Genomic DNA, 922,746 nt, shown 5'->3' on the forward strand with positions numbered 1-922,746 from the left:
TTCCGCGCGCCGTCCGAGCCTGTCTTCTGGCGACAAACGTAGGCACTCGTAGGCGTCCCGCGAGGCGCGCGTGATCGCGCCGCAGGCGGAAGCCCCGCCGGCCCCGGCGCGCGCGGATCGCGAGGAGCGCGGCCTCGATGACGCAGGCCGCGCGCGACGCACGTGCCACAGCACACTTCACCGATGGTCTCTTCAGGGCGCATCGTGGGCTCCGACCTGGCGAGCACGCGCCGGACTCGTTGAGTTGACCGTGGTCGTGACAGCACCTCGCTGGAGACGGGGCTTACACACCACATTACAACCCGCATAATCAGCTCTGTAAAGTCCCTATACATGGGCGTTCGGTCGATCGAGCCCACGTTGCGTCGCCAGATGAAGGCAACCCTGCGACGATCGGGCGCTCCTTCGCCCGAGAAACAGCGCCGCGAAGGCCTTCAGGCCTTCGAAAGGAGCAGAGCGTTTGCTGGAGGTGATGTATGGAACGACCGCCCCCTCGGCCTCAGCAGCCTACGCCGGGAGTGACTTCGTCATCGCAACGCAGCCGGAAGACGAGCGCTCTCCGGCGACGCGGCGGCACCATTGACGCACTCCTGCACCTGTGCATGCGACGGCGGGCGCCAGCGGTTCAGTCGTTATCGGACAGGTCGCTTCCCTCGGCGAAGTGGGAGCGATCGACGCCATTCTTCTCGAGCCAGCGTCGAATTCGATTCCTGTGCACTCCGAGCCTGATGGCCGCGCGAGACACATTGCCTCGCTCGAGGCGAAGCGCCTCGGCGATCTCATCTTCGGGCGGCGCCTGTCCTGCGCGCGCCGGTCGAACATCGCTCGCCGTCGGCCGGGCCTGCGGCTCGATCGACTCCGGGCTCAGCCCGACGCCGGCGAGCGGATCCAGATCCTTGGCCTCGACCGTGCGCCGCCCCTCGTCGAGCGCGCGCGTCACGGCGCGCCGCGCCTCGCCGACGAACTCGCGCAGATTCCCCGGCCATCGGCGCATCGCGCACGCGATGATCATCGAATGATGAATCGCCGGCGGCGCGCTTTGAGCGGCCGCGCCGACCGCCTTTGCGCATTGCGCCAGCAGCCACGGGATCTCCTCGGTCCGCTCGCGGAGGGGCGGGAGCCGGACCTCGGGCCGGCCGATACGGTAGTAGAGATCATCCCGGAAGCGGCCCTGGGCGACGCGGGCGCGGAGGTCGTGTGTCGCCGCGCAGATCCGGATCTGCACCGGGCGAGGCGCGACCGCGCCGAGCTCGAGGACCTGCCGGGTGTCGATCGTCCGCAGCAGCTTCGCCTGGACGGCCGCGTCGAGCTCCGCCACCTCGTCGAGGAAGAGCGTGCCTCCGTGGGCGGCCTGCACATAGCCGTCGGTGTCGTGCGTCGCGCCGGAGTAAGCGCCGCGCCTGGCGCCGAAGAGGAGCCGCTCCGCCAGGCCCTCCGGGATGGCCGCGCAGTTGACGGCGACGAATGGGCCGCGCGCCTGCGGCCCCGCCTCGTGATAGGCGCGCGCCGCGAGCTCTTTGCCCGTGCCGCTCTCGCCCGTCACGAGGAGGCTGTCTCCCCCGGCCGCGGCGCGGATGATCGTGTCGTAAATCAGCTGCAGCCTCGGCCCGAGGACGCTCTCCTTTTCGAGGCGCACGCCCCCGCGCGCGAAGCTCCGGATGTCGCTGAGCGCGAGGAACACCGACGTCCCCGCGCCGACGACCTGGATCGCGTCCCGCCGCACCTCGCCGCGGATCGTCTCGCCGTTGACCGACGTCCCGTTGGTGCTGCCGAGGTCCTCCACGGTCCAGGCGCCGCCGTCGTACGCGATGCGGGCGTGTCGCCGCGACATGAGCGAGTCGTCCATGAGCGGCACGCCGCCGACGCCTCCGCGACCCACCACCACGGAGCCACGATCCAGCGGGATGGGAGCGCAGCGCGGCTGATCCCCCGAGAAGATCAGGACGATGCCGGGAACAGGCTCGGCGACCGAGGGCTCCGGTGCAACCGAGACGCGGACGGTGGAGTGGTCCATCGGGCGCAATCTTACCCGTTGAAGAACCTGGCCGGCCAGTGGCCGGCCATCCCAACGGCCTGCAAAGGCTCTCCGGGCAGAACTCCCAGCAAATCCAGGTCGCCCCGTTCGCCAGGTTCGGCACAAGTTGTGCTTGTTCCCTCGGCATGGTGGCCTCTGCAAGAGCTCGCATCCATCGGGACCGGGGGGCTGCCCTCGAGGTGAACATGGGATCCGGCCGCAACATCGAGGAGGCGAGCCGCCGCTCGTCCCGGCGTCTGCACACATCCCGCACCCTGCCGAGCCTCCCCACCCACCCCGGTCTCCAGAGCGTCAGCGGCCTCCGCGGCGCTCTCGAGTTCCTGGAGTGGCCGGCGTCCGAGTGGACGCCCAAGGACCTCCAGGACTGGTTCGTGGACCACCTCGTGACCCCGGGCCTGATGAAGCGCCCCCAGATCGTGCGCGAGCCCGGCGCGACGCCCGTCATGCTCGATCCCCGGGCCGACGGCGGCAGCAACCTCGAGGAGCTCATCCACAAGGCCCGCGGGCGCGTCATCACGGCCCTCCGGGGGCTGATCGCGCCCGTCGCCGACGATCGGTTCCTGAACGCGGCGATCTACGGGGGCAGGGTCCGCCGGGCCGCGGTCGGCGGCCGTCCCGTCTGGGTCGCCTCGCCGCGCGAGATCGACTTCCTCGGCGACATTGTGCTCAGCTTGCTCGCCGCCGACATCCTGCTCGACCGGGAGTTCTATCGCGCACACCTGTGCATCTGCGAGGTGTGCGGAAGGGTGTCATTCAAGGAGACCGCGGACGCGCGAGGCGTATGCAGCGAGCATCGCAGCAGTGTGTCCGGGTTTACGCCGCGGGTGCGCTGAGCGCCTGCGGCGGAGTCGTGACGCCAGAGACGATAAAGGCCGGCTGAAGAGCCGGCCTTCGTCATTTCTCTCGCCACGGATCCCGTCCGCCCGCCGCATCGCGGAGGGCCGGCGCGGACGGCGCCGCGTCAGTTCGCGTCGAACGAGACCCAGGCGCCCGTCGCCCAGGTGTCATCGGCCTTGAAGGCGCCGATGTAGCTCGCCTCCGGGTCGAAGAAGCCGTCATCCGGCGGGGTCGCCGCGTTCTCGGTGAGCGTGGCCTCAGGCCGGAAGTCGGGCGTGGCGGCGAAGCAGTCGGCGAGCCCGGGATCCTCGGTGCTGTTGGTCGCCTCGCCCTCGAACCACGCGACCTCGTCCGCGCCAGCGTCGTCGTCGTCGTCGAGCTTCGACTCGGTCGCCGCCTCGGTGTCGGTCTCTTCGTAGGCGATGTTCGCCTCGATGTTGCCGAAGAAGATCGAGCTCGCGAGCTCGACCTCGGTGAGCTCGTTCCGGAGATCCACCCCCGCCTCGAAGCCGGTGACGATGGTGTTGAAGATGTGGGCCTTCGTCGAGCGGCGGAGCAGCATGCCGTACTGCTGCTTGTCGACTTCCTTGTTCTTGCCGCACAGGGTCGCGTTGTAGATCGTCGGTTCGCTGAGGGGCGTGTTGGCCGACGAGTCGGCGTCGTTGTCGCCCTCGAAGCCGTTCGTCTCGTCGGCGACGGACGGGTCCTGCTGGAGCGCGAGGAACTGGAGCTTGCCGGTATAGCCGAGGTCAAAGTCGAAGCCGTCGTCGCCGTTCTGCGCACAGATGAGGTGCTTCGCGTTGACGGTGCCGCCGAAGAACTCGAAGCAATCGTCGAGCGTGTGGTGCACCATCACGTGATCGACGGTCGTCCCGGAGCCCACGCCGGCGAAGGTGAGGCCGTTGACCTCGTTGTCCTGGGAGAGGAGGATCCCGCTGTACTCGATGCGCACGTACTCGAGGACACCGCTGTTGTCCGCGGGCTTGTCGCCGCCGTACTCCGTGCCTTCGCCGGTGATGCCCTCGACGCTGGCCTTGCCGCCTTCGACGTTGACGGGCGCCTCGCCGAGCAGGATGACGCCGCCCCAGTCGCCGGCGGCGCGATCGCCCTCCTCGCCCTGGCTCGTGAACACGATGGGCTTGCTCGCCGTGCCCTTGGCGTTGATCTTGGCGCCGGGCTTCACGACGAGCGTGGCGAGGCTCACCTTCTCGCCCATGATCGTCGTGCCGGGCTCGATGGTCAGGGTCGCGCCGCGCTCGACGAAGACGATCCCCTTCATGAGGTAGCACTTGTCGGCGGTCCACTTCGCGCTGGCGGTGATCGCCTCGCTGACCTCCACCGGGGAGGAGCAATCGGCGCTGACGTCGCCACCACCGCCGCCGTCGCCACCGCCGCCGCCGTCGCCACCGCCACCGTCACCGCCGCTGGCGGAGCTGCTCGCGGACGAGGTGCTTGTCGAGGTCGGGGAGACCGAGTCGTCATCGCCGCACGCGGCGAACGCCGCGACGGAGAGCGCCGAGGCGCAAACCAAGCCCAATCTGAATGTACGCAATTTATTCTACCTCCTCCCCCAACATGGCGCATGTAGGAAAACTCGTGACGAGCGCGGCGTGACGATTCAATGGCAGGTGCTCAGTAGGTGAGCGCTGCGCTCAACGTCACAGTCGTCCCGACGCTGTACTGGCTGGCGATCTTGTCCTCATCACCGTCGCTCCCCTTGGTGACGCGGACGGGCGCATCGATGAGGTTCTCGCCGGCCAGCTTCACCTCGACGTGCTCGCCGAGGCGCTGCGCCACGGTCAGATCGATCTGGTGCCGCGGCTGCTCGTACTCGTCCGCCAGCCCCTTGCGACCCACCCGCTTGAGACGGGCGCCGAACACGTTGTAGAGGAGCCGGGCGCTCGTGCCGGTCGACTCGCTGGCGTAATCAAGCCCCAGGTTCACCACGAAGGGGGATTGCCCCTGGAGCGGGTGCGTCGGGGTGCTCTCGATGGTGACCCCTCCCTCGTTGTCATCGGGATCGATCGTCACTTCCGACTGCACGAACGTGAGGTTTCCGAGGGCCGTGACCTCCTTCAGGAGCGGGGTGACGAAGCCCAGGCCCTTCCTGAGCTCGAGTTCGACCCCGGCGACGTGACCGGCCTCTGCGTTCACGTAGCTGAGCCTGCCCCTGCCGCCGTTCGGGAAGATGATCTCCTCGATCGGATCCTGGAAGTGCTTGTAAAAGACGCTGACCGCGGCGACCTCGCCCGCCGTCGGGAAGATCTCGAAACGGAGATCGGCGTTCACGATGCTCGTCCGCCCGAGCTCCGGATTGCCTTCCACCTCCATCCCGCTGTATCCCTCCTGATACAAAGTAGGGCTGAGCTCGCGGAGCTGGGGCCGAGCCAGCGTCTTGGACACGCCTAGCCTGACATTCGAGATCGAGCTCGCCTTGACGATAATGTTGGCCGCAGGCAGGAGATCGACCTTATCGCTCTCGGCCTTTTTCTCGGGGCTCGCAGGGGAGTACCTGTCGAACGCCCTCAGCGACAGCGTGGAGGCCTCGATCCGGGCGCCGAGCACCGCGCGGAGCCATCGTGTGATGGCGGCGTCGGTCATCACGTAGCCTGCATAGAGATCGCTGTTCGCCGTGTAGGAGTCGGTCTCGCGCGTGATCTCCTCCAGCTCGAGCGCCGTGCCGATGTTCTCGTCCGAGAACAGCTGGCCCGGCTCCTGGCGCAGGATCGTCGAGTCCGAACCCGGGCTCTGCTTGAACCGGAACCGGCGCGAGTTGAACTCGCGCTCTCGAAGGTTGAACAGACCGCCCAGCTTCACCCGGGTCGGGGTGTCCCCACGGACGAGAGGCTGGGTATAGGAGAGCTGCCCGCCGTAGTTCACGTCGGTCATGTCGCTGAAGAAGTGGGCGCCGCTCAGCGTGCCCTCGTCCCACGAGAAGGCTCCGCTGGTGTCGTCCCGGATGTAGACGGTCTCCCGCGTATCGGGCTCGTCCGAGGACGCGTGGGAGATGGACGCCTTCCAGTCGAGGGTGCCGCCGTCCAGCGCGCCGATGCGGTGCTCTCCCTGGAGCTGACCCAAGGTGAGGGCCCGGGAGATGAACCGCTGCAGCGTGTCGCGAAACGCGCTGCCGCCATCCAGAGGGTTCCCGCTGATCTCGCTGGCCAGGTCTTCCGACGAGCGGCTGTGGAGTCCGGTGATCGTCACCTTGTGGTTCTGATCCGGGTTGTAGGTGACGCTGGCGAAGGTGCCCCACGACACCTGGTCACGGATGCTTCCGGTGCTGGTGTCGACGTCGGGTACGGGCTCGCCGCCCAGAGGATGGGGCAGGAAGGTTCTCGTGCGCTCTTCGGAGCGCGGAGCGAACTTCCGGCCATAGCTCAGGGTGGCGATGTAACCGAGGCGCTGCTCACCGCCGAGCTTCAGGGTGTCGCCGACGACCAAGCTGCCGCTCCCGTTCGGCGGGGTGAACGACCGCGTCGTCACCATCGATGAGTTGATCGCCCGCCCATAGGCCGCCATCTCGCCCCGTGTGATGGTGCCGCCACCCGGCTTGGAGCCGAGCCGCACCACCTTGTACTCGGGGATCTCGCTGGGGAGCGCGCGTGCGCCGCCGTCGATCCCGAGCCAGTCGGTGCCCGATCCGACGTAGGTCAGGCGATCGCGGAACGTCGCCTGGCTGTTCAGCCCGAGCGACAGCGATGCCTGAAAGAGGAACTTCGTCGGGAGCTCGCGCGTGTTGATCTGGACCGAGCCGCCCGCGAAGTCGCCGGGGAGATCGGGCGTGAACGTCTTGACGACGGTGATGTCGCTGAGGACCAGCGACGGAAAGAGGTCCAGCGGGACGGCCTGCCGGTCGGGCTCGGGGCTCGGCAGCGGGGCGCCGTTCAGGAGCGCGTTCGTGTAGCGCTCTCCCAGGCCGCGGACGTAGACGTACCTGTTGTCGACCACGGTCGCGCCGACGATGCGCTTCGCGGCCTCGGCGGCGTTGCGATCGGGTGTCTTCGCGATCTCCTTCGCGCCGACCGCGTCGCCCACGTGGGCCGCGTTCTTCCGGATGAGCAGCTGCGCCGCGACGCTCGCCCGCTCCGGCTCGAACTCGACCTCGATGACCTCCTCTGTCTGCTGATCGGGATCGAGGCCGACATCGACGTGGACCACCTGCCCGGCGGTCACACGTACGTCCTGCACGCGCTGCGGCTTGTGCGCCTCGTACCAGACTCGCAGCTGATGGGTGCCCGGCGGGAGCTCCAGGCGATACCGCCCGTCGAGGTCCGCGATCGCCTTGAGCTTCGTCCCCACGACGGACACCTGGGCGTCGAGCAATGGCTCTTTCGTGGCGGTGTCCGTGACGACGCCCCACACCACGCCTTTCCCCGCGGGCGGCGGGCGCGACGGGCTCGGCTCGTCGAGCCCCGCGACGTCCTCCGCCGCAGGACCGCCGGCCTGAGGCGCCGCGCCGTCTGGCTGCGGCGCGGCGGCTCCGGGGTCGCCCTGCGCGAGGGCCGTGGCCCCCCAGCAAAGCGGTGTCACCAGCGCTGCGACTACCCCCGAGATCCTTCTGCGACTCATGCACCTGTCCCTTCGCGCGCTCCGAGCCCGGGCGCGACTCTCGATTCGATGGCCGGGCGCACGCGCGCCCGTCTGATGAGGAGAGCTGCGGGCCAACTCGCGCCCTCTCCCGTCCCGTGCACCCCGCCGCGCTCGAGCGCGGCGGCGGCTCCCGCGCGCCTCGACTTCACCTCTTCGGGCCTCTGCCCTGGCTCAGCGCGCGGGCTTCTCCGTCAGGACGGCGATCGTCTTGGCCCCGCCCATGCGCGCGGCGTCCATGGCCTCCACGGCGACCGCGTAGACGGCCTCGTCATCCGCGTCGAAATAAAGAACGTTGTCCGAGCGCGCCGCGAAGATGCGCGCGAGCCGCTCCTTCAGCTCGCCGCGCTGCACCTCGGCCTGATTGATGCGGAGGACGCCGCGCCGATCCACCGTGAGCACCACGGGCTTGTCGGCGTCGATGGGAGGCGGCGCGAGCTTCGCGGTGTCGTCCTTCTTGGGCAGGTTCAGCCAGAACTGCTTGGCGAGCAGCGGTGTCACGACCATGAAGATGATGAGGAGCACGAGCACCACGTCGACGAGCGGCGTCACGTTCATGCTCGGCGCGACACCGCCCCTCTTGCCTCCGCCCTGCGGAACGCTCATTCCCACGGCGCTATCCCTCCTCCGGCTCCGCGGACGCCCCGCCGCCCCGCTGGCTCACCTGCAGCGAGATCCCGGCGAACCCGACCTCCTGGCACAGCGCGAAGGCCTCCCGCACGCGGCCGTACCTCACCGAGGAGTCGCCCTTGATGACCACCCGGCGCTCCGGCTCGGCGGCGCGGATGGCCCGCAGCCTCTCGCCGAGCGCGCCGAGGTCGGCGACAGCCTCCTTCTCGAGGAACACTGTGCCCGCGCCGGTGATCGTCACGTAGATCGGATCGAGCTTCGATTTCGCCTTCGGATCCGGCTGAAACACCGCCGGGAGCTCGACCCGCTCGCCGTGCTCCATCTGGGGCGCGATCACCATGAAGATGATGAGGAGCACGAGCACCACGTCGACGAGCGGCGTGACGTTGATCTCCGGCTCAGGCGGCTGCTGCCGACCCGAGCGACCGCTCTCCGCTCGAACGCCCATGTTCGTTCTCCATCTCGTCGATGAGCTCACCCGCGCTGCGCTCGAGCGCGAGCTCCACCGCAGCGATACGGGTGGTGAGGTAGTTGAAGCAAAGCACCGCCGGGATGGCGACCGCGAGCCCGAGCGCGGTGACGATGAGCGCTTCGGAGATGCCGGCGCTCACGGCGCCGAGGCCGCCCGAGCCGGTCGAGGCGATGGTCTGGAAGGCGGTGATGATGCCGATGACGGTGCCGAGCAGCCCGACGAACGGGGCCACCGAGCCGACCGTCGCGAGCACAGAGAGGCCGCGGCGCAGGTCGGCGGAGATCGCCTCCCGGCGCCGAGACACCTCGCGGCGCGCGAGCTCCACCGGCGGCACGCCGCCCTCGCCGGCCTCGACGGCGCGCTGGAAGCGGCGCACGGCCGCACCGACGAGCCGGGCGAGCGCGGAGCGTCCATAGCCGTCGGCGATCGAGACGAGCCGCGCGGTGTCCCAGGCCTCCATCACGGGGCGCGCCTCCCTCGCGAAGCGCCGGGTCTCCGACGCCTGACGCGCGAGCGCGATGAGCCGCTCCACCACGACGGCGACGCTCGCCAGCGCCATGAGCACGAGGGCGAACGCGACGAGCTTGCTCAAAAGCCCCATGGTCGCCCAGATGTGCCCGAGATCAAACTGCATCATGGTTAACCTCCTTCGTTCCTCGGGCGAGAGGCCGCGTCCGCGGCCGCGCGCTCGACGTCATCTCTTCGCCTTGAACGGGATCCGGACCGTCTTGAAGGTCGACACCGGCCTCCCCTCGTGGATCGCCGGCCGGTAGCGCCACGTCTTCACCGTCGCGAGCACCACGTCGTTGAACAGCGGATGGCCGCGGACGATGGTGACGTTCGTGACCTCGCCGGTCTCGGTCACCACGAACCTGACGACCACGGTGGCCTCTATCCCCGCGCTCCGCGCCGCCTCGGGGATGGGAGGGAGGGAATTGGAGAGCGCGACAGGCGGCGTGGCGTTCTCGGGGAGGTGAATCGGCCCTTTCGGCTGCGGAGGCGGCGGCGGTGGCGGAGGCGCGGGCGCAGCCACGGCGGCCGTCCCCGTGCCGCCGGGGACCCCGCCGGGCACGCCGCCCGGTACGCCTCCCGGCTCTCCGTAGGTGTCGTCGTCGCTCGCCTTGGCCTGGCTCGGGTCCGCCTCCGCCGGCGCCTCGCTGGGCACGGCGGTCGGCGCGACGAGCGCCGGGCGCCGGGGCGCCGCGGGGCGAGGCGCCGGAGCCTCCGCCGCCGGCGGCGGGGGCGCGGGCGCCGGGGCGACGGGGGGCGCCTCGGGGAGCTGGGTGGCGAGCTTGACCTCGACGACCTCCTCCTCGGGCGGAGGAGGCGCGATCGCGCCGCTCAGGCGGGCAGCGGCGAGCGTGATGGCCGCGAACAGCAGGAGCCCTGCCGCAACCCCGATCGCGAGGCGCTTTGCCCGCTCAGGATCGGCCTCCCCTGCATTCCACGTTTCAAGGTACATCGAGGCTCCCGGCACACGTTGGCGACAACACCAGAGCTCCACCTGACCTCATGAGAGGGACCGGCAGGCTTCAACAATGTCGCCCATCATGTGAATCACCGTCTGCACGGTACACTGGCTGCCGTTGCGGCCCGGTGACGGTGGGGCAACGATTGTCGTGCTCGCCCGGCAGGGCGCTCAGGCGCTGCGGCTCTCGGGGAGGTCGGGCGAAGCGGCGAATCGATAACCGATACCGCGGACGGTCTGGATATAATCGCCGGCGCGGCGCAGCTTGTCGCGAAGCCGCTTGACGTGGGTATCCACGGTCCTCGTCGTGATGCTCACGTCGATGCCCCAGACGCCGTCGAGGAGCGCGGTGCGCGTCTGCACGCGCTCGCGCGCCTCGTACAGCGCGACGAGGAGCTTGAACTCGAGGAGCGTCAGCTCGACCTCCTCGCGCTCGACCCACACGCGGTGAGCGCCCTCGTCGATCCGCAGGCACCCGAACTCGATGCTCCGCTCCCCGTCCCCGGAGGACTTCGCGCGGCGGAGCACGGCTTGCACGCGCAGCACGAGCTCCCGCACGCTGAACGGTTTGACGACGTAGTCGACGGCGCCGAGCTCGAAGCCGACGATGCGGTCGACCTCGTCCCCGCGCGCCGACACGATCATCACGGGGATCCGCTGGGTGCCATCGCTCTGCTGGAGAGCACGGCACACCTCGGTCCCCGGGATGTCGGGCAGCATGAGATCGAGCAAGACGAGATCGGGCCGCTGGTCCGTGGCCAGCCGGACCCCCTCACCGCCCTGCCCCGCGAGGAGCACCTCATGCCCGGCTTGCCTGAGGTTGTAATCGAGCACCTTCTGGAGCGCCGGCTCGTCCTCGATGACTAAAATCCGCGCCATGGTGAAGAGCGCGTGTACCCGAGCGATGTGACGGAGCGATGACCGGATGGCAACAGGGCGGTGCGGCGCCGAAAAGACCGCACGGGCACGCAGGCGCGGCGGACGCACGACGGGATGTAGCAGGGGAGCGCAGGCGCGGCGAAGGTCACGCAGGCGCGGCGCGGCGCGGCGCGATGAGACGAGACGAGACGAGGTGCCCCGCGGGCGCGCGGCGAAAGGTCGCACGGGCGGGGCGAGATGCGCTAGGCTCGTCGGGATGCTGCGGACTTTGCGACTCATCGCGGCCGACGTGCGCCAGAAGGCCACATGGTGCTACGGCAGCGATCCACTGCCGACACTCCTGAAGACGCTGGCGACCGACGGCACGGCGGCGATGGTCCTCTACAGGTTCACGCAGGCCGCGCGAGCCCACCGGATGCCGGTGCTCGAGATGGTGCTCAACAAGGCGACCAACCTGGCCGGCGGCTGCGTGATCGGGCGCGGCGCGGACTTCGGGCCCGGGTTCGTGCTCATCCACTCGAACGGCGTTGTCATCAATGGCAACGTCCGAGGCGGATCGAACGTGCTCATCGAGCACCAGGTGACCATCGGCGCCGATCGGCGGCAGACACCGGTGCTCGGGAGCGACCTTTTCATCGGCGCGGGGGCGAAGATCGTCGGCGGGGTCACGGTTGGTGACGGCGCCAGGATCGGCGCCAATGCCGTGGTCGTGCACGATGTCGCGCCGAACACCACGGTCGTGGGCATCCCCGCGAAGCCCGTGCAGCGGCGCGAGGACCGCGCCGCCCAGCCCGCCGCGCGCCCAGCCGCGGACGGGACCAACACCTCGCAGAGCTGACCGCCGCCACGCCGGATCGAGGGTTCCAGAGCGGCGGTCACCCGCACAGGAGACGGGTCCAGATCGGCGTTTTCGGCGCGGAAGCGCACTCACGTGCGCTGAGCACCGAAAACGTCGAGATGGGCCCGTATCCGCGGGTGACCGCCGCTCTACCGGGGAGCCCGGGCGAGGAGCTCTTGCCTGAGCTCCGCGATCTCTTGCCGGAGCGGGCCGATGAAATCAGCGCTCAGGGTGCGGTTCCGGCCCTGCAGCGCGCGCGCCGTGTGCCACTTGCTGAGCGCGAGCCGCGCGCCGGCGCGGATGAAGCTCCGCCCCGTGGCGCCGCGCCAGCCCAGGGTGCACCGGAGCCGGCCGATCGGCGAGCAGACGAGCTCGAGCTCGTCCTGGGTGAGCATGCCGAGCGCGACCTCGTCGCGCAGATGATCCCGGATCACCCAGCCCTTGCGGATCACGAGCGCCACGATGATCCCGAAGAACGACGCGACGAAGCACAACCAGAGCAGGAGCCACGGCATGAAGATGTCCCCCATCGCGCGCCCCAGGGCGGTGGGGAGGAAGTTCCACACCGCGTGCAGCGCGACGCCGAGCAGGTAGCCGCCGATCGGGGCCGCCGCGCGCACCCACGTCTTTGACGACTCCCGGGCGAGCCCGAAGCCGATGCCGGTCATCGACGTGAACAGCGGGTGGAGCCAGGGCGTGAAGACGCCCCGCAGGACGAACGTGCCGGCGAGAACGTCGCTGCCCTGCATCGAGGCGCGCGCGTAATAGAGCACGTTCTCCACCGCGGCGAAGCCGAGCGCGCAGAACGTGGCGTAGATGATGCCGTCGACGATCCCATCGAACTCCCGGCGCAGGAAGTAGAAGAAGCCGAACACGCCGAGCCCCTTGAAGAGCTCCTCTGCGAACGGCGCGCTGACCGATGCGCTGACGAGCTCGCCGGCCGGCTCGCCGAAGTTGCTCGAGACGCCGATGTGGACGCCCGTGTTGATCAGGATCGAGAAGCCGGTCGCCGCGAGCGCGCCCCAGAGGAACGCCATCAGCAGGCACCACCACGGCTCGGGATCGTACCGATCGATGATCATCGGGACGAACAGGTAGAGGACGAGCGGCGGGAACGCGAAGAGCGCCCCGACGAGCATGGCGCTCAGCATGCTCCCCCCGGACTCGATGACGCCGAGGAGCGTGAAGAGCACGTTGAGGACCGCGCCCGCGATGAGGCCGATGGCCCACAGCCACAGCCCGGCGATGCGCAGCCGCCGGTCCGGGTCGAACCTCCGAACGGCCGCCGGGTAGCCTGCGTGGTGATCCGCGTATGCGTGACCCTGCTGCCCCCGCGCGTAGCCCTGGGGTGCCAGCGGGTACGCGTGGCCCTGCGGCCCCTGCGAATACGCGTGGCCCTGCGGCCCCTGCGCATAGCCTTGCGGCCCCTGCGCATAGCCTTGCGGCCCCTGCGCATAGCCTTGCGGCCCCTGCGCATAGCCTTGCGGCCCCTGCGCATAGCCCTGCGGCCCCTGCGCATAGCCCTGCGGCCCCTGCGGATACGCGTGCCCCTGCTGATACGCGTGCCCCTGCGGTCCGTGCGTATAGCCCTGCGGATACGCGTGCCCCTGCCCGTAGCCCTGCGCTGGCTGCGCGTGCGCGTACCCCTGCGGCGCCTGCCCGTGGCCCTGCTGCCCGTGCGGCGGTTGCCCCATGGTGCTCTGCCCAGCACCTTGCGCCGGATACCCCGAAGGGCCCTGCCCGCCCCCCTGCGCGCGCTCGCTCAAGCGCTCCGCCGGCCGGGGTTGTTGCGGCACGCCGGGGGAATCGGGACGATGTCCGTGGGGATTGTGCATGGATCGAGCGCTCTCGCGAAAGCCTCGTGACAGCGGTGACCGTTCAGCCGAGGCGAATCCCCGCCGCGCGCGTGGAGCCGAAAGCAGCGGTGACGATCCGCGCCGGGCGACGCCAGCCTCGGAGCTGTCGCTCACGCCCGTGGGATCGAAGTATCACGGAATATTTCTACCACGGCAGGGACGCGCCGGGCATATATCCCAGCAGCTTCGCCACGGCGCGCTGCCGGCGAGGAGCGCGGAGGCTGTGACGCTCCGCTTCCACGGGTTCCACGAGCTGTCGGGGGTCGGCGGGGTAACGCGGCAGCGGCTCCTCCGCGCCGGGAACGTGGCGGGAGAACGTCAGGGGCGGACGACGCGCGTGCCCGGTGGAGGCGTGAAATCGAACTCGGCCTTCCCGACCGGCTGATTCACGACCGGCGACGAGAAATCGAACCGGTTCCGGTTGCCCTGCGCGTCGAGGATCAGCACGCGGCGGACCTGGTTGGTCTGCCCGTCCACGTAGAGGAGCATCTTCTGATACGCAGGGGTCGCCTCCTTCGGCGTCCCCTCGAGGACATAGCCGCCCTCGAACTTCATCTGCGCAGGATCGAGCAGGCGCAGCGAGAAATCCTTCGTGAGCTGCCCCTTGCCCATCAAGAACGCGAGCGCCGCCGGATACTGAGAGCCCTTCACCTGGGTCTCGAACATCTGCTCGTTGTCCTTCTCGTAGACCTTGATCGTGATGCCGTCGGAGACGACGCGGTTTCCGTTCGGCGCGTCGTAGATCCAGCTCATCTTGCCCGGCTTCTCGAAGGTCACCTTGCCGGTGGAGACCTTCTTCACGTCCTGGACCTTGATCGTGTAGGTCTGGGTGAAGCTCGCCTTGAAGGTCTTCGTGGAGTCGTAGAACTGCTGGACGCGCCTGCCGAGCTCTTCGGCGGTGGGACCCGCGGCCTGGGACTCGCCGGCGGTCGCGAGCGTCGCGAGCACGACCGTGAGGGGCGCCGTCAGCCCGATGAGGCACGCGGCGACGAGGCGGTTGAGTGAGGTTCGCGTCATCCTTCCCGATCTCCTTTGATGTCCAGAGGCGTCTCGCCCCCGCTCGTCGGCGGCGGGGGGCGCCGGCGATGCACCGCCGGTTCCGTGCCCTGGCAGCCGCACCCTCGCTGAAGCCGGGGCGCGCCGCACGTTTCATGTTGGACGCGGCGCGGGAGCGTCCGATGCAGGCTCCATAGCACACGGGATGTGCGCCCGGACCGCCCCCGCCCGCCCCCCTGTCACGCAGTCCAACGAGGCGCCGCGCCTTTCGTCCCCATGCGCAACCAGGGAGCCGCGTCGGCCCACGTTCACCCGAGGCGCGCCCGTCGCGGCCGGGCGCGGCGCGGGACGGGCGCGCCCGACGCCGCCAGCGCCGCCGCGAAGCCCGCGGCGCTGAGGTGGGTCATCGCGATGGCCAGCGCGTCGGCAGCGTCCGGCCGCGGGGGCGCGGCGAGGCGCAGGACCGCGGTCATCACCTGCGCGACCTGCGCCTTCTCGGCCGCGCCCCGGCCGACGATGGTCCGCTTCACCAGCGCCGGCGGATACTCCGAGATCGGCACGCCCGCGCGCGCCAGCCGCAGCAGCACGACCCCACGCGCGTGGCCGAGCTTCGCCGCGCTCTGCGCGTCCTTGGCGAAGAACAGGCTCTCCACCGCGGCCGCGTCCGGCGCGAGCGACGCGATCACCTTGCCGAGCTCGTCGTCGATCTCCACGAGCCGGGCGGCGAACGTCCCGCTCGTGTCGATGTCGATGACGCCGTGCGCGACGTGCTCGATGCGCGTGCCGTGCCGCACGAGCAGGCCCCAGCCGAGGTGGCGCGAGCCGGGATCGATGCCGAGGACCCGCATCGGCTCAGCAGGCCCCGTGCGAGGGCGCCACGACGTGGGTCGGGAAGCCCGGCGCGCGCTCGGCCCCCCCGTCGCGCTCGCCCCGCTCGGCCGCCTCGAGCGTCCGCCGCGGGAAGATCTTGTGCGGGTTGAGCAGGCCCTTCGGGTCGAACAGCGCCTTGATCTTGCGCTCGATCGCGATGAGCTCCGGCGACTGCTCGAGCGCGAGGAAGTCCGCCTTCGACGTCCCGATGCCGTGCTCGCCGCTCAGCGTGCCGCGCATGCCGATCACCGCGCGGAACAGGCGCGACAGCGCCGTCTCCACCTGGGGGACGAGCTCCGGGTCGTTCCAGAGCAGGTTGACGTGGAGGTTGCCGTCCCCGGCGTGGCCGTACGTCAGCATGCGGACGCCCGTCGCCGCCGAGATCTCCGCGACCTCGTCGAGCAGCGCCGGGATCTTGTCGCGCGGGACCACGACGTCCTCCGAGATCTTGTAGCGCGCCATGGCGCGCGTCGTGGGCGAGAGCTGGCGGCGCGCCTCCCAGAGCCGCTCGCGCTGCGCCTCGTCCTGCGCGACGAGCACGTCGAGCGCCCCGGCATCCATGCAGACCTCCCCCACCCGCTCGGCCTGGACCTCGCAGTCGGCGGGCTCGCCGTCGACCTCGATGATCAGCATCGCGCCCGCGCGCTCGTCGACCCCGACGCCGCGCGCGCGCACCGCGTCGAGCGTGGGGCGATCGAGCAGCTCGAGGCAACGCGGGACGACGCCGGCGGCGACCAGGGCGCTCACCGCGCGCCCGCTGGCGCGCACGTCCGGGAACAGGCAGAGCAGCGTCATGACCGACGGGGGCTTCGCGATGAGCCGGAGCGTCGCCTCCGTCGTGATCGCCAGCGTGCCCTCGCTGCCGACGAGCAGCGCCGTGACGTCGTACCCCGTCACGCCCTTCACGGTGCGCCGGCCGGTGCGGAGGCGCGTGCCGTCGATGAGGATCGCGTCGAGCCCGAGCACGTACTCGCGCGTGACGCCGTACTTGAAGGCGCGCGGGCCGGCCGCGTTCTCGGCGATGTTGCCGCCGAGCGCGCACATCTTGAGCGAGTTCGGATCGGGCGGGTAGAAGAGCCCCTCGGCCTCGACGGCCGCGTGCAGGTCGGCGAGGATGACGCCCGGCTCGACGACCGCGATCTGCTCCTCGCGGCTGATCTCCTTGATGGAGTTCATGCCGATCGTGGCGATGACGATCCCGCCCCCGACCGGCACCGCGCCGCCCGACTTGCCGCTGCCAGCGGCGCGCGGCACGACCGGCACCTCCGCCTCGCTCGCCGCCCGCACCGCCTTCTCGATGTCGGCGGCCGAGGATGCGAGCACGACCGCGTCCGGGCTCACCGGCGGCTGATCCGACTCGTCGCCCGCGTAGGCCGCGCACCCGTCGGCCGACGTGATGACCTTCGAGGGGCCGAGCGCGCGCTCGAGGAGCCGGCGCGCCTTGTCGATGGCCGACGCCGACGGGCGGGGGAACGTGGGGTGCTGTCGCATCTCCCCCATTTACCGCGGATCGCGCGGCGATGCTGGGGGATCCGCGCGGGCGGGCTCAGGGCTGGCCGCCGCCGGGATCGGGTACACGCAGACACGCGCGCTCCGCGCGGCGCGCCCGCGGTCTGCCTGCCCGCGGGCGAGCGGACGCGCCGCGCGATCAGAGCAGATCGAGGAAGGCGAGGAGCGCCTCGATCGCGCCGGCGTCCAGCGCGACGAGGCCCTCGCCCGCGGGCGCGCCGTCGTGGAAGAAGGCGCTCGGCGCAGCGGCAGCAGCAGCGGCAGCGGCCGTGCTGCGGTGATCGCCGGCGGCGCGGCCGCCCGTGTCCTCGAAGCGCGCCCGCTCGAGCACATCGCGCAGCGTCTTCGCGGAGCCGTTCGTGAAGTAGGGCCGCTTCTTGTAGAGCCGCCGGAGCGACGGCACCCGCGCGCCGTCCTCGTGCACGTACGGCACGACGCCAGTCTTCTCGTAGCCGGCCCTCCCCCACACGATCGGGCCCTCGGGCGCGAACACGAGCGCCTCCCAGCGCTCGAACGGGGCCGCGGAGCCGGGGTCGTCGCTGCGGAGCACCGGCGCGTGGCAGCGAGCGCAGCGGTCCCGGAACACCCGGGCGCCGTCGCGCTCGAGCGGGGTGAAGCTCGTCCGGCCGAGGATGGCGGGGTTCGCGCGGTGCGAGAACGCCATGAGGAAGCTCATGAGCGCGCGGCGGAGCGCCTCGGGCGGCCGCGCCGCGCGCCCGGCGTCGGCGAGCCCGAGATCGGCGAGCCACGGCGCGGCCTCGCTCGAGAGGGAGAACCATGGGTCGTGGCCGCTGAGCGCGCCGGCGACGCGGAACTCGTTGTCCGCCACCGCGGTGAGATCCGGATCGAGGGCGCGGGAGAAGTGGGGGCGGTTGTTGAACAGACCGAGCAGCGGCTTGGTCGTGGCGCGCACGTCGCCTCGACCCGTGTGGTGCGTGCGGCCGTCGACGTAGCCCTCGAAGTGGCACGTCTCGCACGTGAACCGGCTGAGCGGGCCCTCGGCCTTGTTCCACGGGGCCATCAGCGAGGTGAAGAAGAGCGCCTCGCCGAGGCGGATCTCGTCGGAGCGGGCGTCCTCGCCGCCGTCCCGGACCGGCTGCTTCACGACCGCGCCGTCGCCCACGTCGAGCAGCCACGCGTCGAGCAATGGGTTCGCATAGGCGAAGGCGCCGCCGCCGAGCGCGGCCATGGCGGCCACGCCGGGGGAAAGCTGGCGGGTGGAGACCTCCGGCGCGCTCGAGAGGCCGGCGTCCGTGGCGCGGAAGAGGAGCTCGGCCCGGCGATCGCCGCCATAACCCGTCGCGATCACGCGCACGCCGCTCGATCCGGGGATCGCCGAGAGCGCGACGGCCTTTGGGGTGAGGACGCCGAGCTCCGAGATGTTCACGGCCGAGAGCCGCGTCACCTCGGGCCGGGCGCCGGCGGCGACGCGGTAGAGGAAGACGAACGAGTCGATGTATCCGAACGAGCCGCCGGTCCGGTCGAGCGGATGATCTTCGACCCCGCCGGCCGCGAGCAGGAGCCCGCCCCCGGCGCCGCCCGTCTCGACCGCGTCGAAGCTCCAGATCGGGCCGTCGTGGCGGACGCGCGCCGCGCCGCCCGGGAGCGGGCGGCCATCGGCGCCGACCGGGAGCACGACGAGCGTCTGGTCGAGAAGGCAATCGACGATCAGGTGATGCGCGAGGCGCACGACGCGGAACGGGCCAGCGCCGATCGGCTCGTCCCAGCGCTCGACCTCGATGCGTCCGTCCGCGCCGGTGTGGCCAGGGCGCAGCGTGACGAGCGTGCCGGCGCGCTCGTCGAGCGCGTAAAGGAGGCCCTCGGGGCCGGCCGCGACGTCCCGGACGCCGTGGAGGCCCGCGAGCTCGATGCGCCCCGCGGGCTCGAGCGAGGCGCCGCGGACGGCATAGCGGAAGAGCGAGGGCGACGCCTCGCCGCTCGCGAAGACCTCGCCGGTGGGCGTGACCGCGACCCCTGTCGGCGAGGCCGGCGCGGGGGCGCGGGAGAGCTCGCGAAGCGACGCGTCGAGCAGGACGAGCGCGTCGCGGCCGCGGAGCGGAGAGAGCAGCGCGGGCGCGCCCGGCGCGGCGGGGCGGCCCAGCGGATCCACGGGGCGGAGCGCGATCGGGTCGGCCCCGAACAGCCGGTCGGAGCTGGATGCGCGGGAGAAATCGGCCTCCGCTCGGCGCGCCGCCTCGAAGCGCCGCAGCGGCTCGAGCGGGTCCGGATCGGGGGCACCGCCGTGGACCGGGGGCGCAGGGCGGCCGTCGCACGCCACGGCGGCCAGGCCGAGCGAGAGCGCGAGCGCGAGGCGGACCGCGGCCATGCGCCTGCGCCGGGGGGCAGCGGGCCGAGCCGCCGCGCCGATCACCAGCCGCCAGTGCTCGCCGGCTTCGCGGTCTCGGCCGGCGCCGCCTTCGCCGGCTCGGCCTTGGGCGCGGGCTTCGCCGCCTCGGTCGTGGCCGCGGGCTTCGCCTCCGGCGTCGCCTGGGGCTTGCCCTCGCAGCCGAAGAGACACAGGGCGCCGAGCGCAACAAGCACTGTCAAGACATTCTTCATGGGACTCCTCCTGAACGAGCGGGGCAAGCGAAGCACATCCGCTGGGCGCTCGGAAGGGGGGCGCGCCGTCCGCTGCCATCGGAGGCGGCGCGACGGCGGCTGCGCGGGGCTGGCTGCGTCGGAGGAGCCGGAGGCGGAGCGGGCGCGCGTGGCCGCCCGCGTCCAGGAGCGTGCGGGAGCTCGCGCGCTGGATCCAGGGCCGGGCGCGAGATTCCGGCGCCCGCGCCCTGGGCGGCCTGGTCAGGTCCCGGGAACGATCTTCACCAGGCTGTTGCGGTTCGCGACGAAGTATTGCTCGCCGTCGTTGTCCTCGACGATCGCGGTGAGCGCGTTGAAGGTCGGCAGGCTGCCCTGACGCGTGAACGCCGGAGCGTTCGGAGCGTTCGGATCGGGGTTCTTGTTGATGATCGTGATGGGCGACGTCTGCGCCCCGCACTGCATGAGCGCGCCCATTTTCCCGCCGGTGTAGTCGCCGAACAGGTAGACGCCCCGGAGCTGCGGCACCTGGCTGCCCCGGTACACGAACCCGCTGACGACCGACTTGTAGTCGCGGTACGGCCCTGTCGCGCTCTGCCGCCGATCCATGTCGGCGATGGGCGGGGTGTGCGTATCGCCCGCGCGCATGGTGCGCCCCTGGCAGGTATCCGCGTGGGTGCCTTCCCACTTCGGCCAGCCGAAGTTCAGCCCCGAGGTGCCGGCAGGAACGTAGTCGACCTCCTCGTAGCCATCCTGGCCGACATCGCCGATGAAGAGGTCGCCCGTCCCACGATCGAAGGTGAAGGTATACGGGTTGCGCAGACCATAGTGCCAGGTCCGCGAGGCCGCGCCGTCCAAGGGATTGCCGGCCGCGGCGTACGGCTCGGCAGCATTCGGATCGAGGCGCAGGATCTTGCCGAACAGCGAGGCCGGGTCCTGCGACCCGCCAGGCTTGTCGCTGTTGCAGGACCCGCCCCCGTCGCCCGTGCCGACGTAGAGCATGCCGTCGGGCCCGAACACGATATGGCCGCCGTTGTGATTCACCGCGGACGCGTCGAGCCGCACGATCGTCTTCGCCGAGTTCGCATCCGCCACGTACTGATCGCTCGACCGCTTGTACTCGACCACCATGTCACGGTTCATGTTCGTGCCCGTGGTCGCCGTCATCATGATGTAGAACTTGCCGCTCGTCGCGTAGTCGGGCGGGAACGCCATGCTGATGAGCCCGCGCTCGTCGTCGAAGGGCCCGGAGCTGAGCGTGATCTGATTGCTCACGTCGAGGAAGGCCCCGGGGCGCAGCTGGCCGCCGGAGAACACGCGGATCTGCCCGGTCTGCAGCACGAGATACCAGTCGCTCGACCCCTTCGGCTGAGCGGCGTAAACCAGCCTCTCCACGCCGGTGACGACGGGAGCGAGCGCCAGCTTCCCGACGTCGGGCGCCGCGCTGGCATCGCACTCCACCGGGTCGCCGCCGCCGGCGCCGGAGCCGCCCTGTCCCGCGGTGGTCCCGGACGACGACGTGGTGCTGCTGCCACCGCCGGTGCCGGAGCCGGAACCAGAGCCGGAACCAGAGCCGGAGCCAGCGCCCGCGCCGGAGCTGGAGGCAGAGCCAGCGCCGGCCCCCGTCCCCGTCTGCGCCCCGGAGGAGCCCTGGTTCCCCCCGCTCGTCGCGGTGTCGCCAGAGCTGGTCGCCCCGTCGTCGCTGCACGCACCGGCGCCCAGCGCGAGACACGCGCCGCCACCCAGCGCGAAGGTCATCCACAAAGCCAAGGTTGAACGCTGTTTCGTCATGAGACGCATTCTATACATGACAAGCGCCGTGGCGCACTCATGAACTACCGCCGGGCGAAAGAACAGGACATCGGAGCCCGGGGTAAGCAGGTGACGGATCATGCCTGCAGAACGTCAACACGCGCTCGTCTGGCCGGCCGACGGCGCACGTTTGCTCGATGCGAGCTCGGAGACGCCGGCGGCGCTCCTCTCCCCAGGGCCTGTGGGATCAAGGGCATTCGACAGGCTCGTTCGCCCGGTCGCCACCGCAATCGAGCCATGGGAGAACAGCGCCCCTCGACCGGTGTCGAGCAGCATTGCCCATGATTTGATCAGCCGTTCAGATGAAATGCGCCTGGCGCACGCCGACGTGGGCCATCGATGCGCTGCTCACTCGTCGAGGTGGATATTTGAAGCAGAGCGGTACGTGCGAGTCCCCGAGGTCCGCTCGGGGCCGGGGCTATATTCCCGTCCAGGACCCTTCTGATCATCGCCTGCGACGGATCATCGCTCGCCACGCCCTCGCCGCCGGAGCTCGCTGGCCGGCGCGCAGCGTCACCAGCAGGCCAGCCGCGCCGCGCCATGGCGCGACGGCGCCTGGCTCACCGCGCCGGACGAGCCCGGCGGAGAGACGTGCTGTGTTTCACCCGTGCACCGCAATCGACGCCGGCCGACTCGGCATCATCGGTCAGCTCGCCGCACGGCGCCATGTCGGAGAGGGGATCCGTGTCAATCGAGGCGCCACGCTGAACGCCGGTATCTCCGGGCGCCCTCGCTCACGCCGGCTCTCCTCTGTCCTCGGTGCCAGTCGGCTCACCCGGCTCGACGCCGCACGTCGTACGGCGTCCCGCGAGCTCCCCCGCTGCGACGACGCCCCCTCCTGCTCCTGTGGCGCTCCGCTCAGAGAGTGCCCGCGATCCACACGCTCCCTGGGCCCAGGCCGACGCGCGCGCTCCAGGGGGCGTCGGCCGTCGGCCCGCGGCCGCGCGCTGACGCCGCGGCGTCAGGCGCAGACGGCGCGGTGATCCAGAGGATCGCCCCGCCCACGGCGAGGGCCGCACCCGCGATGAAGACCGCCGTCCCGATGTTGCCCTTCGCCACCGCGTCGTCGCGCAGATCGAGGCCCGTCTGATCGACGCAGCGGCCCGCCTCGTCGCAATGGCCGCCCTCGGTGGCCTTGTCGAACGTCGATTTCGCCATGAAGCCGAGCGCCGTGCCGACGCCGAGCCCGACCACGCCGAGCCCGACCCCCACCATGCCGAGCGGCTTGCGGATGCTCCCGCCCTGCGCCGAGGGCGGGTCGCTCGCCGGCGGACGGACCGGGGGCGGCGCGATCGCCGGCGTCGGCGCGCCGCTCGCTCCCGGGGCGGAGGCCGGCTCCCTGGCGCGCTCGAGCGCCGGCACCGTGACGCTCACCACGCCCGGCTTGTCGATCGCGACCTTTACCTCCCAGGGCTCGTACCCAGGCGCGGCGGCGGCGATCCGATGCTCGCCCGGGTCGAGCGGCACCGCCGTCCCCCAGAGCGCCCTGCCCACAGCGACCCCATCCCGCGTGAGGCCCAGCCCCGCGATCGACGCCGCCGGCGGGACCACGATCTGGAGGCGGGAGAGCCGCGGCTCCAGCGCGGCGGCCCGGGCGCGCGCCACCCGCTCGCGCTCCGTCTGCCCGGCCGAGAGCGAGGCGGCCGCGACGTCGCGAAAGCCGATCCACGCCGTCGCGATCTTGCCGGTGCGCTCGTAGCAGTCGGAGAGGTTGAAGAGGGTGCCGATGCCGGGGTCGATCACATGGCTCTCGGCGAACTTCGGACAGGCCTCGGCGTGCTTCCCAGCGGCCATCAGCGCGCGGCCCTCGTCGAACAGCGCGACCGCAGCGGCGCGCTCCTCCCGGGTCGGCTCGGCGGCGCCCGCGGCCGGCGCGAGCGAGGCGAGCGCAGCGAGCGCCGACAGGAGCGCTACCGCTCGACGGCGACCGGCCCCGGCCAGCGGCGCGCGGGAGACCGCAGCAGGGCAGCCGGACTCCGGACAGGGGCTCGAGAGACGACGATGGCAAAGCAAGACGGCACCTCTCCTGGGCTCACGGGATGTCATCGCGGATCGGAAAAGAGGTCTTGCGGCGCGGTCGATGTGGGGCGGGCCGGCGGCGGGGTCCGCCCCGACGGCCGCGCGCCCTTCGACGACGCCGGCGGCCGCGGCGCCGCAGACCCGCTCGCGGTCGGCCGCGCGGTCGCGACCTCGGACACGGGCGCTTCAGGCGGCGGCGCAGGGCCGCCGTCGAGGAGCTCGGCCGCCTTGCCCGCAGCCGGATCGGCCGCGGGCACCGCCGCGTCGCGCGACGGTGCCTCCGGCGCAAGCGGCGCCACCGAGGGCGCCGACGCGGCGAGCGGCGCCCCACCCGACGCGGGGACGCGGAGCGCGAACCACACGAGCCACGCGAGCCCCGCGGCGCCCACGAGCGCCGCCGCGAGGGCCGCCGCGATCCCGAGGGTGCGCGCCCCGCCGCCCTGGCCCGACGAGGCGCGCGTGCCGCCCCAGGAGCGATCCGTCGCCGCGCCGTCCGAGAGGAGCGCCGTGGGCGCCCCAGACCACGCGGAGCCGGCCGCCACGCCCTTCCCATCCGGGTCGCTGGGCGACGGCGTCCCGCCGGCGGGCCCAGGCGACGTGGAGTTCGAGCGGCGGGGCGGCCCGGGCGCGCGGCCCGCCTCGGCGCTCGCGTCGAGGCGGATCTGCAGCACGCGCGCTGCGCGATCGGCCAGGTGCTGCGCGTGCGGCGGCGCGAACCGAGCGAGCTCGGCGGCGAGCTCGGCGATGTTGCCGAAGCGATCGGCAGGGCTCTTCTGGAGGCAGCGCTGGACCACCCAGCCGAGGCGCTCGGGCACGTCGGACCGCTGCGCGTCGAGCCGCGGCGGTCCCTCCAGGATGCGGTCGTAGATGGCCATCGCCGAGTCGCCCCGGAAGGGGACGGCGCCCGTGAGCAGCTGATAGAGCATGGCGCCCATCGACCAGACGTCGGCCCGCGCGTCGACGCTCTTCGAGGAGACCATCTGCTCGGGCGCCATGTAGAACGGCGAGCCCAGCATCGTCGAGCTCTCGGTCATGTCGTGCGCCTTGGGCCCGGCCGCCTCCGCCGCGAGGGCCATCTTGGAGATGCCGAAGTCGATGACCTTGATGAGCGGGCTGCCGTCGGCCCGCTGGGTCAGGAACAGGTTGCCCGGCTTCAGGTCCCGATGGATGATGCCGAGCGCGTGCGCCTCCGCGAGCGCGTCGCACGCCTGGAGCAGGTAGTCGCAGGCGAGCGCGACCGGGAGCGGCCCGCGATCGCGCAGGACGGCCTTGAGGTCGGTCCCCTCGAGGTACTCCATGACGAGGTAAGGCTCGCCGCGCGCGAGCGTGCCGACGTCGTACACGCGCGTCACGTGCTCGCTCCGGATGCGCGCCGCGACCTGCCCCTCGCGCAGGAAGCGGGCGACGAGGTCCGCGCGCTCGCGGGCCTGGGGCTGCAGGAACTTGATGGCCACCCGCTCGCCCAGCAGGAGATGGCGGGCGGCGACGACCACGCCCATCCCGCCTTCACCGAGGACGCGCTCGACCTCGTATTTCTCCGCGAGGACGTCCCCCACGCTCACCGGTACGACCATGCACGCCCTCGCTCCGCCCCTCCGCTAGTATCAAAACAGCGCGTGCGCGACAACGCGAGCTTTCCCGGAAATCAGCGAGGGGCGAGGGAAGCCGCCGCGCCGCCATAGCCACCCAGCCACCCGAGATCGCGCGCGTTGCTCGCGTGCATCGCGGGTTCGCCAGCGGCGCGCTCTGCTTGTATATGCATGACGCAATTTCACCATGAGCACCGTTTCACCATGATCACCGAGCCGACCGATCCGTTCGTCCTCGCGCGCGAGCTCCTCGAGCAGCGGCAAACCACCGAACCGACCGACGCGACCGCCATGACGCTGGCCACGGCGGACGCGTCCGGGCGCCCCTCGGCGCGGATGGTGCTGCTGAAGGGCATCGACGATCGCGGGTTCGTGTTCTTCACCAACTACGAGAGCCGCAAGTCGATGGATCTCGCGGCGAACCCGTTCGCCGCGCTGTGCATCCACTGGGCGAAGGCCGCGGAGCAGATCCGCGTCGAGGGGCGGATCGAGCGGGTCAGCGACGCGGAGTCGGACGCCTACTTCGAGACCCGCGGGCGGGGCAGCCAGATCGGCGCGTGGGCGTCCCGGCAGAGCGCGCCGCTGCCCTCGCGCGAGGCGCTCCTCGATCGGGTGCGCGAGATCGAGCGCCGCTTCGAGGGCCGGCCGGTGCCTCGGCCGGAGTTCTGGGGCGGCTACCGGGTGGTGCCGGAGCGCGTCGAGTTCTGGTACGGCCAGGAGAACCGCCTGCACGACCGCGTGGTGTACGTCCGCCACGGCGAAGGCTGGCGCGTCGAGCGGCTCTACCCCTGAGCGCGACGCGATCGTCGATCACGCGCGCTCCGTCACGCTCCGTGACCCGCGCCGAGGAGAAGCCATGAAATCGAAGACCGATTATTTCTACTTCGAGACGAAGGCCAGGCGCGAGCTCATCAACGTCACCGAGCGCGTCGCGGCCGTGGTCACCGCCAGCGGCATCCGGGAGGGCATGGTCCTCGTGAGCGCCATGCACATCACCGCCGGCGTGTTCGTGAACGACCACGAGCCGGGCCTCTGGGAGGACATCTGGGCGTGGCTCCAGCAGCTCGCCCCCGAGGGGCCCGACTACAAGCACCACAGGACCGGCGAGGACAACGGCGACGCTCACCTCAAATCGATCCTCGTGCACCACCAGGTGATCGTGCCCATCACCGCGGGGAAGCTCGATCTCGGGCCCTGGCAGCAGATCTTCTACGCGGAGTTCGATGGCGGCCGGCGCAAGCGCGTCGTCGTGAAGGCGATGGGAGAGTGACGCCGCCGGCCGACGCGCGGGCTCCGCGGGCGACAGGGTCGAGGGGGCTCGTCTCCCTAGCCGCCCGCGTGCGCCGCGGGTGGCGGCGCGTGGGGCCTCGCGGCGCCGTACTCCCTCGCACCGCGCTGCATGAGCGAGGCGATCGCGCCGAGCGCGTCGGTCCAGGCCGCCTGGTGCGCCGGGGACCAGTCCGCGGCCGCGACCTCGGCCATCGCGGAGATCAACGCGTCGGCGACCCAGGGGTACATCGCGTCCGTGACGCCGTAGTCGACGTGCTTTGCCCCCATCGCCATGAGCTTCTCCTCGAGCCACGACGCGTCCTCCAGCCGGTCGATGACCGCGGCGAGCGCCTCCGTGAGCATCTTCTCTTGCTGCTCCTGGCTATTGCGCCCGAAGAGCGGCTTCACCTGCGGATACCGAGAGAACAGGATCCCGTAGAAACGGTGCGTGAGGTTGGGCGCCCTCTCGATCACGAGCTCGAAGCTCTCCCGCAGCAAGCCAACATTCAATCCCATGAAAACCTCCCGGCCGGGCGCTGTGCCCGTGATAGCCGTCGTCGGCGGTCGATTCGCCCGTCGGCGCGCGCTGGTCGAAAGCGTTCGCACGGGCCGTGCCAGGGGCGTTTCTCCGGGGATCGCGTCGATCCTCGCCGGGTCGGCGCGCCCGGCGACCGGCGGCGGTTTCCCACGGGAAACCTGGCCGCCTTCCGAGGGCGGCCGCTCCGGGGGCGCCCACCCGCGCGCCGCCCCGACGCGCGCCTTGCTCCGCTGCACCCCACGGTGTTTCCTGCCAGTGTCTCCGACAGGAAACCTCCGTCGCCTCCGTTTCTCGAGGAACCGCGTGACCCTGCTCGACGCCGTGCTCAGCCTGTCCGAAGCGCCCGCCCGCGACGAGGCGCTGCAGCGGATCCTGCGCGCGCTCGCGCGGGTGACGGCGGCGGACGCGCTCTCGGTGCTCACGGCGGCGGAGGACGGCTCGGTCGGCGTCGCCGCGCAGATCGGGCTGTCGCCGGCCGCCCTGGGGATGAGCTTCCGGCCAGCGGAGCACCCGCGGCTCCGCAGGGCGACGCAGGCGGCCGGGCCGATCCGGTTCCTCGATCCGAGCGAGCCCGACCCCTACAGCGGCTGGCTGCTCGGTAACCCCGGAGAGATCCATCCGATCCACGCCTGCATGGCCGTGCCGCTGCACGTGCAGGGCCGCCTCGCCGGGCTGCTGACGCTGGACGCCTGCGATCCCCACGGCCTCCGCGGCCTGCGCGACGAGGACGCGCGCGTGTTCGCGGGGCTCTGCGCCGGCGCGCTGCGGCTCGACGCCGGCGCCGGGCCGCTCGACGCCGGGCCGATCGCGCGGCGCGCCTCCGGGCCGGCGTCGAGCGGCCCGGCGCCGGCGAGCCGCTCGGCCGGGATGCAGCGGATCGAGCGCGAGATCGCGGTGCTCGCCCCGCTGTCGGTGCCGGTGCTCGTCACGGGCGAGACGGGCGTGGGGAAAGAGCTCGTCGCCCGCGCGCTGCACGAGCGATCGCCCCGGGCGAGCCGGGCGCTCGTGATCGTCAACTGCGCGGCGATCCCCGCGCAGCTGGTCGAATCGGAGCTCTTCGGCCACAGGAGAGGCGCGTTCACCGGCGCCACGGCCGCGCGCGCTGGCAGGTTCGAGGCGGCGCACGGCGGGACGATCTTCCTCGACGAGATCGGCGAGCTCCCGCTGTCGGCGCAGGCGCAGCTCCTGCGCGCGCTGCAGGAGGGGGAGATCCAGCCCGTGGGCGAGGACCGGGCGCGCCGCGTCGACGCGCGGGTCGTCGCGGCCACGAACCGCGATCTCCGGCGGGAGGTCGCCGAGGGGCGCTTTCGCGCCGATCTGTTCCATCGGCTCTGGGTCTACCCGATCTGCGTGCCGCCCCTGCGCGAGCGGCGCGAGGACATCCCCACCCTCTGCGAGCGCTTCGCCGCCGCGCTCGCGGCCGAGCTCGGCGCGGGGCGGGTGGACTTCACCGAGCCGGCGCTGGGCGCGCTCGCGCAGGGAGCGTGGCCGGGCAACGTCCGCGAGCTGAAGAACGCCGTGGAGCGCGCCGTGCTTCGCCGGACGATCGCGGAGGGCAAGAGCGCGGCCGGCGGGGCGCTCGTCGTGCGGCGCGAGGATCTCGACGCGATCGACGGCGGCGCGCAGGAGCGCTCGCTCGCCCCGCGGATCGGGCTCCCCGGGGAGCGGCTGCAGCTCGCGGACGCGCCGCTGGGGCAGCCCGTGGAGCTCCTGGCAGAGGCGCTCGAGAGGGCCCGCCGCGACGCGTTCGGCCGAGCGTTCCGGGCAGCAGGCGGCAACGCGGCGACGGCCGGACGGCTGCTCGGGCTGAGCCGATCGTTCGCCTACAAGGAGGCGGTGCGCCTCGGGCTCATCCCTCCGGCCGGGCCGCGCAAGCGCTGAGGAGCCCGAGCGAGACGCCGTCCTTTCGAAGGACGGAGCGCAGCGCCTCCACGGAGGACGACGCTCAGCGCGCCGGCTCGGGGGTGCCGATCCCTTCGAGCGGCACGCGCGCGAGCGCCGTGTAGCGCGCCCCCTTCGGGGTCAGCTCGCTCTGGTAGACGATGATCTCCTCGATCCGCGTCTCGCCGAAGTCGACGTTGCCGACCGCCTGAGCGCAGGCGTCGAGCGCCGGATCGCCGCGCGGATCGCGCGAGCGGGCAAGGGTGAGGTGCGGCTCGAACGGCCGGTCCTCGGGGACGTAGCCCGTCGACATCGAGAGCGTCTGCTCCAGGTCGCGGTGGATCGCGGTGAGGGCGCCGACAGCGCCGCCCACGCCGAGCCAGAGCACGCGCGGGCGACGCCGCGTTCCGAACGCACCGCCCTTCTCGATGCGCAACGTGAGCGGCCTGTGGAACGCGGCGACGCTCCCGGCAGCAGCGATGACGAGCGGCAGGCGCTCCTCTCCGATCTCGCCCATGAAGGCGAGCGTGAGATGCAGCCCAGCAGGCTCCACCCACTTGGCGGACGGAGCCCGCGGCGAGATCTCCCGCAGGAGATCTCCGACCTTGGCGAGGAGCTCGGCTCCCGGATCAACGGCGACGAAGACGCGCACAGCTCACCTACGCTCACCCACGCTCAATTACCACCCACAGACTTCACGCTTGTTCTGCTCCTTGAGCCACCTCCGGAGCGGCTCGAAGTACTCCAGCATGGCGCCCGGATCGGCCGCGGTCTCCCCCGTCACCGCCTGCATCGCCTCCTGCCACGGGCGGCTCGCGCCGAGCGACAGCATGGCGCGCAGCTTCTCGCCCGCGGCCGCGCTGCCGTGGATCGAGCACGCGTGGAGCGGCCCCGTGTGCCCGGCCGCCTTGCACAGCGCGCGGTGGAACTGGAACTGGTAGACGTGCGCGAGGAAGTAACGCATGTACGGGACGCCCGCCGCGACGTGGAACTTCGCCCCCGGGTCGAAATCGGCCTCGCTGCGCTGCACCGGCGGCGCGACGCCCTGGTACTTCAGCCGCAGCGCCCACCACGCCGCGTTGTAGTCGGCCGGCTTCGTCCTGCCCGAGAAGACATCCCACCGCCACTGGTCGATGAGCTTGCCGAACGGGAGGAACGCGATCTTGTCGAGCGCCTTCTTGAAGAGGAAGTTGATGACCCCCTTCTCGTCCTCGGACACCCTGTCGAGCAGCCCCAGCGACCTCAGGTAGCTCGGCGTCACGGAGAGGGCCAGCGTGTCCCCGATCCCCTCGTGGAAGCCTTCGTTGGCGCCCGACTGGAACAGGATCGGGAGCTTGTAGTACTGGTGGTAGTAATAGATGTGCCCGAGCTCATGGTGGATCGTGATGAGATCCTCCTCGCTCGGCTCGATGCACATCTTGAGGCGGAGATCGTCCCGGTCGCCCACGTCCCAGGCGTTCGCGTGGCAGACGACCTCGCGGTCGGCCGGCTTCTTGAGCAGCGATCGCTCCCAGAAGGTCGCCGGCAGCGGGTCGAACCCGAGCGAGGTGAAGAACCGCTCGCCGAGCGAGACCATCTGCTTCCCGTCGAGCTTCTTCGCCTTGATCTTCCGCGTCACGTCGAGCGAGGGCTGGCCCTTGTACGGCTCCATGAGCCCGTAGACGTTCGACCACTCCTGCGCCCACATGTTGCCGAGGAGGTGCGCCGGGATCGGGGACTTCTCGCCGATCCTGTCCTTGCCATGGATCGCGCGCAGCCTCGCGCGCACATAGCAATGCAGCTCGTCGTAGAGCGGCTTCAGCTTGCCCCAGAGCCGCTCGGTCTCGGCCTCGAACGCATCGGGGGACATGTCGTATCCGGCTCGCCAGAGCGCGCCGACGTCCGGGAGGCCGAGCTCCGCCGCCCCCTTGTTGCCGAGGGCGACGTAACGCTCGAACTTCGGCCGGAGCGGCGGGGCGATCGCGTGCCAGCCCGCCCATGCATCGAGCAGCTCGTCCCAGTCGCGGCTGGTCTTCAGGAGGCTGGAGAGCTCGTCGAGCGCGAGGCACTTCGGCTCGGCCCCGGCGCCCGCGCGCGCAGCGCCCCGGGCTGCGGTCGTCGCCCGCCCTGGCCTGGCCTTCGGGCAGTGCTTGCCCTTGCCGTACAGGCTCGTCATCTCGACCGAGAGCGCGGCGAGCTCGGCGCGCTCCGCCGGGTCGCTCGGCGCCGGAAGGGAGGTCGAGAGCTTGAGGAGCGCCAGCTGGCGGGCGACGTCCGCGGGCAACGCGAGCCCGTCGAAGCGCGCCGCCGCCTTCATCGTGCGGTTCAGGTACTCCATGCTCGCCTCCTCCGCGGAGGCGGCGAGCGCGTCGGTATCGTCCGTGAGGTAGGTCTGGTTGACCCAGGACGCGCGCGCGGACTGGATCCGCAGCCTGCGCAGCTCCCGGTCGACGGCGGCCACGAAGGCCTGCGCCTCGGCCGGGCCGGGCGGCGCCGCCTGCGGGGGGGCGGCCTCCGGCCGGGCCGCCGCGGGCGCCGGGGTCGCGGGCGCCTCTTCACCCTGGCGCGGCGGCGCTGGCGCCGCCGTCGGCGGAGCGGCGCCGCTGCACGCCGCGCCCAGCCCGAGCGCGACGAGCATCAGCGGACGCGCGATGGCCGTCCGGGCGAGGGCAAAGCGGACCACGGGCCCTTCATACACGCCGGACCGTGCCGAGGGAACCAGGAGCGACGTGCGATCGTCGGGGCGCGGCCCCGCCGCGCCGCCCCTCCGGATTCACCCGCACCCCCCGCGAGTCACCCGCACCGTCCGCGATTCACCCGTACCGTCCGCGATTCGCACGGGTCGGCGCGACCTGGACGAACCGCCCCGCAGTGACGGCTGCCATGCGGCGGTGAACTGCCGTTACAATGCTCACCCACCATGAGGAATGCCCTTGCGCCCAGGCCCACGCTCTCGGCGGTCCTCGGCCTCGCCGCCGCCCGCCCGGCGCCCCGCTCGCCCGCAGGACGGACGAGCGGCCGCCGCCCGACGGCCCGGAGCAGCCGCTCCGGGTTGCCTCGCAGAGCGAGGCGGCGAAGCGCTGCGACGAGCTGCGACCTCGAGGCGAGGTGCAGACGGATGCCCCACCCCGAGGCGCGAGCCACGACCACCTGCGCACCGAGCGACGGCCATGAGTGAGCTCGAAAATTTCTCGTTCGTGATCCCCGGCGAGCTCGCCGGCATGGCCTATCCCCACGCGCCCCAGGCGGTCGAGGAGCTCGCGGAGCTCGGCTTCCGCAGCCTGGTGTCGCTCTCGCGTCGGGCGCCACCGCCTGCGGCGGTGGGCCCGCTCATCCACCTGCATTGCCCGCTCGCCGACTTCACGCGCATCCCGAGCGTGGACCTCCTCCGCGCCGTGGCGTTCCTCGGCCGGGCGCCGCGGCCGATCGCCGTTCACGGGGAGGGCGGCGTCGGGCGCACCGGGGTCGTGCTGGCGTGCCGCCTCGTGTCGCTGGGCAGGTCGGCGGCCGAGGCCATCGCCGAGGTGCGGCGCGTGCGGCCAGGCTCCATCGACGACCCCGAGCTCGAGGCGTCGGTCGCGGAGTTCGAGCTGTTCTACCGGAGCGCGCACGAGCAGGCGACGCCGGCCCCCTTCAACTTCGCGCCCGCGTCGCCGCTCGACCGGATCGTCCACGGCGCGGAGCGGCCCGGCTTCGGGATGGCGAACTGGTCGGCTTCCGGGATCCGCTCGTCGGTGGTCGCGCCGCCGAGCTCGGCAGCTCACGCGGATCCGAGCGACGCGCCCGTCGAGGCGTGGCTCGCCTTCATGGCGCGGCACGGGATGCGCGAGGTGCTCTGCCTGCTCGACGAGGGAGAGCTGGCGCTCCACCGGATCCCGCTCCTCGGCCGCTACCAGCGCGAGTTCCTCCGGGTGACGCACGTGCCGCTCGACGGAGGCGCGCTCCCCTCGCCCGACGCGCTGGAGCGCGCGCTCGACGCGCTGAGGCGCGCCGAGTCCAGCGGCGCGCCTGCCGTCGTGCACTGCGCGTCCGGCGCGGGCCGCGCGGGCGTCGTGCTGGCGGCGTGGCTGCGCGCCCGGCACGGCCTCGCCCCCGAGGCGGCGATGGGCGCGGTCCGGGATCACGCGCGGCACTTCGGCGCGCACCGCGACCCGCTGAAGGCAGGGCCTGCGGCGCGGGATCTCATCGCGGGCGTGCCGGCGCTCGCGTGAGCGCGCCGCTCGCGTGAGCGCGCGGGCCGGCGCCGGCGCTGGCCCGCGGCCGGGCGGCGTCGAGCGTCACCCGACGGCGCTTCGCCCGGGCCTCGCGCGCCGGTGCTCGCGGTACATGCGCAGGGCGAACGCGCCGGCCGGCTCGCCGCGGAGCCCTTCGGCGAGCGCGCGGAGCTCGGACGGCAGCTCGGAGGGCGGCGGCAGCGGCGACGGGTGGTGCTCGGGCGCGAGCAGCGGCGCGGCGAGCGCGGCGAAGGTGAGATCGGCGGCCGAGAAGCGGTCTCCGACGAGGTACGGGCGCCCATCGCGGAGGCGCTCGTTCACCGCGTCGAAGACCGCGCGGAGCTTGCCTCGCGAGCGCTCGGCGGAGGCGGCGTCGATGCGCATGACGCGCTTCATGACCGCCCGCGCGACCGGGTAGTAAGCGCGGAAGGTGCCGCGCCCGAACCACCAGGGCGGCGCCGCGCCAGCGCCCTCGAGGGAGCGGAACGACCCGCCCATCAGGGCGAACGCGCCCTCCGCGTCGGGCAGGAGGTGAAAGTACGCGACGCGGCGGGTCGCGGGGCCGAGGTCGACATCGAAGCGCTGCTCGAGCGCCTCGACCTCGGCGCGGCCTGCGTCGGGCTCGCGGGAACCTTCGAAGAAGAGCGCGCGCTCCGGCGGCACGAGCGTGTCGGCGTAGCGCAGGATGTCGGTCGAGTCGCCGAGCACGCCCGCCGGCGAGACGAGCACCGGGACGGAGCGGCGCCCGCCGGCCCTCAGCGACGGGAGCGCGTGGGCGAGCGGGAGGTAGGCGTCCTCCCGGTACCGCGCGCCGGCACGATCGAGCGCCCACCGCGCCTTCTCGCAGAAGTGGCTCCAGGGAATGGTGATGAGGCGGAGGGGCGCGCCCGCGCCAGGATCAGCCATGAGGATCTCCAAGGTCCCTGGACGACCCGGGCGCGACGCGCATCAGCGCCGGATCTCGAAGAGGTGGATGCCGTACGCGGGGAGCTCGACGCCGAGGCCGCGCGACAGATCGACGAGCTCGTCGCCGTCGCGCGGGTGCTCGTTGCCGGTCATGAGGTCGGCGAGCAGGACCTTGCGGCCGGCGATGCCGGCGATGTCGAGCGGGATGCGGCACCCGCTGCGCGACGGGGCGAAGTTGATCACCGCCACGAGGGGCGCCGCGCTCCGGGGCGCGCCGCAGGCCGGGAGCGGCTCCCACCGGTAAGCGACGAACGCGTCGGCGCCCGGCCCGCGCGCGGTGAGCGTGGCGAAGCTCCCGGTGCGCAGGATGGGCCGGCGCACGGCCGCGAGCAGCCGCTCGTGGAAGGCGAGGCAGGCCTGATCGACCGGCTCCTCGGGGGCGCGGGCGAGGTGCAGCGAGGCGCGCACCGTCCGCCCCTCGAGCTGGCCGTGGTGGATGAACCGCATCCCGGGCACCGTCGCCGCGATGAACTCGGCGGCCCGGCGCCGATCCGGGGGGAGCACGGCGGCGATGCGCGGCTCGTCGTGGTGCTCGATGAAGCGGACGCTCCGCCGCTGGTAGTCGGGCGTCGCCGCGAGGTGGCCGCGGACCGACGACGCGGAGGCGTGGCTCAGCCGATCGTAAAGGCTCTTGTCGAAGGTGTAGTCGAACCCGAGCATCTGCAGGCGCCACTCGAGGTCCCAGAAGGCCTCGGCGATGAAGACGAAGCTCGGGTGGTCGCGGCGGACGGCGTCGATGGCCTCGGCCCAGAACTCGCCGGTGGCCTCGGCCTTTCGCTCCGCCGGCGGGCGCTTGGACCACGTGCGCCGGAAGACGTCGTCGAGCACCAGCATCGCCATGTCGCAGCGGACACCGTCGCAGCGCGACGCGACGCTGCGGAGCGCCTCGACGGACGCGGCGCGCGTCGCCGCGAGGCGGTAGTCGAGCTGGGCCGTGTCGGGCCACGGCGGGATGTAGGGATCGCGCCCGCTGAGCGGGGCGCCGTCGTCGCCGGCGATGAAGAGCTCGGGCTTCTCCTTCACCCAGTGGTGATCGCGCGCGACGTGGTTGGGCACGAAGTCGAGGATGACCCCGATGCCCCGCGCCGCGAGGCGCCGGCGCAGATCCGCGAGGCCGGCGTCGCCGCCGAACGCGGGGTTCACCTCGTAGCGCGCGACCGCGAACGGGGAGCCAGCCACGTCGGCCTCGGTCCAGTCCGGCAGCACGCGGTCGTACTCGGCGCGCAGGTCGGGATCGGTGAGCGAGCGGCGCGGGCCCTCCTCGCCGAGCGTCCAGAGGCCCATCAGATGCACGTAGTCGACCCCGAGCGCGGCGAGCCGGTCGAGCGCCGCGTCGGGCACGCTGGCGAGCGTCACCCTGGCCTTGGCGGCGCGCGAGAGCTCATGGAGCCAGACACGCACGAAGATCGCGTACAGCAGGGGGTGCTGGTGGGCAGGGACTAGGGAGCTCATCGATTGGATTGGGGACGGCGGGCCCGCGAGGGAGTCGCGGACAGCGGGCGTCGGCGGGGGATTGTCTGCGGGCTCGGGTGGTCCCTGCAAGGGCGATCACGATGTGCTGCAGGCGCGGCGGGCCGAGGCCGCGCGCGCAACGTCCAGCACAGAGGCCGTCTCGCTCGATCCCGGGCGCTCGCGGCGCGGGCGCCGTCAGGCGCGGCGCGCGCGGCGCCTTCGCGCGAGCGCGGCGGCCGCGCCGAGGGCGACGAGCGGCAGGGCGAGGGGCGTCGCGGCCTCGTCGGGCGAGAGCCGGCAGCCGCAGCCGCCCTGCTTGGGCTCCACGGGCGGCGGCGCCTCGGCCGGCGGCGCGTCGTCGACGGGCGCCTCCGCCTCGGCGGCGTCCTCCGCGGGCGCGCCCTCGGAGGCCTCTTCCTTGGCGGGCTCGTCGCTCTTCTCGGCCTCGGCCTTGTCCGCCTTCTCGTCCTTCTTTTTCTTCTCGCCGCTGAAGACGATCGCGCGGCGATCGATGACGGGGTTGTCGCCCTGCAGGGTGATCTTCTGCTTCGGCCCCATCTGCACGCCGTCGCTCACGCGCTTGATCACGAGCTCGTACTCGCCGGCCTCGAAGCCTCGATCGCGCCGGAGGACGAAGTCGAACTTGGTGATCGCAAAGACCTTGCCGCTGCTGTCGGAGAAGCCGACGTCCATGCTCTCGTTGATCGACTGCTGGTTCTGGAGCGGGATGCGGACGAGGATCGGGGTCTCGGGCGACTTGTCGGTGAGCGCTCGCTCGTAGTGCACGGTCGGCGTGAACGAGAACAGCATCGGGATGTGCCCGAGGTGCGGCATCCCTCCGTAGTTCATCGTCATCTTCAGCTTCCATCGGCCGCTGTCTTCCTTGGGCGAGCGGTCGACGATGGTGACGGTGCCCGCCGCGTGCGCGGCGCTCGCGGGCAGCCACGCCCCGATCAGCGCGAGCGCGGCGGCGACGACGCGCGCAAGGAAGAGGCGGCGCGCCGCGCCGGGCTGGGTCGCTCCGGGGCGGGCGTGAGGACGCTCGGCGCGCGGACGCTGCGCGCCGAGCTGAGACAGGGGATCGGTTCGAGGTCGGGCGGTTCGCATGCGCGGCACGCTACCAGGGATTTCGTGGCAACGAGACGCGGACGAGAGGGCGGGCGGCGCGGACTAGAAGAGGGCTGGCAGCGTGGACGAGAAGATCACCGCCAGCGTGAACGAGACGATGACCGCCAGCGCGCGGGGCTCAGTCCGGGAACCAGAGCAGCGCGTCGGAGGTGGGCTTGTAACAGGCCTGGCGGCCCGCCTCCTCGTTGTCGGTGCAGCTCGCGTTGTCGAGGCAGTCGATGATCTCGTAGCGGCCGGCGGCGTTGTAGATGGTGGTGAACATCGCGCGCTGGGCCCCCTCGAGCTTGCTGAACGCGCTCTTGCACGCGGGGACGGGCACCCTCTCGCAGCGGGCCATGCGCGCGCAGCGGGACTCGATGACCGGCGCCGCCGTGGGCTCGTCCGGGTTCAGCTTGACGGCCACCTCGTCGTTGCACTCCAGGATGATCTGGCTCCGGTCCGGCGAGCTTTCGGTGGCGGCCTCCATGCGGCGGGAGAAGCAGCTCGTCATCGCGCGGAGGTACGTGGGCGACGAGGTCGGGTAGGCGGCCTTGCACGCGTTGAGGTGCTCCCAGGATGCACCGGCGCGCTGGAGCTTGGCGAGCGCGGAGCACCACTCGGCCTGGGCCGCGATGACACCGTCGCGATCGGGGAAGCTGGTGGGCCGCTCAGAGCATGCGTTCAGCGCGAGCATCGACGCGGCCACCGCGATCGGCAGGGCCAAGGATCGAAGGGCGGGCATTGGCGGACCCTAGCACGAGAGGTCCGCCGACGCGGAATCTCCGGATGCTCGCCGCCCCTCATGGCCGGTTTGACAGCAGCTCGCAGCGGAGTCGCACGCCGCCCCCGCCGTCGCGGAGCGCGGCGGCGCCGTCGGGGCCGAAGACCACACCGAGGTCCAGCCCGCCCCGGGCCGCGGCGCGGACCTCGATCGCCTCGACGCACAGGGCGCCGCGGCCGCCGGAGAGCAGCGCGGACGCGGGGGCGTCCCCCTCGAACAGCGGCGCCCCGTTCCTCGAGGCTACCCGCAGCGTGGCGGGCAGCTCGGCGATGAACCGGTGCGACGGCCGCGCGCCGCCGCAGCCGCTGGCGCCCATCTCCGCGAGCGACGCGAGGGGCCCGAGCGGCTCGAGCGGACCGACCTGGCCACGGGCGACGTCGATCGGCCCCGCGACCACCTCGCCGGAAGCGACGGAGTAGCCGATGAGGGCCACGCCAGGGGCGTCGAGCCGGCGGCCCAGGGTGAGGCGGGCGCCCGCGAGCTCGGGGACACGCGCGAGCCCGAAGGCCGGGAAGGTGCCCTGCCGCACGGCGACGACGAAGCTGCGCCTCCCCGCGTCGAGGGCGAGCAGCTCGCCGCCCGGCAGCTCGACCGCGGCGGCGATCGCGCCGGCGTGGTCGAACGGCAGGAGCGCCGGGGGCTCGGCGCCCGCGCGCACGCGGAGGCCGCGCCGTCCGTGCGGGCCGCTCGCGTCGAACAGCAGCAGCAGATCCGCGGGCGCCCTGGCGCCTGGCGCGAGCAGCACGGGGACGATGTCGCCGGACGCCGCGCCGAGCGAGCCGTCGCGGAGCGACAGGCGGCGCGGCGCTCCGGCACGCGCGAACGGCAGGAGCACGCTCGCGGTGAAGGTGCCGTCGCGGAGCGCGCCCAGGGGCGAGGACGGCGCGGTCGACAGCGAGACGAGAGGGGGCGCGCCGCCGGTCGGACGGGCCGTCGCGGGCACGCCCCCTGCCGCGGGCGTGCCCCGAGGAGCGCGGCGACCCGAGGGGGGCGGCGCCGGGGCGACCAACGGCGGAGGGAAGGACGAGGGGTCGTCGTCGAGGCGGCAGGAGACGAGCGGCGGAGGAGCGGCGCGGAGCGCTGGGTTCACCGCAGGAGCGAAGGGCGGCGGCGCGCCGCGCGGCGAGGGCGGAGGGCCGCCCCAGCCGAGGCGGACGAGGCCGTGCTCACCCATCGCGCAGCCGATCGGGGAGCAGGCGAAGGGGGCGCCCTCGTCGAAGGGAGGCTCGATCTGGCGGGCGGGCGGGCCCTCGGCTGGACGCCACGAGCGGCCGCCGTCGGTCGACTCGAAGAAGGCCGGCGGGTCGTCGCCGGTGGCGGCGAGCGCGAACCGCCCGCCGACGACGACGTTCTGGACGCCGGCCGGGAGGGGAAAGACGGTGACGCCGCCGCGCGCGTCGATGCGCAGGCCGGCGATGCGGCCGCCGCGGCGGTGCGAGAGCAGCCGCTCCGCTCGACGGGCGCGCGCGGGAGAGCCCGCCTCCGGCAGCGCCTCGCGGGCGGGCGAGACGTCGTCGGCCTCCTCGGGCAGGTGCAGCCAGCCGCGCACGGCGCCGTCGTCGTCCTCCCAGAAATCGGTGTCGACGAGGCGCGGCGGCGATGCGGCGTCGGCGGACCCCGGGAAGACGCCGCCCGCGAGCGCCGGGAAGGCGCCGCCCGCGAGCGCCGGGTCGCGATCGCGTACGCGGACCACGCGGACGCCCTCGGGCGGGCCCGCAGGACGTTCGCGCCCGCGCGCGGGGGGGCCGGGAGGAGATCTCCGCGGCGCGCCGTCCTCCTCTTCGCCCTCGGAGGTCCGGCGCCCTTCCTCCTCGTCCTCCTCGGAGGGCGGCGGCCGCGGCCCCTCCGGCGCCTCCAGCACGAGCGCGGTGACGGTCCCGCGCTCGCCGACGATCCAGCGGTAGAGGCGGTCGGCGTCCTCGCCCTCGATCCGGCGCTCGACCCAGCGGCCGCCGCCGACGCGCACGCACACGCGTGCAACGCCTTCCTCTGCGGGCTCGCGGCTCGCGGCGTCCCCTTGCGGCTCGTCGGGCGCCAGCCGCGCGAAGCGCCGGGGCCATGGCGCCTCGTCGTCGGTCGGGCCGGCGTCTCCCGGGCTCTCCGGAAAGTCGTGGAGCCCAGGGGGGACGCTGCCGCACCGGCCGATGAAGGCGAGGCGACCGCGATCGTCGCCGACGAACGCGCCTTGCGAGCTCGCTATCGGGTCGGGGCCTCGGCCGCGGGGCGGGAACGTGGCCTCCAGCCGCGGCGCGGAGAGCGTCGTCTCGAGCCGGAGCACCTGGGCGGCCTCGTGCGCGCACGCGAGCAAGACGTCGTCGCCCGACCGGAACGGCTGGCAGCGCGCATAGCTCGGGTCGAGGCTCTCGATCGCCGCCTCCGCGAGGGGCTGGGCGGTCGCCGCCGCGAGCACGGCGAGGCCGCCGTCGCGAGCGACGAGCAACCGGCCGCCAGGGAGGAGAGCGCCGGTGGCCGCGGCAAGCGCGAGCCCTGCCGGGGCGAGCGCGCGGACCGAGGAGGCGCCGAGCGTAGGGTCCCGCGCAGGCGGGAGAGAGAGCGAGGCGCTCGGCCCGGCCCGCGGCGGAGGGGGCACCGCGGGTACGAGGCCGGCGGCGCTCACGTGGAGCGTGGCGCCGCCCAGCGGACCCAGGAGCGCGACCGCTCTGCCGCCGTCCTGCTCCTCGAGGAGCGACGTGGCGAGCCCGCGCGTCTCGAGCACGTCGATCCAGGTGGCGCCCCCGTCCAGGGTGACCGAGGCGCGGCCGAACAGGTCGAGGCGCGCCGCGCGGCGCGCGTCGACGGCCACCGCGTCGACCACGCCCGCGGCGCCGAAGCGGCGAACGGCGAGCGTGGAAGGCTCGATCTCGAGGAGCCCCCGATCGCTGCGCAGGAGGATCGCGTCGAGGTACGGCCGCGCGCCGCCCGGAGCGCCGACGTCGGCGATGGGCGCGAGCTCGCCGAGGAAGTCGGCGGCGCGGTAGACGCGGCCCTCGGACCACAGGAGGAACCCGCCCCCGAGGCGCGCCGGGATCGACCGGAACCCGCGGAGCAGCTCGGCCGCGGGGGCATCGGCGAGCACGACGCCCCCATCGACGCGAACGCGGCGCCCTTCGAAGAGCGCGGGCTCCGGGCGGGGCGCGGGCACCCGTTCGTCGGCCCCGGCGGCGGCGTCGAGGAGGACGCCGATGTCCTCGGTGAGGACGTAGCGCGCAGGAGAGAGCGGGAGCGGGTCGGCGAGCGCGGCGGCCCGCGGCTGCGCAGGGCGCGGAGGGCGCTCCGGGGCAGCGCTGCACGCGGCGAGGGAGAGCGCGAGGAGCACGCCTGCGCGGGAGGGCATCGCGGCGGCGCTCACGCGGCGCATTCTAGACCATCTGGAAATCCGCCGCAGCGTGCTGCTGGATGGGCAGACGGGCAGACGGTGCGCCGCGAACGCCGCGCGATCCGCGGCGCACCGCGCGATCCGGGGCCGCGCTCCGCGGTCGAGAGGTCCGCGAGCGCGCGCTCGGCTCAGCGCACGCCCACGACCGCCTTGCACTGCACCGGCTGCCGGCTCTCCTGGCCGTACAGGACGAGCGCGAGCGTGCCGCCGCCGGCGCCCTGCGCCGGCTCGCTCCGCCGCGCCGCCGCGGGGCTCGGCCCGCCGCGCCCGCGCCGCTCCACGAGCCCGCCGCGCGCGCCGAGCGTCGCCGCGGGTGTCGGCCCCGCGAAGCGCGCGATGAGCTTCTTCACGACGCCGGGCGGCTCGTAGAAGCCGAGGCCGCCCTCGTAGCGCTCGTCGCGCACGACGAGCTCCACGGCGTCGAGGCACGCGCGCTCGCGCGACCACCGGATCACCGCGACGCCGGCCGTCCCGGCCGCGGTGATCCCCGGCAGCGCGCCGGGCACGAGGCCGATCTCCGTATCGAACGACAGGACCACGCGCGCCTCTCCGGCGCGCGGCGCGCAGGCGGGGTCGCCGCCCGCGGCGAGCGCGCCGAGCGGGGCGAGGGCTTCCTCGGGCCCCAGGGCGCCGAGCACGGGGTCGACCGGCGAGAGCACCGCGCCGCCGTCTCCGGCGACCGCCACGAAGACGGGCGCTCCCGCGCGAGCGCCTGCGCCGAAGGCGAAGCGCGCCCGCTGCGCCGCTGTCGAGCGCGCGGTGCGCTGCACGTGGAGCTCCCGGATCGCCGGAGGCGGCCCGCCGCCCGCGGGCCGCGCGAGAGGAGCCTCGCCGCGCGCGCCGCGGAAGTCGACCGAGCTCACCACGAGGCCGTCGTGCTGCGTGCTCAGGAACACCGCGCGATCGCCGAGATCGACGCCGATCGCGGGCTGGGGGGCGCAGCCGCCGACCGGCCGCGTGACGCGCGCGGCGTCCAGCAGGCCGGCGAGGCACGCCTCCGCCGGGCCGGCCGCGATCGGGGCCACGCGACCGTCGCGATCGATGACGAGCCCGATCGGCGCCTCGTAGGGCCGGTACGCGAGCTGGAGCAGCCCGGCGCTCGCGAGCGGAACGGTGGCGCGGTGGATCTCGGCGCGCAGGTCGAGCGGCGCGATCCACGCGAGCTCCGCGTCGGCAAAGGAGGGGCCCGGCAGGCCGCCGCTGCCCGACTGGCCAACGCTGCCCATCAGGCCAACGTTGAACGACGGCAGCGTCAGCATCCCGAGGGTGCCGAGCCGCAGCGTGCCCGCCATGCGCGAGGGCGGCGCGGCGACGGCGCCGAACCCGGACGACTCCGGCACGCGCGCGGCGTCGAGCGGCCCCGCGAAGCTGCAGGCGAGCCGCGCGAGGGGCGGCGGCGCCGGAGGCCGCGCCGCCCTGTCGCGATCCGGCGCGGGCCGCGCAGGGGGCGGCTCCGCGAGGGCCGCGCCGGATCGCGACAGGGCGGCGCGGCCTCCGACGCCGCCGCCGCCGCCGGAGCGCGGGGCCGACGCCCACCCGAGCCGGAGGAACGTGCCGACGCTGCAGCCCACCGCCGAGCAGGCGTTGAGGCGCGCGGCCCCGCCGCCCGGCGGCGGCGCGACGGGCGCCCACCGCTGCCCTCGATCGATCGTCTCGAAGAGCCCGCCGTCCTCGGTCTCGGCGAGCGCGAAGGGGCCCGACGCCGCGATCGAGCGCGCGCGCGCCGGCACGGCGTGGCGGCGCAGCCGGCCGGCGGGGTCGATCGTGATCGGCGCGGGATCGGCCGCGTAGCCGTGCACGGGGAGCCAGCCCTCGATGGCGCCGTCCGCGCGCGCGGCGAGCGCGCGCGAGAGCAGCTCCGCCCGCTCCTCGCCATACGGAGGCCAGAGGAGCGGCGGCTCGCCCCGCGCGAGCCGCACGACGCGCAGCGCGCCGCGCACCTCGACGCGCTCGCCGTCCGGCAGGAACGTGCCGGGGCGCGCGATGAGCGCGACCGCGCCCCCGCCGCGGCGCGGGATCCAGGCGAGGACGTCGCTCGCGTCCGCCGCGTCGAGACGGTGCTCGACCCAGTCCCCCGGCCCGCGCCGCACGCAGAACACCGCGCTCTGTTGCGTCGCGTCGCCGCCGAGCGCCCCTTGAGAGAGCGCGCGGAGATCGATCCGCGGCCTCGGCCGCCCCTCGCATGGCCCCACGTAACCGAGCGCCTCGCCGTCGACGCCGACGAAGCGATCGGTCTCCCGCGCCGGCTCGGGCAGGAGCTCGAACGAGCGCTCGACGCGGAGCGCGCGCGCGTCGCTGGAGAGGTCGACGACGCTCGCGCGCTCCGGGCCGGCGCAGACCGCGAGCAGCGCGTCGCTCGCGCGGAACGGCGCGCACTCGCCGCTGCCGGGCGGGAGCGGCGCGACGGACGAGGCGCGGCCGGTGGCGAGGTCGACGCGGCCGATGAGGCCGTCCACGGCGAGCGCGGCCCCGCCGTCGGCGAGCGGCAGGCCCGAGGCGACGGCGTCCGCGAGCTGCTGGAAGGGCGCGCGGCCGAGCCACCCGGGATCGACGCCGGCCGCCGGCGGCGCGCGCCGCGCGCGGGGCTCGCCGAGGCGACCGCTCGGCTCGACGGCGCGCTCGAGGCCGAAGGCCAGCGAGGCGACGATCTCCTCGCCGCGGACGTCGAGCGCGATCGCATCGCCGAGCTCCGCCGTCACGTCGCGGTACGAAGCGCCCGCGTCCAGCGTGAGGAGCGCGCGCCCGAAGACCGTCAGGACGAGCGCGCGGCGCTCGCTGGCCGCCGCGGCCGCGACGAGGGACGGCGAGCCGAGCGGCCGCAGCGCGCCGCTCGCGCCCTGGACGACGAAGCTCCCGGCCGCGGTGAGCAGCCCGATGCCGTCGAGCCATGGGAACGCGCTGGCGACGTCGCCCGGCAGGGTCGCGAGCTTGCGGAGCTCCCCGCCGAAGCTCTCGGCGGCGTAGATGTCGCCGCCGCTCCAGAACAGGTAGCGCGCGGCGCGCGTGACGCCGATAACGCGCGCGCCGGGCCGGGCCCACGCGGGGAACGCCGCGCCGCCGGCGAGCACCACGCGGTCCGCGCCCAGCGGCTCGAGCCGATCGAGGCCGTGCAGCTCGGCGCGCTGGCCGTTGACGATCGCCCTGTCGACCTCCCGGCCGTCGAGGACCACGCGCTCGACCAGGCCGAGGTAGGGTTGCGCGACGTACCGGGCCGGGCCGAGCGCGACGGTCGAGGTGGCGCGGGGAGGCGGTTCGAGCGCGCCGGGCGGCGCGGCCGCCGGCTCGGCCGCGCCGCACGCCGCGAGCGCGAGCGCGAGCGCGAGCGCGGCGAGGAGAGGAGCCACGACGTCTTCGGCGGTCATGCGGGTGCGGGCCTCGGCGGGCGCGAGTGGTGCCGCTCTGCGCGGCGCCGAGCGCGATGCTACCCGCGAAACGTGTCGGCCTTGAGGTTGTACCGCCTCATCCAGCGGTGCACCTGCACGCGATCCCTCCCCAGCACGCGCGCCACGGCGGCGACGTTCCCCTGGTGCCTCGCCAGGAGATCCCGAAGCACGCCCTCCTCCGGGGTGGTCCTCGGCGGCAGCGGCCCGCCCGGCGCGGACGCTCCGTCCTCCGCGGGCTCCTCGTCGTACTGCGGGTAGACCGTGGCGCGGGAATCCTCCACGAGCGGGCTCGCGAGGGCAGCGCCCCGGGCTCCGTACGTCTTCATCCGATCGCGGATGCTGTCGCTGAGATCCTGGATGCCGAACTCGGCGCCGCGATCCGCGGCGGCCCAGCGCTTCAGGAGCGCCTCGAGCTCCCGCACATTGTAGGGGAAATCGTGGTGGAGCAGGGCCGTCATGGAGACCATGCTGGGCCGGATCTCGGACCGGCCGTGGCGCGCCGCGAGCGCGGTGCAGAGCAAGAACATGTCTTCCTTGCGTTCGCGGAGGGGGGGCAGGGTCACGCTGTGCTCGTTCAGGCGACCGAACAGATCGGCGCGGAAGGCGCCCGTCTGCTGGAGCTTGTCGAGATCGCGGTGCGTGGCGGCGACGATCCGCACGTCGATCCGCTCGGCCTGCGTCCCGCCGAGCGGCGTGAACTCCTTCGACTGGATCACCCGGAGGAGCTTCGCCTGGGCTTCCGCCGGCATGTCCCCGATCTCGTCGAGCAAGAGCGTGCCCTCGTGGGCCGCGCGGAGGATGCCCGCCCTGTCGCGGTCGGCGCCCGAGAACGCGCCGCGCCGGTGCCCGAAGAGCTCCCCCTCGACGAGGGCGGCGGGGATGGCGGCGCAGTTGACGGCCAGGAACGGGCCGCGCCGGCCGCTCCAGTCGTGGAGCTGCTGGGCGAAGATCTCCTTTCCCGTCCCGCTCTCACCGCGAATCAGCACCGAGAGCTCGCTGCGCGCGATCTCGTGCAGGCTGCGGGCGAGGGTCCGGGTCTGGTAGCCGCCCACGATCTGCCCCATCGAGAAGCTCGGCGGCCCCTCCTGCGAGCCCGGCGGCTCGACGTAGGCCCCGTCGATGCGGTAGCGGGCGTAGCTCTCGACGTCGCGCTCGACGAACTTGAAGATGGCGTCGCCGACCCGGACCTGGTCGAGGTGCGCGATGGGCGCCTCCGTGACGAACTCGCCGTTGCAGAGCGTGCCGTTGCGGCCGCCGAGGTCGGTCAGCCGCCAGACGCCGCCCCGCCGCTCGATCCGAGCATGATGGCGCGAAGCGCTCCGCGTCGGCACGGACACATCCGCGGTCGGATCGCGGCCGAGGACCGAGCCTTGCTCGAGCACGGGGTATGCAGGACGGAATTGCTCGTAGTTGTCGGCGTAGAGCAACACGAGCCCCGCCCCGGCGCTGGTCTGCCGAGAGAACGGAGCACGAAATTGCATTGACGCTGTACTATCGATGTCCTTCGACCGTTCTGTCCCGTCGCCGTGCATTGGGAATGGTGATGGTACCAACCTATCCGTCCGCCGGGCGTATCATTCGTCCGAGCCGATCGTGCTCGCGGAGGGGTCTTCGGAGCGGCTGACCCACATCCACGCCGCGCCTCAGCCGTCCTCGGGCCGCGCGCCCACGGAGCACACGAGGCGCTGCGTCGTCGCCTGCGCTCGCAGCGCGCCTTGTCCTGCGCCGCTCCCCTGCCCCCGCGCGGCCGTCCACCGCGCGATCAGCGCCGCGTCCTCCGCGCGCTCACCGCGCCGCCTCGAGTCGGAGGCCGCGAGGTGCAGCGCTTCGAGGCAGACGCGCTCGCGCCCCCAGCGCACCTGCGCGAGGCCCTGGTTCCCGAGCGCGATCGCGGGCAGCGCCCTCCGATCGAGGCGCAGCGCGCGCTCCGGATCGAGCGCCACGAGCGCGCGCCACGCGCCCCTCTGGGCGCGGCAGCGCGCGTCGCTGGCGGCGGTCAGCGTCGCCCAGGGCGCGAGCGCGACCACCTCGCCCGCGGTCCCCCCCATGCGGTCCAGCACCGCCGCGCCCGCGATCTCGAGGGCCGAGCCGTCGAGCACCAGCACGCCGGCCTCCCCATCGTCGCGCCACGCGAGGGTCATCGGCCGGCCCCGCAGCTCCTCGCGGTCGAGCGCCAGGAGGCGCGCAGGCCGCCGGGGCTCCGGCGTGTGCTCCTCGACGGCCACGCGGCGCCGGAGCTCGCCGAGCACGAGCGCGCGGCCAGGACCGAGCAGGAGACCCGGGGCCCGCCCCGGCGCGGTGTCCGCGTAACCTCGGCGCGGCTCGAACGCCGGGAGCGCCCGCGCGCCCTGCGGGTCGAGCAGCAGCTCGCCCGCCTCGGCGAGGACGAGCAGCCCGACCTCGCCGCTCGCAGCGAGCAGCGGCATCGACGCGCTGCGCTTCCCGCCATGCCCGCCGCTCGGCGCGAGCTCGGTCGCGTTCAGTCGGAGCGCCTCGCCGCGCAGATCGAACGGCGGGAGGTAGAGCACGCTGTGCGTCCGGACCGCCGCGACCTTCGGGCCTCCCTTTCCGGGCGCCGCGCCGCCATTGCCCGACGCCGCGACGTTGGGCGGCGCCTCCTCGGGCGCGGCCTCCTCGGCGGGCGGCGCCTCCTCGGCTGGCCGCGCGGCGCGCCCAGGCGGCGGCGCGTCGGCGACGACATCGAGCGTCTCGCCATACGACGTCGGCACGGTCCATCGCTCCGAGCCAGCCTCGGGCGCGGCGCGCGGGCGCAGCGCCGGCAGCTCGACCGGCGCGCAGGAGAGCGACGGCAGCGCCGCCGGCGGCTCGTCGATCCGGCCGACGCCGCCCACGCAAGCCGCCGCGTCCGCCCCGGCGGCGCCCGCGCGGCTGGCATCCGCCGCCCCGCAGCCGGGACCCGGCGCGGCGGCGACGGCCGGCGACGCCTCGCCCGCGCCCCAGCCGAGCCGCACCACGCCGCTCAACGCACAGCCGAGCGCGGAGCACCCGCCCTGGAACAACGGCGGGGGCACCGGCGAGCGCCCGGCGGCGCGCCACGTGCGGCCGTGATCGAGCGTCTCGTAGAGCTCCGCGCCGGCCGTGACGAGCACGCCGTGGTCGCCGGTCACCACCATCCCCGCCGGATCCGGCGGCAGGGCGTGCGGCGAGACCGTCCCGTCATCCGCGATCGTGACGCCCAGGCTCCCCTGCCCGACGGGATCGGGCCACTCGACCGACGACAGCCACCCGTCGACCCCGCCGTCCTCGCGCGCGCGGAAGCGCCTGTCGACGAGCGCCCGTGTCCCGTCGCGCAGGGGCGGCGTCCAGTACCAGCCGGGGAGGTGCCCGCGGAGCTCCACGACCCGCGCGCCCCCCTCGTCGCGGCCCCGCGGCGCCCCGGCGGGCGGCGGTAGCCGCGCGTCGCGCTCGCCCCTCAGCAGCGCGATCGCGCTCCCGTCCCGGCGCGGCGCCCAGCCGACCAGCGTCTGCGACTCGCCGAGCTCGACCGCATGCTCGACCCAGTCGTCCGGGCCGCGCCGCACGCAGATCCTCGGGTGGATCACGACCTCGCCGTAGCGGAGATCTCGCTCCTCGTCGCTGGCGACCCGCGGCGACGCCGCGCAGCCGCCGACGTAGCCGAGCGCGCCGCCGTCGTCGGCCACGAAGAACCCGTCGTCGCTGAAGGAGCGCTCCATCCGCGGCGCCTCGCCGCGCTCGGAGCGCAGGACGTAGCTGCCGTAGCCGTCGTAATCGTCCCACACGCAGAGGAAGAGCGGCCCGTCCTTCGCGGGCACCGGCGCGCAGCCCGGCCCGTCCGGGAGCCAGCCGGAGAACCGCTCGCGCACCGCGCCCGTGCTCACGTCGATCCGCGCGACGCCGCCCTCGAACACCCCGAGCGCGGTCCCGTCGAGCAAGAGCGCGCCCGCGGAGATGGCCGCCGCGAGCGGCGCGAGATCGTCGAGGACGGGGGCGTCGCGGGAGGCGGCCTGGGCGCCTGCGAAGAGCAGCTGGAACGACCCGCTCGGCTGCCAGATCGCGCGGGGATCGCCGTCGGGCCGGCCGAGCGAGCCGTCCGGGAGGACGGCCACGCGCCCGAGCGCCGTGTCGAGCGAGAGCGCGTCCGGGGCGACGCTCAGGGCGCGCACGGCGATCCCGAGCCGCTGGCCGACGTCGATCCACGTCCTGCCGCCGTCCGCCGTCGTCGCGGCGCGGCCGAAGACGTCGAGGCGCGCCGCGCGCGCGGCATCCAGCGCGGCCAGATCGTGGATGGCCGGCATGTCGAGCGCCCGGCCCCGATCCTCGCCCGGCAGGAGCTCCCGCGGCCCCTGCTCCATGAAGACCACGACGCCTCGCAGGCCGTTGCGGGCGCCCCGCACCGCGCCGCCGCCGCCGAGCGCCACCTCCGCGAGCGGCCCCGTGAAGCCGCGCGAGCGGAACGCCCTGCGCCGGGTCCAGTGCAGGAAGCCCCCGCCGAGGTGGGGCGCGATCGCGAGCGATCCGACGACCGGCTCGCCGGACGCCCACAGATCGGCCTCCCACGCCGCCGCGGCGACGCGCCCGTCTCCGCCGAGCTCGATCCGCGCGCCCTCCGTGACGACGCGCGCCGCGACGGCCGCGGCCGGTCCGTCGTGCGTCGCCCGGAACACGCCCTCGGAGAGCGCCTGGAAATAGCGCGCCCCCGCCGGGGCAGCGCTGGCGGAGCCGGTCGCGCCCGACGCACGCGCGGCCCGAGCAGCCCCCGCGCCGCTCGCCGGGCTCGGCTCGGGCGCACGCGCGCAGGCGGCCGCGAGGAGAGCCGAGATCAGACCGAGCGAGCGCACCAGCATCCGGGGAAAGCACGACGGTATCCGTTGTCGCGCCCCCGTCCAGCGTCGATCCACGTCCTCGCCCCCCCACGCCGTCACCCCCGGCGGCCGCGCCCGTCGTCCCCGGCTCCCGCGCCCGTCGTCCCCGGCTCCCGCGCTCCTCGCCCTCGGCGCCCGCGCTCCTTCGCGCAGCGACGTCGTAAGCTGCAGCCGCGGCGCCCTGCGCCCGCCCGGAAAGCCTGTGCACTCCCCTCCCCGCCTCCGACGACCCACCCGCGACGAGCTCCTCGCCGCCGCCGGCAAGACGGTGCCGGACGTCATCGCCCCGGACCTCGACGTCCTCTTCTGCGGCATCAACCCGGGCCTCTACACCGCCGCCGTCGGGCACAACTTCGCCCGCCCCGGCAACCGGTTCTGGCCGGCGCTGCACGCCGGCGGATTCACCGATCGCGTGCTCTCCCCGTCCGAGGAGCGCGAGCTGATCGAGCTGGGGCTTGGGATCACCAACGTGGTCGAGCGCGCGACCGCGTCGGCGGACGAGCTGTCCGCCGAGGAGCTCGCCGCGGGCGGGCGGCGGCTCGAGACCACGGTGCGACGCTACCGCCCTCGCTTCCTCGCCGTGCTCGGGATTGGCGCCTATCGAGGCGCCTTCGGCAGGCCCCGCGCCGTGCCCGGCCCCCAGACAGAGACGCTCGGCGCAACGCGGCTCTGGGTGCTGCCGAACCCCAGCGGGCTCAACGCCAGCTACCAGCCGGACAGGCTCGCGGCGATGTTCCGCGCACTCCACGAGGCGGTCACGTCGACCCGGGCCACGCGGTGAGCGGGCGCCTACTCGGGCAGCGCGTTCGCCTCCTCCTGAGGCACCTTCGCGCGCGCGCGGCGGGCCTCTTCCCGGACGGCCGCGAGGCCGGGCGGCCCCTCGGGCGATCGCCCGCCGCGGTTGGTCACCGCGGCGAGCCACGCAAACGGCGAGTCGGGCGCGCTCTGCGCGACGAGGAGGACGGCGCGGGACGCGTAACGCGAACAGCCGTCCTCGCACACGGGCAGGACGAGGCGGAGCCCTCCGCCGCCACCTCGGCCCACGAGGGGCGCCACGCGGAGCTCCGACGGAGGCGGCGACAGCACGGCCATCATCGCGCGCGCCATCAGATCGACGAACGTCCCGCCGGACATCGCAGGCGGCTCGGAGGACGGCATCCCCGCGCCGTCCGCCGCGTCGAGCCGGCTCGGCGGGAGCGCGAAGAGCCCCGCTCCGTCGGCCGCAGCCGCCGGCGACGGCAGCAGCGCGCCCACGAGCGCTCCCACGAATGAAGCCAGCTTGAGTCCGAATCGCATACGTGCTCCCTCTGCGGCACGTCCAGCAGGCCCCATGCCAGCCACGCGCTGCCGGCCGCGGCGTCGCGGCGCCGCACCCACGACGGTCCGCTCCGTTCGGCGCACGTGACGGATCGCCACAGCGTGGCGCGCGGAGCCCGATCCCGCGCGGCCTTGTCGCTGCGCGCTGGAGGTGCCGCGGCGAGCCGGAGATGCCCGCTTCGAGCAGGACAATGGCCCTCGCCGCGCGCGCGCCGCTTTCGCTTGCCAGAAGGTCCGGGCGCCGTTAACCGTCTTCGTCATGCCCGACCGAAAGCCAGGGCTGAGCCCGCTTCAGGTGAAGTCCTCGGTCCAGCCGGGCGCTCCCCTCCCGTCCGCTCCGTCCGAGCCCGTGGCGAGCATCCTGCTCGTCGACGATCACCGCGCGAACCTCCTCGCCCTCGAGGCCGTGCTCGATCCGCTGCGCCAGCGGCTCGTCACCGCGCAATCCGGCGAGGAGGCGCTGGAGCACCTCCACCGCGAGGAGTTCGCGCTGATCCTCATGGACGTGAAGATGCGCGGAATCGACGGCTTCGAGACGGCCGCCCGCGTGAGGGGGCTCGATCGGGCGAGGCACACGCCGATTATCTTCATCTCGGGGCTGCCGGAGGACGAGGACCGACGGTATCGCGGCTACCGCGAGGGCGCGGTCGACTATGTCGTCAAGCCGTTCAATCCCGACATCCTCCGCGCCAAGGTGGCGGTCTTCGTCGAGCTGCACCGGAGGGCCGAGCAGATCAAGCGGCAGGAGGCCGCGCTCCGCCAGCTGGAGCGCCAGGCGAGCGACGAGGTGTTCCGGCGCATCATGGACACCAGCATGATGGGCCTGCTCTTCAGCGACTACGAGGGGCGCGTCATCGAGGCGAACGACTGCTTCCTCTCGATGATCGGCTACACCCGCGAGGACCTCAAGGCGGGGCTGCTCAGCTGGCAGGAGCTCTCCCCGCCGGAGTACGAGCACGTCCACCACGACGCGATCACCGAGCTGAGCCTCCACGGCGTCACGAGGCAGTTCGAGAAGGAGTACATCCGCAAGGACGGCAAGCGCGTGGCGGTCCTCGTCGGGTCCGCCCGCATCGAGACGCAGCGGCGCAACCTCACCTACGTGCTCGACATCAGCGAGCGCAAGCGCGCCGAGGCCAACGTCAGCCTCCTCGCCGGCGCGGGCGAGATCCTCTCGTCCTCGCTCGACTTCCGCGAGACGCTCGGGCAGCTCGCCCGGCTCGTCGTCCCGCTGCTCGCCGACTGGTGCGCCGTGGACATCCAGGGCCAGGACGGCGCGATCCAGCGCGTCGCCGTCCAGCACACCGACCCGCAGAAGGTGGAGCTCGTCCGCCAGATCGAGCAGAGCTATCCTGTCGATCCCGCGGCGAGCCGCGGTGTGCCGAAGGTGCTCCGGACGGGCGAGGCCGAGTGGGCCTCCGAGATCCCGGACTCCCTGCTCATCGAGAACGCGCGGGACGAGGAGCACCTCCGGATGGCGCGCGAGCTCGGCCTCCGGTCGTACCTGGTCGTGCCGCTGGCGGCGCGCGGCCGCGTCCTCGGCGCGATCACGCTCGCGCACGCCGAGTCGGGCCGGCACTACACGAAGGTCGACGTGCAGTTCGCCGAGGAGCTCGCCCGGCGCGCCGCCCTCAGCGTCGACAACGCCCTCCTCTTCGAGCGCGAGGTCACCGTGCGCAAGGAGGTCGAGACGCTCGCGGAGGAGCTGAAGCACAGCGAGGCGCAGTTCCGGCTGCTCGCCGAGACGATGCCGCAGCTCGTGTGGACGAACCGCCCGGACGGCCACCACGAGTACTTCAACCGGCGCTGGTACGACTACACGGGGCTCACCGCGGAGGACACCGGCGGCGAGGGCTGGAGCCGGATCATCCACGCCGACGAGCACGAGCGGGCCATCCAGGCCTTCCGGGAGGCGCTCCGCACGGGCGAGCCGTACGAGAGCCAGTGCCGGCTCCGGCGCGCGGACGGCATGTACCGCTGGTTCATCGGCCGGGCGGTCGCCTCGCGCGACGGGTCGGGCCGCATCGTCCGCTGGTTCGGCACGTACACGGACATCGACGATCAGAAGCGCGCCGAGGAGGAGCGGCAGCGGCTCGTCCAGGCGCTGGAGCGCAGCAACAAGGAGCTCGATCAGTTCGCGTACGTCACGAGCCACGACCTCAAGGCGCCGCTCAGGGGCATCGCCAACCTCTCGCAGTGGATCGAGGAGGACCTGAACGACAAGATGACGGCCGAGAGCCGCAAGCAGCTCGATCTGCTGCGCGGGCGCGTCCACCGGCTCGAGAACCTCATCGACGGGATCCTGAGCTACTCGCGGGCGGGCCGCGCCCGCGAGAAGCCCGAGGCGATCGACGTCGGCAAGCTCCTCCGGGAGGTCATCGAGCTGCTCGCGCCCCCGCCGGAGACGCTCGTGGAGATCGCCCCCGACATGCCCGTCCTCGTCACGGAGCGCGCTCCGCTCCAGCAGACGTTCCTGAACCTGATCGGCAACGCGCTGAAGCACGCAGGCGGCACCGATCCGGAGGTCCGGATCAGCGCGCGCGACGCCGGGCCGTTCTGGGAGTTCTCGGTCTCCGACAACGGGGCGGGCATCGCGCCCGAGTACCACGACCGCATCTGGGGCATCTTTCAGACGCTGAAGGCGCGCGACAAGGTCGAGGGCACCGGCATCGGCCTGTCGGTCGTGCAGAAGATCGTCCAGAGCAAGGGCGGGCGCGCCTGGGTCGAGTCCGCCGTCGGCGCCGGCGCCACCTTCCGTTTCACCTGGCCCAAGATCGAGGCCAGAGAGGCCAGAGAGCCTTCATCCCCCTCATGAGCCCGCCTTGAGCGCGGGGCGTGGCGCGCGGCGACACGCCTCGATCGCCGGACAGGCACGGAGCTTGAACGACCTCCTCGGAACACGAGACGGCTTATCGCGGCCGACCTCGAAAGGAGGGTCCACATGCTGTCGATGTCCAACCTGCCCAGGCTCTGCCTGGGCGCGCTTGCGCTCTCGCTGTTCACCGCGTGCGCCGCGGCACCACCCCCGGAGCAGGCTCGGCCTGAGCCGAGGTTACCCAACCCGGGCCCGGATGGAGTCTACAAGGTCGAATGGCCCGATCTCAGGGAAGGTGAAGATCGGTTCATCGGCCTCACCCTCGGGGCCGACATCGCCGACGTCTGCCGCCTGCCCAAGACGAGCTTCGCCTTCGACTCCTCCGAGCCGCTCCCGCAGGATCACGTGGAGCTCCGGGCGCTCGTCGACTGCCTGCGCTCATCGAGCCTCCAGGGCGCGAGGATAGAGCTCGTCGGCCGCGCCGATCCGCGCGGCACCCCGGCGTACAACCAGGATCTCTCGCTCCGCCGCGCCGCGCGGGTGAAGGAGATCCTCGTGAAGGAGGGCATCCCCGCGGATCGCATCACGACGCGCGCGACGGGCGCCGCCGAGGCGGTCGGAGCTCAACCGATGTATTCCTATGGCTATGATCGCAGGGTCGACGTCGCGCTGATCGGCGTCGCCCATGCCCCTCGGTGACGCGCGCGCTCGCCCGCTCGCCCGCTCGCCCGCTCGCCCGCTCGACGGTGGCGGCTCGGAGCCCTGCCGGAGCGGCGCTGCAGCTGGCTCTCCCTCTCGGCAGGACGGCACTCCTCCCCCAATCCAACCTCTTCCGTTGGCGACGGCGCCGCGCGCCGCGGCCCTTGGCTCACCGGCGCTCGTCTCACGGCGCGTGTTGCGCCCGAGGCGCGTCACGACAGCTGTGGCGTTTCGTCACGCAAGCGCCACGGCGGCGCTCCGCGGCCCCGGGGCCAGGCGCTCTGGGCGCAAGCTCTCGGTTGGTCCGGGCCCTGCAATGGTTTCCCGACACGAACCGGCGGATGTCGTGTCCGTCACGAGGAGACAAGAGCCATGACGAACCGAATGAACAACGCGGTGGGGACTGCGAAGGGTGTGGTTGAGTCGGCGGCTACCGGCGCGGGCGTGGCCGCGACGGCGGCCAGGACGACGGCGTTCGACGTCGCGAAGGCGGTCGCCGGCGTCGCCGCCACGGTCGGGGCGCTCGGCTTCGACGACGTGCTCGGCTGGGTCGGGCTCTCGCGCAAGCGGAGCCCGCTCACGGCGCTCGGCCTCTTCGGCGCCGGCCTCGCGGTGGGCGTGGGCGTGGCCCTGCTGCTCTCGCCGACCTCGGGCGAGGCGCTGCGCCGCGAGCTCCTGACCCGCCTCGACGGCCTGAAGCGCCAGGCGACCCGCGGGGTCGAGCAGGCCGAGCGCAAGGTCCAGGACAAGGTCGGCAGCGCGGTCGACGCGGTGAAGGGCGCGGTCGCGCCGTCCGACGCGAGCTCCGCGAACTCGCATTACGGCATCGAGGGAGCTGGGCTGTCCCACGGCGGCGAGAGCGGCCATCACCTGAGCTGAGGCGCTGGCCGTGTGGCTCGAAGCCATCATCACGCGGGAGGATCTCGCGCAGATCCTGGGCGAGTTCCTCCCGGTGAAGATCCACCTAGACGACGACGAGACGACCGATCGCTGGCTGTACCTGGGCAAGGCGACCGAGATTGCCCTGGCCGACGACCTGGGCTTGCGGGTCACCTGCCCGGCGGAGCTCCAGTGGTCCATCGCGGGCGTCAACCCCACCATCCGGCTCGATGAGCTCAAGGTGCTGATTTGCCCCGAGATCATCGAGAGGAACAAGGGGAACGTCCTGGCGTTCAACGTCGAGCTCGAGGAGGCGGACATCCGCGGCATCCCCTCGATCCTCGACCACACCGTCATGAAGGCGGTCAACGCGGCGCTCGCGAACAAGCGGCCTGAGTGGAACTTCACGAAGACGCTCACGCACACCGTGGGGCTCCCCTCCAACCTCGATCCGATCGAGGGGCTGCACATCGGGGTCGCCTGGGGCAAGCGCCGCATCAGTCAGGACGCGCTCGTGCTCGTGGTCTCCTTCAAGCTCAATTTCGTTCGAGGCGATTGAGCTTCGCGGTTCCCGACGAGCGCCCCGCCCCCCTCTCCGGGTTGGCGGGGCGCTTCGCTCGAGCGTCGTTGTGTCCGGAACCACGCTCGCCCGTTACCTCGCGATCCCGGAGGGGTCCGGGCATCCCGCCGAGCCCCCCACCATCGGTCACCAACGTGAACGTTTACGTGGTCGTGAACGTGGTCGTGGTCGTGAACGTTTACGTGGTCGTGAACGTGGTCGTGGTCGTGGTCGTCAACGATAGGCCGTGAACGACCACGACCACGACCACGTAAACGACCACGACCACGTAAACGACCACGTAAACGTTCGGATGTGGGAGGACGCGGCGCGAGGCTTGGTTAACGCCTATGCCGACGCGTTAACCCACCTGAGGAGCCAGGTGAATCCTCCCGAGCCGACCCCCGCGCCCGCGCGTGAGCGCACCCGCGATGTCCGAGTGCTTGACGAGCCCGAGGTAGCTCTCTCCGTCGAAGACGGCGACCACCGGCGTGTTCTTCTCGATCATCTGCCGCCCCACCTCGTCGAGCGACACGTCCGCCGCCACCCGGGGCACGTCGCAGCGCATGATCCACGCGATGAACGACCCCTCCTGGCCGGCGGCCAGCGCGCGCATGACGTCCGTGCGCGTCACGACCCCGATCACGCGGTCCTCGTAGACGACCGGGAAGTCCGGCTCCTGGCTCGCGAGGATCCGCCGCGCGGCGTCGCCCACGAGCTCGCCAGGCCACAGCTGGACCGCCCTACCCTCGCTCGGAGGCTCTTCGGGCGGCGCCACGGGCGCCATCACCGCCTGCGCCGCGCTCCACTCCCGCCGCGCCTCCACGAAGAGGAGCGCCGACAGCGCGGCCATGACGAGCTGACCACCGAACAGGCCCATGAAAAACAGCACCCCCGCCGCCGCTTGCCCGAGCGCCGCCGTCATCGACGTCGCGAGCCAGGCGCCGGTGAGCGGCGAGAGCGCCTCGCGCAGCGCGCGCCCCCCCTCGAGCGGCAACGCCGGCAGCAGGCCGAGCAGGGCGATCCCCAGGTTCGCGCTGGCGATCCACACGATCGCGGCCTCGCGCGAGGGCGCTTCGGCGGCCTGAAGGACCGAGATCCAGCCGAGCTCACCCAACCCGCGCGGGGCCTCGACGGCCAGCGCGAAGAGCACCGCGAGGGCCACGTTCGCCGCGAGGCCGAGCGCGCCGCCCTGCACCCACCCGGCCGCGGGACGCGAGCGGCTGACGATCGGGCCGAGCGGCGAGAGCTGGATCTCCCGCAGCCTCAGCCCGAGCTGCCTCGCCACGATCCCACGCACGAGCGCCTGCAGCGCCACGCACCCGAGCAGCGCCGCGCCCAGCGCGCAGCCGAAGAGCGCGCCGCTCCAGCCGTGCCGCGCCCCCCACTGGAGCGCCCCGATCGGGAGCAGCAGGCCGAACGCCGCATGCGCAAACACATCAACACCGCCGAGCCGCGTGATCCTGATGACCGACTTCATGGTGTCTTGCTCCTGGGTTCCCGCAGGCACCTGCACATGGCGGAGGCGCAGTTCCGACGTGCCACTGCCTCCTCCCCCGGGGCGTGGCGAACACCTCGTCGCACGATCGACGGCTCGGCTGACGGGCACTTGTCCCAGATCTTTCTGACTCTACTGCAAATCACGTGCCGATTTCCTGCGCCTCACCTGCGAGGGAGCGGCGCGCGGAGCCCTTCCTGGCGGTCAGGGAGGGCGCGACTGACCTGAAGGGCTGTTCCGCGACGCTGGTCGTCATCGCGTCGTCATCGCGTCGGAGCCCCTGTGGCAGGGCCTGGGCCGGCCTTCGACACCCCCGAGGGACGCGGCGGATGCCGGGCTCATCGGACATCGCCTGAATGCCGCGGTGTGGCGTTCCGCTACATGGTGGGCGCACGCCGTCACGGCGCCACATCGGGCAGCCTGTCGCCCGCTCCAGCCCGGCGCGCGCGGCCCGAGGCCGGACCACGACCCTCTGCCGCTTCCGAGAGAGAGGCGCTCCGGGTCAAACGCTCCTGCGGCAGGTACGCGCCGCCCTCCAGCTCCTGGACCCAGCGGAGCATCTCCTCGCGAAGCCAGCACCGCAGATCGAACAGCTGCCCAGGATCGCGCGCCGAGACGAGGAGACGCACCTCGATCGTGCGCTCTGTCACATTCGTGACCTGAACGGCCTTCACGCGCTCGTCCCAGAGCTCGCTGCTCGGGAGGATCGACTCGAAATGCCGCCGCAGGGCGTCCACCGGGGTCCGGTAATCCACGTAGATCTCGACGGTGCCCAGCTTCTCCGTCCCGTGCTTCGTCCAGTTCTGAAACGACTGGTCCAGGAGCCTCGCCGTCGGGACGATGAGCCGCCGCTCGTCCCAGATCTTCACGACCACGTGGGTCAGCCGGATCTCCTCGATCGTCCCGAACTCGCCGTCCACCACGACCTTGTCGCCGAGGTCGATGGGGCGGGTGAACAGGATGTGGAGGCCCGACAGGATCGCGCCGACCGGCTTCTGCGCCGCGAGGCCGAGCACGACGCCCGCGATGCCGGCCGACGCCAGCAACGAGACGCCGACGTTCCTCACCGCCTCGAAGTTCAGGAGCACGAGCGCGCTCGCCACGATCACGATGAGCACCCGCGCGACCCGCTCGAGCACGCGCGCCTGGGTGCGGAGCCCGCGGGACGACTCGCTCCCCTCCTCGAGGTGACGCAGGGCGCGCGCGTCCAGCACCTCCGTGAGGATCCCCACGATGCGCAGAAGGAGCCACGCCACGCCGCCGATGAACAGCGCCGAGAGGAGCGACCGCAGATCGGTCACGAGGCCCTGGCCGAGCCGCGTGAGCTTGGCGAGTCCCGCTGTCAGGACGACCCCGAGACAAAGGGTCACGGGGCCGATTGCCGCGTCGAGTGTCTTTTCGTCCCACGGCGTCGCGGTCCGTCGCGCGACGACCGAACCGGCGCGCCGGAAGACGCCCGCGGCGATCCGAGCGAGCCCGAAGCCGACCGGAACGCTCGCCGCGACGATCACCCACGGCCACACTCCATCCCCCGGGATCCCCAGCCGGGCGCCGAGCGATTCAAAGTTCGAGTTCTGCATGCGTCCACTCCTTCACCAGCGCACCAGCGCCGCGCGCGCCTCCGTGGCCTGGAGCCCCGGGGACACGGGCCTCTCCGCCGCGCTCTGGAGGGCGGCGCAGAGGGCTGTGACCGAGCGAGGCGCGCCGGGCTCATCCATCGTGTGTGCGGCGTCCCCACGGCACAGGGCGTGCCGCGGCCCCCTCCGCCGCGTGTCCCGCCAGATCTTCGCCGCTCACCGACCAGAGCTCGCGAGGACGGATGGAGGCAGGCGCGCCCCGTTGCGGCGATCCGCGCCAGCGTCGCTCGACCCCCGCCGGGTGCGTGCGACCGACCCGAGCGGCGCGGCATGCAGTGTGCAAACGCAACGGGAGGTGCAGCGGAGCCGATGGGGCGTCGAGATCGGCTGAAGAGACGCGGCAAAGGATCGTTTATGTCAGAGCGCAGAAGCCAGGTCGATGATTTCACTCGGCTCACCGAGGAGGATTTCACGCGGCTCACGCAGGAGACCGAGCGGCTCGCGAAGCACGTCGAGGATCTCCGGCACCGGATCGCCGCGACGACCGCGAAGCGGCGCGCGTCCTCCGGCACGCTCCCTGCGCAGAGCGCCGCCCCGTGCGCACCGCCGCACGGGCCCCCCTCGGAGCGGACGCACAACGCGACCCCGGAGCGGCCGTGCGACGCCGCCGCGGAGCGGCCGTATGACACCGCCGCGGAACGGCCGTATGACGGGCCACCGGAGCGGCCGTATGACGCCGCCGAAGAGCGGACGCACGACGCGGCGTCGGAGCGGCCGCTCCGCGGAGCGACGGAGAGGCCGCCCCCCCGTCACTCTCCCTTTCCCGAGCGCACCTCGTGCCTCGCGAACGTGTCGCGATGGCTGCCGCCGCTCAGGACTGCGAGAGATGCCATGGAGTCGGGCGTCCATGAGAGGGTGGGAGAGGCAGGGCGTTACAGCATCATCACGCCGCGCAACAAGCCGAGCGATCTCCCGACGAAGCGCCGCTCGCCCAAGTCCGACGTAGCCTGAGGCGCCGGCTCGGAGGGCCGCAGCGCCGGCGCGGGGGCCGCTTCCGCCGGTGTCCCGCCGCGGCTTCACGCGCGCGCTCGGCCGACCGCGCGCCGCGGACGCGCGCGCCTTGCGCGCCGTACGCGTGTGCTGCGTGCTGCGCGTGGCGCGAAGCTTGCCCGGCTGAGCGCCTGCTAGTAATACGAGCCCATGCTGCTGCGCGGTGGGAGCAGAAGCGCATGGCCGACGTGCCATGAAGCCTGAACCCGAGGGGACCTCGACGGCCGCCTCGCGGCCTTTCAGCGAGGGCCCCGCTCCTCGGCGGCGGGAAGCGTCGCGCGGAGCCCGAGCGCAGCCTCGATCGATGACGCCGCCGTCCAGGCGAGGGGGCCTGTCCTCCTGCCGTCCTCTCGCGCGGCGCCCTGGAATCACGCCGGGGCACCGGGTCCGACGGCCTCCAGCGCCCCTGGGCCCCTCCGCGCCCGGGGCGCGCGCTCATTTCCCTTCTTATTGACCGATCGGTCCTGCCCGCAGGCGGGACCAGGAGAACAGCGGCATGGAGCAGCGAAGCGACCTCGACAAGGCGGCCCGCAAGGCGAGAGCCGGCAATGGCAAGAGCAAGAAGGCCGCGTCCGGGGATGGGCTGCAGCACGGCGCCGCGCGCGCGAGGAAGGCCCGCCCGGCCGAGCGCCCCAGCGCCGCCGCGCCGCTCGAGAGCGACGAGCTCGACCGGCGGACGCTGCTGATGTCGCTGACGGGCCTGAAGAAGGGCGATTTCTCGGTGCGGCTGCCCGTCCACTGGCTCGGGCTCGACGGGAAGATCGCCGATACGTTCAACGATGTCGTCGAGCGCAACGAGAAGCTCGCGAAGGAGCTCGCCCGCCTGAGCCGCGCGGTGGGCAAGGAGGGCAAGCTCTCCCAGCGCGCCTTCATCGGCGAGGTGAGCGGCGCATGGGCCGACGAGATCGCGTGCATCAACGCGCTGATCGGCGATCTCGTCCACCCCACCGCCGAGACGGCGCGCGTCATCGGCGCCGTGGCCAAGGGCGATCTCTCGCAGACGATGGCCCTCGAGGTGGACGGCAGGCCGCTCGACGGCGAGTTCCTCCGGACCGCCAAGACCGTCAACACGATGGTCGAGCAGCTCGGCTCCTTCGCCTCCGAGGTCATCCGCGTCGCCCGCGAGGTCGGCACCGAGGGCAAGCTCGGCGGGCAGGCCGACGTCCGCGGCGTCGCCGGCAGCTGGAAGGACCTCACCGACTCCGTCAACTCGATGGCCGGCAATCTCACCTCCCAGGTGCGCAACATCGCCGCCGTCACCACCGCCGTCGCCACAGGCGATCTCTCGAAGAAGATCACGGTCGACGTGAAGGGAGAGATCCTGGAGCTCAAGGACACCATCAACACGATGGTCGATCAGCTCCGCTCCTTCGCCTCCGAGGTCACCCGCGTCGCCCGCGAGGTCGGCACCGAGGGAAAGCTCGGCGGGCAGGCCGACGTCCGCGGCGTCGCCGGCACCTGGAAGGACCTCACCGACTCCGTCAACTCGATGGCCGGCAACCTCACCTCCCAGGTGCGCAACATCGCCGCCGTCACCACCGCCGTCGCCAACGGCGATCTCTCGAAGAAGATCACCGTCGACGTCAAGGGCGAGATCCTGGAGCTCAAGAACACCATCAACACGATGGTCGACCAGCTCAACTCCTTCGCCTCCGAGGTCACCCGCGTCGCCCGCGAGGTCGGCACCGAGGGAAAGCTCGGCGGGCAGGCCGACGTCCGCGGCGTCGCCGGCACCTGGAAGGACCTCACCGACTCCGTCAACTCGATGGCGTCGAACCTCACGGCCCAGGTGCGCAACATCGCGACCGTCACCACCGCCGTCGCCAAGGGCGATCTCTCGAAGAAGATCACCGTCGACGTCAAGGGCGAGATCCTGGAGCTCAAGAACACCATCAACACGATGGTCGACCAGCTCAACTCCTTCGCCTCCGAGGTCACCCGCGTCGCCCGCGAGGTCGGCACCGAGGGAAAGCTCGGCGGGCAGGCCGACGTCCGCGGCGTCGCCGGCACCTGGAAGGATCTCACCGACTCCGTCAACTCGATGGCCGGCAACCTCACCTCCCAGGTGCGCAACATCGCCGCCGTCACCACCGCCGTCGCCAACGGCGACCTCTCCGAGAAGATCACGGTCGACGTGAAGGGAGAGATCCTGGAGCTCAAGAACACCATCAACACGATGGTCGATCAGCTCCGCTCCTTCGCCTCCGAGGTCACCCGCGTCGCCCGCGAGGTCGGCACCGAGGGCAAGCTCGGCGGGCAGGCCGACGTCCGCGGCGTCGCCGGCACCTGGAAGGATCTCACCGACAACGTGAACTCCATGGCGGGCAACCTGACGAACCAGGTGCGCGGCATCGCCAAGGTCGTGACCGCGGTCGCCAACGGCGATCTCAAGCGCAAGCTGGTCGTCGACGCCAAGGGGGAGATCGCCGCGCTCGCGGACACGATCAACGGCATGATCGAGACGCTCGCGACGTTCGCGGATCAGGTGACGACGGTGGCGCGCGAGGTCGGCGTCGAGGGCAAGCTCGGCGGGCAAGCGAGCGTGCCCGGCGCGGCCGGCACGTGGAAGGACCTCACCGACAACGTGAATCAGCTCGCGGCGAACCTCACCACGCAGGTGCGCGCGATCGCCGAGGTCGCCACCGCCGTGACCAAGGGCGATCTCACCCGGTCCATCAAGGTCGAGGCGCAGGGCGAGGTCGCCGCGCTGAAGGACAACATCAACGAGATGATCCGGAACCTCAAGGACACGACGCTGAAGAACAGCGAGACGGACTGGCTCAAGAGCAACCTCGCCAAGTTCTCGCGCATGCTCCAGGGGCAGAAGGATCTCCTCACCGTCGGCCGGAGGATCCTGTCCGAGCTCGCCACCGTCGTCACGGCGCAGCAGGGCGTCTTTTACATCATGGATGCCGCCCGCGAGGAGCCCGTCCTGAAGCTGCTCGCGAGCTACGCGTTCAAGGAGCGCAAGCACGTCGACAACCAGTTCAAGCTGGGCGAGGGGCTCGTCGGGCAGTGCGCGCTCGAGAAGGAGAAGATCCTCCTCGTCAACGCGCCCCACGACTACATCACGATCACGAGCGGCCTCGGCGACGCGCCCCCGGTGAACATCATCGTGATGCCGGTGCTCTTCGAGGGTCAGGTGAAGGCCGTCATCGAGCTCGCGTCGCTCGAGCGCTTCAGCCCGACCCACCAGGCGTTCCTCGACCAGCTCACCGAGTCGATCGGCATCGTGCTCAACACGATCGAGGCCAACATGCGCACCGAGGACCTGCTCAAGCAGTCCCAGTCGCTGGCGCGCGAGCTCCAGAGCCAGCAGGAGGAGCTCCAGGAGACGAACGCCGCGCTCGGCGAGAAGGCGCGCCTCCTGGCGGAGCAGAACGTGGAGGTCGAGCGGAAGAACCACGAGGTCGAGCAGGCCCGCCAGGCCCTGGAGGAGAAGGCGCGCCAGCTCGCCCTCACGTCCAAGTACAAGTCGGAGTTCATGGCCAACATGTCCCATGAGCTCAGGACCCCGCTGAACAGCCTCCTCATCCTGTCGGACCAGCTCTCCAGGAACAACGACCAGAACCTCACCGCGAGGCAGGTCGAGTACGCGAAGACGATCCACGCGTCAGGCACCGATCTCCTGGGGCTCATCAACGACATCCTCGATCTCACGAAGATCGAGTCGGGCACCGTCGTGGTCGACGTCGGAGAGATCAGCTTCACGGACCTCTCGGACTACGTGCGCCGCACGTTCCGGCACGTCGCCGAGGCGAAGAAGCTCGATTTCGAGCTCTCCTTCTCGTCGACGCTGCCGGCGTCGCTGTTCACCGACGCGAAGCGGCTGCAGCAGGTGATCAAGAACCTGCTCTCCAACGCCTTCAAGTTCACCGAGCGCGGCAAGGTGGTCCTGGAGGTGACAGTGGCCCGCGGCGGCTGGAGCCGTGAGAACGAAGTGCTCAGCCGGGCCGATGTGGTGATCGCCCTCTCCGTCCATGACACAGGGATCGGGATTGCGCCTGACAAGCAGCAGATCGTCTTCGAGGCGTTCCAGCAGGCGGACGGCAGCACGAGCCGCAAGTACGGCGGCACCGGGCTCGGGCTCGCGATCAGCCGGGAGATCGCGGGGATGCTCGGCGGCGATCTCACGCTGGTCAGCGCGCCGGGCCGCGGCAGCACGTTCACGCTCTACCTGCCGCGCACCTTCCGGCCCGTGCGGGCGGCGCGGCGGCAGCCGACTCACGTCCTCGACGCGCCGCCGTCCATCGATGATGCCGTCCACAGCAGCCGGCCGTCGGATCGCACGTCCGCGAGCGCAGACGTCCAGATCATCGACGACAGCGAGAGCGTCCGCCCAGGCGACCGCGCGATCCTGATCGTGGAGAACGACACCGTGTTCGCCCGATTCCTCGTGGATGTCGCGCGGGAGCACGGCTTCAAGGCGGTCGTCGCGCTCCGCAGCGCGACCGCGCTCGCGCTGGTGCGAGAGATCCAGCCCGCGGCGATCACGCTGGACATCAACATGCCCGACGTCGACGGGTGGCGCGTGCTCGACTGCCTGAAGCGCGATCTCTCGGCGCGGCACATCCCGGTCCAGGTGATCACGACAGAGACGGAGGAGGAGCGGAGCCGCGCGCGGCGGATGGGCGCGGTGGGCCTGCTCAACAAGCCGCTCAGCAGCAGGACGGCGCTCGACGAGGCGTTCGCGCGGCTCGCCGGGCTGATCGGCTCGCCGCGGCGCCGGCTGCTCGTCGTCGCGCCGGACGAGGCCGCCTTCGCCCCGGTGACCGAGCTGCTCGGGGACGCGGAGGCCACGGTCGCCAGCGCGACGACGGCCCAGGAGGCGCTCGACGCGCTCGATAGCGAGGCGTTCGACGCGATCGTGATCGATCTGCACCTGCCGGACATGCCCGGCCTCGAGCTCATCGAGCGCCTCGATCGCGCAGGGCGCTTCGCCGATCTCACGGCCATCGTGTACGCGCCGGCCGGCGTCGCCGGGGACGACGAGGCGCAGCTCTCCCGGCTGGCGCAGAAGCTGCCCGTGAAGCATGTCCAGTCGAGAGAGCGCCTGCTCGACGAGATTACGCTCGCGCTGCACCGCCGGCTCTCGGATCTGCCGGAGCCGACGCGGCTCATCGTGGAGCAGCTCCACGAGTCGACCGCCGCGCTCGCCGGCAAGTGTGCGCTGATCGTCGACGACGATTTCCGCAACATCTATGCGCTGAAGACCGTCCTCGAGAGCTACGGGATGACCACCCTCACCGCCGACACGGGGAAGGCCGCCATCGAGCGCCTGGGGAGCACGAGCGGGATCGACGTCGTGCTCATGGACATCATGATGCCGGAGATGGACGGATACGACACGATCCGCGCAATCCGCAAACAGCCGGCATTCCAGACGCTACCGATCATCGCCGTCACGGCGAGGGCGATGAAAGGCGACCGGGAGAAGTGCCTGGAGGCGGGCGCGACCGACTACACCTCGAAGCCAGTCGACACCGAGCAGCTGCTGGCGCAGCTCCGCATCTGGCTCCATCGCTGAGCTCGCTTCATCTCCCGTCACCGCTGCTCTCCACACCACGCCCTGCGATCGCCCCCGAGCACGCCCGGCAGTTTCGTCTGCGCTGCAACGACGCCTCGGTGTGGCGCACCTGCGCAAGCTCTTGCGCGGCACACGGGCGATCGACTGCGCAGAGTACCGAGCATTTCCCGCATTTTCATTTGGCATGCCGCCTGCTGTCGCCTGCTGTGGCGATGTGTGTTTCCAGAATACAGGCAGGGCGCGCGCGCGAGGACGTTCGTCGGGAAAGGAGCTGTAGGTGAGGCCAAAGCTGGTGACCGGTCTTGTCAGGACGTGGTCGGACGCCGAGAGGTCGGTTGAGCGCGTGATGAGCTGCGGATACACGCGTGACGCCATCAGCCTTGTCATGAGCGATGCGGGGCGCGACCATCGCGCCGTGGACGGAACCGCGGGCGCGGCGGCGGACGTCGGTGGAGCGGCGGGGGCGGCCTCGACCGCGCTCGTGGTGCTCGGCGCGAGCGTGGCGTTCCCTGGCCTGGGGCTCGTGGCGGCGGGGCCCATCGAGGCCGCGCTCGCCGGAGCTGGCGCGGCCGGCGGGCTCGTCGACGCGCTCGTCAGCGCCGGCATTCCCGAGCACCGGGCGAGCATCTACGACAGCGGCCTACGACAAGGTGCGATCCTCGTGGGCGTAAATGCTTCCTCCGAGCGAGATGCAGAGATCCTGGAATTGATCCTCGAGTATGCCGGCGCCGAGGACGTCCGGAGCGAGAGCTCGCAGCGGCGTCCTTACGACAGCTTCATCTGAGCGGTCGCGGGAAGGCGGAAGGCACGTGGCAACTTGCCTCGCTGAGGCGCGCTGCCGCTGACGCGCCCGTGCAGGGTTTCAGGAGCTCCCCGAGCGGTTCGCCTGGCACACGCGATGCTCCAGACTCGTCGCGTGCCGTCGCGTGGCGAGCGGCGGATGGCCGGAGCAGACGGCAGGAGAGCGCATGTCGAGCAACATGACCCAGGCGTTCGAGCACACCTCAGGGGAATGCTTCGAGGTCGACACGGTGGTGGGCGAGAAGTACCAGCTCCTCCGCAAAGCGGGAGAGGGCGCGATGGGGTCTGTCTGGGTCGCCACGAACACGGCGCTCGAGGCCAATGTGGCCATCAAGGTGCTGCGGCCGGAGATGCGCTCTCCCGCGATCGCCGAGCGCCTGCTGCGCGAGGCGCGGGCCGCGGCGAAGCTCAGCCACCCCGGGATCGTGCGTGTCTTCGATCTCGGCAAGACCGCGGACGGCACCCCGTACATCGTGATGGAGCTCCTGGAGGGCGAGGCCCTCCGGGACGTGCTCTGCCGCGAGCGTCGGCTCGCTCCCGAGGTGGCGCTCGCGATCCTGCTGCCGGTCGCGAGCGCGATGCACGCGGCCCACGAGCGGGGCGTCGTTCACCGGGATCTCAAGCCGGACAACGTGATGCTCGCGAATCAGGGCGACGGGCGGATAAGGCCCAAGGTCGTCGATTTCGGGATCGCGAAGGTGACGTGGACCGAGCCCGAGTCCGGATCGACGGGCGCGGCCGTGATCGGGACTCCGCAGTACATGCCGCCGGAGCAGGCGCTCGGGCAAGGCCACATCGATCATCGAGCGGACATCTGGGCGCTCTGCACGATGCTGTACGAGGCGATCGCGGGTGAGACGCCGTATGCCGGGGAGCACGGGTTCGGGACGCTGCGCGCGATCATCCAGGATCCGGTGCGCTCGCTCGTCGAGCGGTGCGGCTCGGATCCGGCGCTGTGGTCGATCATCGAGCGCGGGCTGCGCAAGGATCCGGCGGATCGCTGGGGGAGCATGCGCGAGCTGGGCAGCGCGCTCGCGACGTGGCTTGTCTCGAGGGGAGTCTCGGAGGACGTGTGCGGCGCGTCGCTCCGCGCGCAATGGCTGGACGAGCGGGCCAGCCAGATCCCGTCGCCGTCGCCGCGGCTGAACGCGGTGAGCTCCGCGCCGACGCTGCACTCGCGCCGCGCGGACGACTCCCTGGAGCTGCAGCTGCCCGTGACGGCCGCGCAGAGGGCGCCGGGGGCGGCGGCTGCGGCGGGTCACAGCGCGCCGGGGACGGCGGAGCGCAAGGGGATCGAGGAGAGCGGGGAGCGCGCGTGGTCCGAGGCGACCGCGATGGTGAATCTGCCGGGGGCGGCGTCTCCGTCGCCGCGGTCGTCGTGGCGGGAGCGCTTTCCGCTCCGCGGCGTCGCGGCGGCCGGGCTCGTGGCCCTCGCGGGAGCGGCGGTGTGGAGCGTCGCGCTGGGCACGGCGGGTCGCGCAGGCGAGTCGACACCGGCGCCGCCGGTGCAGCCCGTGGCGATGATCGCCGCGGCGCCGTCTCCGGCGCAGCCACCGCTCGAGGTGAGCTCCCGTCCGACCGGCGTGGCGCACGAAAGCGTGGCGCCGCCGGTCGGACCCACGGCGCCGCGCCCGGCGCGCGCGCTGAAGGCCGCGGTCCCCGCACCTCAGGCGCCGGCCACGGCCGTCGCGCGGGCTGCGATCGCGGCGCCGGCGGCGAACGCGCCAGCCGCGACCGGGAAGCCGCCGGCGCCAGCGGCGAGCGCGCCGCCCGGGTCGTCCGGGCCCAGCGCGGGCCCGGAGGCGCCGGCCTCGACGGCGCAGCCGGTCGCCGCCGGCTCGGCGCAGGCGCCAGGGAGCGCCGCCTGTCCGGCTGGCGGAGACCGGGAAGGCGGGGAAGCGGCCTGCCCGCCGGCCGCCGAGGCGTCGACGAGCGCCGTGGAGGTCTACGATGACGCCGGGACGACCGAGAAGGAACCGGGCGTCCACCGCCGTCCGGCGACCACCGAGGAGGCGCCGCCGGCCGCGGATGCCGGCGCAGCGGAGGGCTCTTCGAGCGCTCCAGCGGCGCCGTAGCGGCCCGGATGCCGGCCCGGCGGGCAGGGCTAGACGCCGAGCGACTGCAGGAACCCACCCTCACGCTCGGCCTCGGGGAGCGCGCCCGCATAGCGAGGCTCCACCAGGTCGAGGCCGAAGCTCCACAGCGCGTTGCGCGCCTGCGCGAAGGGGCCCTGCCTGGGCAGGTTGTCGAGGCGTACGGCCTCGCTCCGCCCGAGGTCCTGCTCGAACAGGCGGGCCGCGTCCCTCACGAAGGCGGGCTGCTTGACGATGAGGTTCGCCTCGCTCACCCACCTCAGGCTCGTCGAGTTCGCGTTGAAGGTCCCCACCGTCGCCCAGTCGTCGTCGATCACCGCGAACTTCGCGTGGAGCATCGACGGGAGGAACTCGTGGATCTGGAGCCCGTTCTCCAGCCATGACGTGTACCGCGCGAGGCTCGCGTGGCGGATGGCCGGGAGGTCGGAGTCGCGCGGCACGATGATCTTCACGTCGATCCCGCGGCGCGCGGCGTCGATGAGCTCGCGCTCGAGCCCGCGCGGAGGACAGAAGTACGCGTTCTCGATCCACACCCGCCGCCTCGCCGCGCGCACCCGCGCGAGGTGGCGCTCGTAGATGACCGCGGGCGGCGTGGGCGCGTCGGTGATGAACTCCACGTCGTCGTAGACGCCGCCCGTCCAGTAATCGAAGGAGCGCCCCGCGGCCTCGTCGGCGAGCATCCAGCGGCACTCGAACGCCCGCGCCATGTCGGTCACGCAGGGCCCCATCACCCGGCTACAGACCTCGTGCCAGCCGTCGCCGCCCTCGTCGCGCGGCAGCCACTCGTCGGCCCACGCAGCGCCGCCGACGTACCCGGCGCCGTCGATCACCACGATGCGCGAGTGCTCCCGCGGGAACAGGGCGCCCCCGCGGAGGACGGCGCCCAGCGGCCTGTAGGCGCGGGCGCGGATGCCGCGAGCCCTCATGTCCTCGAAGAACGCCGCCGGCGTCGTGTGGCTGCCGAGCGCGTCGTACAGGAGCCGGACATCCACGCCTCGCCGCGCGGCGCTCGCGAAGGCGTCGGCGAAGCGACGACCCATGAGATCGTTGCGGTAGATGTACGTGGAGATCCATATCCGCTCCCGGGCGAGCGCGATGTCCTTGAGGAGCGACTCGAGCACCCATTTCATCCCGGGGAGGAGGAGCGTCGCATGGAGAGCGCCCCCTGCCGCAGCGCGACCGGTGCTGGAGTCCGCCCTGGAGCCTGGAAACGTCGGCGCCGAGCAGGTCATGTCGAGTCCCGAACGCCGGGCGGCTGCAGCTCGATTGCCACAGCGGCCCGCGCGCTCACCGCCGTGGCTCAAGCAGCCCGTGTGCCACATCGCCAAGGCGCGATCGCGCAGTGAAGTCAGCAACAGGAGGCTCGCCACGTGGCAAAGCGCCACGCTCACGGCGCCGTCCGCGGCGCCTGCGGGGCAAGCGGCCTCTCCGGCGCAGCGGCTGTCCTCGCGAGCGGGCCGCGCATGCGCGAGCGGGCCGCGGCACCGGTCTTGAAAGCGTGGGCGCGATGCTCCCCGCCGCCCGCGAGCTCTCCGCTCCTCGGCCCGCCCGGACGCGCACCAGATCGCGCCGGGCGCCATCCGAACCCGAGCCCACACCGCCGTCCGCGCCGCCCCTGCGGCGCCGGCTCGCCCTGGATCCCCTGCACGCGATCGGCGCGCTCGCGCTCGCCTGCGTGGCCGCGAGCGCCTTGTTCATGCACGCGCTGGCGACGCGCGAGGCGACGGCGCAGGGGCTCACCCTGCGCGTCGCCTACCCCGAGCGGATGCGCTTCCGCGACATGGAGCGGGTCACGTTCGACGTGGAGAACACGGCGGGCGAACCCTGCCGGGCGGCCGCGCTCACGCTCGACGAGGCGTACCTGGACAGCTTCGAGGAGCACCACGCCACGCCTGCAGAAGCGGCGTTCGGGCGCTTCGCGCTGGGCGACCTCGCGCCCGGCGAGCGCCGCCGGATCGACATCGAGCTCCGCGGCGAGCGCAGCTGGCTCGCCTCGGGCAACGCGACCCTGTCGTGCGGTGGGGAGCGCGGCGTCCACGTGCCGCTCCGCACGTTCATCTTCCCCTGAGATCACCATGGAGACCGTCGCCCGCGTCGCCTTCGTCTATGTGTTCCTCGCCGCCGCGTTCCGCGTGCTCGGCAAGCGCGAGCTCAGCTCGATGTCGCCGTTCGAGCTCGTCACGCTCATGCTGATCCCCGAGATCGTCTCTCAGGCCCTCGTCCGCGAGGCGTCGCTCGCGAACGCGCTCGCGGGCGTGTCCACCGTCCTCGTGCTCGTGTTCCTGACGTCCCTCCTGACGCACCTCTTCCCGAAGGCGTCCGAGGTCATCGACGGCTCGCCCACGGTGCTGGTCGCGAAGGGCCGTATCCTGGAGGAGGCGTGCAATCGCGAGCGGATCCAGCCGGAGGAGATCCTGTCCGAGATGCACAAGAGCGGGCTGGAGCACCTCTCCCAGGTGCGATGGGCCATCCTGGAGGCGGACGGCGCTCTCACCATCGTCCCGGAGCAGGGCCACGCCCTGCCCGTCGCCCGGGCCAGGACGCGGGACGAAGGCGTCTGAGCGCCGGTCAGGCCGGGCGGGAGGCGAGGCGGCGCGCGCCGCGACGGGCTATCGCCGCCGCGAGGGCGAGGGCGCCGAGCGTCATGCCCACGAGCGTGCCCTGCCCGCGGGTCCGCGAGGGGCGATCGCCGTCGAGGACCGGGATCGCCGCGCCGCAGAGCACGTCGGCGTGGACGCTGACGCGGGCGCGAAGCCAGTTGTCGACCCGCTCCTGCGGCGCGGGGCTCAGGACGAGGTCCGTGTCGAGCGCGGCGCGCGGCAGGTTCGCCTCCAGGCGGGTCAGCCAGACGTCCTTCGGGTGCAGGCCGACCATCGCGATCGCGAGGTCGTCGAGCTCCCCGCACGCGAGTTCGCGCGCGTCGATCTGGTCGGAGGCGACCTCCCCGCAGCTCGGATCGGACAGCGGGACGCCGGCCGGGCACGGGTTCGCCACGGCGCGGCTCTCGGTCGCGATCTCGGCGAAGCGCACGGCGCACGCGGAGTCCTGGACCTCGCCGGTCTCGCCGTTGGCGAACCCCTGCTGGGCGAACGCGGCGGCGATCGTGTCGACCGGGGTGGTCGAGCCGCTCGTTGTGTAGCGCACGCCGAACGGCGCCGCGGGGCTCGACACGGGCGAGAACAGCGAGCCCTGCTGCGCGTAGGGGGTGAGGAACGCGCGGCCGCCGTCGGCCGCCGCGATCGCCTTCTCGCGGAGCACGCCGTAGTTCGACTCCTGCGAGGCGAAGTCCCACGCGAGCAGGTCGACGGGGACGGCCGCGGCCGCGAACCCCTCGGGAGCGAGCCGCGCCTCGCTGATGGTGAAGAGGGTGATCGCGACGTTCGCGCCCGTCCCGGCGGCGACCATCCGGAGCGGGAGCGCGGGGTTCGCCCCCGGCGTGACGACCCGCACCGGCGTCATCTCCTTCACGTCCTTGCCCGGCTGGAGCCTGATGGCGATGAAGTCGAAGCCCTCGTCGACATAGGCGTCGATGATCGGCTGCGTCGACTCGTCGACGTTGAAGCCGTTCTTCTCGAACCAGGCGTTCAGCACGCCGGGCGTGTCGGTCGCGAGCGTCACGGTGTCGTACGGACCGACGGTGCCGCGGTGAAGCACCACGACGTCATCGCCGCCGAACGCCCTCCCCGCCGCGTCCGCGGAGCCGAGGGTCGCGCCGCAGCCCCCGCCGCTACGGGCGCAGGTGGAGCTCGGCGCGGTGATGCGCACCGACGTGGCCGCGTCGAGCGTCTCGAACCAGGCATCCGAGCCTTCCTCGAGGATCGCCCCGCGCTTCACCGGGAGCACCCACCCGAACGCGCTCGGATCGCCGGAGTACTGGATCTGATCCCAGAGCACCGACTGGACGGGCGACACGGAGAGCACCATCCGGTGCGCGTTGACGACCGTCGTCTCGGTGGGCGGGGCGAAGCACCCGCCGCAGGCGAGCGCCTCGCGCGGCGACAGGAGCGTCACGGAAGGAACGGCGAGCGCAAGGAGCGCGAACAAGCGAAGTTTCATCGGCTACCTCCATGGGCGCAGGTCCGCGCGGGCGGGCTCTCGAAGCGCGCGGGCGGCGCGCGGCGCACCACCGCCAGGCTATCCAAGCCTGCGCGCGGCGGGCAGCCCGCGCACGATTGGCGCGCCGCCTGCCGCGCGGCGAGCCGCCGTCAGCCCGCGGCCCACCACGCGTCGAGGTCGCGGAGGGCGCGCTCGGCCATCACCTCGTAGCGGGCGCGCTTGCGCAGCTTGCCGTGCGCTGGATCGAGCGGCGCGATGTGCGCCCAGGTGATGTTGGACGGCTGATACGTGAGCTGCTTCCGGCCGAGGTGCGTGAGGATGCCGCCGAGCGCCGTCGTGGGCGGCGGCGGCCGGAGCGGCTCGTTCCGCAGCTGCTGCGCGAGGAGGATCGCGCACACGAACCCCGCCGCGGCGCTCTCCACGTAGCCCTCGACGCCCGAGATCTGGCCGGCCAGGTGCACGCCCGGCAGCGCGCGGAGCTCCATCGCGGGGCCGAGGAGCGCCGGAGCGTCGACGAAGGTGTTGCGGTGCACGGAGCCCATGCGGAGGAACTCGGCCTCCTCGAGGCCGGGCACCATCCGGAACACCCGCAGCTGCTCGGCATACTTCATGCGCGTCTGGAAGCCGACCAGGTTGTACGCCGTCGCCGCCTCGTCCTCCGGGCGCAGCTGGAGCACCGCGTAGGGGCGCCGGCCGGTGCGCGGATCGGTGAGCCCCACCGGCTTCATCGGCCCGAACGCGAGCGTCTGCTCGCCGCGTACAGCCATCACCTCGCAGGGCAGGCACCCCTCGAAGTAGCGCACCTCCTCGAAGGCGCGGGCCTCCACCTTCTCCGACGCGACGAGGGCCTGGACGAACGCCTTGTACTGCGCCTCGTCGAAGGGGCAGTTCACGTACGCCTCGTCGCCGGCCTCGGCGTCGTCGCGGCGCTCGGCCGCGTCCTCCGGCGGCGCGGCCCGCTCCAGCTGCGCGCTCCGCTCGCCGCGGACCGCGCCCCCCTTGCCGTAGCGCGACTGCTTCCACACGCGCGACCAGTCGATCGAGTCGGCGCTGACGATCGGCGCGATCGCGTCGTAGTAGGCGAGGTGCTCGGCGCCGACGGCCGCGGCGAGGCTCGCCGCGAGCGCGTCGGAGGTGAGCGGCCCCGTCGCGAGGATCACGGGCCGCTCGGCGGGGATCTCCGTCACCTCCCGGTGCTCGACGGTGATCCGGGGGTGGGCCTCGATCGCCCGCGTCATCGCCTCGGCGAACCGCTCGCGGTCGACCGCCAGCGCGCCTCCGGCCGGCACCGAGGTCTCGTCGGCGCACCGCAAGGCGAGCGAGCCCACGCGCCGGAGCTCCTCCTTGAGGAGCCCCACCGCGTTGCTCAGCGCGGCGCCGCGCAGCGAGTTCGAGCACACGAGCTCGGCCAGCCGATCGCTCGTCTGCGCAGGCGTGCGCCGGTGAGGTTTCATCTCGACGAGGCGCACGCGCAGCCCGCGCTGCGCGAGCTGGTACGCCGCCTCGCAACCGGCCAGGCCGCCTCCGACGACGACGACGTGCGGGCTCTCCGCTCCGTTCATACAGCTCACCAGGGTGGGGGGTCTCGCGGGCTTCTTAGCTCGCCGTGCGGCGGGCGCGCACGGCCCGCGCAGGCTTTTCGGCGGCCCCCTGGGCCGCACCAGCGCCCTGCGGCGCGGCGTCGGGCCGGCCGGCTGGCGTGGGCTCCGCCGGCGCGGGCCGTGCGGCCGGCGCCGGGGCGGCGCTCGCGACGACCGCCGCGGCGTCCGGGGTGGTGGTGCCGTCGGCGGCGCCGTCCTCCCCTTCCCCCTCGACGATCTCCTGCTTGAAGCCGCAGTCCTTCGTCGCGCAGACGAGCATCGCCTTCTTGCCAGCGGTGCGGGTGACGAACTTCGCGCTGCACTTCGGGCATGGGACCGGCACCGGCTTCTGCCAGAGCTTGAACTCGCACTTCTGCTCGGCGTTCCAGTTGGAGCAGCCGTAGAAGGTGCGCCCGCCCTTCTTGCGGGGCCGGATCTCGATGAGATCGCCGCCGCAGCTCGGGCACGCGACGCCGAGCGGAATCGGGCGCGTGTTCTTGCAGGCCGGGTACCCGGTGCACGACAGGAAGTCGCCGAAGCGGCCCGTCTTGATGATCATCGGCTTCCCGCACTTGTCGCACGAGATGTCGGTCTCGCGGACGGCGGCGGTCCCCCGCGCGTCGGACAGGTCGCGCGTCGCCTTGCACTTCGGGTAGCGCTCGCAGCTCAAGAACCAGCCGTTCTTGCCCCACTTCTTGAGCATCATCGACCCGCACTCGTCGCAGACGATGTCGGTCTTCTCTGCCTCGGGCTTCCACGGCGCGAGCTTCTTCGACTTGTCGAGCTGCTCCCTGAACTTCTTGTAGAAGGTCTTGAGCAGCTGCTCGCGCTTCAGGCTGCCGGCGCCGACCGCGTCGAGCTCCTCCTCCATCTGCGCCGTGAAGTTCGGGTCCATGATGTCGAGGTTCGACCGGACGAGGCCGTCGACCACGAACTTCCCGAGGAGCGTCGGCTGGAACGCGCCGCCGTCCCGCTTCTCGACGTACGCGCGCTGCTGCACCTTGCTGATGATCTCCGCGTACGTCGACGGGCGGCCGATGCCGCGCTTCTCCAGCTCGCGCACGAGCGAGCCCTCGTTGTAGCGGGGCGGCGGCTGCGTGAACTTCTGGTCGGTGATGACCCCCGGGGGCGACACGGCGAGCGCCTCGCCCTCCTTCATGTCGGGCAGGAGCGCCTCCGAGTCCTCCTCGGCCGAGGGCCCCGGCGCCGCGCGCTCAGCCTCGGCGGCGGTCGCCTCGGGCGCCGGCGCGGCGGCGCCGCCGTCCGCGGCGGCGCCGCCTGCGCTCTCGTCCTCGCCGGCAAACTCCTGCTGGCCCTCGGTCACCTGCAGCCAGCCGGCGAACTTGAGGATCCGCCCGGTCGCCCGGGCGAGGTAGCTCCGGTACGCGGGCGCCGCGATCGTCGGCGCGACGTCGATCTCGACCGTCGTGCGGTCGTACACCGCCGGGGTCATCTGCGAGGCGACGAAGCGGTTCCAGATGAGCTTGTACAGCTTGTACTGCTCGTCCTTGAGGTGCTTCTTGATCGAGTCCGGGTGGATCTCGACGCTCGTCGGCCGGATCGCCTCGTGCGCGTCCTGCGCGTTCTTCTTCGACTTGTAGACGTTCGGGCGCTCGGGGACGAACTCCTTGCCGTACCGCTTCGCGACCACGCCGCGCACCTCGGCGATCGCGTCGTCGCTGACGCGCGTCGAGTCGGTACGCATGTACGTGATGAGGCCGACCGGACCGCCGTCGCGCTTGAGGTCGATGCCCTCGTAGAGCGCCTGGGCGATCTGCATCGTCCGCTTGGCGCCGAAGTGCAGGTAGTTCGTCGCGTCCTGCTGGAGCTTCGAGGTGGTGTACGGGGCGGGCGGGTTGCGCTTCTGCTCGCGCCGCACGACCTTCGCCACCTTGTAGCGGGCGGTCTCGAGGTCGGCGCGCACCTTCCCCGCGACCTCGCCGTTCGTCACCTCGAGCTTCTTGCCGTCGGCGGAGGCGAGCTTCGCGACGAACGGGGCGCGCTGCGGCGGGCTCGCCGCGCCGAGGCCGACCGCGATGTTCCAGTACTCCTCCGGGACGAACGCCTCGACCTCGCGCTCGCGGTCCACGATGAGCCGCAGCGCGACCGACTGCACCCGCCCCGCCGACAGGCCGAACGCGAGCTTCGACCAGACGAGCGCCGAGACGTCGTAGCCGACGATGCGGTCGAGCACGCGCCGCGCCCGCTGCGCGTCGTACAGGTTCTCGTCGAGCTTGCGGGGGTTGTGGACGCCGTGGTCGACCCCCTTCTTCGTGATCTCGTGGAACTCGACCCGCGCCACCTTCAGCCTCGGGTTCTTGATCTCCTCCGAGATGTGGAACGCGATCGCCTCCCCTTCGCGATCGGGGTCGGTCGCCAGGAGCACCTCGTCCGCCCTCTTCGCGGCGGACTTCAGCTCCTCCAGGACCTTCTCCTTGCCCTCGATGACCTCGTAGGTCTCGGCAAAATCGTTCTGCACGTCGACGGCGTTCTGCTTCTTGGGCAGGTCCTTGACGTGCCCCTTCGAGGCGAACACCTCGTACCCGTTGCCGAGATATTTCTTGATGGTCTTCGCCTTCGCCGGCGACTCCACGATGACGAGCGTCTTGGCCATCACCACCTTCTGAGCAACGAGATCGGGCTTGTGAGGATTGAGGGGCGCCCTTCGGTGCGAGGGAGGCCCCCCCGCGAGGAGGCTGCCACCCGAAACCGCACTGGGCAGGGTGAGCCGGCGCGCCCCTTCAACGAAGAGCCCGCCGAAACAACCCGGCGGGCCCCTCTACTACTACGGCCTGGAGCGTCAACGTCAAGAGTGCCTCCACGGCGCGTCTGGGCGGAAGCCCCGTCCTCTCGCAGACCTCATCCACGTGCGCCGGCCGGGCGTCCAGGGCGTCGAGGACCGCGCGTTCGGCCGCGCTCATCGACGGAGGTGGCCCATTTCCCTCGGGCGAAACGCCCGTCCGCGCCCCGAAGGCGGCCTCCGGGAGCGGCAGCGTGCCCCCGCCGGGCGACCTGTTGCGCGCCGAGCGCCGCGCTCGCCGGCGGGGCGGCGGCGCCTGCCCGCCGAGAACGTCGATCACGTCGGCCGCGCGCGTGATAGGGCGCGCGCCGGAGACGAGCTCCAGCGCGCAGCCCACGCCGCGCGGGCTCCACGGGGCGTGGGGGACGACGCAGAGGTGACGGCCGAGGCGGCGGGCCGCCGCGGCGGCGGAGCGGGCGCCGCTCTCGATCCCCGCCTCGACCACGACGGTCGCGAGCGTGAGCGCGGCGAGGACCGCGTTGCGCTGGAGGAACAGCGCCGGCAGCGGCGGCGTGTCGTCGGGGACGCGCGCGAGCAGCGCGCCGCCCGCGGCGAGGACGCGCGCGAACAGCGCCGCGTGCTCGCGCGGGTACGGGTGCGCGTGGCCGCCGCCGCCGACGACGACCGTCGGCGCGCGCGCGTCGAGCGCGCCCTCGTGCGCGGCCGCGTCGACGCCGCGCGCGCCGCCCGACCAGATCGAGAAGCCCGCCTCGCCGAGCGCCGCGGCGAGCGCGCGGGTGAACCGGAGCGCCTCCTCGCTCGCGGCGCGCGTCCCGACGATCGCGACGCCCGGGCACGCCGGGAGCGCGCCGCGGAGGTAGAGCGTCGGCGGCGCGGCCTCGGTCTCCGTCACGAGGGCCCAGAGCTGCGCGGGGTAGGAGGGATGTGCGGGCTGGATCTCGATCGACGCCATACGCGGCGTGTCGACCGACGCCCGGGACGAGTTGCGCGAAATGAGGACCGCGGCACGAGGAGCGCGCGGCCGCCCGCTCCCGGCGCGGTCGCCGCGCTACCGGGGCGGCACGCGAGGCGCGGCGCTCGGCGGCGCCGTGTCGGGCGGGGTCGCGCCGGGCGGCGCGGCGCCGGGCGGCGGGGCCGGGCGCGCGCCCCGGAAGCCCTGGACGAGCACGACGCCCGCGCCGCGCCGCACCTGCGCGTGGAGCTCCACGGCGACCAGCGCGGCGCCGGGGGCCGAGAGGCACGCTCCCCGGCCGCCGATCACCGCGACCGGCCCGCGGTCCGCGTCCTGGGCGACGATCTCGAGCGCGGGCGGCGCGCCCTTCGTGACGAAGAGGTCGACCTCGCTCACGCCGAGCCCGCCCTGCGCGATGAACACCGCGCACTCGCCAACACCGCGCGGGACACGCACGGGGATCGCGGCGCTCTCCCCTTCCGCGATCGCGAGCGACACGACGTCGCCGAGGGGCGCCATGCCCCCCGCCTCCCCGCGCGCGGTGTTGGCGAGCGCGAGCGCCGTCACGCGCGGCACCGGCGCGCTGGCCGCGGGCCGCTGCTCCGCCGCGCGGCTCAGGAACAGGCGCGACGCCTCCGGGTCCGGCTCGGGCGCGTCGCGCGGAGGCGGCGGGTTCCGCGGCGCGTCGGGCGCGGGCGAGGAGGCCGGCGGAGGCGGCGGGCTAGGGCGCAGGACCTCGGCGCGGCCTCCGCCGCACGCCGACGCGGCGAGCGCGAGCGACGTAGCGAGCAGGCGGCGCGCCGGCCCGAACGGATGCAGTTCGACGAGAGCGAGAGCGCGCCGCACCGCGCGGAGCCTACCAGAACCGCCGCGCCGCGCTCGGCCTGCGAGCGGCCGGCCGTGGGTCGTGCTACCCACTCGCCCGATGAAACCCAGGGACATCGTCGTCGCGACGCATGGTCACTGCTTCGACGGCATGGCGAGCGCGGCGCTGTTCACCCGCCTGATGCAGGCGCTCCGCCCCGGCGAGCCGCTCGCGCTGCGGTACCGATCCTGCGGCTACGGCCCGGGCATGACGATGATCCCGCCTTCGTGGCTCGACGGTGACGAGAACGCGATCCTCGACTTCCGCTACACGCCGACGAAGAAGCTGACGTGGTACTTCGACCACCACGTCACCGGGTTCGGCTCGGACGAGGAGCGCGACGCGGCGCTCGCCGGCGCGTCGCGCGCGAAGGTCGCGGGCGACGCGCCTCACGTCTTCTACGACGCCGCCTACGGCTCGTGCACGAAGCTCATCGCGGACGTCGCCCGCGATCACTTCGGCGTCGAGATGTCCAGCGCCGATGAGCTCATCCGGTGGGCCGACCTCATCGACACCGCGCGCTTCCCCACGGCCGAGGCCGCCGTGAGCCGGGAGGAGCCGATCATGCAGCTCGCCTCCGTGGTGGAGCACCACGGGGACGGGCCGTTCCTCGCCTCCGTGGTGCCCCGGCTCGTCGAGCGGCCGGTGAGCGAGGTGGCGCGCGAGGCGGACATCCAGGATCTCTGGCGTCCCCTCTCCGTCTCGCGGCAGACGTTCGTCACGCGCATCGAGCGCGGCGCGCGGAAGCTCGGCCGCGTGGTGCTCGTCGACCTCTCCGACGCGCCGCTCGAGGCGGTCGGCAAGTTCATGACGTACGCGATGTACCCGGACTGCGTGTACTCGGTCACGCTCTCCCGACAGAAGCAGCACTACAAGCTCTCGGTCGGCTACAACCCCTGGTGCGGCGTCCCCCGCGATCGCGACATCGCCCCCATCTGCCGCCGCTACGAGGGGGGCGGGCACCCGGCAGTCGGCGCGGCGTCCTTCCCGCTCTCCGCGCTCGAGCGCGCGCGCGAGGCGGCCCGCGCCGTCGCCGAGGAGCTCGACGGGGAGCCCGCGCGGTGACCTGGGCCGAGCAGCGCTTCCGCAGGAGCGCGCGCGAGACGGGGCGGGCAGCGTCATCACGCGCGGCGGCCACGCGCGCGCCGCTCCTCTTCGGGCACCGGGGCGTGCGCGGCGAGGGCGCCCCCGCGGAGAACACCCTCACCGCCTTCGAGGAAGCCGCGGCGCAGGGGGCCGACGGGATCGAGCTCGACGTGCGGGTGTGCGGCTCGGGCGAGCTCGTGGCGCTGCACGACCCGGACCTCGCGCGGGTGACCGAGGGCGCGGACCCGCGCGCCGCCGCGGCGCTCCCCTGGGACGAGCTCCGGCGGGTCGACCTCCGCGGCGACCGGGTGCCGCTCCTGTCCGAGGTGCTCGCGTTCGCGCGCGGCCGGCGGCTCGCCGTCAACATCGAGATGAAGCGGGACGTGCCCGATCGCACCGCCGTCGTGCTCGCGACCGCGCGGCTCGTGCACGCCTGGGATCCGCGCCACGCCTTGCTCGTCTCGTCGTTCGATCCGGTCATGATCGCCTCCTTCGGCGCCCTGGTGCCGGCCGTCCCGCGCGCGCTCCTCGTGCACCGGAGCCGCTACCACGACGCGGCCGTGCGCCTCGCGCCGGCGCTCGGGGCGCTCGCCGCGCACATCGAGCGGACGATCGCGTCCCCCGAGCGCATCGCGCTCCTGAAGCGGCAGGGCCGCGTGATCAACGTGTGGACCGTGAACGACCCGCGGGAAGCGCAGGACCTCGCGGCGCTCGGCGTCGACGGGCTCATCACCGACGCGCCGCGCCGCATCCGCGACGCGCTCGCGTAGCCGGCTTCGTCGGACCGGCGCGGCCGCGCGCTACCTTCGCTGCCAGGGGTCGATGATCTCGCGCGAGCGGCGCGGGCCCCGGCGCGGGGCCGACGGAGCCGGCGGGGCCTTTCGCTCGGCGGACGCCGCCGGCTCCGCCGTGGCCGCGAGCAGCGCGGCGTCCGCGGCGGGCACGTCCTCGGCCAAGGGCAAGCGTGCCATCACAGGGGTCGATGCGCGGACCACCTCCAGAGACGGCGCAGCCGGGCTCACGCTCTCGGGCTCGATCGGCGCGATCACGTGGTGGGGCGCGGCGCCCTCCACGCCGACGGGCCGCAGCGCCTTGACCGCGACCGTCGCGCTGATCGCGGACAGCGCGCCGCACGCCACGAGCCAGCGGAGCGTCGCGCTCGCGTGAGGCCTGCGGTCCGCGCGCACCTCGCCGGCCGCTGCCGCCGTCAGCGTGCCGGGCTGGGACGGATCGGCCAGCGAGGCGAGCGTGTCCTGCCGCGGGCGCGGGCCCTGGTCCCCGGGTCGGGAGAGCGGGGCGAGCTCCCCTGAGCCCTCCAGCGCGCCGGCGCCGCCCGGCGACAGCCCGAGCAGCGTCCCCGTGCGCGACGTCACGGGCGCCGGCTGCGGCGCCGAGGGCACGGGCAGCGGGATGCCCGGATCGCCCGCCGCGACGACGAAGGCGTGCACCATCTCCTGCGCCGACTGGAACCGCTGGGCTCTGTCGCGCGAGAGGGCGCGCAGGAAGAAGACGTCGAGATCGGCCGGCACGTCGGGCGCGAGGTGCGTCGCGAGCGGGATCGGCTCGACGAGGATGCGCGACAGGACCGCGCCGAGCACGTCGCCCTCGAACGGGAGCTTGCCCGTGACCGCGCGGAAGAGGATCACCCCGAGCGACCACAGGTCGCTCCGCGCGTCGAGGTTCCTGTCGCCGCGCGCCTGCTCCGGGCTCATGTAGAACGGCGAGCCCAGGAGCTCGCCGGTCCTCGTGGTCTCGTCGGTGAGGAGCTTGCCGGTGAGCTGCTTGGCGATGCCGAAGTCGAGGATCTTGACGATCTCCTCGTCCTCGTCGACGCGCGAGAGGAACAGGTTGCCGGGCTTGAGATCGCGGTGGACGAGCCCGCACTCGTGCGCGCGGCGCAGCGCCTTGCCGGTCTGGACCGCGATGCGCGCCGCCTCGGCGAGGGAGAGGCGGCGGACCCGCCTCAGGCGACGGCTGAGATCCTCGCCCCGGAGCAGCTCCATGACGAGGTACGGGACGGTCCCCCAGATCCCGTAGTCCTGCACGCTCACGACGTGCGGGCTACCGAGGTTCGCCGCGGTCCGCGCCTCGCGGTAGAAGCGCGCGCGGAACTCCGGCGAGGCCGCGTGCTCCGGATCCATGAACTTGATCGCCGCCGGCGCCCCCAGCTGGAGGTGCCGGGCCAGCCACACCGAGCCCATCCCGCCCCGCGAGAGCGGCCCTTCCAGGCGGTATTTATCGCCGACGATCGTTCCCGGCTCGACGTCCATCGCCGACTCCTCCCGCCACGGCGAGGTGGATTGCGTCTGTCTAGACGTTCGAACGAGCGGCGTCCACGCCATCAGGCGAGCGCTGCCATGAGCCAGCCTGCGCCGCCCGTGATGTCCTTTGTCCTTTCAGGAGCCACCTGAACGCGCCTGCTCAGAGCACCTTAATCCTGGCAATCGACATGACGGCGGACGACGCCGCCCGGGACCGGCTGCGTGAACGCCCCCGAGATGAGGGGCGGATTCCACTTCGCCTCCTTGTACTGAAAGATCATGTCGTCCTCGGTGTTGGGCACCCGCATGCGGATCGAGCGGGGGATCTCGGCCATGCACGCGCCGCCGCTCGGCGGGATCGGATCGTCGATCCCCTCCGGATCGACGCGCGGCGGCGCGGTGCGGATGGCCTCGTGATGGCTCAGCTCCACGTGATAGAGGTCTGTCCCGCGCTGCGCGACACGGACCTCGCGGACGCGCAGGCGCTGCTGGCTCCACGGCGCGAGAAAGTCGCGGGGGTGCGGCTCGAGGTGGATCTCCTCCACCGCGTCGCGGGAGCCCTGGATCAGCACACGGTAGAACCCGTCGCCGTCCCAGGCTATCGAGGCGCCGTGCGGCTCGTGAGCGAGCACCGGCGCCTCGCCGCGGAGCAGCGAGACGAGGGCGTGCCCGGGGATGGGCACCTGGGTGAGCCGCGCCAGGTTGCACGTGCTCGCGGGCCCGTGCAGGAACTGCTTCTCCCGGACATCGAGCATCTGGAACTGGGTGCCATTCGACGTGAGCGTGAAGAGCGTCGCGCCGAACGGGCTCACCACGTCGAAGCGCACCCGATCCGGATTGACCGCGAGGATATACATGTCCCCGCGGAGCCGCCCCTGGCGCGAGAAATGGTCGACCTTGGCGGTGCCCTGGACGCCGTTCACGCAGGCATAGGAGGCCTTCATCCGGTCGAGCGCCGCGTCGGCGCTCGGGAACCGGGACGCGGGCGGATCCACGGAGGCACAGCCGGTCACGAGCACGGCGAGGGGCGCGGCCCAGGCGATCGCGCGATGGCGCATGGGCGCGGACGCTGGCAAGGATCGCCGAGCCCGTCAACCGCGGAAGCGGCGCCGGGCCCATCCGCCGGAGCGGCGCGAGGGGCGTGGCCGTGGAGGAGGGTTGTCGAGGGAGGGCCGAGGGCCCGGAAGACGGCGGCGAGGAGGGCCGCGCGTCCGGCCCGGAGCGAGCCCCCGGCCGGACGCGCGCGAGCGGGATCAGGACGCCCGGAGCGCCTCGAGCAGATCGACGTCGGGGATCGCGATCGGGAGGCGGGCGCGGAGGACGGCGACGTCGTTGTCCTCGCAGAGGCGAGCCACCGCGAGCCCATCGAAGAGGGAGATGGGCGCGGTCCCCACGATCGCGGCCTCTTCGCGCGCACCGGAGAGCATCTGACCGGCGGTCAGGATCCAGCCGGCGGTCGCGGGGCCGTAGTGGTGGAGCGAGCCGCGCAGCTCGGTGACCCGCTCGCGGCCGACCTCGCGGCCGTCCCGCCGGATGACCAGCGCGAGCTTGATCTCATCACCCGCCGTGCGGAGCGCGCCGGAGAAGTGGCTCTCGCCGCCCGGCGCCCCGGCGCGGCGCACCGCGCGCAGCTGGCCGATGCCGATGCGCTCGAGGGCGAGGACGCAGATCTCGACGAAGGCATGGCCCGGGAGCTCGGAGAGCTTGCGCACGAAGGCGCGCCGCGCGGCATCGCGGTAGCGCTCCACCGCGGCGAGCGCCTCCTGCTCCAGCCGCGCCAGGTCGCCCGGCAGCAGCCAGTCCGTCAGCGCGATCCTGCCGCCGGCGAAGCGGAAGCGGGGCCGCTGCCCCGCGGCGATGCGGCGCGCGTTGTCGGCGCGCACGGCGGCCGCGACCTGGGACTGCACGAGCTGCACGTCGCCTGCGAGGCGGCCGCGGCGCTGCGCCGTCTCGGCGATCTGCCGGAGCGAGACCGCGCCCGCGTTCCGATCGAAGGTCGAGAGGATCCCGGCGACCGCATCGGCGAGATCACGGCCGGCGAGGTCGTCGAGCGCGTGCCCTTCGCCGCCCGTGAGCTCGATGACCTGCGGACCGCGGTAGACGGGCTCGGCGCCGAAGCTGTCGGGGCGGTCCGCTCGATCGGTGCGCTCGACCCGGTCGGTGCGCTCGACCCGGTCGGTGCGCTCGGCCCGGTCGGTGCGCTCGCCTCGCTCGGGGCGATCGAAGCGCTCGGTCCGGTCGGAGCGCGGCGGCTCGCGGCCGTTCTCGCGCCGCGCCTCGAACACCGGCGTCGCGACGTAGGAAGGCAGCCCACCGGTGCTCGGGTTGGCCTCCGCGGTCCCGCGGCCGCGGCGGCGACGGCGGCGGCGGCGGCGGCCCTCGCCCTGCTCGCCCGACGAGCCGGGCGTCGCGCGGTCCTCGCCGCCGAGGATCGGCTGATCGTCGTCGTCCTCTTCGTCGAAGAGCTCCGCGGCGCCGGCGACGGCCTCGGCCCGCATCGCCTCGTCCGGGCCCGGCGGCTCCGCGTCGTCGAGCTCGCCCTCTTCCTCGTCGATGTACGTGCTCGCGGCGCGCGGGGACGACGGCGTCGGCGGCGGCACGGGCTCGCGCGCTGCCGCGATCTCCACGCCGTTCAGCCCGGCCGCGCTCGTCGCGCCGGCCGCGACCTTCTCGTCGTCCTCGTCCTCATCGTCGATCGCAGGCGCAGCCTGCGCCGCCGCTGCGGCTCTGCCCTCGACCTCGACCGCGCCGCGCTCCGCCTCGAGCTCCGCGGGAGCGCCAAGATCGCTCTCTTCCACCGCGTCGTCGTCGGCGCCCGCATCGAACAGGGTCGGCTGCTCCTCGTCCTTGCGCGCCTTGGCCGCCTCGGGCTTTCCGCCGCGCTTCGCCTTCTTGCCGTCGAGCCCGGACTTGATGGTCTTCTCATCCCACTCGCGCAGCGCGAACACGCCCGGCTTCACGCGCACCAGGGGGTTGTCCGCCGTGTCCTTCTTCAACGTCGCCGCCAGGCGGGCGCCCATCGTCACCTCTGGGCTCTTTCCAACGTGGCTAAGGAGGTTCTTCTCGATCGCGATATCGGTGATCTCTTTATAGTGAAGCGGTCTACCGATGAGGCGAAGCACCTCGGCGGCTGCATCCGTGAACGTCATCTTTGTTCGCCCTTCGGGCGCGCCGCCCGGCGGGCGCCCTCGTCGTCCCCATCGCGGCCGCCCCGTCCAAAGTGGCTGACGAAGCGCGCGGGATACCCCACCGCAGCCGGGAAACGCACATTCGCTCCCACTCGACCACGACGCGCGGAACGGCCTGCTCGTAGCACGCTCGGAAACGGCGGTCAACGGGACGCGCGATCCGGCTCAAGAGAAGCCGCTGACCGACCTCTAGGGCACGGAACCGGGGGCCGGGCGGCGCGAAGCCCGGATCGACCGGGCGCCGCGCCGAGGCGAGCGCGCGGCGGCCGGCAACGGCAGCCTGGATGAACGCGCGGCGCGCAGTCAACGGCGCGCGCGGGCCCCTGGACGAGCATCGATGTGGCTCGTGAGCGGATGTCGCCAGTCCGGAGCACGGGAGAAGACCACGGGAGAAGACCACGGGAGAAGAGGAGTTGATGCGTTGATCCGTTGAGGTGTTGAGTGCGTCGATAGGTCCGGGAGTCCAGGAGTCGAAGGCTCTCCTTCAACTCACCGCATCGCCGCACGACCGCACCACCACCGCGCGGCCGAGGAGCGCCATGGGATGATGGAGGAAGCGATTGGCCGGAGCGCGGCGGACGGACCGGGCATCACCGTACATGACCGCGCGCAATCATGCGTAACCGCGCGTGACCGCGCGTGATCATGCGCAACCGCGCGTAATCATGCGCAATCAAGCGTGACCGTGCGCAACCACGCCCAACCGCGTGTAACCGGGCGTGGACGGGCGCTCCCGGACGGCGCACCCCGATCGTCGCGCGGTCGTCACGGCCGCGGCTCGCCCGGCCAGCGGTGGCGCGGCGCGGCGCGGGCAACAGCGCTTTTGCGCTTTGCCATCTGCCGGACAGGAGGGTTACGCTATGTGGGTGGAGCTTTCGCGGTTGCTCGACGAGCTCACCCTGGCGGCGGACAAAGTCGGCATCGCCGTCAGGATGGAAGCGTTCGATCCGCACCTGTCGGACGCGCGCAATCCGCGGGGCGGGCTCTGCACGGTGCTCGGCCGGCGGATCATCCTGGTCGACGCCAACGCGTCGCTGCCGGATCGCATCGCCACGGTCGCGGCCGCGCTCGCGCGCGTCGATCTGGAGTCCGTGTTCCTGCCGCCGATCGTGCGCGCGACCATCGGCGCTCACGCCCGCGGCGCGCGGCCCCGGGCGGCCGCGCCGGGCGAGCCAGCGCGGCTGCCGGCGCGCCCCGCGCGGGGCGGGAAGGCCCCGAAGCTGCTCCCGCTCGCCCGCACCAAGTGGCGTGACGCCTGAACGACTGTCCCGGCAGGGCGCAGGCAACGCGCGCTACGACGCGAGCGCCCGCTCGACCTCGGTGTAGAGCGCCGCGATCGCCGCGTCGAGCTGCGCCACGTCGGTCCCGCCGGCCTGCGCCATGTCCGGGCGGCCGCCGCCGGAGCCGCCCACGATGCGGGCGATCGGCTTGATGAGCTCGCCGGCCTTGAGCCGCTCGGTCGCGGACTTCGAGAGCATCACGGCGAGCTGCGCCTTGTCGCCCACGACCGCGCCGAGCAGCACCGCCGAGCGATCGCCGAGCTTGTCGCGCAGCTTCTCCGCGAGATCGCGCAGAGCGCCCGGGTTGGTGCCGTCCGGCACCCGGCGCGCGAGCACCTTGATCCCGCCGATGTCCCGGGCGCCGTCCAGCATCGCGTCGATGCCGCCGCCGCCGCCGCCCTGCGCGGGGCCCGCTCCCTCCAGGATCCGCCGCTCGAGCTCGGCGACCTTCTTCTCGAGCTCCCGCTCGTGCGCCACGATCTTCCCGATCTTCTCGGCGAGATCGCCGCCCTGCGCCTTCGCCACCTGGCGCGCCCGGGCGAGCTCGGCCTCGACGCCCCGCGCGTACGCGAGCGCGTTCAGCCCCGTCGACGCGAGGATCCGCCGCACGCCCGCGGCCACGCCGCCCTCGCTCGTGATCTTGAACAGCCCGATGTCCCCCAGCGCGCACGCGTGCGTGCCGCCGCAGAGCTCCACCACCTCGGGCGTCATCGTGAGCATCCGCACCGTGTCGCCGTACTTCTCCTCGAAGATCGCCATCGCGCCCCGCCGCCGCGCCTCGTCCATCGGCAGGATCTCGGTCGTCACCTTCGCGTTCGTCAGGATCTTCTCGTTCACCAGATCCTCGATTCGCGAGATCTCCTCGCGGGTGAGGGGCCGGTTGTGCGTGAAGTCGAAGCGGAGGACGTCCGGGCCGACCCGCGAGCCCTTCTGCTGCGCGTGCTCGCCGAGCACCTTGCGCAGCGCCCAGTGCAGGACGTGGGTGGCCGAGTGGTTGCGCCGCGTCGCCGACCGCGCCGCGTGGTCCACCGTCAGGTGGACGCGCTGCCCCACGGCGAGCGCCCCCTCGCTGACCACGCCCTCGTGCACGACCAGCCCGGCGAGCGGCTTCTGCGTGTCCTTCACCTCGACGCGCGCCCCGTCCGCCGTCACCTCGCCGACGTCGCCGACCTGACCACCCGACTCGGCGTAGAACGGCGTCTCGCGCACGACGATCTCGACCGTCGCCCCCGCCTCCGCGCGCTCGACCAGCGCACGGACCTTGCGCGCCCGGTCGCCTTCGCCCTGGACGTCGACCCGGACGATCGCGACGATCTCGCTGTCGCCCTCCTCGTGCTCGTAACCCGTGAACACCACCGGCTGCGCGAGCTTGGCGCGGGCCTCGCGGTGCGCTGGGTCCACCGCGGCTGTCGGATCGATCGGGCCGTCCGCCTCGCCGGCACCCTTGATGATCGCCTCGGCCCCCTGGACGTCGACGCCGAAGTTCGACTCCGCGCAGATGACCTGGGTCAGATCGAGCGGGAAGCCATAGGTGGTGTAGAGATCGGCCGCGGCGGCGGCCGGGAGCGTCCGCTCGCCGGACGAGCGCATCTCGTCGAAGCGCTCGTCGAGGATCTTCATCCCGCGCTTCAGCGTGGAGCGGAAGCGGACCTCCTCGTCCTCGGTGACGCGGGCGATGAGCTCTCGCCGGTCGCGGAGCTCGGGGTACGTCTCGCCCATCCGGCGGACCACCTCGAGCGCGACCTCGTGAAGGAACGGCCGATCGATCCCGAGCCGGTGCCCGTGGCGGATCGCGCGGCGCATCACCCGGCGGAGCACGTACTCGCGCCGCTGCCGCTCGGGCATCACCCCCTCGGCCATCAGGAACGCGGCCGTCCGCGCGTGATCCGCGATGACCCGCATCGACACGTCGTCGTCGGCGCTGCCCCCCGTGTACGGCTTGCCGCTGAGCTCGGCGGCCTTGTCGACGAGCCCGCGGAGCAGGTCCGTGTCGTAGTTCGACGTCACGCCCTGGAGCACGCTCGCGAGCCGCTCCAGGCCCATGCCGGTGTCGATGCTCGGCGCCGGCAGGGGCACGAGCGGGCCGTCCTTCTCGATGCGCTCGTACTGCATGAACACGTTGTTCCAGATCTCGGTCCAGCCCGTGCCGTCGATGCGCGGCTCCTCGCCGAAGCGCGCGACGTCGGGCTCCTTCCCGTGGAAGAAGTGGATCTCCGAGCAGGGGCCGCACGGGCCGACGTCACCCATCGTCCAGAAGTTATCGGCCAGGCCGAGCCGGAGGATCCGGTCGTCTCCGAAGCCCGTGACCTTGCGCCAGATCGCCGCGGCCTCGTCGTCGGCCGGGAAGCCCCCCTCGCCGTTGTAGATGGTGACCACGAGCCGCGACGGCGAGATATCGTAGACCTTCGTCAGGAGCTCCCAGGCGAAGGCGATCGCGTCTTCCTTGAAGTAGTCGCCAAAGCTGAAGTTGCCGAGCATCTCGAAGAACGTCTGGTGGCGCGCGGTGACGCCGACGTTCTCGAGATCGTTGTGCTTGCCGCTGATCCGGATGCACTTCTGGCTCGATGCGGCGCGCTGGTACGGGCGCCTGTCCTTGCCCGTGAAGACGTCCTTGAACTGCACCATGCCCGCGTTCACGAACATCAGCGTCGGATCGTTCTGGGGCACGAGCGGCGCGCTCGGGACGATCTCGTGCCCGCGCTGGGCGAAGAACTCGAGGAATGTGCGGCGGAGCAGGTCAGAGCTGGCAGGCGTTGCGATGGACATAGGAGGACGCGCGGTCTAGCACGACCGGAGAGCGGCTTCCGCCTGCTCGACGCGCGCCCGCGACGCCCGCCGCCGAAGACGCGCGCGCCGGGCCGGTTTGCGCCGGGCCGGCGTGCGAGCCGGCCCGCGCCGGGCCCGCTGGGCGCGCCGGCCCACGCCGGCGAGGCGGGACCGCCGGGTCAGCGGCCGGAGGCGACGACGCTGCTGCCGGAGGCGGCCTCGAGGGCGAGCGGCGCCCTCTGGAGCGCGCTCTCGATCGCGCCCGCGACGGCGTCGCTCTGCAGCTGGGCGAGCTCCCTCAGGCCCTGGACGCGCTTCGCCTCGGCGAGCGCCTGGGCCGAGCCGGTCATCGAGCCCTTCAGCGTCTGGCTCGGCATCTCGCGGATCACGTACTCGACCTTGGCGGCGAAGCCGACCCCGTCCGCCCCATGGCGCTTGCTCAGGTGCGTGACCGAGCCGTCCAGCGTGAAGGCCGGCAGCTTGCGGCTCTTGCCTTCCGCAGCCAAGTCCGTGCCGTCAGCCACGATCTCGATGTCAGCGAACTGCGCCACGCGGTTGCGCGTCTGCTGCTTGAGCTGCGATCCGAGCTTCGCGTCCTTCACGCCGGAGCGGTTCTCGAACTTGCCCAGGCTGACCAGGAAGCGCGCCTTGGACGACGAGCGCGACAGCTTCTCGATGGCGGCCGCGATCGGGCGCTTCAGGTTGGGGGCAGGCTCGAGGTTGAGCGCCGCCTTGAGCGCCGGGACCGCCGCGGGGTTGCCCAGCGCGCCGAGCGCCGCCGCGGCCGACGCGCGCACCGCCGGGTGCGGATCCCTGAGCGCCTTCTCGAGGGCGGGCCGCGCGCCGGGGCTCTTCGACCTGCTGAGCGACAGCGCCGCCGCGACACGGAGCCGATAGTCCTTGCCTACCGCGATGTCGCGGAAAGCGGACGTGTCTGCGTCCTGGGCGACGGACAGGGCGGTCGACCCGAGCACCATCGACGCCGCCAAGAACATCGCAATGAAGAGACGACGAACCATCACGTCCCTCCGGAGAACGGCGGCTCACGCCACCCGTTCTCCTCGGTGAACCAGGGAAGTATCGCGACGCGCTGGCGTCCAGACAATCCTATCCTTGGCCAGGACGGTCGCGAGATCAAGGGCTGTTTGGCCCCGGATGGCTCATGCAGGACTCATGACGAGAGCGACGACGTCGCCGTTTGCCACGGTTCCGCGCCGCTTCGCCGCCCCGAGCGCTCATTTCCAGACACGCGGCGACGCGCGAGGCTGGCTGAGCGTCGGGCGGGTTCGGCTCAGAAGAGGATACCGAGATACCAGCGCACCGTCTGTGCGGTCTCGAGATCGATCTTCTGGACCGTCTCGTCACCCCTGAGCTGGCCGAGCCCGCCGAGAGGAAACAGCACGCCGTACTGCACCGCCGTGTAGAAGCCGCCCATCTTGTCGGGGTCGTCGTTGAGCGTCCCGTCCTTGGACTGGAAGTACAGCTGCGCGTTCAGCTCGATGCCGAGATCCCGGGAGTTGCCGGGAGCCTGGAGGAACTCGGAGGCGCGGCTCCAGATGGCCGCGGCGCCGACGCCGGCGCGCTGGCCGTTCTTGTCGCGGGCGAAGTCCCAGTCGACGCCAGGGCGGAAATAATAGGCGCCCTGGACCCGAGAGAGGATGTTCCTGAAGAGGATCTGGTCGACCCGGTAATCGGGGTGGAAGCGGAATGTCGAGTACGTGCGATCAGTCGAGAGCTGGGGATCCATGGCCCCGAGCTCCGTCCCTCGCGGCTCGAGGGCGGGCGCGTCGTCGTCGCCGGTCGCGTACCCGAAGCCGAAGTGGACGCGCAGCCGGCCCTCCATCTCGGTGAGCTCGGCCTGCGTGGCGAGCCCGAACTGCCGGACGCCCCAGCCGGTGTCCTTCGGCGAGATGACGTTCGCATAATCGCTCTCGTCCTGCCCGCGCAGATCGAGGGATCCGTAGATCATCGCCGCCTCGAGCTCGAAGCGGAACTTCTTGTAAAGGAGCTGGAACCACACGTCGGGGATGATCATCTCCGCACCCCGATGCACGTACCCCGCAGCGACGTTGTCGGCGCTCTGGCCGAGCGACGCCGACAAGTCGGCCGTGGTGTCGCCGGCGGTGATGTCGTTCGCCAGCGTCTGCTGCCGGTAAGCGAAGTAGACGCCGCCGTTCATGACCATGTTGCCGCGGGCGAGCTCGAGCTTCTGGAGCTCGGGATTCTTGCGGCGGACGGCGACGAACACGTACTGATCGACGTCATCGGACTGGGCGAGGTCGTACGGCTGGCCCTCGAGGTCCTGGATCGATGCGCTCGTCGCGCCCTCGTTGGCCCAGTCCCACGCACCGGCGAAGTAGATGTCGTATTTCTTGATGCCGGTGACGAACATCAGCCGGTCGACGGTCGACTGGTAGTCTGAGTCGTACCCGTCACCGCTGTTCGCCACCATACCGAGGCCCCAGTGGTTCGGCATGCGGCCGAAGCGGAGGAGACCGACGGGGGTCATGTACTCTCCCCAGATCCGCTTGACGGAGATCGAGTCCTTCGTCGAGTTGATGCCGGCGCTGGGCGCCCACTGGGTGCTGGAGAAGGCCCCGAGCGGCGAGTAGCCGCCCCGGCGGGCGACCTGGTAGCCGCCGCCCGCCGCCGGCTGGTTCGCGTAGCCGTCCGGGGTCGAGCCGAGCACCACGTTGTCGAGGAGATCGACCTGAGTGAGGATGCGCAGGTTGTCGCTGATGTGCAGCTCGGGATTGAGACGGAACCGCATGTTCGCGCCGGCCTGGGTGTCGTTCGTGCACGAGTCGAACGAGCGGGTGCCGCCGCTCGTGGTCTCGCTCGGGTTGCAGAGCGAGACCGCGTTCCCCTTGTAGGAGTCGTCGGCCGGCTGCGGCCAGAGCGCCTCATTGCGGGGGTCGATGCGGCCGAGGGCGAAGCTGTTGAAGAGCTCCCAACGGAGCCGGTAGTAGCCGTGGAACTCGAACGTCGGTCGCGCGTGGGACCACCAGTCCTCGGCGTAGACCTCGCTGGGCCGGGCGCCGATCTCCGCCTGGATCGCCTGTCGCTCGGGCTGCTCGGCCGCCGCAGCGGCTGCGGGCGCCTCCGAGGCCGCCGGCGTGGCCGGCTGCGGCGCGGAGGGAGCGGCCGTGTCGGCCGGCGGCAGGAGCGGCTGGCGCGCCGCCGGGGGTTCGGGCGTCTCGGCGCCGGCCGGCGCCGCGCCGGGCTGCGCAGGCGTCGCGCCGGGCTGGGCCGGCGCGGCGGCCGGCGCTGCGCCGGGCTGGGCCGGCGCGGCAGGCTGGGCCGGTGCGGCGGGCTGCGCTGCGCCGGGCTGCGCTGCGCCGGGCTGGGCCGGCGCGGCGGGCTGGGCCGGCCGGCGTGCCGGCTGGGCGGACGCGGAGGACGCGCCCAGCACGAGCGCGAGCGCGAGGCCCGACCGGAGGCGACGGCGAGGGGTGCCAGGGCGGCACGACGTACCCGGAGACCGCGACGAGATGGGCATCTGCTTGGTTTCGTTCGCGCGTTTTCGCCCCGCGCGCAGGAAGAGGTTGAAGATCCGAGCTCTCGGTGACCCGGAGGCCGGGGGCCGATGTCTCACGCCCGGCCTGTGTGGTCAAGGCACCGCTCGGCCCCAGGCCCTGGAACCCGGTCACGGATGCACACCCGGGACGCATCGGAGCAGGGGCCACCGCCACCTCAACCCCGGTCGGCTGGCAGCGACGGCTGGCGGGTCCGCCTCAACCTCGGTCGGGTCCGCCTCAACCTCGGTCGGGTCCGCCTCAACCTCGGTCGGGTCCACCTCAACCTCGGTCGGGTCCACCTCAACCTCGGTCGGGTCCACCTCAACCTCGGTCGGGTCCGCCGTCGGGTCCGCCTCAACCTCGGTCGGGGTGGGCAACGCGCTGACGAAGCCCCAAGACGCGCCAGCAACGCCCGCGGCTGCGCCGCCGCCGTGGTCCCGGCTCGCGCCAGCGCCGTCGCCGGCCGCGCCGCCGCCGCTCTCACCTGCGCCGCCGGAGCCCCGATCCCGCCTCACCTGCAGCGCACGGCCGCGCGGACGGGCGGATCTCGCCGTCCTCCCCTCTGGATCTCTCGCCCGAGCTGAGCGACGCTCTCGCCCGCAGCATCCCGCTCCCGCCGACGGAGCCATGGAGAAAGCGCTCATGAACCGGACACTCATTGCACTACCCCTCGCGCTGTCGTCGCTGCTCGCCGCGGGCTGCGGCCACTCCGAGCAGGAGTGGAAGTCGCAGCTCGACAAGTACAACCAGCTCCAGAACCGGAGCCAGAAGAGGGAGGCCGAGCTCGAGAAGGAGCTCGCCGACGCGAAGCAGCGCGTCGAGGAGCTCGAGAAGAAGCTCGCGGACCAGGGCGCCGACATCTCGAAGATGAGCTCGACGCTGGAGGACCGCGAGAAGGCGCTGGCCGAGTACAAGGCACGCGCGAAGCAGCTCGAGGCGATCCAGGCGCGGTTCGACCTGCTCCGGAAGAAGCTCGAGGAGCTCGTCAAGCTCGGCCTGGAGGTCCAGGTCCGCAGGAACCGGATGGTCATCTCGCTGCCCGGAGACGTCCTGTTCGACTCGGGCAAGGAAACGCTGAGCAAGGAGGGCCAGCAGATCCTGAAGAAGATCTCGGACGTCATCCGGGGCGACAAGTCGCTCGTGGAACGCGACTACCAGGTCGCCGGGCACACCGACAGCCAGCCGTACAAGAGCGGCCCGTTCCAGGACAACTGGGGGCTGTCGCTGATGCGCGCCCGGGCCGTGCTGCTGTTCCTGATCGGCAAGGAGGGCCAGCTGCCGACGAGGCACTGGAGCGCGGCAGGGTTCGCGGACACGGACCCGATAGCGAACAACAACACACCGGCCGGCAAGCAGAAGAACCGGCGGTGCGACCTGATCGTGATGCCGGACGTCGACGAAATGCTCGACCTGACGAAGCTCGCCACGAAGTAAGCGCCGGCAAGAGAGGGGCCCGTGGCGCCGACAGCGGCGTGCCGCTTCGTGCACCACGGGCTCAGCCGCCGAGCCACTGCCGCGCGAGCTCGAGCGTGCGGGCGTTGTCCGGCACGTCGCGGAGGAAGCGCTCGCGCCAGACCGGATCGCTGAGCTGCTCGGCACGCGCGAGCAGCGCCGTCCTGGCCGACGCGATCGCGACCTCGGCCTCGGCGCGCCTCCCGCTCGCGGCGAGCGCCTCGACATACGCCAGGCGGACGAGCGACTCGCCCTCTTCCAGCGTGCCGAACTCCGAGAGCCGCGCGCTCGCCTCGGCGGCAGCCCGGATCGCCTCGTCGGTGCGCCCGAGCCCGAGCAGCGCGCGAGCGAGGAGGGAGAAGGCCTGCACGCAGAGCGTCGGCGCGCTCTCGAAGAGCGCGATGGCCGCGCGCGCCTCGCGCTCGGCGGCCTCGAAATCGCCCATGGCGAGGGCGGTCTTCGCCAGGTAGCAGCGAGCGAAGAGCTCCGTGCGCACCATGCCCGCCCCCTGGCTCGACGCGACCGCCTCCTCGGCGAGCGCCCGCCCCTCGGCGAGCTGACCACGGTACCCGAGCGCGTGCGCGAGGTTGGCCTGCACAGTGACCTTCAGCTCGTCCAGGTGCATCCGGTCGGCCGCCTCCATGGCTGCCCGCAGCATCGACTGAGCCATCTCGAAGTCGCCGAGCTCCGTGCACACGGAGCCCAGGCTCGCCCGGGCGCTGAGCGCGTTGCGATGATCGCCGGCCTGCTCGAAGGCGAGCAACGCGGCTTCCTGGCTGGCGGCACAGGAGCCCAGGTCGCCTCTGCACATCTCATGGGCCGCGCGCGCGTCGTGGAGGTGCGCGACCACCTCGATATCCGTCGTCTCCGCGCTCGCGAGGGCGCGCTGGACCACATCGAGCAGCGCGGCGCCTTCGGCGTACCGCCCCCCCAGCGACAGCGCGCTCGCGCCCGCGGACAGGCAGCGGAGCTTTGCGTCCTGCGCGTCGCCGGAGGCGGCCACGCCCACCGCCTCGGTCGTCCAGCGTTCAACCTCGTCCAGCCGCCCCAGCTTGGACGTGGCCCATACCAGGGGGATGATGGCCGAGAACCACGCGGCCGAGCCGCGCTCCACCAGGCCCAGCGCTTCGCTCCCCCGCTCCGCGGAGAGCGCGAGATCGCCGCGCCACACATGAGCCTCCGCCTGGACCCAGCGGAGCCTGCCGGCGGCGTCCCCGGCCGCGCCGCAGCCGAGACCCCGGTCGGCCCGCGCGATCGCCGCGTCGAGATCGCCGCCGCGGAGCGCCTCCTCCGCCGCGCGCAGGTACGCCTCCGCCGCCCGCGCCGGCGCGCCGCCGAGCTCGAAGTGCTCCGCCAGCACCGTCGCGTCCGCCCCGCCAGCGCGGGCCAGCCAGTCGCCCGCAAGGCCGTGCCCGACGCGGCGGTCGCGCTCGGTCAGCATGCCGTAGGCCGCCTCCCGCACCAGCGCGTGCCGGAACTCGTATTCCACCTCGCCCGCGATCCGCGCCTCGCGCCGCCGCATCAACAGCTCCCGCCGCCCCAGCTCCGCGAGCGGCTGCGCCACCGGCGCGCCGCCCACCAAGGCCGCGATGGCACCTTCCCACGACGTCTCGCCGAACACGCTCGCCGCGCGCAGCACCCGCCGCTCCTCCACGCCCAGCGCCTCCAGCCGCGCCTGCACCATCGCCAGCGCCGTCTCCGGCATCCCCTCGCCCCGCCCCTCGGCCACCGCGCGGATCTGCTCCTCCAGCACGAACGCGTTGCCCTCGGCGCGCGCCAGCAGCTCGTCCACCTGCGCCGCGCCCACGCCGTCGCCAAGCACCTCCCGCACCAGCCGCTCGCTCGCGCGCCGCGGCAGCGCCGCGAGCCGCAGCCGAAGCCCGACCCGCTGGCGCCAGAGCTCCGGAAACAGCTCGTCCACCTCGGGGCGCGCCAGCGCCAGCACCAGCAGCGGCAGGTCCCTCGCGTGCTGGAGCGCCGCGTCGATCAGCCGCACCGTCGGCAGGTCGCCCCAGTGCAGATCCTCCAGCACCAGCAGCACCGGCTGCCGCTCGCACTCGGCCCGAACGAAGTCCTCGAACGCCTGGCGGATGCGGTCGCCCATCAGCACCGGGCTCTGGCGCGCCGCCTGCAGCTGCACATCACCCTCGTCAGGGAAGGGCGCCCCCACCAGCTCGCCGAGGAACGCCGCCACGTGCGGCCCCTTGCTCCCGAGCCCGTCGAGCCGTTCTACCCGCGCCAGCACCTTGCTCCGCCGCACCTCCAGCGCCTCGCCGTCGAGCAGCCCCATGGCGCGGCGGAGCGCCTGGGCGAGCAAGCCGAACGCCGAGCCGGCCGCCATCGGATCGGCCCTGCCGATCCAGACCTCGGCGGCCTCGCGCCGCTCCTTGATGGCGCGCAGGAACTCCCAGGCGAGGCGCGACTTGCCCATGCCCGCGGCCCCCACGACGACCACCGCGCTCGCGGCGGGCTCGTCCAGGCAATGGCGCCACTCGGCCGCGACCTGCGAGAGCTCTCGCTCGCGCCCCACGCACGGCGTCGGCTTCCCGAGCAGCCTCGGCACTGTGTCCGGCTCCTCCTTCCGGCCGCGCAGCCAGCATCCTCCGGGCCCCCGCGCCGTGTCGAAGCGGCTCGCGAGCAGGCTCGCCGTCGCGCTGTCGAGCCGGATACCCCCGGACGGCGGGCCGTCGCGCCCCACGATCAGCTGGGCCACCCGATCGACCAGCTCACCGACAGGCAGCCTCTCCTCGATCTCCGCCAGCCCCGTCGCGACCGACATGGGCACGCCGCCAACCACGGTCCGGAGCGCGAGCGCGCAATGGGCCGCTCGCACCGCGAGGTCCGTCGGAGACTCGGCCCCCGACAGCGCGACGAGCAGCCACTTCGACTGCAGGAAATCGAGCCTCCCACCGTGGCGCGCCGCGATGTCCCGCAGCGCCTGGGCCTGCGCGGCCCCATCGGCCTCCGCCAGCGTCGCGCCGGTCTCCTCGCTGCCATGGGCGGCCAGGATGACGCACATGACCCGCCTCTCCGACGTCGTGATCTCCTCGCCGGGCGCGTGTGGCGCCGCGACCGCGCTTCCTCCCGCGGCGAGCCCCTCGCCGGCGACGACGGCCAGCTCCGCCGCGACGGCGGCGCCGTCGCGCGGCCGGTGCTCCGCCGACTTCGACAGCATCCGGGCCACGAGGCGCTCGAGCAGCTCGGGGATGCCGTCGCGCAGCTCCCCGAGCCGCGGCGGCTCCTCCAGCACGACCTTCACGAGGAGCGACAGCAGGTTGTCGCCCAGGAACGGCCGGCGCCCCGCGAGGCACTCGAACAGGATGCACCCGAGCGCGAACACATCCGCGCGGGCGTCCACCGGCGCCTCGCCGCTCGCCTGCTCGGGGGCCATGTACCCGGGCGTCCCAAGGATCGCTCCGGGCGCCGTCAGACTCTGCGTGAGCCAGAGCTCGCGCGCGATGCCGAAGTCGAGCAGCGTCGCTCGCTCGACCGCGCCGCCCACCAGCATCAGGTTGCTCGGCTTCAGGTCGCGGTGGACGATGCCCTGCTGGTGGACCGCGCCCAGCGTCGTCGCCACCTGCGCCGCCAGCGTCACGCTCTCCGCCATCGAGAGCGGTCCTTGAGCGAGCCTCTGCTCCAGCGTCACGCCCTCCAGCCACTCCATCGCCAGGTACGGCTGTCCTGCGCCCGTCGTCCCGTGCGCCACGTACCGCACGACCCCTGGCAGCCGGAGCGTGACGAGCGCCTTCGCCTCCCGCGCGAACCGGCGCAGATCGCCCGCGCTCGCGCTGTGCAGCACCTTGAGCGCGACCGCCTCCCCCGACCGCCGGTCCCGAGCGCGATAGACCTCCCCCATCCCGCCGGATCCGGCGAACCGCTCGATCTCGAACCGATCCTCGATCACGTCCAAATCGCGCATTGCGTCTGCGATGTCGTTCACACGGGCCTCCAGCGACGGCCCTCACCCGCAGGATCACGGTACCCTGTCGGTAGCAAAATGTAATCTAAGCCACGATCACCCCTGCATGTGGCCGATCTCGGGCACCTGGATCGCAGAGCGACCACAACGCGCTCTGGTGCTCGGGCGCCCGGGGACATTCGCGACGACAGCGCGTTCCGGTGCCCGGGCACCGAGCTCCTGGCCCGCCGCGCAGGGCAGCGCGCGGCGTGATCTCAACCGCCGAGTCGGATCCGGAATGTCGAGGCAGGCTCGTGTCCGCACGCCGTTCCCGCCCGACAAGGCTCGACCTCGACGCGGTGCTCGCCGGGCTCGTGATCCTTGAGCGGCACACGGAGGCGCTGGACCTGGCCGCCCTTCCATGGCCCCGGCGCGAACACCTCGGGCCGCGCCGCCGGAGGCGCCTTGTCGACCGCGTACACGCCGATGCGCACGGACTCCGTATCTTGGCCAAAGGCGATCTCGACCTCCAGGGTCCCGTCGATCCGGCGCCCGAGCGCGGTGAGCTGCCTTGTCCCGAGGACCGTCCCCTTCACGCGCGCGAGCGTGGTGCCTGAGGCGGCGGCCTCCTCGCTCGCCATCGCCGCGGGCGCCTCGGCGGCTCCGCGCACCGGCCACGCGAGCGGCAGCGTATCGAGCCCGCCGAACAGGCGCGGGCGCTGGGCGTAGGTGCGGCCCTGCGCCCGGTTGAACGCTAGGCCGAGCGTGACCGCCTCGCGCTCGGGATCCACGGCCGCCGGATCGGTCCAGGCCCCGACGAGCGCCTGCGTGAACACGCCCCCGCGCGGCGTCTCGGCGGCGTCGCTGCCGGCGCTGGCCGCGGTGACGACGCCGATGCGCTCGCTGTGGTCGTGCTCTACCCCGAGATCCTCGGGCAGCGAGAAGGCGCCGGCGCGGCCCGCGTCGAGGATGACCAGCACGCGCCCCGCCTTCGAGCGGGCGATGGCCTGGAAGAGGCGCGCGGCGGGCAGCGCGTTGCGCGGATCGGCGGGGCGGGCCGGGTCGTAGTCGACGGGCAGGAGGAAGCCCTCGCCGCGCTGATCGAGGCCGTGGCCGGCGAAGTAGACGAGCAGCGTCTCCCCCTCGGCGGCGCCGGCGAGAAAACCGGTCACGGTCGCCTCCAGGTTGGCCGCGTCGAGGTCCTTGGAGGCCTTGATGTGGTCGTCGTCGAGGGCCCAGCCGTCGCCGCGCTGCAGGGCGCGGCGCATCGCGTCCACGTCGGCGAGCGCGCCCGGGAGGCGCTTGACGCCCGGGGCGCGGTACGCGGCGTTGCCGATCAGCAGGGCGCGCGGGCGGAGCGCGCGGGCGCGCAGGTCGGGCTCGGGCCGGATGTCGGCGCGGGCGGTCTCGCCGCCGGGGCCGAGCACGTCGAGGCGGTGGGGCGCCGTGGACCTCTCGCCGAGGAGGAGCTCGACCTCGTACGCGGACAGGGCGGTCGGGCTCGGGATCACGCCGCGCACGTCCCAGCGGCCGTCGAGACGCACGCGGGGGACGCCGCGCGGGGAGAAGATGGTGGCCCGGACGAGGAGGTGGCCCTCGGCGGTGCGCGTCGCCGACGGCGAGCTGACGCTGACGCGGGGGAGCGCGCCGAGCGTCGTGACCTTGCGGGTGGCGGGGTCCTCGAAGCGCAGGCCGAGGGCGGCGCCGCTGCCGGAGGTGATGAAACGGCCGCCGGCGAACACCGTGGCCCAGCTGCCGTCGCCGAGCGGGAGGAGGTGGGCGACGAGGTCGCCCGACGGGAGCGCGCGCACCGAGGCGCGGCCGTCGCCGAGGGCGGCGATGAGGTGCTTGCCGTCGGGCGTGGCGGCGAGGGAGTGGATGGGCGCGTGCTCCTCGATGCGGAGCGGCGCTGCGGCGGCATCGGCGTGAATCGACCAGCGGGCGAGCACTTCGTCGGCGCCGCCGGCCCAGAGGTGCTCGGGCGTGAGGACCAGGGAGGAGACCTGGCCCTTCAGCCCTTCGAGGCGGCGGGGCAGGACGTCGCCGGTCTCGGCGTCACGGAGCGCCACGGTGCCGTCGGTGCCAGCTTCGCCGAGCCAGCGGCCGTCGGGGCTGTAGGCCAGCGCGTTCACGCTTTCTCGAGGCTTTACCGCCTCTGGCCAGGATGCGCTCCGGACTTCCGATGGGACGAGGCTCACCCTGCGCACACCTCCGATCCTGCCGGCGACAACCACCTCGGGGCGCACGGGAGCCACGGCGAGGGCATAAAGCTCCTGCTCCCCGGAGAGCAGCGTGGACCGCTCGCCTTCGCCCAGCGGCAAGCGCGTCAGATCCCCCGCGCCATCGGCCGACAGGACGGACATGCCATCAGGGCTCGGGCGGACCGCCCAGGGAAAATTTCGCAGCTCGCCAATCCCCCGAGGGGAAGCGCTGGAGACGCCGGACATCGCGACGATTGCGTTGTCGAGACCTCCCGAGGCCCAGCCGCCATCGGGCAGCGCGGCCAGCGCGGTCACCTCGCCCGCGTGTGCGGTCCACCGGTTCAAGAGCGACCATGTGGCCGTCGACCACGCGCTGACGTTGCCGGCGCCGTCCCGACGAGCACCGTTTGCCCCGCCGCCACGCTGCGCATCCGCCGCTGCGGGCTCCCCAGCTGCCGCACGGCGAGCTGGCGATCCGCGCCCGTGCAGTCCGCGACCCGGGCCAGCGCGACCGAGCCATCGTCGCCGGCCACCGCGAACCAGGTCCCGGTCGGGTCGAACGCAGCGGCGAAGAGGCTTCCCGACCGTTTCAGCTCGCACCAGAGCGACCTGTCGGCGAGCCGGAAGAGGCGAGCGTTGCCCGCATCGTCTCCGGCGAGGAGCAGATCGCGCCGCGGGCTCACGGCGAGCGCGTACACCCAGCGTTCCTGCGCGCCGAGGCGCTCGAGTGCGCCGCCGGGCTGAAACAGCATCACCTCGCCTTCACCGCCGAGCGCAAGGAGGCCGCCCGGCAACGCCGCCGCGCTCGCGGCGTCGTACCGGGCTGTCACGGCCTGTCGCCCCTTCCACACCACGACACCGGTGTTCCCGCCCGCGAAGGCGCGCCCGTCGTCGAGGTAGCCCGTGGCCCACACGGCGCCGCTCTCACCACGGCGTGTCAGCGCGTCCTGTTCGAGGGTGGCTGCGCCCGAGCCCGGCTCCCAGGCCTTCACCCCTCCGGAGAGCGTACCGACGAGGATCTCGCCTCCATCCGGTCGCACGCTGAGCGAATTGACGGCATCGGTCGGGCTCAGGGCTCCGATCCGCCGCCGCTCGCCGCTCTTGCGATCCCAGACGAAGACCTCGCCGCCCCAGCCGCCGCTCACCACCCCGCGCCCGTCCGGCAGGAACGCACAGCCACGAACCCATCCTCCGTGCCCCTCCAGCCGCTGGACGACCTGGCCGGTCGCCACATCCCAGACGAGCAGCACCCGATCCTCGCCCCCGGACACGATCTGCCGACCGTCCGGCGAGAACGCCAGGCAGTTCACCTTCGCCAGATGCCCCTCCGGCTTCGCCAGCAGCGCTCCCGGTGGCGGCCAGGCCTCCGGAGGGGCGGCCGGCGTGAGCTGCGTCGGCTGCGGCTGCGCCGGCGACGCGCCGCTACAGCCGCCGATCGCCGCCGCCAGGGCGATTGCGCCCAGCCCCGCCGCGCCGCTCCCGAATCGCCCGTTCGACATTGCCACGCATGCTATCTCATCGAGGTTCGACGCCGCCGGGCGAACGCGACCGGCGTCGCCGCGCTGGCCACCCGGAGCCGCCGCCCTTAGGCTCACCGCCGCGATGCACCGCTGGTTCAACACGGCAGGCCCCTGCAATCCGGCCGATCACTACATGCTCCCGCCAGAGGAGCGCCTGCCCGGGGTGCGCGACCTCGTCGATCGCAAGGCTTACTTCGTCCTGCATGCGCCACGGCAGATCGGCAAGACGACCTCGCTGCGTACGCTCGCCCGGGATCTCACGGCCGAAGGGCGCTATGTGGCGGTCCTCGTCTCGGCGGAGATCGGCGCTCCCTTCCCCGACGACCCTGGCGCAGCCGAGCTCGCGATGCTCGCCGAATGGCGCGGCACCGCCGGCTCGCAGCTCCCGGCCGATCTGCGGCCGCCACCGTTCCCCGATGCCCCCCCCGGCCAGCGCGTCGGAGCGGCCCTGCGCGCCTGGGCCAAGGCTGCGCCGCGTCCGCTCGTCGTCTTCCTCGACGAGGCCGACGCCCTGCGCGACGCGACGCTCGTCTCCCTGCTGCGCCAGATCCGCAGCGGCTATCCCGATCGCCCGAGTGACTTCCCGCACGCGCTCGCGCTCGTCGGCCTGCGCGATGTGCGCGACTACAAGGTCACGTCCGGCGGCAGCGACAGGCTCGGGACGTCGAGCCCCTTCAACATCAAGGTCGAGTCCCTCACCCTGCGCAACTTCACGCACGACGAGGTCGCGGCGCTCTACGCCCAGCACACGGCCGAAACCGGCCAGGTCTTCCGTCCGGACGCCGTGGACCGGGCCTTCGAGCTCACCCAGGGTCAGCCATGGCTCGTGAACGCGCTCGCCCGCCAGCTCGTCGATGTCCTGGTCAAGGATCGCGCGCTGCCCATCACGGCCGCGGACGTCGATCGCGCCAGGGAGATCCTCATCGAGCGGCAGGACACGCACCTCGACAGCCTGGTGGACCGGCTGCGCCAGCCGCGCATCCGCGCCGTGATCGAGCCCATGCTCGCCGGCACCACCCTCGGCGATGTGCCCGAAGACGACCGGCGCTTCGCGGTCGACCTGGGCCTCGTGCGCCGAACGGCGGAAGGCGGTCTCGTCATCGCCAACCCCATCTACCGCGAGATCATCGTCCGTGAGCTCGCGAGCGGGGTGCGCGACTCGCTGCCGCGCATCCCGGCGACCTGGCTCACTCAGGACGGCCGCCTCGACGCCGATCGCCTGCTCGACGCCTTTCTCTCCTTCTGGCGCCAGCACGGTGAGCCGCTGCTCAGGGCGGCGCCCTACCACGAGATCGCCCCGCACCTCGTGGTCATGGCCTTCCTCCACCGCGTCGTGAACGGCGGCGGCACCATCGATCGCGAGTACGCCATCGGCCGGGGCAGGATGGATCTCTGCGTCCGTTATGCGGGCGAAACGCTCGCGATCGAGCTCAAGGTCTGGCGCGACGGCCGCCCGGATCCCCTTGCCGAGGGGCTTGCCCAGCTGGACGAGTACCTCGCCGGGCTGGGGCTCCAGCGCGGATGGCTGATCCTCTTCGACCAGCGCTCGGGACAGCCTCCCATCGCCGAGCGCACGCGCCGCGAGCACGCGTTGACCCCTGCCGGTCGCGAGGTCGTCGTGATCCGCGCCTGAGCGCGCTCGTCGTTCAGGAGCCTCGATCCGGGGGCTACTCCGTGGCCGCCGCAGCCTCCCCCGTCCCGGCCGCCGCCGCAGCCGTCACCTCCAGCTCGCAGCGCACCACCTGGACCTCGCCGTCCGCCAGCTCCGCCCGCTCCACCAGCTCGTGCGCCCCCGCCCGCACCGCCGCGAGCACGTCCCCCAGCGCCGGCTTCAGCCGCGCCAGCGTCGCCGCGTTCGCCCCCAGCGCCAGATCCGTCACCACGCGCCCCACGCTCGCGCCGAGCTCGCTCTTCCGCTTGTTGACCGCCGCCATCGCCGCAGCCGCCAGCTCCAGGAGCCCCGCGTCCGCCGGCGCCGCGACCTCCGCGAAATCCCCCGCCGCCGGCCACTTCGCCCGGTGGATCGACCGCTGCCCCGTCTCCTCCGCGTACACCCAGGCCCAGACCTCGTCGGTGATGTACGGGAGCACCGGCGCGAACAGCCGCAGCAGCACCGAGAGCCCGAGCCGCAGCGCAGCCACCGCCGAGCCCCGCGCCGCATCACCAGCGCCGCCCTCGCCGCGCGCCCGCGCCTTGGCCAGCTCCAGGTAAGCGTCGGTGAACCAGCGCCAGAAGAAATCCTCCGTCCGCTCGAGCGCCGCCGCGAACTCCTGCGCCTCGAACGAGCGCGTCGCGTCCGCCACCACCGCCGACAGCTTGTGCAAGAACGCCCGATCCAGCTCCTCGGAGACCGGATGGACCTCCGCGGACTGGCTGAGCACGTACTTGCCCGCATTCCAGATCTTCGTGACGAGGCGCTTGCCGATCTTCAGCACCTTCTCGTCAAAGGCCGTGTCCGTGCCGAGCCGCGCGCTCGCCGACCAGTAGCGGACCGCGTCCGACGAGTAGTTGTCGAGCAGGTGCATCGGCGTCACGACATTGCCCTTGCTCTTCGACATCTTCTTGCGATCGGGGTCGAGGATCCACCCCGAGATCGCGATGTGACGCCACGGCACCGACGCCTCGTGCAGCATCGCCTTCGCGATCGTGTAGAACGCCCACGTCCGGATGATGTCGTGCGCCTGCGGGCGCAGATCGGCCGGGAACAGCCGCGCGTGGCGCCCCTCGTCGAGCCCCCAGTGCGAGCTGATCTGCGGCGTGAGCGAGCTCGTGAACCACGTGTCGAACACGTCGGACTCCGCCGTGAAGCCGCCCGGCTTGTCCCGCTGAGACGCGTCGTACCCGGGCGGCACGTCGACCGTCGGATCGACCGGGAGCACCTCGCGCGTCGCGAGCAGCGGCCTACCGTGATCCGGGTTGCCCTCGGCGTCGAGCGGATACCAGACCGGGAACTGCACGCCGAAATACCGCTGGCGGCTGATGCACCAGTCGCCCTGGAGCCCCTCGGTCCAGTTGCGGTACCTGAGGCGCATGAAATCCGGGTGCCACTCGATCTTGTCGCCGAACTCGAGGAGCTTTTCCTTCTTGTCGGCGAGCCGGACGAACCACTGCCGCGTGGGCACGAACTCGAGCGGCTGATCGCCCTTCTCGAAGAACTTCACCGCCCGCTCGATCGGCTTCGGCTCGCCCCGCAGCGCCGGGCCTGCGCCGGGCGCCGCCGCGTGCTCCTCGCGGCGGAGGAGCTCGACGACGGCCGCGCGCGCCTGCTTCACCCCCTTGCCCTGGAGCGGCCCATAAGCCGCGTTCGCGGCGGCCGGATCGCGGCTCTCAAAGGCGCCCTCCCCGAACGTCACCGGGAGGATTCGGCCGTTCTTGCCGAGCATCTGCCGGAGAGGGAGCTTCTGCTCCCGCCACCAGATCACGTCCGTCGCGTCGCCGAAGGTGCAGACCATCAGGATGCCCGTGCCCTTCTCGCGATCCACGAGCGTGCTCGGGAAGATGGGCACCGGCGCGCGGAAGATCGGCGTGAGCGCCGTCTTGCCGAAGAGGTGCTGATACCGCGGATCCTCGGGGTGCGCCGTCACGCCGACGCAGGCCGCCAAGAGCTCCGGGCGCGTCGTGGCGATCACGAGCTGCTCGCCCGTGCCCTCCACGGCGAACGCGATGTCGTGGAACGCGCCGGACTGCGGGCGATCCTCGACCTCCGCCTGCGCGACCGCGGTCTGGAAATCGACGTCCCACATCGTGGGCGCGAAGACCGAGTAGAGGTGGCCCTTCTCGTGCAGATCCAGGAACGACAGCTGCGCCGTCCTGCGGCAGTGATCATCGATGGTGGCATACTCGTACTGCCAGTCGACCGAGAGGCCCACCCGGCGGAAGAGCGCCTTGAAGACCTGCTCGTCCTCGCGCGTGACCTTGTGGCAGAGCTCGATGAAGTTCGGCCGCGACACGATGCGCGGCTGCTCCTTCTTGAGCGCCTCCGGCGCCGCCTGCGGCAGCGAGAGGCCGCGCTCGTAGGGCGTGCGCACGTCCGTGCGGACGTGGAAATAGTTCTGCACGCGCCGCTCGGTGGGCAGGCCGTTGTCGTCCCAGCCCATGGGGTAGAAGATGTTGAAGCCGAGCATCCGGCGCTGCCGGACGATGACGTCCGTGTGCGTGTAGCTGAAGACGTGGCCGATGTGCAGCGAGCCCGAGGCGGTCGGCGGAGGCGTGTCGACCACGAAGGTCTCCTCGCGGGGGCGCGAGGGGTCATAACGGTACGTCCCGTCGGCCTCCCACGCGTCGGCCAGGCGCTGCTCGGCGACGGGCGAGTCGAAATGCTTCGGGAGCGTCGCTGGATCGATGGTGCGGAACGTCTTCTTGGTCGTCACGTGATCACCTGCAGAACTGACCCCGCAGGTACCGCCCGCGGGGGCGCGCATCCTACGTCGTACCCAGGGTAACGCTCAAGGCGCGCCGCGTCACCGGAGGGCGATCCACGCTCGCGTCCGCCCGAGATCGGCGGCTCCTTCCTTGGAGAGGCCGGGGCTCCGCCGCGGCGCTCGACGTGGACGCGCTCGCCGGGGCGGCGGCTCAGTCGTAGCGCTCGACGTGGACGTGCTTGCGGGGGACGCCGAGCTCGCCGCGGGCGAGCTCGCGCACGAGCGAGACCATCCGATCGAGGCCGCAGATGAAGACATGCGGGGCCGGATCCCCGCTCGCCCCGGCCAGCTCCCGGTAGAGCTCGGGCACGTGCGCCTGCACGTAGCCGCGGCGGCCCGACCAGGACGGGCCGCCGCGCGAGAGCGTGATCTCGTAGCGGATCCGGTCCGAGCCGCGCGCGAGCGCCTCGAGCTCGTCGCGGTAGATGATGTCCTCCTCGAAACGCGCGCCGAACAGGAACCACAGGTGCGCGGCCACCCCGGCGCGCAGCGACGCGTGCAGCATGCTCCGGAGCGGCGTGACGCCGGTGCCCGTGGCGACGAACAGCGAGGGCGCAGGGCTCTCGGGATCGCGCGTGAAGAGCCCGTGCGGGCCGACGGCGCGGAGCGTCGCGCCGGGCTCCAGCCGGTGCAGGTACTCCGAGCCGGCCCCGCCCTCCACGCGGGTGACCGCCAGATCGAAGCGAGGCGAGCCGTCGGGGGCAGAGGCGATCGAGTAGGCGCGCTTCACCTCACCGCCCGGGAGCGGGAGGACGAGGTTGACCCATTGCCCGGCCTCGAACAGGAACGCCCTGCCGTCAGCGCGCTCGAACGAGAGCTCTCGCACGAAGGGGCTGAGAGGCCGGACGGCGACGAGGCGGGCTTCGAACGGTTCGGCTTGGATCATGATCGGGCCTCTGCAGGGCCACAGGCTGCTGGGCCGCGCGGGTGGCGAGGTCTTACCGCAGCCCTCGCCCTGGCCCAATCACGATCGGAGCCGTCAGCGCGCTGCCGGACGGCGTGGAGTCGCGGAAGTCTAGGCCTTCCGGCTCCACGCCGCCGGAGCGCCCGGCCGGACCGCCGCCGTTCGCGGCGCTCCGGCGCCGGAGCGGCGGCGGATCTACCGCTGCACGCCCATGCGGCGGCGCTGCGGGATGTTCAGCGCCGGCCGGGAGCGGTCCTGGTTCGGGAGCTTGCTCGGCGGGCGGGGCTCCCTGTGCGCGGGCTTCGGCGCCGGGGCATGCCCCGCCTGCGGCGGGCGCTGCTCGGGCGTCTTGGCCGAACCGAGCTGCAGCGCGCGCTCGGGGAGATGCGCGGGTCGCTCCGTCATAGAATCCTCCATTCGATCACTCATCACCACGGCAGAAAGAGCACCAAGGCTGAACGAACCCTTCGAAGAACCAGCTCTCATACACCCTCCATTCATCGTACGACCCCGGATTGAAGGCACACCGATGCCGCGACGGACGCTGGCTCCGGACGCCGCCCAAAGGCCTCTCGACTGGCGCTCTCGCGCGATGGAACGCACCTCCACGCATCGCCGGGGCAGGGCGGTCCGCATCACCACACGCCCCCTGGCAAGGCGCCTCAGCGCCTCGCCGTCAGGAGAGATGGCGAGTCGGCCCGCCGCGCCACGAACCATCCGGCTCGGTGCTTCGCGCGAGCGGCCAGCGAGCGAGGGGCTGCGACCGCGAGGTCAACGACCTCCAGCGCATCCGACTCGTTCGCAGTTGGACCACGCTCCGTCCCCACGAGCACACGACCCACGCCCGCGCGGGGATTCCGCGGGCGGCCGTCGTGGCTGCTCACGCGCGGCAGCAAAGGGGCGCCGTGCCTACCTGGGCAACAGGCGCTCACCCCTCGGGGCCGCGTGACGGAGCGGTGGTATCAGCAGGGAGTGTTCATGATTGACGCGGGCGACGCGTCGACAACAACGCTAGCACCGGAGCCAGAGATCGCCCAGCACTTTCTGCGTCTGTGGAGGAGAGCTGTGCGCGTGGAGATCTCGCGCTGTGCTCGCGGAGCGTTCGTGTCCTCCTTTTGCTTCCGCTTCCGCTTCTTCTCCGCCTCACGAGCCACAGGAGCGCGCGGGCGCGCCTGGGCGCCGAGCCACAGCTCAGAACGCGATGCGCAGCCCCAGGCCAAGGGGGACCGCTCCAGGCGACGCGACGACGGCGCCCGGACCGACGAGGAGGCGCGCAGCGGCCAGCCCGCGCATATCGAGCCCTTTCCGCAGCACCCGCTTCTTACCGATCACGTAGAGCGGCAGGCCGGCGCCAACGGCAGCCACGCCCCCGGCCGCCGTCGCCACGGCCACCGTGTACCCGTCGCGGTGCTTCGTGACGGCCTCGTCGTGGTTCGCGGTGATCAGCACGGCGCCGGTGACGAGGGCGGCTGCTCCGAGGCTCGCGAGGACGATCCCCGAGACCATCATGACAGTGCTGTTCCGCTCGGTCGTCCGCTCCATGAAGTTGCGGAGCTCTCTCTTCGTCGCCTCGATCTCCAGCTCGATCTGGCGCCCTCGGGCGTCTCGCATGTCCTCGGAGTCAACAAAATCGTGGATGGCGTCCGCCTCGTACTTGAGCGCCTCGATCCTCGCCTCGTACGCAGCGACCGTCGCCTCCCACATGGCCTGCGGCGGGAGCTCCTCCACGGCCGGCGCGGCCACGGCCGGCGCGGCTGGCGGCGCGGAGGGCGCGAGCTGCGCGGGCGGCGTGCGCTCCGCGCCCTCTGCCGGCGTCTGCGCGGCCGCGCTCGACGCGAGCACCGCGCCGGCAAGGGCGAGCGCCCACGCGACGAGGCGGCGGCGCACCGCGGCCGCGGAAGAAGTGGAGGACACGCGCGCCGGGGGCGCGGGGGGATGCGCGAAACGGGAATGGACTCGTCCCATCAGCGAGCGGCATACCTCAACCGTGGCGCAGGGACATCTGCCGCGTCCCGCTCGCCCGGCCTGCGCCCGCGATCGCGGCGCCCTCACCCCTCCCGGGGCCGGCCGCGGCGCTTGCTCCCCTCCCCATCCCCGACCGGCCGCGCCTCGGCGGCCACGCGGAGCAGCTCCTGGAAGTGCCGCTCCACCGGGCCGAGGTCGATGCCATCCATGAACGAGGTGAACGCGAAATAGGGCAGCAGCGTCTGCCAGGCGCGAAGCCAGCCCGGCAGGTAGCGCGGCCGCTCCAGCACGCCGGCCGCGCGCAGCTCCGCCAGCACCGCGATGTCGTCGAGCGCGATCCGGCCGCAGACGAGCAGCTCCACCTCGTCGCGCAGGCCGCCGCGCAGGACCGCGGCCAGGAAGGCATAGACCTCGAGCAGGCCGGCCAGGTAACAGGCGTCCTTCGTGAAGGGCGCGCCGCCCTCGACGAGCCCGCCGCGGCAGACGCGCTGGGCGTCGAAATAGGCGTCGCGGCGCCCGGCGCCGCGCTCGCGCAGGTACCTGTAGAGATCGAGGAAGCTCGCGCCCTGCTCGGCCATGTCCACGAGCCGCACCCGCTCGGCGAGCCGGGTGAGGCGGCCGATGGAGAGCGAGCGGCTGTACAGCTCGGCGAAGATGGCGAGCCCCTCCTGCGTGCGCGTGGTGCGGGGGCCGCCCGACCGCAGGAACGCGCACCGCGGCTGCGCCGCGCCGTTGTGCGCGGTGAGCGCGTGCGTCTCCACCTCGTGGTGCCACAGCCCCTCGGCCTCCCAGGACGCGAACGTGGCCTCCGGGCGGATGCGGACGCGGCTCATGCCCGCCACCACCTTGGCCGTGATCCTCGGGTCGAGCACGATCTCGATGTCGAGCGGCGGCGTCCGCGCTGCGACGCGGGCGGCGAGCAGCTCCCGGAGCGCGGCGGCGTCGAGCGGCTCCTCGTCGGGATCGCTGGCCTCGTCCCAGCCGTGGACGCGCAGGCGCGCGGTGAGGTGCTCGGCGAGGTCGATGTTGCGGACCTCGCCGCCGAAGAACCGCGAGCGCGCGCCGCCGTAGAGCGCCCGCGACCGCTCGGAGAACTCGCGGGTCCCCGCGGCCTCGAGCAGCTCCGCGGCCTGGATCTGCGCGCGGACGTTGTCCCGCAGCCAGTCGAGCGCGGGCGCGTCGCCGTCGATCGATCCGAGCAGCTCGCGCAGCTCGGCGATGCGCCGCGCGAGCCCGTCGCGATCCACGCGGCGCTCGACCTCGGGGAGGCGATCCTCGCCGGCGGCGAAGAAGCGCTCCTCGACCTCGCGAGGCCAGGCGATGTCCTCGAGCAGCCGGAGCGCCTTGCCCTCGGAGAGGCGGGCGCCGACCCGATCGAGCTGCTCCAGCACGGCGCGGTCGATGCTCATGGCGCGATGCTCGCCCGGACCGCCGGGCGTGGGAAGCGGCCGGCGCGGGCGCTTGCGGCTCCGGCGCGGATCCGGGGCTGGAGCGCGACCGCGCCTGGCTCCGCGTGCCAGCGATCCCTGGCGAGACGATTTCGCGGGGGCGAACCGCCGCGATCCCGCCCGCGGGCTCTGCTGAGATCGCCCGTGCGCAGCGGTTGCGTGCCGAAGCGCCCCGGAGGCCTCCGGCAACGTGTTGTCGGCAACCAGCGGGCCTGTGCCGGGGAGGCAAGCGCGAGGGCGTGCGCCGGCGCTCCCCGTGGCCACGCCGAGCATGTTGTTCAGCTCCTCGCATCCGGGATACATTGGAGCCTGAACCTCGATGAATGATGATCCCCAGCTAGCACACTGTACAGCACGAATCGGGACGGTCCTCCGGGGCAAATGGCGCATCGATTCGCTTATCGGCGTCGGCGGGATGGCTGCGGTTTACGAGGCGACACACAGGATCGGCCGGCGCTGCGCGATCAAGATCCTCCATCCGGAAATCGCGGTCTCGAAGGAGCTTCGAGCCAGGTTCGAGCAAGAGGCGCTCGCGGTAAACCAGCTCGGTCACCCCGCAGCCGTCAATGTCCTCGACATCGATACGAGCGAAGATGGCTCGCCGTTCCTGGTGATGGAGTTGCTCGACGGTGAATCGCTCGGCAAGCGCGCCCGCGGCTCCGGCGGCATCGAGGAGCGCGAGCTGCTCCGCATCGTCTCAACCGTGCTCGAAGTGCTCGATGTCGCGCACGGGCTCGGCATCGTCCATCGAGACATCAAGCCTGACAATCTATTTTTGACCTCTTCAGGCGGCGTCAAGGTCCTCGACTTCGGGATCGCTCGGATGAAACAGGGCGGCTCCAATGTTCATACACGCACCGGCGCGGTGCTCGGGACTACACCTTACATGTCGCCCGAACAGATCACTGGTGGCCAGATCGACGGACGGGCCGACGTCTTCGCCGTTGGCGCGACGATGTTTCGAATCCTGACAAAACGCCATGTGCACGAGGGCTCCACGGAAAGCGAGCTCCTCATCAAGATGGCGACGCAGCCTGCGCCGGCGCTGCACACCGTTGCCCTCTCTGTCAGCCCAGAGGTCTGCGCCATCGTCGATCGCGCGCTCGCTTTCGATCCATCGCGCCGCTATCCGACGGCCCGCGCCATGCGCGAAGACATCGAGCGAGTCTTGGGCGCCAATGCTACCCCTCACGCGCCAGCCCCAGTGTCGATCCGAGCCGACGTGTCGTCTCCAATCAGCGTCGATGGCCCGACGATGGCTGCTCCCGCTCCCGGCCACGCGATGCAGGCACCGATGGTCGTACCCGTGCCGCCTCAATCTGCTGCAACCAGCCCACGAGCGAGCTCGAATCCGCCATTCTTGATCATTGCAGTGATTGGCTCGTTTGCTGTCGCCGTTTGCCTCGCCGCTGTCTTCTTCGTTGTTCGTTCGCAAGACTCCGCCGAAGACACTCGTGAGAGCGCGGACGATGAGACATCGCAAGAGGACAAGGCGAGCGGCAGCTCTCGCACGATGGCCACGTCTTCCACCACCAGCACGCCATCTACGCCATCCACGCCATCCTCGAGCGCTGCCCCCCCATCGACGCGCCCGCCCGCCCCCAATGGCAAGTATCGCCTCCTCATCAAAGACGGCAAATATCCATTTTGCGTCACGTCGAAGCTGAAACATGCCTATCCAGTTCGCACGAATGACGAAGGCGTCAAAGTGTGCAGCGGCACCCCCGATGGGCCCATTCCGATTGAAGGCCTCAAAGCCTACCACCCCTCTGAGCTTCAATGGCAATAGCTTTGTGAGGTGCGGCGGCCCTGTCTTGTACCGTGCCGGCGTGCCGAAGAGCACGCCGCCGCCCAGCTCTTCGATCGCTGGCCCCCGATGTCTTCATCACGCCTTCGGGACGGGGCTGGAGGTTCCGGCGATGCGGGCGGCGACCAGCGAGCCACGGCTCGATGCACTGTGGACATCCTTGTAGGCTGATGTCGGCGCGCGGAACCAGATCCACGAACATCGCGAAACTGCACAGCTTTTCCGTACGGCGGGTGGATTGAGCAGGATGTCCACTCGGACAGCGGTGCGCTTCCTCCGCTCTCAGCGCCTTTGTGCGTGTACAGTCCTCGGCATGCCGGGGACAATCCCACCCAAGGGGCGCTCGAGCACCGACGACGTCACGGTGCCGATGCTCGGGAAACAACGCGACGCGTCCGTCGTTGAGCTCACAAGCTCGGCGCTGGTGGAAGAAATCGAGACTGCGGCGCGGCCGTGGTCGGACGACGCACCCACGTTGGTGCGCTCAGACAACAGAGCGCCAGGGCTGATCGGGAGCTTGATCTCGGAGCGGTACCGCGTCCACGAGCTCATCGGGGAGGGCGGCATGGGAGCCGTGTACCGCGGCGAGCAGGTGCACCTCCGCAAGCAGGTCGCGATCAAAGTCCTCCAGCCGGGCGCCCGGAACCTCCCCCAGATCGTGGCGCGGTTCGAGCGCGAGGCGATCGCGGGGGCGCATATCCAGCATCCGAACGTGGTCTCGGCAAACGACTTCGGTCAGCTCGCGGATCGGTCGCATTTTCTCGTCCTCGAGTATGTCGAGGGCACCCCGCTCCAGGACGTGATCGCCTCGGCGCCGCTCCCCGCGCGACGCGCGCTCCACATCGCGAGGCAGATCGCGTCTGCTCTGGAGGCGGTGCACGCGAAGGGGATCGTGCACCGCGATGTGAAGCCGCAGAACATCCTTCTCGGCGCCCGTGATCAGGTGAAGCTCATCGATTTCGGCCTCGCCAAGGTGAACGTGGAGCTCCTGTCCACCGAAAGCCGCGAGGCCGCGCTCAAAGGCCAGGACCTCACCGCTGCCGACCAGGTCCTCGGCACGCTCAGTTATCTCGCGCCGGAGGCCGTGCGCGGCATGGATGCCGTCGATGCTCGCGCAGATCTTTATGCGCTTGGAATCATTTTGTACGAAATGCTGTCCGGGAGAAGCCCGTTCGACGCGAGCGACGGCCAATCTTCCTTCCGGCAGCGGCTCCTCGAGGATGCGCCCCCGCTCCGCCAGCGTGCGCCGGGATTGGGTATCCGCCCCGAAGTGGAGGCGCTCGTGATGCGGCTCGTCCAGCGAGACCCAATCCAGCGATATCCGACGGCTACGAACGTGATCGCGGCCATCGACGGGGCCACTGCGGCGATGGAGAACGCGCCGAGGCAGATCGAGCCGACCGTTGCGATGCACCCCGGTGCTCCGGGGCGCCAGACGAGCGCGACATCGCTCGCGTCCAGGTGGACCTCGCCGGCGATGCGACCGTGGCTCATTGCGTCCATCGTCGTATCGCTCTTGCTCAGCGTCGCGCTCTTGATCGCCATCCTGCTCAGCTGACAGAGGCTCAAAAAGGCCACATCGAGGGAGCAGGCTCGTCGCTCGACGGCAGCTCCATGAGCCCCCTCGGTCCGGTCTCCCCGCCGCTGACGCGCGCCACGGCCGCGCAGGGCGCCCTCCACGAGGTGGGCTCCCTCAGCGACGAGGAAGCGGGGCCCCCGCCGGGATCCGCCCTTCCTCGACGGCCACGACGTATGGCGGCAGGCGGCCCGCCCGCACCGCGCGGACGTCGGCGCGCATCGTCGCCGCGTCGGGGTAACGCTCGACCTTGTGGAACGCGAGGGCGCGATCCACGACGTCGCACACCTCCGAGGGCACGTCCGGCGCGCACTGCGCGAGCGACGGCGCCCGCGCCGTCGCCGCGGCGATGAGCAGGCGCGCCTCGGCCACGTGGCCGTGGATCGCGCGGCCGGAGAGCAGCCGAAACATCGTGGCGCCCAGGCCGAAAACGTCGGTCCGGCCGTCGATCTCGCGGACCATCCCCCTCGCCTGCTCTGGCGCCATGTACTCGCACGTGCCGAGCGCCACGCCCGTCTTCGTGGCCGTCTTCTCCGGCAGCTCCCCCATCCCGAAGGGAAGCGGATCGAGCACGCGGGCGATCCCGAAATCGAGCACCTTCACCCGCCCATCGCTCCCGATATGCAGGTTCTCGGGCTTGATGTCCCGGTGAACGACGCCGTGCGCGTGCGCCACGACCAGCACATCGAGGACCCGCTCGGCGAGCGCCAGCACCTCGCCCACCGCGAGCGTCCCCACCCGGGCCATGTGGTCGAAGACCGTCTCGCCCTCGAGCACCTCCATCGCTAGGTAAGCGGCGCCGTCGTCCGCGATGCCCGACTCCAGCACGAGCGGCAGCCCCTCGCAGAGCGGGCCGACAGCCGCCAGGGCGCTGCCGATCGGGCCCTCGCGCAGGAAGCGCTTCCGGAGCTCCTCGATCTGGCTCAGCGACGGGTGCAGGACCTTCAGCGCCGCGACCTGGCCGTCAGCGCGCCGGCCAAGGAAGACGCTCGCCATCCCGCCGCCACCGAGCACGCGCTCCACCGTCCAGGTCCCGATCTGGGTGCCGATGCGCCGTACCGCGAGCTCCTCGTCATCCATCGAGCGGGCGGATGGTACCATCCCGTTCACCAGGAGCGATCGCGAAAGGCCACCAGCTCCAGCGAGTTCACTCGACTGTGTGACATTGTCTACACCACGCTGAGCTCGTCCAGACGCCGTCACGCACGACCCCGCAGCGCACCGTGTCCGGCATCGACGGCTCCGCGGGCGGCGATGCTGGGGCAGCGGGAAGCGGCGCTCGCTTCCACCCGAGAGGCCGTCACGCGCTACCGCACGCTGGCCGAGCAGCAGCCCGATGCGTTCCTGCCCGACCTCGCTTGGTTTCTAGTACCAACGTTGCAGAAGCACCGGGCGTGAGGATCGCACCAGGCGGCCACCCAGTACACTTCCCCAGCTTTCCGCAAAAATCGCGGCCTACGTCGAGCGCTTCGCCGCTACGTGCGACTGCAGTACTACAGCGGTTTCCGCCCACCTCTGCACCATGCAGAGCAGAGCGGGGGTCACCCGCACAGGAGACGGGCCCAGATCGGCGTTTTCGGCGCGCAAGCGCACTCCGGTGCGCTGAGCACCGAAAACGCCGAGGTGGGCCCGTATCCGAAGCGGGTGACCGTCTCTAGAGCGAGCAGGCCCCGTCGATGCACGACATCCCCGAGCAGCACTCGCCGGAGTCCGCGCAACGCCCGCCGATCGACTTGCAAGGCGAAGACAGGCAGGCCGCGATCTCACCACCGCTGCACAGCCCCGAGCAGCACTCGGCGTTGCTGAAACACCCGACCCCGACCTCCACGCACTGCGGAGCGCCGCCGGCTCCGCCGCCCGTGCCGTCACCGGCTCCGCCATCACCGCCAGCTCCATCGCTGCCGCCACCGCCATCGCCGCCGCCCCTGCTCGGGTTGCACCTGAGCTCGCCACCGCTGCTCGGATCGGGCGCGCAGACGCCGCCGCAGCAGTCGTCGGGCGTCCGGCACGCCTCGCCCTCGGAGCGGCACGCGCAGTCCGCGCACTTGCCGGACGAGCACATGCCGCTGCAGCAGTCCGCGTCCGCGTCGCACTCCTCGCTGTGGACCTTGCAGGCGAACCCGTTCTCGCACCGGCCCGCGTCGACGTTGCAGCGCCGCGAGCAGCAGTCGTCGTCGGAGTCACAGGCGGCCTCCGCGAGCGCGCAGCACGGGTCCTGGCAGCGGAGCACGCCGAACGAGCCCGCAAAGCAGAGCAGCTTGCCCTGCGGCACGCCGGGGCAGCACTCCCCGAACGACTCGTCGCATATCTCACCGGCCGGACGGCAGTTCGGCGGCTGCCCGCACTTCTTCACGCCGTTCGGCTCCGTCTGGCAGTTCTCGGTGCAGCACTGCGCGTCGTCCGCGCAGAGCTCGCCTATCGGCTTGCAGCCGCCGATGGACTGGCAGAACGCGGCCCCGGGCGCGATCTCGATGCACGCGTTCGAACAGCACTGCGATGGGCCGTTGCACGCCTCGCCGACGGGGTCGCACGCCCCCTGCGGCACGCACACGAGCACGCCGTTCCCCCCGTCCTCGCACAGGTTACTGCAGCAGTCGGCGTTGCTGGAGCACACCTCTCCCTCCACATGGCAGCCGCCGAGCGGCTGACCACACCACCTCTCGCCAGCCACAGGCGCGTCCTCGCAGACGCCGCTGCAACACTCGCTGCCGCCCATCGAGCAATCCTCGCCCGGTTGAAGGCAGCCGCCGCCCTGCGCGCAGGTGCCGCCGTCGCACAGGTTCGAGCAGCAGTCGGCGTTGTCCGTACACTCTTCGTCGATCTGACCGCACCCCGCGGCCGGATCGCACTGGCCGCCGCTGCAGTTGAGCGAACAGCAGTCGATGGCAGCGTCACACGCGGCGCCGGCAGGCGCGCACGCGACGCCGCCTCCCGGACCGCTATCGCTGCCCGCGGTCCCGTCGAGACCGCCCGTACCGTCGCTGCCTCCTGCGCCCGGCAAGCCCGCGCCCCCGCCCCCCGTGCCTGGCCCCGCTCCAGCGTTCGACCCGCTGCTCCCCGTTCCCGCGTCGCCGCCGCATCCGGCGTGTAAAGCGAGGCCGAGCACACCTGCGAGTACTGACGGCGCGAGCCAATTTGCAAGACGCATCACACTCCCCTTTCGTGCTGAGAGCAGCGATCAAGCTGTCGCACGAGCGCGCATCTGCGGCTCACCAAAGAGCCATAGAACACCGCCGGCGGGCAGCCGAGCTGCCGATTGTTGAGCCGTCGACGAGCGGCGATGCGACTGCTCCTTCAGACAATCCCCGCATGGGGGGGGCCGATGTGTGCTCATGTATCTGCGATTTGCGTTGCCGCCCGCGTGCCTGACATTGTCCTTTGCGACCGGACACGTGGCCACGACGGCGATCAGCACGACGGGGGTAGCGGCTACCGTGAGGACGAACAACGGTGTCACTCTTGCGCAAGCGGCGTTGTGCCGTTGATGGCCTCACGAAGGCATGCGAGCGCCCTTGAGCTCGTTCGCCATGGGCACACCTGCGCTGCATGGCGAGCGCTAGGCACATTGACCGCGACTCACGCAGTCGTGTAACTGTTCCTTGTCGATGCAGATCACCCTCGCCAGAGCCAGGCTGCAGCTCGCGCTGTTCGCCTTGATGGCGGCCGTCGCGAGCGCCGGGCTCGCTGTCGAGGTGCTCAAGCCGATCCTCAAATTGAAGAGCCGCAGCGGCGTCGTCCCGCTGCTCTCGCTGAGCTACGAGCAGAATGTGCCCACGTGGTACACATCGTGTCTTCTGTTCGCGTGCGCTCTGACCCTCGCGGTGATCGCCGTCGGCGCCCGCCGCGAGGGCGGGTTCGTGAAGCACTGGTGGGGGCTCGCCGCGGCGTTCCTCTACATCTCGCTCGACGAGGTCGTGCAGATCCATGAAGCGGCGAGCTCCTGGCTCGATCTGGGCGGGGTCCTGTACTTCAGCTGGGTCATCCCGGCGGCCGTCGTGGTGGCGGCGTTCGCGGTCGCGTACCTCAGGTTCCTCGCGCACCTACCGCGCGGCACCAGGAACCGGTTTTTGCTGTCGGGCGGGATCTATGTCACCGGCGCTCTCGTCCTCGAGCTGCCGCTCGGGTACTGGACCGAACAGGCCGGGAGCAACAACCTCGTCTATGGGCTCATCGATTTCGTGGAGGAGTCGATGGAGATGCTCGGCGTGAATCTCTTCCTGCTCTCGCTCGTCGACTATCTCGGCGTGCAGGGGTGGACGATCGGCTTCTCGCAGGCAGCTTCGGAGCCGCAGTCCACGCTGGTCGAGCGTCCTGCATGAGCGCCCGAGCCGAGCCCGCGTCTCCTGCGCTCCTCGCCGCGGGCAGGGCGGCGTACATCGTCGGCCCCTGGTACGACTGGACCTTCTTCCTGCTCCCGCCGCTCGTCGCGCTCGCCGTCGGTGCGCTGATCGCCGGAACGCCGTTCACCGACGCGCGATTCAGGCTTCACGGGGAGAAGGTCACGTGGGCGGGGCTCTTCATCGGGACGCTCATCCACGGCCACCTCGCCGCGGTGCTCCTCCGGAGCCACGGCAACGCGGACATCTTCCGGCGGTATCGGCTCCGCTTCCTCGTGGCGCCGGTCGCCTTGTTCGCGGCGATGATGCTGTCCATGTGGGCCGTCGCTTGCGTGTCGGTCCTCGTGGTGTTCTGGGACGTCTACCACTCGGCGCTCCAGACGTTCGGCCTCGGGCGCATCTACGACACCCGCGCGGGGAACCCGCCGGCGCTCGGCCGCCGGCTGGATCTATGGCTCAACCTGCTCTTTTACGCCGGCCCCATCGTGGCCGGCGCGACGATGCTCCTCCACTTCCAGAGCTTCGACGCGTTCGAGGACGTGGGCGCGGCCCTCTTCACCGCCGTCCCGGCGCGGATGGCGTCGCACCACCGCGCCATCAGCTGGGCCGTCATCGCCGCAGGGACCTTGTTCCTGGTCTATTACGCGATCGCTTACTGCTCCCTGTACAGGCAGGGTTACCGGGTGTCGTTCCCCAAGGTGTGGCTGCTCGTCAGCACGGGTCTCTGCTCGATCTACACGTGGGGCTTCAACCCCTGGGGACAGGCCTTCTTCATCATGAACCTGTTCCACGCCGTGCAGTACCTGGCGCTCGTCTGGTGGTCGGAGGGCGGCCGCCTCCGCCGCCGGCTGCGCCTCGACGCGCTCCGGGCCGGAACGCCGATCGCGGTGGCGGTCTTCCTCGGGGGCGTCCTTGTGTACGGGGCCTGGGCCGAGCTCGCGCCGGCGGACGACCGCGCGCTGTGGTCGATCACGCAGACCGTCGCGCTGATGCACTTCTGGTACGACGGATTCATCTGGTCCGTGACGCGCAAGCAGGTATGAGGCGATCGCGCCTTCAAGGTGTTGCCAGAGAGGGGTGTATGCGAATCCAACGTTGTCTCCGGTCCATGGTCGTCGCGCTCGGGGTTGTCTCCGCGGCGCTCGTCTCGCCCGCCTGCAGCAAATCGCCAGAGATCACGGCGGAGAGCATCGACGACAACTGGGCGCTGACGGAGCAGCACGAGCCCGGCTCGGTCGTCATGACGGTGGCCCAGGAGGGGAAGGTGACGGCGCTCATCAAGGACCGCGATGGCAAGCCCATCGCGGAGGGCGTGTCGGGCAACGTCACCGTCAAGGTGCCTGGCAAGGAGGGAGCCCCCGTGACGGCAGAGCTCGTGCCGGAGCCCAAGTCGGGGGGCGTCCTGCTCGCCAAGATCCCGCCGCTCGAGGACGACCTCACGGAGGTGAACTACGAGCTCAAGGTCAAGGGCGAGCCGTTCAAGGGGGTGCTGCACGTGCCGCGCGGCGGGACCCGGGAGCTCCAGGAGAGCGCCAAGGAGAACCAGGCGCGCAAGCTCGATGGGAAGAAGGGCCCGAACGGGGGCGTGCTCCAGCCGGTCGGAGACGACATCGTGGAGATCGTCGCCGACAAGGCGACGGGCGACGTGCGCGTGTACGTGCTGGATCTCGACCTCAAGCCGGTCCCGATCGGCCAGCGCGAGATCAAGCTCGCCATTCACACGGCGTCGGGCCCCGACGTCCTCGTGCTCGCGCCTGGCCCCGATCGGCTCTACTTCACGGGCAAGCTGAAGGCGAAGGTCAACCCGACCAAGATCACGGTGGTGCTCAAGGACGGCGGGCGCACGGACGTGGTCCTCTGCAACTACCATCCGGGCGCGGTGATCGTGGTCGGCGCGAGCGCGCCCGTGATCGGCATCCTGGTGGCCACCACGTGGGCCGTGAAGGTCAACGCCAGGCCGACCGTGGTGGTGCACGACGACGATGACGACGACGGCCGCCGGGTCATCGTCGTCCGCAAGGGAAAGGGCAAGTGGAAGGGCAAGGGCAAATGGCGCTGGAAGTGATGATGAAAGCCGCCGCGCCGCGGCCCGCTTCACGATCCACGTTCGCGCGATCACGCAGTGAAGATCTTCACCCGGAGGGATATCTCGCCATGACTGGACAGAACGACGCATGTAAGGAGCAAGCTGACTTCGGCAGCGCGATCCGGTCGCGCGCCCTCTCTGCACGACGAGCCCTGTTCGTGCTCGCGTTCATCGGCTCCGTCGGCTGCGGCGGTGACGACGCCACGGGCCCGGGGACCCCCGAGGACGTCGACGTCGAGGCCGGCGCCACGGCGATCGTGGCGATCGTCAATCCGGTGGTGAACACGCCCCACACGACGGGAGTTCCCGGCGAGCTCGGGGACGCGCGCGATGGCCTCACCGTGGCCGCCACGCCGGGCGACAGCGACGTCACGGCGGACGGCGTCGCGGTCGTCGGCGTGTCGCCCGGCGGCATCGAGCTCGACGTCTCCGGGGCCAGCCTCTCGCATACGGTCCAGGCCGAGGGTGATGTCGTGGATGCGCCTATCGCGTTCTCCGGCTCGGCTGCGGCGTTCTTCGACAACACGCCCATCCGCTACGCTGTCAACGAGGCCTCGGGCGCCATCTTCCTCGATTCGTCGGTGCCCCTGGCAGACATCGAGGGCCACCTGGCCGAGGACGATCGGATCGTCGTGCTGCGTCCGGGTACGTACGTCGGCAGCATCGCGATCACCGGCAAGGGTGCGCTCCTGTACGGTGAGGACTTCCTGGATCGCGCGGTGGTCATCGACGGCAGCATCACGGTGGAAGGCGAAGAGGTACGGCTGCGAGGCCTCACGATCACGGGCGATCTCACATCAAGAGGCAATAATTTTGGGATCAGCTTCTCGCTCGTCCGGGGCCGCGCCAGCATCATGGGCAACGCGGGGGCGTTCGTACGAAACGTATTCTGTGGTGAGACGGTGGTGCCCTCGAGCAACGCGACGCTGCTCGACAACTACGGTGTCGCGCCGCTGGAAGCTCTACCGCCCGTCGTGTGCGACTGACCGCAACAGGGGAGCTCTGAGCTCGGCCACGTCGACCACGACAGCACCCTGCTTCGCGCGCCGGGGCGTGTCGGCAAACCTGCTGCGCGCCCCGAAAGGTCGGTCAAGCTCGCTCGAACTACTGCTGCCAGTCGGCACAACCGTCAATTGAAGGCAAGTCATGTCAAGCACACGCATCAAGATCATCGCATGGGTTGCCGCAGCGCTCGTCCCGTTCGGCCTCGCCTGCATCGGGGCACACCTTGGCCATATCGCTATCACTACCATCGCGTTCGCGATCTTCTGGGCGACCCTCTCGCTCGGACGAAGGTCGGCGCGACTCCGCCAGCAAGACTGCTCCGCGCACGCCGTCACGTTGGAGAACACGGTGCAGGCATATCCGAGCCAACCCGTGAGCAGCGCGGGTGATCGCGCGACGCGGTCCGCGGCGCCGAGTTGAGCCAGACACTCGATGACCACACAACGCGAGGGACTCGCCGCTCCACCGAAGCTCGGCGGACGCCGACGGCTCCGTCCTTGCATTCATCCACGTCGATCGGAGGATCCATGCGCCAACCCATTCGTCTCCACCACGTCGTTGCTCTATCGCTCCTCGCCCTCCTCTGGGGCGGAATCGCCGCATGCGGCGATGACCCCGCCGACGACTGCACGGTCGGCGATCCGGCCGAGGGCCCGACGTGCGAGTGCGACGGCGCTGAGTGCATTTGCCCCTCGTCCGGCGACTGCGCGATCTTCTGCGTCGAGGATTGCGATCTCCAGTGCGCCGGCTCCGGGAGCTGCGATTTCGACTGCGGCCCTGACTGCGACATCGCCTGCACCGGCTCGGGCACCTGTACGCTCACGGTCGGCGATAACTCCACCGTGGACTGCACCGGCTCGGGCGACTGTGATGTAGTCTGCAGGGGCGACTGCGACGTGCGGTGCCCCGGCTCGGGAGACTGCGTGGTCCACTGCGAGCCCGGCGCGGTGTGCACGACAGACGGGGTGTAGCAGGCAGCCCCCGAGCTGACCGAGGCTCAAAATGGCCACATGATGCGAGGAGCCTCGCCGCTCGACGGAAGCTCGGCGTACGCCGCCGGCTCCGTGCCTGCAAGGAACACCTCCTCGGTCGCCCCCACGGCGCCCGGCAGCGCGAGTTGACCGGTCGTGGCGTCGATCAGCACGCGCACGAGCCCGTCCGGCGGCGCGGCGAAGTCGGTGCGCGGTCTCGCCTTGTGCGCGTCCTGCATGAACGCGATGAAGGCCGGCAGGGAGGTCGCGCCGCCCGTCTCGCCGGGGCCGAGCGGAGAGGCGTCATCGTAGCCCGTCCAGACGGCGCACGCGATGTCGGTCGAGTAGCCCACGAACCACGCGTCCTTCGCGGCGTTCGAGGTGCCCGTCTTGCCCGCGACCGGCGTGCTCATGGATCGCGCGCGCTTGGCTGTCCCCGAGTCGACGACGGAACGCAGGAGGCTCGTCATGATGTACGCCTCGGCTTCGCCCATCACCCGGCGCGCTGGCGCCGCGCTGGGCAGCGGCAGCGGCTGGCCGCCCGGGCCGATGATGCTGCGAATGATCGCTGGATCACGGTACGTGCCGCCCGCGGCGAACACGTTGAACGCACCGACCATCTCGAGCGGCGTCACCTCGTAAGCGCCGAGCGCCAACGACAGATCCGCGCCGAGCTTCGACGTGACTCCGAGCGATTGCGCCCACTCGGCGACCTTGGCCGGCCCGAGCCGATCGAGGACCCATACCGCGGCGACATTGACGCTCTGGGCGAGCGCTTCGCGCAGCCGGCGCGGCGCCTGTCCGTCGCTCTCGTCGTAGTTGTCGGGCCTGTATTTCCCTCCGAGCGCGGACGGATGGGTCTCGAGGATGGAGGCCGCGGTGAATGCCCGCGTCTGGATCCCGTAGCTGTACACGATCGGCTTGAACGTCGAGGCGGGCTGGCGGCGCGCCGACCTTGCCCGGTTGAGGGCGCCGCGCGCCGCGTCGTAGCCGCCGACGACCGCGAGCACCTCGGCCGTCCGGACGTCGAGGGCGACGAGCGCGCTCTGGGGCCCGAGCGCGAGCTCCAGCCGTCCGCTGCGCGGGTCGCCGCCGGCAAAGGTGACGCGCACGACCTTGCCGATCTCGGCGAACTGGCTCGGGGGCAGGTTGCGTGGATTGTAGCGCGCCGCTCGCTCCAGCTTCACGACGCCTTGCGCCGTACCCACGCGCACGGTGAGCGTGCCTGCCGCGTCGTCGGCCTTCGTGACCACGCCGTGGTAGACGCGCTCGCTGCCCTGCGTGGGCGTTCCTTCGAACGGGGCCGGATCTCCCTTGCCACGCTTCAGCGGAGCGATGAGCCCGCGGCGCGCCGCGTATGCATCGAGATTGCCGCGCACCGCCGCTCTCGCGGCCCTCTGCAGCGCCGGATCGATCGTGGTCGTCACGGTGTACCCACCACGGGTGGCCTGCGGGCCGACCGCGGCGACCAGCGCGCGCTCGACCTCGGCGACGACCTCGGGCGCCAGCTCGGAAGCGTGTTCCGGCGGGGGGGCCAGGACGATCTTCTGGCGAGCGGCGGCGTCCACGTCGGCGCGGGCTACGAACTTTTTATCGCCCAGCTGCTGGAGCACGTAGCTGCGCCGCTCCTCGGCGCGGGCGAGATCCACGCGCGGAGAGTAGACGCTGGGACCCTTGACCAGACCTGCGAGCAGGGCCGCTTCGGCGAGCTGCACGTCTCGAACGCTCTTCCCGAAGTAGTACCGCGCGGCTTCCTCGACGCCGTAGCGCCCGTGCCCGAAATAGATGTCGTTGAGATAGAGCTCCAGGATCTCGTCCTTCGTGAGCTCCTGTTCGATGCGGCGCGCGAGGATGAGCTCACGGATCTTGCGCGCGAAGGTGCGCTCCGGCGTGAGGAGCACGTTCTTGATCACCTGTTGGGTGATCGTGCTGCCTCCCTGGCGGGCCTGCGCGGATCGCAGGTTCACGAGGAGCGCCCGCAGGATGCCGAGGTAGTTCAGCCCCTCGTGCTTGTAGAAGTTCGCGTCCTCCGCGGCCAGAACGGCGAGCTTCATGCTCGTCGGCACCGCCGAGATCGGAACGACGGTGCGTCGCTCGACGAAGAGCTCCGCGAGCGGTGTCCCGTCGCGCGCGAGGATGCGCGTGACCTCCGGCGGATGATAGCTCCTCAGCTCCGAGGTCCGCGGCAGGTCGTGGCCGTAGTACCAGATGAGCCCCGCAAACATCAGCAGACCGAGGCCCAGCAGCGTCGAAGCGGCCATCGCGATGCGCCACGCCCATCGCCGCAAGCGTCGTCTCCACTGGACTTTTCGCGAGCGCGGATGCCCTTGATCCCGCGCCCGGCGGACCGCCACGGCGCGCTCGAGCGCGCTCGCCAGAGCACCTAGCGCCGACGCGATCCGACCAGCGGCCCTCGCGAGCCGCCGCGCCGGCAGCGCGCCTGGCACGGTCGGCTGGGCGGAGGCATCGGCCGGCGACGACCGCGCGGCGCCGCCCCCGGGCGGCGGCGACCACGGCAGCGTCTGTCGCTCCGGTCCGGCCTGGCCAGCCCTCTCTTCGGGCATCGGCGGGGTGGCCTGCGGCGAGCGCACCCAGAGCTGTGTCGGGGGCTCTTTCACCTCCGCATCGTCGCGGCGGGGATCCTCGCCGCGCTGCGCGGGGGACGCGAGGTCGTCACGACGGCCGAACCGGTCCATATTCATCCAACTCCTCCGCGGCGCGGGCTGAGCGCGCGTACCGCGGCGCCCTCCGCGCAGACGCCATGAGAGCAGCGCACGAGCGCGACGCGACGATCAGTCGGGGCACGGGGCCCCGCACGCCATGACGTTGCCAGGACACGCTTCTATCTGCCCGAGACACGTGCCGATGACGCAATCGGAGCCAGGCGGGCAGTACACCAAACATGGAGCGCTCGTCATGCAATTGACCGAGCAATCGCCTTCGCACCAGATCTTGTGCATCCCCGATCCCATGCAGTTGACCAGCGCGTCTCGGCGCGCTCCGATGTCGCAGACGCTCCCGTCCTGACAAGCAATCTGGCAAGCTTCATCGCACACGTGATCGCAGTCGTTTGTCAGCATACAGCTGGCCCGCTGCGACGCGCCGCGCCCTTCCTCGGGGCCGCGGCTCGGTGAGCCAGGGAGGCGAGCTCTCGTGTCGCCCTTCTTCTCGGGGCCGGGATCCGGAGCCTTTGCCAGGAGGCGATCCGCCGCCGGGCCGCCGGGAACCTTGGCGGGCGGTGAGGCCGCCGGTCGCTGCGCGCCGGTCGCCCCCGGCGATCTCGCGTCGGGCTCGACGTTCACCGCACGCAGATACACGGCGGCGAGCACGCCCGCGGCGAGCAGCGGGAACGCCAGCACGGCCCATCGCAGCCTCCGTCCACGTACCGTGGTCGGCGTCCACTGCGTCGCCTGGGTGAACGCCGATGCCGCCGGTGCGGGGGCACGAGCCGGAGCGACGGCCGATCCGCCGCCCGGGGCGCCCTGCGCGCTCGACGTATTCGGGACGCTGGCGATGGAGACATCGCGGATGACGCTCCCCATGTCACCTGCCGGCGGCGGGGCGGGATGCAGACCACCGGCGCCCGCGGCGCGCACCGATACGGCCGATGAAGGGGCGAGCCCCTGTGGTATCCACACCGTCGTGGCGGTGCTGAGCGGATCTGCCGCGGGGGCCCCGGCCGCGCCGAACCGCAGGGCAAAAGCGGGCGGTTGACCGGCCAGGACCGCGCGCACGTCCTGCTGCATGACCGTCGCGCTCGGGTAGCGCTCGCCTCGGTCGAACGCGAGCGCGCGATCGACGACGGCACACACCCACTGCGGGGTCTCCGGAGCGACGCTCGCGAGCGGCGGCGCAGGCAGCGTGGCCATCTTGACGACCAGATCGGTGTCAGAGCTCGCGTCATGGATGCGCCGCTTCGTGATCAGACGAAACATCGTCGCTCCGACCGCGAACAGGTCGGCACGCGCATCGATCTCGTCGCCTCTGACTTGCTCCGGTGGCATGTAGGCGACCGTGCCGAGCGTCGTTCCCGTGCGCGTCCGAACGTAGTCGGCCGCGGCCTGCCTGACACGGGCGACGCCGAAGTCGAGCACTTTCAGGCGCCCGTCGCGGAGGCGGAACAGGTTGTCTGGCTTGATGTCGCGGTGGATGATGCCGTGCGCATGGGCCGCTGCCAGCACGTCCAGCAGCCCGTCCACCATGGCCAGCAGCTCGGCCATGTCCATCCTGCCCAGGCGCCTGGCGTACCCGGCGAGCGACTCACCATCGAGCAGCTCCATGACGAGGAACGGGCAGCCGTCCGCTGTCGTGTCGATATCGCGTATTTCCACCGCGCCGGGATGGACGAATCGATTGACGGCTTGCGCTTCCTGATCGAACCGCGCACGCAGCTCGGGCATGCGCGCGATCTCGGGGTGGAGGATCTTGATGGCATCTCGCCGCCCGATCCTGTGCACGCCGACGTAGACAGCGGCCATGCCGCCCGAGCCCAACAACCGCTCGATCGTCCACTTCCCGCACAGCACTGTGCCGACTCTGCGCTGCAGTTCCTGGTCGTCCATATCCGGTATCAGGTTTGCTAATTTGCCGAACGGAGTCCTCGCGGCGCCCCAGCACCGCCCTGACCGTCGCCCATCCTAGCCGATTGGCCATGGCGTCGTGACCGCGCGACGTCGTCGTGACCGCGCGACGCTCGGCATGCCGTCCCGGGTGTGTCGCCGACCGAGCGCGGCCGCAGGCCGACCAGGCCAACAAAAAGTGCCCGAGTCGAGACCAGCGCCCTGCCCGAGGCGCGCGTGTCACGCGGCGAGGGAGCATGACCGTGGATCCGCCGGGAGGCCGATGGTACGGTCGCCCCGATGTCGGAGAGCGTGGACCAGCTCGAGGAACACCGCGCGGCGCTCACCGGGCACTGCTACAGGATGCTCGGTTCCGTGGTCGACGCCGACGACGCCGTCCAGGAGACCATGGTGCGCGCCTGGCGGAGCCTCGACAAGTTCGACGGGCGGTCGTCGCTGCGCACCTGGCTGTACCGCATCGCGACGAACGTCTGCCTCGACGCGCGGGCCGATCGCGCGCGCCGGGCGCGCCCCATCGAGGAAGGCCCGGTCGGCACCGTGGACGACGAGCTCCAGACGCGCCCGCGCACGCACTGGCTGGAGCCCGTCCCCGACGCGCACGCCCTCCCGGCGGACATCGACGCCGCGGAGCGGGTGGTGCTCCGCCAGAGCATCCGCCTCGCGTTCGTCGCGGCGCTCCAGCACCTGCCGCCGAAGCAGCGCGCCGCGCTCCTGCTCACGGAGGTGCTCGGGTGGTCCGCCGCGGAGGTCGCCGACAGCCTCAGCACCTCGGTCGCCGCGATCAACAGCGCGCTCCAGCGCGCGCGGGCGACGCTCGCGAGCCGCGATCTCGGCGACGTGCGCGCCACGCTGCCGGAGCCGCAGTCCACCTTGCTCGACCGCTACGTCACCGCCTTCGAGCAGTACGACGTGGATCGGCTCGCGGCGCTGCTGCACGAGGACGCGACCCTGTCGATGCCGCCTTTCACCCTCTGGCTCCGCGGCCCCGGCGCCATCCGCGCCTGGCTGCTGGGCCGGGGCGCGGGCTGCCGCGGGTCGCGGCTCGTGCCGACGGCCGCCTGCGGCGCGCCGGCGTTCGCCCAGTACCGCCCCGCGCCGGAGGGCGGCCACCGGGCCTGGGCGCTCATCGTGCTCGATCTCGCGGGGGACCGGATCGCCAGCATGACGTCCTTCCTCGACACCGAGACGATCTTCCCGCGGTTCGGCCTGCCGCTCGAGCTCCCCGCGTAGCCCCCGCGCCCGGCCGGCTCGGGGCGGCGATCTTTTTTTCCGGTCGACCGATGAGTCCCTGGGCACGCCGGGGTCTATGGGGTGAACTCCGGCACGACGGCCCTCATGGCCGCGATCGTGGCCGGCATCACCCGGCGTCCATGCTCGAACAGGAGAAGAGGACCATGACAACGAACAGCGCCCGCAAGATCTTCGTCAACCTGGCCGTCAGCGACCTGAAGCGGTCGATGGAGTTCTTCGCGAAGCTCGGCTTCGAGTTCAACCCGCAGTTCACGGACAACAACGCCGCCTGCATGATCGTCAGCCAGGAAGCCTTCGTGATGCTCCTCACGGAGCCGTTCTTCAAGGGTTTCACGAAGCGGGAGATCTGCAACACGAGCACGCACACGGAGGGGATGTTCGCGCTCTCGTGCAGCAGCCGGGCCGAGGTCGACGAGATCGTGAAGAAGGCGATCGCGGCGGGCGGGTCGCACGCCATGGATCCGCAGGATCACGGCTTCATGTACGGCTGGAGCTTCTACGACATCGATGGTCACCACTGGGAGGTCGTCTGGATGGCCCCCGAGGCGATCCAGTCGTAGCCGGCGCCTCGACGAAGGAGAAGGAGGAGAGCCATGGTCGAGAGCCGCACAGCGAACGGCGATAGCTTCCAGGTCACGACGCCGTCGGCGGACGAGGTCCGCATGACGCGCCTGTTCGACGCCCCGAGGCACCTCGTGTTCGAGGCGATGACGAGGCCCGAGCACATCAAGCGGTGGTGGGGCTGTCTGGGCGAGGGCTACTCGGTGCCCGTCTGCGAGATGGACCTCCGGCCGGGCGGCAAGTGGCGCTTCGTGAACCGCCACCCGGGCGGCGAGGCCGCCTTCCACGGCGAGAACCAGGAGATCACGCCGCCGAGCCGGCTCGTGTTCACCGAGATCTTCGAGCAGTTCCCGGACACCGTCTCGGTGGTGACGGCGGTCTTCACCGACGAGGGGGAAAAGACGCGGCTCACGGCCACGGTGCGTTATCCGTCGACGGAAGTGCGCGACATGGTCCTCGCGTCCGGGATGCCCAAGGGCGCGGGCCTCAGCTACGACCGCCTCGAAGATCTGGTCGCGCAGCTGCAGCAGCGATGAGCTGACCGGCCGGCGGTGAGCGGGCGCGGCCCTGCCGGCGCGCGCTCGCTCACGCGCGCCGCTCGGCGAGCACCTGACGCAGCGTCGCGCCGCCCACGGGCTTCGTGAGATGCAGGTCGAAGCCGGCCTGCCTCGACCTGGCCTGGTCCTCGGGTCCACCGTAGCCCGAGATCGCCACCAGGTAGAGCGCGTCGCCCCCGGGCGCGGCCCGCGCCCGGCGGGCGACCTCGTGGCCATCGATGCCCGGCAAGCCGATGTCGATGAAGGCCAGGTCCGGGCGCAGCTCCAGGAGCTTCGTCACGCCGTCCAGCCCGTCCACCGCGACCGTCACCTCGTGCCCCAGCGCCTCGATGAACTCGCACATCACCCGGCGCACGTCCTCCACGTCCTCCACGACGAGCACCCGGCGCCGCTCGGCGGCCTCCGCCGGCGGCGGGGCGGCAGCCGGCTCGGCCCCCGGCGCGAGCGGGGGCGCCGCGCCGGGCGCGAGCGGCGGCGCCGCGCCCCGGCCGAGCGGAAGGCGCACGATGAACTCGCTGCCCTGGCCCGGTCCGGCGCTCTCCGCGACGACGCTGCCGCCGTGCATCTCCACCAGCCGCCGCACCAGCGTGAGCCCGAGGCCCAGCCCGCCCGTGCCGCGGTCGATGGTCTGATCGACCTGCGTGAAGAGCTCGAACACCCGCTCTAGCATCGCCGCCGGGATGCCGCGGCCCGTGTCGCGCACCCGCAGCACGGCCTCGGGCGCGCCGTCCGCCGCCTCGCGGGTCAGCCGCACCGAGATGGCTCCCTCCGGCGGCGTGTACTTCGCGGCGTTCGTCAGGAGGTTCGTGACCACCTGCTCCAGCCGCGTGGCGTCGGCCCGCATGCCGAAGTCCCCCGGTCCGACCTCGACCGAGAGCGCATGGCGCCGCGCCTGGACGGCCGGGCTCACCGCGGCGGCGGCGTTCCTCACCGCCGCCGCGAGATCGACGTCCTCCAGGCGCAGCTCCACCGTGCCGCGCGTGATGCGCGACACGTCGAGGAGATCGTCCACCAGGCGCACCAGGTTGCCCACCTGCCGCCGGGCGATCTCGCGGTAGCGCGCCGATCTGGGCGCCTCGCCCGCCATGTCTCCGAGCAGCGTGAGCGACAGGCTGATGGCGGCCAGGGGGTTGCGGAGCTCGTGCGCGAGCATCGCGAGGAACTCGTCCTTGCGCTGATCGGCGAGCCTCAGCGCCTCGACGAGCGCCTCCACGCGCCGGCGGGCGCTCACCTGGTCGGTCACCTCGAAGGCGAACACGAAGATGCCCTCGACGGCCCCGTCACGGTCGCGCATCGGCTGGAAGACGAAGTTGAAGAAGCGCTCCTCCGTCGTGCCATTGCCCTTGCGATCGAGCCGCACGGCGAGCTCCTTTCCCACGAAGGGCTCGCCGGTGCGGATCACGGTATCCAGGAGGTCCGGGATGGATTGCCCCTCGAGCTCGGGCAGGGCGGCCAGGATGGGCTTCCCCACGCGCGCTCGTCCGCCGACGAGCTGCTGGTAGAGCGGATTGACCACCTCGAAGACGTGCTCCGGCCCGCGGAGGATCGCGATGGGTCCCGGGGCCTGCATGAAGAGGTCGTTCAGGTACTGGCGCTGCCCCTCGGCTTCCCGCCGCCGGCGCGCGAGCTCCACGTGGATGCGGACCCGCGCGAGGAGCTCCCTCGCGGAGAACGGCTTCACGAGGAAGTCGTCGGCGCCGGCCCCGAGGCTGTCGAGGCGCACCTCCTCGCCCGCGCGCGCGGAGAGCATCATCACGGCGACGCCGCGGGTGCGCTCGTCGGCCCGCAGCGCCTTGAGCAGGCCGAAGCCGTCGAGCCGCGGCATCATCACGTCGGTGAGCACGAGGTCCGGGACGTGGGCGCGGGCGCTCTCCAGCGCGGCCTGACCGTCGGCCACGGCCTCCACCGTCCACCGCTCGGCGAGGAGCAGCCGCTGCACGTAATCGCGCATGTCCGCGTTGTCGTCCGCGACGAGGATGCGCCCCGGCTGCTTCGGGGCCGGGCGCTCCTCCGCCGGCACGGCATCCGGCGCTGGCACGTCGCGTTCCCACTGCGCGGCCTCGTCGAGGAAGGGCGCCGCGCCGCACCCCTCCGCGGCCGGCGCCGGGGCGAGGTCGATGCGATCCGCGGGCAGGTGCGCCTTCCCGAGCGGGATCGCGACCGCGAAGCGGCTGCCCGCGCCGAGGCGGCTCTCCACGGCGACGCTGCCGCCGTGAAGCTTCGCGAGCTCTCGCACCAGCGCGAGGCCGATGCCGCTGCCCTCGTAGCTGCGGCCCCTGACCCCCTCGACGCGGTAGAACCGATCGAACACGCGCGGCAGCTCCTCCTCCGGAATGCCGGTGCCCGTGTCCTCGACCGACAGGACGATCCGCCCCCCGGTCTCCTCCAGCGTCACCCGGACGCCCCCCGAGAAGGTGAACTTGAAGGCGTTCGAGATGAGGTTGAGCACGATCTTCTCCCAGAGCTCGCGGTCGACGTAGGCGGGCTCGGAGAGGGGCGGGCACTCCACCGTGAGGGCGAGGCCAGCCCGATCCATGAGCGAGCGGAACGAGCTCGCGAGCTCCGCGGTGAAGGAGCCGAGATCGGTAGGCTGGTAGCTGGCCCGGATGCGGCCCGCCTCGATGCGCGAGAAGTCGAGCAGCGTGTTGACGAGCCGGAGGAGCCGGAGGCTGTTGCGGTAGATGATCGCGAGGCGGTCGCGCTGCGCCGCGGGCAAGGGGTGCTCGGCGTCCGAGAGGCCGTCCTCGACGGGGCCCAGGATCAGCGTGAGCGGCGTGCGGAACTCGTGGCTGATGTTGCTGAAGAACACCGTCTTGGCGCGGTCGAGCTCGGCGAGCGCGTCCAGCCTGCGCCGCTCCTCCTCGCTGGCCCGGGCGTTCTGCAGGGCCGCCGCGCCGTGGCCGGCCAGGAGCCGCAGGAAGCGGCGGTAGTCGTCGTCCAGCACCAGCCGGGGGCTGGCGCCCGCGACGAGGAAGCCGGCCGGACGGCCTCCAGCGCCGGCGCGGGGGAGCGGCAGCACCACCGCCTGGCGAGCGGCGTCCGGCCACGGGCCTCCCGGGAGGGGGCCGACGCGCGCGGGCAGCTCCGACAGATCCACCTCCACGTCCCCGCGCAGCGCGCGGTGCAGCGGCCACACCGCGCCGGCCGCCGCGCCGAGCTCCACCGCCGCCGGCGCCGCCGCGTGGCTCGGGTCGAGCCCGACGGTCCCTGCGAGTCGGGCGGGCGCGCCGTCGTCGTCCACGAGATAGATCAGGGCAAAAGGCACGTCGCGCCCGGCCTCTGCCAGGGTCTCCATCATCACCCGACAGACGTCCTGAACGCTCCTGGCGTCAGCCGCCCTCGCCGCCAGCGCCCCGAGGACCTGCAGCCGTCGCTGTCCAAGGATGTACCCTGTGCTCTCGGAGCACGCGACGAGGATACCCGCGACAGCGCCGCTCTCGTCCCGGATGGGGCTCTGACCGTAGCTGAAGTAGCACTCCTCCATGAAGCCGTGCCGATCGACGACGAGCAGGCCATCGCGGACGTAGGTGGCCCCTCCCGCGAAGACCTTCTCGATCATCGGCTCGAGGATCTCCCAGATCTCCTTCCAGCACTCGGGGCCCGCCTGGCCCAAGGCGGCCGGGTGCTTCGTGGATCCGAGGATCGGGCGGTAGGCGTCGTTGTAAAACTGAATGAGCTGCCGACCCCACCAGAGGAACATGGGGTGTTCGGACGAGAGCAGGATGGACAGCGCCGTCCGCAGCGACTGGGGCCACGCCTCGACCGGGCCCAGCGCCGTCTGCGACCAGTCGATCGAGCGTATCAGCGCCCCCATCTCCCCGCCGCCCGAGAGGGCGCCGAAGGCCGGATCCGGCCCAGCCCCGGCGCTCGCTTCCTCGACGCGCCCCGCGCCGGTCCGCTCCTCGACGCGGTCGCGCTGGCCGGTGCGCTGTCTCGTCATGGGGGACACCTGCTTTTCTACCACGGCCGAGTCCAGCCATCCTCGGCGCCGCCACGCCGGGTACGGTCGCCTGCTCGTCTCAATGACCCTCTCGATACGTACCGCGTCGATACGCCGGCCCAGCCCGATCGGGGCGACTGAATTTCCTTGACACCGCAATCACTTCACCGGCCTCGGAGCACGATGCCTCTTTTGCCTTCGTGAACCGCGCTCACGAGCTCGCCGCCCCCCACCGCCGAATGAAACTTTGCAGAACTCCGCAAAGGCCACTCCAGCCGGAGCGCTTGCTCGAGCCGAGCAAGCGGTCTAAGCTGCCTCGCATAGCTTCGGAGGCCGAAACAGGTCCCCATTGCAAGAGGAGCGTCCATGCGTCGTCTCAGCCCTGCTGCCCGAGTTCGTTACTTCTTCGCTGCCCTGACGGCAGGCGCAGCGATGTTGGGCACCACTGCCCTGCTGGTCCCTTCGAGCGCGGCGGCGCCCGGGGGAAACTGCACCTTTTACAGCGACGAGAGCTACACCACCGTCGTCGGCCAGTACGGCCGCGACTGCTGCAACAACCGGATCGCGTGGGGCGCCACGACGCAGCACTACGAGTGCGGCGGGTGCTTCACCTGCACCCCGCCTCCGCGCTGAGAGAGGCGCCCCGGTGACGCGCGGCCGGCTCGATGGCGATCGCCGGCTACGATCGTTCAGCTTGCGAGAGGAATTGAACAGGAGGCGGGGAGATTGGTTGGATTTTTCTCCCCGTCTCCCCGCCTCCCTGTGAATTTTCCCGAAAATTCGGGGGGGATGCTTCAGGTCGGCGACCTCGCGGACGACGACGAGCAGCGCAGGGTGATGGAGGAGCAGTTCACGATGCTCTACAACCACAGCGCCGTCAAAGGCATCACCTTCTTCGGTTACATCGTCGGTTCTACCTGGCTAGACAACACGGGCCTCATGCACCCGGACGGCGCGATGCGGCCGGCCATGGCCTGGCTGATGGACTTCCTCGGCCGCGGCAAGTGATCCCGCGTGCGTGGTGAGCGATCGAGCTCGAGGTCAGCCTGCGCCGGAGGCGGCGACGGCGCCCAATGCGCTGTCGGCCAGGCCGCCATGGCTACGTCTGGCCGAGCCACTCGACCGCGGCGTGACGCGTCTCGAACACGCCGAAATGCTGGCCGCGGCGCTCCTCGGCCACCATCTCCCCGAACCGGCTGCTGAAATCAGCGGCCCCCGGAGGGCACACCACCGCGAGCCGGATCCAGTAGTTTCTCAGCTTCTGCAGGATCTCCCCGGCCTCCCCTGAGCTGAGGTCGAAGAAGGCCGCCGTCAGGTTCGCCGGGTGGAGAAGAGCACACCGTACGCCGCCCGAGAAGCAGGCCTCGATCACCCGGTCGACGTCGCGAACGCTCTCCATGAGCCCGTGGTCCGGCGGCCCTTCCACGAACTGCACACCGCCCTCGTCGACCACCGTCAGATCCATGGCATCCCTCCGACACGGCCTCTGCGCCGCGGGCTCGGCGGAGAGCTCCGCTCGACCCGCGACCAGGGTAATCCGGCGGGCGGCCGCTGTACAGGCATCGCGCGGCGAGCAGGAGGAGGGGCCGGGCTCGCCCCCGCCACGCGGCGCCCAGGGCGTCATTCGTCACTGCGCGCGCCTGACCTCGTCGGAGAACCTCACCGCCTCGCGGAGCACGTGATCGGCGAGCGCCGGATCGATGATGCTCTTGATCTGTCCCGTCTCGATGCCCTGCTCCGCGGCCGACTTGAAGTCGATGACCTCGTCGGCCATCGTCGCGAGCTGCGCGTTGTCGACGCGGAACGCGTGCGCCTGGTACAGCTGCCCGGCGCGCGCGGTCGCCTGGTCGATGAGCGCGCGCTCCTGCGGGTCGAGCAGGTGCGCGATGAACTCGAGGTGATCCGCCATGATCGTCGTCCAGAACGCCGAGACCTCGTCGCTCTGGAGCGAGATGTCGCCGTACGCGAGCCGATCGAGCCGGGCGACGAAGCGCTCGGCCTCCCGCGCGATGTGGTCGAAGAAGAGCGGCCAGACGAGGCTCCGGAGCGAGCCGCTCTCCTGCGCGCGCTGCATGCGGCGCTTGTACTCGATGAAGCGCTGGACGCTCGACCGCGTCGAGGCGAGGAGCGAGGAGATCCCGTAATCGCCATACCCCCGGTCGCGCGCCGCGAGGAAGTGCCTGGCGAAGAGGTTCTGGTACTGCCGCGCCTCGTCCCGAGGCCCGCGGAGGTGATCGCCGGGCATGAGCAGCGTGATGAACAACGCATGTTCCATCAGCTGGTCCGTCCAGAAGAGGACCTCCGAGACGGCGTGCGCTGCATAGCCGGCGCCCGGGGCGGGCAGGAAGACCGGCTTCCTCGAGCGCTGGTCGACCGAGATGCCGGGCGTATAGGCGGCCCCTGCCGGGAGGGCGAGGGGCCCGATCGACTCGCAGACCGCGTAGCTCTTGTCGGGCAGCGCGAGGCTCGGTGTGGCGAGCAGCGAGACACCCGCGGTGGCCATCGCGCCGCCGGCGAATTGCCGGCGTCCAAGTTTCCCTTGCGGAACACGCTTCTCCATCGACGCTCCTCCAGGTTCATGCATCCGTGAGAATCGGAGCGCGAGGGTGCATGTCCCGCGCCTGAGCCAAAGAGTCGACTCACAGGGCGGTCCGACGGCGCGCACCTCAGCGATCACGACGGCCGGCGACGCGCGGAATCACCACGCCCGAGCGCTTCGTCAGCAGAGAGGTCGCATGGGGGCGCGCCGGACGTCATTCGCGGAATCCGCCCGTGATGGGCCGCCCTGCGATCGGCGACCTGCGAAGACGGCGCACATTCCCCCTCCTCTACCGACCAGCTGCGACCACGGAGCACATCACACCGCGGAGGACACACGCTCGCGACGACAGACCTGCACACCTCCCGCGGGCGCCTCAGACGCACATGCGCCCACATGCGGCCGTCCCTTGTGTCGGGGTTCGGATTTCTTCGCTATCGTCGCCCGGGATGTCGAGGACCCGCCCTCGGCTCCGACATCCCCACGAACGCGCGCCCGATCCCGGGGCGGCAGCGAAGAGAAGGAGCCGATCATGAAGTACATCCTGATGATGAACACCCCGTGCGGGGGGCCGTACCAGGTCGCCAACTGGCAGCAGAAGGACTTCCAGGCGCACATCGCGTTCATGAAGAGCTTCCACAGGAAGCTCAGCGCGTCGGGCGAGCTCGTGGCGGCCGAGGGCCTGGCGGGGCCCGACCAGGCCAAGCTCGTGCGCGCCGGCAAGGACGGCACGCCGATCACCGACGGGGTGTTCCCGGAGACCAAGGAGTTCCTCGCCGGGTACTGGATCGTGGACGTCGAGAGCCCCGAGCGCGCGTACGAGATCGCCGCGCAAGCGTCCGCCGCGCCCGGCCCCGGCGGCGCGCCGCTCAACATGGGGATCGAGGTGCGCGAGGTGATGAGCGCGCCGCCCAGCGATCTCTAGTGGCCTCTCCGTCCCAGGGCGCCACGGCCGAGCGCCTGCTGCGTGATCTCGCGCCGCAGGTGCTCGGCGCCGTCATGCGGCGATTCCGGGATTTCGGCGCCGCGGAGGACGCGGTCCAGGAGGCGCTGATCGCGGCGGCCACGCAGTGGCCGCGCGAGGGCGTGCCCGACGAGCCGCGCGCGTGGCTGATCCACGTGGCGTCGCGGCGCATCGCCGATCACGTCCGGAGCGAGGCGGCGCGCCGCCGCCGCGAGGCGATCGTGGTCAGCCTCGTGCCGCCCGAGCTGCAGATCGCCCTCGCCGCCGACAGCGACGAGGCGGCGCTCGAGGACGACACGCTCACCTTGCTGTTCATGTGCTGCCACCCCGCGCTCTCCGCGCCGTCCGCGATCGCGCTGACCCTGCGCGCCGTCGGCGGCCTGACGACGGCCGAGATCGCAAGGGCGTTCCTGGTCCCGGAGGCGACCATGGCGCAGCGGATCAGCCGGGCGAAGCAGAGCATCAAGGCGTCCGGCGTGCCGTTCGAGCGGCCGACGCCCGAGGCGCGCACAGCGCGCCTCGGCGCCGTCCTGCACGTGCTCTACCTGATCTTCAACGAGGGCTACACCTCGAGCTCCGGCCCCGCGCTGCACCGCGACGATCTGTCGGGCGAGGCGATCCGCCTGACGCGCGCCGTGCACGCGCTCCTCCCGGACGACGGCGAGGTCGCGGGCCTCCTCGCGCTCATGCTCCTGACCGACGCGCGGCGGGCGGCGCGGACCGGGCCTCTTGGCGAGCTGATCCCGCTCGCGGAGCAGGATCGGCGCCTGTGGGATCAGCAGGCGATCGCCGAGGGCGTCGCGCTCGTCACGGGGGCGCTGTCCACCAGGGGCTCGATCGGCGCCTACCAGCTGCAAGCCGCGATCGCGGCGGTGCACGACGAGGCAGCGCGGGCCGAGGACACGGACTGGCCGCAGATCCTGGCGCTGTACGGCGTGCTGATGCGGATGTCCGACAACCCGATGGTGGCGCTCAGCCACGCGATCGCGACGGCCATGGTGCACGGCCCTCGGGCGGGGCTCGATCTGCTGAACGCGCTCGACGCCGACGCGCGCCTCTCGGGTCATCACCGCCTCGACGCCGCCCGCGCGCACCTCCTGGAGCGGGCCGGCGATCACGAGGCGGCGATCGCGCACTACAGGCGCGCGGCCAGCCGCACGACGAGCATCCCGGAGCAGAACTACCTGGCGACGCAGGCGGCCCGGCTGAGCGACGCGCTGAAGTAGCGAGCCGCGCGGCGCGCAGCGGCCGCAGAGGTGTCCGGCGAGAGAGGAGCGGTACCGCGGACCTGCCGGCAGCGAGCGCTCAGCCGTTCACCAGCTCGCCGGCGAGGCGGAGCGCCGCCGCCAGATCCTCCGCGACGTACACGCGCTGCGACCTCTCCTGGACGCGCGCCTTGTCGAAGATCTCGCGCGGCCTGGGCAACGGACCGGCGAGGATCACCGCCTTCTGGCGCCGCGCGAGCCCGTCGAGCGCGTTCTCGAGGGCGACGAACCCCGTGCTGTCGATGAACGGCACCTTGCCGAGGTCGAGGATCATCACCTCGTAGCTGTCCCCGCGGATGGCGTGCAGCGCCGCCATCGCCTTCTGGGCGGCGCCGAAGAACAGCGGGCCGTTGATCTCGTAGAGGGCGACCCGCCTCGGGAGCTCGACTTCGCTCGAACCGCCGGCGGCCTCCAGCACCGTCCGGCTCCCTGTCAGCTCGGCCATCCGGCGCATGAAGAGGATGGCGGCGAGGATCACGCCGGCCGACACGGCGATCACCATGTCCAGGATGACGGTGAGCCCATAACAGGTCAGGAGTACGAACACATCGCTCCTCGGCGCGAGCCTCACGATACGGATGAAATGGTGGAGCTCGGACATGTTCCACGCGACGAGCAGCAGCAGCGCCGCCAGCGACGCCATGGGGACGTAGGCCACGAGCGGGGCGAAGACGAGGATCGACAGGAGGACGACCACGGCGTGGGTCACGGACGCGATCGGAGAGCGCGCGCCAGCCCGGATGTTCGTGGCCGTCCGCGCGAGCGCTCCGGTCGCCGCGATGCCGCCGAAGATCGGCGCAACGATGTTCCCGATACCGAGGCCGATGAGCTCCGAGTCCGGATCGTGCTTGGTCCCTGTCATGCCGTCGGCGATGACCGCCGACAGCAGCGATTCGATGGCGCCGAGCATGGCGATCGCGAAGGCGGCGGGGAGCAGCTCCCTCACGAGCTCGAGCGAGAGCCCATCGCCCCACGGCAGCGAGGGCGTCGGGAGGATCGACGGGATCCCGGCGATCTCCACGCCGAAGGCCGTGGAGCGAAAACGGCTGCCGATCGTCGCCACGGAGAACGCAGGGTAAACCGCGTCGACGGCCACCGCGGCGAGCGACACGACGGTGATGGCGATGAGGGGCGCCGGCACCTTCTTGATGACGCGGGGGACGAGCAAGAGCAGGGCGAGCGTCGAGGCGGCGACGGCGAGCTCGAAGAGATCCGCCGTCCCGCGCGCGGCCCACAAGGCCGCCACCTTGGCGGTGTAGTGCTCCGGGAGCGGCCCGGCCTGGAGGCCCAGGACGTCCTTCACCTGGAGCGTCGCGATCACGGTGGCGATCCCGGCGGTGAAGCCCGTGGTCACCGGATACGGGATGTATTCGATGAGCCGGCCGAGCCGCAGGAGCCCCATGATCACGAGCAGCACGCCGGCCAGGAGCCCCGCCGTCATCAGCCCGGACAGCCCGTGCTCCGCCACGATGGGCGCGAGGATCACCACGAAGGCCGCCGTCGGGCCGGTGACCTGGAACTTGCAGCCGCCCAGCAGCGCCACCAGCGCGCCGGCCACGATCGCCGTGTAGAGCCCGTGCTGAGGAGGAGCCCCCACCGCGATGGCGAGGGCCATGGAGAGAGGGAGCGCCACGACGCCGACGACGGTGCCTGCCAGGAGGTCGGCCTGGAGATCCCCGAGGCCGTACCCCTTGCCAAGGCAGCGCCGGAGCGCCGACGCCACCGGGATCCGATGCCGCGCCTGCGCAGGCTGCGAGGTGGGCGGCCGGGGCGCTTCGCCGCCCTGGCCCGGCCGGTCAATCGCTGCAGCGGCGCGCTCGGACCTGAACGTCATCGTCACACCTCCATCGAATGCTCGTGGATGCTGAGCAACACCGGATATTGAGCAACATCGGTGCCACGCGACGATGTCCTCTGTTGGTCACTCGATGCGCGCCGTTTCACGGCGGAGCGCGGGCTCAAACCGTGTTTACGACATATTGTCGCCATGAATTCGTTGTGCCATGGCGATAACGACAACTTGACGCGGTTACCGAGCCCGTCGCCGTCGTGCCGTATCACGGGCGCTCGGCGAGCGCTGTGCTCACCCAGCTCACCCAGCTCGTCTCGCGGTCCACGGCGGATGATAGACTCGCTCGGGCATGCCGTCTTCCCCGTCGCGGCCCACGGTGTCCATGGCCATCGTCGGCCGGCTGATCTCGTATGCCGCCTCTCGCGGCCTCCGCCACGGCGATCTTCTCGAGGTCGCCGGCGTCTCCGCCGAGTCGCTGACCGACGCGGACAGCCGCATACCGGTGACGTCGCTCGACGCCCTGTGGGCGCACATGGTACGCGCGCTCGACGATCCCGGGGCGCCCATCCGCCTCGCCGCGCGGACGCGCATGGAGGAGATGCACGTCATGGGCTTCGCGGTCATGACGAGCGCGAGCGCCCGCGAGTCGCTCGACCGTGTCGACCGCTACATGGTGCTCCTGGCGGATACACCGCGCTGGGTGACCGATACCACGACGGACCCGGATGCGCCGTTCGCGGAGCTGCACCGCTCGCCCCGCTTCACGCTGGGCGCGCGCGTCGCGACCGAGTGCAGCCTGGCGATTCACGTCCGTTGCTTCCGCCAGTGCGCTGGCGTCGAGTTCTCGCCGCTCCGGGTCAACTTCCGGCACGCCGCGCCGCGCGATCTCGCCGCGCACCGGGACTTCTTCCGGTGCCCTGTCGAGTTCGACGCGCCCCGCGATGGCTTTGCCTTCCCAGCGTCGTTGCTGGACCTCGTGCCTCGCGACGCGAACCCTGCCCTGAGCGCGTTCTTCCACCAGCACGCGGAGGAGCTGCGCCGCCGTCGCGTCGCCGACGCGTCGCCCATGTCCGATCGGGTGCGTGACGTCATCGCGCACCTCCTCGCCTCGGGCGAGCCGTCGGCGACCGCCGTCGCGCGGCGGCTCGGGACGAGCGAGCGCACGCTGCGGCGGCACCTCGAGGACGAGGGGACGACGCTGCGGCAGATCGTCGGCGGGGTGCGCCGTCAGACCGCCGAGGAGCTGCTCCGCGAGAGCGACACATCGATGTCGGAGATCGCCTTTCTGCTGGGGTTCTCGGAGGTGACGGCCTTCGCGCGGGCCTTCAAGCGCTGGTCCGGGAGGACGCCCGGCCGGTTCCGTGAGGAGGCGCGCGGCGCCCCGGGGCGCCGCGCCGCAGCGGGCGTGGACCGCGCGGCGGACGACGGCTGACCGCCGGGGCGATGGCCCGCCTGGCCCGGGGCCTCGGGCCGCGGCCGTCGCGCGCGCCCGGTCTCAGTACGATATCTCGGCGGCGGCGACCTTCTCTCTCGCCGCTTCCCACGACATCGGGAGATCACCCGCGCCGACGGTCCACTGGGTCACGACGCCGTGGACGCTGACCGCGCTCGCCGCGCTCATCGCCGAGAGGTGGGCGTCCGACATCACGAACTTCCCCATCGCCTCTTCGTCCTTCCACACCGTGATGGTCCTCGCATAGCCGCACTTCGCCGACGTTCCGAGCGTGAAGCCGATCAGCCCTTCCTGCGCGGGCAGCTGGGCGAGGATGGGCCCCATCAGCTCGCCGAACCTCTGCTGCGCCGCCGCGTCGGGCTTCATCCAGAGCAGGGTCGACGAGGCAACATAGGAGTCCTGCGCGGCGCCCGTGAGCGCGCCGTCCGCGAACCCGGGCCCGCCGAACGGCGAGCTCTGCAGATCGTCATCTGTGCACGTGAACTCGGAGGCGGCGGTCTGCGTGCCCGAGCCGCCGCCCGTGTTGCCCGGTGTCCCGTCGTCCGCGCCGCACGCCGGGACGAAGGCGGCGACCGCGACGAGGAGCGGGACAAGCGCGACGCGGGAGAGGGAAAAGTCAATTCGAGACATGATGAACCTCATGACAGGAAAGAAGGTGATGTTGTCGGGTGCGAATCAGCGCTCGTCCGCGCGCGCGGGCGAGACCACGCCGAAGACGAGAACGGGGAATGTCCGCTGCAGGCGGCGAGACGTGAACTCCGTGCGCCGGCCGAAGCTCCTGACCGAGACGCGCGCGCCCACCGGCTGTCCGCCGCCGAGGGTCACGGCCCACATCGGGCTGCCGCCGTCCGGCCGCACGGCGAGGTAGGTGTAACTCCCTGCCGCGAGCCGCTCCTCGACGATGCCGACCACGGGCGCGAGGTCGCCGAGGGATCTCGATAGGTCGCCGAGCGGGCCGCCGGGCGGCGCGTCTCCCGCGACGTTCCGGTCGGCGTGCGTCCCAGGATGCGCAGCGGCGTGGACTACGAGCGAGCCGCCGGCGGCCACGAGCCCGACCAGCAGGGCAGCGGCCACGAGGGCGCGGGTCTGGCGGAAGCGCGAGGTGCGATGAGCGGCGAGCAGCATGCCGGGAAGCTACGCGCCGCGGCTGGCGCCGGCCTTTGCCCGTACGGCCAAGTTGTTGGCCCGCTCGGCCACGCCGCCGGCCGCCGACCCGACCCAGGTTGCGCGCCCACCCGACCCAGGTTGGGCGCCCACCCGGCCCAGGAGGCGACCTGACCCAGGTTGCGTCGGCCGGTGTGGCCACCCGACCCAGGTTGCGTCGGCTGACCCAGGTCGAGTCGGCCAGACCGGTTCCGCCGCTCAATCCACCGGGAATTGTTCCGCGATCCAGGCCTCCCAGCCCGGCGGCACTCGGGTGGCCTCAAGGTAGCGACGCAGCTGGTGGGCGTCGTCGAAGGCGGACATTCCCCACAAGCGAAACGCGTCGACATAACCCATGTCGTCCTCAAACGAATCGGCGAAGTCGGCGAGCTCCAAGCCGAGCTGCCAGGGCGCCTTGACGTCCCCGGCGCAGAGCAGTCGAGCCAGCGAAAGGAGCCCGTCGCGAGGCTCGATCGGATCTGCGTCGCCGCTCGCGAGCGCGGTCGCGCACGCTCGCCAACCCTCCGGTACGGCGGGAGGCGTCCACCCGTCGCCTCTCCGGAGCTCGGCGACCTGGCGCGACCAGAACCAGAGCTCGCGGGTGTTGTAGCGGGCCGCCTTCTCGGGCGTCTCGTACGATTCCCACGGCCAACGCACGCCGTCCTGCTGGCTGAGCCATATGGTGAAGGAGACGTCGACCGCGATGAACCCCTGCTCCAGGAGCGCCGATCGACGCGAGGCCGCCGCTATCGGGTCCTCGTCGTCGCCCTCGTCATCTGCCCGTTCATCGGTCGGGTGCAAGACCTTGTGAACGGCCTCTGCCCAGGTGATCGGCGCGGGAGGGTGGCGTCGCAGGTAGGCGATGCGTGTTTCGCGGTCCGGCGCGAGCTGTTCGAGAAAGACGCCCCACATCCCCAACCAGTCTTCGCCGGAGCCCATTCGCCAGCCGAGCGTGTAGCGCTCGTAGTCGGGGAAGCGCTCCCATGGAGGAGCGATGTCGCCGTGCTGGTCGACGTGCTCGCGGAGGCGGGAGCGACAGCTCTCTTTCCAGTCCATGACAGCAGCCTACAACAGTTCACGGCCGTCGTCGTCGACAGCGGTGTCAAGACGCCACCGACGGAAAGCGCGTGGACCTGGACACGACAGACGCTCTGCGCCGGCCGTGAACCTCTACATCAGAGCCGGCGGAGCCACACGGCGCGCACGGCGTGGTCGGGCCCCTTCTCCAGCACGACGTCGGCGCGTGCCCGCGTCGGCAGGATGTTCTCGGTCAGGTTGGGACCGTTGATCGTGCGCCAGACCTGCAACGCGAAGGCGCGCGCCTCGTCGTCCCCCATCGCCGCATAACGGTGGAAATACGAGGAGGGGTCACGAAACGCCGTGGCCCGCAGCGCGAAGAAGCGCTCGATGTACCAGCGCTCGATGTCGGCCTCGTCCGCGTGGACATAGATCCCGATGTCGAAGAAGTCGCTGACGGCGATCGCCGCGGCACGGTCGGGGCCCTGCAGCACGTTCAGGCCCTCGAGGATCACGACGTCGGGCTGCCTCACGGTCTGCACCTTCCCGTCGATCACGTCGTAGGTGGCGTGCGAATAGACCGGCACGTCGATCGCTTCGACGCCCGCCTCGAGGTCGGCGAGGAACTTCACCAGCCGCCCGAGATCGTAGCTCTCGGGAAACCCCTTGCGGTGCAGGCCGCCGCGCGAGGCGAGCACCGCGTTGGGGTACAGGAAGCCGTCGGTGGTCACCAGGTCCACCCGCGGGTGGTCAGGCCATCGCGCGAGCAGCGCTTGCAGCACGCGCGCGGTCGTGCTCTTGCCCACCGCGACCGACCCGGCAATGCCGATCACGAAAGGCCGCTGCGCGATGGGGCGGCCAAGGAAGGTGTCCTTCACGCGGCGGAGCTGCTGCGCCGCGCCTACGTGCAGGTTGAGCAGCCTCGAGAGCGGCAAGTAAATCGTCGCGACCTCGTCGAGCGAGAGCCGATCATTGAGGCCCCGCAAGACCACGAGATCGGCCTCGGTGAGGGTGAGCGGCGTGGCCGCGCGCAGGCAACCCCACTGCGCAGCGGCGAAGATCTCGTACGTCGTGGTGGCGGCGTCCATGATGGGTCGGAGCCGATGGTACGCTTCCGAGCGTGCCATCCGAAGCAATCTCGCGAGCGGGAGCAAGGGGCCCGTGGCGCGACGCTTCGTCGGCGGCGAGCGCCGAGGCGCGCTCCCGCGCGGCCGGGCCGAGGCCAGGGGTCGACCCGAGACCACGGGGGCGGCTCACCCCAAGGCCCTGATCAAGCGCCCCCGGCGCCTTGGTCAGGTCGCGACCCGTTCGTTGCTCGCGGCCGATTCGAGCTGCTGTTGCGCCGACTCGGGGTGTTGCGGCACGACCACGGCAGATGCGCGTCCCGTCGCTGGCCGCCAGTTGCCCGCTGCCTCCAGCGCAGCCTGCGCGCGCTCCAACCAGAGCTTGGCGCGGCGACGCTCCAGGACAGACAGCGCTTGCGGCCCCTCGCTCGTGTTGATGGCGGCCCAGAAGCTCGAACCGAAACGGTCGATCTTGTACATCACCGACGAGTCGAGCTCGGGCAATGTCACGGTTTGCCCGCCGCGTTCGAGCAGGCGTTGGTACGCGGGTGACGCGTCGAGCTGGCTGAAGTCCCTCGAGCGACCTTGGTTCTTCACCACGATATGCTGCAGCCCGTCGCCCGGGGCCGCGAGGACCCGCTCGAGGTGGGACACCGAATCGAAGCCGCCGTCGGTGACGTGCCAGGACACGAGCTGGACGCCCATTTCCCGCGCGTAGTTGAGGACGTCGGTCGACTCGATCCAGCGCTCGAGAGCCCGATGGCTCTGCGCAGGCAGGTCGACGAGCACCACGCGATCGCCTCCGAGCGCGCTGTCCAGGATCTGATCGGCGCTATCGAGCTGATCGAGATCCACGCGCTGCGTGTAGTCCGCGTAGTAACGGCGGAGCGCGCCATGCGACAGATCCGCATCGAGTGCCGCGAACGGAAGCGCTCGGTCGATGAATAGCTGCGCCAGCAGTCGAGCGACCACGCTCTTGCCGACGCCACCTTTCTCGCCACCCACAAAATGTACAGTACTCATGCACCTCCCCCTTCGGCCACCATGTCGCGGAAGTCAAGCCATTCGTAGCAAATGGCGTTCCGGCGTCGCTATGCGCTTGTGGCGCGACGTCGAGGCGACGCGATCGGGGTCGAGCAGCGCGAGCACTGCCTCCGCGACCTGGCTCGCGAAGGCGTCGCGCGAGAGCGTGCGGATCAAACGCGACCCGGGTCGCCCACCGCCGTCGCTCAGAAGAAGCTGTAGAGGGACAGCTTGATGCGCTCGTTGGTCGCGGTCACATCGTCCGCGAAGGTCTGCTCCGAGTACTGGAACGAGAGGCCCGCGCGGATGGCCGGCGTGATGTCGGCGAACAGGTTACCGTCGATGTAACGCGACTTGTGGTAGGCCGTGCGGAGCGCGCCGTAGCCGTTCTCCTCGGTCACCCGGTCGTTCGAGCCCTGGGTGTAGTTGCCGGAGACGGAGAAGCGCCCCGAGGGCGGCAGATAGTACTGGAGCCCGACCATGAACCCCGTCCAGCCGATCGTCTTCAGGTTGTTGTTCGCGTCGTACACCGCGAGGCCGTTGTCGATGTTCGGCGTATAGGTCGCTCCAGCGTCAGGGAGCGGCGGGTGCGGCACGTTGCTCGCGACGCCGACGATGTCCGAGATGCCCGTGCCCGTGAAGAACGAGCCGGTCAACGTCAGCGCGTTGCCGGATTCCTCCAGCGACTTGGCCGGGATGATCGGGAGCAGCGCATCGACCGAGATCCCGTAGCCGTTGGCCGAGCTCGACTCGATCGGGGCGGCGGAGTGCTCGTTGACCCTGAAACGGCGGAAGATGCCCGAGACGCCGAGCGTCAGCGGGTCGTGCAGCATCCCGGCGGCGCCGAGCGTGTGGATCCCCTTCCAGCCGTTGAAGCCGACGCGCAACCCCGCCTGCATGTCAGGCACCTCGGAGTCGCGCTGCGGCGGCTTGAGGACGGCAGCGGCGAGCTCCACGTTGGCGGCGTCCGACTTGAAGTTGTGGCCGACGCGCAGCTGCGGCATCCGCCCGAACACCTGGTTCATCACCGGGAAGAAGGACGTCGTGGCCGGGAAGAAGTACGGCTGCCACCCGAACAGGTGATAGCCCTGTCCAATCAACAGGTCGACGTAGTCCGTTTCGACCTTGATGTTGGCCTGACGCAAACGGAAGGTGCCGCTGCTCACCAGCGAGGCCTCGGAGACGGTGGGCGGCTGATTGCCGAAGAAGTCGAGCTCCAGCATGGCCGTGGTCTTGATCCCGGACACCTCGGGCGCGGTCACCTTGACGCCGAACCTGGAGTTCCGCGTCGTGAAGTGCGTGCGGCCGTGCGAGCCGGCGTAGGTGTCCTCGCGCTGGATCACCGTAGCCCCGACCGACTCCCCGAAGCTCTGGGTGGAGTCGTGCATGATGTCGAACTCCGCCATCCCGTAGATCGTGGCCTTCCACTTGGCGGTGACGGGAACAGGATCCTTGGAGGCCGGCTTGACGGCCTCCGCCGGCGGCGCCGCCGGAGCAGCCACGTCCGCAGGCGGCGTGGCCGGCGCCTGCGCGTCCGCCGGCGTGGCCGGCGCAGCGGCCTGCGGAGCGGCCGCGTCCGGCGCCGGCGGGGGAGTCTGGGCGTGCGCGACCGCCGCCACGAAGAAAATCGACGCACCGACTAGGTTCGCAACCTTCGATTGATTCATGTTCGAAGCCCCTGGTTATCCATGGCGCCGGGAATCCCCTGCAAACGCCGCAACTATTGGTTTTAACTACATTTTACGTCGCACCGCGCAGCGCGCGCACCACGCCCGTCTCCCCCCGGGGAGCCGCTGGAATCGATAGGGTGAAGGCGGGCGCGCCTCCTGCGCACTCCCTCAGGACGCGCGGCCCGCGTCGCAGAACGCACGGGCGCGGGCGACGAGCTCGTCGCGCCGCCCGTCGCGCAGGAGCTTGAGATCCACGAGGTTGCCGCCGACGCCGACCGCCACCGCGCCCGCCGCGAAGAAGCTGCCCACGTTCTGCAGCGTCACGCCGCCCGTGGGCATGAGCGGGATATGGGGCAGAGGCGCCTTGAGCGATTTGAGGTACGAGGCGCCGCCGAGGGCGTCGCAGGGGAACACCTTCACGACATCTCCGCCCGCCCGGTGCGCCGCCACGACCTCGGTGGGCGTGAGCGCGCCGGGAGCGTGGACGACGTTCATCGCGACGCACGCCCTCACCGTCGCCTCGTCGAGCGCGGGGCTGACCACGAAGCGCGCCCCGGCCTCGACACACGCCTCGGCGGCGCGGGCGTCGAGCACCGTCCCGGCGCCCACGAGCGCCCGATCGCCGTGGCGCGCGGCGACCTCGCGCACGACCTCGACCGCGCCGGGCACGGTCATCGTGATCTCGAGCACGTCGATCCCCCCCTCGAGGAGGGCCTCGACCGCCTGCAGCGCCTCGTCGGCCGAGCCAGCGCGCACCACAGGGACGATGCGCCCGCGCGCGATCCACTCGAGCACGGATTGCTTGTTCATCGGTCCACCCGGGCCGTGCCCATCTTCATCGCCTTGAGCACCTCGTCGAGGGTCGCCATCGTCGTGTCGCCGGGCGTCGTCATCGCGAGCGCCCCGTGCGCCGCGCCGCAATCGACCGCCCACTGCGGCCCCTTGCCCATCAGGAAGCCGTAGATGAGCCCCGAGGCGAACGAGTCGCCGCCGCCCACGCGATCGAAGATCTCCAGGTCCTTGCGCTCGGGCGCCTTGTAGAGCTGGCCGCCCTGGTACAGCACCGCGCTCCAGTCGTTGCGCGTCGCCGAGGTCGCCACGCGGAGCGTCGTCGCCACCGCCCGGATGTTCGGAAACACCGAGAGGACGCGCTCGATCATGCTCTCGAACGCGCCGACGCGCAGGTTGGCGTGCCCCTCGTCGACGCCCTCGACCTCGAAGCCCAGGGCAGCCGTGAAATCCTCCTCGTTGCCCAGCATCACATCGACGTACGGCGCGAGCGCTCGATTGACCTCCTGCGCGCGGGCCTGACCACCGATCGACTTCCAGAGCGACGGACGGTAGTTGAGATCGTAGGAGACGACGACGCCGTGCCGCCTGGCCGCCTCCATCGCCTCCTTCGCCACGGAAGGCGTGGTCTCCGAGAGCGCGGCGAAGATACCGCCGGTGTGGAACCACCGCGCGCCCTCGGCGCCGAAGATCGTATCCCAGTCGATCTCGCCGGGCTTCAGCTGAGACGCGGCCGTGTGGCCGCGGTCCGAGAGGCCGACCGCCCCGCGAATGCCGAAGCCCCGCTCGGTGAAGTTCAGGCCGTTGCGCACGAGGCGCCCCACGCCGTCGTGCGTCGCCCAGCGGACGTGCGTGAGATCCACGCCGCCCTGCATCATGAGATCCTCGAGCAGGCGGCCGACGGGGTTGTCCGCGAGGGCGGTCACGATGGCCGACCTGAGACGGAAACAGCGGCGCAGGCCGCGGGCGACGTTGTACTCGCCGCCTCCCTCCCAGGCGTGGAAGCTGCGGGCGGTGGAGATCCGCCCGTCGCCGGGATCGAGGCGCAGCATGACCTCGCCGAGGGACACGAGATCCCAGCGGCAGGTGGAAGGATCACGGAGCGTGAAGGACATGGATACCTTGCAGTGGTGCAGGCCGCGTGGCGGAAGAGCCGGTGGACAAGCAGGGTTCAAGGGGCCGCCGCCATCGCGGAGATCGCGATGAGGCGGGCCGATGGCGGTGATTACCGATCGCCTCCTGGCGCGCGGGACGACTCGACCTCTGCGGCGGACGGGCCTGTGTAGCCCTTGGCGGCAGCGCCCTTCCCCTCGACGATGGGTCGCCCATCGCGGTCGAACTTGACGAGCTCCGCCTTGGTCCCCGCGGCCGTCGGCCAGAGGTACCAGCGCGCGTCCATCCAGCCCACGTGGGCGGCGGGGCCCTCGACCGGCGCGCCCGTCGCTTTCAGCTGGGCCGGCCGCGTCGCCCGGTACTGGTCGACAGAGGTGTACGCAGGACGGTTGAGGGCGAATTGCAGCCCCGCGATGCTGGCGAGCATCACCAGGCCGCCAGCGACGATCGCCGCGCTCGGCACGCGCCGCTTCGGCGCGACCGGCTCGACGCGCGGCAGGATGAGGTGCAGCGCCAGCAGGCCGACGAGGTACAGCGTGCCCGCGAGCAGGAACGGCAGGACGTACGAGCCCGTGGCCGTGAGCGCCCAGCCGACGAAGATCTGGAAGAGCGCCCCGCCGACGACGCCGAACGCGGTCATGACGCCGACCACCGTGGCCATCGCGGGGCGCGGGAGGGCATCCGAGACGAGCGTGTAGAGGTTGCTGCTCCAGCCCTGGTGCGCTGCCGCGGCGAGCGACAGGATCGCGACCGCGACGTAGATCGTGGGGATGCCCGCGACGCTCGGGACATCGACGAGGAGCCCGACGGACATGACGGGCACCGCGGAGAGCGCACACGCGAGCATCGCGAGCTTCCGCGCCGTGCCGACCGAGCGGCCGCTCGCGATGAGCCTGGAGGACAACCAGCCGCCGCCGATCGCGCCGCCGTCCGCCACGAGGAACACGACGGGGATGGCGTAGGCCATGAAGGTCGGCTTCAGGTTGAACTCGCTGACAAGGAACTTCGGCAGCCAGGTGAGGTAGAACCACCACGGCGCGTCGGTGAAGAACTTCGCCGCCGCGACCGCGTAGACGGGCCGCATCCCGAACACCTCGCCGACGCCGAGGGACCCTGTCGCCTCCTTCGCGTCGGAGCGGATGTGCGCGAGCTCCTCGGGCGATACCTTCGGGTGCTCCTCGGGCCGCCGGTAGAGGCGCGTCCAGAAGAAGATCCACACGACGCCGACGCCGCCCAGGATGAGGAAGCAGGTCCGCCATCCGTACGCCTCCGCGATGCGCACCGCCAAGAGCGGGGCCAGGATGGCGCCGACGTTGGAGCCGCAGTTGAACAGCCCGGTCGCGAGCGCCCTCTCCTTCTTGGGGAACCACTCGGCCACGGTGCGGACGGCGGCCGGGAAGTTGCCGGCCTCGCCGACCCCGAGCAGGAAGCGGATACCGGCGAAGCCGGCGAAGCTGCCGACGATGGCGTGGCCGGCCGAGGCGATGTTCCAGAGCAGGAACGTCGCGCTGAGCCCCTTGCGCGGCCCGACGCGGTCGATCCAGCGGCCGACGAACACCATGCCGAAGCCGTAGGAGAGCAGGAAGCTCACGTTGATGAGCGCGAGGTCCGTCGGCCCGAGCTTCAGCTCGTTCTCGAAGAACGGTATCAGCAGGGAGAACAGCTGCCGATCGAGGTAGTTGATCGTCGTCGCGAAGAAGAGGAGCGCGCAGATGGTCCAGCGAGTGCGGGACATGACGCCGGCGGTCGCCGGGGCCACGGGAGACGCTGCGGTCATTGGTTCACCCCGGAGGCGAGGAATCCACCGTCGACTGTGATGCTCGTACCGGTGATGAAGCTCACCGCGTCAGAGCAGAGAAAGAGGGCCGCGCCGACCAGCTCCTGCGTGTCGCCGAAGCGGCCGAGGGGCGTGCGAGCGAGCAGCTCCTGCCCGCGCCCTGTGCCGTTGAGGAGGGCGCGGTTGAGGTCCGTCACGAACACGCCCGGCACGAGCGCGTTCGTCCGGATACCGTGCTTCGCCCACTCGGCGCCGAGGCTCCGGGTGAGCGCCAGCACCGCGGCCTTCGACGCCCCGTAGGCCGCGACCTCGTGGAACGCGACGAAGCTCGACAGCGAGGCGATGTTGACGATGCGGCCCCGGCCGCTGTCCTTCAACGGGCCATGGAAGGCCTGGCACGCGCGCAGCATGCCGGTGACGTTCGTGTCGAGCAGGCTGCCCCACTCGGCCTCTCCGACCTCGGCGGTGGGCTTCCGGAAGGTCCGACCGGCGCAGTTGACGAGGATGTCGACGCCGCCGAACGCCTCGATCACGCGATCGCGCAGGGCGTCGAGCGTCGCGCGATCGCTGACGTCGCACGCCGCCTCGATCGAGCGGACGCCCCGCCCGCGGATCTCGGCGGCGACCGCCTGCACGCGGTCCGCGCGGGTGCCCGTGGCGACGGTGTGGGCGCCCGCCTCGGCGAGGCCGAGGGCGATCGCGCGCCCGATACCGGAGGTGCCACCGACCACGACGGCCGTGCGGCCCGAGATGTCGAAACGGTTCGTCATGCTCCCAGCCAGTCCTTCGCGATGCCCCCGAGGAGCGCCCGCGCGTCGCGCTCGATCTGCGCGTCGGTCGGCGGGACGGGCATCGCCCCGTAGCGCCGGGTCAGCGCTGAAGCGATCGACCGCCGCGAGTGGCGCCACTTGTAGATCAGCTGATCGAGGACGCGCGCGTCCGAGTGCTGCGGCACGAAGGTCGGCCCGAGCATCTCCAGGCGCATCATCGTCGTCTCCTCGATGAGGCTCGGGTTGTTCATGAACCACCAGCAGCCGAACGGCAGGACGTTGGCGAACTTGCGCGCCACGACGCAGAGGGGGTGCGTGTTCTCGCGCGCGAGCGTCGTGACGAGGAAGCGCACGTCGGGGTTCTCCCCGGCGAGCCGCTCGAGCGGGGTCAGATCGACCGTGCTCACCCCGTCGCCGGCCACGCCGAGGCGGGGGTTCACCGCGCGCCGGACGCCGATCATCATGGCGAACGGCAGCCCGTGATCGCGGCACGCGTCCAGCACGGCCCGGGGCGGCGCCGAGACCTCGTTGACCGAGATCGCCAGGTAGCGCGGCCGCATGCGGGCGATCCACCGCTCGAGCTCGGGCGCGAGATCGTCCGCGTGGATGAGCCGATCGAGGCGCAGCGCGGTGTAAAACCGCGGATCGGGCGTGGCGCCCGAGTCCCAGATCGCGCGCTCCACCGGGTCGGTCGGATCGTTCGTCATCGCGAGCGCGCTCACGCCCGCGAGCCGCAGCACGTCCTCCAGGTGATCCTCGACCCGGCGCTCGGCAAAGAAGGCGCGGGCCTCGCGCAGATCCGGCGCGGCGGGGTCGAGCCCGAACGCGGCGAGCACCGTCGCCACGCCCGCGGTGGCCTCGGACAGCGGCGATCGGCGGACGAAGAGCGACGCCCACACGAGATCGGCCTGCGCCTTCTTGTCGAGCGCGAAGAACGCCTCGGGCGTGACCTTCGGCTCGGCGCGCAGCGTCTCGGCGACGAGGTAATGGTACGTGAGGAGCTCGTCGACGCCCCAGAGGTTCAGCGCGGGGAACTGGGGCGCGAAGAGGTGGGTGTGAAGATCGATGATGGGCGCGGCGTTGACGGCCGCGGCCACGCGCTCGGCGAGGATCATCTCGGCACCTCGGGGATTCGGTCGTCCTTCGGATCGGCCCAGCGGTCGTTCGGCACGGTCGCGCACCAGGCCGGCCGCAGCGGGTCCTTGTCGTACGGATAGGAGCCCAGCCGGCGGTACTCCTCGGCGTAGTGAGCGAGCTTCTCGCGATCGAGGCGGACGCCCAGGCCGGGCCCCGCGGGGACGCGGATACGGCCGTTCCGGTACGGGAGCGGGCCTCCCTGGATCACGTCGTCGCGCAGGTGGTGATAGTGCGCGTCGGCGGCGAACGAGAGGTTCGGGATGACGGCGCCGAGGTGCAGCATCGTCGCGAGCTGCACGCCGAGCTCGCCCGAGGAGTGGACGGCGACGCCGAGGCCGAACGTCTCGCAGATCCCCGCCGCCTTCACGCACGGCCGGATGCCGCCCCAGAACGTCGTGTCGAGCAGGATGACGTCCACCGCCGTGTCGAGGACGTTCGCGGCGAGCTGCTCGAAGCCCACGACCACGGTGTTCGTCGCGAGCGGCATCCGCACCTTCTCGCGGGTGCGCCGCATCGCGTGCAGGCCGAAGACGGGGTCCTCGAGGTAGTCGTTGTTCAGGTCCTCGATCGCCTGCCCGAAGCGGATGCCCTGCTCCGTCGACCAGACCGCGTTCGGATCGAAGCGGACGCGATCCTCGCCCACGGCGGCGGCGACCGCGCGGTAACACTCGAGCTCGTAGTCCGGGTGGAACACGCCGCCCTTGAGCTTGTGCGAGGTGAACCCGTGCGTCTTCTTCAGCGCCTTCGCCTGCTCGACGAGCTGCGTTGGCGTCCGCACCTCGCCTGATCCGTCGGCGTTCGGGTAGCGGAAGAAGAGGTAGGACGCGAACGGCACCTCGTCCTGCAGCTTCCCGCCGAGGAGATCGTGGACCGGCACGCCGAAGGCCTGCCCGAGCAGGTCGAGGCACGCGAACTCCAGCGCGGCGAGGACCTGGGTGCGGTTGTTGTAAAGAGAGGCGGTCGGGTTCGCGATCTTGAACCGCATCTCCTCGAGGCGGGCGGGATCGTGGCCGACGAGGTAGCCCTTCATCGCCCGGAACACGGCCTCGGCCGACTCGCCGCCGCCGCCCATCTCACCGAGGCCGATCAGCCCGTTATCCGCCTCGATCTCGACGATCGTGCGCACGAAGCGACCCCAGTGACAGCCGTTGGCGTGGCGCAAGGGCGCCTCCAGCGGCACGGTGACGGTGGTGGCGCGGATATCGACGATTCTCATGCAGGACGGGACTCCAGGGGCCCCCAGCGGTCCAATGTGCCTCGACAAAGGCATCCCGCCGGGCAGTGACACCTGCCCCCGGGCGCCATCGCTCGATCTTTCCTTTTGCAGAGCGCGGGGAATGGATCGGCGAGGTGGCGAGTTTTATCTGTAGAGGCCTCCTTTGGAAAGAGGCTTGCCGAACGGCCTCGATGAATTCCCGGACCGTGCCGGACTGATCACGCCTCGCGGTCGAATCTGGACGGAGAGCTCGATCTCGTCGACGACGGCACGGGGGACCTCCGGGAGGGCGGCGCGCCGAGGTCGCTGCCGCGCCGCGCTGTCACGCCTGAGCCGCGCCGGGGGTTCACCGCCGCTCGCTGTCCAGGCGCCGCGTCTGCTCCGCGCCGCAGCGATCGGCGGAGATCGCCGCCAGCGCCTCGAGCAACGCCGGGTCGTCCCTCGAGAGCGGCCGCTTGAGCGCGGCGAACGCATCGTCGAGCTGCGCGCGGGTCTTCGCCCCGATCACGGGACGAACTCCGGCTGCCGCGCGAGCACCCACGCGATCGCGAGCTGTCCGGCCGCCGCGCGCCTCCCGTCGAACCCTCGCGTCGTCATGTAGCGGTAGTTAGCAAGGCGAGGCACACTCAGGCGCTCCCTGAAGCGGGGCACACGTCTCCGGGTCTCCGCGGTGATCCGCCGCATTTCTGCCCTTGCACGGCCATCCACGATGGCTGATAAAGGGAGGCTGGTCGGGGTCGGGGGAGATGGGCTTGGCTGAATGGCGTTCACACTCCGCTGCATCGACGTCTCGGACTGGAAGACCTTCGGGCTGCTCCAGCTCGTGATCGACACCATCCCGGATCCCATCTTCGTCAAAGATCGGCGACATCGCTGGATCGCCTGCAATCCGGGCTTCTGCAGGTTGATCGGGCAGCGCTACGACGATCTGATAGGCCGCAGCGACCCGGACTACTGGCCGAAGGAGCAGGCCGAGGTCTTCTGGAGCTACGACGACGTCGTCTTCAACTCGGGTGAGCCGAGCGAGAACGAGGAGAGCGCCACGGGCTCGGACGGGGTGGCGCGCACGATCTGGACGCGCAAGTTCCCCATGAAGAACGCTCAGGGGGAGGTGGTCGGCCTGTGCGGGCTCATCACGGACATCACCGACCTGAAGCAGCGGCACATGGAGGCCGAGCGGATGGCGGCCGAGAACCGGGAGCAGCGCGCGATCATCCAGATGCAGGCGGAGCTGCTCGATCGGGTGGCCATGCCGGTCATCCAGGTCTGGGAGGGGATCCTGCTCATCCCGCTGGTCGGCGAGATGAGCGATCGGCGCGCGGCCCAGGCGCTGGAGAGCCTGCTCGCGGCCATCGGGCAGCGGCGCGCGGAGTTCGTGATCCTCGACATCACCGGCGTGCCGGTGATCGACTCCGCCGTCGCGCGCCACCTGGTGCGCGCCGTGCAGGCGGCAGAGCTGCTCGGCTGCCGGAGCGTGATGGTGGGCATCGGCCCGGAGATCGCCAGGACGCTGGTCGGGCTGGGCATCGACTTCGGCCGGATCACCACGCAAGGCACGCTCCAGAGCGGGCTCGCCTACGCGATGAGCCGCCTCAGCGCGCAGCGCACGGCCGCCCGCTGAGCCCGGGGTCGACCCTTCGGCGCGCGGTGCGCGTGGCCGCCGCGGCACCGGCTCATGGCGCCGCGGCGGCGAGCGCCTTGATGCGACGTACCGAGTCTTCGACGGTGATCCCCTCGATCTCGGCGGTTTCCCAGTGGGTGACTACATAGCCGGGCTCGAGCAGCTCGTCCGCGGCGTCGACCCCGGCGAGGTGGGCCGGGCTCATGACGAACTCGTACATCGCCTCGGTCGAGGCCCACACGGCCAGCGTGCGCCCGGAGCCGCAGGAGGGCGACCCGCCCAGCTGGATGGCCAGGAGGCCGGGCTGCGACGCGAGCTGCGCATGGATTGCCTCGAAGATTGGCACGTATCGCTCCATCACGGCGTCGCCCGGCCGCGTCACCCCGTACGTGGCGCTGACCGCGTACGACGACCCCTCCGGAGGCGGCCGGAGCTTCCCGGTCGCCGGATCGACGCCGGGCCCGCTCAGCGTGTCCATCTCCAGATCGGCTTCGAGCACGCCCCCCGTGCACTCGGGCAGGGGAGCGTCGGCCGCCTTCGCGCCGGAATCGGAGCCGCACCCCGCCGTCATCGCGCCGAGCGCCGCGATGACGGCGGCGAGCACGCGCGAGGAGCGCTCGATCGTCGCGCTCGGCATCTGGTCGAATCCACATGTCGTCATGATCATGGTCCTCTCTCCTCTGTCCGTTGTCGGGGACTCTGTCCGTGGCCGGAAGGCTCAGTCAGCGCGCGAGACGATCCCGAAGACGAGGTCCGGGAACGTCCGCGCGAGGCGGCGTGAGTGGAAATTCGCCTTGCGGCCCATGCTCCGCACCTGCACCGGGGTGCCGGGCGGCGGCGCGTCGCCGACAGTGACAGCCCATGTGAGGTTCTCGCCGGTGCGCACGGCGACATAGGTGTACGAGCCGGCCGGGAGTCGCTCCTCGACCAGGCCGGCGATGGGCGCCCGGTCGGCGGCGTCGCGGGAGAGCTGGCCGAGCGGGTTCCCGGCCGCCGCGTCGAGCGGCCCGGCGGCCACAGAGGGCCTGTCGAGCCGCCACGCGAGCACGACGAAGAGCGCCGCGAAGACCGTGAGGCCGAGGAGCGGCTTCACGAGCCGGCGCCGGGCGGATCGCGGCGCGGAGCTCCGCGCCGCGCGGGCCGAGGAGACGAGCGTCATCTGTGGCTCCTTGTGAGCACGCGTCGGGCTTCCCGCCGTGGGGGCGCCGCTGCGTGACTGGATGGACCTCAGTTCCCGGACGCTCGCGGAACGTTCAATCGACGCCGCTCTTTCGCCCGCGGCGGCTCGAGCAGCCGCGGCGCGCGGCGCCCCGGCCCCCCCGGGGTCGCCCTCCCCCGGAGCCCCGTCGCGCCCCGAGGTTGCGGGGGCGCCGGTGGCTGCCTAGCCTGCGCAGCCCCGATGACATCAGCGTTCATCCGACCTGCCGTCGAGTCCGACCTGCCTCGCCTGCCCGAGATCGAGCGCTCGGCGAGCGACGCGTTCCGGGGGACGGACCTCGACGTCGAGGCCCTGGCGAACGTGACGCCGGCGGAGGGCTGGCGCGGCGCGCTCCGGGCCGGGACGCTCTGGGTGATGGACGACGGCGCCGGCGAGCCGATCGCGTTCCTGGGCGCCGAGACGGCCGGCGAGGAGCTCCACATCCGCGAGATCGACGTCGTCCTCGACCGCCAGGGGCAAGGGCTGGGGCGACGCCTGCTCGCCCACGTCATCGCGTGGGCGCGGGCCGCGAGGCTGAAGGCGATGACCCTGACCACCTTCCGGACCGTCCCCTGGAACGGGCCGTTCTACGCCTCGATGGGCTTCCGCGAGCTGTCGCCGGCCGAGGCGTCCCCGCGGCTCGCGGAGATCCTCGAGAACGAGGCGCGCCAGGGCCTCGACCCGACGCAGCGCTGCGCCATGCGGCTCGACCTCGATCGCGGCGACAGCGCTTCGTAACGGCTCCTGTCCAACGCGGTCCACGCCGCGATCGGGCCTTTGAACGGACTGAGCGCCTCCGCGGACGGCCTTCTTGGGGTGGAGCGAGCCGACATGATAGGGCTCGATGTATGAGCACCGCGTGGGACTGGGTCGTTCCGATTCGACAGAAGCACTTCGGCGAGCCGCTCGGAGGCCTCTACCCGCTCGAGCGCCTCGCCGACGGCGAGGCCTACTGGGCGCTGCACAAAGCCGAGCTGCTCCGCCATTTCCCGCCCGAGGTCTTCTTCAACCTCGGGGCGCTGTCCGGCGAGGAGGGCGAGCGCGCCCGCGCCCGCCTCACGGCGTCCGAGGGAGCCCACCGCCTCGCAGACTTCTGGGCGGTGCGCGACGGCGAGGCGGTCGTGGCCATGTTCTCGGGCCACCAGCGGGACGCAGAGACCTACCGCATGTGGCACTCGGCCGTTCACCCCGACTACCGCCGGCGCGGCCTGTACCGGGAGTTCCTCCGCCGGGTCCTCGCCTACACGCGAGAGCTCGGCTTCGACTACGTGGTCAGCGAGCACGCCCCTTGCAACAACGCGGTGATCATCGCCAAGCTGAAAGCAGGGTTCCGCATCGTCGCCATGGATATCGACGCCGCCACGGGCGCCAGCCTGAACCTCAGGTACTTCCACAACGAGGCGCACCTCAGGGTCTATGAGTTCCGCTGCGGCCTGGCCACGCTCGACGAGCGCCTCCTCGCGGCCGGCACCGGCGCGATGCCGCTCCTGCTGGAGCAGCTCCGGCGCGGATCGGGCGCCGACCCGAAAACATAACGCATCGAGACAACCCAGCCTCCCGACAGGCCGGCTGCGTCGTGAACGAGGGAGCGAGATCGGGCCAGGGTCCTCGCGGAGCTCGGAATCAGGGCGACGCGCACGACGCGCGTCCGCGCCGGCCGAGTCCGCCATCGCGCCCCGCGCAGGTGCCACGGCACATTCGCACCGTTCGTCCGCCTTGCCTCACGCTCCAGTGAGAGTGCATCCTTCACGCGCATGCTGCCTGGCAGGCTGCTGGACGGCCGCTTCGAGCTGGCGGAGATCGCCGGATCCGGAGGCATGGGCACCGTTTACCGGGCCTTCGATCGCTCGAGCGGGACGGTGGTCGCCGTCAAGCTGCTGCGCAAGGCGGCGGACGCGCGCGCGCAGGCGCGCTTTCTCCGCGAGGCAGAGACGCTCTCCCGGCTGGAGCACCCCCACATCGTGCGCTACGCGACGCACGGCATGGCGCCGACGGGGGAGCTGTACCTCGCGATGGAGTGGCTCTCCGGCGAGAGCCTCTCGGATCGGCTGGCGCGGCAGGAGCTGCGCATCGACGAGTCGATCGCCCTCGTGAGGACGGTGGCAGACGCGCTCGGCGCGGCGCACGCGCGCGGGATCGTGCACCGCGACATCAAGCCCAGCAACCTCTTCCTGGTCGAAGGCGCGCTCGATCGGGTCAAGCTCCTCGACTTCGGCATCGCGCAGCTGGAGGACGCCTCGAAGCGGCTGACGCGGACGGAGGCGGTGCTGGGCACGCTGGGCTACATGGCGCCGGAGCAGGCGCGGGGCGAGCGGGACAGCCTGGACGCGCGCGCGGACATCTTCTCGCTCGGATGCGTGCTCTACGAGTGCCTCACCGGGAAGCCGGCGTTCCGCAAGCAACACCCGATGGCGCTCGTGTGGAAGCTGCTCCTGGAGGAGCCGCCGAGGGCGAGGGAGCTGCGGCCCGACGTGCCCCACGCGCTCGACGAGCTCGTCGCGCAGATGCTGGCCAAGGATCCCTCGGCGCGGCCCGAGGACGGCGCGGCCGTGGCGCGCACCCTGGACACGCTCGGCGCCTGGACGAGGAGCAAGGTGTCCTCGGCCCCCCTTCCCGGCGCGGTGATCACCACGGGCGAGAAGCGCCTGGTCTCGATGGTGGCGGTCCGGCCGGCGCAAGCCTCGTTCTTCGAGTCGACAGAGTCGCTCGATCTGCACGCGTCACCGCCGAACACGCTCGCCGTGGTGCGCCGCGCGGCCATGCCGCTGAGCGCGCAGGTGGAGGAGCTCGGCGACGGGATGGTGGTGACGCTCGTGGTGAGCGCGGGCAGCGCGACCGACCAGGCGGCGCTCATGGCGCGCTGCGCGCTCGAGATCTGCGCGCAGCTCCCCGGCGCGGCGGTCGTGCTGGTGACGGGGTGGGGCGAGCCGGCGGGCCGATCGCCGCTCAGCGAGGTGCTGGACAGGGCGGCCGCCCTGCTCGACGAGGCCGCCGCGACCGGCCGCGCGGAGAGCCGGCGCGAGGGGGTCCACATCGACGCGGTGACGCGCGCGCTGCTCGACGTGCGCTTCGAGGTCGTGGAGCGGGGCGGGCTCTCCTGGCTCAAGGCGGAGCGCGAGATCGGCGAGGGGCCGCGCAAGCTCCTGGGCAAGCCGAGCCCCCACGTCGGGCGCGAGCGGGAGCTGCGCCACCTGCTCGACCTCGTCGACGAGAGCTTCGCCGAGCGGCGCGCCGCGGTGGCGCTGGTGACCGCCGCGGCGGGCATGGGCAAATCGCGCCTGCGCCACGAGGCCGTCGAGGTGCTGCGCCAGCGCCACCCCGACGTGAGCCTGAGCGTCGTCCGCGGCGATTCCATCGGCACGGGCGCCGCGTTCGCGATGCTCGCCGGGTCGCTGCGGGGCGCGCTCGGGATCGCCGCGGGCGAGGCCGTCGACGCGCGGCGACGGAAGCTCGCGCAGGCCCTCGCGCCGCTCTTCTCGGGAGAGGAAGGGCTACGGGTGGGCGGGTTCCTGGGCGAGCTGCTCGGCGTCGCCCCCCTCCCCGACGAGGACCTGCCGGCGCTGCGGGCCGCGCGGCACAATCCGGCGCTGATGGCCGAGGGCATCCAGCGCGCGTACATCGACTACGCGCGCGCCGTGACGGCCGCGCGCCCCGTGCTCGTCGTGCTCGAGGATCTCCACTGGGGGGACGCGCCCTCGATGGGGATCTTCGACCGGGCGCTGCGGGAGCTCGGCGACCGGCCGTACGCGCTGCTCGCCTTCGCCAGGCCCGAGATTCACGCGGCCTTCCCGAGGCTCTGGGCCGAGCGGGGCCTCTCGGAGCTCCGGTTGCGCGAGCTGCCGGCCCGCGCGGCCGAGCAGCTCGTGCGGAGCGCGCTCGGCGGCGCGGGCAGGCAGCTCGCGCCCGGGGAGATCTCCGCGCTCATCCACCGGGCCGGGGGCAACGCCTTCTATCTCGAGGAGCTCATCCGGGCCCTTTCGGAAGGGCGCGGCGGCGCGCTGCCGGAGACGGTGCTGGGCATGGCGGAGGCGCGCCTCGCGGCGCTCGGGCTCGAGGCGCGGCGGCAGCTGCGGGCGGCGAGCGTCTTCGGGGAGGTCGCCTGGGTGGGCGGCGTGCGCGCGCTGCTCGGCGCCGGGACGTCGGGGACGAGCGAGCGCGACGCGTGGGCCGAGCTGGTCGAGCGCGAGATCATCGAGCGCCGGCCGAGCTCCCGGTTCGCGGGCGAGGAGGAGATCGCCTTCTGCCACCCGCTCTTGCGGGAGGGGGCCTACGCGATGCTGACGGATCGCGACCGGGCGCTCGGCCACCGGCTCGCCGGCGAGTGGCTGCTCGAGGCCGGCGAGCAGGATCCGATGGTGCTGGCCGAGCACTTCGCGCGGGGCGACGACCCCGCGCGCGCCGCGGAGCAGTACCTGCGCGCGGCAGAGCTGGCCAGCTGGCCGAGCGCTACCTGAGCCGACGCCAGCGCGACGTCGCCGTCATCCCTGCGCCGCGTCCCCGCGCGCGCGGGCGATCGTGTGGATGAGCTCGCGCGCGTCGAACGGCTTGTGCAGGCACGCGTACCCGCCCTTGCTCATGATCGCGCTGACCATCTCCGGGACCGCGTGGCCGGTCATGGCGATCACCGTGACGCGCTTCTTCAGCCCCCGCATCTGCGCGCACGTCGTCACGCCGTCCTGATCGGGCATGACGAGATCGAGCACGCAGACGTCGATGCCTCGCTCGACGACGTACTGGACGGCGGCCCGCCCATCGTGGACGGCGAGGGCCGACAGCCCCGCGGCCCGGAGCACCGCCACGATCGAGTCGGCGACCTTCGGGATGTCGTCCACCACGAGGACGGCCGGCGAGTCCACAGCGCGAGCGACGATGCGCGCGAGGTGGTCCATCGAGAACGGCTTGTGGATCACCGTGTACACCCCCTCGGCGATCGCCTCCTCGATGAGCCTCTCGAGCGCGAACGCGGTCATCAGCACGACGGTGAGCTCGGGCTGGATCCTCTTGAGCTCCCGGAACGTCTCGACGCCGTTGAGCCCGGGCATGCGGATGTCGCTGATGACCAGCGTGAACGCCTGCTGCCGGACGAGCTCGAGCGCGTGGATGCCGTCCCTCGCCTCCACCACCTCGTAGCCCTCGAGCTCGAGGCTGGCGGCGAGCGTGATGCGCATGCCCTCCTCGTCGTCGATCACGAGCACCCGCTTGCCCCGCTGCGCGGGCTCCTGCACCTGCATGGCTTGCCCCCCCGTCATACGCCCTGAGTTCCGGTCGGCGTCAGTGCTGGCTCCGCGGCCTCCGGCTCCTCGCGCACCGGCAGCCGCACGACGAAGGTCGTGCCGTTGCCGAGCGCGCTCGTCGCCTCGATCGTGCCGCCGTGCCGCTCCACGATCCCGGCGCTGATCGCCAGGCCGAGGCCCGTCCCCTTCAGCTTGGTGCTGAACAGCGGCTCGAAGATCCGCGCGAGCGTCTCCTCCGAGATGCCCGTCCCATCGTCGATGACCGAGAGCGTCACCCCGTCGCCCGTTCGCTCCGCCGCGACGCGTACGCGCCCCTCGCGCTCGGCCGGGATCGCCTCGGCCGCGTTCTGGATCAGGTTCACGAGCACCTGCCGGAACTGGTCCTTGTCGATCTCCACGACAGGGAGCGTGTCCGGTACGTCGTTGTCGACGCGCACGCGCGGCGGGATCTCGACGACCGAGATGGCGTCGTCCACGAGGGGCCTCAGCGCGCACGCCGCGAAGCGCGGCCGCCGCTCGCGCGCGAAGTCGAGCAGGTTGCCGATGATCTTGGCGCACGCCGCGAGCTCTTTCTCGATGATCGAGAGGAACTGCGCCACGCGGGGCTCCGCGCCGAGCTCGGTCCCGGACAGGCGCTTCTTGAGGTAATGGTTCGCGTTCCGGACGGCGCCCAGCGGGTTCCTCAGGTCGTGCCCGACGCTCGCCGCGAGCTGCCCCACCGCGGCGAGCTTCTCCATGCGCATCCTGGCCTCCTGGGCGTCGCGGAGGCTGGAGGCCATCTCGTTGAACGCCGCGCTCATGCGACCGAACTCGTGCTCATCGAGCACCGAGAGGCGCAGCCCGAGATCCCCCTGGGCGATCCGCCGGGAGCCGTCCAGCAGCGAGTTGAAGCCGCGGTCCACCGAGCGGAGGAGCCGCCCGAGCAGCACGACGAGGACGAGCAGCGCGCCGCCGGTCGCCGCCGCGCCGAGCAACGCCACCCGCGCCCGGAGGTGGCGCTCGTCGTCGAGGATCCTGGCCACGTCGCGCTCCGCGTCGTGCACGGCCGCGCTGATGTGCGGGAGGAACTCCGACTTGTACTCGCGGTCGGCGAGCTGCACGAGCATCTCGTGCCGCTCGTTCGTGCGCTCGCGCTCGACATGGGTCGCGGCCGCCACGCCTTCGACGATCCGCGCAAAGCTCGCTCGCATGAAGCCGATGTGATCGAGCTCCTCCGTCGATTCCTCGTCGCTCTCCCTGATCTCCTCGTCGGCGATCATCGCCCTCTTGCGCGCCTCGATGGCGTCGAGATCGCGCGCCGTGGCCTCGGCCGCGCTCGTGAGCTCCTCGCTGAGGCTGCCGTGGAGCACCGACTTGACCGCCTCGTTCATGTAGCGGCTGGCGTTGCTGGCGAGGGTGACGTGCAGCTTCAGGTCGTCGTAGGAAGCCTCGGCGCGCCGCTGAAAGACGAGCATCTCCGCGATGGCGAAGTAGAAGGCGCCGCCGGCGACGAGGACCGCCGCCAGCGCGACGCCGAAGATGGCGGCCAGTGTGGCTCGAATGCTCATGGGGAGCGGCTCCTGCTTGCGTGCTTCACGTGATCGTCGCCGTCGCCCGCGAGCTCGATCTCCCTCGTGACGAGGAGCATGAGCCCGGCGTCGGGCGTCTCCCCCGCGAGGCCGAGCTCGAGCGCGGCGCCGAGCTCCAGGCCGGGCGCCGGGTGCCAGAGCACGCCGGGCGCGAGGAGCAGCGACGTCGTGTCTTCGATCTCGGCGGCGAGCTCGATGGTCGGCACCACGTCGCCGAGCGGCAGGATCAAGCCCAGCGAGGCGCCGGGGCTGAGCTCCGTGGCGTCGCTCCCGGCGGCCGGGAGCCGGATCTCGGCCGACGCGGAGATGCCCACGTGCACGCGCCCGATCGCCTTGTCGAGGCTCACGAACGGCTCCAGCGCGTAACCCGGCGCGCCGAGCTCGCGCGCGCCGGCGGGGAGCGCGGCCCCGAGCCCCGCGGACAGCGCGAGCCCGAGCCCCCGCTCGTTGACGAGGTTGTACAGGGCCTCCAGCTCGACAGAGCCGAGCCCGGCCACGACGCCGCTGTCCTGGCGCGCGAGCTCCAGGGGGAGCTCTCCCCCGAGCTGCAGACGATCGGTGATCCCGAGCTCCAGCAGCAGCGGGATGCGGAAGCCGACCTGGCGCCCGTCGCGTTCCCACCTCGGCGCGCTCGTGATCTGCAGCTCGAGCGCCTCCTGCGGAAAGGCCGTCTCGCCAAGGAACAGCTCCTCGATCGGCGGCCGCGCCGCCTCGTCTTCTGCCTCCGTCCGCTCCAGCTCCGCGGGCGCGGCCGCCGTCGACGCGACCAGGAGCGAGACCAGCGAGGCGCGGGGGCGCGCCCGCCGCGCGGAGGGCACGGCGGCCGGCTCCCGGGCCGCCGGCGCGCGCCCTGCGGGCGGACCGCCCACGCTCACGGCGCCGGCTCCGATCCGGCGTCGCGGAGCACCGGCGCGGCGGCGAGCGGCAGCGCGATGACGACCGACGAGCCGTGCGCCCGAGGCTCGACGGCGAGCGACCCGCTGTAGCGACGGGCGACCCGCCTCGCGATGTTCAGCCCCAGGCCGGAGTGACCCGGCTTGGTCGTGTAGAACGGCCGCAGGATCGACTCGCTGTCCGCCTCGCAGGGGACAGCCGCCGCGTCCGTGACCTCGATGCAGTACCGCGCGGCGCTCGAGGTGCCCCGAACCGTGACCACGCCGTCCCCCGGCGTCGACTCCACGGCGTTCTCGATCAGGCACCGCACCGCGACGGCGAGCTCGATCGGGTCCGCCTCGACGTCGCCGTCCTGAGCCGAGAGGACGATGCGGGCCCCGGACGCGCCGATGCGCGCGCACGCCGCCGCGCGGCGCACGCAGCCCGCCGCGCTCACGCACACGCTCCTGCGGGTGAAGAGCCGTGCGGCGTCGACCGACTCCTCGAGCCGCGCGCTCGCCGCGATCACCTCCTCGTCGATGATCCCGAAGAACTCCTCGATCCTCGGATCCGCCGTGTAGGCCGCGTCACGCGCGACCTTCCGCTTGATGTAGAACGACGCATTCCGGACGATCGCAAAGCGGTTGCGCAGGTCGTGACGCAGCACGGACAGGATCTCGTCCGCGACCGCGGCCTGCTCCGCCGCACCCAGGGGATCCCAGCTGTTCATGCCGATCCTCGCTCCTCGGCCCTCGCGCGCAGCGCGGCTCGCCCGTCGCCGCCAGCGAGGAGCACTCGAACCCTTCTCTGCACCATCGCGCCGACGCCGTCGCCTCGACCGTGGGAGAGCTTGGAATGAGTTCTTAAAAACACTGACACAAGCGCCGTCTCCCTGGGGCCATCGCGCGCCCGAGCCTCGCACCGCTGCGTCGCGGGCGCACAAGAGCGCGCCTGGACGATCCGCGTCATCGGTCACGTCTACAACACGTCTACAGGTCTGGTGCGACGCCACCCCTCAACCAGCGTCACCCTTGATAAACATACGTGACAAAGTTTGTGTCAGTCAACGGCATAATAATGCCCTTCACAGCACATCTCCGTTCAACGGATTTCCGTCCACCTTCCGCCCTCATGCTCCTTGCGCTGCGCTGCCCTGCCCTGCATCACCGTGATTGCCCTGGTTGCACAGTCAACTGGCCAATCCGTCGTCGGACATCGCCGTGTGTCGTGAACGAACCGCCGCGGGTCTCCTCTCCACGGGCGCGGCGTCGGTGCGGCGGGTGGACAGGCGGGCGCGCTCGCGCTGGCGCTCGCGTCGGCCTCGATTCTGTCACTGCTTCAGATTTGCGATGGGTGTGCTCCGGAGCGCACCCCGGCACGCAGATCCGAAAAAAAAACTCCTGTCCGTGATTGGTTGGGAGCCGTTCCCGACACAGTGACGCGAGCCGTGCTCGCCCCCCGTCCCCCCCGCCGCTCGCCTCGCCGGCGTTGCCTTGCCGCTCGCGGCGCGCCCCGCGCCCGCAGCGGTGCGCGCTCGGTCGAGGTGCCGGCCCGGCACCTCGACCGAGCGTGCCCTGGCGGCCTGCGGGACCGGGAGGCGAAGGGCCAGCGCCATCCGGCGTGGATGGCGCTGATGCTCGTGTCGTGACTGGAGGAAAGGCATGTTCATGGACTGGAACGTTCGATCGGCCGCGCGCGGCCGGATGCTTGCCCGGGTGTCCTGCCTCGCGCTGCTCACCGCCGCCTGCTCCCCCGATCCGGAGACGGCCGCGGGCGGCGCCGGCGGAGGCGGGGGGACGGGCGGCGCGGGCGGGAGCTCCCAGCCGGAAGGGAGCAGCTCGAGCGCGAGCGCGAGCGCGGGCAGCACCGCGATCTCGGCCGGCTCCACGGGCGGCGCGGGGGCCGGGGGCGACGCGCCCGCCGGCTCGGGAGGCTCGGCGGGATCTTCAGGTGGGCCGAGCGGCAGCGGCGGCGCGGGCGACGGCGGCGCGGGCGGCGCGGGGCCGCTGCCGGACATCACGATCTGGATCGCGGGGGACTCCACGGTCGCCAACGGGCAGACCCCCTGCCCGGCGGGCTGGGGCGGCCAGTTCGCGGCGCTCTTCGACGATCGGGTCACCGTGGTGAACAGCGCCGTCGGCGGCCGCAGCGTGCGCACGTGGCTCTACAACGTGCAGACCACCATGGATAGCTCGGGGGAGTGCGAGCTCGCGCGCGACTCGAGCGGCGAGCCCGTGCTGCAGGCCAGGTGGGTCCAGATGCTCGACGGCGTGAAGCGGGGCGATTATCTGTTCATCCAGTTCGGCATCAACGACGGCTCGCGCACGTGCGATCGGCACGTGGGGCTCGACGCCTTCAAGTCGAGCTACGGGATGATGGCCCGCGCCGCCGAGGAGCGAGGCGCCCAGCCCGTGTTCGTGACCCCCGTGAGCGCGATCTCCTGCAACGGGAGCACGGCCCGGGGGACGCGCGGCGGCTACGTGACCGCGACCCACGAGGCGGGCAAGGAGTACGGCGTGCCGGTCATCGACCTGCACGAGCTCAGCATCGCGCTCTACAACACCCTGGGCTTCTGCCCGGTCCCCGGGGGCGACGTGAGCGCGACGACAAGCGGCCCCGTCGGCGAGTTCTTCTGCGATGATCACACGCACTTCTCGCGCTCCGGCGCGGAGCAGATCGCGAAGGTCATGGCCGGCGCCGTCCGCGATCAGAAGCTCGGCCTGGCCGCGTACCTCGAGTGATCCGCGCCGGCGCGCGGGAGCTTGGCGCCGTCGAGCTTGGCGCCGTCGAGCTTGGCGCCAGCGAGCTTCGCGTACTGCAGGTCCGCGTCGCGGAGGTCGGCGCCGCGGAGGTCGGCGCCGTCGAACTCGGCGCCGGTGAACCCGGCGCCGGCCAACTTCGCCTCGCGGAGGTCGGCGTTCGAGAAGACGACGCGGCCGCAGCGAGCGCCCTCAAGATCCGCGCCGCGGAGGTCGGCGCGGCGAAAGACGCAGTCGTAGAGATCGACCCCCTCGAGGCGCGCGCTCGAGAGCTTCGCCTCTTCGAACGGGATCACCATGAGGTGTGCCTTTCGCAGGTCGGCTCCCGTGAGATCGATGCCCGAGAGCTGCACGAACCCGCCGCTCGACGTGCGCCAGCGTGACCGCCAGCGGTTCCAACGCTCGATGCCGTCCTTGACCTCACCTCGCAGCATCGCGCGCGACTCTTCGAACGTCGGAAGCAGCATCTCGATGAGCTTCTTCTCGCTCAGCTTGATGACCTTGTCGCCCTTGGCGATGCGCGCGTCGATCTCGGTCTCCGCCTTCGACGGGACGTGCTTCACGTACGGAATACGCGCGCCGACGAAGTGCGTCGCGTCCTTCGCCTTCTTCGCGACCGTGCCGCCGAGCTCGATCAGCATGTCTTCGCGGAACTCGCGCGACGTGCGCACATCCATCGCCGAGCTCTGGAATTTGCCTGCGTAGAGAATGCATGTCCCGGCGAGGCGCTCCTCGAACATGCCCTGCGGCTCCTTCTCCGCCAGCGGGGCGAAGCCGAGCTCGAAGGGAGTGACACGCTTCTTCGTGCCTTCGATCGCGCGGATGGCGAGGTTGCCGTGCCCGTCGATGTACGCGATCTCGGTCCCGTCCTCGGAGGCGGTGAGCGGGAGGATCTCGAAGCCGTGGAACTCGATGTCCTCCGGAGCCTCGGGCTCGTCGAGCCATTTGCCCTCCTCGGCGTCGGCCGTCCTCGTACGGCCCGCGGAGTCGACGACGACCGCGCGGGCATCGTCGATGAACGCGACCTGCCCGAGGCGCTTGTCTGGATGGGCGAGGGTAGCTGTCACCTCACCCGAACGCGGATCGATGAAGACGAGCGCGCTGTCCGACGAATGATTGCTGATGTCCCGATCGACGCTGACGGCGATCCATCCGACGCGCGAGACGGCGACGCCGCCGCAGTGCTCGGGCGCACCGCTCTCCAGTTCGATCGTATGGACGGGTGTCTCCGGATCGTCGAGCCGCCAGATCCGGACCGCGTCGGACACCGAAACGGCCCAGGTGTCGTCGGACCCGAACGTGCAGGCCGACACCTTGGCGTCGTGCGAGAGCGCCGCGGTGCGGACGCCGCGCGCGCGGTCCCAGAGCTCGACGTTCGACGCGACGGGGAGCATCACCGTCTTTCCGTCGCGCGAGACCGCCACAACGCCCTGGGGAGAGTTCGCGTCGTTCGCGAAGATCACCTCGCCCTCGTCGGTGATCTCGCGCACCACGACGGCGCTTTCGGGCTCGACGAGGAGCAGCTCTCCCTGCGGGAGGTTCGCGAGCGCCGCGGGGCCCCTCGCGCGCCGCTCGCTGACTGTGCCGTCGGCCCTTCGCCAAGACCAGATCCCCGACGAGCCGGCGACGACGACGCGCTCGCGGCTCAGCGCGATCGCGTGTGGCGCGTCGATCCCGAGCTCGCTCGAAGCCGGCTCACCGTCCGAGGTCCAGATGCCGATGCCAGACGCCGTCGAGCCTGCGGCGAGCCACTTCCCGTCGCGCGAGAGCGCCATCGCGGGGCCCTGGCCGTACGCGTGGTGGCGAGGCGTGCGGACGCGACGGATCTCCGCGCCGCTGCGTTTCCACCAGCGAAAGTAGCGATCGTTGCCTTGCGAGACCACCGTCTTGCCGTCGGCCAGGAACGCGAGCCAGCGACAGCCGGCCGGCCCCCCGTCCTGCTCGCCCGAGCCATCATCTTCCTGGAAGCGATGGGAGCCCAGGAGTCGCACGGGCTCGAGCGATGCGCCGTCCCAGAGGTGGACGTCGCCTTGTCCGTGGCCGCCGGCGAGCACGCTGCCCTCGGGTGAGAACGCGAGTACGAGGATCTTGGAGCTCTTTCGTTGGGCGAGCTCCTTCTTCGACTTGCGATCGAAGACGCGGACGATGCCCTTCTGTCCGCCGGTCGCGAACGTCGCTCCGTCGGGTGAGAAGGCGAACGCGAAGATCTCGCCTGCGGGCTCGCTCAGGTCGTGAAGTCGTTTGCCGGTACGCGCGTCGAAGACGTTGGCGACGGAGTCTCCGCCGTAGGTCGCGACGATCGCACCGTCGGCGCTCACGGTCGCGAAGGCGAACTTCCTCGTCGCCTTCTCTCCGAGCTTCCACGAGAGCTCGCCGTCCTCGCCGAGGCGCGCGATGGATCCACGCGCCCACAGGAGAAGGTCGCCGTCAGGCAACGCGAAGACGCCAGTGAAGCGACCGGTCACTGTCTGCTCGTCGAGGGCACGACCGTCGTCGACGGCGAAGCGATGCACCTTGGTGCGCTTCTCGCCGGTCACGAGAGCCACGAGCGTTCTGGAGTCCGGAGAAAAATCGAGACCAGTGAAGCTGCCGGGCGCGTTGAAGCGGGTGGCCCCGAAGACCTGTCGGTTCATCGAACCGAACCTTATTCGGATCCGTTGCCATTCAGCGCTCCATCGGTCGTCATTCTCGAACGTGCGAGCCGGCGCGCGCACATGGGGCGACCATCGGGGCTCGACAGGCGTTGATGTCGCGGCCGAGCCCACCGCGATCGAGGACGAAGCGGCATTCGGGCGACCAGCTACCGGTCCGGCCGCGGATCGAGTACTTGATCTCGGTGACGCGCCATCTGCTCGGCCTCTCCGCGCTGATCTCCGGTCTTGTCCTCGCCGGATGCAATGCGATCTCGGGTATCGGCAGCCTGACCTTCGACGGCGTGGGCGCGAGCGGAGGAGGCGGCGCTCCGCCTGGCGATGGGGGTGGTGGGCCGGGCGGCGACGGCGGTGAGGCGGGCGGCGGCGGTGAGGTGGGCGGCGCGGGCGGCGGCGGCGGTGAGGCGGGCGGCGGCGGTGAGGCGGGCGGCGCGGGCGGCGGCGGCGAGTGCGACGGGGAGCCGTGCCCGGCGCCGACAGGCGTCGACGTCGTGGAGCAGACCTATACCGAGCTGCGCGGCAGCCCCGGTACGGCCACCCCTGCCAGGGACCGGTGCCCGGAGAGCCAGGTGCTCCTCGGGTTTCGAGGGTCCCTGGGACCGCTGGGGGAGTCGCTCATCCATGCCAAGATCCAGGCGCAGTGCGGCCACCTGGAGCTCACGGGAGACGGCCCGTACACCATCACCATGATGCCCGGCGACGTGACCCCTTTCCAGGGCAGCGAGGGCACCGAGTCCTGGGAGATGGTGTGCCCGGAGAACGAGGTGGTGGTGGGCTTCAGCGGTTGGTCTGGCAGGTACCTCGATCTCCTCTTCATCGCTTGTGCGCCGCTCCTCGTGACGGGACCTCCCGGCGATCTCCGCGTCGAGCTCGGCCCCGTCACGTGGCCGGACGGCGTGGGCGGCGACGGCGGCAGCGAGTTCCCGGACACCTTCTGCGGTGCAGACCAGGTCGCGAACCTCGTTCAGACCGTCGTCGAGGGAGGAGCCATCGGCGCCTTCGGCCTGGGCTGCACGACGCCCTCGCTCACGTACTGACCCGCCCGCGATTGCGCCGGGGGCGCGCTCTTCATGCGTCAGGTGCGAGAGATTTTGCGATCCGACGGATCGCGACGGTTCGCCCCCGCGGAATCGTTCCGTCAGAACCCGATGTCCTCGCGGATGGCGACAACGATCTTGCAGTGGTTCACGAGATCGTCCGTCGTCTTGACCTCGGTCGTGTAGTTGAGACCGTACGGCCAGAAGTGCTGCGTGTCCGCGTGCACGACGTCGCTCTCGTTGCCCGTGATGGCCCTGAGCTGGCGCGTCGCCGCCTCGCCCGTGAAGACGCCGTCCACCACCAGCGCGCCGAACTCGCGGCTGCCGACCCCCACGGTGTGACCGATCTCGTGCATGGCGGTGATGTAGTTCATGGAGCTCGTCGCGCCGAACCGGATGGACCCATTGACGTTGCCGTCGGCCGTCGCGACCGACGGCACGTAGGACACCGACAGGCGCTTCTCGATGCTCGTGTGACAGTTGTAGTACGACAGCGCCCCGTCCATCGCGCTCGTGATCTTGTCGTACGCAGACTGCTGCTCCGCCGTCGGCGAGGCGACCTTCGCGAGCGTGTAGGTGATTCCCCCCGTCCCCGGGCAGCCAGCGCCCGCGCCGCCCGCGCCGCCGTCGCCCGTGCCGCCGGTGCCTGCGCCGCCCGTGCCCGCTTCACTTGCGCCCGCGCCGCCCGTGCCCGCTTCACTTGCGCCCGCGCCGCCCGTGCCCACTTCGCCCGCGCCCGCGCCGCCCGTGCCCGCTTCACCCGCGCCCGCGCCGCCGCTCCCCGCGACGCCGCCGCCCGTTCCGCCGTCTCCGCCGGTCGCGCCGCTTCCCGAGGTCTGTCCGCCGGAAGCGGCAGCGCCGCCGCTCCCGCTGGCGACGCTGCCGGCGTCCGCGGGGCTGTCACCCGAGCCCCCGCACGCGACCGGACCAGCCGCCGCCAGCGCGAGCAAAACGATGTGGGTCGCCAGTTGCCTCAGCATGTTTCGTGCTCCTTCCACAAAGGATTGAAAAGCATTGAATCGTCTCTCACCGTCCGAGGAAAGCTCGCGGCTCCCCTCGCGCGTCGAGCGCCGACGAAGTCCGCGTATCCGCCCTCTCACCGGCCGTGCCAGAGGTCAATTCGCTGCTGTTCGCCGCGACTCGCCCGGTCGCCATGGCAGCAGCCAGGATGAAAGATTGTAGCCAAAACAAACAGACAGGCGGAGCTCGGCCGCCGCCCCGCGAGAGGCGCGCCCGCGCACGTCGGCCCGCCTCCCCGAAGCCGATCCCCACGGAGCCGACCGGGCGCGAGCGTCTGCCTGGGTTTCTTCGCGGAAGGCGCCGGAACCCGATCGGCATCGACGGACGTCGACGGAGTACCACCCTATATGAACCAACGTGAGCAGCGAGGTCGGCCGTGGACAAGCTGTGCTGACGAGATCGACAGCCGCTCTGTCCAGACGCCTCATCGATGAGGCGGGCCGGCCGGCGCAGCGCGCCGCCCTCCCCGGCTCATGCCCGCTCCCCCGGTCGCGCCGGGCCGCCCGGCGGAGGGAGATGGGATGAGCCGCAGCGCCATCGCCATGGGCGCCGTCTTCCAGGAGCGCTACGAGATCGTCTCCGCGCTGCGCGAGAGCGGCTTCGCCGACGTCTACAAGGGGCGCCAGCTCGCCACCGGACAGACGGTGGCCATCAAGGTCATGCACCCGATCCGGGGCAGCAAGTCCGCCGACGTCGCGCGGCGCTGCGCCCGCTTCCACCAGGAGGCGCGGTTCTGCGCGCAGCTCCACCACCCCAACATCGTCCGGCTCATCGACGCCGGACAGACGGACGACGGCACCCTCTACACCATCTTCGAGTTCGTGCCCGGCCAGAACCTGGCGGAGGTGCTGGCCGAAGAGATCGCCCTCGATCCGCGCGAGGCGCGGTACCTGATGCTCCAGGTCCTCGACGCCCTCGGCTGCGCCCACGGGCAGAACGTCGTCCACCGCGACCTCAAGCCCAGCAACATCATGATCGTCTCGACCGGGGCGCGGCGAAACGCGCTGGTGCTCGACTTCGGCATCGGCGCGGTCATCGCCGGGGCCATGGAGGGCGTGGATCCGAAGCTCACCCCGAGCAACGAGATCCTCTGCACGCCCGCCTACGCGGCGCCGGAGCAGCTCCTCGGACAGCCGGTGAGCGTGCGTTCGGACCTGTACGCCTGGGGGCTCGTCTTCCTCGAGTGCCTCACCGGCAGGCCGTCGATCACCGGCAGGTCGCTGCAAGAGGTGCTCTTCCGGCAGGCCAGCCCCGAGCCGATCCCGATCCCCCCGGCGCTCCTCGGGCACCCGCTCGGCGCCCTCCTCCGGCGCGCGACCCTCAAGGACATGGCCGCGCGCGTCGTCACGGCCTCGAGCCTGCTGCGCGAGCTCGAGGCCTGCGACGTGGACGCGCTGAGCCGCGAGGACCTCGTCGAGCCCGCGCGAGCGCCGCGCTCGCCGCCGGCCCCGACCCGAGGCGCGGCGGACGCGAGCCCGTGGCGCCGCGTCGCGAGCGAGACGGCGCCGCTCGACGCGCCCTCGCGGGAGCCCCGGGCGCTGCCGAGCGACCACGCGGCGGCCGAGACGATGCCGTCTCCGGCCACGCCCCGGCGCGTGGACGCGCCGGCCCCGCCGGGGCCAGAGGCACAGGCGCTGGAGCGACCCGACGGCGAGCGGCGGCCCCTCACCGTCGTCTGCTGCACCTTCACGGCCTCGGGCCCGGGGCTGAAGACCACCGACGTCGAGGAGATCGACGACCTGCTCGACGAGCAACAGGACGCCTGCGCCGAGATCGCCCGCCGCCACCGGGGGCGCTTCGCCGGCGCGCTGGGGGATCAGGTCCTGCTGCACTTCGGCTATCCCTCCGCGCAGGAGGACGACGCCCGGCGCGCCGCCCGCGCGGCGCTGGAGGTCGTGGCGGACGTGGAGGCGCGCAGCGCGCGGCTCACGGCGGCGCGGGGCGTGGCGCTCGAGGTCCGGATCGGGCTCCACACCGGCCTCGTGGTCGCCGGCCAGATCCATCGGTACACGCAGCACCTCGGGACGACACCGCAGATCGCGGCCCGGCTGAGCGCGGTCGCGGCGCCGGGCACGGTCGTGGTCAGCGGCGAGGCCTTCAGGCTCCTCCGGAGCCGGTTCGCGCTCGAGCCGATGACGCCGCCCGATCTCTCGTCCGTCGCGCGCCCGCTCGCGATCTACCGCATGGGGCAGGAGATCCCTCCCCCGGCCCAGGACCAGGACATCGCCGGCCGCGACACCGAGCCGCTGATCGGCCGGAGCCAGGAGCTCGAGCTCTTGCTCCAGCGCTGGGGCCAGGTCCGGCAGGGCACCGGGCAGAGCATCCTCGTCACCGGCGGCCCCGGGATCGGCAAGTCGCGCCTCACCGGGGAGCTCGTCCGGCGGCTCCGCGGCGAGCGGCACAGCTGCCTGGAGTGCCGCTGCGTGCCCGATCAGCGGAGCAGCGCGCTCTATCCATTGATCGAGCTCCTGGAGCGGTTGATCGAGACGGGCCGGGACGACGCGCCGGGGCGCCGGCTCGCCCGGCTCGAAGCGCTCCTCTCGCGCCGCGGCTTCGACCTTTCGGAGATGGTGCCGCTGCTGGCGGCGCTGCTGTCGATCCCCCTGGACGAGCGCTACGCCGCGCCGCTGGACCCGCCGCCGCGGCAGAAGGAGCGGACGCTCAACGTGCTCGTGACGATGCTCTTCGACATGGCCGAGGAGCAGCCCGTCCTGTTCATGGTCGAGGACCTGCAGTGGGCCGATCCGACGACCCTCGAGTGGCTGGGCGTGATGATCGCCGACGTGCCCTCGGCGCGGCTGATGGCGGTCTTCACCGCGCGGCCCGAGTTCTCGCCGCCCTGGTCGATGTCGAGCCTGCTCCAGATCCAGCTGAGCCGCCTGGATCGGTCGGACGTCGAGCACCTGGTGGCGCGCCTCGCCGGCGGCCGCGCCCTGCCTGGGCCCGTGCTGGCGCAGGTGGTCGACCGGACCGACGGTGTCCCGCTCTACGTCGAGGAGCTGACGCGGATGGTGCTCGAGTCCGGGGCGCTCGTGGAGGAGGGGGACCACTACCGCCTCGCCGAGCCGCTCTCGGCGCTCGCGATCCCCACGACGCTGCGGGGCCTCCTGGTGGCGCGCCTCGACCGGCTCGGCAGGGCCAAGGAGACGGCCCGCATCGCCGCGGCGCTCGGCCGGGAGTTCTGCCAGGACGTGCTCTGCGCCGTGTCCGCGCTCGACGGGGAGCAGGTCCAGGAGGACCTCGAGCGGCTGATGGCCGCGGATCTCATCCACAGGAAGCGGCGGCTGAACAACCCGACGTACCAGTTCAAGCACGTGCTCATCCGGGACGCGGCCTACGAGTCGCTCTCGAAGCGGAGCCGGCGGAAGGTGCACGCGATCATCGCCCGGACGCTCGAGGCGCGGTTCCCCGAGATCGTCGCGGCGCGGCCCCACCTGCTCGCGCACCACCACGCGGCGGCCGAGCAGCTGGAGCGGGCGATCGCGTACGCGGAGATCGCGGCGGAGCGCGCGCTGAAGCGGCCCGCGAACGCCGACGACACCGAGGCGATCGTCCACGTGACGCAGGCGCTCGGCTGGCTGTCGGCGATCGCGGACGCGCGGGAGCGCGCGCTGGCGGAGCTGCGCCTGAACAGCCTGCTGATCCTGGCGCTCATCGGCCGGCGCGGGTACATGCCGAAGGAGCTCGAGGCGGCGGTCCACCGCTGTGAGGAGCTGAGCGACGAGCTCGGGGAGAGCTCGATGACCCCGCCGACGCTGTGGGCGATGTTCTGGTACCACCACATGCGGAACCATCGCCCTGAGGCGCGGGCGATCGCAGAGCGGTGGCTCGACCTGGCCAGGCGGTCGCAGGACACCGCGCAGCTGGTCTCGTCGATGGTGCTGCTGGGACAGTGCTCGTTCTTCGAAGGAAAGCTCGCAGAGGCCCGCCAGCAACTCGATAGCGGAATCGCGCTCTACGACCCTCAGGCACATCGGGAGCAGGCCTTCTTCTACGGCGTCGATGTCAAGGTCTGGGGCCAGTACACGCTCGCGGTGGTGCTCTACCTGATGGGCTGTCCAGCCCAGGCCCTCGCCCACGGGCAGGCCGCGGTGGCGTGGGCGCGCGAGCTCGATCACCTGAGCAGCCTCGGGATGGCGCTGCTCCACCTGGCCGGCGTCTATCACTATGGCCGCGAACGGGCGCAGGTCGCCGCGGTGACCGACTCCGTACTGCAGCTGACAGAGCATCATCAGCTCTGGTTCAAGGTGCACTGCTGGGCCCTGCGCTGCTGGGCGCAGGGCGATCTCGAGCAGCTGAGGCAGCACGTCGAGGTGATCCGGGACGCCGGCCAGAAGACAGGCCTGCCGTACTGGCTCTCGCTCGTGGCGGAGCTCGAGGCCAAGCGCGGACGACACGAGGCCGCGATCGAGCAGCTCGCGAGCTGCCTTCTGCTCGCCGAGGAGTCGGGGGACGTGTACTACCTCCCGGAGCTCTACCGCCTGAAGGCGCTGTCTCTCCGCGCCTCCGGCGCCGACGCGGAGCAGGAGAGCGAGCGGTGCTTGCGGCGATCGATCGCTGTCGCGCGCGAGCAGGGCGCGCGAACGTTCGAGCTGCGCTCGACGCTGGCGCTCTGCCGGATGCTCGCGCAGCAGGGCCGGCGCGACGAGGCGCGCCGCCTGCTCAGGGAGATCACCGACTGGCCTGTGGAGTGCACCGATCTTCCCGATTTTGCCGAGGCGCGAGCGCTGCTCCAGGAGATGACCGATTGATCTGCCTCGGCGCCACCTCGGGCGCTTTCATCGCGTTTGCGTTGATTTGCATTGGATGCTCGAGGGGCTCGACGGCGCGCGGCGCCGGTTCAATGAGCTCCATATCCCATGCCAGGGCCTGCGGCACCGGCGATTGGAGGTGGCCATGTTTTCCCATCAATCATCCAAGTACATGTCCAGGATCGCGGAAACCGACGGCGCTCCCGCGCAGCTCAACGAGGAGGCGCGCCCCCTGCGCGAGCGAGGCGCGATGGAGGAAGGACTCTTGGAGCTGGAAGGAGCATGGTTGCGCGCCGTCGCGCTCTGCTGGGAAGATCCGACGCAGCTCGATCGGTTGAAGAGCGACCCGCGGGGCTTCTTGATGGCCTGGTGCGGCTATGGGCTGCCGCCGGGGATCGAGCTCACCATCCGCGAGGCGCGGGAGCCAGGCTCGCCGGGCGGCGACGCGCTGCGCTTCTGCGAGCAGCGCAGGGGCTGGGACCCGTCGGCGGGCGCCATCACGCTCTATATTCCACCGCCGCCGGAGCTGGACGATCAGCCCGTCGCGCTGGCCGAGCTCGCGAGTGACCCCGGGTCGTCCGGCGTCATCTGCTGAGTCATCCGTCGATGCCGTAGAAGCTGGCGGCGTTGTCCCAAAGGATCTTGCGGAGGCTCTCTCCGGGGAGCCTGCGGTGGAGCGCGAGCGCCCGCTCCACCATGCCTGCGTCGTGATCGATGTGGGGGAAGTCCGTCCCGAAGATCGCCCTGTCCTCGCCGAGCCATGGGATCGCCTGCTCCAGGCACGGCTCGTCCGGCTCGATCTCGATGAAACACTGGCGGCGGAAGTACGCGGACGGCTCGCGGCGGACGTGCGGCGCGACCTCCTCGGCCAGGCCCCGGTACTCGATCTCGTCGAGGCGCCAGAGCCAGTAGGGCAGCCACCCGCAGCCGGCCTCGAGGAAGGCCACCCGCAGGCCGGGGTGGCGCTCGAGCACGCCGCCCTCGATCAGCGCGAGCAAGGCCATCATCTGCTCCATCGGATGCGAGCAGGCGTGCAGGGCGAAGCGGCTGCGGAAGCGATCGGCGCCGGCCGCCGGCAAGGAGGCGTGCGTGCCTTCGTGGATGGCGACAGCGATCGAGCGCCGCTCGCACTCGGCCCAGAACGCCTCATAAGCAGGATCGCCCAGCGTCCGCCCCGCGACGGGGTTCGGCCGGAGCACGACGGCGCGGAAGCCGAGCGCGGCCACGCGCGCGAGCTCGGGCACCATCTGCGCCGGATCGTGCGGGCTCATCAGGGCCACGCCACGGAGTCGCGAGGGGTCGTGATCGCAGAAGCCCCGTAACCAGGTATTGTACGCCCTGGCGAGCGCGCTCGCCAGGGCGGGCTCCAGCGGGGTCATGCCGAGGAGCGCCAACGCGAGCGTCGGGTAGAGGAACGCCACGTCGATGCCCTCGCGATCCATGTCGTCGAGCTGCGCTCGCGGCTGCTCGAGCGGCCCGAGCGACGCGAGCGCCCCGAGCCGCCGGCGGCCGGCGGCGGCGATCGCGCGCCAGGTCCGCGCGCTCATCCGGTGATGGACCGGCCGGCCATCCACCATCGGCTGCGGCGGGAGCCGGAGCAGCCCCTCCGGCCCGAGGTGCGCCACGCGGTCGGCCAGGGGCTCGCCGTCGCCGGCGTACGCGAGGTACGGGGCGTGAGCGCGGAGCTCCGGCTCGAGGTGGGTCTTCCACAGAGAGGGCGGTTCGATCACATGACGATCCGCGTCGAGGATGCGATAGCCGTCGCGCACGGGACATCTCCTCTTCTGCTGCTGCCGGATCCCCCGGACCTGGCCAGGTGCCGCGGGTCAGAAATCCTGTCAGGGAGCCGGAGAGAGAGTTCAACGCAAAGACGCAAAGGCGCAAAAATACAAAACATTGATTCTTTCTTGCGTCTTTGCGTCTTTGCGTCTTTGCGTCTTTGCGTCTTTGCGTCTTTGCGTCTTTGCGTCTTTGCGTCTTTGCGTCTTTGCGCCTTTTCGCTTTTGCGTTAAATTCTCCCTCTCCAAATCTCTGGTAGACGGAGCGGAATCAGACGACCAGCGGCACAGGGTTCAGGTCCTCTTCCCGGTTCGCCCGTTCGGAAGAGCTGATTGAGCTCGGTCAGCGCCCTGCACGCCGAGGCGGGCGTCGTGATGACAGCCGAACACGAGCGTGAGCCGGGCGAGCGGCACCAGGAGGTGAACGACACGGCCGCGGAGCATGGTGCGCTCACGCTCGCCGATCAGGAACACCGTCTCCTTGTCACCAGCGAGCTCGACGCCCAGGTGGTGCTTGAATTGCAAGGTGCGGCGGGTGCATTGGACGCGTTGGAGGCGCGGGGTGCGTGGGATGCGCTTCATGAACACCGGACCCTGATGGACAAGCTGGTGCGTCGCCGCCCGCCGGAGACGCCCGTGCTGGTGCGCAATTCAGCGTCAGCGAGCGCCTGCCTGGAGCGCGGGCGGGCGGGCTCGCCGGCGCACGCCGCGGGAGCGCGCGCGACGCGCCGCCCGCGAGCCCGGGGGCGAGGTCGTCTGAGAAGGGGGTGAGCAGCGTGGCAGTCATTCGCGAGACGGACATCGGCCCGGAGACAACGCCGCTGTCCAGCAGCTTCATCGATGCGATCCAGGGTGTCAGGCAGGACGATCGACGCGTCGCCCTGCTCGTCTACCACCGCGACGGCGCCGAGCGCGCCGTGCTGAGCCCGGGCGTGCCGGTCGTGATCGGCCGGGCGCCGCCGTCGCAGGTCCAGATCGGCGACGTCAGCCTCTCGCGCGAGCACGCCCGCTTCACCCAGTCCGGCGACAAGGTCGTCATCGAGGATCTGCGCTCGACCAACGGCACGTGGCTCGGCGGCGAGCGCATCACGCGAGGCGAGGTGAAGCCGGGCGAGGAGGTGATCCTCGGCAAGGTGGTGGTCGCCGTCCGCTCGATCACGGCGGCCGAGGACGAGCTGCCAGGGCTGATGAGCCACGAGCAGCTCCGCGTCGCCCTCGAGGAGGAGGTGAAGCGCGCGCGGTACTTCGGGCGGAGCTTCGCCGTCGTGATGGCCCGGGTCGCCCGCCAGCCCAGCGCCCACGTGAGCCACCTGTTCCCTCGCGTGCGGGCGCTGCTGCGGCCCGTGGACCGGATCGCGCTCTACAGCTCGGACGTGGTGGCGGCGCTGCTGCTCGAGGCCGGGACGGAGGTGGCGCTCGACGTGGCGCGCGCGCTCGCCGCGCCGCCCGTGGGCGGGTCGCCCGTCGTGCTCGCGGGCTTCGCGACGTTCCCCGACGCGGGGACCGTGGCGGAGGAGCTGCTCGATCGGTGCTGGAGCGCCGTGCGCAGCGCGACGGTGGAGCAGCCGGTGCGCTCGGCGCCGGGCGGGACCTGGAAGAGCAGCCCGGGCAGCTGCAATTTCGAGCCGGTCGTCGTGAGCTCCGCGATGCGCCGCGTCTTCGAGATCGTCAAGCGGGTCTCGCGCTCGTCGATCCCGGTCCTCTTGCTGGGCGAGACGGGGACGGGCAAGGAGGTCGTGGCGCGGGCGATCCACGACAGCGGCCCGCGGAGCGGCAAGCCGATGGTGTGCGTCAACTGCGGGGCGATCCCGCAGCAGCTCGTCGAGAGCACGCTCTTCGGCCACGAGCGCGGCGCGTTCACCGGCGCGTGGCAGCAGCAGCGAGGGGTGTTCGAGGCGGCGGACGGCGGGACGGTCTTCCTCGACGAGATCGGCGAGCTGCCGGCCGCGGTGCAGGCCGCGCTCCTGCGCGTCCTCGAGACGCGGCAGGTGACCCGCGTCGGCTCGAACAAGCCGATCGACGTCGACGCGCGCGTCGTCGCGGCGACCCACCGCGACGTCGAGGCGATGTGCGCGTCCGGCGCGTTCCGCAGCGATCTGTTCTACCGCCTGAACACGATGACGATGACGATCCCGCCGCTCCGGGCGCGCCCGGAGGACATCGAGCCGCTCGCGCTGCGCTTCCTCGACCAGGCGAACCAGGCGAACGGCCGGTCGATCCGCGGCTTCGACGCCGAGTCGCTCGCGCGGCTCCGGGCGTACTCCTGGCCGGGGAACGCGCGGGAGCTGCGGAACGCGATCGAGCGGGCCGTGGTCATCGCCGAGGGCGAGTGGATCGCCGAGGAGGATCTGCCGGAGCGCGCCCGGGCGGCGCCCTCCTCCGAGCCGGCGGCGGAGGGGGAGCTGCCGTACCAGGTCGGAGAGCTCACCGCCGCGCCCCCGGGCGGGGACTACCTGAAGACGCGGCTGCAGCGCTGCGAGGCCGAGCTGATCGTCGAGGCGCTCCGCAAGGCGAGCGGGAACCAGACGGAGGCGGCGCGCGCGCTGGGCATGCCGCTGCGCACGCTCGTGTACAAGCTCAAGACGCTCGGCATCAAGCGGCTCGGGTACGCGCCCCCCCGGGAGCCGTAGCGCGCGCCGCATCGAGGATCAGGGCACGGTCTGGAGCGCGCTCTCGGCCGAGCGGAGCGCGCCCTCGATCCCTTGATAATCGCAGTAGGCCTCGCCACAGACATGGACGCTGCCGACAGGCGCGTTGCTGCCGGGGAGGTCGAACGCCCTCAGCCTCTCGAGGACCTCCCACGACCTGACGCCTGGCCGCCAGGTATGGGCCCCCGCCCCGTAGGGCTCCCGGCTCCAGTCCCGGATGGCCCAGGTCGTCACGGTGCCGGCGGCGCGCTGCCGCCCGGCCGGGTCCTGGAGGTCCACGCCGAGGTATTTCAGGAGCTGCCGCTTCAGCGCCTCGCTGCCGTCGATCTCCGCGCGATCGTGGGCCTCGCCCTGGACATAGACCTTCCAGAACTCCGTGGCCGGTCGATCGGTGTAGAGCATGATCATGCCCTTGCCGTCGCTCTCGCGGTAGGTGGTGTGGACCTCCCTGGCGGGCATCAGCGACGCGTTCCTGTGGCGTGCGCGCCGTCCACCACGGCGCGTCCGTGACCAGGAAGCACTTGAGGAGCGGAAACCCGAAGACCGCGTCGAGATCCCGCTGGATCTCCCGGGAGAAGCAGCCGGCGAGCCGCATCAGGGGGCTGCGGGGCAAGGCGAGGATCACGTGCTTCGCGACGGCCTCCACCGTCTCCGCGCCGCGGGCGAACTGCAGGCGGATCTTCCCTCCTTCCGCTGCCGCGAGCGACGTGAGCGACGTGAGCGCGTGGCGAAGGTGGATGGCGACCTGCTCGGGGCGCCGCTCGAGCTCCCGCACCAGGGCGAGGGGTAGCGCCCGGGAGCCGCCTTCGATGCTGACGAGCGAGGCGTCCCCCTCCCCCTCGCTGGACAGCGCGCGAAGCCAGAAGACGATCCAGTCCATGGCGTTGGGGTTCTCGGGAATCAGGTGGAAGAACGTGCCCTGATCCCGGATCGCGAGCACGGCCCCATGGCTGAGGACGTCGCTCAGCGCGTTCCAGAACCCCTGTTCGTAGAGGAAGGCGCCTCCCAGCCTGGCGCCGCGGCGCGTGCTGGCATAGTCGTCCCCCGCGAGGCGCCTCAGCCATTCCCGGTGCTTCGCGTCCCTGGGGTCGTTCGGGTTACCGGGGCTCGCCCACGGGGTGTCCTTCAAGATCCTCAGGATACCGAGCTTCATCAGCTCGAGCGTCGTGTGGGGGCGATGAGCGGGTCCGGCCTCGTCGGGGGCGAGGGAGAACCGCGGCCCCTGGACGGGCTCGGCCGCATAAGGGGTGAACGGCCTGGTCTTCAGGCCGAGCTCGCCGAGCAGCCCCATCAGCAGGCGCTGCCGGCGCTTCTCGAAGCGCATGGGGCCGCACTCGACGAGGAAACCATCGAGGTCGACCGTCTCGATCCGGCCCCCGAACCGCTCCGAGGCTTCGAAGAGCCCGACGGTGCGGCCGGGGTCCCGCCGGGCGAGGCGAAAGCTGCAGTAGAGGCCGGTGATGCCGGCGCCGAGCACGATCGTATCGAACTCTTGCACGCGCGTCCTCCTCGGTTCCTGGACAGGGGGTGAGACCGGCGCCCCCGCCGGCCTCCGCAGCGCTGTCACGCGGCTGCCCGCTCGGCACAGGCGCCGCCCATCTCCACACCTTCCTGCGTCGTTTCATAGAACAGGAAGCGCCCCGTGGTCGCCTCGCAGACGGCCTGCCAGCCGCGCATCCGCCCGACGACATCGAACGAGAGCCCCCAGCGAGGCGTCTCGTCGATCACGCGCACGCCGAGGGCGTGCATCGGCAAGAGGGCGACCGGGGCCAGGGCATGGAAGACGCTGAGGGCGGGCCGCGGACAGCCGGGCTTGGCGTGGACGCTCGCGCGGAGGTAGCTGGCGCTCGAGAAGCCGAGCCCGTCGACCACCCGCTCGATCAGGCCGAGGCCCCGGATGCCATGATGGTTGATGGCCATGTAGAGGGGCGTCACCTCGTCCGTCGCCGCCTGGAAGGCCCTGGCCTGGGCGGCGAGCCCGGTGGGGATCCCGTCCGGGTGCCCGGCCACGGCGGCATAGAACAGCACCGCTTCGTCCTCGTCGGAGACGCCGGAGTCCTTGATGAACATCAGCGATCTCGACTGGGCGGCGGCCGCCTCCCTCACCACTTCATCCTCCGCGATCGAGGCGACCACCTCCGCGGCGCTGCGCTCGACGACGCTGCCCCAGTCCGCGGGCAGGTACGCGAGGGTATCGGCGACGATCACCTCGTCACGGACGCCGAGGCGGGGCAGATCGCGCCAGAGCTGCTCGAGGTGGCTCCGGACCTCGTCCGCGCAGAAGCCCATGTCGCGGGTGTGAAGGCACGTATCCGGCACGACGACCACGTGGGCGCCGCCAGGGTGGAACTCGCGCAGGACGCGCGCCAGCGCCGCTCGCATCTTGATACCGAGGAACTCCGCGAAATCGGGCCCCCGGCCGAACCTGCCTGTCTTGAGCGGCACTGGCACCTTGCCGCCGCCCTCCCGCATGGCCAGCACGATGGGCTCACCCGTCCGCACGATCCGCTCGAGCCTGGCGTCGAACTCGGCCATGTCGCGGAGGCACTCGAACCGGGTCTTGCTGGTCTGGATCGAGGCCTTCTTGATGATGGCCTTGAGCTGGGCGGCCCTGTCGCCGTGTCGGGCCCCTGCCTTTCGCAAGCAGTCCTCGAATGGACGGATCGCCTGATCGAGCTCGCCGAGGAAGACGTCGATGTCGGCAGGCCCGGCGAAGCGGACCGAGGCCGCAGGTAGCCTGCTGCCGGACAGCACGCGCTGCTTCGCGGCGAGGAGCTCCGGCGCCTTGGCGAGGCCGGCGGCCGGCTGGGTCACGGCGCTCTGGTAGCGAGGAGCGGCGGTGCCGCCGCGAGCCTTCCTCTCCCCGCCGAGCTCCGCGAGGTCGGCGGGTCGCGCGCTCGTGGGATGACGCGCGCCGTGAGCCTCGGTGTTCTTCGCAGCCTCCGAGACGATGGAGGGGTGACCTTTGCCGAGCACAATGCTGATGAGGTCGCTGGTCGATTCGATCTTCATGGTTCTCCCTGCGACGCGGGCGCCACGACGACGCCACATCGATCGATCGGCTCCGCTTCGTTCGAGCATTCGTCGAACGCGGATTGCCTATCTGGCCCTAGCCCTCACGTGAGCCAGAGCACACCTCGTGCCGGCGGAGCTCACGCAGATTCACGGGGGACATCGGCGCGCTGGCCGCGCGAGCGGGGATGAGCGCGCGGACCGCTACACGATCGAGCAATGGATTGCGTGCCAGGGAGGGCGCGCCCCGTCGTCGACGGGTGATGGCGTCCTCTGCGAGGCCGGAGATCACGAGATCTCGCGGCGAGCTGACAAGTCGCGCGGGCGGGTGCCTGCGCTGCCTCGCGCGGCGGACCTCGCGTGGCGGCGGCCGTCGGGCGCGCCGAACGTGACCGGTGAGCGCACGTGGATGGTGGGGGACGCGCGGCGCCTCGCGGTGTGGGCGCGCGCTCGACGAGGGGATGGGGAGGGCGACGGCGTGTGGGCGGGCGTCGCAGGGAGCGACGGTGTCAGGGAGCGAGCGAGATGGCGGCGCGACTGGCGGGCTCGGGCTCGAGGGGGAGCTCGACCATGAACGTCGAGCCGCAGCTCGGCGAGCTCTCCACGCCGATGGTTCCGCCGTGAGCGCGCACGATCTCGCGCGCGATGTAGAGCCCGAGCCCGAGGCCGCCGAAGTGCACGACGCCGCCCGCGCGCTCGAAGCACCTGAAGATGCGGGCCTGGTCCTCCTCCGCGATGCCCGCGCCTCGATCGCGGACGAGGAGCTCCGCTCCGCCGGGACAGGCCTTCACCTCGATGGATATCGGCCGGCCGGCGCCGAACTGGATGGCGTTCTTGACGAGATGGAACACGAGGCGTCCCATCTGCTCCCGATCCCAGCGGCCGACGATGCCCTCCGGCGCGTCGATGGAGATCGTGGAGGACGGGGAGCGGAGCTCCACCGGGAGCTCGGCGATCACCTCCCGGACGAGCGCCCCGAGATCGACGGTCTCGCGCTCGGGATCGAGCGGACCCGCTCGGAGCCGGATCGCCTGGAGCATGTCATCGCAGAGCCGGGTGAGCCGGTTGACCTGCCGGCCGACGACCTCGAGCGAGGCGACCCACGTTGACCCGTCCTCCGCCCGTTGCTCGCTCAGCCGCTTCATCCGCTGCACCTGCAAGTTGAGCGAGGTCAGCGGCGTCAGGAGCTCGTGCGACGCGAGCATGAGGAACTCGTCCCGAACACTGGCGCCTGCGTCGGGCTCGTAGCCGCGGGCGGGCCGGCGAGCTTCGGGGGTTCCAGTGAGAGGGGCGTTCGAGACGGACATGGTTCAACTCCCTTTGGAGCGTGGATGGACTTTCGCGATCGCGTCCAAAGCATCGGCGATGCCACGCGTCATCGCCCTGGGAGAAGCGCGGTTTCCGCGGCACCTCGCGCTGGATCCGGGCCGCCGAGGGCGCGGGTGCCGTGGCGCCCAGCGAACGGTTGCTCAGGTACGCAAGAAGCGGAGCCGGCGCCTGCGAGCGGCAATGCCAGGCTCGCCCGTCCGGGGTCGAGCGACCCGACCCAGGTTGGGGCAGCGACCCGACCCAGGTTGGGGCAGCGACCCGACCCAGGTTGGGGCAGCGACCCGACCCAGGTTGGGGCAGCGACCCGACCCAGGTTGGGGCAATCCCATCCGAGGTTGAGCCATCCGGCGCGCCGCGTCAGTCCAGCGCGTCATGCGTCCAGCGGTTTCCACACCTCGTAGTCGAACCGCTCGTAGGGGGGCGTCACCCTTTGCCGACGCTCGTCGTACCGCTCGAGGCACCAGGCCCCCGCATCGACGCGCTTGCCCTGCGCCTCGATCCAGCGCGCCAGCCCCAGGTAGGTCGCCTCGATGGCCTCGGCGGTCCCCTCGACCCGGGCCATCGCGTAAGTCCGCGCTGGGATCACCAGCGGCTGCAACCCCTCCGGAAGCGCCCCGCCCGCGCTCACCTCGGTGCACACCCAGTACGTGTAGACGCCGTCGTTGCTCGCCCTCTGGTGATCGCTCTCCGGGAAGGCACCGTACAGCACGCTCCGGTCGACCCGGTGGGGAACGGAATCGAGGCGGTCGACGAGCTCGATCCATGCGAGGGGCACGCGATGACTGAGCTCACTGCGACGACCTACCACCTTGATGCCGGCCATCCGGAGCTCGCCCTGGCTCACGACGGAAACGTTCATGCGCTCTTCTCCTTGGAGACGACGCCCGAACCCTGCACCTTGAACCAGGTTGAAGCTCAAGGAAAAATCCGCCGCATGCTCACGATTTCCCAGTTCGCGGACCGCAGCGGGCTATCGCCGAGCGCGCTTCGCTTCTATCAACGCAGGGGCCTCCTTCTGCCCACCGGCCGGCGCGCGAACGGCTACCGCGTGTACGCGGAAGGGCAGGTCGAAGAGGCCCGCTTCATCAGCAGCCTGCGCGCGGCGGGGCTCCCCATCGCGGAGATCCGCGAGTTCCTGCGCATGAGCGGCCGGTCGCGGGAGGCGATGCTCGCGACGTGGCAGCAGGACATGACGGCCCGCCTCCTCTCGCTCCAGATCGCCGATCAGTACCTGCGCGGCGTGACGTCGACGCAGATCCCGATACACCTCGAGCACTGGAAGGAGCCCTCGGTGCTGGTCTGGTTCCCGGCGACGGCGCCGGAGGGCCCGCTGGCCTTTCGCGCTGCCGTGACGGCGCGCAAGCGAGAGCTGGATCGCAGGCGCATTCCGGTGCTGACCAGCGGGTACGTCCGCACGCTGGACCTCGTGGACGGCCATCTTCATGGAGAGGTCGGGTTCCGGATCCGACCTGGGCGTCGGCTGCCGCAGGGGGCGCGGCGCCACGATGTGCCGCCGACGGTGTTCGCTACCCTGGAGTGCTCCGTTCGCGACGAGAAGGCCGCGCACCGCGTGTTCCGCCTGCTGCATGGGCTCGGCTTCCGGCCGGGGGAGCTCCACCTGGAGCGCTACCTGCCTGGCGCCCCGGACCGCTACCTGCTGATGATGGCCGTCCGGCGCATCCAGCCAGCCGCAGCGGCCGGGTGAAGGGCCTGAGGCGCGCCGGAGCGGACCGGTCGATGGCGGCGAAACCGCGGAGGGGCTTCCGCGTAGCAGCGGATGAACCCGCCCGACGGAGCGCGCAGAGCCGCGCGCCCGCGAGCTCGGGGCGCGCCGTGCCCGTCGTCACGACGGAGATGCGCCTCGACGATCGACGCACCGACAAGCCCGCGCCGCTGGGTTCGCGGCGCCATTCCCCAGGAGCTTTCTCATGTTTCGCAGCACGATGAGCATCACGGCCCTGAGCTTCGGTCTCTTCGCGGCGGGCGCGCCCGGCGACGCCATGGCGCACGGCAGCGGCGTCCACCGGCACGGCCAGATCTTCGTCATGACCAACGCCGGAGACGGCAACTCCGTGATGGCGTATGACCGGGCGGCGGACGGCTCACTCTCGCACGCCGGCACGTACGCGACCGGAGGGCTCGGCGCGCCGACCCGGCCGATCAACGCGCTCGGATCCCAGGGCTCGCTCGTCCTCAGCGAGGACGGAAAGCTCCTGTTCGCCGTGAACGCGGGCAGCAGCGAGGTGTCGATGTTCCGCGTCGGCCCGCACGGCCTGACGCTGCTCGACGTGGTCGACTCGGGCGGCGACTTCCCGGTGAGCGTCACCTCGCACGGCGACCTGCTCTATGTCCTCAACGTGGGTGGCGAAGGCAACATCGCCGGCTTTGAAGTGAACCCGTGCGGCGAGCTCGTCCCGCTCGACGGATCGAACCGCGGCCTCGGCCTCGGCGGCACGACGCCGCCGTCGCTCGGCGCGACGCCGGGTCAGATCGGCTTCTCTCCCGACGGCGAGGCGCTGGTCGTGGCGGGCAAGGGGTCCAATCAGCTCCACGTGTTCCCCATGAGCGGCCGCGGACTGCCCAGCGAGGCGCCGGTGACGACGATCTCCAGGGGCCTCGTCCCGTTCGACTTCGCCTTCGATCGTCGGGGCCATCTCATCGTGGCGGAGGTCGGCGGCGACGGCGTGCCCGCGACCGGCGACACGAGCGTGGTGTCCTCGTATAAAATCGGGCCCGACGGGAGCCTCGCTGTCATCAGCGACACGGTCGACACCTTCCAGCGGGCGACCTGCTGGATCGCCGGCGCCCCTGGGAGCCGCTATGTCTTCACGGCCAACACGGGCAGCAACACGCTCTCCGGGCTCCAGGTCGACGCCCGGGGCGCGCTGACGCTGCTCGACGACGGCGTGTCCGCCTCGTTCCCCACCGGAACGGCGCCGATCGACCTCACGATGACGCGCGACGGCCGGTTTCTGTACACCCTCAACGCAGGCACCGGGACGATCGCGGCATTCCAGGTGAGCCGCGACGGCGGCCTGATTCCACGCGGGGAGGCGGGTGGATTGACGCCCGGCGGCGGCGCCCAGGGCATTGCCGTGCGGTGACGGTCGCTCCTCGGCGTCCAGGGTTTGCCGCCCTCGGCCAGCACGCCAGCCGGGGCGCGGCGCTCACGCGGCGCGGATCACCTCCTCCGCGGCGCGGCGCGGGCCGCACACGCCCTCTCGCTCCGGAAAGCCCAGGCGGAACGCGAAGGTGAGCTGCCGGTCGCCTGGACCCATCGCCTCGGTGAACGAGCGCTCCATCGCCGGCGCTCGTCCGAGCATACGCTCCCGGTCGATGACCTCCGGCACCTGGTTCAGCGGGTGCATCGCGATGCCGCGCGCGGTCGCCCAGAGATGCATGCGTTGCCACAGGCGCCCGGCGCGGAGCGTCGCGCCCAGTTCATAGCGGTCGCGGACCGCGATGACGCCGATGGCGGGATCGCCGGCGAGGTGGACCTCGCGGGTGACGCGGAGCCAGTCGTCGTGCATCTGTTCCGCCGACGGGCGCGGCAGCAGCTTGACCGCCGCGGTGAGCAGCGGACCGAGCCCCATCACATCGAGGGTCAGCCCGTCCCTATGGCTCGGTACCGCCTCCGGCGCCAGCCGGAACCACGCGTCGCTGTCCCGCACCATCGCCGCGTCGCGGACGATGGTCTCGGTGGCGCGCAGCGTGTGAGCGGCGAAGCTCTCGCGCTGATCGGGGTGCTCCAGCCAGACCACCTCACCATCGGAGCCCGCTTCGCTCAGGCGCGAGAGCTCCTGGAGCGCCGACACAGGCACGCGCTGCGCCTTGTAGGGGCCGCGGTTCGTGTGTCGCCGTGCGATGACCTCCGCGAGCGGAGACGCCGCTGCGCCTGGCTCGATACGGACGCTCGCCACCCGGATCGCCCGCGGCGCCGCGCGCTCGAGAGCGCGAGATCCCTCCGGGTCAGAGCCCGGCAGAGGGCCGGCTTCGAGCTCAACGCGGGGAGCCCATCCCATCGAACCCGCCGCGAGCGCCAGGTTCTCTATCGCGCAACCGAGCCCGATGTGCATCTCGCGCAGGAACGGATCCATGGTGCCGAGCGATCGAGACCTGTCCGAGAACACGTCGATGCGATCCGGGTGGACCTCGAACAGCCAGGGTTGCGTGTTGTGCGGGCTCGCGGCGAGCACCGCCGCGCGCACGAGCTCGGCGAGCTCGCCGCCGCGCTGCCCGCGGAACGCGGTCCAAGGGGCGAACGGCTCGCCCGTCCGATCGTCGAACACACCCCGGCCCGCAGCGTACCAGCCCGCTCCCGCGGCCACGGCGAGCGTCGCGACGCCTTCCAGCAGGCGCCGCCGCGAGACCTTGAGTTTCCTCTCCATGATGCGCTCCATCCTCCAGAGGACGTCAGACCGGGCTCCGCGAGCGACGGCCATGCGCAGAGATTGAGGCGGCTCGAACGATTAGTACAGGATATCGCTCTAATATTATATATTAGTGTGTCTAATGATCGAGACGCTCCCCGACGACCTGAATCTCCTGCTCGCGCTTGACGTGCTGCTGCGCGAGCGGCACGTGACGCGCGCGGCGAAGCGGCTCGGCATCACGCAGTCGGCTGCGAGCCAGCGGCTCGGGCGGCTGCGCGAGTTCTTCGGCGATGCGCTGCTCGCTCCGGGGCGGCCGCTGCTGGCCCTCACGCCGCGCGCCGAGGCGCTCGCCGATCCGCTGGCACAGGCGCTCGCGAGCTTGCGGGCGGCGGTCCAGGCCGGCGCGCCGTTCGACCCAGCGACGTCCGAGCGCCGCTTCGTGCTGCTCGGCAACGACCTGCTGGAGGCGGTTGCGCTGCCGCGGCTCTTGCCCATGCTGGCGCGCGAGGCACCGTACATCACGGTGCAGGTCGACCGCGCCGAAGCGGACTTCGTGAGGCGGCTCGAGCGGGGAACGGCGGATCTGGCGTTCGTCCCGGAGTTCCTCGTGCCCCCGTCATCACGACAGCTGCGCTTGCCGGAGGAGGGATTCGTGACGCTGATGCGCAGGGACCACCCCGCAGCGTCACGGCGGCTGACCCTGGAGCGCTACCTGGAGCTCGGGCACGTGCTGATCGCTCCGCACGGCATGCCGGGCAGCCTTGTCGATCGCGCGCTGGAAGCTCGTGGGCGGCGGCGGCGGATCGTCGCGCAGGTCCAGCACTTCGTGACGGTGCCTTTCCTGATCGCGGCCTCGGACCTCGTGGTGACGTGTCCAGCGACGGTCGCGGCGGTGTCGACGCCCTTCGGCCTACGCGCGGCCCGGCCCCCCGTCGAGCTCGGCGTGGACCGATCTTCGGCTGTCTGGCACGAGCGCGTGCACGACGATCCAGGCCATCGCTGGCTGCGCTCCTGGCTCAGCAAGGCGATCCGCGCGGGCGCAACCCAACCAGGTTGACCTGACCCGACCTAGGTTGACCGGAGGGGGGAAACCCGACCCACCCAGGTTGATCCGACCCGCCGGGTCACGGAGCACGGTCCGCCATGGCGCCGCCACCTGCAGGCATGGGTAAGTACTTGGTAAGTACTTGAGATCGTTCACCACGATCGCCGGCACGGCTCTTGGAATTCTGCCCGACCATGAGCCAGCCCCGCCAGATCGCGCCCGGCGCAACCTACCTGATCACCCGTCGCGTTCTGCGCCGGCATCTCCTCTTCCGCCCCGACGCAGCCATCACTCAGCTCTTGGTCTACGCCCTCGCGGTCTCGACACACCGCTACGGCATCGAGGTCCATGCGCATTGCGCGATGTCGACGCACCTGCACCTCGTCGTGACCGACGTGAACGGCGTTCTGCCGCGCTTCCTACAGTTCTTCCATCGCATCGTCGCGCTCGGCACGAAGGTGCTCCGCGCGTGGGAAGGGCCGGTATGGGATCATGAGGCCACGAGCGTGGTGCGGCTGCTGACACACGCGGCGGTCGTGGAGAAGATCGCCTATGTCCTCGCAAACCCTGTGGCCGCTGGACTCGTCCCGCATGCGCATGAGTGGCCGGGCGCCAAGGTGAACGTGGGCGAGATCGGCCGGGGCGTGTTGTGCGCGGCGCGTCCCGCCGCATACTTCGACCCCAAAAATCCACAGTGGCCGGAAGAAGCAACGCTGTCACTCACGCTGCCGCCGACCATCGAGCATGACAGCGCGGAGGACTTTCGCCATGCCATCGCCGCCGAGCTCGAGAGGCAAGAATTGCAGGCGCAAGCGGAGGTGAAGCAGCGAGGGCGCCGCTTCCTCGGCGCCGAACAAGTCGGCAAGGTCTCGCCCCATGAGCGCATCACGAGCCTCGAGGCGCCGCGCGCTGGAAATCCGACGTTTGCTGTCGGCCGCAAGCAGGGCGACGCGTGGCGCGCGGCTCGTGCCACTGTACGCGGGTTTCGCGCATTGTACCGCGCTGCGCTCGAGCGGTGGCGCGCCGGCGTGCGCAGCGTGGTATTCCCGGCAGGGACGTGGTGGATGTGCACGTTTCACGGCGCCAATATGGCCGATGTTGTGCTCACGATGTAGGTACTTCGAGGGTAAAAGGGCAGGGACAACCTGGGTGAGGTAGCGCGCGCGGCTCGCGGATCAACCTGGGTGGCACGGGTTGTTCGTGACGACGAATCCCAGTGCCTCTACGCTCGCGCGAGCGTCGCCGTCCCAGCCGAGCTGCGGATCTAGGCGAAGCTCGCCCGGCGCGAGCACGGCGGGCAGCGCCATCAGACCAACGAGCTCGACCGCATCGAGCTCCGCGCCAGTGTCGCCCGCGAACGGCGGACACAGCACGCGTCCTGCCGGCGCGAACGCCAGCGCTGCGCGCAGCGGCTCGCCCAGCGTCGCGCGCAGCACGGCTAGATCGTTGCCGATGGTGGCTGGCGTGGCAGCCGCCGGCCAGATCCATACCGTGAGGCCGGGCAGGTCGGCCACGCAGACCGCCATCGCGCGCTCGGGGGGGAGCGCGCGGCCACGGGCACCGAGGGGCGATGCCGCGATCGCGGCGACGATGAGCCCCGGCCGGGCGAGCGTCAACGCCGCGAGCCGACCGAGGTTGCGCTGAGCCGCCATCCGGCGAGCGGCGATCGCGGCAAGGTGGTCGGGACGATCGTAAACGAGCTCGACCTCGCGCTGCATCGCCACGTGAGGCGAGGTCTGCGCCGCCGCGGCAAGCGCCCGCTCGCGGGCCCCGCCGTCCGACGTTGGCCTTCCCCTCTCTGGCAGCGGCGCGGATTCCTCGATTTCCAGATGCTCCCGGAGGAGCTGCGCCACCCGCGAGGACAGACCCAGGGAGCCGAGCGACCAGGCAGCGGAGAACCAGTCCGCCGGCTCCGCGAGCGCGAGCGCCTCGGTCGAGGCGCGATCCCAGGCGGCGAGCGCCTCTCCGAGCGGAAGGCCGAGCGCTCGGAAGAGTGCGCCCGCCTCATCCAGCACCGCCGCCGCGCCCGGATCGCCGAGATCCCGCCGCGCGCGCCCGATCGCCCTAGAAGCGTAAGCGACCCAGGTTCGGAGTGGCGGCGCGGCGTGCTCGGCAATCTCGCGGGCGGAGGTCGCGAGCGCGAGGGCGTCGTCGGCGCGGCCGAGCTCGAGCGCAAGCTCGGAGAGGAACGTGAGCGCGCGCGCGCGGCCGAACGCGTCGCCGAGGCGCGCGCACAGCCACTCCTGTCGCTGGAGCGGGGCTCGGGCGCGCTCCAGGGCGCCGAGGCCGAGCGCCGCCGCGCCGAGCTGGCCGCAGGCGATCGCCTCGCCCACGGAGTCGCCCCGGCGGCGGTGGAGCTCGGCCGCGTGCTCGAGCAGCGCCTCGGCCGCGCCGTGCGCGCCGAGGGTCACGTAGAGCGTGCCGAGCGAGTTCAGGATCTGCGCGCGCTCGCCGAGGAACGGCTCCGAGCGGCGCAGCGCCGACAGCAGCGTGCGCTGCGCAGCCGCCGCGTCGCCGAGGAGCCGCTCGGCCGTACCGCGGTAGTGGACGGCGACGACCGCGGCGCGGCGTCCGGGATCGCCTGCGGCCGCGATGGCGTCGAGCTCCTCGATGGCGGACGCACAGGCCGCTCGGACGTCGCGCCGCAAGCGCGCGAGCGCCGCCTCGCACCGCGCGAGGTCCCGGGCCTCGGCGGCCCCTCCTCGGTCGAACGCGGCGACAGCGCCCTCGAGGTGCAGCACGGCCGCGTCCAGCGCCCCCTCACGCAACGCGAGCGCGCCGCGCCCGAAGCCGAGCGCCGCCGCGACGAGCGGCCCGCCATCAAGCACCGCCGCCGCAGGATCGCGGCCGACACCGAGGAGCGCCTCGACGCGGTCGAGCTCGGCGCGGACCTCTGCGCCCGGCGCGCTCCGCAGCAGCCGCGACAGCGGCGACACGCTGTCGATCGGGTCAAGCGGGAGCACCGCGCTCCTCCACCGCCTCGCCGCGCGCTCCGCGCGCGAGCCCGTGCAGCGCCGCCTTCACCGCCTCGATCGAGAGCTCCGGCCACGCGGCGCGGATGCGCGCGACGTGCGCGGTCACATGGGGCGCAGCGAACGACGTACCGGTCCAGCGCCGCTCGCCGCCGCCGGGCGCGGGCGCGAGCACGTCGTCACCGGGCGCGAGGATCTCGTGGTCGAGCGTGAGCTCGCTCCGGAGCGCCTCCGGGTCCTGGAAGGCCCCTCTGCCGACGCCGATCAGCGACTTGAAGCGCCCTGGATAGGTGCGGAACGCCGCCGCGTTCGGGCCGGCGGCCACGAGCACGACCTCCGCGGTGTAGGCGGCGTCCGCGACCTCGTAGAGCTCGACCAGCGAGCGGTAGTCGCCCGGGCGGAGCGGCGCGTTCTTCGGGATGTCGATGCCGAGGCTCAGGTTGACCACGGAGAATCGCTCGCGGACGCAGAAGCGCAGCGCGGCGACGAGCCCGTCACGCGAGCACCGCCCGTCATCGCCGAGCGCACGGACGCTCGTGATCTCGGCCGCGGGCGCCATGCGGTGGACGATGCCCGCGCACGCCGTCCCGTGCCCGCTGAGATCTCCCGGAGCGCACGGCGCGACCCCGTACGCGCCACCGGCGGCGCCGCGCTGGACCAGGGCGACGTGCCGCAGCGCCGCTGCGCGCAGCGCGGGGTGCGAGGCATCGACGCCGGAGTCGATCAGCGCGACGCGCACGCCGGCGCCGCTTCGCGCGCCCGGGCGTGGCGCGCCGTGGGGCTCGCCGCCCGGTCCTGCCGGAGAAGCCGTGGTCACGCGGAGCTCCCCTCCCCCGCGGAGGCCGGCTCCCCTGCATCGCCGGCGCCGCTCGCGTAGGCGTCGATCCGCGCGAGGAGGTCGAGGGCCAGGCGGGCCTCCGCCTCGCCGCGCTCGGCGAGCCTGCCCACCACCGCGGCGAGCTCCAGGCGGCGGCGGTACTCGGGCGTGAGGCGCAGCGCGTGGATGTGCCGCTCCAGCGCGGCGCGGAGCGAGGTCGGCGGCGGGGCCGCCCCTTCCGGCATGGGAGGTTCCGCGCCCGAGGCTGCGCGCCCACCCGGCCCCGCCGCCGGCTGGCCTGGCGCCTGCGCGAGCAGGTCCGGCATCGCGCGCGCGAAGAGCTCGAAGACGACGCGCTCGGTGCGGAACGACTCCACGGTGAGCGCGAGGACCTCGGCCAGCCGCTCGGCCAGGTCGAGCTCCCGCCCGCCGAGGGGCGCCTCGTGCGAGAACAGCGCGGCGCCGCCCACGGTCGCTGCGCCGACGCGGATGGGCACGAAGATCGCGGACGCCGGCGCGGCGGCCAGGAGCGGCCGGAGCGGCGCGATCATCGGATCGCCGTCGGACAGCTCCACCGCGTGCCCGCCGCCGCCACCGAGCAGGTACGCGAACGGGGTACCGCTCGGCGGCAGCTCCGCGCCCGGGGCGCGGAAGCCGACCGCGTCAGCGACGACGGGGACCGTGAGCCGCCCGAGCGTTTCCATCTCGAGCGCGACGAGCGCCTCCGAGCACGGCATCGCGAGGCACGCGAAGCGCAGGTGCTCCCCGAGCCCGCGCACCCGCGCCTCCACCGCGCCGAGGAGCGCCGCCGACTCGACGGTCGAGAGCAGGTCGCGGAGGCGCGCCGTGAAGGGCGCGAGCGGCGAGCGCAGCGCGTGCGGGTGGGGCGGGAGGGCCCGCGCCGAGGCGGGCGGGACACCCGGCGCGGAGCGGTCGGCGAGCGGCATGGGCCGACGATGCTACCGCCGGACCGCGCCGGAGCGAACCGCCATGACACCCGTGGGATCCGGTTGACGTGCCCAGCTCCTCTCCTAGCATGCAGCGACATGCGGCGATTCGGCTGTCCGGCGCACCGTCCGAAGCGTTCGTCCGAGCGCGCGGCCGATCGAGCGCGATCCACGGCCGCGAGGCCCCTCGATCCGGCGCGGGCGCGATGAGCCCGCCCGTCCGCGAGGGACGGCGCCGCCTCGCCGTCGTCCTGTGGGGTGTCCTTGGTGTCGTGGCCGTCCTGGTCGAGGCCATCTGTCGTCTCGGCGCGACGGCGGCGCGCATCCTGACGGGGCACACGCTCACGACGGGCCAGCTGGTCCTGCTCGCGGCCTGGACGGTCACGATCGCCTACTTCGAGGGGTACCGCGGCTTTCAGCAGCGCTTCTCGCCGCGGGTCGTCGCGCGCGCGCTCCACCTCGCCGAGCACGGGCGGCCCCTCCACGTGGCGCTGGCGCCGCTCTACTGCATGGCGCTCCTCCACGCGACGCGCCGCCGGCTGATCGCGACGTGGGCGCTCGTCGCAGGCATCGTGGCGCTCATCCTGCTCGTGCGGCAGATGCCCCCGCCCTACCGCGCGATCGTCGACGCAGGCGTCGCCTTCGCGCTCGCCTGGGGAGCCGTATCCATCCTCGTCTGGCTCGCGCGGGGGCTCGCGGGCCGCCCGCTGGGAATCTCGGCGGACGTGCCCGAAGAGGCGCGCGGCGCTGCCGTCGACGCCGAGCATCTCGCCCGCCAGGCCGCGCGGGCAGGCGGTCCCTGCGATCCGTGACCTCCGCGCGAGCGGGGTAACCGCGCGCGCGTGTTCGTCAGCCCGCCGCCGACCTCGCGGATCGCTGCAGCGCCTCGGCCAGAAGCGAACGATAGAGCGGCGAGCTCTCGCGGAGGGATTCGTGCGTGCCCACCGCCGCGACCCGACCGCCGTCGAGCAGCACGTTGAACGTCGACCTGAGGAGGTGCGGCGCGTGGGTCACGACGATGGCCGTGCGCCCGGCGGCTACCTCGCACGCCGTGCGGAGGATCGCCTCGGCGGTGGCGCCCGGCAGGCCCGCTTCCGGCTCGTCCAGCACGAAGACCCGCGGCTCGCGCAGCAGCACCCGCGCGAGCAGCAGCCGCCGCGCCTCACCCCCCGACAGGCTCGGCGGTGAGGCGCGCACCTCCGTCGCGAGGCCGCGCGCGGGCCGCGCTTCGCCCTCCGCTGGCGGCGCGTCTGCGAGCTCGTCGAGCTCCACCCGAAGGAGCGCCTCGCGCATGCGCTCCTCCGTGGGCGCGGGCTCGAGGCCGAGCGCCAGATTGTCCGCGATGCTCCGCTCGAACAGCCGCGCCGATTGCCCCACCACGCCGAACAGCCGCGGGAGCTCCTCGGGCGGGATCTGCCGCAGATCCACGCCACCCACGGCGATCGCGCCCGACGACGGCTCGTCGAGGCGCAGGAGCAGGCGCAGGAGCATCGACTTGCCGCTGCCGGAGCGACCGCAGACGCCGACCACCGCTCCGGCGGGGATCGAGAGCGACACGCCATCGAGGACGGGGCGGCTCGCGCCCGGCGGCGTGAACGTGACCCCCTCGAAGGCGATCGACAGGGGGCGCCTCGCCTCGCCGTCCAGCTGCACCCCGAGGCCGCCGGAGGGGCGCGGCGGGTGCTCGGGCAGGCGCAGCAGCGCGAGCGTCGCGCGCAGCAGGGGGGCGCGCTCGATGAAGCCGGCGCGGAGGGCGTCGAGCGCCTCGAGGCGCGCCATCAGCAGCGGCACCACGAGCAGGAGCTCTCCGACCTCGCCCGCGCCGGCGACCCCGCGAGAGGCCGCGAGCGCGGCGACGATGACGAGCGGCGAGAGCGCCGCGAGCGTGCCCTTGATCTGGCCGGAGACGGCGAGCGCCTGGCCGAAGCGGCGGCGCGCGTCCGCGACCCGGCGCGCGGCCCCGGCCAGCTCTCCCTCGGCCTGGGCGCGCGCGCCGAGCAGGCGGAGGTCCTCCGCTCCCGCCAGCGCCTCGCCCACCGCGCCGAAGACGGCCGTGTCGGCGTGCTGCATCTCCCGCATCGCGCGCGCCACGCGGCCCGAGGCCCGGTCGGCCGCGAGGCGCGAGGCCGCGAACAGCGCCGCGCCGCCCGCGAGGACGAGCGCCATGCCGCTCGAGACCAGCGACCCGGCCAGGACCGCGAGCGTCGCGAGCGCCTGGGGCAAGCCGGTCGCGACCGCGATCGCGAAATCGGCGACGAGGCCGGCGTCCCGCGCGATCGCGAGCCGCACGACCTCCGCGCCCCGGACGGGCGGCGCGGGCCCGGCGCTCGGCGGCCGCGGCGCGGGCCCCGCCGCCTGCGCCGCGATGAGCGCGCGCCCGGCGGCGTCCACGTCGCGAGGCGAGGCGTAGAGCGCCGCCCGGAAGAGCGCGACGCGGAGCGCGGCGGTGAGGTCGCCGCCGAGCTCCGAGCTCTTCCGGCCCGAGAGCACCGCCAGGGAGGCGGACACGAGCGTGGCGCCGAGCGCTGCGAGGACCACGGCCGCCGGCGGTGCGCCGGCGAGCAGCCGGGCGAGCGCGCCGCCGATGCCGCCCGAGGGCGGCGCCTCGCGCCCGGAGACGGCGCCGAGGGCCACGCCGGCGATCGCCGGGAGCAGGCCGGACAGCGCGCCCGCGAGCGACGACAGCGCCACGACGAGGGCGAGGCGCGCGGCGGCCCTGGAAGAGGCGCCTCGCAGGCCTCCCGATGACGACATGGGCGACACGCTCCCCTCGCGCAGCGAGCGAAGACCGATCCGCAGGATCGCGAGGAGCGCGCGCATCGACGTGCGATGCCACGGTACACTGCCGACGCCGTTGCGCGCGACGCGCATTCGATCGACCCTCTCCTCGTGCGCACCGCGCTCGTGGCCCTGCTCCCGCTGCTCGCGGCCTGCGAGCGCCCGCCGCCCGCGCCGCCGGCGGGGGCCGACGCCGGGGCGCTCACCCCCTGGGCGCGTGGCGGCGCCGCGTCGCTGGACGACCGCGGCGCCCGCCTCCGGACGGACAGCGCGCCGGCGGTGGGGTCCGTCGAGCCGGATGCGCTCGAGGAGATCCTCACCGCCGCGCGGGAGGCCGCCCCCAGGCCGGCCGATGGCGTGAGCATCGCGAAGATCGGCACGAGCACCGGCCTCCCGGCGCCTTCCGCGCTCCCGCCGGAGCCGGCGCCCGCCCCCACCCCTGCCCCCCGCTCGCGCGTCGAGATCGGCGCGCCCATGGTGCAGGCCAACATGTCGAGCCCGGCGATCGAGAAGGCGGCGCGGGCGCAGCTCTACTGGGACCTCGTGCAGCGCTGCCGCGGCCCGGGCGGGAGCCTGCTGCCGCCTGACGCCATCCGGGTGGAGTTCAACGTCGACGCCGAGGGCTATATCGTGGTGCCGACGATCATCGGGAGTGCGTCCGACCCCCGCTACGACGAGGCGGCCACCTGCATGCGGCGGGAGCTGTCGGGCGCAGCGTTCCGCGCGCCGGCAGGCGCCCGCGGGCTCCCAACCCGGGTCGACGCCACCGTGCCTTCGGTCGACTGAGCCGGAGCGGATCCGGCGGGCGTGCTGGCTGCTAACTCAGCGGATCCGGCGGGCGTGCTGGCTGCCAACTCCGGGCTCCCCGCCCGCAGACCGCCGACCCGGGCTCGGGGCTACCCGTCCGGGGCTCCGGGGCTACCCACCCGGGTTGGGTCATCCGGGTTGGGTCGTCCGTGGCTACCCACCCGGCTACCCACCCGGGTTGGGTCGTCCGGGCCGCCGACCCAGGTTGGATAGGTTGGGTCGGGGCTACCCACCCAGGTTGGGTCAACCGGGGTCAACTGCCGACCGCTGAAAGCGGAAAGCGAACCCGGGTCGGTGCACCCAACCTAGGTTGGGTCGGGGCTACCCACCCAGGTTGGGTCAACCGGGGTCAACTGCCGGGGTCAACTGCCGACCGCTGAAAGCGGAAAGCGACTGCTGAAAGCGGAAAGCGAACCCGGGTCGGAGCGCCCAACCTGGACGCTCGCCCAACCTGGACGCCCAACCCGGGTCTCGCCCTCCCTCAACCCGGGTCGGGTCAACCGGGTCAACCCGGGTCGGGTCAACCGGGGTTGGGTCGCCTCAGTCGAGGCGTGAGACCCCGAGCGATCGCATGAGCGCCCGTTTCTTGTCCTGGTGCTCGTGCATCCGGCGGAGGACGTCGACCACGAACGCGACCGTCGCGACGATGTTCTCGCCCTGGTTGAGCATCACGCACTCCGCGCGCGAGCTCATCGCCGCGTCCGTCACCTCCCCGCGGGTCGGCACGCCGGTCTTGTTCAGGCTCTCGAGCACCTGCGTCGCCCAGATCGCGGGGACCAGCCCGGCCTCGCAGAGCCACAGGAGCTCCTCCTGGACCTCCGCCAGCCGCATGAACCCCATCTCGACGGCCATATCGCCGCGCGCGAGCATCACCCCCACCTGCTCGCTGCGCATCGCCGTGAGCAGGAGCCTCGGAAACTGCGCGAACGCAGGTGTCGTCTCGATCTTGAGGACGATCCCGAGGTGAGCCGCCCCGCGCGCGGCGAGCTCCGCCTGGAGGCGCTCCACATCGGAAGGAGACCGAACGAACGAGAGCCCCACCATGTCCGCGTGGCGCGCGATGAAGTCGAGATCCTCGAGATCCTTCGGCGTGAGCGACGGGATCCCGAGCTCGGTGTCCGGAAAGTTCAGGCCCTTTCCAGGCTTCAGTTTCACGGAGCCCTGGCGCGCGAAATCCACCTCCACGAGCGCGGCGCCTTTGGTCACGAGCTTGACCGTGCCGCCGAGCCGCCCGTCGTCGTAGAACACCCGGTGCCCGGGCCGGAGGTCGTCGACGATCTCCGGGATGGTGCACCCGAGCGCGAGCACCTCCCCCGCTCCGGTGCTGCCCGCCGAGGGGCGCGCCCGCTTCACGTCCTTGCAGAGCCAGAGCCAGGGCCGCTCACCCCGCTCGGACAGCATGACGCGCGCCGGAGCCCCATCGATCTTGCTCACGCGCGGGTTGGGCCCGGCGATGTCGCAGAGGACCTTGCACCGCACCCCGGTCTCCCGTCCCGCCTCCCGGAGCCGCTCGATGAGCCCGGCCCACGCGCCCGCGTCCTCCTTCGCGCAGTTGATCCGCGCGACGTCCATCCCTCCCTCGAGCAGCCGCTTCAGCTCCCCCTTCCGCGCGTCCCCGGGCAGCGTCACCATCACCCGCGTCGTTCGCCCCTGGCGCCCCTCCCCGAGCAGCGCCCGCGCGTGCTCCTCGAGCAGCGCGCCCCCCGACGCGAACGTGGTGGGCGACTCGCCGGGCGGCCGCACCTCGGGGCGCCGCGCGAGCGCGTCGAGCGCGCCGCGTACGGCGTCGAGGGAGGCCAGCGCACAGCGCTCCAGGCGCCCCAGCGAGCTCAGCCCGAGCGAGGCGAGCTGCCGTTGCAGGTCGCGGATGTCCTGCTGCCGGACAGCGAGGTAATGCAGCAGGTTCGTCGCTCCCGCCCGGTGCTTCGGGTGCACCGCATCGACGAGGTGCCGGTTTCGCAGCTCGTGCTCGATGGCGCTCGCCCGCAGCGCCTCGACGGCGGCGAGGGCGCGCTCGACAACCTGCAGGTCGGGATAAACCATGGCGCGATCTCCTCCGGGCTCCGGCGCGCGGGCCCTCGCGTCCGCTGCAGCGCGCCGATGAGTCGAGTCCAGCACCGCGCGCAAGGCCAGTCCAGCGCCCCACGCCGGAAGAGCGCCGGCGAGGGCAGGACGTCTCCGTTCCTCCACAGCAGCGTCATCGAGCGCCGCCATGCCGAGGCGACGCGACGGTAAGGGCAGCCTCGGGCGCTACTACGCCGGCGCGCGGTACCGCGCCACGACGACCGTGATGTCGTCGTCCGGGCTCGGGCACCACCCCTCGACCTCCCTCAGGATCCTGTCGCGGATCGCCTCGACCGGCGCGGCCTGCACGGCCTCGATGGCGGTGCAGAGCCGCTCCAGCCCGAACTGCTCGCGGTGCGCGTTGCGCGACTCCGTCACCCCGTCGCTGTAGAGCACGAGGACGTCCCCGTCCTCCAGGACGAACTGGGCGTCCCGTGTCACCTCGTCGATGACGGGCAACACGCCGATCCAGACGCCCGAGCTCGGGATGCACACGCACCGCCGCGTGCGCGCCGAGCACACGATGATGTCGTCGTGCGCCCCGGCGAACGTCACCCGCCCGCCCCGCTCGTACCGGAGCAAGAGCAGCGTCGCGTGCTCGTCACGCTTCAGGCGGCTGCGCACGTTCTTGTAGAGCGCCTTGTTGAGCGCCGCGAGCAGCTCGCTCGGGCTCGCGCCCGGGTCCCTGCTCGTCAGCGCCGACACCATGCTCTGGATCATCAGCATCACGAGCCCCGCAGCGAGCCCGTGCCCCGCGACGTCGCCGATCCCGAGCCACCCCCCCTCGGGCGTCGCGATGACGTCGTAGTAGTCGCCGCCCACCTCGGCCGCCGGCGTCATGGCCGCGGAGAGCTCCAGCCCCTCGATGTGCAGCTGCTCCGGCACCAGCGTCGTCTGGAGGCGCGCCGCGAGCGCCGTCTCCTGCCGCTCGCTCTCCTGCTCCAGCCGCTCGCGCAGCTCCACCTGACGCACCATCTCCCGGTGCAGCGCCACCGTCTTCACCGCGGAGCCGATCTGGAGCCGCAGCGCGTCGTAGACCATCTCGTTCATGCCGCTGTTCAGCGCCATCACCCCGAAATACTCGGTGTCACCGAACGTGAGCGGCATCACGACGACGCTCGTGCGCTCGCTCGAGCTCAGGAACCCGGGAGGGGCCAGGGAGCGCGACGGGAAGCTCTCGGTGGGCGGCGTCACCGCGCGGCCGTCCTCCATCAGGAACAGCGTCTTCAGGGTGGCTCGCTGGGCGTCGTCGTAGAGCGAGACGGCGGCGCGCGTGAAGTGCAGCCTGGGCATCTCCGAGGCCAGCATGCGCTGGAAGAGGGGCAAGCTCAGGCACGTCGAGAACCACCGCCCGCTCCAGCTCAGGTCGATCGAGGCGACCTCGACGTCGAGGCGCTGCCGCCCCTCGACGCGCACGGACGCGCTCCCGATGAGGACGCGGCACGCATGCCACAGCTGCTCCAGGGCCTCGTTCACGGCGGCATCGCCCCCCTCCTCGACCGGCCGCCGGAGCCGCGCGCGCAGGAGCGTCACCACGCCCTGGAACAGATCGAGGAACACCCCCTCGCGCCCGGCCGTGTCGAGGACGCGCTCCAGCACGTGCAGGAAGCACCCCTCGTGGCCCTCGAGCTCCTCCTCCAGCGCCGACAGGAGCCCGCCGGCCCAGCCGCCGAGCGACGCGGCCGGGATACCCACGGCCTGCTCGAGCGCCCGCTCCAGCTCGTCGCGCCGGCCGCCGAGCGACATCGCCCCGAGGCGCGGCGGGTTCGTGAGCGGCCGCATCGCGATCGCCTGGTACGCGCAGCCGCAGGACTCGCGCCGCGTGAGCTCGATCTGCTGCATGCTCCGATCCGGGACGGCCTCGCCGTCGAGCATGCGCAGGACCGTCTCGAGCGCGATCTCCCCGAGCCGCTTGATCGGCTGGCGGACCGTCGTCAAGGACGGCTTCGCGTAGCGCGCCACGCCCACGTCGTCGAAGCCGCACACCAGGATGTCCCTCGGCACGTGGAGGCCCCGCGCCTTCAAGAGCTCGATCGCGCCGAGGGCCATGTTGTCGTTCGCCGCGACCACGGCGTCGATCTCGACCCCGCGGTCCAGGATCTCGGCCATCGCGGTGCGGCCCGTGTCGATCGTGAACTGGCCGCTCGCGACGAGGCGCTCGTCGTACGGGATCGCGCGCGCGGCCAGCGCCTTGCGGAACGCGTCGGCGCGGATCCTCGCCTCGCCGTTGTTGACCGGCCCGCCGATGTACGCGACGCGCCGGCACGCGTGATCGTCGAGCAGGTGGCCGGCCGCCATCTCGATCCCGAGGCCGTTGTCCACGAGGATGCTCGGGATGCCCTCCAGCGGGATCCCGATGCTGCACAGGGGCATCGGCGCGTAGTCCTGGCAGAAGCGCTGCACCCCCTCGGCGCCGACGAAATTGCACAGCGTCGCCGACGCGACCACGATGCCGTCGACCGCCTCCGCGCTGACGAGGCGGTAGATGCTGTTCTGGGCGGCCTCCGAGGGACCGTGGGCGGAGAGCGTCTCCCCGACGGCGATCACGAGGTTGACGTCGTGCGCCTCGGCGGCGCGCTCGACCCCGATCCGCACCGCGGATTGGTACTCGCCGCGCACATAGTCCATCACGAGGGCGATCGTCCGGCGCTTCTTCATCTTGTCCTGCGGCTCTCCGGTCAGGTGTCCTCGATCGAGACCAGCTCCGGAGACATGCGCTCGAGCGCCGCCAGGCTCCGTCTTTGCCATCCTAGCCGCGCGTCCGTGCGGAACTGCACCTTGCACTTCAGCCCCTGGCCCGCGAGCCCGCAGATGAAGCTGATGAACGCCTTCAGGCAGCTCGAGTTGAGAAAGTAAAGAGCCCTTATATCGAACTGCACCACGCTGATGGAGAGGCGCATGACCTCTCCCTGGAGGGCCTTGAGGCAAAGGCCGAGCGGCGCCGCCGCCGCCATGTCGCCCGTGCCGGTGAGCTTGACGCCGAGGGTGTCGTCCCTCAGGGTCGGCTCGATCCCGAAGCTGTCCGTGACGACAGGCTCAACCCTTAAACCGCTCATCTCCCCTCCATCCCGCAACCGGCGCCTGCGCGATGATCGTCAGCCTGCTCCCCTCGATCGTGTAGTCCACGTCGAGCCCGCCCTCCGCGCGCACCCGCGCGAGGCCGAGCCCGGATACCCCTTCTACCATCGCCGTCTCACAGATGAGTTCGTCATAGTGCTTCACAGGATCGCTCGCCGACCTCAGCGCGGAGAGCCGCCGCTCCACCTCGCGCAGCCGCTCCGGCGACGCCTCGTTCCGCGCGCGGATCACGAGGACCCGCGCGCCCTCGCCCTCCTCCAGCGCGAGCTCGAGGCTGACCTCCGGGCCGGACGAGTACTTGATGAGGTTCTCGACGAGCTCGTGCGCGGCCATGTAGAACCGCGAGCTCGCACTCTCATCGTCCAGCACCATCCCACAGAAGCTGGACACCAGCCGTAACACCGCGCTAGCCATCCGTTCACTCGGGAAAAACGTGATGCACAAGAACGGTGAAGCGTCCTGGCTCAGTCCGGAAGCTAACACGGTTCACGCAGCGTACGTAATTCTTGCACGGGATCCAATCCCCGTTGGTCGGCCGTGTGCCCATGTAGGCGAGCGAACGATCGCGAGCGCCCCGGCGCGCTGTTCACGGCGTCCGTCTCGACCGCGCGCTCGCCGCTTCGACGAGCGCGCCGGCCGCGCCTCGACCGATGCGTCAGGGCTGCCGGGGGGCGCGGTACCTCGCCACGACGACCGTGATGTCGTCGTCGGGGCTCGGGCACCAGCCCTCGACCTCGCCGAGGATCCGGTCACGAATGACCACGACGGATTCGGTCTGGACGGCCTCGATGGTGGTGCAGAGCCGCTCGAGGCCGAACTGCTCATGGTGGGCGTCGCGCGCCTCGGTCACTCCATCGCTGTAGAGCACGAGGACGTCGCCGTCCTCCAGGACGAACTCGGCGTCTCGCGTCATCTCATGGATGGATGGCAGCGCGCCGATCCAGACCCCCGAGCTCGGGATGCACACGCAGCGGCGCGTCTTCGCGCGGCACACGAGGATGTCGTCGTGCGCCCCGGCGAACGTCACCCGCCCGCTCCGCTCGTACCGGAGCAGGAGCAGCGTCGCGTGCTCGTCCCGCTTCAGGCGGCCGCGGACGTTCTCGTACAGCGCCGCGTTGATGGCCGAGATCACCCTGGCGGGGCTCGCCCTCGGGTCCCTGCGCGTCAGCGCCGAGACCATGCTCTGGATCATCAGCATCACGAGCCCCGCCGCGAGCCCGTGCCCCGCCACGTCGCCGATCCCGAGCCAGCCGCCGTCGGCGGTCGCGAGCACGTCGTAGTAGTCGCCGCCCACCTCGGCGGCCGGCTTCATGACGGCGCAGAGCGAGAGCCCCGCGACCGACAGCCGCTCCGGGACCAGCGTCGTCTGGATGCGCGCCGCGACGACGCTCTCCTGGCGGACCCTCTCTTGCTCCAGCCGCTCGCGCGCCTCCACCTGACGGACCATCTCCCGGTGCAGCGCCGCGGCCTTGGTCGCGGAGCCGATCTGGAGGCGGAGCGCGTCGTAGATCAGCTCGTGCGCGCCGCTGCTGAACACCGCGACACCAAACTTCTCCTCGTCGCCGAACGCGACGGGGAGCGCGATCATCGTCGTGCGCTCCCGGCCTCCCAGGAACCCTTCGGGCGCGAAGCGCCGCGCCGGGAAGCTCGCCGCCGGCGGGTCCACCTCCCGGCCGTCCTCCATCAGGAAGAGCGACCTCATGAAACCTCGTTGCGCCTCGGGAGCGTCGTCATAAAGCGACACTGCGGCCCGCGATATCCCGAGGACCGGCAGCTCCGACGCGAGCACGCGCTTCAGGCCGGGCAGGCTCAGGCACGTCGAGAAGCTCCGCGCGCTCCAGCTGAGGTACGTCGCCGCGAGCTCCACGGTCAGCCGCCGCTCCCCCTCGATGCGCATCGACGCGCTCGAAATGACCATGCGCGACACGTGCCAGAGCCGCTCGAGGGCATCGTAGAGAGCGACGCCCCCGCCGCCCGACGGCGGCCGGCCGAGCCGCTCCCGGAGCACGTCGATCATGCCCTGGAAGTGATCGAGGATCGCGCCCGCGCGCCCCGCCGCGTCGAGGAGCGCCTCGAGCGCGTGCCGGAAGCGGCCCTCCCGCCCCGCGAGCTCGTCCTCCAGCGCCGACAGGAGCTCGCCAGGCCAGCCATCGAGCGAGCCAGTCGGGATGGCAACGCTCCTCCTGAGCGCGGTCTCCAGCGACTCCCGCCGCGCCGCGACCAGGGACGCCCCGTCGCGCGGCGTCGAGGCCGACGGCGCGAGCGAGGCGCTCGCCTGGACCCTGCAGCCGCACGACTCACGGCACGTGAGCTCGACGTCGAGGAGCGCCACGTCCTCTACGACCTCGCCGTCGAGCATGCGCATCATCGTGTCCATCGCGTGGGCCCCGAGCCGCTTCATGGGCTGGCGAACGGTGGTGAGCGACGGCTTGGAGAAGCGCGCGATGAAGGCGTCGTCGAAGCCGGACACGAGGATGTCCTGCGGGACGCGGAGCCCCCGCTCCGCGAGCAGCTCGATCACGCCGAGGGCCATCTTGTCGTTGGCGGCGACCACGGCGTCGACCTCGACCCCGCGGTCCAGGATGTCGCGTACCGCGACGCGACCGCTGTCGATCGTGAACGCGCCCACCGCGAAGAGGCGCTCGTCGAGCGGGAGGCCGCGCGCCGCGAGCGCCCCCCAGTAGGCGTCGGCGCGCGCCTTGGCCTCCTCGTTGTTGGCCGGTCCGCCGACGTACGCGACGTTCCGGCGCCCGTGGACGTCGATCATGTGCCCGACCGAGAGCTCGATCCCGAGGCCGTTGTTCACGATGAGGCTCGGGATACCGTCGATCGCCATCCCGATGCTGAAGACGGGCAGCGCCGCGTAAACCCGGAAGAACTCGCGCATCCCCTCGATGCCGATGTGATGGCAGAGGGTCGCCGACGCGACGATGATGCCGTCGACCGTCTCCGGGCCGATGAGCTGATAAACGCTGTTCTGGGCCGCCCCCCCCTCGCCGGGCAGCGCGAGCGTCTCTCCGAAGGCGATCACGAGATTGACGTCGTGGGCCTCCGCGGCGCGCTCGATGCCGAAGCGCACCTCGGACTGGTAGTCTCCCCCGACGTAGTCCATCAGGAAGGCGATCGTCCGGCGCTTCTCGCTCATCTCCCGCGGCTCTCGCGTCAGGTATCGGCGATGGAGACCAGCTCCGGAGACATGCGCTCGATGGCCGTCAGGCTCCGCCGTTGCCAGCCCAGCCTCGCGTCGGTGAGGAACTCCACCTTGCACTTCGGCCCCTGGCTCGCGACGCCGGCGATGAAGCTGATGAACGCTTTCAGGCAGCTCGAGTTCAGGAAGTAAAGGGCCCTCACGTCGAACTCGATGGCGCTCACGCGGAGGCGCGCCGCCTCGGCGTGCAGGTCCTTGAGGAGCAAACCGAGCGGCGCGACCGCCGCCATGTCGCCCGTGCCGGTGAGCTTGACGATGAGGGTGTCCTCCCTCAGGGCCGGCTCGATCCCGAAGCTGTCCGTGACGACGGGCTCAACCCTTAAGCTGCTCATCGACCCTCCACCTCCCCACCGGCGCGTGCGCGATGATCGTCAGCTCGTTGCCCTCGATCGTATAGTCCACGTCGAGCCCGCCCTCCGCGCGCACCCGCGCGAGGCCGAGCCCCGACACCCCTTCTACCATCGCCGTCTCACAGATGAGTTCGTCATAGTGCTTCACAGGATCGCTCGCCGCCTTCAGCTCGAAGAGCCGCCTCTCCACCTCGCGCAGCCGCTCCGGCGACGCCTCGTTCCGCGCGGAGATCTTCATGACCCAGGAACTCTCGCGCTCCTCCAGCGCGAGCTCGAGGCTGACCTTGGGGCCCGAGGAGTACTTGATGATGTTCTCGGCGAGCTCGTGCGCGGCCATGTAGAACCGCGAGCTCACGTTGGCGTCGTCCAGCACCATGCTGCAGAAGCTGGACACCAGCCGAAGCACGCTGTTGGCCATACGCTCGCTCGGGTGGAACGAGATGCATAGAAACAGTGACCCGTTCGGACTCGGTTCGGACACGGACACGATTGGCGCAGCGTACGTGGTTCTCAACCCGGATCCAATCCCTTCTGCTGACACCGACGATAGCGCTCATGTAGGAAAGCGGGCGGCCTCGGGCCACAGTTGCCACAGTTACAGTTATCGAGGCGCGCTGTACCTCGCCACGACCACCGTGATGTCGTCATCGGGGCTCGGGCACCAGCCCTCGACCTCGCCGAGGATCCGGTCCCGGATCGCCTCGGCGGGCGCGCTCTGGGAGGACTCGATGGTGGAGCACAGCCGCTCGAGGCCGAACTGCTCGTGGTGCGCGTTGCGCGCCTCCGTCACGCCGTCGCTGTAGAGCACGAGGACGTCCCCGTCCTCCAGGACGAACTCGGCGTCTCGCGTCATCGCGTCAATGGCGGGCAGCGCGCCTATCCAGACGCCCGAGCTCGGGATGCACACGCAGCGGCGGGTGCGCGCGCGGCACACGATGATGTCGTCGTGCGCCCCCGCGAACGTCACCCGCCCGCTCCGCTCGTACCGCAAGAGGAGCAGCGTCGCGTGCTCGTCCCGCTTCAACCGACTGCGGACGTTCTCGTACACCGCCCCATTCACCGCAGAGAGGATGTCCCCGGGGCTGGCGCGCGGGTCGTTGCGCGTCAGGGCCGAGATCATGCTCTGGATCATCAGCATCACGAGCCCCGCCGCGAGCCCGTGCCCCGCGACGTCGCCGATCCCGAGCCAACCGCCCTCGTCCGTCGCGAGCACGTCGTAGTAATCGCCGCCGACCTCCGCGGCCGGCTTCATGACGGCGGAGAGCTCGAGGCCTTCGACCGAGAGCTGCGTCGGCACCAGCGTCGTCTGGATGCGCGCCGCGACGACGCTCTCCTGGCGGACCTTCTCCTGCTCCAGCCGCTCGCGCAGCTCCACCTGCCGCACGACCTCCCAGTGCAGCGCCGCGGCCTTGACCGCCGAGCCGATCTGGAGGCGGAGGGCGTCATAGACCATCTCGTTCGCGCCGCTGTTGAGCACCGCGACACCGAACTTCTCCTCGTCGCCGAACGCGACGGGGAGCGCGATCATGCTCGTGCGCTCCCGGCCTCCCAGGAACCCTTCGGGCGCCAGGCGGCGCGCCGGGAAGCTCTCCGCCGGCGGCTCCAGCTCGCGCCCGTCCTCCATCAGGAAGAGCGCCTTCATGGTGGTGCGCTGCGGGTCGTGCGCGGTGTCATAGAGCGACACCGCGACCCGCGAGAACTGCATCCGCGGCAGCTCCGACGCCATCATGCGCCGCAGGATGGGCAGGCTCAGGCAGGTCGAGAAGCTCCGCGCGCTCCAGCTCAGGTAGAGCGACGCGAGCTCCACGTTGAGCCGCTGCTGCCCCTCGGCGCGCACCGACGCGCTCCCGATGACGATGCGCGAGGCGTGCCAGATCCGCTCGAGCGCCTCGTCGAGGACCGCATCCCGGAGGGCCCCGTGGCCCCGGCGGAACTGCTCGCGCAGGAGCGTGATCATGCCCTGGAAGTGCTCGAGGATCGCGCCCTCGCGCCCCGCCGCGTCGAGGAGCGACTCGACCGCGCGCAGGAAGCGGCCCTCGGTCCCCTCGAGCTCCTCCTCCAGCGCCGACAGGAGCAGACCGGCCCAGCCGTCGAGCGATCCGGCGGGGATCGCGACGCTCTTCTCGAGCAGGCGCTCCAGATCATCCCGCTGGCCAGCGGACGGGAGCGGCGCGCTCCACGCCTTGCTCGGGGGCGCGCCCGCGGGCTCCACCTGGTACCCGCAGCCGCACGACTCGCGCAGCGTGAGCTCGACCGGGAACAGGTTGTACTCGGGGACCGGCTCGCCCTCGATCATGCGCACGATCATGTCCACGGCGCGCGCGCCGATGCGCTTGATGGGCTGGCGGATGGTGGACAGCGACGGCTTCGCGAAGCGCGCGATGACGGCGTCGTCGAAGCCGCACACGGGGAGGTCCTTCGGGACGCTCAGGCCGTGCGCCTTGAGCTCCTCGACGGCCCCGAGCGCCATGTTGTCGTTGGCGGCGACCACGGCGTCGAACGCGACCCCGCGCCCGATGATCTCTCGCATCGCGGCGCGCCCGGTGTCGATCGTGAAGCTGCCGAACGCGACGAGGCGCTCGTCGACGCGGAGCGAGCGGTCCGCGAGCGCCCTCCGGTAGGCGTCGGCGCGGACCTCCGCCTCCTCGTTGCTCGGCGGCCCGCCGATGTACGCGACGCGCTGGCACCCGTGGTCTTCGACGATGTGTCCGACCGAGAGATCGAGCCCGAGGCCGTTGTCGACCACGAGGCTCGGGATGCCGTCGATCGCCATCCCGAGGCTGCAGATCGGCAGCGGCGCGTAGGACCGGCAGAACCGCTTCATCCCCTCGATGCCGACGTGGTGGCAGAGCGTCGTCGAGGCGACGATGATGCCGTCGACCGTCTCCGCGCCGATGAGGTGATAGATGCTGTTCTGGGCCGTGCTGGCGGCCCCGGGGAGGGCGAGCGTCTCCCCGAAGGCGATGACGAGGTTGACGTCGTGCGCCTCGGCGGCACGCTCGACGCCGAAACGCACCTCGGACTGGTACTCACCTCGTACGTAGTCCATCAGGAGGGCGATCGTCCGGCGTCTCTTGCTCATCCCTGCGGCTCCTGCTCAAGCGTCGGCGATGGAGACCAGCTCGGGGGACATGCGCTCCAGCGCCGTCAAGCTCCGCCGTTGCCACCCAAGCCTGGCGTCCGTGACGAACTGTATCTTGCATTTCAGCCCCTGCGCGGCTAGACCGCAAATGAAGCTGATGAACGCCTTCAGGCAGCTTGAGTTGAGAAAGTAAAGAGACCTTACGTCGAACTCCACGGCACTCACGGAGAGGCGCACCACCTCCGCCTGGAGGGCCTTGCAATAGGAGCCGAGCGGCGCGGCCGCCGCCATGTCGCCCGTGCCGGTGAGCTTGACGCTGAGGGTGTCCTCCCTCAGGGTCGGCTCGATCCCGAAGCTGTCCGTGACGACGGACTCAACCCTTAAGCTGCTCATCTCCCCTCCATCTCCCAACCGGCGCGTGCGCGATGATCGTCAGCTCGTTCCCCTCGATCTTGTAGTCCACGTCGAGCCCGCCCTCCGCGCGCACCCGCGCGAGGCCGAGCCCCGACACTCCTTCTACCATCGCCGTCTCATGGATAAGCTCGTCGTAGTGCTTCACCGGATCGCTCGTCGTCTTCAGCTCGAGCAGGCGCCTCTCCACCTCCCGTAGGCGTTCGAGAGAGGCCTCGTTTCGCGCGCGGATCTTCAGGATACAGGAGCTCTCGGTCTCCTCCAGCGCGAGCTCCAGGCTGACCCTGGGGCCCGTCGAATACTTGGTGATGTTCTCGGCGAGCTCGTGCGCGGCCATGTAGAACCGCGAGCTCACATTCGCGTCGTCCAGGATCATCCCGCAGAAACTGGACACGAGCCGCAGCACCGCGGTCGCCATGCGGTCGCTCGGGAAGAACGTGATGCACAGGAACAGTGATGCATTCAGGTTCGGTTCGGACGCGGGCACGATTGCCACAGCCTACGTCGTTCCCGCAGCGGAGCCAACGCCTTCTGCTCTCGCGCGAGCGCGAGCGCGCGGGTGAGGGCAGACCCTACAATACGGCGCGACGGCGGGCTTTGACCTGCCGCGTCGGCCGCGGGCTCGCTGCCGCGGTCCCCAGTGGCCTCACGGCCGCGCTCCTTCACTGGCGCGCTCTTCACTGGGCGCGCGGCCTCACGGCCGCGCGACGAGCCGCTTGCCCTGAGCCCTCAGGTTCGACACCGCCTCTCCCACGCGCTGGGCGAGCGGCAGCCCCCGGGGGACCACGAGGCCGGTCGCCCCGCCCACGCGGCCGAAGGACCATGAGAGCACCGAGCCGTCGGCGTCCCACGGCGCGAGCCGCTCGCGGCCGTCGGACGGCATGGCGCCGACGATCTCGTGCCGCTCCAGGTCGAGCGCCGCGATCCGGTCCGCCGACGAGAGCAGCAACGTCTTGCCGTCGGGCGCGGCGGCGATGTCCTCCCACTCCGCCCCGCTCACGCCCTCGAGCACCCGCTCCGTGAGGCCGGCGCGGCGGATCACGACGACGCCCGTCGCGTCCGCGAAGGCCGCGTCTCCCGGCAGCGGGCCGTCCGCGATCGCGGTCGCGCGCGGCGTGGCGTACCCGAGGACCCGCACCTCGCCCCGCGCCTCGTCGATGCGCGCCAGCGCGCCCGAGCTGAACGCGAGCCATAGCCCGGGGCCGACGTCGCCGCGCGCGGCGCTCGGGCGCGCCTCGTAGACATAGCCGTCGGTCACCGCGATCGTGCGGGACGACAGGTCGCGGAGCGACGTCGCGACGACGTTTCCGTCGAGCTCCTGCGTGAACAGCGTCCGGCAGGCGGCGTCGACGCCGAGCACGAGCGCCGGCGCCCTCGGCACCACCTCCACCGTCGCGCCGGTCGTCGCGTCGAACAGCGTCCACACCCCCTCGTCCCGCCGGTACGCCATGAGCCGGCCGTCGTCGCAGGCGCGCAGCACGTGGCCCCGCCGCGCGGCCGCGCGGCGCCGCGAGCCCTCGTCGTACAGGCGCACCTCGCCGCCGATCTCGAAGGCGACGACGCCCCCGCGCCGCAGCGCGGCCGCGGCCGAGGCGGCCGCGCCGCGCACCTCGGGGCTCCCCTCCGGGTCGAGCCCCTCGAACCCGAGGAGGCGCTCCGCGGCGGGCGCGCCCGGGCTGAACAGGACGAGGTCGCGCGTGAGCACGCGCCGGTCCGGCAGCCGCCACCCGCCGAGGAGCGCGTGCGGGCCGACGTCGCGCTCGGCGATGTCGGCCATCTCGCCGCGCGCGCGCAGCGGCCGCGGCGCGCCCTTGCCCGGGGACGCCTCGCACGGCGAGCCCTCGGGCGGCGGATCGCCCGCGGCGCGACCGCCCTTCCGGAGGTAGTGCCAGGCGCTGCCGCCGCTGCCGCACACGCCCAGATCGAGCCCGCCCGCGTCCCAGCGCGCCGACGCGGGCGCCGCATCCGTGTCGAGCTCGAAGAGCGGCGCCTCGGGCCGGTCGAGGGCGTAGATCGACGTCCTGCTCTGCTGCACGAGCGCGATCACGGGATCGCGCGGGCTGAAGCGGCCGAGCACGGCGGGCGCGCCCAGGGTGATCTCGGCGCCCGCGCCGCCGCCGGGCCCCCAGAGCAGCGCCCTGCGCCCGAGCACCGCCGCCACGCGCGCGCCGTCGGGCGAGACGCCGAGCACGTTGCCGCGGAACGGGTGCCGATCGACCGCCTCGGCGCCGCCGCCGCGCCGCATGTCCCAGCGCGCGATCCCGCCGTCGGTCGAGCAAGCGAGGACGGGCGCCGCCTCGGCCGCGTGGACGGCGCTGCTGCAGCGCACCGGCGCGACCGCGGCCAGCGCGACGGTGCCGCCCTCCCGCAGCCGGAAGACGCGGACCTCGCCGGTGACCGAGCGCGTCGCGAGCGCCGTGTCGAACGCGAACGGCACGCGCTCCACGTGCGGGGCGTCGTGCGGCCGCAGCGCGAGGACGCGCGGCGATTTGGCGCGCTCGATGCTCTCCGGGTCGGCGTCGAGCGCCACGTCGTCGATGACCTCCGGGTCGGGCGGGCGCAGGTCGGCGACGAGCAACGAGCCCCCGGGGCCGCCGGCGATGACCCACCGATCGTCCCACGGCAGCGCCGGCCCCACCACGGCGTCGACGGTCAGGAAGCGCGCGCGCGGCAGCCCCACCGCGGCCGACGCGAGATCGAGCGGCAGCGCCGCGTCATCCGCGCGCCGCGCGAGGGCCGCGGCGATCCACGCGGCGCGGTGGTACGGGTCCTCCGTGCGGCGCGCCTTGCCGATGAGCTCGGCGAGCTCGGCGCGCTCCTCGGCCTCGCGCGCCTTGGCCTCGGTCTGCGCCTGGCGCGCCGCGGTCCACCGCTCGGCCATGAACGCCGAGGCGACGGTGAGCCCGAGCGCCAGGGCCGCGCCGATCTTCTTGGCGCGCTGGGCGCGGGCGCGCCGGAGGCTCTCGCGCACGAGCGCCTGCTCGCGCCGCGGCAGCCGCGAAGCGAAGGCCGCGCTCTTGCTCACCTGCTCGAGCAGGTCGCGGCGGAGGAGGAGATCGGGGCGCTCGCCGGAGCGATCCCACACGTCGGCGGCCTCGCGGAGCCGCTCGAGCAGGATGAGCCGCTCCATGTGCAGCGCGCGGGTGGCGGCGGCGTGCGGCCAGCTCGAGACGAGCGACTCGTGGGCGAGCTCCACGGACCTGTCGCGGCGGACGAGGAGGCGCGCGCGCTCGAGGGCGCCGAGGACGCGGTCGACATCGTCGGGCGGCGCGGCGACGGCCTCGGCGAGCTCTGCCTCGACCCAGCGGACGCGCGACCCGTCCATCGCGCCGAGCCGGAGCAGCGCCTCGTCGGCGATCGCGCGGTCCTCCGTGGCGAGGGCGGCGAGGGCGGCGTCGGCGTGCCGCGCGAGAGCGCCGCGCACGCCGCCGAGCTCCTGCCAGACCTCGCCGCTCAGCGCGCCGCGCCGGTCGCGCGCGCGTTCCCACCACTCCGCGAGGGCGAGCGCGATGAACGAGAGCGCCGCGCCGCCGCTCCGGAGCTCGCGCTGCGCCTCGGCCGCGACCAGGGCGAGCCCGCGCACCTCGGCGCCGGCGAGCTTCGCCGGGCCTGCGACGAGGTCCTTCACGGCGGCGGCGGCGGGCAGCCCCACGTAGCGCAGCGCGGCCCGGAGGCCCTCGCCGGCCGGGGTGGCGAGGAGGGCCGCGGTGCGGTCGTCGGCCTCGTCGAGCACGCCGATGAGCCGGAGGCCTCGCCGCGGCTCGCCGGTCGCGAGCGCGCCCACGAGGGCGGCGAGGCGCCCGTCGCCGAGGGGCGCGATGGGGTCGACGATCAGCGCGACGCCGACGGCGGACGCCATGCAGAACCTGGTGAGGGCGTCGAGGTCCGCGGCCTCGAGCTCCGGCGAGACGGCGGCGAGCGCGCGGGCGAGGGCGCCGTCGGGGTGGTCGCCCGGGGTGAGGCGCGCCTCGATCCAGTCGTCCTTCTGGTCGACGTGGCGGCGCGCGAGGTGGGGCACGAGCCCCGCGGAGGCGAGCGAGCTCTTGCCCGATCCGCGCGGCCCCTGGAGCACGACGCACGGCTCGAACTCGAGCTCGCGCCCGAGGCGCGCGGTGTCGTCGTCGCGCCCGAACAGGAGCCCCTCGTCGGTGGACGAGAGCGGCGCGAGGCCCCTGTACGGACGTTCGGGGACGCCGTGGGGCCGCTCCCAGACCTCGTCGATCAGCTGCGTCAGCTTCCCTGGCGCGACGCGTCGGTGCGCTGGATCGACGGACAGGAGCCGCTGGAGGAGCGCGACGAGGCCGCGCGGCAGCCGCGCGGGGTCGCGCTCGAGGTCGCGCATCGTGCCGCGCAGGGTCGCGGCGCGGAGCTCGGTCCACCAGGCGGAGACGCTCGCGGGGTCGGAGCAGTCGTCCGGCTCGTCGGGCACGGCGTGCGGGAGGCGCCCGGTGGCGAGCTGCGCGATGCAGACGGCGAGCGCGTAGGCGTCGGTGGCGGCGGTCGGCTCGGCCATCTCGAGCACCTCCGGCGCCATGAAGCCCGGTGTTCCGATGACGTTGCGCGCGGCGGCGGGGCTGTCCGCGCCGGCGAAGGCGCGGCGCGTGGAGGCGTAGACGTCGCGCTCGGCGAGGAAGGCCGCCGTGCCGAGGTCGCCGCCGCCGCTGTCATGGCCGCCGCCGACGGCGACGGCGGGGGCGCGGGAGACGGGGGCGCCTGCGCGCCGCGAGATGCCGAAATCGAGGACCTTGAGGGCGCCATCCTGGGTGAGGAACAGGTTGGCGGGCTTGAGGTCGAGGTGGACGACGCTGCGCGCGTGGATGACGTCGAGCGCGCCGGCGACGTCGCGGGCCCAGGCGACGACGCGGCGCCAGGGGATGCGGCGGCGGAAGCGGATCAGGTCGGCGAGGTTCCGGCCCTCGAGGAGCTCCATCGAGACGAACGGGGTCTTCGGGGCGCCGTGGAGGATGCCGGCGGCGTAGATGGTGACGAGCGACGGGTGGCGGAACGAGGCCAGGAGCTTGGCCTCGTCGGCCCAGTCGGCGGCGTCGGCGAAGTCCGAGACGAGCAGCTTGAGGGCGACCTCGCGGAACGGCGCGCCGTCGGGCAGGAGCTCCTCGGCGCGCCACACGTCGCCGAAGCCGCCGCGGCCGAGGCGGACGCGGAGCCGGTAGCGGCGGTCGAGCACGTCGCCGGGGGCGTGCGCGAGCCCGCCCGCGGGCATGGGCACCGGGCCCGGATCGCGGGAGGAGCTCCCCTCGTCGACGAGCGTGCGGTCCATCGCGAGACGACGGTATCACCGGCGCGGCGAGAGGTGTCGAGCGGCGCGACACCCGCCTGAACCCGGCCCTCGCGATCGCGACGTGTACCGGGGAGGCACGTCGCTCGACGGCCTTCCTCTGAATCTGTAGTTTCAGCGACACCGCATCGAACCGGTCCACCAGCGCTGTAGCGGGGAGTCGCCCCGGTTCACGACGAAAACCGTATTGGCGCCAAGTTCGCCAATTCGCTCCATTCCCGCACGGAACGCCCGGGGAGACGCCCCGAGGACGCCGCGCGAGGTCGCGAGGAGCGCTGAGCGCGCTGAGCGCCGCCAGGCTGGACTTCCGTGCCTTGCCGCGTATTCTGCCGGCGGGCGGGTCTCTGTCCGGCGGGGGGACGGCGGATGCTCGAGCCGATGTGTGGGGGGCGTCACGCTCCTTTGGACGGCTGACGCGGAATACGGGGTCTTGCTGCAATGATCGATCTGTCAGGTCATACGCTGTTCGAGAGGGTATACGAAGGCGCCGAGACCGTGCTGTACCGCGGCCGCCGGAACGAGGACGGCGCGCCGGTCGCGGTCAAGATGCCTCGGTCCGAGTTCCCGACGGCCAGGGATCTCGCGCGGCTGCGGCGCGAGTTCGCCATCCTGCGGGACGCGGGCGAGGTGGCCGGCGTCGTCAGGGCGCACGCCATCGAGAAGTGCGGCAGAGGCCTCGCGCTCATCATGGAGGACCTCGGCCCCTCCTCGCTGCACGCCGTCCTGAAGGCGCGCAGGCTCGACGTGGGCACGGCGCTCCGCACCGCCATCGCGCTCGCGGGCACCCTCGACACGCTCCACGGACTCCGGATCATTCACAAGGACATCAAGCCGCACAATATCCTGATCGACGAGAAGACGCAGCGCCCGCGGCTCGTCGACTTCGGCATCGCGGCCCGCCTCTCGAGGGAGGCCCCCGAGACGCTCCCGCCGGACGCGCTCGAGGGCACCTTGTCGTATATCGCCCCTGAGCAGACTGGCCGCATGAACCGGAGCGTGGATCTGCGCGCCGATCTCTACTCGTTCGGCGTCACGCTCTACGAGATGCTGACAGGGGCCCTCCCGTTCCAGGAGGGCGATCCCACCGCGCTCATTCACAGCCACATGGCGCGCATGCCGACGCCGCCGCACGAGCGCGCGCCGGGGGTGCCCCACGCGCTGTCGGACGTGATCGTGAAGCTCCTGGCCAAGATGCCGGAGGACCGATACCAGAGCGCCCGCGGGGTCAAGCTCGACCTGGAGGAGTGCCTCCGGCGGTGGGAGGCGACGGGCCGCGCCGATCCGTTCCCGCTGGGCCAGCACGACCGGCCGCTGGATCTGCGCGTTCCCCAGCGGCTCTATGGCCGGGATCACGAGGTGAACGTGCTCCTGTCCGCCTTTCAGCGGGCTCGCCGGGGCGCGGCCGGGCTGGTGCTCATCTCGGGCTACTCGGGCGTCGGCAAGACCACGCTGGTGAACGAGATCCACAAGCCCATCGCCCGTCATGGAGGGTATTTCGCGAAGGGGAAGTTCGATCCGATCAACCGGGACGTCTCGCTCGCGTCGGTGGCGCAGGCGTTCCGCGAGCTCATCCGGCAGGTCCTGACGGAGTCGGCGGCGGCCGTCGAGGAGTGGAGACGCAAGCTGCTCGCCGCGGTCGGCGCGAACGGGCAGCTCCTCATCGAGCTGATCCCGGAGCTCGAGCTGATCCTCGGGCCTCAGCCGGCCGTGCCGGAGCTCGGGCCGACCGAGGCCCGGAACCGCTTCGATCTGCTGGTGCAGCGCTTCCTGCGGGTCTTCGCTGCGCCGACCCACCCGCTGACCCTCTTCCTCGACGATCTGCAGTGGGCCGATCCGGCGTCGCTCAGGATCCTCGAGCGCCTCCTCACGGACGTGGAGGGCAACCATCTCCTGATCATCGGCGCCTATCGGGACAACGAGGTGGACGCCGCCCACCCGCTGCACGCGACGCTGGGTGAGCTTCGCAAGTCGGGCGTGGCGATCGCCGAGCTCACGCTCAAGCCCCTCGACATGCCGACGGTCACACAGATCGTCGCCGACACGCTGAGCGCGCGGCCGCATGCGGTCGCGCCGCTCGCGACGCTGGTCTTCGAGAAGACCGAGGGCAACCCGTTCTTCCTGGGCCAGCTCCTCGGCGAGCTCCACGACGCGGGGGCGCTGTGGTTCGACGCGCCCTCGGAAGCCTGGGCATGGGACGTGGCGCGCGTCCGGGAGGCGGTCGCCGCGGACAACGTGGTCGACCTCATGCTCGACAGGCTGCACCGGCTCCCGCCGGCGACGCAGCGCGCGCTGAAGCTCGCCGCGTGCCTGGGCCACACGTTCGATCTCACCACGCTGGCGGCCGTCCACGAGAAATCGCCCGCCGCGACGGCCGCCGACCTGTGGGACGCGCTGCGCGGGGGCCTGATCGTGCCGCGTGACAGCGATTATCGCTTCTTCGACGAGAGCGCGGACACCGAGCCCTCGGCCCCCCAGGAGATCAAGGTATCGTACCGGTTCCTGCACGACCGGGTGCGCCACGCGGCCTACTCGCTGGTCGAGCCCTCGCGCAGGGAAGCGCTGCACCTGGCGATCGGCCGGCTGCTCTGGGCGCGGGCCGGCGAGACGCCGCCGGACGAGGACCTGATCGAGATCGTCCGCCACCTGAACCTGGGCGCGCGGGGCATCGCCGACGAGGCCGGGCGGCTGGCCCTGGCCCGGCTCAACCAGCGGGCGGGCAGGGCGGCCAAGATCAGGACAGCCTATCGGGCGGCCGCAGACCACTTCAGCGCGGGGCTAGAGCTCCTCGGGGACGCGCGCTGGGCGCGCCACGAGGAGCTCTGCTTCGCGCTCAGCCGAGAGAGCGCGGAGTGCGTGTACCTGAGCGGCGCGCCCGAGCGGGCCGAGGAGCTCTTCACGTCCCTCATGCCCCGGGCGCGGTCGAACGTGGAGCGGGCGCAGATCTACAGCCTCCGCGTGCTGCTCCACGTGACGCTGGGGAACCTCGCGGACGCGGTGCGCCTGGGCGGCGAGGGCATCGGCATCCTCGGCTTCACGCTGCCGAGCAGCGAGGCGGAGCTGCAGGCGCGCGTCGGGGCCGAGCTTGCAGAGGTGGACGCGAACCTGGCGGGCCGGCGCATAGAAGACCTGATCGACGCGCCGGTGATGGACAACCCGGAGCAAAGGGCGCTCGTCCAGCTCATCAGCGATATGATGGGTCCGGTCTTCTGCCTGAGGCCGGAGCTTTATCCGCTGTTCGTCCTCAAGCAGGTCAACATCTCCCTGCGGTACGGCCACGCGGACGTGTCCGCCCTCGCGTACACCTCGTACGGATTCCTGCTCGCGGTCTTGCAGGGGCGGCCCGCGGACGGCCACGCGTTCGGCCGCCTCGCCATCACCTTGAGCGACAAGTTCTCGAACGCCGCTCTGGCCGCCAGGGTGAACTACGTCTTCGCCACGTATTCCCACCTGTTCCACGACGTGCGCGACGGGATTTCTCGCTTCCTGCAGGCGCGGCAAGGGCTGCTGGAATCGGGCGACTTCGCCCATCTCAGCAACGTATGGAACTGCGTGACCAGCAACATGTTCACCGCGGGCTATCCGCTCGAGGAGCTGCGCGAGGAGGTGGAGCGAGGCCTCGTCGTGTTACGGCGAACCGGGGACGTCAGCGGCACAGCCGTGATGACGCTCATGAGGCAGGCGATCGCGAGCCTGCAGGGGCGGACGCGGGCCCCGGGCAGCCTGAGCGACGACCATTTCGACGAGGACGAGTTCGTCGCGCGCCTCAAAGAGAGGGACTTGATCGCGGGCCTCTTCTTTTACGCGCTGCTCAAGCTGCAGCTTCCCTATCTGTACGGCGACTGCGAGAAGGCCGCGGCGCACGCCGCGGACGCCGAGGCCTACGGCGCCGGCATGCTCGGTCTGTATCAACCGACGAAGCTGCATTTCTACGCTTGCATGGCGTTTCTCGCGCTGCCCGCCGCGGCGTCGCCCGAAGAGGCGGAGCGCCGCGCGCTGACCATCACCCGCCACAAGGAGCGGATCGCGGGCCTCGCGGCGAGCGCTCCCATGAACTTCCAGCACCTGCTGCTGCTCATCCAGGCCGAGGAGGCGCGCGTCGCCGGCGACCAGCTCGAGGCCATGGGCCTTTACGACCGGGCGATCTCCCTGGCCCGGGAGAACGAGTTTCCTCACGACGAGGCGCTCGCGAACGAGCTGTGCGCGAAGCTGCACCTCCACGAGGGCAGGACGAAGGTGGCGCGCGCGTACATGGCGGACGCGTACCTCGGCTACCGGCACTGGGGAGCGACGGCCAAGGCGGACGCGCTCGCGCGCGATCACGCCGCGCTGCTGCCCTCTTCGAGCGACAGCGTGCCGATCTCGTCCATCCCCTCGGCGACGTCGGGCCCGGCGCACGCGGGGACCATCCTCGGCCGGACGACGGTCGGCAACCTGCGGGATGCCGCGCTGATCGTGCGCGCCGTGCAGGGCATCGCCGGCGAGACGGAGCTCGAGCGGGTGATCGAACGCCTGGTGACGCTCGTGCTCGGGAACTCCGGCGCGCAGCGGGGGGCGCTCGTCCTGGAGCGGGACGGGCGGCTCTTCGTCGAGGCGACCTTCGGGGTCGAGCCCGGGACGCTCGCGCTCGGGCCGAGCGAGCCGCTCGATACGCGCCCCGACCTGCCGCACAAGGTGGCGCTGTTCGTCGCTCGCACCCGCGAGCCGCTGGTCCTCGACGACGCCAGCGCCGATGCCCGGTTCTCCGACGATCCCTGCATCCTCGGGCAGGGCACGCGATCCGTCCTGTGCCTTCCGCTGCTCCACCAGAGCCGCATGAACGGCGTCCTTTACCTGGAGAACAACGCCGCGAGCAGGGCGTTCAACGCGAGCCGCGTCGAGCTGCTCGGCCTCCTGTCGTCCCAGGCCGCGATATCCATCGAGAACGCGCTGCTCCTCTCGGGCATGCGGGAGGTGAAGGAGCAGGTCCAGAACGCCAACCGGCGGCTCGAGGCCGAGGTCGCGCAGCGCACCGAGGAGCTCCAGCGCTCCAACGCGCAGCTCAGCGCGAGCAACGAGCGCCTGAAGATCGAGCTCACGCAGCGCGAGCAGGCGGAGCGGGAGCGGGCCGCGCTGCAGCGCCAGATGTTCGAGGCGCAGCAGACGAGGCTGGCGGAGCTCTCGACGCCGCTCATCCCGATCACCGACCGGATCATGGTGATGCCGCTCATCGGCACCATGGACGCCGCGCGGGCGGCCCAGGTGCTGGAGGTCGCGCTCGACGGCGCCCAGCGCCACGAGGCGCGCGTCGTGATCCTGGACATCACCGGGATGAAGCACATCGATACCCAGATCGCGCAGACGCTCGTGGGGACCGCCAACGCGCTGCGGCTGCTCGGCACGGAGGCCGTGCTCACCGGCACGCGCGCCGAGGTCGCCCAGGCGATGGTGGGCCTGGACATCGAGCTGAAGTCCATCGTCACCATGGGCACCCTTCAGAGCGGCATCGCCTATGCGCTCCGCCGCGCCGGGCAGTCGACCGGGATGAGCGCGCCGCTGTCCTCGGGGCCAGCCCGCGCGCGCCCGCCGGCGAGGTGAGGTCGGGCGATCACGCTCAAAACCGATCGTGAAAGTCAGAGAGCGCCGACGGCGCTCTCGTGCACGTGCCTGGCCCGGGACTGCGGCGGCTTTCGGTCGCCTCACGCCTTGATGGCGTCGAGCTCCCCCGGCTTGCTGATGCCAGGCCCGTCGGTGACCTTGCCTGCGCCGTCGGTGGTGAACGACGGCCCGCTGCCACCGAAGCCAACCGCGACCGCATCCGAGACGCCGAAGCGATCGACCGGAGTCCAGTCGGGCGTCCCGGCGCCGAGCGCGTTGATCAACGTCGTGTAGAGCTTGTTCAGCGGGACGGTTCCGCCCGACGAGCCGGTGTTGCCGCTGTTGTTCTCGCCCTCCGTGCCGCTCGAGCAGGTGGCTTCGCTGTTGCCTGCCTCGAGCTTCCCGCCCGCGACGTTCACCGAGACGCCCTGCTTGAGGTAACCGCCCGCGCTGCCGGCGATCACGATGGGCAGGTTGTTGTTGTTGTGCGCGTTGCCGTCGGCGAGCTCGGGCAGCCACATGACCGCGGAGTTGTCGAGCATGGTGCCGCCCCCCTCCTCGATGCTGTCGAGGGTCTTGACCAGCTTGGCGTACCGACCCGCGTACCAGCGGTCGATCTCGTGAATTTGCTCGATGACGCCGCTCACGCACTGGCCGCCGACAGCGGCGCTCCCGTTCCGGTGCGAGAGCCCGTGATGATCGTGGGTGTGCGCGATGCCGTCCCACTTGAACGTCACGAAGCCCGGCCACTGGAGCACGATGGAGCGGTTGTTGTCGCACATCATCGTGAGGGCGATGAGTCGGATCATCATCTCGCTGCCGAGCGTGTACACCGTCTCGCTGTTGGGGAAGCCGCCGCCGCGAGCGGGGTAGCCCGCCTGCGTGAGGGCGGCGTCCGTGACGCCGAGCGCGGTCGCTGACTCCGCGGTGCAAGCAGAGGGGACGACCCGCTGCTCGGTCTCGCGGAGCAGGGAGAGCCAGTCGTCGATCTTCTTCCGATCGGCGCCGCTCATCTTGCGGGCCTTGTAGGCGTTCAGGTCACGGCTCACCAGATCGATGATGCTCTCGCCGCGAGCCACGCGATAATCCGCTTCCGTCTCGGAGCCGCTCACGAAGAGCCCGGTCAGGCTGCTGTACACCGTGCGCGCGTTGGTCACGGGCGCGTACGGCGTCTTCGGCGCCGAGTACGACACGATGCCCTTGACGTTCGTGAAGGCATTGCCGACGGAGAGCACGAGCGGGACCTTGTTGGTGCCCGGGTTGAAGCGCTGCGCGATCTCGTGGTCGAGCGAGTGCGACAGCGCCCAGTGATCCCCGGTGGGATCGAGGGGCGCGCAGGTCAGCTTGCTGCCCATGCCCTGATCGTGGGGATCGAAATATTCCGTGCCGTCCACCTTGTTGTTGAAGCCGTTCAGCGGCATCGCGAGCCCGCGCGGGAAGAGCAGCTTCGACGCGAAGGGCGCGAGCGCGGCGAGGGTCCGGGGCTTCCCGTCCGCCTGCGTCGTCTCCAGGGACGCCGCGGTGACGGTCCCGGCCCCGTTCTCGATCCCCGTCGGGAACCATCGGTTCGTCAGGCAACCGTTGTTGGTGTAGAAGATCACCAGGCGGCGCGGCGACGGCGCCTCCTGCGCTCGCGCGGAGCGGCCGAGCGTATTCAAGAAGGGGACGGCGAGCGCCGCGCCACCAATTCCGCGCAGGAACAGTCTTCGGTTCACGGCTCCACCTCCGCCTGCAGGGCACGAACTCGGAACGATTGACTCTGTGTGAGGTCTGCGATGAGATCGAGCACCGTGTAGCCGCCCTGCGTGAGCTTGGCGGTCAGCTCGTCCACGGTGCAGGAGTCCTCGTTGTTCAGCTCGCGCTGGTAGGCGAACGAGACCCACTTTCGCACGTAGCACGTGTGCGCTGCCGGGGAGCTCGCGATGGCCTCGGAGAGCGCCACCGGACCGTCGATCGCCACGAGGTCCTCGCCCACGCCGACGTCCACCCGTGTGTCGATGGGCGCGCCCGAGAACGATTCGGTCTGCTGGAAGGCGCCCACGGCGTCGTACGCCTCGAGCGCGAAGCCCGCCGGGTTGATGTACGTGTGATGGCAGAACGCGCAGGAGTCTCCCGCCGTCTGCGCGTCGACCCGAGCACGGTTGGTCGTGAGGTTCGCGTCCGTGGGCAGCGGCGTGCCCTCCACCATCGGGGGCGGCGGCGGGATGTCCGCGCAGAGGACCTCCTTCTGCAAGAACGCGCCGCGCAGGATGGGCGACGTCCGGTCGTACCCCGAGTGCGACACCAGGAAGCCCAGGCGGGTGAAGAGGCCAGAGCGCTGCGTCGGGTCGAGCTCGACCGGCACGAGCTCCGCGCCGTTGAACTCCGCAGGATCCAGGTCATAGAGCGGCGCCAGGGAGGCGTTGACGAAGCCCACCGGCGTGGTGACCAGATCCTGGAACGTCCCGGCCTGATCGAAGACCACGTGCTCGATGAAGCGATCGGTCTCCTCCGACAGGAGCGGGATCATCGACGCTTTGAAGTCCGGGAAGGCGGCCGGATCACGCTGGATGTCCGACCAGCGCGTGCCGGGGCCCATGTGGAGGTAGAGCTCGTGGAAGGCCTTGACCATCCCGCGGCTCTTGGGATCCGCGAGCATTCGCTGCGCCTGCGCGAGGATCTGCTCCGGCGTCTGCAGCGCGTCTTCGTCTGCCGCGGCGAACAGCTCCTCGTCCGGCATGGTTCCCCAGATCAGGTACGAGAGGCGCGACGCCACCTCGTGGCTGTTCAGCACGAAGTACTCGCCCTCGGGCTTCTCGTTGATCTCGGCGCGCATCAGGAAGGAGGGCGAGAGCAAGAACCCTTCGATGATCAGCTGGGCGCCGTCCTCGAACGAGCCGGTCGGCGTGAGCGCCTGGCGGCGGGTGTAGAGGGCCTGGAAGAGCCCCCTCTCCTCCTCGGTGAGCGGCCGCCGGAAGGCGCGCCGCCCCAGCGTATCGATGAGCTGGTTCGCGCACGCGGTGCCGTCGCCTGCCGGCGTGCACGGGATGGTCTTGGCGCGCGCCTTGGCCTCTGCCATCACCGCCGCCGCCACCGTCGCCGCGGCGGTCTTGTACCCGTCCCACGCGCGCTGATCGACGCTCCCGACCCCGTCCGGCGCGAGCATCGACGACGGCTGGTTGTCGATGCCGACCAGATCGCGAATCGTGTTGTCGTATTGCGCCCTCGTCAGACGCGGCAGCGCCGACGTTCGCGGGACGCCCGGCACGCACACCGTCGGCTCGACGCCGGGGCCGCCCCCCGCCGAGCCGTTCCCTCCGGCGCCGTCTCCGCTGCTAGACCCATTGCCAGACCCGCTCCCAGGCGCGTCGCCAGAGCCGCTCCCAGGCCCGTCGCCAGAGCCGCTGCTCGCCTCCGGGTCATCGCCGCCGATCATCGCGGTGCAACCGCCCATGGCTGCGTAACTCGCCGTGAGCAGCACAGGAACGATGAACCGCCTCGCCCACGTGTCCATAGAACTCACCTCATCCGAGGGGCTCTCACATCGAGCATCGCCCACGCATCAGGATGCCTTATCGTGGGTCGCAGATCACGAGTTTTCTCGTATTTTCGTCTTGGCGCAAGTTTGCTTTCGCCCGGCAAATCCGCTGGTTTTCAAGGCGCCGGGGCGAGGCGCGTGAGGAGAATTTCGACTTCTCTTGTGATACAGCAATTATTGCGTGAGAGTGGCATGATATTGTGAGCGCTCACATGGACATCGAAGTACAGCGGACAGCGCCACGCGACCCAATGCGCTCTTCGCGCGAACCGGACCACGCCTGCGCAGGAGCGGCCGGACACGCTCTCGACGCTGCTCCGCTGAGCAATTCGAGCGGTCGCGAACCAAACCAACTTTCGGGCATCGAGGACAATGAGAAAAATCCTTCTGGCTCTGCTGTTCCTGTCGATCCCCGGCTGCGGTGATGACCCCTCCGACACCCGACGTCGAGCACCACGACGTCGAGCGGCGGGGACAACAGCGGTGGAGCGGGCTCTTCCGGCAGCTCGTCGGTCTCGGGTGGGGGTGGGAGCGGATCCACCGGTACAGGCGGCCCAGGCGGCGTCGAGGACAGCGGCGTGAGCTGCCCCGCGCCGACGTTGCCCGACGCGGCATCTCTCCCTGTCTACGAAACTCATCAAGATCCGTTTACGATGCTGGATGGATCACGCATCACGAAGACGTCGGAATGGGCATGTCGACGCGCGGAGATCAAGGCGCAGGTCGAGCAGTATGAGTCCGGACCGAAGCCCGCGGTGTCCAAGGATGACGTGACGGGGGAGTTTTCGGGGAACAAGCTGACGGTCGGCGTCAACGAGGGCTCGAAGAGCGTCTCCTTCTCCATCGACATCAATCGGCCTGCCGGAGCGCCCTCCGCTCCGATTCCACTCCTCATCAGTCTCTACGGCTTTGGCAGCGTGACCCTGGACGCGAGCGTGTTCAGCCAGAACGGCGTCGCGACGGCCCTCTTCAACAACAACAACATGGGCGCCCAGGGCGGCGGCGGCACGCGTGGGACGGGGATCTTCTATGACCTTTACGGCAAGGACCACCCGGCCAGCTCGATGATCGCGTGGGCCTGGGGCATCAGCCGGATCATCGACGCGCTGGAGAAGACCCCGGCGGCCAACATCGATCCGAAGCGCATCGCGGTGACGGGTTGTTCGCGGGATGGAAAGGGGGCTCTCACGGCAGGGGCGTTCGACGAGCGCATCGTGCTGACGATCCCGCAAGAATCGGGCGCCGGTGGCTCGGCGAGCTGGCGCGTCTCCCAGGCGGGGAAGGACGCCGGGGAGAACGTGCAGACCCTGTCCAGCGCAGCCGGTGAGCAGCCGTGGTTCCGTGAGAGCTTCGGCGCGAACTTCGGCAACAAGGTGACGACGCTCCCGTTCGATCATCACATGGTCATGGGTCTCGTCGCTCCGCGCGCGCTGCTCGTCGTCGACAATCGAATCGATTGGCTCGGCATCGACAGCACCTTCACGGCCGGGTCCATCGCCCACGCGATCTGGGAGGGGCTAGGCGTGCCCGACAGGATGGCTTACTCACAGCTCGGCGGCCATGAGCACTGCCAGTTCCCCGCGCAGCAGAGGGCGATCCTCGAGGCGTACGTGAAGAAGTTCCTCGTCGGGGGAGGCACCGACGACACCAACCTGCTCGAGAGCGACGGGGCGAAGGCCGACCTGAGCCGGTGGATGACGTGGACGCCGCCGAACCTCCAGTGACCGCAGGGCTCACCGATCGCGGAAGCCGAGCCAGACGGCCACCTCCGGCGCAGTGCGGACGGCGAGCTGGAACGTGGTCCGGCGCTTCCGGCGAAGTCCACCGAGCTTCCGAGATGCCTGGACGCCTTCCGGCCGAGCGGGCGCCTCATCCCGGGGAGCGTCGCCGCGTCTTCCGCTTCCCTCGGGCTTGCGCCAGCTCTGCCCGCAGCGCCTGCACCTCGGCCTGCAGCTTGTCGTTCGCTTCGCGCGCCTTGCTCTCGGCCTCGTCCGGCGTCGGCAGCAGATCGTGGCCTTCGCGGTCGCGCGCCAGCCGCAGCATCGGGCCGAGCGACTGGTCTTGCACGACGGTCCACCAGAGGCCCAGCGTCTCGCAAGCGCGCAGATCGGGGTCGCCAGACGCCCGCTCCACGAGATCGCCCTCCAGGGCGTCCCAGACGCGGATCGGTCGCTCTCGATCCTCGGGATCGAAGCGCACGACCTCCGGGATGCCCGCGGCGCGGTAGCGCTCGAGCTTCTCGTCCCAGTCGGGCTCGCCCTCGTCCGAGTCGCTCACGATTTCGACCCCGAGGTCAGGCGCCCCGTGCAGCCAGATCTTCCAGGTGCGGAAGGTCCGATGAGGCATACCCAGCCGGACGAAGGCGTCGGGGGCGAGGCGCTTCTTCGAGGTCCTCGGGTCCCAGTAGACGAACTGGTCTGAGCCGAGGGTCGCCGTGTGCGCGAGTTCGCGCTTGAGGATGAGGTACAGCGCGGTGCGGAGCTCCAGGTGGCGGTTCGTCTCGGGCACCTCTTCGGCCTCGGGGAAGTACACCGGCTCGGGCGGGCGGCTGTAGACATGCGCTCCCATCCGGCGGCGGGGTGCGGCGGCCGGACGAGATGCAGCGGACGGGCGGGCCGTGGATTCGACGGCTGACATGGCCTGCCGTGGAAGATACCACGACGGCTACCTCTGCGACATCGACAGGCCGAGGCAGCGGCTGCCAGGCGAGCCGCGCTCGTCGCGGCCCCTCAGCCGCCCGCGGCGTCCAGCATCGCCCGCAGGAGCGGCGGCGTGCGCCGCGGATCGCAGGGCGCCTTCACCGCCCGGCCCGCGACGACCGCGCTCATATGGCACGTCCCCGGCCGCGGCAGGTGATCCATCCAGTAGAGATCGAACCGGTCGTCCGGCGCGAGACGCCGCACCATCGGCTCTAGCGGCAGCATCAGCCCCTCGCGGAAGCGGGCCAGATAGACCACGTTCGACAGGCGAACAGGGGAGTTCAGCCCGATGCGCCGCCGCGTCCCGGACGCGTAAGGGCCCGTGTGATCGATGAACTCCACCGTCTGGAGATCGCCGTAGAGGTCCGGCTCCGTCTTCTCGACCGTCACCAGCGTCCACGCGCAGAGCGGCCGCTGCGCCCGCAGGAGCGCGCGCGTCATCTGCTCGAAGTCGGGCAGATCCGCGGCCGCCCGCGCCTCGGTGTAGTGGCCGTGCGCGAACTGGTTGCGCTCGGCCTGCATCAGGTTCGAGAGCGTCTCGAACGTCTGGTTGTGCGACAGCTTGACGTCGAGCACCTCCCTCGCCATCGAGCCGATCGGATCGTCGCGATCGCCGAACGCCCGCGCGGCCGTGCGCGCGAGCTCGCGCCACGCGCCGAGCGCCAGGCCGTCGCGCGTGCGCGTGCGGCCGTGGAAATCGAGCAACGCGCCCCACCCGGGAGGCGCCCCGCCCGCGCCCGGACCGCTCGCGCCCGCGCTCCCCCCGCCCGCGCCCGGCCCGCTCGCGACGCCGCTGCGCGCCGAGGTCGGGGGCGCGCTGCCGCCGCTGAAGAAGGCCGAGACGAGCACCGTCGCGATGAAGCGCCACGTGCCCTCGAGCACGTCGAACAGCATCTTCACCCGCTCGATCGCGCTCGACGCCCCGATCGCCGCCCGCACCCGCCCCGCGATGGGATAGGGCAGCCCGCCGCTCAGCGCCGAGAGCACCCCGTGCGGATCGCCGCACTCGCGCGAGATCTCCGCCGCCCGCGCGCCCGCGTCGGCGTCGTGCAGGAGCTCCCACGACAGGGTCCGCGCGTGCTCGACCCTCCCGTCCAGGATGGGCGGCCGGCCGTGCCAGTCGCACTGCACCGCGCTCGCCATCACCGCCGGATCCGCCTTGCGGGGCACACACGCGGCGACCACGCCAGGCGCGAGCGGCGCGATCAGCGCGCCGGCGCCCGCGTGGGTCGCGACGACCGCCGCGAGCTCCTGCGCGAGCGCCCCGATGACGTGCGGCCCGACGCCGCCGAGCGCGCTCTGCTCCTCGATGCCGAACAGGACCGTCGCCCGGCGCCCGCTCCGCGACGCCTCGATCACCTCGAACGGCGCGGCGAAACGCGCGCTGGCCGCGCTGTCGCGGAGCTCCGCCACGGGGGTGGACGCGCCGTCCACGCCCGCCGCGCCGCGCTCGCGCTCCGCCGCGAGCGACGCGCCCCGCTCGCGCTCCGCCGCGAGCGACGCGATCGCGTGCAGGCCGAGCTCGACCTCGCGGCCGGCGACGTCCGCCTCGCCGGCGACCGTGAAGTAACCGCACGCGAACGCCCCGAGCCCCGCGGCCTCCGCGGCCTCCAGGGCCTGCCGGGCCGCGGCGGCCGCCTCCGCGGCGCCGCCCCGCACGAGCACCACCGCCGTGCCGTCCGCGTCGCCGACCGGCCGATCCGGCCACAGCCGGTGCACCGCGACCAGCGCGGCCGCCGCGCGCGAGGGCGCGCCCGCCTCGATCGGCCGCAGCAGGACGAGCGCGCCCTGGCCCTTCCGCGCGAGCAGCGACGCGCACTCCTGCTCCAGCCCGGCGCGCGCGAGCAGGCCCGTCGCCGGGTCCACCGCCCCGGCAGGGACCGACAGCGCGGCGTAGCGGCGGTCGAAGAACGTCGCGCGCATGCCGCCCACGCAGACGAAGGTGCCGTGCACGAGCGGCGACTCCTCCCCGCGCGCGAGGTGCCGCGCGCCGACCTGCACGGGCACGCTGCACTCCTCGCGGCGGCGCAGCCACCAGCGCACGCCGTCGTGGCGCAGCGAGGCCGCGAGCCGCGACGCCACGTCGGGGTAGACGAGCTCGTTGCGCTCGTCGCCCACGTGCTCCACGCGGCCGAGCCGCAGCGCGCCGACCGGCTCGAGCCGGAGCTCGTGGAGGTAGCCGTCGCGCCCCTCGATCCGCAGCCGATCCGGCGCGGCCACCTCGCCGCGCCACAGCGAGAACCCGGGCGCCTGCGTGAGCCAGAGCGTGGCGCCGCCCGCCGCGACCGACCGCAGCTCGGCCCCGGGCGCGCCCTCGGGGCCGCTCGCCTCGACGGGCGCGGGCGGGACGCTCTCGCCCGCCGGAAGGTCCCCGCCGCTGTCTCTTCCGCCCGTCACGCGTCCCTGTCCATGGTGATCCCGCGAGCCGCGTTCCCCGAGCATCCGGGGGGCCCCTCGGGCGATTACCGCACCGCGCCACGGCAAATTCAACGCAAATGCGCTGGGGCGCATTCCTCGGCGGCCTCTCTGCACCGCCGCGCGCCGCCCGCCGCGGCTTGACGCCTCCGACGCGTTTGCATTTCCTTCCTCCGCGCCGGCAGCCCGCCCCCTGGGCGCGCTCATGGCGAAACCGACAACACAGTCCGAGCGGATCCAGGCGAAGCGAGCGCGTTGCGACCGACGAGCCAGGGGGTCTTCCGCGCTCCACGCCAACAACCGGGAGAGAGCCGATGGCAGATAGACAGAGACATCACGGGATCACCTCAGCGCGCCGCGACGCCCGGCGCTCCTCGCTCGATCTGCTGGCGAAGGTCGGTCGCTCATCGCGGGTCTCCCTCGTCGCCGCGGTGGCCGCGCTGATCACCAGCGCGCCGGGGCGCCCCGCGCTGGCCGCGGACAAGGCGCCTGAGGGGCGATGGGTCGCTGGATGGCACAGCAGCCCGACGCCCGGCGGCACGTTCAACTCGCAGGATTGTCCCTCGGACGTCGGCCTCGCCGACCAGACGGTCCGGAACATCGTCCGCGTGAGCGCCGGCGGGAGCTCTGTGCGCGTGCGCATCTCCAACGCCGGCGGCAGCGAGCCGCTCAAGGTGGGCTCGGCGTCGGTCGCGCTCTCGGCCGGTGGAGCCGCCACGGTCGCGGGGAGCTCACTGCCGCTGCGCTTCGGAGGCCAGACCTCGATCGTCATCGCCGCGGGCGGCGAGGCGGTGAGCGACCCCGTGGCGCTGAAGGTCCAGCCGCTGCAGGCGCTGACGGTGAACGTCTACCTTCCGGGCAAGACCGGGCCGATCACGCAACACTACTTTGCAGCACAGGACAACTTCCTCGCCTCGGGCAACCAGACAGGGAACGGCGCCGACAAGCAGTTCACACGGAAGATCTCGTGCTGGATGGCCGTGTCGGGCGTCGACGTCAAGGCCTCACCGGACGTCGTCGGCACCCTGATCACGCTCGGCGATTCGATCACGGATGGATACCTGTCGACCAAGAACGACAACCATCGCTACCCCGATTACCTCGCGCAGCGCCTCGCCAGCCGGAAGGGGCCGACCCTCGCCGTGGCGAACGCCGGGATCATCGGGAACGAGCTGCTCACCGTCCGTCCGCAGCTCCAGTTCGGGTATCCGGTCCCTGCCCGCCTCGCGCGCGACGTGCTGACCCAGCCCGGCGCCCGCGCGATCATCCTGCTGGCAGGCATCAACGACATCGGCGATCGCTCCGCCAAGGCCGCGGATCTGATCCCGGCGATCCAGCAGATCATCCAGTCTGCCCGCGCCGCCGGGCTCAAGATCTACGGCGGCACCCTGGTGCCGTTCGCCGGCTCGAACGGCACCTACAAGGGCGATTATGGAACCGCCAAGGGGGAGCAGGAGCGGCAGAAGCTGAACACGTGGATCCGCACGAGCGGCGCCTTCGACGGGGTGATCGACTTCGACAAGGCCCTGCGCGATTCGGCCGATCCGAGCCGCCTGCTCCCGGCCTACGACGCGGACAAGCTGCACCCGAACGACGCCGGGTATCAGGCGATGGCGAACGCCGTGGACCTGGACGCGATCATCAACGCCGTCGTCAAAGCGACCTCCCCGTAACCAAGGGCGCCGGCGATCCGTCGCGATCCTGTGCGCCCCGCGGAGCTCGCGGTGGCTCGTCGCTCCGCCGCCGTCCTCCGCTGACACGCCGAGCGCGGCGAATCCGCCCAAGGTGCGCATCCCAGATCCCCCCGCAGCGCTCGCATTCGAGCCCCCGCGCCCGTGCCTTCGCTGGGGCGAGCATCGAAGATGCGATGATTGTCTGTCGGTCCTATAAATGATAAGTGGCCTTATCATGCCCGTCCGCGCGCCGATCATGCCGCCCGAGACGAACGAGATTGTCCTGGTCGGAGGTCATCCGGGCGTGAAAGGCCGGTCCCACGCGTCGAGGAAGGCGAGGGAATATGAGCTCTGACGACGGCGATCAAGGGGACTACAGGAAGCTCGCCAACGCGCTGCCGCAGATCATCTGGACGTGCGACGCCGAGGGACGCCTGGATTGGGTCAACGATCGATGGACGGAGCTCACCGGCCTCGGCCGCGAGGAGTCGCTCCGGGACAAGGGCGCGCTCGCCGCCGTGCACCCCGACGATCGGGCGCACGTGCAGCGGTGCTTCGCCGAGGCCCTCTCCACCTCCAGCACCTGCGAGATGGAATACCGGCTCCGCACCCGGGCGGGTGTCTATCGCTTCCACCTCGGCCGGGTGGTGCCGATTCGGGGCGACGACGGCAAGATCACGCGGTGGGTGGCCGCCGTGTTCGACATGCATGATCAAAAGGAGGCCGAAGCGCTCGCGCGAGCGCGCGCAGATGAGCTCGCGGTGCTGATGGATGCCGTCCCGGCCGCGGTGCTCGTCGCCCGCGACCCTGGCTGCCAGGAGCTGCACGGCAACCGCGCGTTGCACGCGCTCCTCGGGAGCGATCCGGGGCAGAACCTGGCACGGACGGCCCTGGGCGCGGGCGACGACGCGGTAGACGACCGCGGCTTCAAGGTGCTGGTCGACGGCGTGAACCTGCCCCCGGGGGAGCTGCCCCTCCAGCGGGCGGCGCGCGGCGACGAGGTGACGCCCCACGAGATCGTGCTCGAGTTCCCGGACGGGCGCGCGATCCACCTGTACGGCGGGGCGGTGACGCTGCGCGAGCCGAGCGGTGAGGCGCGCGGCGCCATCGGCGCGCTCGTCGACGTGACGCGGCTCAAGGAGACAGAGGCTCGGCTCCACGAGGTGGCGCGCCAGAAGGACGAGTTTCTGGCGCTCCTGTCCCACGAGCTCCGCAATCCGCTCGCCCCCATCCTCACGGCGGTCCAGCTGATGGAGCTGCGCGGCAACGTCGCGACGCCGCGCGAACGCGAGGTGATCGCGCGCCAGGCGCAGCACCTGATACGGCTCGTCGACGACCTGCTCGACGTCGCGCGGGTGGCGCGCGGCAAGGTCACGCTCTCGAAGAAGTGGCTCGAGCTGGCGAGGGTCGTGGAGCAGGCGGTCGAGGCGACGGAGCCGCTCCTGGCGCAGCGAAGGCACAAGCTCACCTTGTCGGTGCCCACCGAGGGCCTCGCGATCGAGGGCGACGAGGTCCGCCTCACCCAGGTGGTCAACAACCTGCTCACGAACGCCGCGCGCTACACCCCGCCCGGAGGCCACATCGAGGTGACCGCCCGCCGCGAGGGCGGCGATGTCGTGCTGCGCGTCCGGGACGACGGCGAGGGCATCGATTCGAGCCTGCTGCCCCACGTGTTCGAGATGTTCGTGCAAGGGGAACGTGGCTCGGACCGAGCCCTGGGCGGGCTCGGCCTCGGGCTGTCCCTCGTGCGAACGCTGACGATGATGCACGGGGGCGTCGTGAGCGCGAAGAGCGCCGGCGTCGGTCGAGGCAGCGAGTTCACTGTGCGTCTTCCAGCAGCGGCGGCCCCGCCCTCGGCGGCGCCCGAGGCTCGCCCGCCTCAATCGCGGCCGCCGCAGACGCGGCGCCGGCGCGTCCTGGTCGTGGACGACAACCGAGACGGCGCCGAGCTGATCGCGGAGATGTTGAGCAAGAGCGGCCACGAGGTGCGCATCGCTCACGACGCGTCACGCGCGCTGTCGCTCGTGGACGCCTTCCGGCCCCAGATCGCCATCCTCGACATCGGCTTGCCCGTGATGGACGGCTACACGCTCGGGCGCGAGCTCCACACGCGCCTCCAGGACGCCCCGCCGATCCTGATCGCCCTCAGCGGTTACGGCCAGGACAGCGACAAGCGCAGCAGCGACGCAGCGGGCTTCCGGCTGCACCTCGTCAAGCCGATCGACGCCAGGGTGCTCGTCCCGTTGCTCGACGGGCTCCCCGACGACGCCGGGGGGCGCTGAGAGCCGCTCACGCCGGGAGCGCCGTCGCCATCGCAGCGGCGAGGCCGAGCCGCGGCGCGCCCCGGCTCAAGCCCCCTTTGCGGCGGAGAACGGACTCACGTACGTCGTGGCGCCGATCTGTGCCCAGGTGTCGTGGCGCCCGTCGAGGTACACCACCGGGACGCCCGTGAGGTCCGCGTCGTCGAGGCAGTTCAGGTTCACGGAGCAGAACTCCCCGCCGAGCTCCGGGATGTTTCCGTGCCCGAAGACGCGGATGCCGCACGTCTTGCAGAACCGGGCATGGCCGGCCTCGAACCGCGAATAGTCGCCGAGGACCTCCTCGCCGGCGAGCAGGCGGAAGGCGCTCGGCTTCACGATGATGCCCCACCACCTCGTCTTCGTGCAGATCGTGCAGTTGCACTGCGTCGTCCCGGCGCTCGGGTCGAAGTCGGCCTCGAAGCGGACGGCGTGGCAAGCGCAGCTGCCCTTGTAGGTCCGGAGGCCGGGGGTCGTCGTTGTGTGCTCGGAAGCGGCGTTGCTCATGGGCGGTGGCTCCAGGGATTGGGGGGCGGGGGCCGTAGGGCTCGTCGAGACGCGCCTTCGGGCGCCTCGCCCGCGGGATGAGAGGAAGCTAGACTGGATTGCGGACAGATTCGGTCCGCAAGGAGACAGGCGGCACATGGTCCAGACCTCCGCGCGGCTGCTGAAGCTCTTGTCGCTGCTGCAATCCCGGCGCTTCTGGACGGGCGGCGAGCTGGCCCGCGAGCTCGCGATCACCGAGCGCAGCGTCCGGCGCGACGTGGACAGGCTCCGGAGCCTCGGGTACCCCGTCCACGCGGCCACCGGCATCGGGGGCGGATACCAGCTCGGCGCCGGGAAGGAGCTGCCGCCGCTGCCGCTCGAGGACGACGAGGCCGTCGCCGTCGCCGTGGGGCTGCGCGCGGCGGCGACCGGACCCGTGAGGGGGCTGGAGGAGGCGTCGGTCCGCGCGCTCGGAAAGCTCGAGCAGGTGCTCCCCAAGCGGCTCCGGCGCAAGGTGACCGCGCTGGGCGCCGTGAGCGTGCGGCTGGGTGACAGCGGCCCCACCATCGACGCGGGCGCGCTCGCCGCCATGGCGAACGCGTGCCGCGACGCCGAGGTCCTGCGCTTCGACTACAGCAGCCACAGCGGCGCCGCGAGCTCGCGCGCGGTCGAGCCGTACCGGCTCGTGCACACGAGCCGCCGCTGGTACCTGCTCGCGTACGATCTCCAGCGAGGCGCCTGGCGGACGTTCCGCGTCGATCGCATCCAGGGCAGGCCGAAGGCCGCGGGCCGCTTCAAGCCGCGCCCGCTGCCCGCGGAGGACGTGGCCGCCTACGTGTCGAGGTCGGTCTCCACGGACGCCTACCCGATCCGCGCGCGCGTGACCGTGCACGCCCCCGCGCAGGCCGTCTCGGAGCGGCTCTCGGGCGTGGCGGGGCGCATCGAGGCGCTTTCGCCGGACCGCTGCGTGGTCCACACCGGCGGCGGGAGCCTCGATGCGCTCGCGTTCCACCTCGGGTTCATGGGGTTCGAGTTCGAGGTGCACGAGCCCGAGGAGCTCATCGACCAGCTCCGCCGCCTGGCCGAGCGCCTCGGCCGGGCCGCGGGGCGGAGCGGGGCGGCGGGAGAAGGCCCGGGCGCGCGGTGAAAGGCCGGAGTCGCCACGCCGCGCCTGCGCGGGCGAGAGGCATCCTGAAGAGATGGGATCTGCCGGCGCCGAAGCGCGCACGGTGAGCAGGTCCCGACGTCAGGTCCAGTTGCAGAACTCGAGCGAATCCGGGTCCGATGTGACCTGGACTTCCACTTCAGCGCAGTCGACCGGCGCGTAGGAGTCGAACCCCTCGCCCTGCGGCGCCGCGACGCACTTGCCGCAGCCGAACCCGGCCGGGAAGCTCTCGGACCAGTCGAACCCCTGGCCGGAGTCGTCGCGCCAGACGATGACGTGCCGCGAGCTCACCCCGAGGAGCGCTGTATCGAGCACGTCGGGGTCGATCTCGCCCCCGGGCATCTGGGTGCCCGGCGCGAGGAGCATGACGAAGCCCATGCCGACACCGTTGCTGTTGAGCGCCTCGCGCGGCGGCGCCGACCCGAAGCCGACGGTGAACGTCGCGCCGGAGAGGCTCCCCTCGCCGAAGTTGAAGCCGTAGTCGGGGCTGGACGAGCTCACGATCCAGACGACGGCCACCACGGCGCCCTCTGGAGCCGTCTCCCCCGTGATCGGTCCGGTGACCGTGAATCCCCCCGCCCCGCCGCCCTCTCCCGTGCTGCCGCCGCCGCCCTCTCCCGTGCTGCCGCCCGGGCCTTCCTGCGTGTCATCGGAGCATGCGGGCAAGGCCAACATCATCCCCATCAACCCTGCGAACACCCATCGTGCGCTCTTCATATCCACCATCGAACACAGCGCGCTCGATAACGGAAGCGAACCGCACTGTTTCCAGGGCGCAAAATCCTGCTCGATCCGCCCCGTTCACCCATGTTGAAGACCTGTCCCCTCACGCGACGCGAACAGGCTCACTCCGAGAGCGCCGCCGCGATCGTCGCGTCGAGCCCGGCGCCCCGGCCCTCGAGGAAGCGCGCATCGTCGATCGCCTCCCCCAGCGCCGCGCGCGCGGCCTCGACGCACGCCTCGAGCGCCGGCCGCTCGATGGGCGGCACCGGCGTGCCGATGGCCTCGCGGAGCGCCGCGGCGCCGCCGAGCAGGCGCGCGCCGCGCTCCGCCTTCCCCGCCCGCACCGCCGCGCACGCCAGCGCCTCCAGCACGCTCGCGGAGCGCCAGAGATCGCCGAGCTCCCGGTGCAGCCGCAGGCTCGCCCGCAGGCGCCGCTCCGCGAGGGCGAGATCGCCGCGCTCGATGGCGATGAGGCCCAGGATGTTGCTCGTCCAGGCGATCCCCTCCTTGAATTTGACCTGCCGCGACAGGCCCTCGCTCTCCTCGCAGAGGCGGACCGCCTCGCCGAGCTCCCCGCGGTAGAACGCCGCGCAGCCGAGGTAGAGCAGCGCGGTCGCTGTCCCCTCGCGATCGCCCGCGCGGCGGAGCTCCGGCAGGGCGAGGCGGCACGCGCCCTCCGCGCGCGCGATGTCGCCCGAGAGCCACGCCGCGAAGCCCGAGTAGCCGAGCGCGCGCGCCGCCTCGAGCGTGTCGCCGCGGCGCGTGGCCAGCGCGAGGCTCTCGCCGTGCAGCGAGAGCGCGCGCTCGTAGTCGCCCTGCTCGCGGGCGACGCTCCCGAGGATCTGGATCACCGACGCGAGCCCGCCCTCGTCCCCGAGCTCGCGGTAGAGCGTCGCGCCCCGCTCGAGCAGCGCGCGCGCCTCGCGGTAGTCGCACTGGAGGAGCGCGAGCCTCCCCGCGCCCCGGAGCGCCGACGCCACGTGCTCGGGCGCGACGCCCCCGGCGCCCGCGAGCGCCCGGCCGAGCCACGCGCGGCCCTCCTGGTAGTGCCCGTGGATGTACCAGAACCGCGAGAGCGCCGCGGCGAGGCGCACCGCGGCGCCCGCGTCGGCGCCCGCGAGCGCGAGCTCCAGGGCGAGGCGGAGGTTGTCGTGCTCGAGATCGAGCGCCGCGAGCCACGCGGCCTGCTCGGGCCCGCCGAGCGCCTCGGCCGCGCGATCGGCGAGCTCCAGCGACAGCTCGACGAAGCGCCGGTTGCACGCCTCGGCGGCGCCCTCCTCCGCGAGCCGATCGAGGCCGTACTCGCGGAGGATCGTGAGCATCTGGAACCGCGGCTCCTCGCCCGCGACCTGGAGCACGAGGCTCTTGTCGATCAGCGACTCGAGGATCCCGAGCGTGTCGAGCGCCGGATCGCGGGAGGCGCACATCTGGTCCGCCATGGCCAGCGAGAAGCCGCCCGCGAACACGGCGAGCGTGCGGAACGCCAGCTGCTCCTCCGGATCGAGGAGGCCGTAGCTCCAGTCGATGGCGGCGCGCATGGTCTGCTGGCGCTCGGGCAGATCGCGCGCGCCGCCCGTGAGCAGGCGGAACGAGCCCGCGGGCGCGGAGGAGCGCCCGGCGGCCCCGCGGTCGCCGAAGCGCGAGAGCAGCGCCGCGGGGGTGAGGACCCGGAGGCGCGACGCGGCGAGCTCGATCGCGAGCGGCAGGCCGTCGAGGCGCGCGCAGATCTCCACGATCTCCGCGGCGTTGTCGGGGCCGAGCTGGAAGCCGGGCTTGATCGCGGCGGCCCTGCGGCAGAACAGGCTCACCGCCGAGCTCGCCAGCGCGGCGTCGACCGTGACGCCGCGCGGCTCCGGCACCTCCAGCGGCGGCACGACGTAGCGCCGCTCGCCCGAGAGGTTCAGCGCGGCGCGGCTCGTCACGAGCAGCGAGAGGTGCGGGCAGCTCGCGGCGAGGTGCGCGATCGCCGGCGCCGCGGCCGTCAGGTGCTCGAGGTTGTCGAGCAGGAGCAGCAGGCGGCGGTCGCGGAGGAACTGGACCACGCGCTCGAGATCCGGCCGCGCGCCGCCCTCGCCGAGGCAGAGCGCCTGCGCGATCGCCGAGGGCACCAGCGCCGCCTCGCGCAGCGACGCGAGGGGCACGAAGCAGACGCCGCCCGGGAACGCGGGGACGAGCTCCTCGGCGACCTGGAGCGCGAGCCGGGTCTTGCCGGTGCCGCCGACGCCGGTGAGCGTGAGCAGGCCGGCCTCGGGGTCGAGCAGGAGCGCGGCGATCTCGGCGCGCTCGCGGGCGCGGCCCACGAACGGCGTGCGCTGGACCGGCAGGTTGTGGCGCGGCCGCTCGGCCTCCGGCGAGCCGAACAGGCCGAGCGGCGGCGTGCTGTGGGAGCCGGGCGGCGGCGGCGAGGTGCCGAGCGGCGGCGTGCCATAGGAGCCGAGCGGCAGCGAGGTGCCGGGCGGCAAGGTGCCGTGGGGGCCGAGCGGCGGAGCGCCGTGGAGGCCGGGCGGCGGAGCGCCGTGGAGGCCTGGCGGCGAGGTGCCGTGGAGGCCTAGCGGCGGAAAGAAGCGGTCCGAGTCGCGGTGCGCGCCGCCGGGGAGCGCCTGGGGCGGGGCCTCGACCGTGCCCGCGAGCTCGATGGTGTCGGTGCTGAGCATGTCCGCGGGCACGCCGCCCCCGCGCGGCGCCGGGCCGCCGGCGCCGGACGGCTCGGCGGCCGCCGAGCCCTCGAGCGCTGCGCGCAGCGCGAGGCTCTGCTGGCGGACCGAGGGGAAACGCCCGGCCGGGTCGCGGTCGCACGACCGCAAGAACCACGCGTCGAACGCGGGCGGGAGCCACCGCCAGCGCGTCGACGGCGGGTAGAGCCGCATCACGAGGAGCGCCGCCATCAGCTCGGCCATGCTGTTCGCGGTCCAGTAGATGTCGCCGGTCAGGAGGCGGACGGCGATGAGGCCGATCGCCCACACGTCCGCCGCGGGGCCGATCAGGTCCGAGCGCCCGCGCGCCTGCTCGGGGGCCATGTAGATGGGCGTGCCGATCGCCGTGCCCGTGGCGGTGATCCCGCCCGACGCGCCGAGCGCGCCCGGGTCGACCGCCTTGACCAGGCCGAGGTCGAGGATCTTCACGCGCTCCCGCCCGTCGTCGCCGATCGCGAGGAAGAGGTTCGCGGGCTTGAGATCGCGGTGGGAGAGGCCCCGCGCGTGGGCGAGCTCGAGGGTCTCGGCGACCTCGCCGAGCCAGCGCTGCACCTCGCCGGGCGAGCGCCTGCCCTGGGTGGTGACGAGCTGCTCCAGGTCGTGGCCCCGGAGCAGCTCCATCACCAGGAAGGGGGCATCGTCGAGCTCGCGGGCGAAGCCGGCGTCGAGCATGCGCACGAACCCGGGCGCGTCGAGCAGCCGCATGGCCCGGATCTCGCGCTCGAACCGGGAGGCCGCCGCCGTGCCGGCCGTGTGTGTCCGGAGCAGGACCTTCACCGCGACCTGACCGCCTCCGTCGAGGTCGTCGGCCATGTACACCACGCCCGCGCCGCCGCGGCCGATCTCGCTCAGGAGACGGTAACGGCCACCAAGGACGAGCGGGCAATCCGGAGAGAGCATGAGGCGGCCGCGACCGGGACGAGCTCGGGAGGGGCCACGGCGGCGGCAGCTTACCACAGGGGGCGCCGACGCCCCGCCATCGGCGGTTTCCGTCCCACCGTGAGGTGTCCTCGGGAGAGAGAGCGGCGCCCGAGCTCCCGCTCGGCATGTTCGCCCGGGGCTCTCACGTGGTCTCCGCGACGGAGCCCGGGTTGGGCGAAGCCGCTCCTTCGGATCGGCGCAAGTCCCACGACAACGCATCGCGTCATTCACCGGCGCCGCACGCCTGTGTCACCTGAATGTTATCTGCAATCATATTGCGAATAACACTTCTCCAGGAGCATCGATTGGCGGTATAGGAAGCGTGCGCTTCAAGGCGTCGAATCACGAGGAGGCGGGGCGATCGCATTCGCACGCTGGCGAGCACGCGCTCGGCCGCCGGGCGTGCGTCGTTGCGCGCTCCTGGCCGGTCATCGCCGCGCCTGGCCGGGATCTGCGGCAGCGCGTGAATCGCTCGTGTCATCCGCTCAGGAGAAATGGATGCGACTGCTGAAATACAAACCTAGCAAGCTGGCCGTCACCGCCCGGAGGAACCGACAGGAGCTCATCCAGGCCGGCCTCACCCGGCGCGATCTCGTCAAGATGGGGCTCATGGCGGGCAGCGGTTACCTGGTCACCAAGAGCGGGCTGAGCGCGCGCGCCAGCGACGAGCCCGAGAGCCCGCCCACGACGCCGTGGTCTCAGCCGCTCGTCGTTCCGCCCGTCGCCTCCCCCGTCACCTTGACGCCAGCGCCGGCGGAGCTCGCCGTGACCGGGGAAGCGCCGCGGGCGGCGCACCCGTTCTGGACCCGCTTCTTGCCCCAGAAGAAGTACGAGCTCCGGGCCCAGGTGTTCCAGCACAGCTATCACCCTGAGCTGCCCTCGAACACGGCGTGGGGCTGGGGCGGCACGTTGCCGGGCACGACGATCATGGCGCGTTATGGCGAGCCGATCTCCGTGCGATTTCGCAACGAATTGCCGGCGCTCTCGGCGCACGCGGGCTTCGGCCGGCCCGAGGTCTCGACCCACCTGCACAACCTGCACACGGCGCCGCCGAGCGACGGCTTCCCCAACGATTTCTACGCCACGGGCCTGTTCAAGGATCACCATTACATCAACGCGTACGCCGGCTTCGACACGCCCGCGTACTTCCCGCTCGGCGACCCGCGCGAGGCGCTCGGCACGCTCTGGTATCACGACCACCGCGCCGATTTCACGTCGCAGAACGTCTACCGTGGCCTCGCCGGCTTCTATCTGCTCTTCGACGACGTCGACTCGGGCGACGAGGGAGACACGAGCCCGACGGCGCTCCGGCTCCCGAGCGGCGAGTACGACGTGCCGCTCCTGTTCACCGATCGGGTCTTCGACGAGGACGGCCAGATCTACTTCGACATGTTCAACTTCGACGGCATCCTGGGAGACAAGTTCCTCGTCAATGGCAAGATCCAGCCATTCTTCAAGGTCGCCCGGCGCAAGTACCGATTCCGCCTGCTCAACGGCGGGCCGTCGCGCTACTACCGGTTCTACCTGAGCAACGGGGCCAACTTCACGATCATCTCGAGCGACGGCAACCTGCTGCCGGCGCCCATCACCGCGCAGAGCGTGCGGCTCGCCGTGGCCGAGCGGGTCGACGTCATCATCGATTTCACGAACGCGGCGATCGGCAGCAACATCATCCTCGAGAACCGCCAGGCGCAGGACGACGGCCGCGGGCCGGATGAAGACATCCTGCCCGCAGGACAGGGCAATGCCGTCCTGCGCTTCGAGGTCGACCGCAACGCCCCCGACCCGAGCCAGGTGCCCGCCACCCTGCGCCAGCTGCCGCCTGTCAACCTGAGCGAGGTCGTCGCGACGCGCACGTGGGAGCTGGAGCGAACGAACGGCGCGTGGGCCATCAACGGCCAGTTCTACGACCCGAACGTCGTCCGGGCGAGCCCGACCCGAGGCACCGCCGAGATCTGGACCTTGAACAACTCGTCGGGCGGGTGGTCGCACCCGCTCCACATTCACCACGAAGAGTTCCGGATCCTCAGCATCGACGGCGCGCCGCCGCCGCCGCGCCTCGCCGGACGGAAGGACGTCATCGACGTGGGTCGACTCACGGGCTCAGAGATCCAGATCTTCATGCGGTTCCGCGATTATGTCGGGCGCTACGTGATGCACTGTCACAACACGCTCCACGAGGACCACGCCATGATGCTCCGCTGGGACATCATCCCCTGACCGGAGCTGGAGACGCCGTATGTCGAACCGTGTCCGGATGCTCCGCTGGGGCCTGTACGCGCTGTGCGCGCTCGCCCCGGCGGCCTACGTCTTGGCCAGCGAGGGGCTCCCGGCGAAGCCGCGGGCGGTGGCGCGCTTCGCGCCCAACCGGGGCGGCTTCGGCGCCGACTACTTTCCCGAGGTGACGCTGCGCACCCACGAGGGAAAGGAGGTTCGCCTCTATGACGACCTCCTCAAGGACAAGGTCGTCGTCATCAACTTCATGTATGCGCGCTGCGAGGGGATCTGCCCGGGCACCACCGCCAACCTGCGCAGGGTGCAAAACAGGCTCGGGGACGCGGTCGGCCGCGACGTCTTCATGTACTCGTTCACCCTCAAGCCCGAAGAAGACACGCCCGACGTGCTGCGCACGTACGCGGCGGCCCACGGCGTCAAGCCGGGCTGGCTCTTCCTGACAGGGAGCGCCGGCGATCTCGATCTCGTGCGGCGCAAGCTCGGCTTCGTCGACCCCGATCCGGAGATCGACGGGAGCGCATCATCCCATATCGGCGTGGTCCTGTACGGGAACGTGGCCCACCAGCAGTGGGCCGCGTGCCCCTGCCTGACGAACCCCGACGTCATGCTGGAGCAGATCCTCTGGATGCTCCCGCAAGAAAAGCGCCCTGGCATCGGCGTCGCGCCCCGCGCGCCCGCCGAGGTCAGCCAGCTGCCGCCGGTCCACCCGTGACGCCGCGCCGACTCGCCCTCGCGAGGCTCGCGCTCGCCCCGCTGATGACCGTCCTCGCCTGCCGCGGCGGAGGCGAGGACGGCGCCCGCTATCACAGCCGGGGCGTGCTCCGCAACATCGCGTATCCGGACGGTCAGCGGGTCTTGCTCATCCATCACGAGCCGATCCCCGACTTCGTGAGCCGCGACGGCCGCAAGAAGGGCATGGCCTCGATGGCGATGCCGTTCGGCGTCGCCCGAGAGGTGTCGCTCGATGGCCTGGCGCTCGACGACACGATCGAGTTCACGTTCGTCGTCGACTGGGAGCGGTACCCGACGTCGCTCGTCACCGACCTCAAGGCGCTGCCGCCCGGCACGCCGCTGCAGACATCGCCTCCCTGACGCGCGCCGCGCGAAGCGCTCCCTCGCGTTGCGGGAAGCGGGTATGCTCGCCGCCGCGTTGGAGGGATGGCGCCGAGCACCAGCGAGAGCCCGCGCTCCGGCGCGACCCGCGGCCACGGAGCCGGCGCTCCGCGGCCCGGAACGCCGCCCCCCGCTGCTCGCCAGGAGAGAGCTCCATGACCAGCACCGTTGACAAGAGCGACGTGTTCCTCATCCCGATGCCCGGCAAGCGCGTGGCGCGCATCCCCGTCGCGGTCCTCGAGCGCTACCTCGACGAGGCCACGCGCGTCGTGCACGACCCCGCCGAGCCGGAGAGCGACGTGACCGCCCACGGGATGTCCGTCGACCCCGCGACGGGCGCGAGCGTCTGGCACACCGAGTGGGAGCTCGGCCCTTGCGACTACACCGACGAGAGCGGGTTCCCGCAGAGCGCCTACGCCTGGCACCGCCACCCGCTCGGGACCGAGTACACCGAGATCTACCAGAAGTGAGCGCGCCCCGGCCGGCCGTGCCCCGCTCCTGCCCGCGCGCGCCTCGCGCGCCTCGCGCGCTCCACACGACAGCTCGCCTGCGCCGACCGAGCGCGCCGCTCCTCGCGGCGGCCGCCGGCGCGCTCCTCCTCGCCTCGCTCGCCTCGGCCTGCATCGAGCGCGGCTACCCCCTCGCCGGGAGCGGGCAGGTCGAGCTCCGCGCCGACGTCGCCGGGCCGCTGTTCGCCGCCGACACGCTCGACGAGGCGGGCAAGCCGGTGCTGCCCCGCCAGAGCCCCTGGCGGACCGCGGTCTCGCTCAAGCTGACCGAGGCGAACGAGCCGGCGTACGGCGGCTACGTCGAGGTCCGCGCCGTCCCGAGCGAGGCGCTCGCGCTGCACCCCGTGGAACGCGACCAGGAAAACGGGGCCTCGTGCGGCCTGAAGGACGGCGCGTTCCGCTGCACCGCCGGAACCCAGGGCTACGCCCGCTTCACCGCCGCCTCGGAGGGCGACTGGTCCGGCGAGGCGCGGCTCGTCGTCTCGTGGGCCGACCGCACCGAGGAGCTCCCGATCACGATCCTCCCCGCGGGCTTGCCGGAGGACGCCACCAACTTCGCGCTCATCGCGGGGGGCCTCGGCGACAGCGACCGGGTGCTCGCGACCTACGTCCCCCTCATGTGCACGATCGGCCCCCTGCCGGACGATCTCGGCGCCACCTGGCGGCCAGGCGCGATCCGGGCGCGCGAGGCGCGCGTCCGCGCGTCGCCTCCCCTGGACGCGCCGGGCGTCGTGGAGCACGCGCCGGTGATCATCGAGTCGCTGCACAGCGAGGCCGCCCTCTCGCTCACCCCCGATTGCCTAGAGCGGACCTCACGCCTGCGCGTGCTGCTCGGCGCGACCGGGGAGAGCCCGCCCTTCATCCTGTGCTTCAGCGACCTCGGCGGCGAGGTGAAGATCGCCGTGAGCTCGGGGCAGAAGGCGCTCGACCCGATCCCCTCGCTCACCGTCGACCCCGAGCCGCGCCTGCTCCGCGTGCGCGCCCTCCGGAGCGTCGTCGCCGCGGGGACGCCCGGCGATCTCTTCGAGGTGAGCGCCTACAACGCCGAGCGCGTGCGCATCGCCGTCCCCGTCGACCTGACCGTCGGCGACGACCAGGTGATCGCGCTCGGCGAGGCGTCGGTGACCCTGCGCGGCGAGGACAGCGAGGCGACGATCATCCAGGGCGTCGCTGTCGCGCCGGGGACGACGACGCTCCGTGTGACGCCCCGCCTGCTCGCGAGCCCGGAGTGCTCCTCCGAGCCCATCACCGTCACGCCGGAGCCAAAGCCGGAAGAGGACGCCGAAACGGAGACTGAGCCGGAGCCCGAGCCGGGCGCCGGAGGGGGAGGCTCGCCGTGAGCGCACGCAGATCCGCCATGTTCCTGTCGGCCGTGGCGCTCGCGCTCGCGATCGCCGCGCCCGCCACCGCGCCGGCGCAGGACGATCCCGAGACGGACACCGGGGAGACCGGAGACGAGGAGACGCCGGAGCCGGCCACCTCCCTGAGGCGCCCGACCGACGCGGCGCCGATGGCCGTCCCCGCCGACTTCGGCGGCAGCCTGCAGGTCGTGCGCGCGCCGGCGGGCACGGCCAGCGCCGCTTCGTCGGCCGGCGGGCCGGAGATCTTCCCGGACGCGCGCCGCGTCTGGATGAGCGTCCGCGACACCGATCCGGTCCCGATCGAGGCCGCGCGCCGCGGCGGCCGCTGGCTGTGCAGCGGCGGCGGCTGCGCCGCGCAGACCGGCGATCCCGGGCAGAGCCCGATCGGCGACCAGATGCTGCGCTCGATCAAGCTCCAGACCCCGACGCTGCCCCTGCCGCTCACGGTGTGGGGGCGGCTCACCGAGGACGGCCAGCGCCTGCTCGACTTCGACCCGGTGCTGCTCGGCCGCCGCTCGTACCGGCACGTCTGCGCCTACCGCCCGGTCGCCGACGCCCCGCGGTCTCCCGTGGGCGCGCCCGCCGCGACGGCCGCGCCGTCGCCGCTGTCGCCGCTGTCGTCCGATCGCGTGGACGTCTGCCGCGACGGCCGGCCCGAGCCGCCGCCGGCCGACGCGGGCGAGCTCACGCTGGGCATGCAGTGGCCGAAGCAGTCGGAGATGGCCGATTTCCACTACCTCGCCATCGTCGACAGCTGCGGCAACGCCCGGGTGCAGCCGTTCCAGCGCACGTTCACCGTGCCGGTCCTCGAGGTCGCCTCGGGCGGCTGCGGGCGCCCCGATGGCAAGGTCCTCCGCGTCTTCCCGGGCGGCGGCTGGCTCCGGGTCACCGCCTTCAACCTTCACGCGCCCGCGGCGGCCAACGTCGTCAACGCGACGTACCGGGTCACCATCCCGCCCCTCGAGAACCTCGTCGAGTCGAACCCGGCGCGGCTCCTCTTCCCCGATCCGCTCGCCGACGACCTGAAGGTCGACTGCGGCCCCACGCCGATCGCGCCCCGCGCGGATGCCGGGAGCCTCCCGCCGCCCGGGAGCGCCCGTCCGCCCGGGCCGCGGGCGGCGTCCCCTGCCCCGCCGGCGGGCCGGGTACCTGCGCGCGCGAATGGACAGCCCCAGGGCGGCGCAGGCGCCGGCCGGCGGCCCTCGACGGCGGCGCAGGCCGGTCCGACGGCGCAGCCCGGCGCGGTGGAGCAGGCCCCGCCTCCGGCGCAGGCCCAGCCGCCAGCCGGGCTGCCGCCTCCTCGCCGGGCGCCCGACGTGGATCCATCGCGCCCCGGGCCACAACCGCTCGCGCACGGCGCGGTCGTCATCTCGCCGGCGCCGCTCCGGCTGGGCAACTGCCGGATCCGGCTGACGGGCCAGGCCAAGCACCGGCTCGTGGCGCCGCTCGCGCTCCATGTCTCGCTGACGCGCACCGATCAGATGCGGAGCGGCACGCCGATCGAGCTCCTCCAGAACGGCACGTGGATCGTCACGCCGAGCAGCGCGGAGTTCGCGCTCCCGCCGCTCGCGGAGGACTTCGACGGGGACGCGCGGCTCCGGCTGGCCGTCTACAGCGATCCGCTGAGCCCGCAGGGCAAGGTGGTGCTCGTCTCCGACGCGGGCCGCGTCGCGAGCTCGCTGCGCTCGAACGAGCCCGGCGAGCCGGAGCGCGCCCGGCGCCTCGTGGGATCGGTGGCGATCCACTCGGTCCCGCTGTGCGGCGAGGACAACTTCCAGACGCTCGAGGCCGCGGGGACCTGCTTCCGCGCGTACCTCACCGTCCCGGCGATGCTGGCGACGCTGCAGGTCACCCGCGCGCCGTGGGTGGAGAAGCCCCTCGTCACGCGGAGCGTGCTCAGCGCCGTCGGCGTCGCGCTAGCGATCGACCGCTACGACCCGGTGGAGCGCCGGGCCTTCCCGATCGCGGCGCAGCTCGGCGGCTTCGTGCAGACGCTCGGCGAGGGGCGGGTCGGCCTCCTCGGCTACGTCGGCGTCGCGCCGACGATCCCCATCCTCGGCTCGGGCGGCAACACCACGTCGTTCGGCTTCCTGGCGGGGCTCGGGCTCGAGTACATCACCAACGACGCCGGGCCCGACGAGGGGCTCAAGCCCGCCGCGTTCGTGTCCGCGGTCGTGCAGGTGGGCCAGGCCGCCCCGCAGGTCTCCACGAGCGGCCGGGCGAGCTTCGGCACCTACGCCGGCGACTGAGCCGCCGCGGCGCGGGGCGCGCGGCGGCCCGGTCGCCCGCTCACCGGGGGTTCAGGATCATGTCCAGCTCCTCGATCGCCTGCCGCTGGATCGCGGTATCGAGCCGCACCTCCTCGAGCAGGGCGCGCGCCTCCGGGTAACGCCTCGCGATCACGAACGCCCGGATCCAGAGCACCTTGCGCTCCGACGCGAAGAGGGTGTTCGGCATCTCGCGCTCGTAGCGCTGGAGCGCCGCGGTCGCCCGGTCCGGATCGCGCGCCTGCAGCGCCTCGGTGACCGCGTCGAACAGGGCGATGTCGTGATTGCTGCCGGGCCCGTCGATCTCGATCTTGAGCTTCTCGATCGTCTCGGCGGCGACCGGCGCCGGCGAGCGCTCCCCCCGGTCGCGCGGCGGCACGCGCGCGCGCCGCTGGGCCGGGGGGCTCGGCCGCGGCGCCTCGACGGGCGCCGGGGCCGCCGGCGGCGCGACGGGCGGCGCCGGCGGCTCGGCGGGCCGGCGCGGCGGCATGGCGGCGATGAGCGCGGGCACGACGTGCCTCACCTCCTGCGGAGGCGGCGGCTCCGGGGCCTGGAGCGCGAGCCATGCCGCCCCCGTGACCGCCGCCGCCGTGGCGGCGACGGGCGCGGCCACGCCCAGGGTCGGCACCTGGACGAGCTTCGCGAGGCCCTTGAGCCACGCCGCTGCGTCGCTCAGCGCCTGGCCGACGCCCCCGGCGGCGTTCCCGGCGCTGCCCGCCTTGAGCGCCCCCACCGACTCCTGCACGCCGCGGAGGATCGAGACCCGGACGTCGTCGGGCACGCGCGGCGAGATCCGCGCGGTGGCGAGGAGCGCCGCCAGATCCAGGGGCAACACGAGGCGAAAGCCCTCCCTCTTCCGGTCCTCGCGCCGGCGCTTCAGGACGATGTCGTGGAACAGGCGGATGGCGCGCGCGCGCCACTTGTACGCGGTGGACAGCGGGATGCCGCGCTGCTGCGCGAGATCCGCCATCGGGGTGCTGTGGAGATCGTGCCCGACCAGGATCCAGTGCGCGTCGGCGTCGAGCTGCTGCATGAGCTCCAGCACGACGAGCCGCTCCTGATCCGAGATCAGCAGCTCTTCCGAGGTCTTGGAGGGGTCGACGAGGGGAGGGAGCTCATCGTCGGGCACGAGCTCTTCGTAGCGGTGCTGGGCCCGCTGCAGGTAGTGCGAGGCCGTGTGGACCGTGATCCTGTTCAGCCAGCGCTCGGGCCGGGAGATCTCGGGATTGTATTTGTTGAAGCTGAGGTACGCCGCGAACAGGACCTCCTGCGCGAGGTCCTTGCGATCGCGCAGCGGGACCCCCAGGCCCGTCAGCCAGCGCCCTACGAGCGCGGAGGTTTGCTCACGAAAGAGAAGCTCGAAAGCGCGCTCTTTCTCGGGTGGGCCACCTTGGCCCGGACGTCGAGGTCTTGTCATACACAAGTCCAGTTCCGGGCACGGACGGGAGATTGCCGCCCGAAGCAGGCCATGCGCGACGGACGGGGGGCCCGGACGGCTGCTCACGGGCGTCCGGAGCCCGGAAATGCCGCAGAATCCTCGCGAAAACGGGGGCGCCAGGGCGCTCCGGAGCCATCCGATTATCGAATATCATTCTGAAGTACAATTCATGCTGGGAATGAATCATGCTGCGCCCAGGTCGCGGCGCGAGGAGGCGCCGGGACGCACCGGCTCGCCGGGGATTCCGGGTGCGTCCGCGCGCGACTCGAGGCAGGCTGGCGCCCCCGCCCGGCGGATCCAGCGCATGAAGCTCACCGACTTCTCTCTCGCATCGATCGCGGCGAGCTCGCGCCGCAACACCATCCGCGACGTCTGGGACAAGCTGAGCCTCCTGCCAGGGGGCAAGCGCCTGTTCAGCCGGCTCATCGGCGCGATGGCCCCGTACACGGGGACGATCCGCGCCGAGGTCGAGGTCCTCGAGCGCGGCCGCGCGGAGGTGTCGATGCGCGACCGGCCGGGGCTGCGCAACCACCTCCGCTCGGTGCACGCCGTCGCGCTCGTCAACCTCGCCGAGCTCACCGGCAACACGGCGCTGTCCTACGCGCTGCCCGATGACGCCCGGTTCATCGTCGCGGGCCTCTCGATCGAGTACGTGAAGAAGGCGCGCGGGACGATCCGCGCCGTCTGCGAGTGCCCTCTCCCGGAGACCAGCGAGCGCAGGGAGTACGATATCCCGGTGAGCCTGCGCGACGCGACGGGGGCCGAGGTCGCCCGCGCCGTCCTCCGCAGCCTCGTCGGTCCGAAGAAGCACCCCTGAGCTCGGCGCCGCGCCGCCCTACGGAGCCCCCCGGCGCTCCCTACCCCTGCATTCCGGCAAAGCGCCACGCGCCGGAGCCCCCCTGTACTCCAAAGCACATGCGCTACGGCGGAGCCCTAAGCTCCGGAGCAGACGTGTGCTCCAAAGCACTTTGCGGGCCAGAGCAATCCTGTGCTTCGGAGCAATCCTGTGCCCGCAAGCACACGGGGAGCTCAGCTGTCGCCTGACCTCCCCTGAAGCGTCTCACCCCGTCCCACACCGAGCCAGAGCGCGGACAGAGGGTTCGAGTCAACGCGCTCGACAAAGCGCTTCCAGGGTGTTTCGATTCTTCTCATGAGGAACCGGTCAACGATGGTGGCGCTCGCCGCGACGGGGATCAGCGTGATCTTCGCGGCGTGCGGGGGGGCCGATGGCTCGGTCTCCGCCGGCGGAGCCGGCGGAGCGGGTGCCGGGGCCAACACGGGGACAGGCCCGGGGAATGGCTCGGGGAATGGCCCGGGAACAGGCGGGGAGACGAGCACCGGATATGGCACCGACGGGCCTGGAGAGATCACCACCGGGCCCAGCAGCGGCGCCGGAGAGGGCGCCGGCGGCGAGGCGTCGTGCGCGGGGGAGACGAAGACGGCGGAGCTCGTGCCGCTCGACCTCTACATCATGCTCGACGCGTCGGGGTCGATGGATGACGAGCTCGCGACGCGCGACACCAAGTGGGAAGCCGTGACCGACGCGCTCAAGGCCTTCTTCACCGACCCCAAGTCGGAGGGGCTCGGCGTCGGGCTCCAGTACTTCCCTCTGATGAACGCCGACGTGCCCGCGAGCTGTACGACCCACGAGCAGTGCGGCGACAGCGGGCCGTGCGCGCTCCGGGCCTGTCGCAGCTCGTTCTCCACCTCCACGGGCATCCAGATCTGCGTCGAGGACGCGGACTGCTCGGACGGCGACGAGTGCATCGACATCGGCGTGTGCTCCCAGAGCCGCGAGATCTGCGATCTGATCGGCGAGCGCTGCGACGGCCGCGCGGGCACGTGCTACCGGGTGTCCCGGAGCACCTGCGCGCACCCCTACTCGTGCATCACCGAGGACTACGCGACGCCCGCCGTGTCGATCGCGCCGCTCGACGCCGCCTGGGCCGACGAGCTCATCGGGTCGATCGGCCGGACATTTCCCGACGGAGGCACGCCCACCGCCGGCGCCCTGTCCGGCGCGATCGCCCAGGCCCGGGCCCACGCCGAGGCGAACCCGACCCACAGGGTCGTCACCGTGCTCGCCACCGACGGGATGCCCACCGAGTGCAATCCCACGTCCGCCGACGGCATCGCGGAGATCGCGGCCGAGGGGCTGAGCGGCTCGCCGAGCATCTCGACCTTCGTCATCGGCGTCTTCAACGGGGACGACGTGGGCGCCCAGGCCACGATGAACCGCATCGCCGAGGGCGGCGGGACGACGTCGGCCTACTTCATCGACACGAGCTCCGACGTGACGCAGGCGTTCCTCGATGCGCTCAGCGAGATCCGCGGGACGAGCCTCGCGTGCGAGTACCAGGTCCCGGCGCCGTCCGCCGGGCAGACGCTCGATTACGGGACGCTCAACGTCCAGCACACGCCGCCGGAGGGCGCCGACCCGTCGACCATCTTCTACGTGGCCAGCGAGGCGCGCTGCGACGCGACCGCCGGCGGCTGGTACTACGACGTCGACCCCACGACCGGCGGCACGCCGACGAAGATCGTGATGTGCCCCGCGACCTGCACCCACTTCCAGGCGGGCGGGCAGGTCCAGCTCCAGGTCGGCTGCAAGACCGAGATCCCGCCGATCAACTGAGCCCTTCCCCCACGCTCGCCCGCGCCGCTCGCCTGCGCGACCGGCAGCGGGCGGCGCGCTCATGCGTCGAGCGCCGCGGGCCGCGCCGTGGCGGACGGGCCGCGGGTGCGCAGCCAGAAGTACGCCGCGGATGCGGCGAACAGGGCCCCGCAGACGAACGCGGTCGCGTAGCTGAAGCCGAGGAAGAACTCGAGCCACGAGCGCTTCGCCTGGCCAAAGCTCTTGTAGAGCAGGAGCGCCACGCTCCCGAGGTAGCCGAAGGCGTCGGCCGCGGTGATCAGGAATCCCGCCGTCGCCACCGAGCCCACGGCCGCGATGAGCCGGTCGAAGAGGACGCAGTTGTACGGGACGTACCCCACGTAGAGCCCGAGCCCGACGCTGATCATCCAGGCGACGGGGCCGATGACGCCCGCCTGGTAGAGCGCGGTGCTCAGCCCCGCGAGCGCCGCCCCGGCGACCATGACGCCGTGGATCGCGACGAGCGCCGCGCGGTTGTTGCGGATGCCGATCATCACCGCGACCGAGAGGAGCGCGCCGATCGCCACGGGGATCTCGGCCGTCGTCAGGATGGCCGGCTGGTCGGTGTAGCCGAGGGCGTCCCAGATCTCGCGGGCGAAGTTGTCCCGGAAATCGCGGTAAGCGGTGAGGACGACGTAGCCGAGGACGAGGGTGGCGAGCCCGCCCGCGTTCGCGAGGACGAACGCGCGCCGCGCGGCGCGGTCCATGGGCGCGCGCCGGGTCCGGAGCGCCTCGTCGTCCACCGAGGGCGGCGGGATCTGCGCGAGCATCCACACCGAGAGGAGCAGCGGCGGGAAGAAGAGGGCCCCCGTCACCGCGGGCATCCACACCTCCGGGACCCCCCAGCCGAGCGTGATTTTGCCAACGGTCTTTACGAAGCCGCTCGCGACGATGAAGCTGGCGCAGAGGCCGGCGCCGAGCAGATCGCTCACGCGGCGCCCCTCGAGGAAGCCGAAGACGAGCCCCCAGACCATGCCGAGGGGCAGGCCGTTCAGCACCAGGAAGACGGCGGCGTACGGGGCCGGCGTGAGCCCGAACAGGACGAGCGCGACCTCGCTCACCCCGATGCACGCGAGGATGGCGAGCGCGCGCCGCTCGGGCGGCATCTCGGAGACGACCTTGATGCCAAGGAACTTGGAGGCGCAGTACCCGAGCACCTGGGCGATGATGTAGAGGCTCTTCAGATCGAGCGCGGGGAGCAGCGGCAGCGCGACCATCCCCTTGTAGGAGCCGACCGCGAACGGCTTGCGGAAGGCGTACATGCAGAAGTAGGTCGCGAACGCGGCGATCACGGCGAAGGCCGTGAACACCGGCGCAGGGGCTCGCTCGAGCCATTTCGTCACGCTTCGCTGGGCCGGCATGGGAGCTCCGAGGAAGGCGCGAGGGTAATCGCGGCCGCGCGGCGCGCGCATGGATTTTCGGTGAGGAGCGGGCCGGGCTCCCGCCCGCACACGAACACGCGAACCGCGGATCTCGCCGTGGCCTGCCGAGCGTCCGGCCGGTATGCCGCGATGGTCACATTTTTCGCCTTCCGCCCTGCTCTTTCTTCTCCCGCCTCGTGTCGCGGCTCGCCCCTCGTCGCTCCGCTTTTCGGTCCTCGCTCTTCGTCTCTCGCGCCTTTCGTGGGGCGCCCGCGAGCGTGCGGCGTTCGAGGAAGCTCATCGACAATCGATGAGGCGGGCTCATCCGTGGCGCCATGAGGCGGGCTCATCCGCAGAGCCATGGTCGAGCTCGGGTGCTCGGAAATCAACATCTCGGTGAGAAACGCCGCCGCGCAACACGGAAAGTCATGTGACATCGTCCGTCGGCTCCCGAGCCACGCTCAGGGGAGGCCCTAATTCATGATGTCGTCACTGTGGCACAACGTCTCTGTGAGACGCTTTGGTCGCTCCGGCATGGGGCGCATTGCACCTCGCAGCGGGGCCTGACGGGGCGAAATCTTCCTGAAAACGGAGCGAAATACCGCCCTCGCCGTCCTGGAACACCCCTTGCGATGTCGGATCGCGCCGGGGCGTCGGGGCCCTGGATCTTCAGGCCACGCGGCGCCGGACAGGCACGCACGACAGGCGGCCCGATACGGCTGTCCTCCCGCACGCTCGTGCGTCGCCCCAATGTGGACCGAGCGTCGGCTGGATCACCGGAGAGGAGCGGCCCAGTTTCGCTGCCGTGTCGCTCTTCTCGCAAGAAAGGCGGAGGAGTCATGCCGAATCGTCAGGGATGGATCGACGAGGAACATAACGATGGGCCGGGGCGCGACGACGAGCGGTTTGGGCCAACCCAGGGTCAGCGAGGAGACGAGCGATATCGTGGCGAGCGCGGAGCCAGCGGGGATGCTAGTTACGGGCATCGTGGCAACTACGAGCAAGTCCTCCAGCGAGACGATCGGCGCCCTTCCCGCGGAGGTCACGATGATTTCCGCGGTCGCTCCGATCAGCGAGAGTCTGTCGGACGCGGCTACGAGGGCGAGCGCGGCGGCGAGGGCGACCCGAGCTGGCGCGGCTACGGCGGCGAACGCGCCTGGGAGGGCCGACAGGATCGCGGCTGGGGGCAGCGCGAGGTCGCCCAGCGTAAGGACTGGGGCGGCCAGCGTGATGACTTCCAGCGAGGAGGTCGCGACGATCTTGACGCCAGGCGCGGCTACGGCGGCGGCCAGGGCGGCTTCGGCGGCGGCCAGGGCGGCTTCGGTGGCGGCCAGGGCGGTCACGGCGGCCAAGGTCACTTCGGCGGCGGCCAGGGCGGCTACGGCGGCCAAGGCGGCTTCGGCGGCGGCCAAGGCGGTTACGGCGGCGGCCAGGGCGGATTCGGCGGCGGCCAGGGCGGCTTCGGTGGCGGCCAGGGCGGCTTCGGTGGACAGGGCCACTTCGGCGGCTACGGCGGAGAGGGATTCGGCCGCGGCCAGGGCGGATTCGCCGGTGGCCAGGGCGTCTATGGCGATGAGGGCGGACAGGGCCGCTTCGGCGGACAGGGCCGCTTGGGCGAACAGGGTGGCTTCGGCGGACAGGGCCACTTCGGCGGACAGGGTGGCTTCGGCGGCAGCCAGGGCGGTTATGGCGCCGGTCAGGGCCACTTCGGTGGCCAGGGTGGATTCGGCGGCCAGGTTGGCCAGGGCGGCTTCGGCGGACAGGGCCGCTTCGGCGGCGGCCAGGGCAGTGAGGGCGGCCTCGGAGGCCAGGGTGGATTCGGTGGCCAGGGTGGATCTGGTGGCGGCCAGGGCGGCTTCGGTCGCCAGGGAGGCCTGGGCGGAGACCAGCACGAAGGATACGGAGCCCGCGGCGGCCTCCGGCAGTGGGCCGACGACGAGCGCGGCTGGAACGAGCGGCCAGGACAGCAACGCGGGTACGAAGGCCACGAGTCGTCCTTCGGCGGCCATCAAGGCCCTTCCCCTCAGCCCTACGGCGGACAGGGATCCGGCGGACAGGCCCCAGGCGGCCGCAGCTTCCTCCAGACCGTTCGACAGGGCGGCGGGCTTGGCGGTTCGCGTGGTCGCCCGCCCAAGGGGTACAAGCGCTCGGACGAGCGGATCCGCGAGGATATCTGCGACCAGATCTCCGATCAACCGGACCTCGACGCGAGCGACGTCGAGGTGAAGGTGCAGAGCGGCGAGGTCGTCCTCTCCGGGACCGTCCGCGAGCGTCGCTTCAAGCACCAGCTGGAGGCGCTCGCCGAGCGGATCTCGGGCGTGGTCGACGTGCGGAACGAGATCCGGCTCTACCGCGAGCAGCAGCAGGGCGAGGTGAGGACGAGCGCGGGGTTGTCGTCGAGCGAGCGCGCGGCTGCGAGCACGAGCGGCGTCACCGCGGGCTCCGCGACCTCCATCGGCGCGACGTCGCCCCCGGAGACGAAGAACAACGAGTCGCGCCGGAACGCCTCCTGAGAGTTCCACCGAGCTCCACGTCAACGGGGCTCATCGCGATCTGAAGTCGCACGCCGACCCAAAGACGCACGCGCCGCGCGCTCGTCCCCTGAGGTTCGTCTGGCGAGGGCCTCGCAATCGCGAGATCGCGGGGCCTTCGTCGTGTCCTTGGGCGACACGGTACCCGGTCGTGCGCCGGGGGGACGAGAGAGGCCGTCAGACCCCTTCGTCCCGAGGCAGGCTCAGGGGAGCTCCTCGATGTCCGAGGGCACCCGCGGGTTCACCTCGTAGTGATCGAGGAACTGACCGCTGAACCCGGTGATCTCCACGTCGTCCCCCGGGGCGACGCCGCTCACGTCGATGCCGGTCCCGGCATAGACGAACACAGTGACCGCGCCCGAGCCGTCGTCGACGTGGAACCGATAGCCATACTCCCCGTCGTCGAAGACCTCGTCCACCACCGTGCCTCCGATGCGGACGAGGGTCCCCTCGGAATCCTCGCCCACGTCGCCCGTGTCGATGGGCTTCGCCGGGTGGACTGGATGGCAGCCGGAGACGGCGATGTTCGTGGGCTGGACGCCGAGGACCTGGCCGTAGCTGTTCGCCACCGTGCCGGTCACCACGACCTCCTGGCCGAGCGCATAGCTCCCGCCCAGCGCGTCGTGGATATAGATCCCCGAGGGCCCACGCTGGATGGCGAACCCCTGGTCGTTGGGCGCGAACGCGCCCGAGGGGACAGACACGACGCCCTTGACAGTGACGACCGTCCCCTCGGGCTGCGCCCGCGCGAACCGGATCGAGTTGCCCGCCGCGGACAGGGGCCCGGCGGTGATCAAGACAGCGATGAACGCGGCGGCGCCGCGGAAGAATGTACGCATGAAGATCTCCTTGATGGTCGCCCGGCCGGGTGGGCAATCGTCGAGGTCCACCCGGCTGGGCCTTGATTCTCAATGCAATATTACTGCGAGCATCAATATGGCAGGGAGTGCTCGGAAGCACCGGTCACGGGCTCGAGAAAAGCAGGGAGGCCGGCGCCCAGCGCCCGAGCGTCTCGAGTCCATCGAGGGTCGGCGCGGTCAGCGAGTCACCGATGGCGAACCGATTGCCGACGATCGTCGCGCCGTGCGCGCTGAACTTCGCGGCTCCGGCGTTGTCCTCGAACGGCTCGAAGACCCCGCCCCCCACCAGCGCGCCGATCAGATAGCTCGTGTTGGCTTGCAGCGTGACCGGGCTCGCGAGCGTGTGGTAGCGATACGTCTCGACGAGCGGATCGGTGCTCAGCACCGTGGTCGACGCGAGGAGCGTAGTGCCCGTCGCGTCCCACAACCCGACCTGGAGACCGCCGCCGACGAAGCCGTCGGTGGCCGGTCCGGAGAGGCTGCCATCCTGTCCCCCGAGGGCGCTCACCGTCATGGCGCTGCTCCCCACCTGGAACAGGACGCCCTGGGTGTACGGGCCATCGGTCCGGTGGCTGGCCGGGGCGCCGCTGTCGCTGAAGAGCGCGGTCTGGCAGCCCGCACCGAAGCACCCGAACAGCGCGCTGGCCGGCGCCCAGCGTCCGAGCGTGCCGGTGCCATCGATGGTCGGCGCGGTCAGCGAGCCGCCCGAGGCGAACCGATTGCCGACGATCGTCACGCCGTGGGCGCTGAACTTCGCGGCTCCGATGTTGTCCTCGAACGGCTCGAAGGCGCCACCCACCAGCGCGCCGATGAGATAGCTGGTGTTCGGCTGGAGCGTGATGGGGCTCGCGAGAGCGCGGTAGCGGTACGTACCGACGAGCGGATCGGCGCTCAGCACCGTGGTCGACGCGAGGAGCGTGGTGCCCGTCGCGTCCCACAGTCCCACCTGGACGCCGCCGCCGACGAAGCCGTCGGCGGCCGGTCCGGAGAGGCTGTCATCCTGCGCCCCGAGGGCGCCGATCGTCACGGCGCTGCTCCCCACCTGGAACTGCGTGCCGATGGTGTACGGGCCATCGGTCCGGTGGTCGCCCGGGCCGCCGCCGTCGCTGAACATCCCGGCCTGGCAACCCGCGCCGGAGCACCCGAACAGCGCGCTGGCTGGCGCCCAGCGCCCGAGCGTCCCGGTGCCATCGATGGTCGGCGCGGTCAGCGAGCCGCCCGAGGCGAACCGATTGCCGACGATCGTCACGCCGTGGGCGCTGAACTTCGCGGCTCCGATGTTGTCCTCGAACGGCTCGAAGGCGCCACCCACCAGCGCGCCGATGAGATAGCTGGTGTTCGGCTGGAGCGTGATGGGGCTCGCGAGAGCGCGGTAGCGGTACGTACCGACGAGCGGATCGGCGCTCAGCACCGTGGTCGACGCGAGGAGCGTGGTGCCCGTCGCGTCCCACAGTCCCACCTGGACGCCGCCGCCGGCGAAGCCGTCGGCGGCCGGTCCGGAGAGGCTGTCATCCTGCGCCCCGAGGGCGCCGATCGTCACGGCGCTGCTCCCCACCTGGATCAGCATGCCCTGGGTGTACGGGCCGTCGGTCCGGTGGCTGGCCGGGCCGCCGCCGTCGCTGAACATCCCCGTCGCGCAAGCGGTCGACGTGGGATTGGAGCACACCCCGGTCATCGGGTTGCAGGTGCCCGCGTCATGGCACGCGTCGGAGGGCGCGCAGACAACGCCGCTGCACAGGTCGGCGGGCGGGATCTGGCAGTTCGTCCCCGTGTAGCCGGCCGGGCAGGCGCAGGTGTAGCTGCTCCCGCTCGAGGCGCAGGTGCCGCCGTTCTGGCAGGGCGCCGCGGTGCACGGGTTGGCGTTGCAAACCCCGCCCGCGCAGTTCCCGGTAACGCAGTCCGAGTTCGTGCTGCATCCGCCGCCGACGACGCATTGCGGGCACGTGCCGCCGCCGCAGTCGTTGCTCGTCTCGGTGCCGTTCTTCGCCCCGTCCGTGCACGTCGGCGTCAAGCCGGAGAAGGCGGCCGGGACAGTTGTCTCCCCGGAGCTGCCGAGCCCCCAGCAAGAGACGGTGCCCATCGAGGTCACGCCGCACGCGTGCTGTCGGCCCGTCGCGGCCTGGACAAACGTGGTAGGGGGCGGAGTCGCCTGACCATGGCTGTTGTCCCCCCAGCAGTGGAGGGCGCCGGTGGTCCGCAGAGCACATCCGTAAAGGTATCCCAGGCTGAGCTGGCCGAAAGAGTCGAGGGTGGGCGGGGTGGCCGCGTCCGCGTCGTTGTTGCCGGTGCAAGTGAGCTGGCCCGCGAAGAGGGTACACGTGGTCTGCCCGGAGCTCGTGGCGACCTGCGTGTAGGTCTGGGAGAAGGTTGTGGGGCTGTTCCCCCAGCAGACGGGCGTCTGGTCCGCTCGCAGGCCGCAAGCCCGGTAAACGCCCACCGAGACCTGCGTGAAGGTGCCCGGCGGCGGGCTGGCCTGGCCGTAATCGTACTGGAGGCCGTCGTTCTGGAGCCCCCAGCAAGCGAGGTCGCCGTTCGTCCGCACACCGCAGGTATACAGCTCGCCCGACGCGACATACGAGAAGGTGCCCGACGGCGGGCTGGCCTGGCCATAGGAGTTGTCGCCCCAGCAGCTGACCTGGCCGCTCGTGCCGATGGCGCAGCTATGCCAGCCTCCCGAGCTGATCTGGGTGAAGGTGCCGGCCGGCGCGCCGAGCTGGCCGAAGGTGTTGTCGCCCCAGCAAGAGAGGCTGGCGTCGTTCTTCACGACGCACGTGAAGTCGTTACCCGCGCTGACCTGGGTCACGGGACCGGGGCCCGCCTGCACCACGCAGCCCGGCCCGGGGCAGGCCACCGTGTAGCAGACGTCCAGCCTGGGCCGTACGCTCACGGTGGGCGCCTCGCTGCTCCAGAACGACGTGGCGCCGTAGTTCATATAGGTGGCGGACGTGTCGAGGATGTCCGCGTAGAGCGCGACGCCGTAGTTCGGGGTGTCCCCGATCGTCCAAAGCTGCGTCATCAGCGTGACGTCGGCGCGCGCAAAGCCTTTACCGTACTGCAGCGTCGCGCTGGGCTGGCGGTAGAGCTCAGGCCTGTTGCCGAAGGTAATCGTCGCCTCGTCCCACGGTCCGGCCGCCGCGTAGAACGTGCTCGCCTCGTAGGGGCTCAAGTTGTTCTCGACGAAGAGTTGGATGAACGCGGACGTGACGTTCGCGTACGTCGGGATCGAGCTCAGGTCCCACTGCACGTGCGGCAAGTACCTCGAAGTGCCCCCCGTACTTCCCGGTCCATAGAGGTTGCTCTGGGCCGCGATGCCGGCGACGAGCTGGGTGGGGGGGTCGTGGGGGGTCAGGTATCGGGCGGTGGCGTCGACGACGTTGCCTGAAAACCCCCGCTGGACGGTGACGCACGACGCCTGTGCGACAGCGGTCGGCGACTGCGTGACAACGAGCGTGCTGAAGTGGTCGATCGCGACCGTGAGCGTCTGCCGCGGGGGAAAGACCGAGCTGTCGAGGGTGAGGAACCCGTTGCGTCGCTCGCAGTTCAGGCCCGAGTCGTCGCAGAGCCACGCGCTCGGCGTGGTCGCCGTGAGCGGTACGGGGATCGTGAACAGCAGCCCCGGCGAGAACCGCGTGCCCGAGGGGCCGAACTGGTAGATCGGGAAGAGCACCGGATCCGCGGTGGGCAGCGACGAGGGGAGCAGCGACGGATCGCTGAGCGCCTGGAGCGTGATGGTGACGGGAGCCGCCGATGTGGCGCCGCCGACCTGGATAGCTGTCTCGGGGGCGATCTGGAGGACCGCGCCGCCGAGCGTGATCGTCTGCGCGACGAACGCGCCCGGGACGGCGTCTTGCGCGACGAAGCAGGAGCCCGTGGCGCAGTCGCCCATGTGCTGGTCGCAGACCAGCGGCGTGCCGTTGCAGCTCGTGCCGCCGCAGACATCGGGGCCGACGACATGCGCGCACGCGCCGCCCTGGCAAGTGTCCACCGTGCAAGGGTCCCCGTCGTCGGTGCAGGCGGCGTCGTCCGGCACCGCCGCGGGGATCACGCACACACCGGTCCTCGAATCGCAGCCCCCTGGCTCGCACTCGTTCGTGCTGGTGGGGCAGGGCGCGGCGCAGAGGCAGGTGTAGCCTTGCGCGTCGTCGACGCAGGTGCTGCCCTCCCCCACGCAGGGGTTCGAATCGCAGTGCTTGACGGCGAAGGCGTCGATCTCGCAGTTCACGCCCGTGTACCCGTGCGCGCAGGAGCACGTGTACGTGGAGCTGGGGGGCGCGCCCGGCGTGCAGACGCCGCCGTTCTGGCAGGGGCTGGGCTCGCAGGGGAGCGAAGGGCTATCGCAGTCGGCGCCTGTGAACCCCGGCGGGCACTGGGTCTCGCAGCGCTCGCCGCCCCAGCCCGCGTCACACCCGCAGACGCCGTTCGTGCACGACGAGTTGCCGCAGCAAGGGAGCGTCCCGTCGCATGACGCGTTCGCGGGCAGGCAGCCGTCGCCGCTACAGCTCGGGTTGCCCACGGCGATGTAGTCGTGGAGGTGGCCTACGTGTTCGAGGATGCAGGCGTCCTTGCTGGCCTGGAGGATTGTGTAGGGGTGGCTCCCCGAGCCGGCATGGTGGCAAATCTGGACCTTGCCGTTGACTGCCAAGAGCGTGCACAGCAAGCCGACGAGGGGCTGCTCCGCCGCGCCGACGTGCTCGGAGTCCGATTCGTCGGGTATGTCCGTGCTGGAGCACCCGATACCGAGGAACGTGAAGCAGCTCAGGCCGAGCAGCGCGACCATCGCGCCGAGCCTGCGAAGAGAGGTGACATGCGTCATGACGCTTCTCCTTTGGCGGGACGCGCGGTCGCGATCCGCGGGTCGCCCGCCGGGAGCGGCACCCTGCGTCAGCTCGTCCAAGGGAGCGACCTGGATCGTGATCCAGCTTTCGGAGATGCAGGCTCTCGTGGTAACCTGAGGAGGTCTCCCTGAGGCACCGCCTCATTTTTCCCTCCTTCCGGCGCGGCTCGTCCACGCGTGAGCCCACCGGGCTCGCTCGCGATCAGCCGCCGCAGTCGAGGGGAATCGTCAATCTCCACATGTCGTTGAGCAGCACCGGCGCGAACTCCGCTGTCGCTCCCCCGAAGATGTAGAGCTCGTAGGCCGTGGCGGTCTTGCGAGTGAAGTAGAACTGGCCGAACCTCGGCGCCGGCGCCGGCCCCGTCATCGCGGTGTCCACGCGCGTCCAGGCCCCTGTGTGGAGATCGAAGTACCAGAGATCGGACAGGGTTGTACCGTCGAACTGGCTGCCCCCGAAGAGCCAGATACGGTCGTTGTGCTCATCGGCGATCAGCTTCGCGTTGTCGCGGTGGCCCGGCCCGGCGGCCTCGTCGAAGACGAGCTGATCCCAGGTCTCCGTGTCGATGTCGAACATCCAGAGGTCGCCGAGGTAGTTCTCCGGCGTGAACAGGCCGGTCCCGTTCACCGCGTCGTTCGTGTATCCGCCGTAGACGAGCAGGGCGTTCCAGCCCTCGGCGTACACGAGCGGATGGTGGGCTCGAGCGCGCGGGCCGGGCGAGCCGGTCGCGACCTGCTTCCAGCCGTTCTTGTAGCGGACCAGGTCGTGCTGGAGTCCGTCAGGACGGTTGATGAAGGCCGGCATCGTCGACGACGAGCCCGAGAAGGCGTACGCGACGGTCTTGTGCTTCCCCTTCTTTCGCACGGCGACCGCCTCCGTGGAGCGGTTGGCGCGCCCGATCTCGGCCGCGCTCTGCGAGATCTGCGTCCACCCGTGCACCGGATCGAAGCGGAACGTGTCCTGGTGCGTGAGGTCGAGCCCGCGCCGGAAAGGACCTCTCCCGCCGGAGACGATCAGCGCGTCCTCCTCGGCGACGCACCACATCATCGACTCGGCCCTGGCGGACGGCCCGCCCGGGTACTGGCCGAGGTCGTACCAGGTCAGCGCGTCGACGTCGAAGGCGCTGAAAGCGGCCACGGGCTCGTCATCCGGATAGGTCCCGTTCAACCCGCCGAAGATGTAGAAGAGGCCCTCGTGATAGGCGCTCGCGCCGTCCCAGATGGCGTCGGGGATGGCGCCGCCCTGCGGGATCTCGGTCCAGTAGGGCAAGCTCGACTGGGCGGCGCTCGGGCGGATCCCTGCGAACGAGAGCAAGAGAGAGAAAGAAGCGATGAGAAGGATCCGAAGCTGAACCCTGCGTGTCATCCAGGCGACCTCCTTGTTCCAGCAACGGCGGGCTCGCGCCCTGCGCAGGTCGCCGGATAGCTCTTCACGCTACCATGAAAGCCTGGTCTTCCGAAAGCTGGATCACGATCCAAGTCGCGACCCTGGACGAGCTGACGCAGGGTGCCGCTCCCGGCGGGCGACCCGCGGATTCCACCGCGCGTCCCGCCAAACGGAGAAGCGGCAGCGAGCCCGACCATTCCTGGGCATTTTCAACGTATGGCTCGAACAGGGTCCGCATCCTCGGCGGAACCCAGGGCGACAGCAATTTCTGCGGTGTGCAGGTTCACAACAGCGAGTTCGGTTGCGGTGGACAAGGCATCGACTTCGTCGACGGCCTCACGGCGGATCAGGCCGCGGCGTGCAGGGCCGAGGTCCTGAACTTCGCGGCGGCCCAGAACGGCACCTGTAACTGAGCCTCCAGCTCCCACGCGAAAGGCGCGCCGCGCTCCCCGGGCGGCGCGCGCGGCAGGGGAGGCGCGCCTACCCCCCGCCTGCCCCCGTGACCCGCTCGAGCCTCGCGAACAGGCTCGCCAGCTCGGCAGCCGACGCCACCCCGAGCTTCTCCATCCCCTCCGCCCGGTAGAGCCGCACGGCCGACATGGAGATCCCGAGCTCCGTCGCGATCTGCTTGTTCAGCATCCCCTGCGCCACCCGCTCGCACACCTCGCGCTGGCGCGGCGAGAGCGCCGCGAGCCGGGCGGCGAGCGCCTCCACCTCGGCCCGCGCCGCCCGCGCCTCCGCATCGCGGGCCAGGGCGCGCGCCACGGCGGCGAGCAGCGCCTCCGCGTCGAGGGGCTCGGCGAGGAAGTCCACGGCGCCCGCCTTCATCGCCTCCACGGCCACCGTCACGTCCCCGTCGTCGCTGGTGAAGACCACGGGGAGCGCGCACCCTTCCTCGCGCAGGAGGGCCCTCACCTCCAGGCCGTTCAGATCGGGGAGCTGGACGTCGAGCACCACGCAGCCCGACACCACCGCGCGCGCGGCCTCCAGCAAGGCGAGCGACGACGCGAACGCCTGCACCACGTGCCCCGCCTCCTGGAGCAGCCCGGCCGCGGCCCCGCGCCAGGAGGGATCCCGGTGCACCAGGAAGACGGTCGCCGCCTCCGCTCCTCGCGGGGACGGGCTCGTCGCCCTGGGCCGCGGGCTCGGCGGCGCCTCGGCCGCGAGGAGCCCGCGCCGCCTCGTCTCGGCCGGGGTCTCGCCGAACTCCGCTGCATAGGCGGCGCCGAAGCGCTCCACGCGCAGGTAGCCGGCAGCGTGGGCCACGCTCGCGGCCGTCTCGCCCGGCTCGGCCAGGAGCAGGCGATCCCGCGCCAGGAGCAGGCGCCTCTTGCGGAGGAAGTCCCACGGGGTGGCGCCCCGATAGGCAAAGGCCCCGTCGATCGAGGCCATGCTCGCGCCCGCGAGCGTTGTCAGATCGGCGGTGCCGATCGCGCCCTCCGCGTGGGCGTCGAGGTACTCCTCGACGAGCCGCACCACGCTCTGGCTCGACGGCGGCGCTGCCTTCTCCAGGAGGTAGGCGTGATCGTGGGGCTGCCCGAAGAGCAGCGCGCGCGCCACCGCCTCGCCGAGGCTGGCCATCACCACGGGGTGGCCGAGGGCTCGCCCTGCCCGCTCGGTCTCCGTGGAGAGGAAGCGGCAGAGTCGTGCCAGGAAGGTCCCGGGGCCGTCGGTGGTGGGCATCGACAGCGAGAAAGCAAGGGGCCCGCGGATGGCCACGCCGGTGAGCGCCTCGAGCTGCGCCTCGAAATAGCGGGCGTCGACGCGGAGGTTCATGGGGCGGGCCGGGCCCTCCGCGCTCCACTCGGACCGGGCCCCTGGCGAGAACACGGCGGCGCTCCGGCCAGGGGCGATCTCCGCCGCGTCCCCCGACGAGGCCGCACGTACCGAGCCGCCGGTCGCCAGGCTGACTGTGTAGCCCGAGCTCACGCCGCGCAGGCACATGCCGGAGGCGAAGACGCCCGAGAAGAGGGCGACAGGCCCCATGTCGACGGGGGTGGCACGCCACTCGAAACGGTGACCGCGGCCGACGGTGTCGGCGGTGAGGTCGCCGTAGATCGTCGCGAGGAACACGCGGGCCGCCTCCAGATCGCGCGTATCGATGAGCGGAGGGCGTTCGAGCCCCTGGCGAGCGGATCGGTTATGCATGGAGGTCTCGGGCAGGCTGTAAGGGGAGAAACGGATTCAGCATAGCGGATCAAGAGACCGCACCTCACACGCGCCCCCCTCCGAGGCTGGGATCCTCGTCTCGCGCTCCGGATCGGGCGTGCGTGCTCCTGCCGCTCGCAAATGGCGGGCCGTCCGCGTGGGAGGTCGCGGACGCCGACCAGGACCACTGCACGAGCTCGATGGTGCGGGGGCTCAGCAGCTCGGCCGGCTGCGGCGCCCTCGCCGCCTTGTTCACGACGTCGGGCGCGCCTTCACGAGGTCGAGGCTCGCGCTCCGCAGTTGAGGCCTGCAGACAGCAGCAGCAGCGCGCCGGTTGATCCATCTCCGCAGCGCCTCGACGAGCGTCGGATACGTGACCAGGGTCGAGAGCTCGATACCGAGCTCGACCATTATCTTCGCCACGCTCGGACGTATCCCCGAGACAAGCTCCTTGCAGCCGACGAGCTCCACGCTGCGCATGATCTTGAAAAGGTGCTGCGCGGTCGCCGGTTCGACAACGTCCACCGCTTGATTGCCGGCGGGTGACGTGCTCGAGCAATTGCTCGAGCAGCGATCTCGGCGGATCGGAAGAGAGCGCCTTCACACCGTTCGGGTACGTCCTCGAAACGTCCTGGATCCTCAGTTCCATGTGTGCACCTCGCATGGCGAGACCTGATGTTACCCGGTCACGGGTGCCGGGGAAACCGCCCGCTGCACGGCGGGGGGGGGCCGAGCTTCGCAATTGTCGTCGAGCGCCGTTTCACGCGAGATTCGGCGGCTATGACTCGCACCAAATTCAATCCGGGTCTCGACCAACAACCAACGATCCACCGCGATCCGGAGCCCGCTCGGGGGGCCGGTCACGCGGCGGCGCCGCCCCTCTCGGTCTCGCGAATCCATCTCAGCACCTCCGATCCCGACGAGATGTCCCCCGCCCTCGCCCGCCTCTGCCCGGGAGTGGCGCTCCGGCCTCTGAAAGGAAGCGCTTTCAGGTGCGAGATCGGTATCGCCACGGTCGGTCCCGTGAGCTTCGTGACGACAGACTGGGCCCTCGGCGGCCGGATGGACGCGGCCACCCTGCAAGATCGTTACGTGCTGGGGCTCGCCGGGGAGGGCAGCCGCGACACCGAGGTGGTGGTCAGGCGCCAGCGTCTTTCGATGGCCCATGGCAAGCGGGCCATCCTGCTCGTCCCAGAAGGGCCCGTGAAGATCCAGATACCGGCGGGCGGAAGCGGGCGAAGCCTCACCGTCCTGCGATCTGCGCTCGAGGCGCACTTCGCCATGCTCACAGGCCACGCGCCGCGCGAGGCGATCCTGTTCGAGCCCGACCTGGATCTCACTGGCGGCGGCGGCGCGACGCTCCAGGGGATCGTGCGCTTGCTCCGGGAGGAGCTCGAGCGCCCGGCGCTCTCGCCCTTCGTTCGCTCCCAGTTCTGCGATGTGCTGCTCACCGCGCTCGTGACCATCCCGCGCCACACGGGCTCCCATCTGCTCGAGCTCACGCCCCCGCGTGTCGCTCCAGCGGTCGTGCGTCGGGCCGAGGAGTACATCGCCATGCATGCGGGCGAAGCGATCACGCTGGCGGATGTCGTCGCCGCCGCGGGAGCGCCGGCCCGCTCGCTCCAGGCGGCGTTTCGCGCGGCGCGCGGCATCACGCCGATGGGATTCCTGAAGGTCCGGCGACTCGAGCTGGCGCGCCACATGCTCCTCGCCGCCCTGCCCGAGACGACCGTGGCGGGCGTCGCCAGCGCGATGGGCTTCCGCAGCGCGGGGCGGTTCAGCGTCGACTACAGGAAGCATTTCCGCGAGACCCCATCCGAGACGCTCTCGCGCCGCCGGCCGACCGGACGACGACGCGGCGGCGCGCGCTGATCAAAAAACGCAAGCTGATCGAAAAGCGCAACGATGATGCGCCGCGTCTGTGATGACGATTGCAGCATTACAAGAACGCGGGTATCCGGAGTTCGGCACTCGGGCCTGATCACAGCAGGAACACGATGACCCAGATCTATCTTCTGCCAGGCTTCATGGGTTTTCAGTCGTTCGGCGAGCTCGCCTATTTCAGGCGTGTGCCGAAGATGCTCGTGGAGCTCCTGGGGGAGCTCGGCCACGACAGGATTGAAGTCCACGAGTGCCCCACGATCCCGACCGGATCCATCGCTCGCAGGGCGCAGCAAGCGCTCGAGTTCATCGCGGCGCACGGCGGGGAACAGGCCGAGAGCATCCACATCGTCGGCCACTCGACCGGTGGGCTCGACGCGCGGCTCCTCGCGACGCCGGGCGCGAGGCTCGTGCCGGGTCGCCTCGAGGAGCGGATTGGCCGGCGCATCAGCTCCATCGTCACGATGTCGACGCCCCATTACGGGAGCCCGATAGCGTACCTGCTCGGGAGCCTGCCGTTCCGGAGGGCGTTCGAGATGCTCGGGCTCCTCGGCAAGCCCCATGGCAGGAAGGGCTTCCGGGCGCTGGCGCGCGTCATCGAGCTGGTGGCGCGCGCCGACGACTGGACGGGCCGGACCGATACGTTCCTCGACACCATCGTCCACAAGATGCTGAAGCGGACCGGCAAGAACGCCGATGATCTGATGTTCAAATTCCTGAGCGAGCTCTCGAATGATCAGGGCGCGTCCATCCAGCTCACGATGGAGGCCATGCACCTGTTCAACGCCGCCGTCGCGGACCGCCCGGAGACGCACTACAGCTCGATCATCTGCGTGGCGCCGCCGCCGAGCTCGTTCCCGTTCCGTCCGGCCGATTTCTTCTCGCCGGTGCGGGCCGTCTCCATCTTCGCGTTCTGGGCCCTGTACCGCGTCACCTCGGCGGTCCCCAGACAATACCCCTGCACTGCGCTGGACATCGAGACGCTCAACCTCAACGAGCACTCCGCCCCCATCGAGATCACGAAGACATCGAACGACGGCGTGGTCCCGTGCCAGAGCCAGGCCTATGGAAAGGTGCTGGACATCGTGCTCGGCGACCACCTCGACGTCGTCGGGCACTTTCCGTACTCGGGCGGTGATCGCCACGCCGACTGGCTCCCGTGCGGCGCGGGTTTCGACGAGGAGCAGTTCCGTCGCGTGTGGTCCCTGGTCGCCCGCGAGATCGCGGGCAACATTCCGGTGAAGCGGCGGGCGGCGCCCCCCCTCGGAGCGCCGGCGCGCGCGAGCAAGACCTCGCCGCTCAAGAACGGGAAGTCGAAGTCGAAGCTCATCTCCACCGCCAGCTGACATCTTCTTGAAGTGGGCCCCGAGGGGTCCTTCGGCCCTGGAGCCGCCATGCTGAACGATCCCGATTCCCTCGAGAACCGCGATCCCCGGTTCATCAAGAGGATGACGAGCATCCTCGACAGCACGATAGCGCCTTATCATCGGACCGAGGTCCGCGGGCTCTCGCGGATCCCCCGCCAGGACGGGCTCATCTACGTCGGCAATCACAACGGCTATCCGTACATGTCCGACTTCTGGCTGTTCACGGCCGCGCTCTTCAATGAATACGGGATAAGCCGGTTTCCGTACGTGCTCGCGCACAAGCTGACGATCAGGCTGCCGCTGTTGAACCAGATCTTCACCAGGTACGGCTGCGTCCGCGCGTCCGGGCAATGCGCGGCGCGCGTGCTGGAGCGTGGGCACCCGCTGCTCTTGTATCCGGGCGCCGAGGTGGAGCTCATGCGCCCGCACCGGGAGAGGACGCGCCTTCGCTTCAACGGGCGCACCTCTCATATCCGGCTGGCCATGAAATACGGCGTGCCGATCGTGCCTGTGGTGTCCGTCGGCAGCCATTCGACGGCCATGATCCTCGACGATCTGCCCTGGCTGGCGGACGCGATCGGGGCCAAGAGCAAGCTCGGCATCAACGCGTGGCCCCTCATGCTGAGCATCCCCTGGGGCCTGACGCTCGGGCCGTTCATCCCGCCCTACATCCCGTGGCCTTCCAAGATCCTCATCGAGATCCTGGAGCCGATGGTGTGGGCGCCGCAGGGCGCGGGCCCGGAGAGCGAGAGCCACATCGCCGCGTGTGCGGCTCAGGTCGAGCAGGCGATCGTGAGCGCGCTCGCCCGCCTGGAAGCCGAACGAATGACCCAGGAGCGCCCCCCGCTCGAGGTGGTGAAGGGCGCCGTCATGAAGGCTCTCTCATGGATCGAAGGGCACATCGACGAGCTGTCTCGCTGGCTCGTCGGGGCGGGCGCGCGCCTGCTGGGGCTCTCCGGCAGGGGCGAGGCGCAGAGCGCCGCCCCCTCGGACCTCGTGAAGGTCGCCTCCCAGCTCGCCCAGGATGTGCGGCACGACGTGGACCTCCTCCGCGAGATGCAGCGGCGCTCGGAGCGCAATGCCGTCGCCGTGTCGCCTCGGACGACCGCGACCCGAGCGGCGCGGAGGCCGCGGTTCACCGAGCGCGAGATCCACGAGATCCTCGCGCAGGCGAGCAAGGGCAAGAGCGTGCACAACATGTGTGATGAGCTCGGCATCTCGGCGAGCACGTTTTATCGCTGGCGGTCGCAGCACACGGGGCGCCTCGCGGAGATCCGATAAGCCGAGCGGTCTCGATATGGTCTTTCCCACGCTGGCGCGCGAGCGCGAAGGGATCACGCGCAGGGCGCGGGGCGCCGCTGCGGCCGCGCTCCTCGCTGTGGCCCTGGGCTATCCGCCGGGCGGCACCCCGGCGGCCGCCGTCACGCCTGACGCGGCGGCTGCCGCGGCGGCGGACGGGGGCGCGCCGTGCCGAGACGCCGCCGCCGGCGCGCGGCGGGGGCGGGTCGAGCAGCTCGTCGTCGCGGCGCGGCTGAGCCCGCACAAGAGCGCGGAGGCCGGCGCGCAGCTCGGGCAGGTGATGGGCGAGCTGCGCGCGCTGCAGCCGGACATCGAGGCGGACTTCCGCGAGGCGGCCACGCCGCCCGGCGTCGAGCGGCTCACCTGCGCGCTCGAGGATGAGGAGCAGCTCGATGCCGCGCGGGTGCTGCTCCTGTCGCGGCTGCCCGACGGCATGCGCGAGGAGGCGCTCGGCCCGGGCCGCGCCGGCGTCGATCAGCTCCGCGCGGAGCTCTTTCGCATCGGCGCGCGGGCGCGGTGGTACCGGCTCCACCGCGACAGCGCCGTCGAGGAGAGCCGCGCGGCGCTCCGCGACCCGTTCGTCGTCACCGCGCTCGCGTACCGAGCCGCCCTCGTCGTCGCGGTGATCGCGCTCGCCGTGTTCGTGACCCGGCGAAGGCGCCGCTGGATGGACGCCGCCTGGCCCGTGATCCTGCGCGTGGTCCGCAGGGCGCGCGCGCAGCGCATCCTCGAGAGCGCGCGCTCGATCCTCGCGATGTTCTCCGGCTCGCTCCTCCTGCTCGCCACGATCTGGGGGGTACACCGGGCGCTCGGGCCGGACGCCGCCGCCGTCCGGGAGGTCGAGCTCGCCTACGGGATATTGCTCTGGTACGCGCTCTACCGTCTCGCGCTGGCGGCCATGCACTGCTGGATCGCGCGGAGACCGAGCGACCTCGGAGCGCCGATCGGCGAGGCGACCAGCGGCAAGGTCCTCCGGTCGCTCCGGGCGGTCGGGCGGTTCGCGCTGGCGGTCGGCCTCCTCGTCGGCGCCGTCGAGGCGGCGACCGGGAGGGGCTACCTCTACAACACCGCCCTCCGCGCCGCCTCGCTCGGGGCGCTCCTCCTCGGCTGGGTCCTGATCCGCTGGTGGCGCGACGACATCAGCGACGCGTACCTCCGCCGGCACGACGAGGGAACGCTCGCCAGCGCGGTACGGAAGACGCGCGTCCGGTGGTATGGCTTCTTCGTCGCCGTCGTGGCGCTCCTCGCCCTCGTGCTCGCGAGGATGGGCCGCGCCGCCCGCCGCGTCTTGCTCGGCTTCGACCTGACGCACCGGGTCCTCGCGTTCATCTTCCGCAAGCGCCTCGAGCGCCGCACCGACTCCGCGCACCCGGACGGCCTCGCCCGGGAGCTCCCGCAGGATGTGCTAGCGCACCTGTCCGAAGAGCCTCTCCTGGATCCGACGACAGGGCTCGATCACTACGCCGGCCTCGATCGCTTCAAGGCGTCGCTCGCCGCGTGGAAGGACAGCCGCCGCATCGGCTCGCTGCTGCTGGTCGGCGGCGCCGGCTCGGGGAAGACGACGTGGCTCGTGGCGGCCGAGCGCGAGGCGCCGGTCCCGGTCGTCCGCGTCGCGCTCGACAGGCGGCAGCTCACCGCCGCCGACGTCATCGCCACGCTCGGGAATGCGCTCGACGCGCCCCCCGAGGCGCGCACCGGCGTCGAGGCGTTCACCGCGTGGCTCCGCCTCGAGCCGCGCCGGCTGCTCGTCCTCGACGACCTGGAGCACCTGTTCCTCCGCGGGCTGGAGGCGTGGGGCGCCTGGGAGGCGTTCCTGGAGATCGTCGAGCGCTCGGCGCCCAGCATCTTCTGGCTGTGCGCGATCGCCGAGCACCCCTACCGCTACCTCGTCTTCGCGCGCGGCGGGGCCACGGTCTTCCGGACGATCGTGCACCTCGCGCCCTGGTCCGAGCAGCGGCTCGCCGAGCTCCTCACCGCCCGCACCCGGGCGAGCGGCTACAGCGTCTCGTACGAGGACCTCGTGATGGACGACGACGAGTCCACGGATCGCGTGCAGCGCGAGCTCAGGACCGAGCGCGATTTCGCGCGGCTGCTCTGGGACTACGCGAAGGGTTGTCCGCGGGTCGCGCTCCACTTCTGGCAGCGATCGCTGCTGGTCGACGACGCGCACGGCGAGCGGCGCCTCCGCGTCCGCCTCTTCCGCACGCCGGACGAGGACGAGCTGGAGTCGCTCAGCGAGGTGGAGCGCTTCGTGCTCGCGAGCGTGGTCTGGCACGACAGCCTCACGACCGACGAGGCGGCGCGCTCGCTCGGCGTCGACGCGCTCCCGTGCCAGGACGCGCTGGCGAAGATGGTCGAGCTCGGCATCATCGACGATCTGCGCGGCCGGCACCGCGTCACGACCCGATGGCAGCGCGCCGTCAGCAACTATCTCGTGCGGAAGCACCTGATTCAGCCGTGAGACCGTGAGAAAGGACGACCACCGTGGATTCGGACGTGGACGTGCCCGACGGTGCCAAGCTCATCGAGACCATCCAGGTCAGCGGCGTCATCACTGGCCTCGTCATCCTCAGCATCACGTGGTTCGCGGTCCGGCTGATCACGGCCGCGCTCGAGCGCAGCGGCACCCGCTTCGCGCACCGGCGGCTGCTGCTCAACCAGATCGCGACCCTCCTCCGGTTCTTCCTTTACATCGGTGGTATCGCGATCGCCATCGGCGCCTCGATCAACCTCTCCCGGGAGGTGATCCTGGCCCTGACCGGGACGGTTGCGGTCACCATCGGCTTCGCGCTGAAGGATCTCGCTGCGTCGGTCCTCGCCGGCGTGACGCTCATCGTCGATCGCCCCTTCCAGGTCGGCGATCGGGTCAAGTTCGACGCGTTCTATGGCGAGGTCACGTCGATGGGCCTGCGCTCCGTGCGCATCATCACCCTCGACAACCACGTCGTCACGATACCGAACAACAAGTTCCTGACCGAGGCGGTCGCGTCGGCCAACCACGGGCGGCTCGACATGCTGATCCCGGTGGAGTTCTTCATCAGCTCCGCGCAGGACATCGCGATCGCCAGGCGCATCGTCGAGGAGTGCATCACCAGCAACCGCTACGTGTTCCTCGGCAAGCCATGGTGCGTGGTCACGAGCCAGATCCTGAGCGAGGTCGCCACGGTGCGCCTGGTCGCCAAGGCCTACGTGCTCGACGTGAAGTACGAGGCGGAGTACGCGACCACCCTGACAGAGCGGGTGCTCGCGGCGTTCCGCGAGAAGCACATCGTCCTCCCCGGCGAGCCCGGGTGAGGAGGGAACCGGCGCCGCGACGAGCGCTGGAGGCGAATGCGGCCCCCGCGGGCCGCTTGTACGCCGCACGCCGCCGACCACGCTCAGCGCTCTCGCTGCCACGCAGGCGGAGCCGACGGCGATGCACGCGACGATCGGTCGCTGAACCGGGCCAGTCTGACACGCGGAACTAGCCGCAGCCGCCGTGGGTGTCCTCTCCGCCGCCGGCGCCCCCGCCGCCTTCGTTGCCCCCGCCGCTCCCGTCGCTCTGGTCACTGCAGCTGACCACCCACGATCCGGTCGGTCCGTCGCAAGTGGCACTCACTGTGCCACACGAGCGCTTGTACCTGCACGGCCCCACGCTGTAATAGGCGCTGCAGTCCGTTCCGTTCTCAGGCTCTAGACTGGGACACGCGGTGCAGTGCTCGACCCACACGCCGTCGGTGCAGGTGACGCTGCAGGGGGAGCAGGCGTAGTCGCAAAGCTGGTCTTCAACTGCGCAGCGCGCTCCCGGCGGAGCGCCCCCTCCTGAGAAATCACACTCGACGGGGGTGTCTCCACCAGTCGATGCGCTGGTCGAGGCGCTGGACGACGTGGTGTCCTCGGGCGTGCCGCCGGCGCCGCTCGATACGCTGGAGGACAGGGTCTCGTCGGGCGTGCCGCCCCCCGCCCCGCCGCCGGAAGGCTGCTCGACCGCGTCGGTGCAAGCGAACACAGGAAGGAGCGCGAGGGGAATGAGCCATCGGATAAAGGTCTTCATGCCGCCCCCTCAGCAACGGATGTGCCAGCGCAAATCGCGGATCTCCGAGCGTGAGACGATGAGACTGCGCCAGGGTGAGCCGTTTGCTGCCGTATCGACGGCACATCGGGCGGCGTGCCTGGCGACGTCGGGTCGTGTCACGGCGGCGGCGGTTCCACCTCCTCGGGCGCTGGCGGCGACGGTGCTGGCTCGCCGCCCGCCCTTCCGCTCCAGGAGCGCGTCCTCGACGCCCTGAATCTTCGCGCCACCGCGAGCAACAGAAGGCAGCGGAGGACATCAGGAATGCGATCGATCGGAAGGCTCGGGGGCGCCGCGGCCTGCGGGTTCGTCATGCTGTGCGCGGGCGTCGCGTCGGCAGCCAGCGCGCCGTCCTGGGAGAGCGTGCCGCCGATGATCACCCCGCGGGGCGAGCACACGGCCACGGTGCTCCAGGACGGCAGGGTGCTCATCGCGGGTGGATACCCGGAGCTCGACGGACCGCCCTACACGACGAGAGAGGCGATGAGCCTCAAGGCGGTCGAGATCTACGACCCGGCGACCGGGACATGGTCGCCCGCGGCGCCGCTCCTCCAGGCCCGCAGCGGACACGCGGCCATCCTTCTGCCAGACGGCCATGTCCTCGTGGCCGGCGGCAGGATGATGAACGCACAGGCGCAGGGGACCTCCCTGTCTTCGGCCGAGATCTACGACCCGATGAGCGACACCTGGACGCCCGCGGGGTCGTTGTCGATAGCCCACCCCGCGCCCTCGATGATGCTCGCCGGCGGCAGGCCGGTGCTCGTCGGGCTGGCCTGGCAAGACGTCTACGACGAGTTCGATGGCCAGTTCGTGCTGCACTATTACCAGAACGCAGCCATCTACGACCCGGCGTCGCGCGGCTGGATGGACCTGCCGCACTGCGAAGCCGTGGACCGGTGGGTGAGGCTGCCTTACAGGCCCCAGCCTGTGAGCGCGACCCTGCTCCACGACGGCCGCGTGATGGTGGCCGGAGGCGGCTGCAGCCTCTATGACCTGGAGACCCAGCTCTGGACCTGGGAGCAGGGGGCCGTGAAGCCGACGACCGAAGTTGCGTATCCCGGCGCGACGACGCTCCCGGGCGGCGGGGTCCTCGTCGTCGGAGGCACCTTCCCCGCCGGCCCGGCCCCGGAGATTCACGCCTTCTCGCAGCTCTACCTGCCGCAGGACGACCGCTGGGAGCCGACCCCCGGACCGTACGCTCCGGCATCGAGCCCATGCGGGGGGGACTCCTCGGGTATCCAGGGGATGCGCACCTCGGTGCTCCCGAGCGGAAAGGTGCTGTTGACCGGAGGCGTGGAGCCCTGCAGGCCCGCGGGCTCGTCAGCGTCCGTCTTTCCCTTTTATGCGACCCAGGCGCTCTTCGACGAGGCGGCCCTCTCCTGGTCGAGCCTCGACCTGGCGCCGCCCGTGACCATGGCGCGCGCCTACCATTCCTCGACGCGGCTCAACGACGGCAGCGTGCTGATCGCCGGCGGCTACGTCGACGCCACGACCGCCACGGCGTCTGCCGTGCTCTTCCGCGAGCGCTCGCCGCTCGGCGAGGCCTGCGAGACGGACAGCGACTGCGGGAGCGGCTTCTGCGCGGACTCGGTCTGCTGCGACGCGGCCTGCGCCGGCCCCTGCGACGCCTGCGCGACGGCCTCGGGCGCATCGCAGGACGGCGTCTGCACCCCCCTCACGGGCGTCACCTGCGACGACACGGACGCGTGCGTCGTCGGGGGTGTTTGCGAGGCGGGCGCGTGCGTCGGCGGCGCGGCCGCGCCGGACGGGACCCCATGCAGCGACGGCGACGTGTGCTCCGCGGCGAGCGCTTGCGTGGGCGGGGCCTGCGTGGGGTCGAGCCTCGCGGTGTGCCTGCCCGTCGACGACTGTCATGAAGCGCCGGTGTGCGACCCCGCGGCGGGGTGCGCGGCGCCCGCGTCCGCGAAGCCGGACGGTGCGCCCTGCGACTTCGCCGGTTCCGCAGAGGGCTGGCAGGCGACGGGGCGGGTGGGCGTCCTCCTCAACGGGCCTGTGGCCACGCTGCTCCAGGATGGGACGCTCCTCATGATCGGGTACGGCCAGACAGGCAATCCGCTGCGGTGGAACGATGTCTGGCTCCGCTACGACCCGAGCACGGGCTCGTGGCAGCCCCCCGAAAAGATGAACGTGTCGAGGCGCCCGACGAGGCTCGTATCGCTTCCGGACGGGACGGTCCTGGGGATCGCCAACAGCGTGCTTCAGCGCCCCGCGCAGACGGTGCGATTCGACCCTGCGACGGGCGTCTGGGCGCCGGCCGCGCCCACCATCGTGTCGCGTCAGATGAACACCGCGACGGTCACGCCGCTTGCGGACGGCCGGGTGCTCGTCACCAGCGGCGACGGCAACGTCGACGGCGGCGGAGAAAAGGTCGAGATCTACGACTCCGTCACGGACACGTGGACCCTGGCAGCGCCCATGAACGTTCCGCGAAGCCGCGCCAAAGCAACGTTGCTGCAGGACGGCAGGGTCCTCGTCACCGGCGGTGACAGGCAGTCCCAGAGGATGAGCGCGGAGATCTACGACGCGGCGACCAACACGTGGACACGCGTCGCCTCGATGCGCTGGAGTCGCAGCTCACACGAGGCGACGCTGCTCCTGGACGGCCGGGTGCTCGTCCTCGGGGGACGAGGAAGCGGCGGCGACGACATGAAGGCGGGCGAGATCTACGATCCGGCGAGCGACACCTGGACCTCGACGGGAGAGATGGTCGAGCTACGGGAGTACCCCAGCGCGGCGCTCCTCGCCGATGGCAGGGTCCTGGTGATGGGCCTCCCGTCCCCCTCCGGAGCCAACGACGGTGCCTTCGCCGCCGAGCTCTACGACCCAGCGAGCGACACCTGGACGCTCGCGCCGGCGCTGGACGTGAGGCATCAAAGTGCCGTGATGGAGCGGCTCCACGACGGCCGTATCCTGATCGCCGGCGGCGGTACGACGTATCAACGTCTCGACCATGCGTGGCTCTATGTCACAGCGCAGCCGGCGTCGCCCGGGATGTGCCAGAGCGGCGCCTGCGTGCCGGGCGGAGGCGGGGGCGAGAGCGCTGGCGCGGGGGGCGGCAGCGACGGCGCCGGCGGCAGCACCACGGGCGAAGGCGGAGGGGCCGTGAGCGGCAGCGGCGGCGCAGGCGGCACGGCCGCGGGCGGCCACGGCGGCGGCGGCGACACGAGCAGCGGCAGCGGCGCCAGCAACGGCGTAGGCGGCGGCGACACCAGCAGTGGCATCGGCGGCGACGCCAGCAGCGGCGGCGACACCAGCGGCGGCGGAGGCGATGCCAGCAGTGGCGTGGGTGGCAATCCAGGCGCCGGCGGCGGCGACGTTGGCGGTGGCATCGGTGGCGATCCAAGCGGCGGAACCAGCGGCGGGGGCGACGGGGGCGCTGGCGGCGACGACGGCGCTGGCTCAGCCACCTCCTCCTCGGGCGCTGGCGGCGCCGGCGGCGACGCCGCTGCCTCGGCCACCTCCTCCTCGGGCGCTGGCGGCGCCGGCGGCGACGCCGCTGCCTCGGCCACCTCCTCCTCGGGCGCTGGCGGCGCCGGCGGCGACGCCGCTTCGAGCACCTCCGCTTCGTCCGCCAGTGCCGGCGGCGGAGGTGGAGGCGCGTCCAGCGCTACCGCCGCGAGCTCTTCCTCCGGCGCTGGCAGCTCAGGCGACACCGGTGTCACCACCACCGGCAGCGCCTCCTCTTCCGGCGCCGACGCCGACAGCCCCGACAGCAGCAGCGGGTGCAGCATGAGCGGCGACCCGACACCGGCGGGCACGGCGGCCAGCTCCGCGTGGCTCGGCGCCCTCGGCCTGCTCTGCTGGTCGCGGCGCCGGACCCTGAAGGGGAAAAAACATCCTCCGAGTCCACGCCGCCCGCCGTTCCGCTCCAGGAGCGCGTCCTCCTCCACGCCCTGAATCTTCGCGCCACCGCGCGCAACAGAAGGCAGCGGAGGCCATCGGGACATGAGATCGATCGGAAGGCTCGGGAGCGCCGCTGCCTGCGGGTTCGTCATGCTGTGCGCGAGCGTCGCGTCGGCGGCCACCGCGCCGTCCTGGGAGAGCGTGCCGCCGATGATCACCCCACGGGGCGAGCATACGGCCACGGTGCTCCAGGACGGCAGGGTGCTGGTCGCGGGTGGATACCCGGAGCTGGACGAACCGCCCTCTACGACGAGAGAGGCGATGAGCCTCAAGGCGGTCGAGATCTACGACCCGGCAACCAGGACGTGGTCGCCCGCGGCGCCGCTTCTCCAGGCCCGCAGCGGACACGCGGCCATCCTTCTGCCAGACGGCCATGTCCTCGTGGCCGGCGGCAGGATGAGGAACGCAGCGGCGCTGGGAACGTCCCTGCCTTCGGCCGAGATCTACGACCCGATGAGCGACACCTGGACGCCTGCCGGGCCGCTGTCGATACCCCACCCCGCGCCCTCGATGATGCTCGCCGGCGGCAGGCCGGTGCTCGTCGGCCTGGGCTGGGACTTTGCGGATCACAACATGGATGGCGCGGCCGAGCTGCGCTATTACATGAATTCGGCCATCTACGACCCGGAGTCGCGCGGCTGGGCGGAATTGCCGTTCTGCAAATCCGTGGACCGGTACACGACGTACGGGCCCAGTCCCGTGAGCGCAACGCTGCTCCAGGACGGCCGGGTCATGGTGACCGGAGCCGGCTGCAGCCTCTATGATCTGGAGACCGGGATCTGGACCTGGGAGAACGGGGCCGTAAGGCCGACGACCCAGCACGAGGCTCCAAGCGCGACGACGCTCCCGGGCGGCGGGGTCCTGGTCCTGGGAGGCATCTCCGCCGGTCCGGGCCCGGCTGATCCTGGCTTCTCACAGGTCTATTTCCCGCAGGACGATCGATGGGCGCCGACCTCCGGGTCGTATGCTCCGGCCTCGACGCCGTGCGCTGCGGGCGGCTCCGGCATCCGGGGAATGCGCACATCGCTGCTCCCGAGCGGAAAGGTGCTGCTCACGGGAGGTGTGGAGCCCTGTTTTGCGCAGGGGACGAGAGACCTCATTTTTCCCTTCCACGCGACCCGGGCGATCTTCGACGAGGCGACCCTCTCCTGGTCGAGCCTCGATCTGGAGCCGCCCGTCACCATGGCGCGCGCCCGCCATTCCTCGACGCGGCTCAACGACGGTAGCGTGCTGATCGCCGGCGGCTACGTCGACGCCACGACCGCCACGGCCTCTGCCGTGCTCTTCCGCGAGCGCTCGCCGCTCGGCGCGGCCTGCGAGACGGACAGCGACTGCGGGAGCGGCTCCTGCGCGGACTCGGTCTGCTGCGACGCGGCCTGCGCCGGGTCTTGCGACGCCTGCGCGGCGGCCTCGGGAGCGTCGCAGGATGGCGCCTGCACCCCGCTCACCGGCGTCGCCTGCGACGACACGGACGCGTGCGTCATCGGGGGTGTTTGCGAGGCGGGCGCGTGCGTCGGCGGCGCGCCCGCGCCGGACGGGACCCCGTGCAGCGACGGCGACGTGTGCTCCGCGGCGAGCGCTTGCGTGGGCGGGGCCTGCGTGGGGTCGAGCCTCGCGGTGTGCCTGCCCGTCGACGACTGTCATGAAGCGCCGGTGTGCGACCCCGCGGCGGGGTGCGCGGCGCCCGCGTCCGCGAAGCCGGACGGTGCGCCCTGCGACTTCGCCGGTTCCGCGGAGGGTTGGGAGGTGACGGGGCGGATGGGCGTCCTCCTCAACCTGCCTGCGGCCACGCTGCTCCAGGATGGAACGCTGCTCATGATCGGACTCGGGGAGACAGGCAATCCGCCGCAGGCGGGCAATGTCTGGCTCCGCTACGACCCGAGCGCGGGCTCGTGGCAGCCCCCCGAGAAGCTGGATGGGCTGAAGCTGCCGTCGAGGCTCGTATCGCTTCCTGACGGGACGGCCCTGGGGCTCCCCGATCGCCCGCTCCGGCGCCCCTCGCCGACGATGCGATTCGACCCTGACACGGGCGTGTGGACGCCGGCCGCGAGCAGCACCGGGCCGCGCCTTATCACCCGCGCGACGGTCACGCCGCTCGCGGACGGCCGGCTGCTCGTCGCCGGCGGCGACAACAACGTCGACGCCGGCGCGGAAAAGGTCGAGATCTACGACTCCGTGACGGACACGTGGACCCTGGCGGCGCCCATGAACGTCCCGCGAGGCCTCGCCACGGCGACGTTGCTGCAGGACGGCAGGGTCCTCGTCGCGGGCGGAGACGAGGACTCCCCGAGGGTGAGCGCGGAGATCTACGACGCGGCGACCAACACGTGGACGCGCGTCGCCTCGATGAACTGGAGCCGCCAACAGCACGCGGCAACGCTGCTTCTGGACGGCCGGGTGCTCGTCGTCGGGGGACGAGGAGGGAGCAGCAGAAGCAACCTGGAGATGGCCGAGATCTACGATCCGGCGCGCGACACCTGGACCTCGACGGGAGCGACGGTGGAGCCACGGCACTACCCCACCAGCGCGGCGCTCCTCCCCGACGGCAGGGTCCTGGTGACGGGCCTCCCGTCCGCATCCAGAGCCACGGACGGTGCCTTCACGGCCGAGATCTACGACTCAGCGAGCGACACCTGGACGCTCGCGCCGGCGCTGGACGTGAGGGCTCAGAGCGCCGTGGTGGAGCGGCTCCACGACGGCCGTATCCTGATCGCCGGCGGCGGTACGACCTATCAACGTCTCGACAATGCGTGGCTCTATGTCACAGCGCGGCCGGCGTCGCCCGGGATGTGCCAGAGCGGCGCCTGCGTACCGGGCGGAGGCGGGAGCGAGAGCGCTGGCGCGGGGGGCGGCAGCGACGGCGCCGGCGGCAGCACCACGGGCGAAGGCGGCGGGGCCGTGAGCGGCGGCGGCGGTGCAGGCGGCACAGCCGCGGGCGGCAACGGCGGAGGCGGCGGCGGCAGCGGCGGCGCCAGCAACGGCGTGGGCGGCGGCGACACCAGCAGTGGCATCGGCGGCGGCGCCGGCAGCGGTGTCGGTGGTCATCCGGAGGGCAGCGGCGGCGACACCAGCAGCGGCATCGGCGGCGACGCCAGCGCCGGCGTCGGTGGCAATCCAGGCGCCGGCGGCGGCGGCGGTGGTCATCCGGACGGCGGCGGCGGCGATGGTAGCAGTGGCGTGGGTGGCAATCCAGGCGCCGGCGGCGGCGACGTTGCCAGTGGCACCGGTGGCAGCCCAGGCGGCGAAACCAGCGGCGGGGGCGAAGGTGGCGCTGGCGGCGAAGGTGGCGCTGGCGGTACGACCACAGGCGGCCAAGGCGGTGACACCAGCGATCAAGGAGGCGCCACATCCAACACGACCGGCGCCGGCAACGATGACCCCACGACCACAGGCGCCGGCGCGACGGGCACGCAGAGCAGCGGCGGAGGTGAACTCCCGAGCGCAGCAGGGGGCTGCGCCTGCCGCACGGCGACTGGCCCTCAGGAGACACCGGCCTGGCTGCTCGCCCTCGGGGCGCTCGCCGCCACGCGGCTTCGCCGGCGCCTCGCAAGGCCCCGCCGCACCGCCTGAGCTCTCGAGAGCACGTGCGCAAATCGCCCCCTGGCTCGTCCCCACTCCCGCGGATCATTTCGTCCTCGCAAGAGCCAGGCGCATGGCGATGGCCGACCTCGGGCGTGCGCCCGCAGCGCCGTGAGCCTCGCGTCCGCCCCCTCGCGTCCGGTTGACTCGACTCGGTGACTCCTCGACCATGTCGTCCATGGTCCCCTTCGTTGCCTTCATTCCGCTGTCGAACTGGCTGCGGGGCTTCGATCGCTACGGGATGCGTTACTCGAAGGCGTTGATCCGCGAATCGACCTTCCCCGACGCTTTCTACATGCTGAAGGAAGACGAGCCCTTTGCGCCCGGGCTCGAGAAGGCGCGGAGGCTCGTGACGAAGCTCGGGCGGCCGAAGGATCGCGTCGTGGCGCTGCGGGCGCGGCTCCCCGTCGGGCCCGACGCGATGCGCCCGAACGACGTGACGGGCACGGGCATCGGCTGGCGCTGGCCGGCGAGCGAGATCCCCTTGAGCGGCGTGGCGTGGGTCGATGCGCATGGCGCCCTCGTCCCCACCCGGCACGAGGAGATCACCGCGGAGGCCTTTCGCCTGGAGGGCGCCGGCCTCGTCGACTGGGCGAGATGCCGGCCGCGGAGCATCTCGGTGCTGCCCGTCGCGAATGCTTGCCAGGCGCGTTGCGCATTCTGCTTCTCGAAGGCGAGCGCCTCGGATCTCGCGCGCCAGCGGAGCGCCACGCTGGAGCGCTACCTCGACTGGGCGAAGCGCGCGAAGGAGCGCGGCGCCGAGCGCGCCGTCATCACCGGCGGCGGCGAGCCGACGTTGCTCGAGCCCGAACGGCTCCGCGCGCTCGTTCATGGCCTCTCCGAGCTCTTCCCGAAGACCCTCCTCATCACGAACGGCGCGCGACTCGCCCTCGCGCAGGTCGAACGGCTCCGGGACGCAGGGCTCACCACCCTCGCGGTGAGCCGGCACGGCGTGACGCGCGAAGACGACGCGCGCATCATGGGGATCGAGGTCGACTCCGGCGCGCTGGGGGGCGCGCCGGGCCTCCGCACGCGGGCCATCTGCGTGCTCCAGCGCGGCGGCGTCGACGACGCCGCGAAGGTGCGCGCCTACCTCGAACGGAGCGCCGAAGAGGGGTTTCAGGAGGTGTGCTTCAAGGAGCTCTACATCTCGAGCCTCTCGGAGAACCCGTGGGCGCCGAGCGCGGCCAACCGGTATTGCGAGGCAAACCGGGTGCCTCTCTCGCTCGTGCTCCACACGCTCGCGGACCTCGGCTTCGAGCGATGCGCGGAGCTCCCCTGGGGGAGCCCGGTCTTCGAAGGAACCATAAGAGGCCGCGTGCTCCGCGTGGCCGCCTACACCGAGCCATCGGTCGGCTGGGAACGGACACATGGCATCGTCCGCTCGTGGAACGTGATGGCCGACGGGTCCTGCCTCGCCTCCCTCGAAGATCCGAGCTCCACGTTATGAAACACGAAGCGTTTCTCGCGCGCCGCGCCGAGCTCAGGGCCACGCGTCCTTCGCTCGTCGATCTCTCGGAGCTCAACGTTTACAGGAGCCTCGCGCGTTTCTTCCCGGCCATCGCGCCCTCGACCCACCCGGAGGCGCCGTATCGCTGTCACCTCGCGGAGCGGTTCCTCGCGCACCTCGATCTCCCGCAGGCGCTCAAGCCACGCACGCAGGTCAGCCACGGTATCCGTCGCTCGCTTCGCGCGTTGTTCGAGCTCCTCGCGAAGCGGGAAGCACGCGTCGGTGTCCCCGCCGACGTCTACCCCGTCTACCAGCAGCTCGCGGCCGAGGCGGGAGCGACCCTCGTCCCTTGGAATGCTCGCCTCGGGTTACCCGTCCTCGACGGGCTCGACGCGGTGTTGATCTGCGAGCCCCTGAAGCCGTGGGGCTCGCACCTGTCGCCGCTCGAAGCGGCCCAGCTCCGGCGCTGGGCGCGCGCGGACGAGCGGCGGATGCTGATCCTCGATTCGGCCTATGCGACGCCGCCGACGGAGCAAGCACGGGCGCTGCTCGACGACGGGAGCGCGATCCTCCTCGCCTCGCTGTCGAAGGGCTGGCTCATCCCGGATCACGCGGGGCTCTGCATCGTGCCCGAGCGTTTTCAGAAGGAGGCGCGGGACGCCTTCGCGAAGCTGCCGAAGGACGAGCCACGGGTCCGAATCGGATACGCGGCGCTCACCGAACATGCCTCGCGTCCGCGGGAGGTCGGCGCGATCCTGAGCGAGCGCGCGCGCAGGCTCGACGCGCTGACGAGCGCGAGGCCCGAGCTGAAGGCTTCCCGGTGCAACGGCTACTTCGCGATCTCGGCGAGGTCGTTCGGCGAATTGCTCGAGCTCGGGATCCTCGGCGTGCCTGCGCCGGTCTTCGGCGGTCCCGAGGACCTCAGCGTGCTCTCGAGCCTCGAAGGCCAAGAAGCTCGCTGAGCCGCGGCGCTCGGTATATGGATACTCGTCGAGTCGGCGTCGCCTTTCCATGAGGGCCGGCTCGCGTCTTGGTTATGCGATCCCCGTAGGCCCCCTGTAGGGCGGCTCGCGATAGGCGCCTGTCCACGCATGTCAAGCCTTTTCGGCCGCACGCCGGGCGACCGAATTTGGCCCCATCCCTCCCCTCCTTGTGATCCTATCGGCGACGCTGGTCGCTGGCGCCGCATCCTGCGCCCTGCCCGCGTCTGTCTATGGCCGAGGTGCTCGCCGCATCGCTCGCGTTCCCTGCCGTGATCTTCACGGTCGCGCTCGCGCTCGCGCTCATCTACTGGCTGTTCGTCCTCCTGGGCGCGGTCGATCTCGACCTGCTCGGCGGCGCCCACGGCGACGCGGCGCCCCACCTCGGCGGGCTCGAAGGCGCCGCCAAGGGCGCGCTCGAAGGTGCCGCCAAGGGCGCGCTCGAAGGCGCCGCCAAGGGTGCCCTCGAAGGCGCCGCCAAGGGCTCGCTCGAAGGCGCCGCCAAGGGCACGGCGGACGGGGCCGACGGCGCGCAAGACGCCGGCTCGCTCCTCGCCGCGCTCCAGCTCCACCGCGTGCCGGCGACCGTGTCGCTCACGCTGATCGCGACGTTCGGCTGGTTCACGAGCGCCCTGTCGACGGTGCTCGTCGAGCCGCTCTGGCTCGGCTGGGGGCTGCCTCGCTGGACGCTCGGCGTCGCGGTGCTCGCCGGCTCGTTCGCCGCGGCCGTGCTCTCGACCTCGCTCGCGGTGCGGCCGCTCGGCCCGCTGTTCGTGACCCGGCACGGCCAGTCGAAGAAGGATCTCGTGGGCCGCGTGTGTGTCATCTCCACCGGGCGCGTCGACGAGCGCTTCGGTCAGGCGACGATCGACGAGGGCGGGGCGAGCCACATCCTCGACGTCCGGTGCGACACGCCCGGCGCGCTCCGCCGGGGTGACCGCGCGCTGCTCGTGAGCTGGGACCCGGACCGAGAGATCTTCAGCGTCGAGCCGCTCGACGCCCTCCTCGGCCCTCCCCCTCCCCTGGCCGCGCGGGGTGCGTCCCGCGTGGAAGCACGCCCGGCCGGCGTCGAGGAGGACGACGCGCCCGCGGCGCGCGCAGCGGACGAGCGGCAGCGCCGCGGCTGAACGCCGGCGCGGGCGCCGCCGCTGAACGCCGCTGTCGGGCGGGCGGTTTCGTGTACGCTCATCCCTTAGGGGGCGTCGTTCGGCCCCCGACCCGGCTCTGAGCGGGCCTGGCCGTCCGACCCTCACCGACGTGAACGCGGGGGCCGGCGACCTCCCCTCCACCGAAACGCGAAGGAGCTCCGCGTGCCCCCTGTGACCGTCCCCTTAATCATCGTCCTCGTCGGCGTCCTCGCCTTCGTCGCCCTCGGGATGCTGGTGATGTACGCCAAGTTCTACCGCCAGGTGGATCAGGGCAAGGCGCTGATCATCAACACGAGAGGCCAGGACCCCATCGTCACCTTCACCGGGACGCTGGTGCTGCCGATCATCCACCGCGCCGAGTACATGGATATCTCGGTCAAGACGATCGAGATCGACCGGCGCGGCAAGGAAGGCCTCATCTGCAAGGACAACATCCGCGCCGACATCAAGGTCACCTTCTTCGTGCAGGTGAACAAGACGCAGGACGACGTGCGCACGGTCGCGCGGACCATCGGCTGCGTCCGCGCGTCGAACCCGGAGACGCTCGAGCAGCTCTTCGCCGCGAAGTTCTCCGAGGCGCTCAAGACGGTCGGCAAGCGCCTGAACTTCGAGGACCTCTACAAGGAGCGGCAGAAGTTCAAGGACGACATCATCGACGTCATCGGCAAGGACCTGAGCGGGTTCGTGCTGGCCGACGCGGCGATCGACTACCTCGAGCAGACGCCCATCGAGCTGCTCGACAAGGACAACATCATGGATGCCGAGGGCATCCGGAAGATCACCGAGCTCACGGTCGCGCAGAACGTGCTGACGAACGAGCTCCGCCAGAAGGAGCGGATGGAGATCGGCAGCCAGAACCTGAACTCCGACGAGGCCATCTTCCGCTTCGAGCAGCGCCGGGCCGAGGCCGAGGCGAAGAAGGCCAAGGAGATCGCGGTGGCGCAGGCGCGCGAGCAGAACGAGGCCGCGCGCATCGTGAGCGACGAGCGCAAGAAGACGGTGCTCCTCCAGGAGAAGAACGACGAGGAGGCCTTCGTCGCCCGCGAGGCGAAGGAGCGCGGCGTCTCGGTCGCCCAGAAGAACAAGGAGCGGGAGGTCGCGGTCGAGACCGAGCGCGTCGAGAAGGCGCGTCAGCTCGAGATCGTGAGCCGCGAGCGCGACGTGACGCTCCAGCAGATCGCGCGCGAGAAGGAGCTCGAGCTCCAGAAGAAGGACATCGCCGACGTGGTCCGGGCGCGGATCGCGGTCGACAAGACGGTGGCCGAGGAGGAGGAGCGCATCAAGGACGTGCGCGCGGTGGCCGAGGCGACGCGCCTCAAGGACGTGACGCGCATCAACGCGGAGGCCGAGGCGCAGGAGCAGCTCGTCAAGCAGCTCAAGGGCGCGGAGGCGAGCGAGGAGGCGGCGAAGTTCCGGGCGCGCGAGAAGCTCATCACGGCCGACGCCGAGCTCGAGGTGAGCGACAAGGCCGCGCGCGCGAAGATCCGCCTCGCCGAGGGCCTGCAGGCCGAGTCCGCGGCCGAGGGGCTGGCGCGCATCCGGGTGAAGGAGGCCGACGCGCAGGCGATCGAGAAGCAGGGGTTCGCCGAGGCGCGCGTGGCGCTCGAGAAGATGAACGCCGCCGCCGCCGGCGAGGAGAAGCAGGGCCTCGCGCGGGTGATGGTCAAGGAGGCCGAGGCGATGGCGATCGAGAAGCAGGGGCGCGCCGAGGCGACGGTCGCGAAGGAGCGGCTCCTCGCCGAGGCGGCGGGCATCGAGCAGAAGGGGCTCGCGGCCGCGCGGACGCGCGAGGCCGAGGCGCTCGCCCTGGAGAAGACGGGCCTCGCCGAGGCGACCGCGATCAAGCAGCGGCTCCTGGCCGAGGCGGCCGGCACGGCGGAGAAGGCGGCGGCGATGAAGGCGCTCGACGGCGTCGGGCGCGAGCACGAGGAGTTCCGCCTCCGGCTCGAGAAGGAGCGGGCGGTGGAGCTCGAGTCGCTGCGCATCCGGGCCGAGATCGCCAAGGCGCAGGCCGAGATCCTGCACGGGGCGTTCGAGCACGCGAAGATCAACATCGTCGGCGGCGACGGGGCGTTCTTCGATCGCTTCGTCAAGGCGGTCACCCTGGGCCAGTCGGTCGACGGGCTGGTCGACCAGAGCGCGACGGTGCGCGCCCTGGCCGGCGACTACCTGAACGGCAACGCGAGCGTCACGGAGGACCTGAAGCAGCTCGTCGCGCCCGGGGGAAAGCCCTCGGATGGCACGCTGTCGGGGCTCCTGACGTCGCTCCTGCCGAGCGCCGACGCCGACGGGAAGAAGAAGCTCGAGGCGCTTGCCCAGAAGGCGCGTGAGCTCGGCATCGACGAGCTCGCGAAGCTGCGCACCCCGCGCGCCTGAGCGGCGCTCCCGCTTCGGATACCGGCCCACCTCGATGTTTTCGGTGCTCGGCGTTCATGAGTACGCCTGCGCGCCGAAAACGCCGATCTGGGCCCGTCTCCTGTGCGGGAGAGCACCGCTCGGAGACGGTGCGGGTGGGAGAGAGATGATCGGCAGTCGTCGATCGCTACCGACCTCCCACCCCCATCAAGACACGGATCGCTACTGGTTCCTCGTCACGTGGATCACGGCGGCGAGGCACATCTCGTCGAGGGTGCTCTCGCCGAGGTGCACGTCCACCGGGGCGGGGATGTGCTGCTCCTTGAGCGCCTTCGCGAGGAATGGATTGCTGTTCGAGTTGTCGTACGTGCAGCGCATCGTCAGCAGGTCGCCGCCGCGGAGGCGCGGGAGCTGCTCGATGGGAGCGTCGTAGTAGAACCCGCGCTGCCACGAGAAGTCCCACCTCGGCGTCTGCACCAGGCACTGGTCCTCTGGCTCGCCGGCGGCGCCCTCCTCGCGCTCGAGGGTGACCTTCATGTCCGTGCCGACATAGTGCATGTGCGTGCCGGCGCCGTAGAGGTACATCTCCGAGAGAGACACCGCAGCGGGCAGCCTGAACTGCATGGTCTCGACATGATCCGTCTCGCCGGCGGGGATCAGGAACTCCACGCCATCCGCGTCGTTCGGCCCGGGGAGGAGGCCGCGCCCCTGCGCGAAGGGAGACTCGAAGTTGCCGATCAGCGCGATGCCCATGAGCCACTCCGGCACGCCCTGGGTGAAGCGCAGCTGGAGGCGCGTCGCGTCGGGCTCGGCGGTCGTCCCGGCCGGGTGATAGTGGACCTGCATCACCAGCCGCGCCCCCGCGGGGAGCTCTGCGCCGATGTTCGGTTCGAGCTCGATGGGGACGCCCCCCGGCGCCCACGCGGCGACGAGCTCGCCCGAGAACCCGGGGCCGCCAAAGCAGTCGTATCCGCCGTGCTCATCCACGAGCGCGTCGGTCGCGCCATCCCTGTCGATGAACACGAGCGCGTGGTGCACGACCTTGCTGTTGCCCGGCACGAGGTGCACGCCGTTGATGTACCGCGTCTCCGTGAGCCCAGGATCCATCACGAAACACCGGAACTGGTCGGCATCGCCGCTCGCGACGAACGGCTCCTGCGGCGCGACCTCCAGCTCGACGCCCGGCAGCCCCGGCGCCTCGGCCACGAACGGGGGCGGCGCGTCCGCCGGATCCCCCTCGGGAGCCCCCGATGCGGCCCACGCCTCGAGGACCGCTATCTCCTCCTCCGTCAACCGGAGATCGTCCTTCCAGCCGTGAGGAGGCTGGCACTCGTCCGTCTCCATCGCACCCCACGGCGGCATCGTGCGCTCCCGCGCCGAGCGCGCGAGCAGGCTGGCCACGCTGTGCGCGGAGTCGTACGCCGTCAGGCTGAACGGGGCGATGTTGCCGGGAGAATGGCAGCTCATGCAGTGCTTCTGCAGCAGCGGCTCGACGTCTCGATGGAACGTCGGAGACGCCGCCGTGGAGCCCGGCGCTTCCTCGCCGGAGCACCCGAGAAGGAACCCCGGAACGAGCGCAAGCAACGTGAGCGCGCCAGATGTCGAATTTCGCATGGTACCCCCTTTTCGATAGCTCGCGTGGTACGTGTCCTGAGCCGTCGAGAGGGGAGCGCGGCGGCCCCAGGCGAGCCGCCGCGCTCCCGTCGCCGTCAGGGCTCGCGGTGGATCAGTGGACCTCGTTGTGGCACGTGGCGCTGCAGTCGTCGCCGCTCGCGGTGTTGCCGTCGTCGCACTCCTCGAACGCCGTCTGCCGCACGCCGTCGCCGCAGTGCGGGCCGAACACGCAGCCCGGAGCGCACTCGCCGTAGCCGCCGTCGTTCTCGCCGTCGTCGCACAGCTCGGGCGGCGCCTGGGTCACGCCGTCGCCGCAGCGCGGGCCGTACACGCAGCCCGGAGCGCACTCGCCGTAGCCGCCGTCGTTCTCGCCGTCGTCGCACTCCTCGCCGAGCTCCCGCTGCACGCTCCCGTCGCCGCAGACGGCGCCGATCCGGCAACCGAGGCAGCCCATGCTGCCGTCGTTCACGCCGTCGTCGCACTCCTCGCCCCACGCGTCCTGGGTGACCCCGTCGCCGCACTTCGCCGCGTCGCCGCACTCCGGCGTGCACCCGCCGTAGCGGCCGTCGTTCACGCCGTCGTCGCACGTCTCGTTGGGCTCCTGGACGACCGCGTCGCCGCACCGCGGCCCGATCACGCACTCCGGAGTGCACCCGCCGTAGCGGCCGTCGTTCACGCCGTCGTCGCACTCCTCGCCGAACTGGCTGTCGATCTCCTCGTCCCCGCAGCGGGGAGCCGCCACGCAGCCCGGCGCGCACGCCTCGGAGCCATAGCCGCCCAGGTTGGTGCCGTCGTCGCAGATCTCGTACGGCGAGGTCGTCACCCCGTCGCCGCAGTAGAGCCCCAGCGTGCAGCTCGTCGAGCATTTCCCGTACCCCGCGCCGTTCTCGTCCTCGTCGTCGCACTGCTCGTCGGGCGTGACGATGCCGTCGCCGCACACGGGCTCGCAGACGGACGAGGCCGCGTTGAAGCCGCCGAGCGTCAGCTTGTAGCTCGACGCCGTGGTGTGGCGCTCCGCCTGGAACACGACGACCTCGTAGACGCGCCCCTCCGTGAGGCCGAGGTCATCCATGCGCACCGTCCCGCGATCGTCCTCGACGCCGGCGACCTCGCCGGTCCCCATCGGGGTGTGGATGCCGCCGAGGTCGATGCGGAGCCGGTTGTTGATGAACACCCAGACGTCGTCGTCCCCGTAGAAATCGAGCCGCTCCCCGCCGTGGTACTCGAACCAATAGCGGACCTCGCTCGTGAAGTAGAAGTTGTGATTGCCCGCCACGGCCCAGTCGTTGAACGGATCGCGGGCCTCGCGGTTCGCCTCGCGCTGCGCCACGGGCACCGACGGGTCCTGCCAGCCCTTGCCGTCGAGCGGGAAGAACAGGTGATCCTCGAAGAGGAACACGCCCGACGTCCCGACACGCGCGAGCGGGAGCCAGTCCACGACCGTCTTCGAGAGGTCCGAGTCGTTGTACCAGCGGTTGAAGTCCGTGGCGTTCGTGAGGAAGGCGTTCGGCCGCGCCGCCGCGAACTGGGGCTTGCCGTCGGCGCCGAGCGCGCTCTGCACGATGCCCGTGACGATGGCGTCCGGGGGGTTGGTCCCGGGCTCGAAATTCGGCTGACCTGCCTTGAAATCGCGGTACACGATCGGCACGCGGAGCTCGTCGCCCAGGGTCGAATCGTTCCTGCAGCTGTACCCCGGCTCGATCGTGCACGCGCTCGAGCAGCCGTCGCCGCTCCTCGTGTTGCCGTCGTCGCACGCCTCGTCGCCGAGCCGCAGCCCGTCGCCGCAGGCCGACGAGCACCCGCTGTCGCCGCAATCCGGCTCGACCTGGCAGAACGGCGTGCAGCCGTCGCCGAGGTTGGCATTGCCGTCGTCACACGGCTCCGAGCCCTCCCTCTTCCCGTCGTTGCAGAGGGTATCGCGGCAGACGTAGCCGCCGGGCGCGGACTGGCACACGAGGCCAGGCTCCCACTTGCAGGTGGCGTCGCACCCGTCGCCATTCGTCGTGTCGCCGTCGTCGCAGTCCTCGCTCGCGACGACGCGCCCGTCACCGCAGACCGCCGTGCAGCGGCTCCCCGCGCGCGCGCAGTCGAACCCGGCCTCGAGGCCGCAGGTCGACGAGCAGCCGTCGCCCGAGAGCGTGTTGCGGTCGTCGCACGCCTCGCCCACGCCGATCTGGCCGTCGCCGCACACGACCGTGAACGTGCAGTGCACGCCGTCCGGGCACTTCCAGCCGGCCTCGACAAGGCAGCTCGGCGAGCAGCCGTCGCCGGGCTCCGTGTTCCCGTCATCGCACCGCTCGGTCGGCCGCAGGCGGCCGTCGCCGCAGCGCTCGACCGGCTTGCAAGGCTGCCCGGGGACAGGGCACGTGACGCTGCCGGGGTCCTCCAGCGCGCAGACCTCGGAGCACCCGTCTCCGGACACCGTGTTCCCGTCGTCGCAGCTCTCCCCGCCCGAGACGCGCGCGTCGCCGCACGAGTGGAGCCGGTAACACGGCTCCCCCGGCGTCCGGCAGACCCAGTCGCCCGGCTCCCTCTGGCAGCGATCGTCGCAGCCGTCGCCCGAGGCGGTGTTCCCGTCCTCGCAGCTCTCGCCGGGCTCCACCGCCCCGTTGCCGCACGCGATCGTCGTGTGACAGAGCTCCCCGGGCTCGCAGACGCAGTACGGCTCCACCTTGCAGGCGCCAGAGCAGCAGTCCCCGGGGAGGCTGTTCCCGTCGTCGCACGCCTCGCTCCCCTGGTTGATCTCGCCGTCGCCGCACGCCGGCTCCACCGCGTCGCACTCCGGCGGAGGATCCGGCGATTCGCAGGGATCGCCCCCGGCGCCCCCGCTCCCGCCCGATCCGACCGTCATGAACCCGCCGAAGCTCCCGCTGCTGTCCTCGCCGCCGGTGCCTGCAGCCCCGCCGCCGCCCGCGCCGCCCTCGCCGCCCACGCCGCTGCCCGTGCCGCCCTCGCCGCCGCCGCCCTCGCCGCCGCCACCGCAGGCGACGAGCGGACCGGCGAGCACGACGAGGAGCACGGAAGTAAGTCTCTTTCCCAAGCCCATCGACGCCACCATCCCAACTTGCTTCAGAAGGTCGTCACGCTGTCCAAGCCACGCCGCGAGGCGCCTCGACGAGGTGCGCCGCTGGAGGCGGAGTGAGCGCACGTCGCACAGGCGCGCGCTCGCATCGACATGTGGGTCGCCCTCGTTCCCGCCTCATCGCAACGCAACCACCCCCGTGGAGCAAGCGGATTTCGCGGCATAGCGGGTTCCCGACGCGCCGCCCGTCGGTGCGCGACGGAATCCGCCGGCGGCGCGGCGGCGCGGCGGCATGGCGGCACGCGAACAACGGCGCGGCGGCGGCGCTCGGGCTTGACATCCCTGGAAGACGTCCCGCCGAGAGCGCCGCCTCGCGCCCCGCCCGCCGCGCGGTCGCCATCTCGCCCCCCGGACGCGGCGAACGGCTGTAACCTGGCCGCGGGCAGGCCGAGGCCCGCGCGGATTCGACGCGGGGGCGGGCCTTTCGGCTGACCACACGGAGCATGCATGGTGTCGACAGGGGCCTTGGACGGCGCGGCCCGAGCGGCGGGGGCGTCCCCGCCGCAGACGGCGGAGCCGCTGGATGGGGGCAATTACGAGGTCATCCGGAGGCGGCTCGTCGAGCGCGCCGAGGAGCTCGCCCGCCGCGCCGAGGCGCTCAACGCGCGGCGAAAACAGGTGTTCGGCGGCACGGACCTCGCGCTCCTCGAGAACGCCCGCGTCAGGACCGAGAACAACTGCGTGCCGCGCGACATCGTGAGCATCCGGGGCAAGCTGCTCGTCGGCTACCTCGTGTTCATGGGGCTGAAGGAGGTCAACGTCGGCGACGTCTTCAGCCTCCACCGCTTCGCGAAGGACGGCGGCGCGTTCGACCTGTCCCACGTGCCGCTCGACGAGGGCGAGGCGTTCCTCGGCGACCCCAACTTCGTCAAGGAGTTCAAGGACCTCCACCGCTACGTCAAGGAGCCCCGGCTGCTCCAGCTGCGCCGCAGCGGCGACACGCGGCTGCTCGCCATCTTCCAGGTCGGCGCGACCGAGCGCGACACCAAGGTGTTCCGGTGGAGCATCGACGCGACCGGGCGCATCCGGTACCTCGACGCGCGCGGCGACGAGGACAACGTCCGGCCGCGCGCCCACGACTTCGCCTGGACCCAGGCCACCCGCGACGACCACGTGCAGGGCAAGCACCCGCACGTCGCGATCCTCGGCGAGATCTTCGTCGAGACGGTCGGCGGCGATCTCACGGTCAAGGTCGAGAACAACACGACCACGGGGCTCGGCATCTACCGCGAGCCGGTCGACGACGCGGGCCAGGCGCTCGACGACGCCGACATCCAGTACGCCCGGCTCGGGCCGCTCATCCTGCTCAAGATCAAGCCGTTCCGGGAGCCCTCGTACCGCTACCTCGTCTACAACGGCCGCACCCGGAAGGTCACGCGCATCGACGCGATCGGCCTCGCCTGCCTGAGCCTCCCCGAGGACCAGGGCATCGTCTTCCCGAACGGCTACTACCTCATCACCGGCGAGACGAAGCGCTTCGAGGGCAGCACCGAGAGCCTCGTCTTCGAGCGGGTCATCCGCTCTCCGAACGGGGAAGACGTGCTCTACGTCTTCCACCAGGTCGTGGAGGGGCGGTACGTGCTCTTCCCGTACAACCTGATCCGCAAGGAGATCGCGACGCCGATCCAGTGCCACGGGTACAGCCTCTTCGACGACGGCAAGATGGTGATCTTCCGGGCGTCGAGCGACGAGGCGACCCGCGTCCACCCGATGCAGATCTGGCAGACGCCGTTCATGACCGCGGAGTTCGCGGCGTCGGCGCCGACCGACGGCTCGTACCTCGCGAAGGTGGGCAACGCCGACCTCGTCCGGGGGATCTCCGACGCGCTCAGCATGCGGCGCGCGGCGCTAGACGGGTCGCCGACCCGGCAGACGTACGAGGATCTCATCAAGACCGCCGAGCGGATGGCCGACGCCTACTACTGGCTCGGCCACGCCGAGGCGGGCGATCTCCTGTCCGTCGTGAACGAGCTCCGGGGCGTCTCCGAGAGCATCGTCGACGAGTTCGAGAAGGTCGAGGGCATCAAGGCGCGCGCCGCCGCCGCGCTCGCCGAGGCCGAGGCGGCGCAGCGGCAGCTGCTCTCCGGGGTGCGGCCCGAGGACGCGGCGAGCGTCGACGCGTTCCTGAAGGCCCTGACCGCGCTGCGGCGGCAGCGGGGGCACCTCATCACGCTCCGCGAGCTCAAGTACATGGACCTCGGCCGCGTCGACGCGCTCGAGGCCGAGATCGTCGCGCGCGCCGACGAGGTGAGCCAGGCGTGCGTGACGTTCCTCCTCGGCGAGCAGGCGTTCCGCCCGCTGGCCGACCGGCTCGCGGGCCTCATCGCGAAGATCGAGGCCGTCGCGAAGTCGCCCGAGCTCGCGCCGTTCGCCGCGGATCTCGACGCCGTGAACGAGGGGCTCTCGGTCCTCGCCGAGATCGTGGCGAGCCTCAAGGTCGACGACCCCACGGCGCGGACCCGGATCCTGGAGGGGATCAGCGAGGTCTACGCGCAGCTGAACCGCGCGCGCGCGACGCTGAGCGCCCGCGGCAAGGACCTGCGGGGCGCGGAGGGGCGCGCGGAGTTCGGCGCGCAGTTCAAGGTGTTCGGCCAGAGCGTCTCGAGCGCGATCGCGGTGTGCGACACGCCCGAGCGCTGCGACGCCGAGCTGTCGAAGCTGCTCGTCCAGCTCGAGGAGCTCGAGGGGAAGTTCGGCGAGTTCGACGAGTTTCTGGGCGAGCTCGCGGCCAAGCGCGAGGAGGTGAACGACGCGATCGCGGCGCGCAGACAGGCGCTGCTCGACGAGCGGCAGCGGCGCGTCTCGAACCTCGTCGCCGCGGCGGACCGGATCGTCCAGGGGGTGGCGCGGCGGGCGCGCACCTTCGCGGGCGTGGACGAGCTCAACACGTACTTCGCGTCCGACGCCATGGTCGCGAAGCTCCGCGATCTCGCGGCCGATCTCCACGCGCTCGGCGACAGCGTGAAGGGGGACGAGGTCGAGGCGCGGCTCAAGTCGGCGCGGCAGGACGCGCTCCGGGCGCTGCGCGACCGCGAGGACCTGTTCGAGGGCGGCGGCGACGTCATCAAGCTGGGCCGCCACCGCTTCAACGTGAGCACGCAGGCGCTGGAGCTCACGCTGGTCCCGCGCGGCGACGGGCTCGCGCTGCACCTCACCGGGACCGACTTCTTCGAGCCGATCGAGGACCCCGCGCTCGAGAGCGCGCGCGATCTCTGGGGACAGGAGCTCGCGAGCGAGACCCCCGAGGTCTACCGGGGCGAGCTCCTCGCGGGCTCGATGCTCGCGGACGCGGAGGCGGGGCGCGGCGGGCTCTCGACCGAGCGGCTGCGCGAGGCGTCGCTCGGCCCGGGCGGGCTGCTCGGCGCGGTGCGCGCGTACGCGGAGGGCCGGCACGACGAGGGCTACGAGCGCGGCGTCCACGACACGGACGCGGCGCTGCTCCTGGAGAAGCTGCTCGCGCTGCGGTCCACGGCGGGGCTCCTGCGCTTCGGGAGCGCGCCGCGGGCCCTCGCCTGCCTGACCTGGGCGGGGCTCGACGCGCGCGCCCGGGACCTCGCGCACCGGCGGTCGCGGAGCCTCGGCCGGCTCGCGGCGCAGCTCGGCGAGAGCGAGGCGCGGGCGGCGCTCGCGGCCGAGCTCGCGCAGGGCGTGGCCGCGGCGGCGGCGGCGCATCGGCTCGAGGCGAGCGCGGCGGACGTGCGCGTGGCGGCGCGGTACCTCGTGGAGGAGCTGGCGGCGGAGCGCCCCCGGTTCGTGACGAGCGACGCGGCGCTCGCGCTGCGCGACGCGCTGCTCGCGCGCCTCGACCTCGCGGGGGGCCGCGCGGCGTTCGAGGAGGACCTGCGGCAGCTCGAGAAGCACCCGGCCGAGCGGCTGGAGCTCGCGCTCGCGTGGCTGCGCGGGTTCGCCGCGGTCGCCAACGATGGGGGCTCGCCCGGCAAGCCGGGCTCTGCCCCCAAACCCCCGGGCCCTGCGCTCAGCCACCTCGCCCTCGAGGCGGCGGTCATCGTCGTGACGGAGCGGCACATCGAGCGGGAGCCGAGCGGGGCCGTCACCGAGGCCCGCGTCGAGGGGCTGCTCGGGCAGCACCCGCGCATCAAGGAGCGCGCGATAGCGCTCCGGCTCGACGAATTCCTGAGCAGGATCGAGGACTTCCTGCACGAGAGGGCGCCGCGCTACCGCGCCTACAGGAAGGTGAGGAGCGAGATCGCGGAGCGGGAGCGGAAGCGGCTGCGCCTCGAGGAGTTCGCGCCGCGGGTGCTCACGTCGTTCGTGCGCAACCGGCTCATCGACGAGGTGTACCTGCCCCTCGTCGGCGCGAACCTGGCGAAGCAGCTCGGCGCCGCGGGCGACGTGAAGCGCACCGACCTGATGGGCATGCTGCTGCTCATCTCGCCGCCGGGCTACGGCAAGACGACGCTGATGGAGTACGTCGCGAGCAAGCTCGGCCTCGTGTTCATGAAGGTGAACGGGCCGTCGCTCGGCCACGAGGTGACGTCGCTCGACCCGGCCGAGGCGCCGAACGCGACGGCGCGCCAGGAGGTCGAGAAGATCAACCTGGCGTTCGAGATGGGCAACAACGTGATGCTGTACCTGGACGACATCCAGCACACGAACACGGAGCTGCTCCAGAAGTTCATCTCGCTCTGCGACGGGCAGCGCCGGATCGAGGGCGTGTGGCGGGGCCGGACGAGGACGTACGACCTGCGCGGCAAGAAGTTCTGCGTGGTGATGGCGGGCAACCCGTACACGGAGTCGGGCGCGCGGTTCCAGATCCCCGACATGCTGTCGAACCGGGCCGACACGTACAACCTCGGCGACGTCCTCGACGGCAAGGAGGCGCTGTTCGCGCTGAGCTACCTGGAGAACGCGCTCACGTCGAACCCGACGCTCGCGCCGCTCTCCGGGCGGGCGCCGGGCGACACGCACAAGCTCATCCGGATGGCGCAGGGCGAGGCCATCGCCGCGACGGAGCTCGAGCACGGCTACTCGGCGGCTGAGGTCTCGGAGATGGTCGCCGTGTTCGAGCGGCTCTTCCGGGTGCAGAAGGTGCTCCTGTCCGTGAACCTCGAGTACATCCGGAGCGCGTCGCAGGACGACGCCTTCCGGACGGAGCCGCCGTTCAAGCTCCAGGGCAGCTACCGGAACATGAACAAGCTGGCCGAGAAGGTCGTGGCGGCGCACACGCCCGAGGAGGTCGACCGGCTCATCGACGATCACTACGTGAGCGAGTCGCAGACGCTGACGACGGGCGCCGAGCAGAACCTCCTCAAGCTCGCCGAGCTGCGCGGCCGGATGACGCCGGAGCAGGCGGCGCGGTGGGACGAGATCAAGAAGGGCTTCGTGCGCATCAAGCGCATGGGCGGCAAGGAGGACGACCCGGTCGTGCGCGTGACCGGCACACTGTCGATGCTGGGCGAGCAGCTGGAGGGCATCCGCGGGGCGATCGGGAAGGCGGCCGCGGTGGCGCAGGCGGGGGACGCGCGGGCGCGGGAGATGAAGCAGTGGCTCGCGCCCGAGATGGAGCGGCTCTCCACGGCGCTCAAGGGGGCGGCGCAGCCGCGGGTCGACGTGAAGGTCGAGACGGATCGCTCGGTGTCGGAGTTCGTGGGGCACCACCTGTCGCTGGTGGAGCGGCTCGTGGCGCCGCTCGCGAAGGCGACGACGCAGAGCGCGTTCGGCATCCGGGCGATCGAGGCCCAGATCTCGGAGCTCGCGCAGGGGCTCCGGTCGCTCGACGAGAAGGTCCGCGCGGCGGCGCGCCCGCAGAGCCAGCCGCCGCCGCCGCGCTTCGAGGCGCGGGTCGGGGCCGCGTCGCCGGCGAACTTCTACCGGACGGCGCCCGCGGCCGACGTCGTCGACCACGGCGGCATCTTCGTGCCGACCTTCCGGCCGCCGCCGGCGCGCGGGACGACGGTGGCGCTCAAGATCCCGTTCGCGGAGGGCGGCGAGATCGACGCGGTGGGGGTGGTCGAATGGACGCGCGAGGCAGAGGAGGAGGGCCCGCCTGGGTTCGGGGCGCGCTTCGTGCGGCTCTCGGGCGAGCAGCGGGAGCTCGTGGAGGGGTTCGTGCGGCAGCGGGAGCCGATGCTGCTCGGCATGTGAGCGCGCTCGCAGAGACGGCGCTCGTACGCTCTGCTGTCGACGCCGCGCGACGCCGCGCTCGCGCGCAGGGCGGAGCATCGCGCGGTGCTCCGGCGCGGAGGTATGCGGCCCGAACACAGCATCCGAGCTGAGCCGAGGCTGCCCGATGCTCGTCACCCGAGCGAGCGGCCGCGCACACCCCTCTATCGCGCGCCCCTCTATGAGGAGTAGAGCGGCCTCCCTCGTGCGTGATATCACCGTCATGACGCGGTTCGTCGGCGATGGCCTGGATCCGAAGCCCGCGCTCCGGCGCCGGGCACTCAGGAGCTTCAGCGCATGAAGATGATGACCCTCGGACCCTTTGACGGGAACGCGTGGCTGCTCGGCCGGAAGATCGAGCGGACGGTCGCGGAGTGGAAGGAGCCCGCGCGGCTCGCGATCGTGGCCATGCCGAGCGGGACGAAGCACGAGGAGTACCTCGCCGCGGTCGAGGACGCGACGGGCGTTCCGGTGGTCGGAGCCACCACCGGCGGGGTGTCGTTCACGGAGCGCGGCTTCAGCAGGAGCGGGGTGACGTGCGCCTTCCTCGGGGGAGCGAACGTCGAGGTGGCGTGCACCGCGGCGCGCGAGCTGCGCTCGGATCACGGCAAGAGCATCAGGGCGGCGCTGAGCGACATGGACGAGGCCGTCTCGAGCGGCAGCGGGCGGAGCGGGGCGACGAGCTCGATCCTGGTGCTGGCGGACGCGTTCGCGTGCGACGGCGACGATCTGGTGGCCGCGCTCCGCCAGGGCGTGCCGCCGCACACGCGCGTCTTCGGCGGGACGGCGGGCGACGGGTGGACGTTCGAGGGGGCGCGGGTGTTCCTCGGCCGCAAGGTGCTTACGGACGCGGCGGTCCTCGTGCGGCTGACGCACCGGCAGCGGGTGAACATCGACGTCGTGCACGGGTTCCGCGCCGCCGAGGGCGGGCGGGATTTCACGATCACGGACATCGAGCGGAACGTGCTCAGGACGCTGGACGGGCAGCCTGCGGCGCGTGTGTACGAGGAGGAGCTCTCGCGGCTCGGCTTCCGGTCGAGCGGCGAGGGGCTCCTCCAGACGATGGCGAAGCACGCGCTCGGGGCGAAGACGCCGTTCGGCGAGTCGCTGAAGATCAGGTCGCCGATCGCTATCCGCGGAGACGGCGCGGTGGTGCTGACCGGGGGGCTGGCGCGCGGGCAGGTGGTGCGCGTCGTGAACGCGGCGACCGACGCGGTGCTCCAGGCGGCGAAGAGCCTGTCGACCAAGGTGCTGGGGCCGCTGCCCGGGGTGGCCGGTTCGCTGGTGTTCGACTGCGCTGCGCGGTTCCGGATGCTGGGCGAGCGGTACCGCGAGGAGGTGCGGGCGTTCCTCTCGCCGAACGCGGCGTCGAACCCGATGTTCGGGATGGCGTGTTACGGGCAGATCGCGAAGTTCGGGGGGAGCGTCGAGGGGTTCTACAACACGAGCGCGGTCATGGTGGCGTGGGGGGAGTCGGACCAGGCGACGGCTGGCGGGTGAGCTTTGCCGGGCTGACGAAGAGGCGGGGCGGCTCGTTGCGCGTGTGGGGGCTTTTCTGAGCTGACCGGCCCGAGGCGAGGCAGCTCGTCGCGCGGTGTGGGGCCCCGCCGAACTCGCCTGAGCCATCTTTCATCCGGCTTCACCGGATGAAAGATGGTTATTGGGCTCGAACATCGGCCTGAGCAGACGAGCTGGGTCTGGTCAGCCGACGGACGATAGACGCCCTCGACGTTCACGAAGGTGCGATGTCCATGCACGGCCGTTCGTGGCACGCGCCATGTTTGCACCGCGGCGAGCGTGACACCGGACCACCATCGATCGCGAGACACCTGCAGGGGAGCGACGCCGCTGGACGTCGAGCTGCGTCCGGCGCGGCCTACCCGATGCGGTCCGTTCACGGCGCGCTGGCTCCGCCGCGAGAGGGGCGGATGTCGAGGCTGAAGAGGACGGGTGGGTCGTCAAGGTGCTCGACCTCGGCGTCGCCAGGAACCTCTCGTTCAACGGCGGACTCCACACCATGCCAGGCGGGGCGGTCGAGTCTCCGCTGTACATGAGCCCGGCGCACGTCGTTCGCTGAGCATAGGACAGTGACACGGAGGAGTGACTTCATGCGATGCGATCCGTTGGAGAAGGCTCATCGATTCCGGTGCGCCGCTGTGCTCGCCGCGGCATTGTGCGCGACCGCGTGCCAGCGAGCGCGAATGTACGAGGAGCCTGAAGGACCGAGGCCGGTCGTCGGGTGCGACGTGTTCGCGAGCGCGAGCGCTGCGCCTGGAGGCGCCGGGACGCGCGACGCTCCCTACGCGCGCCTGCAAGAGGCGATCGACGACGCGAAGGGCGGGACGGTTTGCGCATGCGCCGGTCAGCCGTTCGCCGAGGCCGTGACGCTGCCCGCGGGGATCGAGGTGCGCGGCGACTTCACGTGCAATGGAGAGTGGAAGCAGAGCTCGGATGCGAGGAGCACGATCGCGGGGCCGGCGGGGCAGGTCGCGCTGACCCTGACGGGCGACGCGGACGGGGCGAAGGTGCATGGATTCGTGATCTCCGCGGCGAGCGCGACGGAGCCTGGCGGGTCGTCCATCGCGGTTGCCGTGGCGGACATCGCGGCCGAGCTGAGCCACCTCGAGGTGCGGGCCGGCGACGGCATGCCCGGCGCCGACGGTGAGCCGGAGGCGACCGCGGCAGACGCTGGGGGGGACGCTCCGACAGAGGGCGCGCACGCGCCGACGAATGCCTGCGTAGTTCCCGCGCGCGGTGGTGAGTCCGGACGGATGACGTGCGGTGACGTGGTCACCGATGGTGGCCCGGGCGGGACCGGGGAGACGTCGCCCTTTTCCGTGAGTCTGCCCTCCACGCCCGCGCAACCCGGTGAGGGCGGCAAGCCGCTCGCGAGCACGCCCCCGGACGGATTTGGAGGCACGGTCGACGCCTCGGGAACCCGCCAAGCCGGCATCGCCGGTGCCACTGGCGCCAGCGGGACGCCTGGCGAAGGCGGCCATGACGGGAGGCTGACCCTCGCCGGCATCACAGACGGCGACGGCGCCCCCGGCCAGCCCGGCAAGCCGGGCCAGGGAGGCGGAGGGGGAGCTGGCGCACGCGTGCTGGGCGTCGTTTGTACCTTCATCGACGGACGTCCGGCAGACGGCGCTGCCCCGGGCGGTGGGGGTGGAGGCGCAGGCGGATGCGGCGGCAAGGGTGGCGCAGGCGGGAGAGCCGGCGGGTCCAGCCTCGGAATCGTGAGCATGGGGATGAAGCTGGGCCTGGCCGATGTGACCGTCACGGTGGGTCATGGCGGCAAAGGAGGAATCGGCGCCGCAGGACAGAGCGGCGGAGAAGGGGGGCGCGGTGCGCCGGGCGGCACGAACCGGAACGATGCGAATGCGCCCGACAACGGGGCTGGGGGGAACGGCGGTCGTGGCGGCAATGGCGGCCCCGGAGGCGGCGGGCGCGGCGGACATGCGATCGGCATCGCCTACGACGCCGCCCCTGCTGCCGTGCCGTCGTTGACGGCGTTCATCCCCGGAGAGCCGGGTGAAGGCGGTCTGGGAGGACTCGAGTCGTCATCCAGCGCAGGCCACGCCGGCGTCAGCGCCGCCTGCTGGAGCTTCAAGACAGGGACGCGCTGCGCGCCGTGAGCCGCGGCCGCCGCCACGCAGCACACCTCGAGGAATGCCTATTTGAAGATGGGCAACGGCCGCACGGGGTCGCCTCAGAATCCGAGCGTTCGGATCGCCTTGCGGATCGTGTCCGCGCTGGCCCGGACGCCGGCCTCCTCCTCGGGGCTCATCGGTATGGGCAGCTGTGACTCGATGCCGGACCGGTTCACGATGCACGGCACGCTCAGGCAGACATCGTCGATCCCGCGATAGCCGCTCAGCAGGCTGCTGACGGGCAGCACGCGGTTCTCATCGCGGAGCAGGGCCTCCAGGATCTTGGCGGTCGCGAGGCCGATAGCGTAGTTCGTCGCGCCCTTGCCGGAGATCACCTGGGCGGCGGCGTTCTTCACGTTGGAGAAGATCTCCGCCCGCTCGGTCGCGCCGAGGTGGCCGTGGCCGGGCACCGACCACGCGTCGAGCGGGATGTTCGCCACGCTCGCGCTGCTCCACAGCGGCACCTCGCTGTCCCCGTGCTCTCCCGCGATGTACGCGTGGACGTTCTGCACGGCCACGTCGAGCTGCCTCGCGATGAGGAACCTGAACCGGCTGCTGTCGAGCACCGTGCCGCTGCCGATCACCCGGGCGGGCGGGAGGCCTGTCAGCTTGAGCGTGACATACGTGATCAGGTCGACCGGGTTGGTGACGAGCAGGTAGAGCGCGTCCGGCGCGACGGCCTGGAGCCTCGGCAGCAGCTCGCGGCATATCGCGACGTTCGCCGTGGCGAGGTCCATCCTGCTCTGCCCGGGCTTCTGCTTCGCGCCGGCGGTGATCACGACAACGTCCGCCCCGCGGCAGACCTCGACGTCATCGCTGCCGTCGAGCGTGGCCGCCGGGACGAACTGCAGCCCATGGTTGAGGTCGAGCACCTCGGCGTCGACCTTGGCCCGGTTCGTGTCGAACAGGGCGATCTGCTTCGCCACGCCGCGGAGCAGGCTCGCATAGGCGATCGTCGCGCCGACGCTGCCAGCACCCACGATCGCGACCTTGCTGGAAGAGAGGGTCTGGTGATCAGGCATACCGCCGGGGTACAGCGCCGGGGCGGCTGCACCAAGGCAAATCGGGCCGCTGAGCCCGCGCGGGGTCAGCCGTGGCCGCCCGGCGGCGGGGCGGCCGGCGCCACGACGATCGCCGCCAGGACCGCCGGCGCCGCCCTCGGGTCGGCGGCGGGTGCTGCGGCGCCGGCGGGCCCTGCGGCGCCCTCGGCGGGCCCTGGAGCGCCAGCCGGGGGCCGTATCTCGACGGCGAGGGCCGGCTGCGCCACCGCGGGGCTGAGCGCCACGCCCTCGTCGCGGCACGCGCGGAAGAACGCCTTCATGACCTCGGACTCCAGCAGATCGTGGCGCTCGAAGTCGGCGATCCAGAACTTGATGACGTAGCGCTGGAAGAGAGGCGTGACGGCGGCGAGCCAGAGCCTGGGCGCGGGCTCGCGGAGCACCTCGGGCACCTCGCTGCAGGCGCGCTGGGCGGCGCGCTCCACGGCCTCGGGGGAGGCGGCGAGCGCGACGAGCATCTCGATGTTGCGCGCGCAGTTCCGGTCCGGCGCGCAGAAGTTCTGGACGCGCGCCTTGGCGATGATCGAGTTCGGCAGGATCACGACGTCCCCGGAGAACGTCCGGAGGCGCGTGGAGCGCCATCCCACGTAGATCACCTGCCCCTCGACCCCGTCGACGAGGATCCAGTCCCCGACGCCGAACGAGCGCTCGGAGTGCAGGGCGAGCCCGGCGAACAGGTTGCCCAGGGTGTCCTGCAGCGCGAGGCCGAGGACCACCGTGATGACGGTCGAGGTCGCGAGCAGCGGCACGAGGTCGACCCCGGTGACCGCGCCGACGATCGAGAGGCCGGCGACGAGGTAGAGGATCGTGAGCAGGAGGTGCCGCACAAGCGCCGGGAGCAGCACCTTCCGGCGCTCGGCGAGCCAGTAGTCGATGACCAGCGTCTCGGCGATCTCGATGGCGAGGTACGCGGCGAGGGTGAGCTCCAGGAGGAGCACGCCCTTGTGGAGCGTGGGCAGCTCTCCCCCGCGAAGGGAGATGAACGCGTGCAGCGCGAGCAGCGCGACGAGCATGCGCGCCGGCAGCCGCATGCGGCGGACCAGGAGGTCGTCCAGCGACGTCTGCGTGGCGCCCGCGAGGCGCGAGAGCGAGGCGAAGACCAGGCGGTAGGCGAAGAAGCCGAGCGCGAGGACGGAGGCCGAAAGCGCCAGCGCGACGGGCAGCGAGGCGGGAGAGCGGATGAGGTCGGCCCAGAGCGCGAGGAGCCGGTCGAGGTTCACGCGGCCGAGTCTGCCACAACTCTGCCACGGCCCGAGCGCGGGGATCCGTCGCCGAGCCGCGCCCGGGGGCGTAGACTCCTTCCATGGACGACATTCGCGATATAAGCGACGACGAGGCCCGGGTGGCGGAGCTGGTGCGCTCGGCGCGGCGGGTGGCCGTGCTCGGCATCAAGACCGAGGCGCAGTCGGATCAGCCAGCGTTCTACGTGGCCAGCTATCTGCAGGGCGCGGGTGTGGAGGTGATCCCGGTCCCTGTCTACTACCCTGACGTGAAGACCATCCTCGGCCAGCAGGTCTATCGCCGGGTGGCCGACGCCCCGGGCCCCATCGACATCGTCGATGTCTTCCGGCGGGGCCAGGACGTCGCCGGGCACCTCGACGACCTGCTCGCCGCCCGGCCGCGCGCCGTCTGGCTGCAGAGCGGCATCCGGAACGACCAGGTGGCCGAGCGGCTGGTCGAGGCAGGCATCCTGGTCGTGCAGGACCGCTGCCTGATGGTGGAGCACCGCCGCCACGCAGGGCGGGGCTGAGGCGTCGAACGTCGGGCTCGCCGCGGGGCGACTACACCGCTCGGTGCTGCGTCCCCTTCCCGTACGTGACCGCCAGGAAATCCCCCGGCTCGTGGACGATCATCCGGTGCCACACCCCTTGCGGCACCGTGCACGCCGTCCCTGCGCGGAGCGAGACGACCTGCTCGCCGCCCTGGTCCTGCAGCACCACGTCGATCGCGCCCGAGAGGAGGTACAGGATCTCGTCCCCGGCCGGGTGCATCTCCCACCGGGGCGTGTCCTCGGCCATGTGAAACCTCGTCACGAGCCAGCCATCCACGTGCTTGACCCGCCGGATGTCGGCGCCCGTCGGCTCGTCGGACATGAGCTCTTGCCAGAACGTCGGCTTCACGTCGATCTGCCGCGCATCCCCCGCGTCCGCGAGGTGCAGGTAGGTGCTGCGGAGATCGAACCCAGGCTGTCTCGGCTCGGCCATATTTCCCTCCCCCGTCTCGACTGAGGGCGTCCATGCCAGCAGGGCTCCCCTACCGCGTCAATCCGCTCTTCCCGCCGTGGCCTCCCCGCCGGCACGACCGGTGCGTCTCAGGCGCCCCGACGGAGCCCGCCGGGCTCTACTGAACAAACGCTCCCATCCTGACCGGGACGCGCTAGACTGCGCTCGCAGCGCTCGCCTCTTCGCCCGGAGTACTCCGCACCATGCCGCGCCCCGTGAACAACCCTCCGAACCCATGGTCGTCGACGCAGGTCGAGTACCTCGAAGAGGCGCCCCCGGCGACGCTGCAGATCTTCGAGGAGCAGGCCCGCTCCATCGTGACCGCGAACGACAGCCCCGATCTTCCATTCCGGTACAGCGTCAACCCGTACCGGGGCTGCCTCCACGCGTGCGCGTACTGCTATGCCCGGCCGTCGCACCAGTACCTCGGGTGGGGCGCCGGGACGGATTTCGACCGCAAGATCGTGGTCAAGTCGAATGCGCCCGAGCTGCTCGAGAAGGAGCTCAACAAGCCGAGCTGGCAGGGAGACACGATCGTGTTCTCGGGCAATGTCGATTGCTACCAGCCGCTCGAGGCGAGCTATGAGCTCACCCGCCGCTGCCTCGAGGTGTGCCTCGCGTTCAGGAACCCGGTCGGGCTCATCACGAAGGGCGCGCTCGTGCGGCGCGACGCCGCGCTGCTCGGCGAGCTGGCGCGCCGGGCCCGCGCCCGGGTCCACTTCAGCATCCCGTTCGCCGACGACGCGGTGGCGCGCAAGATGGAGCCGTATGCGAGCCGCTCGTCGCTGCGCTTCGAGGCGATGCGGGCGCTCTCCGACGCGGGGGTGCCGACGGGGATCTCGCTGTCGCCGATGATCCCCGGCCTGAACGACAGCGATGTCCCGGAGCTCCTGGAGCGCGCCCGGGCCGCTGGCGCGGAGAGCGCGTTCATGATGCCGCTGCGCCTGCCGCGCGAGGTGCTCCCGGTCTTCGACGAGCGCCTCGAGGAGGCCTTCCCGGACCGCGCCGCCAAGGTCCGCCGCGGCATCCAGGAGATGCGCGGCGGCAAGATGAACGAGGCCGCCTTCGGGGCGCGCTTCCAGGGCGCGGGCCCGCGCTGGGCGGCGATCCAGCGGCTGTTCGAGGTCCACTGCCAGCGGCTCGGGCTCAACGTGGCGCGCGGCAGCGGCGAGTACATCGAGCGAGAGGGCGAGTCGACGTTCAGGCGGCCGAGCCGGCAGGGGACGTTGTTCGACCTCTGAGCGTGGCCTGCGGGCTCGTCGTGATCGTGCACGACGAGCAGCGCCTTGCTTCGCCGGCGCCTTGATATTTCGTGACGTAGCCACCACCCGAGAAGGAAAGCTCCTACCGAATGATCGCGGCACCCGATGCATGACATGGCGCTCGCGGCTGCCCTTCGCCGATCACGATCCGGGCGGACGGAGCTGCTTGCGGACCTTCTTGATGAAGGTCTGGGTGCACTTTCCGTGGGTGGCCTCATGCTCCATGATCTCGAGCGTGAGCTTGGTCTTCGTCCCGCTGGAGAGATGTGCAGCCGCGTTCACCTCCCTGGCGAGTTGGATGCCTTCCAGCGACGCAGGTCCCTCCGGCTTCTCGACAGCCGCCTGCTTGTTCGGCTGCCGGAAGTGGGAAGGCTTCGTCTTGGTGACGTCGCGGAAGCCGGTGTCGTCCGAGCGCCGGCCGGTGCCGTGGCAGCCCGGACAGGTGGCGGTGGTGCCGGAGAACGAGTTGGCGATGCGGCCGTCGCCGCCGCAGATGCCGCAGGATTCACCAGCCATGAGCCTGGCCCTCGGGTCGGGGCAGGTGCTTCGGGTCCTTCATGCCCGAGAGCATACAGCCGATCGTGGCTCGTGGAAGCTTCGCCTGGGGTGGTCCTCCATTTTGTGCGTCGCGGCTGTGCTCCGCGTCGCGCGGCGTGAGCGTGATCCGCGTCGTTTGGCTCGCCCCGCGCAGGGGCGAGCGGGACGCCGCGAACCCATCCGGGTGGGCTGGCTCGTCCACGCGGAACATGGGTCGCATTCATCTCCCGGTGGACAAGGCGCGGTGGTGCTCAACATTGAGCAACGTGCCCCGGTCGACGTGGAGCAACGGGCAGACCGAGGATCAGGTGACGAAGCTGAAGATGCTCAAGCGCCAGATGTACGGCCACGCCAGCGTGGGGCTCCTGCGCCAACGATTGCTCCTCGCGGCGTAAAGCGGCATTCTGGAGCGTACGGCCCGCCTGCAGTACGGGAAGCAGATCTGCGACCTGGCCCTGCAGCACTCCCGGGACCTCAAGCCGGGTCTGGAGCTGGTGGCGCAGGACCTCATGCAGACGATCTCGCTGCAGACGATCATCCACCTCGTGTTCGGGGTGAGCCAGCGCGCACTGCGCCAGGCCCATTTCCGTGGATCGCACGCTGCGCGGGTCCCGTCAATTTCGCCCAAGCCGCGCCGGCGGAGGGTGGACATCCTCCGTCCCGAGGTCGCGGGTCTCGTCATCGGGCTGACCAAGGCCGCGGCCATCGATTTCGCTGCTCGCAACGTGCGGGTGAACGCGATTTGCCCCGGGGGCACGCACACCGCGATGTTCGACAGGTGGATAAAGGATGGGGCCGTGGAGCAACACGTCCTCGCGAGCCACCCGATCGGCCGGTTCGCGGACCCGATCGAGCCGGCTCGGGTGGCCCTCTTCCTGGCGAGCGACGAAGCGTCGTTCGTGACCGGGGTCGCCCTGCCCATCGATGGCGGGCTCGTCGCGGCCTGACACGGACGCTATGTGGACGGCAGGAGGGGGAAGCGCGGGACGACGAGGGGCCGTCGAGGGAGGGAAGCACGCCGCCCCGGAGCGCTCCGACCCGGGCTGGACCCGTGGCGGCGGGGGCGTGGCGCGTCGGCGCGGTCAATCCGCGCAGCAGAGCACGCCGCCGCCCTTGTCGGACGTCTTCGTCACCACGTTGGCCTCATCGCAGCCATCTCCGCTGCCATCTCCGCGGCAATTCCACATCGACCCGATGGCTCCGCACAGATCGTTCGAGAAGCGATCGAGCACGCCGCAGCTCGCGGCGACACGGGCGTCACCCATGGATCCGCAGCCGAAGAGGTCGTTGGCCGTGAGCGGCGAGGTCGCGCAGCCCCGGGCGCAGCTGCAGCCCGTGCAGGACGGGGAGTCCTCGAGCGAGCCGGTCGCGCAGATCGCGCACCCGGTGCTCCCCTGGCGCGTGGCGAAGAAGAGGTCGGGGCCGAACTGCGCGCCCTCGCAGCCCGTGGGCGAGCGGCGGGCGACGTCCTCGGCCCCTGCGCACACGTGAAAGCCGGGCGCGCAAAGGTCGGCGGCGCCGCACCTGAGCCCCGTGGGGTTGGCGCTGTCGTTGCCGGCGAGGTGGGCGCATCGCGGCGCGGTGGCGGTGAGGATCCCGGGGATGGACCAGCCGCCGGAGCAGGCGGCGATGAGCGGATAGACCGCCTCGTCGAGGAAGCCCTCGCGGGTGCCGTCGCTGCAGCCGCTGCTCGTGCCGCCGCCCGTCGAAGACGACGCGGCGGACGAGGAGGCGGCGATCGAGGCCGAGGCGGTCGACACGGCGGACGTCGAGGACGCCGCGTGGGTCGAGGCGGCCGGGGCGCCGCCGCTGCCTCCCATGCCGCTGCCGGCGCCGAGGTCGCCTTCGAGGGAGCTGCGCGCCCCGCACGCGGGAAGGGAGAGCACGGCAGCGAGAACCGAGAACGCGGCGCGGGGCGCAAAGGACATGTCCATGCCGCGATGATCGCACGTGCCACCGCGCGGCGAGAAGCGGCTCGCCGGGAGCGCTCGTGGCGTATCATCGTCCCCGGCCGAGCATGGACGCCGCCGCCGGGTACGAGGGATTCTCCGCCGCGCAGTGGGGCCGCCTCCGCGCAGCCACGCCGCTCACCCTCTCCGAGGCCGACCTCACCGCCTTGACATCCTCGCGTCGGTTCGTCTTTTCTCACCCTGAGCGCGTCCGATCACGACGGTCGGCTCACGCGAGATCCCCTGAAAGGGCGCTGGAGCTCGGGCCATCGAGTCAGGCGTACAACACATCATGAAGCGCACAACCGAGAAGCCGAGCAAGCCGCGAGCGAAGGCGCAGAAGGGGTCTCCCGAAAGGCGCGAGCCTCGGGAGGCCCCCGGAGCGCCCGCCGCGCCCGCCACGCCCGCCGGCGCGCAGGAGAGCCCGGCCGTCGTCGCGTTCCTGCGCGAGCTGGATCATCCGCGGAAGGAGGCGATCGTGGCCCTCCGGCAGATCATCCTCGGCGTCAGCCCGGCGATCCGCGAGGAGATCAAGTGGAACGCACCGAGCTTCCGGACAACCGAGCATTTCGCCACGTTCAACTTGCGCGCAAGGGACCGCGTCCGGCTCATCCTTCACCTCGGAGCCAAGGTGAAGGACACGGCGGCGAAGGGGCTCGAGATCGCGGACCCGGCTGGCCTCCTGGAGTGGCTTGCCAAGGATCGCTGCCTCGTGACGTTCAGCGACGGAGAGGACGTCCTGGCGAAGCGGGCGGCGCTGGAGTCCGTGCTGCGCGCGTGGCTCCGATGGCTCTAACCCCTGCACCGGTAGCGGGCGAGCGGGGTCGAGCGTGTCTGTCGTCAGCGGCGCAGCGTGAGAGCACCCTGGATGACCGGCGAACGGCCTCGGCCGCCGCTACTGACCCAGCGGCGGCGCGCAAACCTGGGTGGGTCACGACAGATCGTCGATAATGCTGCTTGCGTTCGACGATTTGTCCACCATAACGCAGCACGAACCGCGTGCAGCACCTCGAATCACGTGAATCTACGCGGCGCAATGATTGCCATCACCGCACCGTGACACTTGCTCGCCGCCTCGCGCTCGGCCTCGGATTCATCATGGTCATCGCGGTGATCGCGTGGGCCTCAGGCATCGTGAGCACCCCCACCCCGCAGCGGCCGCGACCGCCGGTGGTCCGAGCTGGCGCCTCCGCACCCGAGCCACCCTCCCCTCCCGCGCTGCAGCCCAGCGCCATCTCCGTCCCGAGCCGGCCGGCGCCTGGCGAGCCTCCCACCGAGCCCATACCGATGCGGGCTTCGGCGCGCGCTCCGGAAGATCAAGCCCCCCAGGAGCCCCCGTCTCCCCCCCTCAATGAGGAGCCGATCGAGCGTCCGATCCACGATGCCCCCACGAAGCCAGCCGCCCCGCCGCGCCCCGCGCGCCCGCCGGAGCAGTCCGCATTCCGGCGGAGGTTACAGCCCGGGCTGTGCACGGACCCCAGCGAGGCAGCCGGCGCGCAAGAGACGTTGATCTCCCACTTCCGCCACGAGACGTGGGGAGATGCCGGGCGCCTGTACGTCGACCCCAGGCTGCCGGACGACGCGCACCTGCCCCTCCTCGATCACCTCGAGCATGCGGAACGGGAGGTGTTCTACCGGCTGGAGCTCAAAGCCGAGCGCCCTGACGTCTTCGCGTACCTCGATACGGACCTGCTCACGGCTGCTGCCTGCACCAACCGCGGCGTGGTCGCCTTTTACGACGGCGCGCTGCACGTTGTCACGACGCGCGAGGACACTCGGACCAGCGTCGTGCACGAGTACACGCATCACGTGCTGATGAGCCACGGCATGCTGGGGCCGGCCTGGGCGCAAGAGGGCATCGCCATGGTTATCGCGCAAGAGATATGGTGGCTCGCCCCGGCTAGGCTCGAGCAGGTGAGGCACGCTCCGATGCCCCTGCAGCTGATGGAGCAGGCGGTCCCCTACACGCTCCGCACGGACGATGCCCTGATGTTCTATGTGCAAGCGGCCAGCATGGTCCGCTGTTTCGTTCGCGGCGACGACGCCAGGTTGCGGCGGCTCATGGATGCGATGGGCACGGGTGAAGAAGCGGCGCTCGGCGGCTCATCCGACGAGCTCGCGCAGCTCCTCGAGCCCTCCACCTGGAATTCCTGCATCGACTATCTGATGCGGGACATGGCCCCGCTGCGCTAGTCCCTCGTCGCCCTGGCATTACACCACGCTGGCGCTCGCGCGGAGGATCTCGAATATCAGCCGTTGTGACGTGGCGCGCTCGAGTGCTATCGTCGCTTGGTGCCGGCGACCGGTTGGCGAGAGCTCAAGGCCGAGGGGAAGAGGACGATGAACCTCCGGTCTCATGCGACCGTCGTCGCCATGGCATGGCTGGCCGCGTGCGGCAGCGGGTCGAGCGAGCCGCCGCTGCCAGCGCCGTCGGGCGGAGCAGGCGGTACGTCGGCGGCCGGCGTCTCGTCCGCGGCAGGAGGCTCGAGCGGGAGCGCAGCACAAACAGGCGGCGCGGGAGCGAGCGGCGGCGCTGCGGCTGTCGCGGGCTCGACCGGCGTGGCCGGCAGCCCGAACGCCGGCGGCGCCGCCGGAGCCGCCGACAGCGCCGGAGCCGGTGGTGCGAGCGCGGGGGCGGGCGGTGACGGCGCTTGCCCGGCGGGCTCGACGCAGATGTCGCCGTGGCCTGGCAAGGCCGAGGTACGCACGCTCGACAGCGAGGACGCGTTCGAGAGCGATCTGAGCGGGCTGACCTACGAGGCGCCCGGAGTGCTGTGGGCGACCGACAACCTCTCCGCCAGGCTGTTTCGGTTGTTGAAGAGCGGAGCGAGCTACGCGCCGGACACCTCCAAGGACTGGGCCTCCGGCAAACGGCTACGTTACCCGAACGGCAAGGGCACCCCCGACGCGGAGGGAGTCACGCTCGCCGCCACGAGCGCCGCAGGCGTCTACGTGTGCACCGAGCGCGACACGGACGATCCGTCCGTGAGCCGGCTGTCCGTGTTGCGCTACGACGTGACGGCCGCCGGAGCGACGCTGACCGCGACTCACGAGTGGAACCTCACCGCGCTCTTGCCCGAGGTCGACGCGAACGCGGGCCTGGAAGCGGTCACCTGGGCGGCTGACAGCTTGCTCACGGCGCACCACTTCTTCGACGAGAGCAAGGCCCGAGCTTACGTCCCGAGCGACTACGGCGAGCACGGCGCCGGCCTGTTTCTGGTGGGCGTGGAAGAGACCGGCAAGGTGTACGCCTTCGCGCTGGATCACGAGGGCGGCGCGGCCACCTTGGTGGCCAGCATCTCGACGCCGCTCGCGGGCGTGATGGGGCTCGAGCTCGACCGTGACACCGGGAGCTTGTGGGCATCCTGCGACGACACGTGCGACAACCAATCCGCCGTCTTCGGTATCGACGACGCGCTCGGGCGCTTCGTGCTGGAGCGGCGTTTCAGTCCCCCCAGCGGGCTGCCGGACTCCAACAACGAAGGCATCGGGCTCGCGCCGGACGCGGAGTGCAGCGGCGGCGTCAAGCCGTTCTTCTGGACCGACGACGCCGACGCCGACGGCTTTTCGGTGCGCGAAGGCTCGCTCGCTTGCGGTTGCCTCTAGCGACTGAAGGCCGTGTGGTGGAGCGGCAGCGCCTCGGGCGCCGGAACGAACACCACCCCTGAGCCGCTGTCGAGCTCATCACTCATGACGATGAGATCGGGAATCACCGGGGCACCCGTGCCGCTGCTCTCCCTGAGCTGGGCGGGGCCGAACGACGCCTCGCGCGACGCCGACGACCTCCTGTGCCCCGACTGGGCCCGACAGGAGCTCACACGATGCCCCGGCCGGGTGCGCCATCACGCCGCGCCGCTGCGGCGGTGCCGCGCCGGCCCCGGACAACCAGCGCCGCGGCCTCATGGCCCTCACAAGCCGCGAACCGCGTCGGAGCCCCGCCCGCGGATTGGGCCTTGCGACCGGCGCACGGAATGCTGTACCACGGAGACCGCAGTGCGTTTTCGTGGGGGGTCGCACCGGCGCGGCCCGCTCCTGGTCTATCTTGGACACGCGACGATGCCGCGCGCCCGCTGACGAGCCCTCATGACCTCACCTGCCCAGGATCGCGCCACAGCCCGCCCGGCATCCCGCCGCAAGCTGCTCCTGAATCCGCGATTCCAGCTCAAATACACCGGGCTCCTGGTCTCGGTGGTGCTCGCCGTCATGCTGGCGCTCGGACTCGTCATCTGGCAGACCGCGAGCGTCGCGAACGAACAGGCGCGTTACGCGGCGACCCAGGCGGAGCTCGCGCTCAAGGAGGCGGCGAACAGCGCCAAGATCCTCAAGATGAGCACCGCCGCCCTGGGCGGCGACGGCGCCGACCTCGGCAGCACCCTCGACGAGGAGCTCGAGAAGACGAACCGCGAGTACGAGCGCAACCTGGCAGAGGTCGCCAAGCGGCGCGCCGACGTCGAGGCGCTGCAAGGTCGCCTCCTCGGCATCCTCGTCGGCGGCGGCGCGTTCCTCCTCGCCGTCCTCGGCGTGCTCGGGGTCTTCATCACCCAGCGCATCGTGGGGCCGGTCCACCAGCTGAAGCGCCTCTGCCGCCAGGTCGGCACGACGCGGCTCACCATCGGAGAGGGGCTGCGAAAGGGCGATGAGCTCGGGGACCTGTTCGACACGTTCGTGCAGATGACCTACTCGCTCAAGGCGCTCCAGACAGGCAGGCTCGCGACGCTCGACGCGACCATCGAGCGGGCCGAGGCCGAGTCGGCCTCGGCCGAGGTGCTCGCGCGGCTGCGCGCGCTCCGGGCGCAGCTCTGCCTCGGCCTCAGCGAATCCGAGACGGTGCGGCGCCGCGGCCCGAAAGGTGGTGAGTCATGAGGCGAATCGCCGGAGCGGTGGAGACATGAAGCCTCCCGAGTTGGTCCAGCAGGCGGCCGGATTGCTCCGCGCCCGCTTCGATCTCAACGAGTACAACCCGACCCCGATCGTCGACCTCGGCGCGCTCGTGGCGAACGCCGACGGCACCGTCGACGCCGAGGAGATCGACGCCCTGCGCCAGCTCATCGAGCCGATGCTCGGCGCCCAGCTCAACGTCGAGCTCGTCCGCTACCTCATCGAGGCGAGCCTGAAGGTGATCGCCGCGGCGGGCGTCGAGCCGCGGGTGCGCCTGCTCGCGGAGATCCTCATGGACTGCGACGCGGTGGAGGAGGGCATCATCATCGCGCTGGCGGTCGCCCACGCGAGCGAGGGGATCTCCGACGCGGAGCGCGCGGTCATCGAGTCGCTCGCCCGCGCGGCCGAGCTCCCCGCGCGCCGGCTCGATCAGCTGAACGAGCAGGTCCGGGCGGCGTTCGCGACCTGACGGCGGCCCCCGCCGGCGGCGCGGGCTCCGCCGGGGGCGAAGCGCTGCGCCGCCGGGCGTGGCCTCCGCCGGCCGTGCGCGGCGTCAGCCCTCTTCCTTGGTCGCGAGCAGCCGCGAGAGGCGGCCGTCCTCGATGCGGACGGCGATGACCTTCTCCCGGTCGTAGACGACCGCGCCCGGGGCCGCGCCGCGCGGCTTGCGCACGTAGCGGCGCTGGACGTAGCTCACCTCGCACACCGCCTCGCCGCGCGCGTCGCTGAAGTGCGCCGCCAGGGTCGCGGCGTCCACCAGCACGTCCGCGGGGCAGCTCGCCCCCTTCGCGAGCGGCACGACGACGTGCGAGCCCGTGGCGCCCTTCGCATGGAGCCAGAGGTCGTGCGGCCGCGCGTGCTTCGTCGTCAGCGCGTCGTTGTCCTCGGCGCCCCGACCGACGAGGATGGCCGCGCCGGACGCGCTGCGGTAGGCGTGGAACGGCCGCCGCGGCGCGGGCCGCCCGGCCCCGAGGGCGCGGGCGCCGGACGTCCCGGGCTCGCCGGCGAGTTCCGCGCGCGAGACGCCGAGGGAGCGGGCGCGCTGTGCGAGCGGATCGAGCGACTCGGGGCGCGCCTCCGCCGCGGCGACGTCCGCCTCGAGCGCGGCGATCGCCGAGAGGGCGCGCTCGGTCTCGGCGAGGCGCGCGCGCATCACCGCCTCGCCGCGCTGGTAGCGCCGCGCCTTGGCGAAGAAGGCCTCGGCCTGCGCCTTGGCGGGGCGCGCCGGGTCGAGCGCGACCTCGATCTTGCCGCCGGTCTCCCAGTCGTCGAGGAGCGCCTTCGCGGCGCCCCGCGGCACACGGGCGCCCTGCGCGAGCAGGAGCTGCCCCGTCTTCTGCAGGCGCGCGACGCTGCCCAGCCGCCCGAGATCGCCGCGCACCGCCTCGGCCCTGCGTTCGAGCGCCGCGCGCCGCGTCTTCACGGCGCGCGCGAGCGCCGCCTTCTCCTGCCCGGCGGCGGCGTCGTCGCTCGCCTCGACGAGCGCCGCGCCGGCGGCCAGCGGATCCGCCGGGTAAGCGACCGCTGCCTGCGGGGCGCCCCCCTGAGGCGGCCAGCGGAGGATCAGGTGGCCGGCGGCGTCGAGCAGCCGCGCCTCGCCGCGGCGTCCCGGCGTGAGCTCCAGCCGCGCTCCCGGGGACGCCCCCAACCTGGGTGGGGACGCCACCGGCCCCAACCCGGGTTCGGGAACTGCCGCCGGCCCCAACCCGGGTTCGGGAACTGCCGCCGGCCCCAACCCGGGTTCGGCCAAACCCAACCCCGGTGCCGCCGGCCCCAACCCGGGTTCGGGTGCAGCAGCCGCCGGCCCCAACCCGGGTTCGGGCGCGGCCAACCCCAACCTGGGTGCGTACTCTCCACCCCCTCGGTCATTTTCCACCATGACCGCATCATCATCACCCGCGACGATCACGATGCCGTCGCCCCGCACCTCGATCGCCAGCACGCGGCGGCCGACCAGGTGCGCCCTCATGGCGGCGACGAGCGGGTGCGACGCGCCGGCGCGGAGCCGGGGCAGCCTCGGCAGGATCCCTACCCCTGAAACGCGCGGCCCGATGCCGGCGCCGAGCACGCGCCGCGTCCCGCCGTAGACGGCGAGCGCGACGAGCCCCGTCGCCGGGTTCGCGTGCGCCGCGTCGATCCGCGCCCCCACGCAGCGCGCGAGCGCCTCGGCGAGCGCCCCACCCTGCGCCGCGCCCCCCGTGTGGTCCTTCATGGCGAACGCCGCTCGTGCCCCTCAGCGCAACGCTTCGAAGTACGGCCCGCAGCAGCGAAGCCCGAGCTCGCAGGTCTCGCCGCGGTCCTCGCACGAGGCCACCTCTTCACCGTTGACGAAGCAGGAGCAGAGGGTCCTGCCGAAGCTCTGGGTGCGGCACTCGGCCGCGACGACCACGCCCCGGCACGCTCCCTTGCAACTGCAGGCCCCGCCGGGATTGCCGGCGCACGCGATCCCCGGGCAGCCGTCGCCGTTCGCGCACACGTTGTACTCGTCCAGGAACCGCTGGCACCGGGGCCCGATGAGGTCGCAGTCGAACCTGCCGTTCATCAGACAGTCGAAGAACGGGACGAGCAGATCGTTGCACCGGGGCGCCTGGGCCAGCTCCGTGTCACACATCGTCCCGCAGCCGCCCGGCTCCAGCGCCCCGCACGCCTCCTCGTAGCGCTCGCAGTAGCGCACGCACGCCGACCAGGCCTCGCCGCCGCCCGCCCCGGTGGAGGCGCTCCCTGTCCCCGACGTGGCCATCCAGGTCGCGCTGGAGCTGACCGCGCTGGAGCCGTTCCCGCCGGTGCCACCCACGCCGGTGCCGACCGCGCTGGAGCCGCCCCCGCCGACGGTCACCCCGGTGGACCCGCCCACGCCGGAGCCGCCCACGCTGGTGCCGCCTACGCCGACGCTGACCGCGCTTGCGGCGACTGCACCCGTGCTGATCGCGCTGGAGCCGAACGCGCCCGTGCCGATCGCGCTGGAGCTCGTCACCCCGGCGCCTCCTGACCCGTCGGGCATCCCATCGACGACGACGTTGCCACCGCACGCGCTCCCCCACGCCAGGGCGGCGAGCGCAGCGGTACGCATCCTGAGCATCGTCATTCCCATGGGCCGCAAGAGTAGCCCAGGAGCGCGCCCGGGCGCGAGCGCCGCGTCGACCCGCGCCCCCACGCAGCGCGCGCTCGTCTCGACGAGCGCTCCGCCCTGCGCCGCGCTCCCCGGCTGGCCCTCCATGGCGAACGCCGCGGGCGCCCCTCAGCGAAACTCGTCGAAGATCGGCTCGCAACAGCCATGGGCGAGGTCGCACGCCGGGCCGAGATCCTCGCACCTGGCCAGCTCGTCGCCGTTGACGAAGCAGGAGCAGACGATCCCGCTGCGCATGTCGGAGCGGCACTCGACCGCGAACTCGGCGTTCGGGCACGAGCCCTTGCAGGAGCAGGCCCGGTTGCGATCGGCGAAGCACTCGAGCGGCGTGCAGCCGCCGCTGGCCCGACACTCCTCGTACTCGGCCAGGAACGGCCGGCACCGTTCCAGAACGAAGTCGCAGTCGATGCTGCCGTTCGTCGCGCAGTCGAAGAACCGCGCGAGCGGCTCGTTGCACTGGGGCGCCTCGTTCAGATACCCCTTGCAGAACCCCTCGCACTGCCCCGGCTCCGCCCCCTCGCAGACATCCGAATAGGTCTCGCAGAACTTCAGGCACGTCGACCAGGCATCGCCGCCGCCCGCCCCGGTGGAGGCGCTCCCTGTCCCCGACGTGGCCATCCAGGTCGCGCTGGTGCTGACCGCGCTGGAGCCGCCCACGCCGACGCTGACCGCGACCGCGACCGTGCTGATCGCGCTGGAGCCGAACGCGCCCGTGGTGTTGGCGCTGGAGCTCGTCACCCCGGCGCCTCCTGACCCGTCCGGCATCCCGTCGACCACCACGTTGCCACCGCAAGCGCTTCCCCAGGCCAGGGCGGCGAGCGCAGCGGCGCGCATCCTGAGCAGCGCCATTCGCATAGACCGCGAGAGTACCCCAGGTGGGCGCCCGAGCGCGAGCGCGGCACGGGCGCGACGAGCGCGGATCGAGGCGAGCCGCCGCGCGGCCTCTCGTCCGCCGCGCGGCTTTGCGATAGAGACCCGCCGCGTGCTCCTCGACCTCCTGCTCGCCCCGCTGCTCGCCCAGGCCGACGCGCCGCCCCGGCCCGGACCCGCGGCGTCCTGCCCGCCCGACATGGTGCTCGTCGAGGGCACCCACGCCGAGAACGTGCAGCGCATCTGCACGAGCTACCGCGGCGGCCACTGCTTCGACTTCTTCCCCGGCCTGTTCGCCGCCGAGCCGCGCTTCACGCCGGTGCGCACGTGCATGGACCGCCACGAGTGGCCGAACCGGGCCGGCGCGCTGCCGGTCGTGATGCTCCGCTTCATCGAGGCCGAGCGGGAGTGCGCCGCCGTCGGCAAGCGCCTCTGCACCGAGTTCGAGTGGGAGCTCGCCTGCGAGGGGCCGTCCTCGCTCCCCTTCCCCTACGGCTACGCGCACGATCCGGCCGCCTGCAACGTCAGCAAGCCGTACCGAGGGATCAGCGAGCGGCGGCTCGCGTCCGACGACCCGGCGGTGCGGGCCGCCGAGACGCAGCGGCTCTGGCAGGGGGAGCCGTCGGGCTCGTATCCAGCGTGCGTGAGCCCGTACGGCGTGGTCGACCTGGTCGGCAACGTCGAAGAGTGGGTGTCGACCTCGCGCCCCGAGTGGCCACACCGCTCGTCGCTGAAGGGCGGCTACTGGTCCAAGCCGTGGGCGGGGTGCCGGGGGACCAACGACTCGCATGGACCGATGTTCCGGTTCTACGAGATCGGGTTTCGCTGCTGCAAGGATCCGCGGCCAGGGCCGTAGCACAGGGTCCCCCGAGGGCGAATCGGCGAGAGAATCGGTTGCCCGAGCGCACAGAGCGGAGGAGACCGGATGGAGGTCACGCCGAGCAAAGCCCCGCGTGCCGTGGAGCGAACGCGGCCCCTTCGACGCATCCACACTTGGCGTATCGGTGGCATCGTGGGAGCCCATGGCGCCTGATGTGGACAATCGACGCCATCGCAGATTGTTGTGTTTGAGGTGAAATGTTCGACAGATCCGCGGGTGCTCTCCGGCCGCGGACGAACATTTCAGAGTTATTGTCTGTCAAAACGATCTGACTGACCATCAGGTGATGGCCAGATGGCCAATCCGTGTCTATTACATCGTCAGGTGCGCCCTCTCGGCGCCCCGATGACTTGGAGAATCAGGATGCGATTGGGAGTCTGTCGTTCCGCTGCCGCGATATCTTTCTTCGGCCTTGTCGCCGCCGCGTGCACCGTCGGGACAGGGGGCGAGGAGGAGGAGGCGGACGCGCTGTACGGGGCTGTGGTGACGACCGACGGGCTCACGCCCGCAGCGCTGACGATGCCGTCGGACTGGGGGAGCGGCTACTGCGCCAACGTGATCGTCGCGAACGATGGGACCGCCCCGGTGACGTCGTGGACCGTCGTGATCAATCTCAATCAGTCCGCCGTGAGCAGTTGGTGGAACGCGGCGTCGAGCCAGAGCGGCTCGATCCTGACGGTGAGCCCGCGCTCCGGCAGCCCCTCCATCCCGGTCGGAAGCTCTGTCAGCTTCGGGTTCTGCGCGAACGCGACCGGAAGCAACTACCGGCCGACGCTGGTGTCGGTGACCAAGACAGGAGGGGGATCGAGCAGCTCGAGCAGCTCGAGCAGCTCGAGCAGCACCGGCACCGCCGGCGGCGCTGGCGGGGCAGGAGGAAGCGGTGGCGGCACGGCCGGGGCCGGTGGAAGCGGCGGCAGCGGAGGATCCACGGGCGCCGGCGGAAGCAGCGCTACCTGCTCGATGCCGCTGCCGAGCTACACGAGCGGCAACGGCTCTGCGACCTGGTACTCCCTCGACCAGGGCACCGCCCAGGTGAACTGCAGCTTGCCCATCCAGCAGCGCAATCCGGACAGCATAGGCCACGTCGCGACCGGCGGAGGGCGATATTTCGCCGCCCTGAACACCGCGGACTACAACACCGCGGCCGCGTGCGGCGCCTGCGTCGAGGTGAGCCGCGACGATGGGCGCAAGGTCGTGGCGACGGTCGTCGATCAATGCCCGACGGCGAGCAACCCCAAATGCAAGGCCGGGCACATCGATCTGAGCAAGGAGGCCTTTGCGCAGATCGGCGCGCTCGACGAGGGGTATCTGGGGACCGGCAACGGCGGAGTCAGGGGCAAGATCTCGTGGAAATACGTCCCGTGCCCCGTCGAGGAGAACGTATCCATCGTGTTGAAGGAGCCGGGCAACGCCTGGTGGAACGAGCTCCGCGTGCAGGGCCATCGCACCCCGGTGCGCAAGCTCGAGGTGTACGTCGGCGGGCGCTGGGCGGAGGCCACGCGGCAGCCGTACAACTACTGGCGCGTCGGCAGCGGCAGCATGGGGCAAGGGCCCTGGCGTGTCCGTGTGACCGACGTCCTCGGCAAGACGATCGAGACCTCGATCAACACCACCACCGCCGAGCAACTCACCTCATCGCAGTTCCCGGTCTGCCAGTGATCGGCGTGCGCCGGCAGGCGCGGTCGCATCGACGATCTCGACGAGGCAGAGCTCAGCGGGAGGGAGCGCCGGCGCAGATCCAGTCGTTGATCGTCTTGATATCGGCCTCGGGCAGCGGCGCGCTCGGCGGCATACTGCTCTCGTCAGGGTCGCACAGGCCGACATCCTTCAGCTTGTTCATGAGATAGCTGCTGCTCGGCTTGAACGGCACGACGAGCGCCTGCTCGCGGGAGCAGGACGCGCTGTCCTGAGCGACGAGCTTGCCGACGGCCGCGCTCGCGCGGAGGTCGAGCCCGCCGGACGGTGCGCCGGCGCTGCCGTGGCAGTACTGGTTCGCGCAGCTCCTCGTCAGGATGGGCTCCACGTCGGCGAACGCCGCCGTGTCCGCGCCGCAGGCGGGATCGCCCGGAGGCGCGCCGCCGCCCTCGCCCCCCGTGCCGGCCGGCGCACCGCCGCCGCCCTCGCCCCCCGTGCCGGCCGGCGCACCGCCGCCGCCCTCGCCCCCCGTGCCGGCCGGCGCACCGCCGCCCTCGCCAGCGCCGCCGCCGCCCTGGCTTGAGCCGCTGCCGCTGCTGGCCTGGCTGGAGCCGCCGCCGCTGCTGGTCGTGCTGGAGGCGGCACCGCCGCCAGTGCCCGTGGACTCGTCATCGGAGCAAGCCGCCGCCGAGAGCCCGAGAGCCAGGCAAAGGACCAATCGAAGCGAATCGTTGTGATAAAGCAAGGTACCTCTTCATGATGGTGTTGGTCACGCGGCGCTCGCCGCGCGAGCGATCGACGAAGAGACTAGAAAGCATGTGAACGCACGCGACGCAATCGCGTGATGGTGGACGAGGTGGTCGCCAAATTCCAACCGTGGCAGCGGGGCTGGCGCCTTGAGCGTCTGCCTGCCGACGGGAGTCGACGCGCGTCGATCAGAAACCGACGTCGCGCGCGCGTCCGGCTTCTCCACCGAAAGCACGCGGCGCTAGAGTACCGCGATGCGACAAACCTATTGGACCGGCCTGGCGGCGTGCGCCGCCCTGAGCACGGCGCTCGGCTGCAACGCCATCTGGGGGATCCCCGACGGAGAAGCCAGCGGGGATCCCGCGGCAGGCGGCGCGGGCAGCTCGGGCGGCTCAGGGGGCGCAGGGGCCACCGCGAGCGCAGGCTCGGGGGCCGGCGGGGGCGGGGGCGGCGCGGCCGGCGGGCCCTCCGCGGAGTGCCCGTTTGAGCCGTTCACAGGGCGCGCGCCGGGCGCGTGCCAGGCCGCCGACGGCGACCACGATTACCTCTCCGATCCGGAGAACTGCTGTGTGCCCGGCAGGAGCTGCCTCGGCGGCGCCTGCGAGGAGGGCAGGTGTCTGCCGGTCGTCCTCGCCACGGCCAACGACGAGGAGCACGAAGCGATCGGCCTCGCTGTGGATGGGGACGGGGACGATGGGCGCGTGCTCTGGGCGAGCGGCTACGGCAGCACGATCTTCGCGACCGAGAAGGCGGCTTCCGGCTCGACCGAGCCGCTGGTGGTGCTCGACTCGCTCGCGACCCTGCTCGCGCGCTCGGAGAGCTCGCTGCTCATCACCGACGAGACCGAGCCGGACGTTTACCGGATGCCGCTCACGGGGAACGTCACGGTCTCGACGGTCGCCAGCGCCCAGGGAGCGGCGGGCTACCGGCGGCCCGTGGCCGGCGGCGGCTGGGTCTACTGGATCACCGGAGTGATCGAGGACCCGGAGCAGGATCCCGACGCGCGCGATGTCCCGAAGCGCATCTGGGCGGCGCGGGCCGACGCGACCGATCAGACAGGCCTCCCCGTCTTCGACCGGAACACGTACGTCGGAGGCCTCGCGCTCGACGCCACCCATCTCTACTGGACCGAGCTCCCGCCCGGCGGGACGCACAGCACCGTTCGGCGGATGGCGCTCGGAGAGCCCGGCCAGACCGAGATCGTCGCGTCGATCCCCATCCACGACGGCGATCTCCCCGGAGACATCGCGGTCGGCGAGCGGATCTTCTGGATCAGCGGCTACGCCATCTACGCCGTGAACAAGGACGGTACCGACGCAGGGGCGCTCGTGGCGACGGACTTCCCCACGCGCCTGCTGGCAGACTCCACCTTTGTCTACTGGTACAGCCGCGAGGGGCAGCTCCAGCGGGTGCGCACCTCGGGCGGCGCGCCGGAGCCGCTCGCCGACAGCGCGGACATCCGAGATCTCGCCCAGGACTGCGGCGCCCTCTACTGGACGACCTGGGCCACCGACGAGCGGCCAGCGTCGGTGATCAAGCTGGCCAAGTGAGCCGCGCGCCTGTCGCGCTCCCGGCGAGGTTGCCACGATGGTTCTGCCACGATGTGATGAATACCCCTGGCCCGCTCCGCCCCCCGTCGGCGGTCACTGCGCCACGACGCCGAGCTGCTGGAACAGCGTCAGGTTGTCCTCGATGTGCCAGTTGTCGGTGATGCGACCGTCCTGCACGCGCAGGATGTCCGTGGCGATGAAGTCCACGGCCTGCCCGGCGCCCTTCCTGTCGCCGAAGGCGCCGGTGAAGCGGCCTCGAAAGCGCAGGTGCGCCACCACGCGATCGCCGGCGACGATCAGCTGCTCCACCTCGCAGCTCAGGTCCGGCACCGCGGCGCGGAAGCTCTTCGACGCGAACGCCGGGCCCTCGGGGCCCTGCGGGCGCCCCTCGGGCAAGGTGCGGTCGGTGAACGTCGGCGCGATCGCCGCGTCGAGGTAGCGCGTGTCGCCGGTGCCCCAGAACGCGTAAAAGCGGCGCGCAGCGAGGATCTCCGCGTCCGCCTGCGCCCTGGGCAGGCTCGCGTCGACGACCATCGACCGCGGCGAGGGCAGGTCCTCCGCGCCGGCGCCCTGCACGTAGCAGGCGCTCGCGGCGGCGAAGAGCGAGAGGGAGAGGGCGCTCATCAACAAGGGCTTTCTCATGACGTGTCTCCTTCGAACGGCGATCTCGGACAGCCGGTCAGCGCGCACGCGCCGACCGGAGGCGCCGCCGGCACGGCGGGGCGCAGCGTCGAGCGCGGCGGGCCGTGGACGGCGACAGGGACACCTTGATCCTTTCCTCCACGAAGGAGAACGAGCGCATTGGCCGAACCAGCTTTTCGAAAAAGTTGAAGATGTTCGCCGGCGCGCCTACCCTGCCCGGGTTCGCCGAGGGCGCGCGTGATGGTCGAGCTCGAGGACATGCAGCTGTTCGTGTGCGCGGTCGCGAGCGGCAGCCTGTCGGCGGCGGGGCGCGAGCTCGGGTTCTCGCCGGCGGTGGCGAGCAAGCGCATGACGCGGCTGGAGGCGGCGCTCGGCGTGCGCCTCCTCCAGCGCAGCTCGCGGCGGCTCACGCTGACCAGCGAGGGCGCGACCTACCACGAGCGCTGCATGTCCATCCTCGCCGACGTGAGCGAGGCCGAGCTCGCGGTGACCGCCGGAAAGGCCGAGGCGCGCGGCGTCCTGCGCGTGTCGGCGCCGGTGGATCTCGGCCGCCAGTGGGTGGGGCCGGCCGCGGCCGACTTCGCGGCGGCGCACCCGCGGCTCAGCGTGCGCGTCAGCCTGTCGGACCGCGTGGTGGACCTGTTCGAGGCCGGCGTCGACGTGGCCGTGCGCATCGGCGCGCTGGCCGACTCCCGCCTCGTATCGCGCCGGCTGGCCCGGAGCCGCCGCGTGGTCTGCGGCGCGCCGGCCTACCTGTCGCGGCGCGGGCGGCCGCGCACGATCGCGGACCTGGCCGACCACGAGTGCATCGTGCTGCAGCGCCCGGGCATGCGCGCCCTCTCGTGGACCTTCCGCACCGAGCAGGGGCTGCACACCGTCCGGCCCTCCGGACGGCTCGTGGCCGACAGCGGCGACCTGGTGCGCGACTGGGCCGTCGCCGGCCATGGCCTCGCCTTCAAGTCGATCTGGGACGTCGCCGCCGACATCGACGCCGGGCGCCTCGTCCCGCTGCTCACCGACCTGCCCGCGCCGGGCTCGGCCGTGAACGTCATCTACCCGAGCCGGCGCTTCCTGCCCGCGAGGGCGCGGCTGTTCGTCGACTTCCTCCAGCAGCGCTTCGCCGCGCACGAGGCCGCGGTGCTGGCCGCCTCGATGCCGCGCGCGGAGCCGCCGTCATCGCCTCGTGGCAAGCCGCGCGCCTGAGGAGCACCCCCGCGGCGGGCAAGGGGGGGCCGCTGCCGGCCGCTGCCGACACGAGCGGCGCGCTTCAGGCGTCGGCCTGCGGGCCAGCGCCGATCGCCGACAGGAACTGCTCTCTCTCCTCGTCCGTCGGGCGCCGGCCCGAGAGGTAGCGCCGCTGGTGCGCGCGGGCCGCCGCCAGCGACGCCTGATTCAGGACGATGATCGGCACCTTGGGCGCATACAGGCTCGTCACCTCGATCAGCGTCGTGCCGCCAGAGCCCGGCGAGAAGCGGTAAGTCCCGAGCCCCCGCGTCCACAGCACGTTCTCCTCGAACGCATCCACGACGATGACGCAGACCTCGGGCGAGACGCGCTCCGCGGAGAAGCGCAACGTCTGCGTGAAATGCCCGACGCCCGGGAGAGGCACGCTCATCCGGACGACGAAGCGCGGCTCACGGTACGATCCCGACTGCATCTCGCACCCGGTCCCGGGGAAGAGCTCCCGCGCGCAGCCGTGCTGATCCCACCACATGGCGGCGCCGTCGAGCGGGTTGATGTTCCCGATATCGATGACGAACCGGACGCCGCGCATGCCCCGCGCCTCGTCGTGGACGCTCTCGGCATGCGCGATCTCCGTGTCTTCCTGCTGCCACATGGTCGTCTCCTCGCCCCGGCGAGCGAGCATAAGTGAAGCACCGTTGCGCATCAAGGAAGCGGCCCTCCACGCTGGATCCGCGCCGCCGCCACGCCGCGACAAGGTGTCCGGCGCGGCGCGCGGCGCCTGTCGCGCGCCACACGCCGCGCGCCGCCGCCCGCCGGGCCGGCTCATGACGGCGCGACTCCGGCGAAACCCTACGACGCGTTCCGCCCTGGGGCGTGGACGGCCCGCGGAGCGCGTTGCTACCCTCCGGCGCCATGGACTACCGCAATCTCGGACGCACCGGCCTGAAGGTCAGCCCCCTCTGCCTCGGCACGATGAACTTCGGCCCGGAGACCAGCGAGCCCGACAGCTTCGCCATCATGGACCGAGCGCTCGGACACGGGATCAACTTCTTCGACACAGCCAACGTCTACGGGCGAAAGCGCGGAGAGGGGATCACCGAGCAGATCGTCGGGCGCTGGATCGCCCAGGGCGACGGGCGCCGGGACCGCATCGTGCTCGCCACGAAGGTCTACGGCCTCATGGGCGATGGGCCGAACGACAGGAGGCTCTCGGCCTATCACATCCGGCGCGCCTGCGAGGCGAGCCTGCGCCGCCTGCAGACAGACCATATCGACCTCTACCAGATGCACCACATCGACCGTGAGACGCCCTGGGACGAGATCTGGCAGGCGATGGAGCAGCTCGTCCGCGAGGGGAAGGTCCTCTATGTCGGCAGCAGCAACTTCGCTGGATGGCAGATCGCGCAGGCGAACGGCCTCGCGGCGCAGCGGCACTTCCTCGGCCTCGTCTCGGAGCAGAGCCTGTACAACCTCAACGCGCGCACCGTCGAGCTGGAGGTCCTGCCCGCGTGCCGCGCGCTCGGCCTCGCCGTCCTGCCCTGGAGCCCGCTCGCCGGCGGGCTGCTCGGCGGCGCCCTCCAGAAGGCGCGCGAGGGCCGGCGCTCTTCGGCCGACGCGCAGGCGCGCATCGAGAAGAACCGCGCCAAGCTGGAGGCGTACGAGGCGTTCTGCGCCGAGATCGGAGAGCGGCCCGCCGACGTGGCTGTGGCCTGGCTGCTCCGGAACCCCGTCGTGACGTCGCCCATCCTCGGCCCGCGCACCGCCGAGCAGCTCGACGGGAGCCTGCGCGCCCTCGAGATCACGCTGACGCCGGAGCACCTCGGGCGGCTCGACGCGATGTTCCCCGGCCCCGGCGGCGAGGCGCCGGAGGCCTACGCGTGGTGACGACGACCGCGACCGCCTCCTGACCAATCCCCCGGGCCCCCTCGCTCACGGCGGCGTGCGGGGGTTGATTTCGATTCCATGGCGGCCAGCGGATGGCCTACCTTCGAGGCTCGGAGAAGCGCCGGGCGGCGCCCGGGAACGAGGGAGTGGCCATGAGCCGATGGCGGTATGAACGAGGGCTGGAGGACATCGGCAATGGCTGCTTTGCCTATCTCCAGCCGGCCGGAACCTGGGGCCTCAGCAACGCGGGGCTCGTCACCTCGGACGGCGAGGCCCTGCTCGTCGACACGCTCTTCGACCTGAAGCGCACGCGCGAGATGCTCGACGCCATGCGCGCGGCGGCCCCCGCCGCGGCGCGGATAGGCACCGTCGTGAACACCCACGCGAACGGCGACCATTGCTACGGCAACGCGCTCGTCGAGGGCGCGACCCTCATCGCCACGCGCGCCGGCGCCGCCGAGATGGACGAGGTCCCCGCGCCGATGCTGGCCATGCTGATGCGACAGGCGCGCAGCGGCGCCGCGGGCGCGCTGGGCGAGTACCTCGTCCACTGCTTCGGCGCCTTCGACTTCGACGGGATCGCCCCCACGCCGCCGACCCGGGTGTTCGACGGGGAGCTGACCGTCGCGGTCGGGGGCAAGGAGGTCCGCCTCATCGAGGTGGGCCCCTCGCACACGAAGGGCGATCTGCTGGTGCACGTGCCGGCGGACCGGGTGATCTACACGGGAGACGTCCTCTTCATCGACGCGACGCCGATCATGTGGGCAGGGCCCGTCGGCAACTGGCTCAAGGCCTGCGACATCCTCCTCGCGGCCGACGTCGACGTCATCGTGCCCGGGCATGGCCCCATCACGGATCGCGCGGGAGTGCGCGCGGTCCGCGACTATCTCGTGTACATCCGCGACGAGGCCCGGCGCCGCTACGACGCCGGCATGCCCCCGGCGGACGCCGCCCGCGACATCGCGCTCGCCGACTACGCGAGCTGGAGCGACGCCGAGCGCATCGTGGTCAACGTGCACACGCTCTACCGCGAGTTCAGCGGCGGGAAGCTCCCCTCGCCGGGCCCGATCGAGCTCTTCGGCCTCATGGCCGAGCTCGCGCGCCGGCCGCGTTGAGCGAGCCAGAAGAAGATGACGATCATCATGAGTCTGTCGTCGCGAGCAGCGAAGTTAAGCTAAGCGAAGATCACGCCCGTCGTCGTCCCTGGCAGCAGGCGATCCTCGGCGCATCGGCCGCGCACAGAGGGGCGCCGCCCGCCGCCATGGACACAGAGTTTCCCCTGAGGACGATTCCTGGTCAAGCGACGCCAGGGGCGCGCGGACAGCCAATGTCCTTGCCGTCGCGCCGGCGTTCGAGGGGTCCGGCGCCCTCGAACGGGCTCACATCGAGTAGGCGCCGCCCTGCCCCGCCGCAGCGGGGGCCTCGGCGGGGGACTCCCCCTCGCGGAGCTCTTCCACCGCCTTCGCGTGCTCGGAGAGCGCCGGCAGCGCCTGCGGGTCATAGTCGGGCGCGACCCAGAACACCTCTGGCGCGGGCCTGTACTCGCTCGAATAGCTGCGCTCCGAGGCCCTGCCGTCCTTGTAACGGACGGTGACAAAGGACCTCACGTCGTAGCCGCACGAGCCCTTCTGGTGGCGCTTCACCTTGCCCTCGGCGAGCTCGGACTTCACGTAGATGCGCCGGATGAAATCGTCGGTGTGCTCCGCCGAGACGTGGTGTTCGACCTCCGCCACGGGGTCTCCGCCCAGGATCTCGACGCGGAGCACCGTCGGCTCGGGGAGATACGCGTGGATCATGATCGGGAACGGGAGCGTGTTCTTGATCTTCAGGTCCGACTCCGGGTAGGTCACCATCGCGTCGAGCCCCATGGGGATGTAGGCGCTCGGGCGGGAGTGGCTCTGGCGGTCCGGCGTGTCGAGCGCGCCGAAGAGCGACGCGGCGTAGAGCGTGCTCGAGACCTGACACGTCCCCCCGCCGTAGCCGGGGACGGTCTCGTCCCCCAGGATCTCCGGGGCGATCGTGAACCCGTTCTTGGCCGTCCGGGGGCCGACATGGGCGTTGAACGAGAAGGTATCGCCCGGGGCCAGGATGGTGCCGTCGATCTTGGAGGCGGCGTTCCTGATGTTGCGGGCGCGCCCCGCCTCCTTGCCGTGCTGCTTGAACTTCGTCTCGTAGGCCGCGACGACCCTGGTGACGTCGACGCTCACCAGGTCGGCGACGACGACCTGCGGCAAGATCTGCCGGACGGCGAGCTCGATGAGCTCCTCGTCGCCGTGCTCCCCGGCCCGCAGCGCCGCGAGGGAGGCGTCGACATCGAGCGCCCGGCCGGCCTGCTCCGGGATCTTGCGCCGGTTCGCGAGGTCGAGCCGCGCGTCCACGGGCGCCCGGTAGATCTGCGGAGCGAGCTGCTCGAGGAACACCCGCGCCCGCGGCTCATCGACGGCCCAGGCGAGCGGCACGTCGATCTCGCCGCGCCGCGCCCCTCGGGCCTCGCGGAGCCGCCGCGCCCAGGGCCCCTCGTGCCCGACGCGCTGCGCCGCCGCGAGCGTCTCGTCGACGTCGACCTCGACGCCCGCCTCACGGAGGGTGGCGGTGAGCTCCACGTCGTCGTGGCGCAGCCGGACCACGCGCTCGCGAAGCGCGTCACGCCGCGCCGCGAGCCAGGCCGCCGGCGCGGCGCCGTCCGGCAGGAAGCGCTCGCCGACCGAGAGGCCGCGGACCACCGGAGAGGCCGGCAACACATGGCGCACCCCCATGGCGGCACCCACGCCGGCCGACCCGCCGAGCGCCAAGACCAGAACGAGGGCCCTCGTATCCACGGCAGCTCGCCATGGTAGCCGGATCGCGGACGATCTGGAAGATCGCTAGACCGTTGAGAAGAGAAAAAACCGTCAGAACGCCAAGATCGCCGAGGCGATCTCAGCCGCCGCCGACGAAATGGACGATCTCGATCACGTCCCCCTCGGCGAGCTCGGCGGCCGTGTGCTCGGCGCGTGGCACCACCTCGCCGTTGCGCTCCACCGCCACCGGCCCCTCGGTCAGCCCGAGCAGCTCGACGAGCCTCCGCACCGTGAGCGCCGCCGGCACGTCGCGCGCTTCCCCGTTCACCGTGATGTTCATGGCTTCCTCACCTCTCGCATCACCAAGCGCGCCGCGACCTCCGGCGGCTCGACGGCCTCCCCGGCGAGCGCCGCCCGGAAGCGCCGCGCGTTCTCCACGTAGCCCGCGGCGCCCAGCTTCCCGAGCTCGGCCTGGTCCGGCCGCACCTCGCCCACCACCCGGGCCGGGTTGCCGCGCACCATCGAGCGCGGCGGGATCACCCGCCCCGGCGGCACCACCGCGCCCGCCGCGATCACCGAGCGCTCGCCGATCTCGACGTTGTCGAGCACGATGCTGCCCATCCCGATCAGGCACCCGTCCCCGACGCGGCAGCCGTGGAGGATCGCGCTGTGCCCGATGGTCACGTCGGCGCCGACGATCGTCTGCGAGACGCCGCCCGTCAGGTGCAGGCACGCGAGATCCTGCACGTTGGTCCGCGGGCCGACGCGGATCGCGCCGATGTCCCCGCGCAGCACCGCGCCGAACCACACGCTCGCCTCGTCGCCGAGCTCGACGTCGCCGATCACCGTCGCGTTCGGCGCGAGGAACACGTCGCGCCCGAGCCGCGGGGACACCCCGCCGAGGTCGAGGACGAGCGCCACCTCAGCCGCCCTCGGCGGCGACCACCGGCAGCGAGCGCCGGGCGGGCCGCGGCTCCAGGCCGCCCCGCTGCCGCGGCCGGGCCGCGGCGCGCGCCGCCTCGGTGAGCTCGGCCTGCAGCGAGTGCTTGTTCGCCCGCGCGATCGAGACCTCGACGACCTCGCCGAGCAGATCGAGCTCCCCGGCGCCGTCGATGTGCGCAATCTCGTGGCGCCCCGTCCGGCCGGACCAGAGCGCGCCGCCGGCTCCGCCGTGACCGCGCTCCTTGTCGCGCCCCTCGACGAGCACCTCCTGCGTCGTCCCCACGAGGGCCGACAGGTGGGCGGCGAGCAGCGCCTCGCTCTGCTCGAACAGGCGCGCGAGCCGCTCGCCCTTCACGCCCTCGGGCACGTCGTCCGGCAGCTTCAGCGCGGGCGTGTGCGGCCGGCGCGAGTACTTGAAGCCGAACAGCCCCTTGAACCCGACCTCGCGCACGAGCGACAGCGTCGCCGCGAAGTCGTCCTCCGTCTCGCCCGGGAAGCCGACGATGATGTCGGTCGAGAGCGTCAGGCCCGGGACCGCCTCGACGAGCGCCCGCGTCCGCGCGACGTACTCGGCGCGCGTGTAGCGGCGGATCATCCGCCGGAGGACCCGATCGCTGCCCGACTGCACCGGCATGTGCACGTGGCGCGGCAGCACCGGGAGCTCGGCGTGGGCGAGGACGAGCGAGGGCGTGAGGTGCCGCGGGTGCGGGCTCGTGTAGCGCAGGCGCGCGAGGCCGGGGACGTCGGCCGCGACGCGCCGGAGCAGCGCCGCGAACTCGCTCTCGTCCGGGTCGTCCGCGCTCGCGCCCGGGGCCCGCGGCAGCGCGCCGAGCGGGTCGCGGTAGCTGTTCACCGTCTGGCCGAGCAGCGTGACCTCGCGCGTCCCCGCGGCCACGAGCGCCGCGATCTCGGCGACGATCTCGTCGCTCGGCCGGTACCGCTCCGGCCCGCGGGTGTGGGGGACGATGCAGAACGAGCAGCGCTCGTCGCAGCCCTTCATGACGGTCACGAACGCCGTCGGCGCGGCGCGCGGCGAGGAGGAGGAGGGCGACGGCGGCGACGCGACGAGGAACCGGGGCGCGTCGAGGTCGAACACCGTGCGCGCGATCGGCAGCCCACCGATCGCGAGGTCGCCGAGCAGGCCGGGCAGCTCCGGGATGTTGTCGGGCCCCACCACGACGTCGATCGCGCGCATCTGCTTGAGGAGGCGCTCCCCCTCCTGCTGCGCCACGCAGCCCGCCACGACGAGCACCCGGTCCGCGCGCTCCCGCTTCCAGCGCGCGAGCCGCCCCACCTCGCTCCGCAGCTTCTGCTCGGCCTTCTCGCGCACGCTGCACGTGTTGAGCACGAGCACGTCCGCCTCGTCGGCGCTGCCGGCCTCCGTGTAGCCGGCGCAACGGAGCACGTCGTGCATCCGCTCGGAGTCGTGCACGTTCATCTGGCAGCCGAACGTCGTGATGGAATACCGGGGCATCGAGGCGATGAACGCTCTAACAGAAGGGGCCCGAGGCCGCCACCTCGCGCGCCAGGAGCCCCGACGCCGCGCGCCGCGCGAGCGCTCCCGCTCCCCCCATCGTCAACCCCGCGCGGGCACCGCCGACCCCGCGCCGATCGACGCGCGCGGGGCCGCTCCAGCGTCGGCGCGACAACATCCGGCGCCACGTGCCGCCAAAAGGACACTGACGCGGCGCAGTACCATGTTAACAATCGGGTCGGGAGGTGACCGATGGCGAAACTGGAGAACCTGGTAGACCTGCTCGATCGCGCGCTGAAGCTTCATGGCCACCGGCCGCTGTTCGGCACGAAGACCGATGGCCGCTGGGACTGGATCACGTATGCGGAGTTCGGGCAGCTCGTCGCCAGGTTCCGCGGTGGGCTGGCGTCGCTCGGCATCCAGCGGGGGGATCGGGTGGCCCTCATCTCCAACAACCGCGTCGAGTGGGCGGTGTCGGCTTACGCCTGCTTCAGCATGGGAGTCGCCGTCGTGCCGATGTACGAGGCGCAGCTCCCGAGCGAGTGGGCGTTCATCATCAACGATTGCGAGGCCGTGGCCGCGATCGTCGCCACGCCGCAGATCTACGGTAAATGCAAGGATCTCGCCGAGAAGGCGCCCTCGCTGAAGCACGTTGTCTGTCTGTTCGACCCCGACGGGGCGAGGGACGGCGTCCCCGGGGCGAAGACCAGCTCGTACAAGGAGCTCCTCGCCGCGGGCGAGAGGAGCCCGGCCCCGGTCATCCAGCCGACATCGAAGGACACGGCGTGCCTCATCTACACGTCGGGCACGACCGGCAACCCCAAGGGGGTGATCCTGTCGCACGGCAACATCGCCTCCAACGTCTGCGCGGTGCTGGATCTCATCCCCTTCGGCGGCGGCGATCGGAGCCTGTCGTTCCTACCTTGGGCCCATTCGTTCGGCCACACCGGCGAGCTCCACGTGATGATCACGGTGGGCGCGTCGATGGCGCTGAGCGAGTCGGTCGACAAGATCCTCGCGAACCTCGGCGAGGTGCGCCCCACCGTGCTGATGAGCGTCCCGCGGATCTTCAACCGCATCTACGAGGGCGTGCAGAAGAAGATGGCGGGGAAGCCCGCCGTCATCCAGGCCCTCTTCCGCGCCGGGATGCGCGCCGCGACGAAGAAGCAGAAGGGCGAGCCCCTCGGCCTCGTCGAGCGGCTCGCGCTCGTCGCGGCGGACCGCGTCATCTTCTCGAAGATACGCGCCAGTATCGGCGGCAAGCTGAAGTACGCCATCAGCGGCGGGGCGGCGCTCGCCTATCAGGTGGCCGAGTTCGTCGACGCGCTCGGCATCACCGTCTACGAGGGCTACGGCCTCACGGAGACATCGCCCGTCGCCACCGTGAACTACCCGGGGGCCCGCCGTCTCGGCAGCGTGGGCAAGCCGATCCCGGGCGTGAAGATCGTCATCGACAGGTCGGAGACGCACGATCCGAAGCAGGGAGAGATCGTCGTCTACGGCCCGAACGTCATGGTGGGCTATTACAAGCGCGACGAGGAGAACAAAGCCGTCTTCACGGAGGATGGCGGCTTCCGCACAGGCGATCTGGGCTACCTCGACGACGACGGCTACCTCTTCGTCACGGGCCGCATCAAGGAGCAGTACAAGCTGGAGAACGGCAAGTACGTCGCGCCGGCCCCGCTCGAGGAGAAGATCAAGCTGTCTCCGCTGATCAACGGCGCGATGATCTACGGCGACAACCGCCCCTTCAACGTGGCGGTGATCGCGCCCGAGATGGCGGCGCTCACGGAATGGGCGCGGGCCGAGGGGCTCTCGTTCGAGTCGACGGAGGCGATGCTGAAGCACCCGCGGGTGGTCGCGCACGTCCAGGCGGAGGTCGACAGGTACGCGTCTGATTTCAAGTCCTTCGAGAAGATCAAGCAGATCGCCCTCGCGGCCGAGGATTTCACGGCGGAGAACGGGATGCTCACGCCGACCCTGAAGCTGAAGCGGCGCGTGGCGCTCCAGAAGTACGGGCCCGCGCTCGAGGCGCTCTACGGCGGCGTGGGCGGCGCGGAGAAGACCGCTGCGCGCGACGCCGCGCGGCCCGGCTGAGCCTCCCGCGCCCCCCGACCGGCGGTCCCCCGCCGCTCCCCCGCCGCGACCTGCCGTCCCCCCCGTCCACGCCCTCTCCCCTCCCGACGCGCCTTCGCGTACGCTGGACACGCCGGCGCGCGCGACGCGCGACGTCGACCGACGAACGGGAGCGGCATGACGACGACAGGCACCCGGAGGCGAACGCTGTATCCCGAGATCGAGCCGTACCGCGCCGGGAGGCTGCGCGTCTCCGATCTTCACGAGATCTATTTCGAGGAGTCGGGCAATCCGCGCGGCAAACCGGTGGTCTTCGTGCACGGCGGCCCCGGGGGCGGCACGGAGCCGAAGCAGCGGCGCTTCTTCGACCCGGCCGCCTACCGGATCGTGCTCCTCGACCAGCGGGGCTGCGGCAGGAGCACGCCGTACGCGTGCCTGGAGGAGAACACCACCTGGCACCTCGTCGAGGACATGGAGAAGCTCCGCGAGCACCTCGGGATCGAGCGCTGGCAGGTGTTCGGCGGCTCGTGGGGGAGCACGCTGTCGCTGGCCTACGCCGAGCGGCACCCGGAGCGGGTGACGGAGCTCGTGCTGCGCGGCATCTTCCTCCTGCGGAAGCAGGAGCTCGACTGGTTCTATCAGCGGGGCGCGAGCGCCATCTTCCCCGACGCGTGGGAGGAGTACCTCGCGTTCATCCCCGAGCCCGAGCGGGACGACCTGCTCACGGCGTACCACCGGCGCCTCACGAGCCCGGACCCCGGGTTGCAGCAGCGGGCGGCGCGCGCGTGGAGCGTCTGGGAGGGGCGGACGAGCTGCCTGTTCACGAACCATGAGCTCGTCGCGAAGACGTCAGGTGATGAGTTCGCCCTCGCGTTCGCCCGGATCGAGTGCCACTATTTCATGAACAAGGGGTTCTTCACGACGGAGACGCAGCTGCTCGACGACGTGCACCGGATCCGCCATATCCCGACCGTCATCGTGCAGGGCCGCTACGATGTGGTCTGTCCGCCGGAGAGCGCGTGGGCGCTCCACCGCGCGTTCCCCGAGTCCGATCTGCGCATCGTGGCGGACGCAGGGCACTCGGCGATGGAGCCGGGCATCCTGCACGAGCTGGTCGAGGCGACCGACCGGTTCCGTTGACCCGCGGTCAACGAGCGCGGCCGAGCTCGCTGGACATACCCGGTACACCAAACACTGTATTTCGCGGTCAACCACCTCCCGAGAGCCGATCGCCCCCTCTCGCTCTCCACGAATTCAGGCCGCGCGCAGGTTGTTGAGTCTGCTGGAGCCTGCCTCTCGGGGTGCGATCCGGCCGAATTACATCGGACTTGGCTCTCCGGCCGCTTGCGCCGCGTGGGGTCGGTCTTTAACGTAGACAAAGGGAATGGTTGATTCCCTCGTGGAGGCTTATGGCGAAAAAGGCAGCACGGAAGACATGGATCCTGGTCTCCGACGCAAGCCGTGCCCAGCTCTATCGTGAAGAGCCTGCGGGCAAGGGCTTCACCCTGCTCGAGTCATACAACCATGACGAGAGCCGGGCGCGCGTGCGGGATCTGATGGCCGACGCGCACGGCCGCAAGCCGAACGGCACCTCCGGTGGGAACGCCAGCCCCGGCGGCGGCCCGGGGGGTCAGTACCTCGGCCGTCCTGGTGCGGCCCCCGACACCGATCCCAAGGAGGTCGAGAAGCAGAAGTTCGCCCAGGAGCTCGCGGAGGTGCTGGAGAAGGGGCTGAACGAGCACGCCTACGAGACGCTGGTGCTCGTCGCGCCGCCGCACTTCCTCGGCCTGCTCCGCGGCACGGTGAGCAAGCAGGTCAGTAACCACATCGAGACGAGCGTGGACAAGGACCTGAGCTGGCTGGACGGCCCCCGGCTCACGGAGCGGCTGCGCGAGCTGCGGGCCGGATAACGCCGCTCCCGGCTGCCTCGAACGTGTAAGCGACGCCGAGCCCGACGACGTTCGCCCGGGCGCTGTAGGCGCCGCCGTTGATGGTGTTCGGGCTCTCCGGCGGATTGGCCCGCACCGGGCTCACCTGCGGGAGCCGCGCTTCCCTCGGATCGACCCTCACGTCCGCGGCGAACGCGTGCGCATAGCTCGCGTCGAGGCGCCACCGGCCGAGGTGGACGCCGAGGCCCGCCGCCGTCGTCAGCTTCGTCGCGTCGATCGTCAGGACCGACAGGTACCCGGGCGGGACGGCGCTCTGCTCGAGGCTCACGCCGGCGCGCAGATCCCACCGCGCGCCCGCGAGATCGAAGGAATACTCGCCCCCGAGCCTCGCCGAGAGCGAGCTCTCGAACCGCCGCGGGAACGAGACGGCTGGCACGCGGAACTCCTCCGGGAAGCCGGCGACGTTCCGGAGCACCACGCCGTCGGGCTCGACGAGGATGTCGTCGTGCATGCTCCAGCCCTCGACGCCGAGCCCGAGCTCCACGCGCAGGTCGTCCACGACCCGCGCCTCCACCCCGGCGCGGAGGATCCACGGCAGGTCGAACGCGACGTCGGCGTCCTCGCCCTCCTGGACGGCGCGCTCGAAGACGGGCGCCGCCGGGAGCCGCGCCCTGAATTTGGCCGGCGCGCGCACCCAGATGGGCAGCTGGAAGGCCAGGCCGACGCGCCAGCGCGGCGTCGGGACGAAGAGCGCCCCGAGCTGGCCGGTGGGCGCCACGATGGGCGCGACGCTGAGCTCGGAATGGATGTCCCACTCCGGATCTTCGGGCGCGCAGAACATCCGCTCCGGGAGGCACCCGGAGACCACCATCCGGCTGTTGAACGCGCCGACCAGCGCGCCGAGCCCGGCGCCGAAGCGCCATTCGGGCGACGGCGCGTACGCCGCCCCGACCCCCACGAGGGCGAGCGCGGAGCCCTCGAGCGTGAGCAGCGCGTAGCGCTGGGGCGCCGGCATGCCGTTCACCTGCTCCGGATAGCTGGAGAGGGCCGCGTACGGCGCCCACATCCCGCCCCAGACGACCCACCGCGGATCGACCTTGAACGACGCCGCCAGCGTGGGGATCGGCAGCACCGGCGCGCTGCCGGTCACCGGCGCCATCGTCTGCACGAAGCTCGCGCCCGTCGGCTCGCCGGTGTTCGGGTCGACCTGCCGTACGATCGCCTGGCGCGTGTGCCGGCTGCGCCACTCGAAGAGCCCGACGTCGAACAGGACCTGGGTGCCGGCCTCGTAGACCCCCGCGGGGTTGTAGGCGATCGCCCCGAGATCGTCGCCGCCGGCGATGTATGCCCCGCCGCGGGACGACGGGCGGACGCCGCGGTCGGTGAAGTACAGCCCGGCGGCGCCGGCGTCGCCTGCGGGCAGGAGGAGCGCCCCCGCGGCGGACGCCACGGAGAGCACGGCGCGGATCGTGGGCGTTTGCACGTGGATCACTCGTGCGGCCGGTTCTTGACGATGGCGTAGATCTGCTCGAGCCCGCGGGTCTCGTCCGTCAGGAAGTCCCTGGCCGAGACAAAAAGCTGCCGGTAGTCCTCCGCCGTCAGCGGCGCGCCGCTCCCGGCCTCGATGCGGTTCACGTCCGCGAACGCGTCGAGGAACACGTCGAGCGGCGATCGGCCGTCCGCCATCGGCGTCACCAGCGCCGGGAGCACGCGACCCATCGCGCGATACCTGTCGTAGCGATCGTCGTTGAGCGCCTTCAGCGCCTTGAGCCCCGCGTCGGCCGCGCCCGGCCCGCCGGCGCCCCCCGCCGGGGTCAGCGCGGTCGACGCGGCCTTCAGGATCCGGCGCAAGGCGTCGTCGTCGGCGAGGAGCTGGAGGCCGTCGGCGAGCGTCGTCGGCAGCACCTGGAACGGGGCGCCGGCTGCGTCCGCGTCGAGCAGGTAGGTGAGGAACCGCTCGATCTCACGCCGCGCCGGCTCGTGGGCGCGGACTGCCTCCATCACGTCGACGGCGGCGGCGAACAGCGGATGGCTCAGGAGGTCGCTCACCGTGGCGCCGAGCTCCTTCTGCGCCCAGGCGCACCGCCCCGTCGTCTCGCGATCGGGGCAGTGGGCGTTCAGCTGCTCGCGGAGGACGCGCAGGACGAGGGCGCCCATCCTCGGGAGCGCGCGGTTCTTGAACCGGGCCTCGGGCCCCGACCCCTCGACCGCGAGCAGCGCATCGACGAGCTCGTCCACGCCGCGCTTCCACTGGCCCTCTCGCTCGGCGGCGTCGGGCGCATTGCGCTGCGCGAAGCGCGCGTCGATGCCGTTCAGAGCGCCGGCGAGGAGGGTGAACACGGTGAGCTGGTCCTGGACCCGGCCATCCGCCCACGTGGCCTTCTTCTTCCCCCAGCGGTCGACCATGCCCACGCCGGCGGCGTAGCGGGTGCTGAAGAGGATGCGCGCGAGCTTCTCGATGACCTGCGCCTTCGTCAGCGGCCGATCTGCCGCGGGGCCGCGCCGCACGGTCACGGACGTGTCGCGCGCCATCCGGGCGAACGCGACCGACGACGCCAGGACGTCCTCGGCCCGGAGCGCGTCGGCCATGAGCGGCTCGTAGCTGTTGACCCCTGCCTCCGAGCAGTACGCGGTGTTGGTCTCGGGCGAGCCGGCCTTGATGCACTCCGGCCCGTGCCCCTTGCCCGGCCAGTGGCGGTACGCCGTGCTGAAGAGATCGGTCAGGATCGCCTCGCCGGTGGTGCCGTGGTCGACGTCGGCGAACGCCTTCACGATGGGGCCCAGGTACGCGGCGAGCCCGAGCTGCTCCAGGAGGTAGGTCGTCCCCGGGTGGCGCACCCGGATCAGGTTCTCCGGGGAGCTGCACTCGTTCACGCCCAGCGCGTTCCTGGGGCAATGGATCGTGCCGGCCGGCTCGAGCGTCCCCGAGATGAACAGGTTCGTCGTCAGGTTCGCGCCGGCCCGGAAAGGATCCAGGTCCGGCAGCCCCGGGAACCTGGCCGAGTCCGCCCCGAAGTAGATGAGCCGGCTGAGCGCGGCCGGCGTGGGGTGGCTCGTCAGGCCGCCGATGCCGCTGGAGTCCACCAGCACCGAGTCGGTCACGAGCATCGCCAGGGCCGAGGGCTTCACCTCGAGCTCGGCCCGCTTCGGATCCCCGTCGGGGAGGAGCGAGTCGAGGTAGAAGGCCGCCAGGTCGTCGATCTGGAACAGCTCGCACTCGGCGAACTCGACGAAAGGCACCGTGACCTCGAAGGCGCTCACCACGGCGCCCTCCTTGTTGCACTGCCTGACGCCGGCGGTGTCGTGCATGAGCTGCATCAGCCGCTCCATGCCCGAGCGGTTGTCGCCGCCCCTCGGCTTCTTCGGGTCGACCGGCGTCTTCGGGGCCGCCGTCGACGGCGCCCCGACCGTGAGGTTGATGGCCGGGCCGTTCAGGTCCGACGGGTTGTACGCGTACTGGTCGCGGGTCGTGAGCATCGCCGCGATCGCGTCGCCCGCGTGCCGCGCGCTGCCGTGCGGGGTGAGGAGCGCGCCGCCCGCGATCGCCTCGAGCAAGCGCGCCACGAGCCCCGGCTGCTCCACGGCCCCGCCGAGCGCCGCCGCGAGCTCGTCCCAGAGCGGCGCCTCGTCGTCGATCCGCGCGGGGGCCTCCTTGCCCTGGGCGGCCAGCCGGTCGTGCTCGCGGGCGACGTCCCGGATGCGCAGCGCCGCGGCGGTCATGCGCGCGAGCTCCGCCTCGCGGTTCTCGAGCAGATCGATGAGCGTGAGGAGGAGGACGTCCGAGTCCTTGTCGGCGAGCACCTGGCCGACCGCGTGCGCGAGGTCGGCGAGCGGCGAGTCCTCGCCGCGGAAGCGGCGGTACGACAGGCAGCCGTCGCACCGCTCGTCCGACGGCACGAGCCTGCCGCGGCGGACGTCGTAGCGGGCCTCCTCGCGGTCGCCGAAGAGCAGGTACGCGCCGGAGAGCGCGTACATGAGCCCTTCGTGCTCGGTCTTCCACGGCTCCGGATCGCCCTTGCCCGCGTACCGGGTCCCGTCGACGAGCGGCACGATCGACCGCAGCGCCGCGCCGAGGACGGTGCGGGAGGTGTCGACGTAGGCGTAGAGCTCCGGCGAGAGGCCCCCGAACGGGTCCCGCGGCGGCTCGGTGACGCCGGGGATGGCGAACGGCGGTTCGATCGCGAGCGGCGCGCCGGTCCGGTCCACGAACCTGCCGGACGCGTCGACGTCGGCGAGGCCGTCGCCGTCCGCGTCGGCGAACGGCGCGGGGACCCCATCCCCCTGGGGGAGGACCCACCCGCGCCCATCGCGGCGGGCGATGAAGATCGACGGCGGCGCGGCGAGCTCGGGGTGCTCCGCGAGCAGCGCCGCCTGCGCGAGCTCCAGGGCCGTGCGCGGGCGGCTCGGCTGCGCGGTGGCGGCGTCGATCGCGAGCGGCGCCCGCTCCGGCAGCGACAGCGTGGCCAGCTCCTGCTCGCCGGCGGCGAGCAGCGCCTGGAGCGCGGGCGCCCCCGGGCCGCCGGGGCCGAGCACGTCGAGCGCCGCCACGGTCATCGGGCGCAGCCCGGGGTACGCGAGCGCCGCGCCCGCCATGCCGAGCCCCACCTCCGCCGAGCGATAGCCCTGGCGCCCCCAGATGCTCGCGAGCGCACAGACGGGCGTTTCCTGCCCCTCTGCCCGGTCGCAGGCGATCGGCGCCCGCTCCCGCTGCCTCTTTTGGTCGCCCTTCTCTTCCTCCGGTCCCTCCGGCCGCGCGCTCTCCTCGCCGCCGTGGATGAGCGCGTCCAGGAGCCGGGCGATCCCCCGGGTCGACGCGGGCAGGACCGCAGGCCCCGCCGCGTCGAACGGGTTCGTCTCGTAGAGCGGCGCCAGGGTCTGCGAGAGGCTCAGGACGGCATCGTGCAGCCGGATCTTGCCGCCCCCCTCGCCGGGCGCGACGTTGTCGATCTCGATGTCCGGCACCGCGGCGTTGACGGCGTCCACGAGGGCGTTGCGCCACCGCGCCATGGCCTCCACCTTGGCCACGCCCAGCCTGCGCGCCTGCTCCGCCCGCTCGCCGGAGACCGGCGGGAGCAGCGAGACGTCGACCTCATCCTCGTACCGGCCCTCGCGGTCGTAGTGACAGACGCGCTGGTACGAGGCGCCCGTGGGGTCCTCGTGGAGGCTCGACGCGCCCACGCGGTCGCAGAGCATGCCGAAGACGTCGTCGCCCAGCCCGCCGCCCTCCGTGACCTTCGGAGGCGGCTTCCGCGTCGTGTCGAGCGGCTCGTGACACGAAGCGATCGCCCCGCCGGCCGCGATGAGCGCGACGAGCCGGAGTACGACAGCGGCCGAGGAACCCAGCGCGCGCCTGCGCATGACGACAACCTCCCCCAGTTACCCCCAGGGTAGACGATTCCACCCCAGGTGCGTAGGGGCTTGGCGCCCCTGCGGGTGTCAGGTGGGTGGCGCCGGAGCGCGCGTTCTCCAGGGTCTGCGCTGCGACGGGGACGGCGGCGGGCTCGTGGGTATACGCTGCGGAGCGATGGCGACCCAACCCACCCCGCTCACCGCTGTCGTTCTCGCTGCTGGACAAGGGACCCGGATGAAGAGCGCCCGACCGAAGGTGCTCCACGAGCTCTGCGGCCGGCCGATGCTCCATTACGTCGTCGACGCGGCGCTGGCCGCCGGCGCCTCGGACGTCGTGGTCGTCGTCGGCCACGGCCGCGAAGAGGTCTCCGCGGCCCTGGACAAGGCGTTCGGCGCCCAGGGGAAGAAGGTCCGCACCGCGCTCCAGGCCCAGCAGCGCGGCACGGGCGACGCGGTGCGCTGCGCCATGCCGCACATCGACGCGACCTCCGAGGCGGTCCTGATCCTGTGCGGCGACACGCCGCTGCTCGATCCGGAGCAGCTCACGCAGCTCCGCGGGGCGCTCGACCGCGCGGGCGACGCGCCGATCGCGATGCTCACCGCGGAGGTCTCCGATCCGACGGGGTACGGCAGGATCCTTCGCGACGCGTCGGGCCGCGTGATCGGCATCCGCGAGCACAAGGACGCGACCCCCGAGGAGCGCGCGATCACCGAGGTGAACCCCGGCGTGTACCTCGCCCGCAGCGGGTTCCTCGGGCGCGCGCTGGCCGGGCTGACGACGGACAACGCGCAGGGTGAGCTCTATCTGACCGACATCGTCGCGCAGGCGGCGAAGGCCGGCGGCGCCGCGGCGGTCGTGGCCAGGGACGTCGGCTCGCTCGTGGGCATCAACGACCGCGCGCAGCTCGCCGCCGCCGAGGAGGTGCTCCACGGCCGCATCGCCGACCGGCTGCGCAAGAGCGGCGTCACGATCCGCACGAGCGCCCGCATCGACGCAGGCGTGGCCGTCGAGCCGGACGCCGTGATCGAGCACGCCGTGGTCCTGCGGGGCCGGACGCGCGTCGGCGCGGGGGCGCGGATCGACGTGGGCTCGGTCCTCACGGACGTGGTCGTCGAGGCAGGCGCCTCGGTGAAGCCGTACACGGTCGCCTCGCAGTCGTCGATCGGCGCCGGCGCGCAGATCGGGCCGTTCTCGCACCTCCGCCCGGAGAGCCAGATCGAGGCCGACGCGCACATCGGCAACTTCGTCGAGACCAAGAAGACCGTGGTCCGGAAGGGCGCGAAGGCGAACCACCTCGCCTACCTCGGCGACGGCGACATCGGCGAGGGCGCGAACGTCGGCGCCGGGACGATCTTCTGCAACTACGACGGCTTCCGGAAGCACCGGACCGAGATCGGCGCCGGCGCCTTCATCGGCAGCGACTCGCAGATCGTCGCCCCGGTGAAGATCGGCGCCGGCGCCTACGTGGCGACGGGCACGACCGTGACCCGCGACGTGCCGGACGAGGCGCTGGCGATCGGCCGGGTGAAGCAGGAGAACAAGGAGGGCTACGCGACGCGGCTCAAGGCGCGGCTGAAGGACGCGGCGAAGAAGTAGCGGGCGCCGTGCTGTTCACGCACGGTGAGGGGCGGTAGCGAGGCGACCGGCCGGCCGGTCGAGATCACACCTTCCAGCGCCGGGAGGCACGCCGCGAGCGCATCGGCGACCCGGCCCGAGCTTCCGGCCGCGGCTGTAACTCGGCCTCCGGCAACGACCGCGCAGGTCATTTCGCGCGACGCCGGAGACACCCGTGCTCGTCCGGCTGCAACCTGGGTCGGCTCGAATCCTGGGAGGGCACGGATCTCGCCTGTGCCCGCGTATGTGATTCAATTCACATTTGCAGGACAGGAGCCCCATGCCGACGTACGAGTTCAAGTGCAACGACTGCGGCGCCGAGTTCGAGGTGGTCGCGTCGCTCTCCGAGTTCGAGCGCCTGAAGCGGGAGCGCACGGCCCAGTGCGCGGCCTGCGGCCGCTCGAACGTCGAGCCGGAGATCGTGGCGTTCCAGGTGCAAACGGCGCGAAAGAGCGCCTAGGCAGAAGGACGAAGCGGCGTGTCGAGCGAGAACTACCACGAGCTGCCGGAGCTCCTGTCGGAGGCGACCAAGGAACGGCACCGCGCGATCGTCTCGTTGATCGAGGAGCTCGAGGCGATCGACTGGTACCAGCAGCGCGCCGAGGCGTGCTCGGACGCGGAGCTCCGTGCCGTGCTGCTCCACCACCTCGAGGAGGAGGTGGAGCACGCGATGATGAACCTCGAGTGGCTCCGGCGGAATGATCACGTCTTCCAGGAGAAGATCGACATCTATCTCAACAGCCAGGGGCCGATCACCGAGGTGGAAGCGGCCGAGGAGGCGGCGAAGCTCGGCGCCACGGCGCGGACCGGCGCCATGGCGCCGAGCGGTGCGCTCGGCATCGGGAGCCTGAAGGGGGCATGATCATGGATCTTCTCAAGCGCGAGCTCGCTCCCATCCTCCCCGCCGCGTGGGACCTCATCGATCATGAGGCGACGCGCGTGCTCAAGCTGCACCTCGCCGGCCGCAAGGTCGTCGACTTCCGCGGTCCGTTCGGCTGGGAGGTCGCCGCCGTCAACACGGGGCGCCTGCGCGCGCTCGAGCGGAAGGAGGGGTCCTCGGTCAGCGCGGGCGTCCGCCTCGTGCGGCCGCTCGTCGAGTTCCGCGCGCCCATCCGCCTCGAGCTCGCCGAGCTGGACGCCGTCGGGCGCGGCGCGCAGGAGCCCAACATCGAGGACGTCGTGCGCGCCGCCGAGCACGCCGCGCGCTTCGAGGACGGCGCCATCTTCAACGGGCTCGCGGCCGCCGGGATCGAAGGGATCCTGGAGGTCGCGCCGCACAAGCCCGTGCTGATCCCCGCGCCGGAGGCGTGGCCGCGCGCCGTGGTGGAGGCGAGAGAGGTGCTCCGCGCCGCGGGCGTCGACGGTCCTTATGCGCTCGCGCTGGGCCCGAAGGCGTACGACGAGCTGGCCGCGGCCGCGGAGGACGGGTACCCGCTCCTCAAGCACATCGAGCGCCAGCTCATCGACGGGCCGATCGTGTGGGCGCCCGCGCTCGAAGGCGGCGTGCTCCTGAGCACGCGAGGCGGCGACTTCGAGCTGACCGTGGGGGAAGACCTGTCCATCGGCTACGACGGGCACGACAGACAGGTCGTCGAGCTCTTCCTCACCGAGAGCTTCACGTTCCGCGTGCTCGAGCGCGCGGCGGCCGTGGCGCTGCGGCGGGGCTGAATCAGGCCCCGCGGCTACTCGGCGTCGCCGACCGCGGCGCCCTCGCCGTCCCGCAGCGACGGGATGACGTGGCCCATCCGGAGGCGCTTCGCCTCGAGGTAGGGCGCGGAGAACGGGTTGGCCGGGACGATGGCCGCCGAGCGCGAGGCGATCCGGACGCCGAGCGCGCGGAGCGCGTCGACCTTGTCGGGATTGTTCGTGAGGAGCCGGATCGACTCGATGCCGAGGTGCTCGATCATCGCGGCCGCGGGCTCGTAGCCGCGGGCGTCGTCCGGCAGGCCGAGGATGCGGTTCGCGTCGACCGTGTCGTGGCCGAACGCCTGGAGCTGGTACGCCCGGATCTTGTTGGCGAGCCCGATGCCGCGCCCCTCCTGCCGGAGGTAGAGCACCACGCCGAGCCCGCGGCGCCCGATCTCGGCCTGGGCCGCCTCGAGCTGCTCGCGGCAGTCGCACTTGAGGGAGCCGAACACCTCGCTCGTGAGGCACTCGGAGTGGACGCGGAGGGTCACGTCCGACCGGCCGCGCACGTCGCCCATGACGAGCGCGACGTGATCGGGAGACAGCCCCTGGTCGGGGCTCGTCGTCCCACCGAAGTGGAACACCAACATCTGAAAGACGCCGTGCTTCGTGGGCACGGGCGCCTGGGCGCGAATATCGAGCTGAGGCCGGATCGCCGTCGTCGGGACGTGCATCTCGCTCTCCTGGTGGAGGAATCCTGGGTCGCCTGTCAAGCAAGGAGCGCGCCTGGGTAGCCCGCCGCCCTGCCCTTGTCCGGCCACCCCTGAAGGTGGCGTCAATCAGGTAGCGTAAGCACCCGGCAGGAACAAGGTAAGCTCTCCAAGATGTTGCTCCAAGGACATACCTGGAGCAGCCGATCGGCTGTGTGGAGCAGCCGCTCCGCTTCGTCCCCGTGCGATCGCCGGCACCGCCGGCCGTGAGCGAACTCACCAACGAGACGCCGGCGGACTGTCGGGGCGGCGAGGAAGCCGGGGGAGCGCCGCCGCTTCGGAACCCCCCGAGGGTACCGAGGAGGCCGGGGGCCGCGCGCCCGCCTCAGAACCACCCGGGTTGCATCCTGGCGTACGAGTCCTCGCCGGAGCGGCAGAGCGCGGCGAGCGCCTCGACCCGGGGCAGCTCCGTCGAGAGCCAGTACTGCGCCGCGCAGAGCTTGCCTTCGTAGAAGTCGGCCGGAGCGGCGCCCCTGGCGAGCCCTTCGCGGGCGGCCGCGGCCATCGCGAGCCATTGCCAGGCCACCACGATCACGGAGACGAGCTCCATGTAATCGGCGCTGTGCCGCAGCATCCGCTCGGTGTCGCCGCGCATCCCCGCCTCGGCGAGCTGCACCGTCACCTCGCCGAGCAGCGCGAGCGCCGCGCCGAGGCGCTCGCCCCACGCGGGCTCGACGCCGGCCCGCTGCGCCCGGGCGATCGTCTGCCGGATCTCGCCGCCGAGCGCGATGAGCGCGGCGCCGTTCCCGGCCACGACCTTGCGCCCGAGGAGGTCCAGGCCCTGGATCCCCGTCGTGCCCTCGTGGATCGAGTTGAGCTTCTGATCCCGGAGCCAGGCCTCGGGGAGGTACTCGCTCGAGTAGCCGTAGCCGCCGTGGACCTGGAGCGCGAGGGCGTTCGACTCGAAGCCCTTCTCGGCGGGGAAGGTCTTGGCGATGGGGGTGAGCAGGTCGAGGAGCCGCTGGGCGCGCTCCCGCTCCGCCGCGTCCGCGGCGTGCGCCGCGAGATCGGCGTACAGCGCGGTCGTGGAGACGAGCGCGAGGCCGCCCTCGACGATGGCCTTCTGCCGGAGCAGCATCCGGCGCACGTCGGCGTGCTCGATGATGGGCACCTGCGGCGCCCCCGGGTCCCTCGCGCCGAGCGGCCGGCCCTGCGGCCGGACGAGCGCGTAGCCGAGCGCCTCGTGGTAGGCCGCGGAGGCGGTCGCCACGGCGTTCGCGCCGACCAGGATGCGGGCCTCGTTCATCATCTGGAACATGCAGGCGACGCCCTGGTGGGGGCTGCCCACGAGGTAGCCGTGGCAGTCCCCCTTCTCGCCGAAGCTGAGCGACAGGCTGGGGAGCCCGCGCCAGCCGAGCTTGTGGATCATGCCGGCGACCTCGACGTCGTTCGGGACGAGCTGCCCGCCCTCGGGCCGCCGCTTGGGGACGGCGAACAGGCTCACGCCCTTGATGCCCCGAGGCGCGCCCTCGATGCGCGCGAGCGTGAGGTGGACGATGTTCTCGGTGAGGTCGTGGTCGCCGCCCGAGATGAAGATCTTCGACCCGCGGACGAGGTAGTGGCCCGCGTCGGTCTTCACCGCGCTCGCCTGCACGTCGGCGAGGCTCGATCCGGCCTGGGGCTCGGTGAGCGCCATCGTCCCGGTCCACTCGCCGGCGTACATCCGGGTCATGAAGGCGGACCGCAGGGCGTCGTCGCCGAACGTCTCGATGAGGTGCGCCGCGCCGGCCGTCAGGCTGAGGTAGCCGCACGCGCTCAGGTTCGCCGCCTGCAGGTAGGCGCCCGCGAGCGTGGCGACGACGAGCGGAAGCTGCTGGCCCCCCACCGCGGCCGGCCGCGCCGCGGTGAGCACCCCTAGCTCGACCATCGGCCGGAAGACCCGCTTGACGGCAGGGTGCACCGAGATGGCGCCCCCCTCGAAGCGCGGCGGCGCCTCGTCGACCTGCCTGTAGGTCGGGTACAGCACCTCCCGCGCGAACCGCCGGCAGCTCTGGAGGTAGAGGTCGAACGTGTCGCGCGCGTGATCGGCGAAATAGGGGAGCTCGCAGAGGCGCGGCGCGTCGAGCACCTCGTAAAGGAGGAACTCGACGTCACGGTCGTTGAGGAGGGGGTTCTGGGGAGCGGTCATGGGGTCATTTGCCGGGCTTGGCGCACGCTAGACGCGCATGAAGCGGGATGTCGAGCGCCTTGTCTCGGTCATGGGTCCGGCGAGCGCGGGCGGAAACGAACCGACAGGATCCGGCCGGATCCTGCCGGCGTCGGCGCCAGCGCCGAGTTAGCCCGCTCCACCTTCGTCTCGAGTGCGTTTCTTCCAGACAGACGGGCGGCGCCGCTGATGGAGTACGGCAAGGATTACCGACGCCCGCGGGTCGGCTTCACCACGAAGTAGAAGTCGGCCAACGTCTGGCGCTGCTTCGTACTCGGCGAGCCGGCGATCGAGCACGGCGCTGTGCCACTCGGGTACCGGCACCTCTTCCCCCCTCGCCGCGATCCGCTCCCAGAGCGCTTGGACGTATTCGCTCTCCTCGTTCACGGTGAGCTCGTCGAAGCCACCGGTCGGACGCGTGCTGCTTCAATGGATCGTCTTGGTGCAAGGGGAAGGATTCGAACCTTCTAGCGTCACTCTTGGGAAGCACAAGTCTCCACGGCGACCGTATCTCTCGTTTGGGTTGAAGCATTTACCACCAAGGCCCTAGCAGAAACGCGACTTCGCACCAAACACATGTCGACCGAGGCAAAAGCCGAGGGGTCACTCCATTTTCGTGCGAATTTCTGGCAGCGCGTGCATTTCAGGGAGGTTTGCCCTCTCTCATCGCTCCCTGAAGCTGTCTCTCGGCGGCCAAGCGTCTTCCCGCCTCCTTCGACCGCCGTTGAGCGCGCATCACGGCCGACCGCACAGCGGTTCCCGCGGCGGTGGATTCACGCTTTTTTTTTCGAAATCGAGCGTTCGAGGGCCACACGCTCTTTGCGGTGTTTGCCCGGGGTTCCTAGACTCGTGACCCATGAGACGACTTTCCTGGGTTCTGCTCGCGGCGCTGGTTTCCGTGGGCTGTGGGGACAACGACGACGACCCGTCGGAGGCGGGTTCGGGCGGTGACGGCGGCGGCGGTGCAGGTGGTGGCGCGGCTTGCGAAGTCGGAGGCGAGGGCACGCTCGACGTCGAGATCGTGAGCCCGAACGATACCGGCGACGTCGCCGTGACCTCTCCCGGAGTGCCGGACGAGCGCCTGGTCTCGAGCGCGTCCCTCGACACGCCAGCGGGCGAGTACACGCTGCGCGCAGGCAGCGTGGCCGACTACCCGGACGACGAACGCGTCGGCTTCGTCTATCGGCCCGATGACCCGGAGCAGAGCGCCTGCGTCGCCGACGGCGCGACCACCGAGGTCACCTTCAACTACGAGCTCACGCCCGGGAGCCACAAGCTCTGGTTCACCGCGCAGAACGGCGACCAGCTGGTCGGCGCGCTCGACGGCGAGGCGCTGCTCGAGTCGGGCGAGGTCACGCCGAGCGTCGCGTTCCAGGGGAGCGCGGAGATCATCAACCAGGGCGCGATCGCGTTCGACGGGGCCGGCAACCTGTGGGTCTCGGCCAACGCGGGCCAGATCACCGTGCGGCTCGTCGACACGCTGGGCGAGAGCAGCGAGGCCGCCCCTGACCGCGTGCTCGACGTGTCCGAGGCGTGCGCGGGCGTCATCCCCTGCGCCGCGGGCGGCCTGGCGTTCGACGCCGCCGGCAACCTCTGGGTGGGGATCCGCGGCCATTTGCTGAGGATCGACGCGGCCGATCTCGAAGGCTCCGGCGTGGTGGAGCCCTCCGTGACCATCACCGGAGACGAGATCGAGAACGTTCAAGCGCTCGCGTTCGACGGATCGGGCAACCTGTGGGTGGCGAGCGCCGAGCAGGACGCGGTGCTGATGTACGCGGCCGGGCGGCTCGCCGCGGACGACGGGGATCCCGCCGACGTGGTGCTGAAGGCGCTCACCCCCGAGCCGGTGATCGGGCCGCTGGGCCACCCGACGGGGCTCGCGTTCGACGAGCAGGGCGCGCTCTGGGTGGGTTACTGGGGCTCGAACACCATCGCCAGGTTCGAGCCCGGCGATCTCGAAGCATCAGCGGAGCTCACCCCCGAGGTTCAACTGGAAGTGGGGGTGCTGGCGCTTCCGGAGAGCATCGCCTTCGATCAGCAGGGGAACCTGTGGCTGCCCTCCAAGGTCGGTTCGGCGGCGGCGATCGCCAAGGCCGAGCTCGCCGCGGGCGGCGACGTGGAAGCGGGAGCCACCGTCCTGACGAGCGAGGCGTTCGGCTCGCTCATCGACCTCGCCTTCAACCCGCCCCCCGACTGGTCACCGATCCAGGGCCCCAAGTGAGCCCGTGGCGGCCGGGGAGCCCGGCCGCCGGAGCCGGGCAAGGCGCGCCCGCAGGTCGTCCGCGACCACGTAGAACGCCGGCACGACGAGGAGGCTGAGCGCCGTCGAGACGACGAGGCCGCCGATCACCGCCGCGGCCATCGGAGCCCGGATCTCGGCGCCGGGGCCGAGCGCCAGCGCCGACGGGACAGCGGCCATCAGCGTCGCGATCGAGGTCATCAGGATGGGGCGCAGCCGCACCGGGCCGGCGCGGAGCATCGCCTCGCGGGCGTCCATCACCTCCCCTTCCCCCTCGCCGTGCCCGCGCCTCACCTCGATCGCGTGATCCACGAGGATGATCGAGTTCTTCTTCACGATCCCCATGAGCAGGAGGATCCCGATCATGCTGAAGATGTTGAGCGTGTGCCCGGTCAGGAGCAGCGCGAAGGCGGCGCCCGCGATCGACAGCGGCAGGATCGTCAGCACCGTGACCGGATGCAGGAACGAGTTGAACTGGGACGCGAGCACCATGTAGGCGACGAGGATCCCGAGCACCAGCGCGAAGAGGAGGCCGCCCATCGACTCGCGGAACGTCACGCTCGCGCCGCCCAGCACCAGGCGGTAGCCGGCCGGCAGGTCCCGGCCGAGCTCCTCGACGCGCGCCACCGCCTCGCCCTGCGAGCGCCCCGGCGCGACGTTGCCGAAGACCGAGATCGCTCGCTCGCGGTCGCGCCGCGTGATCGCCTGGAGCGCGGGGCGCTCGTCGTAGGTGACGACCGACGTCAGCGGGACCAGCGCGCCCGACGCGCTCCTCACCTGGATGCGCGCGAGATCCTCGGGCCGGCTCCGCTGCTCCGCGAGCAGGCGCGCGCGGACGTCGATGCGGCGCCCGCTGTCGTTGTACTTGGCGACGCGCCCGCCGCCGATCAGCGTGTTCAGCGTCGTCGCGATGGCCTCGACGCTCACGCCGAGATCCGCGGCGCGCGCCCGGTCGGGCACGATGCGGAGCTCGGGCATGCCGAGCTGGTAGTCGGAGTCGAGATCCACGACGACGCCGCTCTGCGCGAGCTCGGCCCGGATGCGCTCGCTGTGCTTCGTGAGCTCGTCCCAGTCGGGGCCGCGGATCGAGAACTCGACAGGGAACCCGCGCTGGGCCGTGAAGCCCGACTGCGAGAGGTCCTGGACCACGGCGCGCAGGCCGGGGTAGCCGTTCAGCTCCTTGCGGAGCGCGCCCTGGAGATCGGCCTGCGAGAGCGCCCGCTCCTCCGCCGGCTTCATCGTGACGAACAGCACGCCCGTGTTGACGCCGCCCCCTCCGCCGAAGCCGCCGACGACGGCGAAGACCCGCTCCACCGCCGGGTTCGCGCCCACGGCCGCCTCGGCGCGACGGAAGAGCCGATCGGTCTCCTCGATGTCCGAGCCGACCGCCGTCTGGAGGCGGACAAGGAGCCGCCCCTGGTCCTGCGACGGGACGAACTCCGTCGGGAGGCGCTGCATGGCGACGATCGCGCCGGCGAAGAGGATCGCGCCGAGCAGGACGACCGCGACCGGGAACCGGAGCGCCCGGGCGAGCAGCCAGCCATAGCCGCGGGAGAGCGCCTCGAAGCCGCGATCGACGAGCCGCCCGAGGCGTCCCCGGCCCTCGCGGGAGACGTCGAGGATCTGCGCGCAGCGGGCGGGCGCGAGGGTGATCGCCTCCAGGTACGAGAGCAGCACGGCGATGCAGAGGGTCACGCCGAACTGGAGGAAGAACCGGCCGACCACCCCCTCCATGAAGATGATCGGGAGGAAGATCGCGACGACGGCGAGCGTCGCGGCGAGCGCCGCGAAGGTGATCTCGGCCGTGCCCTCGCGGGCGGCGCGGACGCGGTCCTTCCCCCCTTCGGCGTGCCGGTGGATGTTCTCGAGCACCATGATCGCGTCGTCGACGACGATGCCGACGGCGAGCGAGAGCCCGAGCAGCGTGAAGGTGTTCAGCGTGAAGCCGAGGAAGTAGATCGCGGCGACCGTGCCGAGCAGCGACATCGGGATGGCCAGGACGACGTTGAGCGTGCTCGAGAGCGAGCCGAGGAACATCCAGCAGACGAGGGCCGTGAGCGCGATGGCCATGCCGAGCTCGAGCTCGATCTCGTGGACCGACTCCTCGATGAACTTCGTCGAGTCGAAGTTCACGCCGACCTCCATCCCCTCGGGCAGGGACTTCTGGACCTCGGCAAGCGCGGCCCGGACCCCCCGGGCGACCTCGACCGCGTTCGAGCCGCGCTGCTTCCTCACGCCGAGGCCCTGGGCCGGCTCCCCGTTCACCCGGGCGAGCCGGCGGACGTCCTCGAAGCCGTCCTCGACGAGCGCGACGTCCTCCAGGTACACCGTGGCGCGCGCCGACGACGGCGGCCCCGCCGCCTGGGCGGCAGCGCCCGGCTGGGCGGCCGAGCCGGGATCGCCCTGGCGGAGGACGATCCGCTTGAAGGTCGCGAGATCGAGCGCCTCCCCCATCACGCGCACGTTGAGCTCCCGCCCTTCTGTCTCGATGCGGCCGGCGGGGAGCTCGATGTGCTGGCGGCGCAGGGACTCGGTGACGTCGGCGACGGTGAGCCCCTTCGCCGCGAGTCGATCGGCGTCGATCCAGATGCGGACGTTGCGCTCGAGGTAGCCGCCGAGCGTGAGCTCTCCGACGCCGGGCACCGTCTGGAGCTTCTCCTTCAGCCGGTAACGCGCGATGTCGGCGACGAGCTGGGGAGAGAAGGGGCCGGAGAGCCCGACCCACATGATCGGCTGGTCCTCCGGGTTCGTCTTGGAGACGACAGGCGGGTCGAGGTCGAGCGGCAGCCGCCGCTGCGCCTGGGAGATCTTCGTCTGAACGTCCTGGAGCGCGACGTCGACGTCGCGCGACAGGTCGAGCTCGATGGTGACCGAGGCGCTCCCCTGGCGCGACGTCGACGTGATCGATCGGATCCCCTCGACCTGGACGGCCGCCTCCTCGAGCGGCTCGACCACGTCGTGCTCCATGATCTCGGGGGCGGCGCCCTCCAGCGTGGCGGAGATGGTGATGGTGGGGAAGTCGACGTCGGGGAACTGGCTGATGCCGATGCGCGACACGGCGACGAGGCCGAAGACGATGGTCGCGGCCATCAGCATCCAGGCGAAGACCGGCTTCCTGAGGCAGGCTTCGGTGAGGCTCACGGCACGCTCCGTGACGAGCTGGCGGGAGCGGTCAGCGGCGACGCGCCGGACGAGGCCGGCGGCGACGCGCCGGACGAGGCGGCGGGCGGTGACGCGCCGGACGAGGCGGCGGGCGGCGACGCGCCGGCCGCCGACGCGCTGGCGTCTGCGCCTCCCTCGGGGTGGTGCCCCGCGGCCTGGCCTCCCGGCACGCTGCCGGGCGCCGCGATGCGGACCTGCGCCCCCTCGCGCAACGCCTCCGCCCCGCGCGCCACGAGGAGCTCTCCCACGGAGAGGCCCGACTTCACCTCGACGCGCCCGTCGGACGTGCGCAGGCCCAGCGAGAGCACGCGCTCGCGCGCGGTGGTGCCGTCGACCACGTACGCGAGGAACCCCCGCTCGCTCGGTCGCACGGACGTGAGTGGGATCACGGGAGCGTCGCCGCTCGCGCCCACGGGCACGGTCACCTCGGCGAAGGTGCCGGGGCGGAGCAGCTCCTTGCCCTCGCCCTGCACCTCGCCGGTCACGGCGACCATGCGCGTCGCCGGATCGGCCGCGTCGGCGACGTGCGTCAGCCTGGCGCTGTAGGTCCGCGCGTCGCCCTTCACGGTGAAACGAGCCTCCATGTCGGGCCTGACCCGCGGGGCGTCGGCCGCGGGGATCTGGAAGCGGAGCAGGAGCGGATCGCGGCGCAGGAGCGTCGCGAGCACGGTGCCGACAGGCACGTGCTGGCCGGTCTGCACGGTGCGCGTCTGGATCTTCCCCTGGACGGGGGCGCGCACGTAGGCGTCGCGCAGGTTCAGGAGCGCCTGGTCGACGGCGACCTTCGCCTCGGCGACCTGCGCGGCGGTCGTCGCCGCCCTCGAGCGCCAGGACGCGACGTCTTCCTTGCTGAAGACGCCGTCGGCGCCCTCGGCCTCGCGCCGCTCGAGCCCCGCGGCGGCCTCGGCCTGGGTGGCGGTCATCCGATCGAGCGTCGCGCGCGCCGCGCGGACGGCGAGGTTGTACCGGGCCGGGTCGATCTCGACGAGCACCTGCCCTGCCTTGACCTCGGCGCCCTCCATGAACCGCACCGCCTCGACGACGCCGGCGACGCGCGCGGTGAGCTGCACCTGCTCGAACGCCTCGACCGCTCCGACGGCCGGCACGGCGTACTCGACCCGCTCCGCCGCGACGGGCACGACCTCGACCGGGAAGCTGAGCCCCTGCTTCGCTGGCTTGCGCCCCTGCTCGGGCGAGGCCTCCCCGCCCTTCTTGCACGCCGGAGATCCGAGGAAGACAAGCCCCGTCACCAGGGCGAGCGCGGCCACGCGAATCGGTTGGAGCACCATCTAGGTGGAGGAGTAGCGCAACTTGAGCCGCTGTGCGCGGGGCCGAGCGGGGATGACCGGGCAGCGTCACGCCGGCCACAGGCCGCGCAGCAGGGTCCGCGCACGGCGGGGCGCCGGGGAGCACGGTACGCGCGGCCCGATCTGGCCGGCGGCGCGCACCGCGGCGGTCGCGACGGGCGCCCGGGACTTCCGCCGCCCACCGATCACAAACCCCGCCGATCCAGCACAAAGACACGCACTGCCGCGCAGGACAGACAGTCCGTACAGTCCTGCAAACAGCAGGGATGCTGACCCGCGAGCCCGGCGTGAAACCAGCAACGACGGGCGAGCTGACACGAACTGGCGGAGACGACGATGACAGACCTGGTCAACGACATGACCGAACGATTTCTGCGCGATGCCGGCATCGCTCCCGGCATGCGCGTCCTCGACGTGGGGTGCGGCCGAGGCGACGTGAGCTTCATGGTCGCCCGCATCGTCGGCGAAGGGGGTTGCGTGCTCGGGGTAGACCGCGATCCGGCGCCCATCGCGGTCGCTCGCCGGCGAGCCGCCGAGCTGGGACTCCGCCAAGTCGCCTTCGAAGAGCGGGACCTCGGCGCGCTCTCCCCCGCCGCCGAGCGCTTCGATGCCGCCGTCGGCCGGAGGGTGCTCATGTACCAGCCGGATCCTGTCGCTGCGGTGCGTGCCATGGCCGGTGCCGTGCGCGCCGGCGGCCTGATCCTGCTCCAGGAGAACGACCCGACGATGGGCCAGGGCAGCCTGATGCCCATGGATCTGCACCGCCAGGTGCACCGGTGGATCTGGCGGACCGTGGAGCGTGAGGGCGCGAGCCTCCACATGGGATTCCAGATGCCGAGCGTTTTTGAAGAAGCGGGCCTGACCGTGCAGCTCGTGAGGGCCGAGGCCATCGTGCAGACGCCGAAGATCCAGCATCAGCTCGCGCTCATCGTTCGCGCGATGCTCCCGCGGATCGTCCAGCAAGGCGTGGCGTCGGAGGCCGAGGTCGACGTGGACACCCTGGAAGAACGTCTCGCCGCCGAACGGACGAAGGCCAATACCACCTTCGTCGGCGACCTCGTCTTCAGCGTGTGCGGCCGGACACCGCCTCCTGGGTGAGCGTGCGGCCCTTGCTCTGCGCTTCGGCGCGCCACGCCGCCGGCGTCGCCCCGTGCTCTCTACGGAACATGCGGATGAAGTGCGTCGCGTCCGCGTAGCCGACGCGCTCGGCGACGATCTCGACCCTCTCGTCGGAGTGGAGGAGGATGCGGCGAGCCTCCGCCATTCTCCCGGCCACGATCCACTCGACCGCGCTCCGGCCCGTCGCCCGGGAGAGCGCCGTCGTCACGTACGCCGGGCTCCGCCCGACCGATCGCGCGACGTCCTTCAGCGAGAGCGGTCGAAGGCAGTTTCGCTCGATGAAGCGAAGGGCATCAACGACGACTCCCGGCGATGGCGAGGCAGGGTGTTGCGAGCGCGCTGCCTGCTGAACCTCGTTGAGGATGAGCACAAGGAGGCTCCGCTGGACGACGTCAGGAGCGCCGCCATCGCGCGATTCCGTCGCGCGCATCAGCTCGCGGAGCAGCATGTCGATGTGCGCGTGACGATCCGCGGGCACCCGAACGACGGGGGATGCGCCGGCGCGCACGCGCTCGAACGGCTCGAGCAAGCTGCCCGCCTCCTCGGCGGCCAAGCAGGGGACACAGAAACCAACGCCGATCCAGTCCGGGGCCGCCTTCTCGATCGAGCGGTGCGGTTGTCCGGCAGGCACGAGGAGGACGTCTCCAGCCTCGACGTTCCATCGACCGCGCTGCTCGATGCGAGAAGAGCCGCTCATGTAGAACGCCAGCGCGGCGAAGGCGTGGGTCACGGACGCCCGCATGACCGGCTGCACCGGTGAGGGCTGCCGGCAGCAAAAGATCGCTCGGCCCCCGCCCACAAGGTCTTCTCGCTGGATCGCCGGCGCAGAGGGCATGAGCGCCATGATGGCATCGGCGGAAGCAGGAGGCGAGCGCCGGCGCTCTCCGTCGAGCAGGCCTGAGCGGTGAGGAGCGCCTCCCTCCGCTGCGCCAGCGAAGGGCCGGCGAAGACCTGTCGGGCCCGACCTGCGCGCGCGCCCGCCGGACGGAGCTACGGCCTCAGCGTCATCCGCATCTTGTAGACCTGCATACCGAACATCACACCCGCCGGGGCGGCAGGATCGATGGTCCCGTCCCGACCGCGGCTCAAGCGCACGAAGGCCTGACAGCCCTCGGCGGGGAGCCCCGTGGGGTACGAGCCTTCGGGAACGGTGAACGAGCCGGTGTCGTCCAGCTCCCCCGACGAGTCGACCCAGGATACGTCATCCAGACAAGGGCCCGGCTCATCGAAGCTGACAGGTCCGATGGACCATCTCATCATGTCGTCCTTACCCAGCGGCTCCCACGCCAGCACGAGATCCTCGCCGGAGCCGAGGCTGAACACGCTCTCCGGCTCGGGAGACGTGAGCTCCGAGAGCTCGGGCATCACGATCTCCCAGCCGTCGAGGTCGTTGAATCGGGCGCGGATCGCGCGGCCCGGCTCGGCGTGCTTGAGATAACCGCGGCACTTGGCGGCGATGAGGTTGTCCTCCGGCTTGCTGTCATGCCACCAGTAGCAGGCGAGCTCCGCCTCCTCCGCGCCGTTGCTCACGACGAACCTGTCGGGGAGGTACTCCCCGTCCCCGGGATCTCGCACACCGAACCCGCCGCTGGCGTCCACCTTCGTGACGTAGGCTTCCGCTTCGCCCAGGTACTCGACGCCATCGCGGACGATCGGCACGTTGTATCCGTAGACCCGGATGACGACCGCCTCGTTCTCCGCCAAGGGCCGGTACTCGTCCGGCCCACACGCTGCCCCGGAAAGACCCAGGACGGCGACCAAAGCCAACCACACGATGTCTCTCATGAGATCCTCCACGATCCGACGTCTTTGCAAGGGACGGCTGCGCCGCACGGGGCAACCTGTGGGTAGTGCTCGAAATCGAACATGGAGGCGGCAAGGCGGGAAGAAGAGCTCAATGATCTTCCCGCCTTCATGTGAACTCTCTCCGGGCAAATTTGAGCACTACCCAACCTGTGCACGTTCCCGTTTGAACGAAGCTACGGCTTCAGCGTGATCCGCACCTCGTGAGACTGGCGCGCGAAGATCGAGCCCCTCTGGACGCCAGGATCGATGGTCCCGCGCCGGCCACGATCGAACCGAAGGAAAGCCTGACACCCCTCGGGGGGCAGGCCCGTGGGATACGAGTCCCTGGGAACGACGAACGCGCCGGTGTCATCCATGGACCCGTCCGAACGGTACCACTCTACGTCATCCACACACGGCCCCGGGTCGTCGAAGCTGACGGGTCCGAGAGACCATCCCATCCGGTCGTCCGCGCCTAGCGGCTCCCACGAGAGCACCAGATCCTCGCCGGAGCTGAGGCTGAACTCGCTGTCCTGCTTGGGATACATGAGCTTCGAGAGCTCGGGCATGACGACCTCCCAGCCGTCGAACTCATTGAAGGTGGCATGGATCGCACGACCGGGCTCGGCCTGGACGAACTGACCGCGACAGGAGGTGGCGATGAGGTCGTCCTCCGGATAGCTGTCCTCGTAGAGGACACAACGGAGCCTGATCTCCTCGAGGCCGTTGCTCACGACGAACCTGTCGGGGAGATACTCCCCGTCGTCGTGCTTCCGGATACCGTATGCATTGGGGTTGTCCGTCTTCCAGACGTAGGCCTCCACCTCGCCCCGGTACGTGCGGCCATCGTGGACGAGGGGCGGCTCGAACCCGTAGACGTCGATGCGAACGGCGTCGTTCTCCGCGAGCGGCCGGTACTCGTCCGGCGCGCACGCCACTCCTGAAAGGCCCAGCGCCGCGATCACGGCCGACCTCGCAAACTTGCTCATGATGTCCGCCTCGCTCCCGTGCTTTCTGAGAGAGACGGCGACGACGCCCCTCCCGCTCAGAGGAGCCCCTCCGGGCAAGGAGGGCAATCACCGCCGCAGTCTACACCTACTTCCAAGCCATTCTGGCGATTGTCATCGCACCTCGGCGGCTGGCACCTGCCCTTGAAGCACACCTTCGTCAGGCAATCCGGGCCGTCGATGCACTTGTCTCCAGCGGCGCAGGTACGGCAGTTGGACCCGCAGTCGATGTCGACCTCATGCTCGTTCTGGATGCCATCGCTGCACGTGGCAAAGCTGCACCGGTCATCGAAGCCACACACACCGGTATTGCAATCCTCTCCCGTGGTACACGGGAACGTCGGGCCACACGCATCGCAGCGGCCACCGCAGTCTACATAGGACTCGCCGGTGTCTACGTCGAGCTCGCCATTGTCGCAGTCGAGCGGGATGCACTTGCTGCGCCGGGAGCAGTACATGGTCGGATCCCCGCAGTCTGCGTCCGACAGGCACTCGACCAAGTTTTGCTGGCCGTCGCACAGCCCCGAGCCGTCAGGAGCCGGACCTCGCCGGGTCCATTCGTTCAGCTGATGCGCGCCGTCGCAGAAGTCATCCGTGCAAGGGTTGCCGTCGTCCGGCACATCGTCCGGCGCGGGCAAGACGACCTTCTGCCCGTCCCTGTCGCACGCGATCGTCATGCAGTCGCCTGGGTACTGGCCGCGGTACTCCCCCACCTCTCGCTGGCACTTGCCCTCGACGCACTTCACCGTGCCACAGGCGGGATCCGGCGGGTCGTCGCAATCATACTCGGTCACGCACTCGGGGCGCTCCGGCGGAGGCGCCGGGGCCCCCTCCGAGCACGCGATCCAGAGCGCGGCCACGGAGAGCATCGCGCCGGCGGCAGAAAGGTGCCTGCTCGTGGTCATGTTGCCTTTCTTCATGTCTCTTCGTCTGAGATGAACAGTGGGCAGGCAGTGGGGCAGTTCGCGCCGCAGTCGATGCCTGGCTCGTTGCCGTTCATCACTCCATCCTCGCACGTCGGGCGACGGCACGTGCCATCCGCGCACACACCGCTCTGGCAGGACTCGTGAGCGTCGCACCGCCGGCTGGCAGCGCATGCGGGACACGACGGCGCGCCGCAATCGACGTCGGTCTCGGCGCCGTTCTGGATGCGATCACGGCAGCTCGTCTCCTTGCACAGCATGTCCGAGCCGCACACGCCCTCGATGCAGTCGCTGTCGGCCGCGCACGGCTGACCTGCCCTGCACGGCTGGCACCGGCCGCCGCAGTCCCGCGCCGTCTCGCCCGAGGCATCATCAAAGATGCCGTTGTCGCACCACTCGAGGACGCACGTGCCCGATGTCGAGCAGGCGTACGAGGGGGTCCCACAGTCCTCGTCGCGAAGGCATCCGACGAGATGCCCTTCGCCATCGCAGTACCCGGAGCCCTCTTCGGCGTTCCCCGCTGCCCTCGGACGGTGCACGCTGACTCCTTGCACGCATGCGTCGATCGTGCACTCGTTGCCGTCGTTGAAGACGTCGCGGTCATCGACCTCGGCGACCACCCGCCCAGCCTCGTCGCAGCGCAGGGTCACGCAATCGCCAGCCCGCTGGTTCGGGAATCGCTCTCGCACGGCCAGCCTGCAGACCTCCGCTTCGCACACGGCCTCGCCGCAGCGGAGGTCCGCAGGCTTCGGGCAATCCTCGGCTGTCTTACACAAGATGGCGTTGCACTCGCTGATGGGCCGACACTCCCGCTTGCAGGAATCGCCCTCTTCCTCCCTGGCGCCGGGCTCGCAGCAGCGCGCCTCCTCCGGGTCGGGACACCGGCAGCGCCCATCGATGCACTGCGTTCCGTTCAGCTTGAGCTGGCAGTCCGCGGTTGAATCGCACAGAGGCTCCTGTTCCACATCGACATAGGCGTCACCGCTGCAGGCAGCCCAGAGCAAGCAGCCCAGGAACACCGCGCCGGAAGCGCACAGCCCGCGCTGCCACATTGGAACCATGATATCAGGCCTCCTCGTCCGGAGGATCGTGGAGATCCCAGCCATGCGTCGATCGACGCGTGCTATTCGCATTGCGATCAACGTCCGCAAATTCTCCACCAAAGATGAACTGCCATTCAGAAAGATGAAGTCGCCTCTCCGCCCGGGAGCACGTCCCTGCGGAGCTCGGGCGCTACCACGAGAACGAGAGCTCCAGGCCCGGGGCGGTCCCCGCGGCCTCCACGCGGACCTTTGCCTGTGGCGCGAGCAGGAACCCCGCGGCCACGGCGCCGCCGGCCGAGAGACCCGCACCGACGAAGGCGCCCACGGACAGGGCCGTGAACGTCTTCGTGCGCCCATCGGCGTCGGCATATGCGTCGCAGGCAGGGAGCCCCGGCCGGCAATGGAAGACCTCCCGCTCCGCCCGGGAAAAGGCGGCGTCCCGCTCCCCGGCAGCGTCGTTGGCCTCCACGACCGAGAGGGCCCCGACGGTGGCGAAGGCGGCCGACGTGGCCGCGAGCGCGCCCACAGTCCACCACCGGAGCGCGGGGCTGCGCGTGGAAGGAGGCGGTGGCGCGACGGGCCGCGAGGCCACCTTGCTGACCGGAGGATGCGCTGGCGCTTCGGCTCGGGAGCGCGGGAACGTCAGCCAGACGGTCCTCTCGCCGCCCGCGTCGACCGCGGCCACGTCCTCGCGCTGCGCCCCGGCGAGCTGTCCGCTCACGCGGTGCTGGCCGGGAGCCACGTACACGGGGCGCGGGAGCGGGGACACACCGATCTGCCGCCCGTCCACGAGCACGGCGGCGCCAGGCTCGCTCACGCGCACATCGAGCGCGCCGACGTGCACCCGCGCTTCCGCGAAATTGGCCCTCGCGAGCTCGTAGCTCTCCTTGAAGCCCGGCGGCACCCAGATCTTCGGGGCGTCGGGGGTGCCGACCATGTCGAAGTAGATCGAGAGGAACTCCGCCGCCCTCTCGAAGTCGTGCAGCCTGAACGACAGCATCCCCACGCGGAACGCATCGGAGGCGCTCTTCGTGAGCCCCCACAGCGTCAGGTGGATGTCGCGCGCGTCCGCGAGCCGCCCCTCGTCCAGGAGCCGCTTCGCCTCGTCGAGCATCTCACGCTCCGGCCCGGTCGGCGGCGGCCGCTGCGGGAGGGGCGCTGCCGCCGCCGGTGCTGGGCAGGTGAGCAGCAGCAGGATCGCGGTGATCGGGCTGAGCAGCGGGCGTCGCATGGTCTTGTCTTCCGGGTCTCCTCCGCGCGGCGAGGGCGCCCTGCGCAGGTCGCGAGGGCGCCGCAGGCGTGGAGCGCCTCGGGCTCAGGGTCGAGGGCCTGGCACGGGCGCTCGGGCAACGCGCTCTCTCGATTTCCAGCGCCTCTCCTACCAGAGATCACCGCGCGGTTGCGCTCGAAACGCTCGACACCAAGAGAAGATGTGAGGACGAACGACGCGACAAGAAGGCACGAGGGCCAACAACACGCATTGCGTTCAGCGAACAAAAATTCTCACACCAAATGAGCTTTTGCCCCCGAATTTTGACTGTGTTCTCAACCTGGATCAGCTGGCGCCCGAGATCACCGCACAGCTGCGTTCGAACCACTCACTATGTAGGGTCGACATCGAGGCGAGCTCGTCGCATTGCATCGATCGGCACAATTTTCTCACATTTGATGCGCTACGATCCCAGAATCCTCAACCTGGGTCAGCCGACGCGACGCAGAGAGCTGTCGCCTCAACCTGAGCTGTCGCCTCAACCTGGGTGAGCTGACGGGGCGAGCTGACAGCTCCTCAACCTGGGTCTGGATCAGCCGATGGGTCAGCCGACGCTCCGGAAGCTCTCAACCTGGGTGAGCTCGCGCGGGGCGGGCGACGCGGCGAGCCTTCAACCAGCCGCCGGAAGTCCGACGCCGGTCGACCCACGATGACGCCGACGACCCCCGGCCGAGCCGCCAGGCGAGGCCGCGACGAGGCCGTCGCGCCCGCCGCCCTTCCGCGCTCGCCCTGGGGCGGCGCCGGTCTATACCATGGGGACATGCGCCCCACCGTGCTCCTCTGGGACATCGACGGCACCCTGCTCTCCACCGGCGGCGCAGGCCGGCGCGCCATGGAGCACGCGTTCGCCCGGTACGCCGACCGGCGCGACGCGTGCGAGGCGTTCTCGTTCGCCGGCATGACCGACCGGGCCATCATCCGGACAGGGCTCGAGACGGTCGGGCGCGAGGCCACGGATGACGCCATCGACGCGCTCCTCGCGATCTACGTCGAGATCCTCGCGCAGGAGATGTCGCTCGCCGGCGACACCCGGGTCCACGTCGGCGTCATCGAGGCGCTCGACGCCGCCGCCCGGCGCGCGAAGTGCGCCATCGGCCTCGGCACGGGGAACGTCCGCGCCGGGGCGCAGGCGAAGCTCACCCGGGTCGGCATCTACGAGCGGTTCGCGTTCGGCGGCTTCGGCTGCGATCACGAGCGCCGCGACGAGCTCCTGCGCATCGGCGCCGCGCGCGGGGCGGCGATGCTCGAGGCGCCGCTCGACGCGTGCCGCGTCGTCGTCATCGGCGACACCCCGAAGGACATCGCGGCGGCCCGCGCGATCGGCGCCGAGTCGATCGCCGTGGCCACCGGCACCTACGCCCTCGCAGAGCTCGCCGCATGCGCCCCGACCCACAGCTTCACCGACCTCCGGGCGAGGGGCGCGCTCGAGGCGCTGCTCGGTTGAGATCCGAGATCTCTCGACGAGCGGCCGGCTGACCGCTGCGGCGCCGATACGACAGAGTGCCTCTGCGACATGAAGCGCGCATAACCGGCCGTTTGATCCCAGACCACAAGTCCGCGAAAGTTCCAAGATGACCTGCCCTCCGGGATACCGAACGGCCGAGCACGTCGAGGGTGAGGGAGTGGCGCATCGGGGCGGATACAACGCTGTACGACATGTTGCATTCAGCACCGGCAATGTTCCTCGCGACGCCCGGGGTCAGCGCCCGAGCGCGGTCGCGATGGAATGCGCGGCGCGCAGCGCGAGAGCGGCGATGGTGAGCGTGGGGTTCACGGCGCCGCCGGTGGGGAAGACGCCGCTGCCAAGCAGGTAGAGGTTGTCGTGGTCGTGCGCGCGCAGGTTCGGGTCGACCACCGAGGTGTTCGGGTCGGCGCCCATCCGGTAGGTGCCCATGACGTGCCCGGCGCCCTCGTGCTCGATCCGGTGCTCGCGGAGCGTGGCCCCGAGCGCGTCGAAGATCCGGTCGTGGATCGCGCGCGCGGCCGTCATGCCGTCGCGGGTATAGGGGTCGATCCGGTAATGAAGGCGCGGCCGCGGCAACCCGAGCGCGTCGCGCTGATCGAAGGCAGGCGTGACGCGGTTGTCGGGATCGGGGAGCTGCTCCATCAAGCTGGATACGCAGAGCTGCCGGGTGCAATGCCACGCGAGCTCGGCAGCGAGCTGCTGGCCACGTAGACCCTTGCGCACGAGATCGGCCGCGGCGACCTCGGGCCCGCCGATCGGCCACTGCCACCCGCTGTTGCCGAGCTCCACCCGGAACGCGGCGCGCACCCCCCGAGAGGCGCTGTTCCGCGTGGCGTCGATTCCCCCCGTCGAGAGCGGTCCGCGGGGCTGACCGAGCGCTTCCCCGGCGAGCGCCCAGCTCAGCTGGATGGGGTGATCCATGAGGTTGCGCCCGACCTGGCCGCTCCTGTTCGCGACCCCGTCCGGCAGCGCGTCGGTCCGGGACATCAGGAGCAGCTTGGGCGTCTCGATCCCGTGCGCGGCCACGATATAGACCTTGCCCGAGGCCTCGTGATCGGTGCCGTCCGGGCGCTTGAACAGGACACGCGACACGCGCCCGTCAGGGCCGATGCCGACGGCCGTCGCGATGGCCTCTTCCACGATCCGCACGCCGGCCAGCTCGGCCTTCTTCACGTGCACCGAGGCGTCATAGCGAGCCGCGATCGGGCAGATGGGGATGCAGGATTTGCTGCCACAGCACGCGGGCCGGCCGTCGTACGCGGCGCTATTGCGCGCCTGTGCCGTCGCGGTCACCGGATAGCCGAGGGCCGAGATCCTGTCGGCGATGCGCAGATCCGAGTAGCTGTGGGGGATGGGCGCCATGGGGTAAGGCGTGCTGCGCGGCGAGCCGAGGCTGTCATCGCCGGCCACGCCCATCTCGATCTCGCCCTCGACGTACCAGGGTTCGAGCACGTCGTACCCGATGGGCCAGTCGACGCCGACTCCATAAAGGGTCTTCATCCGGAGATCGTCGGGGAGGAAGCGGAGCGCGGTCCCGAGCCAGTGCCAGGTCGTCCCGCCGACGACGCGGAGGTACGTGCTCTTGAAGAGGTCCGGGCCCTCCTGCACGTAGTACCCGCGGGGAGCGCTCTCGCTGGGCGCAGGCGCGGCCATGGAGCGAGGAAAGGGGGCGTCCAGCGTCTTGACCACGGCGCTCCGGTAGGCGCTGACGGCCTTGTCGCGGTCGACCCGCGGCCCCGACTCCAGCACGAGCACCCTGGCGCCCGCCTTCGCGAGCCGGTAGCCGGCCAGCGTCCCCGCGATGCCCGCGCCCACGATGACCACATCCGCTTGCAGCCTGTCCCCCATACCGAGCTCCGTCCGGGCGGCGGCAGCGCGCCCCGCCGCCTCACCCCGCGGGCGGCTCTCCCCAGGACCCCATCGCCCCGCCGCAGGTGCCCGGTGCGCTGGTGTAAGGGAGCGATCTCCACGCGAGCGAGCCCTCGTAGGTCGCCAGCGCGCGCCCGTCGGCCGCGTCGTACTGGCCCGTGTACCAGAACAGGAGGATCTCGTCCGCGAGCGCCCGCAGGCGCGCGTCGGCGAAGACGCCTCGCGCGGTCAGGTCATCGAGGGGGCACGCCGGAGCGTCGCCGACGAGCCCCGCCCTGGTATAGAGGTCCACGAGCGCCGCGGCCTGCTCCGGACGTGCGAGCAGGCAGTCGAGGTAGATCTGCGCGTGGTCCCGGGCGAGGTCGCCGACCCCGGTGAGCACCGTGGACAAGGCGAGGAACCGGTCGAGCGGCGTGGCGGCCCGGCCGCGGACCACGTGCCTTGCAAGGCCGGCGGCCGCGGCGAGGAGCGCGCAGATGAAGAGGGCGAAACGGCGCCGGCCCATGCGGAGTCTGCCTCTCTGGGGGATCCGCCCCGGATTGAGCAGCTGGCTGCTGCTGTTGCCACGACGAGGCTCGTGGCGCAGGCCATGGTGAGATGAGGGACGGGGTGCCCGGCGTCAATCACGATCTCCCCTGACCCACGAGGTTCGCTCTCATCCATCCTCTGCTTGACCGTCTCTCCTCGACCGCTCCCCGTCCGTCGTGGTCGCTCGGCTTCAATGCCCGCCCGCGGCGCTCCGCGCCTCGAATCGCGCCGGCACCCGGCCGGACGGCCCGAGCGCCGTCGTGCCGCGCGGTCGCGCTTCCTTTGGCCGCAGCGCGACGAGCCTCCCCCGCTGCGCGAGCCGCGCCAGCACGATCGCCATCTCCGTCAGCCCGAAGTGGTTGCCAATGCATACGTGCGGCCCGCCCCCGAACGGCATGTATGCCCAGTTCTTGCCGGCGCCCGTCGTCGCCGGGTCGCCCGCGAAGCGTTCCGGATCGAAGCGGCGCGGCTCGGGCCAGAACGACGGGTGGCGGTGCATCGCGAAGGGGGAGATCAGGACCGACGTGCCGCGCGGGATGGCATGACCGCGGATCTCGTCGTCCTCGACCGCCTCGCGGACGATCATCCAGGCCGGCGGGTAGAGCCGCAGCGTCTCGCGCAGGACCATGGCCGTCCGCGTCAGCCTGGGTACGTCCTCCGCCTCGGGCGCGCGACCTCCGAGCACGCTGTCCACCTCGCCTCGCACCCGCTCCCATTCGTGCGGGTGCAAGGTGAACAGGACCGTCGCCCACGTCAGCGCGTTCGCCGTGGTCTCGTGCCCGGCGAAGAAGATGTGCAGCACCTCGTCGCGAAGCTCCTTCCGCGACATGCGCTCGCCGGTCTCCTCGTCGCGCGCGTCGAGGAGCGCGTCGAGCAGGTCCCCCGGCCGCTCTCCGCCCTGCTCGCGCCGGTCGATGATGCCGTACACCACCCGGTCGAACGCCGCGGTCGCCTCCCGGATGCGCACGTTGAAGGGCAGCGGCCAGGACAGCGGCACCCTGAAGGGGAGCAGCATCCGGATCTTGATGTAGCGGTCGATCTCCGCGAGCGCGCCGTCTAGCGTGGCGATGTCCGACGGGAGCTGCTGCGAGAACATCGTCTCCACGATGACGTCGCGCGTGATGCCGAGCATGAGATCGTGGGCGTGGAGCTCCTGGCCATCGGTGAGGCGCGCGAGGTGGCGCTCGGCCACCGCGTTCATCGCCGCCGTCATCCTGGCGATCCGCGCGCGAGAGAAGCTCGGCTGCATGATGCGCCGCTGCCGTAGCCAGAACGGCGGATCGCTGATCGCCAGACCGTTGCCGAAGACGGGCTGTACGGTCTCCCTCGACTTGTCGCCGCGCAAGTACTTCCTGGCCGCATCGTGGAGCACGTAGCGAGCGTCGTCCGGGTGGGTGAGCATCACCATGCCCGCGGCCCCGAACGGGATCCGGGCGATCGGCCCCTTCTCGATGGCGACGCGCTCCAGGAAGCCCGCGGCGTCGATCGCCATCCACGGCAGGCTGCCGAGCAGCGGGATCGAGGGAGCAACAGGGATCTCGGAAACAGGGCGAGCGGGCGGTGAGGGGGCTGCGGTCGACATGGGCGGCTCGTCCGAGGGTACATCAGCGCGGTCGCGAAGGCGGTCCCACGGCGGCACCGGGGGAGGCGCGCGTTTTCGCGGGAGACGGGGAACTTTTCCCGCGGGCGCGGGTCGTCTGCTCATGCACCCGATCCGCGCGCAGGTCCCCACCGAGAGCATTGCCCGCCCGCCCGAGCCCGGTAGGCCCTACGCGCCCGAGGTGCCCCACGCGCCCGCCCTCCCGTCCACGGACAAGATCCCCAGCCTGCTCTTCGTGGACCCGCCCGCGCGGACGGATCTCGACGAGCTGCGACAGTCCCTCTCGTTCGCGTTCACAAGCGGCGTCTCCGGCGGGCTCTTCAGCCAGGCGCTCGATCGGGCGCCCATCGGGCCCTCCACGTGGGATCCGAAGAGCTTCGCGCCGGACCTGTTCCTGGAGGAGCTCGTGGCCCGGTGCTTCCGCGTCCGCGTCGGGGGGCACGAGGCCGTCGTCAACCGAGGGTTCATCCTCCGCGTCCTCTCCCGGCCCCCGAGCGACACGCGCGTGACCGAGCTCCGGAGGGGGATCCTCCACGAGCTCTCGGGCTCACCCACGTTTCGCACGCAGCTCGAGAGGCTCTACACGGCCTCGTGCCGGATGCGAGGCGCGCTCGAGGGCGCGGTGGCAGGGAAGAAGTTCGATCCGACGCGGCGGCAGCTCGACGTGCTCGCGATCGTCAAAGAGGTCTTCGACCTGATGAGCGGGTCGTTCGAGGGCGCGCGATCGGGCCTCTCCCGGCTGCGCGACTTCGGCCAGGCGGTGCAGGCGACCGAGGGATATCGATCGATGGCGGATCTCCTCGATTACGACGAGCACCTCGCGACGCTCCGCCTGGACATCCGCGTCGGCGCCGACGGCCGCATCCGAGGCTTCGACGTCGTGACCGTCCGGGAGCGGCAGGAGAACCCGTTCGTGCTGTCGCCGGTGCGGCGCTGGCTCGCGAAGCTCGAGATGTTCTTCCGCGGGTACAGCTTCGGCGACGGAGAGGTCATGGCGAGGCTCGTCGACGCGGTGTTCGAGGGCGTCGAGGATCAGGTCGTCAAGCTGGTCCCGCTCGTCGGAGAGATGGAGGTCTACCTGGGAGCGCTCGGCTTCCGGGATCTCGCCGAAGCGGCGGGGCTCGAGGTCTGCCTGCCGGAGCTCCGGTCCGCCGCGGAGGGCGAGCGCGCGCTCCTCGGCCTCTTCAATCCGCTCCTCGTCGCCGGCGGAGGGAAGGCGGTGCCGTGCGACGTCGTGACCGATCGGGCCGACACGACGCTCCTTGTCACGGGGCCGAACTCGGGCGGAAAGACGCGCCTTCTCCAGTCGGTGGCGCTGACGCAGCTCCTCGCGCAGGCGGGCATGTTCGTGCCGGCGCGCAGGGCGAGCGTCGCCCGCGTCCCGGGGCTCGTGGTGTCGCTCATCCAGGAGACGAAGTTCGATCAGAGCGAGGGGCGGCTCGGCATGGAGCTCCTCCGGATCCGGGCGCTCTTCGAGGAGCTCGGCCCGGGAGCGATGGTGATCCTCGACGAGCTCTGCTCGGGGACGAACCCGTCCGAGGGGGAGGAAATCTTCGAGCTCGTCGTCACGCTGCTCGAGAAGCTCCGCCCGCAGGCGTTCATCACCACGCATTTCCTGACGTTCGCGGCGCGGCTCGAGCGGGAGAAGGCGATAAGGAACCTCCGGTTCGTCCAGGTGGAGCTCGACGCGGCGCAGAAGCCCACGTACCAGTTCGTCGACGGCGTGGCCGCGACCTCGCTCGCGGCCCAGGCCGCGGCCCGGCTCGGCGTGACCCGCGGCGAACTCGAGGGCCTCATCGATCGCAACATCGATCGCAACCAGCCCGCCTCCCGAGCGCTGTCCGTCGTGGGTCGGGACTCCGCGTTCGCGGGTCCCTCCGTCGTGGGTCGGGACTCCGCGTTCGCGGGTCCCTCCGTCGTGGGTCGGGACTCCGCGTTCGCGGGTCCCTCCGGGGAAAGCTGACGTGGCGACGTTCCTCACGACGGAGCGGATGAACCCCGCCCTCCGCGCGCGCGTGGAGCGGGCCGCCAGCCACCGGGCGCGCGCGCGCCATCACGCGGCTCGCGCCGGGATCAAGGGGACGTTCGCGAGCGACAAGCGGCTCGGGCGCGCGCGGCTGCTCACGCTGCTGACGGCGGCGGCCGTCGTGCTCCTCGCGATCGCGATGTACGTCCAGGATCGCCGCGCCATCGAGGCCGAGCGGCGCGCCCTGCTGGCCGCGCTCGACGAGCGCCGCGCGGAGTTCCCGGCGGGCCACGAGGGCTTCGTCGAGGCGACGGATCGCTGGATCGGCGAGGCCGCGGGCGACGGGGACCCCTCCGATGTCGTCGACCCTTCGCTCCGCGCTCCAGGGGCCCTCGACGCCCTGCTCCGCCGGCCCGCGGTGTACGTGCGCGCTCCTCGCGCCGAGCTGCGCGACGCTCGCGGGATCGAGGACGCCGCGCGCGGATCCGACAAGGATGCGTTCCTCCTGTGCCTCCTGAAGCCTCCGCCCTCGCCCTCGGAGCGCGATCTGCTGACGAAGGTGCGAGGCGTGTATTTCGGCGGGACCAAGGTCGACGAGGAGACAGCGAACGTTCGCCGGCTCGCCGAGGCGCGGCTCGGCCTCGCGGTGCTCGGCCCCGTGTTCGAGGGCTCGGTGCGCGCGGCCCGCGACGTCGCGGCGGTGAAGAGGCACCGCAAGGAGCTGGATCACTCCCCGATCGAGCTGGCGAGAAAGGCGGCCGGCGCGGAGGTGCTGATCATCGTGGCCGACAGCCCGGCCGAGCTCAAAACGTCCGCGAGCTCGGCGCGCGTCTCGCTCGTGGATCTCGCGGCGAAGAAGGTCCTCCTGCGCGTGGGCCGGCGGGTCGACGAGCAAGGGCTCTCGCCGATGGGCGTGATCCATCGCGAGCAGATCGAGGGCTGCGGCCTCGCCTTCGCTGTGCGGCGCAGCGTCGAGGAGTGAGCGCGTCGATCCCCGGAGCGCGAGGCGGTCACCGAGCTCCGGCCCGCTCACCGCCTGCAACGTTAGCGGTACACGTCGAGGCGACCACGATCTCGGTCGCTCACTGCGGGGTCGTCGGCTCGAGGTCCGCCGCGCTCAGCGCCCCGTGCGGCTTCGGCGAGGAAATGCTCATCCGCTCACGAAACGATCTCCGGGCGCCGCAAGCGGCGCTACGCCGTGGTTCGAGTTGGCACCGGTAGGCTGTACGATGACCCCTCGATGACCCTGGAGGAAGCGCTTCGAAGGTTGGCCCCGTTCGCGGAGCCGCAAGGATTCGACATCGAACGCTTGCGACAGAGCCTCGCTTCCGACCCGTCGAGCGCGCGGGTGACCCAAGTCTTGCGCGAAGCCCTCGAAGCAGGTGAGGTCACGCCGTCCGCTTGGCAGAGCACGACGGGTTCCCCCACCCCCGACGACTTCAGCCCGGCATTCGGTCGACTGTGGGATGAGCTTTGCCGGGTAGACCTTGCCGACTGGGCCCACGGATTCCCCGAATGTTGGAGCCAAGCAGCGCTTCGACTTTGGGCGTACACGAACGGGTGGCTCATCAGCAGCGAGGACGAAGATCTGGCGCTCATGACCGAAGACTTCGTTCCGGGGTTGCTCGAGGTCGCCCGAGAGCCCGCTTGCCCGAAGCGAGAGTACGTCCTCGGGCTCATCCGTTGCTGGGCGCGCAACACCGCCGCCACGGCCGCAGGTCGCGACGCTTTTCCGGAGGTGGTCACGCGGCTCGCCGGGTACGAATCGCTTGCACGACGAGCCAACGATCCCGAACTTGCAGACTACCTTCGGAGGCTTGGCTCTTATGGAGTCCCTGGGCCCGTCGATCGCGAGGGGGCGCACCAGCGCGGACGCGACCTGACTCGGAGCTACGAACCCAAGCCAGAAGAGGTCACGGTAGAGCGCGACGGCGCCTGTTGGCGGGTGGAACTGCCCGAGCGACCGAAGATCCTCCGCATTGCGTTCTCCGACGGTCGCATCTCGTGAGACGCGCTTCGGTGGACATCGTGGACCTGCAGCGCCGGCAGCTCCTCGAGCTCACCCGACCGAGCGCTCGCAGAGGAGCGCGTCGCGATACAACAGGACGGCTTGGTGCGGCTGTCGCTCAAGCGCGCCTTCGCCGACGGGACGCGGGCAGGTTGCTGATGCAAATAGAGGGTCAGCAGAGCGCCGAGCCCCTCGCACGCCGGCCGCGCGCGGCGCCTCCCCCCCCGGGCGCGGCCTCGCGCTCAGCGCGCGCACATCTCCATCAGCATCGCCTCCAGCACCGCCTGCGCCGGGCGGCGGCTGCTCTTCAGTGCGAGATCCGTCTCCGCGAGCACGCGCATCCAGCCGGCGAGCGCGCCCTTCGGGAGCTGGCGGACCGACTGCGCCACGTCGTTCGCCTTGAAGGGGGCCACGCCCGCCCGCTGGGCGGCCTCGGCCTGGCTCGCGCCCCCGGCGAGCGCCGACTCGAACTTCACCATCTGCCGCACCGACCACGAGACCGCCCCGAGCAGCCGCAGCCCGCCGTCGCGCGGATCGTAGGCGTCGGCGAGCGCCGCGAGCGCGCGGTCGAGGCGCCGCTTCCCGAGCGCGTCGATCAGCTCCCAGACGGTGCTCTGCCGGATGCGGATGACTATCTGGGCGATCGCGTCCTCGGTGATCGGCTGCTTCGGCCCGACGTACAGCGAGAGCCGCTCGAGCGCGTCGACCACGTAGCCGAGCTCGGGCCCGGCGAGCTCGGCGAGCTGATCGGCCACGTCGGGCGCGATCGGGTTGCCCTTCTCGCGGGCGACGGTCGCGATGAAGCCGGGCAAGGCGCGGCGGTTCAGGGGCTCGCACGCGACAAGGAAATCGCCCTTCTTGGCGGCGGTGACGAGGCGGCGCTGGCCGTGGAGCTTCGTCGCGACGAGCACGAGGACGGCGCTCGGCGACGGCGCCTTGGTGTACTCCGCGAGCGCGTCGAGCGGGCTCAGCTGCTTCGACACGCCCCGTTTGCCGCCCGCGCCGCTCGCGCCGCGGTCGTCGTCCCCCTCGCCGTCGTCGCCCTCGTCCTTCTTCTCCCAGCGATCGACGCCGCGGACGAGCACGAAGCGGCGCGGGCCCATCATCGGAAGCATGCGGGCGGCGCCGAGGATCGACTCGATAGGCGCGTCGCCCGCGGTGAACTTGTCCTCGTTGAAGCCGGCGATGCCCCCCTTGGCCGCCGCTTCCCGGATCGCGCTCACCACGCGATCGACGAGCCAGCGCTCCTCCCCCAGCACGAGGTAGACGGGGCGGAGGGCGCCGGTGGCCGCTTCCTTCAAGGCTTGGTCGGGCGTCACCGCTCCGGCATCGGGCGTTCAGGCGGGTGCGTCAAGGGCGCCGCGCTCGCCTCCGGCGCCGGCGGGCCCGAGCCCGGCCCTCCCCTCGATCACGGCAGCGAGAACGGGACATCGACGCGCACGTTCGCCCCTGGCGGCGCGACGGCGACCGCCGGGAGCGCGGCGGCCACGCAGGCCGTGACCTCGGGGCTCGACGCCTCGCGATCCTCGATGATGCCGCGCGCGAGCTGCCGGCCCTGCGCGTCGAACGTGAGGTTGAAGACGTACTTCACCCCGCGCGGCGCCGGCTGCGCCGCGACCGCCGGCTTGTAGCAGCGCTCGATCAGGGCCGGCCGGTGCGCCTCGAGCGCCCGCGCGGCCTGCGTCGCGACCTCGTCGCGCGGCACGCTCGGCGCGGGCCGCGGCGCCGGCGCCTGGAGCGGGCGCAGCGGCGCGCCCGCTCCAGGCGCCCGAGCCGCCGGCCCCGCGGCGGACGCCGCATCGGCAGGCAGCGAGGGCGCTCCCCCGGCGGGGCGCGGGTCCGTGGGGACGCCGGCTGGGCCGTGGCGAAGGCCGAGGTAGACCGCGGCGGCGATCATGGCGCTGCCGAGGAGGATCGCGGTGGGGGTCGAGAGCTGCCTGCCCATGCCTTGGCATTCAGTTTGACAGGATCCCCACCGACCACTCTAGATCCGCGCCGTGTGGTCCGTCCTGCTCGTATTCGCCGTGACGTACATGCTCATCGCGGCGCGGCGCCTGTCGATCCTGCCCATCGGACGCCCGGCCGGCGCGCTCGCGGGCGCGTGCGCCATGGTCTTCTTGAGCGCGATCCACCCGGGCGCCGGCCTGGACCCGCGCGAGGCGTTCTCGGCGATCGAGCCGAACACCATCGGCCTCCTGCTCGGCATGATGCTGCTCGCGGCGTCGCTCGACGCCGCGGGGGTGTTCGAGCGCGCCGCCGCGTGGGTCGCGCAGCGGGACCTGTCGCCGGTCCGCCTGCTCTACCTCGTCACGGTGGGCTCCGGGCTCGCCTCCGCGGTGCTGCTGAACGACTCGGTCTGCGTGATGCTGGCGCCGCTCGTCGACCGGACCGCCCGGCGCGCGGGGCTCGAGCGGGCGCCGTACCTCCTCGCGCTCGCGATGGGCGCCAACGCCGGCAGCGCGCTCACGCTCGCCGGCAACCCGCAGAACATGCTCGTGGGCCACCTCTCCGGCATCTCGTACCGCACGTACCTGCTGGAGGCGGGCCCCGCCGCGCTGATCGGGCTCGCCGTCACGGCCGTGACGCTGCACCTGCTGCTCCGGCGCCGCATCTCGGTGCGGACGCCCGCGCCCGAGCCCGCGCCCGCGCCCGCGCCCGCGCCGGCGGGAGGCGCCCGGCCGAGCGCCCTGGCGCCGCTCGCCTGCATCGCGGTCGTGTCCGTGATGTTCGTGCTCGGCGCGAACCTGGCGTGGACGGCGATCGGCGGCGCGACCGCGGTCATCCTGCTCCACCGGCGCGACGCGAACGCCCTGTTCGAGCGGGTGTCGTGGACCGTGCTCGTCTTCTTCGGGGCCCTCTTCATCGTCGTGGCGGGCCTCCAGAAGACCGGCATGCCCGAGCAGGCGCTGCGCGCGGCCAGCCCCTTCCTCCCCGCCGGTCCGACGATGGGCCTGCTCGGGCTGAGCATCGCGATGCTCGTCGGGTGCCAGATCGTCTCGAACGTCCCCTTCATCCTCCTGGCGGACTCGTACATCCGCAGCCAGCCCGATCCGCACCTCGCGTGGATCACGACGGCGCTGGTGTCCACGCTCGCGGGCAACCTCACGCTGCTGGGCTCGGTGGCCAACATCATCGTGGTGGAGACGGTGGGCGCCGAGCGCGAGATCGGCTTCCGCGCTTACGCCAGGGTGGGTGTCCCGGTGACGCTCGCCTCGACCGCCGCGGCGCTGGCCTGGCTCCTCCTCGTACGGTGAGCCGCGCCGCCGCGGCGCGACCTCGCCACGCCGCCACGCAGAGCAGGCGCCGCGCCGATCACAGCGGCGCCTGCTCGCGCAGGCGCAGGCGGCGATACCGCACCCCAGCGCGCGCGAAAGGGCGCCGCCCCGGGGGCCTGCGCCGCACGTCGAGCCACGCGTGGATCGCCGTGATCCCGACGGCCGCACAGAACACAGGCCCCATGGCGAGCATCACCAGGAGCCGGAAGGCTTGCCGGATCGCACGCTTGTTCATGTGGCCCAGCGTACACCATCCTCGGCGGACCCAGCAGTGATTGAATTGAAAAACTTCAACTGTGCTGCTGAAAGACCCCTTATCAGGCTTCAACGCGGAAAAATCTTGTATCGCTGGATCGCGCTCGTTTACAGCTGGGGGTGGCCGACCTCGACCCTCTGTCGGCCTCTGCCGCGCGGCGAGCGGTCCGCGCCCGCGCGGCAGGGACGCCCCTGGAGGCGCGCCTGTGCGGCCGATCTCCTTCGCAGCGGCGAGCGAACCGCGGCCACCCATCTCCTGGAGAAGCCTGAATGGCGCACCAACTATCCAAACGAGTCGCCCTGGTCACCGGCGCTTCCCGCGGCCTCGGGGCGGCCATCGCCCGCAAGCTCGCGGCCTCGGGCGCGCGGGTGGCGGCCAACTACTTCGGCAGCGGCGAGCAGGCGGCGCGCGTGGTCGAGGACATCCGCCAGGGCGGCGGCGAGGCCGAGGCGTTCCGGGCCGACGTGCGCGACGAGCAGGACGTCGCCCGCCTCGTGGGCGAGGTGCAGGCCCGCCTCGGCCCCGTCGAGGTGCTCGTGATCAACGCGACGGGCCCGCAGCCGTTCGTCAAGCTGGAGGACCTGACCTGGAAGCACTGCCTCGACCAGCTCGAGTTCTTCGTGAAGAGCCCGGTCCTCCTCGCGAAGGCGGTGGTCCCGGGGATGAAGGAGCGCCGATCGGGGCGGATCATCAACGTCGGGTCCGAGGTCTTCGAGCAGGGCGTCCCCGAGTTCTCCAGCTACGTCTCGGCGAAGGGCGCGCAGCTCGGCCTCACGCGCTCGTGGGCGATGGAGCTCGGCCCGCACGGGATCACCGTCAACCAGGTGTCCCCCGGCTGGGTCGTCGTCGAGCGCCACATCCAGGAGGGCGCGAGCGCCGAGGCCATCGAGGCCTACCGGGCGAGCAACCCGCTCCGGCGCATGGGCACGCCGGACGACATCGGCGAGGCCGTCGCCTTCCTCGCGTCCGACGCCGCCGAGTTCATCACGGGCCAGAAGCTGTCCGTGAACGGCGGCAGGACCCTGGCCTGACCGCCCCCAGGGAGGGAGAGCAGGACCCGCGCGTCCCCTGTCTCGTGGATCGGGTCAGCGATCCCGGCGGCCCGCTCCGCCGCGCCACCACCGCGCCTTCACGACGAGCACCCCGTAGACGACCAGGAGCGGACCCACCGCGAGGTGCGAGAGCAGCGCGAGCACAAGAAGCACGCCGTTGACGCCGTCGTCCGGGCTCCTGGCGCGATCGCGCAGCCCTCCCATGATCTCGATCACGCCGGTGGCCAGGTTGAAATACGTGAGCCCCGTCACGATCAGCGCGAGGGGCAGGAGCGTCGCGGTGATCACCGCGGGCCAGCGCAACCCCACGCCGCGCGAGAGGTAGTGAACGAGCAGCGCGACGCGCCAGCCAGCGACGACCGAAAGAAACCCGAGGTTGATCTGGATGGCCACGGGCATGGAGGTGAAGCGCTCGACCGGGATCGCATAGAGCGCCGCCGGGGGCGCCGTCATCGTGATGACGGTCAGGAGCTTCGCGTAGGAGAGCCGCTGCTCGTCCGGGCGCCGGAGCGGCGCCACGACGATCCAGAGAAACGCGCTCAGGAGGATGGCATAGACGACCGAGCCAAGGCCCGTCTTGCGCCAGGCGCTGGCGACCGGATCGTCCCAGTACCGCCCGACGCCGACGAGCCAGGTGCAGGCCAGGCCGAGCGCGAGGTGCCGCCCGTCGAGGCGCGCGAGGTCGTCGCGCGAGAGCCGGAAGGTGAGCAGCCGCCCCGCGGCGCGGGCGAACGACGGTCGATCACGATCGCGCATGCCGTCCCCTGCGGGCGCGTGTGGCGCGGCGAAACCGGCTGCGCCGGCGCGCGGTCTCCCCCGGACTGTAGAGCTCGCTCATCAGCCAGCGGAACCCTTGCTCGAGCTCCTCCACGCTCATGCGCGCTGGCCTGAAGGTCACGTCGAACAGCGTGCACGCGTCCCAGAACACGGGGCGGAGCAGCCGCCCCTGCACCTCGAGCGCGCGGTGGAGCGCGGTGCCCGGGAACGGCGTGAGCACCGTGATCTGCACCTCGGCGAGATCGCACTCCCGGGCGAACGCGAGCGTGCGCTCGAAGACGCCGTCATCGTCCTCGTCGAAGCCGAGCACGAAGCAGCCGTTCACCGGGATCCCACGCTCCTGGATGCGGCCGACCGAGTCGACGTAGCGGGCCCGCTCCGCGGCCTTGAACCCCCGCGGCTCCGCGGCCCGGAGCGCGGTCGGATTGACCGACTCGAGGCCGATGAGCAGCTCGGCGCAGTTGGACTCGGCGAGCAGATCGAGGAGCTCTGGATCGTCGGCGACCGAGATGTCCGTCTCGGTGAACCACGCGATCGGGCGCGTTCGCCGCGCGTTGTAGTCGACGAAGAGCCGCGCGAGCTCCCGCGCCCAGGGCTTCTGCACGAACGTGTTGTCGTCCGCGAGCTCGATGAACGGCTGCGGCCACACCTCGATGATGGCGTCGAGCTCGCGGCGGATGAGCGGGATGGGCTTGCGCTTGTAGGGGCTGATGAGCCGCGAGGCGGCGCAGAAAGTGCAGGCGAGCGGGCAGCCGCGCGTGGCCTGGAGCGTGAACCGATTGTACCGAGCGACGTCGAGCAGGTCATAACGCGGCACCCGCGCGCCCTCGATCTGGAACGCGGGCCACGCGCCGCTCCGGGCGCTGTACAGCGGGCGCAGCCGGCCCTCGTCGAGCTCCTGGAGCAGCGCCGGCCAGAGCAGCTCCCCCTCGCCCTGGACGACCGAATCGGCGTGCTGCGCCGCCTCGTCGGGGAGCGCGGAGGCGTGCAGGCCGCCGAGGACCACGGTGACGCCCTCGGCGCGCAGCCGGTCGGCGAGCGCGTAGGCGTCGAGCGCGCGCGCCGCGAGCGACGAGATGGCGACGACATCGTACCGGCCGTCCACGATGCGCGCGACGTCCGCGTCGGCGATGGCGTCGAGCTCGCGGTACTCCACCTCCCAGCCCTCGGGCGTGTGCGCGGCGATCGTGAGCAGCCCCAGGCTCGGCAGCGACGCGATGACCTCGCTGCGCTCGACGAAGCCCGGCAGCGTCAGCCCCAGGCGCGCGAGCTCCTCGTCCTTGACCCGGACGCCGCTCATCGCGAGCAGGAGCGCGCGTCGCGACCTTCGCCCCATCGTCGTCGCAGGAGGCATATCGTGGTCCTTCCCGGCGGGAAATGAATGAGGCAGCGGCCGCGCGTCGTCATAGACGCCCTTGATGCCACAGGGAGAGCAGGTCCATCGACGTCGCGACGACGATGTGGATGGCGCAGCCGCCCCAGATGGAGTCGCTCTTCAGGCTCACCGTGCCGAGGATGAACCCGGCGAGCACCGAGCCGAGCGCCTCGGGCAGCGGCTTGCCGAAATGGATCATCGCGTAAGGCACCATCATGGCGAAGATCGAGGAATAGCCGAGCGCGCGGCGGATCCCGTGGAGGAAGAAGCCGCGGTAGAAGAACTCGAGCGCAACGAACTGCGCGGCATAGAGCGCCTCCCACGCCCAGAGCCAGGGCCACAGGTCCTCGCCCGGCGCGAGCTTGTAATAGGGATACTTCGCCTGGAAGGCCGGCGAGAGCGACGCGCCGAAGAGGAACGGCGCCATGACGGCGAAGAGGAAGCCATAGACGGGCAGGTGCCGCGCCGTCCCGCGGACGCGCAGGCCGAAGCTCCGGATCGGCGCCCGCAGCACGAGCTTCGCGACGACGAGGGTCGGTATCAGATAACCGACGAGGCGGCCGAGCGCCCAGACGATACGCTGGTGAAAGCGGCGATCCGGCGACGTGTTCAGCGCCTCGTGGAGCCTCGCCGCGGCGCCGTCGAGGCCCACGGCGCGCAGGCCGTCGACCATCCAGCGGGTGTCGTTCTCGTTGCCAGCGAACCGGACGAAGATGAGCACCCCGATGACGGTGAGGAACACCCACACCATCCGGCGGGTGACCTCGCCCGCGGGCGTGGTGGCCCGGTGGTGCGCCGCCTCGGCGTCGAGCCGGTCGCGCAGGTCGATGACGTACTCCTGCCAGATCCGGCGGAAAAAGCGTCCGATCACGCGCCGTGCTTATCACCGCCGGCGCCCCCGGCACAACCGTGCGGCAGGCGCTTCTACTGCTGGGTGGTGGGATTGACGATGATCTCGACGCGCCGGTTGTTGGCCCGGCCCTCGGTGCTCGTGTTCTCCGCCACGGGGCGGTCCGGCCCGTGGCCCACGGTCGCGATCTTGTCCCCGGGCAGCCCCGCCGTGATGAGGTGGGCCTTCACGGCGTCGGCGCGCTCCAGCGAGAGCTTGCGGTTTGCCTGGGCGGAGCCGGTCGAGTCGGTGTGCCCCTCGATCCTGATGGGCGGCGACCCCTGGTCCTTCAGCGTGGCCGCGACCTGGCTGAGCTTCTCCTTGGCGATCGGCAGGAGCTCGGACTTGCCCGAGGCGAAGAGCACCGCGCCGGAGAGCGTGATGACCACGCCGCGCTTCTCCTCCTTCACCGCGGCGATCTCCTTGAGGCTCGCGAGCGCCGCGTTCGCGACGCGCTCGGCCTCCCGCCGCGCCGCCTCGGCCTCCTGGCGGGCCTTCTCGGCCGCGGTGCGCGCGCTCTCGGCCTGCAGCCGCGCGCTCTCGGCCTGCTGCTGCGCGGTCTCGGCCTGGGCGCGCGCGTGCCGCTCCCGCTCGATCTGCTGCTGGCCGCTGTGCAGCGCCTCCCTCGCGCTGGCGAGCTGCTGCTGCGAGAGGTCCTTGAAGGCGTCCTCGGCCGCGGCCTTGTCGCGCTGCGCCTGCAGCAGCGCCGCCGCCGCCTCGGCCTCCTGGGCCTTGCGGTCGGCGATGTACGCGAGATCGCGCGTCTGCGGGGCCTCGGCGTCCTCGCCGAACGCCCCCTCGGCGCGGGAGAGCGCCTGCTTCGCCGTGTCGAGCTGGGCGGGCGCGAGGCGCGAGGCGGCGCCTTCCGCCGCGCGCCTGTAGCTCGCGCGGGCGTCGACGAGCTCCTTCGGCGGGACCGCCGCGCCGCACCCCGACGCCGCGTAGAGCGCGGCGCACAGGGCGAGAGACCGGGCAGGCCAGGACGGGTTCTTCACCAGAGATGCCATCACCATCACCTCTCGCTTCACTTGACCCCCGCCTGCTTCATTTTCTCGACCTGCTTCAGCGCCTCCTGCGCCTCGGCCTGCGTGGAGCGCGCCTTCGCGAGCGCCAGCGCGAGCTCGGCGTCGGCCTCGGCGCGCTGGAGGAGGCGCGTGGCAGACTCGTTGTCCTCGGCCTGCATCTGCTGCTTGGCCTTCTCGAGCTGCTCGCGCGCGAGCTTCAGGTGGAGGGTGGCCTGCGGGTCGGACCCGGCGCCCATCTCGTCGGCCGCGCGGATGGCGGCCTGGGACGAGGCGAGCTGGTCGTTCGGCGGAGGCACGGTGCCGCCGCACGCGGCGAGCGCAAGACCGAGCACTGCAGCGAGCACCGCGGCCGGGCTCGCGAGGCGGCGTAGGGGTGGCTTGTTGTTCGGGCTTCGGTTCACCCGGCCGTTGTACAACACCCGAGGTCTCCGAGAAATCAGGAAACCCCTGCCGTTGCGAGCGATCTCGGCCGTCTGCCTCGGTCCGCCGCGCCAGGACAGGCGCTACTCGACGCGCATCGAGCTCGCGCGGACGATGCGGATCCGCGCGTCACGCGCGTCGGGCTGGTTGACCGCGCGCGCGAACTCGGGCGCGGCGGGGGACGCCACCTCGACGACGGACGCGGTGGAGCCGATGCGGATCGCGCCGATCTGCTGGCTCGACACGCCGCCGCGGCGGCACACGAGGGCGAGCAGACGCCGGGGGTCGGCGCCGTGGCGCTCCCCCCAGTTGACCTGGAAGGGCACGAAGGGGAGGCGCGGGGGCTGCTCCCCGTTGCCTTGACGAGCGGCGGGGCGAGCGCGCGGCGGCGCCTCGGACCAGGACGGCGCGGAGGGCCGGGCGCGCGACGGCGCCCCGGACCAGGGCGGCGCGGAGGACCGGGCGCGCGACGGCGCCCCGGACCAGGGCGGCGCCGGCGGCCGGGCGCGCGACGGAGGCGGCTCGGAGCGGGGCGGCGCGACGGCGGTGACGGGCTGCGGAGCGCAGGGGCCGGTGTGCTTCGCCCGCGCGAGGAGGGCCGCGACGAGCTCGGTCGCGTCCATGTCCGCGAGCAGGCGGGCGGCGAGCTGCCTGTGCCGCGCCTCGGGCGCGAGGCCGGACGCCTCGCGCGGGCCGCGCACGTTCGCGTCGACCGCGGCCGCGTCCACCGCGACGGCATCGCCCGCGTCCGCGTCGTCCGCAGCCGCGCCCTCCCGGCGCGCCGCGGCGAGCTCGGCGGCGAGCCGCTCGTCGGCGGCGCGGAGCACGTCGTCCGGCGACGGCGCCGGCCGGAACGTGGCCTCGACGCGCGCGCGCCGGAGCAGCCTCAGCGCGTGCTCTCGCGCGAACGGCGCGACGAGCAGCACGCTCGTCCCCTTGCGGCCCGCCCGGCCGGTGCGGCCGCTCCGGTGCGTGAAGATCTCGGGATCGCCCGGGGGATCGGCGTGGATGACGCGCCCGACCTCGGGGACGTCGATGCCGCGCGCGGCCACGTCGGTCGCGACGAGGGTCGTGACGGCGCCCGAGCGAAACGCGTCGAGCGTACGGGTCCGCTCGCGCTGCTCGAGGTCGCCGCTCAGGGCGCGCGCGGGCAGGCCGAGCGTAGTGAGCTTGTCGGCGAGCTCGGCGGCGCCCTCGCGGGTGCGCACGAAGACGAGCGTCCGCTCGCCGGGCGCGAGGAGCAGCAGGTTCACGACCGCCGCGTCGCGCTCCGCCGGCAGCACGAGGTGGGCGACGTGGGCGATGTCGCCGTTCGCGGCGCCGGGGCGCGTGCCCTCGACGCTCACCGCGTCGCGCTGGAAGCGATCGGCGAGCGCGCGGACCTCGCGGGAGAAGGTGGCCGACACGAGGTGGGTCTGGCGCTCCTCGGGCATCTTGCCGACGATCGCCTCGAGGTCGTCGCGGAAGCCGAGGTCGAGCATCTGGTCCGCCTCGTCGAGCACGAGGGCGAGGACGCCGCGCGGGTCGAGGGTCCCGCGGTCCAGGTGATCGAGCAGGCGGCCGGGCGTCCCGGCGATGACCAGGGGGTCGCGCCGCAACGAGCGCGCCTCGGCGCCGAAGCTCGTGCCGCCGGTGACGCACGCGACGCGCGCGCCGAGGGGCGAGAGAAGCCAGCTGAGCTCGCCGGCGATCTGCGCGGCGAGCTCGCGCGTCGGCGCGATGATCACCGCGGCCGGAGCCGCCGCAGTCCGGGGCGCGCCGTCGGCCGCGGCCGCGGCGGCGCGGTCGGCGAGGGCGCGCTCGAGGCGGGGGGCGAGCGCGAGGCCGATGGCCACGGTCTTTCCGGAGCCGGTCTGCGACGAGACACGAAGGTCCCGCCCGGCGAGCTCAGGGGCGAGGACAGCCTGTTGGACGGAGGTGAGGGAGGTGAAGCCGCGGCGGGCGAGGGCGCCCGCGAGCGGCGCGGGCAAGGCGTCGAGCGATGAGTCTGGATTCATGAAAGCCGCGCAACCTAGCAGAAGCTGGACGGTTGTCGCGGCCAATCGCTCATCCGGCGTGGCGCGGCGCGGCCGCGCGGCGCTCGGGGCGGCGGGAGAACTCCCCCCGTCCTGCCGGGATGATGGAACCGCCAAGGCGCCAGAAGACGCCAATATTATTGAGATTTTCTTGGCGTCCTTGGCGTCCCTGGCGGCTCAAAAGCCCCCACCCTCAGTCAACGTGCCCCACCACCGCGTTCCGGATCACTGGGCGCTCGCCTTGGCCTTCTCGTCCAGCCAGGCCACGGTCCACGCGAGCGGGCTGTTCCAGTTGATCGTGATCTCGTTCGCCGACCACGCCTCGATGTGGTCGATGTAGCACTTCTGCGGGACGCACTTCGCGCGGTCGGCCGTCGCATCGAGCGCCTCTTTCGCCACCGGATCCTCGAGCCCGGAGTTCGGCCCACCGGAGACCGCGCCCGGAGGAGCGGACGGGAACGACGCGTCCAGCTGGTGCGCCCAGAAGCGATGATGCGGGTTCTCGAGCGGGTTCTCGCCGTAGCCGGAGACATAGGACTTGTCCATCGGGTTGCGCCCGAGGAGGTAATCCGCGCCCGACGCCACGCCGTCGAAGTACTTTTGCGCGCCGGTGAAGTCGTGGGCGAGCGCCAGGACCAGCATGTTGTTGAGCACGAAGGAGTTGGAGCCCCAGGGATACCCTCTCTCGTTCGCCTTGAAGGGCACCCGGTACCCCTCCGCCCCGATGACCTCGAGGTACTTGTCGGCGATGGCGATCAGCTTGGTCCGGGCCGCCTCACGCTCCGCCGCGGCGTGCTGAGCCTCGACCACGGCGAGCGAGATGGCGCCCAGCCCGTCGACCTGTCCCCACGTCATGGCGCTGAACGTGCCGTCCACGCCGGCGAGCTCGTCGCCGTAGGGCGACGCCGCGAGCTCGGTTTGATACGCGGCGTCCTCCGTGGTGAGGAAGAGCTCGGCGGCCGCCCAGTAGAACTCGTCGCTCAGCTCGGCGTCCCCATAGCCGCCGCCGCCCACGACGCCGCTCTCGTCCGGGACGACCTTCGGGTTCGCCTTCGCCGCGGTCCACGCCCGCGTCGCTGCCTCGAGGCACTGGGCCGAGAACGCGGGATCGAGCTCGCGCCAGATGCGCGCGGCCTGGGCCGCGGTGGCGGCCAGGTTGAGCGTCGCCGCCGTGCTGACCGGGCGCAGGAAGCGCGGCTGCGGATCCTCGTGCGGCGGCATCGGCAGGCCGGTCCACTCCAGGTCGTGAATCTTGTGGTGCACCATGCCCGCGCTGGCCTCGCCTTCCGGCACCTGCATCGCGAGCATGAACTCGATCTCCCACCGGGCCTCGTCGAGGAGGTCGGGGATCTGGTTCGCGTTCTCGGGGATCTTCAGCTTGCCGTCGCCGAAGTCGTCCGCCGTGGACCCGAGCGCGACGAAGCGCTCGTACTGGTTCAGCAACGTCCAGGCGGAGATACCGCCGTTGACCACGTACTTGCCGTGATCGCCGGCGTCGTACCACCCGCCGGTGACATCGAGCGTGTACGTGCAGCCGAGATCCGCTCCGCAAGGGGCCTCGTCCGGCAGGTGCCCCGCCGGGCGCGCGTGGTCCGGGCCGACGTACTGCTCCAGGATCTCGATGCCGGAGCGGTTGTGATAGAAGTACGCGAGCGCGTCGTACTTCATCTGAGAGTAGATGGTCGGGCCCACGTCGAACGGGTGGCTCGACACTTCCCCGACACGGAGGGTGTACCCCTCGCCGGGGGTGGTGAAGCCGCTGAAGTCGATGGTGTGCACGTGCTCGCCGGAGCTCGCGTCGTCGCCGACGACCCGGGTCGCTCCGCTGTCGACCACCGTGCCGCCGGCGTCGACGAGCTCCCACGCATGCGGCTTGTCGGCCGCGGCGACGACCGTGGCGACCTTGGCGGCGGCCGGCAGATACCCGACCTGGTTGACGCGGATCAGCTCGGTGCCCGACGGCGGCACCGTCTCGATCGGCGCCTCGCCCCCCGTGCCCCCCGTGCCCCCCGTGCCGCCCGTGCCGCCAGAAGCCCCAGCGCCGCCCGCGCCGCCCGCGCCGCCCGCGCCGCCGGAAGCCCCCGCGCCGCCCGCGCCGCCGGAAGCCCCCGCGCCGCCCGCGCCGTCCGAGGGGCTATCGTCGCCGCAGCCAACAGCGGTGAGGCCGCCCGCGAGCGCCAGAAGAAGAGACCCACCCAAACACAGCCAAGAACGCTCCCGACGAGCCGACTTCGCAGCAGAAAGACAAAGCATGATGCGTATCTCCAGGTGAAGTTGAAGCCGCGCGGCCAGACGGCGCGCACGGAATCTTACAGCGCCGCCACCATCGATGAAGTCGATGTCGGTGTCAAGCGCGAATGCGGGCTCCCGCCGTGGGAGCGGGCGGCGCGTCGTCGTCAGTAGTGCCAGGGATAACGGGTGAAGTCCGGACGACGCTTCTCCAGGAAAGCGTCTCGCCCCTCCTTCGCCTCCTCCGTGCCGTAGGCGAGCCGCGTCGCCTCGCCGGCGAAGAGCTGCTGTCCGACGAGCCCCTCGTCAGGCAGGTTGAAGCCGTACTTCAGCATCCGCATCGCGGTCGGGCTCTTCGAGTTGATGATCGCACCCCACCGCAGCGCCTCCTCCTCGAGCTCCGCGTGAGGGACGACGGCGTTGACCATCCCCATCGCCGCCGCCTGCTCCGCCGTGTAATCGAGCCCGAGGAAGAAGATCTCCCGCGCCTTCTTCTGCCCGACCTGCCGCGCGAGCAGCGCCGAGCCATACCCGCTGTCGAAGCTCGCGACGTCAGGGTCCGTCTGCTTGAACATCGCGTGCTCGCGGCTCGCCAGCGTCATGTCGCAGACCACGTGGAGGCTGTGGCCGCCGCCCGCCGCCCAGCCGGGCACCACCGCGATGACGACCTTGGGCATGAACCGGATGAGCCGCTGCACCTCCAGGATGTGGAGCCGGCCGAGCCGCGCCGGGTCGGCCTGCCCCGCGCTCTCACCCTCGTATTTGTACCCGTCCTTCCCGCGGATGCGCTGATCGCCGCCGGAGCAGAACGCCCAGCCGCCGTCCTTCGGCGAGGGCCCGTTGCCGGTGATCAGCACACAACCCACGTCCGAGGTCGTGCGCGCGTGCTCGAGCGCGGTGTACAGCTCATCGACGGTGCGGGGACGAAACGCGTTGCGGACCTCGGGTCGGTTGAACGCGATGCGGACGGTGCCCTGGTCCACGGCGCGGTGATAGGTGAGATCCTCGAACGAGAACCCATCGACCTCACGCCAGCGCGCCGGGTTGAAAATCGCAGAGACGGTCATGGTCCACTCCTTTGGGGCGCGGACCGTACTCGCCTCATCGTGAGCTGGCAACCTCGGCGACATGACAGTGGCGGCCTCTGGGCGCGCGCGTGTTCGCCAGACCCGGGCGTCCCTTCTGGCGCAGCCGGCCCAGCACGCCCGCTAACGAGGCTCCCGATACCCTTGACACATATGCCGTTCTCGTAGACAAGCAGTCTTCGACGCGCGGTGAGGTCGACGTCGCGCCGCCTGGGGATTGCGCGTGCGCGCTCTGTCCAGGCGGCGCGCGAGGCGCTCGCCGGCGTTCGGACAGGAGAATCGCTGATGGCGGGCGGCCTCGACGACGGGCGCGCATCTGCCTGCCCGCGCGGGAGACGACATGGGCTTGAGCTACGAACGACTTTTTCAGGTCTCGTCAGGACTCCTGGCCACCGCCGACGCGCGTGGCTACTTCCATGATCTGAGCGCTGCCTGGGAGCAGACCCTCGGCTGGTCCCTCGACGAGCTCAGGGCCAGGCCCTACATCGAGCTCGTCCACCCCGACGACCGCGAGGCCACGCTCACCGAGGCCACCGCCCTCTTCCAGGGTCGCGCGAACGGCCGGTTCGACAACCGGTATGTGTGCAAGGACGGCTCGTACCGGTGGCTCGGCTGGACCGCCCGAGTGGACATGGCCGAAGCGCCCTCCGAACGCCTCATGGTCGCCACGGCGCTCGACCTGACGAGCGACCGGGAGCGGACCGCGCAGCTCACGCAGGCGGCGGAGCTGACCACGGTCTACGAGAAGCTGTTCCGGGTGTCCGTGGGCCTGCTCGTGACCCTGGACGCAGAGGGGTACTTCCGCCACGCCAACCCGGCCTGGGAGCGCACCCTCGGCTGGTCCCCCTCGGAGATGATCGCGAAGCCGTTCATCGAGTTCGTCCACCCCGACGACCGCGAGGCCACGCTCGCCGAGGCCGCCGCGCTCTTCCAGGGCCACACGACCATCAAGTTCGACAACCGGTACGCGTGCAAGGACGGCTCCTACAGGTGGCTCGCGTGGACCGCTCACCTGGACGCGGCCGAGGAGCCGTCGCGCCGCCTCGTCTATGGCACCGCCCACGACGTCACGCCGTACAGGGAGCTGCTCGACAGGCTCGAGCGGACGCTCGCGCGGCTCCGCGACACGATGCAGGCGATGTCGACGCCGCTCATCCCGATCACCGATCGCATCATGGTCATGCCCCTCGTGGGCCAGATGGACTCGGAGCGGATCGATCAGGTGATGTCGGCCGCGCTCGCTGGAGTCCAGTCCACCCAGGCTCAGGCGGTCATCCTCGACGTGACAGGGCTCAAGGAAATCGACACGCGGGTCGCCGCCGGGCTCGTCGACACCGCGAAGGCGCTGCAGCTGCTCGGCGCACGGACGATCCTGACCGGCATCCGGCCAGCGGTGGCGCAGACGCTCGTCGGGCTCTCGCTCGACCTGGCAGGCCTCCTGACCAAGAGCACGCTCCAGAGCGCCATCGCCTTTGCGCTGCAAAGCGACCAGGGCGCGCCTCGGGCCCTCGCCCAATAAAAGCGTCGGAAACGTGCCGGCGCGCAGCGGCGGAGCAGCCGACCGCGCGGGGCGGATGCGCGCGCCGGGGGGCCTGGTGTATAAGGCCGCGTGGCGTGTGTTCGTGTCCCCGGAGGTCGCATGTCGCTCGGCCAAGGTTCGGTCGCAGGAGCCTGCTGCGCGGCCATCGCGTTGCTCACCGCCGTGTCGGCCTGCTCGACCAGGGTGCGGAGGTTCGGAGACGACGGCGCCGGAGGCGGCGGGAGCGCCTCGACGTCGAGCGCCGGCGGCGGCTCGGCCGGGAGCGCCGGCGAGGGCGGCTCTGCGTCGAGCGCCGGCGGCGGCTCTGCGTCGAGCGGCGGGAGCGGGTGCGAGCCCGGTCGCCAGGAGGCCTGTTACGGTGGGTCGCCGGACACGTTGAACCGCGGAGCCTGCCGCGCCGGCGTGAAGATCTGCGACGAGGAAGGGAACGGGTTCGGCCCGTGCGCCGGAGAGGTGCGGCCTGCCGCCGAGCGCTGCGACACCGCCGAGGACGAGGACTGCGACGGCGCGGTCAACGCGGGGTGCGCCTACGCCCGGTGCGCCGACGTCCCCCGCGGCGCGCCGAGCGGCGTGTACTCCCTCGATCTGGACGGGGCCGGGGGAGATCCGGAGTTCCCCGTGGTGTGCGATCTGGAGACGGACGGAGGAGGGTGGGCGCTCGTCTACAACAGCGTCGGTTCGGCGGAGGGAACGACGCTGTCGTTCTGGGACATCCCGTACGCCGAGCGGCTCGGGACCAAGGGCGAGCCGGCGCTCGAGCGGAACTTCTACAGGGGCTCCCTCTACCTCGTCGGCCGGGAGTACCGCGACGAGATCGCGGATATCAAGGGCACCGTCGCGGAGGTCATGCGCGCGACCGCCGAGGGCATCGACACGACGACCATGAAGCTCCTCCGCCCCCTGCACGTCTCCGGGGACGCCGACGTCTTCTTCTCCCATTTCCTCTCGGGGTGGTCGTCGCACGACCACGACGGTGATCCCGACCCGGGGAACTGCGCGATCGCGTCTCAGAACGTCACGCAGCACTACGCGCAGTGCTGGCACTACAACCTCGGCGCGGACGCGGACGAGCCCCACGACGACGGCGGCTGGGGCCCCCACCTGAGCACGTACGTCGCGAACCGGGTCGGGCTCGCGAACGACAATACGCGCTCTACCAGGGTGCGGCGAATCTCGCGCTGGACACGGTGGTGAGCCGGGCGTCAGGCGTACCTCCGCGCGTAGCTCCGCGGATTTCGTGACAATTTTCGGGAGGGTCGGGTATGCTCGCCCGGCCATGCGCTTCTATGCACTGACTTTTTTGACGCTCTTCGCGAGCCTCTGCCTGGCGAGCTGCTGGAACAGCGGCGGCTGCGTGGAGGGCGACGCGTGCGAGTGCTCCCAGGGTGACGAGTGTTACCTGGGCTGCGACGGTGACGATTGCGACCAGCGCTGCTTCCAGATGAATCGCTGCGGCGCCGTCTGCGAGCACGGGTGCTCGTTCGAGTGCTTCGATGTCGACGAGTGCTCGGCCTCCTGCGGGGACGACTGCGACCTCAACTGCCATAACACGGCGGCGTGCGGGGCCATCTGCGATCGCGACTGCCGGTACGAGTGCCATGACACGAGCCGGTGCGGCGTCAGCGTCGGCTCGGGCAGCGTCGTGACCTGCCGGAACGTGTCGACCTGCGAGGTCGAGTGCCGGGGCTCATGCGAGGTGTTCTGCGACAACGTGGGCGGCGAGTGCCGCGTCACCTGCCCCGGCGGCGAGGCTGCGGTCATGTGCCCGAACGGCTCGCGCTCGTGCGGCGGATGCTGAGGAGACCGAGACCGATGCAGAGAGCGATGACATCGCAGCTTCGCGCGCCGCGCCTTTTGGCCGCCGCGCTCTCGTTCGCGGCGCTGACGATCGGGTGGACCGAGGTCGGCGAGGCGCAGATGACGATCAAGCGCCCCGGCGATCGCCCCGACTACAAGGTCGAGCTGGAGCCGCACCTCCTCCTCACGCCGTTCGAGCCGCTCGGCGGCCCCGGCGCCGGGAACGGCCTCGGCGCCGGGCTCCGCGCCACCATCGACATCGCGCCCGACGGCTTCATCAAGCGCATCAACGACTCGGTCGGGATCGGCTTCGGCCTTGACGGCATCCACTACGGAGGGGACGCGGACTACCGCGGCGAGTGCACCCGCTTCGAGAACGGGCCCGCGGGCACGCGTATCTGCACCGAGGTCGACCGGTACGGGGCGCCCTCGGACTACGTGTTCGGCTCGGTCGTGATGCAGTGGAACTTCTGGCTTCACCGGAAGTGGTCGGTCTTCGGCGAGCCGGGGCTGTCGCTGTATCTCGGCGACGTGGGCCGCGACGGGGTCTTCGGGGTCGCACCGGCCCTGTTCGTCGGCGGGCGCTTCCACTTCACGGAGAAGGTGACGCTCACGATGCGGCTCGGATACCCCGCGTTCTCGCTGGGCGTCTCGTTCCTCCTGTGAATTTCGCGCGCTCGCGGACGCCCGCGTCGCGCGCCCCCGCGCCCCTCCCGCGCGTAGAGCGCCTCCTCTCCGCTTCCCCGCGACGCCGGCCGACCTGATATCCTGCGCCGCATGCCGGAGACGCCGCGATCCGAAGAGACGCTCGGCTCGGCCTTGGTCGAGGACCTCACGGTCCCGAGGCTCGGCGCGCCGGCCGCGCAGCCCATGGAGGAGCTCTCGAGCTCGGCGCTCACCGAGGACATCGAGGCGATCGAGGCGGCGGCGGCCGGGAGCGCGGGCGGCGACCCGCTGATCGGGAGCCTGATCTCGGGGCGCTACCGCGTCCACGAGCTCATCGGGGAGGGCGGGATGGGCGCCGTCTACCGCGGCGAGCAGGTGCACCTCCGCAAGCAGGTCGCGATCAAGCTGCTCCGGCCCCTGGCCCGGCGGATGCCGGAGCTCGTGGTGCGGTTCGAGCGCGAGGCCGTCGCGGGAGCGCACATCCGGCACCCGAACGTCGTCGCCGCCATCGATTTCGGTCAGCTGGACGACGCGTCGTTCTTCCTCGTCCTCGAGTACGTCGAGGGCACGCCGCTCAAGGAGGCGATCGCGGGGGGACGGCTCGCGCCCGCGCGGGCGCTCCGCATCGCGCGTCAGATCGCGTCGGCGCTCGCGGCGGCGCACGAGAAGGGCATCGTCCACCGCGACGTGAAGCCCCAGAACGTCCTGCTCGACGCGCACGATCAGGTCAGGCTCATCGATTTCGGGCTCGCGAAGGTGAACGTCGATCTCCTGTCCAGCCAGAGCCGCAAGACGGCGACGCCGAGCCCCGCCCTGACCAGCGCCGGCGAGGTCTTCGGCACGCTCGCGTACCTCGCGCCGGAGGCGCTGCGCGGGATGGACGCGGTGGACGCGCGCGCGGACCTGTACGCGCTCGGGCTCGTGCTCTACGAGATGCTCACCGGACAGCACCCCTTCGACACGAAGAACGTGGTCGAGCGGCTCAAGCAGCAGGGGCCGGGAGGGCCGCCGGCCCTCCGCGTGCGCGCTCCGGATCTGGAGGTGCCGTACGAGGTCCAGCAGGCCGTGATGCGGCTCATGGAACACGATCCGGCGTTCCGCTTCCAGACGGCGGCCGACGCCATCGCGGCGCTCGATGAGGGGCTCGCGGCGATCACGCGCGCCGCAGCGCCGGCAGGGGGCGGGATCGCCGCGGCCGGGCAGGCCCCGTCGGGCGGGAACAGCGCGGCGAGCGGGGCCGCCGTGGCGGGAGCAACCAACGCGGCGGGAGCAACCAACGCGGCGGGCCGGGCCACGGCGGGCGGAGCCAACGCGGCGGGCGGGGCCGCCGCGCAGGCTGCGAAGGCGGCGCCCAGGGAGCAGGCGCCGTCTGCCTGGCCGGGGCCCCGGGCGACCTTGCTCGCGCGCGCGCACCGCGGGCCCACGGCCTCGGCGCGCTGGGTGCCCCTCGCGGCGGCGCTCTCGGCCCTGGCGGCGCTCGCGATCGGCGTCGCGCTCTGGCTCGTCGTCCGGCGACCCGCGGCGACCACGGAGGCGTCGGCCGTCGCCTCCGTCGAGCCCCCGCCGGCGCCGCCAGCGCCGCCCCCCGCGTCGGCGAGCGCGGCGCCCGAGGACGACGCCCGCGGCGCCCCGAGCCCGCGCGCGCAGCTCAGCCGGGCGGTGGCGACCAGGAACTGGGTGCTCGGGGCGCGGTCGCTGCTGGCCCTCGCCGAGGCCGATCCGGAGCTCGCCCTGAGCAGGGGCCTGCGCGAAGAGGTGCTCTCCACCGTGGCGGGCATCGGGTTCGAGGACGACAACCCGGCGGCGGACGAGGTCTTCGACCTGCTCACGAACCGGCTCGGCAGCGGCGGGCTGGACGTGCTGCTCGACCTCGTGCGCGCGCGCGGAGGCACCAAGGCGGCCCGGCGCGCCAGCGAGATCCTGGCCCGGCCCGACGTGATGGCGCGCGCGACCCCCGCGCTCCGCGTCCTCTTCGCGTTCCGCAGGGCCAGCTGCGGCGGCAAGCGGGCGCTCTTCGGCCGCGCCGCGGCCGAGGGGGACGAGCGCATGCTCTTCGAGCTCCAGGTGCTGCACGGCGCGCGGTGCAGGCGGAACGATCCGTGCTGCTTCCGCGACGACAAGGCGATCGCCGACGCGATTCAGCAGCTGAAGACGCGCCTCGGGACGTGACCGGCGCGCGCGGCGCGCCTCCTTTCAGCCGGGCCCCCGACGGAGGCGCCGCTCAGAGCAGGCCGCAGCCAGGGTAGAGCGGCAGGAGATCGCTGTCGCGCACGTAGCTCCGGATCGTCTCCGAGTAGCTCGGCCCGAGCAGCGGACCCAGGAGAGGCCCGAGCAGCGGAAGCGTGTGGCACGTCTGATCGCCGTCGGCGTCCGTCAGGCAGGTCAGATCGCAGAGACCGAGGAAGGCGATACCGCACGTCGGCACGTGGCCACAGAGCCGCTCCCACGCGAGGAGGCCGAGATCGAGCGGGCAGCTCAGCGAGAGCGACGAGAGCTCCCCGGTGAGATCGGGATCGATGCAGGCATATCCGGCGATGGCCGAAGGAAGGAACGCGTTGCCGTACATCGTGGCGTCGTGGACGACGAACTCCGCGAAGGGCTCCGCGTCCGAGGGGCACTCGAGGGCCGGGTGGCTGCCATCCAGCAAGATATCCACATGCTCGCCGGTGCCGTTCAGGTGTTGGAAGATGCACGCAGAGACCCAGCGCTGCTCCGAGGTGGTGAGATCACGCCGCGTCCACTCCGGCGCGAACCCGAGGGAGCCGTAGAACCTGCGGCCGTCCGGCGCGTAGACGACCTGTTCAGAGGACAGCGCGCAGCGCACGGTATAGTCGAGCACGCTCCTCCCGCCGGAGGTGCCGAGCAGCGGCGTCGGAACCACGACGTTCTCGGCGCCGACGAGCGCAGCCCGGCCGAGCGCCTGGAACGCAGTGCGGTTCGCCGGCGCCCAGAAGTCGCTGGGGAGCAGGCCGTTACATCCGATGGGCACGGCATTGCGCCGTATTGGCAGCTCCGCCGTCTCGACGGGCTCGGTGTCCGACGGAGCGTCGGGGTCGGTGTCCGACGGGACGGCGCATCCCGCCGTGAACAAACCGGCGCCAAGCAGACCAACCGCAATGAAACGGATCGATGACATTCAGCTCTCCTCCGAGAAAGGCGCGCTGCCACGCACGAGGCCAGGCTCCGACACCGACCAGCAATCGCGCTCTTACTTAAATTAGCAGTCTTTCATTTTCCAGGAAGACATGCAATACCGAAAACTAGCACACGGAGGTTTGTTGCCCCTATACGGACTCGCCGGAATATCGAACGGAACGCGCCCCTATCGAGTCAGGATCGAGTCACTGCGACACGGCTGGACGAACGTCCGGCGTCCGCGATGTCTCCTCCAGGGTGCGCTCCAGCTCGACGAAGCGGGACAGCCATAGGGGGCTGTCCCCGCGGTGCTCCCGCGCGCTTGCGAGCGCCTCCTCCGCCTCACGCAGATGTCCACGACGGAGCGCCATGCGAGCACGCCAGTACAGGAACATCAGCGTCTGCTCGGCGATCGGCTGGCCTTTCGCCAGCTGGATCGCTTCGCCCCAGGAGAGAGAGGGCTGCGGGGCCGGCCGGAGCCCGACCTCGGAGAGCACGAGCTCGAGCAAGGTGAACTCCGCGAGATCGCCCGGCTCGAGGGCGCAGGATCGCTGGATCCACGAGACGAGCTGGCTGGCCTGCTCGTACTCGTCGAGCGCGAGGTGGATCTGCGCGAGCAGCATCGCCGTCTGAGGCATCGGGCGCTCGGAGGCCTGCTCTTCCAGCCACCGGGCGCGCCGCAGGAGCGCGAGCGCCTCTCGCTGCCTGTCGCTCCAGTGCAGCAGCACGGCGACGTTGTACGAGGCCAGCTTCTCCAGCCACGGATTGCCGATCTCGCGCGCGAGATCGACGGCGCGGCGCAGGTCGCCGATCGCGCCCGGCAGCGACCACCGCCAGGCCCACAGCCCGATGCGGTTGACGTACGCCCCGCAGAGGTGAAATCGATCGCCGGCCGCCGTGACCAGGGCGATCAGGTCCTCGGAGGCGCGCTCGGCGTCCTCGCGGCGACCTGCGCTCGCGAGCTGGAACGCCAGCATGTTCAGGGCAGGGACGCGCGCGTCGTAGTCTCCCAGCGCGGCGGCGCGATCGACGCACGCGGTGAGCTCCGTGATCGCCTCCTCGATCTTCCCCCGACGCCAGGAGGTGCGACCATCGGCGACCCGGAGGCGCAGCGAGAGCTCGGGCGAGCCCTGCGCGTCGACGAGCGGCCGCGCCTCCTCCACGCGCCGCGCCGACGCCTCGAACTCGAAGGCCCAGTCGAGCGCGGTCGCGTCCTCGAGCAGGAGGCTCGCCCTCGCCTGCGCGTCGCCGAGCGCCTCGGCCAGCGCCAGCGCGTCGCCGAAATCGCTGCGCGCCTCCTGGACGCGGCACATCCGGTACCGGCTCCTGCCGCGGCCCGCGAGCGCGCGCACGCGCCGGCGCGCGTCGCCCTGCTCGGCGATCTGGAGCGCGGCGTCGTAGCGCTGGTCCGCCTCGACGGCGTCGTGCCGCGCTGACGCGAGATCGCCGAGCGCGAGGTAGGCGTCGGCCGCCTCGGCGCGCTCGCCGCACACGGCCGCGTGGCGCGCGAGCGCGCGGAGGCCGTCGGTCGAGCCGGCCGCCACCTGCGCCCGCCAGTACGCGAGGGCGCTCCGGTGGATCGCGGCGCGGTGCGCCGGGTCGAGCATCTCGTAGACCGCCTCCTGGAGGACCGCGTTCTGGAACGCGTGCCAGTCGTCCTCGCCGCCGCCGCGGCCCTCGCCGTCTCGCAGCAGGATCCGCCGCTCGACCAGGGCCGCGAGCCCGTAGCCCGCGTCGACCATCGCTCCTGCGCCGCCCGCGCGCTCCAGGCCGTCCAGCACCGCCTCGAGCTCGGCGCGATCGAACGACATGCCGAGCGCCGAGCAGACCCGGGCGCACGTCGCGAGCTCCGGCGGTAGATCGTCGAGCTTCTGCGCCGCGAGCCATTGCCACGCCGGCGCGGGCGGCAGCGCCTCGACCTCCGCGGTCGCCACGTAGGAGCCGCCGCCGGCGCGCCGGCGCACGGCGCCCGCGCGCTTGAGGGAGCGGACGATCTGCCGCAGGCAGTCCGGGTTGCCCCCCGCCCAGTCGGCCAGCCGGCGGAGGATCTCCGCCGGCGGGTACTCGGCCGGCAAGAGCAGGCGCGAGGCGAGATCCATCGCCGCCTCCTCCGCGAGGGGCGCGAGCGTCAGGCGGGTGTGGCGCTGGTTGCGCTGGCCCCAGCTGGGGCGGGCCTGCTCGAAGCGAGGGCGCGCGGTCACGACCACCCAGAGGGGGGTGCCCTCGCCGTCGAGCGTGGCGTACTCGAGCGCGTCGAGCAGCACGTCGTCCGCCTGGTCGGCGTCGTCGAGGATCACGGCGAGCGGGCCGCGGCGCGCCCCGCGGCGGAGCGCCTCGGCGAGCGCCAGCATCAGGCCGTTGCGGGCCTCCCCGGACAGGCGCCCCCCGCGGGGCCCGGTCCAGCCGAGCGCCGCGGCGACGGCCTCCCACGTCGCGCCGCCGAGCGTCTCGCCGAGCCGATCCACGCAGAACTGCCGCGGGTCTCCGGGGCTCTCCCTCGGCGCGTCGAGCGCGACGCAGAGGAGCGCGCGCACGGCCTGCGCGGCGCCGCCGTGGATGGGGTGGAGCGCGCGCGCGGCCACCACGCGCACGTCCGGGACCGGCACGCCGGCGATGCTGGCCGCCTCGGCCGCGAGGCGCGTCTTGCCCAGGCCGGCGTCGCCGATGAGCGTGAACAGGCCGGGGCACGTCCCGTCGAAGGCGTCGGTCGCGCTGGCCGCGAGCGCCGAGAGCACGTCATCGCGGCCGAGCAGCGCCGGCTCGCGCAGGCTCTCCGGGTCGCCTTGCGGCGTGGGGGCGACCTCGTCGTCGGGCAGCGCGCGCTCGAACTCCTCGGTCATCGCGAGGCCGCCCCAGGGCTCGGCCGGCAACCACGTCTCGGGGCGCTCGATCGGCGCGCCGTAGGCGGCGTGCAGCCCGCCGGTGACCCTGCGCAGGCGCACGCTGGCGAGGTGCAGCGCCACGCGCACGCCGCCGCTCAGCGCGAGATCGCGCGCCGCGGCCAGCGCTGCGCGGGCCGGATCGTCGACGTCCCTCGCGGAGAACACGGCGAGGCAGCGCTGCCCCCGCTGCCGCGCGACGAACCCCCGGCGGCCGCCGATCGCCGCGATCACCGGCCCCACGCCGCCCTCCGCGAAGAGCAACGCGACCGGCTGCCGCCCCTCGGCGACGGCCGCCGCGGCGCCGTCGTCCTGCCGCTGCGATCGCGGCGCGGAGGGAGGCGGGATCGAGTCGGCGCGAGGCCGCGCGCGCAGGGCGTGCAGGGTGCGCCGGAGCGCGGCGGCGCTGTCCGGGCGGCGGCTCGGGTCCTTGGCGAGGCAGGCGAGCGTCAGCGCCTCCAGCCCCTCGGGGACGTCCACGAAATCGCTCGGGCGCGGCGGGCGCAGCGCCAGGTGGCCATGCTCGACGGCGGTCTCGCCGCCGACGAACGGCGGGCGCAGGGTGAGCAGCTCGAACAGGATGACGCCGAACGCATAGATGTCCGCGCGCGCGTCGATCCGCGAGGCGTCGCCCCGGAGCTGCTCCGGAGCCATGTACTCCGGCGTCCCCACGACGTCGCCGGCGCGCGTCACGCCGGCGGACGCGGCCGGCGGCTCGCCGTCGGACGCGAGCTTCCCCAGGCCAAAATCGAGCAGCACCGCGCGGCCGCTCGAGCCGAGGAGGAAGAGGTTCTCCGGCTTGAGATCGCGGTGGATGACGCCGCACGCGTGCGCCGCCTCGATCACGGCGAGGATCGCGTCCGCGCGCCCAGCGGCGCGGTCCGGATCGAGCGGCGCGCGCAGCGCCGCGAGCTCTTCGGCGAGGGTCTGGCCGAAGAGCCGCTCCATCGCGAGGTACGGCCGCCCCCCGGGGAGCTCGCCGCAAGCGACCAGCTGCGGGACGTGCGGCACGCCGACGCGCTCGAGCAGCGCGGCCTCCCGCCGGAACCGCTCTCGCAGGTTCCACGCCGCGTGCCTCCCCACCTTGATGGCGACCGGTGATCCATCGCAGTCCTGCTGCGCGGCCCAGACGTCGGAGAAGCCGCCATGACCGAGCGGCCCGAGCAGCGAGAAGCCCTCGATCGCGGGCGCCGCGCCCTCCACGGCGTCGTGCTCGCCGGGCGGCGGCGTAAAACCATCTCTGACGCACCGAGCGTCAGCGGCGAGCCGCCCGTGACATACGGGGCAACGGTGCATGAGTGGGCTCGATCTGCGGGCAGCCGAGGGTCGCGCTGGACGACGGCGAAGCGTACTGTAATGCGCGAACTCAGCGGTTGTCATGTAGAAGTCAGCGGGTGTCACCCATGAAGAACCCCTGCCAAGACGATGAGCCGTCTCCCGTCGCGGCGCCGGCCGGCGCCCCCGCGGGCGAGCGGCCGATCGGCGCGTCGCAGACATGGAAACAACGCACGCCCGACACCCACGATCGCGAGGGCGCAGGTCCCGGCGCCCCGCGCGCCGCGGCGCTGCGGGCAGGCGAGTACCTCCTCGACGGCGTCATCGCCGAGGGTGGGTTCGGCGTCGTCCACCGCGCGGTGCACGCGACGAGCAGGGCGCCGGCGGCGGTCAAGATCATGCACGCCGACCTGATCTCGCGCGCCGATGTGGTGCTCCGCTTCCAGCGCGAGGTGGACGCGATCGGGCGGATCCGGCACCCGAGCGTCGTGGAGATCCTCGATGTCGGGCAGCTCGACGACGGGCGGCCCTACTATGTGATGGAGCTCCTTCAGGGCAAGAGCCTCGAGCAGCACCTGTTCGCGCGCGGCCGGCTCCCGGCGGACGAGGCGCTCGCGATCCTCGATCCGCTCTGCAGCGCGCTCGCCGCGGTCCACGCGCTCGGGATCATCCACCGCGACGTGAAGCCCTCGAACGTGATCCTGTGCGAGCACGGCGGGGAGCCCAGGGTGGTGCTGCTCGACTTCGGCATCGCGAAGCTGCTCGGTACGACGGATCTCTCCCTCACGTCGTCACGGCACGTCGTGGGGACCCCGGCGTTCATGTCGCCCGAGCAGCTCCTCAACCGGCCTGTCGACATGCGGACCGACGTCTACGCGCTCGGCGCGCTGCTCTACACGATGATCGCGGGATCCATGCCGTTCCTGGCGACCACGTACCCGGTGCTGCGCCACCTTCACCTGCACCAGGCGCCGCCCCGCCCGAGCCTGCACGCGCCGGTCGACCCGGCGTTCGACGATATCGTCGTGCGGGCCATGAGCAAGGATCCCGCCGGCCGCCACCCGGACGTCACCGCGTTCCTGGGCGACGTGCGGGCCGCGACGGCGCGGATCGCGCGGACCGGCGCGGTGGAGGCGGGGCGCATCCGGCGCCTCGCCATCGGGCTGCTCGTCGAGGTCCTCGCCGAGAGCCGCGCGCTCGAGGCCCCCACCGACGCCTTCCTGGCTGAATTCGAGGCCGTGGTCCCGGACGCCGTGGCCGCGCTCGCGCCCTCGGGGTTCTCGCCGCTCGCGATCACGAGCACCAGCGCGCTGCTCGCGGCGCCCTTTCGGCGCGGCGAGCGCGGCACCGAAGAGGCGCGCCACCGCGCGATCGCGGCCGCCGTCGCGCTGCACACGGGGCTCGCCGGGCCGGGCCAGCGCGATCCCAGGATCAGCGTCCGCTTCTGCCTCCACGCCGGCGACGTGGTGCTCACCGAGGACGGCGCCCTGGTGGGCGGGAACCTCCTCGAGCTCTCCTCGTGCCTCTCGGAGGCGGCGGAGCCGGGCGTGTACGCGTCGCCGGCGATGCTCGATGGCGTCGCCTTCTTGTCCCACCGGGTCTCGGGGGCCGCCGGCGCCACGATCCCGATGCGCCGCGTGTTCGTGCGGCCGCCGGGCCGCGCCGCAACCCCCGCGTAGCGCCCGGGCGCTCGCGGGGCCGCGAGCGCCGGGCGCAGGATGGGTCAGCGGGCGGGCTTGACGAACTTGAGGGTCATGCGGTCGCTCTCGCCGATCGCGGCGTAGCGCGCGCGGTCCTTGTCGCCGAGCCGGAAGTTCGGCGGCAAGGTCCAGACCCCTTCCGGGTAGTCTTTCGTGTCCTTCGGATTCGCGTTGACCTCGGACTTGCCGCCGAGCTTGAAGCCCGCCGACTCGACCTTCTGGATCACCCACGCTTCCGGGAGGTATCCCTGCTTCGCGCTCTCATCGGGGTTGGCGTCGGGCTTCGCCCGGTGCGCCACGACGCCGAAGACGCCGCCCGGCTTGAGCGCCTTGAACGCCTCGGCGACATAGACGTCGAACTTGCCGTTCCGGTGCCAGTTGTGCGCCTCGCGAATGGCGATGACGAGGTCGGCCTTGCCCTCGATCCCGAGCTTCGGGCTGTCGCGATCGATCACGACGACATCGACCTTGCCGAACAGCTCGGGCGACTTCTCGATCATGCGCTTCACACGCTTGCCATAGAGCGTGTTGCGCGAGTCCGCGGGGCCGTTCGGATCGAACGCCGTGATGATGAGCTTGCCCTTCTTCGCGAGCACCGGCGCGAGCAGCTCGGTGTACCAGCCCTCGCCGGCCCCGAGCTCGATGACCGTGCTCGTCTGCTTGAGGCCGAAGAACTCCAGGTTCTCGACCGGGTGCCGGGCGGCGTCGCGCTCGGCGTTGCCCGGGGCCCGGTGCTTCCCCTTGAGCGCCGCCCGCAGCGCGGCGCCCGCGCTCGGGTAGTTGGCCGCGATGAGCGCCTTGACCTCGGCCTTGAGCGCGTCGTCGAACCGCGCCGCCTCCTTGTCGGCCTTGGCCTCCATGGCCTTCGTGTCCTCGGCGAGCTTGGCGAGCTCCGCCTGCTTCTTCTCGGCTTCCGGGTCCGCCTTGGGCGTCGCCGCCTCGGGCTGCGCGGCCGGCGCGGCGGCCGGCGGCGCCTGCGCGGGGGCCGGCGGCGGGGGCGGCGGGGCGCTCTCGACGGGCGGCGGGCTCCCCGCGCAGGCGGAGAGCGCGCCAGCGAGGACGAACAGCAAGGTCCTTGAAGTGATGTGCATGCGCGGTTGCGTAGACCGGAGGGAGGACGGCCGCAAGATGTGGGGAGACGAGGGGAGACGAGGCGAAACGATGCGAGACGATGCGAGACACCGCGAAACCACAGGGAAAACCGGCGAGGTTCCGCGTTGACCGGGCGGCGGGGCCAGGGTAGCGTACGCGGTCCCGGGGGGTGCTCGCACACTCACGCAGGTGGCCGATGCCGCTCAAGGTTCATAACACGCTCACGAGGAAGAAGGAGGCTTTCGTCTCCGCCCGGCCGAAGGTCGTGCGCATCTACACGTGCGGTCTCACGGTCTACGCTCCGATGCACATCGGCCATGCGCGCACCTACTGCTTCTGGGACGTCTTCCGCCGCTACCTCGAGTACCGCGGCTATCACGTGCTGAGCATCATCAACTACACGGACATCGACGATCGCATCATGCAGCGCGCGAGCGAGCGCGAGGGCGCCGTCGACGTCGCCGAGCGGAACATCGCGGCGTTCCGGCGCGACTGCCGCAAGCTCCACATCAAGGACTACGCCGTCTACACGCGCGCCACCGACTTCGTCGACGAGCAGGTCGACATGGCGAAGCGCCTGATCGAGAAGGGCCACGCCTACACGGTCAACGGCGAGGTCTTCTACGAGGTCGGCACGTGGGCGTCCTACGGTGAGCTCTCGGGGCGCAAGGTCGACGAGCAGGAGGTCGGGGCGAGCGGCCGCGTCGAGGAGGACTTCGCTCGGAAGAGGCACCCGGCGGACTTCAGCCTCTGGAAGCCGACCGGCGCGGGCCAGCCGAGCTGGCGCACCGGCGAGGAGGGGTGGCCGACCGGACGCCCCGGCTGGCACATCGAGTGCTCGGCGATGAGCACGGCGCTCCTGGGCGACCATTTCGACGTCCACGGGGGCGGCATCGACAACATGTTCCCCCATCACGAGAACGAGATCGCGCAGAGCGAGCCGCTCTGCGGGCGGCCCTGGGTGCGCTACTGGCTGCACCCGGAGCACCTCGATCTCAAGGACATGAAGATGTCGAAGAGCCTCGGGAACGTCATCTCCGTCGAGGAGCTCCTGTCGAGGCACGGGCACGACGAGGCGCGGTGGTTCTTCGTGACGCAGCATTACCGTTGCAAGCTCCCGTTCGGCTGGGAGCTGCTCCAGCAATCCGCTCAGGGCTATGCGCGCATCAAGAAGCTCGCGACGGTCCTCGCCGAAAAGCTGAGCGGCGCGACGGAGGCCCCCCTCGCCCCGGGCGCGTACGCATCGCAGCGACCCGAGGAAGAGCGGTTCCCGAGGATGCGCCACCAGTACGTTCACGGCCAGTTCGGGGAGCTCACCGAGCGGTTCATCGCGCGCTTCATCGAGGCGATGGACGACGATCTGAACACGCCGAACGCTGTGGCTGCATTTTTCGATTACGTGAGCGCGCTCTATTCGGCGGGGATCGAGCGGTGTGAGGACCGCCCCTCGCTGCTCGCGGTCTACCGGGCCATCGTGCGTCACCTCGCGGTGTTCGGGGTGGAGATCGCCGAGCCGGCGCTGTATCCGGAGCTCGTTCCGGACTACGCGCTCGCCCCTGCCGAGGGCGCCGCTGGGCGCGGGGGTGACGCCGCGATCGACCGGCTGATCGCGATGCGCCAGGAGGCTCGGAAGGCGAAGGACTTCGCCAAGGCGGACGCCATCCGCAACCTGCTGACCGAGGCAGGTGTCGTGCTCGAAGACACCCCCCAGGGCCCCCGCTGGTCCTTCTCCTGAGGAGCTCTCCCGCACAGGAGACGGGCCCAGATCGGCGTTTTCGACGCGGAGGCGTACTCAGGCACGCCGAGCACCGAAAACGTCAAAATGGGCCCGTATCCGAAGCGGGAGAGCTCCGCTAACGGATGTATCAGAGCTCGGAGAGAGAGCGGAGAGGATCGCGCGGCGGAAACTTGCCGGGAGCGGCGCTGCGGAGGGCGCGGGCTGGAGACGGCTGCGGCCCGGGATTCGGTCACGGAAGCTGCGGCGGCGCCAAAGGGCGGCGCGCGCCAGCCGCCACAACACGGGATGTCCGCGGCCCGCCTCCTTATAGGTCACGGTCCTCCTATTAGGCCGCGGCCACCTCCTTATAGAGAGATGTCGGCATAGCGCGACGGCGGCGCGATGCGTGGAGGATGCGGCGCGGCATATAGAAGCGGCGCAATGGATGGCCGCGAGACGGCGGAGCTGCGGTCGGGACGAAGTGCGACGGGCGTGCGGCGACGAAAAGGAACCTTGTTGTCCCCCTTTGCCGCGCGCCACGGCGCACCATTTGGACGCGTCGAAAGCGTGCTTGTTTGATCTCGAGCACCCGCCTGGGGTCGCAAAATGGGTGTGCCAGATGTGCCAGTGTCGGAGTCCGCCGACATGCCCGGGCACGCTGGGTTCGCCGCGACAAGGCGAAAATCACGATCTGGGACCGGGCATATCAATTGCCAATCGGGTGCTCCGCACCAGCGCCCAAACCCGAACAGCCCGGTCGGGTCAGACAGACGCCTGTTCGCGTCGCCGGCCGCAGCTCGAGCTGCGGCCGGACGGCGCTCGTGCAGTCAACTCTTACCCAACGAGAACGCAGATGCGGAACCTCTCCTTCGGCTTCGCCCATCCTCTCTCAATCAAAACCAGCTCGGCCGCGGTCCTCGCCCTGCTCGCCTCGGGCGCCGCGTGCGGAAGCTATGACGTCGATGAAGGTTCACTCAACGACGCAGAACTAGCCCTCGAAGCGGCGGCCAGCGGGTCGAGCGCCGTCAGCGGCGCCGTCTCCGGCGTCGGCACCAGCGTCGGCGTCGGCACCGGCGTCGGCGCGACCGGGACCGGTGGCTTCGGCAGCAGCTCGGTCGCCACCTCCACCACCGGCGTCGGCGGCGGCGGCACCGGCGGCTTCGGCACCAGCGTGGTCGCCAGCTCCACCGGCGTCGGCGTCGGCGGCTCCACCAGCAGCACGGTCACCACCACCGGCGTCGGCGGCGGCGTAGGCGTCGGCGGCGGCGACCCCGGCGATCCGCCCCCGGTGGGGCCGCCGGCCGTCGGCTTCTGGCAGCTCGACGACTGCAACGCCGCGACAACGGCGCTGTTCGACTCGTCGGGCAACGGCAACACGGCCACCCGCTCGGCCAACGCGGCGTGCGCTCAAGGTGTCAGCGGTCTCGGCGTCGCCTTCAACCAGGACAACGACAAGATCCTTGTCGACGACGATGCCAGCTTCACGTTCGGACAGAACCTCGCCGTCGCCGCGTGGGTCAAGCCGACCGCGGTGTCAGGGTCGACGCCGCGGACCATCGTGCAGGAGAAGGGCGGCGGAGAGACGAGCTTCTCGCTCGACATCCGGAACAGCCAGGCGCGGTTCACCGTGACCTTGACCAACGGGCGGACGGTCACCTCCCGCGCCCCCATCCAGGCCGACGTGTGGACCCACGTCGCGGGGATCTACGACGGCACCTTCGTGCGGCTCTTCCTGAACGGCGAGCAGGTCGGCCAGATCAGCGCGGCGGGCACGCTCCACGACATCGACGCGCCCATCCGTATCGGCAACAACGTGCAGAAGGAGCGCTTCACCGGCCTGCTCGATGAGGTCTGGCTCTCCGCCTCACCGACGACCGCCTTCGAGATCGCCCAGCTCTCCTGCCTCAGGCGCCCCACGACGGCCGTCGTCACGCCGGAGAGCAGCGGCCTGGTCGCCCCGAACACACCGGTGGCGTACCAGATCGCCGTCACCAACAACGATGTCGGCGCGTGCCCCGGCCGCGACTACTTCCTCGACATCTCCAGCCCCTCGGCGGGCATCGACGTCTCCGCCGATCCCTCCTTCTTCCCCGGCGTCCTGCCCGGGAGCACGGAGACGTTCCCCATCACCGTCACCGGCACCGAGGACGCGGATCCCGGCGCCCACCTGATCCCCTTCTCCGTGATCGACTTCAACTCGCCCGAGTTCATCGTCGCCTCCGGGGCCCTCGACTTCGAGCTGGCCGAGCCGACGGGGTGCTTCGTCCGCACGAGCCGAGAGATCTTCGTGAAGGACCTCAGCGTGGTCGAGGATCCCCTCCGCACGACGTTCAATGGGCCGCCGGGCGACCCCCGCACGGGCGCATGGACCTTCGCGCGCCTGATGGAGGACATGGCGCCCACGCCCGCCGACGCGCCGGCCATGGTCGAGGAGCTCTTCAGCACCTGGCTGACCGATCAGGTCGTGAACGGCTTCACCGTGCCGGCGCGCACGGCGATTCAACAGGTCGTGCTCGACGAGTGGCCGAGGAGCCCTGACGGGTCGCTCGACCTGCAGCAGGCGCCGCTCTTGCTGCTCGGCATCGTCAACAGGATCGACGTGCGCAACCTCGCCGAAGGCAACGCCGGCGAAGGGAGGTTCGTGTTCGGCGTCGTCAGCCAGGGCTTCCCGCAGCAGTTCACCGTGATCCTGGAGTACAAGCTCCCCGCGTCGACCGAGGCCGACGTGCTCGACTGGGCGAACGACTGGCACGCCCTCGGCAGCCTGCCCTTCCCGTCCGAAGCGTACAACGCGGCGCTCCAGGACATCACCACGCGGTTCGCAGGCCGGAACGCCGCGCCCGGCAAGCCGAACGGGAGCTCGCTCGGGCAGCTCCGCACGAACGAGATCGCGCTCGCGGGGCCGTGGGAGCTGCGCGAGTTCGTCCTCTCGCCCGACACGGGCTTCCTGCGGCCGGAGACCGTCAAGCTGACGCCGGATCTCGGGTTCGACGGATCGCCCACGCTCGCTGATTTCGTGAACCAGAACGAGGCCTCGATCATCGCGGAGCAGCACACGGTGCCCGACACGTTCCAGGGGAACCCGTTCCTCGGCGGCTCGTCGTTCAACAACCTCACGGCCTGGACCGCTCCTGGCATCCTCAACAACGAGGCGCGGCACAAGTTCTCGCTCAACACCTGCAATGGGTGCCACGGCGCGCAGGAGACCGGGACGGGGTTCCTGCACGTGAACCCGAGGTCGCTCGGGAATGAGGCGTCGCTGTCGGGTTTCATGACGGGGATCACGGTCAGTGACCCGGTGAGCGGTGAGCCGCGCACCTTGAACGATCTGAGGCGCCGGAATCAGGATCTGTCGGCGCTGGTCTGCGAGCCTGCCCCGACCTTCGCGGCGCTCAGGGCCGCGCCGACAGGCGGCGCGGCGGCCGGCGCGGCCGCGAGCCGCTCGGCGTTCATCCGCCGCGGCATCGGGCGCGTCCACTGATCCGGTAGCGCCCCGGCGCGAGGGGCGGCGGGCGCGGCCGGCGAGCCGCGCCCGCCCGGCCTCCCGGGCAGGCCCCGGGGAGGGCGCGCCGTCCCTTCAGCTGTCGAGGCCCGCGCAGGAGAGCCGCGTTCCGGCCGGGAGCTCCAGCCCGAAGCGCTCTTTCAAGACGCCGAGGAGCGCGTCATCGCGCACCGAGACGCGCTCGACGCCGTCCACCCGCCAAAACCCCAGCTCGCGGTTGCGCAGCGTCACCCGGCCTTCCGGCGACGGGAGCGCCACGATGAGGTTGTTCACGAACAGCGAGTTCGGGTGCGTGGACGTGTAATGGTTCGCCACCTCGTAGTCGATCGGGAGGTGCTCCTCGAGCGTGAACGCGTAGATGTCCTGACACGCCTCGCCCGCCCTGGAGGCGAGCACCCAGGACGAGCCCTCGCGGCGCAAGCCGATCACGTCGAGCACCCGCGCGTGCCCCTCGCCCTCGACGAGCGGGAGCGGCTGCAAGAGCCCCGGACCGCCGAAGCCGACGTCCGCGATGAACGGCCCCTCGGGCAGCTCGACCAGCGACAGCATGTGAGATCGAGGGCCCGTATCGCTGCGCTGGAACCGCACCCGCGCGATGAGCGTCGTGAGCTTGAATCCGAGCCGGCGCAGCGCCGCGGCGAACAGCGTGTTGTGCTCGAAGCAATAGCCGCCGCGGCGCGCCCCGACGAGCTTCGCCTGGACGCTGGCCAGGTCGAGGCGGATCGGTCGGCCGAGCAGGACGTCGAGGTTCTCGAAAGGGATGGAGTAGACATGCGCTGCGTGAAGCGCATCGAGGACCTCCCGCGTGGCGGCGAGCGCGCCGCGGTAGCCGATGCGGGCGAGATAGGCGTCGAGGTCGAGCGATGCGCTGTCCTGTGTGGAAGGTTGCATTGGATCGGTGCAGCGAGGATACGCGGCCCCTCGCTTGACCGTCAACGCACCGGTCAGCACATTGACGGCGGTGGAGCAGGACCATCGAACCCATGCAGGCTGCGCTGGGCCGCTCCGTGGCTTCGCTGCGGAGAGCGCTCGATGGCTCTGTGCGAAACGTCGGTCCGTGGAGCGCCGGGATGATCATCACACCGCGCGGCGGCGGACTGGGCAGCGCGCCCGGCGCGGCCTGGTCGCCGCCGGTCGAACGACATGCCCGCGCCCGACCGCTATACCGTGACGGAGATCCTCCGCGAGGGGACCAGGTTCGTCGTCCATCGCGGCCTCCGGAACGAGGACGGTTGTCCGGTCCTGCTCAAGATCCCCCGGGCAGAGCCCCTCGACGGCCGGGACGCCGCGCGGCTGCGCCACGAGCTCGAGATCGGGCGAAGGCTCAGCGGCCGGTCCGCGATCAGGCCCTGTGAGCTCACCACCTACCGGAGCCGGCCGGCGCTCGTCCTGGAAGACTTCAGGGGTCGCTCGCTCGATCGGGAGCTCGGGGCGCCGATGGATCTCAAACGTTTCTTGACGATCGCCTCCAGCATCTCGACAGCCCTCTCGGACATCCACGCAAAGGGGGTCGTCCACAAGGACATCAAGCCGCAGAACATCCTCGTCGATTCCATGTCTGGAGAGGTGAAGATAGCGGACTTCGATCTTGCCTCCCTGCTCCCCGAGGACAACGGCGACGCGCGGAGCCCGAGCGTCATCGAGGGGACCCTCGCCTACATGGCGCCCGAGCAGACCGGGCGCACGAGCCGGGCGGTCGATCTCCGCACCGACCTCTATTCGCTGGGCGTCACGCTCTACGAGATGCTCACGGGCGTCCTGCCCTTCTCGGCCGGCGATGCCCTGGAGTGGGTCCACCATCACGCCGCGGTGCTCCCCCGGCCTCCATCGGAGCTCGTCCCGGGTCTCCCTTCGCCGGTGTCCGATCTCGTCATGAAGCTCCTCGCCAAGGCGCCCGAGGATCGATACCAGAGCGCGCGCGGCCTCACGCTCGATCTCGAGCGATGTCTCGAGGGGCTCACGACGCGCGCGCGCATCGACCCATTCCCGCTCGGAGAGCACGATTTCTCTGGTCTCTTCCAGATCCCGAAGGAGCTCTACGGCCGCGAGCGCGAGCTCGGCGCGCTCGTCGCCGCCTTCGAGCGCGTGGCGCGGCTCGGGGCTCCGGAGCTCCTCCTCCTCTCCGGCAACGCCGGCGTCGGCAAGACCTCGCTGGTGCAGGAGCTCTACCGGAAGGCGGTCCGGGAGCGGGGCCTCTTCGCGGCGGGCAAATTCGACCAGCAGCGCCGACACGCGCCCTACGCCACGATCGTCCAGGCGCTCCGCGAGCTCGTGCGCGAGATCCTGAGCGGGAGCGAGCCCGTCGTGGACGCGTGGCGGAGGCGGCTCTCCGCGGCCCTCGGCAAGAACGCGCAGCTCATCGTCGACGTCCTCCCGGAGGTGGAGCTCATCCTCGGCGAGCAGCCGCCCGTCGCCGAGCTGCCGCTGACCGAGACAGAGAACCGGTTCGCGATGGTGTTCCGGCGCTTCGTCGGCGCCTTCTGCCGCGAGGAGCGCCCACTCTGCCTCTTCCTCGACGACCTCCAGTGGGCAGACCCGGCGAGCCTCGCGCTCCTCGAGCACCTCGTCACCCACCCCGAGACGCAATGCCTGCTCGCGATCGGCGCCTACCGCGATGAAGAGGTGAGCCCGCTCCACCCGCTGACGTGCATGCTCGAGCGCGCGCGGGGCGCCGGCATAAGGCTCCTCGAGATCGAGCTCGCTCGGCTGTCCGAGCGGGATGTGCAGCGGCTCGTCGCCGATACGGTCCATACGAGCGGAGAGGACGCCGCCCCGCTCGCGCGCCTCGTCTACGAGAAGACCGCCGGCAATCCGTTCTTCGCCACCCAGTTCTTGACCATGCTCCACAAAGAGGGCCTGTTCGAGGTCGATCTGCGCGCAGGCGCCTTCAGGTGGGACATCGACGCGATCCGCGGCAAGGGCCTCGCCGACAACGTGGTCGATCTCATGATCGCGAAGATCAAGCGCCTCTCCCCGTCGGCCCAGAAGGCGCTCACGCTGGCCGCCTGCGTGGGGAATACCGTCGATGCCGGCACCCTCGCCGTCATCCGCGATCGGTCCGAGGACGCCATTCACGAGGACCACCGGGAGCTCGTGCGCGAGGGGCTGCTCCTCTGGTCCGGCGACACGTACCGGTTCCTCCACGACCGTGTCCAGCAGGCGGCTCACGCGCTCATTCCGGAGGCGGAGCTGGGGGCGGTGCACCTCCGCATCGGGCGGCTGCTCGCCGCCCACGCGCCTCCCGACGCGGCCGAGGCGCGCGTCTTCGAGATCGCCGGCCACCTGAACCTGGGCGCTGCCCTCGTGACCGACCGGCGCGAGAAGGTCCGGATCGCCAGGCTCAACCTGGTGGCGGGCCGGCGAGCCAAGGCCTCTGCAGCCTACGCAGCCGCGGCCAGCTACCTCGCGGCGGGCATCGCGCTGCTCGGGGACGACGCCTGGAACAAGGAGCGCGCGCTCGCGTTCGATCTCCACTGCGAGGGCGCGCGCTGCGCCTTCCTGTGCGGCGACTTCGCCGCCTCCGAGCGGCTCGTCGACGTGCTCCTTCTGCGCGCTCGGGGCCGGCTCGAGCTTGCGGAGGTCCACGGCATCGAGATCGTCCTCCACACGGCCCGGACCGATTTCGAGCGAGCGGCGCAGAGCGCCCTCTCCTGCGTGCGCCGCTTCGGCATCGACATCCCGCTCCACCCGACGCGCGACGCGGTAGAGCGCGCGGTATGCGAGGTCTGGGGCGAGGTGTGCGACCGCCGCATCGAGGAGCTCGTCAGCCTGCCGCGCATGGTCGATCCGGACATGCTGGCCGTGATGACGACCCTGTCGACGGCGCTCCCGTCAGCCTATTTCACGGACCCGCGCCTCTACAGCCTCATCGCGTGCCACATGGTCCGGCTCAGCCTCCGCGCGGGCAACTCGGACGCTTCTCCGCCTGGATACGTCGCGTTCGGCGGGACCATCGGCCGCGTCCTCGGCCTCTACCGGGAGAGCTACCGCTTCGGCGAGCTCGCCCGCGCGCTGCTGGAGACCAGCGGCCGGGCCGGGAACCGGGCGCAGATCCTCCATATGATCAGCACCTTCATCGACGCCTGGATCCGCCCCTTGCAGGACGTGGTCGGCCTCCTCTACAAGGCATTTGACGAGGCCGTCGAGACCGGTGCGCTGCTCTACGCGTCGTATGGCTCGTTTCAGGGCGTGACCCTGCGCCTCGCCGCGGGCGATCCGCTGGCGGACGTCGTCGCCGAGGCCGAGCGCCACATGGACTTCGCGCGCCGGGCCCGGTACGACGTCATCCACGATTCCTTGGCCGTCGTGCATCGGTTCGTGGAGCGCCTGCGCGGGCGCGATTCGGGCTGGGGGAGCGAGGGCGCCGATGACATCGAGGGACCGCCGCGCGGGGCGGCGGAGCGGATCACGCGCTTCCACGCGCGCCTCTACGCCGCCCAGGCGGCGCTCCTGTTCGGTCGCCATGGCGAAGCCGTGGCCGCGTCGCGCGCGGCGGGCGAGCTGCTGGGTACCGTGACAGACCAGTTCCACGTCAGCACGCAAGCCTACGTCGCCGCGCTCGCGCTCTCGTGCCATGCCCGCGCCCTGCCAGAGGAGCAGCGAAGAGACCTCCTCCCTGCCCTGAGGGCACACGAGGCGGATCTCCGCCGCTGGGCGGAGGTCCAGCCCGCGAACCAGGCAGACCGCCACGCGCTCGTGTCGGCCGAGATCGCGCGCATCGCGGGCGACGAGCTCTCCGCGATGCGCCTCTACGAGCAGGCCATCCGGGCCGCGCGCTCGAGCGGCTTCGTCCATGGCGAGGCGCTGGGCCAGGAGCTCGCAGCGGCGTTCTACCGCGATCGCGGCTTCGACCTGATCGCCGACGCCTACCTCCGCGCGGCCCGCAGCAGCTACGCCCGCTGGGGCGCCGACGGGAAGGTGAAGCAGCTCGACAGGCTCTTTCCGCACCTCGCGGCGCGCCCGCTCGCCGCGACGAGCACGGTCACGATGCCGGCCGAGGAGCTCGACCGGCTGGCCGTCGTGAGGGCGTCTCAGAGCCTCTCGGGCGAGATCCTGATGCCCCGGCTCGAAGAGGCGCTGCTGAGGGTCGTCCTTGCGCACGCAGGCGCGCAGAAGGGCTACCTGCTGGAGGCTCGCCGCGGCGCCGCGTCGATCCGGGCGAGGGCGAGGATCGAGGGAGGAAAGCCGTTCGTGGAGTCGCTCGCCGGCGAGGCGCGCGCGCCCGCGTCCTCCGCCGCGCTGCCGCTGTCGGTCGTCAACTACGTCGTCCGGACGGGCGAGCCGGTTATCCTCGACGACGCGGCGGAGACGCGGTTCTCGGCGGACGAGTACATCGCGCTGGCCCGGCCGAGATCGGTCCTGTGCATGCCGATCGCGCGGCGCCCCGGGGTCGACGCGATCCTCTACCTGGAGAACGCCGCGATGCGCGGCGCGTTCACCGAGGACACGCTCGCGGTGCTCGATCTGCTCGCGTCGCAGGCCGCCATCTCGCTCGAGAACGCGTCGCTCTACGCGGCGCTGAAGAAGAGCGAGGCGTTGCTCCAGAGCATCGTCGACAGCTCGCCGGCCGCCATCTACGTCAAGGATCTGGAGGGCCGGCTGCTCCTGATCAACCGGCGGTACGAGCAGTTCGTCCATCTGTCGAGAGAGCAGGTGATCGGCAAGAGAGATCACGAGCTCTTCCCGCCGGAGATGGCGGACGCGTTCGCCGCCTACGACCGCAAGGTGATCGAGGCGGACAGCCCGCTGGACCTGGAAGAGGTCGTGCTCGTGGACGACGAGCCGCGCACGTACCTGTCCCTCAAGTTCACCCTGCACGACGCCGCTGGAGCCATCTATGCCGTCTGCGGCATCTCGACGGACATCACCGAGCGCAAGCGGGCGGAGATGGCCGAGCGCTTCCTGGCGGAGGCGAGCAGGCGGCTCGCGGCCGATCTCGGCTACGAGGCGACGCTGGACGCGATCGCGGGGGTCGCGGTGCCCGAGCTCGCCGAGGGCGCCGCGCTCTACGTGCTCGACGACGCGGGCGCGCTCCAGCAAGCCGCCGTCGCGGCGGACTCCCCGGCCAAGGCCGCGCGCCTGCGCGAGCTCGCCGCGCCCTCCGGGGACGCCGCCGCGTCCCCGGGCGCGCCCGGGGATCCCCACCGTGTCCTCGGCGCGGATCGTGCCGAGCTCTGCCGCGTGAGCGACGGCCTGATGCGGCGCTGGGCCGCGGGCGCGGCGCGCCCGGAGGCGCTCTTCGAGCTCGCGCCCGCGGCGTACATGAACGCGCCGCTCGTGACGCGCGGCCGCTGCCTCGGCGTGCTCTCGCTGATGCGGACCGGAGCGACGCCGCGTTATACCGGGGCCGACGCGCCGCTCGTCGAGGAGCTCGCGCGCAGGGCCGCGATGGCGCTCGACAACGCGCGCCTTTACCGCGAGGCGCAGCAGGCCGTCCAGATCCGCGAGGAGTTCCTCGCCGTCGCGTCCCACGAGCTCCGCACGCCGCTCACGCCGCTCAGGCTGAAGCTCGCGCTGATGCAGAAGAAGCTGGCGACCGAGATCGTGAACCCCTCGCTCGAGCGCATGGTCGCGGTGAGCCTGGGGCAGGTCGAGCGGATCGAGCGGCTCATCGAGGCCCTCCTCGACGTGAACCAGATTGCGCGCCATGAGCTCGACCTCGATCTCTCGGAGGTCGACCTCTCCGCGCTGACCTGCGACGTCGTGAGCGAGCTCCGCGAGCCCTCGTCGCGTGCGGGCTGCCGGATCGAGATCGCGGCGGGGCGCCCGGTGCGCGGCCGCTTCGATCGGCTCCGCGTCGCGCAGGTCCTGAGGAGCCTGCTCAACAACGCGATCAAGTTCGGCAAGGGCGGGCCCATCGAGGTGACCGTCGCCGAGCGCGGCGACACGGCGCGGGTCGTCGTGCGCGATCACGGGCCCGGCATCGCGCCGGAGGACATGGAGCGCATCTTCAGGCGGTTCGAGCGGGCGGTCTCGTCGAGGTCCTACGGCGGGCTCGGGCTCGGGCTCTACATCGCGAACGAGATCGTCCGGGCGCACGGGGGCACGCTCCAGGTGTCGAGCGAGAAGGGCAAGGGCGCCTGCTTCACCGTGGATCTGCCGCGGAACGTCGCACCGTCATCTGCCTCGGGAGGCCCGCCGAGGAGCGGGGGTGTCGCGTCCTAGCGAGACAGAGCGCCAGGACGCCCAGAGAAGACGACGAGCGATTCGCTCTCCCCCTTCCGCCTCCGCGGCTCGATTCTGCGTCACGCCCCCTGCGCGTCGGGGAAGAGCTTCTGGAAGCTGTCCTTGTCGATCGCCTTCTCCAGCGCCGCCTGGACCGAGATGGTGTCCTTCTTGACGAGCCGCTCCAGCGCCATGTCCATCGTCTGCATGCCGGCGGAGCGGCCCGCCTGCATCAGGTTCGTGATCTGGAACGTCTTGCCCTCGCGGATCATCGCGGAGAGCGCGCTCGAGCCGACGAGGATCTCGTGGGCGGCGACGCGGCTCGTGCCGTCCTTCGTGCGGAGCAGCTGCTGGGCGATGATCGCGGCGAGGCTCTCGGCGAGCATGCCGCGGACCTGGAGCTGCTCGTCGGCGGGAAACGCGTTGATGATACGGTCGATCGTCGCGGCGGCGCTGTTCGTGTGGACGGTGCCGAAGACGAGGACACCGAAGCTCGCGAGCTGCAAGGCGAGCTTCATGGTCTCGTTGGTCCGGAGCTCGCCGATCAGGATCACGTCGGCGTCCTCGCGCCCGGCGCTGCGGATCGCGCTCGCGAAGCTGCCCGCGTCGGGGCCGACCTCGCGGTGCGTGATCTGGGCCTTGATGGGGCTGTGCACGAACTCGACCGGATCCTCGATCGTGAGGACATGGCAGGCGCGCGAGCGGTTGATGTGATCGATCATCGCCGCGAGCGTCGTGGACTTGCCGGAGCCGGTCGGCCCGGTGATCAAGATGAGCCCGCTCGTCCGCTCGGACAGCCGGCGGGCGATCTCGGGGCAGCCGAGATCGTCGAGCGAGAGGATCTTGCTCGGGATGGTGCGGAAGACGGCCGCGAGCCCGGTGGTCTTGTAGAAGTAGTTCGCGCGGAAACGGGCCCTGTCCGCGTAGGAATAGGCGAAGTCGAGATCGAGCTCGTCGACGATCCGCCGCGTCTCCTCGGGGGTCGTGATCTCGAAGAGGAGCGCCTCCATCTCGGCCGTGTCGAGGGGCGTGTCGCGCAGGGCGATGAGCTCGCCTCGGGCGCGCACGAGCGGCGGATAGCCGATGCCGAGGTGCAGGTCGCTGCCCTTCCTCGAGAGCAGCTCGTCGAAGAGGCGGTCGATCCGGGCCACGTTACGCTCCCTTCTTTCCGAAGAGCGCGCCCGCGCGCTCGAAGAGGCCCTTGCCCGCCTCGAGGGGCGCGGACTTGGACGCGTCGGGCGCGGGGGCGGGTGGCCTCCTGTCCGGCGTGAGCATGGGCTGCCGCCTGCCGGCGAGGACGGCCTCGAGCTCGTCGGGGGCCTCCGCCACCTTGAGCGCGGCCTCGAGCGTGGTCTTGCCGGCGCGGACGAGCTCGGCCAGCGAGTCGTCCAGGCGGATGATCCCGAGGCCCTTCCCCCGCTGCTGGAGGCTCGGTATCTGGAACGTCTTGGAGTCGCGGATGAGGTTCCAGAGCGGGACGGAGCCGGGCAGGACCTCGGCGGCGGCGACCATGCGCCTGCCGCCCTCGCTCGGCAGGAGCCGCTGGCTGACGATGAGCCGGAGGCCGCCCGCGAGGGTGACGCGCACCTGCTGCTGATCGCCGGGCGGGAAGAGATCGATCAGCCGATCGATGGTCTTCGCCGCGCTCGGGGTGTTCATGGTGCCGAGGACGAGGTGGCCAGTCTCGCTCGCGGCCAGCGCCATGCGGACCGTCGCCGTGTCCCTGAGCTCGCCGACGACGATGACGTCGGGATCCTCGCGCAGCGAGGCCTTGAGGGCGTTCTCGAAGGAGCGGGTGTGCGTGCCGACCTCGCGCTGGCTGATCATCGCCTTGCCGCGCGCATGGACGAACTCGACGGGATCCTCGACCGTGATGATGTGATGGCTGGTCTCGCGGTTCAGGATGTCGACGATCGCGGTGAGCGTCGTGGTCTTGCCGTGGCCCGTCGGCCCGGTGATCACGATGAGGCCCTGGTGGTGGCGGGTGGCGAGCCCGATGGCGTCGGGCAGGCCGAGCGACGCGAGGGTCGGGATGGTGCGCGCTATCAGCCGGAACGAGCCCTTGTACCCCTGCCGGTGGCGCGAGATGTTCACCCGGAAGCGGCCGAGCGCGCCGAGCTCCAGGGCGAAATCGCAGGAGCCCTCGACCTCGAGCACCTGCGAGAGGCGCGCCGGGACGCGCGGCAAGAGGAGGGACTCGACGGCCGCCGGGTCGAGCGGCTCGCCGTGCGGCATCAGCTCGCCGGCCACGCGCAGGAGCGGCGGGCGGCCGGCGACGAGGTGCAGATCGCTCGCGCCCTGATCGCGCGCCATGGCGAGCAGCCCGTCGAGGGCGGCCGCCGGCACTTCGGCGGAGGAGGGCCGCGCGCGCCCGCCCGCGGCGGCCACGCGCGCGGCGGCGCGGGGCTCCGGGGACGGCGCCGACGGGCGGGCGGCCGGCGCGGCGCGCTCGGCGGCCGGCGCATCGTCGGCGCGCGCCTCGAAGCGGGCCACCGAGGGCCGGCTGGCGCGGGGCTCTGCAGGCGGCGGCGGAGAGCGGAGGTCGAGCGCGACCTCCGAGGAGCTCGTGCGCTTCGCGTCCTGCTCGCGCGGCGGTGAGCGCTGCCCCTCCTCGGGCGCGAGGTGCTCCCGCATGGAGAGCTGCTGCGAAGGGCGCGCGGGAGGCGCGGCGGCCGCGGTCCCCGACGCGCCGGACGACTGCATCCGCGTCATGCGGGCGTGCACGAGGTCGCCCTGGCGCGCGGCGACGACCGAGATGGCGCCGATGCCCTCGATGCGGATGTGCCACTGCGACGGCTTCGCGCCGAGGGCCTCGATGTGGCGGCCGCCGCCGAGCGCGCTGAGGAGCATGAGGATGTCCTCCGTGGTGAGGGCGCCGGGATCGACGGCCTGGAAGGCGCCCGAGACCTTGACGCTGGGCATGCGCCCGGTGGCCACGGCGAACTCCGTCACCTCGGGGCGGTTCAGTTGCGAGAGCCAGGATCGAAGGGCGTTCATCGTCGTCGCGCGTCTCCGCAAGCCGACTCTATCAACGATGAGGCGCCGCGTTCCAAAATGTCGTGCGACGGCGGCGACATTCGGCCGCGGCCCCCGCGCCGACTCCCTCCCACCGTCCCCGCTCGCGGCGACCGCGCGGTCCTCCTCGGAGCGGTGCGACCCGGCTCACGCCCGCGGCGTGCTCCGCCGCGCGCGGCGCCGGGCTACTGGATCGCGAGCTTGAGCCGAGCGCCCTTCACGAAGTGGCCAGGCGTCTTGCCCTTCTCGCCGGGCGGCGCCTGCGGCTCCGAGTCGATGGTGAGCTGCATGTTGCCGGTCGACTCGATCTTCTTCATGGTCACCCTGGCGATCTCGACCCATTTCGTGGATCTCGGCCCGTCGGGGTCCTCGACCTTGCGGAAGAGCACCGCCTTGGTCCCCGCGGCGACCGGCTTCTCGGTCGTGGAGACGAGCGGCAGCAGCGTCGCGACCTTTCCCGCGCGCGAGACCAGCCTGCCATAGACCTCCACGGAGAAGGTGTCCCACTCGCCCGCGCCGGGGGCCGAGGCGGGCTCTGCCGTAGGCGCGCTCTCCGCGCCGGCTACCGTCGGTGCAGCCTGCCGCGGCGTGGCGGGGTGCTCTGCCGAGGCCGCGGTCGGCGCGGCGGAGAGGAGCGCTGCCGCGCCCGCGGCGACGAGCGATCGCGAGCACCTGGAGAGCCAATCACCAACCGTCTTCATGCACCACGCTCCTTCGCTACTTCGACGTGATCCCACGACCCGCGTGAACTCCGCAAGATCGCAAACACCGCAGTCACAAAACTTCTCATCGTGACGCAGACTGACACCTTCCGCAACTCATTTCTCGATCTCGACGGGGTTTGCGGTCATGAGCCGTTCGTCACGCTTGTCGGCGGCTCGTGAGCTTCGTCAGTCTCGTCAGTCTCGTCAGTCTCGTCAGTCTCGTCAGCTTCTCGCCGACCTGAGCGCTTGGGCGCGCCTCGCTCAGATTCAGGTGCTGGCCGCGTCGGCGAGGCCGACCGGGCTCCGGCTGCGCGGCGCACGAGGAGCGCGGCGCGGCTCGCCCGAGCTCACCTGGTCATCTGGCTTGCCTGTCGTTCTGGCTCGCCCGTCGTTCCGGCTGCCTGGTCGCCCGGCGTGACCGCCTGCCTGGGCTCTCCGGCTCGCCTCGCTGGTTCTCCGACGGGTCCATCAGCGCGCTTCGCGAGGCGCGCTCTCGAAGAGCGAAACACCCGCGCGAGCGACAGGCTGGCTCGGTCCAAGCCCGCCGTACCTCATTCCCACCCGTCCGACGAAACCAGCTGCGCACAGCAACGCGATCTCTCCCTCTCCAACCTCGCTCCGGGAACCTTCCCGGTGCCTTCCAACACCGCCGACCCGAAAATCGATGTCGGAGTAAGAGTCGCGTTTCAACCAAGATATCATGTCTTCGTCAAAGCAGAGCAGAAATTTTCGGACGCAGTCGATTCTGGTGAGCCCCCGTGCGTGCATGTGTGACGCGTGCCGGCGCAGGCGTGCGCCCGTGCGTCCCATGCGTGATGCGTGATGCGTGATGCGTGCCGCCGCAGGCGTGCGCCGGCGGGCCCTGCCGCTGTAGGATGGCCGCGGAGGAACAGAGCCCATGCCCACGGTCGCCGATCACTACGACAAGCTCCTCGCCGAGCACTATTCGAGGATGTTCGGGGAGTACGACGCCAAGGTCGCCGAGCAGCGGGCGCTGTTCGAGCGCCTCGGCCTGCGCCCTGAAGGCTCGTCCGGCGGCTCGCCCGAGGCCATCGACCTCGGGTGCGGCTCCGGCTTTCAGTCCCTCGCGCTGGCGCAGCTCGGGTTCAGGGTGACCGCCGTGGACACGTCGGACAGGCTGCTCGCCGAGCTCGAAGCGCGCCGCGGGCCGCTCGCCGTCGAGATCGTGAGAGGGGATCTCCTCGACGCGCTGGAGCGCTCGGGGCCCCCCTGCGCGCTCGCCGTGTGCATGGGCGACACGCTCCCCCACCTCGGCAGCAAGTCGGACGTGGAGCGGATGTTCGCCGGCTGCGCCCGGCGACTCGCGCCCGGCGGCCATCTCGCGCTCACGTTCCGTGACCTCACCCGCGAGCTCGTAGGCGCCGACCGGTTCATCCCAGTCCACGACTCCGCGGATGTGATCATGACCTGTTTCCTCGAGTACGAACCCGAGACCGTCAAGGTGCACGACCTCGTTCACACGCGCGGCCGAGAGGACGGCCGGTGGACGCTGTCAGCGAGCTTCTATCGCAAGCTGCGCCTCGCCCCCGATTGGGTCTGCGACAGGCTCGACGCGGCCGGACTCCGCGTCATCCATCGCGAGATCGCGCGCGGCCTCGTCACCCTCGTCGCGCGCTCCTGAGCTGACGTGGGCCGGGATACGAACACCGATTCAAATACCTCCTATGGAGGTTGATGGCGCGGGCGACGCGGCGCTAACTTGATATGGGAGGATGAGACCCATGTCCGAGAGAGCGAGTCAGACAGGCACGAACGACGCCGGGCAAGCTGCGGTCGTCAACCGGCCGTCGCGGGATGAGGTCCAGGACCTGCGGCGAGAACGAGACGAGGCGCGCCAGCTCCTGGCCACGCTGGTCGTGGCGCTCAAGCGCGCGACGTTCCGGCACGGCACCTACATCGACGGGCTGGGCGCCGCGATGGTCGCCGTGGATCGGTGGTCCAAGCCACGAGGCCGATGATCGAAGGGCCGGCCCCGGGCTGCGGTGACGCCCGGAGTCGCGGCCCAGGCCCCGGGAGACCTGGTGCGCGCCGCCTTGGCCGCTCGAACGACCTCGCCGGCTGTGGACGCAGCGCACGCAGCGCGCGGCGGTGGACGCAGCGCGCGGCGGTGGACGCAGCGGGCGCGGCGGTACCCTGGCGCCGGCCCCGCCTGCCGGCTAGGCGCGAAGGCCGGAACGGAGTAGGTTCCTGGCATGGCCGGATACCGCAGTCGTACATCCACCCAGGGGCGCAACATGGCAGGGGCGCGCGCGTTGTGGCGCGCCACCGGCATGAAGGACGCGGACTTCGAGAAGCCGATCGTCGCCATCGCCAACAGCTTCACGCAGTTCGTTCCGGGGCACGTCCACCTCCACGACGTCGGCCAGCGGGCGAAGAAGGTCATCGACGCCGCGGGCGGCTGGGGCGTCGAGTTCAACACCATCGCCATCGACGACGGCATCGCGATGGGCCACGCCGGCATGCTGTACTCGCTGCCGAGCCGGGAGCTCATCGCCGACAGCGTCGAGTACATGGTGAACGCGCACTGCGCGGACGCGCTGCTGTGCATCTCGAACTGCGACAAGATCACGCCCGGCATGCTCCTCGCCGCCATGCGGCTCAACATCCCGACCGTCTTCGTGTCGGGCGGTCCGATGGAGGCGGGCAAGCTCGTCGGGACCCACGACCGCGACGGCAAGCCGCTCATCCGGAAGCTCGACCTCATCGATCCGATGATCGCCGCGAGCGACGACAAGGTGACCGACGCGGATCTCGCCGCGATGGAGCGGTCCGCGTGCCCGACCTGCGGCTCGTGCTCCGGCATGTTCACGGCCAACAGCATGAACTGCCTCAACGAGGCGCTCGGCCTCGCGCTGCCCGGCAACGGCACGCTGCTCGCGACGCACGCGGCGCGCTGGGAGCTCTTCGAGGCGGCCGCGAAGCGCGTCGTCGCGCTCGCGCAGCGGCACTACGTCGACGGCGACGCCTCGGTGCTGCCGCGGAGCATCGCGACGTTCGAGGCGTTCGAGAACGCGATGGCGCTCGACATCGCGATGGGCGGCTCGACGAACACGGTGCTCCACATCCTGGCGGTCGCCCGCGAGGCGCAGGTGGACTTCAAGATGGCGGACATCGACCGGATGTCGCGCAAGGTGCCCAACATCTGCAAGGTCGCGCCGTCGTCGCATCACCACGTCGAGGACGTGCACCGCGCGGGCGGCGTGCTGACGATCCTCGGCGAGCTCGACCGCGCTGGGCTCATCCACCGGCAGGCGGGCACGGTCCACGCGGGCACGCTGGGCGAGGCCATCGACGAGAACGACATCCGCCGCCCCACGGCGACGGCCGCCGCGAAGAAGCGCTCGCTCGCCGCACCGGGCGGCGTGCCGACCACGGTCGCGTTCTCGCAAGACAAGTACTTCGCCGACACCGACGATGACGCCCAGAAGGGCTGCATCCGCGACGTCGACCACGCGTACAGCCGCGAAGGCGGGCTCGCCGTGCTCTACGGCAACATCGCGGTGGACGGCTGCATCGTGAAGACCGCCGGCGTCGATCCCGAGATCTGGAAGTTCGAGGGGCCCGCGCGGGTCTTCCACTCGCAGGAGGCGGCGTGCGACGCGATCTGGGACAACCAGATCCGCTCGGGCGACGTGGTCGTGATCGTCTACGAGGGGCCGAAGGGCGGCCCCGGCATGCAGGAGATGCTCTATCCGACGTCGTTCCTGAAGGGGAAGGGCCTCGGAAAGGCGTGCGCCCTCATCACCGACGGCCGGTTCAGCGGCGGGACCTCGGGCCTGAGCATCGGGCACGTCTCGCCCGAGGCGGCCGAGGGCGGGACCATCGGGCTCATCGAGGAGGGCGACCGCATCCGGATCGACATCCCCGCCCGGACGATCGATGTCCTCGTCAGCGAGGCGGAGCTCGATCGCCGCCGCCGCGCCGCCGAGGCGCGCGGCGCCGATGCGTTCAGGCCGAACCGCGACCGGAAGGTCTCCCCTGCCCTGCGGGCTTACGCGCTGATGGCCACGAGCGCCGCCAACGGCGCTGTCCGCGACGTCGGCCAGATCGAGCCGGGCCGGCGCGCCGGGGACGGCGCGACCGCGACCGCCCCCGCGCAGCGCAAGTAGCGGAGCTCCAGCCGCCAAGCCGCGCAGGCGAGGCGCGAACGAGGCGCGGACGAGGACACAGCGCCCGCAGCGCGGCGGCCGCCGTCGGTGGAACGGTGGCCACCGCCCCGACCACCCGGCGCGCCTCGGCGCCCGGCGCAGGTCGGGCGCTGCAACGCTCCGGGCCGGTACGGCATCCACCGCGACGGGGGTGCGCCCGGTCGCGTATGATGCCGTACATGAGAAAATTGGCGCTCATCGTGGCCACCTCTCTCGTCTCGGGTTGCAGCCCGAAGGTGCGTGATTTCCCTGGTGACCACGACGTCGGGAGCGGTGGAAGCGGGGCCGGTGGCGGCAGCAGCGCCACCGCCAGCAGCAGTGACGCCACCACCACCACCACCAGCGGCGCCAGCAGCAGCAGCAGCAGCAGCGGCGCCAGCAGCAGCAGCGGCGGTGCGACGGATGGCTGCGTCGACCCGGTGGAGGACTGCCCGCCAGCGCAGAGCGCCTGCATGGAAGCGGTGTGCGGCGAGGGTGAGTGTGCAGAGCGGCCGAGGCCGGCGCGGACCCCCTGCGGGGCAGACGGCAGCGCGGAGTGTGATGGAACCGGGGACTGCGTGACGTGCGCGGGCGGCATGCAGTGCGAGTGCGGGGAGCCGGGTTGCCCGAACACGTGCGGATCGACGGACGTGATGGTCATGCCTGCGAGCTGCGCGGGGGGCAGGCCGGGCGCCGGGGACAGCTGCGGGCCGGGCGACGCGAGCTGCTGCGGCAACAGGATGGTCCCCTGTGGCACTTTCCTGAGGGGCTACGACGGGACGCCGAGCACTGACGACGCGTTCCCCGCGGCCGTCAGCGACTTCCGCCTGGACAAGTACGAGATCACGGTGGGGCGATTCCGAGCGTTCGTGGATGCCGGGCAGGGCGTGCAGGAGAGCCCGCCGGCCATCGGGGCTGGCCGGCACCCCCACGTCAACGGCAGCGGGTGGATCGCGGGGTGGAACACGCGGCTCGCGCCGAACACCGCGGGGCTCCGGGCGGCGCTGCAGTGCAATGGCGATCGCCTCTGGACGTGGACCGACGCCCCCGGGTCGAACGAGGAGCTGCCGATCAATTGCATCACCTGGTTCGAGGCGTTCGCGTTCTGCGCGTGGGACGGCGGCCGCCTGCCCTCCGAGGCGGAGTGGAACTATGCGGCTGCCGGTGGCGACGAGCATCGACCTTACCCCTGGGGCTCCGGGATCGACGGCGATCGCGCCTCCTACAACTGCACGGGGGATGGGAGCGCAGCGGGGGCTTGCGCGCTGAGCGACATCCTGCCGGTCGGGTCGAAGCCGCGTGGCGACGGGCGATGGGGGCACTCGGATCTGGCCGGGAATCTGTGGGAGTGGACGATGGACTGGTGGCGGGATGCGCTCCCCACGCCGTGCATCGACTGCGTGCATCGCGTGGACGGCGATCGCGACGCGACGCGGGTCACCCGCGGCGGGAGCTACCGCGCGCCGGCGACGGACGTGCGCGCAGGCAACCGCGACTTCAGTTATCCCATCGACCGCGTCAACAACATCGGCGCCCGCTGCGCACGAAACATCTAGAGCGGCGGTCACCCGCTTCGGATACGGGCCCACCTCGGCGTTTTCGGTGCTCAGCGCACCGGAGTCTCAGGATTGATCATATTTTCCCCACCTCCCTCGCGGCGCTCCAGCCTTGGACGAGGGTGAGGAGTTGCTCGTAGCCACGGCCCAAGGTCTGCCAGCCGGGCTCGCCGTTTCGCCGGAGGTGTCCGCCGAGCCCGGCGATTGCCAGGAAGGCATCGCGGGCCGTGGCGTTCTCGGGCAGGGGCTTGCGCGCGAAGACCCGCAGCACCTCGATCTGGGTGGGCGTGAGCACGGCGGTCGCGGGCTGCTCCGGAGCGCGCCGAGCCTCGCTGCGCAGCAGCAATAGCTGCCAGGCGATGGGCGCGAAGAGCGCCAGCACGTTGCGCAAGCCGTGCAGGTCCTCGATCTGGCGCTTCTCGTAGGCGCATCCGGTCTTCAGGGCCTTGAAGAACTCCTCCACCATCCAGCGCGCCCGGTACCAGTCGACCAGCTGCGTCAGCTGCTCGACGGACTCGACCGGCTCGCTCGTGAGCAGCACCCACTCGACCGGCGCTTCGCCCGGCGGCGGCTCGATCTCCCAGACGCGTACGACCCACAGCGACAGCGTCGCAGGCAGCTCGCGCGGCTGGGATCTCGGTCGCCGCAGGGTCACGCGCGTGCTTCCAAGGGCGAGCTTGGCCAAGCGTCCTGCGCGCGGAGGATGCAGCCGTTTCTGTTGAGGGCTGCGATTGCCCGCCGGCCGCGGCGAAAGCTCTACCTCGCGTACGGCCACCGCTTGAACATGCGCGAGCGCCTGCTCGAGCTTGGCCTGCTCTCCGAGGGCGTCAGCCTCGACGAGGCGATTGTGCGCGAGCCGAATCACGAACCGATGCCCTGCGCTCAAAAGCTGCGCGAACAGGCCGTAGTCGTCGCCTTCGCGGTCCATGACGTGCACCACGTCGTGCGCAGTAGCGCCCAAGGCCGCGACTCGCTCCACCTGCTCTCCCCAGCGGTCGTGCTCGTTGTCCGTCCTGCCGTCGTCGCGCACGTGCGTGCTCAGATCGAGCACGCCGAGCGGGCGGCGCGTTCCATCGCCGCTGACCGCCAGCGTGAAGTGGGCGAAGAACGTCTGCCCCGAGGAGCGCAGCCGTCCGAGCCCCTGCCGCTGGCCGTCCGAGCGGAAGGACAGGGTCGTGGTGTCATGGATGGCGAGCACGACCGGCTCGGCCTCCATGCGCGCGAGGGTGGCGCGCACATGCGGAGCCAGAATCGCCGCGGGCGTGACGGCGTCGTTGCCGAAGAAACGGTACGCCGCCTCCAGCTCGCTGTCGGACAGCAGCGAGGGGAAGCTCTTGTCCGGCGCCTGCGCCAGCTTCTGCACCAGCTTGCTCTGGCGCTTCGAAAGCCGCGCATCGCCGAAGTGCGCGTCGCTCATCTCCTCGGCGAGCGCCGCTGCGTGCTCTGCTGCAGGTGAACCCATCCGCAGCTTTGATCACGTCGCTCAGCACACATCAAGCGAGATGTGTAGGATCCTGAGACCGGAGTGCGCTTGCGCGCCGAAAATGCCGATCTGGGCCCGTCTCCTGTGCGGGAGACCGCCGCTCTGCTCGACATGGTGCAGAGGTGGGCGGAAAGCGTTGTGGATCGGGCGTCGCGGGACACAGCGGGGCGTCGCGGGACACAGCGGGGCGTCGCGGGACACAGCGGGGCGTCGCGGGACACAGCGGGGCGTCGCGGGACACAGCGGGACGTCGCGGGACATCACGGGACGTCCACGAGACCGGATTCGACGCCGGGCGTGGTGTGCGATGTCGACGCTGAGGCGCGGCGTGCTAGAGCGCGCGATCGTGGCGTCATCGCGGGGCCAGGCTCAAGGGCAGCAGATCACCGTCGTGGGCGCAGGGGTGATCGGGTTGACCACGGCGGTCGTCCTCCAGCGGGACGGCCACCGGGTACAGGTGATCGCAGCGGCGCGCGGCGAGCGAACGACGTCCGCGGTCGCGGCGGCGCTGTGGCATCCTTTCCTGGCGAACCCGCCCGAGCGCGTCAACGCGTGGTCCTCGAGGAGCCTCGATGAACTCACGCGCATCGCGAACGAACACCCGGAGGCGGGCGTGGATCTCCTGACCGCGCGCGAGGCGGCGGACGACACGCGCCTGCCGTGGTGGGCTCCGAGCGCCCCGGACCTCGCGCTCGAGCCTGGACCCCACCCGCTGGGCGCGCCGTACAGCCTGCGATTCACGGCGCCGCGCATCGAGCCATCGTTGCACCTGCCCTGGCTGGAGGCGCAGCTCGACTGTCCAGTGCGCACCGAGCACGTGCGATCGCTCGCCGAGGTCGAGGGCGACTGCATCGTGAATTGCACCGGGCTCGGGGCGCGCGCGCTCACCGGCGACGGCGAGCTCATCGGTATCTACGGCCAGGTGGCGATCGTCGAACCAGGCGAGATCCCCCCAGATGTCGCACTGGGTGATGAAAGGGACGAGTCGGCGCTCGTTTATGTCATCCCAAGACGTCGCGAGATCGTGATTGGCGGTTGTTTCATCCCGTCGCCCGATGATCGCCCGTTGACGCCTGATCCCGAGCTCGCTGACGCAATGCTCCAGCGGGTGCGCGCGGCCGGGCTCAAGCCAGGCCGCTTGCTCGGCTCACGCGCCGGGCTGCGCCCTTACCGGAGCACCGTGCGGGTCGAGCGAGAAGGCCGTGTGATCCACAACTACGGCCACGGCGGTTCGGGATACACGCTGGCATGGGGTTGTGCCCACGAGGTGAGCGCAATTCTGCGGGACGGCAACGCGTCGACACACGGCCATGTCTAGCGGAATGTGCCGAGCGCACTGTTTTGACGCGCGCCATGATGTCAGCGTCAGCGCGGCGCTCCGGGCCTGTTCCTCGGACAACGGCAGCGGCGCCAACGCCAACGCCAACCCACGCCGCCGCGAACGCGGCTACGAGCCAACGCAAGCTGACGCAGGCGGACGACGTCATCGCAAACCGATGCAACGGTTGCGTCGGTCGCAACGGTCGTAACCGTCGTAAGCGTTGTAACCGACGCAACCGTCACAAACCGAAACAAACGACGCTGCTTCTGGAATCCAGCCAACCAGAAAGCCCAACGCAACGCTCCGAAAGTCCCGTTGTGCTCCTGTTGCTAGGCTGCTAGATTGGATTCGTGCTCGTCTGCGAGCGTCTCCCGCCTTCTCTCGCAGTGGGACCGCCCATGGCGCTCCTCTGTTCATCCGAGGGAATGGCCGTGGACGGCCTCGCTCTGGAGGTCGCTAACCCCTGACGACTTCTCGGTGCCATCCCTGGAACGCGGTCCCGAGTGGTCGAACGTTCGTTTGCGCTTGATCCGGTGTCCACCGTTCGCTGTCACCAACGTGAAGATCCGAAGCTTCCCCGGGGAGTTTTGAGCGCCATGAACAACGACGAGAACCGACTCAGTCGTCCATCGGGGCGGCCAGCCGTCTGGAGTTTCACGAGGAACGACGGCGAGAAGGGCCCGAGCCGACCCTCAGGCAGGCCGTCGGGGCGGCCCTTGGGCAGGCCGTCGGGGCGGCCCTCGGGCAGGCCGTCGGGGAGACCTTCCGGGCGGCCGGCGCTCTGGAGCGTCCTGCCGCTCGACAGCGGCTTGCTGCAGACCCGGACGATCGAGTGGCCGACGGTGGCGCTCTTCGCCGGGTCGTACGCCCTCTGGGCGACGGCCGTCTACGCGGGCATCGCGGGCTCGGTGTCGACCGTTCCGGCCGTGCTCGCGGCGGCGGTCGCCGCGTATGCCGCCTTCACGCCGATGCACGAGGCGTCGCATCGGTCGCTGGCGCGCTCCGCGCTGCTGAACGGCGTGATCGGGCGGCTGTCCGGGCTGCTGCTCATGGCGCCGTTCCTGGCGGTGCGTCACTTCCACCTCGAGCATCACAAACACACGAACGAGGCGGACCGGGATCCCGACTACTGGAGTGGGCGCGGCCCGTGGTACCTCCTGCCGCTCCGCTGGGCGACACAGGATCTCCACTACTACTATCTATTTTTGCGCTCCTACCACGCGCAGAAGCGCGCGGAGCGGATCGAGACGGTCGCGTCGCTCGCGGCCATGCTCGCGCTCGTGGCGCTGGCCTTCGGGCTCGGCTATGGCCAGCTCGCGCTCCTCTACTGGATCTTGCCGGCGCGGCTGGCGATCTTCTTCCTCGCGTTCGCCTTCGACTACCTGCCTCACTACCCCCACGCGATCACCGCGATGCAGGACCGGTACAGCGCGACGCGCGCGGTCGACAGCGCGCTGTTCAACGTGCTGCTCTTCGGGCAGACGTATCACCTGATCCACCACCTCTACCCGGCCGTGCCGTTCTTCCGCTACCGGACCGTGTGGAAGCATCAGCGCGAGGAGCTCATGAAGCTCCGCTCGGAGAGCATCCCCCCGCCGCGGGCGTCGTTGCCCCTGATCGCGGCGGGCAGCCTCGCCGCGCCGCGGGCGCCCACGATCCAGGCGGCTCACCCCACGCAGGGCGCAGCCGAGCTCGACGCCATCTGATCCGAGCGGCGCCCCGCTCCACGGCGGTTTCCGCCCCCCTCTGCACCAAGCAGAGCGGCAGCAGAGCGGCGGTCACCCGCACAGGAGACGGGCCCAGATCGGCGTTTTCGGCGCGCAAGCGCACTCCGGTGCGCTGAGCACCGAAAACGCCGAGGTGGGCCCGTATCCGAAGCGGGTGACCGTCGCTCTCTCTAGAGGCGCGCGCGGCGGCGGGTGCGAAGCGCTCGCGGCGGCAGCAGGACCTCGCGGAAGAGCAGCGCCTCCGCCACGGTGCGGCGGTCCAGCGCGACGCTGGACGCGTCGAGGCGCGACCCGAACGCGTCGGGCCGTCGCTCGCTCGTGCCGAGCGCCGGGATCGCGGCGCGCGCGCTGAGGAGGATCGACAGCGACTGCGCGGGCGCCCGATGCGCCGCCAGGACCGCGCCCGCGAGGAGCGCCCGGGCGTCGAGGACGGCGGGGACCCGGCCGGCGAGCAGCGCGTCGCGCGCGCGCGACGCCTCCTTCCGCTCGTGCGGGCCGTAGTCGAGCCCGCTGATGTCCTGCAGACCGAAGCCGGACAGGGCGGTGAGCGGGCCGGCATAGAGGCGCTCCACGATCCACGCGGCCATGGTGGCGAAGGGCGCCAGCGGGACGGGGCGAAAGGCGCCCCTCACGGGCAAGAGCAGGTCATCGAGGCTCACCTCGGCGTGGCGGCGCGCCCACGCCTCCCGCAGGGCGCGCGCGTCCTCGTTGAGCCCGCCCCGCTCGAGGACCATGCACCCGATCAGCACGCGCAGGTGCGGCGGAGGGTGCTCGTCATAACGCGCGCCGGTCACGTCCGTCTGGACGGCGATGGACGCGTACGGCTCGTTTTCCTGGAAGAACAGCTCGCTCATCGTGAGCACGTAGGCGGGGCCGAACATGAGCGTGCCGAAGACGTCACAGAAGATCTCCTCGAACCACACGCCGAACACCCGCCTGAGCGCGGGAGCCCCGATGCGATCGCCGTCCGGGGCGAGCGGGCGCACCCGCTCGCCCCCCAGGCCGAGCTCGCGGCGCAGGGCCGGCTCGAGGCCGTCGACCGAGGCCAGGAAATCGTGGCCTATCTCGTGCGCGAGCGCCGGCCAGCGCAGCGGGGTCGAGAAGAAGTCGACAGGGAGGAAGATGGGCGCGATCGACGTCGGGATGAAGCCCGTCCAGATCGCGAGATCGAACTCCGTGAGCTGCGTGGCCGGCGCTCCGCTCCGGAGCGGCAGCCCCTCCGCCCGCGCGAACGCGATCACGGGGGCGTAGCAGGCGTCGGCGAGGGCGTCCGCGTCGCCGAGATCGGGCAGGAGCGACGGGTCGCGGCGCTGCCGCACGAGCACCGCGATCTCGCCCACGACGAGCTCGATGGTGTCCGCCGCGGCCTCCGCCTCGCGCGCCGCGAGGCCCGCGTCGACGGCGGCGCGCAGGCTCCCGATCTCGTGCGGGACGGCCCCGAGGAGCACGTCCGTGAAGCGCCGGTTCGCCCGTTCGTGACGCACCACGTCGCCGAGCGCCGCGGCGCTCTGCTCGAGCTCGGCGAGCCGCAGGAGCACCACGCGCAGCCGGTCGGCGTCGGGCGCGCGCGGGGCGCCGAACGGCATCCCCGCCCACGGCGCAGCGCTCGGCGGCGCGACATCGACGGGCCCCGTATCGCTCCCCGGCGCGACGTCGACGAGCGCTGGTTCGCTCCGCGGGGCGTCCTCGCCGCCGGGCCGCGCGGCGGCACGCGCAGCGCGCTCGGCGCGCCTGGCTTGCAGGCTCCCGTACAGGCTCGCTAGCTTGACGATCGCCCAGATCACTCCGATGAGGGCGCCGACGTATTTCTCGAGGTCGAGGTCACGCATGGCGCCCGTCCAGCGTCGTCGGGGCGCGGCCCTCCGGCCGCGCGGCTCTCTGGCCGCGCAGCGCGCGGCGATAACGCCCGGGGCGGGCCGAGCACCTCGGCCAGGACGAAGCGCCGCACGAGCGCGCCGCGGCGGCCGAGCCACGCGAGGAGCGGGCTCGGTGGGTCGCGCGGCGGCACCTCACGACTCCCCGGCGGGATCGGGCTTGCCCCCCGTGGTGCCGGCGATGCCCTGGCGCATCTCGGTGTCGGCGATGACGTTGCGCATGTTGTAGTAGTCCATGACGCCGAGCTTGCCCGTGCGGAGCGCCTCCGCGACGGCGAGCGGGATCGTCGACTCCGCCTCGACGAGCTTCGCCCGCATTTCCTGCGTCTTGGCCTTCATCTCCTGCTCCTGCGCGACCGCCAGCGCGCGGCGCGACTCCGCCCTGGCCTGCGCCACCTGCTTGTCCGCCTCGGCCTGCTCCGTCTGGAGCTTCGCGCCGATGTTGGAGCCGACGTCGACGTCGGCGATGTCGATGGAGAGGATCTCGAACGCCGTCCCCGCGTCGAGGCCCTTCTTGAGCACGTTCTTCGAGATGGTATCCGGGTTCTCGAGGACGTGTTTGTAGTCGTCGGCCGAGCCGATGGTCGAGACGACGCCCTCGCCGACGCGGGCCAGCACCGTCTGCTCGCCCGCGCCGCCGACGAGGCGCTCGATGTTGGCGCGCACGGTCACGCGCGCGATCGCGAGGAGCTGGATACCGTCCTTGGCCACGGCCGAGACCTTCGGGGTCTCGATGACGCGCGGGTTCACCGACATCGCCACCGCCTCGAGCACGTTGCGGCCGGCGAGATCGATCGCGGCCGCGCGCGAGAAATCGAGCTCCATCCCCGCCTTGCCGGCCGAGATGAGCGCGTTGACGACCGCCTCCACCCGCCCGCGGGCCAGGTAGTGGGCCTCGAGCATGTCGACGGACACCTCCTCTAGACCCGCCTTCACGGCGCTGATCCGCGCGTTGACGATCTGATCGGGCGGCACCCGGCGCAGGCGCATCGCGATGAGCGTGAGCATCGAGACCCCGGCGCCCGACGCCTGCGCGGCGATCCACAGCCGGAGCGGCACCATGTACAGCGTCGCGACGATGGCGACGAGCACGAGCCCGCCGATCACGATGACCGAGATGATCTCCATATCCCTCTCCACCCGTCCCTGTCCGTGAAGGGCCGCCTCTCGCGCGCTCTCTAGGGCTTGCGCGGCTCGACGACGACCCGATTCCCCTCCACGCTCGCGACCCGCACAGGCGTGCCAGCCTCCACGTAGAGGCCGTCGGTCACGACGTCGACCGCGCGATCCTCGATCTCGACCGTGCCGGCGGGGCGGAGCGGCGTGAGCGCCCTGCCCTCCTTGCCGGCCAGCGCGGCGAGCCGCGCGTCCGGGCCACGCCCGCTCCGCTGGGTCTCGAGCAGCACCATCTTGCGGCCCACCGGCGTCCTCGGGACAGCCCAGAACAGGAGCCCCGTCATGCAGACGCCGGCGCCCAGGGCGAGCAGGCCGTAGCCGATCCCGAGGGCCGCCCATGCGAGCGCGACCGCGCCGAGCACGGCGGCGCCGCCGAGGAGCCCGACGAGGCCGACGCCGGGGATGACCAGCACCTCGATGGCGAGCAGCACGAGCCCCGCCACGAGCAGCGCGACGACGAGGAGCGCGGGCGTCACGCTCCGCGCTCCTCGTCCGCGCTGCGCGCTACCGCCCTCACGACGACCCGGCCCCCCTCCGCGCGGATCACCCGCACGCGGGCGCCGGCCTCGACATAGCCGAGCTCCGAGAGCGCCTCCACGCGGCGGCCGTCGAGCGCGACCTTGCCCGAGGGGCGCAGATCGGTCGCGGCCGTGCCGAGCCGGCCCACGAGCGACGCGGGCGCCGCGGAGCCCTCGGGACGCCCTCCGACGGCGACGCCGCGGATCGCCGCGTCCAGAACGAACCGCCGCCCGAAGCGCGTCCTCGGCGCGATGCGGGCGGCGCCCACGGCGAGCGCCGCCGTCGCCGCGAGCGAGCCGCACACCGAGGCGAGGGCGCGCGGCAGCCAACCGGCGTGCCAGGCGACGTCGACCGGCACGCGCTCGAGATCGAGCAGCGAAAGAAGGAGGGCGCTCGCCACGCACGCGGCGCCCGCGACCCCAGGGACGATGTGCCCCGGGACCAAGATCTCCACCGCGATGAGGATCGCGCCGACGGCGAAGAGCGCGAGCTCCTCCCAGCCCGCGAGCTTCACGACGTGGTGCCCGAAGAAGAACAGCGCGAGGCACGAGAGCCCGACGGCGAGCGGGACGCCGTGGCCCGGCGCATAGAGCTCGAGGAGGATACCGAGCATCCCGAGGGTCATGAGGACCCCGGAGAGCGTGGGATCCGAGAGGAAGCGCGCGAGCTCCTCGGCGAAGCTGGGGCGCGGGCGGATGATCTCCGCGGGCTGGGGGCGGCCCAGGGCGCCGAAGAGATCTGCCTCGGTGCCGGCCTGCACCTCGGCGACGCCCCACGCGAGCGCCTGCGCGCCGTCCAGCGTGAGCAGCTTCCCCTTCTCGTCGAGGCCGGGGACCTCCACGTCGGCGTCGACCATGGCCTCGGCGATGTCGCCGCGCCGCCCCTTCGCCTCCGCGGTCGCGCGCATCTCCTTCCGCATGTAGGAAACGACCTTCTCGGCGACAGGCTTCATCTCGCCGCCCTCGCCGATCTGCACGGGCGTCGCCGCGCCGAGGGTGGCGCCGGGGGCGACCGCGATGACATCGCAGGCGAGCGAGAGGAGCGCTCCGGCCGAGATCGCGCGCGGGTTGACCCAGCACACCGTGCGGACGCGCGCCCGGAGCAGCGCGTCCCGGATGGCGAGCGCGGCGTCGATGCGGCCGCCGAGCGTGCTGATGTCGAGCACGAGGAGGTCGCCCTCCCCCTGGGCGGCGACGACGCGCTCCAGGAAGGGCGAGAGGCCGAGATCGATCGTCCCGGAGATCGCGACCACGGTGACCTTGCCCGCGCCGGGGATCGGCGGGAGCGGCCGCGGGCCCGGCGGCGCGGGGGCTCCGGCCGCGCCGCCCGGGCCCGCGGCGGGCGCCGCCGCCTCGCCGCGGGCGGGGAGGCACAGCGCCATCATCGCGAGGAGCGCGAGGAGCGGGGTCGCGCGCCGCGCCCACCTCGCGGCCTGTTCCAGCAGGCGCAACAAACCAGTCAAGCCCCGCTCCCTGCTATGGCGGCTCGGCTCGCGCCGCGCGCCATGCTCCCAGAGGTTCACGCCGAAGACCGCCGCGACAAGGGTAGCGCATGGCGGCGCTCCACGATACCCCCCTGCTCAGGCTGCTCCGCCGCTGCACGCCATGAACCTCGCCACCGCGTCCGCGAACTCGGCTGGTCGCTCCACGATCCAGTCGTGGCTTCCCTTCGAGGAGACGACAAGGGTCGAGTCGGGGATCAAGCGTTGGAAGGCGAGGGCCGAGCCGATCGGCACCGTGAGATCGCGCGCGCCCCAGGCGAGCAGCGCCCTCACGCGCACGCGCGCCGCGTGGCCGCTCAGATCCGCGGTCGCGGCGATCCGCAGCAGGCTCAGCGCGCTCCGCGCGTGGAAGAGCAGGTTGTGGAGGAGAGCAGGCGTCCCCCGCGCGACGAAGCGAGGCGCCAGCAGCGCCTCGGCCGCGCGCGCGAGGACGAGCGAAAGGACCGAGCCCGGCGGGTTGAATCCGATGGAATCGACGAGCACGACCCCGGTTAGCCGCTCGGGGTACAGCGCCGCGACGATCAGCGCCACGGCGCCAGACAGCGAGTGGCCGATCAGCGTGACGCGCTCGAGGCGCAAAGCCCGCAAGGCCTCGGCGACGCAGCGCGCATACCGCTCCAGGGTCCACGGCGCGCGGAGCCGCGAGGCGCGGCCCGAGCCGGGCAGCTCCAGGACGAGCACCCGCACGTGGCGCGTCATCGCCTCGACCGCTGGCTGGTAGGTCGCGCCGTCGATCAGCATGCTGGGCAGAAGCACCGCGGGCTTGCCGGTGCCCGTCTCGGTCACATAAAGGATCTCGTCTCCGACCCGGATCTCCCGCCCACGGCCTTGCGCCCGAGCCCCCCGCCTCGCCGCGGGGCCCGCGGAGATGGGCAGGATCTTCTCTCCTCGACCCGACCGGGGGACATACGAGCCGGCGACAAGGAGCGAGCGTCCGGCGCAGGATCCCGTCGTTCCGCTTCGTCGAACGCGCTTTCCCATGATCGGCGAGCCGTTGCCGGACGCGTGCCAGCGCGGGCTGGTTCGCCGCGAATCCGCCGCGGGGATCGCATGAAAACCTGGAAGGCCGTTGAGCCTGTCGCGCGCCGCGCTAAGCTCCTCGACACAGGCTTCGAGACATCAATCTCCAGGCTGATTGGGGGCCAGCAGGCATGTCGCCGCGGGCCGAGAGCCGGACGGCGCCTGCTCGGACAACCAGCTCTTCTGGAATGACAGAGGCGATATGTTGAGGTTCCGCTCCACGTCCGGAGATCGGAAGATGGCCGAGCTCAGCGCCTCGGCGCTCTCCGTATCCGCTGCGATGTCCGTCCTCTCCCAGGGTGCATGGGGGACGGACGCGCCGCCCGCTGCGGAGGCCCAGTGGGCCTATGCGCTCGTCGCTGCGCTCGGGTATCTGCCGGCCGCGATCGAGATCGCCGCAGCCACGCTGCGGCGGACGGGAATGTCGGTCGAGGCGTATTTGCGGAAGAACGCGGCGCAGCTGGACCCGGGGGGACCCGAGGGGGAGATCGTGGGTCTGGTGCTCGGCGACGCGCTGGAGTCGCTCGGCGAGGAGGCGCGCCGGGTGGTGCATGCGCTCGCCGTGCTGCCTGCGGCGGGCATTCCGCTGGAGGTGGTCGCCGCCGCGGCGGGGAAGCCGGCGCCCTCCGCTGCGCGGCCGCTCCAGCTGCTCGTGCATGGGCGGGTGGTGTCGCTCGAGCAGGGCCCGCAGACCTTCACGATGACGCCCGCCGTGCGCGCCGCGGCCCGCGAGGACGCGGCGGCCGACGCGAGGCGCTGGGACGCGCTCCACCGGGGGTCGGCGGACGCGATGCAGGCGCTGCTCTTCTGGACGGCCGCGGCCGAGGGGCGGCCGGAGGCGGCGTCGCGCCGGCGCGTCGCCTGCGAGCTCTTCGCGGCCCTCGACCTCGCGCCGTTCCGGGACGGCGAGCGCGGCGCCGAGGTGCTGGCGCGGGCGCTCGTCGACGCCTGCACGGTGGTCGATCTCGGGCTCCCGGCCGAGCTCCAGCAGCGCTTGCTCGACGAGGCGGCGCGGCTCTCGGGCGACGCGCTCCCCGAGCTGCGCGAGCGCGCGCTCGCGGCGCTCGAGAGCGCGCGTCGGGCCGAGCTCGCGAGCAAGCGGCGCGGCACCTTCGGGACGCTCCGCGCGACGCCGGCCGCTCGCGAGCGCGGCCGCCCGGGTCACCGCGACGTCCTCCGCAAGGCGGTGCGCGCGAACGCGCAGCGCGCGGCGGCGCGGAGCTCGCCGCCGGCCGACGACGAGGTCTTCCGCAGCGCAAAGGAGCTGCTCGCGCGCGGCAACCGGCGCCTCGCCGAGGGCGCGCTCGAGGCCGCCGTGGCGGACTACGGCGAAGCGCTCGCCGGGTTCGAGGCGGCCATGCACGGGCGTGGCCAGGCGACGGCGCTCCTGCTCCGCGGCGACGTGCACCGGCGGCAGGGGGACCTCGCGGCCGCCTCGCGCGATCATGAGCGGTCGCTGTCGCTGTTCAAGGCGGCGTCCGACCGGGCCGGAGAGGCGATGGGGTTGCTCGCGCGCGGCAACCTCCGGCTCGACCAGGACGAGCTGGCGGGGGCGGCGAGCGACTACGGGTGCGCGCTCACGCTCCTCAGGGCTTGCCGTGATCGCCTGGGCGAGGCCAACGTGCTGAAGGCGCAGGGCGATCTGTGCTTCAGGGAGGGGGACCTCGCGGGCGCCGCGCGCGCCTACGACCGCGCGCTCTACATCCTCGAGGGCGTGGAGGAGCGCGTCCTCAGCCAGCTGCGCTCGCCCCCGCCGAGCAGCCGCGATGAGCGTCGCGGGGGGAGCTCACGCGCCCGCGCCGCGCGCGAGGTGCTCCCGCAGCCCGATCTCCTCCGGGCGCTCGGGTGCGAGCAGACCCATGCGCGCACGTGGCAGGCCCGCGGCGACCTGCGCCTGCGAGAGCGGCAGACGGCGCTCGCGGCGCGCGACTATGGCAATGCGATCCTGCTGTACCGGGACAGCGGAGATCGCCGCGGCGAGGCCGCCGCGCTCAAGGCCCGCGGCGACCTGCGCCGCCAGCGGGGCGCGCTCCCGGGCGCGCAGCGCGACTACGAGGATGCGCTGCGGCTCTTCGAGGAGCTCGGGGACAGCGCGGGCCAGGCCGCGGTGCTCCACGCGCGCGCCGATCTGCGCTGCGAGCGGGGCGACACCGCCGGGGCGGCGCTCGATTATTCGAGGGCGCTCGCCCTGTTCGACGCGACGGGCGATCCCGCTGCGCATCCAAGCGCCAAGGGCGCCGTCACGGGCGTCTCCCACCGCGAGGACCCACCGCGCCGCGCCGCGGCGGCTGTCCCGCGGTGAGTCGGCGAATGAATCCCGTCAATTTCTGCGAGCGCTGCGCGAAGCAACGAGCCACCTGGAGGCCTGTTTCTCGTACGCGTGGTGCTGAATCCGTGGGTCACGAGCCGGCGTGAGCGGCTCATGGAGCATCCGGGCTAGCTCCCTCGCTGCCGCTCGAGCCGCTCCCGCATCATGTTGGGGATACTCCCTGCTGCCTCGATCGCCCTCGCGAGCGCCGCGCTCGCCTCCGCGTCACGGCCTCGCCGAGACAGCGCGCGCGCCCGCGCCTCGATGACCTCGATCCGCTCCTGCCCCGCGGAGAACCGGGCAGACCGCGCCTCCAGCTCGTCCCACTCCTCGGCGCTCGCCTCCCGCGTCGCCAGGTCGATCATCGACCAGTGCACCTCTTCCGCGGGAGCCATCGCCGTATCCTCGCGCCCCGCCGCGGCGGCCTTCGCCTGCTGAGCCCGGATCGCCTCGATGATCTCGCGCGCCCTGCTCTCCTCGCCGCGGTAGAGGAGCAGCCTCGCCAGGAGAAGACGCACCACCGGCCGCGCCTCCTCCCCGCGCTGCTGAAGCTCCAGCGACACGGCTCGCTCCACGTGCGGCATCGCCATGTCCAGATTGCCCATCAGGTAGACGTACTCGCCCAGATTGAACTCCGCCACGAGCTCAAGCATCCCCAGGCCCAGCTGGCGCGAGATCGAGATCAGGCGACACAGATCCAGGATCATCCCCGCGCTGTCCCCCTGGCAGGCTCTGAGCTGCGCCCGGCCGTTGATCGCCGGCCCGAGGTGCAGGAGATCGCCGCGCTCCTCGCACATGCGGATCGCCCGCTCCAGCGCGACGCCCGCCTCGTCCAGCTTTCCCAGCCCCGGGTAGATGACGCCCAGGAGGAGCAGCGACACCACGAGCGTCTCGTAGCCCTCGTCGCCCAGCCCCTCTGCCTGCGCCGCCGCGCGCTCGAACTGCTGCGCCGACTCCTCCTCCCGGCTCTCACGCTTCAGCGAGCGCGCCACCCCCATCGAGAGCCGCGCCGCCAGCGCGGGCGGCAGATCGCCGCGCGCGAGCGCCCTCGCCTCCTCCACGCGCTGCTTCGATCGTCCGTAGTCGTCCATCCAGTCGAGCGCCGTGGCCTCGTCGAGCAGGATATCGATCTGCTCGATCACGTCGCCCTCCTCGACCGCCATCGCGCGCCCGCGATCGAGATCCCCGAGCGCGTCGTGGTAGCGGCCCAGCCGGTAGCGCATCAGCCCCCGGCCCCGGTACGCCTTCCTCCGCCGCACCCCAGGCGCCTCGACAGGCTGCGCGAGCGCCCGGCTGTAGTAGAGCTCCGCCTCCACGTAGGCGTGCCGCGCCCGCGCCCGCTCGGCGAGCTCCAGGTAGGCGTCCTCCGCGACCGTCGCCAACCCCGCCTCGGCCGCGTGGTGCGCGATCTTGAGCCGCCGCTGCTCCCGACCCTCGTGGGCCGCCTCGCGGTGGTGCTCGTACGCGGCCAGGTGGATCCGCCGCCGCTCCGCCTCGGCGACGTCCTGCGCGACCGCCTCCCGCACCAGCGCGTGCCGGAAGCGCAGCCGGTCCTTCGGATTACCGACCAGCACGCCCACCTTCAGCAACCGCTCGGTCGCGACGCGCGCATCGAGCGGGAAGGCGGCACCGTCGCCGCGGAGATCCAGCTGGCACAGCACGCCCGCGATCTCGTCGATCGACACCTCTGCGCCAAGCAGTGAGACGAGCCGCGCGTGCGCCCCGAGCGCCGGCCCGAGCGCCGCGATCTCCGCCTGCGCCAACGGATCGAGCGACGGCAGCACAGGGAGGCGCTCGAGCTCGTCGGTCGCCAGATACCACGCGTCGCCCCGCCGGTGCCGGCGCAGGATCCCCTCGCGCTTGAGCCCGTGCACGAGCTCCACGAGCAGGAGCGGCACCCGCTGCGAGCGCTCGAGCAGGCGATCGATCGCCGGCTCCGGCACGTCCCGCGCGGGCAGGAGCAGCCGCCTGCACAGCGCCCGCGCGCTCTCGTCGTCCAGCGGCTCGAGCCGCAGAGCCTCGTGTCGCGCGGCGCGCTCTCCCCAGGAGGGGTGCGCCTCGGCGAACGCCGGGCGCCCCATCGCGCAGATCCACAGCGGCGTGGCCTCGTCCGCGAGCGCAGCGTACTCGAGCGCAGCGAGCATCGCGTCGTGGGCGAAGTGCGCGTCGTCGAGGAGGATGATCACGGGCGACGCGGCCGCGCACTGGCGCAGGCACTCGCCCGCCGCCCGCACGCGCGCCGAGCGAAGCGCGCCGGGCGCGGCCCGGAGCGCCTCGAGCTCGGGGAAGATGTCGACGCCCGTCTGCTCGTCCACCCATCCGAGCGCCATCGCCAGCCCCAAGCGGAGCTCCTCGCCGAGCACGGCACCGAGCGACTCCCTGAGCGCCCCGCGGACGCCGCTCTCCGGGGGCTGCTCGGGCACGCCGAGCGCCTTGCGCACGAGCTCGTGGAGCGTCGCGTCCGACGCGCCGCTCGTGGGCTCCTGCCCGCGCAGCTCGATGATCTGGGCGTGCGGCAGGCGCTCGCGGAGCTGCTTGCCGAGCTCGACGAAGAGGCGGCTCTTCCCGTGACCGGGCCCGCCCGTCACCGAGACGACCGTGGGCTTCCTCATGCAGAGCGCCTCCTCGGCGCTCTGCATGAGCTGCTCGAGGAGGTCGCGACGGCCGACGAACCCGCCGGGGCGCGTCGCGTCCCGCGATTGGTCCTCGATGCCCGGCGGGAGCTCGTCGCCCGCTGCGGCGTGCGACGGCTCCGGTAGCGCGGCTGACGCCTCGGGCGTGAGGAACGGCCCCGACGGCCCAGAGGCGGGGGGCCACCGCTCGGCGCGCGAAAAGAGCGGGCTCAGGAGCCGCCGCGACCCGTCCGGGCGCGCCTGGATCGATACGGGCGCGAGATCGATGAGGACCCGCGCGCACAGCCCGCGTCGCAGGAGCTCGTCGGCCGCCCGCTGCGCGCGGCGCGCGGGGCTCGCCGTCCCCTCCTGGCCGAAGACGCCCACGTAACGAGCGCCGGAGGCGTGCGCGAGCTCGCCGCCGAGCGCCAGGAGCCTGCGCTGCACCGCGATGCGATCGGCCGCGCTCTCGAAGAACAGGAGCCCCATCACGCGGCGCTCGATGCCGGCCGCGGAGCGCGACCCCTCCCGCGCGCTCGCCGAGACCTCGTCCAGGAGCGCGCGCTCCAGCGCCACGCGGAGCTCGCTCGCGCTCGCGAACCGCTCGCTCCGTTCCTTGGCCAGGCAGCGGTGCACCACCTCTTCGACCGCCCGCGGCACGGCCGCGCTGGCCGACAGGCGCGGCGGTCTGCGGCTCCGATGGTCCTCCAGCACCGCCGCGCGCGGCCCCCAGAACGGGGGCCGGCCCGCGAAGAGCTCGTACAGGATGACGCCCATCGCGTAGATGTCGGCGCGCGCGTCGAGATCGGGCCACCCGGCCGACTGCTCCGGCGCCATGTACTCGGCCGTCCCCACGGCGAGGTCCTCGTCCTGCCCGTCGTAGCGCCACCCCACGACGCGGGCGATGCCGAGGTCGATGAGCGTCGCCTTCGCCTCATCGACGAGGATGTTCTCGGGCTTGAGGTCGCAGTGCACGTAGCCGCGCGCGTGCACGGCCTCGAGGGTCGCGAGCGTGGCGAGCCCGAGCCGAGCGGCCTCCTCGATATGCGGCGCAGGGCGCGTCGCGAGACGGGAGGCGAGCGTGGGCGCGGCGATGTGCTCGATCACCGCGTAGGGCGAGCCGTCGTCCAGCGCCCCCCACGCGTGCACGGCCGGCACGTGGGGGGCACCGATGGCCGAGAGCGCCTCGACCTCATCCCGGAGGCGCTGGCCTGTGCCGCGGCGATCGGCGCGCGCGAGCTTGATGGCCACGCGCGCGCCACCGCCCTCCGGCTCGGCCTCGAAGACGAGGCCGAAGCCGCCCTGCCCCAGCGTCCTGCGGGTCCAGTAGCCGGGGAAACGGGGCAAAGCGACGGGGACGACCTCCGTGATCTCCGGAGGAATCGACGACTGGCCAGACGGCGGCCGAGCGGACTGAGCGCACTCGGGGCACGCGCCCTGGTTCCGCCGCCCGCAGGCCGGACAGCGCCCCGCTTCCCGGGTCGCGCGTTCCGGCTCCTCGTCTCGCAGGGCTTCTGAGCCCATTCACGCTCCTAGGGGCCGGCCGTCAAGAACGTGGTAACCACCTGGTCCGTGCGCACATAGGGGTTGACCGAGTAGTTCGTGACACACCCCCTGAAGTAGCCGGCCGTGGCGTCCGTCCCGTTGCACAGGGCATTGCATGAGCCCCAGATGACCATGGAGCCACACGGCTGCCAAGTGACCTCCCCGGTCGTCGGGTTGGTCTCGACGTGGCCGGCCGCGCAGTCGCGTTTCACCTGGCGCGCACGAACGTAGCCCACCGAATCGTAGCAGGCCCCCACATAGGGCGTCGCGGCGAACAGGTTGCCCCAGAACGCGCCCTCTCGCACCGGATAGGCCGCGCGCTCCGCCGCGGTCGACACCATCTCGTTATTGCGCAGGGAGACGTTCACCGAGACGCCGTACCAGTTTACCCGCGCGGCGACGCAGGCCGAGATCTGATGCTGGACATAGGTATCGTTACTTATGGGGCTGGTTGCCCACCAGTGCGCGTAGCCGAGGTCGCCGCGGTACACCTCCGGGTGGGCGACCCCGCTGCTGTCGGTCCATGAGAACGAGAACGTCTGGTCGGGGCGCAGCGAACAGCTCACGATGTAGCGCAGGAGATCCCTCGATAGGGTGCCGGTCGTTCCCGGATCCTGGATGGCCGCCAGCGCGCTCGTGGTCAGCCCATTCGGGCCACTCGGGGTCAGCTTTTTCGGGATCAGCCAGCTTGGGTTCAGCCCGTTCGGGAACAGCCCGTTCGGGAACAGTCCGTTCGGGGGCAGCGCGTTCGGGAACAGCCCGTTCTCGGCCATGAGCTCGCTCTCGGCCTCCCCGACGAGCTCCTCCGCCTGCTCGTCGATCTCGGCGCCGATGCAGGCAGCAGTAAGCAGAGGTAATGCGAAGACCGCGACACTTCGTGCACAGCAAAGAACCATGACGGTCCCCCTTTTCATCGCCGCGATTTGGCGTTTAAGGTCGAGTAGCCGCAAAGTTTAAGTTACCATTTCGAAATGCTTCTGCATAGCGCTTTAGTAAAGGATGCGTTCGATCCAGAGCGCTCGCTGGCAGCAGGGCTGTAACGCACCGCGACGCATCGCGACGCACGGCGCGGAGGAGCAGATGAACGACGAAGAAGACGAGACCAGGCCGTTTTCGGATTTCGAGAGGTCGACCGCGCGCGGCGAGGTCCCGCCGGGCACCCTGGCGGGCGAGTACATCCTCGAAGGATTCATCGCGCGTGGCGGCTGCGGCGTGGTCTACGGAGCGAGGCACGTCCAATCGGGCAGACCCGCCGCGGTCAAGGTGCTGAGCGAGGCGGTGGCCCACTCTCGCCGCGTGGTCGATCGGTTCGCACGCGAGATCGAGGTGCTGCGGTCGATATCCCACCCCAACATTGTGGAAATCTACGGAGTTGGTGAGCTGAACAACTATCAGCCATTCTATGTCATGGAGCGCCTCGAGGGCCAGACGCTCGACGCGCTGATCCGGTCCCAGACACGGCTCACACCACGCGAGACCCTGGAGCTGATGGAACCTGTGTGCGCAGCGCTAGCAGCCGCGCACACAGCGGGCATCGTTCACAGGGATGTGAAGGCGAGCAACATCTTCATCTGTTCGAGCCCGCCACGTACCGTGAAGCTGCTCGATTTCGGTATCGCAAAGATGATGGCGCCCGAGGAGGGGTCGACATGGCTCACCACCGCCGGACGTATGCCCGGGACGCCATCCATCATGGCTCCAGAGCAGATCCTCGGCGGTCCTATCGATGCGCGGGTGGACGTCTATGCGCTTGGCGTCCTCCTTCATCGTATGCTGGTGGGCCGGTTGCCGTTCCACACACACGACATGGACGAGATGGTGCGGAAGCACCTGGAGGAGCAGCCGCTGCCCCCGAGCCTGCGGGTCCCGCTGCCCATCGAGCTCGACGCGGTGGTGCTGCGGTGCATGGAGAAGCGGCGGGAGCGGCGCTTTGGCTCGGTCGAGGAGCTGATGCGCGCGCTCAGGGACGCCATCGGCGGGCCCGCGTCGGGCATGCCGAGCGGGCCCGACCCGACGCACCCCGCGGTGGCGGTCTACCTGGAGGTCCGGACCCGCGGCGACGCCGGCGAGCTGGACGACGCGCTGACCTTCGACATCGGTCGGGTGCTCGACATCGCCGAGTCGCAGCTCTCGCGCGCAGGCTTCATCCTCGCGTCGATCACCGGCAACGAGGTGCTCGGCGTTCGCCTCCTCCCGGCAAACGCCGCCGGGGAGCTACGGGAGCGGCGCGCAGCGATCGAGCTCGCGACCGCCGTGCACCGGGCGCTGGCCCAGCGACCGGAAGCGGACCCGCGCGTGCACGTCAACGTGTGCGTGCACGCGGACGACGTGCAGGCCCGCCTCTCGCCGCAGCCCGAGATCACCGGGGGTGCGCTCATGTGCGCGGGGCACTGGGCTCCGGCCGACGACGTGCAGGGGGTGTTCGCGACGCCGAGCGCGAACGCGGGCCTGCTGGACGACGAGCCGACCCCCACACGCCGCGCGTAGCCACGAGCCGCAACGAAAGAGAGCGCCCTCGATCGCGGGCGCGTCAGCGCCGCGATCGAGGGCGGGTGATCCAGCGTGCGAACGTCGACGGCCCGCGGGTGCCGGCGCCGACGTTCGCCGCGGGCGCGGTCGACACGAGGCCGCCTAGAGCCACGAGGGCGCAGGCGGCGAGCAGCTGGGCGCTCGCCTCGGCGTGGCCGGCGACGCAGAGCAGCAGCGTCGATAGGATCGGCGCGCCGTAGGACAGCACCCCGAGCTGCGGCACGTCGCCGTGCTTCGTCGCGTGATCCCACGCGAAGAACGCGACCCCCACGGGGCCGAGCCCGAGCGCGAGCAGACCGAGCGCCTCTCCGGCCGTGGGCACGACCGTGCGCTCGAACGCGAGGTGGCCGGCCAGGCCCAGGGCGGCCGTCGCGGCGCAGGAGCCTGCGATGGCGTCGGCAGGGACCTCGGCGAAGCGGCGCTGGAGCACCGAGTACGTCGACCAGAGGAGCGCGCAGCCGAGCGCGGCCAGGTAACCGGGCGTGTGTGTGGCGCTCAGGCGGACGGTGCCCCCGCCGGCGACGAGCGTCCAGACGCCCGCGAGCCCGAGCAGCGCCCCAACCACGTGCCTGCCGCGCAGGCGCCCGCCGGGGAGCGCCGCCGAGAGCAGGACGATGAGCAGCGGCCACAGGTACGAGATGACGCTGACCTGCACGGGCGGCGCGGCGGAGAGCGCATAGAAATAGAGGGCGTGATAACCGAACAGCCCGCCCACGCCGAGGATCCAGCTGCCGAGCGGCTGGCGCAGCGCGCCGAGGCCGCCCCCGCCGCGCCGGGCGAGCCGCGCCGCGCCGAGGAGCGCCGCGACAGCGAACGTCGACGAGAGCACCTGGAGCGGCGGCAACCTGCGCACCGAGGTCGAGAGCAGGGCGAGGCTGCCCCAGAGCCCGATCGCCGCGACGCCCGCCAGGGTGGCGGCTCGCCGCGAGGGGCGCGCCGCTGGCGTCGCTGCCATCGCCGCGTCCGATAGGGCGGCGCCGTGCGTCGTGTCCGACATGGCGCCGAGCATGGCGCGCGGGCCGGCCGCCGTCTTGGCTCAGGCTCCGCCGTCCTGTGCCGGGGCTACGGGCTCGCGCCCCAGCGACATTCGCCCGCGCCCCGGCTCGCTGTGCCTGGGCTGCGCGCCTGCAGCGCGACTACGCTCGCCTGCGCCGCGGCTCGCCCCGACTCTCGGCCCGGACCGCGCGACGCAGGGCCGCCGGGGTCACGCCGCGGCGGCGCCGCAGGCTGCGGGTCAGGCAGCTCTGGTCGGCATAGCCGCAGCGGATCGCGATCTCCGCGATCCCGAGCTCGGTGCGGGACAGGAGGTCGGTCGCGCGCGCGAGGCGCAGATCCGCGATGCGCTCCTGCACCGTCGTCCCGAGGACCGTGCGAAACAGATGGTGGAGGTGCCCCGGGCTCAGCTCCGCCCGGGCAGCCACGTCCGCGACGGTGAGCGGCTCGTGCGCGTGGTCCTCGAGGAAGCGCAGCGCGCGGCGCAGCTTCTCCGGGGCGCGCATCGGGCCGAGCGCGCCGCGCGCCCCGCGCTCGGCCAGCGTGAGCACGAGCAGCCCCGCCCACTGCCGGCGCAGCGCGACCGAGCCGCCCCGGTCGAGCTCGTTCGCCGCGGTCCGGACCAGGTGCGCGGCAGCGGCGTCGAGGGCGATCGACCCGCCGGCGATCCGCTCGAACCACGGCGCGGCGCCGAGGGCTTCCGCGGAGGCGGGCGGCACATCGATGACGAGGAAGCGATTCCGGTCCGGCGCCGCGAAAGCGTGGCGGGTGTCGCACGGGACGAGAGCACCCGAGAGCCCGGATGCCATGAGCTCTCGACCGTCCATCGAGAGCGCTATCGCGCCTTCCAGAGGCAAGACCAGCTGGTGGTGCGCGTGGCGGTGCGCGACCACCTCGGCCGAGTATCGCCGGACGCCGAGCTCGACCTCATCCATGGCGCGCCATGATCTCACGCGCGGCGCGCGCGCGCCATGGCCCCTCGGGCTCCCTACCTCGCCAGCGCTCCCGCCTCCCGCCGGCGCGCGCGCGGCACGCAGCGCGCGCGGGACGCAGCGCGCGCCGCGGGGCGGAGCTCACCGGCAGGGCGGGCCGTACAGGGCTGCGGCGCCGCGCGCGTCGTGCTCCGTCAGGTCGAGGTCGCCCCAGTTCGTGCCGTTGCACCACGGATAGTGCATCACCGAGCCCGCGTCGTACGGCGTCAGGGCGCGCCAGCCGTCGTCCTCGAAGCAGGCGCCCGCCTCGGGCCGCGTGTGCTCGTGCCGGAACCCGAGCGCGTGGCCGAGCTCGTGCCGCAGGACGCCCGTGAGCGTCCAGAGATCCAGCGGGCCGAGGGCGGTCGAGTCGATGAGGAGATTGCGCGCGCGGCGCGAGCTGTCGGGGAAGAACGCGCGCGCGTAGTACGGCTGCCCCTCGACCGGGCGCACGTCGAAGACGACCCTCTTGTTGCGCGCATCACACGCGTCGTCCTGGTCTGCGCTGTGAACGAAGCGGACGCCCGCCACCTCCTCCCACGCCGCGGCGGCGCTCTCCATCGCGGAGACCACCGCGCCATGGTCGTCACCGAACGCCTCGCTCACGCAGTAGCTGAGGTTCCGCTTCTCCCTGTCGCTCCACCTCACGTCCCTTCCACGGCTCTGATCGACGATGAGCGCTCCGCGCTGGACGTGGCGCTCATAGAACCGCTCGAGCCCGTCGAGGCCCTCGACGGGAATGTCGCCGTCGACGATGTAGATGTCGCTCTCCGGCTCACGGTAGGTGCGAGCCTCGAACTCGTCGAAGCTCACCTCCGTATCGCCGACCTGCTCGGAGATCTCGGCTCCCCCAGGCGCGCCGGCGGCGCACCCGACCGACGCGAGCGACAGGACGAGGAGACCAAGAGACTTCGTAGACAGATGACTCATCATACAAGCACCTCTCGTTCATGCCTTTCCCTCTCGGGTCAGGCGAGGGCGCGCAGCGCCGCAGTGAGCTCCGCCGGGCGGCGCCACGGGACCCCCACGGCGGTCCGGGCCGACTCGACTGCTGGTACTGACGCGGATGGCGTCCGGTTTCGCTGTCCGATATTGGCAAGCGACGTGCCGCACGCGCGATGGCGTGACTTTGCGGTCCGGAGGTCAAGCGCGGAGCGAAGGAGTCCACACGTGTGGAGCGGGTGCTTGCGCACCTGTGCAAGGACTTGCGTATCGAGATCGAAGCAGAGCGCGCAGCGCGCGCCGCCGGGACCGGATCGAGGCGGTCGATCGATGGAGCTTCGTCCCGCCGTCGTGCTGGTTCCATCGCGCGAGCAGCGTCGGGCGTCGTGTTCGTGCGCTGCGCGCTGCGCGCTGCCGGGGTGGCGTACGGCGCGACGGCCTGCGATCGAGGGCTTGACGGCACGGCGCGAACAGAAAATCGTGGCATCCATGCCGGGGAGAGGGACATGGCGACGCGCCCGCGCGCGGTGGCGACCCCCGCGGGGCGCGCGCGCCGATGGAGGCGGCCGCCGATGACGTTCGCGTTCGCGGAGGGCGCCGTGTTCGCGGGGCGCTACCGCCTCGGGCCCGTCATCGGCGTCGGCGGCATGGGCGCCGTGTACGAGGCCGCACACATCGAGACGAACCGGCGGCGCGCGCTCAAGATCATGCACCCGACGCTCTTCTCTACATGGCGCCCGAGCAGTTCGACGGCGCCCCGCTGAGTAATCGCCTCACCTCGACCAGGCCATGGAACGTCCCGGCGCACGATTCCCGTGGGCTCATTGGGCCTATGGAGTGACGGTCTTCACGCTGACGCTCCTCGCGGCGGTGCCTTTCTGGCTGACCGACCTCCTGCCGATGATGGATTACCCACCCTTCCTGACGTTCGTCCGAGCGTTCCAGGACCACGGGGATCCCGCCTCGCCCTTTCACGGCACCTACACGACAGGATGGCCCATCGCGCCGCTCGTCCTGCCGATCCTCCTCGCGCGGGCGCTCGCGGCCGTGAGCTCCATCGAGATCGCGGGCAAGGTCCTCCTCACCGCTTACACCGTCGCCCTGCCCGCCGCCTCGATGCTCCTCCTCCGCGTGCTCCGGCGGGATCGCTGGTGCGTGCTGCTCGTCTTCCCCCTCGTGCACTCGTACTGGGTGAGCGGCGGCTTCTTCGCGTTCGCGACGGCCCCTCCGCTCGTCGTGCTGGGCCTGGCGGTCGCGGTGCGATGGCTCGATCGCCCGACCCCGCGCCTCGGCGTCGGCCTCGCCGCGATCGCGGTCGCCCTGCTCCTGTGGCACGCGCTCGCGCTGGCCCAGCTCCTCCTCGACGTCGCGCTGCTCTGGGCGCTCTGGAGGGCGCCGGGGCCGCGGGAGCGATGGCGGGCGCTGCTCCCGCTCACGCCGTCGCTCGCCCTGTTCGCGGTCTGGGTGGGCATGTCGGTGCTCACGAGGCCCTCCGGCGCCCCGGTCCCCGGCCCTGTCGCGGCGTGGCCGCCCTTCTTCGAGAACGCAGCGCAGCTCCCCGAGTTCGTCGGGGTCCTCCTCCCGAGCTCGGTCGGCTACGTGCTCCTCTTCGCGCTGCTCGTCGTCGCCGGCGCCACCGCTGAGCCCGCCGCGCCCCACGCGTCGCCCGAGTCCCCGACCGCCCGGTACCGGGTCCCGAACGCGTTCGCCGTGCTCGCGCTCGCCAGCGTGGTCTGCCACCTGGTCCTGCCCTCGTATTGCCTCGGGGTCGAGGGGATCAACAACCGGCACCCCTGGATGGCCGCGCTGCTCTTCACCTTCGCCTGGAGCCTGCCGGCGCGCCCCGCGCCGAGAGCGGGCCTCCTCGCCTCGACGGCGATCGGCGGCGGCGCCCTGCTCCTCCACCTCTGCGGGCGCTTCGTCGACTTCCACCGAGAGACGGTCGGCGCTTCGCGGCTCATCGACAGGCTATCTCACGGCCAAACGCTGCTGGCGCCCCTCGACGCGTGGGGGGCGACGGAGGCGTTCCCCGTCAAGCCGCTCCGCGCGATCCAGGAGATCGCCACGGTGCGCCACGGCGGCCTGCCGAACACCTCCTATGCAGGCTACGGGATGAACTTCATTCAGTACGTGGGCGGCAAGAACCCGATGCCAGGGCTCGGCCCGAGCTGGCTCCGCCACCCGGAGCTCACGAGGTTCGACTACGTCCTGCTGCGCTCGCCCTCGCCCGCGCTGCTCGCCCACGAGCGGCTCGAGCTCGCCGCGCGCGACGGACAGTGGGCGCTCTTCTCCGTGCGGCGCTGACGCGGCGCAGGGCGGGGAGCGCGGGCGAACGCTGACTGGAGGGAATCGCCGGCCCGCCTGCGCCTCCGGCAGAGGGAGCTGCGCGCCCCGCCGCGCCCGCGCCGCGCGTTTCGCTGGACGAGCGGCCGCGGCTCGCCAATCCTTGAGCGCATGAAGCTGACCAGCATCGCCGCGGAGACCGTGCAGATCGCGAGTCGCGGCGAGTACATCGCGCCCTCGGGCGCGACCGTTCGCATCCGCGACCGCGTGCTCGCCGCGGTGAAGGGGACCGTGCTTTACCGGCCCGGATCACTCGACGCCTGGGAGCCGAAGGAGCGCCGCGATGGCCCGGCGGTGATCGAGGTCACCGGCGAGACCACGGGGGCGGCGGGGCGGCGGCTCATCGAGCAGGAGGGCGAGGCCCGCGTCATGGCCCTCAACTTCGCTTCCGCCAAGAACCCCGGGGGCGGGTTCCTGCGCGGGGCCAAGGCCCAGGAGGAGGACCTCGCCAGGTGCTCGGCGCTGTACGCGTCCCTTGTCGAGCAGCGCGAGTATTACGACCAGAACCGGGCCTGCGGGAGCTTTCTCTATACCGACCACATCATCTACTCGCCGGACGTGCCGTTCTTCCGCGACGAGCAGCACGCCCTCCTCGACCGGCCGTTCGCGCTGTCGATCATCACGGCGCCGGCGCCGAACGCCGGCGAGGCGTTCCAGCGCGACGACGCCACGGACCAGGAGATCCGGGCCGCCCTCGAGCGCCGCGCGGACATGGTGCTCGCCGCGGCGGGCGCGCACGGGCACCGGTGCCTGGTCCTCGGGGCGTGGGGGTGCGGCGTCTTCCGCAACGATCCGCGCGAGGTCGCCGACGTCTTCGCCCGGTGCCTCGAGCGCCCGCGCTTCCGCGGCGCGTTCTCGCGCGTGGTGTTCGCGGTGTACGACCGGGGCGCCGATCGGCCGAACTACCGGGCCTTCGAGGAGCGGTTCGCGCGGGCGTAGGCGCGTACTGCCGCCGGCGCCTCCGATCCCGCGCGCGCCGTCACGGCCCCGCGCGGATCACACCGTGGGATCCCCACCCCAGAGCTGCGTGGACGTCGTGCTCCCCGCCTACCTCCACCGCTACAATCGAGGACTGACCCCTTCCACCGGGTCCGTTTCGAATTGTCGGGTCGCGATCGAAGAGCGAGAGTCATGGCTCCGACTTGAGGACGATCGACGACAGGCTCGCCGCGCTCCTCGCCGCGGCCGTCTTCTCCGCGTCACCCCTGCTCCTCTGCGGGTGCACACAGGCCGCGCCCGCGCCGCGGGCCGTCGCGCAGGGGACCGCGGCGCCGCTCGACCAGCGCTTCGCCAGCGAGCCCGCGCCGACGCCGCGCTTCCCCGATCCGGAGCGCGGGCGGAAGCTCCGCGCGGCGGCGGCCGACGTGCAGGCGCTCGCGCGGCGCGCCGCGGAGAGGGAGCGCTTGCCGGCGCTCGCGCTCGGCGTCGTCATCGACGAGGAGCTCGCGATCCAGGCGGTGCTCGGCGTGCGGGACGCCGCGGCGGGCGGAGCGGTCGACGAGCACACGCGCTTCCGCATCGGCTCCGTCACCAAGCCGCTGACCGCGGCGGCGATACTGCGGCTCCGCGACGAAGGGCGGCTGTCGATCGACGCCCCGGCGGCGCGCTACCTGCCGGCGCTCACCGGCGTCGTCTACCCGACGCGCGACGCGCGGCAGATCACCGTCCGCGACCTGCTCACGCACAGCTCCGGCCTGCCGCGGCTCGGCGTGTTCCCCCCGGCGTCGACGTCGCGCGACGTCACCGAGCGGGAGATCCTGGCCACGCTCGACGGCTTCGGGCTCGAGAGCGCGCCGGGCACCGCGACCTCCTACTCGAACCTCGGCTATTCGCTCCTCGGGCTGGTCGTCGCGCGCGCCGCCGGCGTGCCGTACCGGCGCTACATGAGCGACGCGGTGCTCGGGCCGCTCGGCATGCGCGACGCCGCCTGGGACCCGTCGCAGGTGCCGCCCGGCGAGCTCGCGTCGCCCCACGCGCGCGGCGTCGACGACGGCGCGGTGGCGCCGATCCAGCCCTGGCGGCTCGGGGCCTCCGAGGCGACCGCGGGGCTCTACGCGAGCCTCGCCGACATGGGTCGCTTCGTCGGGTTCGAGCTCGCCGCCTGGCCCGCGCGCGACGCGCCCGAGGCAGGGGCCCTGCGGCGGAGCACGGTGCGCGAGTCGCACCTGATGGCGCGCAACGGCTCGGCGTTCCCGGCCGCCGGCGGCGACGACGGCCCCGGGCTCGGCTGGCACGTGCGCGAGGACTGCGACCTCGGCCACGTGGTCTTCCACAACGGCCTGATCGACGGCTTCTCCGCGTCGGTGACGCTCCTCCCGCAGCGGGGCGTCGGCGTCGTCGCGCTCGCCAACGTCGCCGGCGCCGATCTCGAGTCGCTCAACGCGGACGTGCTCGGCCAGCTCGCGGCGACCGGCGCCATGGAGGCGCGCGTCGTCCCGCCCTCCCCGCCCGTGCGCCGCGCCGCCCAGGCCGTCGCCTCGGTCATCGGCCGCGCGCGCACGGGGGCGCTCGATCGCAGGCTCAGGCCCGGCTGGTTCCCGGAGGCTCACCTCGCCTCCCTGCGAAAGGCGCTGCGCGACGCCGGCGCGCGGGTGGGGGCGTGCGCGCTCGACGGCTCCGCCGTGGTGGAGAGCGCCACGGCGGCGCGCTTCGGCCTGCGCTGCGAGCGCGGCGCGCTCTCGCTGGCCGTGCGTGTGGACACCTCGCCGGACGCGCGGATCACGTCCCTCAGCGTGGAGGAGCAGACCGGGGCGATCGCCCGGGAAGCCCCCGGCCCGAGCGACCGCCCAGCCCGCTGCCGCTGAGCGATCTGCAGCCCGATTGTAGCGCCACACCTGATAGTGTAACCGCGCCCATCGTCCCGGGCGTCGAACCGTCCCCCTCACCTCGCGGAGACCCGCTTGAAGCACAACGACGTGGTGGTTTTGATCCTCGGCGGAGGCGTAGGAAGCCGCCTCTACCCGCTCACCAAGCTGCGCTCGAAGCCAGCGGTCCCGACCGGCGGCAAGTACCGGCTGGTCGACATCCCGATCAGCAACTGCCTCAACTCGGGCTTCAACCGCATCCACATCCTCACGCAGTTCAACTCGGTCTCGCTCCACAACCACATCACGCAGACGTACCGATTCGACGTCTTCTCCGCCGGCGCGGTGCAGATCCTCGCGGCCGAGCAGACGCCGACCCACAGCGACTGGTACCAGGGCACCGCCGACGCCGTCCGCAAGCAGCTCGTCGAGGTGAAATCGCCGAACCCGCGGGACGTCATGATCCTCTCGGGCGATCACCTCTACCGCATGGACTACGAGCCCTTCCTCGAGCACCACCGCGAGACCCGGGCCGACGTCACGCTCGCCGTCCGCCCCGTCCCGACGGCCGAGGTGTCGCGCCTCGGCATCGTGGACACCGACGACACCGGGCGTGTGGTCAAGTTCGTCGAGAAGCCGAAGGACATGAAGCTGCTCGACAACGTGCGGCAGGTGCCCGATCCGGCGAACCCGTGGCTCGCCTCGATGGGCGTCTACATCTTCAGCGCGAAGGCGCTCTACGAGATGCTCGAGCACGACAACGCCTCCGACTTCGGCAGCCACATCCTCCCCCGGGCGCTCGACACCCATCGGATGATGACCTACACGTTCGACGGGTACTGGGAGGACATCGGCACGATCCGCAGCTATTACGAGGCCAGCCTCGCGCTCACGGACTCCGATCCTCCGTTCTCGTTCTACGACCCGCAGCGGCCGATCTACACGCGCCCGCAGTTCTTCCCCCCGGCCCACGTCACCGCCGGCTCGGTCCTCGACCAGGTGCTCCTCGCCGAGGGGAGCCGGATCATCGAGTCGAAGATCTCCCGGTCGGTCGTCGGGCAGCTCTCCTCCATCGGGCCCCACGTCTCCATGTCGAACACCGTCATGATGGGCGCGGACTACGAGTCCCTGTTCCAGGCCCACGGCCCCGAGAGCACGAGGGGTCTGCCGCCCATCGGCATCGGCCGGGGGTGCACGATCGACGGCGCGATCATCGACAAGAACGCGCGCATCGGCGACGGGGTGGTGATCCGCAACATCCCCGATCGGCCGGACACCGACGCCCCGTACTACGCGGCCCGGGAGGGCATCGTCGTCGTCCCGAAGAACGCCGTCGTCCCGCCGGGCACGGTCATCTGAGCGCGGACCGCGCCCCGGCCGCCGAGGGGACGGCGGCTGGGCGCGCGGGCGGAAGGGACGCGCTCGCGCGGCTAGGCTGGGCCAGGCAGAACGCCGCCGCGGCGCCCGGCCACTCGCCCCTCGTCGGCTGGGCCCCGGTCTGGTAAAGAGCGCACTTATGCGAATCTGCATCCTCGGCGCCACGGGCCTTGTCGGCCGCGAAACCATCACCCTCATCGCGCGGGCCTGGCCCGGCGCGACGCTCGCCCTGTTCGCGAGCCGGGACCAGGAGCTCACCCTCGACGGCAAGTCGTACGAGGTGCTCAGTGCGTCGCGCCTCGAGGCGCAGGACGCCCCCCGCGGAGACCTCGCGTTCGTGGCCCTGGATGACGATCACAGCAAGCGGTACGTCCCGCGGCTCGTGGAGCTCGGGTACCGCGTGATCGACAAGAGCAACACGTACCGCGCCGACCCGAAGGTGCCGCTCGTCGTCGCCGGGGTGAACTCGAGCATCATCGACGACTCGGTCCGGCTCGTGGCCAACCCGAACTGCACCACCATCCCGCTGATGCTCGCGCTCTCGCCCCTGCGCCGAGAGTTCGGGCTGAGCGCGGTCACGGTGAGCACGTACCAGGCGGTCAGCGGCGCCGGCATCGCCGCCCTGGACTCGTTCCTCGCGGACGCGCGCGACGGCTTCCAGGCCCTCGATCGCCTGGGCCTGCCGTTCAAGCCGTCGGGCTACGCCGGCAACACCGTCCCGCACAACGGCGGCACCGACGAGAGCGGCTACTCCTCGGAAGAGCGGAAGCTCATCTTCGAGAGCCGCAAGATCCTGAGCATGCCGGAGCTCGGCGTCTCCGCGCAGTGCTGTCGGGTCGGCGTCGCGGTCGGCCACTACGAGAACGCGTGGGTCACGTTCGATCGCCCGGTGGATCTCGATCGGGTCGCGAGCATCCTGAGCGATCCGGCGAAGTCGCCCTTCGTGAAGCACCTCCCCGGCGCCGCCGGCGAGGGCCTGAGCGCGCTCCACTGCGTGCAGGACCGAGACCTCGCGCTGGTCGGGCGGATCCGCCCCGATCACCGGGACCGCGACCGGAAGAGCGTGTGCCTGACCGTGGTCGGGGACAACCTTCGGCTCGGCGCGGCCACCAACGCGGTCCGCGCCGCGACGCGCTGGTTCCCGAGCGCCGACCGGGACCTGCAGGCCCCCTGACGGCAGACGATGCAACCCACCCAGCCCCTCATGATCCTCGTCGCCGGGCCGTATCGCTCCGGCACGGGCGATGATCCGGTCCTGATCGCAGCCAACGTTCGCGCGATGAACGACATGGCCGTGCGCCTCTTCCGGGCGGGCCACCTCCCCGTCCTCGGCGAATGGTTCGCGCTGCCGCTCATCGAGCACGCCGGGTCGCGGCAGATCGGCGACGAGATCTTCAATGAGATCTTCCATCCCGTCGCGCGCCGGCTCGTCGCGCGCTGCGACGCTTGCCTGCGGATCGGCGGCCCCTCGAAGGGAGCCGACGAGATGGTCGAGCTGTCCCGATCCATGGGCAAGCAGGTCTTCTTCAGCTTCGACGAGGTGCCGGGCTGCGGCTAGCGGCGGCTGCCACACGAGAGGCACGTGAGAGGCGCACGAGACGCCGCGGCGGCGCGGTCTCTTCAGGGCTCGGACCCCGGCCAGCCAGCGCCGACAGGGAGCGCCTGCACGTCGGGGAAGAGCATGTAAATACGCTTTCCATTCCACGTCTGCCCGTGGGGCGGCGAGGGCGCGGCCGCGGCGACGCTCGCGCGCACCGCGCGCCCGAGCGCGGCTGCGCCGTCGAGCGCCTGGCTGAGCGCCGCGAGCGCCTGCGCCAGCTCGGGGAGCGACGCATCGCCCGACGTGCCCCGCGCGACGAGGGCGTCGACCTCGCGGCTGCGCACGCCGAAGTCCGACGGCAGCGGGTGCGCGGGCTGCGCCGTGACCGCGGCGTGGAGGAACTGGCGCTTCGCCACGCCGCCCGCCTCGCCGAAGCCCGCGACGAGCTCGAAGAGCGCCGACGCGACGCCGGAGGCCGGCTCGAGGTCGCTCGGGTTGTGGAGCGGGGAGCCCCTGATCCCCAGGTCGTCGAGGTACTCGAACCCGGAATCGCTCAGCGCGGCCGAGCGCTCCGTCTCCGGCAGGGGCGGCGCGACCCGCACCTCGCCGCTCTCGAACACGATGACGCGCGCGTACGTGAAGCGCGCGTGCGGCACGGCGAGCCGCACGCGCGCGAGCTGCGCCGCGACCTCCGCCGCCGCGCCGATCTCGAAGCGCGAGCCCGGAAGGTGGCGCGCGATGCCCGCCAGCGTCATCCCCGCCGCGTCGGGCCAGGGGCACACGGCGACGTGCCGCGGGAGGGCCTCCGCCTCGCCCGGCGCACATACGCGCTCCAGCCCGAACGAGGCGGGGGCGAGGAGCGGCGGCCGCTGGCCCTCCATCCGCCGCAGATCGCCGAACAGCCAGGCGCGGTTCTCCCCGTGGTGCTCGGGCGCGAGCATCCGCGCGCCGACGAGCAGCGCGACGGTGCCCCCGGCGCGCGCGAGCCATGCCTCGGGCACGGAGAGGTGCTCGTACAGGAAGGCCTCGACGATGAGCTGCCACTCGCGGGGCGGCTCGGGAGGCAGGGGAGCGGCGGTACGGTACATGGCGGGTGCGGGGCTTCGAAGAGCAGCGCGCTCGGCCCCGGATGCACACACGAGATGGGGGAGCTCGTAAAGTAGCGTATCCAAGCCGGGAGCGCCGCGGAACACGGCAGCGGGCCGCTGCCGCCGATCGGCGAGCGCGCCGCCCGATCCGCCCCGACCGCGCGGCGCTCAGGTCGCCAGGGTCGATCGGAGCGCGGCCGCCTGGAGGGCGGCCATGAGAAGAGGATCGAGGGCGTGGCGCTCGCGACATCGACGGAGGCGAAACGCGACGTTGGGTGGAGAGGGAGAAGAGAAGATTCACAGGGAGACGGGGAGGCGGGGAGGCGAGAGATGGGGATCCGTCGTGCGAGCCATCCGGCTCGCCGACTGCTTCGGGCGACATCGCGGCGGGGCGGCTGGGGAAGCCTCGAGCCTCGATCCGGCGACGCGCAACACTGCAATCGTGCGCTCGCACGCGAACGACTCGTCGCCGGTCGAGAGCGGTGATTGGTCTTGCCCCCACGTCGACACCCTCCTGGCGACGGCGGTCCTGTCAACGCTCGACGCTGCCCCTCAGGGGTCCGGGGGCCGGGCCCCGAGCGCGGACCACGGGGCGCCAGGTCTCTTTCACCGTTCGGAGCTTGGAATGAAGACTCGATTGCGCACCCTCTCAGCGATACCCGCAACACTCATCGGATTGCTCATGGCAGCGGCCTGCGGCTCGGACGCCGGCAGCGACCCGGAGAGCAGCGGCGGCGGCTCGGCGACGGGGGGCTCGCCCGAAAGCGGCAGCTCGGCGACGGGGGGCTCGCCCGCCAGCGGTGGCTCTGGCGAGGGCGGCGGCGTCGCGAGCGGCGGGACGTCGGGCGCCGGCGCGGCGGGCTCGGGAGGCTCCGCCGCCACGAGCAGCACCGGCAGCGGAGGCGCGGACTCCGGCGCGGCGAGCACCGGCGGAAACGGCACCGGAGGCGCGGACTCCGGCGCGGCCGGCACAGGCGGGAGCGGCGCCGGAGGGGCGGGGACGGGCGGCAGCGGAGGTGGTGACGCGGCGTATCCGTGCGACGGAGACACGAGCGGCTACAACGCCGTGGTGACCCGATCCGGATCCGACTGGACCGCGCAGAACGGCGCTCGCAACGTCTACAGCGGCGGCGACATGCGGGCCGCGATGCAGGCGGCGCTCGACAGCTTGAGCTCCGGCCGCACCAGCAAGCAGAGCGTCCTGGTCCAGGGCTCCGGGACCGTGGCCGCGAGCTCGAGGCTGAACGTGCCCAGCTACACCGTGCTCAACGTCTGCGGCACGATCGAGGTCACCGGCAGCGGCTCCGGCGACAATGCGCCCATCTACGCGCGCGGCCGGACCGACATCGAGATCCCGAACGTCACGATCAGCGGCACCCCGCTCTACGCCATGTTCTTCCGCGACGTCGAGAACCTGCGCCTCGGCCATGTCGAGCTGCGCGTCTCGAGCGGGCTCGGCGTCCGCATCGACAACCATGGGCGCTCGGACCGCGCCAACAAGGTGAAGAACATCGAGATCGACCATGTCTACGCCGAGGGGACCAGCTCTCACGGCGTCGAGACCTACGGCGTCGACGACATGCGCATCGGCACCGTCATCGCGCGCGACACCGGGGAATGCGGCCTCCTCCTGAACGACACGACCAACGCCGAGGTCGGGACGGTCGACGCGATGAACGCGGGCGCGGGCACCGGCTACGCGGCGTTCCGGCTCGCCAACCGCGCGGGGCGCATCGGCAGCGGCTACCCCACCAACATCCACGTCGGCCAGGTCATCGCCCGCGGCGGCGGGCGCGGGATCTTCTGCGTGTCCGAGAGCGGGGGCGTCACGATCGACCGGATCGATCTCGCCGACACCGGCAACAACGCGATCCTGATCGAGAACTGCCACAACGTGAACATCGCCGCCGAGTCCGGGACCGTCGACGGCGGCGGCGACATCCGCCTGGCCGCACGCACCGAGTTCGCGAACTCCTCGGACATCACGATCCAGAACCTCACGATCACGGACACGGCCGTCAACGAGAACCCCTGCGCCGAGAACAGCACCTTTCGCGACCTCACGCTGGTGAACGCGCGCGACAACAGCTGCGATTAGAGCGACGGTCACCCGCTTCGGATACGGGCCCACCTCGACGTTTTCGGTGCTCAGCGCACCGGAGTGCGCTTGCGCGCCGAAAACGCCGATCTGGACCCGTCTCCTGTGCGGGAGACCGCCGCTCTGCTCGGCATGGTGCAGAGGTGGGCGGAAATCGCTGTAGAGCGGGGTGCACAAAGCTGGAGTCACAAAAGAGAACCGCCCGCAGGTCCAGGCCTGCGGGCGGTCTTCTTCGTCAGCGGCTCGGCCTACTTGAGGCGGGCCAGCATCTCGACCTTCTCGGTGTCCAGCCCCGTCCAGGTGCCCCAGCCCGACTTGTCCGCATCGGTGTACTTGTGGTTGTAGATACCACCCGTATCACCCGACTCGGGGTTGATGGACCAGTACGTGAAGTCCGTCATCTTCTTCTTGATGAGGTAGTCCACGTACATGTTCTGCCACTCCCAGTCGTAGCGCTTGCCGGCAGGCAGGTGCGCCCACTGCTGGGCCAGCGCCGGGTCCATCTCGTTCTTCGGCCAGTCCTTCACGCCGCCGAACTCGCCGGTGATCACGCAGAACTTCTGGTCGTGCAGGAACCCGAAGTGCTCGTCCCACTGCGCTTCCAGCTTCGCGACAGCCGCTGCGTTGCTCCGCTCCAGGATGAGCCCGCACCCGGCCTTGGCGGCCGCCTCGTCCTCGAGCCCGACGCACTCGGGCTTGGACTGATCGACGTGCTGCTTCTGAACGAACACGGCAGGCCCGTAGGTGTGGGGCGAGAAGCAGAGCCGATTCCTGGGGATCTGGATCGGGTAGGCCGTCTGTCCGTAGAAGTTCTCACCCCAGTTCGGGTTGAGGTCGGGATCGCCGTGGGGCTCCGGCTCCAGCGTCAGGCCGCTGGCGCCCGCGGGCTGGTGGCTGCCGGACACGCCCTGGACCACCGCGATCATGTCGTCGTTCTCTTCGGCGATGACGTCGTAGCAGGCCTTGGCCATGTCCGCCCACTCGGGCCAGCTGTACTTCCACGGCTCGTTGAAGCAATCGATGCCGATGATGTTCTTGATCCCGAGCTTCTTGGGCAGCTGCGCGATCGTACGGATGTCCGCGAGCCACTTGTCGTAGTTGTAGGCGTCCTCGCCCGTAAGGCAGGTGTAGTCGTCCGCCTTGTAATCGTAGTTCTCGCGATCGCTGTCCACGTAGGGCTTGTTATCGTCGAGCCTGCCCGCGCGCCACCCGAGGTGGTTCGAGCAGGAGTGGATGCCGATGATGACGTTCAGATTGTTCGCGCTGGCCTGCTTGAGGAAGTCCTCGAGCGCCTCGTACGCGTTGGCGTACGGGTAGACGTCCGGGTCGTTGTTCTTGATCCGGGGCGAGGTGGTGCTGTAGTTGCCGTCCGGGTGGTTGGCGACCAGGGTCTGCGGCGCGATGGGGAGCCGGATCGTGTTGAACTTGAGGTTGGAGCTGGTGAGCTCCTTCATCGTGTCCGCGATCGTGCGCGGGGCGTTGTTCTCCGCCCACCACATCGACCCGATGAAGAGCTCCATGGCGCCGGGGCGCTCGAGATCGTCCTGTCCCTCGAGCCCGAACCAGTTGCCGCCGCGAACCTGGATCTCCGTGCCGTCCTGCGTCAGGCGGCCGTTGTCGAGGTTGACGCGGAATCTCCCGTTCGGCGAGTCGTCGGTGTCCGGCGTCGGCTTCGCGTCCGGGTTGCCGCTGCCGCTGCCGCTCGGGATTCCAGCGCCGGCGCCGCTGGTGTCGCCGCTGCTCGTCGAGCTGCCCGCGCCGCTGCCGTTGCCCACCGAGCTGCCCGCGCCGCTGCCGTTGCCCACCGTGGTGCCCGCGCCGCTGCCGTTGCCCACCGAGCTGCCCGCGCCGCTGCCGTTGCCGCTGCCCGCGCCGCCGGAGCCCGTCAGCCCTCCCCCGGTCGCCGCGGTCGATCCATCACCACCGCAGGCGATGCCCATCAGAGCAAGGGCGGCGAAGGAACACAAGAAGATATGGCTTCTTCGGATTCTCATAGGTTCGTTCTTTCGTTAAGCACAAATTCAGAGCACGGCGCACTGCTTCGAGCGACAACCCCCAAGGCTCGTCCGTAAGACAATCTCAGCCAGATCAACGGTTGGTCGCGCTCTACAGTCGACCCTGCGCAGAATTCGCAATCAAGCAACACCGACGGGTTGCCAACCGGGCTCGCATGTTACCCGCCACCAAACAGAGGGTCAAGACGAGACGCACCCCCGATGCCGAGGCCAATTATCGATAGGGCGGTGTTTTTCCCACGACGGCGGATCGCAGGAGACGCTCTCCTCCAACGGGATCCTGCAGGAGCGCTGCACGAGGGGGCGACCGCCACGTGGCGCTTGACTTTCAAATTGCACATCAATTGCCGAACCACCTGGGCGCCCTGCGCTCCCGAAGGGCGCGCAGCGTCATTCGATAGGTGCACAGCGTCATTCGACAGGTGCGCAGCGTCATCCGTCCTGCGCACAGCGTCAAACTCGACGAACCGGACATCGGCAGAGCTCGTCAATGGGAAAGGCACGCTGAAAGACCACGACTCGCCACGATGCCTGTCACGGGGGCACGCGACGCGTCGACGCGTCGACGCGCTGCTCCGGCCTTCATCGATCCTGACGGCGGCGGGTGTGCCGGCGGCTGAGCGGGTAACGCTACTCCCCTCCTCTTCCGCGGCCCTCGCCCTCCCCTCGCGGTCTCCGCCAGCGCTCCGGCAGGCGCACGAGGAGCAGCGCGAGCCCCGGCAGGAGCACCATCCCAGCGAGCAGCAGCAGGGAGGACGTGAGCCGCGCGGCCGAGGCGCCCACCGCGGCATAGGTCGCGGAGATGCCCAGGTTGGCCAGGGCCGTCACCGTGACGAACGCGCGCCAGGGCATGCGGCCCGCGCCCGCGAAGACGAGAGACGCCTCCGCGAGCACGGGCACGCCGCGGAAGAGGAGCAGGAACCAGCGGCCGTGCCGCTCGGCGGCCCGCGTCAGGCGCGCGAGCTCCGCCTCGCCCACCATCCGCTGCAAGGCCGGCGCGCCCGCGCGCGCGCCGACCAGATAACCCAGCCCCGAGCCCACCATCATGCCCGCCCAGGAGACCGCCGTCCCGCGCCAGAAGCCGAGAAGCCCGCCCGCCGCCGTGCTCACCAGGCTCGATGGCACCGGCAGGACGATATCGCCAGCGAGCAATCCGCCGAGGACGAGCGCCGTCGCAATGGGCGAAGGAGGCGCCGCGAGCAGCCTTCGCGCCGCGGCCTCGAGGCTGTCGGCGAAGAGGAAGAACGGCACGAGGATGACCAGGAGGAGCAGGCCGGAGAAGCCGGCCCACCCGGGCCAGGAGCGCCGGGGGCGCGCGGTCGCGCCGGGGAGGCGTGCGCTCCCCGGAGGACGGGTCGAGTCAGACGATCGCGACATGCAGCGCTCCAGGTCCGGTGACGGGCCGGCCGCCCTGCGAGGAGGAGCGAGCCGGCCGCAGCGCGAGTATACGTCCCTCACGCGGTCCGCCCTCGGGCGAAAGAGACGCTGGTTCAGGATTTGTCCACGCACAGGGGGAGTCGCCTTATCCAACAGACCTGGAGGCGGCGACGCGCGCAGGAAGGGCTCGAATTCAGGGCACCCGCGTGGGAGACTGTCGCCAATTCACGCATCCCGAGAGGTCCCGGGCAACCGGAAGGAGCAGGTCATGCGTCCTCGATCTTCGTGGTTTGGTTCAACCATTTTCATCACGAGCTGCGCCGCCCTGGTGGCGAGCTGCTCTGCGAGCGCCGACCGCCCTTCCGGAGGCGGCGGCCCCGGTGGCGGCGGGGACAATCCCACCACCACCACCGGCGGCGATCTCGGCGACGGCGACACCACGGGGAGCGGATCGGACATCGGCGACGGCGACAGCGCGTTCCGTTGCGGCGACGGGGGCCTGACCAACGACGAGGCGTGCGACGACGGAAACGCCGTGGGGGATGACGGCTGTGCGGCGGATTGCCGCTCGGTCGAGCTCGGCTGGTCGTGCCCGCTGCCCGGGGTCGCTTGCGCGCGCATCGCGCGTTGCGGTGACGGCTCCGCGGTGTTCCCGGAGCTCTGCGACGACGGCAACACCGAGGCGGCCGACGGCTGCTCGCCGACCTGCAAGGTGGAGGTCGGCTTCAAGTGCAGCGGCAGCCCGAGCGCCTGCACGCCGACGACCTGCGGCGACAAGACGCAAGAGGGCGCGGAGAGCTGCGAAGACGGCAACACGATGCCCTTCGACGGCTGCTCCTCGAGCTGCCAGGCCGAGCCCGATTGCTCCGCGGGCTCCTGCGCGTCCCTCTGCGGCGATGGCCTCGTGCTGGGCGAGGAGTGCGACGACGGCAACAACATCGACGGCGACGGCTGCTCCGCGACGTGCACGGAGGAGCCGGGCTACACCTGCGCCGTCCCCCAGCCCTCGGGATCGATGGCCGTGCCTGTCGTCTTCCGCGACTTCAAGGAGGCACACCCCGACTTCGAGCCGGATGGTCCCGGCCGCAGCACGCCGGTCTTCAACATGGTCGCGCCCCGGCTCGACGCCGAGAAGAAGCCGACGTACATGACCACCGCAAACAGCCTGGTCAATAGCGCGCAGACCTTCGCCCAGTGGTACCACGACGTGCCCGGCACCAACAGCACCACGGTCACCACCCTCACGCTCTGGGACACCGGCGACGGCCGCTTCGTGAACCGCTGGGGCGAGGACGGCGAGCAGTGGACCCTGCTGTCCCAGGAGAGCGAGCACTATTGCGGCAACGTGGGCAACGAGGTGAACGACGAGGAGTGCACCTCGTCGGCCCAGGCCACCCCGCAGTGCGGCGACATCCACAGCGAGCAATTCCACAGCTGCAACGTGCGCGACGGGGTCTACTGGGCGCGGTATATCGAGGAGACCTACGATGGTAGCCCCCTGTTCTTCCCGGTCGACGACGATCCGTTCACCCCGGCGGCCGAGCGCGTCGCGGCCGACATCTTCCCGAGCTACGGCGGCGGCGACTGGCTGAAGGAGCAGGGCAGCCCGAAGCACAACTTCCATTTCACGAGCGAGATCCGCTACTGGTTCCAGTACAACGCGGGCGAGCAGTACGAGCTCGACTTCACCGGCGACGACGATGTGTGGGTGTTCATCAACGATCGCCTCGCGGTCGACGTCGGCGGCATCCACAGCGCCGTCAACGGGCGCCTCGTCATCAACGCCAGCGGGGGAGGCAGGGTGACCTACGCGACGGAGGAAGACGATGTCATCCAGCCGCGGAACGTCGACCTCGGCCTGACGGACGGCGGCGTCTACCAGATCGCCGTGTTCCACGCCGAGCGCCAGACCGCGGCGTCGACGTTCAAGCTCACGCTGCAGGGCTTCGCGACGGCGCGCAGCGAGTGCAAGCCCGTCTGCGGCGACAGCGTCGTCAGCCTGGGCGAGGAGTGCGACGACGGCGTGAACGACGGCGGCTACGGCGAGTGCGCGCAGGACTGCAAGCTCGGCGAGTACTGCGGCGATGGCGTCGTCCAGGCCGTGGAGGAGTGCGACGACGGCAACAACCGCGACGGGGACGCCTGCGGCAGCGGCTGCCGCAACCTCATTCCGCGCTGACCCGACGGAGGGTCGCCGCCCGATGCGATCGTCGCCGGAAGCCGCCCGCGCGCTCCCGGCGACGATCGCCGCGAACCCCGCTCAGAAGCAGATCCCGAACTCCGGGTAGCCGATGTCGACGCAGCTCCCGCCGCTGGCGCACGGCGCGCCGAAGCTGCTCCCCGGGCAGAGCTCGATGCAGGTGAAGGTGAGGCCCTCCCCGGTCAGGTCGCCGCACGCGGCGTTGGACACACACCCCTCGACGCCTCCACAGGTGCCTCCTACGGGGATGGTGCCTCCCGGGAGGCAGGCCGGAACCCCTCCCAGCAGCGCTCCTGGGGCACACCACTCGCCGCCGCTACAGCCGGCGCCGAACGGCGTGCACGCGCCGCCACCGCCGACCTCGGTCACCTCGATGGAGATGTCCAGCTGCCCATCCCCGATGGTGATGATCGTGCCGTCCGTCTGGAATTGATAGACCAGCGGCGTGACGGCCCCATCGTAAATAGCGAATGAGACGGTGGGAGGGGTGAGCAGCGTCGCCTGCACGGGCACAAACGTGCCCCCGTCATCGCGCTGCAAGACCCAGCCCTGCTCCAGGGTGCTCGCGTAATCGCCGGTGGGCAATGCCGCGCTGAGCACCGTCTCGCCCGGATCATCCGAGGTGCCGAGGTACGTGACGATCGGCCCCTCGATCCTGAAGATCGCGTTGCTCAGCCGGTACACGTGCCCGTTGGTCTGCGCCACCAGGGCGATGCTCGCGCGGCCGGTGGACTCCGCTTCTTCCGTGCCGTCCGGACCGACGGCGCACGCCGGGAGCAGCGGCGCCGCCGCAAGGAACATTGCCGCGAACCCGATGTTGACAAGCGCTGATCGACTCATGCTGGACCTCCTCCAAGCGAAAAGACGGGCGAGCATAACGCGCGTCAATACGCTCGCGGCGCGCGGAGCAAGAATCGGATCGCCGGGACGACGCCGTTCGATCGGCGATGGTGATGGCTCGCTCCTGCGGTAAGCGGCGGCCGCGGCGCCAGGACGACGACGAGCGCGCGTCGACGCGCTGACCACCGCGCAGCAGCACGGTCAACGCGCCTCGCGGCGGCTCCGTCGCGGCGCGCGCGGGCCCGCCGGCTCAGGCCATGCACGCCGAGAGATCGCTCGCCGCGCGCTCCGGAGCTCCCGGGTGTGCCGGCACCAGCACCCGCACGGGGCGCGGCGCGCGCGGGGCGACCCCCGCGCCGGGTGAGAGCGTGAGGCACAGCTCTCCGCCCGTCGGCCTCGCCCGGAGCGCGAGGTGCACGGCGCCGCGGCGCGCAGCCCGGATGGCGCTCACCAGCACGCGAAAGAGCCTGCGCGCCAGGGTGTCGTGGTCCGCCTGGATCACCACGGGCTCGAGCTCCTCGATGCGGATCGTGACGTTGAAGACAGCCGACTCGACCTCCAGCAGCTCCGTGAGATCGCGGATCAGCGCGTCGAGCGCCACCGGGCGCGGCGCCGCCGCCTCGCCCAGCGCGAGCGCCCGCCACAGCGCAGCGGAGCGCTGGAAGCGGCGCAGCACGCTGGCGGCGAGGTGGAGCAGATCGCGCGTCTGGGCGAGGACGCTCCCGGCGAGCTGATCCGCGGCGAGATCGATCCTGAGCCGCGCGGCGGCCCGCGCCTGGAGGAGGTCCTGGAGCAACCGCCGCAGGTCCTCCATGGGCACGTCCCGCGCAGTGAGCAGACGATCCATGTCCCGCTCGAGCCGCATGGCGAGGAGGTCCATCTCGATGGCGCGCGCGGCGCAGAGCATAATTTCGCGGAGACGCCAGCCAATCTCGGGTCTCCTGACCGAGACGCTGAGCACGCCGATGGTTGCCCCATCGCCGTCCCGGAGCGGGAGCCCATGGCACGTGAAGACCTGGAATCCCTGAATAAAATGTTCCGGCCCCACGAGCTCCGTATAGCCATCTTCGGCGAGCGCCGTACCGACGCCGTTCGCGCCACAGACGCTCTCCTCGAGCAACGCGCCTGGACCGGGCACCCGTTCGGGGCCGTGAATCGTCTGCTCGTCACCGCGGACATCCAGGAGAACCGCCCGCGCGTCCCCCACCATGATCGCATGGCGCTCGTCGCCCGAGGCCTGGCTGAGCGCGTGAAGGTAGGGTTCGGAAGCGAGGATGAGGTCCTGGTGCCGCTCGCGCAGGCGCTCGGTGTCGAGCGCGCTCAGGAACTCGGCCTTGGGGCGGCGCGGATCGGCCCCTCCCCCGTGAGAGCGCACCCAGGCGCGGTGCACGTGAGGACGCAGCTGCTCCGCCTCCAGGACGCCGATCGAGCGATAGAGGCGCCCCGCCTCGAGCGCTGATTCCAGCCACGCTGCCATGAGCCCACCCCTCGTTCGAGCGCGCGGTTGCGTCCGCCATCGTCCGCGATTCTGCTCCGGGATCTTGCACAGTTCGTACCCTCGACACGCCTCCTCGAGAGGCGAGCCGCGAGGAAGTGAGCTATTTCAATTCTCCATTCTCCCAAGGAAGAGCGCGGACCGTATGCAGGCACCTACCGTCCTGATCGTCGATCATGACGAGGCCCAACGAGAGGAGATCCGCCGCACGCTCGAGGCCGCTGGGCTGCGGGTCGAGCTCGCAGCGACGGTCGCGGAGAGCCTGCGAAGAGCCCATCGACCGCCGGACCTGGTGCTCATCGGCGTCGATCTGCCGGACGGCGAGCGGTGCGAGCTCTGCCAGCGCCTCCAGGCGGCGCTGGGCGCGGCGGCCACTCCGGTGTTGCACGCCAGCCGGCCCAACGCGGCCGTCGGTCAGCCATCGACGTCGAATTCGACGCTCGGTTCGACGTGCGGCTCCGCGTACGGTTCCGCGTACGATTGCTGTCGTGCCGGCTCGCGCGCATGGCCGACCGAGAGCCGGCTCCTGATGACGGCCGTCCGCGCTCTGCTCGAGGCGCGCGCGGCGAACGTCGCGCGCGCCTCGAGCGACGAGCGGTTCCGCGCGGCCTTCGATCAGGCGGCGGTGGGGATGGCCCACGTCTCCCTCGACGACCGCTTGCTCCGCGTGAACCCGAAGCTCTGTGAGCTGCTCGGATACACCGTCGAGGAGCTGCTTGCGCTCCGCGCCCAGGATCTCCGGCACCCGGACCACGCGGAGGGAGCGCTCCGGCACGTCCATGCGCTGGGCGATGGGAAGATCCCCTCTTCCACCACCGAAGAGCGCTGCCTGCGGCGGGACGGGTCGATGCTCTGGGTCGCGGTCACGCGCTCGCTCGCCCGCGATCGCGCGGGGGCGCCGCTGTACGTCGTCGAGGTCGTGAACGAGATCGAGCGCCGCAAGCGGGCCGAGGAGGCGCGGGAGCGGGCCTTCGCCTGCGAGCGCGTCGCGCGCGTCCGGGTCGAGCTGGCGGAGGCGCGCGTCGCGCGCCTCCAGACGTTCACGTCCGAGCTCTCGCGCGCGGTGACGCCCGCGCAGGTGGCCGAGGTGGTCCTCTCGCTCGGGCTCGCCGCGCTCTACGCCGACGCGGGGTACGTCGCGCTCCTCGCGGAGGACGACGTGATCGAGGTCCTCCGCGCGCCCGGCTACCCCGAGGACGTGGTCGCGCGCCTGCGCCGCATTCCCATGTCCGCGCGCATGGCTGTCGTCGACTGCATCCGCACGGGCCAGCTGCTGATCTTCGAGTCGCTCGCGGCGTATCAGGCTGCCTATCCGGACACGCCGGTAGGCGACTGGGCCAAGACCCTGATCTGCGTCCCCATGACGCTGGGCGACGTGACCATCGGGGTGCTCGGGGTCACGTACCGCGACACCTGCCGGATCAGCGAGGACGACCGGCGCTTCATGACGACGCTCGCCCTGCAGTGCGCGCAGGCCCTGGAGCGCGCGCGCCTCTACGAGGCCGAGCAGCGGGCGCGGCGGCTCCGCGAGGAGGCGCTGGCCATCGCGGCGCACGACCTCCGGAACCCGCTGTCGTCGATCATCCTGGCCGCGTCCCTGCTCGAGCGATCGGCACCGGCGGACGCGGCGGGGCAGGCGATCCGCAATCGGGCGCGGCAGATCAAGCGCGCCGCGGAGCGCACCGTCGAGATGCTCGGCGAGCTGCTCGACGCCGCGATCATCGAGGCGAAGGGCATGAAGCTGGACATCCAGCCGTGCGAGGTGGGCTCGCTCGTGCGCGAGGTCACCGAGATGCTCGCGCCGCTCGCCGAGCAGAAGCGGATCCAGCTCCACACCCTCCTTCCGGGGAGCGGCCTGGAGCTCAGCTGCGACCGTGGCCGCATGCTCCAGGTGCTGTCGAACCTCGTGGGCAACGCCCTGAAGTTCACCGCCGAAGGACGGGAGATCACGATCGGCGCGGAGCGCCAGGGGCCCGATGTGCGCCTGTCCGTCAGCGACACGGGCACGGGGATCCGGCCCGAAGACATCCCGCGCCTGTTCGATCGCTACTGGCAAGGGCGGGCGGCGCGCTGCGCGGGCGCGGGGCTCGGGCTGTACATCGTCAAGGGCATCGTCGAGGCGCACGGGGGGCAGATCTCGGTCGATAGCGAGCTCGGCGCCGGGACGACGTTCTCCTGCACGATCCCCGTCACGCGCTGAAGCCAGGGAGGCCAACCCGCTCCTCACCGCCTGCCTGACGGGTCGCACGACTCCAGCAAACTGGAGCCAGCTCCACTTTATGAGCCGGCGCTCCTGCGCTCGGCGCGCGGCCGTTACTGCGCCACGTCGACGGACTCGACGGATGCGGTCAGCTCGTTGTCCGCCGCGGATCGCCCGCCGAGGACGATCACCTCGCCGTCGCCAGGACAGATGAGGGGGCTGAAATACCGCGTGAACTCCAGGGCTCCCGCGGGCTCCCAGCCGTCGCCCGCCGCGTTGAGCCGGAAGAGGCCGTCGGCGATGTTGATGTAGAGGTCCTGTTCGTCGTTGCACGCCGTCGCGCCGAAGCCCGCAATCGGGATCTCCGAGGGGAGCGCCGGGCCCGGCGACCAGGCCTCGGTCTTCGTGTCGAACCGGTAGACCTCGCCCGAGAACGCCATCCCCTCGCCGACGCCGCCGAGCGCGTAGATCGTGTCACCGCGCCTCGCGACGCCCAGCGAGCGGAGCGCGAACGGCGCCTCGGGCAGGGGGACCCACGCCGCGTCGGGCGTCGAGAGGTCGAGCACGACGCCCCGGGTCAGCAGCTCGCCGGGCCCCGCGAGCGTCCAGCCCCCCACGACGTACAGCCGGTCTCCCACCACCACGGCCCCGTGCCCGGAGCGCCCCTCGGGCAGGTCCGGCATGGCCTGCCACGTCCCTTCGCGCGGATCGTAGCGCTGGACCGTCGCCACCGAGGTGAGGACCTCCGGCTCGTCGATGGCGCTGTCCACGCGGAGGCCGCCGATACGGTAGATGAAGCCGCCGTGCGCCACGAGCGCGATGCTCTCCAGGTGCTCCACGGCCCCGAGGTCCTCCCAGGCGCCGCCTTGCGCGCGGGAGAGCCGCCGGAACCCGGTCGACTGGTGCTCGGCCGCAAAGCCTCCTCCGAGGTTCCCCCCGTAGGTATAGATCGTGTCGTCGGCGAGGGCGGCGCCGAAGGAGCTGACGGCCTCGGGCAGGTCGGGATAGCGGCGCGGGGGCTGAGCCCGCGGCAGATCGAGCTCCCGGGCCTCCCCCGTGGGGACGGTGGGGAGCGTGCGGAACGCTGAGGGCGTCGGGGCCGGCCGCGGCTGCTCGTCATCGCCATCGCCGCAACCCAGGACCGCCAGAGCGCTCGCCGCGGCGAGCATGCACCGTGTGAACCACAGCGAACCGTTCCTGTGAGACATCGTGACGGATCTCCTTTTCAGTGAAGCCATCGACCGCCGGCGGCCTCCTCCTCAATCGATCGCGGCGCCATGAGCGATCCAGCGGCGAACGGTGTCTTTCTCGTCGGCCGAGAGCGGCTTCAGCGTCGGCGGCATCGCGAGGCCACAGCCCTCGTCGCACAAGACGAGCTCGCATTCGAGCGTTCCATCGATCTTGTGCATGACGTAACTGTGCTCCGGGTCCCCCGGCGCCACGCGCTTCATCCCGGAGGCCTCTCCGGAGTCGACGTTCACGTTCTGCTCGCGGATGGCGGCGAGCTCCTCCGCGCTGACCTGCGCCGGCGGCGTGCTCGCGGTCGGTCCCAGGTAGGGCCGCGTCGGGTCGCCGCGCGTGTCGGCGTGACAAGCAGCGCCGGTCGCGCAGGAGCGTTGCAGGAGCGGCAGCACCTCCGTCCGGAACTCCACGGGGCGCCCGGCGTCGAAGCGCGTGTAGTCGTGGCAAAGCGCGCCGCCCTGGCCCGCGCTCCCGGCGCCTCCGCCGTTGCCACCGGCGCCGCCGTTGCCACCGGCGCCGCCGTCGCCGCCAGCACCGCCATCACGCGTACGGTCGTGGCCCCCGCGCTCGCCGCCGCACGCGGCTGCCGCGAGCGCCAGCAGGAAGACGGGGAGGAGCCGGCAGCGCCTCGACGGCGCGCCCGGCACACGCAGCGAGCTGCGCTCGGCGGGAGGGAGGTTCAGGAGCTGCATGAGGTGCGCAGCAATCTAGTGCAAGCGCACGCTGCACACATGTCTCGATGCCCGGCGCTGGCGCCCCTGTCGCGCCCCCGCGGTGATGCTGTCCGTCGAGAGGATGCAAATCCCCTGCGTCCCCACGCCGCACCGACCACGTCGTGGGATTCGCCGCTCGGCCGCGCTCGCCGAGGCGGGAACCTCGGGCCCGCCCGGGTTGTCGATCGCCCTGCCCCACCGCTGGCGGGCCCGCGCTCAGGCTCGGCCCACCGCGCAACGACCGGAGATCCCCCGTGCCTAGAGCCCTCCTCCGCAGCCGCGCTGCGCTCGCCGCGATCGCCGCCCTCGTCCCTGCCCTCCTCAGCTGCGCGGACAGCCCCTCGCCGCCCGCGACCCCCGCCTCGCTCTCGCGCGCGCCCGGGCCTGCCGCGCCGCGCCCCCTGCCCGCCGCGCCGGCCGTCGCCGTCGCGGCGCGCCGCGCCGAGGCCGCGCCGTTCCGGCTGACCGCCGCGGACGGCACCGGGCTGCGCCTCGTCGCGCTCACCGGCCGCGCGGTGATCGAGGCGCCGCTCGCGCTCGCCGAGCTGCACCTCACCTTCGAGAACCCGGAGGATCGCGTGCTCGAGGGCACCTTCAGCGTGACGCTGCCGCCCGGCGCGAGCGTCGGGCGCCTCGCCATGAAGATCGACGACCGGTGGCAGGAGGGCGAGGTCGTCGAGCGCCAGCGCGCGCGCGAGGCGTACGAGGATTTCCTCCACCGCAAGCAGGACCCTGCGCTGCTCGAGCAGGCGGCGGGCAACGAGGTGAGCGCGCGGGTCTTCCCCATCCCGGCGCGCGGCGTGAAGCACATCGTCCTGTCGTTCTCCCAGGAGCTCCGCCCGGACGCGCCCTTCGCCGTCCCGTTGCGCGGCCTGCCCACGGTGAGCCGCCTCGACATCGAGGCCACCGTCGCCGGCGCCGCCGCGCCCGTCCACGCGCTGCGCCGGAACGACGCCGCGCCCGAGGCCGATTTCGTGGTGGATCCCGCGCGGCTCACGTCGACCGAGGCGCGCGGCGGCCTGCGCAGCGGCGAGCTCGTGCTCGCCCGCGTGAGCGCTCCGGTGGACGCGCGGCCCGATCCGCTCGCCTCCGCGGTGATCCTCGTGGACACGAGCGCATCACGCGCGCTCGGGCTCGAGGAGCAGCTCGGCGCGCTCGCGGCCCTCGCGCGGGCGGTCGCCCAGGCAGGCGGCCCGGGCGCGCCGCTCACCGTCGCCTGCTACGATCAGGCCGTCACCCCCCTCTTCGACGGCGCGGCCGCGGCGTTCGGCGAGGCGGAGCTCGCGCGCATCCGCGAGCGGCAGGCGCTCGGCGCCTCGGATCTCGGGCGCGCGCTCCGCTGGGCCGGCGAACGCGCGCGCGCCCGCGGCCAGCGGCGCGTCGTGCTGCTCTCCGACGGCATCGCCACGGCGGGCGAGGTCGCGCCGGGCGCGCTGCGCGGCGCCGCGGCGGCGCTGCGGGGCGCGGGGGTCGAGCGGCTCGACGCGGTCGCGCTCGGCGGCCTCCGCGACGAGGCCGCGCTGCGGCAGCTCGTCGCGGCGGGCCTGCCCCGCGACGGCGCCGTGGTCGACGGCGCGCGCGGCGCCGCCGAGATCGAGCGGCGCCTCGGCTCGGCCACGCGCTCGGGGATCGCGGTGAACATCGAGGGCGCGCGCTGGGTCTGGCCCCGCACCCTGAACGGCGCGCAGCCCGGCGACGAGGCGCTCGTCTACGCCGAGGTGCCGGCCGAGCTGCCCGTCCGGCTCACGGTCGACGGCCGCACCACGACGCCCGGCCTCCGCGGCGTGGAGCGCCCGCTGCTCGAGCGCTCCTGGGCCCGGGCGAAGATCGACGGCCTCCTCGCCCGAGAGGGCGCCGGGGGCGACCAGGACGCGATCCGCAAGCAGATCATCGATCTCTCGATCGCGCACCGGGTGCTGAGCCCGTACACCGCGCTGCTCGTGCTGGAGACCGAGCACGACTACGCGCGCTTCGACATCGCCCGGCGAGGGCTCTCCGACATCCTGACCGTGGAGGGCGGCCGCGTCGCCGTGCAGAGGCGCTCGCGGCCGCAGGCCGGGAAGGCGCCGGCCCCCGCGCCGGCCCAAAGCCCGATCGCCGGCGGTTCGCCTGGCAAGCGCGCCGAGATTTTCTCTGAGCAGGGCGCCGACGTTTCTCCTGGCGAGAGCGCTGCCCTGCGCCCTCCCCCCGCGCCGCCAGCGCCCCCTGCGGGCGCGGACAACCGATACTCCTTCGCGGACGGGCTCGCGCTGTCGGTCGTCAGCGGGGGCGCCGGCGGGCTCGGGCTATCGGGCGTCGGCGAGGGCGGCGGCGGCCGCGGCGAGGGCATCGGCCTCGGCGAGATCGGCACCCTTGGCCACGGCAGCGGGGCCGCGGCCGGAGCCGCGGCGCCCGCGCCGAGCGCCATGTCGGCCACGGGCACCGGCCAGGGCTTCGGCAGCGGGCACGGCCGCCTCGCTGGCAGCCACCGGACCGGGGCGCCGTTGGTCCGCATGGGCGCCACCCAGGTGAGCGGCCGCCTCCCGCCGGAGGTGATCCAGCGCATCGTCCGCCAGAGCTTCGGCCGCTTCCGCCTCTGCTACGAGCGCGGGCTACAGCGCGACGCGGGCTTGCAAGGCCGCGTCATCGTGCGCTTCACCATCGACCCGCGCGGCGCGCTCGTCAACGCGCGCGACGGCGGCTCCGATCTGCCCGACAGCGCCGCGGTCGCCTGCGTGGTCCGCGCCTTCCGCGACCTCACCTTCCCCGCGCCCGAGGGCGGCAGCGTCGACGTGGTGTACCCGCTCCTGTTCTCGCCGCCCCCGAGCGGCGCGCCCGCGCCGGCCGCGCCCGACGACGCCGCGCCCGACGACGCCGCGCCCCCGCAATCGGAGCCGTACACCGGCCGCTTCAAGCAGATCCACGACACCCTCGCCCGGGGCGACGCGCCGGCCGCCGTGCGCGGCGCCCGGGCCTGGCACGCGGAGGCCCCCGGCGACGTGCTCGCGCTCGTCGCGCTCGGCGAGGCGCTCGAGGCGGCGAGCGACACGCCGGGCGCCGCCCGCGCGTACGGCTCGCTCATCGATCTGTTCCCGGCGCGCGCGGACCTCCGCCGCTTCGCCGGCGCGCGCCTCGAGCGGCTCGCGGGCGGCGCCGGCCTCGAGCTGGCGGTCGACACGTACGAGAAGGCGCGCGAGCAGCGCCCCGACCACCCCGCGAGCCACCGCTTGCTCGCGTTCGCCCGCCTCAAGCGGGGCGAGCACGCCGCCGCGTTCGACGCGCTCGCGGCGGGCGTCGCGCGCCGCTACCCGCCGGGGCGCTTCGTGGGCGTGGAGGGCATCCTGCGCGAGGATCTCGGCCTGGTCGCCGCGGCGTGGCTCAAGGTGGAGCCCGCGCGCCGGGCGGCCATCCTGGCCCGGCTCGCGAAGGCCGGCGCCGCGCTCGAAGACGCGCTCTCGCTCCGCTTCGTGCTGAACTGGGAGACCGACGCCAACGACGTCGACTTCCACATCCGGGACGACCGCGGCGGCCACGCCTATTACGGCGACCCGACGCTGCCAGGCGGCGGGCGCCTCTACGCCGACGTGACCACCGGCTACGGGCCCGAGTGCTTCACCATCCGCGCGCCCCGGGAGCACCGGGCCAGCCGGTACACCCTGCAGGCGCACTACTACGCGCGCGGCCCGATGGGCTACGGCATGGGCAAGCTGCAGATCGTCGACCACGACGGCAAGGGCGGTCTGACCTTCGACGAGCGCCCCTTCGTGGTCATGACCGACGGAGCCTTCGTGGAGCTCGGCGCCGTCACGCGCTGACGCGCCGCTAGACCCTCTCCCAGCGCCCGCTCTCGACGGAACGGAAGAGCGCGTCGATGACCCGCATGTTGCCCACCGCGACCTCGATCGAATTCTCGACCGGGCTGCCCGTGCGGATGGCGCGCGAGAACGCCTCGCTCTGCAGGTGGTACTGGTCGACGGCGGGGAACGAGGTGCCCCTGGCCGAGCTGCCGTTCAGCGTCGAGCCGTCATCGAGGAAGACCTTGCACGGCTGGTCGGCAGGGGCGTTGAACGGGATCTCGATCTCGAGGCGGCCCCTGGTACCGAGCGCGTTCACGCGCTGGTAGGCCACCGCCTGCGTGCTGCACGTGAACGTCAGGTGCGCGCCGCCGTAGTCGACGAGGCCCGAGGTCAAGCGATCGGTGCCGAACTCGGGATCGCGCTCGACGAGCGCGATCGCCCGCACGGGCTCGCGTCCGAACAGGAAGCGCGACGTGTTCACCGCGTAGCAGCCGATGTCGTAGAGCGCGCCGCCCCCGACTTCCTTGTTGTTGCGGATGTTGGTGGCGTCGCGGTTGAAATACGAGAACGCCGTCTGGACGCTGACCAGATCGCCGATCTGGCCGCCTCGCACCCAGTCCCTGGCCTGCTGCCACTGCGGGTGGTTGCGGATCATGAACGCTTCGGCGATCAGCTTGCCCGTCTCGCGCTGGACGTCGACGAGCGCCTCGGCGTCCTTCGCGCTGAGCGCGATCGGCTTCTCGCACAGGACGTGCTTGCCGGCGCGGGCAGCGCGCTCCGTCCACGTCACGTGCAGGTGGTTGGGCAGCGGGTTGTAGACGGCATCGATCTCCGGATCCTCGAGCAGCTCATCGTAGCTGCCGTACGCCTTCGGGATCCCGAGCGACCGCGCGGCCTCGCGCGCCTTGTCGATGTCGCGCGACGCCAGCGCGGCGAGCTCGGTCAGCGGCCCACGCTTCATGCCGGGCAGGCTGACCGTCAACGCGAAGTTGCTCGCCCCGAGGACGCCCCAGCGCACGGGGGTGAGGGATTCGTCGGACGTCGGACCTTCGGCAGATGTGGACATGGGCACCTCGCTGCTCGCGAAACTAACGGTCGACGGCGCGCCTGTAAACGCTCGGCAAGCACCGGCGGAACCGCCGAGGCACAGCCGCGCCGAGCGCCCCTCGATCTCCTCGCCGCCGATGACGTACCCGAGATCGGCCAGGGGCGTACCAGAGCACGCCATCGAAGTCCCCCTCACGCTCCAGACGTCTGTCCGTCGGACGTCACGCCACGACGTCGACCCGCTCGCTCGACACCCTCAGTATACTCTGCCATTATTACCAGAATTGCAGCCTTTCAGTGGGGGACTGATATGGCTCGAAATACCATGGTAGGTCTGATACCGCTCATCGTTCTGGCCGGAACCGGATGCGGCGAGGACGGAGAGTGGCTGGAAGCGCCCTTGGGCGAAGCGCAGAGCGCGCTCGAGGCCGGCAATGCGCTGAACCCCAACGCGCTGAACCCCAACGCGCTCAATCCCAACGCGCTGAACCCCAACGCGCTGGCAGTCGGCGCCTTGAGCCTCGTCGCCCTTGGCTCGCAGGCGCTGACCGCGATCCTCGACCCCGGGCCGAACGGCGCCCTCTCGCGCGAGCACCTGAGGTACGCCGTCGAATGCGCCCTCGAAAGCTCGCAATCATTCCGCTTCGGGTGGATCGACGTCTCTGGCGTCTATCACGACGAGATCTACACAGGCATGCTCGGACTCGCGAGGAGCTGGGCGTGGGTCCCGCTGGATGGTGACGGACAGCGCTGGGTCTCGGCGTGCCTCGCGGCGCGCACCAACTACTACAGGGTCCCCGTCGTGCTCTCTTCGCGTGGACCCACCAAGGCGATCAACAAACAAAACTCGCCGGAGCTGTCCACGTTCACGAGGGAGGAGGGTGCGTTCTGGGGCAACATCTACGGGAGCTCGCCGGCGCTCTATGCCTGCCATGTTCCAGAGAACGATGCGAGCTCACGCGCCGCGCTTCGCGACTGCGCCGCCGGGCACATCGACGAGACGACTGGCTCCATCCGACCGTGCGGGGCGATCCAGCTCCTTGGCCCGTGTGACGCCTATTGCGACCCCATCGCCCCCAAGAACGGCATCTATCACCCTTCCTGCTTCACGGATCCGGCGAACCGCTCGGCCACCATGAGCTTGCAGCCGATCACGGTCTTCCTCGAATGAGAGGATCTACAGCGGTTTCCGCCCACCTCTGCAAGATGCAGAGCAGAGCGGCGGTCTCCCGCACAGGAGACGGGCCCAGATCGGCGTTTTCGGCGCGCAAGCGCACTCCGGTCTCAGGATCCTACACATCTCGCTTGATGTGTGCTGGGCGACGTGATCAAAGCTGCGGATGGGTTCACCTGCAGCAGAGCACGCAGCGGCACTCGCCGAGGAGATGAGCGACGCGCACTTCGGCGATGCGCGGCTTTCGAAGCGCCAGACCAAGCTGGTGCAGAAGCTGGCGCAGGCGCCGGACAAGAGCTTCCCCTCGCTGCTGTCCGACAGCGAGCTGGAGGCGGCGTACCGTTTCTTCGGCAACGACGCCGTCACGCCCGCGGCGATTCTGGCGCCGCATGTGCGCGCCACCCTCGCGCGCATGGAGGCCGAGCCGGTCGTGCTCGCCATCCATGACACCACGACCCTCTCCTTCCGCTCGGACGGCCAGCGGCAGGGGCTCGGACGGCTGCGCTCCTCGGGGCAGACGTTCTTCGCCCACTTCACGCTGGCGGTCAGCGGCGATGGAACGCGCCGCCCGCTCGGCGTGCTCGATCTGAGCACGCACGTGCGCGACGACGGCAGGACGGACAACGAGCACGACCGCTGGGGAGAGCAGGTGGAGCGAGTCGCGGCCTTGGGCGCTACTGCGCACGACGTGGTGCACGTCATGGACCGCGAAGGCGACGACTACGGCCTGTTCGCGCAGCTTTTGAGCGCAGGGCATCGGTTCGTGATTCGGCTCGCGCACAATCGCCTCGTCGAGGCTGACGCCCTCGGAGAGCAGGCCAAGCTCGAGCAGGCGCTCGCGCATGTTCAAGCGGTGGCCGTACGCGAGGTAGAGCTTTCGCCGCGGCCGGCGGGCAATCGCAGCCCTCAACAGAAACGGCTGCATCCTCCGCGCGCAGGACGCTTGGCCAAGCTCGCCCTTGGAAGCACGCGCGTGACCCTGCGGCGACCGAGATCCCAGCCGCGCGAGCTGCCTGCGACGCTGTCGCTGTGGGTCGTACGCGTCTGGGAGATCGAGCCGCCGCCGGGCGAAGCGCCGGTCGAGTGGGTGCTGCTCACGAGCGAGCCGGTCGAGTCCGTCGAGCAGCTGACGCAGCTGGTCGACTGGTACCGGGCGCGCTGGATGGTGGAGGAGTTCTTCAAGGCCCTGAAGACCGGATGCGCCTACGAGAAGCGCCAGATCGAGGACCTGCACGGCTTGCGCAACGTGCTGGCGCTCTTCGCGCCCATCGCCTGGCAGCTATTGCTGCTGCGCAGCGAGGCTCGGCGCGCTCCGGAGCAGCCCGCGACCGCCGTGCTCACGCCCACCCAGATCGAGGTGCTGCGGGTCTTCGCGCGCAAGCCCCTGCCCGAGAACGCCACGGCCCGCGATGCCTTCCTGGCAATCGCCGGGCTCGGCGGACACCTCCGGCGAAACGGCGAGCCCGGCTGGCAGACCTTGGGCCGTGGCTACGAGCAACTCCTCACCCTCGTCCAAGGCTGGAGCGCCGCGAGGGAGGTGGGGAAAATATGATCAATCCTGAGACTCCGGTGCGCTGAGCACCGAAAACGTCGAGGTGGGCCCGTATCCGAAGCGGGTGACCGTCGCTCTAGTATTCGCGGCAGTCGCCGGGCGCCTCCAGCGTGCCGAAGCTGTAGGGCCGCGCCTGCTTGACCAGCAGCCGGCGCTCCGGGCCGATCAGCTTCCATTCGATCTGCATCGCGTACAGCCGGTTCTCCCCCTCCGGGTCCACCAGCGGCCGGTAATGAGCGTGGACGGCCTCGAGCACGCACCCGAGCCGCTGGACCTCCGGGAACGACAGCACGTCGCGCCCGCGCGACAGGCTCGAGCGCGTGTGGTACTCCGCCTTGATCGTGCGGGGCGGCGGCGTGTACACGATCTCGTCGCTGGTCACGCCGGGCGCGGGGTTGGTGACCGAGGCCTCCCCGATCTGCGCGTTGATGTAGTACTGGCTGTCGCGGGTGGCGTCGAGCGCGTTGCGGCTGATCGCCACGCCCTGCGCGCGCTCGGATTGCCAGGCCTGGTGCACCAGCACGGCCATGGCCGCGCGCGCCTGCTCGACGTGGCCGAACTCGCGCTCGTCGTAAGCGCGCGTGTTCCACAGGCTCGCCCAGACGGTGCGCAGCGCCTCCTCGATGGAGCTCGACTCGGCGTCCAGGTCGCCGCTCGTCGACGTGTGCAGGCCCGCGCCGTTGAAGGTCGCGAGATCCTCGGTGTTGCTGCTGCTGCGCAGGCGCACGCGGTCGCCGCCGAAGCGCTGCTCGATCGCGCCCGTGACCTCGCTCAAGATCGCGGGGTCCACCGGGTGCGCCAGCATCCGCGCCCGCACCTCGGCCAGGCCCTCGGCGTGCGCGTGCGGATCGGCGCGGAACTCGGGATCCTGCTCGAGCTCGGCCAGGAGCTCCGCCGCGCCGCTCGCCTCGAAATGATCCATGTAGTGCGAGAACGGGATCGCGAACGCGGCGGGCGGCACGTACAGCGGCAGCAGGTCGAGCGGGCAATACTGCCCCACGCCGCTCACGCGGTACAGCTCGGCCATGCCTGCCGCCTTGGAGCCGATGCTGTCGCTCATGGCGTAACCCGCGGCGTCGAGCGGCACGACCCCGCGCACCGAGAGGTCGAGCGCCGGCGAGAGCCGCGCGCCGGTCGGCTTGCGCTTCTCCCAGTAAGCGTCCGCCTCCTGCGCGGTGGCCTCGCGGATGTCGAAGTCCGACGCGCGCACCTCGAGCCGCACCAGCTTGCCGAACAGGGCCTTGAGGCGCCCGTCGTCACGCGCGCCGCGCAGGGCCATGTTCGGCGTGCCCCGGCCGCGCGCCAGCACGTTCACGTGCGCGAGCGGCGTCTGGAACGCCTCGGTGATGAGGCCGCCCATGAACGCGGTCTCGTTCGGCACGTCGTCGGTCACCACGATCACGTTCGGCCCGAGCTCGGCCGTCTCCAGATCGCGCGCCGGGACGAACGTCAGCGTGCCAAAGCCCTCGGCCGGGTTCAGCGACTGGTACGTGAGCCCCTTGTACGGCGCGTTCGGCCCCACGATGGGCGCGGTCCCTTCGATCGCCCGCAGCTCGATGATCTGGCGCCCTTCGGTGGGCCGAATCGCCCACGCCTCCGGGTCGGGCACCGCCTTCATCGCCGCGAAGAACGCGCGCCGCATCTGCTCGCCGACGATCTGGTCGCCGGGCGAGAACTCGACGGTCTTGGCTCCGTTGGTGTGCTCGACCAGCGTGCCGAGGAGGTAGCGACGGCCCTCGGACCGGAAGTACTCGGTCTGGCTGAACAAGCCCCAGCCGACGTTGAACTCCGCGGCTTGCTCGGGATCGCAGCGATCGAGGTGGGGCTCCTTCCGGATCTGCTCGCGGACAAAGGTGTAGTGGAGCGCCCAATCGCGCGTGCTCAGGAGGTGCACCGTGTCGTTCGCGGCCATGTCGACGACGAACTTGACGCCGAGCTCACCGACCGCGGTGCCGCCCTCGGCCAGCTCGGCGAAGTCCGCCGCCGTCTCCAGCCGGTGCGTGCGCCCGCTCGCGAGCTCACGCCCCGGCAGCTCGGCGCAGCCCTCGTTCGCGGCGCCGGGGCTCGCCGCCCCGCAGAAGCGCGGCGCCCCGTCGGCATCGGGCACGCGGGCCAGCGACGCGCCCTCGGGCCAGGCCATGAAGTCGATGCGATCGCTCGGCTCCGGGCTGTCCTCGCGCCACAGCGTCGCCACGCCCTCGAAATCGGGCGAGGCCTCGATCTCGGCCGTGTCGCTCGCGCTCACCGGCACGCTCACCCGCTCCCCGGCCGCGAGCGTGACGGACGGCTCGGGCCACGCGAGCAGCACGCCCGCGTCGGCGCCGGGCAGCGCTTGCCCCGGAGAGAGCGCCGCGAGGCGCAGCGCGAAGCCGTCGAGCGCGACGGGCGCGCCGCTCGCGTTCAGCACCTCGACGAACCCCGCGGGCCGCAGCGAGAGCTCGGAGATGACCAGCGGCCCGGCGATGGCCGGGAACGGCTCGGGCCACTGGAAAGGCGCGAAGCGGATGCTGTCGTCGAGGTTCGGCGGATCCGGCGGACCGCAGGTCTCGCCGTTCTCTCGCTCGGGCGTGGCATAGCGGCAGATCGACAGCGCGCCCGTGCCGTCGGGCAAGCGCGCGTAGCTCTCGGACCGCGGCAGCTCCGGCACATTCACGAGGTCGGCGAGCTCGCACGACGCCGACCAAAGCGCCACGCGCGCGCCGGAATTCGAGAGCTTGAACGGCAGGTGCAGCGGGCCCTGCTCCGGCGCGTCGTCGGCCCAGAGCAGCACCGTTCGCCCCGGCCCGAGCGCCATCTTCGGCAGCCGCGTCGCCTTGCCGGACTTGTCGCTCAGCGCGTACTCCCCGAGATCGAGCGCGCGCTGGCCGATGTTCATCAGCTCGATGAAATCGTCCGTCTCGCCGACCTCGTCGACCCAGGCGCCGTCGTTGCCGGTCATCACCTCGTTGATCCGAAGATCGCCGCTCAGCGCAGGCGCGGCGGCCACGGGAAGCTCGAAGTCGCACACCTCCGGCTTCGGTGGGTGCTCCTCCGTCGGGAGCTGGGTCTCGCCCGAGCAGCCGACGCCAAGGGCGAGCGACAAGAGAGCCGCACCCACGCGCGGCTGGGGCCAAGGGTGAACGCGATCGCTGGGTGAGCGCTCCATCATGCATGCTCCCGTCGTTCCTGCACCGTCATGCCCGCTCCGACAGCACGCGGCGTGCCGCACGCACCGGCGCCTGGCGCGGCGCAGAAAGCTCGTGGAATCCAGTCCTTCGGCCGCACGGCGTGGCTCGCCGTGCGCCGGGCTGTGCCAGCTCCTGCGCCGTCACCGCCAGGGGGCCGCGCCGGCTGACACGGTCAGCTGCGCATTCAGCCGGCTCGCGCCTTGGATGCTGGCTTGAGCTCTTGTAGCCTCGCGCGCATGCGTGAAAGCGTGCATGGACGAGTTGCTTTGATCGCTCTCCTCACCTGCGCCCTGGCCGCCTGTTCTGAGTCGCCGCCCGACGAGGGTGGCGCGGGCGGCGGGGGCGCGGGTCCAGCCGGCAGCGGCGGCTCCGGCGGCGCCGCGGAGGCCAGCTCGAGCGCGGCCGAGGGCGCGACCTCCAGCGCCGCGACGGGCGCCGGGGCCGGCGGCAGCGGCGGCGGCGGCGGCGGCGGCGGAGAGCCCGAGGGCGAGTGCGGGAGCGTCTCGGAGGTGCCGCCCGAGCTGGGGTTCGACCCCTTCTACAGGAAGTACGTCGACTCCGCCGGGATTCCCGTCATCAGCTCCGAGAAGGTGCCTGACGCGGCGCTGCTGCGCACCTGCTCGGTGGTCGTCCGCATGCTCGGCCAACGCGACGACGTGCGTCAGGCGATGATCGAGAACCACACGCGCGTCGCCGTGATGGCGGAGACGGAGGTGACAACCGACATCCCCGAGCACAGCGACCTGTACGAGGCGTTCCCGGGGACGGACTGGGACACGCGCGCCCGCGGCCTCGGCGCGACCCCCGCCCGGCCCGCGAGCTCCTGCGCCGAGGAGAATGTCCTGTGTTATCCGAGCGATCCGTACCTCGGCGAGGACATCCTGGTGCACGAGTTCTCGCACGCCATCGCGATCATGGGCATCGCCTTCGTCGAGCCGGCGTTCAACAGGGAGCTCGAGGACACCTTCGATGCCGCGCTCCAGGCCGGGAAATGGGAGAACACCTACGCGGCGACGAACAAGGACGAATACTGGGCCGAGGGGGTCCAGTCCTGGTTCGACGCCAACACCGAGGCGATCCCCACGAACGGGATCCACAACGAGATCAACACGCGGGCCGAGCTGCGCGACTACGATCGGCCGCTCCACGACCTCATCGCCAGGTACTTCGCCGACGACGCTTGGCGGCCGAGCTGCCCTTAGTTCCGCCCGCCAGGAGTCCTGTCCATGGAGCCGGAGAGAGAGAGTTCAACGCCAAGGCGCAAGGACGCAAAGGCGCAAAAGTAACTAATTTAGTGCATCTTTGCGCCTTGGTGCCTTGGCGTTGCTCTCTCTCCGCTGGGCGCTACGCCGCCAGCGCCTCGGTCAGCTTCCAGAGGCGCTCCTGCGCGGCCTCGTCGAGCGCCGCCTCGGCCGCCGGCTTGATGCGGCTCTCCTCGAAGTACTCGCCCGTCACCCCGGCCAGCTCCGGCGCCGTGGCCACGTGCAGCGAGCACTCGGCCCCTTGCTCGGGCGTGAGCAGGAACAGGTTGAAGAGCTTCATAAGGAGCTTTGGATAATCGCGCATCAGGTCGGTCCTGACCACGCCCGGATGGACGGCGTTGACGGTGACGCCGGTGCCCTCGAGCCGCCGGGCCAGCGCCTTGGTGAAGAGCACGTTCGCGAGCTTCGACTGGGCGTATGCCGCGGTCGTGCCGTACTTCCGCCGCTCGAACTGCAGGTCCTCCCAGTCCATCCGGCCGCGGTAGTGCAGCTTCGAGGACAGGACCACGACCCGCGACGGCGCGCTCTTCTTCAGGAGCGGGAGGAGGTCCTGCGTGAGCAGCCACGTCCCCACGTGGTTCACCCCGAACGTCGCCTCGAGCCCGTCCTCGGTCGTGCCGCGCGAGCTCCGCCATACCCCGGCGTTGTTCACAAGGACGTCCAGGCGCTCATGCGCCGCGCGGAACCGCTCGCCGAAGGCGCGGATGCTCGCCTTGCTCCCGAGATCCAGCGCGATCACCTCCACGTCCTTGCGGCCGGTGGAGCGCGCGATGTCGTCGCGCGCCGCCTCCCCTCTGCCCGTGTCGCGGCACGCCAGCACCACCTTCGCGCCGCGCTGAGCGAAGCCGCGGGCCGTCTCCTTGCCAATGCCCGTGTTGCCGCCGGTGACGACGCAGACCTTCCCGTTCATGGTGCTCCTCTCTCAGGTTCCAGCGGTGAGCGCAAGGCCAGCGCGCGCGCCTCGCCACCGAAGACGTCACGGAAACGAAGGCGCCCCCGCCTCGTGACGGCGCAAGGCCCCTATCCCGCGAAACTCCAGAGAGAATCGCGACCCCCTTGACGTGGACGCGCCACCAGCTTCTCCTGATTCTCTATGCTCAGCCTAAGAGTATCTCGGGTGCGACGGGCGTGCTTCGTGTTCGGCATGCTGGCGATGACCGTGGGGTGCGGGAGCAGCGGACCCCCTGACGATCCCGAGCCGATCGGGGCCGCGACCGGGGCGCTCACAGGCGACGAGCCCGACCTCGTGATCTCGAGCGCGAGCGCGCCGCCCAGCGTCCTGCCGGGCGGCTATTTCACGACGTGGGTCACTGTGTGCAACCAGGGCAATTCGGCGAGCTACAGCACCCAGGTCGAGGTGAGTCTGTCGGACGACGACATCATCACACCGTCGGATCCCATCACCGGCTATGCGCCGCTGGGGTATCTCGACGCGGGGCAATGCGTCGAGCTCGGCGTCCAGACCGCCGCGGCCGTGCCGGATGGCGCGTACACGCTCGGCGTCGTGGTGGACTCGTTCGAGCAGGTGATCGAGCTGTCGGAGACCAACAACGCGGCGCTGGCAGGCGAGATCGGCATCGGCTATGGCCCAGATCTCATCGTCTCGGCCGTGAGCGGCCCGCCCAGCGCGCTCCCCGGCGGCGGCTTCGAGGTCCAGGCCACGGTGTGCAACCAGGGCACGACGCCGAGCCAGAGCGCGATCGTGGATGTGCTCCTCTCGCCGGACGCCGCGATCGAGCCGTCGGATCACCTCCTCGGCGGCATCCCGGTTCCATGGCTGGATCCTGGCCAGTGCGAGTCGGTGACCATGCCCGCCAGCGCCAGTGTCCCCGAAGGCGTTTATCACCTCGGCGCGATCGCGCACGAGAACGGCTGGTACGCGGAGCTCATCTCGTCCAACAACGCGCTGGCGGGCGGGCTGCTCGGCGTCGGCTACCAGCCGGACCTCGTCGTCTCGGCGGTGAGCGGGCCGCCGAGCCTGGTGCCCGGCGACACCTTCGACGCCTCGGTCACCGTCTGCAACCAGGGCACCCAGCCGACCTACGACGTCGTAGTCGACCTCGTGCTCTCGCCCGATGCCGAGATCACGCTTGCTGATGTCCAGATCGGCGACGGCTATGCGCCCTACCTGAGCCCCGGACAGTGCTTCTCCGCGACGATCCCCGCGAGCACGTACGTGCCCGACGGCGCGTACACGCTGGGCGCGATCGTGGATGTCCCGGACTGGGTCGTCGAGCTCATCGAGGCGAACAACGCCTCGGCGGGCGGCGCGATCGGCGTCGGCTACCAGCCGGACCTCGTCGTCTCGGCGGTGAGCGGGCCGCCGAGCGCGACGCCTGGCGGCATCATCGACGCCTTGGTGACCGTCTGCAACCAGGGCACGACCCCGAGCTACGGCAGCAACGTGGAGCTGTACGTCTCTTCGGACGCGATCATCACGGCGGCCGACGCCCCCCTGGGCGGCGATTCGGTGCCGTACCTCGATCCGGGGCAGTGCGCGACCCGGACCTTCCAGCCGAGCGTTTACGTGCCTGACGGCGCCTATCACCTCGGCGCGATCGTCGATCCGTACGATGGGGTTCCCGAGCTCATCGAGAACAACAACGCCACAGCTGGCGCCGTGGTCGGCGTCGGCTATCGGCCGGATCTCATCGTCTCCTCGGTGAGCGCCCCGCCGAGCGCCCTTCCGGGCAGCGGCTTCGGCGCCACCGTCACCGTCTGCAACCAGGGCACGAGCCCGAGCTACAGCGCCGCCCTGGAGCTGCGCCTGTCACCCGACGACAACATCACGTGGACCGACCCGCCCGCCGGCGGCGCCCAGGCGCCGTACCTGGATCCGGGGCAATGCGCCGCCGTGACCATCCCGGCGAGCGCTTACGTGCCAGACGGCGTCTATCACCTCGGCGCGATCGTCGATCTGTACAACTCGCAAGAAGAGCTGAACGAGGCCAATAACGCCGCGTCGGGCGGGCTGCTCGGCGTGGGCTATCGGCCGGATCTCATCGTCTCCGCCGTGAGCGGGCCGCCGACCCTCGTGCCTGGCAGCGGATTCAGCGCTTCCGTCACCGTCTGCAACCAGGGCACGACGCAGAGCTACGGCAGCGACATCGCCGTGGTGCTCTCGTCCGATGAGGCGATCACGCCGTTCGACGCGCCCGCCGGGGGCGGCTATGTGCCCGGTCTGAGCCCCGGGCAGTGCGCCTCCGTCGCCGTGCCCGCGAACGCCTACGTGCCCGACGGCGCCTATCACCTCGGCGCCGTCGTGGACCCGGGCGGCTCGCTGCTCGAGCTCATCGAGACCAACAACGCGGCGGCGGGCAGCCTGATCGGCGTCGGCCATGGCCCCGACCTCATCGTCTCCGCCGTGAGCGGGCCGCCGAGCGTGTTCCCCGGCGGCGGCTTCGACGCGTCGGTCACCGTCTGCAACCAGGGCACGCAGACGAGCTACGGCACCCACGTGGAGCTGCGCGTCTCCGCGGATGCGACGCTCACGACCGCCGACTTCGTCGCCGGCGGCGGTCCTGTGCCGTACCTGGATCCGGGCCAGTGCGCCACCGTGACCTTCCCGGCGAGCGCTCATGTGCCCGAGGGTGCCTACCACCTCGGCGCGATCGTCGACCCGCAGGGCGGGGTCCCCGAGCTCATCGAGACCAACAACGCGGGCTCAGGCGCTCGGATCGGCATCGGCTACGCGCCTGACTTCACCGTCGCTTCCGTGAGCGGCCCGCCCAGCGTCCTGCCGGGCAGCGGCTTCGACGCGGAGATCACCGTCTGCAACCAGGGCACGCTGCCGGGCCCCAGCATGGTGGAGCTGCGCCTGTCCGCCGACGCCACGATCACGGCGGCCGACGCGCTCGCGGGCAGCGCGCCGACGCCTTACCTGGATCCCGGCCAGTGCGCGGCCGTGACGATCCCCGCCAGCGTCTACGTGACCGACGGCGCCTACCACCTCGGCGGGATCGTCGATCCGTACGGCGGGCAGCCCGAGTTGATCGAGACCAACAACGCGGCGCCGGGCGATCTGATCGGCGTCGGCTATTGGCCCGACCTCGTCGTCTCCGCCGTGAGCGGGCCGTCGAGCGTGACGCCCGGCAGCAGCTTCAACGCCGCCGTCACGGTCTGCAATCAGGGCACGACGCAGAGCTACGGCGTCGACGTCGAGCTGCTGCTGTCGAACGATGGGGCGATCACGCCCTCGGACAGCCACGCCGGGAACGGCTACGTCCCCGGGCTGAACCCCGGGCAGTGCGCCGCCGTCGCCGTGCCCGCGAGCGCCTATGTGCCCGACGGCGCGCATCACCTCGGCGCGATCGTGGACCCGAGCGGCGCGATCGCCGAGCTCATCGAGACGAACAACGCCGCGGCGGGCAACGTGCTCGGAGTCGGCCACGCGCCGGATCTCGTCGTCTCCGCCGTGAGCGGGCCGCCGAGCATGATCCCTGGCGGAAGCTTCGACGCGTCGGTCACGGTCTGCAACCAGGGCACACAGACGAGCTACGGCACCCAGGTGGAGCTGCTGCTCTCCGCGGACGCGACCCTCACGATGGCCGACTCCCCTGCTGGCAACGGTCCTGTGCCGTACCTGGATCCGGGCCAGTGCGCCACCGTGACCTTCCCGGCGAGCGCTTATGTGCCCGACGGTGCCTATCACCTGGGCGCGATCGTCGACCGGGACAACTGGGTTCCCGAGCTCATCGAGACGAACAACGCCGAGGTGAGCGCCGTGATCGGCGTCGGCTACCAGCCCGACCTCATCGTCTCCGCGGTCAGCGGCCCGCCCAGCGCCATGCCGGGCAGCGGCTTCGACGCTTCCGTCACCGTGTGCAACCAGGGCACGCAGCCGAGCTACGGCAGCGACGTGGAGCTCTACCTGTCCGACGACGCCGCGATCACGGAAGACGACACCCTCGCCGGCGCCGGCACGGTCCCCTTCCTGGCACCCGGGCAGTGCACCTCCGTGCTCGTCCTCGCGAGCGCCTGTGTTCCCGATGGCGCGTATCACCTCGGCGCGATCGTCGATGTGAACGACTGGCACGAAGAGCTGATCGAGTCGAACAACGCCGCCTCGGGCGACCTCATCGGCGTGGGCTTCCAGCCCGACCTCGTCGTCTCGGCGGTCAGCGGCCCGCCCAGCGCCCCGCCGGGCAGCGGATTCGATGCTTCCGTCACCGTCTGCAACCAGGGCACGTCCCCGAGCTACGGGGTCGACCTCGAGCTCTTCCTGTCGAGCGACGACGCGATCTCGCCCGCGGACATCCACGCCGGGAGCGGCTATGTGCCCGGCCTGAGCCCTGGACAGTGCACCTCCGTGCTCGTCCCCGCGAGCGCCTATGGGACCGACGGCGCCCACCACCTCGGGGCGATCGTGGACCCGGGCGAATCGCTCGTCGAGCTCATCGAGAGCAACAATGCTGTGGCGGGCAGCGTGATCGGCGTCGGCTTCGGGCCGGATTTCATCGTCTCCGCCATGAGCGGACCACCGAGCCTCGCACCGGGTGATAACTTCAACGCCGAGGTCACCGTCTGCAACCAGGGCACGCAGGCGGGCTACGGCGGCGACGTGGAGCTCCGCCTCTCCTTGGACGCGACCATCACGACGGCCGACTTCCTGGCCGGAAACGGGCCGGTGCCGCACCTGGCGCCGGGCCAGTGCGCCACCGTGACCTTCCCGGCGAGCGCGTCGTACGTGCCCTGGGGCGCCTATCACCTCGGCGCGATCGTCGATCCGTACGGCTGGACTCCTGAGCTCATCGAGACCAACAACGCCGCGGCGGGCAGCGTGCTCGGCGTCGGCCATGGACCGGACCTCATCGTCTCCGCGGTGGAGGGCCCGCCCAGCGCCCTTCCGGGCAGCAGCTTCGACGCCGAGGTCACCGTCTGCAACCAGGGAACGCTGCCGAGCTACGGCGGCGACGTGGAGCTGCGCCTGGCGACCGACGATCACGCGGCCTACACCGGATTCTACCTCGGAAGCGCGCCGGTGCCGTACCTGGATCCTGACCAGTGCACGGTCGTGACCATCCCCACCTCCCTGGCGGCGCCCGACGGCACCTATCACCTCGGCGCCATCGTGGACCCCTACGCGTGGACGCAGGAGCTCATCGAGACCAACAACACGAGCGCAAGCAGCGTGTTCGGCGTCGGCAGCCGGCCGGATCTCATCGCGTCCGTCGTGAGCGGCCCATCGATCGCTGCGCCGGGCAGCGGCTTCGACGCCATCGTCACGGTCTGCAACCAGGGCACGACCCCGAGCGGCAGCACGAGCGTCGATGTGCTGCTGTCGCCCGACCGGACCATCACGCCCTCCGATATCCATGTTGGCAACGAGGTTGTTTCCGGGCTGAGCCCTGGTCAGTGCGAGAGCATCACCGTGGCCGCCGACGCCTACGCTCCTGACGGCGCCTACCACCTCGGCGCGATCGTGGACCTGAACGGCCCGGTTGAGGAGCTCATCGAGACCAACAACACCACCGCCGGCGACCTGATCGCCATCGGCCACGGCCCCGATCTCGTCGTCTCCACGGTGAGCGGTCCGCCGAGCGCCACGCAGGGCAGCCTCTTCGACGCCTCGATCACCGTGTGCAACGAGGGGACGGCCCCGAGCTATGGCACCATGGTGGAAGTCCGCCTGTCGGCCGACGCGACGATCACGACGGACGACTTCCTCGCCGGAGGCGCCTGGGTGCCGAGCCTCGGCGTGGGCCAGTGCGAGAGCCTCCTCGTTTCCGCTGACACCTACGTCTCCGTGGATACCTACACGCTCGGGGCCATCGTGGACGCCTACGGCGAGGTCCCCGAGCTCCTCGAGGGCAACAACGCCACGGCAGGCGGCGAGCTCGTCGTCAGCTTCTGATCATCGCCCGCTTCCGCATTTCGCGGACGTGACGGCGCTCACCCGGCTCGAGGCGTCGAACCAAGGAATGGATAAATGAGGTAGTTGTCGAGGGCGCGAGCTGCACGACTCGCGTGCAGAGCGGCCCCATCGCCGCGTCGTCGAGCTGAAGCACCAGGCCCCCATCGCTCCCCTCTCCCGCTTCCCAACCCCCGCGTGCCCCGCTAGGCTCGCCGCGTGCCCCTCGACCCGCAGCGCCTCGCCCGTGTTCGCGCCCATTTCCTGGCGGCTGCCGCGCTCGTCACCGGCTGCGGCGGGAGCTCCGCGCCCGACCACACGATCAACGAACGGGCTCCCATCGACCACGTCCCGCCGACGCCGACCGCGGCGCCCACCGAGTCCTCGTCCTCCGCGACCCCGCCGGAAGCTCCGGAGGCCAATCCGAGCGACGCCCCGCCGGGCGCGCCGGTGGACGTGAACACGCCCCCGCCAGTGCCGCCGACGGCGCCCCCTGCGTCATCCTCCGCGACCGTGGGTCGTCCTCCGCCCGGACAACCCCCGCCGACGTCGCCGCTGCACATCAACACGCCGCCGCGCACGAAGCCGTGACGCGAGCGACACCTCCCGCCGCCCCCCTCGCTCGCCGGCGGCCGCGCCCCATCCCCTCATGAACACCGCGTTCCCTCTCGGCACGACCGAGCGGCTCTTCGCGACGCTCCACCGCCGCTTCCTCGATCGCCATTACCCCGCGCCCCCGTGGGACCGCCTCGACCCGGCGGCGCTCCCGCCGGCCGACGTCGAGATCGCCCGCCAGGCGTGGGCCGCGCGCGCGGTCGCCGAATACCGATCCATGATCGTCTTCGGCGAGCTCATCGCCCGCTTCGCCGAGCTGCGCTTGCCCCTGGAGGTCACGACCGCGGCCTCGCGCCTCCTCCAGGACGAGGCTCGCCACACCGAGCTCTGCGCGCGCGCGGCCGACGCGCTCGGCGGCAACCACGGAGCGACGCTCGCCCCCTCGGATCTCCACCTCCCGCGGAACGGCCTCCCGGCCCATCTCTTCGTCGCCCGGTGGACCGCATCGATGTTCTGCGTGGGCGAATCCGCGTCCGTCGGCATCCTCGACGTCCTCCAGCAGCACACCACCGATCCTTGCCTGCAGGTGGTCGTGGGCACCCTCCTGCGGGACGAGATCCTCCACGACCGCTTTGGCTGGGCGCTCGCGCGCCTCGTCTTTCCTCGCCTCACCGAGGACGAGCGCGACTGGCTCGCCGCCGATCTGGCGTTCTCGCTCGCGCACTACGACCGCATCCACGCCGGCGCCTCGCGCGCCGACGGCGACCCGCTCCCCGAGGCGCCTCCGCCCGCCGGCCCGAACCTCGGGATCCCCTCGCGTCCGGCCGCGGCGCGCGCCTTTTACGACCGGATCGACCGCGTGATCCTCCCCTCGCTCGCCGCGCTGGGCGTGCCGGCGTACGAGGCCTGGGCGTTGCGCCTCGAAGTCCCGGCCCAGGCCGAGAATCGCTGAGACGGCGCTCGCCAACTCAAGCGCGGAACACCCGTGAGACGGGCTCCCCTATCAGCGCCGCGAGGAGCCGCTCCCCCTCGGGCCAGGGCCCGAAGCCGGCGTCAACGTTGATGTGCCCACACGGCCCGGCCTGGATGAAGCGGCTCCCCCAGGCGCGCGCGAAGGCTTCGGCTCGCTCCGGGGCGCAGTACGGGTCGTTCGCGCTCGCGACGACCATCGAGGGGAACGGCAGCCTGACGCCGGGCAACGGGTGGAACGTCGACGCCTCGCGCGGGTAGCTCGGCGATTCGGTGTCGGCCGGCGCGACGAGCAGCGCGGCGCGCACGGGTCGCGCGCCCAGCGCCGCCCAGTGGACGACCGTGCTCACGCCGCAGCTGTGCGCGACAAGCACCGGGGGCTCGGCGCTGGCGGCGACCGCCCTGTCGAGCGCCTCGACCCACGCGCGTCGGTCCGGGTGATCCCAGTCGGGCATCTCCACGCGGCGCGCCAAGGAGAGCTTCTGCTCCCAGAGCGTCTGCCAGTGGCGAGGGCCGGAGCCGCTGTAGCCAGGGACGATGAGAAGCGAAAGCATCGTGACAAGACCTCCCCGCGAACGAAGAGGGTACAGAGGAAGCGGGTGAAAATCACGCCGTCACGACCCCGCAGACCCCGGAGCCACGTCGACCCCCTCCGACGCGCGCCTTGATGGGGCCGAAGTAGCCCAGGCGCGCCGGATTCATTCGATTTACACGACCTGTGGCAGACGCTGTGTGCGCTTCTCTTCATCCTCCTGGCTCGCAAGGCGCAGTCACCACCGAGACCGCACCCCCGCTGGCGGCGATGCGGCAACGCGGCAACGCGGCAACGCGGCAACGCGGCGATGAAAGCGCCCTGCTGCTCCCGCATGGGACTTCCATATCCCTCGATTCCTGTGTAAATATGCCAGATGCTGTCGGCGCTGGATGTCGAATGGCCGCCGGCAGGATTCTCTTGGTTGCGAACAACGTGTGGCCTTACCGTGAAAGGTGTTTCAATGAATCAAGGATCGTCTTCGAGACGTCTGTCCAGGAGCCGCGTCGGGAGCTCCCTGTCTGTCCTTCTCTGCGTGCCCGTGGTGGCGCTCGCGCTCGCCGGTTGCGGCGGCACGGAGCCCTCCTCTTCGTCCGAGTCCGACGAGTCCACGCCGGACCGAGACGAAACCATGAGCTGGGAAGAGTTCCAGGCGAACGTTTACCGGGACCCGCAGCGCGGGGTCTACATCATCGACGACGAGCAGGGGCTCAACGACGCGGAGCTGCGTGTCGTCTACGAGCGCTATGTCAAGACCGGGGCGCTCGTCGTGAAGCCGCTCGGACGGCGCTGATCACGCCTCGCAGGGATACGATCGATAGCTCGCTCTGAGCGTCCCAATCGGATGCCTCACGCCGCGCCAGCCAGCGACAGGGCGAGCCAGTCGTCGAAGCGCGTCGGCATGACGCGCGCGCCGTCGCCCGGGGTGAGCGACCGATCGTCGATCCGGAGACCAAAATAGGTCGCTTCCGCGTCGGCGATCACCTCGCGGCGGTCCTTCTTCGCGCTCAGGTACTTGCCGACGAACTCGGCGAGCGGGCGCCTCTCGGGGCCGGCCACCTCGAGGATGCCGTTCACGGGCGCCCCGAGCGTGACGTCGGCCAGGGCCTCGGCGACGTCCTCGGACGCGATCGGCTGCAGGTGCGCCGACGAGAGGCGGACCCGCTCAGCGTCAGCGCTGGAGCGCGCGATGCCGTCCATGAACTCGAAGAACTGCGTGGCCCGCAGGAGGGTGTAGGGGATCCCGGAGGCCTCGATCAGCGCCTCCTGCGCCATCTTCGCGCGAAAATAGCCGCTGCCGAGCATTCGATCGGTGCCGACCACCGAGAGCGCCACATGATGTTTGACGCCCGCGGCGGCCTCGGCGGCGAGCAGGTTGCGGCCCGAGGTCTCGAAGAAGTCGAGGACCGCCTTGTCCTCGAACGACGGCGAGTTCGCCACATCGACAACGACCTCGGCCCCTGCGAGCGCTCCGGCGAGCCCCTCGCCCGTGAGGCTGTTGACGCCCGTGGAAGGCGACGCCGCGACGACCTCATGGCCCTGCTGGCGGAGCCTGCGCACGAGCTTCGTCCCGATCAGCCCGGTTCCACCGATAACCACGATCTTCATGTCTTTCTCCCTTGTCGATCACGCGAGCGACCGGCGCCTTGCTCCTGTGACCCCGCGCTCGCCGTCAATGACGAACCGGGTCTAGCTCGTGTGACATGGGGCGAAGGAAAAATGACAGCCGCGCCGCCTCGCTCGGAGACTCCGCGCGACGACCCCGATCAGAACGGCGTGTCGCCTTCGTCCGGAACGATGATCGACTTCAGCGCCCCGTCCTGGCAATCCGCCTGCAGGCGGAAGCCCTTCTCGGCTTCGGACAGATCGAACCGGTGGGTGACGATGGACTCGACGTCCACCGCCCCGTCGGCGACCAGGCGGATCGCCCGCGGGTACACGTGCCCCATGCGCCGGGAGAACTTGATCTTCAGCCCCTTGCGGCGGCACAGCGCCGCCGGCAGCGAATAGCGATCGCCCTCGGGGATGCCCGCCAGCAGGATCCGCCCGCCGATGCGCGCGGCCTCGGCCGCGTGGTGGAAGCCCTCGGGCGAGTTCGTCGCCTCGATCACGAGATCGACGCCGCGGCCGCCCGTCCACTCCGCGATGGCCGCGAACGTCGGCGCAGCGTCGTGCGCGCCCAGCCGGCGCGCGGCCTCGGCCCGGTAGGCGACAGGGTCGATCGCGAAGACGCGCTCGACGCCGGCCAGGCGCGCGAGCTGGACCAGGCACAGGGCGATCGGCCCGCACCCCAGCACCGCCACCGTCTCCTGCAGGTGGGGCCGCGCCAGGTCCATCGCGTGGATCGCGACGCCCAGCGGCTCCAGCATCACGGCCTTTCGCACCGAGAAGCCGCGGGGGACCGGCACCAGCTGCTCGGGGCGCACCGCCAGCCGCTCCGCCATGCCGCCGTGGAGCGGCGGCGCGCCAAGGAACTCCACGTGCGGGCACAGGTTCACGTGGCCGCGATGGCACCACTCGCAGCGGCCGCAGGCGTGCGCGGGGTCGACGGCGACCAGCTGGCCCCTCGACAGGCCCAGCGCCGGGTGGTCGTCGACGACCCAGCCGGCGAACTCGTGCCCTGGCACGAAGGGGTCCCGGACCTGCGCCGCGCCGATCCCGCCCTCCAGGTAATAGTGCAGATCGCTGCCGCAGATCCCGCAGCCCGCGACCTGGATCGTCACCATGCCCTCGCGAGGCCGCGGAGGTTCGACCTCGCCGAGCCGGACATCGCGGATACCGTGAATGAAGGTTGCGCGCACCGTTCCAGACTCCCTTTCAAAGCTCCGCCGGCTCCCCGGCGGCGCCGCGCTGGACGATTGTGCCGGCGCGAGTCCCTACTGTAGTCTGCGCCCGTGATCGCTTGTCAATCCTGCGTTCCGGGGCGCTGACGGCGCCATGCCGGCCGACCTCGTCCTCGGCATCGACCTGAGCACCACCGCGGCCAAGGCGGCGGCCTTCGACGTCCAGGGGCGCTTGCACGCCGCCGGCCGGGCGCCGCTCTCGCTGGCCCGGCCGGCTCCTGAGCGATTCGAGCAGGATCCCCGGGACTGGTGGGCCGCCCTGTGCCAGGCGGTCGCCGGCGTCACCGCCGCGGTGGACCCGGGCCGCATCGCTGGCCTCGCGATCGCGCACCAGCGCGAGACCTTCGCCTGCCTCGGTCCCGACGGCGAGCCGCTCCGCCCCGCGATGCTCTGGCTGGACGGCCGCGCGCGCGGGCACCTCGGCGCCGTGATCGACCGCATCGGGCGAGACCGCCTGCGGGCGCTGTCCGGCAAGGCCGCGGACTTCGGCCCGGCGCTGCCCAAGATCGCGTGGCTGGCCAGCGAGGAGCCGGAGACCCACCGCCGCACCGCCCTCTTCTGCGACGTGCAGGCGTACCTCGTGCAGGCGCTGACAGGGCGCGCCCGCACCAGCTGGGCGAGCGCCGACCCGCTCGCGCTCTTCGACATCGGCGCGCGCCGCTGGTCCGAGGAGCTCTGCGCCGCGGCCGGCATCACGCCCGACCGGCTGCCGGAGGCGCTCCCTCCCGGCGCGCTCCTCGGCGCTGTGTCGGCGGCCGCCGCGGCGGCCAGCGGCCTGCGCGAGGGCACGCCGGTGCTGGCCGGCGGCGGCGACGGCCAGATGGCCGGGCTCGGCGTCGACGCCCTGGACCCGCGGCGCGCCTACCTGAACCTCGGCACGGCGGTGGTCTTCGGCGTCTTTTCCCCCGAGCCGCGGCAGGACCCGGCGTGGCGGACCATGACCAGCGCCTCCGGCCGCGGCTACGTGCTGGAGAGCAGCCTGCGCAGCGGGGCGCTGCTCTCGGACTGGTACCTGCGCCGCCAGCTGGGCGTCGATCCGCGCGACGGGGCCGCGATGGCCGCGCTCGAGGCCGAGGCGGCGTCGCTGCCGCCCGGCAGCGGCGGCCTGCTGCTCTTGCCCTACTGGGAGGGCGCCATGAACCCCCACTGGGATCCCGACGCCCGCGGCGCGATCCTGGGCCTCACGGACGCGCACGGGCGCGGCCACGTCTACCGCGCCCTGATCGAGGGCGTCGCGCTCGAGCAGGCCCTGGTGCTGGACCTGATGCGCGGCGCGGCGGGGATCGAGGTCGCGGAGTTCGCAGCCGTCGGCGGCGTGGCCGCGAGCGACCTCTGGTGCGCCGTGATGGCCGATGCGACGGGCGTCGCCATCGAGCGGTCCGAGACGGTCGAGGCGGCGTGCCTGGGCGCCGCCATGTGCGCGGCCGCCGGCGCCGGGCTGGCCGGGAGCATCGAGGCGGCCGCGAGGGCGATGCGCGGGACCGCCACGGCGACGTTCCATCCCGATGCCGGGCGCCGGGGGCGCTACGCGGCGCTGCTGGGGATCTACCGCGACATGTATCCGCAGCTCTCGGGGCTGCTGCGCCGCCTCTCGGCCTTCACGAGGGAGTAAGTGCGCCCGCTCGCCGCGGGGCGCGATCCGCGGCGGCAGACCTGCGCTCCTCAAGGAGGCGCCGCTACCAACGCCCGCGAGCTGGACAGCCCGTCGTTGGCCGGTATCGCTCAGCTCAGACCGTCGAGTACCTCGGCAAGCGACACGGCGATGATGGCCCGCTCATGCCATCGCTCCAAAGTCTCCGGATCCTTCTCGGCCAGGATGCGCTCGCGCGCCACGTCCGGCACGGCGATGCCACGAACCCTGAGCGCGGTCAGCACGGCACGCGCCGCCTCCTCGGCGCGCCCCTCTTTCCGCTCCTCGGCCCGAAGCTTCCGCTCGTATTCCTCGAACCACGCCCGGATCTCTGCGCTCACATCGTCCTCCTCGTCCGTCGTCGGCTCATGGCTTGCGAACCGGAAGTGTACCAGCAGCGGCGTGGCGACGCTCTTCTCCCAGGCACCGATCGTAGAATCGGCAGATTCGACGCTGTATTCGAGTGATGCCCGTAATGCCGTAGGAACCGACCTGCACTTACCGACGCGTCGAACCAATCGTGAGAGAATCTGCAGCGCAAGGGTGATCTCAGCAGCGCGCCGGCCTCACGTCTCCTCAGTGCGCTGTCGGATCGCTGACGCGCCCCGCGAAGAGGAGCGCCCCCGTCGGCAGGTCGCTGATGAAGAAGAAGAACGGCCGGTCCAGCACGATCTCCGCTGGCTCGGGGAAGAGGCCTGAGCCCGTGGAGCCGATGAGGACCGCCGTCGCCGCCGCGGCCTCGGTCCCGGCCTCGTCCACGTCGATGACCGCCTTGTGGATGACGTCCTGGATGAAGAGATCTTCGCCCGGTTCGACCGGGAGCAGCCCCGAGAAGTCTGCGCCCGGGCCGAAGGCGGCCCCCATGCCGAGCTCCGTCAGCGCGTTCTTGAGAGAGGCCGAGGTGCCGAACGAGAACTTCGGCATCGTGATGTCGACCGACCGCGACTGCGTCGAGGCGATGATCGTCTCGAGCGCCGCGCCGTCGAGCGACTCCGCCAGCGCGTCCGCGTTCCCCTCGGCAGGCAGGACGAGGAACATCGAGACGGGGGTGCCCGCATAGGGGATCTCCACCGCTTCCCAGCCGTCGCCGGCGCCGTAGCGCGTCTCCTGTGTGCCGTGCATCATCTGGGCGGTCACGCTCGTGCCGTCGCCGCGCTGGAACGCGCCGGGCTTCGTCGCGTCCTCCTTGAACGGCGTGTGCCACGCGGCGTCGAAGTAGATGGCGTTGGTGAGCACGACGAGCGTCTCCGGGTTCACGTTCTTCTTGAGGAGCTCCGGAATCATGCCCTCCGTCTGGTCCTTCACCCACGCGTTGATGAGGCTCTCGGCCTCGTCCGGCGCGGAGGCGAAGTCGGCGAGCCGCACGCGCGCCCCGTAGTTCTCGCCGAGCACCGTCAAGAACGGCTGCTCGAGCGGGAGGTCGAGCTGCGACCAGATCGCGTTGGCCGTGTGGAGCCGGAAGCCGCCTCCCTCGACGTTGCTCGAGCCCTCGGCGCGCTTGTGGAGCTCGAGATCCACGTAGTTGAACGCCGGGTGCAGCCGCTCCTGCGGGAGCTCGAACCGCATCGCCTCGGCCATCGCCTTCTCCGTCGTGGTCCGCGCGCCCGCGTACGTCATGGCGAGCGCCGTCGAGATGCTGTAAGGCGAGTAAACGACGTTCCCGTTCGCGCTGGGGAGCACGCGGCCGAGGTCGAGCGCGAAGCTCGCGTTGTTGCGCGTCAGCAACACCTGATCCTCCTCCGAGACGACCGGGCTCTCGATCCGCGCCGCGTCCGACGGCAGCACGCAACCAGCCTTCTTCTCGAAGCACTCGACGGCCCCGCCGCCCCCTCCCTGGCCCGAGCCGCCCTCTCCCTGATCCGGGCCACCGCCGCCGGTGCCGCCTCCATCGTTCGAGCTGCACCCCGCGAGAGCCGACATGAGCACGGTCGCCAAGACAATTGATGTTCTCATGATGCCAGGGTTTTGCAGCCTGCGTGCCAGAGCGCTTTTGCGCCGCAAATCGCATGTTTGTCCCGGGGAGACGCGCGATGCCAGCAAGTCTGGAGCAGATTGTGCCAAGATGGGCCGCGCGCGGTGCTCGCGGGTGAGCCGGGAGGCGCCGGTGATGGCGCAACCGATGGATCGGCGGGGTCGATGTGCCTGTGCCTCCTTGCCAGACCCCGTGGTGTGCTGGGAAGGTCGTGCAGCAGGAGCGGGTTGCGCCGAGGTGCGCCACGGACCATCCTTCGGGCCGACGCGCGAGGCACATGAAGATGGACGAGGGCGCAGGAGAACCGACAGGCACGCGCTCAGCGCGGATCGATCGCGGCGACGTGTTCTGGATAGGGCCTGACGACTCGCGGGGGCCTGTCCCGAGCTACTCCCATCCCCATGTGGTGGTCCAGGACGACGTCTTCAACCACTCGCGCATCACGACCGTGGTCGTGTGCGCGCTGACGTCGAACTTGCACCGGGCGAACGAGCCTGGGAACATCCTGCTCGACGTGGGCGAGGGGAACCTTCCCAGGCAGAGCGTCGTGGTCGTGTCGCAGATCTCCTCGGTCGAGAAGGCCCGCCTGGGCGAGCGGATCGGGTCGCTGTCCGACGCACGGGTGGATCAGATCCTGGCCGGCCTGCGCTTCCAGCAGGCGTCGTTCTTCAGGCGGTAGCGAGCGGGTGCACCTCGTGGGGCAGGTCGACTTCACCGCAACTGCGACATTGGGCGAGCACGGCTTCTTTGGAGGACGATGAATGCCTCACCACGGTGACCCGGGGGACGTCTTCAAGACGGCGCTTGCCCAGGATCGGGCGCGAATCGATGCGGCAATCGAGCGTCTCTCGGGGGAAGAACCGAAGCCTGAGCGGTTCCTGCTCGCGCTCGCCGGGGCGTGGGGCCGCCCGGTTTCATGTCTAAAGTGGCTGCCGCCGGTCGCCCCGACCGAGCGTGGCGTGAAGAGCGCGGCCCGCTGGGTACATGCATCCAATCCAAACGTCCAGCGAGCCGCCCTCGTCGCCCTCGAGAGAGCCGGAGTGGCTGCGCGGCCTGTTCTGAGTACGGTCGCCGATGCCCTCACGAGCAAGGAGCCCATCGCTCGGATCGCCGCGGCCCGCGTGCTCGCGCGCGCTGCGCCGTGTCCCGAGCAGGCTCCGGCGCTCCGTCGTGCGCTCTCCGACGAGCTCTTCACCGTGCGCTGGCTGGCGGTGGAGGCGCTCGCGCGCAGCGGAGATGACCATCCGCTGGCGCCGGTCCTTGCGGCGTCGCGTCCACGGCTCGACGCTCGGCTTGCTCCCTTTCGGCTCGAGGGCTGGCTGGGCGCGGTCGCCGCCCTTGGACGGGATGCGTCCGCGCTGTTGCCCGAGCTGAACGAGCTCCTGGACCGAACCTACCAGCTCAGCCAGAGCGACACGTGGTGGCATGAATCGAGATTCACGCTCCAGCGACTCGTACGGGAGCTTCGTGCGACCCAGGGTAAACCCTGAACGGTTTCATTCAACGCACACACGAGGCCATGCCAGCGCCTCCATCCATGGACGACATGACCATGAGCCGACGACCGAGCGCCCGTCTGCGGACCGCCGTGCTCGCGCTCTCCGCTGCCGGCTGCGGAGGCGTGGGGGGCACCACCGCCAGCATGCCCTGCCCACCCCCCACGCCGCCTCCGGCGGCCTCGTCGGTCGATTCCGCCGGCAAGCCTGGACGCACGAAGCTCAGCGTTGCCCTCATCCCGTGGATCCCAGACGCCGCCGGCGATGACTTCGCGTCCCTGCGAACGATGATCGAGGACGGGTTCGAATCGCAGCATGTGGCGATCGATCTCGAGCTGCGCCTCGTCAAGTCCGATGACAGCTACCACAATCCGACGCGCCTCGCCGGATGGCTCGCGTCCGGTCGCCACGATCTCGTCGAGATCGACGCCGTGGTGCTGGGCGATCTGATCGACGCCGGCGTCCTCGAGCCGTGGCCTTCCGTGCCGGAGCGCGACTACCTTGCCGCAGCCAGGTCAGCCAGCACCGGGATCGACCGAAGTGGCAAGTCCGTCTGGTGGGGTGTACCCCATCTCAGCTGCGGGTTCTTCCTGGTCACGAGATCCGAGAAGCTCGACGCCGCACCCAGCATCGCCGGCCTCGTGAAGGCCGCGCGCGAGAGCGGGAAGCCCCTCCTCGGGAATTTCGCGAGCAGCTGGGATCTACCCGCCCTCTACCTGGACGCACGCGTCGACAACGGGCTCGATGCCGTGGATCAACCGGCCCTGAGCAACGCCGTGAAGCCGCCCCTGCACGCCGGCAGCACAGCGGCGCTCAAGCAGCTTGCCGAGCTCTGCCGGCAGGGTGACAGGAACCCTTGCATCGACGGCACGTACGACGAGACACTGGAGGGTCCGGTCGAGGAGTTCGTGAAGGGCAACGCGATCGGGTACTGGGGATACGGCGAGCGCCTGCATCGGACCGTCACGCTCATGAAGGCGCAGGGCGTGCCCGTCGAGGGGCTGCGTGTGTCGACGATCCCGCTCGGTACCAGCGCCACGCCCCTCCTGTTCACCGACGCCTTCGTTCGGCGAAAGGGATGCTCCGGCGACCCAGCCTGCAATGCCGCGGCCGCCGCGTGGGCGGAGTTCATCACCCGCGACGACGTGATGCGCGATCTGCTCATCTCCAGGGATGCGGGGCCGACCGCGGTGCCGCGCTACCTGTTGCCGGCCACGAGCTCGGCGTTCCAGGCCGAGCCGATAGCCAGGGACGCCCTCTACGCGGAGCTTCGTCCTCTGGCCCAGTCCGGGAGATCCTTTCCGTCGCACGCGTCGATGTACGAGCGGCGGAGCGCGCTCGCGCACCTGCTCGAGACCCAGCTCGCGGCGCGCTGAGAGCCACGTCGCTCGACAGGCTGGTCGGCTCGCAGCGGGCCGAATTGATTGCATTGACAACCAAATCCCTTGCGGTAGGATCGGCCATCATGCGCGACCAGTTCACGGCCGACGGGGGGATCGTCCTCGACAACGCGCTCGGCTTCTGGGTGGCGCGCGTCTACCTCGCCTCTCGCGCCGCGATGTACCGGCGCTTCCGCGCGCACGGCGTCGAGATCACGCCCGAGCAATGGATGGTCCTCGTCCGCCTGTGGGAGCAGGAGGGCGTCACGCAGACGCACCTGGCCGAGCGCACCTTCCGGGACGTGCCCACGATGAGCCGGATCCTCGCGCTCATGGAGCGCGACGGGCTTGTCGAGCGCCGGCTCGATCCGACGGACCGGCGCGCCCGGCTCGTCTACCTCACCGCGCGCGGGCGAGCGCTGCGCAAGGCCCTGTCGGGCGAGGCCAAGGCCCTCGTGGACGAGGGGCGCGCCGGCATCCCGGAGGACGATCTCCTCACGACCCGGCGCACGCTGCAGCGCATCCTCGCGAACCTCGAACCCGAGGGCTGAAGGTAGCCCCGCCCTCCACGCCGCCTTCTTCATCATCAATTAGTTGCATAGACAATCAATTCAGGAGAGACCCGCATGAGCCAGACCGCTGCTTCCCCTCACTTTCCTGCGCACACGCTCGACACCGCGCCCGCGGCGGCCCGCCCCGCGCTGGAGCGGGCCTCGCGGAAGTTCGGTTTCCTGCCGCTGCCCTTGGCGCGCTTCGCGACCTCGCCGCTCCTTGTGCGCGCCTTCGATGAGCTCCTCGCGGTCTTCGAGGGGGCGACGCTCTCGCCGGTGGAGCGCGAGGTCGTGGTGATGGTCGTCGCCGGCGAGAACGGCTGCGATCTCTGCCGCACGATGCACCGCGGGTTGCTCCTCCGCGCGGGGGCTTCTCCCGAGGTCGCCGCGGCGCTGTTCGAGCGAAGGCCGGCGCCCGACGCGCGCCTCCAGGCGCTCGCGGCGTTCACCGAGGCGACGCTGCGCGAGCGGGGTCAGGTGCCGGACGCCGATCTCGACGCCTTCCTCGGCGCGGGCTTCACCGCCGAGCAGGCCCTCGAGGTGATCGTCGGTATCGGCACCTACACGCTGTCGACGTTCGCGAACCGGATGACCCGCTCCCACGCGCTGCGCTGATCGCGACAGAAGCGCGGGGCCCGAGAGCGGAAGCGCTGCGGGCTTCCACCCGGCGTGGAAATACGCCCACGTCCTCGAGGTGGAGCTCGAGGCGGGACGCATCTCGCGCGTCACCGACTGCTCGAAGCCGATGGCCGACATCCGCAGCCGCATCGCGGGCACGGATGAGCCAGGCCCGGGGAGCTCCCACGAGGACATCGAGGCGTGGGTCGAGCGTGCCTTTTCCCGCAAGTACTAAAGCCCCCTACACCGCCGCGGCGAGCCACTTCTCCCAGGCCGCGTAATCGCGCTCCGGGAAATCTTTCCCGCTCACCTTTTTCAGGATCAGGTACGCGAAGTCGTGGTTGTTCGGCTGCTCGAGCTTGAGCAGCTTGAGGAGCGTCGGCCCCGCCTCCTTGATGACCTGTGCATGAAGCTTCGTGCCCTCCGGCCGATCGATGAGGCCCCACGTCACGGCGGCCGCCTTGTTTCGGTCCGTCGTCGTCGGGCCGTCCAGGGCCTTGAGGAACGGCGTCAGCGGGATGGGGACGTCGTGGTGAAACATGGCGACGTGCGCGACCACGCGCATGGCATTGTTCCGAACGAGGGCGTCGGGATCGTTCAGCATGGGCAGCATCAGCGAGACGAGCTTCTCGCCATCCTTGATGTGCGCGAGCAGAAACGCCGCCGCGCCCCGGTCTTCCGGGTCCTTGTCCGCCTCGAGGATGCGGATGAGCTTGTCCTCGTTCGGCGGAACGTCGTTCACGAATCTCTCGCCGTATGGGCGCAGCTTGTCGTGCTCGTAGCCGCCCAGGCAATGAAACGCGGGGCACGCGGCGCGCTCAGGACGGATCTCCTTGTTCTCATACATCATGCGGAAGTACGTGTCCTGGTAGTCCTTCCACGCCGCGAGCAGGCCCGCCGGGTCCTCGAAATCGCCCTTGGGCTGCGGGCCGAAGGTGAGGCGCTTTTTCAACTCCCTGCGCTCCACCACGTCGACGGTGACATAGGCCTTCAGGACCTCGCCCCTATCGAAATAGATGATGGGTGAGAGCTCGATCCAACCGATCGCCTCGTGCTCGGCGAGGATCACCTCGACCATCTCCTTTGCGAGAGCCTTCCTGTCCGCCTCGTCCTCCGTGCCGAAGAAGCGCTGAAGCACGTCGCCGAAGCGCGCCTTCACCCAGGCGCCGTCGAACCGGTCGGTGCCGTAGACGTCGACCCCCTTCAGCATGGGCAGCGGGGCCGCCGGCGGAGCGGCGGGCGCGGCCGAAGCGGCAGGGGTTGCCGAGGTGGGCGGCGAGGGGGCCGCCGCAGGCGGAGGAGGCGGCGGAGCGGACGCTACCTCCGGCGCCGCGGAGCCGTCGCAGGCAGGGAGGGCGAACGCCATCATGAGGAGCGCGATGGGCGAGGGCGGCATGGATCCATGCATGCGGTGCTGGCGCGCAGTCGGCAAGCGCTACATCGCCCACCCTGCCTGGGTCACTCCCGCAGCTTCTGCCCGCGCCCGGTCTTCGCCTGCAGCTCGTCGATGCGCTTCGAGGCCTCCGCCTTGGTCAGGTTCGCCTCGAAGTCCACGCCCGCCTCCTGGGAGAGCGTCTGGAGATACGAGGCCTGCGCTCCTGTCATCGGCTCGTCGCCCGTCTTCCACTGCTCGGGGTCCTTGCGCGTGTTCTCGACGCCGGCAGCCCCCTCCGCGCCGCCGGAGACGCCCACGGCGTCCCGCAATTCGTCGATCTTCTCGGACGCCTCCGCCTTGGTCAGGTCGTCGGGGACCTCTTCGCCCTGCTGCTCTGCGAGCGTGTGCAGGTACGACGCCTGCGCGCCCGTCATCCGCTCGTCGCCCGTCTTCCAGTCGCGCGGATCCTTCTGGACGTTCGAGGGCCGCTGTTCGCCTGCTTGCCCCGCGGCCCTGGGATCGGCCGTCTGCTGGTCTCTTTTCGTGCTCATCTCCCGTTTCCTAATCCCGGGAGCGCGCGTGGCAAGCCCGCGAGGACGCCGCGCGATTCGTCGTCACGTCCCGCAGAACGAGCGCTTCAGCCTGCGGGAGCCGGGCGGGTCGAACGGATCGCGCGCGCCGTGAACGACGATCGTCGCGCCCCGAGCCAGGCTGAGGTAGCACTTCTCGAACACCACGTCTTCGCGGCGCGGGGGTGAGGAGGGATCGATGTCGAAAATCGCACTCGTTACAGGCGCGAACCAGGGCCTCGGTTACGCGATGGTGGCCCGTCTGTGCCAGGAGTTGCCGCCGGGCAGCACCGTGTACCTGGGGGCGCGGGATCCGGAGCGCGGCGAGGCGGCCGTGGCGCGCCTGCGCGAGCAAGGCCTGCAGCCGTCGCTGGCCCGGCTGGACGTGACCGACGACGCGAGCGTCCAGGCCCTGGCGGAGACGGTGGCGCGCCGTCACGGCGGGATAGATATCGTGCTCTCGAACGCGGCCGCGCGCATCGTGAAGGACGTGCCGCAGGCGGTCCAGGTCCGCACCTTCATCGACACGAACAACCACGGCACCTACCGGATGATCCGCGCCTTCGGGCACCTGCTGCGCGACGGCGGGCGGTTCCTCGTGGTCGCGAGCTCCTTCGGCTCCCTCGGTAAGCTGGATTCTCGGCTGCACCACCGCTTCGACCCCGCCACGCGATCTCTCGAGGACATCGAGCGCGTCATGGACGAGTACGTCGAGCTGGTCGAGCGCGGCGAAGCAGAGGCCCACCACTGGCCGGCGTGGATCAATATCCCGTCCAAGGTCGCGCAGGTCGCCTCGATGAAGATCTATACGCGCCAGCGGCAGGCCGAGGCCGCACAGCGCGGGCTCACCATCGCCGCGCTCTGCCCCGGGCTCGTGGACACCGACGCGTCGCGCCCGTGGTTCGACGACATGTCGTCGGCGCAGTCGCCAGCGGATGCCGCAAAGAACGTGCTCTGGATCTGCACGCAACCCGCCGAGTCGACGCGCGCAGTTCATGGTGAGCTCGTACAGCACCGACGGATAATTCCCTGGTTATGAGGCGACAGCGCTCCATCCTGGACCGGCGCTGCGCTCCATTCCGGATCGGCGCTTCGCTCCATTCCGGATCGGCGCTTCGCCTGTCGCGGGTCGGCGGCGCGCGGCGCGGCCCCGGAACGCCTGCTTCGCCGTGTCTCCTGCCTGGCCCGCTTCCTGCGAAAGCCGTTCTCGCGAGGTAGAGGTCATGACGCACATCGAGCAACGCAGGGTCATCATCCATGAGGGCAGCGTGCCGGGCGGCGCCGCGGCGGTCCTCCACGCGGACGATCACGGGACCGGGGCGGCCGGTCGCGGGCGGTACGATCAGGGCTGGCGCGCCGGCAAGCCGGCCGAAGATCCGGAGAAGCTCAAGAGATGGGGCCGTGTCAGCGCGAAGCCGAGCGAGTACCTGATTCACATGCGGCGGGGTAACCTCCGGCCCACCTCCGGTCAGGGCGCCTCGTGCTTCAAGCTCCCGGGCGACAGCGTCGCCATCGTGCCGACCACGGTCCAGAAGCTCCAGTTCACGGCCGACCAGGTCACCCTCGAGAAGGTCGGCGTGGAGATCACGGGGCTCGCCGTCTACCGCATCGTGGAGCCGCTCATCGCGTTCCGGATGCTGAACTTCTCGTTCCCGGAGCGCGCGCAGGAGAAGCTCGAGGCGCTCCTCGTGGACATGTTTGCCGGCGCCGCGCGCCGGCTGGTCGCGAACCTCTCCGTCGAGGAGTGCCTGACGCGGCGGAAGGAAGGGCTCGCCAGCGAGCTGATACGAGAGATCGTGCCCGTCGTCTCCGGGCGCGGCAGCGCAGAGGACGCCACGGACAAGGGGTGGGGCGTCCTCATCGATACCATCGAGATCCAGGACGTGCGCATCCTCTCTCCGGCGGTGTTCGGCAACCTGCAGGCGCACTATCGCCAGGAGCAGGAGCGGAAGGCCAGGGAGGCGTCGCTGCTCACCGAGCGCGCGGTCCGGCAGGGCGAGGCCGAGGCGCAGCGCGCGATCGAGCTGACCAGGCTCTCCGCCGAGGTCGAGCTGCGCACGCGACGCCAGGAGACCAGCGAGAAGGCCCGGCTCGAGGAGCTCGCCTCCGAGGCGCGGCTGAAGGAGACGCGGCTGGCCCACGAGCAGCAGATCGCGGCGCTCACGCTGAGGGCCGAGATCGAGAAGACGACGCTCGAGGCGGAGGCGGCGGCGGCGCGCCACGCGGCGAAGATGGCCGCGAGCGCCCATGAGATCGACCTGCTCAGGCAGCGCGCGGCGATCGCGGGCGCGCGCCGGCTCGTGGCCGAGGCCGAGCTCGCCATCGCCGAGATCGAGGCGAAAAAGGCGCGCCTCACGCAGGAGATCGAGATCGACCGCGCGCGGGCGCTGCGGGAGATCGAGAACACCGTGTCGCCGGAGGTCATCCGGTTGACCGTCGCGCAGCAGATGCCGGCGCTCGCCGCCGCGTTCCAGCAGCGGATGGGAGAGGTGCACGTCACGGCCGTCGATGGGGCGAACCCGTTCGGATACATCGCGGCGGCCGTGGAGGGGGTGATGGGGCTGGCTCGCGCGGCAGGGCTCGAGGTGCCGTCGGCGCGCGCGCAGAAGGCGGAGCTGACCGAGGAGAGCGGGCTGGACAGCAGCCGGCGTTGAGCTCGTCCGCACCGTCGTCCGGCGTTGGAGCTCACGCGATCACGCGTTGGTCTCCTTGACAAGGCGGGGTAACCGTCAGCTACGCTACCTTTCCACGATGAGCGGGGGCGGCCCTCCAGACAAGAAACGGCGGATCCCGAGAGGAGCTGCGCACAATCATGGGTGAGACGATGCTGACGTTCCTGGGGTCGCAGATTCTCCGCATACCGTTTCTCATCGCCTACATCACAGCGATCGCCATTGCGTTCTCTCGTTATCCAACGCAAGGCAAGCCGGCTCTCCTCGCGGGCTGCGGCTTCTTCTTGTTTTTCATGGGCTGGCTCATCAACGCCGTGCACATGTACTGGCAAATATCCATCTATCGGGACGGCGGCGCAATGCAAGAGCTGGTCCGTATTGCCTCCCTGACCGGCCTCGCTTCTCACCTCCTGGAGCTGGTCGGGCTCGTCCTCGTGATGATCGCATTGTTCGGCACCAGAAACAGCCCCGTAGGAGGTACCGAGTCAATCGACGCGCGAAACACGCGCGCGTGAACGAGCCGCTGGACAGGTACGGCATCGGGCTGCTGTAGTTGCCAGCCTGAAAGACAGCAGGACCTACCGATGATGACCCCCCACGGCCCGTCGCAATCAGCAGGCGGAATGAGCAAGACCGCCGTCGCCTTCCTGTTCCTGTTCATCGGTCTCGCGGCGGGGTTCTTCGCCGGAATCGGAGCGACGAAGGCCGGCGCTGCGTTCCTCGAGGATCTCGCGTCCAGCGAGGCGCCTGCCGATCTGGCGCACGCCCAGAGCTACGTGCGGCCCGGCTTTTCCTTCAAATACCCAGGAAACTGGAGCGTCGAGGCGGACCCGCCGGACAATGATCCCGATCACCACGTGAACGTGGAGAGCCCCGGCTCGTGCATGACGATGATCTTCGTCCTTGACGTGCCAACCGATCCCGCAGGCAACGTTCAAGCGCAGATTGACGGGTTCGTCCCCAAGTTGCTCTCTGCGCCTGCACGCACACCGTTTACCACGTGGGGCAAGTACGCCGGACAAGGCATGCTCCTGAAAGGGAAGCTGCTCGGCGTGAGCGCGGGCTCGGTTCGCGTGTTTTCTCACGCGGACGACAAACGTTCGTTCATCGCGGTGGAGCAATGCTATGACGACGACATGAAGGACGCGAAGCCTGGCCTTGAGCTGGTGGAGTCATCCTTCGACTTTTCACCTTGAGCCCGCGCCATGGCCCACGGTCTGGGACCATTGTCTCGTGGGCAAAAAATCGCGGACCCAGATAGGCCGGCTTGCTCGCGAACCGTCGCGCGAGCTGCCCAGCAAGCGGCGGCTATCGATGCCGCTGCACGGCGCGGCTGAGGCGCAGGGCGTTCGGGAGGCGAGGTCGATGAACAAAACGATCAGGCTGTACGACGCAGGCCTCGGCCTGCTCATCCCCTGCCCGAGCGGGGTCATCTACTCGAATCAGACCTGTGGGAACATTTGCATGCAGCCCGAGATCGAGGGCGTATTCATTCCGCTGGACGCCGAAGACGGGTGGCGCTCCCTCGCGGCGCACTTCGAAGGACCGAAGTACATGGGCAGCGGCGCGATGCTCGGACTCGACCAAGAGGACGCGGATGTCGTCGACCGCATCCTGCGCGAGCGTCGCATCGTCGGCATCGTGACCGACCGGGCACGCCTCGTAGACTCGCACGAAGCGTGGGTGCACGTTGTGATAGAAGGTGAATCGGACTGGAGCTGTTTCACTGGGTTCGGACCGTACCCGCGCCCTGGGATTCTTACCTGGCCCAACTCCGATTGAGGGCCGCGCGCTCGTCGGGCGCGCGCCGCTCGGCGGCGAGCGCCAGGCATACCTTGTCCTCGGCGGTCTTCGGCTGTCCGCTCGGCGCCGCCCTCTCCGGCGCGTTCGTACAGGTCCTCCCCCGCCTTGTCGCTTGCCACGGACGACCGCGAGAGGTACCTCGTACCCATGCCCAAGGACGCCAGAGTCTTCGTGTTCGATCACGTGTCGGTCGGTGTCGAGAACCTCGAGCGTGCTGCGGAGTTCTACGACGCCTGTCTGGCGCCGCTCGGCTTTGTCCGGCTCTCGCAGAACGCCCGCAGCGTGGCGTACGGGCCCGAGGGATACGAAGCTGAGCCGCCCTTCGCCATCGTCGCGTCCGGTCCTGACGCGACGGCTCCCGGTCGAGGCTTCCACCTCGCCTTCGTGGCGCCGAGCCGCGAGGCGGTCGATCGCTTCCATGCGGAGGCCCTCGGCAAGGGCGGTGTCGATGAAGGACCACCCGGCGTTCGCGAGAACTACGATCCCGGCTACTACGCGTCGTTCGTTCGCGACCCCGACGGCCACCGGCTGGAGGCGGTGTTGCACGAACGTTGACCGTGCGGCCGTCGGCCGGCTCGTCCGGCCGCCGCGGCTCTCGGAGCGCCGGGTGCACGAGCTCGCGGACGAGTTCGAGCTCGAATCGTGATAGAAACGGACGAGGGAGGTCGACGTGACGGCGCGGGCTCGCGCTGCGCTCAAGCGACCCGACCGACCGCCGAACCAGCCGCTGGGACTCATTTCACGGGAGAAAATCATGTCGTCTGTCGTTCTCTTGGGTGATTCAATCTTCGACAATGGTTCGTATACCAATGGCGAGCCCGATGTCGCCTCTCACCTCCGCGCGCTCTTGCCCTCCTGGCGAGTCACCCTGTGTGCTGTCGACGGTACGACCACCTCTGATATCGGACCCCAGCTCGATCGAATGCCGAAGGACGCGACCCACGTCCTCCTCTCGCTTGGCGGAAACGACGCGCTCTCGAACGCTGACATTCTCGGCCTGCCTGTCCGGTCGACGGCCGAGGCGCTGGACATGTTCCGCGAACGCGTGGACGCGTTCGAGCAATCGTACTCGTGGGCGCTCGAGGCCGTCGTCGCGCTCGGCCGACCGGCCACGGTCTGCACGATCTACAACGGCAACCTCGCTCCCGGTGAGGCCGAGCGAGCTCGCATCGCCTTGATGACGTTCAATGACGTCATCCTTCGTCAAGCTTTCTCGCGCGCGCTCGACGTCGTCGACCTCCGCCTTGTCTGCTCGGAGGTGGGGGACTTCGCGAACGCCATCGAGCCGTCGGGCGCCGGCGGCTTGAAGATCGCACAGGCGCTCGTCCGCGCCCTGGGCGCCGCCGCAGTCCAGAAGCGAGCGACGACGGTGACCGTCGGCTAACAAGCCCCCACCAGAAAGCTTCCTTCGCAGCTCGCGCGCGGCCGACACCATCCTACCCAGGCGCTACCACGGCGAGCCTCTACCCACGACGCGTGGTTGCCAGGCGCAAAACGGAGCCGTCGGACGACGCCGAACGTTACAGAAGGCGCCTCGAACAGGCCCACCTGCTGCCGTGTGCGGTAGAACGTGGTAGCATCGCACCACGACGATGCCGGTCCGGCATGCCTTCCGTTGGGCAGAAGGAAGCAGACCTCCCGCAGAGAGCGGAGATCCGAACCATGCGAGCCACCTGCGCACGTCATGTCATGGGAGAGGCTCCTCGGCGAGCCACGTGCCCCGAACGAGCTTGTTTTCCTGAAGCCGAACGACGATCTGAAGCGCTTTACCGGGCAGGTTCTTCGCTTCTCGGAGTGCGTGACCCTGTTTCAAACTCTACGAGGCGCAGCGAGGCCGGTGGAGCCCACGTCCGAGGTCGTCCTTGGCGAACCGTGCGAGATCGATGGAGAATGGCGGCTGTTTGTCGTAGACGGTGAAGTCGTGACAGGTAGCATGTACCGGCCGAGCGGCGATTCACACCTCCCTCGCGAGCTGATCGACTTCGCGGAGAAAGCAGCCTCGCGATGGGCGCCGGCGAGCGTGTTCGTTCTCGACGTCGCACGGGTCGACGGCGCGTGGAAGATCGTCGAGTGCAACTGCTTCAACGGAAGCCGTTTTTACTCGGCTGACGTGGAGCGCCTCGTACGAACCGTCTCCGAGCATCAGGAGCGGGCAACCTAGATCATGCCGACCTCTGCCCAATCAGGCGCTGGTGCCGACGGGCGCGTCGCGCCCGCGGCGCACCGCCAGGTCGTTAGACTGGCACCGATGACCTGGTGAAGCCATGGCGTGGAAGACTCTGCTGGATGATGCCCGATGGAACCACCGAGACAACCCGGACCGTGCCGACGAGCTCGTTGGACGGGCCATTCGTCGCGCGGAGGCGGAGACCGAAGCAGCAGAGCGCGTACGCGCCTTCGAGTCGATCGCCGACTACCTTGACGGCCGAGAGCGGTGGACAGAGGCGTCCATGCTCTACGGTCGTCTGATTGACCTACTGCGAGAGAATCACGTTTCACCGGATGAGCTTGCGGCGCGGCTCGCGCGCCATGCCGAGATCGCGTCGAGCGCCGGCGATCTGGAGTCTGCTGCGAAGCTGCTTGAAGAGGCGCTGAGTCTTTGGCGCGAGTCGTCACGAAGCACGCTGGAGCGGGGCGCTGCATGGTATGAACAGCTGGCCGAGGCGCGTTCGGCGGCGGCACGCCATATCGCCGCGTCCGCGGCGCGCAGCCGTGCGGCCGAGCTGCGCATCGAGGCTTCCGGCGAGTACTACCAGCCCCGTGTGATGCGTCATGCGAGAAGTGACGGTACCGTCGAGTACGCCGTCCACGATGTCTACTTCTCATTGTACGGCGACGTCAAAGGCTACACCCAGCACGCGCGCTCACCGCGGATGCCTTCCGTGGCCGCGCTCCAGCAGTGGCTGGAGGAGACATTGCCGGTGGCGGCAACAGGTGTAGTGTGCGGCGATCTCGGCTACATGCACTACGCGCCCGATCTCGCTCAATGGCTTCGGCATGTTCAGGAGGAACCTCTGGACTATGAACGCGATCCCGAGGATGAAGTCTAGCTGGCAGCTGGTGCGGACGGTGGGTCGCGTCTCGCTGCGCTCGGCGCGGCGCCCTGCAGCACACCCGTGGTCGTTGGGAGGGCGGGGGCTCGTGCCACGGCCGGCCGGACCGGAAGGCGTGTGCCTGCGCGGGATCTGCGCTCGATCGCCATGGCCGCCGCTGCACCTGCGAGATCCGCGACGGTCATTGCGCTCGTAATGCAGGGGCGGATAGCTTAAGATCCATGTGGGCCGCCGGCGCCGAGCCGAACGCCCGTGACACCAGGACCCACCGACGGGATCCAGCGATGGCAGACAAGAAGATCTCGAAGACCGAACCCGAGTGGCTCTTGCTGCTCGGGCCCCACCGCTACCGAATGCTCCGCTACGGCAACACCGAACGTCCGTACACGGGGCAGTACTGGAACCACCACGGCACGGGCGTCTATCGATGCGCCGGCTGCGGCACCCAGCTCTTTTCATCGCAGACGAAATTCGACTCTGGAACCGGCTGGCCCAGCTTCAGTGCAGTCCTCGACGAGAAGCGGATCGAGCGCCGAGCCGACCGGAAGCATGGCCTCGATCGGGTGGAGATCGTATGCGCGCGCTGTGATGGACATCTGGGGCACGTCTTCGACGACGGGCCAGCGCCGACGGGCGAGCGCTTCTGCATCAATTCCGCCTGCCTCGAGTTCGAAGGCGGATGACTCGCGAGACGGCGAACGTCGCGTCGACGCCTTGCCATGGCGGGGTGAGGCTGGAGGCATTCACCGACGGCGCCAGAACAGGATGCGAGGGGTCGGCCACTACCCCAGCAGCCATACCGCCGGGCTCTGCTCGACACGTTCGCCGGCGAGTGTCGCAGCGCTGTCGAGGATCTGGGTCCACGGCAACGCTGCGTACCCGGCACGGTGGGCAAGGTCGGCGCCGAGCGCAGCGACAAGCAGGGCGTGCGCCGAGGGCACGTTGTAACCCGCGGCATAGAGTGGGTTGAGCTCAAGAACCACTGGCTGACCGCCTCGAGCGAAGGCCACGTCAGCCACGTAGTTCGCCGGGAGGTCAGCCGTGAGGAGCGCTGGGACGAGGTCGCGAACCGCCCGCTGGACCACCTCGCTCCTGGCAGTGAGCTCATCGGCGAGGAGCCGGCGCGCGTCGTCGATGAGGACCTCGAAGGGGCCGTGATAGCTGGTCATGAGGAGCCGGCCACCCAGCACCGTCAGCCGCACTTCGAAGGGCACCCGGATGGCGTTGCGGTCGCCGGGCAGGGTGGCGAGCTCGATGCGCTCGAGGTCGAGGTGCTCGCGCAGGGCGAGGCCACCGACGTCGAGAGCGACACGCAGGCGGCGGACCACCTCGAAGACCGTGGCCTCGATGTCCGCCTGGTTGCTGCCGTAGTAGAGCTCGGGGTTGGCGGACTTGGCCGACGAGTAGAAGCCGCGGACGAAGACCCCGGCGTGGGGATCGATCTCCGCATCGAAGAGGGCGCCGTAGATCGCCTCGGTCAACAGACGGCGCACGGCCGCGGGAGAGTCGATCGCGGCAGCGACGGCGGCGTCCACGGGCAGCAGCGCGGTGCGCGGCGTGGGGACACCGGCGTTCGTGAGGACCGAGTAGAATCGATCGAGCCCGAGGACCCGCTCCACATGCTCGGGGAGGTCGAGCACGCACGCGGCGCCGGCAGCGACCGCTCGAGCGAAGACGGAGTGGTATGCGGCGCGGGGTAGCATCGGCAGATCGATCCAGGACACACTGCCGCGGACCCCCTGCGGCGCGTCGAGCTGGGCGACGTCGCAGACCGCGAGGTCCCAGCCATGAAGGCGGGCGAGCTGGGCCCAGAACACATGGCGTCGCCGGATCATGGCCACGTTGCGGGGGTCGGCCTGGGCGTCGAAGGCACGGTGGAGGTCGGAGATGAGAGCGACGCGGGACACGGGTCAAGCATCGCATTTTTCCCTGGATCAGGACGACTCGGCGCCCCAGGTGACAGCGTGGCGTCCTCATTTGAGAACTCTTGTCCTGGTTTGGCTTTGGGCCTCGTAGGAGCGGTTCGGCTCGGCCGGAAGTAGAGCAGCCCGCGGCGACTAGCCGCGGCGCGGCGGCGGGCCTAGGAGACCCGCGCATGCCCGCAGCCACCCAGATCGGCATCCCCACGCTGGTGCGCATCAAGCCCGGGGCGCTCCCGCGCAGCGGGCTCTACCTCGCGCGGGCGGCGCGCCGCCACGTCCTGCTGCTCGCGAGCGCGGGGACGCCGGCCGCCATCGAGGCGGCGATGCGCGAGGGCCTGGACGCGCAGGCGATCGAGGTCGTGGCCCGGCGCGAGGTCGCCTCGGCCAGCGTCGAGGAGGCCTCGGCGCTCCTGCCCGCGCTCCCCACGCGCTGCGACGCGATCGTCGGGCTCGGCGGCGGCCGCGCCCTCGACACGGCCAAATACCTCGCGTCCCTCGCCCGGCTGCCGTTCCTCGCCGTGCCCACCTCGCTCTCGAACGACGGCTTCTGCAGCCCTTCGGCGAGCCTCACGGTGGGCGGCAGGCGCCGCTCGCTTCCGTGCGCGGTGCCGTTCGGCGTGGTGGTCGACACCGAGGTCTGCCTGCGCGCGCCGGAGGTCCTGTGGCTCTCCGGCGTGGGCGATCTCGCGGCCAAGGTCACCGCGGTCCATGACTGGAAGCTCGCGTTCCACGCGCGCGGCGAGCCGGTCAACGACTTCGCCGCCCTGCTCTCGGACGCGACCGTGTTCCAGTTCATGGCGCGCCCCCGGCGCGACCTCGAGGGCATGCGCCTGCTCGCGACGGCGCTCATGCTGAACGGCATCGCCATGGAGATCGCCGGGTCGTCCCGGCCGGCGAGCGGCAGCGAGCACCTCATCTCGCACGCGCTCGACCAGACCTCCGGCCGGCCGCGGCTCCACGGCCTGCAGGTAGGCACGGCCGCCTACGTGGTCAGCCAGCTCCAGGGGCGGGAGACGGACCTCATCGCCGCCGTCCTCGACGCGACGGGCTTCTGGGATGCGATCCGGGCAGACCCGTTCTCGCTCGACGAGTGGATCGAGGCGGTCCGCGTCGCGCCGGAGATCAAGCCCGGCTACTACACGGTCCTCTCCTCCCGCGACTGCGTATCCGAGGTCGAGGCGATCCTCCGGACCGATCCGCGCCTGAAGGGGTGCTTCGCCTGACCCGCCAGCCGCGCTCAGTCCGCGCCGGCGAGGAGGGGCGCCGCCACGGGCGGCGGGAGGTCCGCGCGCGGAGCTAAGGCCGACCGCGGGCGGGGGCGCCGTGGCCCTCCTGGAGGTGCCGCGCCAGCAGGCTGTCGCCTAAGTCGTCCTGGAGGTCGCGGAACACGGTGTGGATGTGATCGCCGCCGCGGTTGTCGTACTCGATGAGGTGGGTGGGGCCGTGGATCCGGTAGTAATGCGACTGCTTCGGCGCGGCGCCGCCCGCCCAGGCGAAGTGCAGGCGCTCCACGCCGGCGCGCGCGATGCGGTCGAGGTGCCCGTCGGCGACGTCGGCGGGGAAGTTGCGGGCATAGACCTCCAGGAGGCGCAGCAGCGCGGCGCGCTGGGCCGGGGTCATCTCGGCGGCGGGCAGGCCGTCGAAGCTCGCCAGCGCGGCCCGACGGGAGGCCTCGGTCACGAGGTCGGGCGGCGCCGCGGGGGCGATCACGGCGCGCTGACGCTGCGCGGGGGTGAGGGAGGCCAGGAACGCGCGGCCGAGATCCTCCTCGACCGCGAGCACGCGCAGGCCCTTCCGGGGACCCGAGGGCACCTCGGCCGGGTTGGCGCCCAGGAACGCCGGGGTGGTGGCCACGCCGCCTCCTGCAGCGGTGAAGTTGAGCGAGACGTGGTGTCCCTCGAAGCGAAAGCCCCACGGGGCCTGGGGCCCGGGCTGGCCGAAGAGAGCGAGGTGGTAACGGCCCGGGTCGCGGAACGCCGGGTTGCCCTCGATGCCCCCGAGGATGCCCTCGAGCAGCAGGACGCTCTCGAGCTTGCGGTAGCCCTCCGGGCTGAGGCCGGCCCGGAGCAGCGCGTGCGCGGCGCTGCGCTCGCCGCCGTCCATGTCGCCGATCGCGAGGCCGGCGCGGCGGCGCGGGACGTAATGCCAGTCCTCGCGCTCGCCGCTCTGGAACGCGAGCAGCGCCCGGCCGCGCGCCTCGCCGTCGAGGCCGTCGAGGAAGGCACGCGCGGAGGCCGCGATCGCCTCGGCCGTGGCGCGTCCCGCAGCGCCGCCCGGCGGAGGCGCGGCGCCCGGAGGCCCCGCGGGCGCCGGATGCTCGGGCGGGGCAGGCAGGGCGCCCTGCCCGGCGGCCTGCTGTGCCGGCGCGGACGGGCTGCCCGGCGCGGCGGCGGGCTCGCCGGCCGGGCCTTCCTGGGTTCGCATGCTGTTGCACGAGGTCGTCGTCATGAGCGCGAGCAGGATCGCGATCCACGAGCCCGGCCCGGACGGGCGGGCGCGGCGCGGCTGGAGCGCGCGCGGGGCCGCACCGACCCGCGCGATCGTGCCGTCACCGGGGCTGGCGAGGCGATGTCCCGCGGATCGAGGTGTGGCGCTCACGTCTGCCGGTGCGCGGCTCAGGGGTTGAGGTGCGCAAGCGCGGTGATGATGCGTTCGGCGGTGTCGGCGGGCCAGGGAAAGACGCGGCTCACGGCACGTTGGTGTGCGAATCCGTGCAGGCCGAACCACAGCGCGATCGCGTCGGCGACCGGGTCGGCGCTGGTGGAATGCCCGGCGGTGACGCAGCCGCCGAGGGCGTCGATGAGGATTTGCAGGGCTTCCCGGCCGAGCGTGGTCAGGTCCCGCTCGGTCACGGAACTGTCGCCCAGGGTGGGCATCCAGAGGCCACCGAACATGGTGCGGTAGCGCTCTGGATGACTCCGGGAGAATTCCAGATGGGCGTTGCAAACGGCGTACAGCCGCTCTCGTGGATCGTCGCCGGCCTCTTCCACGGCGCTGCGCAGCCTGCTCTCCAGCTCGGTGAAGGCCTGCTGCACGACGGCCAACATGATGGCCGGCTGGTCGGCGAAGTGGGGGTAGATCGAGGGGGCGGTGCGCCGGAGCGGGAAGCCGTCGCCGGCCGACATACGGGCGCTCTGTCTGGGTCGCAGCTTGCCCCACTCGTCCATGCTTCCCGACAACGCTGATGGCGCCATATCTCGCCTTCTAAAACAGGGGTAGACATTCCGACCTCTTACGGATGGAGCACATTGGATGCAGCCCTTCGACGACCTGGCTATTCCGCATTCGATTGAGATTGTGGACGCTCAACGCGCCGTCTGGATCGCTGGCCCGAGGTGCGTGCGCCATGAGGTCGTCGGCGAGATATATAACCCGGACCAGATGCGGCGAGTAGTCTCGGCCGTGCACGGTCGAACGGACGCGCTCATCCAGGCATGGCTGCTACCCGATCCGCAAAATCCGCACGATCCGAACGCCATCATCGTCTGGGTGCTCGGTGGGAAGGTTGGCTATCTGCCGGGCGAGCTGGCCTTTCAGTGGAAGCCCATCTTCGCTAGTTTATATGGTCGGTACGGAGCCCACGTGGCCTGTCAGGCACAACTCGATCCGCCGTCCCACTCGAATCAAGGGTCCTTCGGCGTGGTGGTCTGGCTCCCTGCCTTGCCATCGCCTCAACCTGCGCCGTCGCAACGCGTAGCCTCGTCAATGACCGCGCCAGCGCCGCAGCCCGCGGCTGCGGCCCGGCAAGCACTCCTCTCGGCGCCGCCCGTGCAATCCCCGCCGTTCATGGCGGCCGTTGCCGGGCAGTCGCTGCCGTTGGCCGCACAGGAGCTGGAACAGCTCCGCACCGAGTTGAGGGCCGCTCGGAGCGATATCGCCCGCACGCAGGCCGAGGCGAAATCAGCGCAGGACGCAACCGCCGCAGCGCATCGAGAGCTCCGTGCCGCCCAAGAGGCACTCAAGGCGGCGACGCGTGATCCCGACGAGCTCGAGCGGATCCGAGGCGAGATCGTGCGCGCCAAGGCGGAGTTCGAGGCCGCGGATCGTGCGCTTCGGTCCATCGAGGAGGCTCTCGACATCCAGTCGTTCGGCTTCTACGCGCCCAAGTATGGGTTTGAGTCGTCCGCACAATACACCGCCCGCCTCAAGGGAACGCGCGACGAGCAGCAGATGCTCATCAAGGAGGACAAGGCGGCGCCGTGCGACACGAAGTGGTCCGTCGGCGGTAGCGCAGCGGAGGGCAAGAAGATGATCCGCCAGCAGTCGAAGCTGATGCTGCGCGCCTTCAACGGTGAATGCGACGCTGCGATCGCGAAGGTTCGGTATGACAACGTCACGACGCTGGAACAGCGGATCACGAAGGCCTACGATGACATAAACAAGCTCGGCGAGGTCCAGCGCGTCTTCATCTCGCGTCGGTACTTCGACCTGAAGCTCGCCGAGCTGCACCTCGTGCACGAGCACCGCGAGAAGGTTCAGCAGGAGAAGGAAGAGCAAAAGCGCATCAAGGAGCAGATGCGCGAGGAGCAGAGGGCCCAGGAGGAGATCGATCGCGCCAAGGCCGATGCCGAGAAGGAGGAAGCCAAGTCGGCAGCCGCGCTCGCTCGGGCGCGCGCGGAGCTCGCCGCCGTAGACGCAGCTGCGGCCGCCGAGGCAGCCAGGATCGAGGCAGCGGGAGTCGAAGCGGCCGCCGCGGAAGTCGCGCGCGCCGCGACGGCGAAGCAGCACGAGAAGCTCGAGGCCCTCGTGAACCGCCTCGAAACTGACCTCAAGGACGCGCTCGATCGGAAAGCGAAGGCGATCGCGCGCGCGCAGCTGACGAAGTCCGGCCACGTCTACGTGCTGTCGAACATCGGTTCGTTCGGCGACGGCATCTACAAGATCGGCATGACACGCCGTCTGGAGCCGCTCGAGCGTGTCGAAGAGCTCGGCGACGCATCGGTGCCGTTCCCGTTCGATGTGCACGCGATCATTTACTCTGAGGACGCGCCTGCGCTGGAGGGCAAGCTCCATCGTGCCTTCGCGGCTCGCCGGGTCAATATGGTGAACCATCGCAAAGAGTATTTCCGCGTCACGCTCGAGGAAATCCGCGACGCCGTCCAGAGCCTTCACGGCCTCGTGACGTTCCTGCTCGTTCCAGCGGCCGAGGAGTACAGGAAGACGCAGGCGGCTGCGGACGCGTCTCCCACTGGGCTCGCTGCTGCTCCACCACCAGAGCTCGCTCCCGCGGTGAGCTCCTTTGCGGGGGGTTGACGCGCCCCGATCTGCTCGAGGACGTCCGCGGACCGACCTGCCGCGGACGCTGAATCAGGTGCGCATCGCATCGGCGAGGCGCCTCGAGGGCAGCCCCCCTACCGTATCGCGAGCCCGGTGCGCTCCCAGCGGCCCAGGCCCTTCGTATCGATGGAGAAGTAGATCACGGCGGCGACCCCTTCGATGGCCTCGACGGACACGGGGCCGAAATGCCGCGAATCATGCGAGTTGTCCCGGTTATCGCCGATGACGTAGACGCTCCCTCGAGGCACCGTCGCGTCGATCTCGGCGCTCGACGCAGGAACGCCGGGGGTGCGCAAGATCGGATAACGCCTCCCGTCGAGGGTCTCTTGCCATAGCTCATGAATCTGCCCGTCGTCTCCTGAGACGCGGTGCTCCGCGACGACGAGCTCCGAAGGCACCTGGCGACCGTCGATCCATAGACCTCGATCATCGATCTGAACGCGATCTCCGCCGGTGGCGATGATCCGCTTGATGAAGCGCTGGCTCGGGTTCGCTGGGGAGCGGAACACGATGACGTCGCCCCGGCCGGCCCGCTCGCCACGCTTGCCCTTCAGCACGAAGAGGTGGTCGCCCGGGATCACGGTCGGGCTCATGCTCCCGGAAGGCACCTTGAAGGACTCGATCACGTGCCGCCGCACGGCGATCGCCGTGCCCGCGGCGCGCGCAGGCTCCGTCGCGATCTTGACCTTCATGACGAAGCCGTCGGGAGGAGCCGCCGCGATCTCCAGCGCCTCCAGGCCCGCCGCCCCGCTCTGCCGGGCGGTGGCCAGCGCCTCGCCGAGCCGCGTTCCTGCGAGCGACGCGTCGGGGCGACCGGGCGACGATAGCCTCGCCTCCAGGTGATCGGTGACGGTCGCGACGAGCTCGATCGGGGCATCGGCGGCCCCGAGGTCGGCGACCACCGCGGCGCCGCTGCGGGAGAGCGCTTCGTCCAGCCGCCGCGCGAGCGCCTCTTTCGCACCTGGGCCGTCAGCGAGGGCGCCGGGTGTCGCGACGCGCACGCCGCCGTGGGGCAGCGGGACGATCTCGAGCGGACCGGCGTGGAGCCCGCCACCGTCCTGCTCGGCATCGAGGAGGCAGCCCACGTCCTCGATCGTGAGCGAGCCCAGGATGTCGGCGCGGATCTCCGCCGGCTCGGCGACGGCGATCTGAACCCGCGAGACGCTCCGCTCGATGTCCACGCCGCACCGCGCGGCGCCCCATCCGACCACGGCGCCCACGTCGGCGGCGGGCAGAGCCTTCGGCTCGATCTGCGCGAGCAAACGCGTCCGTGCAGGCGCCCGCTCCGCGAACGTCCGCCGATCTTCTACCGGCGGACGCTCCGCCGGCCCCGCCGGCGCCGCTCCGATCGCCGCGCTCGGTCCGGGCGTGCTGCCGCCGCAGCCTGCGAGGAGATGGCCCGCCGCGAGGGCGGACGCGACCAGGAACGAACCGCGGAAGACACGACGAGCGCGGGGCGCCTCGATGCGCATGGCAAGCACCCCGCGACTCCAGCTCTCCTCGGGATCGTAGGTCGGCATGGGGCGCAGGATAACACGATAACCCGCGTGAGCCCCAGCCGGCTACGCCGGCGACCCTGGCGCCCTCTCGCTCCGGGCCCCGGCACACTCCAGGTCGCGACTTGACAGCTTCCCAGGATCCAGCACAATGAACGTTATTTCGCTCGTCACAAGGGCCGCCAATCGACGAAGGAAGACCGTGGAGAGCAAGACCAAGAACACGAAGACACGCCCGCAGATCGCCGCCATGGCCGCCAGGGCCTTCGGCGGCATGGCGCTCGCGGACGGCGAAGGCGCCGTGGTCGAGCTGAAAGACGGCTGGTTCAATGCGGCGTACAGCGTCCGGCTCGCCGATGGCCGGGAGGTCATCCTCAAGATCGCGCCGCCGAGAGACGCGGAGGTCATGCTCTACGAAAAGAACATCATGGCCACCGAGGTCGCCGCCATGCGCCTGGTCCGGCGAAACCCGGCCATCCCGGTGCCCCAGATCTACCATTTCGACGACACACGCGACCTGTGCGACTCGGACTACTTCTTCATGGAGAAGATCGCCGCGGACAACCTCGAGCACGTGAAATCGAGCCTTTCCCCCGAGACGCAGGCGTCCATCGACCTGCACATCGGCGAGATCGTCCGGGAGATCAACGGCTTCACCGGCACCTATTTTGGTTACGATGGGAACCCGGACCTGCGCGCGAGCACCTGGAGAGAGGCGTTCACCAGGATCATGGAGTCGGTTCTGGAAGACGGCGCCCGGAAAGGCGTGGCGTACGACCAGGGATACGACGAGATCCGCGCCGCCGTCCTCAGGCACGCCCCCGCGCTGGACGAGGTCATTACTCCCTGCCTCGTCCACTGGGACGTCTGGAATCCCAATGTCTTCGTCAAGGAAGGCAGGGTCGCCGGCATCATCGACTTCGAGAGGGCGCTCTGGGCCGATCCCTTGATGGAGGCCCAGTTCCGGCTGCTCTCCTCCGACGGCATCACCAGCAGCATGCGCGGCTACGGCAAGACCTCCTTCACCTCCGAAGAAGAGCGGAGGTGCCGCCTCTACTCGCTGCACCTCGCCCTGGTCATGAACACGGAGTGTTATTACCGCAACTACGACACCGACTCCGTCCTCAACCTCTCCAGGCAATGGATGGGTGAACACATGGCCTGGCTGAGCGCGAACTGAACGCTCATGGGCGAGAGCTCCAGGGTTGAAAAGCTGGGGACCGAGCGGGTCGGGAAGCTGCTGCTGGAGATGTCTTCCCAGACCACGTTCTCGCTGCTGGTTTTTACCGTCTACAGCCTCACGGACATCTACTTTCTCTCCGTGGGCGTCAACGCGCTGGCCGCAGCCGCGGCCTCGATCATCTCGCCGGTCCAGATCGCCCTCGGCGCCGTCGCCACGACCGTCGGGGCCGGCGGCGCCTCGGTGGTCTCCAGGGCGCTCGGCGAGCAGGACCTGGAGAAGGCCTCCCGGACGGTGGCAAGCACCTTCCTGATCTTCTGGACGGCGGCGCTCGCCATCACGGTCCTGGGCTCGGTCTTCATCGAGCCGCTCGTCTACCTGCTCGGGGCCACCGACAGCGTCGCCCCCTATGCCATCGAGTACGGGCGGATCATCTTCCTCGGCGCCATCGCCGGCACCGGCTACTCGGCCATCGTCAGGGCGGATGGCAACGCCATGTACTCGACCGCCATGTGGATCATCCCGATCTGCGTCAACATCGTCCTGTGCTGGCTCTTCATCCTCATCTTGCAGATGGGCGTCTCCGGCGCCGCCCTGGCGACGGTCTGTTGCCAGGCCACCTCGGCCGGCATGGGCCTCCACTTCTTCTTTTTCAGGAAGAACCGCTCCTATCGCATCAAGGCGTCTTATTTCAGGCCGGACTGGCCCATCCTCATCGAGGTGGTGAAGATCGGGTCCCCCTCGCTCATCAAGAGCGCCAGCGTCAGCCTGATCGCCATCGTCACCAACAACCTGCTCCGGCGGATCGGCGGCGACAGCGCGCTGAGCGTGTTCGCGATCGTGAGCCGGCTCTACTCCGGGCTGCTCGCGCCGCTGACCGGCATCGTCCAGGGGATGCAGCCGCTGGTGGGGTACAACTTCGGCCAGAAGAAGCTCGAGCGGGTGCGGGAGGCCATCCGGCTCTCCCTTGGCGCTGCGGTCGCCTATGGATCGCTCGTCTGCGGCGTCTGCCTGGTGATGCCGGCTGCGCTGATCGCCCTGCTCTCCAGGGAGAGCGCGATCATCGCTGAAGGGCAGACAGCGTTGCGGCTGCTGGCGCTCTCTTACCCCCTGACCGGCGTGGCCATGGTCACGGCGGCCTCGTTTCAGTCGGTGGGCCGGGCCAGGGAGGCGCTGCTGCTCACCCTCGGGGGCATCCTGCTGGTCAAGCTGCCGGTGCTGCTGCTGGCGTCCAGCCTGTTCTCCCTGACCGGGATCTGGGCCTCCGAGGCGATCTCGGAGCTGATTCTTTGCATCGTCTCCTTCCTCCTTCTGAAGAATGCCCACGCTGGCTCTGGGCATGGCATGGCAAGAGCGCCTGACGCGGGCTGAGCCTGCCTCCAGACCGCCGAAAAACGGCGCAGAGGCCGTCTGCGTACGGCGAATGTGTCCATTGACACTCGTCGCGCGGTGCGGCTATACACACGGCCATTCGCCTGCTGGTTGGCACCGTTCGTCTCAAAACACAGCAGGTCCGGACGTAAGTAAACAGAAGCAACGATACCAGCCGCAGCGCGCGGCTGAGGAGGGAGGCATCGATGAAGCTCTATGAGTTCGCTCCTACCCGCTCGATCCGTGTGCGCTGGGCGCTCCAGGAGCTGGGCGTGGATTTCGAGACCATCCAGGTCAACCTCCGGGCCGGCGAGAATCGCCGCCCCGAGTTCCTCAAGCTCAACCCGGCCGGCAAGCTCCCCGTGCTCGTCGACGGCGATCTCGTGCTCACCGAGTCCGTTGCCATCGTGCTCTACCTGGCCGAGAAGTACCCCGACAAGGGGCTGCTCCCGGCAGACCCCAGGGAGCGGGCCAAGGTCAACCAGTGGCTGCTGTTCGCGGCGACCGAGCTGGAGCAGCCGCTGTGGCGCATCGCGCGTCACAAGTTTCTGTATCCGGAGGACAAACGCCAGCCGGGCGACATCCCCGTCGCCCGCGAGGACTTCAAGGCCATGGCCGTCGTGCTGGAGAAGCACATGGATCAGCGGCAGTTCGTCGTCGGCGACAGCGTGACGGTGGCCGATCTCGTGATGGCCTACACCCTGGACTGGGCCAACGAGGCCCACCTCCTGGACGACTTCCCGCAGCTTCGGGCCTACATGGACCGGATGTACGCCCGCCCGTGCGCGGCCCCGCGCATCGCCCAGGCGTTCGCCAGCCTCAACGCGTGAGGGGCAGGTGGCTGGAGGAGCTCTCGTCCTCCAGGCCGAGGGCTTGCTCGCCGCCGTGGCGCAGCGCGCGCTCGGCCGCCACGCAGCGCACGCTCGGCCACCGCGCGGCGCGGCCGCGCGCGCCGGCGGGTCGGCCGGGAGATCCCCCGCGATGGCCGTGCGCGACCCGCGATGCGCGATGATAGAGTGGCGCGATGAGCCGCCGCGTCAGCAGCGACGGGACCGGGAGCCTCCAGATCCACTTCGCCTTCGATCGCAGGCTGGTGGACGTCGTGAAGTCGCTCCCGTCCCGCCGCTGGAATCCCGAACAGAAGACCTGGCGCGTCCCGGAGACGCACGTGGTCGCGGTCGTGGAGGTGCTGCTCGCCGAGGGGTTCGGCTTCTGCGAGGTGACGCAGCGCCTCTACCGGGAACGCGGCGGGGCCCTCGCCCTCGACGAAGGGGGCGTCACGCCGATCCCCACCGCGGAGCCAGCCCGAGCCGATGAGCCGCGCAACGGGGACGCGCGGCCGAGGCCAGCGGTGGCCGCGTCCGACTTCACCGTCTCGAAGCTCAACGGACAGGTCCGCGCCGCGCTCGAGGCGGCGTTTCCAGCCTCGATCTGGCTGGTGGGCGAGGTCTGCGGGTACAACCGGGCCGCCCACAAGAGCATCGTCGGCTTCGAGCTCGTCGAGCGCGACGCCCTCGGAAAGGAGATCGCCCAGGTCAAGGCAACCCTCTTCGAGAGCGCGCGCGCCGAGATCGAGCGGCGCCTCGCCGCGGCGGGCGACCCGTTCCAGATCGAGGACGAGATCCAGATCCGCGTGCGCGGGCGCGTGGAGCTCTACGTCCCCTGGGGCTCGTACCGGTTCCTGATCGAGGACCTCGACGTGGGCTACACGCTCGGCGAGGCCGCCCGGCGGAGAGAGGAGATCTGCCGCCGGCTCGCCGAGGAAGGGCTGCTCGATCGGAACCGCTCCCTGCCCTTCCCCGCCCTGCCCCTCCGCGTGGGCCTCGTGACCAGCCTGGGCTCGGACGCCTACAACGACGTGCTCGGCACGTTCAGGGAGTCAGGCTTCGCGTTCCGCGTCGTGGCGCACGGGGTCCGCGTCCAGGGGCGGCAGACGGAGCCATCGGTCCTGAACGCCCTCGACTACTTCCGGGCGCGCGCCGCGGAGCTCGACGTGCTGCTGATCTGCCGCGGCGGCGGCTCGCGCACCGACCTCGCCTGGTTCGACTCGGAGCCGATCGCCCGCGCCGTCGCCACATTCCCCCTCCCCGTGGTCGTCGGCATCGGCCACGAGCGAGACATCTCCGCGCTCGACTTCGTGGGCTTTCGCGAGAAGACGCCGACCGCCGCGGCCGCGATGCTCGTCAAACGCGTCTCGGAGGCGAGGGATGAGGTCGAGTCGTCGCTCCTGAGCATCCTCGACCAGGGCCGGCGGGTCCTCCGGTCGGCCTCGTCGGATCTCACCCGCCGGGCGACCCGGGTCCCGCGCTCCGCGTCGCTGCTCATCGCGCGCCGCGCGGGCCAGCTCCAGGAGGCGGTCCGCCAGCTTCGCCAGGGGGCGAGGCGCGATCTCGACGCCGCCTCGCATCGGGTCGACGAGATGGCCTCGCTCCTCGGGCCGCGCTCCTCCCGGAGGCTCGCGCTCGAATCCGAGCGCCTCGAGTCGCGCGAACGGCGCCTGCGCCTCCTCGATCCGCGGCGCGTCGTGGAGCGGGGATATGCGATCCTGCGCACGACGGAAGGGGCGGTGCTCACCGACGCGGCGCGCGCGCCCCAGGGGACGACGCTCATCGCCGAGCTGAAGCTGGGCGTGCTGCGGCTTCGCTCGGACGGATCGGAGGAGACATAGGGTCATGGCAAAGCCGAAGCGCGGGACGAAGGAGCTGTCCGACGGGGACACGGCAAGCCCGCAGCGCGCCACGAAAGAGGTCTCGTATGGCGAGGCGTCGTCGCGCCTCGAGGAGATCTTGCAGAACATCGAGGAAGGCCAGGTCGACATCGACGCGCTCTCCGCGCTCGTGAAGGAGGCCGCGGATCTGGTGACGCTCTGCCGCCAGAAGATCCACGCCGCGGAGATCCAGGTACAGACCATCACCGAGCAGCTCGAGCGCGAGGCGCCCGTGACAACGGACGCGGACGACGAAGACGAGGACGACGAAGACGACGAGTAGGCGGGCGCAGGCGACCTCGATGAGCGCGACGTTCCGGCCCGCCAACTACCGGGATGTCGGCGAGATGCTCGGGCTCTGGCTCGACGTCTCGCCGATCCCTGCCGGGCGCCTGCTCCGCGGCGGGCGATTCGATCTCATGACAGCGGCGAGCGACCTCGGTTTCCCCGGGACGATACTGAACCTCCGGCGCGGCGCCGATCCTGGTCACCTCGCGGGAATCAAGGTTGTCCACGTCGCCGCGGAGGACGACATCGAGAACTACGACACGCGGCAGCGACGGGTGAGGAGCTGGATCGGAAAGGCTCTTTCCTCGCTCGCGGCCCCCGCCCTCCCCTGGCCAGTCTACGTCCACTGCACGTCGGGGAGAGACCGGACCGGGGTCGTCATCGCGGCGGCGCTGCTGGCGATCGACGTCCCGCGGCAGGTCGTCGCGGAGGAGTACATGCTCAGCGACGGCGCCGACCGCATCGCCATCGATCGGGCCATCGAGGGCATCCTGGCGTGGCTGCCATCCGCCGAGGTCGACAGGGCAAGGCTGCGAGGCGCGCTGACCTCGGGCGGAGGCGGCTGAGCCGCCGGCACGCAGGGGTTTCCGATCGGACCATCGAGGCGACCCAGGTCACCCAGGTTGAGGTCGCGCCGGATCGGCGCGCGGGTCGCTGGGGCGGCGCGTGGGGACGGCCACCGGCGCCCGCGCCTGGCATCACGGCACGGCCGGGCTCCGGCGTCCGCCCTCCGGCGGCGGGCAGCGCTACGGTAAGCCGAACGCGAAGAGCGTGTTGCCCGGCGTGCCGATGCCGAAGCTCTCGTAGCCGCTCCCCCAGAACACCGTACCGCGCACCACCGCCGGCCCGGCGTTGACGGAGCCGTCGGCCGGATGGCTCCAGAGGACGTCGCCCGTCTCGGCGTCGAGCGCGTGGACGTCACCGCTCATCGAGCCGCCGTAGACAACGCCGTTCGCGACCGTCAGCGGCCCCCTGGTCTGCGCGCCCGGCGTGGGATCGGGCGTCTGCCACAGGATGTCGCCCGTGGCGGCGTCGAGCGCGCTCCACGAACCCCAGTGGATGACCTCCCCGGAGGGCTGCAGCGTGTATTCGACCTGGCCGTTGTTGCCGATCGGCACGTAAATCCTGCTCTCGTCGACGGCGACTCCCCACATGATGCCGCCCAGCTCCCCGCCGGGACCGACCAGCGTGCTCCACACCACGCTCCCGTCATCCCGATCGAGGGCCCAGAAGATACCGCTCTTCTGGCCGGCGCCGACCAGATCGCGGCGCTCCGCCCCCTCGCCGGCCGTGAAGAGCGTGGCGCCCGTGCCGAAGTCGTAATCCGGGCCCGCCGGATCGGGGCACCAGTCGCCGCCGAAGTAGCAGGCTCCCGTCCAGGCGTCGAAGCCCTGGAGCCGCCGCGCCCACTTCAGCGCGCCGGTGCGGAGGTCGAGCGCGAGGACGGCGTCGATATAGTCGTCCGGCGCAAGGCAGGCCTCGGCGGCGACGGCGTCGTCGCCGGCGGCCTCCACACACGCGGAGACGGACGGCGGCACGGTGTAGTTGTTGCCGGTAGTCACGTACAGCGTGCGGCGCTTGAGGTCGAGCGACGGCGCGCCGCCCCACACGGCGCCGCCGGTGTAGCCGGCGGGCACCGTGTAGCGCTTCCAGAGCACCGCCCCGGTCCCCGCGTCGAGCGCGACCACGCTGCCGCGGAAGCTGCAGCACGGATAGGCGTTGTCCGCCGCGAAGAGCTCCTCGCGCGAGGAGACACCCACGTACACGCGGCCGCCATGCACGACGGGAGACTGCGTGATGATCGCCGCGGGGTGCGTGTCGAGCTGCCTCTTCCACAGGAGCGCCCCCGTGCGCGTGTCCACGGCGACCATGTGCGCGCCGGCGAGGGTGCCGAGGAACAGCGTGTGGCCGAGGAGCGCGGGGGTCGTGCGCGAGACGGCGCCGGCCGTGCCCGTGAGGCCGGCGATCGTGCGCGTCCAGATCGGGTGCCCGGTCCTGGCGTCGAGCTTGTACAGCTTGCCGCCCCCGTCCGGAAAGTAGACAGCGCCGTGGTCGACGGCCGGTGTCGCGGGGACGATGCCGGTCGTGGTGAAGGCCCACTTCACGGCGAGCGATGCGACGTTCGATGGCCCGATGTCGTGCTCGTCGCGCGCGTGGTGGGTGTTGGCGAGATCGTAGCCATAGACGGTCCAGCGCCCGGCGCCGGTGCCCATGGCCGTGCTCCCCTGGACGACATTGAGCAAGGCAAGACATAGGGCGGCCCCGATCGCGGACCGGACCCAGAAGATGCGCTTCATGGTGCTCCTCCTGGGGCATCGAGGTGAGCGGCGATCGGCCACCCGACACGCCAGTTCCGTCGCCTCCGCAGCACGAGGCCCCGAGTCTACGTCACGCGGAATCGAGCTGGGCGTCAATCGGATAGAGAAAGGCGGCGCGGCGGCGCGGAGCCCCTTCCCATGGCTGGATACCGGGGTAATCTCGGCCCCTCGGGAGGTGGGCCACGAACCGGAACAGCGCATCGAGTCCGCGCTCGCGGGCGACGACCACGAAGACCACTGCAGCGAGGAAGAGCAGCGCCGAGGAGCCGAAGAAGTCCGCCGCGCCGCGGAAGGCCGCCGCGCCGAAGGCTCCCGCGAGGCAGAAGGGCGCGGCGCGCAAGAAGGAGCCGCCGCCCTCGCCGGTGCCGAAGCTCCTCGGCGTCCTGGAGTCCCAGAAGCAGCTCGGCGGCGCGTCGTACCCGCCGACGCTCGAGCGGCTGACGGAGCTGACAGGTGACACGCTCGCGGTGACGAGCAAGGCGCTGACGACCAAGGAGGCGAAGGGGCGCGTGCTGCTCTCCCGCGCCGCGGGAGGCAAGAAGAAGCCAGCCCCCAGCGCCACGCTGGTGCTGCTCGCGGAGGACCTGGAGGCGGTTGCGCAGTCCGATCGGCTCCTGGAGGTGCAGCTCCAGTCGGCGCGGACGGCCGACGCTCCCGCGGTCGACCTGGCGCAGCTCCCCAAGGGCCTCGTTCCCGCCCTGAGCCGCGCGTTCAAGGCGGCGCTCGATCAGCGCATCGCCGAGCGCCGGCTCCCCCGCACCATCGGCGCCTTGACCGGGAAGAAGCCGCTGCTCTTCTTCCTCGCAGACGCCGTCCTCCCGGCCGCCGGCGCGCCGGCGCGGCCCGCCGCGATCGCGACCGACGGCGCTGCCCGCCCCACGGCCCCCGACGGCCCCGGCAGCTCGGCCCCCAACGGCCCCGGCAGCTCGGCCCAGAGCGGCCCCGGCGCGCCGGCCATCTCCTTCGCCGATCGCTTCGACGCCGCCTTCTCCTCGCTCGACCGCGCCTCCGGCCGCCTCAACTACGTCACCCTCCACGCGCTCCGCGCCGCGCTGCCGGACATCCCGCGCGCCACCTTCGACGAGGAGCTCGCCGCGCTCCGGCGGCAGCGGCGCTACTCGCTCGACCCGTCCGACGGGCGCCACCACCAGATGGCCGAGGCGGAGCGCGACGCCGGCATCATGGAGGCCGGGAACCTGCTCGTCTACGTGGCGCGGAGGGACGACGCATGAGCGAGGAGCCGACGTTCGAGCGCTTCCTCGCCGCGGTCCGGGGCACCAACCCGTTCCGCAGCCACCGCATCACCGACGTCGGGGGCGGCGAAGCCACGGTCGAGTCGATCCACAAGAACGCCTTCACCAAGCTCGTGCGCGTCGTGCAGGACGCCGCGAAGGAGCCGGTCAGCATCGGCGCGCTGCTCATCGGCGCGCCCGGGGTCGGCAAGAGCCACCTGCTCGCGCGGCTGTTCCAGTGGGCCGGGGAAGACAAGGCGACGGTCGTCTACCTGCACAACATCCTCGCCTCGCCCGAGCGGATGCTCCGGTACGTGCTCAACGCGACCGTCAGCGATCTCGCGGGGCACCGCGGCAGCGACTACACGCAGTCGCGCCTCTACACCGTCCTCAACCGCGCCCTCATCCGGACGGGCGCGCTCAAGGGCCGCAAGATGATGACGGGGCCCAGGGAGATCGACGCGCGCAAGGAGGCGCTGGCCCGCCTCGGCGCGAAGATCGACCCGCAGAGCGCGGTCATCCCCGTGCTCAACGCGTTCCTCACCGGGACGTCGCACGCGAGCCTCGGCGACGCCGGCGCCGAGAAGCGCGCCCAGGCGGCGGTGCTGTGGCTCTCCGGCGAGACCCTCGGGCCCGACGAGGCGCGCCTGCTCGACCAGGCGGCCGGGGAGGACGGCCTCGCCCTCGCGGATGACGCCGCGGTGGAGCGCGTCCTCCACGTCCTCGCGCACCTGTGCGCCCTCGCCGAGCTCCCGCTCGTGCTCTGCCTCGACCAGATCGACAACCTCGACGCCGAGGCCGTGCGCGCCCTGATGTCGTACGCGCACGCGCTGCTCGACCGGGCGAAGCACCTCGTCGTGATCGTCTCGGGCGTGAAGCAGTCGATGCTCTCCCTGCGCACCGGCGAGGTGATCCCGGCGGCCGCGTGGGACCGCATCGCGGAGCGGATCCTCGAGCTGCACATGGTCTCGCCGGAGGAGGCCCGCGCCATCCTCGAGGGGCGGCTCGACGCCGCGCTCTCCGGCTTCGAGGAGAAGGAGATCGAGGAGCTCATGGCCGCGCGCAAGCGCGATCGGCTCTTCCCGCTCGGCAGCGCGTGGCTCGAGCGGCGCCTCGACGGCGTGCAGGAGCTCCGGCCGCGGGACGCGATCCTCTGGGCGCGCGACCGCTGGGAGGCGCAGCAGGATCGGCTCGCGGCCGTCGGCGGCAAGCGCTGGCTCAAGGAGTGGCCCGGCCCCGAGGACGGGCCGAAGCCGCCGCCGGTGAAGCTGGAGGACGTCATCGACGCCGAGGTGAAGAAGAAGCTCGTCGAGGGCACGACCCGCCGCCGGCTGCAGCAGGCGTCGCTGCCGCCCGACGAGGACAACCTCGCGAGCCTGACGCACCACCTGCTCGCCAGGTGCGCCGGCAAGGGCGCCTCGACGCTCCTGAGCGTCGAGCACGCCACCGCGAAGAAGCGCGGCAAGACCGCCCCCACGCACCACCTCGTGGCCAAGGAGAAGCGCGCGGACGGCGTCGTCGTGACCACCGGCGTGACGTTCCTCTGCGCGCCGAGCGGGCACGGCGCGCGGCTGCCGCTCCAGCGCATGGTCGAGGACACGAAGCACACGGACAAGCGCATCCTGGTCACCGACGAGGAGCGCCGGCCGCTCCGGCTCGGCGGCGCCGGCAAGGCCGCGTACGACGCGCTCTGCAAGCTGGGCCGCCAGCGCTTCCTCCACCTCCACCTCGACTTCGCCGGGCACGCGGAGCTCGACTCGCTGGTGGGGCTCCTCGGCGCCGCGAGGAGCCACGATCTCGAGATCGAGCACCCCCGCGGGCAGTACCGCAAGGTGACCGAGGCCGAGGTGCTGGCGTCCTTCGAGCGCCAGAGCCTCCTGCTCGCGCACCCGCTGCTGCGCGAGCTGCTCACCGAGGAGATCGTGAAGGGCGGCGGGGACTCGACGCCGCCCCCGGCGTGGGATCCGCAGCAGACGCGGGAGCACATCATGGCCGAGCTGTCGTGGCGCCTCGGCCTGATGGCGAAGGAGCTCGCGCAGATCTTCGCGAGCCGGAAGAAGCTGCACGAGAAGCGCTTCCCGGAGGTGTGGTCGCACATCAAGAAGACGGCGCAGGCGCTCCATGACGAGGGCCACGTCCACGCGACCGCGACCGACGACGACCTCTTCGTCCAGCTGCGGGGCAAGAAGTGAGGCTCGTGCACGTCAACGTGACCCAGCTCCGCGTCGCGGCGACGTGCCCGAGGCTCCACTGGTTCGACGCGCGCGCCACGGCCGAGCGGCAGGACGGGCGGACGGTCGTGAGCCGCATCTGGCGCAAGGGCGGGGAGGCGCCCGGCTGCGGGGCGCTGTTCCACACAGCGGTGGAGCGCTTCAACGCCGCCGCGGCGAGCTCGGACGAGGTGCTGGCGGCGCTGGAGGCCGCCGGCGACGCCCCGGGCCTCCAGCAGGCGCTGATGCGCTGGTTCAACGCCTCCTGCCTGAACCTCGACGCGCTCGCGGCGCGCCCGGTGCCGCTGCGGCTGGGCTTCATCTCCGCGGTCCAGCTCTACATGGAGGAGCTCGCGCGGCTCGCGGCGCACGCGAGGGCGGCGGGCCTGCCCGCGGCGGAGCTCCGGGCGCAGCTCTTCGGGGACTCGCGCAAGCGGGTCGACGTGACGTTCCACGTGGGGGAGGACGTCCACGTCCACGTCACCGGGGCGATCGACTACGTGTACTTCGATCCGCGGCTCGGGAAGCACCGCATCGTCGACTACAAGCTCACGCCCGCGACCTCCCCGAACAGCGATCTCTTCCAGATCTTCACGTACGCGCTGATGCACCACCACCAGCACGGCACCCGGCCGGACGTTGCGGTGTTCTACCTGCACCCCACGCGCAGCGTCCGCGAGGCGCGCTGGGAGGAGATCGAGGCGAAGCGCGGCAAGGTCCACGAGCTCATCGCCAGCATGGTGGCCTGGTCCGACCACGCGGCGGGCGCGGGCGGGCTCGCGCCGCCGGGCGACCGCGCGTACTGCGGCGGCTGCAAGCACGAGCGCTCCGGGGCGTGCGTCGCGCAGCTCGGCCACAAGGACGTGGGCGCGTGGGACCGGCGCTGGACGGCGCTCGAGGCCACGCGCGGCGGCGGAGCGCCGGACGAGAGCGAGCGCGCCGCCGCCAGCGCGCCGGCGGCGGACGGGCCGGCGGACGAGCCGATGGTGGAGGACGATCCCGAGCTCGACGAGGCGCTGGCGGTCGTGAAGCCGGCCGTCGAGCGCCCGAAGCCGGCGCCGGCGCGGGGCCGCGGGCGAAAAGCGCCCGCGGAGGCGCCGCCGGGCGGTACCAGCGCCAGGCCGGCGGAGGCGCCGCCGGGCGGGGAGCGCTCGACCCCCGCGGCGCTCGACGCGGGAGCGAGGCCGCCGGGGGCCCGCGCCGCGAGCGTCACCGGCATGCTCCTCGGCTTCGACGACGGCGGCTCGCCCGTCCGCGTGGACCCCGCGGTGCTCCGGACGCACGTCTCGGTCGTCGGCGCGGCGGGGAGCGGCAAGACGTGGATGGCCAAGGTCATCGCGGAGGAGGCGCTGCGCGCCGGTGTCCCCGTCGTCGCGATCGACCCCCAGGGCGATCTCGTCCAGATGATGGAAGCGCGCCCGCCGTCCGACGTGCCGGCGGAGCTGCGCCGCGCGTGGGAGGAGCTGAGGGAGCGCATGGAGCCGCGCATCCTCACGCCCGGGTCCTCGCACGGCCTGCGGCTCTGCCTCGACCCCCTGCGGCTCCCGAGCGCGGGCGAGCTCTCGCACATCGCGAACCCCGCGCTCCGCGCCGAGGAGGAGGAGGGCTTGCTCGTGGCGGTGGCGGCCAACCTCGTCAGCCTGTGCGCGTGCGGCGGCGAGGAGGAGTCGCAGCGCACGTTCCTCTACCAGGTGCTGCGGCACCTGCCGCGCGCGGCGCCGGTCCGGCTGAGGGACATCGTGGCCGCCGTCACCGCGCCCGAGGACCTGGGCATCGACGACGTCGACAGCCTGATCCGCAAGTCCGAGCGCGAGCGGCTCGCGCGAAAGCTCAACACGTTCGTGCAGGGCCCGTCCGCGCGGCTCTTCTCGGGCGGAACGCGCCTCGACTTCACCGAGCTGCTACGGCCCTCGAAGCCGGGGCGCGTCCCGCTCAACATCGTTTACCTGAACGCGCTCAGCAACGACGATGAGAAGCACTTCTTCCTCGCCGCCCTCGCGACGGAGCTGTACCGCTGGATGATCACGACCGTGGACGCGACCTCCGGCGGCGTGAACCTGCTCTTCTACATCGACGAGGCGCGCGACTGGATCCCGGCCGGCGGCAGCAAGCCGCCCGCGAAGCAGCCGCTCATCCGGCTGTTCACCCAGGGCCGGAAGTACGGCGTCGGCTGCTTGCTGTGCACCCAGAGCCCTCGATCGGTGGATTACAACGTGTTCGGCAACACGAGCACGAAGCTCATCGGGCGGCTCGAGGCGGCCCAGGACGTGGAGCGTGTGATCGACTGGTTCACGATCGAGGGCGGGGCCCCTCCGTGGGTCGCCGCGCGCAAGGGGGCGCCGAAGGGGAGCTTCGTCGCGCGCTGGCCCGACATGCCCGCGGAGCTCGCGGGCCGCGCGTTCAAGGGGCGGACGCTCTTCACGCGCCACGCCGGCGCATGGTCGCCCGACCGCGTGGAGCGGGCCGTCACCGAGGCGGGGCTCCGTGGCCCGGGCGGGTGACGCGGCGAGCTCAGGCGGGGTCGACGTGTTCTCACCTGCGCCGCGAGGCGCTCGGTTCCGGCATCGCCCCATGCTTCGTGGGCGAGTTGATGGAGTCGGCACCGCTCGCCTGGCTTCCGGCTCCAGATCGATTTTTCGTAACAGAATGACATCTGGCAGGGAGATCGACATGGCAAGCGGAAACCCAAGGAACCCGACGCTACACTTCTGGGATGTGCCTGCGGCGCTCCTCGGGCTCGCAGTGGCTGGCGCGCTCTCTCGGATACCGCTCTTGGGAGAGTACGGTCTCCTGTGGATCGGAGCTCCGGCCGCATTCGTCGCCTTGCGGCGTCTGGCACTACCCCAGCTCACGCCGGCGGCCACTGCGCCCAAGCCGAGTCTCTCCATCTGGCAGAGGCTTGGTGCCTACTTCTGCCTGATCCTTGGGGGTGTCGTCACCTTGATTGCCGGCATAGCGTTCTATATCAACGCCACGAGGGAGACACGTCCCGAGTTCACATGGCAACTGCTTCTCCCCATTGCGATTGGCGGCGCGCTTGCTATGGTCGGTATCCGACGACTGACGTAGCCCATCCGTACCGGCGCCTTACCGCGGTCTGCGCATTTCCCCCGTCATCTCGTCTGCGCTCCGCCTTTTGAGCACGCGCGACACGAGCGCGAGCAGCATCTCGCGCGCGTGGCCGCGGTCGACGGCTGGATCGCGTAGCCGGATCGCCTTGCTGCCGTCCAGCACGGCGAGCAGCATGGTCGCGAGGGTCTCGGCCGGCAACGTGTCGTCGACGAGGCCGGCGGCCTGTCCGCGCACGATCGCGCTCGCGAGGAGCTGCTTCATCTCGGCGCTGTGGCGCCGGAGCCGATCCGCGATCGCGGCGTTGCGCTGCGACTCGGCGAGCAGGTCGAAGAGGAGGGACGGCCCCTTGCCGCTGTAGAGATCGGCCACGAGCGCGGGGAGGTCGCGCGCGTCTTGCACGTCACCCGACAGGTGCGCGGCCGCTTCGTCGAGCACGAGCTGGAAGAGGCCCTCGAGGATGGCCTCCTTGCTCGGGAAGTAGTGGTAGAGGTGCCCAGGGCTGACGCCCGCCTCGGCGCAGATGCTCGCGATGGACGCCTGCACGCCCTCGGCGGCGAAGCGGCGCAGGGCGGCGCGGAGGAGCTCGCGACGCTTCTTCTCGTGCTGGTCGGGGTTGACAGTGCGCATGCGGCGATTCATTGATAGAGCGTTCGCTCTAACATTGAGGGAGGTCGAACGATGCCCATGATACCGCGTACGCATCTCGGCAAGAACGGCCCGCTCGTCGGCGCGCTGGGCCTCGGCTGCGGCGGGATGTCGCCGAGCCGCGGGGCCGGCAGCGACGCCGAGAGCGTCGCCACGATCCAGGCGGCGCTCGACGCCGGGATGAACCTCCTCAACACCGCCGATTTCTACGGCATGGGGCACAACGAGGCGCTCATCGGGCGCGCCATCGAAGGCCGGCGCGACCGGGCCTTCGTGAGCGTGAAGTTCGGCATGCTGCGGTCGCCGGGCGGGAAGTTCCTTGGGATGGACGGCCGCCCGGCCACGGTGAAGACGTTCGCGGCCTACTCGCTCCAGCGCCTCGGCGTCGACGAGATCGACCTCTACCAGCCCGGGCGGCCCGATCCCGACGTGCCCTTCGAGGAGACGATCGGCGCCATCGCCGACCTCGTGCGCGAGGGCAAAGTCCGTCACGTCGGCGTGTCCGAGGTCGGCGTGGAGCTCCTGCGCCGCGCGCACGCCGTGCACCCCATCACCGCGCTCGAGATCGAGTACTCCCTCGCGTGCCGGTTCATCGAAGCAGAGATCTTGCCGGCCGCGCGCGAGCTCGGGATCGGCATCGTCGCCTACCGCGTGCTCGCCGACGGGCTGCTCAGCGGCGCGACGGCGCCGAGCCCTGGCGCGCACTTCGTGGCGCCGCGGATGGAAGGGCACGCGCTGGAGCAGAATGTCCGCGCCGCTCGCCCGCTCGTCGAGCTGGCCGCCCGGAAGCGCTGCACGCCAGCCCAGCTGGCCATCGCGTGGCTGCGCGCGCGCGGCGACGACATCGTGCCGCTCGTCGGCATCCGCCGGCGCGCGCGGCTCGACGAGAACCTCTCGGCGCTCGACGTGCGCGTCTCCCCGGACGAGCTCGCGCAGCTCGACGCTGCGTTCGCGCCGGGCGCGATCGTCGGCGATCGGTACCCCTCGTTCGTCATGAAGTACGCGGCGCGCTGAGCGACCCGCGTCGCGACCCCACGCCGGACACCCAGACGGAACGCCTGGCCGCGCCGCCGTCCGCAGCGGCGCCCTGCCGGTCGGCGAGGAGCACGGCCCGCCGCTGGTCCGCTTTCCGCTCGACCGCACCGCCGACGCGCACAGGGCCGTGGAGAGCGGCGCGGTCGGCAAGGTCCTGGTGGACGTCACGTCGTGACGTTCCACCGTGACCGCCCGCGAACCGCCCTGGGCGTGGGTCACCCGCCCTGCTTGCCGGCGCGCCCGCGGCGTGCCTTGATCGCGCGCGTGACGACGGGGTTCTTCGAGGCGCGTGGCTTTCGTTTCCGGCTCGATCGCGAGGGCGCCGAGGTGAGCGGGGCGCCGACGCGCGCGGTCCAGGCCACCATCGAGCCCGACGAGGCGAGCCTCGACGGTGACGAGCCGCTGGCCGAGCTCCTGGGCCGCCGGCTGTCGGCGCTGCTCGGCGCGCCGGTGAGCGACGAGGAGGGGATCTTCGACCTGGCGGTCGAGCGCGACGGGGCCGTGGTCGCGGCCGTGCAGCTCTCGTGCGGCGAGGACGACGAGGACGTGCTCGAGCTGCTCGGCGAGCGGTCGCCCTCGCTCCCGGTGCGCGCGCTCGTCGAGGCGCTGGTCGAGGCGCTGCGGGGCCCGGGGTGACGGCGCGCGCGGCGCGCCAGCGCGCCGTGTCGGTCCAGGTGAAGCCGATCGAGGACGGGTTCCTCGTTCCGCCCGGACATCCTTGGGCGGGTGATGTCACGCCGGGCCGCTTCGTCATGCTGCCGGTCCCTGGTGTCGAGCACAGCCCTCAGTACTTTCGCTACAGCACGGAGCTCCAGGGCGACCCCCGTGCCTCCGAGCTCTTCGTCCTGATCGCCACGCCTGGAGGTGATCCGTCAGCCGCCCCTCGAGCGCTCCCCCATCTCGAGCGCGCGTTCCCGTCCGCGACTGTCGCCCTGCTGCTCGACGCTCGGACCGGCTGGGCTCGCGCCAGCGTCTCTGCGCTCAAGGATGCAGGCCGCGAGGAGCTCGCTGCCGGCTGCGTGGCCGCCCTCCTCGCCGGAGCGAGCTGGGACGAGTCGGACCCCATCCTCGTGGAGCTGGACGAGGAGCACTTTGCCGTGAGCCTCGTCCACCACATTGACCATTGGGATGCGGTGGTCGACACCCACCGCGTCGACGCCACCGACCCGCCATGACCGGCCACGGGCCCGCCTGACCGGGCGCGGGCCAGAGGACCGCAGCCTGCCGGTCAGGCGTCGACGAGGACGTCGAACCCGCCGTAGATCATGCGCTTTGCGTCGAAGGGCGAGTCCTCGTTCATCTGCATGCGCGGGTCCTCCATCACCTTCTTGTTGCCCTCGTCCCGCACCTCCTTCGAGGGCCAGACGATCCACGAGAAGACGACGACCTCGCCTTCCTCCGCCTTCACCGCGCCCTTGAAGTCGGTGATCTTGCCGTCGGGCACGTCGTCGCCCCAGCACTCGACGACGCGGATCGCCCCGTGCTCCTTGAACACCGCTGCGGCCTTCTCGGCCAGATCGCGATAAGCCTGCTTCTTGCCTGCGGGCACGGGCACAACGAAACCGTCGACGTAGCTCATCGTTGTTCTCCTCTCGTTCGGCCCCGTTCCAGACGGACCACCGCCGCGACCCGCGCGGCGGCGTGCCGACCAGCTCGGGGTCGGGGTGATGCCCCACGCGATCGACGAAAGCAACTTCGCTGCAAGGCCGCCTGGCGGCGGCGCGCGATCGTTCACGGCGCTCGAGCGGGCCGGAAAGCGCGCTCGGCGCGACAGGCCTGCCGGACGCTCACCCAGGGCGAGGCAGCGCGCGCTCGCGGGCTCGCCACGCGGCCGGGGCCACGCCGTGGCGGCGGCGGAAGAGGCGGCTGAACTGGCTGGCGTCGGCGTAACCGACCCGCTCGGCGATGATCTCGACGAGCTCGTCCGTGTCGCGCAGGCGACGCCGCGCCTCGGCGAGGCGGCCCTCGAGGATCCACGCCACCACGGAGCGGCCCGTCGACCGCTTCACCGCGGTCGTGACGTAGGCGGGGGATCGGTGCACCGCCCGGGCCACCTCACCGAGGGTCAGCGGTCCCAGACAGCGCGCCTCGATGACGGCGAGCGCCTCGGCCACGATCGAGGGGGCCTCGGGGGGAGCTGCGTCGCGCGGGGCGGCGCGCACGATCTCGGCGAGCAGGAGCCCGAGCAGGCTCTCGGCCACGACGGGCAGCATGCCCGAGGACCGCGACAGCTCGCGCTCGAGCTCCTCGAGCAGGCCGAGCACGTGGGGCTGCCTGCTGGTCGGCAGCTCGACGACCGGGAAAGCCCCGCGCCGGACGCGATCGAGCGGGGCGAGCAGCTCCTGAAAACGATCCTGAGGGAGGCACGAGCGACAGAAGGCCACGCCGCGCAGATCCACCTTGCTCGCCGTGAGCCACCGGTGGGCATCGCCGGCCGGGATGAGGTGGACCTGGCCAGCCGTGAGCTCCAGCTCGCCGCGGTGCTCCACCCGCATCCGGCCGCCGAGGTGAAAGGCGAGGACCGAATAGGTGTGCACGGCGGCGCGCTGTATCGAGCAGATCTCCGACGCGCGGCAGGCACGTACATGGATCACGCCAGTCTCGAGGGCGTCCATTGTAAGCTGCGACTCCATGACCACCGTCGCAGGGTAACACGCGTTGATGGGGCAGGCTTCCGGACCGGCCTGGCCAGGCCAGGCCCTCGAGGCTCCCTCGGTCCGGCAGGCGACGCGGTGTCACACAGCGGCGGCACCCAGCGCGCATCGGCGACCTGAACCCCACGAACACGCACACCATGGCAATCGGATCGAGCACGGCTGAGCTCCCTTGACAGCTGGGGACCGGTTCGTTTGTTCTGAAAACTGCGAGGTCACCTGGGGGTCCTCTTCGCGGCGCGCCGCAACCTCGCGCGGACGCCCGAATCACCGCGATCTAGATAAAACATGATGGCTGCGCGCTCGGATTGGGCGCGCGTCCCTCGACCGGCGCGATCACGACACCGTGTTCGCTCCGGGCGACGCTCCCCTGTCAGACTCACTATCAGGGAGGGTTTATGAATCACATGTTCAATTCCCATCAAGGCGTGTTCATGGCCTGTCTCTTCCTCCTTATCCCGCTGCTGGGGGCCGCGGGTTGCGCGGGGCAGGAGGAGTGGGACACAGGCGAGCTCGTCGCGGTCGCCGCCCAGGCGCACAGGGTCCAGAGCGGCGAGCAGCTCTTCGAGAGAGCGACATTCGGCGGCAACGGGCGCCGCTGCGTGACCTGCCACAGCGAGGAGACCGGCACGATCTCCCCGGCGGACGTGCAGGCGCGGTACGCGGCCAACCCGAACGATCCCCTCTTCCGCCCGATCGACAGCGACGACGGCGTCGGCGACAGCTACACGCGGCTCCTCAACGAGGCCACGATCCGCTTCGAGTTCCCGCTGCCCCCGAACGTCTGGATCTACGACGACCCCGCGGCCACGAGCGTGACCGTCTTCCGAGGCGTCCCCTCCGTCAAGAACTCGCCTGCGCTCGATCCGCTCATCACGTTCGATGCCCGTGAGCCCGACCTCGAGACGCAGGCCGCGAACGCGATCCTGGCGCACTTCGAGCCGACGGTCACGCCCACGCGGCGGCAGCTCGAGAAGATCGCCGACTACGAGCGGACGCTGTTCAGCTCGCGAGAGCTGCGCCGTTACGCGCACGGCGGGCCTGAGCCCGAGCTGCCTCGCGGCCACACACGGTCCGAGAAGCGCGGGCGCAAGCACTTTCTCCCGAACGGCGTCTGCGGCCAGTGCCACAGCGGGCCCATGCTGAACACGAGCAGCGAGCAGTTCCCCTTCGGGGCGTTCACCAGGATCACCGGCGTGCTGACCGGCTTCTCGGGCGAGGTCCTCGGCACCTCGGAGGTGCGGCCGACGCCGAACCCGATGCGTCGCTACGCCATGGCCTGCCCGTCGGACGGGAGCGGCCTCCTCTGCTCCGATCCGGATCTGTACTTCCCGCTCATCGCCGTCTACCAGCCGAGGCTCGAGAACGGCGTCCTCTCGATGCTGGCCGCCGATCCGGGCTCCGCTCTCGTCCTTGGCACCCTGGACGTCCTGGGGGACGGCAAGACGACCTCCCTCTGGGGCATCAACGAGACGGCGCCCTATTTCCACGACAACTCGGCCCCTACGCTGGAGGACGTCATCCACCACTACAAGCTGGCCTTCGAGGCCGCACCGATCCTGGCCGCCCCGATCCTCGGGGGGCGCTCGACCCTGACCGCCCAGGAGGAGGCGGACATGGTCGCCTATCTCAAGCTCCTCTGAGCGGAGGGCCCCTCCACCGTGCGGGCCGGGGGCCTCCCTCGGCCCCGCGGCCCGCACGGAAAACAGAGCCCGCGTTGAGCGGAAGCCGCACGAGCGGGCACACAGGGCGCGGCGCTCGACCTCGACGCGTTCGACGCCGCCGGCGCCCTGGTCACGACCACCGAGACCTCGCGCCGTTCAACGGCCCTCTGACGATTGCGAGGTTCACGGATGATCGACGATCGTGTCCTTCGGGCGGGGCTCCTCCTCGCAATGCTCGGGCTCACGGCCTTGGCTGCGGGCTGCTCCGGCGGCGGAGACCAGGCCAGCGCTGGCACGACCGGCGCTGGCACGACCGGCGCTGGCGGCTCGGGCGAAAGCGCGGCGATCGCATGGGGAAGCTGTCCAGACGATTTCCTCTCCGAGTGCGCCGCGGTCCCCCTGCCCCTCGACCCATCGGCGCCTGACGGCGAAGCGCTGCCCGTCTTCGTATCGCGCCGCCTCGCGCCAAGCGGCGCGGCGAGGGCGCAGGTCTGGCTCCTGCAAGGCGGCCCCGGCGACTCTGGCTCCGTGTTCAAGGACGCCATCGAGCAGCTGTGGCAGGGCGTCATGCCCGACATCGACTGGTATGTGCTCGAGCACCGCGGCGTCGGGCTCTCGGGCCGCCTCGCCTGCCCGGTCCAGGAGGACCCGGGCTCGGAGGGCGGCGCGGACATCACCGCGAGCGAGTGGCCCGCCTGCATCCAGGCGCTGAAGGAGCGATGGGGCGACGATCTCGATCACTTCACGACGTCAGCCGACGCCGAGGATCTCGCGCGCCTCATCGATCGTACGCGCGAGCCCGGCAAGAAGGTGGTCGTGTACGGCGCCTCCTACGGGACGACGCGCGCGCTGCGCTTCTTGCAGGCGCACCCCGACGGGGCCGACGCCGTCATCCTCGACTCGATCGTATCACCGGGCGCGCAGCACCTGTCACGGTACGATACGCAGTACGATCCGGTGGTGAGGGACCTGTCCGAGATCTGCGCCGCCGATCCGGTGTGCGGGGCGAAGCTCGGCCCCGAGCCCTGGGCGAAGCTCGACGCGCTCTTCGGCAAGCTCACGGCAGGCCACTGCGCGCAGCTCGGCGCCGACGTCGGGCTGTTCGCGTCCATCGCTCCGCTCTTCGTGCAGATCCCCCTCCTGCGGACGCACCTCTTCCCGCTCGCTTACCGCATCGACCGCTGCGAGCCGGGCGACGTGCAGGTGGTCGGCCATTACATGCAGACGCTGCGCGACCTGATGTCGCAGCCCGGCGAAAGCGAGCCCCGGGCATCGGTCATCCTGGGGACACACGTGGCCCTCTCCGAGCTCTGGGAAGAGCCAGCCCCTACCCCGGCCGAGCTCCAGGCGCGCTGCGATGCGCAGCGCTTCTGCCCGCGGGAGGCGCTGGAGCTCGGCGCGCTCTACGAGGCCTGGCCGCGCTACCCGCACGACCGGTTCTGGGGCGGGTGGCCGGGCTCCACCGTGCCCATCCTGGCGATGAACGGCCTGCTCGACCCGCAGACGCCCATCGGCCTGGCGGAGCTCTCGGCCGACGAGCTCACCGCGCCTCATCAGACGTTCGTGGCCGTGCCCTGGAGCCCGCACGGGGTCGCGTTCGAGTCCCCCGTGAAGACCCCCGGCGCAGCGCCCTGCGGTACGCAGATGATGGCGAAATTCATCGCGGACCCCGAGGCGCCCATCGATACAACGTGCCTCGACGACCTCGTGCCCGTCGCGTGGGACGAGGACCCGGCCGTGGTCGAGGTGCTCTTCGGCGCGAAGGACATGTGGGAAAACACCGCTTCACCCGCCCACGAGCTGCGCAGAGCGGCGCCGATCGACTGGGCGGCCGTCGCGCGCCTCGCGCGTGAGAGGACGCGCTGGCTCGGGCGGTGAATGACGCAGGGCGGCTCCGTTCAGGGGCAGCGCGGCAATAGAGCAGCACTCGTCCCACGCCGCGTCATCGCGCGTGGCGGCGCGGACGTACAGCGCGACAGCCGCGCCATCACCACGCTGGACATGCCGAGTCGTCGCCGGCCTTCCGTTCTGGCCGCTGCGAACCGCGGCCACGGCCGGTGGGCGGCGGCCTGCTCGCGGAGCGCGCGCGAGAGGCTGCGGGGCGCGCATGGGTGAACATCCATGGGTTCCCTCATGCCTTTGACGAAAAGCGCACTTGGGTGAACATCAAAATGTTCTCGCATGCCTTTGATGAAAAATTAGAGCGTCAATCACAGAAAAAAAGAGAGCCCTCACCGACACATCATTGCACCACATCCTCTCGACATGAGAGGATGTGGTGCGCGGGGAGCAGGGCAGCCACCGAACGTCGCGTGTCGGTCGCAAAAGACGCCCTTGCTGCTTCCGTCTGGGTTCTTTGATCTGGAACATAACAACTGAGGTGAGTGCGATGCATACGTGGAGGAGCGGCATCATCGTCGCCACCGCGTTCGCGGCTGGCTGTGTGGGCTCCGTGGGAGACGCCGAGGTCGACTCGGAGTCGGGCGGGCAAAACCCCACCGGGGGCGCGGACGGCACGCCGGACGGCCCAGGAGCGAGCGGCGAGTGCAAGCCCGGAATCGCGCCGACATCGCAGATCCGGCGCCTGACGAACGCGCAGTACGACAGGACTGTCCGCGATCTGCTGGGCGTCACGGCGCTGACGGCCTCCGGCAACGTGGCGCCCTCGACGCTGCTGGCGACGGACCAGGCAGGGAGCCTCACGGATCTGGGCTGGAGCGCCTACAGGGCCGTGGCCGAGATGGTCGCCGCGCAGGTGATGGCGGACCCCGCGCTCAAGAAGAACTTTCTGAAGTGCACGCCCAGCGGTGACGGCGCCGCGTGTTTGCACGACACGATCCTCGAGTTCGGGCGGCGCGCCTTCCGGCGGCCGCTGACGGACGCGGAGGTGGCGAGGTTCGACGCGATCGTGGCCAAGGGGCCGGAGATCACCGAGAGCGGGGCCCCGGAGGAGGTCGCGGAGGCGCTGCTGTTCATGTTCCTGATCTCCCCCACGTTCATCCAGCGCGCGGAGATCACGGAGACGCCCGGCGGCGCCGCGGGGTTCGCCCTCTCGAACCATGAGGTCGCGTCGCGCCTCTCTTACATGCTCTGGGGGACGATCCCCGACGAGGCGCTGAACCAGGCCGCCGATCAGGGCCAGCTGTCCACCGCGGAGCAGGTCCTGGCGCAGGCCCAGCGGATGCTCGATGACCCGAGGGCCCGGCAGATGGTGGCCGCCTTCCATCGATACTACCTGGAGCTGGGGCCGAACACGCGCTGGGACTCGGCGCAGCGGGACACGACCATGTTCCCCATGTTCGATCGCGCGCTCATTCCGATCATGGCGGAAGAGACCGAGCGCTTCTTCGATCATCTGGTCTTCACGCGCGACGGGACGTTCCAGGAGTTCCTCCTCAGCCCGGTCGCCTTCGTGAACGCGGCGACCGCGCCGCTCTACGGGCTCGATCCCGCCCAGTTCGGGGCGGATCTCGAGGAGGTGTCCCTCGACCCGACGCAGCGGCCGGGGTTCCTGACGCGGGTGGGCTTCCTCAACGCGTACTCGTCGTACAACCGCACCTCGCCGATCCTCCGGGGCGTGTTCATCACCAAGGACGTGCTCGGCATCGACCCGGGCACCCCACCTCCCGGCGCGCTCGAGACGCCGCTGCCAGAAGGGGACGATCTCGACACGAACCGCAAGCGCGTGGACGCGCAGACGGCGGGCGCCACCTGCGCCGCGTGCCACCACAACACCATCAACCCGCCGGGCTTCGTGATGGAGGCGTACGACGCCATGGGGTCGTGGCAGACGCAAGAAGCGTTGACCGGCGCGCTCATCGACACGGTCGCGGACGTGCGCATCGACGGGCAGCCCGTGAGGGTCACGAGCCCGGCCGATCTGATGGCGAAGCTCGCCGTCTCCCCGAACGCGCAGCGCCAGTACGCGCAGAAGTGGGTCTCGTACGCCTACGAGCGCGACGGCCACCCGCTCGACTCGTGCACGGTGCGCGACGTGTCCACGAAGATCACCGCCGGGGGGTACACGGTCCTCAACCTCGTCACGGACCTCACGCAGTCTCCGTCGTTCCGAACCCGAGCCGTAGAACTGGAGTAGGCGAATGAAGCGCAGAGTCTTCCTGAAGGGTGTCGCTGGCGCCGCTCTCGCGGCTCCGTTCCTGAGCTCCGTCCACGAGCGGGAGGTCAAGGCGCAGTCCGCGCCCCAGTCGTCGCCGCCCCGGCGCCTCGTGATCTTCTACACGCACAACGGGTGCCTCACCAACCGCTGGTTCCCGACCATCGAGAGCGGCGCCCTCACGGCCGAGCACATCAAGGGCACCACGCTGGCGGGGCTCACGCCGTTCGTGTCGAAGCTGCTGTTCCCGCGCGGCCTGAAGATGTTCAACTCCTACGCGGAGATCCAGTCCATCGACCCGCACGATCAGGCGATGGGGGGGAAGCTCACCTGCGCGCTCATCAGCGACGACAAGACGCGGTACGCGACGTCCCACTCGCTCGACCACGAGATCGCGAAGCAGATCAACCCCGGCAAGGCGAGCCCGCTCGTGCTCTCGGTCGGCCCGTCGAGCAGCAGCATCAAGGAGGTGCTGTCCTTCTCGGCGCCGAACACCGCCTTCCCGGCCGTCGTCAACCCCAAGACGGTGTACCAGCAGCTCACCGGGCTGTTCGGGGGCGGGCAGGAGACCGAGGCCGACTACCGCGTCAAGCGCGGGCAGAGCGCCATCGATCTCGTCAAGGACGACCTTCAGAGCTACCAGCGGCTCACCATGAGCAAATCCGACCAGCGCCGGATCAGCGACTGGCTCGATCTGCTCCGCAGCACGGAGCAGAACGTCGCGCCCACGGCGTGCAACGAGGCGACCGCGGCCACGGTCGGCGTCACGGCCGCCAAGGTCGACGCTGCGAGCTCGGGCGGCGGCTTCGGCGCGGGCCTGGGCACGTCGTTCACGGCCGGCGGGGACATGATGATGAACCTCATGGCGCTGAGCATGATCTGCGACATGAACCGGTCGATGATCCTCGTCTATCCAGGTTACGTGACCTTCGACTGGGATGGCATCCAGCACGACGCCGACCACCACGGCCTCTCGCACCGGAACGGCTCGTTCGCGGTGGGCGGGACCTGCAAGAACGGCGTGCTCGACATGATCGCGCAGATCGACGCCTGGTACGCGGCCAAGTACGTGCGGCTCGTCACCCTGCTCGACAGCATCGCGGAGGGCGATCGCACGCTGCTCGACAACACCGCCACGATGTGGCTCCCGGAGCTGGCCGACGGCAACGCCCACAACACGAACAACCTGCCGATCGTGATCGCGGGCAGCGCAGGGGGTTACCTCAAGCAGGGCCACGTGGTGAACGTGGACGGCGGGAAGCTCGGCACCGGCAACAGCGAGGCGGACTGCACGGGCGGCGACACCAGCGTCGGCTTCGGCACGGGCTCGAACACCGGCAGCGTCCCCATCAACAAGCTCTACGTGACGCTGATGAACGCCGTCGGGTGCACGGCGGCAGGCGGTGGACCCGTCACGGAGTTTGGAAAGCTCGACAGCAGGGACGCTCAGGCCGGCATCACCAAGCCGGGCGAGCTGACCGAGCTCAAGGCCTGAGAGCGGCGGTCACCCGCTTCGGATACGGGCCCACCTCGACGTTTTCGGTGCTCAGCGCACCGGAGTGCGCTTGCGCGCCGAAAACGCCGATCTGGGCCCGTCTCCTGTGCGGGAGACCGCCGCTCTGCTCTGCATGGTGCAGAGGTTGGCGGAAACCGCTGTAAGTCCTCACGGCCCCCGGCCGGGCGCGAGACCCACCGCTGCGATGAGCTCGCCCAGGCCGGGATCCGTCGCGTTGTCGGCGCTGCGTGCCGACTCGAACGGCCGCTCCCCGCGGATCCACGCGTCGGCGAGCGAGTCCGGCCCGTTCAGGAGCAGGTGCATCGCCGCCGTCAGCTCCAGGGGGCGCATGTCGAGGCGAAAGAGCTCGGAGAGGCTGAGCTGCAGGCCGGCGCTGATGGCGTGGACGCCGCGAATTGGCTCCATGAACGAGCGGCCCCCCACGCCGTGCGCCAGGAACGCGGCGCGCGCCTCGGGGTCCCGCAGCCTGGTCGCGCACTCGCCCGCGTCGAGCGAGTTCATCCCTCGACAGGAGAGCGGTCGAACCTCGTAGATCGAGCACCGCCCCGACCGCAGGAAGGGGCAAGGGTGGTCCGGCGAAAACCGCTCTGCCGACGGCAGGCTCCGCGTCCTGTCGTGGCACCCGGACACGTGCTGAGCCACGCGCGCGAGCTCCGCGTCGGACAGGGTCGACCTCAGGTGGTCGGCGATCGCGAGCGCCTCCGGCGGAGTGACCCCGACCGATTGATGGCAGCAGTGATCGCAGCCCGCCCTGCACGCCACCGCGCCGTCGGGCGCGCGCGCCAGCAGCCCCGCAGCGAGCCGCGACGTGGCTGCCATCGCGTCCCGCGCCAGCTCGACCGCGCCCTCCACGCTCGGCTCCCCGCGCAGGGCGGAATACGCCGTGTTGGCCGCGGCCGCCGCGATGTCGTTCTGCCACGCCTCCCGGAACACCGGGCTCCTGAGCGCCACGCGGTCATGCCCGCTCGCGGGGTCGCGAAGGACCGTGAGATGCACGCGGCCCGCGGCGTCCTTGCGGGCGTCTCGACGGGCCTTCTTTCCTGACGCGGGGCGCGGCTTGCCTTTCCTCTGACTCATGGTGGCCGGTTCCTGGAGGGTGGTTGCCGCCCGAGCGCTCGAAGAAACCGTAGTTTATCACCCCGTCGAACCGTCCGCCAGCCCTCCTACGCGTTAACCAAGCTTCCCGCCGCGTTCTCCCACATCCTAACGTTCACGTTCACGTTCACGTTTACGTTTACGTTTACGTGGTCGTAGTCGTGGTCGTGGTCGTGGTCGTCAACGATAGGCCGTGAACGACCACGACCACGACCACGTAAACGTTCACGTTCACGTAAACGTTTACGTGGACGTGAACGTTTACGTTGGTGCCCGACCGTTATGGACGACTCCCTGAGATGCCTCGCTGTTCGAGAATGGTCAGGTCCCGCAGAACGTGTATTGCACGCGCTCGTCCAGCTGCGGGGGCTCGCTCAGAGGCGCGCTCTCCGGCTGATCGTCGTACGGTCGCTCGAGCACCCGCACCAGCGTCTCGAACGGCTCGAAGTCGTCACGCAGAACGGCCGCCTGGATGAGCGCCTCGATCCGGTGATTGCGCGGGATGAACGCCGGGTTGACGAGCCGCATCGCGCTCGCGCGCGCCTCCGACGTGGCCTCCTCCCGGGCGAGCCGCCGGCGCCACGACTCGGCCCAGTCGCGGAAGGCGCCGGGCTCCGCGAACAGGGCGGCCACCTGCGCGTCGGCCGCTGGATCGGCCGCTGAAGCGCACAGCCGGCGAAAGAAGACCGTGTAGTCGACGCCGTTCGACGCGAGCCGCTCCAGCAGATCCGCGGCGAGCGCGAGATCTCCCTCCTCCTCGCGCGCGAGCCCCAGCTTGGCCCGCAGGACGCGCGCGTGGGCCGCGACGAAGAGCGCGGAGAAGCGCTCCACGCGCTCGGTCGCCAGACGGACGGCCTCCTCCTCGCCCTCGGCCAGGAGCGGCAGGAGCGCCTCGGCGAGCCGCGCCATGTTCCACTGCGCGATGCGCGGCTGGTTCCCGAAGGCGTAACGGCCGCCCCGATCGATCGAGCTGAACTTCTTCGCGGGATCATACTCGTCGAGGAACGCGCACGGCCCGTAATCGATGGTCTCCCCGGAGATCGACGTGTTGTCGGTGTTCATCACGCCGTGCACGAAGCCGACGCCGAGCCAGCGCGCGACCAGGGACGCCTGCGCGTCGACGACGCGCTCGAGCAGCGCCAGCGCGTCGTTGCCGCTGCCCACCGCCTCGGGGTAATGCCGGGAGAGCGCATACGAGGCGAGCGTGGCCAGCGCCTCGCGGTCGTCCCGCGCGGCGAAGAACTGGAACGTGCCCACGCGGATGTGGCTCGCGGCCACGCGCGTGAGCACCGCGCCGGGGAGCACCTCCTCGCGATAGACCGGCTCGCCCGTCGTGACCGCGGCGAGCGCGCGCGTCGTCGGCACGCCGAGCGCCGCCATGGCCTCGCTCACGACGTACTCGCGCAGCACCGGCCCGAGCGCCGCGCGCCCGTCTCCGCCCCGCGAGAACGGCGTCCGCCCCGCGCCCTTGAGCTGGAGATCGCGCCGCTTGCCGTCCCTGCCCACGACCTCGCCGAGCAGGATGGCCCGCCCGTCCCCGAGCTGGCTGACGAAGCTGCCGAACTGGTGCCCCGCGTACGCGAGCGCGATCGGCTCCGCGCCCTCGGCCAGCGCGTTGCCCGCGAGCACCTCCGCCCCCTCCGCCGAGGCGAGCTGCTCCGCATCGAGCCCGAGCACCTCCGCGAGCGCGCGGTTCACCTTCACGACGCGCGGCGCGCGGACCCGCGCGGGGGAGACGCGCGCGTGGAAGCGGTCGGGAAGGCGGGCGTAGGTGTTGTCGAACGGGAGCTTCATCGGCGAACCTTACGCGCGGAGGTGCCGCCGCTCAAGCCGCCGGAAGAGCCCGCCGCCGGGCCACGCCACGGCGCCGCGGGAGCGAGCGACGCTCGGCTGTTCGCGCGAAGGCGAGCGAACTGGCTCCTCGCCCTGTCGTATTTCCCTCCTCAGTTCCCGATGACGCGCAGGCGGAAAGAGTCCGTCTGGGTGAGATCGGCGAGCAAATCGAGGATGGTATAGCCGTCGACAAGCAGGTTGACGCTGAGCCCGTGAACGTCACACTTGTCGCTCCCGTTTGGCTCCCGTCCAGTGGCAAAGGCGACCCACCGCTCGGCATAATGGCGCATGGCGGCCGGATCAGCGGCGAGCTCGTTCATCAGCTCGATGGGTGACGTGATCGTCTTGACGTTGTCGGCGCCAAAGGTGACGTCAGCGGTCCCGTCGATGACGCCGCCGAGCGGATCGATGGTCTGCACCTTGCCGACGGCGTCGTACCTCTCGAGCACGAAGCCCGGCGGGTTGATGTACGTGCCGTGGCATCCGGCGCACCCCGCCGAGGAGGTCATGGACTCGATGGCCTCACGCTCCGTGGAGAACGGGCCCGGAGGCCACGGCGTCTCGCTCGCGCTGGGCACGGGTGCCAGGTCGATCCCGAGCAGCCTGTTGGCGACGAACGCGCCCCGAAGGATCGGGTTCGTGGCGCCATAACGCGAGTAGGAGCTCAAGAACCCGACGCGGGTCAAGAACCCAGGCCGCTCGTTCGGATCGAGCTCCACCCGCGTCAGATCCGCGCCGTAATCCGCCGCATCGAGCCCATAGAGCGGAGCGGTGTCCTGATTGACGTAACCGACGTTGCTCAGGAAGAGGTCCTTGAACGACCCCCCCTCGAACGCCACCTCCTCGAAGAGGGCATCCATCTCTGCCATCATCGGGGCCACCACGTCCGGGGTGTAGTCGGGGAAGCGGGTCGTGTCGTGTTCGACCGCTCCCCAGCGCGACCCCGGGCGAATGTCCGCATAAGCACGATGGAACCGGGCCACGACCGGCGCCGTCTTTTCGCGGTCCTGGATCATCCGCTGCGCCTGCGCCAGGATCTGCTCCTTGGTGGCGAGCTGACCAGCGTCGGCCGCGGCGTCCAGGATGTCATCTGGAATGGAATCCCAGAGCAGGACCGAGAGCCTCGCCGCCACCTCGTGGCTGGAGAGCTTGATCGCGCTTCCTTCGGGCTCCTGCGCCAGCTCAGGGCGCATGATGAACGAGGGCGAAGCGAGGAAGGCAAAGAGGATGGCCTCGGCGATCTCTTCGGGCGTGCCCTGGGGCTCCACCGCGGTGAGCCGCAGGAAGCTCTGCACCTCTTCTTCGAGCAGAGGACGGCGGAAAGCCTTGCGACCGAAGGCGGTAATCGTCTCTTCCAGGCACTCGGACGCCGCCGGATCGCAGGTGAGGAACCTCGGTTTGTTCGGCCCGCCCATCACCTCGGCGGCGAGGTGCTCGGCGGCCGCGAGATAGCCGTTCCATGCGGGCTCTGTCATGTCCCCGTCGAAGTCGGGGACGAGGAGCGAAGACGGCGGGAGGTTGCCGGCGCTCTCCAGCATCGTCACGCCGAGCAGATCCCGCACCACCGCGTCGTACTGCCGGTTGAGCAGGCGCGGGATCTGGGACGTCGCCGGGATGCCGGGCACGCAGGAATCCCCCCCTCCGACGCCTGATCCCCCCCCGACGCCGGCGGTGGCGCCGCTGCTGCCGCCGCTCTGATCGTCGCGGTCGGTGCCCTTGCCCAGGATCGTGATCCCGCACCCAGGGGCGACGAGCGAGAGCGCCGCGAAGCAGCAGAGCGAGGATACGGCGCGCCAGAGCCTCATGACAAAGCCTCCCGGCGTACAATCCCCGGGGGGCTTCCCCGCGATCACAATTTCATCGCGCACGTCGGCCCGGCGCCCGCTTCGATGCGGCCAGCGTGGGGCCTGCTCGGGCGCGCTTCGAGGGAGCGCCGCGTCACGCCGAGCGCCGCGCCCCGCCGCCGCCCGGCGTCGTGGCGTATTCCCTCCTCACTTTCCGCGGACGCGCAGACGGAACGAATCTGTCTGGGTAAGATCGGCGAGCAGGTCGAGAATGGTGTAACCGTCGGCAGACAGCTTGGCGTCGAGCTCATCGACGTCGCAGATGTCGTTCGGGTTCGGCTGCCGCCCGGTGGCGAAGGTGACCCACCGCTCCGCATAGTGGTGCTTGGCCGCCCGGGCAGCGGCGAGCTCGTTCATCAGCTCGATCGGTGTCTCGATCGTCTCGGTGATGTCCATGCCGAAGTGGACGTCGGCGGTTCCATCGATGGGGCCGCCGAGCGGATCGGTGGTCTGCACCTTGCCGACGGCGTCGTACCTCTCGAGCACGAAGCCCGGCGGATTGATGTAAGGGCCGTGGCACCCGGCGCACATCGCCGGGGAGGTCAGCGCCTCGACGCGCTGGCGTTGCGTGGTGGTTTCGCCCGGAGGGGGCAACGGCTCCACGGCAAGCGGGGGCACCAGGCTGATCCCGAGCAGCCTCGAGATGAACGCGCCCCGGAGGATCGGGCTCGTGGCGGCGTAGGACGAGTAGGAGCTCAAGAACCCGACGCGGGTCAAGAACCCCGGCCGCTCGGTCGGGTCGAGCTCCACCCGCGTCAGCTCCGCGCCGAAATTCGCTGGATCGAGCCCATAGAGCGCCGCGGTGTCCTCGTTGACGAAGGCGACGTTGCTCAGGAAGAGGTCCTCGAAGGACCCCCCTTCGAACGCCACCTCCTCGAAGAGGGCGTCCATCTCCGCCATCATGGGAGCGACCGCGTCCGGGGAAAACTCGGGGTACACGGTCGTGTCGTGATCGTGGACTCCCCAGTGCGAGCCCTGGCGAATCTCCGCATAATCACGATGGAAGGCGACGACGACCGGCGCCGTCTTCTCGCGGATCCGGATCATCCGCTGCGCCTGCGCCAGGATCTGCTCCCTGGTGGCGAGCTGGCCAGCGTCGGCCGCGGCGTTCAGGATGTCATCAGGCACGGAATCCCAGAGCAGGAACGAGAGCCTCGCCGCCACTTCGTAGCTGGAGAGCTTGACGGCGCTTCCCTCTGGCTCCTCCGCCAGCTCGGGGCGCAGGATGAACGAGGGCGAGGCGAGGAAGGTGAAGAGGATGGCCTCGGCGATCTCGTCGGGCGTGCCCTGGGGCTCCACCGCGGTGAGCCGCAGGAAGCTCTGCACCTCTTCTTCGAGCAGAGGACGACGGAAGGCCTTGCGACCGAAGTCGATGATCGTCTCTTCGAGGCACCCGGACGCCGCCGGATCGCAGCTGACGAACCTGGACCTGTTCGGCCCGGCGATCACCTCGGCGGCGATCTGCTCGGCGACCGCGAGATAGGCGTTCCATGCGACATCTGTCATGTCCCCCTCGAAGTCGGGGGCGAGCAGCGTCGACGGCGGGCCGTTGCCGGCGCTCGCCAGCGCCGTCACGCCGAGCAGATCCCGCACCGCCGCGTCGTACTCCCGGTTGAGCAGGCGCGGGATCTGGGACGTCGCCGGGACGCCGGGGAAACAGGGATCCCCCCCGCCGCTGCCTGGGCCCTCCCCGACGCTGACCGTGGTGCCGTGGCCAACGCCGCCGCCGCCGTCTCCACCGCCACCGCCGGTGTCGTCACCCACGATCGTGATCTCGCACCCGGCGACGAGGAGCGAGAGCACCGAGAAGAAGCCGAGTGAAGGTACGGCTTTCAAAGGTCTCATGACAGAGCCTCCCGCCGTAGCAATCTCCGAGGCTCTCCCCCGGGATCCCAATTTCGTCGCGCGTCGCTCCCTGCGGCCGGTGATCAGAGCGAGAGGCCGGCGCCGACGCGGAGCGTCCACGTGACCGCGGGCACCTCGTGGATGAGCTGCGCGGGGTGCTCGAACATGAACGATCGCCGCACCAGCGGAAATTCCGGTCCACCTTGCGCGTCGATCCGCACGAGGGTCCCGAGCGAGGCGGTCACGCGCGCGAGGAGCCCGAGGCTGGCCCACGGGACGGTGCCCTCCTCCACGTCGGAGATCGCCTCGCCGACCAGCCCGGTGCCGTGAAGGAAGCCGCCCTCCGCGCCCACGCAGGGCCCGAGCGAGAGCCGGCGTGCCGGGCGGAAGAGGTCCGCGCAGGCGTCGACGCGGCCGATCCCGCGCACGAAGAGGGCGCCGCCCGGCCCGGCGTCGACCGCGCCGGTGGCGGCCACCTCGGCGGCGACGCGGAACGCCGCGTCGAGGCCCAGATCGGCGCGCAGCTCGACGAAGGGCCCCCCGCCGAGCAGCGCCTCGGGGGCGACCCCGGAGGCCGCGCTCCCCTGGAGGCCGAGCGTCCACGGGCGCTCCACGGGCCGTCGCGGCCGCGGAGGGTGCGGGGCCCCCGCGACCGGCGACGGCGGGCGGATCGGCAAGGGGCGCGCGGCCGGCGCCTGTGGGGCCGGCGAGGCGGCGGGCGGCTGCGGCGAGCTCCCCGCGCCCGGCGCTGCGTCGCCGCCGGCCCCGGCGGATTGCGCGGCCCCGGCCGGCTGCGCAGGAGCGGCGGGATCCGCGGCGGGCGGCGGGGCCGCGACGGGATCCACGGCCGGCGCTGGCGCCCCGCCGGCATCCCGAGCCCCGCCAGCCTCCGGAGCCTCGGACGAGCGCGGCCCGACGGCCGGCGGTTGCGGATCGAGAGACGCGGTGGGGTCGACCCGGAGGGCCGTGATGAGCGCCAGGGCCGCGACGACCTCGCCGCACGTCGCGCCGTCGACCTCGCGGACGCGCGCGTCCTCGCCTTTGCCGAGCGTGATCCGGCCGCGGCTCCTGCCCGCGCTCGAGGTGATGCGCACGCGCACGTCGAGCGCCGCTTCGTCCGCCGCGGCGGCGCGGGCGAGGTCCGTGCGCGCGGTCACCTCGCGCAGGAACGCCCCGGCGCCGGGACAGCCGTCGTGCGCCTCGTACGCGATGCGCAGGCGCTGGACCTCCGCCCAGGCGTCACCCCCGGTCAGGGCGCCGGCGAGCACGACGACGGCTGCGAGCCAGCGCGGGTGGAGCACGGCACTCTCGAACGCACGCACGGCGCGGGAGGGTACACCGAGCCATCGTCCGCGGCGGCATTGCGGTCATCGCCGTGCGCTTCTCGGGCTCGATCCCGGGCCATTTGGCCCCTCCGCGCGGCCCAGAGCCGTGAGGGCGCTCGGCGCCCCCCATCGCCGGCGCCCCGCGGACGCGCTCCATCGCACGTTGGCACACCTCGAAACGATTCAGGCCAACATGAGCCGAACACCGTGGCGCAAACGAGGCATCTATCGGCGGAATAATTGATGATTTCCCTGGCACCGCCCGTGCGAGAGCGCACGGCCCGTGGAGGTGTTCATGGCACAGTTTCAGCGTACAGCGCTCGCTCTCATCATCCCTGCCTCGTTGTCGATCGCCTGCTCCTCGTCGAGCGACGCGCCGCCGCACGAGCCGCTCCAGCTGGGCGAGGCGCCGGCGGCGATCTGCGGCGGCGGCGCGACCCGCGAGGGGGACGGCTCCGGCCGCGACCCGGTGGCGGGCGTGGGCGCGGGCACGGGCGCGAGCGCGGGCGTGGGCGTGGGATCGAGCTCGAGCGGAGGCTCCACGGACCCCAGCGCCGAGCCGCCCGTGGGCGAAGGAGGCACCGGGGGCAGCGGGGGTTCCGGGGACGGCAGCGGCGGCTCCGGGGGCGGATGCGCCGAAGGCGGGGCCGGCGGCGGTGGCGGCGATGGCGCCGGCGGGTGCGATGACGAGGGCGGCAGCAGCGGCTCGGCCGGCGGCGGCGGCGCGGGCGGCGGCGGCGCGACGACCGGCGGCAGCACAACGACGGGCGGCGGGGCCGGCAGCTCGCGGAACGCCGGGCCCCGGCTCAGGCCGCAGGCCAGCGGCGGCTCGTGCGCGGGGGTCAACCTCTCCACGCCGCTCACGCTGTACCTCTCGTCCGACGACTCCAACTCGATGGCATCTCCGGTCATCGTCCGCCGCCAGATCGAGCGCGGCGCGCCGCTGGTCGACCCCTATGTCATCCGCACGCACGAGTTCCTCAATTACTACCGGTACTCGTTCGCCCCGGCCGAGCCGGGGGAGCTCTCGATCGTATCGCAGCTCGGCTCCTGCGTGCTCACGGGCGATCTGGCGCTCCAGATCGCGGTGCAGTCGAGCCGGGCGCCCGCCGCGCGAGAGCCCATGACGATCACGCTCGTGCTCGACACGTCGGGCTCGATGTCGGGAGAGCCGATCGAGCTCGAGAGGGCTGCTGTCCGGGCCATCGCGTCGACGCTCATCGAGGGCGACGTCGTGAACGCGGTCACGTGGAATACGGGGCAGAGCCCCGTGCTCGAGGGCCACGTCGTCTCGGGCCCCGACGACCCCGTGCTGCTCGGGGTCGCGAGCGCGATCGAGGCCGACGGAGGCACCGACCTGTACAGCGGCCTCGCCGCGGGGTACGCGCTCGCCAACACGCACAGGACCGCGGGCGGCATCAACCGCGTCGTGCTGATCAGCGATGGACAGGCCAACGTCGGGGTGACCGAGGAGGAGCTCATCGGAGAGAACGCCGAGGACGCGGACGGAGAAGGCGTCTACCTCGTCGGCGTCGGCGTCGGCGACGGCGTGAACGACACGCTCATGGACGTGGTCACCGACGCCGGCCGCGGCGCGTATGTCTATCTCGACAGCGCCGACGAGGCGAGGCGCGTCTTCGTCGACCGGTTCGCCGAGACGGTCCTCGTCGCCGCGCGCGACGTGAGGATCGAGCTGACGCTCCCGCCGTACTTCGGCATCCAGAAGTTCTATGGAGAAGAGTACTCGCCTGATCCGGCCAAGGTGCGCACGCAGCACCTCGCCCCGAGCGACTCGATGATGCTGTATCAGATCCTCCGCCCGTGCGACCCGTCGCTGCCGAGCGCGAACGACCCGTATCGGGTCCGCGTCACCTGGCGCGACGCGACGACCGGCGAGGCCAGGGAGGCCGTGCAGCAAACCACGCTCGGAGGGCTCGGGATCGACGACGGCAACCTCACGAAGGCGGCGGCGATCATCGCGTATGCCGAGGCTCTCAAGCAGCTCGTCGAGCTCGGCCCCGGAGAGCGCGCGAGCGCGCTCACGGCCGCCCGGGAGACCGTCCTCGCCGCGAACACGACCGGCGCGGACGCCGATCTCCTCGAGATCGCGGCGACCCTTCAGAGGATGATCGACAACCAGCCATAGAGCGGTTTTCAGCTGAGCCCAGTACGAGCGTCGCAGAGCGGTCTTCAGCTGAGCCTGGTACGAGCGTCGCAGAGCGGCGGTCACCCGCACAGGAGACGGGTCCAGATCGGCGTTTTCGGCGCGGAAGCGCACTCCTGTGCGCTGAGCACCGAAAACGTCGAGATGGGCCCGTATCCGAAGCGGGTGACCGCCGCTCTAACACGCGAGCCGCTTCACCCAGGCAAGGACGAAGTCGCGGAACACCGCCACGTTCCGCGGCACGTGCCGCGCGCTCGGATAGACGAGGTACAGCGTCCCTGCGCGCTGCGACCACTCCGGCAGCACGTGGACGAGGCGCCCGCTCGCCAGGTCGGGCGCGGCGAGGACGCGCGGGAGCGGCCCGATACCGCCCCCCGCCCGGAGCACCGAGCGGATGAGCTGGAAATCGTCGGTCGCGATGCGCCCGGTCGCCATCGCGTCGCGCACCGCGCGGGGGCCGTCGACGGGCTGCTGGCTGCGCCGGCTGTTGGGGAGGAACACCACCCGCTCGTGGTCGACGAGCTCGTCGAACGCGCGGGGCAGGCCGCGGCGCGCGAGGTACGCCGGAGCAGCGAAGAGCTGCACGTAGGAGTCGAGCAGCTTGCGCACGACAAGCGAGGAGTCCGGGAGCTCGCCCGTCGCCCGGAGCGCCACGTCGAAGCCCTCGCGCAAGAGGTCCACCCGGCGCGTGGACATGTCGACCTCGAGCGACAGCAGCGGGTAACGCGCCCCGAACTCGACGAGCATCTCTCCGAGGAAAGACTCCCCACCATCCGGGGGAGCGCTCAGCCGTATCGTGCCCTGGGGCTGCCCTTGATAGGCGTCCAGCGCCTGCGCCGCGTCGCGGAGACCGGCGATGTGCGGCGCCACGTCGCCGAAGAAGCGACGGCCCGCCTCGGTCAGCGCCACGGCGCGCGGCGACCGCTGGAGGAGACGCACCTGGAGGCCGTCCTCGAGCCGCGTCACCGCGCGGCTCACCGTCGACTTCGGGACGCCGAGCTGCTCCGCCGCGGCGGTGAACGAGCCCAGCTCCGCCACCCTGGCGAACGCGGCGATCTCATCGAGCTGGGGCGCCCGGGCAGGGCGCGCTCGGGCTGCCGCGCGGGGGCTGGGCATGGTAGGACCTCACGAGGGGTAAACGGCGCCGATCGGGGGGCTCTCGCCAGGTTGCGCCAGCGCAACGTTGAGTTGAGCCGTTGCACGATAGCACCGGGCGTCGCGAGGGCGCATCAGGAAAGGCGTGGGCGCTCCGATCGGGAGAGCCCGCCACACCTCAGCGAGGCTCACCATGAACAACGTCAAGCGTTTCGCCCCCACCGCCGCCCGCATCCTGCAAGGGCTCGTGTTCTTCGTGTTCGGGCTCAACGGCTTCTTGCAGTTCCTGCCGCAGCCCCCGGCTCCGGAGGCCGCGGCCAGCTTCGCGGGCGCGCTCGCGGCGACGGGGTACATGTTCCCGCTCATCAAGGGGACCGAGGTCGTCGCTGGCGCGCTGTTGCTCTCGAACCGCTACGTACCCCTCGCGCTCGCGCTCCTCGCGCCCATCATCGTGAACATCGTCGCCTTCCACACCTTCCTCGCGCCGGGGAACCCGGTGTCCTGGCTCATCCTCGCCATCGAGCTCTACCTCGCCTTCGCGTACCGCGCCGCGTTCCGCCCGATGCTCGCCGCGCGCGTCGACGCGAGCGCCGGCGCGGAGCAGAGCAAGCTCCGGCCTGTCGAGAGCGCGGCTTGAGCCGCCCGTTCGCGCTGACCTGAGGAATCCCCTTATTTTGCAGCCATTTTCAGCGGAGAAATTGAACAGGGAGGCTCGGAGACAGGGAGTATTTTGAAAATTTCCCTCCCCGCCTCCCCGTCTCCCTGTGAAGTTTCCGGAGAATTCGAGGGGATGCTTCAGCGCGCTGACCCCATCGGCGGCCGTCGCCGTCAGCGCTGATACAGGATGCGGCCGCCGGTCTTCGCCAGGGCGTACCGGAAGCCGCGCGCCAGGTCGACGTGCGTGACCATCGCGCCGACGTCCAGGCCCTGGGCGACCATCATCTGCGCCGCCCCCGCGGTCACGCCGACGAGCACCGCCTCCGCGCCGAGCAGCGCCGCCGCCTGCGCCGCCCGGACGAGCTGGTTCGCCGCCGTGGCGTCGACCACCGCCATCCCCGTCACGTCGATCAGCACCACCTGCGCGTCGTGCTCGTGGATCTCCTTCAGCAGAGATTCGATGAAGCGGCTCGAGCGCTGGGCATCCATCGTGCCCACCACGGGCATGACCAGGACTCCATCGGCGATCGGCACCACGGGGCTCGACAGCTCATGGATCGTCCGGAGCATCGACTCCTGGAGCTGGTTCGACCGCTCCAGCTCGATGGTCCGCTCGGAGATCCGGCTGAACAGCCGGGCGTTCTCGATGGCCACGGCCGCGGTGCCGGCCACGCGCTCGAGGAACGGCACGTCGTCGCTCCCGCAGGCGTCCTCACGCTCGCTGCTCAGGACGAGGACGCCGACAACGCTGCCCCGCGCCCGCAGCGGCACCCCGGCGAGCGTCCGCGCGCCGGCGTGCCCGCGGAGGAGCGAGGCGTCCTCGCGCCCGCCGTGCCCGGCCGGATCGATCACGAGCGGGCGGCCGGCGTCGAGCACCCGGCCGACCAGCGAGCGCGGCGAGAAGGACACGCGCTCCTCGACGACGGGCTCCCTGCGCGCCGCCACGCCGATCAACAGCACCTCGATCGGCCGGCCGGCGGCGTTGCCCTCGACGCGCCGGCTCGCGACGCGGCGGGCCGCGTCGAGCGCGAGGTGATCGCTGAGCGTCTTGGACCACGGCGTGTGCTCGAGGGTGACGCAATCGACGCCGGTGTGGATGATGCGCGAGGCCGGCAGCTCCGCGAGCGTCGGCTCGACGCCCCGGGTGATCATCCGGTGGACGATCTCGGCGGCGCGATACCCCATGTCGTACTCGCGCTGCACGATCGTCGCGTGGATCGCGCCCCGGCGGAGCAGCGCGACCGTCGCGGAGAAGAGATCGAACGCGACGATCTTGAGCTCTCCGCCCCTGCCGATCTCCCTCGCGGCGCGGCCCCATGCCGGCCCGCCTCCGACCGCCACCCCGAAGGCGCCGGCGATGTCCGGCCGCCGCTGGAGGGCCGCCCGCGCGAGCTCCGTCCCGAGCTCCTGATCGTGCTCGCTGTCCTCGTGGGGGGGCAGCACGGTGAACTCGGCCCCTTCCATCGCCGCGCAGAACCCCTCGATGCGCTCGCGCGTGTTGATCGCGTCCTTCGTGGGCCGCTGCGGCGCCACGACCCCGCCGCTCGGCAGCAGCCGCCGCATCACCTCGCCCGCCAGCCTGCCCGCCGCCACGTTGTCCGTGCCGATATAAAGCGGGGCCCGGCTGCCCGGCACCGGCGGCGTGTCGACGACGATCACCGGGATCCCCGCCTCCGCCGCGCGCCGGAACCCCTCCTCCGCCTCCTCGGGGGCGCACGGCGCGATGATGATGCCGTCCACACCCCGCCGGATGCCGTCCTCGAGGATCTCGCGCTGGCCCCCCGGGCCGCCGGGGGGCCCGAGGCGGAAATCCACGGAGATGCCGAGGCCGCGCGCGGCGTCGACCGCGCCGTCGCGCAGGGTGTGGAAGTACGTCATGGGGGCCGACCGCCCGGCCCGGAACACCCGGGCATCCAGCTCGCCCGAAGCGGCCACGGCGCCCTCTCCGCCGCCGGCGTCCTCGACGAGCCACAGCTCCACCGAGGCCCATTGCTGGTCGATCTGCACGCTCTTGATGCCGTGAGCGAGCGTGTCCAGCAGGTGGTCCGGCTCCACCGTGGTGCCCACCGCGTTCAGCACCTGCTCGAGCAGGCGAATCTCCTGTGCCAATCTCGCCTTCTCGTCATAGAGCCTGTGCCGCTCCAGCGCGGCCCCGGCGGCGTCCAGGAACACCTCGAGCATCACGCGGCGCTCGCCCTGCGGAGGCTCGAGGGTCGCCTGCTCCAGCGCGAGGTAGCCTGCCGGCGCTCCCCGGACGGCGACGGGCGCGACAAGCACCCCCGCGCCGGCGGGCACCGCGCCCTCTGCCGCGATCGCGAGAGGCAGGTGCGCCTCATACCACGCATGTGCACTGACAACGCACATCCCGCTCGCCGCCTCGGGCGCCGCGCGCGGGCCGCCTCCGGCGGCGAGGCCCGCGTCGGTCGGGAGATTCACCCCTTGCCGAGCGAACGCGCCGAACCCTTCGAGCGCCCTGTAAACGAGGCGGTTCCCTTCGCAGAGGAGCAGGCTGCCGCGCGGCGCCCGCGGCGCGATCGCCATGGCCCGTCGCACGATCTGCTGCAATGTCGCGAAGAGATCCACCCCATGGCGCATACGGGTCCCGCTCGATCCGCCGTCACGACGCGCGACGCGATGGCCCAGAAGGCGCGATGAGCCACAGTTCTGTCAAGGTCGATTTGCCCATCTCCCCAGGTGTGTGGGCCGGCTCGCGGCCCGCCGTCAACGGCCGAGGTCGCCGGGGAGGTGACGAGTCGCCCGCGCGGCGCGCGCTACTCGCAGGGCAGGATGCGCAGCACCTGGATGGTGGTGTTCGAGCTGCCGGGCGCGGCGAAGGCCACGCTCCCGTCGGGAAACGCGACGAAGTCCTGGTAACGATTGCCGAGCACGTCGACCTCCAGCGGCTCGCCCTCGGCCTCGCCGGTGGCGCGATCGCGCGTCTGGAGGAACAGCGCGCGCGCCGCGTCGTTGCGGGCGATATCGCCGGCCCTCGTCGTGGTCTCCCAGGCCGCGAGCATGCGGGAGCGGCCGTAGGCGGCCAGGTGCGGAGCGCGGTGGTTCATGCCCGCGTCGCTGGCGATCGTGAGGTCCTTGTCCGCGCCGCCGTCGGTGAAGTGGAGCAGCCGGACGTCCGCGAGCCCGTTCGCGCCCGCCGGCTGGCCCGAGCGGATATTGCTCGCCGTGAGCCAGTAGCCGCCGCCGGCCGCCGTGACGAGGTTACCAAGGTTCGAGTAGGCGAGATCGACCGGATAGATCGTCTTGTAATTCGGCGCGAGCGCGATGCGGTTGTTGTTGTCGGTCTTGCACACCGTCACGAACTTCCGGGCGCTGTCGTCCCAGAGGATGCGCTCGTAACCGCTGTGGCTGCAGCCCCAGTCGAAGCCGTCCCTCTGCAGCGCGCCGTTCGCGTCGACGACCTTCATGCGATCGCCCTGGTGGATGTTGATGCACCCGCCTTGCGAGACGCTGATCGCGGCGCCGAAATAGCCCGCATAGCGCGAGCCGTCGAAGGCGATGCGGCCGTGGTGCGCGTACCACCAGATCATGTACACCTCGGGCCCGGTGGGGCCGGTCGAGTAGGGCGGCAGCGCGGCGCTCGAGCTCGTGAGCTTCGTCGCCCAGGTCGCGCGCTCGCCGTCGAAGCGGACCATGTACATGTCGTGACAGGCGACCGGAGGGGACGGCGGCGTGCCGCACAGGTTCGAGGGCGTGCCGCAATTCAGCGTTCCGCCGCCCTCCGCATCGCGGGTGAGCAGCAGCACGCCGCCGTCGTCGTCGGCGTAGAGGTCGGCGAAGTCGTTCGCCGGCAAGCCGAACGAGCGCCCCACGGCCTTGTCATCGGCGTCGAGCTGGAGGACGTGGACCTGTCCGTCGTCGCTCATCCATGCCAGGCGCGACCCGCCGGACGGTATCGGCGAGATGACGAGCGGCTTCAGCGCGGCCTCATCCTCGTTGTTGATCACGCGGCCCCCGACGTCGACCTGGGTGCTGCGAATGCGGTCCCGGGTGACGCCGCACGCGCCTGGGCCCGGATCCCCGCCCGCACCTCCGCCGCTCGCGCTCGACGCCCCGCCGCCGCTCCCGCTCGACGCTCCTCCCCCGCTCCCGCTCGACGCTCCTCCCCCGCTCCCGCTCGATGCCCCGCCGCCGCTCGCGCTCGACGCCCCTCCCCCGCTCCCGCTCGACGCTCCTCCGCTACTGCTCGACACCTCACCGCCCGACTCGCCAGCGCAGCCCGGGGGCAAGGTGATAAGAACCAAAGGCCAGATGACTCGCATGGTTCGTCTCGACATCTCGTCACGCTACCGCGCGAGCCGGCCTCTCATGGGGCAGAATCTCCGCTCGGCGCCCGAGGAACGCGCCGTGGCGCTCAGCGTCCTGTGCGGAGATCTCGCCGGCCAGGACACCACGCCAGCACCCTGGACCAGAACAGCCATCGATGGCGGACATCCCCTCACCCACCGCCGCGCGAGCAGTCCCAGGCTCCTCCCGCGGGCCCCCGGTGAGGGGGCCCGGCGGCTCGGCGAGGCCTCCTGCGCCACCCGAGGCGCCCCTGGGCGACGCGCTTGCGGCGCCGACCGTCGCGATCCGCCGCGATGGCCGCAGTCTCGCCCGCTCCAGGCCACCGACCGCCCCCCCGTCACGCGGGTCCTGACGAGCGTTGACACGCACACGCTGACCTGGTAGGTGAGCGAAGCGTCCGTGCGAGCGCGGCTGGCGGCAAACGATGCGGGCGAGTCCTTGCCTCGCGAAGCGACGGACGCGCAGGGCTTGGCCCCTCTCGGGCGCCACCCACGTGGAAGTTCCGCCGCCGGGCGCTTGAATGCCATGTCGCTGTAAGATACCGCCGCCGTGGACCGGCTCGCTCAACACGGCCGGCATCGCAGGGGGCGGCAGCACGAGCGCCGTGACGGATCCAGCGAGGGCAGCGAAGCCAACCTCGGTATGGTCTCGCGGCTCGTCCGTGCGGGGAGGTTGACGCGGCACAGCTAGCCAGAGTCAACGGTGCGAGGCGCCGGAGGCCCACCCTAGCCTCCGACCCGGCACCATGTTATTGCTAGCCCGCCGATTCCGCCACGCGCGCAATTGATGCGCGCCGGTGGTTCACCTGACTTGAGGAGCGCTGGAGCCACAACAAACGCAACATGCCTGGAAGCCCAGCGCGGGCGTGGAGATACCGCCTCCACCCTGGCCTGGAGACCAGAGCCCTGGGGCTTACCCCGCGGACACCGTTGTCGAAGGCGCCCTCTGAACTAAGGCACACGCAAACCACGAGCTGGAGATCCGTTTATGACCGTTGTCACTGGAGACAGAGAGTACTTCCCGGGTGTTGGCAAGATCCCTTTCGAGGGGCCTGAGTCCGACAACCCCCTCGCCTTCAAGTGGTACGACGCCAACCGCGTCGTCGCCGGCAAGGCCATGAAGGATCACTTCAAGTTTGCCGTGTGTTACTGGCACACGTTCTGCGGGCGCGGGCACGATCCGTTCGGCCCGGGGACGATCAACTTCCCCTGGGACGAGGGCAAGGACGCGCTGGCCCGTGCTCGCATGAAGATGGACGCGAACTTCGAGTTCATCACCAAGCTGGGCGCGACGCACTACTGTTTCCACGACATCGACCTCGTGGAGGAGGGCGAGAACCGCGCCGAGACGTCGCGTCGCCTCCAGAGCATCGTCGAGTACGCCAAGCAGAAGCAGGCGCAGTCGGGCGTCAAGCTGCTGTGGGGCACGGCGAACCTGTTCTCCAACCCGCGTTACATGAACGGCGCCTCCACGAACCCGGATTTCTCCGTGCTGGCCTACGCCGGCGCCCAGCTCAAGGACGCCCTCGACGCGACCATCGCGTTGAACGGTGAGAACTACGTGTTCTGGGGCGGCCGCGAAGGGTACATGAGCCTGCTGAACACGGACATGAAGCGCGAGAAGGCGCACTTCGCTCGCTTCTTGACCATCGCCCGCGACTACGCGCGCTCGCGCGGCTTCAAGGGCGTCTTCTTCATCGAGCCCAAGCCCATGGAGCCCTCCAAGCACCAGTACGACTTCGACGCCGAGACCGTGATCGGGTTCCTGCGCCAGCACGGCCTGGACAAGGACTTCAAGCTCAACCTCGAGACGAACCACGCGACGCTCGCCGGCCACACCATGGACCACGAGATGCAGGTGGCCGCGGACAACGGCATGCTCGGCAGCATCGACGCCAACCGGGGCGACTATCAGAACGCGTGGGACACCGATCAGTTCCCCTACAACATCAACGAGACGGTCGAGATGATGCTCATCCTGCTCCGCAGCGGTGGGTTCCAGGGCGGCGGCGTCAACTTCGACGCCAAGCGCCGCCGCAACTCGAGCGATCTCATCGACACCTTCCACGGGCACATCGGCGGCATGGATGTGTTTGCCCGCTCGCTCCTCATCGCCGACGACCTGATCCGCAAGTCGCCGCTCGAGGCGATGCGCAAGGCGCGTTATGCGTCCTTCGACGGCGGCAAGGGCGCCGATTTCGAGCAGGGCAAGCTGACGCTGGAGCAGCTGGCCGAGATCGGCAACGCTGGCGGTGAGGTCAAGCTCACGAGCGGTCAGCAGGAGCTGTACGAAAACATCATCAATCGCTGGATCCGATAAGCCGAGCGATCGAGGGAACGACAGCCGGGCGCCGTTGCGCGCCCGGCTGTTTTTCTTTCCGAAGAGATGTAGCTCTCCTGCGGATGATCCACTCCGCGACGGCGACGTTGATCACCCAGCCGGCGCCCATCAGGAGCGCTCTGACGCCCTCGCCCGGCACGCCGACGAGCAGCACCCACGGCATGTGGGTCAGCACCTGAGTCCCCGCGCCCAGGCCGATCGCGTAGCCGCGCAGCATGAAGGCGCCGTGACGGACGAAGTCGCGCCGCGAGATGGCGACAAGGCCGAGCACGAGCGACATGAACATGGCAGAGCCGAACAGCACCCGGAGAACGGCGAGGGCGTCGCCGTCCCCCTCGGGGAGCTCGTAAGACGCCTGCATCCACAGACCCGAGGCGGCAGCGACGAGCCCTGACGGGGCCACGGCCCACCCCGCCGCGCGATGCCAGCGAGGCTTCCGGCGGCGAAAGCCCGAGGAGAACTGGAACGCACCCAGGATCGAGAATACGCTGACACTGAAAATGTGCAGCACGATGGGCACGGGCGCAGCGAAGAAGCGGGCGTTGTCCGGGGTGACCTTGGCGCCGACGCTCAGCTCGGCCAGGCGGAAGGCGCCGGCCACAACGGGGACCGCGCTGAGGCCGAGCAGGAGCGCGGGTACGAGCCAGTCTCGCTTCGCCGAGGGGGTCGTGGTGCTCTCGTTCGTCATGCCGCCAAGCTAGGGACGGCCCTGGTTGCGTCGCAATTGGCGCAAAAGTCGGATCTGGGTCGGCCGATTGCCCGATGGGACGATCGTACTTTCGGCCAGGTGCACCGCCACCTGGCCCCGGGCCGACGGGTCAGTCGCGGACGCGACCGGTCTCGTAGGCCCAGATGGCGATCTCGACCCGGTTGCGCGCGCCGAGCTTGGTCATGAGGCTGGCGATGTGGGCCTTGACGGTGCTCAGGCTGATGTGGAGCTCGTCGGCGATCTCGGCGTTGGTTCGACCGCGGGCCACGATGAGGAGGACCTCCTCCTCGCGGGCGGTGAGGGCCTCCGCGGGCTGTGCTCGTGGCAGCTGGGGGCGAGAGGCGGCGAACGAGGAGAGCAGGCGGGCGGTGACACGTGGCGCGATCAAGGCGTCGCCGCTCGCGGCGGCGCGGATGGCCTGCGCGAGCAGCTCGGGACCGGCGTCCTTCAGCAAGAAGCCGCGGGCGCCGGCCTTGAGGGCGCCAACCACGTAGTCGTCATGATCGAAGGTGGTGATCACCACGACCGCCAGGGGACGGTCGACGGCCGGGCCGGCGAGCCGTCGGGTAGCTTCGATGCCGTCGATTCCGGGCATGCGGATGTCGAACAGGCACACGTCGGGACGGAGGGCGAGCGCCAGCTCCACGGCCTTGTGTCCGTCGCCGGCGACGCCCACGACCTCGATGTCAGGCTGGGCGTCGAGGATGATGCTGAGCCCGGTGCGGACGATCTCTTGATCGTCGGCGACGATGACGCGAATGCTCATGTTGTCCGTCCATTCCGAGGCAGCACGGCCGTCACCGTCCAGCCGCGCCGTGGGCCCGGGCCCGCATGGCACGTACCGCCGAGCAGCGTCGCTCGTTCGATCATGCCGACCAACCCGTATCCCGCCGACGTGGAATGGCCAGCGTGGGTCCCCTGGCCGTCGTCGGTGACCCGCAAACGTACGGACGTGTCGTCGGCCGTGACCTCCACGTCGATCCGGGTCGCGTGGCGAGCGTGTCGGCGAGCGTTGGTGATCGCCTCCTGCGCGAGGCGAAAGATCGCGGCGGAGACCGACGATGGCAAGTCATCGAAGCTCCCGGTCAACTTCACCTCGACGGAAGCCCCTGTGGCGGATGGGCCTGCGAGCTGTCCGAGGTCGGCGACCCGCGGGCTCGGCGCGAGCTCGGCCGACTCGCCGCGGCGCAGGAGCCGGACCATCGTGCGCATCTCGCCGAGGGCGCGAGACGCCTCGTCCGCGATCACGCGGAGCGCGTCGACGGGAGCCTCGGGGCGAGCCGACGCGGCGACCAGGCCAGCCTGCGCGCGGATCGCGATCGCCGATACATGGTGGGCGACGGTGTCGTGCAGGTCGCGGGCGATCCGCTCTCGCTCGGCCAGCTTGGCTTCATCGAGCTCTCGCAGGCGCACGCCATCCCGGTAGCGCACCGCCGCGCCGAGCGCCATCGTGGAGAGCAGGACGGCGTAGCCCCCGATGACATCGCCGGTCCTGGCATGAGAACGGATCATGTCGACCGCCGCCGAGGTCACCATGATCGGCAGCCCGATCATCGCTTCACGCCCCGTACCCCACCGGAACAACGAATAGGGCAGCAGCACCATGTAGACCATCGCGTAGAGCCCTGGCGATGCGCTGCCGGTCGCCATCACGGCGAGCTGTATCGCGATGAGGAGGCCGAACGCGATCACGACCATCCGCAGCGGCCTGGTCCTCCGCCAGAGCAGCGTCGGCAAGAGCCCGATGCAAAGGACCAGCGAAGCGATCCGCCACGGCAGGTCGCGCCGGATCGCGACCTCGATCGAGCCGAGCGCGGCGAACGCGGCCAGGAGCACCCAATCCATCCGGACGCGTCGCGGGGGGTGCGGTGCTCGTGGCTCGGACCACACGGATCGAAAGAACGCGCGCACCTGCCTCATGAGAAGAGCCGGATTGACTCCACACCCATCGCTCGAGCGAACCAGCACGACGACCTGGCGTGCTGGTCGCAGCATAGACCGGATGGACGCCGCGCACGAGGCCTCGATGGGGGCGCTCTCGCGATGGTCCGCTGCGCCGCGCGGATCGACGCCCCGAAGCTGCCGGCAGGGAGCCCCCCTGTCCGATGGCTCACGTCCTCGACTCGGCCACGGACCGGCGCTCGTTACAAGCAGAGCCCCTGTCCGCAGACGAGCCTGCATTCACAGCCGGTCTCCTGGACGCCTCCGGAGATGTTCATGCTGGTGGTGCCGGCCGCGCGCAGGTTGGCTTCGATCCTCTCGAGGGCGCATGCCTGGAGCTTGAAATTGTCGGTGATCTGTACGTCCTCGCCCACGCTTCGCAAGGCATCGAGCCGCAGCGCCGCGAGCTCCGTGTTTCGATGGATCCAGAACCGCTCGTCGACGGTCTCGAGCTTGCGAAAGTCGGCTTCCAGCAGCTCGAACGCCAGATAGATCCACAACGTCCCGCGGACACGCACCAGGTTCGGCATGCGGATCGCCTTGATCTGCGCCGCGACCAGCTCCCCGCTCGAGGCACCGCCCTCGGCCTGGATACCGCCGACTTCGAGCAAGCTGGGCAAGTCGAGCGTTCCGGCGAAGTCGGGGCTGACCGAGATCGTGCCGTCGATCGTGGAGTAAGCGCGCGCCGCGAGGGCGTCCGCGTCCGACGCGATGAGCAGATCGCCTTGATGGACGCTGCCTTCGAGCGCCTCCGGGCCGCTCTCGCAATCTCCAGCGCCGCCCTCTCCGGCCGCACCTGCGCCCCCAGCAGACGCGCCCGACGTTGCGCCAGGGTCCGTGTCTCCGCCCGAGCCACCCTCCCCCGCCCCGCCGCCGTCGCTGCCTCCGCCCAGACCTCCCGACGGACCGTGAGACGCCCCGCTCGTTGCGCCGCCCGAGCCCCCCGTGACCGTGTCGCCCGCGCTGGCGCTGTTCCCATCGCCCGAACCGCACGCGACGAGCAACCACACCGCGGCCATCGACGTCAGCCGGTCGAGCCACGATCGAGCCGACCGTCGGATTCTTGCGCCCTCTCCGGCAGTTCCGGCAGCCGAATTCACACCGTTCATGAGAGAGGAGGAAATCGAAACGTTCCAGGAGCGTCAAGCCCGCAACGGCGCTCGAGGCGACGGCGACCTGCGACGATCTCTGCTACCTCCGTCCGCGCCGGAATGCCGCCGTCGCGCGTCCAGAACAAGGGGCGGCATCGAGCCGCGCGAGCCGTCGCGAGCCTGGGAGCGCGACGGCGCCGCGTCACCCGCCGTCGTACGGACCCAGGATCACCGGCCCGGGAGCGAGCACTTGCGGTCCGTCCATCCACCAGACCGCCGCCTGGTTCGTTCCGACGGCGTACCAGAGGACGTCCGCCATGCTGTCGAAGTTCACGTCGGTGCCGGGGCGCAATTCCCAGCCGCGGCCGAGCGGCCCCGGGATCACCGGTCCCGGCGACAGCAGCTGCGCTCCGGCCATCAGCCACACGGCCATCAGGCCCTGCTCGGGGCTGCTCCAGAGCACGTCCCCCATGCCGTCGAAGTTGAAGTCCGACGACGTGACGATCTTGAAGCCGCGGCCGAGCGGCCCCGGGATCACCGGCCCCTGCGCCAGCAGCTCGGCTCCGTCCATCAGCCAGATCGCCATCAGGTTCTTCTGGATGTTGTTCCAGAACACGTCCCCCATGTTGTCGTAGTTCACGTCCTGCGCGGTGGGCGCCGTCCATCCCTCGCCGGGCGGCCCCGGGAGCACCGGCCCCGGTGCCAGCAGCTGGCATCCATCCATCAGCCAGACCGTCATCAGGTTCTGTCGCTCGTTGTTCCAGAGCAGATCCGACATCCCATCGATGTTGAAATCGGTCGCCGAGGTGACCGTCCATCCCTCGCCGGGTGGCCCCGGGAGCACCGGCCCCGGCGCGAGCAGCTGGCTTCCGTTCATCAGCCATATCGTCATCAGGTGCCGGTCTGCGTTGAGCCAGACCACGTCCGCCATGCCGTCGCGGTTGAAGTCGCCCGCATTGGCCACCTCCCAGCCCTGGCCGATGGGTCCCGGGATGAGCGGCCCCGGCGCCAGGAGCCGGTTCCCCTCCATGAGCCAGATCGCGATCAGGTTCTGCTCCTTGCTGCTCCAGAGTATGTCCCCCATGCCGTCGGCATCGAAGTCGTTCAGGCGGACTGCCTCCCACCGGGTGCGGCCCAGCCTCGGTGTCGCGACCCCCAGCGGTGACGCCGCGGGCTCGTCCGCCCCACGTTGCTCGCGCAGGTCGACGCCCGGCGAACAGGCGGCCATGGTGTGAATCGCGACGACCACGCGCAGCGCCGCCCCTGTAGCCGCAGACCGTCTCATACGCGCCCTCTCTTGCGCCTCAGGCGCGGGTACAGATGCCGGCCGGGCATTTCCTGTCCGGCATCCCGCCTCGTGGGCGCGCCGAGCACGCGCGCCCGTGGAGCGGCAAGCGCCAGTCCAGCGGCGACCAGCGAGCCCGGGCCAGCGTGTGACGGCACGTTGTGACGATATTTTTCTCTATCTCGCAGGAGCACTCCAACCTTCGAAGAGAGGCGCGCGGCCGCTGCGAGCAAGACGGCCTTGACGTGCCAACGTGGGAGATGTAGCCGAGGACATGGCTGACCATGGCGTGATATCCATCCTCTCTGTGGCTTCGCCTCAAGCTCCAGGGTCAGGAGATCACCGAGATCGAGACCATCGCCGTGCGGCCAGGGGACTACAAGGTCTCCGGGCAAAATTTTGCCTCGAACACCGGCGCCATCATCGCGAGCGGGGATACCGTCAAGTGGGAGGAGCCCGTTCCGGAGAACGAGCGCAACTCGCGGGACGAGCTCGAGGGCTGGATGGAAAAGTACTTCTGGATGTTCCCGGGCGGCGTCTGCAACACGGTCAGCAACTGCAAGCGCATCGAGAACGGCGGCGGGTCGTTCACCTGCAGCGCCGGCGCGAGCTGCAATCCTGGCCAGCCGGGCTCGGGATCACCCGCGCTTCCCCCTCGTCTCATCTTCGCCGACGTCGAGAGGGGAATCGGGGTCGGGTTTACCATGTTCATGGGGAACACCGACATGCACATGTTCAAGATGCGCGGCGGCCAGGTGTACGGCGTGAGCGCGATCCTGGGCGCGGCAAGCAGCTCCGGCTGGGAGTGAACGCGCTTCGTTTCCGCGCTGTCTCGCCGGTCCGTTACCGGACCGGGAGCCCGCCGCTCCGGTCAACGGACCGGGGGCGGCCGCGCCGGCGCGGCAGGGCCTCGCACAACGGCCCGGCCGCGCCTTCTCGTGACCAGGCTCACTACTGCAGCACTGTATCCATATCCCAGTCAATCCACATGCTTTTCCATTCGCTGACCGGCTGCTGAACGCCATTGTCCAGGATGTTCATCACGTCCGTGTTTGCGCTGGTATTGCCTTCGAACGCTCGCTTGAACATCTCGCCTGCGAGGGCGGTCTGAGTGCCCGAGGCGCTGCAGTGGTTTGCGCTGTACATCGTAAAACCCATGCGCTCCGGAACGCCGAGCGCTTTCCACACCGGCTTTGCCGCCCATGCGGAGAGCGCTTCACAGGTCCCACCCAGGTGACACCACGAGTCCCTGCCGTTGGCATTCGTGAAGTGCACCAGGTGCCGTGGAGCGATGGTCGCCAGCAGCATATGCGTATCGAAGGGGAGGTTGTACACCTTCGAGGGGTCGTTCCGGAGCCAGCGGGCCGCGCTGGTCACCCAGGGTCCGCAGATACCGCTGTCCTCGAGGTTGTCGATGCTCTGAGGCTTGGCATCCTTGCACTGCCAAACAGAACCACCATCACCGTGCCTGAACCACTCCGCCTGGCGCAGATTGGCTACACCACCGCCGCCCGACTCCACGATGACAACCACCGGCGCGCGACTGAAGACACCCGCCAGGTAAGCGCCTTTTCCACACCCGGAGCACCCCGACACCATCACCTTCGTGGGATCGTGCCCGCTGCCCGGGTTCTTCTCCAGCACGTCCATCACCCGGTCAATCATCCACCCGTTGGCGATGTTGGTGTTGACCTCGGACAGGCCGAAAAGATTTCTAATCTTGCCTTCAAAGCCGCTTCCAAACGACAGCGTCTTGCTGCCCGACGGGAAAATCCCACCCGACAACTTGAGAGCGATCACACTGCCGGATCCGCTGATGCTCGCCGAGAAGGTCTCTGATTTTCCACCCACCTTGGCGGTGATCGAAACGGTACCTCCGGATACGGTTCCGGTCACCTCATCCGGCTCGCCGGGGACCGGGCCGTAAAGGTACTTGGCTGCCATGGCCAGGATTTCCTTGCGGCGGCACTCCCACTGCTCCTTGGTCGTGACCTTCGTTCCGTTGAAGAACGTGAACGGATCCGGGAGCTTCTCGTTCACCTCGGTCAGACCGCTCGGCTCGGGCAAAGTTGGCAGGACACACGTGAATTGGCCGCCGCCAGTCCCGCTGGTCGCGCTAGGCTCGCCAGTCCCGCTGGTCGTGCTGGCCCCGCCGGTCGGGGAGCCGCCCGTGCCGGCTCCGCTCGTCGCGGCACCGCCGCCCGTACCGGCGCCTCCGCTGCTCGTGGAAGCACCGCTGGTCGCGGGGCCTGCACCCGAGGTGACTCCCCCGCTCCCGCTCGGGGTCCCGCCGCCTGAGCCCGAAGCATCTCCCCCGGCACCGCCGGATCCTACTTCTGTAGCGCAGCCAGGGAAGTTCAAGAGGGCGAGGACGGGGATCGCGAGAGCGGTTAATTTGCGCGAGGCACGAGAACGGACAGACATGAAGGCCTCCATGTTTCGAGGGCAGTGGCGGCGTGCGACACGGGCACATGACAGGTGGTACCCGACACGCGAAAAGCCGCCGTACTTATAGCAGACGAGTGTGAAGTTTGTGCGTTTTTCGCGTTGGTGACGCTGTTTTCGCGACGCGAGCGAATTTGCGCTGTGAGTATGCCAATGGGACGTGAACGAGAGATTTCAGGGCGCGGTGCGATTCGTTCGCCGCCAGGCCGAGGACCCGTAAACTGAGCTATGAGAACGGCGCTCCCGGGGCCTGGGAGCAAGTCCCGGATCTGGCGATGCGCTCCGCTCGAGCGCGAGCTCTTCGCTTCCTCCCCGGGTCCTCTGCAGTCGCCTGCGGTGGGCGGACGTCGTTCGATGAGGAGAACTTCTCCCCGGACGACGCCTCCGGTCCAGCCGGGTCCGGAGGGAAGAGCCTCGGAGCCGGTGGTCTCGGGGCTGTCGCTGGGGCCGCGCGCGACGAACAGGGGAGGAGGGCCGTTGGGGGGAGAGGTTTGGAGACGGTTGGCCGGAACGACATCACCAGATGCCCATTCCCAGCGGAGGGCAGTTCGATCACGCTTATCGCTGGGAATCGTACGACCGGAGCGCGCAGCGTTTGGCAAGGATGCAAATGTTCAACAAGCTTGTAGTCGAGGCGACCCCTCCGGATCGTCTCCGGGAACACCTCGCGAAAGCTCGCACCTGAGGGACATCCGAGAAGCGACACCTGTTGGCGAGACTTTGTTCGTCGCGTCGCGTTCACGTGGAGTCTGGTCGTCTGCTCCTTGTCGGAGGGCGAACCGAACTCCGGCGGCGATGGGCCCCCGGAGGTACGGGCTCAGCGGCGCCGGGCGGCCCTTCTTCCGCCGCCGGGCGGCCTGCACGCTCGCCCTTACCCCGCGCGAGCTTGCCGTTCCGCCGCCGCGCCCCAGGAGGATCCCATCATGGCTCGACTACAACGCCTCATCGAGCCGGGGACGCGCGCGACGCCCGACCTCCTGGCCGCGCTCCGCGCGCTGGCTCGGCCGCTGCGCTCCACGGCCGATCTCGACCCCTTGATCGAGCGCATCGGCGGCGCGCGCTGCGCGCTCCTGGGCGAGGCGACGCACGGGACGCGCGAGTTCTACACGTGGCGCGCAGCGCTCTCCAGGCGGCTGATCGTCGAAGCGGGGGCCTCCTTCATCGCCGTCGAGGGCGACTGGCCCGATTGCTACCGCGTCAACCGCTATGTGAAGGGCTACGCGGACGCGGGGAGCAGCGCCCGCGCGGTGCTGCGCGCCTTCGATCGCTGGCCGACCTGGATGTGGGCCAACGAGGAGGTCGCCGACCTCGTCGAGTGGCTGCGCAGGCACAACGAGGGGCGGCCCGAGGAGCAGCGGGTCGGCTTCTACGGGCTCGACGTCTACAGCCTCTGGGACTCGCTCCGCGAGGTCATGCGCTACCTGGAGGGGGCCGCCCCCGACGCGCTGCCGGCCGCGCGGCGCGCGCTGCGCTGCTTCGAGCCGTATGCCGACGATGCCCAGGAGTACGCCCGGGCGACGGTGCTCGTGCCGGAGTCGTGCCAGGCAGAGGCCGTCAAGCTGCTCGCCGAGGTGCGCAAGAGAACGCCGGAGTTCGGCGCCGACGGGCGCGACGGGCACTTCGTCGCCGAGCAGAACGCGCTCGTGGTCAAGAACGCCGAGGCCTACTACCGGGCGATGGTGCGCAGCGACGCGGAGTCGTGGAACGTCCGCGATCGGCACATGGCCGAGACGCTCGATCGGCTGCTCGAGCAGCACGGCCCGCGCGGCCGCGCGATCGTCTGGGCGCACAACACGCACATCGGCGACGCGCGCTTCACCGACATGGCGGCGCGGGGCGAGGTGAACCTCGGCCAGCTCGCCCGCGAGCGCCACGGGGAGGAGCGCGTCGCGCTCGTCGCCTTCGGCGCCCACCGCGGCACGGTGATCGCCGCCCGGGCGTGGGAGGCGCCGATGGAGGTGATGCGCTTGCCGGTCGGGCGGCCCGAGAGCTGGGAGGACCTGATGCACGAGGCGGGCGGCCGGGATCAGCTGCTGATCTTCGAGCCGGGGCGGCTGCCGGTGGAGTCGCTGGCCTGGCGCGGCCACCGCGCCGTCGGCGTCGTCTACCACCCCGAGTACGACGGGTACGGGAACTACGTGCCGACGGTGCTGCCGCGCCGCTACGACGCGCTCGTCTTCGTCGACGAGTCACAGGCCGTCCGGCCCCTGCACATCGCGCCGCGGGCCGAGAAGGAGCCGCCGGAGACCTACCCCTCCGGCGTGTGACGCCGGCTGCATGGCGCGCGCAGTGCAAAGCGCGCTGGGCGAGGTGAGCCGATGCTCTCGTTACAATCTCCCGATTTCCACCATGGCGACGTGATCCCGATCGTGCACACCTGCGAGGGGAAGGACGTGCCGCCCGCGCTCTCCTGGTCGGGTATCCCCGGCGGCACGAGGAGCCTTGCGCTCATCGTCGACGACCCGGACGCGCCCGATCCACGCGCCCCCAAGACGACGTGGGTCCACTGGGTGCTCTACAACATCCCGCCCGACGCCGGCGGCCTGCCCGAGGGCGCGCGCAAGGCCGATCTGCCGACGGGCACGCTCGAGGGAAGGAACGACTGGAAGCGCGCCGGCTACGGCGGCCCGTGCCCGCCGATCGGCAAGCACCGTTACTTCTTCAAGCTGTATGCGCTCGACACGGTGCTGCCCCCGCGAGGCGGGCTCACGAAGGTGGAGCTCGAGAAGGCGATGGAGGGGCACGTCCTCGCGCATGTCGAGCTCGTCGGGACGTACCAGAAGAGGGGCGGCTCGTAGGAGCCGAGCGCCATCGGCCGCTCCTCGCGCTCGACCTCGCGCGAGCCTTCGCGCGCTGCGGGCTCATCCGCGTCGTTCGGCTCGCTGCGGCGTACTTTTGTAGGCCTCGCTCGCCTGCCTGGCGGATGAGCCCGTATCACACGAATCTACACCTCGCTATGCGCCATGGACGCGCCTTCGGCGTGCGCTCATTCGCACTTGCAGACCGGGCGACCGCCATCGTCACAGTGGCACTGACACACTCCCTCAGGACACGTGACGACCTTATCGCCCTTCGGGCAGGTGGCGACGCACGAGGCAATGGAGTCATCCTCGCCGCCCGCCGCGACCTCAGCGTCGCTGGCCTGCCAAGAATCAGGCTCATTGGCGTCGACCGACGCCCCTGCTCTGCCGTCCACGGCCTCCGCGGCCGCGCTCCTCCAGAGCGCCGCGGAAGCGGGCAGCATCGACAACACGAACATCGATAACAGCGTACCGCTCATCTTCACTCCTCCTGGTCAGCGATGCTTCCATGATCGGGCATCATTGATTGGCAGGGGCCGAGGCACGCGGCGTGCCGAATGGCGCGGCCGGCGGCCGAGCTCGCGGCGCCGCGGCAGGTACGGGAGCGCTGCCCCGCGTGTGTCCGCGATGTTCAAACGGCGCAGCCAGCCCGGCCGCACGGGGCGAGCTCGCCTGTCCTGCCGCATCATCACCACGGGCGGAGAGATCGTCGCTTCGAACGCGACAATCCGAGCAAAGGGTTGCGCGCGATGGTTTGCTCGAACACGCAAGCCGACCGCGGGCGGATAGCGCCGCCGAGCGGCCCCGGCCTCAACTTGGCGCGACGAGAGGGCGCGTCGCGCGCTGGGCCAGCGGAGAACGCGGCTGGCACGACGAGTGCTCTTTGGTCACGCAGCACACAGGGGCACATGACCCGCGAGCTGGCTTGATGCACCGAGCCCGGTGGAGCTGCTCGAACGCAGGGGCTCCGCGCGGTCGGCAAACGCAGCTGGCATGTCTGGCCTCTCTGACCATCAACCATCACGAGATCGAACGAAAGAGGAAGAACATGACACGAAAGATCATCACCGCGGTCGCTGGTATGTCGTTGTTCGTCGGCGTGGCGATGGCGCAGGCGGCGACGCCCGCCACCTCGAGCCTGAAGGGTCGCTCAGTCCTCAACGCCGAGGCGAGCGCCGGGATCCCCGAGAAGGTGGCGTACTACAGCGGGTACCCTGGGGCCAACGTGGCCACCTCGACGAACATTGGCCTCGCGGGCATCGCCATCGGGACCTCGGGGTCCGTCGCCCAGTCGTCGGTCGCCCAGGCCGGCGGGTACGGCAACGTCGGTGTCGCGACGGCCAACGCAGGGGGCTTCCACGGCCGTGGCCACGGCCGTGGCCACGGAGGCTGGAGGAGGATCGCGCTGAACGACGCGCCGGCGTCCGGTCAAGCAGACATCCTCTTCGACAACTAGCGTTCCGCCCGCCAGAGGTCCGGCCAGGGATGGCCGGACCTCTGCGCCGCTTCGCAGCGGCCTCGCGCGGGCAGACCTGGCTGGTTTCCTCGGGGCTCCGCCCCACGCCGCACCCCCGGCGGCCACAAGCGGCCCCGGCCGGCCCGCTGGGGCCGGAGCATCCACGGGCCGCGCGCGGCGCTCCGGCGGCGCGCGGCCTCCTCTCCGACGACCCCGAACCCGGGATGGACGAAACCATGCGCCGTTTACTCCGTGTGCTCTCGACGTCCGCGCCCGCGCTGCTGGCCGCGGCGCTCTGCTTTCATTTCGCGATGACACTCGCTTACCTGACGCCGCAGAACCCGCTCCAGCTCCGCTTCGCGCGGCTCATCAGCGGGTACATGAACCCGTTCTTCGAGCAGAACTGGCACCTCTTCGCCCCCGATCCCATCACCGACACGCGCCTCGTGATGGTCGCCTGCCGCGTTCACGAGCCGGACGGGAGCACGACCGAGACCGGGTGGACCGATATCACGACCCCCTACTGGGAATCCCACCTGGAGAACCGACTCGGCCCCGCGACGCGCCTCGGACGATCGGTGACGGGCGCGGCGCGCATGATCTACACCGTCGATCCGACGTCGCTGCAGATGGCGAAGAAGCTCGATCAGCAGCGCACACGCGCGCAGGCGGGCGGAGGCGGCGCCGAGGCGCCCGATGCGCAGGTGGCCGACATGCTCAGGGACGAGGTGAAGAAGGAGCAGGACGCCGGCTTTCAGCTCGGCAAGACCGTCCTGGAGCGGGCCGGCTCCGCGCACTGTGACAGCCTGTACGGCCCGAGCCGCACCGCGGCGGTGCGGTTGCGCCTGGCGGTGCTGAAATTCCCGCGCTTCTCCCGGCGCGACCTGCCCGACTCGAAGGGAGAAATGACGTACTATGATTTCGACTGGGCTCCCCATCGACCGGTGGCGCCGCTGGACGCGACGACCGAGGACAGACCCGAGACGCCCGTGGCCCTCCGGGCGGCGGCCGCGGAGGAGAGGTGACGCCATGCTGAGCAAGCTGAACGCACGCTGGCACCGCATCGTGGAGCTCACGAGCCGCGAGCGCTGTCTCATCGGGGCCAGCCTCTTCCGGATCGTCGCCGGGCTGACCATCCTCCACCTTTACCTGGCCAACTACTTCCAGCGCCATTACCTCTACGGCCCCGAGGGGGTGTGGCCCTTCGCGCGGTCGCTCGAGGAGGCCCACAGCACCGGCGCGTTCTCGATTTACCTGCTCAGCAGGTCGCCTCTCTACTTCGAGGTCGTCTTCCACCTCGCCATGCTGTTCGCGGCGCTGTGGGTGATCGGCTTCCGCACGCGGCTCATGTCGCTGCTCACGTATGTCGGGCTCTGGTCGTTGCATCAGCGGAACCCCGTCCTGCTCGACGGCGGCGACAACCTCGTCCGGCTCGCGCTGCTGTACGGCATCTTCGCCGAGCTCGGCGCGTACTTCTCGCTCGACGCCGATCGCCTCCGCGCGCAGCGGGAGCGCGGCGGGGAGCTCCAGCGGATCAAGGGGATGCTCCACAACGCGGCGATCCTCGCCTGCGCCGTCCAGGTGTGCCTGGTCTACGGGGTCGCGGGGCTCTACAAGGTGCAGGGGGAGCTGTGGCAGAACGGGACGGCCCTTTATTACATCACCCGCGTCGGCGAGTTCACGTGGCCCGGCCACAGCGACAGCCTCTCCCGCAGCGTGGCGGTGGTGACGGCGCTGACCTACGCGACGGTCGGGTTCCAGCTCAGCTTCCCGTTCCTGTTCGCCCTGAACCGGCACACACGCAGGCTCTCGCTCGCCGCGGCGTTCCTGTTCCACGCCGGCATCGCCGTCATGATGGGGCTCGGCACGTTCGCAGTATTCATGATCAGCGTCGAGCTGGCGCTCATCGCGGACGCGGAATACCGGGCGATCGGCGCGTTCGCCAGGCGGCTCGTGTCCTTCGAGGCGCCCTCGCTCCGGCGCCTCCTTCCCGCGCGCCGGATCCAGACGAAGTAGCGCGGCGCGGGCGCGCTCGAGCGCCCGCCCGATCTCCCCCCCCCGGCCCCCAGCGCTCCCCGCCCAGCCTCACCAGCCTTCCGCCACGCGGATCGCGATCTTCCCGATGGTGCGGCCCGACTCGATGGCGCGGTGCGCCTGCGAGAGCTCGCGCACCGGGTAGCTCGCGCTGACGATGGGCCTGACGTGGCCTTGCGCCGCCAGCTCCGCCACCGCGGCGAGCGCGCGGCCCTGCGCGTGCGGGTCGAGCCGCCAGATCGTGGCGGCCCCCATCACATGATAGAGGAGCGACGCCGCCTTCATGAACAGCCGGTCCGCGACCGGCGCGGGCGTCGGCACGATGCTCACCACGGTGCCCATCGGCGCCACGGCGTCGAGCGCCTGATCCAGCGCGCGGCCACCGGCGTTGTCGAAGGCCACCGCGACGCCCGCCCCGCCGGTCAGGTCCCGGCACGCCTGGCCCACGTCCTGCGTCGTGTGATCGAGCACGACCGCTGCGCCGAGGTCGCGGCAGAGCGCCGTCGACTCGGGTCGGCTGGCGGTCGCCACCACCCGTAGCCCGAGGTGACGCGCGAGCTGCAGCTGCAGATGGCCCACGCCGCCTGCGCCCGCGGTGACCAGCACCGCGGCGCCGGGCGCGGGCCGCGCGCGCGAGAGGCATTCCCAGGCCGTGACGCCCGCGAGCGACAGGCAGGCAGCCTGCTCATGGGAGAGGGCCGCCGGTTTGCGCGCGAGGGTGCGGCTGTCGGCCACCACCCGCTCCGCGTTCGCGCCCTGCCCGAACAGGCTGGGTGAGCCGAACACCTCGTCTCCGACCGCGAGATCGTCGACGCCGGGGCCGACCGCGTCGACGATCCCGGAGACGTCATAGCCGAGCACCAGCGGAAACTGCCGCTCGATGCGGCGCGGCCCGGGCGCCGCCGAGCGCGCCCGGATGTCCGCCGGGTTGACCGACGACGCGATCACGCGCACGCTCACCTGGTGGGGTCCGGGCGCTGGCTCGGGCAGCTCCAGCGGCACGAGCTGCGAGGCGTCGCCATGGTGATGGATTCCGATTGCCTTCATGCGTTGCAGTCCTCTCGAACAACGCCGGCGTGCGGCGGCTCAGGCGCAGTGTGTCCGCCGACGGCGGCCCTGTATTGAACGATGTCGACATCGACGCTCGCCATCGCCAGGAGCCCCGGCCGCGCGTCGCCGCTGGCCACGCATACCGCGCCCGGGGACGGCCAGCGCGGCGTCACCGGGCTCGTCGACGTGGCGGGGCGGGTCGCGTCGTGGGGCCCGCCGGCGCCGTGCGCCTTGCCGTCGCTGCATGCGGTGCTGAGCGTCGGCCTGCTCGGCGAGATCCAGAGCGAGCGCGACGACCGCGCGGGCGGCGCGGTGCGGCTGTCCGGCGTCGCGACCCGGCCGTTCAGCTACCGGCTGTCGGCCGAGCTGCACGCCGTGATCGTCCTGATCGAGCCCTGGGCGATCCCCGAGTGGTTCGGCGTCGACGCCGCGTGCCTCGTCGATCGCCGCGTCGATCTGCGCGACGTCCTGGGCGCCGCGCCCGTGGCGAGGTTGCTGCGGGCGGTGCAGCGCGCCGGCGCGGCGAAGGACCGCCTGCTGGCGGTGCGGCGCTGGCTGGCCGCGCTGACGCCGCGCGCGGCGGCGCCAGCCCCGCTGCGCGACGCCTGGCTCGCCGACCGGGACGCCGCCGGCCTGGCCCGCGCGCTGGGCGTCTCGCTGCGCCAGTCCGAGCGGCTGCTGCGGCGCCACCACGGGGTGACGCTGCGTGAGATGAAGGGTATCCGGCGCTTCCAGCGCGCGCTGGAGCGCCTCGATGAGGACCTGTCGTGGGCCGCGCTGAGCGCCGACGCCGGGTTCGCCGACCAGAGCCATCTTTGCCGCGCCGTGCGGCGGTATGCGGGAATGACGCCCGCCGCGCTGCGCGGCGCGGCCGGGGCGAGCCTGATCGCGCCGATGTACCGGCCGCTGGGTTGCCGCGACCGGTTCGTCGCGATCTGACGCCGCCATCCAGGGGGTTTGATCGAGGCGCGATCGCCCAGCGTCCTCGTCGCGCTTTCATGGCAAGAGCTCGGCGCCGGGCGAGCCGCGGCGTGAGATCAGCGCCGCTCGCGCCGCCGCTCGACGATCGCTGTTCCCTGACGGGCGAGAGCATAACGGATGCCGGCCTGGAGATCGCGCTGCGTCAGGAGGTTGCCCAGCTCGATCCCCTGCGCGACCAGCGTCTGGGCGACGTCGGGTGACGCCCCGACGAGGACACACGTGGCGCCAAGGAGCGCGGCGGCCCGCGTGGCCTGGAGGAGGCGGGCAGCCACATCGGCGTCGAGGACCGGCACGCCCGTGATGTCGATGAGCACCGTCTCGGCCCTGTGGCGCTCGATGCCCTGGAGCAGCGTCTCCAGGAGCTGGGCGCCGCGGGCGGAGTCGATGGTCCCCACGAGGGGCACCACGAGGATGCCTTCGTGAACCGGGATGACCGGCGTGGACAGCTCCTGGATGACATCGAGGAGCTTCCGCTGCGTCGCGAACCACGCGAGCTCTTTCTGCACCGCCTCGTTGGCGCGCTTCTTCTCCGTGATGTCCTCGATCATGACCAGGAGATAGCGGCAGACGCCGTGCTCGTCTTTGAGCGGCACCTTCACCATGTGAAGCCACCGCTCCCCGGCCGGCGTGGCGATGCGCGTCTCGGGCACGTCCACGATCTCGCCCTTCTCGATCACGTCCCGATCCATGCGATCGAGCCACCTGGCCTCCTCCAGTCGATGCGGGAAGAGGTCGAAGACGTTCTTGCCGAGGACGCCGCTCCGCGGGGCGCCGAAGACCTTTTCGTAGTGGCCGTTCATCTGGACAACGCGGAATTCCGTCACCTCCTTGATGAAGACCGAGACCGGCACGTGCTCGATGATGGTGTCGAGGAAGCTCTCGATACGCACCGTCCCTGGCTCGCTGCGCGGCGCAGCCTGGTCGTGGACGCAGACGAGCGCGCCGCGCGCGCCATCGACGCGGAGCTGCGTGACCGAGATCTCGCAGGACGGCGCGCCGGGCGCGCCGCCCCGGAGCGCGATGCCGGCCTGCTCGCGCTCGCCCTCGAGCACGGCGCGGATGCCCGCGAGCACCTCCTGCGCCTCGCCGGCGAGCCCCTCGGGCGACGCGGGCAGGACGGCTGGCGTGTGCGCGAGGGACACCGGCCAGGCGGAGAACGCGCCCTCCGCGAGGATCTGCTCCAGGCGGGGATTGGCGCACCGGAGCGCTCCCATTGCATCGAAGACAGCGGCGGCTACCGGGAGCGCGCAGAGGAGCGGCAGGGGGTCGACGCCGACGTGCGGCAGGGGGCCGGCGCCGACGTGTGGGCCGGGCCCATCGAGATCTAGGGTCATTCGGGATCCTTCCACGCGACACGAGCGGCCCAGCGTTCTCCGGGCCGGACGACCCGTCGAATATCCTAACCTTTCAACGCGCTCTCCGGGAATCGCCACGCGCTCGCCGTTATGAAATACATCTAACAATATCGTGTGGGTAGCGCCGTCGCTCATCGCGAGTTGGTCAAACCCTGCTCAGGCGCGCGACCTCGGCGCGCACCGCTGCTCGGGCCGCTCGCGGCGCACCGACAAGGACACGGCCTGATCGGGCGGCATCCGACGCGCCTGGCACGGAGGTTGTTAGCGCCGCTCCCCGTGGATGCCGAAACCCTCTCTCGGCCCTGTCCCGCCACCGGGCCGCACGTCGCGCCTGGCCGCCTCGTCCTGTCGCTGCCCGATCGCTCGCTGCCCGGACGAGGCGGGCAGCGCGCCGTTCGCGCCCGGATCCACGAAGCGCGCGGGAGACGCCGTGCGCGCGCGTGATCTCGGCGTCGCGCCTGGCATCTTCGATCCGGGCCCGCTGAACGCGATCACCGACGTGGGCGGCGTGCGCGTCGGGCACGCCACGGTGATCGAGGGAGACGCGATCCGCACCGGCGTCACCGCCGTATTCCCCCACGGGGGGAACCTCTACCTCGATCGCGTCCCCGCGGCGATCCACGTGGGCAACGGGTTTGGCAAGCTCGTCGGCGCGACCCAGGTCCGCGAGCTGGGTGAGCTGGAGACTCCCATTCTCCTCACGACCACGCTTTGCGCGTTCCGGGCCGCCGACGCGCTCGTCGAATGGATGCTGGCTCAGCCGGGCATGGAGGAGGTGCGCTCGCTCAACCCGGTCGTCGGCGAGACCAACGACGGCGTGCTCAACGCGGTCCGGCTCCGTCCGATCACCGCCGAGCACGTGCGCGCGGCGCTGGGCTCGGCGCGGGAGGGGCCCACGCCGGAGGGGTGCGTCGGCGCGGGCACGGGCACCGTCGCGTTCGGATGGAAGGGGGGGATCGGCACCGCCTCGCGGGTGCTGCCGGCGTCGCTCGGCGGGGCCTGCGTCGGCGTGCTCGTCCAGTCGAACTTCGGCGGCGTGCTGCAGGTGATGGGGGCGCCCGTCGGCGAGGAGCTCGGCCGGTACGCTTTCCGGTCGCAGGTCGAGGCGGCGGCGGGGGACGGATCCATCCTCATCCTCGTCGCGACGGACGCGCCGCTGTCGGATCGCAACCTCGGGCGGCTCGCTGCCCGCGCGATCCTGGGCCTCGCGCGCACCGGATCCTCCGGCGCGAACGGCTCCGGCGACTACGCGATCGCCTTCTCGACGAGCGCCTCGGTGCGGCGCCGCTCCGGCGCGAAGCGGCTCGCGACCACCGAGCTCTCGAACCAGGAGACGTCCGCCCTCTTTCAGGCCGTGATCGAGGCGACGGAGGAGGCCATCTACAACTCGCTCTTCACGGCCGAGACCACCACGGGGAGCGGTCGCACCGTGGACGCCATTCCGCTGGATCGCGTCCGTGACGTGCTGTCGAGGCACGGCGTCCAGCGGCCGTCCGGCCGCTCCCGCCCTGCATGACGCAAGAGACCGCCGCGGGCGGGCCGGCGCGAGAGCTCGCCGCCGTTTCCCGTGGCGCAGCGAGGTGCTTTTGGCAACATCACGAATCGACCGGGCGCCTCGGAGACCGATCCGGCTTTGGACACCCTCCCTCTATGACCGACAGTCCACGTTACCGCGTGCTGGGGGTGCTGCATCAAGGTGCGGACACGATCCTCTACCGCGCGCGGCGCGAGGAGGACGGCCAGCCGGTGGTGCTCAAGGTCCTGCGGCGCGACCACGCCAGCCCCCGCGCCCTCCGCAGGCTCCAGCACGAGCTCGAGGTCGCCAGGGCGCTGAAGTCGCCCGCGGTCGTCAAGGCCTACGGGATCGAGCCGTTCCGCGACCAGGTGACGCTGGTCCTGGAGGACTTCGGCGGCCGCTCGCTCGACCACCTCCTCGATGGGCCGATGCGCCCGATGTCGATCGAGCGCTTCTTCCCCCTCGCCCTCCGCCTCACCGCCGCGCTCGCAGAGCTCCACCGACACCACGTCATCCACAAGGACATCAAGCCCCAGAACCTCCTCTACAACCCCGACACCGGCGAGGTGAAGATCACCGATCTCGGCATCGCCTCCCGCTCCGCGCGCGAGGCCCAGGAGCTCGCGCACGACGGGCTCATCGAGGGCACGCTCGCCTACATGGCGCCGGAGCAGACAGGCCGCATGAACCGCCGCGTCGACGAGCGGACCGATCTGTACTCCCTCGGCGTCACCTTCTACGAGCTTCTGACTGGCACCCTGCCCTTCCACGCCAGCGACCCCGTCGCGTGGGTTTATTGCCACATCGCCCAGGCGCCGCAGCCGCCGCACACGCTCGCCCCCTCGATTCCACCCCAGCTCTCCGCCGTCGTCCTCAAGCTGCTCTCCAAGGCCGCCGAGGAGCGTTACCAGAGCGCACTCGGCCTGCGCCACGACCTCGACACGTGCTTTTCCCAGCTGCGCCAGAGCGGCGCCATCGAGGCCTTCCCGCTCGGACGGCGCGACGTCTCCGATCGGTTCCAGATCCCGCAGCGGCTCTACGGCCGCGAGCGCGAGATCGCGACGCTGCGCGCCGCGTTCGAGCGCGTGGTCGCGAGCGGCCGGCCAGAGCTCGTGCTCGTCTCGGGCTATTCGGGCATCGGCAAGTCCTCGCTCGTCGCCGAGCTGCACGGGCCCGTCGTGCGCGAGCGCGGCTCCTTCCTCTCCGGCAAGTTCGACCAGCTCAAGCGCGACGTCCCCTACCGCCCCCTCCTTCACGCCTTCCGGGGCCTCGTGCAGGAGATCCTGGGCGCGAGCGAGCAGCAGGTCGAGCGCTGGCGAGAGCGCCTCCGCGAGGCCCTCGGCCAGAACGGCAGGCTGCTCACCGACATGCTCCCGGAGATCGAGCGTCTCCTCGGCCCGCAGCCGCCCATGCCCGAGCTCCCGCCCGCCGAGGCCCAGAGCCGGCTGCTCGCCACGCTCCAGCGCTTCGTTGCCGCCTGCGCCCCGAAGGAGCACCCCGTCGCCCTCTTCCTCGACGACCTGCAATGGGCCGACGCCGGCAGCCTCCTCTTGCTCGAGCACCTCGCCACCCTCGCCGGCGACGCGCACCTCCTGCTGATCGGCGCTTATCGCGACAACGAGGTCGGCCCCGCGCACCCGCTCCGGCTCACCCTCGCCGAGGTCCGAAAGCGCGGCGCCGCCGCCTCCGACATCGTCCTCGAGCCGCTCTCCGCCGCCCACGTCGGGGCGCTCGTCGCCGAGGCGGTCCACGCGCCCGAAGCGCACGTCGAGGCGCTCTCGCAGCTGGTTTACGAGAAGACCGCCGGCAACCCCTTCTTCGTTCTCCAGTTCCTCATCGCCTTGCACGACGAGGGGCTCATCACCTTCGACACCGACGAGGGCGCATGGCGGTGGGATATCGCCGCCATCCGCGACAAGGGCTTCACCGACAACGTCGTCGAGCTGATGGTGGGCAAGCTGGAGCGGCTCTCCGTCGCCACGCGCGACGCGCTCAAGCTCGCCGCGTGCCTCGGCGGCAGCGTGGACCTCGACACCCTCGCGATCGTCGCGCGCCGTCCGGCGGAGGCCCTGCGCACGGCGCTCGAGGAGGCCGTGCGGGAGGGGCTGCTGCTCCGCCGGGACAGCGCCTATCGCTTCCTCCACGATCGGGTGCAGCAAGCCGCTTATTCGCTCATCCCGCCCGGACAGCTCGCCGAGGTGCACCTCGGGATCGGTCAGCTGCTCTTGAAGGGGCGGAGGCCGGACGAGCGCGAGGACGCGCTCTTCGACATCGTGAGCCACCTCAACCGCGGCGCCGCGCTCCTCCGTTCGCAGCCCGAGCGCGACGAGCTCGCCGCCCTCAACCTCCGCGCCGGCAGAAAGGCCCAGGCCGCCGCCGCCTACCAGTCTGCCGCCGTCCTCTTCGACGCCGGCCTGGCCCTCCTCGCGCAAGATCCCCGCGAGCGCTGGGAGAATCGGTACGATCTGGCCTATCCCCTGAGCCTCGAGCGCGCGCACGCCGCCTACGCCACCGGCAGCATCGAGGAGGCCGAGCGGCTGCTCGAGGAGCTCCTGGAGCGCGCGAGGAACGAGCTCGATCGCGCCGCGGTCGTCGAGCTCGCCGTAAGCTTCTACCAGACCCGAGGGCGGTCCGACCACGCCGTCGACCTCGCGCTCGCGTGGCTCCGCGCCCGGGATATCGATCTTCCACTCCACCCCACCGATGCACAGGTCAAAGAAGAGACCGAGAGCCTCTGGCAAGCCCTCGGCGACCGGGCGATCGAGGACCTCATCCGCCTGCCCCCCATGGAGCACCCCGAGTGCAAGGTCGTGATGGCGGTGCTGCAGGCCGTGGCCGCCCCCGCGATCTTCGTGGACCAGGACCTGCACTACCTCATCGTCCTGCGCCAGGTGAAGCTCGGCCTGCGCTACGGCAACGCGGAGAGCTCCGCCCACGCCTACGCGGCCTTCGCGCGGATGTTCGGCCCGCGGTTCGGGCGATACCGCGAGGCCTACAAGTTCGGCAAGCTCGGCTACGACCTCGCGGACAGGAGCGAACTCCTCACCGTGAAGTCGCTGGTATTCACCCTCTTCGGACAGCAAGTCGTCTTCTGGACACGCCACTACCGGGAGACGTACCCCTACACGCGCGCCGGGTTCAGCGCCGCGGTCGAGTCCGGCGATATGCGCATGGCGTGCTTCAACTGCGTCTGGGCTCCGCTGTTCCCGCTGCTCGCCGGCGAGCCGCTGGAGGACGTCCTCCACGAGGTCGAGGAGCGCAGCCGCTTCGTGCGCAAGGCCGGTTACGCGTTCGCCTACGGCGTCCTGGCCAGCGCCCACGCCGTCATCCAGACGCTGCGCGGGAGGCCGGTCCGCTTCTCCACGCTCGACGGCTCCGAGCTGGATCCGCCGGCCTTCGAGGCGCGGCTCGACGAGGGGGATATGCGGGGCGCCCGCGGCCTCCATTACAGCATGAAGGCGCGCACCCTCTTCGTGCTCGGCTCTTACGGAGAGGCGCTCGCCGCGGCGACGCGCGTGATCGTCGACCACCCCTTCAGGAGAGAGCCCTACGCGCTCATCGCCGAGAACTGCTATGTTCACGCGCTCTCGCTCGCGGCCCTCGCCGACGGTGGCGCGCCCGAGCCGCCCAAGCCGCACGAAGCGCGGCGGTCGCCGGCGCAGGAGCTCCCCGGGGGCCTCCTCGACAGCGAGCGGCAGCTCGGCGAGTGGGCAGCGAGCTGCCCCGAGAACTTCCTCCACAAACACGCCCTGGTCCGCGCCGAGATCGCCCGGCTCCTCGGGCATGAGCCCGAGGCCATCCGGCTCTACGAGCAGGCCATCTCCTCGGCGCGGGAGAACGGCTTCGTCCAGCACGAGGCCATCGCCAGCGAGCTCGCCGCCCGGTTCTACCGCGATCGCGGCCTGTCCACGCCCGCCGACGCCTACCTGCGGGACGCCCGCGCCGCCTACTTCCGCTGGGGCGCCCACGCCAAGGTCGAGCAGCTCGACCAGCGGTATCCCTTCCTCGTCGAGCGAAAGCCGATCGCCCCTACCGTCACCTTCGCCGTCCGGGCCGAGCAGTTCGACGTCCTCTCCATCGTCAAGGCCTCTCAGAGCATCTCGGGCGAGCTCAAGCTCCCGCGCCTGCTCGAGATGCTCCTGCGCATCGTGGTCGAGCACGCGGGCGCCGGAGAGGGGGTCGTGCTCCTGGTCCGGGAGGAGCGCCTGTCGACGGCGGCGGCGATCGCGACGTCCAGGGGCGCGGCGCGGCTGCTCGACGCGGGCGAAGCCCTGGCGGCGCTACCGCAATCCATTCTCAACTATGTCCTCCGCAGCCACGAGCGCGTGCTGCTCGACGACGCGACGGCCAGGCACCCGTTCTCGGAAGACGAGTATTTCGGCCGCAAGAGGCCGAGATCGGTGCTGTGCCTCCCGATCATGCGGCAGGCCCGGCTGCTCGGCGTGCTCTACCTGGAGAACGGGCTCGTGGCCGGGGCGTTCACCCCAGGGCGGCTCACCGTGCTCGAGCTGCTCACCTCGCAGTCGGCCATCTCGCTCGAGAACGCCATGCTCTATACCGACATCGAGCAGGAGAACGCCGAGCGGCGGCGGGCGGAGCAGGCGCTGAAGGCCAACCAGGTGACGCTGCAGGCCATCGTCGACAACTCCGCCGCGGCCATCTTCCTCAAGGATCGCGAAGGCCGGTATTTGCTCGCCAACCGCCACGCAGGGAGCGTCGCCGGCGTGCCGAGCCATGAGCTCCTCGGAAAGACCGACGCCGAGGTCTATCGTGGCGCGGACGTCGAGGTCCTCCGAGACAACGACCGGCGGGTGCTCGACGCGGGCGAGCCGCTGGAGTTCGAGGAGGAGGTGATGACGAAAGAGGGCGAGCCGCACACCTACCTGTCGGTCAAGTTCCCGCTCGGCGAGAGCGTCATGCCCGGCGTGGTCTGCGGCATCTGCACCGACATCACCGAGCGCAAGCGCGCCGAGCTCGCCGAGCGCTTCCTCGCCGACGCGAGCCGCAGGCTGATGGCCCTCGGTTACGGCGCCACCCTCGAGAACGTCGCGCAGCTCGCGTTGCCGGCGCTGGCCGACCGGTGCGTCATCGACGTGGACCTCGCCCAGGACGCCCCGGGGCGGGCGGTCACCGCGGGGATGCCGGCCGAGCTCGCAGGCGCGGTGACGGACGCCCTGCGGCCTCTGGCGGCGGCGTCGCCGGACCGGCCCGAGATAGGCGACGTCCGCGCCGCACCTCTCCTCGATCCGCTCGGCGTTCACTCCTTCCTCCGCGTCCCGCTCCTCGCGCGCGACCGGCGCTTCGGGGTCATGACCCTGCTGGCGGCCGCGCCGCGGCACCGTTACGGCCCCGCCGACCTGTGGCTGGCCCAGGAGCTGGCGAGCCGCGCCGCGCTCGCCCTCGACAACAGCCGCCTGTTCGCCGAGGCCCAGGAGGCCATCGAGCGCCGCGACGAGTTCCTCCTCGTCGCCTCGCACGAGCTCAAGACACCGCTCACCTCGCTCACGATGCAAGCCCACCTCCTCGCCCGGCTCCTGCCTCGCCTCCAGCGCGCCGAGGTCGCTCCGGAGCGCATCGACGCCGCGATCCAGCTCCTCAACCGACAGATCGCGCGCCTCGCCCACCTGGTCAACGAGCTGCTCGACGTCACCCGCCTCAACGCCGGCCAGCTGACCCTCTCTCGCGCGCCCGTCGATCTGGCGGCGCTGGCGCGCGAGGTCGTCGAGCGGATGCACCAGCAGCTCACCGACGCCCGCTGCCGCACCCAGCTCGAGCTGGACGAGCCCGTGATGGGACACTGGGATCCGTCTCGCATGGAGCAGGTCCTCATCAACCTCCTGTCCAACGCGCTCAAATACGGCGCGGGAGGCCTCATTCACGTCATCGTGCGCCGCGAGGGCGCTCGCGCCGTGCTCGTCGTCCGCGATCATGGCATGGGCATCGCGGAGGCCGACCAGGCCAGGATCTTCGAGCGCTTCGAGCGCGCCGTCTCCGTCCGCAACTTCGGCGGCCTCGGCCTCGGCCTCTACATCGTTCGATGGATCGTCACCTCCCACGGCGGCACCATCCGCGTCGAGAGCAAGCCGGGCGCGGGCGCCACGTTCATCGTCGAGCTGCCTTTGCACCCGCCGGAGGCGGAGACGGAAGGCCAGGGCACCTTTCTCCCGCCGGCATGAGCGTTCACCGGGAGCCGAAGCCGGCGCTGCTCCGCGCCGTTTGCTCGTGACGGGTTGCAGCGCTTTTGGCAATGTACCGGGTTGACTGGCGACACGCCGCCGGCGCCCCGGCTTTCAAAGATTCTCCTATGCCCCATAGTCCACGTTACCGCGTGCTGGAGGTGCTGCACCAGGGTGCGGACACGATCCTCTACCGCGCGCGGCGCGAGGAGGACGGCCGGCCGGTGGTGCTCAAGGTCCTGCGGCGCGATCACGCCAGCCCCCGCGCCCTCCGCAGGCTCCAGCACGAGCTCGAGGTCGCCAGAGCGCTCGCTTCGCCGGTCATCGCCAGGGCCTACGGGATCGAGCCGTTCCGCGATCAGGTGACGCTGGTCCTCGAGGACTTCGGCGGCCGCTCGCTCGACCGGCTGCTCGATGGCGACGGGCCCACGCGCCCGATGCGCCCGATGTCGATCGAGCGCTTCTTCCCCCTCGCCCTCCGCCTCGCCGCCGCGCTCGCAGAGCTCCACCGACACCACGTCATCCACAAGGACATCAAGCCCCAGAACCTCCTCTACAACCCCGACACCGGCGAGGTGAAGATCACCGATCTCGGCATCGCCTCCCTCTCCGCGCGCGAGGCCCAGGAGCTCGCGCACGACGGGCTCATCGAGGGCACGCTCGCCTACATGGCGCCGGAGCAGACAGGCCGCATGAACCGCCGCGTCGACGAGCGGACCGATCTGTACTCCCTCGGCGTCACCTTCTACGAGCTTCTGACTGGCACCCTGCCCTTCCACGCCAGCGACCCCGTCGCGTGGGTTTATTGCCACATCGCCCAGGCGCCGCAGCCGCCGCACACGCTCGCCCCCTCGATTCCACCCCAGCTCTCCGCCGTCGTCCTCAAGCTGCTCTCCAAGGCCGCCGAGGAGCGTTACCAGAGCGCACTCGGCCTGCGCCACGACCTCGACACGTGCTTTTCCCAGCTGCGCCAGAGCGGCGCCATCGACGCCTTCCCGCTCGGACGGCGCGACGTCTCCGATCGGTTCCAGATCCCGCAGCGGCTCTACGGCCGCGAGCGCGAGATCGCGACGCTGCGCGCCGCGTTCGAGCGCGTGGTCGCGAGCGGCCGGCCAGAGCTCGTGCTCGTCTCGGGCTATTCGGGCATCGGCAAGTCCTCGCTCGTCGCCGAGCTGCACGGGCCCGTCGTGCGCGAGCGCGGCTCCTTCCTCTCCGGCAAGTTCGATCAGCTCAAGCGCGACGTGCCGTACCGCCCCCTCCTTCACGCCTTCCGGGGGCTCGTGCAGGAGATCCTGAGCGCGGCCGAGGAGCAGGTCGAGCGCTGGAGGCAGCGCCTCCGCGAGGCCCTCGGCCAGAACGGCAGGCTGCTCACCGACATGCTCCCCGAGCTCGCCTTGCTCCTCGGCCCGCAGCCCCCCGTGCCCGAGCTCCCGCCCGCCGAGGCCCAGAGCCGATTGCTCGCCACGCTCCAGCGCTTCGTCGCCGCCTGCGCCCAGAAGGAGCACCCCGTCGCCCTGTTTCTCGACGACCTGCAATGGGCCGACGCCGGCAGCCTCCTCTTGCTCGAGCAGCTCGCCACCCTCGCCGGCGACGCACACCTCCTGTTGATAGGCGCTTATCGCGACAACGAGGTCGGCCCCGCGCACCCGCTCCGGCTCACCTTGGCCGAGGTGCAGAAGCGCGGCGTCACCATCGGCGACATCGTCCTCGAGCCGCTCTCCGCCGCCCATGTCGGGGCGCTCGTCGCCGAGGCGGTCCATGCGCCCGAAGCGCGGGTCGAGCCGCTCTCGCAGCTCGTCTACGAGAAGACCGGCGGCAACCCCTTCTTCGTTCTCCAGTTCCTCATCGCCCTGCACGAAGAGGGGCTCATCACCTTCGACGCCGACGAGGGCGCATGGCGGTGGGACATCGCCGCCATCCACGACAAGGGCTTCACCGACAACGTCGTCGAGCTGATGGTGGGCAAGCTGGAGCGGCTCTCGGTCCCGACGCGCGACGCGCTCAAGCTCGCCGCGTGCCTCGGCAGCAGCGTGGACCTCGACACCCTCGCGATCGTCGCGCGAAGGCCGGCGGAGGAGCTCCGCGAGGCGCTCGAGGAGGCCGTGCGGGAGGGGCTGCTGCTCCGCCGGGACAGCGCCTATCGCTTCCTCCATGACCGGGTGCAGCAAGCCGCAACCTCGCTCATCCCGGCCGGACAGCTGGCCGAGGTGCACCTCCGCATCGGTCAGCTGCTCTTGGGGGCACGGCGCGCCGACCAGCGCGAGGACGCGCTCTTCGATATCGTCGGCCACCTCAACCACGGCGCCGCGCTCCTCCGTTCCCAGGCCGAGCGCGACGAGCTCGCCGCGCTGAACCTCCGCGCCGGCAGGAAGGCCAAGGCCGCCGCCGCCTTCCAGTCTGCCGCCGCCCTCTTCGCCGCCGGCCTCTCCCTCCTCGCGCACGACCCCCGCGAGCGCTGGGAGACTCGGTACGATCTGGCCTACGACCTGAGCCTCGAGCGCGCGCACGCCGCCTACGCCATCGGCAGCTTCGAGGAGGCGGAGCGGCTGCTCGACGAGCTCATGGCGCGCGCGAGGACCAACATCGAGCGCGCCTCCGTCGTCGAGCTCGCCGTCGCGCAGAGCGTCACCCGCGGTCAGTGCGACCGCGCCGTCGAGCTCGGGCTCTCGTGCCTCCGCGCCTGGGACATCGAGCTGTCGCTCCCCGTCACCGACGCGCAGGTCAAGGAAGAGACCGAGGGCGTCTGGCAAGCGCTGGGCGACCGGGAGATCGAGGCGCTGGTCGACCTGCCGCCCATGGATCACCCCGAGATCAAGGTCGCGATGCGCATCCTGCTCGGCGTGATGATCCCTGCCTATTTCGTGGATCTGAAGCTGCACTATCTGCTCCTCGTGCGCATGGTCAAGCTCAGCTTGCGCCACGGCAACGCCGAGAGCTCCGCCCAGGCGTACACCGCCTTCGCGCGGATGTTCGGTCCGCTGTTCGGGCGGTATCGTGACGCGTACCTGTTCGGCAAGCTCGGTTACGACCTCGCGGACAGGGGCCACGCCCTCGCCACGAAGGGCGCGGTGTTCACCCTGTTCGGGCAGCAGGTCGTGTTCTGGACGCGCCACTACCGGGAGACCGGCCTCTATGCTCGCCGCGGCTTCAACGCCGCGCTGGAGGGCGGCGACTGGAACAACGCATGTTACAACTGCATCTGGGCGGCGATGTTCCCGCTGCTCTCCGGCGAGCCGCTGGAAGACGCCCTCCACCTGACCGAAGACCGCCTCGGCTTCGTGCGCAAGGCCGGTTATGCGTTCGTCCATGACGTCCTCCTCGGCGCACGGCACCTCATCCAGACGCTGCGCGGGCGGCCGGTCGATTACGCGATGCTCGACGGCGCCGCGCTGGATCAGGCGGCCTTCGAGGCGCGGCTCGTCCGGGAGGGCGGGGTCGTCCCTGGATGCTTCCACTTCAGCATGAAGGCGCAGGCGACGTTCGTCCTCGGCGCGCCCCGGGAGACGGTCGCGGCGACGGCCCATGTGGTCGTCGATTTCGACTGGAAGATGGACACGAACGCGCTGTACGTCGAGTGCTTCTATTATCGCGCGCTCGCGCTGGCCGCGCTCGTCGACGACGACGAGGACCGCGCGGCGGCGCCGTCGGCCCGGCCGGAGCTCCCGGACGGGCTGCTCGACTGCGAGCGGCAGCTCGGCGAGTGGGCCGCGAGCGGCCCCGACAACTTCCTCCACAAACACGCTTTGGTCCGCGCCGAGATCGCCCGGCTCCGCGGGCAGGATCTGGAGGCCATCGCGCTCTACGAGCAGGCCATCTCCTCGGCGCACGAGGGCGGCTTCGTCCAGCACGAGGCCATCGCCTGCGAGCTCGCCGCCCGGCTCTACCGCGACCGCGGCCTGTCCACGCCCGCCGACGCTTACCTCCAGAGGGCCCGCGCCGCCTATTTCCGCTGGGGCGCCCACGCCAAGGTCGAGCAGCTCGACCAGCGGTATCCCTTCCTCGTCGAGCGAAAGCCGATCGCCCCCACCGTCACCTTCGCCGTCCGGGCCGAGCAGTTCGACGTCCTGTCCGTCGTCAAGGCCTCTCAGAGCATCTCCGGTGAGCTCAAGCTCCCGCGCCTGCTCGAGATGCTCCTGCGCATCGTGGTCGAGCACGCGGGCGCCGGAGAGGGGTACGTGCTCCTGCTCCGGGAAGATCGCCTGTCGACGGCGGCGGCGATGGCCGCGTCCGGGGGCGCCGCGCGGCTGCTCGACGCGGGAGAGGCGGCGGCGGACGCGCTGCCGCAATCCATTCTCAACTATGTTCGCCGGAGCCACGAGCGCGTGCTGCTCGACGACGCCGCCGGGCGGCACCCGTTCTCGGAGGACGCGTATTTCACGCGGAAGCGGCCGAGATCGGTGCTGTGCCTCCCGATCGTGCGCCAGGCGCGGCTGCTCGGCCTGCTCTACCTGGAGAACAAGCTGGTGGCCGGCGCGTTCACCCCAGGGCGGCTCACCGTGCTCGAGCTGCTCGCCTCGCAGTCGGCCATCTCGCTCGAGAACGCCATGCTCTATACCGATATCGAGCAGGAGAACGCCGAGCGGCGCCGGGCGGAGCGCGAGCTCCAGGCCAACCAGAAGACGCTCCAGGCCATCGTCGACAACTCCGCTGCAGCCATCTACCTCAAGGATCGCGACGGCCGGCACCTGCTCGTCAACCGGGAGGTGAGCCGCGCCCTCGGCAGGCCGGCCGAGCAGATCGTCGGAAAGACGACCGCCGAGCTCCTGCCTGCCGCGGTCGCCGAGTCCATCGACGACCACGACCGGAAGGTGCTCGACTCGGGCGAGCCGATGGAGTTCGAGGAGGAGGTGCTGATAGAGGGCGAGCTGCGCACCGGCCTATCCGTCAAGTTCCCGCTCGGCGAGGACGTCATGCCCGGCGTGCTCTGCGGCATCTCCACCGACATCACCGAGCGCAAGCGCGCCGAGCTCGCCGAGCGCTTCCTGGCCGACGCGAGCCGCAAGCTCATGGCCCTAGGCTACGGCACCACCCTCGAGAGCGTGGCGCAGCTCGCCGTGCCCGAGCTGGCCGACTGGTGCGTCATCGACGTGGACCTCGCTCGCAGCTCCCCGGACTCCCCGGGACACGCGGTCAACGCGGGCGTGCCGGCCGAGCTGGCAGACGCGGTGATGGACGCGCTGCGGCCCCTCGCAGCGACCTCGCCGGACCGTCCCGAGGTGGGTGACGTCCGCGCCGCGCCCCTCCTCGAGCGGCTCGGCGTTCACTCCTTCCTCCGCGTCCCGCTCCTCGCGCGCGACCGGCGCTTCGGCGTCATGACCCTGCTGGCGGCCGCGCCGCGGCGCCATTACCGCCCCGCGGACCTCTGGCTGGCCCAGGAGCTGGCGAGCCGCGCCGCGCTCGCCCTCGACAACAGCCGTCTGTTCGCCGAGGCCCAGGTGGCGATCGAGCGCCGCGACGAGTTCCTCCTCGTCGCATCGCACGAGCTCAAGACCCCGCTCACCTCGCTCAAGATGCAGGCCCACCTCCTCGCCCGGCTCCTGCCTCGCTTGCAGCGCGCCGAGGTCGCTCAGGAGCGCATCGACGCCGCGATCCAGCTCCTCAACCGACAGATCGCGCGCCTCGCCCACCTGGTCAACGAGCTGCTCGATGTCACCCGCCTCAACGCCGGCCGGCTCACCCTCGCGCGCGCGCCCGTCGATCTGGCGGCCCTGACGCGTGAGGCTGTCGAGCGGATGCACCAGCAGCTCGACGACGCCCGCTGCCGCATCCAGCTCGATCTGGAAGAGCCCGTGGTCGGGCACTGGGATGCTTCTCGCGTGGAGCAAGTCGTCATCAACCTCCTGTCCAACGCGATCAAGTACGGCGCGGGGGCCCCCATTCACGTCGTCGTGCGCGGCCTGGAAGACCGCGCGCGGCTGGTCGTCCGCGATCACGGCATGGGGATCGCCGATGCCGATCAGGCCAGGATCTTCGAGCGCTTCGAGCGCGCCGTCTCCGTACGCAACTTCGGTGGGTTAGGACTCGGCCTCTACATCGTGCGGTGGATCGTCACCTCCCACGGCGGCACCATCCGCGTCGAGAGCAAGCCGGGCGCGGGCGCCACGTTCATCATCGAGCTCCCCTTGCACCCGGCGGAGGCGGAGTCGGAGACGGCGGCGGACGGCCGAGGGGACCTGCTCCCACAGCCCTAGCTCCGCGTCACCGGGGTTCTTCCCTCATCGCGTGGGAGGAGGTGCAGGGCGGCGGCCAGGGAGCGCAGCGCCGACGATTCCGGGCGAGAGCGAGCGCGACGATGTGGAGTGGCGCTCCGGGCTCCGGGACGCCACATTGGCCCCAAGGTGAGGTCACGCTCCTCGGCAGCGCCGCTCTTCGTGATCTCCGCGGCGCTCGGCGGCAGCGCGGTCGCGCACGCCCAGCCGACCGCGGCGCCCTTGCGTATCGAGTACCGCACGGAGGCTGGATGCCCGGCAGAGGCGGAGTTTCGTGCGCGCGTCGGCGCGCGCCTCCGGCGGAACATCGCGGAGACGGACGCAGCGAGCGCGTACGTCGTGATCATCGAGCAGCGCGATCGCCGCTTCATCGGGCGCCTCAGCGTCCGCGCGGCCGACGGGACGGCGTCCGACCGCGATGTCGCGGGTGATACCTGCGACGATGTCGTCGCCGCGCTCGCGGTCGTGACCGCGCTCGCCGTCGATACCCAGGCCGGGGACGCCCCCGCAACGGCCGCCACACCCGCGGTTTCCGCGTCCCCGAGCGCCGTCGCCGCGCCGCCCCCGCCGGTCGGTGCGCCGCCTGCGGGCGCCCCGCCTGCGGGCGCCCCGCCGGCCGGTAACGCGCGGGCGCGGCCGCCGGCGCCGGAGCCCGACGCCACGACGCACCTGGTGCTCGGCGCGCAGCTCCTCGTCGGCCAGATGATCGGCCTCCCCTCCTTCGGCACGCGCATCTCCGCCGAGCCTCCCCTCGCCGTCACGACCCGCGGCGTCGGCCCGGCGCGCTTCGACGCGGACCTCGAGGTGTCCTCCGACGTCCCCGTTGCGGGTGGCTCTGCATCGTTTCTGCGCGCGGCCCTCGGCGCCGACGCGTGCCCGCTCGGCGCATCGCTCGGCGTCCTGCGCCTTTCCCCCTGCGTGCGCGTCGAGGGCGGCCTCGTCTCGGCGAGCCGCCGAGGCATCGCCCCCGCGCGCAGCGTGACGCGCGGATGGCTGGCGCTCGGCCTGCCGGTGCGCGCGCGGCTGCCGCTCTGGGGCCCGTTCGTGCTCGACGCCGACGCCGGGGTACGCTTACCGCTGCTGCGCGACGGCTTCTTCCCCGACGGCGCCGACGCCGACGCCCGCCCGCCGCCGATCGAGAGCGTCGGGGCGCTCGGGCTCGGGTTGACGATTCCGTGATCCCGGCGCTCGCCTCCGAACATAGCAGCGGCAGGAGACGATGATCAGCGCGACTCGATCCCGACCCCCGGCGCGCGCAGAGGTGGTGCGCGACGCGGCCATGACGGCGCCTGCGGAGCGCGCCGAGCAGCGCGCGCCATCGCCCTCCGCGGAGCGCTACCGCGCGCTGGTCGACGCGCATTTCGACTTCATCTGGCGCTCGTTGCGCGGGCTCGGCGTGCCCGCCGGCTCGGCCGACGACGCCGCGCAGCACGTCTTCCTGATCGCCTACCAGAAGCTCGCCGAGATCGCGCCCGATCGCGAGCGGTCCTTCCTCTTCGGGACGGCGCTGGGGGTCGCGGCGAACGCGCGCCGCGCCGGCGCGCGGCGGCGCGAGCTCTGCGACGACGGCGCGATGGCGGCCGCGGCCGACGACGCGCCGAACCCGGAGCAGCTCATCGAGATGAAGCAGGCGCGCGCGCTGCTCGACGACGCGCTCGACGCGATGGAGGAGGACCTCCGCGTCGTCTTCGTCCTCTTCGAGCTCGAGGGCGTCCCGACCGAGGAGATCGCCGCGATGCTCGGCCTCGCGAAGGGCACCGTCGCTTCCCGCCTCCGCCGCGCGCGAGAGGACTTTCGCGCGATCGCGAGGCGCGTCCAGGCGAGGGCGCCGCACCGGGGAGGCGAGCGATGACCGATCCGAAGCCGCTGGGAGACGAGGAGACGACCGAGTTCGAGCGCGCGCTGCTCCGCTCGTGGAAGCAGGAGTCGCCGTCCTCGTCGGCGCGCGCGCGCGCGCTCGCCATCGCCGGGCTCGCCACGGGCGGGGTCGCAGGGGGCGGGGTCGCAGGGGGCGGGGTCGCAGGGGGGACAACCGCTGCGCCCTCTCCGTCGGCCGCGCCCGCGCCGAAGGCGGGCGCCGGCAAGCTGCTGGTGCTGGCGAAGTGGAGCCTCAGGGCGGCGATCGGCGTCGGCCTCCTCGCCGCGGGCGTCGCGCTCCTCCGGCCGTCGGCGCCTCCCTCCGCGGCGGGAACGTCGAGCGAGCCGCAGGCCACGCTCACGCCGCCCACCGCCGTCGAGCCGCCGGCGGCGAGCGCGGCGCCGGTCGCGCCCGCGCCGGCTCCCTCCGGGCCCGTGACGCAAACGCCGCTCCAGGCGAGCGCCCCGCCGCTCCAGGCGAGCGCCCCGCCGCTCCAGGCGAGCGCCCGGCCGCTCCAAGCGCCCGCCGCCGCCACGAGCCCGCCGCGCCCGAAGAGCGCCGCGCCGCGCGCGGGATCCGCTCCCGGCGCGCCGATCGACGCGCTCGGCGAGCAGGTCGCCATGATCGATCGCGCGCGCGACGCGCTCGCCGCCGGCGACGCGGCGGGGTGCCTCGCGGCGCTCGACGCCCACGACAGCAAATTTCCTCGGAGCGCGATGGGAGAGGAGGCCACCGTGCTCCGCATCGAGGCGCTGATCCGCCTCGGCGACCGGGCCCGCGCCGCCGAGCTGGGGCAGCGCTTCCTCGCCTCGCGCCCGACGAGCGCGCATGCCTCGGGCGTGCGCGCACTCCTCGGCGCGGCGAAGGAGCCTTGATCGAGCGGCGCGCACGCGCGCCTCGCGCGGCCTGCTCGCCCGCCTGCGCAAACGTGCTTTCGAGGGCGCCGGAGAGCGTGCCTATCGTGTCCGGTTCGTCGAATGGTTCGAGCCCTGTCAGCGCAAGATAGTTCAACAGAGAGGTCTCGTATGGTCTGGTCGTCATGGAGCAAGCGCCACGCGCGGAAGGCGGTCCTGGTGGGAGCGGCGATGGCGCGCCTCTCGCTGCCGGGGAGCGCCGCGGCGCAGGAGGCGGTCGCCCCGGCGTGGGACGAGACCGAGCGTCGGGAAGACATCGTCCAGCGGCGCGAGCGCGCCGCGCTCCTTGCGACGCACCTCCACGACGTGATCAGGCTGCACTCCGCCGGGAAAGCGGTGCCCGTCCTCTTCAGCGGTATCAGCGGGGCGAGCCTCGCCTTGAGCCTGACCGTAGCCCCGGCCGAGCCTCGCTTCCTCGCCTGGACCGCCGGCTCCGCGACGTTGCTCGCGGGAAGCATCGCCGCGCTCGCCGTGCCGGAGACGTACCGGCGCGACACGCTGGGGGCCGCCGCGCAGCTCTCACAAGGCAGCTTCTGGCTCGGGCTCGCGTTCTTCACGGACAGCGGCCTCGCGAGGGCGACGCCGATCGCGCTATCGTCGGGATATTACGTGTCCGGCTTGCTCTCCGGGCTGAACCTGGCGCTGTCCGACTACACGCCTGCTTCCCGCCTCCGCGCCGACCATGCGCTGGTGGCGACGCCCGGATGGCGCGCGCGGCTGTCAGGCGCGCAGATCGCGAGCATCGAGCGGGATCTGCTGGCCACCGCGCCTGCGATCCCGAGCTGGGCCATCTACCTCCCGGTCGCGCTCGGCGGGGTCGCCGCTACCGCGCCCGTGTGGGACGGCGATCTGCCAGCAGAGAGGCGGATGTTGAGCTTGACGTCCGGTCTCCTCGCCTCCGTGTGGTCGCTCGGCGCCATGTTCGATCCCGAACATCCGGCGCAGTCCTACCAGCGGGATCTGCGCAGGGCCGGCCTGCAGGTCGCGCCTTCAGGACCCGACGGCAACGTGGGTTTCACGGTCTCGGGCAAGTTCTAGAGCGGCGGTGGGCGGAAACCGCTGTAGAGCGACAGACGGGCTGAAGCCACACGCGAGCAGCGAGGAGTCGAAGCCCGCCATCGCGCTCGTGTCTCCTGGCTCGACCTCTGGAGGAGCTCGGGGACACAGCAGTGATTGTCATCGTTTCGCGCTCCTTCGAGCGCTCATCAAGGAGGATTGGCCATGCGCAACGTTCTCATCGTCGTGTTCGTGCTCATCGTGGGATGTGGCGGAGAGGCTCCGGCCGCGAGCTGGGTGGCCTGCGAGTTCACCGGCAGCACCCCAGGCGGCGTGACGGTCCGTAGCTGCGCCGAGCTCGAGACCGACGACCCGGACAAGCACGAAAGTCAGTGCACGGACACGTCAAACCTCGAGGCCGAGCTCGTCGATCGATGCTCTACCGACGACGTGCTCGGCACCTGCGTCGTCACCGGCGACGGCGAGACCATGACGACGTACCATTATGAAACAGAGCTCCTCACGGCGGATACCGTCAAGCCGATCTGCGAAGCGACGAATGGCACCTGGACGCCGCGCTGACGCGCTGACCCGGTGCGTGTCGCCGCGGGCCCGAGCGCCTCGACGCCCCGTGGTTCGGCGTGATCACGGGATCGTGTCGTCGACGTAGTATCCGGCGCTCCCGACCGGGACCGTCACGGCGCCCGAGCCGACGGTGAACGCCCCGTTCGGCGTGATGTTGGCCGGGTTCTGTCCTTGCCCGATCGTCTGGTACCAGGTCAGCCGGGTGATCTCTCCGCCGCCCGTGCCGATCCGCAGGTGCACGCCGCCGTTGTCATAGCGGTATCCACCGCTCACCTGGTCGCTCGAGAACCACGTCCAGGAGGAGCTCACCGGCAGCTGAAACTGCTGCGTTCCGCTCTGCGCCGGCGGCGCGCCGCTGCCGTCCGTGTGGCTGACGCTCACGCCCTTCTTGCCGAGGTACTGCAGGCTCGCCGTGGTCACATAAAAGTACTCGGTGTTCGCCTGGTAGCTGCCCACATTGCTCCCGCCGATCGCAAGGGCTCGAAAGAACGGCTGGCCGTTCGAGAAGGTCGCCGTGTACAGCCGCCATGGAGTCGACATGCCAGGGTCGAGCTGCGCTTCGCTCACCGAGTCGACCTCCTCGTCTCCTGGCTGCTCTATCCGCTCGGCGACGATGCAGCCCGACGCCGCCAGCATCGCGAAGACCGCCGTCCCGACCTGCACCAACACGCTCTGCGCTTGCATGACAGCCGAACCTCTCTACGGACTTTCATGGCCCAGATCCGCTGGGGAACCGACGATTCCGGGCAACCTGCCGAACCGAGGTAATCGAAGTCACCGGAGTAGACAATTGAAAGGATCGTCCGCGAGCTTTACCTCGAGCTCGAGATCGGAATGGCGACGAGCGCATGACGGTGGTGCGTTCCGGCCGCGGACGGGATCGACCGAGCACCATGATCCCGCTGGCGCGCAGCAGCGCCGGATCGGCGCAAGTCGACACAGTTCGGCACGAGTTCACGGGACGGCCAGCGCCGTGCGCTGCGTGGCCGGATCAGCGGAATCAGCGGGAGACGAGGTCCGTCATCCAGGGCACGTCGGGGGTCGTTCTCAGGACCGTGCCGGCCCACTGCCGGTCGTCCATCCGCTCGAAGCCCTCGGTGACGGCCTCGAAGTACGACGAGGCGAGCCCCACGAACGCGCGAGGCGCGCCGCCGCAGGGGTCGGCCGTCACGACCATGAGCCGCGGCAGGCCGGTGCCCACGTGCAGCACGCGGCCGACCGGCGCGCCGCCCTCGTCGGTCGGCTGGGTGTGCACGTCGGCGATCGTCGGATCCTGCTCCAGGCTCTTCATCTGATCGAAGAAGAGCTGCATGTACCACCCCTCGACGTAGGGCGCACCGCACCCTTGCGACTGAACCTTCACCGCCTGGTTGATGAAATCGAGGTGCTCCTGGGTGAGGGGCAGGCCGGCGCGCTCGTTCGCGGCCATCTCGCCGAGCGTCCGCGCGACGTCGTGGAGCTGCGAGAAGTACGCCGACACCCTCTCCCCGAGCTGCGGCGCGCTCGACAGATCGAGCGCGCCGACGATCTCGACGCCGTGCTCGGCCAGCTCGGCGATGCGCGTGTAGAACGCCGGGTACGGATCGACATACGCGTCCGGGAACTCGCACGTGTCCCCGCCCGTGTACGACTGCTTGGCGTAGAGCAGGGTGTCGTGGCGGAGCTCGGCCCAGGAGGCGAGCTGGGTGCTCAGCAGGCGGCGGCCCCACGCCTCGGTCTTCGCCACCCCGGGCAGCCCCTCGCCGTCAGAGATCGCCCGCGCCGGCGACAGCTCCCGCAGCGCCCCGAGCCAGCGGTTGTAGAGGTTCTTGCCCCAGAAGTCCCCGGGGTGCGCGTCGACGAGCACGCGCATCATGTGCAGGTCGGGCGCATAGGGGAACTTCCCGAGCTCCGGCGCGAGCAGCTGGCCTGCCTGATCGTTGCCGAGCGCGGCGAAGCCCACGTCGAGCGGATCCGGCATCATGCGCTTGACGGCGCCGCCCTGCACCCGGTCGAAGACCACGTTCGAGAAGACGTGGGAGTCGACGACGTACCGCTGGCCGAGCAGCGCGAAGCTCGACGAGAGGGGCATCGTGCCCTTGCCGAGCCCGTTGATCATGATGTGGCTCGAGATCCGCTGCGTCCCGTGGCCCTCCTTCACGATGACCTCGGCGATCCGCGCGTCCGGGACGCCGGCGAGGCCGGCGGCGTCGCTGAGGCCGAGGTCGGCGAGCAGGTCGTCGAGCTCCGGCAGGGTCATGAAATCGCTCTCGCCGACGAAGGCCTGGATCGCGTCGTCGATGCGCTTGTAGCGGGCGACGGTCTCCGCGTCGGCCAGGGCGCGCAGCACGTACGCGCCCTCGAGGTGCCGCCGCTGGAAGCGCTGGGTGCCGTCCTGCTGGGTCTCGAGGAAGCGGAAATCCACGCGGCCGAGCCACATCATGCTGCGGAAGTAGCGCTCGAGCTCGGGGTGCAGCTCGTCGACGTAGTGGCCGCGGGGCTCGAACTGCGAGAAGTCCATGAGCCGGTCCGTGCCGAAGAGGCGAACCTCCCCCATGCCCTGGTGGGCCTCGGCGCCCGCGACGAGCTCGTCGATCGCCGCGGCGCTGGCGCCCGCGACGGGGGCGACGGGCGCGCCGTCGAGCAGCGCGAGCGCGACGGCCGTGAAGAGATCCGCGTCCGCGCGCGCCTCGGCGCCGAGCTCCGCTCCGGCGCCCGAGGCGAGCCGCGCGCGCATCTGCTTCAGCATCGTCCCGAGCTCGGGCGCGAGCGAGGCCAGCTCCACCGCCTTCAGGATCGCGTCGTACGAGCGGTGGACCGCGAACAGGACCGAGTCCGCGGACACGTAGAGCGGCAGGTCGAGCGAGTAGATGCTCTCGTAGCCGTAGACGAAGGTCGGGAAGGACTTCTTGCTCGAAATGACGAAGCCGTTCGCGGAGAGCTTCGCGAGCTCGTCCTCGTCGAGGGCGAGCGCGGTGCCCTGGAGGAGCGAGAGGCCCGCGGCGTCCGCCGGCGCATAGGACAGGCCCGACGCGAAGGGGACGGGGTAGCGCGCGGCGAAATCCTCGGCGCTCATGCTCGCCGAGGCATCCCGCTCGGCGAGCAGCGCGGTGAGCTCCGCCTGCTGCTCGGGCCCGAGCTCCGTGGAGGGCAGCTGGGTGCCGTCGGTGCCGGGCGGGGGCTGGCTCCCCTCGCCAGAACAGCCGGCGGCGAGGGCGACGAGGATCGGAACGACGTGAAGGCGAAGAAGCAGGTTGCGCATCGTGCTCCCCTTTCGAAGCGTGCCCCTGAGAGCCCGGGGCGCGACGGCCCTGAAAGCAAAGGTGGTGCCGTGGGCGCGCGATGCGAGGGGCGTCCTCCTGCAAACAGGGTGGGAGACAGCCATGCTCCGGCCGCGCGCTGGGGCTGATCCACGCGCCTGCCGGCCGTGGCCGCGCAGCCTCGGCGCGAAGATCGCTTCTGCGACGGAGCGCAGGGTCAGGGCTCTCGTGTGAAACCACGGTTCTTCAGGCGCTCCTTGGGCCTCGGGGGACGATCGTGCGACCCCCTGAGCCGTGAGCCTCCCCTCGCGGGACTTCAGCAGAGGAGCCCCGTTTGACCCGCCCCTTGAAGCTCGTCCGACCGCCGCCGCCCGCGCCGAAGCGGGTCTTCGCCGGCGACGACGCGACCCTCGTGCACGCGTTCCGGCGGGGCGACCCCGGGGCGCGCGCCGCCCTCTACGACCGGTTCGCGGATCACGTCCACCGGGTGCTCTACCGGCTGCTGGGCTTCAGCCACGACCTGGCCGACCTGCACCACGACGTCTTCGTCCGCGCGCTCGGCTCGCTGCCGGGCCTGGAGGACCCGAGCGCCCTCAAGGGATGGCTCACGATGATCGCGGTGCACGTGGCGCGATCGTCGATCACCCGCAGGAAGCGGCGCAGCTGGCTCTGGTTCCTGCCGAGCGAGGAGCTGCCCGAGGTCGAGTCCGGCGCGGCGTCGGGCGACGTGCTGGACGCCTTGCGCGCGACCTACGCGGTCCTCGACGCGCTCCCGGTGGACGAGCGGATCGCCTTCGCGCTCCGGTTCATCGACGGCATGGAGCTCACCGAGGTCGCCGCGGCGTGCGAGACCTCGCTCGCGACGATCAAGCGGCGGCTCGCCCGCGCCAGCGCCCGCTTCGAGGCCGAAGCCCGCAAGCAACCCGCGCTCGAGGCGTGGCTCGATGGAGGTACCCGGTGGGGCAATCCGAGCGCCCGCTGATCCCCCTGGGGCGGCACGTGGCCGAGCTTCAGGACCGGATGCCGGCGGCGCGGCTCGATCGCGAGCGCGGGCGAGCGCGGCTGCTCGCGGCGGCGCCGGCGCCCGGTGCGGAGACGGCCGGGCGCGGAGAGCGGCCCCGCCGTGAGTCGTCCTGGGCGCCGCGGCGGACGAGGCCTGGAAGGCCGTTCGCGGCGCGGCTCGCCGCCTCGCTGGCGGCGGTGGCCCTGCTCGCCGCCGCGCTCGTGGTCGCGCTCGTGGCGCGCCCCCGCGCTCCGATGCGCTTCGCGCTCGGGGCGGCCGAGCCAGGGGTCGTCGGCGCGTGGATCGCCGCGCCGACCACGGCGGAGCTGCCGATCCGGTTCTCCGACGGCTCGCTGCTCCGCCTCGCGCCGGGGGGGCGCGCCCGCGTCGCCTCGGTGGGCGCAGACGGCGCGGAGCTCTCCCTCGAGCGAGGCGCCCTCGATCTCTCGGTCGTCCACCGCGAGGGCGCGCGCTGGACGGTGCGGGTCGGGCCGTTCCAGATCCGCGTGATCGGGACGCGCTTCGAGACCCGATGGGACCCGGTGACCGAGCAGCTCGTGGTCGCGCTGCACGAGGGGGCGATCACGGTCTCCGGGCCGGTCGTGGGCGATTCGCGCGCCGTCCGCGCCGGCGAGCGGCTCACCATCTCGCCCGCGACGAACACCCTCGAGGTGGGCTCGATCGACGCTGCCTCTGGCCCCACTGCCTCCGGCCCCACATCGACGGCGACCCCGCCCGGCGCGGCTGCCACGAGCGCGGCCGATCCCGGCGCAGGCGCTCCGAGCGCGCCTGCCCCGAGCGAAGCCGATCCGGGCGCGGCTGCGCCCTCGACGAGCGGGCCGCCGGCGGCCGCCCGCGCCCCGGACGCCGGGGCGGCCACGCTGGAAGGGCAAGCAGGCGGCGAGGGCTCGGTCGCTCCCCTGCCCGCGCTCCGAGAGACGCCGTCGTGGCGCGCCCTGGCCCTCGAGGCCAGGTACAGGGACGCCCTGGCCGCCGCGGAGGGCGAGGGCTTCGACGCGATCTGCGACGCCGCGAGCGCGAGCGATCTGCACGCGCTCGGCGACGCGTCCCGGCTCGGCGGGAGCCCGGCGCGCGCCGCCCAGGCCTTCGCCTCCCTCCGCGCCCGGTTCCCCAGCTCGCCCGAGGCCACGTCGGCGGCGTTCATGCTGGGGAGGATCGCCCAGGACCAGAGCAAGGACCACGCGGCCGCCGCGCGCTGGTTCGCCCGGTACCTGCGCGAGCAACCGGCGGGCGCGTTCGCCGCCGATGCCGCGGGGCGCCTCGTCGAGGCGGAGGACAGGCGGGGCGACGAGGCGGGCGCCCGGAGGGCGGCCGAGCAGTACCTCGCCGCTCATCCGAGCGGCTCGCACGCGGGGTACGCGAAGCACGTGCTCGGGCGCGGATCGAAGGCGGTCACCCCCGGAGGCTCTCCTGCCAGGCCCGTCCCCTCCGGAGGCTCTCCCGGCGCGCCGGGCCCTGCCGCCGAGCCTCCCTCGCCGTGAGACGCCGCGCCGCGACGCTCCTCTTCCTCGCCTTCCTCGCCGGGGCCACGCTCGCAGCAGGGGCCGCGCTCGCCGAGGGCGCGCGCGCCGGCGAGACCCGGACCGAGGCCCCCTCGACCATCGCCGTCCTCTGCGCCCCCGGCGATCGCTTCGGCCTGCGGCTCGTGGCCGAGATCGAGTCGCTGGGCTTCCGGGCGGAGCGCCTCGACCCCGCGGCCGCGCCGGCGTCGCGCGCGTCCCTCGAGGCCTCGGCGCGCGAGGTGGGCGCCATCGCCGCGATCCGCGCCGTCCCCTCCGAGCGCGGCGTCGAGATCTGGATCGCCGATCGGGTGACCGGCAAGACCGTCCTCCGCGAGATGGCGGACGACGGCGGCACGCCCGACCGCGACGCGGCGCTCGCGCTCCGCGCCGTCGAGTTGCTGCGCGCCAGCCTCCTCGAGGCCGGCCTGCCCGCGCCCCCGCCCGGAGAGGTGCCCGCGACGCCCGAGATCCGCGAGAAGCTGCGGGTCCGCGCGCCGGACACGCTGCCCGCGCCGGCCCGGAGGCCGTCGCCGGCGCTCCGCCTCTCGCTCGCTCCCGGTGCGCTGCTGAGCCCAGGCGGCTTCGGCGCGGCGGTCAGCGTCGACGTCGGCCTCTCCTGGCTGCCGAGCGAGCACGCCGGCGCGATCGCGTTCGCCGCGATTCCGGTCAGCGCCCACCAGGTCGAGCGATCGCAAGGCACCGCCGAGCTCTCCGTCCTGCTCGCCGGCGGGGGCGCGCGCTTCCAGCTGGCCCCGCGCGACAGCCCGTGGACGGCCTCGGCGGATCTCGGCTTCTCGGCCGTGTTGCTCTGGAGCACGGGGGTGGCCAGCAAAGGCTTCCGCTCGAGCGCATCCGCCGCGGTGACCGCCAGCCCCTTCGCGGGCGTCGGCCTCTCCTTCGCCCTGACCCCCACGTTCCGCCTGCGCGCCGACGCCCTCGCCAGCGTCCTCGTCGAGGGTGTCTCCGTCCGGTTCGTCGAGCGAGAGACAGCGACCTGGGGCAAACCGTTCATCCTCTCTTCAGCCGGCATCGAGATCGATCTGTTCTTATGAGCCGCCGTCACGCGCCGGAGGGACTTCACCTCTGGAGCCTGGCCTGGAGGTCGTTCGAATGAAACGATGGATGATGGTCCTCGGAGCGATGGCGGTGATGAACAGCGGATGTGAAGAGATCGTCTTCAATCCCATTCAAAATGGGGGTTGGGGGAGCCCCCCGGCCCCCATGGTGCCCGACGACGGCGATGAGGTGGACGACGATGATGTAGACGACGTGGACGACGGCGCCTCGGCCGTCCAGGTCATCGCGCTGCGAGGCAGCGATGTGGTCCCCGGCTCCCTCTACTTCACGGGCAGTCCACCGCCCTGGGAGACCCCGGACGCGCTCGTCCTGTACTTCAGCAACGCTGTCGAGCAGTGCGCCCAGCCCGTGTTCGATCTCGAGGCCGGCGTCGACTGTGACAAGGCAGGTACCTGGCAATTCATCCTGCTGATTCCGCCCGAGCTCAACGAGCCAGGTCTCATCGATCTCTCCGCCATGCACATCCCCTTCTCCAAAACTGTGTTCTTCTCCGGTTGCGGTGGCGCGAGCGGCTCGGGCCCCGGCCATGAGGGCACGCTCGAGATCGTCAGCAGCGACGAGACCTCGCTGTTCGTGAAGGTGCGCGGCGCGGGCGACGAGAACTGGCCGGTCGACGGCGATCACACGGTCCAGCGCTGCGGCACATAGCTCTGCGCTCGCGCGACGGCTGGCCGCCGGGCTCCGGCAGAAACAGCACAGCGCGCCCGAACGGCAGGCGTCGGAGGATTCTCGGCGAACTCCCTCTCTTCCCCCTCGTCATCGCAGGCGAGCCGGCGCGAGGGCGCCCTGCCATTTTCCATGGCGGAGCGCGGCGCTTTTGGCAACATGCACCGACGCTCGACGCTTCGGAGGCCGCCGCGTCGGCCTTCGAAGATCCCCCTATGGCCGATAGTCCACGCTACCTCGTGATCGAGGTCCTGCACGACGGGCCCGAGACGATCCTCTACCGAGCCCGGCGCGAGGAGGACGGCCGGCCGGTGGTGCTCAAGGTCCTGCGGCGCGACCACGCGAGCCCCCGCGCCCTCGGGCGGCTGCGCCACGAGCACGACGTCGCCAGGACGCTCGACTCGACGGCCATCGTCAAGGCCCACGGGATCGAGGCGTTCCGTGACCAGATGGCGCTGGTCCTCGAGGACTTCGGCGGCCGCTCGCTCGACCGGTTCATCCAGGGGCCGACGCCGCTCGATCGCTTCTTCCCCCTCGCCCTCCGCCTCTCCGGCGCGCTCGCCGAGCTGCATCGACACCGCGTCATCCACAGGGACATCAAGCCCCAGAACCTGCTCTACAACCCCGACACCGGGGAGGTGAAGATCACCGATCTCGGGATCGCCTGCCTCTCGCCCCGCGAATGCCACGACGTCTCCCATGACGGGCTCATCGCGGGGACCCTGGCGTACATGGCGCCCGAGCAGACGGGCCGGATGAACCGCTCCACCGATGAGCGGACCGACCTGTACTCCCTCGGCGTCACCTTCTACGAGCTGCTGACCGGCGCCTTGCCCTTCCAGGCGAGCGATCCCGTGGAATGGGTGTATTGCCACGTCGCCCTCCACCCATCCCCGCCCCACGCGCTCGTCCCCTCGATTCCCCCGCAGCTGTCGGCGGTCGTCCTCAAGCTGCTCTCCAAGTCCGCCGAGGATCGCTACCAGAGCGCGCTCGGCCTGCAGCGCGACCTCGACGAGTGCTTCGCCAGGTGGCAAGCGAGCGGGGCGATTCCGCCCTTCCCGCTCGGTGAGCGCGATCTCTCCGATCGGTTCCAGATCCCGCAGCGGCTCTACGGCCGCGAGCGCGAGCTAGGGGCCCTGCTCGCCGCGTTCGAGCGCGTGGTCGCGAGCGGCCGGCCGGAGCTCGTGCTCGTGTCGGGCTACTCGGGCGTCGGCAAGTCGTCGCTCGTGGCCGAGCTGCGCGGGCCGGTGGTGCGCGAGCGGGGCTTCTTCCTCTCCGGCAAGTTCGAGCAGCTGAGGCGCGACGTCCCTTACCACGCCTTCCTCCAGGCGTTCCGGGCGCTCTTGCGGGAGATCCTGGGCGTGAGCGACGAGGAGCTCGAGCGCTGGCGAGAGCGCCTCCGGGAGGCCGTCGGCGCGACCGGCGCGCTGCTCGCCGGCGTGCTCCCCGAGCTCGCGCTGCTCCTCGGCCCGCAGCCGCCCGCGCCGGAGCTCCCGGGCGTCGAGGCCCGGCACCGGTTCCACGCGGCGCTCCAGCGCTTCGTGGCGGCGTGCGTCCAGAAGGAGCACCCCATGGTGCTCTTCCTCGATGACCTCCAGTGGGCCGACGCCGGCAGCCTCCAGCTGCTCGAGCAGCTCATCACCTACACCGAGACCGAGCACCTCCTGCTCATCGGCGCTTATCGCGACAACGAGGTCGGCCCGGCGCACCCGCTGCCGCTCATGCTGGCCGACGCGCGGAAGCGCGGCGCGACCTTCAGCGACCTCGTCCTCGCGCCGCTCTCCGCCTCCGACGTCGGGGCGCTCGTCGCGGGGGCGGTCCACGCCGCGGCCGAGCGCGCCGAGCCGCTCTCGCGGCTCGTCCACGAGAAGACCGGCGGCAACCCCTTCTTCGCGATCCAGTTCCTCTTCGAGCTGCACCAGGAAGGCCTCATCGCCTTCGACGCGAAGGCGGGCGCCTTTCGCTGGGACATCGCCGCGATCCGCGGCAAGGGCTTCACCGACAACGTCGTCGAGCTGATGGTGGGCAAGCTCAAGCGGCTCCCCGTCCCGACGCAGGACGCGCTCAAGCTCGCCGCGTGCCTCGGCGCCAGCCTGGACCTCGACACCCTCGCGCTGGTCGCGAGCCGCCCTGCAGCCGAGCTCGGCGAGGCGCTCGCCGAGGCCGTGCGCGAGGGGCTGCTGCTCCGCCGGGACTCGGGCTACCGCTTCCTCCACGACCGGGTGCAGCAGGCCGCCCACGCGCTCATCCCCGCCGGACAGCTCGCCGAGGTGCACCTCTGCATCGGCCGGCTGCTCCTGAAGGGCCAGCGCGCGGACGAGCGCGAGGAGGCGCTCTTCGACGTCGTGGGGCACCTGAACCGCGGCGCCGCGCTCATCCGTTCCCAGGCCGAGCGCGACGAGCTCGCCGCGCTGAACCTCCGCGCCGGCAGGAAGGCCAAGGCCGCCGCGGCCTTCCAGTCCGCCGCCGCGCTCTTCGCCGCGGGCCTCTCCCTGCTCGCGCCGAGCTGCTGGGAGGCGCGGCACGAGCTGACCTACGATCTGACCTTCGAGCGCGCGCACGCCGCGTACATCGCCGGCGGCTTCGACGAGGCCGGGCGGCTGCTGCAAGAGCTCATGGATCACGCGAGCACCGAGGCCGAGCGAGCCGTGGCCGTCGAGCTCGCCATCGCCCTGAGCGTGACCCGCGGGCAGGCCGCCCGCGCGGTGGACATCGGGCTCTCGTTCCTCCGCTCCTGCGACGTCGACCTGTCGATCCCGCTCACCGATGCGCGGCTCGCGGAGGAGACCGAGGGCGTCTGGCAGGCCCTGGGCGACCGGGCGATCGAGGGCCTGATCCACCTGCCTCCCATGACGCACCCGACGTGCAAGATCGCGATGAGCGTCCTGGCGAGCGTGTCTGTCCCCGCGTACTTCGTGCACCCGGACCTGAACTACCTCGTCGTCCTGCGCATGGTGAAGCTCAGCCTGCAGCACGGCAACGCCGCGAGCTCCCCTCACGCGTATGCGGCGTTCGCGAAGGTGATCGGCCCGAAATACGGGCGATACCAGGAGGGATATCTGTTCGGCAAGCTCGGTCATGACCTGGTGGAGAGGGACAACCTCCTCGCCATGAAGGCCATGGTCTTTTCCTTGTTCGGCAATCTGATCATCTTCTGGAAGCGCCATTACCGAGAGACGTATCCGTACACGCGCGCCGGCTTCAACGCCGCGATCGAGACCGGCAACCTGAACGACGCGTGCTTCCTCTGCATCTGGGCCCCGCTGTTTCCGCTGCTCGCCGGCGAGCCCCTGGAGGACGTCCTCCGCGAGGTCGAGGAGCACCTCCGCTTCGTGCGCAAGACCGGATACGAGTTCGTCTACAACATCCTCCTGAGCGCCTACGCGCTGGTCCAGGCGCTGCGAGGCAGGCCGGCCCGGCTCCCGATGATGGATGGATCCGAGCTGGATCCCGGCGCTTTCGAGGCGCGGCTGCCTCCCGGGGACATGGGCGGCGTGCTCAGCTTCCACTGCAGCCTGAAGGCCCAGGGGCTGTTCTTGCTCGGCTCCCCCGGGGAGGCGTGCGAGGCGACGCGCCGGGTGATCGTCGACAGGCCCTGGAGGACCGAACCGCAGGCGCTCGTGGCGGAGGACTTCTATTATCACGCGCTCGCGCTCGCGGCGCTCGTCGACGACGACGATGCGCGCGATGCGCGCAGCCCGCACGAGGCGCCGCCGTCGCCGGAGCGGGAGCTGCCGGACGGGCTGCTCGACTGCGAGCGGCAGCTCGGCGAGTGGGCCAGGAACGGCCCCGACAACTACCTCCACAAGCACGCGCTGGTCCGCGCCGAGATCGCCCGGCTCCGCGGGCAGGAACCGCAGGCGGCCCGGCTCTACGAGCAGGCCGCGTCGGCCGCGCGGGAGGGCGGCTTCGTCCAGCACGAGGCCATCGCCTGCGAGCTCGCCGCGGCGTTTTACCGCGCGAACGGCCTCGCCACCGCCGCCGACGCCCACCTCCAGAAGGCCCGCGCCGCCTACTTCCGCTGGGGCGCCCACGCCAAGGTCGAGCAGCTCGACCAGCGGTATCCCTTCCTCGTCGAGCGAAAGCCGATCGCCCCCACCGTCACCTTCGCCGTACGCGCCGAGCAGTTCGACGTCCTCTCCATCGTCAAGGCCTCTCAGAGCATCTCCGGTGAGCTCAAGCTCCCGCGCCTGCTCGAGATGCTCCTGCGCACGGTGATCGAGCACGCGGGCGCCGAGGAAGGCTACGTGCTCCTGGCCCGCGAAGATCGCCTGTCGACGGCGGCGGCGATCGCGGCGCCCGGGGGCGCCGCGCGGCTGCTCGACGCGGGCGAGGCCGCGGCGGCCGCGCTGCCGCAATCCATCCTCAACTACGTTCGCCGCAGCCACGAGCGCGTGCTGCTCGACGACGCCGCCGGGAAGCACCCTTTCCTCGAAGAGGAGTATTTCACGCGGAAGAAGCCGAGGTCGGTGCTGTGCCTGCCCATCGTCCGCCAGGCGCGGCTGCTCGGCGTGCTCTACCTGGAGAACCGGCTCGTGGCCGGGGCGTTCACCCCAGGGCGGCTCACCGTGCTCGAGCTGCTCGCCTCGCAGTCGGCCATCTCGCTCGAGAACGCCATGCTCTACGCCGACATCGAGCAGGAGAACGCCGAGCGGCGCCGGGCGGAGCGCGAGCTCCGCGAGAGCCAGGCCACGCTGCAGGCCATCATCGACAACTCCTCCGCGGCCATCTTCCTCAAGGATCGCGACGGCCGGCACCTGCTCGCCAACCGCGGGGTGAGCCGCGCCCTCGGCAGGCCGCTCGATCAGATCATCGGAAAGACGAGCGCCGAGCTCATGCCTACAGCGCGCGCCGTGGCGCTGGACGCGCACGACCGGCAGGTGCTCGACAGGGGCGAGCCGCTCGAGTTCGAGGAAGAGTTGATCCTGGAGGACGGGCCGCACACCTACCTGTCGGTCAAGTTCCCGCTCGGCGAGGACGTGATGCCCGGCGTGATCTGCGGCGTCTCCACCGACATCACCCAGCGCAAGCGGGCCGAGCTGGCCGAGCGCTTCCTCGCCGAGGCGAGCCGCAAGCTCATGGCCCTCGGCTACGGCGCCACCCTCGAGAGCGTCGCTCAGCTCGCCGTGCCCGAGCTGGCCGACCAGTGCGTCGTCGACGTGCGCCTCGATCCGGACGCTCCGGAGCGCACGGGCACCGCAGGAGTGCCCGCCGAGCTCGCAGGGGCGGTGATCGACGCGCTGCAGCCGCTCTCGGCGGCGTCGCTGCAATGCCCCGAGGTGGGCGACGTCCGCGCCGCGCCCCTCCTGGATCGGCTCGGCGTTCACTCCTTGCTCCGGGCTCCGCTCCTCGCGCGCGACCGGTGCTTCGGCGTCATGACCTTGCTGGCGACCGCGCCACGGCGCAGCTACGGCCCCGCCGACCTGTGGCTGGCCCAGGAGCTGGCGAGCCGCGCCGCCCTCACCCTCGACAACAGCCGCCTGTTCACCGAGGCGCAGGAGGCGATCGAGCGCCGCGACGAGTTCCTCCTCGTCGCCTCGCACGAGCTCAAGACCCCGCTCACCTCGCTCAAGATGCAGGCCCACCTCCTCGCCCGGCTCCTGCCCCGCTTCCAGCGCGCCGAGGTCGCTCCGGAGCGCATCGACGCCGCGATCCAGGTCCTCAACCGACAGATCGCGCGCCTCGCCCACCTGGTCAACGAGCTGCTCGACGTCACCCGCCTCAACGCCGGCAGGCTCACCCTCGCGCGCGCTCCCCTCGACCTGGCGGCCATGACGCGCGAGGTCGTCGAGCGGATGCACCAGCAGCTCACCGACGCCCGCTGCCGCACCCAGCTCGATCTGGAGGGGCCCGTGCTCGGGGACTGGGATGCTTCTCGCATGGAGCAGGTCCTCATCAACCTGCTGTCCAACGCGATCAAGTACGGCTCGGGAGGCCCCATTCACGTCGTCGTGCGTGGCCTGGAAGGCCGCGCGCTGCTCATCGTCCGCGACCACGGCATCGGCATCGCGCAGGCCGACCAGGCCAGGATCTTCGAGCGCTTCGAGCGCGCAGTCTCCGTCCGCAACTTCGGCGGCCTCGGCCTCGGCCTCTACATCGTCCGGTGGATCGTCACCTCCCACGGCGGCACCATCCGCGTCGAGAGCAAGCCGGGCGCGGGCGCCACGTTCATCGTCGAGCTCCCTTTGCATGCGGCGGAGGCGGAGACGGACGTCCAGGACACCTCCCTCTCATCGACATAGAATCGACGTTCACCGGCGGCCCCCCGGGGCGACCGGTGCATGCGCGCTCCAGGCGAGCCGGCGCGAGGGCATGCCGCCATTTCCCGTGGCGAAGGACGGCGCTTTTGGCACCATCAGGCCAGACGCCGACGCCTCGGAGGCCGCTCCGGCTGCCGACGATCTTGCCTATGCCAGAAAGTCCGCGTTACCTCGTGGTGGCGGTCCTGCACCAAGGTGCAGAGACGATCCTCTACCGAGCGCGGCGCGCGGAGGACGGCCGGCCGGTGGTGCTCAAGGTCCTGCGGCGCGACCACGCGAGCCCGCGCGCCCTCGGCCGGCTGCACCACGAGCACGAGCTCGCCAGGGCGCTCGACACGACAGCCGTGGTCAAGGCCCGCGCGATCGAGGTGTTCGGCGATCAGGTGGCGCTGGTCCTGGAGGACTTCGGCGGCCGCTCGCTCGACCAGCTGCTCGATGGCGACGGGCCCATGCGCCCGATGCGCCCGATGTCGATCGAGCGCTTCTTCCCCCTCGCCCTCCGCCTGACCGACGCGCTGGCCGAGCTGCACCGCCATCGCATCATCCACAAGGACATCAAGCCCCAGAACCTGCTCTGCAACCCCGACACCGGGGAGGTGAAGATCACCGACCTCGGCATCGCCTGCCTGCTGCCCCGCGAGTCCCAGGACCTCGCCCGCGACAGGCTCATCGAGGGCACGCTCGCCTACATGGCGCCGGAGCAGACAGGCCGGATGAACCGCTGGATCGACGAGCGGACCGACCTGTACTCCCTCGGCGTCACCTTTTACCAGATGCTGACGGGCGCCCTGCCGTTCCAGGCCAGCGATCCCGTCGAGTGGGTGCATTGCCACATCGCCCAGGCGCCGCAGCCGCCGCAGGCGCTCGTCCCCTCGATTCCCCCGCTCCTGTCGGCGGTCGTGCTCAAGCTGCTCTCCAAGGCCGCCGAGGAGCGTTACCAGAGCGCCCTCGGCCTGCGCCACGACCTCGACCGGTGCTTTTCCCAGCTGCGGGCGACCGGCGCCATCGAGCCGTTCCCGCTCGGCCAGCGCGATCTCTCCGACCGGTTCCGGGTCCCGCAGCGGCTCTACGGACGCGAACGCGAGGTGGAGGCGCTGCTCGCCGCGTTCGAGCGCGTGGTCTCGAATGGCCGGCCGGAGCTCGCGCTCGTGTCGGGCTATTCGGGCATCGGCAAGTCATCGCTCGTCGCCGAGCTGCACAGGCCCGTCGTGCGCGAGCGCGGCTTCTTCCTCTCCGGCAAGTTCGAGCAGCTGAAGCGCGATGTCCCTTATCTCCCGTTCCTTCAAGCGTTCCGGGCGCTCTTGCAGGAGATCCTGGGCGCGAGCGAGGAGCAGCTCGAGCGCTGGAGGCAGCGCCTCCGCGAGGCCCTCGGCCAGGACGGCGGTCTGCTCACCGACGTGCTCCCCGAGCTCACGCTCCTCCTCGGCCCGCAGCCCCCCGTGCCCGAGCTCCCGCCCACCGAGGCGCAGGGCCGGCTGCACGCGGCGCTCCAGCGCTTCGTCGCCGCGTGCGCCCGGAAAGAGCACCCCGTTGCGCTCTTCCTCGACGACCTGCAATGGGCCGACGCGGCCAGCCTCCTCTTGCTCGAGCAGCTCGCCACCTACGCCGGGTCCGAGCACCTCCTGCTGATCGGCGCCTACCGCGACAACGAGGTCGGCCCCGCGCACCCGCTCCGGCTCACCCTGGCCGAGGTGCAGAAGCGCGGCGCCGCCGTCTCCGAGCTCGTCCTCGCGCCGCTCTCCGCCGCCCACGTCGGGGCGCTCGTCGCCGAGGCGGTCCACGCCCGAACCGACGAGGTCGAGCCGCTCTCGCGGCTCGTCTACGAGAAGACCGGCGGCAACCCGTTCTTCGTCCTCCAGTTCCTCTTCGAGCTGCACCAGGAAGGCCTCATCACCTTCGACGCCGAGCAGCGCGTATGGCGCTGGGACATCGCCGCCATCCACGACAAGGGCTTCACCGACAACGTCGTCGAGCTGATGGTGGGCAAGCTCAGGCGGCTCTCCATCCCGGCCCGGGACGCGCTCAAGCTCGCCGCCTGCCTCGGCAGCAACCTGGACCTCGACACCCTCGCGATCGTCGCGCAAAGGTCGGCGGAAGCGCTCCGCGGCGCGCTCGAGGAGGCCGTGCGGGAGGGGCTGCTCCTCCGACGGGACTCTGGCTACCGCTTCCTCCATGACCGGGTGCAACAGGCCGCGTATTCGCTCATCCCGGCCGAGCAGCTCGCCGAGGTGCACCTCTGCATCGGCCAGCTGCTCGTGAAGGCCCTGCGCCCGGGCGAGCGCGACGAGTCGCTCTTCGACGTCGTCGGCCACCTCAACCGCGGCGCCGCGCTCCTCCGCTCCCAGGTGGAGCGGGACGATCTCGCCGCGCTGAACCTCCGCGCCGGCAAGAAGGCCAAGGCCGCCGCGGCCTTCCAGTCCGCCGCCGCGCTCCTCGCCGCGGGCCTCTCCCTGCTCGCGCCATGCCGCTGGGAGACGCGGCACGAGCTGACCTATGAGCTGACCTTCGAGCGCGCGCACGTCGCGTACATCACCGGCGGCTTCGACGAGACCGAGCGGCTCCTCGAAGAGCTCATGGCGCGCGCGAGGAGCAAGACCGAGACGGCCGCCGCGGTCGAGCTCGCCGTCGCGCTGAACGTCACCCGAGGGCGACACGCTCGCGCGGTGGAGATCGGGCTCGCGTGGCTCCGCATCTGCGACATCGCGCTTCCGCTTGGCCCCAGCGACGCACGGGTCGACGAGGAGACCGAGCACGTCTGGCGGGACCTGGGCGATCGCGAGATCGCGGACCTGATCCACCTGCCCCCCATGACGCATCCGGAGATCGAGAGCGCGATGGGCGTGCTGAAGGAGGTGTCCCTCCCCGCGTTCTTCATGGACGCGAACCTGCACTACCTCGTCGTCCTGCGCATGGTCCAGCTCAGCCTGGGCCATGGCAACGCCGAGAGCTCCGCTGTCGCATACACCTTCTTCGCGAGGGTGATCGGCCCGAGGTACGGGCGATACCAGGAAGGATATCGGTTCGGCAAGCTCGGTCACGACCTGGCGCAGAGGAGCGGCCTCCTCACCACGAAATCGGTCGTGCTCACCATGTTTGGACAGCAGATCGTCTTCTGGACGCGCCATTACAGAGAGACGACTCCGTACACGCGCGCCGGCTTCAGCGCCGCGGTCGAGTCCGGCAACCTGAACGAGGCCTGCTACAACTGCATGTGGGCCGAGGTGTTCCCGCTGCTCTCCGGGGAGCCGCTGGAGGACGTGCTCCGCGCAGTCGAAGCGCGCCTCGGCTTCGTGCGAAGGGCCGGTTACGCGTTGCCGCACGGCGTCCTCCTCGGAATCTACGCCGTGATCCAGGCGCTGCGCGGGAGGCCGGTCCGCCTCTCGACCCTGGACGGCTCGGAGCTGGATCTGCCGGCCTTCGAGGCGTCGCTCGAGGAGGGGAACCCTCCGTTCGTCCGCGCCCTCTATTACAACTTGAAGGCGCAGGCGCGCTTCCTGATCGGCCCTCCCGGAGCGGCGTTCGCCGCGGTGACCCGCGGGCGCGCCGAGCACCCCTACAAGGTCGAGTCGAACGTCATCATCGCCGAGAGCTCCTATTACCTCGCGCTCTCGCTCGCGGCCCTCTCCAGCGAGGCCCATGAGGCGCGGCCCGCCCCGCGGGGGGACCCCCCCGAGGAGCTGCTCGAGTGCGAGCGGCAGCTCGGCGCGTGGGCCAGGAGCTGCCCCGAGAACTTCCTCCACAAGCACGCCCTGGTCCGCGCCGAGATCGCCCGGCTCCGCGGGCAGGAACCGCGGGCGATGCGGCTCTACGAGCAAGCCATCTCCTCGGCGCGGGAGAACGGCTTCGTCCAGCACGAGGCCATCGCCTGCGAGCTCGCCGCGGCGTTTTACCGCGCGCGCGGCCTCTTCACGTCCGCCGACGCCTACCTGCGAGAGGCCCGCGCCGGCTATTTTCGCTGGGGCGCCCACGCCAAGGTGGAGCAGCTCGACCAGCGCTACCCCTACCTCGCCCCGCACCAGCCGATCGCGCCCACCGTCACCTTCGCCGTGCGGGCCGAGCAGTTCGATGTCCTGTCGGTCGTCACCGCCTCTCAGAGCATCTCCGGCGAGCTCAAGCTCCCGCGCCTGCTGGAGATGCTGCTGCGCATCGTTGTCGAGCACGCGGGCGCCGGAGAGGGGGTCGTGCTCCTGGTCCGGGAGGATCGCCTGTCGATCGCGGCGGCGATCTCGACGTCCGGGGGCGCGGCGCGGCTGCTCGACGCGGGCGAAGCGGCGGCGACCGCGCTGCCGCGGTCGGTCCTCAACTACGTTCGCCGCAGCCACGAGCGCGTGCTGCTCGACGACGCCTCCGGCAGACACCCGTTCTCGGAGGACGACTATTTCAGGCAGAGCGGGCCGGGATCGGTGCTGTGCCTGCCGATCGTGCGGCAGGCGCGGCTGCTCGGCCTGCTCTACCTGGAGAACAGGCTCATCACCGGGGCGTTCACGCCCGGGCGGCTCACCGTGCTCGAGCTGCTCGCCTCGCAATCGGCCATCTCGCTCGAGAACGCCATCCTCTATACCGACATCGAGCAGGAGAACGCCGAGCGGCGCCGGGCGGAGCGGGAGCTCCAGGCCCACCAGAAGACGCTCCAGGCCATCGTCGACAACTCCGCTGCAGCCATCTACCTCAAGGATCGCGACGGCCGGTATCTGCTCGCCAACTGCCACGCGGAGAGCGCCGTCGGGCTGCCGCGCCATGAGCTCGTCGGAAAGACCGACGCCGAGGTCTTTCCTGCTTCGACCGCCGAGGTGCTCCGTGACAACGACAGGAAGGTGCTCGACGCGGGCGAGCCGCTGCAGTGCGAGGAGGAGATCTTGCTGGACGACGGGCCGCACACCTTCCTGTCGGTCAAGTTCCCGCTCGGCGAGCGGGTCATGCCCGGCGTGCTCTGCGGCATCTCCACCGACATCACCCAGCGCAGGCGGGCCGAGCTGGCCGAGCGTTTCCTCGCCGAGGCGAGCCGCAAGCTCATGGCCCTCGGCTACGGCGCCACCCTCGACAGCGTGGCGCCGCTCGCCGTGCCCGAGCTGGCCGATCAGTGTGTCATCGACGTGGACCTCGCTCGCGGCGCCCCGGGACACACGATCGCCGCGGGCGTGCCTGCCGAGCTCGCAGGGGCGGTGATCGACGCGCGGCAGCCGCTCTCGGCGGCGTCGCTGCAACGCCCCGAGGTGGGCGACGTGCGCGCCGCGCCCCTCCTGGAGCCGCTCGGCGTTCACTCCTTGCTCCGGGCTCCGCTCCTCGCGCGCGACCGGTGCTTCGGCGTCATGACCCTGCTGGCGACCGCGCCACGGCGCAGCTACGGCCCCGCCGACCTGTGGCTGGCCCAGGAGCTGGCGAGCCGCGCCGCGCTCGCCCTCGACAACAGCCGCCTGTTCACCGAGGCCCAGGAGGCCATCGAGCGCCGGAACGAGTTCCTCCTCGTCGCCTCGCACGAGCTCAAGACCCCGCTCACCTCGCTCAAGATGCAGGCCCACCTCCTCGCCCGGCTCCTGCCCCGCTTCCAGCGCGCCGAGGTCGCTCCGGAGCGCATCGACGCCGCGATCCAGGTCCTCGACCGACAGATCGCGCGCCTCGCCCACCTGGTCAACGAGCTGCTCGACGTCACCCGCCTCAACGCCGGCCGGCTCACCCTCGCGCGCGCCCCCCTCGACCTGGCAGCCATGACGCGCGAGGTCGTCGAGCGGATGCACCAGCAGCTCGACGACGCCTGCTGCCGCACCCAGCTCGAGCTGGAAGGGCCCGTGGTGGGCAACTGGGACGCTTCTCGCATGGAGCAGGTCCTCATCAACCTGCTGTCCAACGCGATCAAGTACGGCGCGGGGGCCCCCATTCACGTCGTCGTGCGCGGCCTGGAAGGCCGCGCGCGGCTGGTCGTCCGCGATCACGGCATGGGCATCACGGAGACCGACCAGGCCAGGATCTTCGAGCGCTTCGAGCGCGCCGTCTCCGCCCGCAGCATCGGCGGCCTGGGCCTCGGCCTCTACATCGTCCGGTGGATCGTCACCTCCCACGGCGGCACCATCCGCGTCGAGAGCAAGCCGGGCGCGGGCGCTGCGTTCATCGTCGAGCTCCCCTTGCGCCCGGCCGAGGCGGAGACGGCGGCCGAGGGCCAAGGGGCCCTGCTCCCATCGGCCTAGGCGCTCACGCGCTCACGCCAGCGCTTCCCGGGCCCATTGCACGCTCACGCGACGGCGCTGACAGGCGCTTTGCTCCTCTGATAAGGTGGTCCTCCTAGGAGACCGCCATGCCTCGCTTGAACCAGATCATCGCCATCGAGAAGGGCGTCAAGGCCCGCTCCCACCAGCGCCTCACCGAGGCGCACCACGCGCTGCAGAAGCCGGCGTTGCTCTCCGGGATCTCGCGCACCTACCGGTCGAAGGACGAGGAGGGCGAGCAGCTCCCGCCCGAGGCGACGAGGGTGCAGGCGAAGGCCGAGGACATCATCCGGAGCACCGCCGACATCCTGGGCGAGCTCTTCGACGTCACGGCCACCAAGGACTATGCGAACTGCAAGGCCCGCGCGGACGTGGTCGTCGACGGCAAGGTGCTTCTCACGGGGGCGCCCGTGACTTACCTGCTCTTCCTGGAGAAGCAGCTCGTCGACATGAACACCTTCATCAAGAAGCTGCCGGTGCTCGACGCGTCGGAGAGCTGGACGTTCGATCCCTCCGGGGACTCCTGGGCGACGGAGCCGGTGCAGACGGCGCGGACCAAGAAGATCCCCCGCAACCACGTCAAGGCCGAGGCGACGGACAAACACCCGGCGCAGGTGGAGGTCTATCACGAGGACGTGGTCGTCGGTTACTGGAAGACGGTCAAGTTCTCGGGCGCGCTGCCAGCGCGGCGCATCAACGAGCTGCTCGATCGCGTGGAGAAGCTGCAAAAGGCGGTCAAGTTCGCCCGCGAGGAGGCGAACAACCAGACGGTCGAGGAGCAGAAGGTCGGCGCCGCCGTCCTCGGGTTCCTCTTCGGTACCTGACGCGCACCTGACGCGCGCCCCCTGCCCCGGCCGCGCTTGCGCCGCGGCCGCCGGAGCGATATCGTGGCCGCGGAGTGCAAGTTGAAGCTCAAGCTCAGCTTGATGGGCTCGGCGCCCAAGCGCAGGTTCGAATCCTGCCCCCGCCACCTCATTTTCTCTCGCGGCGGGGTAGCCCAGCTCGGAAGAGGCAGCGCCGGCCCGTTCAATGGTCTCAAGCTCTCACTCCAGGCTCGAGCATTCGCCGCCGATCACCCAATCGAACGGGAGAAGGCTTGAATCGTCGGATGCTGGTTCAATTCCAGCCTGGCCAGCCCGCGCCGCGGTGAGGCGTCGCCTCTCCTCGCGCGGCGCCGGGGCGCTCCCGCCCCGGCGCGCGGTCCATGATGGCCGGTAGTTCAATGGCAGAACACGGCGGTGTAAGGACTGACCTTCGACCTTAAACGTGTGGGTGTGCGCAGATGGCGGCAAACCGAGGCCCGGGACTAGGCTACAGTCCCGGGTCTCACCTATTTCAGGGGTCTTCGGGTCGGGGGAGCATGCCCGCCTCAGGGCGCCGAGCACGGCAGCGGCCACGGCCCCGTGAGCCACGCCCTGGCGCGAGGCGCGGCGCGCCGGCATGCCTTTCTGCCACGCACGGGGCAGCACCGAGCCTTCGTGCCACAGGAAGGGGGCCACCTGGTTTGTAAATCGCCCTTGCTATCGCTGGGCCTCCATCGGGTACGTGACGTGCTTTCGGCCCTCATCCGTAACGAGGTCATCCTGGAGGGCTCCGGGCCGAGGGCGCCCCCTCGCGGCCGGTACCTGTCACTTCCGGAAAGGGTCGCTCGCATGGAGCTGCACGTCGCGCCTTTGCTCATCCTGCTGCTCGTCCCCTCGTGCGCCGAGGAAGGCGGCGTTCGGCCCATCGACGTCCAGGCCGGCTCCGGGGGAAGCGGGGGCGCGCCGCTGGACGGGGCCACGCAGGCGGGCGGCGGCGGCCAGGCTGCCGGCGCTGGCGGCGCTGGCGGCGCCGGGGGCTATACCCCGGAGGACGACAGCACCTTTCGGCCGGAGCAACGGCCGTTCTCCGACGATCTGCTCGAGCGGCTCCGGACGAGGCCGGGGTTCACCATCAGCGTGTTCGCGAGAGAGGCCGGCAACGCGCGCATGATGGAGCTCGCCCCTGGCGGAGGCGTGTACGTCACGCGGCCGACGCCCGGCGACGTGCTGCTCCTGCGCGACACCGACGGCGACGGGGCGGCGGACGAGGCGATGAAGGCGTTCGCGGGGGGCGCGGGCTTCGAGACCCTGCACGGCATCGCGCTCAGCGCCGACGGCGAGACCATGTTTCTGGCGACGGCGACGAGCCTTTACTCCGCCCGCATCAACGGAGACGGCCGGATCGGCGATCCGTTGACGTTGATCACCGATCTGCCCGACGGGGGACAGCACGGCAAGCGCACGATGCGCTTCACCCCCGACGGGGCGTCCCTTCTGTTCTCGGTGGGCAGCACCTGCAATGCGTGCGCGGAGACGAACCCCGAGCACGCCGCCCTGTTGCTCATCGATCCGTCCCTGGGCCCGCAGACGGAGCAAGATCGCGCCATCTTCGCCAAGGGCCTGCGCAACACCATCGGCTTCGACTGGTACCCGGGCACGGACGAGCTCTGGGGCATGGATCACGGCAGCGACCAGCGCGGCAACGTGGTGCCGCCCGAGGAGCTCAACAGGCTCGTCGCGGGCAAGGACTACGGCTGGCCTTATGTCTACTCGAGCGGCCCCGGCCAGCGCGGGATCGATCCCATCATGGACGACCCGCCCGACACGACGAAGGAGGAATACGCCGCCGCCACCGAGCCCGCGGTGAGCATCTACGACGCGCACAGCGCGCCCATCGATTTCCGCTTCTACACGGGCGACCTGTTCCCGGCCGAGTACAAGCACGACGCGTTCGTCGCCATGCGAGGCTCGTGGAATCGCTACCCCCCGGTGGGCTACAAGGTGGTGCGCGTCCTCTTCGACGACGAGACCCGTCAGCCAACAGGCTTCGAGGATTTCATCACCGGATGGCTCATCGAGGACGGCCACGCCCTCTTCGGCCGCCCAGCTGGCCTCGTCCAGATGCCGGACGGGTCGCTCCTGGTGAGCGACGACACGAACGGGGTCATCTACCGCGTCGCATACACGGGCCAGTGACGCGAGGCGCCTCGCGATCGGGGTAAGCTGCGGCGTCTCGCCCTCCAAGGAGCATCGATCGATGCCGCGTTCTGTGTGGCTGATGATCGCAGGCCCCGCGGGATGAAGCTGGGCGCAGCGCACGAGAGCGCCGGCGGCTCAGGCCCTCAGGAGGAGCTCGAACCCTTCGGCCACGAGCCCCTTGAACACGGTCGGCCCCGTCCGGCGGAACCCTAGCTTCTCCAGCACCCTGACCGACGCGACATTCTCGAGCATCGCGTGCGCGACGAGGCGTGAGAGCCGGAGCTCCTCGGCTGCGTACCGGATGCACGCGGCGGCCGCCTCCGTGGCGTAGCCTTTGCCCCAGTGCTTGCGAAAGAAGCGGTACCCGAGGTCCGCGACCTCGAGGTCGTCGTGCCACCTGAGGCCGCACCAGCCTAGCTTTTCCGCCGTCTTCCGGTCCGAGACGATGAACCGGCCCATGCGGAAGTCCTCGAACTGGCGCGCGAGCCGCGCGACGACCGCGCGCGCATCGTCCTCGCACGCGAACGCGGTATCGCCGGTGTAGCGGACCACTTCGGGATCCGAGTTCAGCTCCATCATGAACGGGACGTCCGACCGCCGGTGGGGGCGGAGGCGCAGGCGCTCCGTCAAGAGGAGGGCGTCATCGTCGGTGTCGAGGCCGGGCACCGGGCGATCTTACCCGGTCCGCCGCGACGGCGCAGCGCTCACCCATCACGGGGCGCCGGCGCGCATGGATCTGGCGCGCACCGGCAGGCGAGTCGAGGTGCGTACGCCACACGCGGGTGATGCGGCGCGTATCGGCGCGTCACGGTGGCCGCCGGCCATCGATGGTAGAGCCTGCCCGGTCGCTGGAGAGGATCGCGCTCGAGAGCGTATCGGGCGCTCCTGATGCCATGTCGGGCGCTCCTGAGGCCATGTCGGACGCTCCTGAGGCCATGTCGGGCGCTCCTGAGGCCATGTCGGGCGCTTTTGAATCGGTACCGGATGTTCCAGCGAAGCCGTGCTGCCGCGGCTTGACGAGCGCACCGCGTACTCGCCGCGCCGGTCCATCGGAGGCGCGCCGAGCGCCACCTCGCCGAGCGCCGCGTTCGCCATTTCCTGTCCCGTGCGCGGCCGTCTCCTGATTCTCGCGTTGGTGCTCCCTTCGCGCCCTTGCGTGCTCTCATGCGCGAGCTGCTGTCTTTCCACGCGTTCGCCCTGCTCTGCTCTCGATACCTGCAAATACCCCGGCTTTGCATGGAGGCGCGGCGTTCCCCCGCCGCGAATGCGAATGAACGCCGACTGCTCGACGGGCGTCGCGGCTGTCAACCCCTCCTCAGGGGCTTGGTGAACCGCCCCCATTAACTTAGGATCGCTCCAGACACAGCGGGTTGGCGACTGGAGCCTTCGAGCGCTGGCTGCACCTGATCACGCCCGCGTCGTGGCGTGGCCAGTCGGGTGCCGCACCGACGAATCGCCCTGACTTTTCGTGCCGGCAATTGGTGGGACTCTCATAGAGAAGTCGGTGCGGGGCACGGGCGGAGATCCGTCCCGGAGTCGGCCTTCGCCCGATTCACTCGCCTGCTGGGCTCCACCTCATCTGAACGCGGCTGTCTGCGGGATCGAGCGCATTGAAGCTCGGAATCGATAGAAAGGCGGAGTCACATGCGAAAGTATCGAGCGAGTGCGGTTTCTGCTGGAATCCTCGCCGGGTTTGCCGGGGTGATGGCCAGCGCAGGCGCGAGCTGGGCCGGCGATTCGCGAGACGTCAAGGCGGAGGCCGGGGCGTCCGACGAGGTCGGGCACCACATGCCCGGCAGGGGCAAGGGGTTCGTGGGACAGCAGTATCAGCAGTATCAGAAGGGGGAGCGCGGTCCCCAGGGGCCCATGGGGCAGCGGGGGCCCGCTGGGCCGCAGGGCGAGCGCGGTCCTCAGGGTCCGCAGGGGCCCAAGGGCGAGCGCGGCGAGCCTGGTCCGCAGGGGTCGGCAGGCGCCGCGGGGCTCATCGGTCCCCAGGGCCTCCAGGGCTTCAAGGGCGTCGATGGCGCGCGCGGTCCGCAGGGGCCCAAGGGCGAGCGCGGCGAGCCCGGCCCGCAGGGGCCGGCAGGCACCGCGGGGCTCATCGGTCCCCAGGGCCTCCAGGGCTTCAAGGGCGTCGATGGCGCGCGCGGTCCGCAGGGGCCCAAGGGTGAGCGCGGCCCGCAGGGGCCGGCAGGCGCCGCGGGGCTCATCGGTCCCCAGGGCCTCCAGGGCTTCAAGGGCGTCGATGGCGCGCGTGGTCCGCAGGGACCCGCGGGGCCCATGGGACCCAAGGGCGAGATGGGTCCTCAGGGGCCGGTCGGGCACACTGGCCTCCAGGGCCTCAAGGGCGCTGACGGCGCGCGTGGTCCGCAGGGGCAGGTAGGGCCCAAGGGCGAGATGGGTCCTCAGGGGCCGGTAGGGCCCAAGGGCGAGATGGGTCCTCAGGGCCTCAAGGGCGCTGACGGCGCGCGCGGTCCGCAGGGGCCGGCAGGGCCCAAGGGCGAGCGTGGCGAGCGCGGCCTCCAGGGCCCCGCAGGGCTCGTCGGTCCTCAGGGCCTCCAGGGCCTCAAGGGCGTCGACGGCGCTCCGGGCCTCAAGGGCGCTGACGGCGCGCGTGGTCCGCAGGGTCCCGCTGGACCCAAGGGCGAGATCGGTCTCCAGGGACCGGTCGGACCCAAGGGCGAGGTCGGTCCCCAGGGGCCCATGGGACTCAAGGGCGAGCGCGGCGAGCGCGGCCTCCAGGGCCCCGCGGGGATCGTCGGTCCTCAGGGCCTCCAGGGCCTCAAGGGCGCTGACGGCGCTCCGGGCCTCAAGGGCGCTGACGGCGCGCGCGGTCCGCAGGGTCCCGCTGGACCCAAGGGCGAGCGCGGCGAGCGCGGCCTCCAGGGCCCCGCGGGGATCGTCGGTCCTCAGGGCCTCCAGGGCCTCAAGGGCGCCGACGGCGCGCGCGGCCTCAAGGGCGCTGACGGCGCTCCGGGCCTCAAGGGCGCTGACGGCGCGCGCGGTCCGCAGGGTCCCGCCGGACCCAAGGGCGAGCGCGGCGAGCGCGGCCTCCAGGGCCCCGCGGGGATCGTCGGTCCTCAGGGCCTCCAGGGCCTCAAGGGCGCCGACGGCTCTCACGGCCTCAAGGGCGCTGACGGCGCGCGCGGTCCGCAGGGTCCCGCTGGACCCAAGGGCGAGGCGGGTCCCCAGGGACCGGCCGGACCCAAGGGCGAGCGTGGCGAGCGCGGCCCCGCGGGGACCGTCGGTCTCCAGGGTCTCCAGGGCCTCAAGGGCATCGACGGCGCGCGCGGTCCTCAGGGCCTCGCTGGACCCAAGGGCGAGCGTGGCCCCCAGGGGCCGACCGGAGCGCCTGGACTCGTGAAGATCCGCGTGGTCTCCGTGACGCGCGAGGCGCCGCCCACGAGCACGTTCGTCAACGTCAAGGCGATCTGCGACGCGGGTGAAGTCGTGATCAGCGGCGGATTCTCGATCTCCGGCGGCGCCCAGGCGACGAGCAGGGTGGTCGAGAACTCGCCGTTCGACCCCACCGAAGGCCGCGCGGGCTGGACATCGACCGCCGTGTTCGAGAGCGGCTTCGGCAAGAAGGCGCAGACGGTGTCGCTGACCACCTTCGCCGTGTGCGCCGAGCTGTCCGAGCGCTGATCCCGAGAGACCGGCGGGCCATGCTCGCGTGAGCACGCGCCCATCTCTCGAGCAGCTGTCCCCCGCCCGTCCACCGTGACCGCGAGGGCGGGGGACAGCTGGCTCCGCACCTCACCGGTGCTCCCCACACGCCGCACGCCGCACCGCGGCACACCGTGCCATCGCCGCACAGCCCCCCCACCTGCCGCACCGCTTGCACAGACACCGCGGTCCACCCGTGCTCCCCAGGAGCACGACCCGCGACGCCGCCGGGCCCAGTCGCAGCCCTCCCCTGAATCCCTTACACCGCCGGATCAGCGGCCCGCGGTCGCCAGAGCCGCCATCGCACGCACATTCACCCACAGAAGGCCACCCCCCTCAGCATCGCGGCATCGGGGGTGCAGATGTCCCGCCGGTACGCGTGAGGCAGCTTGCACGCTTTTCGCATGAATTCCTGGACGGTGGCCTGCGTGAACATCGGACGCTTCCACATTCCGAAAAAAATGCGCGGTTTCCGGCATTTCTGCCGGAACGTCGGCGTGGCATCGCTGCTGTCCTGGATCAGGGAGAGCCGCCCTGGCACGCACGTGAAGCCGCCGCGACGCTCTTTGTCACAGCTGTTGCCATCTGCCACAGGCGCGATCCCACGTAGTCAGCGGACGGGCCGATGAAGACATCCCCTCACGTCAATCCAGCGGTACCCGGCATATCGAGGAGACACACAGAGAAATCTCCTCGCCTCGTGGATGCTGTGGTAATTTGCCCCCCTCGGGACGCGGACACGAAGGAGGGGTTTCTCTCAGGTCGGACCACATGCGCCCGAAGCGCACCCGAGAGGGGAACCATGAGCATAGATTACGATATGAAGACCACCGAGCATGCGACGATGACCGGAGCACGCCGCGACCGTCTCGTGATCGCACACGTACTGAACTCCTTCCAGGTGGGCGGCGCCGAGCAGGTCGTGGTGGATCTGGCCGGGCTGCAGCGCGCCGCGGGACATGAGGTGATGGTCGTGGGCATCGAGACGAACCCCGACGGACCGCGCGCGGCGCAGCTCCGGGAGCGCGACGTCGCGGTGCACATGCTGCCGAAGCGCTCCGGCTTCGACCTCAAGCTCCCCGGGAAGCTCGCGGCGTTCTTCGCCACGCACGGTGTCTCGATCGTGCACTCGCACAATCAGCTGCCGCTCATCTACGCCACGGCGGCGGGCCGGCTGCACCGTGTGCCTGTGTGCCACACGCTGCACGGCGCCATGTTCGATCAGGGGCGCAGGGCGTGGCTGCGGCACATGGCCGCCAGGCTCGCCGACGCGCACGTGGCCGTGTCGCAGTCCACGGCCGACTTCATGCTGAAGCACAAAGAGGTACCGAGCTCGAAGCTACATGTGATCTTGAATGGAATCGACCTCTCCCGCTTCAGGCCGGACGCCGCGGCCCGGCACCGCATCCGGGCCGAGCTCGGGATCCCCGAGGACGCGTGGGTCGCCGGGGCGGTCGGCCGCCTGTCGCAGGTCAAGAACCACGCGCTCCTGCTCCGCGCGGCCGCGGCCGCGGGGATCCTGTCGGGCGACTCGGACAGCGCGCGCCTCCTCCTGGTCGGAGACGGGCCCGAAGCCGCCTCGCTGCGCGCGCTCGCCGGAGAGCTCGGCATCAGCGACCGCGTCGTCTTCGCAGGCGAACGGCACGACGTGCCGGGGCTGCTCGCCGCAAGCGACGTCTTCGTCCTGTCGTCGAAGTCCGAGGGTCTGCCGCTCTCCATGGTGGAGGCCATGGCCACGGGGTTGCCGGTGGTCTCGACCGCCGTGGGTGGCATCCCTGCCCTGATCGCCGACGGGGAGACGGGCTTCCTCGTGCCGTCGGACGACGAGGGCGCGCTCGCCGCCAAGCTCGCCGCGCTCAAGGCGGATCCCATGCAGTCCGCGGCGATGGGCAAGCGCGGAAGGAAGCTCGCGCTGCGGCGTTACTCGGCCGAACGCATGATGGCGAGCTACATGGATATCTACGAGACCCTCCTCGCCCGGCGCGAGTCGGAGCGGCGAGGCGTGCTGCGGCCGAGCGAGCTGCTCGCAGGCCTGAACGCATAACCCGGCGAGCTGCTCGCAGGCTCGCCCCCCATCACCCGGCGAGCTGCTCGCAGGCTCGCCCCACGATCCACACACCCAGGGCGAAACGCAAACAGCGCGGCAAGCGCGTGGCCCGCCGCCGGGGGCAGCCCGTCGCTGCCTCGGGCTCGCTTCACGGCACGCGAGGGATCGTCGAGCGCGCGCGCGCGTTCGTCGCGAGCGACGGCGGCGACGAGAGCGCCGCCGCCCGGGAGAGCCGCGCCTGGGGACGAGCCGAAGGCGGCCGTTCGTCCAGCGCGCCGAGGTCGCGCTGGTTCGTCGCCGGCGCGAGCGTGCTCCGGGGCGGCGGCACCAGCGTGCTCCGGGGCGGCGGCACCAGCGTGCTCCGGGGCGGCGGCACCAGCGTGCTCCGGGGTGGCGCGAGCGCGAGCGCGGCATGCGCCTCGCGCACAGCGGCCAGCATCGACCGCGCATCCGGCCAGCGATCCGCCTGCGCGAACTCGAGCGCGCGGTCCACCACCCGCACCACGGCCGGAAGCATCGACGGCGCGATCCGCGCGAGCGACGGAATCGGGCAGGTCATCCTCAGGAAGAACAGCTCGTTGACGGTCGGCGCCTCCTGGACGTATCGGTCCGTCAGCAGCGAGAACATCGTCGCGCCCAGCGCCCAGAGGTCCGTCCGCGCATCGACGAGATCCCAGCGCGCGCGGGCCTGCTCGGGCGGCATGTACGCCGGCGTGCCCATCGCGCGGAGCCCCACGAGGGAGGTTTGCCCCGAGGGGACCCGCAGGCGCGCGATGCCGAAATCGAGGATCTTCACCCCGCGCTCTCGCGTGAGGAAGAGGTTGTCAGGCTTCAGATCCCGGTGAACGACGCCCCTCGCGTGCGCGGCCGCGAGCACCTCCAGGATCTGCTCGCTCACGGAGAGGACCTCGGCCGGCGGGAGCGGGCCCCTCTGCGCCTTCCAGCGCTGGAGGAGGCTCTCTCCCTCGAGGAGCTCCATCACGAGGAACGGCGATCCATCCTCGGTCACGTCGTCCGCGATCACCGCGGCGACCCCCGGGTGATCGACGGTCTGCGCGATGGCCTTCTCGCGGAGAAACCGCGCGCGATCGCCCCGATCCCTCGCCCGCTCGGGGTGCAGCAGCTTGATCGCGACCCGCTGGCCCCTCCGGTGCGTCGCGGCATAGACGGCCGCCATACCGCCGAGGCCGATCAGCGCGTCCAGCCGCCACGCGCCGTTGAGCGACGTTCCCACCCGCGCCTGCGCTCTCTGGACGTGCGTGACATTCTCGAACTCCATCGCTGGTCCTCTCCGCACCTCGAGCCAACGGCTCTCCCGGCGCTCGCGGCGCAGGAGAGCCACTCTGTTCTGCGTTTCCCGTGTCCCGGCGGCGGCGCTACGATCGAATCCGCGCTCCACGACGGCAGGCCCGGGTTGCAGCTCGTCGGCACCGCGACCCGCCCGGCCGTCCTGCGTCACCGACACAGGAGCCGCATGGGGTGAGCGATATCCAGCAGCACGTCATTTCATGGAAAAGTTCAGCAAAACCTGAGCCACGCCGGCGCACCTGGAGCGCCGCGGTGAACGCGCGACCGCGTGGGGCGAATCGCCCCATGCGGCAAGATGCCCCGACCATTGTGGCGTCGCCAGACCTCGGCCCCGTCATCGCGAGGCTGCCCTCGGGTGTGCTCGGATGTGCTCGGAATCGTGGGGCCGCCATCGGACAGAATCGGATGTGCTCGGACGTAGCCTGTCACCCGCGCGGCGTCGGCCGCGCTCGATGAGCCTGGTGCTCTCGTGATCTCTCGTGGGACGAAGGTCACTCTCACCCCGGGGCGTGGGGAAGAGCGCCACGCTCACGCCCTCGCCGGGCTCATCCCTTGGCGTGGCTCCTGTCCTCCGCGCCGGGCTCGCTCGCGAGGGCGCGGGCTCAGTGGAGGCCCTTCATCGTCGGGTCACCCAGCTTGAACGCCGCAAGCGCTTGCCGGATGAAGGCGGGCACCGAGAGGTAGCTCTCGAGCGCGCCGCAAGCGCGGTTCGAGGAGCACGTGCATTTGTAGAAATCGCTGAAATCGTCGTCGTCCGCGTCGGCGTCCGCCTTGCAGCCGTCCACGCCTTCCCGCAGCACCTCGCCGTCGTCCGCGATGGCGGCGATCGTCGGATCCCACCGCACGATCGGCTGCCCGGTCTCCGGGTTCGGCTTCACCTTGTACCAGTCCGCCTTGCCGTCGCCGTCGAGGTCGGGCCCCGGCTCGGTGACATACGCCTTCGCCAGGAGCTCATTGCCGTACTCCAGGATGCGCGCGCCGATGCCCTTCTGCACGACCTTGCCAAAGACGGTCTCGGTCCCGTAGGCCTTCGCCACGAACACCTTTCCGGACGGGTGGTGGAGCTCGATCCGGTCCGGGAAGCCGGGGTCGGTGTCCGCCCCGGCCTCCCAGACGTGCATCATGTCCAGCCACTTCTGCTTCTCGTTCTCGGGCAGGTAGAGCAGGGTCCATGCGATGAGGAACTTCTGCTGCTCCCAGCCGATCTGCGGGTCGAGGATGGCGACCTTGGCCGGGGCCCGCGGGTTCCACGGCGCGCTGTCGGGCGCGCCATAGGAGCTGCAAACGATGCTCCCGGCCGCGGGGAAGCAGCTCTCCGGCCCGCTCTCGGCCCACCACGAGGTCCAGCCGAGCGCGCCGGCCGGATACCCGCTCGCGTCCCGGACCGGCCGGCCGCGCTGGTCCGCCTCGACGCGCACGCCCTTGAGGGCGTCGTCGCCCGTGAGGTTGTTGGCGAGCCAGCGGCGGTACCCTTCCGGGAAGACGTCGGCGAGCGAGACCGCCCGGTAGCGCGCGTCGAGGAAGTCGTGCCGCGAGTCGCTGATGAAGTTGTCGACCGACTCGGTCATCAGCATCGACACCCACGCCTTGTCGTAATAGGCCCCGGCGTTCATCGTGTACGACGAGTCGTACTCGCCCTTGTCCGCCGCGAGCGCGTTCTCGAGCGGCTTGCCCCCGACGGCGATGTCACCGAAATAGCCCGTCGCGCCGTTCGGGACGACCACCAGCGGCTCCCCTGGATCGCCGAAGACATCGCTCGATGACCGGAGGACGGCGTCCCCGTCCGGCAGGAAGTGCTCACCCGGCTGCGGGCGCGCCATCTGGAGCGCGAAGTGATCGAACGCGATCCCGGCCGCGAGCGTGTTCTCCTTGAAGAGGCTGTTCGCGGCCTGGACCCAGAACGTGTCGAAATCGTAGCCGCGGTCCAGCGCGAACTCGCGGTAGATGTTCATGATGAGCCCGAGGCCCTTCGCGCCGTCGCGCATCTTCGCGTTGTATCGGTTCAGGGTCCGCTCCGACGCCGCGCGCACGCTGAAGGCCTGCCGGCCGCGGCGGTAGTTGTCGAAGATGTGGTTCACCTCCTGCTGCGTGACGAAGAAATTGAAGAGCTCGTAGGCGTCCGCGCCGTTGTCGTGCCGGTACACGCTCAGGTTGCCGAGGTCGGCCCACCGGTCGGTCGCGAAGCCGTAAGGCAGGCGGGTCCGCCCCGCCGGGTCCACCGAGGGCCCCTTCACGTCCTTCGGCGTCTCCAGGGCGCGCCAGGTGACATAATCGACCTTCTGCTGCCGGCACCGCGTGGTCTTGCCGCCGATCGACACGAGCTGGCCGTCGAGCAACGGGTGCCAGACGCCGTCCAGCTCCTCGTCCCAGTCCGAGGGCACGTACACGCTCGGGTCGACCTCGACGCAGCTGCGCGGCGTGATCAGGTCGTACTTGCTCTGCAGCTCGGAGTAATGGATGTCCTCGTCGTCGTACTCGGGCTGGATGCCGAGGACGCCGCCGAAATCGTCGATCTTCGCGAGCACGCCCTTGCCGCGCGGGGTGGTCGCCTTGTAGCTCGGGTCGGCGTGCACGGCGACGGCATCGCCGTAGAACAAGCGGGCCGCGGCGAAATCATAGGCGCCGAGCCCGATGAGGTCCTGCGTGGGCTCGCCGGCATAATCCATCGTCGACGACTGCATGAACATCCAGATCAGGTTCTTCCGCTCGTTCTCGGTGACGGGGTCGTAATACCTCGGCCCGACGCAGGCCTCGCCGTCCTCCGAGAGCGTCTCGCACCGCGTCTTCACCCGTCCATTGCTCGTGCGGAGCTGCCAGTACTGCGGCCGGTAGCCCCAGGCGTCGGAGGAGCTCACGAAATTGTGCCGCAGCCCGACGGAGTGGCCCATCTCGTGGAGGATCACCGAGGTGTGCGCCCGCTGCGCGAGGTAGCGCCGCATGGCCTCGGCGCGCCGCGCCTTCTGCGCGGCGTCCCCCTCGCCGAAGCGCCCGTGCTTGCTCGCGAATTTCTCCTCGAGGAGGTCCGCCAGGTCGGCGGTCGCGAGCGGCGCCGGCGCCTCGTGCATCACGCACGCGCCGCGCTCGGCCAGCGCGATCTCCTTCAGGTTCCCGAGCTCGCGCCGCACGCTCGGGTTCGCCCCTCGGAGCGGCGAGGCGAAGCGCATCACCTCGTCCGTGAGCGGCAGCCCCTCGACGCCGGTGAGCGCCTGGATCGCCTTCGTCGTGAGCTCGGCCTCGAGCTCGGAGCCCGCCGCCGCCCTGCGGCGCGCCGCGTAGACCCCGCGCATGCTGTCGGGCGCCGTGGCGTCGGCCGCGATGCCGCGCACCTCCTTCGAGAGCCGCCGGAGGCTCTCGCGCAGCGCCGGGTTCTGCGCCATCTGGCCGGTGCCCTCGGTGACGGCCGCCTCGTCCACCCCGGCGGACCGGGCGATCCGCCGCGCCAGCTCCTCCCGCGTCAGCCGCGGCAGCGCGCCGCCCCTCGACGCGCCCTCGCTCGCCTGCGCCCAGTCCCGGACGTAATCGCCGTCGGTCACGTCTTCGGTCTTGAGCTCTCCCTTGATGTAGCGGGCCGTGTCCACGACGCCCTGGCTCCAGATGTCGCTGACGTGCGTCCAGACATTGATGCTCGCCGCGACCTTCTCGCCGGTGAGCGGGTCTTCCGAGTCGCTGTAGATGCCCCAGGCGGAGGGCGATTGCGGCGCCTCGAAGTTGTTGATCTGGTGATAGCGCAGGTCGCCGATCCGCGCGTTCAGCGCCTCGCGGCACGCCCCCATCAGCGCGGGGTCCCGCCCTGCTTCCTTGCGGCGCTCGTCGCTGCACATCCTGGCGGTCACGCCCGCCGGGAGCCGCGGACCGCCGCACGCCTCGGGGTCGGCCGCCTCGACGGGGCTGTGACAGAGCACGATCATCTCGGGCATCTTCGCGAGCGCGATGACGCCCCTCGAGTACCCGCGCCGCGCGCCGATCTCGTCGGCGAGGGCCTCGCAGCGCTGCCCCTCGCGCGCCGCGCCGCGCCGGCACGCGTCGACCTCGCGCGAGAGCGCGATGGCGTCGGCGTCATCGTCCATCTGCCCGTCGTAGACCGGGAACGCCTCGCCGCAGCGCGCCGCGTCCCCTTGCGTCCGGACGCACTCGGCGTACTTGGCGGTGACGACGGCGCTGCGCAGGGCGACGTCCCACTCGTGGGCCGCCATGTCCGTGGCGACGAAATAGTCGGGGTTGCTGTCCGAGGTGACGTACCACGCCTGCGGCACGGCCTCGCGCCGCTGGTAGGGCAGGGTGCACCGTTGCTTGAAGGTGTCGCACCGCGAGCCGGGCCCCACCGCCTCCATCCCTCCGTCCCGGGCCATCGAGGCCCCGGTGACGACCTCGCACTCGTCCTCGGTCCCGTTCCGGTCCTGGTCGCGGTGCGGATCTGCGCCGGCGGGGGTGGTCTCGGGGGTGAAGCACGGGATCTCGCCCGTCATGCTCTCCGGATCGTCGTAGTAGTGGCTGCGTTCCCAGATGTTGTAACGGGAGATCATGCGGTGCCACTTGGCGTCGCTCATGCCGTAGTTGCGGGCGTAGCCGAAGCGCTCTCGCACGAAGGCGCCGAACGCCCGGAACCGGTAGCCGTCCCACTCGGCCGGCTCGTAGTCCCGATCGACGACGCGCCGGAACGACTGCCGGAGGGTGATCTCGACGGGGTTGCACGATCCGACCGGCGCGGTCCCGCCCGCGAAGTCCGTGTCGAGCATGCAGGCCGGGAAGCTGTCGATGCCCCACCCGAGGTGGCTGAGATCGACGAGCTGGGGCACCGCGAAGGCCTTGTTGGTGACGTCGAAATACCCCTCCTCGGGGTCGAAATGGGGCGCGTCGGGGTGGCTCGGGTCGCTGACGTAGTAAGAGAGCGGCTCGTACTGCACGCCGCCGTAGACGCCGATGAGCGACAGCGTGTCGAAGTCGTAGGAGTCGACGTTCAGGTTCTTCGACCAGTCGACCCGCATGTACTCGCGCTCAACCCATGGACGGTCGGTCGTATTTTCGACGACGACGTTGCTCTCTTCCCCCGTCGCTCGGTTGTAATCGCGCTGGACGTCGAAGTGCGAGAGGATCTTGTAGGCGACGACCACGACGCCATCGTCCGTGGCGGCGCCGGCGCCCTTGCCGTCGCTGTCGTTCACGCGCTCGTAGGTGAGGCGCCCGAGCAGGAGGTCTTCCTGGATGATCCACTTGATGCGCGCGACATCGGCCTGAGCGTACGAGGAGGAGAAGAGCCCGTCCTGCGAGGCGCCGTAGCCCACGTCGACCACCGTGGTCCGCGCCCAGAACTCGGGATCGTCCTCCCTGCTCTGCAGATCGGCGCCGACGAAGAACGATTTCGCCAGCGCGTTCGCCTGAACCTGGCTGATGGCCGGCCGCTCCTCGGCGCAGCCCGCGATCAAGCTCACCGCTGCCGCGAGCAATGCCTGTCTCACAATCCACCTCATCGCAGAGTCCTCCTCTGGCAGCTCGGTCCCGAGCGCGCACGCCCCCATGAGAACCTCGGCCCGAGTCGCCGCGACGACCGCCCCGGTCGCGCGAGGGGCGTGCCTGCTCGCCCTCGCCGGCACCGCGGCATACCACGTACCACGCGCGCCACACCCTCGCCATTCCTGGCCAATTAACGGGCATTCAGCCCGCCCCCCTCTACCCCACCATCGGTCACCAACGTGAACGTTTACGTGGTCGTGGACGTTTACGTGGTCGTGGTCGTGGACGTGGACGTGGACGTGGACGTGGTCGTGGTCGTGGTCGTTCACGGCCTGCCGTTGACGACCACGACCACGACCACGACCACGTAAACGTAAACGTTCGGAGGTAGGAGAACGCAGCGCGAAGCTTGGTTAACGTCCAGGATGGCCCCGGCGGCTCGGCGCGAGCTTCTCCCCCGTCGACCCCTCGCCTCGCTCGCGAGGCTGCGGTATTCGACCACCTCACCCGATCGGGAGGACCGCAGTGCCTGACGGAGACGTCCTGCTCTCGAACACCGACGGCACCATCCTGGCGCAAGGCCCCGCCGTGCTCGTCTGCGAGTGCCGTGGCGACGGCCTGGACCTCGCCGTCCGTCGCGTCGCCGCGTTCGCGCTCGTCGCCTCGCTCGTCGTGGCGGGCATCGTGGCGGCGCGCGCGGCCCCCTTTCCCATCCTCTTCATCGCGGGGACGTGGACGGCCGGAGCCGCCGCCGCGCTGCTCGCCGTGCGCCGGCGCCGCCGGCTCCACGGGCTGTTCCGCCTCGACTTCGAGCGGGACGAGCTCATCCAGGACGGCCGTGGCTTCCGGCGGATCCTGCCGATCCAGGCGATCGTCGGCGTCTCGACCCCGCCGGCCTCGGACACGGACGTCGACGAGCCGGGCCTCGCGCCGCGCTGGCTGCTCCTCCACCTGTCGACCGGGGAGCAGCTGCGCCTGGGCAGGGCGCCCGCCTACGCGCTCGGCCCCGCGCTCGCCTTCCTCAGGCGGGCCGGCGTCGAGGCGTGAGGGGCGCGCCCGCCGCCGGCCAGCGCCGCGCCGTCAGGGCCTCGGCAGGCTGGGGTAGGCCGGACCGAAGTCGTTGCGGACGTCGCGGACCGTCGAGAGGTACGGCGTCTTCACTGTCTCGTCCCGGTAGATCGGCCTGACGACGCACGTATCGCCTCCGCACTCCCCCGCTTCGGGGAAGATCACGTCGGCGACGAGCCAGAACCTGTCGCCTGAGTCCTCCGGAACGAAGGCGACGGGCACCTCGGGGTCGTAGAAACCCGTGGGCCCGAGGTCGGCCCCGAGCTCGCCGTTGCAGTAGATCTTGACCCGCGGGTGCACGTCGAATGACACGCTGCCCCCGAAGTAGTGCACGGCGATGCGCATCCAGCTGGCCTTGGGCGGGAAATCGACGTTGATGTTCTCGGGCGCGCAGAAGGTCGGGTCGTCCGGGTCCGTGGTGCGGTGGGCGCAGGAGATGTTGTCGAGATCGAGCCGCGGGCTATGGCACCCCTTGCCGTGGGCGCGCCAGTCGTCCCCCACGCCGCGAGGCGCGTAGAAGCAGCTGTTGTTGGTCTCCTCCGGATCCAGGTACCAGTTCACCGGCTCGGGGGGCGTCGCCGTGTCGCTGAACCACGTGATGGCCGAGCCGCCCGAGAGGCTGTCGAGCGTGCAGTTCCCGTAGCCGCACGCGGCGCTGGAGCCGCCGACCGTCCAGGGCTGCATGTTGTCCGGCTTGTGGAGGTAGAGGTCCATATCCACGCTGGCCGGCTCGTGCTCCCACTCGAGCTCGACGCGGAGGCCGCGGGCGCCGACGAACAGCGGGTAAACGCAGCTCGCGGTCTCGCCGCTCGCCAGGCTCTTCGTGTACGTGACCGTGTACTCGCCCGACTGGAGCGGCTTGAAGTCGTCCGCCGGCCCCTGCCCTCCCACCGAGGGGCACGGGTTCACGCCCGGCGGGCACGTCACCGTCCACACCTCGGAGTCCGGACGCGCGTCCTCGCTGAACGAGCCGGTGCCCTCCTTCAGATCGACGGTGGCGAACGGCGCCGCCTGGAGCGCGTGGCAGCCCGCCACGTCGTTCCGGTGGCAGTCCTGGTCCGCGTGCACGCCGCCGACGCAGGGGCCCCACGTGCCCGTCTCGTCGCAGATCTGGGTCCCGGGGAAGCACCCCGGGCTGTGCCGGAACGACGGATCGCCGCGGAAGCAGGAGTGCGCCTGCCCGGCGATGCACCCGCAGCTCTCGTCGATCAGCCCGTTGCAGTCGTCGTCCAGCCCGGCGTGATCGACGCCGAGCTCATCGACGCCGCACAGCTCCGTCGGACCGCAGGCGCTCCCGCACGGGTTGATCGTCACCGGCAAGCCCTCGGGCGCCCCTGCATCGATATCGCCGAGGAAGCCGCCGTAGCCTTCCGAGTCGCCAGGCTGGGCCGTCGCCCCGCCGGCGCCGCCCGCCCCGCCGGCGCTGCCCGCCTCGTCGGCGTGCGAGCTGCCGCCCGTCGTCAGATCGAACGTGAGCCGCTTGCCTTCCGCGCTGCAGCCGGCCGCGAAACCGGCGCCCGACGCCGCGATCGCGATCACGACGGGGAGCACGGAGGAGACACGAAGACGAGACATGATACCTCCACTTGGAGACCTAGACGCGGTGTCGCGGCGGCCTGCGCCCGCTCCGCGCGACGGCGAAGCGCGCCGTGCACCAGGCACGACAGCGTGAAGCAAAGCGGATACCGGTGTCCCCAGCGCGCGCGAAAGCGCGGCTCGGGACGGCAGATCTCGGAGCCCCGACCCTCATCGAGTAATAAGGACTACTGCCATGCAGACTCAGCAGGGTGAGTCGCTGGAGGAGGACTCCCTAGCACGGACTCCGGCCGGCGATGGCCACAATGAGCCGCCTTCAGCCGGCGAGGCGCGCTCTCGCCAGATGCGGAGTCAGGCGAACCACCAGCTCACCCGAGGAGTCAGAGAAATCATCCTCCGACAGATCACCACGAAGCTTGCCTTGCTGGCCGGTGTGGCGTTGCGCCTCACGGCTTCCGCGCGCGGGGCGAGGTGGCGCCGGCTGAGCTCGTGCGCTCGCGCCGGCGCGTTCGCGGGCGCTGACGTCGCGAGGCCCTGGCCATCGCGGTGATCTGGAGGCGGGTCGGGCGCGCGGCGCGCGCTTTCCAGGCGGGTCGGGCGCGCGGCGCGCGCGCCTTTCAGGGCAGCGTCGGGTAGGCGGGACCGAAGCTCGCCTCGACGTCGTCCCGCGTGGTGAGCAGCGGCGTCTTCGCGCTGGCGCTCTCATAGAGCGGCCGCACGACGCAGGCCGCCTGGCCGCACTCGTCCGGCTCTGGGAAGAGCACGTCGGCGACGAGCCAGAACATGGTGCGTCCGTCCGTGGGCTTGAACGCGACGGGCCGCTCCGGGCTGTAGAACCCCGCGGGCCCCAGATCCGCCCCGAGGGCGCTGTCGCAGAAGATCTTGATACGGGGGTGAATATCGTGCTTCACCATGCCCTCCTCATAGTAATGCACGCCGATGCGCATCCACTGACGCTTCGGCGGATAGTCGAGGTTGATGTTCTCCGGCGCGCAGAAGCTTCTGTGATCGGGATCAGTCCGGGTGGGGTCGCACCCCCTGTTGTCGAGGTCGATCCGCGGGTTGTGGCAGCCAAGACCGTTCGCCTTCCATTGCTCCCCCACGCCCCGAGGGGCGTTGAAGCAGCCATTGTTGCCGGGCACCGGGTCGAGGTACCAGTTCACGGGGTTCGGCAGCCTCGCGCTGTTCAAGAACCAGCGGATATCCGAGGGCTCCGGTGACTTTGTCGCGAAGTGCGAGATAGCGCAGTTGTTCCATCCGCAATCCACCGACGACCCCAGCATTTTCCAGGGCTGCGTGTTGTTCGGCCTGTGGAGGTGCAGATCGAGATCGACGTCGCCGACGTCGTGCTCCCACTCGAGCTCGACGCGCAGGCCGCCCGCGCTGACGAAGAGCGGGTACTCGCAGCTCTGGGTAGCGCCGCTCGCGACGCGCTTCCTGTACGTGACAGTGTACTCGCCCGACTGCAGCGGCTTGAAATCGTCCGCTGGGTCCGAGCCGGTCACTCCGGGGCACGGGTCGACGCCATCGGGGCAGTCCACCGTCCACAGCTCGGATCCCGCGAGCGCATCCGCGCCGAACGCGCCAATGCCTGCCTTGAGGTCGAGGTTCGCGAAGGGCGACGCCTGCATCGGGCGGCACGGAGCGCCGCTATCCATATGGCAGTTCTCGTCGGCGTGCACGCCGCCGACGCACGGGCCCCAGGTGCCGGTCTCGTCGCAGAGCTGGGTGCCAGGAAAGCAGCCCTCGCTGTTCCGGAACGACGGATCGCCGCGGAAGCAGGAGTGCGCCTGACCGGGGATGCAGGCGCACGTCTCGTCGATCGAACCATCGCAGTCGTCGTCCAGGCCGAGGGTCGCGCCGGTACATAGCTCCTTGTCGCCGCACGCGCTCCCACAAGGGTTCACCATCACATCGCTGTGCGGCTCCTGCCCTCCATCGAAGTCGAGGAACCCACCCAGCCCGTCGCCTCCGCCGGTCGTGCCGCCCGCTCCCGCGCCTGATTCGTCAGCTCCGCTCGAGTCGAGCACGTTGGACGAACCCGTCGCGCTGCAGCTGGCCGCGAAGCCAGCGCTGGACACGGCGGCGCCAACCACGATGAGGAGCGAGAAGGAGAACCGACGTCGACCCATGACACCTCCGCTTGGGGATCCTCGATGCCGCGACAAAGCGGGCTCACACCCCGCTCGACACCCCGGCATTCCAGGAGCTCACGCGAGTGTAGCAAAATCAGCAAGCGACAATCGCACTGCAAGCGCGACAGAAGAATGTCGCTCGCTCACCGTGCGCTGCTGTCAATCCACGAGCGGTCGATTGACCACATCCACCGATGCGCCGCGGGCGATCCGCGAGCCGCGGCGCGCCTGGCCTGCCGCGGGCGCCCGAGCGGCCGAGGCGCGGCGTCCTGCGGCGCGCCCAGACGACGCGCGCCGCGCCAGGGCGCCGCCTCATTGCCGACGAGCGGAGCGCGGCACCATTGCGCCGCAGCGTACCATTGCCCCGCAGCGTGCAGGACGGCGCCCACGCACGCACAGGACGCGAAGCTGGCGCCAGGGGATCGCCTATCCGATGATCGGGAGCTGCCGGGCGCCCTTGGCCCTCGCAGGCTGCGGCTCCGGCTGCGGCTGCGGCTGCGCCACGGGCGACGCGGCCGTCTCCTCGATGTGCACGCCGGAGCGGAAGCGCTGCTCGCCGCCCGCGATCTTGCGGTGCGCCAGCGTGTGCTGCATGAAATTCAGCGGGAAGAAGCCCGCCAGCTGGATCCAGCTCGACTGCCGTGTGAGGGTGAACCTGCGCCATATCGAGGACGGCGAGTAGAATTTCGTCCACGCGGACACCCACCCCTCCCGGAGCCGCTCCCGCGACATCTGCTTGGGAACGAAATAGGGCGAGCCGGCGTCGTGGTCGCGGCGCAGCCACCAGCGCTCGTCCGTGAGGCGCCCCTCCGCCTTGAGGCGGCGGTACAGCTGCGTCGCGGGGTACGGGGTGAGGATGGCATACAGCGCCATCGTCAGCTTCATGTCGATGCCGAACTCCACGGTGCGATCGAACACCTCGGGATCGTCCGTATCGAAACCGAAGACGAAGCTCCCCCAGACCGAGATGCCGTGATCGTGGAGCATCGCCATCGTGTCCTTGTACTGGGAGGGACGGTTCTGCCGCTTTCCGGTGAACTTCACCGTCTCCTCGTCGATGCTCTCGAAGCCGATGAAGAGCGCCTTGCACCCGCTCTCGGCCATGAGCTTCACGTTCTCGAGGCGCTTGACCGCGGCGAGCGAGCACTGGCCTATCCAGTGCTTCTTCAGCGGGATCATCCGGGTGAAGAGCTCTTTCGAGTAAGCCCGGTGGATCATCACGTTGTCGTCCGCGAACATGATGAGCTTGCCGAGCGACCGGAGCTCGCTCAGCACCTCGTCGGTCGGACGGAACCGCATCGTGGTGCCGTTCGCCGTCGACACGCTGCAGAACTCGCACGGATACGGGCAGCCGCGCATCGTCTGCACGACCTGGAACGGGATGTACTTCTTGGAGGTGAACAGGTCGCGCCGCGGCGGGGGCCTGCCCGCGAGGTTCGGCAGCTCCGGGCGGTAGAACGGCTTGAGCTCGCCGCGCTTCACGTCCGCGAGCAGGGCGGGCCAGGCGTCCTCGGCCTCGCCGACCACGACGGCGTCCGCGTGCTGCAGGGCCTCGTCGGGGCAGGCCGTCGGGTGGATGCCGCCGAGCACCACCTTCACGCCGCGCCTGCGGTAAGCGGCGGCGATATCGTAGCTGCGGCGGGCGGTCTTGCTGTCGACGCTGATCCCGACGAGGTCGACGTCCTTGACGTCGCGCTGGAGATCGAAGGGCTGCACGACGTCATCGGTGTAGATGATCTCATCCTCGGGGGGCGTGAGCGCCGCGAGGGTGCCGAGCCCCACACGAGGCAGGTACGCGGAATCTTCGCTTGCCGTGGCGATGAGCTCGATCTGCATGGCGGATCGTGCTTATCACGGAGCCCCAAGGAGACCCACGACGAATGAGCTTGCTCTCTGACGCCGCAGTCTTTCTCGGCGCGGCCGTCGTCGCCGTGCCGCTGTTCAAGCGGATCGGCCTCGGCGCGGTGCTCGGCTACCTCGTCGCGGGCGCGCTGCTCGGCCCGTGGGGGCTGCGGATCATCGCCAACGTCGAAGACACCCTCCACTTCTCGGAGCTCGGCGTGGTGCTGCTCCTCTTCCTCATCGGCCTCGAGCTCCAGCCGTCGCGGCTCTGGGTGCTCCGCCGCGCCGTGTTCGGCCTCGGCGGCGCGCAGGTCGCCGTCACGGGCGCGCTCATCGCGCTCATCGGCGCCGCGCTCGGCCTGCGCGCCGACACGGCGGCCATCGCGGGCGTCGGGCTCTCGCTCTCGTCGACCGCGTTCGTCCTGCAGATCCTGGCCGAGAAGGGCCAGATGCAGTCGCAGCACGGCCGCTCCGCGTTCGCCATCCTGCTCTTCCAGGACCTCGCCGTGATCCCGCTGATCGCGGTGCTCCCCCTGCTCGGCTCCGCGGGCGCGGCCCCCGCCGAGGGGAGCGCCGTCGCCTCGTCGCTCAAGGCCGTGGCCGTGCTGCTCGCGGTCGTCGCTGGCGGCCGCTACCTCGTGCGCCCCGTCTTCCGGGCCATCGCCGCCACCCGCGCCCACGAGATCTTCACCGCGGCGGCCCTGCTCGTCGTGCTCGGCACGGCGCTCCTCATGGTGCAGGTGGGCCTCTCCATGTCGCTCGGCGCCTTCATGGCGGGCGTGCTGCTCGCCGACTCGGAGTACCGCCACGAGCTCGAGGCGGACATCGAGCCGTTCAAGGGCCTGCTCATGGGGCTCTTCTTCATCGCCGTCGGGATGTCGGCGAACATCGGCCTCGTCATCGAGCGGCCGCTGCTCGTCCTCGGGCTCGTCCTCGGCGTGATGGCGCTCAAGGCCGCCGTCCTGCTCCTCCTGGGCAGGGCGGCCGGGCACGCGAAGGGCTCCGCGCGCGACCTCGCGCTCGCGCTCCCGCAGGGGGGCGAGTTCGCCTTCGTCCTCTTCGGGATGGCCGCGGGACAGGGCCTCATGGACAGGCTCCTCGCCGACCTCCTGGTCGTCGTGGTCACGCTGTCCATGGCGGTCACGCCGCTCGTCATCGCGGTCGGCGACGCGCTCGTCAAGCGATGGCAGGGGGGCGGGCCAGAGCGCGAGTTCGACGCGATCGACGACGACGACCCGAGGGTCATCATCGCCGGATACGGCCGCTTCGGCCAGATCGTCTCTCGCGTCCTCCGCACGAGGAAGATCCCCTTCACCGCGCTCGACGCGAGCCCCACGCAGGTCGACTTCGTCCGCAAGTACGGCAACAAGATCTACTACGGGGACGCCTCCCGGCTCGACCTGCTCCGCGCGGCGCGCGCCGACAAGGCGAAGATCTTCGTGCTGGCCATCGACGACGTCGCGTCGTCGGTGAAGACGGCGGAGGTGGTGAAGCGGCACTTCCCTGACCTCCTGATCTACGCGCGCGCCCGGAACCGCCAGCACGCGTATCAGCTGATGGATATCGGCGTGACGGTGCTGGAGCGGGAGACGTTCCTGTCGTCGCTCGAGGTGGCGGCGCGCGTGCTCGAGGGCCTCGGGATGCGGGAGCGGGACGCCCGCGCGACCATCGAGCGGTTCAGGGCCCACGACGAGAAGGTGCTCGTCCGCGGGCACGCGGTGCACAACGACGAGGTCAAGCTCATCGAGGCGGCGAAGCAGGCGGCGCAGGAGCTCGAAGGCCTGTTCGAGTCCGACGAGATCGCGCCGTCCGGCAGGGACGACAAGGCCGCGGCGGTGTGACGCGGAGCGAGCGAGCCGCCGTCGGCTCGCTCACTCCTGTTCCTGCTTCGCGCCGATGCCGTGGCGGCGGAGGTAAGCCCGCACGTGCGCCCGCTCCATGCCCGCGCGCCGCGCCATCTCGCTCACGTTGCCCTTCGCGTCCTCGGACAGGGCGGCGAAGTAGTCGCGCTCGAACCGCGCGAGGACGTCGCGCTTCGCCTCCTGGAACTGACGGCCCTTCATCGACGCGAACGAGCTGCTGGCCGCGCTGCCGCCGGCGCCCGGGGGGATCGACGGCGAGGAGCTCGGGTGCACCGGCGTCTCGGTGAGGGCGCCGAGGTGCGCCGCGACGTCGATCTCCTCGCCCTCGGCGGCGAGCGCGAACGCGACGGCGACCGCGTTCCGCAGCTCGCGGACGTTGCCCGGCCAGTCGTGCCGCATCAGCCGCTCGAGCGTCATGTTCGAGACGCGCTCGTAGGCGCTCTCGTCGCCGAGATCCTTCAGCATCCGGCGGACGAGCACGGGGATGTCCTCCACGCGCTGCCGGAGCGCCGGCAGCTCGATCTTGATCTGCGCGACGCGGAAGTAGAGGTCGCTCCGGAAGTTGCCGCCGTTCACGGCCCGCACGAGGTCGCGGCGCGTCGCCGCGAGCACGCGCACGTCGACCTCGCGGTAGCTCGATCCGCCGACGCTCTTGATGCGGCGCTCGGCGAGCGCGCGGAGGAGCTTCGGCTGCACCTCGAGCGGCAGCTCGCCGAGCTCGTCGAGGAAGATCGTGCCGCCGTCCGCCTCGATGAACGGCGAGAGGCGCTTGTCGACCGCGCCCGTGAACGCGCCGCGCTCGTGGCCGAACAGCGTCGCCTCGGCCAGGGTCGGCGGGATCGAGCCGCAGTCCACGACCACGAACGGCTTCTTCGAGCGGGCGCTCGCCAGGTGCAGCGCCTGGGCGACGAGCTCCTTGCCCGTGCCGGTCTCGCCCGTGATGAGCACCGTGAGGTCGGTCGGCGCCATCTTGGAGAGGCGCTCGAAGATGGCCCGCATCCCGGGGCTGCTCGCCACGAGCGGGCCGAACGACGGGATCGCCGAGACCGTGATGCGCTCGGGCCGCAGGGGCTCGAACTGGATCTCGGTCTCGCCGAGCCGCAGCTTCGTGCTCGTGAGCAGGTAGATGTCGCCGACCCGCACGCCGCCGACGAAGGTCCCGTTCCTGCTGTCGAGATCGCGCACGCGGACGCCCTGCTCCGTGGCGACGAACTCGGCGTGCACCGCGCTGACCTTGGCGTCGTCGAGGACCAGCTGGCAGGCCGCGTTGCGGCCCACGATGACGGGATCGGTGCCGATCTCGATCCATCCGCCGCCGCGCGCAGCCGACGATTTCGTGAGGCGGATGCGCCCGCCGCGCACCTCGACCCGGTTCTTCGTGCCTACCGTCGCGTCGAGCAACTCAGTGCCTCTCTGTCTTGCGGCGCGAAGGCGGACCCTCCGGCCGGGGAATCTCTGCGCCCTCGCCCCTGCTCGGCGGTGGCGGCGGCGCGCCCGCGCCCGCCCTGCTCGGCGGTGGCGGCGGCGCGCCCGCGCCCGCCCTGCTCGGCGGTGGCGGCGGCGCGCCTGCGCCCGCCCTGCTCGGCGGTGGCGGCGGCGCGCCTGCGCCCGCCCTGCTCGGCGGTGGCGGCGGCGCGCCTGCGCCCGCCCTGCTCGGCGGTGGCGGCGGCGCGCCTGCGCCCGCCCTGCTCGGCGGTGGCGGCGGCGCGCCCGCGCCCGCCCTGCTCGGCGGTGGCGGCGGCGCGCCCGCCCTGCTCGGCGGTGCAGGCGGCGCCCCCACGCCGGTCCTGCTCGGCGACGCTGGAGGCGCGCCCGCGCCGGTCCTGCTCGGCGGCGCAGGCGGTGCGCCCACGCCGGTCCTGCTCGGCGACGCTGGCGGCGCAGCGGCCCTGCTCGGCGGCGGCGGGGGCACGGTGCTCCCGGCCCTGCTCGGTGGCGGCGGGGGCACGGTGCTGGCCCTGGGAGGGGCGAGCGAAGCAGGGGGCGGCGAGCTGTGGCCGGCGTCGCTGAAGCCGCCGTTCTCCGTCATCGTCGGGGGGCCGTCGACGACCGTGGGGTTGTCTTCCAGGAACGCGTCGGGCAGCTCGGAGGGATACCTGCTCCGCTGCGTGCGGCGCGTCGCGCGCGTGATGTTCGCCGGCTGGATGGCCCGCCAGCTCGACAGCGCATCTGCCGCGGAGCCGAAGCGCCCCTCGCGCCGGCGATCGAGCGCCCGCTCGAGGAAGCGCTCGATGCCCACCGGCCATTTCTCGCCGGTCGCCTCGGCGAGCGACGGCGCCGGGCGGTCGAGCTTCATCGCGACGAGCACCGCGGCGTTCGCCCCCTCGAACGGCAGCCGCCCGGACAGGGCCCGGAAGGCCACCGCGCCGACCGCGTAGATGTCGGCCCGCTCGTCGGCCCGCGCGGCGCCCCGCACCTGCTCCGGCGCCATGTACGCGAACGATCCCAGCGTCGCGTCGAAGGCGGTGAGCGTCGGCTCTTCCTTCTCGCGCCGCGTGAGCTTCGAGATGCCGAAATCGAGGATCTTCGCGCGCTCGCGCCGGTCCGGCAGGCCGAGGTGCTCGAGGTAGATGTTGCCCGGCTTCAGATCGCGGTGGATGACGCCCGCGGCGTGCGCCGCCACGAGCCCCTGGAGCACGTCATCGATGATCGGGCCGACCTCGCTGAACGGCAGGTACTGCTCGCGCTTCAGCCGATCCGCCAGCGACTCGCCGTCGAGCTGCTCGAACACGAGCAGGTGCTCGCCCTCGTCCGTCTGGCCGACCTCGAGCAGCTGGCAGACGTACGGGCTCTGGATGGCCGAGGCGATCTTCGCCTCACGGTCGAAGCGCCGCACGAGATCCGGCTTCATCGCGGCGCGCGCGAGCAGGACCTTGATGGCGACCTGCTGATTGTCCGATTCCCGTGTTGCTGCCCAGACTTCGCCCATGCCGCCCCGCCCGAGCAGGCGGGAGACACGGTAGCCAGCAACGACGTCGCCCGGGTGGATCGCCACGTAACCTGGATCGGGACCGTACCACCGCGACTCTCGAACGGGTGAGAAAAAAGCGAGCGTCCGGGGAAACGCGGTGATTCCGGGAGCGAGCGGAACCGATCGCGGAGCGCGGCCCGCGGCGCGTGTTGCGGCTCGCGGCGCGTGTTGCGGGCTCACGGCGTGACAGCGCGCCGGTGCGATCGGAGCACGAACCCAACGAAGGGGACGCAATGGTTCGGAGGACCACTCGGAGGACCACTCGGAGGACCACTCGGAGGACCACTCGGAGGACCACGGCGAGCCGCGCGTCCTCGATGGTGGTGACCGTAGGCCGCAGCCCGCGGAATCCCGGAAAGAATCCGAGGGACGGGGCACTAGCCCGATGCGACATGATTCTGTAGGCTCGCCGCGCCATGCCGCGTACAGCCGAGGATGTCGAAACCTACCTCCTGCAGCTCGATCGCCGGTTCGAGAACGACGCCGGTACCTACCTCGTCTCGGGGGGCCCGGACGCGCCGCCGATCGCGATCCGCATCGACCCGCCGATCGTGGCGGTGCGGGTCTCGATCGGCCCTGTCCCCGGGGACGACGCACACCAGACCAGGCTCTTCCGCCGCCTGCTCGAGTACAACGCGACGGATCTCATGCATGCTTCGTACGGGATCGAGGCGGGCACCGTCGTCCTGTCGGCGGCGCTGGAGCTCGAGAACCTCGACATGAACGAGCTCGAGGCGATCCTGAGCGACATCGATCTCGCGCTCGCCCGCCACGTCCCCGTGCTGCACGATCTCGCGCTCAGCTGAGCAGACCCGCCGCGCCTTTCGACCCTGCGCACCCCGAGAGTTGGAGCTGATCTATGGGAATTTTCGCGCGCCTTGCGACCCTCATCAAGTCGAACCTGAACGACCTCATCAGCCGCTCGGAGGACCCCGAGAAGATGCTGAACCAGGTCGTCATCGACATGGCAAACCAGCTGATCGAGGCGAAGAAGCAGGTCGCCGTCTCGATCGCCGACGAGAAGCGGCTGGCCAAGCAGGCCGAGCAGGAGGCCGCCAACGCCGCGGAGTGGGAGCGCAGGGCCATGCTCGCGATCAAGGCGGGCGACGACGCGCTGGCCAAGGAGGCGCTGAACCGCAAGAAGGAGCACGACCAGCTCGCCACCTCCTACAAGGACCAGTGGCAGAAGCAGAAGCAGGCCGTCGACCAGCTGAAGACGGCGCTGCGCCTCCTGAACAACAAGATCGAGGAGGCGAAGCGCAAGAAGAACGTGCTCATCGCCCGGAAGAAGCGGGCCGAGGCGCAGAAGGCCATCCAGGAGACGATGAGCGGCCTGAACAACGCCTCCGCCTTCGAGACGTTCGATCGGATGTCGAACAAGATCGACCAGATCGAGGCCGAGGCCGAGGCCGCCGGGGAGATCGCCGAGCAGTACACGGGCGACACGCTGGCGCACAAGTTCGGCCAGCTCGAGGCGACGGCGGGCGCGGACGACGAGCTGCTCGCGCTCAAGCGGAAGATGGGCGTGCTCCCGCCCGAGCCGCCGCCCGCCGCGGCGCCGCCGCCGCAGGTGCGCGTGGCCGGCGCGGGCGGCGCGCCGGCCGCCGCGCCCCAGGCCGAGCAGGACGAGCTCGCGGCGGCGCTCGCGGAGCTCGAGGCCGAAGAACAACGTGAACAAGCCAGGATGAAGCGCTAGAGCACGCCCGCCCATGAGCCAAGCCGCCACGGCGCTCCGCCCGGCCGGACCGGACGCGCCTCCCGCCGCCCCCATCCCTGTCCACGCCGAAGAGGTCGGCGCCTTCCTCGAGCGCGTCGGGGTGAGCTCGTCCGGCGGGCTCTCCGACGACGAGGCGCAGAAGCGCCTCGCGGAGCACGGCAAGAACCGCCTGCCCGAGACGAAGAAGAAGAGCGCGCTCGTCCGCATCCTCGAGCAGTTCGCGAACCCGCTGGTGCTCACGCTCCTCGCCGCGGCGGCGATCGCCGTGGTCGTCGGCTTCACCGCCGACAAGGACCAGAGCTTCCTCCACCGGTTCGGCGACGCGATCGCGATCCTGCTCATCGTGATCCTGAACGCCTTCCTCGGTTACTACCAGGAGCGGCGCGCGGAGGCGGCCCTGGACGCCCTCCAGAAGCTCAGCGCGCCGAACGCGCGCGTGCGCCGCGGCGGCAAGACCGTGGTCATCGCGGCCGAGGACGTCGCGCCCGGCGACATCCTCGAGCTCGAGGCGGGCGACTCGGTCCCGGCCGACGCGCGGCTCGTGCAGACGATCAGCTTCGCGACCGAGGAGGCGGCGCTGACGGGCGAGAGCGCGGCCGCGGTCAAGGACGCGCTCGCCCCGGTCGCGCGCGACGCGCCGCTCGGCGACCGGGTCACGATGATCTTCACGGGCACGAGCGTCGTGCGCGGCAAGGGGCGCGCGGTGGTGACCGCGACCGGCGTGAACACCGAGCTCGGCCGGATCGGCGAGATGATCCGCTCGGTCGGCGAGCAGAAGACGCCCCTCGAGGAGCGGCTCGATCGCTTCGGCTCGGTGATCCTGCGGGTGTGCCTGGCGCTCTCCGCGGTGCTGCTCGGCTGGGGGTTCATCCGGGGCGGACGGCCGTGGCACGAGCTCCTGCTCGAGGGCGTGAGCCTCGCCGTGGCCGCCATCCCCGAGGGGCTGCCCGCGATCACGACGATCACGCTCGCGCTGGGGATGCAGCGCATGGCGCGGCGCGGGGCGATCGTGCGCAAGCTGCCCGCGGTCGAGACGCTCGGCGCCGCGACGATCATCGCGTCGGACAAGACGGGCACGCTCACCCAGAACGAGATGACCGTGCGCAACGTGTACGCGGGCGGCCGCCGCTACACGGTGACCGGCGAGGGGTACGACCCGACGGGCGCGCTGCGGGACGAGCACGGCGCGGAGGTCGTGGAGCACTCGGCGCCGCTCACCTACCTGTTCGCGACGGTCGCCCTCTGCAACAACGCGTCGCTCAACGAGGACCAGGCGACGGGCCGCTGGAACATCGTCGGCGATCCGACCGAGGGCGCGCTGCTGACGCTGGCCGCGAAGGGCAGCTACTCGCGCGAGTCGGTGGCGCCGTCGCACGCGTTCGTGCACGAGCTGCCGTTCGACAGCGACCGCAAGCGGATGACGGTGATCACGCGGGACGAGCGCGGCCGCGAGATCGCGCACGTGAAGGGGAGCGTCGACGTGCTCCTGCCGCTCTGCGTGAAGTTCGCCGACGACAAGGGCGTGCGGGCGCTGTCCGAGGACGACCGCGCCGCGATCGTCGCCGAGGCCGATCGCATGAGCGCGGCCGCGCTGCGCGTGCTCGCGATCTGCCGCCGGGTGCGGGTCAGCCGCGACGAGGACGACGTCGAGCGCGAGCTCACGTTCCTCGGCCTGGTCGGGATGATGGACCCGCCGCGGCAGGGGGTGAAGGAGGCGGTGGCCGAGTGCCGCCGCGCCGGCATCCGCGCCGTCATGATCACCGGCGACCACCGGCTCACCGCGACGGCGATCGCCAAGGAGATCGGGCTCTGGGACGAGGGCGACGAGGCGCTCAGCGGCGCGGAGCTCGCGGCGATGAGCGACGAGGAGCTGGCGCGGCGGATCATGCACCTGCGCGTCTTCGCCCGGACGACGGCGGAGCAGAAGCTCCGGCTCGTGCGGGCGTTCAAGGCGCACGGCCACATCGTGGCGATGACGGGCGACGGCGTGAACGACGCGCCCGCGCTCCGGGAGGCGCACATCGGCGTGGCGATGGGGCGCGGGGGCACCGACGTGGCGCGGCAGGCGGCGGACCTCGTGCTGGCGGACGACAACTTCGCCACCATCGTCGAGGCGGTGCGCGAGGGGCGCGCCATCTACCGCAACATCCAGAAGTTCATCTTCTTCCTCCTCTCGTCGAACATGGGCCTCCTCGTGGCCGTGTTCGTCGTCTCGTTCTTCGGCAAGTGGCCGCCGCTGACGCCGCTCATGATCCTCTGGATCAACCTCGTCACGAACGGCCTGCCCGCGCTCGCGCTCGGCATCGATCCGCCGGATCCGCAGCTCATGTCGGAGGCGCCGCGGCCGCGCGACGAGGGCCTGCTCATCAAGCGCGACTACCTCGGGATCCTGTACGTCGGCGCGATCATGGGGCTCGCCGCCGTCGCGCTCTACGCGACGTCGGAGCAGACCGAGGAGGCGCTGCTGCGCACGCGCGCCGTCGCCTTCTCGCTGCTGGCGCTGTCGCCGCTCTTCCACGCCTGGAGCTGCCGTAGCCCGGTCATCTCGCTCTTCGCGTCGAAGCCGCTCATCAGCCTCCCGCTCCTCCTGGCGGTCGCGGCGAGCGCGGCGATCCACCTGATTGCGCTGCTCGTGCCCGCGCTGCGCCCGGTCTTCCGCACGTACGCGATGTCGTCGGACGAGTGGATGCTCCTGCTCGTCCTCTCGGCGCTCATCGTCCCGGCCGTCGAGATCGCAAAGCTCGTGTACCGCCGGATCCGCCCCGAAGGCGCCGGCCCCGCCCGCCTCACGCCCGCCTCCAAGCCCCACGGATGACCGCCGGGTGAGGGGCCTCGGCAGCGCCGAGCCCCCTCGCCTGCCACGTCAGACGGCCACCTCACGGCGTCCAGGGTGCCGCCTCGGGTGGGCGACGCGGAGCGATCCGGAAAGAAAGTGCTCGTGGTAAGAACAAGCGGGCGCGGAGAGGCGTCCAAACCCGAGCTTATGAGACGTAAATCACACAACCTCCGTGCGCTGGGGGCTCATGCCTCCGGCTCCCGCCTCGCCGCGCTCGCGCCGGTCGCGCTGGCGGCGCTGACCGCCGCCGCCCCCTCCCCTGCCCTCGCCGCCGGCACGCCGATCGCGGCGCCGCTCGTCGAGTCGAAATGGCTCAAGCTCGACGGGATCCCGAAGGAGTGGCCGGTGGCGTTCACCTCCCTCGGCCTCAAGGTGAAGGGCAAGCCCAGCAAGGCCGATCTGGCCGCGCAGGTGGCCATCGCCTACGACGACGCGCGGATCTACGTGGCGGCCGACGTGACCGACGACGCGCTGCGAGGCGGCGCCGATCACGTGAAGGTCGTGCTCGGGTTCCCGGGCGGAAAGGTCCAGGAGGTCGCGCTCTACCCGGGACAGCCGGGCAAGACCGCGGGCAGCGTCAAGGTCCCGGGCGGCAAGGCGGTGGCCGGGGCGAGGGTCATCGAGGCCCCCCGGAGCGGCGGGTACACCCTGGAGGCGAGCGTCCCCTGGACGGCGTTCCCCGAGGCGGCGACGACCCGGGTCGGGCTGCGGGCGGGGCTCTTCGTCCACGACGACGACGGCGGAGGGGTCGACGCCGTCGTCGGCAGCGCCGCCTCGGAGGCGTACGGGTCGCTGTCGCCGCTCGCGACCGAGCCGGAGCTCGCGCTCACCGACGGCCTCCTCCGGAGCAAGGGCATCCAGGGCCGCGCGAGCTACGACCTCGTCGCCGACGTGGCCGGCGACGGGATGCGGGAGCGGGTGCTCGTCCACGAGCGGTTCCTGGTCGTCCTCGGCCCCGGGTTCCGGAAGGGCGCGCAGTATTACTTCGAGGACCTCGGGGTCGACGCCAAGGACGGGATGGTGCCGTCGCTCACGGCGCGCGACCTGACGGGCGACGGCCAGGCCGAGCTCATCCTGCGAAAGCGCTCCGGCAGCAGCGCGAAGTACCGCGAGGTGATCCACGTGCTCCAGTTCGGCGCCGGCGACACGCCGAAGCCGATCTTCCAGCACGAGATCGCGATCGCGACGGACAAGGGCTCGGTCGTCAACGACGTCGACTTCGTGGCGGACGGCGACAAGATGGCGATCCGCGTGGAGCCGGGCAAGGCGACCCGGTACGACGCGAGCAACTACGCGGAGGGGGTCGAGACGACGTACGACCCGCTGCTCTTGCCGTGGGGGTCGATCAAGTCGCAGCTCTACAAGCTGACCGGCGGGGTGTTCACCAAGGCGAGCGAGCAGCGGCAGGCGGGCGCCGCGGGGCCGCGCCCGGCGCCGGCGAGGGCCGAGGAGGCGCGGGCCGCGCCGAAGCCGGCCGGCCTCTCGCCGGCCGAGATGCTCGACAAGGTGTACGCCCTCTACCGGCGCGACCGGAGCGCCTCGTCGAGCAAGCCGCGGTTCGACCTCGGCGCCGACGTGGCCGCCGGCAAGGAGCCCGAGCGGGTGCTCCTGCACGACCGCGACATCGTCGTGTTCGGCAAGGGGTTCCGGGGCGGCGCGGGGTACGCGTTCATGACGCTCGCGCAGTTCGCGTCTCCGGCCGACATCCGCTCGGTGCGCGCGCTCGATCTCACCGGCGACGGCAAGGCGGAGATCATCGTCCACGGCACCGTCCGCGCGGCGGCGCCCAAGGAGGCGGGCGGCGGGACCGTGGACCGCGACGTCGTGCAGATCTTCCGGGTCGAGGGCGAGAGCATCCAGCGGATCTTCGCGGCCGAGGTCGCACGCAGCATCGGCGACAAGAAGATCGCCGGCGAGCTCAAGTTCGTACGCGTGGGCGACAAGATGGGGATCGAGCTCGCCCCGGGGCGGGCCGTCGAGTGGACGGAGCAGACGTACCCCTTCAACCAGGACAAGGCGCCTGTCGGCGGCTTCGAGCCGCTGCTGCTGCCTTGGGGGGGCGCGCAGCCGGCGCGGTACGTCTGGAACGGGTCGATCTTCGCCAAGTAGGCGGGAAGAGGTCGCCGCGGCGCGCGACGCGCGACGTGCGACGCCAGGAGACGCTGGGGCTCACCGCGAGCGGCGCGCGGTGAGCCGAGGGCCGTCGCGGGCCTGAGGGGTGCAGGTGGCGGAGTTTCGCTTCACGACCTCGTCTGGGCGGCTCCAGGCCGAGACGCTCCGCGCGCAGGGGCTGGGACACCTGCTGGAGGTGGTCATTCCGGGATGACGCCTTCTCGGAGGGGGGCGGGGGCACGCGCCGAGCCCGCTGCCGCGGGTGCGCGTGGTGCCCGGGTATCGCCACGATTCGCCTGCTCCTGAAGAAAGCATGATGAAAGGTTACCTATCCTCGTAAAGCGATGAGACCGATGAGACAAGGACCTTGAGACGCCGCTCGCGCTCCTGTTCGCTTGTCCTGCACCTGAGTTGCCAGTACAGGGTGCCATGGGCTCGACCCGGACCGCGTGGCACGTGCTGCTCGCCGCACTGCTGCGCCAGCGCCGCCCGCGCCATTTTCAGATCCAAAGCGAGGTGCCCTTGTCGACGGAGCCGCCCCGGGCCGATGTTCTCCTGCTGCGCAATGATGCTCCGGGCGAGGCCCACGAGCCGGCCGGCACGTTGCGAAGGCTCTGGTCGCTCTTGCCCAGGGAGACGATCGTCGAGTTCAAGAGCGTCCGGCGCACCTACCGCAGCCGCGACCTCGACCGGCTCTGGGGCTACCTGTCGCTGCACTACGCGGGCGCTGGGAAGCGGCTCGGGCCACGCCGCGACCTGGCCGGCGTGTTGCTGGTACCGTCGCGCACCCGCCCCCTTGACGCCGATGCCGCGGCGCACGGGCTGGTCTGGCGCGACCTCGCCGGCGGCTACTGGCAGCTCCAGGGAGCAGCGTTCGCGCTGTACGTGGTCGAGCTCGCCACGGTGGCCGAGGCCGAGGGCGACGATCTGCTACACTTGCTCGGTCACGGCACGGCGCGGACGGTCGAGGCGCGCCGTTGGCTGGCCGAGCAGGTCGGTGCGGAGGAGATCGCGATGGCGATGCGCGAGCTGGAAGGCTTTGACGAGGTGCTGAGGACGCTGCTGAGAAAGCTGCCGATCGAGACGCTGCTGCCGGCGCTGCCGGTGGACGAGCTGCTGGCGGCGCTGCCGCCCGAGCAGCGGGCCGCGGGGCTGACCCCCGAGCAGCGGCTCGCCGGGATGCCGCCCGAGCAGCGGCTCGCCGGGATGCCGCCCGAGCAACGCGTCGCAGGGCTCACCCCCGAGGAGCGGCTCCTCCTCGTGCCTGACGAGACGTTGCGGCTGCTGCCCGACGACTACCTGCGCTCGCTTCCAGAGGATGTCCGGGCGCAGATCCGCGCCCGGATCGGCCGCCCGCTCTAGCGAGGCGCAGGGGCTGCGTGCGGGAGCCGCTCTCCCAGTACGGCCCAGTACGGCCCTGCGGGGTTGTGCTCCACGTCGAGGATCTCCCAGCGGTAGTAGCTGAAACTCCCGCCCTCGAGCGTCCACAGGACCTCCCCTCGGATCGGAATCCCGATACCCCGGAACGTGCGCCAGTCCGAGCACGACACGGACCAGGGCGTGAGCTTCGCGTCCGCGCCGCCGCCGAGATAACGGTCTGCCTGCAGCCCGACCACGCGCCCCTGAGGATCGAACGTGAACACCGCCGATGCGACCTTCCCTGCGTGGCGCATCGTCGCCTTCGCGCTCGTCGCGTCGATCGACTCCCACGCGATGTAGGGGCGGAGCGCCGCTGACGGGAACCAGACGATCTCGCCCAGAAAGCGCAGCATGGCGCCGTGGTCGATCTTCTCGTCGGCCGCGTCGACGATGTCGACGAGCGACGCCGCCTTGATGAGCATCTGTCCCTTGCCGGCGGCGTACTTGTCGCGGCCCTCGATCGGGAGGATGCCCATCGTCTTCGTGGTGACCTTCCAGACGAACGCAGGCTCGTCGACGGAGAAGTACTGCTCGGCCTCCGCGGGCATCCAGGCGGCGTCGGGGCTGGTCCGGAGCTCGCCGCGCTGCTTCAGCCGGACCGTCTGAGCCCTTTCCCGGCCGACGACGCCCGAGGCCTCTAGCCAGGTGCGCACCGGCGCGGGCAGGCGATCGAGCTCGGAGGGGTCGACGCTGGAAGCGCGCGGCTCGGAGGGGCGCGCGAGCAACGCTCGGACCTCCGAATCGACCTCATGGCGGAAGCGCGCGTGTGCGGCTGCGGCCGCGATCGGCAAGAGGAGGAGCACGTTGACGAGCGTCCCGAACTTCGCCTGGGGCCACGCGAGGACGATGAGGCCCTGGGACAGGAGCACGCCGAAGAGCGCCAGCGCCCACCACGCGTCGCGTCGCAGGACCTGGAGCGCTGCCGCCGCGAGCAGAAGGATCAGCGCCGTGAGCCAGAGCAGAGCGAAGGCTCGACTGCCGGCGGGCGAGAGGGGCACGAGCGTGCGATCGCTCGACTGGCCGGCGGCTGCGAGCTTCGACCACTCGATGTATCCGATGATGTGAATCGCACCGTGAAGCGCGATCAGGATCGTCACTACGTGCCGCATGACGTGCTTCTTTCTAGGAATCGCGTGCTGCGCCCAGCAGTCGCCGGCGCATCTGCAGCCGACTCCGTCTCTCACGTGCTCCTTTTACTTTTGCAGCCCGCGTGCCAAACCAGGAGCGACGCCGAGGGCGCAGTCCACTCGCGCGGAACCGAGCACCGAGACGCGCAGCCCAGCCGTCGTCCACGCAGATCTTGCGCGTCCCGTTCACCGTCGCAGCTGCTCCTGTTCCCCGAGACGTGCCGGCGCGCGGTTCGGCCCCCGTCCGGAGGCATCGCTCTCGGCCACGGCTCCGACACCGTCGGCTCCTGGCTCGTGGTCCACGGGCAAGGGCTGAGCTGACTCCGGCCGTATCCATCCGGCCGCGTTCAGACGAGACGACGAGGACAGCGAATTTTACACGTCCTCCAACCCCAGAATGGACACTAGAATAGCGATCACGTTGATCAAGCGAGAAATAAACCGCCAAGACACCAAGGGCGCCAAGACAAGATTCTCTTTTGGCGTTCTTGGTGTCTTGGCGGTGCGAGTTCTGTGATTTTCAGGCAATTTCAATCCATTTGTCGCTCTATAGCGGGGAGCAGGTTCGTGTGATACGGGCCCAGCCGCTAGGCAGGCGAGTGAGGCGCACGAAAGTACGCCGCAGCGAGCTTCACTCTGCGGATGAGCCCGTAGCGCACGGAGATGCGCCCCGCTATAGATGTCCCTGCCGCATGGCACCGTCCCACACCGTCCCACTCGAGTGACGTGGACCGGTGCTTGCGTCGGTCGCCGGCATCATGCGAATGGTTCCCACGGTTGCCGCTATCGTCTCTCTCCATGGAGTCGCTCTATGTGTTGCATCCTGTGTCATGTACCCATCAGAAACTCTCTCTGAGACGGAGATCGACACACCGGAAGCCAGCGACATGGAACTTGGCGACGAAACGGAGAGCGGTCCCACGACCGAAACGGAGGCGATCGGCACGGCCAAGATCATCCGCTGCAAGAGACATGAGCACGGCGCCGACTGCATGACGAAGTGCGCCGACGCAGGAATATCTTGCCCTGCCGGACGAAAACACCCGTACAAAGACAACGTCAAAACTGGACTGCTGTGGCAATGCAGATCCCTCGGCCTGGTCAGCACCTGCTTTTACTATTACGAAAACGGAGATAGCTGTATATTTCTCGGCATGGTTCCCTTTATCTGCCGCTACGAGGGTGGAACTCCTGATTGAGAGCGCGCGCGTAGGACGCGGCTAGCCGCGCCGCGCGCTTCCAGTCCCGTCCGAACAGACACTCCATGGACCGAAGAGCGAGCGAGCAGAGCTCGGGCGACCGCTCACCGCCCGAGAGCGCAGCGGAACCTAGTCCGCGGAGTCGCCGCATCCGCTCGACGTCCTCTACAGTGATGGGTGTAGGTCCGTGCAGGTGACCGCGGATGTGCTCTACCATCACCCCCTCGATGGCGATCAGGGAGTTTTCCCACGCCACGGGATCCACCTGGAGATCGGCGTCGCCGCGCTCGATCGCGTCGGCGAGGATGCGGATGTAGCCGACGGTGTAGAGCTTGGCCATCGACGCCCATTCGAGCAGATCCTCTACTTCTTCCGGGATGAGTTGGTCCGGGTCAGACATGCCCGGAGTCTAGTTCAGTCTCACGAGGGGGAAAGGCGGGGCGTACATGCGGCCGCTTGAGCCCGATGCAGGTGCGCCCTCCCCTCGCGCCCCCTCCGTCGCGCGGCTCCGGTATGCACGCGGCGGAGCTCGACAGGTTGTCTACTTCCGGCGCTGCGGAGCATCCCCGAGCCGGTCCATGGTACCGCATAGCGCCGGCAAGAGAGCTCGGACCCGGGCTAGACGGCCGAAATACAGGAAAAGCTCTTCAAGGTTCGGGAAAGACGCACCAGCAAGAACCCCTGAAGCGGCCGGGGAGGCCGCCGCGTGCAGCCTGGGGTGATTGAAGAGGACCGCGTCCGCGTGGCCGTCGCCGTTCACGGCCGCGTCACCCGGCGGGCTCCGGCAGGCAGCAGACAGTCGTCGGGCGCGCCTCGCCGCCGGCCGGGTCGCAGAACCCCACGTGATTGACCTCCAATTCGGCGCGGATGCTGCCGAGCGCCGCACCATCCTCCTCGGGAAGCAGGCAGCGATCGACCTCGCCGGCCGTCACCGTCGTCGTCCCGAGGAGCGCGTCTTCGCTGCACGCGCGATCCGAGTAGGCGCTCACCCGCGCGACGCACTCCCTCGGCGTGCGGCTGGGCACGCAGACGCACGGCTCACAGCTCCGCGTGAGGTCCCGGTTATAGAAGATGAACTTTTCCGAGAACACGGGCGGCTCCCCCGGAGCGGCGGGCGGGTAGCATCCGCGATCCCCCTCCAACCCGATCATGCAGTAGCGCCACCCGGGGGGCACGTTGGCCTCTTGCTGGTTGAGCATGCAGACATCCCCGCCCACTGGACACTCGAAGTGGGCCACCCCGCCACTGCACGCGATCGCGATCTTGGCAGGGCCCGCCGGCGGAGAGGGCTCGTCCACGGTGAACGGCGTGCACGAACCATCCGGCCCCGGCGCGATCCAGATTGCGCTGAACTCGTCTGCCGGCACGGTCCCTGGAGACGTGCACTCGCCTCGCCAGTTCCGGGGCGGATTGAACGGCCGGAGCGTCTCCGCCGGGGTGTTCTCGCACGAGGCGTCCGAGTGCGCCGCAACGATCTCCGGCATGGAGCAGGACGGAACGCTGCATCCGCACTTGGGACAGGGCTCCTCGCCCGGCCGCAACGACCGGAGCCGGGAGAACACCGTCGGGGCGATCTTCTGCGTGTCGCGACGCTGAAGGTCGTATCCGGTGAGGTCCCCGCACGACGGCTCGGGCTCGTCAGGGTCTCCGATCCACAGGAGCAGCGGATTGTAGAAGCCGACCATCGGCCCTATCACGCACCTCCCGGCGCAGACGCCGTTGCTGGTGCCGTCCTCGTTGGTGATGTGGCAGAGATTCCCCGGGAGGCCGCACGGCGGCTCTGCGCTGCCACAGCCGCTCGCGACGAGCACGCCGCCCAGGCCCCCCAGCGACAGCGTGATCGACGCTCGCAGGAGCCACCCCTTCCTGTTCCACCTCATCGCGACATCACCGCCTTCCCCACGCGCTCCCGAGGAGCCCGTGCACGCTGTACCACCGGTTGGCTCCTGCCGCGGGCGGCGCGCCCGCCACCCGCCGGTGTTCTCGCCCTGGCCCTCACGGCGCCTCCAGCGCCTTCGGCAGACAGCAGACCGTCTTGGCCTCGCCGATCACCCTGTCGTTCCTGGATTCACCGCCCCTCGGCTTGCACGTCCCGGGCTCGTTCGAGAGCCACGTCGCACTCACGCTGCTCAACGTCGAGCCCGACACAGGATCGACACAGATCCCTTGTCTCTCGTTCACATCGATGCCGACGAGCACGTCGCTGCAGGCGCCGTCCTCCCACGCGACCACGAGCGCCTCGCACCGGCTCGTCGCCGGCGCCTCGCAGGTGCACGGCGAGCAACCCGGCGTGGTCTCCAGGTTCACATAGAACACCCCCAGCTTGTCCGAGAAGATCTTCCGAGGGTCCGCCCCTCCCTCGGGCTGCTGGCAGCCGAGATCCCCCGCCCCGACGATGCAATGGCGCCACCCGTCGGGCAGATGGGCCGGCTGCTGCTCGAGCATGCAGAGCTCCCCCTGCCCCGGACACAGCTCGTCTTCCACCACGCTGTCGCACGCGACGGCGACCTCGCCCACGCCTCCCGCGAGGGGCTGCGGGGGCTCGTCGGCCACGATCGGCGTGCACGGCTCCCAGATCGCCGGGCCGATCGAGAGCGAGCCAAGCTGCTCCGCCGCCACCGTGCCGGGCGACACACACGAGCCGTCCCAGCCTGCCGGCAGAAGGAACGACGTCTGCGTCCCAGCGCTGCCGTCGCCGCACGCCTCGATCGACCTCGCCGTCACGGTCTGCGGGAGCGCGCACGCCGGCGCCGTGCACGCGCAGGCGGGGCAGCCGTGCGTCGGCTCCGGCACGGCCCGCGCGAAGAGCGTCCGCGTGGCGCCGCCGAACGGGATCCGCTCGCCGGTCCCGGGGACGATCCGCACGAGCTCGGCGCACGACGCCGGCGCGAGCACCTCGGGCCCCGTCCAGACGAGCTCCGGCGCGCCGAACGAGTCCGGCGGCGCGTGGACGCACTGCCCCCAGCAGTGCCCGTTGCTGGTGCCGTCGTCGTTCCGGATCTCGCACGCGACCGCCTCCGCGCAGTCGTACGCCCCGGCGCCGCTGCACCCACTGACCGCCGCCACCCCTCCGAAGCAGAGGAGCCAAAGCCCTGCCAGCCCTCTCTGCCGCACGCTCCGCATCAGCACCGCTCCTTCCGGCTCCGGCGCAGCCTCACCAGCTGCCGGAGAAGATCACGCCCCCGCCATGCGCAGCCGCGAACGGCGCCGCGCGCACAGCGCGCTTTCCCGGCTCCGGCGCCCACAGGAGCGACGAGAGCGCGACCGCGCCGGCGACGCCGGCGCCGATGAAGCTCCCCCATGCGGCGGCCTTCAGCGTGTCACGCGCGTCGATCATCTCGCGCAGCACACCGCACGGCTCGGCGTATGCCTTGGACAAGCACGCCGCCGCCCCGTTGCGCTCGCGGATCTGGGCGGCCTGCGCCTCCGCCTCCCCGCCGCGCACCGCCGCTGCCACGGCGAAGCCCGTGCCCAGCGCAATCCCGGCCGACGCGAGCGCGAACCCGCCGATGCGGAACACAGTTCCTGCCGACGGCCCCCCGGGTGCCGCAGCCGGCGCAGGCGCAGCCGGCACAGGCGCCACCGGCGCCGCGACCGGCGCAGGCGCAACCGGCGGCGGGGGCTTGAGCTCCAGGTGAAGGCCGACCATCGACTCCCGCCCCCGCTGCGCCTCGAACGGATAGACCTCGTCGACATACCCATCGAGCGTGCCGCGCGCCTCGTGCCGGCCCGGGTCGAGGTAGACGAAATACATCCCCTGTCCGCGGCCGATCGACTGGCCGTCGATGAACACCTCGGCCTCGGGCCGGCTCACCGCGACGGTCGCGAACGAGACCTCGCGCTCCGCCTTCTCGAGCCCCGCCCGGAAGCGCCGCTGCGCCGCCGGCTGGAGCGTCTCCGGAACCAGCAGCGACTCCCGCAGGTGCTCCGCCGCGTCCCGGGACCGCCCGAGCGCGAGTTCCGACAGCCCGAGCTCCCCCGCGAACTCCGGCCGCGGATCCGCCTTCCACGCCGCGCGATACGACGCCTCCGCGTCCTGCCACCGCCCCTCGCGCCGCGCCCTCTCGCCCCGCGCGAACGCCGCCTCGGCCTCGGAGCGCATCATGGCCGCTCCGGGCGGTCCAGCAGAAGGCTCCTCCCCGACGGCCACCGCCGCGCGACTCCACACGACAGATGCGGCGACCACGGCGAGGAGCAACCGTCCTGTGGACGCCATCTCCGCGGCATACTACGCGACGAGTCTCTTTTCGGTCAAGCCGCCTTGGTCCGGAGAAAGTGACGGAATCGACTCGACCGTCAGGCAATTCTGGTCGCGCCGCGAGAATGCTCGCCCTGCTGCGCGGCGCGCCGAGCGCTCACGCCACAGGCCTGCCTCGGCTCAGCCCGACATGCCGATTTTCAAATGTCGAACGAGCTCGCCAGGTAACTACGCAGGCATGGGGAAATCGTCTCGCAAGACCGACAGCGCCACCGAGAACCAACCGCTCACCATCGAGGCGATCATGGCCGAGCACCTGGATCTCGTCCGCTGGTACGTCGAGCGGCAGGGCTTCCACGGCGCGGATCGGGACGACCTGGTCCAGGAGATCTTCCACGGCGCCTCGCGGTCGCTGCCCCGGTACGATCCCCGCATCGCCAGCGTGCGCACCTGGCTCTTGCGGATCGCGTTCAACCTGACTTCCAACGAGCGCAATCGCGCCCATCGCCGGCACGAAGAGCTGTGGCCGGAGGAGGCGCTGGAAGGCCTCTCCAGCGCAGCGCCGGACTCCGAGACACGGCTCATCGAGGCGCAACAGAGCGACATCCTCGCGGATCTGCTCCAGGAGGTCCCTCCGCGGCGCCGCGCGATCCTTGTCGCGCACGACCTCGAGGAGGAGGCGGTCCAGGACATCGCCGAGGAGCTCGCGATGCCGCGCAATACCGTGTGGAACGACCTCCGGCTCGCGCGGCTGAGCCTCGACGCCGCCGCGCGGCGCTGGCGAGCGCGGAGACGCGGCCGTGGCGCCCTGATTGCGCCGCTCGCCTTCGCGTTCGGCGCGACCAAAGCGCGCGCCTCGTCGGGGCCGCTCCACGGAGGCCGGCTGCGGCGGCTGCTCGGCCTGGCTCGCCGCGCCTTCCGGCGCGCGCTGTCTCACGGCGCGGCCCGCCCGGCGGCTAGCTCGTGGAACGCGTCGCTGGCACCCACACGTGCCGTCCGCCGATCGACGGCCAGCGCCGCAGCCGGCGTTGCGGCGGGCGCGCTCGCCCTGCTGGCCGCCGGCGGGCGCGGCGAGCTCCCGCCGCCGAGCGCCCATGCGGTCGCGCTTCGCTCCCCGCAGGCCGCATGGCCCGCTCAGCGCGGCAGCGCCGTCCCCTCGGGCCCGGAGGTGCCCTCGGAGGAGCGGGCCGAAAGCGACGTGAGCGGCGCCCTCACGACAGCGCGCCGCGACCCGGCGAGCCCGCGATACCCGCCCGGCCCTCGTCAGGGCGAGCGCATCCAACTGCCCTCCTCCGAGGCCCGGCTGATCCGGCAGGCCTTCGCGGCGCTCGCCGCCGGTCGCCACGACGCCGTGCGGCTCCTGCTCGAGCAACACCGGCGCGACTTCCCGCGAGGCGCCTACGCAGGAGATCGCGAGGAGCTCCTGCGACGGCTGCGGGCGGCGGCACACCGCGACTGATACGCGGCCGCGGCCCGGTCAGCCCCGCAGAGCGTCCGATTCGTGCCATTCCGTCCCGTCGAGCCCGTCAGGCGTTGCCGTGGTCCCTCGGGCTCTGCCAACATCAGCGCGTTTTGCTCAACCCAAGGAGGCGCCTATGGCAGACCCCTATATCGATCCTTTCGAGACGAAGATTTATGGCAAGTTCGCGCGCGAGCAGATGGCCGCGGTCCTGATGGGCAAGGTCGCTGCCCTCGACGGCATGGTCGAGTTCGCGATGGGCAAGCAGCTCCTCGCCGATCAGGCGATGTCCGATGTCCTCGATCGCCAGCCCAAGCCGGCGCCGGAGCTCGACAGCGCCGAGGTGCTCGACGAGGCGCGCGACGTCATCGTGCGGTTCGCCGCGTACCTCGACTCGCTCAAGGGGAGGCCGGTCGATCCGCGGGTGTTCTTCCGCGGTGAGGCGCCGAGCGTCCTCGCGCGCCGGCGGCTCACGAAGCTCACCGCCGCGGTCGGGCACATCGCCGACGAGCTCGAGAGGCAGCGCGAGAAGGTCCGCGGCGCGGACATGTGGCTTTCCGAGCTCCGGGAGGCGCACGAGAAGCTCGCGATCATCGAGCGGCAGCAGCGCGCCTCGCGCGTCGAGCGGCTCGAGCTCGGCCCCGAGGTGTCGACCGCGCGCGAGGCCTGGCTGGGTGTCTACAACGCCAACAAGAACCTCGTGCGCGGGCTGCTCGCCCACCTCGGCAAGCCCGAGCTCCTGCCGCTCATCTTCGACGATCTCGCCGAGGTCCACCGCACGACCGGCGTCAGCGACGCCCTCCCCCCCGGCCAGCCGGCCGCGCCGGAGGCGCCGGCAGCCGCGCCGTCCGCCCAGCCGGGGGCCTCGCCGGACGCGTGAGCCCGCGGCCCGCTGCAAGGCTTGATGCAAGTCTTGCAGCGGGCGACTCGGTCGCCGAGTTGGCCGTTTCAAGGCTTGAGACGACCGACTCGGAGGCTCAGCGGGCCGTTTCAAGGCTTGAGACGGTCGACCGGGCGGCCGGGAGAGCCGCTTCAAGGCTTGAAATCGCCAACTCGGCGACCGAGTCGGGCGTTTCAAGCCTTGAAGCGGGCGACTGTACGCCGGGGAAGGCGATTTCAAGCCGCGGATGGCGTCGCAGACGCAGAGAGCGGGTTATGCGGGGAAATCGTCGCCGTTCCGGTGCTGCTGGAGGAACGTGAGGAACTGCTCGGCCCGCTCGATGAGATCGTCGTACGTCAGGATGGCGAGGCCGGCGAGGAAGCCGTTCTCGAGACGCAGGCGCTCGCGCTCGGCGTCGTTCTGATAGCGCCCGATGACGACGAAGCCGCGGGGGCGCTGGAGGTGCACAGCGATGCCCCGGCGTCCGTCGTACCCGAGCGGCCCGCGGGGCTCCTTCTCCGCCGCATCGTAGTAGGACATGAGCTGGCCTATGGCGCGAGCGCACTCCAGGCTGTGATGGAGCCAGCCGTTGTAGTCTTTGAACACGGGGTCGCTGGGACGCTTGAGCTCCCAGAGGTCGGGGAAGCCGTCCCAGCGGATCGCGAGGAGATCGATCTCCCCGCCGCGCGTGATCGGGTACGGCGAACGGACGTCCTGGTACTCGGGGCCGAGGATCGCACCCCAGTGCTGGTGGATGAATTTGCGATAGGCGTCCTCGGATTCGTTCCGGTCGACGAGCGCACGGAACTCGCGAACGGTACGGCTCATCTTGAAGGCCGGGCTGGCGAGGGCGACGTTCACAGCCTTCGGCAAGGCGCGTCGGAGATCGTCGTCCTTGAAGACGAACGGAGCGCCGTGCGTCCGCCGCATCGCGCGCCGGATGACCTCGCGCTCGCTGTGCGCGGTCACGATGCACACGGGGCGAAACGGGTCAGCGGCGAGGAGCGCGTCGAGCACGCGGAAGCCGTGCTCGACATTCTCGTCGGAGAGGCTCGGGGCAGAGGGGATCTGCAGGTCCAGCAGGACCACGTCGGGGCCGAAGGTGGCGGCCTTGCCCAGCGCCCCTGCGGCATCGACGGCGTGCTCGACCGTGAACCCGTTGAGCCGGAGCAGGCGCAGAAAATCGCCGGCCGTGGCCTCGTTGTCCTCGACGAGGAGCACCTTCGGGGCGTTCTTTTCGTTCATGATGCATCCCTCCAAGTGACAAACCGTGCGAAGAAGCAGGTTCCCTCGCGATCTGGGTCGAGCCCCACCTGAGCGCCGAGCCGCGCCGCGTAGCGCCGCGCGATGGCGAGCCCCAGCCCCGTACCGAGCGGCTGGTCGCCGCCCTTCTTGGTCGTCACGTAGGGCTCGAAGATGCGCTCCCGATCCTCCGCGCGAATGCCCGGGCCGTTGTCGACAATGTCGAGCCGGACGGTGTCGCCCTCGGGGGTCGCGCGGATCCCTACGCGGGGCGCGGGGGTGGATGCGATCGCGTGGAACGCGTTCTCCATCAGGCAATGGAGTATCTCACGTAGCCCTACGCGGCCGGCTCGTACCAGGAGCGAGACGGAGACATCGATCTCGCAGAGGACGTCCGGATACTTTCGGCGTAGAGGTGCGGCGGCATCGTCCACAAGTTCGTGAAGCGCAAGCGCCTCCGGAGGGTCGTTCGGAACTTCCTGCCATCGCCCGGTCTGCTCGGCGAGCGCCGCCTGGAACGCGAGCTCTTCGTCGATGCGAGAGAACTCATACTGAAACTGCGCCACGTCTGCTGCGGCGAGATTCTCCCGGATGTGTTGGACATTCATCAAGATCGCGCCCACGGAGCGCTTGAGCTGATGAGCGAGCGTCAGCTGGAGGCGGCGCTCCACTTCGGCCTCGATGTCGGCGCGAACTTCGGCGCCTCGCCCCTCCGCGAACCGGGCAGCTGCCTCCGGGGAGAGGATCGACAGGAACAGGAACACATACTCCCTGGGGAACTGGTGGCGGCTCAGAGAGCCGAAAGCGCCGGCGACAACCTCGCGCGCGATCCTGCGTGCAATGAGGTAGTCGCGGATCAGCGCATTCATCTGTACGCGGCCCTCGCTGTCGCTCTTGTACCACGTGAGGACTTGATCTTGCAGAGCGCCCCATGTTCGCCGCGAGGAGAACTGGTATCCAGGTTCAACGGAGGTCCACCCGAGGGAGAACTGGGTCAGCGCCGCGTCTTCCAGTGGCAGGAACTGCGCCAGGGAATCCGCCTCCTCCGGGAAAATCTCACGCATTACTTTGACGATGTAGTCGTGAACCACGTACGCGATCCACTGCGCAGAGCCGCTCGACGGCACATCCCGGAACGCGAGAACGGACTCCAGCATGCGCGGCACGTTCGCAGGCGCATTGGTCAACTCTTGGAACTCCGGCTCACGCTCACGGGCAGCGAGGAAACGAGCAACCAATGCCGGCGAAGCCAACCGATCGATGAACCAGCGCTCGACATCGCTCGGCGCCGGCGCGCATATCTTCACATATTTGCCTGGCAGATAGCCGCGGGCGCGCTTCTCAAAATCCACGACCTCCGAGCGTTCGAGAAAGACCAACGACGGTCGACGCTCACTCCGCAATGACTCAATATCCGTGTGCACGCGAATGGCGAATCCGTGCTCATAAGCCAGCCGCGCTGCTCCGGTAGGACGATACGAGGCGAGCAGCACCGTGTCGTCCGGCTCGCGCAAGAACCGGACGCCGAGTTCATAGATGGCCTGTCCGACGACAGCAAAGCAGTCAGCCAGGTCGTCTGAGATGACGATGGCGGCGAACGTCGGCCCGCCGCTCACCCACTCCTTGATCCAAGACACAGCGTCGGGAAATCCCATCTCACGATCATCGACGCGCCGCGGCACGTACTTCCCTGGATCGCCCTTCGCCTCAGACGCCTTCATGTGCTCGCGTACGTCGTCCGCGATCCCTGATACCTCCAGGACCAGTCTACGGTACGAGATCGCGGCGCAGACATCTGTCCTCAGGTCTGCGGTGTACCCCGGCGGCAGGCTCCCCTCAATCAGGACCCCGAGCGCACGATCGGCTCCCGTCGTCCGACGCTTCTCCTCAAGCTCCGCCAGTGCGACGTCAATGCCTTCGGGGCAGCGCGTCCACACGCGGAAGTACGTTTTCGGATGCACGAGCCCCTTCCGAGGCGTCGCGAACCAATCCACGCTCCCCGGCTCGAGGCCGACCGCCCGCGACACCTCATAATCCGCCGCCTCGAACAGACGGGCCACCGCGTTTTCACCAGCTACCACCGGCTCGTGCTCGTCGTCGTTCATGGGTTGCACATCCTCCATGGCACGCACGCGCTTGGGCGCGCAACGCCCGCCTGCGTGCCGAGGCTCGATCGGACGAGGCGCAGAAGAGCTCGTCGCCCCTTCGCGCCCCGGCCTCAGATCACCCTGTCCACGAGCGCCTCCCCGCGCTCGAAGCGCCGCAGGTTCGCCAGGAAATGCTCCACCAGCGCCATCGACTCCTCGCGCCGCCCGCCGGCCGAATGCGGCGTGATGACGCAGCCCGGGGCGCGCCAGAGCGGGTGCTCCGGCGGGAGCGGCTCGGGATCCGTCACGTCGAGGTACGCGCCCGCGATCCTGCGCGCCTCGAGCGCCTCGAGCAGCGCGACCTGGTCCACCGTGACGCCCCGGCCGACATTGAAGAGCCACGCGTCCGGCCGCATCCGCGCGAGCAGCGCGGCCGAGACCAGCCGCCGCGTGCCCTCGGCCTCGGGCAGGCTCGAGACCACGTGATCCGCCCAGGCGAAGGCGTCGCCCAGCTCCTCCCTCGCGACCACGCGGAAAGGCTCATCGCCGCGGGGGCGGGCGCGCAGGACGCAGAGCTCCACCTCGAACGGCGCGAGCAGCTCGGCGAGGCGGCGGCCGATCGCGCCGAAGCCGAGGAGGAGCACCCGCCGGCCGCGCAGGAGCGCGCTCCGCGACCGCAGGTGCGCGTCGGGCCAGCCGCGCGGGCCGAGCTGGTTCTCGAGGCACTCGGGCAGCCGCCGCGAGGCCGAGAGCAGGAACGCGAGCGCGTGCTCCGCGCAAGGATCGGCGTAGACGCCGCTGCTCGTCGTCAGCGCGGCGCCGCGGGCGGCGAGCGCGGCGCGCACCGCCGCCACGTCGTAGCGGGCATACCCCGCGGTGCTGAGGTGCACCCAGCGGAGCCGCGGGGCCGCGCGCACGTCGTCGGGGTGCGGCTGGCCAAAGACGACCTCGGCGCCGAGGACGAGCGGATCCGGCGCGACGACGGCGAGGTTCTTCGCGGAGCGCGCCGCGGCCAGCTCGAGCGCGTGCGGCGCGACGCCCTCCGAGAGCGAGCGCGCCGCCTCCGCCGGCAGAACAACGGTGCTCGCGATGATCAGCCGATCCACCGACGCCCCCCTCACCCGTGCACGGCGCGCCCGAACTCGCGCATCCACGCCTCTTCGTCGGCGGTGAGCGGACCCTTCGCGAGCGCGTCGAGGTTCGCCTCCACCTCGGCGCGGCTCTTCGGCCCCGTCAGCGCGAGATCCACGTGCGGGCTGGAGAGCTGGAATCGGTAGCAGTCGCCCGCCGTCATCGCCGGGCGATCCCAGCCCTTCGGCTGCTTCAGCAGCCGACGCCACGCCGTCGCCGTGTAGGCGAGGATGCTCGGCTTCGCGTCGCGCACGTGCGGGAAGATGTCGCGCTCCGCGCCGGGATGCGCGGCGTTGTAGCGGATCATGAGCAGGTCGAGCGGCGACGACTCCGCCAGGCCGCCCGCCCGCGGGCGATCGTGGATGCTCACCCCGACCGCCCGCACCTTGCCGCTCTCGCGCAGGTGCATGAGCTCCCGCTCGGTCGCGCTCGTCCAGGCAGACCCGACGCCGAGCCAGCCGAGCAGATAGACATCGAGATGGTCGGTCCCGAGCTCCCGGAGCAGCTTCTCGGCGCCCCGGCGCACGCCCCAGCCGAACCAGCCGGCCTGCGCGAAGCCGACCACCGCCACGCTGTCGCGGCGCCCCTTCAGCGCCTCGCGCAGCGGGTTGCCGAGCCCGCCCGAGCGCATCGTCCAGAGGAAGAGATTGACGCCGCGGTCCATCGCCGCGCGCACCCCGCCCTCATCGATGCCGTAGTTCGCCGCGAGCCCGAGCCGGAAGATGCGCTTGCCGCCAAAGGCGGTCGGCGCGCGGCGGAGCCAGTCGTCCATGGGACGGATCTACCATCACCTCCGTCGATGTCACCGGCTCCCGCGCGCCACACATTCGCCGCCCACGGCCGCCCCGACCTGTGCCAGACTCCCTGGCCACCGATGGGCCAGGACTCCCCTCCCCGGTGCGCCGGCTGCAGCGCTCCGCTCCCGGAGAACGCCCGCTTCTGCCCCTCGTGCGGCCAGCTCGTCACCGCGCCGGATCCCAGCCCCGCCCTCGCCGCGACGGCGTTCCCCGCGACGCAGCTCGGCGCCGTCGGGCTGCCGCCAGCCTCCCTGCCGCTGCCGCCGGTGCGGCTCTTGCCCGGGACGGAGATCAGCGTCTATCGCATCGAGTCGACGCTCGGCGAGGGCGGCATGGGCGTCGTCTACCGCGCTTACGACCGGGCGCGCGAGCGCGTCGTGGCCGTCAAATGCCTGCACTCGAACCTCTGCGGCAACCCGGAGATCCGGCGGCGGTTCGCGCGGGAAGCGCGGGTGCTCCGCTCCTGGAGCCACGAGAACGTTGTCGCCGTCTACGATTTCGTCGAGCGCGATCACCTGCTCGCGATCGTCATGGAGTACGTCGACGGGTCGACGCTGGTGCGGCACCTCGAGCGGTGGCGCGGGCGCATCCCCTTCCAGGAGATCCGCGCGCTGTTCGGCGGCGTCCTCGACGCGATGGACGAGGGGCACCGCATGGGCATCATCCACCGCGATCTCAAGCCCGACAACATCCTCGTCACGACCGGGAAAGACGGCCTCTACCCCAAGATCGTCGACTTCGGCATCGCCAAGATCCTGGAGGGGACGACGTACACGCTGAGCGGCGCGTTCCTCGGGACGTGTTGTTACATGTCGCCCGAGCAGGTGAAGAGCCCCCACGCGGCGGATCGGCGCTCGGACATCTACTCTCTCGGCGTGACGCTCTACAAGCTGACGACAGGGCAGGTGCCGTTCGACAGCCCCAACCACTTCGCCGTGATGATGGCCCACGTCGCCGACGCCCCGGCGCCCCCCTCGTCGCTGCGCCCCGACCTCCCGCCGGCCCTCGACCGGCTCGTGCTCGACGCGCTCTCGAAGGACCCGGCGGGGAGGCCGGCGTCGTGCGCGGAGTTCCGGGCGCGGCTCGACGAGGCGCTCTCGGAGTTCTCGCCCGCCCCGTCGCGGCCCTCGTCCGACGGGCGCGAGCTCGCGCCGACGGTCCGCGAGAAGACCGGCGAGCAGATGATCCTCGTCCCCGGCGGGCCGTTCCTGAGCGGGCAGCAGCGCAGGAAGGTCCATGTCGACGCGTTCTACATGGACCGCACGCCGGTCACGAACCGCCAGTTCAAGGCGTTCCTCGACGTGACCGGGTACCGCCCCGACGACGACGACGCGAGCCGGCTCCTCGCCCATTTCAGGCGCGGCGAGATCCCCGCGGGCCTCGAGGAGCACCCCGTGGTGTACGTGTCGTGGGACGACGCGCGGGCCTACGCCAACTGGGCCGGCAAGCGCCTGCCGACCGAGGCCGAGTGGGAGAAGGCCGCGCGCGGCACCGACGGCCGCAAATACCCGTGGGGGCGCGCCGAGCCCGGGCCCACGCGCGCGAACTACGACAACCGCGAGGGCGGGACGGTGCCCGTCGGCTCGCTGCCGGGAGGCGCCTCTCCTTATGGCATCCTCGACCTCGCCGGCAACGTGTGGGAGTGGTGCGAGGACTACGACGATCCGCACTTCTATGCGGACGGCCCCTCCCACAACCCGCGCAACACGCGGCCCTCGGATCGGCCGCTGCTCGTGATGCGCGGCGGCTCGTGGATGTACGGCGCGCAGTCGCTCCGCACCTGGGCGCGCACGAGCTTCGAGGCGCACTACCGCTTCGCCGGCGGCGGCTTCCGCTGCGTGCGAACGGCCTCGTCGAGCTGAGGGCTCGGGCGCGGCAGCTGCTCGGCGCACGTGCGGCGGCTCGGCGCGGGCTCGGCGCACGAGCGCCTGGTCAACCGGCTGCGGCGCGGATAGAACGCCGGGCGCAGATGCAGACGAACAGGGCCAGGGCGAGCGGCGGCGTCCGCGTGCGGCTGACCGGCGTCCGGCGCGTCTTCCCGGTGCTGGACGACGCGGGCCGCGCGCCGAGGGACGGCGCCCCCGGCGTGATCGCGATCGACGGCATCGATCTCGACATCGCGCCTGGCGCATTCGTCGCGCTGCTCGGGCCCTCCGGGTGCGGCAAATCCACCCTGCTGCGGCTCGTCGCCGGGCTGGACCGCGCCGACGCCGGCGCGGCCGTCGTGGAGGCCGAGGAGGCGCCGGGCGGCGAACGCCGCGCGGGCGGCGCAGGCGGCGCGCGCGCCCCCCTCGCGTACGTCTTCCAGGACGCCCACCTCCTGCCCTGGCGGAGCGTCCTCGAGAACGCCGCCCTGCCGCTCGAGCTCGCCGGCGCGCCGCTCGACGAGCGCCGCGCGGCGGCGCGGGCGGCGCTCGTCCAGGTCGGCCTCGCCGACGCGGGCGCGCGGTACCCGGCCGAGCTCTCCGGCGGCATGCGCATGCGTGTATCGCTCGCCCGCGCGCTGGTCACGCGCCCGCGGCTGCTCCTGCTCGACGAGCCGTTCGCCGCGCTCGACGAGCTCACGAGGAGCCGGCTCGACGACGAGCTCCGCGCGCTCTGGGCCGAGCTCGGCATGACGGTGCTCTTCGTGACCCACTCGATCACCGAGGCCGCCTACCTCGCCGAGCGCGCCGTCGTCCTTTCCCCGCGGCCGGCGCGCGTCGTCGCCGACCGCACGCTTTCGCTGCCAGACAAGCGGACGGCCGCGCTGCGCACCGAGCCCGCGTTCGCGCGCGAGGTGCGCGCGCTGCAGGAGGCGCTGGAGAGCGGCGGGGCGTGAGGCGCGGACCGGCGAGCCCGGCATTCCCGGTGCTCCACGGGTGGAGGCGAATGAGATCGCGGCAGCTCGGCGCGCCCGGAGGTCCCTTCCGCTCCCGTTTGCCGCCGCGCTCTGACAGCGGCGCGCCGCGAGACTCCTGACGTGCGCTACAGTCCCTCCTGCCCACCATGGCCAACGCGATCCGCATTCGCACCCAGGTCACCTCCGAACTCCTCCACATCCCGGAGCTCTCGGCGCTCGCGGGCAAGAACGTCGAGGTGATCATCCTCGAGGAGGAGTCGGCCCCGCGTAGCCTCACGCCGCCGGCGCGCAAGCTCGGGGCGCTCCGAGGCCTGTTCGACGTCCCTGACGATTTCGACGCTCCCCTGCCCGAGGACATGCTTCACGCCTTCGAGGGAGATGGAGAGACGTGAAGCTGCTCCTTGACACCCATGTGTGGCTCTGGGCTGCGCTCACGCCGGAGCGCATCGCCACGACGGCCCGGCAGGCCATCGAGGATCCTCACAACACCCTCCTGATCTCCGCCGCAAGCGCCTGGGAGATCGCGGTCAAGCACGCTATCGGCAAGCTCCCGCTCCCCGAAAGGCCGGAGCTCCTCGTCCCGCGGGTCATCGCCGCGCTCGAAGGGATCGAGCTCCCCGTGACCTCCCGTCACGCGATCTCGTCCGCGGCCTTGCCGCACCATCACCGAGATCCCTTCGATCGCCTCCCCGTGGCGCAGGCGCTTTGCGAAGGGGCAGCGCTCGTCACCGTGGACGAGCTGCTCACTCGCTACGGCGCCACGGTGCTCTGGGCCGGATCGTGAAAGGGCAGCGACGCCGGCGCCGCCACGTCGAACCGTCGTTCCCGCGCGCCCGCTGAGCCCGGCTCCTCCCCGGCACGGCCGTCCCCACGACCCCCCGGGCGGTCCGCGCGCCCATTCCACCGCGCTGCTGCCCCCTGCCGCAAAGCGACGTCCATCGTGGCCATCGTGGGCAGAGCTCCCACTCGCCGCACGATCCTGCGCGCGAACGCGCTTCCATGCCGACAGCGCGCTCGTACAATCGCCTCATGCCCACGTGCCCCCGGCGGTTGCTTCCCCGCGCCCTTCCTTGGTTTTTGCTCGCTGCAGCGGCCTGCGGCGGTGATCCGGATGTCGTCACGCCCCCCGGCGATGGCGGCGGAGGCAACGGCGGCACGAGCAGCAGCTCGGGCGATGGCGGCGGGTTCGTCGGGTCGATGGCCGCGTCGGGCGGCGCAGGCGGCGCAGGCGGCGAGAGTGGCTGTGAGGGCGTGAGCTGCCGGGCGGACCAGCACTGCGAGGAGGCGGACGGACAAGGCACCTGCGTCGACAACACGTGCGACGACCTCACCTGCGACGCGACCGAGGTGTGCGAGACGCCCCCGGACGCAGGCGCGCGCTGCGTCGATATCGCCTGCCAGAGCGACCTCGAGTGCGCCTTCAACCAGTTCTGCAACGGCACCATCTGCGTCGTCGATGCCTGCACGGCCGGCGAGCGGACGTGCGACGGCGACAGCCTCCGGCTGTGCGTGTCGAACGGCAGCACCACGAGCGAGCTCTTCACGTGCGGCGGATCGGCCTACTTCGAGAGCAAGTGCACCGACGACGGCGCCGGGACAGCCAGCTGCCCCTGCGAGGACGACTGGGACTGCCCCACCTACGCCTCCTGCGAGGTCGGCTCCTGCTCCGGCACGGGCGCCGCGCCCACGTGCCTCTTGCCGCCGGAGCCGTTCGCGGGCGCCCTGCCGCAGAACGAGATCCAGTGGGGAGGGGAGAACCGCGCCAACTCCGACGCCGCCAACAGCCCGTTCAAGACCTCGGCGCAGACCGTCATGACGCCGCTCGTCGCCAACCTCGACGACGACAACGGCGACGGGCTCATCAACGAGCTCGACTTCCCCGAGATCATCTTCACGACGTTCTGCGGCTCGAATTTCGGCAAGCAGGGCGTCCTCCGGGCGATCCACGGCGGCGGGCCCCGCAAGGGAGAGAACTACTTCGCGGTGCTCGGCGCGCAGGTCTGGCACGAGGGCGACCCCATCGACGCGCCCTACGCCTGCGCCGACGCGACGCTGATGCCGACCGCCGGGCTGGCCGTCGGCGATCTCGACGGCGACGGCGTCCCCGAGATCGTCGCGATCACCGCCGTCGTGACGGGGACTGGGGCCACGGAGGTGACGAAGACAGGGCTCCAGATCTTCAGCAACACGGGCGAGACCAGGGTCCTCACGGACATCCTCTGGACGGGCTACAACGAGCCGTCGCCCGCGCTCGCCAACATCGACGGCCAGGGGCTCCCGGAGATCGTGGTCGGGCCGAACGTGTTCACGTTGCGCGTCGACGAGGCGACCCGCGAGCTCTCCATCGTCGACCACTTCAAGGGCGACAAGGCTCAAGGGATACAGGGGTCTCCGACGAACCAGCAGAACCGGCTCGGGCCCATCGCGTGCGTCGCGAACCTCGACGACGACCCCCGGCTGGAGATCGTCGCGGGCAGCACCGCCTATGGGCTGCCCCGCCCGCCGCCCGGCGTGACGAGCAGGGCCGGGTGCGCGCCGCCGTACACCGACAAGGAGGCGACGGCGTACTGCGAGGGGAAGCTCATCGAGGTCTGGGACGGGCAGACCGTCAACGGCACGGCCGGGATCCCGCTCGAACAGCGCGACGGCCTCTGCGCCGTGGCCGACGTCCTCGGAGAGGACCAGGACGCCGCACCCGGGCCGAGCAACCCGCTCGATGAGCGCCCGGAGGTGATCCTGTTCAACAACGGGTATTTCTTCGTGCTCAACGGGCAGGACGGCACCATCAAGCGCCGCCAGGTGATGACGGCCTCGGGCACCACCTTCGACGGCGGCGCCCCGAACGTGGACGACTTCGACGGCGACGGCTTCCCCGAGGTCGGCACGGCGTTCGGCCTCCGCTACATGATGTTCGATCTCCAGGCGCCGACGGCCGAGTGCCCGGCGTGGCCCAACGCGTTCACCGACGCGGGCACGGGGCTGCAAGGCAACCCGGAGCGGACCCCGAACGGGAAGCCGTGCACCACGGACGAGGAATGCGGCGCCCCGGGCGCGGCGACGTGCAACCAGCAGCGGGGCACCTGCGTCTGCTACCACAACGGCTGGCAGCGCATGACCGAGGACGACTCGAGCCGCACCACCGGGTCGAGCGTGTTCGACTTCAACGGCGACGGCGCCGCCGAGGTCATCTACAACGACGAGTGCTACTTCCGCATCTACGACGGCGTGACGGCCGACGTCCTGTTCAAGGTGCCCTCGCCGAGCCGCACCCGCTCCGAGTACCCGATCGTCGCGGACGTCGACAACGACGGCAACGCGGAGATCGTGTTCGGCACCTCGAACGAATCGACCCATTGCTCGCAAGGCACCGACTACAACAACGGCCTCGAGGTCTGGGGCGCGCAGAACGACCTCTGGGTCTCGGCGCGCCGCATCTGGAACCAGCACAGCTACCACGTGACGAACGTGCTCGAGAGCGGCGGCATCCCCCTGAAGGAGCCCGAGAGCTGGAAGCCGTACGGCGGCCGCGTCTACAACACCTACCGCTCGAACCCGCGGTCGTACGGCGTCGCGCCGGATCTCGCGCTGAGCGGCATCCAGGTCTCGTCCCCGGACGCGACCTGCGGCGAGCTCACCGACGAGGTCGCGATCACCGTGCGCGTCGAGAACCTCGGCGATCTCCGCGTGGGCCCCGGCGTCGCCATCAGCTTCTACGGCGAGTGGGACACGCCGGAGGTCGACGAGCCGCTCCACGGTGAGGACCTCGCCCCGCTGCAGTTCGTCCTCCAGAGCAGCATCGAGCCGCACAGCTCGCTGCTCCTGACGGTGAGCTACAGCGCCGCGCACAACGCGCAGGGGACGCTGCCCGCCCGCGTGCGCGCGGTCGTGGACGAGGACGCCGTCGAGCGCGAGTGCCACGAGGACAACAACGCGCTCACCGCGCCCCTCGACGCCGGCAGCGCGCGCCCGGACCTCCAGATCGAGGTCGGCCGGGTGAACGCCACGAAGTGCGCCGTGAAGCAGGTCGACGTCCCGACGACCGTCATCAACGCCGGCTCCGCGCCGGCCAGCGACGTGCGGATCCGGTACTACGCGGGCGATCCCGGCCAGGGCGGGACGGCGCTCCACGAGGAGGTCATCCCGGGGCCGATCGCGCCCGGGGCGAGCGTGAATCTGACCGCCACCATCGAGAAGTTCCCGTCGAACCTGTCGATCCTGATCTACGCCGTCGTCGACCCGGACGGCGCGATCGACGAGTGCAACGACGGAAACAACAAGGACGCGGCCTCGGACAAGATCCTGTGCCCGGAGATCAACTGACGCGCCGGCGTCCGGCCGGCGGGCCTCCCCGCCAGCCGGACGCGCGCCACGCCGGCGTCGCGCGCCGCGCTGGCGCGCGCTGACGCACGATCACCGGCTCCCGCCCGGGGCGCGGTGCTATGCCTGTGCGCCCCGCCGCGCCGCTGACGGCGCCCCGCGAGGCGCGCCGCCCCGGCGCGCCGCCCCCCGCGCGCCGCGACCCAAGCCCCCACAGCGCCATGCTCGGAACCTCGAACCTCTCGAAATCATTCGGTGATCGGACCCTCTTCGAGGGCGTCTCGCTCAAGCTGAACCCCGGATCCCGCTACGGCCTGGTGGGCGCGAACGGCTCGGGGAAGACCACCTTCCTGAAGATCGTGGCGGGCGACGAGCCCGCGAGCGACGGGAGCGTCAGCATCCCGAAGGAAGCCCGCGTGGGTGTGCTCCGGCAGGACCGGTTCCTCAGCGACGACCAGATCATCCTGGATCTCGCGATGATGGGCGATCGCGTCGTGTGGGAGGCGCTCGTCGAGTCGCGCCGCCTCGCGGAGGACGGCGGCGACGCCGGCCGGGTGGCGGACCTGGAGGATCGCATCCGCGCCCACGACGGCTACACGCTGGAGGCGCGCGCGAGCGCCGTCCTCGAGGGGCTCGGCATCCCCGTGGAGGCGCACCGGAGGCCGCTCTCCACGCTCTCGGGCGGCTTCAAGCTGCGCGTGCTGCTCGCGCAGGTGCTCCTCGGCGGCGCGGACGTGCTGCTGCTCGACGAGCCCACGAACCACCTCGACATCCTCTCCATCCGCTGGCTCGAGAGGTTCCTGGCCGGCTACAAGGGCTGCGCGGTCGTCATCTCCCACGACCAGCGCTTCCTCGACAACGTCGCCACGCACATCCTCGACGTCGACTACGAGACCATCACGCTCTACACGGGCAACTACGCCGCCTTCGTCGTCGAGAAGCGGGCGATCCGCGAGCGCAAGCAGGCCGAGATCGCCCGCGCCGAGAAGATCATCGCGGACAAGCGCGCGTTCGTGGAGCGGTTCGGCGCGAAGGCGACCAAGGCGCGCCAGGCGCAGAGCCGGCTCAAGCAGATCGAGAAGATCGAGGTCGAGGAGCTCGCCGACACGTCGCGGCGTTCGCCGCTGTTCCGGTTCGCGATCCAGAGGCCGAGCGGGCGCGACGTGCTCGAGGCGAAGGGGATCTCGAAGTCGTATGGCGCGAAGCAGGTGCTGCGCGACGTCTCGCTGTCGGTGCGGCGGGGCGAGCGGGTCGCGGTGATCGGGCCGAACGGGCTAGGCAAATCGACCCTGCTCAAGATCCTCGTGGGCCGGCTCGGGGCGGACGCCGGCGGCGCGTCGTGGGGGCACGAGGCCCGCGTCGGCTACTTCGCCCAGGATCACCGCGAGCTGCTCGTCGACGGATCGATGACGCCGCTCTCCTTCCTGTGGGAGGCGTGCCCCGACGAGTCGCCGAGCTACGTCCGCGGCCAGCTCGGCAGGGCGCTGTTCTCGGGCGACGACGTCGAGAAGAGCGTCGGCTCGCTCTCCGGCGGCGAGGCGGCGCGGCTCATCTTCTGCCGCATCATCGTCGAGCGGCCCAACGTGCTCGTGCTCGACGAGCCGACCAACCACCTCGACCTCGAGGCGATCCAGGGGCTCGTCGAGGGGCTCAAGGCGTTCGAGGGGACGGTGCTCTTCGTCTCGCACGATCGCTACTTCGTCTCCGAGCTGGCGACGCGCATCCTCGAGGTCACGCCGAGCGGGCCGCGCGATTTCCCCGGCACGTACGAGGAGTACCTGGCCGGCTGCGGCGACGATCACCTCGACGCCGACACGGTGGTGCTGAAGGCGAAGCGCGAGCACCAGAAGGCGGCCGCGCCTGCGGAGGCGGGCGGCTCCTGGGAGGAGCAGAAGCGGCGTCGCAACCGGCATAAGGAGCTGCCCGCGCGGCGCGACAAGGTGCTCGCGTCCATCGAGGCGGCCGAGGCGCGGAAGAAGGCGATCCACGACCTCTACTGCAGCGACGGCTTCTTCGAGCGCACTGGACAGGCCGAGATCGCGGCGCTCCAGGCCGAGGACGAGGCGCTCGGCCCGCGCATCGACGCGCTCATGGCGGAGTGGGAGCAGCTCGAGCAGGAGATCGCCGAGCTCGGGGCGGTCCAGCCGCAGTGAGATCTCGCCGGGCTGCCCGGCCCTGGGAGAGGGGGTCCGCCGCGCGGCGCGGGGGCCCCGCCGAACTCGCCTGAGACGATGATCCTCCGGCTTCGCCGGAGGATCATCGTCTCAGGCTCAAACATCGGCCCATCCCCCGCGCCGCGCGGCGGACCCCCTCTCCCAGGGCCTACGTGTTCGCGGAGCCGGGAGGCGGCAACTCACCCTCATCGAAACGCGAGCGGCGGCTCGCTCAGTGACCTCTGGTCTTGCGGCTGGCCATGTCGATGCCGACGGCGAGGATGAGGATGATGCCCTTGATGATCGGCTGCCAGAAGCTCTCGGTGTTCATCAGGCTCATGCCGTTGTCGAGCGAGGCCATGACGAGCGCGCCGAGCAGCGCGCCCCAGATGGTGCCCTGCCCGCCGAGGAGCGACGTGCCGCCGATCACGGCGGCCGCGATCGCGTCGAGCTCCATCATCCGGCCGGCGTCCGAGGTCGCAGAGCCGACGCGGGCGGTGAGCACCACGCCCGCGATGCCCGCCATCACGCCCATCAGCGTGAACACGGCGATGAGGTGACGATCGATGCTGATGCCGGAGTAAAAGGCCGCCTCTCGGTTGCCGCCAATCGCGTAGAGGTGCCGCCCGAACGTCGTGTGCTTCGCGAGCACCGTGAACACGGTCGCGAGCACGAGCACGACCAGCACGGGGAACGGGACACCCTCGTAGGAGTTCATCAGGGCGGCGAACGCGAGGGAGAACACGGCGAGCCCGATCCACGGGTAGCGCGCCGTGCCGGTCGCGCGCGCCGCCTTGTACAGCAGCCCGACGCAGAGGACGCCAGCGCCCGCCCAGCCGAGGGTGTGCGGCACGTACGCCTGGCCCACGAACAGGTAAGGACGCGCCGGCGAGATGGACACACCGCCTGTCAAGCCGAGGATGGATCCCTGGAAGATGAGCATCCCGCCGAGCGTGACGATGAAGGGGGGAATCCGCAGCCGCGCCACGAGGGTCCCCTGCACGAAGCCAAGGACGGCCCCGAGCAGGAGCGGCAGGATGAAGGCGGCCGGCAGCGGCCAGCCGAGGCTCACGTAGATCATCGCCGATGAGGCGCCGAGCAGACCGGCGAGCGCGCCCACCGAGAGATCGATCTGCCCCGCGACGATGACCATCACCATGCCGATGGCCAGGATCGAGGTCACCGACATCTGCCGCGCGAGGAGCGTCAGGTTGCGCGGCGTCACGAACGTCCCATCGGTCGTGATGGAGAAGGCAATCCAGATCGCGATGAGCGAGCCCACCATCGAGAGGGCGCGCCAGGGGATACGCACGCGAAGCTTGGCCTCGCTCATTCCGTCACCTTCCTCGTTGCAGCAGCCATCACGCGCTCCGCGGTCGCGTCCTTCCGGTCGAGGCAGGCCGTCGGTCTGCCCTGGTTGAGCACCAGCACACGGTGGCTCATGCCGAGCAGCTCCGGCAGATCGGAGGACACGAGCACCACGGCGAGCCCATCCGAAGCGAGCTTGTGGATGAGCTGGTAGATCTCCGCCTTCGCCCCGACGTCGATTCCCCGGGTCGGCTCGTCGAGCAGCAGCACCCGGGGCCCCGTCATCAGCCATTTGCCGATCACGATCTTCTGCTGGTTGCCGCCCGAGAGCTGGTTCGCGAGCGCGAGCGGCCCAGACGCCTTGGTCCTGAGCGCCTTCATCTGCTCGACCGCCCTGACCTCCCGATCGGCGTGATCGAGGAAGAGCCCCTTCACGAACCGCCGCAGGGTCGCGAGCGTGATGTTGTCGAGGAGGGTCGCCTCGAGCACGAGGCCGTAGCGCTTGCGATCCTCGCTGACGAGCGCGATGCCCGCGTCGATCGCCTGCTCGGGCGCCCTGTACGGCGGCGTCGCGGGCCCGCCTCGGACCGAGATCGCGCCGGTGACGCGGCTCGTTGCAGCACCAAAGATCGTCGAGAGGAGCGCGGTGCGGCCGGCGCCCATGAGTCCGCCGATGCCCAGCACCTCGCCGGCGCGCACCTCGAAGCTCACGTCGCGCAGCACGAACCGCCCGGGGTGCCCGGCGTCCTCGACCGACCAGCCCTGGACCGACATCGCGACGGGGCCCTCCGGCGGCGGGGGGCAGGGGTAGAGGTTCGTCACCTCGCGGCCGACCATGTACGAGATGACGTTGTCGGGCGAGAGCGCGGTCCGCGGCTGGGTCGTGATCGACTTCCCGTCACGGAGGACCGTGATGCGGTCGGCGATCTCGAAGACCTCCTCGAGCCGGTGGCTGATGTAGATGCAGGAGACGCCGCGGGCGCGCAGATCGCGGAGCAGGCCGAGCAACGTCTTCACGCCGGACTCGGTGAGCGCCGCCGTGGGCTCGTCGAGGACGAGGACCTTCGCGTCCTTGAGCAGCGCCTTCGCGATCTCGACCATCTGCTGCTGGCCGATGCCCAGGTCCTTGATCGGGCGCTCGGGATCGATGTCGAGCCCGACGCGCGCGAGCGCCTCCCGCGCCAGGGCCCGCACCGCGTCCCAGTCGATGAGCCCACCGCGGACGGGCTCCCGCCCGAGCACGAGGTTCTCGGCGACGGTGAGATCGGGCACGAGCGCGAGCTCCTGCGCGATCAGCGCGATGCGGTGCTCCTCGGCGCTGCGCATGCTGCTGAACTGCACGACGCCGCCGTTCAAGCGGATCTCGCCGCCGTAGGTGCCTGCGGGGTAGTAGCCGCACAGGGTCTTGATGAGGGTGCTCTTACCCGCGCCGTTCTCGCCGCAGAGGGCGTGAATCTCGCCTTCCTGGAGGTCGAACGAGACGCCATCGAGGGCTTTCACCCCGGGGAACTGCTTCGTGATCGATGCGAGCTCGAGGAGAGGCATTGTCCTGGGCACAAGGGGCGTCAGCGCGCGGCCACGTTCGCCTGGGAGGGGCCTGCGATGCAAGCACTTTGTTGGAAGCGCGCAGAGGATCCAGGCGCGCAGGTCGCCGCGCGTCGCGCGTCGCGTGTCGCGTGTCGCGTGTCGCGTGTCGCGTGTCGCGTGTCGCGCGTCACGCATGTTCCCTGGGAAGCGCCGGGGGGGAAGAGGAGTGGTTGAGAGCCCCCTGCGCGGGGGCTCCCGGGGCGGCCCGGGCGAGGGCGCTCAGTTGTAGAAGCCGAGGTCGTCGATGTAGAGGTCGAACTCGGGTGCCTTGCCGATCTGGAACTGGAGCGAGTAGAGCTTCGCCGCGTCGATCTGCTCGGTGCCCGCCGGATCGCCCCAGCCGCCCTGCTTCAGGTCCGCGAAGGGAATGGTGAACTGCTGCCACTCCTCGGTGGCGGGGAACGTCTTCTGCCACGCGTCGCACTGGTCCGAACAGGCACCGCCGGCAGGATCCGTCCCCGGGTCCGAGATCATGACGGTCGCGCTCGTGCCGGAGCCCGGGCCGAGCTTCGCCCAGAAGGTGATTCCGGTGTACGCCGAGGCGTCATAGGAGGCCTTGACCCCCTCGGGGCTGTTCAGATCGAAGCCGAAGCCAGCGCCCCACTCCGTGAAGCCCGTCCCCCACGAGCGCGCCGCGTACGTGCTCTGCCCGCGCGCCGGATCGAGCGCCGTCATCGTGAACGGCTCTTCCCCGGTCCCCTCCAGATCGGGCGGCGGGGTCTGCGTGGCCCCCTCCGTCGCGTCATTGAAGGTGTACCAGTAACCGACCCGCCCGCCCTCGGCCAGGATGGCGTTGTCGTTGTCCTCCATGTCATCGATCATCTCGATCGTCTGGGGGCCGGCGCCCGCGCCCGTCGACGCCGAGGTGCTCGCGGCCGTCGAGGTCGTGGCGGGATCGGTGGTCCCCGTGCTCGCCGTCGTGGTCGACGGGTCCACGGTGCCCGCGGAGGTCGTGCTGCCGGCGCTGCCGGCGCCGCCAGCGCCCCCGCTCCCGCCGCCGCCGCCGTCGTCGCCACCGCACGCCGCGAACGCCGCGACAGCCAGTCCACAGACCGCCAAGTTAAAAGCACACAGGGAAATTCTAGTCTTCATACGTTCGTATCTCCGTATCTAGTTTATGCTAATCAGTGCTCGCTCTGGGCCGGACGTCAATTGAATCGAGGAGCGTCCTGGCGCGGCGAGTATCGCCTGGAAGTTCAGGCCCTGCAACCTTCTTCTTTCCTCGCTGCAATCCATCTTTGTCTTCGCTCGCCTTCGCTCGCCATCGTTCGCCCTGGAGGCGAGGCTCACGCGAATGTCCTTGTTGGGTCCGCTCGCAACGGCAGTGGCATGTTCGGAGCGCCGTTGAGACGTGAGCGCCTGGATCAGCGCGAGTGGCCGCCTGCTTGCAAGGCGCCTTCGCGGGCTCTCTCGGCGAGGCTCGAAGGAGGAGAGATGGCACGGGCGAAGGCTGGCCGGCGAGCGCGCGCCGCGGCGCAGAGGGGCGCGCAGAGCGCGGACCGGGAGCGGAGCGGCGGCGAAGGCGCGCCCCCGACGGAGCAGGAGAGAGCCCCGCTGGGAGAGCGGCAGAGCGCGGCGGCGCAGCGCGGGAGCTGCGCGCGGCTGCCGGGGAGGAGGGGAATCGCGGGGCTGCTCCTGAGCCGGCTGGAGACGGCGGCATACCGCATCTACGAGCGGGTCGCCGGGCTGTCCGAGGAGCGGCCGGCGCTCGGGGTCGAGATCGCGGCGTCGGCGCTCCGGGCGCTCGGGGCCCGCGCCCCGCGGGTCGTGAGCAGCGTCACGGTGAGCCGCGCGCGGGCGGCGGTCCTGCACGCGCTGCAGGACGCGGCGGGCGTGCGGCGCCTCCTGCCGAGCATCGGGCGCGTGGAGGCCGGCGCGAAGAGGCAAGCCTCGACGATCCGGGCGGCCGGCGCGGGTGGCCCGGAGCGCACGCCGGCAGGCGTCGTCTCGCTCGCGACCGCGCCGGGCGACAGGGGCACGGAGATCAAGGTGGTGCTGCCGGGCGCGCGGCCGCGGGGGCGGCTCGCGCGCGCGGCGGGCGAGCTGCTGGCGGAGCTGCCCAGGCGGCAGCTGCGGGGCGAGCTGCGGCGCCTGAGGCAATGGATCGAGATCGGCGAGATCCCGACGACGGCGGGGCAGCCGTCCGGCCGGGCAGACCGTGAGAGGGAGTGACCATGCGCGCGATCTGCTGGAATGGGGTGGATGACATCGTCGTGGAGTCGGTGCCCGAGCCGAAGCTCATCAGCCCGCACGACGCCATCGTCCGCGTCTCCCTGTCGTCGGTCTGCGGCTCGGATCTGCACCTGCTCCACGGGTACGTCCCGACGATGAAGCAGGGCGACATCCTCGGGCACGAGTTCCTCGGCGAGGTCGTGGAGACCGGCGCGGAGGTGAAGCGGGTTCAGCGGGGCGATCGCGTCGTCGTGTCCTCCATCATCGGGTGTGGGCGGTGCGCGTATTGCCAGCGCGAGCTGTGGTCGCTCTGCGAGAACTCGAATCCTCATCACGTGGTGACGGACAGGGTGTTCGGGGACACGACAGCCGCGATCTTCGGCTACTCGCATGCTTTCGGGGGCTTCGCGGGGAGCCACGCCGAGTACGTGCGCGTGCCGTTCGCGGATCACGGCGCGTTCAAGGTCCCCGACGGGGTGCGGGACGAGAGCGCCCTGTTCGCCTCCGACGCGCTCTCGACGGGCTACATGGCGGCCGAGCTCTGCGACATCCGCCCGGGCCAGGTCGTCGCCGTCTGGGGGTGCGGGGGCGTCGGTCAGATGGCGATCAAGAGCGCCTATCTCCTCGGCGCCGAGCGCGTCATCGCGATCGACCGGATCGCGGACCGCCTGGCGATGGCGAAGGCGCACGGGGGCGCCGACGCCGTGAACTACGCCGAGGTCGACGTCCAGGAGGCGCTCCGCGAGATGACGGGCGGGCGCGGCCCCGACGCCTGCATCGACGCGGTGGGCATGGAAGCCGACGGGACGGGCCTGCAGCACGCGGTCGATCGGGTGAAGCAGGCGTTCCGGATGCAGAGCGACCGCCCGCTCGTGCTGCGCGAGGCGATGCTGGCCTGCCGCAAGGGCGGCACGGTGTCCATCGTGGGCGTCTATTCCGGGTTCGCCGACAAGATCCCGCTCGGCGCGCTCATGAACAAGGCGCTCATCGTCAGGACCGGCCAGCAGCACGGACAGCGGTACATCCCGCGGCTGCTCGATCACATCCAGCGCGGCGACATCGATCCGTCGTACCTCCTGACGCACCGGATGTGCCTCGACGACGGGCCGCGCGGATACCGCCTCTTCGAGGCGCGCGCAGAGGCGTGCGTGCGCGCGGTGTTCGCCCCCTGACCCTGGCGAGGCCGCCGCCCCCGACCGCGAGAGCTAGCGCTCCTGCCCCTTCGCCAGCGTCGCCTGGATGGCCTGCGCCCGCTTCAGGTGGCTCGCCGCCTCGTCGCGAATGCGCTGGATCTCCTGCTTCAGCGCCTGGTTCTTCACCCTCGGGATGGCCTGCTCGTCCAGCATCCGCACGGCATGGGCATGCATCCTCACCTGGATGGCCATGTACGTCTGGTCGAATTTCTCGGCCGGCTGTTTCTGGAGGTACGCCGCGATGATGGACGAGTGCCCGGCGATCATCGCGCTCGCCCGCGTCGGCTCCGCCTTGATCCGGAGACGCCGGAGGAGCGCGCTCAGGCGGATCTCCCCCTGGGTGTGGGCCTCGAGCATCTCCCTGGCGAAATCCTTCACCTCGCGCGACCGCGCCTGTTTGCGGGCGATCATCGCAAGGGAGATCTCGACCTCGTTGACCGCGGAGATCACCTTGGCGAGGGCGCCGTCCGACACCTGTGTCTCCTCGGACCGCGGGCTCACCTCCTCCAGCCGCTGCTGCAGCTGGGAGATCTGCGCGCCCTGATGGACGTAACCGCCTCGCCCACCCGCGTGCGCGGAGCTGCCGATGACGCTCGCGGCGAGCGCGGCGATCACGGCGACGCGATGCTTGAAATGATGGCGCATCATGGTGGATTCCCTTCCTGGATTTCCGCGGCGCGCTTCACCGGCCGATCCGTGGATGCCCGCGGCTCACGACGTCTCGAACGCCAAGCAAGCGGCGGACCCGCTCTCGACGTAATCTGAGGGACTGCCCTGCTCATGGCGCTGCGCGCGGGCGCGCTCGCGGGGCGATCGCCGCACACCCGGGGAGTCGTCCGCGCCGCGTCTCGGGATTCCACGTCAAGCCAAGAGGGCTCGCCATCCCCCGTTGAATCGAGCGTGCAATCCTACAAAGGCGCTCGCCTCCTCGAAAGGCGCCCTCTCCGACGGAGGCCCCGCTCCCTCGGCAATCGCGCTCCTCCGGGAAATCCCCGTCGCCCGGGGCGAGAGGGGCTTGCGGGGCGCCGGTCCCGGTGGTCAAGTGCAGCGTGGCGCGGCCCCCGGGCCGCCTCGCGCGCTGGCGAAGAGCTCGCCCGGGGGGCCTCCGCGAATTCGCACATGCCTGACCGCGGCTTCATCCTCACGCCCACGACCCGGGTCGTCGCCGGGTGCCCGGAGATCCATCTCCACGCGGTGATGGAGGACGGCGCGCCGGCGCTCGTCATCGAGGACAGGTTCAGGCCCTACTTCTTCGTGCGCGCCCGCGACGAGGACGTCGCGCGGCGGCTCGCGGATCGCCGCGTCTCTCCGCAGGCGCTCGAGACGCTCGACGGAGAGCCGGTCCTGCGCGTCGAGGCCGCGCTCCCGCGGGACGTCGCGGCGCTGCGCGACAGGCTGGCCGAGGCCGGCGCCGACGCCCTCGAGGCGGACGTTCGCTTTCCCTACCGCTTTCTCATCGATCGCGGCATCCGCGGGGCGTTCGCCGTCTCCGGGCCTTTCGAGCTCCACCCGGGCGTCGGGCGCGTGTACCGCAATCCCACGCTCGTCCCCGCGAGCTTCGTCCCCCGCCTCCGCGTGCTCTCGCTCGATATCGAGACGAGCCTCGACGGCGAGCACCTCTATGCCATCGCCGTGGCGGGCGCGGGCGGCGAGCGCTGCCTCCTCGTCCGTGACGCGCCGGTGCCCGGCGGGCTCCCCGCCTTCGTCGAGCGCTTCCCTGACGAGCGGATGCTCCTCGAGCGCTTCCTCGAGCTCGTCGCGCAGGCGGACCCCGACGTCCTCACCGGCTGGAACATCCCGGATTTCGATCTGCCCGCGCTCCAGCGCTATTGCCGGCGCGCCGGGCTCCTGTGCGCGCTCGGGAGGGGCGATGACGAGATCGCGATCCTGCGCGATCCTGGCTTCTCGCGCGAGGCGCGCGCCGTCCTGTCGGGGCGGGTGGTGCTCGACGGCCTCGCGCTCCTCCGCGGCGCCTTCCTGCGGCTCGACGATTACCGCCTGGAGACCGCCGCTCGGACGATCCTCGGGCGCGGCAAGCTGTTCGGGCCAGACGACCGGGGCGAGCAGATCGAGGCGTCGTACCGCGACGACCCGGCGCGGCTCGCGGAGTACAACCTCGAGGACGCGCGCCTCGTCCGGGATCTGCTCGAGAAGACGGGGCTCATCGAGCTCTCGGTGCGGAGGAGCCTGCTCACCGGCATGCAGCTCGACCGCGTGGGGGCGCAGATCGCCGCGATCGACTCGCTCTACCTGCCCGCGCTCCGCGCCCGCGGCAAGGTCGCGCCCTCGGTATCGAGGGAGGGGCCGGAGGGAGGGGCGGAGATCGCCGGCGGCCTGGTGCTCGATTCGCTCCCGGGGCTCTACCGCAACATCGTGGTGTACGATTACAAAAGCCTCTATCCGAGCCTCATTCGCACGTTCAACATCGACCCGCTGACGTTCGTCGCCGGAGGCGCCGGGCCGCCCGAGGCGCTCATCGTGACGCCGGGCGGCGCGGCCTTCCGGCGCGGCGAGCCGGGCATCTTGCCCGAGCTCGTCGCGCGCCTCTGGGACGAGCGGGCCGAGGCGCGGCGGGCGGGCGACGAGCGGGGCGCGATGGCCATCAAGATCCTCATGAACTCGCTCTTCGGCGTGCTCGGCTCTCCCGCGTCGCGCCTGTTCTCCCCCGAGGTCGCGAACGCCATCACGCGCGCCGGGCAGCACGTCATCAGGCTCACGGCCGAGGCGGTGCGGAGGGCCGGGCACCGGGTGCTTTACGGGGACACCGACTCTCTCTTCGTCGACATCGGCGAGCCGGACACGGCGCGCGCCGCCGCCCGGGCCGAGGAGCTCCGCGACGCCATCTCCGGGTCGGTCGCCGCCGAGATCGCGAGGACGTTCGGCTGCGAGAGCCGGCTGGAGCTCGAGTTCGAGAAGGTCTATGCGCGCTTCCTCCTGCCCGAGCTGCGCGGCGCCGCGCAGGGCAGCAAGAAGCGCTATGCGGGCCTCGTCGCCGGGGAGGGCGGCGACAAGCTCGAGATCGTCGGGCTCGAGGCGGTCCGGCGGGACGCGAGCGCGGTCGCGCGGCGCTTCCAGCGGGAGCTGCTCGACCTGGTCTTCCACGATCGCCCGGTCGAGGGCTTCGTGCGGAGCTTCGTGACGGAGCTCCGCGCGGGGCGGTTCGACGCGGAGCTCGTGTACAAGAAGGCGCTGAGGAAGCCGCTCGGCGCTTACACGAAGACGACGCCGCCGCACGTGAAGGCGGCCCGCAAGCTGGGCGGGGACGCGGGGCGGATCGTGGCCTATGTGATCACGCGCGCTGGCCCGGAGCCGGCGGGCCAGACGACGGCGCCGCCGGACTACGATCATTACGTGTCGCAGCAGCTCAAGCCGATCGCGGACTCGGTGCTGCGGTGGCTGGGCGGGGCCGATTTCGATGAGATGACGGGCGCGCGGCGGCAGCTCTCGCTGTTCTGACCCGGCGCTGGTCGCGCGAGGCGAACCCGGGGGTGGGCGGGCGGGCGCGTGGCGGAGTCCCCGGAGGAGCGCCGGGAGATCAAGAGATCTCGGGCGCGCCCGGGGAGCTCACTTGGCCGACAGCGCGTCGGTGACCATCGCGCGCGCCTCGTCGAGCACGCGATCGAGGTGCGCCTGGTCCTTGAAGCTCTCCGCGTAGATCTTGTAGACGTCCTCGGTGCCCGAGGGCCGCGCGGCGAACCAGCCGTTCTCCGCGACGACCTTGAGCCCGCCTATCTCGCCGCCGTTGCCGGGCGCGCGCGTGAGCTTCGCGGTGATCGGCTCGCCCGCGAGGGTCTTGGCGCGCACCGCGTCGGGGGAGAGCTTCTTGAGCACGCTCTTCTGGCTCGGCGTGGCCGGCGCGTCGATGCGCGTGTAGATCGGCGCGCCGAACCGCGCGGTGAGGTCGCGGTAGTGCTCGGCCGGGTCGCGCCCGGTGCGGGCGAGGATCTCGGCGGCGAGCAGGTCGAGGAGGATACCGTCCTTGTCCGTCGACCACACCTGCCCGTTCTTCCGCAGGAACGAGGCGCCCGCGCTCTCCTCACCGCCGAAGCCGAGCGAGCCGTCGAGCAGCCCGTCGACGAACCACTTGAAGCCGACCGGCACCTCGCGGAGCGGGCGGCCGAGGTCCTTCGCCACCCGATCGATCATGCTGCTCGAGACGAGCGTCTTGCCAACGGCCGCGTCGGACCGCCAGAGCGGGCGGTTCCGGAACAGGTAGGACACCGCCACGGCGAGGTAATGGTTCGGGTTCATCAGCCCGGCGCTGCGCGTGACGATGCCGTGGCGATCCGAGTCGGCGTCGTTGCCGAACGCGAGATCGTAGTCGTCCTTGAGCGCGATGAGGTTCGCCATCGCGTGCGGCGACGAGCAGTCCATGCGGATCTTGCCGTCGTGATCGAGGGGCATGAAGCTGAAGGTGGGGTCGACGGCCTGGTTCACCACCGTGATATCCAGCCCGAATTTCTCGGCGATCGGCGCCCAGTACGCGATGTTCGAGCCGCCGAGCGGGTCGACGCCGATGCGCAGCTTCGCGCCGCGGATGGCCTCGAGATCGACGACGTTGCCGAGATCGGCGACGTAGGGGCCGATGAAATCGTACGGGTGGGTCGTCGGGGCGCGCAGCGCGGCCTCGTAGGGCGTGCGCTTCACGCCCGCGTTGTCGGCGCGGAGCAGCTCGTTGGCGCGCTCCTCGATCCAGCCGGTGACGGCGGTGTCGGCCGGCCCGCCGTTCGGCGGGTTGTACTTGATGCCGCCGTCGTCGGGCGGGTTGTGCGACGGCGTGATCACCACGCCGTCCGCGAGGCCGGAGGTGCGCCCGCGGTTGGCGGTGAGGATCGCGTGCGAGATGGCCGGCGTCGGCGTGACGCCGTTCCGCTCGGCGATGAGCACGTCGACGCCGTTGGCCGCGAAGACCTCGATCACGCTGCGCTGCGCCGGCTCCGAGAGCGCGTGCGTGTCCATGCCGAGGTAGAGCGAGCCCGTCGTGCCCTCCTTCGCGCGGTAGTCGCAGATGGCCTGCGCGACCGCGAGGACGTGCGCCTCGTTGAAGCTGCGCCGCGCGGCCGAGCCGCGGTGGCCGGAGGTGCCGAAGGCGACGCGCTGCTGCGGATCGCCCATGTCGGGGCGCTCGCTGTAGTACTGCGCGCGCAGCGTGTCGGGATCGATCAGCACGTCGGGAGGGGCTTTGCGGCCTGCGAGGGGGTGTAGCGGCATGAGCCTCCGCATAGTCGAGCGCGCGGGACGAACAAAGCCCTCCGCAGCGCACAGCGGGTGCTCCGCCTGTCCACGCGAGCGGCCGCCGCGCTCGATCTCGCGCGAGCGCACGCCGCAGGCCGAGCGCGCGGCGCCTCGGAGCGCCTTCCTTCCTGCTGCGCCTCCTGTGCCACGGTATACTCGCCTGGCAGATGACGGGGGACAGCCGATGACAGGGGGCAACCGAGACCGCACGATGCGCCAGCGCGGCCACGCCGTCGCTGCCGCGCTGGTGCTCCTCGCGTCGCTCTCCGGCTGCGCTGGCGCGCAGGCCGCCGCCGGCGCGCCGGCCCCGCGGAAGGCCGCCTCGACCGCTGCGCGCCGGAGCGCCGTCGTCGTCGAGCGCGGCGTCGAGTACAGCCTCGCCGGCGGCCAGCGGCTCTTGGCCGACGTCCTCCGGCCCGATCCGCCGAGCGCAGCCCGCCTGCCGGCCGTCGTGTACATCCACGGTGGGAGCTGGAGGCGGGGCACGCGGGAGCAAGGCCACGAGTTCCTCCCGCAGCTCGTCGCGACGGGCCGCTACGTCGGGATCACCATCGAGTACCGCTTCACGCCGACCTTCCCCTGGCCCGCGCAGCTCCGCGACGCGGAGGCCGCCGTCCGCTGGGCGCGCGCCGCGGCGGACCGCTATGGCATCGATCCGGAGCGAATCGCCGTCTGGGGAGAGTCCTCCGGCGGCCAGATCGCGAGCGTGCTCGGCACGACGGCCGGCGACGCTGCGGTCGAGGGAGCCCCGCCGCCTCCGGACGGCCCCCGGCTGCCCACGAGCCGTGTCCAGGCGGTCATCAACTTCTGCGGACCGACGGACATGGCGGCTTTCTTCGCCTCGGCGACCACGCCCGAAGCGATCGCCGAGATGCACGGCCGGCTCGATCCGCTCTTCGACGGCCCTCCGCCGGAGCGCGCGGACCTCGTGCGCTCGGCCTCCGCGGTCCACCATGTCGACGCGCGGGATCCCCCGTTCCTGTTGATGCACGGCACGCGCGACGAGTTGGTCCCGTTCGCCCTCTCGGAGGCGATGCACAGGGCGCTCCTGCGCTCGGGTGTGCCGAGCGTGCTCGTCCCTGTCGCGGCGTGGGGGCACGGCTTCCGTGGCGCCGAGATCGACCGACGCGTGCTGGCGTTCCTCGACAGGCACCTCTGGCGCGCGCCCGTCGTCGTCTCCAGCGAGCCGGTGCGCGCCGAGCGGACCCCCGACTGACGGCCATGGCGCCCAGCAACGAGCCGCTCCGGCTGCTGCTCCTCCCCGGCCTCGACGGCACCGGCGCGCTCTTCGAGCCGTTCCTGTCGACGCTGTCCGCCGACATCGCGCCGGAGGTGGTCTCCTACCCTGCGGACATGGCGCTCGATTACGGCGCGCTCGAGGAGCTGGTCGCGGCGCGCCTGCCCGCGGACGCGCCGTATGCGCTGCTCGGCGAGTCGTTCTCGGGGCCGCTCGCGCTCCGCCTGGCCTGCCGGAGCGCCGGCCAGCTCGTCGGCGTGGTGCTCGTGGCCACCTTCGTCACGAACCCGGTGTGGCTCGTGCCGTCGCTGGCGCGGCACCTCGTCGGCCCGTGGCTCTTCCGCCGCCGCGCGCCGGAGCTCGTCTCGCGCCGCTACCTCGTCGGCGCGCGCGCCTCCGCCGCGTGGCTGGAGCGCGTGGCCGCGAACGTCGAGACCGTCGATCCTGCGGTGATGGCGGCGCGCGTGCGCGAGGTGCTCTCGGTGGACGCGCGCGCGGCGCTCCAGGGCTGCGCCGCGCCGCTGCTCTACCTGGGCGCCGCGGGCGACACGCTGGTGCCGCCGCGCGTGCTGCGCGAGCTCCGCCGCATGCGGCCCGACCTGGAGTGCGTCACCGTGGACGCGCCGCACCTGGTGCTGCAGCTCGCTCCCGAGGCGTCGGCGCGGGCGATCGAGGGATTCCTGAGGCGCGCGGCCGGAAAGGCCGGCCCCTAGGCGCGACGCCGGGGGCGCGTCCAATCAACGCTCCGAAATACGAAGCAGCTGCTGCGACTCACTTCGGGATCCAGGTGGAGCTCGCGCATCATGGCGCGGGCGCCGTCCGGCCAGCGGACGGGAGCGGCAGCTGAGGCCGAGCCCGTCGGACCACGCGCGTACGCCCGGTCGTCCCGGGGCGACCTCACCTCGCCGCCGCGAGCGAGCGCGCCCGACGCAGGCTCACCTTTCGCGGTTCACAGCGGCCTGTCCTTCGCCGCCGCCTCGAGCCAGTCCGCGCACGCGCCGTCCTCGGCGGGCGGCTGAACGCCCTTGAGGAGATACCACGCCTCCCGGTGCTCCGCGCGGGCGCCGGGCGAAACGCGCTGCAGCGGGCCGAGCGACTCGATCTCGAGCATGTCCGCGTTCGTGAACGTCTCGAAGTTGCACCCCATGTCCGGGTACGTGGCGCCCTCGATGAACGGGAACCGCTTCAGGAACACGTTCCCGTGGTTCGCGTACGCCGCGTAGCCCTGGGTCACGAGCGCCCCCACCTTCTGCGGCCCCTTGCCCGCGACCTGCCGCAGGCGGATCACGCGCTTGCCCCACGTCCACCGGGGCTCGGCCATGTCGGTGTACGACCACAGCACGAGCGGCCGCGCCGGCAAGACGCGATCGGGGTGCGGGACGAACGGCGCCTGCGGGAACAGGCACTCGCCGCCGCCCGCCATCACGGAGAGCGACCACGGGGCGAACTCGACCGCATAAGCGCTGTGGTTCTCGATCGCATGATCGATGACGAACCTGCCCGCCGCCGCGTCCGCCGCGATGCGGACCTCCTTCTGCATTCCGTACCTGTCCGGCGCGGTCCGGAGCACGAGCGCGCCGTTCTCCTCCCGGTGCTGCACGGGATCGTTGTCGGGCTGCAACGTCCGCTGCTCGTCCTCGGGGCCGATCCAGAGCCGGTGACCGCCGTAGAACCTGTAGTGGGTCCCGCCTGTCGCGCCCATGTCCTCGGGGATCTCGGAGAACTCGTTCGGACCGCCGATGACGCCGTACCGGATGATGCGCGGGCCGATGTCGAGCGTGACGACGAGCTCCGTGTCGCCGCAGACGAGGCGCGCGGCGCGCTTCCAACCGCCGTAAGGGATGATCTCCATGCCGGAGGTCTCGTACCGCAGAACCGGAGGGCGGTTCAACCCCGACTGCCGCGCCCGCTCCCGCGCCATCGCCCTGGACATCCGGCGCCGCAGCCGCCTCGCCCCGCGAGCGGCGCGACCGCTCAGGTGTCGCTGCCGGCGAGGCGCTCCGGGGGCGCGAAGTCGGCCGGGCGGCCGCCGAGGCCCATCGAGATGACGCGCCGCCAGCGGAGGTCGCCGAGGTCGAGCGCGAGATCCTGCAGGGGCGGCAGCGCGTGCGCGCGGCTCGACGCGGCGGCGACGGCGCGGAGCAGCGGCACGACGAGGGGCGAGCGTCGCCGGGGCACGCCGAGCTGCTCGGCGAGCTCGTCGCCCAGCACGGCCCGGGAGAGGCCGCAGGAGACGGCCATGAACCGCTCGGCGCTCCGGCGCTCGCCGTCGGTTCGCGCGCTGCGCACCCTGCGGGTGAGCAGCGCGTCCACGAGCATGCGCGAGTCGTGGTCCGGCGCGCCCTGCGTCGCGAAGATCATCTCGGCCAGCCGACGCGCCTCGGCGTAGGAGCCTGGGATGAGCTCCGGCTCGACGCCGATGACGTGGGCGACGTAGCGCCAGAGGTGGACGAGGTCCTCCCTCTGGGCGGGCGCGAAGCGGTAGGCGAGCTTGTCGAGGCCGTCGATGACCGCGACCGAGAAGAGCAGCGCCGTCGCCACCATGTCGTGCTGGTTGATCGGCTCGCCCCAGAGGGCCGCCTGCCACCGGCCGCTCGCTCGGATGAGGCGCCGCACCTGCGCGTGCATGACGCGCACCTTGACGGTGATCGCGAAGCCCTCGCCGGAGCGGCGCATTCCGTTCGCGTGGCTCACGGCATAGACGAACCGGCTCGTCTCGGCGAGGCGGCGCTCGGCCTGCTCGCGGAGCCTCCCCGAGAAGACCAGCGGTTTGTTCCCGCCGGGCGACGCGTACCCGAGGATGAGCGACTGCATCGCGAGCAGGATGCCGCCGAGGACGCCCGTGCGCAGGAACGCCGCCCCGCCGCGGTTCACCGCCTCCCAGTCCACCCAGAGGGGCACGTGATCGACCGACGCGAAGAGCGCCCGCAGCTCGGCCGGGGCCTCCTTCACCGTGCGGTCATCGTCGATGCCGCGCGCGAGGGCAGCCTCCAGGAGACGGAAGCCCTGGCCCGGCGGCATCGACGCGAACGCGTCCACGACGGCGTCTGCGACCGGATCGACGCGGAGCAGGAAGGGCCCCAGGCGATCGAGCTGGTCGCCGAAGCGACGGCGGGCGTCTGCGGTGTCCTGGAAGCGAGCGGGGATCGTCGCGTTCTCCATGGGCTGCAACAGGATATCCCTTGGCACACCGGCTGCGTTCCGCAAAGGCGACGCCGCACGAAGCGGAGCTCCGCGGATCAGCGCGGTGAGATCGCGCGCCCCCGCTGCGCAAGGCAGAACCTGAGCCCCTCCCGCAGGCTGCGCATCGGGTTCAGCTCGTCGAACGCGACGCCGATCGCGACGAGCGTCTCCGCGACATGACCGCCCAGGCCGGTGAGGACGCAGCGCGCGCCGAGGAGCTGCACCGCCTGAGCCAGCTTGATGAGGTGCTGGGCGGTCATGGAGTCGATGAGCGTGACGCCGGTCAGATCGAGGATCACCCACTCGACGTCGCTGTCTTCCGCCACGCGCACGAGGAGCCGCTCGGTCACCTCGACGGCGCGCACCGAGTCGAACAGCCCGACGAGCGGGAGCGTGAGGATGCCGTGCCATATGTCGATGATCGGCACCGAGAGCTCCCGGATCGCGCACTCCTGGCGCTGGATGGTGTCCAGCTGATGCTCGAGCTCGCGCTTCGAGGCGGCGAGCGCGGCGAGCGCCTGGCTCTTCTGCTGCGTGGTCGCGGAGAGCTCGGAGAGAAAGACGCGCAGAGCCTCCTCGATCACCCCGAAGGCGTCGTGTTCGACCGCCGCCAGCTGCTTCAGCGCGAGCTCGACCTCTCCCGTGGACGCGAGCGCAACCGCATCGATGACGCGTTGCATCCGGCCTTCCTCGATGGAGATCAACTTCTCGGATTCTTGCATGGGCTCCTGTGGGCGCAGCAGGGGTTGACCGGTGAGGAAGCGGAGTCACCGGGCTCATGCGCGGGGTGGACCTCGCCGGCCCGCATCGGAGGACGTGCTCGCGGTGACCTGGTCTTGTGCGCCCGATCGCACGGCTCTACGTGTCCCAACATCCTACCTCGCGATCGGGCGTGTGAATCGACGTTCGACCAAGATGGGATAGATAGCCTATCCCCGGCGCGGCTGAAATGAGCCTGACCTGCGGATCCGCGCTTCCCTGCCGCCCGCTCTCGGGACCTCGTGTTCAATCGACCGAGCGAACGCAACGAAACCCGGTCGAGACGTCACCTGCCTCACGATCATACGCCAGCCGGAACGTCGCTTTTGCCGTGCTGGCGGAGAAGTCCCACGATCCCCCCCGGAGCACGCCCCTGCTGCCGGTCGCCGGCACCTGGGGATCTATCTGGGCGCCTCTGGCATACACGCCTGGGTCCCAGCCGTCGGCCACCCACTCCCAGACGTTGCCCGCCATGTCGAGCGCGCCCGACGGGCTCGCTCCGGCCTTGGCCGAGCCGACCTCCTGGGTGCCCCGGCCGCGCCCGCCGCAGCCCTGCCCAGGAGGCCGAGACACGACCGCGTGCGCGCACCCTGGCGGCTCGTTGCCCCACGGATACTCGCGGCCGTCGGCGCCGCGCGCGGCGTACTCCCACTCGGCCTCGGTCGGAAGCCGCTTGCCGGCGAAGGCGCAGTACGCGGCCGCCTGCGCCTGGTCGACGCACGAGATCGGGTGTTGCGACTTCGCGGGATCCGCCGCGGTGCAGAGCGCGCCGCGCTGCTCGACGTCGGCGTCGGTCGCGCGGGGGCCGTGCAGGCCGCTCGGCGTGCACCGGCCCGCCTCGACGCAGCGCTGGTAGGCGGCGACCGTCACCTCGGTGCGATCGACGTCGAACGCGCGGGTCAGCGTCACCTCGTGGGGCGGGCGCTCGGATTTGCCGCCCTTCGCGCTGCCCATCGTGAAGCGGCCCGCCGGCATCCGGACCATGTCGGGCGGGGGCGGCGCCTTCATCCGGGGCGCGGTAAGGCCGCCGAGCACGCGCGCCGGCCGCGCCTCGTCGGGGGCGCGGTGGCGGACGAACGCGACGGCGCCTGCGCCGACCGCGGCCAGCGCGGCCGCCGAGACGAGCGCGGGCACCAGGCGCCGCCGCGGAGCGGTCCTGGCGGCCTGGGGCGTGGGAGGGGGCGACGCCGGTTGCGGGGCAGCCTGCGGCGGCGCGCTCGTCGCCAGGCCACGCATCGTCGTGAGGGATGGCGTGGGCGGCGCGCCGGCGGGCGTGGGCGGCGCGCCGACGGACGTGGGCAGCCCGCCGGCGGGCGGGCCAGCGGCCGCGCGCTCCGTCCCCGCCACGCCCAGCGCCGCAGCGCCGGGCGCCGCGCCCGCGGGCGGGCTGCCCGCTGTGAGCGCGACCGCGCCGGCGGGCGCGGCCGTCGCCATCGCAGCCTCGAGCGCCCCCCAGAGCTCGCCTGCCGTGCGGTAGCGCTCCCGCGGGTCGATCGCGAGCGCGCGGCGCACCACCGCCTCGACGGCGTCGGGCGCGCTCACGCCCGCGCCGCCCAGGCTCGGGCGGAACGCCGGATCGGTCGCGGCGATGTACAGCTGCGTGACGTCGCTGCCGAGGAGGGCGCGGTTGCCCGAGGCGACCTCGATGAGCACCAGGGCGAGCGCGAAGACGTCGGTCCACGGCCCGGTCGCGCCGAAGCGGTGGTGAAACTGCTCCGGCGCGCCGTAATGGACGGTGAAGGCCCGGAGCGCGCTCCCTGTCTCGGCCATCGCCTGCGTCATGCTCGAGAGCTCGCCGAGCACCTTGGCGATGCCGAAATCGAGGACCTTCAGCGTGCGCCGGCCGCCGATCTCGGCGAGGAACAGGTTGGCCGGCTTGACGTCGCGGTGGGCGACGCCCTGCGCGTGCGCGACCTCGAGCGCGTACGCCGCGGGCGCGAGCAGGGCGACCGCCTCGGCGAGCGGGCGCGCCGCCTCGCCGCGGGCGCGCCGCTCGGCGATCTCGCGGTCGAGCGGCACGCCATGGAGCCACTCGAGCACGAGATAAGGCGTCCACTCGCCCGACGGCGAGACCGCGGCGCCGGTGTCGAGGGCCTGCACGATGCCGGCGCTCGCCCGGGAGAGGCGGTGGAGGAGCCGCCCCTCGTCGAGGAGCATCCGCTGGAACGACGCGCGCTCCGCCGGGGCCAGCGATCCGAGCAGCTTCAGGCACTTGACCGCGACCGGCTCGTCGAACCCGAGGTGCTGGCCGCGGTAGACGACGCCGAACCCGCCCTCGCCGACCACGGCGTCGAGCCGGTACTTGCCGCCGATCGTCGCGCCCACCCAGCCGAAGGGATCCGAAGGTGTCATCTCGCGGCGCGAGTCTACACCGGGCGCCGCGGCCGCGCGGAGCTCGCGCCGAGATAGGCGCCGAGGGCCTCGACGCCGTCTGAGCCTCGGCGCCCGAGAGGATCCGGACGGATCCAGAGCGTGCCTGTGTCTCCAGGCCCCCTCAGGGCGCCCGTTCCTCGAACCCGCCCGGCCTCAGCGCCCGCTCGAAGAACGCGCACAGCTCCTCGTGCCGCGCGCGCGCGTCCGCGCGGCCTATCTCGATGAGCCGCCCCGCGAACTCCCCGTCGAACAGCAGGTAGGACAGGAAGTCGGCCTCGCGCTGCTCGTCTCCCTCGGCGAGGCGCCGCATCACGCGGCCGAGCACGCCCGTGGCCCGCGCGCGGAACGCCGGGGAGCGCACGAACTCCGCCGCCAGGCCGCCGATGTCCTTGGAGGCGCGGATGAGCAGCGACCGCATCGGCCGGAGCGCGCGCCCCGGCGGCAGCCCGAGCTCGTCGTTGAGCTCGCCGATGAAGCCCTCGCCATAGCGCCGCCGCCCCGCCTCCAGGATCCCGTTGATGCTCTCGAGCCGCGCCAGGTCGTTGTCGATCCGGTCGAGCATCAGCGCGTTCAGAGTCTTGCCGAGCAGGAAGAGGGGCCCGGGGAAGCCCGGCGCGTCGCGCTCGGCCGCGCTCGACGCGGGCTCGATGTACCGAGGATTGACCACGATCACGCCGTCGGCCCCGAGGCGCCGCGCGGGCGACAGCGGGACGTTCTGGCGCAGCCCGCCGTCGCAGTAGAGCTCTCCGTCGATGTTCACCGGGCGGAACAGGATGGGGAGCGCGGACGAGGCGAGCGCGTGCTGCGCGCGGATCGCGGTGGCGCGCGGGGAGATCGTCGGGTCGTGGCTCCAGGGCGGCAGGCCGGGCTCGCGGCGGTGGACGAAGACGACCGTGCGGCCGCTCTTGACCAGCGTCGTCGACACGGTCAGCGCCGACAGGAGCCCCCTCTCGAGGTGGCCGTCGATCCGCTCGAAGGGCACGGCCTCCGCGATCTGCCGCTCGAGGCCCGACGTGTCGAGGAGCGCGGCGCGGCCGCCGCTCGATGGCGCGCGCGCGCTCGCGGCGCCCCCGCGGAGCAGGTCGTGCCCGACCGCGAGCACGCCGCGCACGTCGAGGCGCACGAGGTCGTCGATGCGCAGGCGCGTCCACACCGCGGCGAGCCGCCGCGCGCGGCTCCGCGCCTCGTCCGCGAACGCGGCGAGCCCACAGACGTTGATGGCGCCGACCGAGGTGCCGCACAGGATATCGAGCGGCGCCTCGCGGCCGAGATCGCGAGAGACGTCCTCGAGGATGTGCTGCACCACGCCGACCTCGTAAGCGCCGCGCGCGGCACCGCCGGCCAGGACGAGCGCGATCTTGGGGGCGCGGCCACTCCGGGTCGAGACGGGCGCCAGGTCAGCCATGCTCGCAGAATACCATGATCACCATCGTGACATGGGCTCTTTGGCGCGCGCTCGACGCGGCGCGCGTGCTACACCCGCCGTGAGCGCGGGCATGGAGGCGCGCGATGACGGCAATGACGGCAATCTACCTGGCCCTTGCCTACCTCCTCGGAGCGATCCCGACAGGCTACCTCTTCGCGCGGTTCGTCAAAGGGATCGACCTCCGCGAGGTCGGCTCGGGGAACATCGGCGCGACGAACGTCCTGCGCGCCTTCGGCTGGGGGCCTGGCCTCGCCGTCCTCGCCGCGGATGTGGCGAAGGGCGCGCTCGTCGCCGGGCCCCTCGCGTCGTGGCTCTCCGTCGCGCCGGGCGGGTGGGTCGTCGCGGCGGGCGGCCTCACCGCGGTGCTGGGCCACGACTACACGGTCTTCCTCGGGATGCGGGGCGGCAAGGGCGTCGCGACGTCCTGCGGTGTCCTGCTCGTGCTGGCGCCGCGGTCCACGCTCGCCACGCTGGCCGTCTTCGCGGTCATCGTGCGGGCGACCCGCATGGTCTCGGCGGGCTCCCTCGCCGGCGCCCTCGCCCTGCCCCTCTTCCTCTGGCTCCTCGGGGAGCGGGCCGCCCCGGCCCTCTGCCTCTCGCTGCTCCTCGCCGCGCTCGTCTGGCTCAAGCACATCCCGAACATCCGGCGGATGCTCGCGGGCACCGAGAGCACGATCTCGTTCGGGAGGCGGCGCGACGACGAGCACGACGGCCCGCCGCGCGACGACGAGCGCCGCTGACGGCCGCGGCGCCGCTCGGCCGCCGAGGGCGGCGCCCGCTCACTTGGTCATGGTCGTCGTGAAGATCGGCGCCCCTTGTTTGTCGATGAACTCGAACAGCAGGTTCCTCCCCTCGAACCGCAGATAGGCGAAGCCCTCGGTCTTGTCCGTGAAGAAGAGCTGCCCCCGCTCGGTCGGGACCGAGGAAGCGACCGGGCGGGTCTTCGAACCGGCGCCGCTGATGGCGAAATAGACGTTCGGGCAGCCCTCGTCTCGCCCCTTGTCGATGAACTCGAGGTTGTGGTCGTGGCCGGCCATGTACATGTCGGCCCCGCAGTAGATGGCCTGCTGCATGGCGAACATCCCGCTCATCCCGAGCGACGGGTTGTCCGAGGCGTGGACTCCGGACGTGTAGCGGGGGTGATGGCCAAAGACGATCTTCCACGTGGCGTCCGAGGCGGCGACCCGCGCGCTCATGTCGCGCGCCTGGTCATCGGAGGTGAAGTCGACGGTATCGATCCCGAAGAGATGGACGTCACCGACGCGAACGTCGTAATACGAGGCGGGCATGTGCCACTTGGCGGTCAGCCGCATGCCAGGCCCGTCGCCCACGGGCAGCTGCGAGTAGTCGATCTGCGCTTGCCGCACGCCGCTGCTGCTGGGGCCATGGTCGTGGTTGCCCAGCACCGCATAGAACGGGAGGCCGTTCAGGCCGGGCCTGTCGTAGGGCTGCTCGAACTTGGGACCCCACTGCGCATCGCTCGTGTCGACCACGCCGTGGTCGTAGAAATTGTCACCGTTCATCATCACGGCATGGCAGCCCCCGACCTCGATGCACTTCTCGCTCATCCGATCGGCGACCTGGTTCTGCGCGAGGTTTCCCTCTCCGGTGTCGCCGAGAGCGATGATCCTGACGACATCATGGCGAGAGACGACGGCCCCGATGACCTCGGCGCGCCCCGGGCCCGAGCTCGCTCCGGGGTCCGCGGCGCTCCCGCCGCTCGGCCCGGCGCCGCTGCTCGCGGCGCCCGTGCTGGTCGGCTCATGGCCTGTCCCCTCGTGCGCTCCGGCGCTCGGGATCGGCACGCTGTCCGCCACGCCGCAGCCCGCGCCGAACGCGGCGGCCGGCGACGCGGAAAGGACGAGGGCAACAAGGGACTTCGTGGAGATCGCGAGAGGACGAGCTGCGCGGAGAGGCTTCATCTCGCGCTCATTGTAACCAACGCCGGTCTCCGATGATCACCCGCCCAAAGCTTTGTTCGTCCCGGCGCGCCAGCAGACCCGAGCACACCAGCTCTTCCACCCAGACCGGACACAGGCGTCAACACGGTATCCGCGCCGCGGCCCCGCCGGAGCCATCGCCACGACGTGCGCGCTGATCCCGATCCGCCCCCCAGCATCACCATCCCCTTCCGACAGAACCCTCGGGGCCATCCAGAAGCCGGGGCTCGAGCACGCTCCCCTGGACCTCCCGCCGGCGCCCGCCATCGGAGCGGCCCCCTTCAACGGCGCCCGTTTTTCTCTTGACGTCAGCGAGATCACAGCATATCGAAGTTGAACATCACTTTCAATATCAACAACGGAGCCAACGTGATCCGAGAGACGCCTCCTGCCCCGAGCCTGTACCGATGCGCAGCGCTCGCCGCTTTCCTCTGGTCCGACGCTCGCCAGGGAGAAGCCTCGTGAGCTCTCGCACACCGCTTTCCGTCGGCCGCCCGCTCCCGTCTGGGCCGTCATGCCTGCCGGAGCCCGCGAGCGAGCAGGGCTGGCCTCCGCCGCCGCACGATCCTCGCGAGCGCGAGCTCGCGCTCGCCGTCGGGGGCTGGGAGGTACGCCTCTTCGGCGGACGGAAGTTCGACTACTTCGTCACGCACGGCTTCTGGCACCTGCAGCTCTGGCACCCCGAGGCGCGCGTCTCGATACTGACGCCCTCGCGGCTCACGCGCGGGCTCTACGAGGCGTATCCGATCGCGAACTGGAAGGCGCAGGCGCCCGACTACGACAAGCTCGCGACGCTCCTCGGCGGGCTGGTCGAGGCGAAGCTCCCGGAGCGGGTGGCGGTGCTCCGCCTCGAGCTCGCCCTCGTCGCCCAGGTCGTTCGAGGCCACGGCGGGGTGGCGTCGTGACGCCGTGTCTCCGGGGGGCGCGCGCGCTCGCGCGGCATCGTGTCCGGCGATGCAAGGAGGGCTCATGAGCTCCATGACCGTCTCCAGGGACGCGGTGCTCTCGCTGGTCGGGCGCGCCGAGGCGCGGGTGCGCTTTCCGGATCTCGGCTTCGCCGATCCGTGGGCCGAGGCGATGCTGGCCACGCTCGACGTCGATCCGGCTGGCTTCGACGCCAGCGCGCTCCGGACCTCGGCGGCGCGCGCCATGATCATCGACGGGCTCGTCAGGCGCTATTTCGAGCGGAACCCGTTCGGCCTCGCCATCGCGCTCAACGCCGGGCTCTGCACGCGGTTCTCGCGCATCGACAACGGGACGCTCCGCTGGGTGGATCTCGATCCGCCCCACGTGGCGGAGTTCAAGTGCGAGCACCGCCTCTGCCACGCGTCCGAGCGCCACGCCCTCGCGAGGAGCTGTTCGATCGCGTGCACGGGCTGGATGGATTCCCTCCGCGGCGCGAGCGACGTGCCGACGCTCCTCATCGCCGAGGGCGCCCTGGCCGGACAGCCTCGCGAGCTCGCCGACGCCTTCTTCACGCGAGCCTCCGCGCGCCTCCCGACAGGGACGGAGATCATCCTCGATCACGAGGTGTCCCCGCCCCTGCGCGCGTCGCTCCGGCAGCGCGCGTGCCTGGAGATCCCGGCCCTGGATGGCTCGGTCGCGCGCTACCCGCGGCTGCGGCCGGTCGGCGAGAGCGACGCTCTTCCGGCGCCAGAGCGAGCGCTGCGCGGCCTGCGCGGGATGCCTGGCCGGCACCGCGGCAGAGGTGCGCCGCCGGTCCTCCACCTCCGCTTCGAATGAGCCTCGCGGTTCGCGCAACGGCGTTGCCCCCGAGGAGCGATGTCCCTCCCCGGGGCGCGGACCGAGAGGAGCCCCCGCGCGCCGCGCGGAGATGCCCGCGCGCCGGATCAGTACACGCGAAACTGCCCGCTCAGCGCCAACAGCGAGAGCATGTGGAGCAACCTCGAGAAGTAGCGGGTCTCCCCGGTCGCCGGCGGCGTCGTCCACACCGCCTCGATGTAGGCGGCGCGATCGTCGTTCGTCGCGATCAGCCCGGTGACCCCGTTCATGAAGATGAGCGCCGACTCCGGCGTGGCGCTGAGCATCGCGCCGTCGATCTTGAAGACCGCGCCGTACTTGTCGATGCCCAGCTTCGAGAAGAACCCGAGCAGCCGGTTCGCCTCCTCCACTTGCCACGGGTCGACGCCGAACCAGACGTGGTCGAGCGCGAGGCTCAGCTGCGTGCGGTAGGCCTCGGAGCCGAAGTAGTCCCAGTTGAGCACCGCCGTGCCGTCGAAGTGGGCGCGCACAGGGATGAGCCCGGTGCTCGGGTGCGCGGCCTCCTGCCAGTGGGTGCGCGCGCTGGCGGCAGCCTCGGACCAGAAGGGGTCGCGCATGGCCTGCGCCCAGAGCTCGTAATAGGCGGGCATCTCGATGGAAGGACGGGTGACGTCCGCCGCCAAGACATGCGGGTAGTCGTAGACGAGCTTCGTCGTCGAATCGAACGTGTTGGTCACCCCCGAGGCGACCCCCCCGTTCAGGGCCTCCTTGTGGCGCATCACCTCGAGCAGGCTGATCGCGTCCAGCCCATAGTCGATGGCCCCGGTGTCGCTCCCCCAGCGGCCGTGGGCGAAGAACAGCGCCATCGCGACCTGCTGGAGGCCAAAGGGATCGAAGCACGCCACCGGCGTGCTCCCCGGGACGTCGCACCATGACATGAGATATCCCTGGCCGGGACCGGACTTGAGCTGGAGTGTGGACTTGGCGTATCTCCAGATCCGGTCGAACTCGTCTCGCTTGTCGAGCTCGACCGTGATGATCATCCCGAGGCCGATGCCCTCGGAGCGCACGTTATTGTGGTAGTCGTCCCAGATGTAGGCCTGTTCGGTGCCAGGCACCGGGTAGTAGACGGTCTCGTTGTCGCGATCGCCGTAGAAGAGCTGATCGAAGCTGTCCTCGATCTTGGCCGCGATCTCCTCGTCCGTCTTGCCGAGCACGTCGCGGAACGCGTTGGGGTACTCGGAGGGGCCCGTCAGCGGGCCGAGCTCATCGCTGCTCATCCGGTCGTAGCCGAGCGAATCCACCGTGGTCACACACCCAGGCAGCACACACACCGCCATCCAGGCACCGGCGACGCCGGAAGCTGCGCGGAACGAACGGAGGAGGGCAGGGCAACGCATGACCCAGAGTTTAGTTGTTTACATAGCGCCGTACCCGGGAAGCAAGCACGCTGTTCGGATGCCGGCGAAGAAACGCCGCGGCGCGCTGCGAGGCAGCGTCGGAGCGGCCGCTCTTCGCGAGCGCGTCGATCCGCAGGACCTCGGCCTCGAGGCTCAGCCGCCCGCGCGGATGCGCCCTGGAGTAGGCGTCCAGGAGCGAGAGCGCGCCTCGCGCGTTCCCGCTCGCGAGCATCGTGCGCGCCGCGTCCAGCGCGCCGAGCTCCGCCTCCAGGGCGGCGCCCGTACCGGACGGCTTCGGATCGAGCTTCGTGGCCGCAGCGCTGCTGCCACCCGCAAGCGCCGGTGCCATCGTCTCCTCCGCGAGAGCCTCCACCGGCGCTGGCTCCGAGGCAGGCGCCTGCACAGGCCGCACCGCCATCTGCGCGACCGGGGCGGCGAGCGCGGCGCCGAAGCGGTGCGCCGCGGTGACGTCCGGCGCGTCTTGCCCGCGCCAGGCGAGGTAGCCCGCGGGGATGCCGGCGAGCATGCCCACCGTCGAGAGCGCGACGAGGATCTTGGTCCAGCCGAGCTTCACGGCGAGCGACGAGGACGTAGCGGACACCCCTGCCGCGGAGAGCGCCGCAGGCGCCGCCACGCTGGCCGTCAGGGCGGCAGCGCCGGCGAGTCCCAGCGCGGCCAGCGTCTTCGCGCGCGTCTCCGGTGACGTGGGATACGACGCGCCTGCGTTCAGCAGCGCGCGTTCGAGCGGGTTGTCGCTCTCCTCCAGTAGGCGACGTGGTTCCATCATCGTCTCACCTCGCTCGTCGAAACGAGCTCCAGCGCGCGGACGCGCTCACGAAAATCGGCCCTGGCCCTTCGCAGCCGAGAGGCCACGGTGCCCTGCGGGATCCCCAGCACGCCGGCGATCTCCACCATGCTCATCTCCTCGAACTCGTACAGCACGAACACGGTCCGCAGATCGGACTCCATCTGGTCGAGGACCTGATCGAGCATCTGTCGCGCGTGTTTCTGGCTGGTGAGCTGCTCGGGTGTCGCAGCGTCCACAACCTCCGGCGGCTCGGCCGCGGGGAACTCTCGCCGGCGCGCGGCGCTGCGGCGCGCGTGGGCGGCTACGTGAAGCGCGGTCTGGAGAAGAAAGCTCTTCTCGGCGCCCGGCCGGACGTCGTCCAGCCGCTGCGCGGCGGCGATGAAGGTGCGCTGCACCGCATCGTCGATCTCGGCAGCAGGGGTCCCCGCGTTGCGGAGCACCCGACCGATGAAGTCAAGATGAGCATCCACCATCCGTCGCAGGCGCGCGTCCCGCTGCTTCACGTTGGCCGCCGGTGGAGCCACGCTCGCCGGCTCGCTGTCAGGCAAAGCAGGCGATGTCATGACGTCGGCAACCATACTCACCGCGAGGCGAGGCATGAGACCAGTGAAGAATGGACTCTACCGGGAAGCAATGGGCGACAGCCAGAGCGGAACATTGTCCTCGGGTCGGGGAGGGCAGCGTGCCTGCGGCCCAGCTTCCGGATGCCGTCCATGGGTCATAATTCCCAGCGCGAGTCGGAGTGATCACAGAATCCTGGCTTAGAAGTTGTGCACGATTCCAACGCCAACGAGCGGCGAGATCACCGGCGTCTCGCCGACGGTTTCTGCAGACCACCCCATGGTGAACCGCCGGTGAACGAGCGGCACGAGGACGCCGGCCTCGAGCTCGAGGGTGGTGCCCCCGCCGAGGAGCGCAGCGGCGCGCGCGAAGCCTCCCGCGCTCCACCACGATCGCACGGCGGACTCCGGGTTCGAGATACCTCGTCCCGTCGCCGCGAGCCAGCCGCCGGCGGCGACGACGCACGGCTCTGCGCTGACGATAGGGCCGAGCTGCCAGCGCACCGGGCACGCGGAGAGGGCCGCGGCCGCCCACTGGATGAGGGCGTCGCCGCCCGACAGCAGGTCGTTCCGCGCGTACATCAGCGAGAGGCCGAACGAAGGGCTCAACGGGCCCTCGACGTGCGGGGTCACCCGCGCACCGAGGGCGGCGCCCAGGCTCGCATGAGGTGCGACAACCTGGGTCACCACCACGTGCGCGCCGAGCGCGAACTTGAGCGGAGGCGCCTCTCGCGGGGCGGGCGGCGGCGCAGGGGGGACAGCGGGCGGCGGCGCAGGGGGAGCGAGGGGCGCGGTCACCTCGACCACCTCGTCGAGCGCGATCGCCGCGGTGAGCGAGAGCGCCTGGACCACGACGTCGCACGACGTGGCATCGACGATCCGCGTGTCGGTCTCGCCGCCTGCGTGAACGACGCGCAGCTCGCCGTGGACCCCGGCCCCGCCGCGGCTCAACCGGACGCGGACACCCCAGCCGTCCTCTCCGTCAGCCGCGAGGCGCACGCGGTCCGACCGGGCACGGAGGCCCTCGTAGAACTGGTCGGCGGTCGAGCAGTCCGCCGGGGCATCGAAGTCGATGCGAATGGGGATCGGCGCCGGCGCCGCGGTGGCCGAGGACCAGCCGAGGACGACGAGCTCGATGAGCGAGATGCCGTCACCGGAAGCCACGGGCCCGAAGGTGCCACGAACCGTTCGTGAACCGCCAGATGGTCATGCACCCAGCAGATGTGCAGCGTGCAAAAATCCAGGGGTGGGGGCGACGCAGCGCGGTGGCGGCGCGCACACACAGGCGCGGTGAGCTACCTCATCGCGCGAACGTGAGGTCGAGCTCACGCTCCTCGGAGGCGAGCGAGCACCTCGCGCAGCGATCCGAGCTCCGCGTCCGCGCCGGTGAAGTCCGACGGCGCCGTGAGCGGCGACGGGACGACCCAGCACGTCAGGCCCGCGGCCTTGGCCGACCGGAGCCCGCGCTCGGAGTCCTCGATCACGAGGACATCGCGCGCCGCGAGCCCCAGCCGCTCGCAGGCGATCCGGTACGGCTCGGGATCCGGCTTGGCGCGCGCATACTGATCCCGCGTGAGCGCGAACTCGAACCACCGCAGGAGGCCCGTCGCCGCGTGCGCTCGGTGGAACGGCTCGGGCTTGCTGCTCGTGACGATCGCCATACGAAAGCGCGCGGCGAGCTCCGTGACGACCTCTCGCACGCCCGGCAACAGCGTGTCTCCGCCCGCGACGAGCTCGAGGTACCGGCGATCCCGCTCGTCGGCCAGCCGCCGCACGCCCGCCTCGTCGACCCCGCGAGCGCTGGCGAGGTGCCAGGCGCCGCGCGCCTCGACGAGGAACAGCTGGCGATAGTCGTCGATGGTGAGATCGACGCCGGCCGACGCGATCGTCTCGCGCGTCGCCTGGAAGTAAAGCCCTTCGGTGTCGACGAGGACTCCATCGTTGTCCCAGAGGATGGCCTTGAACACGCGGCGCCTTCGTAGCGCCGCCCCTCGATGCCGGCAAGCGAGCCCGGCGGCAGCGAGCGCCGCGCTCGGCCTCTCATCGGAAGGACGCGCGCACGCGAGCGCCAGGCCGGCGCCACGCTCGGCCTCTCATCGGAAGGACGCGCGCACGCGAGCGCCAGGCCGGCGCCACGCTCGGCCTCTCATCGGAAGGACGCGCGCACGCGAGCGCCAGGCCGGCGCGATTCACGTCGTGGACGCCCGCAGCGGCCACCCATCCGCCGGAACCAGCAAGGGTCCCAGCCGAACGCGTCGACGGTTTCCCCGCCTGTCGGTGGGGGAGGCAACCCAGAGGCGACCGAGAGACAAACCGACGAGGCGGCGAGACGAGACCAGACGAGACGCGGAGAAGCCGAGACATAAGCGCTCGCGAAGTACAAAGTTCGTGACTGCGCCACGAGAGATGGTGCTAGCCTCGGTCAAGGCGGATGACACCAACACATCCACCGAGGCGGTGCTCCCATGGGTGACAAATCTCCGAAGGCCAAAGAGCGACAGAAGAAGCAGGACACGGCGGATAAGAACCAGAAGAAGGCAGCCGCGACCGCCAAGGCGTCGCCTGCTCCGGCCGCGCCCGCCAAGAAGGGCAAGTAGCCGGACCGAGCGGGGCCGCGCTCGGCGCGGTTCACACCCCGCTTCGACAAAGCTCCCCACGCGCCTCTCCCGTGGCTCGGCGCGCGCGTCGCTCGGCGCCGGGCCACGGACGAGCCTGATTTCTTCCACCGCAGCATCTTCCTGGCGCGGCGGCCTCGCGCTAGAGAAGGCCGAGCCGTGCGACCCACCCCGCTCCAAGCCGTCGCGCCGCCGCTCGCCGCGCTCGTGATCCTTCTCGCGCTCTGGGAGGCGCTCGCCCGAGCGCTCAGCGTCCCTGCCTACCTCCTGCCGCCCCCCTCGGACGTGGCGCGGGCGGGCGCGGTGAACGCCGCCACCCTGCTCGCCGGCACCGTCACGACGGCGAAGGCCGCGCTCGCGGGCTTCTTCCTCAGCGCCGCGGTCGGCGTGCTCGCCGCCATCACGCTCGCCTCGTCGCGCCCGCTCGAGAGGGCGCTCTATCCCTATACCGTCTTCCTGCAGACCGTCCCGATCGTCGCCATTGCCCCGCTGCTCGTGCTCTGGTGCGGCCCCGGCCTGCGCGCGGTCGCGGTCTCGGCGTTCATCGTCTCCGTGTTCCCGGTCATCGCGAACACGCTCGCGGGCCTGCGCTCCGTCGAGCCCGCGCTGCGGGATCTCTTCCGGCTCTACGGGGCGAGCCGCTTCGCCACGCTCCGCAAGCTCGAGCTGCCCTCGGCGCTCCCCCACCTCGTGACGGGGCTCCGGATCGCGGCGGGCCTCGCCGTCATCGGCGCGATCGTCGGGGAGTTCGTCGCCGGCTTCTCGGAGGACGCCGCCGGCCTGGGCATCCTGGTCCTCTCCGCCTACCGCCAGCTGCGCACGGATCTGCTCTTCGCCGCCGTGCTGCTCGCCTCCGGGCTCGGCCTCGCGCTGTTCGGCGCCGTCGACCTCGCCGGCAGGCGGCTCTTGCGGCGCTGGCATCCTTCGGAGATCAATCGCTGATGCACTTCCCCGACAGCCGCCGGTTGTTCCTGCGACGCCTCGCCTCCCTCGCCGCCGTCCCCCTCCTCGCCCCCGCGTGCTCGCGCTCGCAGTCGCCGGAAGGCGACGGGCGCGCCTCGTCCGCGTCCCCGCAAGGAAGCGCGCCGGCCGCGCCTTCGCAGAGCGCGCCGGCCGCGCCCGCCGCGGCTGCCCCCGACGCGCCGGCCGCGAAGGTGAAGCTCGCCCTCAACTGGGTCCCGGAGCCCGAGTTCGGCGGGTTCTACGCCGCGCGCGAGTCGGGCGCGTTCGCCAAGGAGGGGCTCGATGTCGAGATTCTCGGCGGCGGCGCCGGCGTGCCGGTCGTCCAGATGGTGGCCGGCGGGCAGGTGGATTTCGGCATCTCCGGCGCCGACGAGGTGCTCACCGCCCGCGCCCGCGGCGCGGACGTGCTCCCCCTCTTCGCCGTGTTCCAGACCTCGCCGCAGGCCATCATGACCCACGAGAGCCGCGGCGCGAAGAGCATCGCCGACATCCTCAAGTCGGGCACGCTCGCGATCGAGCCGGGGCTGCCTTACGCCGCGTACCTCAAGAAGAAGTACGGGTTCAACAAGGTGAAGGTCGTGCCGTACGACGGCGGCGTCGCCCGCTTCGTCGCCGACAAGGACTTCTCCCAGCAGTGCTTCATCACCGCCGAGCCGATCGCGGCCAAGCGCAAGGGGAGCGATCCCGCCGCGTTCCTGGTGGCCAGCGAGGGGTTCAACCCGTACGTCGTGGTCGTGATCACGCGCGCAGCCCTCTGGAAGGAGAACCCGGAGCGCGTCCGCGCGTTCGTCCGCGCGACGCGCGAGGGCTGGCGCACATACCTCCAAGATCCGACGCGGTCCAACGAGATCATGGCCAAGCTCAACACCTCGATGGACGCGGAGACCTTCGTCGCCGCGGCCGAGGCGCAGCGGCCGCTGATCGAGACCACCGAGACCAAGGAGAAGGGCCTCGGCGTGATGACCAGCGAGCGCTGGGAGACGCTCGCGAAGCAGCTCGTGGACCTCGGCGTGCTCGAGAAGGCGCCGCCGATCGACGAGGTGCTCGTCGCGACGCGCTGAGCGGCGCGACGCGCTGAGCGGCGCGACGGGCGCCCCGCGCGCGGCGCGCGGCGAGAGATCTCTGCGCGCGACTTCGTCTAGAATGTCGCACGCCGCGCCTCGTGGCGCAGCCGCGCCTCAACGCAAGGGAAGAACGCCCTCCATGGCTTCCACGCATCGACCTCGGGCCAGCCGGCTCCCGTTCGCCTTGCTGCCCCTCGCGGCGGCGTACATGCCTGCCGCCGTCGCCATCGCCTTTGCCGCGTGCGGCGACGAGTTCACGGCGCGCCCGCCCGACGCGTCGACGAGCTCGAGCACCGGCGGAGGGAGCGGCGGGAGCGGCGGGAGCGGCGGTGGGTGTCCTGGAGGCGGCATGGTCTGCGGTGACGCATGCGTCGACCCGATGACGGACGCGCAGCACTGCGGCGCGTGCGACGTCGCCTGCCCGACCTTCGGCGGCGAGCCGACCTGCCAGGACGGCGTCTGCCAGTCGCCAGCGTGCGAGGAGAACCGCGGCAACTGCGACAAGGACCCCGAGAACGCCTGCGAGGTGGACCTCCTCACGAGCACCGCGCACTGCGGCAGGTGCGACAAGCCCTGCGGCGGCCAGTGCGTACGGGGCGTTTGCGTCGTGCCCACGCACATCGCGGCCGGCACGGATTACACGTGCGCGGTGCTCAGCGACAGCTCGGTCTGGTGCTGGGGCAGCAACACCTGGGGCAACCTCGGCGACGGGACGCTGCAGCAGGATCGACCGATCCCGAGGCCGGTCATGGGCCTCAGCGGCGCCGCCAGGGTCGCGGCGAGCATCTCGTCGGGGCGCGCGCACACCTGCGCGGTGCTGACCGACGGCGCGGTGGCGTGCTGGGGCGCGGGCAACAGCGGACAGCTCGGCGACGGCGAGGCGACGAACTCCCCTTCCCCCGTGCGCGCCAAGGAGCTCGCGGGCGCGACCCAGGTCGCCGTCGGCGGGACCCATACCTGCGCGGTGACGGCGTCGCACGAGCTCTACTGCTGGGGCGAGGGCAGCTCCGGCCAGCTGGGCTACGGCGACGAGGTCGATCGGGTCGAGCCCACCGTGATGCTGGACGGCGTGGACTCCGTGAGCGCCGGCCTCTCGCACACCTGCGCGGGCATGATCGAGCGGATGGGCGAGCGCACGATGAACTGCTGGGGCTACAACGAGAGCGGCCAGCTCGGCCTCGGCAACTTCAACCAGCAGAGCACCCCGCAGCCCGTCGCGGGCCTCACCAGCGTCGCGCTCACGGCCGCGGGCGCCTTGCACACGTGCGCCGCGCCGGCGCGCGGCGTGGCCTCCTGCTGGGGCAAGGGAGAGCAGTTCCGCCTCGGGACTGGCGTCGTGAACCCTGAGGCGAATCCCCGGAAGATCTCGGACCTCGTGGACGTGACCCGGATCTCGCTCGGCGCGAGGCACTCCGGCGCGGTGCTGGCGGGCGGCGAGGTGCTCATGTGGGGCGACAACGCGAAGGGGCAGCTCGGCAACGGCACGCAGGATCCGGGGCTCCTTCCGGAGCCGCTCGCGCTGACCGACGTGGTCGAGCTGGCCCTCGGCGATGACCACAGCTGCGCGCTCAAGCGCACGGGCGAGATGCTCTGCTGGGGTGACAACAGCAACGGCGAGCTGGGCGACGGGACCGTCGAGCCCCGGCTCGTGCCGACGCGCGTCGCCTGGCCGACGCAGCCTTAGCGCGACACCTCGACCGCGGGGACCGCCGCGCGCCAGATGCTGAATGGCCTTCGGGAACATTCGGCAGCATTCACCGACATGCGGCCAGGACGCGTTCTCCGCCCGTTGCACACATCTGTCGCCACGTGCACTACGTAAATAACGTGGATTGACGTGGATTGACGTGAACCGACGTGGACTGACGTGAACTGACGTGAACCGACGTGGACTGACGTGAACCAACGTGGACTGACGTGACCGCGCTGTGCAGGCAGGGCGCAAGCGCGCAACTACGCGGACACACATGTGAAACATGACGCGGGCGACGCGGGCGACGCGGGGCCGGTCAGCCAGGCAGCTGCCTCCCTGATATTTCATGAACCGAAGAATTTCGACTCGACAGCCAATCAGCTCAACCGCATATACTCCAGCTATCATGGCCGCGTCCTCAGCCTGACAAAGCCAGGCAATTTGCACTTTGGCTTCTGGACGCGACCTATTTCGACAACTCCGGTCCGGCAACCATGGACCCCTGGAGGTCACATGTCGCAATCCGTCACGTCAAAATTATCGCACTCCAACGGAAAATGGTTGGCTTGCGGCGCGCTGGCGCTCCTCTCCGCGGTGTCGCCGCTGATACCGGGTCCGGCGCTGGCGCAGGGGGGATGCTACGGCGAGATCAAGACGTTCGCGACGGTTCCGGCGGCTCCGGGGTTCCCCGAAGGCATCGCGGTCCATGGGAATCGGGTCTACGTCTCCGGCCCAGCGACGTTCGGCACCGCAGGTCAAGGCCCGTCGACCATCGACGTATTCGACAGGGACAGCAAAGTCCACAAGAACACGATCGAGGTGGCGGGCGAGGCGCTCGCCGACGAGCACGCGCTGAGCTGCATCGCCGTCGACGACGATGGCCGGGTCTACGCGCTCAGCACGCAGCTCGGCCTCCTGCGCTTCACGAAGACTGGACACGGATATGTTCAGGAGAGCTACGGCGATCCGCTGCCGGATCTGCCGGCGTGCGTGATGGCCGCGCCGGGAGAGGCGTGCTCGCCGACGCCCTTCCCGACGCCGCCGATACCGAACGATATCGCCTTCGACGAGGAGGGGTACGCGTATGTGACCGACTCGCTGCAGGCGACGATCTTCCGCTACCCGCCCGGGGGCGGCGCGCCGGAGATCTGGTTCCAGAGCTCCGCCCTCGTCGGCAGCGGCGACCTGCCGATCGGCGTGAACGGGATCCGGCTCGATCCGGAGCGGGAGCACGTCTATTTCTCGGTGACGTTCTCCCCGTCGGACACGAGCCTGGGGTCCATCTACCGGCTCCCCCTCGTCGAAGCCCCCGAAGAGGCCGATCTGGAGCTGGTCCACGACTACGATGCTGGCGAGGCGCCCGACGGGTTCGCGTTCGGCAAGTCGGGGAAGCTCTATGTCACGCTCGCGGCGGCCAACGCAATCTCGGTGCTCGACGAGGACGGGGTCGAGGAATCGCGCATCGAGAGCGCACCAGGGGACGAGATTCCCCTCGACGCCCCCGCCAACGTGGCCTTCAACGACCCGGCGCAGACGCTGCTCATCGTGAATCACGCGAGCTTCACCAGGAACCCCGCGCACTTCGGGGTGCTGAGGGTCTGGGTCGGCGACAAGGCCGATCCGCTCGAGAAGCCGTCGCTCCCTTGAGACGAGACCAGGGTTCCGGCCGGCGCCCTCGCCTCAGGCGAGGCCCCCGCGCCGGCGCACGATCCAGTGCGCGCCGAGCGCCGCGGCCGCCGCCAGCGTCCAGGCCCAGGGGGGCAGGAGCGGCGCGACGTGGCGCTCGGCCGCCACCTGCGTCGCCGCAGGCAGCGACAGCGAGCCGGCGCCCGACGGGAGCACCGACGCGCCGCCCGTCGCGCGGGCGATCTCCTCCAGGCGGGCGACGTCGGGGCGGGGATCGGCCCACTCGTCGCCGCCGCGCTCGCACGCGAAGTCGCGCCGCGTCGTCGCCCGCTTCTGGTCACCCCCGTCGCCAGCGGCGCCTTCCGGGACGATCTCCACCGTGGCCGAATAACCCCCGGATTCGAGGCGACCGGCGGCGAGCTCGACCGGCTCGCCGCCCTCGCCGATCGGCGCGGTCAACGTCTTCACGACCGCGCCGCTGCCGAGGCGCGCGATGGTCACCCTGGCCTCGCCGCGCTGCCCGGCGAGGGGGCGCAGCACGAGCGCCGTCTCCTCGCCCGCGAGGCATCCGCCGCGCGGCTCGATCGCGGCAGGCTCGAAGCGCGGATCGCGCATGAGCCAGCCGAGAAGGGCGTCCCAGAACGCGCCGTGCGCGCGGCCCGCGGAGCTCGAGGCGAACGCGCTGAAGAGCAGGCGGTGGCTGCCGTCGAGCGTCAGCGCGATCGTCCGGCCGCTCTCGTGCTCGCCCAGCGAGAGCACCGGCATCGGCGCGCCCGAGGCCGTCGTGCGGGTCGGGTGCGTCATGAGCACCGTCGCCCCGGGGAGCGGATCGCCGACGACGTTGGTCCCCGGCATCTCCGGCATCTCGTCGCCGATCAGCGCGAGCAGCGGCGCGAGCACCGGCGCCGCGCGGCCCGCGGCGGTGATGCGCGGCACGAAGGCGCCGAGATCCACCTTGGGCGCGCGGCCGATGTCGAGATCCACCGGCAGGACGCGGGCGAGCCGCGTGCGCGCATAGTTGCCCGACACGAAGGCGTTCGGGCCGCCCACCATGATGAGCCCGCCGCCCTTGTCGACATACTGGGCCAGCGCCGGGAGGTGCTTGGTCAGGCCGTACGGCGCGGCGTCGAAGTCCTGCAGGACGACCGCATCGAAGCTCGAGAGGTGGACGCTGAAGAGCTCGTCGACCGGGAACGGGATCAGCGCGAGCTCGTCCGACGACGCGTTCACCTCGTCGCCGGGCGTGCGCAGGATGAAGAAGGCCACGACGTCGACCGAGGCGTCGGCCTTGAGCCACATCCGGAGCGCGCGCACGTCGTACGTCGGCCGGCCCGCCACGTGGAGCACCCGGATGCGGTCGCGCGCGACGTCGAGCGTGATGTACCGGACGTCGTTCTCGGGGAGCTCGTCGCCGTCCGGCGCCTTGATCGACACCTCCAGGATGCGGGTGCCGGCGCGGTCGAGCGTCACGCCGAGCTCGACCGTGCCGACGCCGCCCTCGACGTGCGCCGTGCCCGTGGCGAGCGTCGTGGGCGCGCCCTGCTCGCGCAGCTCGCGGGCCACGACAGGGACGGCGTCGCACGCGAGGCCGCCGCTGCAGCCGATGTCGATGCGGAGCGAGAGCGGCTGGTGGGCGACCGCGGCGCCGGAGGTCCGGACCGCGCGGACGCCGGCGTCGCGCACGGACTCGGTCGCCACCGCGACCGTGTGCACCGGGACGTCGAGCCCCTCCAGCGCTGCCCGCGTCGCCGCGGCGGTGTCGTCGGAGCCCGGGCGGTCGAGCCGGCCATCGGAGACGACGACGAACGCCGACGGCCGCTCGTCGGCGGCGCGGGCGAGCGCCTCGAGCGCGGCGCTGAGGTCCGAGCGGCGCTGCGGCCGGCCTCGCGCGGGCGACGCGGGCGCCGCGGCCGACCCGGGGGCGGCGGCCGGCGCCCCCGCGTCCCTGTCGGCCGCCGGCGCGGCGCCAGCGCTCCCGCCCGGCGCCGGCGCGGCGCCAGCGCCTTCGCCTGCCTGCCCGTCGGCCGGCAGCGGCGCCCCTTCGCCGAACACGTAGCGGGAGAGCCGGACGTCGGCGCGCTTCCCGAGCTCCTCGAGCGCGCGCTCGGCGCTGTCGCGGCGGGTCCCCGCGACGCCCGGCAGGTCCATGGATCGGGAGCCGTCGACCAGCACCACGACCTTGGGGCCGACGAGGCTCCCGCGCGACGTGACCGCGACCGGGCGGAGGATGGCGGCGAGCAGGCCGAGCACGGCGAGCGCGCCCGTGAGCGCCGTGCCGAGCGCCGCGCGCGCGGGCGCGGCGCCCACCGCCCCGGCGGCTCGCCCGCGCGCGCGGACGAGCTCGAGCACGAGCAGGCCGAAGCTCAGGGCCGCGACGACGCAGGCGACGGCGACGACCGGCGACGAGAGGTCGCCCGAGGGCGCGAAGCTCCGGGTCACTGCCGCTCCGGGAGCGAGAGAAGCGCGGGAAGCGCGCGAGAAGAGGGAGTCCCGCTCGCAACGCCGGCGTGGGAGAGCGACAGCGCGGGCAGCGAGTCGAGGGCGCGTGGCACGCGCGGAGCCTAGTACATCGTGGCGGAGTGTCCCAGCCCGGCGCCGTTGCTGCGACCTCTCGGGCGACCTCGAACAACGGTGAGCCACCTTGAAACGCCGGGTACGCCGCGCGTAGGCTCGAACCCTTGTGACGATGCGCGAAGAGCTGGACGAGGCCGGGCGGCTCAGGGCAGAGAACACGGCGCTGCGCGCGCGCGTCGAGGCGCTGGAGAAGGCGCTGGCGGAGCGCTCCAACGGTCACGCACAGAGCGCAGCGGCGCCGGAAGGCACGGCAGACGTGGAGGCCCTCGACGCGCTCGAGGGGCTTCCCACGGCGGTGCCGGCGGTGATCCAGTGGCGCCTGGACGGCGCGGTGACGTACTGGAACGACAGCGCCGAGCGCCTCTTCGGCTGGAGCGCGAGCGAGGCCGTCGGCCGCCGGCTGGCCGACCTCGTGGGCGCCGTCCCCGTGTCCGCCGCCGCGGCCCGGACGTTCGACTTCGCCCGGGAGGAGAGCCGCTTCGCCGCGACCACGAGCGAGTGCAGGACGAAGGGAGATCACGCGTTCCTCTGCCGGTGGACCTACGCCGTGCTGCGCGACGGCCGAGGCGACGCGCGCGAGATCGCGGCGCTCGTCGATGACACCAGCGACCGGCAGCGGAGGGAGAAGACGGTGCAGGGGCGATACCAGCTGCTCCTGCAGCTGGTGGACAACGCGCGCAGCTCCATCTTCGTCAAGGACACCGCGGGGCGCTACGTCCTGGCCAACCGCATGCATGCGCAGACGATGCAGAGGCACGTCCTCGAGCTCATCGGCCGGGATGAGTTCGAGCTGGGCGCCCTGGACCCCGCGGCCACCGCGATGATCGTGGCGAAGGAGCGAGAGGTGCTCACCGGCGGGCAGGTCATGCAGTTCGAGGAGGTGGTGCCGATAGGCGGCGTTCAACACCATTTCTTCACGGTCAAATTCCCGATCCACGACGAGCGCGGGACGCCGATAGGCATGGGCGGCATCGTGACCGAGATCACGTCGCTGAAGCGCGCGGAGGCGGAGCGGGCCACGCTGCAGGAGGAGATCATCTTCGCGCAGCAGGCCGCCCTCCGGGAGCTGTCCACGCCGCTCATCCCGCTCGCCGACCGGGTGGTCGCGATGCCGCTCGTCGGGACGATCGACAGCGGGCGCGCGGAGCAGATCATGGAGACGTTGCTCTCCGGCATCAGCAGCCAGGGCGCCCACACGGCGATCCTGGACATCACGGGCGTGCGCGCCGTCGATACGCACGTCGCTGACGCGCTGACGCGCACCGCGCGCGCCGCCCAGCTGCTCGGCACCCGCGTGGTGCTCACCGGCGTCCGCCCGGAGGTGGCGCAGACGCTCGTCACGCTCGGCGTGGATCTCTCCGGGATCACGACGCTGAGCACGCTGCAAAGCGGCATCGCGCACGCCCTCCGCCACGCCAGACGGTAGCTGAGCGCGGCCAGACACCGGAGCTCCTGGCCGCTCAGCCCTCCTGCGTGAGGTACTGGAGGAGCGCGGCCTCATCGCTCGTGATCAGCCGCTCGATGCCGTCATCCCTCGCGAAGCGCTGGATCTGGAGCGCGCCGACGACGCTCTGCACGAGCACGCCGACCCGCCGGAAGCCCCGCAGCCAGTGCGGTCGGAAGCGCTTCATCGTCGCCTCGAACGACGGATCGTTCCTGCCGGGGACGGCGCGGACGTCGACGAAGAGGGCGTGATGGGAGCGGCCCAGCCGGTCGAGGACGCGGATGAGCTCTCCCATCACGGCCTCGATCTCCTCCAGCGACACGAACGGCCTGGAGCTGCGGACGGTCCAGACGACGTGCAGGGACGCGTCGAACAGCACGGTGAAGTGGTCGTCCTGCCAGACCAGCTTCGGCGCAGCGGCGAGGCGACCCGATGTCATCGCGCCTCACGGCCGCGCAGGCGCGGAGCGGGGTCGGTTGTCGTCGATGGCGCGGCGGCGCATCAGGAACGGCGCGTGCACCTGGTCGTCCTTGTAGTTCGAGCAGAGCACGTACATCGCGATGTTCACGGCCAGGCGGAACGCGCGCTCCCGCTGCGCCTCGCCCCCGGGCGTGACCTCGACGCTCGGCCCCCCGCCCTCCGAGCGCGCCAGGGCGCCGGCGAGGTCGTGGTCGGAGAAGATCACCTGCGGCATGCCGCCGCGCACGATCGCGGAGAGCTTCGGCGGGCCCTCGACGCGGCCGACGGCGCGCGGGAGGAGATAGAAGGAGCGGAAGACGACGTTCTCCGTGCCGATCGGGATGGGAGAGCCCTCCGGCAGGACGCGGGCGAGCTCGCGCCGCGCGGCGCGGCCGAACGCGCCGCTGCCCGGGGCGAAGTCGTCGACGAGGAGCACGCCGCCGAGCGCGAGGAAGCGGCGCAGGCCGAAGACCTCGCGCTCGGTGAGCGGCGGGAGATCGCCCTCGCCGCCCCAGAGCGCGAACGGCTCGGCGAGCAGCGCCGGGTCGTCGGCGCGGACCGTTGTCGGGTTGCGGCGCGCCGGCGCGCTCGTCCGCCGCTCCAGCTCGAACGACCAGCGCGCGGGGGCGGTGGCGCGCACCCCCTCCCATCGCGCGTCGCCCGTCAGCAGCGGCCGCGGGTTCCACGCCCCCTCCTCGCCGAAGGCGCGCACGGGGCGCGGCACCGCGAGGAGGAGCAGCGCGGAGACGAGCACCAGCGCCGCGGCCGCGAGGCGCCGCGGCCGGGCCGAGGCGGCGGGGCGCGAGGGCGGCAGCGCCGCCTCACCGCCCCGGCCGCACGACCGGCGAGCGCCGAGCCGGCCGAGCCATCGTCTCAATCGAAGTCCTCGACCCGCCATACGCCCGCCTCGCGCCGGAGCTTCACCTCGTGCCCACCCGGGATCTGCACCGTCGCGGAGTCGCCGGCAATCCGGACCTCTAGCCCCTCGGGCTGAGCGAGCCCCTCGACGAGCGAGCGGAGGTCGCCCTCGATGGCGGCGCGCGTGGCCGGCGTGAGGACGCGCAGCAGGCCGGCGTAGCTGCGGCGCGCGAGGACGCGGCGGAGCTGCTCGAGGGCCTGCTCGGGGGTGCGGCCCCCCGCAGGCAGCGCGTCGGCGGCCGAGATCCGGAAGGCGCGCTCGCGCTCGTCGAGCTCGAGGGTCGCGATCTCGCCGTCCGGGTAGCGGACGCGGGCGCGGGTCTTGACCACGACCCCGGGCGCCGTGACGCTGCGCGCCTGCTCCGCGAGCTCGGCGCGCGCCTCGGCGACGCGCCGCCGCACCTCGTCGCGCGACATCGCGGTGCGGCTCTTGTCGCTCAGCATGCCGTAGATGGCGTCGGCGTCGCCGCGCGCCGCCGCGTCGGCGTAGACCTGCACCGCCTCCTTGGGATCGGGGAGCGAGGACGACGCGCAGGCGAAGCCGGACAGCGGCAAGAGCGACAGAAGCGGCAGCGGCAGCCGCGGCGATCGGGGCAATCGCGGCAAGAAAAGCGCGAGCAGCGAGGTGAGGGCGCGCGGCACGGGACGAGCCTAGTACATCGGCGGCGGCGCGTCCCAGCGCCATGGACGAGCGCGGCGGCCGCCGTGAGGCGCCCGGCCGTGGTAAGCCGGCTCCTCCCGCGCCTCGCCTTCCCGCTCCACGACCCGAACGAAGCCGCCGCCGCATGACCGACGTTGTTGGAAAGCTCTGGGGGTTCTGCCACACGCTCCGCCACGACGGCATCGACCACGGGGACTACATCGAGCAGATCACCTACCTGCTCTTCCTGAAGATGGCCGCCGAGCGAGGCATCGATCTCTCGCGCGTCGAGCACAGGACGCCCCGCGGCGAGGCCGACGCGACAGACTGCTCCTGGCCCGCGCTGCGCGCGCGCAGCGGGCAAGCGCTGCTCGACCGCTACGCCGACGTCCTCCGATCCCTCGACGGAGCCCCCGGCGTCCTCGGGGAGATCTACGCGGGCTCGCAGCCGCGCTTCAAGAGCCCCGCGAGCCTCGGGAAGCTCGTCGACCTCATCGACGAGATCGAGTGGACGCGCCTCGGCGTGGACATCCAGGCCGCGGCGTACGAGGGCCTCCTGGAGAAGGCCGCCGCCGAGGGCAAGAAGGGCGCGGGGCAGTACTTCACGCCCCGCGCCCTGATCCAGTCGATCGTGCGGTGCATCAGGCCCGATCCGCAGGGGAAGCCGGGCTTCGCGCTGTGCGACCCGGCGTGCGGCACCGGGGGCTTCCTTGTCGCCGCCTGGGAGTGGATCGAGGCCGAGGCGCGGGGGGCGCTCGACCGGGAGGCGGCGCGCCGGATCAAGGCCGGGGCGTTCTTCGGCCAGGAGCTCGTCGCGCGCCCCCGCCGGCTCGCCCTGATGAACCTGTACCTCCACGGGATCGAGCCGAGGATCACCCTCGGCGACTCGCTCGACGCCCCGCAGCCGGACGATCGGTTCGACGTGATCCTGACGAACCCGCCGTTCGGCACGAAGGGGGCCTACGAGACGCCGCGCCGCGAGGATTTCGCGATCGCGACCGCGAACAAGCAGCTCAACTTCATCCAGCACGTGCTGACGATCCTGACGCCGGGCGGCCGGGCGGCGATGGTCCTGCCGGACCATTGCCTGTTCGCCGACCAGGCAGGCGCGGTGCTGGAGATCCTCGCCAGGGGCTGCGACCTGCACACGGTGCTCCGCCTGCCGCACGGGACCTTCACGCCGTACAGCGCCGGGGTGAAGGCCAACGTCGTCTTCTTCACGAAGGGCCGCGCGACGGAGAGGGTCTGGATCTACGACGCCCGGACGGGCGTCCCGTCGATCACCAAGAAGGGCCGGCCGCTCTCCCCGGCGCACTTCGCGGAGTTCGAGCGGTGCTACGGCGGCGACCCCGACGGGCGCGGCGTGCGCGAGGCGGCGAGCTCCAGCGAGGGTCGATTCCGCAGCTTCGAGCTCCGCGAGGTGAAGGAGCGAGAGTTCAAGCTCGACGGGCTGAGGTGGCTCAGGGAGGAGTCGCTCGACGAGGCCGGCGAGCCGCCCGAGCCGGAGGAGCTTGCGACCGACGCCCTCCAGGAGCTGACGGAGGCGGTCGCCGCGCTGAACCGCGTGCTCGCGCTGCTCGAGGGCGGGGCGAAGGCGGCGGAGGCGTGAGCGGGCCGCTGCCCGAGGGGTGGGCCGAGACGACGCTCGCGTCGATCTGCTCGCACCGGAGCGGGAGCTCGAAGCTCATCAAGGGGAAGCTCCACGCCGAGCAGCGGCCAGGGCGCTACCAGGGGTTCAGCGCCGCCGGCCCCGACGTGTGGTGCGACGGCTGGGAGCACGAGGGCGAGGCGATCGTGGTCTCCGCCGTGGGGACGCGGTGCGGGAAGGCGTTCAAGGCGCGCGGGCGGTGGTCGGCGATCGCGAACACCCATGTGGTCTGGCCGGATGAGCGGGCCATCGACGTCGGATACCTGTTCCTCCACCTCAACGACGAGGGATTCTGGGTGAAGGGCGGCTCCGCGCAGCCGTTCGTGAAGGTGCGCGAGACGTTCGAGCGGCCCTTCTCTCTGCCTCCCCTCCCCGAGCAGCGCCGCATCGTCGCGAAGGCCGAGGCCCTGCTCGGCGAGGTAGACGCGGCGAAGGCCCGGCTGGCGAGGTCGTCGCTGCTCCTCCGGCGGCTCCGGCAGGCCGTGCTGGGGGCGGCGTGCTCGGGGAGGCTCACCGAGGACCTGCGCGCGCCGGGCGCCGCCGCGCCGCCCGCGGGACCGGCGGAGCCCCCGCCGCGCTGCTCGACGTCGGCGCCGGCCGCGCCCGGGGCGAGCAGCGACGGTCCGGAGCGTCCCCTGCCGCCGTCCTGGGTCCGCTGCGCGTTCGGCGCCCTGGTGGACAACCACGATGGCCGACGCGTCCCCGTGAGCTCCGCGGTTCGAGCGAGGCGCCGGGGGCCATATCCGTATTACGGCGCGTCGGGGGTCATCGACTCGATCGATGGCTACCTGTTCGACGGCGATTACCTGCTGATCGCCGAGGACGGCGCGAACCTCCTGTCGAGGAACACCCGGGTGGCGTTCGCCGCGAGCGGGAGGTTCTGGGTGAACAACCATGCTCATGTGGTCCAACCGAAGGCCGGCGTGGTCCTCGGGTACCTCGAGCTGCTCCTGAACTCGCTCGACCTGCAGCACCACGTGACCGGCTCGGCCCAGCCGAAGCTCACGCAGGCGGCGCTCAACGGCATCCCCGTGTCGGTGCCGCCGGCGGAGGAGCAGGCGGAGATCGTCCGCCGCGCACAGGCGCTCTTCGCGCTCGCCAGCGAGGTCGAGGAGCGCGTGGCCCGCGCCGCGGCCCGGGCCGACAGGCTCCCGCACACGATCCTCGCCAGGGCGTTCTCCGGAGAGCTCGTCCCCACCGAGGCGGCGCAGGCTCGCGCGGAGGGGCGGGGCTACGAGCCCGCGGAGGCGCTGCTGCGCCGCGTCCGGGGGGATGGGGTGAGCGGCTAGCTGCGCCTCCCATATCCCGCCTACACTGAACTCCTGTCGTTGTCGGTCCCGGAGTTGGATCCCGACTGGCGGACGAACCTCCTTACCAAGAGGAAGGTCGCGACCCAGTGCGTGTCACATGGCGGCCGCGGTTGAAACAGCCGTGAGTGGCGGGAGAAGATCGAGCGAGATCTGATCTGAAGCTCAACCGGGAGCGGCGCCGGCGGCCGAGGCGCGGCCGGAAGGGGGCCCCATGAGGCGCTCGCTTCCTCCGCCCCCGCACGCATCCACCACCGTCCCTCCACGGTAGCTCCTCTCCCTTCTGGAATCGACACCGGCCGCCTTCCGTTATTCTCGGCGTCTCTCATCGGATCTCCTTCCGCCATCAGATCCACGCCGTCATCGCGGGTCCGATCCGATGAGACCCATGATCCCGAGGAGGCGCTGATGAAGGTGAGGATCGTCGTGAGTTACGTCCCCCGCTATCGCCGGGGCCACCGCTTCCATTTCGTCCCGCCGGTCACCGGGATCCACCTCGCGGCGATCACCCCGCCGGAGCACGAGGTCGAGCTCTTCCACGAGCAGGTGCGCCCCGTCCCCGTCGACGCCTCGCCGGACGTTGTCGCGCTCTCGTTCTTCTCCGGCTTCGCGCGCCGCGCCTACACGCTCGCCGATCGCTACCGCGCCCTCGGCGTGCGCGTCGTCGCCGGCGGGCCGCATGTCTCGTACTGGATCGAGGAGGCGCTCCAGCACGTGGACGTGGTGGTCACCGGGGAGGCCGAGGCGGTCTGGCCCTCGGTCCTGCGCGATCTCGCGCGAGGCACGCAGCGCCGCGTCTATCACGGCGAACCGGCGTCGCTCGCGGGGCTGCCGACCCCTCGTTACGATCTGCTCGAAGAGCGCTTCCTGGTCCCCCGCGTGCTCCAGGCGACGCGCGGCTGCCCGTTCACGTGCAGCTTCTGCACGGTGCCCGACCTCAACCCCGGCTTCCGCGTGCGCCCCGTCGACGAGGTGATCCGCGACATCGCCACCACGCATTTCCCCCGCTTCTGGCAGGAGAAGGTCGCGTGGTTCTGGGACGACAACCTGCTCGTCCAGCGCCGCTGGGCCAAGGAGCTCCTGCGCGAGCTCGCCGGGCTCGATCGCTGGTGGCTCACGCAGGCATCCATCGATATCGTCAAGGACCGGGAGCTCCTCGACGCGATGGAGCGGTCCGGCTGTATCGGCATCTTCCTCGGCATCGAGAGCCTCGACGAGGCCGACCTCAAGAGCGTCGACAAGCGCCAGAACCGCGCGCGCGAGTACCGCGAGGCCATCCGGAAGCTGCACGATCGCGGGATCTGCGTGATGGCGGGCTTCATCTCGGGCTTCGACGATCAGACGCCGGAGGTCATCGCCTCCACGGCCGATCGGCTGAACGAGATCGGCGTCGACGTCCCGTTCCTCAGCATCCTCACGCCGTTCCGGGGCACGCCGCTGTACGACGAGCACCGGCGAGACGGGCGCATCCTGGAAGAGCGTGACTGGCCCCATTACAGCGGCTACGGCGTCGCCTTCCGGCCGGCGCGCATGTCCCCCGAGCAGCTGCTCGCCGCCCACCGCCAGATGTGGAATCGCGCCTTCAGCCCCGCGGCGGTGCTCGAGCGCCTCGCGCGCGGCGCGCGGTCGCTGAGCGGCGGCGCCATGATGCTGTCGGCGGCGATGAACGGCTTTTACGGCCTCAAGCAGCTCACCGGCAACGAGCCGGCCGCGCCGCCGCTCGAGCCGAGAGGGACGATCCGGCACCCCGCGCCCGGGGACGCCCCGGCCCGGCTCTCGCGCCTCGGCCCGAAGCGGTCCGCGGGCGCGGCCGACAGCTCGGTGGAACGCACGGCGTAGCGGCGCGGGGGCGAACGCTCACCAAGCGTCTCGCCGTCGAGCCACTCCATCGCGACGTAGGGGCACCCCGCGGCGGTCACGCCGTTCGCGATGTACCGCACGACACCCGGGATCTGGAGTGACGCCAGCACCTCGTGTCCCCGCGAACGAAGGTCGAGCTAGGGCAGATCTCTGATCTCCGACGTGCACGAGCCCTCGTCGCAGCGCGCCGCGACCGCCTGCTCGCTCTCTCTCTCGAGCCGCCGGCCGTCCTCCGCGAGCGACGGACGCGACGGGCAATCGCACAGCGGCGAGCCGGCGAGGCACGCCGCCTCCGCGGCCTCGAACGCTTCCTTGTCGTCCGCGTCCACGCCGACGAACAGGATGTCTCCGCAGCAGGTCGTGACGTGCGGCAGCACGACGCAGTCGCTCGCCTGTTCGCAGGCCTTGCTGAACGCCGGAAAGCTCGACTCGCGGCACGTCAGGCCATGGCTGCTCCCGCCCCCGGAGCCGCCGGCCCCGCCGCTGGCGGCGCTGCCGCCGCCGCCCCCGGAGCCGCCAGCGCCGGCGCTCGCGGCGCTGCCACCCCCGCCCCCAGAGCCGCCGGCTCCGCCGCTGGCGGCGCTGCCGCCGCCGCCCCCGGAGCCGCCAGCGCCGGCGCTGCCGCTCGCGCCCGCTCCGCTGGTGCTGGTGGATTCCGCGCTTGCAGGTCCATGGTCATCTTCGCCGCACGCCGCGCCGCCCAGCGTCGCCCACGCAATGAAGGAACCACGAGCCAACCAGAGAAAGCACTTGTGTGTCATGGCCGCCGCGTCGAGCACGGGACATGCCCGCTCCGGCACGAGAGAACCACGCTGGTTTTCTGTGCCATGGCGAGCCACGACGTGGCAGCGCACGGCAGGGCGATCAGGCCGAGTTCGGGGGCGGCGGTCACGCGTGCCGGCGTCCATGAACATGCGATTGCTACGATTGTAACAGATTTGACGAGCACGCGTGTCGTGCGTGCATCGAACCACGGCCCCAGGTCGAACCAGCCGTACGGTCACTTGACGCCGGAGGCGTAAGCGAGTGATGCTCCGGCGCCATGGCGGGCTCGAAGCGTGTGAACGCGTCCCTGGCGATGGCGCTGATCGGGCTTACGGCGGCCGGCGGGTGTACCGCGCTGGCGGGGCTGGACGAAAGCTACCATCTGGTGGGCGGAGGCGGCGGCTCGACGGGTGGCGGGACCGGCGGCGGCTCGACGGGTGGCGAGGCCGGCGGCAGCGCGGGCGGCAGCTCGACGGGAGGCGAGGCGGGCGCTGGCGCGGGCGGCGAGGTCGGCGCCACGGGCGGAGCCGGTGGCAGCGCCGAGTGCGCGACCTGCTCGTTGCCGCCTTACGACACCGACGATCCGGCGGACCTGTGCGCGGAGTCGGCCGAGATTTACGAGGTGCTCATGGACTGTCTCTGCGTTGCCTGCGGCCTGGTGGAGGAATTGCCCTGCTATGGCGCGTGCGGCGCCGGCGAGGGGCGGAGCGCCGAGTGCGACGACTGCCTCGCCTCTGTGGCCGCCGAGGTGGAGGGCGAGTGTGCGCCGCAGGTCGCCGCATGCGAGTTCGACACGGGCGAGTGATCTCGGCCCCCCTGTATCAGCGCTCGCTCAGCAGGGCGTGAACATCTCGGCGCCGAGATACGTACTCGTGAACTGGCTGTCGACCGGGTTGCCGAGATAGTCGTAGCACTGCACGCTCACCTGGGTGTCCGAGCCGACGCCGGTCCAGTACGAGACCTTGCAAACCTGGACGCGGCGGCGGGACGGTCGCCTGGCAGAGGACAAGAGCCTGCCAGGAAGGACCCCGGCGCGCGCGCTCGTCATCGCGGCGCCGCCCAGATGCTGCAGCAATGGAAGCGCTCCTGGCCCGAGGCGCGCGATCTGGGCCCCGCTTTCGTGCCCACCTCGAGGATGTACACGGCGTCCGCGTCCACGGCGAGCCTGGCGGGGTGCCTGTGGTGGGCGCCGAGGATGCGCAGCGCGCGCTGCTCCCCGCTCCGGCGGACGACGAGCGACGAGCTCCAGTCGTCCTCGCACCGCGCATAGAACAGGTCCCCTCCACGCGCGGCGAAGCTGCAGTTGGCGTTGTGGGACAGGGAGCTATCGAGCAAGCTCCCCAGGCGAGGCAGGGCGCGGAAACCATCCTCTCTGGAGAGGCTGAAGAGGTCGTCGTCCGCTGCCCAGAACAGCGCCTCGCCGCTCGCGCTGAAGTGGAACGCCGGCCCCCGCACGCGCGCCAGCACCTCGGGGCGCCCTCCTGTCTTGTCGATCCGCAGCAGCCGACTGCCGCTGCGACCGTCGTCGGACAGGTAGACGTACAGATCGTCGATGGCGAGCTTCTCCGGGTTCTCCAGGCCCCTCATGAGCACTTCGATGGAACCGCCTCGCTTCGGGAGCTTCAGCGCCGCGCGTCGTGCTCGGTCCACCCAGTACACGCTCGTCGCGTCGACCGCCACGAGCTCTGGCAAGGCCGGCGATCCCCAGAGATCCTCCCGCGACGCGCTCGGACCGTAGCCGTAGGGCTCCGGCGCCGACAGAGCGCGGGCGACGTCGTCGGACATGACCAGCGTCTCCCTCGAGCCTCCGGTCAGGCTCGCGCGCACCAGCCTGCCGTCCACGGTGAGGAAGAAGGCATGCGCCTCGTCGAGCGCGGGCGCAGCGCCGAGCTGCTCGAGCTTCAACGCGGGCGTGGAGGCGCCTCCGCGCTTCGGCGTCGCCCACAGCACGTCACCCGCCTCCTGTCGCGTCGTGTAGTAGAGCTCCGATCCCAGGACAGCGATGGATCCGACGGGCACGTCGTCGAGCGCCACGAGCCGCCGCGCGCGGGGGGCCTCCGGATCGAGCCGGAGCAGCATCCTGGAGGAGAGCGCGTAGAGCTTCCCCGCGATCGGATGGATGGTCCACGCCCGGTCGGCGGGCGGCAGCCTCGCGACCTCTTGCCAGGCTCCGCCCGAGAGGGGCGCCCTGGACACGGACGCGCGCGAGCCTCGATAAAGAGAGCGGCCATCGCTCGCGAACGTGTACTCGCTCCGCATTGTGTCGCGCGCGCGCGACACCGGGATCGCTGGACCTCCTCGCGCCGGCTGCCGCATCAGGTAGTCCCCGCTCCTCCAGTACAGAAAGCCCGAGTCCACGAGCTCGGTCCGATCGATGGATTGCCCGGCCGGCGCGTTCGCAGCGACCCCAGGCGGGCCCTCGCGCCTGGAGAGCCAGAGCGCTCGATCGCTGGTCCCGGCCGTCGACAGCGCGCCAGGAAGGGACGCTGTCACGATCGGCTCGTCGAAAGGATCCACATCGTCCATCAACCGCGCGCCGCCTTCGAGATCGAGCCGACGCAGGACGCGTCCTCGGTTCTCTATGAAATACAGCGCGCCCCCGCGGATGCCCCTCAGGGACAGCTCCGACCTGCCGTCGAAGTCCGTATCCGCCACGGCGATGATGTCGAGCACGGGGTGCTGCTCGGGCTCTTCTTCCTTGCCCTCGTCTCGGAACAGGAGATCGAAATCGCTCACGGGCCGCGGAGGCGGCGCGGCCCCGCAGCCCGTCACGGCCATCGCCCCGCCGAGTGCCACGGCGCGCACGATCTCGCGAAGACCCCGGCTCACCCTGCGGGACGCCCCGCGCCTCCGCCCCTGGCCGTCCATGCGCCTGAGCGTATCACCTCGTGGCTTGTGGCGCGGCGACCGCGCGGGCATGAAGCCCGCTCATGCCTCTTCGAGAGCTCCTCCCCATCGTCCTCCTCGGCGCAGGAATCGCGCTCGGGGCGGGGAGCGCGGCCTGCGCCGCGCGACAAGGCTCGACCGGCGCGAGCCCGTCGAGCGCCGCCGCGCAACCGGCGCGACCAGGCGCACCGGCGAGCGCCTCCGCGGCGGCGCCGGCGCAACCGGCGGCGAGCGACCCGGCCGCGCCCGGGGGAGCCGCGCCCGAGCCGCCGCCCCCGTCGGCCGAGCAGATCGCGCGCCTCCCGCCGGGCGCCGCGATCTACGCCTCGCTTCGCAACAGCGCCCTCGACGTCGCCGTCCAGTACGTGCCCCAGATCGCCGAGGTCCTGATCGAGGCGAACCGCGCGCTCGGCAGCCAGGAGCCGCCGGACGTGACGCTCGCGAAGGCCGGCGTCGATCCGCGAAGGCCGATCCTGGGCGCCGTGGTGCCCGCGTCCGAGAAGAGCGCGCGCGCGGTCGTCGACGCCATGGCCAAGGGGGCCTCAGGCAAGGCGCTCGAGAAGGTCGTCCGCGGGCACGCGGCGGACGTGACGCGGGTGCGGCTCCTCGTTCCGCTCGTGAGCGGGGCGGACCCGCGGCGCGCGCTGGCGACCGTGGTGGACGTCCTCACGGGCGGCGCCCCGCTGGACGCGTGCCCGGGCGCCGCGCGCTGCGCCGGCTTCGGCGCCCGGGCGCCGCTCGGCGTGGCGCAGGGCGGGATCGCCGCCGTCGCGATCTACGCGGACGGCGCCGACCTCCGGCTCGACGTCGTGATGTCGCTCTTCGGGTCCGGCGGCGATCCGGCCGCCTTGAAGGAGCTCGTCGCGTTCAGCGAGGAGATCGGGGGCCCGGAGGGCCGGTGCTCCAGGTTCGACGCGAGCCCCGTTGTGTCGGTGTGCCTCGATCCCGAGCGGATGGGCGAGCTGGGCGCGACGGACGGCTACGGCAAGATCGCGAGGGCGCTCTCCGGAGGCCACGTCGATCCAAGGGTGATCCCGACGATCGCCGCCCAGAGCTTCGCCGAGGCCCGGCAGAACCTCTGGCTCGCCGCGCCGGCGCGCAGGCTCGCCAGCGACGGCACCCTCGGGGTCACCGTGCAGGGCAAGCAGAGCCGCTTCGTCGCGTCGTGGGCCCTGACGGACGCCTCGCGCGCCGGCGTCGAGAGGGCGTTCGCCGCCGAGCGATGCGCCGCCGGCGACGCGGCGGTCACGGAGCTCTTGCCGGCGCTCCGCGCGGCGGTCGGCGATCCCGGGAAGGGCTTCGACGACCCGAAGAAGGTCGTCACCGCGTTCGAGGAGGCGGGCTGGTCTGCCTACCTGGTCGCCGCCGCCGGCACATGGCCAAACCTGCTCGGCGTGATCGCACGTGCGCTCGAGCAGGGCCCCGGGACCGACCCCGACTACCATGTGTGCGCCCGAGTCGACGGCGGGAGGCTCGTCCTCGTGTCCGAGATCCGGAGATGACAGCGCGCCTCTCGCCGGGCGCCCAGGCCGCGCCGGCGTGATGATACACGTGGAGGTCGCACGCCCCATGAGCACCGCCCTCCCCGCCTCCTTCGCCGATCTCCCGCTCCTTCAGGGCCGCAACCCCCTCGCCCGCCGCATCGAGACGCGGCATGGATTCCCCATCCTCCCCGGCCGCTTCCCAATCGTGGGCCACATGCCGGCGATCGCCGTCGACGAGCTCGGTCTGCTCCGCGAGGGCCAGCGCCGCTTCGGTTCCCTCTTCTTCTGGGCTCCTGGCGTCGACGCCTGGCAGCTCATTTACGCATCGAACGAGGCCTTCTCGCTCTTCAAGAGCAAGGCCGTCGACTCCTCGTATCTGACCGAGGGCGGCGTCGGCCACCTCTTCGGTCAGACGCTGATGGCCCACGACGGCGCCTCGCACCGCCGCCTCCGCACCGCGATGAACGGGCCCTTCTCGCCGAAGGGCCTCGACGCCGCGGAGGTCGGCGCGATCGTCGCGACCAGCGTCGAGCGCAAGGTCCGCTCCTGGCTCGGCCGGCGCGACGTCCAGCTGCTGCGCGAGACCCGCGAGCTGGCCCTGGAGGTGATGTTCAAGATCACCGGCGTCGAGGACGACGAGCTCCCCGAGTGGCGCCACTATTACGAGGATCTGATGCTCGTGATCCTCGGCCTGCCCTTCGACGTGCCGGGCTCGCCGCGGCGCCGCGGCCTCCGCGCCCGCGCCTGGCTCGACGAGCGCATCGGCCGGATCCTCGCCGGCGTGCGCGCCCGCGGCGACGCGAAGGGCCTCCTGCCGGCGCTGCTCACGGCCCGCGACGAGCAGGGCGAGCCGCTCTCGGAGCAGGATCTGGTGGGCAACCTCCGCCTGCTCCTGCTCGCCGGCCACGAGACCTCGGCCTCGGTCATGGCCTGGTGCGTCGCCCACCTCGCCGAGAGCCCCGCGGTCTGGCGCACGCTCCGCGAGGAGGCGTCGAGCGCGCCGGATCTCCCGCGCTCCCCCGCGGATCTCCGCCGCTTTCCCTTCGCCGAGGCCGTGTTCCGCGAGGCGCTCCGCCTCCATCCGCCGGTGGCTCACGACGCCCGCCGCGCCGTCGCCGATTTCGAGCTCGACGGCCGCGCCGTCCCCGCGGGGACCCACGTGGCGATCCCGCTGGTCCTGCTCTCCCGCGATCCGGAGCTCTACCCGGATCCGGACAGCTATCGCCCCGAGCGCTGGCTCGGCCGCAAGGAGGCGCTCTCGCCGCTCGAGATCGCCCAGTTCGGCGGCGGCGCGCACTTCTGCCTCGGCTATCACCTCGCCTGGATGGAGATCGTCCAGTTCCTCGTCGCGCTCGGGCGGGAGCTCCCGGCCTCGGGCCCCAGGCTCCAGGGCGGATTCCCCGCCTCGCGCTACCTCCCGGTGCTCCGCCCCTCGGGGGGCACGCGCGTCCGATTCGACGGCTGAAGCGCCGCGTCCGGCGACACCATGACAAGCGGTCCGTCGCGCGGTCGATGGCGCGATCGTATAGCAGCGCGCATCGGGCCGTTTCGCGCGGGGCGCCGCGGGGCGCGGCTGCGGTGTCTTGCAGCCCGGAGGCTGCGAGCCGTTCCCGTCGGCGTATCCCGCCTCTCTCCCGCCCGACGTCGCCGCGATAATCAGCTGGCAAAGCCCATCTGATTCATCGCCTTGTCGGGCCGCATCTGTTGACCATCAGGAGAGCACTTCGGCGGCGTTCTTCGCCGCAAGGACGTTGTCGATCCAGCGGTCGAGGGTCGCAATGTCCGTGCACGCCTGGATGCGAGCGCTCTCGCTCTCGGTGAGCACGATGTCTGCACGCGCCAGCAGCCGCAGCAGCGTGTCCCTCTTGCCCGCGAGCTTGCCCTCACGCATGCCCTCGAGCTTGCCCTCACGCATGCCCTTGAGCTCGCCCTCACGTAGGCCCGCGAGCTTGCTGCGATCCATCAGCTCCCGCACGAACGGAAACCTCTCCTCGCCTTCGATCTGCCGTTCCATGACCAACGCCTCCAGAGCCCGCCGCATGGGCTCACGCAACCCGCTCCAGATGACCTGAAAGTAGACCATCGCGTGCTCCTGGTCGAGCCGGCCAAGCGCAACGAGCGCGGCCTTGACCACGGTGAGCCCGTTCGGCCCATTGCCGTGCGCCACCGCCGAGAGCACGGCCAGCTCGGCGTCCTTCTCCGCATCGGCTGGGTCGGTGATCTCGGGGACGACGGCCGGACCGAGCACCAGCGGCTCGACGTGGCCGAGGCCCAGGCCGAGGTCGATGTTCTCTGCCGCCCAGGCGGCCACGCCGGCGTCCGGTGCGATCACGAGCACGACCGTGCCGCAGCGCTTCTTGGCGCGCACGACCGTGACGTACGTCGGCCACGAGAACTTCTTGTCCGGATCCATGTCGCGCTGGACCTCGATGACGATCGCCAGCACGAGCGCGCCGCTCACGTCTCGAAGCTCGATCACCAGATCAGCACGGAACTCCACCGGGATGAGCTGGTCGAGCGACGACTCGACCACCCCGATCGAGGTGTGTGGCGGCACCTCGACGTGGAAGAGCGTCGCGAGCCAGTGGGGCGCGAGCTCGGGGTGCTCGCGGAACGAATCTGCGGTGCCGAACCGTCGCGTTCCGTCACTTTCGTCGAGATTTCGGGGGAGCGTGACGACGGATCGCAGCCCCTCGGAAGGCGCAGGCCCAACGTGGGCCCAGCCGGCGAGCCTGGGACGTGTTGAGCTCGCGCCGGCCGACCCGTCGCCTCGATCTGCGCTGGTTGACTCGCTCGCCCGCACGCTGAGCCGCGCTGTCGCGCTCGGTGATATAGAGGCCGCCCGGGTGGTTCACGAGGCGATCGGTCGGCTGCTCGGGCTGTCGGCGGCACCGAAGGGGCGAGCAAGGTCGCGCCGACAGTAGCAGGCTGCATAGACGAGGCACCGAGGTAGGACAGACGCGGAGAGCCGCGGAAGCCGAGCCACGTCGGCACGGTCCGCTTAGTCCTGGCTCTGCCGGGGCCTGGGTACCGCCGACCCCTGGCAGCGCAACGGGCCGACGACGCGCCGCGCTCGGTCAACGACCTCGCGAGGTCCGAGAAGCCCTGCGACGCGGCGAAGGCCACCCCAACATCACCGCCGCGGAGAGGCATAACGTGCTCTTGATGGGTACGATGGGCTCCGGTCGAGCCGGAGGGCCCAGGCCCATCCGGTTGTGCCTACCTTAGAAGCTCCCGCCGCTCAGCGCGCCCGCCTTCAAGCTTCGTCCGCCTTCCGCATTGCAGCCCGCACCGCTGCCGCCGCCTTCTTGTCTTTCACGATCCTCTCCAGCCACACCCGCCGGATCCGCATCATCGACTCATCCGGCAGGCCCAGCTCGGCCAGTGCCGCCTGGCCCTGCCCCTGCTCGGCCGAGATCACAAGCTGTGCGTACTCGCCCGCTGTGATCGGCCCGCGCTCCTTCTCGAGTGCCGCCACGTAGGCCGCGTCGTACGCTGACAGGAGCTTCTTCTTCCGGCGCGCGATCTCGTCCTGGATCTCGTCAAGCCACTGTTCGTGCAGCGACTGCCAATTCTTCGGCGTGAGCTTCTCCGCTTTGAGGATGGTGTCGCAGTCCGCCGGCCGCTGCGCGAGCTTGGCCGCAATGACTGCGCAACGCTCGATGGGGTAGGCCGCGAGAGGCGGTGCGGGCTCCTCCGGCGCGGGGAGCGGACCAGGCTTTTTCGCCTGGGTGTCAGGCTCGGGCGCCTCCTCTGCCGAGGGCTCCATCGCCCCCATGTCTGGCCTCGCCAGTGGGCCGAGCATGGCAGGAGGGGCGGGCTCCTTTGCCGTCAGGGGCGGAGACCTCGCATCGCGCTCAGGCGCAGGCGGCGCGTGCAGCGCAGGCGACAGCGCTGGAGGGATCGCGACAAGCGGCGGACGCAGCACCTTGTCAGGAGCCTCTGCTGGCTCCGCCCCTCGCGGCGAAGACTCTGCTTGGTGACGTAGCGCAGGCTCAGCTCGCTCGCCCTGCACGAATGGCAACGCGGGTTTCGCGGCGACCAGTGAAGCCGCGCTGGTGGCAGTGGGCGCATCGGCGGGCGGCTGCGCCGCGGCTGCCGGAGTGGGTACCGCGGCTGCTCGTGGCGCGGCCTGAACGAACGCAGCGGCCGCGGCCTCGAGGTGCTGTGCCCGACTCGACGGGGGTACCGCGGCCGCCGGCGGCGCGGACTGCACGAAGGGGGGGACTGCGAGGCGCTGCGCCGGGCTCGACGGGGGAGCAGGTTGGCCCGCGGGCACTGTGGCGAACGGTAGGGCCGGCCGGGAGACGGCGAGATCCTGATTCACGTCCAACGGCAGGGTGCAGACCTCAGGGTCATCCTCGTTGTGCACGGCGCTATCGCCATCGTGCGCCTGGTCGTAGGGCGCTTGGAGCCCGATCTCGCTCATCGCGCCGCCGCCGGCCCGGCCGCTCGCGAGCCCCACGCCAGAACTGCTGGCCACGCCCTCGCTGTCGTTACTTACGAGGGTCTGATAAGGCCCCTCCAGCGCGACCAGGATCTGCCCGGCCTCTTGCGGCTCTCGGAGCGGGACCTGGCCGCGCCAGGTCACCGTGCAGATGCAGCGGTCGGTGTTGATCCAGAGCAGATCGGGCCACATGGCGACGCCCTGCGAGGGCTCGCCGGGGCGGTCGACGTAGGCGCGGGGGTGGAGCCCCGGGAGGCTCGTGACGAGGTGCGGGTGCTCGGGGTGGAGATGCTCGAGGATGAGCCGCTCGTCATTGCGGAGCGCGGTGGTCTGCTGGTCGACCGGCGCGGCGTTGAAGTAGCTGACGTCGAGGTCCGGGGGCAGGGGCTGGCGGTGCCAGTCGTTGCCGGGGAACGTGGCCGCGTAGCGCCCCAGCTTCTGCCGGCGGGTGGGCCATCCGGAGGCAACGGGTCCAAATCCCACGGGCTCGATGACGTCGTCCGGCCCGATGACGACAACGCCTGGACGCTGGAGGTTGGGGAGGTTGCGTCGCCCGTGGATGTCGCGAGCATGGGGGGGCATGCCGACGGGGTTGGAGGTGCCGGGGCCGCCGCCCGCGTACTCCCAGAGCAGCGGCATCCTGGTGAAGCGCGAGCTCTGATCGAGGACGCCGTGCTGCGTGAAGCTGCGAGCTCCGTAGACCTCGATGGCCTTGTCGATGTCATTCACGATCACGCGGGCAGTGAGGGATCGGACTGCCGTGCCGTTGGGCGAGAAGGCGTGACCAACGAGGACGACGTCCGCCCGGGCGCGGTGGGGGACGAAGTCGGAGGCCGCATAGAGACTCCAGCACGCGTCGTCGCGCCAGTGGCGGTCGGATAGGTGGAGCGGCTCCTGCTCGGCCGCGAGGGCACACACACCGGGGTACAGCTTGAACGTGCTTTTACAGACGAACGTCTGCATCCAGGCGCCTGAATGGGGTTGCCACACGACCAGGCCAACGGGGAGCTGCGAAAGGGAGACGACCTTCACTCCGCCGGCGATACTGCAACCATCAACACGAGGCGTCAATGTGTGGGCGTTCGACCGTCTGAACGGCCGCACCGGCGGAGCCCTGAGCGTACAATGCGCGCGGGCCCCCTCTTGCGGACAGGGATGGCTGCCGGATAGCATCGGCTGTCCGCTCTACAAGCGCAGGGTAGACCGGGCTAGGAATGCCCATGGCCGACACGCACCCGATCATGCGAAACAAGGGAACCGGACTGAGCTCGGGGGTCTACCGAGTCGAGGCGCAGATCGCGTCGGGCGACATGCTCGATGTGCGTCGCTTCCAGGTCACCGAGCGGATTTCCTCGCTCTTCGAGGTCCAGATCGTCGCCGTATCGGACAACCCGGATATCGACTTCGAAGCCGTAATCGGCCAGCCCATGACCTTCACCGCGCACGCGAATCAGACCCGCGTCTGGTCCGGACTGTGCAGTCACCTCCAGCAGGTGGCCGTCGAGGAGCGCTACCTCTCCACCTACGAGCTGACCCTGGTCCCGCGGCTCTGGCTCGCCACCCAGCGCCGCAACTACCGCATGTTCCAGCACAAGTCGGAGGTCGACATCGTGCTGCAGCTCCTCGGCGAGTGGGGCATCTCCCCCACGCGGCGGCTTGCCGGCGAGTACAAGAAGCGCAAGTACCGCGTCCAGTACGGCGAGAGCGACTACACCTTCATCAGCCGCATGCTGGAGGACGCCGGGGTGAGCTTCTACTTCGACAACGGCGGAGAGAGCCGGCTCGTCCTCGACGACCGCCCCCAGGCGAACGTCGCCCGCGTGCCCATCACTTACCGCGATCACCCGACCGACGCCGACCGCGAGCACGTCACCAAGGTCGTCGTCGGCCGCCGCCTGCGACCCGGCAGGTACACGGTGCGCGACCACGACCACCGGAGGCCCGCGAACTACAAGCTCCTGGCCACCGCCTCCGGCGCCGGCCCCGTGGAAGATCAGCTGGAGCGCTTCCATTATGTGCCTGGCGCGTTCCTGTTTGAAAGTCAAAAGGGCGAGAGTTCGCCGACAGCCGACGATCAGGGCAAGTACCGCGCGGACGAGTCCGAGGGCGAGGCGCTCGCTCAGCGTCGGCTGGAGGCGAAGCGCGCCTCGGCACGGGAGATCGTGTTCAAGACCAACGTCATCGATCCCGCACCGGGCGCCGTCCTCTCGTTCCTCGAGCACCCGAAGAGCGAGCTCGGTCCCGACAAGAAGCTGCTCGTCCTCGAGTCCCAGCTCTCCGGCGAGGTACCGGCCGAGTGGGAGCACTCCTGCGTCGCCGTGAGCGCCGACGCGCCCTACCGACCGCCGCTGCGCACGCGCAAGCCCCGCGCGCAGGGCGTCGAGAGCGCCACGGTGGTCGGTCCGCCCGGCGAGGAGATCCACGTCGACGAGTTCGGCCGCGTGCGCGCCCACTTCCACTGGGACCGCGAGAGCAAGATGAACAACGACTCGTCGTGCTGGATCCACGTCAGCCAGCCCTGGGGCGGCGCCGGCTTCGGCGGGACCAACCTGCCGCGCATCGGACAGGAGGTCATCGTGGACTTCCTCGGCGGCGATCCCGACCGGCCCATCATCGTCGGCCGCGTGTACACCAACCTCCAGAAGACGCCCTACTCGCTGCCCATGAACAAGACGCAGAGCGGCTGGAAGAGCAACTCGAGCCCGTCCACGTACGGCTACAACGAGATCATGTTCGAGGACAAGGCCGGTAGCGAGCTCGTCAGGATGCAAGCCGAGAAGGACCTCCACAAGCTGGTCAAGAACGATCAGGAGACGACGATCGGCCGCGACCGGACGACGGGGATCGGCCACAACGAGGACGTCACGGTCGGCAACAACGCCACGAAGAGCGTGCTGAATAGCCTGCGCGAAGCGGTGGGGATGATCCGCGCCCGCGCCGTGGGTGTCGACGAGGTAGTGCAGATTGGCCGGAATCAGACCATCGACGTCGGGGAGAAGATCGAAATCACGTGCGGCAAATCGAAGTTCGTGATGGACAAGGACGGCAACATCACGCTCAAGGGCGTTAGGATCCTGGTCGATGGGAGCGAGCATGTCCAGGTCTTCGGCGATCCGATCGATCTCAACTAGCCCTGAATGCGGTCGCAGAAAGCGGTTCGAGCCCGGAGCTTCATGCCGAGCCACATCCCGCGGCGTCCCGTCCGGTGTCGTCCTTCTTGGTGTCCATGCAGGGACCAAGATCGAGTTCGTCATCGATCCTACCTGAGCAGTGCCATGCTGGCCGTGAATCGAACCGCCTTTGCTGCGACGCACCTCATCGACGGCACCCGCGTCGCCGTCCACCGCCGCTAGCCATGTTGGCCGCCAACGCGACCCCCTTCGCCGCGCTAGGGTTCGAGCAGAAGCACCGTGACGGCGCAGCCATGGCCGTCGTCGCGGCAAGGGGCACGCTTCTACTCTCGCCCGAAGGCCGGCTGTCGATCGCCCCCGATCAATCCTTGATCCTCGCCGACGAGTACGAGGGTGATCCGCATGCGACACCGATGCTCCGGGTCGGCCTGCTCATCCCTTTCAAGCCCGCGGCCGACGTCACCCTCCTCGCTGATGGCCACGCCCCCGGGGGCGTGGCCGCGCACGTCTGGCAGGTGGGCGCGCGCGTCGGGGAATACACGCGCTTCCTGAGGGCGTATGCGCCGCGCGCGTTCGAGCCGGACGCCGGCGGGTTTCGGCTTTCCACGGGAGAGCCGGCGGCCCGCGCGTCCATCGACTACCGATCGGCCGCCGGCGGCGTCGTCATCGGCGATCCCGAGGGCAACGTCGACGCGCGCAACCCCATCGGCCGGGGCGTCCTCGATCGCCGCCACACGCCGGCCGATCGCGCCTACCCCGCGCCCACCATCGACAGCGAGGCCGAGCCTGTGGGCGACCCGGCGGCGCGGCCAGAACCGCAGGGCTTCGGGCCCGTGCCGCCCTGGTGGCAGTTTCGCAGCCGCTTCGCCGGCACCTACGACGACGCCTGGCTGGCGACTCGCCACCCTCAGCTCCCCGCCGATTTCGACTATCGCTTCTACCAGACCGCGCACCCCGGCCTGGTCTTGCCCGGCCATCTCCGCGGCGACGAGCGCGTCGAGCTCCAGGGCCTCACGCCGGGGGGCGGCGCGCTCGCGTTCACGCTGCCCGGCCACTCGCTCTGGGCCTGGTTCAAGTGGGAGCGGGGGCGCCGCGTCCCGGTGCGCCTCCACCTCGATGGCATGCACATCGATGTCCGCGGCGAGCCGCCTTGGTCTGTCCAGCTCACCTGGCGCGCCTGGGTGGCCATGTCGCAGGGCTTCGATCGTATCGATCTCGCTGCCGCGAGCCTCGAAGAGGCCGCGGCGCTGCCGTGGTGTGACGAGCGAGGGCTCGTGAGCCCGGGGAGCGACGCATGAGCATCCCGCGCGAGGGCAGCCGCGACATAGGCGAAGGCATCATCGTCTCGACCTGCCCGGATGTCTGCAAGACGCCGGTCGGCCCGGCGCTCGTCCCCATCCCTTATTCGATCTACGCAAGGCAGAACCAGGCGGCCGTGGACACCGCGACCACCGTGCTGCAGACCGGCGATCGGTCGCACAACATGGGATCGAAGGTGACGACGTGCCAGGGTGACGAGCCGGGCAGCGGGCTCGGGGTCAAATCGGGCACGGTGGGCAGCGTCTGCGAGCCCAAGACCTACTCGCCCACCGTGCGCATCGAGGGCAGGAACGCGATCCGCCACGACGACGCCTGGTGGATGAACGACCGCAACACCGAGGGGAAGCTCATCTTCGTGCGGGACACGCGGGTGATGAGCGCCAGCGACCGCCCGGTCCAGGTCGCCTTTCTCGACACGACGGGGGCCTACACGGGCACGGGCACGGCCACGACGCCGGGGAGCGCGCCCGCCGCGGGGCCCATGGGGGCGGCCGCCAGGCTGAACGCGCTGCTCGGCCTCGGTGCGCTGGGAGCAGGCCTCGGGGAGATGGCCGGTCAGTATTACATCGGCAATGAAGGCATGTTCGCCCGGAGCATCGATCAGCACCTTTATGGCCAGATGAGCGCCGACCAGCGGAGTGCCGCCTATGGATCGAGCGGCTGGTACTGGAACCAGGTAGATAGCACCAACAATCAGCTCTCGCTCAAGGCGGGCACCCTCGTCGACTTCCGCCAGATGACGCCCGAGCAGCTCGAGCAGCTCGTGAGGCAGCCGTGGCCCTCGGCCGAGAAGATCCGGCAGAACGCCGAGCGCCTGCGGGCGCAGCGCGCGCGACAGGAGGAAAATGCGCGGCTCGCCGCCGCAGCGGGCAACGTGCGCGTGACGCGCGAGCGAGACCGGCCTTGCAACGTCGGCCCATACAGGACTATCCGCGGCACGTGCGAACCCGGCTACCAGGCGCACCACATCGTGCCCGACTACACCCTTCGTTATGGCACGAGGGCCGAGGGCGAGGCGGGGATGAAGCGCATCCCCAACTTCCCGTCATTCGGCGACGGGCCCGCCATCTGCCTCCAGGGCAACGCCGGCGACGACGGCTCGGAGCACTGGGAGGCGCACGGCGTGGACGCGAGCATCGCCCAGCTGGGCGTGAACGGCACGCCGCCGGGGACGACCGCCATCGGCAGCATCATCGACCTCTCGGAGAATCAGGTCGTCAACCTCCGCCGGGAGTGCGAGGCGCAGATCCGCGCCGCGGTGCAGGCGGGCTTCGCCGGGGTTGACCGCGCGCAGCTCGGCCGCACCACCATCATGCCGACCGTGGCCGGGAGCCCGCAGTACGAGGCGCTCAGCACCGGCATGCGCCCGGGCGGTCGCTACTGAGGTCGAGGGAGACATCACCATGACGACGCCGCTCACCTTCACCCGCGCCAAGGCCGCTGCCGCGGACTTCCTCTGTGTCGCCGGCGTGCCAGACGGCCAGGAGCCCTTCACGCCGTTCACCCGGCTCTGCCGTTACGATGCCGGCGATGCGGGGCCGGTGAAGTGGTTCTACGACGACCTCCAGGTCGCGGTCACCTCGATCGCCCGCTTCACCCCCGCGCCCGGCGCGCCGACCTCGTTCTGCGTGCTCTCCGCCGAGGGAGACGTCGTGCTCGCGCGGCCACCGTTCCCGCGCGAGAAGATCCCCGGCGCCGGCATCACCTCGCCCGACGCCGAGCGCTGGGGGCGCCTCGCGCGCCTCCGCCCTGTCGGCGACCACCTCTACGCCTGCGGCGACGGGGGGCAGGTCTATCGCCGTGTCGGCGGAGACTTCGGCGCCGGCCGCTGGGAGCACCTCGATCGCTCGCTCTTGCAAGATCCCGAGGAGCGGGCCCGGGCGCTCCTGCGCGCGCCGAGCTCGCCGGCCGCGGAGCACAAGGTCTTTTACTGCGTCGACGGTCCACGCGAGGACGAGATCTACGTCGCCGGGACGCGCGGCACGATCCTCGTCTGGGACGGCGCCACGTTCACCGCTCTCCCGCCCGTCACGGCCGCGGCGCTGGTGAGCATCTTCGTCGAGGACGAGAAGCGCATCTGGATCTGCGGGCGCGAAGGCACGCTCCTCCGCGGCAACCGGCGCGAAGGCTTCCGCGCGGTCGCGGTCTCGGGCCGGCGCCAGATGTTCACGTCGATCACCAGGCACGACGGCCGGATCTACCTGGCAAGCGGCGCCAATCCGCGCGGCCTCTTCACCTACGAGCGCGGCAGCCTCCGGCGAGTCTCGACCGGGCTCGTGCCCGAGATCGAGGACGCGCACACGGTCGACAGCGTCGGCGGCGCGCTCTGGGTCGTCGGCTCGAAGGACATCGTGCGCCTCGAGGGCAGCCGCTGGGAGCGGATCGACCACGTCGACAACGCTCCCATCCGTTGACACTTGACGGTCATCGTCATCGGATGATGTGCGCGTGGTCAGCGCGGGATGCCCCGCGAGTGGTGCGAGGTGAGGATGCGAATCGTCTTGTCGCGCCTACACGCATGACACCGCCCAGGCCCGGCGTGGAGGCAATCACCTCGGATCCGTACCCTGCGGCCGACGTCATCGAGCCGCCGCATCCGCACGCGCACGCGCTCGGGCTGGCCCTGGCGATCGCGGTCGTGACCCTGCGCCGATGACCGCCACCCGGTGCCCTTCCTCAAACACCGACGTCGCTGTGAAGGCGACCCCGACGGGGGGCTCACCGCTGCCTCCGCCACCGGTGCCGCCCGGGCTGCGGCCGTGCCGTGGTGCCGCGGAGGGCTGGTGCCGCGGAGGGCCAGAGCCGCCGTGTGGTGCACGGAGCTCGGCGGGCGCGACGGCGCGCTGCTCGCCGCCCGCCATGCCCTCTACCAGCGGGCCCGCCGCAGGACGCCCTTGCGCTGGACCGGCCAGACTCGCAACTGGACACCGATCGGCGCCGTGACCCTCAACCCCCACGCTCACGAGGCTCAAGCACTCATGAGGATGTGACCAGATCAACGGCCAACTATCTTGACACCCCCAGGATCGTGCTCGGCCTGCCGCTGCTGGAGCAGGCTGCCGCGCGCGAGGGCAGCGCGCTCCGTGACGTCCGGCTCGCGATCAACCACCTGTGCAGGGGCGAAGCGCGCGCCCGTGCCTCCGGGGAAACCACCTTCGCCGAGTTCGCTGAGCGGGTTCTTTCTGGAAAGCTTGCCGAGCAGTATCCGGACCATGTGAAGGCGATTCGGACAGCCGATAAATATGAGCAGAGGCTGGGCCACGTGCTCGACGTGCTAGGCCCCGTTCCCCTCGTGCGCCTCACACTCGACCATGCCGACCACGCGATGTCTCGGCTGCCAGCGCACCTGGAGCCCGGATCGCGCCGAAATATTGCGATCGTCATCCATCGGCTATTGGCACTGGCTGCCTCGGCGCCGGAGAGGTCCTCGCGGAACATCTCGACGAGGGCGTTGTGCTCGAGCGTCGGCATGACGCTCGGCCTCGAGCACACCCCGTGCCGACACGAAACGACGGGCAAACGCGAGGAGAGATCCGCCTCAGGGGTGGCGGCGCCATGGCGGATGGAGGCGGCCACGACGCATCCCTCCATGGCAGCCGCGGCGGTGCTGGCGTCCGCGAGCTCATGGCGCCCGCGCATCGGACCGCGCCCTGCGAAGCCGCAAGAGCCCGCGAACGAGGACGACGAGCCCGCTCCGAAATTCCTTGAAGCAGGGCAAGCACGAAGTGTTCGTCTCTGGCTCGCAGGCGACGATGATGGCCACGGCGCGTGGCGCGTCTCTCACTCGGCTCCGGCGAGCAACCGCTCGATCTCGTGCATCGTCTCGACGTCATCGCCGACCATCGCCTTCATCGACCGGATCCTGCGGCACACGATCTCAGCGATCTTGTCTTCAACGGTATCGTCGGCATACGCCCAGTAGACCTGCGCAAAGCGTCCATCGCGGTGGCAGCGGCCCTCGATCTGCGCCATCTGGATCGCCGACCACCGCAGATCGTGGATCACCGCCGAGCGCGGCACCTCGTTGTGCTCGCCCTGGTGGAGCGAGATCCCCTCTTCCACGGTGAAGAGCACCACGCGCGGCTCGCCGCGCTGGAAGCGGAGGCGCTCGGCCTCCTTCTCGCCGGCCGGCAGCGCGCCGTGGATCAGCGCGCACGGGACGCGCTCCCGGGCCAGCGCGGCCTCCACGGCCTCGAGCGTCTCCATGAAGGCGACGGAGACCGCGACCTGATGCCCGTTGTCGAGCAGCTCACGCACCAGCTCCACGGTGCTGGCCACGCGGATGAGCGAGCTCTTCTGTCGCAGGCGCAACATCGCGGCGAGCGTCGACTTCGGGTTCGCGCCCTTTGGCAGGAGATCCATCTCCCGGCGGAACGCGGTCCACGCCTGCGCGTAGAGCTCGCGCGCGGAGGCGTCGAGCTCGAGCGGGGTGAGGATGCGGTTGATCTCGGGCCAGCCGGCCACGTCCTCCGGGCGACGCCGCATCCCGACCGCCGGACGGCCGTCGAACAGGAGGGCACGCACCTTCCCGCAGTCCGCCGGATCGCCGCGCCAGTCCCACCTGCCGAACGCGCCGCGCGCAACCCCGAGCCCCTGGTCGGCGCACCACTGCTCGAAGTCCTTCAGATCCGCGGAGCGGCTCCCGGTTGCGCTCGCCAGGAGCGGCGCGAGATACGACAGCTCCAGCGGGTTCTGCCCCGCGGTGGCCGAGAGCCACAGCACGAACCGTGCGCGTGCGTTGAGCTTGACCGCGAGCTTGGAGCGCGCCGCCGCCGGGTTCTTGCAGCGATGGCTCTCGTCCCAGATCACCACGTCGAACTCCGCGGCGCTGCCGGCGCGCGCGAGGCCCTTCTTCGATCGAATCCTTCGCCGCGCCTCCGGGGTCACCTCGAAGAGCTTGCTTAGCCGATCATAGTTGATGATCACGATCTCTTTGCCTGCGTCGCCCATGGCCTGGACCGTGCGGCGCCAGTGCGCGACGACGGCGAGCGGACAGACGATCAGCACCGTCGTGACATCCGGCATCTGGAGGACCGCGGCCCAGGCGGTGATCGTCTTGCCGAGGCCGACGTCGTCGGCGAGGAGGAACCCGGCGCGCCTGGCGGCCTTCGCGGCGGCGATGGCCCGCACGCCGTCCAGCTGGTGCGGGCGGAGGATCATCGCCCCGGCGGGGGCGGCCGGCGCGGGCGCGGGGTCCTCGTTGAGCTCGTGCTCGATGCGTCGCTCCCACGAGTACGGCGCGGCGCGGAACGGCGCGAGGGCCGGCGGGAGCGTCTCTGCGCGAACAACGAACACGCCGTGCTCCGCGTCCCAGCGCGCGCCGCTCGCGGACGCGACCGCGCGCATCGCGAACGGGACGTCGAGCACATGGGCTCGCTCCGGCGCCGCACGCGGAGCGGGGGCCGCTGGAGGGGCCTCTCCGGAAGCTCTACGCGGAGCCGACACCGTTCGCTTGGCACGCATCGTCGTCATGACGACCCTGATACCAGCGCGGGCGCGCGCCCGCGCTAGAAGACGCCGCGCATGGCGGCGCCGAGGTGCAGGATCTGGAGCGGCGTGTCCGAGGGCGTGCGGAGGGGGCGGAGCTGGTATTCGAGGACGAGCGCAGGCTGCGCGTCCTCCTCGGGGAAGAGCACGAAATCGAGGCCAGCGCCCGCATAGAGGTCGGCGCGAAGCGCGTCTCGCTCGCCGCCGACCTCACCGCCCAGGCTCAGAAAGGGATCGATCCGCTCGTAGGCCGTCATCTGGGCGAAGGCGAGCGGCCGGAGCTGGCCGCCGAGCGCGAGCACGCCGCCGCCGCGGCCCTCCACCTGCTCATAGCGGAGCGCGCCGGCGAGCCCGACTCCGCGCACGCTCATCGAGGCGCGCAGGCTCACCCCGCCCGGCTCCGCCCAATCGCTGATCGCGCCAGTGGCGCCTATCTGTGCCTGGCCCCAGAAGCGGAGCTCATTGAGGGCCTCGACGACGGCGGAGCCCATGCCGGTGAACGCGGGCGCCGAGTCCGAGGCGCTCGCCGCGGCCGGAGACACGAGCGCGGCCGCCATGGTCGCGACTCCCAGGGCGCGCCCCGCGGGCGAGCGCGCGCGGAGGAGGGGGCGGTGGAGACGAGGGGCGCCGCGCCTCATTGCGCGCAGCTCGGGTAGAGGTTGAAGACGCCCTCCGCGTCGAGCTTCGACGAGATCGACTCCGGGTACGACACACCGTCCGCGTGGCACGTCGGCTGGCCAGCGGCGTTGGTTGCGCAGTCCGTCTCGTTCGGGAGCGAGCCCTTGCACGGTCCGAGGAGGGTGAGCTTGCACGTCGGCGACGAGTCGCAGATCCGCAGCTTCGCGAACGTGCTCCACACATCGCCGCACGCGAGCTGCGCGCCCTCATCCGCGCAGGCATAAGCGACTTCCTGGCCCGGGACGAAGATGTTGCCGAACATGGTCGCGTCCGGGAACGTGTACTGGGCCGGGTTCATCCACGGCGCGTCCGCGAGGCCCGGGTGCTTGCCCACCATGCGGATCGGCACCTCCTCCAGGAAGCCGTTCAAGGTCTGGAGGATACACGCCGTCACCCAGCGCTGCGGGGACGTGGCGGTCATGGCCTGACTCCGCCACGGCGCCGCGAGGCCGAGCGCCCCCTGATACACGTAGGAGGACGCGCCCACCACCCCCTTCACGGTCATGTCCGGGCGGAGCGCGCAGCCCACGACATAGTGGAGGAGCTTGCGGCCCTGCTCTGTCTCCAGGAGCGGCGTGCTGGCGAGCTTGCCAGCGCCGTCCGCGAGCGGCGCCAGGGCGAGCCGCTGGAGCATCTGTATCGTCCGCGGCTCCCAGAGGAACTCCGGATCGTCGCCGTTGGGAAAGACATACGCCTGCTCGACCGACGCCACATCGCCCTCGGCTGCGATGTCCTCCTCGTTGTCGTCCGCCGGCGCCGGCGTCACCACGCATCCAAGCGCGAACAGGCACGTACCGAGCAGCGCTGTAACCGGGGCTCCCAAGCTCGACATGATCTTCTCCTGAGGCGACGCCGTGCGGCGCGTTCTGACCGGCTATTTCCAGTTTTCGTGCCAGGCGGCCGCCCCCCTCCGGCACGGGACGTCGGCGCGCGCTCTCTCACAAAAATAATCAATTATATCGAATATTTACGATCTGGCCCCGGCGCGGAGGCGGGCGCCCGGGGGCATCGGGTCGGATGGAGGCGCTGCCCCTCACCCGCTGATGCCCGGAGCCGCCATCCGATCCAGCTGAGCCGCGAGCCGCGCCAGCCGGGTGCGGAAGCCCGGCGCGTCGTCGAGCTGCGCCGCCGCTTCCTGGAGAGCGCAGGCCGCCTCCCGTGGCCGCCCGCCGGCGATCGCCATCTCCGCGCGCATCGAGAGCAGCTCGACGAGCTCGATCGCCAGGAGACCGCCCCGGCACCGCGACAGCACGTCCTCCCACGGATCGGCGCTCGCCGACGGCTCGCGCGCGCGGAGGCCCTGCTCGCAGAGCACCAGGTGGAGCGCGCGGGAGAACGCCCACAGCGAGGGCGCCGAGGGGTCGGGCGGGCAGCTCCGCTCGATCCACGAGAGGTGGCGGCTCGCCTCGTCGTGGCAGCGCCTCGAGACGAGGATGCGCGCAAGGAGCAGGGAGCACTCGGGCGCGGCGTGCTCGAAGAACCGCCGCTCGAGCACGTGCGCGCGGCGGGCCAGCTCCAGCGCCTCGTCCCCGTGGTCGCTGGCGTGGAGCAGCTCCGCCGCGTTCAGCGTCACGTGGCGCTCCAGGACGGGGTTTCCGAGCTCGCGCGCCAGCGCGATGGCGTGGCGCATGTCCGCCATGGCGAGGTCGAGCTCGCGCCGCATCGCCCTCAGCGGGATGCGGCACGTGCAGGCCGCGCAGAGGTGAGGCCAGTCCTCGGCGGACGACGCCAGGGCGAACGTCTCGTCGAAGCGGGCGTTCGAGAGGTCGAGCTCTCCCAGCCACATCAAGGCGGGCGACAGGAGGAGGAGCGCGACGATCCTGGTCCCGTAATCGCCCTCGGCCTCCGCGCTGGCGGCGCCTCGCGTGAGAAGCTCGACGGCCTCGGCGACCCGGCCGCGCCGGAAGCAGGTGCGCCCCTCGGCGACGAGCGCGCGGCCCTCGAGCGCGCTCGCGCCGAACCGGTCGACGAGAGAGCGCGCGCCGAGCCGATCGACGAGCGCGCGCGCCTCCCCGACGCGCTCGGCCGAGCGCTCGAACTCGCCCGCCCAGTCGAGCGCGGCCGCCTCCTCGAGCAGCACGCCCGCGAGGGAGGCGTCGTCGCCGAGCTCCGCGGCCAGCGCCCGCGCGGCCGCGAGGTCGTCCGTGGCCTCGCGCGTCCGGTCGACGCGGTAGCGGCTCTTGCCCCGCCCCGCCAGCGCGCGCGCCCGCCGGCGGGCGTCGTCCGCCGTCGCGAACGAGAGCGCCGCCGTGTAGTGCCGGTCCGCCTCGACGTGGCGGTGCCGCGCGAACGCGAGATCGGCGAGCGTGAGGCACGCGTCCGCCGCCGCCTCCCGCGCTCCGCACCCGCCGGCGTGCCGCGCGAGCGGCGCGAGGAGCTCCGGGCGAGGCCCCTCCGCCTCCACCCTGGCCGTGAAGTACGCGAGCGCGCGCCGGTGGATCTGCGCGCGCTCCCCCGGGTCGAGCAGCTCGACCACCGCGTCCTGGAAGACGGCGCTCTGGAACGAGGTTCGCTCGCCCGCGCCGCGCTCCAGGATCCTGTGCTCGACGAGGGCGCTCAGGCCGTAGCCCGCGTCGATGGGCGTGCCGGCCTCCCCCGCCCGGGCGATCGAGTCCAGGATCTGCTCGAGCTCCGCGCGGGCGAACGAGTCGCCGAGCACCGCGCAGACCCGGACGCACGCCGCGAGCTCCGGCGAGAGCGCGTCGAGCCGCCGCTCCGCGAGCCATTGCCACGCGGGCGACGGGGGGAGGTTGTCGAGCTCGGCCGTGGCGACGTAGTGGCTGCCGGCGTTCACGCGGCGCTTCACGAGGCCGGCCCGCTTGAGCGAGCGCACGAGCTCGACGAGGCACGCCGGGTTGTTGCCCGCCCAGCGCGCGAGCCGGCGCAGCGTCTCGGCAGGGGGGTACTCCGCCGGCCGCAGCAGCTCGGCGGCGAGCGCCATCGCCGCCGCGTCGTCGAGCGGCGCGAGCGCCGCGCGGTCGTGCCGCTGGGTGCGCGCGCCCCAGGCGCGGCGCACCTGCTCGAAGCGGGGGTGCGCGGCGACGAGCACCCACAGCGCGACGCCGGAGCCGTCGAGCGTGGCGTACTCGAGCGCGTCGACCAGCGCGTCGTCGGCCCAGTGCGCGTCGTCGACGATCACCGCCACCGGCCCGCGCTGGGCGCGCCGGCGCAGCGCCTCGCCGAGCGCCTGGACCACGCCGTGGTGGAGCGAAGCGGGCGCGCCGCGCGCGGGCAGCGGCGACCAGCCGAGCGCCGCCGCGACCGACGGCCACGTCGCCTCGCCGAGCGCGGCGCCGAGCCGCTCGCGGCAGAACGCGGCGACGTCCGGCGGCGCCTCCGCGGGCGCGTCGAGGACACGGCCGAGGAGCTCGGCCGCGTCGCGCGCCGCGTCGCCGAGCAGCGGCTGCGCCGCGCGGAGCGAGACCACGAGCGCCCCGGCGTCGCAGCGGAGCGCCGCCGAGGCGGCCTCCGCCGCGAGGCGGCTCTTCCCGAGCCCTGTATCGCCGATCAGCGTGAACAGACCCGGGCACGTGCCGTCGAAGGCCGCGCGCGCGCTCTCCGCGATCGCCGCGAGGACGTCGTCGCGACCGGCGAGCGGGACCTCGATCTCGACGGACGGCTCGGCCTCGGCCGAGGCGGGCCGGCCGTCGCTGTCCTCGCGCGCCGGCAGGGCGCGCTCGATCTCGGCGGAGAGGGCGACGCCCGACCACGGCTCTGGTGGCAGCCAGGTCTCGGGTCGCTCGACGGCGGCGCCGTACGCCGAGACGGCGCCGCGCGCCCTGCGGCGGAGGGTGACCGACGCGAGGTGCAGCGCCGCGCGCGCCCCGTGCTTCCCGGCGAGCTCGCGCGCGGCGGCGAGCGCGGCCTGCGCCGGGTGATCGGCGTCCTTGCCGGAGAAGACCGCCACGTAGCGGCTGCCGCGCTGCCGTGTGATGAACCCCTTGCGGCCGGTCACGGCGGCGATGACGGGCGACGCCGCGGCCGTCGTGTCGGCGACGAGCAGCACGACCGAGCTCCGCCCCCCGGCGATCAGCCTGGCGCTCGTCGAGTCCGCCGGCGCCGCGGCGCGCGCGGGCGGCGCGCCCGGCTCGGCCGGCGCCGCGGCGCGGTCGCGCGGCGCGCCCGGCTCGGCCGGCGCCGCGGCGCGGTCGCGCGGCGCGCCCGGCTCGGCCGGCGCGCCCTCGCCGCGGCGCGCGAAGGTGGCGCGCGCCGCGGCGAGCGCGCGCCGCAGCGAGGGCGCGTCCGCCGGGCGGCGCTCGCGATCCTTGGCGAGGCACGCCAGCGTGAGCTCCTCGAGCGCGGCGGGCACCGGCGCGAGCTCGCCCGGGCGCTCCGGGCGCAGCGCGAGGTGCGCATGCTCGAGCGAGGCGCCGTCGCCCGCGAAGGGCAGCCGAAGGGTGAGCAGCTCGAAGAGGATGACACCGAACGCGTAGACGTCGGCGCGCACGTCGACCGCCTCGCCGCGGAACTGCTCCGGCGCCATGTACTCGGGCGTCCCCAGGACCACGCCGCTGCGGGTGAGCAGCTCCTCGCGCGCCGCATCGCCGGGCGTGCGCTCGGAGCGCTTCGTGAGCCCGAAGTCGAGCAGCACGACCCGCTCGTCCGCCGCCTCGGAGCGGCGCTCGATGAAGAGGTTCTCCGGCTTCAGATCCCTGTGGATCGCGCCCCTGTCGTGAGCGGCCTCGAGCGCGGCGAGCACGGCGTCGGCCCGCGCCGCGACCCAGCCCGGATCGGGCGGGGCGGCGAGGGCGGCGAGCTCCGAGGCGAGGGTGCGGCCGAAGAGCCGCTCCATCACGAGGTAGGGGCGACCATCGTCGAGCCGGCCGCACCTGTGGAGCCGCGCCACGTGCGGCGGGCCGATGCGCTCGAGCGCGTCGGCCTCCCGGCGGAAGCGCTCTTCCAGCATCGGCGTGGTGGACATGCCGACCTTGACGGCGACGGGGGCGCCGTCATCGTCCGAGACCCCCGCCCACACGATGGCAAAGCCGCCCTGCCCCAGGCGCTCGCCGAGCGAGACACCGGGGACGCGCGGCGGAGCGGGCGCGGAGGGCTCGCCGGGCGGCGGCGTCCATCCGTCGAAGGGGCACGGCGCCGCGCCCTCGCGACGCCGGTGACACAAAGGACAGCGATGCACTCGGCCTCTCTCTAACGCAGGCGCGCTAACGCAGGCGCGCGCGCGAGCGCACACCACGCCTATGCTATCGTCGCGGGTCAGCATGGTACACGTCGATGACGACACCATCCCCAGCGCGCCGCGCGGGGTGGTGAGCCCCACCGACGAGACGGTCACCCTCTCGGCCGGGGAGGAATCCACCGCGGGTGGCCGGCGCAGCGCCGAGGTGCCCTCGCGCGCCGGAGACTATGTGCTCCAGAGCGTCCTCGGCGAGGGCGGCTTCGGCGTCGTCTACCGCGGCGAGCACGCGACGCGCCGCACGAAGGCGGCGATCAAGGTCCTGCACGCCGAGCTCGCGCTGCACCCTGACGTGTGCCTCCGCTTCGAGCGCGAGGTCGTGGTGATGCAGCGGGTGCGGCACCCGAACGTGGTCGAGGTGCTGGACGTCGGCAGGCTCGAGGATGGCCGCCCCTACTTCGTCATGGAGCTGCTCGACGGCGTCAGCCTGGAGAGGCACCTCGAGGCCCGCGGCCGGCTCCCGCTGGAGGAGGCGCTCGCCCTCCTGGAGCCGCTCTGCAGCGCGCTCGACGCGGCGCACGCGCGGGCGATCGTGCACCGCGACGTGAAGCCGTCCAACGTCTTCCTGTGCTCCGGCGACACGCAGAAACGCGGCCCCCGCGTGGTCCTGCTCGATTTCGGCGTGGCGAAGCTGCTCGACGCGCCGGGGCCCGCGCTGACCACGTCGCGGCACGTCCTGGGCTCGCCCTCCAGCATGTCGCCCGAGCAGCTCACGGGCCGCCCCGTCGACGCGCGGACGGACGTCTACGCGCTCGGCGCGCTGGCGTACGCGATGCTCACGGGAGAGCCGCCGTTCGCCGGCGCGTCGTTCCCGGTGCTGCGCCAGCTCCACCTCTTCGCGAGCCCGCCCCGCCCGAGCGCGCAGGCGCGCGTGAGCCCGTCGCTCGACGACGTGGTGCTGCGGGCGCTCAGCAAGGACCCGGCGGAGCGCCAGCCGTCGGCGGGGCAGCTGCTCACCGAGCTGCGCGAGGCCGCCGCGGCGCCGCGGGCGGCGGGCGGGGCGGCCGCGGCGCCGCGGCGATCGGCCATCGGCATCCACGTGGAGGTGCAGGCCGACCCGGGCGCGCTCGATGAGCCGACGGCGGAGCTGCTCGATGACTTCGAGTCCGTCCTGCCCTTCGCGCTGTCCGAGCTCACGAAGGCGGGGTTCTCGACCGCGGTCGAGGCGGGCACGACCGCGCTGGTCACGGCCGACCGGCCCCTCGATCCGGCGCGCGACGAGGCCGCGCGCCGCGATGCGCTCGGCGCGGCGCTGTCGCTGAAGCGGCGGCTCGAGGCGCGCGCGGGGCGCGACCGGCGGGTGCATGTCCGCCTCTGCGCGCACGTCGGCGAGCTCCAGGCGAGCGGCGATGGCACGCTGACGGGCGGCGACTTGCTGGAGCTCTCCGGGTGGGTGCCCGAGGGAGCGGCGGAGGGGCTCTTCGCATCGCCCGCCCTGCTCGACGGGCTCGGCGTCGCAGCGCACCCCGCGCCCGTCTCGCCCGGGTCGAGCGCATTGCTCCGGGTGCTGGACCCTTAGCAGCGGGCGTAACCTTCGGCGCCCGCGCCGAGGCGGACCCGACACGGCGCTCCCCGGCGAGCGGCGGCGCGGGAGGCAGCGAAGCGCCGGCGCACCCGGATTTAAGCTCGACGTCGCGAAGGCCAAGCTCCACGAGATCGCCGAGGCGACCGACGATAAGTGGGACGAGGTGAAGCAGGGCGCCGACCACGTCTGAAGCGACGTCAAGGCGTCCGTCGAGGGGGCGCGTACGACGCCTCAAGAAGCCCAGGAAGGAGGGCTGACCATGTCGTGGTTCACAGCATGGCTCGGTTACGGCCTCGGCCGGGGAGCGGCCAGGGCCATCTTCGGCGAAGACAAACCGGAGGCAGTGCGCCCGCCGATCCGCGAGCAGACCGAGGCGGAGATCCGCGCCGACGAGAAGCGTTACGACGAGGACGCGAAGCGGCTCGACACGGAGGACAAAGCGGCGAAGAGACGCGGCTCCGGCTGAGGGACGAGCGCCTGCTCGACCAGGCGCGACCCCCATAAGTCGGATCCGAGCGACACCGGCCGGAGCCGCATTACGCTTTGTGTCATGGAGCTGCACCACACCACGATCCACGGGCACGACATCGCCTTCCGCCGGGAAGGCCGGGGCCCGCTCATGGTGCTCATCCATGGCATGGCCGGGAGCTCGGCGACGTGGCGGCACGTGGTCCCCGCGCTCGCCCGGCGGTTCACCGTCGTCGCGCCGGATCTGCTGGGCCACGGCGCCTCCGCCAAGCCGCGGACCGACTACTCGCTCGGCGCGTATGCGAGCAGCATCCGCGATCTCATGGCGGCGCTCGGACACGACCGCGGCACCCTCGTCGGGCACTCATTCGGCGGCGGCGTCGCCATGCAGACGGTCTACCAGTTCCCCGAGTGCTGCGAGCGGCTCGTCCTCGTCGGCAGCGGCGGCCTCGGGATCGAGGCGAACGCGCTCCTGCGGGCGCTGAGCCTGCCCGGGGCCGAGCTGGCGCTGCCGATCGGCTGCCGGCCGCTCTCCCGCGCGCTCCTCCGCTTCACTCTCCGCCCGGAGCGCTTCCTCGCGCGCGCCGCCCTGCGCTTCCTGGAGCGGCGCGGCCGGCGCCCCGGTCCGGTGCTCGTCGAGTTCGTCAACTCCTATTCATCGCTCGCGGACGAGGACGCCCGGCGCGCGTTCGTCCAGACCCTGCGCTCGGTGATCGACCGCGCCGGCCAGCGCGTGAGCGCGCACGACCGGCTGTACCTGACGGCGGAGGTGCCGCCGCTGATCGTGTGGGGGACCAACGACCGGGTGATCCCCGTCGCCCACGCCCGCGACGCACACGCATCGATGCCGGGCAGCCGCCTCGATCTCTTCGACGCCGTCGGACACTACCCGCATTGCAAGGATCCGGAGAAATTCGTGCGAGTGCTCGAGGGGTTCGTGGACACGACGGAGCCGGCGCGGGTCTCCGCGCAGCGGTGGCGCGAGCTCCTCACGCGCGGGCGCGCGGCGTGACAGCGACGCGCCTTCGCTGGCCATGTCGGGGCGCGATCACACGACGGCGAGCTACGGGAGGACGACGCGGAGGGGCGGTTCCGGATGCAGAAGAGGAGCCCATGGAGCCCCGAGGTGGGAGGCATCGATGCGTCGGCCGCACATCTTGAAGCTGGCGGGATGGAAGCGGCGGTTTTCACGCGCCGGCGCCTGGTCGAAGGACGTGCTCGTCTGCCTGGATCGCACGAGGGTCCTCGGCCTCGCCGCCGAGACGGCGTTCTGGCTATTTCTCTCGCTCGTGCCGCTCGCCGCTGTCGCGGGTCTCCTTGCCGGGCGCTTCTCGACGAGCAACTGGAGCGCGGTCGTGCAGCTGTTGAGCCCGCTCCCGGCAGCGGCCCGCCAGCTCGTCAGCGCCGAGCTGATCAACCTCGCCACGTGGAACGAGGGTTCGGTGGGCGTCGGGACCACAGCGGTCTTCATCTGGCTCGCCTCGAGCGGCGTGCACTCGATCTTCGACTCCCTCGAGATCGGGACCGGGATCTCGCGTCCCTGGTGGAAGAAGCGCCTGCTCGCCATCGGCATGTGCATCGTCCTGCCGGTCGCGGTTGCTCTCCTCGCGTCCCTGGGCCCCGCGCTCCAAGGCGCGATGGGTGGGCTCGGGCGGTGGATCCCGCCGCTGCGGGCGACCGAAGCCCCGACCCTGGCGAGCCGCCTTCTCCGCTTCTGCGTCAGCGCGGGGATCGTCCTCGCGTACGTCTGTGCCCTGTACCGGGTCGGCATCCCGCCCCGGGCCCGGCGTGGCGTGCCGATCCTCCCCGGTGCGTTGCTCGCCGTCGCGCTCGAGATCCTGTTCGGCTTCGCCTATGCGTTCTACATCGCCAAAGCGGGAGATGGCGGCGCCTACCTGGCGGGGCTCGCGGTGATCGGCGTGACCATGATCGGCCTGTATTTGTTCACGGCAGCGCTCCTCGTGGGGGCCGTGGTGAACCGGAAGCTTGCGCGCGGCGTCGAGACCTGCCCCGGGGCGGCAGCCAGGAGCAGGATGGCCGATTGAGCGTCGATCTCGCCACCTCGATCACCTCCGAGCCTCGCCCTGCGTGCGCCTCCCCTTTGTCTCCGCCACGTAGATCCGCAGCGTCGAGATCGCCAGTGCCATCACCAGCGGCCCGAGCAAGAGCCCGCTCAGCCCGAACGTCTCCACCCCACCGAACAGCGCGCCGAACGTGAAGAGCGCTGGCATGCTCGAGCCCCGTCCAACGAGCCGCGGGCGGATCACGTAGTCGGAGAGGCCCACCACCACCAGCGCCCCCCAGGCGAGCTCGACGATCCCCATGGCGATGTGGTGCGTGAGAATCAGGTACACGCCCGCCGGCACCCAGACGAGCAGCGTGCCGACCGCTGGGATCAGCGAGGCCATTGCCGTCGCGGCGCCGAAGAACGCCGCCTCGGGAATCCCCGTAATGAGGTAACCGATCGTCGCGAGAAACCCCTGCGCGATTCCGGTGAGCACGGTGCCGAGGAGCGTCGTCCGGCCGACGACCCGGAACTCGTCGAGCAACGCGCGGGTGTGGCGTGGGTGCAGCGGGAGCACGTCTTCCGCGCGGCGCGCGAGCGCGGTCCAGTGCCGAAGGACGAAGTAGGTGGTCATCGACACGAAGAAGAAGCCGAGCAGAGCGCTGAAGCTGGCCGAGGCGACGAACGCCGCGATGCCGGCGGCGCGGGCGGCGAGCTCGGCCGCGGCGTCGCGCAGCCGGGCGGGAAGATCGTCGGCGCGGAGCCCGAGCGGTTCGAGGCGCCGGGTTCACTCCACGACGAGCTCACGGGCCGGGGCCCCGGGAGAGAGCGCGGCGATGAGCGCCCCCGCCAGCACCACGCCCCGGCCCACGAGCAGCGACGAGATCCCGGCCAGCACCGCGACGATCACGATCGACGACAGCCCGACCGCGATCGCCGCCGCCACCGCGGGTCGACGCCCGCGCGCCCGCATCCGCTCGTAGAACGGCGCCGGCGCGCGCATTTCCGAGGACGGGGGCGGCCCCGAAGAGTTGGGCTGGAGGCGGGCGGCCATCACGTAGGTCTCCGCGGTTCGAGGCGAGGTCCGATCTCCGCGCAGGTGGAGAATGCCGCGATCTCCTGCCCGGTGTCGGGGCTACTTGCGCTGGAGGACGGGCGCTTGGGTCTGCGAGCACGCCGCAGCGTCATGATCGCCGGAGGGGGTATTCAGTCGTCCGGCCGATCTCAGCGACCGTCCTCGGGAAGCGTTTGCTACAGCTTGCCCAGTGGCGTCGGGTTCGCAGGAGACGAGGGCTCTCATCCGCGCTGCTCCCCTGTGTGGAGCCGGCGGGTCGGGGGGCGTGCTTCTGCTTGGGGTCGCTCTCGCTCTCCTCCTCGGACATGCGGCACCTCCGTGCGCTCGACGTGGTGATCGTCGTCGTGGTCCGTGCCTCGTCAAGACGCCCGAGGCCCTCCGCTGCACACGGTGAAGCTCAGGTTCGAGCGTTGCGCACGACAGATGTCGGACGAGCTCGCCACCCTGCCCGTTAACGAGCATCGAGGACGTCGTGCGGACGATGCGCGAGCACGGCTGCCGGCGTGTCCCCTCGTCGACGACGATAACGGACACGCACACCGAGCAAGGAAGGCGCATCGCAGTGGTCCCGCGCATGCAACGGTCGCCGCGGCAGGGCCGGTCGGCGAAGGCGGTGCTAGTGGTCACATGGGGAGACGTGGATCGGGAACGTGAGGGTAGCCACTCCCCCGAGCCCGTCGCCAACTTCCACCCGCAACAGGTAATCGCCCACGATGCTGGGAGTGAAGGTCTGGCATTCCGGCGATTCGGCCGTGCAACCGACGATCGCCGGAGCGCCCTGCATCAGCGAACCCGGGCCGGGGCCTGACACGACCGAGAACGAGAACGAGAGGGCATCACCGTTCGGATCGACGGCGTTGACCCTGATCTGCGCCGTCTGGCACAAGGTGATGAATTTGCTCTCGGCGATGAGCAGTCCCGTGATCTGCGGCGCATCATTGAGCGCGACGACCGCGTCGAGCCCGCCCATCTCGGCGCCACTACACTGTGACACGAGGACAACCTCGTTCGTCACGTTCGGCAACACCGTCACCATGGCCTCGACTCGCCCACATTGCACTGACGGCGTGCCGAATGTGGTGACAGGAATAACGCACAGTCGGTAGTCGCCGGCTGGCAACACGAAGAGTGCGTCTGCGAACGCGTGTGCGCCGGAGCCGGGTGGTTGGAGCGATGGTGGAAGGGTCTCCGTTTCCAGCGCATTGATGGCCTGCGTGAGCGGATTATCACAAGACTGGGCATGCGTCGCGACACGAAAATCGATGGCTGCCACATCGTGCTGATTCGCCATCGTCACGGCGGCAGTGACGTTTCCGACCCCCTCCTCCTCGCTCGGCGCTTCCCCGTCGCAACCTGCCAGGCCCACCACACACAACAACCAGCAAAGGACGAATGGCGTTTGCTTTTTCAAACAAACCTCCTGATCAACGCTCCCCACTCACCTCGTCGGCGGCGTGCTTCCGGCCGAATCAGGCCTTGGAGTTTCGTTAACCATGCGTGACTTTCAATGAATGTCAAGCTTCACGGAGCGGGCCAATGTCAGCCGTGCTCGCGTCGCCCCGGGCGGGGCTCAAAGCCTGGTACGGCCCAGACGGCATGGCTCGATCCGTGATCGCACGGCTCGCCCGCGGGCTACAGGGCGCTGGCCGAACCTTCACCAATCACCCAGGCATCGTCGACTATAAGGGGAACTCGTATTCTTTTCTATCACAACAACGCATTGCCGGGCGGCGGTGACTTCAAGCGCTCGGTGTGCGTGGAGGAGTTCACCTACGGCGCCGACGGCAGCATTCCGAGGCTCACGATGTCCATGAATGGACCGTCCGCCGTCGCCACGCTGGATCCGTTCAAGCAAGTCGAGGCCGAGACCATCGCCTCCTCGTCGGGGCTCAAGACCGAGGTGTGCACCGACACCGGCGCCGGCATGAACGTAACGTTTATCAGCAATGGCGACTACATCAAGGTGAAGGACGTCGATTTCCTGGACGGCGTGACCTCCTTCGAGGCTCGGGTATCGTCCGCAGCCAGCAACGCGAAGATCGAGCTCCACCTCGACAGTCAGACCGGCACGCTGCTCGGGACGTGTGACGTCTCGGGCGCGTACGACCGGCACGGCTGGCTCGGACACCGGCGGCAGCGCCGGATTCCACCAGAGCGCCGTTGCGCGCGATCTTCGCGTGCGGTGAATACTCCGACGCCCAGGGCATCTTGACCAGGTCCGCCCACAGACGGTCCAGCGCGTAAGGATTGACCAGGACTTCGTTCTCGATGTTGGTGTCGCGCATTCCTGGCAGCTGGAACGGATCCTGCGCCGGGTGTGGCGACATGTGCATCGGATGCCGATACCCGATGGTGGTGAATCCGACGACGAACCGCCTCGGCCAAATGAGCGACAGCTCCGTCAAGAGCCGCGTGCCATCGTCGCCCTGGCCGGCTCGGCGTCGTGCCCGCCTCGGGCTCCGCGGAGGTCCGCTGTGGTCGGCGCGAGCGGCGCTCGCCCGTCCTTGAGCCGACGCGCCGGCGTGGAGCCGCCGCTTCAGGTTGTAGAAGTTGTCGATGTAGTCGTAGTCTCCGATCGACGCGATGGCGGCCGCTCGCGTCCGGTAGCGCTCGCTCGGCGACGAGCCTCGTTCCCCCCGCGTGGCCAGCCGGACGGCCATACCGCCGTCGCCGCCTGGGCCCGCGCGGAGGGTGGTGTCCACGCTGCCCCGCACCGTCACCTTGGCGTGAAGCTCACCAGCAGTCGCGGGTGCTCCAACCGTTCTGAACCACGGTGGCGCATGCCCGGCCGATGTTGTTCTCGATGAAGGTACGGTTGCTGTTGATCGGCGCCCAGAGGTTGCCCACATTGGCGCCGCTGCACCCTCCCTTGGAGTTGACTCCCAGGAGGACCCCCGAACGAACGGTGCTTTCTGGAGTGGTCGCTGCGCTGGTCAGGAAGCGCAGCGGCCCGCCCGAATCGCCGCCGCACAGGTGCGGGTCGGCCTGTGGGACAGTCTTCGTGTAGGCTCCACCGCTCAAGGCAATACCAGAGAAATTTCCCCCTCGAAGCTTGCCGTCGCTCGCCGGCGGGTCTGCGTAGCCGTAGGCGGTCCCGATGGTCGAGTCACCGCCTGAGTTCAGATAGGCTGCGTCCTTCTGCACGACGTTCGCGAAGTTCGTGCCAAAGTTCAGCGTGGCGACATCGCGATCCGCGTTGTCACCGGTCCATGTTTGCGTCGCCGTGTGGTACACGCCCAGGTACGTCGACGGCACCGCCCAGCTTGCCTGCAGCTGACAACCGCCGGCAGGATCCGTGATGCAAGTCCAGGTGCCGTCTTCGTTCATTCGGTAGGCCGCAAACCACGTGGTCCCGGTATCCGGCGGATTGTAGTTGACGTTCGGCGGATTGGCCGTATCCGGCGTCAGCCAGCGACGAACACAGTGGGCGGCGAGCACTATCGCATCACGAGACACGACCTGTCCGCTGCAGCCGGACATGACCCACTGACTCCCGTCCCAGAAACCAATATCAACGATGCCGCCTGCCCAGCGATTCGAGACGAGCGTTCCATTCGCCAGCCCTTGTTCCGCTTCATCGAGCTCCATCCCGACGACCGCCGGTTCATCACCTGCGACGTGGTCGCCGCAGGACGTAAGCCCGACCGACAACAAGCCCATCCCTGCCAACACCTTGTTCATTCTGAACATTCTGAACATTGATATCTCCCGTACCTGGAGAGGAGCCGCCCCTCCACGACCGCCACCCGGAGCGCCGAGCAGGTTAACAATTCCCTGAATCCAATGAGTTGCGAAGCCCGACCGCGCTGCCGGGAAGCAAGCTCCAGGGGCAAGGAATGAAGCGCCTCATGACAAGGCCTCCCGCCGTACGATCTCCGGGTTCCGTCCGCGCGATCACAAATTCGTCAGGGCGAGGCACCGCAGGAACATGGAGTCGGTGACGTCGCCCCTGCTGGTTCCCGCATACGCCGTTCGTGGCCGCGCAGCCGCCCACGGCCGCCGAACGGCGCGGATCGTGGAGGTCGCAAGCGCGCGAAGCCTGACGGCTCAGCGGGGGCGGGCGCGCTCCATCGCCGCCGCGAGCGCGAGGTCGTCGGGCGTGCCCCGCGCGCGCAGCCCCGCGATGGCGCCGTCGCGATCCTCGGGGCGGCGGTTCTGCGACAGCTTGAGCTTGCCCTCGATCCGCGTGATCTCCATCGAGAAGCCGACGATCGCGGGGAGCAGCGCGGCTCGCTTCTCCGGCGAGAGCTCCGCGACGCTCCAGGGCTCGGGCTGCCCGCGCTCGTTCACGTCGGAGAGGCGCGCGAGCAGCGCGAGGAGCGCGTCGTGGTCCTCGATGGCCCGCGGCGCGCCGTGCGCGTGGACGACGGCGTAGTTCCAGGTCGGCACGTCGTCGCGCGAGGCGTACCACCCGGGCGAGATGTACCCGTGCGGCCCGCGGAAGACGGCCAGGACCGGCGTGCTCCCGTCGAGCGCGCGCCGGATCGGGTTGGCCCGCGCGACGTGCGCGAGCAAGGTGCCGTGAGGGCCGCTGTCGCGCTCCAGAAGGAACGGCAGGTGCGCGATCATGGGCACGCCGTCCTCCCCGGGCGCGATGAGCATGCCGAAGGAGTGCGCGTCGATGAGATCGTGGAGGTGGGCGAGGTCGGGTGCCTCGAAGGCTCTGGGGAGATAGATGGATCGCGGCGCGCCCGTCGTCGTCATGACGGCAGGGTGTACCACCGCCCGCGCCGGCCGCCGTTGTCGACCCGACCAGCACGATCGGGGCGACTCGATTCGCTCGATCCTTGAGCCGTTTTTCTGGATTCAGGGCGCATCATCCTGGTTTTTTGAGATGATTCTTTGGTTTAAGCTTCATATTAGCTAGATTTCAATGGCCAATCTCTCGTTTGAGCCTCCATCCACCAGGAAACCAGAAGCAACTGTCTAGATTCTGTCGACTTTTGTCTGATTTTTTGGCTAGGATATCTCGATGCCCCTGGTCCCCACGCCCCCTGTCGCCCCGCGCGGCTACAGCGCCGTCGAGCTGGCGCGCGCCGCCGGTGTCAGTACCGGCACGATCAAGCACTGGTTCGCGGAGGGTCTGATGGACAAGCCCGCGTTCCACGGCCGCCGCACGACGTACGGCCGCGAGCACCTCGTACGGGCGCTCGCGATCAAGAAGCTGCGCGAGCACAACCTGCTGCTCCCGGAGATCAAGCGGAAGCTCGCCGCGATCTCGCTCGAGGAGCTGGCGAAGGAGGTGCTGCCGCCGGAGCCACCCGAGAGCGCAGCGCCGGGCGCGGGAGAGCGCGCGGACACGGAGGAGCTCGGCCGGGCGTGGCGGCGCGTGGAGCTGATGCCGGGGCTGGAGCTGCACGTGCGCGCCGACGCCGGCGCGGTGGTGCACCGGATGGCGGTGGAGATCCGCGAGAAGTACGGGTGTGAGCGCGAGGAAGGGCGGCGCTAGCTAGCCGCTCGCCTTCTGCGCTCCCAGCGCCGTCATCGCGTCCCAGAACATCTTCTCATACGCCTGAAATAGCCTGGTCGTGCGGCGGATCGCGCGGGGCTCCACGCCGCGGTCGAGCCCGTCCTGAATGATGGCGATCGCGGTGTCCTCGAACGATGGCAGGGCCGCGAACGCGTCCAGGAAGGCGGTGTGCTCCGGGCCGAAGCCGTACCGGTCGCGGAGCGCCTTCCCCATCCTGCCGCAGTTGAACCCCCAGGCTGGGAAGTTGATGAGCAGGGCGCACGCGATCTCGGCCGCCGAGGCGTTGGCCGCCGCCCAGGCCATCTGAACGGCATACGCGAACCCCTCCGCGGTGACCTCGTACCGATCCAGGTCGTCCTTCGTCATGCCGAGCTTCCGGCCCATGGCAGCGATCCCGTCCGGCGCCACGAGCTCGCCCTGGAGGACACCGCTCCAGAAATCGCGCCAGGGCGTGTCCCCGAAGCGCTGGAGCATCATCGCCATCGAGCGCAGGTCGCTGAGCACCACGTGGTGCTGGTGGCCCGGGAAGGCCCTCAATCCCTCGACAGTGACCTCTCCCCGTTCGATGGCGTCCGGATAGGGGTGAGCCCTCAGCTGATCGTCGATGCTCCGGAGCTCTTCGTGAATGTCCTTCACCAGCGCGGCCGCGGCCTTCATGGATGCCTCCTCGTGATCGCGCGCCATCCTACTACCGCGTCGCGGCCGAGACCCGACGATATGCAGCGCGCTACCCGCGGGCGCGCTGCCCCGCTTGCGACCCCCGCACGCGCGCGATGATCGCGCCGGCGACCTCCTCGGCCGACCTGCCCCTGGGAAGCCAGCGCTGCGGGATGTTATGGGAGCGATCGTCCTCGCGGATCACCAGCGTGATCGGCTTGGCCGGCGGCTGCAGCTCCACGGACTCGACGCGATCGAGCGGCACGGTGACCTCCCGCGCGCCACGGAGCGGATGCATCGACGGCAAGGTGATCGATCGATGGCCAAGGACGATCCGGAACTCCTTGAGCGCCGCAAACCGCGCGGCGACGAGGACGCCGAGCGCGCAGAAGGCCCCTGACAGGGTCGCCAGCACCGCGTAGAACACGTCGGCGCCTCCAGGTTCGAAATGGAGGATCCCGTTCAGGATCAGGCCGCGGTCGTTCGTCTGGGCCCGATGGGCGAGGACCGCCGCGCAGACCGCAAAGAAGAAGGCGCTCAGGAGGAGCTCCAGGTAGGGACGGCGGAGCGGGATCTCGAGAGCGCCGTCCGCCGCGTGTTCGCTCGCCTTCATCGATAATCCCCTCCGCTGGCGGAAGCTGCCTCGTGCAGCCGCACGGCCAGGACCTCTGCGTCGAGCGCCGCCTGGTGCTCGGTCAAGAGGAAGGTGTCGCCGTCCCGATGGGCGGCGACCCAGGGCAGCGCGCGCGCGTCGCCGATCACCTTGTCCCGGCTGCCGACGAGGACGAAGACGCCCCGCCCTTCAAGGCCGGCGCCGAGGCTCACGCTGCGGATCTGGCCGGCGGGGACGGTGACCGGGGCCCCGTTGGCGGTGAGACGAACGGCATCGGCCGAGATCGACTCCAGGCGAACGGGTTGACCGTGACGCGGATCGCGGAAGACGGCGATGTCACGCCGGAGCGCGAGGGCGACGCCGATCGCGCCGGCGCCATAAAGAAGCCAGGCGAACCAGGCGAGCGACGGCTTGAGCGCGGGCAGCGCGGCGCCCCACAGCGCGCCGGCCGCGACGAGCGCGGCGGCCACGACACAGAGGCCCACGCCGGCGCGGATGCGCCGGATCCTGCCGAGGTCCTCGATCGACGTCCCCAGCGCCATGAGCGCCAGCGCAGCGACGCCCAGCCCCGCCGGAGACGCGAGAAAGGGAAGCACGCCCTTCGGGCCGGGCGGCGCCATGCACGCGAGCGCCGCACAGCAGAGCCCGATGCACATCGCGCGCGCCTGGAAGCTGACCGGTGGGCGGAGCACGTGGAAGAGAGGCGCATGACATCGCGACGACTCTGGACTGTCAATGCCCCGCGGCCACCTCCGCCTCTCCTCGTGTCGCTCGTCGCTGTCGGCCGCTCCCGAGCCGCGCTCAGGTTTCCTCCGGAGCGCGCTCCTTCGCGCGGTCGTCGAAGAAGCGCGCGTTGATCTCCCGGTAGCGCTGCCACTCGGCCGGCAGCTCGTCTTCATCGAAGATGGCGCCCACCGGGCACTCGTTCTCGCAGGCGCCGCAGCAGATGCACGACTCGGGATCGATGTAGAGCTGGAGACCGGCGAGGCGTGTCTTCCGCTCTCCCTCGGGGATGCGCGAGATCTCGTCCGCCGCGAGCGGGCCGTGGATGCAGTCCACGGGGCAGACAGGGACACAGGCGGTATCACACGTGGCGACGCAGGGCTCGGCGATGACGTAGGCCATGAGGGTTCCTTTCCGTGGCGCGGTCGTCCGCGCGCTCTCCTCTCCCTCCTCCGGCAGGGAGCAGGGCGCGTGCCCGCGGCCCGAGCGGCTTTTCCCGGGCTTTCGCCGGCCTTGTGCGGTCCAGGCAACGCCCCTACGGTGCCGCGCAACGCCATTTCGTCGGCCTCGCTCCGCGCACGATGACCGCCTCCGCCGATCACGCCCTTCTTCTGCTCGCCGACCTCGGCGAGGCCTCGGCCCGCGCGCACACCGAGGCGACGCTCGTCCCCGCGGTGAGCGCCGCGCTCTCGCGCCATCTCCCGCTGCGGCGGCTCGATCTGCGCCGCGGCGCGGCCGCGCCGGGCGCGCCGGAGGTCCGGCGCGGCGCGGGCGGCGAGACGCTCGCCGTCTTCGCGCTCCGCGACGCGGAGGGCGCCGTCGGCTGCGCCACGATGGCGCTCGGCGGCGGCGCTGCGCTCGACGTCTCGCCCGCCCTGCTCGAGGCGATCGGTCGCCTGCTCGCCGTGGCGCTGCGGCAGGTGCAGGTCCTCGGGCGCGTCGCGGCCATCGCGCGCCGCGCGCAGGGGGAGAAGCGGACGCTCAAGGAGGAGCTCGATCGCGTCGCCCTGCCGAGGGAGGTGGTCGCGGTGGGCCCGGCGATGCGGGCGATCTTCCAGCAGATGGTGCCGCTCGTCGCGCGGCAGGACACGACCGTGCTGGTGCGCGGCGAGACGGGCACGGGCAAGGAGGTGATCGCGCGCCGCATCCACGCGCTGTCGCGCCGCGCGGAGCGGCCGTTCCTCGCGGTCAACTGCGGAGCGCTGCCCGAGGGGCTCGTCGAGAGCGCCCTGTTCGGACACGAGCGCGGCGCGTTCACGGGCGCCGCGGCGCGGCACCTCGGGCTGTTCGAGCGCGCGAGCGGCGGGACGCTGCTGCTCGACGAGGTCGGCGAGCTGCCCAGGGCGGCGCAAGCGAAGCTCCTGCGCGTGCTCCAGGAGGGCGAGATCGAGCGCGTCGGCGGCGAGGGCGCGGTGCGCGTCTCGGTGCGCGTGATCGCCGCGACGCACCGGCCGCTCGAGGACATGGTGGTGAGCGGAGCGTTCCGCGAGGACCTCTATTATCGGCTGCAGGTATTCCCGATCATCGTCCCCCCGCTGCGGGAGCGGCCAGAGGACCTGGAGCCGCTCACGCGCGTCATCGTGGAGAAGGTGGCGGCGAGCTTCGGCCGGACGCCGCCGCGGGTGAGCGCGGAGTCGATGGCGCGGCTCTGGGCGCACGGCTGGCCGGGCAACGTGCGGGAGCTGGAGAACGTGATCGAGCGGTCGATGGTGATGTCGACCGGAGACGAGCTCATCCTGTCAGCGCCGCTCTCCACGGCGCCCGGCGCGACAGGGCGCGTGATGACGTACCGAGAGGCCGCTCAGCGCTGCATCGAGGACGCGCTGCGGGCCGCGGGCGGGAAGATCTACGGCGAGGACGGGGCCGCGGCGGCGCTTGGGCTGAAGCCGACGACGCTGCAAAGCAAGATGCGGAAGCTCGGGATCCGGAAGGACGTAGAGAAGGGCTGACGGCCGAGAGGCTCGTCAAACCACGCGGCCAGACCCGGTGTGGGGGCGTGTTCCACATGGTCTCCAGGCGGCTCCGCTCTCGCACCGACGGGCTCGGCGGTCGAGAGTCGCCCCTGGATCCGGAGCGCCCCAGGATCGTCGCGCCAGAGGTGCTGCATCAGTTCGACCACGACGGTCAGGCCCTGTTCCTCGTGGAGTTTCACCGCAAGATCGGATGAGTCAGATCAACCGGAGGCCGGCTTTTCGAGTGCTCCTCTCTTTTCCAGGAGAATGAACAAATCTAGGTTCCATCTTCGGACCTACGCGCGCAACGTGACTGGATCTCGCTCTCGCGAGACAACCGCAGCACGCCAAGAAGAAGCAGCTGGCCGGGCCGTGGAAAAGCGAACGCGACTTAGAAAAGAGTCTTGACTTTGCCCTCCTGTTTGTGTGAATATTCTAATCCTTCTTGACGATCCGGACCGCTCTCGGCCGGGGGCCGCAGTCGGTTGCAGGATCGTACAGGGGAGGACTCCGGGTGAACCTGCCGGGGCTACTTGCTTCTTGCGGCTACGCGTTCGAGTTGTTCTTGCTTTTTCCGAGTTGATGCCCGGCCCCGTCACACGGGGTGTTCGCATGTGAGCATCTGTCCGACAAACATCGTGATTGCCAGGCATGTGGTCGGCGCAGGCCCGCGGGCGCGTCCGTGATCTCCGGATCACGAGCACGTTGGCCGGAAATTTTGAACTTTAACCAATGGATCGGAGGGCTCGCGTCTGTCTCGGTGGTTCATAGATCCATCTCGAGCAGAGGCCCGCGACTCCGCCGATCCGATCATGGAGAATCTTAAATGCGCATCGTTCCCTTACTTGGCTACCTATCCGCTTCGATCGCGTGCGGCCTTCTGGCGTGCAGCGTCGAGAACATCGTCGACGAGGACATCGAGGCTCAGGAGGGCGCGCTGGACAGCGCGGACCGCTCGATGTCGGCGAGCGTCGCCGTCACCTCGGACTGGGGAAGCGGCTACTGCGCGAACGTGACGGTGAAGAACAACTCCCGCAGCCCGGCGACCACGGGCTGGAACGTCGTCGTCGCGCTCAACGGCTCGACGAAGCCCAACCCCTGGAACGTGAAGTTCACGGAGTCGAACGGCCAGTTCAGCGCCACGAACGTGGACCACAACGGCGCGGTCGGCATTGGCACCTCGACGCAGTGGGGCTTCTGCGCGAACGGCAGCGGGCGGCCCACGATCGCCTCGGTCACCGGCTCCGGCGGCACGATCACCGGCTCGAGCTCGGCCTCGTCGTCGAGCAGCAGCTCGAGCTCGTCCAGCAGCTCGAGCTCGTCGAGCAGCAGCTCGAGCGCGTCGAGCAGCAGCTCGGGCGGGGGAGGTGCCGGCGGCTCCGGCGGCTCCGGCGGGTCGGGCGGCTCCGGCGGGTCGGGCGGCTCCGGCGGCGGCAGCACGTGCACGTCACCCAACCAGCAGGTCTGCGCCAATCAGACGGGCACCCACTGCGGCTACACCTTCGAGTACTGGAAGGACAACGGGAGCGGATGCCAGACCAACACGGCGACTGGCTACAACGTCGAGTGGAGCAACATCAACAACCTGCTGGGCCGTAAAGGCCTGAGGCCCGGGTCGAAGAACCAGATCGTGACCTACTCGGCCGACTACCGGCCGAACGGCAACTCGTACCTGGGCGTCTACGGGTGGACGAAGGGCCCGCTCATCGAGTATTACATCATCGACAGCTGGGGCACCTGGCGTCCGCCGGGCGGCCAGGGATTCATGGGCACCGTCACCAGCGACGGAGGCACCTATGACATCTATCGGACCGAGCGAGTCAACCAGCCGTCCATCGAAGGCACCAAGACCTTCTATCAGTTCTGGAGCGTCCGGCAGCAGAAGCGCACGAGCGGAACCATCTCCGTCGCCAACCACTTCAACGCGTGGGATCGCCTGGGGATGAAGCTGGGGAGCCTGTACGAGGTCTCGATGGTCGTGGAGGGCTATCAGAGCAGCGGGAGCGCCAGCGTGAACGTGTCGATGAAGTGAGCGCTCGGCCTTGAGCATCGCATGATGAACGCGCGCGGGATGGCCATCCCGCGCGCCACGCGCCCGGGCTTCTTCAGTCCCAGGCACGACTCCCCACCCATCTGACAGACACGTCCCGGCGCTCCCCGCGCCGTCGCAGATCCGCCATGGCGCCGCCATGCATCCGCGGCGAGAGGGGCGTCGCCCGCGCACGCCCCGGCCCTTGCCTCCCCGGCAAGGGCCGGCCGCCCGCCGGCAACGCTTTCGCAAAGGCCTTCGGGGCGACGTTCAGGTTCCTTCCGGCCATTCTCGCAGGTATGGTCACGCCGGACGTCCTGGCTGCCCTCGCCGCTGACCGCCCGGCACGGCGACCGCCCCCTCCGGGTCAGCCAGGCCTCGGCAAAGCAGACCATCGCCCGCACCGAGACCTCGATCCCGAAGGGGAGACCTCATGCCGCCAACCCAACCCCCCCTGGTTGATCCCGCCGCGCGCCTCGGCCCCCCGGCCTCGTCGGCCCTCCAGACGAGCTTCGGGCCCGGCCAGCTCATCCGCCACGGGAGCTTCTGATGAGAGAACACGCAGCAGTCCGGACGACGAAGCCTCTCGTGACGGTCATGGCCGCGGCGCTCGCCTTCGTGTGCTGGAGCGCGGCATGCAACGCGATCTCCGGGGTCGACGATCTCGACTTCTCGGGCTCCGCCGGCGCGACGGGCGGCGGCGCGGGCGGCGGGACGGCCGGCAGCGACGGCGGCGGCATGGGCGGCGCTGGCGGCACCGGCGGCGCTGGCGGCACCGGCGGCGCTGGCGGCACCGGCGGCGCTGGCAGCACGGGCGGCGCTGGCGGCACGGGCGGCGCTGGCGGCACCGGCGGCGCTGGCGGCACGGGCAGCGACATCTCTTACGAAATCGCCTGTGGGAGCGGCAACGTGGCTGTCGGCGTCCACGGCCGGAGCGGCGGCTCGATCGATCAAATCGGCCTGATCTGCGCGCCGCTCGCCAGCGACGGCACCCTGGGCACCGCCTTCCAGACCGTGACCGCCGGCGGCAACGGCGGCGGGCCGGGCAGCGTGATCTGCCCTGCGAGCCAGGTCCTGGTCGGGATCAACATCTGGGTCGACACTTACGTTTACCGGGTCGAGCTGCTGTGCCAGACGGTCGAGGCGTGGAAGACGGGCGACGGCAACATCAATGTCGGCCCCGGCATCGGCAACGTCCACAGCACGGGTTTCGGGGTCAAATGCCCGATGGGGAGCGCCGTCGTTCAGATCGCCGGCGACGCCGACGAGTATGTGCGCTCCGTGCATCCACGTTGTCTCCCGCTGTGACGGGCGCGGTGGCGGTGAGCGCGGACCTCGCCGCCGTCGCCGCGAGGGCCGTGCGCGAGGGCTGCGTCGGCGAGACGCTCGCCGCGGTGCTGGCGGCCGAGCAGCTCGGTCACGCCCAGGATCCCGCGGTCCGCGCCGCGCCGTCCGCGCCCGCCGCCCCGCTGAGAAGTTTACGGTCCATCTGGACCCGGAAGAACCCCTCCCGAGCTGCGGCGAATTCTGCTAGAGCTGTGAGCCGCGTCGAGCGCTGATCGCGCCTCGGCGCAGCGGCAGTTTCTTAAGATCACCGGCAGACGTGCCGCGCTGCGGCAGCGCGCAGCTCCGGCGAACGGGCCTATCACCCTTCGGGCATCAACATGACTTTCCATCGCGAAATCGCACGCTTCACCTGGGTTGGGATCTCCTGTCTGGCCCTGTCCGCTGCGGCGGCGGGCTGCTCGGACGGCGCAGGCGACTCCTCGGACACGGGGGGCGCGGGCGGCAGCGGCGCGGGGACCGGCGGCGCCTCGAGCGTGAGCTCGGGCACGGGCAATCCCGCCGCGAGCAGCAGCAACGGCAGCACCAGCAACGGCAGCACCACCAGCAACGGCAGCACCACCAGCAACGGCAGCACCAGCAGCAGCAGCAGCGGCGGCGGCGGCGACACCAGCACCAGCACCACGAGCACCGGGACGCCCGAGACGAGCGCCACGTCGAGCACCGGCAGCGGGACGCCGACGGGCGGGTGCCCGGCGAGCGCGACGTTCTGCTCCGACTTCGAGGGCGACGGGCTGCCCGAGGGCGCGACCTACCGCCCCTCGTACCAGGCGCAAGATGCGTTGAAGAACATGGCGATCGACTCCTCGATCTTCCACGCCGGCACGCGCGCGCTGCGCGTGAACCCGGGGGGCAGCGGCTACGACTGGAGAATGCTCTCCGTCCCGTCGCCCGGCTCGACGTTCTGGGTCCGGCTCCACGTGCGCAGCAGCGTCGATCTCGGCCAGTCCGAGCACAACGCCTACTTCCAGGCCATGACGGGCGACGGCGAGCCGAACTTGGGCGACAACATGGAGGTCGCCGAGCAGTACTGCCAGCTCGTGCTGAACCTGCACGACGAGGTCACCCTGTCCACGGGCGGCGAGACCCGGTGCGGGAGCAACGGTGTGAAGCTCCCCAAGGACCAGTGGCACTGCATGGAGGCCTACTTCGACGGCGCCAAGGGCGGCGTCCAGGTCTACGCCAACGGCACCAAGATCATCGACAAGACCGGCGTGAAGACGCTCAACTACAAGACGTTCAGCTTCGGCTACCTCGGCTTCCACGGCCCGGCGCGGACGATGTGGTATGACGATGTGGCGGTCGCGCCGGAGCGGATCGGCTGCGCCCCCTGACACGGCCGGGCACCGGCGCGTGGGTCGTGCCAGCGCGATGACCTGACCGCCATCGCGCGCGCCGCGCGACCTCCTTCCCGCGCCTCCCCTGAACACGCGCCGGACCCCACTCCGGGCACGGCCCGCCGGCGGAGCGGCCCCGAGCACGCTTGCCCCCTGGCTCCGCCGGCGCCATAGCCGGGGTGGCGAGCGCTCGGCGGACGCGCGCGAGCGCGCGCCGCGGTGACGATGCGAGGACGACGCGACCGCGATCCCGGCACGAAGGTAGATGTGATGCCGTACCTGGTTTTCCGGAATTTACCCGACAATACGCCGATCCCCGATGACTGCTATAGCTGCGACGGCGCGCCGGACTGGGCAGCGTTGCTGGAGTGGATATGCCCCGATCTCTCGCGCGACGAGGCGGAGCGGCTCGCCGTCATCGGCGAAGCGAGCGGGAGCCGGCCCGACGTCGCGGGCCTGAAGCGGCTCATCGAGGAGCACCTGAAGCCGTAGGCGCGCGATCGCGATGAGGAGCGCACGGAAGATCATCGATCCTCGCCGCCACACGTGGTGCGACACCCCGGTGGACGACATCGGCCTGCTGGTCGACGCCGACGAGTATTACCCCGAGTTCTACCGGGTCGCGGCCAGGGCGCGGCGGTACCTGCTCCTCGCCGGCTGGCAGTTCGACAGCGACGTCGCCCTGCTCCGGGGCGGGAGGGAGGAGCAGGTGTCGAGCCCGATCACGCTGCTCAAGTTCCTGAACCACCTCTGCGAGCAGAGCCCCGATCTCCAGATCTTCATCCTCGCGTGGGACTTCCACCTCGTGTTCGCGCTCGAGCGCGAGTGGCTCCAGCAGCTCGTCTTCGAGTGGACGAACCATCGCCTGCGCTTCCTCTTCGACGCCACCCACGTCGAGCGCGCCTCGCACCACCAGAAGTTCGTGGTGGTGGACGGCGAGCTCTCGTTCCTCGGCGGCCTCGACCTCTGCGACCACCGCTGGGACGACCGAAGTCACGCCAACAAGAACCCGCTCCGCGTCAGCCGAGGAGAGCCGCACAAGCCGTTTCACGACGTGCAGGCCTACCTGCGCGGCCGCGCGGTCGCGCGGGCGCTGACCGAGATCTTCACGGATCGCTGGCGGCGCGCGGGCGGCGTGGACATGACGCTGCCGGACCTCGACGAGGTCGAGCCGACGTTCCCCGACTACCGGCCCGAGGGCGGCATCCCGCTGGCGGCGGCGCGCGTCACGCTGAGCCGCACCGATCCGCACGGCGCGCCCACCGGCGCCCCGCACCGCACGGAGATACGCGACCTCTACCTCGACGCCATCGACGCCGCGGAGCGCTTCATCTACGTCGAGACCCAGTACTTCAGCTCTCACGTCATCGCGGAGGCGTTCGCGCGGCGGATGCGCGCGGAGGGCCGGCCGCTCCTCGACGTGGTGCTCGTGCTCAACATGGAGGCCGAGACGATGAAGGAGCAGATCGCCGTCGGCCTCTCCCAGGCCAAGGTGCTCGGCGGGCTGCGCGACGTGGCGGCCGAGACAGGCCATCGCCTCGGCGTCTACTACACCCTGCCGGCGTGCGGCGAGGACGAGACCGCCGAGCGCGCCACGTACATCCACTCGAAGGTGATGATCGTCGACGACCGCTTCCTCACCGTTGGCTCCGCCAACCTGACGAACCGCAGCCTCTCGATCGACACGGAGATCAACGCCTCGGTCGAGACCGACGATCCCGACGACGCGCTGGGCCGCTCGATCCGCGCGGTGCGCGCGTCGCTCATCGGCGAGCACCTGGGGGACGCCGACTTCGATCGGGTGGACGACCTCGTCGCCTGCCTCGACGCGCTGGCGAGCCCGGCGACCGGGCCGCGCACGCCTGGGAGCTCGTGCCGGTTGCGGCTCCACCCCTCGCCCACGGCGGACGAGCGCGCCCTGCTCGAGGTGATCGACCCGGACCAGCTGCCGTTCGACCCCGCCGCTGTCGAGGACATCGATCAGCGCCAGGGCTCGCTCTTCGTGGGCGGGCTCGGCGCGCTCTGGCGGCACCTGTTCACCAGCCGGGACCCCGCGAAGTAGCCGCGCGCGAGGCGCTCCGGGCGAGCGCCAGGGACGCGCGGGCGCGGGCGCGGGAACCGGCGGCCTTCCTGGAACCCGAGGCAGGGCGCGCCCCTTCCGGCCGCCAGGGGCACATGGTAGGCTGTGCCGCGGAATTGCGAACGGTTTCTTCAGGTTGTCTCTCAAAGTTGAAGCGTTGACGCCACGAGGAGTATGCAAGAGGCAGAGATCAAGATCGGGGGCATTTCGGTCCGCGACCTCGCGGAGCAATACGGAACACCGCTCTATGCCTACGATGCCGAGCGCATCCGGGAGAACTTCCGTCGACTCACGCGGGCGCTGCGCGGCAATTACCCGGAGGTGTCCGTCTTCTATGCCATCAAGGCGTGCAACAACCTGGAGATAGCGAAGCTCCTGGTCGACGAGGGCTCGGGCGTGGACGCCGCGAGCCCGAACGAGATCCGCCTGGCGCAGGCGCTCGGGCTGTCGGGCGAGCGGATCATCTACACGGGCAACAGCCTCTCGGACGAGGACCTGGCCGCGGGGCTGCGCGCCGGGGTGAACTTCAACGTGGACGATCACGGCATCCTGAAGCGCCTGTTCTCGCTCGGGAAGCCGCGCTGTATGTCGTTCCGGATCAACCCGAGCGGCGAGGACATCGCGACCCCCGATCTGAAGCCGTTCGCGGGCCCGTCCGCGAAGTTCGGGATCCACCCGCGCCACGTGGAGGAGGCCTATCGCACCGCGCTCGAGAACGGGGTCGAGCGGCTCGGGGTGCACATGATGCCTCACTCGCAGGCGAACAAGCCGGAGAACTTCGCGCACGTCACGGGCAAGCTGCTCGACCTGATCGGCCCGGTGGCCCGGAAGCTCGGCTTCGACCTCGCGTTCGTGGACATCGGCGGCGGGCTCGGCATCCCCTACCGGAGGGAGCAGCCGCCGCTCGACGTGGAGGCCGTCGCCCGCGGGATCGCCGCGATGGTCCGGAAGAAGTGCGCGGAGCACGGCCTGAAGGAGCCGCGCCTCGTCATGGAGCCGGGGCGCTACTTCGTCGGGGACGCGGGCTACGTGCTCGGGCGGGTGATCTCGATCAAGCAGGGATACAAGACGATCATCGGCACGGACATCTCGATGAACACGATGGCGCGCCCGGTGATGTACGGCGCTTACCACGAGGTCCGGATCAACGGCCGCCGCGGCCAGACGGCCCCGATGGCGATGACGGGCCAGGTCTGTGAGAACACGGATATGTGGATCGCGGAGCGCGAGTTCCCCGCGGACGTCGCCGAGGGGGACGTGGTCGTCCTGATGGACGCGGGCGCGTATGGCCACGTGATGAGCTACGACTACAACGGCCGGCTGCGGCCGGCCGAGGTGCTCGTCGACGGCGGGAAGAGCCGGCTGATCCGGCGGCGCGACACGTTCGAGGACATGGTCTCGCGGATGTGCCTGTCCGACGACATCAAGGAGCGCCTGCGCGCGGCGTCGGCAGAGCCGGCTGGCGCGACCGGCTGCGGCTGAGCTGAACATCCCGGGGCGCGAGTGCGGGGAATCTGGTGACCCGCGCTCGCGAGCTGCCCGAGGTGCGGTTTCACACGGAGATCCGTTCGGGAACCGCATCGAGATCATCGACGGCGGCGCCGAGCTTCCATGATCGACAAGGTCCGATGGTCGAGGGTGCTGCTCCTTGTCGGGCTGCCGCTCGTGCCTATGGCCTGTCTCGCCGCGCGAGACCGGCGATCGCTCCTCGAATGCCCTTCGCCACGTCGGCCCACGCAGCATCTTGATTCTCCCAGCACGTGACCGCCCTGGCGTCCGTCGGAAGCGCCTGAAGCTTGGCTAAGAAGCCTCCCGACCAGTCCAACGGCCGGAGGACGATGGGGATGACGCTGACCTCACCGGCTTCGTGGCGCTCGAGGGCGCGCTTCATCTCCTTATTGTAGCAGTAATCCGAGTGCATGAAGTCGGCACTGACGAGAAGGAGTATCACATCGGCCTCCTCCAGTCGCTTGTCGACCTCGTCCTGTCGCGTGTCTCCCCCGAGGACGCAGCGGTCGTGCCAGCTCTCGATCAGACCGTCCCGCTTCAGGGGGGCGAGGTGGCGCTCCAGCTCATCGCGGAGCGCCTCGTCCTTGTGAGAATAGCTGAAGAACAGGCGCGCAGGCCGGCGCGGGGCCGGAGTTACCGGGTGACGAAATGGGGCGGCACAATCGAACAACCAGAGGTTGCCGTTCTTATCACCGGCGCAGAGGAGCCCCTGGGACATGGCCACGCAGACGAATGGACTTATTCCAGGAACAGTGGCCAGGCATCGCGCCGTGGACGTATCCCAGAGTTTGAGCGTCTTGTCCGCCGAGCCGGAGGCGATCCACCGGCCATCCGCGGAGAACGCGCAGCTCTTGACCGAGGAAGAGTGGCCCACGTAGGTCGAGATCAAATTTCCACCCACAAGATCCCAGATCTTGAGCGTATGATCGTCGGACGCAGAGACAACTCGACCCCCGTCGGGGCTGATCGCACAGGCATTGACGGAGTCGAAATGACCCCGGAGGGTGAAGACCAGCCGCCCCGTCGACACCTCCCAGACCTTAAGTGTCCGATCCTCGGATGCTGAGACGATCCGCTCTCCATCGGGGCTGATCAGGCACGAGTTCACCCAGCCCCCGTGCCCCAATAGGGTCCACAACCACTTGCCGCTCGCCAAATCCCATAGTTTCAGCGTCGTATCGACGGACGCAGACAGGACGTACCGACCATCTGGGGCGATCGCGCATGCCGTGCACCAGTCGTCGTGCGCCTCGATGGTGGAGAGCAGCTGACCGGTTGCGACGTCCCATACCCTGAGCGTCCTGTCGTACGAGCAGGAGAGGATCCGCTCGCTATCCGGGCTGATCGCGCATCCAGTGACCTGATCGAGGTGGCGCTGCGACGTCTCCGTTCGCGAAGGATCGCCGAGGATGGACAGCAAGCGACCGCTCGCGACGTCCCACACCTTGAGCGTCTTGTCAGACGAGGCCGAGACGATCCGCTTGTTGTCCGGGCTAATCGCACAGCCCCACACCCTGGCAGCGTGGCCGTCGAGCGAGGAGCGGAGGTGGCCGCTCGCGATATCCCACACCTTGAGAGTTCCGTCGGCGGAGCCGGACCCGACGCGCTGACCATCGGGGCTGATCGCACAGGTATAGACCCCGGCCGAATGGCCTTCGAGCGTCGACAGCACCTGGCCGCTCGCGACGTCCCACACCTTGAGCGTCTTGTCGTGCGATGCGGAGACGACCCGCTCGCCGTCAGGGCTGATTGCACATGAGAGGACCCAATCATCGTGCCCCGCGAGGACGGCGAGCTGCCGGCCGCTCGCGACGTCCCACACCTTGAGCGTCTTGTCGTACGATGCGGAGACGACCCGCTCGCCGTCGGGGCTGATCGCGCAGGCGCTCCCCCAGTCGCGATGCGCCGCAAAGACGGCGAGCGGCTCACCGCTCGCAAGGTCCCACACCCTGAGCGTCTTGTCGTACGAGGTCGAGACGACCCGCTCCCCGTCAGGACTGATTGCGCACGCAGTGATTCCATCGTCGTGACCCCGCCGTTCGCAGCCGGGAGAGCGCTGTTCACCCAGGGCATAGAGAGGTGTACAGCTCGCGGCATCCCATACGACGAGCGTTCTGTCGCTGGACCCGGAAACGATCCGCTTACCGTCGGGGCTGATCGCGCAGGCGTTGATGCCGTCGGTATGGCCTTCGAGGGTGGAGAGCAGACCGCCGCTCGCGGCGTCCCACACCTTGAGCGTCCCGTCGCTGGAAGCAGAGACGATCCGCTCGCCATCGGGGCTGATCGCGCAGGCGTTGATCCTCGCGGAATGTCCTTCGAGCGTGAAGAGCAGATGGCCGTTCGCGAGATCCCACACCTTGAGTGTACTGTCGCTGGAGCCAGAGACGATCCGCGCACCGTCGTGGCTGATCGCGCAAGCCGTGACCGAGCCGAGGTGACCGGAGAGGGTGCGCTCCACGCCGGTCCACATCCGCACTGGATGCCGGAGCCGCAGCATCGGCAATCGGCTCGTGGACCCGAACATCGGCTCGATCCTTGCTGCGTCCCAGCCAGCTGATCGCAGCCGGTTGTAGACAAGCACCCGTAGCGCCTCGCTCGCCTCGCCGAGCCAGTGCGACTCTGCCCTGATTGCGCGATGAATCAAGCCGATCTCGTCATCCCCGAGCTCCTTGGCGGCCCTGCGCAGCGCCTCTTCGAGGGCGGACGGCCCGCTCTCCCTGCAGAGCGCCTCGAGCAGCTCGACGTCTTTGCACAATGCGCGAGCTTTCTCGCGCTCGCCCGCCACGAGCGCATGCCCGATCGCATGGCGCGGTGCATACTGCTTCCGGAACTCACCCCCCTCGCCCACGGGCCACCTGGCCGTCGTCCGCAAGAGGTGCCGGTGCAGCTCGCCCATTCGCGTCGATCCGAGCTTCTCCACGACGAAATCGCGGAACGCCTCGTGATAGGGCCGGTACGCCCGCGCGCCGCGCCAGTGCTCGGGCTCCTCGAGGAGCAGCGTCCGCGCGGCTTCGTGGAAGTCGTCTCCGGTCTGCAGATTGCCCCACCCGAGCGCCGCCTTGATCTCCTCGAGCGGCAGCGCCTCGCGCGCTGCGCAGAGCAGCCCGAGCCCGTCGCAGACGATCCCGAAGCGCTCGCCTGATAGCATCCGGAGCTGCCGCCAGACCTGATCGAGGAAGCCGCCGAGCCCGTGCGGCAAGCGCTCCGCTCGCCGCCGGTCGGGCAGCTGTTCCTGGAGCCACTCCCGAAGCTTCGATGCATAGAGCAGATTCCCATGCCCCTTGCCCACGGCTTCCTCGATGAGCCGCCCTGAGAGCGCTGGCACGAAGAGCGGCCCATGGTGAGCCCAAAACGCACGACAGGCCTTGTCGTTCGAGGTCGCCCACGCGGCCGCGTCGAGATCGATGCGCCGCACGCTCCCACGGCTCTCCAGCGCAGCGAGGTGCGGGTACTGCGGCCTTGACGCGCAGATCATTTGCACCCGTGGCGGCAGCGCGTATGGCAAGAAGCTCAGCAGCGGGTTCTGCCCGGCGCCGTCGCTCCGCACCTCATCAAGGCCATCCACGAGGACGATAAGCTGCTCACGGCGAGGAACCAGCTCTCGCTGCGATACCCGCGCGAGGAGCTCGACGAGCCGGCTCTCCGGTGCCGCCTCGCTGTCCTTCTGCTCGGGGTAGAGCGCCTCGATCTGCGCCGCCAGGGAGCGCGTGATTGCATCGGGTCGATCCCAGTCCATCACATCGCGGCGCAGGAAGTGGTGTGGCACACGGCGGCCGCGCTGCTCCGCGATCTCGAGCCATCGCGAAAGGATCGCGCTCTTGCCCATCCCAGGACCGCCGAGGAGGAGCACCCAGCCGGTCGCTCCCGCCTCTTCGGCGAGGAGTCGTTCGAGCGCGTCGAGCACGTCCTGTCGTCCGAAGAAGGACCCATGGCGGCTCCGCTCGATGCTGAAATCAATGACCTCACGCGCCACGCGACGAGCCTATCAAGGGGCCCGGCCGAGAGGCCAGCGCGGGGGGGAGCCGCGGGTCACCGCGTCCAGGTCAGCAGCAGCGCGAAGATGGTGAGATCGGCGGCGACGTGCGCCACGTACGGCGCGAGGAGGCCGCCCGCGCGGCGCCGGAGCACGCCGAGCATCACGGCGTAGATCGCCGCCAGGCCGACGCCGACGGCCCCGCTCGGGAAGCCGCTCAGGTGGAGGAGCCCGAAAGCAACCGCCTGGACGAGCACTGCCGTCCAGCCGGAGGTCGTCACGGCGTCCAGCGATCCGAGGAACACCAGGCGGAAGACCGCCTCCTCGAGGAGCGCGTTGAAGAGCGCGAACCCCAGGCCGCCGAGGAGCAACAGCGGCAGCGAGACGGGCGGGAGCAGGGCCCGCATCTGCGACAGATCGGGCCGCATCAGCTGGACCCAGAGCACGAGCGCGAGCGCGGAGACGAGGGCGACCGCCGCGATCCAGCCGAGGACCGCGGGCCCGAACGCCCCGCGCCGCAGCGGCGGCATCGACGACCGCAGCGCCGGCACGGCGCGCGCGAGCAGCGCGAGCACGACGAGCGGCGCGGCCAGGGAGAGCGGCCACGGCGCGGCGAGCCCCACCGCCGCGGGCGCGAGCGTGAGCACCGCGAGGAGCGGGGCGTGGAGCGCCGCCCAGTCCGGCGCGCGCGCCACGGCGAGCAGGGAGGCGAGCCCGACGCCGAAGCAGGCGAGGCCGAGGGCGCGATCCGCCGCAGCAAGCGGGTACGCGGCGTAGGCGAGCGTCGCTGCGGAGACCGCGGCGAGCCCCGGCCAGCCAAGGCGAGGCGCGCCCGCTCGCCCGGCGGTCTCACCGACCGGCGTAACGCCGGCCGGCGCCGCGCGAGGCGGCTCGATCTGCCCGATCTGTTCGAGGCGCTCCAGAAGTTGAGCTTTCACTCGGATATAGTCGAGCTTTTACTCAGGTTGTCAAGTACGCTCGGCGTATGGCCACGAAGCGCAAAAAGCCGCCGTCGACCGCGCCCCGCCGGGTGCCGCTGCAGGCGAGGAGCCAGCGGCGCAAGGAGCGGATCCTCGACGCGACGGCGGCGCTGCTCGCGTCGCGCGGGCTCGACGCGGTCACCACGAACGCCATCGCGGCGCGGGCGCGGACGTCCATCGGCTCGGTCTACGAGTTCTTCCCGAACAAGGAAGCCGTGCTCCACGCGCTGACGGGGCGTTACCTGGAGCGGCTACGGGCGCGCACCGAGGCGGCGCTCGCGGAGGCGCCGCCGGGCTCGTGGCGGGAGCTCACCGAGCGCTGGCTCGACGCGCTCGCGGCGTTCTACAGGTCGGAGCCCGGCTACCGGGAGCTGTGGTTCGGCGTGCAGCTGTCCGGCGCGCTGCTCTCGACGGCCGCGGCGTGGGGGGACGAGTTCTCGGCGCGCGTCGAGGCGCTCCTCTCGCCGCTGACGCCCGCGCTCGCGCCTGCCGAGCGGCGCGTCGTCGCGCAGAGCGCGCTGTACATGGCCTCGACGCTGCTCGCCCTCGCCGCTCAGCGGGACGAGCAGCAGGGCGCGCTCTACGTCGAGGAGGCGAAGAAGGCGGTCTGTCGCTACCTCGCGCCGTACATCGAGCCGCCGTGCCCGCCGAGGGAGAGCGCGTGACGCGGTGAGGCGCACCGGCGCGGTGTCGCGCGCGGCCAGGCGCCCCCTCGCCCGGGAGCGGCGCCTTCAGGCCGCCGACGCCCGCGGCTTCGCGCTGGCCGCGTGGCGGTTCACCGGCCGCGCCAGCCCGAGGTTCTCCCGCAGCGTGCGGCCCTCGTACTCCGTTCGGAACAACCCGCGTCGGCGCAGCTCCGGGATCACCAGCTCGACGAAGTCGTCGAGCCCGCCCGGGAGCCACGGCGGCATCACGTTGAACCCGTCGGCGCCGCCCTGGGTGAACCACGCCTCCAGCTGATCCGCGATCTGCTCCACCGAGCCCACGATCGTCCAGTGCCCGCGCGCCCCAGCCACCCAGAGGTAGAGCTCCCGGATGGAGAGATTGCGCTTGCGCGCGATGTCGAACATCAGCGCTTGCCGGCTCTTGTTGTTGTTGGTCTCGGGCAGCTCGGGGAGCGGCCCGTCCACAGGATACGCGGACAGATCGACCCCGCCCGACAGGCCCGAGAGCAGCGATAGCCCGACCTCCGGCAGGATGAGGTCCTGCAGCTCCTGGTACTTCGCCCTGGCCTCCGACTCCGTCCTGGCGACCACGGGGAACACCCCCGGCATGATCTTCAGCTGGTCGGGGTGCCGCCCGTACTTGGCCATCCGGCCTTTGACGTCGGCGTAGAAGGCCTGCGCGTCTTCCAGCGTCTGCTGCGCGGTGAAGATCACCTCGGCGGTCTCGGCCGCGAGCTCCCTGCCCGCCTCCGAGGATCCCGCCTGCACGATCACCGGGTGTCCCTGGGGTGGACGCGGGATGTTGAGCGGCCCTCGAACGGAGAAGAACTTCCCCTTGTGGTCGAGCGTGTGCAGCTTTGCCGGATCGTAGTAAGCCCCGGACGCCTTGTCGCGGAGGAAGGCGTCGTCCTCCCAGCTGTCCCAGAGGCCGGTGACCACGTCGACGAACTCGCGCGCCCGGACGTAGCGCTGCGCGTGGTCGGGGTGGGCGTCGAGCCCGAAGTTCCCCGCCGCCTCGCCCCCGCCGGTGGTGACCACGTTCCAGCCTGCCCGCCCCTGGCTGATATGGTCCAGCGAGGCGAACTTGCGGGCCAGCAGGTAAGGCTCCTCGTACGTGGTGGACGCGGTGGCGATGAAGCCGATGCGCTCGGTGACGACCGCGAGCGCGGAGAACAAGGTGACCGGCTCGAAGCTGGCCCCATAAGCGGTGCGGCCCTGCGCTCCGGGCCGGTTCTGCAAGGCGAGCCCGTCCGCCAGGAACACGGCGTCGAACTTGGCCCGCTCCGCCGCCTGCGCAATGCGCTTGTAATGCGCGAAGTTGATGCCTCCGTCCGCCTGCGCCTGCGGGTGCCGCCAGGCCGCCACGTGGTGGCCTGCGCCAGGCAAAAAGGCGCCCAAACGGATCTTCCGCTGATTGTCGCTCATGGGGTGTCCTCGGTCTCGGTCCTTCAGGTGCGCGCGCGGGCACGTCGCCGCGCGACCGCCGCACGCGATCACCACGCGCGATCTCCACGCGCGATCTCCACTCCCAGAGCGCAAGCGCCGTGCCCGGCGCCGGAGCCACGGGCGCAGCGGCGGAGATCGAAGCGCCGCCCCTCTCCTGCCCCGCGACGTGCTGCGAGGGCAGCAACGGATCACCAGCGCTGCGGAAGCCTTGCTGTCAGGGAAGCACCTGTCCGCGGCAGCTCACCGGTCGATGGGCGGGTGAGCGCGCAGGCGCGATCGTTCCGCTCAGCGATGCGGCCACGGGGACGGTCCGTGCGGTCCCCGTCGCGGAACGCTCTCCGGGTCGGCCGGGTCGCTGCCGGCGTCCCGCTCGTCACCGTCGCGGAAGCCGTCGCCGTCGCGGTCGACGCCGATGCGCTCGCCCGACCCGGGCGGCACGCAGGTATACGTCAGCTCGCTCCCGCCTCTCGTGGCCAGCCAGCGGAGCTCGCCGTCCCACCGCCGCGGCGCGCGCGCGCGGTCGGCGTCGAAACGGCCATTGCCGGTGTACAGAAAGCCCAGCTCGTCCCCGTGTGACCAGCCCTTGACCACGAGATCACAGTCGCCGGCGTCGGCGCGCGCCACGAGCAGATCGACGCGGGGGCCGGCCACCGCCGCGTTCGACGGCGTGAGCGTGATCTGCTGGCCCACGATGGGCTTCAGGTTCGACTCCAGCGCCAGCATGTACTCCGCCACCTGGCGCTTCAGGAGCTCCCCCTCGGGGTCGACGGGGAAGCCGCCGGGGTTCTCCGGCGTCTGGACGAAATCGGAGAACGCGTTGAAGCGGACGAGCGTATCGACGGCGCCGTCGTGGAGAAAGCCAAAGCCGCGGACCTGGTCGCCCATGTGCGCGTTGGAGCCGCCGAACGGGAACACGAACGACTCCGCCATGCCGAACATCCCGACCTTCTGGTACTGATTGCGCAGGTGCGGGACCTTGAAGAGCTGGGTCTCGTTGGCGTTGGCCGATCCGCCGTCGCTGCCGAAGAAGCCCGGCGCGAAGTCGTCGGGGTTGGCGTCGGGATCGACGGCGTGGCACCCGATGCACGAGGCGCCGAGGATGCTCGACACCGGCCCCCCGAAGAAGTCGCGCCCCGCGCTCTGATCGGGCGTGAGCGAGTCGTCGAGCGCGCGGATCGGGTTGGGTGGATACGTGACCTGGAGGATGAAGTCCGTGAAATCGTCCATCTCCTCCTCCGGGATCGTCTCGTCTCGCCCGAGCAGATCGACGAACGATGCGCTGAATTTCTTGAACGCCGCCCGCTCATCGAAGACCCCGCTGTCCGGCTGGGACGTGGGCGCATCATGGCCGCCCGTGCGGTCGCCGCGCCAGTGCATCGGCCCGTGGTTCGCCATGCCGCGCAGGCTCTGGGTCGTCATCGGCCCCTTCATCGGGTGCAAGCTCGTATCCTGGCCGAAGAGATCGGTACAGAACGGCCCCGGGTTCTCCAGCGCGGTGCCGTCCGGGTTCCCGAGGTCCCACGAGAGGCTGTCGAAATCGCCGAAGATATGGCAGCTCGCGCAGGACGAGTCGCCGTGGCTCGAGCTCCGCGACGCGTCATAGAGGACGCGGCGCCCCCGGACGACGCTCGGAGGCTCCGGGTTGTGCATCGGCACGTGCGCGACCTCGCGGCGGGTCCGGGTGTCGATGACCGAGATCGCGTTATCGAAGCGCGCGAGCACGTAGAGCCGCTGCCTGTCTTCATCGAGGACGAGGCCGGTCGGCCCGCCTCCAGGGACGCGGATCTGGTTCGCGGCGCTGGGCACGAACGTGTCGTTCTCGAGCTTCGCGGTGTCGAAGACGCCGATCTTGTCCGAGCCGAGCGCCGCGACATACAGGGTCGCGCCGTTGCGCGTCACGGCCATCTGCAGCGGTTGCGCCAGGCTCTTCTTGCTCTCGTCGTTCGGCACCGGCGCGCAGCAGCTGCTGTAATCGATGTGTTTGTTGAGGTGCCTCGGGGCGACGCCGCCCGGACCGAGCACGGTGATCCTGCTCTCGTGCAGGTGGCCGCGCACGCTGTGGCCGGCGAAGATGCCCGGCCCCTCGAAGCGCTCCTCGTTCCGGGCGTCGGTGTTGGACACATAGACCTTCCCGTTCACCGGGTTCACGATCATGTTGAACAGGACGGTCCCAACGCCCGTGAAGAAGCCGCCTGGCCCGTCCACCTGGCGCGGCGGGTTGGCGAGCGCGTCGATGACGAAGACGTCCTTGTCGGGCAGCGAGAGGCGCACCGCGTCGTCCCAGGGGCGACCCAGCTCATCGACCCAGTGGGCCCCGTCGAACTTGAGAATGAGCCCGACCTCCGGCCGGGGGACTCCCTCGAAGTTGGTGTCGGGCCCGGGCAGTCCGCCCGCGGCCTCCCCGCCGTTCGGCACGAGGCTCTCGTCGATCACGGTCGTGCGGTTGCCCGAGTGGAAGGCGGCGGCGTAGACCCGGCTGCCGTCCGGCGTCACCGCGAGCGCGCGCGGCGTGTCGCTGAAGAGCGTCACGATGGAGAGCGGCGTGCCGCCGAGCGACGTCCCGGGCCGCCTCGCGTCGAACACCCAGACGTCCGCGCGCCCCACGCCGGGCGTCAAGAGCTGCGGATCGAAGGGGGCGTTCTGCCCGCGGTGGGCCGCGGTGATGAAGGCCCGCGAGCGCTGGGGCCCGGCGAATACGATGTCGCGCGGCTCATCGCCCACGAGCAGCGTGCGGACGACGCGCGCCCTTTCGGGCTCTCGAACGTCGACCACGCTCACGCTATCGGACAGGTGGTTCACCACCCAGACTTCATCGTCGCCCCGGGCAGCCACGGCGACCGGCTCGAGCCCCACGGGCACAGACGCCTTGAGCTGCAAGCGATGGGCTTCGACGCGGAAGATCTCCAGCCGGTTATCGGGCGTGTTCACCGCGAAGAGCAGCTTGCCGTTCGCCGACAGGGCCAGGGGGCGGACCTGGCCCGATTCGAATGTCGTGAACGGCGTGGCGGCCGCCGCGGGGAGAGCGGCGGCGAGGGACATGGCCGTAGCACCTACGCTGACAGCCAGGAAACGGCGCAGACAGCATGATGGCAGCATGCTTTCAAGCTATGTAAAATAAATACGATTAACAACAAAAAAGCGGTCGAGCGGTCGCGCCGTCATGGCCAACTCGCTGGGCGGTGCCCTGGCTACGTGGTCGCACAGAGAGACTGTCATGAGTTCGATTCATCGTGCGCCGCCGTACGCCGCCTTGTGCCGCGTCACCCGCGCGGCCCCGCAGGCGCGCTGGCAAGACGGCGTCAGCGGACCTGTCGCAGCGCGTAGTCGATGCCGCTCCGGAGCGTCCCCCGGGTGACCACGGTGCTGAGATCGATCTCGAGCGAGACGAGCGTTTGCGCCAGCTCGGGACGCAGGCCGGTGATCACCGTCGTCGCGCCGAGCAGCCGAAGCGCCGCCGCCGTGCCCATCAGCGTGGTCGCGACCGCGGAGTCGATGAGCGTCACGCCCGTGACGTCGATGATCACGACGTCCGTCCGGTTCGTGTGCACGCAGTTCAGCGCCGCTTCGAGCGCCTGCTGCGCCCGGCTGGCGTCGATCGTCCCGATCAGCGGCATGACCATGATCCGCTCGGTGATCGGAATGAGCGGCGTGGAGAGCTCCGCCAGCCGCTCCTTCTGCGCCCGGATGATCTCCTCCTGCAGCGCCGCGCGCGAAAGCTCCGCGCGCTCGCGCTCGGTGAGCTCCAGCGTCAGCCGCTCGTTCGTCCTGCGGAGCTCCTCGGTCTGGCGCGCGACCTCGGTCTCCAGCTGCTCGTTCGACCCGCGGAGGGCCGCATAGAGCAGAGCGACCTTCACGGCCACGGCCGCCTGGGAGGCGAGGAGCCTCAGCGTCTCCAGCTGCGTCGGTGTGTAGGGGTGATGGACCGCCTCGCGCTCGACGTACAAGACGCCCGTCAGCTCGCCCTGATGCATCATCGCCATGCACAGGATCGACCTCGGTCCGCTCGCGCCGAGGTAGCGGTCCCCGGCGAGGCCAGGCTCGCCGCGCGTGTCCTGGATGAAGAGGGACTCCTTCGTCCTCGCGACTCCCTGGATGACCGTCACGGCGAGCTGCGCGTCCGCCTCGACGGGCGTCGCGAGCCCCAGCCTGACCGCGTCCGGGCGATCCCTCGTGATCGAGGCCTCCACGAAGAGCCCGCCCTCGCGCGCGAGGACGAGGACGCACCGCTCGGCGCCGGCGTGCTCGAGCGTGATCCGCAGCAGCCGATCGAGCACCCTGTCGAGGACGACCTCGCCGGCGACCGTCTGCGCTGCGCCGATGACCGTCGCCATCTGGGCTTGAGCCTGCGTGAGCTCCTCCAGGGCCCGCTCGAGCTCGGCCGTCCGCGCCGCCACGCGTCGCTCCAGCTCGTGCGTGAGCTTCTGCAGCGCGGCCTCGGCGGCGACGCGCTCCTCGACCTGCGCCGCGAGGCTCTTCATCAGCTGCCTGAGCTTCGTTTGCACCCGGACGCGCGCGAGCAGCTCCTCGCTCTGGAACGGCTTGAGGAGGAAATCCACGGCGCCGAGGTTCAGCCCCTTCACCTTGTCCGCGCTCATCTCCGTGCTCGCCGTCATGAAGATGACAGGGATGTCGCTCGTGGCCGGATCCGTCTTGAGCCGCCGGCACGTCTCGAAGCCGTCGATCCCTTCCATCTTCACGTCCAGCAAGATGAGATCCGGCGCCACTTCCTTCGCGAGCTGGATGGCGCGCAGGCCGTTCGTCGCGGCCGCGATCTCGAACCCCCAGCCCGAGAGGTTGTCGCGGAGCAGCCTCAGGTTTCGCGGCTCGTCGTCGACGATCAGGACCGTTCCGATATCACTCACGTTCGTCACACTGCCCTCTCCAGCGGATGACCTCACCCTTCGCGCCAGCGACGCTGCATGAGGATGACTGCGCTCACAACAGATCTCAACCCGACGCCCTCATCGGGCGCCACCGTCGATACGCCCGCCGACGAGCTCTTCTATCGACTCCAGCCGGAAGTCCTCGGAGAGCTCGCGCAGGTGCTTGGCGAAAGGCGCGAGCCGAGGGTCGCCCAGCTCGAGCTTGTCCGCGTATTTCTGGATGTGATTGACGAGCCCCTTGCGCGCGAGATCGCGCAAGGCCTTGAGGTCCTCGTCCGGGGGCAGGACGACATCGCGGATGCTGGTCACGCCCGAGCCTGGGCTAGGCTCCGTCTCCTCGCTGGCGCCGTCCTGCCGCTCGTAGATCCACTCCAGCTTGAGGTGTCGCTGCAGCTTCTCGAGCAGCTCATCCATCTGCAACGGCTTGGCCAGGAAATCGTCCGCGCCCGCTTCCAGGCTCTTGTCCTGGTCGGTGATGAACGCGCTGGCGGAGGACGCGATGATCACCGTCCCTGCGAGCTCCGGCGCCTTGCGCATGCGGCGCATCATCTCCCAGCCGTCGAGCACGGGCATCGCGAGATCGGTGATGATCAGATCGAACCTCTCGCTCGCCGTCCTGTCCAGGCCCTCCTGGCCGTCGTTCGCCTCCGCCAGCTCGAACCCGAGGGTCGCGAGCATGCTGATGACCACGGCGCGGTTCTCCGGCTTGTCGTCCACCACGAGGAGCCTCCGTCGCGAGCCCTTGTAGCCGACGATCTGCCCCTGCTCCGTGCGCCTCACGGTGTCCGTCCAGTCGGGCGCCTCGGCGAGCGCCAGGTCCATCCAGAAGACGCTGCCCTTCCCGAGCTCGCTCCTGACCTGGATGGAGCTGCCCATCAGCGTGACGATGCGCTGGCTGATCGCCAGCCCGAGCCCGGTGCCCTCGCGGTGGCGACTCTTGTCTCCGACCTGCTTGAAGGGCAGGAATATCTGGTCCAGGTGTTCGGCGCCGATGCCGGTCCCCGTGTCCTCGATCTCGAATCGTATCCTGTGCGTCTTGGTCCGCGATTCGGGGCTCGCGCCGTCCTCCGGGAGATCCTTGCGCGCGCCGTGTGGCCCGCCGGGCACCTCCGCGACCGTGAAGGTGACGCTCCCGTTCTCGGTGAACTTGATGGCGTTGCCGAGCAGATTGAGCAGGATCTGACGCAGGCGCCGCTGGTCGGCGCGCACCCCCTCGGGCAGCGTGGGGCCGGGCTTGAACACGAACGCGATCCCCTTCTGCTCCGCGCGGATCCGGCAGATCTCGGCCGTCGCGTTCAAGAACGACGGGAGATGGAAATCGTTGGGGTGAATCTCCATCGTCCGCGACTCGATCTTCGCCAGATCGAGGACATCGTTGATGAGGGTCAACAGATGAGCGCCGGACTCGGCGATGACCTCGACGCCGCGCAGCTCCTGCTCGCCCAGGCTCCTGGAGCGCCTCAGGATCTGGGCGTACCCGAGGATGCCGTTGAGCGGTGTCCGCAGCTCATGGCTCATGTTGGCGAGGAAGTCGCTCTTCGCCCTGTTGGCCGCGTCCGCGGCGACCGTGGCCTCCTTGAGCTCGGCGGTGCGCTGCTCGACGCGCTGCTCGAGCTCCTCGTTCGTCTTCGCCAGGGCGGCGAACGTCTCACGGAGCTGCTGGGCCATGCCGTTCAGCGCGTCGCCGATGTGCACGAACTCCCGGGTGCCTGACGCCTCGAAGCGCTGATCGAGATCACCACCCCGGATCCGCTCGGCCGCCGTGACGAGCTGCCGCACCGACGGCAAGGTCACGCGCATGATCACGAGAACGGGCAGCGCGACGAGCGCCAGGATCGAGAACGCCGCGATCAGCCAGTAGTCCCAGTAAAGCCCCTTCACCGACGAGAGCAGCGCCGCGCGAGGGACGTCGGTGAGCAGAACCCAGTCCGGCGCCGCGATGCGCGCCGCCACGATCACGCGCTGATCCGTGCGGCCGACCACGTGCGCCGCCGCGGCGTCGTCGCGCTTCGCCGCCTCGAACGCGCGCTTGAGATCGTCGTCACCGATGGAGTCGACCGTCAGCGTGCCTTTGCTCCCGTGGATCTTGTCCTGGTGCACGCTCGAGACGAGCACCGTCCCATCGCCCCTCACGAGGGCGTGCTCCGTCCCCGGATACAGCGAGAGCTCCCGGAAGCTGTCCATCACCGCGTTGACCGTGACATCGTGCCCGGCGCTCCCCGCGAACACCCCGTCGCGGAAGAACGGCACCACGACGCTCACCATCCACTCGCGTGCCCCCGGGTCGTAGCTCGTCGGCGTCCAGCGCGGCTTTCCTTCCGGGTTGTTCGCCGGGAGCACGAGCGTCGTCCACTCCGAGTTGACGAAATCGACGGTCGTGTCGACCTGATCGATGTAGCTCGTGTGGCTGGGCCAGTACATCACGAGCCCGTTCCGCCTGGGGATGAGCCAGGTGTTGATGGGCTCCCCCGGCGCCCCCGCCGAGTACAGCTCGGTCATGCGCTTCAACTCCAGGAGAAAGACCTTCTCCCGGTCGTCGAGCGGGTACCCCGCGGGCAGCCAGACGATGGCGTCTCGCCTGGGCTCGAAGCCCGCGTTGCGCGACACCATGCCGCCGTCGCGCGACGGCCCGACGAGGGCGTCGAACTTCTGTGGGGTTTCTCCCTCGACTTCGTGCAACGCCGAGGTGAGCATGCGGCCGTACCGCGCGACGCTCGCCTCCGCCTGGATCAGGCGGTCGTTCATGCGGCGGGTCCACTCGTCATGGGTCCGCGCGAGGACGCCCAGCTCGTTCTTCAGGATCGCGCCCTCGATGGCCCACGCCGCGATCCACAGCCCCGGACCCACGAACACGAGCAGCGCGACGGCCAGCGGCCCCGCGACCCAGAAGGACAGACTCGGTGCGGTGCGAGGGCGTTGGCCGCTCCGCTCCCCCCGTTCATTCATGCGGTCATCGTACACGAATACAGGACCGCGCCACTTTTGAAGGTCAATGTCCTGAACAGAAAATATGGACACACGGTAGGAGCATGCGAGCCTGACGAGGACTGCGCCGCCACCACGACGCAGGTTGACTGACATGCTCGCGGAGCGATGGAGCGATTGGCGCACAGCGTGCGCCGGTGAGCTCACGCACCGTGGCCCGCTGGCGCTGGCCGCGGCGCGGCGGCTACTCCCAGCGGAAGAGCTTGAGGGCGAGCGCGAAGGTAGCGACGCCCCAGACGACGAGCAGCGCGAGCTCGGGCGCGATCGCGGCGAGCGGCGCCCCCTCGAGCATCACGCCCCGGAGCGCGTCGTTCAGCGCGGTGAGGGGCAAGGCCTGGACGAAAGGCTGGATCGCGTCGGGGAAGCGATCGGCCGAGAAGAAGACGCCGGAGCAGATCCACATCGGGAACGTGACGAGGTTGCCCAGGCCCGAGATGCCCTCGAGGGTCCGCGGCCGCGCCGCGATGAGCAGGCCGACCCCGGCGAACGCCAGCGCACCGACCACGGCGACCAGCGCGAGCGCAGCGAGCGAGCCGGCGATCGGCACGCCGAGCACGAGGGTCGCGAACAGGAGCAGGGCCACGACCTCGAGCGCCAGGAACACGAGCCGCGCGCCGAGGTGCGACGCGAGGAGCTGCCACCGCGGCATGGGCGCCGCGACGAACAGCTTCAGGAGCTTGCCGATGCGCTGCTGCACGATCGCGACCCCGATCCCCCAGATCCCGGTCAACATCACGTTCATGCCGAGCAGCCCGGGCACCAGGAAATCGACGTAGCGGGAGCCCCTCTCGGCCTCGGTCACCTCGAGCGCGGCCGGGCGGAAGGCGTCGGCGCGCCCGGCCGCGCGCTGGAGCGCCTGGTCCACCTCGAGCCGGGCGAGGCGGCTCTCCGGCCGCGCCGGATCGAACCAGTACGTGGGCGGATCGGTGGCGAGCACGACCAGCGCGACCTTGCCCGTCCGGAGCTCCTGCTGCGCCTGCGCCCGCGGGACCACCCGCGGGACGACCTGCCCCGACGCCTCGAGCGCCGCGCGCCGCGGCTCGGCCCCGGCGCCCTCCTCGACGCTCACCCGCACGGGCTCCGCGGGCTGGTCCCTGAACGCGACGGCCAGCGCCGACGAGAGCAGGATCGGGAACACGAACATCCAGAAGATCGCCTCGGGCTCGCGCAGGAACTCCACGACCCGCGCCCGGATGAGGAGCGTGAGCGACGAGGCGCGCAGGGAGCGGAGCCAGCGCGCCATCACGCGGCCTCGTCGTCCGCGAGCGTCCGCCCGGCGAGCGCCATGAACACGTCCTCCAGGCTCGCGTGGTGCGTCGCGAGCCGCTTCGGCGTGGCCCCGCGCGCCGCGCAGAGCGCGAGCAGCGGCGGGAGCACGCGCGCGACGTCGCGCACCGTCAGCCGGAGCGCCCCCTGCGCGGAGCGCACGGCCTCCACGCCCGGCAGCCCCATGAGCTCCTCCTCGGCGATCTCCGCGTCCACCTCGACCTCCACGACGTGCTCGGCGCCGAGCGAGGCGACGAGCGCCGCCGGCGTGCCGAGCGAGAGCAGCCGCCCGCGATCGACGATCCCCACGCGGTCGCAGAGGCGCGCGGCCTCCTCCATGTAGTGCGTGGTCAGGAGGATCGTGCGGCCGCGGGCCTTCAGATCCTCGACGATAGCCCATATCTGACGGCGCGACGCGGGGTCGAGGCCGGTGCTCGGCTCGTCGAGGAACAGCACCTCCGGATCGCCCGCGAGCGCGCAGGCGAGCGACAGCCGCTGCTTCTGCCCGCCCGACAGCGTGCGCACGAACGCGCTCGACTTTTCCTGCAAGGCCACGCGGCGCAGCGCCTGCTCCGGCTCGATGCCGCGCGGGTAGAAGCTGCGGAAAAGCGCGATCACCTCGCCGACCCGGAGCTTGTCCGGGAAGCGCGTCTCCTGGAGCTGGATGCCGAGCCGGGCGCGCAGCGCGATGCCGTCCCCCACCCAGCGCTCGCCCAGCACCTCGACCTCGCCGGCGTCGGGGCGGGTCAGCCCCTCGAGGATCTCCACCGTGGTCGTCTTGCCCGCGCCGTTCGGGCCGAGCAGGCCGAAGCACTCGCCGCGCTGCACCTCGAGGTCGAGCCCGTTCACGGCCACGACGTCCCCATAACGCTTGACCAGGCCGCGGCAGACCAGGGCGGGAGAGGCAGACACGGCACGTCTGTATCGCGGAGGACGGCAGAAAGGAACCGGGACACTTCAATCCAACGCGGCCTCCGGCGCGACGACGCGTGCAGGGCGGAGGCGCCCTCGGATCGCCCTCAGCAGATGAAGCGCACCTCCACGCGCCCACAGGAGCGCCGGAAAATTCGACAGACGACGCGACGTATCGCCTCTCCGGAGAATCGAATCTCACCAGAGACCTGCGGCGAGCGCGTCGAGCGCGGCCCTGCAAGGAACCATCCGGTCCGAGATCGTGGCTGGCCGGTCTGCAATCTCAGAGCGACGGAGTGGGGGGCGCGTGGTGAGCGATGAAGAAGGAGTGGTGCCCGTGCACTGCGGCGAGGTCATCGCAGACCGCTACCGGGTCGAGCGGCCTCTTGGCATCGGCGGGATGGGGGCCGTCGTCGCGGCGCGGCACCTGGCGCTGGGCGAGCTGGTGGCCGTCAAATTCATGCGGCCGGAGCACTGCGGCAACGCGGCGCTGCTGAGGCGGTTCCAGCGCGAGGCGCGCGGGATGTTCCGGATGAAGACGGAGCACGTGCCGCGGATCTACGACCTGGGCGCGCTCGCCCCGAGGCCGGGGATCGCGCTGCCGGTGCCGTACATCGTGATGGAGCACCTGTCGGGCAACGATCTCCGCTCGATCCTGGAGCGCCGCGGGCGGCTGCCGGTCGACGAGGCGGCGGAGTACGTCCGCCAGGCCTGCGTTGCCCTGACGGAGGCGCACGCGCTCGGGATGGTGCACCGGGACCTCAAGCCCGCGAACCTGTTCCTGACGTACCGGACCGACGGCACGCCGCTCCTCAAGGTGCTCGACTTCGGCGTCGCGAAGTTCATGAGCGCGAAGCCGGAGCACGACGGGCTCGAGATGACGACGGCGCGGTCGGTCATGGGCTCCCGCCGCTACATGGCGCCCGAGCAGATGCTGACGCCCAAGGACATCGATCTGCGCGCGGATCTGTGGGCGCTCGGGGTCGTGCTGTACCAGCTCGTGAGCGGCACGCTGCCGTTCGGCGCGGAGACGCTGGAGCAGTTCGTGCTGGTCGTGTCGGAGAAGGCGCCCCGGCCGCTCCGGAACGCGTGCGCCGATCTGCCCGAGGGGTTCGAGGAGATCGTGATGCGCTGCCTCGAGAAGGACCGGACGCGCCGCCCGGCCTCGGCCCGCGAGCTCGCCGCCGCGCTCGCGCCGTTCGCGCTGCGCGGAGCGCCCGACGCGACGCTGCCCACGGGGGTGCACCGGAGCCAACCGACGTTCACGTGGCTGGACGATGGGCCGCCCACGACCGCCGCGCGGCCGGCCGCGACCTCCGCTCGGCCGGCCGCGACCTCCGTTCGGCCGGCCGCGACCTCCGTTCGGCCGCCCACGACGTCCTCCGGGCCGGCCGAGACGAGGCGCGAGGGCCGCCGCCCCAGGCGAACCTGGCTGGCGGCCACGGCCGGCGCGGTCTCCGCGAGCGCCACGCTGGCCGCGATCCTGCTGTCGCCCGGGTGGCCGCGGGCAGCGGGATTGACCTGGGCCGACGGCGCCGGTGCCCAGCACCTCGCGGGCGTGCCGCAGGGGCTCGCCGCGGAGCCGAAGGGGAACGCGGTGGCAGCCAGGTCGTTCCAGGGGCCCGATGACGCGGCCGAAGGTGCGCTGCACGACGGCGCTGCCAGCGCGTGCGACGCGCCCCAGGCCGACGCCAGAGCCGCGCGCCCGGCCGCGCACAGCGGAGCCGGCGCCGTCCTGTCCACGAGGGCCGCGCCGCCCGCGCGGGCGAACGCGGGGAGTCCGCAGCGCGCGCTGGCGCGCGGGGTGCACACGTCCGGGTCCTCACCGGCGCCCGCCGCTGGCGCCGCGGTGCGGACGGCGGCGGATGCGCCGGCGCCCGTCCGGGGCGCGGCGGCGGGCGCGCCGTCTCTCGTGGCAGCGCCCGGCAGCGGCGCTGAAGCGGCGACGCCGGCGGGCGCGCCGGACAGCCCGTGGTGATCGCCATGCCCCGAGGAGCCCTGCCGAAGATCCCCTGCTGCTCGCGCCCGCGCGGGCTCGCTTCCGCCCTCGCGGCCGTGTCGCTGTCGCTCGCGCCGGCTGGCGGCCAGGCCGGCGAGCCCGGTTCGGCGCAGTCCGACACGGCACAGACGAGCCCCAATCTGGCACAGCCCAACCTGGGACAGCCCAGACCCAACCCGGGACAGCCGGGCGGGCACAAGGAGCAGGTGCTTGCGCTCTATCAGGCCGCGACGCGCCTGCTCGAGGCGGGCCGCATCGCCGAGGCGTGTGCCATGCTCGAGCAGGGCCGGACGCTCGATCCAACCGCCCTCAACCTCCTCCTGCGGCTCGGCGAGTGCCTCGCGCGCACAGGCAGGACCGCGGGCGCCTGGAACGTCTTCAGCGAGACCGCGGCCATCGCGAAGAGCGCGGGAGACCCCCGCGCCGCGCGCGCGACCGCGCTCGCGGCGGCGCTCGAGCCGCGGCTCTCGCGGATGGCGATCGCCGTGCCCCCCGGGAGCGCCGCGCCGGGGCTCGAGATCCGCCGCAACGGCGTGCTGCTCCTGCCCTCCCAGTGGGGACAGGCGCTCCCGGTCGACCCGGGGACGCACACGATCGAGGCGCAGGCGCCCGGCAGGAAGCGCTGGTCGGTCGAGCGCGTCGTCCCACCCGACGGCGCGGGCGTCGTCATCGACGTGCCCCTCCTCCTGGCGCAAGAGCCGCCCCCGCGCGCGCTCGCCGCCGCGCCGAAAGGCCAGAGGACGCAGGCGCCTCCCGTCCTGCCGCTCGACGACCGCGGAGGCGGCGCCGGGCGCGCGCAGCGCGTGATCGCGCTCGTGACCGGCGGCGCCGGCCTCGTCGGGCTCGGCCTTGGCGCCGTGTTCGGCGCCGAGGCGATCGCCCGCAGGGACGCCTCGAACCGCGGCCACTGCGACGCCCGGAGCCGCTGCGACGCCGTCGGGGTCTCGCTGCGCGAGGACGCGCAGGAGGCCGGCACCGCCTCGACGATCGCGTTCTCGACCGGCACCGCCGCGCTGCTCGCGGCCGGCCTGCTCCTCTGGACGGCCCCGCCCAGCGCCGCCGGCCCGCCCTCGCGCCGCGCCACGGCGGCGGCCGCCGCCGGCCCCGGCGGGTTCTCCCTCGTCGTGGGCGGGAGTTATTGACGTGGGCGCGCGCGGCACGACCGGGCTCGGCCTGCGGTTCACCCTCGTGGCGCTCGGCTGCGCCGGCTGCAACGCGCTGCTCGGGCTCGAGGACGGCATCCTCGTGGAGGAGGGCTGCGCGCCGCTCTCGACCATCGCCTGCTACAGCGGGCCGCCGGCGACCGAGGGGGTCGGCGCCTGCCAGACCGGCCTCATGCGGTGCAACGCCGCCGGCGACGGCTACGGCCCCTGCGAGGGCGAGGTGACGCCTGCGCCGGAGCGCTGCGGCAACGCGGCCGACGACGACTGCGACGGCGCGATCGACGAGGCGGACGGCGACGGCGGCCGGCCAGAGGATCCCGCGGCCGACGGCGGCAGCGCCGTCTGCGCCTGCGCCCCCGGGACCGTCGAGCCGTGCCCGTACGGAGGACCGCCGGGCACCGTGGGCGTCGGCGCGTGCCGCGCCGGCCGGCGGACGTGCGGGCTCGACAGCCGGTGGGGCGCCTGCGCCGGCGAGGTCACGCCGCGGATCGAGGACTGCAGCACGCCGGCCGACGACGACTGCAACGGCGGATGGGACTGCGGCGCGGTGCTCCCCGGCGGACCGCTCGGCGCCCTCCTCGGCGGCGCAGGCCAGGAGCGGGCGCGCGCGCTCGCGGCGGGCCCCGGGGGCTCCGCGATCCTGGGCGGCGAGTTCGCGGGCTCCCTCGATCTCGGCGCAGGGCAGTTCGCGACCGGCGCCGAGCAGGACATCTTCGTCGCGCGGCTCGATCCGGGCGGCACCGTGGCGTGGATACGTCGGTTCGTCACCGAGGGGCGAGGCTCGCTGCAGGCGCTCGCGGTGGATCTCGACGGCCATGTCGCGATCACGGGCGAGCTCGTGGGGAAGATGAACGACGTGGGGCTCACGGCCGACGCGCCGCTGGGGTTCGTGATCAAGCTGGACGACCTGGGCGAGCCGCAGTGGAGCGCGATGCTCCTCGGCAGGCCGCAGGACATCGCGGCCTCGGCGCGGGGCGAGTTCGTTGTCGTGTCGACGCTGATGGACCCCGGCGGGACCGACGTGGCGGTGGCCAAGCTCGACACGTCGGGCGAGCTCCTCTGGAGGCGGGAGTTCCGCGGCGCGGGGAACCAGGAGCCGACGGGTGTGGCGGTGGACCCGCGCGGGGATGTGGTCATGACAGGGACCTTCGACGGCGAGCTCCAGCTCGGCGACGACGCGCCCCGGCTCCTGTCCAGGGGGATGAGCGACGTGTTCCTGGCCAAGCTCGACGAGGGCGGCGAGCACGTCGCGTCGCTGGCCTTCGGAGACGGCCGCCTGCAGCGCGGCGGCGACATCGAGATCGGGCCGGGCGGCGAGATCGCGCTGAGCGGGACCTTCGACGGGATCCTCGATCTGGGCGGCGGCGAGCTGTTCTCGGAGGGGATGTCCGCGTTCGTGGCCGAGCTCGGGCCTGCGCGAGAGCACCGCTTCAGCCGGGCCTACCCCGCGGAGCGGCCGCCGCGCCTCGCGCTCGAGGCGGACGGCGGGCTCGTCCTGGCGGGCGACGTCGATGGCCCGACCCACCTCGGCGGGGGGCCGCTCGACGGCGCGGGCGGCGGCGGCGACATCGTCGTGGCGCGGTTCGACGCCGGGGGGCGCCACGTCTGGAGCAAGCGGCTCGGCCCGGGCGCCGGGAGCAGCGGCGGGCGCCGGTCCGCGGCGGGGGTCGCGTCGTTCGTGGACCGCGGCCACGCCCTGCTCGCCGGGACCGTGGAGGGCAGCGTGGACCTCGACGGCGCCACGGCGCAGTCGACCTGGTCCGACATCCTGGTGGTGCGGCTCTCGCCGTAGGGCGCCGGCGCTCCCTGGCAGGTTCGCACCCGGCAGGACCGCTCATCGCAGGGGGCCGCTCGACGCGCGCCCCTCGATGGTCGCCGGCAGGACGGTATGCGACAAAACAGGACAGGCGATCTCGTCGAGATCGCCTGTTCTGTCCGGCCGGCTCGGATCACCTCAGGATCGATGACGCACGACGCCGGCTCGGCGCCTGAGAGCCATCACTGGCAGGTGCCCAGGCACTCGAGGTACGGGAGGCACTCCGCATCGTCTTCGCAGGCGGCCGCGGCGGCCTCGATGCAGGCATCGTCCTCGGCGAGGTCATTCAGGCACGCCACGCAGTCGGCGTTGTTCGCATCCAGGTTGATGGTGCCGTCATCGTTGCAGACGTCGGTCGTGGCATCGGTGGTATCGCACACGCTGGCGCACGTGGCGTCAGCCGTGCAACCGCACGCCTCGAACCCGTGAATCCCGAGGGCCTCCAGCCCTTCCGCGTACGTCTCATCACAGCAGTCCAAGCACTCGTTCTCGGTCCCGGCGTCGGAGCACTCCTCGGCCCCGCCCGTGCCCGAGCCGCCCTCGCCCGTCCCGCCTGATCCGCCCTCGCCCGTGGTGGCCGACGACGTGGTGGTGGTCGAGCCCGAGGCGCCCGAGCCGCCGTCGCCGCTCGTGTCGCCATCACCGCTCGTGACCGTACAGGCCGCCATCATACCCACGCTGATCAGGATCGCTGCGAAACCAAAAGCTTTCATGAATCCACCTCCAGACGAGTAGGGTCGCGCCGCGCGGCTCGTAACTCGGCACTACACGTCGAGCGACGTCGCCGGGCCACGCTTCCTGTGCACTTCAACGCCACCGTCGGCGCCGGGCGCTGTTCCTACACCAGAATTTTACGTGATGGTATCTGCTTCGTGCCTACAGCTGCGCCTCTGCGCCCCAAGCGGTCGCGCGAGGAGCACGCATGTCTCTGCACAATGTGCGCGCAATCCACCGGGACAGATCGGTTGTCAGCAGTTTTGTGCAACAGGAGCAGACCCTAGCACAGGGCAGGTGCGGGAGATCAAGCGGCTCCGCGTGGATAACCTGCTCCAGGGGAACGCGCTGGGCATGCGGGCGACCTCAACGGCAACTGTGCGACAGGAGGCGCCCACCAGAGCTCGCTGGTGGCCTGTCGCGCTTCGAACGATCGAGATCTCGATGGAGCGGCGGCGAGCTCTCGGCCCTTTTGCTTGCGCGGGCGGTGTTACGAGCCGCCCGCGGCGCGCCGCATGGCGCAGTCGAGGTCGCCTTTGCAGGGGTCGCCCGCTGTACGCGCGCCGCCCGGGCTCGCCGGCGGCGCGGCGGTCGCCGGTCCACTGCTCTCCGCGGCGCGCTTCGCCGACGCCTTGCCCCCGGCTGCGGCGGCGGGTGGGGCCTTCGCCCCGCGCTCGCGCGCCTTGTCGCCCTTCTTCTTCTTGGCCGGAGGCGCCTCGGCGGGCGCGGCCGCGGCCTTGGCCTCCACCTTCGGCAGCTGCGCCAGCGCCGCGCTCGCCGCGTGCCGCACGCCGGGCTGCGCAGCCGCCTGGAGCGTCTCGCGCGGGGCGCCGAGCCACACCGCGCTGGCGACGAGCGCCGCCCCGAGGATGCCCGCGATTCCGTAGCGCACGCCCGCGGCCCGCCGCGCGCGCGGCGGGCGCAGGTCGATCGGGACCTCGGAGGGCACGGGCGTGAGATCCGGCGGCCTGAACGCCGGCAGCTCGGAAGGCACGCCGAACGGAAAGATCTCGAGGTAGCTGCTGCGCTCTCCGTCGCCTGCGGGGGACCCGTGGCTATCCTCCATCCCGGAGCTCCTCGCGCCGCGATCGGCCCGCGCGCCGCTCTTGGTGGAGGCGTCCTTCTCCACCGCGAGCAGCGCGCTCAGGGAGATCACCACCGAATTCTCGTCCCGCGGCCCGGCTGCGACGCCGTCCGGCGCCGCTCCGCCGCTCGTGGATCGGCCATCCGTCTCGCCGGGCAAATGATCCGTGCTTCTCATAGGCTCCACCCCGCCTGCCTTCCGTGTCGACCGAGCACAGGGCGCAGACAGCATCTATCAGTGTACTCGCCATTTACCGCTCTTGATACAAGTTTTTTACTGCACTGGAGAGCACACCTCCTCGCAACAGCTCGCCACAGCGCCGGAGCTCGCAGCGCTCGTGCGCGCAGCGGCCAGAGCCCCCCACACCGTGTCGGCTCAAGCGACATCGGGCGTGACGACCCCGGGCGAGGCCGCGCGTGCGCGCTCAACGACCCCACGCTCGACGCCCCGCGCGCCTCGCCCTCGCCCTCGCGTGCGGTGCATCACAGCGGAGCCGTAACCGGGGCGAAAACTCGAGCGGAACGAGAACAACGATGGATCGCTCGACGCGCTTTGTGGCCAGAAATCCAAACGGCCTGCGGAAAACGCACGGCGCCTGCCGGCCGGGCGACATTTCACGTCGACGAAACCTCTACGAAACATGCCACTCGGCATAAGGCCTTTCACCACGACGTCGTGTGGCTGGCCCTTGTCCGGGGACCGCGTTCTGCTGTGCAGGGCGGCCATCGGGTGTGTCCAGCCGGGAGTCTTCACTGGCCGGCTCCCGAACTCCCAACGGCTCTTGTGCAGTCGAATCGCCGCGCCGCGTCGATGCAGGGCATTGGACGCGCCCTCGGCACCCAAGGAGGATGCGTTGAATATGTACACGTCTGGGTTGGACGTTGAGGATCGGCCGGCGGCGGGCACCTCTCGGCGTCGGGCGCTCTGCGTCGCGATGGCGGCGCTCGCCGGCGCGGCCCTGCTCTCTGCCTGCGGCAAGGCGAACGACGAGGCTCCGGCGCCCGGGACGGCGCCCGTGGCGCCCGCCTCGGACAGCGGCTCCATCAAGGTCGGCGTGCTCCACTCGCTGAGCGGCACCATGTCGATCAGCGAGGTGGCCGTGAAGGACGCGACGCTGCTCGCCATCGAGGAGATCAACAAGGCGGGCGGCGTGCTCGGCAAGCAGCTCGTGCCCGTGGTCGAGGACGGCGCCAGCGACTGGCCCACGTTCAACGAGAAGGCCAGGAAGCTCGTGCAGCAGGACGCCGTGGCGGTCGTGTTCGGCGGCTGGACCAGCGCCAGCCGCAAGGCGATGCTGCCCTCGTTCGAGGAGCTGAACGGCCTGCTCTTCTACCCGGTCCAGTACGAGGGGCTGGAGCAGTCGCCCAACATCTTCTACACCGGCGCCGAGCCGAGCCAGCAGATCGTCCCCGCGGTCGACTACCTGCTCGAGAAGGGCAAGAAGCGCATTTACCTGCTCGGCTCCGACTACGTCTTTCCGCGCACGGCCAACAAGATCATCAAGGCGCAGCTCGCGGCGAAGGGCGGTGAGCTCGCCGGCGAGGAGTACCTGCCGCTCGGCGGGACCGAGGTCAGCACGATCATCACCAAGATCAGCGCGGCCAAGCCGGACGCGATCTTCAACACGCTGAACGGCGACAGCAACGTGGCGTTCTTCAAGCAGTTCAAGGACGCCGGCTACACCGCCGACAAGCTGCCGGTCCTCTCGGTGAGCGTCGCCGAGGAGGAGGTGCGCGGCATCGGCGCCGAGAACATCGCCGGACACCTCGTCTCGTGGAACTACTACCAGACCACGGACACCCCCGAGAACAAGAAGTTCGTCGACGCGTACAAGGCCAAATACGGCGCCACGCGCGTCACGGACGACCCCATCGAGGCCGGCTACTTCGGGGTCTACCTGTGGAAGATGGCCGTCGAGAAGGCGAAGTCGACCGAGGTCGCCAAGGTGAAGGAGGCCGTGAAGGCCGGAGGCATCGAGTACAACGCGCCCGAGGGCCTGGTCCGGCTCGACGGGAAGAACCAGCACACCTGGAAGACGGTCCGCATCGGCGCGGTCCGGAAGGACGGCCTCATCGACGAGGTGTGGAGCTCGGGCAAGCCGGTCCAGCCGGATCCGTACCTGAGCGCGTATCCCTGGGCGAAGGAGCTGGCCGCGAAGTAGCGGGGGCGAGCGCGAAGCCTGAAGCCCGGACCACGGAGCCGCGGAGGGCGCGGGGCCTCGTCAGGATGCCCTCCGCGCCTCCGCGGCCCGAACCTCACTGTGCGCGGCGTCTCGATCGGTTGGGTGCTCTAGAATGAACGAAGTTCTCCTCCACGCCTTCAACGGCCTGAGCCTGGGCTCGATCCTCCTGCTCATCTCGATGGGCCTCGCGTTCTCCTTCGGGCTCATGAACGTGATCAACATGGCCCACGGCGAGTTCATCATGGCGGGGGCCTACACGACGTACGTCATCGGGCACCACGTCGCGCCGCTCGTCGGGGGGACCGAGGCCGGGCTCTGGTTCCTGCTCGCGCTGCCGGCCTCGTTCCTCGTGGCCGGCGTGCTCGGGCTCGTGCTCGAGCTCTCGATCGTTCGCTTCCTGTACGGCAGGCCGCTCGACACGCTCCTCGCCACGTGGGGTGTCGGGCTCGTGCTGCAGCAGGCCGCGCGGAGCCTGTTCGGCGCGTCCAACGTGCAGGTCTCGAGCCCGTCGTGGCTGAGCGGCGGCGTGGCGCTCTCGGGCGGCGCGCAGCTGCCTTACAAGCGGGTCTTCCTCATCGCGCTCGTGATCGCGTGCATCGCCGCGGTCTACACGTACCTGCACCGCTCCGCGGGCGGCAGGCGGCTGCGGGCCGTCATGCAGAACCGCGAGATGGCCTCGTGCCTCGGCGTCCGCGCGCGCCGGGTCGACGCCGCGACGTTCGCGCTCGGCGCCGGGCTCGCCGGGATCGCCGGGTGCGCGCTGACGCAGCTCGGCTCGATCGGGCCGTCGCTCGGGACGAACTACATCGTCGACGCCTTCATGGTGGTCATCCTCGGGGGCCTCGGGCGGCTGCCTGGCACGGTGGTGGCCGCGCTCGTGATCGGCGTCGCGAACACGCTGCTCGAGCTCTCGACGACGGCGTCGCTCGGCAAGGCGCTCGTGTTCGCGCTGGTGATCGCCTTCTTGCAGTGGCGTCCGACAGGCCTGCTCGCCCTGCGCACACGATAGGAGAGGACATGGACATGGCCCCTCGAGACTCTGCCCTTCGCAATTTCGTCTGGACCTGGGGAGCGCCGCTCGCCGTGGCGCTGCCGCTCCTCGTCGCGCCGCTCGTGCTCTCCGATTTCCGCCTGAACCTGCTCGGCAAGTTCCTCACGTACGCCATCGTCGCCCTGGGGCTCGATCTCATCTGGGGCTATGGCGGGATGCTGAGCCTCGGGCAGGGGCTCTTCTTCGGCCTCGGTGGCTACGCGATGGCGATGTACCTGAAGCTGGAGACGTCCGGCTCGCGCCTGCCCGATTTCATGAGCTGGAGCGGCCTCGAGGCGCTGCCGATCTTCTGGGAGCCGTTCCGCTCGCCGGTCGTGGCCCTCTGCGCCGTCGTCCTCCTGCCGATGGCGGTCGCGTCCGCGGTGGGTTATCTCGTCTTCCGGAGCCGCGTCCAGGGGGTGTATTTCTCGCTGATCACCCAGGGGCTGACGCTGATCGCGTCGATCCTCTTCATCGGCCAGCAGGCGGTGACGGGCGGCACGAACGGGATCACGAACCTGAAGACGATCTTCGGCTTCGCGCGGGGGGCAGCCGGGACGCAGACGGTGCTCTATTTCGTGACGCTCTTCTGCCTCGGGGCGCTCTACCTCCTGTGCCGGAAGCTCACCCAGTCGCGCTTCGGGCGCCTGCTCGTGGCGATGCGGGACGACGAGAACCGGGTGCGCTTCCTCGGCTACAACCCGGTCACGCTGAAGACGCTGGTGTTCGCGCTGTCGGCGGGCATGGCGGGCATCGCGGGCGCGCTGTTCGTCTGCCAGGTCGGCCTCATCTCGCCCTCCTCGATGGGCGTGATCCCGTCGGTCGAGATGGTGACCTGGGTGGCTGTCGGCGGGCGCGGCACGCTGATCGGCGCGGTCGTCGGGGCGATCCTGGTCAGCCTGGGCAAGAGCGCGCTGAGCGAGTCGTACCCCGAGGTGTGGCAGCTCGGCTTCGGCGCGCTCTTCGCGGCGTCGGTCATGCTGCTCCCGAAGGGCGTCTCGGGCTTCCTGCAGCGGCACGCCGCGAAGCTCTCGCGCCGCGACACGGGCGGCGCGGCGGGGCCGGCGAGCGGGGATGAGGTCGATTCGGCGGCGGGCCCAGAGGCGCCGGCGACGACCGGTCGCTGAGGGGGAGGCGCGGAGATGAGCGGAAGCGAGCACGGAATCGAGCGCGGAATCGAGCGCGGAATCGAGCGCGGAATCGAGCGCGGAATCGAACGCAGAGACGAGGAGAGGAGCAGCGCGATGAGCCGCGGCAACATCGTCGAGGTCCAGCGGGTGACGGTGAGCTTCGACGGCTTCAAGGTGCTGGACGAGCTCGACTTTTCCATCCAGCGCGGGGAGCTCCGGTTCCTGATCGGGCCGAACGGCGCGGGGAAGACGACGCTGCTCGACATCCTGACCGGCAAGACGAAGCCGTCGAGCGGACGTGTGGTGTTCCACGGAGGTGGGGAGTCCGGACAGGAGGCCGTGGAGGTGAATCGCCTGCCGGAGCACGCCCTTGTGCGGCTCGGGATCGGCCGGAAGTTCCAGACGCCCGCGGTGTTCGGGAGCCTCACGGTGCTCGAGAACCTGGAGGCGGCGATGGGCTTCCGGGAGAGCGCGCCGGGGCTGCTCCGCGGGCTGTCAGCGCCGCAGGAGAGGGAGATCGCCGAGACGCTCGATCGCGTCGGGCTCCGGCGGCGCGCGGACGTGCGGGCCGCGGTGCTCGCGCACGGAGAGCGGCAATGGCTGGAGATCGGCATGCTGCTCGTGCAGCAGCCGAAGCTGCTCCTGCTCGACGAGCCGGTGGCGGGGATGACCCGGCGCGAGCGCGACCGCACGGGGGAGCTCGTCCAGGAGATCGCGAAGCAGCGGTCGGTGCTGGTGGTGGAGCACGACATGGAGTTCGTGCGGCGCTACGCGAGCACGGTGACGGTGCTGCACGCCGGCAGGCGGCTGTGCGAGGGGCCGGTCGAGGAGGTCCAGGGCAACGCGCAGGTGATCGAGGTCTACCTCGGGCGGGCGCACGACGCGGGGCGCGCGCGGGGCGGGGCCAAGGAGCCGGCCGAGGCTCAGGCGGAGGAGCGGTAGCGAGCATGCTGGTTGTCGAGGATCTCGCGGTCTATTACGAGGAGAGCTGCATCCTGTCGCAGGTCAGCCTGGACGTCGCGCCAGGGCGGGTGTCGTGCCTGCTGGGCCGCAACGGGGTCGGCAAGACGACGTTGCTCAAGGCGATCATGGGCGTGCTGAAGCCAAGGCGCGGCAAGGTGACGCTCGACGGGTCGGACCTCACGGCGAGGTCGCCGAGCGACAGGGCGCGCGCGGGGATAGGCTATGTGCCGCAGGGGCGAGGGATCTTCCCCTACCTGACGGTGCGAGAGAACCTGCTCATGGGCTTCGAGGCGAAGAGCGATCCGACGCCTAGCCCGGCGGCGCTGGAAGAGATGATGGAGATGTTCCCCATCCTCAGGAAGTTTCACGCGCGGGCGGCAGGGACGCTGAGCGGCGGGCAGCAACAGCAGCTCTCCCTCGCGCGCGTGCTGCTGAGGAAGCCGAAGCTGCTCTTGCTCGACGAGCCGACGGAGGGGATCCAGCCGTCGATCATGCAGGAGATCGGGGAGGTGATAAAGGGGCTCGGACAGAAGGGGGATATGGCGATCCTGCTCGTGGAGCAGTTCCTGGACTTCGCGCTCTCGACGGCGAGCGAGTACTTCATCATGGATAACGGCGGGATCGTGCGGCGGGGGAGCGTGGCGGAGTTCGACGACGAGATCGCGAGGGAGTTTCTGGCGGTGTGACGGGATTGCCAAACGGCCCGGCCCAGGGAGAGGGAGTCCGCGGCGGGGCGCACCCAGATCTACACCAATGCGTCGTCTGCGCTCGTCGCCGTCACCGCCTGGTCGAGCCATCGCTCGAGCGTGGCCAGCTCGGAACAGGCATCAATCTGAGCCTCGAGCGGCGCGCTGAGCGCAAGCCCACGCCGCGCCAAGACCCTGCGCAGCGCCGCGCGCGCTCCGATAAGCTGGCCCCTCTCGATCGCATGCTCGATGAGCAACTTCTTGCCCTCCGGGCTGTGGGCGAGCAGGAACCGGAGAATCCACCGCCTGCGCGCCTCGATCTCCGGGTCGTCGGAGCGAGCGAACCGCCGAAGCAAGTCGTCGCTCACCCCCGCTGATATCGGCATATGTTGTACGTGCGGATCACCCATTCCACATCCCGCCGCGGTGCCACCCACCGGGCGAGCTCGTCGAGGGCCTGTCCTGAGCGAGCGATCAGGAACGGCACCAGCTCGTCGCGCAGCGGCAGCTCGTGGGCCGCGATCCAGAGGAACTGAAAACGGCGAGGGTCCGACCCGGTAACAGCCCGGGGCGAACTTCTCCAGCGTCCGGACGGAGTGCTGCACGACGGCAGGTGGGGACCGACGACCCAGATCGGCTCCTCGCCATCCAGGGCGGCTCGCGCTCCTCGATGCGCTCGATCTCGCGCGCCAGCCTGCGCAGCGTCGCGCGCTTGATCTCCCCGATGCCGACGTGGTCGCCGGCCATCTTGATCTCGACGAGCACCTCGTCGTGGTCGCACGCCGCCGGCCAGAGCGGGGCGAGGGGAACGAGGCCCTCGGGCCGCAGCACGCGGAGATAACCGTCGGCCTGGACACGCTCGAGTCGCACCTCGAGCGGCCGGTGCCATGCGGCGGAGCCGGCGGTGACGCGCGGGGTGTCCTCGGCGAAGGTCAGCTTCGCGAACCCGTCAAGCTTGCCCACGGCGGCCTTGATATCAACTCACCGACGGCGACGCACTTCAAATAAGCGATCTGCACGGCAGATAAAGAGAGATGAATTCGCAACCCTGTGCGCAAGAGCGTGAGAGCGGGTAACCCGACCCCGGCGCCGCGGGCGACACGTCACGCTCGGTCGGAGCGGCCGCGGAGCGACAGCGCTCAAGAGCAGCACGACGGTAGGCCTCGGTGAGGCGGACGCCGTCGAGCAGGCCAAGGCACTGCGCAGCAGCCTGGGTGTGCCGTCCCTGCTCTCGTCCGTTCTCAGCTGCGGGATCCCATCGGATCATGCCAACGGCATCGGGGTCCGGTGCGCGAGGACGCCGTCACCAGCCGACAGGGCGATCGCGGCGCGTGACACGTTCCGCCCTCGCGGTGCGCTGCACGCTTCCCTGGACCGAGCCGGCGCGCCGGCGGTATCGCCTTGTCAGGCGATATCCCCAGCAGCGGTCCTCAGCTCGGCTCGTCGAGCACTTCGGCGAGGGACTTCGCGCTGAGCACCCGCTCGGCCCACTGCTCGAGCACGGCGATCTCGGCCCCCTCGACCCGGGCGACGGCGGCATCCGGCAGCTCGCCGAAGCGAGCTCGCAGCTGCCGCAGCAGGATGGCACGCTCTCCTTCGTGGCGTCCCTGCGCGACGTACTTCTTGGCGAAATCGCTCTGGTATTCGTAGCCCTTCACCATCGCCTCCAGGGCCCGCCGGGCCGTATCGTCCAGGGAATTTAGCACGAGATCGCCGTAGAACCTGGCCCTGTCCTCATCGAGCTCGCGGATGGCGGGCAGGACGGCGGCGGCGATGTTCGCGCCCTGCTCGCCCGCGCCATGCGCGAGGGCGGAGAGCACGCCCAGCTCGGGGCGCCGGGCCGCCTCGGCCGTGTCCGTCACGATCGGAACCGCCTCATGCCCCAGCACGGGCGGTCGCAGGACGAAGCCCGGAATGCCGGTCTCGATGGGCTATGCGCACCAGGCAGCGACGTCGGGGTCGGGAGCGACGACGAGCAGGCCGGCCGGGCATCGGTGAATGGCGCGCGCGCCCATGGTGTACTCGGGCCAGGTGAAGCGCTTTCGAGGATCGATGGCGAGCTGGACCTCGACGATGAGCACCGAGACGGGGAGGTCGTCGCCGAGCAAGAGGACGACGACGTCGGCGCGGTACTCGGCAGGCTGGATCTGGGTGAGATCGTTCGAGGTGGAGCGCGCTCCGGAATGCGGCGGCAGCGGGACGCCCAGCACCTCGACGAGGAGCTCAGCGGCAAGCGACGGGCGGTTCTTGAAGAGATCGACGAGGATCTCGTGGTCCATGGACGGCATCGTGCGGTGGCTCGCAGGTGCTTGAGTTCCGAGAGCGCGCGGGGTCTCGCCGGCGAAGGTCTCGCTTCGCAAACCGCATCCCGATGGCGCGTGGAGGAGTTGATATCAGCGCTCCGGGAGGAGCGCACTCGAAATATCGACGTTGAGCAGCATGAATAGAGACATCATGATGGCGACCTGCGCGTAATGCCGTGAGTCTGCGCGCCCTGCTGCCCCCTCTCCTCATCGAGGTCGCGGAGGGCGGGCGGCACGGCTGCGGCGATCGCGGCGCCCTGCTCGCCAGCGCCGTGCGCGAGGGCGGAGAGGACGGCGAACTCGGTGCGTCGTGCCGCCGCGTCGGTGTCCGTCACGCTCGAAACCACCTGCCGCCCCAGCACGGGCGTGCGCGGGTCGAGCGTGCGGCGGCGCAGCAGGGCAAGAGGGGGAGGACGCGCGTGGGTGGACAGCGGAAGCGTGTCAGCAGTAGGACGAGGCATGGCGAAGCGGACGGGCGCGAGATGGCTGTGGGCGGCGTGGGCGGCGACGGCGGGCGGCTGTGCGCTGGTGGCGGGGCTGGAGGACGGTTATTACGTGCAAAAAGAAGGAAGTGGCGGGAGCGGAACCGGAGGCGAAGCCGGCGCCGAAGGGGAGGCTGGAGGCGGGATGGGAGGCGCCGGGGGAGCTGGAGGCGGGATGGGAGGCGCCGGGGGAGCTGGAGGCGGGATGGGAGGCGCCGGGGGAGCTGGAGGCGGGATGGGAGGCGCCGGGGGAGCTGGAGGCGGGATGGGAGGCGCCGGGGGAGCTGGAGGCGGGATGGGAGGCGCCGGGGGAACTGGAGGCGGGGACGGTTGTACGCCGGCCGGGAAGGAGTGCGTCAGGCAGACCTGCGTCGACGGGAAGTGCGTTGGGGAGTGCGGCCCGGAGGACGTGCGTTGCTCGGAGGAGAATCGCCCGCAGCGGTGCGGAGAGCGCGGGGCGTGGGCGGACGCCGAGCCGTGTGGTGCGGCTGCGCCCGTCTGCAGTCGAGGGGCATGCGTGACGCCGCCGAGCTGTGTCGGCCTGGCCCAGACGTGCGGTCGTGACAGCAACGAGAGCTGTTGCGCGACGGGGGAGGCGGTGCCCACGGGCAAGTTCAACCGGAGCAACGACACCGCGTATCCAGCGACGGTGAGCGGATTCCTGCTGGATCGGTTCGAGGTGACGGTGGGTCGCTTCCGGAAGTTCGTGGAGGCGTATCCCGGGAGCAAGCCTGGGGCGGGAGCGGGAGCGCACCCGAAGAACATCGCAGGGTGGGACGCGGCGTGGGACAGCAGCCTGCCCGCGGATGCTGCGGCATTGAAGGCCGCGGTGAAGTGCAACTCGACCTACCGGACCTGGACGGATGTAGCAGCGGAGAACGAGCATCTTCCGATGAACTGCCTGAGCTGGTACGTGGCGTTCGCGTTCTGCGCGTGGGACGGAGGCCGACTGCCGACGGAGGCGGAGTGGAACTACGCGGCAGCGGGAGGGGGAGGAGCAGACGGTCAGCGGGAGTATCCGTGGTCGAAGCCGCCGAGCTCGACGACGATCGACAGCATGTACGCGGGATATGAGTGCGGGCCTGACGGCTCGTGCGCATTCAGCGACATCCAAGCGGTGGGGTCGAAGTCGCCGAAAGGGGATGGCAAGTGGGGTCAGGCGGACCTGTCCGGGAGCCTGTGGGAGTGGGTCTTGGATTGGTACAAGGACCCGTACGACTCGCAATGCGATGATTGTGCCAATTTAGCATCTACCTCGTCCCGGGTGCTCCGGGGCGGGAGCTGGGGCTATGGTGCGTCGTACCTGCTCTCTTCCCGCCGCGGCTACGACGTCCCGTCGGGCCGCGGCGGCGGCGTCGGGGCCCGGTGCACGAGGACGCCGTAGCAACATGGCACAAGTATCGCTTACATGTATCATTTCCCTTGAAACTTGATCCTTGAACCCTTGATCAAGCAAGGCTCCCCACCGATGTCGGGCGATAGCAGCCGCAACGCAGGGAGCCGGGGGTCCGGGGACGGAGCCCCCGGCCCCCGCTGCAGCGCCGGTGATCGCCGTCCGCATGGAAGCGCTGCTCGCCTGGGTCGCCGAGCGCGTCGCCAAGTTCCCCCGCGACCACCGCTTCACCGTCGGCGACCGCCTTCTCCATGCCTGCCTCGACGTCACCGAGCACCTCGTCGAGGCCTCATACCGGCTCCCGTCCCCTTGACGCCGCCCGCCCGGCGCGTGAGCCTCCTCTCGTGTCGGTCATCCTTGCGGAGGGGACGGTCTTCGCGCGCCGCTACCGCGTCGAGCGCCTCATCGCCGCCGGCGCGATGGGGGCCGTCCACGAGGTGATTCACCTCGAGACCGAGCGCCGCCGCGCGCTCAAGGTCATGCACGCTCACCTCTTCCAGAGCGAGCAGATGCGCGCCCGCTTCAAGCAAGAGGCGCGCATCGCGGCCAAGGTCGAGAGCGAGCACATCGTCGATGTCTTCGACGCGGGCGTCGACGAGGCGACCGGCATGCCGTTCCTGGTCATGGAGCTGCTCCGCGGCGAGGAGCTCGGCGAGCGCATCAAGCGCGCCGGCCGCCTGCCGCCCGCCGAGGCCGTCACCTATCTCTACCAGACCGCGCTGGCCCTCGACCGTACCCACGCGGCGAGCATCGTGCACCGCGACCTCAAGCCCGCGAACCTCTTCCTGTCGCAGCGCGAGGACGGCTCGGTCCGCGTGAAGATCCTCGACTTCGGCATCGCCAAGCTCGTCGCCGAGGGCGCGACCGCGGCGGGCACCACGAGCAGCCTCGGCACGCCGCTCTACATGCCCCCCGAGCAGTTCCACGGCCGCGCGAGGCTCACAGGCGCCGCGGACGTCTTCGCGCTCGGCATGATGGCCTATACGCTGCTCGTGGGCACCTCGTACTGGGATCCCGAGGCGAGCAGCGTCGACGGCGTGTTCGCATTCGCGATGATCGCCGTCTTCGGTCCGCAAGAGCCGCCGGTGCAGCGGGCGCGCTCGATGGGCGTGACGCTGCCGCCGGCCTTCGACACGTGGTTTGCCCGGGCCACGGCGGTCAATCCCGCGGCGCGGTTCCAGCGGGCCACGGAGGCGGTGCGGGCCCTCGGCGACGTGCTCGGCGTCCCGGCGGGCGGCAGCCGGGCGACGTTCCCGAGCGCGCCGTCCTGGCCCGGAACCGCCCCCGCCACCGCGGCGGTCGCCCCCGCCCTCTTCACGGCCGAGCCGGCCCCGGCGGCGGCGGCGAGCGCGGGCCCGGAGCGCGACGCGCGCTCGTCCGGTCCGGCGCACGTGGGGAGCTCGACCGGCGCCGCGGTGTCCGGCATGCTGTCCATGCCGTCGAGACCGAGCCGCGCCCCGCTCGCCGCGGGGCTTTCGGGGCTGGGGCTCCTCGTGCTGCTGGGCGGCGGCTGGGTCGCGCTGCGCGCCAGCCGCGGCGGCGAGCCAGCGGCGGCTGCCGGCACGACGGCCGCGGCGGCTGCCGTCACGACGGCCGCGGCGGCGTCGGAGACGACGTTGGCAGCGCCCGGGCCGACCCTCACGCCCGCGCCCGAGCCGACCCTCGCGCAGGCGCCCGTGCCGGCCGCCGCGGCGCCGGAACCGACCGCCGCAGCGACGCCTCCTCCCCCCTCGGCGACGGCGCCGCGCGCGCCGTCCACGGCGGTGGTGCAAGCCTCCACGGCCCCCGCGCCGACAACGCTCCGCCCGGGCGCGCCGCCACGGGAGCCCGCGGCCAAGCCATCGGCATCGGGGCCCAGGCCGCCCTCGGGCGCCAAGAAGCCGCCCGCGCCGCAACAAACGACATCCACCTCCCCCTCCCCGTACGGCCGGTATTGAGCTGCACCTCCGCGGCAGCGCCGGCTCGCGCCCTGCACGCGATCTCCGCCTCGGTGGCAACGCCGGCTCACCCCCTGCGCGCCGAGCGTGTCCTCGTCAGCGAGCGGTTCAAGCGCCGTCATGAAGGCGCAGCGCCCCGTTCCCCTCTCCTTCCCCTCCTTCCCACCTCTCCGCCGTCGTGCTCCAATCCGCCCGCCCACCGCGCCTGTGACCGCGCGTCTCTCGCTCTCTCCTCACCCGCCGAGTGCCAGCGCATGCCCCCTCGTCTCCGCCGCTCCGCCCCTCTCCTCGCCGCCCTCGGCGTGCTCTCCCTCTCGGCTCCTGCGGCGGCGCAGGACATCGCCGCTGCCGAGGCGCTCTTCGAGCGGGGGCTCGCCGACATGCAGGCAGGCCGTTACGAGACGGGCTGCAAGGCCCTCGCCGAGAGCGAGCGCATCGACCCTCAGCCCGGCACGCTCTTCACGCTGGCGTCCTGCGAGGCCCGATGGGGCCGCATCGCCACGGCGGTCGCGCGCTTCAAGGACTACCTGGCGCGTTTCGATCGGATGAAGCCGGCCGAGCAGGCCCGTCAAGGCGAGCGGCCAAAGCTCGCGATGGAGGAGCGCGACCGGCTCTCGCCCCAGATTCCGAGGCTCGCGCTCTCCTTGCCGCCGGGTGCGCCGGCAGGCACCGTGGTCCGGCGCGACGGGTCCGTGCTGGGCGAGGCCGCGCTGGGCGTCGCGCTGCCGGTCGACCCCGGAGATCACCGGGTGTCGATCCAGGCGCCGGGAGAGCCCGTCCGGGAACAACACGTCACGATCGCGGCGGGCGAGACGAAGGAGCTCACGCTGGCGCTGAAGGACGCGCCGGCCGCCCAGGCCCCCGCGTCCCCTCCGACGTCCCCGGCACCCGCGATCGTGCCGGCGCCCGCGCCGGCCCCGCCGGGCGCGCCGGAGGTTCCCGCAGGCCGCCGAACGGCTCTCTATCTGGCGGGCGGGCTCGGCGCGGCAGGCCTCGTGCTGGGCGGCATCACCGGCGCGATCGTGCTCGGCAAGAAGGACACCATCGACGAGCACTGCGGCAGCGGGATCCAGGCCGCGGACCCGAAGGCATGCGACACGACAGGGCGCGACGCCGGGAACAGCGCGAACATGCTGGCCACGGTGAGCACGATCGGGTTCGCGGTGGGCCTGGTCGGGGCCGGGACGGCGCTCGTCCTGTACCTCACCGAGCCGAAGACCGCGCCACCGGCGGTCACCGCGAGCCCGAGGTGGATCAGCGCAGGCGTGCTGGAGGCAGGGCCGAAAGGGGCCATGTTCGGCGCGCGAGGGCGCTTCTGACGCCGACGATAGCGCGTTCGTAAGAGCAGTTCCTGGGGAGCTGGACGGCCTCTTCGTCCACAGGCCAGCCGGACTGGCGCACGTTGTGGAACGGCGCCGCCTCCCGCGGCCCACCCGGCGTCCGTCAGCGCGATCGTCGCCGACATCCAGCGGGCAAGCGCCCCGGCGACGACGCCGAGGACACCGTCCGGCTCGTCGCGCTGTTTCGCCGGCACTGGCCGGCGATCAAGGGCCAGACGCCCGTCAAGGAGGCCTACCTGGACGAGGCCGAGGCTGACGCGACCGAGCCGCTCGCGCGCCTCGACGCTGGTGAGACCTCCGCCAAGGGATCTCCGCGCGATCTCCGGCAGCGGGCGTATACCCACTGGCTCTCTGCCTACGTCGAGCACCTCCACCTCGGCCGCTACTTGGAGCGGGACGACCCCGCCGCCGCGGAGCGCTGCCCGGCCGTCTCCGCCGAGCGCGGCACATCCGCGCGCCAGCCCCAAACCGCCCCCGCGCCGCCGGCCGCTGCGCCCGAAGCCTCGCCTGCGCCCGCGCCCGCCGCGGCGCCGCCGGCGGCTTCGGCGCAGGAAGGCGGCGGCCCAGCGCCCGTCTGAACCCACGCCGCCCCGGAGCCGGCCCGGCAGCCGGCGCGAGCCCGCGGTGGATCAGCGCAGGCGTGCTGGGGGCAGGGCCGGCGGGGGCAGTCCTTGGCGCGCAAGGGAGCTTCTGACGCTGGCGAACGTGAACGGAGCTGGGAAACGCTACCGCCAGCAGGCTCCTGGCGCCGATCAGGAGTGGACGCAGCCACTCTTCTCGCATCGTCGGGACGCAGTCGTACCCGTAGGCCCCCTGGCGGAAGCGTGAATGGTGCGACGCTTACCGTGTTCACCTTGAGAAACCGGTCGAGATCCGCCTCCTCGGCAGCAGCCCCAAGCAACGTCGGAAATGCGTTCGCGATGGCAGCGAGCAGCAAGCGATCACGCCGCTGGGCATCATGGATGTGCGTGGCCGAAAGCCCCATACCAAAACGCAGATCCTTCGATCTGCGTCGACAGCGCCGGAGCTGGCTCTCGTGAGGGGCAAGCTTGATCGAATTCGTCGCGCGAGTCGTCATGATGTCGCTCCGACCAACGGGAAACGCGCTAGGCTCGCTGGTCGCCTCCTACCGAGACGACTCCGGTCAGCGACGACGACCTCTCACTCGACAGGCATAATTTCTCGCTTCGAGCCTACTTGAAGCTCAAGATCTCGATCTCCGTGACGCCCAACCGTCAAACTCCGCCACAGATGTGAGGGATCCCTCAGCGGGGAGGCTGCAGGTCTGCCGCAAGGGGCGGCCGTCGTTACGCCGACCCGCTCGTTCCAGAAGAGTGAAGAGCGTCGAGCGCGGCCATACCGCTGGAGGCCGCGCAGCCGCGCGCGTCGCCGGGTAAGATCGCGGGCGCGCGCCGCGGTGGACAGCGCGGGGAGAGTGGCCAAAGAGGAGATATGAAGAGCAAGCGCACGCGTCGGTGGTGGTGGTGGGCGGCATCGGCCTTCATGGCAAGCGGCTGCACGGCGATACTGGGGCTGGACAAGGACTATCACCCGTTCGAAGGCGCAGGCGGCGACACCGTCTCCGGCGGAGGCGACGCAAGCTCGGGCCGCGGCGGCGCCGGCAATGGCAGCGGCGGCGGCGGCGGCGCCGGCGAGTGCACGCGCGGCGACGCGCGGTGCTCGGACAACCGGCTAGAGCGGTGCAACGACCGCGGTCAGTGGGACGCCCCGGAGCCGTGTCCTGCGGAGGCGCCCGTGTGCAGCGGAGGGACGTGCACGACGCCCCCGAGCTGCGAAGGGCTGCCATCGACGTGCGGGCCGGGAGAAAGCGAGAGCTGCTGCGCGAGCGCGGTGGTGCCCGGGGGGACATTCGACCGCGGCAACGATGCTGCATATCCAGCGACGGTGAGCGACTTCCGGCTGGATCGCTTCGAGGTGACGGTGGGGAGGTTCCGGAAGTTCGTCGAGGCGTACCCCGGCAGCCAGCCCGCGGCCGACGCGGGAGCGCGCCCGGGCATCCAGGGGAGCGGGTGGAACCCGGCCTGGAACAGCGAGCTGCCCCCGGACGCGGCGGCGCTGCGAGCAGCGGTGATGTGCAATCCGGACAACGCGGACATGCGGACGTGGACGGAGGAGGCGGGCGCCCAGGAGCACCTGCCGATGAACTGCGTGAGCTGGTATGTCGCCTTCGCGTTCTGCGCGTGGGACGGGGGCCGGTTCCCGACAGAAGCCGAGTGGAACTACGCGGCGGCCGGCGGGGACGAGCAGCGGCAGTATCCGTGGTCGAATCCGCCGGAGTCGACGACCATCGACGCGAGCTACGCCTCCTACGATTGCAGGGAGAGCGCGGCGCCCGGCTGCACATTCCAGAGCGACTTCAGCGACATCGCGCACGTCGGATCCCGCTCGCCGAAGGGCGACGGGCGGTGGACGCAGGCGGATCTCGGCGGGAGCATGCGGGAGTGGGTGCTGGATGGGTACGGGACCTATCCGGCAGAATGCGTCGACTGCGCCAGCCTGACGGACACCTCGAAGCGGGTGGTCCGCGGCGGGAGCAGCTTCGGCACGCCGAGCTATCTGCTGACGTCGGAGCGGGTCAGCGTCGCGCCGTCGGCGCCCTATTACAGCCTCGGCGTGCGGTGCGCGAGGACGCCGTAGCGGCCGCGCTCAGCCGAAGAAGTCGAACGCCGTCCCGGCGCCCCGTTCGCGCGCGGCGGCGTAGATGATCCGCGCGAGCGCGACGTCCTGGATGGCGAGCCCGGTCGAGTCGAACACGGTGATGGCCGCATCGCCGCGCCCGTTCAGCTTGCCCGCGACGACCTCGCCGAGCGTGCCCTGGATGTGCTCGCGGCGCAGGGTGCCCGCGCGCAGCGGCACGTTGATCTCGCCGCTCTCCGTCGCCTGGTGCCAGTCGTCGATGATCACGCGCGCGTCCCGGAGGATGCCCGGATCGAGCTCCTGCTTGCCGGGCGCGTCGGCGCCCATCGCGTTGATGTGCGCCCCCGGAAGGACCCACGCGCGCTGCACGACCGGCGCGCGGGCGGGCGTGGACGTGCATAGGATGTCGCAGCCGGAGGCCTCCTCCACCGAGACCGCGCGCCCGCCCGACTCGGCCGCGAACCGCTCGCTCGCCTCGCGCGACACGTCCGCGGTGAGCACCTCGAGCCGATCGCCGTAGACGGCGCGGTGGGCGTCGAGCAGGAAGCGCGCCTGCACGCCGCAACCGATGAAGCCGAGCGTCCTCGGGTTCGGCCCCGCAAGGTGCTTCGACGCGATCGCCGCCGCCGCGCCCGTCCGCACCGCCGTGAGGCGCGTCGCATCCATCACGGCGAGGGGCACCGCTGTGGCCGGATCGCTCAGGATGTAGAGCCCCATCACGGACGGTAAGCCGAAGCGCGCAGGATTCTTCGGGTGCGAGTTGACCCACTTCACACCAGCCGCGCCATCGGCGTAGGCCGGCATCGCACGGAGATCACCGTCGTGGGCCGGGAGCCCCAGATAGACCTTCGGCGGCATCGCAGCCTCGCCGCGGCCGTGCGCCGCAAACGCCGCCTCCACCGCGGCGACGGCCGCCTCCATGGCGAGGAGAGAGGCCACATCGGACTGGGAGAGGAGCAGTGTCTTTCCGGGCTTCATCGGACGCGACCGTACGCGAGGGTGCCGCCGAACGCACGTGTTCCGGCGGCGGGCCGGTGGGCTCGCATGCCACGCGCGCCGCATCGGTACGCCCTCTTTCCGCGAAACGGCCTGCTGTCCGGCGCGGATCGCGCATGAAGAGCCCGCGGCAAACGCAGCGCGCCAACGAACACGGATGCCGTGAACCAGGGGTTGGCAGGCGAAGCCGTTGCACTGAAGATGGTGCGGCGCTGCGCCGTGGGTGGAGTGCACCTCACGTCTCGACAATCTCTCTTCTGGTGGAGCGGGTGGATGAACGTACGACTCGTTGCAGGTCTATTTGTGCTCGCGCTCTCGACGACCGCTGGGTGCGGCGGCGATGACGGCGAAGGTGGCGCCGGCGGCTCCGGCGGAGCCGAGCCCACGGGCAGCGGCGCCGGTGCGTCGGGCGCGACCGGCACGGGCGGCAGCGGTGGCGCCGAGCCCACGGGCACCGGCGGATCGGGTGGCGCCGAGCCCGCGGGCACCGGCGGCGCGGGTGGCGCCGAGCCCACGGGCACCGGCGGCGCGGGTGGCGCCGAGCCCACGGGCACCGGCGGCTCCGGCGGAGCGAGCCCCACGCCCTATGGAGCGGCGTGCACCTCCGATGCGGCCTGCCCCGAGGACTACTGCATCACCGAGCGCGAGTGGGGATGGCCGTCCGGAGCCTGCGCGGGCCAGTGCGATCCCGCCGTGAGAGACTGTCCCAACGGCGGCTTCTGTGAAGATTTCGGCGAGGGCCTGGGGTTGTGCCTCCTTCTGTGCAGCGGGCCGGACGATTGCCGCGACGGCTACCGGTGCGACGAGATCAGGGGCGAGCTCACCGCGTGCATCCCTGGGTGCACCGAGAACTCGCAGTGCCGGACGCTCGGCGTGTGCGACACGCTCGATGGCCTCTGCAAGCTCGGCGAGACGGACTGCTCCGACGGCGAGGACGACGAGGGCGACGAGCGCGTCGACTGCGCGGACAGCGACTGCACCGCGACCTGCCGCCCGCTCGTCGACGCAGCCTGCGCGGACGCGGCGCCGGCGACGACGGCGACGATCGAGGGCGATACGTCGCTGGGCACGCGCGTGTTCGAAGGCACCTGCGGGGGCGTGGGGCCCGAGGAGGTCCACCTGTTCACGCCCCCCGCTGGGCAGTCGGGCACGCTCCGCGTCGTGCTCCAGTCAGGAGCGGGGGATCACGTCCTCTACGCCCGCACGGCGTGCGCGGACGGATCCACCGAGCTCGCCTGCCAGGACAAGACCGCCCCCTCGGGTGTCGGGCCTGAAATCGCGATCGTCGTGAGCAAGGACCAGGAGGTGCCGATCTTCGTCGACGCCGTCACGTCCGCTGGCGCAGGGCCGTACACGCTGGAGCTCTCGTTCTCTCCGGCCACCTGCGGGGACGGCACCGTCAGCCGGCCCGAGGAGTGCGACGACGGCAACACCGTCAGCAGCGACGGCTGCTCCGCCGAGTGCACCTGGGAGCTCGACGACATCTGCGCGGACGCGCCCGTGGCTGTCCTGGGCGAGAACCGGGGCGACACGACGAGCGGGACGATGGTGTTCGACGGCACCTGCACCAGGACCGGGATGCGGGAGGGGATCCACGCGGTCACGCCGCCGAGCGCTGGCAGGCTCAGGGTGGTGCTGTCCTCCGAGACCGACCAGGGCTTCTACGTGCGGGCCGGCTGCACGGGTCGCCAGCTGGCGTGCATGGAGGAGCAGATCCAAGGCCGCGACGAGAGGACCGATATCGCTGTCGACGGCGGCGTGCCGCTGTTCATCTTCGTCGAGCCGTACAACTCGCGGGACGCCGGCCCCTACACGCTCAACCTCTCCTTCACGCCCGCCCGCTGAGCTCCCGCGCCTGGGAGCGCCCTCTCGCCGGGGCGGATGCGGTACGCTGCGCGCGTGCTCGCCGCCCCGCCTCCGCCTCAGCCACCTCGCCCCGCGCGCTGGCTCGCCGCCGCGTTGCTCGCCGTATGCGCGTGCCAGCCGGCCTCGGCGCCCCCCGCCCGCGCCTCCCAGGACGCCGCGGCGCCCCCCGGCGCGGCCAGCGCCGCGACGCCGGCGCCTCACGACGGCGCCCCGCCGCCACGGCCCGCGCCACCCCCGCGCGGCGGCAACGGGCAGCCGGCGCTGGTGGCGGCGGGCGACGGCGCGTCGCTCGATAGCCGGTCGCCGGTGAGGCTCCCGCCGCCGCCGTTCGGCGCGGCGCTCTTCCGGCGCGCGCCGGCCGGAAGCTCCGCCGCGCCGCGCCTCGTGAAGGTCGCCGAGAAGAAGAACCAGATCACGGACGAGGCGGCATGGTTCACCACGAACGGCCTCGCGCTGCCGATGATCACGCTGGCGCCGAGCGCGGACGCGCGCGGGGCGAGCGACACCTTCCCCTCCTTCGCTCCCGAGCGCTACCGCGATCAAGCGCTCGTCAAGGCGATCGGCCACGGGGACCACAGCGCGCTGCTCTACGGCCCGAACTTCGCCGAGGCGCGCTTCGCCGCGATCCTCGACGCGGCGCACACGATCGTCGCCTTCTTCGACTTCGAGAGCTTCCTCATGCCGCCTGAGTTCGATCCCAAGGAAGCCGACTTCGTGAAGGGCAGCATCGGCTGGGCCGCGGTCGAGGACGGCGTGCTCTACGTCTCGTCGGGGCACAGGACGTATGCGGCCTCATCGAAGGGCAAAAACGCCTACCTGTCGGCCATCGAGCTCGCCTCGGGACAGCTCCTCTGGCGGAGCGCGCCGCTCGTCTGCAACGCCGAGAATTTCGTCTTGCATGGAGATCACCTCCTCTGCGGATACGGCTTCACGGCCGAGCCGGATTTCCTCTATGTCCTCGAGCGCGCCACCGGCAAGGTCGTCTCGAAGCTGCCGCTGAAGAGCGGCCCCGAGTTCCTCGTCGAGAAGGACGGCAAGCTCTTCGTCCGCACCTACGACACGGATTACGTCTTCGAGATCCGCTGAAGCGGCGCCCGACGCGCCGAGCAGCGAGCTCGAGCCAAGGGCCACGGCGAGCACGAAGGCGAGCTCGGGCGCACGTGGCAGGCCGAGCGGAGGAGCGCGAGCCGGCGGCGCGGCGGCGTTCGCGGCGCGGGCGCTCGCCCTCGTGCACGCCGTCCTGTCGCTGCTCCTGCGCCGCACGACGACACAACGACGCGCCGTGCGCACGTGCTCCCGATCGGCACGGCGGGCGGGCCTTCGCGTCGCTCCGCGCTCCGTGAGGGCCCGTCGTGTCCGCCGCCCCCCGCGGCGCCCCCTGGTGGCAGAGCTCGTCAGGACCGGGAGGCACCGCTCCCGGACTCGACACACGTCGAGCGCCGACGAGCCGCCATGGAACGATGTGAAGCGCGCCGCACGTCGCAAACTGCCCCAGGAGAGGGCGCCCCGTCGCTTCATGCCACACCCCCTTGCCACCCTGGAGATGCACGAGGGACGCAAGAACTGGCTCCCTCCGCGCAGAGCCTGCGCCTCCGCGCGCGCGGCTGGCGCGCTCGACCGTGAAGGAGCGCGCCGCGCGGCTGTTGCTCGGTTGAGCGGCCATGGCAGCGAACTTGCTACCTGATCACGCCGAGCACGCGCCAGGTGTTCACGGTCGCAGGGCCAATCCCTCCGAGCCTGCGCCTCCGGCGAAGCAGACGCATACCGACGATGCTACAGCGTGATATGAAGCCGAGCCACGTGGGCGGGCAGGACATCGGGGGCGGGCCCTCCCTCCTGGATCCCGGCGTGAAGCGCGCGCAGGACATCGAGGAGCCGACGCGTCGGCTGCGGGGCGTCGCCTCGGCCGATCTCCGGGAGATCCCGGTCTTGCCTGAGGAGGCCCGGCTGCCGCGCGACGCCGTCGATCGGGCAGCCCCGGAGCGGCGCGCGCTCCGAGCGATCGCGCGGAGAGCCGCGAGGCCGGGGCAGCGCCCGGCGCCTGGACCGGAACTCCCACCCACGTGCTGAAATCGGCTGATACGGATCAGCGACCCATAGCGACTGCAGTGAGGCGTCCCAGCGACGCAGGATGACAGGATGAAAGGAGAGAGCATGCAAGTGGAGCTCACCTTCCGACACATCGGCAAAAGCCCCTCGCTCGAGGAGCTGATCCGGGAGCAAGCGAACAAGATCGAGCGCTTCAACGACCACATCAACAGCTGCGCGGTGGTGGTCGAGCGCGACCATGCGAGCATGGGCACGGGCGGAGAGTACCGCGTGCGCGTCGACCTCCACGTGGCCGGCAAGCACGAGATCGTGAGCGAGGAGCGGGCCGCGAGGAACCTGCTGCCGGCGGCGGTGCGCGACGTGTTCCAGCGCGCCGGTCGCCAGCTCAAGAAGCTCGCGGACGAGCACCGGAGCGAGGTGAAGGCACACCCGGCGCAGGACACGGCCGGCGTCATCGCGAAGCTGTTCAACGACTACGGGTTCATCACGACGATCGATGGTCGGGAGATCTATTTCCACGAGCGAAGCATCGTATCGGCTCCGTTCTCCGATCTGAGGGTCGGCATGGGCGTCGCCTACACCGAGGAGGACGGCAACGAGGGGCCTCAGGCGAGCAGCGTGCGCGTCGTGGACGCGCGCGGCGGCAACCGTGGCCGCGAGGAGATACCTACGCTCAGCTAGCCCGAACGCGCGGGGCTCGGGCGCGCGGCGCGAGCCTCGCCTCCCGCTGTCCGCCGATGCGGCGGCTATATCGTCGTATCGCGTCGCCACCGCCAGCGGGGCGCCGGCCGAGGCCTCGAGTCCGCCGGAGGCTCGGCCGGCGGCGTCGCGCTCTCCTCTCTCTCCTCCTTCGCAGGGGGCATGTCCTCGTCGGCGGGAGGCTCTGGCTGCGGCTGCGCCCTGCGCTGCCGCAGGGCGCACTCCTCGTTCTGCCTCTCCAGCGCGTCGATCTGCTCGGAGGCTTCGTCGAGCCTGCGCTCGAGCAGGCCCACGCGCGTGGACTCGCGCCTCAGCTCCGACAGGGCCGCCCTGAGCTCGTGCTCTCTCGAGCCGAGGGCGGCCCTCACCCTCTCGCGCTCGTCCTCGGCCTGTCCGAGCCGCGCCGACAGGCGCTCGCGGTCGCCCTCGAGCCCGGCGATCTCGCGCTCCATGGCGCTCCTCGACTGCTCGTAGCGCTCGTCCGCCTCTGCCTTCGCGGCGGCCGCGGCTTGCGCCGCGCGCCTCGCGCGGAGCTCGGCGCTCTCGGCCAGGCGCTTCGCCTCGGTCATCGAGTCCCTGGCCGAGTTGGCGCTCTTCGCGTCGTCGCTCGCCCTCATCGCGAGCGCGAGCGCCTCCTCGGTGGCGCGCTGCGCCTCGGTCATCTTCGCGAGGGCCTCCTGCGCGGAGGAGTTCGCGGCCGCCTCGAGGCGGCTGTGCTCCCGCGCGGCGCGCTCGGCGGCCTCGGCCGTCGCCCGCGCCCGCGTCGCGTGCACCCAGAACACCGTGGTCGTCGCGACCATGCCCATCAGGAAGACCACGCCGAGCGCAAGGAGCACCCGCGTGAGCCGCTCGCGGCGGGCCTCCGCGCCGAGGGCCGCGTCGAGGAAGCTGCGCTCCAGGCCCGAGAGGTCGTCGATGTCCCGGGCCCACGCGGACAGCTCGTGCAGCGCCTTTCCGCGCGGCAGGAGCCTCGGCGCCCTGCCGCTCGCGACCCACCTCGAGAGCGCCTCGTCGAGCTCCTTCTTCGCCCGGCCGAGCCGGTGCAGCGCCGTCGCCACCTCCGCCATGCGCGGCCGCGCATCGGGGTCGAACGACAGCACCCGGTGGACGAGGGCGACGAGATCGGGCGGCGTGGCGGCGCTCATCGGGGGCGGCCACGCGCCGCGCGGCGCGTCGGGCGTCTGCCCCTCGAGCAGCTCGTAGAGGATGACGCCGAGGGAGTAGACGTCCGCCTTGACGTCGACGCTCCCGGAGTGGCGCTCCTGCTCCGGCGCCATGTAGCTCCTCGTCCCGAGGCCCCACGCGCCTTCCTGCGTGAACGGCATCGTGGGCTGTCCCGCGCCCCCGCCGCTCGACGCGGGCCCGGCGGGCTCGATGGACACGCGCCCTGCAGCAGAAGAGACCACCCCGGGCGGGATCTCGACCGGCGCGGGGAAGACCTGGATCGCAGGCCTCTCGAGGCTCACGCGAGGAAGGCTCCGGAGCGCGTCGTCCTCGCGCGGCTCGCTCTCCGCCGTCGAGCTCTGTTCGCTCTCCGCCGTCGTGCGCGCGTCGCTCGCAGGGCCGCTCGCGATCCCTGCCCAGCCGGCGGCGCTCTCGGGGTCGGGCGCCATCCCCACCGTCGGCGCCGTCGGCGCAGAGAGCTCGGTGCGGAGCGGGGGCACGGACGCTGGCGCGAGGGAGCCCCTCGCGTCCAGCTCCAGCACCTCGGGGAGGCCGCCCCAGAGGACCTTCGCGATGCCGAAATCGAGGATCTTGACGCGGCTGCCCCCGGGGGCGAGCTCGTCGTCGATCACCATGATGTTCTCCGGCTTCAGATCGCGATGGACGACCTTGGACGCGTGGGCCGCGGCCATGGCCGACGCGATCTGGTAGCCGAGCCGCACGACCTGCCGCGGCCGATCCGCGGCCGGCACGGCCTGCACCCAGTCGCGCAGCCCCCGCCCATCCAGGTACTCCATCACGATGTAGGGAGAGCCGTCCTCGACCTCACCGGAGTCGAAGACACGGACGATGCCGGGGTGGTTGATGATGTTGACGGCGATCGCCTCCTGCCGGAAGCGAGCCACGACGTCCGGCCGGCGGGCGTAGTCGCCGAGCAGCACCTTGATCGCCGCCCGCGCCCGCGTCTTCGGGTGCCGCGCTCGGAAGACGCGCCCCATCCCACCGCGGCCGAGCTCTCCCTCGATGAGCCAGCCCCGCAGGATCGCGGGGAACGGCGCGTCCTCGTCCTCCGCGCGGCCTTCGGCCTGACGCGTCTCCATGCCTGCCCATCCTGCACCCGCGCGGCCGCCGGCGGAAGCCCCGACGCGCGCCGGCGCGCCCGACCCGCCGTCTGCACGACGGGCCGCGGGCGCGCCGGCGCGAGGGGCTCAGCTCACCCCGAGCTCGCGCAGTAGCCTGCCCACACCTCCGGGATGCGCCGCTCGCTCAGGCCCATGACGGGCGCAGGCGGCAGCCACTTCGGCTTCACCGGGGCGCGGAGCAGCTTCATGCCGGCCTGCTCCGGCGTGCGCCCCCGCTTCGCCGAGTTGCACGCGTAGCAGGAAGCGACGATGTTGTCCCAGACGGTCTTGCCACCCTGCACACGCGGGATGACGTGATCGTAGTTGAGCTCACGGGCCACCTTCTTCACGCCGCAGTACTGGCAGCAAAATCCGTCGCGCAGGAGGACGTTGAGCCTCGAGAACTTCACGCCGCGCTTCATCCCCAGCGTCGGCCGCTTCAGCCGCACCACCGCAGGCGCGTTGATGGAGAGCGACGGCGACCGGATGACATCGTCGTACACCTCGATGACCTCCACCTTGCCCAGGAAGCTCATCGTGACGGCGGTCTGCCAGGGGATGACCTTATGGGGCACCATCCATGGCGTCAAAAGCAGCGTCTGCGCGGTCATGGCCCACCTCTCTATCGTCTCTTTCTCTTCATGACGTCACTCCAGGTTAGACGCAATCGGTGCCCGGGGAGGGAGTCGAACCCCCAGATGGCTGGGTCTAAGCCAGCAGCGTTTGCCGTTTCGCCACCCGGGCAGGGTGTCACCGGTGGGACTCGAACCCACATGCCCCGAAGGGCGCAGGATCTCAGCCTGCCACGTATGCCGTTCCGTCACGGTGACGTCCGCGCGACGCGGTCTGAGTGGGAGGATTCGAACCTCCAGCCCCCGGCTCCCCGAGCCGGTGCTCTACCAGGTTGAGCCACACCCAGAGGGTCTTTGTCGTGCGTCGCGGCGGAGCAGTCGCCCCTCCGCGGTCTGGGTGGGGGGATTCGAACCCCCAGTCCCCGGCTCCCGAAGCCGGTGCTCTACCAGGTTGAGCCACACCCAGAAATATCTCATCAAGATGGAATTGGCAGGCTCGCTCGCTCGGGCGCGGGCGCCCGAAGGAGCACGCTGGCGAGCGGAGCGGCCCGGTGTCCCCAGCGGGATTCGAACCCGCGCCTCCGGAGCGAAAATCCGGCCGCCTGAGCCTCTAGCGAGATGGGGACAGGGACACATGATAAGCACAGGATCAGGAGAGCCGACCTGCGGCCCCGGCGCCGCGATGTCGCGGGCGCAGAGCGCCGCGAGGGGCGGCCCCTGACAGGAGCGGTGGAGGAGAATCGAACTCCCGTCGCGAGCCTGGCACGCTCGCACTCTACCGTTGAGCTACCACCGCGGGTTCATCGAAAAAAAGAGGCGGGCCGCCGGGCGCCGCGCGCCCGCACATCGTGTGCGGCCGCCGGACGGCGGCCCGCCTCGGCAACGAGACGAACGAACGGGCAAAGGGCGCCGTGGGGAGGCCCCAAGGGGGAACTGCCAAGCGGCATGGTAACCCACGAACATTGGCCCGTCCGGTGGAGCGACGAGGGGTCGAACCTCGATCCCTGCCGTGCGAAGGCAGTGTTCTCCCGGTTGAACTATCACCCCGAGCCAGCGGCTCCGGCGTCAGATCTTCATCATCGAACATCCATCTCCTTGTCTCCCCACGTCCTTTACCTCCTTTACCTCCTCGCCCATTGGACGATCACTCATCGTTCTTATTGGGTTCATCGCGCTCCTTTTTTTGCGGCGGGGCGTGAAGGAATCGAACCTTCTCGCAGGAGTTTTGGAGGCTCCGCCGTCTCCATGACGCACACCCCGAGGCGCCCCCGAGGAGGATCGAACTCCCCTCACCTGATCGACAATCAGGCTGCCTCACCAGATGCATACGAGGGCAAACCAGCGCCGCCGACGGGATTCGAACCCGCGTCATCCAGATTAACGGGTAACCGTCCTCCTTCGGCCCGGATCGGGCAAATGGTGGAGAGCGGAATGTCAGGTGCTCTACCAGGCTGAGCTACGGCGGCAAGGTCGGGATCAGAGAACCGTCGTCCTCCGGCCCGGATCGGGCGAGAGAGCGGGCGACGGAGAGAGGATCCCGGCGCCCCCGGCGGGACTCGAACCCGCATCGACCGGCTTCGTAGGCCGGCCCCTATCCATTCGGGCTCGGGGGCTGTTGCTGAGAGCGGGACGCTGGAGTCGAACCACGAGAACTGTCCCTCTGAGGCCCGGGAGACCCCGGGCAAAGGGTGAAGGACAGGCGCCATCCATCATGGCGGCGTCCCGCAAAAGGAGGGCGCTCGTGAGGCGCCCTCGTCGGACGGACGGGCCGGCGGAGCCCGTCCGTCACGCTGCCTGTCACGAGACACCCCGGGTGAAATCCGCCATCACCTGGGGGGCCGCCCCGTCGAACCCCACGACATCGAGCATGCCGGGGTCCGTGGGATCGGCGATCGAGAAGCCGGTCGACGTCATGCCGACGACGATCAGCCGGGCCGGTCGGCCCATCGCCTGCCGGTATTCCCTGAGCGCCTGGAACGGGTGAACGCCGCCCGCCCAGGTCTCGTTGTCCGTGTAGATGACGAACGCGTCGACCTCTACCCGGTTCCGCTTCGCCCAGACCATCGGCAACGCGCAGTCGGTGCCGCCGAAGGGGAGGCCACCCACCGCGCGCAGCACGTCGTCGAGGCGCTGCTCCGGCGATATCGACAGCGGCATGAGGCCGGAGACGCCCCCGCCCCACTTGCCGCCGTAACCGCCCGACGCCGCCGAGAAGCCGACGACGCCGTACTCGCGCTCGATCCTCGCCGTCGCCATGGCCATGGCTGCGCTCGCCACGCGCGGCGTCAAGCCAGGGACGCCGGCGATGGAGCCGCTGGTCATGGACCCGGAGATGTCGAGCGCCAGGAGGTGCTTCTTCCCCGTCGGCTCGACCGCCTGGAACGCGAGGTAAAACGCCTCGTTCAGCGCGTCGACGATCTCGCGGACCGGGGTCCACGAGAGCGCGTTGGCGCGCCGGCGGGCGCGCTCGCCGTGGCCCTGCTCATAGACCTTGAGGGCCGAGAGCACGGCGATGGGGTGGACCCGGGCCGCGCGCAGGCGCCCGGCGTCGGTGAGCTGTCGCGCCACCCTGCGGGAGGCGTCGCTCATCGGCGAGAGCAGGCCGATCGCGGTCATCTTCCCCAGGTTCCGGAGGAGCGCTGTCTGAGGCATGTGCTCGAGCAGCGCCTCCCAGACCGCGGGGTCGTTCTTCCACTCGGTCAGGAGCATCTCGTGCGTGAAGCGATGCTGCCTGATCAGCGCGGTGACCTGCTTGCGGTTGGTCGCCGCGCGGAGCGACTCGAACGCGCGCACCGCGTCCGGCAGATCGGTCATGGGCAGCGCCTTGCCGCGCGCCGACTCCTTGCCGAGCGCCTCGATGCCGCCGACGATCCAGCGGTAAAGGGCGTCGTGCTGCGGGGTCGGCGCGACCGGGTGCGCGAGCCGCAGGAGATCGCGGTGGCTGAAGCCGTCGCGTTGCTGGTACTTCATCGCCTGGTACGCGACCCTGTCGACGGGCTTGTCGTTGTACCAGGCGGCGACGGCGGACCGGAGCCCGCGCCCCCACTTGCGGAACCCCTGCACATCGCGGGTGAAGTGGAAGAGATCCGTCCCCGTGCGGCACACCTCGGGCAACGCCGCGAGGGCGGCCTGACGGGTCTCGAGCTTCGCGTCAGCGGCGGCGATCGCGAGCGCGAAGATCGCGGGCGCGTTCTTCGGCGCTCGCCCCGAGCCGCTGATGTCGACGATGCGCTGCACGGCGCGGGGCCCGTCCGCGGCGAGGCACGCCTCGACGGCGCGGGCGTTCTCCACCGTGAGCTTCCGCTCGGTCGCGTGGTAGGTCCCCCCCTCGGCGCCGAGGATCAGCCAGCGGTCGAGCCTCGCCCACTCGTCGAGGGCGAAGGCGAAGCCGCCGGCGCTGTTCTTCGCCTGATCGGCGCGGGCCTTCTGCCGCTGCGGGGTGACCAGCGCGGCGAAGTGCTTCAGATAATCGGCCATCACACCACCTCCGGCCCGGGCCCCCGGGCAAAAGAGGACGGATAAAAGAGCGTGCTCGGGTTGATCTCCCAAAGATAACCGAGCCCGTTCGACCCGTCCTGGGTGGGCGTACGGGGATCGAACCCGCCTACGCAGGGTCACAACCTGCCCTCTTCACCAGAAGAGAAACACCCACGCAAACCATCGTCGGGATGGCCGGAATCGAACCGGCGGATCTCCTCACCCCAGATGAGGCGCCTTTCCACTAGGCTACATCCCGCAGCGCCTGCTCGAACGAGGCGCCGACGCGCCCCCGGCCGGCGGCGAGCCGGCGCCTCGCGTGAGCGAAGCGGGCCTGCCTCCCGCGATGGGGGCGCGGCTCCGGCGGGAGGAATCGAACCTCCAACCACCCGCTTAACAGGCGGGCGCTCTACCATTGAGCTACACCGGAACATGGAGGCGCAGCGCGCCTCCATCTACATCATCCTAAATTGTCACAGATCAGGTGTCCCCGACGCCGGCGCGGCTGCGCCGACGAGGACAGGTGGACCCGAGAGGAATCGAACCTCCAGCCTTCCGCTTAAGAGGCAGCTGCTCTATCCATTTGAGCTACGGGTCCGCGCGGAGGGCACACCTCCGCCTGGCCTGCTGTGTCGGCAAGCCAATGCACGTCGACCATTCCGCGAAAGCATTACCCGGCGCCGCGAACGCGCGCCGCGGCGCTCATTCTCGAATCGAATGCTCCCAGCGCATTCTCTGCCGCGCCTCCTTTCTCCGGGCGCAACTCCCCCACCGCAGCGCGCGACGACGTAGCGCGCTGCGCGCAAGACAACTCATCTCCTCGGCTCGCCGGCAGCCGGCGATCCACAGCAGGCCAACAGCCCACAGCAGATCTCCAGCCTACCGGCAGGCCGACAGCCCACGGCAGATCTCCAGCCCACGGCAGATCTCCAGCCCACGAGCGGGCCGATAGCCGCAACGAGCCGACAGCCCACAAGCCCCCAGAACGCCGAAGGCCGCCTGGGTTTCCCGAGGCGGCCTTCGCGAACGTCGTCGATCGACGCGTGCTTAGCTGCCTCTAGGCGCTATTCTCCGGGTTACCGAGCTTCCGCGACGGACGGAGGCCGCAAGGGTAACCTGGATTATGCGCCCAATGTTCATCGCCCAGCAGGCGATCCCATGCCATGGCCGCATCGGGCGTTCCCGACTTGGACAGGATGGTAACGATCTGCAGGTTGTGGCGGCGGCTGAACATGGCGAATCCTCGTGTTCCGATTAAGTACTCCCCTTGGACGGGCTGCGCAACAGAAAAGTTCCTCGAGTCGATTCTTTTTTCGCCGCCTTCAACGCCTTCAGCATTGGCACGCTCCCTCGGCGCTCGCCGGTCCGAGCGCGGTCGGTGCAGTCCTCGATGCAATCGACGAGCCGCGCCATTTTCTTTTTCCAGGCACCCGCCCTGGGCCTGCATATGCCGAGGGCGTCACGCACGACCCACGACGGCGCTCAGGCACCCTGAGCCAGGAGTGACAGCAGCAGGCGACCGCGCAGCGCACCTCGTGGCCTATTTCGTGCTGGCGCTGGCGCTGACGTTGAGCCGGACTCGCTCGTCGCAGCCGCCACCAGAGACGACCAGCTGACCGCCCTGCACTTTCACGTCGGCCTCGCTCCCAGCCGGCCAGCGCAGCGCCACCATCGCCCGGCCGGTGCGCGCGTCATAGAACGTCCGCTCGCGGTAGCTCGCGCCGTCCCGGCAGCGCATCTCGTCGTTAACCTCTCCGTCGTAGACCGCGCCAGCGCCGTCGAAGGTGCTCTCGACCACGAGCAGCCCCCCCTCGACCGAGCCGCTCACGCTGCGTATCCCATGGCAGTGCGCGGGCCAGCCCCCCGAATGACCGCCGTTCACGACCAGGAACCCGTCCGGCTTGCGGGGGAAGACCACATGGTTGCTGTGGTGCACGTACATCATGTAGTCGCGAGGGAAGACCCACGGCGCATCGCCGGCGCACGGGCTGTCCGCCCACCTCGAGTCGGGCCTGCACAGGCGCTCTCGCGCCGCGGCCTCGCTCGTCGCCTCGCCGGTCGCCCCCTCGGCGGCGCCGATCCGCGCGAGGAGCTCGGTCCACCCCTTCACGAGATCGGCGCCCTCGAGGTCGGCCTTGCGGACCTCCACGGTGCACGTCGATCTGCCGGCGAGCTTGCCGCGCGTGGCCGCCGAGGGCTTGAGCAGGTGCGCGTTGGCATAAGCGACCCGGGCCGCCTCGGCGTCGCCCGCCCTGTCGCGCAGGAGCCCGAGGTTGAACCAGATCTGGGAGCGCAGCTCGGGATCGCCCGCCCCCGCGAGCGCCGCGTCGAAATCGCTGTCCGCCGCGCCGCTGTCGCCCGCGGTCAGGTGCGCGAAGCCTCGCTCCGCGAGCGCCCGCGCGTCGCTCGGGTCCGCGGCGATCGCCTCGGTGAACGCCTGGATGGCCGCGTTGAAGTCCTGCTTCTTGGTCGCGAGCCGGCCCCTCGCCAGCGCGGCCTTGTACGTGGCGAGGGCCTGCTTCTCCTTCTCGGTGAGCGGGCGCGCGCTAGGCGCGGGCAGGGCCGGTGACGCCGGCGACGCGGCGCTGCTCGCCGACGCGACGGCGGCAGGTGAGCTCGCCGCGACGGGCGGCGCGCTCTCGGCGGTCGGCCGCGGCGGCTGGTCACGGCAGCCCGCGGCCACGCACGCCGCGATGAAGCCGAGCGCGAAGCGCCTCTCGATTTCGCGCGTGCCGTGACAGCCGGTGATATCGGTGGTCATGGTGCGCATCCTCGCCCGTCCGGGTCGAGCCTGTCACCGCAGATCGACGCTGGCAGGCCGCGCTCCTCGCGCGCCGCATCAGCGCAGCCTGCGAGCTTTCGGGAGGACGGGTCGCCTCTCGTGCGAGGTCGCACCGGAGCGCGACAGCGCGCTACAGGGCGCCGACGCGCTCCGCGGCCGCCTCGGCGGAGCGCACGGCGGCGTCGATCCCGGAGCCGTGGAACGCCGATCCGGCAAGGAGCACGCCGCTGCCGGCGAGCGCCTGCTCGACCTCTCGGACCCGCGCCGCGTGCGCAGGAGTGGAGACCGGGAGCGCGCTCGACCAGCGCGAGACCCACGCGCGCTCGGAGGGCCCGTGCACGCGCAGCACGCGCGCGAGCGAGGCCTCGGCGCGCGCCGTCCAGGCGTCGTCGCCCATCTGCTCGAGGTCCGCCGGATCCGGGCGGAAGAAGAGGCGAAGCGTGACGTGGCCGGCGGGGGCGCGCTCGGCGAACTTCGAGGTCGTGAACGTGCACGCGCGGAAGCCGTGCGCCTGGTGCCCCGCGGCGACGACGAAGCCGGTGCCGTCGAGCGGGTGCTCGATCGCGGCGCGCGGGTACGCCAGCGAGACGGTCACGCTGGAGAGCGTCTCGGCGTCGCGGAGCGCCCGCCCCGCCTCGCCGAGCAGCGCGGCCGCGCCGGCGGCGTGGGTGGCGAGGACGACCGCGTCGGCGTCGATCTCGGCCCCTCCGGCGAGCGCGAGGCGGAAGCCGCCGGCCACCTTCGCGAGCGAGGCGACCGCTGCGGAAGTGCGCACCTCGACGCGCCCCGCGATCGCGAGCGCGAGCGTCTCGGTCAGCTGCGCCATCCCGAGGCGGAAGGTCCGGATCCCCTTGCCGAGCTCGTCGCGCGGCACCTGGAAGCCGAGGAACTCCGCCGCCTCGCCCGGCGCGAGCTCCCGCAGCGCGACGCCGTCGAAGCCGAACGACCGGTGCGTCTCCTGACCGACGAGATCGCCGGCGATGCCGAGCGCGCTCGCCAGCCCAGGGACGGCCTCGCTCCGCGCGATGAACCCCTCGGCGCCGAGCTCGACGACGAAGCCCGAGGCCCGCTCCGTCCAGAGCTGCCCGCCGACCCGCGGAGCCGCCTCGACGAGCGTCACCTGGTCGCCCGCCACCGCTCGCCGGAACGCAACGATGCACCCGGCCAGACCGCCTCCAATGACGGCAATGCGTCGCATCGCGCCTCTATACCACGAGGCGATAACAATGTGAGAAGCACTGCATCCGGCGAGCAGGATCCGCCCGGGTTCGCCCGCCGGCGATACCACTGTGAGAAACACTCCATTCACCGACCGGGAACAACCCGAGTTCGCCCGCTCGCCCGCTCAAGCGCTCAAGGAACGCTCGCCGGCGCGCGCGCATCGGTTTAGAATGCCTCCATGGTGAGGATCTCAAAGTATTTCGACGTCAAAAAAGACGCCTATGGCCGCGAGTACATGGAGGTGTACTTCGACGGAATCGCCCTCCTCAGGCTCGTCATGACCAACAAGGGGACGGCCTTCACGCCGGAAGAGCGCGTGAACCTCGGGCTCGACGGGCTGCTCCCGCCGCAGGTCAACACCATGGAACAGCAGCTCGCCCGCGTCTATGGCGGGTTTCGCCGCGAGCCGACGCCGATCGCAAAGTATCAGTATCTTCGGGCGCTCCAGGAGCGCAACGAGATCCTCTACTATGCGCTGCTCAATCGCCACCTCGGCGAGATGCTGCCCATCGTCTACACACCGACCGTGGGCGAGGCCGTGCAGCAGTTCAACTTCCTCTATCAGAGCGCGCGCGGCGTCTCGTTCTCTCCCGTGAACATCGATCGCGCCCAGCGCGTGCTCGCGAGCTTCCCGTGGGAGGACGTGCGCATGATCGTGGCGACCGACTCCTCCGCGATCCTCGGCATCGGCGACCAGGGTTACGGCGGGCTCGCCATCCCGATCGGCAAGCTCGCGCTCTACACGGCGGGCGGCGGCGTGAGCCCGTTCCACACGATGCCCGTGGTCCTCGACGTGGGGACCGACCGGGCCGATCTCATCGAGGACCCGTTCTACCTCGGTGTTCGCCAGCGCCGCCTGCGCGGCGACGCCTACTTCGACTTCTTCGACAGGTTCGTCGACGCCGTGAAGAGCAGCTGCCCCCGCGCCGTCATCCAGTGGGAGGACCTCTCCAAGGAGGCCGCCTTCTCCGTGCTGGATCGGTACCGGAAGGTGATCCCCTCCTTCAACGACGATATCCAGGGGACAGGGGCAGTCACCCTCGCGGGCGTGGTCGCCGCGTGCAGGCTGCGCGGCGAGCGGCTCAGGGACCAATCGGTGGTCATCCACGGCGCGGGCGCGGGCGGCGTCGGCGTCGCCTGGGCCATCTGCCAGGGGATGCTCCGCGAGGGGCTCACCGAGGACGAGGCGCTCGCCCGCATCTTCGTCCTCGACTCCAAGGGCCTGCTCGCGAAGGACCGCCCGATGGAGGAGTACAAGCGCAAGTTCGCGCAGGATCCGGGGAAGATCGCCGCGTGGAAGAAGGCCGGGGCCGTGCCGACGCTGCTCGAGACCCTCGAGAACACGCGCGCGACCGTGCTCCTCGGGCTGTCCGGGCAGCCGCGCTCGTTCAGCGAGCCCGTGATCAAGGCCATGGCCGCCAACACCCCGCGGCCGGTCATCTTCGCCCTCTCCAACCCGACGAGCGCCTGCGAGGCGCTCCCCGAGGAGATCCTCGCCCTGACCGAGGGCCGCGCGCTCGTCGCGACCGGCAGCCCGTTCCCGCCCGTGGAGCGCGACGGCAAGACCATCCCCATCGGCCAGGGGAACAACGCCTTCATCTTCCCGGGGCTCGGGTTCGGCTCCATCCTGTCCGACGCGCGCGAGATCACGGACGGCATGGTGCTCGCGGCGGCGTATGCGCTCGTCGACTACACGGCGGAGAAGCACCTCGACAACGGGCTCATCTACCCGCCCGTGGAGGAGCTCCAGGAGGTCTCCACGCGCGTCGCCATCGCGGTCATCCGCGCGGCGTTCGAGGACGGCGTCGCGAGGAGCAAGAAGGTCGACCCCGGGAATGTCGAGGCCTATGTGAAGGCGCGGTTCTGGCAGCCGAAGTACCTGCCGTTCGTCCGCGGCTAGCGCCTGGCGCGGTGGGGCGCCCGCGGCGCGCGCCGCGGGCGGCGCGCTCCACCTCAGCCGAGCTGGGACAGGAACTTCCGGAGCTGCTGCGCCTCCACCATCGTCATCACCGGGACGAGCCAGGCCTCGAGCGAGGTGGTGTCGCGAAACGCCTTTCGGCTCGAGTTGTGCGCGTCCCGGATGAGGCGCTCGACCTGGAGCCCCAGGATCGCGTTCGACACCGGCAGCAGGTAGGCCGTCCGGTGCACCGTGGCGTTCTGGACCCGCATCATCTCCAGGAACTTCTCCGCGCTCTCGGGCGCGAGCACGTCGACCTGGAGCAGCTCGAGGCAGACGACAGCGCCGTGCCGGTTCTGGGTCACGACGCCCTGGATCCGGGCGATGCACGCGTCGACCTCGCCAGCCGGGAGCGGTGATGCGAGCCTCACCTCGATGAGACGACCGGCCCTGTTGTCAACGGAGTACATGAGCGAAATTCACCCTAACGTAGACGTCCAGACCAGAGCGCGTCAATGAACGGCGGTTCCATGCGGAGCGGCTCCGTACGCGCGCACACGTCATCGACGGTTTTTGTCAGCGCCCTCATCAAGCACCACAGAAAAAACCGTCTGCGACGGCGTTCACGCGTCGGACGAGAAGATCACCTTCCCGGCGCGCGCCTCTTCCTCGGAGGCCGCCTCCCGCTCGGCCTCGAGGGCCTTCGCCTCGGTCTCCAGATCGGGAAAGCGGTACCGGATCCCCTCGCCTGCCTCGAGGTCGACGTCGCCCCCGAGGGCGACCACCTCGCGGGTGATCTCCTCGGAGCGCGGCGGCTCCCCCGCCGCCTCCTGCCACGCCCGCTGGAGCACCGCCTCCGTGATCGGCTCCCGGCCCTGCCTCGCGCCGACGCGGGCAAGGATCGCCCGAAGCACGGCCCGCCGGCCGTTCCGCCGGGCGAGCCTCCGCTGCTTCAGCGGGCGCAGGAGCGCCCGGCCGAGCGGCAGCGCGAAGAGCGCGAGCGAGAAGACGAGCGGCACCACCCCGAGCGCGACCGCCGTCCCCGTGGCGGGCAGCTCCGCCATCGGGACGCCCCGCGCCAGGAGCCCGAGGTTGTCCAGCGTAAGGTGGGCCCCGAGCGCGTAGAGGCTCATCAGCAGGTTGAACCCGTTGAGCGCCACGATGAGCGCGTTCATCCCCGGCCCGTTCCCGGTCAGCGGAGGCAGCTCCTCGCGCTCCGCCCAGACCGGCGCGGGCGCCCGCGCCGGCGCCTCCGCCGCCGTCCGCCGGATCGCCTCGAACCGGTAGACGATGCCCCCCTCCTCCGACACGTCGACCGTGCCGTCGTAGTCGAGCATCAGCCGCGCCATGAGCGGATCCGCCTCGTCGCGCGAGAGCCCCGTCACGCGCATCACGTCGGCGAGCCCGATCCGGCCCCGCTGCGCGCGGATCTCGGCCAGGATGAGCTTCTCGGCCTCGAGCGGATCGCGCGGCGCCGGCGTCGGGCCGAAGAAGAACCGGTTCACCTTCTCGTAGAAGGGCGTCTCGTCGCGTCGCTGCCCGAGCGCCCCGCGGTGGCCATGCGACGAGGACCACGCCGGCTCGGCCGTCCACACGAACGGCGAGAACGGGTGGAACGTCCAGAAGATCGCGTCGAGGACCAGCCGAAAGAGGAAGTAGCCGGCGAACGATCCGGGGACGCCGTCGTGATTGCGCGAGTCGCTGCTCGAGCGGGCGAACAGCTGGGCGATCAGGATCCCGACGAAGATCACGACGTACGCGATCAGCACGATCGCGATCCACGCCCGCACGACGAAGCGAGCCACGCCGGCGGCGGCCCGGAGGACGGCCTGGAGCGCGCGCGTGAGGCGCGTGCGGGTCTCCCACGGCTTGGTGAAGCCGTACGGGAAGCGGAAGAGCAGCTCACCTTCGGACGTCGCCTTGAGGTGGCCGCGGTGCTCGCTGACGAGCAGGTGCAGGCCGCTCTCCGCGTCGCGCAGCGGCAGGCCGCTCTTCGCCGACGCGTCGGCGAGCGTCAGATCGCCCGTGTGCCCGCGCAGGGCGGACCTCAGGATGCCGGCGGCGCGGCGGGCCTCCATCAGCTTCGGAGATTTCAGCGTCAACGGTCGCTCGCCCCTGTTCCACGGCGGCGCAGCCGCGCCCGTCGGTACGGCATCGCCGCGCTCGTCCACGGGGGCAGAACCTCCCCCGTGCCGAGCTTCATGGTGGCCCGCAGGGCTCCACGCAAAGGCCACGGCGCCTTTTTCGGGCGTCGACCCCGCCAGCGCTCGCAGCGGAGCCTCGCGTCAGCCGCCGCGAGCGCGGCGGTGCCTCGCGTCATCCGCCCGCGCTCGCGGCCGGAGGCGGGCGCGATCTCGGCGTGGCGTCGACCATCCGCACCTCCAGGCCGAGCGCGTCGCGCAGCATCCCCGCCTTCGCGACGACCGTCCACTCCTCGAGCGCCCGGTCCTCCGCGCCCTGCACCTCGATCACCAGCGTGTCGCCCTCGATGCGGCCGCTCACCTCCGCGACCTTGGCCCGGTGCTCGCGATCGAGCGCGTCGGCGATGCGGAGGATCGACGCCATGGACTTCACCTTGGCGCGCGCGTCGCGCGAGAGCGCGCGGAAGTTGTCGTGGTCCATGCTGGGCGGCGACTTCCTGTGGTAGCGCGCGATGTTCGCGACGATCGCGCGCTCCTCCGGGGTCAGGCCCATGAGGTCGCTGTGGGCGATGACGTAATAGCTGTGCTTGTGGTGCCCCTCGTAGCGGACGAAGTCGCCGATGTCGTGGAGCAGGGCCGCCGCGCGCAGGAGGATCCGGTCGCGCTGGCCGAGGCGATGGCGCGGCGCGAGGTCGTCGAACAGCCGCTCGGCGAAGCGGGCCACGAGCGCGCCGTGCTTCTCGTCGAAGTGGTAGCGGCGGCCGAGCCGGACGCAGGCGTCGCTGACCGCGGCGGCCTCTCCGCGGAAGTCGGGGCCGAGGAAGTGGGCGTGGGCGAGATCGACGAGCACGCCCTCCTTGAGCCCGACCCCGGGAGCGACGATGACCCGCTGCACGAACGCCCGGGCGATGCGGCCCAGGATCGTCGCCGCGGGGACGATGGTGTCGGCGCGGTCCGGGCGCAGGCCGTAGATCTGCGCGCGCTCCTCGGGCGTCTTCGACGCCATCTCGTCGAGCAGGCGGGACATCGCGCCGACGTCGATCGCCCGCCCCTCCGCGGACCCGGCCGGCGCGGGGCAGAGCTCCGCGAGCGTCTCGATGTTGCCGCCCGTGCCGACGAGCAGATCGATCCCCGAGCCCGACCCCTCGCCGAGCAGCTCCACGATCTCGCGCGTGGCCTCGACCATGACGCGATCGACGTACTCCTCGACGAGCCGCCGGTGCCCCGCGTCGACCGGGCGGCGATCCTCGAGGAAGGCCTCGACCATCCGCACCGTCCCCACGGGGAGCGAGCGCGAGAAGACGGCCCCGCGGCCGCGGAGCAGCGTGAGCTCGGTGGAGCCGCCGCCGATGTCGACGAGGAGCGCGGTCCGCTCGCCGAGCGCGACGCGCTCGCGGACGGCGAGCTGGACGAGGCGCGCCTCCTCGACCCCCTCGATGACCTCGATGTGGACGCCGGCCTCGCGCGCGGCGCGCTCGACGAAGAGGTCGCCGTTCTGGGCCTCGCGCGCGGCGCTCGTCGCCACCGCGCGGTAGCGGTCGACCTTGGCCGCATCCATCGCCGCGCGGAAGCGCCGGAGCGCCTCGCAGGCGGCGCCGATGACCCCCGACTCGAGCCGGCCCTTCGTGAACACGTCGTGCCCGAGACGCACCGACGCGCGATCCGCATGGACATCGCGGAACGGGTGGAAGCGGGGCGCGTCGGGCGCGCCGGTCGCGGCCCCGGCGAGCGCCGGATCCCAGCCGGCCCCGAACGCCCCGAGCGCCGGAGGATCGACGTCGACGATGCGAAGCCGGATGGCGTTGGATCCGATGTCGATCGCAGCGAGCCGCGCCATGTCGGGAGAAGTAGCGAAGCTCCGGGCGGTTGGCTACTCTCATGCCGCTCATGTCGAGGAAGCTTCATCAAGGCTCGGGGGCTCCCCATCTCGGCCCCCTTCAGCATCGGCCTTCAGCGCGCACGCTCGCGCCCGGGCAGGCTCGGGACGCGCGCCGTCTCCTCGGCGGCGCGCGACGGGCGGCGCGCCTCGCGCTGGGGATCGCGACCGCGGCGCTCGCGCTGGCGGCGTGCAGCGGCGGCGAGGCGCGCGCGCCGAACCCGATGCGCGCCCTCGACGAGCGCAGGGCGATCGAGGTGATCCGCCGGGCGATGGCGCACGAGGGCGCGCAGCCGGCGCGCGGGCGCGAGGTCGAGCTGACCAGCGGGCAGAAGGTGCGCGTCGATGTCGGCGTGCAGAGCCGCTCGTACGGCGTCGTCTACGTGACCGAGGAGGACGCCCAGGCGCTCGGCGCCGCGATCCCGCCGCCGAACGGCCGGGACGAGAAGCTGCGCGTCGTCCGCGGCGGGCCGGACGGGGCCATTCGCCTCGTGCTCCTCTACCAGCAGAACTACCTCTACGACGACCTCGTCGGCGAGTCGCACGAGCGCACGACGATCACCGCCGAGCGCGAGCTGACGCGCGACGTGCAGGACTTCATCACCTACGCGCGGACGCAGAAGTTCCAGTGAGCGCGCTCGAGGAGGGCGGGCCGGCGCGCCGCCGGGGGCACCGGAGAGAGCGAGACGCCGAGGAGCGCGCGCGACGCGCGCTCGGCGGCGGTGGGTTGCTCCTCGTCGCCGGGCTCGCGCTGGTCGGCGTCGGGCCGTCGGACGCGGGCATGGGGCTCACGGTGCTCGCGCTCCTGGTGCTCATCTACGGGATCCACAGCTTCGGCCGGCTGGGGACGGAGCGGGACGGACGGAGCGAGCAGGCGCGGGCTCCGTCGCGTTGAGGCTTGCGGAGCGGGGCGCGTTCGACCAGCATCCGCCGCCATGAATCGCCCTACGCGCCAGCACCAGCACCTCACCCTCAAGGTCACCCAGAAGCAGGAGCGGAGCACCCAGAGCTCCCGGAAGCCCGGCCGCAAGCACAAGCGCTGGAGCAAGTCCCTCGCGCAGTACGCGCCGCTCGTCGCTGGCGCCGAGACGGCCGCCTCCGCCGAGAGCTGAGCTCCCGCCGCCGGCCGAGGACGCTTCTGGCGCCCGGCCTTCACGATTCCTTCCTACACGTAATTTTTCAATACTATCGCATGCCGGCGCAGGCCGCCTCCGCTTCCGACGAAGCGGCGGCGCCTCCGCCCGCGATGGCCGCTGTGCCGCCCGTGCCGTGACGGCGGCGCCTCCGCCCGCGATGGCCGCTGTGCCGCCCGTGCCGCGAGCCGCTACGGCGGATGTGCCGCCACTGTGCGACGCGGCCACCGCACCGCGGTCTCTCCGTGGTTCGTGGATTTCGTGATGGGGTCGCGCTCATCTCGCCACGTAGCCAAGAGAACACCCCCTCTCGGCGTCTGATACGCGATCGCCAGGCGGCCTGTCACCCACTCCGCGCGAGACGGGCGCGCCGGCTCCGCGCGCATGGCGCGCGAAGGGCCCACTCCATCTCTCGCGCAAGGAAGGATCCATGCCCGCTCGTCCTCCGTCACGCGCTGCCCGCGCGGCAGCGTCGCTTTTGTGCTCCCTCGTCGTCGGCGGTACATCGCTCCTCCCGGGGTGCCTGAGCCGCCCGATAGCCCATCAAGACACGCGCACGACTGGCACCGTCGTCGAGCGGCTCCCGCGGCGCGTCGACAAGATCGACCTCCTCCTGACCATCGACAACTCGTCGTCGATGAAGGACAAGCAGGACATCCTCGCGCTGGCCGTTCCCGATCTCGTGAGGCGCCTGGTCGACCCCCGGTGCATCGATCCGCTGGACCCCCTGAATTCGTCCCCGCCGGGGGAGGACGGCCGCTGCCCGAGCGGCAAGGAGCGCGAGTTCGAGCCCGTCGTCGACATCCACATCGGGATCATCAGCACGAGCCTCGGCAGCCATGGCGCGGACTCGTGCCCCGAGGGACCGCTCGTCTTCAACAACGACAGGGGACACCTCGTCGCCCGGAGCGACAGGGACGACCACAACGACGCAGACAACGACCCGCCGACCTACCAGAACATGGGGTTCCTCGCCTGGGATCCAGAGCAGAAGCTCAGCCCCGCGGGCGAGTCGATCCTCGACGACGGCGCGGGGCGCGGCCTGGTGCCGGCGCTGACGAACATGGTCCGAGGGGTGGCCGACAACGGCTGCGGCTTCGAGTCGCAGCTGGAGAGCTGGTACCGCTTCCTCGTGGACCCCGCGCCCTATGAGACCCTCGAGGTGGTGAACGGCAAAGCGGAGCGGCGCGGCGTGGACAGGAAGCTCCTGGATCAGCGCAAGGCGTTCCTGCGGCCGGATTCGCTCCTCGCGATCGTCATGCTGTCGGACGAGAACGACTGTTCCATCAAGGAGGGAGGGAACGCCTTCTGGGTCGCGAGGCAGAAGGACGACGACGGCGACGTTTTTCGGATGTTCGCGCCGCGCAGGGAGTGCGCGGAGAAGGGCCTGGACGACCCGTGCTGCAAGTCCTGCGGGTCGGACAGGGGCGAGTGCCCGCTGGACGAGGAGACCTGCGGACCGGATGGACAGCCGAAGACGCTCCGCCCGAACGAGGACCCGCACAACCTGCGCTGCTTCGACCAGAAGCGCCGGTTCGGCATCGATCTGCTCTACCCGATCGACCGCTACACGGACGCGCTCACGCAGGCGCGGATCCAGGATCACCAGGGCAATCTCGTCGACAACCCGATCTTCTCGGATCTCGACCCGGACGACGAGAACAGCGCGGTCCGTCCGCCGGAGTACGTGTTCTTCGCGGGCCTCGTGGGCGTCCCGTGGCAGGACATCGCGCGCCAGGGCGACGCGGGTCAGCCCGATCTCCGGGAAGGAAGGGACCAGGACGGCAACCGCGTCGGCGGCTTCAAGAGCGCCAAGGAGCTGAGCGCCCCGAACGCGGGCTTCGCGAGCACCTGGGACATCATCCTCGGAGATCCGAAGTCGCGCCGGAGCCCCGGCGATCCCCACATGATCGAGTCGCCGCTCCCCCGCGACGGCGAGAACCCGATCACCGGGACGCGCATCGCCGGCCCGGACTCGCCGGACGACGCCAACACCATCAACGGCCATGAATGGAACCCCAACCCGGGTTTCGGCGACCTCCAGTACGCTTGCACGTTCCGGTTGCTCGAGCCCGTGACGGGCGATGACTGCAAGGGCACTGAAGACCGAGACAGCCCCCTGTGCAAGGACAACCCCGACGGCACCGACAGCAACCTCCAGGTCAGCGCGAAGGCCTATCCGGGCCTGCGGCAGCTCGAGCTCATCCGGAACCTCGGGGAGCAGGGCATCGTCGGCTCCGTGTGCCCGGCGCAGCTCGAGTTCCCGCAAGAGGACCGGCTCGACTTCGGCTATCGGCCGGCGATCGGCGCGATCGTCGATCGCCTGAAGACGAAGCTCGGCGGGCAGTGCCTGCCCCGCGCGCTCCAGCCGAACGAGAGCGGACAGGTCAGCTGCCTCGTCCTCGAGGCGCGGAGCACAGCCGAGGGGAAGTGCGGCTGCGACGGGCTCACGGCGCGGCGGGAGGTGCTCCGCGAGAACCTCGCCGCGAAGCGGATGGTGCTCGAGGATCCGGTGGCGGCGGCGAACGGCTGGAACTGCGTCTGCGAGGTCGAGCAGCTGAAAACGCCGGACGAGCTCGCGGCGTGCCAGAACACGGTGCCTCCTGCACCGGTCGAGGTCGGCGGCGAGAAGGTGCACGGGTGGTGTTATGTCGACCCGCGGCTCGGCTTCGGCCGAGACGAAGTCGTCGCCAAGTGCCCATCCACAGAGCGCCGCCAGGTCCGGTTCACCGGCGACGGCGCAGCCCTGGACGGCGCGACGCAGTTCGTCATCTGCACCGGCGACACCGCCAACCAGTAGCGCGGCGCCAACAGCAGCGATCCGCTGCGCTGGCCGCGGTCGTCGAGAGGGTCGAGCTTCGGTGGTCCGGAGCGGCGCTCGGGCAGGCGCCGCTCGCCCCGAACCCGCGCTTCGTGGATCTTTGCAATCAGCGTGAAGGGCCGCCTTCTCGGCGCGAAAGCCGATAGACTGCGATGCGTGGACTCCACGGCACACCACGGCGCGGAGCGGCCTCCGTCGATTCCTCCTTCAGCCAGGTACAACCCCGAGCACGGCACGTTCGAGCTCGTGGAGACCGACGCCGACGGCCGTCGCTCGGGCGAGTGCCACGTCTACCGCGCGAGCGACGGCTCGTTGCTCTCGCGGTGCTGCTACGCGGGCGGGGTGAAGGACGGGCCGTTCACCTTGTTCCACCCGAACGGTCAACCCGCGCAGCGCGGGCGCTACCGGGGCGGCGAGCTCGACGGCGAGGTGGTGGTGTACGGCAGCGACGCCCCGACGGAGCTCAGGCTACGACCGTGCTGTGTGCCGCCCGGCGCCTGGGAGCTGCGAACGCGCTATCGACAAGGGAGCATCCTGCGCCAGGTCTTTCACGACCGCGACGGGTACCCGATCTCCGCGGACGGCTCCCGCTGGCCCGACCGACCCGCCGGCGTCGCCGGAGAGGCCGACTACGACCACGGCTCGCAACGATGGCTGGTCCGCGAGGAGGACGACGCCTCGGCCTCGCTCATCGACCGTTACTTCACGCGCGAGGGCAAGCCCTCTCAGGAGATCGAGATTCGCGCTGGCGCGCGTCATCGCGAGCTCCGGTACGACGCGCTGGGCCGCCCTTCCGAGGAGCGGCACCTCGATCCCCAGGGACGCTTCCACGGCCCGTCCGTCCGCTGGTTTCCCGATCCGGACACGAGCCCTTACCTCGACCGGCGCGTGCGCGAGGAGCGCGGCCAGTACACGCACGGTCACCCGGTCGGAGCGTTCACGGGGCTCGACGCGGACGGGGCGCCGGTGGTTCGACGCGAGCTCGGCGCGGCCCTGGACGAGGCGAGCCTCGGCGCGTCGCCCGCGCTCGCCGAAGACATCGCGGCGTGGGACGCCGAGCGCGTCTGGGCCCTCGCGCGAGAGCTCTTGCAGCAGGGCCGCGCGCGCGAAGCCTGCTGCGCCGCGGCCCGCGCGGCGGCCCGCGGGGGCGAGCGAGAGAGGCTCGCCGAGTTCCTGCGCGGCGCGACGCTGCAGCCGAAACCCGAGGTCGTGGAGCAACGCGGGCGAGCGCTGCTCGAGGCGTCCGACACGACCGCGCTCGGCGTCCTGGACGAGCTCTTGCTCGGCGCCGAGCCGAGCGCAGCTTACCGCACGCTCGCCGCTGTCTTCCGGGGCTCGCGTCGCGTTGCGCTCTCGCTCGTCGAGGCGGCGCTGCTGCTCGTGCCCGAGCGCCGCTCGACCTGCATCACGCGCGCGCTCCTGCAGCTGGAGCTCGGCGACACGCGCGGGGTGCTCGAGGACGCCGACCGCGTCGAGGCCGAGGCCCCCGCCGTGGCCGAGCACCTCAGGACCTTCGTGCGGCTGCTGTACCCGGAGTTCGCTTTCTGGCCGGCGCGCCAGGCCATCGATCCGGTGCCCGGCGACGCATCGGCCACGGTCGAGCTCGATCAGCCGATCGAGCAGGTTCGGCAGAAGGTCCAGCTCTACGCCACCCGCTTGCTGCGCCTGCGCGAGGCCGTGCAGCGCGGCCTGCCGGGTACGGAGCCCTGTCCGTGGCTCCCGCCCGACCTGTCGCACCTCTTGCCGGACGGGCCGGTGGAGCTCGCGCGGACGGAGGCGACCTTGACCGAGGAGACCGAGAATGGCGTCGAGACCGTCGAGCTCACCGTGGACGAGGCGCTCGACCCAGGAGCCCTGCCGGTCTCTCTCCTGATGCGGAGGGCCCGAGCCGAGTGGGCCGCGCTCTGCTGGCTTTGCTGGTCGGCCGGCCTCGACCAGGTCGCGCTGCCGGAGCGCATCGCGCACCGGCCCGACTTCACGGCGGCGGTCAACATGTCGCTCACCCGCTGGTTCCGCGCGCGCGACCAGCTGCAGAGCGGCGGGCTCGTCAGCCGGGCGCGCGGCGTGCCGGGCTTCCTCTGGGAAGGGCACGACATCGGCGAGCTCGACCCCACGCTCGCGGGCATCGCGGCCGACGAGTACTTCGAGATGCGATGCCTCTTCGTCTGGCTCATGTTCCGGGAGAACGTCTCCCCGTTCCAGAGCGATATCCGCGCGGCGTGAGCGCCGCGTCAGGGCGGCTCTGGCTTCTTCCGGCGATGGGAAGCAGCCGTCGCGGACGAGGCGGGCAGGACGCCGGCGCTTTCGCTCGCGCCTCGTGACGCACCATCTCGCCACAGCGGACAGGTCGAGGCGTGGCGGTCCTGCGCGCGACGGGTGATCCCTTGAGCTCGCGCGTCGCGCCGATCGCTCGCAGCGGTCGGCCTGGCGCCTCGCTTGCATCCACTCCCGTGCATGCATCTACACCGGATGAAGACTCCAGGTCTCGCTCACATCGCCTACCTGCTCGGCAACAAGGGCGAGGCGATCGTGGTGGACCCGCGGAGGGACATCGACGAGGTCCTCGCGGCGGCCCGAGAGTGGGACCTCGTGATCAAGTTCATCCTCGAGACGCACCGCCACGAGGACTTCGTCATTGGCTCTGGCGCCCTCGCGAAGGCGACGGGCGCGAAGATCGTGAGCGGAGATCATCCGCTCTTCGGACAGAGCGACATCCGGATGCGGGATGGCGAGGAGCTCGATCTGATCGGGCTGCGCATCCGCGCGCTCCATACGCCGGGACACACGCCGGAGAGCACTTGTTATGCCGTGTTCCTCCCGGACGCGCCCGGGCGCGCCTTTGGCGTCTTCACCGGCGATACGCTGTTCATCGGGGAGACGGGCCGGACCGACCTGCCCGACCGCGAGAAGACCAGCGACAACGCGCGCCTCCTCTTCGCCTCGGTGCACGAGAAGCTCCTCCCGCTCGGGGATCAGGCGCTCGTCTGGCCCGCCCACGGCTCCGGCTCGGTCTGCGGGGGCAACATCGCGGAGCGGGATGATTCCACGCTCGGCCTCGAGCGCGCCTACAATCCCGTCTTCGTCAGGTCGGCCGACGACTTCGCCCGCGCCAAGGTCGCGGAGCGCATCCCGCGCCCACCCTATTTCAGCTTGATGGAGAGGCTGAACCTCGAAGGGGGCAAGCCGCTCTCCGCGAAGCCCGGCGAAGTACCCTCCCTGCCGCCCCAAAAGTTCGCGTCGGAATCCAGGCAGGGGCTGGTGCTCGACGCGCGCGACCCCGAGGCGTTCGCGTCGGGCCACCTGCCCGGCTCGCTGAACCTCTGGCTCGCTGGGCTCCCGGTGTTCGGCGGGTGGGTCGCGGACGAGACGACCCGGGTGTACCTGGTCGTCTCGCGCGCCGCGGACGTGGAGGCGGCGGTCCTGCACCTCGCGCGCGTCGGCGTCGATCACGTGTCCGGCGTGCTCGCCGGAGGGTTCGACGCATGGCGGGACGCGGGCATGCCCATCGAGAAGACGGGCACGATGACCCCGCGCGAGCTCCACGACGCCGGCGACGCCGTCGCCGTGCTCGACGTCCGCGATGATCAGGAGTTCGAGACGGAGGGGCACATCGAAGGCGCGCGGCACATGTACGTGGGATATCTCGACGAGCACTTCGAGAAGGTCCAGCCCGCGCTGCCGCGTCATGGCCGCATCGCGCTCGTCTGCAGCGTCGGGCATCGCGCTGGGCTCGCGACGAGCATCCTCCGTCGCCGCGGCTTCACCGAGGTCGCCAACGTCCTCGGCGGGATGACGGCATGGGAGAAAGTCGGTTTGCCGAAGAAGCAGGGCCCCGAGCGCACGATCACCACCATGGATATCGAAGGAGCGCGACGATGAGCTCGCCGGGAGGCGCGCGCTGGGCGCCGGAGATCGCCGGGCTCGCGATCGGAGCGCTGGAGTCGTTCGCGATGGGGACCGCGAAGCGGCCTCTCGGCGTGACGTCCGCGTTCGAGACGGGGGCGAGCGCGCTGGCGCGCCGGCTCGCGCCGCAGGCCAGCCGGGTGAACGAGTTCGTGGCCAAGCGGGAGACGACGCCGAAGATCGACTGGGAGGTGCTGCTCGCCCCGGGCATCGTCCTTGGCGCGTTCCTGGCCTCGCGCGCCTCGGGTACGCGAGGATCCACGCTGCCGGACGCATGGCGGGCGCGGTTCGGGGAGAGCCGCGGAAAGCGCTACGCGGCCGCGTTTTGCGGGGGCGCCCTGATGATGTTCGGCGCGCGGCTCGGCAAAGGATGCACCAGCGGGCACGGCATCAGCGGCACGATGCAGCTCGCCGCGGCCAGCCTCGCGTTCGACGTCGCGATGAGCGTGAGCGCCGTCTTGGCGGCGAAGCTCCTGTTTCGAGGAGGCGCGCGATGAAGCGGGATCCGCTCGGACGACTCGTGCTCGGCCTCGCGACCGGGACCGCGTTCGGCGCCCTCCTCCAGCGAGGAGGGGCCTCGGATGCCGACCTCATCATCCAGCAGCTCCTGCTGCGCGACAGCAGCATTGCGCGGATCATGTCGACCGCGGCGGCCGTCGGCTCGATCGGCACGCACGGCCTGCGCGCGGCCGGCGCGACCGAGCTCGACGTGAAGCCGTTCCAGGTAGGTTCGGTGATCCTGGGCGGTGTGGCCTTCGGCGCTGGGATGGCGATCCTCGGTTATTGCCCCGGCACGACCCTCGCCGCCGTCGGCGAAGGCCGGCGCGACGCGATGTTCGGGCTGCTCGGGATGGTCGCTGGAGCGCTCGCCTTCATCCGCGTGTACCCGCACATCAAGGAGGTGGTCGAAGAGACGGACCTCGGCAAGGTCACCCTCCCTTCGGCGACGAAGACGTCCCCTTGGCCCTGGGTGGCTGGCCTCGCCGGGCTCGCAGGCGCGGCGGCGCTCGTCAGCCGCGCGCGGGCGGCGCGGTGAATTTGAACGCAACGAGGACGCGTCAGTCGAGGCTCATCACCGCGGTCTCGCCCCCGATGTCCAGGCGCGAAAGAAAAGATTCCAAGGCCTCCATGGACAGGGGGAGCCCCCTCACCGCCAAGGCGGATTCACGAACGCTGGTGAGCGCTGGGAGCCAGTCGAAGCTCGTGAGCTCACCCGAGCTCACGAGTCTGAGCTCACCCACCTCCGCGAGGGCGTCGAACCCGTCGAGGCCCGGGCCTTCCAGCAGATGCATCTGAAAATTCGCGCCGACGCGGCGGAGGTTGCGCAGCGCGGTGAAGTCGTCCGTGTGGTTGCGGAAGAGGGTCAGCGAGCCGTCGATGTGGACGAGGGAGGAGAGCGGCTCCAAGGCGCCCGGCGTCGTATCGCTCAGGTGGATCGAGCCCCGGAAGCGGGTGCATCCAGCCACGCTCGTGTAGGGCACGATCACCAGATCGTCCGGCTGGCCACACACGACCGCCTCGGCATCGGGGTCCGGCGGCTCCTTGGGAACGGCGTTCGTGAGGGACACCAGCGCGCCGCTGCGCACGTGCGACGTCGCGAAGGACTCCAATGCTTCAGCGGTCAGCTGCGCGTTGCGCCGAGCGATCATGGAGGCGCCGATCTCCGCGAGAGCAGGAAGCCACGAGAAGTCGGCAAAGCCGCTCTGGTAGAGCCACAGCCCGGAGACGTACTGGATCGACTCCAGGCCGCGCAAGGCCTCCGGCGCCGCCACGACCAGCAACCGACCTTCGATCCGCGTCAGGTTGGACAGGGGTCCGAGATCCTCAGGAGGCGAATAGAGCAGCAGGGATCCCGCTATTTCCCTGAGATCCGTGAGCGCGTCGATCGCCTCGGGCCCGTCCAGGCTCAGCAGATGAAGCGTGCCGAGGAAGCGCGTACAGCCACGCAAGCGCTCCAGCTCGGGCGCGGGCCCGGTCGCCTCTCGAAGGACGTTCGCGCCCACCGCGATCACCTCTCCCACCGTCCCGCAGTCACGCCCCTCGGGAGATCCCGCTTGCCCGCCCCCGGACGGCTCGGCGGCCCCGGAGCCGCCGCTGCCAGCTGTCGCGTCGCCTCCGCCGCCCGCGCCGGCGCTCGAGGCTCCCGTGGAAGCGCCGCCTGTCGCTCCGCTCGGGCGGTCGGGGGTGGTGCCACAGGCCGCAGCACCGAGGAGCAGCAATCCCGCCGTACCGCTCAGCCGGCGCCGCAGCATGTGCCTTTCCACCTCTTCCCCTCGCATGGTCGCTCGATTCTAGCAGAGCTCTCACGCGCGAGGCGCGCTGGACTGAAGCGGCGCCGGCGGGCGGGCTAGTTGCCTGCCGTGTGGGCGATCGCGAAGATGAGGTTGCGCTCGAGCCGGATGCCCTGCGGCGTGCGAAACGCCTCGATCTCCTTCGCGAGCCGCTCGCGCACCTCGCGCTTCTCCTCGGGGCTCAGGTGCGAGAGGTGGTTGCCGAACGAGCTCGACCCGCTGTGCGTCAAGATCTCGTCGACGTCGGCGGCGTGGTCGACGAAGGTGAGGATCTCCGCCGTGTCGACGATGAAGCCGGCGCGCTCGAGCAGCGCTCGAACCTCGTCGACCGTCAGCTTGTACGGGCGATTGCCCTGGGCGTCTCTCCCGAGCTCGGCCAGCACCTTGCGCTGGATCGGCTCGATCTGGTGCGGCTTCTCCCGCGATCCCGTGCTGAATCCGAGCTTGCCGCCGGGCTTCAACACGCGCGCCGCCTCGGCGATGGCGCGCTCCTTCTGGGCTTCGTTCAGCCAGTGAAGGACGCTGTTCAGGTACACGACGTCAAAGCTCTTCGAGGCGAAGGCGGAGAGGTCCTCGGCGCGGCCGACCGCGGTCGCGAGGTTCACGCGGGCCTTCTGCCGGGCGATGTCGACGCGGAGCGGCAGGGGGTCGATGGCCGTCACGCTGCCCTCGGGGCCGACGATCTCTGCGACGTGAGCGGCGAGCCGGCCGGTGCCCGCGCCGACGTCGAGCACACGCTGGCCGCGCCGCACGCCCAGCGTTTCGATGAGGAGCTTGCCGTGGTTGAACTGCCGGTCGCTGCCGTGCTCGTAGGCCTGGGCGAGCTCGGGGGTGTCGAGAGAAAGGCTGATGGTCGTCATGCAGGCCGCCCGAGCAGGGCCCGTGCCGGCGCCCGGCGCCGCGCTGGCAGGGCCCGCGCGCCGGAGCGCCGCGCCGCCGGCGAGGACCCGGGCGCGGCAGATCGCGCTCGCCGCTGCTCGCGGGCCAGCAGCGATGCTGCTCTGGTGCTGCGCCGCGAGCAGCGGGGCCGCGCGGCGAAAGGCGGCGGGCAGGGACGGCGGCGGGAGCGACGCGCCGGCGCATGGAGACCCACGACTTGAATTTCGAAACAATTTTATCAACAATCCATTCACTTCCAATGACAGTAGCCATGGATGCCATCGATCTGAAAGCGATCCACCTCCTCGCCCGCGACGCCCGCCGGTCGTGGGCGGACCTCGGCGAGGCGGTCGGCCTCTCCGCGCCCGCCGTGGCCGAGCGGGTGCGGCGGCTCGAGGAGCGCGGCGTCATCACGGGGTGGGAGGCGCGCCTCGACGCCCGGGCCGTGGGCGCCGGGCTCACGGCCTTCATCTCGGTCTCGATCGCGAACCGGCGCGGTCGCGGCGAGTTCCTGCGCGCCGTCGAGCGCGCGGCCGAGATCCAGGAGTGCCACCACGTCGCCGGCGACGAGGACTACCTGCTCAAGGTGCGCTGCCGCGACACCGAGGCGCTCGAGCGCCTGCTCACGCAGGAGCTCAAGGCCCACGACGGCGTGGTGCGCACGCGCACGACGATCGTCCTGTCCACCGCCAAGGAGACCGCGCTCCCGCCCCTGCCGCTGCCGTCCGAAGAGGCGCGCGACGGCGAAGCGCGCCCCCGCAAGGCGCCCGGCCGCGGAGCCGCCCGGAAGGAGGCGCCGTGAGCGGCGCCGACGGACTGCCGCCTTTCGGCGATCGTGGCGAGCGCCGCGAGCGTCGCGAACGCCAGATCGACGAGCGCGACCTCGCGGCGCTCGCCGCCGCCATCGAGGACGCCGCGATCGCGCAGCGCGACTTCTCGCACGCGCGCCACCTGCTCCTCGCCCTGCACTACGTGCGCGCTCACGGGCCCGAGGGGGCGCTCGCGCGCATGCGCTCCGCCCTGCAGGCCTTCAACGCCCGGCACCCGCCGACCAACGGTTACCACGAGACGATCACGGTCGCCTGGCTCACGCTCGTCGCCCGCCACGCCGCCGAGCACCGAGGCGCCGCCGTCCACGACCTCGCGGAGGGCCTCCTCGACCGCCACCGCAGCAGCAAGGCGCTCTTCGCCCATTACTCTCGCGCGCGGCTGCTCTCGGACGACGCCCGCGCCGCGTTCGTCGCGCCCGACCTCGCGCCGCTCCCGGCGCCAGGCGACGGCGTGCGCATCCGCCTGGCGACCGAGGCCGATCTCGCGGCGATCGAGGAGATCTATGCGTTCTACGTCGAGCGCTCGACCTGCACCTTCGCCACCACCGTCCCGACCCCGGCGGAGCGCCGCGCCTGGCTCGCGGCGCACGGCCCCCAGCACCCCGCCACCGTGGCCGTCGAGGGCGACGGGGCCGGGGCCGTGGTCGGCTGGGGCTCGCTCTCCCTGTGGAACCCGCGCGAGGCCTACGCCCGCTCCGTCGAGAACTCGGTCTACGTGCGCGACGGCCTCCACCGGCGGGGGCTCGGGCGCCGCATCCTCGCCGATCTCGTGAGCCGCGCGATCTCGCTCGGCCACCGCACGATCATCGCGCAGATCGCCGGAGACCAGGCGGCGAGCGTCGCGCTGCACCGCGCGCTCGGGTTCGAGGACGCCGGGCTGCTCCGCGACGTCGGGCACAAGTTCGACCGCTGGCTCGACGTGATCCTGATGCAGCGCGCGATTCCTCACCCTGCAAGCGATGGCCAGCAGCCGTGAGGCGGCCTACATGCCCGCGACCACCACGAACGAACCCGGGTTGCGCCAGGACGAGCGCGTAGGCCCTCTCGCTCGCGTCGGCGTGGTCCTACGCGGACCGGTGATGGCCGCCGTGGCCGTGCTCCGAGGGGACGAACGGCTCCGCACGGGCCCTGGAGCGCCCTTTCGAACACGCCCCGGGGCTCGCGCGCCCCAGGGCTCCGGCGGGCGCGCTACGAGGCCCTGGCGTTCTTCAGCGCGTCCGGGTTCCCCGGCCCCTCGAGGTACTCGTCGTACGTGCCGTTGAAGACGCGCGGATCCTTCGACGACAGATCGAGCACGCGGGTGCCGAGCTTGCCCACGAAGTGCCGGTCGTGGCTCGTCACGACGACCGTCCCCTTGTACTCGACGAGCGCCTGGAGGAGCGCGTCGATGCTCTCGACGTCGAGGTGGTTCGTCGGCTCGTCGAGCACGACGATGTTGTTCTTCACCAGGATGAGCTTCGCGAGGAACAGGCGCGCCGCCTCACCGCCGGAGAGGTTTTCCGTCTTCTTGAGCCCGGCCTCGCCGCTGAAGAGCAGCTTCCCGAGCACCGAGCGCACGTGCTCCTTCGGGGCGGACGGGTCGAAGCGGTACAGCCAGTCGTAGGCCGTGAACCCCGCCTCGATCGCCTCGTGGTGATCCTGCGCGAAGTAGCCGACGTTCGTGTCGTGGCCCCACGTGACGGCCCCGGCGTCCGGCGTGTACTCGCCGACGAGGAGCTTGAGCAGCGTCGACTTGCCGATGCCGCTCGGCCCGATGACCGCGAGCTTGTCGCCGCGGTTCAGGTTGAAATCGAGCTTCTGGATCACGCGCCGATCGCCGAAGCTCTTGGAGAGGCCCTCGACGCGCAGCACGTCGCGGCCAGAGGGCTTCTCGATCTCGAACTTGATGTACGGGCGCACGACGCTCGAGCGCCGCACCTGGATGCCCGCCTCGAGCTTCTCGATCTCCTTCACGCGCGACTGCGCCTGGCTCGACCGGCTCGCGCTCGCGCCGAAGCGGGCCACGAAGTCCTTGAGCTCGGCGATCTTCTTCTTCTTCTGCGCGGCGTCGGCGTCCGACTGGCGCTTGCCGGTCGTCTTCTGCTCGATGAAGTCGTCGTAGTCGCCCGTGTAGAGCGTGACCGTCTGGTAGTCGACGTCGGCGACGTGCGTCGCGATCGCGTTCATGAAGTGCCGGTCGTGGCTGACGACGAGGAGCGTGCCGCGGAAGGTGTCGGTCAGGTACGACTCGAGCCACCGGATCGAGTCGAGGTCGAGGTGGTTCGTCGGCTCGTCGAGGAGCAGGACGTCCGCGCCCCCGAAGAGCGTCTGGGCGATGAGGACGCGAAGCTTGTACCCGCCCGCGAGCGTGCTCACCGCGCTCGTGTGCCGGGCGGTCGCGATCCCGAGCCCCTCGAGGATCTCGGCGGCGCGCGACTCGGCGGTGTAGCCGTCCTCCTCGCCGATCGTCCCCTCGAGCTCGGCCAGCCGCATGCCGACCTCATCGGTCATCTCGACCTCGTACAGCCGATCGCGCTCCTGCATCGCGTCCCAGAGCGCCCGGTTCCCCATCAGGACCGTGTCGAGGATCCGGCAGGACTCGTAGGCGAAATGGTCCTGCTTGAGCACCCCGACGCGCAGCTGCCTCGGGATCTCGACCGAGCCCTGATCCGACTCCTCCTCGCCGGAGATGACCTTGAGGAGCGTCGATTTCCCCGCTCCGTTCGCGCCGACGAGCACGTAGCGCTTGCCGGGGTCGAAGCGCATCGTGACGTTCTCGAAGAGAATTTTGGGACCGTACCGCTTGGTGAGCTTTTCGAGCGTGATCATCTCAGCGGCGCCGGGAGTAGCACGTGTGCGCCTGCGGTTCCGGTGAATTCCGGAGGCAGCGCGCCCCCCGGGGCAGGCGCGTCACCTCGGCGCGCCGGGCGGCGGGCTGGCGACGCGCGCCGGCGCTTCCTCGAATACCTCGGCGTCTGGCAAGGAAAGGACCTCCCTGCCGGCCGATTCCAGCGTCTCTCTCGGCACATCGCGGAAGCGCGCGCGGAAGGCCGCAGACGGGCGGAGGGTCACGGCCTGCCCGGTCGACCTGCGCCTGTACGTGGTCTCCACGCCGTCCTCGCTCGCCTCGATCAGGCTGAGATTCAGCTTCCCGAGGCTGGCCCCCGTCGCCGCGGCGGCGCCGTCGGCGATGCAGGAGAACTGCACATTCCGCGGGCTGTGGTGGATCACCTCGAGGTCGAAGCTCCTCGCGGGCAGCCCGAGCCTCGCGAGCGCAAAGCGTCCCATGCGGTAGCCGGCGACGGCCCACGGCCCCGCCCCGCCGTGGATCGCGGCGACGGCGCGGAGCTCGTCGTCCGGGGCCTCCGCGGCCGGGCGGCCGGCGGGCTCCTGCGCAGGGCCCTCAGGGGGATGGGCGCCCGCGCCGCCGCACCGGATCGAGGAAATGGCGGCGAGGAGGATCAACGCCGCTTGGCTCATCGTCTTGCGCATGCTCGCTCGATCCCCCGTGAGGGCGGCGGAGTGTCCCCGTTCGCGCGCGACGTCAAGGGCGTCGGGCCCCGCGCCGCTGCCCGCGACGCCCGGGATCCGCCCGATCCGGCGAGCGCGCAGGCGTACCCTGGACGGTTTCACGCACCGCGGCGTCAGACCGGGGTAACATGCGCCCGTCATGCCTCGCGCGCCCGCCAGCCGTCCCCGTCGCTCCAGCCGCGCCGGCCTCGCTGGCTCCGCCGGCGACGCGACGACCCACGTGGCCCGCGCCGGGGGTGATGCTCGCCGATGACCCGCGTCCACCCTGAAGGCTTCCGGCCCGAAGCGCTCGTAGGCCAGGTCCTGCGCGGCAAGTGGCGGCTGGAGCGCCTGCTGGGCTTCGGCGGGATGGCCATGGTCTACGCCGCCACGCACCGCAACGGGATGCGCGGCGCGGTGAAGATCCTCCGCCGCGAGCTGTCCGAGGACGAGGAGGCGCGCTCGCGCTTCCTGCGCGAGGGCTACGTCGCCAACCGCGTCGAGCACCCGGGCATCGTCCGGGTGCTCGACGACGACGTCACCGACGATGGCTCCGTGTTCCTGGTGATGGAGCTGCTCGAGGGCGAGACCGTCGAGGCGCGCCGCGCGCGCGAGCCGGGCGGCGTGCTCGGCGTGAGCGAGGTGCTCGGCATCGCCGACGACCTGCTCGACGTGCTCGCCGTCGCGCACGAGCGCGGGATCGTGCACCGCGACCTCAAGCCGGACAACCTGTTCCTCACGCGCCAGGGGCAGCTGAAGGTGCTCGACTTCGGCATCGCGCGGCTGCGCGAGCTCTCCTCCCCGGCGAACGCCTCCACGCGCGCCGGCACCCTGATGGGGACGCCGCAGTTCATGCCGCCGGAGCAGGCGCGGGGGCAGTGGGACAGGGTCGACCCGCGCAGCGATTTATGGGCCGTCGGGAGCACGATGTACCAGCTCCTCTCGGGGCGGTACGTGCACGAGGCCGAGACGCTCCCGCTGCTGCTCCTCGCGGCGATGACGCAGCCGGCGCCGCCCGTGGGCAGCGTCCTGCCGGCCCTGCCCCCGCCGATCGCCGGCGTGATGGACGTGGCGCTCGCGTTCGACCCCGACCGCCGCTGGCCGAACGCCCGCGCGATGCAGCGCGCGCTCCGCCAGGCGCGGGGCGGCGCGGCGCTCGAGCTGGCCCCGGGCGCGCACCCGGATCCCGGGCGCGCGCCGCTGCACTCGGAGCACGGGCGCGGGCTCCTGCACTCGGATCCAGGGCGCCCGTCGGCGCAGGCGCGAGGTCCCGGGAGCGGGCCGCGCGGCACGGAGTTCGCCGCGGCGGGCACGGCCAGCGGCGTCGCGGCCGGCGGCGGCGCGGCCAGCACCGGCACGGTCTCGCCGGTCGTGGAGCGCTCGGCCAGCGCGGAGCGCACCGCGCCGCGCGCGGCGGCCACGGGCGCGCTCCTCGCCGGCGCCGGCGTGCTGGCCGTGGGTGTCCTGGTCGCGCTCGTGTGGTGGCAGCGCGCGGGCGAAAGGGGCGCGGAGGATCCGTCGCACGGCTCCACGGTGGAGGCCGAGCCGCGCCCCACCGCGGGCGCCGGGGCGGCGACGGCGCCGCCCGACAGCGCAGGCTCGCTCGGGGCCGGCGTGCAGCCGGCGCCGTCCGGCGATGCGGTCCCCGCGATCGCGCCGTCCGCGCCCGCGACCACGCCGGCGCCCGAGGCCGCGAGCGCGACGGCCGCGAGCGCGTCCGCGCCGGCGAGCGCGAGCGCGAGCGCGAGCGCGACCGCGCCGAGGCCCGCCGCCGGGGGCAGGGCGCGATCCCCCGCGACCGCGACGAAGGCGCCCGCCGCCACGACGCCGGCCCCCGCGCCGACGCCGGCGGAGGACCCGTACAACCGGAGACGTTGAGGCCGCACGGATGCGTAGATCGAGCTCGCGTAGACGATTCCCGGCGGAGGTGCTCGCCCTGGGAGGAGCCGTGCTCCTCGCCTGCCCCGACGCCTCCGCGCAGGGGCGCGATCCTGCGGCCGCGGAGGCGCTGTTCGACGCCGGCAGGGCGGCGCTGCAGGCGAAGGACTACGACGCCGCGTGCCCGAAATTCCGGGAGAGCTACGAGCTCGATCCGGCGCCCGGGGCGCTGCTCAACCTCGGCGACTGCGAGGAGAAGCGCGGCAGGGTCGCGACCGCGTGGTCGATCTTCCGGCAGCTCGCGCGCGATCTGCCCGCGAACGACGACCGCCGCCCCATCGCCCAGTCGCGCGCGGCGGCGCTCGAGGCCCGCGTGCCGAGGCTCACGATCCGGCTCGCGCCGGGGGCGCCCGCGGACACGGCGGTGCAGCGCGCGGGGGTCCCGGTCGGCGCGGGCTCGCTGGGCTCGTCGTTGCCGGTGGACCCGGGCGAGGTCCAGGTGACGGCGGCGGCGCCGGGCCGGAAGCAGAAGATCTTCACGGTGCAGCTCGCGGAGGGCGCGCAGGTCGAGCTGGTCGTGGCGCCGGAGGAGGCCGCGGCCGCCGCGGGCGCGGGGCCTGCGCTCCGCCCGAAGACCGCCCCGCAGGAGGCGGGGGGCTCGCCCCGGCGGACGGCCGGCTGGATCAGCGCCGGCGTCGGCGCGGTCGGGATCGGCGTCGGCGCCGTGTTCGGCGCGCGCGCGATCGGGAAGAAGGGCGACGCCGAGGCGTACTGCGACGAGGACAACGTCTGCCTGGATCAGGGGATCAAGCTGCAAAAGCAGGGCGTGACCGCGGGGACGATCTCGACGGTCGCGTTCCTCGTCGGGGCGGCGGCGCTGGGCACGGGCGCGGTGCTCGTCTTCACGGCGCCCTCCTCGGGGCAAGGGTCGCCGGCGCCCCGGGCCACCATCGGCGTGGTGCCGGGCGGCGCCGTGGCGACTGTCGTTTTTTGACGGGAGCTGCGCGGCGTCGCCGCGAGGGAGGGGCCCTGGTGGTGAAGCGCGATCAGAGGAGCATCCGAGCCGTGGTCTCTGCCGTCCTGCTCGTCGCCGCGGGCGTGGGAGGCTGCAATGCGCTCATCGGCCTCGAGGTCGGCCAGCTGGACGCATCGACGGGCGGCACGGGCGGCGCGGGCGGCGCGGGCACGGGCGGAGGGGCCGAGGGCGGCGGTGGCAGCGGCGGCGCGGGCACGGGCGGCGGAGGCGACGGCGGCGGCGCTGGCGCGGGCGGCAGCGCCGGCGGCGGCGGCGGCGGTGAGGCGCCGTTCTGCGGCGAGGATCGCAAGGACGCCATCCGCGGGCCGCAGGCACGCTGGGGCACGACCATCGGGCTCGACGTCACCGACGTCGCGGCGCACGGCGACGGGGTGACGGCCATCGTCAACGAGAAGGGCACGATCTCCGTCGCGCGGTGGGCGCGCGGCGGCACCCGCGATGCCGGGTATGGGCTGACGGCGACCGATCTGCTGGAAGGCGACATCAAGGCCACGCACCTCTCCATCGGCCAGGGGCTCGCCTATGTGGCAGGGTGGTCGGACAGCGGCCCCCAGCTGCCCAGCGCGTCCACCACCGGGTGCGTCATCAGCGAGCTCGCGCGCTCTCACCCGAGCTTCCTCGCTGCGCTCGACGAGAAGGGCCAGTGCCGGTGGGCGTGGTCGCCGGACGGCGGCGCCACCTCCACCCCGCTCGGCCTCGCGGCGGCGCCCGGCGCCGTGGTGATCGCCGCCTCGGTGAAGGGGCCGAGCGTGAACGACGGCACGTGCACCCTCGCCATGGGCGGCGCGGAGACGTCCGTGGGCCTGGCCGCGCTCGATCCGGCGGCAGGCGGTTGCCTGTGGGGGATGCCCATCGGCCCGTCGCCGGCCGTGACCGTCGGAGAGCTCCTCGTCGACGAGGCGCGCGGCGAGGTGCTGGCGGTCGGCCGCTACGAGGGCGAGGAGGGCTACGTCGTCGGGGGAGCGCTGCTCCCTCCCTCGCAGGATCGCGATGTGTTCGTGGCGCGCTTCGCGCTGACCGAGGGGTCGCTCAAGGGCATCGACGCGTTCCCCCTCCCCGGGCGTCAGGAGGTGGACCAGCGCGGGGCCGCGCTGCTCCCGGGCGGCGACGTCGTGATCGTCGGCTCCTATGCCGGCTCGCTCGATTTCGGCGAGGGCTGCCCGCCGGCGCCCGAAGAGGACGCGCCGGACATGGAGAACTTCTTCGTCATGCGCGTCTCCGGCCCGTCCGTGGTCTGGGGCCGCGGGTTCGGCGACGCGGGGCACCGGCAGTGGGTCGCCAGCGTGGCGGCGGCGCCCGATGGACTGATCTACGTGACGGGGAACTACCAGGGCGAGATCGACCTCGGGAACGGCGGGAAGCTCGTCGCTCCCGCGACGGACGCCGATCCGATGGTCGGGTTTCTGATCGTGCTCGACGCCCGCGGCAACGTCGTCTCCGCCTCCGAGCTGAAGGGGACGGGCGACGCTTACGTGTGGGCCGCCGCGCCCGGCCCGGCGCCTGGCGACGCCCTCTATCTCGGCGGGGAGCTGGGCAGCACCCTCGATATCGGGCGCGATCCGCCGCTCACCGACGCGATGGGGCGCGGGTTCATCGCCGAGCTCCCGGGCGTGCGGTGATCCCCGCGGTCCGGCGCGCCGGGCCGCGAGCGCTCGACGCCCCGCCACCCGCATCGGCCGCTGCGACCGGATCGCCGCGGCGCGCGCTCCGGTCGATGGCAGTCGGCGGAGAGCGCGCCTTTCGGTGAGGGACGCGCCGGAACCCTCTCGACTCCTGGAGCGACGCTCGCCATGAAGTCGATGGTGGCGAGCGAGGTGAGAGCTCTCGCTGGCGGCCGCGGCGGCACCGCGCCACCAGGAGACGGGAGATGAAGCGCGATCTCAGGAGCACTCGACCCATGTTCTGCGCCGGGCTGCTCATCACCGCGGCCGCGGGGGGCTGCAACGCGCTCATCGGGCTCGAGGTCGGCGAGCTCGACTCCTCGGCGGGCGGCGCGGGCGCCACCGCTTCGAGCGTGTCGGCCGGCGGCGCAGGAGGCGAAGGCGGTCGCGGCGAGGGCGGCGCCGGCGAGGGCGGCGCCGGCGAGGGCGGCGCTGGCGAGGGCGGCGCCGGCGAGGGCGGCGCTGGCGGCGGGAACGAGGCGCTCTGCAGCTACGCCCGCGAGGGAGCCGTCCGGACACCGTCGGGAGAGTGGGGCGCGCTGTCCGGCCTGGCGGTCGTCGGCCTCGCGGCGCGAGACGGCGAGGTGACGGCCCTGGTCAAGGAGAGCCGGGTGCTCGCCAGCGAGCCCACCAAGACCAGGACGGGGTTCTCGGTCGCGAGGTGGAGCCCGGCCGGGGTCCGCGAGAGCGCGTACGGGATGACGACCGGCGACATGCTCGGCAGCGTCTCGGCCGAGCACCTGGCCGTCGCCTCGGACCTCGCTTATGTGGCCGGCTGGTCGGAAGCTCCCCTCACCTTGCTCGCGTCGGGCGGCAGGTGCACGGCCAGCGCGAGCGCGGACACCGGTCGCAAGCCGAGCTTCCTGCTGGCGCTCGACGAGCTGGGCAAGTGCAGGTGGGCCTGGAGCGTGGACGCCGAGGTCAACGCCTACCCGCTCGGGCTCGCGGCGACGGCCGACCGGGTCGCCTTCGCCGTCTCACGCTCCGGGGCGACGAGCGCGAAGACCGACGAGTGCGTCCTCGGGGCCGCCGATCAGCGCGGGGTCACGGATCTCGTGACCTTCAACGCAGGCGGCAAGTGCCGGTGGAGCCGCGCGCTCGGATCCTCCGCGGCCGTGCACGTCGCGGAGGTCGTCGCCGCGCCGGAGACCGGCGAGGTGCTCGTCGTGGGCGACTACGACGCGCCGGATGAGCCCATCGACATCCAGGGAAGAAAGCTCCCCCGCGCGCCGGATCGCGACCTGTTCGTGGCGCGCTTCCGGCTCGATGACGGCGCCCTGACGGGCCTCATCCCGCTCACGGCCCCTGGGACCCAGGCTGCGGCGCGGCACGGGTCCGCGATGCTCCCGGACGGCGAACTCGTGATCTCCGGGACCTACACCGGGCCGTCCTTCAGCTTCGAGGACGACTGTCCGCTCCTGCCTCCCACAGGGGACACGGAGAACTCGTTCGTCGCGCGCGTCTCGAAGGAGCGAGTGGTCTGGAGCCGCGGGTTCGGCGACGAGAAGCGAGATCAGATGGTCGTCAGTCTGGCGGTGGACGGAGCAGGCGCGATCTACATGGCCGGGACGCTCGAGGGCGAGATCGCCCTGGGGAACGGCGAGAGGCTCACGGCCGGGACGGACGAATTGCAGAGCTTTCTGATCGTGCTCAATCCCCGCGGCAACGTCCTCTCGGCGACCGCGTTCGCGGGCACAGGCACCGTGGGCGTGTGGGCGGTCGCGCCGGGCGCGACGCTCGGCGATCCCTTCACCATCGGCGGTGAGCTGACGGAGACGTTCTCTCTCGTCCCCAGCGACCACCCCAGCGCGGCGCCGGGCGAAGGGTTCATCGCCCGGGTGAAGGGGTTGCCGTGAGCGCCACGCGCGGACGCCAGCGCACCACGCGAGCAGTCCATGACATTTCCGCACGACGACACGGAGCCTGCGACCGGACCGCAGCGGTGCGCATTCCGGCCCGGGTTGACGAAGGGGGGACTGGCAGCTTCCATGAGAGGATGCGCTCGCTTCACCGCCTCTTCTGTTTCTGCCTGGCCCTCCCTGCCGGACTCAGCTGTGGATTCCCCGACGCCACCTTCACGGAACGCTCCAGCACGAGCGCGGGCGGCGCGAGCGGCGCGACGGACGCGGCGAGCTCCGCCGTCGTGTCCTCGGGCGCGGCGGGCCCCGGCGGCGGCGCGGAGGCCTCCAGCGCCGGCGGGAACGGCGACGGCCCGATGGGCTCCGGCGGCGGTGCACCGGGCGCCGGTGGCGGCTCCGCGGGCTCCGGCGGCGGCTCGGCGGGCTCCGGCGGCGGCTCGGCGACCTCCGGCTCGGGTGGCGGCTCGGCGACCTCCAGCGCGAGCGCCAGCTCGGCGACCTCCGGCTCCGGCGGCGGCGCGGCGACCTCCAGCTCGGCGACCTCCGGCTCCGGCGGCGGCGCCGTCGATTGCGATGCCGACGGCGACCACTATCGATCGACCGCGTGCGAGGGTGGCGATGATTGCAACGACAACAACGCCCTGGTCCACCCCGACCAGCCCAGCACCTTCTATGACACCCCGATCCCTACGGGAGGCGGCTTTGATTACGACTGCAGCGGCGAGGAGGAGAAGGAGTTCCGCGCGGTCAGCTGCAGCGGCCTCGCTTGCACCGCGGCGAGCAACGTGTTTCTGACGGACCCCCGGTGCGGGCGCAAGGGCCCGTTCGGCTCCTGCAGCCTGCTCTGCATGTCCACCTACATCTATGAGGAGTACGCCAGGGCATGCCACTGAGCCCGCGCTGGCTCGGTGGCGGCATCGAGGGTGCCACGCAACGGAGAGCCGACCCGATGAGACCCGAACCTGGTGCCCTCCGATCCGTCGTGTCCTGCGCCTTCCTGCTCGCTGCGGCGGCGGGGGGCTGCAACGCGATCATCGGGCTGGAGGTCGGTGAGCTGGCTCCGTCGCAGTCCGGCGCGGGCGCGGCCTCGGCCTCCTCCTCGGGAGGCCCTGGCACGGGAGGCTCGGGCGCCGGTGGTGCGGGCACCGGTGGTGCGGGCACCGGTGGTGCGGGCACCGGTGGTGCAGGCGGCGGCGACAGCGGCGGCGGCGGTGGAGGCAGCGGGGGCAGCGGCGGGGGCGGCGGGGGCAGCGGCGGCGGGGGTCCGCTGTGCAGCGACGCCGAGGGGACCCTCGTCGAGCCGTCGGCCAGCTGGGGAGAGACGCTCGGCTTCGACGTCGGCGATCTCGCGGCGTCGGACGGCGCGCTGACGGCGGTCATCACGGAGGTCCTCGACAGCGGGGCGTTCCGCTTCTCGGTCGCGAAGTGGACCTCCGGCGGGGCACACGATTCCCGGTACGGGCTGTCGGCGAACGATGTCTGGGGCTTGCACCTGGCTGCGAGCGGCGGCGCCACCTACGTGGCCGGGGAGGCCGCGGGGGCGACCAATCTCCCCGGTGGGCTCCTCGACGCGTGCCGCGTCGGCCCTCCGCTGGTCGCCACCAGCTACACGACGAGCTTCGTCGCGGCGCTCGACGCGAGCGGCCGTTGCGGGTGGGCGTGGAGCGTCGACGCGCAGCACAACACCACGGCGCGCGCCATGGCGGCGAGCTCCGAGGCGGTCGTCTTCGCCGTCGACGTGACGGACGCCGGCCGGAGCTTCGGCCCGTGCGAGCTGAAGAGCGTCCCGGCGGAGTCGGCGCTGCTCGCCGCGCTCTACCCGGCGGACGGCGCGTGCAAGTGGCAACACCGCCTCGGGCCGCGGGCGGCCGTGACCGTCAAGGCGCTCCCCGTCAACCCGAAGGCGGGCGGCAACCTCGTGACCGTCGTGGGCGACTACGAGTCGCTCGGCGGAGCGGTCACGTTCGGTGGGCAGACCCCCTTCGCCTCGGAGCAGCGCGACGTCTTCGTCGCGCGCTACACGGCGATCGACGGCGCGCTGGTGGACTTGATCACGCTGAACCTCGAGGGAGATCAGCAGGTGGCGCAGCACGGCGCCGCGCTGCTCCCGGGCGGCGACGCCGTGATCGCCGGCTCGTACCGCGGGGTCGTCGACCTCGGCGGCGGCTGCCCGGCGTTGCCCGATGCGGGGGACACGGAGAGCTTCTTCGTCGCGCGCGTCTCGAGGAAGGGCGTCGTGTGGAGCCGCGGGTTCGGCGACGACAAGGAGAGCCAGGTCGCGGCCGGCGTGGCGGTGGACGGCGCTGGCGCGATCTACGTCACGGGGGAGTTCACGGGCACGATCCCGCTGGGGAGCGCCGGGAGCCTCACGACGTCCCAGAAGCGGGCGGGGTTCCTGATGCGGCTCGACGCGCAGGGCAACCTGATCTCCGCGGCCAAGGTCGAAGGCGCCGGCACCGTCGCCCTCCGCGTCGTCGCGGTGGACGGGGCGCTCGGCGGGCCCGTCTACGTCGCCGGCGCCGTGACGGGCGCGCTCCGCCTCGATGGCCTCGCCGCGCCGCTCGGGAGCGAGAGCGATAACGAGTCCCGCGGGTTCATCGCGAGGCTCTCCGGCGCGCGCTGATCCTGGGGCCTACCGGGAAGCGCACAACCACGGACGACCCTGGGCCTCGTCGTCCGTGCGGAGGAGCGCACGGACGAAAGCGAAACGATTTCAATAGTTTCACCTGAAAATGGCGGCTGGGTCCTCCTTCCGTCGTGTCCCGGCGCGGGCCCCACCGGCCGCCTTCAGATCGAGTGAGTGAGCGCTCACTCTTGACGAGTGAGCGCTCACTCCGCTACACGGGACGCATGGCACCACCAAGCCGGCGAGCTCCTCCCCTGCGTCCGGAGGAGCGTCGCGCGAGCATCATTGCGGCGACGATCCCGCTCCTGCGCCTGTACGGCCGCGATGTGACGACGGCGCAGATCGCGATGGCCGCCGGCACCGCGGAAGGGACGCTGTTCCGCGTGTTCCCCGACAAGGAGTCGCTGATCCAGGCGGCGATCGCGACCCTGTTCGATCCGGCGCCGACGCTGCGAGAGCTGGAGCGCATCGATCTCGCGGCGCCGCTGCGCGAGCGCTTGATCCAGGCGGTCGAGGTCCTGCAGCGCCGCGTCGAGGGCATCTGGCAGCTCATCTCGATGCTCGGCATGACGATGCCGCCACCCATGCGCCCCGGGTCCGGGTGCGCTCAGGCGCCGCGCCAGGATGAGCAGCTTCACGTGCAGCTCGAGCGCCTGTTCGAGGCGTCGCGCGACGAGCTGCGCTGCGATCCGGCGTATGCGGCGCGGCTCGTGCGCATGATGACGTTCGCGGGCACACACCCGCGGATCACCGACGGCATGCCCCTGACCGCCGCGGAGGTCGTGGCGGTCCTGCTCGACGGTATCCGCCGCCGCTCCGAAGAGGAGGAGCCTTGCTGAGGCAGCTGTTGCGCCGCTTCCTGCGCCCACAGGCGCGCTTGCTGGCGCTCGTCGTCGCGCTCCAGCTCGTGGCGACGCTCGCTTCGCTGTACCTGCCGAGCCTGAACGCCGACATCATCGATCAGGGCATCGCGCTCGGTGATACGTCGCGGATCCTGGAGCTCGGCGCGATCATGCTCGCGATCACCGGCGTCCAGATCGTGTGTTCGGTCGCCGCGAACTACGCCGGCGCGCGCGTCGCGATGAGCTTCGGTCGCGACCTGCGCGCGGCGGTGTTCCACCGCGTCGGCGAGTTCTCCGCGCGCGAGCTGTCGCGGTTCGGGGCGCCGTCGCTCATCACGCGCACGACCAACGACGTCCAGCAGGTGCAGACGGTGGTGATGATGGGCTGTACGATGCTCGTCCTCGCGCCGATCATGTGCGTCGGCGGCATCGTGATGGCGCTGCGCGAGGACGGGTCGCTCGCCTGGCTGCTCGCGATCGCGGTGCCGCTGCTCGCGGGCGCCGTCGTCGCGATCATGTCGCGGATGGTGCCGCAGTTCCGGAGGATGCAGCCCCTCATCGACACCGTGAACCGCGTGCTGCGCGAGCAGATCACCGGCGTGCGCGTGATCCGCGCCTTCGTGCGCGAGCGCGCCGAGGCGGCCCGCTTCGAGCACGCGAACGGCGACCTCACCGACACCGCGCTGCGCATCGGCCGCCTGCAAGCGCTGATGTTCCCGACCGTGATGTTCGTCTTCAACGCTTCGAGCGTCGCCGTCCTGTGGTTCGGCGCGCACCAGATCGCGGACGGCACGCTCGCGATCGGCTCGATGACGGCGTTCCTCGCCTACCTGGTGCAGATCCTGATGGCCGTGATGATGGTGACGTTCATGGCCGTCATGCTGCCGCGCGCGGCCGCGTGCTCGGAGCGCATCGTCGAGGTGCTGGACACCGAGCCGTCCGTGCGCGCTCCCGACCAGCCCGTGACGCTCGTCGAGCCGACCGGCATCGTCGAGCTGCGAGACGTCGAGTACCGCTACCCGGGCGCCGAGCTGCCCGTCCTGCGCGGCATCTCGTTCGTCGCGCGCCCCGGGCAGGTCACCGCGATCATCGGCAGCACCGGCTCGGGGAAGACCACGCTGCTCGACCTGATCGCGCGGCTCATCGATCCGACGAGGGGCGAGGTCCGGCTCGACGGCGTCGACGCGCGCATGCTCGCCCTCGAGGCGGTGTGGTCGTGCATCGGGCTCGTCCAGCAGCGAGCCTTCCTGTTCTCCGGCACGGTTGCATCGAACCTGCGCTACGGCGACCCCGCGGCGACCGACGAGCAGCTCTGGGCGGCGCTCGCCGCCGCGCAAGCGCGCGACTTCGTCGAGGCGATGCCGCGAGAGCTCGACACGCCGATCGGGCAGGGCGGCACGAACGTCTCCGGCGGCCAGCGCCAGCGGCTGTCGATCGCCCGCGCCCTGCTGCGCCGGCCGCGCGTGTTCCTGTTCGACGACGCCTTCTCCGCGCTCGACGTCGCGACCGAGGCCCGGCTGCGGGCCGCGCTCGCCGAGCGCACGCGCGCCGCCACCGTGATCCTCGTCGCGCAGCGCGTGTCGAGCATCGTCGACGCGGACCAGATCCTCGTGCTCGACAACGGCGAGATCGTCGGCCAAGGCAAGCACGGCGAGCTGCTCGCGTCGTGCCCGACCTACGCCGAGATCGTGGCCTCGCAGCGCGATACGGCGGTGGCCGCATGAGCGCGCGTCACGCTGGTCCCCCGCCCGCCGCCCCCGCGGGGGCGCGCTCCCCGGTCCTGCCACGCGGCCCCTTCGGCATGGGCGCCGCGCCGCCGCAGAAGGCGAAGCAGTTCGCCCCCTCCGCGCGGCGCCTCCTCGGCCGCCTCGCCCCCGAGCGCGCCCGCCTCGTGGTCGTGCTCGCTTGCTCGCTTCTCAGCGTGGGGCTCGGCCTGGCCGGCCCGAAGCTGCTCGGCCGCGCGACGGACATCATCTTCTCCGGCGTGATCGGCGCTCGCCTCCCGGCGGCCGCCACGAAGGCCGAGGCCGTCGCGGAGCTCCAGCGCTCCGGCCAGGCGCGGCTCGCCGAGCTCGTGGGCCACATGGACGTCGTTCCCGGCCGCGGCATCCAGCTCCGCGAGCTCGCCGAGCTGCTCCTGCTCGTGATGGCGCTCTACGCCGGCGCGTCGCTGTTCGCCTGGCTGCAGGGCTACCTGCTCAACGACGTCGTGCAGAACACCGTGCGACAGCTCCGCGCCGAGGCGCAGGACAAGCTCGCCCGCTTGCCGCTCGCCTACTTCGACGGCCGCCCGCACGGCGAGCTCTTGAGCCGCGTCACGAACGACATCGACAACGTCGCGCAGGGCCTGCAGCAGACGCTGACACAGATCATGAACGGCGCGCTGACGCTCCTCGGCATCATCGTCATGCTCGTCGTGATCTCGCCGGTGCTCGCGGTGATCACGCTCTTCACCGTGCCGCTCTCGGTGCTCACGACCGCGGCGGTCGCGAAGCGCGCGCAGGCGAAATTCGTCGCGCAGTGGGCGCAGGTCGGCGTGCTCAACGGCCAGATCGAGGAGGCGTTCACCGGCCACTCGCTCGTCAACGTGCTCGGGCGACGCCGCGACGTCGAGGCGCGCTTCCAGTCCACGAACCAGGAGCTGTTCGAGACCAGCTTCCGCGCGCAGTTCATGTCCAGCATCATCATGCCGGCGGTCAATTTCGTCGGGAACCTGACCTACGTCGCGATCGCCGTCGTCGGCGGCCTGCGCGTCGCGTCGGGCGCGATGCTGCTCGGCAGCGTGCAAGCGTTCATCCAGTACTCGCGCCAGTTCTCTCAGCAGCTCGGCCAGCTCGCGTCCGTCACGAACGTCCTGCAATCGGGTGTTGCCTCTGCAGAGCGGGTGTTCGAGCTGCTCGACGAACAGGGCCAGTCACCCGACGCCACCCCGCCCGCGGCCCTGCCGAAGGTGAGCGGCGAGGTCCGGTTCGAGCACGTCACGTTCCGCTACAAGCCCGACGAGCCTCTCATCGAGGACCTCGACCTCACGATCCTGCCAGGCCAGACGGTCGCGATCGTCGGCCCGACGGGCGCCGGCAAGACCACGCTCGTGAACCTCTTGATGCGGTTTTACGAGCTCGACGGCGGTCGGATCCTGATCGACGGCGTCGACATCGCGCGCTTGCCTCGCCACGAGCTGCGCGCGAGGTTCGGAATCGTGCTGCAGGATACATGGCTGTTCTCGGGCACGATCCGTGACAATATCGCGTTCGGCAACGCGGCCGCGACCGAGGCCGACATCCAGGAGGCAGCGCGCGCGGCGCACGTCGACCGCTTCGTGCGCGCCCTGCCCGCTGGTTACGATACGGTGATCGACGAGGACTCGGGCAACCTGAGCGCCGGCGAGAAGCAGCTCATCACGATCGCCCGCGCGTTCCTCGCGAACCCGGCGATCCTGATCCTCGACGAGGCGACCTCCTCGGTCGACACCCGGACCGAGGTGCTCGTCCAGCGCGCGATGGCGGCCTTGCGCGCCCGGCGTACGAGCTTCGTCATCGCGCATCGCCTCTCGACGATCCGCGACGCCGACATGCTCCTCGTGATGAAGGGGGGCCGCATCGTCGAGCGCGGCACGCACGCGGAGCTCCTCGCCGCGGGCGGCGCCTATCATGCGTTGTACCAGACCCAGCTCACCGGCAACGGCGGAAGCGGCGTGAAGCTCGAGGGCCAATCTGCCGCGCTCAGTCGATGACCGCGGTGGCCTCGACCTCGACCAGGTGCTCGGGGTCGGAGAGCGCGCTCACGCCCAGCAGCGTCCCTGGCGGGACCGGGGTGACTCCCAGCTTCGCGGCCGCCCGACGGATCCCCTCCAGCAGCAGGGGCATCTTGTCCGGAGTCCAGCCCACGGCATAGATGGTCAGCTTCGCAACGTCGTTGAAGGAGCCTCCAACCCCGGCCAGGGCGGTGGCGACGTTGAGGTAACACTGCTCGACCTGAGCGGCGAAGTCGCCCCTGCCGATCGTCCTCCCATCAGCATCCCAGGCGACCTGACCTGCGATGAACACGAGCTTCGACCCGGTGGCGATCGACACCTGTCGGTACGCCTCGATCTTCGGCAACCCGCTGGGGTTCACCAGGGTGATGGCCATGCTGCCTCCTTCGTCCTCTCCCTGCGCGCAGGGCGGCATGCCCGGCCGCGCGCTGGTTAGATGCGCCCTCCCCGCCGCGACCGGTAGACCCACGGCGCGAAACGAGCCGATCAGCGCTGCTATACAATCGCGCCATGAACCGCGCGACGGACCGCTTCGAGGGTCTGACCGTCTTCCTCACCGTGGCGAGGCACCGGAGCTTCCGCGCCGCCGCCGCGGAGCTCGGCGTGACCACGGGCGCCGTGAGCCAGGCGATCCGCGCCCTCGAACGCCGCGTCGGCCTCCCGCTCCTCTCGCGCACGACGCGCCGCGTGGGGCTCACAGAGGCCGGCGAGCGGCTGCACGAGCGCCTCGCGCCCGCGGCCGGTGAGATCAGCGCCGCGCTCGAGGCGCTCGACGAGCTCCGCGGCCAGCCCGCGGGGCTGCTCCGCCTCACCGTCGCCCGGACCGCCGTGCCCTTCGTGATCGAGCCGGTGCTCCCGCGCTTCCGCCGCGCTTACCCCGACGTGGCCGTCGAGATCTCGGTGGACGACGCCCTGGTCGATCTCGCCGAGACCGGCTTCGACGCCGGCGTGCGGCTCGGCGAGGACCTCGCCCAGGACATGACCGCCGTGCGCCTCACGCCGGATCTCCGCTGGCTCGTGGTCGGCGCGCCGGCGTACTTCGCCGCCCACGGCCGCCCGGAGGAGCCCGAGGATCTGCTCGCCCACACGTGCATCCAGTACCGATTCCAGAGCGCCGCGCTCTATCGCTGGGAGTTCGTGCGCGATCACCGCGAGATCACCGTGCACGCCCCTGGCACGCTCACGGTGAACGACGCCGATCTGGCGGTGTCCCTCGCGCGCGATGGGCTCGGGCTCGCGTACATGTTCGATCTGGCCGTCGCCGAGGATCTGGCCAGCGGGGCGCTCGCGACGGCGCTCGAGCGCCATGCGCCGACGGGGCCCGGGTTCTTCCTCTACTTCCCCGCCCGCGCGCAGACGCAGGCGAAGCTGCGCGCGTTCATCGACACGGCGCTCACCGTGCTCATGCCAGAGGGCCGACGGAAGCCGAAGGAGACGCGCGCCGCCTCGTGAGCTCCCCGGGCCCCCCCGGCGACCCCCCGCCGGTCACCGCGCGCGCTGCCAGGCGACGATCCGCGTCACCGCCTCGTCGACCTGCTCGACCGGGGCCGCGAAGGACAGCCGGACGTACCGCGCGCCGCCGACGCCATCGAAGTCCGTGCCCGGCGTGAGCGCCACGCCCGTGTCGGCGAGCAGCCGCTCGCACCACGCGACCGAGTCGTCCGTGCCGACGTCGGCATACAGGTAGAAGGCGCCGTCGGGCGGGGCGACCTTCCAGCCGAGCTCGGGCAGCCGCCGCAGCAGCAGGTCGCGCGCGGCCGCGTAGCCCTCCACCAGCCGGTCCGCCTCGGCGTACACCTCCGGGGTCAGGGCCGCGAGCGCCGCATGCTGCGCCAGGGCGGGCGGGCACAGCGCGAGGTTCCCCGCCAGCGCGTCGACCGTCGGGACGAGCTCCGGCGGCAGCACGAGCCACCCCAGGCGCCAGCCCGTCATGGCCCAGTACTTCGAGAAGCTCGACACGACGACCGCGCCCGCGTCGACGTGGCGCGCCGCCGTCGCCTGGCGCCCGGCCCACGGGCCGTACGTGAGGCCGTGATAGATCTCGTCGCTCACCAGCCGGACGCCATGCTCCGCGCACCAGCGCGCCATCGCGTCGAGCTCCGCGGCGTCGACCATCGTGCCCGTCGGGTTCGCCGGGCTCGCCAGGACCACGCCATCGAGCTTTGCACCGTCGCACGCGGCCCTGAGCTGCGACGTTGTCAGCTGGAAGCGGCTCTCCGGGCCGCACGGCAGCTCGACCACCTCCACCCCGAGGGAGCGAAGGATGTTCCGGTACGCCGGGTAGCCCGGGCGAGCGAGCGCCACGCGGTCACCCGCCTCGAACGCCGCGAGGAACGCGAGCAGGAACCCGCCCGACGACCCCGTGGTGAGGGCGACGCGCGACGGGTCGAGGTCCACGCCGTACCAGCGGCCGTAGTGCTCCGCGAGCGCGCGGCGCAGCGCCGGGATGCCGAGCGCCTCGGTGTACCCGAGGTCGCCCTCCGCGAGGAGCGCGGCCGCCCGCGCGCGCACGGCGGCGGGCGCCCCTGAGCCCGGCTGGCCAGCGCACAGGCTGATGACCGGCTCACCCGCCGCGCGCCGCGCGTTGGCGGCGGCGAGCACCTCCATGACCGCGAACGGCGGCACCTGCGAGCGGCGGCTGATCCTCACCCGGACATCCTTCTCCCCCGCCGAAGACAGGCCATTTACAGCACGGAAGCTCCGCTGTCAGCCGAGGAAATTCGATGGCCGAGGCAGGACGAGAGCCGCGCGTGAAGCCACAAAAGCGAGAACGCGGCCGGTGAGGGCCGCGCTCTCTGGGTTGCTCGCTGCGACGGCGCGTCCGCTCAGGCGATGAGCGGGGCGATGAGGAGCGACACGACGCCCATCACCTTGATGAGGATCGAGATGCCGGGGCCCGACGTGTCCTTGAAGGGATCGCCGACGGTGTCGCCGACGACGGCGGCCTTGTGGGCGTCGGAGCCCTTCGCGTGGCCGTCGAGGCCGCCCTTCTCGATGTGCTTCTTGGCGTTGTCCCAGGCGCCGCCGCCGTTCGCCATCATCAGCGAGAGCACCGCGCCGACGACGAGCGCACCGGCCAGCGTGCCCGCGAGGACCTCGGGGCCGGCCACGAAGCCGACGACGACCGGCGCGAGCACCGCGATGGCGCCGGGCGCGATCATCTCCCGGATGGCGGCCGACGTGGCGATGTCGACGATGACCTTCGGCTGCGGCTCGACGCCCGGCTTGCCCTCGAGCAGGCCGGGGATCTCGCGGAACTGACGGCGGATCTCCTCGACGATCGAGCCGGCCGCGCGGCCGACGGCGGTCATCGTGAGCGCGCCGACGAGGCACGGGAGGAGGGCGCCGAAGAGCAGTCCCATGAGGACCTTGGCGTCTGTCAGATACAGCACGAGCTCCGGGAGGCCCTTCGCGCGGCGGACCGCGTCGACCTCCATGTTGAAGGCCGCGAACAGCGCGACGACGGTGAGCACCGCCGAGCCGATCGCGAAGCCCTTGCCGACGGCCGCGGTGGTGTTGCCGACCGCGTCGAGCTCGTCGGTGATCGCGCGGACCTCCTTGCCGAGGCCGGCCATCTCGGAGATGCCGCCGCCGTTGTCGGCGATCGGGCCGTACGCGTCGACGGTCATGACGATCGCGGTGCCAGCGAGCATGCCGACCGCGGCGAGCGCGATGCCGTAGAGGCCGAGGTAGTGGTTCGAGATCCAGCCCACGGCGACGAGGGTCATGAGGGGGATCGCGACGCTCTCGAGGCCGACCGCGATGCCGCGGATGACGTTGGTGCCGGGGCCGGTGAGCGAGCTCTGGGCCACCTTGTGGATGGGGCCCATCGACGTGTAGTAGTCGGTCACGAGGCCGACGATGGCGCCGCCCGCGGCGCCGGCCGCGAGGGTGATGACGGCGCCGAAGCTGAAGCCGAGCCCCGGCAGGATGCCGGCCGCCGCGAGCACGACGAGGAACGGCGGGACGATGAGCGCGAGGCGCAGCACCCGGGCCGGCGGCAGGTTCTTGAGCTCGCGCGTGATGAAGATGCCGACGACCGAGACCGCGAGGCCGATCGTCGCGAGGAGCAGCGGCAGCGACACGGCCATCGCGCGGAGCTCCTGCTCGCTCACCGACGGCGCGAGCTGCTGCAGCTTGGCGATCGGCAGCGTGAGGCCGAGCGCGATCGCGGCGACGACCGCGGCCACGTAGCTCTCGTAGATGTCGGCGCCCATGCCCGCGATGTCGCCGACGTTGTCCCCGACGTTGTCGGCGATGACGCCCGGGTTGCGGGGGTCGTCCTCGGGGATGTTCGCCTCGACCTTGCCGACGATATCGGCGCCGACGTCGGCGGCCTTCGTGTAGATGCCGCCGCCGATGCGGGCGAAGAGCGCGATCGAGCTCGCGCCGACGGCGAACGAGTGGACGATCGTCGCGAGGTGCTCGTCGTTGCGGAACAGGGCATAGATGCCGCCCAGGCCGATGAGGCCGAGCCCCGCGACGCAGAGGCCCATGACGGCGCCGCCGTCGAGCGCGGTGACGAGCGCGGTGGGCTTGCCGTGCGCGCGCGCGGCCTCGGCCGTGCGAACGTTGGCGTACGTCGCGGCCTTCATGCCGAAGAAGCCGGCGATGAGCGACAGGAACGCGCCGGCGGCGAAGGCGACCGCGGACAGGAGCCCGAGCGTCGCGGCCAGGAGCGCAAAGACGGCGGCGGCGTAGACGGCGAGCACCTTGTACTCGCGCGCGAGGAAGGCCATCGCCCCCTCGCGGACGTAGCGCGCGATGCGCGCCATCGTCTCGTTGCCTTCAGGGGCCTTCTTGACACGCACGTAGAAGGTGCGTGCGACCATGAGCGCGACGGCGCCCGTTACGAGCGACTGGTACGACAATGCATCCACGGGTGATGGTCCTCTCGCCCGCCCCCGGCCGGAGCGAGCGCCGGCTCACTCGTCCGTCCACGACGGCGGATCAAGTGGGAAATTGCGTTGCCTCGGTTCCAGGCGGCCGCCCAGGGCGAAATCTGGAGCTTTCGCCAGGGGACGTGGCGTCCGCAACGTCGGTCGTGCTGGTTCCCGCGCGAGCCGACAGCGACCGTGACATCGGAATGTTACAGGCAAGAACGGCGCACGCGACGCGACGCGAGCGCGTCGACGATCCACCCACGGGGGGCGATCCAGCGGCGCGTCCGGCGACGGCCGGTGCTACTCGAGCAGCGCGAGCGTTCGCGGATCGGGCTCGCCGCCACAGTACTTGTCGAGCGCCGCGAGGAACGCCGCCTCGCCGGGGGCCGCGCGGGAGAACAGGGTCATCGACGAGCAAAACTTCATGTCATCGGGGCTATCGAAGATGTCGTACAGCGAGCGCCCCTCGATCTGATTCACGAGGCGAGTGCACTCCAGCAGCCTCGGACCGAGCGTCGGGTGCTGCAGATACGCCTCGGCCTCTCCCTTCGAAGCGATGCCGAACCTCTGAGCCATGGCGCTGTGGCCCAGGCCCTTCAGCTGCGGAAAAATGAACCACATCCAGTGGCTGGTCTTCTCTCCTCGGCGCAATTCGGCCAGGACGCTGTCATAGACCGGAGCCTGCGCGTCCACGAATCGTTGCAGGTTGTACGGATCGGGCATGGGCGCTCCTCGACCCGAGAGTAGCATTCGCTCGGGCCGCTCGACACCGGTGTTCCACTCCTGTTGCCACCATGCCGCATGGCTGTGCCGCGCGGGCGAATTCTCCGTTGGATGGTCCTCGCGGATGGAGCTCTACTGGGCGTGGGGAGCGTGCGAGCATCCCGACAGCGCTCGCTCATCGGGACGACGACGCTCGTCACCATGAGGCGACCCGCGGTCCCCCTGCGATCAGCGCTCGACCACATCTGCGCGGATCAGGTCAACCCCGGCGGCGCGGCTCCCCTCGTGATGCAGATCGGCGGGGTGAGATCAGACGCCAAATCGAATTTCTCGTACTCCGCGCCCCAGCAGATGTTCCCGGGCATCGGGTCTCCGGCGGCGATCTTCAACAACCTGACGAACCTCTTCGATCGCGGGTCCATGTCGCCGGACACGTACAAGGTGGCCCGCGGCAAGAGCGTCATCGACGTCGTGCGAGACGACCTGGCGACCCTCCAGAGGTTCGACATGAGCCAGTCGGACAGACGAAAGCTCTCCGATTGGATGGATCTCCTCCACGAGACGTCGGGCACGGTCACGGCCCAGTGCAGCGAAGGCGCCGCGGCGGCGCTCGGCCTGACGAGCCAGTCCGTGCAGGCGTCGCAAGATGGCATCACCCGCGACCTGTCGAGGTCGACGAACGTCATGATGGACCTCGCGGTCCTCTCGGCCCTCTGCGACCAGAGCCGCGTCATCTTCATGAAGTTCCCCGGGACCACGGTCTTCAGGTGGGACGGCATCGATCACACGATAGAATCCCATGGCATCTCCCACCGGATCGGCAACGCCAGCATGGGCGGGACGTGCGTCCCTGGGGTGCTCGAGATGATCCATGAAATCGACGACTGGTATGCGAAGAAGTTCGCCTACCTCGTCGGTCGGCTCGACAGCCTGGAGGAGGGCGACGTGAAGCTCCTCGACAACACCGCCACCGTCTGGTTTCAGGAATGCTCGGACGGCAACAGCCACAACCTCAACAACCTTCCGATCCTCCAGGCGGGGAGCTGCGGAGGCTACTTCAAGGTGGGTCAGGCCGTGAACGTCGAAGGCGCCAAGGCGGACCTGACCCGCGGCAACAGCGAGGGAGCTTGCGGCCCCGGTCAGACGGAGCTCGCCTACAGCGAAGTGGATTCCACCGGGACGCCGCCGGGCATCGCCACGCAGCCGATCAACAAGTACTTCTGCGGCTTGATGAACGCCATCGGGGTGAAGGCCGGTCCGGACGGCTTCCCGGCGGTGGGTGGCACGCACGAGGTGACCCACTTCGGCAAGTACGACGACACCACGCTCTTCGCCGACGAGAACCAGCCGGCGGCCATCAAGGACCCGGGGGAATTCGAGGCGCTTCGCGCGAACAGCTGAGCGTCGCGCGCGGGCTACAGGCCCGTGTGCGTCCCCGTGATCCAGACGGTCGCATGGGAGCCGTCGGGCTGCGTCGCCCAGGTGCGGACACGGTACTTGCTCGTGGCGACCTGCTGCGCGGTCCCGTAGTTCTCGTGGTAGTAGACGAACGTCGGCGTCGAGCAGTGCCCGCGGCCAGTCAGCGGGTTGTCCCAGAGCCACGTGCCCGCCTGCTCCTTGTACGTGAGCTGCACGAACTGGCTCGTGGCGGCGTCCCAGCGCTGCACGCGCGTGGCCATCTTGGTGTTTGCGCAGTCGCTCATCGCCTGCGACGCGTCGCTCCACGAGGTGGAGGAGGCCCCCCAGAAGGTAGGCTGTACGTCGAAGCGGTATGTCTCCGGGGTCTGGTGCTGGTAATAGCCGGGCACGGGGAAATCCACGATCGTCGTCGCTCGATCCTGCCCGATGTCCGGACAGATGCCGTCGATCCACTGGTAGGCGCGGACGTAGTTCTCGCTTGCTCCGACCGCGGTGAGCTGCGGGGTGGTGAAGTTCGGGTCGGTCCCCATCGCGCAGGGGTCAGGGTTTCCTCCGAGCTCCTCGGCGCTCTCCGCCGTGTCTTCCTCGTCGAAGCTGCCGGCGTCCGCCGCCACGCAGCCCGTGACCATCGAGAAGGTGATGAGACCGAGACCGAGATGATACGCAGCAATCTTCATGGTGTGACTCCCCTTGGTATGCCGGCCACTCAGGCCGTGCCCGCGCCCGCCCCCCGCACCCGCACCAAACCAGAGAGCAGGGAGCGTGCCTGCGACGATCCCCTGAGCGCTCCTGAGCCCTCAATGATCTCGCAGCGCAGGATCGCGACGCAGGTCGTGGGGCAGACCGCCGCTCGACCCGGCGATGGAGGCGACAGCCTCCTCCATCGGCAGGGCGATGGAGGCTCGCGCCTCCACCTCGGCCCGCGAGCTGCTCGAAGCCCGCGAGCCGAAGCCGCCCGCCGGAGCTCGCGACGCGGCCGTCGCTGGGTCCACCTGGCGCGCAAATTTCGAGCGCAAAGCGACGAAGCGTGGCCCGCGGGCTGGCCGATTGCGTGGACGCGGAGATGCTCACTCCTTGAATCGCGGCCAGCGCTCGACGATCAATGGTGCATGCGGAGCACGGAGCACCTGGGTATCCTTTGTGTCATGGCGCTTGAACGGAGGGCGGCGCGGCTCGTGGCAGTGGGCGCCGCGATGCTCGCCATCGGCTGCAGCGGGACGTGGACGACGCAGGAGAGCGGCGCGGGAGGGAGCGCCGGCACGGCGCAGGGCGGCGATCCGGGGAGCGCCGCGGCCTGCGCGGCGGGGGAGGCGCGCTGCAACGCGAGCGGCCTGCGCGAGACGTGCACGAGCGACGGCGGCTGGCGCGTCTCCGATTTCGTGTGCGCGCGAAACGTCGCGGTCGACGATGACGTCGGCAGCTATTGTGTGACGAAGACCGACGGCAGCTATCGTTGCTGGGGCGACGATCCGGGCGGCGCGCTGCCCGCCGAGCGCTACCGGCGTGTCCAGCTCACGCGACAGGGGCTGATCGGGCTCACCGAGGACGGCCGGCTGCTCGCCGCCGAGACGGTCCTGCCAGACGGGCTGCCGCCTGTCGCCTCCTTTCGGGCGACGAACATGTGGGGCGACCAGGGCGTGTGCCCGCTGTTCGTGGACGGGTCGTTCGCGGTGCTGCTGGATCGCCTACAAGACAACCTCCCGGAGCACCCGGACAAGGTGGTGGAGTTCGAGGGCCCGTTCACGCAAGCGCTCTGCGCCTGGGAAGGGCTCGTCGCCGGCGTGCGCCCGGATGGCAGCCTGTGGCAGTTCCATGGCATGGAGACGATCCCCGGTGAGTTCACCCAGGTGGCGTTCAGCAACCGCATCGTCTGCGGGCTCACGAAGGCGGGCGGCATCCAGTGCTTCGAGCCGACCATCTCTTGCGGCAACACCCCCAGCACGCGCTGCGCCGGGCCCGAGTATCCCGAGTTTTCGGGCGGGCCGTACCGTTCCATCACCGCCACGGCCGGAGCGGTGTGTGCGATCGACGCCGAGGGGGCCCTCACGTGCAGGCGCTACGATGGCGCCGACATGCCGATCGACGCCGGGCGCTTCACGTTCATCGAAGGCGGGAACGACCTCCTTTGCGGCGTGCGCACCGACGGCTCGGGCGCCTGTTTCCGCCACGGCGGCTGGAACCTTGGTGAGGTCGGTCCGTTCGTGCCCGTCGAGCCGGCGCTCGATCCCGGCTGGTGAGCGCCGGGGCCGCGATCGTCGCAGCGAGGCGCAGGCGCGGCGGCGGCGTCACGACGTGAGCGCCGCCGCGCTCGGCGAGCGCGGCTGTGGCCCTTCGCCGCGCGCGGACCGCGTCGGGCGGATTCTCAGCCATCTACGTCTGGAACCGCTCAGCGCTCGTGGCGCCTCTCCCTGGACCGGCGCGCGTTCAGGTCGACGGCGGACTCGCAATGCCAGGCGATCCTGGAGTTGAAATGATCGAGATGATGGCAACATCGATCCCTACACGGGAGACCATGGCCCGCGCGCCCCATGGCTCGCAGGTCGCCATGGTCGAGCAGAGAGCGCGCATCTCGAGGCGCGCTGGAGGAGCTCATGCCTCACGTCTCGACGATTCTCAGGAACAGCAGGATGCATGCCGCCGTGGTGATGACATCCGCCATGGTCGGTTGCGCCGCGCCCCCTGAAAGCAAACAGGGGAGCCCCGAACCGGACGGGGCAGCGGCGTCCGCGAGCGCGCTCCGGGCGAATGACAGGCATCCACGGCGCGGTCACGGCCACGGCCACGGTCACGGTCACGGCGCAGCGAGCTGCAATGATCATAACCCATGCACCCTGGACGCACGCGTCAGGTGGGCATGCGTCCATGCGCCCGCGCCGTATGGACCGCCGCCGTCGCGGGGGCGAAATCGCTGCGGCGAGGGCGAGGTGTGCGACGGACACGGCGCCTGCGTGGAGCCGGGCGCGCCGCTCTGGAGCGTGAGCTTTCCCGGCGAAGCGTCGTTCGCGAGCATCAACGCCGACGGGGCCAGCAATGTCCTCCTCACTGGCCAGCTCAGCGGTACGGCCGATCTCGGCGGAGGCCCGCTCACGAGCGCGGGGCAGCGCGACGTGCTGATCGCGAAGCTCGATCCGGACGGCGGGCTCGCGTGGGCGAGGCGCTACGGCGGCCCTGGGGACGAGTTCGGCGCGAAGATCGCCGCGCTCTCCGACGGGAGCCTGGTGAACGCGGGAGGCTATGTCGACTCGCTGGATGTCGGCGCCGGGCCGATCCCCAGCGCCGGGCTGAGCGACATCTACGTCATGAGGACGGACCCGGCAGGGGACCCCGCGTGGGTCCGCCATTTCGGCGATCCGGCCTATCAAGACGTCTATGGCCTGTCGGTCGACGGCGAGGACAACGTGGTCGTCCTCGGCTCGTTCGAGGGGACGGTCGACTTCGGCGCGGGGCCGGTGAGCAGCGCGGGCGCGCAGGACATCTTCCTGTTCAAGCTGGACCCGGCGGGCAACACCCTCTGGAGCAAGGGCGTCGGGAGCGACTCAAGCGACGGGTCGGTCGCCCTCACGACGGACCCGATGGGCAACGTGCTCTTCGGAGGATCCGTGGGCCCCGGCGCGGATCTGGGCGGCGGGCCGCTCCCGGACCCTCGACTCTTCGTCGCGAAGCTGGATCCCGCGGGCAACCACCTCTGGAGCAGGACGTTCGGAGACACGTCCGGCTTCATCCAGGACGTCGAGGTGGACCCGGCGGGCAACGTGGTCGTGGCCGGGCAGACGGGCACCACCATCGACCTCGGCACGGGGCCGATCATCAACGAGGGCTACCAGGTCGCGTTCCTCGCGAAGCTCGACGCGGCCGGGAACACCGTCTGGAGCAGGGGCTTCAGCGCGCCGGAGAGCCTTGTCGTCATCACCTCGATCGACGTCGACAGCCAGGCGAACGTGGTCGCCTCCGGGGTGCTCGTCGCCGACGTCTCGGCGACGCTCGATTTCGATGGGATCCCCTTCCCGTCAGGGTACAACCCGTCGAGATACAGCGCGCGCACCTTCCTGGTGAAGTTCGACGCCGGCGGGCACGTGCTGTGGGTCGAGGGGTTCGACACGGAGCGACCCTTCAGCATCGTCGTCGATCCGCTCGATCGCGTGCTGGCCACAGCGACGTTCACGGGCACCCTCGACCTCGGCTCTGGCCCGCTGACAGGGGACGAGGACGTCTTCGTCGCGGCGTTCGGCCCCTGACCCACGGCGACCACGAGGGCGAGCCACGCGGGCGCGCCCTCGCGGTCACCGCCGGGCCACGGAGGATCAAGGAGCGTGGTAGGACGCGACTTGCCCCTGGTAGCGGTAGTCGCCGGCGTTGGACCAGAACACGCCCTGCCCTTCCGGGGCGATGACACGCCAGGGGACGGGCTGTCCGAACGCCAGCAGGACGGTCCTGTTGCTCTCGAGATCGTGCGCGTTGACGCTGCGGTTCCCGCGCGTGTCCGTCGAGAACAGCGTCGAGCCCCGGAGGGCCAGCCCCGCCATCGAGTCCCCCCTGTGGATCAAGGTCTTCTGTCCTCCGGCGATGGGCGCCTTGAACACGCCGCCGTCGCCGGCGTTGGCCCAGTAGACGAACTCCGCGTCCACCGCGATCCCGGCCGGCTCGGCCTCGTTGTCGGCGATGACGGTCACCTCCCCGCCCGCCTTCGCCACCTTGTAGACCTTGTTGGTCGCCGCGCCGCCGGTCCAGTAGAGGTTCTCCGCGTCCTGCGCGAGGTACGCGGGCCTCCCGGCGCCGGACGCGAGGACGGCCGGCTCGCCGCCGTCGAGCGGCATCGTGAAGAGGTTCTCTCCATCGCCGTCGCCGAAGTAGAGCGCCGACGCGTCGCCGATGACGCTCACGACATAGCCGATCTGGGCCAGCGTCTCCACCTCCAGGGTCGCCTTGTCGACGCGCCGGAGCGCCGAGGGGATCACCGGGTCATCATCGCCGCCGCTCGCCCAGTAGACGTGGGAGTCGTTGACCCACAGCGCCTTGGGATCGGGATCGGCGGGGATCATCGCCTCTGCCTCGGCGGTGCCCAGCCTCACCCGGTAGATGAATCCGTCGTTGTTGTCCCCGGTCGCGACATCCTCGGTGCCGCCGCTCGCGAAGTAGAGGAAGGACGCGTCGGCGGCCAGCGCGCTCGGGTAGCGGTGCAGGCTCGCCATCGGGGTCGCCAGGATCATGCCTGGATAGATCCTCGAGAGGCGGTCGGTCTCCGTGACGACGCTGTCCCTCGAGACGTCGTGCCGCGCGAGCGGCGCGAAATCGTCCGAGCCCTCCTGCGCGGTGAAGCCATAGGCGCCGAGGACCGCGCTTTCGCCCAGCTCCGCCCTGAGCTCGACGGTGATCGGCAGCGTGAGCGTGATCGGCCTCTCGAACGTCAGGCCCTCCGGGCCGAGGACGTACATGGGCCCCACCGCGCCCTCGGGGGCCTCGTCGATGCGCTGGATGGTGATCACCGTGTTCTCGTTCACCGCGCCCGGCGGCACCTCGATGGTGAAGCCGTCGTCCGCCGTGAAGGTCCCGCCCTGCGCGTCGACGGAGAACTGCTCGCCGGCCCCTGGCTGCGCGCCGGTCCCTGACGTGGCGCCGCCGCCGGTATCGCCGCCGCTCGCATCGCCGCTGCCGGTCGTGCCGCTGTCCGTACCGCCGCCGCCGGTCGTGCCGCTGCCCGTATCGCCGCCGCCCGTGGCCCGATTGCCCTTGTCCGTCCCTCCGCACGACGCGCTGCTCAGCGCGGCAGCCGCGCACGCCAACACCACGAATAAGGTCCTTGTCATCGTTTCGCTCCTCCGCGGGCGGTCGTCGCCGCCATGTCATGGAAGGCCATGGTTCTGCCGAGCTCGCCACGGGGGCGGCTGCGACATCACCCTTGTTCAGACAACAGCGTAGCGCCCGACGGGGCTGTGGCGAGCTGAGCCAGAGCAGGTGAGAGACATACAGTCTTTACCTGTCAGGGTTATCCCAGGCGTCCACTTGCCATGACCCTTACGCATCGTGGTTGTCCCAGGGGTCCACTCGCTACAGTCCTTACCTGTCAGGGTTGTCCCAGGTGCACGGCTCGACCGCGCGTCGCCGGCGGCTCATGGCTCGTGGCGGCGGGGCGACGGCGCCGCGCGGGCGTGCAGACCACGCTCGACGATGGCGGGTATCGCGCTGGCGAGGGGCGCGAGGGCACCGTCGGCGCCCGGAGAGCGGCAGCCCAGCATGCGCCGAGGGGCGGGGCCTCGCGGGCTTCGCGACGACGAGCGCCTCCTCGGGCGTGCAGCGCATGGCCGAGGGGTGGCCCATCGTCGGCCGGAGCGGGCGACCGGCTCGCCAGCGTCGGGGCTCCCAGCGCGGCGCCCGCCCGCACTGTGCGGGCGGATTGAGTTCGTGAACAGTCTGCGTATCCTGGCCTCGCTGCACCGAAGCCACCCGCAGTCCTTGGAGTCGTCGCGCGAGCGCGACGGGAGCCAGCATGCCGATCGGGCAAACGAAAGGGAGTATCGTACCGCTGCGCCGCGACGCAGCGCCGCGCGTTCGCGGCGTGCAGGCCGCCGCGGTGCTCGCGGCGCTGCTCGGGCTCGCCGCGCCGGCGGCCGCGCAGGCGCAGGCCGCGCCGCCGAAACCGGCGCGCGGCGACGCGGCGAGGCCCGCCGCGCCAGGCGCTGCGCCCGCGGCAGCGGGGGCCCCTGTCGCTCCGGCGCCCGCCCCTGTCGCTCCGGCGCCCGCCCCCATCGCTCCGGCGGCCGCCCCGATCGCTCCAGCGCCCGCCCCTGTCGCTCCGGCGCCCGCCCCCATCGCTCCGGCGGGCGGCGCGCTGGTGCCCATCCCGCAGGGTTACTACCTGCCGGTGCCGCCGCTCCCGCCGTGGGCCAACCCACGGACCATCGAGTACGAAGAGGGGGACCCGATCCCGCGCGGCTACGCGCTCCGGACCAGGGCGGACCGCAAGCTCGCCACGGCGGGGCTGCTGACGTTCGGCATCCCGTACGCGCTCACGTTCACGGTCGCAGGCATCGCGTCGTTCGACGACGACGATTTCGACGAGTTCGGGCCGCTGCTCATCCCGTTCGCCGGCCCGATGATCGCGATAGGGACCCTGGAAGCGGAGGGCGCGGGCATCTTCTGGCTTACGATGGACGCCGTGACCCAGGTGGGCGGGCTCATCCTGTACGCCGCCGGTCTCGCGAACGAGGACGTCTACCTCGAGCGCCAGTTCACGGTGAGCTCACGCGACCCTGGGCACGCTGCGCCCCGCTGGCCTGAGGGCTCGATCGGCGGGTCCTCCGCGAGCCTCCGATGGAGATTCTGAGCTGGTGCCCCTGCGCCGACAGCCCTCACCCCGAAGGGAGACGCACGTGACCGCGATCCGCACCGCCCTCTCGATGGCCGCGCTGTTTGGCCCGCTCGCGCTCGCAGCGCCGGCCACGGCGGAGAGCGACGCCCCCCCGTCCGCGCAGAGCGCGGCGCCGTCTGGCTACGCGCCGTCCCCTGCCGGCGCGCCGCCCGGCTATGCGCCGCCCGGCTACGCGCTGCCGCCTGGATACGCGCCGCCGCCTGACCACGTGCCGCCCGGCTACGCGCCGTATGCGCCGTCCGTCATCCTCGGCATGCCGCGAACGTTGACCTTCACGGAAGGCGGGATCCGGCCGGCGGGCTATCGCGTCGAGACGCAGATGAACCGCCGGCTGGTGATCGCGGGGTCGATCGTCCTCGCCAGCGCGTGGGCGCTCTCGGCGTTGACGGCGGGGAGCATCCTCAGCGAGGGAGGCAGCGACGCCGTCAGCTACTCGCCGATGCTCGTGCCCGTGGGCGGCCCGTTCATCACGCTCGGCACGGGCGAGGACGTCGACGTCGACCGCGACGACGGCCGGCTCGCCGCCACCCTCCTCCTCTTCGACGGGGCCACGCAGGTGACCGGCTTCGTGCTGCTCGTCGCGGGCCTCGTCGGCAACCAGCGGGTCTGGGTGCGCGACGACATCCCGCGCAAGGTGTCGATCCAGGCCCCCGAGTTCACCGTCGGCCCGACGGGCGCGACCCTGCGCGTGAGCTTCTGAGGATCGCGCTCGCGTGAGCTAGCGAAACGGGCGCTCTGCTGTTCCCCAGCCGCGTTCGTCGCGACCGATTGCCCCCCTGCCCCACCATTGGCCCCCAACGTGGGCGTGGTCGTGAACGTGGTCGTGGTCGTGGTCGTGGTCGTGGTCGTGGACGTGGTCGTGGTCGTGGTCGTCAACGGCTCGTTCGTGAACGTAAACGTCCCCCAGAAGTCGCCTCTCTCATTTCCCAAGATTCACCTCGCTCAGCGCCATCTTCGTGAGCATCGAGACCGTCCTCTCCAGCAGCTCGCGAGGTTCCACGAGCTCCTGGGCGGTGACGAGACCCAGGGCTTCGAACGCATCGATGATCGCAGCGCACTCCAGCGCCGAGCCTCTCGCAATCGCATAGAACCGGCGCGCATCTCGCTCCGGCTTGCCGCTGCCCTCCGCAATGTTGAGTGGAACGGAAAGCGCCGCTCGACGCAGCTGGTCAGCCAGCTCCCCGTGTCCGCGAGGGGCTCGAGCTGCCAGCGGGCCGCTGAGAGCGAGGAACGAGATGGCGCAACGATAGACTCAAGTCGTTGGAATCCGAACATAGCAGGGATTTCGACGCGACGTGGAACTCGGTTGCGCCGAATCGAACGGAGGCGGCGGCAATCGTCGGCCGAGGTTTCGGCGGAACGTTCACGTCTACGATCGTGTCGTCGACGACCACGACCACGACCACGACCACGACCACGACCACGACCACGACTACGACTACGACCACGACCACGACCACGACCACGACCACGACCACGACCACGACCACGACTACGACTACGACGGTGACCGATGGTGGGGGCGGGTTTCGTGTTCTGAGCTCTCGACGAACCCGAACACGACCGACGCTCAACATTCCCGAAACGCGAACTCAATCAAATCGTATCAACATAAAACCCTGTCCTTCTCTTAACGTGGCCTGCTCCCGCGATGCCGAGCACGCAGCGACCTGGCTGTCACCAGGCCGAGCGACAGCCGCTCTGGCAGCTGCGCGGGCCTGGAATGGAGTAGGACCATGAAGGCGATGTCTGCGTTGCTTTGTGCGAGCTTCCTTGCTCTGGTCGGGTGCGCGGCCGAGCCGATCGGCGACGGAGAGCCGCTGGATGCTCTTGAGCGAGATTTCGGCGGACCCGACGGCGTGATGGACCTCTTCGAGAGCGGCAGCGAGGAAGAGATCCGCGCCACGCTCGACGAGTACGGGATCGGCTATGCGGTTCAGGAGCTCATCAGCGACTGCCCGCAGTACTTCCCTTCGGGCGACCGCAACGTGTGGCATTCCTTCGATGGGGAGTTCTATTACCTCGACGGCTCTGGCCGGCCCTACAGGGCATACGCCTATCTTCCGCCGATCGTCGCCGCTCCTCGCAAGGACACCTGTCAAACGAATGTGGGACGCTGGGGAGACGCCGAGAATCCGTCCAACGACTACGATGGCGGTCACATGATCGGCTCGCAGCTCGGCGGATGGGGAGGACGGGCTAACCTCGTGCCCCAGGACGCGAACTTCAACCGCGGGAACTGGGTAGCGCTGGAGAACAAGATGGCCACCTGCAGCTCGCTGCCCAGCGGACGGCTGCGCTACTACATCGGCGCGAACTACCCGAACAGCAGCGCGCTCATCCCGAACAATATGACCATGGAGATCACCAACCGCTCCACCGGGAGCAGCGTCTCCATGTCGTTCGCGAACACGGACGGAGGCGGATCGAACGGGACCTCGGAGAAGAACCGCGGGGTGTCGTGGCTCAGCAGCCAGGGCTGTAACTAGACCGTGCGTCGGCCGCGCTGCGGTGGGGTCGACCGTGCACGGGCATGCACGGGCGCCCGCGTCGCGCACATCGCCACCAAGCCTGCGCGGCGGTCCGAGCGGCCTTCGGAAGCGCGTCGCACGTCAAGGCCGACCGGGGCCCATTGCTCAACACTGAGCACTACCCTCTTTCGCGTCGTCGGTCGCGAGCCCCAACGGGCGGCGCTCGGCCCGTGGTAGCATCACGACATGCGCGTGCGGCTCATCATGGACACCGAGGGCGGCGGTCGCCCCATATCGATGCTCGTGGAACTCGAGGAGCCGCCGGCCGTGGGCTCGATCCTCAAGGAGGAGCGCGAGGAGCGCGAGTGGCGCGTGCTGAGCCTGGACTTCGACCCAGAGGCCGATGCCAACGAGGCGCTCGCCGAATGCCGTGCAAGGGCCGATGCCGAGGAGAAGCTCGCCGAGCGAGAAGCCGAGGTGGATCGGCTACTCGCCGTGCTCTCCGCCGACCGTGCCGCCGCGCGTGCGCTGGTGGAAGCGCTGCCGAGATGCGGCACGGATCACGCCGAGGAGTACGAGGCAGCGGCGACCACCGAGATGCGGTGGAACGAGATGGGCTCGCGCGTCGAGCTCTCCGACGGGGGCCGCTGCAAGGAATCGACGGACCTGCCGTACGCCGCCGCGCTTCGCGTGCTGCTCGAACGGATGAAGACGTGGGGCGATGCGGTGGGAGCGCCGGGTGAGCCCATGCCGAGGGAGCCCGCCGGCACCCCGGACCCGCGGTGGGCGGCGGCGCTGGCGCAGCACGCCCGCGAGCTCTTCGAGGACATGGATAACGAGGCTGCGAAGCCGATCCTGGCCGCGCTCACCGTCGGCGTAGCGACCAAGCGAGAGGCGACGCTGGTCCTCACCGCACGCGGGTACAAGCCCGGCCGCGTGAGGCGTGTGCTGTCCGCCGAGGTGGCGGAGGAGCCGCCACCCACGCCCGAGGACGTGATTGCCCATATGCGCGACGTGGCGACCGTCGTGGCAGCAGGAGGCGCCCCAGTACCGGAGTTCGACTGGGACGAGTTCATGGAGCGGAGCGAGCGGCTCGGAAGGTCTGCGCTCGTGATCGAGGAGCCGATACTGGCCCCGATGGAACATGAGCAGCACGAGCAGAAGGTTGATGATGGCAGTCCGGACGACGCCAACCGCTCTGACGTTGACGAGACGGACCGTTAGGAAGACATCTACCGGCGCAAGGACGGCAAGGACGGCAACGACCTCACGCAGGTCATCCAAGAGGCGCACATCGCCTACATCGAGCCCATGAGGCTGGACGGGTGGGACGTGGAGGAGGAGGCCACGCTCCGCGCGTGGCTCATGCACCGGATCGACCGTCAAGGCGACCCGGGGCCCATTGCTCAAAATTGAGCACTACCGCTCCGCGAGGCACCCGCCCATGTCGCGACATGCCCGTCGCCTGCTCCGCGAGGCACCCGCCCATGTCGCGACATGCCCGTCGCCTGCTCCGCGAGGTAGTGGCCAAGTTTGGCCAGGCCCTTGATCTGGCTAAGTTTGCTCCTCCCCTGGCGGATCCCCGAAGAGCGACATCTGCACCGGCTTCCGGGGCTTCGGGCGCCACGAGAGCAGGTCGAGCTGACCGCTCGGATCGACGGGGGCGGGCACGCTCGGGCTCGCGGCGACAGGCACCGGGGCGGGTGGAGGTGGCGCAGGGGCGACGGGTGGGGTCGGCGCGGCGCCGCCCTGAACCACGCGCAAGAACCCGCGTCCGCCGGGCAGCTCGCGCGCGGTGCCCTCTGGCTTCCGTGGAGCGAGCGGCTTCGCGCTCGGGGCCGGCGTCTCGGGCACGGAGAGCAGCGCGTCGAGCAGCTCCGGGAGCTCCCAGATGTGGTTGGTGACGCCGGCTGCCATCGCGGGGGTGACGCGGGTCGTCTTCACGATCAGGCACAGGTTGTAGTGCGTCAGCCCGAGCGAGACGGCCGCGCGGTGGTGCTCCGGGTCTTTGCTGAAGGCCAACACCAAGCGCCTCATGCGCCCGATGTGGTGCCGCAGGGTGGCGTTGTTCCGCTCGACGTGCGCGGTGGTCGCGGCGTCGATGTTCGGAGCGCCGAACACCACGCGCCGGGTCAGCCACGGGTTGCGCGGCGGTTCGTACCGGTGATCGTCGTCCCGCTGGCCACCCCGCGAGAACGTCTTGATGACCTGGCCGTAGTCGACCCCAGGACCGAAGCTCGCGCCGATCGCCCCTGGGTAGGCCGCGAAGCCGTCCGAGGTGAGCGACGGCATGACGATGAGCCTCGCGCGCAGGTCCTTGATGAACGCGTCGGCGCTCGTCTCGTCGCGCTTGCCGACGTGCCACGTCACGACGTAGCGGCTCGGCATCGCGAGCGCCGTGAAGGCGTACGCCTCACCGAGGCCGGCCGCGTGCTCCGCTGGCGTCACGCGCGACTGCTTCTTTTGTACGAAGGACCAGACTTCATCGCTCTCGATGAGCGAGAGCGATAGATCGCGCGCCATGGTGTTGTGGAGGCTCTGCGCGGCGACGCCCACCCGGAGCGCGAAGCGGTTGATCGTCGGCCGACTGACGCCGGTCATGCGCTCGACGGCGCGCTCGCTGTTGCCGTCCACCAAGGCAGCGAGCACGGCAAGCCGCCGCTCGCGTGGGAGCTCGTTCGCCACGGGACCCTTGCCTCTCCCCGTAGGTGGCCGCATGCTCGCGGTGCGATGCGCGTTCGGCGGGCCACCGCCGGATGTTTCGCAGCCCCGTCCAGGTGCCAGCCTAGACGGGGCGCTTTCGTCTAAGGTCCTCGGATTATAGCGATTTTGCCTATGAAAACCGCTCGGAAGCGCGCGAAATAGGGACCAGATGGACAGGGAATGTCATAGCCGCACGGGCGCGTTGCGCAGAGGCCAAATGGCGTGTTGACCGCCATCGGCGGGCGCACGTGGCCGGCGGTGGCCGCATCTTAGCCGGCCACGTCGGCGTCTGGTTCGCGCTCTATCTTCCATGTGCATGCGGCGAAGGAGTGCGGGAGCTCTGCTCCGCCACCAGGGTCGAAGACCCGGTGCCCGCGCCACTGCCACTGTTCCGACTCGGAGCCTAGGACCCACGCTGACACCATACTGTTCACCAACTCGTCGACGGTGCTCACGAACGCAAACACTCTCCCCCAAAACGCGAGCACTTGGTCTATACCGCTGGTCGCGAGTTGCGTACTCAGCTTAGCCCACTCTTTGCGCACTTCCTGCCGCCCCATAAACGACACAGCATGAGCCTTGCCGGATCCTATGGCTGCCCATTCGAGGTGCTCTTTATTGCTCCGGTAGCACCTTCGCGAGAAACTACCAGGGCCAGAGCTAATCCGGGTCGCCACAAACCTATGGCCCGCGCGGTACGCGTGGAGGGCCGAGTAGGTGGTATACGACCCCGGTGGCAAAGCATGATAACTGCGGAATTCAGATTTTAGCTCCAAGTGCTCCGCTATACGCTCATCTATTTCAATTCCAGCCAGGTCATCCTGAAGCCCAAGAAAAGGCGCTTGGGCGTCGCGTGAGCCGGAGGACCCCACGGCGTCCGTTAGAGCCGTGTTGAACATCACCTTTGGCAAGCCTGGATGGCCGTCTACGACCATGCGGTAACCTTGGTCGATGACATGTGTTGCGCCGTCTCCGAGATTTGCAGATCCTGGACCACTAATCACCACGTGGGTGTCTGCCATCGCGAGTGCGTATTCAGGTGAAAGCACTGCTACAATCAGCGTCATAGATGAGCATTCTACTCGCTCCAGCGCCCGTCGGCATCTGCCTCGGCGCACCTGGCCGCGAGTTCGGCGCTCTCCGAGGCGCCCACGGAGCCCCCGAAGCCCAAGGCGCTCAAGCTCCCGGAGCCGCCCGCTGGGACACCCACGGCGCCAGCGCGGGCGCTACCGAACGGGCGCGGGTTCCTCCGGCTGGTCGGGAGCGCGCCGACTGCGCCCGTGGCGCCTACGCCTCCCGAGGGGCCCAAGCCGGAGCCGCCGCCGCCAGTGCCACGCAGGATGGTGCAGTTGGATCTGTTCGGAGATCCATAATAATTCCGCTTGTTTGTGGATCGTCTGCGGTCATACTAGCGGATGTCGCACGAGGCAGAGCTTCATCGCTGCGGATGGCGCGGAAGAGGGGGCGCTAGGGCAGCGGGTGTCACAGCCGATAGCCCGACGCGGCGCGTCGAGTACGCCCGCATGACAAGGCGGCGGGCAGCGCTGGGTTGTTGGCCACGGCACAGCCATGGCGTAGCATCGCCAGCGGGCGCCATGGCCGACGGTATACCGCGCGAACGAGACCTGCCGCGACAGCTCATCCTCATGGATCTCGCCAAGGGGATGTTTGGGCTCACTCCTGCAACAGGTGAACGCCTGGCCGAGTGTGGCGCAGTATGCCTGAGTGAGGAGGGGCATGAGACGGGCGTCACCTTGCGCCTTGCCGGTCCTTTCGAGTGCGCATTCACGGTTCACTGGCAATTCGTCACAGACCAGATGCGTCGCACTTACGACGATCCAGATGAAGCTACCGAGGAGGGGGCGTGCTGCATCGCAATCCTGATCATGCGACAGGTGCTATGCGATCACGAGGTCGTTCGTCGTTCTCGCAAACCGACAGGCTTTGACTACTGGCTGGGAACCGAAGACCCCAAACAGCCGTTACTGTTCAACGACATGGCGCGGCTGGAAGTGTCTGGCATAAGAACTGGCACGCCTACGCTTGTCCGTGCGCGCACGAAACAGAAGCTGAAGCAGACAGAGCAGTCAGACAACACGAAGCTCCCAGCGTACGTCGTCATAGTTGAGTTTGGTCTCCCCGTTGCCAATCTGGCCAAGAGATGACGACGGTACGAGAGCTCCACGACAAAGCGATGGATTTGGCCGATGAGGCCATATCAGCTCAGCGTCGCGGCGACAGGCAGCGCGCTTTGCGCCTGAACCGAGACGCATTGCAGCACGAGCGAGAGGCCGCCATTATGGTGGCCGACATTCCAAACTCTGAGCCTACCCGCTCGGTGCTGCTTCGTAGCGCAGCCACTTTGGCCCTTGAGTGCGGCGAGATTAGAGAGGCGGAGCGGCTGGTGGCCATAGCCCTCGCTGGCGACCCGCCACATGAGATCGCAGAAGAGCTTAGGGACGTGCTGGAGCAAGTGTACTTCTCCCGCCACATGGAAGTCCGCGGCGTAGAACTGTCGCAGGATGAGGTGCAACTGGCTCTTGCGGGAGGCTCGATATCTCTCGGCTTTGGCCGAGCTGAATATGTACTCCCGCGCATTGACATGTTCGAGAAGGCGTTCTACCGGACGGCAGAGAGGAAGTGCGGCGCCGAATACTCAGAGCATGGCAGTAGACAGGTTAGAGACAACTTTGAGGTAGAGATAAGTGTCCCGCGCGCTGCCAGCTTCGCAGTATCGTTTAGGGTTGCGCAGCGTCAGGCGACATTGTTCGACAATGCCCCGCCGGCGCAGATCCTGGAAGAACTGTTAATGTGCCTCTCGATCTATAACAGCGAGGACGAGGAGAGGCTCAAGCGCATCATCGGCAACGACAGCTACTACAAGAATTTCGTGGGTCTAGCCAGGCGGATGAAGCCAGATGGGCGAGAAGTGAAGCTTGTGGGCTTCACTGCGTTGTTGTCCACTGGGTACGAGCAAGAGGCGTCTCTGACGCGGGCAAACAATCGAATCTCGCTTTCGCAACGCTCTGCGTCTGATGACGTTGCGCTGATGAAGCCTGGCGCTACTCGCACAGAGCCGATTTCCGTAACCGGGCGACTAAAGCTTGCGAGTATCACTGGTAGAGATCGAATCCAAATAGTGGATGAGCACAAGAAGAAGCACACAATCATCGTACCAAAAGGCATGATGACTGACATTGTTAGACCAATGTGGGACACGATGGTGACCGTGGTCGGTGAGAAGAGAGGTAAGCTGATATATCTTGAGGATATACGTAGTGCGTAGGCGGGTTGCGCGAGGCGCGCACCCAGTCGCAGTCTACTCGCCGCGCACGTACAGCCGGTCCAACGCGCCGATCGCCCACTGGGCCGCCTCGCGGTGGCCTACCGCCGCCACCTCCTGAGCCTCAAGTTCAGCGCTTCCCTGGCGATCCTGAGCCTGGACGCTGCCGTGCTCGGGTTCATGCGGCGGCGCTTGGCGTACGCGACGAGCGACTCCGGACTGTCGACGGAGAGCAGCGCCTCGACCTGCCAGTCCGGTAGCTCGGCCATGGCGTCCAGGACCTCGCGCGCGGCGACCTGCGCCTCCAGGTCGGGCCCGACGAGATCGCGGAGCAGGCCAAGCGGCTGCTCGGTCAGCACGGCGCGCCGTTCCCACGCGCTGTTGACGTGGTGCATGGAGAGGTGCCTCGCGACCGCGTAGAGGTAGCCGCGCAGGGCCTTCCGGGGGTCGTCCGACGGGGCTGGTCTGTAGAGCCCTCGCTTGATCGAGCGCCACGCGCCCATGACGACGTTCTGGAAGACATCGGCTCGATCGCGCGCGGGGACGCCGCTGGCGACGATGACCGCCATGATGGTCGAGCGCTCGGCCATGATCGCCTCGATGCTCGGTCGCTTCCGGGGATGTCGCGCGGTCGGCTGGCTCTTCGCCCCCTTCCGCCGGGGCTTCATGGGGCACCCCGGCGCGCGCCGCATGCCGGGCACCTGTCCACGGAGACTGGTCCGCCGAGCAACTGCTCGACCGGGATGCCGGCCGCCTTGGCGGCGCGCTGCGCGGTCGCTGGAGAGCCAGCGTCGCGCCCGCCAGCGATGCCCTGGAGGGTCACGGGCGACATGCCCATGACCGAGGCGACGCAGGACCAGCTGCCATAGGCGGACCTGAGGTTTTTCAGTGCCGCTCTGAGACGCTTACGCTGGGTAGGTGTGAGTGAGAGACAGGGAGCGGTTCGGCGACGGCGCGCGGGCGCACCTTCGCCTTCTTGCTCGCCCGAAGGCGAACGGACTACGGTCAGCATCGTCGGGACCTCGCGCTACGTGTGAGGTGTCGGCCACGCTGCCCGGGGTGGTGAGACACCCGCGGGCAGCACCTATTTCGGGGCCGAAGCTTAGCGACGACGTCCGTGCATCTGGCCAAACTTGGCCAGAATCACCCAACCTTAGCCACTACCCTCCGCGAGGCACCCGCCCATGTCGCGACATGCCCGTCGCCTGCTCCGCGAGGCACCCGCCCATGTCGCACCGTGCCCGCCGCCTGCTCCGCGAGGCACCCGCCCATATCGCGACATGCCCGTCGCCTGCTCCGCGAGGCACCCGCCCATGTCGCACCGTGCCCGCCGCCTGCTCCGCGAGGCACCCACCCATGTCGCAACCCCCCGCCGCCCTTCCCGCGCAGCCCATCGACGGCGCTCGCCGGCTCACGCCCCCTCCCTGCCGACCAACCGGCCCTCCACGGCGTCGCCGAGCAGCACCGCGCGGCGCGCGCGCCGCCGGGCCAGGCCGGCGTCGCTCCGCGCCGCGCGGGAGCCCCCTCAGCGCGCCAGACGGTACGTCGCGTCGAACGGCGAGCCGCCCTGCGGAACCTCCCGCGCGACGCCGCGCTCCGGGTTCGCCGCCAGGTGGCGCAGGATCCAGAAGACCGTCTCGACGTCGTCCGCGCCCGCCGCCTTCGCGACCTCGGCGAGCGACAGCGCGCGGCCCGCGCTCGCGCCGAGCGCCGCGAGCACCTTGGCCTGCAGATCGAGCACCTCCTGCGCGGCCTTCTTGCCGGCCTCGACGCCGGGCTGGTGGTACGCGTTGATGCCCACGAGCGACGCGTACAGGCCCACCGCGCGCTCGTAGAGCGCGATCAGCATGCCGACGGCGCGCGCGTCGACCGTGTCGATCGTGAGCGTGATCGACTCGCGCCCGCTCTCGGTCAGCGCCTTGCGCGTCCCCTGGAGGAAGCCGTCGAGGTAGTCGCCGGTCGTGACGCCGGGGTCGACCTCGAGCACGCCGCGCGACGGCGCGCGATCCCGCAGCACCTCGATGAACGTGACGAAGAAGTTGTCGAGCCCGTCACGGAGCTGCTGCACGTACGCGTGCTGATCCGTCGAGCCCTTGTTGCCGTACACGGCGATGCCCTGGAAGACCTCCTTGCCCTGCCGATCGAGCCGCTTGCCGAGCGACTCCATCACGAGCTGCTGGAGGTAGCGCGAGAAGAGCTCGAGCCTGTCCTTGTACGGCAAGAGCACCATGTCCTTCCGGCCCGCGCCGCCCGTCGCCGAGTACCAGGCGAGCGCGAGCAGCGCCGCGGGGTTCCGGGGAACCTCCTTCGACCGCGTGACCTCGTCCGTCTCGCGCGCACCCTGCAGCATCTCGACGATCGACAGCCCCTGGAGCGCCGCGGGCAGCAGGCCGACCGCCGACAGCTCGCTCGTGCGACCGCCGACCCAGTCCCACATCGGGAAGCGGGCCAGGAAGCCGTGCTTCGTCGCATACCGGTCGAGCTCGCTGCCCTCCCCCGTCACCGCGACCGCGTGCGCGCCGAGCGAGAGGCCGAGCCGACGGTACGCCGCCTCGAGCTCGAGCATCCCGTTGCGCGTCTCCTTCGTCCCGCCCGACTTCGAGATGATCACCGCGAGCGTCGCGCCGAGATCGTCCCCGATGGCGTCCAGCGTGCGATCGATCCCGTCAGGATCCGTGTTGTCGAAGAAATGGATCTGCATCCGATCGGCCGGCGTCCCCAGCGCCGAGGCGACGAACTGAGGCCCGAGCGCCGAGCCGCCGATCCCGACGACGAGCACCCTGCTGAAGCGGGCCGCCCGCTCCGGCCGGACCCGCGCCGCGTGCACGTCCGCGGCGAAGCTCAGGATCCGCGCGTTCGTCTCCTCGATCGCCGCGCGCAGCGCCGCCTCGGGCGCGAGCTCCGGCGCGCGCAGCCAGTAGTGACCGACCCGGCGGCCCTCGTCGGGATTCGCGATGCTCCCGCCCTCGAGCGCCGCCATCTCCGCGAGCGCCGCCTGAATTCGCGGTTCCATCGTGGTAAAAAAGTCGCTCCCGAAGCGGATCCGGCTCACGTCCAGCCAGAGGCCGAGGCTGGGCTCGTGGAAGAGGTGGTCCCGGAAGCGATCGAAGGGGAGGACGGCGGGCGCCGGTCCTCGACCCGGGGTTCTGCGGTCTTGATCCATGGCCCCCTTCTACCGCTTCTCCCTACCGTTTCTCCAGGCGGTCGAACCCCTTGCCCGGACGATGTTCCGCCCCACGAGGCGAAGTCATCGGAAAACGACTCTAGCGTGCCGGCCCGACACGCGTTATTTGCACGCCGACCACGATGCAGCTTGATTTCGGAATCAATGCAGGGCTCGTCGAGGAGCTCTATGCCCAGTACCTCGAGAACCCGGAGTCGGTAGACCCCGGCTGGCGCTCGTTCTTCGAGGGAAAGAACGGCGGAGCGACGCCGAGCAGGCTGCCCGCTCCGGCGGCGACGCCCACCATCCCGCACCAGGTGCTGCGGCCCGGAAACGGGCACGGCTACGGGAACGGGAATGGCAAGACGAACACGAACGGCGAGGCCGCGAAGACGCTGGAGGCCGCGTTCGCGCGGACGCTGAGCGAGCACCCGAGCTCGCCCGAGTCCTCGCGCGATCTCAAGGTGCTCGCGGAGGCCGCGATCAAGGCGCGCGTCTACGCCCTCGTGAACGCCTACCGCGTGCGCGGCCACCTCTTCGCGCACGTCGACCCGCTCGGCCTGCCGCCCGCCACGCCGCCCGAGCTCGACCTCACGAACTTCGGGCTCCGGGTCGAGGACCTCGAGCTGCCCTTCCCGACGACCGACCTCGCCGGCGTGCCGCCCGTCCTCACGCTGCGCGAGATCATCCGCCGGCTCGAGGAGACGTACTGCCGCTCGATCGGCGTGGAGTTCACGTTCATCGAGGAGCCCGAGGCGCGCCAGTGGCTCCAGCAGCAGATGGAGTCGACGCGCAACCGGCTCACGCTCGACCGCCAGAAGCAGCTCCGGATCCTCACGAAGCTCTCCGACGCCGAGATCTTCGAGCAGTTCATCCACAAGTCCTACGAGGCGGGGACGAAGCGCTTCTCGCTCGAGGGCGCCGAGAGCCTCATCCCGCTGCTCGACCTCATCATCGAGCGCGCGGGGGCGCACGAGGTCGACGAGATCGTGGTCGGCATGGCGCACCGCGGCCGGCTGAACGTCCTCGCGAACATCATGGACAAGAGCCTGCGCGAGATCTTCGCGGCCTTCGAGGACAAGAACGCGGAGCGCCACCTCGGCAGCGGCGACGTCAAGTACCACCTCGGCTACTCGACCGATCGCACGCTCGAGAACGGGCGCAACGTCCACCTCACGCTCACGTTCAACCCGAGCCACCTCGAGTTCGTGAACCCCGTCGTGCAGGGGCGCGTCCGCGCGAAGCAGGACCGCCGGCTCGCCGACGGCGCCGCCGACGCGCGCCGCCGCGTGATGCCGCTGCTCATCCACGGCGACGCGGCGTTCATCGGGCAGGGCGTCGTCGCCGAGACGCTCAACATGATGAACCTGAAGGGCTACACGACGGCCGGCACGGTCCACGTCATCGTGAACAACCAGGTCGGGTTCACGACCGATCCGATGGAAGGGCGCTCGACCCGCTACGCGTCCGACATCACGCGGATGCTCAAGGTCCCGGTGTTCCACGTGAACGGCGAGGACCCGGAGGCGGTCGCGCACGTCGCGCAGCTCGCGATCGACTACCGCACGCGCTTCGGCTCCGACGTGATCATCGACATGTACTGCTACCGGCGGTACGGCCACAACGAGGGCGACGAGCCGCGCTACACGCAGCCGCGGATGTACGCCGCGATCGACAAGAAGCCGACGGTCCGGCAGGTGTACGTCCGGCGCCTCATGGAGCTCGGGCAGGTCACCGAGGAGAAGGCCGACGAGATCGTCGTGCGGCGCCGCGAGGCGCTCGCCGCCGCGCTCGACGAGGTGAAGCAGAAGGGCTTCGCGCCGGTGCTGTACTCGATGGGCGGCGTGTGGTCGCACTACCGCGGCGGCGCCGACCACGCGACGCCGGAGGTGCCGACGAGCGTGCCGGCCGAGAAGCTCATCGCGCTGTCGGAGAAGCTCCTCGAGCTGCCCGAGGGCTTCAAGGCGCACCCGAAGGTGCTGCCGACGCTCCAGCAGCGGCACGACAAGCTCGTCGCCGGCGAGCCGTTCGACTGGGGCACGGGCGAGATGCTCGCCTACGCGTCGCTGCTCGCCGAGAAGACGCCGGTGCGGCTCTCCGGTCAGGACGTGCAGCGCGGCACCTTCAGCCACCGGCACGCGGTGCTTCGCGACGTCGAGACGAGCGCGCGCTACGCGCCCCTGTCGCGCGTGGCCGAGGGGCCGGCGCGCTTCGAGGCGTTCAACAGCCCGCTCAGCGAGGCGGGCGTGCTCGGCTTCGACTTCGGCTACAGCCTCGACTACCCGGACGGGCTCGTCATCTGGGAGGCGCAGTTCGGCGACTTCCTGAACGGCGCGCAGGTCATCGTCGATCAGTTCCTCACGTCGAGCGAGGACAAGTGGCACCGGCTGAGCGGCATCGTGCTCTTCCTGCCGCACGGCTACGAGGGCCAGGGGCCGGAGCACTCGAGCGCGCGCATCGAGCGCTGCCTGCAGAACAGCGCCGAGGACAACATCCAGGTGTGCAACCTGACGACGCCGGCGCAGCTGTTCCACGTGCTGCGGCGGCAGGTGCACAGGCCGTGGCGCAAGCCGCTCATCATCGCGACGCCGAAGAGCCTGCTGCGCGTCCCGGCGACGTCGAAGGGCCCGCACCGGCCCGTGTCGACGATCAAGGATCTCTCCGAGGGCAAGTTCCACCGCGTGCTGCCCGATACGAGCGGGGTCGATCCGGCGGACGTGAAGCGGGTGCTGCTCTGCTCGGGCAAGGTCTACTACGACCTCGCGCTGGCGCGGGAGACGCGCGGGCTCAAGGACGTGGCGATCCTGCGGCTGGAGCAGCTGTTCCCGCTGAACGAGGAGATCGTGAACGCGCTCGCGCCCTACAAGGACGGCACGCCGCTCGTGTGGGTGCAGGAGGAGCCGCGCAACTACGGCGCCTGGTACTACATCCTCGCGGTGCTCCGGCAGCGCATCGGCGACCGGCTGCCGCTCTCGTGCGTGAGCCGCGCGCCGAGCGCGAGCCCGGCGACCGGCTCGCGCGCGAGCCACCTCCTCGAGCAGAAGATGCTGATGGACGAGGCGTTCGTCGGGGGCACCCGGTGAGCGGCGACGCGGCGAGCCTGCAGGACAGGTACTCGCCGCAGGGCCGCTGCTTCGGCTGCGGGCCGGCGAACGACAGGGGGCTCCGGCTGAAGAGCCGCGTCGAGGGCGACGCGGTGGTCTGCGACTTCACGCCGGAGCCGCACCACGAGGCGTTCCCCGGGATGCTCAACGGCGGCATCATCGGGGCGCTGCTCGACTGCCACTCCAACTGGACCGCGGCTTACCACCTGATGAAGGCGCGGGGGGCCGACGCGCCGCCGTGCACGGTGACGGCGGACTTCCACGTGAAGCTGAAGAAGCCGACGCCGCTCGGCGGCCCGGTGCACCTGCGGGCGCAGGTCGCCGAGGCGGAGGGCGACCGCGTCGTGGTCGAGGCGACCCTGGAGGCGGGCGGGCGGGTCACGGCGACGTGCCGCGGGACGTTCGTGGCGGTGAAGGAAGGGCACCCGGCCTTCCACCGCTGGTAGGCGCGGGCTGACGCGCGGCGCGGGCGGCTGCCGCCGCTCGTCGACACACGCACACGCCGGCTGACGCGCGGCGCGGGCGGCCCGTCCGCGACCGGGAAGGTGTTGCTCGCCGCCTCCGTGGCACACGCGATGCTCGCGCCCCGGCGCGCGGCGTTCCCGGCGTGGCGCGCGGATCGGATCCGCCGTCCTCGCGGCGCCGCGCAGCGAGGAGGATCCGCAATGAAGGCAAACACCGGGGTCGCGATCGCCGCGGGAGCGGTCGCCGTGCTCTGCGGGAGCGTCGCCGCTGCGCAGGACTTCGGGGGCGACGTCCCGCCGAGCTACCTGCGCTCTCCGCTGGGGGCGCCTGCCAACGCGCTCGAGCTCGGCCTCAACCTCGGATACGCGCAGGGGTTCGGCGACATCGGGAGCGAGCGGCGCCTGCGCGACGTGGCGGGGCCGGGGGCGGGCGTGGGCGTGAAGCTCGTCTACCGCGCGGTGCCGAAGGTCGGCCTCGGGCTGACGTCGAGGTACGAGCAGTACATGGCGCAGGGAGGGGCCGACGTGCGCGGCGTGACGCTCGGCGCGGAGGCGAGCTTTCACCTGGCGCCGTTCGAGCGCGTCGATCCGGTGATCTCGCTGGGCACCGGCTACCGGGCGCTGTGGACCGCGGCGCGGCCGGGGGTGTGGACCGCGACGCCGGCGGGGGTGTGGATCGCGGCGCCGGCGGGGGTGAGGGGCGACACGGTGACCCACGGGATCGAGCTCGGGCGACTCCAGGCGGTGATCGACGTCCGCATGTCCGAGAGCGTCGCGCTGGGGCCCACGATCGGCGGCGGGCTCAACCTGTTCCTCTGGGAGAACACCGCGGGGTCGATCCGCGGCTGGGAGGTCCAGGGCAGGCGCGTGAACAGCTTCGTGTTCGCGGGGCTCGAGGGGCGCTTCGACCTGGGTGGGCAGCGCGTGCGGGAGGTCGTCCAGGTCGCGCGGCGGCCCTAGCGCGGCGGGGGGAAGGGCGTGCCGAGCGGCCCAGCCCGAGGAGGGCCTGCCCCCATCGTGAAACCGATTCAGGTTCCGCGGTGCCCGGGCTCGGCTACCCTGGGCGGCCGGCGCGGGCCGCCGCGCGCGCCCGCTCACCGATGCAGCTCTTCGTCGCTCTTGCCCTGTTCGAGGGCTGTCCCTCCGACTTCCTGAACAGCCCGGCCGCGCTCCGCGGGGCGCTGGAGGCGGCCGTCGCCGCGGGCTCGTTCACCCTGCTCGAGATGGTGGTCGTTCCGTTCTCTCCGCAGGGCATCACCGCGTGCGCCGTCGTCGGCGAATCGCACGTCGCCCTGCACTCCTGGCCCGAGTCGGGGCGGCTCTTCGTCGACGTCGCCTCGTGCAGCACGCTGGAGAGCGTCCGCCGCGCCGTCGCCGCCATCGGGAGCGCGCTGCCCGAGGGGCGGCTCGCGACCCTCGACGAGCGGATCGTCGACCCCGCCGGCGCGCGGGCGCCCTGACGCCGCGCCGCGCCCTCGCGGAGAGGGCGCGCGGCCGCGCCGGGCGCGGTGCGGATCAGTGCTGGCCGAGCACGCGGCGCAGCGGCTTGTTGAACGCGAACATCGCGGCGCCGGCGCCGAGGCCGAGGAGGGTGAGCATCAGGAAGAACATGTCCTTCGACCAGCGCTCGTAGAAGATGCCGAGGTAGCCGCTCAGCGTGTTGCCGAGGAAGCTCGAGACGAACCACATGCCCATCATCATCGACACGATCCGCACCGGCGAGACCTTGGTCACGAGCGACAGGCCGATGGGCGACAGGTAGAGCTCGCCGATCGTGAGCAGCAGCGTGCAGAAGACCGGCCAGAACAGGCTGCCCTTGCCGTCGCCGACGGCCTGCGCGCCGAGGATCATCACGATGAACGACAGCCCGAGGATGGTGCAGCCCAGGGCCATCTTCGAGACGCTGGTCGGCTCGGTGCCGCGCTTCGCCTGCCAGCGCCAGAAGACGTCGAGCAGGGGGGCGAACAGGATGATGCAGAGCGGGTTCACCGACTGGAACCACGTCGACGGGATCTGGAAGCCGAGGACGGTGGGCCACACCGTCTTCTCGTCGGCCCAGCTCTGCATCGTGTTGCCCTGCTGCTCGTAGACCGCCCAGAAGACGACGTTGAGGGCGCAGAGCGCCACGAGCGCGCCGACGCGCCGCCACTCGTCGCTGGAGAGCGGCTGCTTCTGCTCGCCGACGCCCTCCGCCGTCTTCATCAGGTTGTCCTTGGCGAGGTACTTCTGCCCCGCCAGGTAGACGACGAGCCCAAGGCACATCCCGACGCCCGCGGCGGCGAAGCCGTAGTGCCAGCCGTAGACGGCGGCCAGGGTGCCGCACACGAAGTTGCAGATGAAGGCGCCGAGGTTGATGCCCATGTAGAAGATGGTGAAGGCGCCGTCGCGGCGCGGATCACCCTTCGGGTACAGGCTGCCGACCTGGGTCGAGATGTTGGGCTTGAACGCGCCGTTGCCGAGGATGAGCAGGAGCAGCGCGATGAAGAACGAGTTCTCGAACGCCATCACGAAGTGTCCGATGGCCATCAAGACGCCGCCGATCACCACCGTCTTGCGCTGCCCCCACACCTTGTCGGCGAGGATGCCGCCGAAGAACGGCGTGAGGTACACGAGGCCCGTGTACAGCCCGTAGAGCATGGACGCCTGCTCGCCGGGCGCGCTCGGGAGCAGGCCCTTGATGAACTGCCAGGCGAACACCGTGGTCGGATCACCGGCGACGAGATCGCATGGCTGCGCGTGCTGCCGGCACCCCTGATAGGCCTCTCGCGCGGTGACGAACAGGTAGTTCGCCATATACAGCTTGAGGAGGCCGCGCATGCCGTAATAGGAAAAGCGCTCCCACATCTCCGCGAAGAAGAGGATCACGAGCCCCGGCGGGTGCTTGAAGCGCCTCTCGAAAGCGGTGACGGGGAGGGCCGGCTCGATTGCTTGCTCGCTCAATGCTGTCTTCTCCACGAGCTGGGACCACGCTGCGTGGTGGTCGGGCGATGCGGGGGATCGTGGGGCGCGCTGCCCCTCGGCACGGGGATGCTAGACGATCCGCGACGACCACGTCACCCCCATGTTGTGCACAGCGTCGAGCCGGGTGAACAGGGTGTCCACGTAGGCGGCCCTTCGGCCACGGCCGGAGGACAGGTGGGCGGGACGCTCCGGTCGGCTCTGCGATAGGCGACGCGGTCGCGGGCCGGCGAGCGGCCGCTGCCGCGGGCGGAGCGAGCGCCGGTGCTGGCGGACCAGTCGCCGCGCCGACGCCGCCCGGCGACGGCGGCCGCCGCGGATGGACCGCATAAGCCCGAGCCGTCCTCGGTTGTGCCGGGAGCGTCCCCTTCGCCCCGGGCTCCGCCCTGGCCGCGCGAGGGCGCCCTCCCTCTGAAGGCGAGATCCGCAGTCGAGGCTTCCCGTGAGAGGCTGTCGGCCGCAAATGATTCGTGATGCAACATCTCCAAACTCGCTATGTCCCGAGGGACATCGCACGTTCGACGGGTCTCCTGTGGATTCTTCTTCTCCCTGCCTGCGCGGGCGTCGAGCCGTCGCCGCCGGACGCGTGCGCTCCTGGCGAGGAGCGCTTTCGCGGGCGGTGCGTCCAGCCCGCCGCCCGCTACGAGCCCGAGGAGCGCGTCGACCGGGACAACGTCGTCGCCTTCGGCGCCGAGCTCACCCGGCTCGCGCTGCCGGAGCCGCCGCGCAGCGGCTTCAGGATCATCGCGCCGCCGCGGCTCATGGCGCCCGGCGAGGAGGCGACCTTCTGCGTTTCATGGCCTTTCCCCGCGATCGAGAGCACGACCGTCCACGCGGCGCGCGTCTACGCGACGGCCGGGCTGCATCACAGCAACGTGATCGCCAAGCCGGTCAATCCATCGTTCGGGCCGAACCCCTACCCGGGCTGCCATCCTGGCGCCGACGATCCCTTCGGTACGCTGCCGGCGGCCATCCCGGACGTCCTCTTCGCGAGCTCCACGCAGGTCGTCGGCGAGGAGACGCTCGTCTTCCCGGAAGGGATGGGCTTCACCCTCGAACCGTCCCGCGAGATCGCGACGAGCGTCCACCTGCTCAACACGTCGCCCGAGCCCGCGGTCGTCGAGCTCGCCTACGACTTCTTCACCATGCCTCTCTCGGAGCGGACGGAAGAGCTCGTGCCGTTCGTCTTGAGCGTCAACGACTTCCTCGTCCCGCCGCGCGCCACGCAGACCGTCGGCACGACGTGCTCGACGTTCGGGGGGAACATCGTCTCTCTGATGCCGCACACGCACCGTTACGCCGATGCCTTCGATGTCGACGTCGTCCGCGCGGACGGCGGCGAGGCGCGCATCTACGAGGGCGGGGCGTTCGATCTGGAGAGCGACATCGAGGTCTACCGGCCGGCGCTCACGCTCGGCGAAGGCGACTCCCTCCGGTACGCGTGCAGGTTCCGGAACACGTCGGACCACGATCTCACGTTCGGCTACGGGGACAACGAGATGTGCATGCTGTTCGGGTACATGTACCCGCCCGAGAAGCAGCTGGCGGGGATCTCGCTGCGCGACGGGGAGCCCTGCATCTCGCTCGGCCTCGGCGCGCTCCGGTGAGGAGCCTCGTCGCCGCCTGATCCCCGCGCGGGCGCGGGCCAACGCCCCTGGACACGCCTCCGCCTCCTCCAAGCGAATGGCGCCATGCGCAAGAACGTATTCTTGCATACATACCTCACACAAAAAAAGATTGGACGACAATTGAACAACCATGAACAAACAATATACCGACGGACGCTCACCGGGAAGATACGTGGGATAGATCACAATCAACGTCGTCCGAAAGCGACGTTCAGGAGATTCGACCGTGAAGCAAGAGCTCCTCCGTTCACCGCACGTGATGCTGGGCGCAGCGCTCGTCGTCTCGGCCTTGGGAGGGCTGGGCGCCTGCCAGCAGACAGAGGAAGACGCCGCATCCGGGGCCCCGGAGGCCTCCGGGTCGCCGGGTCGTTGCGTCTATACGAGCCCCTTCAGCCCGGCCGAGGAGTGTCGTGAGTACACGGGCGCGGGCTGGACCGCCGAGGCCGCGGAGGCCGACTGCAAGGCGCTCCAGGGCTCCACCTTCACCGGGGGCGAGAGCTGCGCCTATCCAGAGACGCTCGGCCGGTGCGTGCTCGGCGGCGGGACCGACGACGCTTACACCCTCATCTTCCCCGGCGGCGACACGAGCCAGTGCGCCTCGACCCAGCGCGGCTGCGAGATGTTCGGCGGCGGCCGGTTCGAGCCCGACGCCTGCGAGGGCGCGGCCGAGGAGCCCGGCGGCGGCGTGGGCACGGGCGGCGCCGTCTTCCAGTGGCCCGAGCAGGTCTGCGTCGACCCGATGGCCGGCGAGCCGGCAGGGCAGAGCGGCGGGAAGGTCTGCACGTTCGGCGCGATCTCGGGCTGCACCGAGCCCGGCCGCCTGTTCACCGACTACGCGTCGTGCGAGCCGGTCCTCACGCAGCGCCCGTACTGGCCGGCGCCCCCCTCCGATTACAAGACGCCGAGCGACGATCCACGCCTCTCCGATCCGCAATGGCTCGGCGAGCTCGCCTGGGTCACGGAGCAGACCGAGGCGTGCGGGTGCGTGTGCTGTCACTCGGAGAAGGCCGCGCCGGCCGCGGGGCCGTCGAACTGGTACATCAAGGCCGGCCCGGTCTGGAGCGACAGCTTCTATCCAACGGGCCTCGCGCTGGCCGCCGGCTGGGTCTCCTCGGCGGCGCTCGGCGCGTATCCGCCGGACCAGAACAACGGCTTCTCCCGTGACGTCAGCGGCCTGCCCTCCACGGACCCGGCGCGCATGGTCGCGTTCTTCGAGGGCGAGCTCCTGCGCCGCGGATTCACGAAGGAGGATTTCGCGGACGAGACCCCGTTCGGCGGGCCGCTCCATGAACAGAGCCTCTACGTGCCAGGCGACTGCGCGGCAGGGGAAGGCGTGGACGCCGCAGGCAAGATCACGTGGAGCGGCGGCGACGCCCGCTACGTTTACGTCCTGTCGGCGAACGCCGAGAACCCGGGCGCTCCGCCCAACCTCGACCTGCCCGAGGGGACGATCTGGCGGCTCGACGTGCCCTCGAGCGCCGAGCCCGTCAAGAGCGGGATCACCTACGGCGAGGTCCCACCGGGCACGAAGCAGGGCTATCCGGCCGAGGGGAGCCCCGAGGAGCTCGTTCCTGGCACGAAATACTACCTGTATGTCTGGGAAGACGTCGCCATCCCGATCACGCGGTGCCTGTTCGAGGCTTCGCCCTGAGAGGGAGCTCCACGGCGAAGCCCCCTCCCTCTGGGTTCAGCCGGCGTCAGTCCGCTGCTTTACCGCCAGCTCCGCCCGCACCCGCGTCGCCGCCGCCTGCGCCGGCGCCCGCGTCGCCGCCGCCCCCTCCGGCTCCGCCCGCGCCTCCAGCACCCGGGTCTTCGCCGCCCGCTCCGCCGCCGCCGCACTCCTTGGGATAGTCGCAGTAACCTCCGCAGTCGACCAGGGGAGGAACGCAGAGGCCGCAGTCCTGGGGAAAGCCGCAGTAGCCGCCGCAATCGATCTGGGGAGGCATGCAGAGCTGCGGCTGCTCGCGGTTCCTCTCCAGCTCCACCGGCAGGACCTCGAGCTGCTGGGTGAGCCAGGCGTCCAGCTCCTCGTATCGCTGCTCGTCGCCCGAGCGGAGCATGCCCTCGTCCGACAGCTGCTCGTAGAGACCCTTCAGCACCGCGTTCGGGTCCAGCGCGGTGAACTCCTCGATCACCTCCTCGCACGCCGCGATCGTGTCGGCCCAGCAGGCCGGCTCGCTCTGGCACCCGCGCGCCAGCGTGTTCGTGCCGGCCAGGGGCACCACCGGATACCAGCTCTGCCCCAGGCTGATGTCGACCGAGTACGGCAGGTACTGGAACAGACCATCGGCCCGCTCGACCAGCACGACGTTGTTGCTGTTGTGGATCGCGTCGTCGCCGGTGGCGAGCACCCACGACAGGCACTGGAACCGGTGGAACGCCGGCCAGTCGATCCAGCCCTCGAGCGCGGCCTTGAAGCCCTCGCCAGGCGGCGTCTCGGCGATCAGCTCCTCGAGCTCCTTCGCGCGGGTGTTGTCACACTCCTTGAGCTGGCAGTTCTCTGAATCGTCGAAGACGCTCGCGCCGAACGGCACCATGTCGATGGGGAGCGGGATCCCGCCGCCCCCCGGGACGTCGACGGCGAAGTCTCCAGCGAACTCCCAGATGTTGGCGCAGCCGCCGCCGAGCTCGCCCTCGAGGCGAGTGCAGAACGCCTTCTTGTAGCGCTCGACCACGATGTAGGGGATGGCCACCTCCGCGCCCCAGACGTTGCTCGACAGCCAGGCGTAGTTGGTCAGGGGAGCTGGATAATCGAGGCGAGCATAGAGATCGAGCGTGAGGCGCTCGCGGAAGATGCTGCCGACCTGGCCGTTGTTGAAGCGCACGTGCTCGAAGCCGCCGAGCCGTTGCTTCTCGACGAACTCGTCGGCGTCGATGTTGAGGTTGGGGATGGTTCGCTTCGTCCAGGGCCGCTGCGTCGACTGGCCGGCGACCCCCACCTGGACCTTGCCGTAGTCGGCCGTCTTGCCCTCGGCGCCGGCCGTCGTCACCCACAGATGATCCGCGAAGGTCGTGTCCTCCCCGGTCGGTGAGTAGATGTCCCCGAATGCGTCCCTCTTGATGGGGCCCCCGATGCCGCCGAGCCCTTCGTTCATGTACTCGAGCTGCTCTTCCGAGACGGCGAACCAGTAGCGGTTGCCGACGGTGCCGAAGACGTCGAGCGCGAGTTCGGCCACCTCGGTGTCCGCCACCGGCGCTCCCGGGTACGGCTCGGGCGCGCCGCCGGCGCCCCCGGCACTCCCGGCGCCGCCGGCGCCCCCGGCGCCGCCCTCCCCGTCCGTGTAATAGTAGTTGTAGATGTTGTCCGGCTTGTCAGCGCACCCCGCCGCGAAGACGGCAGACGGGAGGGCAAGCAGGGCGAACAGCGAGATGGCTCGCGTGCGGGACGACCATGATCGACCAGAGGAAGACGACGGCAGCTGATTGGACATGAAGCGCAACCTTTCCGCTTCACGCCCATTGCAAATAACGTACCGTTCACGGCGAAATTGTAACGCGTCGGTGTCGGTGCCCTGGAGACAGGTCGGCCCTTGCGGGTCCGGCGAGTTTGTCGAGGAGCTCGTGCCGTCCGTGCCGCGGTGCGTGGACGCGCCGCCGGAGCCCCTCATGACACGAGGGTCAGAGGCTGGCACACTGCCCCGGGAGCTTCGTCCTTGTGTGCCAACGCCGCGACGCGGCGTCGATTCGTCTGGCCGCGGATCGCACCCACGCTCCCACCGCGCGCCGTCGATGGGTCGTGCTGTCCACCGCCCGCGGCCGCGCCGAGCGTCGCCCGTCCGTGAGCGCCCATGCAGACCCGCGGAAATCGGGCACGAGCAGGCTCCCGGAGGTGGCCGACCGGCAAGCACGCCGGCATCGGCGTGACATGGAGAAGAAAGTCCTGGTAGCCGCCTGCGCCCTCGGATGGCGCGAGGTGAGGGTACACGACGCGCCGGCGCGTCGCGCCGCAGGGGCAACACGGACAGCAGCGGCTTGTTCGGCTGCGCCTCAGGCATTTACCTGCGCTCATGCGACTCCGGACCGGAATGAAGCCGCCATGAATCAGGTTCGCCGGCGAGAAGGCCCTTCAGACGGGCGGCCACGTGCGGCGGCGAGAACGCACCCCACCGGTCGATTCCGACGCATTCAGAAGCAGGGATCTCCTTTCCATCCTGATTCGCATCCCACATGTCAAAGACAAGGCACGACGGGCTTCCGGCCGCCTGATGAAAGAAGAGAATTGGCCTCGTGAGATGTGACTCGAGCGGAAGACGACCGATCACACGCCATCGGCGGTCTCGGAAGCCAGCGTTGTTGCACGTGACGACGAACGCCACCGGAGAGCCAGCGATATGTTCGACGGACAGTTCGCCATCTCGTTCCGACGAGGTCAGGTAGAACGCGTACCAACCGTATTTGCGCTCGGGAATCAGGACGCGGCCGAACCCAAGCCGACCGTCATCGAGTGGAAAGCAGAAAACGTCACCTTGGACGAGGCGAGGGATCTTCGGGGTCGCGGCGCGCTTCGACTTGCGCTGTGGCCCGTTCAACTGCTCCCTCAGCTCCTCGAGCACAGCGCGCCGCTTCGCGTCCCCATTCCAGGCCGCCATCGCTGCGCCAGAGTCGATGACCCGAAGCGCCTGGGCCTTGACGCTCGGGTCCAGCCGACCGTACTCGAACTGCATGGCGGCCAGGCTCAACCAGAACACGGGTTCCTCGTCCGTGTCCATGACGCCGTAGGTGCGGATCATCTCGGTCGTGACGGCCTCGCTGGGGGCGCCCGAAGAGAGGCGTTCCAGATAATCCGCGCGTACCTCGACCGCGAAGTCGTCCTCGAAGATCCGATGGCCCCAGGTTCCCATGGCTACGTTATGCGCCGCTTCGTCTTGTCATGACGGTTCGACCATGCGGTTCCTTCCGTCGAGGACAACCACGCCTGCCCTTCGCGCGTGAGCAGCCAAACTGCGTCGCGCGTTCGGCGGCGAAGCGATAGATCGAGGTGGTCGACGACACCGCCCCATAGAAACCATGCGGGCACGAGCGCGACCATGGCCGCAGCGGCCGACAAGACCTCGATGCGCGAATAGAGACCCCCTCCAACGGCCCCTGCGGCGCCGCCTGCGAGCAGCGCGGACATCAGAATCCGTACGGGCTTCCCGATCTTCACCGAGGCACTCCATTCATAGCCACCAGCGCTACCACGTGACGCCCGGGGTCGTCGTTCCAGTATCGGTCGATTGGTCAACCGAAGCGGCGGGACCAGGTCTGTCCAGATCGTCGTCCTGGATGACCTCCCCCATGAAAGTCGCACGGATCGGTCCTGCGCGACAAGGCCCGCATGCTGTCCTGCGCCATGGGGTAGCCGCGCGTCGCCACGGACCGCGTGCGCGCCGCCGCGCGCGTCCCGGCCGCGCGCGGAGACGACCTCGCCGGCCACGAGATGGCAGGTGACGCACCCCACGCCCACCGCTTGCGCGTCCGCGCCGGGGTGGTGAGCCGGATCGGCCTCGGGCGCATGGCAGCCACGGCAGAAGGGCAGCGGCTCGAGCGCGTAGGACCTCTGGAAGACGCGATCCGTGAACGCCTGCCGGTGCAGCGAGGCGCGCCATTCGGCCGCGATGTCCTCGTGGCACGCCTCGCAACGCTGGTTCTCGATGCGCGCGGAGAAGCCCTGCGGTCTCCCCTGCGGCGCGGGTCCCGGCAGCGGCGGCAGCGGATCGCCGCGCACGCCGGCCGCGGGCGCGAACAGCAGCGCGGCCAGCGCCATGACGGCGGCACCCGCGATACGAGGTGTCCTCCGTTCACCGGAGGCCGTCCGACGCCACCTGCCCATGTTCGTTCAGGATAGCGCTCCTCAGGACGACGGACGAAGCCTCGAAGCTCGGCGGATGCGACGCCTCGGTGGACGGCCATGGATCGAGAGCGTACGCTCGAGGAATGGCTGGTCCCGTGGCGTCCGTGTTGCTGCCGTCGAAGATGAGCGCGGAGCGAGTCACCGCGCTTCGAAGTGCGATCTCGCGCATCGCCGATGATGTTCGTGGCGACGACTTCTGGGTTGACCGACGCCCGTTCATTCTGACCGTTGGGCCCGAATATCCCGAGGCGATATCCGAGGTCCTCGAGGCGGGCCTCCCGAAGGTGCTCGGATGGTCGCCAGAAGACGTCGTTTCATTCGCCGCGATGTGCAACGACGACGAAGATCATCGGTTGCTTGCCAGGTTGTGCATCGACCTGGCCGAGGCGGAAGGCGGAGTCATCGACTTCGGTGGGTCGCTGGCGATAGGTCTACAGCTGGACGGCCTTCAAGACGACAAGCCCGTCAGGATCGAGAATCCAGGTGGGGTCACGGGCGTGCTGTTCGTGACGGCGCGCTCCCACTACGGAGACGCGGCGCTCGCGCGCTCCTGGCTACGGCACGCGAGCTTCCGCATGGTGAAGTAGATGCAACTCGGATCGGTCCAACGACGGGTTAGACCGGTTGATTCAGGTCGTCGCCACCAGCAATTCCTCTGAATTGTTCGGCGGACGAAGGCCATCCGTCCTGCCCGCGAAGTAGCGCTGGGCGAGCGCGGCGGCCGATACGTGCTGGACCTCTCCGAAGCCGGCATCTCGGGCCAGCGCCAGCATCTCTGCCGGCGTGAAGAAGCTGATGAACGGCGTTCCGTTGGCTCTGGCCCCCGCTGCCGCGCGCTCGATCCCGGGGCGCACCTCCGGGTCCGCCAGCTCGATCGGAAGCATGAACGACATGGCGAGCGTGGAGCCCGGGGCGAGCGCCGCGACCTGGCGCAGCGTCGCCGCGATGGCGTCCCTGGTCAGGTACATGCTGACACCGGTCGACGCCACGACCGCCGGCCGCCCCGAGTCGAAGCCCGAGGCCGCCAGCCGCTCCCACCACGCGTCGCCTGCCTCGAAGTCGACCGGCACGAGCCGCAGGAACGATGGAACGCCGAGCCCGAGGTCGAGGAGGCGCTGGCGCTTCCACGCCTGGGGGCTGGGCCGATCGATCTCGAACACGAGCAGGCGGGAGGCGAGCTCCGGCCGACGCTGGGCGAAGGTGTCCAGGCCCGCTCCGAGGATGACATACTGCCCGACGCCACGGGCGGCTTGCTCCGCGACGAGATCTTCGACGAAGCGGGCGCGGGCCAGGATGGAGGCGCGGAAGGGCCGCGCGAACGGGCTCATGTCCGGACGGCCGCGCCAGCCGTCGTCCGGAGCCGCCAGCTTCAACCCGACGTCGTCTTCGAACACGTGCGGCGGCGCATCGGCTTCCACGTGCAGCGCACGCCACAAGGCGACCCGAACCGCCGTGTCGTCTGGCGCCGCCGCTTGTTCATCCTGCATGACGTACTCTCTCCTGGTTTCTGATTGTTGGCGGTCTAATAAAATGAAAAACGTGCGGAGCTTCTACGTTCCTCGGAGAATGGCGTCGATCCGGGACTCCGCCCACTCCCGGACGCGGGAATTTCGCGGCAGCAGCGCGGCGATGCGGTCGTTCGGCGGGTAGCCTGAGTCGACCCATGCCTCGGCATGCTGTCGCCAATGCGACGAACTTTCGAGTGCGAGAACGAGGAGATCGTCGAACGGAAACGTGCGAAGGACCTTTGATGGGACACCCTGGCTTGCGAGGCCCTGATCAATCATAGATAGGACCGTCGGGCGGTCGAATTCAAGAACCGGCATGAACCCCACCAGGTTCTTCGGCCGCGCGACACGCAGGCCATCCGCGTACTGACATGTCCACTCGCCAGAATCGATCAAGCCGATCGCGTGCTGAGTCGGATTGAATCGAGCGGAATATTTCACAACAGGCAGCCACTTGCACGGTTCGCCCGAGCCGTCGATTGTCTGAACACACCAGCGCCCCGCATCTGCGCGGCGCAACAACTCGCGGACGTTGGAGATTGACAGGGGCATCGGTCTCGATATGTGGAGCATACCAGGCCCAGGCGCGCGCGCCCAGGTCGCCCCGACCCGTCCTCGTAGTGCGCGGCACACTCGGGAGGATCAGGACCGCTCGGCGTGGGCGACCTGCCGGTCGTCGAGACGGGCCCATCCGGGATCGAGCGCTCAACCTATTTCCTTCCGAGCAGCGAGTCGATCACCCAGCACCCGCGGACGTGCGGCCCGTCGCCACGGCAGTGGCCGAGCACGTCGGCGTCGTCGCACCCGGCGTCCAGCAAGGCGTCGGCCAGGATCGGCATCGGCCCGAAGACGCGGCTTTCATACATCTGCCGAGCCAGCCCGACGGCCGTCGAGGTCCGCCAGCGCGGGTCGAATGCCACCGCGCGGAACGGGTTGCCAAAGATGTCGCGGAGTACGCCGGCCTGAGCGCGCTCTTCCGCGGCGCTGCTGGCGGAGAATGAAGCATCCTCAGGCGCGGCGCCAGGATTGGCAATGGCAGCAGCTGCCAAACAAGCATTGGACGAGGCGTAGTACGCGGCCTTCGGAGCTTGTGGCCGAACCACCTGAAAGCTCAGGGCCAGCGCGTCGTGCGTCGGCTGGAGCGAGATACGTTCGGCCCCATGGGACGCCCGCCACCTACCCTCCAGAGAGTCGAGCGCCTGCCGGACCAGAGCCTCGGCTGCCTGGAGTTCCTCCTGCGTGGCCAGGCCATCGGCGTGACGGCTCGCTGTTTCCACTGCTGCTTCTGCGAGCTCATCGGGGAGCAGGGCGCGCACGCGGTAATAACATGCACAGGCGAACAGCCGCATCTTGCGGTCACCCCCCCTGCAGGCCGGAAACGTCTTGATGTCCACGACCCGCAGCTCTTTCGGACCGAGTCCGAGCAGGAAGCGGAGCATGGGGTTGGTCCGAGTACACACCAGCCATTCCGCCTCGGTCATCTGGCAACCTCCGTCCAGCCTCTTCCCCGACGCGACAACGAGCATTCCTCGCACTCCGCGTACCTGACGGGTCGGCGTTCACCCGCGCCGGGCCGAGGAAGTGAAGCGACCGAGATCAGGCGTCGGGTGCACCGCCAGGTCAGCGAGCTTCGTCACCTCGCTCCAGGTCCTCTGGCTCGATCGAAGCACCAACGAGGTCAGCCGACCGGCGGACCTCGGCTTCGGAGACGAATCCCGCGTGATAGAGCCGAACGAGAAACTGCCGGACCGCGCGTCGAACAGCCTCGCGCGCAGCGGCGAGGTCTTCGGATGGGACACGACGCGGACGGTCCGGGGTCTGCGGACCGAATTCACATGCGCCGCGGCAGACTGGGCAGTATCTCGTGATCTTTGTGTCGTGCTGCCGCACCCACGAGAGCTGCGCGTCCTGGAGTTGTCGAAATCGATGCTGATAGTCGTCAATGGCTCGGACCGCTGCCGCCGCTTCAGCGATCCAGAACGCAAGATTTGCATGATGTCCCGCCAATTGGTGAACGTGCTGGGTCGCGAACCGGCCGACCTGCTCTGCGATGAGCTCGGCGCGCGCGATGGAGTATGGCTTCGAGGGTGGCATAGGGGGCGGTCTGGCTCCAGGTGGGCGACGTAGGTCGCGCTGACGGCTGGCCGGCCTGCTGGGTGGCCGCCTTTTCTATCATTCAACCGACACGATCGACGCTGCGGAGTGCGTGTCCGGCCAAAGGGAGCGTGTAGCACATTCTCGGCATCAATCCCTCTGTTGCCCAGCGGCGGGTCGGCCTTCTTGGTCGTCATCGATCGACCTGCGCTTTCTGAGCTGTGACCAGCCGGGTCAGCGCTTCCATCTCAAGCTCTGGGAAGGGCTCGCGAAACCTCTCGCTGAACTGTGACGCCGGCAAGCACGTCTGGAGTCGCCGAAGTGCGCGCCAGAACGCCAAGACGATCGCTGTCGCCGCTCCGTGGAACTCCAGTATTGGCGCCGGAGTCAGCGTCCGAAATCGATCCCGGAACATCCGGAGGCTCAGGACGGACACCGCAGGGCCCTCCGGCACGATGGTCAGCTCGAGCTCCGCTGGCTCCAGAAGGAACGTGACGCGGCGCGATGGTCTACCGCCCAGCGCGTCGCAGAGGGCGGAGCAGAGATCCGGCAACGTCGGGTAGATGTGCGAGAAATTCTCGTGTACCCGCTGATCCGCGGTCCGAATCTCTACTGCGAGCCATCCCGCCGAGGGCTCATCGAACGCGACATCAAGCCTCGGTAGCTTGTTCATCGGAACCTGCTCACCCTCGCCCCAAGGTCAACGCCGCAGTTCAGCGGCGGCTCAACGAGGAGTCATGTACAATACCGTATCACCGTCCGCTGCAACTGCATGTTATCCGCTGGTTGCCCGCGACGCTGGATGCCCTGTCGCCACGAGCGCCGCAGCTGCCGCAAGCTTGTGGTTGGCCTGCCAAGGTGGCCCGATCGATCGGCCCATCGCGTGCAGAAGATCGTTCACGTCATCGCGGCCGAGCGCCGTCGCAGCGTCGCGAAACACGCGCTCGCGGTCGTACCAGTGCACGGACCAGCCGCGCGCCTCGGCTGCCGCCGCGAGGGCCTCGCGATACATGACGGAGTCGGCGACGGTCTGCGCGCGATTGTCGGCGATCCGCTCCTCGGTCGTCGGCGGGAGCTCGGGGCACACGCGGATCGCGATCCGCGCGATCGGCACGGGTACCGCCGCGGCCAGCGCCTCGAGGCCCTCGCGCGCGCCGCGCGCGGCGGACGCTCGCACGCGCTCGACGAGCGCCACGGCGTCGGCGAGCGAGAGCGCTCGCGCTCCCGGGGTGTTGAGGTAACGGCCCACCGCCCACGACCCTTCGTGGTGATGCGGGTGCGTCGGCAAGCCCTCGGTGAGATCGATGCGCCGGCGATCGAGGAGCTCGCCGCCGGGCGCGACAGTGACGAGCACCGCCGAGTTGCCGTACTCGGCGACGCCGACGGTCGCGGTTCGCTGCGTTCGTCCTCTCGCCACGTCTTCCTCCTTCGGGGGCGCGCCCCGGCGGCTACCGCCATTTCAACGAGATAGGAATCGGAATGTGAGGCTGATCCGCGGGCCCGCGGCGTCGACGGCGAGGACGGCATGCTGCCACCCCTCCTGAACGCTGGCGCGCATGATCAGGAGCGAGCCGGGCGTCAGGGCCATGTCGTGCGTCTCGTCCCGGCGAAGGCTCCGGCGGAAGGTGAGGACGCGAGGCGCACCCAGCGACAGGATCGAGGTCGTCGTTCCAGCGACGACGCCGGCGCTGGAGTCCGAGTGAAAGCCCATCTTCGCCGTCCCATCGGCATAGAAGTTGGCGAGGCAGTTGTTGATCGGATGCCCCACCACGCCAGCGAGGCGGGCCGCGAGGTCCTGCACGAAGGGCGGCATCTCGCAGTCCGGGTAAGAGATGCCTGAGTAGTTGTACGCCACCCCGCACGAGGCGGTTCGACGTGAATGCATCCGGTCGTCCCACGAGAGATTCCGCTCCGCCATGTCGAACATGGCCGCGGGATCCGCGACGAATCCCTCCAGGTACTGAACGTCCAGGTCTTCCGGCATGAGTCGCTGCGATCGATAGAGTACAGAAGTGGTCCCCGCACGTCCAACAGCCACAGCTTCGCGCGCCGCAGGTCCGAGCCGCGGAGCTTCGAACGAAGGAGCGACGCACCGGTCAGATCGGCGCCTGCGAGCCTGCAGCCCCGCAGGTCGGCCCCGTCGAGCTTCGCGCCGACGAGCGACGCGCCCTCCAGGTCAACGCCGCGGATCGACGTCCGGGAGAGGTCGACGCCGCCGAGGTTCGATGCCGCCAGAATAGCGCGGCGCCGCGCCGCCTTGGCCAGCATCAGCGCCGGCTCCGCCGCGGCCGTGTCTTGAGGCGAGCGTCTTCAGCGCTCGTTTGACGCGCCTTCCCGACCTCCTCGCGCGGCTCAGCGATATCGAAGTCGAACCACCCCTGCTGCAGGGCCTCACGGAAAGCTGGAATGGACAACCAGAGGCGCTCTGGACCGAACTCGCACGGTAGTGCTCGAAGTCGGGCGGCAAGCCAGGCGCGCTTCGGGTTCGGGTTCCGCTGGCGCGGCGGCCCGCCTGTCACGAGGTAGAGCAGGAACTCGATAGTGCGGCCCTCATCGTGAACCTTTTTGATGCGCAAGCACACGAATTCAGGAGAGAAGGCATGCTCGTGCCCCCAGAAGCAGTCGTCGAGCGACAATGCCGATCCCATCACGCTGAGACGACCGTTGGCCTTGTCCACGATTACACCACAAGAACCGACATGCCCAATCGGAAAGAACCAATACCCGCCACGATCAATGACCGTGCGTTCGAACCAGACTGCCCCGCACTGCTCCGCATAGATCTGAACGGCCTGGTGGGCTTGTTCGAGTGTCATCATGGGCCCTCTACTGCGGCGGCGCAGACCGCCGAACTGTTGGCCGGTCTGCCGCTGCGCGACGCGCAGGCGCCAGCAGCGGCTGGTTGAGCAGCGGCTCACAGCGAGGTCCAACCTCGGCACCTCTCCATCGCGATCCTCACCATTCGGCAAGCGTCTGCCTCATCGACCGCCGTGCCCTGGACCAACGCATCTGGCCACGGAGATTCAGTGTCCGACATCCGGTACATGACCTGGAATCCGACACCAGGCATCGCCATCACGGACACCAGCCAGGGCGCCGATAGATCGTCTGCTGGCAGCAACCAGAGGCGCATCAGCGATGTGAGCGCCCAAACGTCACGGCCCGAGCAGGCGTCCTTCAAGAGCGGCAACAGCTCGAGCATTCCGCCGCCAATCGCCGCGGAGAAGCTGTCGGTCGAAGACTTCAACTCGCCGTAGAACTCCTCCAGGCTCTTCGATTGCTCAACCGAAGCTCGGCTCAATGCCATGACACTCCATTCCTCGTTTGCCCAACGCCCCTCGCCTCGGTGAGCGCCTCGTCGATCATCCTAATCATCTGCATATCGACACTACCACGCTTCTCATCGGGCGTGCCCTTCTGTACGTAGTGCGCAGAATTGATCTCGACGACGATGGAGCCACGACCCTTGTCGACGTGAACCTGGGTGACCTTGCTCGCTTCATGAGGAAGGATCGGTGGACGCGTCCCCGCAAACAGCTTGTTGTAGAAGTTTGCGTAGGGCACAATGCGCGTCTCCATGTCCTCGGCGTCATAGGCCACGTCGTGATTTCCAGGCACCACGAAGATATCGCGAAGTGAAAGCTTCGTACCAAGCACAGTTGCGCTGGCAAATCTACTGAGAAACGAATGCGCTGCCTTGAATTCCTGGGTTGTTGGGCAGTGCCTCGCCGAGCATCATCGCCAGAAATCCTTCAACTCGGGGTCGTCTGAGAGCAGTTCATTTCTAAATTCAGAATCAGTGACGATTCGCCATGCCAGCTTCCGCAACGTTGGAGCGTCAGGCACATTCGTCGCTGCCGGCACGACCCATTCACGCTTTCCGAAATGCTTATGATGCTCATCCCGAAACAGCAATGCTTCGTAGCGCCGTCCATCAGGAAGGTTTTCGCTGTATCGGCGAAATATCCATGGGTGATTGGAGTGCTGTTTGGACAAGCGCTGCGGCTCGATAGACGACGTCCAACCACGACCGACTGATGGCGCAGGACGAGGGCGCTCCTCCTCGAACCGTTGATGCACAGCGGTCGCAGCTTCCGCGAAACGCGCCGGGATCACAACCTGGAGGCCCGTATGCCAACCATGATACTCGATAGGGAAGTACGGGATGCGGGCCTGGGCGAACGCTTGATCAACCTTGTAGGCAAGCTCGGCGGCAGAAGTGTTCCAGTCGCCTCGCAACCACAGTCGATAGCGGTCGGGCTCGAGGTCCTCGGCGCGAGCAGCGGCATGGCTCGTGTGTCGTCGCCAGTCTTCCAACGGCGGCTTCGATCCTGCACCGCCAGGACGGCCGGGGAAGCGGCGGCTTCCCTTTCCTTGGCTGTGGGGGGATCGCACCATCTGCCTCACGTCCTCATCTGCCCAACTATCAGTCGATTGGTCAACCGAAGCCGCCGGACCAGGTCTGCCCAAGTCATCGCTCTGGGTGCCCTTTTTCACAAAAAGTGTCACAGATCCGCTCCGCGTCGCAAGGCCAATTGCTGTCCAGCACCATGGGACAGACCCGTCTAACACCGGCGGCAGCCGCCGGCTTTCCGGGGAGCCGGGAGCACCTCGAGGGGGCGCGGCGGACGCGCTGCCGGAGGCGTCGCGCCGCGGTGACACGGCGCTGCCGCCTTCATCGGGAGGTTGCCGGACACATACCAGTCCGTTCACACCCTCGGACCGACGGGCCGTCGAGTGGGCTCGGATGACCAGGCCGCCGCGGTTCAGCATGTGAGTGTAGATCGTCGCCGTGCTCACACCACGGTGGCCGAGGAGCTCCTGGATCGTGCGGATGTCGTAGCGGGCTTCCAGCAGGAGCGTATCGCTCGATTCCGCCCACCTGGGCGCGCTGCGCCGCACCGCCGCGGACGCCGCCGGGTCCAGAACGCCCGACTCCGCGGCGCGCACGCGCGAGGGAGCGAAAGCGATCCCATAGCAATCTCCGCTGTGCTGCGGTATGGGTCGCCTCCGGGTGGACAACGCGACTCTGACCTCGCTCCGGGCGGCGCTCGCCGCCTCCCCTCGCAACGTGGATCTCCTCACGGTCGTCGTGGCGGCCCTCGTCGAGCGCGGCGACGCCGCCGAGGCGGCTCGGCTCGTACGCGAAGCCGGAGCATCACTCTTCGAGCGCCCCGAGCAGCGGCGCGCCGCGGCCCGCGCGCTGTTCGAGGCGGGAGATCTCGAGCGGTCCCTCGAGCTCGCGGACGCGAAGGACGGCGAGACGCAGATGCTCCGGGCGCGCGTCCTCCACGCGCTCGGCCGCCCGAAAGAGGCGGTTCAGGCATACCAGGATGCCGTCGCCGAGAACCCGACGCTCGAGGACGTCGACCTCAAGGCGCTGCTCGGGGCGCGCATACGCGAGATAGTTTCGGCCGGCGAGCGCCCGCGCATGCGCGTCATTTCGAACGATGACACCGACGCGCCGGTCATGGCGCGCCTGCTCCACCCGGAGGCGAAGGCGGTCACGTTCGCCGACGTCGGCGGCCTCGCGGACGTCAAGAAGCAGATCGAGCGCCGCATCATCATGCCCTTCCAGAAGCCGTCGCTCTTCCAGCGCTTCAAGAAGCGCGTCGGCGGCGGCATCCTCCTTTATGGCCCGCCGGGCTGCGGCAAGACCCTCCTCGCGCGCGCGACGGCCGGCGAGTGCAAGGCCGGGTTCTTCAACGTCGCCATCCACGACATCCTCGACATGTACATCGGCGAGTCGGAGCGAAAGCTCCACGCCATCTTCGAGAAGGCCCGATCGAGCGCGCCGGCCGTGCTCTTCTTCGACGAGCTCGAGGCCCTCGCCGGCAAGCGCCAGCACACGCGCGAGGCGACGAGCGCCAAGCTGGTGAGCCAGTTCCTCGCCGAGATGGACGGCTTCGCCCAGAACAACGCGGGCGTGCTCATCCTCGGCGCGACGAACGTCCCCTGGGCCGTCGACGCCGCGTTCCGCCGCCCCGGTCGCTTCGACCGCGTGCTCTTCGTGCCGCCGCCCGATCGAGAGGGGCGCGAGGCGATCCTCCGCCGCCTCCTCGACGTCCGCCCTGCAGCGCGCGATATCGACGTGGCGGCGCTCGCCGCGAGGACGTCCGGCTTCTCGGGCGCAGACCTCGAGCACCTCGTCGAGACGGCAAGCGACGAGGCCATCGAGGCCTCGCTCGGCGAGAAGGCCGAGGTGCCCATCGCGGAGGCTCACCTCGTGGCCGCGCTGCGCGACGTGAAGCCGACCACCCTGGAGTGGCTCACGACGGCGCGCAACTACGCGCGTTATGCGAACGAGGCCGGGCAATACGACGAGGTGCTCGACTTCCTCAAGCGCCACGGGAAGGGCTGACGTGGGCGCCGCCTATACCATCGCCGACGAGCCCCGCCCGGGCCGGCTCGCCGAGTACACGGTGAACCCGTTCTGGCCGCTGCTCACGACGATGCTCGCGGGGAGCTGGGCCGGGCTGCCGTGGTTCATCTTCAACGGCAAGGCCATGGGCAGCGCGGGCTTCCGGCGCGAAGCGCTCATCGCCGCGCTCACGCCGGCGGCGGCGGTCGTGCTCGCCCAGGTGAGCGCCTTGGTCATCTCGGCGCTCCACCTGCCCGATCGCTCCCTCGCCTATGCGTTCGTGATCATCACCGCGGCGAAGCTCGGCGCCGCCTACTGGCTCTATACGTCGCAGCACCGGAGCTTCGGGATCCATGAGCATTTCGGCGGGCGCGTCCGCCAGGGCGCCGCGGTCGCCATCGCGGCCGCCATCGCCCGAGATCACGTCGTTCGCGCCGCGTTCGAGGCCTCGAACTGGCTCGGGATCGTGGTGATGTGATGGAGGGGCAAGACGACGCCGACCGCGCGACCGACCTGGGGGTGAGCGCGCTGAATCGCGGGCAGCTGCCAGCCGCGATCGACTGGTTCCGCCGGGCGCTCACGCTCGATCCGGACGCGCCGCGCGCACACGCGCTGCTCGCCGTGGCCCTCTTGCGGCTGAAGCGGCTCGGGGCGGCGCTCATCGAGGCGCAGACGGCGCGCGGGCTCGCCCCCGAGTCGCCGCTCGCGCACCTGGTCCTCGGCCGCGTCCTGCTCGCGCACCGGAGGCCGAGCGAGGCGCGGGAGCATTTCGAGACGGCCCGCGGCCTCGATCCGTCGGAGCCCGCGCCCCTGCGCGGCCTCGCCGCCGTCGAGCGGTACCATGATCGCGACGATCGCGCCGCCGAGCTCCTGACCCAGGCGCTCGAGCTCGACCCGGACGACGTCGAGACGCTCGTCGCCCTCGGCGATGCGCACCTCGCGCGCGGCCGCGTCGACGACGCCGAGCGCTGGGCGCGCGCCGCGCTGGAGGCCGAGCCCGAGCACGCCGACGCGCTCGTCCTCATGGGGCACGTGCTCCTCCGGCGCGGGGACGTGAGCGGCGCGCGCGAGCACGCGGTCTGGGCGATCCGCGCCGATGTGAGCGATCCGGACGCGCTGAGGCTCCTCGCCGCCATCAAGGCGCGCGAGAGCTTGCTCCTCGGCCTCTGGTTCCGGGTGAGCTCGGTGCTCGCGGGGCTCGGTCCGAGCGCGATGCTCGTCCTCCTCGCCGCGTACGTCGCGCAGCGCTTCCTCCGCCTCGCCCTCGAGGACCTCGACCGCCCGGCGGGCGCCCAGCTCATCGGGTATGCCTGGCTCGGGATATGCGTCTATTCGTGGGTGGCGCCGGGCATCTTTCAGCGAATGCTCCGGCGCGAGCTCGACACCGTGCGCCTCCGCGACGACTTCTGACCTGCCGGCCGTCGCGATGCGCCGCGGCGCGAGGCGCGGCCGGTACCAGACGCCTGTTGGGCAATCGGCACAAGACAGCCCGCTAGAAGACCGATCACATCGATCGAGCGAGAAGTGAACCGCCAAGGCGCCATAAGACGCCAAGATTTTTGTGTTTTTCTTGGCGTCCTTGGCGCCTTGGCGGTTCGAATTCTGCTCTCTTCTGGCGTTTTCAACCCGCTTGTCGCTTTAGGCGAGCTGGTGCCGAAGCAGGGGATCAGCTCTGCCGATGTCACGCAGGACACGACCGGCACGCGGGGACTCCTCGAGGCGCTTGACAAGCTCAGGCCAGCGCGATACTGGTAACCCACTGGTTACATATATGGCTCCCGCGAAAGCCGACATCGATGTGTTTTTTGTCATCGCCGATCCAACCCGTCGCGCGATCCTCGATCGTTTGCGCGCGGGTCCTGCCCCGGTGAACGAGATCGCGGCCGACTTCTCTCAGAGCCGCCCCGCGATCTCGAAGCACCTGCGCGTGCTCAAGGCATCGCGGCTGGTGACCGAGGAGAAGGTCGGGCGCGAGCGGCTCTACACGCTGCGACCCGCGCCGCTGCAGAAGGCGATGGCATGGCTCGAGGGCTACCGCGCGTTCTGGGGTCGCAATCTCGAGTCGCTGAAGCGTTACCTGGAGGATACATGACAGCCAAGAACATCCGAGCCCGTTCGATCGCCGATGTCGCGCAAGGAACGATCCTCGCTCGCATCGAGATCGCCGCGCCGCCAGAGCGCGTTTTCCGCGCGCTGACGACCGACGAGCTGACGAAGTGGTGGGGTTCTGCGGAGATGTATCGCACGACCGCCTTCACGATCGACCTTCGCGCCGGAGGGGCCTGGCGGACCGAGGGCGTGGGGGCAGACGGGAAGCCATTCCATGTCGGCGGCAGAGTTCTCGAATTCGATCCGCCTCGAAGGCTCGTCCAGACATGGGAACCGTCATGGGATGCGGACGGGCCCCCGACGACGGTCTCCTATCTCCTCGACGCCATCGAGACGGGTACCCGCCTCACGGTCCGACACGCTGGATTCGGCGCTCGTGTGGCATCGTGCGAGAGCCACGCGACAGGTTGGGAGCGCGTTTTGGGTTGGCTCACGAACCACGTCGCGCCGCAACCGGAGCCGCGCTTCTTTCTCTGTCGGCTGCTCCCGTCGCGCGCGACCTTCATGCAGGACATGACGGCTGATGAGCGCGCGGTAATGCAGGCGCACGGCAAATACTGGCGCGGCAAGCTCGCCGAGGGCCACGTGATCGCCTTCGGGCCCGTCGCCGACCCGGCGGGCGGATGGGGCGTCGGCATCGTTGCTGTCCACGACGAAGCCGAGCTCCGTACATTCCAGAGCGAGGATCCTGCGATCAAGTCAAACATTGGGCTGCGGTACGAGGCGCTGCCCATGCTCACGGCCGTGTACTAACGGCTCCTGCGATGGCGGGCTCCGGCCGCGCGCTTCGGGGCGCTGCCGGTCCGTCGTGAGGTCATGCTCAGACCGCTCCGGGGCGCCCCGCTGCGAGCGCGCGCACCTCCTCCGCGTGGATGGGCACATAGACAGGCTTGCCCGACTCAGCGAACACGCAGATGGCCACGGCCCAGCCCTGGCCCGCTCCCCACGAGAACAGGGCCGCGGGCTCCATCTCGGCGATTGCGAAGGAGCTCATCGGCAGCCCGAGATCGCGCGCGCTCGTGAGAAGCGAAGCGTTGTCGGCGTAGACCGCCAGCGCCTCGAAGCCGCCCGGCCAGGCGCGCAGGTGGATCCCGCGTGTTCTCGGGTCGATCATGAAAAGCAGGGGGATCTCGCGGCCCAGCAGCTCATCATAGAGCGCCGTCTTGACCGCGGCGCCGCCCTCCCCCCCCACGGCGAGGAGCAGCCGACGGAGCCGCGGCGCCCGATCGACCGCCGCGACCCGCCTTGCACCGCCGGCCGGCGCGAGGCGCTCCTCCAGCACGCGACGCTCCTCCTCCTCCAATCGCGCGCGCCGCTCGCGATCGCCCGCGGCGAGATCCTTCTCCACGTTGACCTCGCGCGCCCAGGCGCCCGCGGCGTGCGCCTCCTCGTACGGCGTGCCGGGGAGCGCGGAGAGGATGACGCCCTCCGGCCGGTGCACCTCGACGAGGACGGCCTGCTTCTTCGGCTCAGGCGCGCGCACCCCGATACCGAGCTCGCGGATCAGCGTCACGACCGCGCGTGCCGGCGCCGCGTCGTTGCTCAATGCGAACACGCTCTGCGTGATCGCGGCGCGCGAGGTGACGTAGATGCGCCGGAGCAGGCGTTGCACGAGTGCGGACGCGCGCGGCGCTCCCGCGAGGGCAGCAGCGTCGAGGGTCCACACGAGGTGACCGGAGATCGGGGTGAGCGCTGGGTCCGCGGGCGCCATGAGAGAAGAGAGGAGCCCGTGGTCCGCGGCGAGGAAGATCTGCGGCCGAGGGCCGCTGAGCAGCATCTCCACCTCGCCGAGGACGCGATCGAGATCCTCCTCCAGCTCGTCGCTGCTGCCGCCGACGTGTGCGAGCCACACGCCCGCAGCGGAGCGAGCGAAGCCCGGCAACGGGCTCGCGCGGTGGATGTCGACCTGATGCCCCTCGGGCACGACCACGTGCTCATCGTCCGCCGGCGAAGCCGCGGGAGCGTCGGCGCGCTTTCGCCAGCGATCGAAGAGCCCCACGACGGCGCACCTTATCACTCTCCGCGCAGCCTTTCCAGCCTCACGGGTGAGGCGGAATGCTCACCCGCGGTGCGGCTTCGCTCAGGCGGCCCACGGTCCCCCGCCCGGCCAACAGCGGCGCTAACATGCACCGGGCTCAAGGATACCGCGAGCTCACCGCAGAGGACAGACGCCGGCAGACCGATGTGCCGTAGGCACACCGGTCGAGACGACCTCACCACGGCCCCGGTGTCAGGTTCAGCGGCTCGTTGGGCTGCACGAGCTGTCACTCCTGCGAGCGCCGGGTCACGCTCGCAGCGTCCGCCGGTGCTTCGAACCAAACGTTCCTCAAGTCTCGCACATAGACATGCTCGGGTTCGTCCTCGTCCACGAACACGCGCCCCCGATCGGCCAGAATTCCGGCCAGAATCAGGGCTGAGATCGTTCGGTCCGTCGCATCCGGAAAGGATGCAAGATCTGACTTCGAGCCCGGGAAGGGCCAGTCATCGTAGGTGTCCGAAACAAATGCAATTTGGTCGCCGAGGTGGTGAAGCAGGTACCAGGTGGTGATCGCGGCGGCAGCCGGAGACCCCGCGAGTTCGCGCAGGGAACTCGCCCCCACGTGCACAAAATCGACTGTCTCGCGGGCGGAAAAGTTGACCAGAATATAACCGACACTCATTGGCGCTCCGGGCAAGTCGTCTGCCTGACGCTCGGCTTCAGCGGCGGCGCGAAGCGACGTCCGCTGGAAGCCGAGCGTCAGGCGCTCCACACGTCAAGTCTGTGGTTTTCGGCATCGCGGATCCCATCTTCGCTCCTCTCTTTCGTCAATATCAGTTTTGACCTCCCCGGACTCGTCGAATTTCCAGGCAGAGCATCCATAGAAGAACCACTTTTTGATCGGGATCGCTCGCATCCCGTGAAGCTCGTCTGGCGTATGATGCCAGTGAGGTGAAATCACCGAAAGAAGAGGTCGTTCGCAACCCGCCTCGCGCGAAGGGACATCGACAAGAAACAGTGCTTCAACGTCCCTCGCGCAAGCCGACCGTCGTCGGGACCTCATCGGGCTCCCAGTAGGCGACGACCTCAGACACCGCTTCCCGCAACTTCGGGTGGCAGGCGGCAAAATCCTGGTACGGGTTGAGCGAATCTGCCATCGACGTTCTCCTCCTCGGCGAGGCCCCCCCTCGACGTTCAGGCGGTACGGGGCCGGGACCGGCCGGCCAACGATCGAACAACCCGAGACGCGAAGCGTCTCCGGGTTCATTCGATAGTTCGGCAGCCCGGCGCGATTCACCCCTCTGCCACGAACCGCCAGGTTACATCGCCGCTCTCGTGCCGTGTTCGAAGATCTCGCACTCCAAGGAGCGGAAGCGTCTTGGTCCAGAATCGGATCGCCCGAGCGTTGTCATGTATGGCACGGAGGTGCCACCGCCCCGGATACCGATGGATCAGCAACTGGAGCGCATGTCGGCCCGCGCCGGTGCCACGGCTCCCGTGGGTCAAGAAGAACTCCTCGATGCTGGAATCGACGTCGCCCGGCATGTATTTGAACGGTCGTAGGCCAACACATACGAACCCGATCGGTCGGGTGTCGCTTGCAATGACGTGCGCTCGCTGGAACGGCTGCATCGGGTCTTGCTCCGACTGCGGAGTTCGCAGGTTGCCGGGCGGTGTCACGCTTGAGACCCAATCGTTGACGATGTCCGGTTGCCATCGACCGGTCTCGTCCAGAACGTAGAAGTTCGTATCGAAGCCGGAGATCTCGTGGACATACATGGGCCAAACGTTCCGGAAGAACTCACGCGCTTCCTGCGTGCGCCATGCGTCAATGATGGATATATTCATCTCTTCCTCAACACGTCGTGACGACGCCAGCCTGCCGAGCGCAATGCCGGTGCGCCGCGTCGCGAAGCGCCGCCGGCAGCAGCAGCCTGTTGGGCCGCATCGCAGCCGGCGGCGCGACGTCGCAGGCCGGGCGGGGTGGGCATGCCGCCGGGCGGCCGCGAGCGCCGACGGGGCGGCAGGCAGGAGGAGCCGCCGCACGCGCCGAGCGCCAGCGCTGCGACGAGGAGCGGGGGCGAACAGGAGAGCGCGCGCCGTGTCACGGTTCCCGGTAGCTCTCGTACTCCCAGGCGAAGTAACGCCGGAGGTTCTCGACGCATGCGGGCCACGTCTCGGCCTCGCCCCCTTTCTGGGCCCGATGTCCAGCATCACGACCTCGGCGAACGCGTCGGGATCGTCGGGCGCCCACGTCCGGAGATTGGCATGCCCCCAGACGCCAGCGGAGCGGATGACGAGCTTCATGGCCGGGGAAAACGAAGAGCAAACCGACCCGCTGGTCAAGGGCGTCACGCGTGTTTCGCCGGTGAGGCGCTCGACTCGACCTGCGCGCGATGCGTGGTGCGCGGAGCCACGAGCGCCGAGGCGACCCCGCCAGCGCGCCCCGCTGGATCGGCGAGCGCGCGGGCTCGCAAGATTCCGTCGTCGCATCGCGCATCATCCGGTCACGCGCCGGCTCGCTGTGTTCGCCTTGCGAGCAATCAGCCGCGACGTTTGACATGGTAGCTTCGCACGGTGACAGTCCTGGCTGGTGGGCCCAAATCGGGCCTCTTCTGGTTGTGGGAGTCCGACCAGCACAGGAGCTCTCCGGTGTCCGACAACACACATCTCTGGTGACAGAAGCCTTCTCCCACCCATTCGTGACGTTCGATAGGTCGCAGAATTTCCCGTTCCATCCAGTCAGCAGCGGCGGTCGCGAGCGCCACGGGCGACCCATCTTTGACCACGAGAACGCGTGGATTCTCCTCGTCCAGGTCTGTAGCGGCTTGCTTTGTCTCATCCTCTCCAATCACAACTCGTGATTCGTGAAAATCGACCCGGAGCGTTCGGAGGACGTTTCCGTCCGCGGAGACGTCGAGCATCAGCACAACGAACTGTTCAGCCGTGCCGAGGAGATCGTCGCTGGTTACGCCCAAGCTGCGCCACGCCAAGGCCCGGCGCGACATCTCTGTGATGAAGGCGCGCTCCGCGTCGGTGCGACGCTCGTCCAAAGCGAGCCAAAGGTCTTCTTCGCCGAGCTCCGCCTGGTTCATTTGCCGGGTGCCTCGTAGCGGCTGCCAAACAACTTGGGTCATCCTGCGGCCCCATCAAATTCTGCGGGTGTGCTGCGGGCCGGGCAACCTCGCTCCGCTCGGCAGCCCGGACCGTCAGCGCCAGCCGCTTGTTAGCCGGCTCCCCCAGTAGACAGCGCGGACTCCTGGCGTCAAGACCGTGAACGCCTGGCGCAAGGCCAACGGCGCTCCGAAGGGGACGTGCGCACGCGGGGCCAGCGGACAACGCGCGCGCATCAGCTGACGTCGCTGGCGCCGAGGTCGTCCAGGAAGGCCATGGCACGCGCTACCCGCGCCACGCCGCGTCCTGGATCCAAGGCACCCAACTCCCGGCCGTGCTCGGATACTCTCCAGAGCTCAGGAGCCTTCAGAAAGGGCGCCGCGCGATTCGCGGCCAGGCGAGCGTCGAGCCATACCAGTGATCCCACAGCCCACTCTTGATCGTACTCGCGATCACCGACCGGCAAGTACGACTGGAGGTAGAGCGTCAGCGCATCGGATGCAGGTAGATCCTGGTAGCGCGCGGTCGCGACAGAGAAGCCCTGTCCCGCATAGCAGGTCGCGCTGGCGAGCAGTCTCTCGCCGATCACGCCTCGAAACGCGGGGAGCCGACGGGCCGCGATGATCCATGCCGCCGTGAGCTGCTCGCGCCACGATCCGTTGAGCCAGTAGCCAAGCTCGCGCTCGGGGAGAGACGTCGCCGCATCCAAGAACTGCTGCGCGAACGCATGCCGCCGCTCCGGCGGCTCGTCGAGGAAATTCGCGTGCAGAAGGAGCAGGTAGAGTGGGGATCCGTACCTTGACCAAGCGTCCATCGGGAAAGTCCGGCTAACTATCAATTGACTGGCCAACCGAAGCCGGCAGACCAGGTCTGTCCAGCTCGTCGCTTTTTGTGCCCCCTCACGAGAAATCTCACGTGTCGGCGCTGCGCTGCAAGGCCCAAATGCCGTCCAGCGCCGCAGGGTAGACCTGTCCAACACCGTTGGCAGCGGCGCGCGGGGCGCTTCGCTCGGGTGAAATCGAGGTGCTGCACGAGGGGGGGAGCGCGAGGACGTGGGTGTAGAGGAAGTTGATGGCGGCGAGGGCCTGGCGCTGCGCCGAGGCGCTGGCGTGCTGGTCGGTCGCCAGTCGCGTGAGGAACGCCTCGACGTGGGCCGGCCCGAGGTCGCGCGGACGGCGGCGGCCATCGCACCTCGGCGGCTCTCCCCTTCCTTCGCTCTCCGCTCGCTCCGATCGCTACCGCCGGCCGCTCCTCCGCGCTACGTTCGCCGCCGTGGACGCCCCCCGACCGTCCGGCGCTCGCCGCGCGCTGCTCATCGGCCTTCCCGTCGCCGCGCTCGCCGCGCTCGCCGCGGTGGCCTTCCTCTTCGTGGATCGCGACGAGCGCCCCGCGCCGAACGCGCGCCCGCCGAGCGCCGAGTCCCGCGCAGCCCGCCAGCCGCAGCGCCGCGACGAGGCGCCCGTCGTCCCCCCCGCTCCCCCGCCGGCCGCTGCCACCGTGAGCGCCGCAGCACAGGAGTCGGAGCCGGCGCCGGACACCGATCCCGAGGCCAGCATCATCGACCGCATGCGCGCCGCCTTGACGAGCAACCCCGAGGAGGTGCTCCGGCTCGACGACGAGGCGTCGCGCGACCTCGGCGACAGCCCCCGCGCCGCCGAGCGCGGCCTGCTCCGCGTGCGGGCGCTCGTGCGCCTGGACCGGATCGGCCAGGCCCGGAGCCTCGCGGAAGACCTCATCGAGCGCTACCCGGACGATCCCTCGGCGAAGAGTGCGGCCGCGTACATGGGGATCCACCCGAGGCCGCGCGGGCCGTCCAGGTAAGCAGCGATACCGCGGGTGCCCTTCGAAGTTCACGTGATCTTCATCAGGGCCGCTGCGACCACGATCTTGTAGCAAGAGCAGAACGTTGCGCAGTGAGTCACTGAACCGATTAAGAATTCGGGCTGGTCCGGCGCGCGTTTCTGGTGATAATCGGGCATGCGCAACTGGCTTCTTCTTGTCGGGGTTCTCCAGCTCTCCGTGGCTGGATTCGGTTGTGGTGACGGATCGGACGGCGGCGGCGAGGGCGGCGCCGGCGGCGAAGCGGGGGACAGCGGCCCCACCGGGAGCAACTCCTCGGGCGCCGGCACACCTGCGAGCTCTGGCGCGGGCGCCGGCACACCCACGGGCTCCGGCGCCGGCGCCGGCACACCCACGGGCTCCGGCGCCGGCGCCGGCGAGCCCACCGGCGGGCCCGCGAGCGCGGGCAGCGGCGATCCCGTGGCCGGCAGCAGCACAAGCAGCGGGGGAGAGCCCAGCGAGTGCGCCGGCGCCGACGAGGACGAATGTCCGTTCGAGGCAGGGGTCGAGATCGCCTGCCGCCTTCGCTTCATGTACGGCGTGAACTACGCCTGGCGCGACTTCGGCGCCGATTTCGGCGGTCAGTCCAAGTGGAGCCAGGCGGGCATCTCGGGCAAGAAGAACCAGGTGCTCGCCGACCTGCAGGACATGCGCGCCAACGGCGTGGACGTGGTCCGCTGGTGGATCTACCCCCGCTTCTACGGGGACCAGATCAACTTCGATGGACAGGGCAACCCGACCGGGCTCGGCGGCACCTCGACGCAGGACATCCTGGCGGCGCTCGAGCTCGCGGACCAGGCGCAGGTCAACGTGATGTTCACGCTGTTCTCCTTCGATGGCTTCTACAAGACATCGCACAACCCGCCGAACGGCCTGTCGGTCGCGAGCATGGGGCCCATCGTCGCGGACGCGGGCCGGCGCGCCAAGCTCATCGAGAACGTCGTCCGCCCCATCGCTCGGACGGTGGCGTCGAGCCCGCACCGCGACCGGATGCTGGCCTGGGACGTCATCAACGAGCCCGAGTGGGCGATGACCGGGCCGAGCCTCTACGGCGGCGACCCGGCGTTCGAGGGGGACTCCAGCAAGTTCGATCTCGTCACACACCAGCAGATGGAAGCGCTCGCCAAGGAATCGGCCGCCGTGCTGAGGGGAGAGACCGGCGCGCCCGTGAGCGTCGGCAGCGCCGCCATCAAGTGGGGTCAGGCGTGGACGCGCTCGGACGTCGACTTCTACCAGGTCCACATGTACGGCTGGATCAACGATCACTTCCCGTACAACAAGCCCCTCTCCGAGTACGGCCTCACGGACAAGCCGGTCGTGATGGGCGAGTTCCCCATCAACATGGCCGAGATGGACGTGCGCTACGACAGGTTCGTCGGCGACCTCTACAACATGGGGTATGCGGGCGCGCTCTCGTGGTCGATCACCGATCCGAACTTCTCGTGGTCGTCCAACAAGACCGCCGTGAAGGCGTTCGCCGATCAGCACCCCTGCGAGACGCGCTACTGAGCGCCGGGTGAGCGCCGCTGCCTGCGGTGCTCATCTTCCCTGCTTCCCTGTTCCCCGCTTCCCTGCCCCGGATCCGAGCTGGGCCGCCGAGCCGGCCCAGCGAGCTCGTCCTCGACGACACGAGCCGCGCCAGCGTGACAGCTTGCCCCAGCGTGTGGCGCATTGTCGCGCGGCGGCGCGATCCGGCCGCGAGGCCGTCTGTCGGGGCGCCGGCGCTCCTCTCCCCTCGACCGGGTTTCAACTGGGCACGTCGGTTGCTGAACGGGCGGAAACGGGCGGAAACGGGTGGGCCCGCTGCTCACGGAGGTGACCCCGCCTTCGTGAGGCTCGAGAGTCGTTCACCAGCACCCAGAGGAGGGAGAGCGAGATGGCACGAGATCGCTACGAGGGCCGGGATTTCCGTGACGAGGGGCCGCGCGACGACTGGCGTCACCGGGACGAGCGGTGGCGCGCGCCGCAGGACGACGATCAGCGCGGATTCCGCGGTCACGAGGGGGACCGCGACGCGTTCGAGCGAGGGTCGTACAGCCGCGGCAACTACGCGAACCAGAGCGGCGGCAGCCGGCAGGCAGAGCTGGGCCAGCTGCCGCGGCCGTACGATCAGCAAGGGCGGGGAGACGGCAGAGACCCGTGGAGGTCGGGCGGCCAGCACGCACGGGACGACCGCGGCGGCTCCGAGAGGCGCTGGCAAGAGCAGGGTGGCGCCGGCGCGCACGGCTACCGCGAGCCCGAGCAGCGCCGCGCCTACGGACAGGACAGCCCCTCGTGGGAGCGGATCGGCGGGCGTGACGATCACTTCAGCGGGCGGGGCGCCGAGGACGAGCGAAGAGGGTTCGGCTCCGTGCAGCGAGGGCGCGACGAGAACCGCGGCTATTACGGCCGCGACGCGGGCCGCGGCTTCTCCGGACCGGACGAGGACCAGGGCCGCGGCGCCTACCGCCGCCACGACCGCGGCCGCGACGAGGAGGGCCAGAGCCGGCGCTACCAGGGCGACGACCACGGGCGAGACGACGACCGGGACCGCGGCTATGCGCGAGACGACCATCAGGGCCGCGGCTATGCACGAGACGACTATCAGGGCCGCGGCTATGCGCGAGACGACTACCAGGGCCGCGAGCGCTACCAGGGCCGCGACTACGGGCGAGACGATTACCAGGACCGCGAGCGCTACCAGGGCCGCGGCAACACACGAGGCGACCACCTGGGCCGCGAGGATCAGCATCGCAGCCACGGCTACGGGCGCGGCGAGGACCAGGATCGATATCGAGGCGGCGACGAGAGAAACGCCCCTGGCCACCATGACGTTCGAGGCGACCACGGTCGCGGATACCAGGGCCGCGGCGAGGAGCGCGAGGGCCGCGGCCGCAGCGAGGAACGCAGCGAATACGGCGGCATCTACAATCGCCCGGAGCGCCGGCCCGGGTTCGGCCGCTTCATGGGCGACGAGATCCCGCAGGGATACTCGACCCGCGTCCACGAGCGCGACGACGTGCGCGCCTCGCAAGGCCAGGGCCACGAGCGCTCCCCCGCCGAGGACGGCGGCCGCTCCAGGTACCAGCGCCAGGACCGGACCTGGAACTGAGATCAACCGATCTCCACAGCTCGACGCCCGCGCTGCGGTGTCTGCCCCTGCGCGCAGGAGGAGATTGGAGTTGTCCGCGCCACGGACCTAGAGCATCCTCGCGCGCATGAAACGACAAGCTTACTCCAATCTCCCGAGGCTCGCTTCCATCTGCTGCATCGCCTGGTCGGCGCTGGCCGGGTGCGGTGACGACGACTCGAATTCAACGGGTGGAACGACGGGCTCGGGCGGTGGCTCATCCACCTCGAGCAGCGCCTCCGGCACAGGCGGCGACGGCGGCGGCACGGGCGAAGGCGGCGGTGGCGGCGGTGGCGCGGATCCCGGCACGACGTCGTCCTCGTCGAGCACGAGCGGCGCCGGCGGCGGAGACCCCTCCGGCGACACCATCCGCTTCATCGGGCGCTTCGATACGACGAACGCCGAGGGCCCCCGCTTCTCCTGGGCCGGCAGCGCGATCGTCACCCGGTTCTCGGGGACGTCGCTCGGCGTCCGCTTCAACGACGAGTCGACCGCGGCGCAATCCAACTTCTTCCAGGTGGTGATCGACGGCGAGGCGAAGGGCGTCCTCAAGGTCAACAGCGAGGAGGATCTCTACACGGTCGCAGAAGGGCTGCCCGACGGCGAGCACGACCTCGTGCTCCACCGCCGTACGGAGCCGCTGGTCGGCGTGTCGCAGTTCCTCGAGTTCGTCCCGGAGCAGGGCGAGGCGCTCCTGCCGGTCCCGGCGGCGCCCGCGCGCCGGATCGAGGTGATCGGCGACTCGATCTCCGCCGGCTACGGCGTCGACGGCGCCAACGAGACTTGCCCGTTCACGAGCGATACGGAGAACAACTACCTCGCCTACAGCGCCCTGACAGGCCGGCTCGTCGGGGCCGACACAACGATCGTCGCCTGGTCCGGCAGAGGCGTGTACCGGAACTACGACGGTGAAGTCGCGCCCACGATGCCCGAGATCTACGGCCGGACGATCGCCGACGAGGAGCAGCCCGCATGGGACTTCTCGTCCTGGGTGCCGCAGGTCGTGGTGATCAACCTGGGCACGAACGACTTCAGCATCAACGTCCCGGGCGACGCCCAGTTCCGCGCGCCGTTCACCGATGCCTACGCGGGCCTCGTCGAGACGGTCAGAACGAACTATCCGGATGCGTTCATCTTCTGCACCATCGGGCCCATGCTGAGCGACTCGTACCCGGAAGGCGCCCAGGCGCTCACCAGGGCGCGCGCCTACATCGGCCAGGTGGTGGAGGACCGGAACGACAGCGGCGACGACAAGGTGCGCGTCCTCGAGTTCCCTGCGCAGGACGGCGCGGCGAACGGGCTCGGCTGCGACTACCACCCGAGCGTCAAGACGAACGCGCTCATGGCCCAGCAGCTCGCGGAGGCCATCCGCGAAGAGCTCGACTGGTGAGGGCGGCGCAGGGCCGGGGCATCGTGCCACCGGCCCATCGCGACCGCTGTGGCACGACGCACCACGCATCCCACGCAAGCGCAGCGCACACCCCGCAGGCAGCGAGCGCCGGTCCCATCCGCTCGCCGCGGCGCGCGCGGATCGGCCATCCAGAGTCATGGTACACGCGGTGCATCTCTCGCCATCAGAACAGCGGAAGGGCGGCGGCGCCGAGAGCGCGTGAGAGCGCGCCGCTGAGCGAGGAGATCATCCATGCAGACCAAGCGAGACAGCTCCCTGCGGGCCACCAGCAGGCATCACAGCCATGATTTCATGGAGGCGGCGCGCAGGAGCGCCGGGCGCGCGGAGAGCCGAGATGCGTTCATCCCCGACCCGGGAGACGGCCCCACAGAGGTGGTCGACGAGCTCGCCGAGCAGATCGCCGAGCAGTACGTCGCCTCGGCGACATCGGGCAGGGGCGACACCACCGAAGACTACGAAGACAGGATGGAGCCGGAGGAGATCGGGGGCCCCTTCGTCATCACGACGGAAGCACAGGAGATCGGGTACAGCAGGGACTCCACGAACCCCGATGACGGCGAGATCGAGCCGTTTCCGCTGGTGCATCGCTCGCCCCTCCGCTGATCGCGCGTTCCTCGGCGCGCGGGCGATCGACGCTCGCCCGGGCAAGAGCGCCCGGCCAGCGCAACGCCCGCGCGCCAGAGGAGCGGAGCTCCGGCCGAGGCGGTCTGGCTGGTTCTGCTTGGCGTCCGCCCTCGGCGCGCCTACGAGAGGCGCTGCCGCACAGCTGCATAGAGCACAGAGGAGGATGTGACCATGGCTCAGACCAAGTTCAAGGGAAGCCCCATCCACACCGCCGGCGAGCTGCCGTCCGTCGGTGCGACCGCCCCCGACTTCACGCTCGTGAAGACCGACCTCTCCGAGCGCAAGCTCTCGTCTTACTCGGGCAAGAAGATCCTCAACATCTTCCCGAGCGTCGACACCCCGGTCTGCGCGAGATCCGTGCGCACGTTCCACGAGCGCGCCGAG

General features: G+C 71.1%; 676 protein-coding genes, 15 tRNA genes and 8 pseudogenes (1 of these 699 only partly in view). 337 read left to right on the forward strand and 362 right to left on the reverse strand.

The features are described from left to right. Positions 1-625 precede the first annotated feature (625 nt). Positions 626-2,014: a sigma 54-interacting transcriptional regulator gene (locus tag WME82_RS27685; RefSeq protein WP_437739486.1), complete on the reverse strand. Its 1,389-nt coding sequence runs from the start codon at positions 2,012-2,014 to the stop codon at positions 626-628. Positions 2,015-2,220: 206 nt separating this feature from the next. On the opposite strand from WME82_RS27685, the gene WME82_RS27690 reads away from it, so the two are divergent. After that, positions 2,221-2,868 carry a hypothetical protein gene (locus WME82_RS27690; RefSeq protein ID WP_044965784.1) on the forward strand — a complete coding sequence of 216 codons (648 nt, stop codon included), beginning with the start codon at positions 2,221-2,223 and terminating at the stop codon, positions 2,866-2,868. A gap of 128 nt (positions 2,869-2,996) precedes the next feature. On the opposite strand, the gene WME82_RS27695 is transcribed toward WME82_RS27690, so the two are convergent. The 7 genes from WME82_RS27695 to WME82_RS27725 form a co-directional block, all read right to left on the reverse strand. Further along, positions 2,997-4,403, reverse strand: coding sequence for a hypothetical protein (locus WME82_RS27695; protein ID WP_438037737.1), 1,407 nt, complete (start codon positions 4,401-4,403; stop codon positions 2,997-2,999). Between the two features lie 101 nt (positions 4,404-4,504). Then, the gene (locus WME82_RS27700; RefSeq protein WP_438037738.1) at positions 4,505-7,441 is read right to left on the reverse strand and encodes a carboxypeptidase regulatory-like domain-containing protein; all 2,937 of its coding nucleotides are present in this window, start codon (positions 7,439-7,441) and stop codon (positions 4,505-4,507) included. A 192-nt stretch (positions 7,442-7,633) separates the two neighbouring features. Beyond that, on the reverse strand, positions 7,634-8,065 hold the full coding sequence (locus WME82_RS27705) for an ExbD/TolR family protein (RefSeq protein ID WP_438044941.1): 432 nt from the start codon (positions 8,063-8,065) through the stop codon (positions 7,634-7,636). A gap of 10 nt (positions 8,066-8,075) precedes the next feature. Continuing rightward, complete coding sequence (locus WME82_RS27710; RefSeq protein ID WP_437739490.1) at positions 8,076-8,537, reverse strand: ExbD/TolR family protein; 462 nt, start codon at positions 8,535-8,537, stop codon at positions 8,076-8,078. Continuing rightward, a complete protein-coding gene (locus tag WME82_RS27715) occupies positions 8,488-9,198 on the reverse strand; it encodes a MotA/TolQ/ExbB proton channel family protein (RefSeq protein ID WP_437739491.1) in 711 nt (236 codons plus the stop codon). The genes WME82_RS27710 and WME82_RS27715 overlap by 50 nt, the downstream gene beginning before the upstream one ends. Positions 9,199-9,255: 57 nt before the next feature. After that, on the reverse strand, positions 9,256-10,023 hold the full coding sequence (locus tag WME82_RS27720) for an energy transducer TonB (protein ID WP_437911542.1): 768 nt from the start codon (positions 10,021-10,023) through the stop codon (positions 9,256-9,258). 177 nt (positions 10,024-10,200) lie between these two features. After that, positions 10,201-10,908, reverse strand: a complete 708-nt coding sequence (locus tag WME82_RS27725) for a response regulator (protein ID WP_437911543.1) — start codon at positions 10,906-10,908, stop codon at positions 10,201-10,203. Positions 10,909-11,164: 256 nt separating this feature from the next. On the opposite strand from WME82_RS27725, the gene WME82_RS27730 reads away from it, so the two are divergent. After that, positions 11,165-11,746, forward strand: coding sequence for a serine O-acetyltransferase (locus tag WME82_RS27730; RefSeq protein ID WP_437739493.1), 582 nt, complete (start codon positions 11,165-11,167; stop codon positions 11,744-11,746). 149 nt (positions 11,747-11,895) lie between these two features. Here WME82_RS27730 and WME82_RS27735 read toward each other — a convergent pair whose 3' ends face one another. The 9 genes from WME82_RS27735 to WME82_RS27775 all read right to left on the reverse strand — a co-directional run bounded on the left by WME82_RS27735 (position 11,896) and on the right by WME82_RS27775 (position 24,917). Next, positions 11,896-13,440: a PrsW family glutamic-type intramembrane protease gene (locus tag WME82_RS27735; protein WP_438037739.1), complete on the reverse strand. Its 1,545-nt coding sequence runs from the start codon at positions 13,438-13,440 to the stop codon at positions 11,896-11,898. A gap of 480 nt (positions 13,441-13,920) precedes the next feature. Next, positions 13,921-14,619, reverse strand: a complete 699-nt coding sequence (locus WME82_RS27740) for a LolA family protein (protein WP_438037740.1) — start codon at positions 14,617-14,619, stop codon at positions 13,921-13,923. Positions 14,620-14,906: 287 nt separating this feature from the next. Then, positions 14,907-15,446, reverse strand: coding sequence for a crossover junction endodeoxyribonuclease RuvC (gene ruvC / locus WME82_RS27745; RefSeq protein ID WP_437850040.1), 540 nt, complete (start codon positions 15,444-15,446; stop codon positions 14,907-14,909). Between the two features lie 4 nt (positions 15,447-15,450). Beyond that, complete coding sequence (locus WME82_RS27750) at positions 15,451-16,959, reverse strand: FAD-binding oxidoreductase (RefSeq protein ID WP_438037741.1); 1,509 nt, start codon at positions 16,957-16,959, stop codon at positions 15,451-15,453. A 157-nt stretch (positions 16,960-17,116) separates the two neighbouring features. Beyond that, on the reverse strand, positions 17,117-19,303 hold the full coding sequence (locus WME82_RS27755; protein ID WP_438037742.1) for a hypothetical protein: 2,187 nt from the start codon (positions 19,301-19,303) through the stop codon (positions 17,117-17,119). 41 nt (positions 19,304-19,344) lie between these two features. Further along, complete coding sequence (locus tag WME82_RS27760) at positions 19,345-19,536, reverse strand: hypothetical protein (RefSeq protein WP_438037743.1); 192 nt, start codon at positions 19,534-19,536, stop codon at positions 19,345-19,347. A 240-nt stretch (positions 19,537-19,776) separates the two neighbouring features. After that, positions 19,777-21,270, reverse strand: coding sequence for a PQQ-dependent sugar dehydrogenase (locus WME82_RS27765; protein ID WP_438037744.1), 1,494 nt, complete (start codon positions 21,268-21,270; stop codon positions 19,777-19,779). A gap of 912 nt (positions 21,271-22,182) precedes the next feature. Next, positions 22,183-23,337 (reverse strand): hypothetical protein, encoded by a 1,155-nt coding sequence (locus WME82_RS27770; RefSeq protein WP_438037745.1) that lies wholly within the window; start codon positions 23,335-23,337, stop codon positions 22,183-22,185. A 29-nt stretch (positions 23,338-23,366) separates the two neighbouring features. After that, complete coding sequence (locus WME82_RS27775; RefSeq protein ID WP_438037746.1) at positions 23,367-24,917, reverse strand: protein kinase domain-containing protein; 1,551 nt, start codon at positions 24,915-24,917, stop codon at positions 23,367-23,369. A gap of 219 nt (positions 24,918-25,136) precedes the next feature. Between WME82_RS27775 and pdxH the strand changes: the two genes are divergently transcribed. Next, a complete protein-coding gene (gene pdxH / locus WME82_RS27780; RefSeq protein ID WP_438037747.1) occupies positions 25,137-25,724 on the forward strand; it encodes a pyridoxamine 5'-phosphate oxidase in 588 nt (195 codons plus the stop codon). Positions 25,725-25,788: 64 nt separating this feature from the next. Next, positions 25,789-26,202, forward strand: a complete 414-nt coding sequence (locus tag WME82_RS27785; protein WP_437292975.1) for a secondary thiamine-phosphate synthase enzyme YjbQ — start codon at positions 25,789-25,791, stop codon at positions 26,200-26,202. 56 nt (positions 26,203-26,258) lie between these two features. Here WME82_RS27785 and WME82_RS27790 read toward each other — a convergent pair whose 3' ends face one another. Beyond that, on the reverse strand, positions 26,259-26,717 hold the full coding sequence (locus WME82_RS27790; protein ID WP_438037748.1) for a globin domain-containing protein: 459 nt from the start codon (positions 26,715-26,717) through the stop codon (positions 26,259-26,261). A gap of 325 nt (positions 26,718-27,042) precedes the next feature. On the opposite strand from WME82_RS27790, the gene WME82_RS27795 reads away from it, so the two are divergent. Continuing rightward, on the forward strand, positions 27,043-28,620 hold the full coding sequence (locus WME82_RS27795) for a sigma 54-interacting transcriptional regulator (RefSeq protein ID WP_438037749.1): 1,578 nt from the start codon (positions 27,043-27,045) through the stop codon (positions 28,618-28,620). Between the two features lie 64 nt (positions 28,621-28,684). Here WME82_RS27795 and thpR read toward each other — a convergent pair whose 3' ends face one another. Beyond that, positions 28,685-29,272 carry an RNA 2',3'-cyclic phosphodiesterase gene (gene thpR, locus WME82_RS27800; protein ID WP_437739504.1) on the reverse strand — a complete coding sequence of 196 codons (588 nt, stop codon included), beginning with the start codon at positions 29,270-29,272 and terminating at the stop codon, positions 28,685-28,687. Between the two features lie 27 nt (positions 29,273-29,299). Then, positions 29,300-31,237 carry a M2 family metallopeptidase gene (locus WME82_RS27805; RefSeq protein ID WP_438044942.1) on the reverse strand — a complete coding sequence of 646 codons (1,938 nt, stop codon included), beginning with the start codon at positions 31,235-31,237 and terminating at the stop codon, positions 29,300-29,302. Positions 31,238-31,769: 532 nt separating this feature from the next. On the opposite strand from WME82_RS27805, the gene WME82_RS27810 reads away from it, so the two are divergent. Then, complete coding sequence (locus WME82_RS27810; protein WP_438037750.1) at positions 31,770-32,810, forward strand: phosphatase domain-containing protein; 1,041 nt, start codon at positions 31,770-31,772, stop codon at positions 32,808-32,810. A 66-nt stretch (positions 32,811-32,876) separates the two neighbouring features. Here the strand turns inward: WME82_RS27810 and WME82_RS27815 are convergent, their stop codons facing one another. From WME82_RS27815 to WME82_RS27850, 8 genes are all read right to left on the reverse strand, one after another. Beyond that, positions 32,877-33,719, reverse strand: coding sequence for a glutathione S-transferase family protein (locus WME82_RS27815; protein ID WP_438037751.1), 843 nt, complete (start codon positions 33,717-33,719; stop codon positions 32,877-32,879). 42 nt (positions 33,720-33,761) lie between these two features. Further along, positions 33,762-35,231 (reverse strand): alpha-amylase family glycosyl hydrolase, encoded by a 1,470-nt coding sequence (locus WME82_RS27820; protein WP_438037752.1) that lies wholly within the window; start codon positions 35,229-35,231, stop codon positions 33,762-33,764. A gap of 195 nt (positions 35,232-35,426) precedes the next feature. Then, complete coding sequence (locus WME82_RS27825; RefSeq protein WP_438037753.1) at positions 35,427-36,338, reverse strand: MYXO-CTERM sorting domain-containing protein; 912 nt, start codon at positions 36,336-36,338, stop codon at positions 35,427-35,429. Between the two features lie 139 nt (positions 36,339-36,477). Then, positions 36,478-37,080: a hypothetical protein gene (locus tag WME82_RS27830; protein ID WP_437739509.1), complete on the reverse strand. Its 603-nt coding sequence runs from the start codon at positions 37,078-37,080 to the stop codon at positions 36,478-36,480. A 58-nt stretch (positions 37,081-37,138) separates the two neighbouring features. Next, positions 37,139-40,468, reverse strand: coding sequence for a hypothetical protein (locus tag WME82_RS27835; RefSeq protein ID WP_438037754.1), 3,330 nt, complete (start codon positions 40,466-40,468; stop codon positions 37,139-37,141). Positions 40,469-40,623: 155 nt separating this feature from the next. Next, a complete protein-coding gene (locus WME82_RS27840; RefSeq protein ID WP_438037755.1) occupies positions 40,624-43,857 on the reverse strand; it encodes a hypothetical protein in 3,234 nt (1,077 codons plus the stop codon). 59 nt (positions 43,858-43,916) lie between these two features. Continuing rightward, a complete protein-coding gene (locus WME82_RS27845; RefSeq protein WP_438037756.1) occupies positions 43,917-45,359 on the reverse strand; it encodes a sigma 54-interacting transcriptional regulator in 1,443 nt (480 codons plus the stop codon). Between the two features lie 162 nt (positions 45,360-45,521). Further along, positions 45,522-48,704, reverse strand: coding sequence for a hypothetical protein (locus WME82_RS27850; protein WP_438037757.1), 3,183 nt, complete (start codon positions 48,702-48,704; stop codon positions 45,522-45,524). Positions 48,705-48,990: 286 nt separating this feature from the next. Between WME82_RS27850 and mug the strand changes: the two genes are divergently transcribed. Next, positions 48,991-49,503 carry a G/U mismatch-specific DNA glycosylase gene (gene mug, locus WME82_RS27855; protein ID WP_438044943.1) on the forward strand — a complete coding sequence of 171 codons (513 nt, stop codon included), beginning with the start codon at positions 48,991-48,993 and terminating at the stop codon, positions 49,501-49,503. An 8-nt stretch (positions 49,504-49,511) separates the two neighbouring features. Here the strand turns inward: mug and WME82_RS27860 are convergent, their stop codons facing one another. Beyond that, positions 49,512-50,018 carry a hypothetical protein gene (locus tag WME82_RS27860; protein ID WP_438037758.1) on the reverse strand — a complete coding sequence of 169 codons (507 nt, stop codon included), beginning with the start codon at positions 50,016-50,018 and terminating at the stop codon, positions 49,512-49,514. Positions 50,019-50,298: 280 nt separating this feature from the next. On the opposite strand from WME82_RS27860, the gene WME82_RS27865 reads away from it, so the two are divergent. From WME82_RS27865 to WME82_RS27880, 4 genes are all read left to right on the forward strand, one after another. After that, positions 50,299-52,854 carry a PAS domain S-box protein gene (locus tag WME82_RS27865; protein ID WP_438037759.1) on the forward strand — a complete coding sequence of 852 codons (2,556 nt, stop codon included), beginning with the start codon at positions 50,299-50,301 and terminating at the stop codon, positions 52,852-52,854. 126 nt (positions 52,855-52,980) lie between these two features. Then, the gene (locus tag WME82_RS27870) at positions 52,981-53,553 is read left to right on the forward strand and encodes an OmpA family protein (RefSeq protein WP_438037760.1); all 573 of its coding nucleotides are present in this window, start codon (positions 52,981-52,983) and stop codon (positions 53,551-53,553) included. A 372-nt stretch (positions 53,554-53,925) separates the two neighbouring features. After that, the gene (locus tag WME82_RS27875; RefSeq protein ID WP_438037761.1) at positions 53,926-54,432 is read left to right on the forward strand and encodes a YtxH domain-containing protein; all 507 of its coding nucleotides are present in this window, start codon (positions 53,926-53,928) and stop codon (positions 54,430-54,432) included. Positions 54,433-54,442: 10 nt separating this feature from the next. Beyond that, a complete protein-coding gene (locus WME82_RS27880; protein WP_437739529.1) occupies positions 54,443-54,991 on the forward strand; it encodes a hypothetical protein in 549 nt (182 codons plus the stop codon). 361 nt (positions 54,992-55,352) lie between these two features. On the opposite strand, the gene WME82_RS27885 is transcribed toward WME82_RS27880, so the two are convergent. Next, on the reverse strand, positions 55,353-56,471 hold the full coding sequence (locus tag WME82_RS27885) for a CBS domain-containing protein (RefSeq protein WP_438037762.1): 1,119 nt from the start codon (positions 56,469-56,471) through the stop codon (positions 55,353-55,355). A gap of 416 nt (positions 56,472-56,887) precedes the next feature. Beyond that, the gene (locus WME82_RS27890) at positions 56,888-58,069 is read right to left on the reverse strand and encodes a mechanosensitive ion channel family protein (protein WP_438037763.1); all 1,182 of its coding nucleotides are present in this window, start codon (positions 58,067-58,069) and stop codon (positions 56,888-56,890) included. 411 nt (positions 58,070-58,480) lie between these two features. Here WME82_RS27890 and WME82_RS27895 point away from each other — a divergent pair, with 411 nt between their 5' ends. The 4 genes from WME82_RS27895 (at position 58,481) to WME82_RS27910 (ending at position 67,519) form a co-directional block, all read left to right on the forward strand. Continuing rightward, on the forward strand, positions 58,481-59,077 hold the full coding sequence (locus WME82_RS27895; protein WP_438037764.1) for a hypothetical protein: 597 nt from the start codon (positions 58,481-58,483) through the stop codon (positions 59,075-59,077). 535 nt (positions 59,078-59,612) lie between these two features. Next, complete coding sequence (locus WME82_RS27900; RefSeq protein ID WP_438037765.1) at positions 59,613-64,643, forward strand: HAMP domain-containing protein; 5,031 nt, start codon at positions 59,613-59,615, stop codon at positions 64,641-64,643. A 415-nt stretch (positions 64,644-65,058) separates the two neighbouring features. Beyond that, a complete protein-coding gene (locus WME82_RS27905; RefSeq protein WP_438037766.1) occupies positions 65,059-65,427 on the forward strand; it encodes a hypothetical protein in 369 nt (122 codons plus the stop codon). A 184-nt stretch (positions 65,428-65,611) separates the two neighbouring features. Next, complete coding sequence (locus WME82_RS27910) at positions 65,612-67,519, forward strand: serine/threonine-protein kinase (protein WP_438037767.1); 1,908 nt, start codon at positions 65,612-65,614, stop codon at positions 67,517-67,519. 29 nt (positions 67,520-67,548) lie between these two features. Here the strand turns inward: WME82_RS27910 and WME82_RS27915 are convergent, their stop codons facing one another. Continuing rightward, complete coding sequence (locus WME82_RS27915) at positions 67,549-68,667, reverse strand: phospholipase D-like domain-containing protein (protein WP_438037768.1); 1,119 nt, start codon at positions 68,665-68,667, stop codon at positions 67,549-67,551. Between the two features lie 377 nt (positions 68,668-69,044). Here WME82_RS27915 and WME82_RS27920 point away from each other — a divergent pair, with 377 nt between their 5' ends. Next, the gene (locus tag WME82_RS27920) at positions 69,045-69,605 is read left to right on the forward strand and encodes a hypothetical protein (protein WP_438037769.1); all 561 of its coding nucleotides are present in this window, start codon (positions 69,045-69,047) and stop codon (positions 69,603-69,605) included. A 7-nt stretch (positions 69,606-69,612) separates the two neighbouring features. Continuing rightward, complete coding sequence (locus WME82_RS27925; RefSeq protein WP_438037770.1) at positions 69,613-70,098, forward strand: DUF421 domain-containing protein; 486 nt, start codon at positions 69,613-69,615, stop codon at positions 70,096-70,098. 7 nt (positions 70,099-70,105) lie between these two features. On the opposite strand, the gene WME82_RS27930 is transcribed toward WME82_RS27925, so the two are convergent. The 5 genes from WME82_RS27930 to WME82_RS27950 form a co-directional block, all read right to left on the reverse strand. Further along, positions 70,106-71,593, reverse strand: a complete 1,488-nt coding sequence (locus tag WME82_RS27930; protein ID WP_438037771.1) for a DUF2330 domain-containing protein — start codon at positions 71,591-71,593, stop codon at positions 70,106-70,108. A gap of 149 nt (positions 71,594-71,742) precedes the next feature. Further along, positions 71,743-73,155, reverse strand: coding sequence for a methylenetetrahydrofolate--tRNA-(uracil(54)-C(5))-methyltransferase (FADH(2)-oxidizing) TrmFO (trmFO, locus tag WME82_RS27935; protein ID WP_438037772.1), 1,413 nt, complete (start codon positions 73,153-73,155; stop codon positions 71,743-71,745). A 34-nt stretch (positions 73,156-73,189) separates the two neighbouring features. Then, positions 73,190-75,787, reverse strand: coding sequence for a type I DNA topoisomerase (gene topA / locus WME82_RS27940; protein ID WP_438037773.1), 2,598 nt, complete (start codon positions 75,785-75,787; stop codon positions 73,190-73,192). A 127-nt stretch (positions 75,788-75,914) separates the two neighbouring features. After that, positions 75,915-76,886 (reverse strand): DNA-processing protein DprA, encoded by a 972-nt coding sequence (locus tag WME82_RS27945; protein ID WP_438037774.1) that lies wholly within the window; start codon positions 76,884-76,886, stop codon positions 75,915-75,917. Between the two features lie 96 nt (positions 76,887-76,982). Continuing rightward, complete coding sequence (locus WME82_RS27950; RefSeq protein ID WP_438037775.1) at positions 76,983-77,732, reverse strand: hypothetical protein; 750 nt, start codon at positions 77,730-77,732, stop codon at positions 76,983-76,985. A 79-nt stretch (positions 77,733-77,811) separates the two neighbouring features. On the opposite strand from WME82_RS27950, the gene WME82_RS27955 reads away from it, so the two are divergent. Next, on the forward strand, positions 77,812-78,816 hold the full coding sequence (locus WME82_RS27955; RefSeq protein WP_437850085.1) for a hypothetical protein: 1,005 nt from the start codon (positions 77,812-77,814) through the stop codon (positions 78,814-78,816). Further along, a complete protein-coding gene (locus tag WME82_RS27960) occupies positions 78,813-79,607 on the forward strand; it encodes a glycerophosphodiester phosphodiesterase (RefSeq protein ID WP_438037776.1) in 795 nt (264 codons plus the stop codon). The genes WME82_RS27955 and WME82_RS27960 overlap by 4 nt, the downstream gene beginning before the upstream one ends. 30 nt (positions 79,608-79,637) lie before the next feature. Here the strand turns inward: WME82_RS27960 and WME82_RS27965 are convergent, their stop codons facing one another. From WME82_RS27965 to WME82_RS27975, 3 genes are all read right to left on the reverse strand, one after another. Then, on the reverse strand, positions 79,638-81,107 hold the full coding sequence (locus WME82_RS27965) for a protein kinase domain-containing protein (protein WP_438037777.1): 1,470 nt from the start codon (positions 81,105-81,107) through the stop codon (positions 79,638-79,640). A 161-nt stretch (positions 81,108-81,268) separates the two neighbouring features. After that, positions 81,269-82,156, reverse strand: a complete 888-nt coding sequence (locus WME82_RS27970; RefSeq protein WP_437739547.1) for a LolA family protein — start codon at positions 82,154-82,156, stop codon at positions 81,269-81,271. Positions 82,157-82,351: 195 nt separating this feature from the next. Next, the gene (locus WME82_RS27975; protein WP_438037778.1) at positions 82,352-84,247 is read right to left on the reverse strand and encodes an HTH domain-containing protein; all 1,896 of its coding nucleotides are present in this window, start codon (positions 84,245-84,247) and stop codon (positions 82,352-82,354) included. An 899-nt stretch (positions 84,248-85,146) separates the two neighbouring features. Between WME82_RS27975 and WME82_RS27980 the strand changes: the two genes are divergently transcribed. Beyond that, complete coding sequence (locus WME82_RS27980; RefSeq protein WP_437739549.1) at positions 85,147-85,545, forward strand: hypothetical protein; 399 nt, start codon at positions 85,147-85,149, stop codon at positions 85,543-85,545. 33 nt (positions 85,546-85,578) lie between these two features. On the opposite strand, the gene alaS is transcribed toward WME82_RS27980, so the two are convergent. The 4 genes from alaS to WME82_RS28000 all read right to left on the reverse strand — a co-directional run bounded on the left by alaS (position 85,579) and on the right by WME82_RS28000 (position 92,227). Next, positions 85,579-88,332 (reverse strand): alanine--tRNA ligase, encoded by a 2,754-nt coding sequence (gene alaS, locus WME82_RS27985; RefSeq protein ID WP_438037779.1) that lies wholly within the window; start codon positions 88,330-88,332, stop codon positions 85,579-85,581. Positions 88,333-88,511: 179 nt separating this feature from the next. Further along, on the reverse strand, positions 88,512-89,351 hold the full coding sequence (locus WME82_RS27990) for a HEAT repeat domain-containing protein (RefSeq protein WP_438037780.1): 840 nt from the start codon (positions 89,349-89,351) through the stop codon (positions 88,512-88,514). A 272-nt stretch (positions 89,352-89,623) separates the two neighbouring features. Then, the gene (locus WME82_RS27995) at positions 89,624-91,831 is read right to left on the reverse strand and encodes a TIGR04551 family protein (RefSeq protein WP_438037781.1); all 2,208 of its coding nucleotides are present in this window, start codon (positions 91,829-91,831) and stop codon (positions 89,624-89,626) included. A 147-nt stretch (positions 91,832-91,978) separates the two neighbouring features. Continuing rightward, a complete protein-coding gene (locus WME82_RS28000; RefSeq protein WP_438037782.1) occupies positions 91,979-92,227 on the reverse strand; it encodes a hypothetical protein in 249 nt (82 codons plus the stop codon). 265 nt (positions 92,228-92,492) lie between these two features. Between WME82_RS28000 and WME82_RS28005 the strand changes: the two genes are divergently transcribed. Then, on the forward strand, positions 92,493-93,284 hold the full coding sequence (locus WME82_RS28005; protein ID WP_438037783.1) for an OmpA family protein: 792 nt from the start codon (positions 92,493-92,495) through the stop codon (positions 93,282-93,284). Positions 93,285-93,345: 61 nt separating this feature from the next. Here the strand turns inward: WME82_RS28005 and WME82_RS28010 are convergent, their stop codons facing one another. From WME82_RS28010 to WME82_RS28020, 3 genes are all read right to left on the reverse strand, one after another. Then, positions 93,346-97,221, reverse strand: coding sequence for a protein kinase domain-containing protein (locus WME82_RS28010; protein ID WP_438037784.1), 3,876 nt, complete (start codon positions 97,219-97,221; stop codon positions 93,346-93,348). A 254-nt stretch (positions 97,222-97,475) separates the two neighbouring features. Beyond that, positions 97,476-99,332, reverse strand: a complete 1,857-nt coding sequence (locus WME82_RS28015) for a caspase family protein (RefSeq protein WP_438037785.1) — start codon at positions 99,330-99,332, stop codon at positions 97,476-97,478. Between the two features lie 410 nt (positions 99,333-99,742). Next, positions 99,743-100,900, reverse strand: coding sequence for a WD40 repeat domain-containing protein (locus tag WME82_RS28020; RefSeq protein WP_438037786.1), 1,158 nt, complete (start codon positions 100,898-100,900; stop codon positions 99,743-99,745). Positions 100,901-101,003: 103 nt separating this feature from the next. Here WME82_RS28020 and WME82_RS28025 point away from each other — a divergent pair, with 103 nt between their 5' ends. After that, entirely contained in the window at positions 101,004-102,554 is a 1,551-nt protein-coding gene (locus WME82_RS28025; protein ID WP_438037787.1) for an ATP-binding protein, read from the forward strand. A 34-nt stretch (positions 102,555-102,588) separates the two neighbouring features. Here WME82_RS28025 and valS read toward each other — a convergent pair whose 3' ends face one another. The 5 genes from valS to WME82_RS28050 form a co-directional block, all read right to left on the reverse strand. After that, entirely contained in the window at positions 102,589-105,291 is a 2,703-nt protein-coding gene (valS, locus tag WME82_RS28030) for a valine--tRNA ligase (RefSeq protein WP_438037788.1), read from the reverse strand. A 202-nt stretch (positions 105,292-105,493) separates the two neighbouring features. Further along, positions 105,494-106,228, reverse strand: coding sequence for a ferredoxin--NADP reductase (locus tag WME82_RS28035; RefSeq protein WP_438037789.1), 735 nt, complete (start codon positions 106,226-106,228; stop codon positions 105,494-105,496). A 213-nt stretch (positions 106,229-106,441) separates the two neighbouring features. Next, positions 106,442-106,651: a hypothetical protein gene (locus WME82_RS28040; protein ID WP_437850096.1), complete on the reverse strand. Its 210-nt coding sequence runs from the start codon at positions 106,649-106,651 to the stop codon at positions 106,442-106,444. 786 nt (positions 106,652-107,437) lie between these two features. Continuing rightward, complete coding sequence (locus WME82_RS28045; RefSeq protein WP_438037790.1) at positions 107,438-108,160, reverse strand: hypothetical protein; 723 nt, start codon at positions 108,158-108,160, stop codon at positions 107,438-107,440. A gap of 134 nt (positions 108,161-108,294) precedes the next feature. After that, a complete protein-coding gene (locus tag WME82_RS28050; protein ID WP_438037791.1) occupies positions 108,295-109,620 on the reverse strand; it encodes a flavohemoglobin expression-modulating QEGLA motif protein in 1,326 nt (441 codons plus the stop codon). Between the two features lie 358 nt (positions 109,621-109,978). Between WME82_RS28050 and WME82_RS28055 the strand changes: the two genes are divergently transcribed. Both WME82_RS28055 and WME82_RS28060 read left to right on the forward strand, forming a co-directional pair. Further along, positions 109,979-111,448: a serine/threonine protein kinase gene (locus WME82_RS28055; RefSeq protein ID WP_438037792.1), complete on the forward strand. Its 1,470-nt coding sequence runs from the start codon at positions 109,979-109,981 to the stop codon at positions 111,446-111,448. A 535-nt stretch (positions 111,449-111,983) separates the two neighbouring features. Then, entirely contained in the window at positions 111,984-113,024 is a 1,041-nt protein-coding gene (locus WME82_RS28060; RefSeq protein ID WP_438037793.1) for a serine/threonine-protein kinase, read from the forward strand. A 135-nt stretch (positions 113,025-113,159) separates the two neighbouring features. On the opposite strand, the gene WME82_RS28065 is transcribed toward WME82_RS28060, so the two are convergent. Both WME82_RS28065 and WME82_RS28070 read right to left on the reverse strand, forming a co-directional pair. Continuing rightward, positions 113,160-114,143: a serine/threonine-protein kinase gene (locus WME82_RS28065; RefSeq protein ID WP_438037794.1), complete on the reverse strand. Its 984-nt coding sequence runs from the start codon at positions 114,141-114,143 to the stop codon at positions 113,160-113,162. A 553-nt stretch (positions 114,144-114,696) separates the two neighbouring features. Continuing rightward, positions 114,697-116,043 carry a hypothetical protein gene (locus WME82_RS28070; RefSeq protein ID WP_438037795.1) on the reverse strand — a complete coding sequence of 449 codons (1,347 nt, stop codon included), beginning with the start codon at positions 116,041-116,043 and terminating at the stop codon, positions 114,697-114,699. A gap of 604 nt (positions 116,044-116,647) precedes the next feature. Between WME82_RS28070 and WME82_RS28075 the strand changes: the two genes are divergently transcribed. The 5 genes from WME82_RS28075 (at position 116,648) to WME82_RS28095 (ending at position 121,441) form a co-directional block, all read left to right on the forward strand. Further along, positions 116,648-117,361 carry a hypothetical protein gene (locus WME82_RS28075; RefSeq protein WP_438037796.1) on the forward strand — a complete coding sequence of 238 codons (714 nt, stop codon included), beginning with the start codon at positions 116,648-116,650 and terminating at the stop codon, positions 117,359-117,361. Continuing rightward, positions 117,358-118,422 (forward strand): hypothetical protein, encoded by a 1,065-nt coding sequence (locus WME82_RS28080; protein WP_438037797.1) that lies wholly within the window; start codon positions 117,358-117,360, stop codon positions 118,420-118,422. Before WME82_RS28075 ends, WME82_RS28080 begins: the two co-directional genes overlap by 4 nt. A 38-nt stretch (positions 118,423-118,460) precedes the next feature. After that, positions 118,461-119,444: a hypothetical protein gene (locus WME82_RS28085; protein WP_438037798.1), complete on the forward strand. Its 984-nt coding sequence runs from the start codon at positions 118,461-118,463 to the stop codon at positions 119,442-119,444. Positions 119,445-119,533: 89 nt separating this feature from the next. Continuing rightward, positions 119,534-120,451 (forward strand): hypothetical protein, encoded by a 918-nt coding sequence (locus WME82_RS28090; protein WP_438037799.1) that lies wholly within the window; start codon positions 119,534-119,536, stop codon positions 120,449-120,451. A gap of 546 nt (positions 120,452-120,997) precedes the next feature. Next, positions 120,998-121,441 carry a hypothetical protein gene (locus tag WME82_RS28095; protein WP_438037800.1) on the forward strand — a complete coding sequence of 148 codons (444 nt, stop codon included), beginning with the start codon at positions 120,998-121,000 and terminating at the stop codon, positions 121,439-121,441. 26 nt (positions 121,442-121,467) lie between these two features. Here WME82_RS28095 and WME82_RS28100 read toward each other — a convergent pair whose 3' ends face one another. Beyond that, positions 121,468-124,143 carry a penicillin-binding protein 1A gene (locus WME82_RS28100; RefSeq protein ID WP_438037801.1) on the reverse strand — a complete coding sequence of 892 codons (2,676 nt, stop codon included), beginning with the start codon at positions 124,141-124,143 and terminating at the stop codon, positions 121,468-121,470. 90 nt (positions 124,144-124,233) lie between these two features. After that, complete coding sequence (locus tag WME82_RS28105; RefSeq protein ID WP_438037802.1) at positions 124,234-126,003, reverse strand: serine/threonine protein kinase; 1,770 nt, start codon at positions 126,001-126,003, stop codon at positions 124,234-124,236. Positions 126,004-126,300: 297 nt separating this feature from the next. On the opposite strand from WME82_RS28105, the gene WME82_RS28110 reads away from it, so the two are divergent. The 3 genes from WME82_RS28110 to WME82_RS28120 all read left to right on the forward strand — a co-directional run bounded on the left by WME82_RS28110 (position 126,301) and on the right by WME82_RS28120 (position 128,369). Further along, positions 126,301-127,251, forward strand: coding sequence for a sigma-70 family RNA polymerase sigma factor (locus WME82_RS28110; RefSeq protein WP_438037803.1), 951 nt, complete (start codon positions 126,301-126,303; stop codon positions 127,249-127,251). A 164-nt stretch (positions 127,252-127,415) separates the two neighbouring features. Beyond that, a complete protein-coding gene (locus WME82_RS28115) occupies positions 127,416-127,832 on the forward strand; it encodes a VOC family protein (RefSeq protein WP_437541726.1) in 417 nt (138 codons plus the stop codon). A gap of 33 nt (positions 127,833-127,865) precedes the next feature. After that, the gene (locus WME82_RS28120) at positions 127,866-128,369 is read left to right on the forward strand and encodes an SRPBCC family protein (protein WP_438037804.1); all 504 of its coding nucleotides are present in this window, start codon (positions 127,866-127,868) and stop codon (positions 128,367-128,369) included. Positions 128,370-128,418: 49 nt separating this feature from the next. Here the strand turns inward: WME82_RS28120 and WME82_RS28125 are convergent, their stop codons facing one another. Further along, positions 128,419-132,330, reverse strand: coding sequence for an ATP-binding protein (locus WME82_RS28125; RefSeq protein WP_438037805.1), 3,912 nt, complete (start codon positions 132,328-132,330; stop codon positions 128,419-128,421). A 432-nt stretch (positions 132,331-132,762) separates the two neighbouring features. On the opposite strand from WME82_RS28125, the gene WME82_RS28130 reads away from it, so the two are divergent. Together WME82_RS28130 and WME82_RS28135 are read left to right on the forward strand one after the other, a co-directional pair. Beyond that, a complete protein-coding gene (locus tag WME82_RS28130; RefSeq protein ID WP_437739575.1) occupies positions 132,763-132,963 on the forward strand; it encodes a DUF6289 family protein in 201 nt (66 codons plus the stop codon). Positions 132,964-133,119: 156 nt separating this feature from the next. Further along, positions 133,120-133,338, forward strand: coding sequence for a hypothetical protein (locus WME82_RS28135; RefSeq protein WP_438037806.1), 219 nt, complete (start codon positions 133,120-133,122; stop codon positions 133,336-133,338). Between the two features lie 91 nt (positions 133,339-133,429). Here WME82_RS28135 and WME82_RS28140 read toward each other — a convergent pair whose 3' ends face one another. Further along, positions 133,430-133,795 (reverse strand): DUF4180 domain-containing protein, encoded by a 366-nt coding sequence (locus WME82_RS28140; RefSeq protein ID WP_437739577.1) that lies wholly within the window; start codon positions 133,793-133,795, stop codon positions 133,430-133,432. A 162-nt stretch (positions 133,796-133,957) separates the two neighbouring features. Next, positions 133,958-134,890 (reverse strand): DUF2935 domain-containing protein, encoded by a 933-nt coding sequence (locus WME82_RS28145; protein WP_438037807.1) that lies wholly within the window; start codon positions 134,888-134,890, stop codon positions 133,958-133,960. Positions 134,891-135,401: 511 nt separating this feature from the next. Here WME82_RS28145 and WME82_RS28150 point away from each other — a divergent pair. Together WME82_RS28150 and WME82_RS28155 are read left to right on the forward strand one after the other, a co-directional pair. After that, a complete protein-coding gene (locus WME82_RS28150; RefSeq protein WP_438037808.1) occupies positions 135,402-135,794 on the forward strand; it encodes a YciI family protein in 393 nt (130 codons plus the stop codon). After that, on the forward strand, positions 135,794-137,059 hold the full coding sequence (locus tag WME82_RS28155; RefSeq protein WP_438037809.1) for an RNA polymerase sigma factor: 1,266 nt from the start codon (positions 135,794-135,796) through the stop codon (positions 137,057-137,059). Before WME82_RS28150 ends, WME82_RS28155 begins: the two co-directional genes overlap by 1 nt. Positions 137,060-137,138: 79 nt before the next feature. Here WME82_RS28155 and dauA read toward each other — a convergent pair whose 3' ends face one another. Then, on the reverse strand, positions 137,139-138,932 hold the full coding sequence (gene dauA / locus WME82_RS28160) for a C4-dicarboxylic acid transporter DauA (protein ID WP_438037810.1): 1,794 nt from the start codon (positions 138,930-138,932) through the stop codon (positions 137,139-137,141). A 307-nt stretch (positions 138,933-139,239) separates the two neighbouring features. Here dauA and WME82_RS28165 point away from each other — a divergent pair, with 307 nt between their 5' ends. Beyond that, the gene (locus WME82_RS28165) at positions 139,240-140,322 is read left to right on the forward strand and encodes an AraC family transcriptional regulator (protein WP_438037811.1); all 1,083 of its coding nucleotides are present in this window, start codon (positions 139,240-139,242) and stop codon (positions 140,320-140,322) included. Positions 140,323-140,385: 63 nt separating this feature from the next. Here the strand turns inward: WME82_RS28165 and WME82_RS28170 are convergent, their stop codons facing one another. The 13 genes from WME82_RS28170 to WME82_RS28230 all read right to left on the reverse strand — a co-directional run bounded on the left by WME82_RS28170 (position 140,386) and on the right by WME82_RS28230 (position 153,570). Further along, positions 140,386-140,973 (reverse strand): hypothetical protein, encoded by a 588-nt coding sequence (locus WME82_RS28170; RefSeq protein ID WP_438037812.1) that lies wholly within the window; start codon positions 140,971-140,973, stop codon positions 140,386-140,388. A gap of 45 nt (positions 140,974-141,018) precedes the next feature. Next, entirely contained in the window at positions 141,019-141,468 is a 450-nt protein-coding gene (locus WME82_RS28175; RefSeq protein ID WP_438037813.1) for a hypothetical protein, read from the reverse strand. A 237-nt stretch (positions 141,469-141,705) separates the two neighbouring features. Further along, positions 141,706-142,542: a hypothetical protein gene (locus WME82_RS28180; RefSeq protein ID WP_438037814.1), complete on the reverse strand. Its 837-nt coding sequence runs from the start codon at positions 142,540-142,542 to the stop codon at positions 141,706-141,708. A 119-nt stretch (positions 142,543-142,661) separates the two neighbouring features. Further along, positions 142,662-143,630: a type I pantothenate kinase gene (gene coaA, locus WME82_RS28185; RefSeq protein ID WP_438037815.1), complete on the reverse strand. Its 969-nt coding sequence runs from the start codon at positions 143,628-143,630 to the stop codon at positions 142,662-142,664. Positions 143,631-143,795: 165 nt separating this feature from the next. Further along, positions 143,796-144,590 carry a mobilization protein gene (locus WME82_RS28190; RefSeq protein ID WP_438037816.1) on the reverse strand — a complete coding sequence of 265 codons (795 nt, stop codon included), beginning with the start codon at positions 144,588-144,590 and terminating at the stop codon, positions 143,796-143,798. Positions 144,591-144,796: 206 nt separating this feature from the next. Beyond that, positions 144,797-146,257, reverse strand: coding sequence for a hypothetical protein (locus WME82_RS28195; RefSeq protein WP_438037817.1), 1,461 nt, complete (start codon positions 146,255-146,257; stop codon positions 144,797-144,799). Positions 146,258-146,428: 171 nt separating this feature from the next. Continuing rightward, positions 146,429-147,070, reverse strand: a complete 642-nt coding sequence (locus tag WME82_RS28200; RefSeq protein WP_438037818.1) for a bifunctional 4-hydroxy-2-oxoglutarate aldolase/2-dehydro-3-deoxy-phosphogluconate aldolase — start codon at positions 147,068-147,070, stop codon at positions 146,429-146,431. Further along, positions 147,067-148,164, reverse strand: a complete 1,098-nt coding sequence (locus tag WME82_RS28205) for a PfkB family carbohydrate kinase (protein WP_438037819.1) — start codon at positions 148,162-148,164, stop codon at positions 147,067-147,069. Before WME82_RS28205 ends, WME82_RS28200 begins: the two co-directional genes overlap by 4 nt. A gap of 110 nt (positions 148,165-148,274) precedes the next feature. Further along, complete coding sequence (locus WME82_RS28210; RefSeq protein WP_438037820.1) at positions 148,275-149,897, reverse strand: MFS transporter; 1,623 nt, start codon at positions 149,895-149,897, stop codon at positions 148,275-148,277. 38 nt (positions 149,898-149,935) lie between these two features. Then, entirely contained in the window at positions 149,936-150,709 is a 774-nt protein-coding gene (locus WME82_RS28215) for an SDR family NAD(P)-dependent oxidoreductase (protein WP_437911610.1), read from the reverse strand. Next, complete coding sequence (locus WME82_RS28220; protein WP_438037821.1) at positions 150,706-151,824, reverse strand: hypothetical protein; 1,119 nt, start codon at positions 151,822-151,824, stop codon at positions 150,706-150,708. Before WME82_RS28220 ends, WME82_RS28215 begins: the two co-directional genes overlap by 4 nt. Beyond that, positions 151,821-153,062, reverse strand: a complete 1,242-nt coding sequence (locus tag WME82_RS28225; protein ID WP_438037822.1) for an enolase C-terminal domain-like protein — start codon at positions 153,060-153,062, stop codon at positions 151,821-151,823. Before WME82_RS28225 ends, WME82_RS28220 begins: the two co-directional genes overlap by 4 nt. Before the next feature lie 346 nt (positions 153,063-153,408). Next, positions 153,409-153,570, reverse strand: a complete 162-nt coding sequence (locus tag WME82_RS28230; protein WP_438037823.1) for a hypothetical protein — start codon at positions 153,568-153,570, stop codon at positions 153,409-153,411. 252 nt (positions 153,571-153,822) lie between these two features. Here WME82_RS28230 and WME82_RS28235 point away from each other — a divergent pair, with 252 nt between their 5' ends. Beyond that, entirely contained in the window at positions 153,823-154,683 is an 861-nt protein-coding gene (locus WME82_RS28235; protein ID WP_438037824.1) for a PAS domain-containing protein, read from the forward strand. Between the two features lie 52 nt (positions 154,684-154,735). Here WME82_RS28235 and WME82_RS28240 read toward each other — a convergent pair whose 3' ends face one another. Further along, complete coding sequence (locus tag WME82_RS28240; protein WP_438037825.1) at positions 154,736-155,344, reverse strand: antibiotic biosynthesis monooxygenase family protein; 609 nt, start codon at positions 155,342-155,344, stop codon at positions 154,736-154,738. Positions 155,345-155,401: 57 nt separating this feature from the next. Further along, the gene (locus tag WME82_RS28245; protein ID WP_437739598.1) at positions 155,402-155,842 is read right to left on the reverse strand and encodes a hypothetical protein; all 441 of its coding nucleotides are present in this window, start codon (positions 155,840-155,842) and stop codon (positions 155,402-155,404) included. 240 nt (positions 155,843-156,082) lie between these two features. Between WME82_RS28245 and WME82_RS28250 the strand changes: the two genes are divergently transcribed. The 3 genes from WME82_RS28250 to WME82_RS28260 all read left to right on the forward strand — a co-directional run bounded on the left by WME82_RS28250 (position 156,083) and on the right by WME82_RS28260 (position 160,335). Beyond that, a complete protein-coding gene (locus tag WME82_RS28250) occupies positions 156,083-156,619 on the forward strand; it encodes a GNAT family N-acetyltransferase (protein ID WP_438037826.1) in 537 nt (178 codons plus the stop codon). A 110-nt stretch (positions 156,620-156,729) separates the two neighbouring features. Beyond that, entirely contained in the window at positions 156,730-157,416 is a 687-nt protein-coding gene (locus WME82_RS28255) for a GNAT family N-acetyltransferase (protein ID WP_438037827.1), read from the forward strand. Between the two features lie 219 nt (positions 157,417-157,635). After that, entirely contained in the window at positions 157,636-160,335 is a 2,700-nt protein-coding gene (locus WME82_RS28260; RefSeq protein WP_438037828.1) for a protein kinase domain-containing protein, read from the forward strand. A gap of 24 nt (positions 160,336-160,359) precedes the next feature. Here the strand turns inward: WME82_RS28260 and WME82_RS28265 are convergent, their stop codons facing one another. Genes WME82_RS28265 through WME82_RS28280 form a run of 4 tightly spaced genes read right to left on the reverse strand, consistent with a single transcriptional unit; the run spans position 160,360 to position 164,286 of the window. Beyond that, complete coding sequence (locus WME82_RS28265; protein ID WP_438037829.1) at positions 160,360-161,112, reverse strand: response regulator; 753 nt, start codon at positions 161,110-161,112, stop codon at positions 160,360-160,362. Positions 161,113-161,126: 14 nt separating this feature from the next. After that, positions 161,127-162,662: a sensor histidine kinase gene (locus WME82_RS28270; RefSeq protein ID WP_438037830.1), complete on the reverse strand. Its 1,536-nt coding sequence runs from the start codon at positions 162,660-162,662 to the stop codon at positions 161,127-161,129. After that, positions 162,659-163,558: a hypothetical protein gene (locus tag WME82_RS28275; protein ID WP_438037831.1), complete on the reverse strand. Its 900-nt coding sequence runs from the start codon at positions 163,556-163,558 to the stop codon at positions 162,659-162,661. The genes WME82_RS28270 and WME82_RS28275 overlap by 4 nt, the downstream gene beginning before the upstream one ends. Continuing rightward, positions 163,555-164,286 (reverse strand): sensor histidine kinase, encoded by a 732-nt coding sequence (locus WME82_RS28280; protein ID WP_438037832.1) that lies wholly within the window; start codon positions 164,284-164,286, stop codon positions 163,555-163,557. Before WME82_RS28280 ends, WME82_RS28275 begins: the two co-directional genes overlap by 4 nt. A gap of 937 nt (positions 164,287-165,223) precedes the next feature. On the opposite strand from WME82_RS28280, the gene WME82_RS28285 reads away from it, so the two are divergent. Then, the gene (locus WME82_RS28285; protein ID WP_438037833.1) at positions 165,224-166,297 is read left to right on the forward strand and encodes a GDSL-type esterase/lipase family protein; all 1,074 of its coding nucleotides are present in this window, start codon (positions 165,224-165,226) and stop codon (positions 166,295-166,297) included. Here WME82_RS28285 and WME82_RS28290 read toward each other — a convergent pair. Beyond that, positions 166,264-169,029 (reverse strand): pentapeptide repeat-containing protein, encoded by a 2,766-nt coding sequence (locus WME82_RS28290; protein ID WP_438037834.1) that lies wholly within the window; start codon positions 169,027-169,029, stop codon positions 166,264-166,266. The two genes, WME82_RS28285 and WME82_RS28290, sit on opposite strands and share 34 nt — an antisense overlap. A gap of 113 nt (positions 169,030-169,142) precedes the next feature. Here WME82_RS28290 and WME82_RS28295 point away from each other — a divergent pair, with 113 nt between their 5' ends. Continuing rightward, positions 169,143-170,003, forward strand: a complete 861-nt coding sequence (locus tag WME82_RS28295; RefSeq protein WP_438037835.1) for a hypothetical protein — start codon at positions 169,143-169,145, stop codon at positions 170,001-170,003. Between the two features lie 101 nt (positions 170,004-170,104). Here the strand turns inward: WME82_RS28295 and WME82_RS28300 are convergent, their stop codons facing one another. Further along, entirely contained in the window at positions 170,105-170,983 is an 879-nt protein-coding gene (locus WME82_RS28300) for a hypothetical protein (RefSeq protein WP_438037836.1), read from the reverse strand. A gap of 561 nt (positions 170,984-171,544) precedes the next feature. On the opposite strand from WME82_RS28300, the gene WME82_RS28305 reads away from it, so the two are divergent. Next, positions 171,545-175,774, forward strand: coding sequence for a TOMM system kinase/cyclase fusion protein (locus WME82_RS28305; protein WP_438037837.1), 4,230 nt, complete (start codon positions 171,545-171,547; stop codon positions 175,772-175,774). A gap of 145 nt (positions 175,775-175,919) precedes the next feature. Continuing rightward, entirely contained in the window at positions 175,920-176,369 is a 450-nt protein-coding gene (locus tag WME82_RS28310) for a BMA_0021/BMA_0022 family TOMM bacteriocin (RefSeq protein WP_438037838.1), read from the forward strand. 1 nt (position 176,370) lies between these two features. On the opposite strand, the gene WME82_RS28315 is transcribed toward WME82_RS28310, so the two are convergent. Continuing rightward, positions 176,371-177,543, reverse strand: a complete 1,173-nt coding sequence (locus tag WME82_RS28315; protein ID WP_438037839.1) for an amidohydrolase family protein — start codon at positions 177,541-177,543, stop codon at positions 176,371-176,373. 342 nt (positions 177,544-177,885) lie between these two features. On the opposite strand from WME82_RS28315, the gene WME82_RS28320 reads away from it, so the two are divergent. Both WME82_RS28320 and WME82_RS28325 read left to right on the forward strand, forming a co-directional pair. Next, the gene (locus WME82_RS28320; RefSeq protein ID WP_438037840.1) at positions 177,886-178,323 is read left to right on the forward strand and encodes a hypothetical protein; all 438 of its coding nucleotides are present in this window, start codon (positions 177,886-177,888) and stop codon (positions 178,321-178,323) included. A 5-nt stretch (positions 178,324-178,328) separates the two neighbouring features. After that, positions 178,329-180,182 carry a sigma 54-interacting transcriptional regulator gene (locus tag WME82_RS28325; RefSeq protein WP_438037841.1) on the forward strand — a complete coding sequence of 618 codons (1,854 nt, stop codon included), beginning with the start codon at positions 178,329-178,331 and terminating at the stop codon, positions 180,180-180,182. Positions 180,183-180,200: 18 nt separating this feature from the next. Here the strand turns inward: WME82_RS28325 and WME82_RS28330 are convergent, their stop codons facing one another. From WME82_RS28330 to WME82_RS28350, 5 genes and pseudogenes are all read right to left on the reverse strand, one after another. Further along, positions 180,201-180,659: a hypothetical protein gene (locus tag WME82_RS28330; RefSeq protein WP_438045022.1), complete on the reverse strand. Its 459-nt coding sequence runs from the start codon at positions 180,657-180,659 to the stop codon at positions 180,201-180,203. Between the two features lie 73 nt (positions 180,660-180,732). Beyond that, positions 180,733-181,767 (reverse strand): annotated as a pseudogene (locus WME82_RS28335) (FAD-dependent oxidoreductase); the annotation flags it as partial. Further along, positions 181,764-183,212, reverse strand: a complete 1,449-nt coding sequence (locus WME82_RS28340) for a hypothetical protein (protein WP_438037842.1) — start codon at positions 183,210-183,212, stop codon at positions 181,764-181,766. The gene WME82_RS28340 and the pseudogene WME82_RS28335, both read right to left, overlap by 4 nt. Before the next feature lie 509 nt (positions 183,213-183,721). Beyond that, a complete protein-coding gene (locus WME82_RS28345) occupies positions 183,722-184,519 on the reverse strand; it encodes a sensor histidine kinase (RefSeq protein ID WP_438037843.1) in 798 nt (265 codons plus the stop codon). A 392-nt stretch (positions 184,520-184,911) separates the two neighbouring features. Then, positions 184,912-185,400 (reverse strand): GyrI-like domain-containing protein, encoded by a 489-nt coding sequence (locus WME82_RS28350; RefSeq protein WP_438037844.1) that lies wholly within the window; start codon positions 185,398-185,400, stop codon positions 184,912-184,914. Positions 185,401-185,475: 75 nt separating this feature from the next. On the opposite strand from WME82_RS28350, the gene WME82_RS28355 reads away from it, so the two are divergent. Together WME82_RS28355 and WME82_RS28360 are read left to right on the forward strand one after the other, a co-directional pair. Continuing rightward, positions 185,476-186,246, forward strand: a complete 771-nt coding sequence (locus tag WME82_RS28355; protein WP_438037845.1) for a MerR family transcriptional regulator — start codon at positions 185,476-185,478, stop codon at positions 186,244-186,246. Positions 186,247-186,469: 223 nt separating this feature from the next. Further along, a complete protein-coding gene (locus WME82_RS28360) occupies positions 186,470-187,645 on the forward strand; it encodes a lactonase family protein (protein ID WP_438037846.1) in 1,176 nt (391 codons plus the stop codon). A 63-nt stretch (positions 187,646-187,708) separates the two neighbouring features. Here WME82_RS28360 and WME82_RS28365 read toward each other — a convergent pair whose 3' ends face one another. Further along, positions 187,709-188,929, reverse strand: a complete 1,221-nt coding sequence (locus tag WME82_RS28365; RefSeq protein ID WP_438037847.1) for an Acg family FMN-binding oxidoreductase — start codon at positions 188,927-188,929, stop codon at positions 187,709-187,711. Positions 188,930-189,053: 124 nt separating this feature from the next. On the opposite strand from WME82_RS28365, the gene WME82_RS28370 reads away from it, so the two are divergent. Then, positions 189,054-189,971, forward strand: a complete 918-nt coding sequence (locus tag WME82_RS28370; protein ID WP_438037848.1) for a LysR family transcriptional regulator — start codon at positions 189,054-189,056, stop codon at positions 189,969-189,971. Between the two features lie 182 nt (positions 189,972-190,153). Next, positions 190,154-191,074: a transposase gene (locus tag WME82_RS28375; RefSeq protein WP_438037849.1), complete on the forward strand. Its 921-nt coding sequence runs from the start codon at positions 190,154-190,156 to the stop codon at positions 191,072-191,074. 60 nt (positions 191,075-191,134) lie between these two features. On the opposite strand, the gene WME82_RS28380 is transcribed toward WME82_RS28375, so the two are convergent. Genes WME82_RS28380 through WME82_RS28390 form a run of 3 tightly spaced genes read right to left on the reverse strand, consistent with a single transcriptional unit; the run spans position 191,135 to position 194,695 of the window. After that, on the reverse strand, positions 191,135-192,922 hold the full coding sequence (locus WME82_RS28380) for a hypothetical protein (protein ID WP_438037850.1): 1,788 nt from the start codon (positions 192,920-192,922) through the stop codon (positions 191,135-191,137). Then, complete coding sequence (locus WME82_RS28385; protein ID WP_437911629.1) at positions 192,909-193,748, reverse strand: S8 family peptidase; 840 nt, start codon at positions 193,746-193,748, stop codon at positions 192,909-192,911. Before WME82_RS28385 ends, WME82_RS28380 begins: the two co-directional genes overlap by 14 nt. Continuing rightward, positions 193,745-194,695 (reverse strand): hypothetical protein, encoded by a 951-nt coding sequence (locus WME82_RS28390; protein ID WP_438037851.1) that lies wholly within the window; start codon positions 194,693-194,695, stop codon positions 193,745-193,747. Before WME82_RS28390 ends, WME82_RS28385 begins: the two co-directional genes overlap by 4 nt. Before the next feature lie 206 nt (positions 194,696-194,901). On the opposite strand from WME82_RS28390, the gene WME82_RS28395 reads away from it, so the two are divergent. Beyond that, positions 194,902-195,507 (forward strand): hypothetical protein, encoded by a 606-nt coding sequence (locus WME82_RS28395; RefSeq protein WP_437739626.1) that lies wholly within the window; start codon positions 194,902-194,904, stop codon positions 195,505-195,507. 37 nt (positions 195,508-195,544) lie between these two features. Here WME82_RS28395 and WME82_RS28400 read toward each other — a convergent pair whose 3' ends face one another. Further along, on the reverse strand, positions 195,545-197,515 hold the full coding sequence (locus WME82_RS28400; protein WP_438037852.1) for an ATP-binding cassette domain-containing protein: 1,971 nt from the start codon (positions 197,513-197,515) through the stop codon (positions 195,545-195,547). 9 nt (positions 197,516-197,524) lie between these two features. On the opposite strand from WME82_RS28400, the gene WME82_RS28405 reads away from it, so the two are divergent. Further along, positions 197,525-198,259, forward strand: a complete 735-nt coding sequence (locus tag WME82_RS28405; protein ID WP_438037853.1) for a hypothetical protein — start codon at positions 197,525-197,527, stop codon at positions 198,257-198,259. Between the two features lie 561 nt (positions 198,260-198,820). Here WME82_RS28405 and WME82_RS28410 read toward each other — a convergent pair. The 11 genes from WME82_RS28410 to WME82_RS28460 form a co-directional block, all read right to left on the reverse strand. Beyond that, positions 198,821-200,323, reverse strand: a complete 1,503-nt coding sequence (locus WME82_RS28410) for a pyruvate kinase (protein WP_438037854.1) — start codon at positions 200,321-200,323, stop codon at positions 198,821-198,823. Between the two features lie 210 nt (positions 200,324-200,533). Continuing rightward, positions 200,534-203,002 (reverse strand): SpoIIE family protein phosphatase, encoded by a 2,469-nt coding sequence (locus WME82_RS28415; protein WP_438037855.1) that lies wholly within the window; start codon positions 203,000-203,002, stop codon positions 200,534-200,536. Between the two features lie 20 nt (positions 203,003-203,022). Then, positions 203,023-203,400: a hypothetical protein gene (locus tag WME82_RS28420; protein WP_437850175.1), complete on the reverse strand. Its 378-nt coding sequence runs from the start codon at positions 203,398-203,400 to the stop codon at positions 203,023-203,025. After that, complete coding sequence (locus tag WME82_RS28425) at positions 203,381-203,794, reverse strand: hypothetical protein (RefSeq protein ID WP_438037856.1); 414 nt, start codon at positions 203,792-203,794, stop codon at positions 203,381-203,383. The genes WME82_RS28420 and WME82_RS28425 overlap by 20 nt, the downstream gene beginning before the upstream one ends. A gap of 283 nt (positions 203,795-204,077) precedes the next feature. Then, entirely contained in the window at positions 204,078-206,567 is a 2,490-nt protein-coding gene (locus tag WME82_RS28430; protein ID WP_438037857.1) for a SpoIIE family protein phosphatase, read from the reverse strand. 17 nt (positions 206,568-206,584) lie between these two features. Then, on the reverse strand, positions 206,585-206,962 hold the full coding sequence (locus WME82_RS28435) for a hypothetical protein (protein ID WP_438037858.1): 378 nt from the start codon (positions 206,960-206,962) through the stop codon (positions 206,585-206,587). Then, the gene (locus tag WME82_RS28440) at positions 206,943-207,398 is read right to left on the reverse strand and encodes a hypothetical protein (protein ID WP_437739635.1); all 456 of its coding nucleotides are present in this window, start codon (positions 207,396-207,398) and stop codon (positions 206,943-206,945) included. Before WME82_RS28440 ends, WME82_RS28435 begins: the two co-directional genes overlap by 20 nt. Positions 207,399-207,581: 183 nt before the next feature. Then, positions 207,582-210,062: a SpoIIE family protein phosphatase gene (locus tag WME82_RS28445; RefSeq protein ID WP_438037859.1), complete on the reverse strand. Its 2,481-nt coding sequence runs from the start codon at positions 210,060-210,062 to the stop codon at positions 207,582-207,584. Between the two features lie 15 nt (positions 210,063-210,077). Further along, a complete protein-coding gene (locus tag WME82_RS28450; protein WP_437739637.1) occupies positions 210,078-210,455 on the reverse strand; it encodes a hypothetical protein in 378 nt (125 codons plus the stop codon). Further along, a complete protein-coding gene (locus WME82_RS28455) occupies positions 210,436-210,969 on the reverse strand; it encodes a hypothetical protein (protein WP_437739638.1) in 534 nt (177 codons plus the stop codon). Before WME82_RS28455 ends, WME82_RS28450 begins: the two co-directional genes overlap by 20 nt. Positions 210,970-211,167: 198 nt before the next feature. Then, complete coding sequence (locus WME82_RS28460; protein WP_438037860.1) at positions 211,168-215,751, reverse strand: nSTAND1 domain-containing NTPase; 4,584 nt, start codon at positions 215,749-215,751, stop codon at positions 211,168-211,170. Positions 215,752-216,207: 456 nt separating this feature from the next. Between WME82_RS28460 and WME82_RS28465 the strand changes: the two genes are divergently transcribed. After that, positions 216,208-221,343, forward strand: coding sequence for an AAA family ATPase (locus tag WME82_RS28465; protein WP_438037861.1), 5,136 nt, complete (start codon positions 216,208-216,210; stop codon positions 221,341-221,343). Between the two features lie 101 nt (positions 221,344-221,444). Here the strand turns inward: WME82_RS28465 and WME82_RS28470 are convergent, their stop codons facing one another. Further along, positions 221,445-223,058, reverse strand: coding sequence for a DUF1552 domain-containing protein (locus tag WME82_RS28470; RefSeq protein WP_438037862.1), 1,614 nt, complete (start codon positions 223,056-223,058; stop codon positions 221,445-221,447). Continuing rightward, positions 223,055-224,590 (reverse strand): DUF1592 domain-containing protein, encoded by a 1,536-nt coding sequence (locus WME82_RS28475; RefSeq protein ID WP_438037863.1) that lies wholly within the window; start codon positions 224,588-224,590, stop codon positions 223,055-223,057. The genes WME82_RS28470 and WME82_RS28475 overlap by 4 nt, the downstream gene beginning before the upstream one ends. 923 nt (positions 224,591-225,513) lie before the next feature. Here WME82_RS28475 and WME82_RS28480 point away from each other — a divergent pair. Beyond that, positions 225,514-226,584, forward strand: a complete 1,071-nt coding sequence (locus tag WME82_RS28480; protein WP_438037864.1) for a glucuronyl esterase domain-containing protein — start codon at positions 225,514-225,516, stop codon at positions 226,582-226,584. A gap of 145 nt (positions 226,585-226,729) precedes the next feature. Here the strand turns inward: WME82_RS28480 and WME82_RS28485 are convergent, their stop codons facing one another. Then, entirely contained in the window at positions 226,730-227,428 is a 699-nt protein-coding gene (locus tag WME82_RS28485; RefSeq protein WP_438037865.1) for a Uma2 family endonuclease, read from the reverse strand. Between the two features lie 161 nt (positions 227,429-227,589). Beyond that, positions 227,590-229,956 (reverse strand): hypothetical protein, encoded by a 2,367-nt coding sequence (locus WME82_RS28490; protein ID WP_437850185.1) that lies wholly within the window; start codon positions 229,954-229,956, stop codon positions 227,590-227,592. Positions 229,957-230,288: 332 nt separating this feature from the next. Here WME82_RS28490 and WME82_RS28495 point away from each other — a divergent pair, with 332 nt between their 5' ends. Continuing rightward, positions 230,289-231,647: an SGNH/GDSL hydrolase family protein gene (locus WME82_RS28495; RefSeq protein WP_438037866.1), complete on the forward strand. Its 1,359-nt coding sequence runs from the start codon at positions 230,289-230,291 to the stop codon at positions 231,645-231,647. Between the two features lie 344 nt (positions 231,648-231,991). Further along, a complete protein-coding gene (locus WME82_RS28500) occupies positions 231,992-233,929 on the forward strand; it encodes a PAS domain-containing hybrid sensor histidine kinase/response regulator (protein WP_438037867.1) in 1,938 nt (645 codons plus the stop codon). 66 nt (positions 233,930-233,995) lie between these two features. On the opposite strand, the gene WME82_RS28505 is transcribed toward WME82_RS28500, so the two are convergent. Beyond that, complete coding sequence (locus WME82_RS28505) at positions 233,996-234,451, reverse strand: GFA family protein (protein WP_438037868.1); 456 nt, start codon at positions 234,449-234,451, stop codon at positions 233,996-233,998. Between the two features lie 136 nt (positions 234,452-234,587). Here WME82_RS28505 and WME82_RS28510 point away from each other — a divergent pair, with 136 nt between their 5' ends. Then, entirely contained in the window at positions 234,588-235,577 is a 990-nt protein-coding gene (locus WME82_RS28510) for a helix-turn-helix transcriptional regulator (protein ID WP_438037869.1), read from the forward strand. Positions 235,578-235,676: 99 nt separating this feature from the next. Here the strand turns inward: WME82_RS28510 and WME82_RS28515 are convergent, their stop codons facing one another. Continuing rightward, the gene (locus tag WME82_RS28515) at positions 235,677-236,312 is read right to left on the reverse strand and encodes a hypothetical protein (RefSeq protein WP_438037870.1); all 636 of its coding nucleotides are present in this window, start codon (positions 236,310-236,312) and stop codon (positions 235,677-235,679) included. A gap of 128 nt (positions 236,313-236,440) precedes the next feature. Further along, the gene (locus WME82_RS28520) at positions 236,441-239,911 is read right to left on the reverse strand and encodes a protein kinase domain-containing protein (protein WP_438037871.1); all 3,471 of its coding nucleotides are present in this window, start codon (positions 239,909-239,911) and stop codon (positions 236,441-236,443) included. A gap of 630 nt (positions 239,912-240,541) precedes the next feature. Between WME82_RS28520 and WME82_RS28525 the strand changes: the two genes are divergently transcribed. The 6 genes from WME82_RS28525 (at position 240,542) to WME82_RS28550 (ending at position 247,399) form a co-directional block, all read left to right on the forward strand. Then, positions 240,542-242,152, forward strand: coding sequence for a multicopper oxidase family protein (locus WME82_RS28525; RefSeq protein ID WP_438037872.1), 1,611 nt, complete (start codon positions 240,542-240,544; stop codon positions 242,150-242,152). Positions 242,153-242,171: 19 nt separating this feature from the next. After that, a complete protein-coding gene (locus WME82_RS28530) occupies positions 242,172-242,879 on the forward strand; it encodes an SCO family protein (protein ID WP_438037873.1) in 708 nt (235 codons plus the stop codon). Next, the gene (locus WME82_RS28535) at positions 242,876-243,259 is read left to right on the forward strand and encodes a hypothetical protein (RefSeq protein ID WP_438037874.1); all 384 of its coding nucleotides are present in this window, start codon (positions 242,876-242,878) and stop codon (positions 243,257-243,259) included. Before WME82_RS28530 ends, WME82_RS28535 begins: the two co-directional genes overlap by 4 nt. A 176-nt stretch (positions 243,260-243,435) precedes the next feature. Beyond that, positions 243,436-243,750: a hypothetical protein gene (locus WME82_RS28540; RefSeq protein ID WP_012237857.1), complete on the forward strand. Its 315-nt coding sequence runs from the start codon at positions 243,436-243,438 to the stop codon at positions 243,748-243,750. Then, the gene (locus WME82_RS28545; RefSeq protein ID WP_438037875.1) at positions 243,747-245,129 is read left to right on the forward strand and encodes a hypothetical protein; all 1,383 of its coding nucleotides are present in this window, start codon (positions 243,747-243,749) and stop codon (positions 245,127-245,129) included. Before WME82_RS28540 ends, WME82_RS28545 begins: the two co-directional genes overlap by 4 nt. Then, positions 245,126-247,399: a hypothetical protein gene (locus WME82_RS28550; RefSeq protein WP_438037876.1), complete on the forward strand. Its 2,274-nt coding sequence runs from the start codon at positions 245,126-245,128 to the stop codon at positions 247,397-247,399. Before WME82_RS28545 ends, WME82_RS28550 begins: the two co-directional genes overlap by 4 nt. 40 nt (positions 247,400-247,439) lie before the next feature. Here WME82_RS28550 and WME82_RS28555 read toward each other — a convergent pair whose 3' ends face one another. Further along, positions 247,440-248,834, reverse strand: a complete 1,395-nt coding sequence (locus tag WME82_RS28555; RefSeq protein WP_438037877.1) for an RNA polymerase sigma factor — start codon at positions 248,832-248,834, stop codon at positions 247,440-247,442. 325 nt (positions 248,835-249,159) lie between these two features. On the opposite strand from WME82_RS28555, the gene WME82_RS28560 reads away from it, so the two are divergent. Together WME82_RS28560 and WME82_RS28565 are read left to right on the forward strand one after the other, a co-directional pair. Next, positions 249,160-249,672: a hotdog fold domain-containing protein gene (locus WME82_RS28560; RefSeq protein ID WP_437739662.1), complete on the forward strand. Its 513-nt coding sequence runs from the start codon at positions 249,160-249,162 to the stop codon at positions 249,670-249,672. Between the two features lie 333 nt (positions 249,673-250,005). After that, positions 250,006-251,490: a hypothetical protein gene (locus WME82_RS28565; protein ID WP_438037878.1), complete on the forward strand. Its 1,485-nt coding sequence runs from the start codon at positions 250,006-250,008 to the stop codon at positions 251,488-251,490. A 59-nt stretch (positions 251,491-251,549) separates the two neighbouring features. Here the strand turns inward: WME82_RS28565 and WME82_RS28570 are convergent, their stop codons facing one another. Then, positions 251,550-252,869, reverse strand: a complete 1,320-nt coding sequence (locus WME82_RS28570; protein WP_438037879.1) for a DUF5690 family protein — start codon at positions 252,867-252,869, stop codon at positions 251,550-251,552. A 773-nt stretch (positions 252,870-253,642) separates the two neighbouring features. Then, positions 253,643-254,857, reverse strand: a complete 1,215-nt coding sequence (locus WME82_RS28575) for a hypothetical protein (RefSeq protein WP_438045023.1) — start codon at positions 254,855-254,857, stop codon at positions 253,643-253,645. Between the two features lie 171 nt (positions 254,858-255,028). Between WME82_RS28575 and WME82_RS28580 the strand changes: the two genes are divergently transcribed. Next, positions 255,029-255,382: a BON domain-containing protein gene (locus WME82_RS28580; RefSeq protein WP_438044944.1), complete on the forward strand. Its 354-nt coding sequence runs from the start codon at positions 255,029-255,031 to the stop codon at positions 255,380-255,382. Positions 255,383-255,603: 221 nt separating this feature from the next. On the opposite strand, the gene WME82_RS28585 is transcribed toward WME82_RS28580, so the two are convergent. The 3 genes from WME82_RS28585 to WME82_RS28595 all read right to left on the reverse strand — a co-directional run bounded on the left by WME82_RS28585 (position 255,604) and on the right by WME82_RS28595 (position 262,457). Further along, positions 255,604-256,239, reverse strand: coding sequence for a hypothetical protein (locus WME82_RS28585; protein ID WP_438037880.1), 636 nt, complete (start codon positions 256,237-256,239; stop codon positions 255,604-255,606). Between the two features lie 124 nt (positions 256,240-256,363). Beyond that, on the reverse strand, positions 256,364-261,073 hold the full coding sequence (locus WME82_RS28590) for a DNRLRE domain-containing protein (RefSeq protein WP_438037881.1): 4,710 nt from the start codon (positions 261,071-261,073) through the stop codon (positions 256,364-256,366). Positions 261,074-261,296: 223 nt separating this feature from the next. Continuing rightward, positions 261,297-262,457, reverse strand: a complete 1,161-nt coding sequence (locus WME82_RS28595) for a Kelch repeat-containing protein (protein ID WP_438037882.1) — start codon at positions 262,455-262,457, stop codon at positions 261,297-261,299. A gap of 74 nt (positions 262,458-262,531) precedes the next feature. On the opposite strand from WME82_RS28595, the gene WME82_RS28600 reads away from it, so the two are divergent. Next, the gene (locus WME82_RS28600) at positions 262,532-262,891 is read left to right on the forward strand and encodes a hypothetical protein (protein ID WP_438037883.1); all 360 of its coding nucleotides are present in this window, start codon (positions 262,532-262,534) and stop codon (positions 262,889-262,891) included. A gap of 67 nt (positions 262,892-262,958) precedes the next feature. On the opposite strand, the gene WME82_RS28605 is transcribed toward WME82_RS28600, so the two are convergent. Further along, positions 262,959-264,626 (reverse strand): response regulator, encoded by a 1,668-nt coding sequence (locus tag WME82_RS28605; protein WP_438037884.1) that lies wholly within the window; start codon positions 264,624-264,626, stop codon positions 262,959-262,961. A 252-nt stretch (positions 264,627-264,878) separates the two neighbouring features. Beyond that, positions 264,879-265,151 (reverse strand): hypothetical protein, encoded by a 273-nt coding sequence (locus WME82_RS28610; RefSeq protein WP_438037885.1) that lies wholly within the window; start codon positions 265,149-265,151, stop codon positions 264,879-264,881. Between the two features lie 399 nt (positions 265,152-265,550). On the opposite strand from WME82_RS28610, the gene WME82_RS28615 reads away from it, so the two are divergent. The 5 genes from WME82_RS28615 (at position 265,551) to WME82_RS28635 (ending at position 272,467) form a co-directional block, all read left to right on the forward strand. Beyond that, positions 265,551-266,498: an AraC family transcriptional regulator gene (locus WME82_RS28615; RefSeq protein ID WP_438037886.1), complete on the forward strand. Its 948-nt coding sequence runs from the start codon at positions 265,551-265,553 to the stop codon at positions 266,496-266,498. 125 nt (positions 266,499-266,623) lie between these two features. Further along, the gene (locus WME82_RS28620; protein WP_437739672.1) at positions 266,624-267,853 is read left to right on the forward strand and encodes an esterase/lipase family protein; all 1,230 of its coding nucleotides are present in this window, start codon (positions 266,624-266,626) and stop codon (positions 267,851-267,853) included. Between the two features lie 48 nt (positions 267,854-267,901). Then, positions 267,902-269,155 (forward strand): 1-acyl-sn-glycerol-3-phosphate acyltransferase, encoded by a 1,254-nt coding sequence (locus WME82_RS28625; protein ID WP_438037887.1) that lies wholly within the window; start codon positions 267,902-267,904, stop codon positions 269,153-269,155. 16 nt (positions 269,156-269,171) lie between these two features. Next, positions 269,172-271,634, forward strand: coding sequence for an AAA family ATPase (locus WME82_RS28630; RefSeq protein WP_438037888.1), 2,463 nt, complete (start codon positions 269,172-269,174; stop codon positions 271,632-271,634). 23 nt (positions 271,635-271,657) lie between these two features. Beyond that, a complete protein-coding gene (locus WME82_RS28635; protein WP_437739675.1) occupies positions 271,658-272,467 on the forward strand; it encodes a mechanosensitive ion channel family protein in 810 nt (269 codons plus the stop codon). Positions 272,468-272,636: 169 nt separating this feature from the next. Here the strand turns inward: WME82_RS28635 and WME82_RS28640 are convergent, their stop codons facing one another. Further along, positions 272,637-273,206: a hypothetical protein gene (locus WME82_RS28640; RefSeq protein WP_438037889.1), complete on the reverse strand. Its 570-nt coding sequence runs from the start codon at positions 273,204-273,206 to the stop codon at positions 272,637-272,639. A gap of 282 nt (positions 273,207-273,488) precedes the next feature. Here WME82_RS28640 and WME82_RS28645 point away from each other — a divergent pair, with 282 nt between their 5' ends. The 6 genes from WME82_RS28645 to WME82_RS28670 all read left to right on the forward strand — a co-directional run bounded on the left by WME82_RS28645 (position 273,489) and on the right by WME82_RS28670 (position 286,681). Beyond that, the gene (locus WME82_RS28645) at positions 273,489-277,142 is read left to right on the forward strand and encodes a kelch repeat-containing protein (protein WP_438037890.1); all 3,654 of its coding nucleotides are present in this window, start codon (positions 273,489-273,491) and stop codon (positions 277,140-277,142) included. 48 nt (positions 277,143-277,190) lie between these two features. Then, on the forward strand, positions 277,191-280,718 hold the full coding sequence (locus WME82_RS28650; protein WP_438037891.1) for a kelch repeat-containing protein: 3,528 nt from the start codon (positions 277,191-277,193) through the stop codon (positions 280,716-280,718). Between the two features lie 187 nt (positions 280,719-280,905). Beyond that, the gene (locus tag WME82_RS28655; RefSeq protein WP_438037892.1) at positions 280,906-282,177 is read left to right on the forward strand and encodes a radical SAM protein; all 1,272 of its coding nucleotides are present in this window, start codon (positions 280,906-280,908) and stop codon (positions 282,175-282,177) included. Further along, entirely contained in the window at positions 282,174-283,139 is a 966-nt protein-coding gene (locus WME82_RS28660) for a hypothetical protein (RefSeq protein ID WP_438037893.1), read from the forward strand. The genes WME82_RS28655 and WME82_RS28660 overlap by 4 nt, the downstream gene beginning before the upstream one ends. Before the next feature lie 251 nt (positions 283,140-283,390). Beyond that, the gene (locus tag WME82_RS28665; protein ID WP_438037894.1) at positions 283,391-284,284 is read left to right on the forward strand and encodes a glycine zipper family protein; all 894 of its coding nucleotides are present in this window, start codon (positions 283,391-283,393) and stop codon (positions 284,282-284,284) included. Positions 284,285-284,467: 183 nt separating this feature from the next. After that, entirely contained in the window at positions 284,468-286,681 is a 2,214-nt protein-coding gene (locus WME82_RS28670) for a hypothetical protein (RefSeq protein ID WP_438037895.1), read from the forward strand. A gap of 201 nt (positions 286,682-286,882) precedes the next feature. Here WME82_RS28670 and WME82_RS28675 read toward each other — a convergent pair whose 3' ends face one another. Further along, positions 286,883-288,274 carry a hypothetical protein gene (locus tag WME82_RS28675; protein WP_438037896.1) on the reverse strand — a complete coding sequence of 464 codons (1,392 nt, stop codon included), beginning with the start codon at positions 288,272-288,274 and terminating at the stop codon, positions 286,883-286,885. Positions 288,275-288,386: 112 nt separating this feature from the next. Next, positions 288,387-291,320 carry a DUF4215 domain-containing protein gene (locus WME82_RS28680; RefSeq protein ID WP_438037897.1) on the reverse strand — a complete coding sequence of 978 codons (2,934 nt, stop codon included), beginning with the start codon at positions 291,318-291,320 and terminating at the stop codon, positions 288,387-288,389. Positions 291,321-291,803: 483 nt separating this feature from the next. On the opposite strand from WME82_RS28680, the gene WME82_RS28685 reads away from it, so the two are divergent. The 3 genes from WME82_RS28685 to WME82_RS28695 all read left to right on the forward strand — a co-directional run bounded on the left by WME82_RS28685 (position 291,804) and on the right by WME82_RS28695 (position 301,114). Next, a complete protein-coding gene (locus WME82_RS28685; RefSeq protein WP_438037898.1) occupies positions 291,804-297,461 on the forward strand; it encodes a DNA repair ATPase in 5,658 nt (1,885 codons plus the stop codon). Positions 297,462-297,776: 315 nt separating this feature from the next. Beyond that, positions 297,777-298,979 carry an FIST signal transduction protein gene (locus WME82_RS28690; RefSeq protein ID WP_437739689.1) on the forward strand — a complete coding sequence of 401 codons (1,203 nt, stop codon included), beginning with the start codon at positions 297,777-297,779 and terminating at the stop codon, positions 298,977-298,979. A 701-nt stretch (positions 298,980-299,680) separates the two neighbouring features. Further along, positions 299,681-301,114 carry a hypothetical protein gene (locus WME82_RS28695; RefSeq protein ID WP_438037899.1) on the forward strand — a complete coding sequence of 478 codons (1,434 nt, stop codon included), beginning with the start codon at positions 299,681-299,683 and terminating at the stop codon, positions 301,112-301,114. A 74-nt stretch (positions 301,115-301,188) separates the two neighbouring features. Here the strand turns inward: WME82_RS28695 and WME82_RS28700 are convergent, their stop codons facing one another. Next, entirely contained in the window at positions 301,189-302,151 is a 963-nt protein-coding gene (locus WME82_RS28700; protein WP_438037900.1) for an L-lactate dehydrogenase, read from the reverse strand. A 65-nt stretch (positions 302,152-302,216) separates the two neighbouring features. Beyond that, on the reverse strand, positions 302,217-303,407 hold the full coding sequence (locus WME82_RS28705) for a mechanosensitive ion channel family protein (protein ID WP_438037901.1): 1,191 nt from the start codon (positions 303,405-303,407) through the stop codon (positions 302,217-302,219). Between the two features lie 83 nt (positions 303,408-303,490). Between WME82_RS28705 and WME82_RS28710 the strand changes: the two genes are divergently transcribed. After that, positions 303,491-303,937, forward strand: a complete 447-nt coding sequence (locus tag WME82_RS28710) for a CoA-binding protein (RefSeq protein WP_437973099.1) — start codon at positions 303,491-303,493, stop codon at positions 303,935-303,937. Positions 303,938-303,968: 31 nt separating this feature from the next. Here WME82_RS28710 and WME82_RS28715 read toward each other — a convergent pair whose 3' ends face one another. Continuing rightward, positions 303,969-304,391 carry a cupin domain-containing protein gene (locus WME82_RS28715; RefSeq protein WP_438037902.1) on the reverse strand — a complete coding sequence of 141 codons (423 nt, stop codon included), beginning with the start codon at positions 304,389-304,391 and terminating at the stop codon, positions 303,969-303,971. 221 nt (positions 304,392-304,612) lie between these two features. Here WME82_RS28715 and WME82_RS28720 point away from each other — a divergent pair, with 221 nt between their 5' ends. Next, positions 304,613-305,650, forward strand: a complete 1,038-nt coding sequence (locus WME82_RS28720) for a PA0069 family radical SAM protein (protein ID WP_438037903.1) — start codon at positions 304,613-304,615, stop codon at positions 305,648-305,650. Positions 305,651-305,812: 162 nt separating this feature from the next. Here WME82_RS28720 and WME82_RS28725 read toward each other — a convergent pair whose 3' ends face one another. After that, positions 305,813-306,187, reverse strand: coding sequence for a molecular chaperone DnaJ (locus WME82_RS28725; RefSeq protein WP_438037904.1), 375 nt, complete (start codon positions 306,185-306,187; stop codon positions 305,813-305,815). Between the two features lie 287 nt (positions 306,188-306,474). Here WME82_RS28725 and WME82_RS28730 point away from each other — a divergent pair, with 287 nt between their 5' ends. Together WME82_RS28730 and WME82_RS28735 are read left to right on the forward strand one after the other, a co-directional pair. After that, positions 306,475-306,603, forward strand: coding sequence for a hypothetical protein (locus WME82_RS28730; RefSeq protein ID WP_438045024.1), 129 nt, complete (start codon positions 306,475-306,477; stop codon positions 306,601-306,603). 114 nt (positions 306,604-306,717) lie between these two features. After that, entirely contained in the window at positions 306,718-307,155 is a 438-nt protein-coding gene (locus tag WME82_RS28735; RefSeq protein ID WP_438037905.1) for an SDR family NAD(P)-dependent oxidoreductase, read from the forward strand. A 135-nt stretch (positions 307,156-307,290) separates the two neighbouring features. Here the strand turns inward: WME82_RS28735 and WME82_RS28740 are convergent, their stop codons facing one another. Continuing rightward, complete coding sequence (locus WME82_RS28740) at positions 307,291-308,142, reverse strand: hypothetical protein (RefSeq protein WP_438037906.1); 852 nt, start codon at positions 308,140-308,142, stop codon at positions 307,291-307,293. A 307-nt stretch (positions 308,143-308,449) separates the two neighbouring features. Here WME82_RS28740 and WME82_RS28745 point away from each other — a divergent pair, with 307 nt between their 5' ends. The 3 genes from WME82_RS28745 to WME82_RS28755 all read left to right on the forward strand — a co-directional run bounded on the left by WME82_RS28745 (position 308,450) and on the right by WME82_RS28755 (position 311,763). Further along, complete coding sequence (locus WME82_RS28745; protein ID WP_438037907.1) at positions 308,450-308,953, forward strand: DUF1801 domain-containing protein; 504 nt, start codon at positions 308,450-308,452, stop codon at positions 308,951-308,953. 710 nt (positions 308,954-309,663) lie between these two features. Then, on the forward strand, positions 309,664-310,350 hold the full coding sequence (locus WME82_RS28750; protein ID WP_438037908.1) for a translation initiation factor IF-2: 687 nt from the start codon (positions 309,664-309,666) through the stop codon (positions 310,348-310,350). A gap of 147 nt (positions 310,351-310,497) precedes the next feature. Continuing rightward, positions 310,498-311,763, forward strand: a complete 1,266-nt coding sequence (locus WME82_RS28755) for a lamin tail domain-containing protein (RefSeq protein ID WP_438037909.1) — start codon at positions 310,498-310,500, stop codon at positions 311,761-311,763. On the opposite strand, the gene WME82_RS28760 is transcribed toward WME82_RS28755, so the two are convergent. Further along, complete coding sequence (locus WME82_RS28760; RefSeq protein ID WP_438037910.1) at positions 311,760-311,975, reverse strand: hypothetical protein; 216 nt, start codon at positions 311,973-311,975, stop codon at positions 311,760-311,762. The two genes, WME82_RS28755 and WME82_RS28760, sit on opposite strands and share 4 nt — an antisense overlap. 265 nt (positions 311,976-312,240) lie before the next feature. Between WME82_RS28760 and WME82_RS28765 the strand changes: the two genes are divergently transcribed. After that, positions 312,241-313,020 carry a sensor histidine kinase gene (locus tag WME82_RS28765; protein WP_437739704.1) on the forward strand — a complete coding sequence of 260 codons (780 nt, stop codon included), beginning with the start codon at positions 312,241-312,243 and terminating at the stop codon, positions 313,018-313,020. A gap of 25 nt (positions 313,021-313,045) precedes the next feature. After that, positions 313,046-313,504 (forward strand): tellurite resistance TerB family protein, encoded by a 459-nt coding sequence (locus WME82_RS28770; protein WP_012237886.1) that lies wholly within the window; start codon positions 313,046-313,048, stop codon positions 313,502-313,504. 84 nt (positions 313,505-313,588) lie between these two features. Here the strand turns inward: WME82_RS28770 and WME82_RS28775 are convergent, their stop codons facing one another. The 3 genes from WME82_RS28775 to WME82_RS28785 are packed head-to-tail and all read right to left on the reverse strand — an operon-like array spanning position 313,589 to position 317,011. After that, on the reverse strand, positions 313,589-315,247 hold the full coding sequence (locus WME82_RS28775) for an NFACT RNA binding domain-containing protein (RefSeq protein ID WP_438037911.1): 1,659 nt from the start codon (positions 315,245-315,247) through the stop codon (positions 313,589-313,591). Between the two features lie 21 nt (positions 315,248-315,268). Further along, positions 315,269-316,252 carry a hypothetical protein gene (locus WME82_RS28780; RefSeq protein ID WP_438037912.1) on the reverse strand — a complete coding sequence of 328 codons (984 nt, stop codon included), beginning with the start codon at positions 316,250-316,252 and terminating at the stop codon, positions 315,269-315,271. Positions 316,253-316,273: 21 nt separating this feature from the next. Further along, positions 316,274-317,011 (reverse strand): hypothetical protein, encoded by a 738-nt coding sequence (locus WME82_RS28785; protein WP_438037913.1) that lies wholly within the window; start codon positions 317,009-317,011, stop codon positions 316,274-316,276. 133 nt (positions 317,012-317,144) lie between these two features. Between WME82_RS28785 and WME82_RS28790 the strand changes: the two genes are divergently transcribed. Further along, positions 317,145-317,888: a formylglycine-generating enzyme family protein gene (locus WME82_RS28790; RefSeq protein WP_437739708.1), complete on the forward strand. Its 744-nt coding sequence runs from the start codon at positions 317,145-317,147 to the stop codon at positions 317,886-317,888. A gap of 387 nt (positions 317,889-318,275) precedes the next feature. Beyond that, positions 318,276-319,571, forward strand: a complete 1,296-nt coding sequence (locus WME82_RS28795; protein ID WP_438037914.1) for an expansin EXLX1 family cellulose-binding protein — start codon at positions 318,276-318,278, stop codon at positions 319,569-319,571. Between the two features lie 52 nt (positions 319,572-319,623). Here WME82_RS28795 and WME82_RS28800 read toward each other — a convergent pair whose 3' ends face one another. Further along, positions 319,624-320,265, reverse strand: coding sequence for a hypothetical protein (locus WME82_RS28800; protein ID WP_438037915.1), 642 nt, complete (start codon positions 320,263-320,265; stop codon positions 319,624-319,626). Positions 320,266-320,548: 283 nt separating this feature from the next. On the opposite strand from WME82_RS28800, the gene WME82_RS28805 reads away from it, so the two are divergent. After that, positions 320,549-321,844, forward strand: coding sequence for a hypothetical protein (locus tag WME82_RS28805; RefSeq protein ID WP_438037916.1), 1,296 nt, complete (start codon positions 320,549-320,551; stop codon positions 321,842-321,844). 93 nt (positions 321,845-321,937) lie between these two features. Here the strand turns inward: WME82_RS28805 and WME82_RS28810 are convergent, their stop codons facing one another. Then, positions 321,938-322,486, reverse strand: a complete 549-nt coding sequence (locus tag WME82_RS28810) for an ester cyclase (RefSeq protein ID WP_437739717.1) — start codon at positions 322,484-322,486, stop codon at positions 321,938-321,940. A 240-nt stretch (positions 322,487-322,726) separates the two neighbouring features. Here WME82_RS28810 and WME82_RS28815 point away from each other — a divergent pair, with 240 nt between their 5' ends. After that, a complete protein-coding gene (locus WME82_RS28815) occupies positions 322,727-323,689 on the forward strand; it encodes a LysR family transcriptional regulator (RefSeq protein ID WP_437739718.1) in 963 nt (320 codons plus the stop codon). A 64-nt stretch (positions 323,690-323,753) separates the two neighbouring features. On the opposite strand, the gene WME82_RS28820 is transcribed toward WME82_RS28815, so the two are convergent. Continuing rightward, positions 323,754-324,323 (reverse strand): hypothetical protein, encoded by a 570-nt coding sequence (locus tag WME82_RS28820; RefSeq protein WP_438037917.1) that lies wholly within the window; start codon positions 324,321-324,323, stop codon positions 323,754-323,756. Positions 324,324-324,583: 260 nt separating this feature from the next. Here WME82_RS28820 and WME82_RS28825 point away from each other — a divergent pair, with 260 nt between their 5' ends. Then, on the forward strand, positions 324,584-325,555 hold the full coding sequence (locus WME82_RS28825; protein ID WP_437739720.1) for an aldo/keto reductase: 972 nt from the start codon (positions 324,584-324,586) through the stop codon (positions 325,553-325,555). A 152-nt stretch (positions 325,556-325,707) separates the two neighbouring features. Beyond that, on the forward strand, positions 325,708-326,670 hold the full coding sequence (locus tag WME82_RS28830; protein WP_438037918.1) for an MBL fold metallo-hydrolase: 963 nt from the start codon (positions 325,708-325,710) through the stop codon (positions 326,668-326,670). A gap of 264 nt (positions 326,671-326,934) precedes the next feature. Here the strand turns inward: WME82_RS28830 and WME82_RS28835 are convergent, their stop codons facing one another. The 4 genes from WME82_RS28835 to miaB form a co-directional block, all read right to left on the reverse strand. After that, positions 326,935-328,311, reverse strand: a complete 1,377-nt coding sequence (locus WME82_RS28835) for a VanW family protein (RefSeq protein ID WP_438037919.1) — start codon at positions 328,309-328,311, stop codon at positions 326,935-326,937. 163 nt (positions 328,312-328,474) lie between these two features. After that, the gene (thiS, locus tag WME82_RS28840; RefSeq protein ID WP_437850249.1) at positions 328,475-328,675 is read right to left on the reverse strand and encodes a sulfur carrier protein ThiS; all 201 of its coding nucleotides are present in this window, start codon (positions 328,673-328,675) and stop codon (positions 328,475-328,477) included. Next, complete coding sequence (locus WME82_RS28845) at positions 328,672-329,256, reverse strand: gamma carbonic anhydrase family protein (RefSeq protein ID WP_437850250.1); 585 nt, start codon at positions 329,254-329,256, stop codon at positions 328,672-328,674. Before WME82_RS28845 ends, thiS begins: the two co-directional genes overlap by 4 nt. Position 329,257: 1 nt before the next feature. After that, on the reverse strand, positions 329,258-330,751 hold the full coding sequence (miaB, locus tag WME82_RS28850; RefSeq protein WP_438037920.1) for a tRNA (N6-isopentenyl adenosine(37)-C2)-methylthiotransferase MiaB: 1,494 nt from the start codon (positions 330,749-330,751) through the stop codon (positions 329,258-329,260). A 252-nt stretch (positions 330,752-331,003) separates the two neighbouring features. On the opposite strand from miaB, the gene WME82_RS28855 reads away from it, so the two are divergent. The 3 genes from WME82_RS28855 (at position 331,004) to WME82_RS28865 (ending at position 334,737) form a co-directional block, all read left to right on the forward strand. After that, entirely contained in the window at positions 331,004-332,848 is a 1,845-nt protein-coding gene (locus WME82_RS28855) for an AMP-dependent synthetase/ligase (protein ID WP_438037921.1), read from the forward strand. A 156-nt stretch (positions 332,849-333,004) separates the two neighbouring features. Next, positions 333,005-333,967, forward strand: a complete 963-nt coding sequence (gene pip / locus WME82_RS28860; RefSeq protein ID WP_438037922.1) for a prolyl aminopeptidase — start codon at positions 333,005-333,007, stop codon at positions 333,965-333,967. Positions 333,968-334,236: 269 nt separating this feature from the next. After that, positions 334,237-334,737 (forward strand): host attachment protein, encoded by a 501-nt coding sequence (locus WME82_RS28865; protein ID WP_437739727.1) that lies wholly within the window; start codon positions 334,237-334,239, stop codon positions 334,735-334,737. Here the strand turns inward: WME82_RS28865 and WME82_RS28870 are convergent. Together WME82_RS28870 and WME82_RS28875 are read right to left on the reverse strand one after the other, a co-directional pair. Continuing rightward, positions 334,703-336,199 (reverse strand): OmpP1/FadL family transporter, encoded by a 1,497-nt coding sequence (locus WME82_RS28870; RefSeq protein WP_437850253.1) that lies wholly within the window; start codon positions 336,197-336,199, stop codon positions 334,703-334,705. The two genes, WME82_RS28865 and WME82_RS28870, sit on opposite strands and share 35 nt — an antisense overlap. A 5-nt stretch (positions 336,200-336,204) precedes the next feature. Then, positions 336,205-340,074 carry a hypothetical protein gene (locus WME82_RS28875; RefSeq protein WP_438037923.1) on the reverse strand — a complete coding sequence of 1,290 codons (3,870 nt, stop codon included), beginning with the start codon at positions 340,072-340,074 and terminating at the stop codon, positions 336,205-336,207. A 166-nt stretch (positions 340,075-340,240) separates the two neighbouring features. On the opposite strand from WME82_RS28875, the gene glmU reads away from it, so the two are divergent. From glmU to WME82_RS28895, 4 genes are all read left to right on the forward strand, one after another. Then, entirely contained in the window at positions 340,241-341,662 is a 1,422-nt protein-coding gene (gene glmU, locus WME82_RS28880; protein WP_438037924.1) for a bifunctional UDP-N-acetylglucosamine diphosphorylase/glucosamine-1-phosphate N-acetyltransferase GlmU, read from the forward strand. A 298-nt stretch (positions 341,663-341,960) separates the two neighbouring features. Continuing rightward, positions 341,961-342,140 (forward strand): FmdB family zinc ribbon protein, encoded by a 180-nt coding sequence (locus tag WME82_RS28885; RefSeq protein ID WP_438037925.1) that lies wholly within the window; start codon positions 341,961-341,963, stop codon positions 342,138-342,140. 18 nt (positions 342,141-342,158) lie between these two features. Continuing rightward, positions 342,159-342,542 (forward strand): encapsulin-associated ferritin-like protein, encoded by a 384-nt coding sequence (locus tag WME82_RS28890; protein ID WP_438037926.1) that lies wholly within the window; start codon positions 342,159-342,161, stop codon positions 342,540-342,542. A gap of 2 nt (positions 342,543-342,544) precedes the next feature. After that, entirely contained in the window at positions 342,545-343,348 is an 804-nt protein-coding gene (locus WME82_RS28895) for a family 1 encapsulin nanocompartment shell protein (RefSeq protein ID WP_437911694.1), read from the forward strand. A gap of 14 nt (positions 343,349-343,362) precedes the next feature. Here the strand turns inward: WME82_RS28895 and ribA are convergent, their stop codons facing one another. From ribA to WME82_RS28910, 3 genes are all read right to left on the reverse strand, one after another. Further along, a complete protein-coding gene (gene ribA, locus WME82_RS28900) occupies positions 343,363-344,040 on the reverse strand; it encodes a GTP cyclohydrolase II (RefSeq protein ID WP_012237912.1) in 678 nt (225 codons plus the stop codon). Between the two features lie 361 nt (positions 344,041-344,401). Then, entirely contained in the window at positions 344,402-346,204 is a 1,803-nt protein-coding gene (locus WME82_RS28905) for an acyl-CoA dehydrogenase (protein ID WP_438037927.1), read from the reverse strand. A 147-nt stretch (positions 346,205-346,351) separates the two neighbouring features. Then, on the reverse strand, positions 346,352-346,609 hold the full coding sequence (locus tag WME82_RS28910) for an addiction module protein (RefSeq protein WP_438037928.1): 258 nt from the start codon (positions 346,607-346,609) through the stop codon (positions 346,352-346,354). Between the two features lie 469 nt (positions 346,610-347,078). Between WME82_RS28910 and WME82_RS28915 the strand changes: the two genes are divergently transcribed. Continuing rightward, a complete protein-coding gene (locus WME82_RS28915; RefSeq protein WP_438037929.1) occupies positions 347,079-348,443 on the forward strand; it encodes a Vgb family protein in 1,365 nt (454 codons plus the stop codon). Here the strand turns inward: WME82_RS28915 and WME82_RS28920 are convergent. Both WME82_RS28920 and WME82_RS28925 read right to left on the reverse strand, forming a co-directional pair. Further along, complete coding sequence (locus tag WME82_RS28920) at positions 348,420-351,602, reverse strand: efflux RND transporter permease subunit (RefSeq protein ID WP_438037930.1); 3,183 nt, start codon at positions 351,600-351,602, stop codon at positions 348,420-348,422. The genes WME82_RS28915 and WME82_RS28920 overlap by 24 nt on opposite strands. Next, a complete protein-coding gene (locus tag WME82_RS28925) occupies positions 351,599-352,912 on the reverse strand; it encodes an efflux RND transporter periplasmic adaptor subunit (protein ID WP_438037931.1) in 1,314 nt (437 codons plus the stop codon). Before WME82_RS28925 ends, WME82_RS28920 begins: the two co-directional genes overlap by 4 nt. Before the next feature lie 354 nt (positions 352,913-353,266). Between WME82_RS28925 and WME82_RS28930 the strand changes: the two genes are divergently transcribed. Beyond that, complete coding sequence (locus WME82_RS28930; RefSeq protein ID WP_438037932.1) at positions 353,267-354,028, forward strand: methyltransferase domain-containing protein; 762 nt, start codon at positions 353,267-353,269, stop codon at positions 354,026-354,028. On the opposite strand, the gene WME82_RS28935 is transcribed toward WME82_RS28930, so the two are convergent. The 6 genes from WME82_RS28935 to WME82_RS28960 all read right to left on the reverse strand — a co-directional run bounded on the left by WME82_RS28935 (position 353,994) and on the right by WME82_RS28960 (position 360,038). After that, positions 353,994-354,791: an AraC family transcriptional regulator gene (locus tag WME82_RS28935; RefSeq protein WP_438037933.1), complete on the reverse strand. Its 798-nt coding sequence runs from the start codon at positions 354,789-354,791 to the stop codon at positions 353,994-353,996. The two genes, WME82_RS28930 and WME82_RS28935, sit on opposite strands and share 35 nt — an antisense overlap. A gap of 248 nt (positions 354,792-355,039) precedes the next feature. Beyond that, a complete protein-coding gene (locus WME82_RS28940; RefSeq protein ID WP_438037934.1) occupies positions 355,040-355,834 on the reverse strand; it encodes a hypothetical protein in 795 nt (264 codons plus the stop codon). 194 nt (positions 355,835-356,028) lie between these two features. Continuing rightward, positions 356,029-356,823: a hypothetical protein gene (locus WME82_RS28945; RefSeq protein WP_438037935.1), complete on the reverse strand. Its 795-nt coding sequence runs from the start codon at positions 356,821-356,823 to the stop codon at positions 356,029-356,031. Positions 356,824-356,879: 56 nt separating this feature from the next. Continuing rightward, positions 356,880-357,761 (reverse strand): hypothetical protein, encoded by an 882-nt coding sequence (locus WME82_RS28950; RefSeq protein ID WP_438037936.1) that lies wholly within the window; start codon positions 357,759-357,761, stop codon positions 356,880-356,882. Further along, complete coding sequence (locus WME82_RS28955) at positions 357,758-358,825, reverse strand: hypothetical protein (protein ID WP_438037937.1); 1,068 nt, start codon at positions 358,823-358,825, stop codon at positions 357,758-357,760. The genes WME82_RS28950 and WME82_RS28955 overlap by 4 nt, the downstream gene beginning before the upstream one ends. Positions 358,826-358,997: 172 nt before the next feature. Continuing rightward, positions 358,998-360,038, reverse strand: coding sequence for a hypothetical protein (locus WME82_RS28960; protein WP_438037938.1), 1,041 nt, complete (start codon positions 360,036-360,038; stop codon positions 358,998-359,000). A 799-nt stretch (positions 360,039-360,837) separates the two neighbouring features. On the opposite strand from WME82_RS28960, the gene WME82_RS28965 reads away from it, so the two are divergent. Then, positions 360,838-361,521, forward strand: a complete 684-nt coding sequence (locus WME82_RS28965; RefSeq protein WP_438037939.1) for an HAD family hydrolase — start codon at positions 360,838-360,840, stop codon at positions 361,519-361,521. A gap of 255 nt (positions 361,522-361,776) precedes the next feature. On the opposite strand, the gene WME82_RS28970 is transcribed toward WME82_RS28965, so the two are convergent. From WME82_RS28970 to WME82_RS28980, 3 genes are all read right to left on the reverse strand, one after another. Next, the gene (locus WME82_RS28970; protein WP_438037940.1) at positions 361,777-363,390 is read right to left on the reverse strand and encodes a GMC family oxidoreductase; all 1,614 of its coding nucleotides are present in this window, start codon (positions 363,388-363,390) and stop codon (positions 361,777-361,779) included. A 40-nt stretch (positions 363,391-363,430) separates the two neighbouring features. Further along, positions 363,431-363,916 carry a sugar dehydrogenase complex small subunit gene (locus WME82_RS28975; RefSeq protein WP_438037941.1) on the reverse strand — a complete coding sequence of 162 codons (486 nt, stop codon included), beginning with the start codon at positions 363,914-363,916 and terminating at the stop codon, positions 363,431-363,433. A 213-nt stretch (positions 363,917-364,129) separates the two neighbouring features. Further along, the gene (locus WME82_RS28980; RefSeq protein ID WP_438037942.1) at positions 364,130-365,521 is read right to left on the reverse strand and encodes a cytochrome P450; all 1,392 of its coding nucleotides are present in this window, start codon (positions 365,519-365,521) and stop codon (positions 364,130-364,132) included. Positions 365,522-365,642: 121 nt separating this feature from the next. Between WME82_RS28980 and WME82_RS28985 the strand changes: the two genes are divergently transcribed. The 3 genes from WME82_RS28985 to WME82_RS28995 all read left to right on the forward strand — a co-directional run bounded on the left by WME82_RS28985 (position 365,643) and on the right by WME82_RS28995 (position 369,513). Continuing rightward, entirely contained in the window at positions 365,643-367,502 is a 1,860-nt protein-coding gene (locus WME82_RS28985; protein WP_438037943.1) for a MutS-related protein, read from the forward strand. Position 367,503: 1 nt separating this feature from the next. Then, a complete protein-coding gene (locus WME82_RS28990; protein WP_438037944.1) occupies positions 367,504-368,487 on the forward strand; it encodes a hypothetical protein in 984 nt (327 codons plus the stop codon). A 258-nt stretch (positions 368,488-368,745) separates the two neighbouring features. Next, complete coding sequence (locus tag WME82_RS28995; protein ID WP_438037945.1) at positions 368,746-369,513, forward strand: hypothetical protein; 768 nt, start codon at positions 368,746-368,748, stop codon at positions 369,511-369,513. A gap of 242 nt (positions 369,514-369,755) precedes the next feature. Here WME82_RS28995 and holA read toward each other — a convergent pair whose 3' ends face one another. After that, positions 369,756-370,832 (reverse strand): DNA polymerase III subunit delta, encoded by a 1,077-nt coding sequence (gene holA, locus WME82_RS29000; RefSeq protein ID WP_437739754.1) that lies wholly within the window; start codon positions 370,830-370,832, stop codon positions 369,756-369,758. Positions 370,833-370,921: 89 nt separating this feature from the next. Then, positions 370,922-371,458 (reverse strand): hypothetical protein, encoded by a 537-nt coding sequence (locus WME82_RS29005; protein ID WP_438037946.1) that lies wholly within the window; start codon positions 371,456-371,458, stop codon positions 370,922-370,924. A gap of 52 nt (positions 371,459-371,510) precedes the next feature. Here WME82_RS29005 and WME82_RS29010 point away from each other — a divergent pair, with 52 nt between their 5' ends. Further along, positions 371,511-372,767, forward strand: coding sequence for an SLC13 family permease (locus tag WME82_RS29010; protein ID WP_438037947.1), 1,257 nt, complete (start codon positions 371,511-371,513; stop codon positions 372,765-372,767). 58 nt (positions 372,768-372,825) lie between these two features. Here the strand turns inward: WME82_RS29010 and WME82_RS29015 are convergent, their stop codons facing one another. Continuing rightward, positions 372,826-373,023 carry a hypothetical protein gene (locus WME82_RS29015; protein WP_438037948.1) on the reverse strand — a complete coding sequence of 66 codons (198 nt, stop codon included), beginning with the start codon at positions 373,021-373,023 and terminating at the stop codon, positions 372,826-372,828. Between the two features lie 290 nt (positions 373,024-373,313). Here WME82_RS29015 and WME82_RS29020 point away from each other — a divergent pair, with 290 nt between their 5' ends. Further along, positions 373,314-374,075, forward strand: a complete 762-nt coding sequence (locus tag WME82_RS29020; protein WP_438037949.1) for an SDR family oxidoreductase — start codon at positions 373,314-373,316, stop codon at positions 374,073-374,075. Between the two features lie 54 nt (positions 374,076-374,129). Here WME82_RS29020 and WME82_RS29025 read toward each other — a convergent pair whose 3' ends face one another. The 8 genes from WME82_RS29025 to WME82_RS29060 all read right to left on the reverse strand — a co-directional run bounded on the left by WME82_RS29025 (position 374,130) and on the right by WME82_RS29060 (position 383,893). Then, positions 374,130-374,852: a hypothetical protein gene (locus tag WME82_RS29025; protein ID WP_438037950.1), complete on the reverse strand. Its 723-nt coding sequence runs from the start codon at positions 374,850-374,852 to the stop codon at positions 374,130-374,132. After that, complete coding sequence (locus WME82_RS29030) at positions 374,839-376,227, reverse strand: B12-binding domain-containing radical SAM protein (protein ID WP_438037951.1); 1,389 nt, start codon at positions 376,225-376,227, stop codon at positions 374,839-374,841. The genes WME82_RS29025 and WME82_RS29030 overlap by 14 nt, the downstream gene beginning before the upstream one ends. A gap of 49 nt (positions 376,228-376,276) precedes the next feature. Then, the gene (locus WME82_RS29035; RefSeq protein WP_438037952.1) at positions 376,277-377,119 is read right to left on the reverse strand and encodes a CPBP family glutamic-type intramembrane protease; all 843 of its coding nucleotides are present in this window, start codon (positions 377,117-377,119) and stop codon (positions 376,277-376,279) included. Between the two features lie 53 nt (positions 377,120-377,172). Further along, a complete protein-coding gene (locus tag WME82_RS29040) occupies positions 377,173-378,144 on the reverse strand; it encodes an OmpA family protein (RefSeq protein WP_437850289.1) in 972 nt (323 codons plus the stop codon). Between the two features lie 17 nt (positions 378,145-378,161). Continuing rightward, positions 378,162-378,563, reverse strand: coding sequence for a DUF4398 domain-containing protein (locus WME82_RS29045; protein ID WP_437739762.1), 402 nt, complete (start codon positions 378,561-378,563; stop codon positions 378,162-378,164). 102 nt (positions 378,564-378,665) lie between these two features. Beyond that, positions 378,666-380,579 carry a DEAD/DEAH box helicase gene (locus WME82_RS29050; protein ID WP_438037953.1) on the reverse strand — a complete coding sequence of 638 codons (1,914 nt, stop codon included), beginning with the start codon at positions 380,577-380,579 and terminating at the stop codon, positions 378,666-378,668. 243 nt (positions 380,580-380,822) lie between these two features. Continuing rightward, a complete protein-coding gene (locus WME82_RS29055) occupies positions 380,823-382,796 on the reverse strand; it encodes a glycoside hydrolase family 9 protein (protein ID WP_438037954.1) in 1,974 nt (657 codons plus the stop codon). A 197-nt stretch (positions 382,797-382,993) separates the two neighbouring features. Further along, complete coding sequence (locus WME82_RS29060; protein ID WP_012237941.1) at positions 382,994-383,893, reverse strand: 1,4-dihydroxy-2-naphthoyl-CoA synthase; 900 nt, start codon at positions 383,891-383,893, stop codon at positions 382,994-382,996. 358 nt (positions 383,894-384,251) lie between these two features. Here WME82_RS29060 and WME82_RS29065 point away from each other — a divergent pair, with 358 nt between their 5' ends. From WME82_RS29065 to WME82_RS29085, 5 genes are all read left to right on the forward strand, one after another. After that, positions 384,252-385,430, forward strand: a complete 1,179-nt coding sequence (locus WME82_RS29065; RefSeq protein WP_438037955.1) for a PAS domain-containing protein — start codon at positions 384,252-384,254, stop codon at positions 385,428-385,430. Positions 385,431-385,550: 120 nt separating this feature from the next. After that, positions 385,551-386,645, forward strand: coding sequence for a fibrinogen-like YCDxxxxGGGW domain-containing protein (locus WME82_RS29070; RefSeq protein ID WP_438037956.1), 1,095 nt, complete (start codon positions 385,551-385,553; stop codon positions 386,643-386,645). An 82-nt stretch (positions 386,646-386,727) separates the two neighbouring features. Further along, a complete protein-coding gene (locus WME82_RS29075) occupies positions 386,728-387,249 on the forward strand; it encodes a hypothetical protein (protein ID WP_438037957.1) in 522 nt (173 codons plus the stop codon). 26 nt (positions 387,250-387,275) lie between these two features. Beyond that, entirely contained in the window at positions 387,276-387,914 is a 639-nt protein-coding gene (locus tag WME82_RS29080; RefSeq protein ID WP_437739768.1) for a hypothetical protein, read from the forward strand. 111 nt (positions 387,915-388,025) lie between these two features. After that, entirely contained in the window at positions 388,026-390,083 is a 2,058-nt protein-coding gene (locus tag WME82_RS29085; protein WP_438037958.1) for a protein kinase domain-containing protein, read from the forward strand. 52 nt (positions 390,084-390,135) lie between these two features. On the opposite strand, the gene WME82_RS29090 is transcribed toward WME82_RS29085, so the two are convergent. Further along, positions 390,136-391,050 (reverse strand): hypothetical protein, encoded by a 915-nt coding sequence (locus WME82_RS29090; RefSeq protein ID WP_438037959.1) that lies wholly within the window; start codon positions 391,048-391,050, stop codon positions 390,136-390,138. A 205-nt stretch (positions 391,051-391,255) separates the two neighbouring features. Next, the gene (locus tag WME82_RS29095) at positions 391,256-395,131 is read right to left on the reverse strand and encodes a protein kinase domain-containing protein (RefSeq protein WP_438037960.1); all 3,876 of its coding nucleotides are present in this window, start codon (positions 395,129-395,131) and stop codon (positions 391,256-391,258) included. A 200-nt stretch (positions 395,132-395,331) separates the two neighbouring features. Here WME82_RS29095 and WME82_RS29100 point away from each other — a divergent pair, with 200 nt between their 5' ends. Continuing rightward, on the forward strand, positions 395,332-396,882 hold the full coding sequence (locus tag WME82_RS29100; RefSeq protein ID WP_438037961.1) for a serine/threonine-protein kinase: 1,551 nt from the start codon (positions 395,332-395,334) through the stop codon (positions 396,880-396,882). Between the two features lie 44 nt (positions 396,883-396,926). On the opposite strand, the gene WME82_RS29105 is transcribed toward WME82_RS29100, so the two are convergent. Further along, positions 396,927-397,994 (reverse strand): class I SAM-dependent methyltransferase, encoded by a 1,068-nt coding sequence (locus WME82_RS29105; protein ID WP_437850303.1) that lies wholly within the window; start codon positions 397,992-397,994, stop codon positions 396,927-396,929. Between the two features lie 197 nt (positions 397,995-398,191). On the opposite strand from WME82_RS29105, the gene cysS reads away from it, so the two are divergent. Both cysS and WME82_RS29115 read left to right on the forward strand, forming a co-directional pair. Next, the gene (gene cysS, locus WME82_RS29110) at positions 398,192-399,730 is read left to right on the forward strand and encodes a cysteine--tRNA ligase (RefSeq protein WP_438037962.1); all 1,539 of its coding nucleotides are present in this window, start codon (positions 398,192-398,194) and stop codon (positions 399,728-399,730) included. A gap of 835 nt (positions 399,731-400,565) precedes the next feature. After that, entirely contained in the window at positions 400,566-403,193 is a 2,628-nt protein-coding gene (locus tag WME82_RS29115; protein ID WP_438037963.1) for a LamG-like jellyroll fold domain-containing protein, read from the forward strand. A 96-nt stretch (positions 403,194-403,289) separates the two neighbouring features. Here the strand turns inward: WME82_RS29115 and WME82_RS29120 are convergent, their stop codons facing one another. Next, positions 403,290-404,105: an arylamine N-acetyltransferase family protein gene (locus WME82_RS29120; protein WP_438037964.1), complete on the reverse strand. Its 816-nt coding sequence runs from the start codon at positions 404,103-404,105 to the stop codon at positions 403,290-403,292. A 252-nt stretch (positions 404,106-404,357) separates the two neighbouring features. Between WME82_RS29120 and WME82_RS29125 the strand changes: the two genes are divergently transcribed. Next, positions 404,358-410,378, forward strand: coding sequence for an AAA family ATPase (locus WME82_RS29125; RefSeq protein WP_438037965.1), 6,021 nt, complete (start codon positions 404,358-404,360; stop codon positions 410,376-410,378). Between the two features lie 80 nt (positions 410,379-410,458). Here the strand turns inward: WME82_RS29125 and WME82_RS29130 are convergent, their stop codons facing one another. From WME82_RS29130 to WME82_RS29140, 3 genes are all read right to left on the reverse strand, one after another. Then, the gene (locus WME82_RS29130; RefSeq protein WP_437911733.1) at positions 410,459-411,529 is read right to left on the reverse strand and encodes a type IV pilus twitching motility protein PilT; all 1,071 of its coding nucleotides are present in this window, start codon (positions 411,527-411,529) and stop codon (positions 410,459-410,461) included. A gap of 1 nt (position 411,530) precedes the next feature. Next, positions 411,531-413,375, reverse strand: coding sequence for a type IV pilus twitching motility protein PilT (locus WME82_RS29135; RefSeq protein WP_438037966.1), 1,845 nt, complete (start codon positions 413,373-413,375; stop codon positions 411,531-411,533). A gap of 203 nt (positions 413,376-413,578) precedes the next feature. Beyond that, positions 413,579-414,094 carry a hypothetical protein gene (locus WME82_RS29140; protein ID WP_437739780.1) on the reverse strand — a complete coding sequence of 172 codons (516 nt, stop codon included), beginning with the start codon at positions 414,092-414,094 and terminating at the stop codon, positions 413,579-413,581. Between the two features lie 901 nt (positions 414,095-414,995). On the opposite strand from WME82_RS29140, the gene WME82_RS29145 reads away from it, so the two are divergent. From WME82_RS29145 to WME82_RS29160, 4 genes are all read left to right on the forward strand, one after another. Continuing rightward, the gene (locus tag WME82_RS29145; RefSeq protein WP_437739781.1) at positions 414,996-415,739 is read left to right on the forward strand and encodes a class I SAM-dependent DNA methyltransferase; all 744 of its coding nucleotides are present in this window, start codon (positions 414,996-414,998) and stop codon (positions 415,737-415,739) included. Positions 415,740-415,839: 100 nt separating this feature from the next. After that, positions 415,840-416,076 (forward strand): hypothetical protein, encoded by a 237-nt coding sequence (locus tag WME82_RS29150; protein ID WP_012237958.1) that lies wholly within the window; start codon positions 415,840-415,842, stop codon positions 416,074-416,076. Positions 416,077-416,310: 234 nt separating this feature from the next. Continuing rightward, the gene (gene ilvD, locus WME82_RS29155) at positions 416,311-418,227 is read left to right on the forward strand and encodes a dihydroxy-acid dehydratase (protein WP_438037967.1); all 1,917 of its coding nucleotides are present in this window, start codon (positions 416,311-416,313) and stop codon (positions 418,225-418,227) included. A 218-nt stretch (positions 418,228-418,445) separates the two neighbouring features. Further along, positions 418,446-419,801, forward strand: coding sequence for a formylglycine-generating enzyme family protein (locus tag WME82_RS29160; RefSeq protein ID WP_438037968.1), 1,356 nt, complete (start codon positions 418,446-418,448; stop codon positions 419,799-419,801). 76 nt (positions 419,802-419,877) lie between these two features. Here WME82_RS29160 and WME82_RS29165 read toward each other — a convergent pair whose 3' ends face one another. Next, on the reverse strand, positions 419,878-421,263 hold the full coding sequence (locus WME82_RS29165) for an IS4 family transposase (protein ID WP_438037969.1): 1,386 nt from the start codon (positions 421,261-421,263) through the stop codon (positions 419,878-419,880). Positions 421,264-421,591: 328 nt separating this feature from the next. On the opposite strand from WME82_RS29165, the gene WME82_RS29170 reads away from it, so the two are divergent. Further along, entirely contained in the window at positions 421,592-422,602 is a 1,011-nt protein-coding gene (locus WME82_RS29170; RefSeq protein ID WP_438037970.1) for an FAD-dependent oxidoreductase, read from the forward strand. A gap of 719 nt (positions 422,603-423,321) precedes the next feature. Beyond that, positions 423,322-424,311: a fatty acid desaturase gene (locus tag WME82_RS29175; protein ID WP_438037971.1), complete on the forward strand. Its 990-nt coding sequence runs from the start codon at positions 423,322-423,324 to the stop codon at positions 424,309-424,311. A 191-nt stretch (positions 424,312-424,502) separates the two neighbouring features. Here WME82_RS29175 and WME82_RS29180 read toward each other — a convergent pair whose 3' ends face one another. From WME82_RS29180 to WME82_RS29200, 5 genes are all read right to left on the reverse strand, one after another. After that, positions 424,503-426,161 (reverse strand): hypothetical protein, encoded by a 1,659-nt coding sequence (locus WME82_RS29180; RefSeq protein WP_438037972.1) that lies wholly within the window; start codon positions 426,159-426,161, stop codon positions 424,503-424,505. Positions 426,162-426,341: 180 nt separating this feature from the next. Beyond that, positions 426,342-427,334, reverse strand: coding sequence for a flotillin-like protein FloA (floA, locus tag WME82_RS29185; RefSeq protein ID WP_438037973.1), 993 nt, complete (start codon positions 427,332-427,334; stop codon positions 426,342-426,344). A gap of 50 nt (positions 427,335-427,384) precedes the next feature. Next, positions 427,385-427,858, reverse strand: coding sequence for an NfeD family protein (locus tag WME82_RS29190; RefSeq protein WP_438037974.1), 474 nt, complete (start codon positions 427,856-427,858; stop codon positions 427,385-427,387). Continuing rightward, complete coding sequence (locus WME82_RS29195) at positions 427,855-429,363, reverse strand: NfeD family protein (protein ID WP_438037975.1); 1,509 nt, start codon at positions 429,361-429,363, stop codon at positions 427,855-427,857. The genes WME82_RS29190 and WME82_RS29195 overlap by 4 nt, the downstream gene beginning before the upstream one ends. A 117-nt stretch (positions 429,364-429,480) precedes the next feature. Beyond that, positions 429,481-430,188, reverse strand: a complete 708-nt coding sequence (locus WME82_RS29200; RefSeq protein ID WP_438037976.1) for an alpha/beta fold hydrolase — start codon at positions 430,186-430,188, stop codon at positions 429,481-429,483. 472 nt (positions 430,189-430,660) lie between these two features. Between WME82_RS29200 and WME82_RS29205 the strand changes: the two genes are divergently transcribed. After that, positions 430,661-432,724, forward strand: a complete 2,064-nt coding sequence (locus WME82_RS29205) for a hypothetical protein (RefSeq protein ID WP_438037977.1) — start codon at positions 430,661-430,663, stop codon at positions 432,722-432,724. Positions 432,725-432,858: 134 nt separating this feature from the next. Here the strand turns inward: WME82_RS29205 and WME82_RS29210 are convergent, their stop codons facing one another. Both WME82_RS29210 and WME82_RS29215 read right to left on the reverse strand, forming a co-directional pair. Continuing rightward, positions 432,859-436,866, reverse strand: coding sequence for a serine/threonine-protein kinase (locus WME82_RS29210; protein WP_438037978.1), 4,008 nt, complete (start codon positions 436,864-436,866; stop codon positions 432,859-432,861). A gap of 8 nt (positions 436,867-436,874) precedes the next feature. Then, positions 436,875-437,783: a hypothetical protein gene (locus WME82_RS29215; RefSeq protein ID WP_438037979.1), complete on the reverse strand. Its 909-nt coding sequence runs from the start codon at positions 437,781-437,783 to the stop codon at positions 436,875-436,877. 184 nt (positions 437,784-437,967) lie between these two features. Between WME82_RS29215 and WME82_RS29220 the strand changes: the two genes are divergently transcribed. Further along, a complete protein-coding gene (locus tag WME82_RS29220) occupies positions 437,968-439,374 on the forward strand; it encodes a serine/threonine protein kinase (RefSeq protein ID WP_438037980.1) in 1,407 nt (468 codons plus the stop codon). 43 nt (positions 439,375-439,417) lie between these two features. Here the strand turns inward: WME82_RS29220 and yddG are convergent, their stop codons facing one another. The 3 genes from yddG to WME82_RS29235 form a co-directional block, all read right to left on the reverse strand. Then, on the reverse strand, positions 439,418-440,413 hold the full coding sequence (yddG, locus tag WME82_RS29225) for an aromatic amino acid exporter YddG (RefSeq protein ID WP_438037981.1): 996 nt from the start codon (positions 440,411-440,413) through the stop codon (positions 439,418-439,420). Between the two features lie 139 nt (positions 440,414-440,552). After that, a complete protein-coding gene (locus tag WME82_RS29230) occupies positions 440,553-441,344 on the reverse strand; it encodes a helix-turn-helix domain-containing protein (protein ID WP_438037982.1) in 792 nt (263 codons plus the stop codon). 138 nt (positions 441,345-441,482) lie between these two features. Beyond that, on the reverse strand, positions 441,483-442,310 hold the full coding sequence (locus tag WME82_RS29235) for a matrixin family metalloprotease (RefSeq protein ID WP_438037983.1): 828 nt from the start codon (positions 442,308-442,310) through the stop codon (positions 441,483-441,485). A gap of 584 nt (positions 442,311-442,894) precedes the next feature. Between WME82_RS29235 and WME82_RS29240 the strand changes: the two genes are divergently transcribed. From WME82_RS29240 to WME82_RS29270, 7 genes are all read left to right on the forward strand, one after another. Continuing rightward, positions 442,895-443,086: a hypothetical protein gene (locus tag WME82_RS29240; protein ID WP_438037984.1), complete on the forward strand. Its 192-nt coding sequence runs from the start codon at positions 442,895-442,897 to the stop codon at positions 443,084-443,086. A 25-nt stretch (positions 443,087-443,111) separates the two neighbouring features. Continuing rightward, complete coding sequence (locus WME82_RS29245) at positions 443,112-444,626, forward strand: hypothetical protein (RefSeq protein WP_438037985.1); 1,515 nt, start codon at positions 443,112-443,114, stop codon at positions 444,624-444,626. Between the two features lie 150 nt (positions 444,627-444,776). After that, positions 444,777-445,604, forward strand: a complete 828-nt coding sequence (locus tag WME82_RS29250) for a TIGR02452 family protein (protein WP_438037986.1) — start codon at positions 444,777-444,779, stop codon at positions 445,602-445,604. 203 nt (positions 445,605-445,807) lie between these two features. Next, positions 445,808-447,469, forward strand: coding sequence for a serine hydrolase domain-containing protein (locus tag WME82_RS29255; protein ID WP_438037987.1), 1,662 nt, complete (start codon positions 445,808-445,810; stop codon positions 447,467-447,469). Between the two features lie 96 nt (positions 447,470-447,565). Beyond that, entirely contained in the window at positions 447,566-448,828 is a 1,263-nt protein-coding gene (locus WME82_RS29260; protein ID WP_437739802.1) for a glucose-1-phosphate adenylyltransferase, read from the forward strand. 157 nt (positions 448,829-448,985) lie between these two features. Beyond that, complete coding sequence (locus WME82_RS29265; RefSeq protein ID WP_438037988.1) at positions 448,986-450,020, forward strand: aspartate-semialdehyde dehydrogenase; 1,035 nt, start codon at positions 448,986-448,988, stop codon at positions 450,018-450,020. A gap of 9 nt (positions 450,021-450,029) precedes the next feature. Next, positions 450,030-450,404, forward strand: a complete 375-nt coding sequence (locus tag WME82_RS29270) for a DUF4406 domain-containing protein (RefSeq protein WP_438037989.1) — start codon at positions 450,030-450,032, stop codon at positions 450,402-450,404. 62 nt (positions 450,405-450,466) lie between these two features. Here WME82_RS29270 and WME82_RS29275 read toward each other — a convergent pair whose 3' ends face one another. Further along, entirely contained in the window at positions 450,467-451,474 is a 1,008-nt protein-coding gene (locus tag WME82_RS29275; protein ID WP_438037990.1) for a hypothetical protein, read from the reverse strand. Positions 451,475-452,156: 682 nt separating this feature from the next. Here WME82_RS29275 and WME82_RS29280 point away from each other — a divergent pair. Next, the gene (locus tag WME82_RS29280) at positions 452,157-453,572 is read left to right on the forward strand and encodes a right-handed parallel beta-helix repeat-containing protein (protein WP_438037991.1); all 1,416 of its coding nucleotides are present in this window, start codon (positions 452,157-452,159) and stop codon (positions 453,570-453,572) included. A 248-nt stretch (positions 453,573-453,820) separates the two neighbouring features. On the opposite strand, the gene WME82_RS29285 is transcribed toward WME82_RS29280, so the two are convergent. Together WME82_RS29285 and WME82_RS29290 are read right to left on the reverse strand one after the other, a co-directional pair. Next, complete coding sequence (locus WME82_RS29285) at positions 453,821-455,566, reverse strand: glycoside hydrolase family 5 protein (protein ID WP_438037992.1); 1,746 nt, start codon at positions 455,564-455,566, stop codon at positions 453,821-453,823. Between the two features lie 651 nt (positions 455,567-456,217). Then, entirely contained in the window at positions 456,218-456,964 is a 747-nt protein-coding gene (locus tag WME82_RS29290) for a TVP38/TMEM64 family protein (RefSeq protein WP_437911754.1), read from the reverse strand. Between the two features lie 268 nt (positions 456,965-457,232). On the opposite strand from WME82_RS29290, the gene WME82_RS29295 reads away from it, so the two are divergent. Further along, a complete protein-coding gene (locus WME82_RS29295; RefSeq protein ID WP_438037993.1) occupies positions 457,233-459,143 on the forward strand; it encodes a DUF4215 domain-containing protein in 1,911 nt (636 codons plus the stop codon). Between the two features lie 81 nt (positions 459,144-459,224). Here the strand turns inward: WME82_RS29295 and WME82_RS29300 are convergent, their stop codons facing one another. Together WME82_RS29300 and WME82_RS29305 are read right to left on the reverse strand one after the other, a co-directional pair. Then, positions 459,225-460,004 carry a hypothetical protein gene (locus WME82_RS29300; protein ID WP_438037994.1) on the reverse strand — a complete coding sequence of 260 codons (780 nt, stop codon included), beginning with the start codon at positions 460,002-460,004 and terminating at the stop codon, positions 459,225-459,227. A gap of 250 nt (positions 460,005-460,254) precedes the next feature. Further along, on the reverse strand, positions 460,255-461,481 hold the full coding sequence (locus tag WME82_RS29305) for a sigma-54-dependent Fis family transcriptional regulator (RefSeq protein WP_438037995.1): 1,227 nt from the start codon (positions 461,479-461,481) through the stop codon (positions 460,255-460,257). 163 nt (positions 461,482-461,644) lie between these two features. Between WME82_RS29305 and WME82_RS29310 the strand changes: the two genes are divergently transcribed. Continuing rightward, a complete protein-coding gene (locus tag WME82_RS29310) occupies positions 461,645-463,699 on the forward strand; it encodes an ATP-binding protein (RefSeq protein WP_438037996.1) in 2,055 nt (684 codons plus the stop codon). A gap of 113 nt (positions 463,700-463,812) precedes the next feature. On the opposite strand, the gene WME82_RS29315 is transcribed toward WME82_RS29310, so the two are convergent. Next, positions 463,813-464,907, reverse strand: coding sequence for a Kelch repeat-containing protein (locus WME82_RS29315; protein ID WP_438037997.1), 1,095 nt, complete (start codon positions 464,905-464,907; stop codon positions 463,813-463,815). Positions 464,908-464,958: 51 nt separating this feature from the next. Next, entirely contained in the window at positions 464,959-465,633 is a 675-nt protein-coding gene (locus tag WME82_RS29320) for a hypothetical protein (protein WP_438037998.1), read from the reverse strand. A gap of 275 nt (positions 465,634-465,908) precedes the next feature. On the opposite strand from WME82_RS29320, the gene WME82_RS29325 reads away from it, so the two are divergent. Next, on the forward strand, positions 465,909-469,448 hold the full coding sequence (locus WME82_RS29325) for an AgmX/PglI C-terminal domain-containing protein (protein ID WP_438037999.1): 3,540 nt from the start codon (positions 465,909-465,911) through the stop codon (positions 469,446-469,448). Positions 469,449-469,455: 7 nt separating this feature from the next. On the opposite strand, the gene WME82_RS29330 is transcribed toward WME82_RS29325, so the two are convergent. After that, positions 469,456-470,496: a Gfo/Idh/MocA family protein gene (locus WME82_RS29330; RefSeq protein ID WP_438044945.1), complete on the reverse strand. Its 1,041-nt coding sequence runs from the start codon at positions 470,494-470,496 to the stop codon at positions 469,456-469,458. Between the two features lie 381 nt (positions 470,497-470,877). Between WME82_RS29330 and WME82_RS29335 the strand changes: the two genes are divergently transcribed. Both WME82_RS29335 and WME82_RS29340 read left to right on the forward strand, forming a co-directional pair. Beyond that, positions 470,878-471,648, forward strand: a complete 771-nt coding sequence (locus tag WME82_RS29335) for a hypothetical protein (protein WP_438038000.1) — start codon at positions 470,878-470,880, stop codon at positions 471,646-471,648. A 169-nt stretch (positions 471,649-471,817) separates the two neighbouring features. Then, positions 471,818-473,203 (forward strand): IS4 family transposase, encoded by a 1,386-nt coding sequence (locus WME82_RS29340; protein ID WP_438038001.1) that lies wholly within the window; start codon positions 471,818-471,820, stop codon positions 473,201-473,203. A gap of 76 nt (positions 473,204-473,279) precedes the next feature. On the opposite strand, the gene WME82_RS29345 is transcribed toward WME82_RS29340, so the two are convergent. Further along, positions 473,280-476,285 (reverse strand): PEP/pyruvate-binding domain-containing protein, encoded by a 3,006-nt coding sequence (locus WME82_RS29345; protein WP_438038002.1) that lies wholly within the window; start codon positions 476,283-476,285, stop codon positions 473,280-473,282. Between the two features lie 351 nt (positions 476,286-476,636). Between WME82_RS29345 and WME82_RS29350 the strand changes: the two genes are divergently transcribed. Further along, on the forward strand, positions 476,637-477,572 hold the full coding sequence (locus WME82_RS29350; protein ID WP_438038003.1) for a hypothetical protein: 936 nt from the start codon (positions 476,637-476,639) through the stop codon (positions 477,570-477,572). A gap of 142 nt (positions 477,573-477,714) precedes the next feature. Here WME82_RS29350 and WME82_RS29355 read toward each other — a convergent pair whose 3' ends face one another. After that, positions 477,715-478,542, reverse strand: a complete 828-nt coding sequence (locus WME82_RS29355; protein WP_438038004.1) for an SDR family oxidoreductase — start codon at positions 478,540-478,542, stop codon at positions 477,715-477,717. A 207-nt stretch (positions 478,543-478,749) separates the two neighbouring features. Between WME82_RS29355 and WME82_RS29360 the strand changes: the two genes are divergently transcribed. From WME82_RS29360 to WME82_RS29370, 3 genes are all read left to right on the forward strand, one after another. Beyond that, a complete protein-coding gene (locus WME82_RS29360) occupies positions 478,750-484,485 on the forward strand; it encodes a CARDB domain-containing protein (RefSeq protein WP_438038005.1) in 5,736 nt (1,911 codons plus the stop codon). A 216-nt stretch (positions 484,486-484,701) separates the two neighbouring features. Further along, complete coding sequence (locus tag WME82_RS29365; protein WP_438038006.1) at positions 484,702-485,073, forward strand: hypothetical protein; 372 nt, start codon at positions 484,702-484,704, stop codon at positions 485,071-485,073. Positions 485,074-485,131: 58 nt separating this feature from the next. Beyond that, positions 485,132-485,989, forward strand: coding sequence for a hypothetical protein (locus tag WME82_RS29370; RefSeq protein WP_438038007.1), 858 nt, complete (start codon positions 485,132-485,134; stop codon positions 485,987-485,989). A gap of 16 nt (positions 485,990-486,005) precedes the next feature. Here WME82_RS29370 and WME82_RS29375 read toward each other — a convergent pair whose 3' ends face one another. Beyond that, complete coding sequence (locus tag WME82_RS29375) at positions 486,006-486,560, reverse strand: RBBP9/YdeN family alpha/beta hydrolase (protein WP_438038008.1); 555 nt, start codon at positions 486,558-486,560, stop codon at positions 486,006-486,008. A gap of 609 nt (positions 486,561-487,169) precedes the next feature. Between WME82_RS29375 and WME82_RS29380 the strand changes: the two genes are divergently transcribed. Next, positions 487,170-487,331, forward strand: a complete 162-nt coding sequence (locus WME82_RS29380; RefSeq protein ID WP_437739825.1) for a hypothetical protein — start codon at positions 487,170-487,172, stop codon at positions 487,329-487,331. Between the two features lie 56 nt (positions 487,332-487,387). On the opposite strand, the gene WME82_RS29385 is transcribed toward WME82_RS29380, so the two are convergent. Together WME82_RS29385 and WME82_RS29390 are read right to left on the reverse strand one after the other, a co-directional pair. Continuing rightward, the gene (locus WME82_RS29385; protein ID WP_438038009.1) at positions 487,388-488,146 is read right to left on the reverse strand and encodes an SDR family oxidoreductase; all 759 of its coding nucleotides are present in this window, start codon (positions 488,144-488,146) and stop codon (positions 487,388-487,390) included. Positions 488,147-488,304: 158 nt separating this feature from the next. After that, entirely contained in the window at positions 488,305-489,339 is a 1,035-nt protein-coding gene (locus tag WME82_RS29390) for a zinc-dependent alcohol dehydrogenase (protein ID WP_438038010.1), read from the reverse strand. A 136-nt stretch (positions 489,340-489,475) separates the two neighbouring features. On the opposite strand from WME82_RS29390, the gene WME82_RS29395 reads away from it, so the two are divergent. Further along, positions 489,476-490,993: a xylulokinase gene (locus tag WME82_RS29395; protein WP_438038011.1), complete on the forward strand. Its 1,518-nt coding sequence runs from the start codon at positions 489,476-489,478 to the stop codon at positions 490,991-490,993. Positions 490,994-491,103: 110 nt separating this feature from the next. Here WME82_RS29395 and WME82_RS29400 read toward each other — a convergent pair whose 3' ends face one another. Further along, the gene (locus WME82_RS29400) at positions 491,104-491,352 is read right to left on the reverse strand and encodes a hypothetical protein (RefSeq protein WP_438038012.1); all 249 of its coding nucleotides are present in this window, start codon (positions 491,350-491,352) and stop codon (positions 491,104-491,106) included. Positions 491,353-491,587: 235 nt separating this feature from the next. After that, on the reverse strand, positions 491,588-492,931 hold the full coding sequence (locus WME82_RS29405) for a serpin family protein (protein ID WP_438038013.1): 1,344 nt from the start codon (positions 492,929-492,931) through the stop codon (positions 491,588-491,590). A gap of 335 nt (positions 492,932-493,266) precedes the next feature. On the opposite strand from WME82_RS29405, the gene WME82_RS29410 reads away from it, so the two are divergent. The 6 genes from WME82_RS29410 to WME82_RS29435 all read left to right on the forward strand — a co-directional run bounded on the left by WME82_RS29410 (position 493,267) and on the right by WME82_RS29435 (position 497,262). After that, a complete protein-coding gene (locus WME82_RS29410; protein WP_437301626.1) occupies positions 493,267-493,662 on the forward strand; it encodes a type II toxin-antitoxin system PemK/MazF family toxin in 396 nt (131 codons plus the stop codon). A gap of 82 nt (positions 493,663-493,744) precedes the next feature. Beyond that, a complete protein-coding gene (locus tag WME82_RS29415) occupies positions 493,745-494,473 on the forward strand; it encodes a HEAT repeat domain-containing protein (protein WP_438038014.1) in 729 nt (242 codons plus the stop codon). Between the two features lie 62 nt (positions 494,474-494,535). Beyond that, on the forward strand, positions 494,536-495,855 hold the full coding sequence (locus WME82_RS29420) for a hypothetical protein (RefSeq protein WP_438038015.1): 1,320 nt from the start codon (positions 494,536-494,538) through the stop codon (positions 495,853-495,855). Between the two features lie 89 nt (positions 495,856-495,944). Next, positions 495,945-496,409 carry a MarR family winged helix-turn-helix transcriptional regulator gene (locus WME82_RS29425; protein WP_437739832.1) on the forward strand — a complete coding sequence of 155 codons (465 nt, stop codon included), beginning with the start codon at positions 495,945-495,947 and terminating at the stop codon, positions 496,407-496,409. Between the two features lie 75 nt (positions 496,410-496,484). Further along, entirely contained in the window at positions 496,485-497,024 is a 540-nt protein-coding gene (locus WME82_RS29430) for a carboxymuconolactone decarboxylase family protein (protein WP_437739833.1), read from the forward strand. 79 nt (positions 497,025-497,103) lie between these two features. Continuing rightward, positions 497,104-497,262 carry a hypothetical protein gene (locus WME82_RS29435; RefSeq protein ID WP_438038016.1) on the forward strand — a complete coding sequence of 53 codons (159 nt, stop codon included), beginning with the start codon at positions 497,104-497,106 and terminating at the stop codon, positions 497,260-497,262. A gap of 6 nt (positions 497,263-497,268) precedes the next feature. Here the strand turns inward: WME82_RS29435 and WME82_RS29440 are convergent, their stop codons facing one another. The 3 genes and pseudogenes from WME82_RS29440 to WME82_RS29450 all read right to left on the reverse strand — a co-directional run. Then, positions 497,269-498,423, reverse strand: a complete 1,155-nt coding sequence (locus WME82_RS29440; protein ID WP_438038017.1) for a HEAT repeat domain-containing protein — start codon at positions 498,421-498,423, stop codon at positions 497,269-497,271. A 62-nt stretch (positions 498,424-498,485) separates the two neighbouring features. Next, the gene (locus WME82_RS29445) at positions 498,486-498,731 is read right to left on the reverse strand and encodes a DUF3072 domain-containing protein (RefSeq protein ID WP_437748048.1); all 246 of its coding nucleotides are present in this window, start codon (positions 498,729-498,731) and stop codon (positions 498,486-498,488) included. Then, positions 498,726-498,953: pseudogene (locus WME82_RS29450) on the reverse strand (DUF3072 domain-containing protein); the annotation flags it as partial. The pseudogene WME82_RS29450 and the gene WME82_RS29445, both read right to left, overlap by 6 nt. A gap of 217 nt (positions 498,954-499,170) precedes the next feature. On the opposite strand from WME82_RS29450, the gene WME82_RS29455 reads away from it, so the two are divergent. The 10 genes from WME82_RS29455 (at position 499,171) to msrB (ending at position 507,182) form a co-directional block, all read left to right on the forward strand. Beyond that, on the forward strand, positions 499,171-500,010 hold the full coding sequence (locus WME82_RS29455; protein ID WP_438038018.1) for an SDR family NAD(P)-dependent oxidoreductase: 840 nt from the start codon (positions 499,171-499,173) through the stop codon (positions 500,008-500,010). Between the two features lie 184 nt (positions 500,011-500,194). After that, positions 500,195-501,625, forward strand: a complete 1,431-nt coding sequence (locus tag WME82_RS29460; RefSeq protein ID WP_438038019.1) for an SPFH domain-containing protein — start codon at positions 500,195-500,197, stop codon at positions 501,623-501,625. Between the two features lie 158 nt (positions 501,626-501,783). Then, positions 501,784-502,158, forward strand: a complete 375-nt coding sequence (locus tag WME82_RS29465; RefSeq protein ID WP_438038020.1) for a hypothetical protein — start codon at positions 501,784-501,786, stop codon at positions 502,156-502,158. 108 nt (positions 502,159-502,266) lie between these two features. Beyond that, positions 502,267-502,839 (forward strand): hypothetical protein, encoded by a 573-nt coding sequence (locus WME82_RS29470; RefSeq protein WP_438038021.1) that lies wholly within the window; start codon positions 502,267-502,269, stop codon positions 502,837-502,839. Between the two features lie 37 nt (positions 502,840-502,876). Beyond that, positions 502,877-503,425 (forward strand): DUF6210 family protein, encoded by a 549-nt coding sequence (locus WME82_RS29475; RefSeq protein ID WP_438038022.1) that lies wholly within the window; start codon positions 502,877-502,879, stop codon positions 503,423-503,425. 168 nt (positions 503,426-503,593) lie between these two features. After that, complete coding sequence (locus WME82_RS29480) at positions 503,594-504,001, forward strand: VOC family protein (RefSeq protein ID WP_437911784.1); 408 nt, start codon at positions 503,594-503,596, stop codon at positions 503,999-504,001. A gap of 199 nt (positions 504,002-504,200) precedes the next feature. After that, on the forward strand, positions 504,201-504,830 hold the full coding sequence (locus tag WME82_RS29485; RefSeq protein ID WP_438038023.1) for an SGNH/GDSL hydrolase family protein: 630 nt from the start codon (positions 504,201-504,203) through the stop codon (positions 504,828-504,830). 300 nt (positions 504,831-505,130) lie between these two features. After that, positions 505,131-505,607, forward strand: a complete 477-nt coding sequence (locus WME82_RS29490) for an ATP-grasp domain-containing protein (protein ID WP_438038024.1) — start codon at positions 505,131-505,133, stop codon at positions 505,605-505,607. Between the two features lie 103 nt (positions 505,608-505,710). Next, entirely contained in the window at positions 505,711-506,496 is a 786-nt protein-coding gene (locus tag WME82_RS29495) for a hypothetical protein (protein ID WP_438038025.1), read from the forward strand. Between the two features lie 287 nt (positions 506,497-506,783). After that, positions 506,784-507,182: a peptide-methionine (R)-S-oxide reductase MsrB gene (gene msrB / locus WME82_RS29500; protein WP_437911790.1), complete on the forward strand. Its 399-nt coding sequence runs from the start codon at positions 506,784-506,786 to the stop codon at positions 507,180-507,182. 99 nt (positions 507,183-507,281) lie between these two features. On the opposite strand, the gene WME82_RS29505 is transcribed toward msrB, so the two are convergent. Further along, positions 507,282-508,406 (reverse strand): ATP-grasp domain-containing protein, encoded by a 1,125-nt coding sequence (locus WME82_RS29505; protein ID WP_438038026.1) that lies wholly within the window; start codon positions 508,404-508,406, stop codon positions 507,282-507,284. 188 nt (positions 508,407-508,594) lie between these two features. Here WME82_RS29505 and WME82_RS29510 point away from each other — a divergent pair, with 188 nt between their 5' ends. Next, entirely contained in the window at positions 508,595-509,644 is a 1,050-nt protein-coding gene (locus WME82_RS29510; protein ID WP_437739849.1) for an iron-containing alcohol dehydrogenase family protein, read from the forward strand. Between the two features lie 73 nt (positions 509,645-509,717). Here WME82_RS29510 and WME82_RS29515 read toward each other — a convergent pair whose 3' ends face one another. Together WME82_RS29515 and WME82_RS29520 are read right to left on the reverse strand one after the other, a co-directional pair. Next, positions 509,718-511,019 carry a DUF3500 domain-containing protein gene (locus tag WME82_RS29515; RefSeq protein WP_438038027.1) on the reverse strand — a complete coding sequence of 434 codons (1,302 nt, stop codon included), beginning with the start codon at positions 511,017-511,019 and terminating at the stop codon, positions 509,718-509,720. 17 nt (positions 511,020-511,036) lie between these two features. Next, positions 511,037-511,546: a TetR-like C-terminal domain-containing protein gene (locus WME82_RS29520; RefSeq protein ID WP_438038028.1), complete on the reverse strand. Its 510-nt coding sequence runs from the start codon at positions 511,544-511,546 to the stop codon at positions 511,037-511,039. Between the two features lie 127 nt (positions 511,547-511,673). Between WME82_RS29520 and WME82_RS29525 the strand changes: the two genes are divergently transcribed. Further along, a complete protein-coding gene (locus WME82_RS29525; protein ID WP_438038029.1) occupies positions 511,674-513,674 on the forward strand; it encodes a DUF4041 domain-containing protein in 2,001 nt (666 codons plus the stop codon). A gap of 98 nt (positions 513,675-513,772) precedes the next feature. Here WME82_RS29525 and lepB read toward each other — a convergent pair whose 3' ends face one another. Next, a complete protein-coding gene (lepB, locus tag WME82_RS29530) occupies positions 513,773-515,218 on the reverse strand; it encodes a signal peptidase I (RefSeq protein ID WP_438038030.1) in 1,446 nt (481 codons plus the stop codon). A gap of 178 nt (positions 515,219-515,396) precedes the next feature. Here lepB and WME82_RS29535 point away from each other — a divergent pair, with 178 nt between their 5' ends. The 6 genes from WME82_RS29535 (at position 515,397) to WME82_RS29560 (ending at position 521,306) form a co-directional block, all read left to right on the forward strand. Continuing rightward, positions 515,397-516,374, forward strand: a complete 978-nt coding sequence (locus tag WME82_RS29535) for a phosphotransferase family protein (RefSeq protein WP_438038031.1) — start codon at positions 515,397-515,399, stop codon at positions 516,372-516,374. Between the two features lie 6 nt (positions 516,375-516,380). Beyond that, positions 516,381-517,745 carry an MATE family efflux transporter gene (locus tag WME82_RS29540; RefSeq protein WP_438038032.1) on the forward strand — a complete coding sequence of 455 codons (1,365 nt, stop codon included), beginning with the start codon at positions 516,381-516,383 and terminating at the stop codon, positions 517,743-517,745. 206 nt (positions 517,746-517,951) lie between these two features. Next, on the forward strand, positions 517,952-518,575 hold the full coding sequence (locus WME82_RS29545; RefSeq protein WP_438038033.1) for a glutathione S-transferase family protein: 624 nt from the start codon (positions 517,952-517,954) through the stop codon (positions 518,573-518,575). Positions 518,576-518,769: 194 nt separating this feature from the next. Continuing rightward, complete coding sequence (gene xseA, locus WME82_RS29550) at positions 518,770-520,413, forward strand: exodeoxyribonuclease VII large subunit (protein ID WP_438038034.1); 1,644 nt, start codon at positions 518,770-518,772, stop codon at positions 520,411-520,413. Positions 520,414-520,417: 4 nt separating this feature from the next. Continuing rightward, complete coding sequence (xseB, locus tag WME82_RS29555; RefSeq protein WP_437739857.1) at positions 520,418-520,735, forward strand: exodeoxyribonuclease VII small subunit; 318 nt, start codon at positions 520,418-520,420, stop codon at positions 520,733-520,735. A gap of 19 nt (positions 520,736-520,754) precedes the next feature. Next, positions 520,755-521,306 (forward strand): tyrosine-protein phosphatase, encoded by a 552-nt coding sequence (locus tag WME82_RS29560; protein ID WP_438038035.1) that lies wholly within the window; start codon positions 520,755-520,757, stop codon positions 521,304-521,306. 180 nt (positions 521,307-521,486) lie between these two features. Here WME82_RS29560 and WME82_RS29565 read toward each other — a convergent pair whose 3' ends face one another. Next, complete coding sequence (locus tag WME82_RS29565; RefSeq protein WP_438038036.1) at positions 521,487-523,037, reverse strand: outer membrane protein assembly factor BamB family protein; 1,551 nt, start codon at positions 523,035-523,037, stop codon at positions 521,487-521,489. A 91-nt stretch (positions 523,038-523,128) separates the two neighbouring features. Next, the gene (locus WME82_RS29570; RefSeq protein ID WP_437850453.1) at positions 523,129-523,398 is read right to left on the reverse strand and encodes a hypothetical protein; all 270 of its coding nucleotides are present in this window, start codon (positions 523,396-523,398) and stop codon (positions 523,129-523,131) included. 22 nt (positions 523,399-523,420) lie between these two features. Between WME82_RS29570 and WME82_RS29575 the strand changes: the two genes are divergently transcribed. The 4 genes from WME82_RS29575 to WME82_RS29590 all read left to right on the forward strand — a co-directional run bounded on the left by WME82_RS29575 (position 523,421) and on the right by WME82_RS29590 (position 529,569). Beyond that, positions 523,421-524,290 carry a hypothetical protein gene (locus WME82_RS29575; protein ID WP_438038037.1) on the forward strand — a complete coding sequence of 290 codons (870 nt, stop codon included), beginning with the start codon at positions 523,421-523,423 and terminating at the stop codon, positions 524,288-524,290. Then, positions 524,287-526,482, forward strand: coding sequence for a hypothetical protein (locus WME82_RS29580; protein ID WP_438038038.1), 2,196 nt, complete (start codon positions 524,287-524,289; stop codon positions 526,480-526,482). Before WME82_RS29575 ends, WME82_RS29580 begins: the two co-directional genes overlap by 4 nt. A 5-nt stretch (positions 526,483-526,487) precedes the next feature. After that, positions 526,488-529,001 carry a helicase HerA-like domain-containing protein gene (locus WME82_RS29585; RefSeq protein WP_438038039.1) on the forward strand — a complete coding sequence of 838 codons (2,514 nt, stop codon included), beginning with the start codon at positions 526,488-526,490 and terminating at the stop codon, positions 528,999-529,001. Positions 529,002-529,170: 169 nt separating this feature from the next. Continuing rightward, on the forward strand, positions 529,171-529,569 hold the full coding sequence (locus WME82_RS29590) for a hypothetical protein (RefSeq protein ID WP_438038040.1): 399 nt from the start codon (positions 529,171-529,173) through the stop codon (positions 529,567-529,569). Positions 529,570-529,587: 18 nt separating this feature from the next. Here WME82_RS29590 and WME82_RS29595 read toward each other — a convergent pair whose 3' ends face one another. Continuing rightward, positions 529,588-530,199 carry a TetR/AcrR family transcriptional regulator gene (locus tag WME82_RS29595; RefSeq protein WP_438038041.1) on the reverse strand — a complete coding sequence of 204 codons (612 nt, stop codon included), beginning with the start codon at positions 530,197-530,199 and terminating at the stop codon, positions 529,588-529,590. Between the two features lie 57 nt (positions 530,200-530,256). Here WME82_RS29595 and WME82_RS29600 point away from each other — a divergent pair, with 57 nt between their 5' ends. The 4 genes and pseudogenes from WME82_RS29600 to WME82_RS29615 all read left to right on the forward strand — a co-directional run bounded on the left by WME82_RS29600 (position 530,257) and on the right by WME82_RS29615 (position 532,427). Further along, entirely contained in the window at positions 530,257-531,231 is a 975-nt protein-coding gene (locus WME82_RS29600; protein WP_438038042.1) for an aldo/keto reductase, read from the forward strand. Between the two features lie 52 nt (positions 531,232-531,283). Then, positions 531,284-531,427 (forward strand): annotated as a pseudogene (locus WME82_RS29605) (NADPH:quinone reductase); the annotation flags it as partial. An 89-nt stretch (positions 531,428-531,516) separates the two neighbouring features. Continuing rightward, entirely contained in the window at positions 531,517-531,888 is a 372-nt protein-coding gene (locus WME82_RS29610; protein WP_437850465.1) for a hypothetical protein, read from the forward strand. Further along, positions 531,885-532,427 carry a hypothetical protein gene (locus WME82_RS29615; protein WP_438038043.1) on the forward strand — a complete coding sequence of 181 codons (543 nt, stop codon included), beginning with the start codon at positions 531,885-531,887 and terminating at the stop codon, positions 532,425-532,427. The genes WME82_RS29610 and WME82_RS29615 overlap by 4 nt, the downstream gene beginning before the upstream one ends. Before the next feature lie 53 nt (positions 532,428-532,480). Here the strand turns inward: WME82_RS29615 and WME82_RS29620 are convergent, their stop codons facing one another. Both WME82_RS29620 and WME82_RS29625 read right to left on the reverse strand, forming a co-directional pair. Then, entirely contained in the window at positions 532,481-532,831 is a 351-nt protein-coding gene (locus WME82_RS29620) for a DUF1428 domain-containing protein (protein ID WP_438038044.1), read from the reverse strand. A gap of 208 nt (positions 532,832-533,039) precedes the next feature. Next, positions 533,040-533,867: a helix-turn-helix domain-containing protein gene (locus tag WME82_RS29625; protein WP_438038045.1), complete on the reverse strand. Its 828-nt coding sequence runs from the start codon at positions 533,865-533,867 to the stop codon at positions 533,040-533,042. A 473-nt stretch (positions 533,868-534,340) separates the two neighbouring features. On the opposite strand from WME82_RS29625, the gene WME82_RS29630 reads away from it, so the two are divergent. The 4 genes from WME82_RS29630 (at position 534,341) to WME82_RS29645 (ending at position 541,179) form a co-directional block, all read left to right on the forward strand. Then, the gene (locus WME82_RS29630; RefSeq protein WP_438038046.1) at positions 534,341-535,549 is read left to right on the forward strand and encodes a hypothetical protein; all 1,209 of its coding nucleotides are present in this window, start codon (positions 534,341-534,343) and stop codon (positions 535,547-535,549) included. Between the two features lie 210 nt (positions 535,550-535,759). Continuing rightward, a complete protein-coding gene (locus WME82_RS29635) occupies positions 535,760-537,448 on the forward strand; it encodes an alpha/beta fold hydrolase (protein ID WP_438038047.1) in 1,689 nt (562 codons plus the stop codon). 511 nt (positions 537,449-537,959) lie between these two features. Continuing rightward, the gene (locus WME82_RS29640; protein ID WP_438038048.1) at positions 537,960-539,666 is read left to right on the forward strand and encodes a DUF1592 domain-containing protein; all 1,707 of its coding nucleotides are present in this window, start codon (positions 537,960-537,962) and stop codon (positions 539,664-539,666) included. Between the two features lie 4 nt (positions 539,667-539,670). Further along, on the forward strand, positions 539,671-541,179 hold the full coding sequence (locus WME82_RS29645) for a DUF1552 domain-containing protein (protein ID WP_438038049.1): 1,509 nt from the start codon (positions 539,671-539,673) through the stop codon (positions 541,177-541,179). Positions 541,180-541,347: 168 nt separating this feature from the next. Here WME82_RS29645 and WME82_RS29650 read toward each other — a convergent pair whose 3' ends face one another. From WME82_RS29650 to WME82_RS29670, 5 genes are all read right to left on the reverse strand, one after another. Beyond that, positions 541,348-542,277, reverse strand: a complete 930-nt coding sequence (locus WME82_RS29650) for a YkgJ family cysteine cluster protein (RefSeq protein WP_438038050.1) — start codon at positions 542,275-542,277, stop codon at positions 541,348-541,350. A 339-nt stretch (positions 542,278-542,616) separates the two neighbouring features. After that, complete coding sequence (locus WME82_RS29655; protein ID WP_438038051.1) at positions 542,617-544,089, reverse strand: protein adenylyltransferase SelO; 1,473 nt, start codon at positions 544,087-544,089, stop codon at positions 542,617-542,619. A gap of 149 nt (positions 544,090-544,238) precedes the next feature. Further along, on the reverse strand, positions 544,239-545,933 hold the full coding sequence (locus WME82_RS29660) for a DUF1592 domain-containing protein (protein WP_438038052.1): 1,695 nt from the start codon (positions 545,931-545,933) through the stop codon (positions 544,239-544,241). A 186-nt stretch (positions 545,934-546,119) separates the two neighbouring features. Then, a complete protein-coding gene (locus WME82_RS29665) occupies positions 546,120-547,817 on the reverse strand; it encodes a DUF1592 domain-containing protein (protein WP_438038053.1) in 1,698 nt (565 codons plus the stop codon). An 83-nt stretch (positions 547,818-547,900) separates the two neighbouring features. Then, positions 547,901-549,118: a hypothetical protein gene (locus WME82_RS29670; RefSeq protein WP_438038054.1), complete on the reverse strand. Its 1,218-nt coding sequence runs from the start codon at positions 549,116-549,118 to the stop codon at positions 547,901-547,903. 319 nt (positions 549,119-549,437) lie between these two features. Between WME82_RS29670 and WME82_RS29675 the strand changes: the two genes are divergently transcribed. Beyond that, positions 549,438-551,288, forward strand: a complete 1,851-nt coding sequence (locus WME82_RS29675) for a vWA domain-containing protein (RefSeq protein WP_438038055.1) — start codon at positions 549,438-549,440, stop codon at positions 551,286-551,288. A 195-nt stretch (positions 551,289-551,483) separates the two neighbouring features. Here WME82_RS29675 and WME82_RS29680 read toward each other — a convergent pair whose 3' ends face one another. Continuing rightward, positions 551,484-552,422 (reverse strand): LysR family transcriptional regulator, encoded by a 939-nt coding sequence (locus WME82_RS29680; protein WP_437850493.1) that lies wholly within the window; start codon positions 552,420-552,422, stop codon positions 551,484-551,486. 172 nt (positions 552,423-552,594) lie between these two features. On the opposite strand from WME82_RS29680, the gene WME82_RS29685 reads away from it, so the two are divergent. Beyond that, positions 552,595-553,038, forward strand: a complete 444-nt coding sequence (locus WME82_RS29685; protein WP_437850495.1) for a DoxX family protein — start codon at positions 552,595-552,597, stop codon at positions 553,036-553,038. A gap of 191 nt (positions 553,039-553,229) precedes the next feature. On the opposite strand, the gene WME82_RS29690 is transcribed toward WME82_RS29685, so the two are convergent. Continuing rightward, positions 553,230-555,653: a substrate-binding domain-containing protein gene (locus WME82_RS29690; protein ID WP_438038056.1), complete on the reverse strand. Its 2,424-nt coding sequence runs from the start codon at positions 555,651-555,653 to the stop codon at positions 553,230-553,232. A gap of 176 nt (positions 555,654-555,829) precedes the next feature. Continuing rightward, positions 555,830-557,335 (reverse strand): hypothetical protein, encoded by a 1,506-nt coding sequence (locus WME82_RS29695; RefSeq protein ID WP_438038057.1) that lies wholly within the window; start codon positions 557,333-557,335, stop codon positions 555,830-555,832. A 1,012-nt stretch (positions 557,336-558,347) separates the two neighbouring features. Here WME82_RS29695 and xylA point away from each other — a divergent pair. Next, positions 558,348-559,679: a xylose isomerase gene (xylA, locus tag WME82_RS29700; RefSeq protein ID WP_437911815.1), complete on the forward strand. Its 1,332-nt coding sequence runs from the start codon at positions 558,348-558,350 to the stop codon at positions 559,677-559,679. On the opposite strand, the gene WME82_RS29705 is transcribed toward xylA, so the two are convergent. The 5 genes from WME82_RS29705 to WME82_RS29725 form a co-directional block, all read right to left on the reverse strand. Continuing rightward, complete coding sequence (locus WME82_RS29705; protein ID WP_438038058.1) at positions 559,660-560,388, reverse strand: DUF2306 domain-containing protein; 729 nt, start codon at positions 560,386-560,388, stop codon at positions 559,660-559,662. The genes xylA and WME82_RS29705 overlap by 20 nt on opposite strands. Before the next feature lie 130 nt (positions 560,389-560,518). After that, positions 560,519-561,175, reverse strand: coding sequence for a response regulator (locus WME82_RS29710; protein WP_437739882.1), 657 nt, complete (start codon positions 561,173-561,175; stop codon positions 560,519-560,521). Further along, positions 561,172-562,329 carry a sensor histidine kinase gene (locus tag WME82_RS29715; protein WP_437850503.1) on the reverse strand — a complete coding sequence of 386 codons (1,158 nt, stop codon included), beginning with the start codon at positions 562,327-562,329 and terminating at the stop codon, positions 561,172-561,174. The genes WME82_RS29710 and WME82_RS29715 overlap by 4 nt, the downstream gene beginning before the upstream one ends. Positions 562,330-562,553: 224 nt before the next feature. Continuing rightward, positions 562,554-563,360 (reverse strand): hypothetical protein, encoded by an 807-nt coding sequence (locus WME82_RS29720; protein WP_438038059.1) that lies wholly within the window; start codon positions 563,358-563,360, stop codon positions 562,554-562,556. Positions 563,361-563,643: 283 nt separating this feature from the next. Further along, positions 563,644-564,726: an FG-GAP repeat domain-containing protein gene (locus tag WME82_RS29725; RefSeq protein ID WP_438038060.1), complete on the reverse strand. Its 1,083-nt coding sequence runs from the start codon at positions 564,724-564,726 to the stop codon at positions 563,644-563,646. 362 nt (positions 564,727-565,088) lie between these two features. Here WME82_RS29725 and WME82_RS29730 point away from each other — a divergent pair, with 362 nt between their 5' ends. Beyond that, on the forward strand, positions 565,089-565,535 hold the full coding sequence (locus WME82_RS29730; protein ID WP_438038061.1) for a hypothetical protein: 447 nt from the start codon (positions 565,089-565,091) through the stop codon (positions 565,533-565,535). A gap of 142 nt (positions 565,536-565,677) precedes the next feature. Here WME82_RS29730 and WME82_RS29735 read toward each other — a convergent pair whose 3' ends face one another. After that, positions 565,678-566,766, reverse strand: coding sequence for a glucuronyl esterase domain-containing protein (locus tag WME82_RS29735; RefSeq protein WP_438038062.1), 1,089 nt, complete (start codon positions 566,764-566,766; stop codon positions 565,678-565,680). A gap of 1,328 nt (positions 566,767-568,094) precedes the next feature. On the opposite strand from WME82_RS29735, the gene WME82_RS29740 reads away from it, so the two are divergent. Continuing rightward, a complete protein-coding gene (locus tag WME82_RS29740; protein WP_438038063.1) occupies positions 568,095-569,438 on the forward strand; it encodes an erythromycin esterase family protein in 1,344 nt (447 codons plus the stop codon). Between the two features lie 51 nt (positions 569,439-569,489). After that, entirely contained in the window at positions 569,490-569,969 is a 480-nt protein-coding gene (locus WME82_RS29745; RefSeq protein ID WP_437850517.1) for a YbhB/YbcL family Raf kinase inhibitor-like protein, read from the forward strand. Between the two features lie 188 nt (positions 569,970-570,157). Here the strand turns inward: WME82_RS29745 and WME82_RS29750 are convergent, their stop codons facing one another. After that, positions 570,158-570,451: a hypothetical protein gene (locus WME82_RS29750; protein WP_438038064.1), complete on the reverse strand. Its 294-nt coding sequence runs from the start codon at positions 570,449-570,451 to the stop codon at positions 570,158-570,160. A 569-nt stretch (positions 570,452-571,020) separates the two neighbouring features. On the opposite strand from WME82_RS29750, the gene WME82_RS29755 reads away from it, so the two are divergent. The 3 genes from WME82_RS29755 to WME82_RS29765 all read left to right on the forward strand — a co-directional run bounded on the left by WME82_RS29755 (position 571,021) and on the right by WME82_RS29765 (position 573,444). Further along, positions 571,021-571,428: a hypothetical protein gene (locus tag WME82_RS29755; protein ID WP_438038065.1), complete on the forward strand. Its 408-nt coding sequence runs from the start codon at positions 571,021-571,023 to the stop codon at positions 571,426-571,428. 236 nt (positions 571,429-571,664) lie between these two features. Continuing rightward, positions 571,665-572,453 (forward strand): DUF5819 family protein, encoded by a 789-nt coding sequence (locus WME82_RS29760; RefSeq protein WP_438038066.1) that lies wholly within the window; start codon positions 571,665-571,667, stop codon positions 572,451-572,453. Between the two features lie 4 nt (positions 572,454-572,457). Beyond that, positions 572,458-573,444: an HTTM domain-containing protein gene (locus tag WME82_RS29765; protein ID WP_438038067.1), complete on the forward strand. Its 987-nt coding sequence runs from the start codon at positions 572,458-572,460 to the stop codon at positions 573,442-573,444. A gap of 69 nt (positions 573,445-573,513) precedes the next feature. Here WME82_RS29765 and WME82_RS29770 read toward each other — a convergent pair whose 3' ends face one another. After that, positions 573,514-574,509 carry a quinone oxidoreductase family protein gene (locus WME82_RS29770; RefSeq protein WP_437850527.1) on the reverse strand — a complete coding sequence of 332 codons (996 nt, stop codon included), beginning with the start codon at positions 574,507-574,509 and terminating at the stop codon, positions 573,514-573,516. Positions 574,510-574,590: 81 nt separating this feature from the next. Between WME82_RS29770 and WME82_RS29775 the strand changes: the two genes are divergently transcribed. After that, positions 574,591-575,451, forward strand: a complete 861-nt coding sequence (locus WME82_RS29775; protein WP_438038068.1) for a helix-turn-helix domain-containing protein — start codon at positions 574,591-574,593, stop codon at positions 575,449-575,451. A gap of 98 nt (positions 575,452-575,549) precedes the next feature. Here WME82_RS29775 and WME82_RS29780 read toward each other — a convergent pair whose 3' ends face one another. Continuing rightward, a complete protein-coding gene (locus WME82_RS29780) occupies positions 575,550-576,827 on the reverse strand; it encodes a PAS domain-containing protein (RefSeq protein WP_438038069.1) in 1,278 nt (425 codons plus the stop codon). Between the two features lie 451 nt (positions 576,828-577,278). On the opposite strand from WME82_RS29780, the gene WME82_RS29785 reads away from it, so the two are divergent. The 8 genes from WME82_RS29785 (at position 577,279) to WME82_RS29820 (ending at position 595,099) form a co-directional block, all read left to right on the forward strand. After that, complete coding sequence (locus tag WME82_RS29785; protein ID WP_438044946.1) at positions 577,279-578,364, forward strand: P1 family peptidase; 1,086 nt, start codon at positions 577,279-577,281, stop codon at positions 578,362-578,364. Positions 578,365-578,498: 134 nt separating this feature from the next. Continuing rightward, positions 578,499-584,540 carry an AAA family ATPase gene (locus WME82_RS29790; protein ID WP_438038070.1) on the forward strand — a complete coding sequence of 2,014 codons (6,042 nt, stop codon included), beginning with the start codon at positions 578,499-578,501 and terminating at the stop codon, positions 584,538-584,540. Positions 584,541-584,668: 128 nt separating this feature from the next. Further along, entirely contained in the window at positions 584,669-590,731 is a 6,063-nt protein-coding gene (locus WME82_RS29795) for an AAA family ATPase (RefSeq protein ID WP_438038071.1), read from the forward strand. A 147-nt stretch (positions 590,732-590,878) separates the two neighbouring features. Then, positions 590,879-591,928, forward strand: coding sequence for a hypothetical protein (locus WME82_RS29800; RefSeq protein WP_438038072.1), 1,050 nt, complete (start codon positions 590,879-590,881; stop codon positions 591,926-591,928). A gap of 40 nt (positions 591,929-591,968) precedes the next feature. Further along, the gene (locus tag WME82_RS29805) at positions 591,969-592,601 is read left to right on the forward strand and encodes an RNA polymerase sigma factor (protein WP_438038073.1); all 633 of its coding nucleotides are present in this window, start codon (positions 591,969-591,971) and stop codon (positions 592,599-592,601) included. Beyond that, positions 592,598-593,482, forward strand: a complete 885-nt coding sequence (locus WME82_RS29810; protein WP_438038074.1) for a hypothetical protein — start codon at positions 592,598-592,600, stop codon at positions 593,480-593,482. Before WME82_RS29805 ends, WME82_RS29810 begins: the two co-directional genes overlap by 4 nt. Positions 593,483-593,632: 150 nt before the next feature. Next, positions 593,633-594,559, forward strand: a complete 927-nt coding sequence (locus WME82_RS29815) for a hypothetical protein (RefSeq protein ID WP_438038075.1) — start codon at positions 593,633-593,635, stop codon at positions 594,557-594,559. 183 nt (positions 594,560-594,742) lie between these two features. Continuing rightward, entirely contained in the window at positions 594,743-595,099 is a 357-nt protein-coding gene (locus WME82_RS29820; RefSeq protein WP_438038076.1) for a hypothetical protein, read from the forward strand. Positions 595,100-595,162: 63 nt separating this feature from the next. Here WME82_RS29820 and WME82_RS29825 read toward each other — a convergent pair whose 3' ends face one another. Further along, positions 595,163-595,786, reverse strand: a complete 624-nt coding sequence (locus tag WME82_RS29825; RefSeq protein ID WP_437850557.1) for a hypothetical protein — start codon at positions 595,784-595,786, stop codon at positions 595,163-595,165. Between the two features lie 316 nt (positions 595,787-596,102). Further along, positions 596,103-598,343: a DUF3160 domain-containing protein gene (locus tag WME82_RS29830; RefSeq protein WP_438038077.1), complete on the reverse strand. Its 2,241-nt coding sequence runs from the start codon at positions 598,341-598,343 to the stop codon at positions 596,103-596,105. A 332-nt stretch (positions 598,344-598,675) separates the two neighbouring features. On the opposite strand from WME82_RS29830, the gene WME82_RS29835 reads away from it, so the two are divergent. From WME82_RS29835 to WME82_RS29870, 8 genes are all read left to right on the forward strand, one after another. Beyond that, positions 598,676-599,323 (forward strand): RNA polymerase sigma factor, encoded by a 648-nt coding sequence (locus WME82_RS29835; RefSeq protein ID WP_438038078.1) that lies wholly within the window; start codon positions 598,676-598,678, stop codon positions 599,321-599,323. Continuing rightward, positions 599,299-600,846 (forward strand): FecR domain-containing protein, encoded by a 1,548-nt coding sequence (locus WME82_RS29840; RefSeq protein ID WP_438038079.1) that lies wholly within the window; start codon positions 599,299-599,301, stop codon positions 600,844-600,846. Before WME82_RS29835 ends, WME82_RS29840 begins: the two co-directional genes overlap by 25 nt. Further along, positions 600,843-601,919, forward strand: coding sequence for a hypothetical protein (locus WME82_RS29845; protein WP_438038080.1), 1,077 nt, complete (start codon positions 600,843-600,845; stop codon positions 601,917-601,919). The genes WME82_RS29840 and WME82_RS29845 overlap by 4 nt, the downstream gene beginning before the upstream one ends. A gap of 70 nt (positions 601,920-601,989) precedes the next feature. Continuing rightward, complete coding sequence (locus WME82_RS29850; RefSeq protein WP_438038081.1) at positions 601,990-602,592, forward strand: hypothetical protein; 603 nt, start codon at positions 601,990-601,992, stop codon at positions 602,590-602,592. A 233-nt stretch (positions 602,593-602,825) separates the two neighbouring features. Then, a complete protein-coding gene (locus WME82_RS29855) occupies positions 602,826-608,852 on the forward strand; it encodes an AAA family ATPase (protein WP_438038082.1) in 6,027 nt (2,008 codons plus the stop codon). A gap of 167 nt (positions 608,853-609,019) precedes the next feature. Next, positions 609,020-615,052 carry an AAA family ATPase gene (locus WME82_RS29860; protein ID WP_438038083.1) on the forward strand — a complete coding sequence of 2,011 codons (6,033 nt, stop codon included), beginning with the start codon at positions 609,020-609,022 and terminating at the stop codon, positions 615,050-615,052. Between the two features lie 107 nt (positions 615,053-615,159). After that, positions 615,160-615,894, forward strand: coding sequence for a DUF7873 family protein (locus WME82_RS29865; protein WP_437739911.1), 735 nt, complete (start codon positions 615,160-615,162; stop codon positions 615,892-615,894). Positions 615,895-616,722: 828 nt separating this feature from the next. Next, the gene (locus WME82_RS29870; protein ID WP_438038084.1) at positions 616,723-618,069 is read left to right on the forward strand and encodes a PQQ-dependent sugar dehydrogenase; all 1,347 of its coding nucleotides are present in this window, start codon (positions 616,723-616,725) and stop codon (positions 618,067-618,069) included. Between the two features lie 138 nt (positions 618,070-618,207). Here WME82_RS29870 and WME82_RS29875 read toward each other — a convergent pair whose 3' ends face one another. Next, positions 618,208-618,738, reverse strand: coding sequence for a GNAT family N-acetyltransferase (locus WME82_RS29875; protein WP_437739912.1), 531 nt, complete (start codon positions 618,736-618,738; stop codon positions 618,208-618,210). Positions 618,739-619,716: 978 nt separating this feature from the next. Here WME82_RS29875 and WME82_RS29880 point away from each other — a divergent pair. Next, on the forward strand, positions 619,717-621,717 hold the full coding sequence (locus tag WME82_RS29880) for a collagen-like protein (protein WP_438038085.1): 2,001 nt from the start codon (positions 619,717-619,719) through the stop codon (positions 621,715-621,717). 334 nt (positions 621,718-622,051) lie between these two features. Here the strand turns inward: WME82_RS29880 and WME82_RS29885 are convergent, their stop codons facing one another. Then, positions 622,052-622,330: a hypothetical protein gene (locus WME82_RS29885; RefSeq protein WP_438038086.1), complete on the reverse strand. Its 279-nt coding sequence runs from the start codon at positions 622,328-622,330 to the stop codon at positions 622,052-622,054. A gap of 228 nt (positions 622,331-622,558) precedes the next feature. Here WME82_RS29885 and WME82_RS29890 point away from each other — a divergent pair, with 228 nt between their 5' ends. Beyond that, positions 622,559-623,782 carry a glycosyltransferase gene (locus WME82_RS29890; protein WP_438038087.1) on the forward strand — a complete coding sequence of 408 codons (1,224 nt, stop codon included), beginning with the start codon at positions 622,559-622,561 and terminating at the stop codon, positions 623,780-623,782. Positions 623,783-623,933: 151 nt separating this feature from the next. On the opposite strand, the gene WME82_RS29895 is transcribed toward WME82_RS29890, so the two are convergent. Both WME82_RS29895 and WME82_RS29900 read right to left on the reverse strand, forming a co-directional pair. After that, on the reverse strand, positions 623,934-625,064 hold the full coding sequence (locus WME82_RS29895; protein WP_438038088.1) for a protein kinase domain-containing protein: 1,131 nt from the start codon (positions 625,062-625,064) through the stop codon (positions 623,934-623,936). 631 nt (positions 625,065-625,695) lie between these two features. Continuing rightward, a complete protein-coding gene (locus tag WME82_RS29900) occupies positions 625,696-630,561 on the reverse strand; it encodes a hypothetical protein (protein WP_438038089.1) in 4,866 nt (1,621 codons plus the stop codon). 222 nt (positions 630,562-630,783) lie between these two features. Here WME82_RS29900 and WME82_RS29905 point away from each other — a divergent pair, with 222 nt between their 5' ends. Both WME82_RS29905 and WME82_RS29910 read left to right on the forward strand, forming a co-directional pair. Further along, positions 630,784-630,915: a hypothetical protein gene (locus WME82_RS29905; protein WP_438038090.1), complete on the forward strand. Its 132-nt coding sequence runs from the start codon at positions 630,784-630,786 to the stop codon at positions 630,913-630,915. 154 nt (positions 630,916-631,069) lie between these two features. After that, positions 631,070-631,591 carry a hypothetical protein gene (locus WME82_RS29910; RefSeq protein ID WP_437850583.1) on the forward strand — a complete coding sequence of 174 codons (522 nt, stop codon included), beginning with the start codon at positions 631,070-631,072 and terminating at the stop codon, positions 631,589-631,591. Positions 631,592-631,624: 33 nt separating this feature from the next. Here WME82_RS29910 and WME82_RS29915 read toward each other — a convergent pair whose 3' ends face one another. The 3 genes from WME82_RS29915 to WME82_RS29925 all read right to left on the reverse strand — a co-directional run bounded on the left by WME82_RS29915 (position 631,625) and on the right by WME82_RS29925 (position 637,119). After that, positions 631,625-633,187, reverse strand: a complete 1,563-nt coding sequence (locus WME82_RS29915) for a hypothetical protein (RefSeq protein WP_438038091.1) — start codon at positions 633,185-633,187, stop codon at positions 631,625-631,627. A gap of 578 nt (positions 633,188-633,765) precedes the next feature. Then, positions 633,766-635,280 carry a hypothetical protein gene (locus WME82_RS29920; protein ID WP_438038092.1) on the reverse strand — a complete coding sequence of 505 codons (1,515 nt, stop codon included), beginning with the start codon at positions 635,278-635,280 and terminating at the stop codon, positions 633,766-633,768. 429 nt (positions 635,281-635,709) lie between these two features. After that, positions 635,710-637,119, reverse strand: a complete 1,410-nt coding sequence (locus WME82_RS29925; RefSeq protein ID WP_438038093.1) for a B12-binding domain-containing radical SAM protein — start codon at positions 637,117-637,119, stop codon at positions 635,710-635,712. Positions 637,120-637,163: 44 nt separating this feature from the next. On the opposite strand from WME82_RS29925, the gene WME82_RS29930 reads away from it, so the two are divergent. Continuing rightward, a complete protein-coding gene (locus tag WME82_RS29930; protein WP_438038094.1) occupies positions 637,164-638,966 on the forward strand; it encodes a monovalent cation:proton antiporter-2 (CPA2) family protein in 1,803 nt (600 codons plus the stop codon). Between the two features lie 30 nt (positions 638,967-638,996). Here WME82_RS29930 and WME82_RS29935 read toward each other — a convergent pair whose 3' ends face one another. Together WME82_RS29935 and WME82_RS29940 are read right to left on the reverse strand one after the other, a co-directional pair. Continuing rightward, positions 638,997-640,388: a sigma 54-interacting transcriptional regulator gene (locus WME82_RS29935; protein ID WP_438038095.1), complete on the reverse strand. Its 1,392-nt coding sequence runs from the start codon at positions 640,386-640,388 to the stop codon at positions 638,997-638,999. A gap of 1 nt (position 640,389) precedes the next feature. Next, positions 640,390-641,982 carry a protein kinase domain-containing protein gene (locus WME82_RS29940; RefSeq protein ID WP_438038096.1) on the reverse strand — a complete coding sequence of 531 codons (1,593 nt, stop codon included), beginning with the start codon at positions 641,980-641,982 and terminating at the stop codon, positions 640,390-640,392. 392 nt (positions 641,983-642,374) lie between these two features. On the opposite strand from WME82_RS29940, the gene WME82_RS29945 reads away from it, so the two are divergent. The 5 genes from WME82_RS29945 to WME82_RS29965 all read left to right on the forward strand — a co-directional run bounded on the left by WME82_RS29945 (position 642,375) and on the right by WME82_RS29965 (position 649,985). Beyond that, complete coding sequence (locus WME82_RS29945) at positions 642,375-642,764, forward strand: hypothetical protein (protein WP_437542369.1); 390 nt, start codon at positions 642,375-642,377, stop codon at positions 642,762-642,764. 53 nt (positions 642,765-642,817) lie between these two features. Continuing rightward, positions 642,818-643,654, forward strand: a complete 837-nt coding sequence (locus WME82_RS29950) for a PspA/IM30 family protein (RefSeq protein ID WP_012238103.1) — start codon at positions 642,818-642,820, stop codon at positions 643,652-643,654. 13 nt (positions 643,655-643,667) lie between these two features. Continuing rightward, entirely contained in the window at positions 643,668-646,490 is a 2,823-nt protein-coding gene (locus WME82_RS29955; RefSeq protein WP_438038097.1) for a cation-translocating P-type ATPase, read from the forward strand. A 168-nt stretch (positions 646,491-646,658) separates the two neighbouring features. Beyond that, complete coding sequence (locus WME82_RS29960) at positions 646,659-648,620, forward strand: sugar-binding protein (protein ID WP_438038098.1); 1,962 nt, start codon at positions 646,659-646,661, stop codon at positions 648,618-648,620. Between the two features lie 432 nt (positions 648,621-649,052). Beyond that, entirely contained in the window at positions 649,053-649,985 is a 933-nt protein-coding gene (locus WME82_RS29965; protein WP_438038099.1) for a hypothetical protein, read from the forward strand. On the opposite strand, the gene WME82_RS29970 is transcribed toward WME82_RS29965, so the two are convergent. Beyond that, positions 649,982-651,151, reverse strand: a complete 1,170-nt coding sequence (locus WME82_RS29970) for a DUF6544 family protein (protein WP_438038100.1) — start codon at positions 651,149-651,151, stop codon at positions 649,982-649,984. The genes WME82_RS29965 and WME82_RS29970 overlap by 4 nt on opposite strands. 848 nt (positions 651,152-651,999) lie before the next feature. Here WME82_RS29970 and WME82_RS29975 point away from each other — a divergent pair. Further along, positions 652,000-652,368 carry a hypothetical protein gene (locus WME82_RS29975; protein ID WP_438038101.1) on the forward strand — a complete coding sequence of 123 codons (369 nt, stop codon included), beginning with the start codon at positions 652,000-652,002 and terminating at the stop codon, positions 652,366-652,368. Here WME82_RS29975 and WME82_RS29980 read toward each other — a convergent pair. The 4 genes from WME82_RS29980 to WME82_RS29995 all read right to left on the reverse strand — a co-directional run bounded on the left by WME82_RS29980 (position 652,334) and on the right by WME82_RS29995 (position 656,473). Beyond that, positions 652,334-652,768: a hypothetical protein gene (locus WME82_RS29980; RefSeq protein ID WP_438038102.1), complete on the reverse strand. Its 435-nt coding sequence runs from the start codon at positions 652,766-652,768 to the stop codon at positions 652,334-652,336. The genes WME82_RS29975 and WME82_RS29980 overlap by 35 nt on opposite strands. 367 nt (positions 652,769-653,135) lie before the next feature. Then, positions 653,136-654,248 (reverse strand): hypothetical protein, encoded by a 1,113-nt coding sequence (locus WME82_RS29985; RefSeq protein WP_438038103.1) that lies wholly within the window; start codon positions 654,246-654,248, stop codon positions 653,136-653,138. A gap of 115 nt (positions 654,249-654,363) precedes the next feature. Then, positions 654,364-655,491 (reverse strand): hypothetical protein, encoded by a 1,128-nt coding sequence (locus WME82_RS29990; protein ID WP_438038104.1) that lies wholly within the window; start codon positions 655,489-655,491, stop codon positions 654,364-654,366. Positions 655,492-655,522: 31 nt separating this feature from the next. Next, positions 655,523-656,473: a hypothetical protein gene (locus tag WME82_RS29995; protein ID WP_438038105.1), complete on the reverse strand. Its 951-nt coding sequence runs from the start codon at positions 656,471-656,473 to the stop codon at positions 655,523-655,525. A 331-nt stretch (positions 656,474-656,804) separates the two neighbouring features. Between WME82_RS29995 and WME82_RS30000 the strand changes: the two genes are divergently transcribed. Continuing rightward, a complete protein-coding gene (locus tag WME82_RS30000) occupies positions 656,805-658,025 on the forward strand; it encodes an RNA polymerase sigma factor (protein WP_438038106.1) in 1,221 nt (406 codons plus the stop codon). Positions 658,026-658,161: 136 nt separating this feature from the next. Beyond that, positions 658,162-658,905, forward strand: coding sequence for a hypothetical protein (locus tag WME82_RS30005; protein WP_438038107.1), 744 nt, complete (start codon positions 658,162-658,164; stop codon positions 658,903-658,905). Between the two features lie 273 nt (positions 658,906-659,178). Here the strand turns inward: WME82_RS30005 and WME82_RS30010 are convergent, their stop codons facing one another. From WME82_RS30010 to WME82_RS30025, 4 genes are all read right to left on the reverse strand, one after another. Next, entirely contained in the window at positions 659,179-660,150 is a 972-nt protein-coding gene (locus WME82_RS30010) for a Shedu anti-phage system protein SduA domain-containing protein (protein ID WP_438038108.1), read from the reverse strand. Then, positions 660,147-662,252, reverse strand: coding sequence for a sensor histidine kinase (locus WME82_RS30015; RefSeq protein WP_438038109.1), 2,106 nt, complete (start codon positions 662,250-662,252; stop codon positions 660,147-660,149). Before WME82_RS30015 ends, WME82_RS30010 begins: the two co-directional genes overlap by 4 nt. Before the next feature lie 113 nt (positions 662,253-662,365). Beyond that, complete coding sequence (locus WME82_RS30020; RefSeq protein ID WP_438038110.1) at positions 662,366-663,340, reverse strand: NAD(P)-dependent oxidoreductase; 975 nt, start codon at positions 663,338-663,340, stop codon at positions 662,366-662,368. A gap of 11 nt (positions 663,341-663,351) precedes the next feature. Next, positions 663,352-664,137: an aldo/keto reductase gene (locus tag WME82_RS30025; protein ID WP_438038111.1), complete on the reverse strand. Its 786-nt coding sequence runs from the start codon at positions 664,135-664,137 to the stop codon at positions 663,352-663,354. A 102-nt stretch (positions 664,138-664,239) separates the two neighbouring features. Between WME82_RS30025 and WME82_RS30030 the strand changes: the two genes are divergently transcribed. From WME82_RS30030 to WME82_RS30055, 6 genes are all read left to right on the forward strand, one after another. Then, positions 664,240-666,024, forward strand: a complete 1,785-nt coding sequence (locus WME82_RS30030; protein ID WP_438038112.1) for an SUMF1/EgtB/PvdO family nonheme iron enzyme — start codon at positions 664,240-664,242, stop codon at positions 666,022-666,024. A gap of 107 nt (positions 666,025-666,131) precedes the next feature. Then, the gene (locus tag WME82_RS30035) at positions 666,132-666,983 is read left to right on the forward strand and encodes an ABC transporter ATP-binding protein (RefSeq protein ID WP_438038113.1); all 852 of its coding nucleotides are present in this window, start codon (positions 666,132-666,134) and stop codon (positions 666,981-666,983) included. Positions 666,984-667,150: 167 nt separating this feature from the next. Beyond that, a complete protein-coding gene (locus tag WME82_RS30040; protein ID WP_438038114.1) occupies positions 667,151-667,396 on the forward strand; it encodes a type II toxin-antitoxin system prevent-host-death family antitoxin in 246 nt (81 codons plus the stop codon). Continuing rightward, positions 667,393-667,788 carry a type II toxin-antitoxin system VapC family toxin gene (locus WME82_RS30045; RefSeq protein ID WP_438038115.1) on the forward strand — a complete coding sequence of 132 codons (396 nt, stop codon included), beginning with the start codon at positions 667,393-667,395 and terminating at the stop codon, positions 667,786-667,788. The genes WME82_RS30040 and WME82_RS30045 overlap by 4 nt, the downstream gene beginning before the upstream one ends. Before the next feature lie 245 nt (positions 667,789-668,033). Then, a complete protein-coding gene (locus WME82_RS30050; RefSeq protein ID WP_438038116.1) occupies positions 668,034-671,324 on the forward strand; it encodes a CARDB domain-containing protein in 3,291 nt (1,096 codons plus the stop codon). A 218-nt stretch (positions 671,325-671,542) separates the two neighbouring features. Next, complete coding sequence (locus tag WME82_RS30055) at positions 671,543-673,474, forward strand: ABC-F family ATP-binding cassette domain-containing protein (protein WP_438038117.1); 1,932 nt, start codon at positions 671,543-671,545, stop codon at positions 673,472-673,474. Positions 673,475-673,706: 232 nt separating this feature from the next. Here WME82_RS30055 and WME82_RS30060 read toward each other — a convergent pair whose 3' ends face one another. From WME82_RS30060 to WME82_RS30070, 3 genes are all read right to left on the reverse strand, one after another. Further along, the gene (locus tag WME82_RS30060) at positions 673,707-674,807 is read right to left on the reverse strand and encodes a sugar ABC transporter permease (protein ID WP_438038118.1); all 1,101 of its coding nucleotides are present in this window, start codon (positions 674,805-674,807) and stop codon (positions 673,707-673,709) included. Next, positions 674,804-676,327, reverse strand: a complete 1,524-nt coding sequence (locus WME82_RS30065; RefSeq protein WP_437739949.1) for a sugar ABC transporter ATP-binding protein — start codon at positions 676,325-676,327, stop codon at positions 674,804-674,806. The genes WME82_RS30060 and WME82_RS30065 overlap by 4 nt, the downstream gene beginning before the upstream one ends. Before the next feature lie 261 nt (positions 676,328-676,588). After that, the gene (locus WME82_RS30070; protein ID WP_438038119.1) at positions 676,589-677,428 is read right to left on the reverse strand and encodes a CIA30 family protein; all 840 of its coding nucleotides are present in this window, start codon (positions 677,426-677,428) and stop codon (positions 676,589-676,591) included. Positions 677,429-677,803: 375 nt separating this feature from the next. Between WME82_RS30070 and WME82_RS30075 the strand changes: the two genes are divergently transcribed. Both WME82_RS30075 and WME82_RS30080 read left to right on the forward strand, forming a co-directional pair. Next, positions 677,804-678,541 carry a hypothetical protein gene (locus WME82_RS30075; RefSeq protein WP_438038120.1) on the forward strand — a complete coding sequence of 246 codons (738 nt, stop codon included), beginning with the start codon at positions 677,804-677,806 and terminating at the stop codon, positions 678,539-678,541. A 2-nt stretch (positions 678,542-678,543) separates the two neighbouring features. Continuing rightward, a complete protein-coding gene (locus WME82_RS30080; RefSeq protein WP_437708637.1) occupies positions 678,544-679,713 on the forward strand; it encodes a zinc-dependent alcohol dehydrogenase in 1,170 nt (389 codons plus the stop codon). 33 nt (positions 679,714-679,746) lie between these two features. On the opposite strand, the gene WME82_RS30085 is transcribed toward WME82_RS30080, so the two are convergent. Continuing rightward, entirely contained in the window at positions 679,747-680,382 is a 636-nt protein-coding gene (locus WME82_RS30085) for a DUF4142 domain-containing protein (protein ID WP_438038121.1), read from the reverse strand. A 471-nt stretch (positions 680,383-680,853) separates the two neighbouring features. Here WME82_RS30085 and WME82_RS30090 point away from each other — a divergent pair, with 471 nt between their 5' ends. Then, entirely contained in the window at positions 680,854-683,190 is a 2,337-nt protein-coding gene (locus WME82_RS30090; RefSeq protein WP_438038122.1) for a DNA polymerase II, read from the forward strand. A 108-nt stretch (positions 683,191-683,298) separates the two neighbouring features. Here the strand turns inward: WME82_RS30090 and pgm are convergent, their stop codons facing one another. Continuing rightward, on the reverse strand, positions 683,299-684,945 hold the full coding sequence (gene pgm, locus WME82_RS30095) for a phosphoglucomutase (alpha-D-glucose-1,6-bisphosphate-dependent) (protein WP_438038123.1): 1,647 nt from the start codon (positions 684,943-684,945) through the stop codon (positions 683,299-683,301). Positions 684,946-685,180: 235 nt separating this feature from the next. On the opposite strand from pgm, the gene WME82_RS30100 reads away from it, so the two are divergent. Continuing rightward, positions 685,181-686,185, forward strand: a complete 1,005-nt coding sequence (locus tag WME82_RS30100) for an alpha/beta hydrolase fold domain-containing protein (protein WP_438038124.1) — start codon at positions 685,181-685,183, stop codon at positions 686,183-686,185. 5 nt (positions 686,186-686,190) lie between these two features. After that, the gene (locus WME82_RS30105; protein ID WP_438038125.1) at positions 686,191-686,919 is read left to right on the forward strand and encodes an alpha/beta fold hydrolase; all 729 of its coding nucleotides are present in this window, start codon (positions 686,191-686,193) and stop codon (positions 686,917-686,919) included. 236 nt (positions 686,920-687,155) lie between these two features. Here WME82_RS30105 and WME82_RS30110 read toward each other — a convergent pair whose 3' ends face one another. From WME82_RS30110 to WME82_RS30130, 5 genes are all read right to left on the reverse strand, one after another. Next, a complete protein-coding gene (locus tag WME82_RS30110) occupies positions 687,156-688,058 on the reverse strand; it encodes a hypothetical protein (RefSeq protein ID WP_438038126.1) in 903 nt (300 codons plus the stop codon). A 122-nt stretch (positions 688,059-688,180) separates the two neighbouring features. After that, complete coding sequence (locus WME82_RS30115) at positions 688,181-689,368, reverse strand: oxygenase MpaB family protein (protein ID WP_438038127.1); 1,188 nt, start codon at positions 689,366-689,368, stop codon at positions 688,181-688,183. A 77-nt stretch (positions 689,369-689,445) separates the two neighbouring features. After that, on the reverse strand, positions 689,446-690,111 hold the full coding sequence (locus WME82_RS30120) for an STAS domain-containing protein (protein WP_438038128.1): 666 nt from the start codon (positions 690,109-690,111) through the stop codon (positions 689,446-689,448). A 283-nt stretch (positions 690,112-690,394) separates the two neighbouring features. Then, positions 690,395-692,500, reverse strand: coding sequence for a bifunctional serine/threonine-protein kinase/formylglycine-generating enzyme family protein (locus WME82_RS30125; protein ID WP_438038129.1), 2,106 nt, complete (start codon positions 692,498-692,500; stop codon positions 690,395-690,397). 142 nt (positions 692,501-692,642) lie between these two features. Beyond that, a complete protein-coding gene (locus WME82_RS30130) occupies positions 692,643-693,926 on the reverse strand; it encodes a patatin-like phospholipase family protein (RefSeq protein ID WP_438038130.1) in 1,284 nt (427 codons plus the stop codon). A 104-nt stretch (positions 693,927-694,030) separates the two neighbouring features. On the opposite strand from WME82_RS30130, the gene plsY reads away from it, so the two are divergent. Then, positions 694,031-694,687 carry a glycerol-3-phosphate 1-O-acyltransferase PlsY gene (gene plsY / locus WME82_RS30135; RefSeq protein ID WP_438038131.1) on the forward strand — a complete coding sequence of 219 codons (657 nt, stop codon included), beginning with the start codon at positions 694,031-694,033 and terminating at the stop codon, positions 694,685-694,687. 39 nt (positions 694,688-694,726) lie between these two features. Here plsY and WME82_RS30140 read toward each other — a convergent pair whose 3' ends face one another. Continuing rightward, positions 694,727-695,869 carry a purple acid phosphatase family protein gene (locus WME82_RS30140; RefSeq protein ID WP_438038132.1) on the reverse strand — a complete coding sequence of 381 codons (1,143 nt, stop codon included), beginning with the start codon at positions 695,867-695,869 and terminating at the stop codon, positions 694,727-694,729. A 479-nt stretch (positions 695,870-696,348) separates the two neighbouring features. On the opposite strand from WME82_RS30140, the gene WME82_RS30145 reads away from it, so the two are divergent. Next, the gene (locus WME82_RS30145) at positions 696,349-696,792 is read left to right on the forward strand and encodes a hypothetical protein (protein WP_438038133.1); all 444 of its coding nucleotides are present in this window, start codon (positions 696,349-696,351) and stop codon (positions 696,790-696,792) included. Between the two features lie 64 nt (positions 696,793-696,856). Further along, on the forward strand, positions 696,857-697,630 hold the full coding sequence (locus WME82_RS30150) for a class I SAM-dependent methyltransferase (RefSeq protein ID WP_438038134.1): 774 nt from the start codon (positions 696,857-696,859) through the stop codon (positions 697,628-697,630). A 107-nt stretch (positions 697,631-697,737) separates the two neighbouring features. On the opposite strand, the gene WME82_RS30155 is transcribed toward WME82_RS30150, so the two are convergent. The 5 genes from WME82_RS30155 to WME82_RS30175 form a co-directional block, all read right to left on the reverse strand. Next, positions 697,738-698,922, reverse strand: a complete 1,185-nt coding sequence (locus tag WME82_RS30155; protein ID WP_438038135.1) for a glycosyl hydrolase family 8 — start codon at positions 698,920-698,922, stop codon at positions 697,738-697,740. Between the two features lie 97 nt (positions 698,923-699,019). Further along, entirely contained in the window at positions 699,020-699,793 is a 774-nt protein-coding gene (locus tag WME82_RS30160) for a hypothetical protein (protein WP_438038136.1), read from the reverse strand. Beyond that, complete coding sequence (locus WME82_RS30165; protein WP_437739968.1) at positions 699,793-700,380, reverse strand: RNA polymerase sigma factor; 588 nt, start codon at positions 700,378-700,380, stop codon at positions 699,793-699,795. The genes WME82_RS30160 and WME82_RS30165 overlap by 1 nt, the downstream gene beginning before the upstream one ends. A 198-nt stretch (positions 700,381-700,578) precedes the next feature. Beyond that, positions 700,579-701,541: a hypothetical protein gene (locus tag WME82_RS30170; protein ID WP_437850686.1), complete on the reverse strand. Its 963-nt coding sequence runs from the start codon at positions 701,539-701,541 to the stop codon at positions 700,579-700,581. 161 nt (positions 701,542-701,702) lie between these two features. After that, positions 701,703-702,344, reverse strand: coding sequence for an HAD family hydrolase (locus WME82_RS30175; protein WP_437739970.1), 642 nt, complete (start codon positions 702,342-702,344; stop codon positions 701,703-701,705). A gap of 498 nt (positions 702,345-702,842) precedes the next feature. Here WME82_RS30175 and WME82_RS30180 point away from each other — a divergent pair, with 498 nt between their 5' ends. The 5 genes from WME82_RS30180 to WME82_RS30200 all read left to right on the forward strand — a co-directional run bounded on the left by WME82_RS30180 (position 702,843) and on the right by WME82_RS30200 (position 708,359). Beyond that, positions 702,843-702,974, forward strand: coding sequence for a hypothetical protein (locus WME82_RS30180; protein ID WP_437739971.1), 132 nt, complete (start codon positions 702,843-702,845; stop codon positions 702,972-702,974). A gap of 177 nt (positions 702,975-703,151) precedes the next feature. Beyond that, positions 703,152-703,934, forward strand: a complete 783-nt coding sequence (locus WME82_RS30185; RefSeq protein ID WP_438038137.1) for an ABC transporter permease — start codon at positions 703,152-703,154, stop codon at positions 703,932-703,934. After that, complete coding sequence (locus WME82_RS30190; protein ID WP_438038138.1) at positions 703,934-705,016, forward strand: ABC transporter substrate-binding protein; 1,083 nt, start codon at positions 703,934-703,936, stop codon at positions 705,014-705,016. The genes WME82_RS30185 and WME82_RS30190 overlap by 1 nt, the downstream gene beginning before the upstream one ends. Before the next feature lie 142 nt (positions 705,017-705,158). After that, positions 705,159-706,703 carry a hypothetical protein gene (locus WME82_RS30195; protein WP_438038139.1) on the forward strand — a complete coding sequence of 515 codons (1,545 nt, stop codon included), beginning with the start codon at positions 705,159-705,161 and terminating at the stop codon, positions 706,701-706,703. A gap of 570 nt (positions 706,704-707,273) precedes the next feature. After that, positions 707,274-708,359, forward strand: a complete 1,086-nt coding sequence (locus tag WME82_RS30200; RefSeq protein WP_438038140.1) for an SMP-30/gluconolactonase/LRE family protein — start codon at positions 707,274-707,276, stop codon at positions 708,357-708,359. A gap of 33 nt (positions 708,360-708,392) precedes the next feature. On the opposite strand, the gene WME82_RS30205 is transcribed toward WME82_RS30200, so the two are convergent. Then, positions 708,393-710,777 carry a glutamine amidotransferase gene (locus tag WME82_RS30205; protein ID WP_438038141.1) on the reverse strand — a complete coding sequence of 795 codons (2,385 nt, stop codon included), beginning with the start codon at positions 710,775-710,777 and terminating at the stop codon, positions 708,393-708,395. A 247-nt stretch (positions 710,778-711,024) separates the two neighbouring features. Between WME82_RS30205 and WME82_RS30210 the strand changes: the two genes are divergently transcribed. After that, complete coding sequence (locus WME82_RS30210; RefSeq protein ID WP_438044947.1) at positions 711,025-712,338, forward strand: PAS domain-containing protein; 1,314 nt, start codon at positions 711,025-711,027, stop codon at positions 712,336-712,338. A 34-nt stretch (positions 712,339-712,372) separates the two neighbouring features. Here the strand turns inward: WME82_RS30210 and WME82_RS30215 are convergent, their stop codons facing one another. The 3 genes from WME82_RS30215 to WME82_RS30225 are packed head-to-tail and all read right to left on the reverse strand — an operon-like array spanning position 712,373 to position 714,375. Beyond that, complete coding sequence (locus tag WME82_RS30215) at positions 712,373-712,795, reverse strand: hypothetical protein (protein ID WP_438038142.1); 423 nt, start codon at positions 712,793-712,795, stop codon at positions 712,373-712,375. Between the two features lie 6 nt (positions 712,796-712,801). Continuing rightward, entirely contained in the window at positions 712,802-713,692 is an 891-nt protein-coding gene (locus WME82_RS30220) for a DUF4159 domain-containing protein (protein WP_438038143.1), read from the reverse strand. Continuing rightward, positions 713,689-714,375 (reverse strand): hypothetical protein, encoded by a 687-nt coding sequence (locus WME82_RS30225; RefSeq protein WP_438038144.1) that lies wholly within the window; start codon positions 714,373-714,375, stop codon positions 713,689-713,691. Before WME82_RS30225 ends, WME82_RS30220 begins: the two co-directional genes overlap by 4 nt. Before the next feature lie 143 nt (positions 714,376-714,518). Here WME82_RS30225 and WME82_RS30230 point away from each other — a divergent pair, with 143 nt between their 5' ends. The 3 genes from WME82_RS30230 to WME82_RS30240 all read left to right on the forward strand — a co-directional run bounded on the left by WME82_RS30230 (position 714,519) and on the right by WME82_RS30240 (position 719,167). Further along, complete coding sequence (locus WME82_RS30230; protein WP_438038145.1) at positions 714,519-715,982, forward strand: N-6 DNA methylase; 1,464 nt, start codon at positions 714,519-714,521, stop codon at positions 715,980-715,982. Then, on the forward strand, positions 715,979-717,310 hold the full coding sequence (locus WME82_RS30235; protein WP_438038146.1) for a restriction endonuclease subunit S: 1,332 nt from the start codon (positions 715,979-715,981) through the stop codon (positions 717,308-717,310). The genes WME82_RS30230 and WME82_RS30235 overlap by 4 nt, the downstream gene beginning before the upstream one ends. A gap of 426 nt (positions 717,311-717,736) precedes the next feature. Next, positions 717,737-719,167, forward strand: coding sequence for a B12-binding domain-containing radical SAM protein (locus WME82_RS30240; RefSeq protein ID WP_438038147.1), 1,431 nt, complete (start codon positions 717,737-717,739; stop codon positions 719,165-719,167). 158 nt (positions 719,168-719,325) lie between these two features. Here the strand turns inward: WME82_RS30240 and WME82_RS30245 are convergent, their stop codons facing one another. Then, positions 719,326-719,949 carry a hypothetical protein gene (locus tag WME82_RS30245; protein ID WP_437850714.1) on the reverse strand — a complete coding sequence of 208 codons (624 nt, stop codon included), beginning with the start codon at positions 719,947-719,949 and terminating at the stop codon, positions 719,326-719,328. Positions 719,950-720,230: 281 nt separating this feature from the next. Between WME82_RS30245 and WME82_RS30250 the strand changes: the two genes are divergently transcribed. Then, positions 720,231-720,758: a hypothetical protein gene (locus WME82_RS30250; protein ID WP_438038148.1), complete on the forward strand. Its 528-nt coding sequence runs from the start codon at positions 720,231-720,233 to the stop codon at positions 720,756-720,758. 27 nt (positions 720,759-720,785) lie between these two features. On the opposite strand, the gene WME82_RS30255 is transcribed toward WME82_RS30250, so the two are convergent. Further along, complete coding sequence (locus WME82_RS30255; RefSeq protein WP_438038149.1) at positions 720,786-721,028, reverse strand: hypothetical protein; 243 nt, start codon at positions 721,026-721,028, stop codon at positions 720,786-720,788. Further along, the gene (locus WME82_RS30260; protein ID WP_438038150.1) at positions 720,998-722,749 is read right to left on the reverse strand and encodes a hypothetical protein; all 1,752 of its coding nucleotides are present in this window, start codon (positions 722,747-722,749) and stop codon (positions 720,998-721,000) included. Before WME82_RS30260 ends, WME82_RS30255 begins: the two co-directional genes overlap by 31 nt. Before the next feature lie 134 nt (positions 722,750-722,883). Here WME82_RS30260 and WME82_RS30265 point away from each other — a divergent pair, with 134 nt between their 5' ends. Then, a complete protein-coding gene (locus WME82_RS30265) occupies positions 722,884-724,341 on the forward strand; it encodes a hypothetical protein (RefSeq protein WP_438038151.1) in 1,458 nt (485 codons plus the stop codon). 67 nt (positions 724,342-724,408) lie between these two features. Continuing rightward, entirely contained in the window at positions 724,409-725,788 is a 1,380-nt protein-coding gene (locus tag WME82_RS30270; protein ID WP_438038152.1) for a cytochrome P450, read from the forward strand. Between the two features lie 246 nt (positions 725,789-726,034). Here WME82_RS30270 and WME82_RS30275 read toward each other — a convergent pair whose 3' ends face one another. After that, positions 726,035-726,880: a hypothetical protein gene (locus tag WME82_RS30275; RefSeq protein WP_438038153.1), complete on the reverse strand. Its 846-nt coding sequence runs from the start codon at positions 726,878-726,880 to the stop codon at positions 726,035-726,037. A 699-nt stretch (positions 726,881-727,579) separates the two neighbouring features. Beyond that, positions 727,580-729,733, reverse strand: a complete 2,154-nt coding sequence (locus WME82_RS30280; protein WP_438038154.1) for a DUF2169 family type VI secretion system accessory protein — start codon at positions 729,731-729,733, stop codon at positions 727,580-727,582. 257 nt (positions 729,734-729,990) lie between these two features. On the opposite strand from WME82_RS30280, the gene WME82_RS30285 reads away from it, so the two are divergent. The 5 genes from WME82_RS30285 (at position 729,991) to WME82_RS30305 (ending at position 735,877) form a co-directional block, all read left to right on the forward strand. Beyond that, complete coding sequence (locus WME82_RS30285) at positions 729,991-731,901, forward strand: type VI secretion system Vgr family protein (RefSeq protein ID WP_437741410.1); 1,911 nt, start codon at positions 729,991-729,993, stop codon at positions 731,899-731,901. A gap of 224 nt (positions 731,902-732,125) precedes the next feature. Continuing rightward, positions 732,126-733,199 (forward strand): DUF2169 family type VI secretion system accessory protein, encoded by a 1,074-nt coding sequence (locus WME82_RS30290; protein ID WP_049876543.1) that lies wholly within the window; start codon positions 732,126-732,128, stop codon positions 733,197-733,199. Then, positions 733,196-734,605: a DUF4150 domain-containing protein gene (locus tag WME82_RS30295; RefSeq protein WP_437741412.1), complete on the forward strand. Its 1,410-nt coding sequence runs from the start codon at positions 733,196-733,198 to the stop codon at positions 734,603-734,605. The genes WME82_RS30290 and WME82_RS30295 overlap by 4 nt, the downstream gene beginning before the upstream one ends. 19 nt (positions 734,606-734,624) lie before the next feature. Next, complete coding sequence (locus WME82_RS30300) at positions 734,625-735,635, forward strand: hypothetical protein (RefSeq protein ID WP_438038155.1); 1,011 nt, start codon at positions 734,625-734,627, stop codon at positions 735,633-735,635. Between the two features lie 104 nt (positions 735,636-735,739). After that, entirely contained in the window at positions 735,740-735,877 is a 138-nt protein-coding gene (locus WME82_RS30305) for a hypothetical protein (protein ID WP_272104033.1), read from the forward strand. 1,124 nt (positions 735,878-737,001) lie between these two features. On the opposite strand, the gene WME82_RS30310 is transcribed toward WME82_RS30305, so the two are convergent. From WME82_RS30310 to WME82_RS30325, 4 genes are all read right to left on the reverse strand, one after another. Further along, a complete protein-coding gene (locus WME82_RS30310) occupies positions 737,002-738,588 on the reverse strand; it encodes an SNF2-related protein (RefSeq protein ID WP_438038156.1) in 1,587 nt (528 codons plus the stop codon). Positions 738,589-738,728: 140 nt separating this feature from the next. Beyond that, on the reverse strand, positions 738,729-739,265 hold the full coding sequence (locus WME82_RS30315) for a hypothetical protein (RefSeq protein WP_438038157.1): 537 nt from the start codon (positions 739,263-739,265) through the stop codon (positions 738,729-738,731). A gap of 77 nt (positions 739,266-739,342) precedes the next feature. Then, the gene (locus WME82_RS30320) at positions 739,343-740,218 is read right to left on the reverse strand and encodes a hypothetical protein (protein ID WP_438038158.1); all 876 of its coding nucleotides are present in this window, start codon (positions 740,216-740,218) and stop codon (positions 739,343-739,345) included. A gap of 201 nt (positions 740,219-740,419) precedes the next feature. Then, on the reverse strand, positions 740,420-744,505 hold the full coding sequence (locus tag WME82_RS30325; RefSeq protein ID WP_438038159.1) for a serine/threonine-protein kinase: 4,086 nt from the start codon (positions 744,503-744,505) through the stop codon (positions 740,420-740,422). Between the two features lie 97 nt (positions 744,506-744,602). Here WME82_RS30325 and WME82_RS30330 point away from each other — a divergent pair, with 97 nt between their 5' ends. The 4 genes from WME82_RS30330 to WME82_RS30345 all read left to right on the forward strand — a co-directional run bounded on the left by WME82_RS30330 (position 744,603) and on the right by WME82_RS30345 (position 748,615). Then, positions 744,603-746,096, forward strand: a complete 1,494-nt coding sequence (locus WME82_RS30330; RefSeq protein ID WP_438038160.1) for a serine/threonine-protein kinase — start codon at positions 744,603-744,605, stop codon at positions 746,094-746,096. A gap of 265 nt (positions 746,097-746,361) precedes the next feature. Beyond that, positions 746,362-746,568, forward strand: coding sequence for a hypothetical protein (locus WME82_RS30335; RefSeq protein WP_438038161.1), 207 nt, complete (start codon positions 746,362-746,364; stop codon positions 746,566-746,568). An 84-nt stretch (positions 746,569-746,652) separates the two neighbouring features. After that, positions 746,653-747,582, forward strand: coding sequence for an alpha/beta fold hydrolase (locus WME82_RS30340; RefSeq protein WP_438038162.1), 930 nt, complete (start codon positions 746,653-746,655; stop codon positions 747,580-747,582). A gap of 127 nt (positions 747,583-747,709) precedes the next feature. Next, positions 747,710-748,615 (forward strand): YihY/virulence factor BrkB family protein, encoded by a 906-nt coding sequence (locus WME82_RS30345; RefSeq protein ID WP_438038163.1) that lies wholly within the window; start codon positions 747,710-747,712, stop codon positions 748,613-748,615. 21 nt (positions 748,616-748,636) lie between these two features. On the opposite strand, the pseudogene WME82_RS30350 reads toward WME82_RS30345, so the two are convergent. From WME82_RS30350 to WME82_RS30360, 3 genes and pseudogenes are all read right to left on the reverse strand, one after another. Next, positions 748,637-749,317, reverse strand: a pseudogene (locus WME82_RS30350) (AI-2E family transporter); the annotation flags it as partial. 45 nt (positions 749,318-749,362) lie between these two features. Beyond that, complete coding sequence (locus tag WME82_RS30355) at positions 749,363-749,632, reverse strand: hypothetical protein (RefSeq protein WP_438038164.1); 270 nt, start codon at positions 749,630-749,632, stop codon at positions 749,363-749,365. 634 nt (positions 749,633-750,266) lie between these two features. Further along, on the reverse strand, positions 750,267-751,061 hold the full coding sequence (locus WME82_RS30360; RefSeq protein WP_438038165.1) for a hypothetical protein: 795 nt from the start codon (positions 751,059-751,061) through the stop codon (positions 750,267-750,269). Between the two features lie 345 nt (positions 751,062-751,406). Between WME82_RS30360 and WME82_RS30365 the strand changes: the two genes are divergently transcribed. Beyond that, positions 751,407-751,862 carry a carbohydrate-binding protein gene (locus WME82_RS30365; protein WP_438038166.1) on the forward strand — a complete coding sequence of 152 codons (456 nt, stop codon included), beginning with the start codon at positions 751,407-751,409 and terminating at the stop codon, positions 751,860-751,862. A 521-nt stretch (positions 751,863-752,383) separates the two neighbouring features. Here the strand turns inward: WME82_RS30365 and WME82_RS30370 are convergent. Both WME82_RS30370 and WME82_RS30375 read right to left on the reverse strand, forming a co-directional pair. Then, positions 752,384-753,331 (reverse strand): hypothetical protein, encoded by a 948-nt coding sequence (locus WME82_RS30370; protein WP_438038167.1) that lies wholly within the window; start codon positions 753,329-753,331, stop codon positions 752,384-752,386. 366 nt (positions 753,332-753,697) lie between these two features. Continuing rightward, positions 753,698-754,354, reverse strand: a complete 657-nt coding sequence (locus WME82_RS30375; RefSeq protein WP_438038168.1) for an FMN-binding negative transcriptional regulator — start codon at positions 754,352-754,354, stop codon at positions 753,698-753,700. 268 nt (positions 754,355-754,622) lie between these two features. On the opposite strand from WME82_RS30375, the gene WME82_RS30380 reads away from it, so the two are divergent. Continuing rightward, on the forward strand, positions 754,623-755,099 hold the full coding sequence (locus WME82_RS30380) for a helix-turn-helix domain-containing protein (RefSeq protein WP_438038169.1): 477 nt from the start codon (positions 754,623-754,625) through the stop codon (positions 755,097-755,099). On the opposite strand, the gene WME82_RS30385 is transcribed toward WME82_RS30380, so the two are convergent. From WME82_RS30385 to WME82_RS30400, 4 genes are all read right to left on the reverse strand, one after another. Continuing rightward, a complete protein-coding gene (locus WME82_RS30385) occupies positions 755,100-755,777 on the reverse strand; it encodes a hypothetical protein (protein WP_438038170.1) in 678 nt (225 codons plus the stop codon). It abuts the gene before it with no gap. Between the two features lie 70 nt (positions 755,778-755,847). Further along, positions 755,848-756,390 (reverse strand): hypothetical protein, encoded by a 543-nt coding sequence (locus tag WME82_RS30390; protein ID WP_438038171.1) that lies wholly within the window; start codon positions 756,388-756,390, stop codon positions 755,848-755,850. Beyond that, positions 756,387-757,046, reverse strand: coding sequence for a hypothetical protein (locus WME82_RS30395; protein ID WP_438038172.1), 660 nt, complete (start codon positions 757,044-757,046; stop codon positions 756,387-756,389). Before WME82_RS30395 ends, WME82_RS30390 begins: the two co-directional genes overlap by 4 nt. A gap of 145 nt (positions 757,047-757,191) precedes the next feature. Continuing rightward, entirely contained in the window at positions 757,192-757,515 is a 324-nt protein-coding gene (locus WME82_RS30400) for a 4Fe-4S dicluster domain-containing protein (protein WP_012238179.1), read from the reverse strand. Between the two features lie 179 nt (positions 757,516-757,694). Between WME82_RS30400 and WME82_RS30405 the strand changes: the two genes are divergently transcribed. The 8 genes from WME82_RS30405 to lysA all read left to right on the forward strand — a co-directional run bounded on the left by WME82_RS30405 (position 757,695) and on the right by lysA (position 767,337). Next, positions 757,695-759,062 carry a sigma-54 interaction domain-containing protein gene (locus WME82_RS30405; protein ID WP_438038173.1) on the forward strand — a complete coding sequence of 456 codons (1,368 nt, stop codon included), beginning with the start codon at positions 757,695-757,697 and terminating at the stop codon, positions 759,060-759,062. A 56-nt stretch (positions 759,063-759,118) separates the two neighbouring features. After that, positions 759,119-759,280 (forward strand): hypothetical protein, encoded by a 162-nt coding sequence (locus tag WME82_RS30410; RefSeq protein WP_438038174.1) that lies wholly within the window; start codon positions 759,119-759,121, stop codon positions 759,278-759,280. A gap of 611 nt (positions 759,281-759,891) precedes the next feature. Further along, positions 759,892-761,097 carry a glycoside hydrolase family 11 protein gene (locus tag WME82_RS30415; RefSeq protein WP_438038175.1) on the forward strand — a complete coding sequence of 402 codons (1,206 nt, stop codon included), beginning with the start codon at positions 759,892-759,894 and terminating at the stop codon, positions 761,095-761,097. 585 nt (positions 761,098-761,682) lie between these two features. Next, complete coding sequence (locus WME82_RS30420; RefSeq protein ID WP_438038176.1) at positions 761,683-762,402, forward strand: hypothetical protein; 720 nt, start codon at positions 761,683-761,685, stop codon at positions 762,400-762,402. A 356-nt stretch (positions 762,403-762,758) separates the two neighbouring features. Then, positions 762,759-763,772, forward strand: a complete 1,014-nt coding sequence (locus tag WME82_RS30425; RefSeq protein WP_438038177.1) for a hypothetical protein — start codon at positions 762,759-762,761, stop codon at positions 763,770-763,772. A 273-nt stretch (positions 763,773-764,045) separates the two neighbouring features. After that, positions 764,046-764,267: a hypothetical protein gene (locus tag WME82_RS30430; RefSeq protein WP_438038178.1), complete on the forward strand. Its 222-nt coding sequence runs from the start codon at positions 764,046-764,048 to the stop codon at positions 764,265-764,267. Positions 764,268-764,280: 13 nt separating this feature from the next. Further along, on the forward strand, positions 764,281-765,837 hold the full coding sequence (locus tag WME82_RS30435; protein WP_438038179.1) for a phospholipase D-like domain-containing protein: 1,557 nt from the start codon (positions 764,281-764,283) through the stop codon (positions 765,835-765,837). Positions 765,838-766,029: 192 nt separating this feature from the next. Next, positions 766,030-767,337, forward strand: a complete 1,308-nt coding sequence (lysA, locus tag WME82_RS30440) for a diaminopimelate decarboxylase (RefSeq protein ID WP_438038180.1) — start codon at positions 766,030-766,032, stop codon at positions 767,335-767,337. 187 nt (positions 767,338-767,524) lie between these two features. On the opposite strand, the gene WME82_RS30445 is transcribed toward lysA, so the two are convergent. Next, positions 767,525-771,337 carry a TIR domain-containing protein gene (locus WME82_RS30445; protein ID WP_438038181.1) on the reverse strand — a complete coding sequence of 1,271 codons (3,813 nt, stop codon included), beginning with the start codon at positions 771,335-771,337 and terminating at the stop codon, positions 767,525-767,527. Between the two features lie 56 nt (positions 771,338-771,393). After that, complete coding sequence (locus WME82_RS30450) at positions 771,394-772,275, reverse strand: CPBP family intramembrane glutamic endopeptidase (RefSeq protein WP_438038182.1); 882 nt, start codon at positions 772,273-772,275, stop codon at positions 771,394-771,396. Positions 772,276-772,322: 47 nt separating this feature from the next. Here WME82_RS30450 and WME82_RS30455 point away from each other — a divergent pair, with 47 nt between their 5' ends. Next, the gene (locus tag WME82_RS30455; protein WP_438038183.1) at positions 772,323-772,982 is read left to right on the forward strand and encodes a TetR/AcrR family transcriptional regulator; all 660 of its coding nucleotides are present in this window, start codon (positions 772,323-772,325) and stop codon (positions 772,980-772,982) included. A 66-nt stretch (positions 772,983-773,048) separates the two neighbouring features. Here the strand turns inward: WME82_RS30455 and WME82_RS30460 are convergent, their stop codons facing one another. The 6 genes from WME82_RS30460 to WME82_RS30485 all read right to left on the reverse strand — a co-directional run bounded on the left by WME82_RS30460 (position 773,049) and on the right by WME82_RS30485 (position 784,474). Next, positions 773,049-774,407 (reverse strand): LLM class flavin-dependent oxidoreductase, encoded by a 1,359-nt coding sequence (locus WME82_RS30460; protein WP_437740026.1) that lies wholly within the window; start codon positions 774,405-774,407, stop codon positions 773,049-773,051. 306 nt (positions 774,408-774,713) lie between these two features. Then, positions 774,714-777,467, reverse strand: coding sequence for a beta-propeller fold lactonase family protein (locus WME82_RS30465; protein WP_438038184.1), 2,754 nt, complete (start codon positions 777,465-777,467; stop codon positions 774,714-774,716). Positions 777,468-777,727: 260 nt separating this feature from the next. Further along, complete coding sequence (locus WME82_RS30470; protein ID WP_438038185.1) at positions 777,728-779,290, reverse strand: response regulator; 1,563 nt, start codon at positions 779,288-779,290, stop codon at positions 777,728-777,730. 99 nt (positions 779,291-779,389) lie between these two features. Then, positions 779,390-782,257 (reverse strand): ATP-binding protein, encoded by a 2,868-nt coding sequence (locus tag WME82_RS30475; RefSeq protein WP_438038186.1) that lies wholly within the window; start codon positions 782,255-782,257, stop codon positions 779,390-779,392. A 223-nt stretch (positions 782,258-782,480) separates the two neighbouring features. After that, positions 782,481-783,539 (reverse strand): ABC transporter permease, encoded by a 1,059-nt coding sequence (locus WME82_RS30480; protein ID WP_438038187.1) that lies wholly within the window; start codon positions 783,537-783,539, stop codon positions 782,481-782,483. Continuing rightward, complete coding sequence (locus WME82_RS30485; protein WP_438038188.1) at positions 783,539-784,474, reverse strand: ATP-binding cassette domain-containing protein; 936 nt, start codon at positions 784,472-784,474, stop codon at positions 783,539-783,541. Before WME82_RS30485 ends, WME82_RS30480 begins: the two co-directional genes overlap by 1 nt. Positions 784,475-784,805: 331 nt before the next feature. On the opposite strand from WME82_RS30485, the gene WME82_RS30490 reads away from it, so the two are divergent. Genes WME82_RS30490 through WME82_RS30500 form a run of 3 tightly spaced genes read left to right on the forward strand, consistent with a single transcriptional unit; the run spans position 784,806 to position 789,428 of the window. Then, positions 784,806-786,452 carry a protein kinase domain-containing protein gene (locus WME82_RS30490; protein WP_438038189.1) on the forward strand — a complete coding sequence of 549 codons (1,647 nt, stop codon included), beginning with the start codon at positions 784,806-784,808 and terminating at the stop codon, positions 786,450-786,452. Positions 786,453-786,457: 5 nt separating this feature from the next. Next, the gene (locus tag WME82_RS30495) at positions 786,458-787,615 is read left to right on the forward strand and encodes a tetratricopeptide repeat protein (protein WP_438038190.1); all 1,158 of its coding nucleotides are present in this window, start codon (positions 786,458-786,460) and stop codon (positions 787,613-787,615) included. A 1-nt stretch (position 787,616) separates the two neighbouring features. Beyond that, positions 787,617-789,428, forward strand: coding sequence for a hypothetical protein (locus WME82_RS30500; protein ID WP_438038191.1), 1,812 nt, complete (start codon positions 787,617-787,619; stop codon positions 789,426-789,428). Positions 789,429-789,634: 206 nt separating this feature from the next. Here the strand turns inward: WME82_RS30500 and WME82_RS30505 are convergent, their stop codons facing one another. Both WME82_RS30505 and WME82_RS30510 read right to left on the reverse strand, forming a co-directional pair. After that, a complete protein-coding gene (locus tag WME82_RS30505) occupies positions 789,635-790,165 on the reverse strand; it encodes a hypothetical protein (protein WP_438038192.1) in 531 nt (176 codons plus the stop codon). 491 nt (positions 790,166-790,656) lie between these two features. After that, positions 790,657-791,322 carry a hypothetical protein gene (locus tag WME82_RS30510; protein WP_438038193.1) on the reverse strand — a complete coding sequence of 222 codons (666 nt, stop codon included), beginning with the start codon at positions 791,320-791,322 and terminating at the stop codon, positions 790,657-790,659. Positions 791,323-792,109: 787 nt separating this feature from the next. Between WME82_RS30510 and urtA the strand changes: the two genes are divergently transcribed. The 5 genes from urtA (at position 792,110) to urtE (ending at position 797,241) form a co-directional block, all read left to right on the forward strand. Then, complete coding sequence (urtA, locus tag WME82_RS30515) at positions 792,110-793,411, forward strand: urea ABC transporter substrate-binding protein (RefSeq protein ID WP_438038194.1); 1,302 nt, start codon at positions 792,110-792,112, stop codon at positions 793,409-793,411. A gap of 133 nt (positions 793,412-793,544) precedes the next feature. Further along, entirely contained in the window at positions 793,545-794,441 is an 897-nt protein-coding gene (gene urtB / locus WME82_RS30520) for an urea ABC transporter permease subunit UrtB (RefSeq protein WP_437740040.1), read from the forward strand. A gap of 14 nt (positions 794,442-794,455) precedes the next feature. Further along, positions 794,456-795,589 carry an urea ABC transporter permease subunit UrtC gene (gene urtC, locus WME82_RS30525; RefSeq protein WP_438038195.1) on the forward strand — a complete coding sequence of 378 codons (1,134 nt, stop codon included), beginning with the start codon at positions 794,456-794,458 and terminating at the stop codon, positions 795,587-795,589. 117 nt (positions 795,590-795,706) lie between these two features. Continuing rightward, complete coding sequence (gene urtD / locus WME82_RS30530) at positions 795,707-796,534, forward strand: urea ABC transporter ATP-binding protein UrtD (RefSeq protein WP_437740042.1); 828 nt, start codon at positions 795,707-795,709, stop codon at positions 796,532-796,534. Between the two features lie 5 nt (positions 796,535-796,539). After that, a complete protein-coding gene (gene urtE / locus WME82_RS30535) occupies positions 796,540-797,241 on the forward strand; it encodes an urea ABC transporter ATP-binding subunit UrtE (RefSeq protein ID WP_438038196.1) in 702 nt (233 codons plus the stop codon). Between the two features lie 59 nt (positions 797,242-797,300). On the opposite strand, the gene WME82_RS30540 is transcribed toward urtE, so the two are convergent. The 5 genes from WME82_RS30540 to WME82_RS30560 form a co-directional block, all read right to left on the reverse strand. Then, complete coding sequence (locus WME82_RS30540) at positions 797,301-797,609, reverse strand: hypothetical protein (protein WP_438038197.1); 309 nt, start codon at positions 797,607-797,609, stop codon at positions 797,301-797,303. Between the two features lie 106 nt (positions 797,610-797,715). Beyond that, the gene (locus tag WME82_RS30545; RefSeq protein ID WP_438038198.1) at positions 797,716-798,204 is read right to left on the reverse strand and encodes a hypothetical protein; all 489 of its coding nucleotides are present in this window, start codon (positions 798,202-798,204) and stop codon (positions 797,716-797,718) included. A 467-nt stretch (positions 798,205-798,671) separates the two neighbouring features. Continuing rightward, positions 798,672-799,103: a DUF4351 domain-containing protein gene (locus WME82_RS30550; protein ID WP_438038199.1), complete on the reverse strand. Its 432-nt coding sequence runs from the start codon at positions 799,101-799,103 to the stop codon at positions 798,672-798,674. Between the two features lie 69 nt (positions 799,104-799,172). After that, a complete protein-coding gene (locus tag WME82_RS30555; RefSeq protein ID WP_438038200.1) occupies positions 799,173-799,520 on the reverse strand; it encodes a hypothetical protein in 348 nt (115 codons plus the stop codon). Positions 799,521-799,693: 173 nt separating this feature from the next. Continuing rightward, a complete protein-coding gene (locus WME82_RS30560) occupies positions 799,694-799,879 on the reverse strand; it encodes a hypothetical protein (protein ID WP_438038201.1) in 186 nt (61 codons plus the stop codon). A gap of 745 nt (positions 799,880-800,624) precedes the next feature. On the opposite strand from WME82_RS30560, the gene WME82_RS30565 reads away from it, so the two are divergent. From WME82_RS30565 to WME82_RS30590, 6 genes are all read left to right on the forward strand, one after another. Beyond that, the gene (locus WME82_RS30565; RefSeq protein WP_438038202.1) at positions 800,625-801,410 is read left to right on the forward strand and encodes a formylglycine-generating enzyme family protein; all 786 of its coding nucleotides are present in this window, start codon (positions 800,625-800,627) and stop codon (positions 801,408-801,410) included. 160 nt (positions 801,411-801,570) lie between these two features. Continuing rightward, on the forward strand, positions 801,571-801,732 hold the full coding sequence (locus WME82_RS30570) for a hypothetical protein (protein ID WP_438038203.1): 162 nt from the start codon (positions 801,571-801,573) through the stop codon (positions 801,730-801,732). Between the two features lie 31 nt (positions 801,733-801,763). Next, positions 801,764-803,356, forward strand: a complete 1,593-nt coding sequence (locus tag WME82_RS30575) for a serine/threonine-protein kinase (protein WP_438038204.1) — start codon at positions 801,764-801,766, stop codon at positions 803,354-803,356. A gap of 254 nt (positions 803,357-803,610) precedes the next feature. Next, positions 803,611-804,675: a hypothetical protein gene (locus WME82_RS30580; protein WP_438038205.1), complete on the forward strand. Its 1,065-nt coding sequence runs from the start codon at positions 803,611-803,613 to the stop codon at positions 804,673-804,675. An 83-nt stretch (positions 804,676-804,758) separates the two neighbouring features. Beyond that, the gene (locus WME82_RS30585) at positions 804,759-805,274 is read left to right on the forward strand and encodes a hypothetical protein (protein WP_438038206.1); all 516 of its coding nucleotides are present in this window, start codon (positions 804,759-804,761) and stop codon (positions 805,272-805,274) included. 874 nt (positions 805,275-806,148) lie between these two features. Beyond that, a complete protein-coding gene (locus WME82_RS30590; RefSeq protein WP_438038207.1) occupies positions 806,149-807,354 on the forward strand; it encodes a formylglycine-generating enzyme family protein in 1,206 nt (401 codons plus the stop codon). Positions 807,355-807,363: 9 nt separating this feature from the next. On the opposite strand, the gene WME82_RS30595 is transcribed toward WME82_RS30590, so the two are convergent. Continuing rightward, a complete protein-coding gene (locus WME82_RS30595) occupies positions 807,364-808,332 on the reverse strand; it encodes an ornithine cyclodeaminase family protein (RefSeq protein WP_438038208.1) in 969 nt (322 codons plus the stop codon). A gap of 291 nt (positions 808,333-808,623) precedes the next feature. Here WME82_RS30595 and WME82_RS30600 point away from each other — a divergent pair, with 291 nt between their 5' ends. From WME82_RS30600 to WME82_RS30615, 4 genes are all read left to right on the forward strand, one after another. Further along, positions 808,624-810,195 carry a DUF4215 domain-containing protein gene (locus WME82_RS30600; RefSeq protein WP_438038209.1) on the forward strand — a complete coding sequence of 524 codons (1,572 nt, stop codon included), beginning with the start codon at positions 808,624-808,626 and terminating at the stop codon, positions 810,193-810,195. A 54-nt stretch (positions 810,196-810,249) separates the two neighbouring features. Further along, positions 810,250-811,302: a hypothetical protein gene (locus WME82_RS30605; RefSeq protein ID WP_438038210.1), complete on the forward strand. Its 1,053-nt coding sequence runs from the start codon at positions 810,250-810,252 to the stop codon at positions 811,300-811,302. A gap of 684 nt (positions 811,303-811,986) precedes the next feature. Then, complete coding sequence (locus WME82_RS30610; RefSeq protein ID WP_438038211.1) at positions 811,987-812,286, forward strand: hypothetical protein; 300 nt, start codon at positions 811,987-811,989, stop codon at positions 812,284-812,286. Positions 812,287-812,370: 84 nt separating this feature from the next. Beyond that, positions 812,371-812,946, forward strand: a complete 576-nt coding sequence (locus tag WME82_RS30615; RefSeq protein WP_438038212.1) for an HPF/RaiA family ribosome-associated protein — start codon at positions 812,371-812,373, stop codon at positions 812,944-812,946. A gap of 65 nt (positions 812,947-813,011) precedes the next feature. On the opposite strand, the gene WME82_RS30620 is transcribed toward WME82_RS30615, so the two are convergent. From WME82_RS30620 to WME82_RS30720, 21 genes are all read right to left on the reverse strand, one after another. Beyond that, positions 813,012-815,228, reverse strand: a complete 2,217-nt coding sequence (locus WME82_RS30620; protein ID WP_438038213.1) for a protein kinase domain-containing protein — start codon at positions 815,226-815,228, stop codon at positions 813,012-813,014. A 113-nt stretch (positions 815,229-815,341) separates the two neighbouring features. Further along, positions 815,342-815,827 carry an HNH endonuclease gene (locus WME82_RS30625; protein ID WP_438038214.1) on the reverse strand — a complete coding sequence of 162 codons (486 nt, stop codon included), beginning with the start codon at positions 815,825-815,827 and terminating at the stop codon, positions 815,342-815,344. Positions 815,828-815,920: 93 nt separating this feature from the next. Then, positions 815,921-815,993: transfer RNA gene (locus WME82_RS30630), tRNA-Leu, on the reverse strand. A 4-nt stretch (positions 815,994-815,997) separates the two neighbouring features. Continuing rightward, positions 815,998-816,079: transfer RNA gene (locus WME82_RS30635), tRNA-Leu, on the reverse strand. Between the two features lie 15 nt (positions 816,080-816,094). Beyond that, positions 816,095-816,168 (reverse strand) — tRNA-Pro (locus WME82_RS30640). 45 nt (positions 816,169-816,213) lie between these two features. After that, a tRNA-Pro gene (locus WME82_RS30645) sits at positions 816,214-816,287 on the reverse strand. Positions 816,288-816,373: 86 nt separating this feature from the next. Beyond that, positions 816,374-816,447 (reverse strand) — tRNA-Glu (locus WME82_RS30650). A gap of 99 nt (positions 816,448-816,546) precedes the next feature. After that, positions 816,547-816,617 (reverse strand) — tRNA-Gly (locus tag WME82_RS30655). Between the two features lie 179 nt (positions 816,618-816,796). Then, a tRNA-Ala gene (locus tag WME82_RS30660) sits at positions 816,797-816,868 on the reverse strand. Positions 816,869-817,010: 142 nt separating this feature from the next. After that, positions 817,011-817,080: transfer RNA gene (locus WME82_RS30665), tRNA-Trp, on the reverse strand. A 4-nt stretch (positions 817,081-817,084) separates the two neighbouring features. After that, positions 817,085-817,156, reverse strand: a tRNA-Asp gene (locus WME82_RS30670). 7 nt (positions 817,157-817,163) lie between these two features. After that, positions 817,164-817,287: transfer RNA gene (locus WME82_RS30675), tRNA-OTHER, on the reverse strand. A gap of 75 nt (positions 817,288-817,362) precedes the next feature. After that, positions 817,363-817,434: transfer RNA gene (locus WME82_RS30680), tRNA-Arg, on the reverse strand. Positions 817,435-817,618: 184 nt separating this feature from the next. After that, positions 817,619-819,298: a TROVE domain-containing protein gene (locus WME82_RS30685; protein WP_438038215.1), complete on the reverse strand. Its 1,680-nt coding sequence runs from the start codon at positions 819,296-819,298 to the stop codon at positions 817,619-817,621. A gap of 99 nt (positions 819,299-819,397) precedes the next feature. Further along, positions 819,398-819,472, reverse strand: a tRNA-His gene (locus WME82_RS30690). A 12-nt stretch (positions 819,473-819,484) separates the two neighbouring features. Continuing rightward, positions 819,485-819,557 (reverse strand) — tRNA-Pro (locus WME82_RS30695). 99 nt (positions 819,558-819,656) lie between these two features. Continuing rightward, a tRNA-Asn gene (locus WME82_RS30700) sits at positions 819,657-819,728 on the reverse strand. 94 nt (positions 819,729-819,822) lie between these two features. After that, positions 819,823-819,896, reverse strand: a tRNA-Lys gene (locus WME82_RS30705). Between the two features lie 459 nt (positions 819,897-820,355). Next, positions 820,356-820,532, reverse strand: coding sequence for a hypothetical protein (locus WME82_RS30710; RefSeq protein ID WP_438038216.1), 177 nt, complete (start codon positions 820,530-820,532; stop codon positions 820,356-820,358). A 306-nt stretch (positions 820,533-820,838) separates the two neighbouring features. Continuing rightward, positions 820,839-822,059, reverse strand: a complete 1,221-nt coding sequence (locus tag WME82_RS30715) for a tetratricopeptide repeat protein (RefSeq protein ID WP_438038217.1) — start codon at positions 822,057-822,059, stop codon at positions 820,839-820,841. A gap of 151 nt (positions 822,060-822,210) precedes the next feature. Continuing rightward, positions 822,211-823,278, reverse strand: coding sequence for a protoporphyrinogen/coproporphyrinogen oxidase (locus WME82_RS30720; RefSeq protein WP_438038218.1), 1,068 nt, complete (start codon positions 823,276-823,278; stop codon positions 822,211-822,213). Positions 823,279-823,482: 204 nt separating this feature from the next. Here WME82_RS30720 and WME82_RS30725 point away from each other — a divergent pair, with 204 nt between their 5' ends. Then, positions 823,483-825,201, forward strand: a complete 1,719-nt coding sequence (locus tag WME82_RS30725) for an NAD-dependent malic enzyme (RefSeq protein ID WP_438044948.1) — start codon at positions 823,483-823,485, stop codon at positions 825,199-825,201. A gap of 53 nt (positions 825,202-825,254) precedes the next feature. On the opposite strand, the gene WME82_RS30730 is transcribed toward WME82_RS30725, so the two are convergent. The 3 genes from WME82_RS30730 to WME82_RS30740 all read right to left on the reverse strand — a co-directional run bounded on the left by WME82_RS30730 (position 825,255) and on the right by WME82_RS30740 (position 829,176). Further along, a complete protein-coding gene (locus WME82_RS30730; RefSeq protein WP_438038219.1) occupies positions 825,255-825,668 on the reverse strand; it encodes a hypothetical protein in 414 nt (137 codons plus the stop codon). 153 nt (positions 825,669-825,821) lie between these two features. Beyond that, positions 825,822-827,300, reverse strand: coding sequence for a hypothetical protein (locus WME82_RS30735; RefSeq protein ID WP_438038220.1), 1,479 nt, complete (start codon positions 827,298-827,300; stop codon positions 825,822-825,824). 214 nt (positions 827,301-827,514) lie between these two features. Continuing rightward, the gene (locus tag WME82_RS30740) at positions 827,515-829,176 is read right to left on the reverse strand and encodes a Ppx/GppA phosphatase family protein (protein WP_438038221.1); all 1,662 of its coding nucleotides are present in this window, start codon (positions 829,174-829,176) and stop codon (positions 827,515-827,517) included. A 41-nt stretch (positions 829,177-829,217) separates the two neighbouring features. Between WME82_RS30740 and WME82_RS30745 the strand changes: the two genes are divergently transcribed. The 8 genes from WME82_RS30745 (at position 829,218) to WME82_RS30780 (ending at position 838,108) form a co-directional block, all read left to right on the forward strand. Continuing rightward, positions 829,218-829,847, forward strand: coding sequence for a hypothetical protein (locus WME82_RS30745; protein WP_438038222.1), 630 nt, complete (start codon positions 829,218-829,220; stop codon positions 829,845-829,847). Beyond that, positions 829,844-830,110 carry a hypothetical protein gene (locus tag WME82_RS30750; RefSeq protein ID WP_438038223.1) on the forward strand — a complete coding sequence of 89 codons (267 nt, stop codon included), beginning with the start codon at positions 829,844-829,846 and terminating at the stop codon, positions 830,108-830,110. The genes WME82_RS30745 and WME82_RS30750 overlap by 4 nt, the downstream gene beginning before the upstream one ends. A gap of 40 nt (positions 830,111-830,150) precedes the next feature. Further along, positions 830,151-830,327 carry a hypothetical protein gene (locus tag WME82_RS30755; protein WP_437740066.1) on the forward strand — a complete coding sequence of 59 codons (177 nt, stop codon included), beginning with the start codon at positions 830,151-830,153 and terminating at the stop codon, positions 830,325-830,327. Positions 830,328-830,778: 451 nt separating this feature from the next. Beyond that, positions 830,779-833,148, forward strand: a complete 2,370-nt coding sequence (locus WME82_RS30760) for a hypothetical protein (protein WP_438038224.1) — start codon at positions 830,779-830,781, stop codon at positions 833,146-833,148. A 177-nt stretch (positions 833,149-833,325) separates the two neighbouring features. Further along, positions 833,326-835,392: a toxin-antitoxin system YwqK family antitoxin gene (locus tag WME82_RS30765; protein ID WP_438038225.1), complete on the forward strand. Its 2,067-nt coding sequence runs from the start codon at positions 833,326-833,328 to the stop codon at positions 835,390-835,392. A 246-nt stretch (positions 835,393-835,638) separates the two neighbouring features. Beyond that, positions 835,639-837,048: an MBL fold metallo-hydrolase gene (locus WME82_RS30770; RefSeq protein ID WP_438038226.1), complete on the forward strand. Its 1,410-nt coding sequence runs from the start codon at positions 835,639-835,641 to the stop codon at positions 837,046-837,048. Continuing rightward, positions 837,045-837,569 (forward strand): YeeE/YedE thiosulfate transporter family protein, encoded by a 525-nt coding sequence (locus tag WME82_RS30775; protein WP_438038227.1) that lies wholly within the window; start codon positions 837,045-837,047, stop codon positions 837,567-837,569. The genes WME82_RS30770 and WME82_RS30775 overlap by 4 nt, the downstream gene beginning before the upstream one ends. Continuing rightward, positions 837,566-838,108, forward strand: a complete 543-nt coding sequence (locus WME82_RS30780) for a DUF6691 family protein (protein WP_438038228.1) — start codon at positions 837,566-837,568, stop codon at positions 838,106-838,108. Before WME82_RS30775 ends, WME82_RS30780 begins: the two co-directional genes overlap by 4 nt. A gap of 22 nt (positions 838,109-838,130) precedes the next feature. Here WME82_RS30780 and WME82_RS30785 read toward each other — a convergent pair whose 3' ends face one another. Further along, complete coding sequence (locus WME82_RS30785) at positions 838,131-839,351, reverse strand: hypothetical protein (protein ID WP_438038229.1); 1,221 nt, start codon at positions 839,349-839,351, stop codon at positions 838,131-838,133. A gap of 68 nt (positions 839,352-839,419) precedes the next feature. Next, positions 839,420-840,475 carry a class I SAM-dependent methyltransferase gene (locus tag WME82_RS30790; protein WP_438038230.1) on the reverse strand — a complete coding sequence of 352 codons (1,056 nt, stop codon included), beginning with the start codon at positions 840,473-840,475 and terminating at the stop codon, positions 839,420-839,422. Between the two features lie 38 nt (positions 840,476-840,513). Between WME82_RS30790 and WME82_RS30795 the strand changes: the two genes are divergently transcribed. Both WME82_RS30795 and WME82_RS30800 read left to right on the forward strand, forming a co-directional pair. After that, positions 840,514-841,044, forward strand: coding sequence for an Lrp/AsnC family transcriptional regulator (locus WME82_RS30795; protein ID WP_437740074.1), 531 nt, complete (start codon positions 840,514-840,516; stop codon positions 841,042-841,044). After that, positions 841,041-842,048 (forward strand): N-acetyltransferase family protein, encoded by a 1,008-nt coding sequence (locus WME82_RS30800; protein ID WP_438038231.1) that lies wholly within the window; start codon positions 841,041-841,043, stop codon positions 842,046-842,048. Before WME82_RS30795 ends, WME82_RS30800 begins: the two co-directional genes overlap by 4 nt. A 212-nt stretch (positions 842,049-842,260) precedes the next feature. Here WME82_RS30800 and WME82_RS30805 read toward each other — a convergent pair whose 3' ends face one another. Together WME82_RS30805 and WME82_RS30810 are read right to left on the reverse strand one after the other, a co-directional pair. Then, positions 842,261-843,880: an ABC-F family ATP-binding cassette domain-containing protein gene (locus WME82_RS30805; RefSeq protein WP_438038232.1), complete on the reverse strand. Its 1,620-nt coding sequence runs from the start codon at positions 843,878-843,880 to the stop codon at positions 842,261-842,263. A gap of 81 nt (positions 843,881-843,961) precedes the next feature. Then, on the reverse strand, positions 843,962-844,531 hold the full coding sequence (locus WME82_RS30810) for an FmdE family protein (RefSeq protein ID WP_438038233.1): 570 nt from the start codon (positions 844,529-844,531) through the stop codon (positions 843,962-843,964). Between the two features lie 300 nt (positions 844,532-844,831). Here WME82_RS30810 and WME82_RS30815 point away from each other — a divergent pair, with 300 nt between their 5' ends. The 9 genes from WME82_RS30815 (at position 844,832) to WME82_RS30855 (ending at position 858,196) form a co-directional block, all read left to right on the forward strand. After that, complete coding sequence (locus tag WME82_RS30815) at positions 844,832-846,439, forward strand: serine/threonine-protein kinase (RefSeq protein WP_438038234.1); 1,608 nt, start codon at positions 844,832-844,834, stop codon at positions 846,437-846,439. A gap of 10 nt (positions 846,440-846,449) precedes the next feature. After that, positions 846,450-847,433, forward strand: coding sequence for a tetratricopeptide repeat protein (locus tag WME82_RS30820; RefSeq protein WP_438038235.1), 984 nt, complete (start codon positions 846,450-846,452; stop codon positions 847,431-847,433). A 71-nt stretch (positions 847,434-847,504) separates the two neighbouring features. After that, complete coding sequence (locus tag WME82_RS30825; RefSeq protein WP_438038236.1) at positions 847,505-849,094, forward strand: hypothetical protein; 1,590 nt, start codon at positions 847,505-847,507, stop codon at positions 849,092-849,094. 248 nt (positions 849,095-849,342) lie between these two features. Further along, positions 849,343-850,992 carry a hypothetical protein gene (locus tag WME82_RS30830; protein ID WP_438038237.1) on the forward strand — a complete coding sequence of 550 codons (1,650 nt, stop codon included), beginning with the start codon at positions 849,343-849,345 and terminating at the stop codon, positions 850,990-850,992. A 140-nt stretch (positions 850,993-851,132) separates the two neighbouring features. After that, complete coding sequence (locus WME82_RS30835) at positions 851,133-851,888, forward strand: hypothetical protein (RefSeq protein ID WP_438038238.1); 756 nt, start codon at positions 851,133-851,135, stop codon at positions 851,886-851,888. An 89-nt stretch (positions 851,889-851,977) separates the two neighbouring features. Next, positions 851,978-853,618 (forward strand): hypothetical protein, encoded by a 1,641-nt coding sequence (locus WME82_RS30840; protein ID WP_438038239.1) that lies wholly within the window; start codon positions 851,978-851,980, stop codon positions 853,616-853,618. 227 nt (positions 853,619-853,845) lie between these two features. Then, positions 853,846-854,460: a TetR/AcrR family transcriptional regulator gene (locus tag WME82_RS30845; protein WP_438038240.1), complete on the forward strand. Its 615-nt coding sequence runs from the start codon at positions 853,846-853,848 to the stop codon at positions 854,458-854,460. Then, entirely contained in the window at positions 854,454-856,187 is a 1,734-nt protein-coding gene (locus WME82_RS30850; RefSeq protein ID WP_437850867.1) for an ABC transporter ATP-binding protein, read from the forward strand. The genes WME82_RS30845 and WME82_RS30850 overlap by 7 nt, the downstream gene beginning before the upstream one ends. Then, a complete protein-coding gene (locus tag WME82_RS30855; RefSeq protein WP_438038241.1) occupies positions 856,184-858,196 on the forward strand; it encodes an ABC transporter ATP-binding protein in 2,013 nt (670 codons plus the stop codon). Before WME82_RS30850 ends, WME82_RS30855 begins: the two co-directional genes overlap by 4 nt. Here the strand turns inward: WME82_RS30855 and WME82_RS30860 are convergent. Then, entirely contained in the window at positions 858,186-858,593 is a 408-nt protein-coding gene (locus tag WME82_RS30860) for a RidA family protein (protein WP_437740087.1), read from the reverse strand. The two genes, WME82_RS30855 and WME82_RS30860, sit on opposite strands and share 11 nt — an antisense overlap. A gap of 134 nt (positions 858,594-858,727) precedes the next feature. Between WME82_RS30860 and WME82_RS30865 the strand changes: the two genes are divergently transcribed. Beyond that, positions 858,728-859,669, forward strand: coding sequence for a LysR family transcriptional regulator (locus tag WME82_RS30865; protein ID WP_437850873.1), 942 nt, complete (start codon positions 858,728-858,730; stop codon positions 859,667-859,669). Positions 859,670-859,702: 33 nt separating this feature from the next. Here the strand turns inward: WME82_RS30865 and WME82_RS30870 are convergent, their stop codons facing one another. The 3 genes from WME82_RS30870 to WME82_RS30880 form a co-directional block, all read right to left on the reverse strand. Further along, positions 859,703-860,866, reverse strand: coding sequence for a pyridoxal phosphate-dependent aminotransferase (locus WME82_RS30870; protein WP_437850875.1), 1,164 nt, complete (start codon positions 860,864-860,866; stop codon positions 859,703-859,705). Positions 860,867-861,042: 176 nt separating this feature from the next. Then, entirely contained in the window at positions 861,043-863,097 is a 2,055-nt protein-coding gene (locus WME82_RS30875) for a sodium-translocating pyrophosphatase (protein WP_438038242.1), read from the reverse strand. Between the two features lie 303 nt (positions 863,098-863,400). Beyond that, entirely contained in the window at positions 863,401-863,823 is a 423-nt protein-coding gene (locus WME82_RS30880; RefSeq protein WP_438038243.1) for a DUF1810 domain-containing protein, read from the reverse strand. 201 nt (positions 863,824-864,024) lie between these two features. Here WME82_RS30880 and WME82_RS30885 point away from each other — a divergent pair, with 201 nt between their 5' ends. Continuing rightward, positions 864,025-865,224, forward strand: a complete 1,200-nt coding sequence (locus WME82_RS30885; RefSeq protein ID WP_438038244.1) for a DUF1552 domain-containing protein — start codon at positions 864,025-864,027, stop codon at positions 865,222-865,224. A 14-nt stretch (positions 865,225-865,238) separates the two neighbouring features. Here the strand turns inward: WME82_RS30885 and WME82_RS30890 are convergent, their stop codons facing one another. Beyond that, positions 865,239-865,919: a hypothetical protein gene (locus WME82_RS30890; RefSeq protein WP_438038245.1), complete on the reverse strand. Its 681-nt coding sequence runs from the start codon at positions 865,917-865,919 to the stop codon at positions 865,239-865,241. Positions 865,920-866,387: 468 nt separating this feature from the next. On the opposite strand from WME82_RS30890, the gene WME82_RS30895 reads away from it, so the two are divergent. Both WME82_RS30895 and WME82_RS30900 read left to right on the forward strand, forming a co-directional pair. After that, positions 866,388-867,479: a hypothetical protein gene (locus tag WME82_RS30895; protein WP_438038246.1), complete on the forward strand. Its 1,092-nt coding sequence runs from the start codon at positions 866,388-866,390 to the stop codon at positions 867,477-867,479. Between the two features lie 687 nt (positions 867,480-868,166). Beyond that, positions 868,167-869,477: a hypothetical protein gene (locus WME82_RS30900; protein ID WP_438038247.1), complete on the forward strand. Its 1,311-nt coding sequence runs from the start codon at positions 868,167-868,169 to the stop codon at positions 869,475-869,477. A gap of 66 nt (positions 869,478-869,543) precedes the next feature. Here the strand turns inward: WME82_RS30900 and WME82_RS30905 are convergent, their stop codons facing one another. Then, positions 869,544-871,046 carry a DUF5050 domain-containing protein gene (locus WME82_RS30905; RefSeq protein WP_438038248.1) on the reverse strand — a complete coding sequence of 501 codons (1,503 nt, stop codon included), beginning with the start codon at positions 871,044-871,046 and terminating at the stop codon, positions 869,544-869,546. Positions 871,047-871,726: 680 nt separating this feature from the next. Here WME82_RS30905 and WME82_RS30910 point away from each other — a divergent pair. Beyond that, the gene (locus WME82_RS30910; RefSeq protein WP_438038249.1) at positions 871,727-872,563 is read left to right on the forward strand and encodes a hypothetical protein; all 837 of its coding nucleotides are present in this window, start codon (positions 871,727-871,729) and stop codon (positions 872,561-872,563) included. A gap of 46 nt (positions 872,564-872,609) precedes the next feature. Continuing rightward, on the forward strand, positions 872,610-873,308 hold the full coding sequence (locus WME82_RS30915) for a hypothetical protein (protein ID WP_438038250.1): 699 nt from the start codon (positions 872,610-872,612) through the stop codon (positions 873,306-873,308). Positions 873,309-873,527: 219 nt separating this feature from the next. On the opposite strand, the gene WME82_RS30920 is transcribed toward WME82_RS30915, so the two are convergent. Then, entirely contained in the window at positions 873,528-873,845 is a 318-nt protein-coding gene (locus WME82_RS30920) for a four helix bundle protein (RefSeq protein ID WP_438044949.1), read from the reverse strand. A 58-nt stretch (positions 873,846-873,903) separates the two neighbouring features. Between WME82_RS30920 and WME82_RS30925 the strand changes: the two genes are divergently transcribed. From WME82_RS30925 to WME82_RS30935, 3 genes are all read left to right on the forward strand, one after another. Next, positions 873,904-874,242 (forward strand): hypothetical protein, encoded by a 339-nt coding sequence (locus tag WME82_RS30925; protein ID WP_438038251.1) that lies wholly within the window; start codon positions 873,904-873,906, stop codon positions 874,240-874,242. 102 nt (positions 874,243-874,344) lie between these two features. Further along, a complete protein-coding gene (locus WME82_RS30930) occupies positions 874,345-875,097 on the forward strand; it encodes a DNA/RNA non-specific endonuclease (RefSeq protein ID WP_438038252.1) in 753 nt (250 codons plus the stop codon). Positions 875,098-875,343: 246 nt separating this feature from the next. Next, positions 875,344-876,303, forward strand: coding sequence for a hypothetical protein (locus WME82_RS30935; protein ID WP_438038253.1), 960 nt, complete (start codon positions 875,344-875,346; stop codon positions 876,301-876,303). Between the two features lie 330 nt (positions 876,304-876,633). Here the strand turns inward: WME82_RS30935 and WME82_RS30940 are convergent, their stop codons facing one another. Together WME82_RS30940 and WME82_RS30945 are read right to left on the reverse strand one after the other, a co-directional pair. Continuing rightward, a complete protein-coding gene (locus WME82_RS30940; protein WP_438038254.1) occupies positions 876,634-877,764 on the reverse strand; it encodes an IS1 family transposase in 1,131 nt (376 codons plus the stop codon). A gap of 287 nt (positions 877,765-878,051) precedes the next feature. Continuing rightward, the gene (locus WME82_RS30945) at positions 878,052-878,849 is read right to left on the reverse strand and encodes a hypothetical protein (RefSeq protein WP_438038255.1); all 798 of its coding nucleotides are present in this window, start codon (positions 878,847-878,849) and stop codon (positions 878,052-878,054) included. Positions 878,850-878,912: 63 nt separating this feature from the next. Between WME82_RS30945 and WME82_RS30950 the strand changes: the two are divergent. From WME82_RS30950 to WME82_RS30960, 3 genes and pseudogenes are all read left to right on the forward strand, one after another. Further along, a pseudogene (locus WME82_RS30950) lies at positions 878,913-879,155 on the forward strand (IS1 family transposase); the annotation flags it as partial. A 273-nt stretch (positions 879,156-879,428) separates the two neighbouring features. Continuing rightward, positions 879,429-879,947: a hypothetical protein gene (locus WME82_RS30955; protein ID WP_438038256.1), complete on the forward strand. Its 519-nt coding sequence runs from the start codon at positions 879,429-879,431 to the stop codon at positions 879,945-879,947. Then, on the forward strand, positions 879,944-881,068 hold the full coding sequence (locus tag WME82_RS30960; protein ID WP_438038257.1) for a hypothetical protein: 1,125 nt from the start codon (positions 879,944-879,946) through the stop codon (positions 881,066-881,068). The genes WME82_RS30955 and WME82_RS30960 overlap by 4 nt, the downstream gene beginning before the upstream one ends. 98 nt (positions 881,069-881,166) lie before the next feature. Here the strand turns inward: WME82_RS30960 and WME82_RS30965 are convergent, their stop codons facing one another. Next, positions 881,167-881,655 carry an RNA polymerase sigma factor gene (locus WME82_RS30965; protein ID WP_438038258.1) on the reverse strand — a complete coding sequence of 163 codons (489 nt, stop codon included), beginning with the start codon at positions 881,653-881,655 and terminating at the stop codon, positions 881,167-881,169. Positions 881,656-882,590: 935 nt separating this feature from the next. Further along, complete coding sequence (locus tag WME82_RS30970) at positions 882,591-884,228, reverse strand: glucose-6-phosphate isomerase (RefSeq protein WP_437740098.1); 1,638 nt, start codon at positions 884,226-884,228, stop codon at positions 882,591-882,593. A 143-nt stretch (positions 884,229-884,371) separates the two neighbouring features. On the opposite strand from WME82_RS30970, the gene WME82_RS30975 reads away from it, so the two are divergent. From WME82_RS30975 to speD, 4 genes are all read left to right on the forward strand, one after another. After that, the gene (locus tag WME82_RS30975) at positions 884,372-887,311 is read left to right on the forward strand and encodes a 2-oxoglutarate dehydrogenase E1 component (RefSeq protein WP_437740099.1); all 2,940 of its coding nucleotides are present in this window, start codon (positions 884,372-884,374) and stop codon (positions 887,309-887,311) included. Then, complete coding sequence (locus tag WME82_RS30980; protein ID WP_012238299.1) at positions 887,308-887,778, forward strand: PaaI family thioesterase; 471 nt, start codon at positions 887,308-887,310, stop codon at positions 887,776-887,778. Before WME82_RS30975 ends, WME82_RS30980 begins: the two co-directional genes overlap by 4 nt. 219 nt (positions 887,779-887,997) lie before the next feature. After that, positions 887,998-888,756, forward strand: coding sequence for a hypothetical protein (locus tag WME82_RS30985; RefSeq protein WP_438038259.1), 759 nt, complete (start codon positions 887,998-888,000; stop codon positions 888,754-888,756). An 80-nt stretch (positions 888,757-888,836) separates the two neighbouring features. Further along, a complete protein-coding gene (gene speD, locus WME82_RS30990) occupies positions 888,837-889,256 on the forward strand; it encodes an S-adenosylmethionine decarboxylase (protein ID WP_437765766.1) in 420 nt (139 codons plus the stop codon). 55 nt (positions 889,257-889,311) lie between these two features. Here speD and WME82_RS30995 read toward each other — a convergent pair whose 3' ends face one another. Further along, entirely contained in the window at positions 889,312-890,736 is a 1,425-nt protein-coding gene (locus WME82_RS30995) for a peptide MFS transporter (RefSeq protein ID WP_438038260.1), read from the reverse strand. 491 nt (positions 890,737-891,227) lie between these two features. Between WME82_RS30995 and WME82_RS31000 the strand changes: the two genes are divergently transcribed. Next, on the forward strand, positions 891,228-892,361 hold the full coding sequence (locus tag WME82_RS31000; protein WP_438038261.1) for a hypothetical protein: 1,134 nt from the start codon (positions 891,228-891,230) through the stop codon (positions 892,359-892,361). Between the two features lie 247 nt (positions 892,362-892,608). Continuing rightward, the gene (locus tag WME82_RS31005; RefSeq protein WP_438038262.1) at positions 892,609-894,033 is read left to right on the forward strand and encodes a proteinase inhibitor; all 1,425 of its coding nucleotides are present in this window, start codon (positions 892,609-892,611) and stop codon (positions 894,031-894,033) included. A gap of 46 nt (positions 894,034-894,079) precedes the next feature. Here the strand turns inward: WME82_RS31005 and WME82_RS31010 are convergent, their stop codons facing one another. The 3 genes from WME82_RS31010 to WME82_RS31020 all read right to left on the reverse strand — a co-directional run bounded on the left by WME82_RS31010 (position 894,080) and on the right by WME82_RS31020 (position 898,128). Then, positions 894,080-895,813, reverse strand: coding sequence for a CotH kinase family protein (locus WME82_RS31010; RefSeq protein ID WP_438038263.1), 1,734 nt, complete (start codon positions 895,811-895,813; stop codon positions 894,080-894,082). Between the two features lie 564 nt (positions 895,814-896,377). After that, positions 896,378-897,223 carry an immunity 26/phosphotriesterase HocA family protein gene (locus WME82_RS31015; protein WP_438038264.1) on the reverse strand — a complete coding sequence of 282 codons (846 nt, stop codon included), beginning with the start codon at positions 897,221-897,223 and terminating at the stop codon, positions 896,378-896,380. 2 nt (positions 897,224-897,225) lie between these two features. Further along, a complete protein-coding gene (locus WME82_RS31020; RefSeq protein ID WP_438038265.1) occupies positions 897,226-898,128 on the reverse strand; it encodes a multiheme c-type cytochrome in 903 nt (300 codons plus the stop codon). 182 nt (positions 898,129-898,310) lie between these two features. Here WME82_RS31020 and WME82_RS31025 point away from each other — a divergent pair, with 182 nt between their 5' ends. Then, positions 898,311-898,802, forward strand: a complete 492-nt coding sequence (locus tag WME82_RS31025) for a DUF6368 family protein (protein ID WP_438038266.1) — start codon at positions 898,311-898,313, stop codon at positions 898,800-898,802. Between the two features lie 42 nt (positions 898,803-898,844). Here the strand turns inward: WME82_RS31025 and WME82_RS31030 are convergent, their stop codons facing one another. The 12 genes and pseudogenes from WME82_RS31030 to WME82_RS31085 all read right to left on the reverse strand — a co-directional run. After that, positions 898,845-899,702, reverse strand: coding sequence for a class I SAM-dependent methyltransferase (locus WME82_RS31030; protein ID WP_438038267.1), 858 nt, complete (start codon positions 899,700-899,702; stop codon positions 898,845-898,847). 63 nt (positions 899,703-899,765) lie between these two features. After that, on the reverse strand, positions 899,766-900,275 hold the full coding sequence (locus WME82_RS31035; protein ID WP_438038268.1) for a hypothetical protein: 510 nt from the start codon (positions 900,273-900,275) through the stop codon (positions 899,766-899,768). Positions 900,276-900,433: 158 nt separating this feature from the next. Beyond that, the gene (locus WME82_RS31040; RefSeq protein ID WP_438038269.1) at positions 900,434-901,204 is read right to left on the reverse strand and encodes a hypothetical protein; all 771 of its coding nucleotides are present in this window, start codon (positions 901,202-901,204) and stop codon (positions 900,434-900,436) included. A gap of 806 nt (positions 901,205-902,010) precedes the next feature. Then, entirely contained in the window at positions 902,011-902,490 is a 480-nt protein-coding gene (locus WME82_RS31045; protein ID WP_438038270.1) for a hypothetical protein, read from the reverse strand. A gap of 102 nt (positions 902,491-902,592) precedes the next feature. Then, positions 902,593-903,234, reverse strand: coding sequence for a hypothetical protein (locus WME82_RS31050; protein ID WP_438038271.1), 642 nt, complete (start codon positions 903,232-903,234; stop codon positions 902,593-902,595). 42 nt (positions 903,235-903,276) lie between these two features. Continuing rightward, positions 903,277-903,801, reverse strand: a complete 525-nt coding sequence (locus tag WME82_RS31055; protein WP_438038272.1) for an alpha-ketoglutarate-dependent dioxygenase AlkB — start codon at positions 903,799-903,801, stop codon at positions 903,277-903,279. Positions 903,802-903,866: 65 nt separating this feature from the next. Next, positions 903,867-904,085, reverse strand: a pseudogene (locus tag WME82_RS31060) (pentapeptide repeat-containing protein); the annotation flags it as partial. Beyond that, positions 904,085-904,636 carry a hypothetical protein gene (locus WME82_RS31065; RefSeq protein WP_438038273.1) on the reverse strand — a complete coding sequence of 184 codons (552 nt, stop codon included), beginning with the start codon at positions 904,634-904,636 and terminating at the stop codon, positions 904,085-904,087. The gene WME82_RS31065 and the pseudogene WME82_RS31060, both read right to left, overlap by 1 nt. A gap of 95 nt (positions 904,637-904,731) precedes the next feature. After that, a complete protein-coding gene (locus WME82_RS31070; RefSeq protein WP_438038274.1) occupies positions 904,732-905,124 on the reverse strand; it encodes a hypothetical protein in 393 nt (130 codons plus the stop codon). Further along, entirely contained in the window at positions 905,115-905,474 is a 360-nt protein-coding gene (locus WME82_RS31075; protein ID WP_438038275.1) for a hypothetical protein, read from the reverse strand. Before WME82_RS31075 ends, WME82_RS31070 begins: the two co-directional genes overlap by 10 nt. 78 nt (positions 905,475-905,552) lie before the next feature. After that, positions 905,553-906,134 carry a hypothetical protein gene (locus WME82_RS31080; protein ID WP_438045025.1) on the reverse strand — a complete coding sequence of 194 codons (582 nt, stop codon included), beginning with the start codon at positions 906,132-906,134 and terminating at the stop codon, positions 905,553-905,555. A 423-nt stretch (positions 906,135-906,557) separates the two neighbouring features. Then, a pseudogene (locus WME82_RS31085) lies at positions 906,558-906,683 on the reverse strand (tyrosine-type recombinase/integrase); the annotation flags it as partial. Positions 906,684-906,831: 148 nt separating this feature from the next. Between WME82_RS31085 and WME82_RS31090 the strand changes: the two are divergent. The 5 genes from WME82_RS31090 (at position 906,832) to WME82_RS31110 (ending at position 911,040) form a co-directional block, all read left to right on the forward strand. Next, positions 906,832-908,178, forward strand: a complete 1,347-nt coding sequence (locus tag WME82_RS31090) for an AAA family ATPase (RefSeq protein WP_438038276.1) — start codon at positions 906,832-906,834, stop codon at positions 908,176-908,178. A 1-nt stretch (position 908,179) separates the two neighbouring features. Further along, positions 908,180-908,656: a hypothetical protein gene (locus WME82_RS31095; protein WP_438038277.1), complete on the forward strand. Its 477-nt coding sequence runs from the start codon at positions 908,180-908,182 to the stop codon at positions 908,654-908,656. Next, entirely contained in the window at positions 908,656-909,588 is a 933-nt protein-coding gene (locus WME82_RS31100) for a tetratricopeptide repeat protein (protein ID WP_438038278.1), read from the forward strand. Before WME82_RS31095 ends, WME82_RS31100 begins: the two co-directional genes overlap by 1 nt. A gap of 361 nt (positions 909,589-909,949) precedes the next feature. Then, a complete protein-coding gene (locus WME82_RS31105) occupies positions 909,950-910,270 on the forward strand; it encodes an ArsR/SmtB family transcription factor (RefSeq protein WP_437275476.1) in 321 nt (106 codons plus the stop codon). Continuing rightward, positions 910,267-911,040, forward strand: a complete 774-nt coding sequence (locus WME82_RS31110) for an SRPBCC domain-containing protein (RefSeq protein WP_438038279.1) — start codon at positions 910,267-910,269, stop codon at positions 911,038-911,040. The genes WME82_RS31105 and WME82_RS31110 overlap by 4 nt, the downstream gene beginning before the upstream one ends. 67 nt (positions 911,041-911,107) lie before the next feature. Here WME82_RS31110 and WME82_RS31115 read toward each other — a convergent pair whose 3' ends face one another. From WME82_RS31115 to WME82_RS31145, 7 genes and pseudogenes are all read right to left on the reverse strand, one after another. Then, a complete protein-coding gene (locus WME82_RS31115) occupies positions 911,108-912,286 on the reverse strand; it encodes a hypothetical protein (protein WP_438038280.1) in 1,179 nt (392 codons plus the stop codon). Between the two features lie 265 nt (positions 912,287-912,551). Further along, positions 912,552-913,037 carry a hypothetical protein gene (locus WME82_RS31120; protein WP_438038281.1) on the reverse strand — a complete coding sequence of 162 codons (486 nt, stop codon included), beginning with the start codon at positions 913,035-913,037 and terminating at the stop codon, positions 912,552-912,554. 250 nt (positions 913,038-913,287) lie between these two features. Further along, positions 913,288-913,422: a hypothetical protein gene (locus tag WME82_RS31125; RefSeq protein WP_438038282.1), complete on the reverse strand. Its 135-nt coding sequence runs from the start codon at positions 913,420-913,422 to the stop codon at positions 913,288-913,290. A 136-nt stretch (positions 913,423-913,558) separates the two neighbouring features. Further along, positions 913,559-914,113, reverse strand: coding sequence for a GNAT family N-acetyltransferase (locus tag WME82_RS31130; RefSeq protein WP_438038283.1), 555 nt, complete (start codon positions 914,111-914,113; stop codon positions 913,559-913,561). A 695-nt stretch (positions 914,114-914,808) separates the two neighbouring features. Next, positions 914,809-915,360 carry a hypothetical protein gene (locus WME82_RS31135; RefSeq protein WP_438038284.1) on the reverse strand — a complete coding sequence of 184 codons (552 nt, stop codon included), beginning with the start codon at positions 915,358-915,360 and terminating at the stop codon, positions 914,809-914,811. Positions 915,361-915,614: 254 nt separating this feature from the next. Then, complete coding sequence (locus WME82_RS31140) at positions 915,615-916,193, reverse strand: DUF6000 family protein (RefSeq protein WP_438038285.1); 579 nt, start codon at positions 916,191-916,193, stop codon at positions 915,615-915,617. Between the two features lie 97 nt (positions 916,194-916,290). After that, positions 916,291-916,548: pseudogene (locus tag WME82_RS31145) on the reverse strand (phage integrase N-terminal SAM-like domain-containing protein); the annotation flags it as partial. A gap of 103 nt (positions 916,549-916,651) precedes the next feature. Here WME82_RS31145 and WME82_RS31150 point away from each other — a divergent pair. The 6 genes from WME82_RS31150 to tpx form a co-directional block, all read left to right on the forward strand. Beyond that, a complete protein-coding gene (locus WME82_RS31150) occupies positions 916,652-917,200 on the forward strand; it encodes a hypothetical protein (protein WP_438038286.1) in 549 nt (182 codons plus the stop codon). A 156-nt stretch (positions 917,201-917,356) separates the two neighbouring features. Then, positions 917,357-918,727: an endo-1,4-beta-glucanase gene (locus WME82_RS31155; RefSeq protein WP_438038287.1), complete on the forward strand. Its 1,371-nt coding sequence runs from the start codon at positions 917,357-917,359 to the stop codon at positions 918,725-918,727. Between the two features lie 367 nt (positions 918,728-919,094). Beyond that, positions 919,095-920,309, forward strand: coding sequence for a hypothetical protein (locus WME82_RS31160; RefSeq protein WP_438038288.1), 1,215 nt, complete (start codon positions 919,095-919,097; stop codon positions 920,307-920,309). A 106-nt stretch (positions 920,310-920,415) separates the two neighbouring features. Next, complete coding sequence (locus WME82_RS31165; protein WP_438038289.1) at positions 920,416-921,717, forward strand: SGNH/GDSL hydrolase family protein; 1,302 nt, start codon at positions 920,416-920,418, stop codon at positions 921,715-921,717. A gap of 252 nt (positions 921,718-921,969) precedes the next feature. Beyond that, positions 921,970-922,341: a hypothetical protein gene (locus WME82_RS31170; protein WP_437740128.1), complete on the forward strand. Its 372-nt coding sequence runs from the start codon at positions 921,970-921,972 to the stop codon at positions 922,339-922,341. A gap of 192 nt (positions 922,342-922,533) precedes the next feature. Beyond that, positions 922,534-922,746, forward strand: the 5' portion of a protein-coding gene (tpx, locus tag WME82_RS31175) for a thiol peroxidase (protein ID WP_437323736.1). It continues 282 nt past the right edge of the window; only the first 213 of its 495 coding nucleotides appear in the window; the start codon lies at positions 922,534-922,536; its stop codon lies off the right edge, out of view.

The organism is Sorangium sp. So ce128, assembly GCF_051525245.1.
Taxonomy (GTDB): Bacteria; Myxococcota_A; Polyangia; order Polyangiales; family Polyangiaceae; genus Sorangium; species Sorangium cellulosum_B.

Excerpts from the sequence above, each read along its gene's own strand:
- WME82_RS27685 (WP_437739486.1), bottom strand. The coding sequence starts at position 2,014 with ATGGACCACTCCACCGTCCGCGTCTCGGTTGCACCGGAGCCCTCGGTC.
- WME82_RS27690 (WP_044965784.1), top strand. The coding sequence starts at position 2,221 with ATGGGATCCGGCCGCAACATCGAGGAGGCGAGCCGCCGCTCGTCCCGG.
- WME82_RS27700 (WP_438037738.1), bottom strand. The coding sequence starts at position 7,441 with ATGAGTCGCAGAAGGATCTCGGGGGTAGTCGCAGCGCTGGTGACACCG.
- WME82_RS27705 (WP_438044941.1), bottom strand. The coding sequence starts at position 8,065 with ATGAGCGTTCCGCAGGGCGGAGGCAAGAGGGGCGGTGTCGCGCCGAGC.
- WME82_RS27710 (WP_437739490.1), bottom strand. The coding sequence starts at position 8,537 with ATGGGCGTTCGAGCGGAGAGCGGTCGCTCGGGTCGGCAGCAGCCGCCT.
- WME82_RS27715 (WP_437739491.1), bottom strand. The coding sequence starts at position 9,198 with ATGATGCAGTTTGATCTCGGGCACATCTGGGCGACCATGGGGCTTTTG.
- WME82_RS27720 (WP_437911542.1), bottom strand. The coding sequence starts at position 10,023 with ATGTACCTTGAAACGTGGAATGCAGGGGAGGCCGATCCTGAGCGGGCA.
- WME82_RS27725 (WP_437911543.1), bottom strand. The coding sequence starts at position 10,908 with ATGGCGCGGATTTTAGTCATCGAGGACGAGCCGGCGCTCCAGAAGGTG.
- WME82_RS27730 (WP_437739493.1), top strand. The coding sequence starts at position 11,165 with ATGCTGCGGACTTTGCGACTCATCGCGGCCGACGTGCGCCAGAAGGCC.
- WME82_RS27735 (WP_438037739.1), bottom strand. The coding sequence starts at position 13,440 with ATGGGGCAACCGCCGCACGGGCAGCAGGGCCACGGGCAGGCGCCGCAG.
- WME82_RS27740 (WP_438037740.1), bottom strand. The coding sequence starts at position 14,619 with ATGACGCGAACCTCACTCAACCGCCTCGTCGCCGCGTGCCTCATCGGG.
- ruvC (WP_437850040.1), bottom strand. The coding sequence starts at position 15,446 with ATGCGGGTCCTCGGCATCGATCCCGGCTCGCGCCACCTCGGCTGGGGC.
- WME82_RS27750 (WP_438037741.1), bottom strand. The coding sequence starts at position 16,959 with ATGCGACAGCACCCCACGTTCCCCCGCCCGTCGGCGTCGGCCATCGAC.
- WME82_RS27755 (WP_438037742.1), bottom strand. The coding sequence starts at position 19,303 with ATGGCCGCGGTCCGCCTCGCGCTCGCGCTCTCGCTCGGCCTGGCCGCC.
- WME82_RS27760 (WP_438037743.1), bottom strand. The coding sequence starts at position 19,536 with ATGAAGAATGTCTTGACAGTGCTTGTTGCGCTCGGCGCCCTGTGTCTC.
- WME82_RS27765 (WP_438037744.1), bottom strand. The coding sequence starts at position 21,270 with ATGACCTTCGCGCTGGGTGGCGGCGCGTGTCTCGCGCTGGGCGCCGGT.
- WME82_RS27775 (WP_438037746.1), bottom strand. The coding sequence starts at position 24,917 with ATGGTCGTACCGGTGAGCGTGGGGGACGTCCTCGCGGAGAAATACGAG.
- pdxH (WP_438037747.1), top strand. The coding sequence starts at position 25,137 with ATGATCACCGAGCCGACCGATCCGTTCGTCCTCGCGCGCGAGCTCCTC.
- WME82_RS27785 (WP_437292975.1), top strand. The coding sequence starts at position 25,789 with ATGAAATCGAAGACCGATTATTTCTACTTCGAGACGAAGGCCAGGCGC.
- WME82_RS27790 (WP_438037748.1), bottom strand. The coding sequence starts at position 26,717 with ATGGGATTGAATGTTGGCTTGCTGCGGGAGAGCTTCGAGCTCGTGATC.
- WME82_RS27805 (WP_438044942.1), bottom strand. The coding sequence starts at position 31,237 with ATGCTCGTCGCGCTCGGGCTGGGCGCGGCGTGCAGCGGCGCCGCTCCG.
- WME82_RS27810 (WP_438037750.1), top strand. The coding sequence starts at position 31,770 with ATGAGTGAGCTCGAAAATTTCTCGTTCGTGATCCCCGGCGAGCTCGCC.
- WME82_RS27815 (WP_438037751.1), bottom strand. The coding sequence starts at position 33,719 with ATGGCTGATCCTGGCGCGGGCGCGCCCCTCCGCCTCATCACCATTCCC.
- WME82_RS27820 (WP_438037752.1), bottom strand. The coding sequence starts at position 35,231 with ATGAGCTCCCTAGTCCCTGCCCACCAGCACCCCCTGCTGTACGCGATC.
- WME82_RS27825 (WP_438037753.1), bottom strand. The coding sequence starts at position 36,338 with ATGCGAACCGCCCGACCTCGAACCGATCCCCTGTCTCAGCTCGGCGCG.
- WME82_RS27830 (WP_437739509.1), bottom strand. The coding sequence starts at position 37,080 with ATGCCCGCCCTTCGATCCTTGGCCCTGCCGATCGCGGTGGCCGCGTCG.
- WME82_RS27840 (WP_438037755.1), bottom strand. The coding sequence starts at position 43,857 with ATGACCGCCGAAGACGTCGTGGCTCCTCTCCTCGCCGCGCTCGCGCTC.
- WME82_RS27845 (WP_438037756.1), bottom strand. The coding sequence starts at position 45,359 with ATGCAATTTCGTGCTCCGTTCTCTCGGCAGACCAGCGCCGGGGCGGGG.
- WME82_RS27850 (WP_438037757.1), bottom strand. The coding sequence starts at position 48,704 with ATGCTGGTGCGCTCGCTCGGTCTGATCTCGGCTCTCCTCGCGGCCGCC.
- WME82_RS27860 (WP_438037758.1), bottom strand. The coding sequence starts at position 50,018 with ATGCGATTCGGACTCAAGCTGGCTTCATTCGTGGGAGCGCTCGTGGGC.
- WME82_RS27865 (WP_438037759.1), top strand. The coding sequence starts at position 50,299 with ATGCCCGACCGAAAGCCAGGGCTGAGCCCGCTTCAGGTGAAGTCCTCG.
- WME82_RS27870 (WP_438037760.1), top strand. The coding sequence starts at position 52,981 with ATGCTGTCGATGTCCAACCTGCCCAGGCTCTGCCTGGGCGCGCTTGCG.
- WME82_RS27875 (WP_438037761.1), top strand. The coding sequence starts at position 53,926 with ATGACGAACCGAATGAACAACGCGGTGGGGACTGCGAAGGGTGTGGTT.
- WME82_RS27885 (WP_438037762.1), bottom strand. The coding sequence starts at position 56,471 with ATGAAGTCGGTCATCAGGATCACGCGGCTCGGCGGTGTTGATGTGTTT.
- WME82_RS27890 (WP_438037763.1), bottom strand. The coding sequence starts at position 58,069 with ATGCAGAACTCGAACTTTGAATCGCTCGGCGCCCGGCTGGGGATCCCG.
- WME82_RS27895 (WP_438037764.1), top strand. The coding sequence starts at position 58,481 with ATGTCAGAGCGCAGAAGCCAGGTCGATGATTTCACTCGGCTCACCGAG.
- WME82_RS27900 (WP_438037765.1), top strand. The coding sequence starts at position 59,613 with ATGGAGCAGCGAAGCGACCTCGACAAGGCGGCCCGCAAGGCGAGAGCC.
- WME82_RS27910 (WP_438037767.1), top strand. The coding sequence starts at position 65,612 with ATGTCGAGCAACATGACCCAGGCGTTCGAGCACACCTCAGGGGAATGC.
- WME82_RS27915 (WP_438037768.1), bottom strand. The coding sequence starts at position 68,667 with ATGAAATGGGTGCTCGAGTCGCTCCTCAAGGACATCGCGCTCGCCCGG.
- WME82_RS27920 (WP_438037769.1), top strand. The coding sequence starts at position 69,045 with ATGCTCCCCGCCGCCCGCGAGCTCTCCGCTCCTCGGCCCGCCCGGACG.
- WME82_RS27925 (WP_438037770.1), top strand. The coding sequence starts at position 69,613 with ATGGAGACCGTCGCCCGCGTCGCCTTCGTCTATGTGTTCCTCGCCGCC.
- WME82_RS27930 (WP_438037771.1), bottom strand. The coding sequence starts at position 71,593 with ATGAAACTTCGCTTGTTCGCGCTCCTTGCGCTCGCCGTTCCTTCCGTG.
- trmFO (WP_438037772.1), bottom strand. The coding sequence starts at position 73,155 with ATGAACGGAGCGGAGAGCCCGCACGTCGTCGTCGTCGGAGGCGGCCTG.
- topA (WP_438037773.1), bottom strand. The coding sequence starts at position 75,787 with ATGGCCAAGACGCTCGTCATCGTGGAGTCGCCGGCGAAGGCGAAGACC.
- WME82_RS27945 (WP_438037774.1), bottom strand. The coding sequence starts at position 76,886 with ATGGCGTCGATCGAGATCCAGCCCGCACATCCCTCCTACCCCGCGCAG.
- WME82_RS27955 (WP_437850085.1), top strand. The coding sequence starts at position 77,812 with ATGAAACCCAGGGACATCGTCGTCGCGACGCATGGTCACTGCTTCGAC.
- WME82_RS27965 (WP_438037777.1), bottom strand. The coding sequence starts at position 81,107 with ATGGACGTCGAGCCGGGAACGATCGTCGGCGATAAATACCGCCTGGAA.
- WME82_RS27970 (WP_437739547.1), bottom strand. The coding sequence starts at position 82,156 with ATGCGCCATCGCGCGATCGCCTGGGCCGCGCCCCTCGCCGTGCTCGTG.
- WME82_RS27975 (WP_438037778.1), bottom strand. The coding sequence starts at position 84,247 with ATGACGTTCACGGATGCAGCCGCCGAGGTGCTTCGCCTCATCGGTAGA.
- WME82_RS27980 (WP_437739549.1), top strand. The coding sequence starts at position 85,147 with ATGTGGGTGGAGCTTTCGCGGTTGCTCGACGAGCTCACCCTGGCGGCG.
- alaS (WP_438037779.1), bottom strand. The coding sequence starts at position 88,332 with ATGTCCATCGCAACGCCTGCCAGCTCTGACCTGCTCCGCCGCACATTC.
- WME82_RS27990 (WP_438037780.1), bottom strand. The coding sequence starts at position 89,351 with ATGGTTCGTCGTCTCTTCATTGCGATGTTCTTGGCGGCGTCGATGGTG.
- WME82_RS27995 (WP_438037781.1), bottom strand. The coding sequence starts at position 91,831 with ATGCCCATCTCGTCGCGGTCTCCGGGTACGTCGTGCCGCCCTGGCACC.
- WME82_RS28005 (WP_438037783.1), top strand. The coding sequence starts at position 92,493 with ATGAACCGGACACTCATTGCACTACCCCTCGCGCTGTCGTCGCTGCTC.
- WME82_RS28010 (WP_438037784.1), bottom strand. The coding sequence starts at position 97,221 with ATGCGCGATTTGGACGTGATCGAGGATCGGTTCGAGATCGAGCGGTTC.
- WME82_RS28020 (WP_438037786.1), bottom strand. The coding sequence starts at position 100,900 with ATGTCGAACGGGCGATTCGGGAGCGGCGCGGCGGGGCTGGGCGCAATC.
- WME82_RS28025 (WP_438037787.1), top strand. The coding sequence starts at position 101,004 with ATGCACCGCTGGTTCAACACGGCAGGCCCCTGCAATCCGGCCGATCAC.
- WME82_RS28035 (WP_438037789.1), bottom strand. The coding sequence starts at position 106,228 with ATGATCCAAGCCGAACCGTTCGAAGCCCGCCTCGTCGCCGTCCGGCCT.
- WME82_RS28040 (WP_437850096.1), bottom strand. The coding sequence starts at position 106,651 with ATGACGGAGCGACCCGCGCATCTCCCCGAGCGCGCGCTGCAGCTCGGT.
- WME82_RS28050 (WP_438037791.1), bottom strand. The coding sequence starts at position 109,620 with ATGAGCATCGACCGCGCCGTGCTGGAGCAGCTCGATCGGGTCGGCGCC.
- WME82_RS28055 (WP_438037792.1), top strand. The coding sequence starts at position 109,979 with ATGAATGATGATCCCCAGCTAGCACACTGTACAGCACGAATCGGGACG.
- WME82_RS28065 (WP_438037794.1), bottom strand. The coding sequence starts at position 114,143 with ATGGTACCATCCGCCCGCTCGATGGATGACGAGGAGCTCGCGGTACGG.
- WME82_RS28075 (WP_438037796.1), top strand. The coding sequence starts at position 116,648 with ATGCAGATCACCCTCGCCAGAGCCAGGCTGCAGCTCGCGCTGTTCGCC.
- WME82_RS28080 (WP_438037797.1), top strand. The coding sequence starts at position 117,358 with ATGAGCGCCCGAGCCGAGCCCGCGTCTCCTGCGCTCCTCGCCGCGGGC.
- WME82_RS28085 (WP_438037798.1), top strand. The coding sequence starts at position 118,461 with ATGCGAATCCAACGTTGTCTCCGGTCCATGGTCGTCGCGCTCGGGGTT.
- WME82_RS28090 (WP_438037799.1), top strand. The coding sequence starts at position 119,534 with ATGACTGGACAGAACGACGCATGTAAGGAGCAAGCTGACTTCGGCAGC.
- WME82_RS28095 (WP_438037800.1), top strand. The coding sequence starts at position 120,998 with ATGCGCCAACCCATTCGTCTCCACCACGTCGTTGCTCTATCGCTCCTC.
- WME82_RS28100 (WP_438037801.1), bottom strand. The coding sequence starts at position 124,143 with ATGAATATGGACCGGTTCGGCCGTCGTGACGACCTCGCGTCCCCCGCG.
- WME82_RS28105 (WP_438037802.1), bottom strand. The coding sequence starts at position 126,003 with ATGGACGACCAGGAACTGCAGCGCAGAGTCGGCACAGTGCTGTGCGGG.
- WME82_RS28110 (WP_438037803.1), top strand. The coding sequence starts at position 126,301 with ATGTCGGAGAGCGTGGACCAGCTCGAGGAACACCGCGCGGCGCTCACC.
- WME82_RS28115 (WP_437541726.1), top strand. The coding sequence starts at position 127,416 with ATGACAACGAACAGCGCCCGCAAGATCTTCGTCAACCTGGCCGTCAGC.
- WME82_RS28120 (WP_438037804.1), top strand. The coding sequence starts at position 127,866 with ATGGTCGAGAGCCGCACAGCGAACGGCGATAGCTTCCAGGTCACGACG.
- WME82_RS28125 (WP_438037805.1), bottom strand. The coding sequence starts at position 132,330 with ATGACGAGACAGCGCACCGGCCAGCGCGACCGCGTCGAGGAGCGGACC.
- WME82_RS28130 (WP_437739575.1), top strand. The coding sequence starts at position 132,763 with ATGTTGGGCACCACTGCCCTGCTGGTCCCTTCGAGCGCGGCGGCGCCC.
- WME82_RS28135 (WP_438037806.1), top strand. The coding sequence starts at position 133,120 with ATGCTTCAGGTCGGCGACCTCGCGGACGACGACGAGCAGCGCAGGGTG.
- WME82_RS28140 (WP_437739577.1), bottom strand. The coding sequence starts at position 133,795 with ATGGATCTGACGGTGGTCGACGAGGGCGGTGTGCAGTTCGTGGAAGGG.
- WME82_RS28145 (WP_438037807.1), bottom strand. The coding sequence starts at position 134,890 with ATGGAGAAGCGTGTTCCGCAAGGGAAACTTGGACGCCGGCAATTCGCC.
- WME82_RS28150 (WP_438037808.1), top strand. The coding sequence starts at position 135,402 with ATGAAGTACATCCTGATGATGAACACCCCGTGCGGGGGGCCGTACCAG.
- dauA (WP_438037810.1), bottom strand. The coding sequence starts at position 138,932 with ATGACGTTCAGGTCCGAGCGCGCCGCTGCAGCGATTGACCGGCCGGGC.
- WME82_RS28165 (WP_438037811.1), top strand. The coding sequence starts at position 139,240 with ATGCCGTCTTCCCCGTCGCGGCCCACGGTGTCCATGGCCATCGTCGGC.
- WME82_RS28170 (WP_438037812.1), bottom strand. The coding sequence starts at position 140,973 with ATGTCTCGAATTGACTTTTCCCTCTCCCGCGTCGCGCTTGTCCCGCTC.
- WME82_RS28175 (WP_438037813.1), bottom strand. The coding sequence starts at position 141,468 with ATGCTGCTCGCCGCTCATCGCACCTCGCGCTTCCGCCAGACCCGCGCC.
- WME82_RS28180 (WP_438037814.1), bottom strand. The coding sequence starts at position 142,542 with ATGGACTGGAAAGAGAGCTGTCGCTCCCGCCTCCGCGAGCACGTCGAC.
- coaA (WP_438037815.1), bottom strand. The coding sequence starts at position 143,630 with ATGGCACGCTCGGAAGCGTACCATCGGCTCCGACCCATCATGGACGCC.
- WME82_RS28190 (WP_438037816.1), bottom strand. The coding sequence starts at position 144,590 with ATGAGTACTGTACATTTTGTGGGTGGCGAGAAAGGTGGCGTCGGCAAG.
- WME82_RS28195 (WP_438037817.1), bottom strand. The coding sequence starts at position 146,257 with ATGAATCAATCGAAGGTTGCGAACCTAGTCGGTGCGTCGATTTTCTTC.
- WME82_RS28200 (WP_438037818.1), bottom strand. The coding sequence starts at position 147,070 with ATGAACAAGCAATCCGTGCTCGAGTGGATCGCGCGCGGGCGCATCGTC.
- WME82_RS28205 (WP_438037819.1), bottom strand. The coding sequence starts at position 148,164 with ATGTCCTTCACGCTCCGTGATCCTTCCACCTGCCGCTGGGATCTCGTG.
- WME82_RS28210 (WP_438037820.1), bottom strand. The coding sequence starts at position 149,897 with ATGTCCCGCACTCGCTGGACCATCTGCGCGCTCCTCTTCTTCGCGACG.
- WME82_RS28215 (WP_437911610.1), bottom strand. The coding sequence starts at position 150,709 with ATGACGAACCGTTTCGACATCTCGGGCCGCACGGCCGTCGTGGTCGGT.
- WME82_RS28220 (WP_438037821.1), bottom strand. The coding sequence starts at position 151,824 with ATGATCCTCGCCGAGCGCGTGGCCGCGGCCGTCAACGCCGCGCCCATC.
- WME82_RS28225 (WP_438037822.1), bottom strand. The coding sequence starts at position 153,062 with ATGAGAATCGTCGATATCCGCGCCACCACCGTCACCGTGCCGCTGGAG.
- WME82_RS28235 (WP_438037824.1), top strand. The coding sequence starts at position 153,823 with ATGGCGTTCACACTCCGCTGCATCGACGTCTCGGACTGGAAGACCTTC.
- WME82_RS28240 (WP_438037825.1), bottom strand. The coding sequence starts at position 155,344 with ATGACGACATGTGGATTCGACCAGATGCCGAGCGCGACGATCGAGCGC.
- WME82_RS28245 (WP_437739598.1), bottom strand. The coding sequence starts at position 155,842 with ATGACGCTCGTCTCCTCGGCCCGCGCGGCGCGGAGCTCCGCGCCGCGA.
- WME82_RS28250 (WP_438037826.1), top strand. The coding sequence starts at position 156,083 with ATGACATCAGCGTTCATCCGACCTGCCGTCGAGTCCGACCTGCCTCGC.
- WME82_RS28255 (WP_438037827.1), top strand. The coding sequence starts at position 156,730 with ATGAGCACCGCGTGGGACTGGGTCGTTCCGATTCGACAGAAGCACTTC.
- WME82_RS28260 (WP_438037828.1), top strand. The coding sequence starts at position 157,636 with ATGCTGCCTGGCAGGCTGCTGGACGGCCGCTTCGAGCTGGCGGAGATC.
- WME82_RS28265 (WP_438037829.1), bottom strand. The coding sequence starts at position 161,112 with ATGCAGGTGCAGGAGCCCGCGCAGCGGGGCAAGCGGGTGCTCGTGATC.
- WME82_RS28270 (WP_438037830.1), bottom strand. The coding sequence starts at position 162,662 with ATGAGCATTCGAGCCACACTGGCCGCCATCTTCGGCGTCGCGCTGGCG.
- WME82_RS28280 (WP_438037832.1), bottom strand. The coding sequence starts at position 164,286 with ATGAACAGCTGGGATCCCCTGGGTGCGGCGGAGCAGGCCGCGGTCGCG.
- WME82_RS28285 (WP_438037833.1), top strand. The coding sequence starts at position 165,224 with ATGGACTGGAACGTTCGATCGGCCGCGCGCGGCCGGATGCTTGCCCGG.
- WME82_RS28300 (WP_438037836.1), bottom strand. The coding sequence starts at position 170,983 with ATGCTGAGGCAACTGGCGACCCACATCGTTTTGCTCGCGCTGGCGGCG.
- WME82_RS28305 (WP_438037837.1), top strand. The coding sequence starts at position 171,545 with ATGAGCCGCAGCGCCATCGCCATGGGCGCCGTCTTCCAGGAGCGCTAC.
- WME82_RS28310 (WP_438037838.1), top strand. The coding sequence starts at position 175,920 with ATGTTTTCCCATCAATCATCCAAGTACATGTCCAGGATCGCGGAAACC.
- WME82_RS28330 (WP_438045022.1), bottom strand. The coding sequence starts at position 180,659 with ATGCCCGCCAGGGAGGTCCACACCACCTACCGCGAGAGCGACGGCAAG.
- WME82_RS28340 (WP_438037842.1), bottom strand. The coding sequence starts at position 183,212 with ATGAAGATCGAATCGACCAGCGACCTCATCAGCATTGTGCTCGGCAAA.
- WME82_RS28345 (WP_438037843.1), bottom strand. The coding sequence starts at position 184,519 with ATGTCCGTCTCGAACGCCCCTCTCACTGGAACCCCCGAAGCTCGCCGG.
- WME82_RS28350 (WP_438037844.1), bottom strand. The coding sequence starts at position 185,400 with ATGAACGTTTCCGTCGTGAGCCAGGGCGAGCTCCGGATGGCCGGCATC.
- WME82_RS28355 (WP_438037845.1), top strand. The coding sequence starts at position 185,476 with ATGCTCACGATTTCCCAGTTCGCGGACCGCAGCGGGCTATCGCCGAGC.
- WME82_RS28360 (WP_438037846.1), top strand. The coding sequence starts at position 186,470 with ATGTTTCGCAGCACGATGAGCATCACGGCCCTGAGCTTCGGTCTCTTC.
- WME82_RS28365 (WP_438037847.1), bottom strand. The coding sequence starts at position 188,929 with ATGGAGAGGAAACTCAAGGTCTCGCGGCGGCGCCTGCTGGAAGGCGTC.
- WME82_RS28370 (WP_438037848.1), top strand. The coding sequence starts at position 189,054 with ATGATCGAGACGCTCCCCGACGACCTGAATCTCCTGCTCGCGCTTGAC.
- WME82_RS28375 (WP_438037849.1), top strand. The coding sequence starts at position 190,154 with ATGAGCCAGCCCCGCCAGATCGCGCCCGGCGCAACCTACCTGATCACC.
- WME82_RS28390 (WP_438037851.1), bottom strand. The coding sequence starts at position 194,695 with ATGCCGCTCGCCGACCGCTCCGCGCCGGGTGTCCCGCCCGCCTCGGCG.
- WME82_RS28395 (WP_437739626.1), top strand. The coding sequence starts at position 194,902 with ATGAGCCCGCCCGTCCGCGAGGGACGGCGCCGCCTCGCCGTCGTCCTG.
- WME82_RS28400 (WP_438037852.1), bottom strand. The coding sequence starts at position 197,515 with ATGCGCGCGCTCCTCGCGATCCTGCGGATCGGTCTTCGCTCGCTGCGC.
- WME82_RS28405 (WP_438037853.1), top strand. The coding sequence starts at position 197,525 with ATGCCACGGTACACTGCCGACGCCGTTGCGCGCGACGCGCATTCGATC.
- WME82_RS28410 (WP_438037854.1), bottom strand. The coding sequence starts at position 200,323 with ATGGTTTATCCCGACCTGCAGGTTGTCGAGCGCGCCCTCGCCGCCGTC.
- WME82_RS28415 (WP_438037855.1), bottom strand. The coding sequence starts at position 203,002 with ATGAAGAAGCGCCGGACGATCGCCCTCGTGATGGACTATGTGCGCGGC.
- WME82_RS28420 (WP_437850175.1), bottom strand. The coding sequence starts at position 203,400 with ATGAGCGGTTTAAGGGTTGAGCCTGTCGTCACGGACAGCTTCGGGATC.
- WME82_RS28425 (WP_438037856.1), bottom strand. The coding sequence starts at position 203,794 with ATGGTGCTGGACGATGAGAGTGCGAGCTCGCGGTTCTACATGGCCGCG.
- WME82_RS28430 (WP_438037857.1), bottom strand. The coding sequence starts at position 206,567 with ATGAGCGAGAAGCGCCGGACGATCGCCTTCCTGATGGACTACGTCGGG.
- WME82_RS28435 (WP_438037858.1), bottom strand. The coding sequence starts at position 206,962 with ATGAGCAGCTTAAGGGTTGAGCCCGTCGTCACGGACAGCTTCGGGATC.
- WME82_RS28440 (WP_437739635.1), bottom strand. The coding sequence starts at position 207,398 with ATGGCCAACAGCGTGCTTCGGCTGGTGTCCAGCTTCTGCAGCATGGTG.
- WME82_RS28445 (WP_438037859.1), bottom strand. The coding sequence starts at position 210,062 with ATGAGCAAGAGACGCCGGACGATCGCCCTCCTGATGGACTACGTACGA.
- WME82_RS28450 (WP_437739637.1), bottom strand. The coding sequence starts at position 210,455 with ATGAGCAGCTTAAGGGTTGAGTCCGTCGTCACGGACAGCTTCGGGATC.
- WME82_RS28460 (WP_438037860.1), bottom strand. The coding sequence starts at position 215,751 with ATGGACCGCACGCTCGTCGACGAGGGGAGCTCCTCCCGCGATCCGGGC.
- WME82_RS28465 (WP_438037861.1), top strand. The coding sequence starts at position 216,208 with ATGATCGATCTGTCAGGTCATACGCTGTTCGAGAGGGTATACGAAGGC.
- WME82_RS28480 (WP_438037864.1), top strand. The coding sequence starts at position 225,514 with ATGCTGGATGGATCACGCATCACGAAGACGTCGGAATGGGCATGTCGA.
- WME82_RS28485 (WP_438037865.1), bottom strand. The coding sequence starts at position 227,428 with ATGGGAGCGCATGTCTACAGCCGCCCGCCCGAGCCGGTGTACTTCCCC.
- WME82_RS28495 (WP_438037866.1), top strand. The coding sequence starts at position 230,289 with ATGGCAGATAGACAGAGACATCACGGGATCACCTCAGCGCGCCGCGAC.
- WME82_RS28500 (WP_438037867.1), top strand. The coding sequence starts at position 231,992 with ATGAGCTCTGACGACGGCGATCAAGGGGACTACAGGAAGCTCGCCAAC.
- WME82_RS28505 (WP_438037868.1), bottom strand. The coding sequence starts at position 234,451 with ATGAGCAACGCCGCTTCCGAGCACACAACGACGACCCCCGGCCTCCGG.
- WME82_RS28510 (WP_438037869.1), top strand. The coding sequence starts at position 234,588 with ATGGTCCAGACCTCCGCGCGGCTGCTGAAGCTCTTGTCGCTGCTGCAA.
- WME82_RS28515 (WP_438037870.1), bottom strand. The coding sequence starts at position 236,312 with ATGAAGAGCGCACGATGGGTGTTCGCAGGGTTGATGGGGATGATGTTG.
- WME82_RS28520 (WP_438037871.1), bottom strand. The coding sequence starts at position 239,911 with ATGCTCTCTCCGGATTGCCCGCTCGTCCTTGGTGGCCGTTACCGTCTC.
- WME82_RS28525 (WP_438037872.1), top strand. The coding sequence starts at position 240,542 with ATGGCGGGCAGCGGTTACCTGGTCACCAAGAGCGGGCTGAGCGCGCGC.
- WME82_RS28530 (WP_438037873.1), top strand. The coding sequence starts at position 242,172 with ATGTCGAACCGTGTCCGGATGCTCCGCTGGGGCCTGTACGCGCTGTGC.
- WME82_RS28540 (WP_012237857.1), top strand. The coding sequence starts at position 243,436 with ATGACCAGCACCGTTGACAAGAGCGACGTGTTCCTCATCCCGATGCCC.
- WME82_RS28555 (WP_438037877.1), bottom strand. The coding sequence starts at position 248,834 with ATGACAAGACCTCGACGTCCGGGCCAAGGTGGCCCACCCGAGAAAGAG.
- WME82_RS28560 (WP_437739662.1), top strand. The coding sequence starts at position 249,160 with ATGAAGCTCACCGACTTCTCTCTCGCATCGATCGCGGCGAGCTCGCGC.
- WME82_RS28565 (WP_438037878.1), top strand. The coding sequence starts at position 250,006 with ATGAGGAACCGGTCAACGATGGTGGCGCTCGCCGCGACGGGGATCAGC.
- WME82_RS28570 (WP_438037879.1), bottom strand. The coding sequence starts at position 252,869 with ATGCCGGCCCAGCGAAGCGTGACGAAATGGCTCGAGCGAGCCCCTGCG.
- WME82_RS28585 (WP_438037880.1), bottom strand. The coding sequence starts at position 256,239 with ATGCGTACATTCTTCCGCGGCGCCGCCGCGTTCATCGCTGTCTTGATC.
- WME82_RS28590 (WP_438037881.1), bottom strand. The coding sequence starts at position 261,073 with ATGACGCATGTCACCTCTCTTCGCAGGCTCGGCGCGATGGTCGCGCTG.
- WME82_RS28595 (WP_438037882.1), bottom strand. The coding sequence starts at position 262,457 with ATGACACGCAGGGTTCAGCTTCGGATCCTTCTCATCGCTTCTTTCTCT.
- WME82_RS28600 (WP_438037883.1), top strand. The coding sequence starts at position 262,532 with ATGAAAGCCTGGTCTTCCGAAAGCTGGATCACGATCCAAGTCGCGACC.
- WME82_RS28605 (WP_438037884.1), bottom strand. The coding sequence starts at position 264,626 with ATGCATAACCGATCCGCTCGCCAGGGGCTCGAACGCCCTCCGCTCATC.
- WME82_RS28615 (WP_438037886.1), top strand. The coding sequence starts at position 265,551 with ATGTCCCCCGCCCTCGCCCGCCTCTGCCCGGGAGTGGCGCTCCGGCCT.
- WME82_RS28620 (WP_437739672.1), top strand. The coding sequence starts at position 266,624 with ATGACCCAGATCTATCTTCTGCCAGGCTTCATGGGTTTTCAGTCGTTC.
- WME82_RS28625 (WP_438037887.1), top strand. The coding sequence starts at position 267,902 with ATGCTGAACGATCCCGATTCCCTCGAGAACCGCGATCCCCGGTTCATC.
- WME82_RS28630 (WP_438037888.1), top strand. The coding sequence starts at position 269,172 with ATGGTCTTTCCCACGCTGGCGCGCGAGCGCGAAGGGATCACGCGCAGG.
- WME82_RS28640 (WP_438037889.1), bottom strand. The coding sequence starts at position 273,206 with ATGAAGACCTTTATCCGATGGCTCATTCCCCTCGCGCTCCTTCCTGTG.
- WME82_RS28645 (WP_438037890.1), top strand. The coding sequence starts at position 273,489 with ATGCGATCGATCGGAAGGCTCGGGGGCGCCGCGGCCTGCGGGTTCGTC.
- WME82_RS28650 (WP_438037891.1), top strand. The coding sequence starts at position 277,191 with ATGAGATCGATCGGAAGGCTCGGGAGCGCCGCTGCCTGCGGGTTCGTC.
- WME82_RS28655 (WP_438037892.1), top strand. The coding sequence starts at position 280,906 with ATGGTCCCCTTCGTTGCCTTCATTCCGCTGTCGAACTGGCTGCGGGGC.
- WME82_RS28660 (WP_438037893.1), top strand. The coding sequence starts at position 282,174 with ATGAAACACGAAGCGTTTCTCGCGCGCCGCGCCGAGCTCAGGGCCACG.
- WME82_RS28665 (WP_438037894.1), top strand. The coding sequence starts at position 283,391 with ATGGCCGAGGTGCTCGCCGCATCGCTCGCGTTCCCTGCCGTGATCTTC.
- WME82_RS28675 (WP_438037896.1), bottom strand. The coding sequence starts at position 288,274 with ATGCGAAATTCGACATCTGGCGCGCTCACGTTGCTTGCGCTCGTTCCG.
- WME82_RS28680 (WP_438037897.1), bottom strand. The coding sequence starts at position 291,320 with ATGGGCTTGGGAAAGAGACTTACTTCCGTGCTCCTCGTCGTGCTCGCC.
- WME82_RS28685 (WP_438037898.1), top strand. The coding sequence starts at position 291,804 with ATGGTGTCGACAGGGGCCTTGGACGGCGCGGCCCGAGCGGCGGGGGCG.
- WME82_RS28690 (WP_437739689.1), top strand. The coding sequence starts at position 297,777 with ATGAAGATGATGACCCTCGGACCCTTTGACGGGAACGCGTGGCTGCTC.
- WME82_RS28695 (WP_438037899.1), top strand. The coding sequence starts at position 299,681 with ATGTACGAGGAGCCTGAAGGACCGAGGCCGGTCGTCGGGTGCGACGTG.
- WME82_RS28700 (WP_438037900.1), bottom strand. The coding sequence starts at position 302,151 with ATGCCTGATCACCAGACCCTCTCTTCCAGCAAGGTCGCGATCGTGGGT.
- WME82_RS28710 (WP_437973099.1), top strand. The coding sequence starts at position 303,491 with ATGGACGACATTCGCGATATAAGCGACGACGAGGCCCGGGTGGCGGAG.
- WME82_RS28715 (WP_438037902.1), bottom strand. The coding sequence starts at position 304,391 with ATGGCCGAGCCGAGACAGCCTGGGTTCGATCTCCGCAGCACCTACCTG.
- WME82_RS28720 (WP_438037903.1), top strand. The coding sequence starts at position 304,613 with ATGCCGCGCCCCGTGAACAACCCTCCGAACCCATGGTCGTCGACGCAG.
- WME82_RS28725 (WP_438037904.1), bottom strand. The coding sequence starts at position 306,187 with ATGGCTGGTGAATCCTGCGGCATCTGCGGCGGCGACGGCCGCATCGCC.
- WME82_RS28735 (WP_438037905.1), top strand. The coding sequence starts at position 306,718 with ATGCAGACGATCTCGCTGCAGACGATCATCCACCTCGTGTTCGGGGTG.
- WME82_RS28740 (WP_438037906.1), bottom strand. The coding sequence starts at position 308,142 with ATGGACATGTCCTTTGCGCCCCGCGCCGCGTTCTCGGTTCTCGCTGCC.
- WME82_RS28745 (WP_438037907.1), top strand. The coding sequence starts at position 308,450 with ATGAAGCGCACAACCGAGAAGCCGAGCAAGCCGCGAGCGAAGGCGCAG.
- WME82_RS28755 (WP_438037909.1), top strand. The coding sequence starts at position 310,498 with ATGAACCTCCGGTCTCATGCGACCGTCGTCGCCATGGCATGGCTGGCC.
- WME82_RS28765 (WP_437739704.1), top strand. The coding sequence starts at position 312,241 with ATGACCTCACCTGCCCAGGATCGCGCCACAGCCCGCCCGGCATCCCGC.
- WME82_RS28770 (WP_012237886.1), top strand. The coding sequence starts at position 313,046 with ATGAAGCCTCCCGAGTTGGTCCAGCAGGCGGCCGGATTGCTCCGCGCC.
- WME82_RS28775 (WP_438037911.1), bottom strand. The coding sequence starts at position 315,247 with ATGAAGGACCACACGGGGGGCGCGGCGCAGGGTGGGGCGCTCGCCGAG.
- WME82_RS28780 (WP_438037912.1), bottom strand. The coding sequence starts at position 316,252 with ATGGAGGGCCAGCCGGGGAGCGCGGCGCAGGGCGGAGCGCTCGTCGAG.
- WME82_RS28785 (WP_438037913.1), bottom strand. The coding sequence starts at position 317,011 with ATGGCGCTGCTCAGGATGCGCGCCGCTGCGCTCGCCGCCCTGGCCTGG.
- WME82_RS28795 (WP_438037914.1), top strand. The coding sequence starts at position 318,276 with ATGCGATTGGGAGTCTGTCGTTCCGCTGCCGCGATATCTTTCTTCGGC.
- WME82_RS28805 (WP_438037916.1), top strand. The coding sequence starts at position 320,549 with ATGCGACAAACCTATTGGACCGGCCTGGCGGCGTGCGCCGCCCTGAGC.
- WME82_RS28810 (WP_437739717.1), bottom strand. The coding sequence starts at position 322,486 with ATGAGAAAGCCCTTGTTGATGAGCGCCCTCTCCCTCTCGCTCTTCGCC.
- WME82_RS28815 (WP_437739718.1), top strand. The coding sequence starts at position 322,727 with ATGGTCGAGCTCGAGGACATGCAGCTGTTCGTGTGCGCGGTCGCGAGC.
- WME82_RS28820 (WP_438037917.1), bottom strand. The coding sequence starts at position 324,323 with ATGTGGCAGCAGGAAGACACGGAGATCGCGCATGCCGAGAGCGTCCAC.
- WME82_RS28825 (WP_437739720.1), top strand. The coding sequence starts at position 324,584 with ATGGACTACCGCAATCTCGGACGCACCGGCCTGAAGGTCAGCCCCCTC.
- WME82_RS28830 (WP_438037918.1), top strand. The coding sequence starts at position 325,708 with ATGAGCCGATGGCGGTATGAACGAGGGCTGGAGGACATCGGCAATGGC.
- WME82_RS28835 (WP_438037919.1), bottom strand. The coding sequence starts at position 328,311 with ATGGGGGTGCGCCATGTGTTGCCGGCCTCTCCGGTGGTCCGCGGCCTC.
- thiS (WP_437850249.1), bottom strand. The coding sequence starts at position 328,675 with ATGAACATCACGGTGAACGGGGAAGCGCGCGACGTGCCGGCGGCGCTC.
- miaB (WP_438037920.1), bottom strand. The coding sequence starts at position 330,751 with ATGCCCCGGTATTCCATCACGACGTTCGGCTGCCAGATGAACGTGCAC.
- WME82_RS28855 (WP_438037921.1), top strand. The coding sequence starts at position 331,004 with ATGGCGAAACTGGAGAACCTGGTAGACCTGCTCGATCGCGCGCTGAAG.
- pip (WP_438037922.1), top strand. The coding sequence starts at position 333,005 with ATGACGACGACAGGCACCCGGAGGCGAACGCTGTATCCCGAGATCGAG.
- WME82_RS28865 (WP_437739727.1), top strand. The coding sequence starts at position 334,237 with ATGGCGAAAAAGGCAGCACGGAAGACATGGATCCTGGTCTCCGACGCA.
- WME82_RS28875 (WP_438037923.1), bottom strand. The coding sequence starts at position 340,074 with ATGCGCAGGCGCGCGCTGGGTTCCTCGGCCGCTGTCGTACTCCGGCTC.
- glmU (WP_438037924.1), top strand. The coding sequence starts at position 340,241 with ATGGCGACCCAACCCACCCCGCTCACCGCTGTCGTTCTCGCTGCTGGA.
- WME82_RS28885 (WP_438037925.1), top strand. The coding sequence starts at position 341,961 with ATGCCGACGTACGAGTTCAAGTGCAACGACTGCGGCGCCGAGTTCGAG.
- WME82_RS28895 (WP_437911694.1), top strand. The coding sequence starts at position 342,545 with ATGGATCTTCTCAAGCGCGAGCTCGCTCCCATCCTCCCCGCCGCGTGG.
- ribA (WP_012237912.1), bottom strand. The coding sequence starts at position 344,040 with ATGCACGTCCCGACGACGGCGATCCGGCCTCAGCTCGATATTCGCGCC.
- WME82_RS28905 (WP_438037927.1), bottom strand. The coding sequence starts at position 346,204 with ATGACCGCTCCCCAGAACCCCCTCCTCAACGACCGTGACGTCGAGTTC.
- WME82_RS28915 (WP_438037929.1), top strand. The coding sequence starts at position 347,079 with ATGAGACGACTTTCCTGGGTTCTGCTCGCGGCGCTGGTTTCCGTGGGC.
- WME82_RS28925 (WP_438037931.1), bottom strand. The coding sequence starts at position 352,912 with ATGGTGCTCCAACCGATTCGCGTGGCCGCGCTCGCCCTGGTGACGGGG.
- WME82_RS28930 (WP_438037932.1), top strand. The coding sequence starts at position 353,267 with ATGACAGACCTGGTCAACGACATGACCGAACGATTTCTGCGCGATGCC.
- WME82_RS28935 (WP_438037933.1), bottom strand. The coding sequence starts at position 354,791 with ATGCGGGCGTCCGTGACCCACGCCTTCGCCGCGCTGGCGTTCTACATG.
- WME82_RS28940 (WP_438037934.1), bottom strand. The coding sequence starts at position 355,834 with ATGAGAGACATCGTGTGGTTGGCTTTGGTCGCCGTCCTGGGTCTTTCC.
- WME82_RS28945 (WP_438037935.1), bottom strand. The coding sequence starts at position 356,823 with ATGAGCAAGTTTGCGAGGTCGGCCGTGATCGCGGCGCTGGGCCTTTCA.
- WME82_RS28950 (WP_438037936.1), bottom strand. The coding sequence starts at position 357,761 with ATGAAGAAAGGCAACATGACCACGAGCAGGCACCTTTCTGCCGCCGGC.
- WME82_RS28955 (WP_438037937.1), bottom strand. The coding sequence starts at position 358,825 with ATGGTTCCAATGTGGCAGCGCGGGCTGTGCGCTTCCGGCGCGGTGTTC.
- WME82_RS28960 (WP_438037938.1), bottom strand. The coding sequence starts at position 360,038 with ATGCGACGCCCGCTGCTCAGCCCGATCACCGCGATCCTGCTGCTGCTC.
- WME82_RS28965 (WP_438037939.1), top strand. The coding sequence starts at position 360,838 with ATGCGCCCCACCGTGCTCCTCTGGGACATCGACGGCACCCTGCTCTCC.
- WME82_RS28970 (WP_438037940.1), bottom strand. The coding sequence starts at position 363,390 with ATGGGGGACAGGCTGCAAGCGGATGTGGTCATCGTGGGCGCGGGCATC.
- WME82_RS28975 (WP_438037941.1), bottom strand. The coding sequence starts at position 363,916 with ATGGGCCGGCGCCGTTTCGCCCTCTTCATCTGCGCGCTCCTCGCCGCG.
- WME82_RS28980 (WP_438037942.1), bottom strand. The coding sequence starts at position 365,521 with ATGTCGACCGCAGCCCCCTCACCGCCCGCTCGCCCTGTTTCCGAGATC.
- WME82_RS28985 (WP_438037943.1), top strand. The coding sequence starts at position 365,643 with ATGCACCCGATCCGCGCGCAGGTCCCCACCGAGAGCATTGCCCGCCCG.
- WME82_RS28995 (WP_438037945.1), top strand. The coding sequence starts at position 368,746 with ATGACCCTGGAGGAAGCGCTTCGAAGGTTGGCCCCGTTCGCGGAGCCG.
- WME82_RS29005 (WP_438037946.1), bottom strand. The coding sequence starts at position 371,458 with ATGGGCAGGCAGCTCTCGACCCCCACCGCGATCCTCCTCGGCAGCGCC.
- WME82_RS29015 (WP_438037948.1), bottom strand. The coding sequence starts at position 373,023 with ATGAACAAGCGTGCGATCCGGCAAGCCTTCCGGCTCCTGGTGATGCTC.
- WME82_RS29020 (WP_438037949.1), top strand. The coding sequence starts at position 373,314 with ATGGCGCACCAACTATCCAAACGAGTCGCCCTGGTCACCGGCGCTTCC.
- WME82_RS29025 (WP_438037950.1), bottom strand. The coding sequence starts at position 374,852 with ATGCGCGATCGTGATCGACCGTCGTTCGCCCGCGCCGCGGGGCGGCTG.
- WME82_RS29030 (WP_438037951.1), bottom strand. The coding sequence starts at position 376,227 with ATGCCTCCTGCGACGACGATGGGGCGAAGGTCGCGACGCGCGCTCCTG.
- WME82_RS29040 (WP_437850289.1), bottom strand. The coding sequence starts at position 378,144 with ATGGCATCTCTGGTGAAGAACCCGTCCTGGCCTGCCCGGTCTCTCGCC.
- WME82_RS29050 (WP_438037953.1), bottom strand. The coding sequence starts at position 380,579 with ATGAATCCAGACTCATCGCTCGACGCCTTGCCCGCGCCGCTCGCGGGC.
- WME82_RS29060 (WP_012237941.1), bottom strand. The coding sequence starts at position 383,893 with ATGACCGTCTCTGCGATTTTCAACCCGGCGCGCTGGCGTGAGGTCGAT.
- WME82_RS29065 (WP_438037955.1), top strand. The coding sequence starts at position 384,252 with ATGGGCTTGAGCTACGAACGACTTTTTCAGGTCTCGTCAGGACTCCTG.
- WME82_RS29070 (WP_438037956.1), top strand. The coding sequence starts at position 385,551 with ATGTCGCTCGGCCAAGGTTCGGTCGCAGGAGCCTGCTGCGCGGCCATC.
- WME82_RS29075 (WP_438037957.1), top strand. The coding sequence starts at position 386,728 with ATGCGCTTCTATGCACTGACTTTTTTGACGCTCTTCGCGAGCCTCTGC.
- WME82_RS29080 (WP_437739768.1), top strand. The coding sequence starts at position 387,276 with ATGACATCGCAGCTTCGCGCGCCGCGCCTTTTGGCCGCCGCGCTCTCG.
- WME82_RS29085 (WP_438037958.1), top strand. The coding sequence starts at position 388,026 with ATGCCGGAGACGCCGCGATCCGAAGAGACGCTCGGCTCGGCCTTGGTC.
- WME82_RS29090 (WP_438037959.1), bottom strand. The coding sequence starts at position 391,050 with ATGTCATCGATCCGTTTCATTGCGGTTGGTCTGCTTGGCGCCGGTTTG.
- WME82_RS29100 (WP_438037961.1), top strand. The coding sequence starts at position 395,332 with ATGAAGAACCCCTGCCAAGACGATGAGCCGTCTCCCGTCGCGGCGCCG.
- WME82_RS29105 (WP_437850303.1), bottom strand. The coding sequence starts at position 397,994 with ATGCACATCACTTCAAGGACCTTGCTGTTCGTCCTCGCTGGCGCGCTC.
- cysS (WP_438037962.1), top strand. The coding sequence starts at position 398,192 with ATGCCGCTCAAGGTTCATAACACGCTCACGAGGAAGAAGGAGGCTTTC.
- WME82_RS29115 (WP_438037963.1), top strand. The coding sequence starts at position 400,566 with ATGCGGAACCTCTCCTTCGGCTTCGCCCATCCTCTCTCAATCAAAACC.
- WME82_RS29120 (WP_438037964.1), bottom strand. The coding sequence starts at position 404,105 with ATGCAACCTTCCACACAGGACAGCGCATCGCTCGACCTCGACGCCTAT.
- WME82_RS29125 (WP_438037965.1), top strand. The coding sequence starts at position 404,358 with ATGCCCGCGCCCGACCGCTATACCGTGACGGAGATCCTCCGCGAGGGG.
- WME82_RS29135 (WP_438037966.1), bottom strand. The coding sequence starts at position 413,375 with ATGAACGCCCTTCGATCCTGGCTCTCGCAACTGAACCGCCCCGAGGTG.
- WME82_RS29140 (WP_437739780.1), bottom strand. The coding sequence starts at position 414,094 with ATGAAGACGGTTGGTGATTGGCTCTCCAGGTGCTCGCGATCGCTCGTC.
- WME82_RS29145 (WP_437739781.1), top strand. The coding sequence starts at position 414,996 with ATGCCCACGGTCGCCGATCACTACGACAAGCTCCTCGCCGAGCACTAT.
- WME82_RS29150 (WP_012237958.1), top strand. The coding sequence starts at position 415,840 with ATGTCCGAGAGAGCGAGTCAGACAGGCACGAACGACGCCGGGCAAGCT.
- ilvD (WP_438037967.1), top strand. The coding sequence starts at position 416,311 with ATGGCCGGATACCGCAGTCGTACATCCACCCAGGGGCGCAACATGGCA.
- WME82_RS29160 (WP_438037968.1), top strand. The coding sequence starts at position 418,446 with ATGAGAAAATTGGCGCTCATCGTGGCCACCTCTCTCGTCTCGGGTTGC.
- WME82_RS29165 (WP_438037969.1), bottom strand. The coding sequence starts at position 421,263 with ATGGGTTCACCTGCAGCAGAGCACGCAGCGGCGCTCGCCGAGGAGATG.
- WME82_RS29170 (WP_438037970.1), top strand. The coding sequence starts at position 421,592 with ATGTCGACGCTGAGGCGCGGCGTGCTAGAGCGCGCGATCGTGGCGTCA.
- WME82_RS29180 (WP_438037972.1), bottom strand. The coding sequence starts at position 426,161 with ATGCGTGACCTCGACCTCGAGAAATACGTCGGCGCCCTCATCGGAGTG.
- floA (WP_438037973.1), bottom strand. The coding sequence starts at position 427,334 with ATGGAGATCATCTCGGTCATCGTGATCGGCGGGCTCGTGCTCGTCGCC.
- WME82_RS29205 (WP_438037977.1), top strand. The coding sequence starts at position 430,661 with ATGGCCGAGCTCAGCGCCTCGGCGCTCTCCGTATCCGCTGCGATGTCC.
- WME82_RS29210 (WP_438037978.1), bottom strand. The coding sequence starts at position 436,866 with ATGGGCTCAGAAGCCCTGCGAGACGAGGAGCCGGAACGCGCGACCCGG.
- WME82_RS29215 (WP_438037979.1), bottom strand. The coding sequence starts at position 437,783 with ATGGTTCTTTGCTGTGCACGAAGTGTCGCGGTCTTCGCATTACCTCTG.
- WME82_RS29220 (WP_438037980.1), top strand. The coding sequence starts at position 437,968 with ATGAACGACGAAGAAGACGAGACCAGGCCGTTTTCGGATTTCGAGAGG.
- yddG (WP_438037981.1), bottom strand. The coding sequence starts at position 440,413 with ATGTCGGACACGACGCACGGCGCCGCCCTATCGGACGCGGCGATGGCA.
- WME82_RS29230 (WP_438037982.1), bottom strand. The coding sequence starts at position 441,344 with ATGGATGAGGTCGAGCTCGGCGTCCGGCGATACTCGGCCGAGGTGGTC.
- WME82_RS29235 (WP_438037983.1), bottom strand. The coding sequence starts at position 442,310 with ATGAGTCATCTGTCTACGAAGTCTCTTGGTCTCCTCGTCCTGTCGCTC.
- WME82_RS29240 (WP_438037984.1), top strand. The coding sequence starts at position 442,895 with ATGACGTTCGCGTTCGCGGAGGGCGCCGTGTTCGCGGGGCGCTACCGC.
- WME82_RS29245 (WP_438037985.1), top strand. The coding sequence starts at position 443,112 with ATGGAACGTCCCGGCGCACGATTCCCGTGGGCTCATTGGGCCTATGGA.
- WME82_RS29250 (WP_438037986.1), top strand. The coding sequence starts at position 444,777 with ATGAAGCTGACCAGCATCGCCGCGGAGACCGTGCAGATCGCGAGTCGC.
- WME82_RS29265 (WP_438037988.1), top strand. The coding sequence starts at position 448,986 with ATGCGAATCTGCATCCTCGGCGCCACGGGCCTTGTCGGCCGCGAAACC.
- WME82_RS29270 (WP_438037989.1), top strand. The coding sequence starts at position 450,030 with ATGCAACCCACCCAGCCCCTCATGATCCTCGTCGCCGGGCCGTATCGC.
- WME82_RS29275 (WP_438037990.1), bottom strand. The coding sequence starts at position 451,474 with ATGTACCGTACCGCCGCTCCCCTGCCTCCCGAGCCGCCCCGCGAGTGG.
- WME82_RS29280 (WP_438037991.1), top strand. The coding sequence starts at position 452,157 with ATGGCAGCGGCCTGCGGCTCGGACGCCGGCAGCGACCCGGAGAGCAGC.
- WME82_RS29285 (WP_438037992.1), bottom strand. The coding sequence starts at position 455,566 with ATGAGAATCCGAAGAAGCCATATCTTCTTGTGTTCCTTCGCCGCCCTT.
- WME82_RS29290 (WP_437911754.1), bottom strand. The coding sequence starts at position 456,964 with ATGTCGCGATCGTCTGACTCGACCCGTCCTCCGGGGAGCGCACGCCTC.
- WME82_RS29295 (WP_438037993.1), top strand. The coding sequence starts at position 457,233 with ATGCGTCCTCGATCTTCGTGGTTTGGTTCAACCATTTTCATCACGAGC.
- WME82_RS29300 (WP_438037994.1), bottom strand. The coding sequence starts at position 460,004 with ATGAGTCGATCAGCGCTTGTCAACATCGGGTTCGCGGCAATGTTCCTT.
- WME82_RS29305 (WP_438037995.1), bottom strand. The coding sequence starts at position 461,481 with ATGGCAGCGTGGCTGGAATCAGCGCTCGAGGCGGGGCGCCTCTATCGC.
- WME82_RS29310 (WP_438037996.1), top strand. The coding sequence starts at position 461,645 with ATGCAGGCACCTACCGTCCTGATCGTCGATCATGACGAGGCCCAACGA.
- WME82_RS29315 (WP_438037997.1), bottom strand. The coding sequence starts at position 464,907 with ATGTCTCACAGGAACGGTTCGCTGTGGTTCACACGGTGCATGCTCGCC.
- WME82_RS29320 (WP_438037998.1), bottom strand. The coding sequence starts at position 465,633 with ATGCAGCTCCTGAACCTCCCTCCCGCCGAGCGCAGCTCGCTGCGTGTG.
- WME82_RS29330 (WP_438044945.1), bottom strand. The coding sequence starts at position 470,496 with ATGTCCACATCTGCCGAAGGTCCGACGTCCGACGAATCCCTCACCCCC.
- WME82_RS29340 (WP_438038001.1), top strand. The coding sequence starts at position 471,818 with ATGGGTTCACCTGCAGCAGAGCACGCAGCGGCACTCGCCGAGGAGATG.
- WME82_RS29355 (WP_438038004.1), bottom strand. The coding sequence starts at position 478,542 with ATGAACGGGAAGGTCTGCGTCGTCACCGGCGGCAACACGGGCATTGGC.
- WME82_RS29370 (WP_438038007.1), top strand. The coding sequence starts at position 485,132 with ATGAACACCGCGTTCCCTCTCGGCACGACCGAGCGGCTCTTCGCGACG.
- WME82_RS29375 (WP_438038008.1), bottom strand. The coding sequence starts at position 486,560 with ATGCTTTCGCTTCTCATCGTCCCTGGCTACAGCGGCTCCGGCCCTCGC.
- WME82_RS29380 (WP_437739825.1), top strand. The coding sequence starts at position 487,170 with ATGAGCTGGGAAGAGTTCCAGGCGAACGTTTACCGGGACCCGCAGCGC.
- WME82_RS29385 (WP_438038009.1), bottom strand. The coding sequence starts at position 488,146 with ATGAAGATCGTGGTTATCGGTGGAACCGGGCTGATCGGGACGAAGCTC.
- WME82_RS29395 (WP_438038011.1), top strand. The coding sequence starts at position 489,476 with ATGCCGGCCGACCTCGTCCTCGGCATCGACCTGAGCACCACCGCGGCC.
- WME82_RS29405 (WP_438038013.1), bottom strand. The coding sequence starts at position 492,931 with ATGTCGGCTCTCGCGGGGTGCAGCTCGAACGATGGAGGCGGCACCGGC.
- WME82_RS29410 (WP_437301626.1), top strand. The coding sequence starts at position 493,267 with ATGGACGAGGGCGCAGGAGAACCGACAGGCACGCGCTCAGCGCGGATC.
- WME82_RS29415 (WP_438038014.1), top strand. The coding sequence starts at position 493,745 with ATGCCTCACCACGGTGACCCGGGGGACGTCTTCAAGACGGCGCTTGCC.
- WME82_RS29420 (WP_438038015.1), top strand. The coding sequence starts at position 494,536 with ATGAGCCGACGACCGAGCGCCCGTCTGCGGACCGCCGTGCTCGCGCTC.
- WME82_RS29425 (WP_437739832.1), top strand. The coding sequence starts at position 495,945 with ATGCGCGACCAGTTCACGGCCGACGGGGGGATCGTCCTCGACAACGCG.
- WME82_RS29430 (WP_437739833.1), top strand. The coding sequence starts at position 496,485 with ATGAGCCAGACCGCTGCTTCCCCTCACTTTCCTGCGCACACGCTCGAC.
- WME82_RS29440 (WP_438038017.1), bottom strand. The coding sequence starts at position 498,423 with ATGCCGCCCTCGCCCATCGCGCTCCTCATGATGGCGTTCGCCCTCCCT.
- WME82_RS29455 (WP_438038018.1), top strand. The coding sequence starts at position 499,171 with ATGTCGAAAATCGCACTCGTTACAGGCGCGAACCAGGGCCTCGGTTAC.
- WME82_RS29460 (WP_438038019.1), top strand. The coding sequence starts at position 500,195 with ATGACGCACATCGAGCAACGCAGGGTCATCATCCATGAGGGCAGCGTG.
- WME82_RS29465 (WP_438038020.1), top strand. The coding sequence starts at position 501,784 with ATGGGTGAGACGATGCTGACGTTCCTGGGGTCGCAGATTCTCCGCATA.
- WME82_RS29470 (WP_438038021.1), top strand. The coding sequence starts at position 502,267 with ATGAGCAAGACCGCCGTCGCCTTCCTGTTCCTGTTCATCGGTCTCGCG.
- WME82_RS29480 (WP_437911784.1), top strand. The coding sequence starts at position 503,594 with ATGCCCAAGGACGCCAGAGTCTTCGTGTTCGATCACGTGTCGGTCGGT.
- WME82_RS29485 (WP_438038023.1), top strand. The coding sequence starts at position 504,201 with ATGTCGTCTGTCGTTCTCTTGGGTGATTCAATCTTCGACAATGGTTCG.
- WME82_RS29490 (WP_438038024.1), top strand. The coding sequence starts at position 505,131 with ATGTCATGGGAGAGGCTCCTCGGCGAGCCACGTGCCCCGAACGAGCTT.
- WME82_RS29495 (WP_438038025.1), top strand. The coding sequence starts at position 505,711 with ATGGCGTGGAAGACTCTGCTGGATGATGCCCGATGGAACCACCGAGAC.
- msrB (WP_437911790.1), top strand. The coding sequence starts at position 506,784 with ATGGCAGACAAGAAGATCTCGAAGACCGAACCCGAGTGGCTCTTGCTG.
- WME82_RS29510 (WP_437739849.1), top strand. The coding sequence starts at position 508,595 with ATGCCCGCAGCCACCCAGATCGGCATCCCCACGCTGGTGCGCATCAAG.
- WME82_RS29520 (WP_438038028.1), bottom strand. The coding sequence starts at position 511,546 with ATGTCGGCCGGCGACGGCTTCCCGCTCCGGCGCACCGCCCCCTCGATC.
- WME82_RS29525 (WP_438038029.1), top strand. The coding sequence starts at position 511,674 with ATGCAGCCCTTCGACGACCTGGCTATTCCGCATTCGATTGAGATTGTG.
- lepB (WP_438038030.1), bottom strand. The coding sequence starts at position 515,218 with ATGCCGACCTACGATCCCGAGGAGAGCTGGAGTCGCGGGGTGCTTGCC.
- WME82_RS29540 (WP_438038032.1), top strand. The coding sequence starts at position 516,381 with ATGGGCGAGAGCTCCAGGGTTGAAAAGCTGGGGACCGAGCGGGTCGGG.
- WME82_RS29545 (WP_438038033.1), top strand. The coding sequence starts at position 517,952 with ATGAAGCTCTATGAGTTCGCTCCTACCCGCTCGATCCGTGTGCGCTGG.
- xseA (WP_438038034.1), top strand. The coding sequence starts at position 518,770 with ATGAGCCGCCGCGTCAGCAGCGACGGGACCGGGAGCCTCCAGATCCAC.
- xseB (WP_437739857.1), top strand. The coding sequence starts at position 520,418 with ATGGCAAAGCCGAAGCGCGGGACGAAGGAGCTGTCCGACGGGGACACG.
- WME82_RS29560 (WP_438038035.1), top strand. The coding sequence starts at position 520,755 with ATGAGCGCGACGTTCCGGCCCGCCAACTACCGGGATGTCGGCGAGATG.
- WME82_RS29565 (WP_438038036.1), bottom strand. The coding sequence starts at position 523,037 with ATGAAGCGCATCTTCTGGGTCCGGTCCGCGATCGGGGCCGCCCTATGT.
- WME82_RS29580 (WP_438038038.1), top strand. The coding sequence starts at position 524,287 with ATGAGCGAGGAGCCGACGTTCGAGCGCTTCCTCGCCGCGGTCCGGGGC.
- WME82_RS29590 (WP_438038040.1), top strand. The coding sequence starts at position 529,171 with ATGGCAAGCGGAAACCCAAGGAACCCGACGCTACACTTCTGGGATGTG.
- WME82_RS29595 (WP_438038041.1), bottom strand. The coding sequence starts at position 530,199 with ATGCGCACTGTCAACCCCGACCAGCACGAGAAGAAGCGTCGCGAGCTC.
- WME82_RS29600 (WP_438038042.1), top strand. The coding sequence starts at position 530,257 with ATGATACCGCGTACGCATCTCGGCAAGAACGGCCCGCTCGTCGGCGCG.
- WME82_RS29620 (WP_438038044.1), bottom strand. The coding sequence starts at position 532,831 with ATGAGCTACGTCGACGGTTTCGTTGTGCCCGTGCCCGCAGGCAAGAAG.
- WME82_RS29625 (WP_438038045.1), bottom strand. The coding sequence starts at position 533,867 with ATGGACGCCCTCGAGACTGGCGTGATCCATGTACGTGCCTGCCGCGCG.
- WME82_RS29630 (WP_438038046.1), top strand. The coding sequence starts at position 534,341 with ATGGCCTGTCTCTTCCTCCTTATCCCGCTGCTGGGGGCCGCGGGTTGC.
- WME82_RS29635 (WP_438038047.1), top strand. The coding sequence starts at position 535,760 with ATGATCGACGATCGTGTCCTTCGGGCGGGGCTCCTCCTCGCAATGCTC.
- WME82_RS29640 (WP_438038048.1), top strand. The coding sequence starts at position 537,960 with ATGCATACGTGGAGGAGCGGCATCATCGTCGCCACCGCGTTCGCGGCT.
- WME82_RS29645 (WP_438038049.1), top strand. The coding sequence starts at position 539,671 with ATGAAGCGCAGAGTCTTCCTGAAGGGTGTCGCTGGCGCCGCTCTCGCG.
- WME82_RS29650 (WP_438038050.1), bottom strand. The coding sequence starts at position 542,277 with ATGAGTCAGAGGAAAGGCAAGCCGCGCCCCGCGTCAGGAAAGAAGGCC.
- WME82_RS29655 (WP_438038051.1), bottom strand. The coding sequence starts at position 544,089 with ATGAAGCTCCCGTTCGACAACACCTACGCCCGCCTTCCCGACCGCTTC.
- WME82_RS29660 (WP_438038052.1), bottom strand. The coding sequence starts at position 545,933 with ATGAGGCTCTGGCGCGCCGTATCCTCGCTCTGCTGCTTCGCGGCGCTC.
- WME82_RS29665 (WP_438038053.1), bottom strand. The coding sequence starts at position 547,817 with ATGAGACCTTTGAAAGCCGTACCTTCACTCGGCTTCTTCTCGGTGCTC.
- WME82_RS29675 (WP_438038055.1), top strand. The coding sequence starts at position 549,438 with ATGGCACAGTTTCAGCGTACAGCGCTCGCTCTCATCATCCCTGCCTCG.
- WME82_RS29680 (WP_437850493.1), bottom strand. The coding sequence starts at position 552,422 with ATGCCCAGCCCCCGCGCGGCAGCCCGAGCGCGCCCTGCCCGGGCGCCC.
- WME82_RS29685 (WP_437850495.1), top strand. The coding sequence starts at position 552,595 with ATGAACAACGTCAAGCGTTTCGCCCCCACCGCCGCCCGCATCCTGCAA.
- WME82_RS29690 (WP_438038056.1), bottom strand. The coding sequence starts at position 555,653 with ATGCGCCATGGGGTGGATCTCTTCGCGACATTGCAGCAGATCGTGCGA.
- WME82_RS29695 (WP_438038057.1), bottom strand. The coding sequence starts at position 557,335 with ATGCGAGTCATCTGGCCTTTGGTTCTTATCACCTTGCCCCCGGGCTGC.
- xylA (WP_437911815.1), top strand. The coding sequence starts at position 558,348 with ATGACCGTTGTCACTGGAGACAGAGAGTACTTCCCGGGTGTTGGCAAG.
- WME82_RS29705 (WP_438038058.1), bottom strand. The coding sequence starts at position 560,388 with ATGACGAACGAGAGCACCACGACCCCCTCGGCGAAGCGAGACTGGCTC.
- WME82_RS29710 (WP_437739882.1), bottom strand. The coding sequence starts at position 561,175 with ATGAGCATTCGCGTCATCGTCGCCGACGATCAAGAGATCGTCCGCACC.
- WME82_RS29715 (WP_437850503.1), bottom strand. The coding sequence starts at position 562,329 with ATGAGGCAGGTGCGCGCGTTCTTTCGATCCGTGTGGTCCGAGCCACGA.
- WME82_RS29725 (WP_438038060.1), bottom strand. The coding sequence starts at position 564,726 with ATGAGACGGTCTGCGGCTACAGGGGCGGCGCTGCGCGTGGTCGTCGCG.
- WME82_RS29740 (WP_438038063.1), top strand. The coding sequence starts at position 568,095 with ATGGCTCGACTACAACGCCTCATCGAGCCGGGGACGCGCGCGACGCCC.
- WME82_RS29745 (WP_437850517.1), top strand. The coding sequence starts at position 569,490 with ATGCTCTCGTTACAATCTCCCGATTTCCACCATGGCGACGTGATCCCG.
- WME82_RS29750 (WP_438038064.1), bottom strand. The coding sequence starts at position 570,451 with ATGAGCGGTACGCTGTTATCGATGTTCGTGTTGTCGATGCTGCCCGCT.
- WME82_RS29755 (WP_438038065.1), top strand. The coding sequence starts at position 571,021 with ATGACACGAAAGATCATCACCGCGGTCGCTGGTATGTCGTTGTTCGTC.
- WME82_RS29760 (WP_438038066.1), top strand. The coding sequence starts at position 571,665 with ATGCGCCGTTTACTCCGTGTGCTCTCGACGTCCGCGCCCGCGCTGCTG.
- WME82_RS29765 (WP_438038067.1), top strand. The coding sequence starts at position 572,458 with ATGCTGAGCAAGCTGAACGCACGCTGGCACCGCATCGTGGAGCTCACG.
- WME82_RS29770 (WP_437850527.1), bottom strand. The coding sequence starts at position 574,509 with ATGAAGGCAATCGGAATCCATCACCATGGCGACGCCTCGCAGCTCGTG.
- WME82_RS29775 (WP_438038068.1), top strand. The coding sequence starts at position 574,591 with ATGTCGACATCGACGCTCGCCATCGCCAGGAGCCCCGGCCGCGCGTCG.
- WME82_RS29780 (WP_438038069.1), bottom strand. The coding sequence starts at position 576,827 with ATGACCCTAGATCTCGATGGGCCCGGCCCACACGTCGGCGCCGGCCCC.
- WME82_RS29790 (WP_438038070.1), top strand. The coding sequence starts at position 578,499 with ATGACCGACAGTCCACGTTACCGCGTGCTGGGGGTGCTGCATCAAGGT.
- WME82_RS29795 (WP_438038071.1), top strand. The coding sequence starts at position 584,669 with ATGCCCCATAGTCCACGTTACCGCGTGCTGGAGGTGCTGCACCAGGGT.
- WME82_RS29805 (WP_438038073.1), top strand. The coding sequence starts at position 591,969 with ATGATCAGCGCGACTCGATCCCGACCCCCGGCGCGCGCAGAGGTGGTG.
- WME82_RS29810 (WP_438038074.1), top strand. The coding sequence starts at position 592,598 with ATGACCGATCCGAAGCCGCTGGGAGACGAGGAGACGACCGAGTTCGAG.
- WME82_RS29815 (WP_438038075.1), top strand. The coding sequence starts at position 593,633 with ATGGTCTGGTCGTCATGGAGCAAGCGCCACGCGCGGAAGGCGGTCCTG.
- WME82_RS29820 (WP_438038076.1), top strand. The coding sequence starts at position 594,743 with ATGCGCAACGTTCTCATCGTCGTGTTCGTGCTCATCGTGGGATGTGGC.
- WME82_RS29825 (WP_437850557.1), bottom strand. The coding sequence starts at position 595,786 with ATGCAAGCGCAGAGCGTGTTGGTGCAGGTCGGGACGGCGGTCTTCGCG.
- WME82_RS29830 (WP_438038077.1), bottom strand. The coding sequence starts at position 598,343 with ATGCGCAACCTGCTTCTTCGCCTTCACGTCGTTCCGATCCTCGTCGCC.
- WME82_RS29850 (WP_438038081.1), top strand. The coding sequence starts at position 601,990 with ATGATGGTCCTCGGAGCGATGGCGGTGATGAACAGCGGATGTGAAGAG.
- WME82_RS29855 (WP_438038082.1), top strand. The coding sequence starts at position 602,826 with ATGGCCGATAGTCCACGCTACCTCGTGATCGAGGTCCTGCACGACGGG.
- WME82_RS29860 (WP_438038083.1), top strand. The coding sequence starts at position 609,020 with ATGCCAGAAAGTCCGCGTTACCTCGTGGTGGCGGTCCTGCACCAAGGT.
- WME82_RS29865 (WP_437739911.1), top strand. The coding sequence starts at position 615,160 with ATGCCTCGCTTGAACCAGATCATCGCCATCGAGAAGGGCGTCAAGGCC.
- WME82_RS29870 (WP_438038084.1), top strand. The coding sequence starts at position 616,723 with ATGGAGCTGCACGTCGCGCCTTTGCTCATCCTGCTGCTCGTCCCCTCG.
- WME82_RS29880 (WP_438038085.1), top strand. The coding sequence starts at position 619,717 with ATGCGAAAGTATCGAGCGAGTGCGGTTTCTGCTGGAATCCTCGCCGGG.
- WME82_RS29890 (WP_438038087.1), top strand. The coding sequence starts at position 622,559 with ATGAAGACCACCGAGCATGCGACGATGACCGGAGCACGCCGCGACCGT.
- WME82_RS29895 (WP_438038088.1), bottom strand. The coding sequence starts at position 625,064 with ATGGAGTTCGAGAATGTCACGCACGTCCAGAGAGCGCAGGCGCGGGTG.
- WME82_RS29900 (WP_438038089.1), bottom strand. The coding sequence starts at position 630,561 with ATGAGGTGGATTGTGAGACAGGCATTGCTCGCGGCAGCGGTGAGCTTG.
- WME82_RS29915 (WP_438038091.1), bottom strand. The coding sequence starts at position 633,187 with ATGTCTCGTCTTCGTGTCTCCTCCGTGCTCCCCGTCGTGATCGCGATC.
- WME82_RS29920 (WP_438038092.1), bottom strand. The coding sequence starts at position 635,280 with ATGGGTCGACGTCGGTTCTCCTTCTCGCTCCTCATCGTGGTTGGCGCC.
- WME82_RS29925 (WP_438038093.1), bottom strand. The coding sequence starts at position 637,119 with ATGCAGATCGAGCTCATCGCCACGGCAAGCGAAGATTCCGCGTACCTG.
- WME82_RS29930 (WP_438038094.1), top strand. The coding sequence starts at position 637,164 with ATGAGCTTGCTCTCTGACGCCGCAGTCTTTCTCGGCGCGGCCGTCGTC.
- WME82_RS29945 (WP_437542369.1), top strand. The coding sequence starts at position 642,375 with ATGCCGCGTACAGCCGAGGATGTCGAAACCTACCTCCTGCAGCTCGAT.
- WME82_RS29950 (WP_012238103.1), top strand. The coding sequence starts at position 642,818 with ATGGGAATTTTCGCGCGCCTTGCGACCCTCATCAAGTCGAACCTGAAC.
- WME82_RS29955 (WP_438038097.1), top strand. The coding sequence starts at position 643,668 with ATGAGCCAAGCCGCCACGGCGCTCCGCCCGGCCGGACCGGACGCGCCT.
- WME82_RS29960 (WP_438038098.1), top strand. The coding sequence starts at position 646,659 with ATGAGACGTAAATCACACAACCTCCGTGCGCTGGGGGCTCATGCCTCC.
- WME82_RS29965 (WP_438038099.1), top strand. The coding sequence starts at position 649,053 with ATGGGCTCGACCCGGACCGCGTGGCACGTGCTGCTCGCCGCACTGCTG.
- WME82_RS29970 (WP_438038100.1), bottom strand. The coding sequence starts at position 651,151 with ATGCGGCACGTAGTGACGATCCTGATCGCGCTTCACGGTGCGATTCAC.
- WME82_RS29975 (WP_438038101.1), top strand. The coding sequence starts at position 652,000 with ATGTACCCATCAGAAACTCTCTCTGAGACGGAGATCGACACACCGGAA.
- WME82_RS29980 (WP_438038102.1), bottom strand. The coding sequence starts at position 652,768 with ATGTCTGACCCGGACCAACTCATCCCGGAAGAAGTAGAGGATCTGCTC.
- WME82_RS29985 (WP_438038103.1), bottom strand. The coding sequence starts at position 654,248 with ATGAGGTGGAACAGGAAGGGGTGGCTCCTGCGAGCGTCGATCACGCTG.
- WME82_RS29990 (WP_438038104.1), bottom strand. The coding sequence starts at position 655,491 with ATGCGGAGCGTGCGGCAGAGAGGGCTGGCAGGGCTTTGGCTCCTCTGC.
- WME82_RS29995 (WP_438038105.1), bottom strand. The coding sequence starts at position 656,473 with ATGATGCGCTCCGAGGCCGAGGCGGCGTTCGCGCGGGGCGAGAGGGCG.
- WME82_RS30000 (WP_438038106.1), top strand. The coding sequence starts at position 656,805 with ATGGGGAAATCGTCTCGCAAGACCGACAGCGCCACCGAGAACCAACCG.
- WME82_RS30005 (WP_438038107.1), top strand. The coding sequence starts at position 658,162 with ATGGCAGACCCCTATATCGATCCTTTCGAGACGAAGATTTATGGCAAG.
- WME82_RS30010 (WP_438038108.1), bottom strand. The coding sequence starts at position 660,150 with ATGAACGAAAAGAACGCCCCGAAGGTGCTCCTCGTCGAGGACAACGAG.
- WME82_RS30015 (WP_438038109.1), bottom strand. The coding sequence starts at position 662,252 with ATGAACGACGACGAGCACGAGCCGGTGGTAGCTGGTGAAAACGCGGTG.
- WME82_RS30025 (WP_438038111.1), bottom strand. The coding sequence starts at position 664,137 with ATGGACGACTGGCTCCGCCGCGCGCCGACCGCCTTTGGCGGCAAGCGC.
- WME82_RS30030 (WP_438038112.1), top strand. The coding sequence starts at position 664,240 with ATGGGCCAGGACTCCCCTCCCCGGTGCGCCGGCTGCAGCGCTCCGCTC.
- WME82_RS30035 (WP_438038113.1), top strand. The coding sequence starts at position 666,132 with ATGCAGACGAACAGGGCCAGGGCGAGCGGCGGCGTCCGCGTGCGGCTG.
- WME82_RS30040 (WP_438038114.1), top strand. The coding sequence starts at position 667,151 with ATGGCCAACGCGATCCGCATTCGCACCCAGGTCACCTCCGAACTCCTC.
- WME82_RS30050 (WP_438038116.1), top strand. The coding sequence starts at position 668,034 with ATGCCCACGTGCCCCCGGCGGTTGCTTCCCCGCGCCCTTCCTTGGTTT.
- WME82_RS30055 (WP_438038117.1), top strand. The coding sequence starts at position 671,543 with ATGCTCGGAACCTCGAACCTCTCGAAATCATTCGGTGATCGGACCCTC.
- WME82_RS30060 (WP_438038118.1), bottom strand. The coding sequence starts at position 674,807 with ATGAGCGAGGCCAAGCTTCGCGTGCGTATCCCCTGGCGCGCCCTCTCG.
- WME82_RS30065 (WP_437739949.1), bottom strand. The coding sequence starts at position 676,327 with ATGCCTCTCCTCGAGCTCGCATCGATCACGAAGCAGTTCCCCGGGGTG.
- WME82_RS30075 (WP_438038120.1), top strand. The coding sequence starts at position 677,804 with ATGGCACGGGCGAAGGCTGGCCGGCGAGCGCGCGCCGCGGCGCAGAGG.
- WME82_RS30080 (WP_437708637.1), top strand. The coding sequence starts at position 678,544 with ATGCGCGCGATCTGCTGGAATGGGGTGGATGACATCGTCGTGGAGTCG.
- WME82_RS30085 (WP_438038121.1), bottom strand. The coding sequence starts at position 680,382 with ATGATGCGCCATCATTTCAAGCATCGCGTCGCCGTGATCGCCGCGCTC.
- WME82_RS30090 (WP_438038122.1), top strand. The coding sequence starts at position 680,854 with ATGCCTGACCGCGGCTTCATCCTCACGCCCACGACCCGGGTCGTCGCC.
- pgm (WP_438038123.1), bottom strand. The coding sequence starts at position 684,945 with ATGCCGCTACACCCCCTCGCAGGCCGCAAAGCCCCTCCCGACGTGCTG.
- WME82_RS30100 (WP_438038124.1), top strand. The coding sequence starts at position 685,181 with ATGCGCCAGCGCGGCCACGCCGTCGCTGCCGCGCTGGTGCTCCTCGCG.
- WME82_RS30105 (WP_438038125.1), top strand. The coding sequence starts at position 686,191 with ATGGCGCCCAGCAACGAGCCGCTCCGGCTGCTGCTCCTCCCCGGCCTC.
- WME82_RS30110 (WP_438038126.1), bottom strand. The coding sequence starts at position 688,058 with ATGGAGATCATCCCTTACGGCGGTTGGAAGCGCGCCGCGCGCCTCGTC.
- WME82_RS30115 (WP_438038127.1), bottom strand. The coding sequence starts at position 689,368 with ATGGAGAACGCGACGATCCCCGCTCGCTTCCAGGACACCGCAGACGCC.
- WME82_RS30120 (WP_438038128.1), bottom strand. The coding sequence starts at position 690,111 with ATGCAAGAATCCGAGAAGTTGATCTCCATCGAGGAAGGCCGGATGCAA.
- WME82_RS30125 (WP_438038129.1), bottom strand. The coding sequence starts at position 692,500 with ATGACACCTTCGGATCCCTTCGGCTGGGTGGGCGCGACGATCGGCGGC.
- WME82_RS30130 (WP_438038130.1), bottom strand. The coding sequence starts at position 693,926 with ATGGCTGACCTGGCGCCCGTCTCGACCCGGAGTGGCCGCGCCCCCAAG.
- plsY (WP_438038131.1), top strand. The coding sequence starts at position 694,031 with ATGACGGCAATGACGGCAATCTACCTGGCCCTTGCCTACCTCCTCGGA.
- WME82_RS30140 (WP_438038132.1), bottom strand. The coding sequence starts at position 695,869 with ATGAAGCCTCTCCGCGCAGCTCGTCCTCTCGCGATCTCCACGAAGTCC.
- WME82_RS30150 (WP_438038134.1), top strand. The coding sequence starts at position 696,857 with ATGAGCTCCATGACCGTCTCCAGGGACGCGGTGCTCTCGCTGGTCGGG.
- WME82_RS30160 (WP_438038136.1), bottom strand. The coding sequence starts at position 699,793 with ATGGAACCACGTCGCCTACTGGAGGAGAGCGACAACCCGCTCGAACGC.
- WME82_RS30165 (WP_437739968.1), bottom strand. The coding sequence starts at position 700,380 with ATGACATCGCCTGCTTTGCCTGACAGCGAGCCGGCGAGCGTGGCTCCA.
- WME82_RS30180 (WP_437739971.1), top strand. The coding sequence starts at position 702,843 with ATGGGTGACAAATCTCCGAAGGCCAAAGAGCGACAGAAGAAGCAGGAC.
- WME82_RS30190 (WP_438038138.1), top strand. The coding sequence starts at position 703,934 with ATGCACTTCCCCGACAGCCGCCGGTTGTTCCTGCGACGCCTCGCCTCC.
- WME82_RS30195 (WP_438038139.1), top strand. The coding sequence starts at position 705,159 with ATGGCTTCCACGCATCGACCTCGGGCCAGCCGGCTCCCGTTCGCCTTG.
- WME82_RS30210 (WP_438044947.1), top strand. The coding sequence starts at position 711,025 with ATGCGCGAAGAGCTGGACGAGGCCGGGCGGCTCAGGGCAGAGAACACG.
- WME82_RS30215 (WP_438038142.1), bottom strand. The coding sequence starts at position 712,795 with ATGACATCGGGTCGCCTCGCCGCTGCGCCGAAGCTGGTCTGGCAGGAC.
- WME82_RS30230 (WP_438038145.1), top strand. The coding sequence starts at position 714,519 with ATGACCGACGTTGTTGGAAAGCTCTGGGGGTTCTGCCACACGCTCCGC.
- WME82_RS30240 (WP_438038147.1), top strand. The coding sequence starts at position 717,737 with ATGAAGGTGAGGATCGTCGTGAGTTACGTCCCCCGCTATCGCCGGGGC.
- WME82_RS30245 (WP_437850714.1), bottom strand. The coding sequence starts at position 719,949 with ATGACACACAAGTGCTTTCTCTGGTTGGCTCGTGGTTCCTTCATTGCG.
- WME82_RS30250 (WP_438038148.1), top strand. The coding sequence starts at position 720,231 with ATGGCGGGCTCGAAGCGTGTGAACGCGTCCCTGGCGATGGCGCTGATC.
- WME82_RS30265 (WP_438038151.1), top strand. The coding sequence starts at position 722,884 with ATGCCTCTTCGAGAGCTCCTCCCCATCGTCCTCCTCGGCGCAGGAATC.
- WME82_RS30270 (WP_438038152.1), top strand. The coding sequence starts at position 724,409 with ATGAGCACCGCCCTCCCCGCCTCCTTCGCCGATCTCCCGCTCCTTCAG.
- WME82_RS30280 (WP_438038154.1), bottom strand. The coding sequence starts at position 729,733 with ATGCAGACGTTCGTCTGTAAAAGCACGTTCAAGCTGTACCCCGGTGTG.
- WME82_RS30285 (WP_437741410.1), top strand. The coding sequence starts at position 729,991 with ATGGCCGACACGCACCCGATCATGCGAAACAAGGGAACCGGACTGAGC.
- WME82_RS30290 (WP_049876543.1), top strand. The coding sequence starts at position 732,126 with ATGTTGGCCGCCAACGCGACCCCCTTCGCCGCGCTAGGGTTCGAGCAG.
- WME82_RS30295 (WP_437741412.1), top strand. The coding sequence starts at position 733,196 with ATGAGCATCCCGCGCGAGGGCAGCCGCGACATAGGCGAAGGCATCATC.
- WME82_RS30300 (WP_438038155.1), top strand. The coding sequence starts at position 734,625 with ATGACGACGCCGCTCACCTTCACCCGCGCCAAGGCCGCTGCCGCGGAC.
- WME82_RS30305 (WP_272104033.1), top strand. The coding sequence starts at position 735,740 with ATGACACCGCCCAGGCCCGGCGTGGAGGCAATCACCTCGGATCCGTAC.
- WME82_RS30315 (WP_438038157.1), bottom strand. The coding sequence starts at position 739,265 with ATGGCGGCCGCGCTCGTGTCTCCGGCCGCGGCGAGCGCCTCGGACTCG.
- WME82_RS30320 (WP_438038158.1), bottom strand. The coding sequence starts at position 740,218 with ATGTCGAGCTTGGGAGCCCCGGTTACAGCGCTGCTCGGTACGTGCCTG.
- WME82_RS30330 (WP_438038160.1), top strand. The coding sequence starts at position 744,603 with ATGGTACACGTCGATGACGACACCATCCCCAGCGCGCCGCGCGGGGTG.
- WME82_RS30335 (WP_438038161.1), top strand. The coding sequence starts at position 746,362 with ATGTCGTGGTTCACAGCATGGCTCGGTTACGGCCTCGGCCGGGGAGCG.
- WME82_RS30340 (WP_438038162.1), top strand. The coding sequence starts at position 746,653 with ATGGAGCTGCACCACACCACGATCCACGGGCACGACATCGCCTTCCGC.
- WME82_RS30345 (WP_438038163.1), top strand. The coding sequence starts at position 747,710 with ATGCGTCGGCCGCACATCTTGAAGCTGGCGGGATGGAAGCGGCGGTTT.
- WME82_RS30370 (WP_438038167.1), bottom strand. The coding sequence starts at position 753,331 with ATGAACAAGGTGTTGGCAGGGATGGGCTTGTTGTCGGTCGGGCTTACG.
- WME82_RS30375 (WP_438038168.1), bottom strand. The coding sequence starts at position 754,354 with ATGACGACGACGGGCGCGCCGCGATCCATCTATCTCCCCAGAGCCTTC.
- WME82_RS30380 (WP_438038169.1), top strand. The coding sequence starts at position 754,623 with ATGCCCCTGGTCCCCACGCCCCCTGTCGCCCCGCGCGGCTACAGCGCC.
- WME82_RS30385 (WP_438038170.1), bottom strand. The coding sequence starts at position 755,777 with ATGAAGGCCGCGGCCGCGCTGGTGAAGGACATTCACGAAGAGCTCCGG.
- WME82_RS30390 (WP_438038171.1), bottom strand. The coding sequence starts at position 756,390 with ATGAAGGCGAGCGAACACGCGGCGGACGGCGCTCTCGAGATCCCGCTC.
- WME82_RS30395 (WP_438038172.1), bottom strand. The coding sequence starts at position 757,046 with ATGTGCATCGGGCTCTGCTGTGCGGCGCTCGCGTGCATGGCGCCGCCC.
- WME82_RS30400 (WP_012238179.1), bottom strand. The coding sequence starts at position 757,515 with ATGGCCTACGTCATCGCCGAGCCCTGCGTCGCCACGTGTGATACCGCC.
- WME82_RS30405 (WP_438038173.1), top strand. The coding sequence starts at position 757,695 with ATGACCGCCTCCGCCGATCACGCCCTTCTTCTGCTCGCCGACCTCGGC.
- WME82_RS30410 (WP_438038174.1), top strand. The coding sequence starts at position 759,119 with ATGGTCTCCAGGCGGCTCCGCTCTCGCACCGACGGGCTCGGCGGTCGA.
- WME82_RS30415 (WP_438038175.1), top strand. The coding sequence starts at position 759,892 with ATGCGCATCGTTCCCTTACTTGGCTACCTATCCGCTTCGATCGCGTGC.
- WME82_RS30425 (WP_438038177.1), top strand. The coding sequence starts at position 762,759 with ATGACTTTCCATCGCGAAATCGCACGCTTCACCTGGGTTGGGATCTCC.
- WME82_RS30430 (WP_438038178.1), top strand. The coding sequence starts at position 764,046 with ATGCCGTACCTGGTTTTCCGGAATTTACCCGACAATACGCCGATCCCC.
- WME82_RS30435 (WP_438038179.1), top strand. The coding sequence starts at position 764,281 with ATGAGGAGCGCACGGAAGATCATCGATCCTCGCCGCCACACGTGGTGC.
- lysA (WP_438038180.1), top strand. The coding sequence starts at position 766,030 with ATGCAAGAGGCAGAGATCAAGATCGGGGGCATTTCGGTCCGCGACCTC.
- WME82_RS30455 (WP_438038183.1), top strand. The coding sequence starts at position 772,323 with ATGGCCACGAAGCGCAAAAAGCCGCCGTCGACCGCGCCCCGCCGGGTG.
- WME82_RS30460 (WP_437740026.1), bottom strand. The coding sequence starts at position 774,407 with ATGAGCGACAATCAGCGGAAGATCCGTTTGGGCGCCTTTTTGCCTGGC.
- WME82_RS30465 (WP_438038184.1), bottom strand. The coding sequence starts at position 777,467 with ATGTCCCTCGCCGCCGCTCTCCCCGCGGCGGCCGCCACGCCGTTCACG.
- WME82_RS30475 (WP_438038186.1), bottom strand. The coding sequence starts at position 782,257 with ATGAATGAACGGGGGGAGCGGAGCGGCCAACGCCCTCGCACCGCACCG.
- WME82_RS30480 (WP_438038187.1), bottom strand. The coding sequence starts at position 783,539 with ATGGCGCGCTGGCTCCGCTCCCTGCGCGCCTCGTCGCTCACGCTCCTC.
- WME82_RS30495 (WP_438038190.1), top strand. The coding sequence starts at position 786,458 with ATGCCCCGAGGAGCCCTGCCGAAGATCCCCTGCTGCTCGCGCCCGCGC.
- WME82_RS30505 (WP_438038192.1), bottom strand. The coding sequence starts at position 790,165 with ATGAAAGCTTTTGGTTTCGCAGCGATCCTGATCAGCGTGGGTATGATG.
- urtA (WP_438038194.1), top strand. The coding sequence starts at position 792,110 with ATGTACACGTCTGGGTTGGACGTTGAGGATCGGCCGGCGGCGGGCACC.
- urtB (WP_437740040.1), top strand. The coding sequence starts at position 793,545 with ATGAACGAAGTTCTCCTCCACGCCTTCAACGGCCTGAGCCTGGGCTCG.
- urtC (WP_438038195.1), top strand. The coding sequence starts at position 794,456 with ATGGCCCCTCGAGACTCTGCCCTTCGCAATTTCGTCTGGACCTGGGGA.
- urtD (WP_437740042.1), top strand. The coding sequence starts at position 795,707 with ATGAGCCGCGGCAACATCGTCGAGGTCCAGCGGGTGACGGTGAGCTTC.
- urtE (WP_438038196.1), top strand. The coding sequence starts at position 796,540 with ATGCTGGTTGTCGAGGATCTCGCGGTCTATTACGAGGAGAGCTGCATC.
- WME82_RS30555 (WP_438038200.1), bottom strand. The coding sequence starts at position 799,520 with ATGGACCACGAGATCCTCGTCGATCTCTTCAAGAACCGCCCGTCGCTT.
- WME82_RS30580 (WP_438038205.1), top strand. The coding sequence starts at position 803,611 with ATGCCCCCTCGTCTCCGCCGCTCCGCCCCTCTCCTCGCCGCCCTCGGC.
- WME82_RS30590 (WP_438038207.1), top strand. The coding sequence starts at position 806,149 with ATGAAGAGCAAGCGCACGCGTCGGTGGTGGTGGTGGGCGGCATCGGCC.
- WME82_RS30595 (WP_438038208.1), bottom strand. The coding sequence starts at position 808,332 with ATGAAGCCCGGAAAGACACTGCTCCTCTCCCAGTCCGATGTGGCCTCT.
- WME82_RS30600 (WP_438038209.1), top strand. The coding sequence starts at position 808,624 with ATGAACGTACGACTCGTTGCAGGTCTATTTGTGCTCGCGCTCTCGACG.
- WME82_RS30610 (WP_438038211.1), top strand. The coding sequence starts at position 811,987 with ATGCTACAGCGTGATATGAAGCCGAGCCACGTGGGCGGGCAGGACATC.
- WME82_RS30615 (WP_438038212.1), top strand. The coding sequence starts at position 812,371 with ATGCAAGTGGAGCTCACCTTCCGACACATCGGCAAAAGCCCCTCGCTC.
- WME82_RS30620 (WP_438038213.1), bottom strand. The coding sequence starts at position 815,228 with ATGGAGACGCGTCAGGCCGAAGGCCGCGCGGAGGACGAGGACGCGCCG.
- WME82_RS30625 (WP_438038214.1), bottom strand. The coding sequence starts at position 815,827 with ATGGTGCCCCATAAGGTCATCCCCTGGCAGACCGCCGTCACGATGAGC.
- WME82_RS30685 (WP_438038215.1), bottom strand. The coding sequence starts at position 819,298 with ATGGCCGATTATCTGAAGCACTTCGCCGCGCTGGTCACCCCGCAGCGG.
- WME82_RS30710 (WP_438038216.1), bottom strand. The coding sequence starts at position 820,532 with ATGTTCAGCCGCCGCCACAACCTGCAGATCGTTACCATCCTGTCCAAG.
- WME82_RS30715 (WP_438038217.1), bottom strand. The coding sequence starts at position 822,059 with ATGACCACCGATATCACCGGCTGTCACGGCACGCGCGAAATCGAGAGG.
- WME82_RS30720 (WP_438038218.1), bottom strand. The coding sequence starts at position 823,278 with ATGCGACGCATTGCCGTCATTGGAGGCGGTCTGGCCGGGTGCATCGTT.
- WME82_RS30730 (WP_438038219.1), bottom strand. The coding sequence starts at position 825,668 with ATGTACTCCGTTGACAACAGGGCCGGTCGTCTCATCGAGGTGAGGCTC.
- WME82_RS30740 (WP_438038221.1), bottom strand. The coding sequence starts at position 829,176 with ATGGCGCGGCTCGCTGCGATCGACATCGGATCCAACGCCATCCGGCTT.
- WME82_RS30745 (WP_438038222.1), top strand. The coding sequence starts at position 829,218 with ATGCCGCTCATGTCGAGGAAGCTTCATCAAGGCTCGGGGGCTCCCCAT.
- WME82_RS30755 (WP_437740066.1), top strand. The coding sequence starts at position 830,151 with ATGAATCGCCCTACGCGCCAGCACCAGCACCTCACCCTCAAGGTCACC.
- WME82_RS30760 (WP_438038224.1), top strand. The coding sequence starts at position 830,779 with ATGCCCGCTCGTCCTCCGTCACGCGCTGCCCGCGCGGCAGCGTCGCTT.
- WME82_RS30770 (WP_438038226.1), top strand. The coding sequence starts at position 835,639 with ATGAAGACTCCAGGTCTCGCTCACATCGCCTACCTGCTCGGCAACAAG.
- WME82_RS30775 (WP_438038227.1), top strand. The coding sequence starts at position 837,045 with ATGAGCTCGCCGGGAGGCGCGCGCTGGGCGCCGGAGATCGCCGGGCTC.
- WME82_RS30780 (WP_438038228.1), top strand. The coding sequence starts at position 837,566 with ATGAAGCGGGATCCGCTCGGACGACTCGTGCTCGGCCTCGCGACCGGG.
- WME82_RS30785 (WP_438038229.1), bottom strand. The coding sequence starts at position 839,351 with ATGCGAGGGGAAGAGGTGGAAAGGCACATGCTGCGGCGCCGGCTGAGC.
- WME82_RS30795 (WP_437740074.1), top strand. The coding sequence starts at position 840,514 with ATGGATGCCATCGATCTGAAAGCGATCCACCTCCTCGCCCGCGACGCC.
- WME82_RS30805 (WP_438038232.1), bottom strand. The coding sequence starts at position 843,880 with ATGATCACGCTCGAAAAGCTCACCAAGCGGTACGGTCCCAAAATTCTC.
- WME82_RS30810 (WP_438038233.1), bottom strand. The coding sequence starts at position 844,531 with ATGAGCCAAGCGGCGTTGATCCTCCTCGCCGCCATTTCCTCGATCCGG.
- WME82_RS30815 (WP_438038234.1), top strand. The coding sequence starts at position 844,832 with ATGACCCGCGTCCACCCTGAAGGCTTCCGGCCCGAAGCGCTCGTAGGC.
- WME82_RS30820 (WP_438038235.1), top strand. The coding sequence starts at position 846,450 with ATGCGTAGATCGAGCTCGCGTAGACGATTCCCGGCGGAGGTGCTCGCC.
- WME82_RS30830 (WP_438038237.1), top strand. The coding sequence starts at position 849,343 with ATGAAGCGCGATCTCAGGAGCACTCGACCCATGTTCTGCGCCGGGCTG.
- WME82_RS30835 (WP_438038238.1), top strand. The coding sequence starts at position 851,133 with ATGCGCTCGCTTCACCGCCTCTTCTGTTTCTGCCTGGCCCTCCCTGCC.
- WME82_RS30845 (WP_438038240.1), top strand. The coding sequence starts at position 853,846 with ATGGCACCACCAAGCCGGCGAGCTCCTCCCCTGCGTCCGGAGGAGCGT.
- WME82_RS30855 (WP_438038241.1), top strand. The coding sequence starts at position 856,184 with ATGAGCGCGCGTCACGCTGGTCCCCCGCCCGCCGCCCCCGCGGGGGCG.
- WME82_RS30860 (WP_437740087.1), bottom strand. The coding sequence starts at position 858,593 with ATGGCCATCACCCTGGTGAACCCCAGCGGGTTGCCGAAGATCGAGGCG.
- WME82_RS30865 (WP_437850873.1), top strand. The coding sequence starts at position 858,728 with ATGAACCGCGCGACGGACCGCTTCGAGGGTCTGACCGTCTTCCTCACC.
- WME82_RS30880 (WP_438038243.1), bottom strand. The coding sequence starts at position 863,823 with ATGCCCGATCCGTACAACCTGCAACGATTCGTGGACGCGCAGGCTCCG.
- WME82_RS30885 (WP_438038244.1), top strand. The coding sequence starts at position 864,025 with ATGAGGCGACCCGCGGTCCCCCTGCGATCAGCGCTCGACCACATCTGC.
- WME82_RS30890 (WP_438038245.1), bottom strand. The coding sequence starts at position 865,919 with ATGAAGATTGCTGCGTATCATCTCGGTCTCGGTCTCATCACCTTCTCG.
- WME82_RS30895 (WP_438038246.1), top strand. The coding sequence starts at position 866,388 with ATGGCGCTTGAACGGAGGGCGGCGCGGCTCGTGGCAGTGGGCGCCGCG.
- WME82_RS30905 (WP_438038248.1), bottom strand. The coding sequence starts at position 871,046 with ATGACAAGGACCTTATTCGTGGTGTTGGCGTGCGCGGCTGCCGCGCTG.
- WME82_RS30910 (WP_438038249.1), top strand. The coding sequence starts at position 871,727 with ATGCCGATCGGGCAAACGAAAGGGAGTATCGTACCGCTGCGCCGCGAC.
- WME82_RS30930 (WP_438038252.1), top strand. The coding sequence starts at position 874,345 with ATGAAGGCGATGTCTGCGTTGCTTTGTGCGAGCTTCCTTGCTCTGGTC.
- WME82_RS30935 (WP_438038253.1), top strand. The coding sequence starts at position 875,344 with ATGGACACCGAGGGCGGCGGTCGCCCCATATCGATGCTCGTGGAACTC.
- WME82_RS30945 (WP_438038255.1), bottom strand. The coding sequence starts at position 878,849 with ATGACGCTGATTGTAGCAGTGCTTTCACCTGAATACGCACTCGCGATG.
- WME82_RS30955 (WP_438038256.1), top strand. The coding sequence starts at position 879,429 with ATGGATCTCGCCAAGGGGATGTTTGGGCTCACTCCTGCAACAGGTGAA.
- WME82_RS30960 (WP_438038257.1), top strand. The coding sequence starts at position 879,944 with ATGACGACGGTACGAGAGCTCCACGACAAAGCGATGGATTTGGCCGAT.
- WME82_RS30965 (WP_438038258.1), bottom strand. The coding sequence starts at position 881,655 with ATGGCCGAGCGCTCGACCATCATGGCGGTCATCGTCGCCAGCGGCGTC.
- WME82_RS30970 (WP_437740098.1), bottom strand. The coding sequence starts at position 884,228 with ATGGATCAAGACCGCAGAACCCCGGGTCGAGGACCGGCGCCCGCCGTC.
- WME82_RS30975 (WP_437740099.1), top strand. The coding sequence starts at position 884,372 with ATGCAGCTTGATTTCGGAATCAATGCAGGGCTCGTCGAGGAGCTCTAT.
- WME82_RS30985 (WP_438038259.1), top strand. The coding sequence starts at position 887,998 with ATGAAGGCAAACACCGGGGTCGCGATCGCCGCGGGAGCGGTCGCCGTG.
- WME82_RS31000 (WP_438038261.1), top strand. The coding sequence starts at position 891,228 with ATGCAACATCTCCAAACTCGCTATGTCCCGAGGGACATCGCACGTTCG.
- WME82_RS31010 (WP_438038263.1), bottom strand. The coding sequence starts at position 895,813 with ATGTCCAATCAGCTGCCGTCGTCTTCCTCTGGTCGATCATGGTCGTCC.
- WME82_RS31015 (WP_438038264.1), bottom strand. The coding sequence starts at position 897,223 with ATGGGAACCTGGGGCCATCGGATCTTCGAGGACGACTTCGCGGTCGAG.
- WME82_RS31020 (WP_438038265.1), bottom strand. The coding sequence starts at position 898,128 with ATGGCGCTGGCCGCGCTGCTGTTCGCGCCCGCGGCCGGCGTGCGCGGC.
- WME82_RS31030 (WP_438038267.1), bottom strand. The coding sequence starts at position 899,702 with ATGCAGGATGAACAAGCGGCGGCGCCAGACGACACGGCGGTTCGGGTC.
- WME82_RS31035 (WP_438038268.1), bottom strand. The coding sequence starts at position 900,275 with ATGCCCCTGTCAATCTCCAACGTCCGCGAGTTGTTGCGCCGCGCAGAT.
- WME82_RS31040 (WP_438038269.1), bottom strand. The coding sequence starts at position 901,204 with ATGACCGAGGCGGAATGGCTGGTGTGTACTCGGACCAACCCCATGCTC.
- WME82_RS31045 (WP_438038270.1), bottom strand. The coding sequence starts at position 902,490 with ATGAACAAGCTACCGAGGCTTGATGTCGCGTTCGATGAGCCCTCGGCG.
- WME82_RS31055 (WP_438038272.1), bottom strand. The coding sequence starts at position 903,801 with ATGCCGGAAGACCTGGACGTTCAGTACCTGGAGGGATTCGTCGCGGAT.
- WME82_RS31065 (WP_438038273.1), bottom strand. The coding sequence starts at position 904,636 with ATGATGACACTCGAACAAGCCCACCAGGCCGTTCAGATCTATGCGGAG.
- WME82_RS31070 (WP_438038274.1), bottom strand. The coding sequence starts at position 905,124 with ATGGCATTGAGCCGAGCTTCGGTTGAGCAATCGAAGAGCCTGGAGGAG.
- WME82_RS31100 (WP_438038278.1), top strand. The coding sequence starts at position 908,656 with ATGGAGGGGCAAGACGACGCCGACCGCGCGACCGACCTGGGGGTGAGC.
- WME82_RS31105 (WP_437275476.1), top strand. The coding sequence starts at position 909,950 with ATGGCTCCCGCGAAAGCCGACATCGATGTGTTTTTTGTCATCGCCGAT.
- WME82_RS31110 (WP_438038279.1), top strand. The coding sequence starts at position 910,267 with ATGACAGCCAAGAACATCCGAGCCCGTTCGATCGCCGATGTCGCGCAA.
- WME82_RS31125 (WP_438038282.1), bottom strand. The coding sequence starts at position 913,422 with ATGGCAGATTCGCTCAACCCGTACCAGGATTTTGCCGCCTGCCACCCG.
- WME82_RS31130 (WP_438038283.1), bottom strand. The coding sequence starts at position 914,113 with ATGAATATATCCATCATTGACGCATGGCGCACGCAGGAAGCGCGTGAG.
- WME82_RS31135 (WP_438038284.1), bottom strand. The coding sequence starts at position 915,360 with ATGAACCAGGCGGAGCTCGGCGAAGAAGACCTTTGGCTCGCTTTGGAC.
- WME82_RS31140 (WP_438038285.1), bottom strand. The coding sequence starts at position 916,193 with ATGGACGCTTGGTCAAGGTACGGATCCCCACTCTACCTGCTCCTTCTG.
- WME82_RS31155 (WP_438038287.1), top strand. The coding sequence starts at position 917,357 with ATGCGCAACTGGCTTCTTCTTGTCGGGGTTCTCCAGCTCTCCGTGGCT.
- WME82_RS31160 (WP_438038288.1), top strand. The coding sequence starts at position 919,095 with ATGGCACGAGATCGCTACGAGGGCCGGGATTTCCGTGACGAGGGGCCG.
- WME82_RS31165 (WP_438038289.1), top strand. The coding sequence starts at position 920,416 with ATGAAACGACAAGCTTACTCCAATCTCCCGAGGCTCGCTTCCATCTGC.
- WME82_RS31170 (WP_437740128.1), top strand. The coding sequence starts at position 921,970 with ATGCAGACCAAGCGAGACAGCTCCCTGCGGGCCACCAGCAGGCATCAC.